This window comes from Corynebacterium mycetoides (assembly GCF_900103625.1).
In the GTDB taxonomy this organism is placed as follows: domain Bacteria; phylum Actinomycetota; class Actinomycetes; order Mycobacteriales; family Mycobacteriaceae; genus Corynebacterium; species Corynebacterium mycetoides.
Map to the genome: position 1 here is coordinate 394,364 of NZ_LT629700.1, position 915,369 is coordinate 1,309,732.

Consider the following 915,369-nt stretch of genomic DNA (forward strand, 5'->3'; position numbering starts at 1 on the left):
TTCGCGGAGTCGGTGGTCAACCGCACGCCGATGGGTGTGCGCACCCGCATTTTCATCGAGGGCAACGAGCCGAAGCGCTACCTGCCGAGGCTGCAGTCAAAGTGCCTGATGGAGGACGCCGAGTTCGACGCGATGCTCGCCGCCCACGAGATCAATCCGCGGACGCTGTTCGCGTCGGACGTCGATACGTTCATGCGCGAGCGCCTTGATCGCCTGGCCACGATCATCGAGCACGCGATGGGCAAGCCGGTGGACGAAAGCTAGCGCCGCCTCCTTCCATGAACCGCCCCACCATTGTTGCCCCTTTCATCGCCGCCGCGTTGGCGCTAAGCGCCTGCTCGTCCGGGCCTGCGGCATCGCCGCTTGACGACGCCCGCACGCAGAACCAGGCCCGCCACGTCGCCGAGCGCTTCGCGCCGCACCCGGTTGTCCTCGACGACCCGTACGGGTTCGAGACCTCCCGGCTGTTCTTCCCGGCCTCGGAGACGGTCGTGGTCACCGACTCCACCCCGCAGGCCCAGCTGCGCGGCGCATCGATCGCGGTGACGGCGCACGCACCGCTTCTGGTCTACGCCCCTGAGCGCCACGGTGAGGTGCTCGGGGAGATTCAGCGCCTCGGGGCCCACACGGTGCTCACCATCGGCGACGTCGCCTTCGCTCCCGCCAGCGGGCAGGTCACAGTCCAGCGCGACCCCGGCGGGCTCGACGCCCTGCACACAATGACGAGCCTGGAGTTTGACGTCCGCGACATCGAGGACACCGCCGATGCGCGCGAGACGGTCGCCGCGGTCGCCTCACTGGCCGGCAATCCGCCTGTGTGGCTGCGCACGCTCGAGGCCCCGGCGACGAAACCGGGGGCGCAGGCCGCGCCCTTCCCGCTGCAGTCGCGCCGGGACGCAGACATGGCACCTGTGGTCGTCGCTACGCCCGCGAGCCCGCTGCCCGCGGTGAGCAACGCCCGCAGCTTCGGCGCCCGCGTCGCGGTCGTCGACGAGCCCGACCCGCGGCAGTCGCGCGAAACCCTGCTCGCGCTCGCCGGGCTGGCGAACGAGCCTCTGATTGCGCTGGGCCCGGAGTTTGGCACGGAGCAGGAACTTTCGCGGCACATCATGCAGGCTGAAGAATATTATTAATTGTGCGGTGTTTCGCCGCGCCGCCGGGGAGGTTACGATAAACAACGTCCTTTTGCTCCCGCCGTTTAACCCAGGAGATCATCGCAGTGTCCAAACCAGTCGTGCTCATTGCTGACAAGCTCGCCCCTTCCACCGTCGACGCGCTCGGGGACGCCGTGGAGGTGCGCTGGGTGGACGGTCCGAACCGACCCGAGCTGCTGGCTGCCGTCCCGGAGGCGGACGCGCTGCTCGTCCGTTCCGCCACCACCGTCGACCGCGAAGTTATTGAGGCCGCCACGAACCTGAAGATCATCGGCCGCGCCGGCGTGGGCCTGGACAACGTCGACATCGACGCCGCCACCGAGCGCGGCGTGATGGTGGCCAACGCCCCGACCTCCAACATCCACTCCGCCTGCGAGCACGCCATCGCGCTGCTGCTGGCCACCGCGCGCCAGATTCCGGCCGCGGACAAGACGCTGCGCGACGCCGAGTGGAAGCGGTCCGCGTTCCAGGGCGTGGAGGTCTTCGGCAAGACCATCGGCATCGTCGGCTTCGGTCACATCGGGCAGCTCTTCGCCCAGCGCCTCGCCGCGTTCGAGACCACCATCATCGCCTACGACCCGTACGCCAACCCGGCGCGCGCGGCCCAGCTCGGGGTGGAGCTCGTGGAGCTGGAGGAGCTCATGGCCGCTTCCGACTTCGTCACCATCCACCTGCCGAAGACGAAGGAGACCGCGGGGATGTTCAACGCGGACCTGTTGTCCAAGGCCAAGGAGGGCCAGATCATCATCAATGCCGCGCGCGGCGGGCTTGTCGACGAGCAGGCGCTCGCCGACGCCATTGTGGCCGGCCGCATCCGCGGCGCCGGATTCGACGTCTACGCCACCGAGCCGTGCACGGACTCGCCCCTGTTCGCCCTCGACCAGGTTGTTGTCACCCCCCACCTGGGCGCCTCCACCGTCGAGGCGCAGGACCGCGCCGGCACCGACGTGGCGGAGTCCGTGCTCAAGGCGTTGCGCGGCGAGTTCGTCGCGGACGCGGTCAACATCGTCGGCGGGCGCGTGGGCGAGGAGGTTGCCTCCTGGCTCGACCTCGCCCGCAAGCTCGGGCTGCTGGCCGGCAAACTGCTCGAGGCGGCCCCGGTCTCCCTGCGCGTCAGCGCGCGCGGGGAACTGTCCACCGAGGACGTGGACACCCTGGGCCTCTCTGCCGTGCGCGGCCTGTTCTCCGGCATCACGTCGGAGACCGTGACCTTTGTCAACGCCCCCACGATCGCGCAGGCGCGCGGCCTGGAGTACACCGTGGACACCCAGACCCAGGCGCGCAGCCACCGCAGCGACCTCGAGGTGCAGGTCGTGTCCTCGACCGGCGAGGTCGCCACCGTCACGGGCGCGCTGACCGGCCTGGAGCGGGTGGAGAAGATCGTCAACATCAACGGGCGCGGCGTGGACATGCGCGCCGAGGGCCGCAACCTGTTCCTGCGCTACACCGACGCCCCGGGTGCGCTGGGCAAGGTGGGCAGCCAGCTCGGCGAGGCCGGCATCAACATCGAGGCGGCTGCCATGACCCAGATCTCCAGAGGTGACGGCGCCGCCCTGATCCTGCGCGTTGACCGCGAGGTGCCGGAGGAGTTGGAGGCCTCCATCGCGGAGTCGATCGAGGCCAGCTCCATCCAGCTCGACCTGGATTAGCGTTTTACCCCCTTTCCATCTCTAATTATGAGACGATTTGTCTCACTAGATAGATCGCCCATGAGAGGAAGGGGACACCTTGAGCACAGTGGTGCACGGCCTAAACGGAGCCGAACGCCTGGAAATTTCCAGGACGGACGACGGCAAAGAGCACGTCGTCGGAGTGAAGCCGGACAAGGTGATCGGCGCGAAGGAACGTGTTGTCATCGCCGTGGCGGCGGTCCTCGCGGCCCTCGGATGGGGCGCGCTGGCACTCAACCGGGACGAGGAGGTCAGCTCGGTGTGGCTGGTATTCGCGGCCATCGGATCCTACATTATCGGCTTTACGCTCTACGCCCGGCTGATTGAGTACAAAGTGGTCAGGCCGCGCAATAACCGCGCCACGCCCGCGGAGTACGTCAATGACGGCAAGGACTTCGTGCCGACGGACCGCCGCGTCCTCTTCGGCCACCACTTCGCCGCCATCGCCGGCGCCGGCCCGCTGGTCGGCCCCGTCATGGCCGCGCAGATGGGCTACCTCCCGGGCACGCTGTGGATCATCATCGGCGTAATCTTCGCCGGCGCGGTGCAGGACTTCCTGGTTCTGTGGGTCTCCACCCGCCGGCGCGGGCGCTCCCTGGGGCAGATGATTTCGGACGAAGTCGGCCGCGTCGGCGGTATTGCGGGCATCTTCGCCACCATGGTCATTATGATCATCATCATCGCGGTCCTCGCGCTGATCGTGGTCAACGCCCTGGCCGATTCGCCGTGGGGCGTGTTTTCCATCGCCATGACCATCCCGATCGCGCTGCTTATGGGCTGCTACTCGCGGTTCATCCGCCCCGGCCGGATCGCCGAGGTCTCCACCATCGGCGTTGTCCTGCTGCTCGCCGCCATCATCGGCGGCGGCTACGTCGCCGACACCGCGTGGGGGGCGGAGGCCTTCACCCTGTCCAAGACGACGCTCGCGGTCGCGATCATCATCTACGGAATCGTCGCGGCGATCCTGCCTGTCTGGTTGCTGCTCGCCCCGCGCGACTACCTGTCCACCTTCATGAAGATCGGCGTGGTCGCCCTGCTCGCCGTGGCCATCGTCATCGACCGCCCGATGATCCAGATGCCGGCGATCACCTCCTTTGCGGTCGAGGGCAACGGCCCGGTATTCGCGGGCTCGCTCTTCCCGTTCCTGTTCATCACCATCGCCTGTGGCGCTTTGTCCGGGTTCCACGCCCTGATCTCGTCCGGCACGACTCCCAAACTTGTGGAAAAGGAGTCCCACCTGCGCACCATCGGCTACGGCGCAATGTTGGTGGAGTCGTTCGTGGCCATCATGGCGCTGATCACCGCGGTGATTTTGGACCGCCACCTGTACTTCGCCGTCAACTCCCCGGCGGCGCTGACCGGCGGGACCCCCGAGGGCGCCGCGGAGTTCGTCGGCACGCTGAACCTGCCGGGCGATCCCGTGACCGCCCAGCAGCTCGTGGACACCGCGAGCGCGATCGGCGAGGCGACCGTGGTCTCGCGCACCGGCGGCGCGCCCACCTTCGCCCTCGGCATGTCGGAGATCATGACGAACGTTCTCGGCAGCGCCGCACTGCAGGCGTTCTGGTACCACTTCGCCATCATGTTTGAAGCCCTGTTCATCCTCACCACGGTCGACGCCGGCACCCGCGTGGCCAGGTTCATGATGTCGGACACGCTGAGCCACATTCCCGGGCTGCACAAGTTCAAGGACCAGTCCTGGACGCTCGGGTCGTGGATCTCCACCGTCGTTGTATGCGTGCTGTGGGGCGCGATCCTCATCATGGGGGTCACCGACCCGCTGGGAGGCATCAACGTGCTCTTCCCGCTGTTCGGCATCGCCAACCAACTGCTCGCGGCCATCGCGCTCACCCTGGTGACGGTGGTCATGGTGAAGAAGGGCCTGTACACGTGGGTGTGGATTCCGGCCGTGCCCCTCGTGTTCGACCTCGTGATCACCTTGACGGCGAGCTGGCAGAAGATCTTCCACTCTGACCCGGCCATCGGCTACTTCGCGCAGAACGCGCGCTTCCGTGACGCCAGGGCGCAAGGCCTCAGCGAGTTCGGCACCGCCACAACCCCCGAGGCCATCGGCGCGGTAATCCGCAACACCTACATCCAGGGCGTGCTGTCCATCCTGTTCGCCTCACTGGTCATCGTTGTGGTGTTAACGGCGCTCATCGCCGTCGTCAAGGCGGTGCGCCTGCGCGCCACGGGCGAGCCCGTGCCCACCAGTGAAGAACCGGACCACCCGTCGACCTTGTTCATCCCGCGCGGGATGGCCGCCAGCACAGACGAGAAGCGCGTGGCCGAGGAGCTCGGGCTCACCTTCGCCGTAAGCGGGGGTGCGCACTAGATGGCCGCGAAGATCCTCTCCTCCGTCGCCTGGTACATCAAGGAGCTCATGGGCGATAACGACTACAAAAAGTACTGCGCCCACCTCGCCGCCCACCACCCCGGGGAGACACCCCCGACCGAGAAGGAGTTTTGGAAGGCCCGCTGGGCGGAGCAGTCGCTGAACCCCGGCAGCCGCTGTTGCTAGCGCTGTTAAGATTGTCACGAAGTCCACAATGTGAGAAAGGAATCCCACACATGAAGATCGCTGTCATCGCGGGCGACGGCATCGGCACGGAGGTCATGGCGGAGGGGCTCAAAGTCCTCCATGCCGTGCGCGACGATGTCGAGACCACAGAGTACGACCTCGGGGCGCGCCGCTACCTGCGCAATGGCGAACTGCTCACCGAAGCCGACCTGGAGAGCCTGCGCGCCCACGACGCGATCCTGCTCGGGGCCGTCGGTGACCCGGAGCAGGTTCCCGCCGGGGTGCTCGAGCGCGGCCTCCTGCTCCCGCTGCGCTTCAAGCTCGACCATTTCGTCAACCTGCGCCCGTCGCGGCTCTACCCCACGGCGGTGAGCCCCCTGGCCAACCCGGGCAACATCGATTTCGTGGTCGTGCGCGAGGGCACCGAGAGCCTCTACGCCGGCAACGGCGGCGTCCTGCGCGCCGACACCCCCCACGAGGTGGCGTGCGAGGTCTCGCAAAACACCCGCTTCGGCGTCGAGCGCGTCGTGCGCCACGCGTTCGACCTGGCCATGACACGCCGCAAGCACGTCACGCTGGTGCACAAGACCAACGTGCTGGTCAACGCGGGCGGGCTGTGGCAGAAGACGGTTGACGCCGTGGCCGCCGAGTACCCCGAGGTGACGGTGGACTACAACCACATCGACGCCACGACCATCTACATGGTCACCGACCCGCAGCGCTACGACGTCATCGTCACCGACAACCTCTTCGGCGACATCATCACGGACCTCGCGGGCGCCGTCACCGGCGGAGTCGGCCAGGCCTGCTCGGGCAACATCGACGCCTCCCGCGCCAACCCGTCGATGTTCGAACCCGTCCACGGATCGGCCCCGGACATCGCGGGCAAGGGGATTGCCGATCCCACCGCCATGATCCTGTCGGTGGCCATGATGCTGCGCTGGTGCGGCGACGCCCCCGGCGCGGAACGGATCGAGGCCGCGGTCGCCGACGATGTCGCCGCGCGCGGTGCCGGCCCCGTCGTCACCGCCGAGGTGGGTGACCGCATCGCCCGGGCCGTGGCGTAGGGTAGTGCAAAATACTCCCGGATTAAGAAAAGCCTTATATGACCCCCTCCTCAACCCGCTCCCGCGTCACCGCCCGCGCTCTCGGCGCCCTTACGGTCTCGACCGCACTGCTCCTTAGCGCCTGCTCCCAAGGCGACGGGGCGAAGGCGGGCCTCCAGGAGGAGAAGAGGCTGGAGACCCACGGCCCTGAGGTGCTTGCCGACGGCGACGGCACCGGAGCGGACGTGTCGCGGCGCCTGTTTGAGAAGGCGGACGCAGTCGTCGTGGCGCAGCCGAACCGGGAGGACGAGCTCACGGCGGCCAGCGTGGCGGCATCGCTGGGCGCCCCGATGCTCGTGCGCGTCCCCGGCGCCGAGGCGGCCGTGGACGCCGAGATCGACAGGCTTGGCGCCGGGGGCGACATCCGCGTGATCGAGGTGCCCGGCCAGGACGAAGCCGTCGCGCAAGCTGCGCCCGTAGCCTCGGGCGCCCCGGACGACGATGTCGCCGCGATCGCGGGGCTGCCGGCGGAGAAGCCGGTGGACCTCGTGCTCCCGCCGATGCTGGCCACGCCCGAGACCTCGCGGGCGGCGGCCGCCACGGCGCGCGCGGCCGGAGCCGAGGTGGACGTGATCGGGCTCGCCGACCCGCGCCTGACGTCTGAATCCATGGCCACGGTCACCGGGCAAGACACGCTGGCGCTGGGGCAACAGTGGGGGACGACGGAAGACTTCGCCCACAAGGTCGCGCTCGCGGGCAACGGCGAGCTGCCCGGAGGCGGCGGCCTGGTCTTCCCCGGCCGCCGCATGATCGCGCTCTACGGCCACTCGTTCGCCCCCGAGCTCGGCGTGATGGGGGAGCAGGACCCGGCGGCCGCGGCAGCGCTGGCGACACAGTACGCGCAGCAGTACCAGCCGATGGAGGAGCAGCCGGTGATCCCGGCGTTCGAAATCATCGTCACCGTCGCCTCCGAGTTCCCGGGTGAGGACGGCGACTACTCCAACGAGGCCCCCATCGACACGATCGTGCCGTGGATCGACGCGATCACCGAGGCCGGCGGGTACGCGGTGCTCGACCTGCAGCCGGGCCAGGGCGACTTCCTGCACCAGGCGAAGCTGTACGAGGAGCTTCTTAAGCGCCCCAACGTCGGCCTGGCCCTCGACGCGGAGTGGAAGCTCAACCCGGGCGAGCAACCCTTGTCGCGCGTCGGTTCCGCCACCGCCGCCGAGATCAACCAAGTCGCCGACTGGCTGGCCCAACTCACGCGCGACAACGACCTGCCCCAGAAGGCCTTCGTGTTGCACCAGTTCCAGGTGGCCATGTTCCCCGACCGGGAAAACATTCAGACCGCCCACCCGGAGCTGTCCTACGTGCTGCACGCGGACGGTCACGGCAGCGCGGGCCAGAAGTTCGACACCTGGAACGTCCTGCGCCAGGGCCTCGATCCCAACTTCTTCATGGCGTGGAAGAACTTCATCGACGAGGACCAGCCGATGTTCACCCCCGAGCAGACCTACACGGAGGTTCAACCGCGCCCGTGGTTCGTCAGCTACCAGTAAGGTAGGTGCATGACAGTTGAACTCGACGAGGTCCGCGCCTTCCTCGCCGACCACGAGCCGTTCGCGCACCTGCCCGCCGACACGCTGAGCTGCCTGCCGCAGCAGATGTCGATTACCTACGTGCGCCGCGGCGAGACCGTGATCAACTACGGCGACGTCAACGACACGCTCTACATTATCCGCTCAGGCGCGGTCGACGTGGTGGGACCGGACAACATGCTGCTCGACCGCAGGGACGCGGGCCGGAACTTCGGCTACTCCACGCTTGTCGACGACCCGCGCTCCCGCTACCTCATGGCAGCCGTGGAAGACAGCGTCCTATACATGCTCCCGCGCGCCGCGTTCGCCGAGCTCGTCGAGGCTTTCCCAGAGATGCTGCGGTACTTCGACACGGCCTCACGGCGCGTCAAGGCCGCGGCCGAGGAACTCAAGAAGGGCTCCGGGGCCTCCGACGTGCTGCGCACCCCCGTCTCGGCGTTGGCCGCTGGCGCGCGGCTGGCCACGGTCGACGGGGACACCCCGATCGCCGACTGCGCCCGGCTGATGGACCAGCGCCGGATCTCCAGCCTCGTGGTCACGGGCGGAGCGGAGCCGGGGATCGTCACGGACCGCGACTTTCGTTCCCGGGTCGTTGCCGGCGGCGTCGATACGCGGGCCCCTATCAGGGAGGTCATGTCCTCGCCCGTGGTCACCGTGGACGAGGACGCGCTCGTGTTCGAGGCGATGCTTGCGATGGGCGAGCTCGGCGTGCATCACCTCGGGGTCAGCGGGCCGGACGGAATCGTCGGGGTGATCACCAGCACCGACATCATGCGCCAGCTCCAGACCGACCCCATTTACCTGGCCGCGGACGTGAAAAAGAGCGGGCGGGACGAGCTCGCGGGAGCTTATCGACGCGGCGCGGAGGTGGCGGCGCGTTTCCTCGAGCGAGGGGCGTCCGCCTTCGAGGCGCAGAAGCTGCTCACCAGCGTGGCGGACTCCATCGCCCGCAGACTGTTCACCCTGGGCATCGACGAGCTGGGACCCCCGCCGGTGCCGTTCGCGTTCGTGGCCGTCGGCTCGCAGGCGCGCGGGGAGATGGGGCCGGCCTCCGACCAGGACAACGCGCTGGTGCTGGACAACTCCTACGACCGGGCCGCGCACGGCGACTACTTCGCGCGGCTGTGCGAGTACGTCTGCGCCGGGCTTGCCGACGCCGGCCAGGTCCTGTGCCCCGGCGGCATCATGGCCAGCAACCCCGACTGGCGCATGACGCAGGCGCAGTGGGTAGACACGTTCCACACCTGGGTCACCGCCCCGGAGCCCGACGCGCTGCTCAACGCGCAGGTGTTCTTCGACTTCCGCACGCTCTTCGCCGCAGGCGGCGGCGAGGAGCTGGCCGCGGCGGTGCACGAGTACGCGGTGGGAGCCGCGCGCGGCTCGCAGCGCCTGCACACCCACCTGGCGGCCCTGGCCACCTGGCGCGAACCGCCGATCGGGTTCTTCCGCGGGTTCGTGGTCGAGCGCACAGGGGACTACGCCGACACCCTCGACGTAAAGAAGGGCGGCACCGCCGCGGTGGTGCAAATGGCGCGCCTCTACGCCATCACCGCGGGCGTGAGCGAGGTGGACACGATCGCGCGCATCAAGGCCGCGGCGGGGATCTCCGTTTCCGCCAAGGGCGCCGAGGACCTCCTCGGGGCCTACGAGTACCTGAGCAACTTGGCGTTGACGCACCAGGCGCGCCAGCTGCGCGCCGGGGAGCAGCCGAACTACCACATCGACCCCAAGGCGCTGCCCAGCCGCGAGCGCGACGCCCTGCGCGACGCGTTCGGCGTGATCAAATCTCTGCAGTCCGCGCTAGCCAGCAAGTACCCGGTGAGGTCGGTCTAGATGTTCGGCTTTGGCGCACCGCGCCGCGAGACGGTCGGCGACGCCTTGCTCGCCGTCGACGTGGAAACGACCGGGCTCACACCCGGAAAGCACCAGCTTGTGTCCATCGGGTGGGTGCCGGTCGACGGCCGGGTGATTGACCTGTCCGCAGCGCGCTACTTCGTGTTCTCGGGCACGGCGGTGGGGGACTCCGCAACGATCCACGGCGTGACGGACGATGACATTTCCTCCCACGGTACCGATGCGCGGGTGATCCTGGACGAGTTCTCCCGCGCGCTGGAGGGCCGCAGGCTCTTGGCGCACTTCGCGCAGATGGAGGTCGGTTTCATCAGCCACGCCATGAAGCAGGTGGCGGGGCGGGCGTGGCGGCTGCGGGACCGCGACGTGGTGGACACGTTCGCCTTCGAACGCCGCCACATGGAGCGGATGGGCACTTACCCGCGGGGAGAGGACCTGCGCCTGGCGCGCGTGCGGCAGCGCTACGGCCTGCCCGACTACCGCAACCACAACGCGCTGACGGACGCGATCGCCTGCGCGGAGCTCTACCTAACGCTCACGGTACGGTAGCGTTCCTGTAGTCTCACGGGCATGCGCTTTGGACGAATTGCAACCCCTGAAGGAATGACCTTCGCCGTCATCGACGATGACGGCACCACCGCGAAAGCTATCGCGGGCACTCCGTTTACGGAGCCCGAGTACACCGGCAGGCAGTGGCCGCTCGAAAGCGTACGCCTGCTCGCCCCCATGCTCCCGTCCAAGGTGGTCGCCATCGGCCGCAACTACGCCGACCACGTCGCAGAGGTGTTCAAGCAGTCCGCCGAGCACCTGCCCCCAACCCTGTTCCTCAAGCCCCCGACCGCCGTGATCGGCCCCGAGGCCGCCATCAAGATCCCCGAATTCGCCACCAAGGTCGAGTTCGAGGGCGAGATGGCGCTCATCATCGGCACCCCCTGCAAGAACGTCAAGGCGCAGGACTGGAAGTCGGTCGTGCGCGGCGTGACCATCGTCAACGACGTCTCCTCGCGCGACCTGCAGTTTGCCGACGGCCAGTGGGCGCGCGCGAAGGGCATCGACACGTTCTGCCCGCTTGGCCCCTGGATCGAGACGGACCTGGAGCGCTTCGACTTCACCAACACCCCGATCAAGGCGCACCTGACCCGCGACGGCGTCACCGAGACGAAGCAGGACTCCAACTCCAACCAGATGATCATGGACCTCGGCGAAATCATCGAGTTCATCACCGCGTCCATGACGCTGCTGCCCGGCGACGTCATCTGCACCGGCTCCCCGGCCGGCACCGCCGCGATGTTCCCCGGCGACCGCATCGAGGTGGAGATCCCCGGCATCGGCCGGCTGGGTAACCCGGTCGAGGCCGCTTAGTTCAGTCCGCTAGTTCAGTCCGCTAGTTCAACCCGAGCGCGCGCATGATCGTGCGCAACTTCGCGGTGGTCTCATCCAGCTCCGCCTGCGGGTCGGAATCCGCGGTGAGCCCGCCGCCCGCCCACGCGCGCGCCGTGGTCCCGTCGCCGGCCACCTCGGCGCAGCGGATGGACACCATGTACTCGCCGTCGCCTCCGGCCTCCGTGTAGCCCACCGCCCCCGCGTAAAATGAACGGTCCGTCTCCGCTGTGCAGATCAGCGCCTTCGCCGCCTTCGACGGGGTGCCGCACACCGCCGGGGTGGGGTAGAGCAGCTGGGCGAGCTCCAGCGCGCTCGGCGCCGGGTCGCGCAACACCCCCTCGATGGGTGTGGCCAGGTGCCACATCTCGTTGGTCTTGTCCAGGCGCGGACGCTCCGGCACGCTCAACCGGGTGCACAGCGGGGTGAGGATCTCGCGGATGTGGTCGACCACGAAGGCGTGCTCGGCAAGGTCCTTGGGGGAGTCGTAGAGGGCTTCGCCGGCGGCGCGGTCGGAGGGGGCGTCGTCAAGCATGCGCGGAGCGGACCCTGCAAGCGGGTAGGAACTGACGACGTTGCCGCGGCGGCGCACGAGGACCTCGGGCGAGGAGCCGACGAGCATGTGGCCCGCGAAGCCCGCCGGGGTGAGGTCGGCGATGAAGCCGTCGCGGGTGGCGGAAAGGTCGATGAGGCGCGCGGCGACGAGGCGCGGATCCACGGGGGAGTCGAAGGCGATGTCGACGGCGCGGGCGAGGACGACCTTGTCCAGTGCGGAGTTCTGGATCGTCTCCACGGCCGCCTCGATGCGGCGCAGGTGCTCGGCGGGGGAGGGGTCGAACCCGCTTACGTGCGCGGACAGCGTGGAGCCCTCGCCGACCCGGTAGTAGGGGTGCGGCTCGAGCGCGCCGGGCTCGCGCACGATCCGCTCCGGCACTGTCAGTGCCGCAGCGGCGTCCTGGTCGAACGGCAGCGCGCCGACCACCATCTCCGCCTCGCCGCGCCCGAGGGCGTCGACCGCCGCACCCACGTCGGTGAACACCCGGGCGGCGCCCTGGGTACGTACGGACCCGTGACTGCGTGAGAGCAGGAAGTCGGGCGCGGTCGCCGGGCGTGCGGAATGCATGGTAGGCAAGTGTACTGCCAGCTGCCTGGGTGCCGGCGAGCGGGCGGTGAACGCCGCGCTACGATTGTGCGCATGACTGAATCCTCCCTCTCGACAGACCGCAACCCCGCGATGCGCGTCCGTTTCTGCCCCTCGCCGACAGGAACCCCGCACGTGGGCATGGTCCGCACCGCCCTGTTCAACTGGGCGCAGGCCCGCCACAGCGGAGGCACCATGATCTTCCGCATCGAGGACACCGACGCCGCGCGCGACTCGGAGGAGTCGTACCAGGCGATCGTCGATTCGCTCACGTGGCTCGGCCTCGACTGGGACGAGGGCGTGGTCAAGGGAGGCCCGCACGAGCCCTACCGCCAGTCGCAGCGCATGAACATATACAAGGACGTGCTGCGCAAGCTTATCGACGCCGGCGAGGTGTACCCGGCCTACTCCACCAACGAGGAGGTTCAGGAGCGCCACAAGGCGGCCGGGCGCGACCCGCAGCTCGGCTACGACAACTACGACCGGGACCTCACCGAGGAGCAGATCGCGGCGTTTGAGGCCGAGGGCCGCGAGCCGGTGTGGCGCCTGCGCATGCCGGAGAAGGACTGGACGTGGACCGACCTGGTGCGCGGCGAGATGACGTTCAAGGCACACACCCAGCCGGATTACGTCGTCGCCCGCTCCAACGGCGCGCCGCTGTACACGCTGGTCAACCCGCTTGACGACGCCCTGATGGGCGTCACCCACGTCCTGCGCGGCGAGGACCTGTTGTCCTCCACCCCGCGCCAGATCGCCCTGTACGAGGCCCTCATCCGCCTCGGTATCGCCGAGCAGGTGCCGGCGTTTGGCCACCTGCCGTTCGTGATGGGCCAGGGCAACAAGAAGCTGTCCAAGCGCGACCCCGAGTCGAACCTGTTCAACCACCGCGACAACGGCATCATCCCCGAGGGCATGCTCAACTACCTCGCGCTGCTCGGCTGGTCGCTGTCGGCCGATCAGGACATCTTCACCGTCGACGAGATGGTCGCCGCCTTCACCGTCGACGACGTCCTGGGCAACCCCGCGCGCTTCGACCAGAAGAAGCTCGAGGCCATCAACGCCGACCACATCCGCCGGCTCGAGCCTGCCGATTTCGCCGCCCGCCTGCGCACCTACCTCTCGGAGTACACCGACTTCCCGGCCGACTACCCGGCCGAGAAGTTCGCGGTCGCCGCCGATTTGGTTCAAACGCGCATCAAGGTGCTTGCCGACGCCTACGGTCTCCTCAAATTCCTCGTCACCGCCGACGCCGACCTGGTGCTCGACGAGAAGGCCGCGAAGAAGAACCTCAAGGACGATGCCATCGCCCCGCTCGACGCCGGCATCGCCGCCCTGGAGGCCGTGGAGGATTGGTCGACCTCTGCGATCGAGGAGGCGCTGAACAAGGCCCTCATCGAGGATCTCCAGCTCAAGCCGCGCAAGGCCTTCGGCGCACTGCGCGTGGCCGTCTCCGGTGAGGCCGTCTCCCCGCCGCTGTTCGAGTCCATGGAACTGCTTGGCAAGGAGTCCACCCTCACGCGGCTGCGCGCGGCCCGCGCGGTGACCCCGTTCGAGGCTTCCGAATAGAACTACATCGGTGTCATTGAGGCGCCGTGAGCTGGCGATTTGTTCGCCACGGAGCCTTCTGGCTATAGTAATCAACGTTGTTCAGCGCGGGAGTTACCGCACTGAAAAACGATTGGCCTATGGTGTAATTGGCAACACAACGGTTTCTGGTACCGTCATTCTTGGTTCGAGTCCAGGTAGGCCAGCAGCGGATTCATCCGCTCTTTCTATGCCCCGTTCGTCTAGTGGCCTAGGACGTCGCCCTCTCACGGCGGTAACACGGGTTCAAATCCCGTACGGGGTACAACGCAAGCGAGGCAGTCGGTTCTTCTTCACTGGCTGTCTCGCTTTTTGTGGGTTAAACGACAAAATGTGTGTCTGTTGTCGGCGTGTCGCGGGGTTAGATGTGGCCTTTTTGGATGCCGATTGAGTGTGTGTAGTTGGTGTCGATAGCGTTGTCGTAGAGGGCTGGTCGTCCGGTTTCGTGGTCGGCGTGGTTCTCGTTGTGGGTCAGGGTGGATACTTTGGCGAGTTGGTCCTGGCCCCAGTTGGACTGCCTGGCGATCTCAACAGGATCGTCAGGCAGTTCCGTTTGCAGATACAGCCACCACTCCAGCATCCGACGCTGATGCTCCCCGGATCGTCCGCGGTGGGTGCGGGTCAGCAGTTTCAGTTGGGCGTTGATGCCGCCTTCAAGGCTGTTGGTGGTGGATTTGATCCGGTTGGCATCGAGGACACCGTCGGGTGGTTCGAGGTAGACGAACAGTAGGTTGTTTCGCCACAGGTGGTTGAGGCTGTTGTAGGCCTTGCGGGTGCGTTCATGCGTCCATGACCAGGTGCGTTGCCGTGTCGCCGGGTCGGTTGTCCACGTTTTCTGGTTCATCCAGTCGCGGTAGACGTTGCCGTATTCGTGTAGCTGCGCACCCCACGCGGCCGCCTCGTCAAGATCGGTGATCTTCGTGAGGTTGAGCGCGAGCTGGTAGATCGCTCGTCCTGCATCGGTGCGTGGGCGTGAGGTGGTGTGTCGGCGTACCACGCGTTGGGCGTGGACGAGGCAGCGCTGCACTTTCGTTGTGGGCCAGCATGTCTTGATTGCGCTGGCAGCGCCTTGGCCGCCGTCGATGACAGCGATCAGGGGCGCGGGGATACGTTCGAGGAGCTTTTGGTAGTCGCCGGTGGTCTCACGTGTGCACCAGTGCCAGGCGATGACGTGATCCAAGGTGGCGGCTACGATGAGACACCCGCCGGCGGTGTAGGTGCCGTCGATGAAGACCTGGTCGTAGACCCGGCCTTCGTGCCCGATCGTGGGATCGGGGACATCAACTAGCCAGAAGTATTCAAACCGGCGTTGCAGGGTACGCGGATGACACCCTGCTTCGGCAGCAGCGGTTCTCAAGCTCGCACCGGTCGTGAGGTGGGCGATAAATGCTGCGAAGGCTGCGGAGTTGGTGATATCGGGGCGCTGCTTGGTGGTGGAAGCGCCGCAGATTTTGCACCGCCACCGGGTGCGGTTGGCGGAGGTCTTCCCGTTGCGTTTCGTCTCGCCGCCGCACACCTGGCATCGGGGTTGGTTCTTCGGCATTGATCAAGCCAACACCGGCGCCTACCACACGCTGCTGTCACACCCCAATATTTCGCCGCCCTGGGACGGATATAAGCTCCAAGATCATATACTTTCCGGATTACCGCTGATCAACCCAAACAAATCGATGAATCCGGACACACATTTTGTCGTTTAACCCCTTTTTGTGCGTGAGCCGGGTCCTTGTTCGACCGGAACGTCGCTGAGGGGCCTTTTCAGGGGGTTCCGGGCCGTTCCGGTCGAACTGCGTTTGCGGACTACACTTGCTGATGTGATCCGCACCATGCTCAAGTCCAAAATCCACCGCGCCACCGTCACGCAGGCGGACCTCCACTATGTCGGCTCGTGCACGATCGACGCTGACCTCATGGAAGCCGCCGACATCCTCGAAGGCGAGCAGATTGACGTGGTCGACATCAACAACGGCAACCGGCTCACCACGTATGCCATTACGGGGGACCGAGGGAGCGGGGTCATCGGCATCAACGGGGCCGCCGCGCGGCTGATCAACCCCGGCGACCTGGTCATCATCATCGGCTACGCCCAGTACGAAGAGAGCGAGCTCGAGGGTTACGCCCCGCGCGTGATCTTCGTGGACGAACACAACCGCCAGCTCGAGCAGGGCGAAGACCCGGCCCACGCGCCACACGGCTCCGGCTTGGTGAACCCCAGGCACCCCGATAACTGATGGCCTACGACTTCAAGAAGGAGCCCGAGAAGATGAGGACGGTCATCCGGCACCCCGTGCGCCCGGCGCAGTGACTGCGCAGTGACTGCGCAGTGACGAATGTTCGGCGCCGGGGAATCTGACCTGGGGAAACTGAATAAGGTTCGGCCCCCGGCCCAACAATTTTCACCACCACCTCCCGCGCTGCGCGCACCCCCGATATGTGAGACCCTAGGCAGCGATGTCTACGCAACGATCCACAGGAAGCGCCCTCGAGGTGTTTCTGGTGTTCCTCCGACTGGGCCTGACCTCCTTCGGCGGCCCCACCGCCCACCTCGGCTACTTCCGCGACGAGTTCGTCGGCCGCAGGAAGTGGATGAGCGAGAAAACCTACGCCGACCTCGTCGCCCTGTGCCAGTTCCTGCCGGGGCCGGCGTCGAGCCAGGTCGGTATGGCCGTCGGCCTCCAGCGCGCCGGGTACGCGGGGATGGTGGCGGCGTGGTTCGCGTTCACGATGCCGTCGGTAATTGTGCTCGTCGCCTTCGCGCTGGGCGTCGCGGCTCTCGGCGACATCTCCGGGGCCGGGTGGCTGGTGGGGCTCAAAGCGGCAGCGGTCGCGGTGGTGGCGCACGCGGTGCTGGGCATGGCGCGCTCGCTCATTTCCGGCACAATCCGCGCCGGCATAGCGCTGGCGGCGTTCCTGCTGGTCCTCCTGGTGCCGAACCCGTTTGTACAGGTAGGCGCGATCATCGTCGGCATGCTGGCCGGCTACGCCCTGCTGCAGAGCCCCGAAGTTGATAACGCCGAGACAAGCTTCGCGCCGCGCGTGTCCCGGCAGGTCGCCGTCGTCTGCCTGGCGCTCTTCGCCATCCTGCTCGCCGCGCTGCCGCTGATCGCGAGCGCCCGCGACAACGTGGCGCTGACCATCATGGACACCTTCTACCGCGCCGGCGCGCTCGTCTTCGGCGGCGGGCACGTCGTGCTGCCGCTCTTGGAGTCCGCGACGGTGCCCACCGGGCTTGTCGACCACGACACGTTCCTCGCCGGATACGGCGCCGCGCAGGCGGTGCCCGGGCCGCTGTTCACGTTCGCGTCCTTCCTCGGCGCCTCGTCCCAGGGGGTGCACTGGGCACTGGGTGCTGCGGTGGCCACGATAGCGATCTTCCTGCCCGCGGCGCTGCTCGTGCTGGGGACCCTTCCGTTTTGGGACGTGCTGCGCCGCCAGCCACAGGCGGCGCGCGCGATCGCCGGCGCGAACGCCGCCGTGGTGGGCATTCTCGCCGCGGCGCTCTACACCCCCGTGTTCACCGCGGGTGTCACGGGCGTGGCGACGATGGCGGTCGCGGGCGCCGCGTTCACCGCGCTGCTGGCGTGGAAGCTGCCGGCGTGGGCGGTGGTGATCGGCGCGGCGCTCGTGGGGTGGGCGCTTCTGTAAGGTGAGGCGCATGAATCGACGCCTCATCACCGCAGCCGCGGCCGCCGCCCTCGCACTAGCGACAGCCACCCAGAGCGCGGTGGCGCTCTCCGGTCAACCCAGCTCCACGGGCTCGAGCGTGCTGGACGCGTCGAGCCTGCCGTGGGCGGGTTCGAGCCTGTCGTCCGACATTTCGCCCTTGGCGGTGCCCACCCTGATCGTGGCAACCCTGGGCGGGGGAGTGCTCGGCTCGGCCCTCTACGAGGGAATCGGATCCACGGGCTCGGCGCTGAGCTCCGCGCTTACTGACGCCGCGCCAACCTTCCCCGCCGCCGACGCCGCCCCGGCGCAACTGCGCAGCCTGCGGCACATCGAAGGCGACGTCTACGAGCTCGTGGTCTGGTCCGGCGCGATGCAGCGCGAAGTGTCCAACGAGATCATCCTCCCGGGCGGTCCGGACAACACGGCCCCGCGGCCGACGTTCTACCTCATGATGGGCGCGGACGGCGCCGCCGGCGGGCTCAGCTGGCGCACCATGTCCAACTATGAGGAGTTCTTCGCCGGCAAGAACGTCAACGTGGTCACCCCGCTCGGCTCTGTCTCGTCCATGCAGGCGGACTGGTACCGACCCGACCCCGTCACCGGCACGAACAAGTGGTTGACGTACATGACGAGGGAGCTTCCGCCGCTTATCGACGCGACCTTCAACGGCGCCGGTCGCGACGCGATCGCCGGGATCTCCATGTCGGGCGGCCCGGCGATCTCCATTGCGTCCTACGATCCGCAGCGCTTCGTCGCCGCGGCGTCGTACTCGGGGTGCCCGTCGACGACGGGGCTGCTCGGCGGGGTGTACGCGTCCTCGGCGGTGGCCATGAACGGCGGGAATCCCGTCCTGATGTGGGGGCTGCCGGGCAACGAGGCCTGGGTGGCGCACTCTCCCGTCCTGCACCTGGACAACCTGCACAACACCACCCTGTTCGTCTCCGCGGCGCAGGGTGTGCCGGGGCCGATTGACGGGATCGACAACTCGTCGCAACGCGTTGGCAACCCGATGCTGATCGAGGGCGCCTCCTACGCCTGTTCGCTGTACTTCGCCCAGCAGGCTCGGGCGGAGGGGCTAGACGTCACGTGGTACGAAACGGTGGAGGGAACGCACACGTGGGGGCTTTTTGAGAAACTGATGCGGGAGAGCTGGGGAACCATTGGCCCGGCACTGGGGGTGAACTGATAAAGTTTTGCCCGTGAAATTTCATTCCCGCCGCGGTGTGGCGCTGTGCGTGGCGGCTGCGCTGACAGCCTCCACCGTGACCGCGCCCTCAGCGTCCGCCCGGTCGTCCCAGTCGTCCCTCCTCACCGGCCAGCCGGCGGATGCGAACTCGAGCGTCATCGACGCCTCCTCCGTCGCCGCCGCGTTCTCCAGCCTCCGCTCGGACATCCACCCAGTTGCGCTTCCCGCGCTGGTGATCTCAGCGCTCATGGGGGGCCTTTTGGGTTACCTGTCCTTCGAGCGCTTCGCGTTCCAGGGCAGCTCCCGGCTGGGGTCCAGCACCGTCGACCTGGACAGCACCTTCCCCGACCCGGACGCCCCGCCGGCGGAGTTCGTGAGTCTGGAGCACGTGCGCGACAACCTGTACACGCTGACCGTCTATTCGCCGTCGATGCAACGCAACATCACCAACGACCTCGTCCTGCCCGCCGGCGGCACCGACAACACCACGCCGCGTCCGACCTTCTACCTCCTCGGCGGCGCCGGCGGCGGTGGCTGGACGGGGGAGGGTGGCGCGCCCGATTTCTTCCGCGACAAGCTCATCAACGTGGTCACCCCGCGCGGCGCAATCGGATCCCAGCAGGCCGACTGGGCGCAGGAGGATCCGAAACTGGGCCTGTACAAGTGGACCACGTACCTGACAAAGGAGCTCCCGCCCCTTATCGACGCCACCTTCCACGGCACCGGCAACGACGCCATCGCCGGGATGTCGATGTCGGGCGGGCCCGCCATGCACATAGCCACCATGGATGACCGGTTCAAGGTGGCGGGCTCCTACTCAAGCTGCCCGTCGACAACGGGGGTGCTCGGCCAGGCGTTCGCCTCGTCCACCGTGCGCTTCTACGGGGCGGATCCCGCCAACATGTGGGGCAGCTCCGCCGATCCTGCGTGGGCGGCGCATTCCCCGATCCTCAATCTCGAAGACATGCGCGACCTGAAACTCTTCGCCGCGGCGTCGCGCGGGGTGCCTCACGAGACCGATCAAGAAGTCAAGGATTCGCCGGCGCCCCTCCTTGTCGTCGACGAGCAGTTCAACTACACCTGCACGCGCTACTTCGTCGACGAGGCCCGGGAGGCCGGGCTGAGCATCGACTTCTACGAGTTCGATGAGGGCACGCACAACTGGGGCCTGTTCCGCCGCCAGCTTCGGGAGACGTGGAAGACGATCGGCCCCGCCCTCGGCGTGGAGTGACCTGCGCCACTACCCCCTACCACCTTGTCGAGCATCACCGCTTAGCTGGGGGTGGTCCGCGACGCGGGTTATAACCAGTTCCGTTTTTGTCCGCACTCTACCCACCCGCGAGGTGGGGGAGTATGTTCAGTTGTAGCAGGTCAGCAAGGGTAAAACCCGAAAGACCGGCTACGCACACCGCGACCCCGCGGTGAGCGCGCAACGCCCTCGGAGCTGATTGTTCTCCACAACACTGCGGACGCGGATGCGGGCATGTACCAGCCCGGTCCGACGATACTTTCGCACCAGAACACCCCGGATGCGGCGTTGACGCTCACCGCGGGGATTCGCCTGTGACCAGCCGGTTTGTTGGTTTTCGTGGCGGTGCTTTATGGTTAACAAGTCGCAAACACAAAGCGAACGCGCCCCGTTCGTCTAGCGGCCTAGGACGTCGCCCTCTCACGGCGGTAACACGGGTTCAAATCCCGTACGGGGTACAGATTGTGCGAGGCAGCTGGTTTTTACCAGCTGCCTCGCTTTTTATCGACTGTGTTCGACGCGAAGCCAGCTCGGCGGCCATTTACGAGCCCGTGGTCGCGTTCCGGTCGAACACAGCCGATCGCATGCTCTCCGAAAAGCAGCCCACCACACGACGATTTGAAGGGGCGGCGAGCTCGCGGGTGCCTAGGTCATCATCACCTTGGTCTGCGCGACCGCCTTGTCCATGCGGCTGATCGCGTGGCTCAGCCGGTGGCGCAGCCAGAGGCCGAGGGCAAGGAAGGGCAGCGAGAAAAGTACGAGGATGCCGAGGGCACTCCAGAAATCCCAGCCATAGGTGCCGAAGATGGCGGCGCGCATCGCTCGGATTGAGTAGGTCGCGGGAAGCCACGGGCTAATCCCCTGCACCCAGCCCGGCAGCAGCTGCAGCGGATAGGCGCCGCCCGCCGCCGACACCTGAAGCACGAGAATGAGCACACCGATGGCCTTGCCGGCATTGCTCAGAGAAACCACCAACGTATAGCAGATGAGGTGGAACACCAGGCTCGAGACCCATCCCGCCACCAAGAGGAGGAACGGGTGCGCGGGCTCGATCCCGACATACAGGATGAGCCCCGCCATCAGAAGGGTGGACTGGGCTAGCCCGGTGGTGACGAAGGTGAGGTAGCGGCCGAGGTACTTTTGGGCCGCTGTGAGTTGGCTGGGGGCGACCACGTTCTGCTCGATGGAGCTGTCGTCGGTGCGCACGGCCACCGACGTCAGCAGGGCGCCCACCCACAGGGCGAGCACAGTGTAGAGCGGGGCCATGCCGGCGCCGAAGCTGACGCGTGGGAAAACACCCTTACGCTCCACCTTGACAGGGTCGACAAGGGCGTCGGCCAGCTGCTCTGGGTGCCGGGAGACGAGGTCGGCCAACTGTGTCAGGTCGCCGTCGGAGCGCGCCTTGGCAATTGACTGCTGCGCCTCCTGCATCGTCGCCGCGTTGGAGCGCAACGAGTCGGCGGTGTCCCGCAGGTCGTCGCCTGAGGCCGCCAGGGTGTCGCGCAGTGAACCTGGTCGGTTGGCCAGGGCGGAGGAGACGTTGTCCATGTCCGAGCGGACCTTGTCGACGTCTGCGCGGACGTCGTCCAGCGAGCCCGACAGCGCCTCGAGGCGGGGGCGGAGCCCCGTGTCGTAGGACGCCCGGGCCGAGTCCATCGCCTCGCGGGCCTGAGCGATGGAGTCCTTGATTGCCTGGCGCTCCGCATTGTCCCTGCCGCGTCCACCCTGCCCGGCGGCGAGGCGCGCGGCTGCGTCGTTGAGCCGGTCGCGCACGGCCGTCTGACGGGCGATGGCGTCGTCCAAGTCACTGATCACCGCGCGCGCCCCCGGCTGGGCGTCGGGGGGTAGCGCCGGGGCAACCTGCCCGCTAATGGTGTCGCGCAGGGCCGTGTACTGATTTATCTGGACGTCGATGCGCGCGGCGATGTCCGTCAGGCTCGCCGCCGTAGCCTGGGCGGAGGAGGAAGAGTCCGCCAGCAGCTGGTCGACCCGGTCGCTCACGGTGCTGAAGCTTTCTGAAGTCGCCGCCAGCGCCGCCGCGAGCGCCGCGCCGTCGCCGTTGAGGCCCGCCCCGGCGGCCCCCAGGTCGGCGGGGCGCACTTGGTCGAGGGAGTCGCCCAGCGCCGCGGAAATCCGCTCAGCGCTGTCGACGAGCGGCACGCTCGACTCGGTGAGGGAGGCGAGAGCATCGACGGTGTCGGCGATGGAGAGGAGCTGGTCGCGGGCGCTGGCGGTGCGCTTCTCGATGGAGTCGAGCGCCTGCTGGGTCTCCGCCTCGTTGAAGAAGTCCGAGGCTGTTTCGATTAGCCCGAAGGACACCTCGCTCAGCGCCCTGGTAAACGACGCGCTAATTTGGGCGCTGACGCCCTGCGCCCCGCTCGAGACGAGCAGCGGGGAAATGGGGTTCTTTTTCTCGTTGACGTAGAGGTCGATCCGGCTGGGCTCGGAGTTGCCGGCGTAGAAGGTGAACATGTCGTCGCTCAATGTGGGCGGAAGGACGATCGCGGCGTAGTACTCGCCTGACTTCGCACCCTCAATGGCGTCGTCGGCGTCGGTGATCACCCAGTCCATCGATTTATCGCGGTAAAGCTGGGAGAGTACCATGTCGCCAACGTTGACGGACAGCGGGGTGAGGTCGCTCGTGTGTCCTTCGTCGGTGTTGGCCACCGCCACCTGGAGGCGCTCCGTATCGTGGAAGGGGTCCCACGTAGCCAGCACGTTGAACCACGCGAAGAGACAGGGAATGGCGATGAGGCCGACCATGACGATGCCCGCCATGACGTTGGTGTAGAGACGGCGCAGGTCGTTGTAGGCGATGGAGAAGACGGTTCTCATTGGGTGGCCTCGCTTTCCCCGCCGGTGGGCCGGATGGTGACACTCGTGCCGGCGGAGTCGTGGCGGTGGATCACGGCGTCGCGCAGCTCGGCCTCACCGAGAAGGGAGACCTGTTCGGCGTCGACGAGGCTCTGGGTGAAGTACTCAACCGCGCCGAGGTACAGGATGACCAGCAGGGACCAGCCCACCACGATGGCGAGCATGATGGTCTTGTCGGTAGGAAGAAGCATTGTCAGCAGGGTGATGATCGCGATGCCGAGAACGCCCGCGCCGATTCCGCCGAAGATGAGGGTGCGGTAGTTTTCCCTGAGCATCCGCGCCCGCTTCTCGACACCCCCACGGAACTCTTCGCGGTCAGACAGTGCGGCCATGATGTCGGACGCGCGGTAGGGCGAGCCCATGACCTCGACCTTCTCGTTGGTAATCAAATTGGTGCGCGCGAGCTGGCGGTTGAACAAGAGGTTTGCGTGTGAGGATGTGTGGCGGAACAACCATCCCAAGGCGAAGGCCACGGCGGACATGGCGAGAAGCGTCGCCATGAAACGGAAGTAGTGGTATCCGTAAAATCCGGCGATGGTTTCGCGCATTGCGTCGATGCCGTAGCGGAAGGGGAGGAACGGGTAGATTCGGCGGAAAAAGCCGGGCATCAGCTCGATGGGGTAGAGGCCGGACGCGCCCGGGATCTGGATGACCACGAGGAGGACGGCGATGCCGCGGCCGATGTGGCCGAGCGCGGAGACGATGGAGTAGATGATCCCCGTGTAGGCGACCCCGATGGCGATCGCGGTGGCAAGGAAGGCCGTGACGGACTGCATCTGCACCCCGAAGGCGACGTTGCCGAGCGTCACCACGACGGCCTGGAGCACTGAAAGCGTAGCGAAGAGCAGAAATCGGCCGAGGTAGGCCTGCGCGACGGTGAGACGGCGGAAGCCTTCGGTGTCAACTTCGACCCGGAAGATGATCGTCAGCACGAACGCGCCGATCCACAGGGCCAGGTTCGTGAAGAAGGACGCCATGGAGCTGCCGTAGTTCTCGGTGGGGAAGACGGCCTGCTGGTCGACGGTGACGGGCGAGGCGACGTACTCGCCGATCTTCGCCGAGTTGAGGCTGGTGACGGTGTCGAGGGTTTCCGCGTCTGACGTGGCCAGAAGCGCGTTAATGTCGGTCTCGGCAGAGCGCGCGCCGTCGGCAAGCGTGCTGAGATTGCCCGAGACGTCGTCGAGGATGCCAAGGCTGGCCGCGAGCTGATTGTCCACCCCTGCAAGCAGCGATATCGTCTCATCACGCAAGGCGCGCTGGCTGTTCAGCGCGCCGCGCGCGGAGGCAACGCTGCCGGACGCCTGGGCGAGCGAAGCGTTGAGCGCGGGTACGGACTCCCCAATCTGCTGGCTCGCAGCGCGTGCAGCGGCGTTGGCCTCTGAGGTTGCGTCCTCAAGGGAGGTGCCGAGCTCGCTAATCGACGCCAGCACCGCACCCGTACTGCGGTCTACCTCGTTCAGGCCGTCGAGGACCGTACGGGAGGCGGTAGTGCGCTCTTCCAACGCGCTGGCCGCGGAATCGAGCTGGGCGCGGATCTCGGGTGACAGGGCCGCGCTGCCTGATAGGGCGCGCAGTTGAGCGGTGGCGGACTCGCCCTGTTCGACCACCCCGTCTACCTCGCTGATGGCCGAGCGGACGCGCCCCTGAGCGGTGCCGAGCTGATCCGTAGCGCCCGCGATGGTGGAGTTGGCGGAGGCGGCGCCGAGGCTGAGCGCCCTGGTGGATTCAACAAGCGCAGTGGAGGTGTCCGCGGTGAACCCGGCGGCGGAGCTCTGCAGCTCGGCGATGATCCCCTCGGCCTCGCCGAGGGACGAGTCGACCGACCCGAGAGTGTCGTCGACGGATTCGACGAGGGCGCTCAGCTCGCCAACGACTGGCCGAGCGCCTGAGACGCTCTGCTTCATCGTGCTGATTCGTAGCTGCGCGGCGTCGAGGTCGGCAGCGATGTCAGCGAAGCTTCCGGCGGCCCTTCCGCGTACCTCGTCTGCGTTTTCGCGCAGCGTGAGGCCCGTTTCGCGGAGCTCGGTCGCCGCGGCCTCTCCGACCTTCTGCTTGAACGCCGAGGACACCGCGGCGTCGACGGCCGAGGCGCCGGCGTCGGTGATGGAGGGGGCGACGCCGTTGCTCTTCTCGTTAACGTAATATTCCAGCACGGGCTGGGTGTAGGTCCCGCTGACCAGGCTCAGCAAGTCCTCACTGAACTCGGGCGGGATGAGGAACATGGCGTAGTAGTCGCCCCGCATCAGACCGTCACGGGCCTCGTCCTCGGGGAGGAACACCCAACCTATTTTGTCGTTGTCGCGGAGTTGCTCGGCGATTTGTTCGCCGACGTCGATCTCGCCGACGAGATCAGTTGAGGCACCGCGGTCGTTGTTGACCACCGCGATGCGGATGTTCTGGGTGTGGTCGTAGGGCTCCCAGAAGGCGTTGATGTTGAACCACGCGTAAAGTGCGGGGGTGATGAGCACGCCGACGATGATGATGAAGGCTCGGGGAACGCGCAACAGGCGACGTAGGTCTCGTCCAAGGATTTGCCCGCTTTTTCTCACGGGGCGAGCGTACCCCGGAGCGGGGAATTAGGGAAACGCACCGCACCGTCGCCTCCATGTGTGGGAGGCGTAAGCGTGCAGGGAGAAAGCGTGTGCTCGGATCGGTCCAAATCGTGGCCGAGTGAAGCTCTGGATACCTGGGCCGCGCCGTCAGGATCGAGCTTGACGATGACGGCGAGACGCTCTGGGTCGGCGGTGCCGTGCGCGTCAGGGTGCGCGGCGTGCTGGGCGTGGATTAGCTCTTGGGACCGAGCTCGGCGTCGAGCACCTCCCGGGCCACTTTCATGGCGGACAGCGCGGCGGGCGCCCCGCAGTAGCCGCTGGCCTGGATGATCGCCTCGGTGATTTCCTCGCGGGTCAGGCCGTTGGTGAGAGCGCCACGCACATGGCCGCGCAGCTCCTCGTTGGCGCGCAGGGCAACGAGCATCCCGATGTTGAGCAGGCTGCGGTCGCGGCGGCTGAGCCCCTCGCGCGTCCACACCGAGCCCCACACGGTGGCGGTGACGTGGTTCTGCAGCGCCTCACTGTCGGTGCCGGTCGTGCTGGCGATGGCGTTGTCGACGTACGCGTCGCTCATCACTGCGCGGCGCACCTCCATGCCGTTGTCGAATCGGTTGTCAGAAGTGTTTTCCATGCCTTAGAATTGTAGGCGTTAATCGCGGGGGCGATAGGAAACGCATAAGATACTGCCCATGGAAAAGAGCGACAATCTTGGCCTGCTCTCCGCGGTCGGAAGCACACCCCTCATCCGTCTCCCCAATGCAGGCGCAACTGTGTGGGGCAAGGTGGAGTCCTTCAACCCCGGCGGCAGCGCGAAGGACCGCACCGCAAGGGCGCTTGTGCGCGACGCGATGGAGCGCGGGGTCATTGGTCCCGGCAGTGTGGTCGTGGAGTCGAGCTCGGGCAACCTCGGCGTGGCGCTTGCGCGCGAGGCCGTCATTGGGGGGTGGCGGTTCCACTGTGTCGTCGACACGCGCACGAACGCCGCGACCCTGGCGCACATGCGCGCGCTCGGGGCCACAATCCATGAGGTCGAGCGGCCGGACCCCGAAACAGGGGACTGGCTCACGGCGCGCCGCGCGCGGGTGGCGGAGATTGTCACCGAGCTCGGCGCCGTCAACCTGGACCAGTACTCGAACCGGGCGGCGTTCACCGCCCACAGCGAGGGCACGATGCGTGAAATAGCGGAGCAGCTCGGGCACGCGCCGGACATCCTCGCGGTGGCGGTCAGCACGACCGGCACCGTTGGCGGGTGCCTGGCCTACATCCGGGAGCACAACCTGCCCACCCGCGTCGTGGCGGTCGACGCCGAGGGCTCCGTCCTGTTCAGTGGCGCGCGTGGCGACCGCGTCCTGCCCGGCTACGGCGCCGGGATGGTCACCGAGCTATCCACCCAGGTCGTCCCCGACGAGGTGATCCGGGTGAACGCGCGCGACGCGGTCGCGGCCGCGCGGGCAACGGCGCTGACCACCGGTTTCATGCCGGGGGCCTCCGGCGGCGCGGTGGCGTGGGGCGTCGATAAGCTGGTGGCAAAGAACCCGGGTGCGGAGATCGTGGCCGTCTTCCACGACGACGGCCGCGCGTACCTGGACACGGTCTACAACGACGAATGGGTCGAAAGGAACATCGGGTGAAGGTAGCAATCATCGGGGCCGGGCCGCGCGGCCTGTGGGCGGCGGAGGAACTCTTCGAGCGCGCCCGCCAGCGCGGGGCACGCATCGACCTGACGGTGTTCAACGACGGGCCGCTGGGCAGCGCGAGCGCCACGGGCGCGTTCCAGCCCGCCGGGCCGGGGCAGTGGCTGCTCAACGTGCCCGCCACGGCGATCGAGTCCCGCCTCGGCTCCTTCAACGCGTGGCGCGGCGCGAACGACTCCTTCCCGCCGCGCCGCGAGGTCGGTGAGTTCCTGGCCGCGTCCTGGCGAGCGCTGGAAAACAACACACCGCGGGGCTGCGCGGTGACATTCCGCGAAGTCGAGGTGCGCGACCTAGACGCGCACGGGGCCGGTTTCGAGGTCGACGGCACGGTGTTCGACGAGGTGCTGGTGTGCACCGGGCACGCCCCCGCGGCCCCGGTCGACGGCGCGATCCCCGCCTACCCCCACCACAACCTGGATGCGATCTCGCCCGCGGACACCGTGCTCGTGCGCGGCGCGGCGCTGACGTTCATCGACGTCACCCGCTACGCCCCGGCGAAGGCGTTCTACCCCGTCTCCCGCTCCGGGCGGTTCATGGAGGTCAAGGCGTACCCGCCCGACGAGAAGGCGCTCGAGCCCGCTTTACGACGCTTCGCCGACGCCATCCTTTCCTCCGGCTCCTACGAGGAGTTCGTGGGGGCCGTCGCCGAGGCGTCGTTAAGCGTGCTTGAGGCCCAGGGCGGGGACGGCGGCCTCGAGGAGGTCAACGCAGTTCTCACAGGCACGGATTTCACCGGGGACGCGGTCGCGGAGCTGCACGCCTCCCTCGCGGCCGCTGAGGGGTCGCGGCCGTGGACGGCGGCGCTTGCGGTGGGCTACACGTTCCGCACCCTTTACCCGCAGGTGATCGAGCGCGCGTCCTTCGGCGGGCGGGAGAGCCTGGGCGGGGAGCGGTTCTACCGGCTCACCCGCATCCTCGAGCGGGTTGCGTTCGGCCCGCCGCCCGAGACGGCCCGCGACCTCGTCCGCGCGATCGACGAGGGCCGGGTGCGTACCGACCTGCTGGGCCGCGGCGGCGACAGTCTCAGTGACCTCGCCCGCGAGGTGGGGGCGGACGTGGTCGTCGACGCCGTCAACGCGCCCCCCGGCGTCGTCGACGGCACCCTAGTCGGTGCGCTCGTGCGCAAGGGCCTGGCGCAGACCGACGCGACGGGCGGCCCCGCGGCGGTGAAGGTCGAGCGCGACGGCACGCTCGTCGGGCAGTCGCACATCGCCGCGGCGGGGCGGATGAGCGAGGGTTGGATCCTCGGCCACGACACGCTGCGGCGCGGCTCCCACGAGGTGATCCCTGCGTGGGCGGCGCGCGTGAGCGCCGCCGCGATGGCGCACCCCGAGCGCGTCCACGGAGCGCCGCCGCTTACCGCGCGCACAGAGGCGTGGGCCGACGACCTGCTTGCCGATGCCGACGCCTGCCAGTCGCTGCTTGAGACCTATTCCAGCCCCGTCAACGTGCTCAACGCCGCCCCGATGGAATCCCACATCGATGAGCTCGTCGCCGCCGGCGCGAGCCGAGGTGTGGACGTGCGCGTGTTTTTCGCCCGCAAGGCGAACAAGGGCCTGACTTTTGTGGATGCCGTGCGCGACGCCGGCCACGGTGTGGACGTGGCCAGCTTCAACGAGTTGCGGCAGGTCATCGACCGCGGCGTGCCGGGGGAGCGGATCATCGTCTCCGCAGCCATCAAGACCGATGAGCTGCTGCGGCTGGCCATTGACCACGGCGCGGTGATCTCCGCCGACAACGTCGACGAGTACGAGCGGATCGCGCGGCTCGCCGATCTCGCGGGAGGGCGGGCCGCGCGCGTCGCCCCCCGCCTCGCCCCGGACCCCGACACGATGCCGCCGACCCGCTTCGGCGAGCGGCTGCGCACGTGGGTTGAGCACCTGACCGCCCCGGGCCAGCCGGCGCGGGCCGTACACGTCGTCGGCGTGCACGCCCACCTCCACGGCTACGCCGCCGCGGACCGCTCGGCCGCGCTGCGCGAGTGCATGGAGCTCGCCGATGCACTGACCGCCGCAGGCCACACCCCGGAGTTCATCGATATCGGCGGCGGGGTGCCCATGAGCTACCTCGACGACGCCGAGCAGTGGGCCGACTACCAGGCCGCCATCGCCGCCCAGCGGGCCGGTTACGCCGCCCCGTTCACGTGGAAATCCGACCCGCTTGCCACCACCTACCCGTACTACCAGCGGCCCACACGCGGGCCGTGGCTGGACGAGGTGCTCTCCGGCGGGGTCGCCGAAGCGCTCACCGCGCGCGGCTTGCGGCTCCACCTTGAGCCCGGCCGCTCGCTTCTCGACGGCTGCGGAGTGATCCTCGCCCAAGTCGCCTTCGTGAAGACGCGTAGCGACGGCCTCCCGCTCGTCGGCCTGCACATGAACCGGACCCAGTGCCGCACCACCTCGGACGACTACCTCGTCGACCCGATCCTGGTCAAGCGCACGCCGGCCAGCGAGGAGATCGAGGCGTTCCTCGTCGGCGCCTACTGCATCGAAGACGAGGTGATCCTGCGCCGCAGGATCCGGTTCCCGCAGGGCGTGTCCGCCGGCGACATCATCGCCATCCCCAACACCGCCGGGTACTTCATGCACATCCTGGAATCCGCCTCGCACCAGATCCCGCTGGCGAAAAACGTGGTGTGGCCGGGCGCCGAGCTCGACGCGATCGACCAGCCCGGCTAGTTCTCGTGGGCCACGACGATCACGGTGCGTTGCGGTTTCGGCCCGGGCAGCGGCGAGTTGAGCAGCATGTGCATTAGATCGGCTGAGTCGTCGGGGGTCAGGTGCGCTGTGGGTTCGTCGAGAAGCAGCACGTCGGCGTCGCTGCACAGCGCGCGGGCGAGCAGCAGGCGGCGGCGCTGCCCGGCCGAGAGCGAGTCGGCGCCGTTGTCGAGGACAAAGTCCAAGTCGAAGGGGAAGCCGACGGCGGAGAGGACGCGCGTGGCGAGGGTGTCGTCAAGCTCGGGCGTGCCCACGCGCAGGTTCTCGCGCACCGAGGTTGAAAACACCCACGCGTCCTCCGCGTAGAACCTGGTGCTTGCCGGGGCGGTCGCTTCGCCCGAGGCGGCGGGCACCAACCCCGCGAGCGTTTCCAGCATCGTGGTCTTGCCTGAGCCCGAGGGCCCGCGCACGAGCAGGCGCTCGCCGGGCTCCACGCGGAGATTCCACACCGTATCGCCGTAGATGGTGCGCAGGTCGCGCGCCTCGACGGTGTCGGACACCGCGGGTCCAGCGACATCGGCGCGTTGCGTGTTCAGCAGGTTGCTCAGGCGCGATGCGGCGCGCGCGGCGTCGTCGGCGTGGCGCGCGGCGGCAGGCAGGGGACCGTGGGACTCGAACGCCGCCAGCGACAGCATCAGCAACATGCCCAACCAGGTCGGATTCCCGCTGTAGGTAGCCACCGCGATCGCCGCCACGCCGAGCGCCGCAGCGCCCGTGGCCACGGTCTGGATCGCCTCGGCCGCAACGGTTGAGCGCTGCGCGGCGAGCTTCTCGCGCGTGACGCGTTGCGACGCTTCCGCGACCTCGCCGATCAAAGCCTCGGCCCGACCGGCCGCGGCGAACTCCACGCGGTGCTGCAGCACCTGATCGAGGCCGACGGCGAACTCGGTGGACTCCTCCACCTCGCGGGCGCGGCGATTCGAGCGTGCGGCGATGCGCGGCACCACGAAACCGGTCACGGCGAGAGCTGCCGCCATCACCAACGCGGCCGGCGGGCTCAGCCACGCCGCAAGCCCCAGCGCGGCGAGGGAGACCACCACCGCAACGAGGCGGGGGATGTGGCTGCGCACCAGAAAGTCCGTGACCCGCTCGGTGTCGTCGACCACATAGACGTGGCCCTGTCCGCGCGATGTCGCAGCGGACGAGGCCAGCGCGTCGTAGACTTTCGCGCGCAGCTCGCTCAGCGCACCGAGCGCCAGCTGGTGAGCGACGATCCGGTCGATGTAGCGAAACATTGCGCGAGAGATGCCCAAACCCCGCACCGCGGTGATCGCCACGGACAGGTGCAGCACTGGGGGCATCTGCCACGCCCGGGTGATCAGCCAACCGGACAGCACCGTCAGGCTCAGCGCGGACAGCAGCGTCACCGCTGCGGCGGCGACCGCCAGCGCAACGGCCCCGGGTTTGACCCCCGCGACCCGCAGCAAGGATATGGCGTTTCTCACAGGTCCACCACCTTGTCGGAGGCCTCGGCGACGCGCATGTCGTGGCTGGCGACCAGTACCGTGCGCCCGCGCTCGGCCGCGTCGCGGATCGCGTCGAGCACCTCGGCGACGCGCTCGGGGGACAGATGCGCGGTGGGTTCGTCGAGAAGCACAATCGGCGCGGGCGAGGCGAGGGTGCGGGTCAAGCCGATCAGTTGCAGCTCGCCCGCGGAGACGCCGCGCGAGGCAGGGTCGATGAAGCGCTCGGGTTCGACCGTCGGGGCCAGCGGGGTGGGAGTGACGGGCGCGCCGAAGAGCTCGAGGTTCTCGCGCACGGTGCCGGGCACCGTCGCGGGCCGCGCCGCGAGGAAGGCCACCTCGCCGCCCACGGCGATGCGCCCGCTGACGTCGGTATCGGGCAGCGCGCCAAGTATGGCGAGGAAGGTCGTGGACTTGCCCGTCCCGTTCGGCCCGCGCAGCACGGTGACCTCGCCGGGGTGGGCACGGAACGACAGGTTGTGGGGCAGCGTGCCGTCGCGCCCGGTAACGCTCAGGCTGTCCACCTCCACGCCGGACCGAGCAGGCGTGAGGTAGGAGCCAGCGGTGGCGGTGGGGGCGTCGATAAGCGATAGCACCTTATCCACCGCCTCGAGCCCGTCGGCGGCGGCGTGGTAGTTCGCGCCGACCTTGCGCACGGGGTTGAACACCTCGGGCACCACGATGAGCACGACTAGGCCGGCGAGCAGGCTGATGTCGCCGTAGACCAGGCGCAGGCCGATACTCACCGCGACCAGCGCGACGGAGAGCGTGGCCAGGAACTCGAGCGCGAACGACGACAGGAACGCCAGGCGCAAAACGCCCATCGTGGAGGCCGCGTGCCGCGCACCGGCGTCGCGGATGTGCTCGCCCGGGCGTGTCGACGCCTGCATCGCGCGCAGCGTCGGCGCTCCACGCAGCAAGTCCGCAATCTGGTGGCCGAGCGCGGTGGAAACACGCAGGCGATGCTCCGTGCGCGCGGCGGTGAGCGTGCCGATGAGCACCATAAACGCCGGGATGAGCGGCAGGGTGACCAGCGCGAAGACACCGGCGACGACGTCAAAGGAGAACACCGCGACCAGCGCGATCGGCGTTGCGATCACCCCTGCGACCAGCGAGGGCAGGAAATCGGTGAGGTAGGGCCTGAAGTCGTCCATGCCGCGGGTGAGCACGTGGCGCCACAGGGCGGCGTCGCGCTCGACGGCGCGGGGATCCTGTCGCGCCAGCGCGGTCAGCGCCTTGCTGCGCAGCACGTCGATGGTGGCGCCAGCGGCGTGGAGCGAAGCGCGCTGCGCCGCCGCTGCCGCCGCGCTGTGGGCGAGGATCACAGCGGCGAGCGCTGCGAACAGCAATACGTAGTTCACGTCGCGCCCCTCAACTGCGGAGGCCGCGATCACACCAAGGAGCGCACCTCGCGCGACGACGAGAGCGGTGGTGACCCCCTGAGCGATTCCCGTGCGCAGGATGAACCGGCGCACCGGGGGCGCAAACCGCACGAGGCGGGGGTCGACAGGGGAGGCCACGGTGCTTCTTACACCTTCACCCTCTGCCTGAAGGACCAGAAGGACCACGCCTGCGCGACGATCACGGCGGGCAGGATGATGATCCCGGCCCAGCTCATAATCCGCAGGGTGTACGGGTTCGATGCCGCGGAGTAGATGTCCCACCCCGGGTGGGCGCTGGTCGAGGGGATGACGTCCGGGAACAGGGAGCCGAACAGCACCACGCAGACTGCGGCGATGGCTATGGTCGTGGCGGCGAAGGCGAACCCATCGCGATTGGCAAAGGTTGCGCCGATCGCCGCGGCGATGCCAAGCGCCGCCACCGCCACGGCAATCCAAGTCCACTGCGCCCCGGCTACGTTCTGCAGCCACACGACGTACAGCAGGGAGACGATCGCGGTCGGCGCGGCGAGCCAGCGCAGTGCCAGGGTGCGGGCGCGGCCGCGCAGCGGCTCGTGAGCCTTCAACGCGACGAAGATCGCGCCGTGCAGCGCGAAGAGCAGCACGAAAGCGAGGCCACCGGCAAGCCCCAGTGGGTTGAACAGGCCGACAAAGCCGTCGGTGAAGGAGCTGATTCGGCCCTTGTCGTTGAGCGGCACGCCGGCGACGAGGTTGGTGAAGATCAGGCCCCACAAAAAAGCCGGGAGGTAGGAGCCGAAGGTGGTGCCGATGTCGCAGCGGCGGCGCCACTGGGCAGTCTTGCCTTTTACACGCCACTCGAGGGAGACGCCGCGCACAATCAGGCCGACGAGGATGAGCACGAAGAGGAAGAAGAACCCCGAAAGCAGGGTTGCGTACCACTCGGGGAAGGCCGCGAAGATGGCCGCGGCGGCGGTCACGAGCCACACCTCGTTGCCGTCCCACAGCGGCCCGATGGTGCTCACCTGCGCGGTGCGCCGGCGGTCGTTGTCCTCGGGCGTGTCACCTCCGACGAACGGCAGCAGCATGCCCACGCCGAAGTCGAAACCCTCGAGCACAAAGAAGCCAGCGAAGAGCACGGCAATCCCCAGAAACCAGATCGTATTGAGATCCATCAGCTACTCTCCTTTATCTCCGCGAATGCTTGTCGATGCCCCATCGCCGCGCCCCGGTGACGTCGTCACGCCAAAGCTCAGCGGCTCGAGCTCCGCGTCGTCGGCCGGGCCGTAAGAAGCCGCCGCGGGGTTGGCCGCGTCGCCGGCGGACATGCCCGGCTGGTCGAGGCCGTAGAGGGTGTAGCGGCGCATCAGCGCGAACCAGATCACGGCGAGGATGCCGTAGAGGGCGGTGAACACCCCGAGGCTTAACAACACCTGCCATGGTTGGTGGTCGGAGACGCCGAAGTCGACGATCATATGGATGTTCTGTTCCCCGTTGGGTCCGTCGACTCCCTGGAACGATGGGTTGGGGTGGACCACCCACGGCTGGCGGCCCATCTCGGTGAAGATCCAGCCGGAGAAGTTGGAAATCCACGGCGCGGGCAGCGCGGCCAGGCAGGCGATCTGGATCCAGTTCTCGGAGGGGACGCGCTTCTTACGGGTCTTCCACAGGGCGACGACCGCCATGATGGCGGGCACGGCCATGAAACCGATCATCAGGCGGAAGGACCAGTAGGTGACAAAGAGGTTCGGGATGTAGTTACCCGGCCCGTAAAGCTCCTGGTACTGCGTGTTGAGGTCCATCGCGCCCTGCAGGGTCACGCCGCTAAAGCGACCCTCCGCGAGGAACGGCAGCACGAACGGGACGCCGATTAAGTGAATCGCCGTTTCGCAGTTGTTCATGGTCGACACCGACAGAATCGAGAAGTACGGATCGGTCTCGGTGTGGCACAGCGCTTCCGCCGAGGCCATCTTCATCGGCTGCTGGACAAACATGAGCTTGGCCAGTGCGTCCCCGGTCAAGGCAACTCCGATTGAGGAGACGAGGATGATCCACGCCCCGAAGCGCGTGCAGGTGCGCCAGATCGTCGCCGCGGTGCTGTCGGGGTCGCCCTGGCGCGCCTCACGCACCATCCACCAGCCGGCGATGCCGCAGACGAAGGTGCCGGCGAGCATCCAGGCGGCGAAAATGGCGTGGGGCACGGCTTGAACTGCCGTGGGGTTGGTCAGCAGCGCCGCGAAGTCGATGAGCTCGGCGCGGTCGGTCTCGGGGTTGTAGCGCGCGCCGACGGGGTGCTGCATAAACGAGTTGGCCACGATGATGAAGTAGGCCGAGACGTTCACGGCCACGGCGACGATCCAGATTGAGACCAGGTGCGCCCAGCGGGGGACGCGTCCCCAGCCGAAGATCCACACGCCGAGGAAGACGGACTCGAAGAAGAACGCCGCGAGGCCCTCGAAGGCGAGGGGAGCGCCGAAGACGTCGCCGACGAAGCTGGCGTATTCGGACCAGTTCATACCGAATTGGAACTCTTGGACCAACCCGGTGACCACACCCATGGCGAAGTTGATCAGAAACAGGTTTCCGAAGAATCGCGTGGCGCGGTACCAGGGTTCTTTGCCCGTTACCTGCCAGAGTGTCTGCATGATGGCAACCACCGGGGCGAGCCCGATGGTGAGCGGAACGAAAATGTAGTGGTAGACGGTGGTGATGCCGAACTGCCACCGGGAGAGATCAACGAGATCAAGCTCCATGGTGCTGGCTCCTAGCTGGTTTAACTATCAGAGGCGGACAAGTTGGTCGGGGTACGCGCAAAGCCGGAACTGACAAAGAAGGCTTAATTGGTAGTCGGATGCGCGGGCGCAGAAGTTCCTCACGCTTCCGGGCAGTATCGCACTGGCGGGATGTCCTACAGTGCGCTGCTGAGCCTGGTGGCCGCGGCGCTGACTACCTTTCCCCAGGTGTCGCAGGGTCGCGGGCCGAGGCGTTCAACGGGCCCGGATACTGAGAGCACCGCCAGCACGTGGCCCGCGGAGTCCGTGATCGGGGCGGACACGCTGGCTAGGCCGATCTCGCGCTCGGCGACGGATTCGGCCAGGTAATCGTTGCGCACCCGGTCGAGCTCGGGCTCGGGGAACGGGTGGTCCGCAATCAGGTCGAAGGCGGCGAACACGCGCGCCGCGGAGCCCGCGGTCAGTGGAAGCTGCGAGCCCACCGGCACGGTGTAGGTCAGTCCGCTGGGCGGCTCCTCGGCGGCGATGCAGGTGCGCGTGTTGCCGGTGAGTACGTAGAGCTGTACGGATTCTCCGGTCGTGGTGACCAGCTCGCGCATGATCGGCTCGGCCGCAGAGAGCAGGCGCGGTGACGCCTTGGCCGAAAAACCGGCGAGTGCGGGGCCGATGGTCCATTCGCCGGAGGGGGTGCGCGTGAGCACCCGGTGGATTTCCAGCGCCGAGGCGATGCGGTGCGTGGTGGCGCGCGGCAGGCCGGTATCCTCGCTCAGCGATGCGAGGCTCTTGTCACCCCCGGCGACGGACTTCACAATCGCAATGGAACGGTCGAGCACTTTAATCCCGGAGTCTTCGCTATACTGTCTCACACGATGGATAGTATCATCCCGCATGTTAGGAAAGTGCGGGGACTGTGAGGAGGAAATGATGGCAGACAAGCCAATGACCCTCGCCGAGAAGGTGTGGCGCGACCATGTGGTGACAAAGGGTGAAAACGGTGACCCGGACCTCATCTACATCGACTTTCAACTCCTCCACGAGGTGACCAGCCCGCAGGCGTTCGACGGCCTGCGCATGTCCGGGCGCACCATCCGCCGCCCGGAGCAGCACCTCGCCACCGAGGACCACAACGTTCCCACCCTCGGGATTCGGACGGGCAACCTGCTCGAGATCCAGGAGCCGACCTCGCGCATCCAGGTGGAGACGCTGCGCACAAACTGCGCGGAGTTCGGTGTGCGCCTGCACCCGATGGGCGACGTCAAGCAGGGCATCGTCCACACCGTCGGCCCTCAGCTGGGCATCACCCAGCCCGGCATGACCATCGTGTGCGGCGACTCGCACACCTCCACCCACGGCGCGTTCGGGTCTATCGCCATGGGCATCGGCACCTCCGAGGTGGAGCACGTCATGGCCACCCAGACGCTGTCGCTCAAGCCGTTCAAAACGATGGCGATCGAGGTCTCCGGCGAGCTAGCCCCCGGTGTCACCGCCAAGGACTTGATCCTGGCCATCATCGCCAAGATCGGCACCAACGGCGGCCAGGGCCACATCATCGAGTACCGCGGCGAGGCCGTGCGCAAGCTGTCCATGGAAGCCCGCATGACCATCTGCAACATGTCCATCGAGGCCGGCGCGCGCGCCGGCATGGTCGCCCCCGACGAGAAGACGTTCGAGTACGTCAAGGGCCGCGAGTACGCCCCCGCGGGCTCCGACTGGGATGCCGCCGTGGAGTATTGGAAGACCCTGCCCACGGACGAGGGCGCCGAGTTCGACACCGTCGTGGAGATCGACGGGTCCGCGCTGACCCCGTTTGTCACCTGGGGGACCAACCCGGGCCAGGGCCTGCCGCTGTCCGAGGCGGTGCCCGACCCGGAGTCCTTCGGCGATGACAACACCAAGCGTGCGGCGGAGAAGGCTCTGAAGTACATGGATCTGACCCCGGGCACGCCGCTGCGCGACATCAAGATCGACACAGTGTTCCTCGGGTCCTGCACCAACGCGCGCATCGAGGACCTGCGCGCCGCCGCCGAGATTCTCAAGGGCCGCCGCATCGCCGACGGCACCCGCATGATGGTCGTGCCCTCGTCCGCCATGGTGAAGAAGCAGGCCGAGGAGGAAGGGCTGGACAAGGTGTTCACCGAGTTCGGCGCAGAGTGGCGCACCGCCGGCTGCTCCATGTGCCTGGGCATGAACCCGGACCAGCTCAAGCCGGGCGAGCGCTCCGCCTCCACGTCCAACCGCAATTTCGAGGGCCGCCAGGGCCCGGGCGGGCGGACTCACCTGGTCTCGCCGCTCGTCGCCGCGGCAACGGCCATCACCGGCCGCCTCGCCAGCCCCGCCGACCTGTAGCACCCCGAAACGCAAGGAGCTTTTCAAGCCATGGACAAGTTTGTCACTCACACCGGCGTCGGCGTGCCGCTGACCCGCTCCAACGTCGACACCGACCAGATCATCCCCGCGCGCTACCTCAAGCGCGTCTCCCGCACCGGGTTCGAGGACGGCCTGTTTTCCAACTGGCGCGAGAACGAGCCCGACTTCGTGCTGAACCAGGAGGCCTACAAGAACGGCTCCGTGCTCTTCGCCGGACCCGACTTCGGCACCGGCTCCTCGCGCGAGCACGCGGTGTGGGCGCTGAACGACTACGGCTTCCGCGCCGTGTTCTCCCCGCGCTTCGCCGACATTTTCCGCGGCAACTCCGGCAAGGCGGGGCTGTTGGCCGGCGTCATGTCCGAGTCCGACATTGAACTCATCTGGAAGCAGCTGGAGCAGCAGCCCGGGCTCGAGGTCACGGTCAGCCTGGAGGACCGCACGGTACGTGTCGGGCAGAACGTCTACACTTTCGATGTTGACGATTACACCCGCTGGCGCCTCATGGAGGGGCTCGACGACATCGGGCTGACCCTGCGCGACGAGTCCGCAATCGACGCCTTCGAGGCCGCGCGGCCCGCGTTCAAGCCGAGCGTGTAGCGGCGCTTCAGGCTGAGGGGCCGCGCCGCAGCTGCTCCAGCGCCTCGGGGGCAAACGCGGCGAGGAACTTCTGCGCGGCGTCGACCACGCCCTGAATGCCGGAGTTCATCCAGTCCGCGAACTGGGCGTCGGTGTACTCCCATGCCCCCGGCAGGACAAACGTCGCGCCGAACGCGGTGACGTCGCGGGCGTCGTCTTTGAGCGCCACCGCGGTGGGAAAGGCGTGGGCGTTGTTGTAGTCCTCCACCCAGGTGAGAACATCGTCGAAGCGGTCGGCGCCGACGACGTCCACGGCGACGGTGGTCACCAGCGCGATGTTCGGCTCGGTGTAGCGGATGTCGAAGGCAATGCCCGAAAACGCGGTGGCGAGTGCGTACTCGCTGTCTGTCTCGTTGAACTGGTAGTGGCTGTCGCGGAAGAACTCGCGGACCCGGTCGAGGTCGTTTTTGCGGGTGGGGGTGGTAGTCACTGCGCGTCTCCCTTCGCGGCCAGCTGGGGAACGCGCTTCTCCAGCTGCCCCTTGACGTGGTGGATGGCGGAGAAGTAGAACTCCACCATGCGCGTGAGCTGGGCGTCGTCAAGCGAGCCCGAGGTGAAAAACGGTGCCTCGATGAGCACGACCGTGGTGCCGTCCTCGCGGCGGACGGGGTGGACGCGCACCAGCGGAAGCGAGCGGTTGAGGTCGTTGACCACGCCGCGCAGCTCGGCGGTCTCATCCTCGGCGGAAGCGACGGGCAGCCAGCGGGTGGTGATCTTGAACCCGGCCTCCTCGACCTGGAAGAAGCAGACGAGGCCCGGAAAACCCGTGCGGGTCAGTCCGTCAGATTCGCCGCGGAAGTGCGTGAGATCAAGGGAGTCGAGCAGCGCCTCGATGCGCTCCTGGGTAACGGGGGTGGGCACGGCACAAGCTCCTAACGCACGGGGAGGGCGGAGGGGATGTAGTCGGCGCCGGTCAAGTCCTCGCCGTTAAAGGAGAGCACCCACACCCCGCCCTTTTTCACGGCGATGTCGCCCTCAATGGGTAGCCGGCCCGTGTCCGAGAGCCACGCAATCATGTCGGGCATGATGTGGCCCTGCGAGCAGATCACGCTGACGCCGTCTTGCTTGACCACGCTCATGAACGCCTCCTTGCAGGCCACCTGGTTATCCACCCACGCGTCGTCGCCGTAGAGCGGGTCGACGGTGACGTCGAGGCCCAGCTCGTCGGCAAGCGGCGCGACCGTCGTCTGGCAGCGATCCGGCACCGCGGAATAGATGCGCTCGGGGTGAAAGGGCGCGAGAAGGGGCACCAGCATCTCGGACTGGCGGCGGCCCTTCTTGTCCAGGGGGCGCAGGTTGTCGTCGCCGCTCCACTTCTCGCGGTCGTGCGCCCGGCCGTGGCGGACGTACAGGATCCGTGAGGTCGCCGGCAGCCGGAAGCGCTTCTGCGCCTTCTCCAGCACCTGGCGGTCGAGGTCGTAGGTGAGCAGCTCCTTCGCCTCCTCGATGGGCAGCCAGCGGATCTCGTCGACTTCGCTGTTCGCGGCGAACTCGCCGCCGGTGACCTCGCCCGTGAAGTAGTAGACCACCTTGGTGGTGTCCTTGACCGGGTAGATCGTCTTGCCCAGCAGCTTGCCCAGGCGGATGTCGTAGCCGGTCTCCTCCTTGATCTCGCGCACAGCGGTGGCGACAAGGGACTCGCCCGGGTCGGCTTTGCCCTTGGCCAGCGACCAGTCGTCGTAGTGCGGGCGGTGGATGCAGGCGACCTCGACCGCGTCGGCGTTCGCTTCCCCGTTCGCCTCCCTGCTCAGCGTCCCGCGCCACAGCACCGCCCCGGCCGCGAGCGTGGTTTTGGCAAACTCGCGCCCCGGGTGCAGGGGAATCTCCTGGTGCCTGCCGGTGAGGAAGAGTTCAGCGCGGTCGTCCTTGTCGGTCTCGTGCAACTCGCGGGCTGCCTTATCCGCCGTAGTGTGCTTGTCGTTGCGCGCCGGGTTTTTAGCCATGGTGCCATTGTTGCGCACTCCCCACTCGAGCGCGAACTCAACCCGGCGCGCAACGGCGGTGGGTACCCTTGGTGCAGTCGCCCGGCCGCGGACGGTCTAGGGTTGCCACGCAAGTGCACGTTTCGTACCGGATGGGAGGACGCGATGGTCAACGTCGCCGTGATGGGCGCGGGTTCCTGGGGCACCACGCTGGCGAAGGTGTTCGCGGACGCCGGCAACGCCGTGTCGCTGTGGGCGCGGCGCGCGGAGCTTGCCGACGCCATCAACGCCACGCACGAAAACGCCGACTACCTCCCCGGCGTCACCCTGCCCGAGGCCATCGTGTGCACCGCGGATCCGGAGTCCGCGCTGGCTACCGCCGCGATCGTGGTCTTCGCCGTCCCCAGCCAGACGATGCGCGAAAACCTCACGGCCTGGCAGCCGTTTTTGCCTGCCGACGCCACGCTGGTGTCCATCTCCAAGGGGATCGAGTCGGGCACGCACCTGCGCATGACCCAGATCATCGCCGAGATCACCGGGGCCAACGAGGAGCGTATCGCGGTGCTCACGGGCCCGAACCTGGCCAAGGAGGTCGCCGCCGAGCAGCCCGCCGCCACAGTGATTGCCTGCACGAACCTGAACCGGGCGAAGCTGGTGCAGGCCGCCATTGCCACCGGGTACATGCGCCCGTACACCAACACCGACGTCATCGGCGCCGAGTTCGGAGGCGCCTGCAAGAACGTCATCGCCCTGGCGTGCGGCATGGCGGCGGGACTGGAGCTGGGCAGCAACACCCAGGCCACCCTGATCACCCGCGGGCTGGCCGAGATCACCCGCCTGGGCATCGAGCTGGGGGCGGATCCGCGCACGTTCGCGGGGCTGGCCGGGATGGGCGACCTCGTGGCGACGTGCACCTCGCCGCTGTCGCGCAACCGCACGTTCGGCGCCGCGCTCAGCTCGGGGGCGAGCGTGGCCGAAGCGAAGGAGTCCACCAGGGGGCAGGTGGCTGAGGGTGTCAACTCGTCACAGTCGATCCACCAGCTCGCCGAGGAAGCCGGCGTGGACATGCCGATCACGGCGGCGGTGCACGCCGTGTGCCACGAGGGTGCGGGGGTCAAAGACGTCATCGTGGCGCTCATGGGTCGCTCGAAGAAATCGGAGTAGCGCCCGGTAGGCTCTGGGTGTGATTCGCGTAGCAGTTATCTACGGTGGGCGATCCACCGAACACTCCATTTCCTGCATCTCCGCCGGCGCCATCATGGACCAGCTGCCGAGGGACACCTACGAGATTTTCCCCGTGGGCATCACGCGCGACGGGGCGTGGGTTGAGGGCTACCTCGACCCGGTCGCCGGGGCGACGCTGCCGGAGGTCGCGGGCGGGCGAGAGATCACGCTGTCGCTCAACCCGGCACGCCGCGGGGTGTTCGCGGACGCAGCCACGGGAGAGACGGTGGCCCAGGTGGACGTCGCGTTCCCCGTCCTGCACGGAAAGTTCGGCGAGGACGGCACGATCCAGGGCCTCTTCGAGCTCTCCGGCCTGCCGTACGTGGGCCCGGGGGTCTTGAGCTCCGCCTGCGGGATGGACAAGGAGTACACGAAAAAGCTCGTCGTCGCCGCCGGGATCCCCGTCACCGAAGATGTCATCCTGCGCGCGGGCGAGCGCATCACGGAGCGCGACAAGCAGAGGCTCGGCCTGCCCGTATTCGTCAAGCCCGCCAACGGGGGGTCCTCCATCGGCGTGTCCAAGGTCAGCGACTGGTCCGAGCTCGACGCCGCTGTCGATCTCGCCCTCGAGTCGGACAGCAAGGTCATCGTCGAGGCGGAACTCATCGGCGACGAGGTCGAGGTCGGTGTCATCGAATACCCCGACGGGCGCGTCGAGGCCTCCGTGCCCGCCACCCTCAACGGCACCGAGGACGCCGACGAGGGCTTCTACGGCTTCGACGCCAAGTACCTCGACGAGGGGGTGACCGCGACCATCCCCGCGCCCTACGACGCGGAGACCACGGAGACGATCCGCCGCCTGGCCGTGACGGCCTTCAACGCGCTGGGCTGCCGCGGGCTATCCCGGGTGGATTTCTTTCTCACCGACCGCGGCCCCGTGCTCAACGAGGTCAACACCATTCCCGGGTTCACCTCAATCTCGATGTACCCGCAGATGTTCAAAGCGTCTGGGGTGGAATTCCCGCAGCTCGTGCACACGCTGATCACGAGCGCGCTGGCACGGTCTCCTCGATAGTCTCCTCGATAACCTCCGACAGCGCGGTCACGGCCTCGTTGCCGCCCGCCTGGGGCAGGTACGCCGCGACGATCGCGTCGCGCCCCAGGGCGAACCAGGTGGAGTTCCCGGCCCCGCCGCTGTGGGCGGTGTCCTCGAACCACGTGACGCCGTTGATCTGGTACAGCTGCAGGCCGGGCTCGTAGTTGTCCGGGTGCGCCACGTTGCAGCGCACGACAATCGGCTCCTTCCCGTCGGCCCGCCAGGCGGCGGTCAGGGGCTCCGGGACGTCGATACGCTCGTACCCGTCCGCGATGTTGTCGGGCAAGGCCGATAACAGGTCAGGGCACGAAGCGGAGTCGGCCGCCGGGCCGTCCGGCAGCTGCGACAAGGGAGCGGGCGCCGGGGGGATGTCCACGCGGGGCAGCGCGCCGGCGCCCACGACGGAGATCGGGGGCGCGGCCGACCCGTCCGCGGTGACGGCGACGGCAGGCGAGCGGTCCACCGTATACCAGGTGGTCAACGTCGACCCGGGCACCGGGTCGTCGATGCGCATCCACCGTGCCCCGCCCGCCTCAGTTGTGGGGGTGTACTCCGTGTACTGCAGGGGCATGTCGACACCGCAGCGCAGGGTGACGCGCTGCGTCGACGACGACTGCCACGCCGCGGCCCCGGCCGGGGCGGGCTCGGCCAGCTCGGCGCGCCGGTGGCCACCGACGACGTCGGGGAGGGCGTCGACAAGCGAGGAGCACTCGGGGGAATCCGCCTCGGGCGAGGGAAGCTCGGGCATGGACACGGGCTGGAGCGCGACACGGTTGAAGTAGACTTTGGCACCAGCGAGGACTCCCACCACGAGCACGGCCGCGAGGACGAGGCTTATGGCCACGAACGTTCGAGAGTGCGGGTCCATCTTCATACTGAGACAGTCTATCGAAAGGCCCACGTCAGCTGTGATACGCACTGGCTTCCCCATGGAAGGTCCCACGCTGGGCGAGGTGGGCGAGCTCGAGGTGATCCGCGCGATCTTAAACGCCGCGCCGTCGACCTTCAACGGCGACGACGCCGCCGTGCTCACGCCCGCGGTGCCCAACTCCCGCGTCGTGGTCACAACCGACATGCTGGTGGAAGGCCGACACTTCACACCAGAGCTGACCACCCCGTTCGCGGTAGGCCGCAAGGCCGTGGTGCAGAACTTCGCGGACATCGAGGCGATGGGGGCGCGCCCGATCGCAGCCGTCCTCGCGTTCTCCGCCGCGCCCAGCTTGCCGCTGGCGGTGGTCAGCGAGCTAGCCGCCGGAATCCACTCCATGGTGCAGGAGTACTCCTCGGAGCTCGTCGGAGGGGACGTGACCAGCGGCGGGCGCCTTGTGATCTCACTGTCCGCAGTCGGCTCCCTCGGCGGGAGCCTGCCGGCCCTGGAGCTTGGCCGCGCCCGCGCCGGGCAGAAGGTGGTCGCGCACGGCCGCATCGGCTACTCCGCCGCCGGCCTCGCCCTGCTCACCTCGGGAAAGGAAGTTCCCGCCGAGCTCGCCGAGCTTGTCGACGCCTACCAGACGCCCGCGCTCACCCCGGGCCGCGGCATGATCGCGCGGGCCGCCGGGGCGACCGCGATGACGGACAACTCCGACGGGCTCGTGCACGACGTGGGCACCATCGCCGGACGCTCGGGTGTCATGGTGGATCTGGACGGGGCCGCGATCGCCCCCGACGAGCTGCTCACGCGGGCGGGCGAGCTCCTCGGCGTCGACCCCTGGTCCTGGGTGCTCGCCGGCGGCGAGGACCACACGCTGCTGGGCACCATCGAGGGGGCGGCCCCGGTGGGGTTCCGGACGATCGGCACGGTGCGCAAGGGCGCGGGCGTGCTTATCGACGGCTCCGCGCCGCCGTACACCGACGGGTGGGAGAGCTTCTCATGAGCCTGCCCGTGCACGAGTCCTGGCAAGCCCCGCTCGCCCCGGTCGAAGGGCAGATCCACGCGATGGGCGACTTCCTCCGCGCCGAGCGCGACTACTTGCCGCGCGGCAACGACATCCTGCGCGCCTTCGCCGACCCCTTCGACGACGTCAAGGTCCTCATCCTGGGCCAGGACCCGTACCCCACCCCCGGGCACCCGATGGGTCTGAGCTTTTCCACCCAGCCCGGCGTCGCGCCGCCGCGCTCCCTGGTCAACATCTACCGCGAGCTGAACGACGACCTCGGCGTGCCCCCGCGCGGCGACGGCGATCTGAGCAGCTGGGCGGGCCAGGGCATCCTCCTGCTCAACAGGGTGCTCACCGTGCGCCCCGGAAAACCCGCGTCGCACCGCGGCAAGGGGTGGGAGGCCGTGACGGAGGCGGCGATCCGCGCACTCGCCGCGCGCGACGCGCCCCTGGTGGCCATCCTGTGGGGGCGCGACGCCCAGTCGGCCGCGCGTTTTCTGGGTGACACCCCGCGCATCGAGTCGGCGCACCCCTCGCCGCTGTCGGCCAGCCGGGGGTTTTTCGGGTCCCGCCCGTTCTCCCGGGCGAACCAGGCGTTGGTGGAGCAGGGCGCCCGGCCCGTGGACTGGACGCTGTAGACTGCGTACCCATGACAAACCCACCCCTGTTCGACGGCAGCCGGCTGCTGTCCTGGGCGCGGCGCTGCGCCACCGAACTCGAGCGCCGGCGGGTGGAGATCAACAACCTCAACGTCTTCCCGGTCCCGGACGCCGACACCGGGTCCAACATGTCGCACACCATGGCAGCGGCCGTGGCGGAGGCGGACGCGCTGAGCCCGGGGGCGTCGGCACGCGACGTGGCCTCGGCGCTGGCCGTGGGCAGCATGCGCGGCGCGCGCGGCAACTCCGGGGTCGTGCTGTCCCAGGTGATGCGGGGCGTGGCGCAATCCGTCAGCGACGAGCGGCTCACCGGCGCCGTCGTGGCTCAGGCGCTCGCGGCCGGGGTGGAGTTCGTCGACCGCGCCATCGCGGACCCCGTCGAGGGAACGGTGATCACGGTGCTGCGCGCGGCGGCGGCCGCGGCGCGTGAGGCCGAAGCCGGAGGAGACCTCAGCTCCGTTGCCACCGCCGCCAGGGACGCCGCGCGCGAGGCGCTGGCCCGCACCCCTTCCCAGCTCCCGGCGCTGCGCGACGCGGGCGTGGTCGACGCCGGCGGCACGGGCCTGGTGATCCTGCTCGACCAGCTCGTCAACGAGGTGACGGGCAACGATGCGGAGCCCGGCGCGCTCGCCGAGCACCCGGCGCACCCCGGCGACCATGTCTCGCACACCGCGCACCTCGAGGTGATGTTCCTCTTCGACGGCCCCCTGGAAGACCTGGAGGCGGCGCTGACCGAGATGGGGGGCACGAGCCTGGTCGTGGCGCGCGGGGAGGGCACCGCGGGGAAGGTCCACGTGCATTCCACCGACGCCGGGGCGCTCATTGAGAAGGCGTTTAGCATGGGCCGGGTCACCGACCTGCGGCTGGAAGTCCTGCCCCCGGTGCCGGTGACGGACCTGCCGGAGCGGGTCATCGTCGCGGTGACCCCGCCCGGATCCCTGGGGGACTTGTACACCGCCGCCGGCGCGGTGACCGTCGCCCCGGGGGACGATGCCGTCTCCGACGTGCTCGCCGCCATCCGCACCTCCGCAGCCAGGGAGGTCATTCTTCTGCCCAACGGGCTGATGGGAAACGCGGCGCTGGTGGCCGTCGAAAAGGCGGCCCGCACCTTCGAACAGGTGCTCACTGTCCTGCCAACGGTCCGCCTCGTCTCCGGCATCGCCGCGCTCGCCGTGTACGACGAGACCCAGCCACTGGCCACGGTCGCCTTCACCATGTCGGAGGCGGCCGGGGAGATGCGCACGGCCGTCATCCACCGCCCGGGCCCGCGGGACGGGGTGGTTGTCACCGCCTACGGGGAATCGGCACGGTTCGACGGCACCGCGGGCGACGCCGTCACCGCGGCCTGCGCGCGGCTGCTGCAGCACGGAGGCGAGCTCGTCTCCGTCCTCTTTGATCCGCTGCAGCTGCACGAGCCGGATGCGGCGGAGCTCACCGCGCAGCTGGGCGCGGAGGTCAGGGTGTACCCGGCGGACGGGCTCGGCGCTGTGGCGGAGATCGGGGTGGAGTAAACCGTGCTCGGCAACGTGGACGGCAGCGCGTTCGGGGACTCCCGGCCGCTCAACCTGGTCATTCCCACCAAGCAGGCGCGCGCGTTGCACAAGCACCTAGGCATAGAGACCTGCGGGGACCTGCTGCGGCACTACCCGCGCAAGTACCTGCACTACGGCTCCGGCAGCGACCTTTCGGGCACGCGCGACGGGGACACCATCAGCATTGTCGGCGACATCACGGCGGCTTCCACAATGCCGCGCGGCAAGAGGCCGATATACAAGATCTCCGTCGACGACGGCCGCTACGAATTCGGCGTCACCTTCTTCGGCTCCCAGTACGCGATGCGGGTGCTCACCGTGGGCAAGCGCGCCATGTTCACCGGGAAACTCTCGTATTACCGCGGGACACCCCAGCTGCAGCACCCCGACTTCGTGCTTCTCGACGGCCCCACCGAGGCCACGGGGGCCTTAAAGCAGCTCGCCCACTTCGGCAACCTGGAGGACATCCTGGCGGGCCGCGAGTGGCTGCCGATGTACCGCGCGACGTCGAGGGTGAGCACCTGGACCATCATGGGCGCGGTGCACGCCGTGCTGGCGACGCTGCCGGAGGTTAAAGAGCCGCTGGGGTTCACCCCGATCGGCTTCGCCTCGCTGAACCGGGCGATCCGCGAGATCCACGAGCCGGGCCCCGCCGGGCCGGAAGCCGCCCGCGCCAGGCTCAAGTACGACGAGGCCTTCGCCGTCGCCCTCGTCATGGCGGTGCGCCGCGCGGACCGGCTCGCGCAGGACACCGCGGCGCTGCCCCACGTCACGGGCGGGTACATGGATGAGCTCCTCACCCGCCTCCCGTACGGGCTGACCGACGGCCAGACGTTCGTCCTCGGTGAGATCACCTCCGACATGGGCCGCCCCCGCCCGATGAGCAGGCTGCTGCAGGGCGAGGTGGGCTCGGGCAAGACCGTCGTCTCCCTGCTGGCCATGCTGCAGGCCATCGACAACGGCGCCCAGTGCGCGCTGCTCGCGCCGACGGAGGTGCTCGCGATGCAGCACGCCCGCTCACTGCAGGAGACCGTGATGCGCGCGGGACTGCCGGTGCGTGTGGTCGCTCTGTCCGGGTCCATGAGCGCGGCGCGCAAGCAGGACGCCCTGCTCAAAATCGTCTCGGGGGAGGCGGACATTGTGGTGGGCACCCACGCGCTCATCCAGGAGTCCGTGGAGTTTTTCCGGCTCGGCCTCGTCGTGGTGGATGAGCAGCACCGGTTCGGGGTGGAGCAGCGCGACGCCCTGCGCGCCAAGGCGGGGGAGAACCCGCCGCACCTTTTGGTGATGACGGCGACCCCAATCCCGCGGACGATGGCGATCACCGTGTTCGGCGACCTGGAGATCTCCACGCTGCGGGAGCTGCCGGGCGGGCGCAAGCCGATCCAGTCCGCGGTGGTGCCCGATTTCAAACCGGCGTGGGTCGCGCGCGCCTGGGAGAAGATCCGCGAGGAGGTCGCCGCCGGCCACCAGGCCTACATTGTCTGCCCGCGTATCGACGACCGCGGCGGCGTGATCGAGACAGCCGAGCGCCTCGCCGCAACCGAGTTCGCCGGGCTGGAGGTCGGCGTGCTCCACGGCCGGATGAAGGGGGAGGAAAAAGACGCCGTCATGGGGGATTTCGCCGCCGGGGCCATCGACGTGCTCGTGTCCACCACGGTGATCGAGGTCGGCGTCGACGTGCCCAACGCCACCGTGATGTTGGTGCTGGAGGCGGAGCACTTCGGGGTGAGCCAGCTCCACCAGCTGCGCGGGCGCGTCGGCCGCGGCGGCAACTCCTCGCTGTGCCTGTTCCACACCGCGGCGGAGGAGGGCACCCCGGCGTTTGACCGGATAAGCCAGGTGGCCGCGACCTCTGACGGTTTCGCGCTGGCGGAGCTGGACCTGCGCAACCGGCAGGAGGGCGACATCCTCGGCGCGAACCAGTCCGGCAGCCGCCGCACCCTACGGTTGATCAACCTCGTGGAGGACTACGACATTGTGCGCCGCGCCTACGACGATGCCGAGGCGTACGTCCTTGACCATCCCGAGCTGGCGCGGCGCGCCGCCTCCTCGCTCATGACCGCGGTGCCGGAGGAGTGGGAGTACCTGGACAAGAGTTAGAGTGTCTCCTATGAACCGCATCATTTCCGGCGAAGCGCGCGGCCGCAAGATCAAGGTGCCGCCCGAGGGCACGCGGCCGACGTCAGACCGGGCGCGGGAGGGGTTGTTCTCCTCGCTGCAGGTCCGTTTCGGGTTTGTGGACCAGGTCGTGCTCGACCTGTTCGCAGGGTCGGGCGCGCTCGGCCTGGAGGCGGCGTCGCGCGGTGCGGAGGAGGTCGTGCTCGTGGAAAATGACGCCCGCGCCGTCCAGGTGATCGAATTTAACGCCGGCGTCGTCGGCCACCCCCGCGTCCGCGTCGAGCCCGTGAAGGTATCCACCTACCTCTCCCGGGCGCCGAAGAAGCACTTCTCCATGGTGCTGGCGGACCCGCCCTACGAGCTCGCCGACGAGTCGGTCGCCGACATGCTGCGCGCCCTCGAGCCCGCGCTTGTCGACGGCGCCGTGGTCGTTGTCGAGCGCCACCGCGAAAGCCCGGAGACCCTCTGGCCCGAATCGTTCACCCCGACCGCCCAGAAGCTGAAGAAGCGCCTGTACGGCATCGCCCGCATGGACATGGCCGTCTTCAGCGACCCCGAAAGGACCTAACCCATGACGATTGCAGTGTGCCCCGGCTCCTTCGACCCGGTGACCAACGGCCACCTTGACATATTCCAGCGCGCGGCCAGGCACTTCGATGAGGTCGTCGTGCTGGTCACGGGCAACCCCACCAAGACCTCCGGGTTGTTCACCGTCGACGAGCGCGTCGAACTTATCGAGCGCGCGCTTGCCGGCGCGCCGAATATCCGCGTGGACTTCTGGGGCGGGCTGCTGGTGGACTACACCAGCGCGCACAACATCACAGCCCTGGTCAAGGGCCTGCGCTCCTCCCTGGATTACGAGTACGAGCTGCCGATGGCGCAGATGAACCGCCGCCTCACGGGGGTGGACACGTACTTCCTGCTCACGGACGAGAAGTTCGGCTACACGTCCTCGTCACTGTGCAAGGAAGTGGTCAAGTACGGCGGCGACGTCACCGGGCTGGTGCCCGACCTCGTGCTCGAGGCGATGAAGGAAAAGTACCGGTGACGGTGGCCGCGCTTGGGTTATTCGCGGCAGTCCTCGTCGGTTCCTGCCTGCAGCGCATCTCCGGCATGGGCGTGGGGCTCATCGCCGCGCCGATCCTGTCGCTGCTCATCGGGCCGGTCGAAGGGGTGCTGGTGGTTAACGTCCTGGCCACGGTGAACGCCTTTTTAACCACGTTTACCGTCCGCGAGAACGTGGACTGGAAAAAGTTCGCCGCCATCGCGCCGTACCTCGTCGTGGGCGCGGTGCCGGGCGCCCTGGTCATCCGCGCAGTATCCACCGACGTCCTCCTGGTCATCGTCGGCGTGCTGCTGCTCATCGCACTAAGCGTGGTCACGGTGGGCAAGCGCTACGTGCCCGTCATCCGCGGGCGCCTGCCCGCGGCGATCTCCGGAGCCGTGGGCGGCTTCATGAACACCCTGGCGGGGGTGGCCGGTCCCGCGATCACCGTATACGCTCAGGCCGCCCGCTGGGAGCAGCGCACCTACTCTGCCACGCTCCAGCCGGTCTTCATGGTTAGCGGGGCTGTGTCGTTCGCCGTCAAGGAGTTCACGGGGGCGGCCAATCTCGCCACCGTCGATCCCGCGCTGTGGGTCGCGGGCGGCGTCGCGATGGCGGGCGGGCTGTTCCTCGGGACGAGGATCGCCCCGCGGGTGCCCAGTGCGACGGCGCGCACCATCGCGCTGGGGCTGGCCACCCTTGGCGGGGTGACCGCGCTCGTGCGCGGCGTCATCGGGCTGAGCTGAGCCCTGCTCCTAGAACAGCGCCTAGAACAGCGCCTAGAACAGCGCCTAGAACAGGGTGGACAAAAACGCCTGCGTGCGCTGCTCCCGCGGGTTGTCCAGCACCTCGGCGGGGGTGCCGTACTCCACGATGCGCCCGTCGGCCATGAACGCAACCCGGTCGGCGACCTCGCGGGCGAAATTCATCTCGTGGGTGACCACGAGCATGGTCATTCCGTCGTCCGCGAGCCGCTTCATCACCTGCAGGACTTCGCCCACCAGCTCGGGGTCGAGCGCGGAGGTGGGCTCGTCGAAAAGCATGAGCTTGGGCTCCATGGCGACCGCCCGCGCGATGGCCACGCGCTGCTGCTGGCCGCCCGAGAGCTGGATCGGGTAGGCCGACGCTTTTGCCTCGAGCCCGACCATGGCGAGCAGCTCCATCGCGCGCTGCTTGGCCTCGGCCGCCGGTATGCCCTTGACGTGGATGGGGGCCTCGATGATGTTTTCCAGTACCGTGCGGTGGCCGAACAGGTTGAACTGCTGGAACACCATGCCGATGTCGCGGCGCTGCCGGGCGGCGTCGGCCTCGGGCATCTCGTGGAGGCGGCCGCCGCGCTCGCGGTAGCCGATGAGCTCACCGTCGACGTAGAGACGCCCGGCGGTGACCTTCTCCAGGTGGTTCACGCAGCGCAGGAAGGTGGACTTGCCGGAGCCGGAGGGGCCGATGAGGCAGGTGACGGAGCCGGGCGCGACCTCGAGGTCGATGCCCTTGAGCACGTCGAGGTCACCGAAGGACTTCCACACGTCGACGGCCTGGATCATGGGGGTGGTCATGGTTTAGCGTCCCTTCTTGCCGGGTGCGTCAATAATTTCGACGTTGCGCGGGATGGTGCCCTCGGCGTCGGCGAGGCTGGCGAGCTGCCGGCCGGTGAGCTGGCGCGTCGCGCCGCGGTCGAAGTACTTCTCCAGGTAGTGCTGGCCCACCATGAGCACCGAGGTGATCGCCAGGTACCAGGTCGCGGCGACGAGCAGCATGGGGACGGGCTCGAACAGGGCCGCGGCGATGTCCATCGAGCGGCCGTAAAGCTCCAGCGAGTAGGGGACGGCCACGACCAGCGAGGACGTCTTGAGCAGCGAGATGAACTCGTTGCCCGTCGGCGGGATGATGATGCGCATGGCCTGCGGCAAAACGGTGCGGCGCAAGGTCTGCGACCAGCTCATACCCAGCGCCTTGGACGCCTCGATCTGGCCCTCGGGGACCGAGGAGACGCCGGAGCGCACGATCTCTGCCATGTAGGCGGCCTCGTTGAGCGCCAGGCCTACGACGGCCAGGGCGAACGCCGAGGAGGTGAACGGCTCCAGCGGGATCTCCGCAACGCCGAAGTTGATGGTGTCGTAGATGGAGCCGAGCAGGCCCCAGAAGATCAGCTGCACGTAGATCGGAGTGCCGCGGAAGACCCAGAGGTAGACCCACGCAATCGCCGTGAACACCGGGTTGGGTGACATCCGCATCACGGCGAGCAGGACGCCGCCGATGACGCCGATGAGCATGGCTAAGACAGTAATGGCCAGGGTGTGGCCGGCGGCGACGGCAATCCGGGTGTCGAAGAGGTAGCGGATGTACGTGTCCCAGCCGTAGGCGTCATTACGCGCGGCGCCGATGACGAACCAGGCGGCGAGCGCGAGCAGGATGGCGGAGCCGATCCACCGGCCGGGGTGGCGCTGGGGCACAGCCTTGATCCGCTCCGGGCGGGAGGAGGGGGAGGATACGGCTGAGGTCATGAGAGTCCTTCCAGCGGCTGTTCGTTGATCAGTGCGTGGTCGAGCAGGCCGTTGTCGATGTTCCATTGCGCGAGGATGCGCGCGTAGTCACCGGTGTCGATGAGGTGCTGTAGCGCGGCCGCCATCGCCGGGCCGAGCTCGGAGTCCTTGTTCACCGCGAATCCGTAGGGCGCGGCGTCGAACATCTCGCCGACCATCTCCAGTTCGCCGTCGGAACGCTCGACAGCCCACGCGGTGACGGGGGAGTCGGCGCTAAAGGCGTCGGCGCGGCCGGTCAGCGCGGCCAGGGCCGCGTTGTCGGAGGTGTCGAACGACAGCACCGTCATCGGCTTTTTGCCCTGCTCCTCGCAGGCGGCGGCCTTGGGGCGCACATCGTCCGTCTCGGAGACGGTCGTGCGCTGCACGGCCACGGTGAGCCCGCACGGTTCGGCGGGGTCGACGTCGTTGCCGGGCTGCTGCGCCCACTGGATGCCGGCGTAGAGGAAGTTAACAAAGTCGTAGCTCTGGCGGCGCTCCTCGGTGTCGGTGAACCCCGACATGCCCGCGTCAAGGCTTCCGGCTTGAACCGCGGGCAGGATCATGGCGAAGTCCATGTCCTGCGGGTCGAATTCCAGGCCCATCACCGAGGCGACGGCGCGCCCCAGGTCGAGCTCGACGCCGACTAGGTTGCCCTGGGAGTCCTTGAACTCGAACGGCGCGAACGGCGGGTTCGTGCCCACGGAGAGCATGCCGTCCGCCGCAACGCTGTCGGGCACCACCGCGGCGATCTCGGGCACCTCGTCCGGGACGATTGGCTGCCACCCGTCCGGGTTTCCGCCCTCGACATTGGTGACGCAGCCGGCGAGCACGGTACTCGCCGCGACCAAGCCCGCGGCCGCGCCACGGCGGGCAAGCGCGCGAAGTCGACTCACTGCGCCAACCGGAGACCGCGCATGACCAGCTCAATGACCTGGCCGATCGCGGTGACGATGAGCGCCCACACCACCCACGAACCGATGAGCTGGCTGGAGCCCTGGGCGCTGAGCGCGACATCACCCGAGGACATCTGCGACAACGCGACGATTTCACGGTTCGCCAGATCCACGGGGTTTAGCGAGTTCGGCAGGGTGGAACCACTGACCCACGCATCGAGAACGGGGGTGTCGGCGTTCGAGGACTGGCCGAGCTGCGACATCCAGTTGCTCGACTGCAGGGTCTCGCGCACGTTCTTAGTCCCTTCGCTTTCCGACGACAGGTTGTCGTACGCCGGCGTGCCGAAGCCCGCGAGCGCGTCGCTAGCTCCGCTGGATTGCCCCGCCGTAGGATTTTCAGGCGCCGCGGAAGCCGCAGGTACCACGGATGCGACGAGGGCGGCCGCCGTGGCGGCGGCGATCAGGTTTTTACGCATGGCTGCATAATAACTACCGGGGTGAACCTTTGCCCAATCCTTTAACCGGCCTGGACGACGATGATCCACACAGCGATGAGATGCAGCACCGCCGCGACGACGGTCAGCGTATGGAAGTGCTCGTGGTAGCCGTAAATGCGAGCGTTGCGGCCCGGCCATTTGAAGCCGTAGACGACCGCGCCCACGGTAAGCCGTAGACGACCGCGCCCACGGTGTAGGCGACCCCGCCGAGGAAGAGCAGCCACACGACCGCGGGGCCGGTCTGGTCTCGCAGCGCGGGGATGAGCGGGATGACGAACCAGCCGAGCGCGAGGTAGACAACCACGTCGAGCCACCGCGGGTGGTTGATCCACACCATGTTGAGAATCACCCCGGCGATCGCGCCCGTCCACGCGATGGAGAGCATCCAGTTCGAGTGTGGCGGCTCAAACAGGATGACGCACATGGGCGTGTAGGTGGCGGCGATGAACACCGCGATGGTGGCGTGGTCGGCGCGGCGCCACCACCGGACGGTTTCCGCCGAGCGCCACGGCCAGCGGTGGTAGAGGCCCGAAACCGCGAACAGGAGGATCAGCCCCGCGCAGTAGATGCTGACGCTGAGCACCTCGACGGGACGCAGCGTCATGGCCGCGTAGGTGATCAGGACGGCGGAGGCGATGGCGGCGGCGAAGGCGGAGACGAGGTGCGCCCAGCCGCGGGTCGCGGGCCGGGGGCCGCGGTCGGCCATGATGTACGTGCGTTCGATGGTGCTCACTCGGCCCAGGCTACGCGCACGTAGGTTTTCATGGGGCTTAATTGCCGGCGGTCAGCGCCCGGTAGTACTCCTGCTGGGCGGGAAAGTACGCCTCCCATTCGCGCGCCGGCCGCTTATCGACGCTCCCCGCGAAGCGATCCAGGTAAAACTCCCACCCCGGGCCGATCTCGTGCAGCTGATCGAGTGGCACGTCATGGTGGGTAAACAGGATCTTCGTCCCGTCCGGTTGCTCGGTGAGCTCCACGGAGATGTCCCACGACGCGGTCTCGCGCGAAACGAGACGCAGTTTCCGCGGGGCCTCGCACTCCGTGACGGTCATCTCCATGGCGCTTTCACCCTCCTCGTGCGTCATGGCGACCTGGATGGGCTCACCGACGCGCCCGGCACCAGTCCACCTGCCGAACCACTGCGCGGTCTTGTCCGGGTCTGTGAGGACGTCCCAGGTCTCGCGGGCTGCCGCGCGACGTCGCGGGTGAGCATGAGGTCGCATGCGGCGGGCTGCCGGTTGAGAACTCCGGTGGGTATCGGTGCAGTCATGGGCCCGATGGTAGCCGGATTTTCAACGGGGTCGGGCGCTGCGCTAGACTTATCCGGCGCGCCCCAGTAGCCCAATTGGCAGAGGCAACGGATTCAAAACCCGTCCAGTGTGAGTTCGAGTCTCACCTGGGGCACATACGTCGCCGGTAAACGAGGTTTACGCCAATGGGCCGAGCAAAACTCTTGACACTTTGTTGGCTTTTTGGGCTTCCGCGGCGGCATTTCTTAGGTCTCCGATGACCACTTTCTCACCTCGATCCACCGCGTGCGCCATCCCGATGCCGGCCGCGTCGAGCTGCGGGCGGGGCGTTTCCATCATCCACACAACCCCGCAACCGAAGCCTTGGTCGAGGCCGCGGGGAAGGTCGGTGGCTAGGCCGCGGCCATCAATACGGCGGCGGCGGCGGCATGTGGTAACGCAAACAACTTGGACACTTTGGAAGCTAGCCTCGTAGCAGCAGTCTTTCGGGCCAACACTAGGTTTTCGGCACTGTATTACTCACCTGTACAGGTGGATACACCAGTTGCACGCTGGGCTAATCCACATCACGCGGTGGAGGCCCTGGGCATGCGAACAGGCGCGCAAACGGGCATCGCCTGCGCTGGCCGGTGCGCATGGCCGGGCCAAGGCTTGTTCGTTGTGTACAACGACTCGAACAAGTTTAGCCAGCTCATTCACGGGTATGCAGCCAATGAATACGCTCGCGGGAGCCCATACGGCGCTGTGGGGTCTTCCCACAACTGCGGGAAGACCGCGCATCCAAACGCCGCCACGATAACGAGCGGTGCTACCCGTGGCGCCGGTCATTGCCGCCGCGCACGGATAGTGTCCCGGGGATTAACCCCGTACGGTCTCCGGCTCGCGCTCCCAGGCCTCCTCGTCGAGGATGCCCTCGCGCTTAGCCACGAGGGTACCCACGAGCGCCTGACCGGTGACGTTGACGGCGGTGCGGCCCATGTCCACGATCGGTTCGACGGCGAGCAGCAGGCCCACACCCGACAGCGGCAGGCCGAGGGTGGACAGGGTCAAGGTCAGCATGACGGTTGCGCCCGTGGTGCCGGCTGTGGCCGCCGATCCGAGCACCGAGACGGCGATGATGAGCAGGTAGTCGGTGAACCCGAGAGGGATGCCGTAGAACTGGCTGACAAAGATCGCGGAGATGGCGGGGTAGATCGACGCGCAACCGTCCATCTTCGTGGTTGCGGCCAGCGGCATCGCGAACGACGCGTACTCGGTGGGCACGCCCATCGACTTCTCAACGGTGCGCTGGGTGACCGGCAGAACACCGAGCGAAGAGCGGGTGACAAACCCGAGGGTGGTCACCGGCCACACGCGGCGGAAGAAGTCACGGACGGGAATCCTGTTTGCCGCCAGCAGCGCCGGGTAGAACACGAAGATCACCAGCGCGAGGCCGACGTAAATGGCCAGGACGAACATCCCCAGGGAGCCGAGTGCCTCCCACCCGTAGGTGGCGACTGCCTTGCCGATCAGCGCCGCGGTGCCAATCGGGGCCAGGCGAATGACCCACCACAGAGCCACCTGGATGATCGAGAGCAGCGACTCGGAAAAGTCGATGAATGGCTGCGCCTTCTGTCCCGCCTTGACCGCGGCCACACCGACGACAAGCGAGATTACAAGGATCTGCAGAACGTTGAAGCCGATGGACACGGAGCCGTCGTCGGCGGCGCTCGCGCTCAAGCCGAGGAAGTTGGCGGGCACGACCGATTCAATGAACCCGAGCCAGGAGCCGGTGGCGGAGGGGTCGGCAGCGGCGGAGGGGTCGACGCTCGAGGTCTCGCCGGGGCGCAGGACGAGCGCTACGCCGATGCCGATGAGCACGGAGACAAAAGCTGTGATGGCGAACCACACCAGGGTTTGCACCGCCAGCCGTGCGGCGTTAGTGACTTGGCGGAGGTTTGATGCCGAGGTGACCACCGCCGTGAACACCAACGGGGGGATGAGCAGCTTCAGCAGCTGGACATAGGTCGATCCCACCCAGGTCAGCGCCCCGGATAGCCACGCGACGTCGCCGGTCCGGGCGATGAAGCCGAGGATCAACCCGACGATGAGGCCCGTGAGCACTTGGGCTCCGAAGCCGAACTTCTTCATTGTGAACTCCCATCCATCTAAACTAAGCGGTCTATGGGGCCGCGGTTTCCACCTAGTCATTACGCATAAAAGGCGGTCTGTATTCCCGCGCTAGATATAGACTAGACGGTCTACTGCTGTGGCCCGTTGGAACGTGTTCGACCGGAAGGCGAAAATCAAACGCAAATCGCGCCAGAATGACGTTCCGGTCGAACACGCTCCTCGCCCAGGGGGCGTCGCCACCCTCGGTAGACTGGCCAGCGTGACTCAACGCCTCCTCCTCATCGACGGACACTCCATGGCATTCCGCGCCTTCTTCGCGCTCCCGGCGGACAACTTCTCCACCTCCGGCGGCCAGCACACGAACGCGGTGTACGGCTTCCTCTCCATGTTCGCGAACATCATCGCGGAGGAGAAGCCGACGCACGCCGCGGTGGCGTTCGACGTGGGCCGCAAAACCTTCCGCACGGAGAAGTTCCCGGAGTACAAGGCGCAGCGCGAGTCGTCGCCGCCGGAGTTCAAGGGCCAGGTCCCGCTCATCGAGGACATCCTGGGCGACCTCGGCGTTGTCACCCTGTCGAAGGAGAACTTCGAGGCCGACGACATTGTGGCCACCCTGGTCACGCAGGCCCGCGCCGAGGGGGACTACGAGATCGTGCTCGTCTCGGGCGACCGCGACTACATCCAGCTCGTGGATAACTCCACGACGCTGCTTTACCCGATGCGCGGGGTGTCCACCATGACGCGGTTCACTCCCGAGTCCGTGAAGGAAAAGTACGGCCTCACCCCGGCCCAGTACCCGGACTTCGCCGCGCTGCGCGGGGACCCGTCGGACAACCTGCCGTCGGTGCCCAAGGTGGGGGAGAAGACAGCCACGAAGTGGATCGCCGAGTACGGCGACCTGGAGGGGCTGATCGCCCACGCCGACGGCATCAAGGGCGTTGCCGGCGGCAACTTCCGCGAGCGCATCGACCAAGTTCGGCTCAACCGCGAGCTCACGCAGATGATCACGGACGTGGATCTGCCCGTGGTCCCGGCGGACCTGGAGATGAAGCCCGCGGACGTGGCGTCGGTGGCCAAGGCGTTCGACGACCTCGAGTTCGGCGTGAACCTGCGCGAGCGCGTCCTGGCTGTGGTTTCCACGTCGGGGGAGAGCGAGGCGCCCGCCGCAGCCACCGAGCTCGCCGAGGTCGAGGTGGAGGACACGTCATTGGATACGTGGCTCGCCGCCCGCGAGGGCGAGGGTGTGGCCGCCTTCGTCACCGGCAATGGCGCCCCGGGCAGAGGTGACGTGGTGGCGCTGGCGCTCGTCGATAAGCAACGACGCGGCATCCACAAAGAGGCCGCGGAGCTGTCCCCGGCCGAGGACGCCGCGCTGAAGCGCTGGGCGGAGTCGGAGGACCCGAAGTTCCTACACGACGCGAAGGCCGCGTTCCACATGTTCAAGGGCCGTGGGATCACGCTGCGCGGCATCGCGCACGACACCGCGATCGCGGCGTACCTGCTGCGGCCGGGCCAGCGCACGTACGAGCTCGCAGACGTCTACCAGCGCCACCTGCAGCGCCACCTCGATACCGGGGGCGACCAGCTCAGCCTGCTCGGCGACACGTCGCTGGTGGATTCGGCGGCGGCCGTGCTCGAGCTCGCCGAGGAACTCGCGCGCCAGCTCAGCGGCATCGACTCCTACGAGCTCTACGCCGACCTCGAGCTGCCGCTCGTGGCGATCCTCGCGGAGATGGAGCACGCGGGCATCGCCGTCGACACCGATGTGCTGGGCGACCAGCTCAAAGACTTCGCCGCGAAGGTCGTCGAGGTCGAGGAGGAAGCTCGCCAGCTTGTCGACGAACCGGGGCTGAACCTGTCGAGCCCCAAGCAGCTCTCGGTGGTCCTCTTTGACAAGCTCAACCTGCCGAAGACGAAGAAGACCAAGACGGGCTATTCCACGGCGGCGGGCGAGATCGAGGCGCTGGCGGAGAAGAATCCGCACCCGTTCCTGGACAAGCTCCTAGCGCACCGCGAGTACCAGAAGATGAAGTCCACCATCGAGGGGCTGATCAAGTCCGTGCAGGACGACGGGCGCATCCACACCACCTTCAAGCAAACCGTCGCTTCGACCGGCCGCCTGTCGTCGGTGGATCCGAACCTGCAGAACATTCCGGTGCGCACCGAGGCCGGCCGCCGTATCCGCTCCGCGTTCACCGTGGGCGACAGCTACGAGTGCCTGCTCACTGCCGATTACTCGCAGATTGAGATGCGCGTGATGGCGCACCTGTCCTCCGACGAGGGGCTCATCGAGGCCTACCGCGAGGGCGAGGACCTGCACAACTTCGTTGGCTCCCGCGTTTTCGACGTGCCGATCGACCAGGTCACCCCGGAACTGCGCCGCCGTGTCAAGGCCATGTCGTACGGCCTGGTGTACGGGCTATCGGCCTACGGCCTGTCCAACCAGCTCTCGATCTCCGCCGGGGAAGCGAAGAACATCATGGAAAACTACTTCGAACGCTTCGGCGGGGTGAAGCGCTACCTCGACGAGGTCGTGGAGAAGGCGCGCCACGACGGCTACACCTCGACCGTCTTCGGGCGCCGCCGCTACCTGCCCGAGCTGACGAGCGACAACCGCGTCGCGCGCGAGAACGCCGAGCGCGCCGCGCTCAACGCGCCGATCCAGGGTTCTGCCGCGGACATCATCAAGGTGGCGATGATCCGCGTGGATCACGCGTTGGAGCCCTTCCAGTCGCGGGTGCTGCTGCAGGTCCACGACGAACTTGTCGTGGAGGTCGCGCCCGGGGAACTCGAGCAGGTCCGCGAGATCGTCGAACGCGAGATGGACTCCGCAATCACGCTGCTTGTGCCGCTAGAGGTGTCTGCCGGAACGGGAGCGAACTGGGATGAAGCAGCGCACTAGGGCCCGCGCCAGGCTGCTCTCGCAGCGCCTCGTCGGCGAGAGCTGGGACAGCGCTGTCGACGCGGTGCGCGCGTTCGGGCTGATGCAGGGACAAGAGACGACCGTGTTTTCCTCCATCGCCCTGCGCACCTCGGGCGGGATCGCGTCCGTCGCTGAGGCGCTTGACGCCCACACGATCGTGCGCGGCTACCCGATGCGCGGCACAGTCTTCGCCGGCCTCGCGGAGGACATGCGGTGGATGACGCAGTTGCTCGCAAAACCCGCCGCGGAACGTGCCCTGCGTAACTGCGAGGCGGCCGGTGTCACTGCCGCCCAGGTGGACGCGATCCGCGAGGCCGTTCTTCTCGATGGCCCGGTCGACAACACCCAGCTCAAGGCGATCGTGGCACGCGCCGTCGGCGTTGCGGTTCCCGAACCCGCGATGGTTTATCGCCCCCGCTACCTCTTGCTTGTCGACGGCACCTGCGCCTACCTCGGCACCGACCAAGCACTCGGTCCCGCACCAGCGGCACCAGGCATCGCAGAGCGCTTCAACGGGGAGCGCCAGGAGGCCGTCAACGATCTCGTGCGCCGCTACGTTTCCACCCGCGGGCCGGTCACCGCCGACGACGTCGCGTGGTGGTCGAAGCTGCCGGTGCGCGAGATCCGAACCGCGCTGGCCAGCCTCGGAGACGACTTCGTCGAAGAGGATGGCGACTTTTACCACGCATCGCTTTCCAACGCCCTCTCCAACGCGTCCGCCTCCACCTTCCGCGCCCCGCACCTGCTGCCCGCCTTCGACGAATACATCCTCGGATACAAGGACCGCCTGTTCGCCATGAGCGAGGACGTCCACGCCCACCTGACCCCGCGCAACATGGGTGTGTTTCGCAAGTCCATCGTGGTCGACGGTGTTGTTCGCGGAACCTGGAAGGGCGCCGGCGGTGTGCTCGAGGTGGAAGACGTCGGCGGCATTCCGAAGTACGCAATGCCCGGGATCAGGCGGAAGTTCGCGCAGTACCCGCAGTTGTAGGGATTGCCGCTTCCCGGAAGACGTCAGCGTGTTTTCGGAGCATTCTTCGCACGGTTTATGCGCTGAGGTCTTCGCGGGTCTTCGCGGGTCTTCGCGCGCCGCGTACTCAGAGTTTTTCGCAGATAAATATTGCTGTGCCGGGGAAGATGCGTCCGCGCTCGGCGGACCACTGACCCCAGGTGGTGTCGAGGTCGTCGGGCCAGGTGGGCTCGAGGACGTCGAGAAGCGAAAAGCTGCTCTCCCGCAGGGCGCGGACCCAGTCGCCGAACGTGCGGTGGTATTCGGCGTAGACGAGGTTGCCGTGCTCGTCGCGCTCCTCGTACTCGCGGGTGAAGTAGCTGATCTCGGCGGTGAGTGACTCTGGGTCATCCGGGAAGATCCACCTCATGGGGTGCGTGGCCGAGAAGACGAAGCGCCCGCCCGTGACGAGCACGCGGTGGATCTCGCTCAAGGCGGCGTCGATGTCGCGGACGAAGGGGAGCGCGCCAAACGCGGAGAACGCCACGTCGAACGCACCGTCGCGGTAGGGAAGGGCCAACACGTCGGCCTGAACGAGGGCGACGTTGCGCCGCGCCCGCGACAGCATCCCGGCGGAGATGTCGAACGCGGCCACGAAGCCCGCACCAGAATCGACGGCGTGGGCGGCGAGCCACGACGAGCACGGGGCAGAGCCGCAGCCGATCTCGAGGACGGCGTTGGCGGAGACGTCGCCAAGCAAGCGCGCGTCCCCCTCAGAAAGCATCTCCGGGCACCAGTAAAACCCGTCGAGGTAAGCGCGGTGGTCAGCGTGGTAGCGCGCGGCATCGGCGTCCCAAAAAGCCCTATTTGCGTGCGAGGGCGAATCGGCTGCGTTCGGCACCGCGAACAACCTCCCAATATTTGCTCTAGCTGGACAAAGTGACTACTCTATCAAGGGCGTATCTGCGTCAAGGTGCAGTTTCGGCTGAATAGGAGGGCTGAGCTGTGCCTGAGATGAGATCACATTCGTGAGAGATGCGCCCATGTCCACTTTCGATCTCCTATCTTTTCGGAGCACTTTACAAATATGCCCACTTCCAACGCACCCCAGGTTGCCATCAACGACATCGGCAGCGCTGAGGATTTTCTTGCCGCAGTAGACGCGACCATCAAGTACTTCAATGATGGCGACATCGTCACCGGCACCGTCGTCAAGGTCGACCACGACGAGGTTCTCCTCGACATCGGGTACAAGACCGAAGGCGTCATCCCGACCCGCGAGCTCTCCATCAAGCACGACATCGACCCGGATGAGGTTGTCGAGGTCGGCGACGAGGTCGACGCACTTGTCCTGACCAAGGAGGACAAGGAAGGCCGCCTGATCCTGTCCAAGAAGCGCGCCCAGTACGAGCGTGCCTGGGGCACCATCGAGGAGCTGCAGAACAACGACCAGCCGGTCACCGGCACGGTCATCGAGGTTGTCAAGGGCGGCCTCATCCTCGACATCGGCCTGCGCGGCTTCCTCCCGGCCTCCCTCGTGGAGATGCGCCGCGTCCGCGACCTGGATCCCTACATCGGCCAGGAGCTCGAGGCGAAGATCATCGAGCTGGACAAGCACCGCAACAACGTGGTCCTGTCCCGCCGCGCCTACCTGGAGGAGACCCAGTCCGCGGTCCGCTCCGACTTCCTGCACCAGCTGCAGAAGGGCCAGGTGCGCAAGGGTGTCGTGTCCTCCATCGTCAATTTCGGCGCCTTCGTCGATCTCGGCGGTGTCGACGGCCTCGTGCACGTCTCCGAGCTGTCCTGGAAGCACATCGACCACCCGTCCGAGGTTGTCACCGTGGGCGACGAGGTCACCGTCGAGGTTCTCGACGTCGATCTCGACCGCGAACGCGTCTCCCTGTCGCTCAAGGCGACCCAGGAAGATCCGTGGCGCGTGTTCGCCCGCACCCACGCCGTGGGCCAGATCGTGCCGGGCAAGGTCACCAAGCTCGTCCCGTTCGGCGCCTTCGTGCGCGTCCAGGAGGGCATCGAGGGCCTCGTCCACATCTCCGAGCTGGCTCAGCGCCACGTCGAGGTGCCGGATCAGGTCGTCAGCGTGGGCCAGGAGGTCATGGTCAAGGTTATTGACATCGACCTGGACCGCCGCCGCATCTCCCTGTCGCTGAAGCAGGCGGACGAGGACTACACCGAAGAGTTCGATCCGTCCCGCTACGGCATGGCCGACTCCTACGACGAGCAGGGCAACTACATCTTCCCCGAGGGCTTCGATCCGGAGACCAACGAGTGGATGGAGGGCTTCGACGAGGCTCGCCAGGAGTGGGAGGCACGCTACGCCGAGGCAGAGCGCCGCTTCCAGGCCCACACGGCCCAGATCGAGCGCCACCGCGCCGCTGCCGCCGAGGCGGCCGAGAAGGGCGAGGGCCAGACCAACTACTCCTCCGAGTCCGCGGATGCTGCAGCTCCGGCAGCGTCCGAGGCAGAGGAGTCCATCGGCTCCCTCGCATCCGATGAGCAGCTCGCCGCGTTGCGCGACAAGCTCGCCGGCAACTAAGCTACGAGCCAGCCGCTCAAGGCCCGCCAGCTAGATCCGTCACGGACTAAGCTGGTGGGCTTTTCGTCTGCGCCCGACGCGCGGGGGACCCGGGAAACGCTAGACTGCACCCCATGTTGAGAATCGGATTGACCGGCGGGATTGGCAGCGGAAAGTCCACAGTGGCCAGAATGCTGGAGGCGGCCGGCTTCCCGGTGGTGGACGCCGACCAGGTGGCGCGCGACAACATGGCGCCCGGCTCGCTGGTGCTCGCGCAGGTGGCGGACGCGTTCGGCGGCGACATCATCGGCCCGGACGGCGCGCTCGACCGCGCGGAGCTGGCACGCCGGGCGTTTGTCAGCGAGGAGCAGACCCAGCGCCTCAACGCGATCACCCACCCGGCGATCCGGCGCGAGTCGGACCGCCGGTTCGCCGAGCTGGAGCGGCAGGGTGCGCAAGCCGCGGTCTACGACATGCCGTTGCTCATCGAGCTCGGGCTGGATCAGCAGATGGACCTAACCGTGGTGGTGGACGTGGACGCCGAGGAGCGGGTGCGCAGGCTCGTCGACAAGCGGGGGCTGGACGAGGCCGACGCGCGCAACCGCATCGAGCGGCAGATCGGCGACTCCGAGCGCCGGGCGAAGGCCGACATCGTCATCGACAACAACGGCCCGCTGGAGGCCCTTGAACCCCAGGTGAACGAAGTCGTTGACACGATCCGCAAGATGTTATGAGCCGTTAAACTATTGGACAGTTCCCATTAAGTTGCCTCGGCTATCGTTTCCGCGCATGGGAACGTGGAACTGGGGGCCGTTTGACAACGACGCCGCCAAGGACGCCGTCGGCCAGCTTGCCGACGGCACGTTCCGCATGGACCAGTTCCGTTTCGAGTGCGACAACGCCTCCGTGGACAGCGAGCAGGGGCAGGTCATCGTTGCCCTCGCCGCCGTGATCAACGGCCACCTCCCGTGCGAATCGCTGGAGCGCGCCCGGGCGTTCGACTTCAGCTTCAGGGACCGCCGTTGGATCGAGGCCAAGGTGAGAGAAGCGGTCGTGGTCGACGGTTCCGAGCTGTACGACATGTGGGAGGACGCCGGCGAGCTCCAGCAGTGGCTCGCGGCGACGCGGGAGGCGACGAGCAAAGTCGCGCAGTGACACATTGACACGGTCGTTAGACTGTGTCCATGGCTTTCGCTGCTGAACATCCCGTCCTCGCTCACTCCGAATTCCGCCCGGTCGGTGAGATCGAGCGCCGTGAGAAGCCGTTCGAGGTCGTGTCGGAGTACTCGCCGTCCGGCGATCAGCCCGCCGCCATCAAGGAGCTCGACGAGCGCCTGACCCGCGGCGAGAAGGACGTCGTGCTGCTGGGCGCCACGGGCACGGGCAAGTCGGCGACGGCTGCGTGGCTCATCGAGAAGCAGCAGCGCCCCACCCTGGTCATGGCGCCGAACAAGACGCTCGCCGCCCAGCTGGCCAACGAGCTGCGCCAACTGCTGCCCAACAATGCGGTGGAGTACTTCGTCTCCTACTACGACTACTACCAGCCGGAGGCGTACATCGCGCAGACGGACACCTACATTGAGAAGGACTCGTCGATCAACGACGACGTCGAGCGCCTGCGCCACTCCGCCACCTCCGCGCTGCTCTCTCGCCGCGACGTCGTCGTGGTCTCCTCCGTGTCCTGCATCTACGGCCTGGGCACCCCGCAGTCCTACCTCGACCGCTCCATCGTGCTGCGCAAGGGGGAGGAGGTAGAGCGCGACCGGTTCCTGCGCCTGCTTGTCGACGTCCAATACGAACGCAACGACATCGATTTCAAGCGCGGGACGTTCCGCGTCAAGGGGGACACCGTCGACATTATCCCCGCCTACGAGGAGGTGGCGGTGCGCGTGGAGTTCTTCGGCGACGAGGTCGACGAGCTCTACTACATCCACCCGCTGACCGGCGACGTGATCAGCCGGGAGGAGGAGGTGCGCATCTTCCCGGCCACCCACTACGTGGCCACGGAGGAGCGGATGGAAAAGGCCGTCGAGGCGATCAAGCTGGAGCTCGCCGACCGGCTCGAGGAACTGGAGAACAAGGGCAAGCTGCTCGAAGCCCAGCGCCTGCGCATGCGCACCGAGTACGACCTGGAGATGATCCAGCAGGTCGGGTTCTGCTCCGGCATCGAGAACTACTCGCGGCACATCGACGGCCGCCCCGCGGGCTCTGCCCCGGCGACGCTGATCGACTACTTCCCGGAGGATTTCCTCACCATCATCGACGAGTCCCACGTCACCGTCCCCCAGATCGGCGGCATGTTCGAGGGCGACATGTCGCGCAAGCGCAACCTGGTGGAGTTCGGGTTCCGCCTGCCCAGCGCGGTGGACAACCGCCCGCTGACGTTCGACGAGTTCGAGTCGAGGATGGGCCAGGTCGTCTACATGTCGGCCACCCCGGGCGATTACGAGCTCGAGGCCACCGGCGGCGAGTACGTCGAGCAGGTGATCCGCCCGACGGGCCTGGTGGACCCGCAGGTGGAGGTCCGCCCGACGAAGGGGCAGATCGACGACCTCATCGAGGAGATCCGCCAGCGCGTGAGCAAGGACGAGCGCGTGCTCGTGACCACGCTGACCAAGCGCATGGCCGAAGACCTGACGGACTACCTTCTGGACAACGGCATCAAAGTGCGCTACCTGCACTCCGACATCGATACGCTCCAGCGCGTCGAGCTGCTGCGCCAGCTGCGCCTGGGGGAGTACGACGTGCTGGTCGGCATCAACCTCCTGCGCGAGGGCCTGGACCTGCCGGAGGTCTCGCTCGTGGCCATCCTGGACGCCGACAAGGAAGGCTTCCTGCGCTCCACGAAGTCGCTGATCCAGACCATCGGGCGCGCCGCCCGCAACGTGTCGGGGGCGGTGATCATGTACGCGGACAAGGTCACCGATTCCATGCGTGACGCGATCGACGAGACCGAGCGGCGCCGGGAGAAGCAGCTGGCCTACAACAAGGAGCACGGCATCGACCCGCAGCCGCTGCGCAAGAAGATCGCCGACATTCTCGACCAGGTCTACGAGACCGCGGATGACGGCGTCGGCGGCGTCGGCGGGGAGGCCGCGGTCGTCGAAAAGCCCGATGTGGCGGCAATGACCTCCGCGGACGTGCAAAAGCTTATCGACGACCTCACCGCGCAGATGGGGGCCGCCGCCCGCGAGCTGAAATTCGAGCTCGCCGGCAGGCTCCGCGACGAGATCGCGGATCTGCGCAAGGAGCTGCGTGGTATGAAAGAGGTTGGAGTCTAGGAAGGGATAGGGATAACTATGCATATGTACACGTCGATCGCCGTAGGCACGGACGGTTCCCCCACGTCGCTCATGGCGGTGCGCGCGGCCGCCAGTATGGCCCGGGTGTACGACGCGGATCTGACCGTGATTTGCGCCCACTACAGCGCGAACACCTCCCTGCTCAACTCCAGCAACGCCGAGCTGTCCAAGGTGGACATCGTCACCGACGACGACGCCGAGCGCATCCTTGCAAGCGCCGAGGCCATCGCCCGCGAGGAGCAGGCGCCGCGCATCACCCTCGTGACCAAGCCCGGCATGCCGGCGAACGTCCTGGTGGAATCCGTCCAGGAACACGGAGCCGACCTGCTCGTCGTGGGGAACAAGGGCATGCGGTCGCTGGCGGGCCGGATCTTCGGCAACATCCCCGGCAGCGTGGCCAAGAAGTCGCCCGTTGACGTCGTGCTGGTGGACACCCGCGCAGAAGGGCACCACTGATCATGCCCGACGACTACGAGGTGATTGTCGTCGGCAGCGACGGATCGAAGTCCTCGATGTTGGCCGTCGAGCGGGCGGCCCGGCTCGCGGCCGCGTTCGGGGCGGAACTGGTGATCGCCACCGCCTATTACGATTCCGAGGCCGACGTGTCGGCCGCGCCGCGTCAGGACTCCGTGATCATCCTCGGCAACGAGCAGGCGGAGAAGAACCTCGAGGGCGCGGCGTCGTACGCGCGCGAAGTCGGGGCGGGCAACGTGCGCGTGGCCGCCCGTGCGGGCACGCCCGTGGAGGCGCTCATGGCGGTGGTCAACGAGTACGGCGCGGACCTGCTCGTGGTGGGCAACCGGGGGATCAACACGCTCACCGGGAGGCTGCTGGGATCCGTCCCGGCGGACGTGGCCCGCCAGTCCGACTGCGACGTCATGATCGTCCACACCGTCAAGTAGCCGCTACCACGGCACGTCGCCGATCACGGTCAGGGTTTGCGTGGCGCGGGTGACGGCCACGTAGAGGTCCTGCCAGCCCTGCCCGGAGGCCGAGACGATCCCCGCGGGATCGACGACCGTGACGTGGTCGAACTCCAGACCCTTGATGTCGGCCACGTTGTCGGCAGTGATCACCGTCGTCGTGCCCTCGCCGCCGTGCTCGGGGAGTGAGGCGGGGTCGGTCCCCGCTGGGAGGTACGTCACCTCCTCGCCGGTGGACCGGATCGGCGTGGCGGGGCTCGCCTCCGGGTCGATCTCGGCGAGGATGCGGTTGGCCAGATCCATGATCTCCGCGGGGGTGCGGTAGTTCACCGTCAACTCGTGCACCGAGTACCGCGAGCCGACGAACGGCTCCAGCGCGGACGCCCAGTCGTCGGCACCCGAGGGCGCGGAGGTCTGGGCGGTGTCACCCACCAGCGTCATCCAACGCGACGGCGAGCGGCGGAACACCATGCGCCACTCCATCGGGGAGAGCTCCTGAGCCTCGTCGACGATCACGTGCCCGTACGCCCACGTCTGATCCTCGCGGGCGCGCTCGGCGGTGGAGCGCAGGTCGGTCACGCGCTGCCGGCTGGCGAGCGTCTCGGCGTCGATGACGTCGTGGGCGGAGAGGATCTCCGCCTCGAATTGGTCGTCGTCGTTGTCCGTCGACGCCGACGACGACAGGATCTCGAGCGCCTTCTCGGCGTCGGCCACCAGCTCGCGCCACTGCCGCTGCTCCTCCTCGCGCGTGGCCTCGGGGTCGGCGACGCCGATGAGCTCGGCGAGTTCGTCGAGCAGGGCCGCGTCCGAGGGCGTGGTGCCGGCGCCCGGCTCGCGGTAGAGCGCCTCGCGGGTGTAGTCGTCGTAGTCCGAGGCGACCTCGGCGATCATCTCGCGGCTGGTGAGCAGCCCCTCGAGCACGCCTGTGGGGGTGAGCGCGGGGAAGTGGGCGTCGACAAGCTCGCGCACCTGCGGCTCGTCCGCCAAGTCGTCGTGGAGCTGGTCGATGTCGGCCGCGCTGAGCAGGTTCTCGCCGCCGAGCGGGTCCTCGCCGATGCGGCGGGCCAGGGCCTCGGCGAGCGACTGCGTCAGGTGCTCGGCGAAGAGGGGCCGCGCCTCATTGTGCGGCTTGCGCGAGCGCCGCGCCCGCGTCCGCGCCGCCTTGACCATCTCGGGGGTGGCGTCGATGGTCACCGAGTCGATGCGCAGGGGCACCGGGGAATCAGGGACCGTCTGCAGCGCGCGAACGGCCCGTTGGAGCACCGTCACCATCTCGGCCGAGCCCTTGACCTCCCGCGCCGCGGCGGGCTCGCGCCGCGTGGCGGGGACGAAGCCGGGGACGAGCGTGTCGACGGTCCCCAGCACCACGCCGGTCTCGCCGAGCTCGGGCAGGACCCGTGAGATGTACTCCAGGAATGTGGTGTTCGGCCCGAGGATCAGCACGCCCGTGCGCGAGAGCTGCTCGCGCCAGGTGTAGAGCAGGTAGGCGACGCGGTGCAGCGCCACGGCGGTTTTGCCGGTGCCCGGCCCGCCCTGCACGACCAGCACCCCGCGCGTCGGGTCGCGGATGATCTCGTCCTGCTCGCGCTGGATCGTCTCCACGATGGAGCGCATCCGGCCGGTGCGCGCGGCGTTCATGGCGCGTCGCAGTGCTGCCTCGGAGCCGACGTCGGACAGTCGGCCCAGGTCGGCTGCGGCGTCGCCCCCGGAGAGGATCTCGTCGTCCACGGCCGTGACGGTGCGCCCGCGCATCCGGATCGTGCGCCGCGTCTCCACGCCCTCCGGGTGGGCGGTGGTGGCCAGGTAGTACGGGCGGGCCATGGGGGTGCGCCAGTCCAGCAGGAGCGTGCGGTAGTTGTCCGCGCGGTCCTCCATCCCCATGCGCCCGATGTAGCGGCGGTCCACGTCGGGCCTGCCGTCGACGGGGTTGTCGGCGTCGTTGTCCGCGATGTCGAGCCGGCCGAAGACGAGGCCCACCTCCGCGACGTTGAGCGTGTCCAGCTTGGCGTTGACGGCGTGGTACTGCGTCTCGCGCCGCACGAGCGCGTCCGGGTCCGGGTTGTCGGGATCCACATCCGCCTGGACGGCGTCGAGCTGCTCGCGGGCGGCGGCAACCTCGGCGTCGAGGCGGGAGAAGAGCATGTCGGCATAGGATTGCTCCCGGTCAATCTCCGGTGAACTCACCCGATGGCCTCCTTAAAAAATCATGTGGGGGTTGTTGCGAAACCCCGCCACCGCGCCGGAGGGCGGTGACGGGGTTGCGGTGGAGCGGTGGTGCAGTGAAAAGCGGGACTAGCCGAGCTTCTTCTGCGCCTGCTTGACGGCCTTCTCGGCGCGCTTCTGCAGCTTCTTGGCATTCTTCTTCGCCTTGCGCTTCTCGCGCCCGGACGGTGCGAGGTCGAGGTCCTCGAACGCGCTCTGCAGGTTGGATACGGCGTCCTGCGCGCGGTTCTGGATCTTGTTGGCCTTGCGCTTGGCCTTCACCTTGTCCAGGGTGGACGGGGAGAGGTCGTCCAGGGTCGACTGGAGGGTGCTGGCGATGTCGTTGGCCGTGGACTTCGCCTTGCGCTTCGCCGCGAACTGCTGCAGCTTGTTCGGCTTCGCGTCCTCGTAGGCGTCCTGCGCCTGGGTGGTGGCGTCATCGATCCACTCGCCTGCGGTGGACAGGAAGCTCGAGGTCTGCTTCTTGGCGTCATCTGCCAGGGACGCCGCGGTCTTGGCCCAGTCATCCTTGTTGCTCTCGACGTACGAGGTGACCTGGTCGGTGGTGTCGGAAATCCAGTTGCCGGCCTTGTTCAGGGCCTTCTCGGACTCGGACTGCGTCGGCAGCGCCTGCTGGACATTCTTCTTGGCCGTGCTGGCGGCCTTCTTGGCGCGCCACTGCAGGCCCGGGTTTCCGTCGGTGTCGACGGTGGCCAGCAGGATGCCGCCGAGGAGCGCGGCGTCCGTTACAGCGCCGTTGCGGCGGCGGGCCTTCTCCTCGTCGCTCGTCGCCTCCCAGAAAGCGTGGCGGCCGATCAGGGAAGGCACGGCGGTCAGAGCGAGCAGGGTGGCTGCGGTGCGCGGCGCCCTCCCCAGAGCGAAGAGGGAGCCGGCGCCGGCCTTGACGCCGCCGGCGACCTGCGCGGCAGTCTCCGGGGAAGACGGCAGGTAGGAGCGGTAGGGCGCCGGAACGACCGAGCGCACCTTCTTCAGCACGGACTCGGCGCTTTCGCGGCGCGACGACGGGTTAACCACGGTCTCGACACCGTCGATCACGTAGACCGAGGCGAGCATTGGGCGGGCGAGCTTGCGAATCATCAAAACATCCTTTTCAACTTCGACTTCAACTTCAACGTTGTCGTACCTGTGAAACCGAGTCTAAACAAAAACGGCTACCAGCGTCGCCGCCACCACTCGTCGAGGTGGCCGCGCTCCTCACCGAGTGTCGTGGGCAAGCCGTGGCCGGGCCGGACGATGGTGGCGTCGGGGTAGACGTCGAAAAGCTTGGTGGTCACCTCGTTGAACAGCCGGACGAACTCGCCCTCGCCCACGGTCTTGCCCAGGCCGCCGGGGAACAGCGAGTCGCCGACGAACGCGTTGGGCGTGCCGTCAATGTCGACGACGATGGCGACCCCGCCGGGCGTGTGGCCGCGCAGAATCATGGTGTCGAGGCGGCGGCCCGCGAACTCGACCGCGTCGCCCTCGCCGAGCTGCTTGTCGACGCCCGCCGGCAACGCCGGGGAGTCCAAAAACGACGCCCAGTGGATCGCACCGGTGCGCTGCAGCACCTCGCCGAGCGCGCGCGTGTGGTCCGCGTGGCGGTGGGTCGTGAGTACGTCGGTGATCTCCACGCCCGCCTGCGCGGCCATGTCGAGGATCGCGGGGGCGTCGGCGGCGGCGTCGACAAGCAGGCCCTGTCCCCCGGAGGAGATGAGATAGACGTTGTTGTCCATCTCGGAGACCGAGATGTGGTGGAGCGCGAACGGGGCGGCGGGATCAGTCATGCTGGCCATGCTAGCCACTGCCGGCTCCTGCCGGCTACTGCCGGCTACGGTCGCGTGGCTCTCGCTGGTATGTTCGGGGGTTGTTGCTTTTTCATCTACAGCGAAGGAACACTACAGGTGGCTGACCGCTTGACCGTGCGCGGGGCGCGCGTGCACAACCTGAAGGGAGTCGATCTCGACCTCCCGCGCGACACGATGATCGTGTTCACTGGCCTGTCGGGCTCGGGCAAGTCGTCCCTGGCCTTCGACACCATCTTCGCGGAAGGGCAGCGGCGCTACGTGGAGTCGCTGTCCTCCTACGCGCGCATGTTCCTGGGCCAGATGGACAAGCCCGACGTCGACGCCATCGACGGCCTGTCGCCGGCGGTGTCGATTGACCAGAAGTCCACCAACCGCAACCCCCGCTCCACCGTGGGCACCATCACGGAAATCTACGACTACCTGCGCCTCCTCTACGCCCGCGCGGGCACGCCGCACTGCCCGGTGTGCGACGCGGAGATCAGCCGCCAGACCCCGCAGCAGATCGTGGACCAGGTCCTCGCGCGCGATGAGGGGGGCAAGTTCCAGGTCCTCGCGCCCATCGTGCGCAAGCGCAAAGGGGAGTTCGTGGACCTGTTCGCGGATCTCGCCTCCCAGGGCTACTCCCGCGTCACCGTCGACGGCGCGACGTACCAGCTGTCCGACCCGCCGACGCTGCAAAAGCAGGTCAAGCACAACATCGACGTCGTGGTCGACCGCTTGCAGGTCAAGGCCAGCCAGAAGCAGCGGCTGACGGACTCGGTGGAGACCGCGCTCGCGCTGGCGGACGGCCTCGTCGCCTTCGATTTCGTCGACGTCGACGAGTCGGACCCGGAACGCTACCGGATCTTCTCGGAGAAGATGGCCTGCCCCAACGGCCACACCCTCAACGTGGAGGAGTACGAGCCGCGCGCGTTTTCCTTCAACTCCCCGTTCGGCGCATGCCCGACCTGCGACGGCCTGGGTACGCGCAAGGAGATCGACATCGATCTCATCGTGCCTGACCCGGACGCGCCGGCGGTGGACGCGTTCCAGCCGTGGAACTCCTCGCCCAACAAGAGCTACTTTGTCAAGCTCATCGAGGCCCTCGGCGCCGAGGAGGGCTTCGACGCGCACGCCCCGTTTTCGTCGCTGACCAAGACGGAGCAGAAGCACCTCATCCACGGCTCGACCACCCAGGTGAGCGTGAAGTACAAGAACCGCTACGGCCGCCAGCGGGGGTTCACCGCCGCCTACGAGGGCGTGATCGGCTACCTCGAGCGCAAGCTCGAGCAGGCGGAGACGGACAACCAGAAGGAGCGGTTGCTCGCGTACACGCGCGAGATCCCGTGCCCCACGTGCGGCGGGGCGCGCCTGAAGCCGGAGATCCTCGCCGTCCGCCTGGCCTCCGCCAGCCACGGTGAGCTCTCCATCGCCGGTCTTGCCGACCTCTCCGTTGAGGACGCCTCGGACTACCTGGACAACCTCGTCCTGGGCTACCGCGAGGAAATGATCGCGGGCGCCGTCCTGCGCGAGATCCAGGTGCGGCTGCGATTCCTGGTCGACGTCGGCCTGAGCTACCTCACCCTGTCGCGGTCCGCCGGCACGCTCTCCGGCGGGGAGGCGCAGCGCATCCGCCTTGCCACCCAGATCGGCTCCGGCCTGGCGGGCGTGCTCTACGTGCTCGACGAGCCGTCGATTGGCCTGCACCAGCGCGATAACCTGCGCCTGATCACGACGCTGAAGAAGCTGCGCGACCTAGGCAACACCCTCATCGTGGTGGAGCACGACGAGGACACCATTAGGGAGGCGGACTGGCTGGTCGACGTCGGCCCGCTCGCGGGGGAATACGGCGGCGAGGTGGTCTACCAGGGCGAGCCTAAGGGCATTCTCAACACCGAGAACTCTCTGACGGGCGATTACCTCTCCGGGCGCAAGTCCATCCCCGTGCCGGAGCGCCGCCGCGAGGTGGACCCTGACCGCATGCTCTCCGTGGTCGGCGCGCGCGAGAACAACCTCGACAACGTCAGCGTGGACATCCCGCTGGGCGTCCTCGTCGCGGTGACGGGGGTCTCGGGTTCCGGCAAGTCCACGCTGGTGAACCACATCCTGGCCAAGACGCTGCAGAACGAGCTCAACGGGGCCCGCCAGGTCCCCGGCCGGGTGAAGAAGGTCGGGGGGCTGGAGCATCTGGATAAACTCGTCCAGGTGGATCAGAGCCCGATCGGGCGCACCCCGCGCTCCAACCCCGCCACCTACACCGGCGTGTTCGACAAAATCCGCAACCTCTTCGCCGAGACCCAGGAGGCGAAGGTCCGCGGCTACAAGGCGGGGCGTTTCTCCTTCAACGTCAAGGGCGGGCGCTGCGAGGCCTGCCACGGTGACGGCACGATCAAGATCGAGATGAACTTCCTGCCCGATGTCTATGTGCCGTGCGAGGTCTGCGGGGGAGCGCGCTACAACCGCGAGACGCTCGAGGTGCGCTACAAGGGCAAGAACATCGCGGAGGTCCTCGACATGCCCATCTCCGAGGGGGCGGAGTTCTTCGAACCGATTACGTCGATCCACCGCTACCTGAGCACGCTTGTCGACGTCGGCCTGGGCTACGTCCGGCTCGGCCAGGCCGCGACGACCCTCTCCGGCGGCGAGGCCCAGCGCGTCAAGCTCGCCGCGGAGCTGCAGAAGCGCTCCAACGGGCGCACGATCTACATCCTCGACGAGCCAACGACGGGCCTGCACTTCGAGGACATCCGCAAGCTCATGCTCGTGCTCAACGGGCTCGTGGACAAGGGCAACACGGTGCTCGTCATCGAGCATAACCTGGATGTGATCAAGTCTGCGGACTGGATCATTGATATGGGGCCTGAGGGTGGCTCGGGCGGCGGCACGGTGGTGGCAGAAGGCACCCCGGAAGACGTCGCGGCAGTAAAGGGCTCGTACACGGGCGAGTTCCTCGCCCGCATGCTCTAACACCGGGGCTTAACCCCACACCCCGAAGGGTGGAGACGAAAGTGGACAGCCCCGAACCGTGCACCGCGGAAACGCCAGCTGATCGCGGGCGCCGGCGGGTGCGTCACCGTTTCCACCTTCGTCGCCACGCTGTCTCGCACAGCCCCCGTGAACGTACCCTGTCCACGACAAGATTCGTGCGGAGCAAGGGGACACAATGAAGGTGAGACGAGCCCTGATCGCGGGCCTGACCGCGGCCACCATGGCCACCGCGGGGGTTGCGGGGGGGGTGCGGCCGGAACCGGCGCGCGGGCCGCCGCGTCCGAGGTTCCCCCGATGCCGCAGGGGTACCCCATCGCGGACCTTTACCACCCCTGCACGCAGGGGGAGGCGCACGCGAGCGGCTACCCGCGCTGGCGCTACGGGGAGACGGCGCGGCGCTACCTCAGCGACGGCGTGGTGCAGTTTAAGAACACGACCAGCCAGCCCGTGAACTACACAGCGAAGGTGGAAAGCGGCACCAACCACGTCATCTCCGCAAACTCCCGCGCGGAGCTGCCGTCGGGATGGAGCACGACCGCCCGCTCGGACATAGGCCTGACCACCGATAACGGATGGGTGCAGGGCGAGACCTTCGGCCCGATCACGCTCGCCCCCGGCGAGACCTTCCGCGTCGAGTTCGGCGTGCTGGAAAAGGACTTCATCTCCATGATGGTCACTTGCGAGGGCGGGTTTTACCAGAACATGGCGGGCGCTGACGTCGTGCGCGGCACCGGCCCGGCCGAGCGCTACGCGTTCGCGCACATCATCCGCGCCGACGGCACGGTGGACCAGCAGGCGCTGCAGATTCCCCCGCGCGCCCAAGGCGCGAACAGCAAGCCTATCGACGCCCCGTACAACTCCGTGACCGGGCCCAGCCTGGAGCAGATCGCCGACCCGCAGCGCGACCGCGTGGTCGCCCCGGTGACTACACCGCAGCGCGACCCCAGCTGGCCGGAGTTCGGGTCCCGCTGCGACGCGGCCTACCCGCAGTGGTACCCGCACGAGATTGCCGCCATCGCCCCGACGTTCCGCAAGCCCGGCTACTCCCAGGACTTCCTCAACTGGTCCGACGGCGAGCAGACGTTCACCCCGAATGTGGATCACATCGTCGGCGCGCAGTTCAACAGCGAACTGAACTACCGCGGCGACGGAGGTCGCTTCCCGGCAGGTTGGCTCGAGTCCGTCGGCGCCGTCCAGCGCGCCTACACCGGTGGGCCACGGAGAGCACCCCGACGGCGAGGAGGTTGACCAGCAACGCTACGATCCCGATCGGGAACAGCGCGGCGGACAGGGCAATGGCGCCCGCCCCAAGAGCCGCGACCTTCCAGTTGATGGCGCCGCCGGCGCGCCCACCAACACCGGTGGCTGACTGAAGGTTCACGGGCGCTAGAGTATCGCCGCCGCGGGGGATTTGCGAGTCGGGCCCGCGCGCTGTAGTGTTATGCGCACTACCGCTCGGGTCCCCTAAAAAAGGTCCCGGGCCGCAAGTGGAGTTACTCCCACCCCAGGCCGCCTGCATCGCAGGTAGGTAAAGGGTCAACGTGTAGGCGGGCGTCGACAAGCGCCTGCGCTATGCCGGAAGAACTCCCGCGACCGTCGATGACGGCGCGGGTTTTTCGCGTGGGAGAACTCCGACAGGTGGTTCGGTAGCGATCAAACGTGTTTCTTTAGAAAGTTTTAGGAGTTCTCATCAGCGCTGATACTCGTATCAACGAACGCATCCGCGTTCCCGAAGTTCGTCTCGTCGGTCCGTCCGGCGAACAGGTTGGCATCGTCCGCACGGACGACGCCCGCAAGCTGGCTTACGAAGCAGACCTCGATCTTGTCGAAGTGGCTCCCAACGCGAAGCCGCCGGTGTGCAAGATCATGGACTACGGCAAGTTCAAGTACGAGCAGGATCAAAAGGCCCGCGAGGCCCGCAAGAACCAGCAGCAGACGGTGGTCAAGGAGCAGAAGTTCCGCCCCAAGATCGATGAGCACGACTACCTGACCAAGAAGGGCAACGTTGAGCGCTTCCTGGAGAAGGGCAACAAGGTCAAGGTCACCATCATGTTCCGCGGTCGCGAGCAGTCGCGTCCGGAGCTCGGCTACCGCCTCCTCGAGCGCCTCGCCGAGGATATCGGGGAGCTCGGAGTGGTGGAGTCCCGTCCGAAGCAGGACGGCCGCAACATGACCATGGTCCTGGGTCCTTCCCGCAAGGGCAAGAAGTAAATTTTTCGTTTTCGACTCGAAGGGCTTTCACAATGAAGCAGAAGACCCACAAGGGCACCGCCAAGCGCATCAAGGTTTCCGGCTCCGGCAAGCTGCGCCGCGAGCAGGCCGGCAAGCGCCACCTGAATGAGGGCCTGTCCTCCAAGCGCCGCCGCAAGCTCTCCGGCACCACGGACGTCGCCCGGGCCGACGTCAAGCGCGTCAAGCGCCTCCTCGGCAAGGCATAAGACACCTGCCCCGCCAGCACAACCGATTTTTTTGAGATAAGACAAGGAAGTATTGACTCATGGCACGTGTCAAGCGTTCAGTCAACGCCAAGAAGAAGCGCCGCGCTATCCTCAAGTCCGCCAAGGGCTACCGCGGCCAGCGCTCCCGCCTGTACCGCAAGGCCAAAGAGCAGTGGCTGCACTCCCAGACCTACGCGTACCGCGACCGCCGCAAGCGCAAGAGCGAGTTCCGCAAGCTGTGGATCCAGCGAATCAACGCTGCCGCCCGCATGAACGACATCACCTACAACCGCCTCATCCACGGCCTGAAGCTGGCCGAGGTCGAGGTTGACCGCAAGATCCTCGCGGAGCTCGCCGTGAGCGACTTCGCGGCGTTCTCCGCCATCTGCGAGGTGGCCAAGAACGCGCTGCCCGAGGACGTCAACGCCCCGGCTACCGCAGCCTAAGCATTCGCGTGACTGCGCCCGCCGCGCCCCCGACAGTGGGGCCCGGCGGGTTTTCGCGTGTTCAGGGGCGCTAACGGTACGCTTACGAGCCATGGCCATTGACTTCTCCGAACCGTTCACCGAGCGCACGCCCCGCATCGTCAACGCCGCCAAGTTGCACCGGGCGAAGGAGCGCCAGAAGGCCGGGAAATTCATCGTCGAGGGCGAGAACGCCGTCGACGCGGCGGTGTCGACCGGGGCGGCGACCGATGTCTTTGTGACGGAGGCCGGCGCCCAGCGCTTCGACTATATCCTCACCGCCGCAGGCTACATGGGCATCTACGTCCACCCCATTACCGACGGCGCGGCGAAATACCTCTCCGACACAGCGACGACGACTGGGCTGTTCGCGCTGTGCAACCCGGTGCTGTGGACCCCGGGCAAGATCCTTGCCGGCGCGCCGCGCCTGGTTTCTGTGCCGGTGCTGACATCGGACCCGGGGAACGCAGGCACGCTCATCCGTACCTCCGACGCCTTAGGGGCCGACGGTGTCATTTTCGCCGGGGAGACCGTCGACCCCCTCGGCAGCAAGGTGGCGCGCGCCTCGGCGGGCTCGCTGTTCCACGTGCCCGTGGCTCGGGAAAGGAACATCACGGACGTCCTCGGTCAGCTGCGCAAGTCCGGCATGCAGATCCTCGCCACCGCGGCCGATGGGGAAGTCGATCTGGCCGACGCCGACCTCTCGCAGCCCACTGCGTGGCTCTTCGGCAACGAGGCGCACGGGTTGGGAGAGCTGCTGGACGAAGCGGATGTGCGTGTGCGCATCCCGATTCTGGGACGCGCAGAGTCGCTCAACCTGGCCACCGCGGCGGCCATTTGCCTGTACGAGTCCGCGAAGTCCCTTCAGGACCCGGTTACCCGCGCCTGATTGGCTGGGCGAGACCGGTTGCCGGCTGGCCCGGTGCACACCGCTAAGATGGCCCACGAAACTTTCCGCGTGAGAAGAAGGCGTACAGGCACGTGTCCGAGACCCCCGACATCCAACTAACTGAGCAGTCACTCAACGAGGCCGCCGAGGCGGCCATCGCTGCGTTTGCCGCCGCGGCCGACCTGCCCGCCCTCGAGGAGGCGCACCGGGAGCACCTCGGCGAGCAGGCGTTCCTGCCGCAGGCCCGCCGCGCGCTGGGCAACCTGCCCAAGGACCAGCGCAAGGATGCCGGCCGATTGGTCAACATGGCGCGGGGGCGCGTGGAGAAGGAGTACACCGCGATCCGCGAGGTCCGCGAGGCGGAGCACCGCGCCCGGCGCCTGAAGGAAGAGACGGTGGACGTCACCGTCCCGTCGACACGCCACCAGACGGGCGCCATGCACCCGATCACCGCCCTGAGCGAGCACATCGCCGACATCTTCCTCGGCATGGGGTGGGAGATCGCCGAGGGTCCGGAGGTGGAGGCCGAGTACTTCAACTTCGACGCGCTGAACTTCATCCCCGATCACCCCGCCCGCACACTGCAGGACACCTTCTACGTGGGCAAGGAGGGTTCGCGCCAGGTGCTGCGCACGCACACGTCTCCCGTGCAGGTGCGCACCATGCTCGAGCGGGACGTGCCCGTCTACATCGCCTGCCCGGGCAGGGTGTTCCGCACGGACGAGCTCGACGCCACCCACACCCCGGTGTTCCACCAGGTGGAGGGCCTCGCGGTGGACAAGGGCCTGACCATGGCTCACCTCCGGGGCACGCTGGATCACCTGGCGAAGGTACTCTTCGGCCCCGAAACCAAGACGCGCATGCGCACGAACTACTTCCCGTTCACCGAGCCGTCGGCGGAGGTCGACGTCTGGTTCCCCAACAAAAAGGGCGGCGCGGGCTGGATCGAGTGGGGCGGCTGCGGGATGGTCAACCCCAACGTCCTGCGGGCGGTGGGCGTGGACCCGGAGGAGTACTCCGGCTTCGCGTTCGGGATGGGCCTGGAGCGCACGCTGCAGTTCCGCAACGGGTTGTCCGACATGCGCGACATGGTCGAGGGCGACGTGCGTTTCACCCAGCCATTCGGCGTGCAGGCCTAACAGGTAACCGGAAGAGTAACGAGGAGCAACACGATGCTGATTTCCCAGAACTGGATTACCTCCCTGCTGCGCAACGCGGGCAACGACGGCTGGTCAGTCACCGCCGAGGAGCTTGACGCCGGGTTCGTGCGGGTCGGGTTCGAGACCGAGGGGTTCGAGCCGCTTCCGGAAACGACGGGCCCGCTCGTCGTCGGCCGCGTGCTCGAGATCGAGGAGCTCGAGGGATTTAAGAAGCCGATCCGCTACTGCCAGGTGGACGTGGGCGACGCCAACGGCACGGGCGAGCCCCAGGGCATCATCTGCGGAGCGCGCAACTTCGCGGTCGGTGACCTCGTCGTCGTGTCGCTTCCCGGTGCGGTGCTGCCCGGCGGCTTCGAGATCGCCGCGCGCGAGACCTACGGGAAGATCTCCGACGGCATGATGGCCTCCGAGGCGGAGCTCGGGTTCACCTCCAAGAGCGAGGGCATCATCATCCTCGACACGGACTCGGCGCGGCCGGGGATGGACGCGCGCGAGGTGCTCGGCGGGTCCGACGTCGTCTTCGACGTCAATGTCACTCCTGACCGCGGCTACGCGCTGTCGGCGCGCGGCCTGACCCGGGAGGTGGCGTCCGCGTTCGGGCTGCGCTACCGCGACGTGGCGGCCGACCCGGCCGTTGCCGGCATCGACACGTCGGCGGTGCCGGCCCCCACCGGCGAGCTCCTGGGCATCACCGTGGAGGAGTCGACGAAGGCTCAGCGCTTCGGCCTGCGCAAGGTGGAAAATATTGATCCCGCCGCCCAGGCGCCGTTCTGGATGAAACGCATCCTCATGCTCTCCGGCGTCCGCTCGGTCAACGCCGCGACGGACGTGACCAACTTTGTCATGCTCTTGCTCGGCCAGCCGATGCACGCGTTCGACGCCGACAAGATTGCCGGCGACCTGCGCGTGCACAACGCGGCCGGCGGCGAGACGTTCGAGACCATCGACCACCAGAAGCGCACCCTGACCTCGAACGACGTGGTGATCTCCGACGACAACGGCATCCAGTCCCTCGCGGCGATCATGGGGGGCACGACCTCCGAGATCTCGGAATCCACCGTCAACGTTTACTTCGAGGCGGCGACCTGGGACGCGCTCACCGTCGCCCGCTCCGCCCGCCACCACAAGTTGAGCTCGGAAGCTTCTCGACGCTTCGAGCGCGGCGTCGACCCCGCGCTGGTCGAAGTCGCCCTCGATATCGCGTGCGCCCTGCTCGCCGACATCGCCGGCGGCACCATCTCCGACAAGCGCACGCTCGTGGGCGCGGTGCCCGAGCGCGCCGCCATCGAGATGGCGGTGTCCCGCCCGAGTGAGCTCATCGGCGTGGAGTACCCCCGCGAGACAGTGGTGCGCCGCCTGGAGGAAGTCGGCTGCCGCGTCGAGGGTAACGGCGACACCGTGATGGTGCTTCCGCCCAGCTGGCGAACGGACATCACCGTGCCCGTGGAGCTCGTGGAGGAGATCGTGCGCCTCGAGGGCCTCGACGACATCCCGCTGGAGCTTCCCGCACCCCGCGGCGGCCGCGGGCTCTCCCCGGCGCAGCGCCGCCGCCGTGCCGCGACCCACGCGCTGGCGTACTCGGGATACGTGGAAGTCATCCCGACCCCGTTCATCGCCAACGACACCTTCGACGTGTGGGGCCTGGACCCCGAGGACGCACGCCGCCGCACCGTCACGGTGCAAAACCCGCTGGACAAGGACTACGGGATCCTCGGCACGACGGTTCTGCCGTCGATGCTCGACGCGCTGGGCCGCAACGTCGCCCGCGGGCGGCACGACGTCGCGCTGTACTCCGTGGCCCAGGTCGCGTTCGCGCGGGCGGAGGAATCGCCGCTGCCGAGCGTCGACAAGCGGCCCAGCGACGACACCGTGCGCGAGCTGGTCGAGTCGCTGCCCGAGCAACCCCTGCACGCGGCGACCGTCGCGTCCGGGAACTGGGAGATCGCCGGCCCGTGGGGCGCAGGCCGTGCGTACACGTGGGCGGACGCGGTGGAATCGGCGCGCGTGGTGGCGCAGGCCGCCGGCGTGGAGCTGGGTGTTCAGGCCGCGTCCGTGCGTCCGTGGCACCCGGGCCGCTGCGCCGCGCTCACCGTTGGCGGGGTCGGCGGTGTTGTCGTGGGCTACGCCGGTGAGCTGCACCCCGAGATCCTCGAGGCGCTGGAGCTGCCGGTGCGCACCTGCGCGATGGAGCTGGATCTGTCGGCGCTGCCGTTCGACGCGCACCTCCCGGCGCCGGTGTTGTCGTCTTTCCCCGCGCTGAATCAGGACATCGCCCTCGTGGTGGACGAGGATGTCGCGGCAGAGTCCGTGCGCCGGGCGGTCGAGGAAGGCGCGGGTGAGCTGGTGGAGACGGTCCGGCTGTTCGACGTCTACCGCTCCGAGCACCTCGGCGAAGGCAAGAAGTCGCTGGCGTTCGGGTTGGTGTTCCGCGCGGGCGATCGCACGCTGACGGAGGACGAGGCCTCTGCCGCGAGGCTGAACGCCGCGAGGCTGGCGGAGGAGAGGTTCGGCGCCCAGATGCGTGCATAAATTGCGTTTGAGTGCATACTAGGCTAGGATGACGGTATGACACTCCACGTTGCAGTGGCTGGCGCCACCGGATACGCCGGGGGAGAAATCCTCCGGCTACTCCTTAACCACCCTGCGTACCACTCCGGGGAGCTTCAGATCGGCGCTTTGACCGCCAACAGCAACTCCGGGCAGAAGGTCTCCACGCTCATGCCCAACCTGCCAGCATTGGCAGACCGTACGATTCTCAAGACAACCCCGGAGATCCTCGCCGGCCACGACGTGGTGTTCCTCGGACTGCCGCACGGCTACTCCGCCGAGATCGCGAACCAGCTGGCAGAGGACACGCTCATCCTCGACTGCGCCGCGGATTTCCGGCTCACCAACGCGGAGGACTGGGTCAAGTACTACGGCAACGACCACGCCGGGAGCTGGCCCTACGGCATCCCCGAGATGCCGGGTCGGCGCGAGCTCATCGCCGCGTCCCGCCGCGTCGCCGTGCCCGGGTGTTTCCCCACCGGGGCGACGCTGGCGGCCCTGCCCGCCGTCGCCCTCGGGCTGATCGAACCGGACTTAAGCATTGTGTCCGTCACCGGCGTCTCCGGCGCGGGCAAGAAGGCGGCCGTCGCGCTCCTCGGCTCGGAGACGATGGGCTCGCTCAAGGCGTACAACACCGCAGGCAGGCACCGGCACACCCCCGAGATCGCGCAGAACATCCGCGAGGTCACCGGCGAAGATGTGCGCGTGAGCTTCACCCCGGTCCTGGCTCCTCTGCCGCGGGGAATCCTCACAACCGTCACCGCCCCCGTGCGCGAGGGTGTGACCACGGAGTCCGCCCACGAGCGCTACACCGAGTTCTACGCTAACGAGCAGTTCGTCTGGGTGCTGCCCGCGGGCAGCCAGCCCCAGACGCAGCACGTGGTGGGCAGCAACATGTGCCACATCCAGGTGGAGGTGGATGAGGCGGCCGGCAAGCTGCTGATCACCTCGGCCATAGACAACCTGACCAAGGGCACCGCCGGCGCAGCCGTGCAGTGCATGAACATCGCGCTCGGCTGGGACGAGGCCGCTGGCCTGCCAACCGCCGCCGTCGCGCCGTAAGGGGAGGACGCATGACTCACACAGGAGTTACCGCGCCGCGGGGCTTTGCCGCGGCGGCGACCACGGCCGGCATCAAGGCGTCCGGAAAGCCCGACATGGCGCTCGTTGTCAACGAGGGCCCGGAGTACACCGCCGCCGCCGTGTTCACCCGCAACCGCGTCGTCGCCTCGCCCGTCAAGGTCTCCCGGGCCGCGCTTGCCGACGGCTCCGTCAAAGCCGTCGTGTTCAACTCCGGCAACGCCAACGCGTGCAACGGCGCGCAGGGCGACAAGGACGCGCGCGAGCAGGCGGCGCTGGTGGCGGCCGAGCTCGGCCTAGCAGACGGCGACGTCGCGGTGTGCTCCACCGGGCTGATCGGCGACCTGCTGCCGATGGACAAAGTCCGCGCGGGCATCACCGAGCTCGCCCGCGCCCTCGACCCAGATGCCGGATCCGCCGCCGCGGAGGCGATCATGACCACGGACACGGTGTCGAAGCAGGCGTGGGCGCAGCGCGACGGGTGGAGCGTCGGCGCGATGGGCAAGGGAGTGGGCATGATGGCCCCCTCGCTGGCCACGATGCTGGTGTGCGTGACCACGGACGCGTCGGCAAGCGCGCAGGCCCTGGATGAGGCGCTGCGCAAGGCCTCGAAAGTGACCTTCGACTCCCTCGACATCGACGGATCCACCAGCACCAACGACACGGTGATCCTCATGGCCTCCGGGGCCAGCGGAATTACGCCCAGCCAGGCCGAGCTTGATGACGCTGTGGCGCAGGTGTGCGAGAGCCTCGCGCAGCAGATGCAGTCCGACGCGGAGGGCGTGACCAAGCGGGTGACCATCACGGTGGAGGGCACGTCGACGGACGAGCAGGCGCTCAACGCCGCGCGCACCCTCGGCCGCGACAACCTGTTCAAGTGCGCCATGTTCGGCTCCGACCCGAACTGGGGGCGAACGCTGGCCGCCGTCGGCATGGCGGACGCGGACATGGACCCGGAAAAAATCTCCGTCTACTTCAACGCGCACGCCGTGTGCGTCGATTCGACGGGGGCTCCGGGAGCGCGCGAGGTGGACCTGAGCGGGCCGGACATCGACGTGCGCGTGGACCTGGGCACGGGCGGGCCGGGCCGCGCCACGGTGCGCACCACCGACCTGTCCCACGCCTACGTCGAGATCAACTCGGCGTACAGCACCTAGAAAGGCCTGACATGCTCGCTCACACACGCAGCCTCAGCAGTGAGGACCGCGCGCACGTGCTCGCCGAGGCCCTGCCGTGGCTCCAGCACTTCCGCGACAAGATCGTGGTGGTGAAATACGGCGGCAACGCCATGATCGACGAGTCCCTCAAGGCGGCGTTCGCCTCCGACATGGTGTTCCTGCGCACCGTCGGGGCCAAGCCCGTCGTCGTGCACGGGGGAGGCCCCCAGATCTCCGCCATGCTGGCCCGTCTTGGGCTGGACGACGGCGAGTTCGTCGGCGGCTTCCGCGTGACCACGCCGGAGATTCTCGACGTCGTCCGCATGGTGCTCTTCGGGCAGGTCGGGCGCGAACTGCTGGGCAAGATCAACTCCCACGGCCCGTACGCGGTGGGAACCTCGGGCGAGGACGCGGGGCTGTTCACCGCCGAGCGCCGCTACGCCGAGGTCGACGGGGAAAAGCTTGACATCGGGCTGGTGGGCCGCATCGTGGACGTCGACCCCACCGCGGTCATGGACCTTATCGACGCCGGCCGCATCCCCGTCGTCTCGGGTATCGCGCCCGGCACGGACGGCAACGTGTACAACATCAACGCCGACGAGGCGGCGGGCGCGCTCGCCGCGGCGATCGGCGCGGAACGCCTCGTCGTGCTCACGAACGTGGAGGGGCTCTACACCGACTGGCCGAACCGGGACTCGCTGGTGTCCAAGCTCGAGCTCAGCGACTTGGAGGCCATCATGCCCGAGCTGGACTCCGGGATGATCCCGAAGATGGCGGCCTGCGTGGCGGCCGTGCGCGGCGGGGTCAAGGCGGCGCACGTCATCGACGGGCGCATCGCCCATTCCGTCCTGCTCGAGCTGCTGACCATGGGCGGGATCGGCACGATGGTGCTGCCCGACGACTACGACGCCGCAACCTATCCCGCGGGGACAGTGTTCAGGAAGGACGAACGATGAGCGCATGGAACCAGGTGCTGATGAACACCTACGGCACCCCGCCTATCGAGCTGGTCTCGGGGCGCGGGGCGTGGGTCACCGACTCCCAGGGCCGCAGCCACATCGACATGCTCGCCGGCATCGCCGTCAACGCGCTGGGGCACGCGCACCCGGCCGTCATCGAGGCCGCAACCAGGCAGCTGTCCGTTCTCGGGCACGTCTCCAACCTGTTCGCCTCCGCGCCCGTCGTCGCGCTGGGGGAGAGGCTCACCGCCAAGCTTGACGACGCCACCGCGCGCGTCTTCTTCTCCAACTCCGGCGCCGAGGCGAACGAGGCAGCCTTCAAGCTGGCGCGCCTGACCGGCCGGCGCAGGATCCTCGCCGCCCACAACGGGTTTCACGGCCGCACAATGGGGTCGCTCGCGCTGACCGGCCAGCCGGCGAAGCGCGCCCCCTTCGAGCCGCTGCCCGCAGGCGTCGAGTTCTACCCCTACGGCGACATCGACTACCTGCGCACACTGGTGGGCCTCGACCCGGAGAGCGTCGCGGCGATCTTCCTCGAGCCCGTGCAGGGGGAAACGGGGGTGATCCCGGCGCCCGAGGGCTTCTTAGAATCGGTGCGCGAGCTGTGCGACGCCCACGGCATCCTCATGGTCGTCGACGAGGTGCAGACCGGGGTCGGGCGCACCGGGAGGTTCTTCGCGTTCGAGCACGCGGGCGTGGTGCCCGACGTTGTCACCATGGCCAAGGGCCTCGGGGGCGGCCTGCCCATCGGCGCGACCATCGCCCGCGGCCGGGCGGCGGAACTGTTCACGCCGGGGTCCCACGGCACCACCTTCGGCGGCAACCCCGTGGTCTGCGCGGTGGCGTCTGCCGTCCTCGACGTCGTCGACGACGCGTTCATCGCCGAGGTCGCACGCAAGGGCGAGCTCCTGCGGGGGCTGCTGGAAAACCTCGACGGCGTGGAATCCGTCCGCGGCCTCGGGCTCATGCTCGGCGTCGTGCTCGGCCGCGGCCCCGACGCTGCCGACGCTGCCGATGCTGCCGATGCCAAGGACGTCGTCGCGGCCGGGCTGGACCACGGGGTGATCCTCAACGCGCCGTCGTCACGCGTCCTGCGGCTGACCCCGCCGCTGGTGATCACGGACGAGGAGATCCACGAGGCCGCGGGCCGCATCGCCGCCGCCATTGACACAACCAAACAAGGAGTGTAACCATGACCCGCCATTTCCTCGCCGACGATGACCTGACCCCGGCGGAGCAGGCCGAGGTGCTCGCGCTCGCCGCGGAGCTGAAGAAGGCGCCGCTGTCGCGCCGCCCGCTCGAGGGGCCGGCGTCGGTTGCGGTGTTGTTCGACAAGACGTCGACACGCACGCGGTTCTCATTCGACGCGGGCATCGCGCAGCTGGGAGGGCACGCGATTATCACGGAGACCGGCAGCTCCCAGATGGGCAAGGGGGAGACCTACCAAGACACGGGCGCCGTGCTGTCGCGCTACGTCGAGGCGATTGTGTGGCGGACCTACGCGCACCAGAACCTCGTCGACATGACACAGACCGCGACCGTCCCGGTGATAAACGCCCTGTCCGACGACCTGCACCCGTGCCAGATCCTCGCCGATCTGCAGACGTGCGTGGAAAACCTCTGCCCGAACGAGGGGCCGGCCGGCCTGCGCGGGAAGAAGGCTGTCTACTTAGGCGACGGCGACAACAACATGGCCAACTCGTACATGATCGGCTTCGCCACCGCGGGCATGGATATCTCCATCGTCGGGCCCGAAGGCTTCTTGCCGCGCCAGGAGTTCATCGACCGCGCCGTCGCGCGGGCGGTGGAGACCGGCGCGACGGTGACCGTGACGTCGGATAGGGCGGAGGTGGCCGGCGCAGACGTCGTCATCACCGACACGTGGGTGTCCATGGGCATGGAGAACGACGGCAAGGACCGCCGCACCCCGTTTTTGCCCTACCAGGTCACCCAGGAGGTGATGGATACCGCCGGCGAGGGGGCGATCTTCCTGCACTGCCTGCCGGCCTACCGCGGCAACGAGGTCGCCGCCGAGGTCATCGACGGGCCCGCCTCCCGCGTATTTGACGAGGCCGAGAACCGCCTTCACGCCCAGAAGGCGCTTCTGGCGTGGCTGCTGGAGCACCAGTAATGGCAATCCCGGTCTCTCGCACGGCACGTCAGGCGCGGATCCTGGAAATCCTCGGCTCCACCCGCGTGTTCTCTCAGGCCCAGCTCTCCGAGCTGCTTCTCGACGAGGGCATCGACATCACCCAGGCCACCTTGTCACGCGACCTGGACGAGCTCGGGGCGAAGAAGATCAGGCCCTCGGACGGGGGTCGGTCCTTCTACACCGTGAGCGCGGACGGCGACGCGTTCGAGCACTCCGTGACCGGCCCGCGCGAGAAGCTGCGGCGCATGATCGAGGAGCTGGTGGTCTCCGTCGACCACTCCGGCCCCATGGCGGTGCTGCGCACGCCGCCGGGCGCTGCCCAGTACCTGGCCAGCTACATCGACCGGGTTGGCCTGGAGCAGGTCGTCGGCTGCATCGCCGGCGACGACACCATTTTCGTCCTCGCCCGCGATCCTCACACGGGCAGGGACCTCGCGCGGAAGCTGTTCATCCCCGGCGGCGCGATCTAGCGTCGGGCCGGACTGTACCCTACGTAACTGAACCCCCACTTTTTCAAGGAGACTTCTCTCATGACGAACCGCGTTGTGCTCGCGTACTCGGGCGGACTGGACACCTCCGTCGCCATCCCGTACCTCGGCGAAATGATCGGCGGCGAGGTCGTCGCCGTCTCACTCGACCTCGGCCAGGGCGGTGAGGACATGGAGTCCGTCCGCCAGCGCGCCCTCGACTGCGGCGCGGTAGAGTCGATCGTGATCGACGCGAAGGACGAGTTCGCCGAGGAGTACTGCCTGCCCACCATCAAGGCGAACGGTCTGTACATGAACTCCTACCCGCTCGTCTCCGCCATCTCGCGGCCGCTGATTGTCAAGCACCTCGTCGAGGCGGCGCAGCAGCACGGCGGCACGCACGTCGCCCACGGCTGCACCGGCAAGGGCAACGACCAGGTGCGCTTCGAGGTCGGCTTCCTCAACCAGGACCCGGACCTGGAGATCGTCGCCCCCGCGCGCGACTACGCCTGGACCCGCGACAAGGCCATCGAGTACGCCGAGGGCAAGGACCTGCCCATCGAGCAGTCTGCCGCCTCCCCGTTCTCCATCGACCAGAACGTGTGGGGCCGCGCGGTGGAGACCGGCTTCCTCGAGGACCTGTGGAACCCGCCGACCAAGGACCTGTACTCCTACACCGAGGACCCGGCCATCGGCAACGCCCCCGACGAGGTCATCATCTCCTTCGAGTCCGGCAAGCCCGTTGCCATCGACGGCCGCCAGGTCACTGTCCTGGAAGCCATCGAGGAGCTCAACCGCCGCGCGGGCGCCCAGGGCATCGGCCGCCTGGACATGGTGGAGGACCGCCTCGTGGGCATCAAGTCCCGCGAGGTTTACGAGGCGCCGGGTGCGTTGACGCTGATCACCGCGCACAAGGCGCTGGAGGATGTCACGGTGGAGCGCGAGCTCGCCCGCTACAAGCGGCTTATCGACGCCCGCTGGTCCGAGGAGGTCTACGACGGTCTGTGGTTCGGTCCGCTCAAGCGCTCCCTCGACGCGTTCATCGAGTCGACCCAGGAGCACGTCACCGGCGACATCCGCATGGTGCTCCACGCCGGCACCGCCACCGTCAACGGGCGCCGCTCCAACCACTCGCTCTACGACTTCAACCTGGCCACCTACGACACCGGCGACACCTTCGACCAGACCCTGGCCAAGGGCTTCGTCCGCCTCCACGGACTGTCCTCGCAGATCGCCAACAAGCGCGACCGCGAAGCTGGAAAGTAGGCGCACGCTTCATGGAGCAGCACAAGACGAATGAGGGCGCGCTGTGGGGCGGCCGTTTCTCCGGCGGCCCGTCCGAGGCGATGTTCGCTTTGTCCGTGTCCACCCACTTCGACTGGGTGCTCGCACCCTACGACGTCCTCGCCTCGAAGGCGCACGCGAAGGTACTCAACCGGGCGGGACTCCTCTCGGATGCCGACCTGGACACCATGCTGGCGGGACTGGATGCCCTCGGGCGAGACGTCGCCGACGGCTCGTTCGGGCCGCTGCCGACGGATGAGGATGTCCACGGCGCGATGGAGCGCGGCCTCATCGACCGCGTCGGCCCCGAGGTGGGGGGCCGGCTGCGCGCGGGCCGCTCCCGCAACGACCAGGTGGCGACGATGTTCCGCATGTGGTGCCGCGACGCGCTGCGCGGCATCGCCCTCGACGTGACGGACCTCATCGGCGCCCTCTCGGCGCAGGCCGCCGCGCACCCGGATGCGATCATGCCGGGAAAGACGCACTTCCAGGCCGCGCAGCCGATCCTCCTCGCTCATTCGCTGCTCGCCCACGCGCAGCCGCTGTTGCGCGATCTCGAGCGCATCCGCGACCTGGACAAACGCCTTGCCATATCGCCGTACGGTTCGGGCGCGCTTGCTGGGTCCTCCCTGCGGCTCGACCCGGAGGCCATCGCGGCGGAACTCGGCTTCTCGGACTCCTGCGACAACTCGCTCGACGGGACGTCGTCACGCGACTTCGCCGCGGAGACCGCGTTCGTCCTCGCCCAGATCGCCGTCGACCTCTCTCGGATGTCCGAGGAGATCATCGCCTGGTCGACCCCGGAGTTCGGCTACGTCACGCTTGACGACGCCTGGTCCACAGGCTCATCCATCATGCCGCAGAAGAAGAACCCCGACGTGCCCGAGCTCGCGCGCGGCAAGACGGGTCGGCTCATCGGCAACCTCGCCGGCCTCATGTCCACCTTGAAGGCGATGCCGCTGGCGTACAACCGGGACCTGCAGGAGGACAAGGAGCCAGTGATCGACTCCGTGACGCAGCTCCGGCTGCTCCTGCCGGCCATGACCGGCCTCGTGTCCACGCTGGTGTTCCACGAAGACCGGATGCGTGAGCTCGCCCCCGCCGGCTACACGCTCGCCACCGACCTCGCCGAATGGATGGTGCGCCAGGGCGTGCCGTTCCGCGAGGCACACGAGGCCTCCGGCGCGTGCGTGCGCCTCGCCGAAGCCGAGGGGATCGGCCTGCACGAGCTTTCCGACGAGGCGTTACGCAGCGTCGACGCCCGACTCACTGCCGAGGTGCGGGAGGTTCTCACCGTGGAAGGCTCCGTCGCCGCGCGCAACACCCGCGGGGGCACCGCCGCACCGCGCGTTCTCGAACAGCGCGAGCGCGTCAACGCCGCAACCGCCGATCACCGGCGGTGGGCCGAAACCCCGGTCCGCGGCGGGGCGTAAGTAGCATGTCTTCCATGAGTCTCGATCCGAAGCTTCTCGAGGTCCTGGCCTGCCCCCAGGACAAGGGCCCGCTGGTCTACAAAGAGTCCGAGCAATTGCTTGTCAACGAGCGGCTCGGCGTCGCCTATCGCATCGACGACGGTATCCCAGTCCTGCTTATCGACGAAGCCCAGCCGTACGCACCGGGCGTCGATTAGCGATCCCGCGCTCACCGCGCAGAAAGGTTTCATGGTGACCAACACCGACATCATCTCCGAGCTCGAGTGGCGCGGGCTGATCAATCAGTCGACCGACCTGGACAAGCTCCGCGACGAGACCCGGGAGCCGATCACCCTGTACTGCGGCTTCGACCCCACCGGGCCGTCGCTGCACGCGGGCCACTTGGTGCCGCTGCTCATGCTGCGCCGCTTCCAGCTGGCTGGGCACCGCCCGATCGTGCTGGCCGGCGGGGCCACTGGAAAGATCGGCGACCCGCGCGACGTGGGGGAGCGCTCGATGAACTCGGACGACACCGTCGCGGACTGGGCGCAGCGCATTTCGGGCCAGCTGTCGCGCTTCGTCGATTTTGACGGCGACAACGGCGCCCTCCTGGTCAACAACAACGACTGGACCGCGGACATGAGCGTCATCTCGTTCTTGCGCGACGTGGGCAAGCACTTCTCCCTGTCCACGATGCTCAGCCGCGACACCGTCAAGCGGCGCCTGGAAAACGACGGGATCTCCTACACCGAGTTCTCCTACATGCTGCTGCAGGCCAACGACTACGTCCAGCTGCACCGCACCCACAACTGTGTCTTGCAGGTCGGCGGTGGAGATCAGTGGGGCAACCTCGTTGCCGGTGTGGATCTCAACCGCCGCATGGACGGCACACAGGTGCACGCGCTCACCGTCCCGCTGGTCACAGACTCGGAGGGCAAGAAGTTCGGCAAATCAACGGGCGGCGGGTCCCTGTGGCTCGACCCGGAGATGACCTCGCCGTACACGTGGTACCAGTACTTCGTGAACACCGCCGACGCCGACGTGATCCGCTACCTGCGGTGGTTCACGTTCCTGGACCAGGAGGAGCTCGCCCGCCTCAAGGACGAGGTGGAGAACCGCCCGTTCAAGCGCGAGGCGCAGATACGCCTGGCCCAGGAGATGACGGACCTGGTGCACGGCCACGACGCGACTGTGGCCGCCGAGCTCGCGTCGCAGGCGCTCTTCGGGCGCGCGGACCTGCGCGACCTCGACGAGGCCACGCTGGCCGCAGCCGTCTCCGAGACCGGAATTCACGAACTTGCTGCTGGGGCGCCGGACACCATCGTCGACCTCCTCGTCGGAACGGGGCTGGCCGAGTCGAAGGGCGCGGCGCGCCGCTCGCTGAAAGAGGGGGGAGTGTACGTGAACAACGAGCGCGTCGACTCGGAAGAGTGGACACCCTCCGACGCCGACTTCATCCACGGGGCATGGCTGGTGCTGCGCCGCGGCAAGAAGAACTTCGCGGGAGTCAAGCGCGTATAAAAAGCCCCTGTGGCCTGGTGATTTGTGTTGTGTGGTGGGTGGGGTTAATGTTCTTTCTCGCTGCCGGTTGGGTTGCTGTGAGGTGAACTTCTGGTGGTGCTGGGTTGGATGACTGTTTGACTTTGTGTTGGGTGGTTGTGTAGATTCAGTTTTCCCGCGGGGTTTGTGCGTGGGGTGTGTTGTGTGAGAACTCGATAGTGTGCCAATGTACTTTTGTTTTTTGTTTGTGGTTTGTGTGGTTGTGCATTGTGGTGTGTCTGCTCATGTTCTGCGTTGTGTGGGGTGTGGGTGGGTGTGTGCCGGTTGTGGTGTCGTGAACCTTTGATGGCGGCATTGCTGGTGGTTTCACCGTGATGTGTGATTGTTTCAGATCGCATTTTTTTTGCTGGCCCTGGTTTTTCCTCGTCGGATTGTGGGGTCAGTGTTTGTAGGTAATTTTAGGATTGGCCAGTTCATTGCCCTTGCTGTGTGTGGGGGTGGTGGTTGGTTTGTTTGTGGTTGGGTTTGGGCTTTTCACGCCTGGATGTTTCTGCTGAAATGTTTTTGTGGAGAGTTTGATCCTGGCTCAGGATGAACGCTGGCGGCGTGCTTAACACATGCAAGTCGAACGGAAAGGCCGAAGCTTGCTTTGGTACTCGAGTGGCGAACGGGTGAGTAACACGTGGGTGATCTGCCCTGTACTTCGGGATAAGCTTGGGAAACTGGGTCTAATACCGGATAGGAGCTGCATGTTGGTGTGTGGTTGGAAAGCTTTTGCGGTATGGGATGAGCTCGCGGCCTATCAGCTTGTTGGTGGGGTAATGGCCTACCAAGGCGTCGACGGGTAGCCGGCCTGAGAGGGTGTGCGGCCACATTGGGACTGAGATACGGCCCAGACTCCTACGGGAGGCAGCAGTGGGGAATATTGCACAATGGGCGCAAGCCTGATGCAGCGACGCCGCGTGGGGGATGACGGCCTTCGGGTTGTAAACTCCTTTCGCCAGGGACGAAGCGCAAGTGACGGTACCTGGATAAGAAGCACCGGCTAACTACGTGCCAGCAGCCGCGGTAATACGTAGGGTGCGAGCGTTGTCCGGAATTACTGGGCGTAAAGAGCTCGTAGGTGGTTTGTCGCGTCGTTTGTGTAAGTCCACGGCTTAACTGTGGGACTGCAGGCGATACGGGCATAACTTGAGTGCTGTAGGGGAGACTGGAATTCCTGGTGTAGCGGTGAAATGCGCAGATATCAGGAGGAACACCGATGGCGAAGGCAGGTCTCTGGGCAGTAACTGACGCTGAGGAGCGAAAGCATGGGTAGCGAACAGGATTAGATACCCTGGTAGTCCATGCCGTAAACGGTGGGCGCTAGGTGTGAGTCCCTTCCACGGGGTTCGTGCCGTAGCTAACGCATTAAGCGCCCCGCCTGGGGAGTACGGCCGCAAGGCTAAAACTCAAAGGAATTGACGGGGGCCCGCACAAGCGGCGGAGCATGTGGATTAATTCGATGCAACGCGAAGAACCTTACCTGGGCTTGACATACACTAGATCGCTGTAGAGATACGGTTTCCCTTTGTGGCTGGTGTACAGGTGGTGCATGGTTGTCGTCAGCTCGTGTCGTGAGATGTTGGGTTAAGTCCCGCAACGAGCGCAACCCTTGTCTTATGTTGCCAGCACGTTGTGGTGGGGACTCATGAGAGACTGCCGGGGTTAACTCGGAGGAAGGTGGGGATGACGTCAAATCATCATGCCCCTTATGTCCAGGGCTTCACACATGCTACAATGGTCGGTACAACGCGTGTGCGACACTGTGAGGTGGGGCTAATCGCTGAAAGCCGGTCGTAGTTCGGATTGGGGTCTGCAACTCGACCCCATGAAGTCGGAGTCGCTAGTAATCGCAGATCAGCAATGCTGCGGTGAATACGTTCCCGGGCCTTGTACACACCGCCCGTCACGTCATGAAAGTTGGTAACACCCGAAGCCAGTGGCCTATCCTTGTGGGGGAGCTGTCGAAGGTGGGATCGGCGATTGGGACGAAGTCGTAACAAGGTAGCCGTACCGGAAGGTGCGGCTGGATCACCTCCTTTCTAAGGAGCTTTATTGTTTTGTGCCTGCTCCGTGCGCATGGTTGTGTGTGGGGTGTGGGTGTGGTGGTTGAGTCGCCGTGTGTGTGGCTGCCACTGTTGATGTTTTAAAAAATTGTCCGGGTGGACGCGCACCGGCATGGGCTGTTGTGAGTGCCTTATGCGAGTGTCGCATCGTGATGTGTGTCCGTGTGGGCTGCAGGCAGGAAACGAGTGTGGGTGTGTTGGCATGCTGTTGGGTCTCTGGGGCAGCACGTGTGTTGTTTCCTTGTGGCCTTGCCGTGTGTGGCTGTGACTTTCCGGGTGTTTTCGGGGGGTTGTGGTTGTGCGGGGTGGGTGTGGTGTGTGAGAACTGTATAGTGGACGCGAGCATCTTTATTTTTTGTGTGTGTTTGTTTTTTGTGTGTGTTTTTTGTGTAGGGCGTACGGTGGATGCCTTGGCATGCTGAGCCGATGAAGGACGTGTGAGGCTGCGTTATGCCTCGGGGAGTTGCCAACTAAGCGTTGATCCGAGGATGTCCGAATGGGGAAACCTGGCACCAGTTGTGTGGTGTTACCTGCAGGTGAATTCATAGCTTGTGTGGGGGTGACGCGGGGAAGTGAAACATCTCAGTACCCGTAGGAGAAGAAAATAATAATGATTCTGCTAGTAGCGGCGAGCGAACGTGGATGAGGCTAAACCATGTGCGTGTGATACCTGGCAGGGGTTGCGTGTGTGGGGTTGTGGGATGCGATTTGTTGCAAGGGCTGCCACCTTTGCCTGCGCTTATGGTTGTGTTAGCGGAAGTCACTTGGGATGGTGCGCCGGAGTGGGTGAGAGCCCCTGTACGTGAAAGCATGATTGTGGTGTGGTGGATTGTGTCCCGAGTAGCAGCGGGCTCGTGGAATCTGCTGTGAATCTGCCGGGACCACCCGGTAAGCCTAAATACTCAGTGTGACCGATAGTGGATAGTACCGTGAGGGAATGGTGAAAAGTACCCCGGGAGGGGAGTGAAATAGTTCCTGAAACCGTGCGCTTACAATCCGTCAGAGCACCTCGTGTGTGTGATGGCGTGCCTTTTGAAGAATGAGCCTGCGAGTCAGCGGCATGTCGCGAGGTTAACCCTGGTGGGGTAGCCGTAGCGAAAGCGAATCCGAACAGGGTGTTGTAAGTGGCATGTCCTGGACCCGAAGCGGGGTGATCTACCCATGGCCAGTGTGAAGCAGCTGTAAGAGGTTGTGGAGGCGCGAACCCACTTAGGTTGAAAACTGAGGGGATGAGTTGTGGGTAGGGGTGAAAGGCCAATCAAACTCCGTGATAGCTGGTTCTCCCCGAAATGCATTTAGGTGCAGCGTTATGTGTGCTTGCCGGAGGTAGAGCTACTGGTTGGTTGAGCGGGACTATCATCTTAGCAATGTCAGCCAAACTCCGAATGCCGGTTGAAGTGGTGCATGGCAGTGAGACTGTGGGGGATAAGCTTCATAGTCGAGAGGGAAACAGCCCAGATCGCCGGTTAAGGCCCCTAAGGGTGTACTAAGTGGAAAAGGATGTGGGATCGCGAAGACAGCCAGGAGGTTGGCTTAGAAGCAGCCATCCTTGAAAGAGTGCGTAATAGCTCACTGGTCGAGTGGTTCCGCGCCGACAATGTAGTGGGGCTCAAGTACACCGCCGAAGCCGCGGCACATGCTTTTGTGTGTGGGTAGGGGAGCGTCGTGTATGGGGTGAAGCAGTACCGTGAGGGGTTGTGGACTGTGCACGAGTGAGAATGCAGGCATGAGTAACGAGTGGTAAGTGAGAATCTTATCCGCCGGATGACTAAGGGTTCCTGGGTCAAGTTCGTCTTCCCAGGGTGAGTCGGGTCCTAAGGCGAGGCCGACAGGCGTAGTCGATGGTTAACGGGTTGATATTCCCGTACCCGTGTGCATGCGTCAAAGGGTGAAGCGGTGATACTAACTGCTGTGCGTTGCCGCACTGTTCCGCCTTGTGCGGGTGGTGTGGTGGTAATCGGTGGGGCCTGAGTCGTGGTAGCCCAGTGATGGGGTGACGCAGTGAGGTAGCCCAGCCACTTATTGGATTGTGGTGTAAGCGTGTGGCACGAGTCCTTGTTAAATGCGGGGCTTATTGTGTGTGAGGCGTGATGCGTAGCCCTTGTGGGTGATGTGGGTGATCCTGTGCTGCCGAGAAAAGCCTCTAGCGAGTGTGTGTACGGCCCGTACCCGAAACCGACACAGGTGGTCAGGTAGAGAATACTAAGGCGGTCGGGTGAACTGTGGTTAAGGAACTCGGCAAATTACCCCCGTAACTTCGGGAGAAGGGGGACCATGGTTGGTGATCAACTTTTTACGGTTGTGAGCTGGTTGTGGTCGCAGAGAATAGAGGGGAGCGACTGTTTATCAAAAACACAGGTCCGTGCGAAAACGTGATGTTGATGTATACGGACTGACGCCTGCCCGGTGCTGGAAGGTTAAGAGGACCTGTTAGGGCATTTTGGTGTCCGAAGCGGAGAATTTAAGCCCCAGTAAACGGCGGTGGTAACTATAACCATCCTAAGGTAGCGAAATTCCTTGTCGGGTAAGTTCCGACCTGCACGAATGGCGTAACGACTCCCCTGCTGTCTCAACCACAGGCCCGGTGAAATTGCAGTACGAGTAAAGATGCTCGTTTCGCGCGGCAGGACGAAAAGACCCCGGGACCTTCACTATAGCTTGGTATTGGTGTTCGGTGCGGTTTGTGTAGGATAGGTGGGAGACTGTGAAGCTGTCACGCTAGTGGTGGTGGAGTCGTTGTTGAAATACCACTCTGACCGTAGTGGATACCTTAACCTTGGCCCATGATCTGGGTTGGGGACAGTGCCTGGTGGGTAGTTTAACTGGGGCGGTTGCCTCCCAAAGAGTAACGGAGGCGCCCAAAGGTTCCCTCAGCCTGGTTGGCAATCAGGTGTAAGAGTGTAAGTGCACAAGGGGGCTTGACTGTGAGACGTACGTGTCGAGCAGGGACGAAAGTCGGGACTAGTGATCCGGCACCAACGTGTGGAAGTGGTGTCGCTCAACGGATAAAAGGTACCCCGGGGATAACAGGCTGATCTTCCCCAAGAGTCCATATCGACGGGATGGTTTGGCACCTCGATGTCGGCTCGTCGCATCCTGGGGCTGGAGTAGGTCCCAAGGGTTGGGCTGTTCGCCCATTAAAGCGGCACGCGAGCTGGGTTCAGAACGTCGTGAGACAGTTCGGTCTCTATCCGCCGCGCGCGTTGAAACTTGAAGAAGGCTGTCCCTAGTACGAGAGGACCGGGACGGACGTACCTCTGGTGTGCCAGTTGTTCCGCCAGGAGCATGGCTGGTTGGCTACGTACGGGAGGGATAACCGCTGAAAGCATCTAAGCGGGAAGCCTGTTTTAAGATGAGGTTTCTGTTGAGGTTCCCTAGAGACGATGGGGTTGATAGGCCGGATCTGGAAGGTGGGTAACCATCGGAGGTGACTGGTACTAATACACCGACTAAAAACACGGGCAACCAAACAAACGATCAATGTTGAGCACACGACTTTATTGTGTGTGCCGCGTCCACTATGCAGTGTCTGACACACCACACCCCACGGTACGAGCGTGTACCCGGTGCAGGCCGCACCAACCGAACACGCAGCATGATTGTTGTGATCATGATTGCGGGGGTTGGGTTAATTGGATATGTGTTGTCGCATCACCACATCAAACAGGTGCGCACCGACCGGCCAGGCCGGTGTGTGCGCGGGTTTGTGTGTGGGTCGGCACGCCCCATTGGGTGTGTCGGTGGTTGATGGCGGCGGGGAAACGCCCGGTCCCATTCCGAACCCGGAAGCTAAGCCCGCCCGCGCCGATGGTACTGCCCCCGGGAGGGGGTGGGAGAGTAGGTTACCGCCGACCCAACAACTTCACAATCAACAAAAAAAGAGAATACTGGAGGGTGTCCGATTGTTTGTGTGCGGGGGGCTTGGTTTACAAGTAGTCCGCGAATCGGTCGGGGTATGCCACGGCTAGTTGGTTGATGGCTTGTTTCCACCCGGTGGCTTTCGCTCCTTCAATATAGCCGTTGCATTCGATGTCACGTTTCGCTTTCTTCGCTCGCTGGGCAGCGCGCTTGTCCTCGATATTGCAGATCATCAGCCACAGCGTCTTCAGCGCCGCAGTATCGTTCGGGAATTGGCCCCGGTTACGAGTAGCTTTACGCAGCTCAGCGTTGAGTGATTCGATCGAGTTGGTGGTGTAGAGCACCCGCCGTGCCGCAGGCGGGAACTGCAGAAACGGTATGAACCGCTCCCAGGCGTCGCGCCAGACTTTGACCGACTGCGGGTATTTCTGGCCCAACTCTGAGGCCTCGAAGGCATCAAGGCTGGCACGGGCGGTGTCCTCGTTTGCGGCCGTGTAGACCTCACGCAGCGCCCGGGAGACAGATTTGCGGTCCTGGTAGGACACCCACCGGTTCGCAGCCCGAATCAGGTGCACGATGCAGGTCTGCACCATGGAATTTGGCCAGGTTGCCTCCACGGCTTCCGGCAGGCCTTTCAGCCCGTCGCAACAGACGATGAACACGTCTTGGACACCGCGGTTGGCCAGATCCGCGCACACCGATGCCCAGAATGCGGCGCCTTCATTTTCAGCGATCCACAATCCCAAGATGTGCTTGATGCCGTCGATGTCGATGCCAACAGCCATGTAGCAGGCTTTGTTGACGACGCGGTGACCGTCACGGATTTTCACGCGTAGCGCGTCGAGGAAGATCACCGGGTAAAACTCGTCGAGCTGGCGGTTTTGCCAGATCATGACCTCGTCTAACACCGCATCGGTAATCGTGCTGATCGTATCCGGGCTCACATCCACCCCAAGCGTGGTCGCAAGGTGGTGCTGAATATCGCGCACGGTCATCCCACCGGCGTACAGCGAGATGATCATGTCGTCGAGCTCGGTCAAACGGCGCGACCCCTTCGGCACCATCTGCGGGGTGAACGTGCCGGCACGATCCCTCGGCATGGTCACTTCCAACGCGCCGTACCCAGAATTAACGGTCTTGGTGTACGACCCGTTGCGGTGATTGCTCTCCTGTGCGGTTTCCACCCGGGCCTTCGCCTTACGGTCGGCATGGCCGTAGCCCAAATGTGCATCCATCTCCGCCTGCAGACCGGCGTTGATCGATGCCTGCAACAGGCCTTTGACGAGGTCGCTTGCATCATCAGCAGTGGTAGACAGTTCGCTTATCAGGCTGGCGAGCTCAGGATTTTCCATCAGCTTCTCGCTGATCTCGTTGACCCTCGCCGGGTCGTGGCCTTTCTTCGGTGACACCGTAGTCATTATCGGTGAAACTCCTTCTAGATCAGAGCCTCACACACAAATTTCCTGACACCCTCTCGTGTGACGCGTTGACGATCAAAGTCCGTGAAGGCGGGCGTGTGGTCAAATGCTCCGTACTGCTTGCCACCGGGGTCAACGCCGACGGGTACCGCGAAATGCTCGGCATGCATGTCGCCACCGCGGAATCCAACGCGTCGTGGAAAGGCTTCTTCCAAGATCTAAAAGCCCGCGGGCTTCGCGGCGTCTTCTTAGTCACCAGTGACGCCCATGAAGGTATTCAGCACGCTATCTCCGAAGTGCTGCCTGATGCGTCGTGGCAGCGGTGCCGCACTCATTTCGCGAAGAACCTCTACGAGAAAGTCCCGAAAACACAATGGCCGATGGTCTCTGCGATGTTCCAGACAATCTTCCAGCAACCCGATGCCGCATCCACCTGGGGACAAGCCCGTGAGGTAGTTGACCTGTTGGAACCGAAATTCCCGCAGGTCGCTGCCTATCTAGAGGAATCACTCGATGAGGTGTTGGCGTTTACCGCAGCGCCGAAACCAGTGTGGACGAAGGTGTGGTCGAACAACCCCACCGAGCGGTTAAACCGGGAAATCCGCCGGCGCACCGATGTCGTGGGCATCTTCCCGAACCGCGAATCCATCATCCGGCTTGTCGGGGCGGTTCTTGCCGAGCAACACGACGATTGGATCCAGCAAAAACGCTACATGTCACTGTCCGCACTCGAACACACCAAACAACTCATGCACCCCACAGGAGACGACCATGGTGACCATCACCAGCTAACCGCCTAACCACAACCCCGAACTACATACCGAGCCGAAAGCTAGACGGCTACACCACTACACGGGACTTGACCCACGTGACGTGCCGGGAGCGGAACAACACGACAAAACGTCCGCACCGCGGACTCGCTCCGCACCAGCGCTGGCAGCAAACTTCGAGAGGATCGGATCTCTCGAGAAGTCCGCAATGCGGACGCGCAGGAGTAGCTGGCCGGCAAGCTATCGCAACAGCAAACTCCGCATTGCGGAGTTCCCACAACATTCGGTTAATGGGTTTACTCGGCTGTGTACGGTTCTCGTCCCTCGAAAAGTCCGCAATGCGGACTAACGGTGCGGCACCAACGAGCGAGGACTCCGCAATGCGGAGTTTCTACAAGTGTGGGCTTATCGGAGCAACCCGCAACGAGACGTGCCGGGCGCGGAACAACACGACAAAAAGTCTGCAATGCGGACTTACCGTCCGGCGCTGCATGCCGAAAACTCCCCATTGCGGACTTCCCACAACACTTCTTTAATGGGATCAACCCGGCGCACGGTAACGCCGGGTTCGCGCTTAGAAGAGTGCGCATTGCGGACTTCTCACCAGGTGCTGCTTATGTTTTGACCCCGTACATTGGGCTCTCCGCTGGCGCCGCCTCCGAAAGTCCGCATTGCGGACTTACCACATGTCGACGCCAATGTTGTTACTGCTTCCGACCCTGCAGTGTGGAGAGCGGCCTGCCACAAAGTCCGCAAAGCGCACTAGCTGACTAATCCTGACCGGTAGAAACTCTGCATTGCGGAGTTTCCAAAACCAGTGGCTTATAGTTCCTCCACACCGCGGACTGTCCACCAGGTGCGCCTTATGATTTGATTTCGCACACCGGGCCGGACCCGCGGCCTCGCCGCCCAAGAGTCCGCAGTGCGGACAGTCCGCGCGACACCGACCGTCAGAAACTCCGCATTGCGGACTCTACAACTGGTTCCACCTCCGGGAGGCTCCCGCATGCGGAACGTGTCTGCCGGTGCCCCTATAATGGCGTCTACATTGAGGAAGGGCGTTACATGAGTGATCGAGACGGGTCGCGCGACAGTCGCGATAGCCGCAACAACCGCAGCGGGCGCGGCGAGCGCGACGGCCAGAGGGGGCGCGGCCAGCGTAGTGGTGGCGGTAGGGGCCGCGGAGGCCGTGACCGCGAGGACAATCGCGAACGGCGTGACCGGTTCAACCCGCAGCGCCAGGGGTTCCGCGAAGACAGGATGAACCAGAAGTTGTCCGAGCCGGATCTGCCGGACGATATCGATGTGCGCGATCTCGACCGCTCTGTGCTGCAGGATTTGCGGGTGCTGGCGAAGGACAACGCTGATCGCGTCGCAAAGCATATGATCATGGCATCGACGCTGCTGGAGGATGAACCGCAGTTGGCGCTGCGCCATGCCCGCGCCGCGAAGAACCGGGCCGGCAGGGTCGGCGTCGTGCGTGAGACGAACGGCATCGTCGCCTACCACGCGGGGGAATGGAAGGAGGCTCTCTCGGAGCTGCGGGCTGCTCGCCGGATGTCCGGCGGTCCTGGCCTCGTGGCGGTGATGGCGGACGCGGAGCGCGGTCTGGGGCGCCCGGAGAAGGCACTCGAGATCGGCCGCGGCCCGGAGGTCGACCAGCTCGATGAGGTCGGCAAGATCGAGCTCGCCATCGTCATGGCCGGGGCGCGGCACGACCTCGGTCAGCACGAGGCCGCCCTGGCGACTTTGCAGCGCCTGAACCCGTCATTAAAGTCGAAGGACCCGGAGCAGGCTCGACTCGCCTACGCGTATGCGGAGGCGCTGTTGAGCCTCGGCCGCAGGGATGAGGCGCGGACGTGGTTTCGGCACGTGGCTGACGTCGATGCGGAGGAGATGACGGATGCCGCCGCCCGCGTCGAGGAGCTCAGCTAGGTAATGCCTTTAAGCTCGCTTTTCGACGCCCTCCTGCTCGACCTCGACGGCACCGTATGGTCGGGTGACGTGGCTATCGACGGGGCTGTGGACGCGATCTCGGGTTCCGGCCTGCCGGCGCTCTACATAACGAACAACGCCTCTCGCAGCCCCTGGGACGTGGCCGCCAAGCTGCGCGCTCACGGACTTCCCGCCAACGCCGCGGATGTGGTGACCTCGGCACAGGCGGCCGTGGTGTTGGCGGGTAAGTACCTCGACGAAGGTGACCCGGTGCTCGTCGTCGGTGCCCCCTCCTTCAGGGAATTGGTGGCGCGGGCGGGCTACCGGGTGGTCGACTCCGCCGACGACAATCCTAGGGTGGTGCTCCACGGGCACAACCCTGAAACGGGGTGGAGGCAGCTGTCCGAGGCAGCGCTGGCGCTTGCGCGCGGCGCGCGGTACGTGGCCTCGAACCTGGACACGTCGCTGCCGACGCAGCGGGGTCTCATGGTAGGAAACGGTTCCATGGTGGCCGCGGTCACATCCGTCACGGGCGTTGTGCCGGAGGCCGCCGGAAAGCCGCAGCCTGCCATGTTCATCCAGGCGGCGCAGCTCGCTGGGGCGAAGCGGCCCCTCGCGGTGGGCGACAGGCTGGACACCGACATCGCCGGGGCCGTGGCTGCGGGGATTCCCTCGCTGCACGTTCTCACAGGGGTGTCCGGTCAGCTAGCTTTACTCGAGGCGCCGAAGGAGCAGCGGCCCACCTTTATCGGGGAGTCGCTGGCGTCGCTCGGCGAGGAGCCGGAGGTGCTGGCGCCGTCAGCGCAGGGCGGATTCTCGGCTCGCGTAGACGGCGCAGATATCATCCTCAGCCGCGGCGAGGAAGGTGCAACCAGCGTTCAGGCGCTGCGCACGGTGCTCGAGGTGGCATGGCTTATGGAGTCGCCGCCGGCGCTCGTGCGCCCGAACTCGGACGCCGCCGAGGCCGCGCTGGCCCACTGGTGGTGATGTGCCCGTGACACCCTCAGAACTCCAGCAACAGGTCGACGACATCCTCTCCACACCCGCCGGCACCTTGACCGAGGAAGCCGAGCAGCTGGCGCGGGCCCACGAGGTGCTCGCCGAGGCACTGAACACCGACTGAACACCGACTGAACACCGAACAGACACGACACGGCAGAAAGGCAGGCCCGTGGCACCCGGACGCAGAAGGCTCGACGCGGAACTCGTGCGGCGTAAGCTCGCGCGTTCCCGGGAGCAGGCGCAGGCGTGGATCAAGGACGGCCGCGTCACTGTCGGCGGGTTCGCGGCCACCAAGCCCGCGACGGTGGTGGAGCCGGATGTGTCCATCAAGGTCAACGTCGATCCCGCCGACGACTGGGCGTCGCGGGGTGCGCACAAGTTGCTCGGGGCGCTGGAGGAGTTCGAGGGGCGTGGGCTGAGCGTCGAGAAGCGGCGTGCTCTGGACGCTGGGGCCTCGACGGGCGGATTCACCGATGTGCTGCTGTCGAAGGGGGCGAGCGAGGTTGTCGCGGTCGACGTCGGGTATGGCCAGCTGGTGTGGCGCCTGCAGAATGACCCGCGGGTGCGCGTGCTCGACCGCACGAACATCCGCACGCTGACCCCGGAAATGATGGGCGGGCCGGCGGACCTGATGGTGGGCGACCTCTCTTTTATCTCGCTTGAGCTCGTGCTTCCTGCCGTGGTGGCGTGCGTTGCCGAGGGGGCGGACCTGTTGCCGATGGTCAAGCCCCAGTTCGAGGTGGGTAAAGAAAGGCTCGGCCACGGCGGGGTCGTGCGCTCGCGCGAGCTGCGCGCGGAGGTCACGGCCGACGTCGCCCGCTTCGCGCAGTCGCTCGGGCTGAGCCTGCGTGGCGTGGTCGCCTCACCGCTTCCGGGCCCGAGCGGCAACGTAGAATACTTTCTATGGCTCGTCAAGGATGCGGGAGCGTCCCAGCTTGACGACGCTTCACTGACCGCCATGGTCGCACGCGCTGTCGAGGAAGGACCTGAGTAACACTATGACTGGTATCAACGAGCGCACGATTCTCCTCGTCCCGCACACCTACCGCGCGGGGAATATCTACGCCGCCGCTCGCGCCGCAGAGCTGCTCAGCCAAGCGGGGATCAAAGTCCGGCTCTTAGACCAGAAGCGCATGGGACCCGTCGACGAGGAGCCCGCGCTGCAGAAACTCGACAGGGCGGAGGACGGGCCGGAAGCGGCCGCGGGCTGCGAACTCGTGCTCGTCCTCGGCGGTGACGGGGCGTTCCTCCGCGCGGCTAACTACGCCCACGAGCAGGACGTGCCGGTGCTCGGCATTAACCTCGGCCACGTCGGGTTTTTGGCCGAGTGGGAGCAGGAGAGCCTGGATGAGGCTATCGGCCGCGTGATCGACCGGACCTACCGCATCGAGGACCGGATGACCATCGACGTGTTCGTCAGCGATTCCGACAACAACGAGATTGGTAGGGGGTGGGCGCTGAACGAGGCGAGCATCGAAAACGTCGACCGCACCCGCGTGATGGACGCGATATTGGAGGTGGATTACCGCCCGGTGTCCTCCTTCGGCTGCGACGGTGTGCTCATCTCCACCCCCACCGGATCCACCGCCTACGCCTTCGCCGCGGGCGGCCCGATCATGTGGCCCGAGGTGGAAGCCCTGCTGGTGGTGCCAAACAACGCGCACGCTCTGTTTACCAAGCCGCTCGTCGTCTCGCCGCGGTCCATGGTCGCGGTCAAGTCGGAGGCGAGCACCGGCGGCGCTAACGTCGTGCTGGACGGCGCCCGCACCATCGAGATGCCCCCGGGGTCCCGCGTCGAAGCCGTCCGCGGCCGCCGCCCCGTGCGCTGGGTGCGTCTCGACGAGCACCCGTTCACCGACCGTCTCGTGCACAAGTTCCAGCTGCCGGTGTCCGGCTGGCGCGGACCTCTGAACAAGTAAGGCGCGGGAGCGTGCATGCTCACTGAAATCACGATTACGAATCTCGGCGTCATCCCGCACGCCTCGGCGGAACTGTCCTCCGGCCTTACCGTGCTCACGGGTGAGACGGGCGCGGGCAAGACCATGGTTGTCAGCGGGTTGAGGCTACTCTCGGGCGGCCGTGCCGATGCCTCCCGCGTGCGCACCGGCGAAGACCAGGCGGTGGTCGAGGGCGTGTTCTCCGTAGACGGCGTGGATGAGGCAGCCGCGGAGGGGGCAGTCTCCATCGCCGGCAGCGCCGGGGCGCTTGCCGACGAGAACGGCGAGTACATCGTCTCCCGCTCGGTGCGAGCGACGGGACGCTCCAAGGCGCACATCGGGGGACGCACCGTCCCTGCTGCCACGCTCGGGGAATTCACCAGCCCGCTGCTGACCATCCACGGCCAGAACGACCAGCTCCGGCTCATGTCGCCGGACCAGCAGCTCGCCGCCCTCGACAGGTTTGCGCCGGGCATCGCGGCCCTGCGCGCCGAGTACCGCGCGGCGTGGTCGTCGTGGCGCGAGGCGCACAAGGAGCTGACGGAGCGCACCGAAAGGCGGCTCGAGCTCGCCCAGGAGGTGGACCAGCTGCGTTTCGCCATCGACGAGATCGATGCCGTCGCCCCCGTCGAGGGCGAGGACGAAGAGCTGGTCACGGCCATCAACCGGCTCCAGGACGTCGACGCGCTGCGGGATACGGCCCGGGAGGCGCTGGCGGCTATTGACGGCCCGGAGGCCGCCGTGGAATACGCCACCGCGGGGGAGGACGCCGCCGCCTCGACGCTGATCGGGGTGGCCGCGGACGCGCTCGCGCAATCCAGCGACGCCGCACTCAAAGAGCTCGGCGCCCGCCTGGGTGAGGTCGCCGCGGTGCTCTCGGACGTCTCCGGCGAGCTGGGGAGTTTCGTGGCGGATCTGCCTGACGACGCCGACGAGCTGGAGAAGATGCTGCAGCGCCAGCAGGAGCTCAAGGCCCTGACGCGCAAGTACGCGCCCGACGCGGCGGGCGTGGTCGCCTGGCGCGCGAAGGCGGCGAAGCGGCTGAGCAAAATAGACACGTCGGCTGGGGCAGTGGAGGAGCTCAAAGCGCGGGTGGCCCAGCTCCGGGCGGAGATGGAACACCGCGCCGCAGACCTGACGGGGGCGCGTCGAGAAGCGGCGGCCGAGTTGGGGAAGCAGGTCACGGCCGAGCTCCACGGGCTCGCGATGCCCAAGGCGCGGCTGACGGTGGAACTCAGCGCGCACGACTTCACCAGGGACGGCGCGGACGCAGTGGAGTTCAGACTGGCGCCGAACGCGTCGGCGGAGCCCCAGCCGTTGTCCACCAGCGCCTCCGGCGGCGAGCTTTCGCGCGTCATGCTCGCCGTGGAGGTAGTCCTGAGCGGGTCGACCCACGGCACGACGCTCGTGTTCGACGAGGTCGACGCCGGCGTGGGCGGGCGCGCCGCGGTGGAGATCGGGCGCCGGCTGGCGCGCCTGGCCACCAACAACCAGGTGATCGTGGTCACGCACCTGCCGCAGGTCGCGGCGTACGCCGACACGCATCTCCACGTGGCGAAGGACGTGGGGGATGACGCGGTGACCTCTGGCGTCGTTACGCTCGCGGGTGATGAGCGGGTCGACGAGCTCGCGCGGATGCTCGCCGGCATGGACGATTCGGACACCGGCCGGGCGCACGCGGCCGAGTTGCTCGAGCGCGCGGGCGAGGAGATTGCGGAATTGCGCCAGTAACTGCGCGCGCCTTCCACAGACGTGCAGGTGGACGCTGCATAATGTGGCGCATGACTGTCACTCCTTCAGATCCGGCGGCGGGCACCGTCCAGGGGCGGTTGCGTGACTGCACCGTGCAGGGCAAGGGTCTGGGCAAGCTGAGCTCGGGCGAGATCGCTGTGGTGGACTCGCCCGACATGACGCGGCGCGAGGCGGAGCAGCTCATCGGCGCGACCCCCGCCGCGGTGGTGAATCTGTCGCAGTTCAGCACCGGCGCCATCCCGAACTACGGGCCCCACCTGCTCATGGACGCCGGGATCCCGCTCGTAGAGGGCGCGGGTGCCGAAATGCGCTCGCAGCTGCGCAGCGGCAAGAAGGCCACCATCGCCGTCGACGGCACCATCTACGTGGGCAAAAAGCACGCCGGCACCGGACAGTACGTGGACCGGGCCGCTGTTGACGCCACGTTCGCTTCCGCGCAGCAGAGCTTGGTCGACCACATGGAGGCCTACTTCGGTAACACGATCGAGTTCATCCATTCCGAATCGCCCCTGCTTATCGACGGCGTGGGCGTGCCCGATCTCGGCGACGCCATGGACGGGGAAAAGGTGCTCATCGTCTCCGGCGGCGTCGGTGAGGCGGAGCGCCTTCGCGAGCGCCTGGGCAACCTACGCAACTTCATCCGGGAGTACTCCCCGGTGATCATCGGCGTGGGTGCGGCGTCGGACACGTTGACCGATCTGGGATACAACCCGGACTTTATCGTGGGCGATCCCGCGGACATCTCGGCGGAGAGCCTGCGCGGGAACGCGAAGGTGATCCTGCCCGCCGATCCCGACGGGCACGCGGTGGGCCTCGAGCGCATCCAGGATCTCGGGGTGGGTGCCATGACCTTTCCCGCCGCGACGAGCTCGCCGACCGATCTCGCGATCCTGCTGGCCACGTTCCACGGGGCAGAGACGATTGCTACGGTGGGTGAGACCGTCGAGCTGGACGAGATGTTCGCCCACCCGGCCGATTCCTCGCCGGCGGCGCTGCTCGCCCGGCTCAAGGCGGGACACCGGCTCGTGGACGCCTCCGTGATTGAGAACCTGTACCGCACTACCTCCGGCGGCGGCGTCGCCTGGGCCTGGGCGGTGCTGGGCGTGCTGGTGGCCCTGGCGACCATCATCGTCATCGTGGGCCTCGGCGGGCCGGGGGGATTCACCGACAACGTGGTTGATACCTGGAACCAGATCGCCTCGCGCGTGAACGGATGGCTGTAGGGATGCGGAGGAACAAGGGGAACCCGGGCCTTGTCGCTGCGGGGCTCGGCTGGGGCCTGGCGGCGGGCGTGGCGCTCGGGGCGCTGCTGCTCGCGCCGGCGCTTAACGCCGTGAACGAGGGCCACGCTGACGCGCCCGCCGCGTCGTCCGCGGACGATGCCCGGGACACGGCCGCCCGTGAGGAGGCCGCTGCCGCCAACGAGCTTGTCGGCTCAAAGTCCGCAGAGCTTGTCGACGGCGCACTCGACGGAGCGTCCGTAATCATGCTGCGCACCTCGGCCGTGCCGGAGGACGAGGCGAGCAAGCAACGCTGGCTCCTGAACAAGGCCGGATCGGACGACGCCGGATCCATCGTGCTGACGGAGAAGTTCACCTCCCAGGAGGCGGCCGACGAGCTCAACACGATCATCGCCAACACCTTGCCTGCCGGCGCCCAGCTCTCCGTGGACAACCGAGCGCCCGGAGTGCACGCCGGCGAGGCGCTCTCCGCCGCGCTGTCCAAGGACGAGTCCGGGCAGCCCCGCGCGAGCGTGGAGGACCGGGAGTTCTTGCTGGACACCCTCGCCGAGGCCGGATTCATTGAGTATCAGCCGGGGTCCGTCATCGCCGCCGACGGCGCGGTTGTGCTCGCGGGCGCGGGTGATGGTGAGCAGAGCTTTGGCCGCGACGCGCTGGAGAACTTCGCCGGCGCCTTCCGCACCCAGGGCCCCGCGTTGGTCGTCGCGTCGCCCGGCCCCAAGGACGGCACCACCGCGTCGCCTGAGGTGGGCTTTGCCGGCACCGAGACGGGCCGCGTGAACACCGTGCTCGCCCTGCGCGACGAGCTGCGGACCGCCCGCTAGAGTTGGTACCCATGCCGCACGACTACGCCGTCACCTCCTCTCAGCTGCTTGTCGACGCCCCCATCCTCGCGCTGCGCCGCGACACCGTCACCATGCCTGGGGGCAACGACGCCACCCGTGAAGTCGTTGAACACCTCGGCGCCGTCGCCGTGGTCGCGATGGACGAGCGCGGCCGCATCGTACTCGTGGAGCAGTACCGCCACTCGGTGGGCCGGCGCCTCAAGGAGCTGCCCGCCGGCATCCTTGACGTCGAAGACGAGCCTGAGCTCGACTGCGCCAAGCGCGAGCTGCGCGAGGAAGCGGGGCTCGCGGCCGACACGTGGGGGGTGCTGGTGGACCTTGTCACGTCGCCCGGCTTCGCCGAGGAGGCGGTGCGGGTGTTTATGGCCACGGGCCTGTCCCAGGTGGAGCAGCCGGAGGCGGAGGACGAGGAGGCCGACATGTCCCTGGAGTGGGTCCCCTTGGGAGAGGCGCGCGACCGCGTGTTCGCCGGGGAGATCACCAACTCCATCGCGGTCGCCGGAATCCTGGCGGCGCACGCAGTGGTATCGGGGGAGGGCGCTGTGCGTAGCACCGACGAGCCCTTTGACCTGCGCCCGACGTCGATGGCCCGGCGCAGGCAGGGCCGCGGCGACGGCGACCTGAAGAAGGTGTAGGCACGGCCGCTGTGACACCCCGACAGATCGCCGCCATGTGGCTCGACCACCTGGCGGTCGAGCGGGGCGTGAGTGCGCACACCCTGTCGAATTACCGCCGGGACGTCAACCGCTACCTCGGCTGGCTCGACGCCGCGGGCATCACCAACCTGGACGCCGTCGCCTCCACCGACCTGGAGGCGTACCTCGCGCAGCTGCGGCGGGGGAGCGAGGGCGTGCGACCGCTGGCCGCGTCCTCGGCAGGCCGCGCGCTCGTTGTCGCGCGGGGCCTGCACAAGTTCGCCGTCACCGAAGGCCTCATCGGCGCGGACGTCTCCGCGGTGGTTTCCCCGCCGCACTCCGGCGCCGCGCTGCCCGATACGCTCTCCGTGGAGGAGGTCGCTTCGCTTCTCGACGCCTGTCCGACCGACACGCCGGCCCAGCTCAGGGACAAGGCGCTGCTGGAAACGCTCTACGCCACCGGCGCCCGCGTCTCGGAGGTGCTGGGCCTTGTGGTTGATGACGTCGCGGCGGACGCGGAGGTGCTCACGGTCACGGGCAAGGGCGGCAAGCAGCGCCTCGTGCCGGTCGGCTCGCACGCGCGGGCCGCCATCGACGCCTACCTCGTGCGGGGCCGCCCGGCGCTGGCCAACGGGACCTCACACGCGCTGTTCCTGAACAAGCGGGGGACGGTGCTATCGCGGCAGAGCGCCTGGAGCATTATCAAGGACGCCGCAGCGCGCGCCGGCCTGGGCGCGGACATCTCTCCGCACACGCTCCGGCACTCGTTTGCCACCCACCTGCTGGAGGGCGGTGCCGACGTGCGCACGGTGCAGGAACTCCTCGGCCACGCGTCGGTGACGACGACCCAGATCTACACGCACATCACCGCTGATAACCTGCGAGAGGTGTGGAAAACGTCCCACCCGCGAGCGTAGGCGGTACCCCGATGCATGGAAGATGGTTCAACGTGAAATTCTCAACCCCCTCCCGGCTGTTGGCGGCGTTCTCGGCAGCGGCGCTGCTGGCGGTCCCCGCCGTCTCCCACGCGCAGCTGGCGCCGGGCGAGGTCGTCGAGGTCCCCGCCGGGGAGACGACCTCCGTGGATGTCGGTATCCCCGTGCAGGTCAGCTACAACGCCGGCGGGTGGGTCGTCTCGTCCGCCGGCACCACGGTCACGGTCACCGCGCCAGATTCCCCGGGCTCCACCGCCGCCGTCCCGGCCAGCGCGGGCGGGTACAGCGCGACGGTCACACTTGTGGCCACCGGGGAGCAGGCCGCGCCCGAGCCCCCCGCAGCGCCGGCTGCCCCCGCAGAGTCCGCTCCGCCCGCAGCTCGGCAGGACCGCGCGCCTGCGGCGGGCGTCGATACGGCGGATGCGACGGTCCTCCGCTTTAACGGCCAGATTGACGGGAACGTCATCAGGGTCAAAGTGTCTCTCGGCCAGGCGGCGGAGCTGATGCGGTTCGCCGGCACCGACAGGGAGGGAGCGACGCTGCGCTACCTCGACGTCAACGGCCGCATCATTGAGGGTGTTACCCGCGAGGTCGACCCGGCCGCGCGCACCATGACCCTGACGTACCCGGAAGGGCAGACCCCCGACAACCCGTTCATCATGGAGGTCGTCCGCGACGGCAGCGCGGCCGAGTTCATCGCGGTGATCACCTCCACCAACGCGCCCGTCGCATCCGCCGGCACGGACAGCCCGTACGCGCAGTTCGGGGCACTGGAGCCAGGGGCGGACGGGGAATCCGAGCAACCGGACAGCCCGGAAACCGAGCCCGAGTCTGCGGCGCATACCGGGCTGTGGGCGATCGCCGGGGTCGTCGCTCTGGCCGTGATCGGGTTACTGGCAAGTCGTCGACGATCAAAATGACAGTGTTGTAAGCTTGACCCCGGACACTGCCCGCGCAAGGGAAGGGGATGGCGATGGCGAGCGAGTCGTTGTTCGAGGCTGGAGAGAACGACCAGGTGGAGGTCGGTCTCACGGGGCGGCCCGTACGCGAGTTGCCGCAGCCCAGGAAGCTGGACCGGCACGGCCCGGCGACGATCATCTCCATGGTCAACCAGAAGGGCGGCGTGGGCAAGACGACGTCCACCATCAACCTCGGGGCGTGCCTGGCTGAGCAGGGACGTAAAGTCCTGCTCGTTGACTTAGACCCCCAGGGCGCCCTGTCCGCGGGCCTCGGCGTCGCTCACAGCGAGGACCAGATCACGGTCTACGACCTCCTGTTCGACAACACCGCCAGCATCCACGCCGCGATCACCCACTCCAACGTGGCGGGCCTCGACCTCGTGCCCGCCAATATCGATCTCTCCGCCGCCGAGATCCAGCTGGTCAACGAGGTGGGCCGCGAGCACACGCTCGCCCGCGCGCTGCGCCCGGTGCGCGGGGAGTACGACTTCATCATCCTCGACTGCGGCCCCTCCCTCGGGCTGCTCACCGTCAACGCCCTCGCCGCCTCCCACGGGGTCATCATCCCCATGGAGTGCGAGTACTTCTCCCTGCGCGGCCTCGCGCTGCTGACGGACACCGTGGAGAAGGTGCGCGACCGCATCAACTTCGACCTGGACGTTGTGGGCATCCTGGTCACCATGTTTGACCGGCGCACCTCCCACGCGCGCGAAGTGATGGATCGCGTGCTCGAGGTATTCGGCGACACGGTTTTCGATACCGTGATCACCCGCACGGTGCGCTTTCCCGAAACTTCGGTGGCCGGCGAGCCGATCATCACCTGGGCGCCGCGCTCCCAGGGGGCCGAGCAGTACCGCAACCTCGCCCTCGAGGTCCTCGAGCGCACGGAGAAGTAGAGCCAACCGTGCTGGAACAACCGGAGATCACCGGGTTTACCCTGGCTCTGCACAACTTTGAGGGCCCGTTCGATCTCCTGCTCCACCTCATCAGCTCGAAGAAGCTGGACGTGACCGAGGTTGCGCTGTCCGAGGTCACGGATGAGTTCATCGCCTACACACGCGCCCTCGGTCACACCGCGGGGCTTGATGAGGTCACCGAGTTCCTCCTCATCGCCGCCACGCTGCTCGACCTCAAGGCCGCGCGCCTCCTCCCGCGCGGCGAGGCGAGCGACGCCGAGACGCTGGAACTGCTCGAGTCCCGTGACCTGCTCTTCGCCCGGTTGCTCCAGTACCGCGCGTACCAGCGCGTGGCCAGCCAATTCACCCAGTGGCAGAAGGGGGCCGCGCGGCGCTACCCCCGCGCGGTGTCGATGGAGCCCCGTTTCGCCTCGCTCCTGCCTCCCGTGACGCTTCGCCACACGCCGGCGAGTTTCGCCGTGCTCGCGGCGGGGGTGTTCCGCCCGCAGCCCCCTGAGGAGGTGCGCACCGACCACGTCCACGCCCAGGCGGTGTCCGTGCCCGAGCAGGCAGGCAAGCTCCTCGCGGCGCTGAAAGTAATCGGCGCGCGCCAGTGGGTGGGGTTCGGCGCCCTGACGCGCGACTGCACTCGGTCGATCGACGTCGTGGGCAGGTTCCTCGCCCTGTTGGAGCTGTTCAAGACGCGCGCCGTTGAGACGCGGCAGGAGGAGGCGCTCGGCCCGCTGGACGTGTCGTGGACGGGCCGCGAGGTCGACCCGGCCGTCGTCGCCGCGGCCAACTGGTCGTAGGATCGGCCCCATGGGGAACATGCCGATGGTCTCGCAGCTGCGCTCGCAGCTCGAGTCGGTGCTGCTCGTGGTCGATTCGCCGGTGCCCGCCGCCGCGCTCGCGGGGGCGCTCGGCGCGGAGCAGGGGGACGTCGACAAGCAGCTGCGGGAATGGGCGGCCGAGTTGGACGAGCGGGGCAGCGGTATCGAGCTGCGCGAGACGGCCGAGGGCTGGCGGCTCTACACCCGCCCCGCCAACGCCGCGGCGGTCGAGACCTTTCTTCTCGACGGCTCCCAAACGACGCTGTCCCGGGCGGCGATGGAGACGCTAGCAATTGTGGCGTACCGCCAGCCGGTGACGCGCGCGCAGGTGGCGGGCGTGCGCGGGGTGAACGTGGACGGGGTGATGCGCACGCTTGCGCTGCGCGGGCTCATCGCCGAGGTGGACCCGGACGAGACCACTGGCGCGCACCGCTACGTCACCACAGAGCTGTTCCTCGAGTTGCTCGGGATCGACTCGCTCGAGCGGCTGCCGGATTTGGCGCCGCTCCTGCCGGAAATCGATTCCATCGATGATGCCTGGTAGGCTCGTGCGAGTTCAATAACCGCATACAGTCAAAGGACTACCCATGACTCCCCCCGCTCGCCGAGACGGCACACCGGATAGAGAGAAGAACGACACGTTCTACATCTCCTATGCGAAGCCGGCCAAGAAGCAAAACGTCACCCCCCACCCGCTGGACGATAACTGGTGGGACGACGAACCGGGACAGCAATCGGCCACGGGCCGAAAAACCGCCGAGGGCGTGCGCCTGCAGAAGGTGCTCGCGCAGGCGGGCGTCGCGTCGCGTCGCCACGCCGAAATCATGATTGCCCAGGGCCGCGTCGAGGTCAACGGAAAGCGCGTGACCACCCAGGGCATGCGCGTCAACCCAGCCGCGGACGTCATCCGCGTCGACGGGACCCGCATCAACGTCAACGAGGAGCACGAGTACTTCGTGTTCAACAAGCCCCGCGGCGTCCAGTCCACGATGAAGGACGAGATGGACCGCACCTCCGTGGGCAGCTACCTGTCCGAGAAGACCGCCTCCGGGCAGCGCCTGTTCCACGTCGGGCGCCTCGACGCCGACACGGAGGGCTTGCTCATCCTCACCAACGACGGGGAGCTGGCCAACCGGTTGATGCACCCGCGCTACCGGATCGCGAAGACCTACATGGCCACCGTGCTCGGCGAGGCCAAGCCCGCCCTGATCAAGCAGCTGCGCGAGGGCATCGAGCTTGACGACGGCCTGGCGAAGGCCGACTACGTCCAGATCGTGGACACCCACAATGGACAATCCATCGTCCGCGTGGAGCTGCACGAGGGCCGCAAGCATATCGTCCGCCGCATGCTCAAGGCCGCGGGCTACCCGGTGCAGCGGCTCGTGCGCACGAAGGTGCACACCGTGCAGCTGGGCGACATGAAGCCCGGTTCGCTGCGCGCCCTCAACTCCTCCGAGCTGGCGTCGCTATACAAGGCGGTGGAGATGTGATGGCCGTATCCAACATGCCCGACGGCGGGCTGATCGTCGCCGTCGACGGCCCCTCCGGGACGGGCAAGTCCACCACGTGCCGCCGACTGGCCAAGCAGCTGGACGCGAAGTACGTCGACACCGGCGCGATGTACCGTGTGGCCACCCTCGCCGTGCTGCGCGCGGGCGCAGACCCGTCAGACCCCGCGGCCGTCATCGCAGCCACGCGCGACCTGCCGCTGACCGTGTCCGACGACCCCGACTCCACCGAGGTGCTCCTCGGCGGCGAGGACGTGTCCCGCGAGATCCGCGGCCCGGAGGTCACGCGCACCGTCTCCGCCGTCTCCGCGATCCCGGAGGTGCGCGAGAACCTCGTCGCCCTGCAGCGCAAGCTGGCCGCCGACGCGCACCGCGCGATCGTCGAGGGCCGCGACATCGGCACCGTCGTGCTTGCCGACGCCCCGGTGAAGGTGTTCCTCACCGCGTCCGCGCAGGTGCGCGCCCGCCGCCGCTTCGAGCAGGACCTCGCGGCGGGCCGCGGCACCGACTTCGACACCGTGCTTGCCGACGTCGAGCGCCGCGACGCGCTGGATTCTTCGCGCACGGCCAGCCCTCTGCGGCCGGCGGCGGACGCCACTGTCGTCGACACCTCCGAGATGGACCGCGACGAGGTTCTCGCCGCGCTGATCGCCCTGATTGAAAGGAGCGCGCTGTGAAGGACGACGACACCGAGTTCCACTACTCCGATGCGGAGTTCGACGAGTCCGAGTTCGACGAGTCCGAGTTCGACGAGACCGAGTTTGGGGAGCCCGATTACGGCGACGAGCTCGGCACAGGACTCGGCACTGAACTAGGCACTGACGCGGACGAGCTGACCGAGGAAGAGTGGGCGGTCCTCGAGCGCGAGTACGGCGTCGCCGCGCCCGAGATGGTCGAGGAGGCGCTGCCGACCGTGTCCATCGTGGGCAGGCCGAACGTGGGCAAGTCCACGCTGGTCAACCGCTTCATCGGGCGGAGAGAGGCCGTGGTGGAGGACCACCCCGGCGTGACGCGCGACCGTGTCAGCTACATCACGGACTGGAACGGGCGCCGCTTCTGGGTGCAGGACACCGGCGGCTGGGACCCGGACGCAAAGGGCATCCACGCCGCCATCGCGCGGCAGTCCGAGGCCGCGATGGAGACCTCCGACGTGATTGTCATGGTGGTCGATTCCCACACCGGAATCACCGAGACCGACGCGGTGATGGCCCGCAACCTGCAGCGCGCCGAGGTGCCGGTCATCCTGGTGGCCAACAAGTTCGAGTCCGAGTCGCAGTGGGGAGACGTGGCGGAGTTCTACTCGCTGGGTCTCGGCGACCCGTTGCCCGTCTCCGCCCTGCACGGCCGCGGCGGCGCCGACGTCCTCGACGAGATCATGCGCCTGTTCCCTGAGGTGCCCCGCGCCGCCGATTCGATCACGGAAGGCCCGCGCCGCGTGGCGCTGGTCGGGCGGCCGAACGTGGGCAAGTCGAGCCTCTTGAACAAACTCTCGCGGTCCGACCGGTCGGTGGTGGACAACGTCGCCGGCACTACGGTGGACCCGGTGGATGAACTCATCCAGCTCGACGACGCGCTGTGGAAGTTCATCGACACCGCGGGACTGCGCAAGAAGGTGAAAAACGCCCAGGGCCACGAGTACTACGCCTCGCTGCGCACCCGCGGAACGATCGAGGCCGCGGAGGTCTGCGTCGTGCTGATCGACGCCTCTCAGGAGATCTCGGAGCAGGACCAGCGCGTGATCACCATGGTGCTCGAGGCCGGCAAGGCGATGGTGATCTGTTTCAACAAGTGGGACCTCATGGATGAGGACCGCCGCTACTACTTCGACCGCGAATTCGACGAGATGATGGGGCACCTGCCGTGGGTGACCAAGCTCAACATCTCGGCCGACACCGGCCGCGGCCTGCACAGGCTCGAGCCGGCGATGACGGAGGCGCTGGAAAACTGGGACAAGCGCATCTCCACGGGCCAGCTCAACACCTGGCTGCGTGAGGCGATCGCGGCGAACCCGCCGCCGATGAAGAACAACCGCCTGCCGCGGGTGCTCTTCGCGACGATGGCGTCGACACGCCCGCCGACCGTGGTGCTGTTTACCACCGGGTTCCTCGACGCCGGGTACCGCCGCTACCTGGAGCGGAAGTTCCGGGAGCGTTTCGGCTACCACGGCACCCCCATCCGCATCGCGGTGCGCATCCGCGAGCGCCGCAACAAGCCGCGTTAGCCGCGGCGGTAGACGAACGCGTCGGTGCGGTAGGGGAGGGGCAGCACCTGCCCCTTATCGAAGCCGAGGCGCTCGAAGAGGTACCACGACAGGTTCGCCGTCATCTTTTCGCGGGTGCGCTCCGGGGACCGCAGCCAGTACGACCGGGTGGCCATGAGCTCGAACAACGCGTCCGTGGTGACTGGTTGCAGCCACGTTTCCCGGTGCTCCCGGGCGAGCTCCCACGGCGCGAGCACGTCCGGGTAGAAGCCGTCGCGCTGTACGTCGCCGGAGTGCATGATGCGGCTGAGCCTCAGCACCCACGGGTGGCGCACGTCGAGAGTGTTCCAGCACAACATGAGCGCGCCCCCGGGGCGGATGACCCGGTCCGCCTCCGCGCTCGCCGCCCGGGCGTCGACCCAGTGCCACGTTTGTGCGCAGGTGACGGCGTCGACGGAGGCGTCGGCAAGCGCGGTTGCCTCGGCTCTCGCGCGCCACACCGGCACCTGGGGCAGGCGCGAGGCGAGCACCCGCGCCATGTCCTCGGACGGGTCGCACGCGTACACCGCACGCCCGGGCCGAAGAAGTGATTCGGTGAGCTTCCCCGTGCCCGCGCCTACGTCGACGACAGTGTGGTGCGCGCTGACGAGCTCGGCGACGCTCGGCGGGTAGGACGGCCGGACGTCGCTGTAGAGCTCCGCGCCCGTGGCGAACGCGGCCGCGGCGGAGGCTCTGTGACCGGCGTCGCGGAACGCGGGGGCGTCCTTCCGGCTGGGTTTCATGCTTCTCAACATATATTGGGGGTGTGGGTGAGCATCAGAGGGATCACAGGCGCGAGGTCGTAGTCGTTTTCAACCCCGCCAAAGTCGACGAGGGGCAGCTGCGTGCGCTCGTTCGCGCCAACGCACCGGCGGACGCGCGCGTGGAGTGGGTGGAGACGACCCCGGAGGATTCCGGCTACGCCCAGGCGACCGCCGCGGCGCAGGCCGGGGCACACCTCGTCCTGGCGGCGGGAGGCGACGGAACGGTGCGCCTGGTCGCCTCGGCTCTCACCGGGACCGGCGTAGCGCTCGGGGTCATCCCGGCGGGGACGGGCAACCTGCTCGCCCGGAACATGAACATGTCGCTCGGCATGGCGGATTCGGTCAAGCGGGCGTTCCACGGGGCGGACACCACCATCGACGTGTGTGAGGCCAGGCTGCACCGCGAGGACGGCTCGACCGACGTGATGCGGTTTACGGTCATGGCAGGAGTGGGCGCCGACGCCCACATGGTCGAGCACACCAACGAGGGCTTAAAAAAGCGCATCGGCCCGGCCGCGTACGTCCCCGGGGTGTTCCGGGCGCTAAGCGGCGGCAACAACGTCAAAGCCACGTTCACCTTCGACGGCGAGCGGGTGGCGCGCAAGCGCCTGCACACCCTGATCATCGGCAACTGCGGCGACGTGTACTCCAACGTGCCGCTGCTTCCCAATGCCGTGCCGGACGACGGCGCGCTCGACCTCGTGGTCATCGCGCCGCGCGGGGTCATCGGGTGGCTGCGCATCGCGGGCGACATCCTCGCCAACACCGTCGTGCGGCTGTGGAACCGGGATCCGCGCAACGTGGACAACCAGATGATGGTGCCACGGCCACCGAACGCCCTGACGTATGAGAAAGGGAAGCACGTCACGGTGGAGTTCGCCTCGCCCGAGGTCTTCGAGGTGGACGGGGACCCAGCGGGTCTGGTGCGGGCGGCCGAGGTCGAGATCAAGCCGGCGGCGCTGGTGCTCCGCACATAGCTTTCCGCGAAAGATTGTTGTCGGGCTAACAGGATTTGAACCTGCGACCCCTACACCCCCAGTGTAGTGCGCTACCAAACTGCGCCATAGCCCGTATCCATTTGCGCTGCCGTCGAACGGCAACTGGTACAGAGTATCGCACGGGGTGCGAGAAACGGTAATCAGCAGGTCATGGCGTGATGTCGGGGGTGTGAAGTACAGTCGGTCGGAGCAGTGAAAGTCAACGGAAGGACGCGTTGCTGAAATGGGCAAGTTCGACTGGTTCTGGAAAGCGATGGGGGCCACCACCGAGCGCAATGACAAGAAGTCGAGCGGGATCGTGGAACACTCCCGGCAGCTGGCAGGGGACTTTGCCCGCTTCAGTGACGGGGAGCTCGCCGCCGCGGTGCGCCAGGCCGTCTCGGGGGAGGGGATCGCCGACAAGCCGGCGTTTCTCGCGGGTTTGAACGAGGCTGCGTCGCGCACGCTCGGCATGCGGCCGTTCGACGTCCAGAGCAAGGCGGTGCTGCGTCTCCTCGAGGGGGACGTCATCCAAATGGACACCGGCGAGGGCAAGACGCTGGTGGGGGCGATGGCGGCCACGGGCTTCGCCCTCACGGGCCGGCGCGTGCACCTCATCACGGTGAACAACTACCTCGCGGCGCGCGACGCGGAATGGATGCGCCCTTTGGTCGAGTTCTTTGGGCTGACCGTGGCGGCGGTCACGGAGGCGTCGACACGCGACGAGCGGGTGGAGGCCTACCGCTGTGACGTGGTCTACGCGCCCGTCGCCGAGGTCGGCTTCGACCACCTGCGCGATAACCAGATCACCCGCCGGGAGGACACCGTGCAGGCCCCCGCCGACGTCGCCCTCGTCGACGAGGCCGACAGCGTGCTTATCGACGAAGCCCTGGTCCCCCTCGTGCTCGCCGGAAGCGTCGGCGCCCAGGAGGCCACCGGCCAGATCACGGAGGCGGTCTCCCACCTCGAGGAGGGCAGGGACTACGCCATCGACGCCGAGGGCCGCAACGTCTCGCTTACCGACGACGGGGCGCGCGCGATCGAGCGCGCGCTGGGCATCGATTCGCTCTACGACGAGGCGCACGTCGGCAGCACCCTCGTGCGGGTCAACCTCGCCCTGCACGCGAAAGCCCTGCTCATCCGCGACGTGCACTACATCGTCAACGACGGCAAGGTCTCGCTTGTCGACGCCTCGCGTGGCCGCGTCGCCGAACTCCAGCGGTGGCCGGACGGGCTGCAGGCGGCGGTAGAGGCCAAGGAGGGACTTAGCGTCTCGGAGGGAGGGCGGATCCTCGACTCGATCACCCTTCAGGCGCTCATGCGCAGGTACCCCACGGTCTGCGGGATGACCGGCACGGCCGTGGAGGCGACGGAGCAGCTGCGCACCTTCTACGGGCTGCACGTCTCCGTGATTGAGCGGGCGACGCCGACGAGGCGCTTCGACGAGGCCGACCGCATCTACGCCACCGCGGCGGAGAAGAACAGGGCGATCGTGGACGAGATCGCGCACCTGAACTCGCTCGGGCAGCCCGTCCTGGTGGGCACGCACGACGTCGCGGAGTCCGAGCGCCTGGCCGAGGCGTTGACCGGCCGCGGCATCGCCGTCAACGTGCTCAACGCCAAAAACGACGCGGAGGAGGCGCGGATCATCGCCGAGGCCGGAGCCGCGGGCAGGGTCACCGTGTCCACCCAGATGGCGGGCCGCGGCACCGACATTCGCCTCGGCGGCGCGGACGAGACGGAGCGCGATGAGGTGGCGGCGCTGGGCGGGCTCGCCGTCATCGGCACGGCGCGGTACCGCACGGCGCGGCTGGACAATCAGCTGCGCGGCCGCGCGGGGCGCCAGGGCGACCCGGGCCTGTCAGTGTTCTTCGTCTCCCTCGAGGACGACTTAGTGGTCACCGGCGGGGCCGGCAGCAGCGTGACAGCACACCCGGACGAGGAGGGACTTATCGACGACCCCCAGGTGCGCAGCTACATCGAGCATTGCCGCCGGGTGACCGAGGGTCAGCTGCTGGAAATCCACGCCCAGACCTGGAAGTACAACAAACTCCTCGCCGACCACCGGGACATCCTCGACGAGCGCCGCGTGGCCTTGCTGGACACGCCCGCCGCGTGGGAGGAACTGGCGCGGCGCAGCCCCGCCCGCGCCGCGGAGCTGGACCACCTCCCGGCCGCGGTGCTCGAGCAGGCGGCGCGCGAGATCATGCTCTACCACCTGGACACGGAGTGGAGCGAGCACCTGGCCTTGATGGATGACGTGCGGGAATCCATCCACCTCCGCGCGATCGCGCGGGAGACTCCCATTGATGAGTATCACCGGATCGCGGTGCGGGAGTTCAAGGACCTGGCAAACCGGGCGGTGGACAAGGCGGTGGAGACGTTCAACGAGGTCGACATCGACGCGGGCGGAGCCCACCTCCAGTCGGCCGGGTGGGTCCGCCCCAGCGCGACGTGGACATACATGGTCAGCGACAATCCCTTGTCGGGCAGTGGAAATTCCTTCATTTCCGGCGTGGCGAGCATGTTCCGCTAAGCTATCTCTGGTTGCTTGAAGAGTGCTACCTAACCCGCGGCCACGGTGTTGGCGGTACTATGGTTGGCAGTTATTGAGAAATCCGCAGACATTCACAATCAGCGTCAGGAGAGAAGATGACCGAGAACACTGGTGCGCCGGAGACCCAAGTAGAGACCACTTCGGTCTTTCGCGCAGACTTGCTGAAGGAAATGGAATCCGGCGCTACACCTTCTGCAGCGGCACCTGGTGCGGACAACCTTCCGGAAGGTGCAGCGCTTCTCGTCGTCAAGCGTGGCCCGAACGCGGGCGCGCGTTTCCTGCTCGATCAGGACACCACCACTGCCGGCCGGCACCCCGAGGCTGACATCTTCCTCGATGACGTCACGGTCTCGCGTCGTCACGCGGAATTCCGCCACAACGAGGGCTCGTTTGAGGTAGTTGACGTGGGCTCCCTCAACGGCACCTACGTCAACCGCGAGCCCCGCAACTCCCAGACGCTCGCCGCGGGCGACGAAATCCAGATCGGCAAGTTCCGCCTCGTGTTCATCTCCGAGGACAAGTAAGAAACAACGCATACCACATACCTGTAGAGACCTGTAGAGACAGACGACCACCGTGAGCGCAATCCGCAAAACCTCCTCGAACCAGCAGCCGGCCGGCACGACTGCCAAGGCCGCCAAAACGATGTCTATCGGCGTCGTTTTGGAGCGCCTGCGGGAGGAATTTCCGGACGTTACGGTGTCGAAGATCCGCTTTCTCGAATCCGAGGGGCTGATCACGCCGCAGCGCACGGCCTCAGGCTACCGCCGGTTCACGGACGCCGACGTGGATCGCCTGCGCTACATTCTGGTGACGCAGCGCGACAATTACCTCCCGTTGAAGGTGATCCGCGAGCAGCTTGACGCGATGGACTCCGGCCAGGTAACCGCTATCGTCGCGCCCGCGGAGCACGCGCCGATGGTGTCGCCGGAAAACTTCCGCGAGCCGGCGGTGACGAAGCTGACGGACGTGGACGTGGCCGAACAGGCGAAGGTGGAAGGCGCCGTCGTCGATCAGTTAATCTCGGTCGGCATCATCGCCCCTGATTCCGCGGGGCACTTCACTGCGGACGACGTGCGCACCGTCAACTCTGCGGTGGCACTCATGGAGTTCGGGCTCGACGAGCGCCATCTGAAGACCCTGCGCACCACCGCCACCCGGCAGGCCGACCTCATCGCACGCGTCACGGAGCCCGTGGCCAAATCCGGCAAGAGCAGCGCGCACGAGAAGGCCGAGGACATCGGGCAGCAGCTAACGGCGCTCGTGGTCTCGCTCCACGCCTCGCTTGTCAAGAGCGAGCTGCGCAACTACAGCAAGTAGCCGGGGTATCACCGTGTCTCAGGCGCAACTTCTTGGTGTCTACCCCGTCGGTCCGGAGGAATTTCTCTGCGCCCTCTTCCACGTCGGGGAGGCTTCCCGGTTTCTCCCGGTGTGGCTCGCCCCCGTGGAAGGTGCACGGCTGCTCGCCCGGCTCAACGGGTGGACGCCGAACCGGCCCCACGCTGTCGATGCCCTTGCCGACCTCGCCCGAGCTGCCGGGGGCGCCGCGGGCGAAATCGAGCTTTCCGACGTCCACGAGGGCGTCTTCCGCGCGACCCTACGCCTCGGCGACGGCACGGATGTCGACCTTCGCCCGTCCGACGCTCTGGCGGTTGCGTTGGAGCTCGACCTGCCGGTGGAAGTGACTGAGGACGTGCTCGCCTCGGCGTCCCTGTGGTTGTCTGCGGACGACGCGTCCCGCTATTTTGACGTGGATATCGAAACCGGCGCGCCGGACGCCGTGGCGGAGGCGGACTCAGGGTCGGACGCCGAGTTCGAGGCCTTCCTGCGCCAACTTGGCGCGGCTGATGATGATGAGGACGATGGGGCAGACAAAGCCTAAATGTGAAGTTTGGGTTTAGAGTTCGGCGTGTTGCGCTGCCGGGGCTTGACCAATCCCTATGCTTGGCATTTAATGAGCATTAGGCCCACATCAGAACTTCATGGGAGTAATTACGTGAGCAACAACCTTGACACCCCGCTGAACTCGGCCCAGGAGGGCCCAGTCCAGGAGACCCTGTTCGACGTGGGCCCCTCCGACGAGGTCGGCTACCGTGTCCCCATTGCCTGCCAGGTCGCGGGCATTACCTACCGCCAGCTCGACTACTGGGCGCGAACGAACCTGGTGCGGCCGTCGATACGCGGCGCGAAGGGATCCGGCTCCCAACGCCTCTACTCCTTCAAGGACATCCTCGTTCTCAAGATTGTGAAGCGCCTGCTGGACACGGGCATCTCCCTGCAGAACATCCGCCTCGCGGTGGACAAGCTGCGGGACCGGGGGGTTAACGATATCGCCGAGATCACGCTCGTGTCCGACGGCACGACCGTCTACGAGTGCCGCAGCAACGAGGAAATCATCGACCTCCTCGGCGGAGGGCAGGGCGTGTTCGGCATCGCCGTTCCGCAGATCATGCGCGAGCTGACGGGCACGATCTCCTCCTTCCCCTCCGAGCGCGTCGGCGACGAGACGGGCACCGAGGTCGTGTCCATCGACGAGCTCGCGGCTCGGCGCCGCCGCAAGTCATCCTAAGACCTCCTAAGACCGGGTCAAACCCGCCGCGGCGGCGATCGCCGGTTCGACGTCCCCGGCGCTCTTGGCAATCGTGGCGGCGGAGCTGACCCGCCGCAGCGCCTCATCCTGCTGACCCTCGCCCACGTGGACAACGGAGACCGTTACATCGGAGCCCGCGGCTGACGTCACCGCGTCGGCGAACGCCTCGTCGTCTCCGCCGTCGGCGGTCCCCGACGTCACCACGACGATGCGCGCGGGTGCGCCGGGCTCAGCGGTCTGGCTCACCGCGGCCAGGACGGCCTCGCGCGTCATGGGCTCCCCGCCGGTGAGGAAGCGGTTTACCGATCCCACGACCTCGCCGGCGTCCGATGTCATGGCCACGTTGCGGCGGTACCCGTTCACCACGCCGGGGTTGAGCGGGGAGGAGTAGTTCCACAGCGCCACCTGGTGCCCCGCGTCGGCGACGCCCTGGGCGGCCGCCGAGATTCCGCGCTGCGCGCCGTCCATGTAGGGGGCCATCGCGTCGGACGTGTCCAGCAGGAAGAGGGTGTTTGTGGGGCCGCCTTCGGCCACGGCGACGCCGTCGTCGGTGTTGTCCGTGATCGCCTCGCCGCCGGTCGGCGACGCCGCGGCCCAGACCATCTCAGAGATCGTCGGCTGCTGCACCCCGTCGCCGTCGAAACGCGACGCGGCGGACGACGCGAAATCCTGCCCCGCGCGAGATTGCTCCTCGGTGACGGTGTCGCCCTGGGTGAGGGGGATCGCCGCGTAGACTATCGAGGCGTCGAGCGGGGAAAAGGAATACCCGCCGGGCACATTGCCCTCGGAGGTCGCGATCACATCCGCGGTTCGCGCCGCCTGCTCGAGCCCGGGGACGCGGTGGTCGGTCAGGGCCTGCACCGCGTCCTGCTCGTTGCCGGCGAGAACGGAGGCAACGAGTGCGCTCGCGGCGGGCTCGTCGTTGACGGGGAACGCCACGGCGCCCACCTCGACGGCGGACGCGTCTGGCACCTCGTCCTTCGAGGCGAGGCCGACCTTCTGCGCGTAGACCGGCTTGGGATCGGCGACCGCCGATGTCCGGTTGCGTTGTGCGAGCTCCTGGTGGGAGACGGGGGTGTTCGGGGCGATATAGACGGCCGCGTCGGCCACGGATTCGACGAGCTGGGGCTGGACGCAGTAGTCGCGGACGACCGGGTGCGTGTCAGCGTACGCGTCGACAAGCAGCCGGCCGACCGACTCGTCGGTCGCCGCAACGGGAAGACTGAGATCACCCGCCACGCACGAGGCGGCCGGCTGCTCGGCGGAGTCCTCGCCGCGGGTCGCGGCGTAGATCCCCGTGGCGCCGATGAGGGCGACGACGGCGACGAGCGCCGCGATGGCCCTGCCGGAGAGAGCGTAGTTGTTTTTCCCGGATGCGTGGCGTGCCATGATTACATCTTAAGTCTCGTGCGTCCAGTCCGACACGGTCCCCACGTACTCCTCGATGATGTCTTCCAGCGCGAGGACACCGACGAGGTCGCCATTGTCCCTGACCTGGGCCATGTGAGCGGAGCGGCGGTGCATGGACGTTAAAGCGTCATCGAGCGAGCCTGCGCCGTCGACGATGCTGAGCTGGCGAATCCGCGAGACCGGGACCAGGGGGTCGGCCTCCTCGGACTCCATGAGGTCCAGGATGTCCTTGACGTGCAGGTACCCCACGAGCGCCCCGTCGGCGCGCTCAACGGGGAAGCGCGAGAACCCCGTCTCCCGCACCGCGCGCTCGATGACGGAGAGCGGGATGCCGCGCGCCGAGTAGGGGAGAGTGGTCAGGTGGTCGAGCGGGATCATGACCTCCTGGAGGCTGCGCGACTCAGAGCGAAGTGCTTTGGCCAGGCGGGCGGTCTCCTCGGCGTCGAGGAGACCCTCGTCGCGCGACTCCATGATCATCGAGGCGAGCTGCTGCTCATCCACGGTTGACTCGAGCTCGTCGCGCTGCTCGATGCCGAAAGCCTTCAGCGTGAGGCGGGCGACCTCGTTGAGGAGGCGGATGATCGGGCTGGTGACCTTCACCCACAGCTGCATCGCCGGCATGAGCCACAGCGCGAGCTGCTCGGGGCCGGCGATGGCGATGTTTTTCGGCACCATCTCGCCGAACAGAATGTGCAGCCATGAGATGATCGCGAGGGCGATGACGAAGGACACCGGATGCAGCAGATCCGCCGGAACCCCAAGGGCCATAAACGGCACTTCGATGTAGTGGGCGATGGCCGGCTCGGCGACCTTGCCCAGAATCAGGGAACAGACGGTGATGCCGAACTGGGCGCCCGCGAGATAGATCGAGAGGTGCTCAATCGAGTGGAGCACCCGCTCGGCTTCCTTCTTGCCCTGCGCCACCATTGATTCGAGCCGGTCGCGTCGCGACGAGACAAGGGCGAACTCCGTGGCCACGAAGAACGCGTTGAGTGCCAGCAGAACGACGATGAGAAGAAGCGCTAGCCAGATGTTCATGGGCGGGCCTCCTTGGCGGGGATGGGTGTGAGGATGGCCTTGTCAACCCGCCTGTCATCCATCACGGTGACGTGCGCGGTCCAGCGCCCAGCGTTTCCCGACCCGAAGTCCTCCTGGAAGCCGGCGTCCGTCACCGGGAGGACGACTTTGTCCCCGAGCACAGGCACGCGGCCCAGCGTGGACATGATGAGGCCGCCCAAGGTCTCGTACGGGCCGTCGGGCGCGGTGTAGCTGAGGCGCTCGCTGAGCTCGTCGAGCCGGACAAGTCCGGAGACCTCCCACGAGGAGCCGAAGCGCTGGAAGTCTCGCTCGGACTCGCGGTCGTCGTATTCGTCGTACACCTCGCCCAAGAGCTCCTCGACGACGTCCTCGATGGTCACCAGCCCCTGCGTGCCGCCGTACTCGTCGGCGACCAGCACCACCTGGGAACCCGCGGAACGCACCCGGTTGAGCACGGAGTCGCCGTCGAGCGTGCCCGGAATAAACGGCACGGGGCGCGCGAGCTCGCCGAGCTTGGTCGAGTCGCGCAGCGCCTTGTCCACGGAGAAGGCGTCCTTGATGTGGACCACGCCGACGGTGTCATCCAGGTCGCCGCGGCGGACCGGGAAGCGTGAGTGGCCGGTGGTGCGCGCCAGGGTGATGAGGTCGGCGACCGTGTCGTCGGCGTCGAGGGACTCGATGGTCGAGCGCGGCGTCATGTAATCCTCCGCGGTAGTCTCCCCGAATTGAAGCGAGCGGTCGATCACACGGGCGGTGTCGGCATCGAAGCTGCCGGCCTCCGCGGAGTTGCGGACCATGGCACCCAGTTCCTGCCCGGAGCGCGCCGAGGCCAGCTCGTCGGCGGGCTCGAAACCCAGCTTGCGCACGACCCAGTTCGCCGAGTGGTTCAGCTCCATGATGAACCACTTCAGCGCGACGTTGAACGCGTTGACCGGGGGCACGACGAAGCGGGCGGTGGTCAGCGGGTCAGTAATCGCGATGTTCTTCGGCACCAGTTCGCCGAACACCATGGACAAAAAGGTGGCGATGATGAGCGCAAGGACGAGCGCGACTGCGGAGCTGGCGTTGGGGCTCAGGCCCGCGGCGTCGAGAAGCGGGGTGAAAAACTGGCCCAGAACAGGCTCCGCGAGGAAGCCGGCCGCCAGGGTTGTCACGGTGATTCCCAGCTGGGCGCCGGAGAGGACGAAGGAGAGGTTGGCGTGATCCCGCGCCACCGCCTTCGCCGTGCGGTCGCCCTTGTCGCGCACGTGCGCCTCGATGGTCGAGCGCTCCAGGCCCGTCATGGCGAACTCGATGGCCACGAATAAACCGGTCGATGCGGTCAGCGCGATAAACGCCAAAAGCGAGATGATCGATATGAATATGTCCATGTCAGTGGTGACGTGGCGGCACCGGGGGTGGTGCTAGCCGCGCCCGCTACTCCTTCGGGGCCGGCGCCGCGACGGGCGTCCGGAAACGGTTGAGGGCTTGCCGCCGCGGGCGCCTCCCGAGCGCGGCGCAGTCTGCGTCTGGCCGGGCGGAGGCAGCGGCGAGCCCGAGGGCTTGCGTGCGCCAGTAATTTTAGCCAATTCCGCCGAATCGGGCGTGACACGCACGGGCGTCGCGCTCACACCGGCCTTATCCATCAGCTGCTGGACTTCTTTCTCCTGCTCATCGAGCACGAGCGTGACGACGGTCCCGGATGACCCGGCGCGGGCCGTCCGCCCGGCGCGGTGCAGGTAGGCCTTGTGCTCCGCCGGCGGGTCCACGTGGACGACGAGTGAGACGTCGTCCACGTCGATGCCGCGCGCGGCGATGTCCGTCGCGACCAGGACCGGTGTGGTGCCGTCGCCGAAGCCCTCGAGAGCGCGCACGCGCGCCCCCTGGCCCTTATCCCCGTGCAGGCCCTGCGCGTTGATGCCGACACGGCGCAGCTTCTTGACCTGCCTGTCCACGCCGTGTTTGGTGCGCATGAACATGATGGTCTTGCCTTCGCGGGCCGCGATACGGAGCACGACTTCGCTGCGCTGGTCGCGGTCGCCGATGAGGAGGCGGAAATGCTCCATGGTGTCCACCGCGGCCTGCACCGGGGCGGTGGAGTGGGTAACCGGGTCGGACATGTAGCGCTCGATGAGCTTTTGCACGTCCCCGTCCAGGGTCGCAGAAAAGAGCAAGCGCTGCCCGCGTGGCGGCGTGCGGTCGAGCAGCTTGCGCACCTGGGGGAGGAACCCCATGTCCGCCATCTGGTCCGCCTCGTCCAGCGCGGTCACCTCGACCTGGTCGAGGAACAGCTTCTTCTGATTGATCAGGTCCTCGGCGCGGCCCGGGGTGGCCACCAGCAGGTCCACGGGTGCCGCGAGCGAGCGGATGTGGTGGTTGATGTTGACCCCTCCGACGACGTCGAGGACGCGCAGCCCGAGCGCTGCCGCAGGATCGTCGAGACGCTCGCGGATCTGGGTCGCCAGCTCGCGCGTCGGCGCCAGCACGAGGCCACGGGGGTGACCGGGACGCGAGGGCGCCCCGGCGAGGCGGGCCAGCATCGGCAGGCCGAACGTGAACGTTTTGCCCGACCCGGTGGGCCCGCGCCCCAGGACGTCCCTGCCCGCGAGCGCGTCCGGGATGGCCGCGGCCTGGATGGGGAAGGGTTCCGTGATGCCCTGCTTCTGCAGGACGGTGGTGATGGGGCGGGGAAGGCCGAGATCGGCGAAAGAAGTCATTGGCGCTAGCCTACCTGCGGGAAGCGGGCAAAAGCCAAACGCTAATAGGTCAGCTCCTCGCGGTCGCCCGACCACGCGGTGTGGAACGTGCCGTCGAGATCGATGCGGCGGTACGTGTGCGCGCCGAAGAAGTCGCGCTGCCCCTGGATGAGCGCGGCGGGCAGGCGCTTCGAGCGCAGCGAGTCGTAGTAGGACAGGGACGAGGAGAACACCGGGACGGGCAGGCCGAGCTGGGTTGCCGTGACGACTACGCGGCGCCACGAGTCAATCAGCCCGCCCTCGAGCTCACCCTTGAAGTACGGATCGAGCAGCAACGACGGCAGCTCCGGGTCGTTCTCGTAGGCCTCGGTGATGCGGTTGAGGAACTTCGCGCGGATGATGCAGCCGCCGCGCCAGATGCGTGCCAAGTCGCCCGGCTTGATGCCCCAGCCGTACTCCTGCGAGCCGGCGTTGATCTCGTCGAACCCCTGGGCGTACGCCACGAGTTTGGAGGCGTAGAGGGCGCGTCGCACGTCCTCTACGAACTGGTCTTTGTCCAACCCGAGAGACTCGAGGGTGGAAACCTCGCCGGAGGGCAGCCCGATGCGCTGGGCGGCCTCGCGCTGGGCGAGGGCGGAGGACAGCGCGCGGGCGAAGACGGCCTCACCGATGCCCGTGACCGGCACGCCGAGATCCAGGGCCTCCTTCACGGTCCAGCGGCCGGTGCCCTTCTGGCCGGCCGCGTCGACGATGACATCGATAAACGGCTTGCCGGTGCGCTTGTCCACCTGGCGCAGAATCTCGGCGGTGATCTCGATGAGGTAGGAGTCCAGGTCCCCCTGGTTCCACTGCGCGAAAATCTCCGACAGCTCGCCCGGCTCGATACCCGCCGCGTAGCGCAGCAGGTGGTACGCCTCGCCGATGACCTGCATGTCGGCGTACTCGATGCCGTTGTGGACCATCTTGACGAAGTGGCCGGCGCCGTCGGGGCCGATGTGGGTGACGCAGGGGACGCCGTCCACCTTGGCGGAGATGTCCTCGAGCAGCGGGCCGAGGGTCTCCCACGATTCCTTGGGGCCGCCCGGCATAATCGACGGGCCGTTGAGCGCGCCCTCCTCGCCACCGGAAATACCGGCGCCCACGAAATGGCGGCCGCGCGCGGCGATGTCTTTCTCGCGGCGGATGGTGTCTGTGAACAGGGCGTTTCCGCCGTCGATAATGATGTCGCCGTCCTCCATCGCCTCGGCGAGCTGGTCGATCACGGCGTCGGTGGCGGGACCAGCCTGGACCATGATGATCGCCTTGCGCGGGCGCTCGAGTGACGCCACGAAATCCTCAATCGTCTCGGAGGCGATGAAGTCGCCCTCGTGTCCGTGCTCGGCGATGACTGCGCGGGTCTTCTCCGGCGAGCGGTTATAAATGGCCACGGTGTGGCCCTGGGAGGCGAAGTTGCGCGCGAGGTTGGAGCCCATCACGGCCATCCCCACGACGCCGATCTGGGCGAGTTTGGTGCTGGAAGTCATGTCGGAAATACTACGCATTGCGCATTTTTTGCGGGCGGTTGGCCGTATAGTGGTGGCATGGATCACATATTTGGCAAGGAACCAATCACCGGGGAGCTCGGAGCCGAGGGGCTGGCCGCCGTGAACGAGGCCAACAAAGGACTTGCCCAGACTCTGGGAATCCACATCAGCTACGTTTCCGGCGACCGGGCCGAGGGCTACGTCGATGTCACCCCGGACCACCACCAGATCACCGGGATCGCCAATGGCGGGTTGTACTGCGCCGTGGGGGAGACGCTCGGGTCCATCGCGGCGGTGGCCGCGGCGGGCAACGTCGCCGTGGGGATGAGCAACAACACAGACCTGCTCGGCAGCGTTGCGGACGGGCGCATCGACGCCGTCGCCATGCCCGTTCACCTGGGCAGATCGACGCACCTGTGGCGCGTGGAGATGTACCACGAGGCGAAGCTCGTGGCCACCACCAACCTCAAGCTGATGATTCTGCGCGACGCGAAGTGAACACCTAGAGCCAGTGGTTCTTCCTGAACCACCAGTACATCACGATCATCACCGTCGCCATGACGATGAGGACCGCGGGATACCCCCAGCGCCACGCCAACTCCGGCATGTAGGCGAAGTTCATCCCGTAAATACCGGCGATCATGGTCGGCGCGGCGGCCATGCCGACGACGGCGGAAATGGTGCGCATGTCGCTGTTCTGCTGCATGTTGACCTTGGCCACGGAGGCGTCGAGAAGCGACGAGAGCCGCTCGTCGAACCCGGAGACGTGGTCGCTCACGATGGTCGCGTTGTCCTGCACGTCGCGGAAGTACGAACGAAGAATCTTGCGCAGCATGTCCTTGTTGTTGGCCAGGCCGGTGCGCAGGGCGGGAACCAGGGGCTCGATCGCGTGGCGCATCTCCAAGATCTCGCGCTTGTACATGTAGATCTTGTCGATGTTGATGTCGCGGCGCGGGGTGAACACCTCGTTTTCTAGTTCGTCAACGTCGCGGCCGAGCGCGGCGGCGACACGGAGGTAATTGTCCACCACGTAGTCGAACACCTTCCAGGCGGCGGCGGGCGGGCCGAGGATGGCGAGGTCCTCGTCCTCCTCGAGCTGGCGGGTGAGATCCGGCAGGGGAGCCTTGTGCCGGATCATGATGGCGAACTTCGGGCCCAGCACAACCTGCACCTCGCCGGTAGAGATGATCTCGCGGGCGTCGGCCACTTCTTCGTCGTCGCGGTAGTAGACGGAACGGGCGACCATGAACAGCTGGTCGTCGTAGCGCTCCATCTTGGGGCGCTGGTGCGCGTCGACAATGTCGTCGACGATGAGCTCGTGCAGGTCGAAGATCTCCGCGATCTTCTCCATCTGCTTGGTGCTGGGCTCGCTCAGTGATAGCCAGATAAACGCGTTCTCGTGAGCTTCCACCACCTGGAGGGCATGCGAGATGCGCGCCTCGCCGGGCAGCTTCTTCCCGTCGACGAAGATGCGGCAGAAGTCGACGTTGCGCTCGATGGGGACGGGGACGCTACCTGTCACGGGGCCGGGGTTGTCGGGGCGTTTGGGACGCTGCAGAGACAGAGGAAGACGTGGTGGCATAGTGGCCCCCCTTCAAGCGAAGCACAGGTGAATGGTCGGACTTCCGGAAATGATACCCGCGACCGAACAGCCCGGCCCCCAGGACTGGGAAACCGGGCTGTTCGACGTCAGCGGGTGGCGGCGGCGCTAGTTCTCGCCGTTGGTGTCGCGGACCTCGGGGAGGGTGGCGGCATCGTCGGTGGTGCGCTCGCCGAGCTTGAGCAGGGCGTTGCGCGCGTGCATCTGGGCCAGGGTGGTGGCCAGGTTGTAGCGCTTCGGCGTGAGCGCGTTGATGCCCCAGGAGAGCATGGTGACGAACTTGTTGCGTGCGCCCACGAGGAAGGAGACGTGGACGCCGAGCCACATGAGCCAGCCGATGAAGCCCGTGACCTCGACCTTGCCCATCTTCACCACGGCGTTGAAGCGGGAGACGATGGCCATGGAGCCCTTGTCGAAGTAGGAGAAGTCGTCGCGGTTTTCCGGGGCGACGTCGTGCTCGACCTGCTCCTTGATGATGTGCGCGACGTATTCGCCGGTCTGGATGGCCACCTGTGCCACGCCCGGCAGACGGTCGCGGCTCATCATGTCACCGATGATGAAGACGTTGGACTTGTCGCCCACGGTCAGGTCCGCGTTCACCGGGACCTTGCCGTTGCGCTCGGCCTCGACGCCGACCTGGTCGGCGATGAGCTTGCCCAGCGGGGAGGCCTGCACGCCCGCGGACCAGATCTTGGTGGCCGACTCGATGGTGACTTCCTGCTCCGTCTTGGTGTCCTTGTAGGTCACGGTGCCTTCGTCGACGTTGACCACCATCGCGTTGAGGACGACGGTCACACCGTTCTTCTCCAGCTCGCGCTGGGCCTTCTTGCCCAGGCGCTTGCCAAACGGGGGGAGGACCTGGGGCATGCCGTCGATAAGCACGATCTTGGCCTGGGAGGGGACAAAGTTGGAGTACTCGTCGGTGAACGAGCGGCGCGCCATCTCGGCGATCTGGCCGGCGAGCTCGACGCCGGTGGGGCCGGCGCCGACGATGACGAAGGTGAGCAGGCGCTCGCGCTCCTCGGCGGTCTCGGCGAGCTCAGCGCGCTCGAAGGCGGTGACGATGCGGGCGCGGAGCTCAAGCGCGTTGTCCAGGGTCTTCAGGCCCGGGGCAAACTCGGCGAAGTGGTCGTTGCCGAAGTAGGACTGGCCGGCGCCGGCGGCGACGATGAGGGAGTCGTAGGAGTAGGTGCGGGAGAACTCGCCCTCGACGGAGGTCACGGTCTGCGCCTCGACGTCGATGTCGGTGACGTCGCCGCGGACGACGTTGATGTTGTCCTTGCCGGAGAGGATCTGGCGCACGGACGCCGCGATCTCGCCCGTGGAGAGGATGCCGGTGGCCACCTGGTACAGCAGCGGCGCGAACAGGTGGTGGTTGGTGCGGTTGATGATGGTGACGTCCACGTCGGCGTCACCGAGCTCACGAGCTGCAAAAATACCGCCGAAACCAGCGCCGATGATGACGACGTGGTGGCGGTTGCCTGCCGGGCGGATTGCCGTTTCAGCCATGGGTGTACCTTCCTTGCTACAACGAATTGATTGGTTCTACTTGTATCCTACGCGCCCGCGGGGAATTGTTTCGGCGCAGGTTCGCTGCGCCTCCAGGGGACGGGCCGCTCCGCCGGATAAGGTGGGCTGCGTGTTGTCCGCTGGAAACGTTTACGAGCATCTCGCGACCGTGGATGCCGATGAGTGGCCCGGGGTTGCGAGGGTGCCCGAAGGCGTGCTCGTCGCTGCGAAGGCGAGGCTCGCGGAGGCTCGTTTCGCCGCGGCGTGCGCCCAGGCCGGGGTCGAGCTCGACCCGGACCGGGGTGCGCTGGTGCGCGTCGAGCACGACGCCGTGTTCCGTAGGGTCGCCGACAGCGGCTGGGTTGGGCTGGCCGAGGGTTTCTTGGCGGGCGAGTGGTCCGTCGAGAGCAGCGCGGCGCTTGTCGACGCCCTCGCGGCGCTGCTCAAGGTCAACTACGCGCCGCGCACCCCGGCCGTCGCCTCCGGCCGGGCGGGCAGCGGGGGGGAAATCCCACCCGACCTGATCCGCCATTTCTCCGGCGATGGGATGAGCCCGTTCGCGGGGCACTTCGCCACTGGGGTGCCCACCACACAGCGCGAGAGGGTGCGCTCGTACGCGCCGTGCGGGCTCGGGCGGCGCGCCGCCGCGTTCCACTACGTCGACCGCACGGAATTTTCCGCGCCGCTGGACGCGCAGCGCGACGACCTAGCCGACGTGCAGGCCCGTTCGGTGGAAATGCTCCTTGACGCCTGCGGCGCCGCCCGCGGCACGCACGTGTTGGAGTACCCGTCGTCCGGCGGGGCCGTGGCGATCGCCGCCGCGAGGCGGCACGCGACGGTGGACGTGTGGTTGGCGGGCGAGGCCGCCGAGCGGCAGCTGCGCGACCGTCTCGTCTACGCGGGTGTGGCAGATGCGGTGCACGTCGAGCTGGTCGGAAGTAACCCGGAGCCCGTGCCGCCACGCCGCGGGCACTACGACGGTGTTGTGAGTGTGGAGAAGCTGGAAACCCTCGACCCGAGCCGCAAGGGCGGTTACCTGAGCGCGCTGGGCGGCCTCGTCGGCCCGGGGGGCCGCGTGGCGCTGCAGACCCTCGTGCGCACGGAGGCGTTCACGCCGGCGGCGCGGGCGTCGCTGCAATCCCTGCGCGCGTACGTCTGGCCGGGCTTAAGCTTTTCGACGCCCGAGGAGCTCGCGCGGATCGTCGACCGGCGGACGCGCCTGCGAATCGTCGCGGAGACTCGCGCACCGGAGCACCTGGAGGCGTCGCTACGCCTGCAGCGGGAGCTGTTCGACGGGCGCCTGCGCGAGGCCGCGGCGGACGGCTACGACCGCGTGTACCGCCGGCTGTGGCAGTGGCAGTTCGCGCTGCGCGAGGCGTTGGCGCGGCTCGGGATGATCGACCTGGCGCAGATGACGTTGGTGCCGCGGGACAGGCGGGGTAGGCGGTAGAAGCTTTACTTGACATAATGCACATTATCGGACATGTCCGTAGCGGGCCTCGGACCCGCGCTAATTGCGTCACGTTACGTAATTAGCGAACCTTCTCCAGGTTGAGCCGGATGTTCACTTCGCCCTCGTCCGCGATCTTGGCGGCGACCAACTCCGGCGTCTCCACGCCGTAGTCCGAACGGCGGATCGGGATGTCGCCCGCAACCACGAGGTTGTCGCCGCTGCGCGCCGCGTCGAACTCGTGCGTGACACGATTAGTAGTCCCGTGGATCGTCAGATCTCCCGTGAGCTCGACGGTTCCCACCGTGCCGTCGTCAGGCAGATGGCTGACCTCCGCGGGCTCGGTCAGGCTGAACGTCGCCTTCGGGTACTCGTCGGTGTGCAGGATGGAGCGCCGCACGTTCACGTCGCGGCGGTCGTTGTCGGTGGTCACCGACGCCATGTCTACCGAGATGTCGCCGGCGGTGACCACGCCCTGCTCAATGTGCACCTCTCCGTCCACGGAGCGCGTGGACCCCGAGGTCACCTTCTGTTCCGCGGGAAGGATCTCGAAAAACGTGAACCCGGCCGACGACTGGTTGGGCCCGATCCGGTCGGACACCACCCACGACCCGTCGACGTCCGTCGTCGCCTCCTGGACCCTGTCGGCGTCGATACCCTCCGTTTTCACGCCGTGGTCGCCGAACATCAGTGCGTACACCACGGGGGCGATCGCCAGCAGGGCGAGGCTGACGATGAATATAAACGCGAAGACGAGAACTGGTTTCGGTAACGGGCGCTGCTTATTCACCGTTCCTACCTTAGCCTTTCGATCCGCTTGGCCATATTCACCAGCTCCTCGCACAGCTGAGCCACCTCGCCGGAGTCTGCCCCCTCGGTGTGCGCCGTGGCGATGTCTTCGGCGGCGCACCGCAGTTCAAACAGGCTATCGCGCAGTTCCTCCGCCTTCTCCGGGCGCATAATCACCGCCTGCACTGGAACCCGCGTGCCGCTGACGGCGTTGCGTTGCTCGTACGCGCGCTGCTTGCACGACGCGCTGCAGAACTTGCGCCTTCGCCCCCTCCCCTCGTGCGGCGGCAAATCACGTCCGCACCAGAGGCACTGGCGCACGGTCGATGTCATGGCGAACAGAATAACGCATGAACGTGCCGCCGGAGGCGCCGGAACATTTGTGTTGTCGCCGTCGTTATAATGGGGCGACTATCAATTGAGGGAAAGGATGTAGACATGGCTGATCGCGTTTTGCGCGGGAGTCGCATGGGCGCAGTGAGTTACGAGACTGACCGCGACCACGATCTGGCCCCGCGCCGCATGGCGAAGTACCGCACACCCAACGGCGAGGTGTTCGATGTCCCCTTCGCCGACGAGGCGGAAATCCCCGAAGAGTGGCTGTGCAAGAACGGCCAGGTAGGAACGCTCATCGAGGGCGAGGGCGTGGAAGCCAAGCCGGTCAAGCCCCCGCGGACCCACTGGGACATGCTGCGGGAGCGCCGCACGATCGAGGAGCTCGACGTTCTGCTCGAGGAGCGCCTCGACCAGCTGCGCAAGCGCCGCCGCACCGCCGCCCGCATGGCCAAGGAGCAAGAGCAGGCCAACACCCAGGCCCAGTCCTAGCTGCGGTTTTTGAGCTCGTAGTCGGCGAGCTTGACGCCCTCGCGGACCATCTCGACGAGGGTGTCGGCGCCGCGCGCGGCCCGCGCCGGCAATTCCGCGATGCCGGACTGGCGCAGCTGGTACCGGCCGAGGCGCACCATCTCGCCGATGACATCCACGGCAGTCTCCGGGGCGCTTTCCGCCTCCCGCGCCGCCTTGGCCAGAGGCGACTTGTCCAGCTCGTAGCCGAGGAAGCGGAACAGCTCCTTGGAGCCCTCGCGAAGCAACTCCGACTTTTCCTCAACCGCCCACTTCGTCACCTCGGCGAGGGACTGCGTGGCAAAGCTGGCGTCCAGCTTCGATTCGCCCAGGGTGCGGTCGGTAAACGTGACGGGGACCTCGCGCACGTCGAACCCGGCCTTGATCGCGCGGTGGGCCAGGTCGGCCTGGAAGATGTAGCCCTTGGTGGACAGGGCGTCGAGGTCTATGCCCTCGAGCACGTCGCGGCGGATGGCGCGGTAGCCGGCGGTCATGTCGGCGATGTCGTCACCAAGCGCGAGCGAGATGTACTGGTTGCCCGCCTTCGACAGGAGGAAGCGCTCGCGCGGCCAGTCCTTGACTTCGCCGCCCTCGACATAGCGGGAGCCGATGACCAGGTCCGCGCCGTCCGCGATCGCGTCAAGCAGGCGGGAGAGCTCCTCCGGCGCGTGGGAACCGTCGGCGTCCATCTGGCAGATGACCTCGTAGCCCTTGCCCAGCGCCCAGTCGAAGCCTGCGCGGTACGCTGCGAGCAGGCCCTCCTTGCCCTCGCGGTGCAGCACGTTGAGCTGCTCGTATTGGCCGGCCAGTTCGTCGGCCTTGGCGCCCGTGCCGTCGGGCGAGTTGTCGTCGACAACGAGGATGTCCACCTGGTCGTTGGCGCTGATAATGCGCTCGACCATCAGCGGGAAGTTCTCCACCTCGTTGTACGTCGGCATTACCACCACGGTGCTGTTCGCCACGGCTAATTCTCCTTGGGTGTCTCGGTTGCTTTCATCCTCTTCGCATCATACCCGCGTCTCGACGCCGCCCACGCGGCGAGCATCAGAGCGATACCCGCGGCGACCGCGGCCCACTCCAGGTAGCGCCCGACCCGGACCGCGGGTGTCACGGTGTCCTTCCGCGGGAGGGTCTCGGTGAGGTGGGCGGCTTCGAAGATGCCGGTGTGCTGGGAGACGGTCCCGTCGGGGTGGACGATGGCGGACACGCCCGAGGTCGCCGCGACGACGACGGCGCGATCGGTCTCGATCGCCCGCATGCGGCTCATTGCGAGCTGCTGGTAGGTCATGTCGGTGAACCCGAACGTGGCGTTGTTGGTCGGCGTCGCCAGAATTTCCGCACCGCTGCGCACGGCGGTCCGGTAGGCCTCGTCCACGGCGACCTCGTAGCACGTGGCGATGCCGACGTTCACGCCGCGCATGGACACCACCCCGTCACCGTTGCCGGGCTTGAAGTCCCCGGCCAAATCCACGTACTCGGAGAAGTTCCGGAAGAAGTCGCGCATGGGCATGTACTCTCCGAAAGGCTGAAGGTACTTCTTGTGGTGGTAGTCCCCCGCCCCATGATCGGGGTCGAAGACCTGCATCGTGTTGCGGTCGCCCACCTCGTCCCGGGTGAGGGTGCCCACGAGCACGGGGGCGTCGATACGCTGCACGGCGGCGTTGACGAGCGCCGCGGCCTGCGGGTCGGTAAACGGGTTGACGTCGGAGGAGTTCTCCGGCCAAATGACGATGTCCGGCTCGGCCCCGGATTCCGCGAGCTGGATGGTCTGGTTCACGTGGTTGGCTAAAACGGCGCGGCGCTGGGCGTTGAAGTCCAGCCCCATGCGCGGCACGTTGCCCTGGACGGCGGACACCGTGGCCTGGTCCGTCACTCCCCTCTCGGTGCCGACGCCGAGCCCCGCGGCCAGGCCGAGCACCAGCGGCAGCACGGCGGCGGGGGCCGCGAAGCGGACGGCATGGCGCCGGTACCGGACGAGGGCCGCCACCGCGCAGCTCGTCAGCACCGTGGCCACGGTCACGAGCGCCGGCCCGCCCCACGCGGCGAGGTTGGCCAATGGCCCGTTGATCTGCCCCCAGGCGAGGCGCACCCACGGGAAACCGCCGAAGGGGAACGACGAGCGCGCCCACTCGACGGCCAGGTAGATGAACGGGAACGCGAGGAAGCCCCAGCGCTGCCGCGCCGCGAGCGCCCCGAAAATGCCGGTGGGAATGGCGTAGAGCGCAAGTGTTACCGCCAATGCCACATAGGGCATCGGGCCGACGAACTCGCCAATCCACGGCAGGAGGTACAGGTAGCAGAACAGCGCGTGCGTGAACGCCAGCAGCGCGCCGAACCCCCCGGAGGGTCCGAGGCGCGTGCCGCGCGGGGCGCCGACAACCCTGTTCCACGATGCCGGCCAGGGCGTCAGGGAGAAGAAGAACAGCGCGATCCCCAGCACTCCCAGCCACCACACCCCGTGGGGCTCGTAGGAGTAGTAGACCGCGGCCCCCGACGCCGCGGCCAGGGTGAGGCGGTAAAATGCCCTCACTGGTCGTTGCCCTTGTCGTCGGTCCCGGGGCGCTTCGGGTCGACGCTGTCCATGCGGAAGATTCGCTCCAGTTCGGCGGCGTCGGGGGCGTCAGGGCCGTCAGGGGAATCCGCCGCATCGCCGCCGGGCTGCGTAAACGACCCGTACGACGTACGGAACTGCGACATCGGCGAGGCCGAGTAGGCGCGGACCGTGAAATCCTCCATGGCTCGGTGCGCCTTCGCCGTGATCCCCCGGCGCAAAAGCGCGCGGGTGGGGCCGAACACCATGAGCAGGCCCACGAGTGAGGAGACGTAGCCAGGGACGATCGTGAGCACCCAGCCGGTGAACAGAATCGCCGAATCACCCGCCAGCGTGCTCAGGTTGGACTGTCCCTGCGCCGCTTTGCGCAGCGCGTTGCGCAGGGCCACGTTGGCCGCCAGCCCGCCGACAACCAGGAGGAGGAATACCCCGGCGAACGCCCAGCCGATGCCGACCAGTTGTGCCACGCCGAGGAAGGCGAGGACTTCGACGAGGAAATAGGCGAAGAAAAGCAGTCGCATGACGTCAGACTACCTGCCGATGCTGTGAACTTCCCCAGCACTACCTCGGCATGCGTCGCCAAACGGGGCGCGGCACCACGCGCATCACCGCGGCGAGCAGCGCGAGCCGCCGCGGGATCCACACCGTGGCGCTCCTGCCCGCGGCGGCCGCCTCCACCACGGCGTCGGCCACGCGCGGTGGCGTGACGGACAGCGGGGCCGGCGCCATCCCTTCGGTCATGGAGCCGATGACGAAGCCGGGGCGCGCCGTAATCAGGTGCACGTCAGTGCCGTGCAGCCGGTCGGCCAACCCCTGGCAGAACGCGTCCAGCCCGGCCTTCGTGGAGCCGTAGACGTAGTTGGCGCGGCGCGCCCGCCACCCGGCGATGGAGGAAAAGGCGAAGATGTCGCCGCGCTCCATCACGGTTGAGAGCACGGTGAGGACGTTGACCTGCGCGAGGTAGTCCACGGTGGCGATGCGGGCGGCCTCGCGCTCGTCGCGCTCCGCGCGCTTCTGGTCGCCGAGGACGCCGAAGGCGACGATGGCGGTGGTCACGGGCCCGGCCCCCTCGATGATCCGGCGGTGGGAGTCGAGATCCTCGGCCTCAAACTCGACGAAGCGCACGCTCGCCGCGCCCGCCTCTCGCAGCCGCGTGGCGACGCCCTCCGCACGCTCGCGATCCCTACCCGCCAGTACCACATCCCTGCCCGGGCACAGCCGGGCGGCTACCTCCCCGCCGATGTCGCTGGTGGCGCCGAGGAGGAGGAGCGTGCCGTCGGGTCGTGATTCCATGGCTCGTCATCCTAGTCGCCGTTACACTCGGACGGCGTGCGCCCCGATTTCATTGCCCGTCTCTCCCACCCCTCCGGCTACTGCTCCGGCGTCTTGGTCAACCCGACGACGGTGCTCACGTGCGCACACTTCTTCCGCGACGTCGATCGCCTGGTCAACGTCGACGTTGCCGGCACGCGCCGCCGCGTCAAGGACGTCGAGGTCGTCTCGGGCACGGACATCGCGATCGCGGACGTCGCCCGCGTGCGCATCCCGGAGGGCGCCGACTTCCCCACCCTCGGCCGCGCGCCGCAGCGTTTCAGCGCCACCGCCACCTTCGGCTACGGCGGCAAGCTGCGCCACCCGGCTGCGCGCGACGGTTACTTCCTTACGGCGCTTCCCTTCGCGTTCTCCCGCAACCTGCGCACGCGGGTGCAGCCCGCCGGCGCGATCTTCAACGTCACCCCGGCCGTAAAAGGTGACTCGGGCGGGCCGGTGATGGCGCACGGCGAGGTGTTCGCGGTGCAGTCGCTCATCCTCGACCCCTTCGGCGTGAACCTCGGCCTGGCCACGGTCTCGCTTTTCGACGAGCGGGTCCACGCGGCCGTCGACAAGCGAACGAACTAGCTGCCGATGGCGACAACGCCGCGGCGGATCGCGTCGATGGCGCGCTTCGCGTTGTGGCGGATGTCGTCGTTATAGCCCGTCTTGGACACCTGCTCGAGCAGGTCGATGACCTGGCGGCACCAGCGCACGAAGTCGCCCGGGGTCAGTTCGGCGCCGGATTCCGCGGCGGCGGCCAGGCAGTAGCCGAGCGGCGCGCCGGCCGTCCACTGGTGCATCGACAGGCTGAAGCCGGCATCCGGCATGCGGGTCACGGGTAGCTGGTGGCGCTGTTCGTCGGAGACGAGCTCGTTGTAGATGCGCATGGTGGAGTTCATCGCGTCCGCCATGGCGTCCGTGGCCGCCTCGGGCGAACCCATGGTGGACTTGCGGTTCTCGAACACGCACATGGACGCCACCCCGGCGAGCTCGGCTGGATCGAGCTCGTCCCACACCCCCCGCTTGAGGCACTGGGCTACGAGCAAGTCGGAGACGCTGTGGATGCTCGCGAGGCGCTCGCCTTCGTCGGTGACGTGCGGCTCGCCGTCGATAATCTCGACGTAGTCCATTTCCGTCAGAAGCCCGATGATGCGCTCGAAGGTGCGGCCGAGCGAGTCGGTGGAGCTGTCCACCCGGTGCCGCAGCGCGGTCAGCTTGCGTTCCTCACGCACGATCTGTTCGCCGACGCGCGCGAGCATTTCGCGGTCGGCGGCCGGCCAGCCGTGGACGGGGTGGCTGCGCACCGCCTCGCGCAGCGCGGTGACCTTTTTCGAGGGCCGCACGCGGGCGGACTCGCGCAGCTTACGCGGGGCGCTGAACTTCCCGCGGTGGAGCATGTCCACGACCTTGCGTGCGTGGCGGCGCGGCTGATCGGCCATGTGCCGAGGAATCTTCACGCGGCCGACCACGACAGGGGGATTCCGGAAGGAAGAGGCGTCGATGCGGCCCGACCATCCGCGCTCCGTGGTTACCCACGGCCGCGGGTCGTCCTTTTTGCCGGCCACCTGCACGACGGCGGCGAGCTCCGGCTTCTTCTTCCCCGGCAGCGCGATGACCTCGCCGACTTGGAGTCGCGCCAGGAGCGCGACGGTCTCCGTGTGGCGGTCCGTCAGCGCGTTCGCCCGCGCCTCCTTCTCCGCCTCGCTCAAGTCGCGGCGCAGCTGGAGGTAGTCCACCAACTCCGCGGCCGGGTCGTCAGATGGCGGGGCGAATGAGGAGATGTCGCGCTCCAGCTGGGTCCGCAGTGCGGACACGCGCGCTCCGAGACGCTCGATGTCACGGACCTCGCCCACCACGGAGCGGTCGGTCTGGAACTGGGCGAACGACTGCTCGACAAGGCGGATCGAATTGTCGAACCCGTTCATCCCCAGCATGTTGATGGCCATGTTGTAGCCCGGAGTGAACGGGGACACCAGCGGGTAGGTGCGTGTAGAGGCTAGCCCCGCCACCTCCCGCGGGTCCATCGCCGGCGCCCACTGCACCACGGCGTTACCGATGTGGTCGATGCCCCGGCGCCCCGCGCGCCCCGTGAGCTGCGTGTACTGCCCCGGTGTGAGGTCGACGTGCGCCTCACCGTTGAACTTGACCATCTTCTCCAACACCACGGTGCGCGCCGGCATGTTGATGCCGAGCGCAAGCGTCTCCGTGGCGAACACGACGCGCACCAGGCCCTGCACGAACAGCTCCTCCACGATGTGCTTGAAGGCGGGCAGGAGCCCCGCGTGGTGGGAGGCGAAGCCGCGCGTCCACGCCGTGCGCACCTGCCGGTAGTTGAGCACCTGCAGGTCCTCCTCGGGGATGCCCTCGACGCCCTCGTCGACGATCTCCGCAATGCGGACCTGCTCCTCCGGCGTCGTCAGCTCTTTGCGAGAGCGCAAACATTGGAACAGCGCCCCGTCGCAACCCGCGCGCGAGAAGATGAACACGATGGCGGGCAGCATGTCCCGGCCCTGCAGCGCCGTGACCACCTCGGGGCGGCCGACGGGGCGGGTCTTGTCGGCTGGGCGCTCGCGGCCGGAGCGGCGGCCGTCGGCACGCGAGCGGAATCCCCTGCCTTGCTCGTAGTCGCTGCGACCCTCCTCGGCGCGGCCGGACTCGATGCGCTCGATGGCGTGCTCGAGGTCGCGGTTGACCTGCCCGTCCGTGCCCGGCTCGAACAGCGGAAACATCTTCCGGCCCACCATCATGTACTGGGTCAGCGGCACCGGCCGGTGCTCGGAGACGATGACGGCGGTGTCGCCCCGCACGGTGCCCAGCCACTCGCCGAACTCCTCTGAGTTGGACACCGTCGCGGACAGGCCGATCACGCTGACGGAGTCGTCGAGGTTCAAGATGACCTCCTCCCACACGGCGCCGCGGTCGCGGTCGGCTAGGTAGTGGATCTCGTCCATGACCACGTGGGAGAGGCGGTCCAACTGCGGCGAGGAGGCGTAGATCATGTTGCGCAGCACCTCGGTCGTCATCACGACGACCTCCGCGGACGGGTTGATGCTCACGTCGCCGGTGAGCAGGCCGACGGCGTCCTCGCCGTGCTCGGCCACGAGGTCGTTGTACTTCTGGTTGCTCAGCGCCTTGATGGGCGTGGTGTAGAAGCACTTCGTGCCGCGGGACAGCGCGAGCGAGACCGCGAACTCCCCCACTACCGTTTTGCCCGAGCCGGTGGGCGCGCACACTAGCACGCCGCGGTCCTGTTCCACCGCCGCGCAGGCCTCCACCTGGAAGTCGTCGAGCGGGAAGGGTTTCAGCGCCCGGAAGTGGTCAAGGTGCGTGCTCGGCGAAGGTGCAGACATGCCCCCTAGAGTACGTCCTCGAAGCGATCCTGAGTCGGCGCGGGTGCGACAGGCTGCGGGGCCGCGACGGCGGACGCCCCGCCGATGGGCCCGGACGCGGAGTCGTCATCCACGTCCATCCACTCCGGACGCTGCTTGTCCCGCCGCTTGTCGTTGATGCGGCAGAATTGGAACGCGAGCTCGACCAGGATCACCATGGCCACCGCTAGCGCCACCATGGAGAAGGGGTCCTGCCCCGGCGTCATGAACGCCGCGAAAATGAACAGGCCGATGGCGATGATGCGCCGCTTGTCCTTGACGTGCTCATAGCGCAGCACGCCGGCGAGGTTGAGCATGGCCACGATGAGCGGAAGCTCGAAACTCACGCCGAAGATGACGATGAGCGAGAGCAGGAAGTTGTAGTACTCGCGCCCGGTCAACGCGGCGACCTGGAACTCGGAGCCCATGGTCATGAGCACGTAGAGGCCCTTGTCCAGGACGAAGTAGGCCAGCAGCGCACCGGCCACGAACAGGGTGACGGCGAGGGTGACGAAGATGAAGGTGTAGCGCTTCTCGCCCTTGTGCAGGCCGGGGGTGATAAACGCCCAGATCTGGCCCAGCCACACCGGGGAGGACAACACTAGCCCGGCCAGCGCGCCCACCTTCAGGCGCAGCATGAACATCTCGAACGGCGTGGTCGCCAGCAGGCGGCACGTGCCGTCGCCCGTGAAGTCCGCCCGGACGTCCGCGGGCAGGTTGCAGTACGGCCCGCGGATGATCTCACCCAGGGGCGCTAGACCGAACGGGGCGTTCTGGTACCAGATAAACCCGACGACGGTCCCCGCGACCAGCGCGGCAAGGGAAATGATGACCCGCCTGCGGAGCTCCTTGAGGTGTTCCACGAGCGGCATGGTGCCGTCGGCGTTCTTCTTCCGTGCCACGGCGGGTTAGTTCTGCGGGCGCGGCTGGTTCTCCGGGCGGTCCCAGAAGCTCTCCGGGGTCTGGGCGGCGCTCTGGGTTTCCTGAGCTGCCTGGGGCAGCTCGCCCTGCGGGGTTGCCGGCTTGCCGTCGTTGCGCATCTCGTTGACTTCGCTCTTGAAAATGCGGGCGGAACGTCCCATGGAGCGAGCCAGATCCGGCAGCTTGTTCGCCCCGAAGAGCAGCAAGATGATGACCAGGATGATGAGGATTTCCGTCCAACCCAGGTTAGGCATGGAGTTCCTTTCGCGATTGTGGCTGTCGCCTCAACTGTTCGTGCGAGGCGCCGTGCCGGATTAGCTTAACGCATCGAGCGCACTTTGAGCGCGCGCAACAACGTTCCGAGCGAGTTCCGCGGGTTCTACCAGGCGCACGCGGTCGCCCTGGCTGAGGCAGAAGCGAACGAGCCAGTCGTCGGAGCCGTAGGGCATGCTGGCCGGCACCCACTCCCCCGGTCCCGCGTCAAGGTCGAGCTCGATCTCCCAGTAGTCCGCCAGCCACGTCGCCTCCCGGCGGATCTCGAGCGCGGCTCTGCTGCGGTCGGCGAATCCGAAGGGGTCGCTGCTGTCGATGGCGCCCGCGCCCGCGGGAGCCTCGGAGGGCGCGGAGACGAGCGCTGCGTGCCGGATGCGGTCGAGGCGGAAGTTCTTGGGCTCGGTCGCGCCGGCCTCGTAGGCGCGGAGGTAGGTTTCGCCGTCGCGGTGGAACAGTGCCGCGGGCGAGACCGTGCGTGTCGACGTCCGCCCGGACGAGGCCGAGTAGTAGGTCAGCTCCAACTGGAGGGAACGGCCGATGGCGTCGGTGAGCACGGTGATGGGCCCGGCGGGCGCCTCTTGCGGGGTGGAGTCGTCGACGCCGTGGCCCGTGACGGCGGTGCGCAGCTTCGCGGCCGCGGAGACGACGGCGGCCTGGTCGACGAGGCCGGGCATGGTCTCCAGCGACTCGAGGGTGAGCAGCAGCGCGTTCGCCTCGGTCGGGGTCAAGCGCAGGGGCTTGTTCAGCCCCTGGTCGTCGATGACCGTGATGCCGGTCCAGTCCGCGACGAGGTCAATGAGCTCCCCCGGACCGCTGCCGACACCCGACATGCTCAGGCGCGTCAGGTCGCGCATCACCTCGGTGTGCGAGTAACCCAGGTCGCGCGCGATCTCCATCGGGGTCGCGGTGCGGTGGCTGTGCAGGTACGGGATGAGGTTGAGCGAGCGCACGAGACCCTCGAGCTTCGCCGGGCTGTCCTTCACCGTCCACCTCCCGCGGCGTGGGCAAGCAGCGTGACGACGTCGCGCCGCACCTCCTCCGGCTCAATCCCCGTCACGGCCGGCGCGTAGCTGGCCACGGTGCGCACGAGCCAGTCGCGCTCGACACCCGCGAACTCGAGCGCGTCCCCGTTCCGGGTGGCCGCGTCCTCGAGCTCCGGGGCGGCGTCGGGCGCGACGCGGATCCGGGCGTCGGTGACGGGCCCGCGCAGTACGTCGTGGACCACCTCGGCGAGCGGGCGCGTCGGTTCGTGAAACGCGCCGCCGCGGGCCTGCGCCTGGCGCACGTTGCTCACCCGCATCGCCCGGAACGCGCGCTCGGCGTCGCGCTCGGTGTCCCAGCCGACCACGTAGGCGCGGTTGTCCAGGGCGACAATCCCCCACGGGTCCATCTCCCGGCGCTGCACGGGTGCCGCCGGGGCGGGGGAATAGTCGAACACCATGCGCTTTTTGCCGCGGGTGCAGGCGGTAACGTTTTTGACGGTCTCGGCGTCGAGCCGCATGACGTCGTTGTCCACGCTGGCCAGGGCGGGGCTGTCGAAGGAACGGGTCGCCCCGGACGCCGCGAGCTTGGTCCAGCCGGAGCGGGCGAAGGCGCCGAGGCTGTGGTCGCGCCCCAGGTCCCCTGCGAGCCCGAGCACTGTGGCCTCCTCGTCGGTGAAGTCGATCGGCGGCAGGACGTAGGCGTCCTTGTCCACCCACACCAGGCCGTTTTCCATCCGCGCGGGCACGCCCGCGCGGCGGATCGTGCGCACGTCGCGGCTGAGCTGGCGGTGGAACGCCGCCTTAAGCTTCGGCTCCTCGCCCCGGTAGGACTCGTAGCCCGCGACGCGCGCCAGCACCCACTCGTAGTCGCGGGGGCGCTCGGTGCCCAGCAGCGCGAAGGTGAGGTTGGTCAGGCGCTCAATCACCGCGCTATCCGTCGCCATACATCCTCCCACTAGTGTCGGAGACCACATTACGCGCGGACGCGCGCATATAGTCGATGAGCGCGTCCACCTGCGCACCCGCCTCTCCCCCGGCGGCGAAGGGATCCGTCAGCTCCACCGTGCGCGGCTCGGGGTGGTTGACCTTGAGGTGCACCCAGTCGACGTTCGTCGACGCCCCCGTTGCGCGCGCCGCAGCCAAAAACGCGCCCCGCAGCGCCGCGCGCGTCGTCGTCGGCGCGTCCGTGGCGGCCGCCTCGATGGCGTCGTCGGTGGTCCAGCGCTCCACTAGGCCCTTGCTCTGGAGGAGGTAGAACAGGCCGCGGCTGCGCCGGATGTCGTGGTAGGCCAAGTCGATGTGCGCGAGCTTCGGGTGGTCCCAGCCGCAGCCGAGGCGCTGCCTGAACTGGTCCAGCAGCTTCCGTTTGATCACCCAGTCGATCTCGCGGTCCACCGAGCTGAAGTCCTGCGTTTCGACGGCCTCCACCGCGCGCCCCCACAAGTCGACCACGCGCGCCATCTCCTCGTTGGACGTTCCCTCGTCGGGCCGCCGCGTGAGCCAGGAGCGCGCGGCGTCGAGAAGCTGGGCCTGGACCTCGAGGGCGGTGACGGTGCCGCCGTCCTTGAGCCGCAGTGGGGTCTGCCCGGTCGGGTCGGCGGCGATGGGGCGGATGTGCTCGATGGGGTTGTCCAGCTCGAAGCGCGGCATGTCGACACCGGCCTCGAGCATCTCGATGATCAGCAGCGTGGAGCCGATCTTGAGGGCGAAGGTGGGCTCGGCCATGGAGGAGTCGCCGACGATGACGTGCATGCGCCGGAAGCGGCGGGAATCGCCGTGGGGCTCGTCGCGGGTGTTGATGATGGGCCGCGTGCGCGTCGTGGAGCTGGACACGCCCTCCCACACCTGGTCGGCGCGCTGGGAGATGAGGAAGCGCCCCTTCTTGATCAGCCCCGCCCCGCAGATCAGCTGCCTGGTGATCATGTGCGGCAGCAGCTGCAGCGAAAAGGGTTTGAGGGCGAGCTCGCGGCTGATCAGGTAGTTCTCGTGCGCGCCGTAGGAGTTCCCGCGCGAATCGACGTTGTTCTTGAACAAGTAGACCTCGCCGCCGATGCCGTCGGCCGCCAGCGCGGCCTCGGCTTGGCGCGAGAGCCGGTCGAAAATGAGCTCGCCCGCCTTGTCGCTGTTGAGCAGCTGGGTGATGGAGTCGCACTCCGCGGTGGCGTACTCGGGGTGCGCACCCACATCGAGGTAGAGCCGCGAGGCGTTGTCCAGAAAGATGTTCGAGCTGCGGTGCGCGGATACGACCGGCCGGAACAGGTAGCGGGCGACCTCCTCGGGGCTGAGCACCGGGGAGCCGTCGCGGAACGCGGTGACCCCGAACTCGGTCTCCACCCCCATGATCCGGCGGGCGTACACGGCCTACTGCCCGCCTTTTTGCACGTAGGAGCGCACGAACTCCTCGGTGTTGCTGTCCAGCAGCGCGTCGATCTCGTCGAGGAGGTCGTCGGTGCCGGTGGTGTTCAGCTGGGCCTGGCCGCCGTCGACCTGCTCGTCCGGGTCGTGCGGATCGCCGTTGCCGCCTTGAATTTGCTGCTGTGCCATGGTGAAAGTTTAGCCCTTACGCCTCTCCAACATGTCGATGAGCTCGTCGACGTCGCGGGCGCGCCGCATGATCTCGCCGACGTCAGCGCGGGTGAACGCGTCGACGTCGTCAATGCGGATCTTGCGGGGGCCGGTGCGCGTGTCCAGCAGCACGGCCTGCCAGTTGGAGGCCAGGACCTTCTCGCCGAAGGTTGTGCTCACGGCCCCGCGGAAGTAGGCGCGGGTGTCCTCCGGTGGCGTCTCGGCGGCGACCCGGATGGCGTCGGCGTCGACAAGCGTGCGCATCCTGCCCGAGCGCACGAGGGCGTGGTGCAGGGACGAGGAGGGATCGATATCCGCGTACTGCAGGTCAACTGCCTTGAGTTTCGGGTCCGCGATGTCCACCCCGCGTTTCTGGCACGCGCGGATCAGCGCCCACTTCGCGGTCCAATCGAGCCGGTCCGCTGTTGTGAGGGGGTCGGGCTCGAGGTCGTCGAGAAGCTCGCCCCACAGCTCGAGCACCTGCTTATCGACGCTCCCCTGTCCACGCACCCTCTCCCGGTAGGCACGCAGGATCTCGATGGCCGTGGCACTGCGTCCGCTCACGAGCTGGAGTTCATGGGTGCAGGTCGGGTCGTGCGAGACCGCCTTGATCTCCGCGACCGGGTCCGCAATCTCCAGATCGGAGAAGTCGACGTCGTCCTCGATGGCGTCGAGGACGAGAGAGGTCATGCCGAGTTTGAGGAAGGTAGAGTACTGGCTCATGTTGGCGTCGCCCACGATGACGTGGAGGCGCCGGAAGCGCGTCTCGTCGGCGTGAGGCTCGTCGCGGGTGTTGACGATGCCGCGGTTGAGCGTCGTCTCCAGGCTGACCCTCTGCTCGAAGTAGTCGGCGCGCTGGGAGATCTGGAACCCTTCGCGCTCTCCGTCCTGGCCGATGCCGACGCGGCCGGCGCCGATGAGGACTTGGCGGGTGACGAAGAACGGGATCAGCGCCTGCGACAGACGGGTGAAATCCGTGTGCCGGGAGTACTGGTAGTTCTCGTGGCTGCCGTAGGAGGCCCCCTTGCCGTCGACGTTGTTCTTGTAGAACTTCAGCGGCGGGCACGGCTCCTTGTCCTTGAGCACGCTCACGCCCTGCCGGTACAGCTCCGCGATGTTGGCGGCGGCCTGGTTGAGGACGACGTCGCCGGCGGCGTCGTAAAGCATGGCGTCGAAGGCGTTGGAGACCTCCGGCGAGGAGTACTCGGGGTGAGCGTGGTCGACGTAGAAGCGCGCGCCGTTGGAGGTGACCACGTTGGCCACGCCCAGCGCGTTCGCGTCGACGACGGGGACGGTGCGGTAGCGGCGCAGGTCGAACCCGCGGGCATCCTTCAGCGGGTGCTCGTCCTCGTAGTCCCAGCGAGCCCTAGCGCCGGTGTGCACCGCCGCGTAGGCGACCACCGCGTGGGTGGAGGTGACGATCGGGCTCAGCGTCGGATCGTCCGGGGAGGTGATGCCGTATTCGGTTTCGGTACCCATAAAACGCGCCATGGGTACGAACCTACCGGGTCAGTTTCCCGAGGAAGTGCGCGTGGATGGTCGTGTCCCCCGTCAGCTCCGGGTGGAAGCTCACCGCGAGCGCCGACGGCGTTTCGACGCCCACGACACGCTCCCCTTTCTTCGCGACGACGTCGACGCCGTCGCCCACCGCCACCACCTCCGGGGCGCGGATGTAGGCGGCCTCGACCGGGCCGAAGGCGGTGTCGATGCGCTCGACGGCGCTGTTGACCTGCCGGCCGAAGGCGTTTCGCCGCACCCGCATGTCGATCACCCCGAGGCTGCGCTGGCCGGGAGCGCGGTCCTCGATCTCCGTTGCCAGCGTGATCAGTCCCGCGCAGGTGCCCAGCACAGGCAGGCCCTGTGTGAGTGCTGCCCGCAGGGGCTCGAACAGGCCGAAGGTACGCAGGAGCCTGTCGATGGTCGACGATTCCCCTCCGGGGATTACCACCCCATCGATCCCGTCGAGCTGGCCGGCGCGGCGCAGTAGGACCGTGCGCGCCCCGAGCGCCTCCAGCATCCGTTCGTGCTCGCGCACTCCGCCCTGCAGCGCGAGGACGCCTACCGTCACCATCCGCGCTCGGCGAGCCGGTGCGGAGCGGGCAGGTCAGCGACGTTGATGCCCACCATCGCCTCCCCCAGCCCGCGGGATGCCTCCGTGACGGCTTCGATGTCGTCCCACGCCGCCGTTGCCTTCACGATCGCCGCCGCGCGCGCCGCCGGGTCGCCGGACTTGAAGATTCCCGAGCCAACGAACACGCCGTCCGCCCCGAGCTGCATCATGAGCGCGGCGTCGGCGGGGGTGGCAACGCCTCCCGCCGTGAAAAGCACGACGGGTAGCTCCCCTCGCTCCGCCACCTGTGCCACGAGCTCGTAGGGCGCCTGCAGCTCCTTCGCGGCGACGTAGAGTTCGTCGCGGTTGGAGTTCCACAGCGCTTGCAGCCTGGCGATCTCGGACGTGATGGTGCGGATGTGCTTGGTCGCCTCGGAGACGTCCCCGGTACCGGCCTCCCCTTTCGAGCGGATCATGGCCGCGCCCTCGGTGATGCGCCGCAACGCCTCGCCCAGGTTCGTCGCCCCGCACACGAACGGGACGGTGAACGGCCGCTTGTCAATGTGGTTGACGTAGTCGGCGGGGCTTAAGACCTCGGACTCGTCGATGTAGTCCACCCCGAGGTGCTCCAGGATGCGCGCCTCCACCACGTGTCCGATGCGGGCCTTGGCCATGACGGGGATATCGACTGCCTCGGTGATGGCTTCGATCAGATCCGGGTCGGACATGCGCGCCACGCCGCCCTGGGCCCGGATGTCCGCCGGCACCCTTTCCAGCGCCATGACGGCGACGGCGCCCGCGTCCTCGGCGATGCGTGCCTGCTCCGGGGTCACGACGTCCATGATCACCCCGCCCTTGAGCATCTGGGCGAGTCCGGATTTCACTGTTGCGTCGGGTGCGTTCGTTTCAGTCATGCGTTCCATCCTGCTCGCCATACTGGTAGATTCCTAGATCCACTTACCTACCGATTCTTTGGACCAGTTATGTTCGCCGTCGACCGCTCGCTGCCCACCTCGCTCCCCGCCCAGATTGTCTCCGGCATGCGCGGGCTCGTCGCCGCAGGCGAGCTCACCGGTGGCGACCGCGTGCCCTCGACGCGCGAGCTCGCCCGCCAGCTGGGTGTTTCCCGGGGCAGCGTCGTCACCGCCTACGACCAGCTCCTTTCCGAGGGCGTGCTCTTGTCCGCCCAGGGTGCACCTACCGTCGTGCACCCTGACCTGCCCCGCGTGTCGCCCCCGCCTCCGCCCGTCGCGGCCGCGCCCCATCCCGCGGCCCACCGAGCCCTCTCCCTGCGGCCTTCGTCCGGCCACCCCGGCACCATCCCGCCCGCCGCGTGGCGAAGCGCGTGGCGGGAAGCCGCGGCCATGCCCGCCCAGCCGGCCGACAAGTCGGGGCAGGCCGCGCTGCGCCGCGCCATCGCCGGACATTTGCGCCTGGCCCGCGGCCTGGCGGTCAGCGCCGACAACGTTCTGGTTACGGGCGGTTCCCGCGAGGGGTTGCTCCTGATTCTCATGTCCCTCGGGCGCGACCTGCGGATCGGCGTGGAGGACCCAGGGCACCCGGGACTGCGCAGTGTCATCCCGCTGGCCGGGCACACCCCGGTCACCTGCGAAACCGACGAGCTCGGTATTGACGTCGCGTCTCTGCCGGGGGACCTGGATGCCGTGCTGGTCACTCCGTCCCACCTGTACCCTCTCGGCGCGTCCATGCCGGCGAGTCGCCGCCTCGCCCTGCTTGAGTGGGCGGCGACGAACGGAGTCACCGTCATTGAGGACGACTTCAACAGCGAACTACGCCACCGCGTTTCCCCTCTCCCGACCCTGGGAATGCTCGCGTCGGAGGCGAGTGTGATCACCCTGGGCACGTTCTCAACGTTGCTGAGCACGCAGCTCAACGCCGGCTATGTCGTCGCGGACGCCGTGATAGCGCAGGCCCTCCGGGCGACGCGACAGACGCTCGGCATGCCGGTCTCCCCTGTCACTCAGCACGCTATCGCCCATCTGCTCGAGGGTGGTTTCGTTCGCCGCAACACCAGGGTCGTGCACAAGAAACTCACCGACCGCATGGATCGGCTTCGCGACGCCGTCGTCCCGGCGCTCGAGGCATCGGGGGCCCTGATCACCCTGGGCCAGGACTGCCTCGGGGCAGACATCGTGGCTGCGTTTCCGACGTCGGATGCGCAGGAGCAATTCGTCGGCCTTCTCGCTCGCCGGGAAATCGAAGTTGGGCGGGCAGGGCCTGACCTGCTGCTCAGTTTCGGCCACCTCAGTGACGACGATTTCGGCCGTGCCGTACGAATTCTCACCGGCCTCACGCCCACTCGGCCTCGTTGAACTCGTGCAGGGTCAGCGCGTTGTCGTTCCGAACCGGGAGGCCCCGGTCGCGGCTGACGAAGCGGGACCCGTCCGGGAAGACGAAGTGAATGTCTCCGGAGTCCTTCAGGATCTTCACGAACCCGTCGCTGACCATACTGTGGCATGCGGAACAAAGTGGCAGCAAGTTTTCGAGATCGGTCGGCCCTCCATCGGCCCACTCATGAATATGGTGCATTTCCATGAACCGCGTGTGCGTGCATCCCGGCATCGCGCACGTACCGCGCCACATCAGCATCAACGCGTTTACCTGCGATTCGTTGGCCAGGCGGAAAGATCGGCCTGTATTGAGTAACAGTCCTTCCGAGTCCACCCTGTTGACCCGGTAGGAGGCGTTGCTTAGGAAATTCTCCACGGCCGCGGACGGCGCGCCGGGGTTGTTTGGCAGATAAGCGCGGCCATCCGTTGTCATCACGATATTGACGTGCGCGCCCGGTGAGCGCAGCGGATTTCTAGGCTGAGTCAGCGCGATGTTTACTATTCCCATAAAGGCGCTGAGCAGGGCTTCTCCCAGTGGCAACCCGAAACCGGAGCACCCTGAACTGCTTCTCGTGCGCCTGTCGATTTCACTGTCGACCTTCGCCTCGTCCAGCGCGCCGTCACCCCCTTCCAATTCGTCCCAATCGACGTCGTGCCATGCCAGCTCCCCGACCTTCAGCGCCGCCATCACCCGGGCGCCTTCTGCGGCATTGAAATCCGCCCATAACCCGATGCGTCCGTCGTCACGTGCTTTCAAGCGCACGTAAGACTTCCGCCCTCTCGGCCCATCGCCGCTGCGGAACTTAAGTAACGCGAGCTCAAGTTCGTGATAGGTCATGCCGACCGCCAACTCAACGAGCTCTTCCTCTGTGGCGGCGGTCAGATGCGGTAGAAGGAGGCGCACCTTCGAGTAGTTGAGGCGGCCCTCCAGAAACGCATCCGCCAGGCGAGAGAAGGTGTCAAGGGTGCGTGCCACCTTGACGTACTCGTGCGCCGAGGAGTTCGGCAGCGACAGGCTGCGAATCATCCACATTGCGGTCGAGCTGGAGCCAAAACGTGCGGCCAGGTTCAACGAATCAAACAGCGCGATCGCCATAAGTACTTCGGCCTTCTTGCGTGTGAAAGTTCCGAAACCCTCTTCGATAAAACGAGCGATGTCCGCGTGCAATGCGTTCCTGTTACCTAGTCTTTCATCCTCGATCCTCATGTTAACCCCCGTTAGATTAGATTGTGTGTGCGATTTTATGGGCATGTTAACACTTGGTCTGGACATGTGCTCTGACCTGCGGAGATGGGGGTTTATATAGCTTTCAAAAAGGGCTCCATAAGTCCGCATTGCGGACTTTTTGACCAGACACTCGCCCGTACTCAGGTGGCACCGGGAGTCCGCATTGCGGACTTTTCCAACCGGACGGGCACCGTGCATCTCGTTGGCGATCGAATGGCACCGGGACTCCGCATTGCGGACTTTTCCGCCCGAGCGACTCGACCCACCGCCCCGGCCGCCGGGCTCAGCCGAGCACTTCGGCGGAGATCACGCGGCGGCCCTGGCGCCCGGTGATGCGCGCCCACTCGTCGGGGTTCGCTGTGTTTGGCAGGTCCTCGTTCTCGTCCTGCTCTGCGCGCACGGCTGCGCGCAGGTGCTCGGCGCTCACGCCGCTTGTCGACGCCTCCGAGATGTGGTCCTTGATAGCCAACTTCTTTGCTCTGTCGACGATGTTGGCGATCATGGCGCCGGAGATGAAATCGGAGTAGTGGAGCACCTCGGTGGAGCCGTCGACAAGCTCGAGGCGGACGAAGGGGCGGGGGGCGAAGAGGGCGTCCACGGCGGCGTCGATAAGCGACGCGATCGGCTCGGCGTGCGGGACCCGTTCGGTGAGGTGACGGGCGAAGATGTCTTTGGCCTCGTCGCGGTTGGGTCGCGAGACCCGGATTTTGATGTCGAGGCGGCCCGGGCGCAGGATCGCGGGGTCGATGAGCTCCTCGCGGTTGGTGGCGCCGATGACAATGACGTTGGCAATCCCCTCGACGCCGTCGATTTCGGTGAGCAGCTGCGGCACGACCGTCGTTTCCATGTCGGAGGACACCCCCGAGCCGCGGGTGCGGAAGATCGATTCCATCTCGTCGAAGAACACGATGACGGGACGGCCGTCGGAGGCGAGCTCGCGGGCACGCTCGAAGATCAGGCGGATGCGGCGCTCTGTCTCGCCCACGAACTTGTTCAGCAGCTCGGGGCCCTTGACGTTGATGAAGTGGGCGGACCCGCCGTCGCCGATGCGGCTGGAGAGAGAATTGGCCACGGCCTTCGCAATGAGGGTCTTCCCGCATCCGGGAGGCCCGTAGAGAAGCAGGCCCTTCGGCGGGGCGAGGTCGTACGCGCGGTAGAGCTCCGGGTGGGCGAACGGCAGCTCGACGGAGTCCTGGATTGTCTCGATCTGCGACGCGAGCCCGCCGATGTCGTCGTAGGTGACGTCGGGGACCTCCTCGAGGGAGAGCTGGTTGACCTCGGTTTTGGGTACGCGCTCGTAGGCGAAGCCGACGCGGGGATCGTAGAGGAGCGTGTCGCCGGAGCGAGCGGTGGACAGCAGTGGCTGGGCCAAGTGCACGAGTGATTCGGCGCCCTGCTGGTCCGCGACGACGGCGCGGTCAGTGCCGATGCGCTCCACCATCGTGCCCAGCTGGCCGGAAGTGTCGAAACCGCAGGCCTCCACAATGATCGTCCCGTCGCCGAGGCGCACGAGGGTGCCGGGGACGAGTGAGCCGGGAGCCACGTTCGGCGAGACCTTCACGCGCATGCGGCGGCCCGAGGTGAATATCTCGGCCTCCATCCCCTTGCGGGAACCGGAGAGGTAGACGCCGTAGGGGTTGGCGGGCTCCTCCAATGCCTCAAGCTGGGCGTAGAGGTCGTTGAGCTTGTCCCGCGACGCTTTGAGCAGCTCGGCGAGCTGCTTGTTGCGCGCGCCCATCGCCTGGTTTTCGCGCTTCAGCTCGCGGATCTCGGGCCCGAAGGCGTCATCCTCTATTCCGTGTCCAGCCATAAACACACCCTACCGGCGGGCTTTGCGCTGGGGGCGCGGCGGCGTGACGCCGTCGGCAAGCCTGCGCGTCCACACCAAAAAGGCCGTGTGGGCGTTCATGCGGTGCTCCGGGCGGGTGGCCAGGCCCTCGACCTTCCACTCGCGCAGAAGCGTTTCCCACGCGCGCGGCTCCGTGAAACACTTCGCCCCGCGGATCGCCTCCATGATGTTCATCAGCTGCGGAACGGTGGCCACGTACGTCATGAACACCCCGCCCGGGATGAGCAGATCCTTGACCGTGTCTACGAACAGCCACGGCTCCACCATGTCCAAGATGATGCGGTCCACCGGCCCGCCGAGGTCGTCGCGGGTGATCTCGCCGAAGTCCCCCAGGCGAGGCTGCCACCAGTCGGGCTCTGTGCCGAAATAGTCGCGGACGTTGTCGCGGGCGAACGCGAAGTGGTCCTCGCGGATTTCGTAGGAGAACACCGTGCCCTCGGGCCCGACCGCGCGGAGTAGGGACATCGACAGCGCGCCGGAGCCGGCGCCGGCCTCCAAGACGCGCGCGCCCATGAAAATGTCGCCCTCGACAAGGATCTGGGCGGCGTCCTTCGGGTAGATCACCGCCGCGCCGCGCGGCATGGACAAGACGTGGTCGACCAGCAGATGGCGGAAGCACAGGAAGTCGGAGCCCAGGGAGCTCTTGACCACGCTCCCCTCGTCGGCGCCGATGATGTCGTCGTGCGCGACGATGCCCTTGTGGGTGTGGAACTGCCCGCCGGGGGTGAGCTCGACGGTGAAATGGCGGCGTTTCGCGTCGGTGAGCTGGACTTTATCTCCGGCTTGGAAGGGTCCCGAATACATGGGCTAAGTATGCCCCAGCGCCCGCGCCAGGCGGAAACTGGCTCCTGTTGCGCACCTGGGAGGGGGATGGTAAAAAAGTGGGCGAGGCGCAGGGAAAAATTAAGCAGCGCAGTATGGCGCTGTTGGTCACACTGTTATCAGCGTCCGCCGCCTCCGGGGGGAAGGCGGCGGACGGGCAGCTAACGGCCCCGCAAGAACGCGGACAGCGCCTCCACGAACCACACCATGTCGCGCACCCCGGCCTGCTCGCGGACGGAATGCATCGACAACAGCGGAACACCCACATCCACCGTCGGAATGCCCAGCCGCGTCGAGGTGATAGGGCCGATCGTGGACCCGCACGGCACCGCGTTGTGGCTCACGAACGTCTGGACCGGCACCTGGGCCGCCCGGCACGAGGCGATCCATTCGGCCTGCGTCACCGCGTTGGAGGCGTAGCGCTGGTTCGCGTTGACCTTCAACACCGGCCCGTGGTTGAGCAGCGGGCGGTGCGTCGGATCGTGTTTGCCCGGGTAGTTCGGGTGCACGCTGTGCGCCGCGTCGGCGGACACCGCGAGCGAGTCCGCGTAGAAGCTGACCGGGTCGCCCACGTGCGCTGACAGACGGGCTAGGAGGCGCTCGAGGAGCGCGCCGCCGGCACCCTCCACCGACGCGGAGCCGACCTCCTCGTGGTTGAACGCCGCGAGCACCAGGATGTCGCTGGCCGCCTCCTGCGCCGCGAGCATCGCCTGGGTGCTCGCCCACACGCTCGAAAGGTTGTCCAGTCTCGCCGACATGACGGACTCCCCCACCACGGCGCTCGGCTGCGCGTCCGCCGCGACAACCTCGTGGGCGAGCACGTCGCCCGGCTCCACGCCGGCCGCCCGGGCGACGAGTGTGGAAACATCCTCGTCGACGGCGAGTACCGGCTGCAGGTGCACCTGCTTGTCTATCTCCACGGAGTCGCTGCGGGACAGGTGGATGGCCAGGCTGGGCACCCTGGCAATTGCGTCTGTGCGCACGAGGCGCTGCGAACCGTCGGCACAGACCACCCGCCCCGCGAAGCGCAGATCGCGGTCGAACCAGGTGGAGAGAATAGGGCCGCCGTAGACCTCTACCGCGGCCTGGCGGAAACCCTCACGCGCAAAGTCCGGGTCGGGTTTGAGCATCAGGCTCGGCGAGTCCGTGTGGGAGCCCACGATGCGCACCCGCGGGTTGGGGTTCTCCGGCATCCACCACGCCAGCACCGCCCCGCCGGTGACTGTCACGTGGCCGCCGGGGGTGAGGTCGGTGTCGCGGGCGTAGCCGGCGTCGGCAAGCATGGCGGCGACGTTGGCCGCGGCGTGGAAGGCGGACGGGCTGGCGTCGAGGAAGGAGAGGAACTCCGCGATAGTCGGGTGTGTCATGCCCCCACTCTAAGATGTGGTGCATCATGACTCCACCGACCGCACTGACCCCACAGACCGCACAGCCCCCACGGCCGATCGCCCTATCCCCCTCCCGCGCCTCCGACTACAAGCAGTGCCCGCTGCTCTACCGGCTGCGCGCGATCGACCGCCTCCCCGAGCCGAAGACCGAGGCGCGGGTCAAAGGCACGCTTGTGCACGCCGTGCTCGAGGAGATGCACGGCTGGGAGCGAGGGGAACGCACCTACCCCGCCGCCGTGAAGCGCATCGTGCCGTGCTGGGAACGCCTGGTCGAGGAGGACCCGAGCGTCGAGGAGCCGATCGCGGACCGCCAGCAGTTGTTCATCGACGCCAGGGCGCTCATCCGCGGTTACTTCCACATGGAAAACCCGCTCGGCTTCGACTCCGCGAAGCAGGAGATGCGTGTCGACGGCGTGCTGCCGAACGGCGTGCCCGTGCGCGGGTTCATCGACCGCGTCGATGTCGCCCCCACCGGCGAGGTCCGCGTCGTGGACTACAAAACGGGCAAGAAGCCGCTTCCGCGCTACTCCGGGGACGCGCAGTTCCAGATGCGTTTCTACGCGCTGGTGTACTGGCGGTTCTTCGGCACAATCCCGGCGCAGCTGAGGCTGATGTACCTCAAGGTGATCGACTCGATGATCCTCACCCCGTCACGCGAGGAGCTGGAGTACTTCGAACGAGACCTCGGCGAGCTCTGGGCGAAGATCGAGGCCGACGGCCGCAGCGGCCAGTTCCGCCCCCAGACCTCGAAGCTGTGCGGCTGGTGCCCATTCCAATCTCTGTGCCCGGCGTTCGGCGGGACCCCGCCCGCCTACCCGGGCTGGCCGGGCACGTACTAAAACAGTCCCGAAATCACCCCGTCGCCGTCGATGTCGATACCGTTCGCCGCCGGTTTCTTCGGCAGGCCGGGCATGGTCATGACGTCGCCGGTCAGCGCGAGGATGAAGCCGGCGCCGGTGCGCGGTATGAGGCTGCGCACGTGCAGGGTGTGATCTTCCGGCGCGCCGAGGGCGGCCGGGTCGTCCGAAAACGAGTACTGGGTCTTGGAGATGCACACCGGCAGCGTGTCGAACCCGCTGGCTTTCAGCGAGGCGAGGTCGCGCTGCGCGGCGGTGGAGTACTCCACGTCGCGCGCACGGTAGATCTCCCGCGCAATCGTCGCAATCGAATGCTCCACGCCCTGCTCCGGGTCGTACAGGGGCGCGGACGTGTTTTCCGTGAGGGTGCCCATGAGCACGTCGGCGAGCTCAGATGCGCCCGCGCCGCCCTGCGCCCACACGTCGGCCTCCGCCAACGCGATGCCGCGCTGGCCCGCCCAGTCACACAGGAACGCGCGCTCCGCCTCCGCGTCGCTGGCGAACCGGTTCAGCGCCACCACCGGGGTGACCCCGAACTTGCGCACATTTTCTACGTGCCGCTCGAGGTTGACCACGCCGCGCTCAAGGGCTCCCAGGTCTTCCTCGCTCGTCCGGTCCTTCGGTACCCCGCCGTTGTATTTCAACGAGCGGATCGTCGCCACGATCACGGCGCCCGCGACGTCGAGGCCGCCGTAGCGCGCCTTAATATCGAAGAACTTCTCGGCGCCCAGGTCGGAGCCGAAGCCGGCCTCGGTGAGAACAACGTCCCCGACCATCTGTGCCGCGCGGGTGGCGATGATCGTGTTGCAGCCGTGGGCGATGTTGGCGAAAGGGCCGCCGTGGATGAACGCGGGGGTGCCGCCGAGCGTCTGCACCAGGTTCGGGTTGATGGCGTCCTTCAGAAGCGCGGCCATCGCCCCCTGGGCGCCCAGGTCCGCCGCGGTGACGGGCTGCTTGTCAAAGTTCAGGCCGACGGTGATGCGCCCGAGCTTTTCCTTGAGGTCCGCGCGGTCCTGGGCGAGGCCGAGAACGGCCATGATTTCGGAGGCGGCGGTGATGGTGAACCCGCTCTGGGCAGGCATGCCGTCGGCCGGCCCGCCGAGGCCGGTGACCACGGTGCGCAGCGAACGGTCGTTGACATCGAGGCAGCGCTGCCAGGTGACCCGGCGCGGGTCGATCCCCAGTTCGTTGCCCTGGTGGATGTGATTGTCCACCAGGGCAGCGAGCGTGTTATTGGCCGACGTGATGGCGTGGAAGTCGCCCGTGAAGTGCAGGTTGATGTCCTCCATCGGCACGACCTGGGAGTAGCCGCCGCCGGCCGCGCCGCCCTTGATGCCCATGACCGGGCCCAGAGACGGCTCGCGCAGGGCCGCGACGGCTCTGGTTCCGCGCGCCGACAGGGCGTCGGCAAGCCCGATGAGCACCGTCGACTTGCCTTCGCCCGCGGGCGTCGGCGAGATGCCGGTGACGAGGACGACCTTGCCCTTCGCCTCGCCCGCGGAGGGCAGCTTCGACATGTCCACCTTCGCCATGTACGAGCCGTAGGGAATGAGCGCCTCGTCGGGGATGCCGGCGCCAGACGCTTTGTCCGTGATGGGTTTGAGGGTGTGGGCTTGAGCGATAGCGACGTCTGTGTTCATACCGACTACGGTACAAGCGTCCCGATTCCGTACCCGAGGAGCACGGACACCGTGATGCAGATGACGCCCGGAACGATGAACGGGTGGTCAAAGACGTATTTGCCGATACGGGTCGAGCCCGTGTCGTCCATCTCCACCGCGGCGAGAAGGGTGGGGTACGTCGGAAGCACGAACAGCGCGGAGACCGCGGGGAACGCGGCGACGGCCGTCAGCGGGCTCACCCCGATAGCGAGCGCGGCCGGCATGAGGGCCTTGGTGGTCGCGGCCTGGGAGTACAGCAGCGAGGCCGCGAAGAACAGCACCACGGCCAGCAGCCACGGCTGGGCCTGGAGCACGGACCCGGAAACGGCCTTGATGTCCTCGATGTAGTGGTTGATAAACGTCGTGCCAAGCCACGCCACGCCGAGGACGCACACCGACGCGGACATCCCGGAGCGGAACACCTGGGTGCCCAGGATCTCCACAGCGCGGCTGCGTGCGACGAGCAAGATGATCGTGGCGGTGGTGAGCATAATCGCCATGATCGCCTCGTTGCGCGGGACGGTCGGCTCGGCGACCAGCCCCACCTGCTCCGAGATGAGCGTGGCGTAGATGATCACCGCGACGATGGCCGCGACAAAGATCCCGACGGACGCCCGGGCGCCGCGTGGGGCACTGTAGGCGGACTGCGCGTCCGGGACACTCACCTCGCCCGCCGCCCTGCGCTCCAGGTAGACGGGGTCTGAGTGCAGTTCCTTACCCAGCCGGTTCGCCACCCAGGCGGTGGGGAAAATCGCGAGGAACGTCGCCGGGATCATGACCGCCAAAAGCTGCAGGTAGCCCACCCCGAGCGGCTCCACGATCGAGGCCATGAACACGACGGCGGCGGAGATGGGGGAAGCGACGATGGCCATTTGCGAGGCAATGACCGCGACGGAGAGCGGGCGCGACGGGCGCACGTCGCCTTCCTTGGAAACCTCGACGATGACCGGCAGCGTCGAAAAGGCGGTGTGGCCGGTTCCCGCCAGCGTTGTCATCAGCCACGTGACAATCGGGGCGTAGTACGTGATGCGCCGAGGGTTGCGCCTAAGGAACTTCTCCGCGAGGTAGACGAGGTAGTCCATGCCGCCCGCCAGCTGCATCGCGGAGATCGCGGCGATGACGCACATGATGATGCCGATGACGTCAAACGGGATGTCCTCGGCCGTGACGGTCATGCCGGTTACCCCGAGCAGCAAGACGCCCAGGCCGCCGGCGAAACCGATGGCGATGGAACCCATCCGGGCGCCGAGAACGATGGCGCCCAGCAGTATGAGGATGTGGACCGCGAGCAACAAGCGGCCCTATGCCTCCGCGTCGTCGAGGTAGAGCTTGCCTCGGAACTCGGGGTGCATGAGGTTCTGTTTGCTCAACGCCCGGTCGAGCTCCTCTTCGGAGAGCAGCCCCTTTTCCAGAACGATTTCTCTCACGCCCCGCCCGGTACGCGCGGCCTCCTTGCCCACCAAGTCGCCGTTGTGGTGGCCGATGAGCGGGTTGAGGTAGGTGATGATGCCGATGGAGTTTGCCACATAGCCCTCGCACACCTCTCGGTTGGCGGTGATACCCGTGACGCACTTCTCCCGCAGCGTCGCCGCGGCGTTGGTGAGCAGCTTGACGGAACCGAACAGCGACTGCGCGATCACCGGCTCCATCACGTTGAGCTGCAACTGGCCGGCCTCGGCGGCCATGGAAACCGTGACGTCGTTACCGAACACCTTGAAGCACACCTGGTTGACCACCTCGGGGATGACGGGGTTGACCTTCGCGGGCATTATCGACGACCCGGCCTGGCGCTCCGGCAGGTTGATCTCGTTGAGTCCCGCTCGCGGCCCGGAGGACAGCAGGCGCAGATCGTTGCAGATCTTGGACAGCTTCATGGCCGCCCGCTTGATCGCGGAGTGCATCATCACGTACCCGCCGGTGTCCGAGGTGGCCTCGATGAGGTCGGGCGAGGCCTGGATGTCGAGCCCGGTGACTTCGCGCAGCGCGGCGACAGCCTGGTCGCGGTAGCCGCTCGGGGTGTTGATGCCGGTGCCGATGGCGGTGGCTCCGAGGTTGATCTCCAGCAGCGCGTTCGCCGCGGTCGAGATGGTGCGCTGCTCCTCGGCCAGGTTGGCGCCGAAGGCGGTGAACTCCTGGCCCAGGGTCATGGGCACGGCGTCCTGCAGCTGGGTACGGCCCATCTTCAGGATGTCGTTGAATTCGTCTCCCTTCGCGCGGAGCGCCTTTTGCAGCTCGTCGAGCTGCGTGAGCAGGCCCTGGACCGAGTAGTAGAGCCCGAGGCGGAAACCGGTGGGGTACGCGTCGTTGGTGGACTGCGACATGTTGACGTCGTCGTTGGGGTTAATGACGTCGTAGGAGCCCTTGTCTTTGCCGAGGTACTCGAGCGCGAGATTGGCGACGACCTCGTTGACGTTCATGTTCACGGACGTGCCGGCGCCGCCCTGGTAGACATCCACGGGGAATTGATCGAGGCACCGGCCGTTGACGATGATCTCGTCACAGGCCCACATGATTGCCTCCGCTTTGGACTTCGGCAGGACGTGGAGGCGTCGATTAGCAAGCGCCGCCGCCTTCTTCACCTGCACCATGCCGCGGATGAAATCGGGGAGATCATTGATCTTGGTTCCCGAGATGCGGAAATTGTCCACCGCCCTCAGCGTGTGTACTCCGTAGTACACGTCGGAGGGCACTTCCAGGGTTCCGAGAAGGTCTTCTTCGATTCGAGTCGCCATGCCCGCCAGCATACGCAGGACCCGGCGCCTAGAGCCTGGCGATTCGCAGCTCTGTGGCCAAAATCCCCTCCGCGCCCACGGCCGCGAGCTGATCCATCGTCTGGTTCGCCTTCTTGCGCGGCACCATCGCGCGCACCGCGACCCAGCCGTCGCGCGAGAGCGGCGACACCGTCGGCCCGGTGATGCCGGGGGTGATGGCGGCGGCCGCGTCGAGGTGCTCGCGGGCGATGTTGTAGTCCACCATGAGGAAGTTCTGCGCGTTGAGGATGCCGCGGATGCGCTCGAGGAGCACGTCGTGCTCGGGGCCTCCCGCGTTGCCGCGGCGGCGGATCACCACGGCCTCGCTGCCGACGATGGGCTCGCCGAAGGGAGCGAGGCCCTGCTGCCGCAGCGTCGCGCCCGTGGACACGACGTCCGCGATGGCGTCGGCCACGCCGAGCTTGATGGCGATCTCGACGGCCCCGTCAAGGCGGATCACCTCGGCGGGAACGATGGACCGCTCGGCGAGGTAGTCGGTGACAAGGTGCGGGTACGAGGTGGCGATGCGTGCGCCCGCCAGATCCTCCACCGCCCACTGCTGCCCCGCCGGGGCGGCGAAGCGGAAAGTGGACGAGCCGAACCCTAGCGACATGACTTCCTCGACATTGGCGCGCGAGTCCGCGGCGAGATCGCGGCCGGTGATGCCCAAGTCGAGGTGGCCCTGCGCCACGTAGATCGCGATATCCTTCGGGCGCAGGAAGTAGAACTCGACGCCGTTGTCCTCGTCGATGACGTTGAGCGCCTTGTTCACCCCACGCCCCTTGTATCCGGCTTCGCGCAGAACCTCGACCGCCTTCTCGGACAGTGAGCCCTTGTTGGGCACAGCAACCTTGATCATGGTTCTCCCTTTAGAGGTACTTGTACACGTCGTCCAAGGTGAGGCCGCGCTTGAGCATCATCACCTGCGTCCAGTAGAGCAGCTGGCTCATTTCCTCGGCGAGCTCCACGTCGGACTGGTATTCGGCGGCGATCCACACCTCGCCCGCCTCCTCGATGATCTTCTTGCCGATGTAATGCTCGCCGCTGTCCAGCGCCTTCACGGTCCCGGAGCCGGCGGGCCGGGAGGCGGCTTTGTCGGAGAGCTCGGCAAACAGTTCATCGAAGTTTTTCACGGTATCCAACTCTATCGCACTCTAAGCGTTGGCAAGATCCGCGTACAGTTGCAGGACATCCGGGGCGGTCGCGCCCACGAAGTCTGCCGGGTCGAAGGCGGTGACGCCGGCAGGAACCTCGTCCGCGAGCCCCAGCACCCGGCACCCCGCCGCGGCGGCCGCGCTCATCCCCGCCCACGAGTCCTCGAACACGAGGCAGTCGGCGGGCTCGTGGCCCACCCGGCGCGCGGCCTCCAGGTACATGTCGGGGGCCGGCTTGGGGTTGTCCACCTCGTCGCCGGTGATCGAATCCACGAAGAACTCGCGTCCGACCGCGTCGATACAGGCGTCGGCAAGTTCGCGCTCGGTGTTGGTGGTCACGAGCATCGGGATTCCGGTGTCTTTGAGGGAGGTCAGGAGGCCGCGGACCCCCGGGTTCGGCTCGAGGTTGCCGGCAAGCAGCTCGGCCATGCGCGCATACATCCAGCGCTTGTGACGCGCGTAGTCTCCCTCGCCGAGGTCGACCCCGGCGTGGCCGGCGGCGACGCTTAACGTGTTGGCGAAGCTGCCACCGATCGTCTTTTCGCGCAGCTGGGGGGTGAGCCTGCGGCCCAGCCTCTCCGAAAGCTCGTAGGTGGCGATCCCCCACAGCGGCTCCGTGTCGACCAGCGTGCCGTCCATGTCCCAGAAGATGGCTTCGGGCGACACGCTACTCCAGCTCGGGAAGCTCGTTGAGGGCCTCGTCGTCCGCGCCGGTGGCCGCGGCCGCCCGGAACACCAGGCTCTCCAGGTCAGCCTTCTCCTCCGGCTCCAGAACGGCGTCCGCGTTCGCGGCGTTGAACTCGCCCAGCGCGGCGTAAAACGGGACGACCACTTTCTTCAGGTCCTCGCCCGCGGGGTCGTCGCCGAGGAGCTCGAGCCCGTCGAGGAAGCCCTCGATCATGGCCTTCAGTTCGGGCAGCACGGCGGGGTCGAAGGGCTCGTCCCACAGCTCCTTGTCCTCGTCGCGGAGGTAGGAGCCGGTTGCGAAAGTGCTCAGGTCGGAGATGAATTCGTCGACGTCGTCTTGGAACTGCTCGCGGATGGTCATGGGTTCATTGTGGACGAAAACGCTTAGACGCGCACGCCCAGCAGACCGTCCAGAGCGCGCGCGATCATCCCGCCGTTGTCGCCTGCGGCCCCGTCGACGATCCGCAGGGCCTCAGGCGTGTCCAGGTCGTTGGCCAGGGCGGCACGAAGCTTATCGACGACCGCGGCGGCGTCGCCGGCGGGAACCTCCTTGGTCAGCGCCTCCCGCCAGCGCGCGAGCCGCTCTTCGGCCGCGGTGAGGACCTCGTCCGAGAACTCGCGGTCGCTGCGGTAGTGGTCGGCGAACAGCGCCAGGCGGATCGCCGACGGCTCGTGGCCCTGTTCTGTGAGTTTGTGCACGAACACCAGGTTCCCCAGGGACTTCGACATCTTCACGCCGTCCAGCGCGATCATGCCGGCGTGCACATAGTGGCCGGCCATGCGCGGGATCCCGTAGGCCGCCTCCGCGTGGGCCGCGGAGAACTCGTGATGCGGGAACGCCAAGTCCGATCCCCCGCCCTGGATGGCGAAGCTCGGGCCGAGACGGTTGGTGGCGATCGCCGAACACTCGATGTGCCAGCCGGGCCGGCCCGGGCCGAAGGGCGACTCCCAGGCGGGCTCGCCCTCGCGGCGGCCACGCCAGACCAAAGCGTCGAGTGTGTCGCGCTTGCCCTCGCGCTGCGGATCCCCGCCGCGCTCGGCGAAGGCCTCCTCCATCTCGGCGCGGGTGTAGTTCGAGGCGTACCCGAAGTGGTCGGTGGCGTCGATGGAGGCGTAGATGTCACCGTGGTCGATCTCGTAGGCCGCGCCGGAAGCGGACAAAGTGCGCACCATCTCCACGACCTCGGGCACGGCCTCGATCGCCCCGATGTAGTCGCGCGGGGGGATAATCCCCAGCACGGTCATGTCCGAGCGGAACAGGTCAATCTGCTGCTGGCCCAGTTCGCGCCAATCCACGCCGTCGCGCTCGGCCCGCTCGAACAGCGGGTCGTCCACGTCGGTGATGTTCTGGACGTAATGGACCTTGTGGCCGTTGGCGATGAGCTGGCGCTGGACGAGGTCGAAGGTGAGGTAGGTGGCCGCGTGACCCAAGTGCGTCGAGTCGTACGGGGTGATACCGCAGACGTACATGCCCACCTCGCCGTTGGCGTCGGGGGTGACGTCGACACGCTTGACTGCTTGGTCGGCGGTATCGAAGAGGGCGAGCTCGACTGGGGTGCAGGACACCTCAGGAACCTCGGGGGCGGGCCAAGAATGCATGCTGACTACCCTACAACCACCTTAGAGCGGGCTCATGACGCCGGTGGTGAGCAGCACCATGACGAGCAGACCCAGCGGGATCCGGTAGGCGGCGAACCAGGCAAACGAGTGGTTGGCCACGAACTTCAGCAGCCAGGCGATGGAGATGTACCCCAGCACGAACGCGATGCCGCTGCCGACGAGCAGCTGCATTCCGGTCGCGGCCTGGCCGGCCTGGGGGGCGAAGGCGTCGGGAAGCGAGAACAGGCCGGAGGCGAGCACGGCGGGGATGGCCAGCAGGAAGCTGAACCGGGTGGCCACCTCGCGGTCGAGGTTGAGGAACAGGCCGCCCGAGATTGTGCCGCCGGAACGCGACACCCCGGGGATGAGCGCTAGGCTCTGCCACAGGCCCATGATGATCGCGTCCTTCATGGTCAACTCCTCGTACCCGCGGCTCTTTGTGCCGCGGCGCTCCGCCAGGATGAACACGAGCGAGAAGAGAATCAGCACCGTGGCGGTGATCCACAGGTTGCGGAAGTTTTCACGGATGAGGTCCTTGAGCAGCACACCCAGCAGGGCGACGGGGATGGTGCCGACGATGACCATCCACCCCATGCGGTAGTCGAAGCCGCGCTTGTCCGCGTTGAACAACCCGGCGAACCACCCGGTGAGGATCCGCCAGATCTCCCTGGCGAAGAACACGAGCACGGCGAGCTCGGTGCCGAGCTGGATGACGGCGGTGAAGCTCGCGCCCGCATCCTCTCCCCAGAACAGCTCTGAGACAATGCGAAGATGACCCGAGGAGGAGACCGGCAGAAACTCCGTCAACCCCTGCACCACGGACAGGACGATCACCTGGAGCCAGCTCATCGGTTCGGCATCAGTTGGGATGTTCATGCCCAGACACGCTACTCGCGCCAGCCGCGAATTCCCGCACGGTGACGCCGGGTCCGGGGCGCGTGTCCGGTTGCTAGGGTAAACCGTGTGAAAACGTTGAGCTTGCCGGTACTTGCCGGAGTACTGTCCGCGGCGCTGTTCCTCGCCGGGTGCCAGACATCCCAGGGTGATGAGGGCACCGAGACCGAGGCCGGGATGGGAAACGCGACTCCCGAGGCGTCGCCGCAGGCGGGTGAGGTGGCCGGTCAGCTGCACTCCTTCGAGGCGGTCGCGGACCTGGACGCGACGGGTGAGCTCGTGGCGGTGCGTACCGCGTCGGAGCTCGCCGTGGGAACCCTGGACGCGGTGCTCGACGGCTCCGCGGAGCGCTACCCGCTGGACCCGGCCTGCGGCGACGTCTCCGCGCGCGACGGGACATTCGCCGTGGCGTGCGGCAGCGAGGTGCGCCTTATCGACGCCTCCGGGCAGACCACGTTTGCCACCTCCGCACCCGCCTCCGTCGCCGCAGTCACCTCCACCGGGGAGGTGCTCACCGGCTCCGCGGACGAGCGCACGATCCGCGTGTACCGCGACGGCCGCGAGATCGATAGCTTCAGCGTCGCTCGCGAGACCGACCAGCTGCTCACCGTGCCCCGCGCCGGACAGCCGGACGCCGCTGTGCGCGTGAACCATTTCGACACCACGATCCAGGATCTCGACCTCAGCGACATCGGCAATGGCCGCCAGGGCGGGACCCTGCGCGTCGGCCTGGGCGTGGGCGGGGTGGCCACGGGTGGCGACGGGCTCGTCCTCGCGGCGGACAACACGGGCTCCCAGCTGCTCGTGTACACCGCGACGGACATCATCCGGCTCCAGCAGTCCGCGCCCGTGGCGGAGAGCCCGTGGGGTGTGGCCTGGGACGGGGAGGCCTCGTTGGCCTGGGTGACGTCTACCGCCACCAATACCGCGACGGGCTACGACATCTCGCAGGGCGTCCCGCTCGAGCGCGTGAGCGTGCCGACGGTCGCCGACGCGCGCGGCGTCGTGGCGCTAGCGGACGGCACGTTGGTGGTGGCGTCGGCAAGCGGCGGCGGCCTGCAGGTCATCGCGCCGGCGGAGAAGCACGCACACGAAGGAGCACGCTAAGCCATGAAAACGACCGTGTACGACGCCGTGTACGGCGCGGCGCTCAAAGCAATGTTCACGCTCGAGCCCGAACTCATCCACACCATGATGGGCGGCGCGCTCAGGGTGCTGCACACCGCTGGCCCCGTTAACCGGGCGCTAGAGAAGGCTGTGCGGGTGCACGACCCGGTGCTGGAGCAGAACCTCTTCGGCGTGCGCTTCCCCGCCCCGCTCGGGCTGGCCGCCGGATTCGACAAAAACGCCTCCGCCGTCGACGCCTGGCCGGCGCTCGGTTTCGGGTACGCGGAGCTGGGCACCGTCACCCCGAAGGCGCAGCCGGGAAACCCGGCGCCCCGGCTGTTCCGACTGCCGGAGGACAAGGCCATTGTCAACCGGATGGGGTTCAACAACAACGGGGCGCTCACGGCCGCGATGAACCTTGAGGCGCGGGCGTCCGACGGTGTGGTCGGGATCAACATCGGCAAGAACAAGACCTCCGCCGACGCAGTGGCGGACTACCGCGCCGGCGCGTCCGCGCTCGGGCCGCTCGCCGATTACCTGGTGGTCAACGTCTCCTCCCCCAACACCCCGGGGCTGCGCGACCTGCAGGCGGTGGAGGAGCTGCGCCCCATTCTGCGCGTGGTCACCGAGGCCACGAATACCCCGGTGCTGGTGAAAATCGCCCCCGATCTGAGCGACGACGACGTCGACGCGGTCGCGGATCTCAGCGTAGAGCTGGGGCTGAGCGGCATCGTGGCGACGAACACGACCATCTCCCGCGAGGGGCTCGTCACCGACGCGCGGCGGGTCGCCGAGATCGGGGCAGGAGGCGTCTCTGGCGCCCCGCTGGCGGCGCGGTCGCTTGACGTCCTGCGCCGGCTGCACGCGCGTGTCGGGAACGACCTGGTGCTCGTCAGCGTCGGCGGGATCTTCACGCCCGAGCAGGCGTGGGAGCGCATCACCTCCGGGGCGAGCCTCTTACAGGGCTACACGCCGTTCATCTACGGCGGCCCCGGCTGGATCCGCCGGGTCCACGCCGGGGTCGCGGCGCAGATCAAAGCCCACGGCCTGACCTCGATTCGAGACGCCGTGGGCAGCGGGCTTACGTGGCGTTCTGACGCAGGATAAGGGCGCACACCACCGCTCCGCCCGCCCACAGCAGCAGCCAGTACGTCTGGGTGGCAAACACCGCCTCGCGCGGCATGAGCACGCCGAGGATGACGAGCACGACGGCCGCGGCGAGGGCGAGGACCTGCGCGCGCGAGCGTGGCTGGCCGCGCACGAACGTCGCGTTGGCGCCGAACAAGAGCGCCGCGAGGCAGATGGCCAGCTCGCGCGGGGTGAACTCGAAGACTCCCTCGCCGCGGAAGAACGCCACCGCGGCGTAGATGACAAGGACGAGGGCGAGGGCGATAAACGCCCCGCCGACGCGCAGTTGGATCGGGATCATTTTAAGCTAGTTCTCGTACCAGCCCCACAGGATCGCGCGGCCGATCGAGTGGAAGTAGAGGTTGAAACCCAACTGCGTCGGGTTGGCGATCTCGTCGGCGGGCAGCTGCTCGACATCCACGGCGTGGACGGCGAAGAGGTAGCGGTGCGGGCCGTGGCCCGCGGGCGGGTTCGCGCCGTAATACGTCTTCTGGCCGGAGTCGCCGGCGAGCGTGACGGCGCCGACGCCGAGGTCCTCGGTGGAACCCGCGCCGGACGGCAGCTCGGTGACGTCGACCGGGATGTTGAAAACCGACCAGTGCCAGAACCCGGACGCGGTCGGCGCATCCGGGTCGAAGCAGGTCACCGCGAGGGACTTCGTGCCCTCCGGCAGCCCCTCCCACGCCAGCTGCGGCGACACAGCGTTGTCGCCCGCCAGCGTGTCCGCGAGGCGCTCGCCGTCGACGATGTCGGTCGAGGTGAGCGTGAAGGCCGGCAACTGCTTCAGCGGTGCGTACGGGTCAGGTCCGGGAAAGCGGGGATCGTTGTAGTAACTCATGTTCCAATTTGTACCCGAAATGATTCCGTGAGATGACGGGCGAAGGAAACAACATCGGTGGAATTATGCCCCCACCTGGCGATTTGTTAACTCTACGGGAGGGGCCCTATAGTAATCGGAGTGCCAAGCCGACCAGGCTTGTAAACATCACCCGGCCCGGGTGGCGGAATGGCAGACGCGCTAGCTTGAGGTGCTAGTGTCCTATTAACGGACGTGGGGGTTCAAGTCCCCCCTCGGGCACAGACGGCCGGCTCCCTCGCGGAGCCGGTTTTTTGCATTGGAAGGACGTATGACCAGATCCCGGATCGCTGTGCTCGCCCTGGCGGGGCTCGCGTTCGTGGCCGCCTGGCTGCTTCTCGACGTCCCCCCGCTCGCCGTCCTGCGCACCTGGGCCGACCAGACCGGGTACTGGTTCCCGGTGGTGTTCTGGCTTGTGTACGTCCTGATCACCCAGTTCCCCATCCCCCGCACGTTGATGACGGTCTCCGCCGGCATCCTCTTCGGTTCCGTGTGGGGCGTGGTCATTGCGCTGAGCGCGACCACAGTGGCGTCGGTAATATCGCTCCTTGTCGTGCGTTACCTTCTGCGCGACGTCGTGGAGCCGCGGCTGACCCACCCCGCCATCGCCTCGATCAACCAGCGGCTGCGCGAGCGGGGGTGGCTCGCCATCGCCAGCCTCCGGCTGATCGCCGTGGTGCCGTTTTCCATCCTCAACTATGCCGCGGCCCTGACACGTGTGCCGGTGGTCCCGTTTGCCGTGGCCACGCTCGTCGGCTCCGCCCCCAACACGGTGATCGTGGCGGTGTTCGGCGACGCGCTGACCGGCCAGGCCAATGTTCTCGTCCTGGCGATGATGGGCGTACTCGCCGTCGTCGGAGTCGCGGGCCTGCTTGTCGACGCCTCCGTGCCCACGCGCCGGGACCCGGAAGTAAACCCGGTAGACTAGACGGCGATGATTGCTGTCCATGCCCGCTACCGCGGGAGAGAGAAAGGGCGGGCGCAGCTGGTGAAGCGCTCCGCCGAGGCGCTGTCGACCCTGCCGGGCGTCGGGGAGTTCGAGATCGTCGGGGTCGAGGACATCCGCGCCCACGTGGACTCTCCCGACGACGCGCTCAACCTCATTATGGCGCTGCTCTCGGACGGAAACTGGGCGATCGGGTTGGGCATCACCCAGCGCGGCAGCGCCGCGGCGAGCGCCACGGAGGCCACGGGGGTCAAGCCCGCCGCGGTGGGCGTCATCGTGGACACGGTCGACCCGGCCGACGCGGGAACGGCTGCCCCCGACATCGCCGCCGTGTTCGCGCTCATCGGCCACGTCCTGCACAAGCGCACCTACGAGGGCCGCGAAGCCACGGCGCTGGTGCGCCGCGGGCTGACGCAGAACGAGGCCGCCGACCGGCTGGGCATTTCTAAGCAGGCGATGAGCCAGCGGCTGCAGGCGGCCGGGTGGCGAGCGGAGCAGGCCGGCGTCCAGCTCGCCCTGAACCTGATCGGCCGGGCTTCCCTACTGCCCTAGCTCCTTCGGTGCGTCCACTCCGCGGCCCTCGACCATGGTCGGATCCGGCGCGTCCACGTGCTTGTTAGCCACCGCCCGGGCCTCGGCAAGCGCCTTGGCCAACTCGGGATCCGTGGTCGTGTCGAACCACCCGTCGGTGTCTTCGGCCTCCGCCATGTCCTTCGTCTCCTGGTCCACGGAGGCAGACTGGTAGCGGAACACCCCGTCGTCGTCCTTGTGGGCGAAGGCCTTGGCGAACTGCTCCAGGGAGTCCCCGAGCTGGGAGGGGATCATCCACATCGTCGCGGCCTCGTTCTGGGCGATCTCCGGCAGCTTCTCCAGGTACTGGTAGGCCAGCAGCTCCGGCGTGACGCCGGAGGACTTGATCGCCGCGTTGACCTTCTGCAGCGCGCGGGCCTCACCCTGTGCGGAGAGGTACTTCGCGGCGCGGTCGCCCTCGGCGCGCAGGATCATCGCCTGGCGCTCGGCCTCCGCGGCGAGGATGGCCGCGTGCTTCTCGCCTTCCGCCGAGAGGATGCGCGCCTGCTTCTCGCCCTCCGCAGTCTTGATGTCGGACTCGCGCTTGCCCTCCGCGGTGAGAATCATCGCGCGCTTCTCGCGGTCCGCCTTCATCTGCATCTCCATGGACTGCTGGATGGACGGCGGCGGGTCGATGGCCTTGAGTTCCACGCGGCTGATACGAAGGCCCCACTTCGCGGTGGCGGCGTCGAGCTCGCCGCGCAGGCGGCGGTTGATCGTCTCGCGCGATGTCAGGGTCTCCTCCAGCGTCATCCCGCCGACGACGTCGCGAAGCGTGGCCACCGAGATCTGCTCCACGCCCACTAGGTAGTTGTCCACTCCGTAAATGGCCTTGGCTGGGTCGTTGATCTGGAACGTGACCACGATGTCGATGGCGACGGTCAGGTTGTCCTGGGTGATCACGGCCTGCGGCGGGAAGGACACGACGCGCTCGCGGGTGTCCACGCGCGAACGCACGCGGTCAATGAACGGAATAAGCAGCGTGACCCCGCCCGAAACGGTGCGGGTGTAGCGGCCGAGGCGCTCGATGACGGCCGCCTCGCCCTGCTGGATCATTTTGATGGAACTGAACAGAATCAGCACCACCAACGCGATGATGATGATGGCAACAATGCCGCCCACTAGGGCTCCTTCCAGACGACCGCCACGGGGCCGTCAATATCGGAAACAGTGACGTGCTGGCCGGCCGGGATCGATACCGCCGGGTCGAGGGAGCGGGCGGACCAGATCGTGCCGTCGAGACGCACTTGGCCCCCGCTGGGGGTGATGTCCTCAACCACCTCCGCGCCAGTGCCCACGAGGGCGCGCGGGGTCTCGTCGTACACCCCGGGTTTGAGGAACTGCCTGTGCAGTAAGGGCCGCAGGAAGAACCAGAAAGCCGCGGACGAGGCGACAAAGACCGCCACCTCGGCCCAGAGCGGTATCCCTGCGAGGGAGGCCCCGGCCGCGGTGAGCGCTCCCGCAGCGATCATGAGGAACGTGAACTCCCCGGCCGCCAATTCGAGTGCGGCCAGTACTACTGCTGCGATAAACCATACGAGTGCGCCCACAAGTCCTACCTTACATGCGCTACATGTCCGATTTCTTCAGCTCCGGATTGGTGACAAAGTCCACCAGCCGCTCCACCGCGCCGATGAGCGTGTGGTCCAAATCCTTGTAGGTGTGCACCGCGCCGTAGACCCGGTTCCATCCGTCCTTCGGGTCGCTCCAACCCAGCCGCCGACACACTCCCTCCTTCCAGTCCTCGCCGTACGGGACGTCCGGCCACGCCGGGATGCGCACGGAGGAGGGTTTCACCGCGGCCCAGATGTCGATGTAGGGGTGGCCGGTGACCAGCACGTCGGGCCCCACGTGTTCCACCAGCCGCGTTTCCTTGCTGCCCTCGACGAGGTGGTCCGCCAGCACGCCGATCCTGCGTCCCGGCCCGGGCTGGAACTCGGCGAGCCGCTCGGCTAGGTTGTCCAGCCCCTCGAGGTATTCCACCACCACGCCCTCGACGCGCAGGTCATGGCCCCACACCTTCTCCACGATCGCGGCGTCGTGGATGCCCTCCACCCAGATGCGGCTGGGCATGGCCACCTTCGCGCGCACTCCCTCGACGCGCCGGGAGCCGGAATTGGAGACGGCGGGGGCCCGCTTTGCGACGTGCCGCGTCAGCGTCACCCGCGCGCCCTCGAACAGGAACGCGCCGGGCAGCATGCGGAACAGCCGTTGCGTGCCGCGGCGATCCTCGAGCCGGACGAAGTCGCCGTCAGAGGTGCGCTCGAAGGCGATCACCGCCCCCACGAAGTCGTCGCCGACGACCTCCACAACAATCCCCGGTTCCGCCGGGACCTCCGGATACGCGGGCTTTTTCCGCCGAGCGTGGCCTGCCAGGATGTCTCCGCCGTACGGGTCGAGTCGTGTCATAATGCCCGACAGTCTACCGGCCGCCCTGCGCTACAATCGCCGCCTATGCATATCCGCGCCGAAGTCTATTCCCCCCTGCAGAACACGGCCGTGTGGTTGGCCGCCTGGCTGTATTCGGCCGAATCGACGGACGAGACAGTCGCCGCGCTCACCGACCTCGGGGGAACCCACTCCTACGGTGATGAGAGCCTGGCCAGGCTGCTTTACGACGCCCGCACCAGCGCCGACCTTTTCTCAGCCGAACCCGTCGTGCGTCTCGTTTTGTGGGGGCCTGGCCAGGCCGCCGGGCTGCCGGCGGGCTCTCCCGCGGCGCAGGCCCTCGGCCCTGCGGGCGCGATCGTGCTCAAGGGGGCCGCGGGCGTGTCCCACATCCTCGTCCCCCGCTACACGGCGGACGGCGTGGCGTGGCGGTGGTTCGAGGAGCCCGGCCGGCTCCCGGCACCGTCCTGGCTCTCCCCCGGCGAGGCCGACGCCCTGCTGAAGCGTGCGACCGAGGAGGCGGCGGTGCTCATCGAGGCCCTCGGCGGGGGCCGGACGGAGCTGCCGAACCCGCGGCTCACCGTGGGAACGTTGGCCGACTTCTACGACACGCCGGGGCTGCCCATGGGCGTTTCCCCGCGCGCGGCGAAACTCTTCGCGCGCGCCGACCGCGTGGCCGCCATCGTGGAGGCGGTCACGGAACGCGCGGGCGACCATAGCTTCGACCCGCAGCTGTTCGCCCTCTGGCGCCATATCCGAACCGCGCGGATGGCGGGTGTCGCCGACGCGGTCCGTGGCTACCGGCAGACGTCGCTACGTTAGCTGGCTTACGTCACCGGGTTCTGCGGGTGGCTGGGGGCGGGCTTGCCCGGGCGCTGCATCATGCAGCAGTCGGGGGCGCACGGCGCGCCGTTGACGGTGCAGCCTTGGACCGTGACCTTGGAGAGGCTGGCGGGGTTGGCCCCCTGCGACACGTTCTCGGCGAGGTCGACCACCATCGCCGCGAACCGCGGGTCGAGTCCGACGGTGGGCACGCGGTCAAGCGTCATGCCGGCCTCTTCGCACGCCTCCTTGAGCTCGGTGTCCAGGTCCCACACGACCTCCATATGGTCGGTGATGAAACCGATGGGCACGCAGATGATGTGGCGCGCGCCCGCGGCGCCGAGCTCCATGGAGCGGTCGACCACATCCGGCTCCAGCCACGGGGTCGCCGGATTGCCTGAGCGGGACTGCCACACGACCTCGTAGTCGTCCACGCCGGCGGCCTGGGCGACGAGACGCGAGGCCTCCGCCACCTGGCGGGAGTACAGATTGCTGTCGCCGGGGCCGCCCGAGGAATTGTCCGCCGCGTCGGGCACGGAGTGCGCCGAGAACAGGACCCTTGTCGACGCCTTGTCCGCCGCCTCCCAGGCCGCGCGGGTCGCCTCCGCCGTCAACTCCACGAACGTCGGGTGGCCGTAGAACTGCCACAGTTTCGTGAACTCGATCTCGGGCGCGATCTCTCGCAGGCGCAGGATGTCCTCGTCGTACTGCCGGCAGGCCGAGTACCCGCCCCACGCGGAGGTGGCGAACACCAAGACACGCCGGTGGCCTGCCGCCTGGATCTCCCTGACTGCGTCCTCGGACATCGGGTGCCAATTTCGGTTGCCGAAGTAGACGGGCAGGTCGTGGCCGCGCGCCGCCAACTCCTTTTCCACGTTCGCGATGATTTCGCGGTTCTGCCCGTTGATGGGGCTCACCCCGCCGAAGTGGAAGTAGTGCTCACCGACTTCCGCGAGGCGCTCGCGAGGAATGCCCCTGCCGCGGGTCACATTCTCCAGAAAAGGTATAACCTCGTCCTCCCCTTCGGGGCCGCCGAAGGAGAGGACGAGGAGTGCGTCGTAGTCATTCAAAGCCATGCATTAGATGTTAGAGCAGACGCACCGCCTTGGGGGACATTCCGGACCATCTGACGGGAGTGACGCGCACGTTCAGCCCGGACTGGGGCGCCTCGATCATCGTCCCGTCCCCCAAGTAGATGGCGACGTGGCTGTCGCCATTGTCGCCCCAGAAAAACAGGTCGCCTCGCTGCGCCTGGCGGGGATCGATCTGGGTCCCCCGCTGATACTGGTAGCCGGTGTAGTGCGGCAGCGAGATGCCCACCCCGGCGAATGCGTAGAGCACGAGGCCGGAACAGTCGAATCCCTTTTGCGTGCCGCCGAGTCCCGTCGTGGGACCGTTGGCGTCTCCGCCGCCCCAGACGTACGGCGTGCCCACCATCGACATGGCGCGGGAGATGACCGTTTCCACCCTCGCCGAGTTGGGCGCGGCGGGCAGCGTGTCCGCGATGGTGTCGGAGACTTCCTTCGCGTCGGGGACCTTGGGCAACACCTCGGTCACCTCCGCGCTCGTCGAGCCCTGCTGCGCGGTGAGCACCGATGACAGCCCGCCGGCGAAGGCCGCGATGATTTCGGCGTTGCTGCTACTGCTGCTACTGCTGCTGCCGTTGCCACTGCTGCCGCCCGTGTACGGGTTCTCGAGGGACGCGTGTTCGGCCTGCGACGAGCCCACCAGCGCCGCGGCGGCGGCAATGGCGGCCGCCTGGTCGGTCACCGCCGTATCCGGTTGCTGGGTGGCCCCGTAGGGCTCCGTCGCGCCCAACTCCATGGCCGTCTGTACCGCGCGGGTGACCTGCTCCGTGCTCGGGGCGGGCGCATCCGGCGCGATCGCCGAAACGGTGGTTTCCACCGCCGAGACCGTTTCCTCGCTCACGGGCTCCTCGGGAGCCGGGGCGGACTTGTCTGTGGCGGTGACGGTGCCGGCGGTGTCGGCGGAGGTCGGAGCGCCGACGGGCGCCTCCGCGGGCTGGCGGACTTCGGCCAGCTGTGCCTGTGCCTGGGCCTGATCGGCCACGGCGGCGTCGCGCACAGCCAACTGCCCCTCAAGCTCGGACTGGGCGGATTCGAGGGCCTGGCGCGCGTCCGCTTCAGCGGCGACGGCGTCCTGGGCGGTGCGTTCTGCGTGCTCGCTGGCTAGCCGGAGTCGGGATTCCTCGTTCGCGGCTTCGGTGCGCGCCCGCTCCACCTCGTCCAGTTTCGCCTGCTTGGCCGCAGTCTGCTGCCGCAGGAAGAGCGAGCGGTCGAGCAGGTCGCGCTGCGCGTCGCTGCTGCCGAGGCCGTCGAGAGCCGATGGGGAACCGAGGTTGCGGTACTGGAAGCGGGTGAGGTCACCCAGGTCCGCGCGGGCGGTGTCGACGTCTACCTGCGACGCGGCGAGCCTCGCCCGCGCCTCCTCGGCGCCGCGCCGCGCCTGCTCCGCGCGCGCCTGAGCATCGTGGAGGTCGACGAGGGCCCGGTTGACGGTCTCCCGGAGATCACCGATGGCGATGTCGAGCGCGTCGATGCGCGCCTGTATGGAGGAAACCTGGGTGACGAGGGAGGACGCGGAGGATCCGTTGTCTTGGGCGGGAGCCGACGGAGCGGCAAGGGCGAGGGTTGTCGAGCACGCGACAGCAGCAGTTGCGGAACGCAACCATGCGGGCCGGGCGCTCACGGGACGAATATCCACTTGAGGAGCTCCTCACGGCACGCGTCGCCAGGCGGGGACGCAGGAGCGCCCCCGCCGGCGGGCAGGGCATGTTGACTAGACAAGCCCGCACCCTTGACGTGTGCAGATCGATTGATTGACTACTGGTGTCGAACCACGCGAAAGATAGCCAACCCGCGCCCACCCTCGTCGCAGCATTCCAGTGCTTGGCGTGCTTCCCCACATGCCCGTACTGCCGTGACGCCGCTGTAAGCGTGGTGCGTTTGAGCTGAATATCGACCCGCGAGCCGACCTCCACACCATACGTCACTTAATCAATCTGTTGCACAACCTTTACCAAGAACCCCACTCGTCAAGCGCTCTAACATGACCAACGTGACGAGGAGAGCCCGCCCTCACCTGCTCGAACGCGACACGCGAAAACGGGGCGTGACATCCGTCACACCCCGTTCATCGAGAATTAAGTAAAGGACTAAGGCTTTATCTCTCGGCCGCACGTGCCGCCTGCCGCACGGTCACGGCCACGACGAGCACGATACCGGCGAGAATCGCCGCAGCGACGAGCCCCCAGTTCCACGAGGCCGTCTGCGCGGTGTCGAGAAACGCGCGTAGCCCCTCCGGGTAGTCAGGCTCAGCCGCCATGGCGCGCTGGGCGGTTTCGATCTGGTGCCGCGTGAGGTGGTCGCTCACCGCGGCGGCAACGTGCGGCGTGCGGACGATCACGGTGTCGTACCCGGTTTCCAGCTGCAGGTCTTGGGCGAGGTCGCGCAAGTCCGCGACTTGTCTGGGGGTCTGCTCAAGCACGACAACGGCAACCGGGTCGATTGCCGAGGGGTGGGAGTGTTCCAGCGTCGCCCGTATGGCGTCCTCCAACCCCGGGTTGACCGGATTGTCGGTCCCGAACGCGATACCGTCTTCGAGTACCTGGCTGCGCAGCGAATCGAATCCCGCCTCTGCATCAAACATTGTCCGTTACTCCTCGGAATCATCTGGGCGCCCGTGAGGTGTGCGGGCGCGCCTTCATTATCCCAGGCGCAAAGCTTTCCCACCTAAAAGGGGCTAAAAGGGGTAAGTGGCGTGTCCGATCCGCGCAGCGCCCGAGCGTATCGACGCCCCCGTACCGCCCCTGTGCTGCAGGTTTAGCGAGGTTGCGCCGGACACGCTGGGTCGAAGCGTCGATAAGTGCGAAAGCGCACTGGACGGTGCGTTAGAATCACCGCCGTACGGTCGTCCGTTCCTTATAGGATGGGCACTGACCACCCAATGGGGCAGTCTCGCCCCAGACCGGTTTACAAAGAGAAATGGAGCTCACTGTGGCTGAAAGCAAGAACTCCTTCAATGCCAAGCGCACGCTCGAGGTGGGTAGCAAGTCGTACGACTACTACGCGCTCGACGCCGTTGAAGGCATGGAGAAGCTTCCCTACTCCCTGAAGGTTCTCGGTGAGAACCTCCTGCGCACCGAGGACGGCAAGAACGTCACCGAGGAGCACATCAAGGCAATCGCAAACTGGGAGCCGGCCGCAGAGCCGTCCATCGAGATCCAGTTCACCCCCGCCCGCGTACTGATGCAGGACTTCACCGGCGTCCCCTGTGTGGTCGACCTCGCCACCATGCGTGAGGCCGTGTCCACCCTCGGCGGAAACCCGGACCAGGTCAACCCCCTGAACCCGGCCGAGATGGTGATTGACCACTCCGTCATCATTGAGGCTTTCGGCACCTCCGATGCCCTGGACAAGAACGTCGAGATCGAGTACCAGCGCAACGAGGAGCGCTACCAGTTCCTCCGCTGGGGTGCGGAGAACTTCTCCAACTTCCGCGTTGTTCCCCCGGGAACCGGCATCGTCCACCAGGTCAACATCGAGTACCTCTCCCGCGTCGTCTTCGACAACGAGGGTGTTGCCTACCCGGACACCTGCATCGGCACCGACTCCCACACCACCATGGAAAACGGCCTCGGCATCCTCGGCTGGGGCGTCGGCGGCATCGAGGCTGAGGCAGCGATGCTCGGCCAGCCCGTCTCCATGCTCATCCCGCGCGTCGTGGGCTTCAAGCTCACCGGCGAGATCCCGGTCGGCGTGACCGCCACCGACGTCGTGCTCACCATCACCGAGATGCTGCGCGAGCACGGCGTGGTGCAGAAGTTCGTCGAGTTCTACGGCAACGGCGTGCGCCAGATCCCGCTGGCCAACCGCGCGACCATCGGCAACATGTCGCCGGAGTTCGGTTCCACCTGCGCGATCTTCCCGATCGACGAGGAGACCATCAACTACCTCGAGCTCACCGGTCGCGACAAGGAGACCATCGAGCGCGTCGAGGCTTACGCCAAGGCCCAGGGCATGTGGCTCGAGCAGGACGCCCCGGAGGCCGAATACTCGGAGTACCTCGAGCTCGACCTATCCACCGTGGTTCCGTCCATCGCTGGCCCGAAGCGCCCGCAGGACCGCATCCTGCTGTCCGAGTCCAAGCAGACCTTCCGCGCTCAGCTGCCGGACTACAACGACGCCGGCAACGAGACCTTCGAGCCGGTGCGCGCCGAGAAGGTCGCGTCCGTCTCCTACAACGAGTCGTGGCCGGGCAACGGCGAGTCCGCCGCCGTGGGCGCCGAGGGCCGCGCCTCCAAGCCGGTCATAGTCGAGTCCCCTCAGGGCGGCGAGTACACCGTCGACCACGGCATGGTCGCCATCGCCGCCATCACGTCGTGCACCAACACCTCCAACCCGTCCGTCATGGTCGGCGCAGGCCTGCTGGCCCGTAAGGCGGCCGAGAAGGGACTTCGGGCCAAGCCGTGGGTCAAGACCATCATGGCTCCGGGCTCCCAGGTCGTCGACGGCTACTACAACCGCGCTGACCTGTGGAAGGATCTGGAGGCCGTCGGCTTCTACCTCACCGGCTTCGGCTGCGCCTCCTGCATCGGCAACTCCGGCCCGCTGCCCAACGAGGTCTCCGACGCCATCAACGAGTTCGACCTCACCGCGACCGCCGTCCTGTCCGGCAACCGCAACTTCGAGGGCCGCATCTCCCCCGACGTGAAGATGAACTACCTCGCGTCCCCGCTGCTCGTCATCGCCTACTCCATCGCCGGCACCATGGACTTCGACTTCGAGACCCAGGCGCTCGGCCAGGACGCCGAGGGCAACGACGTCTTCCTCAAGGACGTCTGGCCGTCCCCGGAGGAGATCGAGCAGACGATCGCCGCGACCATCTCCCGCGAGATGTACGAGGCCGACTACGCCGACGTGTTCAAGGGCGACGCCCAGTGGCAGGGCCTCGACATCCCGCAGGGCAAGACCTTCGAGTGGAACGAGGACTCCACCTACATCCGCAAGGCGCCGTACTTCGACGGCATGCCGACGGAGCCGGAGGCAGTCCAGGACATCTCCGGAGCGCGCGTTCTGGCGAAGCTGGGCGACTCGGTCACCACCGACCACATCTCCCCTGCCTCCTCCATCAAGCCGGGCACACCGGCCGCGAACTACCTCGACGAGCACGGCGTCCAGCGCCAGGACTACAACTCCTTCGGCTCTCGCCGCGGCAACCACGAGGTCATGGTGCGCGGCACCTTCGCCAACATCCGCCTGCGCAACCAGCTGGTGGAGGAAGCCGGCGGTTACACCCGCGACTTCACCCAGGAGGGCGCGCCGCAGGCGTTCATCTACGACGCCGCCCAGAACTACGAGGCCGCCGGCATCCCGCTCGTCGTCCTCGCGGGCAAGGAGTACGGCACCGGCTCGTCCCGTGACTGGGCCGCGAAGGGCACCAACCTGCTCGGCGTGAAGGCCGTCATCACCGAGTCCTTCGAGCGCATCCACCGCTCGAACCTCATCGGCATGGGCGTGCTGCCGCTGCAGTTCCCGGAGGGCGAGTCCCACGAGACCCTCGGCCTCGACGGCACCGAAACCTTCGATATCACCGGGGTCACCGCCTTCAACGACGGCGACACCATCCCGGAGACCGTGCACGTCGTGGCCACGAAGGATTCCGGCGAGACCGTCGAGTTCGACGCCAAGGTCCGCGTGGATACACCTGGTGAGGCCGAGTACTACCGCCACGGCGGCATCCTGCAGTACGTGCTGCGCCAGATGGTCAAGAGCTAGCGCTTTGTAGCTCGACCGCCCAGGAGGGGTCTTCCGGCAACCGCTGGGAGGCCCCTTTTCGGGTCCTAGACTAAGCGGTATAGACTCGCTGTATGTCCCGCATCCTCTTCATCTCTCTCCGCACTGGTGAGCTCGGGCCCGCGGTGGCGGAAGCCGAGTTCAACGATGTTCTGGCTGCGACGGGGATGCGTCGGGAGGACGTCGATACGCGGGTGCTCGCGGGAGACTCCGACGCGATTGGCCCGGTCGAGGGGTACGCGGGGGTCATCGTGGGCGGCAGCTCACTGAACGTCACGGCGCCCGAATACTCGCCGTGGCAGGAGCACGTCCACGCGGAGCTCGCCTCGCTAATCCGCGGGCGCGTGCCGGTGTTCTTCGTGTGCTTCGGCATCAGCTGGCTGGTGGCGGAGCTCGGGGGCACGGTCGGTCACTCAGCGCCGGAGGCCTCAGGGAAGACTGCCGTCATGCTTGCCGACGCCGCCGGCGACGACCCCCTCCTGCGCGGCTTCCCGCCCACCTTCGCGGCGTTGACCGGGCACACCGAGAACCCGGAGATCATCCCGCCCGAGCTCACGGTCCTCGCCACCGGGCCCACCGCGCCGGTGCAGATGGTCCGCTACGGCGACCACGTGTGGGCGACGCAGTTCCACGCGGAGATGGACGCCGCGGCGATGAAGACGCGGATGGACTTCTTCTACGACTACGGCTACTTCCCGCTGACCGAGTACGACACCATCGTGGCTTCCCTGCCCAGCGTTGACGTGCGGTGGGCCAACGAGTTGCTGCGCAGGTTCGTCTCCTACTGCGCGCACCCTTAGACTTAGGCACCATGCACGCAATCATTACCACCACCGGGAAAGACCGGGTCGGAATCATCGCTGGCGTCGCCGGTGCCGCGGCCGAGCGCGGCCTGAACATTGTCGACGTCTCCCAGACGCTCATGGACAACTTCTTCACCATGATCATGCGCGTGGCGCTGCCCGAGGGCGGCGTGAACATGGGCGAGCTGTCGCAGCAGCTCTCCGCCGCCGGCAATGAGCTCGGCGTGGTGGTGCGGATTCAGTCCGAGAACCTGTTCACGGCGATGAACGAGATCTAAGCTATGGCCACCGACTTCGATTTCAAAGCCGCGCGCATCCTCGACGTGATCCAGATGATCGAGGATTACCGCCTGGATATCCGCACAGTGACCATGGGCATCTCGTTGATCGGCTGCACGCGCCCCACGATGGCCGCCACCGCGCAGGCGGTCTACGACCGGGTGACCACGCGTGCCGCTCGTCTCGTTGAGGTGTGCGAAGGCATCGAGCGCGAGCTCGGCATCCCCATCGTGAACAAGCGCATCTCCGTCTCCCCCATCTCGCTCGTGGCCGCGGGTGTCGGCGGCAACCCGGCCGACATCGCCGTCGCCCTCGACCGCGCCGCCGCTGCACTCGGGGTCAACTTCGTCGGCGGGTACTCCGCGCTCGTGGAAAAGGGCGCCACCGAGTCGGACCGCCGGCTGATCACCTCCATACCGGAGGCTTTGTCCACCACCTCCAACGTCTGCGGCTCGGTCAACGTCGCCACGTCGCGGGCCGGCATCAACATGGAGGCGGTCGCCCAGATGGGCCGCGTTATCAAGGAGGCCGCGGAGCTGACCAGGGCCCAGTCGTCGATTGCCTGCGCCAAACTGGTGGTCTTCGCCAACGCCGTCGGGGACAACCCCTTCATGGCGGGCGCCTTCCACGGTATCGAGGAGCCCGACACGGTCGTCTCGGTCGGCGTGTCCGGTCCCGGGGTCGTGGATCACGCGATCGGCTCCCTGGAGGGTGCGTCCCTCAACGAGGTCGCCGAAGAGATCAAGAAGGCCGCGTTCAAGATCACGCGCGCTGGACAGCTGGTGGGCACCTTGGCATCGGAACGGCTGGGCGTGCCCTTCGGCATCGTCGACCTCTCCCTCGCTCCGACCGCCGAGGTGGGCGATTCCGTGGCGCACATCCTAGAGCACATGGGCCTGGATCAGGTGGGAACCCACGGGACGACGGCCGCGCTCGCGCTGCTCAACGACGCCGTGAAGAAGGGCGGCATGATGGCGTGCTCGCGTGTCGGAGGGTTGTCCGGCTCCTTCATCCCCGTCTCCGAGGACCAGGGCATGATCGACGCGGTGCGCGCGGGATCGATCTCGATGGACAAGCTCGAGGCGATGACTTCCATCTGCTCGGTCGGCTTCGACATGGTCGCCATCCCGGGGGATACCTCGGCCGAGCTCATCGCGGGGATGATCGCCGACGAGGCGGCCATCGGCGTGATGAACCACAAGACCACCGCGGCCCGGCTCATCCCCGTGCCGGGCACGGCACCCGGCGACGAGGTGCATTTCGGCGGTCTGCTGGGCTACGCACCGGTGATCCCGGTCAGCACTGTGGGCAACGACGCGTTCATCCGCCGCGGCGGGTTCATTCCGGCGCCCGTGCACGGTTTCCGGAACTAGAAGCGCCTACGCCAGTTCGACGATCTCCATGTAGGCGTCGCTCCACAGGTCCTCGTCGCCCTCCGGCATGATGATCACGCGCTCGGGCTCGAGCGCCCGCACCGCGCCCGGGTCGTGGGTGACGAGCACCACCGCGCCCGTGTAGGTTTTCAGCGCGTCGAGCACCTGCTCGCGCGACTGGGGGTCGAGGTTGTTGGTGGGTTCGTCGAGAAGCAGCACGTTCGCGCGAGAGGAGACCAGGGTTGCCAGCGCCAGGCGGGTCTTCTCGCCGCCGGAGAGGGTGCCGGCCGGCTGATCGAGCTTGTCGCCCGAAAACATGAAGGCGCCGAGCAGGCCGCGCAGGTCCTGCTGCCCGGCGTCCGGGCAGGCCTCGATGGTGTTCTCCCACACCGACTTCGAGCCGTCGATGGTGTCGTGCTCCTGGGCGAAGTACCCGATCTTGAGGCCGTGGCCGCTGACCAGCCCTCCCTCGCCGTCCGTGCGCTCCACGCCCGCGAGGAGCTTCAGCAGCGTCGTCTTGCCCGCGCCGTTCGTGCCCAGCACAACCACGCGCGAGCCCTTGTCAATCGCCAAGTCGACGCCGGCGAATACCTCGAGGGATCCGTACATCTTGGTCAGGCCCTTGCCGTAGAGCGGGGTCTTGCCGCACGGCGCCGGCTCAGGGAAGGTGATGGCGGCGACTCTGTCGGCCACGCGGACGTCGTCAAGCGAACCCATCATGCGCTCCGCGCGGGCGAGCATCTGCTTGGCGGCCGAGGCCTTCGTGGCTTTCGCTCCCAGCTTCGCGGCCTGCTTCTGCAGCGCGGAGGCCTTCTTCTCGGCGTTGGCGCGCTCGCGGCGGCGGCGGGCCTCGTCGAGGGCGCGCGCGTCCTTGTACTTGGAAAACCCCATGTTGTACACGTCCGCCTCGGCGCGCACGGCGTCGAGGAACCAGACCTTGTTGCACACGTCGTCGAGCAGGTCGACGTCGTGGGAGATCATGATGAGCCCGCCCTCGTGCTTGGACAAGAACCCGCGCAGCCAGGCGATGGAGTCGGCATCGAGGTGGTTGGTGGGCTCATCGAGCAGCAGCGTCGTGGTCGACTTACCGGCGCCGTTGTTGGCGGCGAAGAGAATGTGCGCGAGCTCCACGCGGCGACGCTGGCCGCCGGAAAGCGTCTTCAGCGGCTGGTCCAGAATCCGGGCGGGAAGGCCCAGGTTGTCGCAGATCTGGGCTGCCTCGGCGTCGGCTTCGTAGCCTCCAAGCGTTTGGAAACGCTCCTCGAGGCGGGAGTACTTCGCGATTGCCTTGTCGCGCTGCGCCGCGTCCGCGCTCTCCATCAGGGCCTGCTGCTTGTCCATGCTGCGGCGGATGTCGTCGAGGCCACGGGCGGAGAGCACCCTGTCGCGCGCCGTCTGCTCGAGGTTGCCCTCCTTGGAATCCTGCGGGAGGTAGCCGATCTCGCCGGAGCTTGTCACGGACCCGCCGTAGGGCTCGGTCTCCCCCGCCAAGATGCGCATCGTCGTGGTCTTGCCGGCGCCGTTGCGTCCGACGAGACCGACGCGGTCACCCGGCTGCACCCGCAAATGCTGCCCGGGGGCGTTGAGCAAGGTGCGGGCGCCGACGCGCACTTCGAGGTCCTGGGTGACAATCACAACCGGACACCTTACTCGCGGGGCTTCTAGACGGCGAAGCCGAGTGCTCGCAGCTGCTCGCGGCCGTCCTCGGTGATCATGTGCGGGCCCCACGGCGGCATCCACACCCAGTTGAATGCGACCTCATCAATCGGGGTGTTCGCCGTGATTGCGGCCGTCGCCTGCTCCTCGATCACGTCGGTGAGCGGGCATGCCGGGGACGTCAGGGTCATGTTGATGACCGCACGGGTGGCCTCGTCCTGCTCGATCCACAGGTCGTAGACCAGCCCGAGGTCGATCACGTTGATGCCGAGCTCCGGGTCGATAACGTCGTGCATGTATTCGGCAGCGTCGCTGGCGAGCTGGATCTGCTCCTCCGTCTGCGTCGGCCGTTCGGCGGTGCCGTAATTGGATTCAGCCATTTACTTCTCCTTTTCTTCCAGCGCGTCTGAGGTAGCAGCCTGGAATGCTTTCCACCCCATCAGCGCGCACTTGACTCGGGCGGGGAACTTGGACACGCCGGCGAACGCGACTCCGTCGCCGATGACGGCGGGGTTCCCCTCGACGGTTCCGCGCGAGGTCACCATCTCCTCGAACGAGGAGAGCTTGGCCATCGCCTCGTCGACTCCGAGGCCGATGATCTCCTCGGCCATCACGCTTGTCGACGCCTGCGAGATCGAACAACCCGCCGCGTCGTAGGACACGTCGGCCACGGTGGACCCGTCCTCGGACAGCGCGACGCGGAGCGTGATCTCGTCGCCGCAGGACGGGTTGACGTGGTGCACCTCGGCGTCGAACGGGTCGCGCAGGCCCGCGTGCTGCGGGTTCTTGTAGTGGTCCAGGATGACCTCCTGGTACATAGATTCTAGGTTCATGCGCCGAAGAACTCCTTCGCCTTGGTGATCGCCGCGACGAGTGCGTCGACCTCCTCGCGGGTGTTGTAGAGGTAGAAGCTGGCCCGCGCGGTCGCCTGCACGTCGAGGGCGCGGTGGACCGGCCACGCGCAGTGGTGGCCGGTGCGGATGGACACACCTTCCCCGTCGAGCACCTGGCCCAAGTCGTGCGGGTGGACACCCTCGACCGTGAACGCAATGGCCCCGCCGCGGTTGTCGGCGGTCAGCGGACCGGCGATCCGGAGGCCGCTTATACGCTGCATCTGCTCGAGCGCGTAGGCGGTGAGCTCATGCTCGTGGCGCTGGACCGCGTCCATGCCGACCTCGCTCAGGAAAGTCACGGCAGCGCCGAGCCCGACGACCTGGCTGGTCATCTGGGTTCCCGCCTCGAAGCGTTGCGGGGCGGGCGCGTAGGTGGAGCTCTCCATCTTCACCACCTCGATCATCGAGCCGCCGGTTAAAAACGGCGGGAGCTTGTCCAGCAGGTCGCCGCGCCCGTAGAGCACGCCGACGCCGGAGGGCCCGCACATCTTGTGGCCGGAAAAACCCGCGAAGTCCACGCCCAGCTCGTGGAAGTTCACCGGCATGTGTGGCACGGACTGGCAGGCGTCGAGCACCGTCAGCGCCCCGACCTCCCGGGCGCGGCGCACCATTTCGGGCACGTCCGCGTGGGCGCCGGTGACGTTGGACTGGTGCGTGAACGCGACCACCTTGACCGTCTCATCGAGCTCGAGCGAGTCGAGGTCGATGCGGCCGTCCGGCGTCATCGAGTACCACTTCAGCGTGGCGCCTGTGCGCCGCGCCAGCTCCTGCCAGGGCACGAGGTTGGCGTGGTGCTCCAGCTCCGTGACAACGATGGTGTCGTCCTTGGTGACCTGCATGTCGCCGGCGCGGTCGTCGCCAAGCACGTAGGCCACCGCGTTGAGCGCCTCGGTTGCGTTCTTGGTGAACGCGATTTCGTGCCCCTGCGCGCCCACGAACGCGGCGATGGCGTCGCGCGCGGTTTCGTAGGCGTCGGTAGCTTCCTCAGCGAGCTGGTAGGAGCCGCGGTGCACGGGGGCGAAGCTGTTCAGGACGAAGTCCCGCTCCGCGTCCCACACGCGCTGCGGGCGCTGCGAGGTCGCGCCCGAGTCGAGATAGACAAGGGGCTTGCCCTCTCGGACGGTGCGGGACAGGATCGGAAACTCCGCGCGGATGGCGTCCACGTTGAGCGTTCCGTCTGGGTGTGTGTACGACATTAGATAAACTTCTCGTAGCCTTCTGCTTCGAGGACGTCGGCCAACTCGGCGCCGCCGGTCTGGACGACCTGGCCATTGGCGAAGATGTGGACGAAGTCCGGGGAAACGTAGTTGAGGATGCGCTTGTAGTGGGTGATCATGAGCACGCCGCCGTTGGTCTCCTCCTGGTAGCGGTTGATGCCCTCGGAGACGATGCGCAGCGCGTCCACGTCGAGGCCGGAGTCGGTCTCGTCCATGACAGCGAACTTGGGCTTCATCAGCGCGAGCTGCATTACTTCGTGGCGCTTCTTCTCACCGCCGGAGAAGCCCTCGTTGACGGAGCGCTCGGAGAACGAGGCATCCATCTGCAGAGCCTCGCGCGCCGAGTTGAGCTCCTGGACCCACTCGCGCAGCTTCGGGGACTCGCCGCGCACGGCGGTGACGGCGGAGCGCATGAAGTTCGATGAGGAGACGCCGGGGACCTCGACGGGGTACTGCATGGCCAGGAAGAGGCCGGCGCGGGCGCGCTCGTCGACTTCCATCTCGAGGATGTTCTCCCCGTCGAGGAGCACCTCGCCGTCGGTCACCTCGTACTTCGGGTGTCCGGCGAGGGTGTAGGCGAGCGTGGACTTGCCGGAGCCGTTCGGGCCCATGATGGCGTGAGTCTCACCCGAGTTGATGGTCAGGTTGACACCCTTGAGAATCGGGGTCGGCTCCTGGCCTTCCTCGTTCGGCAGGACGTTGGCGTGCAGGTTCTTAATTTCGAGAGTAGACATGCGGTTCCTTTTACGTGTCGGGGGGAGGGTGGTTAGAGGCTGGCTCGCTCGAGCTCGCCGGAGACGCGGGCGATGAGCTCGTCGCGGACGGACTCGACCGGGATCTTGTTCAAGACCTCGTTGAAGAAGCCGCGGATGATCAGTCGTGTGGCCTCCTCCATGGGGATGCCGCGTGCGCGCAGGTAGAAGACCTGCTCCTCATCGAAACGGCCGACGGTTGCGGCGTGGCCGGCGCCGACGATTTCGCCGGTCTCGATCTCGAGGTTCGGGATCGCGTCGGCGCGCGCGCCGTCGGTGAGAACCATGTTGCGGTTGGTCTCGTAGGTGTCGGTGCCCTGCGCCTCGGCGCGGATGAGCACGTCACCCACCCAGCAGGTGCGGGCGTCGGGCTTGGCGGACGTCTTGTCGCCCTGCAGAGCGCCCTTGTACAGCACGTTGGAGCGGCAGTTGGGCACGCTGTGGTCCACAAGCAGGCGGTTTTCGATGTACTGTCCGTCGTCCGCGAAGTACACGCCGGTCAGCTCGACGTCGCCGCCGGGGGCGGAGAACTTGACGCGCGGCGTGATGCGGGTGACCTCGCCGCCGAAGCTGGCGACGGAGTGGCGCAGTGTCGCGTCGCGGCCGACCACGATCGACTGGGCGCCGAGGTGGACCGCGTCATGCTCCCACTGCGTATCGACGACCGCGTAGACCCGGGAGTTGTCCCCGATTACCCAGTTGACGTTGTCGGCGTGGGTGCCGGAGCCCTCGTAGCGCACGACGACGGTGGCCACGGAGTTCGCGCCCGACTCGACGAGCACGGTGGCAAACGTGGTCACGTCGAGGCCGGCCCCGGTGACGGTGATGGTGACGGGCTCGGTCAGCTCCGCGTTGTCCGGGATTGTGACGATGGTGCCGGAGGTGGCGGACGTCCAGGCCTGGGCCGCGACGCGGTCGACGGGGCCGCCGGCGGCCTTGAGGCGATCGTCGTCAGGCGAGACGGTCTCCACCGTGACCTCGGAAGGCCCCTCGACGCTGATGCGGGCGTCGGCAACCGGCGCGAACGTGCCGTTGTGCAGGCCGCGGATGCGGCGCAGCGAGATGAAGCGCCAGTCCTCGTCGCGGCCCGCCGGGATGGCGAAGTCGTCGACGTTGTAGGAGACGAACATGTCGCCCTTGGTGTTGACGCCGGAGGCGTTCTTGACTGCGGTTTCCGCCATGGTTTAACCCACCGATCCTTCCATTTGGAGCTCAATAAGACGGTTCAGCTCGAGGGCGTACTCCATGGGCAGCTCCTTGGCGATCGGCTCGACGAAGCCGCGCACGATCATGGCCATGGCCTCCTCCTCGGCGATGCCGCGGGACATGAGGTAGAAGAGCTGCTCTTCGGACACCTTGGACACCTTCGCCTCGTGGCCCAGGGTCACGTGGTCGTTGCGGATGTCGTTGTAGGGGTAGGTGTCGGAGCGGGAAATGTTGTCCACCAGCAGCGCGTCGCACTCGACGTTGGAGGCGGAGTGGTGCGCGTTCGGGTTGATCTGCACCAGGCCGCGGTAGGCGGCGCGGCCGCCGCCGCGGGCCACCGACTTGGACACGATGGTCGAGGAGGTGTGCGGTGCCATGTGCGTCATCTTGGCGCCGGTGTCCTGGAACTGGCCTTCGCCGGCGAATGCGACGGAGAGGACCTCGCCCTTGGCGTACGGACCGGTCATCCACACGGCCGGGTACTTCATGGTCACCTTGGAGCCGATGTTGCCGTCGACCCACTCCATGGTCGCGCCCTCTTCCGCCTTGGCGCGCTTGGTCACCAGGTTGTAGACGTTGTTGGACCAGTTCTGGATGGTGGTGTAGCGGCAGCGCCCGCCCTTCTTCACGATGATCTCCACCACGGCGGAGTGCAGCGAGTCGGACTTGTAAATCGGCGCGGTGCAGCCCTCGACGTAGTGCACGTAGGCGTCCTCGTCGACGATGATGAGCGTGCGCTCGAACTGGCCCATGTTCTCCGTGTTGATGCGGAAGTAGGCCTGCAGCGGGATGTCTACGTGGACCCCCGGCGGGACGTAGATGAAGGAGCCGCCGGACCACACGGCGGAGTTGAGTGCGGAGAACTTGTTGTCGCCGGCCGGGATGACGGACCCGAAGTACTCCTTAAACAGATCCTCGTGCTCGCGCAGGGCGGTGTCGGTGTCGACGAAGATGACACCCTTTTCCTCAAGGTCTTCGCGGATCTGGTGGTAGACCACCTCGGACTCGTACTGGGCGGCGACACCGGCCACGAGGCGCTGCTTCTCGGCCTCGGGGATGCCCAGCTTGTCGTAGGTGTTCTTGATGTCCGCGGGCAGGTCCTCCCAGGATGCCGCCTGCTGCTCGGTGGAGCGGACGTAGTACTTGATCTGGTCGAAGTCGATTCCGCTGAGGTCGGCGCCCCAGGTCGGCATCGGCTTCTTCTCGAAGATCTCGAGCGCCTTGAGGCGCTGGTTGAGCATCCACTCGGGCTCGTTCTTGATGCCCGAGATGTCCTTGACCACGTCTGCGTTGAGGCCGCGGCGGGCAGCCGCGCCGGCAGCGTCGGAGTCGTGCCAGCCGTAGTTGTAGGCGCCAATGGACTCAATAATTTCGTCGTCGTTCATCGGCCTTTCGAGGCCGGGTGCGGGAGTTGTCTCAGTCAAGATCTCCGCTCCTTTCGGTGTTTTTCTCGTGTGCCGCGACAGTACCCGCATCCGGGCGCGCCGCGGCTGTGAGAGGAATGTTTGTCGTGCAAATTCCGTTGCCGTCCGCAATCAGCGCGAGCGGTTGAACGTGCCTGCCGACGAGCGCCGAGATGGCTTCGTGCTCCGCGTCGCAGATTTCGGGGTGCTCGGCCGCGACGGCAGAGACGGGACAGTGGTGCTGGCAGATCTGGATGCCGGTGCCCGCCCTCGTCACCGTAGCGGCGTAGCCACTCTCGTCGAGAGCGTCCGCGAGATCGTGGGCCACTTTCTCCACGTCTCCCCCGGCGTCCTCCACGCTTCCCACGCCGTCGAGAATCGTGTGGATCCTCTCCCGTGCGAGCGAGCGCACGGCTTCCTCGCCGCCGAGGTCCTTGAGGACTCGGATGGCGTCGGTCGCGAGCGTATCGTAGTGGCTCCCGAAGAGATCCCGGCCCTGCTGCGTGAGCCGGTAGTGTTTCGCGGGTCGCCCGCGGGTGGCTTCCTCCCCCGCTACCGGGTTCGGTTCGCACGTTTCAGCGAGTTGTTCGTCTTCCAATTTATCGAGGTGGCGTCGCACGCCTGCGGCGGAGAGTCCGAGGTGGTGTCCGAGGTCTGCGGCGGTGACGGGACCGAGCTTGAGCAGCAGCGACATCACCTCGCGACGGGTTTCCCCGCCGATGGAGCGAGCTTTCTCAACCATGATCCTCACCTCCGTGCCTTGTCGACCACGCCGATTTTCTCGTGCGCCTTTATATAACACTAGTGTGTTCAAATTCATTCCGCACGTGTGCCCCCGTGTCCGTGTCGCACCGCCGCACCCCTTTTGTAGACTCCTCGAGTGTGAATTCACGGGCCACCCTCCTACCGGACCTCCGCCGGACGCTGCCCCGCCTGGGGCGGCCGGGGTCTCGCTCGGCCGAGCTCCATGAATCCGTGACCCGCCCGCTTGGCGACGGCCCCCGCACGCGCCCGTCGATAGCCGAGGCCAACCGCTTCGCGCTGCTGCGCTGGACCGGGCTCGTCGGAACCATGCTCATGGGTCTGGGCGGCCTGGGTGGCGGGGCGCTGCCGGTGGTGGGCAACCCGTACGTCCATTTGCCCGGGGGCGCCGTGATGGCCAGGATGCTGCAAACCTCGTCCTCGCTCATCCTCATCGGCGTGGGGCTGGTGGTGGCCGCGTGGGTGCTCATGGCCCCGTTCGTCGGGGCGGGCGGGGCGCCGGCCCGGGTGGGGCAGGCGGTGCTGCTGCGCACGTTCGCGGCGTGGGTCATCCCGCTCATCCTCACCGCTCCGCTGTTCACGCAGGACATCTACTCCTACCTCGCGCAGGGCTCGATTGTGCGCCAGGGGCTCGATCCGTACGCCGCGGGGCCGGTGGAGATCCTGGGGCCGGAAAACCACCTCGCGCGCTCCGTGCCGTTTATCTGGGCGCAGTCTCCCAGCCCCTATGGGCCCGTGGCGCTGGGGATCTCGGCGGCGATTTCGTGGGCGACGTCGGACTCCATCGTGCTCGGGGTGATCGCCCACCGGTTGGTGTCCCTCGTCGGCATCGCCGCCGCAGCCTGGGGCATACTCGCCCTGGCGCGGCGCTGCGGCGTGTCCCCCTCGGCCACGCTGTGGCTCGGCGTGCTCAACCCCCTGACCATCCTGCACCTGGTCGGCGGGATCCACAATGAGGCGATCCTGCTGGGCTTCATGCTCGTCGGCCTCGAACTGGGTCTGCGCGGGATCAGCCGTCTCGGGCACGACACGGCGCTCGCCGCGGCCTACCTCGCGGCGTCGGGCGCTCTCATCACCTGCGCCGGGCTAGTCAAGGTCACGGGCTTTATCGCCCTGGGGTTTGTGGGCATGGCACTCGCCCGTGAGCTTAACGGCAGATTCGGGCGCGCAGGGGCGCTGGCGGTGGCCGTCGTCACGCAAACGGCGCTGCTGGTGGCCACGACGCTGGCCATCACCGCGGCGACGGGGATCGGCCTTGGGTGGGTGACGGGGCAGGGCGGGGCGGCGTCGATACGCAGCTGGCTCTCGGTGACCACCGACATCGCGGTCATCGGCGGCAACATCGGGATGCTGCTCGGGCTCGGCGACCACATCGAGGCCATGCTCCTGGTCACCCGCGGAGCTGGCATCGCCGTGGCCGCCGCGTTCATGGTCCGCATGCTGTGGGCGACGTACCGCGGCACGATCCACCCGGTCGGCGCCCTGGGCGTGGCCACCCTCGTGCTCGTCGTGCTCTTCCCCGTCGTCCACCCGTGGTACCCGCTGTGGGCCATCCTGCCCCTGGCGGCGTGGGCGAACCGCCTGTTTTTCCGCGCCGCGGTGGCCATCTACTCCGCGGTGTTCAGCTTCCTCGTCCTGCCCCGCGGGCTCGCGCTCGCGCCCGACGCCGTGTTCACCATCTACGCCAACGCCGCCTTATGGTTCGCTGTGATCTGCGCTGCGGCCACGTGGTGGTACTACCGTTTCGGGCGCAGAAGTCTAAACTAGCCAGCCATGACTGAGGCGCTCGTCGTCGACGACGTGTACAAGAACTTCCGCGGCACCCAGGCGGTGGCCGGGATGAGTTTCACCTCCCGCCGCGGGGAGATCCTCGCCCTCCTCGGGCCCAATGGCGCGGGAAAAACCACCACGATCGAAATGTGCGAAGGTTTCATCACCCCATCCTCCGGCAGCATCTCCGTTCTCGGGCTGGATCCGGCGCGGGAGACGGAGCAGGTCCGATCGCGCATCGGCATCATGCTCCAGGGCGGGGGCTCTTATTCGGGGATCCGCGTGCGCGAAATGCTGGAGCTGACGGCCAGCTACAACGAGGACCCGCTCGACCCGGACTGGTTGATCGACCTGCTCGGCCTGCGCGGGGTGGAAAAGACCACCTACCGGCGCCTCTCCGGCGGCCAGCAGCAGCGCCTCTCACTGGCGCTCGCCATGATCGGCCGGCCCGAGCTCATCTTCCTCGACGAGCCCACCGCGGGCATGGACGCGCAGTCACGGCTGGCGGTGTGGGACATCATTTCCGCGATGCGGCGCGACGGTGTGACCGTTATCTTAACCACCCACCTCATGGACGAGGCCGAGGCGCTGGCGGACAAGGTCGTCATCATCGACCGCGGGGCCGTCGTCGCCCAGGGCACCCCCGGCGAGTTGACCAGCCACGACTCCTTCCCGCTCGTCGCGTTCGGCACCGATCGCGACCTCGATCTGGCCCCGCTTAACGACGCCTTGGCGGCGCTGTCCCTCTCCGCCCACGCGACTAGGCCGCTGCGCTATCAGATCACGGGCGGGGCCACCCCGGAAGTGATAGCCGCGCTCGCAGGCGCGGCCGAGCGGCAGAACGTGCTCATCCGCGACCTCAACGTCTCCCACCGCACCCTGGAGGACGTGTTTCTCGACATCACCGGCCGCGAGCTGCGCAGTTAGGAGACAAAACACATGGCCAACCTCACCCCGGGGGTGTTCACCCCCCGCCCCCGGCGGGCGTCGCGCACCCGCATGGCGCTCGCCCAAGGCAGCATCGAGGCGCGCCTCATGCTGCGCCACGGCGAGCAGCTCCTGCTCAACCTGATCATCCCCGCGGTCATTCTCGTCGCGGCCGCGAAGATCCCCCTGCCCGGCTCCGCGTCCGGCGCCCGCCTCGAGCACCTCGTCCCCGTGGTGTTCGCAGTCGCGGCCAGCAGCGCCGGGTTTACCGGCCAGGCGATCGCGCTGGCCTTCGACAGGCGCTACGGGGCGCTCAAGCGCACCGGGGCGTCCGGGGTGCCCGCTTGGACCATCATCGCGGGCAAGATCCTCGGCGTGCTGGCGATGGTGGCCGTGCAGATCGTGGTGCTCGGCGCCATTGCGCTCTCCCTCGGGTGGCGCGTCACGCTCCCCGGAGCCCTGTTCGGCGGGGTGACCCTGTTGCTCGGGGTCGCCTGCTTCACCGCGCTGGGCCTGTTAATGGGCGGCACGCTCAGCTCTGAGCCGGTCCTCGGGCTGGCAAACTTGCTGTGGCTCGTGCTCGTGGGGGTGCTTGGGTGGGTGACGTATTCGGGCGACCTCACGTCGGCCGGATGGTTCAACGCCGTGCCCACGGTTGCGCTGGCCGCGGCGCTGACGCAGGCCTTCGCCTTGACCGTGGATTCGGCCGCGTGGGTGGCGCTGATCGTATGGGCGGCGGCCGCTGTCGCGGCGGCGGCCCGGTGGTTCCGGTTCGATGGCTAGATCCGCGGGTGCGTGAGTTAAGCTGACGTCAATCCAAAGTTTGATGTGGAAGGTACCGGTATCACCGTGAGCACGACAACCTCCAGCACCGCCGCGGCCGAGGCTGCGCGCGCACCCTCGCTGAAGCTGCAGCGCACCCTCGCTCTCATCCTCCTGCTCTGCCAGGGGGGAATCACCGTCACCGGTTCGCTCGTGCGCGTGACCGGGTCCGGACTCGGATGCAACACGTGGCCGCTATGCCACGAGGGCTCGCTCGTCCCGCTCAGGGGTGCCGCGCCCCTGGTCCACCAAGCCATCGAGTTCGGCAACCGCCTCCTCACCTTCGTTGTGGCGGCGGCCGCGATCGCCGTGACGGTGGCGGTCTACCGGGCCGGGCGGCGCCAGCTAATCAAGAACTTAGCGGTCGCCTCCATCGCCGGCGTCGTGCTGCAGGCGATCCTTGGCGGCATCTCCGTTCTGGTGGACCTTCACTGGTGGGCCGTGGCGGTGCACTTCCTGCCGTCCATGGCGCTTGTCGCCATCGCCGCCGTGCTTTACATGCGCATCGCCGAACCCGACGACGCCCCGGTGATCGAGCGCTACAGCCCGCAGGCTCGCGCGATGGTCGTGGCCGCGGCCGTCGCGCTATGCTTCGTGCTGGTCACGGGCACGATGGTGACCGGCTCCGGGCCGCACTCGGGCGATGCCGGGGTGGGCATGGAGGGCCGCCTCGACATGGACACGCGTCTGCTCGCGTACGTGCACGCCGCGTGCATGTACCTCTACCTGATCGGGACGCTGGCCGCGACGTACCTCCTGCGCCGCTCCAACGCCCCCAAGGACGCTTTCAACACCGCCCTCGTGCTCGTGGCCATGATCGTGGTCCAGTGGGCCGTCGGCGTGACCCAGTTCTACCTGGGCGTGCCGCGCTGGACGGTGCCCATCCACATCGCCATGTCGTCGGTGGTCGTCGCGTTCAGCGCCTTCGTGTGGGCCCACGGCAGGCGCCGCATGCCGTAGCCTTGCATCCATGAAGGCTATCTACGTCACCCAGCACGGAGGGCCCGAGGTCCTCACCTACACGGACCGCCCGGACCCCGTGCCGGGCGCGGACCAGGTCCTCGTCGAGGTGCTCTACGCCGGTGTCAACTACATCGACACCTACTTCCGCTCCGGTTCCTACGCCCAGGAGCTGCCGTATATCCCGGGCACCGAGGGCTGCGGCCGCGTCATCCACGACCCCGCCGCCGAGATCGCGGAGGGCACGCTGATCGCCTGGCACGACGCCCCCGGTTCGTACGCAGAGAAGGTGTGCGTGGCCCGCAACCGCCTGGTGGCGGTGCCCGAGAACATTGAACCGGCCGTCGCGGCGTCGATGCTCCTGCAGGGCATGACGGCACACTACCTGCTCCACGGCACGCGGGACACCGCGCCCGGCGACACGATGGTGGTCACCGCCGGGGCGGGCGGCGTCGGCCTCATCCTCACCCAGATGGCGGCCTCCCTGGGCGCCGTGGTCTACTCGGTGACCTCGACCGATGAGAAGGAGAAGCTGGCGTACGACGCCGGTGCGAGCGCGGTGTTCCGCTACGGGGACTTCCCGGAGTCGGTGAAACGCGCCAATGGCGGCAAGGGCGTCGACGTGGTCTACGACGGCGTCGGCAAGGCGACGTTCGCGCAGGCCCTCGACGTGTGCAGACCCCGCGGACTCGTGTGCTCCTTCGGTTCCGCGTCCGGCGACGTGGAACCCTTCTCCATCCAAGAGCTGAATAAGCACGGCTCCCTGTTTGTCACCCGGCCGTCGCTGGGCGCCTACGTTGCCACGGATGACGAATACCGCAAGCGGGCCCAGGCGGTCGTCCGCGCCGTCGAGGACGGCACCGTGCGGCTGCGGGTCCACGAGCCTTTCCCGCTTGCCGACGCCCGCGTGGCCCACGAGGACCTCCAAGCGCGCCGGACGTCCGGCTCCGTCGTGCTCCGGGTTTCCGGTACTGCGTAACGCGCGGGGGCTAGAGCAGGATCTCGGCCAACGTCGGCCATCCCAGGACTGCGTCGACGGACAGGCCGAGGAACAGCACGGCGAGGTAGTTGTTCGACAGGATGAACAGCTTCAGGGGCTTGACGTCCTCGCCCCTGACGACACCGTTGTGCAGGCGCGTCGCCATGACCAGGAACGCAGCGCCCGAGAGCACGGCCGCCGCGAGGTAGATCCAGGAGGCCGCCGGGACGAGCACCAACGAGGTGGCGACGGTGATCCAGGAGTAGATCACGATCTGCCGGGTGGTCTCCTGCGCGCTGGCCACCACCGGCAGCATGGGCACGTTCGCCCGCGCGTAGTCGTCCTTGTACTTCATCGCCAGGGCCCACGTGTGCGGCGGTGTCCAGAAGAAGATGATCATGAACAGCACCACGGCCTGCCACCAGAAGTCGGGTGAGCCGTCGTGGACGTTGTCGCGCACGGCCGCCCAGCCCACGAGCACCGGCATGCACCCGGCGGCACCTCCCCAAATGACGTTTTGCCACGTGCGGCGCTTGAGCCACTTGGTGTAGACGAACACGTAGAACCAGTTGGTCAACAGGATAAACAGTGAGGCCAGCCAGGAGTTGCACACGACACCGAGCCACAGCACGGAGGCAACAAGCAGCACCCAGGCGAAGATGGTGGCCCTGGTCTTGGTCACCGTGTGGCGCACGAGCGGGCGCGCCCGGGTGCGCCCCATCTTCTGGTCGATGTCGTAGTCGGCCACCATGTTGAACGTGTTCGCCGCCCCGGCACCCATCCAGCCGCCGACGAGCGTGCCCAGGACGAGCCAGAGGTCGACGGTGCCGCGGTTCGCCTGCAGCATCGCGGGGATCGCGGCGACGAGGAGGAGCTCAATGACCCGCGGCTTTGTCAGTGCGAAGTAAGCCTTGATGGTCTCCAAGTAAACAACTCCTCATAAGCGCAAAGGCCCGCCCCGGTGTGGGGAGCCAACATGACAGTAGTCGCAGCGCGCCGGCGGAAAGTTCCGCGCTCGCTCGGCCGGCGGGCATCATACCTTCGGACGATGTTACCGGGGCGGCGCGGCTTCGAGTAATCCAGACACGCGCCGTGCGCAACGGTTAGGCTGGGGTGCGCGCTTTCGAGCAATTACCGTATATCCATCCGCATGAGATCAAGCGAGGTACCCCGTGTCCCCATCCCAGTCCCAGCTGCCCCCCGAGCTCCAGGCCATGACCGTGCGTAATTACCCGGACGACTGGACAGAGACGGACACCCGGGCCGTGGATACCGTGCGCGTTCTCGCCGCGGACGCCGTGGAGAAGCGCGGGTCTGGCCACCCGGGCACCGCAATGTCGCTGGCGCCGCTGGCCTACACGTTGTACCAGCGTGTGATGAACGTCGACCCGCGGGATCCGCACTGGGTGGGCCGCGATCGTTTCGTGCTGTCCAACGGACACTCCTCGTTGACTCAGTACATTCAGCTTTACCTCGGCGGTTTCGGCCTCGAGCTGGACGACCTCAAGGCGCTGCGCACCTGGGGCTCCAAGACGCCGGGCCACCCCGAGTACAACCACACAAAGCACGTGGAAATCACAACTGGCCCCCTCGGACAGGGGCTGGCGTCGGCGGTGGGCATGGCGATGGCCGCGCGCCGCGAGCGCGGCCTGTTCGACCCCGAGGCGCCTGCGGGCGAATCCCCGTTCGACCACTTCATCTACGTCATTGCCGGCGACGGCTGCCTGCAGGAGGGCGTGACCTCGGAGGCGTCCTCGCTTGCGGGCACCCAAAAGCTCGGCAACCTCATCCTGTTCTGGGATGACAACCGGATCTCCATCGAGGACGACACCCGAATCGCGTTCACCGAGGATGTGCTCAAGCGTTACGACGCCTACGGGTGGCAGACGCTGACCGTCGATTCCGGCGAGGACGTGGTGGCCATCGAGGCCGCCGTCGCACAGGCCAAGGCGGACACCGGACGCCCGACGATCATCCGCGTCAAGACCGTCATCGGTCACCCCGCCCCCAACCTGCAGAACACCGGCGCGGCGCACGGCGCCGCCCTCGGCGCAGAGGAGATCAGGCTGGTCAAGGAGGAGCTAGGCTTCGACCCGGACGTCGCCTTCCCCGAGGAAGCCGACGTGATCGCTCACACCCGCGGTCTCGCCGACCGCGCCGCCGCCAAGCGAGCCGCGTGGGAGGAGAAGTTCAACGCCTGGGCCGAGCGCAACCCCAAAAACGCCGCCCTGCTCGAGCGGCTCACCGCGCGCGAGCTGCCGGAGGGCTGGGACGCGGACCTTCCCACCTGGGAACCCGACGAGAAGGGCATTGCCACCCGCAAGGCCTCCGAGGCCGCAATCCAGGCGGCGGCCGCGGCCCTGCCGGAGCTGTGGGGCGGTTCGGCCGATCTGGCGGGCTCGAACAACACCCTGATCAAGGGCGCGCCCTCCTTCGGCCCGGAGTCCATCTCCACCGACATGTTCACCGCGGAGCCCTACGGCCGCAACCTCCACTTCGGCATCCGCGAGCACGCCATGGGCGCGATCATGAACGGCATCGGCCTCCACGGCGGCACCCGCGTCTACGGCGGCACCTTCCTCATTTTCTCCGAGTACCTCTACCCCGCCATCCGCGTCGCGGCTCTGTCCGGCATCGACGGGTACTACGTGTTCACCCACGACTCCATTGGCCTCGGCGAGGACGGGCCGACCCACCAGCCCGTGGAAACCCTGGCCGCGCTGCGCGCGATCCCCGATCTCGCCGTGATCCGCCCCGCGGACGCCAATGAGACCTCCGCCGCGTGGAAGGCCGCGCTGGAGGCGAAGGAGCAGCCGAAAGCGCTCGCCCTGTCCCGCCAGAACCTCCCGGTGCTCGAGGGCACGAAGGAGAAGGCGTTTGGCGGCGTCGCCCGCGGGGCGTACGTGCTGGTCGAGTCTTCCACCGACACCCCAGACGTAATCCTCATGGCCACCGGCTCGGAGGTCCAGCTCGCCGTCGCCGCGGCGCGCACCCTCGAGTCCGAGGCTGTCGGCGCCCGCGTCGTCTCCGTCCCGTCCATGGAATGGTTCCGGGAGCAGGACGACGACTACATCGAGTCCGTTCTGCCCCGCGCTGTGAAGGCACGCGTCTCCGTCGAGGCGGGCGTGTCCATGCCGTGGCACCGCTACACGGGTGATTACGGCCGCAACGTCTCGCTGGAGCACTTCGGTGCCTCCGCCCCGGGCGCCGAGCTGTTCGAGCGCTTCGGGTTCACCGCCGACGCCGTCGCCGCCGCCGCCCGCGAGTCCCTCTCCGCAGTCCAGTCCGCCGCACAGTCCAAATAACCCGCACACAGCAAAGGATTACCCATGACTTCCCCCACCCCCGTCGACAAGCTTTACGAGATCGGAACGTCGACCTGGCTCGACGACCTGTCGCGCGACCGTATCATGTCGGGCAACCTCGACGAGATCAAGGCGTCGAAAAGCATTAAGGGCGTGACCACCAACCCGGCCATCTTCGCCAAGGCCATGTCGGGCGGAAACGCATACGACGTCCAGCTCGCGGACCTCAAGGCAGCCGGATCCGATGTGGACACGGCCGTGTACGCCATGAGCGTCAAGGACGTCCAGGACGCCTGCGACCTGTTCGCCGACGTCTTCGAGACGACCGGCGGCAAAGACGGCCGCGTCTCCATCGAGGTTGACCCCCGCTACGCCGCCGACGAGGCCCGCACAGTCGAACACGCCGCCGAGCTATCCGCCCTCGTGGACCGGCCCAACGTAATGATCAAGATCCCCGCCACCGACGAGTCCCTCCCAGCGATCACCGCCACCCTCGCCGCCGGGATCTCCGTCAACGTCACGCTCATCTTCTCCGTGGACCGCTACCGCAACGTCATCGCGGCGTTCCGCGAGGGCGTGCGCCAGGCAGAGGCCAACGGCCACGACGTGTCCCAGATCCACTCCGTGGCGTCTTTCTTCGTTTCCCGCATGGACACCGAGGTGGACAACAGGCTCGAGACCATCGGTACCGAGGAGGCACTCGCACTGCGCGGGCAGGCCGGCATCGCCAACGCGCGGCTGGCCTACCAGGTGTTCCTCGACGAGTTCGCGGACATGTCCCGCTACCCCGCCGGCACGAACATGCAGCGCCCCCTGTGGGCGTCGACGGGCGTGAAAAACCCGGACTACCCGGCGACGATGTACGTCACGGAGCTCGCCGGGCCGGACACCGTGAACACGATGCCGGAGGCGACTCTCGACGCCGTTCTCGACGGCGACGCCGTCACCGGCGACACGCTCACCGGAACCGCCGCGCAGGCGCGCGAGACCTTTGACAAGCTGGAGGCCGTGGGCATCGACTTCGACGACGTCGTCGCGGTGCTCGAGCGCGAGGGCGTGGACAAGTTCGTCGAAGCCTGGCAGGAGCTGCTCGACTCCATGACGGAGAACCTGAAGTAGCACCCCCGTTTTCGCCCGCACGGGTCGGTGAACCTAGTAACTTTGAAACAATATCCGGAAACTCTTACCGCCTACCTATCACTCGAGGTGAACTACCGTGACGGACGACACCGTGTGGGTCAATCCGCTGAGACAGCCCGACGATAAGCGCCTGCCCCGCATCGCCGGACCCTCAGGGATGGTGATCTTCGGGGTCACCGGCGACCTGGCCAAGCGCAAGCTGCTGCCCGCCGTCTACGACCTCGCCAACCGCGGCCTGCTGCCCGCCGGGTTCACCCTCGTCGGGTTCGGCCGCCGCGAATGGTCGAAGCGGGACTTCGAGGACTACGTCCGCACGGCCGTCGAAAATGGCTCGCGCACCACGTTCAACGAAAACGTGTGGAACCGCCTGGCGGAGGGCATGCACTTCATCACCGGCGCCTTCGACGACGACGAGGCGTTTGAGAAGCTGGCCGCGCTGCTCGCCGAGATGGACGCCAGCCGCGGCACGGGCGGAAACTGGGCCTTTTACCTGTCGGTCCCGCCGGAGTACTTCTCCGACGTCGTGCACCAGCTCGACCGCTGCGGCATGGCCACGCCCGCGGACAACCAGTGGCGCCGCGTGATTATTGAGAAGCCCTTCGGGCACGACCTCGCCTCGGCCAGGGAGCTCAACGAGGTGGTCAACCACGTCTTCCCGGAGCGGTCCGTGTTCCGCATCGACCACTACCTGGGCAAGGAGACAGTGCAGAACATTCTCGCGCTGCGCTTCGCCAACCAGATGTTCGAGCCGGTGTGGAACGCGAACTACATCGACCACGTGCAGATCACCATGGCCGAGGACATTGGGCTCGGCGGGCGTGCGGGCTACTACGACGGCATCGGCGCCGCCCGCGACGTGATCCAGAACCACCTCATCCAGCTCCTCGCGCTAGTGGCCATGGAGGAGCCGACCTCCTTCTCCCCGCGCCGGCTGCGCGCCGAGAAGCTCAAGGTGCTCCGCGCCACCAGTCCCGTCGAGCCCTTCGACGAGACCACGGCCCGCGGGCAGTACACCGCCGGGTGGCAGGGCTCGGAGAAGGTCATCGGCCTACGCGAGGAGGAGGGATTCGACCCCGACTCCGCCACCGAGACGTACGCGGCCTGCACGCTCAAGATCAACTCGCGGCGCTGGGCGGGCGTGCCCTTCTACCTGCGCACCGGCAAGCGCCTCGGCCGTCGCGTGACCGAAATCGCGCTGGTGTTCAAGCGCCCGCCCTTCCAGCCCTTTGCCAAGGGGATGACGGACCTGCTCACCGCGAACGCCGTCGTGCTGCGCATCCAGCCGGACGAGGGCGTGCTCATGCGCTTTGGCTCCAAGGTCCCGGGCTCCACCATGGAAGTCCGCGACGTGAACATGGACTTCTCCTACTCCGAGGCTTTCACCGAGGAGTCGCCGGAAGCCTACGAGCGCCTCATCCTGGACGCGCTGCTGGATGAATCCAGCCTCTTCCCCACCAACGAGGAAGTGGAGCGCAGCTGGGAGATCCTCGACCCGATCCTGGAGCACTGGGCCGCGCGCGGCCGCCCGGACGAGTACGCCGCCGGCACGTGGGGCCCGGAATCCGCCGACGCCATGCTCGCCCGAACCGGGCGCCACTGGCGCCGCCCTTAGACCGCAGACCCACAAGAGTGAAAGAGACCCGGAGATGATCATCACCCTCCCCGACACCACGACGCGGCAGATCGCCGCGACGCTCCTGCAGGCGCGGGACAACTACTCTCTGGCCACGGGCCGGGTGCTCACGCTGCTCGTGGTGGCGTCGGCACGCGACGACGTGGATTCGATCTTGCTGTCCGTGCGCGACGCCACGCAGGAGCACCCCGCGCGCGTGCTCGTCATGCTGCTCGGCGACCCGGAGGATCCCACCTCGCTCGACGCCGAGTGCATCCTCACCGCGGACGCGGGCGCTTCCGAAATGGTGGTCATGCACCTGCACGGCGACCTGACCCGCAACCTCGACTCGGTGGTCACCCCGCTCATCCTGCCGGATACCCCGATCGCGGCGTGGTGGCCCACCACCGCCCCCGCCAACCCCTCGGAAGCCCCGCTGGGCAACATCGCGCAGCGCCGCATCACCAACGCGCGCCGCAACGTGTCGGGCAACGCGCTGCTGCGCCTGTCCAACGGGTACACCGAGGGCGATTCGGACATGATGTGGTCGCGCATCACGCCGTGGCGCGGCATCGTCGCCTCCGCCGTCGACCGCCACATCGGCGAGGACATCACCGCGGTGACGATCTGTGGGCCGGTGGACAACCCCAGCGTCGATATCGCCGCCGGGTGGCTCGCGAGCTGCCTGGGTGTGGACGTCACGCGTCACCCGGCCCCGGACACGTCCGAGATCATCGAGAACGTCCCGATTACGGAGTTGCGCCTGTCCTACGACCGCGGCGACATCGTCGTCTCCGTCATGGACGAGCGCAGCGTCCGCGTCTCCGTCCCCGGCAGCCCCGACTCGTACGTTGCTATGACGGCCCGCACCGACGCCGAATGCCTGGCGGAGGAGCTGCGCCACCTCGACCCCGACACCGCCTATTCGCGCGCGCTCGACGGCCTCTCCCACGTCCTCGTTCACTAGACCGTGCACTAGATACAGAAAGGTTTCCGCTGATGGTTGCGGTTTCCCGGTTCCCCGACCTCGACTCGCTTATCGACGCCGCCGTGGCGCGCTTCCGAGCAACCATCGGCGCCATCCACTCCGACGCCTCCGGCGGGGTAAACGGCGACGGCGTGGCGCGGGTGGTGGTGACCGGCGGTACCGCCGGGATCCGCTTCTTGGAGAAGGTGCGCGACCTCGACCCGGGCCTCGACTTCACACGCGTCAAGGTCTTTTTCGGCGACGAGCGCAACGTGCCAGTGGACCACCCGGACTCCAACGAGGGACAGGCGCGCGCGGCCCTGCTCGACCACGTCACCATCCCGGAAGCCAACATCTACGGCTACGGTCTCGACGGCGGTGACATGAGCGCAGCCGTCGAGGGGTACGAGGCTGCGCTAGCCGACACCGCGCCGGAGGGGTTCGACCTCCATCTGCTGGGGATGGGCGGCGAGGGGCACATCAACTCCCTGTTCCCGCACACCGCCGCGGTGCGCGAGACGCAGCGCCTGGTGGTCGCCGTGACCGATTCCCCGAAGCCGCCCGCAGAGCGCGCCTCGCTGACCCTGCCCGCGGTGGGGCGGGCCCGCGAGGTGTGGCTGCTCGTCTCTGGCGCGGAGAAGGCGGAGGCGGCCGGGCACGTGGCGCGCGGGGCCGCGGCCGAGGATTGGCCCGCCGCCGGGGCGGAAGGCACCGCGGAGACGGTGCTGTTTGTCACCGACGATGCGGCAACGTTTATTCCGGGTTCCTAGACCGCGAAGGACTGCGCGAGGTTCAACCCGATGATGCAGGTGATCCAGATCACCGCGATGACGATGGTGTAGCGCGTCAAGTTGCGCTCCACGATCGTCGAACCCGAGAGATTCGCCTGGACGCCGCCGCCGAAGAGGCTGGACAGGCCGCCGCCCTTGCCCCTGTGGAGCAGGACGAACACCGTCAGCAGTACCGCCGTGATGACCAGGACGATCTCGAGAGCCACAATCATGGGCTTTACCCTACACCATCAGCGCACGGCGTTGGCCGCCGCCGCGGCCAGCCTCGCGAACTCCTGGCCGTCGAGGGAGGCCCCTCCCACGAGACCGCCGTCGACGTCCGCCTCCGTGACGATGTCTGCGATGGTGTCGACCTTGACGGACCCGCCGTAGAGGATGCGGATGGCGTCGGCCACGGAGGCGTCGGCAAGCTCCGCGATGAGCCCGCGGATGGCGTGGCAGACCTCCTGCGCATCGGCCGCGGAAGCCGTCTTGCCGGTGCCGATGGCCCACACGGGCTCGTACGCGATCACGGTGCGCGCCAGCTCTTCCGCGCTCACACCCTCCAGGGACCGGCGGGTCTGCTCCACGACGTAGGCGACGTGGTCGCCCGAGTCGCGGACCTCCTCCGGCTCGCCGACGCACACGATGGGGCTCATGCCGTGGGACAGCGCCTGGCGCGCCTTGGCGGCGACGAGCTCGTCAGTCTCCCCGTGTTCCTGACGGCGCTCGGAGTGCCCGACGACAACCCAAGTGCACCCCAGCTTAGCCAGCATGGAGGCGGAAATGTCCCCGGTATGGGCGCCGTTGTCGTGCTGGGAGACGTCCTGGGCGCCGTAGGTGATCTGGAGCTTGTCGCCGTCGACGAGCGTCTGAATCGAGCGTAGGTCCGTGAACGGGACCATCAGGGCGATGTCGACGTATTCGTAGCCGTCCTTTGGGAACGCGAAGGCGAGTTTCTGGGCGCTGGCGAGGGCCTCGAGGTGGTCGAGGTTCATCTTCCAGTTGCCCGCGATGAGCGGTTTGCGTGCCATGTCCTACCTCCTACTTGCTCGCGGTGTCGACGACGCTCACGCCGGGCAGGTCCTTGCCCTCGATGAGCTCGAGGGAGGCGCCGCCGCCGGTGGAGATGTGGGTGAAGCCGTCCTCGTCAAGGCCGAGCGCGCGTACCGACGCCGCGGAGTCGCCGCCGCCGACCACCGTAAAGCAGCCGTTGCCCGTCGCGGCGATCATCGCCTCGGCGACGGCCTTGGTGCCGTCGGCGAAGGCGGGGAACTCGAACACGCCCATCGGGCCGTTCCAAAACACGGTCTTGGCGCTTTCGATGGCCTCCGCGTACTTTGCGGAGGTCTCGGGGCCGATGTCGAGGGACATCCAGCCCTCCGGGATGTCGTCCAGGCCGACAATCTTCTTCTCGGCGTCCTTGTCAAACTCCGGGGCCACCGCGAGGTCGACCGGCAACACGAGCTTGTCACCGTAGGCGTCCATAAGGCCTGCGCAGGTTTCCACCATGTCCTCCTGCAGGAGCGACTTCTGCACGTTGTGGCCCTGAGCGGCGAGGAAGGTGTAGCACATGCCGCCGCCGATGATGACCCTGTCCGCCTTTTCCGCGAGCGCCTCGATCACCCCCAGCTTGTCGGAGACCTTGGAGCCGCCGAGAACGACGACGTAGGGGTGCTCCGGGTTGTCCTTGACGGAGCTCAGCGTCTCCACTTCCTTCTCTACGAGGTACCCGGCGTAGGCCGGCAGCTGCTTGGCCACGTCGTAGACGGAGGCCTGCTTGCGGTGCACCACACCGAAGCCGTCGGAGACGAAAGCGCCGTCGTCGGCCGCGAGCGCCGCGAGCTCGGCGGCGAACTCCTCCCGCTCCGCGTCGTCCTTGGAGGTCTCGCGGGCGTCGAAGCGGACGTTTTCGACGAGGAGGATCTCACCTTCCGTCAGGCCGTTGGCGCGCTCGTGCGCGTCCTCCCCGGACACGTCGGCGGCCAGCGGTACGAACTGGCCCAGGCGCTCCGAGAGAGCTTCCGCGACGGGCTTCAACGAGTACTCCGGCTTGACCTCGCCCTTCGGGCGCCCCAGGTGGGCCATGACAATCACCTTGGCTCCGCCGTCGAGCAGTGCCTTGAGCGTGGGGATCGACGCGTCGATACGGCCGGCGTCGGTGATGTTGCCGTCGTCGTCGAGCGGGACGTTGAAGTCGGAGCGGACGAGCACGTGGCGGCCGTCGACGCCCTCGTCGAGCAGCTGCTGGATGGTCTGAAGTGCCATGGAAATCTCCTTCACAGGCTTCTGGGTAGGACGGGTAGGACCGGCACCCAAGTCTAATGAGAATTGCGAAAGTCCGGGGCCGCGCGCGTAGGCGCCGCCCCGGACTCTGCGGGTTGCACTTAGTTGAGCTTGTCGCCCACCGTCTTGGCCAGGCGGATGAACTGCTCGGTGTAGCCGTGCTCGTTGTCGTACCAGCAAATGACCTTGAGCATGTTGCCGTCAATCACGCGCGTCATGCCGGCGTCGAAGACGCCGCCGTACGGGGTGTTGATGATGTCGGAGGACACGATCGGGTCCTCGGTGTAGTGGAGGGCCTTGGCGATGTCGCCCTCCTGAGTGGCCTGCTTGACCGCAGCGTTGACCTCCTCCACGGTGACATCCCGGTCCAGGACGAGGGTGAGGTCGGTGGCGGAGCCGGTGATGGTGGGCACGCGCATGGCGAAGCCGTCGAGCTTGCCCTTGAGCTCGGGGATGACCTCGGCGACAGCCTTGGCGGCGCCCGTCGTGGTGGGCACGATGTTCTGAGCGGCGGCTCGGGCGCGGCGCAGATCCTTGTGCGGCGCGTCCTGCAGGCGCTGATCGCCCGTGTAGGCGTGGACCGTGGTCATCAGCCCGGACTTGATGCCGAAGGTGTCGTTGATGATCTTGGCCACTGGCGCCAGCGAGTTGGTCGTGCACGACGCCGCGGAGATAACGTTCATCTGGTTGGTGTAGTCCTCGTGGTTGACGCCCCAGACGAACGAGCCGTCGACCTCCTTGCCCGGGGCGGAGATGATGACCTTCTTCGCGCCGGCGTCGAGGTGGGCCTTCGCGTCCTCCTTGGTGCGGAACTTGCCCGTGCACTCGAGAACGATGTCGACGTCTTGGTCACCCCAGGCGATGTTCGCCGGATCCTTCTCCTCCGATACCTCGATGCGGTGCCCGCCGACGGTAATCGAGGTCTCGTCGTGCTCTACCTCGCGGCCGAGCGGGCCGTAGGCGGTGTCGTACTTCAGCAGGTGCGCGAGCGTCTCGTTGCCAGTCAGGTCGTTGATCTTGACAACCTCGAGATCGCCCTCGAAGTTGTCCAGAATAACGCGCAGCGAGCTGCGGCCGATGCGTCCAAATCCGTTGATGCCGATACGGGTGGTCATAGTCTGACACTCCTTAAGAAAGTTCGGTTCGTTGGTCGGCGCTGATGTGTTCCCACTGATGTGTTCCCACTGATGTGTTCCCATTAGCCCCGTCGTCGCCCAGTGTAGCCACGGACGCGCATGCCCGCTTGAGACCGAATCCGCCCGAAACTATCCGCCCTGGGCGTCCGAATCGGACTCGGAGTCCGTCGCCAGGACACTCTCGGTGTCGTGCACCCCCATTTCGGCGGCGCGCCTGTCCGCCAACGACAGCAGACGCCGGATGCGCCCGGCGACCGCGTCCTTGGTCATCTGCGGATCCGCCAGTCGGCCCAGCTCCTCCAGCGAGGCGTGGCGGTACTCCACGCGCAGCTGACCCGCCTCCGCCAGGTGCTCCGGGACGTCATCGCCCAGAATCTCCATCGCACGTTCCACACGCAGCGCCGCGGCGGCGGCCGCCTGGGCGGAGCGCCGTGTGTTGGCGTCGTCGAAGGTGGCCAGCCGCTGCCCCGTCTTCGCGCGCACCTGCTTGGTCTCGCGCTTCGTGTCCCACACGAGCCGGGCGCGCTGCGCCCCCATCCGACTCAGCAGCACGCCGATCGCGTCGCCGTCCCGCAGAAACACGCGCTCCACGCCGCGGGTCTCTTTCGTCTTCGCGGGCACAGACAGCCGCCGCGCGAGGCCCACCAGCGCCAGCGCGGCCTCCTGGCAGGGGCTTATGACCTCGAGGGCCGAGCTGCGGCCCGGCTCAGTGAGCACCCCCCGCGCGAAAAACGCCCCCCGCCAGGCGGCCTCCACCTCGGCCACGGAGCCCGAGATGATGTGGCGCGGCAGGCCGACGACCAGGTGCCCGGAGGCAGTGACGAGTTTCAGGCGGCGGATGACGTCTGTGGTTCCCTCCCCCACTCGCACCTGGTAGGAGGTCTCCCGCGAGGAGGACGAGGCAGTGGCCGTGGTCAGCGCGACCTCGACCCCGCACAGTTCCTGCAGAGAGGCGGCCAGGCGCTGGGCTATCTGCAGCTCGGCGAAGTCCGCGCACAGCGTTATCCCCGCTACCCCGCGCGGGTCCTCCGCGAGCTCACCCGCGAACCGGACCATGGCGGCCGCCTCGGCGAAGCGCGCGCTCTGGGACGGGTTATCCACCCCCAGCAGTTCGTCCTTCACCTGAGCCGTCAGCGTCACCGCGTGTACCTCCGTTTGATTGCCAATGTCGGGGCCCGGGTGAGCGCCCGCCCGGTTCTCACAGTCTAGACAGCTTACCCCGATGCGCCGCCGGGAAGCAGGGAGAGGAGCGCCCGGGCGAGCTTCTCCGGGTCGTGCGTGTTCGTGGGTGTGCCGTCCTCGGAGAAGGCGCGCAGATCCATGTAGGTGATCTCCCCGCCCACGCGCTCGGCTGTGCGCTGCAGGTGCCGGCGCTCGCCCGGGGTTGTGTTGAGGTGCTCGTCGGCTACGAAGTGGTCCACCCTCAAATCGGGTGCGTGCTGGGACAACAGGTGGATGTGGCGTTCGGTGGTGAAACCCTGCGTCTCCCCCGCCTCCGGTGAGAGGTTGAGCAGGACAACCACTGTCGCGCTGGTCTCGTTGAGCGCCGTGACGATCTCCGGCAGCAGGAGATGGGGAATGACGGAGGAGAACCACGAGCCGGGGCCGATGGTGACCACGTCGGCGTTCATGATCGCCGCGACGGCGGCCGAGTTCACGGGCGGGTCCGCCGGCAGAATGCGCACCCGGCGCACCGTCCCGGGAGTCGTGGCCACCGCGACCTGGCCGCGCACGGGGCGCAGGACCCGGGGGTCGTCGTCAAGCCCAGCGACATCCGCCTCGATGTCGAGCGGCTCGTTGCACACAGGAAGGACCCGGCCGGCGGAGCGCGTCCACCTGGACAGGGTGTCCAGTGCCGCCTGCATGCTGCCGGTTTCCGCGCTCAGACCGGCGAGGATGAGGTTGCCCACCGCGTGGCCGGCCATCGCCCCGTTTCCCCTGAAGCGGTGCTGGAGGGTGTCACGCCACAGCCGGCCGTCCTCCGAATCTTGGGTGAGCGCAGACATCGCCATGCGCAAATCCCCCGGCGGGATGAGGCCCAGCTCGCGGCGCAGCCGCCCGGACGAACCCCCGTCGTCCGCGACGGTGACCACCGCGTTGATGTGGGAGGCGCGGGCGTGGCGCGCCGCCAGCAGGGTTTGGTACAGGCCGTGGCCTCCGCCGAGGCAGGTGAATACGGGTGCAACACTACTCATCGCGTAACTCTTCGAAAGGCTAGTCGCGCTCGAGGTCGCGGTGCAGGACGTGGACGTCAACGTTGCCGCGCTCCCGGAGCCGCTCCGCCACAGCTTCCGCGACGGCGACTGAACGGTGGTGGCCGCCGGTGCACCCTATCCCCACGGTGATGAAGTCCTTGCCCTCGTGGCGGTAGCCCGCGAGCATGGAATCCAGCAGCTGGACAAAGTTATCCACGAATTCGCTCGCGCCGGGCTGGGAAAGCACGTACTCCGACACCGGGGCGTCGACGCCGCGGAACTGGCGCAGCCCCCCGATCCAGTACGGGTTCGGCAGGAAACGCACGTCCATCACGATGTCCGCGTCGCGCGGGGAGCCGTGCTTGAAGCCGAACGACTCGATGGTGACGTGCGGGCGGTCCGCCGGCAGCTCGCCCACCGACGCCTCGACAGCACGGCGCAGATCGTGGACCGAGAGGTTAGACGTGTCGATGATCACGTCCGCGACGTCCCTGACCGGCGCGAGGTCGGCGCGCTCGCGCTCGATGCCGGTGCTGAGCGTGTCGACGCCCTGTAGGGGGTGGGTGCGCCGCACGCTGTCGAAGCGCCTGATCAGGACGTCGTCACGCGCCTCGAGGTAGAGGACGAACGGATCAATCCCCCGCGCCTTGATGTCGGCGATGGTCTCCATGAGGGAGCCCGAAAAGTTACGGGCGCGCACGTCCGTGACAAACGCGAGGTGCTCGACCGGGGCGTTGCCGGCCTGCGCCATGTCAATCAGCTCGAGGATCATCGCGGGCGGCAGGTTCTGGGACACGAAGTACCCCTTGTCCTCAAAGATCTTGGCGGCGGAGGACAAGCCGCCGCCTGACAGACCCGTGATGATGACCGGCCGAATTCCCGTCTCGTGCTCCATAGGGCCCATCCTAACCGTCGGCCGGATGCAGGTGCTCGTAAATCGTCTGGGCAAGTTTCGGGCCGACGCCCTTGACCTGCTGGATATCGTCCACCGACGCCTCCCGGATCTTCTTGACGCTGCCGAAGTGCTTCACCAGGTCCGACCGGCGCGCGGGGCCGAGCCCCGGCACGCCGTCGAGCGCGGAGGCGCGCATGCGCTTCGAACGCTGCTGCCGGTGGTAGGTGATGGCGAAGCGGTGTGCCTCGTCGCGGATCTGCTGGAGCAGGTACATCCCCTCGGAGTTGCGCGGCAGGATCACAGGTTCATCATCGTCCGGCACCCAGATCTCCTCGAGGCGTTTCGCCAGGCCGATGAGCTGCACGTCGACGATCCCCAGCTCGTCGAACACCGCCTGCGCCGCGTTGACCTGCGGCTTGCCGCCATCCACAATGAACAGCTGCGGCGGGTAGGCGAAGCGCCTGTTGCCGGTCGTTTCCACGTCCGCCGCTTCGTCGGCGAACATGACCGACGCCGCCTCCTCGTCCGGGTTGGCGAGCTTATCCTCGTTGAACCGCAGGAACCTGCGGCGCGTGACCTCCGCGATGGAGCCAACGTCATCGGACCGCCCCTCCCCGGCGGCCTCCTTGATGCGGTAGCGGCGGTAGTCGCTCTTTTTCGGCAGCCCGTCCTCGAACACCACCAGCGAGGCGACGACGTCGGTGCCCTGGATGTGGGAGATATCGGTGCACTCCATGCGCAAAGGGGCCTCGTCCATCCCGAGCGCGTCCTGGATGTCCTGCAGCGCCTGGGAGCGGGCCGTGAGATCGCCCACCCGCCGCAGCTTGTGCTGGCGCAGCGCCTCGACGGCGTTGCGGTTGACGGTCTGCATGAGCGCAGCCTTGTCGCCGCGCTGCGGCACGCGGATGTCCACGGGCCCGCCGCGCAGCTCGGCGAGCAGCTCCGCGACGTCGCCGGCCTCCTCCGGCAGGGTGTCCACGAGGATCTCGTGCGGGATGGGCACGGCGGCCCCGGCCGGGGCGTGTGACTCCTGGTCGACCCCTCTGCGGCGCACCTTCGACGCACGCAGACGGGCGTCTTCCGCCTCCTCCTCGCGCGCTCGGTCCACGATGTCGGAGTAATACTGCACGAGGAAGTCGCGCATGAGCGCGGGCAGCGCCGGGTCCTCCTGGCCCTCGTCCAGCCTCTCGAGGCTGCCCGGCTCGTCGCCGGTCTTTTCCACCACCCAGCCGCGCTGGGCGCGGATGCGGCCGTCACGCACGACGAAGATCTGCGCCGCCGCCTCCAGCTCGTCGGTGTCGAAGGCGATGATGTCTGCGTCCGTTCCCACTGACAAGACCACGGTCTGGCGCTCCATGACCTTGTTCACAGCATCGAGGTCGTCGCGCAACCGCGCCGCTTTCTCGAACTCGAGCTCGGCGGCCGCGTCGTTCATGCGCTGGGTCAGCTGCTTCACCACGTCGTCGGTGCGCCCGGACATGAACCCCATGAAGCCGCGCACCGTCTGGTCGTACTCCTCCTCGGTCACCCGGCCCACGCACGGCGCGGAGCACTTGTCGATGTACCCGAGCAGGCAGGGCCTGCCGAGCGCTTCGTGGCGGTTATACACCCCGTTCGAACACGTGCGGATGGGGAAGACGCGGGTGAGCAGGTCGAGTGTCTCCCGCACCGCCCACGCGTGCGAGAACGGGCCGAAATAGCGCACGCCCTTGCGCCGCGGCCCGCGGTAGAAGAACGCGCGCGGGAACTTCTCCCCCACGCTGACTGCCAGCATGGGGTAGCTCTTGTCGTCGCGGTACATGACGTTGAACCACGGGTCGAAGCGCTTGATCCACGTGTACTCGAGCTGCAGCGCCTCGACCTCGCTCGCCACCACGGTCCACTCGACGGAGGAGGCGGTGGTGACCATCTGGCGGGTGCGCGGGTGCAGCTGGTTGAGCGGCTGGAAGTAGTTGTTCAGCCGGGAGCGCAGGTTTTTCGCCTTGCCCACGTACACGACGCGGCCGGAAGGGTCGCGGAACTTGTACACCCCCGGCTCCGTCGGGATCGTCCCGGGCGCCGGGCGGTAGGTTTCAGGGTTCGCCATCGGCGCCTAGCTCTCGGGCATGTATTCGGCTTCGAGGGCACGGAACTTATCGACGGCCTCGAGCGCGCGCTTTCCGTCTCCCGACTGGATCGCCCACAGCGGCACGTACTCGAACTCCGGCAACTCGAGCCGGGCCATGCGCGCCGAGCGCGGGAAGGACAGGCCGTAAATGACGAGCCAGGGGTAGAAGCGGGTGCCAATGATGTTGCGGACCTCGACCCCGTCTTTGTTTACCCGCACTCGAGGCCGGGTGAGGCAAATCCAGGACACCACGGAAATGATGAGGCCGATTCCGGGGAACGCGATTTTGTCTACCGGGGTGAACGTCATCCCGGTGAACTCGACGTCGAGCACGGCGGCCATGAAGATGTGCACCGCCATGACGAGCACGACCCAGCCGGCGGCCACCTTGCGCAGAAACGGCGACGTGATCTCTAGCTCCCACGGCGCGGACGAGGTGACGGCGTGGGGGTCCGCCGCGTAGAGCCGCAGCAGTTCCTCGTCGCTCAGCTTGTTACCCGTCATGTCCTAACCTCTTTCCTGCTTCCGCCCCACAACCCGGACTTTGGCCAGCTCCACAGCCGCGCCGAGAGCGGCGGCGACGGCGTCGGCGCCCTTGTCTTCCTTCGCGTCCTCACCGCCGGCGCGCTCCAGCGCCTGGTCCTCGTCGTCCACGGTGAGGACGCCGTTGCCCACCGGCGTCTCCTCGTCTAAGGCAACGCGCGTCAGGCCGGCCGTCACGGACTCACAGACGTAGGTGAAGTGCGCCGTCTCGCCGCGGATGACGCAGCCGAGGGCCACCACGGCGTCGTAGCGGCGGGCGCAGGCTTGCACCACGACGGGCAGCTCGAGCGCCCCGGCGACCCAGTACTCGTCAACCTTCGCGCCGAAGCCGCGCGCGGTCTCGACAGCCCGCGCGTGGAGCTGGGAGACGATCTTCTCGTTCCAGCGGGTCGAGACGATGGCCACGGTCATGCCCTCGGCGTTGGCTCGCGGAATCTCGGGCGCGCCCTGATGCGACATTGCTGTTCGGTTTCCTTTCGTGTGCGGGCTAGCTCGGCTCGGTCCAGTGAAGTACCGAGGGTAGGTCGTGGCCGAGTCGCTCGCGCTTCGTTCGCAGGTAGCGGATGTTGTCGTGTGACGGAACGATTTCGATTCTAGTCCGGCCGTCAACACGCGGTCCGTAGCCGTGGAGCGCCTCGAGCTTGTCCGGGTTGTTGCTGAGCAGCTCGAAGGAGTCCACTCCGAGATCCGCGAGGATCTGCCCGGCCACGGAGTACTCGCGGGCGTCGATAGGCAGGCCCTGCTCCAAGTTGGCGTCGACGGTGTCAAACCCGAGGTCCTGCAGCCGGTAGGCCTCCAGCTTCGCCAGCAGCCCGATGCCTCGGCCCTCGTGTCCGCGCACGTAGACAATGATGCCGCGGCCGGCCTCCTGCACCCGGCGCATGGATTCGTGCAGCTGGGGGCCGCAGTCGCAGCGTCGCGACGCGAACACGTCGCCGGTGAGGCACTCGGAGTGTACGCGGACCAGGACCCCGGACTCGCCCGCGACATCTCCGACGACCAGCGCGACGTGCTCGGTGCCGTCGACCTCGTTGCGGTAGCCGTACGCGGTGAACTCGCCGAACTCGGTGGGCAGGCGCGTGGACGTGACACGGGTGACGAAGCGTTCGTGGTGGCGCCGGTAGCTGATGAGCTGGTCAATCGAGATCATTGCCAGGTTGTGCTCGTCGGCGAAACGGCGCAGCTCGGGCCCGCGGGCCATGTCGGTGGGGTCCGCGTCCGAGACGATCTCACAGAGCACCCCGGCCGGGCGCAACCCCGCCAGCCGGGCGAGATCCACAGACGCCTCGGTGTGCCCGTTGCGGGCCAGCACACCGTTCTCGCGGGCCCGGAGGGGCACGATGTGGCCGGGCCGGGTGAAGTCGTCCGCGCCGCGGGCGGGGTCGGCCATCCGCTGGATGGTCTCGCAGCGAGAACGCGCGGAGATGCCCGTGGTGCCCGTGGCGGCGTCCACTGTCACCGTGTACGCGGTGGAGCGCACGTCCTCGTTGCGTGCCACCATGGGCGGCAGGTTGAGGCGGTCCGCATCCTCGTTTTCCAGGGCAACGCAGATGTAGCCGGAGGTGTGGCGCACCATGAACGCCACGAGCTCGGGCGTGGCCTTCTCGGCCGCGAAAATCAGGTCGCCCTCATTCTCCCTGTCCTCGTTGTCCACGACGATGACCGCCTCTCCCCGGGCAATGGCGGCAATCGCGTCCTCGACGCTGTCTAGGGAAACGGGGCCACTCATAGCGTTCAATGGTAGCCCCCCACCATCTTCTCCACGTACTTAGCCACGATGTCCACCTCGAGGTTGGCCTCGTCGCCGGCCGCGAGCCCGCCCGCGGTCGTCTCCGCCAGCGTCGTGGGGATGAGCGAGACCTCGAAAAAGTCCTCGCCGACCGCCGAAACCGTCAGCGAGGTGCCGTTGACCGTGATCGAGCCCTTCTCCACCACGTAGCGCTCGAGCTCGGCCGGCAGGGTGAACCGGAGCACTTCCCAGTGCTCCGACGCCTCGCGCGAGACCAGCCGGGCCACGGCGTCCACGTGGCCCTGCACGATGTGCCCTCCCATGCGCTGCCCTGCCGCCAGTGCGCGCTCGAGGTTGACCTTGGTCCCGGGCGCGTACGAGCCGAGGCGGGAGCGCTTCAGCGTCTCGGCCATCACGTCCGCGGTAAAAACCCCGTCTGAGGTGTCGACCACCGTGAGGCAGACGCCGTCGACAGCGATCGAATCGCCGTGGGCCGCGTCCTCGGTCACCCGCGGGGAGCGGATGGCGATGCGCACGGCGTCCCCGAGCGTCTCCAGGCCTACGACCTCGCCGATGTCCTCCACTAGTCCTGTGAACACGTTGTCTCCATTTCTATCAGCACGTCGTTGCCCAGCACGGTCACTCCCGTTAGCTCAAAACGCGGCGCGTCGGGCAATGATTCCGCCAGCGCCCCGGTGAGCACTCCCCGGCCGTCGCCGAGCAGCAGCGGAGCCACGTACGCCTGCACGCGGTCGACCGCACCCAGCCGGAAAAAGCTGGTCGTAAGCGTCGCCCCTCCCTCGACGAGGACGTCGCGCGCGCCGGATTCCCACAGCGCGTCCAGGGCCCCCTCGGGGGTGGCGTACTGCTCGAACCCGAGGCGCGAGAGGTTTCCTTCCGGCACTGTCCGCGTGCCGACGACCACCCGACGCGGCTGCCTCTCGCGCTCGATGCCGTCCGGCCAGCGAGCTGTGAGCGAGGGATTGTCTGCCACAACGGTGCCCGTCCCGACGATGACGGCGTCGCGCAGGCAGCGGTCCTCGTGCACGTGCCCGCGGGCGGCCGGGCCGGTGATCCACTGGCTCGTCCCGTCGACGGCGGCGGTGAACCCGTCGACGCTCGCGGCGAACTTGACGGTCACCGACGGCCTGCCGTGGCGCACGGAGCGCAGCCATGGTTGCAGGGCCTCAACGCGCTGCGGCTCGTACCGCACGGTGACGCCGCGGCTGCGCAGGTACTGTGCTCCTCCGGCGGCCACGGGGTTCGGGTCGGCGGTTAAGTAGATGACGGTGTCCACCCCGGCGTCGGCAAGCGCGAGGGCGCACGGGCCGGTGCGCCCGGTGTGGTTGCACGGCTCGAGGGTGACCACGGCCGTCGAGCCGCGTGCCCGCTCCCCGGCGGCAGCAAGGGCGTTGACCTCCGCGTGCGGCCCGCCCGCGGGCGAGGTGGCCCCGGTGGCGATGAGTGAACCGGCGGCGTCGTACAGCGCGCAGCCCACCGGCGGATTGGGCGAGGTCGTGCCCCGCACGGCATCCCCCGCCTTGAGCGCCGCGGAGTACTCGAACGGGCTCACCGCGCCGCCAGCGCCACGGAGCGCAGGGTGTCCACGGCCGCCGCCGGGTCGTCACTGCCAAACACCGCCGAGCCCGCCACGAAAGAGTCCACGCCGGCCGCGGCTGCCTGGGCGATCGTGGCCTCGGCGATGCCGCCGTCGATGGCGATGATGGTGCTCAAACCGGCCCCCGCGATGTGGTCGCGCAGCACGCGGACCTTGTCTAGTACCTCCGGCATGAACTTCTGCCCGCCGAAACCGGGCTCCACGCTCATGATCATGACTTCCTCGACGTGCTCCAGGCTGTCGAGATAGGGTTCAATGGGCGTGCCCGGCTTGACGGCGAAGCCCGCCTGGACGCCGAGCTCGTGCGCCTGCCGCGCGGCGGCGACGTGGTCGGGTGTCGCCTCGACGTGGAACACCAGGCGGTCGCCCCCGGCCTCGGCGTAGGTGGCAAACCACTTCTCGGGCTGCTCGATCATCAGGTGCATGTCCAGGAACTGGTCCGTGACCCCGTTGACCGCCCGGGTCACGTCCGGGCCGAACGACAGATTGGGCACGAAGTGGCCGTCCATGATGTCCACGTGGAGCAGATCGGCGTTGGGCACCTTGAGCACGTCACTGCCCAGCGCCGCGTAGTCTGCCGCCAGGATGGAGGGGGCGATGTAGATCATGGCCCCCACCCTACTTTTTCCGCAGGACGGCAAAGAACATCGCGTCGGTGCCGTGGCGGTGGGGCCACATCTGCACGCTCTTGGCGTCGCCGGTGCCCTCCATCCCGGGGACGAACTGCCGGGCGTCGAGCTCGTCGACCTCGCCTCCCGCGAGCACCGCATCGACGACTCCGCGCGTCTCCCGCACGTCCGGCGAGCAGGTGGAGTACACCACCGCCCCGCCCGGTTTTGCCAGGCGGATCGCGGATTCGAGCAGCTCACGCTGCAGGACGGTCAGCTGCGCGATCTCGGACTCCTGCTTCTTCCACCTAGCCTCCGGGCGCCGACGCAGGGCGCCGAGTCCGGAGCAGGGGGCGTCGACAAGCACGCGGTCGAACCCCGGCTCGAGGCCCGGGTCGCGGCCGTCGGCAACCGTGACGGTAACCGGTAGGCCCTTGACCGCCTTGCGGATGAGCTCCGCCCGGTGGTCGCTGATCTCGATGGCGTCGACGCGGGCGCCCTCGATCCCGGCGAGTGAGCCGAGCAGGGCGGCCTTGCCGCCGGGTCCGGCGCACAGGTCGAGCCAGCGGCCGCCGTCGTCCTCCACCGGCACTTCCGCCGCGGCGCGCGCGATGAGCTGGGAGCCTTCGTCCTGCACGCCGGCGATGCCGTCTCGCACCGGCTCGAGCGCGCCCGGGTCGCCCTCGGGCAGGTAGACGGCGTAGGGCGAGTACGTCCCCTCGTCGCCGCCGGTGATTGCCGCAAGCTCCGCGGCGGAGATCTCGCCGGGGCGCGCGACCAGGTGCACGACGGGCCGCTCCGAGTCCGCCTCCAGGGCGGCGCGCAGCTCCCCGTCTGCGCCATCTGCGGCGGCATTCGCGGCGAGGGCCGCGCGGAACGACCGGGCGATCCACTCGGGGTGCGCGGTGGCAAACGCCACCTCCGCAACGGGCTCGTCCGGGGCGAGCTGCTCCATCCACTCGTGCGCCGGAGTGCGCGCGATGGTGCGCAGGACGGCGTTGGCAAAGCCCTTCGCCTTGACCGCACCCGCCGCCTCAACCAGCCTGACGGAGGTGTCCACGGCGGCGTGATCGTCCACCCGCATGTACAGCAGCTGGTAGGCCCCGAGGCGCAGCGCGGCGAGGACCTCGGGTGCGATCTTGTCGAGCTCGCGCGAGGAGCACTTCGCAATGACGGCGTCGAGCACCCCCTGGGCGCGCAGCGTTCCGTAGGCCAGCTCGGTGGCGAAGGCCGCGTCGCGGCCGGTGATTGCGCGTTCGCCCAGCAGCTTGGGCAGCACGAGGTTGGCGAAGGCGTCGTCGGTATCCACGCGCCTGACAACCTCGTATGCGGCCTCGCGGGCACCGTCGCCGATGCGCGCCGGGGCGGCCGACTGGCGGCGCCGCTCGGCTCCTGCTCGTGCCGGCGCCGGTGCCGGGTTTTCCTCCCGGCGGCCTTTCGCCCGCGACCTGAACCCTCCGCTCATTCGAACACGATCCTTTCTGTCTCCTTCACCCCGCGCGCCCAGTCGGCGGCGGCCATCATCTTCTTGCCCGGCGGCTGGATGCGGGTCAAGCGCACCGCGGAGGTGCCGGTGCCCACCAAAACGGCGTCCTTGGACGCGCTGACGTGCCCCGGGGCAAGCTCGCCGGCCGGATCACCTGCCCGATCACCGGCCGGTTCCACGCGGCCGAGTTTCACGCGCTGACCGCCCATCGTCGTCCACGCGCCGGGGGCCGGGGTGTGGGCGCGGATGGAGCGGTCGATCTCGTCGGCCGAGGCGGACCAGTCGACGCGGGCGTCGGCGGTGGTGATTTTGGGTGCGTAGGTGCCCTCCCCGGGCTGGGCCACCGGCGTGACCGCCCCCTGCTCGAGCCCCGTCATCGTCTCCACCAGCAGGTCGGCGCCCCTGTAGGCGAGCCTGGTCAGCAGGTCGTCGGCGGTATCCGTCGGGTGGATCGGCTCGTGGATGTGGCCGAGGATGTCACCGGTGTCCAGGCCCTTGTCAATGCGGAAGGTCGTCGCGCCGGTGTCCGCGTCGCCGTTTCTGATCGCCGCCTGCACCGGCGCGGCGCCGCGCCAGCTCGGCAACAGCGAGAAGTGCAGGTTGACCCAGCCGTGGCGGGGGATGTCCAGCATATCCTCGGGGATGAGGTTGCCGTAGGCGACCACCGGGATGGCGTCGGGTGCGAGGTTGCGCAGGGCCTCCCGGATGTCGCCGTTACCTTTGAGCGTGGGCGGGTCGAGAACCTCAATGCCGTGGGCGAGCGCCACCTCCTTCACCGGCGACGGGTGCAACGTGCGCCCGCGGCCCTTGGGGGCGTCGGGGCGCGTGAGCACGGCCACCACCTCGTGCTCGGAGGCGACGAGCCGCTCCAGCGCCACGACGGCGGGCTCGGGCGTGCCGGCGAAAATTAGTCGCATGACGGTATCCCCCTTTGGAACCAATCGGCGCCGCGGATGTTCGACATAGCCTCTTTGCGGGCCTCGGGTTCCATCCGGCGCATGAACATGATGCCGTCCAGGTGGTCGGTTTCGTGTTGGATGCAGCGCGCAAGCAGGCCGGTGCCAGAGATTGCGAGCGGCCGGCCGTCCGCGTCGACACCGGTGGCGATGACGCTGTTGTGGCGGGTCACGGTGCCGCCGACACCGGGTACGGAAAGGCAGCCCTCGGTGCCGGTCTGCGTGTCGACGCCTGCCGGCTTCCAGACGGGGTTGACGATGTGTCCGCGCATGCCCTGGCAATCGAACACGAACACCCGGGCGGTCGCGCCAATCTGGTTGGCCGCCAGCCCCACCCCGCCGGCGTGATCCATCGTCTCCAGCATGTCTCCCACCAGGGTGCGCAACTGCTCGTCGAACCGGGTCACCGGCGAGGCCACGGTGTTGAGCACCGGGTCGCCGAACAGTCGGATCTTGCGTAGTGCCATGCCGTCGAGCTTAGCCAGCGCGCCCGCGGCTACCCAATATGCACGGGGTCGACCTGGATCCGCAGCGGCGCCTCCTGCTTGCGGGCGGCCCTGCTCACCATCGCGGCGCGCAGCGCGCGGCCCAGCTCGTCCCGGCCGGTGAGCGGGCTGCGCACGAGCATGCGCTGGGCGGGTCCGAGCGCGCCGCGGTCCCACTCGCCGGGCAGGTCGGCGCCGGCGGGCAGGTCGACGGGTCCGAGCTTTTCCGCGTGCGCAGGCAGCTCGGCGTGCGCGAAGAAGTCCTCCAGCGCCTCGCGGGGGGCGTCGACAAGCGCGACATGCACCGCGGGAGGAAAGCGCGCCTCCCGGCGCATGCTCAGCTCCAGGCCCGCGTGCCCGGCGGCATCCCACCGGATGAGGTGCTGGACCACCGGCAGCGAGGGCTCGGCCACGACGACCACCTCTCCTCCCTTGCCGGCGGGGTTGACCAGGGTAGCCGCGGCGAGCCACTTCTCCAGAGTCTCCTCTGCGGCGCGCAGATCGGGGCGGCCGAGCAGAGCCCACGTGTCCAGGAGCACCGCCGCGCCGTAGCTGCCCCCGGACACGGGCGGTTCCGCGCCGGGGGTGGCCACAACGATGGCCGGGTCGCCTGGCACCTCGCTGAGAATCTTGTCCCCCCAGGACGTGCGCACGCGGTGCTTCGGAAACGCCCTGCCCAGCTCGTCGGCGGTGCGCTCCGTGCCCAGCACCACCGCGCGCAAACGCCGCGAGCCGCACACGGGGCACACGTGCGCGGCGTCCATGCGGCCGCACCAGCGGCACGTCGGGGCCGCGGTTTCCGACGACGGCAGGCCCAGTGGCCCGTTGCACCAGCGGCAACGCGCGGGGGTGCGGCAGGATCCGCAGGCCAGGGTTTGCACATAGCCCGCCCGCGGGACCTGGAACAGCACGGGTTCTCCCCGCTGCAGCGCACTGGTGGCCGCCGCGAAAGCCACCGACGGGATCCGCGCCTCCCGGGCTCTCGGGTCCCGCTCCAGCGCGATGTCGGAGTCGCCCGCGGCGCGGATGAGCGGGGACAGCGCCCGCAGCGCGGCCCTGGGAGCCACCAGCTCGTGCATCCACCCCGACTCGACCAGCAGCTGGGTTTCCGCCGTCCTGGAGTGCCCGCCGATGATGAGCGACGCCTTCTCCTGCGCCGAGCGCGTCGTGAGCACCTCGCGGGCGTGGACGTACGGGGCCCGCGGGTCGGCCAGCGAGTCGTCCCCGTCGTGCATGAGCACGATGAGCCGCAGCTTGTCGACGGGCGCGAAGGCGGCCGAACGCGTCCCCACGACCAGGCGGCCCTGGCCGTGCAGGATGGACAGGAACCGCGAGTAGCGCGCCTGCGGCCCCTGCGAGGCCGTCAGCGTGGTGATCTGCCGGGGGCCGACGAACTGGCGCAGCTGCGCCTCGCACGCGTCGACGTCGCGCTGGCCGGGCACCACCACGAGCACCCCGCCGCCGTCGTCGGCGACTTTCGCGCCGAGCGCGGCCACGAGCTCCGGCCACCGCTGCCCGGGGGCGATCTGCCACGCCGCCCGGACGAGGCGGCCGCCGAGCACCGCGTCCACGAACGACTCGCCGTGTTCGTAGGTGCTCCACCCGGCGAGGTCGGGCTCAGTGAACTCCCCCAGCTGCTCCCACGGCGTCGTGGTGTCGGTTTCCTCCGCTTTGGCGTGGCGTGCGGGGAGGGCGGTGCGGTAAATGTCGGAGCGCACGCCCGCGTACCGGGCGCTGAGCGCGTCGACAAGCGAGCGGATCTTCTGCGGGGCAACGACCTCGGCGCTGATGACCCGCTCGATAAACCGCAGCGACCCCTCGTGCTCGGAGGTGGCGCGGCGCTCTAGTACCAGCGCGTCGACGAGGCGGCCCGCGAAGCGGATACGGACCCGCACCCCGGGCACGGCCGCGGGAGAGTCGGCCTCGGTGACCAGGTAGTCGAACGGGCGGTCAAGGTGTGCGAGGCCCAACAGCGGAAGCACCCGCGCCACCGGGTTAGCGGCGGCGGCGGATGAGTCGGTCTTCGGGCCTGCCATGGGCCAGATTGTAGTTAGCTCGCGGCGGCGGAGGTAACCCGGATGACGGTGTTCCACGGGTCCTCGAACGACAGCGTGCGGCCGTCGTTTCGCGTGGCCAGGCCGTGGTCCTTCAGACGGGCTTCAAGCGCGGCGAGGTCGTCATCGCGCTGGACGTCGATATCGACGCGGCCCAGGCCGAGGGCTGCCGCGCGGGGGCCGGCTCCGAGGCTGTTCCACGTGTTCAGGGCGATGTGGTGGTGGTAGCCGCCCGCGGAGACGAACAACGCGGAGCTCAGCTCGCCCCTGACCTCGAAGCCGAGGGTTGTGACGTAAAAGTCGCGGGCCGCGTCGATGTTGCCCACCTGCAGGTGCACGTGGCCGAGGGTGCCGCCAAGCGCCACCGGGGAATCGGGCGCGTGGCGGGAAAGAAACGCGTTGGGGTCGAGCGGGTCGGTGGCCAGGGCGTAGAGACCGCTGTCCTCCTTCACCCACTGGTCGCGGGGACGGTCGACGTAGAGCTCCACCCCGTTGCCCTCCGGGTCATCGAAGTAGAACGCCTCGCTGTAAAGGTGGTCGGCGCTGCCGGTGAAGCTGCGCGGGTACGCCGACGCGACGGAGGCGACCGAGGCGGCGAGAAGCTCGGGCGTGGGAAAAAGCACGGCCGTGTGGAATAGCCCGGCGTCGTTGCGGCTCGGTACGGGGAGGTTCGGCTCGCGGCGCAGGGTGACCAAGTCGGTCCCGCTCAGACCCAGTGCCGTGGCATCGCCGCCCTGCTGGAGGACGTCTAAGCCCACGCCCTGATTGTAGAAGCGCACCATGGCGTCCATGTCGCGCACGAGCAGCTCGACTGCGCCCATGCTCAGGTCGGCGGGCAGCAGATCGTCCGGGTTGCGTTTGACCAGGGAATCGGGGTGTGGTGTCTGGGTGAACATGCGGGCTCCTTGGGGATCGTTTATTTGCACTGTGAAGTGAACCCTAACCGCCTTTACTTCATCGTGCAAGCATTACGGGGTGCGGGCGAGGCGGTAGTCCACCTCCGCGGGGACCCGCAGCAGCGCCGTCGCGGCCAGCACCGCCGCCCACAGCACCACATGCAGAACCGTGACCGGGCTCGGGGCGGCCGTCGTGGTGAAGTCGATGCGCACCAGCAGCAGCGCGAGCGCTCCCAGGGCAAACGCCGCCGGCTTCCACGCACTGCGCCGGACGGCGTAGGCGAGGATGCCGATGAGAGGCAGCACTAGGGCCACCGAGTAGTGCAACCACAGGATCTGCGACACCGCCATCGGCCCGAGCAAACACAGAGCGAGGAAAACCTTCGCGGGGAACCGGCCCGAACGCCTCCACGTCCAGACGAAAAGTGCGACGACCGCCGCCACGAACAGGGCCGTTGCCGTGGCGGGCACCAACGACCCGCCCCGCACCACCGCGACCCCCTCCGTCGTGCGCTCACCCGCGTACAGGATCGAACCCACCGTGGCATTCATCGGGGCCACCAGATGGGCGTCGCTGAAGCTGCCCAGCGTCGCCGCCCACAGCGCCACCTGCTCCGGCAAGAAGATCAGCTGCACCGCTGAGTACACCGCCACAAGCACCGCGGCCCACGCGCCCGCCCGCCGCGTCGAGGGCACCGCGAGCATGCCCACGGCGAGCACCACGGGCGTGAGCTTGATGCACGCCGCCACCGCGAGCAGCACCCCCGCCACCCGCGGGCGCTGGGCGGCCACGGCCATGGCGGCGACGCAGCACGCGATAATCAGCGGAGTGGTCTGCCCCACCACCCTGGCTATCACCAGCGGCACCGTCAACCACACGAACACGGTCCCGATGGACAGCACGGGGAGCACGAGCGTGCGCTGCGTCCAGAACCTGTAGGACGCAGCGATGAGCAGCGGCACCGCGAACGCGCTGCCCACCGTGATCGCGAGCAGGGAGGCATCGAAGGACAACACGCGCGACACGAGGGACATGGCCACGCCCACGCCCGGCGAATGCACGAACGGGTGGCCGAACGGAGCGGACGTCTGCTCGGCGACGATCGCGTCCCACACCGGCGAATCGGGGTAGGCGAAATCGAGGGGCGAGACCGCATACGCCTCGCGCCAGTCGCCCCGGGCGATGAGGCGTCCACCCACCCACAAGCTCGTCCAGTCGTCGCCCACGACGCGCGGGAACCAGGCCAGCCCGGCGGCAACCGCCCACACGGCGCTGAGTATCCAGCCGGCCGGGGTCATCAACGGGGCGGCGTCCGCTTCCGGTGGGCGGGGCAGGGTGTCCGGAGTGCCCGGGATATCAGGGATGCGCATGGTAGGTGGCACATTAGTCGCCGCTCCCCCGGGAACCGGGCAGGGACGCACCGGGGCACGGGGTTCTCGAGGTTCTCGAGGTGGTGCTGTTGCAAAGTTGGGGCAGTAGGAAGAGCGACGTGAAATAATCACAGCCATGGGTATCTTCTCCGGTCGTCATTTCCCCCGTGACATCATTCTGTGGGCAGTGCGGTGGTACTGCCGCTACGGGGTGAGCTACCGCGATCTGGAGGAAATGATGACTTCAGCGGGGCGTGCCGGTCGATCACACCACGATCTACCGCTGGGTTCAGAAATACGCCCCTGAGCTGGACAAGCAAACACGGTGGTACCGGCAGGTACCTGACTGGCAGGCCAGTTCCTGGCGGGTGGATGAGACCTATATCCGGGCCGGCGGCAGGTGGTGCTATCTCTATCGGGCGATCACCGCCGGTGGCCAGACCCTGGACTTTTACCTCTCTCCGAAGCGGAACGTAGCCGCAGCGAAGCGTTTCCTGGCCAAGGCCCTCAGATCCAATGCATCAGCCGGGTATCCCAGAGTGATCAACACCGATAAAGCACCCTCACTAGCCAGGGCAATCGCCGAGTTGAAGTCAGAGGGAATCTGCCCGCCAACAGTGGAACACCGGCAGGTGAAATACCTCAACAACATCCTGGAAGGCGACCATGGTCGGCTGAAGCGGATCCTCGGGCCGAAAGGCGCGTTTAAGAACCGGACATCTGCATATCGGACGTTGAAAGGGATGGAGGCGATGCACTCATTGCGGAAAGGGCAAGGCACGATGTTTGACCTCACGGGCAACCGAACCCGGACGCGGTGATCGTCAACCGGGTCTTCCAGAATATCTAAGCAGGCTGGGCCATAATGCTGGCCAGGCGACGAAGAAAGGAGTGTTCGCGGTTCTCCACCCAACTTTGCAACAGCACCCACGCCGCAATTTTGTTCGCGGTGGACTCATCGGCCAGGGCCCACAACACCGAAATCGACTTCGCAGGCGAGAACGTCAAGTCGAAACCCGCGACCGCCTGCTTGACCTGATTGCGTTGCTGGTTGACCCAATCAACGATGTCTTTATCCGGCGCATCGACCCACCCGGTGGCCTCCACGTAGTGCTGCCGACCAACAGAAATGGCCATGCCGGTGCGCTCATCTTCCGTCGGAAGCCGCCCACTTTCAGCGACGAAAGCGCGCTCCGCCGCGCGCAACTCGTTGAGCACCGGGATGTCATTGGTGTAGAGCGGAAACTTCCCACCGAGCTTGCACTCGTCGAGACGCTTGCCCTCCCACAACATCCGGTGCGTGTCCGGGTGGTAACCCAAACCGTAGAGAGCTTCCATCTGGTCGGCCTCAACTTCCACCCCGACAGCGGCGGTTTCCGACCCGAGCGCGGCCAACCCGCGGCCGATCCAACGGCCCGGAGGCGTGCCCTTCGCTTGATAGTACGAGGACAGTTTTTCGGTCTCCACCGACTCGTCATACGCATCGTTCGTCGCCACAGAGCGCAGCAGGTACTGGTACCCAGCCCCGGCGTGAACGGCGCGAAACGACATCATGTTTTCGCAGTCTAGCCGACCGATTCACCATGTTCACTAAAAGTGCCTACTGTGTGTGGCAATTCAGGCGTCTGCGAAGGGGAACTAGGTGAGCAGGTAGGAGGGGCGAGAGCTGTCCTGTGTTTGCTAGATTGCGGGCTGTGAAGGGGAGTGTCAGGAAGTTTGTGTGTGAGGCTCTGATCTAGAAGGAGTTTCACCGATAATGACTACGGTGTCACCGAAGAAAGGCCATGACCCGGCGAGGGTCAACGAGATCAGCGAGAAGCTGATGGAAAATCCTGAGCTCGCCAGCTTGATCAGCGAGCTGTCGACGTCCGCTGATGATGCCAGCGACCTGGTCAAAGGCCTGTTGCAGGCATCGATCAACGCTGGTCTGCAGGCGGAAATGGATGCGCATTTGGGCTACGGACATTCCGACCGTAATGAATCGGCCTGAGTTTTTCGGAGACTACGGGTAAAAGCCTTACTGGGCTCTTCTGGTGGTGTTGAATTCCTCGTAGTCCTGCTCGTATTCGATCGGGGGAACGTCACCGATCGACGAGTGCAGACGTTGGTGATTGTACCAGTAGACCCACGAGGCCGTTTCCGTTTCTACCTCCTGGGCATCCCTCCACGTACGACGTGGATCGAAGCCGATCAGTTCGGTCTTGTAGAGCCCGATCGTTGATTCCATCATCGCGTTGTCCAAGGCGTCACCGGCCGAGCCGATCGAGCCCTGCAACCCGGCCTCGACAAGGGGCTTCGGTAAACGCCATAGAGGTGTACTGGGCTCCCGCGTCCGAGTGGTGGACGATGCCGGTGGCGGTGAAGTCCATCCTCGTGCGCCGACGGGAAAACAGGGCGTGCTCCAGGGCCATGAGCACCATCCGGGTGTCCATGACCGTGGTGACCACCCAGCCGAGGATCATTCGCGAATAGGCGTCGACAATGAAGGCGACGTAGCAGAAGCCCTCCCGGGTCCAGACGTAGGTGAAGTCCGCGATCCACCACTGATCCGGGTGCGACGGATACGCCCACCGCCGGTTGATCAGGTCCGGGTGCCGGCGGTGGGCCGGGGTGGCCACGGTGGTCTTCTTGCGGTGCATCCCTCGTGACACGCCTTTGATTCCGGTGATCTTCATCAGTCGTTCGACCTGGTCACGGCCAACAGTCATGCCGTCACGGATGGCGGACTTCCAGAGTTTGCGCCGGCCGTAGACCTTGCGGTTGGCCTCCCACAACCGGTAGATGCGGTGGGCGGCGTAGGCCTCGTCGAGTTCAGCGTCCGAGGGGCCGAAGCCGCGGGCCTGATGGTCGTAAAAGGTGCTTGGGGCAATCGCGATGCCATGGGCAGTCAAGGTTTCGCAGATTGACTCGACCCCGAAGCGGTGGCGGTAGGTGCGGATGAACTCCACGATTACCGAAGTTTGCGGTCGAGCTCCGCCTGGGCGAAAAAAGCCGACGCCGTTTTCAAAATCTCATTGGCGCGTCGCAGCTTGGCCACTTCCTTGGCCTGCTCGTCGTAGGCGGCCTGGAGTTGCTGGTAGGACAGGGAACCGGGCTCAGGAGCTTCGGCCTGCTTTTCCTGTTTGCGGATCCAGTTGCGCAGGGTGGATTCCTTCACACCGAGAAGTTCACCGATCTCCCGGCGGGCGCCCGCCTTGGAGATGTCGCCTTCCTCGAGGCGCTCGAAGTACATGCGCACCGCGCGCTCCTGCGTGGCTGCGTCGTACTGACTGGGTCGTGCCATGCTGATCTTCCTCCTAGGGTAAAACCTAGTCTCCGACCAACCCAGGCTGAAGCGTCCTGGTTTTCGTTCCGCTTATTGAACGCCCAACGGGTGGGCGAGTGATTGTTGATAGTAGGCGTCTTCCATCTCTTGTGGAGTGATGTATCCCAATGACTCGTGCAGGCGATGGTTATTCCACCAGTACACCCAGCGAAGGGTCGCGATCTCGACTTCCCCAACCGACGCCCACGGCCGGTGGGGATAGATCAGCTCGGTCTTGTATAGACCGTTGACCGTTTAAACCGGCCTGGGTTTGTGAGAGGGCATGATGTAACGCAGGAGGAACATCATGGCTATCAGCCCCTACGACCAGGAGACCCGCCAGCGGGCGGTGCGCCTGTACTTCGAGGAGCTCGCTGACGGCGCTTCATCCAAGGCAGCCGCACTACGCGCTGTCGAAGCTGTCATCGGCATCAAAACATCCACTATCCGCAACTGGGTACGCGCAGAAGAGAAAAAGGTGGACGTCGCCGTCGAGCAATCCGACGCCGAGAAAGACGCGGAACTTATTACCCTGCGCAAAGAAAATGCCCGGCTCAAAGAAGCCAACGAGATCCTGAAACTGGCCTCAGCTTTTTTCGCCCAGGCGGAGCTCGACCGCAAACTGAAGTGATCGTGGACTTCCTCCGCACTCACCGGCACCTGTATTCCATCGAGCGGATGTGCCGCGTGCTCAACGAGCATGAATACGCTATTTCACCAGCAACGTTCTACCGCTTCCAGGCCCGTGGTTTCGGGCCCACCCCTGCCGAGCTGGACGAGGCTTACACCGCGCACCGGCTCTTTGAGCTGTGGCGGGCCAATCGGCGGGTCTACGGGCGACGAAAACTATGGAAAGCCGCCCACCGGGCAGGCTGGAACATCGGCCGTGACCAGGTGCAACGCCTCATGAATATCCTTGGAATCGCGGGTGTACTCTGAAGCGTCCTGGTTTTCGTTCCGCTTATTGAACGCCCAACGGGTGGGCGTGTGATTGTTGATAGTAGGCGTCTTCCATCTCTTGTGGAGTGATGTATCCCAATGACTCGTGCAGGCGATGGTTATTCCACCAGTACACCCAGCGAAGGGTCGCGATCTCGACTTCCCCAACCGACGCCCACGGCCGGTGGGGATAGATCAGCTCGGTCTTGTATAGACCGTTGACCGTTTCCGCCAACGCGTTGTCGTAGGAATCGCCGACGGTGCCAACGGACGGATCAATCCCAGCTTGAGCAAGCACCTCACTGTAACGAATGGACACGTACTGCGAGCCGCGATCGCTGTGATGGACAAGTCCTTCAGCACGGAGATCACCTGCGTGATAAAGAGCATGCTCAAAAGCCTCAAGAGGCAGCTCATCGGTGCGCATGCTCGCCCTGGTGGCAACCCCGACAATCTTGCGGGAGTACGCATCGGTGATGAACGCGGTGTACGCAAACCCCGACAGGGTACGCACGTAGGTGATGTCAGCGACCCACAGCCGGTGCGGCGCTGACGCGGTGAAGTCACGATTGACCAGATCAGGACGACAATCCGGGACATCAGCCCGAAGCGTTGTGATCGGAGTGCGGCCCCTTCTGCGGCCTTGGATGCCGGCGAGTTTCATCAACCGTGCCGTCTGATCACGACCGATGTCCCAGCCGGCGCGCTGCATGGCCTTCCACATCTTGCGTACCCCGTACACGCTGAAGTTGTCCTCGAAGACTTTCACCAATTCGGGGATAAGCAGCGCGTCTGACAAGCTCCTGGCCGACGGGGCTCGTGTTTTCGCTGCTCGGTAGCCACGAGAGGTGATAAACCCACATTCTGTCTGCCTTAACGTGCGACAGATGGCCTCGACCCCGAAGCGATCGCGATACGTGTCGATGTATTCGATCATCTTCTGGTGGGACGGTCGAGTTCCGCTGCGAAAAAAGCTGAAGCGGTCTTCAAGATCTCGTTTGCCCTGCGCAGCTCTTTGTTCTCTTGCCGCAGACGCTTCAGTTCGTCGTCGACCGACTCGCCAGTGCTCCGCTGAACGTCGGGGGACGCTTTGACAGGTTTCAACCAGTTGTTGAGCGTGTGCGCCGAGACGCCGAGCTTCTCGCCGATCTCCTCCGCCGCCGCCCACTTCGAGCACCCCTCAAGCTCAACGAGCTCCTCGGCTAACCGCACCGCCTTGTCCTTGAACTCGTCACTGAACTTCCTAGGCATGGTCCAATCCTCCTCTAGAAACGATCGGAACTAAACCCAGGACACTTCAGGCCGCCTCAGTAAAACCAAAGCCCAGGTTGAACCCACACACGGCGGCAATCACCGCAACGGGTCGTACACCAAGACCGTCAACTCTGGCTATGGCGCAGTGGAAGTGACCGTGCCCAGGGATCGTGCCGGCACGTTTACCCCGAAGATGGTGCCCAAGGGAGCACGCCGGCTGACAGAGCTCGACGACATGATCGTCTCGCTGTATGCCGGCGGGATGACAGTGCGCGATATTCAGCACCATCTCGCAACCACGCTTGGGGTGGATATGAGCCCGGATACGATCAGCACGATTACCGATGCGGTTTTAGACGAGGTGATGATCTGGCAAAACCGCCAGCTCGACGAGTTTTACCCGGTGATCTTCCTCGACGCGCTCCGCGTCAAAATCCGTGACGGTCACCGCGTGGTCAACAAAGCCTGCTACATGGCTGTTGGCATCGACATCGACGGCATCAAGCACATCTTGGGATTGTGGATCGCTGATAATGAAGGCGCCGCATTCTGGGCATCGGTGTGCGCGGACCTGGCCAACCGGGGTGTCCAAGACGTGTTCATCGTCTGCTGCGACGGGCTGAAAGGTCTACCGGAAGCCGTGGAGGCAACCTGGCCAAATTCTATGGTGCAGACCTGCATTGTGCACCTGATTCGGGCTGCGAACCGGTGGGTGTCCTACCAGGACCGCAAATCTGTCTCCCGGGCGCTACGTGAGGTCTACACGGCCGCAAACGAGGACACCGCCCGTGCCAGCCTTGATGCCTTCGAGGCCTCAGAGTTGGGCCAGAAATACCCGCAGTCGGTCAAAGTCTGGCGCGACGCGTGGGACCGGTTCATACCGTTTCTGCAGTTCCCGCCTGCGGCACGGCGGGTGCTCTACACCACCAACTCGATCGAATCGCTCAACGCTGAACTGCGTAAAGCTACTCGTAACCGGGGCCAATTCCCGAACGATACTGCGGCACTGAAGACGCTGTGGCTGATGATCTGCAACATCGAAGACAAGCGCGCTGCCCAGCGAGCGAAGAAAGCGAAACGTGACATCGAATGCAACGGCTATATTGAAGGAGCGAAAGCCACCGGATGGAAACAAGCCATCAACCAACTAGCCGTGGCTTACCCCGACCGATTCGCGGACTACTTGTAACCCAAACCCCCGCACACAAACAATCGGACACTCTCCTGCGGTTCCGGGTCGGTCTTGCCCGGGATTATCACATCCGCGTCGATGGGAACGATTACTCCGCTGATCCTCGCCATATCGGCCGGAACATCGACGCGGTCGCGACGGGAACCATGGTCACGATCACCAGCGGCGGGGCGGTGATCGGCCGGCACGAGCGCTCCTGGGGTCACCACCAGGTGTTCACCGATCCGGAGCACAAGGCCACGGCGTCGAAGCTGCGCACCGCCTACTACTCCCACCGGCCCGCATCCACGCGTCGGCATCCGGATGGTCACCCGGTCGCGATCCGCGCGCTCTCGGACTACGACGCCCTGTTCGGCGTCGATTTTGATCCCCGGTCCACCCTCACCACAACGGAAGAAGCACGATGACCCCCAACGCGACGAAGACGACCGAACAGATCTCTTCCAAGATCGCCTATCTGACCCGGGCGCTGAAGACCCCCACGATCGGGAGGGTCTGGGAAGACCTCGACGGCATGGCCCGCGAGGAGAACTGGTCCCACGAGGAATACCTCGCCGCGGTCCTGGAGCGCCAGCTCGCCGACCGCGAATCCGCCGGCACGACGATGCGGATCCGGACAGCGCACTTCCCGGCGATCAAGACCCTGGAGGACTTCAACCTCGACCACCTGCCCTCGCTGCGCAAGGACCTCCTCGCGCATCTCACGACGAGCACGTTCGTCGCGAAAGCGGAGAACGTGATCCTGCTGGGCCCGCCCGGAATCGGGAAGACCCACCTCGCGATCGGTCTCGGCGTCAAAGCCACCCAAGCCGGCTACTCCGTGCTCTTCGACACCGCGAACAACTGGATCGCCCGCCTCGCGGCCGCCCACCACCAGGGGCAGCTCGAGGCGGAGCTGAAGAAGATCCGCCGCTACAAACTCATCATCATCGACGAGATCGGCTACATCCCCTTCGACCAAGACGCCGCGAACCTGTTCTTCCAACTCGTCGCCAGTCGTTACGAGCAAGGCTCGATCATGGTCACCAGCAACCTGCCCTTCGGTCGCTGGGGCGAGACATTCGGTGATGATGTCGTCGCGGCAGCGATGATCGACCGCCTCGTCCACCACTCCGAAGTCCTCACCCTCTCCGGAGACTCCTACCGCACCCATGGCCGACGAGACCTCATCGCCAAAGACCGCGCCGACAAAAGCTGAAAGCCTCGTTGGCAGCAAGACCTGAGCCTGGGTGGCTCCGAAGCGTGCGATTCGCGGAGCCACCCAGCGGACGGGGCTAGCCTGCTGCCTCTTCGCCGTGGTCAACGGCCGCTCGTACTTCGATAGCGCCGTCCGGTTCCGCCAACACCTGGCAGATCTCCAGCAAGTCATCGATGTCGTCACTTTCTACGGTGTAGAAGGCACCGAGCTGCTCGACGCTTTCGGCATACGGGCCGTCAGTGATCGAGAACTTGCCATCGTCAGACTTGGTCAGGGTCTTCGTCTCGGCGGATGGTGTCAGTTCCTGACCGCCGGTGATCTGGTGCCCGCGCGCCTCCAAGAGAGCGGCGAACTTCTCATGCCGCTCGAAGACCTCAGCCTGCTGGTGTTCGGACATTTCTGCCCATGCGGACTCGTTCCCGGTGAGCAGAACAGTGTATGTCGTCATGATCCGTCGCTTCCTTCGCGTTGTGATGGTGAACGAGCGCATCTGTCGCCCGTCACCATTATGACGCGCGACAGACCGTCAGATCGACACACCCAGATACGAATCTTTAGATCGATTTCGTCGCCCACGATCGCGTCCCGCTCGGGTTGTTCGCTGCGCACGGGTCAACTAACGTGTTCCTGAAGCGATCGACCAACCGCGCGCACGATCGCCCGAACTGAGCGAGTCAACCTTGGCTGCTTCGAGGCCGCAGCGAGAGGAAATGAACCCATATGACAGCCATTGAACAATTGCTTCGCGACGAGTGGGCTCGGCTCCTCGCGCTACTCGTGGCGCGCTTCCGTCGGGTTGATCTCGCAGAAGACGGTCTCGCAGAAGCGTTCGAAGCAGCAGTCCGAACCTGGCCCGAACAGGGAGTGCCCTCGTCTCCCGCGGCATGGTTGCTCACAACCGCCAAGCGGAAGATTCTGGACCAGTTACGCTCCGAAAACGTCCTCACTCGTCGCATGCCTCTGTTGATCGTTGACGCCGAGATCGCGGAAGCATCTCAACAGGCACTCGAGCATCCCAGCGATGATCTCCGAGATGAGCGTCTTCGACTGATCATGCTGTGCATGCACCCCCAGTTGTCTCGCGAAGCCGCAGCAGCCTTAACGTTGCGGCTGGTCCTTGGCGTATCGACGCAGGATCTCGCGAGCTTGTACCTTGTCCCCGTACCGACGATGGCTGCACGCCTGACCCGCGCCCGCCGCAAACTGGCCGGCGCGCACTTCGACATGCCATCCCCAACCGAACTCCCGGCAAAAGTTGACACCATTACAGACATCGTCTACCTCGCATTCACGTCGGGCTACGCGCCTGCCTCCGGAGACGCTGTCCTGCGAGTCCGGATCTCTGGCGAGGCCATCCGACTCGCCCAGGTCATCCGCTCACTCTTGCCCGCCGCCAGCGCAGACCTCGACGCACTCCTCGCGCTGATGCTGCTTCAACACTCCCGCAGGGACGCGCGCGTGCGCGATGGCGCACTCGTGCTCCTTCCCGAGCAAAACCGCTCACAGTGGCGACACGATGAGATCACCGAAGGTCTAGCCATTCTCGACGGGCTCCGAGACACACCCCCTTCACCGTTCCTACTGCAAGCGCTGATCGCCGCGGAACACGCGATTGCCCCCGTCAGCGACGCCACGAACTGGCCCAGAATAGTCCGCCACTACAACGAACTTCTTACCCTGACTGACTCACCCGTCATCCGACTCAACCGGGCCGTCGCCGTCGCGGAAGCAGATGGACCCACGAAAGGGCTGGAAGAATTGGAGGGCGTATCTCTCTCCGGACACCGGCTACCCGCAACTCGCGCAGAATTCCTCGCACGCTCAGGCCAGACCACCAAGGCAATCCACGCCATCGACGCCGCAATCGCGCTCTGCCGCAATGATGCAGAACGCACACACCTCGAGACGCGACGCGCAGCATGGAGCACAACCTAAGCAGCCGATAACCACCTGACTCACGCCCCACCGACCGTACAACCTACGCTCCGCGGTGCCCACGACACCCACCACAGGGGTCAAGTTTCAAACGGCAAAACAGGGTGAAAGTTCAGGCGGCGTTGACACACTTCTCTGATGCCACCTCAGCGGCCGCGATCGCTTCGTTGAATCTGGGCACCGGCACGGTTCCGCCTCGCCTTCGGGGCTTTCCCCCGCGCTGCGGTGGCCGCAGTGGCGGGGTTCGCCTGGTCCCAGTTCTCGGCGCGCTGCACCCAGTACCCGATGCGGTCGTGCGCATGTGCGCGGGCGGCGGACATCATCGGTTGCAGCTGGCCGCTAGCTACCTGCACCGACTGAGCGATGAGTTCTTGGGCGTTGAATCGGCCTGAATTTTTGAGAGTGGCGTGTTACACGGCGTGAAGGCATGCGCAGTTTTCTCGTTGGTAGTTGGTGTAGTGCTCGATCGGCGGGATATGCCCGAGCGAGGAATGCAACCGCTCGTGATTATACCAGTGGACCCATCCGGCTGTGGCGCGTTCCACCTCACCCCGGTCCGTCCACGTCCCTGCCTCGAAATCAATGAGCTCAGACTTGTACAGCCCGATCGTTGACTCCATGAGACCGTTGTCGTAGGCGTCGCCGACGGTGCCGATAGACCCGTCCATCTGGTGGACGGCCAGCAGCCGGCGGAGATCTGTGGAGGTGTACTGTGAGCCCGCATCCGAGTGATGGATCACCCCGGCCGACTCAAAGTACGGGTCCTGGCGCTGGCGTAGCGCCAGTGCCTGTCGCAGCGCACGGATGACCAAAGATTTCGTGGCTCGGGTGTCCACGACATACGCCAGGATCTCACGGGTGAACACGTCGGTGACAAAAGCCACGTAGCTGAAACCGCAGCTGGTGTGCACATACGTGAAATCCGCGACCCACCACTGATCGGGGCGCTGAGCCTGCGACCAGGCCCGTTGAATACGATCCGGGAAACGCTCGGCGGTGGGATCAGCAACGGTGGTGCGTGTGGTCTTGCGTCGGAGTGAAGTGTCCTGGGTTTAGTTCCGATCGTTTCTAGAGGAGGATTGGACCATGCCTAGGAAGTTCAGTGACGAGTTCAAGGACAAGGCGGTGCGGTTAGCCGAGGAGCTCGTTGAGCTTGAGGGGTGCTCGAAGTGGGCGGCGGCGGAGGAGATCGGCGAGAAGCTCGGCGTCTCGGCGCACACGCTCAACAACTGGTTGAAACCTGTCAAAGCGTCCCCCGACGTTCAGCGGAGCACTGGCGAGTCGGTCGACGACGAACTGAAGCGTCTGCGGCAAGAGAACAAAGAGCTGCGCAGGGCAAACGAGATCTTGAAGACCGCTTCAGCTTTTTTCGCAGCGGAACTCGACCGTCCCACCAGAAGATGATCGAATACATCGACACGTATCGCGATCGCTTCGGGGTCGAGGCCATCTGTCGCACGTTAAGGCAGACAGAATGTGGGTTTATCACCTCTCGTGGCTACCGAGCAGCGAAAACACGAGCCCCGTCGGCCAGGAGCTTGTCAGACGCGCTGCTTATCCCCGAATTGGTGAAAGTCTTCGAGGACAACTTCAGCGTGTACGGGGTACGCAAGATGTGGAAGGCCATGCAGCGCGCCGGCTGGGACATCGGTCGTGATCAGACGGCACGGTTGATGAAACTCGCCGGCATCCAAGGCCGCAGAAGGGGCCGCACTCCGATCACAACGCTTCGGGCTGATGTCCCGGATTGTCGTCCTGATCTGGTCAATCGTGACTTCACCGCGTCAGCGCCGCACCGGCTGTGGGTCGCTGACATCACCTACGTGCGTACCCTGTCGGGGTTTGCGTACACCGCGTTCATCACCGATGCGTACTCCCGCAAGATTGTCGGGGTTGCCACCAGGGCGAGCATGCGCACCGATGAGCTGCCTCTTGAGGCTTTTGAGCATGCTCTTTATCACGCAGGTGATCTCCGTGCTGAAGGACTTGTCCATCACAGCGATCGCGGCTCGCAGTACGTGTCCATTCGTTACAGTGAGGTGCTTGCTCAAGCTGGGATTGATCCGTCCGTTGGCACCGTCGGCGATTCCTACGACAACGCGTTGGCGGAAACGGTCAACGGTCTATACAAGACCGAGCTGATCTATCCCCACCGGCCGTGGGCGTCGGTTGGGGAAGTCGAGATCGCGACCCTTCGCTGGGTGTACTGGTGGAATAACCATCGCCTGCACGAGTCATTGGGATACATCACTCCACAAGAGATGGAAGACGCCTACTATCAACAATCACACGCCCACCCGTTGGGCGTTCAATAAGCGGAACGAAAACCAGGACGCTTCAGAGTACACCCGCGATTCCAAGGATATTCATGAGGCGTTGCACCTGGTCACGGCCGATGTTCCAGCCTGCCCGGTGGGCGGCTTTCCATAGTTTTCGTCGCCCGTAGACCCGCCGATTGGCCCGCCACAGCTCAAAGAGCCGGTGCGCGGTGTAAGCCTCGTCCAGCTCGGCAGGGGTGGGCCCGAAACCACGGGCCTGGAAGCGGTAGAACGTTGCTGGTGAAATAGCGTATTCATGCTCGTTGAGCACGCGGCACATCCGCTCGATGGAATACAGGTGCCGGTGAGTGCGGAGGAAGTCCACGATCACTTCAGTTTGCGGTCGAGCTCCGCCTGGGCGAAAAAAGCTGAGGCCAGTTTCAGGATCTCGTTGGCTTCTTTGAGCCGGGCATTTTCTTTGCGCAGGGTAATAAGTTCCGCGTCTTTCTCGGCGTCGGATTGCTCGACGGCGACGTCCACCTTTTTCTCTTCTGCGCGTACCCAGTTGCGGATAGTGGATGTTTTGATGCCGATGACAGCTTCGACAGCGCGTAGTGCGGCTGCCTTGGATGAAGCGCCGTCAGCGAGCTCCTCGAAGTACAGGCGCACCGCCCGCTGGCGGGTCTCCTGGTCGTAGGGGCTGATAGCCATGATGTTCCTCCTGCGTTACATCATGCCCTCTCACAAACCCAGGCCGGTTTAAACGGTCAACGGTCTATACAAGACCGAGCTGATCTATCCCCACCGGCCGTGGGCGTCGGTTGGGGAAGTCGAGATCGCGACCCTTCGCTGGGTGTACTGGTGGAATAACCATCGCCTGCACGAGTCATTGGGATACATCACTCCACAAGAGATGGAAGACGCCTACTATCAACAATCACTCGCCCACCCGTTGGGCGTTCAATAAGCGGAACGAAAACCAGGACGCTTCACATAAGCAAACATCGTGCCCTGACCTTTCCGCAATGAGTGCATCGCTTCCATCCCTTTCAACGTCCGGTAGGCAGACGTCCGATTTTTGAACGCCCCCTTCGGTCCCAGGATTCGTTTCAACCGGCCATGATCTCCCTCGAGAACGTTGTTCAGGTATTTCACCTGCCGGTGCTCCACCGTCTGAGGGCAGATTCCCTCCGCCTTCAGCTCGGATATTGCCTTGGCCAGAGCTGGTGCCTTGTCGGTGCTGATGACCCGCGGGGACCCGGCTGTCGTATTCGATCGCAGGGTCTTGGCCAGGAAACGCTTGGCCGCCGCGACATTGCGCTTCGGAGAGAGATAAAAGTCCAGGGTCTGCCCACCGGCGGTAATAGCCCGGTAGAGATAGCACCACGTGCCGCCGACCCGAGTATAGGTCTCATCCACCCGCCAGGACCGGGCCTGCCAGTCGGGTACCTGCCGGTACCACCGAGTGTGCTTATCCAGCTCAGGGGCGTATTTCTGCACCCAGCGGTAGATCGTGGTGTGATCGACTGGCACACCCCGCTCGGTCATCATTTCTTCGAGATCGCGGTAGCTCACCCCGTAGCGGCAGTACCACCGCACCGCCCCCAGGATGATTTCACGGGGGAAATGCCGACCGGAGAAGATGCCCATGGCCGTGATTATTTCACGCCGGTCTTTCTACTGCCCCAACTTTGCAACAGCACCGCCGCTAGGTGGAGGTTGGGGTTCTTCATGAAATCTTCATGGTCCAGCCCTGGATTCCGGCCAGTCGGGCCTCTAGGGTCGAGGGTGTGGGCCGGTCGGCTCGACCGGCCCGCCTTTCCGGACCGAATTGAGATATGGAGCACGACATGACCCATCACGTACACGCCATGCTGGAGACCCACCCGAAGGACCTAGGCCAGATCGACAAGGACAAACTGGCCGAATGCATCACCGCCTGCTTCGAGTGCGCCCAGACCTGCACCGCCTGCGCGGATGCCTGCCTGGGTGAGGACATGGTCGCGGAGCTGACCACCTGCATCCGCCTCAACCTCGACTGTGCTGACATCTGTACGGCCACCGGCCGGATGCTCTCCCGGCCCACCGACTGGAATGTCACCCTTATCCGCTCCGTCCTGGAGGCTTGTCGTACTGCCTGCCAGGCCTGTGGAGAAGAATGCGCCCGCCACGCTGAGATGCACGAGCACTGCACGGTCTGCGCCGAGGCCTGCCGCCGGTGCGAGCAGGCCTGTACTGAGCTGCTCGCCACCTTGGACTAACCCCGACCCACGACCACGCTCACTGTTTCCGCCATATCTTTCCTATGCAGGGGTTTTCGACCTCCCGGACCATTGTGAACGAGACGTTGCTCCAGCACTAGTCTTCCGCTCCTGCGGTTTTGGCCATGAAGTGCAGGGCAGTAGCTCAGATCATCGACAATCCGAGGGAAAGCGCAGAGGACATGATAAATAACGGTCCTGCTCCCACAGGCCGGCATCGTCACCGAAAAGGAGAAACAGCAGGCGGGTCAGAAACACCGAGGTGCGCTGGACCTCCTCGTCCTCGTCCTGCGGGTTGGTGGGTGCGGCATCGGCCACGTCCTCGTCCACCTCGTCACCCGCCATTGCGGTGAACAGGTTCGCCATGATCTTTGACGCCTTGATCGAGGCGGCCTGCTCTTCCTCGCGGGTCATGGACTCGTCGTAGCCGGCGAGGAATTTCAGCTCGTCCACATGATCGGTGACCTCACCGAGGGGGAAGGTCACGTCGAAGCGCTGCTCGGGGTCACCCAGGCGCAGGAGACGGAAGGTCTCGAAGTCGGAGGCGAGGATGTAGCGGGGTTGTTCGGTGGCGGAGACGGACCCGCCCTGCAGGTAGTCGCGGGCCTGGTCGACCGCGAGCTGGAGGTCGACACCCGGTTTCTTCGCCTCGCCAATCACCACGGAGGGCCAGAACAGGTCGATGTAGCCGGTATTACCCGTCGAGGCGCGCTTGGCGTCTTGCTCGAACAGGTCCATGCGTGCGGCGGAGATGCCGAAGCAGGCGAGGAAGTCCGACCAGAAAGACTGGGCGTACTTCTTCTCGATCGCCCCCTGGTTAGCTTCAGTCCAGCTGTCGAGGCGCTCACGCCAGTGCAGCTTGAACTTGTCGAGGTTGTGCCGCATTTCGGAGCGGTCGAGACGCTGGGGGGCAGGAGTAGTCACCGTCCCACCATATCCAGCAACGCCACACCCGGAGCCGAAATCCGCCAGCAGTCGCGGTTCGACGAGAAGCGGCTTGTTCTGCCGGGTGACGACTGCCCTCTAAGGGCGCCCCTTAGGCAACCGTCGACTCACCGAGCGGTTACCTAAGGAGATCGACGTATTTCGACCGCGCTTTCATTGCGTGAATCAGCAATTCGTCCCCGTCGGAGGCGACAACCACGACAGTCTCCAAAAGTCGGGCGTGGGTGTCAAACCCGAGACGTAGTTCACGCCATTGCGCGGGATCATCGTCAAGGGGTGCGACCCATGTTGGAAATAAAGCGGCATGGATGCCGTCTTCCTCATTGATGCCGTGCTTGGTGGCAGATGCCGCCACCCTCATGCCGCGATGATAGCGGTGATCGCCTGGCGCATCATCTCTGAACGCGACAGATGCTTTTCGGCTGCGATCCTGTCGAGCGACTCCAACTCCTCCGGGGTGAGACGAACCGTAACCACCTGGGAAGCTTCCGGACCACGACCCGGACGCCCCCGCCCGCGCTTCTTCAGCGCATCGATGTCATAGCCATCCTCCGCCTCGGCAACCCAGGCGTTCAGCTGCTTCTCGGTGATATTAACAGGCATGCAATTATCGTATTACGGAATTGGGGGCATGTCGAGCCTCTCACTCAATCGCTTAGAAGAAGTTTCCGGCAACACCCCTATAACCCGTTACTGTCTCACCGAGAAGGAAAACAGCATCCTCGAGGTTAATAACTTCACGGCTAAAGCGAACGGTTACGATGGTGGCATGGAAAATTCCAGCCACTCCCGCGAGACGGTCTACCTGGGCGCCCAGGAGCGCCAGGTGTGGGACACCCTCATCAGTGTCCTCGTGCGGCTCCCGGCAGCGCTCGACCGCCAGCTGCACAAGGACTCGGGCCTGAGCCACTTTGAGTATCAGGTGTTGTCCATCCTGTCGGAGCGCCCCGAGCGCACCCTGCGCATGAGCGTGCTGGCCAGCCGTGTCGAGTCAGCACTGCCCCGCCTCTCCCAGGTGGTCGCCCGGCTGGAGAAGCGCGGCTGGGTGACGCGCGCAACCGATCCCAGCGACGGCCGCTACACGCTGGCAACCCTGACAGACGCCGGCATGGAAAAGGTCGTCGCCACCGCCCCCGGGCACGTCGACATGGTGCGGCGCCTCGTGTTCGACCCGCTGACCAAGACGCAGCTGCGGCAGCTGCAGGAGAGCGGGCGCCGGATGCTTGGCGCTATTGAGGAGCAGGAACTGTAACCGCGGCCGCTTTGAGCTCCTCGACCTTGTCCAGGTTCTCCCACGGCAAATCGATGTCGACGCGCCCGAAGTGGCCGTACGCCGCGGTCTGGCTGTAAATCGGCCGCCGCAGATCCAGCTCCCGGATGATCGCGTCCGGGCGCAGGTCGAATACCCTCTCCACCGCCTGCTGGATCGACGCGTCCGACTGCCCAGGCGCCGCGGTGCCGAAGGTTTCCACGTACAGGCCCACCGGGTTGGCGCGGCCGATGGCGTAGGCCACCTGAACCTCCACCCGGTCAGCGAGCCCGGCCGCGACAATGTTCTTGGCCACCCACCTCATGGCGTACGCGGCAGAGCGGTCCACCTTCGACGGGTCCTTGCCGGAGAAAGCGCCGCCGCCGTGCCGGGCCATCCCCCCGTAGGTGTCCACGATGATCTTGCGTCCCGTCAGGCCTGCGTCGCCCATCGGGCCGCCCATGATGAACGACCCCGACGGGTTGACCAGCAACTTAGTGTCCTCGTCGTAGAACCGCTGCAGCCCAGCGTCCTGGATGACCCATTCGACGACATGGGTGCGCAGCGCCTCCTCCAGCGGTGCGCCCATGAAATGCGGGTCGTGCTGGGTGGAAATGACGATCGTGTCCAGGTGGACGGGGGTGTCGCCGTCGTAAGCGAACGTGACCTGCGTCTTGCCGTCCGGGCGCAGGCCGGCGACCTCGCGATTTTTGCGCACCTGCGTCAGGCGGCGCGACAGGCGGTGCGCTGTCGAGATGGGAAGCGGCATGTACTCGGGGGTCTCGTTGGTGGCGTAACCGAACATCAACCCCTGATCCCCCGCCCCCGACTGCTCATCCTCGCTGGTGGATCCGTTCTCGCGGACCTCCTGGGACGTGGACACCCCGTTGGCGATCTCCTCGGACTGCTCGCCAATGGCGATGTTTACCCCGCACGTGTGCCCGTCGAATCCCACCTCGGAGGACTCAAACCCGATCTCCACCAGCTTCTGGCGCACGATGGCGGCAATGTTGGAGTACGCCTCGGTGCGCACTTCCCCCACGACGTGGACCTGCCCTGTGGTGACGAGGGTTTCCACGGCCACGCGAGAATGCGGGTCCTGCGCCAGCATGTCGTCGAGGATCGCGTCGGAGATGGCGTCGCAAATCTTGTCGGGGTGGCCTTCGGTCACGGACTCGCTGGTAAACAGGCGGTGGAAAGTTGGCGTAGACAAGGCGATCTTTCTTTAGGGTCAGTAAGTGATGACGACCAATATAGACCAAGCTGTCTAACTATCCAAACTACCGCTCCTGCGCCTCAATCGCTTGCCACATCCGCGCGGCGACGACCTGCTTGGGGCCTTCGGCGATCTCCGCGACCGACCCGTCCGCGCCCAGCAGCCACCCGCTGTTGCTCGGCTGGCCGAACACCGCCCCACCCGCCACGGAGTTGACCATGAGCATGTCCGCGCCCTTGCGCTCCAGCTTCTTCCTGCCGTTAACAAGCACGTCGTCGGTCTCCGCGGCGAACCCGACGATGGTGGCATTGGTCTCGCCCGCCCGCCGCTTATCGACGAGCCCCCGCAGCACGTCCGGGTTTTCCACCAGCTCAATCCTCGAGAGCGCGTCCGTGTCCACGCCCTTTTTCAGCTTGGAGTTCGCTTCCGCGGCGGGCCGGAAGTCGGAGACGGCGGCCGCCATGATGATGATGTCCGCCTCGGTCGCCCGCGCGTTCATCTCCGCCTCCAAGTCGCGGGTGGAGCGCACCCGGACGATTTCGGCGCCGGCGGGGGCGCTGAGCTCGTCCGTGTCCCCGGCGACGACGGTGACTTGGGCGCCCTTCTGCGCCGCGAGCTCGGCCAGGGCGAAACCCTGCCGCCCGGACGACCGGTTGCCGATGAACCGGACGGGGTCAATGTTCTCCTGTGTTCCGCCGGCGCTAATCAGCACGCGCTCGCCCTCCAATCCGCGGCCCAGCGGGCCTACTTCAGCCACCGTGCGCGCCAGCTCGGCGATCTGCGCAGGCTCCAGCAGCCGCCCCGGGCCGCTGTCTTTGCCCGTCAGGCGCCCGTGCGCCGGCTCGAGCACAGTCAGGCCGCGGCTGCGCAGCGTGTCCACGTTGGCTCGCGTCGCCGCGTTGAGCCACATCTCTGTGTGCATGGCCGGTGCGAGCACCACCGGGCAGGTGGCGACGAGGACGGTCGCCGTCAGCAGGTCGTCGGCACGCCCGGCGGCGATACGCGCGATCACGTCGGCGGTGGCGGGGGCAACGACGATGAGGTCGGCCTCCTGGCCCACCCTCACGTGCTGCACCTCGTCCACGCGGGTAAATACCCCGGTGTCCACGGGGTTGCCGGACAGTGCCTCGAACGTCGCCGCGCCCACAAAGTTCAACGCGCTCGGGGTCGGAACCACCCGGACGTCGTCCCCGCGTTCCTTGAAATCCCGGACGAGATGGCATGCCTTATAGGCCGCGATTCCTCCGGAGACACCGACAACGACATTGCGGGGTTGAGTCATGTGGGCTGAGTTTACCCGAGCACGACAAACGCGGCCCGCCCCGTGGAGGGGTCCGGCCGCGTCTCCGGAAAAGCGCTGTCTTTAGAGGGCTTCCTCGTGCTCGAGGAGGCCCGCCTGAATCTCACGCAGCGCGATGGACAGGGGCTTCTCCCCCGCCTCCGGGGTCACCAGCGGGCCGATGAACTCGAAGACGCCCTCGTCCTGCTCCTGGTAGTAGCTGTTGATCTGGCGGGCACGCTTCGCCGCGAAAATCACCAGCGCGTACTTGGAGGAGACCTTGCTCAGCAGCTCGTCAATCGGCGGGGCCGTGATCCCCTGCGGGGTGTCGTACACCATGGAGTCCGAGACGTCCGAAACGTCCGAAACGTCGGATGCATCGTCAGGGGCGTCGGTGACAGTGGGGATGTCAGAGGCCTCAACGCTTGCCTCGGTGGCGTCTCGGTCAACTGGCAGATCGTTGTTTGGATTGGTCAAAATGAACCTACTCGTCGTTAGTTGTTGGATGTTCGCAGCAGAATGCCCGCGATGGCCGCGACGGCGTCGTCGACATTGTCGTTGACCACAATGTGGTCGAACTCGCCCTTGGCATCAAGCTCCTCGCGTGCGGTGGCGAGACGGCGCGCGATCACGTCCGGCGACTCGGTGCCGCGGCCGGTCAGGCGCTCTACCAGCACGTCCCAGGACGGCGGGGCGAGGAACACCGTCTCCGCATCCGGCATCAGTGCCTTGATATTGCGGGCGCCGATCAGGTCCACCTCCACCAGGACGGGCCGGCCCTGCGCGAGCGCTCCCCTGACGGGTCCGGCGGGGGTGCCTGAGCGCTGCAGTCCCCCGTGGATGTCAGCCCATTCGAGCATCTCGCCGGCGTCAATGTGGCGCTGGAAATCGTCGGCGCTGACGTAGAAGTAGTCCCGCCCGTCGACCTCGCCCGGACGTGGCGCCCGGGTTGTCATGGACACGGAGAAATAGAGGTTGGGCACGTCAGTGCGCAGACGGTGGACAACCGTCGACTTTCCGACGGCGGAGGGGCCCGCCAGAACAACAAGCCGCCCCTGCGATGTCACGTCTGCCACCTGACTAGCTCTCGGAGAAGCCGAAGCGCTCCAGCAGGGCGCGGCGCTGACGGTCGCCCAGGCCGCGCAGGCGGCGGGTCTGAGCGATCTCGAGCTCCTCCATAATCTCGCGGGCCTTGACCTTACCCACCTTCGGCATGGCCTCGAGCAGAGCGGAGACCTTGGTCTTGCCGATGATCTCGTCGGAATCCGACTTGTCCAGGACGTCCTTGAGGGTGGTGTCGCCGCGCTTCAGCGATGCCTTGAGCTCTGCACGCTGCTTGCGTGCCTCGGCAGCCTTGGCGAGTGCTTCCTTGCGCTGCTCATCAGTCAACTGTGGAAGGGCCACGGATTCCTCCAAAAAAGGTAGTAGTGAATTAATTTCAACAGCGTGCCACGTGAGTATCCCGGCAGGGAAATCCCACCGATGCAACTCGCTGAGCCGGGCTCAGTTTATCACTGGGCCCGACAGTCAACGGCCAACCTGGCTGTTTAACGGCGCATTTAGCCACGTCACCGCGATGACGCACTTAAACTACCAGGCTTTTTCCGATTCTACGAATATCACCGTCGTTTGTCAGCGATGGATCAGGGAAAGTGCTCTTTTGCGCAGCTCACGCGGGTTCGGGCCGGCGGAGAGGACGGAGCGCGACACGCTGGGAAAAACGAGGTGCGCAGCCGACCCGGCGACCCGGGAGGCGTCCTCGAGGGTGCCTCCTTGCGCCCCTACCCCGGGCATGAGCACCGGCGCGCCCAGCGCGTCCAGGCGCGGCGGCGTTTCGACGGTCGCTCCGACCACCACGCCGACGTCCCCCACTTTCGTGCCGGAGTTGTACGCGGCGCACCCGTCGACCATCTGCTGCGCGATGGTCACGCCGCCGACTTCCTGGGATTGGAACTGCTCCGCCTCCGGGTTGGAGTTCGCCGCCATGACGAACACCCCTTTGCCGCCCGCGCGCGCCAGCTCAATCGCCGGGTCCAGCGAGCCGAGCCCCAAGTAGGGCGTGAGCGTCACCGCATCCGCCTCCAGGGGCGAGCCCGCCGACAGCCACGCGCGGGCGTAGCCCTCCATCGTGGAGCCGATGTCGCCGCGCTTGGCGTCGGCCACCGTCAGAGAGTCCGATGCGCGCAGCGCCGCCAGGGTGTCCTCGAGCACCGTGTAGCCGGCCGACCCGAAGCGCTCGAAAAAGGCCACCTGGGGCTTGACTAGGGCGACGTGCCCCGCAAACGCGTCCACGCAGATGCGGGAGAACTCCGCGAGGCCGGCGACGTCATCATCCAGCCCCCACTCCCGCAGCAGGCCGGCGTGCGGGTCGATGCCGACGCAAAGGCGGCCGAGGCGCTCGCCGGCGTCAACAAGCCGTGCGCCGAACCCCATCTAGCGCGCCCCCTGCGGGGTGTGCTCGAGCTCCTGCAGGCTCATGACGGTGACCTCGTTGTCACGCAGCGCCTCGATGCCCTGCACCGCCGCGACGACGCCCTGCACCGTGGTGACTAGGGGCACGTTGTTGGCGGCCGCGGTGGCGCGGATGTCGTAGCCGTCGTGGCGCGCGCCCGCCGACCCCGCCGGCGTGTTGAGGATGAGTTCGATCTCGCCGTTGCCGATGCGCTCCACAATCGAGGTTCCCTCGGCGCCCTCGCGCACTTCGGAGGCCTTAAGCGCGACCTCGCAGTCGATGCCGTTGCGGCGCAGCATGGACGCCGTGCCGGCGGTGGCGACGATGGTGTACCCCATGGTGGACAGGCGCTGGATGGGGAAAATGAGCGAGCGCTTGTCCCGGTTGGCCACCGACACAAACACGGTGCCCTCGGTGGGTAGCTCGCCGAACGCGGCCGCCTCGGCCTTGGCGTATGCCACACCGAACGACGGGGCCAGGCCCATGACCTCGCCGGTGGACTTCATCTCCGGGCCGAGGATGGTGTCGAGCACCTCGCCCTCCGGAGTGCGGAAGCGGGTAAACGGCAGCACCGCCTCCTTCACGGCGATGGGGTGCTCGAGCGGCAGCGAGCCGCCGTCGTAGTCGGTCGGCAGCATACCCTCGGCCTTGAGCTCTGCGATGGTGGCGCCCATCATGATGCGCGAGGCCGCCTTGGCCAGGTGAACGCCGGTCGCCTTGGACACGAACGGCACGGTGCGCGAGGCACGCGGGTTGGCCTCGATGACGTAGAGGACGTCGTCCTTCAGCGCGAACTGCACGTTCATGAGGCCCTTGACGCCGATGCCGTGGGCCAGCGCTTCGGCGGAGCGGCGCACCGTGTCGATGTCTTCCGGGCCGATCGTCATCGGCGGCAGCGCGCAGGCAGAGTCGCCCGAGTGGATGCCCGCCTCCTCAATGTGCTCCATGACGCCGCCGAGGTAGACCTCGGTGCCGTCGCTGAGCACGTCGACGTCGATCTCAATCGCGGAGTCGAGGAACCTGTCCACCAGCACGGGATGATCCGGGGACAGCTCCGTGGCGCGGTTGATGTAGTCCTCGAGGTTCTTCTCGTCGTAGACGATCTCCATGCCGCGCCCGCCGAGCACGTAGGAGGGGCGCACGAGCACGGGGTAGCCGATACGGGACGCGACCTCGCGGGCCTCCTCGAACGAGGTCGCGGTGCCGTACGCCGGGGCGGGAAGCTGCGCGGCGTCGAGCACGTGACCGAACTCCCCGCGGTCCTCGGCCAGGTCGATGGCCTCCGGGGAGGTGCCCACGATGGGCACGCCGGCGTCGGCAAGCCGCTGCGCCAGCCCCAGCGGGGTCTGCCCGCCGAGCTGGACGATCACGCCCGCGACGGTGCCGGAGGCGGACTCGGCGCGGTAGATCTCCATGACGTCCTCGAAGGTCAGCGGCTCGAAGTAGAGGCGGTCGGCGGTGTCGTAGTCCGTGGAGACGGTCTCGGGGTTGCAGTTGACCATGACCGTCTCGTAGCCGATGCGGGAGAGCTCGAGCGCGGCGTGGACACACGAGTAGTCGAACTCGATGCCCTGGCCGATGCGGTTCGGGCCGGAGCCGAGGATGATCACCTTGTCCTTGCCGGAGGCGGCGATCTCGCTTTCGGCGTTCTCGTCGTACTCGTAGGTGGAGTAGTGGTACGGGGTGGTCGCCTCGAACTCGCCGGCGCAGGTGTCCACCGTCTTGAACACGGGGTGCACGCCGAGCGACAGGCGCAGGGAGCGCACACCCTCTTCGCCGGCCAGCTCCGGGCGCAGGGCGGCGATTTGGGCGTCGGAAAGCCCGTAGACCTTGGCCTCGCGCAGCAGCTCCTTGTCCAGCACGGGGGCGGCGGCGAGGTGCTCGCGGAAGTCGACGAGCGCGGCGAGCTCGGCTAGGAACCACGGGTCGATCAGCGAGGCCTCGTGCACCTGCTCGATGCTGGCGCCGAGCCGCAGGGCGAGCTCGACGTCGTACATGCGCTTGTCTGTCGGCGTGCGCAGGTCCTCGAGCACGGCCTCGACGTCGTCTGCCCGGTCGCCGGCGAAGTAGGAGTCGGGGCGGGTCCAGAACCCGGCCTGCTGGTCCTCCATCGAGCGCATGACCTTGTTCAGGCCCTGGATGTAGTTGCGTCCAATGCCCATGGCCTCGCCGACCGCCTTCATGGAAGTCCCGAGTGTCACGTCGGAGCCCGGGAACTTCTCGAAGGCGAAGCGCGGCATCTTCACAATGACGTAATCCAGCGTCGGCTCGAACGCGGCCGGGGTGACGCCGGTGATGTCGTTGGTGATCTCGTCGAGCGTGTAGCCGATGGCGAGCTTGGAGGCGATCTTGGCGATCGGGAAGCCCGTCGCCTTCGACGCCAGCGCCGAGGAGCGCGATACGCGCGGGTTCATCTCGATGGTGATGATGCGGCCGTCTGCCGGGTTCACGGCGAACTGGATGTTGCAGCCGCCGGTGTCCACGCCGACCTCGCGGATGATCGCGATGCCCTGGTCGCGCATCGTCTGGTACTCGCGGTCCGTGAGCGTCAACGCGGGCGCGACGGTGACCGAGTCGCCTGTGTGCACGCCGAGCGCGTCGACGTTCTCGATCGAGGCGACAACCACGACGTTGTCGTCGCCGTCGCGCATGAGCTCGAGCTCGAACTCCTTCCAGCCGAGGATCGACTCCTCGATGAGCACGTTCGCCTCGGGGGAGGCCTCGAGGCCGCCGCCGGCGATGCGTTTGAGATCCTCCATCGTGAACGCCAGGCCGGAGCCGAGGCCTCCCATGGTGAACGACGGGCGCACCACCACCGGCAGGCCGAGCTCGGCGACGGCGTCGTGGACCTCATCCATGGAGTGGCACACGCGCGAGCGCGCGGACTCGCCACCGATCTTGGCCACGATGTCCTTGAACTTCTGGCGGTCCTCGCCGCGCTCGATGGCGTCGATGTTCGCGCCGATGAGCTCCACGCCGTGCTTGTCCAGGATGCCGAGGCGGTCGAGCTGGATCGCGGCATTGAGCGCGGTCTGCCCGCCCAGGGTCGCCAGGATCGCATCGACGGGGTGGCCCTGCTCAGCCTCGCGGGCGAGGATCTTGTCGATGTACGCCGGCTCGATCGGTTCGACGTAAGTGTGGTCGGCGAACTCCGGGTCGGTCATGATCGTCGCCGGGTTGGAGTTGATCAGGGTCACACGCAGGCCCTCGTCCTTGAGCACGCGGCACGCCTGGGTGCCCGAGTAGTCGAACTCGCAGGCCTGGCCGATGACGATCGGGCCGGAGCCGATAACCAGGACGTGGTTGATGTCTTCTCGCTTCATGGGTGAATCTTCCTCTCCTGGTTACTTCTGGTTATCCATCAGTTCGATGAACTGGTCAAACAGCGGGTTCGCGTCGTGGGGCCCGGCAGCGGACTCCGGGTGGTACTGCACGGAGTAGGCCATGCCGTTCTCCAGCGCTACGCCCTCGACGACACCGTCGTTGAGGCAGGTGTGGGTCACCACGGCAGGGCCGAAGTCAGTGTCGAAGCTCTCCCCCGGTCCGACCGGCGCCTCGAGCGCGAAGCCGTGGTTCTGGGAGGTGATGTCGATCTTGCCCGTGACATGATTCTTCACCGGCACGTTGACACCGCGGTGGCCGAACTTCAGCTTGTACGTGTTCAGCCCCAGTGCCCGGCCGAGAATCTGGTTGCCGAAGCAGATGCCGAACAGCGGCACGCCAGCCGCAATGACGTCGCGGGTGACGGCGACCATGGCATCCGCGGTGGCGGGGTCGCCGGGGCCGTTGGAGATGAACACGCCGTCCGGGTTGTACTTGGTGATCTCGGAGTACGGGGTGTTGGCGGGAACGACGACCGTCTCTATCCCGCGGTCGGAGAAGTGTCCGGGCGTGGCGGACTTGATGCCCATGTCGTAGGCGACGACGGTGTAGCGCTTTTCGCCCTTCGCTGCCACGGTGTAGGGCTCGTCGGTGGACACCTCCTCCGCGAGATCAGCGCCAGCCATCGACGGCTGCTCGTTCACGCGAGCAACAAGCGTATCGACGTCCACTTGGGCCGCGTCACCGGTAAAGATGCCTGCGGCGATTGAGCCGTAGTTGCGCAGGTGGCGAACGACCGTGCGGTTATCGACACCGTAGATTCCCACCACGCCCTGCTTGCGCATCTCATCCTCGAGAGAGCGCTCGGCGCGCCAGTTAGAAACTCGCTGCGACAGGTCGCGGATAACGAGGCCGGAGACCCAGATCTGGTCGCCGTGGGACTCGTTGTCCTCGTCGTTCCAGCCGGTGTTTCCGATCTGCGGGGCCGTCATCACCACGATCTGGCGGTGGTACGACGGGTCGGTCATGGTCTCCTGGTAACCGGTCATGGCGGTGGTGAACACAGCCTCGCCGAGAACTTCCCCGGCTGCGCCGAAGGAATGCCCCTTGAAGGTGGTCCCGTCACCGAGCACGAGAACGGCCGGAAGGCGGTGGTTTGTCATGGAAATGCTCCTCAATCTCTAATGCTGTTCTAGTGCTGTCTCAGATGCTGTGGGTGACGGTTCCGCGCAGAAGTGTCAGCTCCACGCGGGCGTTGAAGTCCATGCCCTGGTACGGGGTATTGGACGCCTTGGACGCCATTTCTTCGCCGTTGGCGGTCCAGGGCGCGGCGGGGTTGACGACGGTGAGGTTGGCCGGTTCGCCCACGGTAATCGGCCGTCCCTGGTCGGAGAGGTGGAGGATCTCGGCGGGGCGTTCGCTCATCACCTTCGCCACGAAGCGCCAATCTGCCAACCCGGACTCGATGAAGACCTGGGCGACGACCGCGAGCGATGTTTCCAACCCGAGCATGCCGGACTTGGCGTGCTCGAACTCCACGCACTTGTCTTCAGAGCCGTGAGGCGCGTGGTCGGTGGCGACAACGTCGACCGTTCCGTCGAGCAGCGCGGCGCGCAGGGCGAGGGTGTCGCGGTCCTCGCGCAGCGGCGGGTTCACGCGGTATACGCCGTCGTAGCTTGTCAGCTTCTCGTCGGTCAGCAGCAAGTGGTGCGGGGTGACCTCGGCGGTGACGCGGATCCCCTGCGCCTTGGCCCAGCGCAGCAGTTCCACGGTGCCCTCGGTCGAGGCATGGCAGATGTGGAGGCGACCGCCGTAATCGCGGGTCATAATGGCGTCGCGCGCCACGATGGACTCCTCCGCCACGCGGGGCCAACCACGCAACCCGAGGTTGGCTGCGGTCGCTCCCTCGTGGGCTGTCGCGCCCTCGGTCATGCGGTGGTCCTCGGCGTGCTGCGCGAGGACCACGTCGTAGGCCTTGGCATATTCGATGGCACGGCGCATGAGCTGAGGGTCATTGACGCACTTGCCGTCGTCCGAGAACATGCGCACGTGCGAACGGCTCATCAGGCCCATCTCCGTCAGCTGCGCGCCCTCGAGGCCCTGCGTGATCGCACCGACGGGGTACACATCGCAGGTGCCGTGGGCTCGGCCCTTTTCCCACACAGCCTCGGCGAGGAAGGGCTGGTCAATCACGGGGTTCGTGTTAGCCATGGTGAATACCGCGGTGAACCCGCCGCGCGCCGCGGCGTCGGAACCGGTGGCGATGGTCTCTGTGTCTTCGCGCCCCGGCTCGCGCAGGTGCACGTGCATGTCCACGAACCCGGGAAGCAGCACCTTGCCCTCCGCGTCGAATCCGCTGTCGGTACCGTCTACGTCGACGTCGGCACCGATGGCGGTGATTACTCCGTCCTCGATCAGAACGTTGACTTCGTCGTCACCGTAGGGTCGGACGTTTTTTAGTCCAAAGGTTGCCATCTAGCTCTCCTCTCCTGCCAGAAGCGTGAACAGCACCGCCATGCGGGTGTAGACGCCGTTGGTCACCTGCTGCAGAACAGCGGTGTTGTCACGCTCGGCCACGCCGAAGTTGATCTCCATGCCGCGCAGCATGGGTCCCGGGTGCATGATGAGGGAACCCGCCTTGAGTTTGTCGGCGCGGGCGGCCGACAAACCGAACAGTGTCGCGTACTCGCGGTGGGAGGGGAAGAACCCCCCGTTCATGCGTTCGGCCTGGACACGCAACATCATGACGACATCGGCGTCGGCCAATTCTGCGTCGAAGTTGGAGCTCACCCGGGCTGGCCAGTGCTCCACCCCCTGGGGCAGCAGCGTCGGCGGCGCCAAGAGGACGACCTCGGCGCCCAGGATGGACAGAAGCTCCACATTCGAACGCGCGACGCGGGAATGCAGGACGTCGCCGACGATGAGAACCTTGCGCCCAGCGACGTCACCGATGCGCTGGCGCATCGTCACGGCGTCGAGAAGCGCCTGCGTCGGGTGCTGATGCTGGCCGTCGCCGGCGTTGATGATCGACGTGCCCGGCAGCCACTGGGTGAGCAGCTGCGCAGCCCCGGATGCCGGGTGGCGCATGATGATGGCGTCGGCGCCGACGGCCTCGACCGTCAACGCCGTGTCCTTAAGGGACTCGCCCTTCTTGACGGACGACGAGGATGCGGACAGGTTGATCACGTCAGCGCTCATCCACTTGCCCGCTGTCTCGAAAGACGATCGGGTGCGGGTCGAATTCTCGTAGAACAGCGTGAAGATTGTTCGGCCGCGCAGCGTCGGCAGTTTTTTCATCTCGCGGCCGTGCAGTGCCTCGCGGAAGCGGTCGGCCTCATCCATGATGCCGACAATCTCGTCGCGCGAGAGGTCCTTGATATCGATGAGGTGTTTCACGTCACTTCCCTTCCGTTCCGGTGCCCCGGGTAAGAGTCACGGCGTCGGCGTTGTCGATGGGGGTCAGCGTGACGCGCACATCCTCGCTGCTCGCCGTCGGGATGTTCTTACCCACGTAGTCGGCCCGGATCGGCAGCTCCCGGTGACCGCGGTCGACGAGGACCGCAAGCTGGATGGCCGCAGGGCGGCCAATGTCCCCGAGGGCGTCGAGTGCGGCGCGGATGGTCCGGCCGGAAAACAGGACGTCATCGACCAGCACGACGACGGCGCCGTTGATGTCCTCCGGGATGGATGTCGGCAGCAATGCCCTGTGCGGGCGGTTGTGCAAATCGTCGCGGTACAGGGTGACATCCAGGCTGCCCACGGGAACGGGGCTGCCGGAGAACTCCTCCACGGCCTCGGCGATCCGCCGGGCCAGCGGAACACCGCCGGATGGAATGCCCAGGAGGATGACCCTGGGCGCGCTGCCGGAATCGACAGCGTTTTTCTCAATGACCTGGTGCGCAATGCGTGCGATCGTGCGCGCCACGTCGGAAGCATTCAAAAGCTCCACCGCAGCGCGCGAATCTTCTCCGCTCACCGGACCTCCTTCCCCGCCTCACTGTGCGGAATTTAAAGGATGTCGAACAGGATAGAAGTCTATGGTTGAGACCAACGACCACCATAGCACTTGATCCCCAACCCAAGGCGCAATTATGAGCTTGCATGCCTCGCACACCGTCCCCGCACCCCGTGACGAAGTCTGGCGGTGGCACTCCCGCCCAGGCGCCGTCGTCCGCCTCACTCCGCCGTTCCTTCCCATGCGGCCCATCCAGCAGGCCAGCTCACTGGCCGACGGAACCACGGTGTTCCGCCTGCCTGCCGGGCAGCGCTGGGTCGCACGGCACGTGCCGGAACGCTTTGAAGAGGGTTGCGCGTTCCAGGACGTAGTGGCCAACCAGCCTTTGCGTGCAACCACCAAGTGGGTTCACACGCACACGTTTGCCGACGAGGGCACCTCCGCGACCCGCATTACCGACGATGTCGCCACCCGCGTACCCGGTTTCCTGCTTCGACCGGCGTTCGCGTACCGCCAGCGCCAGCTCATCGCAGACCTCGACTTTCTCGGGTCCTTGCCGGACACCCGGGCGTTGACCGTCGCGGTCACCGGCGCGAGCGGTCTCGTCGGCACTGCGCTGTCGGCACAACTCACGACAGCGGGGCACACGGTCGTGCCGCTGACCCGCAGTGCTCCGCAACAACCGGGAGCGCGTCTGTGGGACGTCGACAAGCCCGCGCCCGATCTGCTCGACGGTGTCGACGCGGTGGTGCATCTTGCCGGCGAATCCATCCTGGGACGCTTTACGGAGGCGAAGAAGCGCAAAATCGAGGAGTCGCGGGTCGCACCGACCGCCAAGCTGGCTCGACTCGCCGCTGAGAGCGGGGTGGCGACCTTCGTGTCCGCCTCGGCGATCGGGTTCTACGGTACCGACGCCGGCGACCGCGAATACGACGAGCGCGACCCCCGCGGCGAGGGCTTTCTCGCCGAGGTCTGCGACAAGTGGGAGGAGGCCTCCCGCGTGGGCGGTGCCAGCGGCATGCGCACCGTCAACGTGCGGACGGGGTTGGCCTTGTCCGGGGCGGGAGGACTGCTGCCGCTGCTAAAGCTGTCTGCCTCCACCGGGCTCGGGGCGCGCCTCGGCGACGGGGACTTCTGGATGAGCTGGATCGCGCTCGATGACTTGACCGACATCTACATTCGCGCCCTCGTGGACGACCGGTTCGAGGGGCCGGTGAACGCAACCGCGCCGAACCCCACCACCAACGCCGAATTCTCCGCCGCGTTGACGCGCCTGTTGCGCCGTCCCGACCTTGTGCCCATTCCGGAGTTCGGCCCCGCGGCCGTGCTTGGCCGCGAGGGCGCGGATGAGCTTGCTCTCGCGGATCAGCGCATCGTGCCGACGGTCGCTCAATCGACGGGCGCGCAGTTCCGCTACTCCACCCTGGAAGGCGCCCTCGCGCACGAACTCGGTCGGGAGCAGCTGGTGGAGCCAGTGGAGAATCAGCCGTAGAGTCGGCACGGTGAGTGAACAAATACCGAACAACGACGATGTCCGGCCCGTCGACACCAACGCCGTGGCGACGATCCTGCGGGAGGAAAACCTCGAGCACCGCGTAGAAGACGACGTCGTGCGCACTGGATTCATTGACGCGGCGATGGTCTTCGCCATCGACGACGGCACGCTCGTGTTCGAGGCGGTGTGGCGCGGGGAGTTCCCGAAGGAGACGGCCTCGCAGGTGCTCTACGCCTGCAACGAACACAACCAGTCGACCTTCACGCCGACCCTGCGCTTTTTTGAGAGCGACGATGAGACCCTCGCCGTCAGCGCGGTGCGCACCGTGGATATCACCCATGGGGCGTCGTTCAACCAGCTCGGCGCCTTCGTGGTCAGCTCCATCGATGCAACCCTGCAGGCCTTCCGTTTCCTCGCCGACTCGTTCCCGACCCTGGTCACCTGGGAGGACACCCATTATGAGCACTAGCACCCTTGTCACGATCGACCGCGTCATCGCGGCAATGCAGGGTCACGGCATCTCGCTTGTCGACGACCCCTCCGGACGCACCGCCCACGCCAACATCAACGGGTTCGAGGTGATGTTCGTCATCCTCGACTCTGTCATGATCGTCCGCACCGCGGCAGCGACGCAGGTGCCCTCGGACACCCCCGACCCCACGCTCTACCTGGCTGCGAACCAGGTCAACTCCTCGCTGATCGGTGCCCGCGCAATGGTGGTCAATCGCCAGGCAGAGATCCTTCTCCGCACAGAGGCTGAGGTCCCTATCGCTGCGGGACTGACCGATGAGCAGCTGTCGTCCTCGCTCAAACGCGCCGTGGACGGAATCCTCAACGCTCAAGATGCCCTGAAGGTCACTGCGGAGCAGTTCGAGCAGATGCGTGACTCGGCCGAGCAGGCCGGCGGCTCTGCCGACCTCTGATGTCGCGGGCTATCGGTTTAGTTCGTGGCTCAGTGCCTCGAGCTCGCCACCGCCGGCCATCTGGTGGGTGAGCTCCTCGAGCGTGACCTCTCCCCGCGCGGCGCTGAGCTCTTGACGGCCGAGTTTGAGGATAGTGAAACGATCCCCCACCAGGTACGCGTGGTGGGGATTGTGCGTGACTAACACCACGGCGACTCCGCGCTCGCGCGCCGCCGCGACAAAGCGCAGGACAACACCGGACTGCTTCACCCCGAGGGCCGCGGTCGGCTCGTCGAGGATGACTACTCTCGCCCCGAAGTGGATGGCGCGCGCGATGGCCAGGACTTGACGCTGCCCGCCCGACAGGCTTCCGGCCTCTACGTCGACATCGGGGATGTCGATGCCCATCTCGTTCAACGCGCGCGCACAGCGCTCCCGCATCTCCGTTTGGTTGAGCGTGCCGAGAAACCCGGACAGCTCGTTGCCAAGGAAGAAGTTGCGCCATACGCTGAGCGAATCGACGATCGCCAGGTTCTGGTACACGGTTGCGATGCCACGGGAGATGGCGTCGCGCGGAGAGGACAACGTGGTCGGGGCGCCGTCGAGAAGCAGCTGCCCACCTGTGGGTTCGTGCGAACCCGAGAGAATCTTGATCAGCGTAGACTTGCCCGCGCCGTTGTCGCCGAGGACGCACACGACCTCGCCTGCGTTGATGTCGAGATCAACCCCGCGCAGCGCGTCGAAGCTGCCGTATGACTTGCTGATATCCCTGAGTTGAATAATCGCCATCGCGGTCCCCTACCTGTTCTTCGTGTACGTGGCAAAGGCGGTGTTGGTCAACACGGCGAACAACAGCATGGCGCCGAGGAAGAACTTGAACCAGTCGGGGTTCCACCCGGCGTAGACGATGCCCTGGTTGGTCATGCCGAAGATGAGCGCGCCGATGGCGGTGCCGACGGCCGTGCCCCGGCCGCCGTTCATGGAGCAGCCGCCGATGACCGCCGCGATGATGTAGAGAAATTCGTTGCCCACGCCCTGGCCCGCCTGGATGGAGTCGAAGGCGAAGAGCGTGTGCATGCCCACGAACCACGCCGCGAACGCCACGAACATGAACAAGATGATCTTCACCCGCGTGACGGGCACGCCGGACGCGCGCGCCGCCTCCTTGTTCCCGCCGACCGCGAAGATCCAGTTGCCGAAGGTGGTCTTGAACAGGACGAACGAGGCGGCTGCGACGAAGAGGAGCCACCACACGACCGTGATGCGGATGCTGACCGAGCCGAGGGTGAACGAGCTCGCGAAGACGGCGCGTGCGGATTCGAAGCCCTCCATGTTCGCGATGCTCGGTGTGGCCACCTGGCCCGTGACCAGCTTCGTCACGGCGAGGTTGAGGCCCTGGAGCATGAGAAACGCCGCCAGGGTGATGAGGAAGCTGGGGATCCCCGTGCGCGCGACAAGCACGCCGTTGAGTGCCCCGATGGCCAGGGAGATCACCAGGGCGCTGAGCGCGCCCGCCCACGCGTTGAGGTGGAGGTTGTAACTGAGCATTGACGCCGCCAGCGCGGCCGTGGTCACCGCCACGCCGCTGGAGAGGTCGAACTCCTCGCCGATCATGAGCACGCCGACGGCCACGGCGACGATTCCCAGGGTTGAGCTTGCATACAGGATGGTGGCCACCGCCTCGAAGGAGCGGAACGCCGGCGCGACGGTGACGAAAAGGAAGATCAGGAGCACAAGTCCCAGCAGGCTCGCCAGCTCGGGCCGGCGGATGAGCGCCGCGAGTCCGGTGCGCCGGCGCAGACGGTCATCTGCGGCCTCGCTCATCGCATGCCCACCTTGGCGGCCTCCGCGATCGTGTCCACGTTGGAGGCGTCGACAAAGCTCGGGCCGGTGTAGACCGGCCGCCCGCCGCCAAGGGTGCCCCCGTTGCGCTTGGCCACCCAGAGCGAGTCCACGGCCAAGTAGCCCTGGAGGTAGGGCTGCTGATCGACGGCCCACTTGATGCGCCCGTCCGCGATGGCGTCGACAAGCTCGGCGTTGGTGTCGAAGGTGGCGATCGTCGCGTCCGACCCGGCATCCTTGACCGCTTCGATGGCGCGCATGGCTACCGGCGCCTGCAGCCCGAAGACGGTGTCGACGTCCCGGTCCTGCGCCAGCTTCGCCTGCATCGTGGCCTGGGCGGAGACGAGGTCCTGGCCGTTGACGTAGATCAGCTCGACCTTCCCGTCGCCGAGGCCCTTGGCCACGCCCGCGCAGCGCGCCTCCTGAGAGGAGTTGCCCTGCTCATGGATCACGCACAGCACGTTCTTGGCGCCCTCGTCCTTCAGGCGCGCGCCGGCTGCCTCGCCCGCGACGGATTCGTCTTGGCCAAAGAACCCGCTCAGGCCGTAGTCGGCGTACTCGTTCATCCCGGCGTTGAGGCCGACGGTGGGGATGCCGGCCTCCACCGCGCGCTGGGCCGCGGGTCCGATCGCCTCCGCGTTGGGCAGGGTTACGGCGATTCCGTCGACGCCGGAGTCGATGGCGGACTGCACCAGGTTTGCCTGGTTCGGCGCCTGCGGGTCCGACGAGTAGCGCAGCTCAATGTTGTCCTTCGCCGCGGCGTCCTCCGCGCCCTTGCGCACGAGGTCCCAGAAGGTGTCCCCGGGGGCCCCGTGGGTGACCATGGACACGACGTAGCGGGGCGTGTCGACGCCCCCGGCGGTCTCGCCCTCCCCTTCCGGGCGCGGCGCGCCCCCGGTGGAGGAGCAGGAGACGAGCGTGGCGGCCGCGCCGAGGGTGGCGATGGCGGCGAGAATCTTCTTGGTTCTAATCACCCACACATAGTGAACTACCCTATATCCCCTAGTCAAATGGGGTTTTTGGTACTTGAATCGATCCAGATCGTTTGACCTGCGGGGATTAAGACCGGCTCAGGCGCTCCAGCTCCACCTCGGGGTCGAAGTCGGCCTCGGGCCACGACAGGTTCAGGGACTCCAGCGCGTCGAACACCAGCGTCTTGACCACGGTGCGGCAGTAGTCCTTGTTGTCGGACGGGATGCAGTACCAGGGTGCGGCGTCGGTGGACGTGCGCGTCATCGCGATCTCGTAGGCCTCCATGTACTCGGACCACAGGGCGCGGTCGTCGATGTCGCCGGGGTTGTATTTCCAGTGCTTCTCCTCGTTCAGGATCCGCTCGCGCAGATTCTCCTCCTGGAAGTCTCGGGAGATGTGCGGCATGATTTTAATGATTTTCACGCCCTGGGCGGCCAGCTCGCTCTCCCACTGGACGATCGCCCCGTAGCGGCGCTCGATCTCCTCCGGGGGAGCCATCTTTTTCACGCGCTGCACGAGCACGTCTTCGTAGTGCGAACGGTCGAAGACCACGACCCGGCCGGGAGCGGGCACGAGCGAGGTGAAGCGCCACAGGAAGTCGTGCTCCTGCTCCTCGGGCGTCGGCGCGCCGAAAGCGTGCACATCCACGCCCTGCAGGTCCATCGTCGCGCCGACGACGTGCCGGATGATTCCCCCCTTGCCCGAGGTGTCCATGCCCTGCAGGACGAGCAGGATCGTGCCGGCCTCCGCGTTGTCGGCGCGCGCGTTGGCGTAGAGCATCTCCTGGAGGTCCTCGAGCTCGTCGTCGTAGGCGTCGAAGGCGTCGTCCACGTCCTCCGTGCCATCGAGGTCGGGTGTCGAGGCGGGGTCGACGTCCGCGATCCGGAAACCCTCCCCCACGCGGAACTGCTTCGCCTCTTTGACGCTGATCTTCGCCACCTGATTCTCCTTAAGCGCTCACATTACGTACGGGTATGTAAAAACACCCGCTGAACGAGTCAACGGGTGCTCTCTACTGTATCTGCAGTATCTGCAGTGCCTAGTTGCCGGGTTCGAGCGGACGGGCCAGGGGCTCGTCGACGAGGATCTCCGGCTCCACCGCGTCGCCGGGCGCGAGGTCGGCCGCCTCGCCCGACGACTGCACAATGTCGTCGAGCACGGCGTGGATGTACGGCGGGGCGGCGTTTCCGGCGTACTCCTCCGCCATCGCGAGCGCGTTGGAAATCGCGATCGGCGCGGCCACGTCGTCGTTGAAGAGGATCTCCCACGTGGCCACGCGCAGGATCTGCCTGTCCACGGCGGGGAGCCGATCGAGCTGCCAGTCCTCGGAGAGGAAGCGCTCCACGGAGTCGTCGACATCATCGAGCTCTTCCGCGACGCCGGCGATAATCTCGCGGGTGTACTCCGCGATCGGCGCGACGGCGTTGTGCGGGTCCTGCGCGAGCTGAATGCGGTCCTCGACGACCGCCACCGGGTCGATGTCGCGGGTCTCCGCCTCGAAAAGAATGTCCACGGCCCGGCGGCGCGCGCGGTACCGCGCGCCATGGCGCTTGTAATCAGCCATTACTGGTTGACACGGGAGAGGTACTCGCCCGTGCGGGTATCCACCTTGACCACGTTGCCGGTCTCCAGGAAGAGCGGCACCTGGATCTCGGCGCCGGTCTCGAGCGTCGCCGGCTTGGTGCCGCCGGTGGAGCGGTCGCCCTGCAAGCCGGGCTCGGTGTGCTCGACCTTGAGGTCCACGGAGATCGGGAGCTCGGCGAAGAGCGCCTCACCCTCGTGGAAGGACACCTGCACCCGCATGTTCTCCAGCAGGAAGCGGGCCGCGTCGCCGAACTTGTCGGCGGAAAGCTCGTACTGCTCGAAGGTCTTGTCGTCCATGACAACGTAGTTGGTGCCGTCGTTGTAAAGGTAGGTCATGTCGCGGCGGTCCACCGTCGCGGTCTCCACCTTCACGCCCGCGTTCCACGTCTTGTCCACGGTCTTGCCGGAGACGACGTCCTTGAGCTTGGTGCGCACGAACGCCGGTCCCTTGCCGGGCTTGACGTGCTGAAACTCAATGATCTGCTGCAGCTTGTTGTCAACCTTGAGCACGAGACCGTTCTTGAAATCGGCGGTAGTTGCCACTTCAGTGCCTTTCTAAAAGGTCGGGGGTGGTATCCAAACACGGCAATGCTACACCGCCACACGGTGGCCGCGTAAAACCCCGCGTTAGATAATGGTCAGTTCCTTCTCCCAGCGGGTGATGATCTCCGGCTCGCCCGCCGTGATGATGAGCGTGTCCTCGATGCGCACCCCGCCCTTTCCCGGCACGTAGATGCCGGGCTCGATGGTCAGCAACGTGTTCTCCTCGAGGGTGCCGGTGCCCGTCGTCGCGGCGTACGGGGACTCATGCACCTCGAGGCCGACGCCGTGGCCGGTCGAGTGCACGAAGTACTCCCCGAACCCGGCCTCCTCGATCACGTCGCGCGCCGCCTTGTCGACGTCTTGCAGCGCCGTCCCCGGTGTTGCGGCGGCCACGCCGGCGAGCTGCGCGCGCAGGACGGCGTCGTAAATCTCGCGGGCGAAGTCGGTGGCGTGGCCGATGACGAAGGTGCGGGTCATGTCGGAATTGAAGCCGAGGCGGTGCATGCCGAAGTCTACGGTGACCAGGTCGCCGTCGGCAAGCGTGCGCTCGCCCGCACCGTAGTGCGGCATGGCGGAATTCGGCCCTGAGGCGACGATGGTGTCGAAGCTGGGGCGCTCGGCGCCGAGGGTGCGCATGCGGAACTCGAGGTCGGCGGCGATCTCGCGCTCGGTGCGGCCAGCGGCGATCTCGCCCGCCTCGACCAAACCGGTCAACGCCTGGGAGGCGAGGTCGGCGGCCTCGGTGAGCAACTGCAGCTCGACGGGGTCCTTGGTCAGCCGGAGCTGCTCGATAACACCCGTGACCGGCACGAGCGTCACGTTGTCCGGGCACGCCTCTTGCAGCCGCTCCAGCTCGGCGACTGAGACGTAGTCCGCCTCGAAGCCGACGCGGCGGCCCTCCGGCACGCGAGCGAGCAGCTCCTGGGCGCACTGCCGGGCGATGACGGCCTCGATGTCCGGCACCTCCGCCGCCACCTGCGTGAGGTAGCGCCCGTCGGTGGAAATTGAAGCGCTCAAGTCCTTGGCCACCTTCAGCGCTGCGTTGGAGCCGGAGAACCCGGACAGATAGCGGATGTGGATGAGGTTGGTCACCAGCATCTCGTCGACACGCTGCGCGGCGAGCTGGCTCGCGAGCTTGCGGCGGCGGGTGGCAAAACGGGTGTCAGCAAGTGGCATGGTTCCTCCTGGTGAAGTACTCGAGCGCGAGGTCGTAACCCACCGTGCCCAGGCCCGCGATTACGCCGAGGGCGATCGGGGACAGGTACGAGTGGTGGCGGAAGTCCTCGCGCGCGTTGATGTTGGAAATGTGGACCTCGACAAACCCGGCGGCGTCGGCGACCTCGGCCAGGGCGTCGCGCAGCGCGACCGAGGTGTGGGTGAGGCCCCCCGGGTTGATGATGACGCTCCACCGGGCGTCCGCCGCCTCGTGGGCCCAGTCGATCAGCTCGCCCTCGTGGTTGGACTGGCGGCACTCCAGCTCCACCCCCAGCTCGCGGGCTTTGTCGCCGAGTCGCTTGTCGACGTCCGCCAGCGTCTCGGCGCCGTACACGTCGGGCTGCCGTTTGCCGAGGCGGTTTAAGTTGGGCCCGTTGAGAACTAAGACTTTCATGGAGCTCATGAGATAGCAGCGTACGCTGCGCGCATCTCGTCGACCGTGGAGTCCTCAATGCGGGTGCAGGAGCCGAGGCCGTTCAGAGCCACGAAACGGACGCGGCCGTCGCGGTTCTTCTTGTCGCGCGTCATGGCCTCGTAGAGCTCGTCGAAGGCGCCCGCATCGTACGTGGTGGGCAGCCCAACGCTCCGGAGAACGTCCTCGTGCATCTGCACGATCTCGTCCCCGATCAGACCGCGGTTGCGCGCGAGGTGGGCGACGAACATCATCCCGACGGCCACCGCGTTGCCGTGGCGCCACGCGTAGTCCTCCCGCAGCTCGATCGCGTGGCCCAGCGTGTGGCCGTAGTTGAGGATCTCGCGCAGGCCGGATTCCTTGAGGTCACGACCCACCACGGCGGCCTTTACCGCCACGGAGCGCTGTACGAGTTCCGCGAAGTGGGCGTGTGGGTTTCCCATGTAGAGCTCGAGAATGCGCGGGTCCGCGATGAAGCCCGTCTTGATCAGCTCCGCCGAGCCGGAGGCGATCTCCTCCTCCGGCAGGGTGTGCAGCCGCTCGAGGTCGATGAACACGGAATCCGGTTCGTGGAAGCTTCCGACGAGGTTCTTGCCGGCGGCGGTGTTGATGCCGGTCTTGCCCCCGACCGCGGCGTCCACCATGCCCAGCAGGGACGTCGGCACCTGGATTACCTTGATGCCGCGCATCCACGTCGCGGCCACGAACCCCGCTAGGTCCGTCGCCGCGCCCCCTCCGACACCGATGACGACGTCCTGGCGGCCGAAACGCTTTTCGCCGAGCAGCGCCCACAGGCCCGCGGCGACCTCGAGCGTTTTGCCGTCTTCGGCGTCCGGGATCGGGGCGAGCTCGCACTCGATGCTCGTCGAGGTGAGGTTGCCGCAGATCTCCCTCGCCACAGCCGCCAGGGGCACCTGGTGGACGACGAGCACCTTGCGCGCACCGATCTGACCGATGCGCGCGGTCACCTCATCCAAATTGCTGTGGCCGATGTGCACCTTGTACGGTGACGGCCCGTTGACCTCGACGATTGCCATGCCCTTACCTCTTTTTACGTGTTCTACGTCCTACTGCGAATCGATGATTCCCAGCACCTCTGCAACCACCCGTTGCGGGGGCCGCTCGTCCGTGCGCACCCGGTGGACGGCGACCTCCCGGTAGAGGTGCTCGCGGGCGGCGACCAGGTCGCGGTAGTGCTGCTCCGGGTCTGCCGCGCTGAGCACGGGGCGCGATGTCTCGTTCGCCGTGCGGCGGATGCCTTCCTCCGCGCTGACATCAATCCAGACCACGGTGTGGGGTTTGAGCAGCGTTCGGGTGGCGTCGTTAAGCACGGCTCCCCCGCCGAGACTGACCACGCCGCCGGTGGCTAGGGCGCGGGCGACGTAATCGGCCTCGATCTCGCGGAACTTCTTCTCGCCGTTTTGGACGTACACATCGCCGCAGGGCATGCCCTCGCCCTGCTCGATGAGCTCGTCGGAATCCACGAGGGGGAGGTTCAGCGCGCTGGCCAGCCGGCGGCCGATCGTCGTCTTGCCCGCCCCGGGAGGCCCGACGAGGACCACCCTGGGGCGGGAATGGACCACCGGGGTGACCATTTCGGCCTCGGTGCTTCCAGAATCAATCATCCAGTCCTCCGAAACTCAAGCGCTGAGAAACATAGTCATTGTAGGAGATAACGTTGCGTTTGACCTCCTCGAGACTGTCCCCGCCGAACTTCTCCTTCACCGCGCGCGCCAGCACGAGCGCCACCATCGCCTCGGCGACGACACCGCCGGCGGGAACGGCGCACACGTCGGAGCGCTGGTGGATCCCGGTGGCCGCGTCCCCGGTGGCCATATCCACGGTGCGCAGGGCGCGGGGAACAGTCGAAATAGGCTTCATGGCGGCGCGCACGCGCAGCTGTTCCCCGTTGGTCATGCCACCCTCGAGCCCGCCCGCGCGGTTGGTCATACGACGCACGCCCGAGGTGTCCCGCACCATCTCGTCGTGCGCCTCGCTGCCGCGCCGGCGCGCCTCCTCGAAGCCGTCGCCGACCTCGACGCCCTTGACCGACTGAATGCCCATCAGCGCCGCCGCCAGCTGCGCGTCAAGGCGGGCATCGCCGGAGGTGTGGGAGCCCAGCCCAATGGGGAGCCCGTCAACGGCCACCTCGACGATGCCGCCGAGGGTGTCCCCGTCCTTCTTCGCCGCCTCGATGCGGGCGATCATGTCCTCTTCTGCCTTCTTGTCAAACGCGCGGACGGGGGACGCGTCGACGGCCTCCATGTCCGCGGGCGCGGGCGCGGGTCCGGTGTACGGCTCCGACTCCCCGATCGAGATGACGTGGGAGACCACCTCTACACCGAGCGCCTCCCGCAGGAACGCCCGCGCCACCGCACCCGCCGCGACCCGCGCCGCGGTTTCGCGTGCCGACGAGCGCTCCAGGACCGGGCGCGCGTGCTCATGCCCGTACTTGATCATCCCGGCGAAGTCGGCGTGGCCCGGACGCGGCCGCGTGAGGCGGGCGCCGCGGCCGGACCCCATCGCCTTGGCCACCTCCGGATCGTCCATGTCCACCGGGTCCGGGGACATGATGGTGGTCCACTTCGGCCACTCCGTGTTGCCGATCTGGATGGCGATCGGGCTGCCGATCGTGCGCCCGTGCACGATGCCGCCGAGCAGTGTCAGCTCGTCCGCCTCGAACTTCATCCGCGCCCCGCGGCCGTACCCCAGGCGACGACGGGCCAGGTGGTAGGCGATCTCCCGCCGGGTGATGGGGACGCCAGCCGGCATGTTCTCAATCATGGCGACAAGCGCCCGGCCGTGGGATTCCCCGGCAGTGATCCAACGAAGCATGTCCTGCATTGTCTCACAAGCCGGCACCCCAGAGTCCATAAAGGGCGACAATCCATGCAGCGGCCAGCATCGACGGGCCGTGGGCCAGCGCCCGCTTCCTCAGCGCAGCGGCGGCCGCGAGGGTAAACACGCTGGCGAGAACGATTGCGACCAGGACCGCCGCGAGCCCGCCGGCCACAGCGCACCACACTCCCAAAGACGCTGCGAGCTTGATGTCGCCGCCACCCACGCCCCGACCGCCCAGCAGGTACGCCACCGGCCACACCCATCCCATGAGCCCGGCCGGCCACACGAGGCACGCGGCCGCGGCGACCAGCGCGGCGGGCACGGTGAGCACATCGGGCAGGCGCTGGCGCGACAGGTCATAGCGCACTAACGCGAGGCTCCACGCACCCGCTACCAAACCCCCGATCAACATGGGGCGAGTGTAGGTCAGAGCGAGCGGTGAGCAAGGTGGCGGAACAGCGCCTCCCGCATCTGCCTGCGTGGCGCCGCAACACCCGTGAACTGCTCGAACTGGGAGAAAGACTGCTCCGCGAGCATGACCAGGCCGCCCACTGACGTGTACCCGTTGGCCGCGGCGGCGGTAGCCAGCGGGGTGGGCCACGGATCATAAATGACGTCGAGCACCGGCGCGTGCGCCAACAGGCCCGCGTACTCCTCGAGGGCCGCGGCGGGCACCGTGGACACGATCACGTCCGCCTGGATCGCGAGCTGTTCCAGCTCGTCGGGGGAGGCGTCGAACCCCACAAAACGCACGTCCGCGCCGCGCACCAGCGGCGCGATCTCGGCCGCGCGGTCGCTGCGGTTGAGCACCGTCAGCGTGCGCACCCCTCGCTCCCCCAGCGCCCACAGCGCGGGTCTCGCCGTACCGCCGGCACCTACGACGAGGGCAGATTCCGGGGCAGATTCCGCGCCGGCGTCGCTCAGGAGCACGTCCAGCGCGCCAGCAATGCCCTCGCAGTCTGTGTTGTCGGCCCGCCACCCGCCGGGAATGCGCGTCAGCGTGTTCGCCGACCCGATCGCGCGCGCCCGCGGCGTGGCCTCCGTGGCAAACTCCAAGGCGGCGAACTTCGCGGGCATGGTCACCGAGAATCCCCGGAAAGACTCGTCGGCGCCACCCACCACGCCGGGCAGCTGCTCGGCGGTGCATTCGATGCGGGAGTATTCCCAGGTATCTAGGCCCGCCGCAGCGTATCCCGCGGAGTGGAGCACCGGGGAAAGCGAGTGCGCGATGGGCGATCCGAGCACGGCCGCCCGGTATGTCGTGGCCGCCATTAGCGCTGGGAGTCCAGGATCCCGGACTCGTAGGCGCGCTGGGTGTCCTCCAAGTGCTGCTCGAACGTGTCGTTGAACACGGTAGTGCCGTCCTTGTCAACGGTGACGAAGAACAGCCAGTTGCCCTCCGCCGGGTTTTCCATAGCCGTGATCGCCTCCATCGACGGCGAGGCGATGGGGGTCTCGGGCAAGCCGTCCATGGCGTAGGTGTTCCACGGCGTGACCCGCTGGCGCGCGGTGTCCCCAGTGGCCACCTCGACGGTGGGCAGGTCATAGTTGACCGTGGAGTCAAACTCGAGGCGCATGGGCGCCTCCAGCCGGTTGAGAATCACGCGGGCCACCTTGTCGAATTCGCCGGCGGGCGCCTCGCGCTCTACCAGAGACGCGGCGACGAGCAGCTCGTACGGCGACAGGCCGACGGCCTCGGCGCGCGTGACGATGTCCGTGGCCTCGTACTGCTTGGCCGAGCGGGTGATCAGGTCCGTCAGGATTGCGTCCGCGTCGGCGCTGGGATCCACGATATACTCCCCCGGTGCGATGAGGCCCTCGAGCCGCTTCGGGTCCCCCGCCCGCGCCGCTACCGTTTCCCGCGCCCACTCGGGCACACCCAGCGAGGCCGGGTCGGCGTTCGCGGCTACCTGGGTGAGCTTGTCGACGCTCGCGCAGTCCGCGGTCGGCGCATCCCCGCACGAGACCTGCTCGATCTGCGAATAGATGCCCTGGCGGGTGGGGCCCCCCACGACGTTGACGTCCATGAGTGTGGAGCCGCCGTGCACCTGAACCGGCGTGATGCGGTTGGCGGGATCGAGGAGGGCGGTCACCGCGGACTCCGCGCTCATGCCCTTTTGGAGGCGGTAGAAACCGGGCTGAATGCTGTGCGAGTCGGGGTGCGCCATCGCCGCCGACTGGAATGCGGAGTTGGATTTCACAATCCCCTTCTCCTCCAGCTGCGGGCCGAGGGCGGACACGCTCGAGCCCTCATTGATCTCCACCACCTGCTCCTCGCCGGTCCCCTCGCCCCTGAAATCTCCGCCGCCGGCGCTGCGGGACACCGCGATCCAGGCGATGAGGCCCACGATGAGCAGGATGGAGACGACCACAACTGCGGTGCCTAGGGTGCGCTGACGAGAAAGCTGTCGAGAATTCACTGCTGGGTCTCCTTCAGTTGGGTGAGTCGGCCGTCGAGCCACGACTGCAGAATTTCCACCGCAGCAGCTTGGTCGATCACCTTTCGGCCGGCCTTCTCGCTGACGCCGGATGAACGAAGCGCATGGGTGGCCGCGACAGTGGTCAGCCGCTCGTCGCCCATGCGGACGGCGACATCGCTGCGCCGCCGGATGCGGAACGCGATCTCCTTGGCGTGCTTCACGCTGGACGATCCGTTGCCTTTCAGGTCCCGCGGGAGCCCGACGACCACTTCCACGGCGGCGTAGTCGTCGATGAGCTTGAGGATGCGGTCAATGTCGGCCCCGTCGCGGTCCCTAAAGCCCGTCACCCGGTCGATGGTTTCCACCGGCATGGCCAGGCGGGCGTCGCGGTCCGAGACGGCGACCCCGATGCGCACGGTCCCGACGTCGAGCCCGATGCGGCGTCCCTTTCCGGGGTCGTCCACACCTGGTGTGTCGGGGTGTACCTTCATGCGCGTGGGCTCCTCACTCAAGCTGGATTGGGTCCTGGGCCAGGCCGTGCTCCGTGTCCGATTTGTTATCTTACGGTACCCGAAACTAGCGCTGCGCCACGTCGTCGCGCACCGCCGCGAGTCCCGCCGCGATCCCGTCGGCATTCGAGCCTGAGCCCTGGGCGAGGTCGGGCTTGCCGCCGCCCTTGCCTCCGACGTAGCCGCCGAAGAGCTTGACCAGGTCGCCCGCCTTGATCCCGGCATTGACGGCGGCCTTGGTGGCGGCGACGGCGAAAGGCACCTTACCGTTGTCGGCGGAGGCGAGCACCACCACACCGGGCGCGGCGCCGAGGCGCTCGCGCACGTCGGCGGCGACGGTGCGCAGGTCGCCGGCGCCGATGCCGTCGGCAAGCTGCAAGGCGACCAGCGTAAACGAGCCCACCTGCTGCGCCTGGGTCGCGTACTCCGCGGTCTGGCTGACCAGCTGCTGGCGGTGCAGCGTTTCCAGCTCCTTCTCCGCGGCGCGGAGGCGCTCGGTGAGCTGCGCAATCCTCTCGGGAAGCTGATCGGTCGGCGTCTTGAGCTCGGCGGCCAACCCGGACGCCAGCGCCGCCTCGCGCGAGAAGTAGCGGAAGGATTCCAGGCCCGAGTACGCCTCAATGCGCCGCGCGCCGGAGCCGACCGAGGACTCGCCGAGCACGGCGACGGGGCCGATCTGGGAAGAGTGCTCGACGTGCGTGCCGCCGCACAGCTCGATGGAGAACGGCCCGCCGATCTCCACCACGCGGACGATGTCGCCGTAGTTCTCGCCGAACAGGGCCATGGCCCCCATCGCCCTCGCCTCCTCCAGCGACGTCTCGATGGTGTTGACGGCGAAGTCCGCGTCGACGGCCTGGTTCGTGATGGTGGTGATTTCCTCCATCTGTTCCTCGGAGAGCTGCTCGGTGTAGTTGAAGTCGAAGCGCAGGTAGCCGGGCTTGTTCAACGAGCCCGCCTGCACCGCTGTCGGGCCGAGGACTTCGCGCAGCGCGGCGTGGATGAGGTGGGTCGCGGTGTGCGCCTGCCGCGCGCCGTGGCGCCACGCGCCGTCAACCTCTGCGGTGACCGACTGACCCAGGTCGAGGCCGCCGTTTTGCACGGTGGCCTTGTGCACCCAGAGCTTCTTGCCGATCTTCTGCACATCGCCCACGTTGAGGACAGTGTCGCCCACGACGATGCGGCCGCGGTCTCCCATCTGGCCGCCGGACTCCGCGTACATCGGGGTGACGTCCAAGATCACCTCGACCTCGTCGCCCTGGGACACCTCCGTGACCTTCTGGCCGTCGCGCACCAGGCCGATGACCTTGGCGTCGTGGGTCAGCTCGCTGTAGCCGACGAATTCCGTCGGCGAGGCATCCACCCACTCCCGGTAGAGGGACTCGTCCACGTTGCCCTGCTTTTTCGCCTTGTTGTCGGCCTTCGCGCGCTGGCGCTGGGCGGCCATCTCGGTGTTGAACGCGTCCATGTCCACCTCGAGGCCCGCCTCACGGGCCATCTCCAAGGTGAGGTCGATGGGGAAACCGTAGGTGTCGTGCAGCTCGAAGGCCTGGGCGCCGGGCAGGGTCGCCTTGCCGGAGGACTTCACCGAGGCGGCGGCCTCCTCGAACCGGTGGGTGCCCGACTCCAGCGTCTTCATGAACGCCCGCTCCTCGGCGCTGGCAACGCGCTGGATGCGCTCCCGATTGTCCGCGATCTCCGGGAACGACGGCGTCATGGTATCCATGATCGTATCCATGAAGGTGGGCAGCACGTTACCCGTGGCCCCGAGAAGTCGGGCCGAGCGCACGATGCGGCGGAGCAGTCGGCGCAGGATGTAACCGCGGCCCTCGTTCGACGGCGTGACGCCATCGAGGATGATCATCATGGCGGTGCGAGAGTGGTCGGCGATCACGCGGAAGCGGACGTCGTCTCCCGCGTTGCCCGCGTTGTAGGAGGCGCCGGTAAGTTTCACGGCCGCGTCGATGACCGGGCGCAGCAGGTCCGTCTCGTAGACGTTGTCCACGCCCTGGAGAATGCAGGCGACGCGCTCCACGCCCATGCCGGTGTCGATGTTCTTCTTCGGCAGCTCGCCCACAATGTCGAAGCCACCCTTTTTGTCTCCCTCGCCGCGGATGGACTCCATGAACACCAGGTTCCAGATCTCGAGGTAGCGGGTGTCGTCCGCGATCGGCCCGCCTTCCTTCCCAAACTCAGGACCACGGTCGTAGTAGATCTCAGAGCACGGGCCGCACGGTCCGGGGATGCCCATGGACCAGAAGTTGTCCTCCATGCCCATGCGCTGGATACGCTCGGCCGGAACACCGATCTTTGTCTCCCAGATCTCGGCGGCCTCGTCGTCGTCGAGGTAGACGGTCACCCACAGCCGCTCGGGGTCGAGCCCGTAGCCGCCGTCTTCCACGGCGTTGGTCAACAGGGTCCACGCGTGCGTGATCGCACCCTCCTTGAAGTACTGGCCGAAGGAGAAGTTGCCCGCCATTTGGAAGAACGTGTTGTGACGGGTGGTGATGCCGACTTCCTCGATGTCGAGCGTGCGCACGCACTTCTGGATGGACGTCGCGGTGCCGCTTTCAAACGGCGGCGTCTGCTGACCGAGGAAGTAGGGCTTAAACGGCACCATGCCCGCGTTGACGAACAGCAGTGTCGGGTCGTCCAGGATCAGCGAGGCGCTGGGCACCGGAGTGTGGCCGGCGTTGACGAAGTGCTGGGTAAAGCGCTCCCGGATCTCATGAGTCTGCACGTGCAAAGTCCTTCAGTTCAGGTTCAGGTTCGACTGGGTCTGTGAATCCCGAACCACTTTACCCGCGGCCCCGACATGGCCCCGTCGTGGCCCATCAACGGCCCTTTAACGGTTCTTTCGCGGTCCTTTCACGGCGCGTGTCCGCGCTACTCGGACCCGCGCACCATGCGGCGCAGGCGGCCCAAGTACTCGCGGATCCGCTTCTCCGCCCCGTGCTCGGAGGGCTCGAAATAGACCGCGTCGTCCAGCCCCTCGGGGATGTAGCGCTGCTGAACGACGCCGCGCGGGTCGTCGTGGGGGTAGACGTATCCCACTGCGTTGCCCATCTTCTCGGCGTTCTTGTAGTGCCCGTCGCGCAGGTGGGCGGGCACGGTGCCGATGTTGCCCGCGGCCACGTCCGCCTGGGCGCGGTTAATTGCGGCGTAGACGGCGTTGCTCTTCGGCGCCGTGGCCAGGTGCACCGTCGCCTGCGCCAGCGCGAGGCGGCCTTCGGGCATGCCGATGAACTGCACAGCGTGCGCCGCGGCGGTAGCCGTCTGCAGCGCGCTCGGGTCCGCCATCCCCACGTCCTCCGAGGCGTGGATGACCAGACGGCGTGCGATGAAGCGCGGGTCCTCCCCCGCCTCAATCATGCGCGCCAAATAGTGCAGTGCCGCGTCCACGTCGGATCCGCGGATGGATTTGATAAAGGCGGAGACGACGTCGTAGTGCTGGTCCCCGTCGCGGTCGTAGCGCACCACCGCCCGGTTGATGTTGGTGCGCACGACGTCGGCGGTGATCGTCTCGCCGTCGCCCACCGCCTCCGCAGCCGCCTCCAGGTACGTCAGCGCCCGTCGTGCGTCGCCGCCGGCCAGCAGGACCAGCTGCTGCCGAGCCCCCGGGTCGAGCTTCTTGCCGCCGCCGACGCCGCGCTCATCATCATCCATCGCCCTGTCGAGCACCCGCGCGATGTCGTCCGGCTCGAGCGGGTTGAGCTGGAGCAGCAGCGAGCGCGACAGCAAGGGGGCGACGACGCTAAACGACGGATTCTCCGTCGTGGCCGCAACAAGGAGGACGGTCCGGTTCTCCACGGCGGCTAAGAGAGCGTCCTGCTGCGTCTTGGAAAACCTGTGGACCTCGTCGATGAACAGCACCGTTTTCGTACCGCGCGCCAGGTTCCGGCGCGCGTTCGAAATCACCTCTCGGACCTCCTTGACACCCGAAGACAGCGCCGACAGGCCCACGAAGTCCTGCCCCATCGTGGAGGCGATGAGCGAAGCGATGGTGGTTTTGCCCGTTCCGGGAGGGCCGTAGAGGATTACGGAGGCGGCACCGGAGCCGTCGACAAGCCGACGCAGAGGTGTACCCTCGCCGAGAACGTGCTTCTGGCCGACGACCTCATCAAGCGTGCGCGGGCGCATGCGCGCTGCCAGCGGCGCGCCTTCGCCCACCGCGAACATGCTGGACCCCCGGTTTCCGGCAGAGCCTTCTGCCGGATCGGTGCCGAACAATCCGTCCTGCATGCGACCCGCCCTAGCTCAGCCTGCGGGCGACCGCGTGGGCGAACTCGGAGATGACCAGGTACGCCGGGTCCCGTCCGGTGCCCGCGTACCGGGCGAGCGCCTCGAAGGTCTCGTACAGGTCGCGGCGCACGAGCATCTCATCGGCCGTAAACCGGCCCTCGGTGGCGGGGCGGAGAATATCCCCGCGGATCTCGAACTCCTCCAGCGGCACGGACGCTCCCGCGTCTGCGGTGGCGATACCGGCCGCCGCGAACTCGGCCGCGATTGCTTCGTCGTTCTCCCAGACGTCCCCCAGGGTGTTGATGTTGAGCACCGACACGCTCGATAAGGCCCAGGCGATCAGGGCGGCCGTGATCCGGGCCTGCAACGTGTCCTCGTGGGCAACCTCGGGCCACAGGTCGGCCACCTCGCGCACCCACGTATCCACGAACACCTGCACCTCGTCTTCGCTGATCGGCACGGTGGACACGTAGTTGGGGAACCCCGCGATGACGAACGCGAGGTCGAAGGTGACGTCGCGGAATCCCGCCCACTCGTAGTCCAAGAAGTGGATGGAGTGGGAGTAGATGACGTTGTCGGGGGCGAGGTCGAAGGGGGTAAACGCCCGGTTGCCTCCGGTGAGCAGCCGGGAGCTCATGTTCGACGCTGTCACGCGCACCTCGTTGGGCACCGCGATGCCGGCCTGCTCCAGCATGTCCAGGCCCAGCCGGATGCGGTGCAGGAGGATGCGGTCGCGCAGGTTCTGCACCCCCTCGCTGCCGGTGTGCGCGCGCGTCATCCGCGCGAACAGGACGTTAAACGACGCCTCCTTGTCCGCCGTCCCGGCGTGCATCCTGCCCAGCGCGGCACCGAGGGTGCGGAGCACGTTGATGCGCTTTTCCGGGTCGGGGTCCGCCAGCAGCGACTCCAGCGTGTCGCCGTCCCCGGAGTCCGTGATGATCACGATGCGCTGCTCCACGTCGTAGCCCAGGAGCACGGGACCGGGCCGCACGTCCTCGCTCAGCGACGTCGTGAACTGGTAGGACACCACCTCGCGCAAGTACGCGGCGTCCTCTATCGGGTCGCCGGTCAGCGGCGAATGCTTGACCACGACGGAGCGGTGCTGCAGGAACGGGTTGGACGGCACCTTCGCGCGGTACACCCCGGCGAAGCCTGAACCGGGCAGCCGCGTGGCGTCGACAAGCCTTTGCTCGCCGCCGTAACGGCGGGTGAGTATCGCCTCCGCCGCGCTGATGACGTCGGGCTGTTCCATTGGGGTTCCTTAGCTGGGTGTCTCGGTCTTCGGCTTGAAATCCACCCCGGTTTCCTTGCGCTGCGCCGCCGGGATGGGCGCGGGGGCGTCGGTGAGCGGGTCGACTCCGCCGCCGGACTTCGGGAACGCGATGACGTCGCGGATCGAGTCGAACCCTCCCAGCAGGGACACGATGCGGTCCCAGCCGAACGCGATGCCGCCGTGCGGGGGCGCGCCGTAGGAGAACGCCTCAAGCAGGAAGCCGAACTTCTCGTTCGCCTCCTCCTCGGTGATCCCCATCACCTTGAACACGCGCTCCTGCACGTCGCGCTCGTGGATACGGATGGAGCCGCCGCCGATCTCGTTGCCGTTGCACACGATGTCGTAGGCGTAGGCCAGGGCCTCGCCCGGGTCCTGGTCGAAGGTGTCGCGGAACTCCGGCTTGGGCGCGGTGAACGCGTGGTGCACGGCTGTCCACGCGGAGTGGCCCAGCGCCACGTCGCCGGAGGCGGTGGCGTCGGCGGCGGGCTCGAACATCGGGGCGTCAACGACCCAGGTAAACGCCCAGTCCCCCTCCTTGATCAGGTCGAGCTTGCGGGCGATCTCGCCGCGGGCCGCGCCGAGCAGGGCGCGGGAGCCCTTGGTGTCGCCCGCGGCGAAGAAGATGCAGTCGCCGGGGTTGGCGCCCACGTGGGCGGCGATGCCCGCCTTCTCCTCGTCCGTGATGTTCTTGGCCACCGGGCCGCCCAGCTCACCGTCCTCCTGGACGAGGATGTAGGCCAATCCTTTGGCGCCGCGCTGCTTCGCCCACTCCTGCCAGGCGTCGAGCTGGCGGCGCGGCTGGGACGCCCCGCCCTCCATGACCACGGCGCCGACGTACTCGTTCTGGAACACGCGGAACGTGGTGTCCTTGAAGAACTCGGTGCAGTCGACCAGCTCGATGCCGAAGCGCAGGTCCGGCTTGTCCGAGCCGTACTTCTCCATTGCCTCGGCGTATGTCATGCGCGGGATCGGGGTGGTGATGTCGTAGCCGATCAGCTTCCACAGCTCGACCAAGATCTCCTCGGCGAGTGCGATGATGTCCTCCTGGTCGACGAAGCTGGCCTCGATGTCCAACTGCGTGAACTCGGGCTGGCGGTCGGCGCGGAAGTCCTCGTCGCGGTAGCAGCGGGCGATCTGGAAGTAGCGCTCCATGCCGGCGACCATGAGCAGCTGTTTGAACAGCTGGGGCGACTGAGGCAGCGCGTACCAGGACCCGGGGCGCAGACGCGCCGGCACCAGGAAGTCGCGGGCGCCCTCCGGGGTGGAGCGCGTCAGCGTCGGGGTCTCGATCTCCGTGAAGTCGTGCTTGGCCAGTACGTCGCGGGCGGCGCGGTTGGCGTCCGAGCGCAGGCGCAGGGCCTTGGCCTGGCGTTCGCGCCGCAAGTCGAGGTAGCGGTACTTCAGGCGCGTCTCCTCGCCGACCTCGTTGGAGGAGAAGTCCTCCACCTGGAACGGCAGCGCCGCGGACTTGTTCAGCACCGTCAGCTCGGTGGCGTTGACCTCGATCTCGCCGGACGCGAGGTTGGGGTTGGCGGATCCTTCCGGCCGCGGCTCGACCACGCCGGTGACCTTCACGCAGTACTCGCTGCGCAGGTCGTGCGCGGCCTCGGCCACCTCGGACTCGCGGAACACCACCTGCGCAAGACCGGAGCGGTCGCGCAGGTCGATGAAGATGACGCCTCCGTGGTCGCGGCGGCGCGAGACCCAGCCGGTGAGCGTTACGGTCTGGCCGTCGAGTTCTTTGCGGAGGTCTCCGGCAAGGTGGGTGCGCAGCACTGTCGTTTCCACGTCCTTACTTATCAGGCTAAAGAGGTCAGTCGTTGTCGGCCTTTCACTCTACCCTGCCCCCCGCGCGCAAACGCGACGCGCCCTTGTGGCCATCGGGCGGCGCGCTGGCTGTGATTATGTGGATTCTTTGGCAAAATTGCTGCCATGACTTTCAAAAGTGGCTACCAGCGCACCGGCAACCGGGCGTCGACAAGCTCGGGCGGCGGCATGGGCGGCGCCCCGATGATGATCGGCGGCGGCGGGCTGGGCACCCTCCTCCTCATAGGACTGTTCCTCCTGCTGGGCGGCGGCGGGGGCGGGGGCCAGATGCCCGTGCCGCAGGGGGGTCAGAACCAGATTTCTGCGGGCGGGAGCTACAACCTGGACCACTGCGACTCGCCCAACGCGGCCAACGAGTACGCCGACTGCCGCCTCGAGGCCACGGCCGTCTCCGTCGACACCGTGTGGCAGGAGGTGCTGCCCGAGCAGGCCGGCATCGAGTATACCCAGCCGGGCATGCACATCTTCCAGAACACCGTGAACTCCGGGTGCGGCCCGGCGTCCGCTCAGACGGGGCCCTTCTACTGCCCGGCGGACACAACGGCGTACTTCGACGTCAGCTTCTTCCATCAGCTCGACCAGCTGGGAGGCTCGGACGCGCCACTTGCGCAGATGTACGTGGTGGCCCACGAATTCGGCCACCACATCCAGCAGCTCGAGGGCACGCTGGGCATGAGCAACTACAACGACCCGGGCGCGGATTCGGCGGCCGTGGCCATCGAGCTCCAGGCGGACTGCTACGCCGGCCTGTGGGCGTCGCATGCGGACAAGGGCGAGGACGCGATCCTCGAGCCGATCACCCAGGACCAGCTCACCGCCGCCATCCAGACGGCCCGCGCGGTGGGCGACGACAACATCCAGCGGCGCTCCGGCGGCGGCGTCAACCCGGATTTGTGGACGCACGGCTCCTCCCAGCAGCGCGAGGAGGCGTTCCTGCGCGGCTACCAGAACGGCACCATGGGAGCCTGCGATTACCTCAACCGCGGCGTCTACTCTTCCTAAGGCGCTGACAAATAATGACTGAGTCTCCCAACCGGGCCACGGCGTTTCTCGCCGCGTTCAACGACATTGAAAGCTTCCTCCGCGACATCTTAGGCGCCGAGAAGTCAGACCGTTTCACGTGGATGGTCGATCAGGCGACGAAACGCAAGCACATCACCCAGTCGCAGGCGAACGACCTGAAGGAGTACGCGGAGCTGCGCAACGCGATCAGCCACGGCGCCTACCGCGACTTCCGGCCGATAGCGGAGCCGCTGCCGGAAACGGTCGCCGACATCGAGCGGCTGCGCGCGGCCCTGCTGACCCCCGCCCTCGCCTTGGAGGTCGTCGGCCCCCAGAAGGTGATCACGTTTACCCCGTCCGACGACATCCACGCTCCCCTGCGCGCGCTGCGCGAGACGGACATCTCCCAGTTCCCGGTCTACGAGTCCGGGAAATGCGTCGGGTTGCTCACCACCAACGCCATCGCCCGCTGGGTGGCCGCCGACCTCGGTGAGGACGACATGCTCGACGCCAAGACGGTGCGCGAGGCCCTGCGGTACTCGGAGAAGCAGGACCAGGCGGTCTTCCTCCCCCGCTCCACCACGGCCGCGGGCGCCATCGCCGCTTTGACCACTCCGCTTGCCGACGGCGCCCTGCCGCGCCTCGCCATCATCACCGAGCACGGAGCGGCGACGCAGAAGCCCCTGGCCGTGGCCACGGCCTCGGACATTCCGGAGCTGCTCGCCGCTTCCTGACGGCCCGCGGCCGCGGGGAATAGGTGACGTGTCACCAACGTTCGGGTAGGGTAGAGGCCAACACCCCAAGGAAAGGTATTTAGCCATGCAGTTCGGCGTATTCACCATCGGTGACGTCACCACCGACCCCACCACAGGCGCCACGCCCACCGAGAAGGAACGCATCGACGCCATGACGGCCATCGCGCTGAAGGCCGATGAGCTGGGCCTCGACGTGTTCGCCACCGGGCAGCACCACAACCCGCCTTTCGTGCCCTCGGCCCCGACAACGCACCTCGCCTACATCGGTGCGCAGACGAAAAACATCCAGCTGTCCACCGCGACCACGCTGATCACCACCACCGACCCGGTTCGCCTCGCCGAGGACTACTCCTTCCTGCAGAACCTTGTCGGCGGCCGCATGGACCTGATGATGGGCCGCGGCAACACCGGTCCCGTCTACCCCTGGTTCGGCAAGGACATCCGCCAGGGCATCCCCCTGGCCGTGGAGAACTATCACCTCCTGCGCCGCCTGTGGCGCGAGCCGGTAGTTAACTGGCAGGGCCAGTTCCGTACCCCGCTGCAGGGGTTCACCGCTACCCCTGCCCCGCTCGAAGGCGTGCCCCCCTTCGTGTGGCACGGCTCCATCCGCTCCCCGCAGATCGCGGAGCAGGCGGCGTTCTACGGCGACGGCTTCTTCCACAACAACATCTTCTGGAACAAGGAGCACACCGCCAACATGGTCGACCTCTACCGCCGCCGTTTCGAGGCCCACGGCCACGGCCGCGCGGACCAGGCCATCGTCGGCCTCGGCGGTCAGGTCTACATCGCCGAGACCGAGGAGCAGGCAAAGAAGGAGTTCCGCCCGTACTTCGACAACGCCCCGGTCTACGGCCACGGCCCGTCGCTCGAGGAGTTCACCCAGCTCACGCCCCTGACCGTCGGCACCACCGAGATGGTCATCGAACGGACGATGCAGTTCGCGGACTGGGTGGGCGACTACCAGCGCCAGCTCTTCCTCATCGACCACGCCGGCCTGCCCCTCGAGGTCGTTTTGCGCCAGCTCGAGATCCTGGCCACGGAGGTCGTGCCCGAGGTCCGCCGCCGCATGGAGGCGCGCCGCCCAGAGCACGTGCCGTCCGATCCGCCGACATTTGACACCCTGCTCGCCGCCAAGCGCGAGAGCGTACGGCTCCCGCACTTCGAGGTCAACCCGGGCAACGACGGGGAGGGAGACTGATGAAGCGGCTCGTTGTTCTTTCCGCGGGCTTGTCGACGCCCTCGACGACGCGCCAGGTGGCCGACGCCATCTCCTCGGCCGTCGCCTCCGCTGTCGGCGGGCGGGGCGAAAAACTCGAGGTGACCACCTTCGAGCTGCGCGAGCTCGCAGGCGACCTCGCCCAGAACATGACAACCGGGCTGTCCACCCCGCACCTCGACGAGGTCAAGCGGCAGCTTTCCGAGGCGGACGGCCTGGTGGCCGTCACCCCTGTGTTCAAGGCGAGCTACACGGGGCTGTTCAAGATGTTTTTCGACGTCCTCGACACCGACGCGCTCAACGGCATGCCCACCATCATCGCCGCCACCGCGGGGACGGCGCGGCACTCGCTGGTGACGGAGTACGCCCTGCGCCCCCTTCTGGCTTACATGCGCGCGGTCGTCGTGCCCACCGCCTTGTTCGCCGCGACCGACGACTTCGGCGGCGCGGGGGGCGCGGACTTTAGCAAGCGGGCCGCCCGCGCGGCCTCCGAGCTGGCCGCGCTCATCGTGTCCACCCAGGCCTCCGTCGAGGGCCTCGCCGGCGCGGTGGGCCAGCCGGAGGCGGCGCCGCGCAAGCGCAAGGCGGGAGTGGACGTGGAGGACGGCTTTGTTCCGTTCTCCCAGCTCCTGCGCGGTCACTCTGGCGATTAGGCGTGTGAGGTAGCATCGCGGCATGTCGCAAAACACTGTCAGTGTCGTCGACCTGTTCAGCATCGGCATCGGGCCGTCATCAAGCCACACCGTCGGCCCGATGCGCGCGGCGATGGCGTTTGTGGAATCCCTGGGCGGGCTGCCGGCCCGCGTGGCCGTGGAGCTGCGCGGCTCGCTGGCCGCGACGGGCGTGGGGCACGGGACCGACCGCGCGGTACTCCTCGGGCTGGTGGGATACACTCCCCTGACCACCACGCCCGACATCTCCCCCGCACCCGGCGAGCGCATCCCCGAGAGGAGCACGATCGAGGGGCCGGCGGGCAGCGTGGAGTACGAGGTCGCGTTCAACCACAAGCCGGTCGCCCAGCACCCGAACTGCCTCATCTTCGACGCGTGGGACGCCGAGGGCAACCGCATCACCTCCCGCAAGGAGTACTACTCCGTCGGCGGCGGCTTCATCCTCGACCGCGAGGGCATGGAGGCGCACCGCAACAAGGCCGGGGTGTCCACCCAACAGCCCGAGGGCACCATCCCCTTTGAGTTCCACTCCGGCGAGCAGCTCATGGAGCACTGCCGCGCTAACGGGATGACCGTCGCCGAGGTGATGCGCGCCAACGAGGAGGCACTGCACGGCTGGGACACCGTGAGCACGCACCTCGACCTCGTATGGGACGTCATGCAGGAGTGTGTGTCTGACGGGCTCAAGGCCGAGGGGATCCTGCCGGGCGGGCTCGGAGTGACCCGCCGGGCGCCGCGCCTCTACCGCCTCCTGACCGCCGAGTACGAGGAGTCGACCTCGCGCGGGCTGGACGCGATGGAATGGGTCAACCTCTTCGCCCTAGCCGTCAACGAGGAAAACGCCGCCCACGGGCGCATTGTCACCGCCCCCACCAACGGGGCAGCCGGCATTATCCCCGCCGTGATGCACTACTGCCGCGACTTCACTGAGGGCTTCACGAGCGCGCGCGCCCGCGAGTTTCTGCTCACCGCGGGGGCGATCGGGGTGATCATCAAGACCAACGCGTCCATTTCCGGCGCCGAGGTCGGCTGCCAAGGCGAGGTCGGCTCCGCGTCCGCGATGGCCGCGGCGGGCATGTGCGCCATCCTCGGCGGCTCGCCCGAGCAGGTAGAAAACGCCGCCGAGATCGCCCTCGAACACAACCTCGGCCTGACCTGCGACCCCGTCGGCGGGCTCGTGCAGGTGCCCTGCATCGAGCGCAACGCCATCGGCGGCGTCAAAGCCATCAACGCCGCCCGTTTGGCCAAGCTTGGCGACGGCACCAACATCGTCACCCTCGACGACGTCGTGGAAACCATGGCCGCCACAGGGCGCGACATGATGACGAAGTACAAGGAGACCTCCATGGGCGGGCTCGCCGTCCAGCTCGGCCTGCCCGTCAACATCACCGAGTGCTAGCCGGGCGGAGCGGGCGGGACCTTAGGCGCCCTGCCCCCGCACCGCCGCGGTAACGGCCTCAATGTTCAGCGGCACCGTCACCTGCGTGTGGTCGGCGAGGTTCTTCACCGCGATTTCGCTGTCCTCCAGCTCGCGTTCTCCCAGCACCAGCGCGAACTTCGCACCCGCCCGGTCGGCACCCTTCATCGCGCCCTTGAGACCGCGGCCGCCGTACGACATGTCGGCCGCTATGCCGGAGGCCCGGAGGTCGTCGATAAGCAGGCTCATGTGCGCGGACGCCTCCTCGCCGATGGCGACGCCGAACACATCCACGCGCCGCTCGACGCCGTCCAAGCTCACGCCCTCTGCCTCGAGCGCGAGCACGGTGCGGTCGACGCCCAGGCCGAACCCGATGCCGGAGAGGTCCTGGCCGCCGATTTGGGCCATCAGGCCGTCGTAGCGCCCACCGCCGCCGATGCCCGACTGGGCGCCCAGGCCATCGTGGACGAACTCGAACGTGGTCTTGGTGTAATAGTCCAGCCCGCGCACCATGCGCGGGTTGATCACATACGGCACGCCCATCGCATCCAGCGTGGAGGTGACGGTGTCGAAGTGCGCGCGCGACTCCTCGGAGAGGTAGTCGAGCATCAGCGGCGCGTCCGCGGTCATCTCCTGGACCTCGGGGCGCTTGTCATCCAGCACGCGCAGAGGGTTGATCTCGGCGCGGCGCCGGGTCTCCTCGTCCAGCGACAGGGCAAACAGGAACTCCTGCAGCTTCTCGCGGTAGGCGGGGCGGCAGGTGTTGTCCCCCAGGCTGGTGAGCTCGAGGCGGAACCCCGTCAACCCCACCGCGCGGTAACAACGGTCGGCCAGCGCGATCACCTCGGCGTCGAGAAGCGGATCATCCACGCCAATCGCTTCGACGCCGACCTGCTGCAGCTGGCGGTAACGGCCGGCCTGGGGGCGCTCGTAGCGGAAAAAGGGGCCGTAGTAGTTCAGCTTGACCGGCAGGTAGCCGCGGTCCAGGTTGTGCTCGATGACTGCGCGCATCACGCCCGCCGTGCCCTCGGGGCGCAGAGTCACCGACCGGTCACCCCTGTCCGCGAAGGTGTACATCTCTTTGGACACCACGTCCGTGGATTCGCCGACGCCGCGCGCGAACAGGGAGGTGTCCTCGAATACCGGCAGCTCAATGTGCTGGTAGCCGGCTAGCCGTGCCTGGCGGGCGAACTCGTCGCGCACCCTGATAAACGTCGCCGACGCCGGCGGGACGTAGTCGGGAACGCCTTTCGGCGCGGACAGTGCCTGGAATTTGCTGTTCTCGCTCACGGGCAACGAGTCTAGTCAGCGGTTGTGGTTGGCCGCCCGCAGGTACTGGTTCGTGGCCCGCTCGTGCGCCATCGTGGTCGTCGGTCCGTGGCCGGGCAGCACGGGAAGGCGGTCGTCGAGATCCCACACCGGGCCGCGCAGCGATTCCTGCATTGCTGCGTCGTCGGAAAACGGCAGGTCGGTGCGGCCAATGGAGCCTTGGAAGAGCACGTCGCCCGTGAGCGCGAAATCCTCGTGCACCCACAGCGCGCTGCCCGGCGAGTGGCCCGGGGCGTGGCGGATGGTAAAGCCGATGCCCGCCACGGTGACCTTGTCGCCGTCGTGGACGTGGGTGACGTGCCTGACCGGCTCCATGTTGTCCACGTCGAAGGGGACGCACAGCCGCTCCGTGCCGGCGCGCCCGTCCAGCATGAACGCGTCATCGGGGTGGATGAACGCCTCCACCCCGAAAGCACCGGCGTCGCGGATGTGGTCGATGTGCCCGTGGGTGAGAATGACCGCGACGACGGTCACCCCGTGCTCGGCGCAGAACTGTTCCACCCGGGAGTGCGCCCCGTAGCTCGGGTCCACGACGGCCGCCTGCCCCGTGTCCTCGTTAACCACGATGTAGCAGTTCGTCTGCAGCGGGCCCGCCGCGAAGCCGGTGATCTGCACCCCGGCTACGCCCCCGCCGAGGAGGTGCCGTTCAGAGCAGCCTCGGCCGCATCGTAATCGGGCTCGTTGCTCACCTCGTCGACCAGCTGGGTGTACACGACGTTGTGGGCGGCGTCGGTGACCACGACGGCGCGGGCGAGCAGACCCCTGAGCGGGGAGCCCTCGAGCCTCACGCCGAAGTCCTCGCCGAACGCGGAGCGGAACGCCGACGCCGTGGTCACGTTCTCGATCCCCTCGGCCGCGCAGAAGCGCCGGTGAGCGAACGGCAGGTCTTCAGAGATGCAGACCACTGCCGTGTTGTTCATCCCGGACGCGAGCTTGTCGAAGGCCCGCACCGAAGCCGCGCAAACGCCAGTGTCCAGGGACGGGAAAATGTTGAGAACGAGGCGCTTTCCGGCGAAGTCGTCGGGACTCACCGCCGACAGGTCTCCCCCGATGAGCTCGAAGGCGGGGAGCTTCTCACCCTCGGCGGGCAGTTCGCCGCAGGTGGTTGTGTGGTTGCCCTTGTAGGTCACGTTTGCCATGTGTACAAACGTAGTGTTTGCGAAACGCGGCCGCCACAGGCTTGCCACCGCCGCCCCGTCACTGGGGGTTGGGGCGGAGCAAGCGCTGGCGCTGCTAGGCTGAGGAACCGCTTACTTGAGCCCAACGACAACATGCCGACAACAAGCGAGGATGCCGTGACAGAAAAGCTCACGAACGAACAGCGCGGGAAGCAGGCGCTGCGGGATCTGGAGAAGGAGCTCAACGCCCGGGACCGCAAGGACAAGTCCCGCCCGTGGGCCGTCGCCGCCGCCTCCGTCGCGGTGATCGCAGCCGTCGGCGGCGGCATCTTCTTCCTGGCCAACCAGAACGGCGACGGCGAGGACGTCACCGCCTCGGGTGAGTCCACGACGGAGGAGACCTCCACCGACACTCCCGCCGAGGCGGAGCCGCTGTCACTGTCGCGCGCCACCGCCCTGCCCGCTTCCGTCAACTGCACCTACGACGTGCAGGACGAGCAATCGGAGCACTTCGTGGGGGTGCCTCCCACCGACGACGTCTCCGCGACGGGCACGGTGAACGTCACGCTGGACACCTCCGCTGGCCCCATCGGCATGGAGCTGGACCGTTCCGTCTCCCCGTGCACCGTCAACGCGATCGAGTACCTCGCCACCGAGGGCTATTTCGACGGCACCGTCTGCCACCGCCTCACCACCGGCGAAGGGCTCAAGGTGCTGCAGTGCGGCGACCCGACGGGGACCGGGTCGGGCGGGCCCGGTTTCCAGTTTGCCAACGAGTACCCGACCGACGAGGTCGCCGAGAACGTCGACACGTCACAGATCCCCTCCGGCCTCCCCGGAGACCAGGTGGAGCAGTACAAGCAAATGCTGCTACAACAGGAGCCGCCGGTGACGTACCCGCGGGGCACCATCGCCATGGCGAACGCCGGAGCGGGCACCAACGGCTCGCAGTTCTTCCTCAACTACCGCGACTCAACGCTTCCGCCGCTCTACACCTACTTCGGAAAGATCGACGACACCGGGCTCGAGACCCTCGACGCGATTGCGCAAAGCGGTGTCGAGGGCGACCAGCCCGACGGCGCGCCGAAGGAAGAGGTCACCATCACGTCGGCGGCTGTGGGCTAGCACGCTTGCCGACGCCCGTGATCACACGCGTCCGACACGTGTCGGTATTGCGGAACCGCCTGGGAACAGTTATGGTAAGCGCTGTTCGTTCGATGCCCTCCAGATAGGATTTCACATGAAGCTCCGTAACAGCCTCCTTGCTGTCGCCACCGCTGGCGCCGTCATCGCCGCCGGTGTCACCGCTAACGCGGAAGACAACACCACGACCGAGACCCCCGCGGCCGGCGCCCCGACCACCACCGTGACGATCGCGTCGACCACCGTCATCGAGACCACGACGGTGACCGCCGAGCCGACCACCGTGACCGAGACGGTGACCGCCGAGCCGACCACGACCGCCAACGCCTCCTCCGACCCGAAGCAGATCCAGGCGTGGATCGGCGTCGCCACCGCGATCATCGGCGTGCTGAGCACCCTGTTCACCTTCGTGTCCAAGAACTTCCCGCAGGCCTTCAAGTTCTAGGGAACCGACGCGCTACTCACGCATCCGCCCGGCCGTTCGGCCGGGCGTTTTGCATGCCGGGTGCAGCCCCTAGGCCGTCACCCGGTAAATGTCGAACACGCCCTCAATGTTGCGCACCTGATTCATGATCGAACCGAGCTGCTTGGTGTCCGACACCACCACCGTGAAACGCACGGTGGCCACGTAGTCGTTGCCCAGTTGGGACGACAACGTCACAATCGGCAGCCGCTGCTCCGAGAGCACCCCCGTGATCTCGGCGAGGAGACCCTGGCGGTCGAGCGCCTCGACCTGCAGCGTCGCCTCGGAGGCGGCACCGGGCGCCGCGGCCCCCGCCCAGGACACGTTGATGAGGCGCTCCGGTTCTTCCTTCAACTTTGCCGCGTTCGTGCAATCTGTGCGGTGAACCGACACTCCCCCGCCGCGCGTGACAAACCCGAAGATCTGATCCCCCGGCACCGGTTGGCAGCATTTGGCGAGTTTGGCCAGCATGTCGGGGCTGCCGTCGACTAGGATGCCCGCCCCGGAGGCCGCCGCCTTCGAGCGGACGAGCTCGGACATTGGGGTGCGGGCAGCCAACGCATCAACCGCGTCTTCCTCGTCCCCGAAGAGCTCCGTGAGCATCCGGGTCACGTGCTGCGCGGACACGGTTCCGGCGCCGATCGCCGTATAAAGCGCATCCACGTCTGGGTAGTGCAGGCGCTGGGTGATTTGGCGCATGGATTCGGCCGTGAACAGCCGGTGCATGGGCAGACCCCCGCGCTGCACCTCCGCCGCGAGGGCGTCGCGCCCGGCTTCCAGGTGCTCCTCCCGCCGCTCCTTGGCAAACCATTGGCGGATTTTTGTGCGCGCCCGTGGCGAGACCACAAACTCCTGCCAGTCCCGCGACGGACCGGCGTTCTCGTCCTTAGAGGTGAAGATCTCCACACGGTCGCCCGAGGTCAGCTCCGATTCCAGCGCGACCAGTTTGCCGTTGACCTTCGCGCCGATGCACCGGTGCCCCACTTCCGTGTGCACGGCGTAGGCGAAGTCCACCGGGGTCGACCCCGCCGGGAGGTTCACCACGTCGCCCTTCGGGGTGAAGGCGAAGATCTGCTGGGATGTGAGGTCGTAGCGCAGGGAGTCGAGGAACTCGTTCGGGTCGGCGGCCTCTTTCTGCCAGTCCAGCAGCTGGCGCATCCACGCCATCTGGTCCACCTCGGCCTGGTCTCCCTTGTGGGAGCCCTTCGTCTCCTTGTAGCGCCAGTGCGCCGCGACGCCGAATTCGGCGTTGTAGTGCATCTCGTGCGTGCGCACCTGCACCTCGAGCGGGCGCCCGCTGTCGGTCATCACCGTGGTGTGCAGCGACTGGTACACGCCGAACCGCGGGTTCGAGATGTAGTCCTTGAACCGCCCCGGCATCACCGAGTACAGCGAGTGCACCACGCCGATCGCCGCGTAGCAGTCGTGGATGCTGTCCACCAGCACCCGGATGCCGACCAGGTCGAAGATTTCGTCGAACTCGTGGCCGCGCACCACCATCTTCTGGTAGATCGACCAGTAGTGCTTCGGCCGGCCCATTACCTCGGTGGTGATGCCGTTGGACTTGAATTCCGCCTGCAGCTGCTCCGTGATCTCGCGCAGCGCCCGGTCGCGCGAGGGCGCGCGGTCGGCGACGAGGCGGACGATCTCCTCGTACTTGCGGGGGTAGAGAATCGCGAAGGCGAGGTCTTCGAGTTCCCACTTCACGCTCGCCATCCCCAGGCGGTGCGCCAGCGGCGCGATGACGTCGAGCGTTTCCCGCGCCTTCTTGGCCTGTTTCTCCGGCGGGAGGAAACGCATCGTGCGCATGTTGTGCAGCCGGTCCGCCACCTTGATCACGAGCACGCGGGGGTCCTCGGCCATCGCGACGATCATCTTCCGGATCGTCTCCGCCTCGGCGGCCGCGCCGAGTGCGACCTTGTCCAGCTTGGTCACGCCGTCGACAAGCTTGGCTACCTCGGGCCCGAAGTCCTCGGTGAGGTCGGCGAGCGAGTAGTCCGTGTCCTCCACCGTGTCGTGCAGCAGCGCGGCAACCAGCGTCGTGGTGTCCATGCCGATCTCGGCGCAGATGGTGGCCACCGCCAGCGGGTGGGTGATGTACGGGTCGCCCGACTTGCGGGTCACGCCCTCGTGCAAGCGCTCGGCCGTGTCGTACGCGCGGTTGAGCAGGTCCGCGCTCGCCTTCGGGTGGTAGCGGCGGTGGATGGTCATGAGCGGGTCGAGCACCGGGTTGACCCGGGCGCGCCCGCCCGTCAGGGAACGGGCCAACCGGGCCGAAACGCTGCGCACGCTCGAGCCCGAGCGCTTCTGCACCTTCTCGTTCGCCATCGCGGGCCCTTTCTCGCTTATCGACGCCTTAAGTCTCTAGCGCTCGTGCTCGAGGACGACCAGAGGGGCGTCGCCGAGCCTTGCGCGCCCTCCGAGGCCTTCGACCTCGAGGACAACTGCGTATCCAACGACGCTACCACCGGCGCGTTCGATCAACTCACTCGCGGCCACGAGAGTGCCGCCGGTGGCCAGGACGTCGTCGATAAGCACGACTTTCCGGCCCGCGAAGTCGATGCCCTCGGCGGGAACTTCCAGCGCCGCTGAGCTTTATTCGGTCTGGTACTCCTCCGTGATCACGGGCGGCGGCAGCTTGCCCTTCTTGCGGATGGCCAGGATGCCCAGACCGAGCTCGTAGGCCACGGCGGAGCCGATGAGGAAGCCGCGCGCGTCCAGCCCGCCGATCAGGTCCGCTCCGAACGCCCGGCTCGTCTCGGCCAGCTCGCGGATCACCACGGTCAGCGCCTCGCCGTCGGCCAGCACGGGTGTCAGGTCCTCGAACAGCACGCCGGGTTCCGGGAAGTCCTGAACCTTGCGGATCTTGGCGTGTAGAGCGTCGCGGGCGGTTGCGTATCGGCCGGTCGCGGGGGGTTGGATGGGCACTGCGTGTCCTCGCTTCACTTCGTTATCTAGAGGTCGTTAGGGGATGCGTTACTGGGTGGTGGCGTCAGTGGACGGCGGGCGCAGCTGCCACCGGTCCATGTTCCAACCGATGCCAGTTGGGCCTGTGTACACAATAACGTTTGTCAGGTTCCGGTCTATTGCGAATGACCTCGGCTGCGCCGCCAGCGGCAGGCTGGGCAGCGTCTCCCACAGCTTGGTCTCCGCCTCCCGCATCGCGTCAACGTCCGGGGTGCGCGCGCCGAGGCCGCCGTATTCGGTCTGCGGATTCACCGGGCGCAGCACCGCGTCCACGGTCCCCTCCACGCCGGTCTCCGCGCCCCACTCGTCGATCTCGACGCGCCCGATGTCCCGCAGGGTCTTGGTCTCTCCGGTTGTGGCGGTCACGTCCGTCACTGTCACGCCGGCAGCCTCGCACGAGTCGCGGATGGCCTCCACCATCGCCGCCATGCGTGTCGACGCCTGCGCGTACCCGATCCGCAGCTCAAGGCCCGCCAGCGAGCGCGCGCCTTCCACGTCGACGTCCATGTGGGGCGCGGCGATGTCATCGAAACGCTTCGCCAGCGGGTCGTTGTGTGCGACGACGTGCACGGTTGTCGCAGGCACCTCGACGCCCGCCTCCGCACTCGACGCTGCGGCCACGGCCCGCGGATCCACGCACTTCGCCAGCGCCCGCCTGCGCTCGTGGTACGACCACGGCCCAAAATCTTCGAAGGTGAGCGAATCCGTCAGCGCCCCCTCCGTCGAGGTCACGTCCAGCGCGTTGCCCTCCGCGTTGCGGTCGAGCCACTGCGGGTCTGCCTCGCTGACGTCCGCAATGCGGAGATTACCGGTGGCGTTCAGCTCCGCGGAGTCTGCCGTGCCCGGCCACACGACGATCTCGTCGGTCAGGGGCACGTCGCCGTAGTAGTGCTCGTTGGCCACCAACGTCACCTGGCCGGCCTCCCCCACGCTGTCGAGCACATACGGCCCGAAGGAGACGTGCATCGCCGGGTCGAAGGTGTCCAGGTTGAAACCGTCGTGCCACTCCCTGGCGATGCGGCGCAGCGACTCGGGGTTGCCAGAATTCAGTTCCGCGTTGAGCCCCGCCTCGTCCATGTTCACCCTCGACGCCACCGCATGGGCGGGCATGACGGTGCCGGGGCCGAACAGCTCCCGCCACCTCGCGCCCCGGCCCTCGGCGAAGACGACGTCGAAGTTCTTGGCGCCGGGCTGGCAGTTGAGGCGCTCGGCATCGTCGAAAAGCGGCATGTGCGAGCCGAAGATCTCCGGGTTCTTCCCCGCGGTGAAGGTGAGCAAATAGTCGGTGCAGGTCACGGGCGCGCCGTCGGAAAACACCGCCTCGGGCGCGAGCTGGTACTGCACAATGCGCTGGGCGCCGGGCAACGCCTGGGTGCGCACGAGATCCGTGTTTGGGATCATCTGACCGCTGGGGCCAGCGACAAACACGCCGGGGTACACGCGCCCCGAGACCATCTGCGCGAACTCGGACACACCGACGTCGGACCCGGCGTTGATGGTGCTCACGCTGCCCGGGATCTGGTAGGCGAACTGGCTCGCCTCCTGCTCGGCCGACGTGTCGCTGCCCGGCGTCGCGCACGCGACCGCCCCTGCTGTCGCGGCGGTGACCGCGACCGTAAGCGCGAAAAGCTTGCGCATCAGCGGGTGGGAACTGCGCACGGCACGCCGTCCCATCAACGTGACGTGGGGCGCCACGACGCTGTGGTGGGCCCGGTCTGCCCGGTCTGCCCAGTCGGTGCGGCCTGGTTGGGGGCAGCGGGAGCGGATGCGGGCGCGGCGACCGTGCGCTTGGAGCCGGTGATCTCCTCACCGGCATCCCCGTCCGCGCCGCGGCCCTCCCGGAACTCCTGCACCTCGCGGTTGTGCTCCTGGTACTTCTTTTGCCGGTTGATCAGGGACACCAGAATCGGGGTTGCCAGGAAGAGGGAGGAGAAGATGCCCTCAATAACGCCTATGAGCTGGATCAGGGCCAGGTCCCGCAGGGTGCCCACGCCCATCATCCACACGGCCACCACCATCAGCGCCACGATGGGCAGCGCGGAGATGACGGATGTGGAGATGGAGCGCATGACGGTCTGGTTGACCGCCAGGTTGGCCTCCTCCGCGTACGTGGTGCGGCGCGAGTCGAGCACCCCGGCCGTGTTCTCGCGCACCTTGTCGAAGACGATCACCGTGTCGTAGATGGAGAAGGTCAAAACCGTGAGCAGGCCGATGACCATCGCGGGTGTGATCTCCAGGCCGAAGAGGGCGTAGATGCCCATGATCAGGACGCCGTCGATAAGCAGGGCCGCCATCGCGGCCACGGCCATCTCCCGCTCGAGGCGCAGGGCCACGTAGGCTGCGGCGGCGAGCAGGAAAACACCCATCGCGAGGATCATGCGCTGGGTGATGGTCGAGCCCCAGGACTCGGAAACCGTCGAGTCGCCGATGGCGTCGGGGCTGACGTTTCCCTCGGAGTCGAGCGGCTGGTGCTCCTCGAAGATGGCTTGGCGGGCCTGGTCAATCTGGTCCTGCGTGAGGTGCTCCGAGTTGATTTCCAGCGTGCGCGCGTCGCCGGCGCCGATGATCTGCGTCAGCTCCGGGGTGACTCCGGTCGCCTCGATGAACGTCTCTTCCACGTCCTCGGCCACTAGGTCGCCGGCGGGCATGGACATCTTCGTCCCGCCCTCGAAGTCGATGCCCAGGTTGAACCCGCGCAGGAGCATGGCGGCCAGCGCGATGACCACCAGCGCGAAGGTGATGCCGTACCACAGCTTCGAGCGGCCGATGAAGTCGATCGCGCCCTCTCCCGTGTACAGCTTGTCGTAGCGGCTGCGCGTGACGCTGGCGGACGCCGCTTCAGGGACGGAATCGCCCGTGCCGGGTGTGAATTTGGTGCTTGCCATGACTTAGTTCTCCTCTGCTCGAGCCGGCTGTGCCGAGGCGGTGGCGCCCGCGGTGCCAGCGGCGCGCTCGCGCTGCACGAGGCGGTAGATAGCGCCCATGCCGTTGACGGCCGGGCGGGACCAGAAACGCGACCGGGACGCGAGAATCATCAGCGGGGCGGTCACCAGGAACGTGACTAGGAGGTCGACCACCGTGGTCAGGCCCATAGTAAACGCGAATCCCTTCACATCACCCACGGCGAGGAAGTAAATCACCACAGCGCCGATGAGGGTGACGATGTTGCCGGTGACGATGGTCTCCTTCGCCCGGTCCCAGCCCTGCGCGGTGGCCGAGCGGAAGGTCCGCCCCTTGCGCAGCTCGTCCTTCACGCGCTCGTAGATGACCACGAACGAGTCCGCCGTGGTGCCGATGCCGATGATCAGGCCCGCGATGCCGGACAGATCCAGGGAGTACCCGATCCAGCGCCCGAGCAGGACGAGCACGCCGTAGACCACCAGCCCCGCGACCGCCAGGGTGGCCAGCGAAATGAGACCGAACAGGCGGTAGTAGGCGAAGACGAATATGGCCACCAGGATCAGGCCGACAACGCCCGCGATCAGGCCCGCCTTCAGGGAAGCCGCGCCGAGGGAGGGCGGCACCGTCATCGCCGTTCCCCCGGGCTCGCCGTCCTCCCCCGCAAAGGAGAGGGGCAGGGCGCCGTAGCGCAGGTTGTTCGCCAGCGCGGTGGCCTCCTCCTGCGTGAACTGGCCGGTGATGGATGTTGCGGAGCCGACCGGGGTGGCGCCCTGGATGACGGGCGCCGAGATGACCTGGGAGTCCAGCGTGATGGCGACCTGCTGGCCGATCATGTTCGAGGTGAGCTGCGCCCACGCCTGGGAGCCGTTCGGCTCGCCGTCCTGGCTAAACGCGAAGCTGATCTCCATCTGGCTGGTCTGCGGGTTGTATCCGCCTGTGATCGCCCGGCTGGTGTCGATTTCGTTGCCCGTGAGCCGCGGGCCCTCCGGGTTCTGCGGGTCGAGCAGCGGTGCCTCGCCGAGCAGTAGCGGCTGGAGGGATGTCGCGTCGCACGCCACAAGCGGCTGGGACGAGTCGTCCGTGCCCGCCAGGGGGTCCGTCTGCTGGGTTTGGCAGACCGTGCTCATCAGCGCCAGGGACGCGAACTGCTGGGTCGGGTCCGAGGACTGCCGGGTCTCCCGCAGCATCTCGGTGGTCTCCTGCCGGCGGTCCGCGGCCTCGACCGGGCCCTTCGGCTCCTCCAGCGGCTCGGCGGTGACCTCCAGCCCCGCGGCGCCCTCGCCCAGCTGGGCCACAATACCGTCGATGGTGCTCTGCGCCTGATCCTTGGGCAGGATGCCGTGGGCCACCCACGCGTTGGCGGTGTCCACCAGCGTCTCCCCCAGCGCCGCCGGGTCGGGCGCGGGGCTTTGCGCGACCGGGCGGAACGCGAGCTGCGAGGTCTGACCGAGGTTGCGCACAGCCGAGGTGTCGTCGCCGGCGGCGGTGATCACCAGCGTGTTGCCGTCGACGACGACGCTCGCCCCGCTCACGCCCATGCCGTTGACGCGGTTCTCAATAATGTTGCGCGCGTCTTGGAGCTGCTCCGGTGTGGGGTCCTGGCCCTGCGGCACCAGGGTCACCCGGGTGCCGCCTTGCAGGTCGATTCCCAGCTTGGGGGTCGCGGACTTACTGCCCGTGAAGAAGACGAGGGCGTACACCGCGACGATGATAAGCAAAAACAGAGCGAGGGCCGTCGCGGGCCACGTCCGTTTTGCCCGCAAGTCTGCGGCGCGCCGTGTGGGTGAGGACACTGCGGAAACTCCTCTGTCGTCATATGGTGGTGAACTTCGCTCCCCCGGGGCCGGTTCACGGCGGCTGGGAACGCACATCGCAACATGCTACGTCATCCCCCGGACACAACAGGGCCCGGCCCCGCATGTCGCGGCGCCGGGCCTGTGGCGAAGCGGAAGGCCTCTAGTCGGTCCGGGCGCCGTCGGTGTTCGCGGCGGCCGGCGTGGCGCGGCGCAGGACGCCGGTGCGCTCGGTGGTCACGACAATTCCCGGGGCGATCTCGAGGCGCAGCGTGTCGGCGTCGGCCCCGACGACGGTGCCGTGCACTCCGGCGACGGTGACGACCGCGTCACCGGGCTGAAGGGACGCGTGGAGCTGCTCCATGTCGGCCTGGCGCCGGCGCTGGCTGCGCATCATCAACAATGTGGGCAGCATGAACACCGCGAGAATAATCAGCAAGAAGATGAGTTCCATGGTCACCCATTGTGTCACAGCAGGTTGAGCTGCCCCGGCGCCTCCGGGGGCGGGGTGATGCCCAGGTGGTTCCAGGCCGCCGCGGTGGCCACGCGCCCCCGGCCCGTGCGCGCCATCAGGCCCGCGCGGACGAGGTAGGGCTCGCACACCTCCTCCACCGTCGCCGGTTCCTCCCCCACGGCGATGGCGAGCGTGTTCACGCCGACGGGTCCTCCCCCGTGGCCGCGGATGAGCGAATCCAGCACGGCGCGGTCGAGCCGGTCGAGCCCGAGCTCGTCGACGTCGAAGACTTCCAGCGCGGCGCGCGCCGCGGGGACGTCGACACGCCCGTCGCCGTGCACGTCCGCCCAGTCGCGCACGCGGCGGAGCAGGCGGTTGGCGATGCGCGGTGTCCCGCGCGAGCGGGAGGCGATCTCCACGGCGGCGTCGTGGGTGATGTCCACGTCCAGGATCGTCGCCGCGCGGGTGATCACGCTGGTCAGGTCGTCGACGTCGTAGAACTCCATCTGGGCGGTGAACCCGAAGCGGTCACGCAGCGGGCCCGTGAGCATGCCGGCGCGGGTGGTGGCCCCCACGAGAGTGAACGGCGGGATCTCCAGCGGAATCGACGTCGCGCCCGGGCCCTTGCCCACGATGACGTCGATGCGGAAGTCTTCCATCGCCATGTAGAGCATTTCCTCGGCGGGCCGTGCGATGCGGTGGATCTCGTCTATGAAGAGCACGTCGCCCTCCATGAGGTTGGACAGCATGGCCGCCAAGTCGCCCGCGCGCTCCAGCGCCGGGCCCGAGGTCATGCGTAGCGACGTCCCGAGTTCCTGCGCGATGATCATCGCCATCGTCGTCTTGCCCAGCCCCGGCGGGCCAGATAGCAGGATGTGGTCGGGGGTGACCGCGCGGCGTTTGGCACCGGCGAGCACGAGGTTGAGTTGCTCGCGCACCTTGGGTTGGCCGATGAACTCCCCGAGCGACTTCGGGCGCAGGGATTTCTCCACGTCGCGGTCCTCGATGAGTTCCGCGGCGTTCACGACGGAACCTGCCGGACGGCCCACGCCCTCCGGCAGGGCGAACTCGGTCTTTTCTACGTCAGGCATGCCCCAAACCCTACTTCGAGCCGAGCTGGGTCAGGGCGGCGCGCAGCAGCTCCGACGACGTCGCCTGCGGGTTGCCGTCCGCGAGCGTGTCCACGACCGGGCGCGCCGCCTTGTCCGTAAACCCCAGGCCGACGAGCGCCTCGATCACCTGCTCCGTCACGAGCGACGCCCCCCGCGCGGGCGCCGCGGCCTGCCCCGGCCCCGGCTGCGCGGGTTCGTACAGGCCGTCGATCTTGTCCTTGAGCTCCAGGGCCATGCGCTCTGCCATCTTCTTGCCCACGCCGGGGATGGTCTGGATTCGTTTGATCGCCGCCGCGTCCCCGGCGGTGATGAGCGCGGCCAGTTCCGCGGGCTCGAAGACGGACAGGCACGCGACGGCGAGCTTCGGGCCCAGCCCGGTGACGGTCTGCAGCTTGAGGAACATGGTGCGCGCGGCGTCGTCGGCGAACCCGTAGAGGGTCACGCCGTCGTCCTTGACCACCATCGAGGTGAGCACTCGGGTGGTCTCGCCCCGGGTGAGGCGGGCGAGCGTGGGCGGGCCGGCCACGAACCGGTAGCCCACCCCGGAGCACTCGATCACCGCGTGGTCCAAGCCGATGGTGAGAACTTCCCCGTGCAGAGAGTCAATCAAGGCGAAACCGTCCGTTCTGAGCGTCGAATCCTGATGTCGAATTATGAGGAGGTGGCCGCCAGCCCGCGCGCAATGAGCGGGGCGCGCCAGCAGTGGCACACCGCGATGGCCAGCGCATCCGCCGCGTCGGCGGGCTTGGGAGGCTCGCCTAAGCCCAGGATGCGCGTCACCATGGTGGTCATCTGCTTCTTGTCGGCCCGGCCGTTGCCGGAGATGGCTTTTTTCACCTCGGACGGCGTGTACTGGTGCACCGGTATGCCGCGCTCGGCGGCCGCGAGGATGAGCACCCCCACCGCGTGTGCGGTGTGCATGACGGTGGAGACGTTCCCGCGCTCGAAGATGCGCTCCATGGCGATGACGTCCGGCTGGTAGTCGTCCAGCCACTCGCGCACCGCCGCCGACAGCCGCACCAGTCGCTCCGGCAGCTCGGACGCCGCCGGGGTGCGCACAACACCCACCGCCACGGGAATGACCTGCCGGCCCCGCCCCGCCTGGACCACGGACAAGCCGCACCGGGTCAGGCCCGGGTCGATGCCCATCACCCGCAGCCCCTCGAGGTTCACGGTCCTAGTCCTCCAGCTGCGCCGCGACCTCGTCGCTCAGCGTCATGTTCGTGTACACGTTCTGCACGTCGTCGGAGTCCTCGAGCGCGTCGATGAGCCTGACCATCTTGCGCGCGCCGTCGACATCCAGGTCAACCTCCACCGACGCGCGGAAATCCTGCTCGGCGTCCTCGACCTCGATGCCCTCGCTCTCCAGTGCGGAGCGTACGGCGCGCAGGTCCGTCGGCGCGCAGATGATCTCGAACACCTCTCCCAGGTCGCGCACCTCCTCCGCACCCGCCTCCAGCACGGCCATGAGCAGGTCGTCCTCGGAGAGCTCGCCCTTGGGCACGGTCACCACTCCGGTGCGCGTGAACATGTAACCCACCGAGCCGGTTTCGCCGAGGTTGCCCCCGTTCTTAGTCATGGCGGTGCGCACCTCGGTGGCGGCGCGGTTGCGGTTGTCTGTGAGGCACTCGATCATCACCGCGACGCCGTTCGGGCCGTAGCCCTCGTAGACCACGGCCTCCCAGTTGGAACCGCCGGCCTCCTCGCCGGAGCCGCGCTTGCGGGCGCGCTCGATGTTGTCCTTCGGGACGGAGGCCTTGGTGGCCTTGCGAATCATGTCGTCGAGGGTTGGGTTGGCGGAGGGGTCGCCGCCGCCGGTACGGGCGGCCACCTCGATGTCCTTGATCATTTTCGCCCACTGCTTCGAACGCTTCGCGTCGTTGGCGGCCTTCTTGTGTTTCGTGGTTGCCCACTTTGAGTGGCCTGACATGTCCAGCTCCCCTTTCGGCTGCGCGCGTGAACGTCCGGTCAACCCAGTGGTCACGGCACGGCGAGATTGTCCTTATCTAACTTCGCACAAGTATACGCACACCCCCGACACGCCCCGGGAGCGCTGTGGCCGCTTAGGCGCCGGAGGAATCACGCGCGGGCGCGGTCGTCTCCCGCAGGGTGCGGGTGAGTCCTTCCTGGACCGTCACGGCGACCAGGTTGCCCTGTCGGTCGTAGATTTTGCCCTGGGTGAGCGAGCGGCCGTGGTGCGCCGACGGGGAGCTCTGGTCGTAGAGCAGCCAGTCGTCGGCGCGGAACGGGCGCAGGAACCACATCGCGTGGTCGAGGGAGGCCATCTGCACCTTGTCCTCGGGGTGCGGCACCATCGAGGAAAACAGCAGCGTCATGTCCGACATGTATGCGAGGGTGCAGATGTGGAAGGTCTCGTCGTCCGGCAGGCGCTCCTTGGAGCGGAACCACACCACCTGCTGGCCCGCGGCGCGGTTGTCCCGCTCGTAGCTCGTGGCCGGCGCCACCCGGATGTCCCAGTCGGACCACTCCGTGATCAGGCCTGTGAGGCCCTGCGGCAGCTGGTCAGGGCTCAGCTCGAGGTCCTCCGGGTCGGGCGCGGGGCGCATGGCGTCGAAGTGCTCGGGGCCCTTGTCGTCGGTGACGTGGAAGCTCGCCTGCATGGAGAAGATGGCCTCTCCGTTTTGGATCGCCTCCACCGTGCGGGTGGAAAAGCTGCGGCCATCGCGGATCCGCGACACCATGTAGACGGTTTCCTCGTTGGCCTTGCCGGCGCGCAGGAAGTAGCCGTGGAGGGAGTGGACGCGCTTTCCCTCCTCGACGGTGCGTGTCGCCGCGACGAGCGCCTGGCCGGCGACGTGCCCGCCGAAGGTGCGCACGAACACGGTGGAGTCCATCGCGCGGCCGCAAAAGATGTCCTTGTCAATACGTTCGAGATCGAGAATCGCTTGGATGCTGGGTGCGCTCATGCCCATGTACTCTACAACCGCGCTAGACACTGGCGGCGCTGAGCGAAGCGTACTCGGGCAGCTCCGCCGTGCCCCCGAGCCGCAGCAGCCGCACGGGCGCCGTAAGCCGCACCGCCCGCGTGTCGCTGACCGCCTCGTTGTAGAAGCGCAGCGCGAGCATCACCCGGGTGTCAGCGTCCTCGAGGTCGCCTTCCCGCTCACCGCCGAGCAAGCGCTTATCGACGTCCGCCCGCAGCGCGTCCTCCGCCTCCAACCGGTCGCTCAGGTTTCGCGGCGTGAGCTCGATGAGCTCGGCCGCTCGGGCCCGCGCGGCCAGCTCCGGGACCGCGACCGCGATGACCGCGCAGCGGCGGTCGAGCGCGGCCTGGAGGGCGTCACGTGAGCGGTCGAGCCGGATGTGGAGTCTGTCCAGGCGCCTCGCCGTGAGGTACGCCCATAACGCGAAAGCCGTCACCGCAACGATGACGAGGATGACGAGAGGTACCCACAGGGGCGTTCCCACTATCCCAGCCTCACTTTCTCCGAGCCCACCTGGCCGATCACGGTTTCGTAGACCGCCATGATGCGGCCCGCCACCTGCGCCCAGTCGTAGTCCTGGGCGCGCCGCGACCCGGCGGCGGCGAGTGCGTGGCGCGCCCGGGGGTCGTCGATAAGCAGGCGCAAGTGCGCGGCGAGAGCGCCCGCGTCGCCGGCGGTGAACAGCACCCCGGCGGGCGAGGTGCCGGCGGCGTCGCAGACGGCGGCGAAGGCCTCGATGTCGCTGGCCACCACCGCGCACCCGGCGGCCATGGCCTCGACGAGCACGATGCCGAAGGACTCCCCGCCGGTGTTGGGGGCCACGTAGATGTCGGCGCGGCCAAGGATCGCTGCCTTCTCGGCCTCGCTGACGCGGCCGACGAAGTCGACGCCGTGCGCCGGCGGGTGGTCACCGCCGCCGATGACGGTGAAGCGTGCCTCCCGGCCGAGGCGCGCGGCGGCGTCGAGGAACACGCCCAACCCCTTGCGCGGCTCGTCGAGACGCCCCAAAAAGACGATCTCCACCGGCGCACCCTCCGGCCTGTCTGTGCGCGCGCTGCAGTACAGCGACGTGTCCACGCCGTTGGGGATGAGAACCGGGTCGGTGCCCACCTGCTCCACCTGCCACCGCCTGGCCAATTCGCTCACCGCGATGCCGCCGCGGATCTTCTCCAAGCTCGAGCGCAGCACGGGCAGTACGGCCTTGAGCGCGAGCGAGGACGTCGCCGACGCGTGGTAGGTGGCCACAATGGGCCCCTGCGCGGCGCGCAGCGCGGCCAGCGAGTAGCTCGGCGAGTTCGGCTCGTGGATGTGCAACACGTCGAAGTCGCCGTGCGCGATGAACTGCCGGGTTACCTTCCGCACCTTCGGGCCCACGGCGAGCCTGGCGACGGAGCCGTTGTAGCGAATCGGCACGGACCCGCCCCCGCGGGTGACAAAATCCGGCACGTCGGCCGCCCCCGTCGCCGGGCCGAGGACACGAACGTCGTGCCCCTGCGCGCGGAACACACGCGCCAGGTCAAGGACGTGGGCTTGAACTCCCCCCGGCGCATCGAAGGAGTACGGGCACACCATACCAATGCGCACGGGCACTCACCGCAGCTCCCGGCGGCGGGAGCGCTTCGGCTTATCCACCGGCCACATCGGCTGCAGCATGTGCCAGTCTGCGGGATGCTCGGCGATGTTGGCGGCGAAGCGGTCGGCCAATCGCTGCGTGGTCTCCGCCACGTCCGTCACCTCGATGGGGGATTCGGCCTTCAGCCCCCACGCCGGGTCCCGGTCCGTGCCCTCGAACCAGGAATGCACGGGCAAAAGCGCGGCGCCGGTATCAATCGCAAGTTTTGCGGGGCCCGCCGGCATCGTGGTCTCCTCCCCGAAAAACATCACCGGCACCCCGGACGAGGTCAGGTCGCGCTCACCCATCAGGCAGACGATCCCGCCCGATTCCAGCACCTCGCGCAGCCGCTCGTACGGCGCCTCCCGCCCGCCGGTCAGGGGCAGGACCTCGAAACCCAGGGATTCCCGGTAGCGCACGAACGCGTCGAACAGGGACTCGGGCTTGAGGCGCTCCGCGACGGTGGCGAAGGTGCCGTAGTTCTGCACCAGCCACATGCCCGCCATGTCCCAGTTGCCCGAGTGCGGCAACGCCAGGATTACGCCCTTGCCCTGCCCGTACGCGCGCTCGAGGTGCTCCAAGCCCTCGATGCCCTCCCGGATCCGTTCGACAACCTCCGGGTCCCCGGCGAGTGTCGGCAGCCGGAACGCCTCCTTCCAGTACCGTGCGTACGAGCGTACCGATGCCCGGACGAGGTCCTGGTCGACGTTTTCCACGCCCACCACGCGCGCGAGGTTGCGCCGCAGCATCTCCATGCCCTTGCCTTTGTCCGACGCCCAGTCCGCGCCCAGGCTAAAGAGGGTATCGGCCACGCGCCCCGGCAGGCGGCCGATAATTTTCCAGGCGGCGATGTACGCCGCAGCGGTCATCTGCTCCCTGAAGAATTCGTTGCGCGTCACCGCGGCGCTCCTTCCGGGGGCGCCATGCGGTCGTGGGCGTGGGGATCACGGGCGGCAAGCACCAGGCGCTGGACCACGGTGATGCCGGATCCCACCAGGAGAACCCACATCGCCCCAGCCAGCGCGCCGGACACGCCAGCACCCTCCAGCACCAAACCCACGCAGGCGGCGATGAGCCGCTCGGGGCGCTCGATAAGCCCGCCGACGATACGCAGCCCCCCGGCTTCGCCGCGGGCCTTGATGTAGCTGGTCACCTGCGCGAGCACCAGCACCGCCAGCGTCACCGCGACGGTCACCGACGGGGCGCCGTCGACGTAGATGAACCACAGCGCGATGGCGCCGAAGAGCGCTCCGTCGGTGATCCGGTCGCAGCTCGCGTCCAGCGTCGCCCCGAACGCCGTTCCCCCGCCGCCCAGCCGCGCCATCGTGCCGTCGACCATGTCGAACGCCGCGAAAAACGCCGATAGCAGCGCCGCCCACACCAGGTGGTCGAGCGGGATGAGCACCACGGACACGAGGACCGTCGCCACGGTGCCCACCAACGTCGTCACATTGGGGGTCAACCCCGCGCGCAGGAGACCCCGCGCGACGGGCTCCACTACTACCGCCGCCGGTTCGCGGCCGTGCACACTAAGCATCGGTGCCTCCTCCGTTTTCCGGGGTGCCGGGCCAGGCGTCGGCAAGCAATTTCCGCGTGTCCTTGAGCAGCTGCGGCAGGACCTTGGCACCCCCGATGACCGTCATGAAGTTGGCGTCGCCCGCCCAGCGCGGCACAACGTGCAGGTGCAGGTGGTCACCGACGGACCCGCCCGAGGCCTTGCCCAGGTTGAGCCCGACGTTGATCGCCTCCGGGTGCGAGACGGCTTTGAGGGTGCGGACCGCCTTCTGCGCGAACTCCATGAGCTCGCGCGACTCCTGATCCGTGAGGTTCTCCAGTTCCGCGACCTTGCGGTACGGCACGACCATGAGGTGGCCGGAGTTGTAGGGGTAGAGGTTGAGCAGGGCGTACACCGTCTCACCGCGGGCGACGATCAACCCGTCCTCGTCACTGCCCTGCGGCGCGGCCACGAACGGGTCCTGGAAGCGGTCGCCGTCCACGGCCTCGGTGATGTACGACGACCGGTAGGGCGCCCACAGCCTCTCCAGACGGTCCGGGGTGCCTACGCCGGAGTCCACGTGCGGCTCGCCGTTATCCCCTGCGCGCTGCAACGGATTCCTCGCTCGGCTGCTCGTTGATGTGCTCGTCCACCCATGCGCTGATGATGTCCACCGCCTCAGCCACGGGCACCCCGTTGATCTGGCTGCCGTCGAGGAAGCGGAAGCTCACCGCGTCCGCCTCCACGTCGCGCGCGCCGGCGAGCAGCATGAACGGAACCTTGGACGTGGTGTGGTTGCGGATCTTCTTCTGCATCCGGTCATCCGAGTGGTCCACCTCCGCGCGGATCCCGCGGGCACGCAGCCGCTGGGTCACCGCGTCGAGGTGGGGGGCGAAGTCGTCCGCGACGGGGATGCCCACCACCTGGTGCGGGGCGAGCCACGCCGGGAACGCACCCGCGTAGTGCTCGAGGAGAACGCCGAAGAAGCGCTCGATGGAGCCGAAGAGGGCGCGGTGAATCATCACCGGACGCTTCTTTGTGCCGTCGGAGGCGGTGTAGGTCAGGTCGAAGCGCTCGGGCAGGTTGAAGTCGAGCTGCACGGTGGACATCTGCCACGTGCGGCCGATGGCGTCGCGCGCCTGCACCGAAATCTTCGGCCCGTAGAACGCCGCTCCCGCCGGATCCGGCACGAGCTCGAGGCCGGACTTCTCCGCCACCGACTGCAGGATGGAGGTTGAGCGCTCCCAGATCTCGTCGTTGCCGATGTACTTGTCCGGGTCCTTGGTGGACAGCTCCAGGTAGAAGTCGTCCAGGCCGTAGTCCTGCAGGAGGGAAATGATGAACTCGAGCACACTGGTCAGCTCGGTCTCGAGCTGGTCCTCGGTGCAGTAGATGTGGGCGTCGTCCTGGGTGAATCCGCGGGCGCGGGTCAGGCCGTGGATCACACCCGACTTTTCGTAGCGGTAGACGGTGCCGAACTCGAACAGCCGCAGTGGCAGCTCGCGGTAGGAGCGCCCGCGAGAATCGAAGATGAGGTTGTGCATCGGGCAGTTCATCGGCTTGACGTAGTAGTCCTGCGGCTGCTTAACCACGTTGCCGTCCTCGTCGGTTTCCCCGTCGAGCTTCATCGGGGGGAACATGCCGTCCGCGTACCAGTCCAGGTGGCCCGACTTGGAAAACAGCGTCCCCTTGGTCACGTGCGGGGTGTTGACGAAGGAGTAGCCGGCCTCGAGGTGGCGGCGGCGCGAGTGGTCCTCCATGGCGAGGCGGACGATGCCGCCGTCCGGGTGGAACACCGGCAGGCCCGAGCCGAGCTCGTCGGGGAAGGAGAACAGGTCCATCTCGTTGCCCAGGCGGCGGTGGTCGCGCTTCTCGGCCTCGCGGAGCATGTGGAGGTGCTCGTCGAGACGCTCCTTGGATTCCCAGGCGGTGCCGTAGATGCGCTGCAGGCCGGCGTTGTTCTGGTCCCCGCGCCAGTAGGCCGCCGACGAGCGCGTGAGCGCGAACGCCGGGATGTACTTGGTCGTGGGCACGTGGGGGCCGCGGCACAGGTCGTGCCATTCGACGTCCCCGGTGCGCGGGTTGACGTTGTCGTAGTGCGTCAGCTCCCCCGCCCCAACTTCGGTAGCCTCGTCCGAGTTCGGGTCGACATTTCCCTTGTCGTTGATCAGCTCGAGCTTGTAGGGCTCGTCTTTGAGGTCCTCGGCCGCCTCCTCGGCGGAAGCGTAGACGCCGCGGACGAACTTCTGGCCCTGCTTGATGATCTTCTTCATCCGCTTTTCCAGCGTGACCAGATCCTCCGGGGTGAACGGCTCCGCGACGTCGAAATCGTAGTAGAAACCGTCGTTAATCGCGGGGCCGATGCCCAGCTTGGTACCCGGGAACTCCGCCTGCACGGCCTGGGCGAGGACGTGCGCCGCGGAGTGGCGGATGACGGAGCGTCCGAGCTCGGTGTTGGCGGCAACCGGCATGAAGGTGGCGTCGGCGTCGGGCACGTGCGAGAGGTCTTTGAGCTGGCCGGTTTCGTCCTGGACGCACACGACGGCGTCATCGCCCTTGTTGGGGAATCCGAGGTCCTTCATCGCGGCGCCGACGGCGGTGCCGGCGGGCACGGTGAAGGGCGCCAGTTCTACGGCGGTCTGTTCGCTGGACTCGGGGTGTGACATGGTCGGATGCGCTCCTTTTGCGCTCACGGGGTGCGACATACCTGGCCGCACCCCTGCATGAATTTTTCTCGTCGAGACAGCGCCCCATCCTACCCGCGGCGGGCGGACAGGACGGACTCGCCCCAGTACTCGTCGCGGCCTTTTTCTAGCCCCGTGCCCGGGGGAACCCAGTACACGGCGGAGCCGATGTGGGTGATCCACGTGTTGAGGCGGTCGACCTCGTCCAGGCGGGCCTGCACGGGCACGAACTGCACGTCGGGGTCTTTTTGGAACGCGATGAATATCAGCCCCGCGTTGGACAGCTTCCCGCTGCCGGGGTCGGGCGGGAGGCTGTAGTTGTACGGGCGCCGCTTGAACCGCTGCTCCGGGTGGTCGGCCGGCGGCATGGACCGCGCCATGTGCGAGTTCTTGTCGATCACGGGCAGGCCGAACCCGTCCGTCGCCCCCATGTCGGGCGCGGTGAATTCGCCGCCGCCCGACAGTGGGGCCCCGGTGTCTAGGGTGCGGCCGACCGCTTCCTCGCCTGACGCGCGGTCGAGCAGCTCCCACTCGTCTAAATCCATCGCGATTCTGCGCACCACGAGCGAGGTGCTACCCGCGAAGCCGTCCGGCCCGTCGATCCACACCTGCTCCGCGTACTCGGTGTCCGTGCGCGGATTGACCGTGCCGTCGACCTGGCCGAAGAGGTTGCGCGGGGTCTGCCCCTGGGGAGCGGTGCCGCGGGCGTTCATGAATCCCTGCTGCACCCAGGCGACGGACACGTAATCCACCCCGGCGCGCGTCATGTGCCGCAGTGCCCAGGCGCACGTGACGGGGTCGTCGGAGCATATCTGCAGGACAAGGTCGGTCTGGCCCCACGCCGGGTCGAGCCGGTCGCGGGTGAACGCGGGGAGGTCGCGCAGCCAGCCCGGCGTGCGCTCGGGTGCGGCGACGGCGAACACTTTCGACCCGAAGCCGCAGGTGATCGTCAGGTTTGCGGGCCACTGGTTCATCTCTGTCTCCAGGCTGCCCAGCGGCGTCTCCCCGGAGCACAGGGCGCGAGCGTCGGCCGTCCACACGCGCATCAGCCGCGCGATCGCGGCCGTGTCGGCACCCTCGCGCAGGTTGAAGCCGACGAGATTAAGGCTCGATTGCGTCGGGGTCTCGATGCCGGCCTGGCGGGCGCCGTCGAAGGCCACCACCGCGCCCTCGGGAACTTCGCCCTCGCTTGTCGACGCCCGGGTGACACCCCCTTCCCCACACCCGGCGAGCATCCCCGCCGAAGCAGCCGAGGCGGCCGAGGCTGCCGAAGCGAGGAAGATGCGACGTGAGATCGGCATTGTTGCACCTAGTGGTTCATGTGGTCAGCATGGTCAGCATGTCCCGCCATGTCGCCGTAGCTCTCGTGGCCGGGACTCATGCTGCGGACCTGCACCCCGGGCACGTCGATGTCGCCCGCGTCGGTATCGAGGGTGAGATCCACCGTCTCGCCCGCGGCGATCTCGGAGGGGAAATCCAGGATCATGAGGTGGAACCCGCCCGGTGCGAGCTCGACCGATTCTCCTGCGGGGATAACAAGGCCGCCGTCGACCGGGCTCATGACGCCGTTTTCCGTCTTGTGGATCTCGTAGCGCGCGTCGCCCAGCGAGGTGCTGAACCCGCGCAGCGTGATGTCCGCTGCGGTCGGGTTGGTCAGCGTGCCGAAGATCGCGGTCATCGGCATCTCCTCCCCCGCCTCCTTCGCGCGGACCACGGCGTTGTCGAAGGTGAGCGCGGCGGCTGTCGCGGCGGAGGTCTGAGCAGAACTGGACGGCTCCGCCGTGGGACGATCGCTCGGCGAGCACCCGGCGAGGAGCGAACCCGCCGCGGCGATCGCGGCAACTGTTGTGATAACGCGGTTGTTCAGGTCTACGGTCACTTCCTGCCGGTGCGTGCGATGGCCGCGGCGGCAGCACCGCCGACAACGAGGACCCCGATAAGCGCCCACAGCCACGTCAGGTTGCGTCCCGGCTGTTCCTCCTGCTGCTGCTGCTCTTGCTGAGCCTCGTCCTGCCGGCTCGCCGTCGCAGGCTGCCCCGTCTCCTCCGCCGGCGCGTAGGTGAAACTGGTCATGCCCTTGGTGGCGTGCCCGTCGGAGGAGATGATCTGGAACCCGAGGGTGTACTCACCGGGCTCCGGGTCGACGTTGCCCGGGACGTCCAGGCTGACCGACTGGCCCGCAACCGTCGGCTCACCCGAGAGCACCACGTCGCCCGTGTCGGCACGGGACAGCGCGAATGTGTTGAATCCGTCCTGCACCTGGCCAGAGAATTCGAGCGTGAGGGTGTCAGGGAAATCCGCTACCACTTCCCCGTCTGCCGGAGAGCCGCCGACCACGGCGTCATGCGCCGCGGCGAGAGGCGCCGACACAAGAGCGAGGCCACACGCTAGGCCGGCGGCGGCTGCCCGGCGCCGGGTGGCACCGGGCGATGCCGGAAGCGTTGTGGGCGTCCTGAACACCGTCCGCATAGGGATTCTCCTTTAACCGATGTCGAGATGGTCTGATTAATAGTCGGTGAACTCACCCGGTTAGTTCCCCGCGTGACGCACCACACATCGCTTGGTGCGGGAGTTTGAAGGCCCTGTGCCCGCTCAACGCAACCGGCCCGTTCGACCGGAACGGCTGCGGAACGTCCTGATAGGGCCCTCATACGCATTCCGGTCGAACAGCCTCAGCAGCCGCCACCTTAGCTATCGCCTGCTCGAGCCACACCGCGACCCTCCGGCGTCCATGGCGCATCACCCCTCTGCCGACGTCGCTTGACGCCGCCCTCTCCATGCTTTCCGCGAGGCCCTTCGGCGAATCCCCCTACCAGCGATGGGACTCTCCGAGGAAAACCCGGGATCGTGGCCACGCATGCGCAGCTAGCTAATGTCGCCACCGTCGCAGCCTTCCTCCCCTTGGCCGCCATGGCGGGGATGTGCGCGCTGACAATTATCCGCCTGAGCTCAAAAGCGCCAGGCTGGGCCGAACCCGCCACACGGGTGGCGCTCGTTGTCTCCACACTCGTGGCCATAGTCAGGCGGCGCCCAGCCCCTGTGGTCCGATTTTCCCAGTCGCTACCTAACTAGAGCCAGCCTGTTCGACCGGAACATCCCCGAAGCCCCCCAAATAACACTCTCATGCGCCTTCCGGTCGAACAGAGGTTGCGGGCCCACACTCAAAACCCGGGCCGGCTCTGGCGACCCGGGCCAGAAACCGTTCTGGGGTGCTTGGTTGGGTTTGAACCTCGCACCAAGGATTCGGAGAGTCGCTAACGATGCATGTACTGTGCGCCTGGTTAAAGGGCCGCGAAGCACCTCAAAGTAACTGCAGCCAAGCTACGCACCCACGCCCAATGGATGAGGCTGCAATTCTGGCCCCAGAAGCTCCTTGAGGGGTTACTCCTAAGCGGTGGTGATTGTCCTACCAGTGATGACTGGCCGCAGTCAGGGAAGACGATCTGGGCAAATCGGGCACATCATGCCGTCACGTACTGGGCACATGAGTGGCGGCGTGCTCGTTCGGCGTCCACAGAAGCTCGTTGAGAACGTAGACCTCGGGGTCGGCGTTGAAGTCGGGGCGCGTCATGGCGCGGGGGCGACGGTGGTAAGCGCCAGTAGCGCGCTCGTGTTTCCCGCGCCCCGGTCACCGGGCAGGGGCGACGTCCGCGTCAGATCACCAGTGGCGGCGATCATCGAGCCGTGGGTGTAGTTGGTCGCAATGCGCTCCGCCAGCGGCCCGTCAGCATAGGCCTCGGTGTCTAACAGCCACCACGGGTTGTCTGGGTCGCGGGAGGATAATACGCAGCCGCACGCGCGGCGTGTGTGCTTCGTCATCTCGCGTGGGCGAGCCGTAAACCTCTCGCGTGGCACTGCTACTGCTGTATCTATTGCTGGGCGTCGACGTAGTCAAGGGGCGGGCACTTCTCCCACATGTCGAAGGCGTGCTCCCTGGCGGCCTCGGCCTCTTCAAAGCTCATCCCGGCATACGGGTCCGAGGAGATCATGGCCACCAGGGCATCACCGTCGTCGATGACGCCGCTGTCGATTAACTCTTGGGTGTGCCGCCGCTCGCGCTCATTGGCGTACAGATCCGCGCAGGGGTCCGCTCCAGTAAGGGCGATTTGCTCCCGCCGCCATGCCTCCTGCGCCTTCTCGCCCTCGTCGCTGAAGTCGTAAGCTGCCTTGTTCACGAGAACTCCGAAGGCGAGCAGCACAAGGCTTGCCGCGATCAACATCATGATGGGAAAGATGCTAAAGATGATGCCGGCAATGAGTCCGTTGTAACGGACACGAGCTCTGACGATTCCCAAAGCTCCGAGCACGACGACGGCGGTCAGCAGATTCATGGGTGCTCCTCCAGGGCACGGTAAATGGTTGATCGACTCACACCGTATTGCGTTGCCAAGACACTATTGGCCTCTCCGGCGGCCGCGCGCGCCAGAACTTCGCACACGCGTTCGGGTGAAGAAGCTTTCACGCACGCATACCTTTCCGCCTGCTTTGCGATCACCATTTCCTCCGCCTGCCGCTCCCAGGCCGGCCCGCGCTCACATCCGGCGAAGTTCTGGGCCAAGGACCTGCACTCCTTGGGTCACGCCTGCCACCGCGGAGGCCTATCACGAACAGGCACAGAGTTGGCGTTCAGAGATTCAAGTCGTGCTTGAAGCGACGGGATCATCCCAGCGTGTAGGGAACCGACTGGGGATTGCGGACAGGATGCGCTCGCGCATCTGGGATCATCCCCGCGTGCAGGGAGCCGACACCTAAGCGAAGTCCGCTACTCCGGCTACCCCGGGGCTGTGAGTCCGCCAAGTGGCTTCCCAAACAGGAAGGAGAGGGAATTGCGCCTTTAGGTCGTGGCCAGCAAACAGTCGCACGCGTGGATAGTGCGCCCGCTATACCTCCCTCATCTGGTCACCCCTACCCGAAGCCTTTCCTGTTCGACCGGAACGTCCCCGAAGCCCCCTAAACCGCCGGGCGCGCGCCTTCCGGTCGAACAGCCCCGGAGGGGCCAGACACAAAAACCCGGGCCGCACGCGCGACCCGGGTCACAAAACATCTGTGGTCCTAGCTGGGTTCGAACCAGCGACCTTTCCGGTGTGAACGGAACGCTCTTCCACTGAGCCATAGGACCGAATCTGGAAGGAGACTTTACACGGCACCCTCGAATCACCCTAATCCGCAGGTCAGGGCGCGCATCACAGTAGAACCCCGCGCACGTCGCCTCGCCAGCGGATCACACCGGTGTCATTCGCTTAACCCACGCACATTCGGCCCCTGACCTTGGCGATTTGTGATTGGCCCGACAAAGCGGTTAATGTTCTATCTCGCACAACACGTCAATCGTGCGGTGTGTGCGGATGTAGCGCAGTTGGTAGCGCATCACCTTGCCAAGGTGAGGGTCGCGAGTTCGAGTCTCGTCATCCGCTCTCGGCTCCTTTAGCGGGCCGAACAATGCAATATCCTGCAAAATTGCACGCGCGTTTAGCTCAGCGGGAGAGCGCTTCCCTGACACGGAAGAGGTCACTGGTTCAATCCCAGTATCGCGCACCGAGTGCCCCACCACGGGGCCTCACGCGGATGTAGCGCAGTTGGTAGCGCATCACCTTGCCAAGGTGAGGGTCGCGAGTTCGAGTCTCGTCATCCGCTCCAAGTACATACAGCGTACTTTGGGGGTAACTCCACGGTGGATTGGTCGAGTGGTTAGGCAACGGTCTGCAAAACCGTGTACACGGGTTCGATTCCCGTATCCACCTCCAAGCCATCGAATGGCTTTTACGCGCGATTAGCTCAGCGGGAGAGCGCTTCCCTGACACGGAAGAGGTCACTGGTTCAATCCCAGTATCGCGCACCGAGTGCCCCACCACGGGGCCTCACGCGGATGTAGCGCAGTTGGTAGCGCATCACCTTGCCAAGGTGAGGGTCGCGAGTTCGAGTCTCGTCATCCGCTCCACGTACTATGTCGCCCATGACTCCCTCGGATCTCATCGGGCCCACACTCACCGCCGACCAGCCGGAGTTCCGGATGGTGGCGGTGATGTCGTTGTTCGGGGCGTTGTCGCGCGCCGGCACCTCCGGTTCCATGGGCAACGACCTCGACGCCCGCCTTCTGGCGGCCCTGCGCGAGTGGTCGGACTGCGTCCTCGTCAGCGCGTCCACGGTGCGCGCGGAAGACTACGGGCCAGCCTCGACGCAGTTTGCGGTCCTCTCGCGCACGCTGGACTTCGACGCCTCGGCGCGCTTTTTCGCGGGCACTCCCCCGCTGATTCTGACTCCGCAAGCATCGCTCACCGACCCCGCCCTCGGCCCCGCGCGCGCCGCGCTGGAGCAAGCGGGAGCCCAGCTCGTCGGCACCGGCGCGGGAACGGCCGCGGAGGTCGTGGCGGCGCTGCATGCCAGGGGGTTGCGGCGGATCTCCTGCGAGGGCGGGCCGAAGGTGTATTCCGCGATGCTCTCCGGTGACGTGGTGGATGTGGTCCACGTGACGGTGGATCCGTCGATAAGCGGCAGCGATGCGAACTACCTCCCGCCGCTGGAGGCGCGGGGCGCGATGCGCCGCTTTACGCTCGAATCCGCCGTCAGCGACGATTCGGTGCTCTTTACCCGCTACCGGCGGGTGCGCCCCTGAACGGTTCGGGCCCCCGGTACGGTGTGTCCCATGGAAAAGCTCGCGTCCCTCTGGGTGGACCCGGACCCGCGCCCGAGCGCCGCGCCGGCGCGCACCGTGGCCAACTACGTCGCCTGGCCGGTGGCGGCGCTCATCGTCATCCACCGCGTGGTGGTGCTCGCTTGGACGGGCTCGCCTACCGACGACTTCACCACCGTGTGGTCCGCCGCACGGCGATTCGTGGACCGGGTGCCGGTGTATGACGAGATATACCACCACGTCAACCCGCACTACCTGTACAACCCGGGGGCGACACTTCTGCTCTCGCCGCTGGGCCTGACCGGCAACCTTGATGCGGCTCGCTCGCTGTTCATCCTCGCGAACGCCGGCGCCATCATCGCCGCGCTCGCGTGGCTGACGCTGCGCTCCGGGTTCCGGCTGTCGCACCCGGTGTTCCCCTTCGTCGTCGCGGTGGCGTTTCTCACGGAATCGGTCACCAATACCCTGGTGTTCTCCAACATCAACGGCATTCTCCTGCTGGCGCTCGTGGCTTTTCTCGATCTGTTTCTGCGGGGACGGCCGTGGGCGGCCGGCCTCATATTGGGTCTGGCTATCGTGGTCAAACCTATGTTCGCGCCGCTCATCGTCTTGCCGCTCATGCGGCTGGAGTGGCGCACTCCCCTCGTGGCCGTCGCCGTGCCCGCAGCGCTCAACGCCGTCGCCTGGCCGCTTACCCCCGGGGCCGGGGACTACGTGTCCAAGGTCATGCCGTACCTGTCCGTCACCCGCGACTACGCGAACGCCTCGCTGGCGGGTTTCGCGGCGTACTACGGCATGCCCGGCTGGCTGCACGTCGCCGTATTCGCCGCCCTGGCCGCGGCTGTGGCCGTGGCCGTGCTTGGGCTGGCGCGCTACCGCTACAGCGACGAGTGGCTCTGGGCGGCAGCGAGCTCCGGCGTGCTCATTGCCGGGGTGTGCCTTCTGTCGTCGCTCGGCCAGGCGTATTACTCCATGATGCTATTTCCGGCGATCTTCACGGTCTTCCGCCCGCTGAGCCCCATGCACACCGCGCCGGTGTGGGTGGGAATAGCCGTCTTCCTCTCACCGTTGCAGTGGACGACACACAGGATGCCCAACGTAGGGGCGAACCTCGATATTGCCCTCGTCACCGCCGCGTGGAGCGTGTTCGTCATCGCGATCGCGGCGTGGGTAGTGTCGGTGTCAACTAACAGATCTACTGCTAAAAAGGAGCCCACACATGACACAACCGAACTTCCTCAACTGGACCGAGGACCAGTGGCGCGCCAAGCTCAGCGATGAGGAATACGCCGTCCTGCGCCAGGCCGCCACGGAGCGCCCCGGCACCGGCGAGTACGTAGACACGGAGACGGAGGGCATCTACCGGTGCCGCGCCTGCGGCGCCGAGCTCTTCCGCTCCACCGAGAAGTTCGACGCGCACTGCGGGTGGCCGTCGTTCTTTAGCCCGCTTGCGGGCAACAGCATCATCGAGCGCGAGGACCGCAGCCTGGGCATGGTGCGCACCGAGGTGCTGTGCGCGAACTGCGGATCCCACCTCGGCCACGTGTTCGCCGGCGAGGGCTTCGACACCCCCACCGACCTGCGCTACTGCATCAACTCCGTCTCGCTGACCCTCGACGAGAAGCCGGTCGAGCGCTAGGGCAGGACCCTGACGATCTCGCCGATGTCGGCGACACGGCGGCCGGTCTGGAACGGCACCTCCTCGCGCACGTGCAGGCGCGCCTCGGTGTAGCGCATCTTGTGCATCAGGTCCGAGATGCGGGAGAGGTCGTCCGCCTCAAAGGCGAGCATCCACTCGTAGTCGCCGAGCGCGAACGCGGAGACCGTGTTCGCGCGCACGTCCGCGTAGTCGGCCGCGGCGCGGCCGTGCTCGGCGAGGATGCGGCGGCGCTGCTCCGGCTCGAGGATGTACCAGTCGTAGGAGCGCACAAAGGGGTAGACGGTGATCCACTCGCGCGGCTCCTCCCCCATCAAGAACGCGGGCAGGTGCGTGCGGTTGAACTCCGCGGGGCGGTGCAGCCCGTTGCCGATCCACCCCAGCTCAAGCACCTGGCCCAGGGTGGTGGTGCGGCGGAAGTCCGCCAGCGCCTTCTGCAGCTGCTCGAAGTGCTCCGCGTGCCACCAGATCATCACGTCGGCGTCGGAACGCGTGCCGGTGACGTCGTAGATCCCGCGCACCGTCACCTCCCCCGCGCCGTCAAGGTCGGCGAAGAACGCACTCGCCTGCGCAATAATGTCCTCGCGATCTGTTGCCAGGGCGCCGGGGATGGCGCGGAAGGTCACCCACTGGGTGTAGCGCTGTGTCTTGTTCAGTGCCTCGTAATCCACCTGATTATCACTCATGACACTCCTTTCCCGCCCCCACGGTGAGGGCATAGTTCTCCGTCAACCCTACTCGTTCACGCGCGCCCAACGGCGCGCCTTACCCCGTTCGCGCGGGCTCACCGTTAGCGTGAAGCCGTGATGAATCCCGAGACCTCCTCTCAGAGCACCTCACCGCAGGCCGGAGCCGGCGAAAGCGGCGAGAAATCCGCCTCGCCTGCGGAATTCACGGCCGCGGTCGAGTCGATGCACGCCGCCACGCTGCGCAAAGAAATCACCCTGGGCACGATCCGCCCCCCGCAGCGACCGGCGCAGTTTAGCCACGCTGTGGGTTTGGAAGTCTCCCGCGGCGAGCCCGAGTCCGCGCACGCGGTGCCCGTGGATTCCGAGGGCGACGCCTTCGGACGACTCATCCTGCTGCATTCCCCCGACGCCGAGGAGGCCTGGGAGGGATCCATGCGCCTTGTCGCCTACATCCAGGCGGACATGGATGACGCCGTCGCCGCCGACCCGCTGCTTCCCGACGTCGCGTGGCAGTGGCTCACCGAGTCGCTGGCCGACAACGGTGCCGGCTACACCAACCTCGGCGGCACCGTGACCTCCACCTCGTCCGTGCGCTTCGGCGAGATCGGCGGCCCGCCGCGCGCGTACCAGCTAGAGATGCGTGCGTCGTGGACCGCAGACGGGCTCGATCTATCCCACCACGTGGAGGCATTCGCCACCGTCCTCGCCCACGTCGCCGGCCTGCCGCCGGAGGGCGTGGCCCAGCTCGGCCCGCGGTAGTGCGCTTTTCGCTTGTCAGCGACCCCGTGGCGTTCCGTGATGCCGCCGACGCCCTCGCCGCCGGGCGCGGCCCCTTCGCGCTGGACACGGAGCGCGCCTCCACGTACCGCTACGACGACCGCGCGTTCCTAGTCCAGGTGGCGCGCAGAGACGCAGGCACGTTCCTCATCGCACCGGAGGGGCACCGGGACGCAGTGCGCGCGGCCTTCGCCCCGGTGCTGAGCGGGGCCGACTGGATCCTGCACGCCGCCGGCGAGGACCTGCCCAGTCTGCGCCTTCTGGGCCTGACACCGGGCACGCTGTTCGACACCGAGCTCGCGGCGCGCCTCGCGGGGTTTGCACGCCCCAACCTGGCCGCAATGGTGGCCGAGTTTACCGGCGTCGAGCTGGAGAAGGGCCACGGCCGCGAGGACTGGTCCCGCACCCCGCTGCCGCGGGCGTGGCAGGAGTACGCCGCCGACGACGTGGAGTACTTGAACGACCTCGCAGAGGGCCTGGCCGAGTACCTGGACCGGGACGGAAAGCTTGAGGCGGCCGCGCAGGAGTTCGACCACCTCATGTCGCTGCCCCCGCCCCCGCGCAAGACGTGGCGCGACATCAAGGGCATTACCACGGTGCCCCCTGGCCTGGGCACGCGGATCGTGCGCGCGTTGTGGGAGCACCGCGACGCCCGCGCCCGCGCCACCGACACCTCCCCCCACGCACTGCTGGCCTCAAAGGTGATCATCCAGATCGCGCGGGCCCGTCCCCGCACCCCCGGCGCACTAACTCACGTCCCGGGCTTTCCCGCGCGGCGGCGCGGCGCCGTCGACGAGTGGTTCGCGGTGCTCTCCCGCGTCTACGACGCCCCCGAGGACCTTTCGCCCGCGGCCGACCTCGGCCCTGCTGAGACGGAGCCGCCGTCTAAATCCGCCTGGCAGCGCCACCACCCGGAGTCGTGGGCGCGCCTCGTCGCGGCGCGCGACGGGGTGGCCGGGGCCGCGGCCAAGCTCGAGATTGCCCCGGAGGTTCTCCTCCAGCCGGCGGTGCTGCGCCGGGCAGTCTGGGACGGCGCCGACGGGGACACGGACCGCGTTGCCCGCCGGCTCGCGCGGCTTGGCGCGCGCCCCTGGCAGGTCGGGGCCGCGGCCCCGGTCGTCGCTAAGGGTCTCGCAGAACTTGAAGCTGAGCGTGCGTCAGAAACCGGTTAGTCGCCCAGGCCGCGCGCCCACTCGCGTATCTGCTCCTCGCCGGAAGCCGGATCGAGGCCGTACTCACGCAGAATCTCGGTGCGCGAGGCGTGCTCAGGGAAAATGTCGGGGAACGCCAGCTGGCGCAGCGGGGTGTCCACCTCGGCGGACGCCAGCGCCTCCGCCAGCGCGGAGCCCACTCCCCCGCGGATGATCCCGTCCTCGTAGACCACGACCATGTCGCTTTCCGCCGCCATGCCGACGAGCTCGGGGTTGACGGGGATGACCCAGCGGGGGTCGACGACGGTGACACGCAGCCCGTCACCCGCCACGTTCTCCGCCATCACCACCGCGTTTTCCGCGAAGCTGCCGACAACGACGAGCAGGATCTCCAGCTCGTCCACGTCCGCCTCGCCGGCCGGGCGGAACAAGACGTCCGCGCCCGATTCCAGCCTCTCGACCGCCTCGATGTCGGCGCCAATGTCACCCTTGGGGAAGCGCACGACGGTGGGACCCGCGGTGTGGTTGATGGCCTCGTTGAACTCCTCGCGCAGCCGGGCTGGGTCGCGGGGCGCCGCGATGCGGATGCCGGGGACGACGGAGGCGATGGCCAAGTCCCACACCCCGTTGTGGCTGGCCCCGTCGGACCCCGTCACGCCTGCGCGGTCCAATACGAGCGTGACCGGCTGGTTAATCAGCCCGACGTCCATGAGCAGCTGGTCGAAGGCGCGGTTGAGGAAGGTGGAGTAGATCGCCACCACCGGGTGCAGCCCGCCCAGCGCCATGCCGGCGGCGGAGGTCACGGCGTGCTGCTCGGCGATTCCCACGTCGAAGAAGCGGTCGGGGAACTGCTCGGCGAAGGGGGCGAGCCCCGTGGGTCCGGCCATCGCGGCGGTGATGCCGACAATGTCGGGGCGGGCGTGCGCCGCCTTGATCAGCTCCTCGGAGAACACGGACGTCCACCCCGGCGCGGCCTCGGTCAAGGCCTCGCCTGTGACGGGGTCAATCACGCCCGTGGAGTGCATCTGGTCGGCGACGTGGTTCACGGCCGGGGCGAAACCGTGCCCCTTTTCAGTGGCCACGTGGACGATGATGGGACCATCGTGGGTGCGGGCGTAGGAAAACGCCTGCAGCAGCGCCTTGATGTCGTGCCCCTCGACCGGGCCGATGTATTTCATGCCCAGCTCGGGGAACATCTCCGAGGGCACGACCTGGTACTTCACGCCCTCCTTGATGGCGCTAAGCGCCTCGAAGGTGCGCTCCCCGACCCACCCCATGGATTTCAGCGCCTTCTTGCCGGTCTCCATCACCTCGTCGTAGGAGCGCTGCATGCGGATCTGGGCGAGCTGGTCGCGCAGGCGCGTGAGGTTGCGGGCGAATCCGCCGATGGTCGGCGAGTACGAGCGGCCGTTGTCGTTGACCACGATAACCACGTTGCGCTCGCCCGCGGCGATGTTGTTGAGCGCCTCCCAACACATGCCGCCGGTCAGGGCGCCGTCGCCGACGACCGCCACGACGCGGTCTTCGCCGTCGCCGGCGAGCTCCTTGGCTTTGGACAGGCCGTCCGCATACGACAGGGCCGCCGACGCGTGGGAGGACTCCGTCCAGTCGTGCTCGGATTCGGAGCGCGACGTGTAGCCCGACAAGCCGCCCTTCTTGCGCAAGGTGTCAAACCTCGCGGCCCGCCCGGTAAGGATCTTGTGCACGTAGGACTGGTGGGAGGTGTCGAAGATGACGGGCTCGCGGGGCGAGTCAAAGACGTGGTGGAGGGCGAGAGTGAGCTCGATAACCCCCAAGTTGGGCCCGAGGTGGCCGCCGGTGGCCGAGACCTTCTCAATGAGGAGCTGACGGATCTCCGCAGCCAGCTCCTCGAGCTCGTCGAGCGTCAGGGGCTTGACATCATCCGGCGAAGTAATCGCGTCCAGAAGGTTCACGTTAAACTTCCGCTCCTTGTGCTCGTGATTTCGCGTGACCGTCACGCCAGCGCCTCCATTCCCACGGAGTCTACACTTCGCCTATACCGGGCAATATTCGCGGTCACCCGCGGGTGCGCGGGCGAAGCAGCGCGATGGTCTCGAAGTGGTGGGTGTTGGGGAAGGCGTCGATTAGCGCCACGCGCTCAATCTCGAACCCTCGCTCGCGCCAGTACCTGAGGTCGCGGGCGAAGGTGGCGGGGTCGCAGCCGACGTGGATCACCCGCTCCGGGCCGGCGTCCGCGATCATGTCCACGACGTCCTCGCCCGCGCCCGAACGTGGCGGGTCGAGCACCACCAGGCCGGGCTCGGGCAGCTCGCCTGGCTTTTCGACGTTCGCGTCACGCACCTCCAGATTAAATCCGTCCAAGGTGCCCTGCCGGGAGCGCGTCGCCGACGGCGAGTAGTCCACCGAGACGATCTTCTCGGCGCCGCCGAGCGCCGCGTCGATCGCGGGCACGAATACCCCGACCCCGCCGTAGAGGTCCCAACCGGTCCGCGTTGCGTAGCTTCCTGCGCCCCACGACGCGATGATGTCGGAGTAGGCGGCGGGTGCTGCGACGTGCGCCTGCCAGAACGCCGTTGCGGGGAACACGAACTCGTGCTCGCCGATGCGTTGCGCCACCGCGCCGCTGCCCTCGAGGACCTTATCCACCTTCTCCGCGCGCCGGCCGCGCTGCGCCCGCGTGGTTTCAACGACGTGGCGCTGCCCGTCGCTGTCGATCACCGCGATGACCTCGGAGCCGGGCGTGAAGCGCCGCGCGCCGGGGCCGACGAGGCCGTCGAGAAGCCCGGGGACGGTCTGCGTGCACGCGACGTGCGTCACCAGCTCCGCGGACCCCGCCTTGCGCAGCCCCGCGCGGCCGTCGGCGTCGACGCCGAGGCGCACCCGGGTGCGCCACCCCGTCGGAGGATCGAGGCGGATCGCGTCCACCTCCAGATCAGCCTCCACGTCGGCGACACGCCCCAGGGCGCCCAGCTGCCCGGCGAGGATCTCGCGCTTGTAGCCCAACTGGGCGGGCTGCGCGATATGGGAGTAGTCGCAGCACCCAGCCCCCGCCGCCGCGGCGGGGCAGGCGGGCGCGACCCTGTCCGGCGAGGCGTCGACGACCTGGGCGAGGTCCGCCCTCGCCCAGCGCTTCTTCACCTTGGTCAGTGCGGCTCGGACCGTGTCGCCGGGGATGGCGCCGGAGACGAAGACCACGCGGCCGTCGTCAAGCTGGCCAATGCCCTCTCCCCCGTGCGCCATCGCCGTGATCCGGCACTCGATGAGGTCTCCGGGCGCGGGATCCGCGCTACTTATTGTCCTCACCCGGCCGCGGTGTGGCGTTGAGCTCCATGATTTTCTGCATCGCCTCGCTCAGGGCTGTCGGCGTGCCTGCGGCGGGCGCCTGCTGGCCCTGGCCCGTGCCCTGCTGCATCGCGCGGGCCTGCACCGCCTGCTGCACCTGCTGCGCGAGCTGCTGCGGCAGCACGACCGGCAGAGAGTTGCCCGCGAGGATGGGATCGGTGCCGCGGTAGATGAAGCTGCGGGCCACCAGCTCGCGCCCGAGCGCGGCCATCTCCTCTTCCTTACCGTGCGGCGAGGCTAGGGTGACGCGGTAGAGCCACCGCGGCCCTTCCACCCCGATGATGCGGATGATGCCGTTCTGCCCGGTGCCGACAATCTCGCGGCCCCACGGCCCGGTTTCGAACGTCACCGGCATTCCCTCGGAGCGCATCCCGGCGGCGATCTCCTCGGAGGAGTCCTTCCACATACCCCCGGTGCGCGGCGCCGCGAACGCCACGGGGGTGGCGCGACCGTGGAAGGTGACAATATGCACCATCTTCGGGCCCGCGTCGCCCATTTCCACCTGCACCTGGGAGTCTTTGGGCAGGGGCAGCTTCATCGACCCGAGGTTGAGCGTGGCGTTGGAGAAGTCGGTGAAGTCAAAGTCGTCGATGCTGACGTTGTCGCCGTCGAACGGCCCCGTGCTCCCGCCCACCGCGTCGTGGGGGATGCTCACCGGATCAGCCGTCTCGCCCACCTCGGGCGTGCCGGCGGCGACCGCCGCGTCGGCCTCTTCCACGGCGGGGGTCGCGTCCGCGTCAGCGCGCAGGGCGGCGTCCTCGTGCGCGTCCTGCGCGGGCTCCGCGGGCGGCGTGTTGCCGCCGGGGGTGGAGTTCTTCTTACCAAAAGGCCACAGGGCCATAGAGTTCACCTTTCTTCGCTGTCAGAGCCAACAGTAGCGCCGCCGCGCGTAACGTGCGCCCCTAGTGCGTGCCGGTGGAGCCGTGTCCGCCGTCGCCGCGGTCCGTGTCGTCGAGCTCGTCAACCTCGGCGAATCCCACCAATTCCACCTTCTGCACCACCAGCTGGGCGATGCGCATTCCGCGCGTGATCTCGATCGGGGTGCGCGGGTCCGTGTTCATAAGGCACACTTTGATCTCACCCCGGTAATCAGCGTCCACCGTTCCGGGGGCATTCACAATGCTCAGGCCGTGCTTCGCGGCCAGTCCGGATCTGGGGTGGATAAGGCCCACCGTGCCGCGTGGAAGGGCGATGGCTATCCCGGTGCCCACCAACGCCCGCTCGCCGGGACCCAGCACCACATCCTCGGTGGACGTCAGATCCGCGCCGGCGTCGGTGGGGTGCGCACGCACGGGCAACGGTACCGCGGGGTCGAGGCGTTTGACGCGCACGGTGTCGCTAACGCCCGTTACTGTCCGGTTGAAGTCGCTCACCGCCCCCACACTACGGCAGCGGGTGCACACGGTCGTGGGCGCCTTCACTAAAGTTGCACGCGTGACTGTCTCCAGCGATTCCTCCGCACCCACCGTCCTCTACCGCGAGCGGCAATGGGCGCCGTGGTACATGTGGCTGGCGGGCGCGGCGTTGACCGTTTTGCTGTCCGCCCAGTTCGCCCTGAACCGCAACCTCTACTGGTTCTTCATCCCGCTGCTGGTCATCGGCGCAATTGTCGTGTGGTTCCTGCTGTGGCTCTCCCGCACGACCATCCAGGTCGACAGCGACCGGCGCGGGACGCGCTGGCTGCGTGTCGACGGCGCCCGTCTCCCCAATTCCGTGGTCAGCCGTTCCATCGTCGTCCCGAAGTCCGCGCGCCGTAACGCGCTGGGCAGGCAGCTCGACCCCGCGGCGTTCCTCGTCTCCCGCAACTGGGTCGACGAGCATGTGCTGCTAGTCCTCGACGACCCCGAGGACCCCACCCCCTACTGGCTCATCGCCTCACGCAATCCGAGCCAGCTTCTCGACGCTTTCGTGCCCGAGCAGCACGCCTAGCACCTACTCGCAGTCGAGGCAGATGTAGGTGTCCCCGTCGACATAGGCCAGGCGGTTCTTCTTCTGCACCAGGAAGCACGAGCTGCAGGTGAACTCGTCTTCCTGGCGGGGGACGACGGTCACGTTGAGTTCCTCGCCCGAGAGATCCTGGGCGGGCAGCTCGAAGGCGTCGACAATCTCGCCCTCGTCATCCATGCTGCTGCCGGCGACCTCCGCGGCCTTCAGGCCCTCGAGCGAATCGGCTTCAATTTCGTCGTCCATGCGGCGGCGCGGTGCGTCGTAGTCAGTAGCCATTTTCGGCTCTCCTTATAAGGTGCAGCGTGTTCACTTTGTGCGGAATACTAAAGCACCAAAGTGGCCCTGTCATCTTCGCAGGTCAGATCGGCAATTCCCCACTATTCACGCAGTAATAGCACCGTGCTAGCGCAGCGGTGGCACCCCGCCGGCGCGAGTGACAAGCGCCTCGAAATCCGCCCACACCCCGGGCGCCGCAGCGATGGTGAGCCCCCCGTCGTCACCGCTCGCGGACAGGCCCGGGTGGCGCACCACGGCGCCGGCCTCGCGCGCGATGATCGCCCCGGCGGCGTAGTCCCACGGGTGGATGCCGTGCTCGTAGTAGGCGTCGACACGACCGGCCGCCACGGCGCACAGATCCAGCGCGGCGGACCCCATTCGCCGGATGTCGCGGACCTCGGGCAGAACCCCGGTCACGATTTCCGCCTGTCGCGCCCGCCGGGAGGATACATAGGCGAATCCCGTGGCCACCAGTGCGCTCCTCAGATCTGTGGCTTCGGATGCGCGAAGCGGAGTCGTCTGCCCGCCGCGGTCAAGCGACGCACCGTGGCCGGCCGCCGCGGTGAACAGCTCCCCAGACACGGGGTTGCACACCGCCCCCGCCACCAGCTCGCCGCGCACCGCGACGCCCACCGAGACCGCGAACTGCGGCAGACCGTAGAGGAAGTTCACCGTGCCGTCGATCGGGTCGATCACCCACTCCACGCCCGTCGCCGACTCCGTGCGCGCGCCCTCTTCGCCGAGGATGCCGTCACCGGGGCGTCGCAAAGCGAGCTCGCGGACGATGAACTCCTCGCTGGCCTTGTCCGCGACGGTGACCGGATCGACCTGCGAGCTCTTCGTCTCCGCGGCAGCGAGTTCGCCCCGGTCGACGAGGGCCTCGCGCTGCCGCACCACAAGCTGCCCTGCGCGGGTGGCCAGCTCGGCGCACAGCTCCCGCAGTTGCGTGACATCAATTTCCATGACGCCATCTTGCATCGGTCAGCCGCGGCGCGCGAGACTTTTGTATGCTTGCCCGCATGACCAACCGCAGCCCGCGCGCACTCGGAATCGACGTCGGCGGCTCCGGCATCAAAGGCGCCGTGGTGGACCTGGACACGGGCGAGTTCGCGTGCGATCTCATCGTCATCCCGACGCCGCAGCCCGCGACACCCGACGCGGTGGCGGCCGCCATCGCGGACCTCGCGCGCCGTGCTTCCTGGGACGGGCCCGTCGGCGTCGCCCTGCCCAGCGTGATCAAAGACCAGGTTGCCCTGTCAGCCGCCAACGTTGACCCCGCCTGGGTGGGCACGAACGCGCACGAGCTGCTCGCCCGGCATCTGGGCACCGCGAGCATCTCCGTGCTTAACGACGCCGACGCCGCCGGCCTCGCGGAAGTCGCCTTCGGCGGGGCCGCGGTCCGCGACGGGGCCGTCATCTTCCTTACCTTTGGCACCGGCATCGGCTCCGCGTTTTTCGTCGACGGCGTCTTGTTCCCGAACACGGAGCTCGGGCACATGACCGTCGGCAATGCGGAGGCGGAGCACCAGGCGTCGTCCGCGGTCAAGGACCGCCTCGGCCTTTCATTCCCGCAGTGGGCCGGGCGGGTGGACACCGTCCTGCGGGAGTTCGAGCGGCTGTTCAACCCTGCCGCGTTCATCGTCGGCGGCGGAATCTCCGAGGATGCCGACGCGTGGGTGCCGCTTCTGACTGTGGACACCCCGGTCATCCCCGCTACGCTGCGCAACAGAGCCGGCATCGTCGGGGCCGCGATGGCTGCCGCGGTGCACCTCACCCCCTAAACAGACCCTCTCCCACGCGCGTGTCATCGCACCCGTGCGCTCCATGGGGGTAGCGTGGGCCGAGCAACGGGCCGCAAACCGGCGGTTGTTAGACTTGCCGTTCCTGAAATTGCAGCCCAGTTTGCGTACTGTGGGTTGTCTAAGAAAGCGGAACCCACTATGAGTTTGAGCGAAAGGGCGTACGTGGCAGCCAGCGAGACTTCCGGAAACGAGAGCGTGAACAACGTGAATAGCGTCACCGGGAACCCTTCAAGCGAGGCAGCAGCCGATTCGTCGACCACGCCTGCCCGCACGGCGACCAAGCGGACGGCGAAGAAGACCGCCAAGAAAGCAGTGAAGAAAACCGCGAAGAAAACCGCGAAGAAGGCAGTAAAGAAGACTGCCAAAAAGACGGCTAAGAAAGCCGTGAAGAAGACCTCCGCGAAAAGGGCGACAGCCGCTCAGCCCACCGCTGGCCTTGATGACCTCGACGAGGAGCTCACCGGCGCCGTCGACCCCGACGCTGTAGACACCCTAGACACTCTAGACACCGTAGACACTGATGACGTGGACACCGACGTCGACGACTTCGACCCGTTGATCGGCGAGGATGACGAGGACGACGAAGTTGACGAGGTCGACGACGTGGACGGTGTTGAAGGCGCCGAGGACGAGGACGACGAAGATTCGGAGGAGGAAGCCTCCTCCGTCTGGGACATCGAGGAATCGGCCGCGCTGCGCCAGGCGCGCAAGGACGCGCAGCTCACCGCGTCAGCCGACTCGGTGCGCGCATACCTGAAGCAGATCGGCAAAGTTGCGCTCCTCGACGCCGAAATGGAGGTCTCGCTGGCCAAGCGCATCGAAGCGGGCCTCTACGCCCAGCATCGCCTGGACGAGATGGAGCGCGCGGCCGCCGCGGGCGACAAGGACGCCAAGCTCACCCCGGCCGTCAAGCGCGACCTCCGCGCCGTGGCCCGCGATGGCCGCAAGGCCAAGAACCACCTGTTCGAAGCCAACCTGCGCCTCGTGGTGTCGCTGGCAAAGCGCTACACCGGGCGCGGCATGGCCTTCCTCGACCTTATCCAGGAAGGCAACCTCGGCCTCATTCGCGCCGTGGAGAAGTTCGACTACTCCAAGGGGTACAAGTTCTCCACCTACGCCACGTGGTGGATCCGCCAGGCCATCACGCGTGCCATGGCTGACCAGGCCCGCACCATCCGCATCCCGGTGCACATGGTCGAGGTCATCAACAAGCTCGGCCGCATCCAGCGCGAGCTGCTCCAGGACCTCGGCCGCGAGCCGACGCCGCAGGAGCTGGCGAAGGAAATGGACATTACCGAGGAGAAGGTCCTCGAGATCCAGCAGTACGCGCGCGAGCCGATCTCGCTCGACCAGACGATTGGCGACGAGGGCGACAGCCAGCTGGGCGATTTCATCGAGGACTCCGAAGCCGTCGTCGCCGTCGACGCCGTGTCCTTCACCCTGCTGCAGGACCAGCTCCAAGACGTGTTGCACACGCTGTCCGAACGTGAGGCCGGCGTGGTCAAGCTCCGCTTCGGCCTCACCGACGGCATGCCCCGCACGCTCGACGAAATCGGACAAGTCTACGGCGTGACACGTGAGCGCATCCGCCAGATCGAGTCGAAGACGATGTCGAAACTGCGCCACCCCTCCCGCTCCCAGGTCCTGCGCGACTACCTGGACTAGTTCGGGAACAACCAAGGTGGCCACCCTGTACCGGGTGGCCGCCTTTTCGCTTCTGTGGTGGGTCTGTGTTCGACGGGAATGCACCCGGCAGGCCCCGCGGCGTGCGTTTTTAGCTTTCCGGTCGAACTCGCCGCAGCCCCTGTTCGACGGGAATGCGTGGCGAGAAGTTCCACGTGCTTCTTGGAGTGGTAGCGCGGCCAGTGTTCGACCGGAATACTCCCCACAGGCCCCGTGGCACGCGTTTCCGGCGTTCCGGTCGAACTCGCCGCAGCCCCTGTTCGACCGGAATACACCCCACAGGCCCCGCGGCAGGCGTTTTTAGCGTTCCGATCAAACTCGCCACAGCAACAGCCTGACCGTGACTGCCCGGAGAGAAGTTCCACGCCCTGCTCAAAGTGGTGGCGCGGCCCCTGTTCGACCGGAACCCACCCCGAAGCCCCCGCGGCAAGTGTTTCCGGCGTTCCGGTCGAACTCGCCGCAGCACCTGTTCGACCGGAATGCACCCCGAAGGCCCCGCGGCAAGCGCACCCGGCGCTCCGGTCGAACTCGCCTCTAGTTGGAGGAGCCGGTCAGCGGCGAGTTCGGGTCGTTTTCCACGAAGTCGGTGACGCACGCCTCGAAGGCGGTGCGGTCGTTTTGCAGGTGCTCACATTCCTCGATGACGCCGCTGTTGAGCACCTGGCTGATCGCGGCCCCGAGGAACGCCATGAGGGCGATGGAGAGCAGCAGCGACACGGCGCCGAGGACGATGCCGGCGATCGACATCCCCTTGCGCGCGTTCTCCGGGTTCATGAACCTCGCCTTGCGCAAGCCGAGCACGCCGAGAATGATCGCGGCGATGCCCGAGAGAGCGGCGAGGGGTGCAAATAACAAGGCGAGCAGTGAGACGATGCCCACGATGAGCGCGGCCAGCGCCATGCCGTTGCTCTGCTGCACCGGCGCGCCGTAGCCCGCGTAGTCGTTGCTCAGCGCGCTATCGGGGTTGGATGTGCCGTAGCCGTTGCCAAAGGCCCCGGCCTCCTGCGGCGTGTAGGCGGTGTAGCCCTCAGGGTGGTTGTAGTCACCAAAGTTGGGATTGTTGCTGGGGGTTGTCATGCCACACCACGCTACCAGTCCCGCAGGTAGGCGATGCGGTCTCGCAGCTGCTGGGCGTTGCACAGCGCGGTCGGAGGGCCGCCGCACGCCTTGCGCACCTCGTTGTGGATGGAGCCGTGCGGGCGGCCCGTGCGCCCAGCGACGACGGACACGCGCGCGTTGAGTTCGCGACGCAGCTCCGGGATCTCATCGGCCGCGACCGTAGGTCCGCTTTCCTGCGCCTCCCCGAGCAGGGCCGCGCGCTCGGCGGCCTTGCGCTCCTCCTCCCGGCGCGCCTTCTCCTCGGCTTCGCGGGCGTCGAGCTGATCGCTCTGGCGCTTTTGCAGGAGGGTGCGCACCTGGTCAGCGCTGAGGAGGCCGGGCAGACCGAGGAAGTCCTGCTCCTCGGCGGAGCCGGCGAGGGTGGGGGTGCCGTAGGTGGAGCCGTCGAAAATGAGCGAGTCCAGTTCGGCGGACGCGCCGATGGATTCGTAGCCGGGCGCCTCGTCGGGCTCGCTCTCCGTGCGGTTGGCCTGCGCCACGAGCTCGTCTGACCAGCCGGACTCACGGTGCGGCTTGCCCAGCACGTGGTCGCGGGAGACTTCCATCTCCTCGGCCAGCCGCAACAGCACGGGCACGGACGGCAGGAACACCGAGGCCGACTCCCCGGGCATACGCGAGCGCACGAACCGGCCGATGGCCTGGGCGAAGAACAGCGGCGTGGACGCCGACGTGGCGTAGACGCCGACGGCGAGGCGCGGCACGTCCACGCCCTCGGACACCATGCGAACGGCCACCATCCACTCGTCAGTGGAGGCGGAGAACTCGTCGATGCGCGCGGACGCCCCCGGCTCGTCCGACAGTACGACGGTCACGGGCGTTGAGGAGAAGGTAGAGAGCAGTTTTGCGTAGGCGCGGGCGGTGGTGGTGTCGGTGGCGATGACAAGGCCTCCGGCATCCGGCATGTTGGCGCGGATCTTGAGCAGGCGGGTGTGCGCGGCGCGCAGCACGGCCGCGATCCACTCCCCCTTCGGGTCCAGTGCCGTCTTCCAGGCGCGCGCCGTCTGCTCAGGCGAGAGCGGCTCGCCCAGGCGCGCGCTGTACTCCTCGCCAGCGGAGTCCTTCCACTGCGCCTCCCCGGAGTAGGCGAGGAAGACGACGGGGCGCACCACGCCGTCGGCAAGCGCGTGCGAGTAGCCGTAGGTGTAATCCGCCTGGCTGACCAGGTGGCCCTCGCCGTCCTCGGTGTAGGTGACGAAGGGGATGGCGGAGTCGTCGGAGCGGAACGGGGTGCCGGTCAGGGCGAGGCGGTGCTCGACGTCGTTGTAGGCCTCGCGCACGCCGTCGCCCCAGCTCTTGGCGTCGCCGGCGTGGTGGATCTCGTCTAGGACCACCAGCGTGCGCCGCGCCGAGGCCACCGCGTGGTGCTTGAACGGGTGCATGCCCACCTGGGCGTAGGTGACCACGATGCCGTCGTAGGCCGGGTTGACGGCCGAGGAGTTGGTGAACTCCGGGTCGAGGGAGAGCCCGAAGCGCTTGGCGGCACCCGACCACTGGTGCTTGAGGTGCTCGGTGGGCACGACGACGATGATGCGCTCGACGTCGCGCGCGCCGTGCAGGGCGGCGGCCAGCGTCAAGGCGAACGTCGTCTTGCCCGCTCCCGGGGTGGCCACCGCCAGGAAATCGCGCGGCTTGTCGGCCATAAATGAATCAAAGGCCTCCTGCTGCCATGCGCGCAGCCGGGGCCCAGATGCACCGCTGGTCACTTCCTGCGCAGCCCCTTGTAAATGCGCTCGCAGTCCGGGCACACGGGGGAACCCGGCTTGGCCTGCTTTTTCACGGGGAAGGTCTCACCGCACAGCGCGACGACCATCTTCCCGGAGATGGCGGAATCCACGATCTGGTCCTTCTTCACGTAGTGGAAGAACTTGGGGGTTCCGTCGTCGGTGGTTGACGAGGTATCTTCCCTCAGATCTGGGCGCTCGAGAGTTTTCGTCGTCGTGTTCACCCCACCAATCATGCCCCACTTCGGGTGAAAAATTAAGCGCGCAGGCCACCGCGGGCTACGCTGGGCGGCTATGAACTCGACGAACGCGGGCGATCCCTCCGGCGACCCGTTCACAGTCGACATCGCCCCGGAGACCCCTCCGCAGCGGCGCCTGCCCCGCCTGCCCGGCCGCCGCAGCGAGCTGATTACCGACGCCCGCCGCACCCCCGAGCAGAACCTGCGCGCCCGCGAGCGTTCCTACATGGTGCTCCAGATGCTGCGCATCCCGTTCATCCTGTTGTCTATGGTGTCCGCCTGGTACTGGGATAACTGGTGGCTGGCCGGGGTGCTCTTCGTCGTGTCCATCCCCCTGCCGTGGGTTGCCGTGATGGTGGGCAACGGCCAGGGTGAGAAGCGCGATCCGCGGACGAAGAACGTGTACAAGCCGGCCGCGGCGCGCGCGGCGGCCCGCGAGATGGAGCTGGAGGCGCAGCGCCGCCGCGAGCTCGCGTCGCATAGCCGGGAGGACGACGGCGAGGTCGCTATCATCGACCATGATGATGAGTGAGAATCCCGGACCCAACTTTACCGAGGCCGTAACCGGCCTCGCCGCCGTGTTCGCCGACGCTTCCTTTACTGCCGACGGCATCGCCGCCCACCTGGGCCCCGACGTTACCGAGGCGCTCTACCGCGGCGAGCCCGGGGTCGTGGCGCACGCCTGCCGCGACGGATCGCGGCTCTCACGCCTGATCCGTTTCTTCCTGCTGCGCGAGCCGTCGGCCGCAGACGAGCTCGCGGAGCTCACCTCCCCCACCCTCGCGCTGCAGCTTATCGACGCCCACGTGGTCGCGCACCTGCCCTCCGGCGAGGTTCAGGTCGCATTCGACCTGCGCCCGCACGTCATCGCCGGTGAGAACCGGCTCATCGTCTCCGACCTCGACGCGTCGGTAACCGAGCATGTGCCGGGGCCCGAGCACGTCCTGGGTGTCGGTTCGGCGTCGCTGTCGCTGCTGTCGGCCACTCCGTGCTCGCCCGTCGACACGGTGCTGGATGTGGGCACGGGCTCGGGCGTGCAGGCGGTAGCGCAGTCGGGCTGCGCCACCCGCGTTGTGGCCACCGACGTGCACCCCCGCGCGCTCGAGCTGGCGCGCGCGACGCTGGTGGCCAACGGCATCGGCAACGTGGAGCTGCGCGAGGGGTCCTGGTTCGACCCGGTGGCCGGTGAGCGCTTCGACCGGATCGTGGCCAATCCTCCGTTTGTGGTGGGCCTGCCGGAGGTGAGCCACGTCTACCGCGATTCGGGGCTGTGGCTGGACGAGGCCAGCAAGCTCGTGGTCGGCCAGGCACCGGAGCACTTGGCGGACGGGGGCACGGCCCACATCCTGGCGTCCTGGGTACACTTAACGCACGGGTCGTGGGAGAGCCGCGTGGCGTCGTGGCTGCCGCCGACCGGCGTGTCGGCGTGGGTGGTGCAGCGCGACGAGGTCGATCCGGGGATGTACGTGTCCACGTGGCTGCGCGATGAGTCGGTCGATCCCCGCTCGCGCTCCGGGATCCGCCGCACGCAGCTGTGGCTGGATCATTTCGCGAGCGAGGGCGTGCGCGCGGTCGGTTTTGGGTGGGTGTTTCTCCGCGACATTGGCGACAACCCGTCGGAGGTGACCGCGGAGTCCCTCACCCACCCGTTCACCGACCCGCTGGGCCCGGAGGTTGAGGAGTACTTCCTGCGGATGGAGTGGCTGCGCGGCCGGGGCCTCGACGACGTGCTCGCCGCGCGCTTCCTGGTCCGCCCCGGCCTCGCGCTAGAGGAGGTCAGCGTCGCCGACACGGGCACCGGCATGGGGTTTTCCCCCCGCGTGCTGCGCGCCACCCGCACGGACGGCCCGCGCTTCTCCCACGAGATCGACGAAACCGTGCGCTCGGTCCTCGCCGGCCTCAATCCGCGCGGGTTGAGCCTGGCCGATGTCGTCGGGTTGTGGTCGGCGTCGCGCGGGCTTGACGACGCCGCGGCCGACGAGCTCGCCCGCGCCAGCGCCTCCGCCGTCGTCGATCTGGTCCGCCATGGGCTGATCATCCCCGCCGACATCGCGGACCTGACGAATCTGTCCGTACTGCCTGACACACCGCCCGCGCGATGAAGGCGGTGCTAACGCGGGTGTCCAGCGCATCCGTCACGGTGGACGGTGAGCTCGTGGGAGCCATCGACTGCCCGGAGACCGGGGGCGTGCTCGCGCTCGTCGGAGTGGCCCGCGAGGACACCGACGGCGACGAGGCCTGGCAGACGATGGCGCGTAAGATCGCGGAGCTGCGGATCCTCGACGGCGAGCGCAGCGTGGTCGACGCCGGCGCCCCCGTGCTCCTCATCAGCCAGTTCACGCTCATGGGCCGCACCGCCAAGGGGCGCCGCCCGGCGTGGTCGGACGCGGCGAACGGGCACGACGCGCAGCCGGTCATGGCCAAGCTCGCCGCCGCGCTGCGCGAGCGCGGGATCCACGTGGAAGAGGGACGGTTCGGCGCGATGATGCAGGTCGCTAGCGTCAACGAAGGACCCTTCACCCTGCTTGTCGAGACATAACGGCACCGTCCGGGTAAAGTCCCATTCACCTGCGCTAATTGATTCTCAACCACCACGGGAACAATTTCGGTAGGCCGAGCGTTAAGGCATTAGACCCGAACCGTTCTAGGAGGCTCACACAAATGACTCAGCCGGATCTTGCTCCCGCCGCAGATCAGGAAGAAACAGTTGATCGAGGCAGTCGCCGGAACCAGACAAATGACAATCCGTCGGCGGACTTGGTCCGCGTGTACCTCAACGGAATCGGCAAGACGGCCCTCTTAGACGCCGCCGAAGAGGTCGAGCTCGCGCAGCGCATCGAGGTGGGCCTGTACGCCCAGCACCTCTTAGATGACCCGGACACCCAGCTCACGCGCGCCAAGAAGCGCGACCTGAAGATCCTGGCGAAGCAGGGCCGCCGCGCCCGCTCCCACCTGCTCGAGGCGAACCTGCGCCTCGTGGTTTCGCTGGCGAAGCGCTACACCGGCCGCGGGATGCCCCTGCTGGACCTGATCCAGGAAGGTAACCTGGGCCTGATCCGCGCGATGGAGAAGTTCGACTACGCCAAGGGCTTCAAGTTCTCTACCTACGCCACGTGGTGGATCCGCCAGGCCATCACCCGCGGGATGGCTGACCAGTCCCGCACCATCCGCCTGCCCGTCCACCTGGTGGAGCAGGTGAACAAGCTCTCCCGCATCCGCCGCGAGATGTACCAGTCGCTGGGCCGCGAACCCACGAACGAGGAGCTCTCGGAGGAGTCGGGCATCGAGGAATCCAAGATCGAGATGCTGCTGCGCCAGTCCCGGGACCCGGTGAGCCTGGACATGCCGGTCGGCGCGGACGAGGAAGCGCCGTTGGGCGACTTCATTGAGGACGCTGAGGCGACCGACGCAGAAGACGCTGTGGTTTCCAGCCTGCGCCACGACGACATCCAGGACATCATCGGCGGTCTCGAGCAGCGCGAGCAGGACGTGATCCGCCTGCGCTACGGCCTCGACGACGGCGTGCCCCGCACACTCGACCAGATCGGCCGGCAGTTCGGCCTGTCCCGGGAGCGCGTCCGCCAGATCGAGCGCGAGGTGATGGCCAAGCTGCGCGTCGGCGAGCGCGCAGACCGCCTGCGCGACTACGCCCTGTAAGGCACTCTGAAACCCGGTCCCGCCCGGCGCGTTTGTTAGGATGTGACGCAGCTTCGCCGGGGCCGAGGCGGCGCGAGATTCGGCAGCGCCCGCCGTGGCCTGCATGAGAATAAATGAGGGATGGGCCAGCGTGCGTGACCTAGTTGATACCACCGAGATGTACCTGCGGACGGTATACGAGCTCGAGGAAGAAGGCATTGTGCCAATGCGTGCCCGCATCGTCGAGCGCCTCGACCAATCCGGCCCGACCGTCTCCCAGACCGTGGCGCGCATGGAGCGCGACGGCCTCATCGTTGTGGAGAGCGACCGCTCGCTGTCCCTGACCCCGCTCGGCCGGGAACGCGCCACCGCGGTGATGCGCAAGCACCGCCTCGCCGAGCGCCTCCTCACGGACGTGCTCAAGCTCGATCTGTCCCGGGTCCACGAAGAAGCGTGCCGCTGGGAGCACGTGATGAGCGAGGAGGTGGAAAAGCGCGTGGTCGCCGTGCTGGACAACCCGTACCGCTCCCCCTTCGGCAACCCGATCCCCGCCCTGTCCAAGCTGGGAGTGGCGGAGGACGCGTCTCTGGAGCACGGCACCCGCGCCAGTGACCTCGACCTGAGCTCCCCCGTCACCGCCACGGTGGTCCAGATTAGCGAGATCCTGCAGCTCGACCTGCCGCAGTTTGAACAGCTCGCCGCCGCGGGAATCCGGATCGGCGACGCCGTGACCCTGCGGCGCGAAGACGGCTCGATCGTGCTGACCTCCACGGCCGGCACGGACGTTGTCTTGCGCGACGACGTAGCCCACGCGTTCCGCGTCTCCCCGCGATAGCCTGCCGTGCCCGGATCCACACGATGAAAGAAGGTCAACGATTGAGGCTCGTGGTCACCGGCGGCGCCGGATACGTGGGAAGCGTCTGCGCGGCCGTGCTGCTCGAGGCCGGCCACGACGTCACCATCATCGACGACTTCTCCACCGGCAACCCCGGTGCCGTTCCCGCCGGCGCGCGACTCGTGCGCGGATCGATTAGCGACGTCATCGACGACACTCTCGCCGGCGGCAACGTCGACGGGGTGCTGCACTTCGCGGCGCGCTCCCTGGTCGGGGAGTCGGTGGACAAACCCCACGAGTACTGGCGCGACAACGTGGGCACCACGCTCACGCTGTTAGACGCCATGCGCACGCACGGCGTGGGCAACCTCGTGTTCTCCTCCACCGCCGCCACCTACGGCGAGCCGGAGGAGGTCCCGATCACCGAGGACATGCCCACCCGCCCGACCAACCCCTACGGCGCGACGAAGCTCGCCATCGACTACGCCATCACCTCCTACTGCCACGCCTACGGCATCGGCGCGACCAGCCTGCGCTACTTCAACGTCGCCGGTGCCTACGGCTCGATCGGCGAGAACCACGCGACCGAGACCCACCTCATCCCGCTGGTGCTTCAGGTTGCCATGGGGTTCAGGGAGAAGATCATGATTTTTGGGGACGACTGGCCCACCGGAGACGGAACCTGTGTGCGCGACTATATCCACGTGCGCGACTTGGCGGACGCCCACGCGCTCGCACTTGCGTCCAACGAGCCCGGCACCCACCGGATCTACAACCTCGGCTCCGGTGACGGGTATTCGGTGCGCGAGGTGATCGACGCCTGTCGCGAGGTCACCGGCCACCCCATCCCGGCAGAAGTCGCTCCCCGGCGCGCCGGCGACCCGGCCGTGCTCATCGCTTCCTCCGCGAAGATTCAGCGCGAGCTGGGATGGAACCCGACGCGCACCGGGCTGGACCGGATCGTGGCGGATTCCTGGGAGTTCACCTCGCAGCTGGGCGAGCGCTCGCACGGCGCCCGGTAGGCCCGGTAGGCCCGGTAGGCCCGGTAGGCCCGAGATCCGCTCAGGACGACCACGCGGGGTCGAGATCGGCCCACGACAGCGCGCAGCCCGACACCGCCGATTCCACCAGTTTCTCCTGCATACCGTGGTTGAGCATGGTCAGCAGCATGAGGGACAGGTGGTGGCCGGGCACCTCCTCCTGCGCGCAGGTCAAGGCAACGACCGCCCACGAGTTGAGGTTCCGGGCGGTGGCCACGGTCGCCCACAGGGTCAAGGCGTTGGCGCGGACGTCGCCGCGGAAGGCCTTGGCTACCCACAAAAACGCCGTGGCGGCGCGCAGCGGGGACGCCAGGGCATCGATGATCATGGCGTCGCGGGCGCGCTTGACGGAGAGCAGCGCGGCGATCTCGGTCGCGTCCCCCTCCAGCCCGAACACGCGCGTCCGGTTCGTGCACTCGAGGGGCTGGATGAGCGGCCGCTCGGCGACGTCGTGCAGCAGCGCACACCCCTCCTCGATGATTCCCGCGGCCGTGCGGCGGTCAGCGTCGCAGGCCAGCTCGCACGCCTGCGCGAGCTCGGCCGCCCGGGCCCCAACCTCGTCCGGGTCGTAGTCCGGGTGGCCGCGCACAGCATCACCCCACGGCTCGAAGAAGCGGAAGGTGTCGGCGCGGTCCAGCTCGGGCAGGCCGCCGTTGCGCAGCAGCGAGACCATGGACGGCGACGACGCCACGCTGGAGACGGTCCCCTGCATCCACTCCGGGCCCATGCCGCCCGCCGCGAGCTGCGCCGGGCTGGGCCCGAACACGATGGTGTACGGGGTGCCTTCGGCGACTTCGGAGACGTGCCAGCAGGCGTCGATAAGCGGGATGCCCTCCCCGTCCGCGAAGTTGAAGAGGGCCTCCTTGGTGTCCGCGACGAGCTGGGAGTTGGGGATGCGGGAGATGACGATGGCGTAGAACGCGACGCAGTCGCCGCCCGGGGTGTCGGTGAGCGCGGGGAGGATGTGGTGTGTATGGCAGAGGTCGGCGCGCATGACCGGGCCGAGGCGGACGGCACCGCCGGCGTGCTCGGGCGGGTACAGGCCGACGACGACGGTGGATTCCTGCGGGTAGAAGCCGAAGATGCCGGGTAGTGCTGCGATGATGTCGGAAGGTCCATGGAGTGATTCGGGTGTGTGAGTCATGAACATGTTGGACACGCGCCCGCGGCCCCCGGTTCCCGGCGACGCGCGTGGCGCGCCGATCTCTGTGGATAACCCGGGAAAACGCGCAGTTATCCACAGGGCGCGGCGGCGGCGTGGCGTTCGGCGCGGCGATGGGGCATGATGGAGTGCTCGATACGGGAATGTTTTCGCGCCGAGGTCCGTTGTAGACAGCAACGTATCAATCACCCCGCCGCACGGCGCGTTGCGCCGGGGATGCAAAGGAGAGCAGATGTCTGACCAGGATCGTCACATGTATGAACTGGAATACCCTGCCCCGCCAGTGGGAGAAGGGCCGGCGGGGCCGACCCTGATTATCGCGATGCAGGGGTACGCCGACGCCGGCCACGCCGTCGAGGGTGCCGCGGAGCACCTCAAGGCCGCGTTGGAGTCGCGCACGGTGGCCACGTTCAGCAACGACGAGCTGATTGACTACCGCTCGCGCCGCCCCGTGGTCACGCTCGCGCACAGCGAGATCACCAACCTGGAGGACTTGCAGCTGGATATGCGGGTGCTGCGCGACACCGAGGGGCGCTCCTTCCTGCTTCTGTCCGGCCCCGAGCCAGACCTGCGCTGGGAGGCGTTCAGCGACGCCGTGGCGGAGCTGGTCGAGCGCTTCGACGTGGACAAGACCATTTGCCTCTACGCCGCACCCATGGGCGCGCCGCACACCCGCCCGCTCGTCGTCTCCGCGCACGGCAACGACCGCGACCTCGTGGGCACGATGTTCACGTTCGACGGTATGGTCACCATGCCGGGTTCGGCAGCGATCATGATCGAGCGCGAGCTGCACCAGCGCGGTCGCAAGGTGGCCGGCTACACGGCGCACGTGCCGCACTACGTCTCGGCCTCGCCCTACCCCGCCGCGACGTACCAGCTGCTGCAGTCGGTGTCCGATGCTTCCGGCCTGAGCTTCCCGCTGCGCACCTTGGAGCGCGACATGAAGCGGGTTTCGCGCCAGCTGGCGGAGCAGACCGAGTCCTCCCAGGAGATCTCCCAGGTCGTCGCAGCGCTCGAGCAGCACTACGACTCCGAGATGGAGGAGTACCGCGACAGCCACCCGAACGCCATGATGCCCGGGGAGGCGCAGATGCCCACCGGCGAGGAGATCAGCGAGGCGTTCGAGAACTTCCTCTCCGCCATCGACGACCGCGACAATGACCGCTTCGGGGAGCGCGCGCTTCCGTTCGGCGAGGACGTCGACAGCCGGCTCGCGGACCACTACTTCACCGATGCCAGCGAAGATCACCCGGAGCGGCGCGACGACGACACTGATTCCGAGGCGGACGACGACCAGTAGCGCCCGCCGCCCGCGCGGTGTCGCACCCGTGGGTTACGGTGGGAGCCGTGAGTGACCCCGTAGCCCGCCCGTCGATCCAGACCCTGGCAGCCATGCTGCCCGACCTCGCCCAGGTTCCCGATCCGCTTTTCGACGACGTGGTGTGGGACGTCTTCACCACCTGGACACGCGGCCGCGGGATCACGCTCTACCCCGCCCAGGAGGAGGCGTCGCTGGCCCTGCTCGCCGGCGACAACGTCATCCTGGCCACCCCGACCGGCTCGGGCAAGTCGATGGTGGCCAACGCGGCGCACTTCATCGCCATGGCGCGCGGCCAGCGCACCTTCTACACGGCGCCGATCAAGGCGCTGGTGAGCGAGAAGTTCTTCGCTCTGTGCGAGATCTTCGGCGCGGAGAACGTCGGCATGATGACGGGTGACGCCACCGTTAACGGCAACGCGCCGATCATCGCGGCCACCGCAGAAATCGTGGCCAACATCGCCCTGCGCGAGGGCACAAACGCCGCCATCGACCAGGTGGTCATGGATGAGTTCCACTACTACTCCGATCCCGACCGGGGCTGGGCGTGGCAGGTGCCCCTGCTTGAGCTGCCGCGCGCGCAGTTCCTGCTCATGTCGGCCACCCTCGGCGACACGGCGTGGCTGGAGGAGGACCTGACGCGACGCACGGGCCGCACGACCACCTTCGTCGGCGGCTCGGAGCGCCCAGTGCCGCTGGACTTCCACTACGTGTTCACCCCGGTGCACGAGACGCTGGAGGAGCTGCTGGAGGGCGGCAAGGCCCCCATCTACGTAGTCCACTTCTCCCAGCGCGAGGCCACCGAGCGCGCCCAGGCGCTGACCAGCATGAACGTGGTCACAGCCGAGGAGAAGAAGCGCATCGCCGAGGAGATCGGGGACTTCCGGTTTACCACCACCTTCGGCAAGACCCTCTCCGGGCTGCTGCGCCGCGGGATCGGCGTGCACCATGCGGGTATGCTGCCGAAGTACCGGAGGCTCGTCGAAAAGCTCTCGCAGACGGGCCTGCTCAAGATCATCTGCGGCACGGACACCTTGGGGGTGGGCATTAACGTGCCCATCCGCACGGTGCTTTTGACGGGGCTGGCGAAGTACGACGGCACCCGCCAGCGCATTTTGAAGTCGCGCGAATTCCACCAGATTGCGGGCCGCGCCGGCCGCGCCGGGTTCGACACCGAGGGCACCGTGGTGGTGGAGGCGCCCGAGCACGAGATCGAGAACGTCAAGCTGCGCCGCAAGGCGGGAGACGACCCGAAAAAGCTCAAGAAGATCCGCAAAAAGTCAGCCCGCGACGGCGAGGTGTCGTGGTCGGAGAAGACCTTCCAGCGGCTCACCACGGCCGAGCCCGAGGAGCTGACCAGCCAGTTCCGGGTGTCCAACTCCATGCTGCTCAACGTGGTGGCGCGCCCGGGCGACGGCTACGAGCACATGAAGAACCTGCTGCGCGGCAACCACGACAGCCGCGCGAAGCAGAACCGGGACATCCTCACCGCGCTCGAGCTCTTCCGCGGCCTCATCAACGCAGACGTGGTCGAGCGCACCCCGGATTCGCCGGCTATGCGCCCGTACACGCTCACGCGGGAGCTGGACCGGGACTTCGCGCTCAACCAGCCGCTGTCCCCGTTCGCGCTCGCGTTTTTGTCCGTGCTCGACCCGGAGTCGGAGACGTACACGCTGGACGTGATCTCCACGTTCGAGGCGATTTTGGATGACCCCCGTCAGCTCCTCCAGGCCCAGCAGTCAGCGGCGCGCGGGGAGGAGATCGCCGCGCTGAAGGCGGACGGGGTGGACTACACGGAGCGCATGGCACTCATCGAGGAGGTCACCTACCCCAAGCCGCTGGACGACGAGCTGCACGACGCGTTTGAGACGTTTAGCCAAGGCAACCCGTGGGCCAAGGAATTCGAGCTCTCCCCCAAGTCGGTCGTGCGCGACATGATCGAGCACGCCATGACGTTTTCCGACCTCATCGCCACCTACGGCCTCGCCCGCTCGGAGGGTGTGGTCCTGCGCTACCTCACCGACGCCTGGCGCACGCTGTCGCACTCCATCCCCGAGGCGTACAGCAACGACGAGCTGGACGACATCATCGCCTGGCTGGGCGAGCTCATCCGCCAGGTCGACTCCTCGCTTCTCGACGAGTGGGCCCACATGGCCGACGACAACTCTCCAATCTCGCAGGAGGCGCTCGCCCGGGAACTCGCGTTCGGCGTGGAGGACCCGACCGCGCTCACCGCGAACCGCCGCGCCTTCAAAGTCATGGTGCGCAACTACTTCTTCCGCCTCGCGGAGCTGTTCGCGCTGGAGAAGGAGGAGCAGCTCGAGGACATGGTGGCCTACCTGGACGACGATGCCCTGCCCGGACGCGCGCCCGACTGGCCCGCCGAGATGGACGACTACTTCGACGCCTACGACGACGTCGTCATCGACGCGGACGCGCGCGGCCCCGAGTACTTCCGCATCACGGGCGACAACACGCGGCAGTGGTCGGTGGTGCAGGTGCTCAAGGACCCGGAGGGGGACAACGCGTTCCAGCTGCACGGCGTGGTGGATCTCGACGCGTCCGACGCCGCGGGCGAGGTGAGGCTGTCTGCCCTGGAGATGAAAAAAGTTTGACGTATCTAACCAAACGGCTTATCACGGTGAAGTACTGTCATAGGCATGAGCAATAAAGAGTACCGGCCGACGCTCGCGCAGCTGCGCACCTTCGTCACCATCGCGGAGAACAAGCACTTCGGCACGGCTGCGAGCAAGCTCAACATCTCCCAGCCCTCGCTGTCCCAGGCGCTCGTCGCCCTGGAGACGGGCCTGGGAATCCAGCTCATCGAGCGCTCCACCCGCAAGGTGATTGTCACCCCCGTGGGCGAGGAACTGCTTCCGCTCGCACGCGCCACCCTCGAAGCCGCGGACGCATTCGTCACCCGTTCCCGCGGAGCCCTCGGGGTGCTCTCGGGCACGTTGACGATGGGCGTCATCCCGACGCTGACCCCCTACATCCTCCCCGAGCTCCTCCGCGAGGCCGCGAAGCATTACCCGGATTTGAAGCCGCTCATCGTCGAGGAGCAGACCGGCGCGCTCATCGAGCAGCTGCGCGACGGCTCGATCGACGTGGCCATCCTGGCCGTGCCCTCCGGCTTCCCCGGCATGCGCGAGACGGAGCTGTTCCGCGAGAAGTTCGTCATTGTCACCCCGGAGGATCACCCGTTCGCGGGCCGCCGCGACCTCAGCCTCGATGCGCTCGGCGAGCTGGATCTGCTCCTGCTTGACGACGGCCACTGCTTGCGCGACCAGATCGTCGACCTGTGCCGGATCGCGCACACCGGCCACCCCGGCAACGCCGAGTACGCCACGCGCGCCTCCTCGCTGACCACCATCATGCAGCTGGTCGTCGCCGGCCTGGGTTCCACCCTGGTGCCGGAGTCGGCCGTGGCCTCCGAGTGCGCCCGCCCGGGTCTGGGACTTGCCACATTCGACGCGTCGGTGACGGCGGAGCGCGCCATCGGGCTGGTGAGCCGACCCTCCTCGGCCCGGGCGGCGGAGCACCAGGCACTCGGCGAACTGATCACCCGTGCGCACGCCCGGGCCGTGCGGAAGGGCAAACATCTGCTGCCAAGCTAAACTTGTTCGGCAGATATGAACGATTCTTCACACCCTTCCCGCGCCGACCTCATTCGCCGTCTCGACACCGTCCCGCTCAGCGAGGTCCGCCGGTTCAAACGCCGCCTGGATAAGGCGCGCTCCCCCGAGGCTTTTGCCGCGATTGCCCTCGACATCGACGCCGCGGCGGCGGTCGTCGATAAGCGTGCGAGCTCCATCGGCGACATCACCTACCCCGAGCAGCTGCCGGTGTCCGCGCGCCGCGAGGACATCATGGAGCTCATCCGCGACCACCAGGTGGTGGTCATCGCGGGCGAGACCGGCTCCGGCAAGACGACGCAGATCCCGAAGATGCTCCTGGAGCTCGGCCGCGGGCGCCGCGGCCTGATCGGCCACACGCAGCCGCGCCGCCTGGCCGCGCGGACGGTGGCCGAGCGCATCGCCGACGAGCTCGGCCAGAAGATCGGCGACAGCGTCGGCTACGCAATCCGTTTCGACGACCGCGTCTCCCCCACCACCGCCGTCAAGCTGATGACCGACGGCATCCTGCTCGCCGAGATGCAGCGCGACCGCTTCCTCAACGCCTACGACACGATCATCATCGACGAGGCGCACGAGCGCTCCCTCAACATCGACTTCCTCCTCGGCTACCTCAAGCGGCTGCTGCCGAAGCGGCCGGACCTCAAGGTCATCATCACCTCGGCGACGATCGACCCGGAGCGTTTCGCCCGGCACTTCGCCTCCGCCGACGGCACACCCGCGCCGGTCATCGAGGTCTCGGGGCGAACCTACCCGGTGGAGATCCGCTACCGGCCGCTCGTGGAGCAGGTCGAGGGCAAGGACGTCGACATCGACATGATCGACGGCGTCGTCGCTGCCGTCGAGGAGCTCATGCGCGAAGGCGACGGCGACATCCTGTGCTTCTTTTCCTCCGAGCGCGACATCCGCGACTGCATGGAGGCCATTGAGAAGAAGCGCTGGCGCGGCGTGGAGGTCACGCCGCTGTTCGGGCGGCTGTCGAACGCGGAGCAGCACCGGGTGTTCTCCCCGCACACCGGCCGCCGCATTGTCCTGTCGACCAACATCGCCGAGACGTCGCTGACCGTGCCCGGCATCCACTACGTGGTGGACACGGGGCTGGCCAGGATTTCCCGCTACTCCACGCGCACGAAGGTGCAGCGCCTGCCCATCGAGGAGATCTCGCAGGCCTCCGCGAACCAGCGCTCGGGCCGCTCCGGGCGCGTGGCCGACGGCATCGCGATCCGCCTGTACTCGGAAGAGAACTTCGACGCGAGGCCCGAGTTCACCGACCCGGAGATCCTGCGCACCAACCTGGCCAGCGTGATCCTGCAGATGATCTCGCTGCGCCTGGGGGATGTCAGTGAATTCCCCTTCTTGCAGCCGCCGGATCAGAAGTCCATCCGCGACGGCCTGATGGTGCTCCACGAGCTCGGGGCGATCTCTGACAAGGAGCGCGACGGCGCGCCGACCCTTACTCCCGTCGGGCGCGATATCGCGCGCATCCCGGTCGACCCGAAGATGGCGCGCATGCTGGTCGAGGCCAACCGCCTCGGCGTGCTGGATGACACCACGGTCATCGTCGCGTACATGACCATTCAGGACGTGCGCGAACGTCCGCTGGAGTTTCAGGCCCAGGCGGACCAGGCGCACGCCCGGTTCAAGGACCCGACCTCCGACTTCGCCTCGGCGCTGAAGCTCTGGGACTATATCAACGAGTCCCGCGACGAGCTCTCCGGCAACGCGTTCCGCACCCGGATGCGCCGCGAATACCTGCACTACATGCGTATCCGCGAGTGGTACGACCTAGTGCGCCAGCTGCGCGACGTGGAAAAGCAGCTCGGGTGGTCCCGCGCGGAAAACGTCGTGGGCGAGCGCGACCTAGATGCCATCCACAAGTCCCTGCTCACGGGGCTGCTGTCCAACATCGGCGCGCGCGACGGAAACTCCAAGGAGTTCCAGGGTGCGCGCGGCACGCGTTTCATGGTCTTTCCCGGCTCAGTGCTGGCGAAAAAGCCGCCGGAGTTCCTCATGGCCGCGGAGCTGGTGGAAACCTCCCGGCTCTGGGCGCGCGACGTGGCCAGAATCAAGCCGGAGTGGGTGGAGGCCGCCGCCGGCGACCTGCTCAAGCACAACTACTCCGAGCCGGTGTGGTCGCGCAAGCGCTCGGCCGCGATGGTGCACCAGACCTCCCTGCTCTACGGCCTGCCCATCGTGCGGGACCGGCTGGTGCCCTACCACCGCGTGGATGGGCCCGGGGCGCGAAACATGTTCATCCGCCACGCGCTCATCGGGGGTGATTGGAACCGCCACCACACATTCATCGACCACAACGAGGCCCTGCTTGCCGACGCCGCCGCGGTGGAGGACAAGGTGCGCCGCCGCGGAATCGTGGTGGACGAGGACACGTTGTTCGACTTCTACGACGCGCGCCTACCCGCCGATGTGACCACCGCGCGCCACTTCGACTCGTGGTGGAAGGCAAAGCGCCGCGAGGACCCCTCCTACCTGGACTTCGACCCAGACGAGCTGTTGCGCGGCGACGTCGACGCCTCCGCCGACTCCTTCCCCACGACCTGGCGGCAGGGCTCCATCGACTATCCGCTGCGCTACACGTTCGAGCCGGGGGACCCGTTCGACGGCGTCACCGTGGAAGTGCCCGTCCCGCTTCTCGCGGGGCTCGAGGCGGCCGGGTTCGACTGGCTCGTCCCCGGGCTGCGCCTCGAGCTGGTCACCGAGCTCATCCGCACCCTGCCGAAAGCGTTGCGACGCTCCGTCGTCCCCGCACCCGATTTCGCCAGGATGGCGCTCGCCCGGCTTGAGCCGTCCGGGACGCCTTCTACGCCGCTGACCGACGACCTCGCCGAGGCGCTCCGAGCTCTCGGGGGTGCAGGAATCAACGCGTCCGATTTCCGCCCCGAGGCGCTGCCGGACCACCTGAAGGTGACGTTCGCCGCCGTGGACAAGCGCGGCCGCGTCATCGACCACGACAAGGATCTCAGCGCGCTCAAGCGGCGCCAGGCCGGCAAGATCCGCTCGTCGGTGTCCAAGGCGAGCCGCGCCTCGGAAACGGCCACCGCCGCGAAGTGGACAGCCGACACGCTGGGCGCGGTCCCGGAGACGGTGAGCACCACCATCGAGGGTAACGCAGTCGACGCCTACCCCGCGTTAGAAGCCACCGCCGACGGCGTCAAGGTGACCGTCCACCCGACAAAGGCCGCGGCGGATGCGTCCATGGTGACGGCCACGTTGACGCTGCTGCTGCGGGAGATCCCCGTCAACGCCGGGCAGATGACGAAGGGGCTGCCGCTGCGTCAGAAGGTCGCAGTGGACAACTACCCGCACGGCGGGGCGGCCGGGCTTGTCGAGGACGCCCGGGTGGCCACCATCCGCGACCTCATGTTCGCGGCGGGTGGCCCCGTGCGTTCCCCCGAGCAGTTCGAGGCCCTGGTCACCGAGCTCAAACCGCAGGTGCCCTTCGGCGTGCGCCAAAATGTAGTCGCGGTAGCGCCCTCCCTGGTGCAGTTCGCGAACATGTCGACGGAGCTCGAGAAGTGGAGCGGCCCGGCGATCGATGACATGCGCGGGCAGCTGGCGTTCTACTTCCCGCCGCACGCGATCGCCACGCACGGGATGGAGCATCTGCAGCACGTGCCCCGCTACATCGAAGCGATGCGGATCCGGTTGGAGGACATGGCGCTTGATCCCGACAGGGACGCCGAGCGCCAAGACATCGTCGCGTCGACGCGCCGCTACCTCGACGCGAAGCTGCGCTCACTCCCCCGCGGCCGGGAGAAGACCCGGGCTGTGAGGGACATCCTGTGGCAGATCGAGGAGCTGCGTGTCAGCTTGTTCGCGCAGCGCCTGGGCACCCCGAAGCCCGTCAGCCAAAGACGGATAGAGAAGATGGTCGACGCGCTACGCTAACGAGCCGGCGGCGGGTCAGAAGTTCTCCCTGTCCCGTCGCCGCATGAGACGGATTTCCGACTCGAAGTCGTCAGCCGACTCAAAGGACTTGTAGACGGACGCGAAGCGCAGGTATGCGACCTCGTCGAGTGCGCGAAGCGGCTCGAGGACGGCGAGGCCGACATCGTTGGCGTCGACCTGCGAGCTACCGTGACTACGCACCGTCTCCTCCACCTGTTGGGCGAGGCGCTTGAGCGCGTCGTCGGACACGTCGCGGCCTTGGCAGGCGCGGCGGACGCCGCTGATGAGCTTGTCGCGATCAAACGGCTCGCTGACCCCGTTGCGCTTGACCACCATGAGGATGGCCTTTTCCACCGTGGTGAATCTCCCTCCGCAGTTCGCACACTCTCTCCGGCGACGGATGGCGGACCCGGCGTCGATGACGCGGGAATCGAGAACCCTCGACTGTTCGTGGTGGCAAAACGGGCAGTGCATGCCCCCGATACTACCCCCGGACGAGCGCCAGAACCTAGAGCCAGATCCTAGCGCTGGGAGCTAGCGCACCTGCGCCGAGACGACGTCGTGCGCCGCCCCATGGCCCTGGTCCGCCGGGTCCGCGGAGAATGCGCCACCGGCCGCCGAACCGAGGATCAGCGCGAGACCGAGAACGGCGCCCATGAGAATATCCGCGCGGTTTTCGTGGCGGGATTCGAATGCGGTCTCAGCCGGGATTTCCGTGGGCCGTGGCAGGCGAGGAACACGCTCATGAGTTCGATTATGTGGACTGAGGGTTCGAACACGGGTTGAGTGCGCGCGCGTGTGCGTCTCGGGGGCGACGTCCCACACCGCGACTGTAGTAGCCCGGGCCGGGTGGGCCGTGTGGGGAGTGTGAGCAGTGCTGGCACGATCGATCTGGATGGTCATGATTGTCTCCTTTGTTGTGTTGCCTTTAACTCTAAGGGCGAGTCGGACACCGTCGAACAAGCTACCGTTCACATGTTCGATGCCGTCTCTATGTTCGATTTATAGCACCTTGTCCAACACGTGTCCAGTGTCGCGCCAAGAATGTCGAACAAACTTGCCACTTCTGGTAGCTTTGCAAGCACGCCCGATGATGCGCCGCCGATGAAGTACCGATGAAGTAGCGATGAAAGTAGAGGAGAACCGATGCCCCGCAAGAAAGACGACCCGAGCACGCTTGACATGAGTGTCCTGTCCGACCGGCAGCGCCGGATCCTGGAGGTGATACAGGACGCGGTTGTGCTGCGCGGGTACCCACCCAGCATCCGCGAGATCGGCGACGCCGCCGGGCTGCAGTCCACGTCTTCGGTCGCCTACCAGCTCAAGGAACTGGAGAAGAAGGGCTTCCTCCGGCGCGACCCCAATAAGCCCCGTGCCGTAGATTTGCGCCACCTGCCCGATTCTGCGAAGCCCCGGAAGTCCACCGCCGAGGACGTCGTCGCCCCCGAGGATGCGTCGCAGCCGCGCTTCGTCCCGGTGGTAGGCCGCATCGCGGCAGGCTCCCCCATCCTGGCGGAGCAGAACATCGACAGCTACTTCCCCCTCCCGCAGGAGCTGCTGGGCGAGGGCGAGCTCTACATGCTCCAGGTCGTCGGCGAGTCGATGCGCGACGCCGGCATCCTCGACGGGGACTGGGTCGTCGTGCGTGCCCAGCCGGTAGCGGAGGAGGGCGAGTTTGTCGCCGCGCTTCTCGACGGCGAAGCGACGGTCAAGGAGTTCCACCGCGACTCCTCCGGGGTGTGGCTGCTGCCCCACAACGACGCGTTCTCCCCCATCAAGGGAGACGAGGCACAGATCATGGGGCGGGTCGTGTCCGTTTTCCGGACCCTCTAGGTCCCCTCCGCCCCCGTATGTAGCCCCGCTTGGGGGCATGCAAACACAAACACACCCAACCGGGCAGGTTTTGTTTGGAACAATGGCAGACGGTTTACTCCCCTCTCAGCCCCAAGGACGGCCCAGGCATGTACGCAGAAGAACGCAGGCGACAGATCGCGTCGTTGACCGCCGTCGAGGGCCGGGTCAACGTCACGGAGCTTGCACAGAAATTCGGCGTCACGGCGGAGACCATTAGGCGCGACCTCGCGGCACTGAACCGGGACGGCGTGATCCAGCGCGTCCACGGCGGGGCCGTGGCCAGCCAGTCCTACCTCACTACGGAGTTTCCGCTCGACACGAGGTTCCGCTCCGCATCCTCGGCGAAATCGGCAATCGCGCGCGCGGCGCTCGCTTTCCTTCCGGACCACCCCGAGGGCGGGATCTTCCTCGACTCCGGCACAACGATTCACGCGCTCGCCAGCATCATCGCCACGCACCCGCACGCGCCCTCCTGGCAGATCGTGACCAACTCCATCCCGATCGCCCTGGATCTGTCCGCGGCGCAGCTGCCCCACGTCCAGCTGCTCGGCGGGTCTGTCCGCGCGATTACGCAGGCGGTGGTGGGACCTACGGCGCTGCGCTCCCTCGCCCTTCTGCGCGCCGACGTGGCGTTTATTGGCACCAACGCGCTGAGCGTCGAGCACGGTCTGTCCACGGCGGACGCGCAAGAGGCGGCGATCAAGTCCGCGATGGTGACCAACGCGCGCACAGTGGTCGTGCTGTGCGACTCCTCGAAGCTCGGCAACGACTACCTGGTCAGCTTCGCCCCGCTTGACGACGTCGACGTAGTCATCACCGACGACGCCGCCCCGCAATCGATCCTGGACGAGCTCGCCCAGCACGGCGTCGAGGTCATTCTGGCAGGGGGAGAAACTACCCCCTCTTGACCAACCGGGCACATTCGGAAAGAATCGGGGGTAACGAGACCCCGAGGAGCCCCGCAGTGATAGTCACCTTCACTCCCAACCCGAGCATCGACGCCACACTCGAGCTCGACTCTCTAGAGGTGGGTGGCGTCAACCGCGCCCTCCGAGCTTGCCGCGAGGCCGGGGGCAAAGGCATCAACGTCGCCCGCGCCTGCGCACAGGCGGGCCAGCCCACGCTGGCCATCGCGCCCTGCGGGCCGACAGACCCGTTCACTCTGCTGTGCCGCACGGCGGACGTTCCGCTCAAGACGGTGCCCATCGACGGCACCGTCCGCACCAACACAACACTGTCGGAGCGCGGCGGCCGCACCACGAAAATCAACGAGACCGGCCCACTGCTCGGCAGCGCCGACGTCGCCCGCATCACGGACACCGTCATCTCCACCATGGCCGAGGGCGGAGCGGACGCGGTCGTCATGGCCGGCTCCCTGCCGCCCGGCGCACCGCTGGACTGGTACGCCACGCTCGCGCGCCAGATCCGCAAGGCCTGCCCGGGGGCGGTCGTCGCCATCGACACCTCCGACAAGCCGCTTGTGGCGCTGAGCGCCCACCTTGCCGACGCCGCGCCCGACGTGATGAAGCCCAACGCATTCGAGCTCGCCCAGCTCACCGACTCCGGGACCACTGGCCGCGAGCTCGAGCAGCAGGCCGCCCGCGGCGACTACGCGGAGATCAGCGCCCACGCAGAAACCCTGCGCTCCGCCGGCGTCAAGGAGGTCGTGGTCACCCTGGGTGCAGCCGGAGCGGTGCTGGTCACCGGGTCCGGCGCCTGGGCCGCCACCGCTCCCCCCGCCGCCGCGCAGTCCACCGTCGGCGCGGGCGACTCGGCGCTGGCCGGCTACATCATGGCGCGCGTCGCGGGGGAAGCGCCCGCGGAATGCCTGCGCCGCAGCGTTGCCTACGGCTCGGCGGCGGCCGCGAAGCCCGCCACCGGCATCCCCTCGCCGGCCGAGATCGACCTCGCCCACACAGACGTTTTCCCGCTCTCCACCTCCGAGAAGGACTGACGCCATGAGCCCCCAGTTAATCACCCCCGAACTCGTCGGCCTCGACGTCGATTTCGGATCCGCCCCCACCGATGTCATCACCCGCCTGGCAGGCATGGTTGCCTCCGCCGGCCGCACCACCGACGCGGCCGCGCTTGCCGACGGCGCCATCGAGCGCGAAGCCAAAGCCCCGACGGGTGTTCCCGGCCGCGTCGCCATCCCGCACGTGCGCTCCTCCGCCGTCGCCACGCCCACCCTCGCCTTCGCCCGGCTGGCCCGTCCGGTCGACTTCGGCGGCCCGGACGGGGACGCGGACCTGGTGTTCCTTATCGCCGCGCCCGAAGGCGGCGGCAAGGAACACCTGAAAATCCTGTCCACCTTGGCCAGGGCCCTGGTGCGTGGGGAGTTCGTCGATAAGCTGCGCGCAGCCGCGACCCCGAACGACGCCGTCGCGGAGATCATCGCCGTCGTCGGCGGAGCGCCCGAGCCGCCGAAGCGGGTGTACAGGATCGCCGCGGTGACTTCGTGCCCCACCGGCATCGCGCACACTTACATGGCCGCCGACGCCCTGGTTCAGGCCGCGCAGAAGCGTGACGACGTCGACCTGCGCGTCGAACCCCAGGGTTCCTCCGGCTACGACGCCCTCGAAGACTCCTTTATCCGCGACGCAGACGCCGTCATCTTCGCCCACGACGTCGCCGTGCGCGGCCAGGGCCGCTTCGCCGGCAAACCGCTGATCAACGCCCCCGTCAAGCGCGGCATCGACTCCCCCGACGCGCTGATCGACGCCGCCGTCGCCGCGGCGGACGACCCGGACGCGGACGTCGTCAAGGCATCGACGTCCGCGGGTGACGACGGCGACGCCGCGCGCCAGAGCACCGACAGCTGGCCGAAGCGCATCCAGCAGGCGGTGATGACCGGCGTGTCCTACATGGTCCCGTTCGTCGCCGCCGGCGGCCTCCTGCTCGCGCTCGGATTCCTCATCGGCGGCTACGACATGGCCAACGGGTGGCAGGCGATTGCCACGCAGTTCTCCCCCACCAACCTGCCCGGAAACCAGGTCAACGTGGACGGCGCCGTGATGACGTTCGAGCGCTCCGGGTGGCTGCTCTACCTGGGCGCCGTGCTGTTTGCCACGGGCCAAATGGGCATGGGATTCGTGGTCTCGGCACTATCCGGTTACATCGGCTACGGGCTCGCGGGCAGGCCCGGCATCGCCCCCGGGTTCATCGGCGGCGCGAGCTCCGTACTGCTCGGCGCTGGGTTCATCGGCGGCCTCGTCACCGGCATCCTCGCCGGAGTGATCGCGTACTGGATTCAGTCGTGGACAGTGCCGCGCTGGCTCGGCTCACTCATGCCGGTGGTGATCATTCCGCTGTTGACCTCGCTCGCCATCGGCCTTTTGATGTTCCTGCTGCTCGGCCGCCCACTCGGGGCGATCATGGAGGGCCTGCAGGGGTGGCTGGAATCCATGAGCGGGTCGTCCGCGATCCTGCTCGGCGTGATCATCGGCATGATGATGTGCTTCGACCTCGGCGGGCCGGTGAACAAGGCCGCCTACCTCTTCGGCACCGCGGGCCTGTCCGCCGGAACCGAGTCGAGCTTCCAGATCATGGCCGCCGTCATGATTTCCGGCATGGTGCCCCCGATCGCCCTGTCCATCGCCACGTTCCTACGCCGGTCCCTCTTCACGCCCGCGGAGCAGGAGAACGGCAAATCCGCCTGGCTGCTCGGCCTGTCCTTCGTCTCCGAAGGCGCGATCCCCTTCGCCGCGGCTGACCCGCTGCGTGTCATCCCGTCGATGATGCTCGGCGGCGCGACCGCCGGCGCGGTGTCCATGGCGCTCGGCACGGGAGTGCAGGCGCCGCACGGCGGCATCTTCGTCATCTTCGCGTATGACCCGTGGTGGGGCATGTTCGCCGCCCTCGCCGCAGGCGTGGCGGTGTCCGCGGCTGCGGTCATCGCGGCCAAGCAGATTTGGCCCAACAAGGCCATCGAGCACGCTGCGCAGACCGCGTAGACTCGAGTCACCACTTACGAAAGGACTTCTCTATGGCTTCCAAGACTGTCAAGGTCGGCTCCACTGTGGGCCTCCACGCTCGCCCCGCAACCGTGATCGCTGACGCGGCCGGTGAGTTCGACGAGGAGATCGTGCTCACCCGCGTCGGTGACGACCCGGACGACGAGACCGACGCAGCCTCGTCGCTGATGATCATGGCGATGGGCGCGGAGTACGGCGACGAGGTCACCGTGACCTCGGACAATGCGCAGGCCGTAGAGAAGATCGCGGCTCTCATCGAGCAGAACCTCGACGAGGAGTAGGTCACTGTTCGACCGGCGTTTCCGGACTTTCGGGGCGCTGGGTGGCCGTTTCTGTCGAACGGGGTACAGCAGGGCTTAGCTAACCTGGCCCCCTTGTTCGACCGGAACGGCCTTTACCGCTCCCGCAGGCGCCTGAAACGCGCTTCCGGTCGAACACGCACCTGCGGGGTCTGACGGCTAACCCCCTTGTTCGACCGGAGCGGCCTTTCTGACCTCTCAGGGCGTTAAAGCACGCTTCCGGTCGAACACGCACCGGGCGGGACTAGTGGCGTTGGCCCCTTGTTCGACCGGAATAGGCATTTTCACGCCCGCAGGCTCCTAAAACACGCTTCCGGTCGAACACGCACCTGCGGGGTCTGACGGCTAACCCCCTTGTTCGACCGGAACGGCCTTTTCCGCCCCGCAGGCCTCTGAAACGCGCTTCCGGTCGAACACGCACCGGGTGGGACGAGCGCTGTTCGACCGGAACGGCATTTACCGGCCATGAAGGGGCTCCGGCACGCTTCCGGTCGAACACGCACCTGGTGGGACGAGCGCTGTTCGACCGGAATGACATTTTCCGGCCATGAAGGGGACTCCGGCACGCTTCCGGTCGAACACGCACCGGCACGACCTAGCGGCGCTGGCCCCTGTTCGACCGGAACCCCCACCAAACGCCCCACACCGCTCCGAAACACTCTTCCGGTCGAACTACACCGCAACCCCGAAGCGCAGCCCCGAAACGCACCGCCGCACCGCCGCCCAAGGAACTACCGGTACTGCCCTTCGCCGATCGTGGCGAAGGCCCATGTCATGATCGGGTACGCCACGATGATGCCCACCGAGCCCAGCGCGATGCCCTGGAGCTCAACAGGCCCGAGCGTCAGCGAGAGGTTGCCGATGCCCACGATGAGCGCGACGGCGGCGGTGATCAGATTGACGGGGTTGGTGAAGTCGACGCGGTTGTCCTGCCAAATGCGCACGCCCAGCATGCCGATGAGGCCGTAGAGCACGAGGCACGCCCCGCCAAGCACGCCGACGGGGATGCTGAACACCACGGCGCCGAACTTCGGAATGAACGCGAGCACCACCGCGAACACTGCGGCGACCCAGTAGGCGGCGGTGGAATAGACCTTCGTGGCCGCCATTACGCCGATGTTTTCGGCGTAGGTGGTCGTGCCGGAACCACCGAAGCTGCCCGCGAGGGTGGTGGCGATGCCGTCGCCGATGAGCGCGCGGCCCTGAAAGTCGTCCATGTTGCGCTGGGTCATCTCGCCCACCGCCTTGACGTGGCCGACGTTTTCCGCGATGAGCACCACCAACACGGGCAGGGTGACCAGGACGGCGGAGAGGTGGAATTCGGGGGTGTGGAACTGCGGTATGCCCACCCACGGGGCGTCGGAAATCGCCTGCAGCGCGTCGTCGGACAAGCCGCCGCTGAGCGCCGCGGCGACCCAGCCTACAATGACGCCGCCAAGGATGGACAGGCGAGAGAGCATCCCGCGGGCGGCCACGGACAACACGGCGATGGTAGCGAGTGTCGCCGCCCCGATCCACGGCTGTGCCTCGAAGTTCGCCACCGCCGTGGGCGCGAGGTTGAACCCGATGAGCGCGACGATGGCGCCGGTCACGGCCGGGGGCATGACGGCATCGATGAGCCTCTTGCCGGCCACCTGGACCGCCGCGCCGACGGCGATGAGCGCCAGGCCCGTGACCAGTACGCCGCCGAGCTGGGCGCCCACCCCGTACTGCTGCGAGGCGGTGAGCGGGGCGATGAAGGCGAACGAGGAGCCCAGGTAGCTGGGCAGCTTGTTGCGGGTGATCAGCAGAAAGATGATGGTGCCCAGGCCGGAGAACAGCAGCGTGGTGTTGACCGGGAACCCGGTTAGGGTGGGCACGAGCAGCGTGGCGCCGAACATGGCCACGACGTGCTGCATGCCGATGACCGCGGTGCGCGGCCAGCTCAGCCTCTCATCGGGGGCGACGACCGCGCCGGGTAGAACGCGGCGCCCGTCACCGTGGAGGGTCCATCCGTAAGAATTATTCACGGATGGATATTGTCGCCTACCGGCTAGGACACCACAAACTCGGCGTACTGTTCGGCGATGACGTGGGGCAGGCGGACGTCGATAAGCGTGCCGCCCTCCTCGTAGCTCTCGGCCCGCACGGTGCCCTGCTCGTGGACGCGGCTGACCACGTCGCCGCGGGTGAACGGGACGAGCATCTGCACGTGCGCCTCGACGCTGTTGAGGTACATTTCGATTTTGGCCTCGAGCTCGGCGATGCCCTCGCCGGTGCGGGCGGAGACGAAGACGACGTCGTGGCCGGTGGCGTCGAAGGCGTGGCGCAGCTCGGCGAGGACGACCGGGTCGGCCTGGTCGATCTTGTTCACCACGACGATCTCCGGCGGGATGGCCTCGCCGGATTCGCGGGTGACGTCAGTGAGTACCTTGTTCACAGCCTCGATCTGCTTGAGCGGGAAGGCGTCGGAGCTGTCGACGACATGCAGCATGAGGTCGGCGCCGGTGACCTCCTCCAGCGTCGACTTGAAGGCCTCGACCAGCTGCGTGGGCAGGTGCCGCACGAAGCCGACGGTGTCGGTGAGGACGACGTTGCGGCCATCGGCAAGCTGGGCTTTGCGTGTCGACGGGTCCAGGGTGGCGAACAGCGCGTCCTCGACAAGCACGCCGGCGTTGGTCATGGCGTTGATCAGCGAGGATTTGCCCGCGTTGGTGTACCCGGCGATGGCGATCTTCGGCGTGGTGGAGCGCTGGCGCTGCGCGCGCTTGACCTCGCGCGCCGTTTTCATGCCGCGCAGCTCGTGGCGCAGTTTGGCCATGTCGGTACGAAGGCGGCGGCGGTCCGCCTCGATCCGGGTCTCACCAGGTCCGCGCAGGCCCACGCCGCCGTTGGAGCCGGCACGGCCGCCGGCCTGGCGCGACAGGTTGCCGCCCCAGCCGCGTGTGCGGGTGTACAGGTACTCCATCTGCGCCAGGCTGACCTGCGCCTTACCCTCTTTGCTCTTGGCGTGCTGGGCGAAGATGTCGAGGATGAGCATGGTGCGGTCAATCACCTTGACCTTGAGCGCCTCCTCCAGCGCGACCATCTGGCCGGGCGAGAGCTCGCCGTCGAACACGACGGTGTCCGCGCCGGTGGACACGACGATGTCGCGCAGCTCCTTGACCTTGCCGGAGCCGATGTAGGTGCCGGGGTCGGGCTTGTCGCGCTTCTGGTAGAGCAGGTCCACCACGTCCGCGCCGGCCGTCTCCGCGAGCGCCGCCAGCTCAAGCATGTTGGCTTCCATCTCGGCGGTGGTCCCTTCCGTCCACGCGCCGACGAGGATGACCTGTTCCAGGCGCAGCTTGCGGTACTCGACCTCGAAGCCTTCCGCTTGGTCTTCGGAACGCAGCTCCGTTTCCAGGACCACTCGGCGGAAGGAGTTGCGGTCCTCCAGGTCGAGGGCGCCCGTGGTGGGTTCAGCGTCGGCCCGCGGCTGCGGCGTGTTGTGCCGGAAAGCGCGGGCGAGGAGTTCGTCGTGGGACAGGTCGGCGTTGAGCTTGGGCGTTGTTTGTGTCATTGAGTCCTTAGTCTAATCAAACACTTGTGGTGACAGTACCTGACACAACGCGCGCGCACGGTGGTTTAGTCCGCGCCCGCCGCCGGAGTAGACTGCGGTGCCATGAGCGACACGATTATCAACGACCTCTCCAGCATCGGCCTGGACTTTCGCCAGTGGCAGGATGCGGTGGAGGCCGCTATCGCCTCCGGACGCTTGCAGGTCACCGGCGAGGTCCGCGGCGGCCAGCTGATCCAGTACTCGGACGCGTCGGGCGCGCAGCTGAACATCCTGGCTGTCGAGCCGTTTGCCACCTTCGCGGGGTTCGCTGCGGATACCCGCACGTTCGCGCACGTGACCATGCTCAATGACGTCGTCGCGCTCGCCGATATCGTCGACCCGCACGGCAACACCATCGTCTCCGTCACCGTCAACCTCGCTCAGGGCCCGCTGCTTGTCGACGACCCCACCCTCACGTGGCAGGAACTCTCCGTCGCCGCCCTCGGCCTGGACGTGGAGCGCTTCGCCAGCATCGACGACTTCCACGCGGCGCGCCCGGGCGAGACGCTCGGCACGGTGACCTCGCCAAGCGCCGACGCGATTGGCGCTGCCGCGTCCCCTGACGCGTTGGCGCACTTCTCCGCCCGCGTGCTCGAGGCCGAGTACCGCACGAGCGAGCTCACGGGCCAGCGCTTCGTCCACGTCTCCGTCGACGGCGCCTTCCCCTTCGAGGTGTGCCTGCCCGACGGCGGGCTGCCCGAGCGCAACTCCGTGATCGCCGGCACCGCCGTGCTGGCCGGCTCCATCCCCGCCCCCGCCGGCGGCGGGTGCGGCGGCTGCGGCGACTCCTGCGGCTGCGGCGGCCACTAGCTCGACGCCATGACGTCGGGGTCGGCGGGGGTGGTCCTGCTCATCGTGGCCGCGGTCGCGCTCGCGGTCACCCTGAAGGGGCCCGGCGTCTTTCTCGCCTTGGTGCTCGGCGCGGCCGCGCTCGCGTGGTCGCGCCGGGCCCACGCGGATCTTGAGGTTGCGTCGCTGCGGGCGTCGTTACGCATCGCGCTGGGCGATGTGAACGAGACGCTGGAGCTTTTCAACGACCTGCGCACCGGCATGTCCGCCGACGCCATCGCCGACCGCACCCTACATTTCCCCGCGCTTGCGGACCGCGGCACCGCCAACCCCGTGATCCAGGACTTCCACCTGCGCGCGGACTCGGCCCGGCGCTTCGTCGCCCGCGTGGACGCGGCGCTGGCCAGTGACGATCTGGACCGCGCGCAGCTCGAACGTCTCATCGCCGTCGCCGACGAGCGCGCGCTCGAACTCGCGGCGTCGTGGCAGGATGCGCGCCGCGCCGCCCGCGAGATCGGCCCAGGCTAGCGCCGCAGGTCCGCCGTCCCCCACGCGACGATCTTCGACGGCCCCGTCATCACCGCTTCGTCGTCGTTCAGCTCAACGAGGATCGTGCCGCCGGGCACGTGGACGTCGACGGTGCCGTTTTCTATTCCGGCGTCGGCAAGCGCGGCGCGGGCCGCGGCCACCGTGCCGGTGCCGCAGGAGCGGGTCTCGCCGGAGCCGCGCTCCCACACGCGCATGTGCACGGCGCCGTCCGCAAGCTCGGTGAGCACCTCCACGTTGACGCCCTCGGGGAAGAATTCGGCGTCGAACTCCGGCTGCTCAAACTCCATCGCCTCGAGATCGGCTGCCGTGAGTCCCGGAATCACGGCGGCGAGGTGGGGATTGCCCACGTCGACACCCAGGCCGGCGAACTGGGTCGCACCCATCCGCGCGGTGGAGACCCCCGTGACCGAGACCCGGCCCATGCCCACCCGAACGGTCGCATCGGTGTCGGTGGCGTCGAGCACCTCGATGTGCTTGACGCCCGCACGGGTGCCCACCTCGAACTCGCGCTCGTCCACGTACCCCAGCTCCACGAGCACGTGCGCGAACACGCGCACGCCGTTGCCGCACATCTCCGCGATCGAGCCGTCGGCGTTGCGGTAGTCCATGAACCACCGTCCGTCTCGCTTGACCACGCGTAGCAGGCCGTCGCCGCCGATGCCGGCGCGGCGGTCGCACAGCGCGACCACGTCGGCCGGGCTGAGCTCCAGCTCGTCGGAGGGGTCGGGCACGACCACGAAATCGTTCTCCGTGCCGTGGCCTTTGAGGAATTCGATCTTCACCCCAGAGAGTCTAGCGCGCGCTGCGACACGTCCCCGTCCGCGGCGTCCAGCCAGGTGATGCGGGGGTCGCGGTTGAACCACGAGCGCTGGCGGCGAACGTAGCGCCGCGTTCCGGTGATGGTCTTCTCCAGCGCCTCGGCCTGGCCCATCTCGCCCGCGAGCATGGCCAGCACCTGCGCGTATCCGATGGCGCGCCCGGCCGTGGAGTCGGCCACCAACCCCTGGCCCACCAGCCCGCGCACCTCCTCGACGAACCCGCCGTCGAACATGAGCTCGGCGCGCAGCGCGATGCGCGGGTTGAGCCACTCAGGTGTGGTGCGCAGCCCCAGGATGCGGGTGCCCCACCGCGGCGGGGCGTCCTTGGGCGGCTGCGAGGCGGCGAACGGCTTGCCGGTCAGCTCGATGACTTCCAGGGCGCGCACGGTGCGCCGCGGGTCCTTGTCCTCGATGGTGGCGGCCGCGGCCGGGTCCACCTGCGCCAGCTCGGCGTGCAGCGCGTCCACTCCGATCTCAGCCAGCCGTGCCTCGTACCTGGTGCGGACGATTGCGTCGGTGGGCGGGAACGCCCAGGCGTCGATAAGCGATTGCACGTAGAGCATCGACCCGCCGACGAGCACGGGGACCTTGCCGCGCGACATGATGGCCTCGACCGTGTCCACGGCGAGCGCCTGGTACTCGGCCACGGAGGCGGTTTTGGTCACCGGCCAGATGTCGAGCAGGTGGTGCGGGACGCCGCCGCGCTCGCCGGGGGCCAGCTTCGCCGTGCCGATGTCCATGCCGCGGTAGAGCTGCATGGAGTCCACGTTGACCACTTCCCCGCCGAGCGCCTGGGCGAGCGCAATGCCGAGGGCGGACTTGCCCGAGGCCGTGGGGCCGACGACTGCGATGGGCCGCATCAGCACCACCACTGCGCCACGTACGCGCCCACGCCGAGCGAGTCGTCGCTGGCCAGGAGCTCTTTTTCGCCCCCAAGCTCAGCCAGCTCGAGCCAGAGCCGCTTTTCGACGACCCCTTCCAACGCCCCCGGAAACCCTCCCCCACCCAGGAAGTCCCGGAGCGCCTCGTGGGCCTCACGCGCGCCGGGGATGAGGGCGAGCGGGGCGCGCTCCGTCAGCCCTGCGGGGCCGTCCACAACCACGACCGTCAGCGCGCGCGGGTCCAGGGGCCGGATGCGCTCGCGGCTGTCTGTGACCTCCGGGTCGCCCAGGACGTAGCGGGCCACCAGCTCCGGCAGGTGGTTGCCGCCCTGGAGCGCGACCTGCGGGGCACCCCACGCGGCGAGCGATCCCGTGTGCGCGGTGTGCCAGCGCGTATCGCGGCTGCCCACGATATGGATAGGGCGCGGCGGGTACTGCTCGACGGCGCCGCGGATGGTGCCGGCCAGCGCGCGGGACGGCTCGTGCGCCGGGGCGAGCTCGCGCACCAGCGTCGGGGAGCCGGGGATGACAAGCAGGTTGGGCGCATTCACGGGGTATAAGCCTACTGGGCGCGCCAGAGTTGCTTGCGGCACTCCGCCGCGAATGAATTAGCCCCAGCCCGTTCAAGGCTGTCAAGAACGTCTCTTACTGTTCTCGGGGATCCTGCATGTCTGCTGCTTGTTGGGCCAGTGCTCGCATTACCCGGTCCGGAGCCAGATCGAGTTGATTGAGCAGAAATTCGTCCGGCCGCTGGGCACTCAAGTTAAATCGTCCCAGCTCGCGGTTGGGAAAATCCTTCAGGTTGTTGGTCACGATCACATCAGCGCGCCCGAGCAACGCCGCTGCAACAACGTGATTGTCACCAGGATCGGAGAGGTTGAGAGAAAGTTTCAACGTCTCCCAGCCAACAACGCATGCGTCATTGAACGTGTCTTTCATTGCGCTGATTCTTCTGTCAAGTGTGCCCGAGGCAGCGACCTCCGGATGAATTTTCTCCAGGGCTCGAGAAGTCTCAGCCAGTATTCGATCACTCCACAATGGCCTGTATAGGCCTATCTCAGCGAGTCGCAGCAACGTGTCGGCTTGCGCGATAGGGACAAGTGCACACGCATCGAGAAGAGCGCTGAATCGAGACACAGCTAGTTTCCGCCCGAGAGTTCCCGTCGAGCCTCCCGCAGCGCATCTGCGTAGGATTCGACTCCAAAGTCGTACAGTTCCTGCTTCGCCGCTTCGGCCGTCATGGACGCCAAGGTCTCCCGGCTCTCCCGGCGTTTCGATTCCTGATAGCGAATAACGTCATCGAGCCGAATCCGCCTGTGCCGCCCTCCCGCTACCCGTTCGAATGGCAATCTCCCGGTCTCGAGCAGCTTGACCAGGGTCGGACGGCTTATTCCCAGGAAATCTGCGGCCTCTTGCGTAGTCAGCATTTGATCAACCGGCGCAACCGTAATCGCCTTGCCGATCTTCATCGCGCTAACAATGTCCACTAGGACATGGAAGATCTCCTCTGGCAAAGGAACCGTCTGGCCGTCCGGCCCCAAAAGCGCGGCGTTTTCCGAAATACTCTCGAGAAACTTGCTCACGTCGAGCATCGCCTCAAAATCCGCGGGCGGCATCACAGTCTGAGCCGCCGGTCTCGTCGCCCTTCTTTCCCTGATTGTGTTCATACCGGTAATCTACACTTTCAATTCGAAATATTCGCAACAGATGTGTCTCAATTCGTTGCTCGCCCGCGCTCCTCACTTTCGCGGGAAGCAACCGCACGCCACCTCCCCATCCCCGGTAAACTCACCAGCATATGTAACTGGCAGCCGTGTCGCGCGGCACCGCACACCTTGACGGCGAAAGGACCTTCCACCATGACGCAGACTCCGACCCCGGGCTCGCATATCCCCACCCCGGGTGCCCTGGCCCAGCGGAAGGCGAGGCCGGCAGCTGCGGCCCCCGCGACGACCCCGGCGGTGCCCGCGACCGACCCGTCGAAGTTCGGCCGGGTTGCGGACGACGGCACCGTGTACCTGACGTACAAGGGCACCGAGCGCGAGATCGCTAACTGGCAGGCCGGTACTCCCGAGGAGGGCCTGGCGCACTACGGCCAGCGTTTCGACGACCTCGCCACCGAAGTCGCCTTGCTGGAGACCCGCCTTGCCGCCCACCCGGAGGACGCCGACGGCATTAAGAAGCAGGCCCAGGCGTTGAAGGATTCGCTGGGTGAGCAGGCCGTGATCGGTGACGTCGAGTCGCTGGAGACGCGTCTGGACACGCTGATTGGCGCCACCGCCGACGCGCGCAAGGCCGCCGACCAGGCGAAGCAGCAGCGACGCGCCGACGCCATCGCCCGCAAGGAGGCGCTCGCCGCGGAGGCGGAAGACCTGGCGGAAAACTCCACCGAGTGGAAGGCCGCCGGCGACCGGATCCGCGCCATCTTGGACGAGTGGCGCACGATCCGCGGCATCGACCGCACCACTGACGACGCGCTGTGGAAGCGCTACTCCCGCGCCCGCGACGCGTTCAACCGCCGCCGCGGCGCGCACTTCGCCGAGCTCGACCGCGGCCGCGCCAGCGCGAAGAAGGCCAAGGAGGACCTGGTCGCCCGCGCCGAGGCGCTCAAGGAGTCAACGGATTGGAACGAGACCGCCCGCGCCTACCGCGACCTGATGCGCGAGTGGAAGGCCGCCGGCCGCGCCCCGCGCGAGGTGGATGACGCTCTGTGGGAGCAGTTCCGCGCCGCCCAGGATCACTTCTTCAACGCCCGCGACGCCGTCAACGCCGAGCGCGACCGCGAGTTCGAGGCCAACGCCGAGGCGAAGGACGCCCTGCTTGCGGAGTACGACGGTTTGATAGACCCCGCCAAGGGCCTCGGCGCCGCCAAGTCCAAGCTGCGCGAGCTGCAGGACAAGTGGGAGGAGATCGGTTTCGTCCCGCGCGGCAAGGTCCGCGAGTACGAGGACAAGATCGGCGCGATTGAAAAGCGCGTGGCGGACGCCGAGGAGTCACGCTGGCGCCAGAACGACCCGGCGGCCCAGGACCGGGTGAACCAGTTCCAGGTCAAGGCCGACGACTTTACCAAGCAGGCCGAGGCCGCCGAGGCGAAGGGCGACACGAAGAAGGCCGAGGAGCTGCGCGCGCAGGCGGCCCAGTGGCAGGAGTTCGCCGACGTTGCCGCAAAGGCGGTCAGCGACCGCTAGTGCTCACCGCTTTAAGCGTCGGGGCCGGCGACACCGAGGCGGTTGGCGCCTACGTGTTCTCCTCCACCCTGGCCGCCCAGGACATCACGGGGTTGTCCACGTCGGGCGTTTCAGCGGCGCACGTGATCAAGCGCCTCGAGGGCTCGGCGGAGTCGCTGTCGTACCTTTTCGCACTGACCACCCGCGAGGCCCCGCGCCCGCTTGGAGATCTCGGCTACCCCGCGATCCAGGACGACCTCCTCGACATCGCGGCCTGGGTCTTCATCTCCCTCCCGCTTCTCGAGGACGTGCGCGTCATCGAGGCCCACATCACCCTCGACGCGGCCATCGCTCCCCTGCCCGGCGAGCCCATCCCTGAAGCTCCCTGGCTCAGCGCGCTCTCGCTTATCGACGCCCTCTCCAACGCCTTCACCCGCCCCATCCGACACATCTGGGTGACGCACACACTGGGTGCCGACGAGCCCCCGGCCCTGCGCGCCGCCGGTTACTCTCCCGCGTTTTCCGAGGTCCAGGCCACCCTGACACTGGAGAACGTGTCCGCTCCGCAGCTGGACATGGACGTCGTGGCCGACATGAACTACGCGCCGGAGGACATCCCGGCCTTCCTGCGCCTGCTCGCTTCCGCCTCGGCGAACTACCCGCGCGGCGAGCTGATCCTGGACACCGTCGATTGGACGCGCGAGCGCCTTGCCGATGCCGCCGCCCGCCTCCGCGACCGCGGCGGCACCCAACTCACCGCGCTGGCGCGCGCAGCATCCGGCGACGTAGTCGGGCTTGCCGAGGCCGTCACCTTCGACCACGACGTCGAATCCGTCTGCGAGCTCGGCCTGGTCTACGTGCTGCCCGAGCACCGCGGCCGGGGCCTGGGGCGCGCCACGGTCTCGGCGGTGCTGCGCGCCGCCCGCGAAAGGTGGGAAGAAGCTGATACCGCTTTTGTTTCGTACCCCGCCGACGAGGCGGCCGCGGTCGCGCTCGCGCGCAGTTTCGGGGTGGAGGAGGTGTCTCCGACGACGGTGTGGCAACACTTATCTCACCCTTTAGAGAGTGCGCATCCCTGTCCATCGGCAGCTCCATCGCCCAGGCCATGGTGAGGTGTCGGAACTAAAGATCCTGATGTGGAGGTCGCCGACTTCAGCAACCAGCCAAATAACTAAGGCGATTAAGAGCGCACCTTCCGTGCGGCGCATTAATGATCAGGGAGTGCGAAGGCTGGCCGGTGACCTAATTCTCCATTTTCTTAACCACCGGCGCCCGAAGAACTAGATCAGCGAGTCATTCGTTGGACCTCGAAGCCGGCATCTTCCCCATCCGCGACCCAATGGCGCGTCTCGTGGGAGCGGAGCCCGCTTAGCAATACGACAAGTGGATCCAGAAAAACGTCACGGGTAACTGTCCGCATTAGCGAGATCGGCGCACGCCTCCATACCTACACCGACAATCACCATGGGGACTATCGCCACACCGAGCGCCTACTAACCTCCAATTTCAAACAGCGTAAAATGCTGGACCGCCGAACCACTGCACGGTAACCGAGGAATAGCTATCGTGCTAGAGAACTGCTCAGGCAGAAAAGCATTTAAAAGCATTTATAGCATCGTCAACCGACCACCGACAGAGGGGCCGAGGTATGAAACTCCAACGACGCCAGGTTTTGAAAGCCTTAGAGGACGACTTTGGGCCACATGTCAATATTTCAGATATCAAAAACCACGGAGAACAAACGATTTCGGAGATGAGGGCCTCCCGTGCCCTAGCTGCACTAGCTTTCGCGTCGCGTGCCAAAATCGAGCCTAAAGTTGCCTGTTCTGCAATTACGGATGAGTCGAATGACCATGGCCTCGACCTAGTGGGAATAAGTGAATTCAAGGAGACGCTGTATCTGATTCAATCTAAGACAAGTGATGGGGCACCCGGCTTAACTGACGTACAGAAGTTCAATTCTGGAATCCGAGCGATTCTCAAGGCAGATTTCGATGCTCTAGGTCCAAAAGTGCAGTCTAGGAAGGCCGAGATCGAAGAAGCTTTCAACATGCGTAATCTCCGTGTTTGTGCCATCTTCTCTCACTTGGGCACAAACACCCTGAGCAGCACTGTCGTTAGAGAAAAGGAGTCTCTTCTAGAGGACATCAACAGTAGCGGTGAAATAATCGAGTACGAATTCTTAGATCTCGGAGGCAATCACTCAATTAGAAATACTGGAAGTGATCTCGAGAGCATCGATTCAAAGATCACATTGACCTCATGGACTAGCCCAAGCGAATACAAGAATGAGATCTTGGGAATAGTACCCGCGACAGAGGTCGCAGCATTGTTCGAGCGGTTCGGCGATCGACTATTCGACAAGAACATCAGAAAAGCAATAAGGTCCTCCGAAGTCAACCAACACATTGTTGAGACACTGAAGACCAATCCGGAGAGCTTCTGGCATTTCAACAACGGGATCACGGTTGTAGTCGACACTATAAGCGCGCCGGGTATCGCCATACCTAAAGCGGGGGAACAAACCTTCGAACTGGAAAATCTCAGCGTTGTAAATGGTGCACAAACTACGACCTGCATATACAACGCCCATAGAGAGGGAGCTAGTCTCACTGAAGCATATGTGAGCGTTCGGATTATTTCTACGGAAGGAAGAGATGAGGAGTTTGGATCCAAAGTTACTAGATTCACCAACACACAAAATCGTATTGGCGGCCGGGAATTTGTAGCATTGGACCCGTTCCAGCAACTCCTCAAAGACTTGTTGGCAGAAGAGGGCATTCAATATAGTTTCCGAACGGGCGAAGAAAGAGACCCGGAGAAATTCCGTGAATTTATCAGCCTGGAAGACGCTACGAGGGCATTAGCTTGCTACGCGGGAATTGAACACGCTAGCAGGGTTAAAAGCGAAATCAGCACTTATTGGAACGACTACAAGTCAGAACCTTACACCAAGCTCTTTAATTCGAGGCTAGAAGCCCCCGTGGTCGTCCATACGGTTACCGTCTATCGCGAAATCGACAAAATTCTCGAGGAAATTGGTTCCGCCTCCAGCGATGGGGGAATCAAGGCGCTCAAACAAATGACCAATTACGTTACCGCCCTAGTACTTGGGGAAATGCGTAGGGAAAAATTTGAATTCAACAACATCGAAAGCGATCCACTGGAATGGGTGCTGGACCAAAAGCGCGCGATAGTCGAGTTTGCTAACAGTACGCTTTCCCACTACGCACACATTAACCGGACTGGATATCCCCTGCCTTTCTTCAAAAACATAGCCAAAGTGAGGGTCCTTCACGAGAAAACTGGTGATTTCCAGAAAATGGGGTTTGATCGAGAGGATTAGCCTGCAGTGGGTTCCGAGCGTCGAAAGCGCTGACTTCGCCGGAACGCTCATCGGACATCGGTATAACGCGACAGCGCCATGGTGAAAGACGACCACCACAGAATGCTGGCGACAGCCCAGGGTCTTTCACAGATGAGGATTCATCTCGGAGTCTTACTTGAGAGTCTGCAGTGCGCCTTGGCGAAGACACTTCTCCTATTCTCCTCGCCATATATCCTAGGGGGCAGACGGAGAAAAACGTCCATGCTGACAGACACAGGCCCCTCTCACTCCATGGGCTTGACGTTCTCCTCAATGAAATCGATCTCTTCCTCACTGAGGCCATACTTGGTGTAAAGCTGCCTGTCAATCTCTGGAATCGACCCCTCCCAGTCGATATCAGAGGACGAGGAAAAGTCTTGGAGCGGGACGTATTTCCATTTACCCCTCGGGGTGTCCTGCGTCGTCTTGAGGATGCTCAGGAGTGCGCGGGAAAACTTCGTCTTAATGTAGCGCAGACAAGCCTCTGCCTCCTCCTTACTTTCAAAGGGTCCGACGCTTAAGAATGTGTCAGTGTGACCGAGCCCTGGCTTCCCAACAAAGGGGGAGCTGAGTGTTTCTCCGAATGCGCCAGTGTTGTTGGTGCGCGCAATGATCGTCTTCCACTTATTCAGCGAAGGGGTAGTTACCAAGTAGTCGGTGCGAATCCACCGCGTGACGCGAGACCCGGCAACGACTCCAATCACTTCTACATATTCATTTCCATCAGCTGGAATCTCGTCGAAGAAAACGACCTCCTTCAGCACCTCAATGCTGGGTGGCGTCACCTGATTCCCTGTACCTTTACCCTGCTTGGCCGCTATTTCAGGACGCTCACTCAACGCCAGTTTCGAGTATCGGTAAAGCGCTCGAGAACTCACTATCTCAAACAGGGAATTCTCGGCGGTGGCGCCAACCTTTTCTATTACGTCTCGCAAGGCCTCGGCGGACCCAAGAAAGGTGCCGATGGGGCCAATCTCCTTTTCGTTGTCGCGGTAAGTCACGGCAATGCCGCCCTTGATGGCCGTCCCTGGGAAAAGTGTCGACGAGTCGGGAGTATGGATAGCAACCTTCAAGTGCTTGTCGGCTAGCATTTTGCGGTTCCATATCGACTTAGTCTGCCCCGAGTTTGAAAGGAACCGCGCGGGTGTTATCAGCACCACTTTATCGCCTACTTCGTAAGCTGCATCCATGAAAGCCGGGTAAATCGGTTCAGAGCGAGTAGAAGCACCCTGCCCGTCCTGCTGATACGGCGGGTTGCCGATCACTACATCGAATTTCTTAACGGTCATCTAAATTCCTTCCGCTCAGCATGTCGTTAACGACTGCCTGTCGTTCATCTGGGGTCATCTTGGCGATGTTTCCAACGCGATAGTGGCCTGACGCTTCCATCCACTGTTTACGTTCTTGGACACCCCCCGAGACCGCTTCGAGGGTGATTGAGCGCAGCAATTCCGTATGGCTCATCTCGAATAGTTGTTTTGTAAGGATGTGATGCAGGCGTTCGCGTTGGTCGGGCATCTGGCCCGCCAGCCCCGTGTCGAGACGGCGCACCAACTCCATCAGGAACAAACCCGCGGTCGAGAACAGATCTGCAAACGTCTTTTCCGGATCACTGAAGACGCCCGGATCCTGCGCCTCCAGCTCGTCCATCATCAAGGCAACCGTCCTCTGCGGCGTGTAAACGAGAGAGGTGTTCCGTTGCGGGGGAATATAGGCGAAGATGTTCTCGGTTAGGGAGTCGTCGAAATAGTCCGCGAGCGCTTCCTTCTTGTCTAGGAACTCCTGAATCGCCTGGTTAAACACCGTCTCGTCGAATAGGCCGGGTATCCGCTCGGGTGTGCCGTCGTCGCTCATTATCGTTTGCCCATCACGGAGCAAACGGAATTCGTCTTCGGTGATGCCCGTGATTTCCTCGAATACATCGTCGGGGGTGTAGTCGTCAAAGTTCCCCAAGCGCAGGTCGCGGTCACCGTAAGCCATGATGAACATGGGCACGGTGCGCGCGAACCCACGCAGGCGGTCTCTGACGTCGTCCATTGCTGTGTCTACTCGGCGCTGTTCCTTGCGAGTTTCCTCGCGCAGGATGATCTCCCCGGGAACGCTGCTTGTGACGGACTCGACGGCTTCAACGAGTCTCTGATTTAGCGAAGCATCGTTTGCCCGCTGCTTCTCTTTGAGCGCTTCCGCTTCGGCTTCCGTTGCGGCTTCTCTGAGTTCGGCTTCGATGTGATTCTGGGCAATTTTGTACTTCGTGAATGTCTGTTCCACGACCGCTTCGACCTTCGCCTTCGTGGCCCTCTTGTCTCGCTCCACCTGCTTATCGGTGAGCCCGTACTCCTCTTGTGTACGCAAGCGCGCGTCGCGGAGCTTCTCTTCCACGATGTCGTTGAGCCTCTTGGCTACCTGACGCTGAGTGGAGCCTTCTTCAACGTGGCCCACGTCCTCAACCTTCCACATGGGCTTGCCCAACACTGCCAACTTGGGGTTTATAACCGTCTCGAAGTCAACGCTCGCATTACCGTCGGCGTCGACCATTGGCTGAATTAGCGGCATTTCAATCTCACCGTGCATCCTCGCTTTATCCGCTTCCGCCTTGGGCAGTTTACTCAGCACGTGAATGTAGTGTTCCGAATAGCGGAAGATGCCCGCCACATTGGCAAAAAGCAAGTTGGAGAGAAATCCACGGCGCACGACCTCGCGGGCCTTGAATACCTGCGGGTAAGTGAGCACCTGCGAGGCGTCGAGTTTCTCCATGCGACCCTCGGAGTCCTCACCGATCACGGGGAAGAAATTGAGCAGGGTACGGATGTTGTCTTGACGCACCACGGGGTCCCCAGATGGATTCGGGCGGAGGTTGTTCGCGAATTGGTCGTAGATCGAAAGCGTTCGCTCGGGCGCGAAGTCGAAGATGTAGGCGTTTTGCTTCTGTAAGACAAGCCCACCGCGCTCGAAAGTGCATGGATTCTGAGCGCGGAACGCTGCCTGCATGTACAGGGCTGGGGATTTGATGTTGGAAAGCATCATCACTGCAGTCCACTCAGGAACCGTTACGCCTGTAGTGAGTTGTCCCACCGACAGCGTGATCGTTCGTCCCCCATTGGCTTCGGCCTCCTTTATCGCGTTACGAACCAGGGAAAGGGATTTACCGACGATGCTGAGGTCGCCGTCGTCGGAAGGGCCATCGCCTGCAGCGAGAATGACCGTATAGTTCTTAAACACCTCATGCTTCTTCAGGAGACGTTCCAACGCCTTTGCCGAGGCAACGCGGTTCAGTAGCCAGAATGAGTGCCGGATCTCGTCTCGCAGGCTCGGTGTCGAGAACGGATACTTCTCGTTCGTCGTTAAAGTGTCGAGGAATTTGATTACGTCGGCCTCATGCTCAAAGTAGCCGTTCGACTTAGTGGCGAAGAACGCGCTCAGGTCAAACGCGTAGTCCAGGTTTTCGCTGTCGTCCTCCGCGGCCATGCCCATCTCCAATCGATCACTGAGTACCCTCGACATCTGATAGGTAAACATGTTGAGCGTCGGCAAACTCTGATATGGATTGTCCCGAGTCTCATCCTCCCACTGGGCAAGCGCCTCGCGTTCGTCCGCGTAGGTCCAATTGTAAATTTGCTCGGAGCTGAACTTCCCCTCTGCCAATGCCTTGAACGGGGTTCCTGAAAGATGCAGCGTGTATGAGCGCCTGATGTGGTCAAACGCAATGTCCGTCTTCGTCGTATCCACACCCTCGTGGGCCTCATCAACCACGAGCAGGTCCCATTCCAAGTCTGCGATATGGCGCAACTTGTCGAACTTGCCGCCGAAGTAGCGCGAGCCTTTTAGGTCCTGGAGCGAAAGAAACTCGATGACTCGATGATCGCCTGTAGGATCATTCGCTATCAGATCGCGAAACTGCGCGCGAGTCATAGGCTGCCGCTCCGCCAGAGACGCCGACTCCGACACGAACTGGAACGTCGTCTGGTGACCGATAAAGCGCACAAAGTCGTCGTACCAGGAGTTCGCGACCGCGGGACGGTTCGTGACAATCAGAACTTTTGATACGCCGAGGCGACGTAAAAGGTCGTATGTCGCCAGAGTTTTCCCGAATCGTGGCTTCGCGTTCCACAATACCTCAGCGTGCCCAGCCTTAAACGCTTCCAATCCTTGCTCGACGGCGGCTTCCTGTTCTGGACGCAACTCGTAGAAGTCCGAACCGCTTGCTTGTAAGTCGGCAAAATCCTGCCCCGCGAAAGCATTAAAGTATTCTAGTGATGACTTCGGCGCACCAGTGAATTTGTGCCATTCGGTGCGCTTTGGCTTAAGCTCGCGCTCAATGCCTTGCTGTTTCAAGTAAGCGTGGAAGTCACGATCGGTGAATCTCCCACCGGATTCAGAGGTGAAGAGCGCTCGCCGTGCCCACTTAGTCTTCTGGGCAATGGACAACTGCGATGCCTGCTGCTTGATTCGCTTCTCGCTACCGGCCTGTTCCGTGTACCCGATCTTCTCCCACCCCTCGTACTTCGGGAGGTCCGGCGTTGTCCAGGAATATACCAAAGGGTTTATCTCACGGAACGTTTTAATCTTTGTAGGGTCAGACATCAGCGCTTTCTTCCTTGTGGACTTGGTCAATGCGACACTGGGCATAGGTGGGGTGGGAATCGAAGTCGAACACGGATTGATCCTGGCTTGCCTCACGCAAAGAGTTCAGCGTAAACACCTCTCGTTGCACCATCGGCGGTGAGTTGAGAATGCGATGCCACCAGGAGAACGTGATCTTCTGCCCCTCATTGTCGAGACCGGTCAAGGTGTTCCCACAGCGGATGTTCATGGCTATGAGGTAGCTCGCCGCCTTGAACAGATTGGTTCTGGGCCCACACGCAACCCCGTTGCTCTTGTGGAAATTCACGAATTCACCTAGCAAGTTTGCCTGCGCGTCGGCGTGATTATCCTCTAGGAACTCAACCGCATAAATCGACGCGAGAGCAAACAGTGACTCATCCTTCCATAGGCCGGGTTTGTAGCGCTTCTGGATGGCTGAAAGTTTACGACGGTAGATAGCTGTAAGGAAGTTGCCATCGCCTGCGGCGGGTTCGAAGAATGTTTTGTCCACGAACCCCGGGCCAGTCTCCAGCTCCGGACTCACCAGGTCGAGCATCTTCTCAACCATGTGTACCGGAGTGAACACCTCGCCATAAGCCCGCACCCGATCACGTGACTTCACGATCACCTCAACGCGGCCGCCGTTTATTAAAACTTGTCGGCGCTGGGGAAGGTCGTGGGCGGCAGTCATGTTCTCACTTCTGTGGAGGGTCCTATTCTAAGAGAGCACTCTACTGGCCGGATGGGCGGGGCGTTGTGATTGGCACTCCTTTTATATCCCATACGATCCGTGACTGGGACAAGCTTGCAGGGCACACGCTGGACCGCGCAATTGTCCTTGCGTTGTGCGCTGTCGCTCACATCCGAGCGGGTTGCAACATTCGAATATTAACCGGAATGGCTCCGAACGCTCGCGGTCGTCTCAACTACGTGAACCAACGCCGACAAAGGTGCCCAGCCGCGCCGTGATGAGAACGTGAAAGGTAATCTCGAGGGCGAGTTCACCGCCGAGAATCGCGTCCGGTGCCGAGGCGGAGAAGAGTGGCGATCTGGATGCCCGCCCTTATACAACCCTTAAGGTTCTCAGTTTCAAAAATTCGGCACTGGCCCCATCATGCCCCTCTAGTACGGCTGAAACTTCTCAATACCGGGTTTAGCCTTGGCTCCGCACTGCCCGCACGAAAAATCATGGCGAATAGTCCCCTCGTACTCCTATCCTCCGCTACCGGACACTGATAATGGGAGTGCGGGACAAGAACCATCCGGAATGACCCACTAACGGACTGGCCACAATCTGATTGTGTGCCTTCGTTGCGATCTGTCTTCCGGGCTGGTTCTCGCCCCGCACCGCGATCCGGCGATTCGGTCATGACCTCATAGGAGCGTGACCTCTCACCGTGACCACCCCGGCAGGTGCCATAGTAGTAGTCCCATCAGTGTCCTGTCTGCTCGAACCCTCGGATCAGCGGCTACCTTCATCACTTCCCTATGCGAAAGCGTTGACAGCCATGACCACAGACATCGACCTCTCCGCAAGCCCCGTCGCCGGGGTCGACACCCACACCGACACCCACACCGTCGCCGCGGTGACCCCAACCGGCCGGCACCTGGCCACCGAAACCTTCCCCACCACCAGGCCCGGCTACACACACCTCGCCGAGTTCCTCAGCAAGCACGGTGTCGGCGCCGTCGGAGTAGAAGGAACCAACTCCTTCGGTGCCGGATTAACCCGGCATCTCATAGACCGTGGCTACACGGTCGTTGAAGTCCTGCGCCCGGCCCGCAGCATTCGACGCCGGGACGGGAAATCAGATCCGGTGGATGCCCTTGCCGCCGCGCGACAGGTCCTGACCGGGGAAGGGCTGAGCACGCCTAAAGATTCCACGGGCCCGGTGGAGTCGTTACGAGCGTTACAGATCACCCGGAAACAGCTGGTGTCCACCACCGCGAAACTCATCACAACGATGAAGTCGTTGCTGGTCACAGCCCCTGATGACATCCGCACCCGCTACGCCACGATGACCAACCACGCTCTGGTCAACGCGTTGGTGTACTGCCGACCGTCGTCGGATGTTACTGATCCGCGAAATGGTGTGCTGACCAGCCTGAAGATTCTGGCCACGACCTACCGCGCATTGCGGGTGCAGTGCGATGAGCTGGAAACCCGGATCGCTGCCCTGGTGTCAGTGATCAATCCCCATGTCAGCAACATCGTGGGATGTGGGGCTCTTGTTTCCGCTGATCTGCTGATCAGCATCGGCGATAATCCGGAGCGCATCCACTCCGAAGCAGCGCTGGCGCACTTATGTGGAGTGGCTCCACTGCCGGCAAGCTCTGGGCGAACCAACCGGCACCGGCTCAATCGTGGTGGTGACCGGCGGGCGAACTCAGCGTTGTACCGAATCGCTATGGTGAGGATGAAGTGTGACCAGCGCACCAGGGAGTACGTCGCCCGGCGTACCGAGGAGGGGTTGTCGAAAAGGGAGATTATTCGCTGCCTGAAGAGCGCGATCGTCCGGGAGATCTACCGGGTCATATGCACCAGGCGCAGTACGTCACAGCCCAGGGATCTTCGTCGGGATGAGTTGAAAGAACTGCGTATCGCGAAGCATCTCACCCAGGTGGTTGTAGCGAAGCATTTGGGGCGTGCCCCGGCGAGGATCAGTGACATCGAGACTGGAAAACGCCCGTTGACGGAATTAGCATCGGCCTACGAAAAATTTCTGAAAAGCGCTTGACACAATATAGGAGCATCGCTGCATCGAGTGGACTGGCTTCAATATGGCCCGCGAGAGTCGACCAATGCGAGTCCGCCTCGTCAGAAACCTACATGGAATCACCTTCCGCTCCAGTCGTTAGCGTTTCAACGAGTTCCCCTCAAATCGCGACACCAGCCCACAATCACGCTGTATCCCCCCGCGCCCTCTGGTAATATCTTCGCCGCACCGGGGCGCGCTCGTCGCAGTACGCGCCCCCCTTCTATCTATTTCACTTCTCAATGGGATCGAGCAATGGCAGTCGACCTACACCCCAGCCAATGCGATGCGGAAGAGATCAGCCGCACGTTTCAGGCCGATATCGACCACGGGCTGGAAGGCGGTGACGCCCTCGCCCGGCTCGAGCGCTACGGCCCCAACCAGCTCCGGCAGAAGCCGCCGGTGCCGCTGTGGCGCAGGATCCTGCGCCAATTTCAGGATCCGCTGGTCTACCTCCTGCTCGTCGCCATGGCAATCTCCGTTCTCGCGTGGTTCATCGAAGGCGCCAGCGGAGTGCCCGTCGACGCGATCGTCATCGCCGCCATCGTCATCGCCAACGCTATGATCGGACTCGCCCAGGAGAACAAGGCCGAGGGCGCCGTCGCCGCGCTGTCAGCGATGACGGCCGCCACCTCCACCGTGCTTCGCGACGGTCGCCTCGCTACCATCCCCTCCGACCAGCTCGTTCCCGGAGACCTCCTCGTGCTCAGCGAGGGCGACTCGGTCGGTGCCGACGCTCGCCTGGTGGAGTCCACCAACCTGCGCGTTCAGGAATCGTCACTGACCGGCGAATCGGAGGCGGCCGAGAAGGATCCCGCCACCATCACGGACCTCGTCGGCGTCGGTGACCGGCGCAACATGGTGCACAAGGGCACCGCCGTTGTCCACGGTGTGGGCCGGGCCGTGGTCACGGCAACCGGCATGGACACCCAGATGGGCGCGATCGCCGACATGCTCGATTCCACCGAGCGCAGCGCCTCGCCCCTGGACAAGGAGATCGAAAAGGTCTCCAGGATGCTGGGGCTGCTCGTCATCGGCATCGCCGTCGTCGTCATGGGCGCCCTGTTCGCCCTCAGTGACGTATCGAATGCCTCCGACGCCATCGAGATCCTTCTGCTCGGCGTCTCGCTCGCCGTTGCCGCCGTGCCCGAAGGCCTGCCCGCCATCCTCTCCCTCGTACTCGCCATGGGTGTTCAATCCATGGCCAAGCGCAACGCGGTGATGAAAGACCTGCACTCGGTGGAAACCCTCGGCGCCGCCTCCGTGATCGCCTCGGATAAGACCGGCACGCTCACCCGGAATGAGATGACGTTGCGCACGGTGATGACCAGCTCCGGCACCATCAACCTCACCGGCATCGGCTACGCCCCCGATGGCCACGTCGAAGGCAGCCCGGATGAGCAGCAGATCGAGGAAGCCCGGCTCGTCATCGCCGGCGGCGCCATCGCCAACAACGCGCAGCTTAGCGACGCCGCGCCCTGGACCATCGAAGGCGACCCCACCGAGGCGGCGTTCCTTGTCGCCCAGCACAAGATCGACGGGATAGCCGCCCGCACCGGCCAGTTCGAGCGCCACGCCGAGGTCCCCTTCTCCTCCGAACGAAAGCTCATGTCGGTCGCCGGCCGGGACGCCGTCGCCGGCGAGGTGCTGGTGACTAAGGGCGCGCCCGATGTCCTCCTGTCGCGCTGCGCGAAGCGGCGCGTGGGAGCGCACGAAGTAGCACTCGACGGTGACACGCGCGCCGAGCTGCTGGACGCCGTCGAGCGCCTCAGCGGCGAGGGATACCGCACCCTCGGGGTGGCCTACCGCCTCCTCGACGCGCCCGCCGACAACCTCACCGAGGACGATGAATCCGACCTGGTATTCGCCGGCGTCGTCGGTATCATCGACCCCCCGCGCGAGGAGGCGACCGAGGCGATCGCCCAAGCGCACTCCGCGGGAATCCGCACGATGATGATCACCGGCGATCACCCGCGTACGGCGGCGAAGATCGGCTCAGACCTCGGCGTCGTCGAGCACGAAACAGGCGCTCTCACCGGCGACGAGATCGAGGCGCTCGACCACGAGCAACTCCGCGACGCCGTCCGCGGAGTCAACGTCTACGCCCGCGTCGCACCCGAGCACAAGCTCCGCATCATCGACGCACTGCAGGACGACGGGCACATCGTCGCCATGACCGGCGACGGCGTGAACGACGCTCCGGCGCTCAAGTCCGCCGACATCGGCGTGGCCATGGGCATCACGGGCACGGAGGTGACCAAGGAGGCGGGCAAGATGATCCTTGCCGACGACAACTACGCCACCATCATCTCCGCCGTGCGCCAGGGTCGTGAGATTTACGACAACATCCGCAAATTTCTCCGCTTCCTGCTGTCCTCCAACATGGGTGAAGTCATCACGGTGTTCTTGGGCGTCGTTCTCGCGGGCGTCATCGGACTCTCCGGCTCCGCCGAGGGCCTCGCGGTGCCACTCCTAGCCACGCAGATCCTGTGGGTCAACCTGGTTACGGACTCCGGCCCCGCCCTGGCAATGGGTGTCGACCCGGCGGACGGCGACCTCATGGCCCGGCCGCCACGCGACCCCTCCTCGCCAATCATCGACCGCGACATGTGGTGGCGCATCATCTTCATCGGGTCGATCATGGGTGCTGTCACCCTCCTGTCCATCGACATGTTCCTGCCTGGGGGCCTGCTCACACTCCATGCGGAGAATCTGGACGTCGCCCGCACCGTCGGCTTTACCACCCTCGTGTTCGCCCAGCTGTTCAACGCCCTGAACTCCCGCTCGGCCACGCACTCCGCGTTCCGCAACTTCGGCGCCAACCACTGGCTCTGGGCGGCGATCGCGCTGGCCGTGGTCCTGCAGATCGCCGTCGTCCACCTGCCGTTTATGCAGTTGGCCTTCGGCACCGCTGCGCTTCACTGGAAGCAGTGGGCGGTGGCTGTTGCCATGGCCTCTGTGGTGCTGTGGGCCGAGGAGTTGGCGAAGCTGGCGCGCCGCGGTCTGTCGCGTTAAAACGCCGAAAGGCCCCTACTCCTCCCGGTACTTCTTGTGGCGTTCGGCGGCGCGGGCGCGGCGGTCGTCGATAAGCAAGGGGTTTTCGCGCGTCACGGCCTCGCGGGTGGCGGCGGCTTGTGCGCGGGCGACGTCATCACGCTCGTCGAGCGCGAGGCGGCGCTGCGTGATCTCAGCCTGGCGGTCGGTGTGCCGCAGCACGACCGGAATGTAGGCGAACACCGCGACGCCGGCGGCCAGAATAGCCAGGTAGATGCCGGGGCCGTGGTGGTAACCCAGGTCGTACGCGGTACTGGTGCGGCGCAGCCAGATCGCCAGGATGGAGACCAAAAACGACACGGTGGTAAACATCCAGCCCGCCGCGGCGAACGGGAAACGGCGCGTGGCCAGGACCAGGGTGGTCAGCACCGCGAGGCCGATAAACGACATCACCGTGAACACGTACTCCGTCAGCTTCGTCTGCACCTCGGCCGCCGCGTCCGTGAACGTGAGGATCTGCCAGCCCGGCACGCCGCCGGCGAACGGGAGGAACAGCGCGATGAGATAGACCACCACCGCGGCGATGAGCACCCAGCGGGTGGCCCCGAGGTCGACGGTCGAGGCGGCGGCGCGCTCCTCGCGCGCGAGCTGGTCGGACTGGTTCATAATGTGGCCGAGCCTATCAGCAGCACCCGCTCGCCGGGGCGGCCGCGGGCTTGCCAAACTGCGGCAGGCCCAGGCCCACGCCCACCGGCGCGGTGGTGGGCACCTGGCCGGCCTCCGAGTTGTCCCCCGCCTTGGTGCGGCGGTGCGCGATGATGCCGGAATCGGCGATCAGGTAGTGCGGCTTCGCGTCGGTGACCGTGACGGTGACGATGTCTCCGGGGCGCACGGAAGCGTCGATAAGCCCATGCACCGCAAAGTGGACCAGGCGGCCGTCGCGGGCGCGGCCCGACATGCGCTTGGTGGAATCGTTCTTCTTGCCGCCGCCCGCCTGGACGAGCAGCTCCACCTCGGTGCCCACCAGCTTCGCGTTCTCCTCCGCGCTGATGCGCTCCTGGAGGGCGACCAGGCGCTCAAAACGCTCTTGGACGACCTCCTTGGGCACCTGGTTGTCCATGGTCGCGGCGGGCGTGCCCGGGCGCGGCGAGTACTGGAACGTGAACGCCGAGGTGAACCGTGCCTTCTCCACCACGTCGAGGGTGGCCTGGAAGTCCTCCTCCGTCTCGCCCGGGAAGCCAACGATGATGTCGGTGGTGATCGACGCGTGCGGCAGCTTCGCGCGGACCTCATCGAGAATGCCCAGGAACTTCTTCGAGCGGTACGACCGGCGCATGTCCTTGAGCACCTTGTCCGAGCCCGACTGCAGCGGCATGTGCAGCTGCGGGCACACGTTCGGGGTCTCCGCCATCGCGTCGATCACGTCCGAGGTGAACTCCGCTGGGTGCGGGGAGGTGAAACGCACCCGCTCCAGGCCCTCGATCTCGCCGCAGGCGCGCAGCAGCTTGGAAAACGCCGAGCGGTCGCGGCCGAGCTCCTCGTCCACGAAGTTCACGCCGTAGGCGTTGACGTTCTGCCCCAACAGCGTCACCTCGGACACGCCCTGCTGCACAAGGGCCGTGACCTCGGCGAGGATATCGCCGGGTCGGCGATCCAGTTCCTTGCCGCGCAGGCTGGGCACGATGCAGAACGTGCACGTGTTGTTGCAGCCCACGGAGATGGAGACCCAGCCGGCGTAGGAGGACTCTCGCTTCGCCGGCAGCACCGACGGGAAGACCTCCAGCGCCTCGACGACCTCGACCTGCGCCTCCTCGCTAACGCGCGCGCGGTCCAGCAGCGCCGGCAGCGCCGAGATGTTGTGCGTGCCAAACACCGCGTCCACCCACGGCGCCTTCTCAATCACCGTGTCGCGGTCTTTCTGCGCCAGGCACCCGCCGACGGCGATCTGCATCCCCGGGTGGTTGTCCTTGGTGTGCTTGAGCTGGCCCAGTGAGCCGTAGAGGCGCTGGTCCGCGTTGTCGCGCACCGCGCAGGTGTTGAACACCACCAGGTCGGGCTCCGCGCCGTCTGCCGCGGCCACATATCCGGCCTCCTCCAGCATCCCGGACAGGCGCTCGGAATCGTGCACGTTCATCTGGCATCCGAAGGTGCGCACCTCGTAGGTGCGGGCGGGGTCGGCCTGGTTGGTGGGCTTGTTCTGGGCTTGTGTCGCGGTTGTCACGGTCGATTAGTCTAACGCCGGTCGCTGGCGCAGACCTAAACCGCGTAGCGCGGTCGGCCCCTGTGCGCGGAGTGGGAGGTCCAGAGCGGGATAGTTCGCCGTCGGAAATTCGTACTATTAATGAGTTGGGCGAAATATCCCGCTCTGGATCTCCCGCTCGAGCACCTGCCGCCCTTGAGCACCTGCCCCCGCTCGGGCACCTGCCACGCGCCGTCGAAAAGTTTCTTACCAATCCGCCCCGAAACTTGCCTATTGATAGTAAAACTAATTCCCATGACACAGGTTTCGCAGCCCATGATCCGGATGGCGGGCGTGGAGAAGTATTTCGGCGACTTTCACGCGCTGACAAACATCAACCTGGACGTACCCCGCGGCCAGGTCGTTGTTGTCCTCGGACCCTCCGGCTCCGGCAAATCGACACTGTGTCGCACGATCAACCGCCTCGAGACCATTGATGCGGGAACGATCGAGATCGACGGGAAGATCCTTCCCGAGGAAGGCAAGGACCTGGCCAAGCTGCGCTCCGACGTGGGCATGGTGTTCCAGCAGTTCAACCTCTTTCCCCACCTGACCATCCGGGAGAACGTCACACTCGGCCCCACCAAGGTGCGCAAGCTGCCCAAGGCGGAGGCGGACAAGCGCGCGGGCGAGCTGCTCGACCGCGTCGGCATCGCCAACCAGGCGGACAAGTACCCGGCCCAGCTCTCCGGCGGCCAGCAGCAGCGCGTCGCCATCGCCCGAGCACTTGCTATGGACCCCAAGGTCATGCTTTTCGACGAGCCCACCTCCGCGCTCGACCCCGAAATGGTCGGCGAGGTACTCGACGTCATGTCCGAGCTGGCACGCTCCGGCATGACGATGGTCGTAGTCACCCACGAGATGGGCTTCGCCCGCAAGGTTGCGGACAGAATCCTGTTCATGTCCGACGGGGAAATCGTCGAGGACACCAACCCGGAATCCTTCTTCGACAGCCCCGCCTCCGAGCGCGCCCGGGACTTCCTGGGCAAGATCCTGCCCCACTAACGCATACCCCTACCAAGGAGTTTCACCATGAAGAAGATCTTCCGTTCCCTTGCAGTCACCGCTGTTGCGGCGCTCACCGCGGCGACGCTGACCGCCTGCGGTGGCGACAGCTCCGGCGGTGGCGAGGGCCTGCTCGCCCAGATCGAGTCCGGCAACGTCACCCTGGGCACCAAGTACGACCAACCGGGCCTGGGCCTGCGCGAGGCGGACGGCTCCATGACCGGTCTCGACGTCGACGTGCTCACCTACGTGGTCAATTCCATCGCCGAGGACAAGGGCTGGGCCGAGCCGGAGATCACCTGGCGCGAGACCCCGTCCGCGCAGCGCGAGACCCTGATCCAGAACGGCGAGGTCGCCGCGATCGGCGCGACCTACTCCATCAACGCCTCCCGCTCCGAGGCGGTCAGCTTCGCGGGCCCGTACCTGCTCACCCACCAGGGCCTGCTCGTGCGTGCCGACGAGAAGAACATCACCGGCCTCGAGGGCCTCGACGGGCGCATCCTGTGCTCGGTGACCGGCTCCACCCCGGCGCAGAAGGTCAAGGACGCCCTCCCCGGCGTCCAGCTCCAGGAGTACGACACCTACTCCTCCTGCGTCGAGGCGCTGCGTAACGGCAACGTCGACGCGATGACCACCGACGCTTCCATCCTCGGCGGCTACTCCGCGCAGTCCCCGGGTGACTTCGCCATCGTCGAGCTGGAGGAGGACGGCCAGCCCTTCACCAACGAGCACTACGGCATCGGCGTGACCAAGGACGACACCGAGGCCGTCGACGCCGTGAACAAGGCGCTGGAGGCCATGTACGCAGACGGCTCGTTCCAGAAGTTCGTCGACGAGAACCTCGAGGGCGGCGTCGGCGTCTCCGAGGACAAGGTCGGCGACCTGTCCTTCCTGCAGTAGCACCCGCTCTGTGAAGGCACCTTCAACACTTTCCGGGAGGAATAAGACCCCATGCAAGCCCTGTGGGCAGACCTGCTGCCCGACCTGTGGCCCGCATTTTGGACCACCATCAAACTGACGGTGTATTCCGCCATCGGCGCCATGATCCTCGGCACGCTGCTCACAGCCATGAGGGTCTCCCCCGTGGGCACCTTGCGCGGTCTTTCCGGGTTCTACATCAACACCGTGCGCAACACCCCGCTGACCCTGGTGATCTTGTTCTGCTCCTTCGGGCTCTACCAGAACCTGGGGTTGCAGTTGGCCAGCCGCGAATCCTCGACGTTTATCGCCGACCAGAACTTCCGCTTGGCCGTCCTCGGCTTCATTCTCTACACGTCGTGCTTCGTCGCGGAGTCCCTGCGCAGCGGCATCAACACCGTGCACGTCGGGCAGTCCGAGGCCGCCCGCTCGCTGGGGCTGGGCTTCGGCCAGATCTTCAGCCTCATCATCTTCCCGCAGGCGCTGCGCGCAGCCATCATCCCGCTGGGCAACACCTTGATCGCGCTGACGAAGAACACCACGATCGCCTCCGTCATCGGCGTCGCCGAGGCGTCGCTGCTGATGAAATCCACCATCGAGATGCACGCCAACGAGCTGTTCGTCATCTTCGGCGTGTTCGCCCTCGGGTTCATCATCCTCACCCTGCCCATGGGCCTTGCCTTGGGCTGGCTTTCTGAACGACTGGCGGTGAAGCGATAAATGTCTGCTGTGAGAGCTACCCGAGCTACAGGAGCTACAGTGCTTTACGACGCCCCCGGCCCCCGCGCCAGGCGCCGCAACACCATCTACACCGTGATCACGCTCATCCTCCTAGGCCTTCTCGCCTGGTGGGTGGTCTCGCGGCTGGCCGCTAACGGCCAGCTCGACGCCGAGAAGTGGACGCCGTTTATCAACGCCAACACCTGGACCACCTACATCTTGCCCGGCCTGTGGGGCACCTTGAAGGCCGCCGCGCTGAGCATCGTCTTTGCGCTCGTCTTCGGCGTCGTCTTCGGCCTCGGCCGCCTCTCCGAGATCAAGGCGGTGCGCTGGGTGTGCGCCGTGGTCATCGAGTTCTTCCGCGCCATTCCGGTGCTCCTGCTGATGATCTTCCTGTACCAGTTGTTCGCCGTGTTCCACCTGGTGGCACCCCGCAGCCTGGCGTTCTGGGCCGTGGTCGTTGCGCTGACGCTATACAACGGCTCCGTCATCGCGGAGATCCTGCGCGCGGGCATCCGCTCCCTGCCACGCGGGCAGACGGAGGCCGCCCACGCGCTCGGCATGACGCACTGGCAGACGATGTGGAAGATCCTGCTCCCGCAGTCGGTGGCCGCCATGCTCCCCGCGCTCATCGCCCAGATCGTCATCGCCCTGAAGGACTCCGCACTGGGCTACCAGATCGGCTACGTCGAGGTCGTCCGCTCCGCCACACAGGTGGCATCCTCGAACAGGAATTACATCCCGTCCCTGATCGTCGTGGCCGTCATTATGATCGCGATCAACTACGCGCTGACCGTTCTGGCCACGCGCGTTGAGATGCAGCTGCGCGCCGGGCGCACCCGCCGCAACCCGTTCGCGCGGGTGCCGGCCGTCGACGACGAGCACGCGCTGCCCACGGCGACTTCGACGCTGGACGCTCAAACGCCGGGCGGCGTGAAACCCGCGCCCTAGGCGTCCCCGGAGGCTTCCGACACCTCGTCGATCCGCGCGTCGAGCACCTCCCGGCCCAGCCGCATGCTCAGCTCGGAGGAGTAGCCGCGGCGCGCCATCACCCCGATGATGCGCCGGAGGTGCTTGTCGTATTCGGCGCGGCCGGCGGGGGCGGCCTTGACGTCGCGGGCCTTCTTTTCCGCCACGGCGCGCGCTGCCGCCTCCTCGTCGGCGGCGGAAATCTGCTCGAGAGCGTCCCGGCGCACGGCCTCGGGAACGCCCTTGTCGCGCAACTCCATGTCGAGCGCGCGTGCGGACTTGCCTCGGCGGGACGCACGCTGGCGCACCCACTCGTGGGCGAAGGACGCGTCATTGATCAGGCCGGCGCGCTCGAGGTCCGCGATGACCTTGTCCACCAGGTCGGGCTGGAACTCGGCGTCCATCAGCCTCCCGCGCAGCTCGGCCTTGGAGCGGGCGCGTTGGTCCAGCAGCCCGAGCACCCGCTTGCGCACGGGTGCCAGGGCCTCCTCCTCGGCGCGGTCGAACAGCGCCGGACCCTCCCCCGCCTCGTAGGATTCCAGCGCTGCCTGCAGCCGGGCGATCTTGTCCGGGTCTGCCACGCCGCCTACTCGTCGGCGGCGACGCCGGCGGTGTCCTCGGCGACACCGGCGACACCGGCAGAGTCGTCATCGTCGTCGAAGTCGATGTTGGGCACCATGTCCACCGGGTCGTCGGTCAGCTCGTCGTTGCTGCCCCCCGCATACGCGCCCACGCCGAGCTTCTGGAAGATCTTGTCCTCGATCTCGTTGGCCAGGTCGGTGTTTTCCTTGAGGAACAGTCGCGCCTTCTCTTTGCCCTGGCCCAGCTGGTCGCCCTCGTAGGTGAACCAGGAGCCCGACTTTTTCACGATGCCGTTGTCCACGCCCATATCGATGATGGAGGATTCCCGCGAGATTCCCTCGCCGTACATGATGTCGAACTCGGCGACCTTGAACGGCGGGGACACCTTGTTCTTGACCACCTTGAGCCTCGTGCGGTTACCGATGGAGTCCTGGCCGTCTTTCAGTGTCTGGATCCGGCGGACGTCACAGCGCACGGAGGCATAGAACTTCAACGCCTTGCCGCCGGTGGTGGTCTCGGGGGAGCCGAACATGACGCCGATCTTCTCGCGCAGCTGGTTGATGAAGATGGCGGTGGTGCCGGAGTTGTACAGCGCGCCCGTCATCTTGCGCAGCGCCTGGGACATAAGGCGCGCCTGCAGGCCGACGTGGGAATCGCCCATTTCGCCCTCGATTTCCGCCTTCGGCGTCAGCGCCGCCACCGAGTCGATGACGAGGATGTCGATCGCGCCGGAGCGCACCAGCATGTCCGCGATCTCGAGCGCCTGCTCACCGGTGTCCGGCTGGGACACGAGCAGGTTATCCGTATCCACGCCGAGCTTGCGGGCGTAATCCGGGTCGAGCGCGTGCTCCGCGTCGATGAACGCGGCGATGCCTCCCGCGCGCTGCGCCGAGGCGATGGCGTGCAGCGCCACCGTGGTCTTGCCGGAGGACTCGGGGCCGTAAATCTCCACGACACGGCCGCGGGGCCACCCGCCGATGCCGAGGGCGACGTCGATCGCCGTGTTGCCCGAGGAGATGGTCTGGATCGGCGGGCGGTTCTCCTCGCCCAGGCGCATGATCGCGCCCTTGCCGAAGTCCTTCTCAATCATCGCGAGGGCCGCGTCGAGCGCGTTCTGCCGGTCACTGCCGGCTACCGCAGCGGTTTTCTTCTTTGTCGCCATTAAAAGTGCACTCCCTCGAGTTCGTTTCAAATTTCGTGCGGGCCATGCGGTTGACTGTTGGCTCTTGACTCTTTAGACCCGTCAGCCGGGGCCCTGGTTCCCTACTTCTGTGAAATTGCTGCCGCCAGCGTAGCCCGCTGCCTAGACATCCCCGTATTTTACACGCAAACGTGTTCGAATAACAGCGGCGCGCCGTGGCGCGTTAGAAGCCGGGTCGGTCCACTCCCAGCCTGCGCTCCTCCGGCACGTCGTAGGCGCGGCACAGCGCCTCCCACGCCTCGCGGGGATCGATGCCGCTTTCAATCATCTCGTTGGCCGTCTGGTTGTACGGGGGCAGCACCTGCGAATCCATGACCCACTGCGCGTTCGCGGGGCCGAATTCATCTTCCACTAACTGGTGAAATTCCGTCAGACGCATGGCACCGAATATACCTTTTATCCCCTCGTGCCCACCCCTTGAACGGCGTTCAAGTACAGTGCTATCCATGTCAACACCAGTCAACTCTCAGCCGGCGCGGAGCACCACCTCCGATATCGCCTACGTCGCGGTCTTTACCGCGCTCGTCATCGTCCTCGGCTTCGTGGCCATCCCCGTCGGCGCCCTCGGCGTGCCCATCCTGCTCCAGAACACGGCGATCATCCTGGCCGGGCTCGTGCTCGGCCCGCGCCGCGGCTTCTTCACCGCCGCGCTGTTCCTCCTCATCGGGTTTATCTTCCCCGTCCTCGCCGGGGGCCGGACCACCTACTTCGCCCTGACCTCGCCGACGGTGGGCTACATCATCAGCTACCTCGTCGCCGTCCCCGTGGCCGGATTCATCGCGGCGCGCGTCGTCGGCAAGCCCCAAGGAGCGAAGGTGGGTCTGTTCATCCTCGCCGGTGTCGTGGGCCTGGCGCTGCAGTACCTCTTCGGCGCCATCGGCATGGTCCTGCGCGCGGGCCTCGACGTGCCCGCGGCCGCCGCGGCCCAGCTGCCTTTCATCCCCACCGACCTGATCGAGATGGCGGTCATGGTCGCCATCGCCATCAGCGTGCACGCGGCGTTCCCCCAGCTCCTGCGCCGCGAGGCCCGCTAAGTAGCAGTGCCCACCATCCGTTTTCAGGGCGCGGGCGTCACCTTCGAAGGCACCACCGTCCTGCGCCCCCTCAACCTCGAACTGAGCGAGCGCCGCATCGGAATCATCGGCGCCAACGGCTCGGGCAAGTCCACCCTGGTCAGGCTGATCAACGGGCTGATCACCCCCACCACCGGGTCCGTGACCTACGAGGGCATGGACCCGACCGCCGACGGCAAGCGCGTCCGCCGCAAAGTGGGGTTCGTCTTCGCCGACGCGGAATCACAAATCGTCATGCCGCGTGTCGCCGACGACATCGCGTTCTCCCTGCGCCGCTTCAAGCTTCCCCGCGTCGAGGTGGCGCGGCGGGTGGACAGCATGCTCGAGCGCTTCGGGCTGACCGACAGGCGCGAGAACTCGCCGCACACCCTCTCCGGCGGCGAGAAGCAGTTGCTCGCGCTCGCCGCCGTCCTTGTCATCGAGCCGGACACGGTGATCCTCGACGAGCCCACCACCCTGCTGGACATGCGCAACCGCCGCCGCATCATCCGCGAGCTCTCGGCCCTTGACCAGCAGCTCATCGTTGTCACCCACGACCTCGAGATGCTGCGCGACTTCGACCGGGTCCTGTGCGTGAGCGAAGGAGCCGTGCTTTTCGACGGCCCCCCGGCCGACGCCACCGCCTTCTACACCGCCCTCATGGACGCCCAGGACTAAACCGATGCTGCGCAACATTCCCTTAAGCGTGTACGTGCCGGGAAACTCCCCGGTGCACCGGGCCTCCCCAGCCGCCAAACTAGCAGCACTCGTCGCCGTGGCCGTCGCCACAGCTGTCCTGCCCACCCAGCCGTGGCACTCCGTGGCGGCACTGGTGGGAGTGGTGCTCGCCTACATGCTCGCCCGCATCCCGCTCGGCACCGCCGTGCGGCAGACCGCGCCGGTGGTACCCCTGATCGTCCTTCTGGGCGCGTTTCTGTGGTGGCAGGACGGCGCGGCGCGGGCGCTGACCACGTCGATCGGGCTCGTCGCAACGCTCGCGGCGGCCAACCTGCTGACCTTGACCACGACGATTGAGGCGCTGATGAACGCGCTCGAGCGCAGCCTCGCCCCGCTCGCCCGCGTCGGGGTGCCCGTGGACAACATCAGCCTGGCCATCTCCCTGACCATCCGCCTCATCCCGCTGATGCTCTCGACGGTCAACGACGTCCTCGACGCGAGAAAGGCCCGCGGTGCGGGCCTTTCGTTGACGGCGTTCACGACGCCGGTGGTCATTCGCAGCGTGCGCCGCGCCGAGGCCATCGGTGAGGCACTCATGGCGCGCGGCGCCGCAGACTAGTACGGACTAGCGCTCGCCGCGCAGCTCGCGCATGCGCGCCTCCACTGCGTCGGAGGAGACCTCCTGGGACGCGCTGGAGGCGTTGGTGTCGCCCTGCTCGATCGCGGGCTTGGCACCGGAGGTGAGCTCCCCGGCCATTTCGGCGCGGATCTGCTCGAGACGGCCGTGGCCTGCCATCTGGATACCGGCCTGCTCCACCTCGGCCATGCGACCCTGGATGGAGTTCTGGGACAGCTCCGCCTGGCCGAGGGCGTTGGCGTAGCGGCGTTCGATCTTGTCGCGCACCTGGTCCAGGTTGGGGGTGCCGGTGGTGATCGCGTTCATCGACGACATGGTCTCGGCGACCTTCTCCTGCATCTTGGCCTGCTCGAGCTGGGAGAGCAGCTTGGAGCGCTCGGCCACCTGCTGCTGCAGGTGCGCCGCGTTGCGCTCGACGGCCTGCTTGGCCTGCGCCGCCTGCTGGAGGGCCTGGTCGTGCAGCTGCTTGGTGTCCTCAATGCCCTGCTCGGCGGTGACGAGCTGCGCGGCGAACGCCTCAGCCGCGTTCTCGTACTCCTGAGCCTTCTGGGCGTCGCCCTCGCCGCGGGCCTTGTCCGCCAGCTGCAGGGCCTGACGGGTGTTGGCCTGTAGCTTCTCAACCTCCTCAAGGCGGCGGTTGAGCTGCATCTCCAGCTGACGCTGGTTGCCGATCACGGCTGCCGCCTGCTGAGACAGCGCCTGGTGCTGGCGCTGCGCTTCGTTGATAGCCTGCTCGATCTGGATCTTCGGGTCTGCGTTCTCCTCGATCTTGTTGTCGAAGAGAGCCATCAGGTAGTTCCAGAACTTAGTAAACGGGTTAGCCATGGCGGCGGGAAACCTTTCGTGGGAGCTTTTGTTTTAGGTCAATCGCTTTGCCATCTTACATCTCGGCAGCGGCGGGCGCGGTGCGCTCAAGCTCGTGCGTGATCGACTCCAGCGACAGGTTGGCCACGGCCTCGAGCAAAACCTCGGCCACGGTGGTGTCGAGCGCCTCGCAAATCGACGCCAGAAGTTCCGACGAGACCTCCTTGCGGCCGCGCTCGAGCTCGGAGATGTAGCCGGAGGACACCCTCGCCTTGGAGGCGAGCTCGCGCAGGGAGACGTTCTTGTCGGCGCGGAACGCGCGCAGGGACATCCCCAGAGCCTCACGCAGCAGTGGCTCACGCTCAGGTACGCGCTCCGGGTGGCGCGCCAGCTGCGGAATCTGGAGAGTATCGCGAAGAAGTGTTGTGGTTGCCATCGAATGTATTAACGGTTGCTCGCCCGGTTTTGTTCCCGCACCCCGGTGATCGCTCCGCGCAGGGCTGCTTCAACCGCCGCGTGGCGGATCTGGTCGCGGCCGCCCGCCAGCACCCGCACGGGTTCGGCGGAGCCCTGGATCAACGCGTACCGGCCGGCCGCGGAGTCTACGAGCTCGGCCGCGGGCGACGACGCGACCCACCGCGGGCCGGCCAGGCCTACCCACACTTCACCTACCGGATGGCCGTCCTGGTTGTCGGGCCCGGCGACCCCGGTGACCGCCACCGCCCAGTCGGAGCCGCACACGCGCCGCGTGCCGCGGGCCATCTCGCGGGCCGTGACGGGAGAAACCGGGCCATGCTCGTCGAGGACCTGCTGCGCCACCTGCGCCAGAGAATGCTTCAGGTCGGTGGCGTAGACCACCAGGCCCCCGCGCAGCACGGCGGACGCGCCCGGCACCGTCGCCACGGTCGCCGCGGCGAGCCCCGCCGTCAACGATTCGCAAAAACTGATGGTCTGGTTGCTGGCCGCAAGCGCGTCGACAAGCTCGCGCGCCGTGGGGTCGATGCTATCCACGATTAGCCGTCCTCGAATCTGCGATGTACTGGATTCCCGTAACCACCGTTACCGCGGTGGCGATGAGCATGACAATCAGCGTCGGCACGTCCATCCACGCCGGCAGCGGGCAGAGGTACAGCGCGACGCCGAGGGCCTGCAGCGCCGTCTTCAGCTTGCCGCCTTTCGACGCCGGCACCACCCTGCCGCGCCGCAGCATGAACATGCGCCACACCGTGATGCCCAGCTCGCGCACCACGATAAGCACGGTGATCCACACCGGCAGCGTGGACGCGATGTTGAGTGTGACCAGCGCGGTAATCATCAGCGCCTTGTCCGCGATCGGGTCGGCGATCTTACCAAAGTCCGTCACCAGCCCGCGGGCGCGCGCGATGTCGCCGTCGAGCTTGTCGGTGGCCATGAGCACGACGAACAGACCGAACGCCCACCACCAGCGCTCCGACAGGACCAGCCAGGCGAAGACGGGCACGAACACGATGCGTGCCGACGTCAGTACGTTGGGCAGGTTCCAGTTGGAGGGGGGCTGGCTGCGCGTCTCGCTCACAGCACCCACCCTACTTCTTGCCACCGCGCGAAACGTCCAAGTGGTCGGTCTCACGAGACCCGGTCGCCGTGTGGTCGCCGCGGCCGGAGGTGGCAGGGTCATCAATCCAGCCGAGGTGGTTACCGTGCTTGTCCACCTTCCGGCGGTTGCCGTGGTCGTCGTAGTCCACGTGCCACGTCGGCCCGTCCGGATCTTTGCGCCCGGCGGCGACGTCCATGCGGTCCTTCACCAAAGAGGCGATGACGGTGAGCACAAGGACGCCCACGATGAACAGCAGCGACGTGACGGTGCCGATCTCGGGGACCACCACGTTCTCCCCGCCGTTGATGAACGGCAGGTTGTTCTCGTGCAGGGCATGCAGCAGGAGCTTGACGCCGATGAAGCCGAGGATGATGGCCAGGCCGTACGAGAGGTAGACCAGCCGGTCGAGCAGGCCGTCAAGCAGGAAGTACATCTGGCGCAGGCCGAGCAGGGAGAATGCGTTCGTGGTGAACACGATGAAAGGCTCCGTGGTGATGCCGTAGATCGCCGGGATGGAGTCGAGGGCGAAGAGCACGTCGACAAAACCAATGGCCAGAAGCGCGACGAACAGCGGGGTAACAGCGCGCTTGCCCGCCTGCGTTGCGGAGAACAGCCTGTCACCGTGGTACGACTCCGTCACCGGGAACACCTTGCGCAGGGTCTTGACCACGAGCATGTCGTTCGGGTCGGTCTCCTCCTGATCCGTCGCCTCGTCGTAGGCGAGCTTGATGGCGGTCCAAATGAGGAAGATGGCGAAGATGTAGAACACGTCCGACCACGCGGAGATCACCGCGGCGCCGACGAGAATGAAGAACAGGCGCATGATCAGCGCGATCGCGATGCCTAGTAGGAGGACCTTCTGCTGGTACTTGCGCGGAATCTTGAACGACCCCATGATGAGCGCGAAGACGAACAGGTTGTCCACGCTCAGCGCCTTTTCCGTGACGTAGCCGGTGTAGTACTGCACGGCGTGCTCGCCGTCCCAGAACCACCAGATCACCCCGCCGAACGCGAGCGCGATGGTCACGTAGAACGCCGTCCAGAACCCGGACTCCTTGAGAGTCGGCTCGTGCGCGTCCTTCACGTGGCCGAAGAAATCGAATATAAAGAACCCCACGATGACGGCCGACGAGATCAGCCACACCGAGGCAGGCACACCCATGTGCTCCACAACAACCTCCGGTCAGTCAGACGTACGAAATCACGACCGGAGGTCTCCCCCACCCGGAAACGGTCCCGGGCCACCCCGACCGGGGCACGCGCGAAGCGCGGGCACCGTGCTGACGATCAAGGGCGATTGCGGGGTACTCCCCTCCAATTCCCGGCCAAGTCTACACCACCGGAGCGCTAGAACGCCCCGCCCGTCGGGTTGTACGTCGCGTTGACCACACGCGTCGCAGAGGGCTCGGTCGCGTCGGCGGGGGCGTCGCCAAGCGAAGGCTCGTCGGTGGGCGCCTCGGCAGGGTCGGCGCCCTTGATCATCCACAGGATCGTCTCCAGCTCCTCGGGCTTGACCAGCACCTCGCGCGCCTTCGAGCCTTCCGACGGCCCGACGACGCCGCGGGACTCCATGAGATCCATGAGGCGGCCCGCCTTGGCGAAGCCGATGCGCAGCTTGCGCTGCAGCATCGACGTCGAACCCAGCTGGGAGGCGACCACGAGCTCGACGGCCTCGAGAAGATCATCGAGGTCCTTGCCGATGTCGTCGTCGATGACCTTGGCCTCGGCCTGCTTGTCCTCTGTGACGCCCTCGACGTAGGACGGCTCGTCCTGCGACTTCGCGGCCTCGACCACGGCCTGAATCTCCTCGTCGGTGACAAACGCGCCCTGCAGGCGCTGCGGCTTGCCCGCCCCCTGCGGGATGAACAGGCCGTCGCCCATGCCGATGAGCTTCTCCGCGCCCCCCTGATCCAGAATCACGCGGGAGTCCGTCAGCGATGACGTCGCGAACGCCAGACGCGAGGGCACATTCGTCTTGATCAAGCCGGTGACCACGTCCACCGACGGCCGCTGCGTGGCCAGCACGAGGTGGATGCCGGCGGCGCGCGCCTTCTGGGTGATGCGCACGATCGACTCCTCGATCTCCTTCGGGGCCGTCATCATCAGATCCGCCAGCTCGTCAACGACGCAGATGATGAACGGGTACGGGCGCATCTCCCGCTCCGAGCCCGGAGGGGCCGTCAGCTCGCCCGAGCGGACCTTGCGGTTGAAGTCCTTGATGTGGCGCACGCGCGAGGACTTCATGTCCATGTAGCGCTGCTCCATCTCCTCCACCAGCCACTGCAGGGCGGCGGCGGCCTTCTTCGGCTGGGTGATGATTGGCGTGATCAGGTGCGGAATGCCCTCGTAGGGGGTCAACTCGACCATCTTCGGGTCGACCAGGATGAGCCGCACCTCCTCCGGCGTGGCGCGCGTGAGCAGTGAGATGAGCAGGGAGTTGACAAACGCCGACTTACCGGAGCCGGTCGAGCCGGCGACGAGCAGGTGCGGCATCTTCTGCACGCTCGAGGCGATGAAGTCGCCCTCGATGTCCTTGCCCAGGCCGATGAGCATCGGGTCCCGGTCGGCGACGACGTTCGGGGCGTCCAGGACGTCGCGAAGCCGCACCATCTCGCGGTCTTGGTTGGGCACCTCGATACCCACGAGCGACTTGCCGGGAATGGGCGTGAGCAGGCGCACGTTGTCGGTCGCCGCCGCATACGCGAGGTTGGACTGCAGGTTGGTGATCTTGGAGACCTTCACACCGGGGCCGAGCTCGACCTCGTAGCGCGTCACTGTCGGGCCGCGCGAAAAGCCGGTGACCTGCGCGTCGACGCGGAACTCCTCGAAGACGTCCGTGATGGCCTCGATCATGCGGTCGTTGGCCTCCGTGCGCGTCTTCGGCGCGGTGCCGGGGATGAGCAGGCCCGTCGACGGCAGCACGTAGTCCGTCTCGCCCTCCGGGACGCGCCGCTGCGGCGCCGCGGGCTCGGCCGGGGCCTTCTGCAGCTCCGATTTTGGGGTGGACGCCGGCACCGCCGCGGCGTCGATGCCGGAGCGGGCGACGATGGCGGCCCGCATCGCCTCGCGCGACTGGGACACCGCATCGTCCGAGTTGTCGGGCTCGGGCTCCTGGGCCTTATGAGTCTTCTCGGGCTTCTCGGTCTTCTCGGTCTTCTCGGGCGCGCGGCGAGGCAGCACGCGGGTGTGCGTGACCTCGGCTTCCGCGTCCACCTCGGGTTCGGCGGCCGGTTCATGGGCGGCATCGTCTAGCAGGTTGTCGTCCAGCCCGCGCACCCGCGGGATCTGGCGCGTCGACTCGTCCGCGGGGTAATTGTCCAGCGGTGAACGCCGGCGCGGGCGGCGCGCACCCTCCGTCTTGAGCTGAGCCTTGGGCTCGGTTGTAGGTTGGGGACGGGTCCGCGCGCGGCGGGGCTCGCGCTCCCGGCCTTCCGCAATGTCGTCGAGCTCCTGGTCCACGTGCCCGTACTGGTCATCGTCGGGACCCGGCGTGCTCAGGTTCGCCGCTGCGGTCGAGACGGACCCCTTGACCAGATCAAACGCCTGCCGCACCGTGACCCCGGTGGTCTTCAGCGCGCCGTAGATGATCACGAGGATCAACAGTGGCACCGCCACAAACGAGGAGAACCCGGCCGCCAGCACCCCGCCGAGCGCGGCGCCGATCGCCCCGCCCGCGATTCTGCGGCCCTCCCAATCCGCCGGGTTTCCGGCGAAGACGTGGATGAGGCCCAGCATGGCCACCGCGATGATCGCGATCCCGAGGCTCACCCGTGCCCGAACCGCAGCATCCCTGCGGGTATCGAGCATGAGCGCCACCGCCACGGCGACGAGCGCCACGGGGAGGATCAGCGCGCCCGCGCCGATGACCCAGTGCACCCCCTGAGCGATCGCGTGACCCACCGGGCCGGCAATGTCGAACCAGACGGAGGCGCCAATAATCGCCGCGAGCCCGATGAGCGCGAGACCGAGCGCGTCGGCGCGGTCTCCGCTTCCCGCGTCTTCCGTGCCATCGACGTCGTCTGCGTCGTGCGCTGCGCGCTTGCGCCTGCGCCGCAGCGGCTTCTCCTCCCGCTCGTCGGGTTCGTCATCGAAAAAGTCGACCATCTCGTTGCTGCCGCCGTCGCTTTCATCACGGTCCCGGCCGCCGCGCATCCCGCTGCCCAGCTTGGAGAACACCGACCCCACTCCCCTCGCGGCCGCGCCGATCGAATCGCCCACAGCCCTGTAGGCGGAGCCCACGCGCTCACCCGAGGTCTCCGCCGCGAGGTTGGTCGACGTCGTCGGGTGGGTCATGGAGGCGCCAAAGCTTGTCGACGTCCGCGTGGAGCCATTGCGGCCACGCGGACCGGTCTGCGAGCGCGCAGACGAGCGGGGCGAGTTCGTGACAGACATGTAAGTAACAGTAATACCGATTGTCACTTTAACAACATTTGCCACACCAGCGGCGGCCGAAGTTTAGAGCTCGATGTCCAGCTTGGAGATCTTCTCCGCGTCACCCTCGAGCTCGACGTCGACGGCGCGGCGTCCCGAGACCCACAGCAGCAGCTCCCCCGGCTCGCCCTTGACGCGGATGATGTCGTCCCCGCGACGCGCCACCTCCCGTTTGCCGCCGACGGTAACGGGTGGAAGGGTCGGAGGAGTCAGCACCACCGGGGTGGGCGTGGCGCGCATTGTCATTGCTCCGACGCGCTTCGCCAGCGTCAGCAGGGCCTCGTTCGTCGCCGCGCTGAACTCGCGCGGCCGCGCCACCCCGTCCCCGCGGCGCACGTCCTCGTGGTGCACGAAGTGTTCCGACGTGTTCATCAGCGCGTCAAAAGGCGCGACAAAACGCGGCGGGCCAGCGGCCCACGCGCGCACGACGTCGGGGTACGGGCGGTCGCGCTGGGCGTCCATTTCCTTGTCCAGGGTCGACTTCAACGGGCGGATGAAGTTGCCGGCCGCCGCGAGAGGCTTGCTTTCGCGGATGTAGAGGTGGCACGCGAGATCGCGGGTGACCCACCCCTCGCACAACGTCGGGGCGTCGGGTCCGACCTCGAGAAACAGGCGGCCGAGGCGTTCGCGTTCCTTCTGCGCAAATGACATGTGCCCCAGCATAGCGCTGGGGCACGACACCGGGTGGGCTCCCGGAAAGACGTGACGTGCTTTAGAGCGACTCGCGTGCTGCCTGGACGTCTTCGTCGTCGACAGGCACGTTATCCGCGGCCATCGGCACGACGGTCGGCAGGATGACCGGCTCGCGCTTGTACTTCTGCTCGACCGCCTTGGACACCTGGCGGCGCAGCTGCTGGACCATGCGGTACGGGTCGTTCTCGCCCTGTGCGGCGAGGTCGTTCATCACGTTCTCCACGCCCTCGGCAACCCGCTTGTTGAAGTCGCGGTCGTCGTCCGAGAAGCCCGTCGTGGACACGCGCGGAGTCTCCAGCAGGCGACCGGTGCGGTCGTCAATAACGCAGGTGATCGACACCACGCCGCCAGACGCCAGGCTGGTGCGGTCAGCCAGCACATCCGGGTCGACGTCGCCCATGGTCTCGCCGTCGACGTAGAGCTGGCCCACCTGGTACTGGCCGACGACGCTGATCTTGCCGCCCACCATGTCCACCACGACGCCGTTCTGCGCCAGCGCGGTGTTCTCCGGCTTAACCCCCGTGGAGATCGCCAGCTCCTTGTTGGCGCGCATGTGGCGCCACTCCCCGTGCACGGGCATGGCGTTCTTGGGACGAGCCGCGTTGTAGAGGAACAGCAGCTCCCCGGCGTAGCCGTGGCCGGACGCGTGGACGTGCGCGTCGGCGTTGGTGATCACGGTCGCGCCGATCTGCGCGAGGTTGTTGATCACCGCGAACACGGCTTCCTCGTTGCCCGGGATGAGCGAGGACGACAGAATGATGAGGTCGCCGTCGCGCACCGTGATCTGGCGGTGTTCACGGCGCGACATGCGCGAGAGAGCCGCCATCGGCTCGCCCTGGGTGCCGGTGGTGATGAGGACAACCTTATGCGGGGCCATCTTCGCCGCTTCCTCGATCGGGATGATCGTGCCCTTCGGCGCGCGCAGCAGGCTCATCTTCTCCGCGATCTCCATGTTGCGGATCATGGAGCGGCCGTTGAACGCGACCTTGCGGCCGTTCGCCACGGCCGCGTTGACCGCCATCTGCACACGTGCCACGTTGGACGCGAAGGAGGAGATGATCACGCGCTGCTTCGCGCCCTGGACCAGACGCACGAGAGTTTCCTCGATGCCGCGCTCCGAGGGTGAGATGCCTGGCACCGTCGCGTTGGTGGAGTCGCACATGAACAGGTCGATGCCCTCGTCGCCGAAGCGGGACAGCGCCGGCAGATCGGTGGGCTGCCCGTCGTACGGCGTCTGGTCGAGCTTGATGTCGCCCGTCATGACAACGTGGCCGGCGCCCGTCTTGATGGACACGCCCAGGCACTCTGGGATGGAGTGACCGACGTGCCAGAAACGCACGCGGAACGGGCCGAGGTTGAGCTCGGAATCCTTGGTCACCTCGTTGAGCTTCGGCCGCTGGCGGTGCTCCTTCGTCTTGGCGGAGATCAGCGCGTTGGTGAACCGCGACGAGTAGATCGGGATATCCGGGCGCAGCTTGAGCAGCCACGGGATCGCGCCGATGTGGTCCTCGTGTCCGTGCGTGACGACGAGCGCCTCGATCTTGTCGAGCTTGTTCTCGATCGGCCCGAAGTCCGGCAGGACGAGGTCGACGCCCGGCTCGCCCGAATTGGGGAACAGCACGCCGCAGTCGACGACGAGGAGGCGCCCGTTGTACTCGAAGACCGTCATGTTGCGCCCGATCTCAGAGATGCCGCCGAGAGCGTAGATGCGCAGGCCGTTCTGCGGGGCCTGGGGCGGCGACGGCAGGCGCTTGGTCAGATCCGCGCCCTGCATGCCCTTTATCGGATTGCGGCGGTTGTTGCCGCCGCCGTTGCCCTGGTTGTTCCCGCCGTTTCCGCCGCGGCCACGACCACGCCGGCGGTTGCGGCCGCCGCCGTTGCCCTGGTTGTTGCCCTGATTATTACCCTGGCCCGACTGGCCGCCGCGGTTGTTGTCTCGGCTACCACGCTCGTTATCACGGTTGTCGCGGGACGATTCCTGCGCTTCGGAGCCGCCGGCGGTGGTGTCCGCCGGTGCCTGCTCGGGCGCCTGGAACACAGGCTGCTGGTCGGCGGGCTCCGGGGGGCCGGCCTTGCGGGTCACCTTGCGGGCGCGATTGCGGGGTTCGTTCATACTTAGAGGACTCCAGCCTTTTCCATATCTTCGCGGAGAGCCTCGACCTGCTCCGGGGTCGCTCCGACCACGGGCAGCCGGGGTTCGCCGACGTCAATGCCCTGCAGACGCAGAGCTGCCTTTGCAAATGTCGCACCACCGAGAAGTGCCTGCTGGCGAGCCAGCGTAACGATGGTGTTGGCGTTGATTTCCCGCGCGCGGGCGAGGTCGCCTTCCTCGAAGCTTGTAATCATTTCTCGCAGCAACCGCGGGGCGGCGTGCCCCACCACCGAGATGACACCGGTGGCTCCGACAGAAAGCCAGGGCAGGTTGAGCGGATCGTCTCCAGAGTACCAGGCCAGGCCAGTTTCCTGAATCAGGCTGGCTGCCTCGAAGAAATTGCCCTTCGCGTCCTTTAGCGCCTGCACCGTCGGCAGCTCAGCCAGCTGGCGGATCGTGCGTGCTTCGATGGGAACTCCCGAGCGGCCGGGAATGTCATAAAGGCAGATGGGCAGCGCGGAAGCGTCGGCCACGGCGCCGAAATGGGCGATGAGTCCCGCCTGGGACGGCTTGGAGTAATACGGTGTGACCACCAGCAGGCCGTCCGCCCCGGCCTCTTCGGCGGCCTGAGCCAGCTGAACTGACTTGCGGGTGTCGTAGGAGCCGGCGCCGGCGATGAGCTTCGCCCGGTCGCCGACCTCCTCTTTGACGGCCTTCAACAGCGCGACCTTTTCCTCCGGGGTGGTCGTGGGAGACTCACCCGTCGTTCCCGCGAGAACGAGGGAATCGATTCCGTTGTCTACGAGGTGGGCAGCTAACGCTCTTCCGGCGTCGAGGTCTAGCTCCCCGTCGGAATCGAACGGGGTGACCATGGCGACGCTGACGGTGCCGAAGATGTCCGCACCGGTGTTAGCTTTCATCGAAATGCCCATGACACCACAGGTTACCCGTTGCGTACCCCGGCAGCGTCAACAGCACGCCCTCAATCTGCCCCCGCCACCGGGGCGGGTTCTTTAGGAGACGTAGGGGCTGGTGGCCATCTGCGAGCCATCGGCGAGGTCGCTCACCAGGAAGTCGTCGAAAAGCGTGGGCGCACTCCCCCGCAACAGCTCGAGGCACGTGATGGCCAGCGTGCGGATCTCCAGATCGGCGTGCTCCGAGGCGCGCGCCGCGATGAACTGCCGCCACGCGCGGTAGTTCCCGGTGACCACGAATCGCGTCTCGGTCGCGTTCGGCAAAATGGCGCGGGCTGCCTGGCGGGCTTTCTTCCGGCGCAGCAGCGAGTTCGGCTCGCCGGCGAGGTTGTTCTCCAGGGCGCGCAGCAGCTCGTCGTAGACGAACCGGGTCTCGTCCGCGGCGCGGAGGAACATCTCGCGCAGCTCCGCGTCCTCGGCGATGAGCGCGGGAACGACCACCTCGCTCTCGCCGTCGGGAATGAAGCGCTGGCTCAGCTGCGAAAACGAGAAATTGCGGTGGCGCAGCAGCTCGTTGCCCGCCGCGCGCGACAGGCCCCGGATGTAGACCGTGGCGGTCGCGTGCTCCAGCAGCGCGTCGTGGCCGACGTCGATAATGTGGCGCAGGTACGCCTCGTTCGTCGCGGTGCGCGGGTTGGGGCGGTCGAATGTTTCGTAGCAGGCGCGCCCGGCGAATTCAACGATCGCCTCCGCGTCCGTCGCCTGCGCGTCGGGCGCCCAGCTCACACCCGTCGGCACGCGAAACGTGCTGGCGGCGATGAGCTGGACATCGAGCGAACTGTCCACCGCCATGTTTACAGCCCCAGGTACGAATCCAGGCCGATGGTCAGACCCGGGCGGTTCGCCACCTCGCGCACGCCGGTGAGCACGCCCGGAACGAACGATTCCCGGCCGTAGGAGTCCTGGCGGATGGTCAGCGACTGATCCGTCGTGCCGAAGATGACCTCTTCGTGGGCGACCATGCCCGTCATGCGCACCGCGTGGACGTGGACCCCGTCGACGTCCGCGCCGCGCGCGCCCTCAAGGGACTGCTCGGTCGCGTCAGGCGCTGCGTCCATGCCCGCTTCTCGACGCGCCTGGGCAATGCCCTGGGCCGTCTTGATCGCAGTGCCGGACGGGGCGTCCAGCTTGTGGGGATGGTGGTACTCCACCACCTCGGCGGACTCGAAGAACGGGGCGGCCTGGCGGGCGAACGCCATGGTGAGCACGGCGGAGATGGCGAAGTTCGGGGCGATCAGCACGCCGACGCCCTCGTTCGCGTCCGCCCACTGCGCCACCTGATTGTAGCGCTCGTCGTCAAAGCCGGTGGTGCCCACGACGCAGTGAATCCCGTGGTTGATGCAGTACTCCAAATTGTCCATCACGACCCCGGGGGCGGTGAAGTCGACGACGACCTCCGCTCCGTTGTCCGTGAGTGCGCTCAGGCTGTCGCCGTGGTCGACCTCGGCTACTAGCTCGAGGTCTTCTGCTGCGTTGACTCCGGCGACGACGGCCGAACCGACGCGGCCCTTCGCTCCGAGAACTCCGACTTTGATAGCCACGTGCGACTCCTTAGGTTTCGTGTGTTGCCTGGCTCGAGTCTAACCCCACCGGATTCGGGGCCGCTGCCACGGTAACGTTTCGTTCACGATCCCCCGCGCCTACGCGTCCTGCCCCGCCCCGCGGGTTATGTTCGAACTATGAAACTTCAGCCCCGTTACTTGCTTCCTGCCACACTGGTGACAACGCTCGCGCTCGCATCCTGCGCGGGCCAAGACGACGGAGCGGCTCCCGAACAGGCGGCTGCCGCCACGTCCGCCGCAACCACAACCATGACCAGCACCGCCCCCGCGACGACGACCGCGGTTCCCACGGCGCACGCCCTCTCCGCGATGGAGGAGGCCACCCCCGTCGGGCCGTTTACCACCGAGGACGTCCGCGCGCTTCCGGCGCCGGGCAGCGAGCTGACCATCGCCGATGTGCGCGTGGGATCCCACGAGGGATTCGACCGCGCCGTCTTCGAGTTCACCGGCTCCGGCACGCCCGGCTACGTCGCCGGCTATAACCCCGAACCCCTGCAGCAGGCATCCGGCTACCCCATCGACGTGCGTGGCGACGCCTACCTGGAGCTCATGATCCAGGGCACCCCCATGGGCCTGATCAGCCCCGACGACTCCCTGGTCGAGGTGGGCCCGATGCCGATCGCCGCCGGCAACATTCAGGGCGTGACCCACGGCGGCGTCTTCGAGGCCGACTCCCAGTACTTCATCGGGCTGGATGAGCAGCGCCCGTACAACGTCTACGTGCTGGAGAACCCCACGCGTCTCGTCGTCGATATCCAGAAGTAGACGCCGCCTGAGACACGGAAGACCTCAGCGCGATTTCGTGCCGTTTTTGGGCCCGATTTCGCGCTGAGGTCTTCCCGGTATCTCTCTACGACTCGTCCTCGACGGGCACGAGCGAGATCTTGCCGCGGTTGTCGATGTCGGCGATCTCCACCTCGATCTTGTCACCGACGTTAATGACATCCTCGACGTTCTCCACGCGCTGGGAACCGCCGAGCTTGGAGATGTGCACCAGGCCGTCGGTGCCGGGCAGGATGGACACGAACGCGCCGAAGGCGACGGTCTTGACCACGGCGCCCAGGTAGCGCTCCCCCACCTTCGGCATCTGCGGGTTGGCGATGCCGTTGATCTTCTCGATCGCCGCGTCCGCGGACTCGCCGGTGGCGGCCGACACGTAGATCGTGCCGTCGTCCTCGATCGAGATCTCCGCGCCGGTTTCCTCGGTGATCGAATTGATCATCTTGCCCTTCGGGCCGATAACCTCGCCGATCTTGGACACCGGCACGTTGATCGCGGTGATCTTCGGCGCGAGCGGGCTCATCTCGTCCGGCCCGTCGATGACCTCGGACATGGTGTCCAAGATCGCCTCACGCGCGTCGCGCGCCTGCTCGAGCGCAGACGACAGGACCTCGGAGGGGATGCCGTCGAGCTTGGTGTCCAGCTGCAGCGCGGTGATGAACTCGGGCGTGCCGGCGACCTTGAAGTCCATGTCGCCGAAGGCGTCCTCGGCGCCGAAAATGTCGGTCAGCGCGACGTACTTCGTCTCGCCGTCGACCTCGCCGGAGACGAGACCCATCGCGATGCCAGCGACCGGGGCGGCCAGCGGCACGCCGGCGTTGTACAGCGACAGCGTGGAGGCGCAGACGGAACCCATCGACGTCGAACCGTTGGAGCCGAGCGCCTCGGACACCTGGCGGATGGTGTACGGGAAGTCCTCGCGCGACGGAATCACGGGCACGAGCGCGCGCTCGGCCAGCGCCCCGTGGCCGATCTCGCGGCGCTTCGGCGAACCGACGCGGCCGGTCTCACCCGTGGAGTACGGCGGGAAGTTGTAGTGGTGGATGTAGCGCTTGGAGGTCTGCGGGTGCAGCGAATCCAGCGTCTGCTCCATCTTCAACATGTCCAGGGTGGTCACGCCGAGGACCTGGGTCTCCCCGCGCTCGAACAGCGCGGAGCCGTGGGCGCGCGGGATGAGCTCGACCTCGACCTCGAGGTCGCGGATGTCGGTGACCCCGCGCCCGTCGATGCGAAAGCCCTCGGTGAGGATCTTCTCGCGCACGATGGACTTCATCACGGCGTTGTAGGCCGCGCGGATCTCCTTCACGGTTGCGTCGTGGTCCTCGTCGCCCTCGGCGACATCGAACGCGTCCAGCAGCTCGTCCTCCACCTGGGCCATGTAGGCGTTGGTGGCGTCGTCGCGGTCCTGCTTGCCCTTGATGGTCAGCAGGGTGGCGAGCTTCTTAGCGGCCTTCTTCTCCACCGCCGCGTACACCTTGTCGGTGTAGGCGGGGAAGAGCGGGAACTCGGCCGTCTCCTTGGCGGTTTCCGCGGCAAGCGCCGCCTGCGCCTGGCACAGAGTCTTAATGTAGGGCTTCGCGGCCTCGAGCCCCTCGGCCACCTTTGACTCGGTCGGCGCGGGGGCGCCGCCTCGCACAAGCGTGACGACGTCGTCCCCGGCGCCTGCCTCCACCATCATGATGGCCACGTCCTCGCCCACAATGCGCCCGGCGACGACCATTTCGAAGAGCGCCTGAGTGTGCTGCTCGTGGTTGGGGAAGGCGACCCACTGGCCGTCCTTGTGCGCGTCGTCGGCAATAAGAGCCATGCGCACCCCACCGACCGCGCCGGAGACCGGCAGGCCGGACAGCTGGGTCGCGGCGGACGCGCCGTTGATGGCCACGACGTCGTAGTACTCATCCGGGGCCATGCTGAGCACGGTGATGACCACCTGGACCTCGTTGCGCAGGCCCTTAACGAAGGTGGGGCGCAGCGGGCGGTCGATGAGGCGGCAGGCGAGGATGGCCTCGGTGGAGGGTCGCCCCTCGCGGCGGAAGAACGAGCCTGGGATCTTGCCAGCGGCGTACATCCGCTCCTCGACATCCACGGTCAGCGGGAAGAAGTCCAGGCCCTCGCGCGGCTGGTTCGACGCGGTCGTGGTGGCCAATAGCATCGTGTCGTCGTCGAGGTAGGTGGTGACGGAGCCGTCGGCCTGGCGGGCGAGCTGCCCTGTCTCGAACCGGATCGTGCGTGTGCCGAAATCGCCGTTATCCAGCACGGCGGTGGCCTCGGTGATGCCGAACTCCTCGTCCACGTAGACGTCGAAGGAGTTGTTGGGGGTGTGCGTGCTCAAAAAAGATCCCTTTCCCTGGGTGTCTCCGGCGGTCGTCGGTGCCGCCGTCTAGCTGTTTTCCTGACAACAACTCACGATTCTAGCAGGTCTGGGAAACGCGAAAACCGCCCCGCGCGCGAGGCGCGGGGCGGTAAGCGTACGGAGCGCGGATTAGCGGCGCAGGCCGAGGCGCGAGATGAGCTCGCGGTAGCGCTCGACGTTGTTCTCACGCAGGTACTTCAGCAGGCCACGGCGGCGGCCGACCAGCAGGAGCAGGCCGCGGCGGGAGTGGTGGTCGTGCTTGTGGAACTTCAGGTGCTCCGTCAGGGTGTTGATGCGCTCGGTCAGCAGAGCGACCTGGGCCTCGGGCGAGCCGGTGTCGGTCTCGTGCAGACCGTAGTTCTTGAGGATTTCAGACTTCTTCTCAGTGGTCAGCGCCATGAGGGTTCTCCTTTTAGTTATTTCAGTCCGCGAGAAAGAAAAGGGGCGACTGCCGCGAACCGCAGTCAAAGCCGAGCGTTGAGTCTAGCGGAGGCGGGCCCCTACCCCAAATCCCGGCCCGCGCGCTCCCCTTAGCGCGCGGGCGTGGAGGCGGCCAGCGCGGTCAACCGGGCCATGAACTCCTCTACGAAGCGCCCGGTGTCCACGGCGACGGCAACGTGCGCTGTCTTGACCGGGTCGCTCAGCCGGGTCTCATCACCGATCGTGCGGCCGCGGGTTTCACCCTCGACGTCGGTCTTTAAGTTGATGTCCAGCAGGGTGACCAAGGACGGGTCGACGGCCACACCGACCGCCAGCGGGTCGTGCAGCCCGCAGCCGCCGAGGTGCGGCGCGGTGGTTTCGTAGGCCTTGATGTAATAGTCGGTGGCGTCCGCCAGGAAGTCGCCGCCGCGGGTGCCCAGCTCGCGCCACCGCGCCGTCTCGTTGTAGGTGAGCAGGGTCTGCAGGGTCACGTCGAGGCCGATCATGGTGACATCGCGGCCGCGGCGGAACACCAGGTCGGTCGCCTCCGGGTCCTGGCTCACGTTCGCCTCCGCCCACGGGGAGACGTTGCCCGGCACGGTCAGCGCCCCGCCCATCATGACGATGTGGGCGCGCTCGGCGAAGCTTTCATCCGCCTCCATCGCCGCCGCGATCGTCGTCGACGGGCCGGTGGGAACGATCACCAGATCGTCGCCGTAGGCCGCCACCGATTGGGTGAGGAAGTCCACCGCAGAGGTGTCCTGCACGCTTGCGGCGGGCTCGGGCAGCACGACCCCGCCGATGCCGTTGTCGCCGTGGATGAACGCGGAGACCTCCAGCACCTCGAAGGAGTCCCGGGTGCGGGCGTGGTCGGGGCCGGCGAACACCGGGACGTCGTCACGCCCGAACAGCTCGAGGATGGCCAGTGCGTTGCGCACGCCCGTGTCCACCAGCACGTTGCCGTAGGTTCCCGTCACGCCGATGAGCTCGAGCTCGGGGGAGCCCAGGGCGTAGGCCAAAGCGAGGGCGTCGTCGATGCCGGTGTCGAGGTCGAGGATTACTTTCTTAGCCATGCTGCGGCTGCCTTTCCAAAATGTTGCGGGTTGTCTCCACGTCGCGGGCCATGTTGGCCAGCAGGTCATCGACGGAGTTGAACTTCACCATGTCGCGGACCTTGGCCACGAACTCCACGCGCGCCAGCCTGCCGTACAGGTCGGCGTCGCGGCCCAGGATGAAGGACTCGACGCTCCGGCGGGCGTCACCAAAGGTGGGGTTCGTCCCCACCGAGATCGCCGCCGGGTAGCGCACGCCCGGCTCCATGTCCCCGTCGATGGGTCCGTCGTCGACGATGGTGAGCCAGCCGGCGTAAACGCCGTCGGCGGGGAGGGCCGAGACGGTGTCCAGGTACTGGTTCGCCGTGGGGTAGCCCAGCTCCCGGCCGCCGCGGCCGGCGCCGCGCTCAACAAGCGCCGTGACGGAGAACGCGCGGCCCAAGAAGTCCGCGGCCGCGCCGATGTCGCCGCGGTCGAGTTCGCTTCTCACGGCTGTCGAGCAGACCCGCACGCCGGCGTCGTTAAGCAGGGGCACGACGACCACCTCGAACCCGTAACGCTGCCCCAGCTCGCGCATGGTCTCGGCGGTGCCGGCGGCGTCCTTGCCGAAGGTGAAGTTCTCCCCCACGACAACCGCTCGCGCCCCGAGGCGCCCGGCGAGCACGTCGCGCACGTAGGCCTCGGGGCTCTGGCCGGCGAGCTCCTCGCGGAAATCGATCACCAGCAGGTAGTCCACGCCCAGCTCGGCGATGAAGCGGGCGCGCTCCTCAAAGGGGAACAAGGCCTTCGGAGCGCGGTCGGGGGCGAAGACGGCGACGGGGTGCGGCTCGAACGTCATCACCACGCACGGCACCCCGAGTTCACGGGCGCGGTGCACTGCCTCGCCGATGAGCAGCTGGTGCCCGCGGTGCACTCCGTCGAACACCCCGATGGTGACAACCGACGCGCCGAGGGTGTCCGGCACCTGCTTCAGGCCGCGCAAAATATCCACGGTAGATAGACTACGGCATACTGTTTCACTATGAGTTTCGCCCCTGACCCGCTCGCAACCTCGGGAATTGTTGTCGTGGACAAGCCCGCGGGCATGACAAGCCACGACGTCGTGGCCCGCCTGCGCCGCTCCTTCGGCACCCGCAAAGTCGGCCACGCGGGCACGCTCGACCCGATGGCCACGGGCGTGCTCGTCGCCGGCATTGAGCGCGGCACCAAACTCCTGGCCCACCTCGTGGCCGAGGACAAGGTCTACTCCACCACCATCCGCCTGGGCCAGACCACGACCACGGATGACGCCGAGGGCGAGATCCTGGCCACCGCCGATGCCTCGCGCATAAGCGACGCCGACATCCGCGCGGGCATCGCCGGACTCACCGGCGAGATCATGCAGGTCCCCTCCAGCGTCTCCGCCATCAAGGTCGGCGGGCGCCGCGCCCACGAACTGGTGCGCGCGGGCGAGGCGGTGGACCTCCCCGCCCGCCCGGTCACCGTGTTCTCCTTCGAGGTCGCGCAGGTGCGCAGGGAGGCGGGATTCGTCGACGTCGACGCGCGCGTGCACTGCAGCAAGGGCACCTACATCCGCTCGCTCGCGCGCGACCTCGGCGAGGCGTTGCAGGTGGGCGGGCACCTCACCGCGCTGCGTCGCGAAGCAGTCGGAGCCTTCACGCTTGCCGACGCCACCCCGCTCGCCGCCCTGGAAACCTCCCCCGCGCTCTCCCTGACGCTTGACGACGCGCTCACCCGGGCCTGGCCGGTCCTTCCCGTCACCGCCGAGGAGTACGACGCGCTGGCAATGGGCAAATGGCTCGCCCCCCGCGGACTGAAAGGCGTGCACGCCGCCGTCGGCCCCGACGGGCGCGCCGTCGCTCTGGTCAAGGAGCAGGGCAAACGCCTGGCCACAGTGTTCGTGGCGCGACCCTCGACGCTCTAGCGCCGTCGAGACGTTAGACCTCCACCCACGCGGAGGCGACGACGTAGCCGCCGCGCACTACCCAGCGGCCCTCGAAAAACTGCACCGGGGTGGGCCGCGCGAGGATGTAGGACACAAACGTCCCGTCTGGGCGCAGGTCGATCTCCGCCTCCTCGAAGCCCAGCCAGCGCCGCGTCATGGGGAACCAGCACTTGTACGTGGCCTCCTTGGCGCAGAACAGCAGCCTGCCGGCCCAGTTGTGGCCCTCGGCCTTCATCATGTCGAAGCGGTGGCGCTCGGCCGCGCGCGCGATCTGGTCGATCACGCCCTCGGGCAGCGGCTCAGCGGGCTCGGCGTCCACGCCCATCGAGAGCACGTGCGTCTTCGGCGCCGCCACCGCCGCGCGCAGCCCGTCCGTGTGCGTCAGCGAGCCGGTGTAGCCCTCCGGCCACAGCGGCATCCCGCTATCGCCCTTCAAAATCGCTTCCCCCGGCGGCACGCCCAGCTCCCTCAACGCCTGGTGGGCGCACCACCGCGCGTCCCCGAACTCGCCTTTGCGCTTATCGACGGCCTGGCTGACGAGCCCCTGCTCCTCCGGGTGCAACTCCAGGTAATTGGTCAAATCCGTGGCCTCGCTGGTGCGCAGGTAGACAAACCGCGCCGCCTCCGGGAAAAGTGCCGGGTACTGCATCAGTGTGTCACCTCCATCACCGGGTACGGCCACTGCACCGGCGCCGCGCTGGGCGGGCGGGACTGCCACTCGCGCGGGTAGCCGAGGGACACTTCAATGTGCTCGACGCCGTCGACCGTTGTCACCCCAGGCATGTGCAGGTGACCGTAAATTACTGCTCTCGCATGGTAGCGTTTCGCCCACGACCGGGTGTGTCGGGTCCCGCACCACAGCCCCACCTCGGACCAGCGCAGCCGGGTGACCGGCTCCTGGACCAGCGGCCAGTGGTTGATCAGGATCGTCGGGCCGTCAATACGCGAGAGCCTGCGGGTGGTGTACGCGAGGCGGTCCCAGCACCACGCGCGGATGTCCACGAAGGGGGCGATGGCGAACTCGTCCGTCATCATGATGTTCTTCTCGCGGGCGGCCGCCACCGCCTCCTCCACCGTGAGGTTGGGGCCGCGGAACGAGTAGTCGTACAACGTGAACAGCGGGGCGATGGTGACCCCGCCGAAGACGGGGTAGGTGTCCTCCGGGGTGATGACCCCGATCTGCCGCATGGCTTTGACCAGCGTGTCATACTTCTCGCGCCCCCGGTACCGGTCCGAGGAACGAGAGAACAGCTCGTGGTTGCCCGGCACCCACAGCACGGTGTCGAAGCGGGCGGCCAGTGTCTCCATCACGTCCACGACGAGTTCCAGCTTCTCGGCCACGTCGCCGGCGACAATGAGCCAGTCGGACGGGTCCGCCGGCTGGATCTCGTCGAGCCGGGCACCGTTGGCTTTCACGGCGGCGTGCAGGTCCGAGACCGCCCACAGCGTCGTGGTCGAGGTGGTTGTTGCCATGTCTCCACGTTCTATCACACGCCATCACCCACAACCGCCCACTTCATCGAACGGAATCGAACAAACACCCCGGCCAGCCGGATGACAACGGAGGCCGCCAGGCCGCCCCACACCCCGGGAAGGCCCCACCCGAACGCCATCGACGCGAGCGTAACCGGGAAGAACACGCCGAGCACGGACGCGATGGTCAGAGTGCGCAGGTAAGCCACGTCCCCGGCCCCGAGGAGCGCGCCGTCCAGCGCGAACACCACCCCGCCCAGAACGATCATGGCCACCAGCAGCCACCACGGGGTGCCCAGTTGCGCCACCACGCGGGCGTCGTCAGTGAAAAGCGACCAGATGGCCGGCCCCGCCAGCGCGAAGACCGTCGCCAGCGCGACCGCGAACATCAGGCAGTAGCGCGTGGCTAGCTCGCCCACCCGGCGGGCCTGCGCCACCTCTCCCCTGCCCAGCTCCGCACCCGTCAAGGTCTGCGCGGCGATGGCGAGCGAGTCGAGCACGAGGGTGAGGAAGTTCCACAGCTGCAGGAGGATTTGATGCGCGGCGAGCGCGGCGACGCCGAACCGGCCGGCAACAGCCGCAGCCGCGAGCATGGACACCTGGAACGACATCGACCGGAGAATCAGGTCGCGGCCGAGGACCAGCTGGCTGCGGATCACCCCGGGTTCCGGCGCCCAGGACCCGCCCCGCCGCCCGTGCTCGCGCACGAGGGTGAGCAGGAAGAGCAGGGCGGTAATCCCGATGCCCAGCACGTTCGCCCAGGCGGATCCCACAAGCCCGAAGCGCGACACGCTCCAGGGCAGCACGGCCGCGCCGGGAACGAGCCCGCACAGGGTGAGCAGAAACGGCAAGCGCGTGTTCTGTACGCCTCGCATCCAGCCGTTGCCCGCCATGATGACCAGCGTCAGCGGGATCGCCGCGGCGGCGACGCGCATCCAGCGGGCGGACTCCGCCGCGACCGCGGCGTCGTTGGTGAGAAACAGCGCTATCGGCTCCGCGAACAGCGACACCAGCGCGGCCAGTACCGCACCCACGAGGACCGCGACCCACGTGGCCTGCACTCCCTCCGCCACCGCGTCGGCCCGCCTGCCGGCGCCGAACAGACGCGACGCGCGCGCCGTCGTGCCGTAGGAGAGGAAGGTTAGCTGCACCGTCACGGTGGACTGCACCGCGGTGCCGGCCGCGAGCGCCGCAAGCTCAGCGGTGCCGAGGCGACCCACCACCGCGGTATCCAGCAGTAGGTACAGCGGGTTGGCGGCGAGCACGCCCAGCGCCGGCAGCGCCAGGGCGAGGACGCGGCGCGGGGTCACCTCCGCGCGGGGTTCCGCGGTCATCTCAGAGCGCGGAGCACATCCGCAACGACATCGTCCCGCGACCCGCTCGCGGAGTAGCCGGCGGCGGGGATGTGTCCACCGCCGCCGAGGCGCGTGGCGATACGGGAGACGTCGACAGTGGACGAGCGAAGCGAGACGTTCCAATAGGCCCGGCCGTACTGCTTGAGCACCATGCCGATGTCCGCGCCCTGCACGCTGCGCGAATAGTCTATGATGTACTCCACAGCCCTCTGGCTCATCGCCGCCATGCGGGCAGCATCCACCGTGAACACGGCCACGGTGAGCCCGCCGGCCTCGAACAGCTCGAGCTCGGCGAGCACGCTCCCCGCCTCGCGCAGATCGGACGGCGTCATCGCGTCCATGAGATCCATCGCGATCTGCCGCGTGTCCAGGCCGTAGCCCATGAGCTCGGCCGCCAGCGCGTGCATCCGCGGGCTGCCCCAGCGGAAGCTCCCCGTGTCCGTCACCAGACCCGCATACAGGCAGTACGCCAGGTCCGCGTCGAGTTCGACGCCGAGGTAGGTAAACAGCTCGCGGACAATCACCGTCGTCGACTCCGACCCCACCACGAGGTTGGTGCCGCCGAAGAGCGGGTTGGAGGCGTGGTGGTCGATCACCACCACCCGTCCGCGATCGGACTCGACCACCGGCCGGAACGCGCCCGTGCGGTCCGCCGAGGCGCAGTCGACGGTGACCACGAGGGCCCCCTCGGGCGCGTTATGGGTGTAGACGATCTCGTCCACAAACGGCACCGTGTCCAGGTTCTCCGGGTGCGGAAAATCCTGGCCGATGTAGGCCGTGGCGCTGATGCCCAGCTGCCGGAGCCCCGCCGTCAGCGCACACGCGGAACCGACGGCGTCGGCGTCGGGCTTGATGTGGGTGACGACGGCGACCGAAGGGGCGTCGACAAGCAGGCGGGCGACCTCGCGGAAATCCTCCTCGCGCCCGGGGAACAGAAGCTGCATCGCCCTACTCTTCGACCGTCTTATACGGGTTGCCCTCGCCGGCGGGGGCTGCGCCCTCGCGCAGGCGGGCGAGCTCCGCGTCGCGTGCGCGGGCTCGGCTGAGCAGCTCCTCCATGCGTGCCGACGCCTCCGGCACCGTGTCCAGCTCGAAGGCGATCGTCGGGGTGAACCGCACGTTGAGCTGGTCACCCACGATCTTGCGGATCTGGCCGCGCGCGCGGTGCAGCGCTTCAGCGGCCTGATCGTAGTCGGGCTCGTCGCTGATGTTGCGGCCGCGCACCGTGTAGTACACGGTCGCGTCATGCAGATCGCCGGTGACGCGGGCGTCGGTGACCGTGACCAGCTCCAGGCGAGGATCCTTCACCTCCCGCTCAATGGCGGACGCGACAATCGTCTGAATCTGCTTCGCCAGCCGCTGCGCACGTGAGTTGTCTGCCATGTCGTCTCCGTCTCCTTCTAGCCGGGCACCTGTGGTACCCGCTCATTCTAACCATGTGGGAAAACCCCACCTCCGCGAGGGAGATGGGGCCTTAAGAACCGCTGGCCCTTAGTTAGGTGCGCGGAACCTCTACCATTTCGTAGACCTGGATCACGTCGTCGACCTGAATGTCCGGGTAGGACAGCACCATGCCGCACTCGTAACCCTTATCCACCTCGGTGACGTCGTCCTTCTCCCGGCGCAGCGACTCGATCGTCGCGTCGGGGGTGATGACGTTGCCGTCGCGCACCAGACGGCACTTGGCGTTGCGCCGCACCTTGCCGTCGGTGACCATGCAGCCGGCGATGAGGCCTACGGCGGACGCCTTGAAGATCTGGCGGATCTCCGCGGCACCGATCTCGCGCTCCTCGTAGATCGGCTTGAGCATGCCCTTCAGGGCCGCCTCGACCTCGTCGATGACCTGGTAGATCACCGAGTAGTAGCGGATCTCCACGCCCTCGTTGTTGGCTTCCTCGGTCGCCTTGCCCTCGGAGCGGACGTTGAAGGCCACGATGACGGCGTCCGACGCCGCGGCGAGAACCACGTTGGTCTGCGTCACCGCACCGACACCGCGGTCGATGATGTTGACCTCGACTTCCTCATCAACCTCGAGCTTGAGCAGAGCCTCCTCCAGGGCTTCCACCGAACCGGCGTTGTCGCCTTTGAGGATGAGGTTGAGCTGGCTGGTCTCCTTGAGGGCCGCATCCAGGTTCTCCAGGGAGACGCGCTTCTTGCGGCGCGCCTGCATGGCGGAACGCCTGCGGGCGTCACGTTGCGCGGCGATCTGGCGAGCGACGCGGTCGTCCTCGACCACCAGCAGGTTGTCGCCGGGTCCGGGAACGCCGTTGAGGCCCTGGACCTGGACCGGACGGGACGGGCCCGCCTCCTCCACGTCGTTGCCCCACTCGTCGACCATGCGGCGCACGCGGCCGAAGTTGCCGCCCACGACGATGGAGTCTCCGACGCGCAACGTGCCTCGCTGCACGATCACGGTGGATACCGGGCCGCGGCCGCGGTCCAGGTGAGACTCGATGGCCAGGCCCTGGGCGTCCATGTCCGGGTTGGCGCGCAGATCGAGCGCGGCATCCGCGGTGAGCAGGACCGCCTCGAGCAGGTCGTCGATACCCGTGTTGTTGCGCGCGGAGATGTCGACGAACATCGTGTCGCCGCCGTACTCCTCGGGCACGAGGCCGTACTCGGTGAGCTGGCCGCGGATCTTCTCCGGCTGCGCCTCCGGCTTATCAATCTTGTTCACCGCGACCACGATCGGCAGGTCCGCCGCCTTGGCGTGGTTGATCGCCTCCACCGTCTGCGGCATCACGCCGTCGTCCGCGGCGACCACCAGGATGGCCAAGTCGGTCGACTGGGCGCCGCGGGCACGCATGGCGGTAAACGCCTCGTGGCCCGGGGTATCCAGGAAGGTGATCGTGCGCTCCTCACCGTCCAAGGTGACGGTGGTCTGGTACGCGCCGATGCCCTGGGTGATGCCGCCGGCCTCGCCGGAACCGACGTTGGCGTGGCGGATCGTGTCCAAAAGGCGGGTCTTGCCGTGGTCGACGTGACCCATGACGGACACGACAGGCGGGCGCTGCATCAGCTCGTCCTCGTGGCCGGTGTCCTCGCCGAACTGCAGGTCGAAGGACTCGAGCAGCTCGCGGTCCTCGTCCTCCGGGGAGACGACCTCGACGTCGTAGTTGATTTCGGCGCCCAGCAGCTGCAGGGTCTCCTGCGGCACGGACTGGGTAGCCGTCACCATCTCGCCGAGGTTGAACAGCGCCTGAACCAGGTTCGATGCGTCGGTACCGATCTTCTCGGCGAAGTCAGCCAAGGACGCACCCTGACGCAGGCGGACAGTCTTGCCGCCGCCGTCGGGCAGGCGCACGCCGCCGATGACGTTCGGTGCGTGCATCTCCTCGTACTCGTTGCGCTTCTGGCGCTTGGACTTGCGTCCGCGGCCGGGAGCGCCGCCGGGACGACCGAACGCGCCGGCGGTGCCGCCGCGGCGACCGCCGCGCCCACGGAAACCGCCGCCTGCACCCGGGCCGCCGGGGCCGCCCTGACCACCGCGACCGCGGCCGCCGCCAGATCCGCCCTGTCCTCCGCGCCCGCGGGCGCCGGTGGCAGACTTGGTCGGCATCTGGGTCGGTGACGGGTGCGCCACCATGTCCGCCGGGGACGGACGGCCTCCGCCCGGACGGGGGCCGGGACGTCCCTGACCCTGTCCAGCACGCTCGCCGCCCTGGCCTCCCCGGCCACGGCCGCCGCCGGCCCCTGCCTGACCGCCCTGCGGTCCGCGGCCGCCACCGGGACGGGGCGCGGGGCGCGGACCGCCGGTGTTCGACGAGAACGGGTTGTTGGCCACGCGGGGGCGGCCGCCCGGCTTGGGCATCGGGCGAGGCATGGCGCCAGATGCTGCGCCTCCCTCACGGGCTGCGGGGGCCTGCGGCTTCGGCGCGCCCGGCTTGGGAGCGGGCGCCGCCTTCGGTGCCTCAGCACCAGGCTTGGGTGCGCCCGGCTTCGGGGCAGCCGACTGGGCGGGTGCCGGCTTGGCCGCGGCGGCAGGCTTGGCAGCACCGGGCTTGGCAGCACCGGGCTTGGCAGCACCGGGCTTGGCAGCGGCGGGTGCGCCCGGCTTGGCCGCGGCGGCGGGCTTCGCTGTACCGGGCTTTGCTGCTGCGGGCTTCGGCGAGGACGGCTTCGCGGCACCCGGCTTCGGGGCGCCGGGCTTTGCCTGGCTCTTCGCCTCTCCGGCGTTGTCTCCGCCGGATCCGTAGAACGCCTTCATCTTCTTCACCACCGGGGGTTCGATGGTGGATGAGGCGGTTTTTACAAACTCGCCCTGGTCTTTCAGGGTTGCGAGTAGTTCCTTGCTTGTTACGCCGAGCTGTTTAGCCAGTTCGTGAACGCGTAGCTTTCCGGGCACGGGTCTCCTCTGTGTTGTTGCTAGGAGCCAGTGCCGGTTCGCCGGATGCGGCGGCTACTGACCCCTAGACGTTGTCATCGACTTTCATCGCTGATGCTGCTTCATGGTTGCGTACTCATCAGTGTTCGGTCTTCCTATCCTTGGGTCGTTCGCGGGTATTCGCGAGGTACGTCCGTACATGACCTACATCCACGGGTGTGGACACGCGGAGCGCTCGGCCGAAGGCCTTGCGCTTCTCCGCAAGCTCTAACGCATCCAGTGTCGGGGTAATCCACGCTCCCCGTCCGGGCAGCGACCTAGTCGGGTCTGCGATAATCCTGCCCGACCCGTCGGGGTCGGCCACAACGCGCAGCAGCTCGGTGTCGGGGTGGGTTTCGCGGGTTGCGATGCAGGTGCGGATGGGTGCGGTGCGCTGCGTATTGCCTGCGCCTGCTGCCATCTGTCTGCCGTGCCCTTCCGTCGCGCCGTACTGCCCGCAACTGTTTGCGGTTTTAAGCCGTAGTTAACCTTACGCCAAAACGGGCGGGATTTGTACTCACGCCCGCACACATGTTCCTTCTCTACGCCTCGCCGGTTCTCTCCTCGGGCGTCTCGGCGCCGTCGGCATCGGAGTGAATGTCAATCTTCCACCCGGTCAGGCGGGCCGCCAACCGGGCGTTTTGCCCCTCCTTGCCGATGGCGAGCGAGAGCTGGTAGTCCGGCACCGTGACACGGGCAGCCTGCGCCTCGGCGTCGAGGACCTCCACGCGCACCACCTTGGACGGTGCCAGCGAGTTGCCCACGTACTTGGACGGATCGTCGGAGTAGTCGATGATATCGATCTTCTCCCCGCCGAGCTGCTCCATGATGTTGGTCACCCGCGCACCCCGCGGCCCGATGCAGGCGCCCTTGGCGTTGACACCCTTGACGGTGGCCTTGACGGCCACCTTCGAGCGGTGCCCCGCCTCGCGGGCGATAGCGACGATCTCCACGGTGCCGTCGGCAACCTCGGGCACCTCGAGCGCGAACAGGCCGCGGACGAGCTCAGGGTGGGTGCGCGAGAGGTTGATCTGCACCTTCGCGTCATTCTTAGTCACGCCCACGACGTACGCCTTGACGCGGTCACCGTGGGTCAGCTTCTCTCCCGGGATTTGCTCCGCGGGAAGCAGGATTCCGTCCTGGGGGTCGGCCTCGGTGCCGAGCTCCACGACGATGAGACCGCGCGACTCCGCGGTGGCGTCGCGCTGCACTACGCCGGAGACGACCTGGCCCTCGTACTCGGCGTACTCCGTGAACGCGCGGCCCGCCTCCGCTTCGCGCACCCGCCGCTTGATCGCATCAAGCACCGCAGGCGCCCCGATGCGGGAGAAGTTGACCGGGGTGTCGTCGTACTCGGACTGGACGGCGCCGTCGGCACCCAGCTCGCTGACGATCACCGCGACGTCGCCCGTCTCGGTGTCGATGTCCACCCGCGCCCTCTCGGTTTCGGCCGGCGGCGCCTCACGGTAGTCGCGGTACGCCCGCAGCACTGCGCTGGCGATGGTCTCGAGCAGGTCATTGACCGCGATTCCGTGCTGTGCCGAAATCGCCTTCAAAGCGTTGAGGTCAATATTCACTTGTTGCCTTTCATTCGGCCGCGCGCTGGGCGGCCTCGTCGAACGTCAGATCCGCCAGCTCCATCTCGGCAGCCGGTGGTGTGTTGAATTCAATATCTACCACCGCGCGCCCCAAGGACGAAACCGCGTGCACCTCGGGCCGCGGGTTTTTCGCACCGGAGGGAATGAGGATCACGCCCTCCTCCGCCGGATCCAGCGCGCCGATCCTGTACTTCTGCTCGCCGAGTACCACGGCCCGGCCGCGGTTGCGGCGCCAGTGGCGCGGCGCCGTCAGGGGCAGGTCCACGCCGGGGGTGGTCACCTCGAGGGTGTATCCGGCGCCGAAATTCATCTCCCCCGCGTCCTCCTGGGCGTCGAAAAGCGCGCTGAGCTCGTTGCTCACCTGCTCGAGCTCGTCCAGGCTCGGGCGGGTGTCCGAGTCGAGGGCCACGACGACCTGCGACTTCTTGCCCGCGGGAACGGCCCGGACGCCCTCGACGTCCATCCCGTAGGCGGCGGCGACGGGCTCGATCAGGCGGGTGAGGTTTTCGACGGAAGGAAATGCCATGGTGTCAACCCTATCGTGTAGCGTTTTCGGCGTGAAAAGACTGTTCGTTGTGCTGAGCGCCTGCGTCCTCACGTCGTGTTCCGTGATGGATGTCGTCGGCCCGCGCGCGAACGGCGAGGTCATGGCTTTGGCGCGGCAGGCCAGCGCCGACGAGGCCTCGCTTGCTGGCGACCCCGCGGCGCAGTCCCTGCGCTCGACCCACGCGGGTGAGCTCGTCGCCGAGGCCGCGCGCCTGTGCGGCACCGACCCGGCCGGCAATCTCCCCTCCCCCTGCGACGTGTCCCTCGACGGCGCGGAGCTGCCGGCCGGGGCGCGCGATGCGGGCGAGCTCGTCGCGCAGGTGCGCTCGCACACGGTCGCGGCCGCCGACAAACTGCCGCCGGAGTCCGTCGACCTCGCAGTCGCCCAGGCCGTGGACACCGTAGCCTTGGAACCCGTGGACCTGGGCGGGCTCGCGCTCGGCGACGCCCCCGCGCCGGACCTCGCCTCCGCGCGCCACATGCTCGAGCAGGAGTACGCCTTCGAGTACGGTCTCGGCCTAGCCACGGCGTGGGCCGACGAGCCGCTCATCGCGCGTGTCGACGCGCTGCGCGACGCATCCGACGCCCGCCGCACGTCCCTGCTGGTCGCGCTCGAGCCCACCGGCGACGTGCCCGCCCCGCTGCCCGGCTACGAGGTCGCCGATTCCGCGTCGGTTGCCGACTCCCCATCCGCCGCCGAGTTCGTGGATCGCCTGAACGCGGACCTTCTCGCGCAGTGGCGCAGCGCGGCGGCGGACGCCGAGGGGAGGCAGTGGCGCGACGCTGCCATCGGGCTCGCCGCCCACGCGCAGCGCGCCTAAGGCCGCGCTTAAAGCCGCGCCCAATTCTGGGCTAGCCCGCCGCGACCAGCTCGCGCACCGTCGCCACGATCTGCTCCGCCGGCACCTCAAGCGTCTCGCCGCCCCGGATGCGCAGCTCCACGATGCCATCGCCAAACGAGCGCCCGAGCACCACCACAAACGGCATGCCCAGGAGTTCGGCGTCCTTGAACTTGACCCCCGGCGACATCTTCGGGCGGTCGTCGAAAAGTACCTCGAGGCCCGCGTCGTCCAGCTGGGCGACGAGCTTCTCGCCGGCCTCCAGTGCCGCGGCGTCCTTGTTCGCCACCACGACATGCACCTGGTACGGGGCGATGGCGACGGGCCACACTAGGCCCTTGTCGTCGTGGCGCTGCTCGGCGACAACCGCCATCATCCGCGAGATGCCGATGCCGTAGGAACCCATCGTGGGCACGGCGCGCTTGCCGCTTTCGTCGAGAATCTGCACGTCCATCGCCTCGGTGTACTTGCGGCCGAGCTGGAAGATGTGGCCCAGCTCGATGCCGCGCGCGAGCTTGACGGTGCCGTTGCCGCTTGGCGACGGATCCCCCTCGCGGACCTCGGCCGCCTCCACGAACCCGTCCACGGTGAAATCGCGTCCGGCGACGAGCCCGACGACGTGGCGCTGGCTCTCGTCCGCGCCCGTGATCCAGGCGGAGCCGTCCACGACGCGCGGGTCGGCGTACACCGGCACCCCGTTGGCGATCAGCGCGCGGGGGCCGACATACCCCTTGACCAAGAAAGCGGAGTTCTTGAAGTCCTCCTCGCTCGCCAGCTCGAAGGTCGCCGGGGCGAGGGAGGCCTCGAGGCGCTTCTCGTCCAGCTCGCGGTCGCCCGGGATCAATACACCTGCCAGGCGCGGGCCGACGGGCTGGCCGTCGTCGTCGAGCACCCGCGGGTCGTCGACCTTGACCACCATGCACTTCAGGGTGTCGGCGGCGGTGACGGGGCGGCCGTCGACAAGCAGGCCCTCGCTGTTGGCCCAGTTGACCAGCGCCTCGATGGTCTCGGACTGCGGCGTCTCGTACACGCGCGCCTCCGGCTGGCCGTCAATCGGCTTCGCCGAGGGGGCGACGGTGACCACGGCCTCGACGTTGGCGGCGTAGTCCCCCGCCGAGGAAATGACGAAGGTGTCCTCGCCGTTGTCGGAGTACGCGAGGAACTCCTCCGAGGCGGAGCCGCCCATCGCGCCCGAGGTGGCCTGGCAAATCTCGTAGCGGATGCCCACGCGGTCAAAAATCCGCTGGTAGGCCGCGCGGTGCTTGGCGTAGGACTCTGCGAGCCCCGCGTCGGTCATGTCGAAGGAGTAGGAATCCTTCATCACAAACTCGCGGCCGCGCAGGATGCCCGCGCGCGGGCGGGCCTCGTCGCGGTACTTGGTCTGGATCTGGTAGAGCGTGACCGGGAAGTCCTTGTAGGAGGAGAACATCGACTTCACCGTGGTGGTGAACATCTCCTCGTGCGTCGGTCCGAGCAGCATGTCCGCGCCCTTGCGGTCCTTGAGGCGGAACAGGTCGTCGCCGTACTCGGTCCAGCGGTTGGTCTGCTCGTAGGGCTCGCGCGGCAGCAGCGCCGGGAAGAGAAGCTCCTGGGCGCCCATCGCGTCCATCTCCTCGCGCACTACGCCCTCGATCTTGCGCAGGGTGCGCAGACCCAGCGGCAGCCAGGAATACACGCCCGGCGCGGCGCGGCGCACGTACCCCGCGCGGACCAGCAGCTTGTGGCTGGGCACCTCGGCATCGGCGGGGTCTTCGCGCAGCGTGCGCAGGAAAAGCTCGGTCAGGCGTGTGATCATGCGGAACATCATATCGCCTAAGGTGTTCGGCATGTTGATCGTGCTGCCACCGTCCGAAACCAAGGCGCCCGGCGGGTCTTTGTCGCCCATGGAGCTCTCGTTTCCCCAGCTCGATCGTGTCCGCGCCTCGCTTATCGACGACCTCGCGGCGCTGCCTCTGCCCACCATGATGTCCTCCTTGAAGTTGCCCGCCTCCAAGACCGAGGAGGCGCGGGAGAACCTGGTTTTGCGGGATGCTCCCGTCATGCCGGCGATTCTGCGCTACACCGGCGTGCTCTACGACGCCCTCTCCCCCGCCACCCTGCCCGCCGACGCACTGTCGCGGCTCGCCGTGGGCTCTGCTCTGTTCGGGGTCGTGCGGGCGGGCGACCTCATCCCCCGCTACCGGCTCTCCGGCGGCTCCAAGGTGCCCGCCGCCGACGGCTCGCTGCCGACGATGAAGGCGCGCTGGGGTTCCCTGATTACCTCCGTCCTGTCCGCCGATCCGTTCGTGGTCGACTTGCGCTCCGGCACGTACGCCCAGCTCGGGCGCGTGCCCGACGCGGTGACGGTGCGGGTGGAATCCGTGCTTGCCGACGGCTCGCGCGCAGTCGTCAGCCACTTCAACAAACACTACAAAGGCGAGCTCGCCCGCGTGTTGGCGTCGGGCCCGGAGGTGTCCTCGGTAGACGGCGTCGCCGACGTTGCGCGCGGCGCCGGTCTCGCCGTGGAAGTCGACGGGCATCAGCTCACCCTGGTGGTGTGAAGCGCGGCCTGAACCTCCTGCACAAAGGCGCGCGGGTTGTTGTGGAGGAACCCGGGGCGGTAGCGCAGGACCGCGTATCCCTGGTTCTCGATGCGCTTCTTCCTGTCGTTCTCCTTCTTGATCCGCGCCGCGGTGTCCTCGGCATACTTGACGTCCCCGTCGATCTCGATGAGAACCCGCTCCCCTACCGACAGGTCCGCTCTGTAGTGGCCCACCCCGAACTGCGGCACCGGCGCGAACCCGGCCTCGATGAGCAGCGCCCGAGCGTAACTCTCGTACGGCGATTCCGACAGCTCCGTGGCGTGCTTGAGACACATCCGCGCCACCGGCGCCCCCTTGAACCTGCCCATCCGCCTGATTTCGCTGCGTATCGACGTCTTGTCCACGCCCGCGCGAAGAAGCCAGTCAAAGGCCACGAGCCCCTCGCAGAACCCGTGGCTGCGCGCGATGTCAATGGCCGTTCTGGTCAGACGGGTCGCGCGCACCCCGTTGAGTTCGTACGTCTCGCGCGGCGTGAGCCGGAACCTCCGCAGCGCGTAGTTCGGGTTCGCCCGCACCGAGGGCGCGAGGTTTCCTTTCAACCCGGCGAGCTCGACTTTCTCGTCGGTCAGCGGCAGCACCCACATCCCCCCGACGCGCGCGGCTGATCTCCCCACCAGCACAGGAACCCGGGTGTTTCTGCAGGCCGCGACCGCCTCGAGGAACCGCCGCTCGTGGTTGGGCAGGGCTGCCCACTCGGCCGTGGGATAGAACAGTTGCTTCGACAGCGCCGTCAGCGCCCCATCGGCGATTGCGTCCCAGACCTCGTGATCACCGTGCGTGGCCGCGCGCGTATCGACGATGCGTTCCGCGAGCCCCCACCGCCGCGCTTGTTCGTGCGCCACGTCCACCTGATTTCTGCGATCAACTCCCATGGACGTTTAGACCCCTCGGCGGCGCGCCGGGTTCCTTGTGTGGCCGTGTTCCGGCCAGAGTGGGACGTCCCAAAGGGGATAGTTCGCCATTCCGTTTTGATACCACCTTTCATGACGGCGATATATCCCCTCCCGGATGTCCCACTCTGGAGAATGGGGCATGCGTGACGACGGCCGCACCGACGCGCCGGCCACCTCATTTATCAATTTATCAACCGCGCCCGCTTATCAATTTATCAATCGCGTAGGCTGCAGGCCATGAACAAGAACCCGTTCCGCCCCACCTTCGGCGCCAGCCCGCGGGTCTGGGCGGGCCGCGAAGCCGTCATCGAGGAGTTCCGCCGCGCCCTAGACAACGGCCCGGGCGACCCACACCGCAGCGTCATCATCTCCGGTTCGCGCGGCATTGGCAAGACAGTGCTGCTAACGGAGCTCGAGGACGTGGCCAAGCGCCAGGGGTGGATCGTCGTTCGGGCGTCCGGGCGCGAAGGCATGGCGGAGACGCTCACCAACTCGGCCATCCCCGAGGCCATCGAGCGCGTCCAGCCCGGCGGAGACCGCAAACTCACCGGCATCAACATCGCCGGCCTCGGCGGAGTGCGCAGCGAGCTGACGGAAAAGGACTCCACGCCGCGGCTGGTCACCCGCCTGCACGAGCTCCTCGGCGCGCTGCGCGGCGCCGGCGTGCTCATCACCATCGACGAGATCCAGGACGCCGACCCGGACGAGCTCACCCAGATCGCGGTGGCCTACCAGGACCTTGTCCGCGACGACGCCGACATCGCGCTTGCCATGGCGGGGCTGACCCAGGGTGTGAACAGGCTGCTGGATTTGCCGGGCGCGACGTTCCTGCGCCGGGCGCGCCACTATGAGCTGGGCCCGCTCACGCTTGACGACGCCACCACGACGCTCACCCAGACAGCCCACGACGCCGGCCGGGAGTTCGTCCTCACCGCGGCGCAGGCGGCGAGCCGGGTCTCGCAGGGCTACCCCTACCTCGTGCAGCTGATCGGCTACCTCGCGTGGGAGGCGGCGGACGGGCCGATCGATCTCGACGCGGTGGAGGCGGTGCGCGACGAGGCGGTGGCGCGGCTGGGGACGCAGGTGCACCAGCCGTCGCTACGCGACGTCCCGCCGCGGCAGCGCGAGTACCTCGACGCGATGGCGCACATTGAGTACCAGACGGGTAGCAGCAGGATTAGTAGTAAGGACTTGGGGGTGGCGTTGGACAGGGCGTCGACAAGCATGTCAGATACCCGCGCCAAGCTGATCGAGCGTGACCTCATCGTTCCCGCGGGGTGGGGCGAGGTGAGTTTCGCGCAGCCGTACCTGGGCGAGTACCTGCGCAACCAGCAGCGCCCGCGGCGGATCAGCTAGCGCGCAGGACGGTGAACGTGCGGTCGCGCGCGACCTGCGCGACGCGGGCGAAGCGGCGCTCCACCTCGCCCCGGTAGCGCAGGTGGGAGTTGTGCACGAGGTAGAGACTGCCGCCGGGGGCGAGGAGGCGCTGGGAGGCGTCGAGGAGGCCGCCCACCAGGGTCACGTCGATGGTCGTGCCGTCGTGGAAGGGCGGGTTGAGCGCGATGGTGTCGAAGGAGGCGTCAGCGAACCGCGAGCCGGCGTCATCCCACGTGCAGTGCAGCCCGATGGCGCGGGCGGAGAGCACAGCGTCGGCATCCGAGTCCGTTGCGGTGATGTCGCCGGACAGTCCCCGGGAGACGGACCCGTTGCCGCAGCCGAGGTCGAGGAAGCGGCCCAGCTCGGCGGGCAGCGCGGAGCGCAGCAGCTCGCCGCCGGGGTCCGGCTTCGCGCCGGAGAAGACCCCGCCGAAGGCGACGAGGCCGCCCACCTCCGTGGGCGCGTAGGCCACCGGCTGCGGTTGCGTGGCCACCAGGCAGCGGAACTTTCCGCGGCCCAGAGAGGCGGCCACGGAGCCGAAGGACTGGGCCAGCACCGTGTTCATCGAGCGTGAGAGGTGCTTGTTGTTCGCACCGAACACCACGGTGGCATCGTCGAAACCCGCGCCGGCGATTGCGCGCGCGACGTAGTCGAGCCGGGCCAGGGACTTCGGCATCTCGCCCACCGCCACGGCCGAACCGGCCGAGCCCGCGAGGAAGACATCGAGGCGGGTGTCGCCGGCGACGCGCGCCCCCGCGGAGGCCGCGACCTGGCAGCGGGCGTAATCCGGGTCCAGGAACGCCACGTCGTTGCCCGTCTCCAGCGCGGCGGCGAGCAGGTCGCCGGTGGGGTCGGCGCACACCAGAACCGTCTGCGCAGCGTCGAGGTCGGCCTGCGAGAGTATCAGTGCGTCAAGGGCGCGCAAGGGCGGCCACCTCCCCGATGACGTACACGGCGGGCGAGGCGACGTTGTTGGCCTCCGTCACGTCAGCCAGGTTGCCCAGGTCACAGTAAAACGCGCGCTGCGAGGCGGTCTCGCCTTCCTGGATGACGGCTGCAGGGGTGGTGGGCGCAAGGGAGGCGTCGATAAGCGCGGCGGTGATCGCCCGGACGTGGCGCACGCCCATGATGACCACGATGGTGCCGCCGATCCGGGCGAGCGCGGGCCAGTCCACCAGCGACGCCGGGTGCGAGGGCGCGAGGTGGCCGGAGACGACGGTGAACGCGTGGGTCAGCCCCCGCTGGGTCACCGGGATGCCTGCGGCCGCCGGCACGGAGATCGCGCTGGTCACACCCGGCACGACCTCGCAGGCGACGCCCGCGGCCGCGCACGCCTGCACCTCCTCGAAACCGCGACCGAACACGAACGGGTCGCCGCCCTTGAGCCGCACGACCCTGCGTCCCGCCAGCGCGTGGGTGACGATGAGCTCGTTGATGCGCTCCTGGGCGACCTGCCTGCCGTAGGGCAGCTTGGAGACGTCGATGAGCTCCTTGCCGTCGAGGTCGAGGAACTCCGGGAGCTGCGACGCGGGGCCCAGGTGGTCAGTGAGGATGACATCGGAGGCCTGAAGCGCGCGCAGCCCGCGGATGGTCAGCAGGTCCCAGTCGCCGGGCCCGCCGCCGACGAGTGTCACGGTTCCGTAGCTCATGGCGTTTAAGTCTAGGGTGGGGTCATGAACGCGCCCACGCTCGCCCAGTCGTTTGCTCGCGACCTGCCCGAGATGGCCGCGCCCGCGCGCGCCGCCGATTTCCCGCAGCCTCGCCTGGTTGTGCTCAACGAGCCCCTGGCGCGCGAGCTCGGCCTCGACCCGCAGTGGCTGCGCACGGACGAGGGAACCGCCTGGCTCGCCGGCTCCGCGGGCGGTCACGCCACCGCCTACGCCGGGCACCAGTTCGGGCAGTTCGTGCCCGTGCTTGGCGACGGCCGCGCGCTCCTGCTCGGGGACATCGCCGGGCGCGAGATCCAGCTCAAGGGGTCCGGGCTGACCCCCTACTCCCGGCCGGGGACGGACGGCCGCGGCGCGATCGGGCCGATGCTGCGCGAGTACCTGGTCAGCGAATTCATGCACGCCGCAGGGGTCCCCACCACGCGCTCCCTGGCCGTTATCGGCACCGGCGAGCGGGTCCTGCGCCAGCAGGGGTACGTGCCCGGCGGGGTGCTCGCGCGCGTGGCCACCTCACATCTGCGCGTGGGCAGCGTCCAGTACGCCGCGACGCGCTCGCCCGACCTCGTGGCCAAGGTGGTTGCGGCCGCGGGCTTTTCCACCGCGGCGGAGCTGCTGGCGGAGGTCATGGAGCGCCAGCTGGCGCTTGTGGCACGGTGGACCCGCCTCGGGTTCATCCACGGGGTAATGAACACCGACAACACCACGCTCACGGGCGAGACCATCGACTACGGCCCCTGCGCGTTCACCGAGACGCTGCGCGCCGACGCGGTGTACTCCTCCATCGATTCCGCGGGGCGCTACGCCTTCGGCAACCAGCCCAACATCATCGCCTGGAACCTCACCCGCCTGGCCGAGGCGCTCCTGCCCTTGCTGAGCGAGGACGAGGCGCGCTCCATTCTGGGCACAGTGCAAGCCCGCTGGAACCACCACTGGGAGGCGTCGGCGGACGCGCTGGCCTCGGAGCTGGTATTCATGCCCCGCAACCAGATGCTGCAGCGCGCCATCACCGCCGCCGAGCGCGACGGCGACTTCGCGCGCTACTTCGAGCTGCTCGCCGCGGTGACGGACCCGTACAACCCCGGGGCCGGCCCGGAGTGGATGGCGCAGCCCGAGGGCGACGCCCCGTTTATCACCTACTGCGGGACGTAGCCGGAGTTACTGCCGCTACTGTGCGTCGACCAGGCCCAGAGCCTTCTGGGTGGTCTCCCACTGCTCGTTGTACGCATTGGCGTCGCGCTTGAGCGAGGTGCCGTAGGTGGGGAACATCTCGTGCAGGGTATCGGCCCAATCGATCATGTGCTCGCCGAAGCAGCGCTCCAGCAGCTCGAGCATCGCAGCCGGGGTAATCGACGCTCCCGGGGAGGCGCCCAGGATGCCGGCGATGGTGCCGTCCTGATCGTTGACCAGCGCGGTGCCGAACTCGAGTGAGCCGAACGTCGGCGCGCCGGCGGGCTTGATCACCTGGACGCGCTGGCCGGCGACGACGGTCTCCCAATCCTTGCCGTCCGCCTCCGGGTAGTACTCGCGCAGCACATCGAGGCGACCGTCGAAGTCCTTGAACACCTCTTCCACGAGGTACTTGACCAGGCCGAGGTTCGTGGCGGCGACGCCGAGGTAAGAGGTCAGGTTGTCCGGGCGGATGGACTTGAACAGGTCGAGGTAGCTGCCCTTCTTCAGGAACTTCGGGCTCCAGCCGCCGTAGGGGCCGAACAGGAGGGACTGCTCGCCGTCGATCACGCGCAGGTCCAGGTGCGGCACCGACATCGGCGGGGCGCCCACCTTCGCCTTGCCGTACACCTTGGCCTGGTGCTGCTGCACCAGCTCCTGGTTGGTGGTGCGCAGCCACATGCCCGAAATCGGGAAGCCCGCGTACCCGCGCACCTCCGGGACCCCGGCCTTGCCCAGGAGGTCAAGCGCGTAGCCGCCGGCGCCCACGAAGACGAAGCGGGCGCGAGTGACCTGCTTGTCGCCCGTGTGGACGTTGCGGACTGTGACCTCCCAGAACTTGCCTGCCCGCTTGATGTTGACAACCTCGTGGCCGTAGCGGACGACGGTGCCCTGGCGCTGCGCGTCCTCCAGGAACTGCTTGGTCAGCGCGCCGTAGTTGATGTCGGTGCCGGTGTCGGTCCACGAGATGGCGACCGGCTCCTCGGCAAAGTCGCGGCCCTTGGCCATCAGCGGCAGCTTGTCGGAGAACTCCTGGGGGTCACGGGTGAAGTGCATCTCCGGGAACATGTGGTTGGCCGACAGGATGTCGTAGCGGCGGCGCAGGTAGTCGATCTGCTCCTCGCCCTGGGCGAAGGAAACGTGAGGCACGCGGTTGATGAAATTCCCCGGGTTCTCGAGCACGCCCCTGCCGATCTGGTGGGTCCAGAACTGGCGGGAGAGCTGGAACTTCTCGTTGATCGCCATTGCCTTGGAGACGTCGATCTTGCCCTTCTTCTCCGGGGTGTAGTTCAGCTCGCACAGGGCGGAGTGGCCGGTGCCGGCGTTGTTCAACGCGTAGGACGACTCCTGCGCGGGGCCATCCAGGCGTTCGTAGACAACCTGGGTCCAGCTGGGCTCCAGCTGGCGCAGCATGGCACCCAGGGTCGCGCTCATGATTCCGGCTCCGATGAGCAGGACATCCGCTTCATCGCTAAACCTCTTGTTGCCTTGTTCAGACATCCGTTCATCCTCTTCGATATTTAGTCAGTGGGGCGGGCTCGACGCTCACGTGAAGGTCCCCGGAATCACATGCACAATTCCGGCTTGGGTGACTAGCCTACGCTTAACGTTTATCCAACTGGTAACGTGACCCGCTCCAATCGACGGTAAATGAGTGGCCGGGCACACTGTTTCGACCGTATCTGCGCCCGAAACGGCCTAGTATCGGTGCCATGACGACGAAACCCGGTGCAAGCTCCTCCCCCTCCTCCGATGAGTATGACTCGCTTGAGTGGTCGGACGACGTCCTCGGCGACGGTTTTGAGTCCGTAACTCTCACACTCGCCCCCGACGGCGACGACAGCGGCAAAAGGGCCGACAGCGGAACCAACCGCGCCGTCCTGGTGCGCGCCCTGCCGGACGCGCCCACGGGCAAGCCGGCCCTGCTGTGGGTCCACGGCATGTCCGACTACTTCTTCCAGGCGCACGTGGCGCGCCACTACGTAAGCAAGGGCTACCCGTTTTACGCCCTCGACCTGCGCAGGTGCGGCCGCGCCCACCGTTCCGGCGAGCCGTACCACTACACCACGGACCTCTCCCACTACTTCCCGGAGCTCTCGCGCAGCCTCGACATCATCAGCTCCCGCCACGGCACGCTCATCCCCCTCGCCCACTCCACCGGGGGGCTCATCGTGCCGCTGTGGGCCGACGACTTGCGGAGCAAGGCGCCCGAGGCGCACAGCAAAATCAGTGGAATCATCCTGAACAGCCCGTGGCTTGACATGCAGTTCCCGCGCCCGGCGGTCGCCGTCACGCGCCCCGTCGTCGGTTTCCTGGGCAAGCGCTTCCCCCGGCTGCCCATCCCCGTGGGCGGGCTGAGCGCCTACGGCGAGTCCATTTCGTCCACCGAACACGGCGAGTGGGACTTCAACACGGAGTGGAAGCCCGTCGAGGGCCACGGCAAGTACGTCGGCTGGCTGCGCGCGGTGTTCGAGGGCCAGAAGCCGGTGCACGCCGGCGAGGTGGACACCGGCGTGCCCATGCTGACACTCGTGTCCTCGCACTCCTACCTGTCCAAGCCCTACTCGCCCGCCGCGGATACCGCGGACACCGTCCTCGACGTTGACCAGATCCGCCGCTGGGCCCCGACCTTGAGCAGCGATTCCGAGGTCGAGGTCATCGACGGCGCGCGTCACGACGTCTTCCTGTCCGAGCGCCACGCCCGCGAGGCCGCGTTCGCCGCCGTGGACGCCTGGCTCGAGGAGCAGACAGAGGGGCAGGTCGAGCGGCACTGACGCCGCGGCTGAGTTGGGGCTAACGTGGGCGTCGTTAAGCAAAAATTCCCAACTTGGAGGATTCATGACCGTCGACGCCCACTACGACCTGATCATCGTTGGAGCCGGTTCAGGCAATTCGATACCCACCCCGGAGCTCGACGACTGGTCGATCGCCATCGTCGAGGAAGGGAAGTTCGGCGGGACCTGCATGAACGTGGGGTGCATCCCGACGAAGATGTTCGTGGTCGCCGCGAACTCCGCTTTCGATGCCGCCCATGCACAGCGACTCGGCGTGGATACGCAGTTCAACGGTGCCGACTGGCCGGCCATCACCCAGCGCATCTTTGACGACCGCATTGACGTGATCGCCACCGGCGGGGAGGAATACCGGCGCGGCGAGGGCAGCCCGAACGTGGATGTCTACGACCGCCACGCCACGTTCGTCGGCCCGACGACATTGAAGACCGGCCAGGGCGACGCGGAGAAGACGATCACGGGCGACACCATCGTCATCGCGGCGGGCGCTCGCCCGTTCCTCCCCGACTGGACCGCCGACGTGCCTGTGCACACCAGCGACGACATCATGCGCCTTCAGCGCCAGCCGGAGAGCCTCACCATCGTCGGCGGCGGGTTCATCGCCATGGAGTTCGCCCACATCTTCAACTCGCTGAGCACGAAGGTCCGGCTGGTCAGCCGCTCCCCGTTCCTGCGCTCGCTCGACGCCGACATCACCAGCGCCTTCAACGACATCGCGGACGCCACCTACGAGGTGCACAAGGGCCGCACGGTGACCTCGGCGCACGGCGATGAGGACTCCGTCACGCTCACGCTTGACGACGGCTCCACCGTGACGTCGGAAAAAGTTCTCGTCGCCACGGGGCGCATCCCGAACGGCGACCGCCTGAACCTCGAGGCGGCGGGCATCGAGATGGACGGCGCCCGGGTGAAGGTCGACGAGTTCGGCCGCACCACGGCTGACGGGGTGTGGGCGCTGGGCGACGTATCGTCGCCCTTCCAGCTCAAGCACGTGGCCAACGCCGAGACCCGCGCCGTGCGCCACAACATCCTCCACCCCGACGCGATGGTCCCGATGCCCCACAAGCATGTTCCGTTCGCGGTGTTCACGCACCCGCAGATTGCCACGGTGGGGATGACGGAAGCGCAGGCCGTCGAGGCCGGGTACGACGTCACCACGAAGATCCAAAACTACGGCGACGTGGCGTACGGCTGGGGGCTCGAGGACACGACCGGCATTGTCAAGCTCGTCGCCGACAAGGCCAGCGGCAAGCTGCTCGGGGCGCACTACATGGGCCCGCAGGCGCCGACGCTGATCCAGCAGATGATCACCTTCCTCGCCTACGACATCGATCTGCGCACCGCGGCGCGAGGGCAGTACTGGATCCACCCGGCGCTTCCCGAAGTGACCGAGAACGCGATCCTGGGGCTGGACTTGAAGTTTCCGGAGGTGTAGCCCCCCCCCTTTCCGGGGGCGACATATAAACGCTTTGAATTGCGTTCGCGCGCAGCGTTTTCCCACGTGAGACGGCCGGCGTGTAACGAAGCGCGGGCCCTCGGCAATAGCCAAATTTATGGGCTAGCGTAGCTTCTTTGCATTTTATTGCCAGGTTCTTGTGCAAAAACCGAAAGGTTCCGTTATCGTTCCTTAGCGACACCGGGAAATCGCCGGAAACGGCACGACATCGGTCTACACCCCCAGGGGAGTTTCCCGAAGCCCGCCCGGACGTCTCGCAACCAATCAAAGAGAAGGATTTCGTCTCATGCGTAATTTCCGTAAGGCAGCCCTCGCCGGCGCCACCGCCGTCGCCCTCGCATTGGGCTCCGCTTCCGTCGCCACCGCCGCCGAGGATCCGCAGCCGGACACCGGTTCCTCCAACGAGCAGCAGGGCTCCGGCGACGACAAGGACGCCGGCTCCTCCGAGAACGAGGACGCCGGCTCCTCCGAGGGCGAGGACGCCGGCTCCCCCGAGGGCGAGGCCGCCACCGAGCCGTCCCTGTCCTCCAAGATTGGCAAGCGCCTGGGTGCCTTCGACGACGAGGGCAAACCGAACGGCCTCGACGGTCGCGACCTCTTCGGCTCCTCCAAGGAGAACTGGGACAACATCGCGCCTTGGGCGAAGCTGCTCTACGTGACCACCATCTTCACCAGCGTCTCCGCGATCGTCGGCCTCATTGTCGGCCCGGCCTACAACTTCTTCGTCCACGGCCCCTTCGCCGCGTAACCAGCGGAAATCCGCACCACCAACCCCATCTTTTCGAAAGAAGGCACATCAATGCGTAACTTCCGCACCGCAGCTGTCGCTACCGCCACCGCCCTGACCGTCGCCCTCGGCGGCGTCGCCACCGCCACCGCCGCTGAGACCTCCCCCGACGCGAAGGAGCCCGCCACCCAGATCGGCGAGCCGGGCCAGGCCAAGGAGGGCGAGAACTCCGCCATCTTCGCTGGTGAGAAGGAGGGTGACAAGGACTTCGGCGAGGTCGTCTCCGACGGCGTCCGGGGCCTGCTCAACGGCCAGGGCTCCTCTCAGTTCTTCAACGACACCGACAAGCTCTTCTTCGGCGTCGACGCCTTGGGCAAGGAGACCAACTCCGACAACATGCCGCAGTGGGCCCGCTACTGGATCGACGGCACCGTCATCGCCGCCATCGGCTCGCTCGCCGGCTTGGTCATCGCCGGCTTCAACTGGGCTTCCTACAACGGCTGGATTAACCTCTAAAAGTCCGCGCGCAGGCTCCCTGAGCTGACAAGCGATTAACGGCCCTCCCGCATCGAGCGGGAGGGCCGTTTCGCGTGCCCGGGGTGGCGGCAGGTTAGGCGTCGCCAAGCATGAGCATGCCGGAAGCGACTGCGGCGTCGGGGACCGTGAGGATCTCGTTGCCCGTCTCCGTGATGACGATGGTGTGCTCGAACTGGGCGGTGTACTCGCCGTCGAGGTTCTGCACCGTCCAGTCGTCGTCCCAGATGCGGTACGGCAGGGCGCCCAGGTTGATCATGGGCTCGATGGTCAGGGTCATGCCCGGCTCGAGGACGTCGCGGTAGGCGTCGGAGTCGTAGTGCAGCACCACCAGGCCGTTGTGGAAGGTGGGGCCGACGCCGTGGCCGGTGAAGTCAGTGACCACGTTGTAGCCGAAGCGCCTGGCGTAGGACTCGATGACGCGGCCGATGACGTTGATCTCGCGACCCGGCTTCGCCGCCTTGATGCCCCGCATCATCGCCTGGTAGGTGCGCTCCACGAGCTCGCGGTGGCGCTGCTCGACCTCCCCGGCGAGGAAGGTGGCGTTGGTGTCACCGTGCACCCCGTTCTTGTAGGCGGTGACGTCGATGTTCACGATGTCACCCTCCTCGATCACCGTCGTGTCCGGAATGCCGTGGCAGACGATCTCGTTGAGCGAGACGCAGCACGACTTCGGGTAATCACGGTAGCCCAGCGTAGAGGGGTAGGCGCCGTGGTCGAGCATGTACTCGTGCGCGACGCGGTCCACCTCGTCCGTGGTCACGCCGGGCTTGACGGCCGCGCCCGCAACAGCAAGGGCGTTCGCCGCGATCTTGGACGCCTCGCGCATCCTCTCGATCGTCTCCGGGGTCTGGACGAAGGGCTCGCCGATGTTTTCCTGCACGTCCTCCTTCCACGCGTACTCCGGGCGCTCGATGTCCTCCGGGACGGTGCGGACGGGGGTGGGCTTTCCGGGCGTTAGCAATCCTCTTCTACTCATAGAGGACATGCTAGCCCCGTCGCCGCGGCCCCCTCACTCCCCTCCCGGGTTGCGCGCCTGGTCGAGGTTGACGAACATCCTGTCCGTCACCGCCACGGCGGCCTCCGAGCCCCCGCCGAGGACGATGAGGGTGGCGAAGGCGATGTCGTCGTCGGCGCGGTAGCCGGTGAACCAGGCGTGCGATCCCCCGTTGATCTCCGCCTCGCCCGTCTTGCCGCGGATGTCTCCCCCGGCGCTCATCCCGGCCGCGGTGCCGCCGGGCGCCGTAACCGCAGCCATCAGCTGCTGCAGCTGCCCGATGACCTCGGGCGGCGGCGCCGCGGCGGGCTCCGTCATCTCGGTCTTCTGCCCCTCGATGAGGAAGGGCACCGGCATCGAGCCGTGGGCCGCGGTGGCGGAGACCAGCGCCATGCCGAAGGGGCTCGCCAGGTCGTGGCCCTGGCCGTAGCCGGCCTCGGTGCGGTCGAGCGGCTCCTCCCCGACGGGGATCGAGCCTGTCACGGTATCCAGGCCGGGGATTGTCAGGTCGATGCCCAGCCCGAACTGCTTGCCGACGTCCCTCAGCTGCCCCGGCTCCAGCTGCGTCGAGATGTCCGCGAAGGTCGTGTTGCACGAGCGCGCGAACGCGGTCTCGAGCGGGACGCTGCCGAGGGCGAAGCCGGCGTAGTTGGTCACCACTCGCCCGTACAGGTTCATCGTCCCCGGGCACGGCACGATGCTGCCCGGGTTGAGCCCGCGCAGCTGCAGACCGGCGGCGCTGGTGATGATCTTGAACGTCGAACCCGGCGGGTACTGGCCCATCGTGGCGATGTTGCCCTGCTTGTCCGCAGCGGGCGTCTGCGCCACGGCGAGGATCCCGCCTGTCGACGGCCTGATGGCCACCAGCATCGCCTCCTGCCCGGCGATCGGCTCCAAGGCCTTCTCCGCCGCCAGCTGCACCGCGTGGTCCAGGCTGATGTGGATCGCCGGGGAGGGCTCCGCCTGCTCGCCAGTGAGCTCCTCGAGCGCGTTGCCGTTGGCGTTGACCACGCTGACGTTCCAGCCGGCGGTGCCCTCCAGGTCGTCGCGGACCAGCTCGCCAACGCGTGCCATGATGTCCGGGGCGAAGCCGGGATCAGCGTTGACCATCGCGGCTTCCTCGTTCAGGCGCACCTCGGGGGCGTCGCCAAGCGCCTCCTGGAATGCGCCCTGCGCGGCCGCGGGGATGAGGGCCACCGAGTAGCTTCCCGACGCCCCCTCGAGCGCCCTCGCCACCTCCTCCGCGTCCCGGACCGGCACCGACTCGTCGGCGGCGTGCGCCCGGGCCAGCGCCGCGGCGACGCGCGAGGCGGTGTCACGGGCGTTGCGGACCTGGGTGGTGTCCACGAGCACCCGGTAGGCCACCCCCGGCTTGAGCAACTCGACCCCGTCGGAGGAGACCACGCTGGCCTTGTCCGCGGGCTCGCTGCGCAGCTCCAGGTGCTGGCCGGCGCCCAGGCGCGGGTTCATCACGGCGGGCTGCCAGCGCACGGTCCACTCCCCGTTTGTCTGGGTCAGTGTCGCGGTGGCCTCGTAGGAGAAACTGCGGTCCCGCGGGAGCTGCCAGGAGACGGTGTAGGTGGCGGTGGCGAGGTTGTCCTGCTGGCTGACGTCTGCCAGCTCCAGCGTCGCAGCCTCCGCCTGCAGGCCGTCCCAGGTAGCGCGGATGGACGAGGTGGCGCCGGCGGGGTCGTCGACAAGCGAGGCGAGCGTGTCGTAATCCTGCGTCTCGACGGCCTCCAGGAACGCGGCCGCGGCGGGTTCGGCGTCATTCGGGCGCGGAGTGCAGGCGGCGAGACCGCCGGCGCACAGGAGAGCCACGAGGAGGACGACGCGTTTCATGCACAGAAAATAGCAGCGCCGGTAGTCGCCCCGACGCTGCCACTCTATTGGCTGGTCGAGTCTAGTGTGTGATCTTGACCTCTGCCTTGGCGCCGGCGATCTCCTCGAGGCCCTCCTCCTCGGCGATGCGCATGGCGTGGCTGATGAGCGTCTCCACAATCTTCGACTCCGGGACCGTCTCCACTACCTCGCCCTTGACGAAGATCTGGCCCTTGCCGTTGCCGGAGGCGACACCGAGGTCGGCGTCGCGCGCCTCGCCCGGACCGTTGACCACGCAGCCCATCACCGCGACACGCAGCGGGAACTCCATGCCTTCCAGGCCGGCGGTGACCTCCTCGGCCAAGGTGTAGACGTCCACCTGCGCGCGCCCGCACGACGGGCAGGACACGATCTCGAGTTTGCGGGGACGCAGGTTCATGGACTGCAGGATCTGGTCACCCACCTTGATCTCCTCCACCGGATCCGCCGACAGCGAGACGCGGATGGTGTCGCCGATGCCCTGCGAGAGCAGCGCGCCGAACGCGACGGAGGACTTGATCGTGCCCATCATCAGCGGGCCCGCCTCGGTCACCCCGAGGTGCAGCGGGTAGTCCGTCACCTCAGCGAGCTGGCGGTACGCCTCGACCATGACCACCGGGTCGGAGTGCTTCACGGAAATCGCGATGTCGCCGTAGCCGTACTCCTCAAACAGCCCGGCTTCGTACACGGCGGACTCCACCAGGGCCTCCGGGGTGGCCTTGCCGTACTTCTCCATCAGGCGCTTGTCCAGGGAGCCGCCGTTGACGCCGATGCGGATCGGAATGCCCGCGTCGCCCGCGGCCTTGGCCACCTCTTTGACCCGGCCGTCAAACTCCTTGATGTTGCCCGGGTTCACGCGCACCGCGGCGCAGCCGGCGTCGATGGCGGCGAAGATGTACTTCGGCTGGAAGTGGATGTCCGCGATGACGGGGATGGGCGACTTCGCGGCGATCGCCGGCAACGCCTCTGCGTCGACCGTCTTCGGGCAGGCGACGCGCACGATGTCGCAGCCGGTGGTGGCTAGCTGGGCGATCTGCTGCAGCGTGGCGTTGATGTCGTGCGTCTTGGTTGTGGTCATCGACTGCACGGAAATCGGGTAATCGGATCCCACGCCAACGTTGCCCACCATCAGCTGGCGGGTCTTGCGCCGCGGCGCAAGCGTGGGAGGCGGACCTTCAGGGATACCTAAACCGATAGGGACACTCATGCTCGCTAACTCTAGCACCGCCGGCCACCCCGCATCGACCCCCTTATCGACCCCCGCATCGACCAACTTATCGACCCCCGCGGGCCTGCTAACCGAATAGCCGCACCGGGTTCACCACATCCGCCACCATGACAAACACACCGACGGTCAGAAGCAGGGCGGCCATCGCGTAGGTCACGGGAAGGAGCTTGCTGTAGTCGGCCGGCCCGCCCGGCCCCAGGCCGCGCATCCGACGCAGCGCGTCGCGGATCCTCTCCCAGATGATCACCGCGATGTGCCCGCCGTCGAGCGGCGGGAGCGGCACGAGGTTAAACAGCGCCAGGAACACGTTCAGCGACGCAAGCATCATCCAGAAGGTCTCCCACATGCTGCGCTGCGCCAGCTCACCCCCGGCGCGGGAGGCGCCGATGACGCTGACCGGGCCGGTGACGTCGCGCTCGGCGCCGAAGATGGAGGCGACGACGCCGGGGATCTTCGACGGGAAGGCCACCAACCCCTCCGCGGTGGCGCGCATCATCTGGCCCGTGAACGCCAGCGACGCCGGCACCGCCTCCACCGGGCCGAAGGAGGCCAACGCGTTGTCCGCAGGCGCGCTCGTCATGCCTATCGCGCCTGCCGAAAACTCCGCGCCGGTCGCGGGGTTGATGCGCACCACCGCGTCGAGCTGGACCGGGATCGCCAGCACCTCGCCGTCGCGGCGGACTTCGAGGGTGACGGTTTCGCCCGGGCGCTGCAACACGTAGTCGCGCAGCTCGTAGAACGTGTCCACGCGCTGTCCGTCGACGGCCACGAGCTCGTCTCCCGGCCTCACACCGGCCGCGGCCGCCGGCCCGGAACCCGAGCACTCCGCCACGGTTTCCGCGTCGAGCTGGTCGGACGTGCACACGAGCTCGCCCACCCGCGGCGTGCGGTCGGCGTACGGGTTCGGGATGGTCGCGAACACCGCCACGAAGTAGGTGATCACCACCGCGATGAGGATGTTCACGGCCACGCCGCCCGACATCACGGCCACGCGCTGCCACCACGGCTTTGTGTACATGGCCAGCGGCCGCTCCTCCGCGGTGAGCGGGTCGGCCGCCGTCATGCCGGCGATGTCGCAGAACCCGCCGAACGGCAGCGCCGCCAGCCCGTACTCGGTGTGCCCGCGCCTAACGGACCACAGCGTGGGCCCGAAGCCGACGAAGTACCGGCGCACGCGCATCCCGAACGCCCGCGCCGTGAGCATGTGGCCCGCCTCGTGCAGCGCGATCGACGCCCCGATGCCGAGCGCGAACACGATGATGCCGACGACACCCACTAGCGCACTGCCCCGCCAGCCAGGGCGTCGATACGCAGGTTCGCCCGCCGGCGCGCCTGCCGCTCCACCTCGACCACGTCCTCGAAGGACACCTGCCCTCCCGCCGGGTACGAGGCGAAATCGCAGGCTCCCTCGAGCACGTCGGAGATGACGTCGACGATCTGCGGGAAGCGGATCCGCCCCGCCAAGAAGGCCGCCGCCGCCTCCTCGTTGGCCGCGTTGTACACCGCGGGGAAACCCTGCCCGGCAGCGGCCACCTTGCGCGCCAGCCGCACAGCCGGGAAGGCCGCGTCATCCAGCGGCTCGAACGTCCACCCGAAAGACTCGGAGAAGTCGAGCGCTGGCTGCGCGTGAGCCACCCGGTCCGGCCACGCAAGCGCGTGGGAGATCGGCAGCTTCATCGACGGCGGCGACGCCTGGGCGATCGTCGCCCCGTCCGTGAACGTGACCATGGAGTGGATGATGGACTGCGGGTGCACTGTGACGTCGATAAGCGAGGGCTCGACGGAAAAGAGCAGCGAGGCCTCGATGAGCTCGAGCCCCTTGTTCACCAGGGTGGCGGAGTTGAGCGTGTTCATCTGCCCCATCGACCACGTCGGGTGCGCCGCCGCCTGAGCGGGCGTGACATCCCACATCTGCGCGCGCGAGCGGCCCCGGAACGGCCCGCCGGAGGCGGTGAGCACGAACCGGGCGACCTCCCCGCGGCGCCCCGCCCGCAGGCACTGCGCCATCGCCGAATGCTCCGAATCCACCGGCACGATCTGCCCCGGCTTCGCGCGGTCCATCACCATACGCCCGCCGGCGACGAGGGACTCCTTGTTCGCCAACGCGAGCGTCGCCCCGGCCTCGAGCGCGGCCAGCGTGGAGGCCAGCCCGAGCGACCCGACGAGCGCGTTGAGCACCGTGTCGGCCGGTTGCGCCCGCACGAGCTCCTCCGGGCTGCGCAGCACCTCGCCGCCGAGCGCTTGCCCCACCTCGCGCGCGGCCTCGGGCCGCGACACGGCCACCTGGTGCGGCGCAAGACCCAGCGCCCGCGCCTGCGCGACAACGCTCGCCGGGTCGCTTCCCCCTGCGGCAATGCCCACCACCTGGAACAACCCCGGGTTGGCGCCAACCACGTCGAGCGCCTGGGTGCCAATCGAGCCCGTCGACCCCAACACGACAATTTTCTTAACCGCAGACATGGTTAGCCATTGTGGCAAACGCGACACGTTTTGGGGGTATTCGATCACCAACTACCAGCCCGGTATGAGATGATTGTGAGCAACCAGCAGCCAGGTTCAGCAACGTGTAAGGAGAAAGCTGTGGCCAACCACGCGAAGGAAAAGGCACCCCAGGTGTACAACGGCGTTTCCGAGGCGGATGTGCCCTCGGCCAAGTTCGGCTGGAGTGAGCTGAGCCCGGGCGCGGTTCAGATCGCCGGCTGGATCTCTGTCGCCTTCCTCGTCGCCTACAACTTCGGCAACCACCACGGGCATGTGGAGACCATCTGGCTGATCACCCTCGCCGTCCTCATCGCACTGGGCCTCATCCTGTTTGCCGTGCGCCCCCGCCTGAACCAGGTGCGTACCGTCACCGCCCGCAACAAGCCGGTTGGCTACCAGGAGCGCGACTGGGCGTACGACCAGCGCACGCTGTCCGGCGCCTACGAGAATCTCGAGGACGAGCACCTGCGGGCGCTCAACATCGACCCGTCCCGCGTCCGCCACCTGCGCGCGGCCAACAACCCGAACAGTGAGATTCTCTCCGCTAAGCGCGACATCACCGTGACTACGGAGCGTTAGAACTCCTCCACGCATGAGAAAAACCGGCAACCCGTCGCGGGGATGCCGGTTTTTGTCGTAGCCCGGGGCTTGGCTCCTAACCCGCCTTCTCCTCGGCGGCGAGCTGCCCGCAGGCGGCGGCGATCTCCTGCCCCTTGGTGTCGCGCACCGTGCAGGTGACCCCCTGCGCGATAACGCGGCGGACGAACTCGTCCTGGCGGTGCCGGGGCGAGGCGTCCCACTTCGACCCCGGGGTGGGGTTAAGCGGGATCAGGTTGACGTGCACCTTCGACCCGAGTGCGTCGTGGAGCTTGCGGCCCAGCATGTCGGCGCGGAAGTCGTGGTCGTTGATGTCGCGGATCAGGGCGTACTCGATGGACACACGCCGGCCGGTCTGGTCGGCGTAGTAGCGTGCGGCGTCCAGCACGTCGGCGACGGAGTAGCGGTTGTTCATGGGCACGAGCTCGTCGCGCAGTTCGTCGTCGGGCGTGTGCATGGAGACGGCGAGGGTGCAGGACAACCCTTCGTCGGCAAGCCGGCGGATCTGGGGCGCCAGGCCGACCGTGGACACGGTGACGTTGCGCTGGGAGATTCCGAAGCCGTCCGGCGCGGGCTGGGTGATCTGGCGCACCGCGGCCACGACGCGGTTGTAGTTGGCCAGCGGCTCGCCCATTCCCATGAAGACGACGTTGGACAGGCGCGAGCCTTCGGCCTGCATGCGGGCCGCCGCGGCGCGCACCTGGTCGACGATTTCCGCGGTGGACAGGTTGCGGTCGAGGCCGCCCTGGCCGGTCGCGCAGAACGGGCAGGCCATGCCGCAACCGGCCTGGGACGAGATGCACAGGGTGGCGCGGTCGGGGTAGCGCATGAGCACGGACTCGAGCAGGATGCCGTCGTGCAGGCGCCACAGCGTCTTCGTGGTGTCGCCGTCATCCGTCTCCAGCGAGCGGATCTCCGTGAGCAGCGTGGGAAACAGGGCGTCCTTGACCAGCTGACGCTGGGCCTCCGGCAGGTCCGTCATGGTCAGGGGGTCCGCCTCGAACTTGCCGTAGTAGTGGCGCGCGATCTGGTCGGCGCGGAACTTCGGCAGCCCGAGATCGCGCAGCGCCTCGACGCGCTCGTCCTTGGTCAGGTCGGCGAAATGCTTCGGCGGCATGCCGCGCTTGGGGGCCAGCAACTGGATCTTCGGAAAATCGCTCATAACAGGCACCAGTGTCGCACGTCAGGCGGCGCTTTACTAATCGACGCCCAGCCCCGCGCCCCGGCCGCCGCGCCTAGAACGGACTGAGAAACGCGGCGGCGTTGAGCAGGATGTACGTGGCAGAGGCCGCGGGCAGCATGCCGTCGAGCCGGTCCATGATGCCGCCGTGGCCGGGCAAAAGGTGGGACATGTCCTTGATGCCGAGCTCGCGCTTGAACTGGCTTTCCACCAAATCCCCCATGGTCGCGCACACCACGAGCGCGGCACCGAGCGCGATGCCGACCCACCATGGCCCCTTGATCAGGTACGTCACGGCGAGCACGCCCGTGATAATCCCGAACGTGAGGGAGCCCGCGAAGCCCTCCCACGACTTGCTGGGGCTGACCGCAGGGGCCATCGGGTGCGTGCCGAACATGACGCCGGCGACGTACCCGCCGATGTCGGAGGCCACGACGCAGAGCATGAAGGACAAGATGAACATGCTCCCCGGCAGCGTGCTCTCGTCGATGGTGGAGATCATCGCGGCGAAGGACCCGAACAGGGGGATCCACACCAGCACGAAAATCCCCACCGAGGTGTCGCGCAGGTAGTTCTCGGGTTTCGAGTCCTTGCCCTTGTGGAACAGCCGCTGGTACATCAGCACCAGCACCGCGAACGCGAACCCGCCGAGGGCTCCGCCGGAGGCGAAGGGGAACGACGCCCACAAAATCACCTGCCCCAGAATGACGAGCAGGGTGCGGGGCTGAGCGTAACCCGCCTCGCGCAGGCGGGTGAGCACCTCCCACATGGCCAGGCCGACCGCCACCGCGACCAGCACGTACCAGGCAAGGGTGCCCAGCAAGAGTGCCGCGATGACCAGCGCCCCGAGCACGAGACCGGTAATGATCGCGTCGTGCAGGTCACGGCCCGCGCTGTTTTTCGGTTTCGGCGCCCGAATCCGGATGTGGGATCCGCCGGGGCGAGGCTCGCGTGTCGACGTCACAAAGGCGGCTTTCTGTTCTCAAAGGGGGGATGATCCGGAAGGGAGGTGCCTAGACCTCCATCAACTCGCTTTCCTTCCGCCCCACGAGGTCGTCGACCTGCGCAACGTACTGCGCGGTGGTCTTGTCCAGGGTCTGCTCGGCGGTCTTGACCTCGTCTTCGCCCGCGTCGCCGTCCTTCTGGATCTTCTTCAACGCCTCCATGCCCTGGCGGCGCACGTTGCGGATGGCGACCTTGCCCTCCTCGCCCTTTTGCTTCGCCTGCTTCACCAGGTCGCGGCGGCGCTCCTCGGTCAGCTGCGGGACGGTCACGCGGATGACTTGGCCGTCATCGGTCGGGTTGACACCGAGATCGGAGTTGCGGATGGCGGTGAGAATCTCGTTGAGGGTGGACATGTCGAAGGGCTTGATCAGCAGCATGCGCGGCTCGGGCACCGAGATGGTGGCCATCTGGTTGATCGGGGTGGGCGCCCCGTAGAAATCCGCGATGACGCCGTTGAACATCGCCGGGTTAGCGCGGCCGGTGCGGATAGAGACGAGCTCGTCGCGCGTGTGGTCGACGGCCTTTGCCATGCGCTCTTCGGAATCCAGCAGCACGTCATCAATCATTGTTACATCCTTGGTTCTCGGTCTTGGTTTTTCGGTCTTGGTTTTTCGGTCTTGGTTCAACAGGGTTAAATCACAACTTACCAGCGCGCCCGCCGGGCCCAGCGCCGCTAGGCGGGACGCTACTTCACGAGGGTGCCGATGCGCTCCCCCGCCACGGCGCGGGCGATGTTGCCCTCCTTGAGCAGGTTGAACACCAAGATGGGCATATTGTTGTCCATGCACAGGGAGAACGCGGTGGCGTCTGCCACCTTGAGGCCCTTCTCAATCACTTCGCGCGGGCTGACCTCGGAGTACAAAAGTGCCTCGGGATTGGAGCGGGGGTCGTCGTCGTAGACCCCGTCGACGGCCTTGGCCATGAGCAGCACGTCGCACCCGATTTCCAGCGCTCGCTGCGCGGCGGTGGTGTCGGTGGAGAAGTACGGCATGCCCATGCCGGCGCCGAAGATGACGACGCGGCCCTTCTCCAGATGGCGCGCCGCGCGCAGCGGCAGGTAGGGCTCCGCGATCTGCGCCATGTTGATGGCCGTCTGCACGCGGCAGTCCACGCCTTTCTGCTGGAGGAAATCCTGCAGCGCCAGGCAGTTCATCACCGTCCCGAGCATGCCCATGTAATCCGAGCGGGCGCGGTCCATTCCGCGCTGCTGCAGCTGCGCGCCGCGGAAGAAGTTTCCGCCGCCGATGACCACAGCCACCTCGGTACCGGAGCGGGCGACCTCCGCGATCTGGGTAGCGACGCTGTCCACCACGTCCGGATCGATACCGACGTTTCCGCCGCCGAACATCTCACCGCCGAGTTTGAGCATCACTCGCTTGTACCCGCCCTCGCGCGGGGATGTCTCGGTAGGTGTCATGGCTGCGTCGGTCACCGTGGTGGCTCCTTAGGGTCAACGGGGCATGTGCAACCGACCATCATAGTCGGCCCGGCTGAGCGTCGTGATCATTGCCTGGGGCGGGGTCCGGGAGTGCCGGATGGGCGCCGGATGGGCGCCGGGCGCGCGTCGGGTGGGCGTCGACAAGCGAAAATGCGAAAAGCCCCGCTCGAGGCGGGGCTTTTGCGGGGTGCGGCTAGGCCTGGCCGACCTCGAAGCGGACGAAGTCGGTGATCTCAATGCCGGCCTCGTCGGCGTACTGCTTGACGGACTTCTTGGAGTCGGACAGCGACGGCTGGTCGAGCAGGACGACGTCCTTGAAGAAGCCGCCCATGCGGCCCTCGACGATCTTGGCGATGGCGGCCTCGGGCTTGCCCTCGTTGCGGGTGATCTCCTCCTGGACTGCGCGCTCCTTCTCGATGACGTCCGCCGGGATGTCCTCCTGCTTGAGGAAGCGGGCCTTCATCGCGGCGATCTGCAGCGCGACCTGGTGGGCTGCCTCGGCGTCATCACCGGTGTAGGCCACGAGCACTCCCACGGCCGGCGGCAGGTCAGCGGAACGCTGGTGGAGGTAGACCTCGACGTTGTCGCCCTCGAGGGTGCGGGCGCGGCGCAGCTCGAGCTTCTCGCCGATCTTGGCGGAGAGGCGCTCGAGAACGTCGTGGGCGGTCTCGCCGGAGACGTCAGCGTTGGCGAGCTCCTCGGGCGTGTTGGCCTTGGCGGCGGAGGCGGCCTTGGCGATCTCCTGGGCCACGTCCATGAATTCGGCGTTCTTGGCCACGAAGTCGGTCTCGGAGTTGATCTCGACGATGGTGTTCCCGTGCACTGCCACGAGACCCTCGAGCGCGTTGCGCTCGGCGCGCTTGCCCACGTCCTTGGCGCCCTTGATGCGAAGAACCTCGACGGCCTTTTCGTAGTCGCCGTTGGTCTCCTCGAGAGCCTTCTTGCAGTCGAGCATGCCGGAGCCGGTGGCCTCGCGGAGCTTCTTGACATCTGCGGCGGTGTAGTTCGCCATAGTGGGGCGATCCTCCTCGTATTGGAACGATTGTCGTACCCGCGCAGTCCTGCACGGATACATGATGAACGGTTTTACAGACTAGCCGACTTCAGCCGAGGCGGCATGTCGCGGCATGTCGTCGCGACATGTCTTGGTCGCAGCCGACAAAACCCCGCTGCCCCGCTCGCGACCGCGGTTTACCCGGTGACGGGCGCGGACGTGAACAGGACGCGGGGTGTTTAAGGCCCCCAAACTTAGGCCTGGGTGGCACCCTTCGTGCCGGAGATCTGATCGACCTGGTCAGCCTGGCCAGCCTGCTCGGCAGCGCGCACCGCGTGCGGCTGCTCGACCGGGGCGACGACCTGCTCCTTGGACGCCTCGGCAGCGGCGGCCGCTGCTGCGGCGTCGGCTGCGGAAACCTCGTCGCTGGAGGCTGCTTCCGCCGCGGCCTCGGAAGCCTCGGCCAGGCGCTTGGCGTCGGTGTCGCCGGCGGCCTCGCGCGCGGCGGCGAGCTGGCGCTCTTCGCGCTGCTGCTTGCCCTGGACGACGGCCTCGCCCACGATGTGGGTGAGCAACTTGACGGCGCGGATGGCGTCATCGTTGCCCGGGATCGGGAAGTTCACGTCGTCCGGGTCGCAGTTGGTGTCCAGCACGGCGACAACCGGGATGCGCAGCTTCTGCGCCTCGGAGATCGCGATGTGCTCCTTGTTGGTGTCCACGATCCAGAGGGCGGAGGGCGCCTTGGTCATGTCCGAGATGCCGCCGAGAACGCGCTCGAGCTTGACGCGCTCGCGGGTCAGCATGAGGACCTCCTTCTTGCCGCGGCCCGCGTACCCCTCCTCGGCAGCGTCCATTGCCTGGAGCTCCTTCATGCGGGCGATACGCTTGGACACGGTCTGGAAGTTGGTGAGCATGCCGCCGAGCCAGCGGTGGGTCACGTACGGCATGCCGACGCGCTCCGCCTCTTCCTGGATGGGCTCCTGCGCCTGCTTCTTGGTGCCGACAAACAAGATGGTGCCGCCGTGCGCGACGGTCTCCTTGACAAACTCGAACGCCTCGTCGATGTAGGTCAGGGTCTGCTGAAGGTCAATGATGTAGATGCCGTTGCGGTCGGTGAAGATGAAGCGGCGCATCTTCGGGTTCCAGCGACGCGTCTGGTGGCCAAAGTGCACACCCGCGTCGAGGAGTTCGCGCATGGTTACAACTGCCATGGGAAGGTCTCCTTCGGAGAAAATAGTTCGGTTTCTTACACGTCTTGTGCGGGTTTTTATCCCGCACCCTGGCACCGCACCCGCCCGGCACCCAAGACAGTGGGACCGTTGCTGAGCTGGCGTTTGTCGGCGCGCGTAGTCAGTCTGTACAGACTGCGTGCACAAATATACTCCGTGGGTGCCCATGAGCCTAATTGAGCTGCGACGTTATCCACATTGGCACCAATTATCCACAGGCTCGTCGCGTAGCGACGCCGCGCCCGCGCACCCGGTGTTACATATGCGTATGCGACGCTCACTCCTGTCCCTCGCCATCCTGCTCATTCTTGTCCGCGCCCCCTCCCCCGCCCAGGCCTACGTCGACCCCACCACGGGCGAGCCGTACGCCACGCACATCACCCGCTCCGCCGACATCCCGGAAAAGAACTGGCTGCCGGGCCACCGCGGCGTGGACCTGGGCTTAGAGGTAGGTGGTGCCGTCGTCGCCGCCGACGATGGCACCGTGGCGTTTGCCGGCGTGGTCGCCGGCGTCCCCGTTGTCTCCATCGACCACCCGGACGGGATCCGCACCACCTACCAGCCGGTACACGCCGTAGTTGCCGCGGGCGACGCGGTGGCGGAGGGCGACGTCATTGGGCGCATCGCCGCCTCCCCGGCCGGCGAGCACGACGGGCTGCACTGGGGGGCGCGCACGGGCGAGGACACCTACATCAACCCCCTGACCCTGCTGGACGCGCCCGCCATCCGGCTCAAGCCCGTGGGTGCGCCTGGTCGTACACCTTTTTGAGCCGCTGCGCGGAGATGTGCGTGTAGATCTGGGTGGTCTGCAGGCTCGAGTGGCCCAGCAGCTCCTGCACGACACGCAAGTCCGCCCCGCCCTCGATCATGTGCGTCGCCGCACTGTGCCGCAGCGAGTGCGGGCTGACCTCTCCCGCGCCCGCGCGTGCCGACGCCCTCTCCACCACGCGCCGGACCTGCCGCTGGTCAATCCTCTTGCCGAGCGAGCCCACGAACAACGCGTCCGTGTCTCCCGCCAAGGCGTCCCGCCCGCCGCCCAGCCAGTCGCGCACGGCGTGCGCCGCGGCCTCACCGAACGGCACGACCCGCTGTTTATTGCCTTTTCCCGTGACCTTGAGGACACCCCTGGACGGGTCGAAGTCCCCCACATCCAGGCTCGTGAGCTCCGCGACGCGCATGCCGGTGGCGTAGAGCAGCTCCAGCATCGCACGGTCGCGCAGCGCCTCGGGGCGGTGGTTGTCGTCGTTGATCTCGGCCTCGACGAGGTCGCCGGCCGTAGGCGCGTCCACCACGGCTGGGAGGTGGCGATTGACCTTGGGCGAGCGCAACCGCGCCGCGGGGTCCGCATCGATGTAGCCCTGGGTGTGCGCCCAGGAGGAAAACGCCCTGGCCGCGGCCGTGCGCCGGGCGAGGGTGGATCGCGCCAATCCCCGGGCCACGGAGTCGGCCAGCCAGGCGCGCAGGGTGGGCAGGGTGAGATCGGCGATGGAGTCCGCGAACGGCAGGAGCGTTGCCAGGTCGGAGCGGTAGGCCTTCACCGTCGCCGGGGAGCGGCCGAGCACGAGCTCGGCGTGCTCGGCGAAGTCCTCGATCGCCTCTGCCAGCTGGCTCGTCCGTGCACCGCCCATGCCCCCGCATGTTACCCGCGGCCGCGCCTCCACAACGCGCCCTGCCTCTCAACCACCCCGCCGGCTTCTAGCTCCACCAGGATGTGCACCGTCAGCGCCACCGTCAACCCGGCGCGGGAGGCGACCTCTTCGGCCGCCGCGCCCGGGGCGTGGCCGAGCGCCGCCGGCGGCAGGGCGTCGTAGACCCGCAGCTCGTTTCTGGACATCCGCTGCACGGCGTCGGCCGCGAACTCCAGCTCCATCTGGGCGGCCGGATCCACCTCGCCTACCCGGCTGAGCAACGCGTGCACCTGGTCGGCGTTGAGCACCATCTCGGCGCGGCCCTCCTGGATGGCCAGGTTGGTCCCCAGCGAGCTCGTCCCCAGAATCGGTCCGGGCACCGCCATCACACGGCGGTTGAAGTACTGCGCCCAGGTCAAGGTGTTCAGCGCGCCGGAGCGGAACGCCGCCTCCACGATGAGGCTTCCCTGGGTCAGCGCCGCGACGAGGCGGTTTCTGGTGAGGAAGCGGTGGCGGTCCGGTGAGACCCCGGGCGGGTACTCGGTGATCACGGTAGTCACCCGCTGGAACAGATCCGCGTTGCGCCGCGGGTAGACCACGCCCGGGCCGCACGCGGCAACCGCGATGGTGGGCGCCCCGGCGGCGAGCGCGGATTCGTGGGCCACCGTGTCTATGCCGGCCGCGCCGCCGGAGACCACCGTGTAGCCGATTCCGGCCAGCCCCGTCGCCAAATCCGCCGTCGCGTGGTGGCCGTAGGCGGTGGACGCCCGGGTGCCCACGACGGCGACGGATCTGGCCAGCAGCTCGCCCAGCCTGGTGTCGCCCTTGACCCAGAGCGCGTGGGGGGCCGCGCCGTCCGGCTTCGCCTCGACGAGATTGGCGCGGCTTGCGGCCACCCCGGCCACGAACGCCTCCGCGATCTGTTCCGCCGGCCACGAGGTGTGGTCCGGGGTGATCAGCGCGTACCCCGAAGCGGCGGCCTCCTCGAGGTCGCGGGCGGGCTGGTCCCACCGGTAGCGCGACTCCGTCTCGCCTGCCAATCCTTGAAGCCAGCTCGAGCGCGCACGCACGCCCGCCGCGATCTCGTCGGCGTCCCGGCCCGCCGCCAGCATCGCCTGCAGGTGGCGTGACGGGCCCTCGACGACGCGGCTGAGGTAGGCCCAGGACTCCAAGGAGCTCATGCGACCACCTCGTGATCGCCCGGCGCGCGCAGCTGCACGGCCGCGGCGACGTGGCCGAGGTCCGGGCGCGCGGCCCCGGCCAGGTCGGCCAGCGTCCACGCGAGCTTGAGCACACGGTCCACCCCGCGCTGCGTGATCTGCCCACGCGAGAGGTACGCGCTGATGAGGGCCATGGCGGACTCGTCCGCGGGGTAATCGCGGCGGATCACGGCAGCACTGACCCGGGCGTTGACTTGGCCCTTGACTTGGCCCTTGACTTGGCCCTTGACTTGGCCCTTGACTTGGCCCTTGACTTGGCCTTTGACTGGGGCGCTGTCCCCCGCGGCATGGCCGCCCCAGCGGTGGGCCGCGCGCTCCCGCGCCAGCGCGACCCGCTGCGCGATGTCGGCGGAGGGTTCCGCGTCCCCGCGCCCGACCACGGCGCCCAGAGAGGTGGTGGTCAGCGAGATGTCGATGCGGTCGCGCAGCGGCCCGGAGATGTTGCGCAGGTGGTTGAGGCGCTGGTTCGGGGTGCACCGGCACGATAGCGCGTTCTCCGCCCCGCACGGGCACGGGTTGGCGGCCAGGACCAGCTGGAAAGCGGCGGGATAGACCACCTCCCGACGCGCCCGCGTCAGGCGGACCTGGCCCTTCTCCAGCGGGATGCGCAGCGCGTCGAGGGTGGCCGCGGGGATCTCGCTGGCCTCGTCCAGAAACAGCACCCCGTGGTGGGCCTGGCTCACCGCGCCCGGGCGGGGCCTGCCTGAGCCGCCGCCGATCAGGGCGGCTGTGCTCAGTTGCGGGTGCGGCGCGACGAACGGGCGCGTGGTGACAACTCCGCCCGCCGAGGTGCCCGCCACGGAGTGCACGGACGTGGCCTCGACCATCTCGTCGACCGTCATGGGAGGCAGGATGGACGGCAGACGCTCCGCCAACATCGATTTGCCCGACCCCGGCGGGCCGATCATGAGCACGTGGTGGCCTCCCGCGGCGGCGACCTCGAGGGCGAACTTGGCGTCCGCCTGGCCGGCGACGTCCCGGAAATCCGGGGACCCTTCCGGCGGGGCCGGCGCGTGGCTCTCGGCAACGTCGAGCCGGTGTGTTCCGGAAGCGTACTTCCAGACGTCGAGAAGCGAATCGGCGACCAGGATGTGCCCGCGGTTGACCAGCGCGGCCTCCTGGGAATTGGCACGGGGGATGATGACGGTGTCGAACTGCGCGGCGGCGAGCATCGGCAAGATACCCTCGACGCGGCGCAGGGCTCCGCCGAGTCCCAGCTCCCCGATGATGAGCGCGCCCTCGAGCCGGCGGCCCACCTGCGGGTCGAGGCTGGCCAGGACCGCGACGGCGATGGGCAGGTCGAAGTGGGAGCCGGACTTGGGCACGTGCGCGGGAGACAGCGAAACCATGATTTTGGTGCGCGGCCACGGCAGCGTCGAGTTGGCCACGGCGGTGCGGATGCGCTCGCGAGACTCCTTCACCGCGGCGTCACCCAAACCGACGATGTGCATGCCCGGCAAGCCGGGACCGACGTTGGCTTCCACCTTGACCACCTGCGCCGAGACCCCCTCGACGGTGGCGGCGAGCGTGCTAGCAAGAGCCATCGTCCACATCCTTGAACAGATGGATGGACATCTCCCCGCCCGAGACGATCACCTCAGCCACGTCGAAGCGGACCGCCGAGTACGGCCTGCCCGCCAGCCACTGGGCGGCGCAGCGGCGCATCGTGTTCAGTTTCTTCGCCGTCACCGCCTCCGCGGCGCCGAACGCCCGGCCGCGGCGCGCCTTGACCTCCACAAACACAATGACGCCGTCGGCGTCGCGCACGATGAGGTCGATCTCCCCCACCCTCGTGCGCACGTTGCGGGCCACCACGTCGTAGCCCAGATCGGTATAGACGTCGGCGGCGAAGCTCTCGCCCTGAACCGCCAGCGCATAATTTTCGGCGTAGATCGATTCCGCCATGTTCTCCCCCATTCCACTTCACGCGAACCTGTTTCGCGGTTGCTTCATTGGACTGGGAAAGAGGCGCTCAGGTTCCGCCCGGGGCCGATTTCGCTAGCGTTCGGGGAACGTCAGGTCGGGCTTGTCCAGCTCCTCGATGTTGACGTCTTTGTAAGTGATCACGCGCACGTAGCGCACGAAACGCACGGCGCGGTACATGTCCCAGACCCAGCAGTCCGACATGCGGACCTCGTAGTAGACATCCGAGCCCTCGGTGTGCGGGATGAGCTCCACCGCGTTGGCGAGGTAAAAGCGGCGGTCCGTCTCCACCACGTAGGAGAACTGGCTGACCACGTCGCGGTACTCGCGGTACAGGGAGAGCTCAACCTCTGCCTCGTAGTTGTCCAGATCTTCAGCGCTCATTGTGACCTCATAAAATAGTCGTGGGCTTGTCTCACGTTGGCATAACTATAACGATGCTCCGGGCTCGCGCCGTGGCGGCGCACCGCGTCCATGTGCGCGGCCGTGCCGTACCCCTTGTGCCCCTCAAGCCCGTAGAGCGGGTACTCGGCCGCCATCCGGGACACCAGCCGGTCGCGGGAGACCTTCGCCAGCACGCTCGCGGCCGCGATGCAGCGCGCCGTGTAGTCGCCGCCGACGATCCCCAGCTGCGGCACCGGCAGCCCGGGCACGCGGAAGGCGTCCACCAGCACGTAGCCCGGGGCCACGCCGAGCGTGGCGACGGCCCGGCGCGCCCCGTCCACGTTCGCCGCCTGGATCCCGCGCCGATCGATCTGGGAGGCGGGGATGTGGATGACGCTGTGGGCGAGGGCTACGTCGATGATGGCGTCGTATAGCTGCGCGCGCCTTATCGCGGTGAGCTTTTTCGAGTCGGTCAACCCCTCGAGCGCCGCCACCGGGCGGGGCGGGAGGATGCACGCGGCGACGGTCACCGGGCCGAAGCACGCGCCGCGGCCGGCCTCGTCGACCCCCGCCACGGGGCCGAGACCCGCCCGCTGGAGCGCGACCTCGTACGTGCGCAACTGCGTGAGGTGCCTGAGGCGAGCCACTTACTGCTGCTGGGGCTGGATATCCGGGTCGTCCACCGCGCCGAAACGGCTCAGCGGGAAGACGACGGCGGCGACCTTCCCGCGCAGGTTCTCCTCGGGGATGGTGCCCTGCAGCGCATCACCCATGTGCGCGCGCGAGTCCAGGGAATTCGTGCGGTTGTCGCCCATCATGAAAAAGTGGCCCTCCGGCACGGTGACGGGCCCGAAGTAGTCGCCGCCGCACGCGGCGGAGCCGGTGGCCTCGTTGATCGGGTTGGCCGGCGGCTGCAGGGTGTAGGACTGGTCGATCGGCGCGCCGTCCACCATCACAGCCGGGTCCCCCTCCTGGCAGGATACGGTCTGCCCGCCCGTGGCAACAATCCGCTTGACCAGGTTGTTCTCGTCCGGCGGGACGAGCCCAACCCAGGAGCCCACGGTCTGCAGCCCGGCGATGAGCGGGTTGGAGGAACGGTTGGACACGTAGGTGGTGTTCCACGCGTCGGTGCCTTCGAAGACGACCACGTCGCCCGGCTCCGGGTCGGTGAAGTAGTAGCTGACTTTCTCCACCGCCACGCGGTCGCCGGAGCCGTTGAAGCCGTGGAGCGTCGGCTCCATCGACGCGGACGGGATGACGTACATGCGCCCGATGAACGTCTGGATGATGAAGATGAACACCAAGGTCAGCGCAATCACGACCGGGATCTCGATGTACCACGGCAGCTGCTTGTCTTCCGGCTCGGGCTGCGCCTCGTAGCGTTCGTTCGTGTTGCTCACCCGCAATACTGTAGCAGCGGGGTCGGGTGATTCCCCCGAGCGCGTGACACAGCGAAGACCCCGCCCACCGGGTGAGGTGAACGGGGCCTGTAACGACGCGCAGCGCCGGGGCGCAGCTACAGCTAGCGGCGCTCCTTGATGCGGGCAGCCTTACCGCGCAGGTCGCGCATGTAGTACAGCTTGGCGCGGCGGACGTCGCCCTTACGCAGAACCTCGATCTTGTCGATGTTCGGGGAGTGCACCGGGAAGGTACGCTCGACGCCGATGCCGAAGGAGATCTTGCGCACGGTGAACGTCTCGCGGATGCCGGCGCCCTGGCGGCGGACGACGAAGCCCTCGAAGAGCTGGGTACGGGTCACAGAACCCTCAATAACCTTGACGTGCACGCCGAGGGTGTCGCCCGGGCGGAAGTCGGGGATGTCGTCGCGCAGCTGACCTGCGTCGACAATGTCAATGATGCCATTGCTCATGGAAGCAATCCTTTACGTTTACGGACAGAGGACCCTAGCGGCTTTTCCCTGGTCAGGGCGCTCGACTGGTTCGTATCGCCTACAACAACCCACGTGAGTTTACACAGGTCAGCGGCCTCGACCAAATCCCGCCTGCTTGAGAGCCGCCGCCATGGAGCCGCCCTCCGCATTCGCTTGTCGACGCCCCTTCCCACGCCCCGATCCCTTTTCCCGCCGCCGCGTGTCTTTCGGCGCGCCCGGGACGTCGCCAAGCCGCAGCGTCAGCCCGATGCGCTGGCGCTCGACGTCGACGTCGAGGACTTTGACCGTGACCACCTGGCCGGAGCGCACGACCTCGTGCGGGTCGGAGACGAACGTCTCGCTCATCGCGGAGACGTGGACGAGGCCGTCCTGGTGCACGCCGACGTCGACGAACGCGCCGAAGGCCGCGACGTTGGTCACCGTCCCCTCGAGGATCATGCCGGGGGTGAGGTCGGAGACCTTGTTTACCCCTTCCTTGAACGTGGCGGTGGTGAACTCGGGGCGCGGGTCGCGGCCCGGCTTGTCCAGCTCGGCGATGATGTCGGTCACGGTGGGCACGCCGAAGGTGTCGTCGGCGAAATCGGCCGGGTTGAGCGTGGCCAGCACCGCGGTGTTGCCGATCAGCGCCGCGGTGTCCAGCCCCGATGCGGCGGCGATGCGCTCGACCACCGGGTACGCCTCGGGGTGGACCGCCGAGGAGTCGAGCGGGTTCGCGGCGCCGCGGATGCGCATGAAACCGGCCGCCTGCTCGAAGGCCTTCGGGCCCAGCCGGGGCACCTTGGCCAGCTCTTTGCGCGAGGCGAAGGCGCCGTGCTCGTCGCGGTATCCGACGATGTTGCGCGCCAGGGTGGCACTCACCCCGGCGACGCGCTCGAGCAGTGGCACGGACGCTGTGTTCAGGTCCACACCGACGGCGTTGACGGCGTCCTCCACCACCGCGTCCAGCGCCTTCGCCAGCGCGGTCTGGTCCACGTCGTGCTGGTACTGGCCCACCCCGATTGACTTCGGGTCGACCTTGACCAGCTCCGCCAGCGGGTCCTGTAGACGCCGCGCGATGGAGACCGCGGAGCGCAGGGAAACATCCATGTCCGGGAACTCGGCGGCGGCCATATCGGAGGCGGAGTACACGGACGCCCCAGATTCGGAGACCATCACGGGGGTGGGGCGCCTGCCTCCGGCCTGCGCGATAAGGTCCGCTACCTCCCCGGCGAGGCGCTCCGATTCGCGGCTGGCCGTGCCGTTGCCCACCGCGACGAGCTCCACCGCGTGGGTGGCCGCCAGCCCGGAGAGCGTGCGCACCGCCTCCGACCACCGGTTCTGCGGCTGGTGCGGGTAGACAATCGCGGTGTCGAGCACTTTGCCCGTGGCGTCGACCACCGCGCATTTCACCCCGTTGCGGTAGCCCGGGTCGAGGGCGAGCGTGGCGCGCTGGCCCGCGGGCGCGGCCAGCAGCACGTCGCGCAGGTTGGTCGTGAACACCTCGAGCGCCCCGCGCTCGGCCTTCTCCTTCAGGCGCATCCGCGCATCCAGGGTGGAGGAGACCTGCAGCTTCGTGCGCCACGCCCACCCGACGGACTTTGCCAGCCAGGCGGAGTCCTTCACCGCCAGGTCGAGGTGCTCGGCGATCATGCCCGTGTAGACGGCCTCGTCCCCTCCGTCGAGGTCGAGGGTGAGCACGCCCTCCTTCTCCCCGCGCAAAAGGGCGAGGATGCGGTGGCTGGGCAGGGTCTCGAACGGCTCGGAGAACTCGAAGTAGTCCTTGAACTTGGCACCTTCGGCTTCCTTGCCCTCCACCACTCCGGCGCGCAGGGTGCCGGCGGCGTAGAACCGCTCGCGCACCTCCCCCACCAGGTCGGCGGTAAGCGCGATGCGGTCGGCGAGGATGGCGCGGGCGCCGTCGAGCACCGACTTCTCGTCCGGGAAGCCCTCGGTGACAAAGCGCGCGGCGGCGGCCTCCGGGTCGGTCGCGGGGGCGTCGATAAGCAGCTGGGTGAGCTCCTCGAGGCCTGCCTCGCGCGCGATGTCCGCCTTGGTCTTGCGGCGCTTCTTGTACGGCAGGTAGAGATCCTCGAGGCGGGCCTTGGTGTCGGCGGCGAGGATCGCGGCGCGCAGGTCGCCTGTCAAGGCCCCCTGCTCCTCGACGGCCGCGAGGATGGCGGCGCGGCGGTCCTCGAGGTCGACGAGGTAGGCGTGGCGCTGCTCGATGTGGCGCAGCTGCGTGTCGTCGAGCCCGCCGGTGGCCTCCTTCCGGTAGCGGGAGATGAACGGCACGGTGTTTCCCTCGGCAAGAAGCGCGAGTGCCGTGCCCACCTGGGCCGGCCGGACGGAAAGCTCTGTCGCGATGGTGGCTGCGAAATCGGTCATTCGTGGGATTGTATCGCCCACCGTGCTTGCCTGCCGGTACCACTACTAGTCGGCGGGGTGGCGCCCACCGCCGTGGCGACGGCGAGGCGGAGGTCCTCCTCGCCCAGGTCGCTGCGCCCCGCGACGTCGATTCGGCGGCCGCCGCCGGCAGTGTTCGCCTCGACTGAACGGACCTCGATGCCGGCTTTGCGCAGCCTTTTCCGCGCCGCCGCCAACAGCTTGCCCCAGTCGGCGGGCTCCTCCCGGAGCTCCACCTCCAGGTGGAAGTCGCGGGCGTTGAGGGCGAACTGATCCTCCCCGCTCAGCTCGGCGCGCGCGATGAGATCGGGGCGCACCTTTTGGGTCCGGCGCAGGGACTGCTCGCGCCGCCACCGCTCGACCTTGGAGTGGTCGCCGCTCGTGAGCACCTCGGGCGCCGCGATGCCCCGCCACACGCGGGGCTTGGTGTAGCTCGGGGCCTCGAGCAGACCGAAAGAAAACGAGTCCTCCTCGTGGCTCGCCGTGTTTCCCAGCACCCCGGGGATCAGCCGCGTGACCGCCTCGGCGATCACGAGCGCGGCCGCCTCCCCGCCGATGAGCACGTAGTCGCCGATGGAGACCTCGCGCACGCGGTAGCGGCGTTCCGCGTCCTCGAACACGCGCTGGTCGATGCCCTCGTAGCGCCCGCAGGCGATGACGATGTGCTCCTCGCGCGACCACTCCCGCGCGTCCGCCTGCGTAAACGGAACGCCGGCCGGGGTGGGTACCAGCAACAGCGGTGTGGACCGGTCTTCTTCCCCCGGGGCGTAGGGGCGGGGGGCGACGTCCGCCACGTCATCGTGGCGGGGTTTGTCGTTGCGGTGTGGCGCCGCCGACGACACCTCGGTCCCCGCGCGTCCGGCCGCCACGGCGTCGAGCGCCGGGCCCCACACCTCGGGCTTCATCACCATGCCGGGCCCGCCGCCGAGCGGCGGGGAGTCGACGGACTTGTGGCTGCCCGTGGCCCAGTCGCGCAGGTTATGAATGCCCACGCTGACGATCCCCTGCTCGATGGCCTTGCCCAGCAGCGCGTGGCGCAGCGGCTCGAGATACTCGGGGAAGATGGTGATGATGTCCAGGCGCAGCTTAGACATCCAGCAGGCCCTCCGGCGGGGTGATCGCCAGGAAGCCCTCCCCCAGGTCGACCTCGGGGACGAAATCCATCACGAACGGCACGAGCACCTCGCGCCCGTCGTAGTCGATCTCCAGGATCTTGCGGTTCGGGGTGTCCATCACACCCGTGACCTCGCCGACCTCCGCGCCTTCGAGGCGCACCTTCAGCCCGATGAGTTCGTGGTCATAAAACTCGTCGGCGTCAACGGATTCGCTGCTGCGCTCGAGCGGCTCGGCGAAGAACTGCATCCCGCGCAGGGAGTCGGCCTGGGTGCGGTCCGGGACTTCCTCGAAGCTCATGAGCAGGCGGTTCTGGTGCGGGCGCAGCGTCTTGATGGTCAGCTCGCGCTCCTTGCCCGGCTGCCGGCCAGTCAGCACCTCCCCGAGGGCGAAGCGCTCGCCGGGGTCGTCGGTAAGCACCTCGACGGCGACCTCTCCCTTGATGCCGTGGGATTTAACGACCTTGCCGATGAGCAGCTCCATGAGCGCGTATTCTAGCAGGGCCTTTATGCTTATCGACGCCCCACCCACACCCCGAAAACAAAAGAAGACTGCAACGCACAGTGTGCGTTGCAGTCACCTAGTGACGGATACTAGTTCTCCTCAGCGGCATCTTCCTCAGCCGGAGCTTCCTCGGAAGACTCTGCTGCGGACTCTGCGGCAGCCTCTGCCTCGGCCTTGGCGGCAGCCTCTGCTTCAGCCGCAGCCTTAGCCTCGGCCTCCTCCTTGGCCTTCTTGCGCTTCTCGGTGATGGCCTCCGCGCTCGGGCCGTTGTTTGCCTCTTCGAGGGCCTGGTTGAACAGCTCAAGCTTAGACGGCTTCTCCGGGGCAACCTTCAGCGTGCCCTCGGCACCGTCGAGGCCCTTGTGCTTCTGCCAATCGCCGGTCACCTTGAGCAGCGCGAGAACCGGCTCGGTCGGCTGGGCGCCGACGCCGAGCCAGTACTGTGCACGCTCGGAATTGATGCGGATCAGCGACGGCTCCTCCTTCGGGTGGTAGATGCCGATGTTCTCGATCACCTTGCCGTCGCGGCGGGCACGTGCGTCGGCGATGACGACGCGGTACTGGGCGTTGCGGATCTTGCCGAGACGCTGCAGCTTAATCTTGACAGCCATGAAAAGTCCTTCGTGGTCACTGGGCAGTTCAGACACCCGCAGCTTGTCTGCGGGCCGGTTCAACCCTTTGGATTTACTTGCGTGTGACGGGCCGGTCGAGCGTACTCGGGTCCGGCGCTAACGCAGGGTGTGCGCACGCAGAGCGCTGCGCAACCTGCATTACCTTACAACCGGTCGGTTTCAGAGTCCAAAACGGGCCGGAGTAGACTACCCGTTGCTTACCTGCGCGGGAAGGAGGACGGCGATGGACAGTGGGAGGGCAGCCAGTAGCACCCCCCAATTCCGCAACGACCTCGAAGGTTTGCGCGGCATCGCCATCGCCCTCGTCGTGGTGTTCCATATTTTCGTGGGGCGCGTATCCGGCGGTGTGGACGTGTTCCTTTTCCTCTCGGGGTACTTCTTCGTCGGGTCACAGGTGCGCTACGCGCTACGCGAGAACCCCCGCGTAAATCCGTGGTGGCCCATGTGGCGCACCGCCCGCCGTCTCATACCCTCGCTGGTGGTGGTACTGGCGGCGACCGTCATCCTCGTGTTCGCGCTCGTTCCGGGACTGGTGAGCGGAGAACTCCTGCGGCAGTTCACCGCCGCCATCTTCTTCGCCCAGAACCGCGAGCTCGCCGCCCAGGGCTCTGATTACGCCGCTGTGAGCCCGGAAGCATCGCCGCTGCAGCACTTGTGGTCCATCAGCGTTCAGGGGCAGTTCTATCTCGCCGCCATCCTGCTCGGAACGGTCATCGCAGTGCTTGTCACTCGGACGGGCATATCCCGAACCTGGGTGCGACGCGGGACCATCGCGTTGCTCGTGGTGGTGACCGTGGCATCGTTGAGCTGGGCATCGCGCTTCGGCCTTTTCGGCACGGAACCGAACTATTACTCCTTCTTTTCCCGCGCCTGGGAGCTGACGCTGGGAGGATTCCTCGCCCTGGCCGCACAGGTGCAGATTCCGAGGCGGTTCAGCGCCCTCACCGCCGGCAGCGGTCTCACACTGATAGCGTTGACCGGTGTTGTCATTCCCACAACCCTGGCATATCCCGGACCGCTCACCCTGATGCCGATTGGCGGGGCTGCACTGATTGTGCTGAGCAACCCGGCCAATCCCGTGTCATCGATTCTTTCGTCGCGGCCGATTACCTGGCTCGGTTCCGTCGCCTATCCCCTCTATCTATGGCACTGGCCACTGTTGATCATCGCCGTCACCATAGGCTCGCATACCATTCCACCCCTGTCCGTCGGCCTGGGAGTTATCGCGCTTTCCATTGTCCTTGCCCAGGCAACGCACACGGCGGTCGAGGAGCCCTTGCGCATGCACGGCAAGCGCCCGACGAAACAAGACGCACCCGTCACGGCAGCGCTGGGTTCTCTGCAGCGGCCCGCGGGTGCCGCGCGGGCGGCGGGCGGTGTCCTCATCGCCACCAGCACGGCAGCGATCCTGTCGCTGTCACCGATGTGGGAGCGAAACGTCACCATCGCCGATTCCCCCTCCAGTGCGGAGCAGCATCCGGGGGCAATGGCTCTGCGCGGCGCCTCAGTTCCGGATGTGCCTGCTCAGCCGGCACCCATGCTGGCCTCCAGCATCACCACCCACATCTTCCGCGACGGCTGCGTGATTTTCCAGGATGAGCCGGGGGATGCCGCGCCGGAAGCAGATTGCGTCTACGGAGACCCCGAGGCCGAAACAACCGTGGCTTTGGTCGGCGGCTCCCACGCCGAAACATACGGTGTGGCACTCGACGAACTGGGCAAGAAACACGGGTTTAAGGTCATCACTTTCATCCGCCAGACGTGCCCGATGGTGTTTACCCCCGGAGACCTGGTCAGCCACCGGTGCGCGAAGTGGTCGCTCAACACATTCAACGAGCTCGCATCCCTCGACCCGGCCGTGGTGGTCTCTACCTCGACACGCCCGGCCGGCTCAGACGGAGAAGCGAGCCCATCCACGGATTCCGTTCCCCCGGAGTACGTGGAGGTGTGGGATGCCTTCGCCGAGGCCGAGATCCCGTTTCTCGGGCTCAGAGACAACCCGTGGATTTTCGATGCCGACGGGACCCCCTTGAACCCCAACGGCTGTGTAGTCAACGGCGGCTCGGTCGCCGAATGCAGCATGCCCGCCACGACGATGTACTCGCCCGAAGACCCGGCCGCCGACTACTCCGATGCGGACGCCATGCGCCACATGGTGGACACCTCCGGCTGGTACTGTCCCGACGGACTGTGCCCGCCCGTGATCGGAAACGTCACCGTCTACCGGGACCAGAACCACATCTCCAACGCTTACTCTCTCACTCTGGCACCGCTTATCTGGCACCACCTCGGCCCCCTCTTGGAGGAGACGGCCGGGAGTTGACGCGCTGACTTCCGGAGCGCGCGTAGACCTACTTCCCTTTCTTCCCCAGATTCTTCATCGCCTGGGAGAAGTCGAGGTTATTCACGTCGAGGCCCTCCATGCCCGGCGGCATCTTCCCTGCTCCGGGCATACCGGTCATACCGGGCATACCGCCGCCCAGCTGCTCCTGCATTTTTTGCAGGTCCGCCATGCTCGGCATGCCACCGGGCATTCCCGGCTTCGCGCCGCCACGGTTCTTCACCGGCTTGCGCTTGCCGTTCTTGCCCTTGCGGCCCTTCGGCTTCTTCTTCGTGGCGCTGCGCCCCCCGCCCATTCCAGGCATGCCGGGCAGGCCGAACTGGCTGGCCATCTGCCCCATCATCTTCTTCGCCTCGAAGAAGCGCTCCACCAGCTGGTTGACCTCGGACACGGACACGCCGGAACCGTTGGCGATGCGCTTGCGACGCGAGGCGTTGAGGATCTTCGGGTCCTCGCGCTCGGCGGGAGTCATGCCGCGGATGATCGCCTGGATGCGGTCGAGCTGCTTCTCGTCCACCATGTCGGCCATCTCGTTCATCTGCTTGCCACCGGGCATCATCTTCAGCAGGTTGCCGATCGGCCCCATGCGGCGGACCATGAGCAGCTGGTCGAGGAAGTCCTCCAAAGTGAGCTCGCCGGAGCCGAGGCGCGCGGCGGCCTTTTCGGCCTCCTGCTCGTCGAACATAGTCTCCGCCTGCTCGATGAGGGAGAGCACATCGCCCATGCCGAGGATGCGGCTCGACATGCGGTCCGGGTGGAAGACATCGAAATCGTCGAGCTTCTCGCCCGTGGAAGCGAACAGGATGGGTTTTCCGGTGACCTCGCGGATGGACAGCGCTGCGCCGCCGCGGGCGTCGCCGTCAAGCTTGGTCAGCACCACACCGGTGAAGTCGACGCCGTCGGCGAACGCCTGCGCGGTGGTCACGGCGTCCTGGCCGATCATGGCGTCGATGACGAAGAGGACCTCGTCGGGGTTGACGGCGTCGCGGATGCTGCGCGCCTGGGCCATCAGGGTTTCGTCAATACCCAGCCGGCCGGCGGTATCGATGATGACCACGTCGTTCTTGTTGCGCTTGGCGTACTCGATGCCCTCGCGCGCCACGGCCACCGGGTCTCCGTGGGAGGTGCCCATCTCGTGATCGAGGGAGTCGATCGAGGTGCCGGGGTCCGGCGCGAAGGTGGGCACGCCTGCCCGCTCGCCGACGATCTGCAGCTGCTGCACGGCACCGGGCCGCTGCAGGTCGCAGGCCACGAGTATGGGGGTGTGGCCCTGCTTGCCCAAGTGGCGGGCCAGCTTGCCGGCGAGCGTGGTCTTGCCGGCGCCCTGGAGGCCGGCCAGCATGATCACGGTCGGCGGGTTCTTGGCCAGGTTTAGCCGGCGCGTCTCCCCGCCGAGGATGTTGGTCAGTTCCTCGTCGACAATCTTGATGACCTGCTGGGCAGGGTTCAGCGCCTCCGAGACGTCGGCGCCCAGGGCGCGTTCCTTCACCCGCTTAATAAAGGCGCGCACCACGGTGAGCGAGACATCTGCCTCCAGCAGCGCGAGGCGGATCTCGCGGGCGGTCGCGTTGATGTCTGCCTCGGTGAGCTTGCCCTTGCCGCGCAAGCCACCGAGGGCAGTCTGTAGGCGGTCGGACAATGACTCAAACACGTGGGGCACGCTCCTTGTGGTGGGGTGTACGGCTATAGGCTCGTTACAGCCTAGCGCGTAGCGGAGTCAATCAGAACTTCCCGCCTACCCCAGGATGGCGGAGTCATCCGCCTCGCCGGTGCGCACCCTGACCACATGGTCGACGCCGGTGACCCAGACTTTCCCGTCGCCGACCTCCCCCGTGTAGGCGCTGCGCGCGATCGTGTCGACGGCCGCGTCTACCTGCTCGTCGGTCACCAGCACCTCAATCTTCGCCTTGGCGACGAAGGGCGAGGAGTACTTGGCGCCGCGGTAGTACTCGACGTTGCCGCCCTGGCGCCCGCGGCCCTGGGCTTCGGTGACCGTGATCCCGCCCACCCCGATTCCTTCCAGGGCTTCCATGATGTCGGTGACCGTGAACGGCTTGACCACTGCAGTGATGAGTTTCATGATCTCTCCTTAAACCTTGGAAGCGGGGGTTGCCGGGGTTGCCGGGGTTGCCGGGGTTGCCGGGGTTGCAGCCTCGTGGGACATGGTGGTGTGGTGGTCTTCTCGGGCCTCGTTGAGCCCGAGCTCGGCGGCTGACTTATTGCCCGCCGGCACCCCGCCCGGGCGCATGCCGGGTCCGCCGAAGTCGTAGCCGGTTTCGCGGTGGACGGAGTAGTCAATGCCGTCGAACTCTTCCTCGCGCGTGATCCTCCAACCCATCGTGTGCTTGATCACCAGGGCGATGAGCGTGGTGATCACGCCCGCGAAGATCATCGAGGCGAGCGCGATGACCGTCTGCACGGCGAGCAATTTCCAGCCCTCCGCCCCTCCGCCGGTGAGGATGCCCCGGTCGCCGGCGAAGAATGCGAGGCCGATCGTGCCCCAGAGCCCGGCAACCAGGTGAACGCCGACAACGTCGAGGGAGTCGTCGTAATTGAAGGTGTACTTCAGCCCCACGCCGAAGCAGGCGAGGATGCCACCGATGAAGCCGAGGATGAGCGAAGACACGGGGGCGAGGTCCCCGGCAGCCGGCGTGATGGCCACCAGACCTGCGACGACACCGGAGGACGCGCCGAGAGAGGTGGCGTAGCCGTCGCGAAGCTTCTCAATGAGCAACCAGCCCAGCATCGCCGCGGCCGCCGCGGCGGTCGTGTTGACCCACGCCAGGCCGGCGAGGCCGTCCGCGGCGAACGCGGAGCCGCCGTTGAAGCCGAACCAGCCGAACCACAGCAGCGCCGCGCCGATCATGACAAGCGGCAGGTTGTGCGGTCGCGAGTTGGACGTGGGGAAGCCCTGGCGCTGGCCGATGATCATCGCCAGGACGAGCGCGGCTGTGCCCGCCGAGATGTGGACGACGGTGCCGCCGGCGAAGTCGATCGGGGCGACGGCCGCCTCCCCGTCCGCGAGGCCGAACATCCGCGCGGCGATGGAGCCCTCCGCGTGACCCAGCAGGCCCCCGCCCCACACCATGTGCGCCAGTGGGAAGTACACCAGGGTGACCCAGGCGGCGGCGAAGGCGATCCACGCGCCGATCTTCACGCGGCTGGCGACGGCGCCCGAGATGATCGCCGTGGAGATGACGGCGAATGTGAGCTGGAATCCGATGTCGATGACGTTGGGGTACCCGCTCGCGCCCTCGAGGTAGTTTCCGGCCTCGTCAACGATGGAGTTTCGCAGGCCCAGGAACTCGAACGGGTTGGCAAACACCCCGCCGATGGACTGGCTGCCGTACGACATGGACCAGCCCCACAGCACGTACACCACCGTGACTACGCCCAGCGATGTAAACGACATCATCATCATGTTGAGCACGCTGCGGCGCGACGACATCCCGCCGTAGAACAGCGCCAGCGCGGGGGTCATGAGCAGCACCAGGGATGCAGAGACCAGCATCCAGCTCGAGTTGCCAGCCACAGCGGCCGCTTCTTCTGTTATCACGGTATTCACCTCTCTAAGAACCTATCGGTCGACAGTTTGGACGGTGTTTACTGTAGAACGACAGGTACCAAGCGCGGTAGAGGAGACGTGTTTTTGCGACGAGCATCACAAAACCCGCCGTCGCAGATGGACGGCGGGTTGTGGCTTCCTGGGAACGCTACCCGAGCAGCGCGTCGACGAAGCTCTCCACCTCGAAGGGCGCCAGGTCATCCGCACCCTCGCCCAAGCCGACGAGCTTGACGGGCACGCCGAGCTCCTCCTGCACCTGGAACACGATGCCACCCTTAGCCGTCCCGTCGAGCTTGGTTAGCACCACACCGGTGATGTCGACGACCTCGCGGAACACGCGCGCCTGAGTGATGCCGTTTTGGCCGACGGTGGCGTCAAGCACCAACAGCACCTCATCGACGTGGGACTTCTTTTCCACGACGCGCTTGACCTTGCCCAGCTGGTCCATCAGACCCGTCGCGGTGTGCAGGCGCCCCGCGGTGTCGATCAGCACGACGTCGGCGCCCTGGTCCACACCGGTGGCAACGGCGTCGAACGCCACGGACGCGGGGTCCGCGCCCTCTTTGCCGCGCACGGTGGACGCGCCCACGCGCCTGCCCCACGTCTCCAGCTGGTCCGCGGCCGCCGCGCGGAAGGTGTCCGCAGCGCCGAGAACAACCGAGTGGCCCATCGACACCAGCACGCGCGCGAGCTTGCCGGTCGTGGTGGTCTTGCCGGTGCCGTTGACGCCGACGACGAGGATCACCGCCGGTTTGCCGCCGTTGGGAATGGCCTTAATGGACCGGTCCATCTCGGGCCGCCCGGCCTCGATGAGGGTCTCGCGCAGCATCGCGCGGGCCTCCGCCTCGCTGGAGACTCCCCGCTCCGCGATCTTCTCGCGCAGCGACTCCGTCACCTTCAGCGTGAGCTGGGTGCCCAGGTCCGCCATGATGAGGGTGTCCTCGATCTCCTCCCAGGCGTCCTCATCCAGGTCGCCGGCCGTGAGAATGCCCAGCAACCCCTGCCCGATGGCGTTCTGCGAACGCGACAGGCGGCCCCGGAGTTTGCCGATGCGCCCGGCGGCCGGGGCGATGTCGTCCAGCGGCTCGTCCGCCGCGGGCGTATCGACGATCGCGTCCTCCGACGCGACAGCACCCTCCTGGCGGGCCGCCTCGGCAACCTCTGCGGTCACCGCGGCAATCGTGGCGGCCTCCTCAGCCTCCTCAGTCTGGTCAGCCTGGTCACGGGCGGTGTCCCGCTCCGTGTCCTGCTCCGTGTCCTGCCCCGTGTCCTGCTCAGCCTCGCCCTCCGCCTCGAAGACCTCCTCGACGATGTCCTGGCCCTCGGGCGAGAGGACCGCGGCCACCGGCGCCGGGGTCTCGACCGTCGATTCCGGTTCAACGACTGCGTCAGTGTCGGCATCCGTGTCAGTTTCCGCCTCGGTGTCCGTGTTATTGAGCTCCTCTGCAGCCTCGGCGACGTCGCGGGTGATTTCGAGCTCGGGCTCCTCAACCGTCGGCTCCTCCGCCGCGGGCTGCTCAGCCAGTTGCTCATTCAGCTTCGACAAGGCCGTCGACCCGGCTGCGACCTCGGGCTCACGCGGTGCCGCCTTCTCGGGCACGTTCCCCGCGGGCGCGTTCTCCATGGGTACTTTCTCCGCGGGCGCCGCCTCGGCGGGGGCGAACGAAAACCCGCCGGTCGCCTGGTAATTGCCGGATTTCTCTTGCTGGGTCAGCTCCTTCGGCGCCTCGTCCTGCGGTTTCTCGAAGGAGACGGTCTTTGATTTCCTGCGGCTGTTTCCCACCACCACGATCCCCACGATGATCAGGGCGATCACAACGATGGCGATCAGAATCCAGAGAAGAGTCGTATTCATATCCTCTATAGTGCCAGCCGAATGAGCACATGTGTGGGCGGCGACGCGGCAGCGCTAACCGGACGCCGGCGACGGGCTCATCCGCTGCGACAGCACGTGGGTGACCCCGTCGCCGCGCATCGTCACCCCGTAGAGCACATTCGCCACATCCATCGTGGGCTTCTGGTGCGTGATCACGATCAGCTGCGAATCCCGGCGCAGCTCCTCCAGCAGGGCGATGAGCCGGCGCAGATTGACGTCGTCAAGCGCTGCTTCGACCTCGTCGAGCACGTAGAAGGGGCTGGGCCTGGCGCGGAAGATCGCCACCAGGAAGGCCAGCGCCGTGAGCGACTTCTCCCCGCCGGACAGCAGCGAGAGGCGCTTGACCTTCTTCCCAGGCGGGCGGGCTTCGATCTCGATGCCCGTCGTGAGCATGTCGCCCGGTTCGGTGAGCACGAGCCGCGCCTCCCCGCCCGGAAACAGTGTGTGGAATACCTTGGGGAACTCCGCCTCCACGTCGGCCCAGGCGTCGGTGAACAGTTGCAGGATCTGGTCGTCGACGTCGTTGATCACGCCGATGAGGTCACGGCGCGCATGCATGACGTCATCAAGCTGCGTGCTCAAAAACGAGTAGCGCTCCTCCAGCGCCTTGTACTCCTCGAGCGCGAGCGGGTTGACCTTGCCCAGCGCTCGCAGGTCCTTCTCGGCCTGGGTGAGGCGGGCCTGCTCGGCGCCGCGGTCGAAATTCTCGCCGGGGGCGTGCGTGGCCACAAGGTCGGCAACCGCGATGCCGAGGGATTCGGCGGCCGTCGCCTCGGCCTCATCGAGGCGCACCTGCGCCTGCTCGCGCGCGATCTCGGCGCTGTGCGCCCTGTCGGTGAGCCGCGCCAGCCGCTGGCGGTCTGCGCTGACCTGTTGTCTGGCCTGCTGGGCCTGGGCGCGCAGGTGGGCGACTTCGGCGGCGAGGCCGTCGCGCTGCGCCGTCGCGCGCTCGGCGGCGTCGCGGACGCGCTCGAGCACCTGCCGGGCGTGCCCTGCCACGGCCGCCGCGAGCTCCGCCTGCGCTTTCTGCTTGGCGACGCCCGCCTCGAACCGCTCCTTCGCCGCGCGCTCGTGCTCCGCTTGTCGACGCAGCGCCTCTCCCCTACCGGCCGCGCCCTGCGCCGCCTGCTGCGCCGTGCGCACCGTTACCGTGGCCTCCATCTCCATGGACGCGACCTCGTTCAGCGCTGCGCGGGCGCAGTCGCGCTCGGCGGTGGACGGCTCATCCGGGGCGGTATCGTCCGCCTCGACGCGGGAGAGGCGGTCGCGCGTCTGCGCGAGCTCCCCCTGGCGCTGGGCCAGGCGCGCGTCGGCTTCCGTGGCTCGCTGCGCCGCACGCTCGTGCTCCTGCATCTGAGCATCGCGGTGCTGGTTCAGTCTCGCGACGTCGCGGCGCCACGCCTCCAGGTTCGCGTCGTGCTCGCGCAACGCGGCCTTCGCCGCCGCGGCCGCCACCCGCGCGTCCTCGGCGGCCAGCTTTGCGCCCTCGAGGGTGCCGGAGAGCTCGGCGAGCTCGGCGCGGGCGCGCTCCAGCTCCACGCCGGCGCGTTCGATGCGGGCGGTGACCTCGACGGTGGTGGCCCGGCCCGAGCCGGCGGCGATCCACCCCTCGCCCACGAGCACCCCGGAGCGCGTCACCGCCCGCAGGCGCGGGTCGCCGGCCACAATGCGGCGGGCATCTGAGACGGTGTCGGCCAGGGCGACGTCGACAAGCAGGCGGGTGACGGGGCCTGTGACGGCCGGATCAATGCGCACGCTGTCCAGGAGCCAGTCGACGGGCGCGTCCGCGGTAAGACGCCAGCCGGAGCCGCCGGCGCGGTCGATGACGATGGTCCTCTCCGCCTGGGCGAGAGCCCGCTCCACGTCGTCTGGCCCGTTTCCCGCCCCGACGAGGGCCTCCGCGAACGGGCCGAGGGCGGCGGCGAGCGCTTTCTCCACGCCGTCGTCGGCAAGCACGAGGCCCGCGAGCGGGCCGAAGCTGTCGCCGAGGACGTCAGCCGCCGCCTTTTTCGGGGCCTGCTCGGACAGCGTGGCAATCCGTGATTCGAGCGTGAACACGGCGCGCTCGCGCTCGCGCTGTGTGGAACGCAGCTGCTCCAGACGCTTGTCGGCCGCATCGGACTCGGCGGCGGCGCGGACGTGCGATTGATGGAGCGGCTCGCGGCGGGACTCGAGGTCGGCGACCTTCTGCGCGATCTCGTCCGCCTCGGCGGCGGCGTCTGCGGCGCGCTGCCGCGACGCGTCCAGGGTTTCCGCGAGCCTGGCAATCTCCTGCTGGGCCGCGGTCACGGCGGCGAGCTGACTGTCCTCCTGTGCCAGCAGGCGCACGACGCCCTCCCGACGATCGGCGATAGCGCGGACCTGCGCCGCATGCTCGCGCTCGGCGGCGTCGACGACCTCCTGGCGCTGCTCGATCTCCTCGCGGATGGACTCCAGCTTCTCGGCCGCCTCCTCGGCGCGCTCGAGCGCGTCGGCGTACTGCTCGTCCGCCAGTGCGGCCCGGGCTTCCAGCGCGTCGGGGTCCTGGCCCTGGTAAACGGTCTGGCCGACGGTATTGGCGGCGCGTTCCGTGGCGATCCGCAGCGTCGCGCTCACACGCTCCGCAAGGGTGGACAGCGTAAACCAGGTCTGCTGCGCTTCATCCGCTGCCGGCTCCACCTCGCACTGGCGGGCCTCGATCTCTTCCTGCCGTGCCTCCGCCTCCTCCAGCGCGGCCGCGGCCGCATCGACCTTCTCCGCGACCGCGGCGGCGTCGGCGGCGGCGCTGTCGAGCTTCGCGCGGAGGGTGAGAATGTCGTCGGCCGCGAGCGACAGGCGGGCGCTGCGCAGCGTGGCCTGCACGGTGGCCGCGCGCTGGGCCGCCTCCGCCTGGCGGGCGAGCGGCTTTAGCTGTTTGCCCAGCTCCTCGGTGAGATCCGTGAGACGATCCAGATTGGCCTGCATGCCGGTGAGCTTGCGCTGGGCTCTTTCTTTGCGACGGCGGTGCTTCAGCACCCCGGCGGCCTCCTCGATGAAGGCGCGCCGCTCCTCCGGGCGCGACTCCAGAATCTCGGAGAGCTTGCCCTGGCCGACGATGATGTGCATCTCGCGGCCGATTCCGGAGTCCGACAGCAGCTCCTGGATGTCCATCAGGCGCGCCTTGGAGCCGTTGATCTCGTACTCGGAGGCGCCGTCGCGGAACATCCGGCGCGTGATCGCAACCTCGGTGTACTCGATGGGAAGGTGCTTGTCGGAGTTGTCGAAGGTCAGGGTCACCTCCGCGCGGCCCAGCGGCTTGCGCTCGCCCGCGCCTGCGAAGATGACGTCCTCCATCTTGCCGCCGCGCAGGTTCTTGGCGCCCTGCTCTCCCATCACCCAGGCCAGCGCGTCCACCACATTCGACTTGCCCGAGCCGTTGGGCCCGACCACCGCGCAGATGCCCGGCTCGAACTTCATCGACGTCGCCGACGCAAAGGACTTGAACCCCTTGAGCGTGAGCGACTTGAGATGCATGGCGCCGATTTTAGGGCACCTGCTGGCCGGGGCGGCGCAGGCGGTGCCCCGATGCGGGTTCTATTTCGCGCGCTTCGTGAACGTGAATTTCGGGCCGCCTCCTTGAGCAGGATCGTCGAGGCCACCAGGTGCCATTCCGTTCTCGAGCGCGTACCTGATCGCGGCCTTGATGGCCTCCAACTTGCGACGGAGCTCGGCGAGTCCGGGAGCGTCCTTATCCGAGATCTCATCGAGCCGGTTCACCTCGCGCGTGAGAAACACTTCGGACTCCACCCAGGTATTCCAGATGTCATCATCGCCACTGAACCCGTATAGCTTCCGCAGGATCAACGCGGCGAGTTGGCTCCGCACCATCGCTTCGACGGATTCCGCGGAGTTGGCCGGGCTCATCACGCCAACCGCGATGCCACTCGCCCCCGCTGACACCAACGATCCCGCCGTAAGCAACCCTCCGATCATTCCTCCCGGGCCGAACGAGGCGAGTGCGCTGGTAACCGCGGCAGCCCCACCGACGCCAGCGGCGGGGGCTAGGGCGAGGCCCGCGGTTCCCACGACGAGGATCGCGAACCCGACGCCGAGAGTTCCCCACTTAATCCAGTTTGTCTTCGCTCTGCCTGGCAGTGCGTTGCTGGCAGTGTCCAACGCGGCGAAAACATCACCCCCCACTTTGCTTCCCAGTCCCATTTCGGCGGTGAGATCCTGCAGCGCTCGTATGCGGAGCTCGCGTTTGACGCTGATCTCAAAGGGATGCAGGAGATTTTGATCGACGAGTGCAACGAGGGGGGTCAAGACCTCCTCCAGCTCCTCGTGCTGCGCGGGGCCAGGTACCGGAGTTGGGCTGTGGTGGTCCGCCGAGTCGAAGTCGAGCATGGCAATGGTCGAGCTAAGGGGGCGGGACTCTAGTTCCGCCTTCCGCTTCAGGTCGCTGACCACCCGGGCCTGAACCGCCCTCAAGGCGAGTCCGTATCGCGCCTTATCCTCTTTCGGGACACGAGCGTAAATCAAGTGGGCGTAACGGAGCCCCTGCAACGCAATGTATTCGAATGTATCCAACCTGACGTCCAAAGAGGTGTCCGCCCGAACCAACTCCGTGGAGCGGGAACCGAACAGGCCAAAACCGATCGCTTCCGCGACCAATTGCTGGGAGAGGTACTCCTTGACTGCGTGAGCGGATGCGGGAGACACCGGGGTTCGAACATGCACATCGAGCAGCCACGGGAACACGGAAGACACTCCTCGCCGGGCGGACACCGGGTCCGTGCTGCTCCAGTAGTTGACCCACCAGCCGACGTTTTTCGGAGGCTCGTCGGAATGCTTGAACAACTTGCCCGCCTCAAACAGGGAGCTTGCCAGCGGGCTGCCGACCGTTACCACTCCCACGATGTCGAGATCTACCGGCAAGCGCCAGATGAGATCCGCGGCGATGACCGTGCCCAGGCTGTGCGCGACGATGAGTGCCCTCCCGCTCGAGGGAATGCGGCCGAGAATCTTGGTGAGCACCTGGGCGCGGATATTTTCGTTTCGGAGGTAATTCTGCGCCTGCTTGAATTTCGGTATCGCTAACGCTACGTCCACGACGGTGCCGGCGAAGACATTTGCCTTGCCTGCCGAATACCGGGCCAGCCGTGTCTCCATCGCCGCCGTGCGCGACTCGAATTCCCGGCGCGCCCGGGCCCTCTCCCCTCTCGGGGTCTGGATTGTCACCGGCGGCATCTCGTAGTGGTCATCCGCGCCCCTCAACGCATGCGCGTAATGCGGGGCGATGATCTCCACGTCGTCGAGCCCGGGGTACCCCACCTTGTCCAGGCCCTCGAGCAATCCCTGCTTCCATTTTTGGTCTAGGTCGCCTTCGCCCACCCCGTGGAGGTAGATCAGGTACGGCTTGTCGCTCACATGCTTCCCTTCGTTGAATCGAAATGATTCAACAATTTAGCGGCTGCTCACGACACCTGCCCGCGGAATTAATACATCATTAGGGAACGTACGTTTTCCTACCGCTCGTCGAAGCCGGCAGATCCCCTGGCCTTCGAGTACCGCTCCACCACTGCGTCCACGCGGCCCGGCCGGCCCCCGGTCGACGGCTGCTCCCGCAACAGCTCGACGAGCGTGTCGACGCCCCCGCGCTCACCCTCGGCGACCACCTCGACGCGGCCGTCGTCAAGGTTTTTGGCGTAGCCTGCCAGGCCCAGCTCGAGGGCGCGGGAGCGGGTCCACCAGCGGAAGCCCACGCCCTGGACGTGGCCGTGGACAAACGCGGTGACCCGGACCTTGTCGCTCGCCCTGTCACCGGCGCTAGGCATTATTGTCGCGGTTCTGGCGCAGGGTGACGCGGTCCTCAATGCTGCGGCGAGTCACCGGGTCGGAGCCGTCCCAGAACTCAACGTTTTTCAGCTCGGGCAGCATGTCGCGGTGGAAGACCGGGTCGACGCCCTGCACACGCTGCTCGTTGAAGTTCTTCAACAGCTTGATGGCGACCCCGCCCAGCGGGATGATCGCGATGATGTTGATGATGGCCAAGGTGCCGGCCATGGTGTCGCCGAGCGCCCACACGAGCGGCACGGAACCGAAGGCGCCGAAGATCACGAAGCCGATCACGGCGACTCGGAACACCGTCATCACGGTCTTCGAACCCGTCAGGTACTCCACGTTCGCCTGGGCGAGGTAGTAGTTGCCGATCACCGAGGAAAACGCGAGGAAGAAGAGGATGAAAGTGATCGCGTGCGCGCCCCATGCACCCACCAAGTCGGCCAGGGCCGACTGCGTCAGAGCGGCGCCCTGGATGTCACCCAAGCCATAGGTGATGGGCGGGCCGAGCAGCACGATGAACGCGGTGATGGAGCACACGAGGAGGGTGTCGAAATACACGCCCAGGGTTTGCACCAGGCCCTGCTTGACCGGGTGCGACACTGTGGCGGTGGCGGCGGCGTTGGGGGCGGAGCCCATGCCGGCTTCGTTGGAGAACAGGCCGCGGCGCATGCCGTGTATGAACGCCATCGCCACGGTGGCTCCCAGAACCTCGCGCAGGCCCAGGGCGCTGGAGACGATGAGCGAGATCATTCCGGGGACTTCCTCGATGTTCAGGATGACCACCGCGATGCCGATGAGGATATAGGCGCCGGCCATGAACGGCACGATGACCTGCGTCGCGGACGCGATGCGGGTGACTCCGCCGAAAATGATCGCCGCCGTCAGGCCGGCGACGACAACCGCGACCGTGCCTTTGAGCGCGTTGGAGTCGTTCCCCAGAGAGCCACCGACAGCCTCGACGATGGAGTTGGTCTGGATGGCGTTGTACACGAAGCCGTAGGTCAGCGCGAGGAACACTGAGAATACGACGGCCACGGGCCGCCACCCCAGTCCGCGCGTCATGTAGTACGCGGGCCCGCCGTGGTAGTTGCCGTCCTCGTCCTTGGTCTTCCACAGCTGCGCCAGGGTGGACTCCACGAACGCGGTGGCGCCGCCGATGATGGCGAGCATCCACATCCAGAACACGGCACCCGGCCCGCCGATGGAGATGGCGAGCGCGACACCGGCGATGTTCCCGGTGCCCACGCGCGACGCGGCCGAAATGGTGAACGCCTTGAAGGCGGAGATGCCGCCGTACTCGGCGTCCAGGTCGCGGCCCTCCCTGTCCTTGCCCTTGGGGGTCTCGGCCACCGCCTTGAACATGGAAGGGAGAAGCCGGACCTGGACGAAGAGGGTGCGCAGGCCGAAATAGAGGCCGGCGGCGACGAGGAACCAGGGAACGATGCCCCAGATGAACCCGTTGATCGTCCCGTCGACGAAGCTGAAAGCTGTATCCATGCAGCAAAGCTTAACGGTAGGCTGCCAAAATTTTTGAAGTCGCGCTCTTATATCGTCTGGCATCCCGGGCAAAAGCAGCTCGATCTCCCGTTGATTACGACTTTCTGCATGGTCGCCCCGCAGCGGCGGCAGCGCAGCCCCGCCCGGCCGTAGGCGTTGAGCGAGCGGGAAAAGTACCCGCTGGCACCGTTGACGTTGACGTAGAGGGAATCGAAACTGGTGCCGCCCTGCTCGAGGGCGCGGGACATCACGGCCCGGGACTCCTCGAGCAGGCGCACGGCATCTCTCTGGCGCAGTGCGCGGGCCGTGCGGGTCGGCTTGATACCCGCCGCCCACAACGCTTCATCGGCGTAGATCGAGCCGATGCCGCTGACGACCCCCTGGTTGAGCAGCACTGTTTTGATCGCGGCGCGTTTGGAGCGGATCAGCCGCGCGCTCGCGACAATGTCGAAGTCGTGCTCGAAAGGATCCGGGGCGATGTGTCCGATCGTCTCGGGCACCCCGTCCGGGGTCAAGGCCACGTACTGCCACGAGCCAAACGTGCGCTGGTCGACGAAGGCGAGCTCCACGTCACCTAAGAGCGCCCGAATACGCAGGTGCGGGCTGGTGACGGCCCCCGGCTGCCCCACCAGCATCTGGCCGCTCATACGCAGGTGAACCAGCAGTGCGCGAGAGCCGGAAAGCTCGAGCCACAGGAACTTCCCGCGCCGGCCCGTGCCGGTGATGCGCGCTCCGGGAAGAACGTCGCGCAGGTCGACGGTGTTGCCCCGGACTGCCCGCGGGTGGAGCACCTCGACGGAGGTAAAGATGCGGCCCACCAGGTGGGTGTCCAACCCGCGGCGGACGACCTCGACCTCGGGAAGCTCCGGCACTACTCCTGCTCCGCGAGCGACGGCGGCACGGCCGCGTCCACCGTATACGCCACGGCCTCGGGGTGGTCGCGCAGGAACAGCACCGCCTGGCGGGCGGCTTCCTGCTCCGCGAGCTTCTTGTTCGGCCCGACCCCACGGCCGCGCGAGTGCGCCCCGACAAAAACATCGGCGGTGAACGTCTGGTCGTGGTCCGGCCCGACGGACGTCGCGCGGTACTCCGCGCTCGGGGCCTTGAGCTCGGCGAGACGCTCCTGCAGCGCGGTCTTCCAATCCTGGTGTCGGCCGGTGGCGGTCGCGCTCTCCAGCTTCTCCGCGAATAGACGGAGCACCACGTCGCGCGCGGGCTCGAAGCCGTGCTCGCGGTAAATGGCGCCGAACAGCGCCTCCGTCGTGTCCGCCAGGATCGAATCCTTGTCGCGGCCGCCGGTGACTTCCTCACCCTTGCCCAGCAGGATATGCTCGCCGAGCTTGATCTCGCGGGCGACATCCGCCAAGCCGTAGCGCGAGACTATCGACGCCCGCATCTTCGAGATATCCGACTCCGGCCGAGACGGGAAACGCTCATAGAGCTTATTGGCCACGGACAAACCCAAAACGGCATCGCCGAGAAACTCGAGGCGCTCGTTGTTGGGCAGCGGGCCGTGCTCGTTGGCAAAGGAGCGGTGCGTCAGCGCGAGGCGCAGCAGCTCGGCGTCGAGCTCCACCCCGAGCGCTTCCAGCAGCGGGGCGTGGTCGACCGCCGTGTAGGCGGCCTCCCACGCCTCGCCCCCGGTGATCTTCGTGCGGCGCGACCTGCTCACAGGAACTTCTCCAATCCGGCCCACCGCGGGTCGACGCGTTCCTCCTCACCGGAGATTCCGTCGGGGGCGGGCACCTCGCCGGCGTTGACGCACTCGGGTTCGCACACGGGGTTGAACGGCAGGCTCATGCCCATCTCGTCCACGAACGCCTGCTCGAGGTCCACGGTGTCGTCCACCACGGACATGATCTCGTCGCCCGAGCCCCGGTCCTCCTCGGCGTCGGCCCCGACGATGAAGTCGTCGGCCGCCGAGAACACCTGGCTGATCGTCGCCGAGAATTCGGGGTTCAGCGGGGCCAGGCAGCGCACGCACTCGCCCTCGAGGGTGCCGCTGGCTGTAGCGTCGACAAGCACGCCGGATCCCAGCGGGGTGATCGTCGCCTCGACCGTGACGGTAGCCCCGGCGGGCAGCGCGATCATCTCCGGCCCGATGCGCGAGGGCGAGGGCCCCGACTGGGTGGTGATGATCGGCATGCCGTCGCCGTGGAGCGCCTCGGCGACGTTAAAGACAAAAGGATTAGCCATAACAGCCCCTAACCCTACAACGATTGGCAAGAACTAGTAATCGGCGTCCGCGCCGGCGCTGTCCTGGCGCGGGCGGCGCACCCGCTCGCGCCGCTCGCCGCGCTCAATGCGCTCGCCCCTCGGGGCGCGTTCGTAGCGCTCACCAGCGGAAACACCAGACGCGCCGGCCCCGCGGCGCAGCGCGGAGCGGTCGGAGGACACGGTGCGCAGCACGGAGGTGAGCGCCTCCTCAAACTCGGCCAGCTTGGAGTCGACGTACGAGTCGCACTCCGCGCGCAGGCGCGATGACTCGGAGTGCGCCTGCTCGACCAGGCGGTGGGCCTCCTCGTCGGCGCGGCGCATGACCTCGGAATCCGCGATGAGGCGCTCCTGCTCCGCCAAGCCCTGCTCCACCGAGCGCTGGTACTCCTGGTTGCCGGTCTCGATCAACCGGTCCGCCTCTCGCTGGGCACCGGCGACGATGGAATCCGCCTCCTCGCGGGCGCGGGTGACGGTCATCTCCGCGTCCTCCTCCGCGTTGGCCACCATGAGCGTGGCCCGCGACTGGGCGTCGGACAGCATGTCCTCGGTGCGGGTGTGCACGTCCGACATAATCCGGCGCGCCTCGTCGTCGGCGTCGGCCACAATCACGTCGGCGCGCTCCTGCGCCCCGCGCAGGATTTCGTCCTGGTTGTCCAGGACGTCCTGGGCGTCGTCGATCTCCTCGGGGTAGGCGTTGCGGATGTCGTCGAGAAGCGCGAGCACTTCGTTGCGGGGAACCATGCAGTTAGAGGTCATCGGCACGCCATAGGCCTGCTCCACAATGTGGACGAGTTCGTCGAGGGCTTCGAATACGCGGTACATGGTTCCCCAGCGTACTTCGCTTGCCGACGCCCACAGCGTCGGCGCGCGGGAAACTAGATGACGCCCTGCGCCAACATCGCGTCGGCGACCTTCTTGAAGCCGGCGATGTTGGAGCCGACAACGTAGTCGCCTTCGCGGCCGTACTGCTTTGCGGTCTCGTCTGCCATCTTGAAGATGTTGGACATGATCTTGTGCAGGCGCTCGTCGGTGTAGTCGAAGCTCCACGAGTCGCGGGAGGCGTTCTGCTGCATCTCGAGCGCGGAGGTGGCCACGCCGCCGGCGTTGGCGGCCTTGCCGGGGCCGAAGCTGACCTTATTGGCGCGGAAGACCTCGACCGCCTCCGGCGTGGACGGCATGTTCGCGCCCTCGGCCACGTAACGCAGGCCGCCATCCACGAGTTTCTGCGCGTGGTCGCCGTTTAGCTCATTCTGCGTCGCGCACGGCAGCGCCACATCGGCGGTGAGATCCCAGATGCTGCCGTCCTGGTGGTACTGCGCACCCTCTGCCTCCGCCACATAGGCGGACACGCGCTCGCGGCGGTTTTCCTTCACGTCGCGCAGCAGCTCGACGTCGACGCCGCCCGGCGTCTCCACCCAGCCGGAGGAGTCGGAGAAGCCGATGACGGTCGCCCCGAGCTCCTGGGCCTTCTCAATGGCGTAGATGGCCACGTTGCCGGAGCCGGAGACGATCACCTTGGCGCCGTCGAGGGACTCGCCGCGGGCCTTCATCATCTCGTCGGTGAAGTAGACGCAGCCGTACCCGGTGGCCTCGGTGCGCACCAGCGAACCGCCCCAGGTCAGGCCCTTGCCAGTGAGCACGCCCGACTCGTGCTGGTTGGCCAGGCGGCGGTACTGGCCGAAGAGGTAGCCGATCTCGCGCCCGCCGACGCCGATGTCGCCGGCTGGGACGTCGCGGTACTCGCCGATGTGGCGCCACAGCTCCGTCATGAACGACTGGCAGAAGCGCATGATCTCACCCTCGGACTTGCCCTTGGGGTCGAAGTCGGAGCCGCCCTTGCCGCCGCCGATGGGCAGGCCGGTGAGCGAGTTCTTGAAAATCTGCTCGAAGCCCAGGAATTTGATGATGCCGAGGTTCACCGACGGGTGGAAGCGCAGGCCGCCCTTGTAGGGGCCGAGCGCGGAGTTGAACTGGACGCGGAAGCCGCGGTTGACTCGCACCTGGCCGTTGTCGTCGACCCACGGCACGCGGAAGATGATCTGGCGCTCCGGCTCGCAGAGGCGCTCGACGAGCCCGTAGTCCGCGTAGTGGGGGTCCTTCTCCAGGACGATCTTGAGCGAGTCCAGCACCTCGGCGACCGCCTGGTGGAACTCCGGCTCGCCCGCGTTGCGCTTCAGCAGCTTGTCGTAGTAGCTGGCGACTTCCTGATCAATGGTGGTCATGCACATCCTCTTCCCAAATCGGCCGTGGAAGCCCCGGCAGGGTTCCGCACTGGCATATTTACCTAGTGTTCGGCAGTTTTTTACGAAACTCACCATACAGCCGTCCGCCCGCCATGCACCACTTTGCGCCCGTTCCGCTTTTGGTTGTGCCCGGTTCATCCCCCGCCCCGCTCCCGATAAAATGGGCCGCCAGCACGAAAAACCCCTGTTCCTCCCACCGCAATTAAGGTTGGCTATGACACGCATCACGTCCGGTTCCCCCGCCCCTTCCCCCACAGTCGTCATCGCGCCCGACGCCTTCAAGGGCACCGCGACCGCGCAGCAGGCGGCGCAGTGGCTTGGCGACGGCGTGCGCAGCGTGATCCACGACGCCAACGTCATCCTCGCCCCCATGGCGGACGGCGGCGAGGGGACGTCGAGCCTGTTCGCCGGCGAACGCATCACCCTGCCCACCACGGACGCGGCGGGGCGCCTGACCGAGGCCACCTACACCTTCGACGCGGAGACCGAGACCGCCTACATCGACGTCGCCGCGGCAACCGGTCTCCCGGCCGTCAAGGACCACCTCGTCCCCCTGACCGGCGACACCTACGGCACGGGCGTGCTCGTCGCGGACGCGGAGACCCGCGGCGCGCGCCGCATCGTTCTCGGCCTCGGCGGCTCCGCCACCATCGATGGCGGCACCGGCATCCTCGTCGCGCTCGGCGTCAACCCGCTTAATTCCCGCGGCCTCACCCTCGCCCCAGGTGGCGGCGCGCTGGTGGACCTCGCCGACTTCGACACCGCGAAGATGAACATTCCGGCGGCGTCGGTGGACTGGATCCTGCTTGCCGACGCCCTCGTGCCCGCCACCGGGCCCCGCGGCGCCGCCAGCATCTTCGGCCCGCAAAAGGGCGCGTCGGAGGCGGACGTGGACGCCCTCGACCGCTCGCTGGCCCGCCTGTGCGAGGTCACCGGGGTGGACGGCGCGCAGCCCGGTTACGGCGCGGCCGGCGGGATCGCCATCGGCCTGACGTGGGTGTCTACCCTGCTGCACGGCACCTCCGAGCACGTTACGGTTCTGCCCGGCGCGAAGGTCGTGGCCGAGGCCAACGACGTGCCGGGCAAGATCGCGGGCGCCTCGCTCGTGATCACCGGCGAGGGGCGCTTCGATTCCCAGACCGCGGAAGGCAAGGTCGTCTCCACCATCTGCGACATCGCGGCGCGCGCCGCCAGGGATACCGATTCTTCCCCGGTCGTCGCCGTCGTCGCCGGCTCCTTCGAGGCCCCCGTCCCCTCCCCTGACGCGGATCACCCCGTCATCGCCGTGACGTTGGAGGACATCCACGACGTGCAGGAGCAGCTCACTCGCGCGGGCGCCGCCGCGGCGGCGGACTACCTGCGGATCTCCACCACCCAGGGATAAATGGAGGGCTGCTCGAAACGCTCCTCCTGCTCCAGGGCCGCGGGGTCGCGGGGCAGCTGCGCCTTCGGGGTGAGAATGCGCGACAGGCCCATCGCCAGCTGGTTGTAGGAGGACGCGCCCTCCGCCGAGATCACATAGCGGTGCGGGGTCGCCCCGGCGGCATCCGGGTCCTCGCCGCGGTCGTTTTCGTACACGGTTTTCAACTGGGCGTGGGTGGAGGCGTCGACAAGCGGGCTCACCTCGTGCTCCACCGAGCCGGAGGAGAGCATGCCGCGGCTAACGAGAATGTCGAGCGCGCGGGCGAACGCCTCGGCCACCTCCCCGGCGGCGGCGTCGGGGACGAGGACATCGAACTGGATAACGGGCATGGAAGTAGGTTAGCTAATACCCTTGGTCGCCATGAGCCTTCCCGTGCACTCCCACCGCGACGCCCTGACCACCATGGCAGACGGGACAATCAAGCAGTTAAACCCGTTTTCCGGCACGGAGGTGTGGACGGTGCCCGGCCGGGGAAACCGGCCGCTTGCGCACCCTGTCGCAGACCCGCGGCCGCTGACGCCCGGGGACCTCACGCACGCCTGCGCGTTCTGCGAGGCCACTCCCCTGGCCACCCCGCCGGAGAAATCGCGCATGGTGCGCGACGGTGCCGCCTGGCGCATCGAGCGCGGCCTGCTGCCCCACGAGCTGGGCGCATCACGGGCCGAGTTTCGTCGCGTGCCCAACCTTTTCGAAATCGTCTCCTACGACTACTGGGTGAAAAACTACGGTTTCGAAATGTCCGCTGACCAGCGCGACCACATGGAGGCGTACCTCGCCGATCCCGCGGGAAGAGCTCACGTCCTCGACATCGCACGGAAACGGCTGCGGGCGAGCGGCCGCGGCGCCGACGTGGCCGCCGTGGCCGACATGGCCGACGAGGAGCTACTGGCGCTCGCGCCGAGCTACTTCGCGGGCGGGCACGACGTGATCATCGCGCGCCGCCACTACGTCGACGGCGCCGACAACACTTCCCAGCTGGCGTCGTCCGGCACGCTCACGCCCGAGGAGCACTACGGATTCATCGCGCTGACCATCGACGCGATGCTCGACCTGTACGACCGCAACCGCTACGCGCCGTACGTCGTGGTGTTCCAGAACTGGCTCTCGGCCGCCGGCGCCTCCTTCGACCACCTGCACAAGCAGCTGGTGGCCATCGACGAGCGCGGCGTGCAGTCGGAGGTGGAGATTGCCAAGCTGCGCCAGAACCTCAACCTGTATAACGAGTGGGGGGTGAACTACGCGTTCTACAACAACCTCGTCATCGCGGAAAATGACCACGCCATCCTCATCGCGGGCATCGGTCACCGCTACCCCACCATGACCATCTACAGCAAGGCGGCGTCACCCGAGCCATGGAACATGAGCGACGACGAGGTCCGCGGGTTCTCCGACCTGCTCCACGCCGCGCACGCCGCCACCGGGCCGGGCGTGGCGTGCAACGAGGAGTGGCACCACAAGCCCGTCGACGTGGACGTGCCCATGCCGCTGCGGGTGAACCTGAAGTGGCGCGTGTCCACCCTCGCAGGTTTCGAGGGCGGCACCAAGATCTACGTCAACACCCTGTCGCCGCACGACATTCGGGACCGCACGGTCACAGCGCTCTACGCCCTGCGGGACGCGGGCTCGATCGCGCCCGGTATCCGCATCGCCACCGAATGCCTGCCGTCGCGCAACGTGCTGCGCTACAACCCCCGCCTCGGGTAAGCGACTGGCTAGGCTGGTTTCCGACACGCCAGAAAGATGAGGGAGTGAGTCCGCGATGAGCTCGAACAACGCGATCAACGCGATTATTGACAGCTACGAGGTTGACCCGGTGTGGCAGCGACGGTTGTACGAGCTGCTCCACGCGAACCCCGAGTTGTCGATGCAGGAGGAGGAGACCCACGCGCGCATCCTGCACGAGCTCAAGCGCTTTGACTGCGAGGTGGTCGACCCCGTGGGCACGTACGGGGTGGTGGCGATCTTCACAAACGGCGCCGGCCCGACCGTGCTGTTCCGCGCCGACTTCGACGGCCTGCCCGTAACCGAGGACACCGACGTGTCCTACGCCTCCCACAAGACCATGACCGGCCCGGACGGAAAGACGGTGCACACGATGCACGCCTGCGGCCACGACATGCACACCACGGCGCTGCTGAGCCTGTGCGACTTCATGGACCACACGCGCGAGCAGTGGTCGGGAACCTTCATCGCGCTCTTCCAGCCGGGCGAGGAAACGTCTGTGGGTGCGATGTCCATGGTCGACGACGATCTGACAACGCGTGTGCCCCGCCCCGACGTGTGCTTCGGCCAGCACGTCATGCCGGGCCGCGCCGGCCAGGTCATGTCCAAGGCCGGTCCGCAGTTCGCCGCGTGCGACTCCATCCGCGTGACCATCCCGGGGCGCAGCGCGCACGGATCCATGCCGCACCACGCCATCGACCCGACGTTCACCGCCGCGATGATCATCACCCGCATGCAGGGAATCGTTGGCCGAGAGGTCGACCCGAACGACTTCGCGGTCGTTTCCGTGGGAACCCTGCAGGCGGGCTCGGTGACCAACATCATCCCGTCCAGCGCCGAACTGACCCTCAACTGCCGCTTCTACTCCGACAAGACGAAGGCCAAGGTGTACGCGTCCATCGAGCGCGTGGTGCACGCGGAGGTCCTCGCCTCCGGCATTACGGACAAGCCCGGCATCGAGTACTTCGCCCACGGCGAGCTGCTGAGCAACGACGCGACCGTGTACAACAAGGTCCGGCCCTCGTTCGACGCCGTTTTCGGAGCCGAGTCCGTCACCTCGCCGCGCAAGACGGTCTCCGAGGACTTCCCCTTCATCCCCATCGCGTTCGGCGCGCCCTACTTCTTCTGGCTCATCGGCTGCACCCCCAGCGAGCAGTGGGACGCTGCCGTGGCCGCTGACCGCGTGGCCGAAGACGTGCCCGTCAACCACATGTCGACGTTCCTGCCGGAGTACGAGCCGACGATCCGGTCTGCGTCGCGCGCGGCGGCCGCCGCGGTGCTCACCTACCTGGCGCGCTAGCGCCCGCCCGGTAGGCTCGGGAGGCACCGACATTACTGAGATGAAACGTAAGGGGACCGCGATGTCCGATTCCACCCAGCCCTCATTCGTAGACTCCGTTCCCGGCCACGTCCGCGGTTTTTCGGGCGCCCGCCCGGAAAACTCCACGGTGAAGAAGTTCTGGACCGGGCTCTCCGCCGCCGTGATCGACCAGATCGGCGCCGACTGGGACGCGACGAGGAAGGCCTACGCCGCGACCCGCAGGCAGGCCTATTTTTCCGCCGAGTTCCTCCAGGGCCGCGCGCTGCTGAACAACCTGACCAACCTCGGGCTCGTGGACGATGCCGCCCGCGTCGCCGAGGAATACGGCCACAACCTCACCGACGTGTTAGAGGCCGAGCACGACGCCGCCCTGGGCAACGGCGGCCTGGGGCGCCTCGCCGCGTGCTTCCTGGATTCCGCCGTCACGCAGAATTACCCCCTGACCGGCTACGGCCTGCTCTACCGCTACGGGCTGTTCCGCCAAGAGTTCGTCGACGGCTTCCAAAAAGAGCAGCCCGACGCGTGGAAGGAGTCCTTCTACCCCTTCATCGTGCGCCGCGGCACCCAGCAGCGCGTGGTGCGTTTCGACGACATGAGCGTGCGCGCCGTACCCTACGACATGCCGATCACCGGCTACGGCACCCGCAACGTGGGCACGCTGCGCCTGTGGGACGCCAAGCCGATGCACGAGTTCGACTACGACGCGTTCAACTCGCAGCGCTTCTCCGACGCGATCTTGGAGCGCGAGGCGGTCCACGACCTCACCCGCGTGCTCTACCCCAACGACACCACGTTCGCCGGAAAGATGCTGCGCGTGCGCCAGCAGTACTTCTTCGTCTCCGCCTCCCTGCAGGAGATGATTGACAACTACATCACCCACCACGGCGAGGACCTCTCCGGCTTCGCCGAGTACAACTCGGTGCAGCTCAACGACACCCACCCGGTGCTCGGCATCCCCGAGCTGATGCGCCTGCTCATGGACGAGCATTCCATGGGCTGGGAGGATGCCTGGGAGGTGACCACTAAGACCTTCGCCTACACCAACCACACTGTGCTGGAGGAGGCCTTGGAGCGGTGGGACGTGGCCATTTTCAAGCAATTGTTCTGGCGCATCTGGGAGATCGTGGTGGAGATCGACCGCCGCTACCGCATCGACATGGAGGCCCGCGGCATCGCGCCCGAGGACGCCCACCACTTCTCCCCCGTCCACGACGGACAGGTGCACATGGCGTGGATCGCGTGCTACGGCTCCTACTCCGTCAACGGCGTGGCCGCCATGCACACCGAGATTCTCAAGCGCGAGACGCTGAGCTACTGGTACGGGATGTACCCGGAGCGCTTCAACAACAAGACCAACGGCGTGACCCCGCGCCGCTGGCTGCGGATGTGCAACCCGCGGCTGTCCGCCCTGCTCGACCGCCTCTCCGGCTCCGACGCCTGGGTCACCGACCTGCCCCGGCTCAAGGAGCTGCGCCACTACGTCGACGACGACGCCGTGATGAACGAGCTGCGCGAAATCAAGGCCGCCAACAAGCGCGACTTCGCGGCGTGGATTTACGAGCACCAGGGCATCGAGATCGACCCAGACTCGATCTTCGACACCCAGATCAAGCGCCTGCACGAGTACAAGCGGCAGCTGATGAACGCCCTCTACATCCTGGACCTGTACTTCCGGATCAAGGACGATGGCGAGCGCGACGTGCCCAAGCGCACCTTCATCTTCGGCGCGAAGGCCGCCCCCGGCTACGTGCGGGCGAAGGGCATTATCAAACTGATCAACGCCATCGGCGAGCTGGTTAACAACGACCCCGTGGTGTCGCAGTACCTCACGGTTGTCTTCGTGGAGAACTACAACGTCTCCCCCGCCGAGCAGATCATCCCCGCGACCGACATCTCCGAGCAGATCTCCACCGCCGGCAAGGAGGCCTCGGGCACCTCCAACATGAAATTCATGATGAACGGCGCGCTCACCCTGGGCACGATGGACGGCGCGAACGTGGAAATCGTCGAGGCCGTCGGCGAGGACAACGCCTACGTGTTCGGTGCGCGCGAGGAAGACCTGCCGCAGCTCAAGCGCGACTACAACCCGTACGCCGTCGCCGAGTCGGTGCCGGGGCTCAAGCGCGTTCTCGACGCGCTCGTCGACGGCACGCTTGACGACGCCTCCACCGGCGCATTCCACGACATCCGCGGCTCGCTTCTCGACGGCCACGGCCAGGCGCCGGACACCTACTACGTGCTCGGCGACTTCGCGGACTACCGCGCCACCCGCGACCGCATGAGCCGGGATTACGTCGCTGACCCGCTCGCCTGGGCACGCATGTGCTGGACCAACATCTGCGAATCCGGGCGCTTCTCCTCCGACCGCACGATCCACGACTACGCCACCGAGGTGTGGAAGCTGGAGCCGACCCCGATCGAGCAGGCGTAGCGGTGGACCACCTCCAGCGCGCCATCGAAATCGCCACCGAGTCCGCCGGCTCCGACGGCGGGCCGTTCGGTTGCGTGATCGTGACCGAGCGCGGCGTCTACGAGGGTCGCAACGACGTGGTCGCCCGCCACGATCCGACGGCGCACGCCGAGATCCAGGCGATCCGCGAGGCCTGCCGCGCGGAGGGCACCCATGACTTGACGGGCGCGGTGCTCTACGCGTCCGGTCAGCCGTGCCCCATGTGCTTCGCCGCGATCCATTGGGCGCGCATTGACACGGTGTTGTACGCCGCCACCAACGACCAGGCAGCCGCGGCCGGTTTCGACGACTCCTTCATCTCGGAGGTGGCCTGCGGGAACGCAGACGGGCCCGTCGCCTTCCGCCACGCTCCCCAGGACAACGACAACGCGCCCTTCGACGCATGGGCCGCCAACGACGACCGGGTGCAGTACTAAGTTCCTGTTCGACCGGAAGCCGGTTCCACCCCTCATCCGCGCCGGAATCGGCGTTCCGGTCGAACACGCCCGCGCTGCTACTATGTCCGTGACGCGGGCCGGACACACCGGAAAAGGGCCCGCGCGGCACGAAAGGGCAGGTGTGAGGGGCATGATCCTGCTCATTGACAACCGCGATTCCTACACGTTCAACCTCGCGCACCTGATCGCCTCCGCGGCCGGTCAGGAGCCCGAGGTGGTGCGCGCCGACGACGTCGCCGCCCGCGGCGTGTGCGAGCGCATCGCCCGCGGCGTCTACAGCCACGTCGTCATCTCGCCGGGTCCGGGCACCCCGGAGTCGGAGGCGGATTTCGCGGGCTCCCGCGCCGTGATCGAGGCCGCCGCCGACATCCCCGTCCTCGGGGTGTGCCTGGGGCACCAGGGGCTCGCCCTCCTCGCCGGCGCCGCCGTGCAGCGCACCCAGCCGCGCCACGGGCACGTCAGCCGCATCTCCCACTCCGGCGTGGGCATCTTCGCCGGGCTGCCGCAGGACTTCGCCGCCGTGCGCTACCACTCGCTGCACGTGGACCCCGCGCACGCGGGGAACCTGCGCGTGCACGCACGCAGCGAGGACGGCGTCATCCAGGGTCTCGAGGTTCTCGGGCGCCCGCACTGGGGCGTGCAGTTCCACCCCGAATCGGTGCTCACCGAGCACGGCGCGGACCTCATGCGCAACTTCCTCGCGCTTCCTCCTCGGCGGGCGGCGGCATGGGGCGTCACCCACGAGCACGTCGATGTGGACGCCGACCTCGACACCGAAGCGACGTTCCGCGCGTTGCGGGGGTCGGGCCCCGACGCCTTCTGGCTCGATTCGGCGACGGGCGACGGGTTCACCATCATGGGCACCACCGCCGGGCCGCTTTCCCGCACGCTGACGTGGCCGGGCTGCGGCGACGCGCTCGCCGCGCTCGCGGACGAACTCGCCGCTGGCATCGACACCGCCGGCATTCCCGACCTCCCGTTTACCGGCGGCTGGGTCGGATACGTCGGCTACGAGGCGGCGGAGCTCACGCTGCCCGGCTTCACCTCCCGCCACGCCCGCAGCCAGCCGGACGTGTACCTGGTGCGCCCCCAGTCGTTCCTCTGCTACGACCACGCGGCTCGCCGCGCCCACCTCATGGCTGTGCACCGCGGCGCCCCCGGGCCCGAGACGGAGGGCCTGCTCGCCGCTCTGCGCCAGGCGCTGAGCACGCAGCGGCCCGCCGTCTCGGTAGCGCGCGTGGAGCAGGGCGCGTGGCGGCTAAGCCGCGCGGAGTACCGCGGGCGCTTCGAGGCGGCGAAAGCCACGCTGGCAAGCGGCGATTCCTACGAGGTCTGTCTCACGGACACCTTCGAGGCGACGACCCGTGCGGAGAGCCTGGACCTCTACTCCCGGCTGCGCCGCGCCAACCCGGCCCCGTACGCCTCCTACCTCGCCCTCGGCGACGTCGAGGTGCTCTCGAGCTCGCCGGAGCGCTTCCTCACCGTGCGCGGCGGCACCGTCGAGGCCAAACCCATCAAGGGCACGCTCGCCGTGTCCCATCCGCCCGAGCAGCTGCTTGACGACGCCAAAACACGCGCCGAAAACCTCATGATCGTCGATCTTTTGCGCAATGACCTCGGCAGGGTCTGCGTCCCCGGGTCGGTCGAGGTGCCCCGGCTCATGGCCGTGGAGACGTACGCTACGGTTCACCAGCTCGTCTCCACTGTCACCGGCCGCCTGCGCCCGGAGACGGGGCTGGTGGACCTGGTGCGCGCGACGTTTCCCCCGGGCTCCATGACCGGGGCGCCGAAGGAGCGCACCTGCGCCGTCATCGACGCGCTCGAAGCCGGGCCGCGCGGGGTGTATTCCGGCGCAATCGGATACTTCGGGTTCGACGGGTCGGCGGACCTGAGCGTGGTCATCCGCGCGGCCGTCAAGCGGGGCGAGCGGATCTCTGTGGGCGCCGGCGGCGCGATCGTGTGGGATTCCGACGCCGAGTCCGAGTACGAGGAGATGCATCTCAAGGCCGACGCCGTGCTGCGGGGGTGGACGTGAGATCCTACGTCTGGCGCGACGGGTGGGTGGAAACTATCCGCCCCGCCGGCGAATTCGTGTGCGCGGAATCCTGGCGCCACCGGTTCGGCCGGGCTAACGGGTTAGGGCTGCACGTCCGGCGCTTCGCCGCGCACGCCGGCGAGGTTCCAGACGGGTTGTGGGAGGCCACAGTCGCGCTCCTCGGCGCCAAGGAGGAGCTCTTCCCGCGTGTCGGGGCCACGGGCGGCTCGTTCCGACTGGATATACGCCCCGCCCCGCCGCCGCGCGCGGTCACTCACCTGACGGTGGCCAACGCGCCCGATCCCCGCCGGTTCCCGCTGGTGAAAGGGCCCGACCTGGCGCGCCTGGCGGAGCACCGCGCCCGCTACCTCGCCCCCGGGACCGACGATGTCGTGCTCGGTGAGTACGCGGAGACGACGACGGGGGCCCTGGTGGGCTGGGACGGCGACACCCTGGTGGTGCCGACCGGGGCGCACCTGCCCTCCGTGACGCAACGGCAGGTGGCGGATCGGGCCCGCGCGCTCGGCGTTGAGGTTGTCTCCGGACGGCTCGACGAGGGCATGCCCCTGTGGTTTATGAACTCGGTACACGGGGTCAGCCCGGTGGGGCGCATCGTCCGCGGGGGCGTTGCAATCGACGTTCCGCAACACGCCCGCGCCTCCGACTGGGCGGCGTGGTGGTGGGAAGGCTTTACAACGACACGGCTAACGACGCAGCTCTAGTGCGGGTTCTGGGCGTCCTCGCCGAGCTGGTGGACGTGGATCGTGTTGGTCGTGCCCGCGACCCCGGGGGGTGTGCCCGCCACGACAACCATGGTATCTCCGGCGTTGTAGGTGCCAATGCCCAGCAGGTAGTCGTCCACAACCCGGATCATGTCGTCGGTGGAGCCGATCTCGGGGCACAGGAAGGTTTCCGCGCCCCATGTCAAGGCGAGCTGGGACCGCACCTGCTGCACCGGGGTGAACACGAGCAGCGGGAGGTCGGGGTGCAGGCGCGCCACCCGGCGCGCCGTGTCACCCGAGGTGGTGAACGTGACAATCGCCCGGGCGTTGAGGCGGGTCGCGATGTCGTTGGCCGAGTACGAGATCACGCCCCGTTTCGTGCGTGGGATGTGGTTGAGCGGCGGGACGGTGCCCATGGACTCCGCAACGCGGACAATGCGGCCCATCGTGCGCACCACGTTGTGCGGGTCGACGCCGATCGAGGTCTCGCCCGAGAGCATGACGGCGTCGGCACCGTCGAGCACGGCGTTGGCCACGTCGGACGCCTCGGCGCGGGTCGGGCGGGAGTTCTCAATCATGGAGTCGAGCATCTGCGTGGCCACAATGACCGGCTTCGCGTTCTCGCGGGCGATCTGGATGACGCGCTTTTGCACCAGCGGCACCTGCTCGAGCGGGATCTCCACGCCCAGGTCGCCGCGGGCGACCATAACCGCGTCGAACGCCAGGATGATCGACTCCAGCGCGTCGACGGCCTCGGGCTTTTCCAGCTTGGCAATGACCGGGACCCTGCGGCCCACCTCGTCCATCACCTCGTGCACGAGATCCACGTCCGAGGGCGAGCGCACAAACGACAGGGCGATGAAGTCGACGCCGAGCCTCAGCGCGAACTTCAAGTCCTCGATGTCCTTCTCGCTCAGCGCAGGCACGGAGATGTTCATGCCGGGCAGGGACACGCCCTTGTTGTTGGACACCGGCCCGCCCTCGGTCACCCGCGCGACGACGTCGTTGCCGTCGATTTCGGTGACAACCAGGGCGACCTTGCCGTCGTCGACAAGCAGGCGATCACCGGGCTTGGCGTCCTGGGCGAGCTGCTTGTAGGTGGTGGAGACGCGGTCGTGGGTGCCCACGACATCGTCGACGGTGATGCGGACGTCCTCACCCGTCTCCCACTGAGTCTTGCCCTCCTCGAAGCGGCCGAGGCGGATCTTCGGGCCCTGTAGGTCCGCGAGGATGCCCACGGCGTGCCCCGTCTCGTCCGTGGCCTCGCGCACCCACCGGTAATTCTGCTCGTGGTCGGCGTGGTCGCCGTGGGAGAAGTTCAGCCGGGCCACGTCCATGCCGTCGCGGACAAGGCCGACGATGGCTTCCTTGCTCGCCACCGCGGGGCCGAGCGTACACACCATTTTTGTTCTTCTATCCACAACGTCCACCAGCCTCGCCTTAGCTCAAACAGTTACTTCTCGTGCGGCGCAGCGCCACGATCCGCTTCCCCACCGTACCGTTTTGCGTGCTCCCCCGCCGGCGCGGAACCCGTGGCAGAGGGCAGGCCCGCCGTGAGCGCGCCACCGCGGCGCGGATCGGGGTTGCGTCGCGGATCCACCTCGTGCGGGTCCTCCTGGCCGCGCGGCAGCCGGAGGAAGACGATGAGGGCGGCGATGAACAATATCGCCGAGACCCAGGTGTTCACGCGCAGGCCGAGGATGTGGTTGGCCTCGTCGGCGCGCATGAGCTCGACGAAGAAGCGGCCGAACGCGTAACCCGCTAGGTAGAGCGCGAACACGCGGCCGTGGCCGAGGCGCCACCGCTTCTCGGCCCAGAGGAGGAAGGCGAAGACGGCGAGGTTCCACAGCAGCTCGTAAAGGAACGTCGGGTGCACGCTGGCCACGATCTCGCCGGTGGAGCGGCCGGTCAGTGGCGCGTAGTTGCCCGCCTCGTCGACGCGGTAGTAAATGTCGAGCGCCCACGGCACGTCGGTCGGCCGGCCGTAGAGCTCCTGGTTGAACCAGTTGCCCAGGCGCCCGATGGCCTGGGCGAGGATGATGCCCGGGGCCACCGCGTCGGCGAACGGCGCCAGCGGAATCTTCTTGTACTTAAACAGGGCCCAGACGGCGGCGAACCCCAGCGCAACCGCGCCGAGGATCCCCAGACCGCCCGCGGAGACGTTGAACGCCTGCCACGGGTCGCGCCCCGGCCCGAAGTACTTGTCGTAGTCCGTGATCACGTGGTAGAGGCGCCCGCCGACGATTCCGGCCGGGATCATCACAATGGCGGCGTCCCACACCACATCCGGGTCGCCCCCCTTCGCCTTGTACCGTCGCAACGTCAGCCACAAGGCGACGAGGATGCCGGTGATGATGCACAGCGAGTACGCCCGAATCGGCACGGGTCCGAGGTGCCAGACGCCCTGCGGCGGCGAGGGGATGTTGGCCAAGATCGTCGTTTCCACGCCCCATAGTGTGCCCGATGGGCCGCCCGGAGGCGAAACAACCGAAACAGTCGGGGGTTAGTTCCGGGACGGGCACGCCGGGTGCTGGCCCGCCGCGGCGAGCCGGCGCGTCGCGGCCTCGACGTCGTCGGAGCTCATCACCGCTTCAGCGGCGAGGACTGCGTCGGCACCGGAGGACGCGGCGTGGATAAGATCGCGCGCGGTGCGCACTCCCCCCAGGCTGATCTTGATCACTTCAGACGGCAACCCCGGCGCGATCTCGGCGAACGCGGCGGGGTTGAGGGAGTTTGTGTCGAATGTCCAGGAGTTCACCGCAATCACGCGGGCCCCGGCGCACAAGGCCCGGTCGGCCTCCTCGCTCGTGCGGACCTCCGCCATCACGTGCATTCCCAAGGATTCAGCCCGGTCGATGAGCGCCTCGAGCCGGTGCTGGTCGAGGATCCCCACCTGCAGGGGAATCATGTCCGCGCCAAAACACCGGGCCTCGTGTATCTGGTACGGGTCGACGATGACGTCGCGGCACACCATGGGCAGGTCTACCGCCGCGCGGGCGTTGGCCATGTCGGTCAGGGAGCCGTCGAAACGCAGCCGCTCCGTCTGGCAGGCGATGAGGTGGGCCCCGCCCGCCTCGATCCCGCGGGCGATGTCCTCGATGGGGACCTCCGCCTCACCGTGCGCGAACGGCGCGGTGGGCCCGAATACCGGGGAATTGCGTTTGATCTCAACGATCACCCCGCACCCGTGGCGCAGGAGCGCGGCGCGGGCGTCGCGAGTCGGCTCCATCGCCCGGGAGCGAGCCTTGATCTCCTGGAACGGGACGACGGCTTCGCGCTTTTCGACGTCGCGCAGCACGGCCGACACAATGCCATCCACAACACCCGCTGTATGCATAGCCCACTCCCTTCCGCCAGTACACAGGGTAACCGCGCGCGCCCGCGTTCCGGAAATCGGGGCCGGATTAGCGCCGCTGGGGCGGGTCGGTGTCAGTGGGGTCGGTAGGATCAATATCCGCGTCCAGCGCGTCCCACAACACCCGGCCCGAGTCGGGGTTGGCCTCCAAGTCGGAGCCGATCTTCTCCTTGCGCACGGCCTCCGTCTCGTACTTGTTCAGCGTGGCCGAATCGCGGCCGGGCCGGGCCGCCACCGCAATCCCGCCCGCCGCGGCTATAGCCAGGCCGGCGATCGTCAGCGCGAGGTTGAGCGGGTGCAGCTGCACGGAGGTGAGCTCCGCCATGCTCAAAATCGAGCCCGCGCGCGCCTGGGCGTCCTCCGCCCCCGCGGTCAACAGGGCCCGGACGCGCTCTGGGTCGGCTCCCCTGAGCAGGAGCGAGACCGGGGAGAGGGACGCGCCGAGGGCGGCCACCGCGGCGATCGCGCCGACGATGCGCCGCGGCACGCGCCGCAGGGCTACCGCCGCGACGGCGGCGACGAGGAGCAGGAAGGAGACCGCGGAGACCTCCGTGGACCACTGAGCGCCCGTCAGCGACCGCGCGCCGCCGCCCACTCGGTCGTCAAAAAACTCCACGTGTATCCAGTCCATGCGGCTAAACAGTGCCACCGCAACGGCTCCCGCACCCAGGCCCGCCGCGCCGATGCGCGTCAGCCCCTTGTCGGCCGCGCCCACAGTTTTCTGTGCCATGCCCCGATCTTAGAGCAGCTGGTCCGCGTCGAAACACGTGCGGTCGCCCGTGTGGCAGGCGCCCCCGATCTGCTTGACGGTGACCAGAAGCGTATCCCCGTCGCAATCCAGGCGAACGCCCGTGACCTCTTGCGTATGGCCAGAGGTCAGGCCCTTGATCCAGTACTCGTTGCGGGAGCGGGAGAAGTAGGTTCCCTGCCGGGTCGCCAGTGTGTGCGCGAGGGCGTGGTCATCCATCCACGCCATCATGAGCACCTCGCCCGTGCCGTCGGCCTGCACCACCGCGGGCACGAGGCCGGCCTCGTTGCGTTTCAGGCGCGCGGCGATGGCCGGGTCGAGATCGAAATCGGCCGGGTTGGTCACCGGACCTCCTCCCCTGTAGCGCGCAGCGCCTGCTTGACCTCGGCGATGGAGACCTCACCGAAGTGGAAGATCGACGCGGCGAGCACCGCGTCCGCCCCCGCGTCCACCGCCGGGGGGAAGTGCGCCGCCTCCCCGGCGCCGCCCGAGGCGATCACGGGGATGGACACCGCGGCCCGCACCTTCTCAATGAGCTCGGTGTCGAACCCCGCCTTGGTACCGTCGCCGTCCATGGAGTTGAGCAGGATCTCCCCCGCCCCCATCTCCTCGCCGGTGCGCGCCCACTCGACGGCGTCGATCCCGGCGGACCGGGTGCCTCCGTGAGTGGTCACCTCGAAGCCGGAGGGCTGCGGCTGCCCGCCGGCGGGCACCCGGCGCGCGTCAACGGACAGCACAATGCACTGCGCCCCGAACAGGCGCGAGAGCTCGCGCAGCAGTGTCGGCTCCGCGATGGCGGCCGTGTTCACGCTGACCTTGTCGGCGCCGGCGCGCAGCAGCTCGCGCACGTCCTCGACGGAACGGACTCCGCCTCCGACGGTCAGCGGGATGAACACCTGCTCGGCGGTGCGGCGCACGACGTCGAGCATCGTGCCGCGCCCCTGCTTCGAGGCGGTGACATCGAGGAAGGTCAGCTCGTCCGCCCCCTCCTCGCCGTAGCGCTTGGCCAACTCCACCGGGTCGCCCGCGTCGCGGAGGTTGTCAAAGTTCACGCCCTTGACCACTCGTCCGTTGTCCACGTCGAGACACGGGATCACCCTTACTGCCACACCCATGAAACGTGCGCCCCTTGCTCTCTTCGACTTGTCTTTGCCTTGTCTTTGCCTTGTCTTTGTCTTGTCTCGTCTTTGCCTTTGGTTGGAAAGACTCTACGCCCGTGAACCACCCCGGCGAACTACCCCGGCGGACTACTTCGACGAGACGGATCTCATCGTACTCAGCGCGATCTTGTGGGCCCTGCGCGTGCCCGCCACCGCGCCGACAGCGTCCATGGTCCACGGAGCCCCGTCCGGCCCGGTGACCACCGCGCCGGCGCAGCGCGCCAGGAGGATGCCCGCCGAGTTGTCCCACAGGTGCGGGGAGAAGCTCACCGCCGCCTGGTAGATCCCCTGGGCCACGAAAGCGAAGTCCACCCCCACCGATCCGGAGATGCGGGGGCGCAGGTCCGTGTCCGCCAGCGTGGCAATAACGTTCAGGCGCACGTCCGCCGGGTAGAGCTCGGAGTCGGGCGAGCGGATGGAGCCCACGCCGACCTGAGACGCCGCCGTCGTGTCGGAGCCGATCGGGGGCAGGGCTTCGCCGTTGAGGTAGACCGGGGACCCGTCGACGCCGGTTAGCCGCATGTCCATCAACGGGATGTCCGTCACGGCGACGGCGGGCTGCCCGTCGCGGATGAGGGAGACCAAGATCGAGCAGTTCGGGTTCCCCGAGGAATAGTTCGAGGTGCCGTCGATCGGGTCGAGCACCCAGCACGCGGTGGGGTTTAGGTCCCCGCCCTGCTCTTCGCCGTAGACGGGAATGCCGGTTTCCTCGGCCAGCCGGGTGCGCATCATCGCCTCGATGGCGAGGTCAGCCTCGGTGGCGAAGTCCCCCTTAGACTTAAACAAAGCGGGCGCGGCACCGAGGTGCGAAATGAATAGCTCACGCGCCGACTCCACAACACTCTCGGCAATCTCGAGGTAGTGCTCGTTGCTATTCATGCTCACCATATCGCCACTTTACCCGTAGTTATTCCGCCCAGTAGAACGCGCTAGTAGAACGTGACCGTATCAAACCGCGGGGGTGTCGGAGCCGGATGCGGCGTCGAGCGCCTCGCGCAGGGTGAAGCGGCGCTCGTAGAGCGCTTTACCCACGATGACGGAGTCGATGCCCTCGTCGGCGTAGCGCGCGATGTCCGCGACATCCCCCAGGGTGGCCACACCCCCACTGGCGGTCACGAGAGCGTCGGTGGCGGCCGCGACGTCGCGCAGCAGGTCCACGTTCGGGCCCGTCAGGGTGCCGTCGCGGCTGACGTCGGTGACCACAAACCGCGCGCAGCCGGCGGCGTCGAAAAACTCCACCACCTCCCACAGGTCCCCGCCGTCGGATGTCCAGCCGTCGCCCTTGGTGCGCCACTGGCCGTTTTCCTCGCGCACGGCGATGTCGATGGCGATGGCGTCCCCGTGGCGCTGGATCGCGTCCGCCGTCCATTCGGGGTTCTTCAGCGCGGCCGTGCCGATATTGACGCGTCGAGCGCCGGTGGCCAGGGCGCGCTCGAGCGTCTCATCGTCGCGGATGCCGCCGGTGAGCTCCACGTTGATGTCGAGGCCGCGGGTGATCTCGGCCATGAGCTCGTGGTTGGAACCGCGGCCGAAGGCGGCGTCCAGGTCGACGAAGTGCAGCCACTGCGCCCCCTCGTCGCGCCAGCGCTGGGCGGCCTCCAACGGGGAGCCGTAGCTCTTCTCCGTCCCGGCCTCCCCCTGGTTGAGGCGCACCGCCTGGCCGCCGACGACATCGACCGCGGGGAGGACAGTAAAGCTCGTAGCCTGACTCATGCCCCAGAGTCTAACGGAGGGTGCGTACCCAGTTCTCCAGGAGTGCCAGGCCCGCGTCGCCGGACTTTTCCGGGTGGAACTGCGTGGCCCACAGCGGGCCGTTTTCCACGGCCGCCACGAAGCGATCCCCGCCGTGCTGCGCCCACGACACCTTCGGCGCGGCGATGTAGTCGTCTTCCTGCATCTCCCAGCGGCGCACACCGTACGAGTGCACGAAGTAGAAACGCGTCTGCGGGTCGAGCCCGGCGAAGAGCTCCGAACCAGGGGCCATCTGCACGGTGTTCCACCCCATGTGCGGCAGGACGGGCGCCTCAAGCTTGTCGACGACCCCCGGCCACTCACCGATCCCCTCCGTGTCCACGCCGTGCTCCACCCCGCGCTCGAAGAGGACTTGGAACCCGACGCAGATGCCCAGCACCGGGCGGCCTCCCGCCAGCCTCTGCCCGATCGCCCGGGGGGCGTTCACGTCGCGCAGCCCCTGCATGCACGCCGCGAACGCCCCGACTCCGGGAACGACGAGACCGTCGGCCTCCACGGCGATCTTCGGGTCGGCGCTGACCGTGACGGCTGCGCCGACATGCTCCAGCGCGCGCTGGGCGGAGCGGATGTTGCCCGCGCCGTAATCGAGCAGGACGACGGAGGGTGCGGACGCCGGGGTGGTCTGAGTCATGGCTGACCAGTCTAGCGCCCCGGGCGCTTAAACCGCGTATACGTGCGCGGCGACTGGACAGACTTCAACCGCACCGCAAGGTTGTTCACCTCGGCCACGCGGTGGCGGCCGAGGGCGTAGTCCGCCACCGTGATCACCACGCCGACGGAGACGACGGCGCCGGCCACCCCGAACATGGGTGCCATGGTCATTGAGGCGAGCATCATGCCGTAGACGGTCGAGCCGACGCCCGTTCCCCCGTCAAAGGAGATGTTCCACATGGCGGACGCCTCGGACGCCTTCGACTTGGGCAGGCGGTAGAACAGCAGGGTGAGGGACTCGTTTTGTACGGCGCCGAAGCCCGCGCCGTACAAGAACGCTGCGACCACGAGCCACCACACGGAGGCCTCCTGCCACAGCACGACGGCGATGAGGAGGATGCCGGCCGCGGCGTAAATTTGGAACGGGATCAGCACGGTTCCCGGGATCCCGCGGCGGTCGAGGACGATGCCGGCGTAGTAGCGGGAGATCATTGCGGCAAGGTTGAGCACGGCCAACAGCACCCCGCCGAACGCCGCCCCGGCGGCCGGGTCGAGGTCGCGCACGCTGACCGGCAGGAAGTTGGTCACCGCTCCGTAGGCGGTGGTCACCAGCGTCAGCGCCAGCATGGGCACGGCCACGAGCCGCCACAGAGGCACGCGTACCGACGTCAGGTCGGCGGTGTTCGGGTCCGCTTTGGGGATGGCGGGGATGCGCACGCACACTGCGAGGCCAACGAGCCCGATGGCCGTGGCCAGGGCGTACACCGGCACGTACCCGACAAGCTCGGCGAGCGCCAGGCCGGACGGCAGGGCCACCATCTGCGAGAATCCGACGCTGAGCCCGAAGATGCCGGTGGTGCGCCCCAGCAGGCGGAGGGGAACCAGCTCGGTGATGATCGCCGCCTCCGCCACCGACAGGGCGCCGAAGCCCACCCCTCGGATGACGCTGACGGTGAGCACGATGGCGGGGTCCATCCCCAGCGCGTACCCGATGGCGGGGACGCCGAGCAGGAGCGAAGCACAGGCGATCACGGCGCGGTACCCGAAGCGCCGCAGCAACCGGGGCACGAACACCTGCGTGAGCACCGTGGCGGCCATGAACGCACCCGTGGAACCGCCGGCGAGCGCCTCGGAGCCGCCCGCGTCCAGCACCGCCGTGGGTACGACGGGCAGGAGCAGGGACCACGCGCCGAAGGCGGCGGCGACGGCGATCAGCGTCGGCACGAGCCCACGGGCGCGCCACGGCGACGTTACGGAATTAACTTCTTCCGGGGTGAGCACGCCCCGGCTGCGGACGCGATCCATCTATCCCATCGCCCTCGCCATGGACACGAAGGCCACCACCAGCGCGATCGCCGCGGCGACGGCAAGCACGGCGGCGACCACCTTGCTGCCGTTGGTATAGGCGGACCACACGCCTCCGATGAGCAGTCCGGCGACGAGGAAGCACACCAGCACCCACATACCGCCGGCGACGCTGAAACTGTGGGATCCTTGGGACTCGTGCGGCATTTACAGCGCGCCCTTCGTGCTGGGCACGCCGGTGAGGCGCGTGTCCCGCTCGAGGGCCTGCCGGAGCGCTCGGGCGACGGCCTTGTACTCGGCCTCGGTGATGTGGTGCGGGTCGCGGCCGTAGCGCACGTTGAGGTGCAGCGTGATGCGGGCGTTGTACGCCAGGGTTTCGAAGAAGTGGCGGTTGATCACGGCGGCGTAATGTCCGCCGATGACCTGCCATGCCATGGCGTCGGGCTCCCCGTTGCCCACGAAGTAGGGGCGGCCCGAGAAGTCCACGACGGCTTCCACCAGCGTCTCGTCCATCGGCAGCAGCGCGGACCCGAACCGGCGGATGCCCTCCTTGTTGCCGACGGCGTCAGCCAGCGCCCACCCGAGGGTGATCGCCGTGTCCTCGATCGTGTGGTGGGCATCGATGTGGGTGTCGCCTGTGGCGTGGACCTTGAGGTCAAAGGCCCCGTGGGTGCCGAAGGCGGTGAGCATGTGGTCGAAGAACGGCAGGCCGGTGGTGACATCCACGGTCCCCGTGCCGTCGAGCCCGATCTCGACGGTGATGTCGGATTCCTTGGTCGTCCTGGTTGCGCTACCTCGCCTGTCGCTCATCAATGATCTCCTTCGCAGCCTGCAAAAATTCGGTGTTCTCCGCGTCGAGCCCGATGGTCACGCGCAAGTGCCCCGCGACGCCGACGTCGCGGATGAGCACGCCCCGATCAAGGAACGCCTGCCACGCGGCGTGCGCGTCCTCGAAGTGGCCGAAGAACAGGAAGTTCGATTCACTCGGCACGACATCGTAGCCCATCTCGCGCAGCGCCGCCTCGACCCTCCCGCGCTGCTGGGCGAGCTTGCCGACGCCCGCCAGTGTCTCCTCCGAGTGGCGCAGCGCCACCCGCGCCGCCGCCTGGGTGAGCACCGAGAGGTGGTACGGCAAGCGCACGAGCATCACGGCCTCGACAAACGCGGGCGCGGCCACGAAGTAGCCCAGGCGTGCCCCGGCGAAGTCGAACGCCTTCGACATGGTCCGGCTGACTACGAGCTTCGACGGGTACGCCTCCACCAGGCCCACGGCCGAGGGCGACGGGGAGAACTCCGCGTAGGCCTCATCGACGATCACGATGCCCGGCGCCGCCTCGATGATCCGCTCGACGTCAGCCAGTGGCGTCACGTCCCCGGTCGGGTTGTTCGGGGTGGTCACGAACACCACGTCCGGGCGGTGCTGCTCAATCGCGCGCAGCGCGGCATCCATGTCGATGCGGAAATCCTCCCCGCGGGGCACCGCGAGGAACTCGGTCTGCGTGCCGGCAGAGAGGATCGGGTGCATGGAGTAGCTCGGGGTGAAACCCATCGCCGTGCGCCCAGGTCCGCCGAACGCCTGCAGCAGTTGCTGCAGCACCTCGTTCGAGCCGTTGGCGGCCCACACGTTGTCCTGGGTGACCTGCACGCCCGTCTGGCGCGTCACGTAGGCGGCCAGGTCGGTGCGCAGCTCGACGGCGTCGCGCTCCGGATAGCGGTTGAGCGTGGGGGCGAACGTGGATATTTCGGCCACGAGGTCGTCGACAAGCTCCTGCGACGGCGGGTACGGGTTCTCGTTCGTGTTCAGCGCGATGGGGACCTCGAGCTGGGGCGCGCCGTAGGCCGACTGGCCGCGCAGCTCGCCGCGCAGGGGCAGCTGGTCCATGCCGGTGTCTGCGGCGACGGTATTGTCCGCGAAATTCATCTCTGGGTCCTTTGCTTACAATCCGCGGGCCTTGATGGCCTCGCCGTGGGCGGGCAGCTGCTCATCGGCGGCGAGGACGACGATGTGCGGGCCGATCTCTTTGAGCGCGGCCTCGTCGTACTCGATGAGGTTGACGGGCTTGAGAAAGGTGTGGGTGGACAGCCCCGCCGAGAAGCGCGCCGTGCCGGAGGTCGGCAGCACGTGGTTCGAGCCCGCCGCGTAGTCGCCCAGCGGCACCGGCGAGTAGGGGCCGACGAACACCGCCCCGGCGTTGGTGAGCCGGTCGGCCACCTCACGGGCGTTGGCGGTGTGGACCTCGGTGTGCTCCGAGGCGTAGGCGTCGGTCACCGCGACGGCGGCGTCGAGGTCGTCGACCAGCACGATCCCGGACTGCGCGCCGCCGAGCGCGGAGGCCGCGCGCGTGGAGTTGAGCGTCTGGGGTGCCAAGCGCTCAACCTCGGCGTCCACCGCCCGGGCCAGCTCCTCGGAGTCCGTGATGAGCACGCTGGCGGCGTTCTCGTCGTGCTCCGCCTGGGAGATCAGGTCGTAGGCGACGAGGGTGGCGTCGGCCGTGGCGTCGGCAAGCACGGCGATCTCGCTCGGACCCGCCTCAGCGTCGGTGCCGACAACCCCGCCCACCAGACGCTTCGCCGCGGCGACGAACACGTTGCCCGGGCCGGTGACCATGTCCACGGGCTCGAGGCCGTGCGCGTCGTCGCCGTAGGCCAGAAGTGCGATCGCCTGGGCGCCGCCGACCGCCCAGACCTCGGTCACGCCGAGGAGGGCGCAGGCAGCGAGGGTGGTCGGGTGCGGCCAGCCGCCGAACTCCTCCTGCGGCGGTGTGGCGACGACCATGGAGGACGTGCCCGCCTCCTGGGCCGGGATGACGTTCATGAGCACGCTCGACGGGTAGACGGCCTTGCCGCCGGGGACGTACAGACCGACGCGGCCGACCGGGATGAACTTCTCGGTCACCGTCGCCCCCGTGGCCAACTCCACCGTGTGGGGCTGCGGCTTCTGCGCCGCGTGGACGGCGCGGATCCGCCCCGCCGCGACGTCGAGCGCCTCGCGGACCTGGGGATCGAGCGCGCCCAGGGCCGCGGCGATGACGTCGTCCGGGACGCGCACGGAGCCCGGCCGCACCTGGTCGAACTTCTCCCCGTACTCCAGCGCCGCCTCCGCCCCGCGGTCCCGGACGTCGCTCACGATCGGCGTCACCGCCGGCAGGACAGAGGCGACGTCCATCCCGCCCCGGGGCAGGACGCGGCGCAGCTCGGCGGTCGAGGGAGTGCGGCCCCGCAGGTCGGTCATGTGCAGCATCGTGGTCTCCTGAGCGTGTTGAGTCTGTGTCGCACCATTGTATTCGCAGCCCCGGGCCCGCGATGCTTTACCCGGTTGGCGCCTCCGCATATGCTCGACGCATGCGGCCACCGGGTGTCTGCCGGACCAATAACGACACCTCGCAACGGAACTCTTTAAGGAAACGGAGGCCGAGATGGGCAAGCACGAAGCACCCGGCGACCTCCCCTGGGGCACGGGAGGGTCCGCTCAGCCGGGCGAAGTGACGCTGGCCCGCGTCACCGACGCGCTGCACAGCCTGGGACTCGACGCGGTGGGCGGGCTGGAAAGCATCGAGCGCGCCGACCGCATTGTCGTCCCCGCCTACGCGTTCATCGCGGCGCTGTGGATCTCCTATGACAAGCCGCTCACGCTCGTCGCCGATTTCTCCGAGCGCATCCCCACCGATTTCTCGCTGTCGGCGGGGGTGGCCACGTTCATTAACGAGTGGAACCGCGACAAGGTCGGGCCCACGGCCTCCTACCGCCTGCTGGATTCCGGCGACCTCGGGGTGAGCCTGCGCTACGGCATGCGCACCCGTTGCGGCATGACGGACGAGCAGCTCATCGCCGAGCTTGCCGACGCCTTCGAGCACGCGGCCGCGTTCTTCACGCAGTTCCGGCACCGGTTCCTCCCCGTCGAGTTCGACCATCCCCTGCCCCCCGCGCTCGCCCGCGCGCAGGACACCGAGGCGCTGCTCGGCCGCCACCCGGCGGAGCGCCACCTCCCGCGCGGGGAGCACCGCGATGTCGACGACATCCACGACGTGCCCGACACGTACCTGCGCCTTGACGACGACCCCGTGGAGGCGGTCGACCTCGCCGCGCTGGAAGACAGCCTGGAGATGCTCGATTTCGCCTACGCGGTGGCGAACCTGTCCGACGACGACGTCATCACCACCGGGGTCAACGGCATCGCCTTCGGCGTGTGCATCGACGCCGGCCGCTACGCGCGGGTGACCGCCATGTGGGACACCGGCGCGGACACCCTGGACGGGTTTTTAAACCCGTGGCTCGTGTGCAACGACCTCAACGAGGAGTCCACGGGGATGCGCGCCTACCTGCTGGACAACGACGGGGACCTGCACCTGCACGTGGAGACTACCTGCCTGGTCTCCGAGGGGCTCACGGCCGAGCAGCGCCACAACTACGTGATTACGTCGTTCGTGTCGCTGCTCGGCGCCGTCGACCGGATCACCTCCGAGATGAGGGGCCACTCCGCCGTGCGGTGGCCCGAGCCCGGGGAGTAGGAGGGGCGCTATCCGGTGGCGGGTTCGGCGGCGTCCCGGCCACGCAGTTCGTCAACAAGCGTGAGCGCGTAGAACATCAAGGCCGCGACGAACGGCCCCGCCAGCCAGCCCACCCCGGGCGACAGCGGCGGGACGAAGGTGAAACTGCCCTGCGCGGTATGCGGGTCGGGGGTGCCGAAGCCGGCGGACCAACCGCCGAACGTGTACACAGCGAACGCCGCCGCGCCTGCGCACGCGATGACCCACAGCAGGGCGCCAATGCCAGCGAGCCCGCGCAGGTACGCCACGGCAGCGATCACCAGCCCAAGGCCGGCGCACACGAGGGCGAAGCCTCCGAAGGAGGCGAACTCCACGTTCGGCGGGCTCGCGACCTGGTCCACCACGTAGGCCTCACCCTCGAAGGAACCCACGTAGCCGGGCCGCATAAGACCCCACGCCACCCCGGCCACCGAGCCGGCGGCAAGCGCTATGACCAGCAGTTGGGCCCACAGCCCGGGTGTTGATGCGCGCCGAGTGCGGGCACCTAGTTGCACAGCTTCCAGCGCCCGTCCTCGCGCTCGAAGATCTGGGTCTGCGTCTCCGAGCCGTTTTGGTTGGTCACCGTGGCGGTGGCGGAGGCGCGGTTGCCCTCGACCTTGACGTCGGAGACGGTGACGTCGCTGTGCGGGAGGTCCAAGCCCTGACCGGCCTCGGCCTGCATCCGCGCGGCCTGCTCGATCTGGTCGAGGGTGTAGCCGGAGCGCTGCATCTCGGCGCGCACCGGGTCGGTGACCTTGCGGCAGGAGTTGTCCAGCAGCACGCGGGTCCACTTCTCGGGGCTCGGGGGGTTCAACGACGCGTACAACGTGTCCTGCATCTGCTGGCGGTCCGCGTCGGACCCCTGCGTGCCGCCCTGGAGGGGCTGGTGGGTGGGGACCTGGAAGTTCGGATCGTCGAACGGGTTTGACAGCCCCTGGCCAGCCGCGCCTGCGCCGGCCGCCACCGCCGGGTCCTGCGGTTCCGCACCCGCCGTCGTGGGCTCCGCGCTCGTGCTCTCGGAGGGCGAGGGCTCCCCGGAGGTGACGGTGCTGGTGTGCGTCGAGGTCTCCGTGGCGGTGGCGTGCACCACCGTGTCGGCTTCCTCCTCGGACCCGCAGGCTGTGAGAGACAACGCGAGGGCGATCGTGGATACCGCGGAAACCGCGCAAGCCTTGGTGGAAATCTTCACTGCTTCAACTCTCCTTACATGGTCTTTGTAGATGGTAGCAGCGCGTTCCTGACCACGATGTCTGCGCGAGGTGACAGTTTTCTGATTACTCGCTGTGAGATGCGCGTCGCCGGCAGCCAGTAGCTCCCAGAGCCCCCCAGTTGCTCCCCGGTAGGATTTTTACCCATGCAGTTGTCACGCGAGTCCATCAGCCACGCCGCGTTGGGCATCCTCGACACCTACGGCCTGGCCGACGTGACCATGCGGCGTGTCGCCTCCACGCTCGGGGTCGCCCCCGGTGCCCTCTACTGGCACATCGAGAATAAGCAGGAGCTCATCTCGGCCATCGCCACGCTCATCGTGGGCTCGCTTGTCGACGCCCCCGGCACCGAAACACTCACCCCCGACGAGTTGTGCGCGCGGCTGCGGGGCGTGCTGCTCGCGCACCGCGACGGGGCGGAGGTGGTCATCAGCGCCATGTCCCAGCCGGAATCCCCCGTGGCGGCGACCCTGTCGGGGATGATGCTCGAGGCGGTGGAACGTGACGCTGCCGCGCACGGCGCCAACGAGGGGGCGTCGGCAAGCGCGCTGCGGGCGGCGGCCGACGGGCTGCTGTACCTGACCCTGGGCGCGGCCACCGTCCACCAGTCGGCGGCGCAGCTCGCGCAGGCGACGGGTGATGCGACGGGTGATGCGGCGGGCGAAGTGGTGGCTGTCGGCGCCGCCGACGACGTCGGCACCGCCACCTCGTTCCTGCTCGCGGGCCTGCGCTCGACCCTGAACTAGCTGCGCGACCGCACGCTGCGTCACCGCGGCGATGCTGCGATACCATTGGCTCCCATGACTGACGTGAGCGCACAGCCCAGAGTGCCCAACGAAACCGCAGCCGATGTCGTGGTGTGGCCCGGATCGGCCTACCCGCTCGGATCCACTTACGACGGCGCCGGAACCAACTTCGCGGTCTTTTCCGCGGTGGCCGATAAAGTGCAGCTCTGCCTGATTGACAGGCAAGGCGTGGAAACGCGCATCGATCTCGAGGAAGTGGACAACTTCGTCTGGCACGCCTACCTTCCCGGCGTGACCCCCGGAACCCGCTACGGCTACCGCATTCACGGCCCGTGGGACCCCCAGAACGGCAAGCGCTGCGACCCGAGCAAGCTGCTCGTCGACCCGTACGCCCGCGCCTTCGACGGCGAGTTCGACGGTGATTCCTCCCTGTTCTCCTACGACATCTACGCCGATGAGCCCGGCGCGGGCCGCAACGAGGAGGACTCGCTCGGCCACACCATGCTCTCGGTGGTGATCAACCCCTTCTTCGACTGGGGCGACGACCGCTCTCCCCGCATCCCGGACGAGGAAACCATCATCTACGAGTGCCACGTCAAGGGCATGACCCAGACCCATCCGGACGTGCCGGAGTCCATGCGCGGAACGTACGCGGGTATGGCGCACCCGGCCGTCATCGACTACCTGAAGGATTTGGGTGTCACCTCAATCGAGCTTCTGCCCGTGCACCAGTTCCTGCAGGACGACCGCCTGCGCGACCTCGGCCTGCGCAACTACTGGGGCTACAACACCTTCGGGTTCTTCGCACCCCAGCAGGACTACGCGGCTTCGGAGAAGCCCAGCGACGTCGTCGCGGAGTTCAAGGGGATGGTGCGCGCCTACCACGAGGCGGGCATGGAGGTCATCCTGGACGTGGTGTACAACCACACCGCCGAGGGCAACCACCTCGGCCCCACCATCGCGTTCCGCGGCATCGACAACGAGGCCTACTACCGGCTTGTCGACGGCGACAAATTCCACTACATGGATTACACGGGCACCGGCAACTCCTTTAACGTGCGCGACCCGCACTCGCTGCAGCTGATCATGGACTCCCTACGCTACTGGGTCTCCGAGATGCACGTCGACGGCTTCCGCTTCGACCTCGCCTCCACCCTGGCCCGCGAGTTCTCCGACGTCGACCGCCTCGCAACCTTCTTCGACCTGGTGCAGCAGGACCCGATCGTCTCCCAGGTCAAGCTCATCGCCGAGCCCTGGGACGTCGGTGAGAACGGCTACCAGGTGGGCAACTTCCCGGCGTTGTGGAGCGAGTGGAACGGCAAGTACCGCGACACCATGCGCGACTTCTGGCGCGGTGAGCCGTCTACCCTCGGCGAGTTCGCCTCGCGGCTGACCGGCTCCTCCGACCTCTACCAGCACAACGGGCGCCGCCCGACGGCCTCTATCAACTTCATCACCGCCCACGACGGGTTCACCCTGAACGACCTCGTGTCCTACAACGAGAAGCACAACGAGGCCAACATGGAGGATTCCCGCGACGGCGAGAGCCACAATCGCTCGTGGAACTGCGGCGTGGAGGGCCCAACGGATGATCCGGAGATTAACCAGCTGCGTGCCCAGCAGCGCCGCAACTTCCTCACCACACTCCTGCTGTCCCAGGGCACGCCGATGATCGCCCACGGCGACGAGTTCGCCCGCACCCAGGGCGGCAACAACAACGTCTACTGCCAGGACAACGAGATCGCCTGGATGAACTGGGACCGCCTGGACGAGGCCGAGGAACTCCACGACTTCACGCGCCGGCTCATCGCCATCCGCAAACAGCATCCGGTGTTCCGCCGGCGCCGCTTCCTCGAGGGTGGCGCCCTGGGCAACGACGTGGTCGACCGTGAGATCGCGTGGCTGGTGCCGTCGGGCAAGCTGATGAAGCGCGAGGACTGGGACTTCGCCTTCGGCAAGGCGCTGATGGTCTACCTCAACGGCAACGCGATTACGGAGCCGGATCGCCGCGGCCAGCGCGTCTCCGACGACTCGTTCATCCTCATGTTTAACGCGCACTTCGAGGCCATTGAGTTCACGTTGCCGGACAAGTGGCTGGGTTCGAAGTGGGAGGTGCTCATCGACACCACCGAGCCACTGGGCTACCCGGTGGACAAGGAGGCGCTCGACGCGGGAGCGACCATCAGCGTTCCGGCGCGTTCCACGGTCGTGCTCAAGCAGATTGAGCCCCCGGTGCTCGACGACCGGGAAAACGCTGGGAGCGCGGAAAACGCTGGGAGCGCTGGGAGCGCTGAAAGCGCAGAGAGCCCCGAGAACGAGGATCGCGGCGAAGAGGAGTGAGTGTGGAATCCGCGGATAACGCTCCCGCCCTGCCCGCAGGGGATGCCTTAAGCACCAACGGGGCGACGATTTTCGCCGACGGCGCCACGCTCGTGGCACGTCCCACGCCGTTGCGCGCGGCTCTCACCGGCTCCGCGGCGGATGTCCGCATCGACGCCTCCGCCCTTGCCGGTGTCCGTGTCAACGACGGTGACGCCTACCGCGGCGCCGTGTGCGACGTCGAGCACTCGGACGGAACGCTGGTGGTGCGGTTTGTGCCGGGCGACACTGCCGGCCCGCAGCAGCTCGATGAGCTCGTCCAGGCGCTGCGTTCCGGCCGGATCCCCGACTCGACCTCCGCCAGTGGCGGTGCCGGCGCCGGTGACGGCGACGGAGCAAGCGCCGGCATCCCGGGATTCGACCTCGTGGGCTTCGATGTGGAGACGGCGAACCAGAACTGGGGGTCTATCTGCCAGATCGGCCTGGTGAGGGTGATCGACGGCGTGGAGGTGAAACGAGCCTCGTGGCTGTGCACTCCCCCGAAGGGGATGGATCAGTTCGATCCATCCAACGTGGCTATCCACGGCATCTCCGCCGAGGATGTGGCGGGGCAGCCGTCAGTGGCGCAGCGGATTGACCAGCTCGTCGACTTCGTCGGCGACCTGCCGCTCGTGGCGCACAACGCGCAGTTCGATGCCACAGCCCTGCGCGACGCGTGCCGCGCGGTCGGCCGGGACATCCCGACCGTGATGTTCGCCTGCACCCTCGCGCAGTCTCGGGCGGCGAAGCTGGACGTGGCCAACCACCGCCTGCCCACCCTCGCCGAGAAGTTCGGCGTCGGGCTGGACAACCACCACGACGCGTGCGAGGACGCCGCCGCGTGCGCGGGCATCATGGTGGGGCTGGCGCGCGACGCCGGGCACGAAGGCAGCCTCATGAGTTACGTCCACTCGACGGGGTTTTCCATGGGGGTGATCGCGCCCGAGCGGGTCACCCCGGTGCTGCGCGACCGCTCCGGGGCCGCCCGCGCGCTCCAGGCCGAGCTGGCCCACGGCGGCGTGGTCACCCCGCGCGGCAGCAACCAGCACTCCCCCGCCGCGGACGGTTCGCCCGCAACCGCCGCCGATTCCTCCCGGCCCGGCGCGCGGACGGCGCCCTCCGGCGAGCAGGAGCGCTCCGCCCGCGGGCCCGCCCCGTGGCAGTCGGTGGCAACCCCTGACACCGTCCCGGAGCCGAACCCGGATGCGGACCCGAACGCCCCGCTGTACGGGCACAACGTCACCCTCACCGGCGAGTTCGAGCCCTTTGACAAGGGCCAGCTGTGGGCGGGTATCGCCGACCAAGGCGGCCAGGTGGGCAAGAACGTAACCAAGAAGACGACGATCCTGGTCACCGGCGAGTGGGCGACGACGACAACCAAGGAGAAGCGCGCCCGCGAGCTGATGGACAAGGGCCAAGAGATCGAGATCTGGCCCGCGCAGCGTCTCTTTGACGCGCTCGGGCTGGAGCAGCCGCCGTTCTAGACGGCGGGCGGATGGTTTTCGCCCCGCGCGGGAACCGCGGCGCGGCCGCGGCAGTCTAATGATGCATGACCGCGCCCGCCGCTTCCCGCACCGACCGACCCCACGCCCCCTCCGCGATGTGGGGGGTAACCCCCCGCCTAGTGAGCCGTGTGCGCCCCGCCGGCCGGCCCGGCCGCGCGGGCGCGCGCCCCTGTGTGTCCGAGGATGCCGGGGCCGGGCTGTGGACGGAACCGTCTTTTTCCTCTTCCACCGCGTACGTGGCGCTCTCGCCCCAGCTCGCCGCGGTGATGGTCGACGCGGACGGCCGCGAGGCTAGCCACCAGAGTATCGGCGCGCGCGGGCACAGTGTGCACGCCGCATGGAACATCGCCGCCGACAACGTCCTGGCGGGCGCGACGCGCGACGGCCGCACCGAATTTTGGGTGCGCGACGCAGCCGCCGAGCTCGGCGGCGGGCTCCCGCCCGGGTACCAGCTGCGCGAGGACGACGTCGCGCCGGCGGCGTGGCTCGCCCACCCCCGGTTGTTCAGCGCCGCCCATGCGCACTTCACCGCCATTATCCGCCCCCGGCAAGAGCTGATCTACCTCACGCGCGACTTCCGGGAACTGTTCGTGTTCGACGCGCCGGCGCCCGTGTTCGCGCGCCGGTTCCCCTCCGCCTGCGTATTGCGCTACTCGGTCGGCTTCCCCGTGGTGGTAGCGGGCTGAAACCCCCGGGGGTCCCGAAGACGGTTACTCTTGGACGGCGGAACACCCCCCAGCATAGGAGCAGATGATGCGACGCCCGATCACTTCGACCTACCGCCTCCAGCTGCGCGGACCGCACGCCGACCCCGCCGGAAGGAAGTTCGGTTTCGCGGAGGCCGCGGAGCAGGTCCCCTATCTGCGCTCCCTCGGCGTGTCGCATCTGTACCTCTCGCCCATCTTCACCGCCGTGAAGGAGTCGAACCACAACTACGACGTCACCGACCCCACGGTGGTCAACCCGGAGCTCGGCGGGATCGAAGGGCTGCGCGAGCTGGCGGCGGCCGCGCACGAGGCGGGCCTGGGCATCGTGCTCGACATCGTGCCCAACCACCTGGGCGTGGAAACCCCGCGCCTGAACCGCTGGTGGTGGGATGTGCTCAAGCACGGCCAGGAATCCGAGTTCGAGTCCTTCTTCGACATCGACTGGCACGAGGACAACGGCGCCGGCGGCCGGCTCGGCCTGCCCGTGCTCGGCGCCGAGGGCGACGAGGACAAGTTCGAGCTGGTCCACCTCGACGAGATCGACGAGGACGTGCTCAAGTACTACGACAATTACTTCCCACTGGATCCGGAGAGCTATTCCTCGCTTGACGACGACCCGGTGGACGTCTACTCGCGCCAGCACTACCGCCTCATGTTCTGGCGCGACGGGGTGATCTCGTACCGCCGCTTCTTCTCCGTCAACGGCCTCGCCGGTATCCGCCAGGAGGATCCGCTGGTGTTCGAGCAGACGCACCGCATCCTGCGCCAGCTCATCGCGGAAGACCTCATCGACGGCATCCGCGTGGACCACCCCGACGGCCTGGCCGACCCGTTTGACTACCTCACCCGCCTGCGCGACCTCATCGGCGATGACCGGTGGCTGGTGGTGGAGAAGATCCTCGGCGTCAACGAGCCGTTGGATCCCCGCCTGGCGGTCGACGGCACCACCGGATACGACGCGATGCGCGAGTTCGACGGAATCTTCATTGCTCGCGAGGCGGAGGACGCGCTGAGCATGCTGGCGCTGCACCAGTCCGGCTCGACGTGGGACGAGGACGCGATCGAGGCGGCGGAGCACCAGCTCAAGCGCGACGTCGCCGCCTCCGAGCTGGGAGCAGAGATCCGCCGCCTCACCCGCGCGATCCGCCGCGACAACTTCTCCACCGCCGGACACACCGTCTCGGACGAGGATCTGACCACCACCGTCATCGAGCTCGTGGCGGCGATCCCGGTCTACCGGGCGGACTACATCTCCCTGTCGCGCATCACGTCGTCCGTCGTGGCGGAGATGGCCAGGCGCTTCCCGTCCCGTCGCGACGCGCTCGACCTCATCACCGCGGCGCTGCTGGCCAACAGCGAGGCCAAGACGCGCTTCGCCCAGGTGTGCGGCGCCGTGATGGCCAAGGGCGTCGAGGACACCCTCTTCTACCGCGCGTGCCGCCTAGTCGCGCTCCAGGAGGTCGGGGGCGCGCCGGGCCGCTTCGGCGTCTCGGCGGCCGAGTTCCACCTCCTGCAGCAGGAGCGCGCCACCTTGTGGCCGCAGGCGATGACGTCGCTGACCACCCACGACACGAAGCGCTCGGAGGACACCCGCGCGCGGATCATCGAGATCACCGAGGAGGCGAGCGACTTCGCGGAGCTAGCCCGCCAGGTGGCTGCGATCGTGCCCCCGCCGGACTCCGCCACGGGCCACTTCCTCCTGCAGAACATCTTGGGCGTGTGGCCGCACGACGGGGAGATCACCGACGAGCTGCGCCAGCGCCTGCACGACTACGCCATCAAAGCCGTGCGCGAGGCCGGGGTGAAGACGAGCTGGTTCGACCAGGATGCCGCCTTCGAGCAGGCCGTCCTCGACTGGGTGGACGCCCTGCTCTACGGCCCCGTCACCTCCGCCGTTTCCGCGTACGCCCAGCAACTGCACAACGGCGCGATCCAGGTGTCGCTGGGCCGCAAGATGCTGCAGCTCGTAGGCCCCGGCATCCCCGACACCTACCAGGGCCAGGAGTACTTTGACCTGTCGCTGGTGGACCCGGACAACCGCAGGTTCGTGGACTACACCCAGCGCGCCCAGACCCTGGAGCAGTACCTCGACTTCAAGACCGGCAGCGACCGATCCCTCTCGGCGTTCCTCTCGCTCGGCGCAGGCCCGGGGCCCGAAGGGCAGACCGAGGGCAGTGACCAGGTGCCCGCCGGTCCGGCGCTGTACCCGCACCTGCCGGGCATCATCGACCGCGCCAAGCAGACCGTGGTGCGCGAGGCGCTGGCACTGCGCCGCGATTACCCCGACGTCTTCCTCACGGGCGAGCACCAGCCGGTCTTCGCGGTGGGCGAAGCCGAGTCGCACCTGGTGGGCATCGCGCGCGGCGACAGAGACGTCCGCGGCGCCTCCGGGTTGGGCATTATCGCGCTCGCCACCCGGCGCCCGCTCTCCCTGGAGCGTCGCGGCGGATGGGGCGAAACGACGGTCACACTGCCCGAGGGAACGTGGGTCGACCGCATGTCGGGGCTGACCTTCGAGGGCACGGTGCCGGTCAAGGACGTTCTGGCAGTGCTGCCCACGGCCCTGCTCGTTTCCTCCAAGCTCATCAGCGGCTACCCGTGGCACCCGTGAACAACGACACGATCGCCCGGCTCGGCTCCACGTACTTCGCGTGGGTAAACGCCCACCCAGAGGCGGCGACGGCGTTCCAGCAGGCGTTGGTCGAGCTGCTTGGCGACGCCGGCGTGAACTACGACCGCGTCGACGTCCGCATCAAATCGTGGCCGTCGCTCAAAGCGAAGGCCCGCAAGCAGCGCGACGGCGCGCCGGTCTACCCCGACCCGTGGAACGACATCCGCGACATCATCGGGGCGCGGATCACCGTGCTGCACTCCACCGAGATCCCTGCGGTGCTGAAGCTTGTGGCGGACGAGTTCGAGGTGCTGCGCAGCGTCGATAAGGCGCAGGAGACGCGCGTGGCCGGCGGGTTCGGGTACGGCTCCCACCACGTCGTCCTGCGCGTGACCGAGAAGTCCGAGAACCTGGAGTCCTACGCCGGCACCCAGTTCGAGGTGCAAATCCGCACGGTGCTGCAGCACGCGTGGGCGGAGTTCGAGCACGACATCCGCTACAAGCGCTCGGGCGAGGCAACGGACCCGCAGATCGACCGGGCGTTCACGCTGGCCGCCGGGCTCATCGAGCTGGCGGACCAGCAGTTCGACAAGATCGCGAGCATCAACAACCCCCACCACACGGTGGACACCGGGGTGGACGCGGAGCTCGCCCCCGAGACCCTGCCCGGGGTGCTCACGGTCCTTCTGGGCAACCGCTTCCCCCTGTCGCGCCCGAGCGATTACCGCTTCCTCATGGAGCTGTTGCGCGCCCACGGCATTGAGACGCTGTCGCGTCTGACGGAGGTGGTCGACGCCGCCGACGTGGAGGCCGTGGAAAACGTGATGGATTACGCGTTCGTGCCCGGCCAGGTCCGCATCATCGACGACATCCTGCTCAACCGCTTCGGCGCCGCGCACATCGAGCGCACCGCCGAGGCGGGCAACCGGCCGAAGATGCGGCGCTCGCGGCTGGGGACACGCCTTGCTGCGCTGCGGGAGGGACGCGGCTAGAACGTCACAGTCCGCGCAGCCGTCACAGTCGTTACAGCCCGCGCAGCCGGTCGATGGCGCGGCGGTCCTTCTTCGTGGGCCGGCCGGCGCCGCGGTCGCGCACCGGCAGCGAGGCGAAGATGTCGCGCGGGGGCGGCGGCGGGGATTTGTCCACGTACATCGTGCTCGCCACCGGGGCGCCGACGCGTTTGCGCACGGTGCCGGTGACTTCGAACTCGAGGTAGCGGTGGTCTTTCCACACCCGCACGTGGTCGCCCGGAACCACCTGGGCGGCGGGCTTCGCCGGCGCTTCGTTGAGCTTGACGTGCCCGGCGCGGACGGCGTCGGCGGATTGGGAGCGGGTCTTGAAAATGCGCACCGCCCACAGCCACACGTCGAGGCGGACGGGCGCGGAATCGGGGGCTGTCATAAAGGGTCTAGTAATTGTCCCGGTGGTTGACGATCTTTTGGACCTTGTTGTAGTTCACGTACCCGCCGATGACGCCGACGATCAGGCCGAGGATCAAGATGGTGAAGGAAAACGGGCTGCCCAGCAGGAACCCGAGAGCCACGCCCCCGACGGCGCCGCCGCCGGCCCACGCAACGGCGTTGCGGGAGTAGGTGCGCACCGCCTGCTTGCGCGCTTCGATCGGGTTGTTCGGGCGAGGCTGCAATGTCATGGTGCCAAGCTTAGCGGTCCCCGTCCACCTCTACATCCACCTCTACATCCACCTCCACACCCACCTCCACCCAGTCGTGCCCGGCGCTTCTCGCCTGGGCTGCGCCGTGGGTGGCTGCGGCTACAACGGCGTCTACGCGCGCGGCCTCGCCGGGGTCGAACGCGAGGGTGTAGCGCGCCGCCGCCGCGTAGTCGATGGCGACGACGTCGATGCCGGCGCGGCGCAGCTCGGACTCGACGCGCCCGGCCTCGGCATGCGGGAGGGACACCGTGGACAGCTCCCGGACGCGGCGGCGCACCCGGGGCACCAGCTCGGTGGCCCCCGCCGCCGCGTTCGAGTACGCGTGGACGAGCCCGCCCGCGCCGAGCTTGATGCCGCCGAAGTAGCGCGTCACCACTGCCGCCACATCCCGCATGCCGGAGCCGCGCAGCACGTCGAGCATGGGGGTGCCCGCGGTGCCGGAGGGTTCCCCGTCGTCGGAGGAGCGCTCGATCGGGTGCGTGGCGCCGCCGTCGACGATAAACGCGCTGCAGTGGTGTCGGGCGTCGGGGAACGCGGCGCGGGCGGCGTCGACAAGCTCGCGCGCCTGCGCCTCGTCCTCCGCGCGGGCGACCCAGGCGATGAACCTGGAGCGCTTGATCTCCAGCTCGTAGGTCACCGGCGGGCCGGCGGCGGGCCGATCATACGGAGGCGGAATGTTTGGCATGGTGGCCCCCGATGTTACTACTGTTGTCACCATGTCTTTACCCGAACAATTCGAGGTCTGGGCACCGTTTGCGCACGACGTCCGATTGCTAGTCGACGACGCCGAGCACCCCATGTCCCCCGACCCGACCCGCAGCGGCTGGTGGGTCCTCGCACCCGAGATCGCCGCCCCGCGCGATGGCCAGCGCTACGCCTACCGGCTTTTCGACGGCACCGACTGGACCAAGGCGCTGCCCGACCCCCGCACACGCCGCCAACCAGACGGGGTGCACGGCGCCTCCGCCATCGTGGACTCCGACTTTCCCTGGACGGACGACGCGTGGCGGGGACGGCACCTGCGCGGCCAGGTGATCTACGAGCTGCACGTGGGCACGTTCACCGCCGAGGGCACCTTCGAGGCGGCCGCCGGCAAGCTGGATTACCTGCTTGACCTCGGGATCAACTCCATCGAGCTCATGCCCGTCCAGCCGTTCGGCGGCGAGCGCAACTGGGGGTACGACGGCGTGGACTGGTTCGCGGTCCAGGAATCCTACGGCGGCCCGCGCGGGCTGAAAAAGCTTGTCGACGCCGCGCACAACCGGGGCATCGCCGTCATCCTCGACGTGGTGTACAACCACTTCGGGCCCGACGGCAACTACAACGGCATGTTCGGCCCGTACACGACGGCCGGCAGCACCGACTGGGGCGACGTGGTCAACCTCTCCGGCCCCGCCTCGGACGAGGTGCGCGCCTACATCCTGGACGCGGTGCGGCAGTGGCTCGACGAGTTCCACCTCGACGGGCTGCGCCTCGACGCCGTGCACGCCTACGACGACCGCCGCGCCTACTCCATCATGGAGGAGATCCGCCGCGTGTCCGACTCCGTCGCCGGGCAGACCGGGATTCCGCGCACCATCATCGGGGAGACCGATCAAAACGACCCCCGCATTGTCAACGACGAGTCCGTCGGCGGCTACGGTCTCTCCGCTCAGTGGCTTGACGACGTCCACCACTGCATCCACACCCTGGTCAGCGGCGAGCGGCACGCGTACTACGTCGACTTCGGCACCGTCGACATCCTCGCCGATACCCTGCGCCACGCCTACAGGTTCCGCAACACCTTCTCGGAGTTCCGGCGCCGCACCCACGGCCGCCCCCTCGACCTGTCCCAGATCGGCCCGTGGCGGATGATCACCTACACCACCACCCACGACCAGACGGGCAACCGGGCGGCCGGGGACCGGCCGTCGCAAAGCTTGACGGCGGCCCAGCAGCTGCTCAAGGCGGCCGTGGTGCTGTGCTCCCCGTTCACCCCGATGCTGTTCATGGGCGAGGAGTACGGGGCGCGCACCCCCTTCCCCTTCTTCTGCTCGCACACGGACGAGGAGCTCAACCGGCTCACCCGCGAGGGCCGCTTCACCGAGTTCGCCCGCCTCGGCTGGAACCCGGAGGACGTGGCGGACCCCGCCGACCCGGCGACGTTCTACTCGGCGAAGCTGTCGTGGGAGTTCGACCGGGACCAGGACGAAATCTTCGAGGCGTACCAGGCGCTCATCGGGTTGCGCGAGCAGTACGATTTCGCCCTCGACGACCTGCGCGAACTGGAGGTGGACAACTCGGACGCCTGGCTGACGATGGGCTACAAGGACGTGTTCCTCGCCGCCAACTTCACCGACGCGCCCGTCACGGTGCCCCACGGCGGCACGCTGGTGTACTCCTTCGGCGACCCGACCGTGACCGCCGAGGAGACGGTGCTCGAGCCGTGGGGGTTCGCGCTCGTCGAGCGCTAGCCGGTGCCGGGCTAGCCGGCGTGGGCTAGCCGGCGACGATGAAGTCGTACTCCTGCGTGCCCGGCATGAGCCGGCGGCAGTCGATCGGCGAGGCCTCCATCCGCTCCATCAACGGCTCGAGGTCCCGCGCGCGGGTCAGCTCCACGCCGACGAGCGCTGTGCCGGTCTCGCGGTTGTTCTTCTTCAAGTACTCGAACAACACGATGTCGTCCTCGGGACCCAGGATGTCGGTGAGGAAGGAGCGCAGCTGGCCCGGCTCCTGCGGGAAATTGACCAGGAAGTAGTGCTTGAGACCGCGGTGGACCAGGGAGCGCTCCATGATCTCGGCGTAGCGCAACACGTCGTTGTTGCCGCCCGAGATGATGCACACCACCGTGCTGCCCGGCTCCAGCGTCACGCCGCTCAGGCCAGCAACGGATAACGCTCCCGCGGGCTCGGCGATGATGCCCTCGTTCTGGTAGAGCCCCAGCATCTCGGTGCACACCGCGCCCTCGTCCGCGGTGACAAGGTGGATGCGGCTCAGGTTCGCGTCAATGATCTCGTACGGGTAGGCGCCGACGCGCTTGACCGCCGCGCCGTCCACAAAGGGGTCCACCTCGTCGAGCGTGACCGGCCCGCCGTTGTCAATCGCCGCGTGCAGCGACGCCGCCCCCTTCGGCTCCACGGCGACGATCGACGTCAGCGGCGCCATGTCCGCCAGGTAGGATGTCACGCCCGCGAGTAGCCCGCCGCCGCCGACGGGAACGATGACGCTGCCCAGCTCGCGCCCGAGCACCGTCAGCTGGCTCACGATCTCGGCGGCGACGGTGCCCTGACCGGTGACGGTGGCGCGGGCGTCGAAAGGCTCGACGACGGTGGCGCCGCGCTCGGCGGCGTCCGCGCGCGCGGCCTCGGCGGCCTCGTCGAAGTTGTTGCCCACCACCACCAGCTCGATTGCGTCGCCGCCGTGGACGAGAATGCGGTCGCGCTTCTGCTTCGGCGTGGGCTTGGGCACGAAGATCTTGCCGCGGATGCCCATCACCCGGCAGGCGTAGGCAACGCCCTGGGCATGGTTGCCGGCGGAAGCCGCCACGACGCCCGCGGCCTTCTCCTCGTCGCTGAGGCTGGCGATGTTGTAGTAGGCCCCGCGGATCTTGTAGGAGCGAACGTCTTGCAGGTCCTCGCGCTTGAGGTACACCTCCACCCCGTAGCGCTCGGACAGGCGCGGGCAGTACTGCAGCGGGGTCGGCTCAATGACAGACGAAATTCGCGCCTGCGCCGCCTGGATGTCGGCCGCGTGCACGGGCTGGAAGTTCGATGCTGCATTAGAGGCTGCGTTCGAGGCTGCGTTCATGGACAGCTAGTGTATCGCTCCCGCTTCTCCGGCCCCGAGTACGCACCCCGCCCGGAGGTTGTTTACGTGTCATTTGCCAGACCGTCACCTGGCCCTGTTCCCGAATCCATCTCGGTGACACTTCACACAGCTAATAATTGACTGCCAATTACTTCCGCATTTCTTGAAAGGTGTCTTTCGTGAGCATCTCCCGCACCGCATCCGTCGGTCTCGCGGCCGCGACCGCACTGGCCGCCGCCGTCACTCTCGCCAGCCCCGCCCAGGCTGAGGTCGTGGACAACCCGGTGTACGACAGGGCCGCCGCGGCGACAGTGGACATCGCGGCGATCGGCTCCTACGACACGGATATCTTCGATAAGTCCGCGGCCGAGATCGTCGCGTACCACGCCGCCTCCAAGCGTGTGCTCATCGTCAACGCCCAGGCCGGCATGATCGACGTGCTCGACGTCTCCGATCCCACCGCACCGACCCACATCGGCACCGTGTCCGGCGGCGAGGGCACCACCATCAACTCCGTGGCGGTGCGGCCTGACGGCCTCGCCGTGGCCACCGTCGAGCCGGATGCCGACAAGACCCTCCCGGGCGAGCTCATCTTCTTCGACGCCGCCTCCGACACCTTCGATGTTCTCGGCCGCGTCACCGTCGGTTCCCTGCCCGACATGGTCACCATCACCGCCGACGGCGCGCACGCCCTGGTGGCCAACGAAGGCGAGCCGGCCTCCGACTACTCGGTGGATCCGGAGGGGTCCGTCTCCGTTGTCGCGCTGCGCAGCGGACTCGAGGCCTCCGCCCAGGCCGACGTCCGCACCGCGGACTTCACCGCGTTCAACGCGGAAGGTGCGCTGCCTGAGGGGGTCCACATCTTCGGCCAGGTCGGGGCGTCCACCACCGTCGCCCAGAACCTCGAGCCCGAGTACATCACGGTCTCCGGCGGCACGGCGTACGTCTCGCTGCAGGAAAACAACGCCATCGCGGTCGTGGACGTCGCCACCGCGACCGTCGAACGCATCCTCCCGCTCGGCTACCAGGACCGCACGTCCGTCGCCTTCGACGCCTCCGACCGCGACGGCGGCATCAACCTCCGCACCTGGCCCATCAAGGGCATTCTCCAGCCGGACGCCGTGGCCTCCTACACCGCGGGCGGGCAGACCTACATCGTCACCGCCAACGAGGGCGACTCCCGCGATTGGGACGCGTACTCCGAGGAGGAGAGCCTCAAGAACTTCGGCGAGGACACCGCCCCGCTGTGCGAGGGCTTCGGCGGGCTCAACCCCGACGAGCTGACCTTCTTGCGCTCCGACGGCGGCGCCGGTCGCCTGAAGCTGACCACGGCCTTCGGCCTCAACGCAGAGGGGACCTGCTACGACGACCTCTACGCCTTCGGCGGCCGCAGCTTCTCTGTCTTCTCCGCGGACGGCACCCGCGTGTTCGACTCGGCCGATGACTTCGAGCGCATCACCGCGCGCGTGCTTCCCGAGTACTTCAACTCCAACAACAACAAAGCCGAGTTCGACTCCCGGTCCGACGACAAGGGCCCCGAGCCCGAGGGCGTGGCCCTGGGCACGATCAACGGCCGCACCTACGCCTTCATCGGCCTCGAGCGCATCGGCGGCGTGATGGTCTACGACGTCACCGACCCGGCCAACGCGACCTACCAGGCCTACATCAACAACCGCGACTTCTCGAGCAATACCGGCGACCTCGGCCCCGAGGGCCTGACCTTCATTCCGGCCAGCGACTCCCCCACAGGCGAAAACCTCCTCGTCGTGGGCAACGAGGTCTCCGGTTCCACCACGATCTACCAGGTTGATTCCCTCATCGCCCCGCCCGTGACCGACCCGGTCTCCAGCGCGGAGGGCTCGTCGAGCTCCGATGGTTCTTCGGAGGGTGTCACCGGCTTCATCCTCGGCGCACTCGTGGCTCTCCTCGGCGCGTTCGCCGCCGTCGCCGGCGCCGTCAACATGGGCATCATCCCCAACCCGCTCCCCTCGCTGGCGGCATACCTGCCGCAGCTGCCGTTCTAAAACTACCGCCGGCGGAGATTGCGCGGTACATCACTCGCAAGCATCCCCGCCTTTTCAACTTCGAAGGATTAACCGTGATTCGTCGCTTCACCACCGCTCCCATCGCAACGGCCCTCGCAGCCAGCCTCGTCACCGCTCCGGCATCCGCCGAGGACACCACCGGAGATGACTCCACCAGCACCACCAGCAGCACCAGCACTGCTGCAACCACCACGGAAACTGCTACGGAAACGGCCACGACCACCCCGGCGGCGCCGGTCACCACGACCACCACGACCACCACGCCGGCGCCGGCACCGGACAGCAGCTCCGCCGGCCTGGTTGAGGCTAGCTCCCTGTCCGAGCGGGGCCAGACGTTCTTCGCGGTGCTCAAGTTCATCATCGTCGTCACCACCGCCCTGGCCCAGGCGGCAGCCATCATCATCCCGGCTTCCCCCGCGCTCCAGGCCATGATCCGCGACTTCCTGGGACGCTAAACCCGGGCCGCCAACGCCGGACACCGGCCACGCACCACATGTGAGCCCCGCAAGGGTTTCCCTTGCGGGGCTCACATGCGTCGACAAGCAGCTATCCCAGAATGCCCACGCCCATGTTCGCCTTGAGGTCGCCCATCAAGCTCGCCGAGCGCTCCACGCGCAGATGGTCACTCAGGACCATCATCTGCGACTGGTCGCCGTAGACCAGGTTGAGGTAGACGTCCGAATCGCCCGGATTCGCCTCCAGAACGGACTTGAGCCTGCGGATGTTGTCCAGCGTGCACTGCTCCGTGCGCAGCGTCAGCCGCAGCGGCAAGCCCGCGCCGTTGCCCGGACCCAGCTCCGGCACCTTGACGTCATCGCCGAACAGGCTGAAGCGGTCGTCGCGGATGGAGACGTGCGCCTTCGCCAAGATGATGTTGTCCTCCACGATCTGCGGCGCGACGAGGGCGTACACCTTGTTAAAGAGCAGCACCTCCACCTGGGCGCCGTGGTGGTCCTCGATGGTGACAATCGCCCACGGGGAGCCGTCCTTCTTGGAAAACCTGCGGTCCACGCTTGAAATCAGCCCGCCGATGGTGACCTCGGCGCCGTTGCGCAGCTCGCCGGAGAGAATGTCGGTGAGCTGGGTGTCCGTCTGGGCGTCGATCGCCTCCTCGAACCCGTCCAGCGGGTGCCCCGACACGTAGAGGCCGAGCATCTCCCGCTCGAGCGCGAGCAGATGCTTGCGGTCCCACTCGTCGTCGGGCACCTCGATGGAAAACGCCGCCTGGGGCGCGTCCCCGTCGCCCCCGAAGCTGGCGAATAGGTCGAACTGCCCCTTGTCGGCCGCCTTCTTGGTGGTCAGGACCGAATCCACCGCGTCCTCCTGAATCAGCATGAGCCCCTTGCGCGGGTGCCCGAGCGAATCAAAGGCGCCGGCCTTGATCAGCGACTCCGTGATGCGCTTGTTGCAGGCCAGCAAGTCGATCTTGTCCAGGTAGTCGGAGAAGCTGGTAAAAGCCCCCTTCGTGCGGCGGGTCTCCTTGATGGACTCAACGACCTCCGCGCCCACGTTGCGCACCGCGGCTAGGCCGTAGCGGATGTCCTCGCCCACGGCCATGAAGTTCTCCTCGGACTCGTTGATGTCCGGCTGCAGCACGCTGATGCCGAGGTGGCGGCAGTCGGCGAGGTAGATGGCGGACTTGTCCTTCTTGTCGCCCACCGACGTCAAAAGGGCGGCCATGTACTCCGCCGTGTAATTCGCCTTCAGGTACGCCGTCCAGTAGGAGACCAGGGCGTATCCCGCCGCGTGCGACTTGTTAAACGCGTAGGAGGCGAACGGTTCGATCGTGCCCCACAGAGCGTCGACGGCATCCTTGCTGAAGCCGTTGGCAAACATGCCCTCCGAGAACTTGGAGTACTCCTTCGCCAGCACCTCGGGCTTCTTCTTGCCCATGGCCTTGCGGAAACCGTCCGCCTCGCCGGCGGTGTAGTTCGCCACCTTCTGGGAAATCCTCATAATCTGCTCCTGGTAGACGATGAGACCGTACGTCTCGTCCAGGATCTCGCGCAGCGGCTCCTCCAGCTCCGGGTGGATTGGGGTGATCGGCTTGCGCCCGTTCTTGCGGTCCGCGTAGTTCAAGTGGGCGTTGACACCCATCGGGCCCGGACGGTACAGGGCCAGGGAGGCGACGATGTCGTTGAAGCCGGTCGGCTTCATGCGCTTGAGCAGCTCCTGCATGCCGCCGGAGTCGAGCTGGAAAATACCCAGCGTGTCCCCGCGCGACAACAGTTCGTAGACCGCCGCGTTGTCCACGTCCAGGGTCTCCAGGTCGATGGTCTCGCCGCGGTTCTTCTCGATGTTTTCCAGGGCGTCGCCGATGACGGTGAGGTTGCGCAGCCCCAGAAAGTCCATCTTGAGCAGCCCGATGGACTCGCAGGCCGGGTAGTCCCAGCCGGTGATCAGGGCACCGTCGGCGGGCCGTTTCCACATCGGGATGTGGTCCATCAGCGGCACGGACGCCATGATCACCGCGCAGGCGTGCACGCCGGCTTGGCGCACGACGCCCTCGAGCCCGCGCGCCGTCTCGTAGATCTTGGCCACGTCCGGGTCCGTCTCAATGAGCGAACGGACCTCCGCCGCCTCGGAGTAGCGGTCGTGCTCGGGGTCGGTGATGCCGGAGAGCGGAATGTCCTTGGCCATGATCGCGGGCGGCAGCGCGCCGTTAATCCGGTCGGCCATCTGGAAGCCGGGCTGGCCGAAGTTCACCTTCGCGGAGTCCTTGATGGCCTGCTTCGTCTTCACCGTGCCGAACGTGATGACCTGGGCGATCTTATCCTCGCCCCAGCGCTCGGCGGCGTAGGTGATCATCTCGCCGCGGCGGCGATCGTCGAAGTCGATATCGATATCGGGGGCGGAGGGCCGCTCCGGGTTGAGGAAGCGCTCAAAGAGCAGGCCGTGCTCGATGGGGTCGATGTTGGTGATGGTCAGCGCATAGGCCACCAATGAACCGGCGGCGGAACCGCGGCCCGGCCCCACGCGGATGCCGATCTCGCGGGCGTGCTTGATCAGCTCGGCGACGATGAGGAAGTACGAGGGGTAGCCCTTCATGTCGATCACGTCGACTTCGTAGTTCGCCCGCTCGGTGTATTCCCGCGGCACCTCCTGGCCGGGGAAACGGCCCTCGAGCCCGCGCGCGACCTCCTTGCGCAGCCACGTCGTCGGAGTTTCGCCCTCGGGGACGTCCGCGATGGGCATGCGGTCGTGCGGGTGCTCCTCCCATAGCTCCGAGTAGTCGCCCACGCGCTCCGCGATCCACAGCGTGTTGTCGCACCCGTCCGGCACGGTGGAGTCCCACGTCTCGCGCATCTGTGCGGCCGACTTGATGTAGTAGCCGGTGCCGTCGAACTTGAAACGGTCCGGGTCCAGCAGCGTCTTGCCCGTCTGCACGCACAGCATCGCCTCGTGCGCCGGGGCCTGGGACTCGAGCACGTAGTGGCAGTCGTTGGTCACCAGCGGCGGGAGATCCAGCATCTCGCCGATACGCAACAGGTCGTCGCGGACCCGGCGCTCGATGTGCAGGCCGTGATCCATCAGTTCTAGGAAGTAGTTGTCCTTGCCGTAGATGTCCTGCCACATCGCCGCGGCCTCAAGCGCGGCGTCGAACTGGCCGAGGCGCAGGCGGGTCTGCACGTCCCCCGAGGGGCAGCCGGTGGTGGCGATGATGCCGTCGGCGTGCTCGGCGATGAGCTCCGCGTCCATGCGCGGCCATTTACCCAGCTGGCCCTCGTAGGAGGCGAGCGTGGACAGCTTGAATAGGTTGCGCAATCCCGTGGCGTTTTCCGCCAGCATCGTCTGGTGCAGGTAGGCGCCGGAGGCGGAGACGTCGTCGCCCTTCTGATCCGGGGTACCCCACAGCACGCGCTTCTTGTTGAAGCGCGACTCCGGGGCCATGTACGCCTCGATGCCGATGATCGGCTTGACCCCCGCGTCGACCATCCGGCGGTAGAAGGCGTTGGAGCCGAACATGTTCCCGTGGTCGGTCATGCCGACCGCCGGCATGCCTTGGCGGACCACCTCGTCCGCCAGCAGATCCACCTTGGCCATCCCGTCCAACATGGAGAACTCGGTGTGGTTGTGCAGGTGGACGAAGGAGGAGTTTTTGGCCATGCGGGCTATCCTAGCCCCCTGCCCCGACAGGCGAAAGCGCCCAAATCACAGCGCTGTAACCTCCCGGAAACTCCTCGGGAGCTACTCGTAGCGCAGCGCTTCGATGGGCTGCATCTTCGCCGCCTTCGACGCCGGGTACGCCCCGAAGAACACGCCGGTGGCCAGGGAAAACAGCAGCGACATCAGCACCGCATTCAGCGGCGGGAGGACGAACGCGTCGAACGCCGAGGTGGCGGCCATGCCGATGACCGAGCCCAGCACGATGCCGATCACGCCGCCGATGAGGCAGACCAAGATGGCCTCCACGATGAACTGGGTGCGGATGTCGCGCTGCGTGGCTCCGAGAGCCTTGCGGATGCCGATCTCGCGGGTGCGTTCCGTCACGGTGATCAGCATGATGTTCATCACCCCGATGCCGCCGACGACGAGGGAGATCCCGCCGATGGCGGAGAGCACCGTGGAGATGATGCCGAAGACGCTCGTGAGCTGCTCGAGCCCGGCCGACAGGTCCACCACCGTGATTTGAAACTCAGGGTTGCGCTCGTACCAGCGATTCAGATAGCTCTGCAGCTCGGATTGGAACGCCGCGGTGTCCTCTTCCGGGGACGACTGCACGGAGAAGCTGCTCAGAGACCTGATCTGGGTGCCCAGCCGGTCCGCTGCGCTGATCGGGATGAAGCTGTCGCCGAGGGACTGGTCGCCCCCGAACATGCCCGCGTTGCCCTGATCCTTGAGCACCCCGACGACGGTGAAGACGGCGGTGTTGTTGCCCACCGTGACGTCGATGCGCTCGCCGAGCGCCGCCTGCGCGTCGCCCCCGAAAAGCGCCGTGACCAGAGTGGGCGAAACCACCGTCACCGGCCGACCCTGAGCAATGTCGGTCTCGCTGAGCCCGCGGCCGAACTCCACCTGCTCGTTGCGCATGGCCAGGGTCTGGGTCATCGAGGGGTAGACCGTGACCGAGGAGGTTGAGTCCCCGTACGTGACGTCGCCGCTGCTAGAAATCGTGTTGGGCACATCCACCCCGCGCACGCGCGGGCCGAAATGGGTCCGCAGCTCCTCGAGCTGCTCAAAGGACACTTGGTCCTGCTCGTCCCGCGGCGGGGCGGAGTTGAGCTCGGCGTAGGGGTCGTCGGGGTTTGCCCCGGGCTCGCCGCGCTCGTGGACCACGACGATATGGTTCGTGGCACCCACGCCCTCCAGGGACGACATCACCTCTTTTTGCAGGCCCGCGCCCAGGGTCATGATGATGATCACGGCCATGATGCCGATGATGATGCCCAGGAGGGTCAGCAGCGAGCGCAGTTTGTTGTTGTTCAGGCTCGACGCGGCAAGCCGCAGTGACTCGGTAAAGTTCACGGGTCTAGTCCTCCCCCGCCCGACGGCCGGCGGGGCGACGGATGGCGTCGATGTCGCCGTCCTTCATCTCCACGATCCGCTCGGTCTCTTCCGCCAGCTCCGGGTTGTGGGTGATGAACACGATGGCTTTGCCCAGGTCCTCGTGCAGCTCATGGAACAGGTCCATCACCATGCGGCCGGTCTTGGAGTCCAGGGCGCCGGTGGGTTCGTCGGCAAGCAGAAGGTCGGGGTCGTTGGCGAGGCTGCGGGCGATGGCCACTCGCTGCTTCTGGCCGCCCGAGAGCTCGTTGGGCAGGTGGTTGAGGCGGTCGCCCATGCCCATCTTGTTCAGCAGGTCGGCCGCGAGCTCCTCGCGCTCCCGCTTGTCGACGCCCGCGTACATCATCGGCATGGCGACGTTCTGGAGCGCGTCAATGCGGCCGATCAGGTTGAAGTTCTGGAAGATGAATCCGATGTTCTGGCTGCGGTAGGCGGCGAGCTCCTGGTCAACCTTGGCGTATACCGGCTCCCCGTTGAAGGCGTAGGCGCCCTCTGTGGGGCGATCCAACATGCCAATGAGATTCATCAACGTGGACTTGCCGCAGCCGGAGGGCCCGACGATGGAGACGAACTCGCTTTGCGCGGTGTAGAAGTCGATACCGTGCAGGACACGCACCTCTCCGGGCTCACCGGGGTTGTATGTTTTCACGATCCGGCGCATGTCAATAAGCAGGCCGGTATCCGCCATGTTCGGGCTGGTCGCGGCCGGGGTGTCGGGAACGGTCACAGGTCTAGCCCTTGTTCTCCTCGCGCGCCGCGGCGACATCGTCCGGGTTGAAGTTCGGGTCCCCGATGGTGACCGTCTCCCCGACCCGGCCGCGGTACTCGTCCGGCCAGTTGATGACAATGTCGCCCTCTCTCAGGTCGCCGCCGGTGACGGCGACATCCACCTCGTTGGCCGCGCCGGTGGTCACGGTGCGTTCCTCCACGGTGCCGCGGCGCTCGCCGTCTCCTGCGGCGAGGACGAGCACCTTCTTCGCCCCGCCGTCCTCGAACACCGCGTCCAGCGGGACGGACAGCGAGTCCGCGTCTTCTTCGGTGATGATCTCCGCGCGCACGCTTCCGCCGAGCAGGAGGCCCTCCTTGTCGCCGGTGACCTCGATATCGACGGGGAACATGACGGTTCCCTGCCCCTGGCCGTCCGGTTTCTGCTCGCCGGCGCTTCCGACCGGCGAGACCCATGTCACCTTGCCCTCGAACTCCGTGTCGCCCGTCGCCGTGGACGTAAACCGCACCTTGTTGCCGGCCGCGATCGTGGAGACGTCCCCCTCGCGGACATTGGTGCGGATCTTCAGCCGCGAGTCATCCGCGATGGTGAGCAGCTTGCCCTGGGGGATGTCCCCCTCCGAGACGTCGACAGTGGTGACAAGGCCCGCCATGGGGGCGTGCACGGTGGCAGATTGGACCTGGTATTCCAGGTTGCCGTCGCCGGTGGCGTCGCCCGCCGCCTCCGCCTTGCGCCACGCCGAATCCACCTGGCGTTGCAGCTGGTCTCGCTCCTGCGCCGCTTGCGCGTAGGCGACGTCGAGCTGCGCGTAGGCGTCCTGCAGCGCGGCGTAGGCCTGCCCGACGTTCGCCTGGCCGGTAGCCTGCTGCTGTGCCTGTGCCACCTCCCGCTGGCGCCCGATTTCCTGCTGGATGAGCTGCTGCTGTGTATCCGGGGCGGTGGCGGGTGCCGGCGCGGGGGCGGGCGCCGGCGCTGGGGCCGGCTGCCCGGAACCGGGGAGGATGCTGCCGGAGCTGATGTCCCCGATGATTTTCTTCACCTGGTTTGCAGAGGCGTCCATCGCCACTGCACCCTGGGCGGCGACGGCGGCATCGTAGGCCGCCTGGGCCTGGTTCACGGCCGCCTGAGCCTGCGCGATGGAGGGGTAGACGCCCCGGTTGATCTGGTCCTGCACCGCGTTGAGCTGTGCCTGGGAGGTTTCTACGGCGTCCATTGCGTCGGCCTGGGCGAGCGCCTGCTGCTGTTGCTGCTGCGCCAGCTGGCGCTCGGCGTCTGTGCTGTCCATCTCGACGAGGAACTGATCCACGCCGACCCTGTCCCCCGCCGCGACGGCGACGCGCTCCACCTTCGACTGCAGCGGGGTGGTGATGCTCAGCGAGCGGATGGGGCCGATGTTTCCGTTGACCACGATGGAGTTGGTCACGCCGTCCTCCCGCGCCACGGTGTAGTCCCCCGCGCCGAGCCCGTTTTTCTCGTCGGCTCCGCCGAGGCCGCAGGCGGAGGCGAACAGCAGCGACGCCGACACCGCCGCAACCGCAGCCCGCCTGATATGGATCTGCCACGGCCTCACCGGGCCATTGGCGGTGGGGCCGAACGGGGTGCCGATTCCGGGGACGGAAACCAAAGTTGCTCCTCAGGGGCGGTGATAATCTGACCTGGAAAACTATACACGTGTGCCCGGACCGCGCCGACGGCGCGGCGACCGGGTCAGGGCGTGACCGGCGAGATGGCAAAGGCGGACCATCGCGCGTCGGCGGGCAGGGCCTCCACCGCGTAGACGCCGCGTCGGGAGCGGATTTCCCGCAGGTCAGCGCAGTCCGCCCGCACGACGGCCCCGGTCGGGCGAGCCCCCTCAATCCCGGTGGCCGCCTTCAACCGGTCCGCCTCGCGCTCGAACGCTCTTTCGCGCCCCTCGCCGCGCACGGGCTCGGGCACAGGGCGCGCGGCCGCCCCGCCGAACACCACGGCGCTCACCCGCGGCGCCGGAGCGAGGATGTCCGCGGCACGCCGCGGGTCCTCCTCGCCGTCGAAGGACACGAGCGCCCACACCGCACCGTCGCCCCCACCGTCGCAGGCGCCGAGCGACGCCTCCGCACGCGCGCCGTAGTCTCGGGCACTCTCCCCCGTGACCATGCCGAGCCTGTCGCCCTGGTAGACGGGAGCGGGCTGCGCCCTCACACCAAGTACCCACAGCCCGGCGAGCAGGGCGCATATGACAACGACGGCGATTACGGCCCGCGTTCCCGCTCTCACCCGCGCAGGACCTCGAGCGCGTGCTGGAGGTCCGCCGGGTACGGCGACTCCACCACGGTGTATTGGCCGGTGCGCGGGTGGGTGAACCCGAGCCTGGTGGCGTGCAGCCACTGCCGGATCAGCCCGAGGCGCTTGGACAGGTTCGGGTCCGAGCCGTACATCGGGTCACCCACGCAGGGGTGTCCCACCGCGGACATGTGGACGCGGATCTGGTGCGTGCGGCCGGTTTCCAGGTGGACCTCCAGCAGGCTGGCCTCGCGGAAGGCCTCGATGAGCTCGTAGTGCGTCACGGCGGGGCGCCCGTCCGAGGTCACCGCGAATTTCCACCCGGCGGACGGGTGACGGCCGATCGGGGCGTCGACCGTGCCCACAATCGGATCCGGCAGCCCCTGGACCACCGCGTGGTAGGTCTTGTCCACCGTGCGCTCCTTGAACGCGCGTTTGAGCACGGAGTAGCCCTGGACGCTTGCAGCAACCACCATGACCCCGGACGTGCCGACGTCGAGACGCTGGACGATTCCTTTGCGTTCGGGCGGGCCGGCGTCGGGAAGCGCAATGCCCATCGCCTGCAGGCCGCCGACGACGGTGGGCCCGTCCCAGCCGAGCGTGGGGTGGGCGGCGACGCCCACTGGCTTGTCCACGGCGATGACGTCCGCGTCCTGGTAGATGATCTCTAGGCCTTCGACGCGCTCCGCCTTCGGCTCGGGCGGCCTCTTCGGCTCGGGCAGTGTCACCTCGAGCAGCGCACCGGCGTTGACGCGGTCGGATTTTGTGACCGGGGAGGCGTCGATTAGCACGCTGCCCTCGGCGGCGATCTCGGCCGCGACGCTGCGGGAGAGGCCGAAGAGCTTGGACACGGCCTGGTCCACCCTCATCCCGTCGAGCCCCTCGGGCACGGGCAGCGCGCGAAACTCACCCGCCATGCGTCGACCTCCGCTCGGAGGCGAAAACCGCGGCGACGAAGACAATGACGCCGACGGTGATCGACGCGTCCGCGATGTTGAACACCGCGAAACGCCCCACGGAGATGTAGTCCACCACGTGACCGAACCAAAATCCGGGATCTCGCAGCAGCCGGTCTATGAGGTTGCCCATCGCACCCCCGGCGATCAGCGCCAGCCCCAGCGCTTCCCAGCGGTCGCGGATCCGCGGCGCGGCGATCAGCGAGCCCACCACGAACGCGAGCTGGATGGTGGTAAACAGCCAGGTCGAGTTCCGCCCCATGGAAAACGCCGCCCCCGGGTTGAACAGGAGGTAGAGGCGAAACCAGTCGCCCACGACCGGCACGGGCACGCCCGGCTCGAGGAAGGCGAGTACGAGCTGCTTGACCACCTGGTCCACCGCCGCCACGGCCGCCATGATGCCCACAATGAACCAGGTCCACCGGTGTCGCGCGGGCTGTTCGGGCTGTGCGGGCGATTGTTTGTCCTCCATCGCCTGACAACTCTAGCCCGCGGCCGTGCGGTAGGTTCAAAGAGTGTTTACTCAGCGCCGAGTCCCCGCCGTGATCGCGGCCGCCCTCACGGCGGCGCTCGCACTTGCCGGATGTTCCCGGGCCGAGCCCGACCCCGTGGCCGACGTCCCCGCGTTTGCCGTGGACTCCCCGGCGGTAACCCTGGTGACCCCCGGGGACAACCCCCGCGTGCTCGAGTACGCGGACCACGCCGGAGACAACGGGGACGAGGGGCCCTGGGGCACCACCGCCGCGGTGTACGGCGGGATCGATCAGTCCGTGCACAACGCCTCCGGCCTCTCGCCGGACGCGCCCGCAGGCGGAGACGTCAACCGCGTCACGCTGCCGCTGTCGGTAACATCCCGGCCCGCCCCCGCACCGGGCGTCGGAGAGAACCCCGCCGACCGCCGCGTTGATCTCACTGTCGGGCCCGGCACGCATTCCGACCTTGCCCTGGGACAGGAGGTCGCCACCGCGGAGGGGTTCCTCATGTCCTGGCGCGCCGCCTCCTCCGGACGCGTGGACACCCTCAAGCTGCTCGCCCCGCCGGAGTCCTCCACCACCGGGCGCAGCATCGTGGAGTCCTCACTGCTGTCGCTCATGTCCGCCTCCGTGGTCTTCCCCGCCGAGCCGGTGGGCGTGGGCGGGGTGTGGACCGTCTCCAGCCGGGTCACGGGAGACACGAGCATGCTGCGCACCACCACCTACACCGTCACCGGCGCCGAAGGCGACACCGTCAGCCTCGACGTGTCCGTCGACGAGCGCCCGACCCAGCCGGAGCTGACCATCGACAACGAGATCGCGGGCGACCTCGACGGCGCGACTTTGACCGTGGAGAATTCCTCGACCACCTCCGAGGGCTCGCTCACCGTCGACCTGCGGCGCCCCCTTCCGGTGAGCGGGCGCGTGTCCGCCACCACCCGCGTGATCTACGCGGGGCCGCGCCCGGAGGCCCGGGTGGTCCAGGACATCACCAGCGCCGTGGAGTTCGGGGTTTAGCCGTGGTCGCCGCCCTACACATTGGCCTCGACGGCATCTCGTACACCTACCCCGGCGGCCGGCGCGTGCTCACCGACATCTCCTTCGCCGTCCCCTCCGGCTCAGTCACGGGCCTGATCGGGGAAAACGGGGCGGGCAAATCCACCCTCCTCGGCGTCATCACCGGGCTGCTGCGGCCCGACGCGGGCACGCTCATCACCCCGCTCGCCACCGGGTTCATCGCCCAGGAGACCTCCCTGCCGTTTACCGAGCCCGCGTCCTCGCTTATCGACGCCGCCGTGCACGAGCTGCGCTCCGTCGAGCGCGACATCACCGTCTTCTCGGAGCGCATGGCCGCGGAGCCGGACAACGCCACGCTGGCGGCCGACTTCGACCGCGCGCTCAGCCGCGCCGAGAACTCGGGCGTGTGGGAGCTCGACGCGCGCATCGCCACCGTGCTCGCCGGCCTCGGTCTGTCCAACGTCGCCCTGTCCACGCCGCTGGGCGAGATGTCGGGCGGTCAACGCCGCCGCTTCGCCCTTGCCGCCCTCCTGCTGCGCCCCGTCGACGCCATGGTCTTGGACGAGCCGACGAACCACCTCGACGACGAGGCCGTGGACTTCCTCGTCGACGAGCTGCGCGCGTTCGCCGGCCCGGTGCTCGTCGCCTCCCACGACCGCTACTTCCTGGACCAGGCCTGCGACGGGCTGGTGGACCTCGACCCCTCCCTCGGGCCCGAGGGGGGTTTCGGCGAAGGCACCCGCCAGGGCGCCCGCTTCACCGGCTCGTTCAGTGATTACCTCACGGCGCGGACGAAGCTGCGCGAGCGCTGGGCCAGTGACTACGCGGCCCAGGAGCACGAGCGCGCCCGCCTGGCCGCCGCGGCCGAGCAGGGCGCCGACGACATCTTCCACTCGCAGGCGAGCAAGTCCGAGACGCGCAGCTCGGCGAAGTTCTACGCCGACCGCGCCGCGAAAACCGTGGGCAACCGGCGCCGCTCTGCCGTAAGCCGGCTCGACGCGCTCGAGCGCGCCGAGATCCCGGCCCCGCCCGAGCCCCTAACCTTCCGGGGAGTTCCTCCGCATGCGGTGACGAGCCTGGGCCTGCCCGCGGTCGTGGCCACCCGCCTCAGCGTGCCCGGGCGTCTCGCGCCGCTGGACCTCAAAGTCCAGCCCGGCGAGCAGCTGCTGATCGAGGGGCCGAACGGCTCGGGCAAGTCCACCTTCCTGAAAATCCTCGACGGCGAGCTCACCGATTTCGCAGGCGAGCTCGTCATGCCCGAGGAGATGACCGTCGCCCGCCTGGAGCAGGACGACACCTGGGAAGATCTCTCGCGCACCGCGGAGGACGTCTTCGACTCCCTCGTCCCACCCGGCACCCCGACGCTGGTGGAGATGGGTCTGATGAGCGAGGAGCAGGCGGCGACCGCGCTGGGTGACCTCTCGCTGGGTCAGCGCCGCCGGGTCTCCCTCGGCGTCATCCTCGCCTCACCGCCGGACTTGCTGCTTCTCGACGAGCCCACCAACCACATCTCCCTCGTCCTCGCCGAGGAGCTGGAGACCGCGTTGCTGGACTTCGAGGGCACTGTGGTGATCACCAGCCACGACCGGTGGCTGCGCCGGCGCTGGCGCGACCGCATTGCCCGGGGAGATTCCCGGGCGCGGGTGGTCCGGCTCTCCACGCTGTGGGAGCAGGAGGAGTGGCGCGAGTAGGCGGCGGCCGGCAGCCGGCGACTGGCTCAGTGCAACATCACATCGTGCACTGGTGCCCTAGAGCGCGGGCGCGGGAGCCTCCACGGGAGCCTCGGCCGGTGCTTCCGCCGGGGCCTCAACGGGAGCCTCGGCCGGCGCCCCCGCCGGGGCGGCCTGGCACATCGCCGGCAGCTGCTCCGGGGGCAGCGTGTGCGTGACCAGGGTGCAGGCCCAGGTCTGCGACAGCTTCCAGTGGCCGTCCTCGAACACGAACTCGACGTTTTCGGCCAGTCCGGTGGAGTCGGCGGCCTCGGCGGGCTGGGTGAAGCTCACGGTGGCGAGCACGGTGTTGGGCTCGTAGCCCGGAAGGACCGGGTCGACGACCTGGAAGTTAGCGCCGGACTCCTGCTGGGACTGCGCCATGACGTCGAAAAGCTCGGGCGCGGTCTCCCCGCCCTGGACGGTGAGCACGCGCTCCTCCATGGGCAGGGCGGGGTCCGTCGCGCGGGCGAGGACGCCGTTGAGCTCCGCGGCGGTGGGAAGCTGCGTGGCGGGGGCAGCCTCGGTGGATCCCGGCACGGGCTCGGCGGTAGCTGTGGTCGAGGTGGCGCCGGGCTCAGCGTCATCGCCCGTCGAGCAGGCCGCCAGGGTCAAGGCCGCACCGAATGCTGCCACTGCGGCGGTGAGTTTCCTTGCGTTCACTTTTCTCTCACGTCTCCTTAAAGGGGGGTGTAACCCGCCCGAGGTTACCGTTTTATAACGCCAAACCCCAACCGACGCTCTGGTAAACATGGGTAATCATGACCGTTCCTCAGCCCGGCGAGCCGTTCGTCCTCGTCATCTCCACAGGCGGCACCATCGCCTCCACCACCGATTCCCAGGGCGCGCGCGTGCCCTCCCTTACCGCGGAAGAGCTGGTCACCCGCTGCGGCGTCGACACGCCGGTGCGCGTCTACGACTCCGCCGCGCTGGACTCCTCCTCCATGGGGCTGGGCGACGTAGACAACCTGATCCAGCTTGTCCGCGCCGCGCTTGCCGACGCCCTTATCACCGGCATCGTGATCACCCACGGCACCGACTCCATGGCGGAAACGGCGCTCGCGCTAGACCTGGTCCACGTTGATCCGCGGCCGGTGATTCTCACCGGCGCGCAACGCCCGGCCGACCACCCGCAGCCCGACGGCCCGGACAACCTGCGCCGCTCCATCGAGCTGGCCGCGGACCCGCTGGCGCGCGGGCGCGGGGTGACCGTCCACTTCGGCGGGGACACCCTGGCGGCGCGCGGGCTGATCAAAAACGACACGGAGTCGCTGCGCGCCTTCGCCCTGACCGCCCCGCTCACGCTGCCGCGGCCCGCGGCGGTCGCGCCCGCCGCCCTGGCGGGCCTGAACGTGCCGATCCTGCGCGCGTGGCCCGGCGCGGACGCGTCGCTGGTGGAGCTCGTGGCGGGGCAGAACCCGGACGGGATCGTGGTGGAGGCGCTCGGGTCCGGCAACGTGTCCGACGCGATGGGCGACGCGCTCGCCCGCGTCGCAGAGGCCGGGATCCCGGTGGTGCTTGCCACGTCCGTGCCCTACGGCGAGGTCGCCTTCGCCTACGGCGGCGCGGGTGGGGGTGCGACCCTGGGCGCCCGCGGGGTGCTGCCGGCCGGGTGGCTGCGCGCGGGGCAGGCGCGCATGGCCCTGCTCACCGCTATCGCCACGGGCACGGACCCCCGCCTACTGCTGGGCTGAGCGCCCCAGCCAGTCCTCCCACGCCAGGGAGTCCACCGGGTCGGCCGGGACGAGGCCCGGCTCGTCCACCCGCAGGTTGACGGTGCGGCCGGGGCCGGTCGCGCGCGTTTCAAAGCGCACCGTCACCCAGCCGTGCCCCGTGCCCTGCACCCACCCGTGGCCGTAGGCCGGGTGGAAGACATCCTGGGTGGCGCGCCACACCCCGGGCGACTCCCCCGCCTCCCCCATTTCCACGGAAACATCCGGTTCCGCGGCCGGGGCGCGGTCGCTCACCCCGGTTTCGAAATCCCCGCCGTGAGGCGCCGGTGCGTCGATGCGCTGGTCCAGTTCGGGGAAGAGCACGTCCTGCAGCGCGTCCTCCAGTCCGGAGTAGGACACCCCGACCAGCCTGATGGGGCCGACTTCGCCCGGGTAGCGCACTAGCTTGAAGGCGGTGGCGGTGAGCGTGTCGGCGTCGTCGGTGGCGTACGGCAGCGTCGCCGAGCGTGATTCGATGCGGAAGTCCGCCATGCGTAGTTTTACGGTCACGGTGCGCGCTCCGCGGCCGTCGTGAAGCAGACGGCGGTGGGACTCCTCGGCGGCGCGCGTGAGCGCGGCGTCCACCTCGCCGGGCGTGGTCAGGTCCCGCGGGTAGGTGTGCTCGGAGGAGATCTGCTTGGCCTCCGCGCGCGGGGCGACCTCGCGGTCGTCCACCCCGCGGGCCAGCTGCCACAGCTGTTTGGCCACGACCCCGCCGAGCGCGATCTCCACCTCTTTTTCGCTCAGCGCGGCGAAGTCCCCGATCGTTGTGATCCCGGCGCTGCTCAGCTTCGCCTCGGTGACGGGGCCCACGCCCCACAGCTCGCTCACCGGCAGCGGGTGCAGGATGTCGAGCTGCTGCGCGTGCGGGATGACGAACACCCCGTCCGGTTTGGCCAGCCCTGAGCCGATCTTGGCGTACTGCTTGCCGCTTCCCGCGCCTATCGACGCCGGCAGGCCCGTCTCCGCCGCGATGTCCGCCCGCAGCCGGTTGGACCACTCGCGCACGTCGTCGACGCTCGCCCCGGCGAGCTCGGCGGGCTCCATGAACGCCTCGTCGATGGAGAGCTGCTCCACCACGTCGACGTGGCGGGCGATGACCTCGAACACGCGTGCCGACGCCGTCGTGTACACGGCCCGCCGCGGCGCAACCAGCACCGCCTTCGGGCCGACGAGCCGGGCCGCGCGGTGCGTCGGCATCGCCGAGCGGGCGCCGTAGGCGCGCGCCTCGTAGCTCGCGCCGGCGACGACTCCCCTCCCGCTCACGCCCGCGACGAGTACGGGGCGGCCTTTCAGCGTGGGGCGGGTGAGCTGCTCGCAGGACGCATAGAACGCGTCCATGTCGATGTGCAGCACCCAGCGATTTCCCGCCATACCCACTACGCTACCGGTCGCCGCAGCGCGACCGCCGCGACGATGAGCACGATCCCCGCGAGCTCCGCCGGGGTGAGCCACTGGCGCAGGGCTACCGCCCCCACGGCCGCGGCCACGAGCGGCAAGATCGCCTGCAGCAGCGCGAACTGGGAGGGGCCGGACAGGCGCATCACCACCTGATCGAGGGAGTACGGCACCGCGGCGGAGAGGAACCCGAGCGCGAGCCACGTGACGGCCAGGCGCCCCGGCTCGATGTGGGCGTGCGAGGTCGAGGCGGCCGTCCACGGCGACAACCACAGCCACAGCATCACGGGAAGCGCCGCGACCGTCGCCCACGCAAAACCTACCGCCGTGGACACCCTGGAGGTGGCAGGGTCGCCGGCGATGCGCGATCCGGCCACGATGTAGACGGCCCAGAGCGCGCCGGCAGCCAGCGCGAGGAGGATGCCCGCGGCGTTGTCCGACCAGGTGGCGCCCGAGATCACGAGCACGCCGGCCGCGGCCAGCGCCAGGGCGAGCCAGTCCCGCGCGCCGCGGGACCCGAGCGCCGCGATGGCCACGGGGCCGAGGAACTCGATCGCCACCGCGGTGCCCAGCGGGATGAGGGCGATAGCGGCGTAAAACGTCATGTTCATCGCCAGGGTGGCCAGCCCGTAGAACGCGGCGGCGCGGCCGGTGGGGCCGAGGAAGTGGCGCGGGTGGGGGCGTCGTAAAGCGAGCAGGATCAGGGCGGCCGCCGAGATGCGGAACCACGCGACGAGGGCGGGTGGGAACGCGTCGAAGAGCCCCACCGCGACGGCGGCCCCGGCATACAGCGAGGCGCCGGAGACCACCATGAGCGCCGGCGGCGCCCACCTCTCGCCCGCGCGCACGGGCTAGCCGCGCTTCGCGACGGTCGCGGTCACGCCGCCGACGACCTCGTGGCCCCCGCCGACGGGATCTGTGGTGATGTCGAACGAGGTGGCCAGCGTCTCCGCCGCGATGTGCTCGGCGTGGCGGTGCGCCCACTCTTGCTTGTCCGCGGGCACGGACAGCCTAACGGCGATGCGGTCGGACACGGCGAGGCCCTCGTTCTTGCGGGCATCCTGCAGGCCGCGGATCACGTCCGCCGCCCAGCCCTCGGCCTCGAGGTCCGGGGTGACGGTGGTGTCGAGGACGACCAGGCCGTCTGCTCCCTCGGCGCCGTCGACACGCGCCGTGGACTCGGGGTTCACGGCGACGAGCCGCTCGGTGTAGAGCTCCGGGGTGAGCACGATGTCGCCGTCGACCACCACGTCCTCGCCGCGGCGGACGTAGTTGCCCGCCTTGACGTTCTTGATGGCACGCTGCACGTCGCGCCCCAGCACCGGCCCGGCGACCTTCGCGTTGACCACGACCTCGAAGGAGCCGGCGGATGCGACGTCGTCGGTCAGCTCGACGTCCTTGACATTGACCTCGTCGCGGATCACGGCGGCGAAGTCCGCCAGCTGGCCCGCGTTCGGCAGCGCCACCGTCAGCTTCGGCAGCGGCAGGCGGTTGCGCAGCTTGTTGGATTTGCGCACCGAGCTCGCCGCGGAGCACACCGCGCGGGTTGCGTCCATGGACGCAACGAGGTCCGCGTCCGCCGGGATTTCCTCGGGGGTCGGGTAGTCCGCCAGGTGCACGGAGCGCTCGCCGGTCAAGCCCCGCCAGATCACCTCGGAGATGTACGGCAGAAGCGGCGCGACGACCCGGCTGGTGATCTCGAGCACGGTGTAGAGCGTGTCGAAGGCCTCCGGGTGCGCCTCCTGGCCCTCCCAGAAGCGGTCGCGGGAGCGGCGCACGTACCAGTTGGTCAGGGTGTCGGCGAACTGGCGCACCTCGTCGCAGGCGTCGGCAATGCGGGTGTCGTCGAGCGCGGCGCCGACGTTGACCACGAGATCGTGCGTCTTGGCCAGGATGTAGCGGTCGAGCACGTCGGTGGAGTCGCAGCGCCACGTCGCGTCGGTGGAGCTGTAGAGCTGCAGTAACGTGTAGGCGTTCCACAGCGGCAGCAGCGCCTGGCGCACCCCCTCGCGGATGCCCTGCTCGGTAACCACCAGGTTGCCGCCGCGCAGGATCGGGCTGGACATGAGGAACCAGCGCATCGCGTCCGACCCGTCGCGGTCGAAGACCTCGAAGACGTTCGGGTAATTGCCCTTCGACTTCGACATCTTCAGCCCGTCGGAGCCGAGCACGATGCCGTGGGCAACGACCTTCTTGAACGCCGGGCGGTCGAACAGCGCCGTGGAGAGCGCGTGCTGGACGTAGAACCAGCCACGGGTCTGCCCGGAGTACTCCACGATGAAGTCCGCCGGCTGGCGCGCGTCGTGCTCCTCGACGTTCTCGAACGGGTAGTGGTACTGCGCGAACGGCATCGAGCCGGACTCGAACCAGCAGTCCAGCACGTCGGGCACGCGGCGCATGGTCGATTCGCCCGTCGGGTCGTCCGGGTTCGGGCGCGTCAGCTCGTCGATGTACGGGCGGTGCAGGCTCTCAGGGCGCACGCCGAAGTCGCGCTCGAGCTCGTCGAGGGAGCCGTAGACGTCCACGCGCGGGTACTCGGGGTTGTCGGAGACCCACGCCGGCACCGGGGAACCCCAGTAGCGGGTGCGCGAGATGTTCCAATCGCGCGCGCCCTCGAGCCATTTGCCGAACTGGCCGTCGCGGATATGCCCCGGGATCCACTCGATCTCCTTGTTGAGCTCCACCATGCGGTCGCGGAACTGACTGACCTTGACAAACCACGCCGGCAGCGCCATGTAGATCAGCGGCTCGCCGGAGCGCCACGAGTGCGGGTAGGAGTGCACGATCGTCTGGTCGCGCACGACGCGGCCAGCCGCTTTCAGGTCGCGGATGATGTCTCGGTTGGCGTCGAAGACGAGCTTGCCCTCGTACTCCGGCACAAGCGAGGTGAACTTGCCGTCCGCGTCGACGGGGATGACCAACGGGATGCCGTACTTGTCGGTGGTGGCCATGTCGTCCTCGCCGAAGGCGGGCGCCTGGTGCACCACGCCGGTGCCGTCCTCGGTGGTGACGTAATCGGCCACCAGCACCATGAACGCGTTGTCGGTGTCCGCGAAGTGGTCGAACACCGGGGCGTACTCCAGCCCCTCGAGCTCGGCGCCGGTGAACGTGGCCACGACCTCGGCGTCCGTGCCGAGCTCCTTGGCGTAGGCGCCGACCAGGTTGGAGGCGAGCAGGAACTTCTCGCCCCGGAAGCCCTCGGCGCCATCCTCGGCGACACGCACGAGCGAGTACTCGACCTTCGGGCCGACGGCGAGCGCGAGGTTCGACGGCAGCGTCCACGGCGTCGTGGTCCACGCGATGGCCGCGGCGTCGTGCAGCTCGGGGTGCTCCACCCAGGTCTTCTCCGCCGCGAAACCTGTGCGCGCGCCGGTAAACGGCATGGTCACGGTCACCGTGGGATCCTGGCGTTCGCGGTAGGCGTCGTCCAGGCGGGTCTCCTGGTTCGACAGCGGGGTGTGCTCCGCCCAGGAATACGGCAGGACGCGGAAGCCCTGGTAGATCAGGCCTTTGTCGTAGAGCTCCTTGAACGCCCACATGACGGACTCCATGTAGTCCAGGTCCATCGTCTTGTAGCCGTTGTCAAAGTCCACCCAGCGGGCCTGGCGGTTGACGTAGGCCTCCCACTCGTCGGCGTAGTGCATGACGGAGGTCGCGCAGTACTCGTTGAACCTCTCCAGGCCCATCTCCTCGATCTGGGCCTTGTCGGTGATGCCGAGCTGCTTCTCCGCCTCGAGCTCGGCGGGCAGCCCGTGGCAGTCCCAGCCGAACACGCGCGGCACGTAGTAGCCGGTCATCGTGCGGTAGCGCGGGACGATGTCCTTGACGTAGCCGGTGAGCAGGTGCCCGTAGTGCGGCAGGCCGTTGGCGAACGGCGGGCCGTCGTTGAACACGTATTCCTGCCCGCCCTCGCGGTTGCTTAACGACGCCTGAAAGGTGCCGTCCTCTTCCCAGAACGAGGCCACCTGCTTTTCCATCTCGGGGAAGGCGCTGCTGCCACCCGTCAGGTCGACCTTGGGGTACACGCCGCCGACTTCGCTCATTGGTGTTTCTCCTTCACTCACGTGTCATCGCCTTGGTGCAGGGACGCGGTGTGCCCGCGCGGTACCACCCTGCTTGGAGCCGGCCTGAACAAGGCCAACCCCCACTTCGTTGTGGTGAAGGAAAGTGACGTCTTCCCGCTGACGTCCGGTTCTACTGGGCCCCGTCGCGCTCGGGGGCTGTTCTTCCGGAAACGCTCCCCGGTGATGGCCGGATCACAGCGTGCGTTCGATGCGCATTTGATTCTAACGCATCTGCGACGCGGTTTATTCTACGGCGTACCTCACGGCAACGCCCCCCAAGCCCGGGAGGGGCCTGGGGGGCGTTGCCGTGAGGCGTCGCTTAGCGACGCGAGCCTACTTCTCGCCCGCATCGCCGTTCGGGGCGGAGGATCCGCGGGACTCGAGCTCCTCGAGCTGGGACTGCAGCAGAGTCTTGAGCCGGGTGCGGTATTCGCGCTCGAAGGTGCGCAGCTCCGCGATGCGGTTTTCGAGGGCGGTCTGCTGCTGCTTGACCGTGTTCATGATCTCGGTGTGCTTGCGCTCGGCGTCGGCCTGCAGCTTGGCGGCCTTCTCCTCCGCCTGGCGGATCTGCGCCTCGGCGCGGGAGTTGGCGTCGTTGGTGGTCTCGGTGGCCTTCTTCTCAGCGTCCGAGACGAGCTGCTGCGCGCGGTTCTCCGCGTTGGTGGTGGTCTCGTTGGCCCTGGCCTCGGCCTCGCGCAGCTGTGTCTCCGCCGCGCCGCGGGCCTCATCCAGCATGGAGCGGGCCTCGGCCTGCGCGTCGGAGGTGAGGCGGTCCGCCATCTCCTGGGCCAGACCCAGGACCTTGGCCGCATGGACGTGGGTGTCCGCGGTGGCGGACGCAGACGGCGTGGCGGCGGCGGTGCTTGCCTGGGCATTGCCTGCCTGCTCAGCCTTCTTGTCTGCCTGTTCCGCCTGTGCGTTCTGGGCGGACTTCGCGGCCTCCCCTGCCTGCTTGGCCTGCTCTGCCTGCTTGCGTGCGCGGTCGGCTTCCTCGCGTGCGGTGCGGGCCTGCGCCTCGGCGCGGGTCTTGGCCTCCTCGGCCGCGCGGACCTTCTTCTCGTACTCGCCGCGCAGCTCGGACTCGAGCTTCTGGCGCAGCGCCTTCTCATCAACCTGGGGTGCCGCCTGGGCCTGCGCGGTGGCGGGCTCGGCCTTGGCAGCGGCGCCGTTGCGGCTGAGCTCCTCCACCTGTGCGCGCAGGTCATCGTTCTCGTCCATCAGCTGGGCGAGCGTGTCCTCCACGAGGTCGAGGAACTGGTCGACCTCGTCCTCGTTGTAACCGCGCTTACCGATCGGAGGCTTATTGAAAGCGACTTTGTGCACGTCTGCTGGAGTCAGCGGCATTACAGTTCCCTTCGCGTTGATGTTGGGCACCTCGTGTGAGAGGAGACCCAGGCGCCCGCCATAGAGCGAAGCCCCAGAATATATGTACGTAAGTTAATGGTTTTCCACAGCGAGTGTAGCGGATGCACCCCCGCGTCAAATCATTTATACCCTCAATCTACCCCTGACGTTGACTCAAAACGCGTAGATGTGCGCACTCGAGCCAGAATTTTCCGCAGGTGGGCGCCCTCAACGCAGGAACGGGACAACCAGAAACGCGTTGATGACGAGCTGCAGCAGCGCCAGGATGAGGAACAGCGCGATGACGCTGACATCAATGCCAATTCCGTTGCCCATGCGCAGCGGTGGAATCAGGCGCCGCAGTGCCGACACGGGCGGGTCGGTGGCCACAAAGACGTACTCCGCCGCGATCATGAACCAGCGCGGCGGGGCGAAGTTCCTGGAGAAGGACTGGATCATCTCCACGATGATGCGGATAACCACCAGGAGCGTGTAGAGCCCGACGAGGGCGAAGAGAACGGATCCGAACAGTGCCACGCGCTAAACCCTACCCGCTAGCGCAGGTGAGCCGCGCGCTCTAGCTCGAACTCGGCGATGCCGGCATTCTCCGGCACGATGGCGAAGACGCGGCGGTCGGTGTCGATCCCCCGCGACAGGTTGTGCATCTGGCCGCGCAGCGCGAAGCAGAGCCCCGCCGCGAAGTCCACGAGGCGCTTGGCCGCGGCGGTGTCGAGCCCGGTTAGATCCATGATCACGGCGTCGCCGTCGCGGAAGGGCTCGCCGACCTCGCGGGCGTCGTTGTACGTGCGCGGGGACACGGTGACCACCGCCGGGGTGTGCACGCGGGTGGAGCCGTACTCGCGGGGGCGCGCCGGCTCGTAGGCGCGGGTGTCGCGCTCCGCCACGACGCCGCGGCCGTACTCCGGTTCCGCGGCCGCGTAGCGACGATCGTCGTAGTAGTAGGCGTCATCCGCCTCATGGGCGTCCTGGATGCCCAGGCCGAAGAATTCCTTTGCGCTGCCGAGAAAAGACATAGAGGGTGCTCCTGCAGGTAGTTGCCGTCCGATGACGCCTAGAGTACGGGCCGCGGGCCGAAGACCCCAGTTCCGACACGCACGATGTCGGAACCGCAGGCGATCGCGTCTTGAAAGTCGCCGGACATCCCGGCCGAGAGCACCATGGTTCGACCGAGGCGCTGCCCGAGGGCGTCGGCACGCGAGCGCGTCTGGTCAAACACCGCCCGCGGCTCGGAACCCAGCGGCGGCACGACCATGAGCCCCGCCAGCTCGAGGTGGCGCGCGGCCTCAACGGCGTCCGCCACCGCGTCCAGCCCGGAGTACGGGATCCCGCCGCGGGCCGTGTCGCCGTCGGCGGACACCTGGACGAGGCACCGCAGCGCCTGCTGCGTCTCGGTGCCGATGGCACTACGGTCTCCGCGCTCGAGCGCCAGCCCTACGCCCCGGTCCAGGCCGCGGGCGAGTTTGACCGAATCCACCGAGTGGACTTCGGCGGCCCAGCGCGCCACCGCGTTGGCCTTCTTCGACTGGATCTGCCCGATCATGGCGATGCCCACCTGCTGGCCGCGAGCGGCGAGCTCGTCGGCCTTGCCCCGCGCCTCCTGCTCGCGGTTCTCCCCCACCAGCGTCACACCCAGCTCGCCGAGCAGCGCGATGTCGTCGACCGGGTGGAACTTGGACACGGGGATAAGCGACACGCTGCCCGCCGGCCGCCCCGCGGCGGCCTCGGCGTCACGGATCTGCTGGGTCACCCGCTCGAGGTTCGCTGCCAGTTCCTCTGCCCTACTCATGGCCGGCCCCCGTCAACCAGATCACTCCGGCCTGCCTGCCGGTGGTGCCCTCGCGGCGGTAGGAGAAGAAGTCCGTGTCCGTCACGGTGTCGCGCGGGTCCGCGTCGATGTGCCTCACGCCGAGTCCCATGAGCTGGCGCACGAGCCCGGAGCGGAGGTCGAGGCCGGGCGTGCCCGCGCGCGTGCGGGTGCGCGAGCCGGGCAGATGCTTCTCGACGTCCGCGGCCATGTCGGCGGGAACCTCATACGACTCCCCCGCGGCGGCCGGCCCGAGGAGAACCTGGATGTTGCCGGGCCGCGCGCCCAGGTCCACCATCGCCTCCACGGTGGCGGACACGATCCCGTTGCGCGCGCCCATGCGGCCCGCGTGCGCGGCGGCGACCACGCCCGCCGAGTGGTCGCTGAGCAGCACCGGGACGCAGTCGGCGACGAGCACGCACAGCGCGAGGCCGGGGACCGTGGTGACAACGGCGTCGGTCGCCTCCACGGGGGCCGGCTGCGGACCGTCCACCACGGTGACGGTGTTGGTGTGCAGCTGTTCCATCCACACGAAGTGCTCCGGCGCGATGCCCGTAACGTCGGCGAGGCGGCGCCGGTTCGCGCGCACGGCCTCCGCGTCGTCGCCGACGTGGTCGCCGAGGTTGAAAGAGTCGTACGGGGACGCCGACGCCCCGCCCGCACGGGTGGTAAACACCATGCGGACGGGGCGGTCGGTCACTCCATTCGGGTTCGTTGCGCCGGTATCCATGCGTTCCAGGCTAGTGGTGGCGAGCCGCGCGCGCCCCGGCGGGCGGTTAGCGCAGGAAGTCGGGCACGTCGACGTCGTCGGTCTCGTCGTAGCGTTCGGCGCGGCGCTCCTCGCGGCGATCCTCACGGTCGGTGAACAGCCCGGGGCGCGTGTCGTAGCGGTGGCGCGCCTGGTAGGCCTCGCGGTCGCGCTCCGCCTGGCCGTCGCGCTCGGCCGCGGCGCGGTCGTCGAAAAGCGAGCCGCGCTGGGGAGCCGGGGTGGCGGACGCCGGCTCGGCCGCGGGGGCCGGGGTGTGCTCGGCGGTAACGCGGGTCGAGCCCTCGGTCTGAGGGGCCTGGGCGCCCTGGGCGGAATCGGCGTCGGGGCGCACGTTGGCCTTCTCGTCGAATCCGGTGGCGATGATGGTCACGCGGACCTCGTCTCCGAGGTTGTCGTCGATGATCGTGCCGAAGATGATGTTGGCGTCGTCGTCGGCCTTCTCCTCGACGATGGAGGCGGCGTTGTTGACCTCCATCAGGCCGAGGTCGGAACCGCCGGCGACGGAGATGAGCACGCCCTTCGCGCCCTCCATGGTCGCCTCGAGCAGCGGCGAGTTGATCGCCTGCTCGGTGGCGGCCATGACGCGGTTATCCCCGCGCGCGGAGCCCACGCCCATGAGCGCGGAGCCAGCGTCGGCCATGACGGAGCGCACGTCGGCGAAGTCGACGTTGATCATGCCCGGGATGGTGATGAGGTTGGTGATGCCCTGCACGCCGTTGTAGAGCACCTCGTCGGCCGCGCGGAACGCCTCCATCATGGACAGCTCGGCGTCACCCAGCTGGAGCAGGCGGTCGTTGGGGATGACGATGACGGTGTCGCACACCTCCTTGAGGTTGGCGATGCCCTCCATGGCCTGTCGGGTGCGGCGCTTGCCCTCGAAGGAGAACGGGCGGGTGACCACGCCGATGGTCAGCGCGCCCATCTTCTTGGCGATGCCCGCGACGACCGGGGCCGCGCCGGTGCCGGTGCCGCCGCCCTCGCCGGCGGTGACGAAGACCATGTCGGAGCCCTTGAGCGACTCCTCAATCTCCTGCTTGTGGTCCTCCGCAGACGTGCGGCCGACCTCGGGGTTCGCACCGGCGCCGAGGCCGCGGGTGGCTTCGCGTCCAATGTCGAGCTTGGTGTCGGCATCGGTGAACAGCAGGGCCTGGGAGTCGGTGTTCACGGCGACGAACTCGACGCCTTTCAACCCTTCCTCGATCATCCGGTTGACGGCGTTGACGCCGCCGCCGCCGACTCCGACGACGCGGATCATGGCGAGGTAGTTAGCGGGAGATGTCATGTGGGATGTCTCGCCTTTCAAGTAACTCATGAGTGATGGGTTTTACGTGGTTTCCATCATGGGCGAGAATCTCCGCAAACTCTGCTTTTGGCTCGGCGTGTCACCACCCTCAACCTTTACTTTAGGGTTGTGACCTGGGCTTTTGCTGGTCTTTTGCCGGCCTTTGCTAGCGCACCGTAATCTGCCCCGGGTTCGAGATGTTGAACTCGCTGCCCTCTCGCTGCAGCACCGTGTCGAGTGCGAGCGCCTTGTTCGCGTTGTCCTCGCTGGCACCCCACACCACCGTCGCGCCGTCGGCCAGGTGCAGCACGAAGGTGTGCGGGCTGCGCGCCTCGAGCGACTTCACGGCCTCGCGGGCGGGCTCGCTCAGCGACGCCGCGACCTCCACCGCGTCGCGCAGCACGCTGCCGCCGCTATCGCTACTGCCGCCACTGTCGCCACTGGCGCCCCGCGCGGCGTCCCCGGTGATCTCGACCGCGCCCGGCGGCGGGTCGTCCACGGCGAACTCGTCGCCGTCCGCGTTGATCAGGTGCGCGCCGTCGCCGCCGGTGAAAAACGCCACCGCCGTGTGCTCGGCGATGTCGACCGTGATGGTGGACGGCCAGCCGCGCGATACGGTCACCGTCTCCACCCACGGCAGCCCCGCGACGCTGACGGCCGCTGCGTGCGTGTCCACCGCACCCATCGGTGTTCCCGGGGCGATGCCCGTCGCCGCCGCCACCTCCTCGGTGCTCAACTGCTGCGCGCCGCGGACCTCGATGTCTTTGACGGGCATCGCCTTCGTGCGGGGGAGCACCACCGCCAGCACGGCGACAAGGAGCACAGCGAGCGCGCCGCCGATGATCCACCCGCGTCTGTGAGCCGCCATTGCCCTACCTCCCCGCGAGCGCGGCCAGGATGTCGTCGCCGAGCAGCGTGACCGTCCCCGCGCCCATTGTCAGCACCAGGTCGCCGGGGCGCGTCAGCTCCGCCACCGTGCGCGGCGCCGCGGAGAAATCGGGCTCGAAACGCACCTCGGTTCCCGGGTCCATCTTGTCTGTGATCACGCGGCCGTCCACCCCCTCCACCGGCTCCTCGCGGGCACCGAAGATGTCGAGGACCACGCAGGCGTCGGCAAGCGAGAGCGCGGTTGCGAACTCGTCGGCAAACGCCAGGGTGCGCGAGTACAGATGCGGCTGGAAACACACCACGACGCGCGCGCCGCGGCCCTCCTGGCGCACCGTGTCGCGGGCGGCGGTGAGCACCGCCGCGACCTCGGTGGGGTGGTGCGCGTAGTCGTCGTAGACGCGGGTTCCCGCGAACGCACCGCCGTGGACCTCCCCCTTGAGCTCGAAGCGGCGGCGCACGCCGGCAAATCCTGTCAGGCCCTCGGCGAGCTTGTCCGGGTCCGCGCCGGCCAGCACGCCAGCCACGAGCGCCGCCAGCGCGTTGAGCACCATGTGGCGCCCCGGGGTGCTCAAACGGAAGCGCACCGTGCGGTGGGCCCCGCCGATGGTGAGCTCCGCCTGGATCTCCGGGGAGCCCGGCTCGTCCACCACGGCGGCAGCGGGGATTCCCGGGTGGTTGCGGGCCGCGCGCGCCGTGCCGTAGCCCACGACGTTGATGCCCCGCGCCGCCGCGCGCAGGGCACAGGCCACCGCGTTGTCGTCGTCCAGGCACACCACGAGGTGCCCGCCGGGCTGGATCCGGTCGGCGAACTCGTCGAATACCGCGAAGTAGGCCTCAGCGCTGCCGAAGTAGTCCAGGTGGTCGGGTTCGATGTTGGTGATCACGGCGATGTCCGGCTTGTAGCGCAACAGCGAGGCGTCCGACTCGTCCGCCTCGGCCACAAACGCGCCCCCCGTTCCCTGGTGGGCGTTGGTGCCCGCCAGGTTGAGCTGGCCGCCGATGGCGAACGACGGGTCCTGCCCCGCGGCCTGCAGTGCCACCACGGCCATCGAGGTGGTCGAGGTCTTGCCGTGGGTGCCCGCGAGAAGGATCTGGGTCGAGCCCTCCATGAGCTCCGCCAGCAGATCGGAGCGGCGAATCACCGGGATGCCGTGCCGCGCCGCCGCCACGAGCTCGGGGTTGTCCTTCGGGATCGCGGCGAAGCTGGTCACCACTGCCGTCGGCAGGGCGCCGGACAGCGAGAGATTATCCGCGTCGTGCCCGATCGCGATCGTCGCCCCCTGGCTGCGCAGCGCGCGCACCGGGCGCGAATCCTTCACATCCGAGCCCGTGACCACGGCGCCGCGGGCGAGCAGGATGTGGGCGAGGCCGGACATGCCGGCGCCACCGATGCCCACGAGGTGGACGCGCGAGAGGTCATATCCGGACTCCGGGGTGTTCATGTGGCTTCGGCTACCTTCCAAGATGGTGATCGGGTGTGGGGCAGGGTTAACGGGTGCGCCGCGAGCGGGTGGCGCGCACAATGCGCGTCGCCAGCGCGCGGGCGACGTCCCCGGCCCCGGAGTTGTTCAGCGCGGTGCGCATCGCGGCGAGACGTTCCGGGTCGCCCAACACGGAGTCCAGCGCGTCCAGGAGGGTCTCGGGCGTGAGCTCGGAGTCGTCGATACGCAATGCGGCTCCGAGGTCGACCAGATGGGCCGAGTTGAGGCCCTGCTCGCCGTTGCCATGCGGCAGGGGGATGTAGATGGCGGGCAGGCCGGCCGCGGAGTTTTCCGCCACCGTCATCGCGCCGGAGCGGCACACCACCACGTCCGCCACGGCGTAGGCGGCATCCATTTCGTCGATGTAGGGAACTGCGGTGTAGTGCTCGCGCGCCTGGGGGGCGTCGTTTTTGCGCCCGTAGGCGTGCAGCACCTGCCAGCCGCGGGCGGTGATCTGCTCCACCGCGCCCGCTAGGGCCGCGTTGATGCTCGCCGCGCCCTGGGACCCGCCGGTGACCAGCACCGTGGGGCGCTGAGGGTCGAGGTTCCACATCTTGTACCCGTGGTCGGCCTTGGTGCCCTCCGGGTCGCTGCCCACGCCCGGGCGCACCGGGATGCCCACCACCTCGCCGGGCATGCCGGAGTTGGCCACCGCGTTAAAGCCGGCGCCGCCGAGGCGCACCCCGAGCTTGTTCGCCATGCCCGCCAAGGCGTTGGTCTCCAGCACGAAGAACGGGATGCGCAGGGACGTCGCCGCCAGATACGCCGACGCCGCGACGTACCCGCCGGTTCCGAACACGGCGTTGGCCCCCGCCTCGCGCAGCGCGGCGCGGGCCTGGGACACCGACGCGGCGAGCTTGAACGGCACCGCGGGCAGCAGCCACGGCTTCTTGCGCGGAATCGGCACCGGGTCAATCAGGCGTAGCGTGAAGCCGCGGGAGGGCACGATCGCCGTCTCCAGGCCCTTCTCCGTGCCCAGCGCGGAGACGTCGGCGCCGAACTCGTCGCGCAGAACCTCGCCCACGGCCAGCGCGGGCTCGATGTGTCCAGCGGTGCCGCCGCCGGCGACGACAATGCTCAACTGCTCACTCATGCGGGTCAGCCGCTCCCTTCTAACCGGCGCGGCGTGAGCCACGCCAGGTGCTGTCTCTGCGGACATCGTAGCGCGTGGGCTTTCCGCCCCGGAGGCGGGAGTCGCCGGCGGCGGGCGCCTGAGACGGAGCAGCCGCCGCCGGGCGGTAGGCCTCCCGCGCCGCGGCCGGGCGAGCGGTCACCGGGGCGCCGAAGCGCTCGGCGCGTCGCTCCGCAGAGCGTGCCGCGCGCGCTGCGCGGGTTGTTCGCTGAGAGTCTCGCTGGCCCGGGGCCTTCGGCTCGCCGATGCCGAGGACGCGGTCGAAGGCGGGCCGGCCGTAGTTTTGCATGGAGGACACCGCGTCGGGCTCGTGGCGCGCGATCGAGGCCAGAATGCCCATCGCGCCCAGCGTGATCACCGCCGACGTGCCGCCGGCGGAGAGCATCGGCAGCTGGATGCCGGTCACCGGCAGCAGCCCCAGCACGTAGGCGATGTTGATAAACGCCTGTGAGACCACGCCTGTCGTCAGCGCCGCGGCGAGCAGGGCCTGGAACTGGTTGCGGGCGCGCCTCGCCGTGCGCAGCCCGAAGACGGCCAGCAGCCCGAACAGGATGATCACCAGCGCGCCGCCCCACAGGCCGAGCTCCTCGCCGATGACGGCGAAGATGAAGTCGTTGCGGGCCTCCGGCAGATAGAACCACTTGGCGCGTGACTGCCCGAGCCCGACGCCGAACACGGAGCCGTCGGCAAGCGAAAGAAAGCCCTGGTGGGACTGGAAGGCGATGTCGCGGGTGTCCTCGAAATGGCCGAACAACGCGTCGAAGTAGACGTGGAAGCGGTTCGAGCGATAGCCGCCCGCGAGGAAAACACCCACCAGAGCGATCGCCGCGACAACGCCCGCCGCGGCGATCACGCGCTTGGGAATCCCCGCGAAGATCAGGATGAACGCGACCACCACGCTAAACGACGCCGCCATGCCGAAGTCGCCCTGCAGCCCGATAAGCCCCACGCACAGCGCGGCGACGACAATGAACGGCGCGAACCCGTTGTCCAGGCGCCTGATGTGCTTCGGGTTTTTGTTGGCCAGCACGGTCGCGCCCCAGATGGCGATGGCCACGCGTGCGAACTCCGAGGGCTGGAAGCTGACGGGCCCGAGCGCGATCCACGACTGCGAACCCACCTCTTCTCGCCCCGTGCCGAGCGGGGTGAGCACCGCCACGAGGAGCAGCACGGCGGTGGCCATGATGACGTGGGAGTACCTGCGCAGCTTGTCGGGCGAGGTCTTGAGCATCACCCAGAAAACCACAAGCCCGCCTACCACCATGACGGTCTGCTTGACCGCCTGCGCCCACACGGATGCCGAGGATGCGTAAGACGATGCCATGGACGAGCTCATCACCATGACGACGCCGAGCCCGGCGAGGACCAGGACGACGGTGCGGATCATGGTGTAGTCGGCCAGCGGGCGGGCGTCCACCGCGGCCTCGCCGCGGCGGATGAGGCGCGCGAGTGCCGACGGCTGCGCCGGGGCGCTGCTCGCCGGCCGCTTCGCCGTGCGAGCCTGCGGGCCCGGGTGCGCGACCGGGCGCGCGCTTCGGCGCGGCGTTGGGTTGCGCCGCTGGCCGCCTTGAGTCACCGTCATGAATCCCGCCCCTTCGCTCCAACCGAAATCACTACAGCCACAATAGCCCCACAGGCCACTTGAGTGACAGTAGCAACACGGGCCACACCCGAAGTCGTTTCTAGCGTTTCTCGCTTTGCAAGCGCTGCTACGGGCAGTGTCTCATTGCCGCTGCCGCAAACGCGTCCCCACGCGCCGACATTCCGGAAAACATGTCCAAACTCGCCGCCGCCGGGGCCAGCACAACTGTATCCCCGGGCCGCGCGGTGCGGGCCGCGAACGCCACGCACTCGTCCATCGCCGCGCCCGGGTCTGTCGACGCGGTGGAAAACACCGGGACCCCAGGCGCCAGGCGACGCAGCGCGTCGTGGATGATCCCGCGGTCCACCCCGAGCAGCGCCACCGCGCGGAAGAGGTGCGCGTGCTCGGCGATGAGCCGGTCCACGCTGGCGCCCTTGAGCTGCCCGCCGGCGACCCACACCACCGTCCCGGGCTCGCCCGCCCCCGCCAGCGCGGAGTCCGCCGCGTGAGGGTTGGTCGCCTTCGAGTTGTCCACCCAGTCGACCCCGCCCGCAGAATGCACCACCGCCCCGCGGTGCCCCTCCACGCGGTACCCGACCAGGCCCGCCTGGATCCGCCCGGGCGCCACCCCCTGGGTCACCGCCACGGCCGCCGCCGCCAGCGCGTCGAGCACCCCGGCCACCCCGGCCGGCTCAATCCCCTCGGCGCTCGCGAGATCGATGAGCTCCCCGGCGTTGTTGAACACGATGCGGCCGCCGACCACCCCCGCCTCGCTTGCCGACGGCTCCCCCAACGTGAACCCGACAATGTCCTTACGCCCCGTGCGCTCCGCGAGCCGCACGACCTCCGGGTCGTCCACACCCACCACCGCGGATCGGGCGTGAAGCACCTTCGCCTTGGCGTCGGCGTAAGCGGCAAAGGATCCGTGCCAGTCGATGTGGTCGTCGGCCAGGTTGAGCAGCACCCCGGCGTCGGGGGTGAGCTGCTGAGACCAGTGCAGCTGGAAGCTGGAGAGCTCCGCGACAAGGACGTCGACCCGTTCGGGGTCCAGCAGGGCATCGCTGACGGCGACGCCGATGTTTCCGCACGCCTGGGCGCGCAGGCCCGTGTCGTTTTCCGCCTCGCGCATAATCGCCGCCAACATGCCCGTCGTGGTGGTCTTGCCGTTGGTCCCCGTGACCACCAGCCAAGTGCGCGGCGGGCCGAAGACGCCGGCCCGGTCGAGCCGGTAGCACAGCTCGACGTCGCCGATGACCTCGATTCCCGCCTCCCCGGTGGCGACCAGCAGCGGCGTGTCCGGGCGCCACCCCGGGGATGTGACCACGGTGCCGAACTCTCCGAGCCGGTCTCGCGCCTCGGCAGTGGTCACCGTCTCCGCGCCGACCGCCTCCCGAACCCGTTCCTGGTTTGCGGGGTTATCGTCGGCGACCACGAACCGCGCCCCGACAGCGCGCAGCAGCTTCGCCGCGCCGAGCCCGGACACCCCGGCGCCGGCGACGAGCACCGCGCCGTCTCCGTTGACAAGCTGCGTCACAGGAGTGTCGCCCCCACCCGCGTGAGCCACTCGCCGTAGAACAGGGCGAGGCCCGCGACCACGGACATCGCGGCGATCAGCCAGAACCGGACGACCACGGTCGTCTCGGCCCAGCCGCCGTTTTCGAAGTGGTGGTGGAAGGGCGCCATGCGGAACACGCGCTTGCCCGTTGTCTTAAACGACACCACCTGGATGACCACGGAGACCGCCTCGAGGACGAACAGCGAGCCGATGATCACCATCAACAGCTCCGTTTTCGAGGTGACGGACAACCCCGCCACGAGACCACCGAGCGCGAGCGAACCCGTGTCCCCCATGAAGATCTTGGCCGGCGACGCGTTCCACCACAAAAAGCCCACGCACGCGCCGAACCCGGCGGCCGCGAGCACCGCGAGGTCCAGCGGGTCGCGGACGTCGTAGCAGCCCGGGCCGGGCGCCGCCGCGCACGAGTTGCGGAACTGCCAGAACGTCACCCCGGTGTACGCCGCCATCACCAGCGCCGTGGTTCCGGCCGCCAGCCCGTCGAGCCCGTCGGTGAGGTTGACCGCGTTCGACCACGCGGCGAGGAGGAAGTAGATGAACGCGAGGAACATGATGGTCCCGAGGATTCCGCCCACGGCGGCGAAATCGATGACCCCCATGTCCCGGACGAAGCTCAAATTGGTCGACGCCGGCGTCAACCCGTTCTCATCCGGGAACTGCAGGACAAGGATGCCGAACACCAGGGCGATGGCGAGCTGCGCGACGAGCTTGGCGGTCTTATTCAAACCGAGGTTGCGCTTCATGAAGAGCTTGATGCCGTCATCGGCGAATCCCACCGCCCCGAGCGCCAGGGTCAGGCCGAGCACGATAAGCCCGGAGGCGCTGAACACCCGGTGGCCCGTCAGCGCGGACCACGCCCCTGAGACGAGGTAGCCGACGGTGATGGCCAGCAAGATGGCGATGCCGCCCATCGTGGGGGTGCCGCGCTTGCGGGCGTGGGACTTGGGGCCGTCCTCGCGGATCTCCTGTCCCATGGCGCGGCGGTTGAAGTACCGGATCAGCAGCGGGGTGACAAAGATAGCGACGAGAAACGACACCGCCCCCGCAAAAAAGATCTGAACCATTGCGCCTTAACGCTCCCCGTCTCCGTCAGAGTGGACGCCTTTCATGCTATGCCCCGAGAGCAGCCGGTCCGCCACAGCCCACAGCCCGAGGGCGTTGGAGGCCTTCACCAGCACCACGTCCTTGTCCTCTCGCTCGTACCACCCTTCCTCGCCCGCCGGCGGCGTGGCCAGGATGTTCGCGACAACGGCGGCTGCCGCCTCGACGTCGGGGGCCACGTCGACCTTGATCCCCTGCTCGCGGGCGCTAAGCGCCAGGGCCTCCATGGCCTCGTTCTCCCCGACCGCGACGAGGTGGGTCACCCGGTAGCGGGCGAGGTCGTGGCCGAGCTCGCTGTGCGCGGCCACGGAGTCGCCGCCGAGCTCGGCCATCTCGCCGAGCACGGCGATCGACCGCGCACCGGGGCGACCGGACGCGGTGAACCCCAGCGCCGCGATGCCCGCGCGCATGGAATCCGGGTTAGCGTTGTAGGCGTCGTTGATAACGGTGACCCCGTCCGAGCGGGTCTGCACGTCCATGCGGTTGCCAGAGACTCCCCGCGCCTCGCTCAGGCTGCGCGCCACGGTGGCGGCGTCGATCCCCGACTCGATCCCGACGGCGGCGGCAGCCAGCGCGTTGGACACCTGGTGGGCGCCGAACACGCTGAGCTCGACGCGCTGTGGGGCGTTGCCCGGGGAGTGGAGGGTGAAGCTGGCGCGCGTGACGTCGTCAAGCGAAATATCGGTGGCGTAGTAGTCCACGCGCTGGCCGGAAGCGGAAAACCGCACAATGCGCGCTCGGGTGCGCTGCGCCATCGCGGAAACGAGCGGGTCGTCCGCGTTGAGGATGGCCACGCCGCCGTCCGCGGCCGTGGGCAATGCCTCGACGAGCTCGCCCTTGGCGCGGGCGATGTTCTCCTTCGAGCCGAACTCGCCGATATGCGCCGTGCCGACGTTGAGAACGACCCCGAACGACGGCGGCGCGATTGTGGCCAGGTGCGCGATGTGCCCGATGCCGCGCGCCGACATTTCGGCCACGAGGAACCGCGTGGTCGGTGTGCAGCGCAGGACGGTGTACGGGTGGCCAATCTCGTTGTTGAAGGAGCCCGGGGGCGCGACGGTTTCCCCACCGGCCGAGAGCACGGAGGCGACCAGATCCTTAGTGGAGGTCTTGCCCGCCGAGCCGGTGATTCCCACGATGGACAGCCCGCCGTGCGACGTCAGGTGGTGCGCCACATGGCTAGCCAGCTTCGACATCGCCGCGACGACTCCCGCCGCGGAGCCGTCCGGGTCGTTGGCGGCCAGATCCGAGTTGTCTCCCTCGCGCGGCTGCGCTTTGGGCACGACCACGGCGGGCGCGTCCACATCCCTGGCGGCGAGCACTCCCGCCGCCCCCTTCTCCACCGCGGCCGCGGCGAAATCGTGGCCGTCTACGCGCTTGCCGGGCAGCGCGACGAAGAGCCCTCCCGGCGCGATCTTGCGCGAGTCGAACTCGACGAACCCGTCGACGACCGCCTCCGGGTCCGCGGCGTCGTTAAGCCGGCCGCCTGTGATCTTCGCGATCTCGGCTAGTTTCAGGGGGATCATGGGCGAGGCGTCCTCACTTTCTCGTGCGGACCGCTGTGGCCGTCCGCGTCGTTTTCACCGTAACCGTTGTCGGCCAGTGCCCTACGCATCTCCTCCCGATCGTCGAAGTGGTGTGTCGTTTCCCCGATGATCTGGCCCACTTCGTGGCCCTTGCCCACCACGGCGATCGCGTCTCCCGGGCGCGCCCAGGCCACGAGCTGGTCGATGGCGTCGGCGCGCGAGCCGGACTCCCGGATCTCGGCGCGGCCGCCGGCGCTTCTCGCGCCCCCGAGAACGGCCGCGCGGATTGCCGCCGGATCCTCGGTGCGCGGGTTGTCGTCGGTGACAATCACCAGGTCCGCCCGCGTCGCGGCCTCGTGCCCCATGACGGCGCGTTTCGACGTGTCCCTGTCGCCGCCGGCGCCCACCACGACCCCGATCCGCCCCTGCACCTGCCCGCGCAGCGTCTCCAGCACGGCGGCGACGGCGGCGGGTTTGTGGGCGTAGTCGACCACGGCGACAAAGTTCTGCCCGGCGTCGATACGCTCCATGCGCCCCGGCACCGCGGCCGATTCGAGGCCTGCGACAAAGCTCGGGGGGTCCACGCCGACGGCGTGCGCGAGCGCTGCGGCCACAGCGGCGTTGGCCACGTTGAACGCACCCGGCAACGGCAGGGTGAACTCGTACGTCGCGCCGCCGAGGGTCACGGCGACGTCCTGCGCCCCGGTCTCGCGCACGGCGATCGTGCGCGCGCTGCAGTCGAGGTCTTGCTGTCCGCGGGTGCCCACCAGCACGGTCCGCGCGGGGCGCTGCGCCATGCGCTCTCCCCACTCGTCGTCGACGCACACGACGCCTATGGGAGCCGCCACCGCCGAGCCCGGATCGAAAAGCAACGCCTTGGCCTCGAAGTAGTCCTCCATCGTCGGGTGGAAGTCGAGGTGGTCCTGGCTTAAGTTGGTGAATCCGGCGGCGTCGAATTCGGTGCCGGCGACCCGTCCGAGCGCGAGCGCGTGCGAGCTGACCTCCATCACAACGTGGGTCACGCCCTCGGCAGCCATGCGCGCGAACAGCGCCTGGAGGGTCGGCGCCTCCGGGGTGGTCAGCGCCGTGGGGACGCTGCGCCCGCGGATCCGGGTCCCCGTCGTGCCGATGAGCCCGACCTGCACGCCTGCGGCCATTAGGCCGCGCTCGAGCAGGTACGTGGTGGTGGTCTTTCCCGACGTCCCGGTCACGCCGATCACCGTCATGGCGCGCGAAGGGTAGCCGTAGATGTGCGCGGAGACCGCGCCGAGGATCGCCCGGACGTCGTCGACCACGAGCACGGGGCGGGTCTCGCGGGCGCCCTGTAGGATGCGCAGGCCCTCCTCGTCCGTCAGCACAGCACGCGCCGGCGAATCCACGGCGAAGTCCGCTCCGTGGGCGCGCGTGCCCGGAAGGGCGGCGAACATCCCGTCGGCGGCGACCTCGCGCGAGTCCAACCCGATAGAGCCGATGAGCGTGTCGGCGGCGAGCGCGTCCGTCACACCGACGATGCGTGCGCCGGCGATCTCCGCGATGCGGGCGAGAGTGTGCACCTCCCCCTCGTTGTGCTCCACTACCTCGTCTGCCACCGGATTCCTTTCCTTCTGTTCATTCTACTCACTATTCCTGGTCAACTTCTTCTCACCGCTCATGGTTAGCGCTGCTCCAGCACGTAAGGCTCGGCGGGCGCGCTCTGGGGGATGTTCTCCCGGTTGAGCAGCCAGGAGGAGATCTCACGGAACACGGGCGCGGCGGACTGCCCGCCGGCGCCGCCCTCCAGCGGCCCGCGCTGCGGCTCGTCCAGCATCACCGCCACAACGAAACGCGGATCGTCGGCAGGCGCGATGCCCGCGAAGGTGATCCAAAACTGGGATTGCGAGTACGCGCCTGTGTCCGGGTTGACTTTCTGGGCTGTTCCGGTCTTGCCCGAGAGCTGGTAGCCCTCGATCCCGCTGCCTTGGGCGGTTCCCGAGTTCACCCCCATCGGGTCTTGTTGGAATGTCGCCCGGAACATGTCCACGGTCGTGCGCGCCGTTTCCTCGCTGACGACGCGCGTGCGCTCCGCGGGCGCGGTCGGGCGCGCCTGACCGTCGGGACCGGTGATCTCCGAGATGATGCGCGGCTCGATGCGCTCCCCGCCGTTGGCCAGGGTTTGGTACACACTCGCCATCTGCAACGTCGTCCAGCTCATGCCCTGCCCGATCGGCAGATTGGCGAAGGTGCCACCCGACCACTGTTCTTCGGCGGGCAGGAGCCCGGCGGACTCGTTCGGCAGTTCGATGCCCGTGGTCTCCCCGATGCCGAAGCGGTGCAGGTAGTCCGCGAACCTCTCCGCGCCCAGGCGCTGGGCCAGCTGGAGCGTTCCCACGTTGGAGGACTTTCCGAAGATGCCCGCCGTGGTGTACGGGGCCACCCCATGCGACCACGCGTCGGCGACGGTCACCCCCGCCATGTCGATCGACCCGGGGACCTGGTGGACCTCATACGGGTCCGTCATCCCCTCTTCGATGGCGGCGGCCGCCGTGATGATCTTGGCCACCGACCCCGGCTCGTACGGGTGCGAGATGGCGTAGTTGTCAAAGCTGCGCCCCTCCGCGAGCTGCTTTTCCAGGTTGCCGTTGGGGTCGACGGTGCCCGTGTTGGCCATGGCCAACACCTCCCCGGTGTGCGCGTCGAGCACCACCGCCTCGGCGTCCTTCGCCAGGGAGTTGGCTTTCGCTTGCTCAAGTGTGCGCTGCACGAACGTCTGCAGGTCCACGTCGATCGTGAGCGCAATGCGCGACCCGTCGACGGCCGGGACCACGTCACGCAGCGTGCCCGGGATGGACTGCCCGTTAGCGGAAACGTCTTCCTTCGAGCTGCCGTTGACACCCGTGAGCACGCTGTCGCTGCTGGCTTCGAGCCCGAACTGGCCCTGCCCGTCCATGGAGACCTTGCCCACGATGTTTTCTCCGACGGCGCCGTTGGGGTATTGACGGATGTCCTGGTGGTCGGCCGCCACGCCGTGGAATTTCTTCGCCACCTCCGCTGCGACGTCGGGGTCCACGTTACGCACGAGGATTTCGTAGTCCGTCTCGGCGTGCAGCTTGTCCAAGATGTCTTTCGAGCTCACGCGGGCCGGAGCCTGCGTGGCGTGGGCGCCCTCGATCATGGTGGGGATCTCGTTTGCCATGGTCCGCAGCACGTCTTCCACCCGGGCGTCGGCCTGGGCGTCGATGGCGGCCTGCGAGAGGCCTTCCATGCTCATCCGCTGCTCCTGCTGCTCGCGCAACTCTTTCCGGAGCTGCACCGGGGAGACGGTGAGGGACCGCGCCTGCATGGTGTACGCGAGCTGGTTACCGGCGCGGTCGACGATGTCTCCGCGGCGCGCGGGATCCTCGTAGATGCGCGCGCGCTGGGCTTCGGCCTGATACTGCAAACCCGGCCCCCACACGACCTGAACCCAGGCGAGCCGTCCCACTAACAGGACGACGGCGACCGCAAACGCCACGGCGATGACCCGCGTCCGGCGCTTGGTGGCGTCCTTCTGTGGCTCCGGAACGCGGGTGCTGCCGCCGCCCACCTCGGGGCCGCGGCTCTCGCCGAAACCACCTACCACGCTGAAGTCACCTGCCTCGCTGTCAAAGTCCGTCTGATACCCACTACATCATGCCCGCCGCGCCTCGCGCGTCACGTGATCGCCACGCCCCGCGGTGCCGGCGGCGTCGGCGGCGTCGGCCGCTCCTACCGGGCCGCGGCAGCCCGGGGGGCGTAGGGAGCCAGGTTTTCTGCCGGCGCAGGCGGAGCCGCCGGAGCCGCAGCTTCCGGTGCGGCCTGGCGGGGGGCAAGGGGGTCAAGGGGGTCGAGGGGGTCGTTCTGGCCCAGCACGTTGCCACCGGGCAGCTCGGTGAGGTTGTCGCCCACCTGGGCCGTCGCTTCGCGATCGCTCGTCGCGCGATCCTCGCGGGCACCTTCCCCGCCGCCGGCCGGTGCCGTGACCTCGGTCATCTTCTGCGTCGCCTCGGGATCGAACGCCCTATCCTCGCGCACGGCGCCGTTGCCGTCGACAGAGAGAATCCCCGGCACGTGGGGCACCACCATTCCCGCATCGGCCGCCTGCCTCGCAATTTCGGACGAGGAGCGCATGTTCTCCAGGTCGCGGTTGAGTGTTTCCACCTGGTTGGACAGTTCCCGCTCGCGCGCCTGCAACTGCTGCACGGTAAACGATTGCGAGGTGGACACGCCGGACAAGACCATGGCGGCCAGCACCCCCAGGGTCAACAGCGGTACGGCGATGGCCGTGACCGTGGAGAACTTCCGCTTGACGTCGGTGGTGTCGCTCACCCGCCGGCCACGCACGGACACGACCTGCTTCGACCCGAGCCTGCCGGTCGACCGCAGGTTGCGAGGGTGCAGCGCGTGCGGGGCGACGCGCGGGTCCAGCTGCAGGTCCCCACTGGCTGCGGGGGTTGCCGGGCGGGTCGTGCCCGCGGGTGTCCGCTCGAGCGTGATCGTACGGGCGCCTGCGGTGAGGTCTCGGCTTGCTCCCATGGCGGTGTGGCCTTTCCGTGCTTTCGGTCGCTTGTGTGTCAGGTGGTGGTTGGTGGATGGTCGCCGGGTGTGCTGGGCTCATCGGGCTCACTGAGCTTTTCGACGCCCCGCACACGCACCGGGGCAGCCCGCGAGTTCTGCTCAATCTCCGCCTCGGAGGCCTTCTCCGCCCCGTGGGTGATCGAGCGGAACTCCGCGGCGGTTCCCGGAAGGTCCATCGGCAAACCCGCCGGGGTGGTGGAGGTGGTCAGCTTGGTCAGCGCGGCTTTGACGATCTTGTCCTCGAGGGACTGATAGCTCATGAACACCGCGCGCCCGCCCGGTCCGAGCGCCCCGGTGATCACGGGAATAACGTTCTCGAGCGCCTCGAGCTCCCGGTTGACCTCGACGCGCAGGGCCTGGAACGTGCGCTTGGCGGGGTGTCCCCCGGTGCGGCGCGTCGCCGCCGGGATGGCCTGGTAGATCAGCTCCACCAGGCGCCCGCTGCGCTCGAACGGGGCTTTCTCGCGTTCTTTGAGGATGAGGGAGGCGATCTTGCCCGCGAAGCGCTCGTCCCCGTACGTCTTGAGAATGCGTGCAAGGTCGCCGTGACTATAGGTGTTTAACACGTCCGCAGCTGTGGGCCCCGTCGTCGGATCCATGCGCATGTCCAGCGGGGCATCCACCCGGTACGCGAAACCGCGCTCTTCCTGGTCCAGCTGCATGGAAGAGACACCGAGGTCGAACAGGGCCCCGGCGACGCCGACCTCCCGCGCCGTCTCAAAAATGGGGTCGGCTCCCGACTCGATCGCGTCGCCCAGGTCGTCGAAACGCGCCTGCACGCCCATGAACCGATCCCCGAAGGGTGCGAGGCGGGCGGTGGCGTCGCGCAGCGCGATGGGGTCGCGATCCACCCCGATGACGCGGGCCTGCGGGAAAACGGTGAGGAAGTGCTCGGTGTGGCCGCCGGCGCCCAGGGTTCCGTCCACGATGACGGCGTCGGCCCCGAACGCTTCGACAGAGGGGGCGAGCAGGGCGGCCATGCGGTCGCGCATGACCGGCACGTGGCCGTGGTTGGAACCCAGCTCGAAGTCCATGTCCGCGGGCTGCGAGACGTCGTCGGCCTGTGACACCGGGCCCACCCCCCTTCATCCCTGTTTCTTCGGCGTACTTTTCAGCGTGTGTCGGCGCGTGTTTCCGTGAGCCGGGGAACGCATAGGGCCCTGCCCGGGGCGGCTGTTCTGATGTCGGGGAAGTACACCAGAACGCTCCGCGCCCCGAGCAGAGTCCGTACACGCTCTCCGCAGTAGTCGGTGCCTGCTTGTCGGGTAGTCAGTCCTAGAGCAGGCCGGAGAGAATGTCGTCGTCATCGGCCGCCGCGAAGGCGGCCTCGGTTTCTTGCTGGTAGTTAGCCCAGGACTCGGCGTCCCAGATCTCCAGAAAATCGACCGAACCGATGACCACGCACTCCTTGGACAGGCGCGCGTACTCCCGGTGCGCAGGTGACAGCGTGATGCGACCCGAACCATCAAGCGTCTGCTCATCCGCGCTGGCAGCCAGGTTGCGGATGAAGGCGCGCGCCTTCGGGTTCGTGCGCGAAGCTGCGGCCGCGTTGCGGGCGCGCGCCGCGAACTCCTCGCGGGGGTAGACCGCCAAAGAGTGGTCCTGCCCCTTGGTCACCATCAACCCGTCCGCCAAATCCTCGCGGAACTTGGCGGGCAGCGTCAGGCGTCCCTTGTCGTCGAGCTTGGGAGTGTAGGTACCCAGAAACATCCGGAGCCCACCTTCCTTCACTCTGCGACTACGGTTGTTCAATTTTCCGGGCGGCGATCCGCGTCAGCACGTAGTCAAGATGCCTCCGCTTTTCTCCGCTGCGCCCCACTCTATCCCACTTTCCCCCACTTTTTCCATACTGGCGCGTCGGACAATTCTAAACTTTTGAAAACATGCAGGTTAAGGGCCGGAAAAATTGTGGGCGGATCTCCCGCCCCACCCCTTCGCCCACCGGAACAACCGCCCGGCAAGTAAGTCACACCCGTCTCAATTGTTGATTTTGAGCCGCCTGAGCATCACGCGAAACGCCTTAACCCGAGTCGCTTCCCGCGGTGCCCGGGAATTGCTCGGCGTGGGTGGGACAAAGTGGGGGATTTGGGGAGGCGCGCACGGGGGCACAGAAAAAGCCCGCCCGGATAATCCGGACGGGCAAGCGGTGAGAGGAGACTACTGCCCTTCGAAGCGGCGCTTGAAGTTTTCCTCCATGGTGGACACCCGCGGGGAGCGCCTCGCGGAGTTCACCGGACCCTTGGCCCTCGCGGCGGGCACGGCGGGTGAACGCAGGGCCATGACGCCGCCGGCAAGCATGACCGCGAATCCCACGACACTGAGCGCGACGAACCACACACTCACCGTGGCCAGGGCGACTCCGCCGATCAGGAGCACCAGGCCCAACACAATGAGAGCGGCGCTGCGCATGGTGATCTGGCCGGTGCCGCCGTTGCCGGCCGCGCCGGCGCCGCCGGGCACCTTGCTTCCAAACTTTGGATCCTCAGCGAGGAGCGATTGCTCGATCTCGCGAAGGGTGCGCTGTTCCTGCTCCGAAAGGGACACTGTTTTCTCTCCAGCTCTACCGTTGAGGTTGCTCTACACCTTGTATAACGGAGAGTGTATCCGGATTGTTCCTGGCGCACGATGCCCTGGTTAGGCCATCTGCGGCACCTTCCCCATTCCCGGGATCGACTCGCCGAGGAAATCCTCGGCAAGCTCCATCAACGCACGCACAGTCTCCGGGTTGGGGTCGGTCTCGATCCCCGACGCGACCCTCCCCCGCAATGCGGAGAACGCGGCGAAGGAGGTGGCCCAGTCTTTCCCGCTATCCGAGGTCAGGGCCAGCCTCTCCCACGCGCTTGTGGGCAGCCGCTTCCGTTTTCGGATGACGGGAGACACGGAATTGACCGCACCCGCCACCCGCAGAGCCGCCCGGTAGGCGCTTTCCAAAGCCAGGTCGAAAGCGCCCCTGTCGTATTCCTCCCGAGCCTGAGCGAGGAGCTCGTACGCGGCGCTAAGAAAGGTTTCGCGGCGGCCGACGCGCATCCCCGAGCCGGCGATAGAGTTGGTGGTTGCGGACACGATACTGTTCATCTCGGTTTCCTCCTGCGTTTCGTTTTTCGTTGTGCGACCCACACTCTAAAACGCACGTTCGACATCCCCTCCGGAGCAATAGAACATGTGTTCGTTTATAGAAAGTTTGCGGTGACTACCTCCCGCACACCGCCGTTCGCGTGGTTCGATAGAGGTGTGACTGTGTCCCTTCGCCGACTCGGCGGCGCCGAGTTCGCCCTCCTGGCCCCCGACCTCGTAGACATCTACATTTCCGCTATGGGCTACGATCCCTCGATTCGCTCACAGCGCATCGCCGTGTGGCGTCGAGAAGTGATCTGGCCGGGGTTCGCCGCCGTGGCCGCCGTCGAATCCACGCCCTCCGGGGAGAGCACCGTGGGCATCGCCTACGGCTTCCTCGGCACGCGTGAACGATGGTGGGACCAGCAGCTCGTCCGCGGGCTGCGCGCCATCGGCGGGCCCACCCCGCGCCACCGCGACATGCTTGACAGCTACTTCGAAGTCGCCGAGGTCCACGTCAGCCCCCGGTGCCAGGGCGCCGGGATAGGCAAGAAGATGCTGACCCAGCTGCTATGGAATGCCCCGGCGAACTGGGCGCTGTTGTCTACGCCGGAGGTCCCGAACGAAGCCAACAACGCTTTCGGCCTGTACCGCAAGATGGGCTTCGTGGACGTGCTCCGCAACTTCTCCTACGCCGGAGACCCCCGTCCCTTTGCCATTCTGGCCCGCGCGCTGCCGCTGGAGAACCCCAGGTAGGGTTGAAACGAACCCACACGTGGACGCCCACACGCAGCAGGAGGTAGCCGTGGCAGATTCGCCGAGCACAACCAGGGACGAGACGAGGCAGCTGACCGCGATCCCCGCAGCAGTTGAGCGCGAGCTCGAGCACTTCCTCGACTCCCGCCAGCCCGACGTGGACAAGATCGGTGCCCCGGTGAGCCAGTCCGCGGCGCACCTGCGCGACTTCGTCCTCGGCGGCGGCAAACGCATCCGCCCCCTCTACGCGTGGGCGGGATTCGTCGGCGCCGGTGACACGGGCACGGCCGCGGCGGAGGATCCCGACGCGGTGCTGCGCGCGGTCAGTTCGCTCGAACTTATCCAGGCGTGCGCGCTCATCCACGACGACATCATCGATTCCTCCGACACCCGGCGCGGCAACCCCACGGTGCACCGGGCGGTGCAGGCCCGTCACGAGGACGCCCACCTGTTCGGCGATGCCGCCGCGTACGGCCGCAACTCCGCCATCCTGATCGGTGACCTGGCCCTGATCTGGGCAGAGGACATGTGGCGCGACTCCGGTGTGAGCGCCGCCGCCCTCGAGCGCGCCGCTGAGCCCTGGCGGGGCATGCGCACGGAGGTCATCGGCGGGCAGCTGCTCGACATCGCCCTCGAGGCCGCCGCCGACGAGTCGGTGGAGATGGCCGACAAGGTCAACCGCTACAAAACAGCCGCGTACACCATCGAACGCCCGCTGCACCTGGGCGCCGCGCTCGCGGGAGCGGCGGGCGCGACCATCGACGCGTTCCGCGGTTACGGCCGCGACATCGGTATCGCCTTTCAGCTTCGCGACGACCTGCTGGGCGTCTTCGGGGACGAGTCCGTGACCGGGAAACCGGTGGGCGACGACCTGCGCGAGGGCAAGCGCACCGTGTTACTCGCCACGGCGCTCGCGCGCCTCGATGCCACCGACCCCGCCTCAGCACAGACGCTGCGCGAGCGGGTCGGGCGGGCCACCGACCCGGACGAGCTCGCCCATCTGGCTGCGTTGGTGGACTCCAGCGGCGCTGTGGCGGACGTCGAGAAGCGAATTGCGGCTCTGACCACCTCGGGCCTGAACCGGCTGACGGACGCGGGCATCGTCGGCGAGGTGGCCGACACGCTGCGGGACCTGGCGGTGCAAGCGACCGAGCGCCGTGCATAGGCCAAGTTCACCGGCGGTCTGGCTGGGCCTCGGCGCAGGCCTGCTAATCGCGGCCGGTTCCTACGGGGCGGGCGCGACGCGCAATCGCGGCGGCGTCATGCGCGAGATCGGCCTCGGCCACCTCATGTCGGGGCATGGACGCTCCCTGATGGACGCGCTGCTCACCGCCGGCATGGTCGCGCTCGTGTTCGCCTGGGTGTGGCTCGGCCGCGAGATGTCCCGGCAGCGCGCAGGGATTACCGAGGCCTCGCGCGCGACCTGGCTGTGGACGGCGGCGCTCGCTCTTTCGGCGCCGATCCTGTCGCGCGACGTGTACTCCTACCTCATGCAGGGGGCCATGCGTCGCGACGGCTTCGACCCGTACACCGAGGGCGCGGCGGTGAACCCGGGCCCGTTCCTCTACGAGGTCAGCCACGACTGGCGCAACACCACAACCCCCTACGGCCCGCTCCACCTGTGGATCGGGCAGCGCGTGACCAGTCTCGTGGGCGACAACGTCACCGCGGGGCTGGTGGCCTACAAGATCATTTCCGTGGCGGGGTTTGTGGCGATCATCTGGGCGGTGCCCCGCATCGCTCGCCTCCTCGGCGGCAACCCGGCGCTCGCGCTGTGGCTGGGCGTGGCCAACCCCGTGACTCTGCTGCACATGGTGGGCGGAATGCACAACGAGGCAGTGATGGTCGGGCTCGTCAGCCTCGGCTTGTACCTGTGCCTGCGCGCCCGGTTCGTGCCCGGTATCGCCCTGATCGCGCTCGCTGTGTCGCTCAAAGCCACCGCGGCCATCGCACTGCCCTTCGTGGTGTGGATGGCCTACAACCGGCGGCGCACCGACGCCCGGGCACGCAACGTCGCGACGTTCGTCCTAGTCTCGACGCTGTCCGTGGCCGTGACCATGGCGGTCTTAGGCGCCGTGACGGTTTTCTCCGGTTCCTCGTGGGGCTGGGTCGCGGAAATCTCGGGCAACTCGAAGGTGGTCAACCCGCTCGCGGGGCCGACCCTGGCGGCCGACGTGTTCACCCCCTTCGCCCAGCTTTTCGACGAGCACTTCCGCTACAACGCGGCCCTGTCCCTCGCGCGCACCATGGGATCGGTGCTCATGCTCGCCGGGTTGGCGCTGACGTGGTTCCTGTTCCGCCGCAACGACCGTGAGGCGGTCGCGGGCATCACGTGCGCCTACGCCGTCGCATTCGTCGCCAACGCCGTGACCTTCCCCTGGTATTACGCGTCGCTGCTGACTCTCGTGGGCACGATCAGCACGCCCGTGTGGGTGCGCCGCGCGACCGTGCTGCTGTCCGTCATCGTCGCTTGTGCCTTTACCGGCAGCGGCAACCACCGCTTCTACGACACCTGGTTTGTGGCCGCCGCGCTCATCGCCGGGTGGGCGGCCGCCGAGTGGGTGTATCCGCGGACGGGCTCTAAAACGCCATCGCCTGCGCGCGCCTGATCACTTCGCGCGCCCCGTGCCCGTGGAGTGCGTCAACTGGGCGGCCGGGCAGGGTGTCGTCCGGGGTGAACAGGTAATGCAAAATCTCGTCCTCGCCGTACCCGCCGTCGTGCAGCACCATAATGGCGCCTCCCACGAACTTGGACAGCTCTCCGTCGGTGCCAAGCAGCAGCTCCGGCACGTACTTCACCCCGTCCTTGCGGTAGACCAAGAGTTTGTGGGCGCCGATGAGGTCGTGCACCCTGGTAACGGGGACCCCGAGGTAGGCGGCGACATCCGGCAGCGTGAACAAGGATTCACCGGCGAGCAGAGTGTCGAGGTCAATGTTCGGCGTAGTCACACAGCACACCTTACCCGCGCACCCGGTAACCCGGGAACCTGTAGACGCGCAGGTGCGCAGCGGCGGCTTCCCGGTGGTCTTTGCGGGCGGGCGTCGGCCATACTGGAGGGTATGCACCCTGAGCAGCCCATGCAGCCCATGCAGCCCCAGCCACAGCTTTCCGTCGGCGACTACCTGGACAACCGCTACGTGGTTGACCGCCCGATCGCCCGCGGCGGCATGTCGACGGTGTACCGGTGCGTGGACGTACGGCTGGGCCGCGAGGTGGCGGCCAAGGTGATGGACGAGCGCTACGTGCACGACCAGGTCTTTCTCAGCCGCTTTCGGCGCGAGGCCCGAGCGATGGCCCAGCTCTCGCACCCAAACCTGGTTAACGTCTACGACTTCTCCCACGAGGGCGACCAGGTGTTTCTCATCATGGAGCTCATCACGGGCGGAACCCTGCGGGAGCTGCTGGACGAGCGCGGCCCCATGCCTCCCCACGCCGCGGCGGCGGTGATGCGGGCAACGCTGACCGGGCTGTCGATTGCCCACCGCAAGGGGATGGTGCACCGCGACATCAAGCCGGACAACATCTTGATCAACGCCGATCACAGGGTGAAGCTGGCCGATTTCGGGCTCGTGCGCGCGGCGGCGGATTCGAACCACTCGACGGATCAGATCGTGGGAACGGTGAGTTACCTCTCCCCCGAACAGGTCGACGGCAGCGCCATGACGCAGGCCTCGGACGTCTACTCCGCCGGCATCGTGCTCTTCGAGCTGCTCACCGGCACCGTCCCGTTCACCGGCGACACTCCCTTGGCCCACGCCTACGCGCGGCTGAACCGGGACGTCCCGGCGCCGTCGTCACGCATCGAGGGCGTGCCCATGCTTTTCGACGAGCTGGTGGCCACCGCGACCGCCCGCGACCCGCGCGACCGGTTCGAGGACGCCGCGGAGTTCCTCGCCGCGCTTGACGACGTCGCCGCGGAGCTGCGCTTGCCGGAGTACGTGGTGCCGGTTCCCACGAACTCCGCGGCGAACCGCGCGGCCGCTCACCCGACGTCCTTCACCCCCGTGCCTACACCGTTGCCGGAGGCGGGAACCCGCGCGCTTGATCAGCGGCTGTTCCCCGACGCCGCGTCCGGAAGCACCCGCGTCGTCGGGGCAACGGCTGCGCCCGAACCGGCACCGAAACCGATGCCCGCTCCCGTCCCGGCGCCCGCGCCGGCCCACACGCCGGCCCCGCGCATGACGCCGCCGGATCCAGTGAGCAACCGCAACGCGCTGGCGACGGCCGTGTTCACGATCGCCTCCCTGCTCGTGATCGCGCTGGTGGCCATCGGCGCGTGGTGGTTCGGGTCGGGCTACTACGGCGACATCCCCGCCCTCATTGTGTAGGACGGGGATGTTCGGCTAGCCGCGGCGCTCAGCTGCAGCGCAGTTGACCTTAGTAGCGCAGCATCTCGGCCACGAGGAAGGCCAGCTCGAGGGCCTGCTCGGTGTTCAGGCGCGGGTCGCAGGCGGACTCGTAGCGGCCCGGCAGATCCAGGTCGGTGATGTCCTGGGCGCCGCCGAGGCACTCCGTGACGTTCTCGCCTGTCAGCTCGATGTGGATGCCGCCCGGGTGGGTGCCCAGCTCGCGGTGGACCTCGAAGAAGCCCTGTGCCTCGTCGATGATCTTGTCGAAGTGCCGGGTCTTGTACCCGTTGGACGCCGTAAACGTGTTGCCGTGCATCGGGTCGGACTGCCAGACCACCTTGTGCCCGGACGCCTCGACGGCTTTGACGATGCCCGGCAGCATGGTGCGCACGTTGTCGTGGCCCATGCGGATAACCATGGTCAACCGGCCCGGCTCGCGCTCCGGATCGAGCTTGTCCGCGTAGGCGACGGCCTCTTCCGGGGTCACTTTCGGGCCGAGCTTGATCCCGATCGGGTTGTTGATCATGGCGGCGAAGTTGACGTGGAAGTCCTCCATGCCACGGGTGCGCTCGCCGATCCACAGCTGGTGGGCCGAGAGGTCGTAGAGCTTCGTCTCGCCCTGGCTGTCCTCGGCCAGGCGCAACATGGCCCGCTCGTAGTCCACCAGCAGCGCCTCGTGGGAGGCGTAGATCTCGCTGGTGCGCAGGTGCTCGTCGTTGACGCCGCAGGCGTTCATGAACGCCAGGGAGCGGGAGATCTCCCGCGCCAGCGCCTCGTAGCGCGCGCCCGCCGGGGACGCGGCGACGAACTGCCGGTTCCAGTCGTGGATGTGGTGGAGGTCGGCCGTCCCGGACGCCGTCAGCGCGCGGACCAGGTTCATGGCCGCGGACGCGTTGGCGTAGGCGCGGACCATGCGGGCGGGGTCGTGCCGGCGGGCCTCCGCGGTGGGCTCGACGCCGTTGACAATGTCGCCCCGGTAGTTCGGCAGACCGTTTTCGTCCAGGTCGGAGGAGCGCGGCTTGGCGTACTGGCCGGCAATGCGGCCGAGCTTGACCACGGGCACCGACGCGCCGTAGGTCAGCACCGCGGCCATTTGCAGCAGCGTGCGCACATTCGCGCGGATGTGCGGCTCGGTGTTGGATTCGAAGGTCTCCGCGCAGTCGCCTCCCTGGAGGAGGAACGCCTTGCCCAGGGCGACGTCGGCAAGCTGGCCCTTGAGCACCTCGATCTCGGGTGCGAGCACGACGGGCGGAACGGACTCGAGGATCTTGCGCACGTAGCCGGCCTCGTTCGCGTCCCACGTCGGCTGCTGTTTGGCGTTACGGGAGATGACGTCCTGGAATCGTTCGTTCAAATCCCCCGGCAACGGCGGAAGATCGGGCAGAACGTCTTTGGGGATGTCGATAGTCCAACTCACCCCTCAAGTTTTATCATGCTGGGGGCATATTTGGAACCCCAGGTCACGGGAAGCGATTGTCACCTGGTGGAATGGTGTTCCCGCACGATGGAAACCTGCCCATTGTCGCCCAGCGGCAGGGCCGCAGTACAGGCGGTGAACTTGGCCAGGTTGTGGCGGGCGTCGACAAGCGCGTTGTGGTTGCCCTTGGGCAAACTGGGCAGCTTCGGGCGCCCCGCCATCTCCCAGTACTGCTTCAGTTCGCGGGTGTACCGCGGCAGCGCCTTCGGGAGCGCGCTCATGTCGCCCCACAGCTGGGCCAAGACAACGTGATCGTAGGCGCCCACCCAGGCCCACAGCTCCGGGTGGCCCGGCCCGGCGGTGACAAACTCGAGCACCTCGCGCCGGATCGCGGCGTTCGGCTTCCACTCGGACTCCCCGGGGCTGGGAAGCTTGTCCAGGACGTTGTCGCGCACCCACCGGTTCGCCTTGGCCGCGTCGAAGTCCGTCGACACCGCGTAATACTCGCGGCCGTCCTCGGCGACAATCCCGATGGAGACCAGCTCGATGGTCGCGCCGTCCTCGATGAACTCGGTGTCGTAGAAGTAGCGCACCCTACCCACGCCCGGACGCGTCATCGCGCTCCGCGGGATCCGGGGCGGATGCCCCGCGCCGGCGCGGCCAGAACATGACCACCGCCACGCCGATCACCGCGAGCGGGGCGACAACGTTGATGTAGCGGCCGGTCTGGGTGGCCACCATGACTGCGGCGACGAGCACGCAGCATAAGGCCACGCGGATGAGAAGGTCTCGGTCCATGGCCACCATCTTAAATTACGGCGTCTTAGGTTCCGCACCCGCGGGGTAGCCGTGGCCGGCCTCGAGCGACTTCTTCACCTCGGACGCGTATACGTCCACGTACTCGTAGCCCGACAGCTCACTGAGCTTTTCCATGATGAAGTCGGTGAACGGGCGCGCCACCTCACGGGAGTCGGGGTCGTAGCCGTTCTCGCGCGCCCACGCGTGCGGGCTGATCGGCTCCCCGACCTTGATGCGTACCCGCCGGGGGCGCGGAACGAAGGTGCCAATCGGGTTGGCGTTGCGGGTGCCAATCATCGCCACCGGGATGACGTCGACATTGTTCTTCATCGCGATACGCGCCATGCCGGTGCGCCCCTTGTACAAGCGCCCGTCCGGCGAGCGCGTGCCCTCGGGGTAAAACCCCATCAGCTTTCCGTCGGCGAAGACCTCCTCCGCCGCGCGCTCCAGGTCGTCTGCGGCCCCGGAGGAGCTGCGATCTACTGGGATCTGGCCCACCGAGCTGAAGAAGAAGCGCTGGATCGCTCCGCCGACACCCGGGGTGGTGAAGTATTCCTTCTTCGCCGGGAACGTGAGCTGGCGCCACACCATCAGCGGGAGGTAGAACGAATCCATCACGGCCTGGTGGTTCGACGCCAAAATGGCGGTGCCCGTGCGCGGAATGTTGTGCGCGCCCTCGATCGTCGGCCGGTTCCACACCAGCAACGGCGGGCCTAGGATGGCCTTGAACACCGCATACCATTTGTTCACCATGTGCTTTTCCTTTACACCAGTTTCCGCGCCAAATCAGCCACGCCGATCATACCTGCCTCGGGGCCGAGCTCGGCGCGAATGAGTGTCGGCAGCGGCCGGTAGCCGGCGCCCACGATGTCGCGGGCCATGGCGCTCCTCGCCCGGTCGATGAAGAGATCCGCGTCGTCGCTGACTCCCCCGCCCAGCACGATGAGCTCGGGGTCGAGTACGTCGGCGACGATGGAGAGCCCCTGGCCGAGCCAGTCCGCGAACGTGTCGACGGCCGCCCGCCCCAGCGCATCCCCGCTCCGCGCCGCAGCCATCACGTCGTGCCCGTTGGCGCGCTTGTCCACTACTTTGCGGTAGAGCCCGCACGCTTTGTACCCGCCGGCGGAGGCGACCTCCACGGCGGTGTCCACCAGAGCCGTGCCGGAGGCGTAGCGCTCCAGACAGCCGTGTTTGCCGCAGGAGCACACCCGCCCGCCCGGCACGACGGTGAGGTGCCCGAACTCCGGGGCCGTGCCGAACGCCCCGCGGTAGATCTCGCCGTGGTGCATCAGCGTGGCGCCGATTCCCGTGCCGACGGCGAAGAACACCCACGTCTCGGCGTTCTTCGCCGCGCCGAACTTGTATTCCCCCCACGCCGCGGAGTTGGCGTCGTGCTCGAGGCGCACGGGCAGACCGATCGCGTCTTCCAGCATGGCCTTGACGGGGGCGTCGCTGCGCCACGGCAGGTGCGGGGCGAAGCGGACCTTTTCGCACTCCGGGTCGAGGAACCCCGCGATTGCCACCCCCACGGCGGAAATGTCGTGCCCGCGGCGCAGGTCGGCCACGAGATCGGTGATCGCCGCGGTGAGCTCGTCGGCGTCGTGGGGCGACTGGATCGAGCGGGAGTCGATGATGGCGCCGTCGCCCGTCACCACGCCCGCACGCGTGTTGGTGCCGCCGATGTCGAATCCGACCGTCAGGTGATTTGTCGACGGGCTGTGGGAGTGCTGGGACATAGCCAACTATGTTAACCCGTGGCGTCCAAGAGCCTTACCAGCCTGTCGCCCAAGACGTCCCAGGAAAACGTGCGCGACACATGCGCGCGGCCTGCCTCCCCCATGGCACGGCGCCGCTCCGGGTCCGCCAAAAGCCCCGTCAACGCGCCGGCGAGCTCGGCCGTGTCGCGCCCATCAACGACGATGCCGGTCGCCGGCGTCACCGTTTCCGGAGCGCCCCCCGAGGTGCCGGCAATGACGGGGATCCCGCAGGCCTGCGCCTCCAGGTACACAATGCCCAGGCCTTCCACGTCCAGCCCGGCCCCCCGGGTCCGCGCGGGCATGGCGAAGACATCCGCCGCCGCGATGATGTCGCGCAGCTGCGTGCGTTCGACGGAGCCGGTGAAAATGACCGCGTCCCCGAGGCCGCGCGCCCGCTTCCTCAAGGTGTGCTCGTACGGCCCGTCCCCTGTGATCACGAGGCGGGTGCCGGGAATGGAACGGGCGACGTGCGGGAGGGCGTCGATAAGCGAGTCTTGCCCTTTCCGCGCAACCAGGCGGGACGCGCACACGATGAGCGGGGCTCCCCCCACACCCAGCTGGTCGCGCGTCGCGGCCCGTTCCGCGTCGCTCGCGGGGCGGAAAAACCGCGTATCGACGCCCGAGGGCAACGCCTCGAACCGCGCAGACGTCCCGAGCGGGCGGCGGAGCCGACCCAGCGTGTAGCGCGAAATGTAGGTCACGGTGTCCGCGCTGCGGCCGATGGCCCCCAAGAGCTGCCGCGCCCCGGGGAGCATCGACCACCCCACCTCGTGGCCGTGGGTGGAGGCGACGACGCGGCGCGCCCCGGCCGCCTTCGCCGCCGACCCCATGACCGCCAGCGGCGCGGCGGCACCGAACCAGACCGTGTCTACCCCGTGGAGGCGAATCAAGCGCTGCATCTCGCGCACGGTAGCCGGGGTGGGCAGCATGACCCGCCGCGGCCAGCGGACCACGGTGTAGGAAAGCCCCGCGTCGAAGCGGCGCGCTGCGTCTCTATCCTGCGTTGAGGCGAACACGATCAGGTTGTTGGCGCCCGCGCGGCGCACGTACTGGCCGGCGAAGTCGCGCACATACGACTGAATCCCGCCCACAGTGGGCGGGAAGTCGTTGGTGACCAGCAAAACGGTCATGCTAGTAGCGCACGGCCCCCTGAATCGGCATCGAGTTCAGCGGCACGACCTGGACGGGGATGCCGTAGTCGGACGCGTGCACGACCTGCCCGTTGCCGATGTACATTCCCACGTGCGTCACGCCCGGGTAGTAACCGACGATGTCTCCGGGCTGCAGCTGAGACAGCGGGACCGGCGTGCCGCCCGCCAGCTGTGCCTGGGACGTCCGCGGAATGGACTTGCCGTTCTGCGCGTACGCCCACACCATGAGACCCGAGCAGTCGAACGCGTCCGGGCCGGAGGCGCCCCACCCGTAGGGCTTGCCCAGCTGTGCCAAGGCTGCCCCGGTGATCCCGGAGGCGAAAGCTGCGGGTGCCAGCAGGTCGGGCGACACCGGGTTGCCCTGGTTCGCCCACGCCTGGCGCGCCTCGGGCGACAACGCGTCAACGCGCGCCTCGACGTCCTGGATCCGCTTCTCAATGTCCTGGCGCTCGGACTCGAGACGGTCACGCTGCGCCTGGAGCTTGCCTCGCGTGTACTGAGCCTCCGCCTTGGCCACGTCCGCCGCCCTGGCGGAGTCTATGACGTCCTGAGTCGCGGCGCGCAGCCCCTCGAGCTGGTTCTGGCGACTGCGTGCAACGGAGCCGAGGTACGTGGACTTGTCGATGACCTCCTGCGGCGTGTCCGAGCCGAGAGCGTTGACAACGTTGTCCACCTGGAGCGTGCGGTACGTCGAGGCGGCGACGCTGTTGACCCCCGACTGCTGCGCCTCGCGAGCCAGGCGGGCTTCGTTCGTCCTCGCTTGGGCCGCCGCGACGTCCGCGACGCTTCGGTCGAGGGTGCGCTGAGCCTCGTCGATCTGAACTTCGAGGTCCTTGATCTGCTCCATCTTGGCCGTCGCCTCGTCGGAGGCCGACGCGAGTTCTTCGATCAGGGCGTCGACGTCGTCCGCGTGTGCCGGGGCGAAGCCGGATGCGGCGACGGTGGCCGCCGTCGCGAACGAGAGTGACGCGCGAACACCACGCCTACGCGGCGTGAAAGAGTGTTTGCCCACGATGTATGCCTGGTCCTTCCCCAGCTGACCTGTAGAAACTTTATAGAACCGTTACTGTACTATAGCGCCCCCGCCCGCGAATTCAAGGCGGGGGTAGTACCAATAGGAAACCCGGCCCGCGCCCGAGACGGGGGCGAAGCCGGATCGACCTTCATGGAGTTAGAAGCGCACCACGGAGTGGATCGGCATCATGTTGAGCGGCCGCTCTGCGACGGGAGAATTGGAGTTCAGCGCGTCGATGATCGTGCCGTTGCCGGCGTAGATGCCCACGTGGGATGCGCCGCTGTAGTACACGACAATGTCGCCCGGCTGGATGTCGCTCAACGACACCTGCTGGCCGCCGGATGCCTGCGCCTGCGAGGTGCGCGGGATGGCCTTGCCCGCCTGAGCGTGAACCCAAGAGGTGAAGCCGGAGCAGTCGAAGGCGTCGGGGCCCGAAGCGCCGTAGACGTACGGGGAGCCAATCTTCGATCGGGCGATGTCCACGATCTTCTGTCCGGCGGTCTGCTCCTGCACCACGGGTGCAGCCTGGACGGGGGCCTCGGCTGCGGTCGCCGCGGCGGAGTACTGCGCGGGCGCGTAGCGCGCCTCGACATCGGCGATGAACGCGGTGAAGCCGGGGACGTTTTCCACGCCCGGGATGGACTTGACGGCTGCGATAGCCGACGCGATGTCGGTGGTGCTCTGCTGGCCGGCGAGGGACGGAATCCACATCTCGATGCCCGGGATGGCTGCGATGCCCGGGACGTTTTCGATGCCGGGAACCTCCACGGAGACCGGCGAGTTGGGCACGCGGACCTCAGCCGCGTGGGCGGTACCGGGGGCCAGAAGGGTTGCGCCGGTGATGACGGCGGAAACGGCGGCAATGTTGCGCGCGACGGACGAGTTCTGGCGACGGTTATGTGCCACTGGGATTACTCCATATCTTCTCTTGCCTACCGGGTTAGCTGACGGGTTGGGCTGAGAACAGCCCTGCGCACTCCGTGCCCTCCGCTAACGGTGGTGGACATCCTCGTGAGCATTAACCCCAGGTGCGGCCCGCGGGCCCGTGCATGTGGGTCCCCGGCTCCCTCACTCCCCCACTGCCTTCTGCGGCGGGGACGCGCGGGACTCGGCTTCATATGTTCGTGTAGTTGGAACCTGCGGTAACCGTTCGTTGCCGCAATGTCTCGAGTAGGTTACGAAACAGCAACGGACGTTGTCCAATGCGACACCCGTTATCGCGCCGTTATTTTTCTTCGCGCCCTGAATCGCTGCGTGACACGTCACCGGCCCCGCATTCTTTCCCGCGCCCGCACAGCCCCCTGACCTCGGGAAACATCGATTCTCCCCGGCCGTGCTAGAGCGCGCTTATCGACGTCCCGGTCACCGACCCACGCCACATGTGAGCTTGAACACAGTGGCCTTGTTAGCAGACCGTTACAAAGAAATGACCCCTCCGGTCGGAGGGGTCATCTCGTGAGCGAGCGGGATTTGCTAGTGGTCCTCGCCCTCGCGGTACGTCGCGTCGCGGTCCGTGAGGTGCTTCGACGCCTCGAGCGAACGCAGCGTCTCAATCTCGTCGTGGTGGTTCGCCTCGGCGGCGCTACGCACGCGCTCGGTCACCGACAGGTCCGCGGCGGAGAAGGCGCCGATGGTCTCGGAGTCGGCGTACCCCAGCTGGTTCATCTGCTTGGGCACGCGCGCACCGGCGTACTCCAGCGGAATCGGGTGGCCGTGCTCGTCGACCGGGCCCAGCGGCTGGTGGATCTCCACGAACGCGCCGTTCGGCAGCTTCTTGATCACGCCGGTTTCGATGCCGTGCTCCAGAACCTCGCGGTCGGAGCGCTGCAGGCCGACGCAGATCCGGTAGGTGATGAAGTACACCAGCGGCGGCAGCACGATCAGGCCGATGCGACCGAACCAGGTCATCGCATTCAGGGAGATCTGGAAGAAGTGCGCTATGTGGTCGTTGCCGCCGGAGATGGTCAGCAGGAGGAAGAACGTGATGCCCATGACGCCGATGCCGGTGCGGACCGGAACGTCGCGCGGGCGCTGCAGCAGGTTGTGGTGCGCGCGGTCACCGGTGACCGCCTGCTCGATGAACGGGTAGGCGAACAGCAGGACGACCATGATGCCACACATCAGTGCAGTCCAAAACGCGCCGGGGATGGTGTAGTTGCCCAGGTAGAGCTCCCAGGCCGGCATGACGCGGGCCGCACCGTCCGTCCACAGCATGTACACGTCAGGCTGGGAGCCGGCGGAGACCTGCGACGGGTTGTAGGGGCCGAGGTTCCAAATCGCGTTGATAGAGGTGAGTCCGGCCATACCTGCGAGCACCGCAAACACGACGAACATGAATCCGATCGCCTTGACCGCGAACACCGGCATAATGCGGATGCCCACGACGTTGTTCTCCGTGCGGCCCGGACCCGGGAACTGGGTGTGCTTCTGGAACCAGACGAGGAGAAGGTGGGCGGCAACCAGCGCGAGGATCAGGCCCGGCAGGATCAGCACGTGCAGGATGTAGAAGCGATCCAGCATGAGATCCGACGGGAAGTCGCCACCGAAGATCGCCCAGTGCAGCCACGTGCCGATAATCGGGAGTGCCAGGATGATCGCGGACATGATGCGCAGGCCCACACCGGAGAGTAGATCGTCCGGGAGCGAGTAGCCCAGGAAGCCCTCCGCCATGCCGACGAGGATCAGCGTGACGCCAATGATCCAGTTCGCCTCACGGGGGCGGCGGAACGCGCCGGTGAAGAAGATGCGCAGCATGTGCGCGAACATGGCCATCATGAACATCAGGGCCGCCCAGTGGTGCATCTGTCGGACGAACAGGCCGCCGCGCACCTCGAAAGAAATGTCCAGCGCGGTGGCGTAGGCGCGCGACATCTCCACGCCATTGAGCGGCAGGTAGCCACCGTCGTAGATCACCTTGGTAATTGAGGGATCGAAGAACAGTGCGAGGTAGATGCCTGTCAGCAGGAGGATGATGAAGCTGTAGAGGGCCATCTCGCCGAGCATGAACGACCAGTGGGTCGGGAAGACCTTGTTCAGCTGGGGGCGGAGGAACCCGGAAACCGTGTAGCGCGAATCAACGTTGTCCGCGGCTTGTGCAAGTTTAGTGCTCATTAGGACTTACGCTCCCAGAATGCCGGGCCAACGGGTTCGATGAAGTTTCCGTTGGCAACGAGGTAACCTTCTTCGTCAACTGTCACAGGAAGCTGAGGCAGTGCACGTGCGGCGGGGCCGAAGATCGGCTTGCCGTAGTGCAGCGCGTCGAACTGGGACTGGTGGCACGGGCACAGGATGCGGTTCGTCTGCGCCTCGTACAAGGACGTCGGGCACCCGATGTGGGTGCAGATCTTGGAGTAGGCGTAGTAGTCGCCGTAGTGGAAGTCTTCCTGGCCCTCGCGCTCGACAACACGCTGCGCGTCGTCGGTGCGCAGGCGGATCAGCATCACCGCGTTGCGCGGGCCGTGAATGGAGTGCATGTGGTTCTCGTACACGTCGCGGTTCGCGTCGTAGGTCGCGCCGTCATTGACGTCGTCGGCGTACAACGGGAACACGGTCTCCATGGACGCGGCCGCCAGGTCCTCCGGGCGCATGCGCACCAGGCGGGACACGCCGGCGGTGGTGTAGTGCTTGCCGGCGTCGCCCTCGTGCAGCTCGGCGATGGCACCGGTGTCGCGGCCGAGGTAGATCTTCACGCCCTCCTCGATCTTGGTCCAGCCGTGGGTCCACAGGGTGCCGTCACCGTGGTAGTTCAGCTCGTGGCGGGGGCGCCACGGGTCCTTGATCAGGCCGCCCAGCGGGGCGATGATAACCAAGCCCGTCAATACGGCGGCGCCTCCGAGCAGGCCCTTCATGACCTTGCGCCGGCCGAGGGTCGACGTCTCCCATGCGTCGTTAAGCAGGGCGGTGGTGGTGCGGCGGTCGAGCTCGCTGGAGCGGCCGTCGTGGCGGCGCTGCACCGAAATCTCGTCCGGCACGAATTTCTTCACGTACTGGATAATTGCGATGCCCAGCGCGCCTAGGCCCAGCATGGAGGTCAGGCCGAGAAGCGGGGTGTAGAGCGTGTACATCCACAGGCCCTCGTCGCCGTGGAACTTCGGCTCCCACGGCCAGAACAGGTACACGCCCAAAAACGCGATCCCCATCAGGATGGAGATGCACAGCCAGATGTTGATGCCCCTGGCGGCGCCCTTCTCGCGGGGGTCCCCCTCCACGGGGAACCGCTCCTTGCGGTACGCCACCGTGACGTCATCGAGCTCCGTACCCAAAGCGGCGAGCTCGGCGTTGTTCATGCGGTCGAGTTCCGCATCGGTGTAGTTCTTCTTCACTTCGTTGCTCATGAGCGCGATCCAATCCAGATTGCAGCGGCGGCGACAAGGGTGACGCCGATAATCCACATAGCCATACCCTCAGACACCGGGCCGATACCGCCCAGACCCCAGCCGCCCGGGCTCGGGGTTTCCTTCGAGGACTTAATGAAGGCGATGATGTCCTTCTTCTCGTCAGCGGTGAGCTGGCGGTCGGAGAACTTCGGCATGTTCTGCGGGCCGGTCAGCATCGCCTGGTAGATCTCCTGCTCGTTCGCGGGATCCAACTCGGGGGCGTACTTGCCCGACGACAGTGCGCCGCCACGACCGGTGAAGTTGTGGCACGACGCGCAGTTGAGGCGGAAGAGCTCACCGCCGCGGGCGACGTCGGCGGCCTGAATCTGTCCGTCGAAGTCTTTGCCGCGCAGTTCCTCCATCGCCAGCGAACCGTCCTCGTTGTACACGAGCTCCGGTCCCCCGCCGTTGGCCGCGACGTATGCCGCCATCGCCAGCGCCTGGGACTCGGTGTAGCGCGGGCGCTTGCGCTCCGCCTGCGCGTCGTTGGACATCATCGGCATACGGCCAGAGTTGACCTGGAAGTAGACGGCGCCTTCTCCAGTGCCGATCAGGGACGGACCGCGGTCCTGAACGCCCTGGAGATTTGCGCCGTGGCAGGTAATGCAGGCGACATCGTAGAGGTCCTTGCCCTCCTGAATCAGTGCCTGCTCATCGCGCTGCGCGGTCGCCACCTGGGCGTTGGGGGTCAAGGCGGTGGCCAGGAAGCCGGCACCGGTCAGACCGAATGTGAGAGCAGCGGCGCCCGCGACAGTGCGCCGCATCTTGCGGCGGCTGCGCGGCTTTTTTGGGGTGTTTTCCATCATGTTCCCTTATAGCGACTATGAGTCAGTGACAAAGCGGCTCCCGCAGTATTCGCGGGCGGGGCGCTTACTGAACGAGGTACAGAGTGATAAAGACGCCGATCCAAATGACGTCAACGAAGTGCCAGTAGTAGGACGTCGCCATAGCAGCGGTCGCCTGCGCCGGGGTGAACTTCGACTTGGCCACGCGCAGCATCACGACGATGAAGGCGATGATGCCCGCGGTCACGTGGGCCATGTGGAAGCCCGTGATGATGTAGAACACGGAGCCGTACACAGACGCCTGCGGGGTCACCCCGGCGTGGACCATCTCGTACCACTCAAAGGCCACGAGGCCGAGGAACACGACGCCGAGGAGGATGGTCACGGTGAACCACTTGCGCAGGCCGTAGACGTCACCCCTCTCCGCGGCGAACACGCCCATCTGCGAGGTGACCGAGGAAGTCACGAGGACGATGGTGATGATCAGGCCGAACAACACGTTCAAGTGCTCGGTCTGGTGCTGCCAGTCCCCTGCGGTCATGCCGTTAGCGCGCGAGGTGAAGTACATCGCGAACAGGCCGGCGAAGAACATCAATTCCTGGGCGAGGAACGCCATCGTGCCCACGCTGACCATGTTGGGTCGGTTCAGCACAGGGACACGATTCGACGGTGTCGCCATCTCTGGGTTAGTAGTTGCGGTCGTCACGCATGCGATTATCGCCCTTTTCGGGCTGAAAGTCACCTCGTATACCCCCGAAAAGTAACTGCAAGAATCGCGTCAACCTGCCGTTATTTCTGCTGCCAATGTGGTAAGGAAAAAAATTCCGTCCACTCGGGAACTTCTCGCCCGGTTCATCCGACAGGGATAGGTGCAGGTCATCGGACCGGGGAACGGCGCGCCCATGCTTGTTCGGGCGTACGGCGCTCCCATGGGGCTCCTGCTTCCCCGCCCAAAGGGCCCGCCCACTTCGGTTTTCGTGACGGTTTTCACATTATCCCCCGTTGGAGCGGTCCGCACACCAACTTTCGGTTGCCCCCTCGCCAGTGCGGAACGCGCGCCATATTCGCCCTCTTGTTAAGTACGCCCGGCGGGCGCGCCCCGCAGAGACGGCGAAACGCCCCGCGACCACTTTCGCGGGGCGTTGGAGGCAGAGAGGCTGGAGCGGTTAGTGCTTCTCGCGCGGGATGCCGTACTGCAGGTTGAGCTGGGTGACCGTCCAAATCAGGAGCACGGCGCCGATAGCGGCCAGCCAGAGCTGCCAGAACGCGAGCCCGAGGCCCAGGAAGAGGATCGAGCCGGACATTGCGAACGGCCAGATGGAGTGCGGGGAGAAGAAGCCCAGAACGCCTGCACCGTCCTCAATCTCGGCCTCCTCCCAATCCTCGGGGACGATGTCCATGCGACGCTCAGTGAAGTCGAGGTACACGGCCATCATGAACGCCAGAGCCGTGGCCAGGACGAGGCCGACGCTGCCGACCCACTCAATGCCGAACAAGTAAGCGTCGTCGCCGATCCAGGTCGTAGCCAGGATGTAGAAGACTGCCACCAGGGCAAGGAAGGTGCCCAAGCTGTAGAAAATTTTAGAGCCAGGTCCCATTGATCTTCTCTCGCTTTCTTAGACGTTCTCGTTGGGGTCGGTGTAGTTCTGGCCGTCTCGGGTGCCCGTGCGGTCAGAGTTGAACGGGCGGGTCGTGGTGGCGTATGGCTCCTGACCGATCGCCTCCAGGGCCTGGGCGTTGGTGGCGTCCGGGTTGTCGTTGCGGAACTGCATGTACTCGCGGAAGTCATCCGGCGAGACCGCGCGGACCTCGAAGTTCATCATGGAGTGGTAGGTGCCGCACATCTCGGCACAGCGTCCGACGAATGCGCCCTCGCGGTCGATGCGCTCAATCTGGAAAGAGCGCTGCTGCTGGTTCGACTCTGGGTGAGCGTAGACGTCACGCTTGAACAGGAACTCCGGGACCCAGAACGCGTGGCTCACGTCACCGGATGCGAGGCGGAACTCGATCGGGGTGTCGGTCGGCAGAACGAGGACCGGGATCTCGTCGGTGCTGCCAGTCGTCTCGATGAGGTTGTAGTTGAGGTACGACAGGTCACCGGTGGAGGTGCCGTGGATCGGGTTGGCGTTGGGCAGATCCTCGGGTTCGAGCTTCGTCTTTTCCGCCAGCGCCTGGCGCTGCTCGTCCAGGCCGTTGTACTCGGCTCCGGTCGGGGACAGCTCCGGGCCGACCTGCGCGTAGCCGAACTTCCAGTTCCACTGGAAGGCGGTGACGTCGACGGTGACTTCCGGGTCCTTGTCCAGGGCGACCGTCTTGGTCTGCGCCTGCACGGTGAAGAAGAAGAGGATGAACACGATGATGATCGGCAGAATCGTGAGGCCGAGCTCGAGCGGCACGTTGTACTGCAGCTGCTTCGGAAACTCGTCGTTGGTCTTCTTTGCCTGTGCCTTCGCGTTCCACTTGAAGATGGCCACGAGGAACAGTGCCCACATGATGATGCCGATGATCCATGCGGCGACCCAGACCCACACCCAGAAGTTGTACATCTGCACGCCTTCGGGGGTGATCGGGTCCGGCCAGCCCATGTCGAGCACGTTTGCCACAGCTTCCGGAGGTGCTACCTCGCAGCCTGCGAGCGCGAAGCTGCCGAGCAGGAGCGATCCCGCCACGCCAGCCTTCTTGGCCAAGCCGCGGTACTTTTCCTTTTCCACGTGTGTCTGCCTTCCTGTCCACACTTCATCCAACGAACGCTCACATGTATGCCAGAGCATTCCTACCCAGTCAGGATAGTTCATGTGCCGGGCCGATTAGGATATCTCGCCGGCGGCTCTCCCCCGGCGTCGCAGCCGCGCACATCACTGGAGCGAGGGGCCGCTTTTCAGCAGGTCTGTGGCCTCTCTTGGAACCCTTTTTTCCCTCCTGAGGCCCATCTCACACCCTCATGCAGATGAGTCCATCTAAAGTTGGCCCCCATCCGGGGACGCGCCAAAGGTTGACGCCGCGCCCCCGCGACACGGCCCACGTCAGTTCGCGGTCGGGGCGCGCGAAACTCTATTGTTGGAGAAGCACGTCGCACCCGCGGCGCGACCTTATATATAGGAGGGCTTTGACGTATGTGCGGTCTCGTGGGTTTTCTCGCCGCCAACAGTGACGCATCCGAGTTCGTGGGTGCCGTGGAACGGGCGTTGCCCTGCATGTACCACCGCGGCCCGGATGCCGCCGGGACATGGAGCGACGACGACGCGGTGTTCGGCTTCAACCGTCTGGCGATTATCGACATCGAGCACTCCGATCAGCCGCTGCGCTGGGGCCCCGCCGAGAGCCCGCAGCGTTACGCGCTCGTGTTCAACGGCGAGATATACAACTACCTGGAGCTGCGCGACGAGCTCGCCGCCGCCGGGTACACCTTCAACACCGAGGGCGATGGCGAGCCGATCGTCGTGGGCTACCACCACTGGGGCGCCGAGGTTGTCCAGCACCTGCGCGGAATGTTCGGGTTCGTGATCTGGGACACCGAGACGCGCACGATGTTCGTCGCGCGCGACCATTTCGGCATCAAGCCGATGTACTACGCAACCACGGAAAAGGGGACGGTCTTCGCCTCCGAGAAGAAGTCGATCCTCGAGATGGGGCAGGACTTGGGCCTGGGTGTGGAGCTCGACCGCCGCGCCATCGAGCACTACGTCGACCTCCAGTACGTGCCCGAGCCGGAGAGCCTGCACGCCCAGATCCGCCGCGTCGAGTCCGGCAGCACGGTCACGCTCGCCCCCGGCGGCACGGTCGAGTCTGTGCGCTACTTCCGCCCGGATTTTCGCTCCGCCCCCGTGGCCGAGAGCAAGGAGCAGGCGCTTTACGACGCCATCGCTCACGCCCTGGAGGACAGCGTCGAAAAGCATATGCGTGCGGACGTGACCGTGGGCTCCTTCCTCTCCGGTGGGATTGACTCCACCGCCATCGCCGCGCTGGCGAAGCGTCACAACCCGAAACTCCTGACGTTTACCACCGGTTTCGAGCGCGAGGGGTACTCGGAGGTCGACGTCGCCGCCGAATCGGCGGAGGCCATCGGCGTGGAGCACATCGTCAAGATTGTCTCCCCCGAGGAGTACGCGGCCGCGCTCCCGCAGATCATGTGGTACCTCGATGACCCGGTCGCGGACCCGTCGCTGGTGCCGCTGTACTTCGTGGCACGCGAGGCGCGCAAGCACGTGAAAGTGGTGCTCTCCGGTGAGGGAGCCGACGAGCTGTTCGGCGGCTACACCATCTACAAGGAGCCCCTGTCGCTGGCACCCTTCGAAAAGGTGCCCTCTCCCCTCGCCCGCGGCCTGAACCGCCTCAGCCGGGTCTTGCCGGAAGGGGTCAAGGGCAAGAGCTTGCTCGAGCGCGGCACCACCCCCATGGAGGAGCGGTACTACGGCAACGCGCGCTCGTTCAATTTCGAGCAGCTGCAGCGCGTGCTGCCCTGGGCCACCCGCGAGTGGGACCACCGCGAGGTCACCGCGCCGATTTACGCGGCCTCCACCGAGATGGACCCGGTGGCGAGGATGCAAAACCTCGACCTGTTCACGTGGATGCGCGGCGACATCCTGGTCAAGGCCGACAAGATGAACATGGCCAATTCGCTCGAGCTGCGCGTGCCCTTCCTGGATAAGGAGGTGTTCAAGGTGGCGCAGACCATTCCGGTCGACCAGAAGATTGCCCACGGCACCACCAAGTACGCTCTGCGCAAGGCGATGGAGCAGATCGTTCCGGCCCACGTCCTGCACCGCAAGAAGCTCGGGTTCCCGGTGCCCATGCGCCACTGGCTGGCCGGCGACGAGCTCTACGGTTGGGCCCAGGACACCATCCGCGAGTCCGGCACCGACGACATCTTCAACAAACCGCAGGTCCTGGAGATGCTCAAAGAGCACCGAGACGGCGTCTCCGATCATTCGCGCCGGCTGTGGACGGTGCTGGCGTTCATGGTGTGGCACGGGATTTTCGTCGAGCACCGCATCGACCCCGCGATCGAGCATCAAAGCTACCCCGTCAGGCTCTAGACTCCCTAGGCAAAAGCGGACGCCCCCCGGGTGCACAACCCGGGGGCGTTCTTGCCTGTGTCCGAATAGCGGCGGCGCTTAGTCGGCGCTTAGTTGAAGGAGTCTCCGCAGGCGCAGGAGGAGCCGGCGTTGGGGTTGTCGATGGTGAAGCCCTGCTGCTCGATGGTGTCGGCGAAGTCGATCGTCGCGCCCATCAGGTACGGCACGCTCATCTTGTCCACGACGAGACGGACGCCGCCGATCTCGTCGGCCTTGTCGCCGTCGAGGTCGCGGTCATCGAAGTACAGCTGGTAGCGCAGACCGGCGCAGCCCCCGGGCTGAACCGCGATGCGCAGTGCAAGGTCGTTCCGACCTTCCTGATCCAACAGAGCCTTCGCCTTAGCGGCTGCCTCATCGGTCAGTGTCACACCGGTTGTGGAGGTGGGTGCAGTCATTGTTTTAGCTCCTCGAAAAACTGACAAACTGTGAAAAGATTCCTGCGGTCAAGACTACCTAGTTGCCGCTTACTTCCGTACAACACCGCGGTCGCCGCGCCTATTCCCGTCCGGGGTGGGCCCGCCTTGTAGCCTTGGGGGCGTGAAACTTCCGTGGCAGAAATCCGACACACCCGACGCAGCTGTCCGCACCGGGGACACCTCCGGCTCCACCAAGATCGAGCCGCAGGCGCTGGAGAAGGAAAAGGATCCGGCGCATGCCAAGCTCCCGAAGGGCTACACCCCGCCGAAGGGCCGCCCCACCCCGAAGCGCATCGAGCAGGAAGTCAAGCGCGGTGTCGTCCGCGACCCGAACGCGCTCACGCCTGCCCAACAGAATCAGCGCAACAAGGAATTGAAGAAGTCCATGTCTAAGGAGGAGTGGAAGGCGTACAAGAAGAAGCAGCGCGACGAGCGCCGCGCCGCCAACCGCGACATTCAGGCCAAGATGGACGCCGGCGACGAGCGCTACCTCATGGACCGGGACAAGGGCGAGGTGCGCAGGTACGTGCGCGACTGGGTGGATTCGCGCTACTTCCTCAACAACTGGGTCATGCCCATCGCACTCGTGATCCTGGTGCTCACGTTCGCGGTCTCCTTTACCACGCCGCAGGTGGCTCAGGTCATCTCGTTTATCACCCTGGTGTTCATGCTGACCATCATCGCCGAGGCGTTCATCATCGGCCGCGCGGCGAACAACGCCGTGAAGCGGAAGTTCCCGGGCAGCGGGGAAACCGGTTTCGGTCTGGGCATGTACGCGTTTTCCCGAGCGACGCAGCCGCGCGGATGGCGTTCGCCGAAGCCGCAGGTGACCGCGGGATCGAAGGTGGAGTGATGTTCTCCTCGGTAGATCTTCCGGACGCCGGCGTCCAGGCGCGTGTGCGCCGGGCCCTGGCGGCGTCTGTGCGCGGGCGCTCGTTCGGCCGCCTGTCCGAGATCGCGTCCTGGGTCGCCGCCTGCCAGGGCGCAGACGTGCCCGCGCCTTTTACCCGGGCGCGGGCGATCGTCGTCGCGGGCAACCACGGTGTGGCCTCCCGCGGGGTCTCGGCGTTCATGCCGGAGGCGACCGCGGTGCAGGTTGAGGAGCTTCGGGCTGGTTCCGGCCCCGCGCACACCGCGGCGCGGGCGGCCGGCTGCACACTGCGGCTTGTCGACGACTTCGCCGACGCTCCCGGCGGCTCCATCGACATCGAAGACGCGATGGACGAGGCCGTGTTCGCGCAGGCGCTGGCCCTAGGCACGGAGATCGCCGACCAGGAGGTCGACGCGGGCACGGATCTCATCATCCCGGGGGACGTCGGCGTGGGTAACACGACGGTGGCCGCCGCGATGTTCGGAACCCTCACCCGGACGGAGCCGGCCGTGGCCATCGGGCGCGGCAGCGGGATCAGCGACGAGGTGTGGAAGGTCAAGGTGGCTGCGGTGCGCGACGCCATGTTCCGGGCGCGCGGCTTCGCCGACGACGTCCCGCGTGTTTTGCGCGCCGTCTCCGCCCCGGATTTTGTCGCACTCGTGGCGCTCATCGCGCAGTCGGCGGTCCGCCGGACGCCCGTCTTGGTGGACGGCGCCTATGTGGCCGTGGCCGCGCTGGTGGCCGAAAAGCTCGCCCCCGGCACGCGGCACTGGCTGATTGCGGGCCAGCTCAGCCCCGAGCCCTGCCACGCCGCGTGCGTGCAGGCCCTCGATCTGACCCCGGTCCTGGCGTTGGACATGTCCACGGGCGAGGGCACTGGGGCACTGCTGGCGCTGCCGGTGATCAACGCGGCCGCCGAGCTCGCGGGCGGGGAACTCGGCGGCCGGGAAGGGTAACGTCTCGCTAGCTGGCGGAGGGAGACTCCACGAGGATCTGGTTCCACCCGTGGGTGTCTTCCACCTCGCCTTCCTGGATGGCGCGTAGGCGCTTGCGCATCTTCATGCTCACGTCGCCCGGCTCGTTGTTGCCGACGGTAAACTCGCCGCTGCGGGACATGACGGTTCCCACCGGGGTGATCACGGCCGCGGTGCCGCAGGCGAGGGTCTCGGTGATCTCGCCCGTGGCGACGCCCTCGCGCCATTCGTCGACGGTGATCCGGCGCTCCTCGGTGCCGTAGCCGAGGTCGTGGGCGACCTGCAGCAGGGAGTCACGGGTGATGCCGGGCAGAAGGGAGCCGGACAGCGACGGTGTGACAATCGTGACGCCCTCCGGGCCATCTGATTCGTCGCCGTAGACGAACATGAGGTTCATCCCGCCCATCTCCTCGATGTAGGTGCGCTCAATCGCGTCAAGCCACACGACTTGGTCGCACCCCTTCTCCTCCGCCTGCGCCTGGGCAAGCAGGGAGGCGGCGTAATTGCCGGCGAACTTGGCGTCGCCGGTGCCGCCCGGCGCGGCGCGGACGTAGTCCTCGGAGATCCAGACGGACACGGGCTTGACGCCGCCCGCGAAGTAGGCCCCAACTGGGGAGGCGATGACGAAGTAGGTGTAGGTCGACGACGGCTTGACGCCGAGCGACGCCTCGGTGGCAATCATGAACGGCCGCAGGTAGAGGGAGGACTCGCCGCCGGCGGCGGGCACCCACGCCTGGTCAATCTCCACGAGCTGGCGCAGCGACTCCAGAAACAGTTCCTCCGGCAGCTCCGGCATGGCCAGACGGCGCGCCGAGTCCTGCAGGCGACGCGCGTTGCGCTCCGGGCGGAACGTGGTGATGCCGCCCCCTCGGTTGCGGTAGGCTTTGAGCCCCTCGAAGATCGCCTGCCCGTAGTGCAGGACGCTCGAGGCGGGGTCGAGCGGGACGGGCGCGTAGGCGCGGACCTGGGCGTTGTGCCAACCGAGCTCCGAGTTCCACTCAATGGTGACCATGTGATCGGTGAATACCTGACCGAACTTCGGCTCGCGCAGTACTTCTTCGCGCTGTTCGGCCGTCGCCGGTTCGGGGTTCTTAGTCACGGTGAATTCGAGCATGGTCATAGGCGTCACTGTACTCCTCCGTCCAGGTACGGTGGGTAAAAGCTATCCATCTTGTGCACGGAAAGGATTGTTTCATCCATGACTTTTGAGGTCTCCTTGCCCGCCCGCGGCACCACGGTCGAGGTTCAGTTCGCCGCCGAGGTTCCCGCCGATCCGGGCGCGGTACTCGTTCCGGTGTCGTCGGGCGACGGCCTTGAGCTGCCGGTCACCGCGCTCTCGGCCCGCGGGCTACTTGAGTCGCTCGAGGCGGTCGGCGCCAAGGGTGCGGCGGGAGAGGTCACCCGCCTGCTTATCGACGACCGCCTGACGCTGTCCTTCGGCCTCGGCAACTCCGACGACATCGATGAGGAAGCGGTGCGCCGCGCCGCCGGCGCGTTGGCGCGCAGCCTGAGCGGCGTCGAGCACGCCACCATCACCGCCGAGCTGGGCATCCGCCCGATCGTGGAGGGTCTGCTCCTCGGCGGCTACTCCTACACCGGGCTCAAATCCCCGGAGTCCACGCCGGAGAAGGTGCGCATCACCGTCGTCGGCGGCGACGAGCCCGCAGCGCGCGAGGAATTCGAGCGCGCGGTCATCGTGGCGGAGTCGACCCTGCTTACCCGCGACCTTGTTAATACGCCCGCGAACTTCCTCTACCCGGAGTCCTATGCGCGCGTGATGGAGGAGGTCGCCGGCCAGTGCGGCCTGGACGTGGAGGTCTACGACGAGGAATACCTCGAGGCCAACAGCTACGGCGGCATCCTCGCGGTGGGCAAGGGTTCGGTGCGCCCGCCGCGGCTCGTCCACCTGGTGTGGAACGGCGGCAAGGAAGGCGGCCCCGTCACCGCGGCCCTCGTGGGCAAGGGCATCACCTTCGACACCGGAGGCATCTCCCTGAAGCCAGCGCCACAGATGGAGGACATGATCTCGGACATGGGAGGCTCCGCCGCACAGCTGGGCGCCATCGCCGCCGCGGCGCGGCTCGGCATCCCGGCGCGGGTTGAGGCGTGGCTGCCCCTGGCGGAGAACATGCCCTCGGGCTCCGCGACCCACCCGGGCGACGTGATCACGCACTACGGCGGCCTGACCAGCGAAGTTCTCAACACCGACGCGGAGGGCCGGCTCGTGCTTGCCGACGCCATAGCCCGCGCGTCCGAAGACTCCCCCGCCTACCTCATCGAGACGGCGACGCTGACCGGAGCGCAAATGGTCGCCCTCGGCACGCGGACGATGGGCGTCATGGGGTCCGACGAGTTCCGCGACCGCGTCGCCGAGATCGGCCGCGAGGTGGGCGAAAACGCGTGGGCGATGCCGCTGCTCGAGGAGCAGAACGAGGATCTCAAGTCGCCCGTCGCCGACATCCGCAACGTGCACAACTCGCGCAACGGTGGCATGCTCTACGCGGGCCTGTACCTGTCGCGCTTCGTGCACGAGGACACCGAGTGGGTGCACATGGACGTCGCCGGCCCCGCCTGGAACACGGGTGGGGCGCACGGCTACACGCCGAAGCGGGCGACGGGCACCCCGGTGCGCACGATCGTCGAAACGCTGCTCGCTCTCGCCGAGTAAAGCCGGTTAGCTGGGCGGGTTTTCGCCGCGCTCGAACCTGGCGCGGCGCTCGCGCTGCTCGGCGCGGCGGCGCAGGATCCGCTCCTGCTCCATTTTCTTGCGCATGCGTTCGGGATAGCCGGTCTCCTCGACGTCGTACAGCGCGATGCCCAGCAGTGTGGCCACCGCATCAATCCCCTTTGGCCCGCCGATGCGGCGCCGGATGTAGTTGCCGGCTTCGTCGACAAGCACGACCGACATTTCGTTGAGCATCGTCTCGGGCTCGACGAACCCTTCGATAAAACCGCGGCCGCTCGCCCACTGGGCCAGATCGCGGGAATCCTCGGGACGGATCGTGTCGCCCGGGCCGCGCGGTGGTTTCAGGGGCGAGGCCGGCGTGCGCCTGCCGAAGAAGTTGAACACCCGCCCAATATTACCGACGCCCGGTACAACGGACCCCCACGGGCGACGGTTGAGCACTGAAACGGGTACGCTGAAGCCTTGTAGTTAACGTCTTACATTACCTGCGAGGAGACTAAACCATGGCGCACTCTGTAGAGATGCCCGAGCTGGGCGAATCGGTAACCGAGGGCACGATTACCACGTGGCTGAAGGAAGTTGGCGACACCGTCGACGTCGATGAGCCGTTGCTCGAGGTCTCCACGGACAAGGTCGACACCGAGATCCCCTCCCCCGCATCCGGCGTTCTCCTCGAAATTAAGGCGCAGGAGGACGACACCGTCGAGGTCGGCGAGGTCATCGCGATTATCGGCGAGGAGGGCGAGAGCGCAGACTCCGGCGCCGCCGCATCCGCCCCCGCCCAGGAAGAAGCTCTCGCCGAGTCTGCCCCCGCGGAATCCGCCCCCGCCGAGAGGCCCGCGGCGAGCCCGGCGGCCTCCGGCCCCGCAACCGACATCGAGATGCCCGAGCTGGGCGAGTCCGTCACCGAGGGCACCATCACAACGTGGCTCAAGCAGGTCGGCGACACCGTGGACGTTGACGAGCCGCTCCTCGAGGTCTCCACCGACAAGGTCGACACCGAAATCCCCTCCCCCGTCGCAGGTACGCTGCTGGAGATTCTGGCCGACGAAGATGACACCGTCGAGGTGGGCGAGGTCATCGCCCGCGTGGGTGACGCCAACGCCGCCCCCGCGTCCTCCGGCGAGGAGGTCAACCGCGGCGAAGAGAGCGTCGCCGACGTGGACGAAGAGGTCACCGAGGACAACTCCGCACCCGGCGAGGGCGCTAACCCCGAGGACGCCCCGAGGAAGGACGACACCAACGCCTCCTCAACCAACCTGAAGGGCTCCGGCAAGTCCACCAAGGTGGAGATGCCCGAGCTGGGCGAGTCCGTCACCGAGGGCACCATCACCACCTGGCTCAAGCAGGTCGGCGACCTCGTCGAGGTGGACGAGCCGCTGCTCGAAGTTTCCACCGACAAGGTCGACACCGAAATCCCGTCCCCGGTTGAGGGAACGATCCTGGAGATCCTGGCCCAGGAGGACGACACCGTCGAGGTCGGCGAGGTCATCGTCGTCATCGGCGACGCCGAGGCGGCAGCGTCTGCGGAATCCGCGGATACCGCACCCGCCGAACACGCTGAGCCGTCTGAGCCCGCCAAACAGGAAGCGCAGCCTCAGGAGGACAAGCCCACCCCGAAGACAACCTCGGAGGCCACGGATCCCCAAAAGGATGACAAGTCGGCAGAGGGCTCCGCGGTCAACGAGCGCTCCGAGCTCGACGCCAAGGCGGAGGCCGCTCCGGAGGAGGCCACCAACGCGTCCGCCGCCTCCACCACCCTGGAAAACCGCGGCGACAAGGTCCCCTACGTCACCCCGCTCGTGCGCAAGCTCGCCGACAAGCACGGTGTTGACCTCAACTCGATCGAGGGCACCGGCGTCGGCGGCCGCATCCGCAAGCAGGACGTCCTCGCCGCCGCCGAGGGCGGCGCCAAGGCGGGCCAGGAGCAGGCACAGGGCCAGGCCGCGGCCGACGCCCCCGCCTCGAACGATCCGCGTGCGGCGTGGTCCACCTACAAGGTCGACCCGTCCAAGCAGGAGCTGATCGACACCACCCAGAAGGTCTCGCGCATCCGCCAGATCACCGCGACCACTATGGTGCAGTCGCTGCAGTCGACCGCCCAGCTCACCCACGTGCAGGAAGTCGACGTCACCGCCGTCGCCGCGCTGCGCGCCAAGGTGAAGCCGAAGTTCGTGGAGAAGTACGGTGTCAACATCACCTACCTCGCCTTCTTCGTCAAGGCAGCGGCAGAGGCGCTCGTCCTTCACCCGAACGTCAACGCGTCCTACAACGCCGAGACTAAGGAGATCACCTATCACGCCGACGTCAACATCGGCATCGCGGTGGATACCCCGCAGGGCCTGCTGGTTCCGGTGCTGAAGAAGGCGCAGGACATGAACCTGGCGGACATCGCCAAGGGCATCGCGGACGTGGCCGAGCGCGCGCGCACGAAGAAGCTGCGTCCGGACGACCTCTCCGGCGCGACGTTCACCGTCACCAACATCGGTTCCGAGGGCGCCATGCTCGACACCCCGATTCTCACCCCGCCGCAGGCCGGCATCCTGGGCACCGCGGCGATTGAGAAGCGCCCGGTCGTCGTCACCGAGAACGGCGTCGACGCCATCGCGATCCGTCAGATGACCTACCTGCCGTTCACCTACGACCACCAGCTTGTCGACGGCGCCGACGCGGGCCGGTTTGTCTCCACGATCCGCGACCGCATCGAGACCGGCGACTTCGAGGCAGATCTTGGGCTCTAACGCCTCCGGGGCTTGTTAAGCCCGCCTCACCCAGAACCGCCCCGCGGACGCATGTCCCCGGGGCGGTTTTGTGTTGCGCGCTGCTTTCGAGCGCGGCGAGGATGCGCCGGGGAATGTAAGCAGTACGAGACGGCACGGGTTTGTCGGGGCAGTCGTTAGACTGAGAGGTGCATATCGTTTCCCCGACACAAGGAGAATGCGTTGGACTACATTTCCCGGCACATCGGGCCCGACAGCGCAGAAGAGCAGGAAATGCTCGCCGCGCTGGGCTACGACAGCGTCGAGGCGTTGGTAGACGCCGCCATACCGCCCGGCATCAAGGCGACCGAGCCGATCACGCTTCCCGCGCCGCTGACGGAGCACCAGGCTCAGACCCGCCTGCGGGAGCTGGCGGACAAGAACGTTGTGCTCAAGGCGTTCTACGGGCAGGGCTTCTCCTCGACGCTGACGCCGCCGGTCATCCGTCGCGGAGTGGTGGAGGATGCCGGCTGGTACACCGCCTACACCCCCTACCAGCCGGAGATCTCCCAGGGCCGCCTAGAGGCGCTGCTCAACTTCCAGACGATGGTGCAGGATCTCACCGGTCTTCCCATCTCCAACGCGTCGCTGCTGGACGAAGCCTCGGCCGCCGGCGAGGCCATCGGGCTGATGTCCCGCGCCGTGAAGAAGGGCCGCCGCGTGCTGCTCGACTCTCGCCTGCACCCCCAGGTCATCGCGGTGGCCTCGGAGCGCGCCCGCGCGATCGACCTCGAGGTCGAAGTCACCGACCTGACCCAGGGCGTTGTGGGCGAGGACCTCGTGGGCGTGGTCATCGCCTACCCGGGCACCGAGGGCGACATCATCGACCCGCGCCCGATCATCGAGGCGATCCACTCCCGCGGCGGTCTCGCTGCCGTCGACGCGGACATCCTCGCGCTGACACTGCTGGAGTCGCCGGGTGAGCTCGGGGCGGACATCACCATCGGCACCACCCAGCGCTTCGGCGTCCCGCTGTTCTACGGCGGCCCCCACGCCGCTTATATGTCGGTGTCCGACAAGCTCAAGCGCCAGATGCCGGGCCGGCTCGTGGGCGTGTCCGTGGACGCGGAGGGCTACCCCGCCTACCGCCTCGCGCTGCAGACCCGCGAGCAGCACATCCGCCGCGAGCGCGCCACCTCGAACATCTGCACGGCGCAGGCCCTGCTCGCCGTGACCGCCTCCATGTACGCCGTGTACCACGGCCCCGAGGGCCTCACCGACATCGCGCGGGCGGTTCATCGCCGGGCCGCCGACTTCGCGGCGTCGATAAGCAAGGGCGGCTTCGGCCGCGTCAAGCACGAGAACTTCTTCGACACGGTCACCGTCGCCGTCGACGGGCGGGCGGGAGAGATCAAGCGCGCCTTGGCCGACAAGGGCTACCTGGTGCGCACGATCGGCACCGACGCGGTGGTGGTCAGCTTCGGCGAGGACACCGAAGACCGCGACCTCGAGGTGCTCGTCGAGGCCTTCGGCGGCACGCTCACCGAAGGCGGCAGCCGGCTGCCCGAAGGCCTCGACCGGACAACGGAGTTCCTCACCCACGAGACGTTCAACATTGTCCACTCCGAGACCCAGATGATGCGCTACATCCGCAAGCTGGGCGACAAGGACCTGGCGCTCGACCGCACAATGATCCCGCTGGGGTCGTGCACCATGAAGCTCAACCCCACCGCGGGGCTGGAGGCGATCACCTGGCCCGGCTTCGCCAACGTGCACCCGTTCACCCCCGACGAGTACACGCAGGGCTGGCGCGAGCTCATCGGGGAGCTCTCCGACTGGCTGGTCGAGCTCACCGGCTACGCCGCCGTGAGCGTCCAGCCGAACTCGGGCGCCACCGGCGAGCTCGCGGGCCTGCTGGCGATCCGCCGCTACCACGTCGCCAACGGAGACAGCGAGCGCGACATCTGCCTGATCCCGGCCTCCGCGCACGGCACGAACGCGGCGTCGGCGACGCTGGCGAACCTGCGCGTCGCCGTGGTCAAGACCGCCGCCGACGGGTCCATCGACGTCGACGACCTCGACGCCAAGCTCGAGCAGCACGCCGGGCGCGTCGCCGCGATCATGATCACCTACCCGTCCACGCACGGCGTGTACGAGGACACGGTGCAGACCGTGGCCGACAAGGTCCACGCCGCGGGCGGCCAGGTCTACATCGACGGCGCGAACATGAACGCGCTGACGGGCATCGGCCGCCCGGGCGACTTCGGCGGCGACGTCAGCCACCTCAACCTGCACAAGACATTCACCATCCCGCACGGCGGCGGCGGCCCGGGCGTTGGCCCGATCGGCGTGGCCGAGCACCTCGTGCCTTTCCTCCCCGCCGACCCGCAGGTCTCCCGTGAGGACGCCGCGGAGGACGTTCCCACAGGCGAGGGCGTCCCCATCTCGTCGACCACCTACGGCTCGGCCGGCGTCCTGCCCATCTCGTGGGCGTACATCGCCATGAGCGGGGCCGACGGCCTGAAGAAAGCCACCCAGAACGCGGTGCTGGCCGCCAACTACCTGGTCCACGAGCTCCAGGACTCCTACCCCATCCTCTACACCGGCAACGCCGGCCTGGTGGGCCACGAGTGCATCCTCGACCTCAACGGCATCGCCGCTGAGTCCGGGGTGACCGCGACCGACGTGGCCAAGCGGCTGGTGGACTACGGCTTCCACGCCCCCACCCTCGCCTTCCCCGTCGCGGGCACGCTCATGGTGGAGCCGACGGAGTCGGAGGACCTCGCCGAGCTCAAGCGCTTCATCGAGGCGATGCGCAGCATCCGCGCCGAGATCCAGGAGATCGTCGATGGGAAGATCGAGTACGAAAAGTCCGTGGTGCACAACGCGCCGTACACGGCCTACAGCGTCACCCGCAGCGAGTGGCCGTACGACTTCACCCGCGAGCAGGCGGCGTACCCGGTCGAGGGGCTCATCCGGCAGAAGTACTTCCCGCCGGTGCGCCGCATCGACGAGGCCTACGGCGACCGCAACCTGGTGTGCGCCTGCCCGCCCCCGGAGGCGTTCGACATCGAGCCCGAGTCCGTCGAAGAGGTCGACGTTGTCGTGACCGAAGAAAACCGCAAGTAAGGAAGGTGCACACATGCCGGAATCACCCTTGAAAGCCATCCACGAGCAGCTCGGGGCCTCGTTCACCGACTTCGGCGGCTGGACCATGCCCTTGAAGTACGACAACGAGCTGGAGGAGCACCGCGCCGTGCGCGGCGACGTCGGCATCTTCGACCTCTCCCACATGGGCGAAATCGACGTCACCGGCCCCGACGCCGGCGCCTTCCTCGACTTCGCGCTGATCTCCTCGCTGTCCACCCTGAAGGTGGGCAAGGCGAAATACTCCATGATCGTCGCCGAGGACGGCGGCATCCTGGATGACCTGATCAGCTACAAGCTCGCCGACGACCACTACCTCGTCGTGCCCAACGCCGCCAACACCTCCGCGGTGTGGCTGGCGTTCCAGGCCCGCGCCGAAGGCTTCGACGTCGAGCTGACCAACCGCAGCGAGGAGATCGCACTTATCGCAGTGCAGGGCCCGCGGTCGCTGGAGGTCCTCGCCCCGCTTGTCGACGGCGCACCGGGCGAGCTGTCCTACTACTCCGCCGGCGAAATGAAGCTGGGGGACATCGACGTCATCGTCGCGCGCACCGGCTACACGGGGGAGGACGGCTTCGAGATCTACTCCAGCTTCGCCGACGCCCCCGCCGTGTGGGATGCCGTCGCAGGTCACGGCACCCCGTGCGGTCTGGCCGCGCGTGACTCCCTGCGCCTGGAGGCGTCCATGCCGCTGTACGGCCACGAGCTCTCCGCGGACATCACCCCGGTGGAGGCGGGCATGGGCCGGGCGTTTGCGAAGAAGGAGGCGGACTTCGTGGGCAAGGAGGCCCTCGCCGGCCGGCAGCCGCGTGTGGTCATCGCCGGCCTGACCTCCTCCCAGCGCCGCGCCGCCCGCGAGGGCGCGGTGGTTTACCTGGGCGAGGAGAAGATCGGCGAGGTCACGTCTGGCCAGCCGTCCCCCACCCTCGGCTACCCCGTGGCGCTGGCGCACCTCGACCCGGAGCACGCCGAGATCGGCACCGATGTCGAAATTGACATCCGCGGGCGCCGTTACCCGTTTACTATCGTTGAGACCCCCTTCTACACCCGAAAGGATTCCTAGCTCCATGGCTAACGAACTGCCCCAAGATTTCTCCTACTCCGAGGATCACGAGTGGATCAACGCCCCGCAGGATGTGGCTGAGGGCGCGGTCGTGCGCGTCGGCATCACCTCCGTGGCCGCCGACCGCCTCGGCGAGGTCGTCTTCGCCGAACTCCCGCAGGTGGGCGACGAGGTCACCGCCGGCGAGACCTGCGGCGAGATCGAGTCCACCAAGTCCGTGTCCGACCTGTACTCCCCCGTCACCGGCAACGTGGCCGCCGTGAACGAGGAAATCGACGGCAACTTTGAGCTGATTAACAAGGATCCCTTCGGCAAGGGGTGGCTCTTCGAGGTCACCGTCGCCTCCGTCGGTCCGCTCATGACCGCCGATGAATACGCGGCAGACAACGGCATCTAATTCGGGCGTAGGACTACGATGTGGGGCATGACTGCTCCACGCGAACCCTTCTTCCCCGCCAGCGAGCCCATCCGTGCATCGGGTGGGCCGCTTGACGTTCGCCACCTCGGCCTGGTCGACTACACGCGCGCTTGGGAACTGCAGGCGGAACTCGCCACCCAGCGCGCCAGCGACGAGATCGGAGACACCGTCCTGGTGCTCGAGCACCCCTACACCTACACCGCCGGCAAGCGCACGCAGCCGGAGGATATGCCCAAGGATGACGCCCCGGTAGTCCAGGTGGACCGCGGCGGGCGCATCACGTGGCACGGGGAGGGCCAGCTGGTGCTCTACCCCATTATCAAACTGGCCGACCCGGTCGATGTGGTGGACTACGTGCGCCGCCTGGAGGAGGCCATCATCTTCGCGGTGCGCGAGGCGGGGCTCACCTCCGCTGGGCGTATCGACGGTCGCTCGGGCGTCTGGCTGCCCCACACCGTCCGCGCCGCGAGCCCCGAGGCCCCGACGCGAGACAGGAAGATCGCGGCCCTGGGCATCCGCATCACGCGCGGAGTGACCATGCACGGGTTGTCGCTCAACTGCGACAACTCGCTCGAGGCGTACTCCCACATCGTGGCGTGCGGCATCGACGACGCGGACGTTACCACCATGAGCCTGGAAATGGGCCGCGACGTCACGCCTGCCGAGATGAGCGAGCCGCTGGTCTCCGCCCTCGACCGGGCGCTGTCCGGGCAGTTGAAGGTGGCCAACCACACGTTCGCCTCGGCCCCCGACCCGTCCAAGGGCCTCACCCGCGTTCTCTGACCGCTTGACATACGCGATACCCTAGGGGGGTGACTGTTGCACCTGAAGGCCGGAAGCTCCTGCGCGTAGAGATGCGTAACGCGCAGACCCCGATTGAGGCGAAGCCGCGGTGGATCCGCAACGCTGTCAAGACGGGTCCCGAATACGAGGACATGAAGAAGAAGGTGGCGGGAGCCTCCCTTCACACCGTGTGTCAGGAGGCGGGTTGTCCCAACATCCACGAGTGTTGGGAGTCCCGCGAGGCAACCTTCCTCATCGGCGGGGCGAACTGCTCCCGCCGGTGCGATTTCTGCCAGATCAACTCCGCCAAGCCGGAGCCCCTCGACCGCGGTGAGCCCCTGCGCGTGGCGGAGTCCGTGCGCGAGATGAACCTGAACTACTCCACCATCACCGGCGTGACCCGCGACGATCTCGAGGACGAGGGCGCGTGGCTCTACGCCGAGGTGGTGCGCAAGATTCACGAGCTCAACCCGAACACCGGTGTGGAGAACCTCACGCCGGACTTCTCGGGCAAGCCGGACCTGCTCCAAGAGGTTTTCGAGGCCCGCCCCGAGGTCTTCGCGCACAACGTCGAGACGGTGCCGCGCATCTTCCGCCGCATCCGCCCGGCGTTCCGCTACGACCGTTCCCTGGACGTCATCCGCCAGGCCCGCGACTTCGGCCTGATCACCAAGTCGAACCTCATCCTGGGCATGGGCGAGACGCGCGAGGAGGTCATGCAATCGCTGCAGGAGCTTGTCGACGCCGGCACCGACATCATCACCATCACCCAGTACCTGCGCCCCGGCCCCCAGTTCCACCCGATTGAGCGCTGGGTGAAGCCGGAAGAGTTCATCGAGTACCGCGACGCGGCGTACGAGATGGGCTTCGGCGCGGTCATGTCCGGCCCGCTGGTGCGTTCGTCCTACCGCGCCGGCAAGCTCTACGTCGAGGCGATGAAGCACCGCGGCCTCGAGCTGCCGGACAACCTCAAGCACCTCGCCGAGACCTCGCAGGGCGACACGGCCCAGGAGGCCTCGACTCTGCTGAGCAAGTACGGGCCGTCGCGCGAGACGCCCGTGCTGACGCGCTAAGGGAAGACGTCAGCGCGTAAAACGCCCGAAAAAGAGCCCAAAAAAGCGCTGAGGTCTTCTCGCAGGAAGACCTCAGCGCTTCTTTGTGCGCATCCGCGCTTAGCTCAGGTCGGTGCCACCGTTGACCATCATGGGCCGGTCGAGGACGACCTCCGGGATCTTGAAGGCGTCGACAAGCACCTCGGACCACGGGCCAAGGGAGTCCACCAGGTCGTTGACCGCGGCCTTCGCGGCCTTGACGCGGCCGCTCGGCAGGACGCCGTGCTCCTGGTACCAGTCGGCGTGCTCCACGATGGTGTCCAAGACGTAGAGGTCGCGCAGCTGCTCGAAGACCGGGCGCGCCGGCGAGTTCTCCGGAAGCTTCTCCTCCGCCTCGATCATGGCCTGAACCATCATGCGGTCGCCGTACGCGACGGCCGCGGCCAGCAGGTGATCCTGGGTGCGGTCGATGACCTTGGCGGCGTCCTCCCGGTCCATCTTGCGCGCAACCTGGACGCGGCGGACCAGGGAGTTGAGCACGTGCTCCTCACGCGATTGGACGATGCGCAGCTGCGTCTCGGCGTCGAACAGCGAGCCGGTGCCGGTCACGCGGTCGGAGATGGACTGGACGCCGGCGGCGATGCCGGAGCGGCGGGTGAGGATGTCGCCGACGTTGGAGGCGACAAACTTCGCCATGCCGAACGGAGACATCTCGGAGACTTCCCGGCCGTAGGCGGTGAGCAGGTTCTTGCCCACGAGCTGGCGCAAAATGGTGTCGTCGCCCTCGAAGGTGCTGAAGATGTCCACGTCGGCACGGAAGGTGGTCAACAGGTTCTCGGACATGTAGCCGGCGCCGCCGCAGGCCTCGCGGCACTCTTGCAGGGTGGCGTTGGCGTAGGTCGCGGCGGTCGACTTGAAGATGGCGGCCAGCGTCTCCATCTCACGCCCGGCGCGTTCCTGCTCGTCGGTCGGTTGAGCCGGGTTCCACTCGCCTGCCATGATGGCGTCCTGCTGCGCCTGGTAGCGGTCCAGCAGCGCGTTCTGGAAAATGGCCAGGGCGTAGGACTTCGCCAGCGGGATGAGCAGGCGGCGGCGGTGCTGGCGGTAGTCGATGAGACGGGCCTCCTTGCCCGGGGTGCCGGCCTCGAACTGGCGGCGGATGTTCGCGTACTTCACGGCCAGGGCGAGGCCGGTGCGGGACGCGCCGAGGGCGGATGCGCCGACTCCTAGGCGGCCGCGCACGAGGGTGGCGAGCATGGTGAAGAAGCGGCGGTTCTTCGACTCGATCGGGGAGGAATACGTGCCGTCTTCCGCCACGTCACCGAAGCGGTTGAGCAGGTTCTCACGCGGCACGCGGACGTTGTCGAACACGATCATGCCGTTGTCCACGCCGAGCAGGCCGCCCTTGTGGCCGTGGTCGGAGGTGGTCACGCCCGGGGCGTCGGAGCCGTCTTCCTCGCGGATGCGGACAATGATGCAGTGCACGCCGTGGGACTCCTCGGAGTCCGGGGTGTAGAGCTGGGCGAAAACAGCTGCCCAGCGGCCGTCGCGCGCAGCGTTGCCAATGTAGGCCTTCTTCGACCCCGGCGTCGGGGAGTTGACAATGAACTCCTTCGTCTCCGGGTCGTAGGTGGCGGTGGTTTCGAGCTGCTGCACGTTGGAGCCGTGGCCGATCTCGGTCATGGCGAAGCAGCCGAGCTTGGTCAGGTCCATCGCTCCCTGCGCGAACTCGACGTGGCGCTCGGTGCCCAGCGCGTCGACGGCGCCGCCCCACAGGCCGAACTGCACGCCGGACTTAATCGCGGCGGAGTTATTGATCTGGGCGATGAGCTCGAGCGACGACACTCCCGCGGCGACCTGGCCCTCGCCGCCGTTGAGCGGGGAGAACGACGGCTGGATCTTGCCGCTGGAGGCGATCTTCTGCACATTCTCGAGGTTGTCGGCGCGGATCTCGTCGAGGGTGCCGTCGATCTTCGGGAGCAGGGAGGCGTCGTTAAGCAGGGGGCGCAGGCTTTCCTTGCGGTCCTTGTAGTTGCCGTCGATCAGGTCGGCGAGGTCGGCGACAGCGGCCGGGTCCGGCGTGCTCGGCAGCGTGGCCGGCTGGTTCTTTTCCGGCTTGGCGGACGCCTTGGTCGCGTCGGTGGCCAAGGGCTTGGCTTCGACGTTGTCCTTGGAGGGGTTGGGCTGGGACATGGTTTCGGGGTTTACCTTTCGGTTTGAAAGCTGGTTTTAGCGCTCGATGATGGCGACGACGCCCTGGCCACCGGCAGCGCAGACGGAGATGAGGGTGCGTCCGCCGCCGTTTTCGACGAGCGTCTTGGCCGCGGAGGCGAGGATGCGGGCGCCAGTAGCAGCGAACGGGTGGCCGGCGGCGAGGGAGGAACCCTTGACGTTGAGCTTGGAGCGGTCGATGGAACCGAGCGGCGCGTCGAGCCCGAGGCGCTCGCGGCAGTAGGTTTCGTCCTCCCACGCCTTCAAGGTGGCGAGCACCTGGGAGGCGAAGGCCTCGTGGATTTCGTAGAAATCGAAGTCCTGCAGGGTCAGGCCCTGGCGCGCGAGCAGGCGCGGCACCGCGTAGGTGGGGGCCATGAGCAGCCCGTCCTTGCCGCTGACGAAGTCCACGGCGCCGAGCTCGGAGTCGACGATGAAGGCCTGGGCCTCGAGGCCGTGCTCGCGGCCCCACTCCTCGGTTCCGAGGAGGACGGCTGCGGCGCCGTCGGTAAGCGGGGTGGAGTTACCGGCGGTCATCGTGGCCGTTCCGCCGTGCTCGATGGCGTCCTTCTTGCCGAAGACCGGCTTGAGGGTGGCGAGCTTTTCCACGGTGGAGTCCGGGCGCAGGTTGGTGTCGCGGGTGACGCCGAGGTACGGCGTGACCAGGTCCTCGAAGAAGCCTTCGTTGTAGGCCTTGGCCAGGTTCTGGTGGGAGGCGGCGGCCAGCTCGTCCTGCGCCTCGCGGGAGATGTCCATCTCGCGGGCGGTGATGGCGGCGTGCTCACCCATGGAAAGGCCGGTGCGCGGCTCGCCGTTCTGCGGCTGCTCGGGCGCGAGCTGGTTCGGGCGGATCGAGCCGAACAGCTTCACCTGGTCCAGCGGCTTCTTCGCGTTGGACGCCTTGATCAGGGTCTTGCGCAGGGTGTCGTTGACGGCTAGCGGCGCGTCGGAGGTGGTGTCGGTGCCGCAGCCGATGCCGGCCTCGATGCGGCCGAGCGCGATCGCGTCCGAGACCAGGATGGAGGCGGTAAGCGAGGTACCGCACGCGTGCTGGAGGTCGAGGGCCGGGGTTGTCGGGGCAAGGGCGGAGCCCAGCACGCTCTCGCGCACGAGGTTGAAGTCGCGGGCGTGCTTGATCACTGCGCCGCCGGCGACGAGGCCGAGCCGCTCGTCCTGCAGGCCGTAGCGGGCGACGAGGCCGTCGAGGGTGGCGGTGAGCATGTCCTGGTTGGAGGCGTTCGCGTATTCCTTGTTGGAACGGGCGAACGGGATGCGGTTGCCGCCGAGGATGGCGACTCTGCGGGGCTGGTTCACTTCTATTTCCCTGCTTTCAACTGGTGTACGAAGTCGTTGCGGTTAATTCTCGTTGTACCATACAACACAAAGGCGTAGTGCTGTAAGGTAAATCACGGCACAAACAAGGAATTCACAAGGAGCACACTGTGGCCAAAAAGGGCTTTCTCGAAAAACTCATCAACTCCCCGCTCGCGGCCAAGGCCGGCGTACCCCAGGGCTACCCGCTGCGCCGCTACACGCCGGGCGAGCCGCTGCTGCACGCGCCCGTGGTCGTGGGCGGCAACGGGCGCCTTGTCGACGCCCTGACGCGCACCCTCGAGGGGCCCTACAAGCTCCTCAAGATGGAGGCAGACTCCCCGCGCGCCGGCATCGTCTTCGATGCCACCGGCCTCACCCGCCCGGAGGACCTCCACGAGCTGCACAGCTTCTTCCACCCGCAGCTGAAGAAGGTCGCCGACAACGCCCGCCTGGTTGTCATCGGCACCACGCCCGAGCTTATCGACGACACCGACGCACGCATCGCCGCTCGCGCGCTCGAAGGGTTCACCCGCTCGCTAGCCAAGGAGATGCGCAAGGCCGCCACGGTCCAGCTCGTCTACGTCGACCCGGCGATCACCTCCGAGAACTTCGATCGCGTGGAGTCCACCCTGCGCTTCCTGCTGTCCGGCAAGTCGGCCTACGTCGACGGCCAGGTGCTGCGCGTCACCGACGCGCCTGTGCAGGCCCCGGCCGACTGGGAGAAGCCCTTGGCCGGCCGCATCGCCGTGGTCACCGGCGCCGCTCGAGGCATCGGCGCCGTCATCGCCGAGACCCTGGCGCGCGATGGCGCCTCCGTGATCTGCGTGGACGTCCCGCAGGCCGGTGAGGGCCTGACCAAGACCGCGAACAAGGTCAAGGGCACCGCACTCCCCCTCGACGTCACCGACCCGGCCGCCGCCGACAAGCTGGCGCAGCACGCCCAAGAGCGCTACGGCACAAAGATCGACGTGCTCGTGCACAACGCCGGCGTGACCCGCGACAAGCTGCTGGTCAACATGGACGAGAACCGCTGGAACATGGTGCAAAACATTAACCTCGTGGCCCCGGTGCGCATCACCGAGAAGCTGCTCGAGGCCGACGCGCTCGGCGCGAACCCGGCCGTCATCGGCGTGTCTTCGACCTCCGGCATCGCGGGCAACCGCGGCCAGACCAACTACGGCACCACCAAGGCCGGCGTCATCGGCTTCGTCGACTCGCTGAAGGACCGCCTGGCCGAGCTCGGCGGCAACGTCAACGCTGTGGCCCCGGGCTTCATCGAGACCGACATGACCGCCGCGATGCCCACCGGCCCGCGCGAGATCGGCCGTCGCCTCAACTCCCTGCAGCAGGGCGGCCAGCCCCGCGACGTCGCCGAGGCCGTGGCGTTCTTCGCCGCCACCTCGTCGACCTCCGTCAACGGCAACACGCTGCGCGTGTGCGGCCAGAGCATGCTGGGGGCCTAACCCATGAGCGAGTACACAGTCCTTAATAAGGTGCCCGATCTGGATAAGGTGATGAACCAGATCAAGGTCGGCATGCTGCCCGTCGTGGGCACCACGCACGTCGCCGACGCCGACCCGACGTCGCGGACGGAGGTCCGGGGCGTGACGGTGGACGTCGACAAGCTTGCCGCGTACACCAGCGCGACCGGCCTGCGCCTGGGCAACGAGCTCCCGCCGACGTACTTCTTCGTGGTGGCCTTCCCCATCGTCATGGATCTCATGGCGCGCAAGGACTTCCCTTTCGCCCCCACCGGCGCGGTGCACATCGCCAACGAGATTTCCCAGAAGCGCCCGCTGCGCGTGGACGAGACCTACACCGTGCGCGCCCGCGGCGAGCGCCTGCGCCCGCACCGCAAGGGCCTGCTCATTGACATGGTCACCGAGGTCTTCGCGGAAGGGGACGAGTCCGGCGAGCCGGTGTGGACGCAGGTGTCCACCTTCCTCGGCCAGGGCCAGAAGTTCGCGAAAAGCGCGCCGGTGGCCCTGACCACCCGCGGCGTTGACGACGGTCGGCGCCTCGGCACCCCCGAGCTGCCGGACGTCGCCGCCAACGGCCATTTCAAGGTCACGGGCGAGACGGTGAGCAACTACGTGGACGCCTCAGGCGACAAGAACCCGATCCACACCTCCACCCTCGGGGCGAAGGTGTTCGGCTTCCCGGGCATCATCGCCCACGGTATGTACTCCGCAGCCGCGGCCCTGCGATTCCTAGAGGGCAAGCTCGGCGGGGCGCTGACATACCGCGTGGAGTTCTACAAGCCCGTGGTCGTTCCCACCCGCGTGGCGGAATGGGTCGTGCCGGAGGGCGATAACGCCGTCAACCTCCAGCTGCGCAGCACCTCCAAACCGGACAAGGTGCACCTCAACGCGCGCGTCGAGTACCTGTAGCGCTCGCGCACACGCGTCACGGCGCCCGGCTCGTTGACCACGGGTTGGGCGCTTTCCCCATTTTGACAACGTGCAATAGAGTGTGAGGCATGGCAGACCCGAAGGACAAGGCAGCCGCGAAGGCGGCGAAGCAACAGGAGCGCGCCGCGAAGCGCGCCAAGCGCAAGAACACCCGCAGCCAGATCGCGCAGGCGTTTACCATGCAGCGCAAGCGCGACAAAAAGCTGATCCCGCTGATGATTCTGTGCGTGCTCGGCATGGGGCTGCTGTTCTTCCTCATCGGCCTGCTGTTCAACGCCGAGTGGTTCATGCTGGTCACCGGCCTCCTCCTCGGCGCGGTGCTGGCAATGTTCGTGTTCTCCCGCCGCCTGGAGGCCTCGATGTACGACGAGGTGGGTGACACCCCGGGCGCGGCAGCGTGGACGCTGGAAAACATGCGCAATACGATGGGCATCGTCTGGCTTACCAAGACCGCCGTGGCCGCCAACACGCAGATGGACACCGTCCACCGCGTCGTGGGCAACCCCGGCGTGGTGCTCGTCGGCGAGGGCAACGCCAACAGGCTCAAGCCGCTCATGTCCAGGGAGCACAAGCGGGTGGACAAGCTTTTGGCCGGCGTGCCCATCCACGAGGTCTACGTCGGCGACGGCGAGGGCCAGACCGCCGTGCGCGACCTGCAAAAGACCCTGCTCAAGCTGCCGAAGAACTACAAGAAGGACGAGGTGTACTCCATCTCGGCCAAGCTCGACGCGATGGATGCGCGCACACGCCCCGGCCAGCCCGCCGGCCTGCCGGGCGGCCCGCTACCCCGCGGCGCCCAGTCCATGTCCGGCATGAACCGGCGGATGCGGCGCATGCAGGAGCGCAAGGGCAAGTAACTAGCTGAGGATCACGGTCGTGCCGGTGGCGCGGTCGTGCAGCCCCCGCCCGTCGGCATCCACCATCGCCGCCGGGAGGATGAATCCCGTGAGGATCGTGCGCACGGCGGCGCGCCAGAAGCCGACGCGCTGCCCCGGGAGGTCGACACGCGCGACCCCCATGCCCAGCGCCATCATGCCCGGGGTGCGCGCGAACAGCCAGCCGCAGACGATGCCGAGGATCAGCCAGAGGAGGTAGGTGAGCGTGGCGGTGTCGCCCAGCGCGTCGGTGTTGAAGCGGATAAACGCCGCTAACGCCCAGCACAGGAACCAATCGATGGTCACGGCCCCAGCGCGGCGCGCGACCGAAGCCTGCGCCCCCGCGCCTGAGCTGGGTAGGCCGAGGGACTGTCCCGGGAAACCTGGAGAATCTGCCATGGCACCTTAGAGTACTTGAGGGCACCTGGGCCGCTTCCGGCGCGTTCCATCGCGGCTCTTACGCGCCGTCGGCCTGCGGCGAATCTGTAGGATGGTTGTGATAGCAGCCGACCCACTAAGGAGTTCACTTCATGGCCTTCGACAACATCGAGGACGTCACAAAATTCATCGCCGATGAAGACGTCGAATTCGTCGACGTCCGCTTTACCGACGTCCCCGGGACCGAGCACCATTTCTCCATCCCGGCGTCCATGTTCGACGAGGATGTGGTTGCGGAAGGCTTGGCTTTCGACGGCTCCTCCATCCGGGGTTTTACCACCATCGAGGAGTCAGACATGGTGCTCATGCCGGACCTGGCCACCGCGAAGCTCGACCCCTTCCGCGCGGCGAAGACGCTGAACGTGAAGTTCTTCGTCAACGACCCGTTCACCCACGAGGCGTTCTCCCGCGACCCGCGCAACGTCGCCCGCAAGGCGGAGGAGTACTTGAACTCCACCGGCATCGCCGACACCTGCTTCTTCGGCGCCGAGGCCGAGTTCTACCTCTTCGACTCCATCCGCTACGAAGTCGAGGGCCACACCCAGTTCTTCGAGATCGACTCCGAGGAGGGCTGGTGGAACCGCGGCGCCGAAACGGAGCTCGACGGCTCCCCGAACCTGGGCTACAAGAACCGCGTCAAGGGCGGCTACTTCCCCGTCCCGCCGTACGACAAGACTGTCGACGTCCGCGACGCCATGACCCAGAACCTGGCCAACGCCGGGTTCAAGATCGAGCGCTTCCACCGCGAGGTGGGCAACGGCGGCCAGCAGGAGATCAACTACAAGTTCAACACCATGCTGCACGCCGCCGACGACCTGCAGGACTTCAAATACATTGTGAAGAACACCGCCGTGCAGTTCGGCAAGACCGCGACCTTCATGCCGAAGCCGCTGGCGGGTGACAACGGTTCGGGCATGCACGCCCACCAGTCCCTGTGGAAGGACGGCGAGCCGCTGTTCTACGACGAGTCCGGCTACGGCGGCCTATCCGACATCGCCCGCTACTACATCGGCGGCATCCTCGAGCACGCAGGTGCCGTCCTGGCGTTTACCAACCCGACGCTGAACTCCTACCACCGCCTCGTACCGGGCTTCGAAGCTCCGATCAACCTGGTGTACTCCCAGCGCAACCGCTCCGCCGCCATCCGCATCCCGATTACCGGCACCAACCCGAAGGCCAAGCGCATCGAGTTCCGCGCCCCGGACCCCTCGGGCAACCCGTATCTCGGCTTCGCCGCGATGATGATGGCGGGGCTCGACGGCATCAAGAACCGCATCGAGCCGCACGCCCCGGTGGACAAGGACCTCTACGAGCTCCCGCCGGAGGAGGCCAAGGAAATTCCGCAGGCCCCGACCTCGCTGGAGGCCGCTCTGGTGGCGCTGGAGCACGACCACGACTTCCTCACCGAAGGCGACGTGTTCACCGAGGACCTGATCGAGACCTACATCAAGCTCAAGTACGACCGGGAGATCACCCCGGCTCGCCTGCGCCCGACGCCGCTCGAGTTCGAGATGTACTTCGACTGCTAGCGCGTCAGCGCCAGCGCGTGGACCATGTCCAGCAAAGGCGTTTCCACCCCGCCGCGCTGGGCCATGCGCCGCAGCGCGCCGACCTGCGCGTCCAGCTCATTGGGCAGGCCGGCGGCGATGTCGCGGTGCATGGAGCTCGTCGCCTCCGGGTACTGCGAGTCGCAGAACGCCAAATTGATCTCCACGGCGTCGTCCTTCAGGTCCACTCCGAGCGCGCGGCCGGCGGCGGCGACTTCCTCCATCAGTCCGCGCAGCTGCGGGCGCAGCTCGGTGCGCAGGTAGCCCATCGGCTTTCCCGCCACCGCGCCGAGAACGCCGGTGGTGGCCACGAACATCGCCTTCATCCACACGTCGGTTAGAACGGCGCCGTCCTCGCCGTAGTATCGCGACCCGATCCCGGCGTTCTTGAGGGCGCCGACAAGCTGCGGCGCGGCAGCCGGCGTATCGACGACCCCGGGCAGCAGCCCGAATCTCAGCGACAGCGGCCCTGGGTTCAGTGTGATCTCGGCCGGGCCGGTGCGCGTCATGTACCCGCGCACCACGCCGGCCAGCACGCGCTCGGCGCCGAAGAGGTCCGCGGCGTCGAAGTGCACCTCCACCGAATTGTGCGTGGTCACGATGGGCACGTCGCGCAGCGTCTGGATGTCCGCGAACGTCTCGTTGCCCGGCAGCGCCTTCGTGGCCACGATCACCACGTCGACCCCGCCCATGAGGTCCGCGACCTCCGCTGCGGTCTCCCCCGCATGAAAGTTCGTCACCGTGCGCTCGCCCTCCGGGCTTGTCAGCCGCAGCCCGCGCTCGCGCAGCGCGGCGAGAGTCTCCCCGCGCGCGATAAACCCGACGTTCTCACCCGCGGCGGCCAGCAAACCGCCGAAGTATCCACCCACGCCACCGGCGCCGACAAAAAGAATGTTCATGCGATTTACTCTAGGCGCGCATTCAGATCGACATCGGACGGGTAGTTGGCGACGCGCCCGCGGGATGTGTACTGCCACATCACGGGCCTCTGGCGGCCCACGGCGGCGGGCCAGGAGTCCTCGCCCGGGAACTCCCCCGTGTCCGCGCCGTACTCGGCGATCCACAGCGCGCCGAAGGGGCTGGTGTCCGCCCCGCACATGCGCCGCCGCCACCAGCGCCGGGACGTGTACACCCCCGCCACCGGCACTCCTGCTGACGTGAACAGGGAGTGCGCCAGCCAGACGTCGTCAAGCGACAGGCCCGCGGGTGTCTCACAGTCGAGCCACATGGGCGCGCGGAAGTCGCCGAGCACCGCGAGGGCGGCGTCGACCTGCTCGGCCACAGTCGTGCCCTCCGAGGGGTTGCGCAGTAAGTGGTAGGTTTCCACGGCGATGCCGGCAGCGCGCGCGCCGTCCAGGTGCGAGGCGAACACCTTGTCGCGGTAGGTCCCGTCGGTGGTGCGCAGCACGGCGAAGGAGACGCCGGCGGCGGCGAGCGAGAGCCCGTCCTGGTGCTCGGAGACGTCGACGCCGAAGCGCATCAGCGCTTGGCCAGCCCGAGGCGCGGGACGAACTTCGACGGGTGGCGGCGCTGGGAGGCGGCGTCCGCGATCGCCAGGCGCCACTTCGGGTCCGTGACGGGCATGGTGGAGATCGGGAACCAGCCCACGTCGACCGATTCGTCGTCGCCCACCACAGGCACGCTCGCAGGTTCGGCCGCCTCGAGGCGCAGCTGCACCGACATGTAGGACGCCTCGTCTCCGTTGGCGTGCGTGATCGGGCCCACCGCGCCGACGCCGAGCAGCGCCGCGGTCGTCGCCGCCACACCGGTCTCCTCCAGCACTTCACGCTCGGCGGCGTGGTGCGGCTCCTCGCCGGGGTCGCAGATCCCGGTCACCGGCGTCCACTGCCCGTTGTCCGCCCGCTTGACCAGCAGCACGTCGGGCACCGCCCACGCCGAATCGGTCGCGGAATCACGCAGCACAATCGCCGTGACGGACGGCAGCCACATGAGGTCGGTGCCAATTTTGGCGCGGGTGCGGACGATGAAATCGGGAATCGGCATGGCTCCAAGTCTAACGCGCCCCCGGTGCACTAAAATCTCGAAGCATCATGAGCTCCACGACCGACGCCAACACACGGCTTGTGCGCGCGCTGCCCGCGCCGGTATTCACCCTCGTCTACGGCGCGGTCGTCATCGGGCTCATCGCCGGCGGGGTCGTTCTGGCGGACGCGGCGGAGACAGACCAGGCCGCTCCCGCGGACGTCGGCAAGCCTGTGCGGCCGTTCTTCCCGCCGCGTGTCGACGCCGCGAACGTGGAGGCCTCCGTCCGGCCGTACCTCATCGCCGACGCGGCGTTACTGCCCACCAGCACCGGCGTCACCCTGACCGGCACCATGACGGATACGGCGGAGGCGAACGTCGCCGATTTCGCCGGGCACGTGTCCCGCCTGCTCGAGCAGAATTGCGTGGACAACATGACCGTGCGCAGCCAGGACAACCTGCGGCTCAACCTGTGGGGCTTCTGCTTCACCTCGCCGGGGCCGGAGGCGATCCAGGCATACGTCACGGCGGGCCTCGAGAGGGGTGCCGACGAGGTCACGTTCTCCTTCTTCCCCGGCAGGCCGGTGGAGCGCTACGCGTCGCTGACGTGGTTCGCGGACTCGGCTACGGAATCCGAGGACAAGAAGGAAAACTGGGACGGCATTGGGCTCGCGGGGGCCACCCAGCACCTCGAGTGGAGGGTGATCGACCCGCAGACGATCCGGCTGCAAAGCTACGTCCGCACCGACGAGGGTGTCGACGACCACTACCTGGAGTTTTCACAGGCCCGGTAGCTACCAGCTGCGCAGCTCGAACTGCGCGTCGGGCACCACCGAGTTGATTACCTGCATCGTCTGGTCGACGTTGGAATACGACATCAGCCGCGGGTTGTCCATGCCCTCGTAGCACTCCTCGGCGGAGCGCCCCGCCTCCGTGCCGGAGACGACCCCGATAATGGTGGCGCGCCCGTTGACGTCCTGGAACACCGGCCCGCCGGAGTCCCCCTTCGCGGCGCACACCGCGGCGATATCGCCCTTTGTCTCCCGCGTCGCATCGGAGTCGGTGGTGATGATCTGCACGCGCCCCGTCTCACGGAACTGCCCGCAGGTGTAGCCGGTCGTGCCGCCGGTTTTGCAGATGCGGTCGTCCGGGCCGGCGGGGTCGGCGAGGCTTTCGGCGATCCCCGTCTCAATGGGCGCCCCGACAAGGGACATGTAGCGGTCCGGATCCGTGATCTCGATGATGGCGACGTCGATCTCAGGCGCCCCCGGGCTGTAGAGGCCTGAGTAGAGTGAAGTGGCCGGCCTCGCGCGAGTAGTCCTGCGCCGTGGCCGCTGTGGTGGGCCAGACGAGGTCGCCCTCGCGCCCGCAGTGCCCCGCGGTGACGGCGAAGTTGCGGCCCTCGGCGTTGCTGAAGGAAAACGCGACGGTGCAGGATTGGGCGGTAAAGGATTCGCCCGGCCGCGGGTAGTGGTTGGTCGACTGGATCAAGGTGCCGGGCGCCCACAGTGCGAAGCTGGGAACGCTGACGATGTTGTTCGCCGCGCCGACCTCCTCCGCGACCGGCGGGGGGACTGCCCCGCCCTGCCCGGGGGTCTGGACCGCCTCGAGCGCCTGGCGCTCCTGCACGGTTGCCGTCGGGACGCTGGAGGCGCCCAGCCCCGCCCACACGATGACGGCCACGGTAAATACGGCGACGACGAGCACCGCGGTCCACGCGCCCAGCCCCACCCCAGCGGTGTGTGCGCTGTCGGTGCTTCGGGTGGGGCGGGCGGGCGCCCGGTGGCGTCCCGCACCCTTGTTCGCTGGAATGCTCAACGCTAACGCTGCCTACACACCGGTGCTCTGGATGGACTGGATGATGAAGTCCTTCACTGCGTCCGCGTCGTTGGGCAGGTCCACCACGTGGCGTTCGGCGTCCACTACGTGCGCGAAGCGCTCCGGAACCTCGGGCGCGGAGCCCAAGGCCTCCGTGATCGTCTCGGAGAACTTCACCGGCAGCGCGGTTTCCATCACCACGATCGGGCTGTCCACCTGCTCTGCCACGCCGCGGGCGACGAACATGCCGTCGGCGGTGTGCGGGTCGAGCAGGTAACCGTAGCGCTCGTGGGTGTCTTTAATCGTCGCCAGCCGGTCGGCGTGGGTGCTTTTACCGGAGAGGAACCCGAAGTCCTCCCGGATGCGGTCCATGCACTCCGGGTCCCCCAGGTCGTCGGTGGAGAACCCGCCCTCCTTCGCCTTGACGGCAAACAGCTCGGAGGTCAGGTGCGCGTCGCGCCCGGTGGCGTCGAAAATGAAGCGCTCGAAGTTGGAGGCGCGGGAGATGTCCATGGACGGGCTCGACGTGGCGTGGGTCTGCGCCGCGGAGCGCGGGCGGTAGTCGCCGCCGGTGAAGAACTCGTGGAGCACGTCGTTCTCGTTGGTGGCCACGATGAGCTTGTCCACCGGCAGGCCCATTTGCTTGACGACGTGCCCTGCGCAGACGTCGCCGAAGTTGCCCGTGGGCACGGAAAACGAGATCTTCTCGTCGTTGGAGGAGGTCACGCGCAGGTAGGTGGAGATGTAGTACACCGTCTGCGCCAGCAGGCGCGCCCAGTTGATGGAGTTGACGGCGCCGATGCGGTATTTCGTCTTAAACGCGGTGTCCGCCGAGACCTCCTTGACCACGTCCTGGCAGTCGTCGAAGACGCCGTCGAGGGCAATGTTGAAGATGTTCGGGTCGTCGAGGCCGAACATCTGGGCCTGCTGGAAGGCGGTCATCCGGCCCGCCGGGGTGAGCATGAACACGCGGATGTTGTCGCGGCCGCGCATCGCGTACTCGGCCGAGGACCCGGTGTCGCCCGAGGTGGCGCCGAGGATGTTGATCTCCTCGCCGCGCCGGCCCAGCTCGAACTCGAAGAGCTCGCCGAGCAGCTGCATCGCGATGTCCTTGAACGCCGCGGTCGGCCCCTCGGAGAGGTGGGCGATGTAGAGCGAGTCATCCAGCTTGGTCACCGGCACGATCTCCTCGGTGGAAAACACCGGGGTGCGGTAGGCGCGCGCCGTGATCTCCTCGATCTGGGCGGGCGGGATGTCATCGACGAAGAGTGCGATCACGTCCGCGGCGAGGGCGGCGTAGCCGCGCTCGCCCAGGAGCGTGCGCCAGGCGTCGAGAAGCTCGGGCGTAATCCGCGGATAGACGGCGGGCAGGTACAGACCCCCGTCGGGCGCGAGGCCCGAAAGCAGGATGTCGGTGAATTTGGCGGGGGCCGCCTTTGCGTCGCGCGTCGAAATGTAATCCACGAGCAACCACTGTACAAGGGTGGGGCGTGGAGTACGTTCACATCCATGAGCTCTGATCACCCCCACGAACGAGTAACCGCCAAAGCACTGACCGTCTGGCTCGCGGCGGTGGCCGTCTACGTGGTGGCGATCACGGGCCGGACGTCGTTCGGCGTCGCGGGGTTAGATGCCATGGAGCGTTTCGACGTCGACGCCTCACGCATCGCCGTCTTCACCTCCGTGCAGGTGGGCGTCTACGCGCTCGCACAGATCCCCGTGGGGATGCTCATTGACCGCCGCGGGCCGCGGTTCATGCTCGTCGCCGGCGCCCTCGTCATGGCCGCCGGCCAGGTGCTGCTGGGTGTCACGCAGTCCTACGCCGTGGCTATCGTCGCCCGGGTGCTCATCGGGGCGGGTGACGCCACGGCGTTCCTCTCGGCCCTGCGCCTTCTGCCGTTCTGGTTCCCGCTGCGCCGCACGCCCCTGTTTACCCAGCTCACGGCCGCGCTCGGCCAGCTGGGCCAGTTCGTTTCGGCGCTACCGTTCCTCGCGCTGCTCCACGCGAAGGGCTGGACCACCGCGTTCGTCTCGCTCGGCGCGGTGGGCGTGCTCGTGGCGCTGGCGGCGTTCGTGGCCGTGGCCGACACGCCCGAGCAATCCGCGCAGCCTGCCCAGCGTGCATCCGAGACCACCCGCATGCCCGTGAGAACGATCCTGTCCACCGTGCTGCGCTCCCCGCTGTGCTGGGAGGCGTTCGCCATCCACGGCCTGGGCATGTTCTTCGTGGTCAACTTCACGCTGCTGTGGGGCATGCCGCTGATGATCCAGGGGATGGGGCTCACGCCCGCGCAGGCGAGCACGGTGCTCACCGTATTCACCGTGTCCACCGTGGTGGGCGGGCCGTTCCTCGCCCCGCTCTCCGCCCGCGCCGGCGCCGACCGCGACCTCGTCGCCGCCGCCATCGCCTCCGTCCACTTCGCCGCCTGGGTCGTGTTTTTCGCCTCTGTTTCCCCGCGCGGTCTCGGCGCGATGCTGGCCATCGCCGTGATCATGGGCGTGGCCACGCCCGTGTCTAACTTCGGGTTCGACAGCGTCCGCGAGCGCCTGCCGCGCGACATCGTCGCCACGGGCACGGGCCTGGGCAACATGGGCGGCTTTACCACCGGCATGGTCTCGGCGCAGCTCGTGGGCGTGCTTCTCGACGCCTCCTCCGGCAGCGCCGCCTACACCTGGGGCGACTTCCGCTTCGCGTGGACCTCCGTCTTCGCGATCTGGTTCCTGCTGCTCGCCGGCATGTTCGCCGCGCGTTCCCGCGTGCGGCGCGGGGGCGCGGGCGGCGTGCGCATCGTCGACGCCGGCTAGCGCGCCGCCCTTAGTCGAACTCGAGGGAGGGCACCTCTCCCCAGAACACTTCCTCGACCACCTGGTGCGCCCGGCGCGTGGTGCGCAGGTAGTCCTCCAAGAACTCCTGCTGGTTGTCCGGGTCGTATCCCGCCGAGCCCGCGACCTGCGCAAGCTGGGGGCCTGGGGCGGGCAGCTGGTCGGTGCGCTTGCCGGAGACCAACACGAGTGCGTTGCGGGCGTTCGTGGCCACCAGCCACGCGGCGCGCAGCGTGCGGGCCTGCGAGCCCCGGATCACCTCCGGGTCATCCAGCTCGTCGAGGTAGTCCAGCACGGCGAGGGTGGACGTGTTGTGCATCTGCGGGTGTTTGTGGGCGTGCATCATGGTCAAAAGCTGCACGGTCCATTCGACGTCGGACAGCGCGCCGCGGCCCAGCTTGGTGTGGGTGGCGCGGTCCGCGCCGTGGGGCAGGCGCTCGTCGTCTACCCGGGCCTTGATGCGGCGGATCTCGCGGATGTCGGCCTTGGTCGCCCCGTTGTCGGGGTAGCGGAACGGGTCGATGGCGCGCAGCAGCGCCAAGCCCACCTCCTTGTCCCCGGCGATGTTCGTGGCGCGCAGCAGGGCCTGTTTCTCCCACACCTCTCCCCATTCGCGGTAGTAGCGCTCGTAGGAGGCAACCGTGCGCACCACCGGACCCGAGCGCCCTTCGGGGCGCAGGCCCAGGTCCACCTCCAGCGGAGGGTCCCCCGAGGGCGTGGCCAGGCGGGTGCGCATGTTGTCGATGATCTTCGCGGCCCACGCCAGGGCCTCAGGCTCGGTGGCGGGCTCGGCGGCGGAGTCGGTGGCGGGTTCGGTGGCAGGTTCAGCGACGACGATCACGTCCGCGTCCGACCCGTAGCCCAGCTCGGCGCCGCCGAGGCGGCCCATGCCGATCACGGCGATGCGCGCGGGCGGCTCGTCGCGGCCGGAGGCGATCAGGTCCGCGCGGATCTCGGCGCGCAGCGCCGCCTCCAGCACGGCCTCCCACACCCACGTCAGCTCGATGCACACCTGGCGCACGTCCATCATGCCCAAAAGGTCCGCCGAGGCGATGCGCGCCAGGTCGGCCCGGCGCAGGGCGCGGGCGACCGAGACGGCCTTGTCCGGGTCGTCGTAACGCTTCGTCGCGGCCAGGATCGCCTTGTACACCTGATCGGGGGCGGTGCCGAGGAGTTTCGGGCCGTCGGAGCCGTCGCCAAGCAGCTGCACGACATCCGGCGCGGAGATGATGAGGTCCGCGGTGTAGGGCGAGGTGCCCAGGATGTGCATGAGGCGCTGGCCCACCACGCCCTCGTCGCGCAGCATGCGCAGGAACCAGGACTTGTCCTCCGCCGCCTCCGAGAGCTTGCGGTAGTTGAGCAGCCCCGCACCCGGGTCGGCCGTGTCGCCGAGCCAATTCATCAGGGTCGGCAGGAGTATGGCCTGCAGCTTCGCCTTGCGCGAGCTGCCCTTGACCAGGAAGTTCAGGTGCTCGTAGGCGCGCGCCGGGTGGCGGTAGCCCAGTGCGCTGAGCTGTGCTTTGACGGTGTCGGCGGACAGGGTTGCCTCGCCCACGGACAGGTCCACCACCGCGGAGAGGAGCGGGCGGTAGAAGAGCCGCTCGTGCAGCTGGGAGACGGACTTGCGGTACCTGCGCAGCGTCTCGTCGAGCCGGTCCACCGCGCTTTTGCGCTTGCCCGGCACAAACCCGGCGGCGCGGGCGAGCCAGCGGCGGCCGGCTTCGTCGTCGTCCGCGGGCAAGGAGTGGGTGCGCCTGAAGCGCTGCAGCTGCAGCCGGTGCTCGAGGAGGCGCAGGAACCCGTAGGCGTCGATAAGCTGGCGGGCATCCTCGCGGCCCACGTAGCCGCCGTCCATCAGCGCCTCGAGGGCGACGACCGTGTTGCGGCTGCGCAGCGATTCGTCGTAGCGGCCGTGGACGAGCTGGAGCAGCTGCACCGCGAACTCCACGTCGCGCAACCCGCCGTGGCCGAGTTTGAGCTCGCGGTTGCGCATGTCCTTGGGCACGTTTTCCAGCACCCGACGGCGCATCGCCTGGACATCATCCACGAAGGAGTCGCGCTGGCTCGCCTCCCACACCAGCGGGGCGAGCGTATCGACGTAGCGCTGGCCCAGCTCCATATCCCCCGCCATCGGGCGCGCCTTGAGCAGCGCCTGGAACTCCCACGTCTGCGCCCACCGCTTGTAGTACGCCAGGTGGGAATCCAGCGTGCGCACCAACGCGCCGGACTTGCCCTCGGGGCGCAGGTTGGCGTCGACCTCGAAGAAGCAGGCCGATCCGAGTTTCATGAACTCGCTGGCCAGGCGCGTGGCGTGGGCGCTGGCGGGCTCGGCGACGAAGACGACGTCCACATCCGAAATGTAGTTCAGCTCGCCGGCGCCGCATTTACCCATCGCGATGACGGCCAGGCGCGCGTCCGCGGGCTCGTCCCCGTAGACCACCCGCGCGGCCACCGCCAGCGCCGCAGTCAGCGCGGCGTCCGCGCACGCGGTGAGGATGTGCGTGGTGGCCGGGTAGCCCAGCATCGGCTGCGCGTCATCTTCTCCGGCGGCGCTCTTGGGCACGGCGAAGGTGCCCGCCAGGTCGGCGGCGGCGACGCGCATGATCAGGCTGCGGTACGCCAGGCGCAACGCGGTCCGCGCGGTGGCCCCGTCTGCGTAGAGTTCGCCCGCGCGGTAGGTGCCACACGTGTCGGCGTCCGGTGTAGCGTCCACCGCATCGAGCATGGTGCGCAGCACCTCCTCCGGCTCCGGCAGGGGGCGCCGCACAAGCTCCCACTGCTGCGGGTTCGCCACGAGGTGGTCGCCCAGCGCCGTTGAGCCGCCGAGCAGGGCGAACAGCCGGACGCGTAGGGTGGAGTACGCGCGGATCGCCGCGGCCAGCTCGTCCCAGCCCGGCCCCAGCGCGTCCGCCAGCCGCACCAGGGTGTTCACGGCGAGCTCCGGGTCCGCCGCGCCCGCCAGCGCCGCGCGGACGTCGCGGGAGTCTTCGCCGGCGAAACCGAGGCGTTCAACGTCGCTCATTGTCCGTGCCTCCTCTTAGAGATCCAGGTGGTGGTCGATCTCCCACTGGGTGATCTGGGAGGTGTAGTTGTGCCACTCCTCCCATTTCGAGCGCAGGAAGAACTCGAAGACCTGCTCGCCGAGCACCTCGGCCATGAACTCGGACTTTTCCAGGTGGCGCAGTGCCTGGTCCAGGGAGTTCGGCAGGTCCCGGTACCCCATCGCGCGGCGCTCCCGGCGCGTGAGCGAGAAGACGTCGTCACGCGCGGGCTCCTCGAGCTCGTAGCCCTCGGTGATCCCGCGCAGCCCGGCGGCGAGCACGGCCGCGAACGCCAGGTAGGGGTTGCACGCGGAGTCGAGCGAGCGGACCTCGATGCGCCGCGAGTCCGCCTTGTGCAGGCGGTAGGTGGGCACGCGCACCATCGCCGAGCGGTTGGACACGCCCCAGGTGGCCGCCGTTGGCGCCTCGGAGCCGAACTGGAGGCGCTTGTACGAGTTGACCCACTGGTTGGTCACCGCGGAGATCTCGTTTGCGTGCTCGAGGATGCCGGCGATGAACTGCCGGCCCGTCTTGGACAAAGAGATCTCGTCGTCCGGGTCGTGGAAGGCGTTGGACTCGCCCTCGAATAGGGAGAAATGCGTGTGCATGGCGGAGCCGTCCATGTCCGCGAACGGCTTGGGCATGAACGTGGCGTGCACCCCGTTGCCCTCCGCGATGGTTTTCACGATGTAGCGGAAGGTGACAATGTTGTCCGCCATCGTCAGCGCGCTGGTGTGCCGCAGGTCGATCTCCTGCTGACCCGGCGAGGCCTCGTGGTGGGAGAACTCCGTCACAATGCCCATGTATTCCAGCGCGGAGATGGACTGGCGGCGGAACTTCGGCGCCTCGTTGCGCTTCGCCTGGTCGAAGTAGCCGCCGTGGTCCGCCGGCCGCGGGCGCTCGCCCGGCTCGTTGGATGCGAGCACGTAGAACTCGATCTCCGGGCTGGCCATGAACTCGAAGCCGGCGTCGCGGGCGACCTGGATTTGGCGGCGCAGCACATGGCGCGGGTCGGCGAACAGCGGGTCGCCGTCGGGCATGGTGATGTCGCAGAACATGCGGGCGGTCTGCAGGCCCTCCTCCTCGTCGAAGGGCAGCGCCTGGTAGGTGGAGGGGTCGGGGCGCAGCAGAGTGTCGGATTCGGAGATGCGCGAGAAGCCCTCGATGGAGGATCCGTCGAAGCCGACGCCCTCGTCGAACGCCGCCTCGAGCTCGCCCGGCGACATCATCACCGTCTTCAGCGACCCGGAGATGTCGGTAAACCACAGGCGAATAAAGGAAATGTCCTGTTCATCGACCTTTTGCAGCACGTTCTCCTGTTGGCTGTTCATGCCCTCCCACTCTAGCCCCGCGGGATTAATTCCAGGTAAACTCAGGAGCACTTGTGCTTATAGTGTGCTCATAGTGTTCAGAGAAAGGCCGGTTTCCATGTCCGATAACCCGAAGAACGACCTTGACACTTTCCTCGAGGTGGAGGTCAAGCTGGCGGTGGATGACTCCACCGGAATCCCCGACTTGACACAGCTGCCCGGTGTGGAGGAGATCTTGTCCACCGAGGAGCACAACCTCACCGCCATCTACTACGACACCGAGGATCTGCGCCTGACCCACGCGAAGATCACGCTACGGCGCCGCACGGGCGGCGACGACGACGGGTGGCACCTCAAGCTGCCCGCCGGCACTACCTCCGGCCGCACCGAGCTGCGCGCGGAGTTGGGCGATCCGTCCGAGATCCCCGCCTCGCTTCTCGACGCCGTGCGCTCCATCATCCGCACCGCCGAACTCTCCCCGATCGCACAGGTGGACAACCGCCGGGTTGTCAGCGCGCTGGGGTCCGCCACCGGCGAGAAGATCGCCGAGTTTTGCGACGACCACGTCACCGCCTGGTCCCTGCTGCCCGGCGGCGAGCGCGCCGGCTGGCGCGAGTGGGAGGTGGAACTCAGCGAATTCACCGCCGGCACGGAGGAGGGCGGCGAGCTGATCCGGCAGGCCACGAGCTTCCTCATCTCCTCCGGGGCGCGCAAGTCCTCCTCCCCCTCGAAGCTGTTCACCGCCCTGGGCGAGTCGATCCAATCCGCCCCGCTGCCGCCCCACCTGCGCGACAGCGGCCTAGACCCCGCCTCGCCGGAGGGCGCGGTCGTCGAGGCCCTGCGCGGCCACCGCGACTCCATCGTGAGCTGGGACCCGCGCGTGCGCGCAGACGAGTTCGACTCGGTGCACCAGATGCGCGTGTCCACCCGCGAGATGCGCTCGCTGCTGGAGACGTTCGAGGGCATCCTCGAGGGCGACCAGCTTGGCCGCCTCGAATCCGAGCTCAAAGACATCGCCGCCACCTTGGGCGTGGCCCGCGACGCGGAGGTGGTGGAGGAGCGCTTCATCGAGCTGCTCGACTCCGACGAGTCCGGGCTTGTCGACACCGCCGCTGCCGAGCACATCCGCGGCGACATGCGCTCCGACTACGAGGCAGCCCACGCCGAGATTGTGGAGATGCTCAATTCGGAGCGCTTCCTCTCGCTCCTCGACGACATCGACAACCTCCTCGCCGAGCCGCCGGTGAACCCGGAGCTCGCCGGCGGCGCGGATACCTCTGAGAGGCCGCGGGCGCAGGGCGCGTCGAAAGAGATCCTGTACGAGCACCTCGAGAAGGGATACAAGAAGCTGGCCAAGCGCCACGCCAAGGTGCAGGAGCACTACCACGACACCGAGCTGCCCCTGCACGACCGCGAGGAGTACGTGCACGACGTGCGCAAGGCCGCCAAGAAGCTGCGCTACGCGGCGGTGGCCGCCGAGGGCGCGGGCGTGAAATCGGGGCGCCTGGCCAAGGCGTGCAAGTCGCTGCAGTCGATCCTGGGCGATTTCCAGGACGCCGTGACCTCACGCGACCGGATTCAGCGCCTCGCGGATGAGGCCCGCGAGCGCGGTGAGGACACCTTTGCGTACGGCATGCTCTACCAGCGCGAACTCGCCAGGGGCGAGCAGGCGCTCGAGGGATACGAGTCCGCTATCCGGGACGTGAAGAAGGCGTTCTCCAAGATCAAGAAGTAACTACTTCTCCCAGGAGGCCGGCTTGCCCCACTTCTCGTCGGCTTCCTCGGCCGCGTCGGCGGCCTTGTTGCGCAGCTCGGCGTTCTGGATGGCGGCCTCCGCCTCCTCGCGGGTGGCGTACGGGCCCATGCGCTCGTCCCAGGCGTCCTCCTTGCCCTGGGTGACCTCGCCGGTGGTGGGGTTGTAGTAGAACTGCTCGTCGGCCATCTCGACTCCTTTACTGTTTCGATGTTTGGCTGGTGCGGCCCAGAGTACCTGTCAGGTGGCGTTGGTAGTCTGGGGCGAGTGAGCGAGAGACGTAGAAAGGGTGTGGCATACATGGCCGTGTGGTCCCCGGAATCGCCCTCCAGCGCCGTGCGCGCCGCGCAGGTGCACGAGAAGGTCGCGGGCCGCGCGCCGCAGGCAGTGGCCTCCGCCCCCGCGACGTGGGTGCTCATCGGCGAGAACGTCGACCATTTCGGCGGCGTGACCATCGTCGGCCTGTCGCACCAGCGGGTCGCGGTCGCGGTCTCCCCTCGCACCGACGGCAAACTGCGCGTCGAGGTGCGCGCCCCCGGCGGCTTCACCGCGTCTGCGGACTCGCCGCTGCACGAGCTTGTCGACGCCCCCTTGCCCGCGCCGTCCGCCCCCCTCGACGTCCGCGGCCTGCGGCGCATCGCGGGGCTCGTGCACGCGCTCATCTCCCGCCAGGTGCTCTCCCGCGACACCGCCGGGCTGACCATCACCATCGCCTCCGACATCACCGCCGGGGCGGGCTTGGGCGCCCTCTACGCCACGGACGCCGCGGTGGCAGTCGCCCTGGCGAGCCTCGCCGGCGCGGAGGACCTCGACGAGGCCCCCACCCGCGCCCGCCTCGCGGAAATCTGCTCGTCCGCCGCCGCCGCGCACTCCACCCTGTCCATCCTCCGGGCCCGCCACACCGCCGCCCTGCGCGGAGCGGGTGAGAGCGTGAGCGTCATCGACTACTCCGACGGCTCCGTCACCCAGGCACCGCACCCGGGCAAGCTGGGCGTGCGGATCTTCTCCATTGCCCGCAGCCTGGGAGAGCCGCACGGCGGACAGGCGGAGCGCATCACGGCACGCCGCGCCTTCATCGATGAGGCCTGCTCCAACTTCGGCGTGACCTCCCTGCGCCAGCTGCCCGGCGCGGCCGAGCGCGTGGTGCAGTGGGTCGAGGCGCGCCGCGAGGTCACCGGCGACGACTCTGCACCCGACCCCGACACCGCCCAGGAGTGGGTGCGCTACTGCGAGACGGAGACGCTGCGTTCGCTGGCGGTCGCCCGAGCCTTGCGCTCGCGCCGCAGCGAGGAGCTGTTCACCCTGCTCAACTCGCCATCTGAGGCCCACGACATCGAGACCCCCGACGACCTCGTCGCCTTCGCGCTCGCGCGCGGCGCTGTCTCCGCGCGCCCGGCGGCGGCCGGGATGTCGCAGGCCGTCATCGCGTTCGTGCCGCTGCGCGACGTGGAGCGCTTCGTCTCCGCGGTCAGCGCGGACCACGAGGTTGTTGAGGTGCTCCCGGGCGTTGCCGCGGGCGTCGAAAAGCTTTAATCCGCCGGCCAGGCGAACGCGACCTCCCGCTCGACGACGCTCGCGCGGATGAGGCTGACGGACGTCTCCTTGCCCTCCTGCGGCCGGCCCAGGCACGGCGCGAGCACGGGCGGGTCGACCACGAAGATGCGGGACTGGTCGCGCTCCTCCTCCGTCTTGAGCACCACCGCCTCGAAGTTGTGGCCCATCCACGGGGTGAGCACGGTGGCCTCGGTGAGGTTGAGGCACGCGCGGTCGACCGTGTTGGACAGCTGAGAGGTGCGCCCCATCGTCTTGACCACCTGGTTCGCCCCCTGCTCCACCCACTCGGGCACGACTGTGCCGGCGCAGATGGCGAGGCAGACCTCGGTGGCGTAGCGGTCGATCAGCCGGCGCAGCGGCGCCGTGACGTGCGAATAGTACCCGCCGATGCCCGCGTGCACCTCGGCGCTCTTCTCCGCGAGGTTGATGTAGCCGGAGCCGCGCAGGAGTTTCTGCGCCTCGCGCATCACCGCCATGCCGCGCGGCGTGTCGGCGTCCACCCTGGCCAGAAACTCCCCGATCGGCTCGTCGCCGATGTGGAAGCCCAGGTTGCGCACCTCCGCGCGGAACTCTGCCTCGGCGCCGTCGTTCGCCGGGCCGAGCACGCGCAGAAAGCCCATGCCCGCCTCCACCATCATCGTCCCCGCCACCATGCCGGTGAGCAGGGAGATCTCGGAGTTGTAGTCCATCACGGGGTGCCGCGGCTCGATGACCAGCTCGAAGCGCCCGCCATCGGTGTCCACCACGCGCACGCTCGGCAGCCGCAGGTTGATCGCCTCCCGCCGCTGTGAGCTCGCCTGCCGCAGCTTCCCCACCGCCTCGAGCTCGCGTATCGACGCATGCACCTCACCCCTGTCAACCGCCTCCTGCACCTCGTCGTAGTTCAAGCGGGCGCGGCTGCGCACCAGCGCGCGCTCCACGTGGTAGCCGGCGACCTCCCCCTTCTCGTCCAGGTGGAAGGTCCAGAGCACGGCCGACCTATCGACGTCCGGGAGCAGGGACGCTGAGCCCTCGCTCAGCTCCGGCGGGTGCAGCCGCGCCGGCTCGTCGGGCAGGTAGATTGTCTGCCCGCGCGTGAGAGACTCCGCCCGGACCAGATTGTCGCCCGTCTCCACAAACGCGGCGACGTCCGCGATGGCGTAGTACACCGTGTAACCCGTCGCAGTCTTCTCGATGCACACCGCCTGATCCAAGTCCATGGAGCCGGGTGGGTCGATGGTGACGAACTCGATGTCGCGGGCGTCGCGACGCTGCGCGGCGTGCGCGTCCGTCAGCCGCGCCGCCTCCTCGTGCAGCTCAGGGGCGAAATCTGTGGGCACGTCGAACTCTCGCGCAATGTCTCGGAAGTCCAGGGGCGCCGCATAGAGTTTCATAGCCCGCCATTGTTGCAAAGTCCGGGCGCGGGCGCACCCGCTGCCTGCTCCCCCGCTCCGCCTAAACCCGGAACGTGCAACATCCCCCTGTTCCGCCTAAACCTGGACCAAGTTGTAGCGTCCGAGTTTAGGCGGAACCGGAAGGCCCCTCCGGGCGCCCCTTCGGCGGCGCCTTCCTGGCCTTCCTGGCGCGCGCGATCTCCGCGACAACCCGGTCCATGTCGTGCAGATCCTCCGGGTAGAGGCGCAGAACGACGTACCCCATGTTCGTCAGCGCCCTCTCCCGGTCGCGCTCTCGCATGAGCACCTCGCGGGTGTTGTCCGCGTACTTGGAGCGACCGTCGATCTCCACGATGAGGAAGTCGTCGAACAAGAAGTCCGGCCGGTACCTGCCCAGGGTCACCTGGAACCTCCACCCCGTGACCTTGCGCTGGATGAGCCCGGCGCGGAACAGGCTCTCGTAGGCGGACTCCGACGCCCCGGTTGCGTGGTCCACGCAGGCCAGCGCGGTTTTCTTCCCCACGAACCGGCCCATCCGGTAGATCTCCTGGCGCAGCTGCCCCGCGGAGCACCCGCGTACGGAGAGCAGCCAGTCCGCTGCCATGAGTCCCTCGGTGAACCCGTGGTAGCGGGCGATGTCGATAAAGGTCCTGATGTCGCTGGTGGTGCGCACCCCGAACATCTCCACGAGCTCGTCGGGGCGATAGGCCGCCTGCCGGTAGCACACGTGGAGCATGCGCCGCCGTGACGACGGCGTGCCCCCACTGGGCAGCGCCACCTCCACCACGGCGCCGCGCAGGTTCACAGTCCACATCCCCCGCAGCGACCCGGCCGCCCGGGAGATGACGTACCCAGAGCGCATGCTGCGCCCGGCCGCTACGGAGCGCAGCCCGAAGAGGCGCCACGGCGGGATCTCCGCATGGTCCGTCCTCGCGATCACCTGCGTGTGCGCCAGGTACACGTAGTGCCCGTCGGCGATCGCGGCGCGGATGGCGCCGTCGCGCTTCGTCAGTCGTCGTGTGTCGATGAGTAGTTCTACCAGCTCGTTTAATGTGTTTCCCCCCATGGGACAACCATGTCACGAGCCGCGGCGCATTGTCACCCCCTCCCCGCAAACCTGTGGATAACTCACTCCGCCTAAACCCGGACACCCCGAACATGGTCCAAGTTGAGGCGGAATACCCCCAAGTTGCACGTTGCGAGTTTAGGGCGAGCGCCCACACCCCACGCGTGGGCGAATGAGCCGGCCTGTAAGCCGGATTCTGTCCCCGGCACGCGCCAGGTGGCAATCATCCATCTGGACCTCCCATTGCTGGGGGCCTCGAGCAGCTACCTTCGGACTGGGCGGGCAGCCTCCATCGCGTCCGACGACCTCCGCTCGAAAGCGGGGGCTCTTGCCTTGCTCCCGGTGGGGTTTACCTGGCCACACGTGTCGCCACGCATGCCGGTGCGCTCTTACCGCACCCTTTCACCCTTACCCGCATGGCGCGGGCGGTCTACTCTCTGTTGCACTTTCCCGCGGATCGCTCCGGGTTGCTGTTGGCAACCACCGTGCCCTGTGGAGTCCGGACTTTCCTCGACCCCCGCCTGTCCGCATGCGCGGCGGTTCGGGGAGCCGCGATTGCCCGGCCGACTCATTCGCCCGAATGACTATACTCTACCTGTGGTGCGCGACGTCGTTTACGCAGCGTACAACGCCAAAATCGCCGTAGAACTCGACGACGGACACGCTCGCCAGGTCAAGGAAGATGTGCCGGAACGCCTCGTCGCCCACCCCGAGCCCCTGGCGGATGATGGACTTGATCGGCGTCATGTGGGTGACCACGAGGATGGTCTTTCCCTCGTGCTTGTCCTGCAGCGCCAGCCGCGCGCGCGTGACGCGGCGGTGCAGCGCGGCGAGGGACTCCCCGTCCGGCGGGGCCACGCTTGTCGACGCCTGCCACGCGTCAAACTCCTCCGCATAGCGCTCCACACACTCGGCGCGGGACAGCCCCTCGAACGCGCCGTAGTCCATCTCGCGCAGGCCCTCGTCGACGTCGATGTCGGCGATGCCGAGGGCGTCGGCGCAGGCCTTGGCGGTTTGGCGGGCGCGTGTCTGCGGTGAGGTGACGATGACGTCGATGGGCTCCATGGCCGCGACGGCGTGGGCGGCGCGCTGGGCCTGCTCCACGCCGACGTCGGTAAGCGAGGGGTCGGAGGAGCCCGAGTAGAGCTTGGCGGCGGAGTGCTCGGTCTGGCCGTGGCGCAGCAGCACGAACCGGGTGCGCGGGGCGTCGGCACCGTGCCAGTGCGCGGGGCTGGCCACCTCGTGCTGGCCCGCCCCGACGATGCCGGGTGCGGCGCCTTTCGCGGCGGCGTCCATGGCCACGTTGGACAGCTCGTCGGCCTTCTTGTTGTGCGCGCGCGGCACCCAGGTGTAGCTCACCGACTCGAAGCCGGCGGCGAGGGCGCGGGCGGCGAGCGCGAGCTCCTGCATGTCGGGGTGCTTGATCTTCCAGCGCCCGGACATTTGCTCCACCACGAGCTTGGAGTCCATGTACACCTCCACGCGGGTGGCGCCGAGGTCGCGCGCCGCCTCGAGCCCGCGCAGCAGGCCGTGGTACTCGGCGACGTTGTTGGAGGACTTGCGGCCCACCACGTAGGCGATCTCGGCCAGCGTCTCGCCGGACTCGCCGTAGACCACGGAACCGGAGCCTGCGACGCCGGGGTTGCCGCGTGAACCACCGTCAGTAAAGACCTTGACCAGCATGGTCCTACTCCCCCGCCGGCGCCACGCGCACGAGCAGCGCGCCGCAGTTCGGGCACGTCGGCAGCTCATCCGGGTCCGCGGCGAGCACCTCGGCGCGCTCCGCCTGTGGCAGGGTGATGAAGCAGGATCCGCAGGTGCGGCCGTTGAAGGGCGCCGCCCCGATATCGTCGTACAGCGCGAGCACGTCGGCGGGCAGCTGCGCGCGGAACGTGGCCGGGTCGGCGAGCTCCGGCGCGGGCGAGGCCTCGGCGGCGCGGCGGGCGACCTCGATCTTCCGGTCCATCTCGTCCAGGCGCGCGCCGTGGATGTCACGGTTGTTGCGCAGCGCCTTGACCTCGCCGTGCGCCTCCTTGAGCTCGTAGTAGAGGTCGGCCAGGCGCGACTTCGCGGCGTAGCGGTCGTGCTCCAAGTCCTTGCGGCGCTCCGGGTCCGTCTCCGCGGTGAGCTGGTGCTTGTTGTCCAGGTCACGCTTTTTCAGCTTGCGTTCGTCCTCCTGGATGCGCAGGATGTCCAGCTCGAGGTCGTCCACGGCCATTTGCGCGGCTGCGGCGGCCGACGCCAGGCGCTCGCGCTGCGCCACCAGGTTGGCGAGCTCGGCTTCCTCGGGGCTCTGGCGCTGGGGGTGGCGCTGCGCGCGGTCGGCGCGGGCAAGCTCGAGCAGGACCTGCTGCTTGTCGGGCGAGAGGTTCACGACGGTGCTCCTTAATTTACGTTCGCGGGTGGGCGGAGACGGTCCAGGGGTCCGTGCGGATGGTGAGGATCTCCGTCTCCACGTCCAAAGCGTCCACGATACCTTTCGCCTGCCGGGTCCAGGGAAACTCCGAGGCCCAGTGCGCGGTGTCGATCACGGCGCAGCCGCCGGCGCGCAGGTGCTCGTCGACGGGGTGGTGGCGCAGATCGGAGGTGACGTAGACGTCGACGCCGAGGCGCGCGACGTCGCCAAGCAGGCTGTCGCCGGAGCCCGAGGACACCGCCACGGTGCGCACTATCTGCTCCGGGTCGCCGGCGGCGCGCACCCCCCAGGCGGTCTCGGGCAGGGCGTCGGCGACCTGCTGGGTGAAGTCGCGCAGGGTCATCGGCTCGTGCAGCTCGCCGACGCGCCCCAGGCCCGGCGCGGTGGAGAGGTCCGTGTCGTTTTCCAGCACGACGATGTCGAAGGCGGGCTCCTCGTAGGGGTGCGCGGCGCGCAGCGCGCGGATGAGCTCTGAGCGCAACCGCGTGGGGGCGACGAACTCGGCGCGGACCTCGCGGGAGGAAAAGTGCTCGCCCACCTCGCCGTCGGTGGGGTCGGCGCCCTCGGTCGGGGTGAAGCCGCCGGTGCCCTCCCAGGTGAACGCGCAGCGCTCGTAGTTGCCGATGGCGCCGGCGCCGGCGTCGAAAAGCGCGTCCATCACGCGATCGGCGTCGGCCGGCGGGATGTAGACGCCCCACTTGTCGGTGTGGCGGGCGCGCTTGGGCTTGATCGGGCGGCCCGGGGTGATGCCGACGAGCTCGGCGAGGAGGTCGGAGACCCCCGGGCGCGCCGAGTCGGCGTTGGTGTGCGCGGCGAACAGCGCCACCCCGCCCGACAGAAGCGCGTGGATGACCTTGCCCTTCGGCGTGTTGGCGGCCACCGAGGACACCCCGCGCAGCAGCAGCGGGTGGTGCACAACCAGCATCTGGGCGCCCGTTTCCACCGCGCGGCGGGCCACCTCGAGCGTGCAGTCCAGCGCGAAGGCGACCTTGCGCACCTCGGCGTCCGGGTCGCCGCAGATCAGGCCGACCTGGTCCCAGTCCTCAGCAAGCGCCGGGGGGTAGGCCTCCTCCAGGGCCGCGACAACATCAGCTACCGACACAGAAGACTTCATGCGCCCAGCCTACAAACAGCGAACAAAGCTGACATGCTGGGAGCCATGCCAGAGACACTGCCAGAGAAACTGCACATCGATTTCGTCTGCACGGGCAACATCTGCCGCTCCCCGATGGCGGAGGTGATCATCCGCGACAAGCTGGAGCGGGCGGGCCTGGGTGACAAGGTGCGCGTGAGCTCGTCCGGGATCGGCGGCTGGCACGTGGGCAGCCCCGCCGACGAGCGCGCATTGCACGAGCTCGAGGAGCACGGCTACGACGGATCGCGCCACCGCGCGCAGCAGTTCGGCCCCGCCCAGCAGGACGCCGACCTGCTTGTCGCGCTCGACCCGCGCCACGTCTCTGAGCTCGTCGCCCGCGGCGTTCCCGAGGACAAGATCCGCCTGATGCGCTCGTTCGACCCGGCCTCCCCCGAAGGCGCCGGCATCGACGACCCCTACTACGGCGGCGCGGAGGGGTTTTCCACCACTCGCGAGCAGATCGAGGCGAGCGCGGATGGCATTATCGGCTGGGTCCGCGTGCAGCTACACTAGCGTTTATGCGCAAGACTTTCCTCACCCCCGGGTGGGCGATCGCTGCGATCCTGGTCGCGCTGTTCTCCTACTTCGCGTTCACGTTTCTCGCGCCGTGGCAGCTGGGCAAGAACGAGCGCCTGGTCGATCGCAACGAGCACATCGAGCACGCCTTCAACACTGACCCCGTCCCGGTCTCCCAGGTCGCTCCCGACGGCGCCGTCGACCCCGACGACGAGTGGACGCGCGTGACCATGACCGGCCGGTACGTCCCCGACGACGAGGTGCTGCTGCGCCTGCGCCCGGTGGACAAGACCCCGGCGTTCCAGGTGCTCACCCCCTTCGCCGTCGCCGGCGGGCCGACCTTCCTGGTCAACCGCGGCTGGGTTCCGGCCGCCGACGGCGGGACCACGGTCCCCAACTTCCCGCCCGCGCCCGCCGGCGAGCTCACCATTACGGGCATGCTGCGTGTCGACGAAGGCCCGCACCCCTCGCCGCCCGTCATCGACCAGGGCCACGCCATGGTCTACAGCATCAGCACGCAGCAGGCCTCCGAGATCACCGGCGCGCAGCTCGCCCCCTCGTACCTGCAGCTTGCCGACGCCCAACCCGGCGTGCTCCAGCCCATCCCCCTGCCCGTGCTGGACACCGGCAACCACCTGTCCTACGGGCTGCAGTGGATCGCGTTCGGCGTTATGGCCCCGGCGGGGCTGATCTACTTCGTCTGGGCGGAGGTGCGCGAGCGGCGCCGCTTCCGCGAAGAGCAGGAGGAGATGCTCGCGCTTGCGGAGCCCGAAAATGAGGGGGACCGCTATGGCCGTGCCAAGCGCAATCACTGGGCTTCGGCTTACGATAGGGAGCAGGAACGCTAGCACAAGGGGGATAACCGTGAGCACGTTGTTGACCGAGTCGGACGAGTCGCTGCTCAACAGCAACCTTCTGCTTCTCGAGGGTGCCGGGGTGTGCCTGCTCAACGACATCGAGCTTGACGACGTCAAGGACGCCATCACCGACGACATCGCCGCCTTCCGCGCCCGGCCGCTGACCACGCTGGCCGCGCTGCGCGACCCGGACGATAACCCGCTGTTCGCCAGCGTGTGGTGCGACACCTGCCCACGCGAGCGCACGACGCTTCGCGACCTCGAAGAGTGCGCCACTGAGCTGTGCGCCGCTCTCGGCGCGCCGCTGCGCGAGTTCGTGGTGTTCCCCGATCCGGATTCGCGCAGCACCGGGTCACTGCGTTTGCGTGTCGGCGAGTGGGATGTCGCCGACGTGGATTACGACCTCACTAGCTCCGGCCCCGGTGCAGGTTCTGCGGAACTCGACCTGATCGCGGCGACCGTCCCCTCCGGTGTCACGGCCGTGACGTTCGAGCACGACGACCTCGACGCGCACTCGGTCACGCTGTTTCTCCGTAACGGTGGCGACGCCGTAGAGCTTGTCAGCGCCATCGAGCGCGAACTTGCCTAAACTTGTGCGCCATGAGGGGCTCGAACCCCCGACCTACTGGGTGTAAACCAGTTGCTCTTCCAGCTGAGCTAACGGCGCGTGCCAGAGCACTTTAACACGCGCCCAGTGCGGGCGACAAAATTACTTCTTCACGCTCGCGCTGGTCAGGCAAGCGCCCTGCCACTGGCCGAGGCGGTCCGATTTCGTGGCCACGAAGCCGGCGAGCTGGGCGGATTCGGAAATCTCGCCGGGCTGTACTCCCCCGGGGGTGCGGGGGTCCGGGGTAAGCAGCCAGATCTTGCCGCCTTCGCTGAGGTTGCGCCCGGCGTCGACAAGCGAGTCGACGAGGTCGCCGTCGTCGGAGCGGAACCAGAGAAGGACGACGTCGCAGAGTTCGTACGTGTCTTCGTCGAGAAGCGGCTGCCCGATGGCGTCCTCAATATCCTCGGAAATCGTCGTATCAGCGTCCTCGTCCCACCCGATCTCCTGGACGATGATGTTGCCGCTGATTCCGAGCCGTTGCGCGTAGTTCACAGCACCAGGGGCGCCCACCTTGGAAGTCCTCCTAAAAATCGCAAATAGCTAGTTCCGTTACCTGCACACTACCCGGATCAGTGCCCCCTCGCGCCCGAAAAACGCGGGTAGAGTTGGGGTGTAAATACGATGTAATCAACATGGAGGTTTGACGTGGCTGACAACCCGAGCGCTGCGGACCCGTACGGCGACGACCCGAACAGCTCGCACATCGAGCTGATCCGCGAAGGGGTCGCCTCGTATCTGTACGACCACGACCCGGAAGAGACCAAGGAGTGGATGGACTCCTTCGACGGTCTGCTGGAGTCGTCCTCGCCCGAGCGCGCCCGCTATCTCATGCTGCGCCTGCTAGAGCGCGCGTCGCTGCAGCGCGTGCCGCTGCCCGCCCTGTCCTCGACCGATTTTGTCAACACCATCCCCACCCAGCTGGAGCCCGACTTCCCGGGAGACGAGGCCGTGGAGAAGCGCTACCGCCGCTGGATCCGCTGGAACGCCGCCATCATGGTGCACCGCGCGCAGCGTCCCGGCATCAAGGTCGGCGGCCACATCTCCACCTACGCCTCGGCCGCGGCGCTCTACGAGGTCGGGTTCAACCACTTCTTCCACGGCAAGGACGCGCCCCAGGGCGGCGACCAGGTCTTCATCCAGGGCCACGCCTCCCCCGGCATCTACGCCCGCGCGTTCCTCGAGGGGCGCCTGAGCGAGGATGACCTGGACGGCTTCCGCCAGGAGCACTCCCGCCCGCAGGGCGGCCTGCCCGCCTACCCGCACCCGCACGGCATGCCGGGGTTCTGGGAGTTCCCCACCGTGTCCATGGGCCTGGGCCCGATGAACGCCATCTACCAGGCGCGCTTCAACAAGTACCTGCAGGACCGCGGCATCAAGGACACCAGCGAGCAGCACGTCTGGGCGTTTCTGGGCGACGGCGAGATGGACGAGCCGGAGTCCCGCGGCCTGATCCAGATGGCCCCGCTCTACGGCCTGGACAACCTGACGTTCGTGATCAACTGCAACTTGCAGCGTCTCGACGGCCCGGTGCGCGGCAACGGCCAGATCATCCAGGAGCTCGAAGCCTTCTTCATCGGCGCCGGCTGGAACGTGATCAAGATCGCCTGGGGCCGCGAGTGGGACGCACTGTTTGAGAAGGACACCGACGGCGCGCTGGTCAACCTCATGAACTCCACCCGCGACGGTGACTTCCAGACGTTCAAGGCCAACGACGGCGCCTACGTGCGCGAGCACTTCTTCGGCCGCGACCCGCGCACCGCGAAGCTGGTCGAGGACGTGACGGACGAGGAGATCTGGGCGCTGCGCCGCGGCGGCCACGACTACCGCAAGGTCTACGCCGCCTACAAGCGCGCGCTGGAGACCAAGGGCAAGCCGACCGTCATCCTGGCGCACACCGTCAAGGGCTACGCCCTGGGGCACAACTTTGAGGGCCGCAACGCCACCCACCAGATGAAGAACCTCACGCTGGAGGACCTCAAGCTCTTCCGCGACACCCAGCAGATCCCGATTTCTGACGAGGAGCTGGAGCGCGACCCCTACCTGCCGCCCTACTACCACCCGGGCGAGGACGCCGAGGAGATTAAGTACCTGAAGAAGCGCCGCGAGGATCTCGGTGGCTTCCTCCCCGAGCGCCGCACCCAGTTCACGCCGCTTGAGATGCCCGACTTTGAAAAGACATTCAAGGCCAGCTTCAAGGACTCCGGCAAGCAGCAGGTGGCCACCACCATGGCGCTGGTGCGCACGTTCAAGGCGCTCACGCGCGACCAAGAGATCGGCAAGCGCCTGGTGCCGATCATCCCGGACGAGGCCCGCACCTTCGGCCTCGACTCCTGGTTCCCCACGCTGAAGATCTACAACCCGGTGGGCCAGAACTACACCCCGGTGGACCACGACCTGCAGCTGTCCTACCGCGAGGCCACCGACGGGCAGATCCTGCACGAGGGCATCAACGAGGACGGCTCCTCTGCGTCCTTCCTCGCGGCCGGCACCTCCTATGCCACGCACGGTGAGCCGATGATCCCGATGTACATCTTCTACTCCATGTTCGGTTTCCAGCGCACCGGCGACAACTTCTGGGCCGCGGGCGACCAGCACGCGCGTGGCTTCATCATCGGTGCGACCGCCGGCCGCACGACGCTCTTCGGCGAGGGCCTGCAGCATATGGACGGGCACTCGCCGGTGCTGGCCTCCACCAACCCGGCCGTGGTGAGCTACGACCCGTCGTTCGCCTACGAGATGCCGTACCTGGTCTCCCGGGGCATCGAGCGCATGTACGGCTCGGGCGAGGGCGAGAACGTGATGTACTACATCACCGTGTACAACCAGCCGACTCACCAGCCGGCGCGCCCGGACAACCTGGACGTCGAGGGCTTGCACAAGGGCATCTACCTCTACGACCGCGGCGCGGACAAGGCCAACCGGGTCTCCCTGCTCGCCTCCGGCGTGGGCATGCAGCAGGCCCTGCGGGCGCAGGAGATCCTGCAGGAGCGTTACGACGTCGGCGCGGCCGTCTACTCCGTCACCTCCTGGGTCGAGCTGGCCCGTGACGGCGCGGCGCTGAACAAGCGCAAGCTCAACAACCCGGGCGAGGACGTCGGCGAGCCGTTTGCCACCACCCAGCTCAAGCAGACCGAGGGCCCCTACGTGGCCACCTCGGACTTCACCTCCGCGCTGCAGGAGCAAATCCGCCCGTACGTGCCGGGTCAGTACATCGTGCTGGGCGCGGACGGCTTCGGCTTCTCCGACACCCGCGAGGCCGCGCGCCGCTACTTCAACATCGACGCCGAGTCGATGGTGGTGGCGGCGCTCATGGGGCTGGCCAACGAGGGCAAGATCGACATGTCCGTCGCCGCGCAGGCCGCCCGGGACCTGCACATCGACGACCCGACAGAGCCGAACCCGAACGGCGGCACCGAGAAGTAGGACCGCCCGTCGCGCGTCCCCGGTCTCGGCCTTCGCGCCGGGGCCGGGGTTTCGCGTTCGTTCCGTGTTTGTCCCAACGCTGCACGACCACAACGCCACACTACGCACACAACCCCAGGACACACACGCCTGACGACGTGCACACCCCAACGCTGCACGACCACAACGCCACACCACACACACAACCCCAGGACACACACGCCTGACGACGTGCACACCCCAACGCTGCACGACCACTACGCCACACTACGCACACAACCCCAGGACGCACACGCCTGAGGACGTGCACGAGCGCGGATGTCAGTGGCCCGCGTAGAAGGGGCGGCGGCGCTGAATTTCGCCGTCGTTAAGCGGGGCGGGCACGTTGCCGGCGAAGGGGTCGTTGCCGAGGAACCGCATGCGCCGGATTGCAGAGGCGACGCGCGCCTCGAGCGCGCCGCCCCAGACGTCCGCCCACCCGGCCCGCAAGACGAGGTAGCCCTGGTTGAGCAGGAATTTTTCGCGCATGCGCTCCTCGAACGTGACCTCGTCGCTGGTGTATTTGCCTCGGCCGTCGAGCTCGACGCAGATGAAGCCGTTGACCAGGAGGTCCATCCTGCCGCGGCGCAAGGTGCGCCCGAGGTCGTAGTATTCGAAGCCGACCTGCCCGCGGATCGAATGGAGGCCGGGGATGCGGGCCTCGATGAGGGCGTGGCGGCCGACCGTTTCGAGGGCGGTTTGGGACGTTGCGGCGGAGTGCTCGATGACCTTGCGGAACATCTTCGTGCCCTTCGCGCGGGGCAGCGTGTTCGCGAGCTCCAGGAGGTCGGCCTCTCCCACTTCCGGCCTGCGGAACCGGGCCGACTCGAGGACGACGAGCGCGGCATGCGGGCCGTGGTAGCGGGAGGTGTCGAAGGCCATCTGGATAGTGCTCGTGACCCGCAGCCCCTCGTGCTCGACGACGTGCTCCGGCGCAAGGTACCCGCTGCGGTATACCGCCGGCTGCGGCCCCCGGCACGCCGCGGACGCCCGCGCCGCGCCCGGCAGCAGCAGGTCGACGCGCTCGACGCGGTCGAGGGTCTGCAGCCCCCTCACTTTCGCTGCCGCAGGCCCCGTCACCACGGCCGAGCGCGTGCGCGCGGCCACTCCCCGAATCAGCTCGAGCTCCCCCATGCGCACATTAAAGCACGCGCGGGGCCGCTAGCTCCCGGAACTGCCCTCCGAGCTCGCAGTGCTTGACGACGCCCCCTCTCCCGGACCGCACGCCGCGTCGAGCGCCGAAGTCAGGAGCAGCGCCGCGGCGATGATCCCGGCCACCCCGAGTGCCTCACGGGCTCCCTTGATGGAATCCAGCTGGGCGTTGAAGTCCCGCACAGCCTGCGAAATCTGCGGGTTGTAGATGCCCACGGATTTTTGCAGCTCGGTGTTGTGTTCGCCGATGCGGGCGTTGAAGTCCCGCACAGCCTGCGAAATCTGCGGGTTGTAGATGCCCACGGATTTTTGCAGCTCGGTGTTGTGTTCGCCGATGCGGGCGTTGAAGTCCCGCACAGCCTGCGAAATCTGCGGGTTGTAGATGCCCACGGATTTTTGCAGCTCGGTGTTGAGTTCGCCGATGCGGGTGCTGATGTCGTCGACAAGCGGGGTGAGGCCCGGGATGTTCACCGTGGTCGCGAGCGCGACCGGCACGAGCAGGAGCACCGGGATCCCCACCGAGGAACCGACCGCGACGCAACGGGTGTCGGCGGAGCCGCTGGATCCGTCCGACGAGTCGCCGCTGCCTGGAGGCGTGACCGGAGGCGTGGTGCCGGTGGGGTCGACGGTAACGGTGGTGGTCACCGTCTCGCTGGTGCCGTCCGGGTAGGTGACCTCGATCGTCACCGCGTGCTCACCGGGCGCGAGCACCGCGGGATCCACCGTGACCGCACCCGTGGCCGGGTCGACGGTCACGCCATCGGGCAGGCCGACGCCGGCAAACGTCGTGCCGGACGGAAAGTCGACCCCCTCGGCCGTCACTGCGGGCGCGCCCGTGACAACATCGCCGCCGTCGACCCCGCGCACCGGAGGCACCACCGGAGTGTGCGTGTCCGCATCCGACGGATCGGCGACAGGCGCGTCGTCGACGACCACCGTCGTTTCAACGCGGTCCGTCGAACCGTCCGGATAGGTGACCTCAATCGTCACCGCGTGCTCACCGGGCGCAAGCACCGCCGGATCCACCGTGACCGCACCCGTGGCCGGATCCACCGTCACGCCATCGGGCAGGCCGACGCCGGCAAACGTCGTGCCGGACGGAAAGTCGACCCCCTCGGCCGTCACTGCGGGCGCGCCCGTGACAACATCGCCGCCGTCGACCCCGCGCACCGGAGGCACCACCGGAGTGTGCGTGTCCGCATCCGACGGGCGGCGACAGGAGCGTCGTCGACCGTCACCGTCGTTTCAACGCTGTCCGTCGAACCGTCCGGGTAGGTGACCTCAATCGTCACCGCGTGCTCACCGGGCGCAGCACCGCCGGATCCACCGTGACCGCACCCGTGGCCGGTCCACCGTCACGCCATCGGGCAGGTCGACGCCGGCAAACGTCGTGCCGGACGGGAAGTCGACCCCCTCGGCCGTCACTGCGGGCGCGCCCGTGACAACATCGCCGCCGTGACCCCGCGCACCGGAGGCACCACCGGAGTGTGCGTGTCCGCATCCGACGGGGCGGCGACGGGAGCGTCGTCGACCGTCACCGTCGTTTCAACCGGTCCGTCGAACCGTCCGGGTAGGTGACCTCGATCGTCACCGCGTGCTCACCGGGCGCGAGCACCGCCGGATCCACCGTGACCGCACCCGTGGCCGGGTCGACGGTCACGCCATCGGGCAGGTCGACGCCGGCAAACGTCGTGCCGGACGGAAAGTCGACCCCCTCGGCCGTCACTGCGGGCGCGCCCGTGACAACATCGCCGCCGTTGACCCCGCGCACCGGAGGCACCACCGGAGTGTGCGTGTCCGCATCCGACGGGGCGGCGACGGGAGCGTCGTCGACCGTCACCGTCGTCTCAACCTGATCGGTCGAACCGTCCGGGTAGGTGACCTCAATCGTCACCGCGTGCTCACCGGGCGCGAGCACCGCCGGATCCACCGTGACCGCACCCGTGGCCGGGTCGACGGTCACGCCATCGGGCAGGCCGACGCCGGCAAACGTCGTGCCGGACGGAAAGTCGACCCCCTCGGCCGTCACTGCGGGCGCGCCCGTCACCGGCGGGCCCGATTCCGCCCCGCGGACGGCGGGAATGAACGGAGTGTGCGTGTCCGCATCCGACGGATCGGCGACAGGCGCGTCGTCGACCGTCACCGTCGTCTCAACCTGATCGGTCGAACCGTCCGGATAGGTGACCTCAATCGTCACCGCGTGCTCACCGGGCGCAAGCACCGCCGGATCCACCGTGACCGCACCCGTGGCCGGGTCGACGGTCACGCCGTCGGGCAGGCCGACGCCGGCAAACGTCGTGCCGGACGGAAAGTCGACCCCCTCGGCCGTCACTGCGGGCGCGCCCGTCACCGGCGGGCCCGATTCCGCCCCGCGGACGGCGGGAATGAACGGAGTGTGCGTGTCCGCATCCGACGGATCGGCGACAGGCGCGTCGTCGACCGTCACCGTCGTTTCAACGCGGTCCGTCGAACCGTCCGGATAGGTGACCTCAATCGTCACCGCGTGCTCACCGGGCGCAAGCACCGCCGGATCCATCGTCACCGCACCCGTGGCCGGGTCGACGGTCACGCCATCGGGCAGGCCGACGCCGGCAAACGTCGTGCCGGACGGAAAGTCGACCCCCTCGGCCGTCACTGCGGGCGCGCCCGTCACCGGCGGGCCCGATTCCGCCCCGCGGACGGCGGGAATGAACGGAGTGTGCGTGTCCGCATCCGACGGATCGGCGACAGGCGCGTCGTCGACCGTCACCGTCGTTTCAACGCGGTCCGTCGAACCGTCCGGATAGGTGACCTCAATCGTCACCGCGTGCTCACCGGGCGCAAGCACCGCCGGATCCATCGTCACCGCACCCGTGGCCGGGTCGACGGTCACGCCATCGGGCAGGCCGACGCCGGCAAACGTCGTGCCGGACGGAAAGTCGACCCCCTCGGCCGTCACTGCGGGCGCGCCCGTCACCGGCGGGCCCGATTCCGCCCCGCGGACGGCGGGAATGAACGGGGTGAGCTGGTCGGCGTACGTCGCCGGGGCCTGCACCGCGCTGACAGCGATGGTGACCCACGTCGGCGCGGTCGTGCCGTCTGCGTAGGTGACAACGAGCGGAATCGTGACCGTCTCTCCCGGGGCGGTCGGGCCCGGCTGTGCCGTGACCGTCCCGTCGGGGTTGACGGTGACCCACTCGGGCAGGTCAGCGGCGGCCGCCACGGTGGCTCCGGCCGGCAGGGGCTGCGCGGGTGTGGCGGACGCAGTCCCGCCTGCCTCGACTGCGAGAAGGCCGTAGGCGACGGCCGGATGGACGGTGACGGGGATCTCCGTGCGCACCACGCCGTTTGGCCCGGTCTCCTCCACCACGATGGTGTACTCCCCCGGTGCTGCACCTGCGGGGTCGATGGTGACGGTCCCGGTGGCGGGGTCAACCGTGGCCCAGGTGGGCAGCTCGCCGACCGGCGCGTACGTCGCACCTGGCTCAGCGGGACCTGCGACGGTGCGGGAGGCGCCGTCGGCGACAACGGCGACCGGCTCGTGGCGCACCGTGGGTGTCGCGGACACGGTGTACTCGACCGGGATCTCCTCGGTGGAGCCGTCCTGGTACGTGACCACGACGGTCATCGAGTAGTCACCCGGCGCGGTGTCGGCGGGCGGGGTGAAGGTGAGCGAGCCCGCCGGGCCGACAGCCACCCATTCCGGCACGCCCTCACCGGGCGCGAATGTGGTGCTCGGGCGCAGTTCCGCGCCGGACTCGTCGAGCGGGCGGGGCTGGTACAGGGTTCCACCCGCGGCAACGGTGACCGGCGGATAGTCCGGTTGATAGACCGAGGCCAGGGACTGCGCGACAACGAACGGAGCCAGGATGCTGGTCTCGGTGCCGTCGATAGCCGCCACAACCGTGACGTCGAGTGGGCCGGCCGGGAAGTCGGTGTCAGGCGTCCAGGTGATCTGTCCCGTGGAAGGGTCGATGGTCATGCCTGCGGGCGCGCCGTCGGCGAGGCGATAGACCGCACCCGGAATCGCGGGAGCCGGGGCCGGGGTCACCACCTCAAAGCCCTGAACAACGTCCGTGATCGGGTAGATCGGCGCGTCGGCCTGCCCGACCGTGACTACCGCCGTGGCGGTATCGGTGGAACCGTCCGGGTAGGTGACGGTGACGGGCAACGAGGTCGTACCCGCCGCAACGTCCCTGCCCGGGGTGAGGGTGATGGAGCCGTCGGCGCCGAGCGTCGCCCAGTCCGGGAAGGCGGACGCGGGGGCGTAGGTCGTGCCCTCGGGGAGGAAGGTGCGGCCGCCGTCGCGGGGCGGGATGACCGTGGCGGTCTCCCCCTGGGATACCAGGGTGGGTGAATACACCGGGTTGAGCTGGCCCGCCTGGTTCTGCGTGACGGTCACGGGAGCGTTGACCGTCTCCGTGGAACCGTCCGGATAGGTGACCGTCACCGGGACGGTGTACGTGCCCGTCGGGAGGTCGGCGGGTGCGTTGATCGCGATCGTGCCGTCCGGGTTCACGGTTGCCCAGGACGGGGCGCCCTCCCCCGCCGCGAATTCGGTGTTCTCCGGGAGCGCTCCCGCCACCGGGTCTACTGGCGTGGCGACGGTGGCGGTTGCGCCCTGGGTCACCGGGGTCGTCTCGTAGGTCGGGTCGAACCTGCTCGCCCCGGATGCGACGACGTTGACCACAACGCTCAGCTGTGCGGTGGTGCGGTCCGGGTACGCCACCACGACCGGGATCGTCGCTGCTCCGACCGGCTGGTCGGAGCGGACGGGCCATGTCACGACGCCCGTGGCGGGGTCGATCGTCGCCGTGGCGGGAGCACCCGCGCCGAGGGAGAACAGGGTGCCCGCCGGCAGCGGGGCGCCGCTGGCATTGGTGGGAGGCTCTGACACGTAGGTTTGGCCCTGGGTGGCATCACCGGCAGGGTAGACGGGCTCGTTCGGGTTGACCACGTTGACGGTCACCGGTGCGGTGTCGGTGGATCCGTCGGCATAGGCGACCTCGATACCGAAGGTGACGGGCCCCGGCTGGACGGATGTGTCCGGACGGAGCGTGAGGCTGCCGTCGGGGTTGACGGTCACCCAGGTCGGGGTGTCGGATCCCGCGGCGTAGGTGGTCCCGGCGGGCTCCTCATCCCCGTTGGGGTCGCGCGGAGCGGGCACCGTCGTGGTTTGGCCTTGGGGCGCGTTTTTCGTCTGGTACACGGGCGCGTGCAGGGAGGTGTCGGCGGCTGTCACGCTGACGGTCGCCGCGATGGTGTCGGCGGTGCCGTCCGCGTATGTCACCGTCACCGGGAACGTGTACTCGCGCACCTCGGCGTCGAGGGGTGGTGCAGCCGTGATGGATCCGTCGCTGTTGACCGTGACCCACGGCGGGGTGCCCTCACCCGCGGCGAATGTCGTGCCGGCGGGCACGGGGCTTGGGGCCGGAAGAGTCGTCGTGCCGCCCTGGCGAACCGAGCCGTCCTGGTAGGTCGGGTCGGTCGCGTTGGCGTCGTTGAGCTGAACCGTTACCTGGGCGGTGATGGTGTCGGTTGAACCGTCCGGGTAACGCACGACGACCGGCATCTCGTACGTGCCTTCAGCGACGTCCGCCCCCGGGGCAAGGGTGATGGAACCGTCGGCGTTGAGCGTGGCCCAGGCGGGGAAATCCGGGCCCTCGAAGACGATGGATCCCTCCGGCAGCGGCGCGCCGTCGACGGTCGGGGCCGCAACCGTGGCCGTGCCGTCCTGCCGGACGGGCACCGGGTCGCCGTATGCGGGGCTTGTCGACGTCGCCAAGCTCGGCGCAACAAGCGCAATGACCGTGGTCTCGGCGGTGGAGCCGTCCGGGAAGGTCGCGGTGACCACCACCGGGTAGTCGGTGGTGTCCGCGTCGGCGGGCGGCGTGAGGACAAGTTCACCCGTGTCCGAGATGCTCGCCCATGCCGGTGCGTCGCCAAGAGTGAACGTGGTGCCGGTGGGCAACGGGTCCCCGGCGGCGTCTGTCAGCGGCCGCGCGTTGTCGACCTGGCCCTGAACCACTGTTTCCACCCGGCCGCCCTCGAGCCCGAGGCGAGTTGCCTGGGACGGTGCCACGGTGAGGTTGAGAACCGCGGTGTCGGTGGTGCCGTCAGCGTAGGTGACCGTCACGGTGTACGTGTTCGTCCCGACGGCCGCGTCGAACGGCGGTTTCAGGGTGACCACGCCAGCGGAATCCACCGCCACCCAGTCCGGGGTCCCGGCGGCGAAGGCGAACGACTTCACGTCGGTCAGCGGCGAGCCGTCGAAGCGCGCAAACGGCGGCAGCGTGTAGGGCTGGCCCTGGACGACCGTCGCCGTCTTGTCGTCGACCTGGTTGAGGTTGGCGTCCGATTCGGTGACGTCGAACACGGCGTAGGTGGCGGAGGTCCCCCCGTCGGTGTAGGTGACCACGACCGGGACGGTCACGGAACCCACCGGCTGGTCAGCCGGCACGGCCCACGTCACAACGCCGCTCGACGGGTCGATGCTCGCGCCCGCCGGGGCGCCGTCGCCGAGCGCGAAACCCGTCACGTTCGTCAGCGGCGTGCCGTCCGCGTTGAGCGGAGCCTCGGTTGCGGCCGTTCCCGATTGGCGGGCGTCGGCGATCTGGTAGGTCGGCAGGTCGGGGTTGTTCACCTGGACGGTCGTGGTGATGGTGTCCGACGTTCCGTCCGGGTAATTGGCCACAACTTCGAGTGTGTATCCCTGGTCAGGCACGGTGTTGTCCGGGCTGACGGTGATCGACCCGTCGGGGTTGAGCGTGGCCCAGTCGGGGAAGTCCGCCCCTTCAGTGAACGTTGTCCCGTCGGGCAGCGCCCCCTGGGCCGGGTCGGCCGGCGCCGGGATGGTGGCCGTGGCGCCCCAATCCACGGAGCGGGTCTCAAGTTCCGGGGCGAACGTGTTCGACTGCGACGTCACCACGGTGACGGTGTGCGTCACCGTGTCGGTGGAACCGTCGGGATACGTTATGGCCACATCGAAGGTGTAGTCGCCGGGGTCGGCGTTCGCGGGAGGGGTGACCGTCAGGCCGCCGTCGGGGTTGACGGTGACCCAGGAGGGCTTTTTCGGGCCGGGTTCGTAGGTGGTTTCCGAGGGCAGGGTATTGCCCGCGGCGTCGGTCTGCGGGCCGGTGGTGGTGGTCACGCCCTGGGTTGCGGACGGGGTCATGCCGTTGACGTCTGTCGATGTCGCGGTGGACGGGGTGACCGTCACCGACGCAGCGATGATTTCGGAGGACCCGTCCGGGTACTCCACCAGAACCGGCACGGTGTAGTCGCCGGGCTGCAACGCGAAGCCCGGGGAGACGGACAGCGAACCGTCCGCGTTGACGGTGACCCAGCCCGGGGTGTCGGCGGTGGCGCTGAAGCGGGTGCCCGGGGGTAGCGCGGCCTGGTTGGCGTCGAGAGGCGTCGGCGCCTCGGCCGTCGCCCCCTGAGCGACGCTGACGGCCTGGTAACCCGGGTTGTAGGTTCCCCGATCCAGAGGGAGACCGCAGTTGAGGGTGCTGTAGGTCGACGTGAGGGCGGCCGTGTTGTCAAAGGTGGGGTCGGCCAACCAGGTGGACGACGGCACGGTACCGGCGATGGAGGCCATGGCCTGGGTTCTGGCGGGGAGTGATCCGCGCACCCGCGCGTAGTAGGTGCCGTCCGCACCGCGCTCCCAGGTAAGCGTGAGTGTTTGTCCGTTGTTGGTGTACCCGGGGAAGGAGAAGAAGGCCATCACGTTGCCGAATGTCTGCGGCGCCGTCACCTTTGGCGTGAACTTCGGGTCGAGACGCCACGCGATGTCGATGTTGTCCATCGCGTATTCGGTGTACAGGCGCATGCGCGAGGTCATGGTCGTGGTGGCCCCGGTGGCGGCGGAGCTCCAGCCGTCGAGGGTGAGAGCGGTCCCACCCATGGTGGAGATGAGGCTCAACCCGTCGGGCAGCCGCGGATCCTGCGCCGCCCCGTCGGTCGACGGCTGGCTGACCAGCACCCCGCCTTCCGCCGTGCCGTCCGCGTACTCTGCGTTCGCGCTCGCCGGGGTGACCTGGAACGGGCGGAAGACGTCCGACACGGAACCGTTCGCGCCGGCGGGCTGGCTGTAGCTCTGCGCCCACATGTTCACGGAGCAGACCCCGCGGCCCGGCTCCCCGGTCGGGTTCGCCGTGATCGTCATCGCGTCGGAGGCGTCCGCGGGAGCCGGGATGTTGAGGGTGGAGGCGACCTTGTTCAGCTCGGTCGGGTTGGCACCCGCTGGCAGGGTCTGCGCCTGCGCGCCGGGCAGAAAGGGCGTGGTGGGCAGGAGTGCCGGAACCGCGAGGGCCGAACCGGACAGGGCAATGGCGACGGCGAGGGCGGGAACAGTGGAACGGGACACGGCTAAACCTTAACGAGAGGAGGAGTATCGCACCCTGTTTTGGCTGCGAATCTAAAATTTCCCCTCAAGTAAACCACGGGAACCTCTCCGTGTCCCGGTTACGCGCGCGACACCGGCCACACGTCCCGGATGAGGCGCAGGATTGCGGTGGCTACGGTCCCCGGGGCGTCGAGAGGCGGCATGTGGCCGCTGTCCGGGAGGATTTGGAGGTAGGCACGGGGCCAGATCTCGCTGAGGCGCGCCGACTGTGTGACGGGAGTGATGGTGTCGCGGTCGCCGACGAGGATGAACCCCGGGATGGCGGCCAAAACGTCCGCGACCTCGATCTCCGAGTGGTTGACCAGGTCGTCGAAGTAGCCCGCGTACGTGTCCAACGGGGTCAGCTGCATCATGGCGGCGTGGAACTTCACCACCGCGTAGCCGACCGGGCGGTAGTAGAACCCCAGGGCGAGCACCGGGGCGATGACGGCAGTCCCGGCGCTGAGAAGCTTATCCGCGAGCCCGGGTGCGCCCCGGTAGAGCTCTTCAAGGGCGGTTCCCACGGTCCCGGCCAGGACCTGCGGCATGCCTTGGCGGGCGAACGGCTCGACGGCGGAGGAGATTTGGACGGTTCCGGCGAGATCGAGCTCGTGCGCGTACCGACGCATCAGGGACAGCGACACCGGCCCGCCGAGCGAGTGGCCCACGACGATGAGAGGGCCGGTGATGCGGCGGTCCGCGAGAACCGCGCGGACGTCGTCGGCCGCGCCGTCGATGGTGCACACCTGCGGGGCGGCGCGGCCGGTCTCGCCGTGGCCGCGCAGGTCGACCAGGAGCTGGCGAACGGGCAGCGAGGCGAGCTCGTCGACCTGCATGTAGAACTCGTCGGACGAGATGTTGAAGCCGTGGATGTAGAGCACGGTGAGTTCCGCGTCTTCGGGCCCGCGCTCGTACCAGTGGACGTCGATGCCGTCGTTGCGGGTCACACCGCGACGGTCGTACGTCAGGCCCGCGACGGGGCGGGGATTGAGGGCGTCGAGAAGCGAGCGCGGCCGCAGCGGCCGTGGGCTGCCAGTGAGTTCGGCCATGGAGTGCATAGACCTCAAGTGTATATTATGGGTGCATGGAGCTTTCGGAACAACTGGGCCAGCGCCTCGACCTCGCCGGGTTCACAATGGGCGCGGAGGAGGGCGACGCCGCCGACGCCAGCGTGCTCGGCCGCCTCGTGCGCCTCCTCTCCGATGTCTCCGGAACCGACCCCGAATCCATCGAGGAAGGCATGACGCTGTCCGAGGCGGGTGTGTCCTCCCTCGACCGCATCGAGCTGGCCGTGCGCGCCGAGAACGAGTTCGGGGCACGCGCCGACGACGGCCCCTACCCCGACAACCCCACCGTCGGCGAGGTCGCCGGGTGGCTCGAGGAGAACGGCCGGGACTGACGGGTTTCAGCCGCCGGGTTTCAGCCGCCCAGGACGATCCCCTCACGGCGCGGGTCCGCCCCGCCCACGATGGCTCCGTCGCGGCGCACCAGCGCCGACAGCCCGCTCGACATCGGCTCCGTGACCACCTGGTGGCCCTTCTCCTCCAGCGCGCCGACAACGTCCCCGGCCCCGCCGCCCGCGACCAGCGGGTGCTCCCCGCCGATGCCCGTCTCCGGGGTGTTGCGCGCCCCGAAGTTCGGGGCGGAGATCGCCTGCTGCGGGTTCATCCCCCATTCCGTCATGCCGAGGAACGTTTTGAGCACGTACTGGATGATCAGCGACCCGCCCGGGGAGCCCAGTGCCATCTCCGCGGTCCCGTCCGGGCCGAAGACGAGAAACGGCGCCATGGAGGAGCGCGGCCGCTTCGCGGGCTCGACGCGGTTGGCGGCCAGCTCGCCGGCCTCGTTGCGCGGCTCGGCGGAAAAGTCCGTCAACTGGTTGTTCAGGATGAAGCCGCGCGTGAAGTGGAACGAGCCGAATGCGGCCTCGACGCTCGACGTGAAGGACGCGGCGTTGCCGTCGGCGTCGATGACGTTGACGTGGGTTGTGCCGTGCTCCGGAGTGTCCGCGCCGGCGCCGACCGGGTGCACAAGCTCGCCGGGTGTGGTCGTGCCCATGGTCTGTGCGGGGTCGATGAGTTCGGAGCGTTGGGCGATGTAGGCATCGGCAAGCAGTGCCTCCGTTCCCCCGGGAACCGGTGCGAAGGCAGGGTCGCCGACGTAGGCGTCGCGGTCCGCGTAGGCGAGCCGCTCGGCCTCGGCGACGAGGTGGATCGCTTCCGGATCCGGCAGCGCGCCGTCGGGGCCGGGGTTCTCCGGCGCGTACTGCGCGAGGTCGCGGCCCTCGAGCAGGCGCAGCGCCTCAAGCACCGCAACGCCTCCGCTTGACGACGGCGGCATCCCGCACACGTCCCTCCCCTTGTACTCCACGCACAGGGCGTCGGTCACCCGCGGCGTGTAGCCGGCAAGGTCCGCCGTGGTCATCCGCGACGGCGTCAACCCCTCCTCCGCGCGCGTCGCCTCCGCGACGATGTCGGCGGCGATTCCGCCGGTGTAAAACTCGTTGGCGTCGCGCGCGATCGCGCGCAGCACCTCCGCGTACTCGGGATTTTTCAGCTCCGTCCCCGCGGCGAGCGCCTCGCCCTGCCCGTCGAGGAAGTACTGCGCGGCGTTCGGGCTGGCCGCGAGCTGTTCCGCGGAGTCCGCGATCGACGCCGACAGGCGCGGTGACACGGTGAAACCCTTTTCGGCGAGGTCGATCGCCGGCTGGATGTCGGCCTGCCAGTCCGCGTGGCCGAACTGCCTGTGCAGCTCCGCGAGGGCGGCAACGATGCCCGGCACCCCGATGGAGCGGCCGGAACTGCGCGCGTCCGGGAGCGGGGCTGTCGGGTTGGTGCCGTCGACGTGGATCAGGTAGTTCTCGTCGGCGGCGAGCGGCGCGACCTCGCGGCCGTCGATGGCGACGCGTCTGCCCGTTTTCGCATCGCTGTAGAGGATGTACCCTCCCCCGCCGATGCCGGAGGACTGCGGCTCCACCAGGCCGAGGACGAACTGCGCCGCGACGACGGCGTCCGCGGCGTTGCCGCCCCGGAGGAGCACATCGCACGCCGCCTTCGTCGCGACCGGGTTCGCGGTCGTCACGGCAAAGGTCTGCGCACGGACCTCCTGCATCCCGCTGCGGTACCCGGTGCCAATCTCGGGGGCGACGTCGATGCTGCGCTCTGCCGCGCTATCCGGCGCCTCCCCGCCCGTGACGTGGCCTGACACGCCGTCGGCGGGTTCGCAGTTCGCGACGTCTAGCGTCTCCACCGCCTGCTGCTGGGACTCCTGCGGCCGGGACTCCTGCGGCTGGGGTTGCGTGCTGCTCGCATCCGGCTCCCCCAGCTGCTCGCTGCACCCCGCCAGCAGCAACCCCGTGGCCGCGACCATGGACATGACCAAACGTGACGTAGCTCCCATATGTGCATGATTCCACACCCGGGCCCGGCGCGTGACGGTTTCCGCTGCGGCCGTCGACGGAACGAAAGTGCCGACATTCGCCACGAAAGGCCCGTTTTGTGCCGCAGGCGTTGGTGTGTCCCGGCCGGGCTTTTAAGGTCGGCACCTGCAGGACACCGCCCCAGCCCGAGACTGTAAGGAGCACCGAGCATGCACACCAGAGCTACACGACGCGCCAGCCTCACCGCGGCCCTCATCCTCTTCTCCGCCGCCCTTCCCGCCGCCGCCCAGGCCGAGGACCCCGCTGCTGAGGGTCCCGCGGGTGAGACCTGCGCGACGAGCACGGGTGCCGGCGCCGACATTCAACCGGCCCCGGACAACTCAGCCGCCGCGGCCGCTGCCGCGATGGAACAGATCCAGGCGGGCGCGATCACGCTGCACAACAACGCGCTGGACGTCGATCAGGCGAGCGCCTACTCAATCACCACGGAAGGCGAACGGTTCGACGCCGTCACGATCCCGGTCGCCGGGGAATTCAGCCGAACCAGCAATGTCACGGTTGTGTTCAACGGCGCGGGCGAGGTGGTGCGCTACTCGGAAACCCTGGTGGACAAGGCCGACAACGGAAAGTTCCGCGTGCGCGTCTTCAACGACGGCGCGCAAGTGAAGGACGAGACAACGGACCTCGACTACATGAACGACGACGAGCTGACCGCCGCGTCGCAGGTTGACCCGAACCAGCCAACCGTCACGACCTACGGTGTCGGCTCCACCGTCGCGTGCCTCGCGGCGGTCGCCGGAATCGGCGGACCCATCGCGTACCTGATCGCCAGCGCATGCGCCGGGTCGTGCGCCGGTGTCGCCACCGGCGTCGGCGCGGCGATCTGCGCCGCGTGCATCGGCGGCTACGCCACGCTGGGCGCCGGCGGAATGACCGCTGCAGCCAGCTGCTTCAAGTAGGAGGACAGGATGAAGTACGTCCACGCTCTCACCGCGGTGTGCATCGCGCTGAGCGCCATCTGCGCGGCCGCCGCGGTTCTACTCGTCCCCGGGGCATTCGAATCCCGCGGCACCGCCCGCATTCTGTGGATCGCGGGGCTTGCCGTCCTCGCGCTTGTCCTGGCGCTGACCGCCCGGAGGCTGCGCTCGCGTCCGTGAGGCCTGCGCTCGGGCGGGCGCCGCGGCTCAGGCTGCACGACCCCAGGCGCGATCGCCACGCAAAAGCCCAGGGCACGAAAGCTTGAGGACGTGCAGCGCTACAACGCGAAACGACGCGCACGCGGCTGGCGGGTGCGCGTCGATAGGCGAAAAGCGAGGAGTTACTCGGCCACGTAGTAGCGCTGCTTGTTCACGAACTCCTCAATGCCCAGCGGGCCGAGCTCGCGGCCGAAGCCGGAGTTCTTCACGCCGCCGAAGGGCAGCTCAGCGCCGCGTGCTTGCGGGATGTTCACGTGGATCATACCCGTCTCGATGCGGTTGGCCACCTTCTTGGCGCGCTCCTCGTCGGTGGAGAAGACGGCGCCGCTCAGGCCGTGGTTGGAGTCGTTGGCCAGTTCGATGGCCTCCTCGTCGGAGCTGACCTTGTAGATCTCGGCGACGGGGCCGAAGAACTCCTCGTAGTACGGGTCGGAGCCGACCGGGATGCCGGTAAGCACGGCCGGGGTGAAGTAGGCGCCGTCCCCCACCTGCTCGCCGCCGGTGTGCAGTGTCGCGCCCGCCTCGACGGCGCTCTGGACCTGCTTGACCAGGTTCTCGGCGGCCGTGCGCGACGACAGCGGGAAGTACTGCCCCTCCTGGGGATTCATCGGATCGCCCTTGGTGTAGGACTCCGCAATGCGGACCATCTCCTTGACGAAGTCGTCGTAGATGTCCTCCATCACGATGATGCGCTTGTTGGAGGTGCAGGCCTGGCCGGTGTTGCTGATGCGCTTCTCCCACGCAACCTTTGCGGACTCCGCGACGTCGTCGGTGTCCAGGATGACGTAGGGGTCGGTGCCGCCGAGCTCGAGCACGGCCTTCTTCAGGTTCTTGCCCGCGGTCGCAGCCACGGAACGCCCGGCGCGCTCGGAGCCGGTGAGCGAAACGCCCTGGACGCGCTTGTCGCCGATCAGGGTCTCAATCTGGTCGTGGTCGGCGTAGATGTTGATGAAGACGCCCTCGGGAGCGCCGGCTTCCTCGATAATCTCCTGGATCTTCTGCGAGGAGCGCGGGCAGATCTCGGCGTGCTTGAGCAGCACAGTGTTACCCGCCATCAGCGTCGGCGCGACGAAGCGTGCGACCTGGTAGTACGGGTAATTCCACGGCATAACGCCCACGATCACGCCGAGAGGGACCTTGCGGACGACTGCTGCGCCGCCGGTGGTCTCGAGCGGCTCGTCGGCGAGCAGCTCTGCGCCGTGGTCGGCGTAGTAGTTAAAGATGTCGACGACGTCATTGATCTCGGCGTCGCCCTCGGGGAGGGACTTGCCCATCTCCTCGGCGATGATCTTGGACAGTTCGTCGCGCTGGGCGTCGAAAAGATCGGCGACCTTGTGCAGCACTGCGGCGCGGTCCTCGAGCGATGCTACGCTCCAGGTTCCGAACGCCTTGTGCGCCGTGGCGACCGCGTTGTCAAGCTCGTCGTCAGTAATAAAGTCGAAAGATTCGACGATTTCGTTGGTTGTTGGATTCTGGACTCTGTAAGGAATAGCCATGCCATAATGCTACGCCTCTATGCGACACGGGTGGTCAGCTCCGCATCAAAGCCCGCGCGTCGGGCCAGGTCAGCGAGGTTTTCGCGGAAGCGCGCGAGGTCCGCGGCAGGCGCGTAGACCAGCTCGCGGCATCCGATCGTGCCGTCGGCGTTGCGGTGCCAGCGGGTAAACCAGGCGGTGTCCCAGATATCGAAGAGCGAGTAGTCGATGGGTTCCTGGGGCAGCTCGAGCATCAGCTTTTCGACGCTCCCACGCAGACGCGCAGGCATACCGTCGATCTCAATTACGGCAGAGGTGGTAGAGGCGAGTGTCGTGGTCATGGGGCTCCTGACGTGTTTAGCGGCGGCGCCGCGCTGCGCGCCCGTGACTAGCGGGCGGCGTACGCGGCGAGACGAGGTTCGTCTTCCCCAACGGCCTCTGTTTTCTCCCGACCGATATTGCGTCACACGTTCACCACGAGCAACCCTCAACAACCGCTTGACACCCCTGTTCACTGAAGCTGTCGTTGAGGTTTAGAACAGCCGCACGGCGACGACACCGAGGAAAATCATGGCGAGTCCTGCGAGACGGATGGCATCCATACGCAGGCGCTTCGCCCCGAACCACCCCATGGACTCCATGGCTTGGCCGCCCGCGATCGTCCCGGCGTTGAACGCGATGACCGTCGTCGCTGTACCCAGGATCGGGGCGAGCCTCGCCCCGCCGATGACGAATGCCGCGCCGATGATGCCGCCGAGCCACATCCACCACGGCCCCGGCGTCGGCGCGGTGACCAGCTGCCGCGGCGCCGTGGCCAGCGCGAGTGCGAGAATTAGCAGCACCCCGACCCCCAGGGAGATCTCGGACGCGTGCAGCGACGACCCGGCGACGGAACCCAGATGCCCGTTGATGGTGGTCTGCAGCGCGGAGGTCATGCCGATGCCGACGCCGAGCACGCGCCACCCCCACGCACCGCGGGCGCCGGTGTCCGTTTTGCCCCTGCCCAGCCCGAGCACGAGCGCGATGCCCGCGAGCACCACCACCGCACCCGCGATCCGGCCGAGGCCCACGTCCATCTGCGGCGCGCGGAACAGCCCGAAGTGGTCGATCGCCAGCCCCATCACCACCTGGCCGAGGATGGGCAACACCACCGTCTGCACGGCTCCGATGCGCGGGAAGAGCAGGATGTTGCCCATGACGAAGAGGACGCCCATCGCGCCACCCGTCCACACCCACCACGGCTCGCGGGCTGTCGCCGCGAAGTCGGGCAGCACCGTCCCGGTTATAACTGCGGTGACGGCGATCGACACCGCGAAGGCCACCGTGAACGACACGAGCGCGGACACGGCGGGGAACCCGCCGACGCTGAGGCGCAGACGGGAATTTGCGGCCGTCTGGATCGGGATGACGGCGCCGATGGCGAGCGCCGCGAGGAGCGGAAGCATGCGGGTGAGAATACTCCCGCGGGGAAGCACTAGCGCGCTACCGCTTGTTTCCGCTTGTCACCGCTTGTTACTGCGGGCCGCGCACGTTCGAGCCGATGACGTCCGGCAACACCGCCGGCGCCTCACCCAGCAGCGCCCGCAGGTTGCCCTGCCGCTCCACGGCACTGGTCACCGCCCGCACTTTTCGGTTGCGGCCGGTGCCACCCTGGTTCCCGGCGCCGCCGCCCATGGGCGTTCCCATTGCCATGGCGCGGCTCGAGTTCTGGCCGCCTCCGGCCGCGCCGCCTCCCGTGCCCGCGCCACCGGGTGCGCCCGCGGCGGGTGTGAGCGGGGCCGCACCCATGCCGAAAGCTCCGCCAGGCCCGACTGCCCCGCTGACGCCGCTGACGCCGCGGCCGAAGCCACCTATCGCGCCGGCGGCTCCGGCGCCCACTGCGGCTCCCAGCGCTGAGCCGGCCTCCGCGCCCGACTTCCGGTCACCGCGCCCTGAGCCGGCTCCCCGGCCGAAACCTCCCGCGGCACCCGCGCCCGCGCTGCCGCCCGTCGGTCCACCTGCGCCCATCGCGCCCGGCGCGAAAGCAGCCGGCACGGACCCCGGGTTCACTCCCTGCCCGTATCCGCCTACTCCCCCACTGCTCGGAACAGCGCCCAGGCCTCCGGCCCCGAGGCCTCCCGCGCCCAGAGCGCCCGGCCCGGGCATGGACGTCGATGGAAGTGTGGCCAGGGACGCCGCCTCTGTCGGGGTGGCGTGCGCTGCGATGGCGTCCATCACCTGCGGATTCGCGTTGCCGTAGCGCTCCACTATCTCGGCGGGCGTCTCCGCGTAGGCGATGTCCTTGAAGCCGTTGGCGGCCAAGGCCTCCTGCACGATGCGCGGCAGCGGGCTCTTGCTAAACGACGGCCCACTCGGCACCTCTACAGCATCCGGTTCGTACCGCGTCCCAGGCATGGCGTCGAGGGGAGGAAGAAGCTGGTTGAAGGTGGGCACCGTGGGGATCAGGCCGGCGTTGAGACGCGGAGTGAACGACGCCATGTACGCCTGCTCCAAAACCGGCTTGACTGCCAGCGGGGCCGCGAGCCACGTGGCGTGGGCCGCCGCCGTGGCGATCTTCTCCGCACTCGCAACCGCCGCCAGGTTGCCGGTGTGCACACCCATGGCGGTCGCGTGCGCGGCGTACTGCCCGCCCGCCCACTGGATGCGGTTGACGCGTTCGATGGCCTCGCGCACCCAGTCCGTCTCGGCGGAACCCGACAGGGCGCTGAGCACGCCGCCCAGCTCTGCTACTGCACTAGTGATGCTTGCCGCCGTGGACTGCCACGCGGCAGACTCGGTGGCGGCGCGCGAGGGGTCGGTGGCGGCGAACTGGCCGTTCAGGACAGGGAGACTCGGAGCGAACCCCGCGACCGGCTTGCCGAACATGAACGGGTTGGTGGTCGGATTCTGGATCTTCGCCAGCTGCATGTCCGTGTCCACCGCCGCGGCGTTGTTCCCGAAATGGGAATCCATTCCGATCTGACTGACCATCCGGGAAAACGCCCCGTCCGCCCCGACGACGCTGTTGAGGTTGGCTTCAGCCAGCACGGCCGTGTCGATCAAGTGGGTTGCGAGTGCCTTGATCGCCTCGGGTTGATGCACACTGACTACGTTTCCGTGAGAAACGCCAGCTTGGGCGAGACCTGTTACGGGAGAAAAAGCGGCTAAGCCAGTTCTCATCGCCAACCGCCGTGAACCCTGCAAAGTCGAACCGAGTTTTTTCAAATGTTCGACCCCACCCCGGATAGCTTCTTCATCCAAATTAATTCTTGAACCCATGCCCCCACCAGTTCTAATTCAGGACAACTACCGTCGCCCTCGGCTATTGACTCCAGAAACGAGTTTAGAGTTGGAGAGCCCGACACGAAACGGCTAGACGCGCACCATAGTGGACCATCATTAGCGCGAACCACGATAAATACTTGAGAGCACCGCCGAACTGCGGGCGCATAAGCTTTTAAGATCCGAGGTACCTAACTCGTCTGCGACGCTAACCGAGAGCGTCCCTCGGTTCGTTTCCACTGCTACATCGCACATGTCACTGGAACCGTTAGGCGGTCCAAACGCAAACGCTGATGGCGGATGCGGTGACGGAGCGTCCAGCTGAGGTGAATCCCTGAGAATATGCGACCTGCTCGCTGAGTTTGATACCACTAAGACGGTCTGAAAGGGATCTCCGTTGTCGATAAGACAACCTTTGAAAATCTCCTTCTGAAAATCCCCCTGACCAGGCTGCTCCGCGCTCTTGACCAACCCCGCCGCGGCGAACTCGGCGTCGGAGATTTCGGTGCAGGGGTCGAAAAGGTTGTGCTTGACTTCCTCCGGGTCGAACGGCCCAATCACCAAGTCGCCGCTTTCGAAGTGGAACGCCGGCGCTTCCGCCACGGATTCCGAAGGGGCAACGGAGCCGGCTGAATCCGAAGCACTCGGCCCCGCGCACCCAGTCACGACCGAGCAGAGCGCGACGAGCCCCGCGACCACGCGAAAATGTTTCACCCGAACCCCCATCCCGAGCTGCACAACCACCCCGATTGTGCCCGCGCCGGCCGCACCCCGCAACCGAAAACCACGCCAAAGCAGCAGCTACAACTCGGCGAACACCGCGTCGTTCGTGTCCGCCCACAACGGCTTGGCCCAGTCGCCGAAATCGCGGTCCGTCAGCACAACCATCGCCGTGCCCGCGTGCGGCGACGACGACCACGCCGGGACGACCCACAGGTAGGTGCCGGACAGGCCGAAGTGCCCGACGGTGTCTGCGGGCATGTCCGCGCCCGTCCAGTGCGGCGCCTTTTCGCCCTTGATCTCAAATCCCAGGCCCCACGGGCACGGCTTTTGCATGCCGTAGCCTGGGACGATGCCGCGGAGGTCTCCGAATTGGTTGGAGAAGGCGTCGACAAGCGTGCGCTCGCTCAGCAGGGTGGGCGAGGCGAGCTCGCGGGCGAATGCTCGCATATCGCTTATCGACGCCCGCCCCGCGTACCCGGCCGAGCCATAGATCTCCGCGGTGCCCATGCCCAGCGGCTCAAAAATGCCGAGGCGGGCGTACTCGGGCAGGCGCATGCCGCTGCGCTCCTCCAGGAAATCGTCGAGGATTTCGAAGCCGGCCGAGGAGTAGATGCGGCGCTCGCCCACGGGCTTTTGCGGCTCGCGCGAGTCGGCGCCGACACCGGAGGCGTGCGCGAGGAGGTGGCGGACGGTTGAGCCCTCGGGCCCGCAGGCGTCGTCAAGCGAAAAGGCTCCCTCCTCCACCGCCATGAGAAAGCTGTAGGCGGAGAGCAGCTTGGTCACACTCATGAGTTCGTAGACGCGGTCCTTGTCGCCGAAGGTCGCCTCGGTAGGGCCGACGAGGGCGGCGGAGAGGTTGTCGACGGGCCATGAACTGAAACGCGCGGAGAGATCCATGGGCCCGATGTTACTTGCGCCGCGTCCACCCGGAACTGCCGTCGGAATCCGAGCTGACGAAGGCGCGGTAGAGGGCATCGATGAACTCGTCACGCGTCGAGTCGGGGCCCAGCTTGTCCCGCACCGACTCGCGGGTTGGGGACTCGCGCACGTCGCCGGTGTCCGCGCCCTCGATGGAGGCGAGTTCCTGGTTCTCCTCCTGCTCTATCTCCTCCATCTTCTCGTGGCGCCAGGTGCGGGCCTCCTCGGGCTCCGCCTTACGTGCGGCTTTACGCGCCTGCTCCTCGACCCCGCTGAAGGACTGGCGCAGCTTCCACGCGAGATCGTTGACGGGGGCGAAATCGGAGCGCGCCGGGACGTACCACCCCTTCCAAAACACGAGCACGGCCAGGAGAAACGCGATGATCGGCGAGGCGATCATGCCGAGGGTGTCGTGGCCGGAGTGATACAGCGTGACGTTCAGCGCCCCGGCGACGACTGCCGGGATGACGGTCATCTGCTGGTTTTTCAACACGCTGGGCACCTGCCCGCACATCATGTCGCGGAGAATGCCGCCGCCGGCTGCCGTGACCACGCCCATCAGCACGCACCCCAGGGGCGAGACGCCGTGGAGCAGTGCTTTGGTGGAGCCGGTGACAGCCCACACGCCCAGCGTCGCCATGTCGGCGTGGTACTGGAAGATCGTCCAGAAGAATCCCCGCAGCCGTGTGAGATAGGCGACGGCGGCGCCGGCCATGGCCGTCCACACATACTCGGGGTTCGCCAGCGCGGCGATGAGGCCGGAGTCAATCACGGTGTCACGAATCGCGCCTCCCGCAAGCGAGGACACGATGGCGATGAGGACGAAGCCGATGATGTCGAACTTCATTTTCCGCGCGACGGTCCCGCCGACGACGGCGGCGAGAAAAACCCCGATGAGCTCGAGGACGCGGTAGACAACTTGTAGGGTTGGCTCGAGTTGATTGGGGTCCACACCGGGGAGTGTAGCGGCTAGCCGCGCTTCACCTCGACCGCGTAGCCCGCCATGGCGGTGCCCTCAATCAGCGCCTCGGCGTGGCTGCGCGCCAGCTCGTCCGCACGAGCGCCCGCGCGCTCGAGCAGGCCCTCTTGCACGGCCTTGTCGGCCGCGCGGGATTCCTGCTCCGCCAGGAACCCGGCGACGTCCTCCACCTTGACCTGGTTCAAGGGGTTCATCGACTGGTCGTACACGGAGATGCTGGCCGGATCGATGGTGTTGGCGGTGATGTCCACCTGCGGCAGGGTCACGGTGAGGGTGCGGGCGGTGTCGTCAATATCCACCGAGACTTGCTCTGCATCCTTCAACCCGGCCTTGACCGAACCGTCGTAGGTGACCAGGAAGTTGCGCCCGGTAAACGGCACCGTGCGCCCGGCGACCTGAAAACCGCGCTGGTCAAACGTGCCGACGTTGGAGTATGCGTACTCTTCCACCGAGAGCTCCGCAATCTCCTTGAAGGACGCCCCGATCTGGTCCTCGGAGATCCGCGTCGGCCCCAGCCCGAACAACGCTGGGCGCCATATCGCCAGCACCAGCGCGGCGATGAGAATGACGGCGAGAATGCTGGCGATCACGCCGCCGCACCCGGGGCGCCTGCGCCTCGTTTTGTCCCCCGACACGTTGACCACGCTCGACATTATGTAACCTCGTTTCTCCGCCTACTGGCCAGTTCACAGCTAACTTTTACGTTGTGCTGTTTGTAGACTAGCGCACTGACCCCGACGAGGAAGCGACGCGATGACAGGATCTACCAAAGCAACTGCTGACGAGACGCGCACGGAATCCGCCGGCGGGTTCCTCGGAGCCGTTGAGAGGATCGGCAACAAACTCCCCGACCCGTTCTGGCTGTTCGTCATTCTCTCCGGGGTCGTGGTCATTGCCTCGGTGATTGGCAACCGCATCGGAATGAAGTGTCCTGGGTTTAGTTCCGATCGTTTCTAGAGGAGGATTGGACCATGCCTAGGAAGTTCAGTGACGAGTTCAAGGACAAGGCGGTGCGGTTAGCCGAGGAGCTCGTTGAGCTTGAGGGGTGCTCGAAGTGGGCGGCGGCGGAGGAGATCGGCGAGAAGCTCGGCGTCTCGGCGCACACGCTCAACAACTGGTTGAAACCTGTCAAAGCGTCCCCCGACGTTCAGCGGAGCACTGGCGAGTCGGTCGACGACGAACTGAAGCGTCTGCGGCAAGAGAACAAAGAGCTGCGCAGGGCAAACGAGATCTTGAAGACCGCTTCAGCTTTTTTCGCAGCGGAACTCGACCGTCCCACCAGAAGATGATCGAATACATCGACACGTATCGCGATCGCTTCGGGGTCGAGGCCATCTGTCGCACGTTAAGGCAGACAGAATGTGGGTTTATCACCTCTCGTGGCTACCGAGCAGCGAAAACACGAGCCCCGTCGGCCAGGAGCTTGTCAGACGCGCTGCTTATCCCCGAATTGGTGAAAGTCTTCGAGGACAACTTCAGCGTGTACGGGGTACGCAAGATGTGGAAGGCCATGCAGCGCGCCGGCTGGGACATCGGTCGTGATCAGACGGCACGGTTGATGAAACTCGCCGGCATCCAAGGCCGCAGAAGGGGCCGCACTCCGATCACAACGCTTCGGGCTGATGTCCCGGATTGTCGTCCTGATCTGGTCAATCGTGACTTCACCGCGTCAGCGCCGCACCGGCTGTGGGTCGCTGACATCACCTACGTGCGTACCCTGTCGGGGTTTGCGTACACCGCGTTCATCACCGATGCGTACTCCCGCAAGATTGTCGGGGTTGCCACCAGGGCGAGCATGCGCACCGATGAGCTGCCTCTTGAGGCTTTTGAGCATGCTCTTTATCACGCAGGTGATCTCCGTGCTGAAGGACTTGTCCATCACAGCGATCGCGGCTCGCAGTACGTGTCCATTCGTTACAGTGAGGTGCTTGCTCAAGCTGGGATTGATCCGTCCGTTGGCACCGTCGGCGATTCCTACGACAACGCGTTGGCGGAAACGGTCAACGGTCTATACAAGACCGAGCTGATCTATCCCCACCGGCCGTGGGCGTCGGTTGGGGAAGTCGAGATCGCGACCCTTCGCTGGGTGTACTGGTGGAATAACCATCGCCTGCACGAGTCATTGGGATACATCACTCCACAAGAGATGGAAGACGCCTACTATCAACAATCACACGCCCACCCGTTGGGCGTTCAATAAGCGGAACGAAAACCAGGACGCTTCAGAGTACACCCGCGATTCCAAGGATATTCATGAGGCGTTGCACCTGGTCACGGCCGATGTTCCAGCCTGCCCGGTGGGCGGCTTTCCATAGTTTTCGTCGCCCGTAGACCCGCCGATTGGCCCGCCACAGCTCAAAGAGCCGGTGCGCGGTGTAAGCCTCGTCCAGCTCGGCAGGGGTGGGCCCGAAACCACGGGCCTGGAAGCGGTAGAACGTTGCTGGTGAAATAGCGTATTCATGCTCGTTGAGCACGCGGCACATCCGCTCGATGGAATACAGGTGCCGGTGAGTGCGGAGGAAGTCCACGATCACTTCAGTTTGCGGTCGAGCTCCGCCTGGGCGAAAAAAGCTGAGGCCAGTTTCAGGATCTCGTTGGCTTCTTTGAGCCGGGCATTTTCTTTGCGCAGGGTAATAAGTTCCGCGTCTTTCTCGGCGTCGGATTGCTCGACGGCGACGTCCACCTTTTTCTCTTCTGCGCGTACCCAGTTGCGGATAGTGGATGTTTTGATGCCGATGACAGCTTCGACAGCGCGTAGTGCGGCTGCCTTGGATGAAGCGCCGTCAGCGAGCTCCTCGAAGTACAGGCGCACCGCCCGCTGGCGGGTCTCCTGGTCGTAGGGGCTGATAGCCATGATGTTCCTCCTGCGTTACATCATGCCCTCTCACAAACCCAGGCCGGTTTAAACGGTCAACGGTCTATACAAGACCGAGCTGATCTATCCCCACCGGCCGTGGGCGTCGGTTGGGGAAGTCGAGATCGCGACCCTTCGCTGGGTGTACTGGTGGAATAACCATCGCCTGCACGAGTCATTGGGATACATCACTCCACAAGAGATGGAAGACGCCTACTATCAACAATCACTCGCCCACCCGTTGGGCGTTCAATAAGCGGAACGAAAACCAGGACGCTTCAGAATGTCCGCGACCGATCCCGGCTCCGGCGAGAGCATCGAGGTGGAATCCCTCCTGACCGCGGAGAACCTGTCGCGCATGGTCACGGACGCGGTGAAGAACTTCATCACCTTCCCGCCGCTGGGTGTGATTCTCGCGGTGATGCTGGGTGTGGCCATTGCAGAGTACACAGGCCTTCTATCCGCCCTGATCCGGGCCATGGTCTCCCGCGTGGGCCCGAAGACGCTGACGTTCATGGTGGCGCTGGCGGGTGTCACGGGCTCCGTGGCCTCCGACGCGATCTACGTCATCATCATCCCGCTGGGCGCCATGGCGTTCCACGCGGTCGGCCGTTCCCCGATCGTCGGCGCGATGGTTGCCTTCGCCGCCTCGAGCGCGGGGTTCAACGCCTCGCTCATCCTCAACATCACGGATCTGCTCCTCGCGGGCATTTCTACCTCCGCCGCCCAGCTTGTCGACGCCTCCTACACCGTCTCGCCGCTGGCAAACATTTTCTTCGTCATCCCCTCGGCAGTGGTGCTCTCTCTTTTAATCACCGCGGTGACCGAGCTCTACGTGGACAAGAAGGCGCACCAGCTGGTCGACCACGACGAGGTCAGCTTCGAGCAGTCGCTTAGCGACGCCTCCCCCGACGCACCCGAACAGTTCCCCGACGAGCCCTCCCTGACGCTGACGCGCACGGAGACGAAGGGGCTGGCCGCTGCCGGGCTGACGCTGCTGGCGTTCTTGGTGGTGTACTTCGTCCTGCTGTTCTGGGGCGCCTCCCCCTTCGCGCGGCCGGAGGAGGGCTTCATGGAGTCCCCGCTCATCCAGGCCATCGCGGTGCCCATCGCCCTGGCGTTCTTTGTCACGGGCCTGGCCTACGGCCTGATCACGGGCTCGATCACGTCGTCATCCGATGTCCCAGAGATGATGGCGAAGGGCTTGCAGTCGCTGTTGCCCATGCTGGTGCTCTTCTTCGCGGTGTCCCAGTTCCTCGCCTGGTTCCAATGGTCGAACCTGGGCCCCTGGACGGCGATCCGGGGAGCCGAACTGCTCCAGCGCTGGGACCTGCCCACCGTTATCCTCTTCGCGGCGTTCGTGGCCATGGTCGCCCTGCTCAATCTGCTGATCACCTCCGGCTCCGCCCAGTGGGCGCTCATGGCCCCGGTGGTGGTGCCGATGATGATGTACGTCGGGATCTCCCCCGAGGTGACCCAGATGCTCTACCGCATCGGCGACTCCCCCACCAACATCATCACCCCGATGTCGCCCTACTTCGCGCTGGCGCTGACCTTCCTGCAACGCTACTACAAGAAGTCCGGTGTGGGCACGCTCATGTCCCTGGCGCTGCCGTACGCCATGTCCATGATCGTGGGCTGGTTCCTCTTCTTCCTGCTGTGGTACTACGCGGGAATCCCGCTGGGCCCCGGCTCGCCGATGCACTACCCGGTGGGGTAGCTGGCACTGCTTCTCACCGCCCGCTTTGCCCCGCTGATTCGGTGTACAATTCTGGGTTACATGAAACCAACATGGACGGAGGAATTATGAGCAACGACCAGTTTGAACCTGAGACCAACGAGGAAGAGCGCCCCGACCGCGAGTCTGACGACACCTTGAACGAAGACGAGCTGGTGGATGAGCAGATCGACGAGTCCTTCCCCGCAAGCGACCCGCCGGCTTCCTACTAAGACGGGCTGCCGAACGGTGTCTGCTCCGCCGGCGGGAACAGCAGCAGTGCTGCCACCGCTAGTAGGGCGGACACCGTTCCTATCACCGGCCAATATCGCCGCTTCAGCCGCAGCCGCTGGCAGATGAGCCACCACACGGCGGGCATGCTTATCGACGCCGCCAACAACACAAACCCCAACGTCCCCCGCGGCCCATTCGGCGCCTGGGGAGACACGAGGAGCAGGACCACCGCGAACGCGATCCCCGCTCCCGCCCACGAAGCGGGGCGTCCTCCACGGTACCTCCACATCAGCGCGCGATGAGATATTCGATGTTGTCCAGACCGGATGGATCTGCCAGCGGCAGAGCCTCGAGAAGAGTTTGATATATCTCCTCGAAAAACGCTCGTGCCTCAGCCTCTACATCCATCACGCGTCACCAAGCAGGAAGAGAATTCGCTTCAGCTCATCGTAGATCGCTCGTTCATCCGGGCTCATTAACCCCATATTCGCCCACGACTCAAAGTCAGTGATAGTTCCGCTCTGCATTCCGGTCGCTTCCCGGAGCTGAGCCACCGCGTTATCTTTCCGGGTGCGAAGTTCCCCGTTGCTCGTTTTTCGAATTTCCAGTTTCATTTCTCCTCCTTACCGATCCGCGATGCCTCGCTTTCTTAGCTAAAGGATAGCGCGAACACGCACCCTCCGTACCGCACAATATAGAACACCCGTTCGACCTACCCCTACTCGATCGCGACGCCCGCGATATAAATCCCAGCCCACTGCCCGATGAGCCACCCCACAACTGCCGCCGGGATGGCGAGAAGCAGAAGTTCCACCGCCATCACACCCGCGCTTCCCGCAGGCGTGAGCCCCAACGAGTTGAGTAGTTCTCGGTCCCTTGCTCGCTCCCGCCACGAGAGAAATACAGTGTTGGCTATTCCCACGGCCGCGATCAGAAGTGCTACCACGCTCATTAGGCGGGTGATGGACAACAGCCGCTCCACCATGGCCACCGTGTCGACGCGCCGGCTGAAGGACTCACTCATCGTCACGGGTACCGCCGCCCCAGCCGCCACAGCCCTCACCCCGTCGAGCACAGACTGATCCTGCACCGGCTCCCCTGACATCCGCAGAAACACCGTCGGTGCGGGTGCATTGGGGAGCTGCTCGGGAACGACGGCGGGGTCAACTAACGTTACAGAATTAGACGTTTCCCGAACCGGCAGCTCAGTGTCCACGCTGGCTCCCCGACCAAGGTTGACCACGCCCTGCTCAAGCGGCCGTCGCAGCACCGGCGATGCAGGCTCCAGCGCAAACCCTTCCGAAACTCGCGGGGGCACCGCAGACGCCTCCACTCCCGGAACGGCAGAGAGAGCATCCACCAACGAGGGTTCGACGTCACCGGTGAGCGATGTCACGCCCACATCCACGACTCCCTGCCCCTCGGCGACGTTCACAAAGTGCGCCCGCAACTGCGCGGACCCCGCCAGCACAGCAGACACCAAAGCGACGGCTGCCACGACGATCCCGATCACTGCCGCCGACCTGCTCCATTGCCGCGCCGCGTACCCCAGCGCCAGCCCGAACCTCGGCAGCGCCACAGGTACCCGAAGCACCATGGGAATCACCACAGCTGCCGCCGCGGCGCACGCGAGCACCACGAAACCGGCCGACGCCACGGCTCGAATCACTCCCCCGCCTCGCACGAACCACGCGGCCCCCGCGAACGCAAGAGCCAGAGCCGCGTAAACATAACGCCCATTCCCGCTGCCGGCGCCGCTGACACTGTCCGTCGCGCTCTTGCGCACAGCTGTCATGCTCGCAGGAACCGCGGACACCACCGTTACAGCAACCGCCGCCGCCCCAATCGCCGCCAGCCACACTTCGGGAAGGCCCACGTCGTCCAGTGGGACGCGTATCCCCAGCTGCTGCGCTAGCTCCGACGCCACATCGGCTAATGCGATCCCGGTCGGCAAACCTGCCGCCACGCCGATGAGTCCTATAACCAGGGCCTCGATTCCCGCTGAGAGCAGCAAGCTTGCGGACGACCCGCCGACTGCCCTGATCAACCCCATCTCACGCACCCGGGCCCCGGCTATCACGGATGAAGACGAAAAGATGGTCAACGCCGCCACGACGGCGACCACCAATGTGAATGCGGCAAGCAGGAGGAAGTACTTGTTGCGCGAGTCGAAGTAGGTGTCGCTGAGGTCCTGCACATGCTGGGCAGCGGGAATGGCGCCTGAGAATGACTCAGCCGAACGAATCTCCCCCACAGGCGTTTCGGTGGGTTCCCACGCGTCCAATGCAGCACTGTCGGCAACTAATCCGGCCCCTCCGATGAGCTGCTCCGCAGCGCTCGGGGTTACTCGCCCGACCACACTGACCTCCACCGGCTCTGCCCCGAACAGCAAAGTTTGTGTCGACCCCACTGCCGGGGTGACCCCGGTTGCGGCGACTTCGCCCGGCCCCTCGGGCATGCGGCCGTCAATTACTCCTCGCCATTGGAGCGGTCCCTGCGTGATCCCCGACACCGGGGTCGTCGTGTACAGGTTGCCTTCTTCGAGCAGGTGCGCCGTGGTTGTCCTGTCGAATACGGCGCCACTGGGGATGTTCGTCGTCTCTCCCCGCACCTCTTTGACATAGCCCACGCCGGTATACGGCAACGCGAAAATGCTGTCCACCGTCCGTTTGATGGTCAGTCCAACGGCCGCGGCTGCAACCGTTAAAGCGACGGATGCTGCCACCGTCATCAACAGTGCCATGTAGCGGGCAGGCCGGTGACGCAGCTGGGCAAGTGCAAGACGGATCACGGGATAATCCGTCCGTCCTTCATCCGGATGAGGTTATCGCCGAACTGCGCGGCATGCTCGTCGTGGGTGATCATTAGCAAGGTTTGCCCCATATCGTCCACGAGCTTGCGGAAGAGCTTGAGCACTTCAATGCCGGTCTCACTGCCGAGGTTGCCCGTCGGCTCGTCAGCGAAAATAATCGCCGGCTTCGCCAGCACTGCACGCCCGATGGCCACACGCTGACGTTGCCCGCCGGACAGCTCATGTGGCAAGTGCTTCAACCTATCCCGTAGACCGAGGGCGTCCACGACCTCGTCCCACCAGGCAGCATCCTGAGGCGGCCTGGGTTGGTCGGAGACTAGGTTTTACCCTAGGAGGAAGATCAGCATGGCACGACCCAGTCAGTACGACGCAGCCACGCAGGAGCGCGCGGTGCGCATGTACTTCGAGCGCCTCGAGGAAGGCGACATCTCCAAGGCGGGCGCCCGCCGGGAGATCGGTGAACTTCTCGGTGTGAAGGAATCCACCCTGCGCAACTGGATCCGCAAACAGGAAAAGCAGGCCGAAGCTCCTGAGCCCGGTTCCCTGTCCTACCAGCAACTCCAGGCCGCCTACGACGAGCAGGCCAAGGAAGTGGCCAAGCTGCGACGCGCCAATGAGATTTTGAAAACGGCGTCGGCTTTTTTCGCCCAGGCGGAGCTCGACCGCAAACTTCGGTAATCGTGGAGTTCATCCGCACCTACCGCCACCGCTTCGGGGTCGAGTCAATCTGCGAAACCTTGACTGCCCATGGCATCGCGATTGCCCCAAGCACCTTTTACGACCATCAGGCCCGCGGCTTCGGCCCCTCGGACGCTGAACTCGACGAGGCCTACGCCGCCCACCGCATCTACCGGTTGTGGGAGGCCAACCGCAAGGTCTACGGCCGGCGCAAACTCTGGAAGTCCGCCATCCGTGACGGCATGACTGTTGGCCGTGACCAGGTCGAACGACTGATGAAGATCACCGGAATCAAAGGCGTGTCACGAGGGATGCACCGCAAGAAGACCACCGTGGCCACCCCGGCCCACCGCCGGCACCCGGACCTGATCAACCGGCGGTGGGCGTATCCGTCGCACCCGGATCAGTGGTGGATCGCGGACTTCACCTACGTCTGGACCCGGGAGGGCTTCTGCTACGTCGCCTTCATTGTCGACGCCTATTCGCGAATGATCCTCGGCTGGGTGGTCACCACGGTCATGGACACCCGGATGGTGCTCATGGCCCTGGAGCACGCCCTGTTTTCCCGTCGGCGCACGAGGATGGACTTCACCGCCACCGGCATCGTCCACCACTCGGACGCGGGAGCCCAGTACACCTCTATGGCGTTTACCGATGCCCTTGTCGAGGCCGGGTTGCAGGGCTCGATCGGCTCGGCCGGTGACGCCTTGGACAACGCGATGATGGAATCAATGATCGGGCTCTACAAGACCGAACTGATCGGCTTCGATCCACGTCGTACGTGGAGGGATGCCCAGGAGGTAGAAACGGAAACGGCCTCGTGGGTCTACTGGTACAATCACCAACGTCTGCACTCGTCGATCGGTGACGTTCCCCCGATCGAATACGAGCAGGACTACGAGGAATTCAACACCACCAGAAGAGCCCAGTAAGGCTTTTACCCGTAGTCTCCGAAAAACTCAGGCCGATTCATAGACTGTTAACCAGAACTCGATACAGTTTAGAAAACGCGAAAAGCCCAAGAAATTAATCCCAGGCTTCTTGCTCCTCCAACTGGGCTCGAACCAGTGACCCTTCGATTAACAGTCGAATGCTCTGCCAACTGAGCTATGGAGGAATATTGTTATCGCAATCCCGTGCAACGGTGTCTTACTATAGCGACCGTCTCACGTCATCACCAAATCGCCCTTTTACCTGCAAAAACAGCATCAGCGCCTTACCCACCGCACAACATCACGCAACAATTTCTTTTAACCGATGCAGGGGCGATATGATGCCAATGCTGCAACTAAGGGGCTATAGCTCAGTCGGTTAGAGCCGCGGACTCATAATCCGCTGGTCGCGGGTTCGAGCCCCGCTGGCCCCACAACGAACCCCGCCAGGGGGACGTCGAGAAGCGTGCGTTAGGTACGATGGGGCGCATGATTCAGTTCGTTGTCGGCGCCGCCGCCGGGTACGTGTTCGGCACGAAGGCAGGCCGCAAGCGCTACCACCAGATCGTTGACGCCTCACGCGCCGTCGCCAACTCCCCCATCACCAAACAAGCGGTGACCTCCGCGCGCAAGGCACTGGCAAACTCGCTCGACCCGGAGCCGCGCATGCGCGAGGTAGAGGACCTCACGTCCAAGCGCCGGCTGCGCGGCCGCAAAGGCTCCCGCGCCGACCAGGACACCACCCAGGACAGGATTTACGAGCCGGACGAGGAGTAGAGGCCGGCCACGATGCCGTCGAGAATGTCTTTCTCGCTGATCACGAAGGAACGTTGATCCGAGACCTGCTCGACGGCGTCCATGATTTCCTCTACGATCACGCTCCCGGCGGCGATCACGTCGGCGCGCCCCGCGAGGATGACCGGGTTGGCGGCGCGCTGCTCGGAGGTCTGCGCGCGAAGCGTGGCGGTGGTGCGCCGGACATCGTCGAACGCGATCTCTGACATGTGGATGCACACCGGGTCGTAAGCGTCAAGACCCTGCGTTAAGGCGGAGAGCGTGGTAAACGTGCCGGCGCAGCCGACAAACGTGCCGATGCTGGCGAAGTCGACCACGCTGCGCGCCTCGGTGAGGCGCTCACGGGTGAACACGCGGGCGCTGATAAGCTCGAGCTCCGTCGGAGGATCGGAGCGCATGAAACGCTCCGTGAGCCGCACGCAGCCCATCTGAGTGGAAATCGCCGACTGAGGGGTGGCGAACTCCGTGGAGCCCCCGCCGAGGTCAATCACACAGAACGGGCCGCGCGCGGGGTCGATGTCCGCCGTCGCTCCGGCAAACGACAGCGCGGCCTCCTCGTCGCCCGAGATGACCTCGGCCTTCGCGCCCGGGGTCACGCGGCCCAGCAGCTCGCGGGTCATGGCAAAGAAGTCCTCGCGGTTGGACGCGTCGCGCGTGGCCGAGGTGGCCACCATGCGCACACGGGCGACCTTGTGGCGGAGCATTTCGTCCACGTAGGTGGCGAGCGCCCGGCGGGTGCGCTCGATCGCCTCGGGGTTCAGTCGGCCCGTCTCGTCCACGCCCTGGCCGAGGCGGACAATGGTGTTGCGGCGGGAAATCTCCGTGGGCGTGCCGTCGGGGCCCAGCTCGCTGATGAGTAGGCGGATGGAGTTCGTGCCGCAGTCGACAGCCGCGACGCGCAGTGCGGTGGCCATTACAGGTCCTCCCCCGCCTCGTCGAGGGTGATGCCCAGCTGCTCCAGGGTTGGCCAGTCCGCCGGTATCGCCGTGCCGCGCAGATTGCCATGCTCCGCCGCCAGCGCCACTGCCTCGGTGCCCAGGCGGAAATGCTGTGGGCCCTCCGCTAGTGCGTAGGCAATGAGCACGTGCAGGCACTTGACCCGGTCCGGCATCCCGCCGCCGGAGAAGTCGGTGCCCAGGTCCTCGATCGCGTTGCGTTCGCGCAGGTAGTGCTCGTGGGCGTTGCGGTAGTCCTGGGCGAGGTCGTGGTCCTGGGCCAAGCGGCGCTCCATCCACTTCATCACCTGGGCGACCTCGAGGCGGCTCGCCTCCGCGGTCAGGCGCGGGTCCGTGAGGTAGTAGAGGGTGGGGAACGGGGTGCCGTCATCAAGCCGGGGCGCCGTTTTGACCACCGCAGGCTGGCCGTCGGGGGTGCGGTACGAGACCTCGAGCACGCCGCGCGGGGCGCGGCCGAGCTGCTGGGCTACCGTGGCGAGATCCTCGGGGGTGGGTGTCATGAGTGCAGATGTTACCCGTGGGTGTGTTTTTGGTGATTTCGGTGCTTGAGGTCTAGTGGCCTACTGCTGGGGGACCTCGCGCAGGCTGTCCCACAGAACCTCCGACCAGCCGCGCTCGTCGGGTGCCTGCTCCGTGGTGATGTTTTCGCCGTGGGTCATGCGGGGATCGATAATCCGCCAGGCCTGCTCCCCCGGTTCCATCACGCCCAGACGCCGACGCGCCTCCTGCTTGACGTACTCCGGATCCTGGTACTCGGCAATGTCCGTCTCCAGATCGGTCTTGCGCTGCTCGAGCGCCTCGATGGAGTCGTTGAGGCGCGCGATCTCGCTGCGGCCCTCGTAGTAGTTGCGCAGGGGTACCGCGATGGCGAGAAGTACCGCCACGATGACCGTGATCAGGATCGCCCAGCTGGTCAGATCCTGCTGGAGCAGAGGCTGCTTCCTCTTCGCCGTGCGGGCCTGCCGGCGCTCCTGCTTCGCGCGCTCCCGCGACGCCACGGGAACCGTCGTCGCTCTGGGTCGGCGGCGCGGCTGGTCCTGCGGGGGTGTGGCGCGTGTGGTCATGGTGACTCGAGTGTAGTCGCTTAAGAGTGCGGCGCGGTGACGCAACGGCGGTGCGACAAGCGATAAGTGTTGCACCAGCGACGTCAAGCACCTATGGTCCTTTTTATTGCTCCTCGTCTTCCCCCTCTCGGGAATGGCGAGGATTTTTCACTCCCTCGCCCCACGAACTTCGACTTCTAGCACGGCGAAACCCCCGCCGCGCTGCCCATGATGGGGCGCGTGGCGGGGGCGTCGATAAGCGGGCTGCTACTTGAAGCGGGGGAAGGCGGAGCGGCCGGCGTAGACCGCGGCCTCGCCCAGCTCCTGCTCGATGCGGAGCAGCTGGTTGTACTTGGCCACGCGCTCGGAACGCGCCGGCGCACCCGTTTTGATCTGGCCGCAGCCCAGTGCCACGGCGAGGTCGGCGATGGTGGTGTCCTCGGTCTCGCCGGAGCGGTGGGACATCATCGTGCGGTAGCCGTTGCGGTGGGCCAGGTCGACGGCGTCGAAGGTCTCGGTCAGGGTGCCGATCTGGTTGACCTTGACCAGCAGCGCGTTGGCGGCCTTCTTCTCAATGCCCTGCGCCAGGCGCTTCGGGTTGGTGACGAAGAAGTCGTCGCCGACGATCTGCACCTTGTCGCCGATCTGGGCGGTGAGTTCGACGTAGCCGTCCCAGTCGTCCTCATCCAGCGGGTCCTCGATGGAGACGATCGGGTACTGCTCCACCAGCTCGGTGTAGACCTTGATCATCTCGGCGGCGGAGTGCTTGCCGCCCTCGAAGTTGTACACGCCGTCCTCGTGGAACTCGGAGGAGGCGACGTCGAGGGCGAGCGCGACGTCATCACCAAGTGTGTAGCCGGCCTTCTCCACGGCCTCGACGATGAGGTCGAGCGCGGCCTTGGTGGAGTCGACGGACGGGGCGAAGCCGCCCTCATCGCCCAGGCCGGTGGACAGGTTCTTGGCCTTGAGCACGGACTTCAGCGCGTGGTAGACCTCCGCGCCCATGCGCAGGGCCTCCGCGAAGCTCTCGGCGCCGATCGGGGCGATCATGAACTCCTGGACGTCCACGCCGGAGTCAGCGTGCGCGCCGCCGTTGAGGATGTTCATCATCGGAACGGGGAGGATGTGGGCGTTCGGGCCGCCGATGTAGCGGTACAGCGGCAGGCCGGCGGACTCGGCGGCGGCCTTGGCCACGGCCATGGACACGCCCAGGATGGCGTTTGCGCCCAGGCGGGACTTGCTTTCGGTGCCGTCGAGCTCGATCATGGTCTGGTCGATGAGGCGCTGGTCATCCGCCTCGATGCCGGCGATGGCGTCGGCGATCTCCTCGTTGACGTTGTCCACGGCGCGGCGTACGCCCTTGCCGCCGTAACGCTCGTCCTCATCACGCAGCTCGTGCGCCTCGTGCACGCCTGTCGACGCCCCGGAGGGCACGCCGGCGATGCCGTGGGCGCCGTCGTCCAGGAAGACCTCGGCCTCGACCGTCGGGTTGCCGCGGGAATCCATGATCTCCCGGGCGAATGCGTGAATGATGTCAGCCACTGTTACTCCTTATAGTTGTCGGCGCTGGTGTCGCACCCAATTGTTCCAGAGTTTTCCCGCTTTGTGGCGCACTAGTGGCGCACTAGCGGTGCGCCGGCTGATTCATCGCGTAGTTCGCCGCGGCGTCGCGCACTTTGACCACGTAGTCGTTGGAGTTGTTGTAGCTGAAGATCGCGTCGCGCCACCCCTCCGGGGTTGAAAGATCCCGGTTGTCGGCGCACAGGAGGTTGGCGGACGCCAACGCGGCGTCATCAATCTGCTGCGGATCGGCCACGCCGTCGCCGTTGGCGTCGCGGCCGTAGATCCGCCACGACCCGGGCAGGAACTGCATCGGCCCCACGGCGCGGTCGAAGGTGGCGTCGCCGTCGAGCGCACCGCCGTCGGTGTCGCGGATCTCGGCGAACTGCCCCGAGCCGTCGAGCGCCGGGCCGATGATCGGGGGCTGGGCGAACCCAGCCTCATCGAGCCTGCCCGTGTCGAAGGTGCGGCCGGTGTACGTGCCGTGGCGCGTCTCCACCCAGCCGATGCCCGCCAAGGTGTTCCACGCCAGGTTGCACTGCGGCCACGCCTCCTGCGCGACGAGCGCGGCGTTGCCGTAGGCGCGCACCGCCTGCGGGCCGATCCCGGTCTGCTCCGCGATCGGGGCCGCCCACTCGGCCAGGGTGTCGGAGGTGCGGCCGGGCGCGTGGACGTCGATAAGCGGCGGCGCCTGTGCTGCGGCCGGGGGCACATCCGCGGGCACGGGCTCGCGGGTCGCGGGCGTGGCGACATCCGAGAAGACCGAGAACATCCAGCCCGTCAGCGCGATGATGAGCACGATGGCGGTGACCACCATGACAATCCCGGCGCACCCGCAACCGGCGTTGACGCGGCCGGGGCGGTTGCGGTCCGGCACGGGCCGGGGCGGGCGGTACGTCATGTCGGCCTATCCTACCGGGCCGGCTGTCGGCGACCCCGACGGGCACATTTTGGTAACAATCTTCACTTCCGTCCCACCAGCCTCAGTGGTTACGGATATTCTTTCGGTCGTTCCCTGATTTTGCACAGAAAAGGACCCCACATGCGTCGCACCGCCCCCATCCTCGCCGCCGGCCTGATCACCGCCGCCCTCGCCGCCCCCGCCCAGGCACAGACCAACGTCCTCGAGATAGCCGAGCTGGTCAACGGCGGCATCGCCACCGCCGACTGCGGAGCCGTCACCGCAGGGCTGAAGGCCACCGGCCTCGTCGGCGCCGAGACCACCCGCGGCGAACTCGTGACCAGCCTGAACAAGGCGGTTGGCGACGACTCCACCCTGCGCCTCGTCGCCGCCCTCACCATCAACACCATCGGCGACCGCGCCCTCGAGTGCGGCGCGGTCAAGCCCGACCCGGTCACCCCGCTCAACCAGGCCGTCGCCTTCGCCTCCCAGCTCTCCTCCCAGGTCGGCCTGCCCGAGCTGCGCAACCTGCTGCCCGCGCTCTAGCGCTCGCGCGCTTTCCCCTCCGCCCACAGCCGGTCCTGCTCCACGATCCCGACCACGCCGGTCGAGCCGTCGAAAAGGTACGGCGCCCGCGAGCGGAGCTTGTCGACGAACGCCTGGGCGACATCCGCGAACCCAAAACCCTCCGCGATCTCGGAGTGGAACAGGACCTGCAGCAGGATGTCGCCAAGCTCCTTCTTCAGCTCCAGCTCGTCGCCGGCGCGGACGGCCTCCGCGAACTCGCGGGCCTCCTCCTCCAGGTACGGCAGGAGGCTCTCGTGCGTCATCGCCCGCTCCCACTCCCCGCGGCGGCGCGCCTGGCGCATCGTCTCCACCGCCTGGAACACCGGGTCGCGGCGGCTGGGAACCTCGATGACATCCTCCCCGGCGCGCTCGCGCACCTGCGGATCCGCAGGATCCGTGGTGACCAGCCAGTCACCGGTGCCCTCGCCGTCCTCCAGCGCCCACCGCACCGACACCGGCACCTCGGCGGTGAACTGGCCCCGGCCCGTGATCCGCACATCGAACGGGATCATGGTGGGCCAGCGGGGGTCGAGAACCAGGACAGTCATGGTCCCTCATCATATTGGCCGGCGAGAGTCTGCCACAATGGAGCGCATGACTGATGTTTCCGCGCAGCTCGCGCGCCTCTCGCCGAGCCCCGACGACGTGCTCGGCCAGGCGTCCACCTTCTCCCCGCGCCGCTGGAAAACCGGCTGGCCGCACCACTTGGGCCACGTCCCGCCGTACCGGGACGACGCCTTCGCCTCCCTGACCAGGGCCGAAGTGTTCCAATTCGCCGACGACGTCCACTCCTCCGGCCGCCACCGCGACGCGCTCATCGACTTCATCGGCGCCGCCTTCGCCTTCGCTGCCGGAAAGTCGCCGCAGACGCAGCTCAAGCTGCAGCAGTTCCTACGCAACAAGGGCCAGGCGAACTCCCTGCTGCAGGCGCTGCGCTCCCTGGGCGGGCTCACCCCCGTGGAGCAGTACGAGCGCGTGCGCGCCACCGGGCTGCCCCCGCGCTTTGCTTCCGTGCTGGTGTACTTCCTCGCCGGCCCGCAGGACGGCTCCCCCGCCCCCGTGATCCTGTCTGAGCCCGCGGCCGCCGCGCTCGGCGTGGACGGCGATTCCTGGGACGCCGTCGAGTACGCCGCCTACCTCGACGCCGTCAGCGCCGCGCGCGACGAGTGGGACGCCTCCGCGCCTCTCGACGCCGTGGAGTACGCCCTGAGCTCCTAGTGACTCTTAATGGCTGGGGCGGAACGCCCTGTCATTGAGCTCCCGGCGCGCCGTCTCCAGCGCCAGCAGATCCGAGAACAGCGCGTTGTAGGTCTTCTCATCATCCGACGGGCGCATGCGCTGCAGCTGCGCCTTGAGCTGCGCGATCTGGTCCCCCACCCGCGCCTCCTGCAACCGCGACAGCACGGAATCGGCGTAGGTGGTCATGTCGTCGGCGTGGATGTCCTCCACCGCCAGCTCCGAGACGAAGTTGCGGCCCGCGAGGTCCAGCATCTCCCCGGCCACCGCGCTGATCCACCCCGCGCCGCCGTCCGCCGCCGCCGCGCCCCCGGCCGCGGAGATCGCGTCGCGCACCTGGCGGTAGGCGCCGTTGGTGAACGCGTCCGGGTTGATGCCGTCGAAGTAGTCGCCGGCGGAGTCCGGGTACTGCAGGGCGATCTTCAGCGCCTCGCGCTGCGGCGACAGCAGCGGGTCGTCTGCTTTCGGTTTTGTTAACTGATTTTGTTGGGCTTGTTGCGGCTGCTCCGGTTCCCGGACCGAGCGCTTGGCCTTCTTCGGCTTCTTCGCCTCCGCGCGCACCTGCGCAACAACCTCACCCGGGTTCGGCCAGCCCACCCAACCCGCGAGCCGGCGCGCGTACTCCGTCTGGAGCACCGGGTCCGTAATCTCCGCCACCACCGGAACGGTGCGCCGCAGCGCCTGCAACCGGCCCTCGGCGGTGTCCAGGGAGTACGCGCTCAGCAGGGACTGCAGGACGAACTCGTACATGGGCACGCGGCTGGCCACCAGATCCCGCACCGCGGCATCTCCCCTGGCCAGGCGCAGGTCGCACGGGTCCATCCCCTCCGGGGCCACGGACACGAAGCTCTGGCCCGTGAACGCCTGGTCCCCCTCGAACGCGCGCATCGCGGCCTTCTGGCCCGCCTCGTCGCCGTCGAAGGTGTAAATCAGCTCGCCGCGGAAGTAGCTGTCATCCAGCATCAGCCGCCGGATGACCGCCATGTGATCCTTGCCGAACGCCGTCCCGCACGACGCCACCGCCGTCTTCACCCCGGCCGCGTGCATCGCCATTACATCCGTGTACCCCTCAACCACCACCGCCTGGTGGCCCTCCGCAATGTGCTTCTTCGCCAAATCCAAGCCGAAGAGCACCTTCGACTTGTGGTAGAGCAGCGTGTCCTGGGTATTCATGTACTTACCCATCGGATCATCGTCGAACAATTTGCGCGCGCCGAAACCAATCACGTTGCCGGCGACGTCCTTGATCGGCCAAATCAGCCGGCGTCGGAATTTGTCAATGGGGCCGCGCCGGCCAAGCGTCGATAAGCCTGCATCCTGCAACTCCTGCACATCAAACCCCTTGCGGAGCAGGTGCTTCGTCAACGTGTCCCACCCATCCGGCGCGTACCCGCACTCGAAGTGGTAGATCGTCTCCTTGTCGAAGCCGCGGTCCAGCAAGAACTGGCGGCCCACCTCCGCCGCCGGAGTCTCCAGCTGCTCGCGGTAGAACTCGTGCGCCGCCTTATTCGCGGCCAAAAGCCGCGCCCGCGTGCCCGGCTTGACATCGCGCGCGCCCGTCGAACCACCCTGATAATTGATGTGGTAGCCGATCTGCTCCGCCACCGCCTCCACGGCCTCCGGGAACGTCAGCTGCTCCATCTCCATCAGGAAGGAGAAAACGTCGCCGCCCTTGCCCGTGGAAAAACAGTGGTAGTAACCGCGCGCCGGGCGGACGTGGAACGACGGCGTCTTCTCATCCTTGAACGGGCTCAAACCCTTCAGCGAATCATGGCCGGCGGGCTTGAGCTGCACGTATTCGCCCACAATGTCCTCGATCGGGGCGCGCTCGCGGATAGCCTGAATGTCACTATCCGGAATCCTGCCCTTCGCCATGCGCTCATCATAGCCACGCGCGCGACATGTGCGACAATGCTGCGCATGGGAGGAACGTCAGGGCTGAACAACCGCTACCTCGGGGTGCTGCTCATCGGGCTCGTCGGGGCGTCGCTAAGCCTGTTCGGGTACCGGAACTACGCGGAAGGCGGGCCCACCGGCGTCCCCTTCTGCGCGCCCTCTGACGTTCCCGCGCAGGCCTGGGACACCATCGAGCTTGTCGAACAGGACGGGCCCTACCTCCACCCGGAAACCGACGACAAGCGATTCGGCAACTACGAGGGCGTGCTCCCCGACGAGGAACTCGGCTACTACCGCGAATACACCGTGGAGACGCCCGGGCTGGGGCACCGCGGCGAACGGCGCATCGTCACCGGCGGGGGCGACGACGGGGAAGTCGACGAATGGTACTACACCGGCGACCACTACGAAAGCTTCTGCGAGGTCCCCGGCGTGTAACTGCGGACAACGCGGGGGTTATCCACAGGCTCTCGTCTATGGCGCCCGGCTCCTGTCTTCGTGTGCGAGAGTGCCCGCATGGGGGATTTCATGTACGCGTCGGAACTCGTTCGGGCGGCTCGCGCGATGGACGCCGAGCGGCTGGGCCACGACCACATCCGGCTGGCGGGGGACTACTTCTACCCGCTCGAACAATTCGCGCGCCTGCGCACATACGAGCAGCAGCGCCTCGTGGTGCTCGCCGCCGGGCTGCGTGCGCGCAAAGCCGTCCTGACCGGGAAATCCGCCGCCCGACTCCTCGGCGGCTGGGCGATGCTCACCGAGCAGCCGGAACCCGTCGAACTGGCCCTGTGCTCGCGCACCGCACCGCCGCGGTCCAAGACTCCCGTGGGCACCGTGTACCGCCGGGTGCCCCTTCGCGACGACGAAATCCTCGACGCTTACGGAGCACGATGCACCACCCCGCTGCGGACCACCTTCGATGTCGCCGCGCGTCACGGATTCCGCGAAGGGCTCGTCTGCGCCGACTGGGCGTTGTCGCAGGCGGGCGTGCGGCTCGCTGACATGCACCGCGAACTCTCCTGTTCCCGTCGCTTCGTTGGAATCGGAACTGTGCGCCGCGTACTAGAGCACGCCACCGGGATGTCGGAGTCGCCCTACGAAAGCTGGTTCCGCGCTGTGCTCATTGAGCGCCGGATTCCTTTCACGTTCCAGCCCAGCATCGGCAAGTTTCGCCCCGACTTCCTTATCAAAGACCTGGTGGCGGTGGAAATCGACGGCAACTCCAAATACGCCGGGCGCGCCGAGGAGGAGCTGCTGCGCGAGAAACGCCGGCAGGACGCGCTGACCAACATGGGATTCGTCTTCGCCCGGTTCTCGCCGCTGGAGATTGTGCGTGAGGACGAAAGGGTGATCCGGACGATTCTGCAGTTGGTGGAGAACCGTGGGCGGCCGCTTGGGTAGGTGTTGGGGGTTTGAAGTGTCCTGGTGTTCGTGTTCTGGTGTGCGTGTTTGACCGGAACGGGTTTAGGAGGCCGGTTTCGGAGGGTCTTGCTGCTTCCGGTCGAACAGGGCGCCGTGTGCGGCGGTGCGTGTTCGACCGGAACTGGTTTGGGAGGACGTTTTCGGAGGCGCTGGCCGCTTCCGGTCGAACAGGGCGTGGCGTGGCGGCCGCGAGCGGGGGTGCGGCGGTGCGTGTTCGACCGGAACCGCTGCCAGGAGCCAGTTTCGGGGGCTGAAGCGTCCTGGTTTTCGTTCCGCTTATTGAACGCCCAACGGGTGGGGGCCCGACCCCTGGAAAGTGGACACAGGGAATTGAACTTATGCGGTCAAGGTGAGTTTACCGCAGGTGCGGTTTTCGAACTCGAGGGGCGACAGATAATCGCACCATGAGTGTCTGCGCTTCTGGTTGTAGCGCACACACCACGCGAAGACGTCCCGTCTTGCGTGCAGCAGTGAGTCGAAGCATTTCCGGTTTTGCAGCACCTCGCGTTTCAATGTCGCGTTGAACGACTCCGCTAGCGCGTTGTCTGCGCTGGTTCCCACCGCTCCCATCGATTGGGTCACCAGAGGGTGTCAGATGGTTTGTGTGTGAGGGATTCCCCTCACACACAAGGAGATGAACCAGAATGACTACCGTGGCACGACGAAACCCAGAGGACTCCGCAAAGATCAAAGCGATCGAGGAAAAGCTCCTCGCCAATCCTGAGATGGCGAAGCTGATCGACGAGCTCGGCACCTCCACCACGGATGCCAACGATCTCGTCCGGGGCCTGCTCCAGGCCTCGATCAACCGGGGCCTCAACGCCGAGATGGATGCCCACCTCGGCTACCAGCACGGCGACCGGAACAGCAAGGAAGCCGCTGGTCAGAACAATTCCCGTAACGGTTCCTACCCCAAGCGGGTCGATTCGAACTACGGACCGGTCGATGTCGCTGTTCCCCGGGACCGTGACGGATCCTTCCTGCCGACAATGGTGCCCAAAGGATCCCGCCGGCTGACCGACGTCGACGACATGATCATCAGTCTCTATGCCGGTGGCATGACCGTCCGAGACATCCAGCACCACATGGCCACCGCCATGGGCGTGGACATCTCCCATGAAACAATCTCCGCGATCACCGATGCGGTCCTCGAGGAGGTCATGATCTGGCAGAACCGCCAACTTGATGAGTTCTACCCCGTGGTCTTCCTCGATGCGTTACGGATCAAAGTCCGTGACGGGGGCCGGGTGGTCAACAAATCCGCGTACCTGGCTATCGGGGTGGACATGGAGGGGATCAAACACATCCTGGGTATCTGGCTGGCTAAAGAGGAAGGAGCCTCGTTCTGGGCGCAGGTGTGTGCCAACCTCGCTACCCGCGGAGTGCACGATGTGTTCATCGTGTGCTGTGACGGGCTCAAGGGTCTGCCGGAGGCTGTGGAAGCCACCTGGCCGGATTCGATGGTCCAGACCTGTGTCGTCCACCTGATCAGGGCAGCAAACCGGTGGGTGGCCTATGGAGATCGTAAGGCGGTGTCCGCCGAGTTGAAGAAGATCTACACCGCCCCCACCGAGCAAACCGCTCTGGCGGCGTTGACGGAGTTCGAGGCCTCCGAGCTGGGGGAAAAGTATCCGCAGTCAGTCAAGGTGTGGCGCGATGCGTGGGACCGGTTCATCCCGTTCCTGGAGTTCCCACCGATGGCTAGGAAGGTGATCTACACCACGAACTCGATTGAGTCGATGAACAACGAGCTGCGTAAAGCCACCCGGAATCGGGTGCAGTTCACCAACGATGAGTCTGCGATCAAAACCTTGTGGTTGATGATCTGCAACATTGAGGACAAACGGGCCGCCAAGCGTGCTAAGCAGGGCAAACGGGTCGCGGCGACCAGCGGCCGGCTGATCGAGGGCAGTCGGGTGACGAACTGGAAGCAGGCCATCAACCAGATGTCTGTGGCTTACCCTGACCGCTTCGAGCCCTACCTCTAATAATCACGCCCCACACACAAACAACTTGACACCCTCGGTCACCCCTAGCATCGTGCATCGTGAGCTAAATGCCTTCGAGGTGGTCAAGTCCCGTGTAGTGGTGTAGCCGTCTAGCTTTCGGCTCGGTATGTAGTTCGGGGTTGTGGTTAGGCGGTTAGCTGGTGATGGTCACCATGGTCGTCTCCTGTGGGGTGCATGAGTTGTTTGGTGTGTTCGAGTGCGGACAGTGACATGTAGCGTTTTTGCTGGATCCAATCGTCGTGTTGCTCGGCAAGAACCGCCCCGACAAGCCGGATGATGGATTCGCGGTTCGGGAAGATGCCCACGACATCGGTGCGCCGGCGGATTTCCCGGTTTAACCGCTCGGTGGGGTTGTTCGACCACACCTTCGTCCACACTGGTTTCGGCGCTGCGGTAAACGCCAACACCTCATCGAGTGATTCCTCTAGATAGGCAGCGACCTGCGGGAATTTCGGTTCCAACAGGTCAACTACCTCACGGGCTTGTCCCCAGGTGGATGCGGCATCGGGTTGCTGGAAGATTGTCTGGAACATCGCAGAGACCATCGGCCATTGTGTTTTCGGGACTTTCTCGTAGAGGTTCTTCGCGAAATGAGTGCGGCACCGCTGCCACGACGCATCAGGCAGCACTTCGGAGATAGCGTGCTGAATACCTTCATGGGCGTCACTGGTGACTAAGAAGACGCCGCGAAGCCCGCGGGCTTTTAGATCTTGGAAGAAGCCTTTCCACGACGCGTTGGATTCCGCGGTGGCGACATGCATGCCGAGCATTTCGCGGTACCCGTCGGCGTTGACCCCGGTGGCAAGCAGTACGGAGCATTTGACCACACGCCCGCCTTCACGGACTTTGATCGTCAACGCGTCACACGACAGGTAGGCGTACCCGCCGGGATCAAGCGGGCGGTTTTTGAAATCTGTGACCATCTCGTCGAGTTCTTCCGACATGCGCGAGACTTGAGATTTCGACATATTGACAATCCCAAGTGTTGCCACCAGGTCATTCATCCTGCGGGTGGAAACCCCTTTGAGGTAGCAGGTCGCGATCACAGTCGATAAGGCGCGCTCGGCCCGTGAGCGGCGCTCTAACAGCCAGTCCGGGAAGAACGCTCCGTGGCGCAGTTTCGGCACCGCCACATCGATCGTGCCCACACGGGTATCAAGGTCGCGGTGACGGTACCCGTTGCGGTGGTTGACCCGCTCGGCAGAAGCGACACCATATTCAGCCCCGCAAACGGTGTCAGCTTGGGCGGAGAGGATCTGGTTGATAAACCCTTGCAGCATCTGCCGCATCAGATCCGGGGAGGCCTGTGCCAGCAGATCGTCCAGATAGGTTGCAGGGTCGATAGAATGCGGAGCAGCGGTCATCGTCATGTGCCTTTCGGTGAGATGTGGTAGTTGAGTCGAAAGGTTACTGACGATGGCCGCCCCTATATCTGCCAGGGCCCACCATCAGCAAGCGTTACACCACACTAAGGGACACTGATAATGGGAGTGCGGGACAAGAACCATCCGGAATGACCCACTAACGGACTGGCCACAATCTGATTGTGTGCTTTCGTTGCGATCTGTCTTCCGGGCTGGTTCTCGCCCCGCACCGCGATCCGGCGATTCGGTCATGACCTCATAGGAGCGTGACCTCTCACCGTGAGCACCCCGGCAGGTGCCATAGTAGTAGTCCCATCAGTGTCCTGTCTGCTCGAACCCTCGGATCAGCGGCTACCTTCATCACTTCCCTATGCGAAAGCGTTGACAGCCATGACCACAGACATCGACCTCTCCGCAAGCCCCGTCGCCGGGGTCGACACCCACACCGACACCCACACCGTTGCCGCGGTGACCCCAACCGGCCGGCACCTGGCCACCGAAACCTTCCCCACCACCAGGCCCGGCTACACACACCTCGCCGAGTTCCTCAGCAAGCACGGTGTCGGCGCCGTCGGAGTAGAAGGAACCAACTCCTTCGGTGCCGGATTAACCCGGCACCTCATAGACCGTGGCTACACGGTCGTTGAAGTCCTGCGCCCGGCCCGCAGCATTCGACGCCGGGACGGGAAATCAGATCCGGTGGATGCCCTTGCCGCCGCGCGACAGGTCCTGACCGGGGAAGGGCTGAGCACGCCTAAAGATTCCACGGGCCCGGTGGAGTCGTTACGAGCGTTACAGATCACCCGGAAACAGCTGGTGTCCACCACCGCGAAACTCATCACAACGATGAAGTCGTTGCTGGTCACAGCCCCTGATGACATCCGCACCCGCTACGCCACGATGACCAACCACGCTCTGGTCAACGCGTTGGTGTACTGCCGACCGTCGTCGGATGTTACTGATCCGCGAAATGGTGTGCTGACCAGCCTGAAGATTCTGGCCACGACCTACCGCGCATTGCGGGTGCAGTGCGATGAGCTGGAAACCCGGATCGCTGCCCTGGTGTCAGTGATCAATCCCCATGTCAGCAACATCGTGGGATGTGGGGCTCTTGTTTCCGCTGATCTGCTGATCAGCATCGGCGATAATCCGGAGCGCATCCACTCCGAAGCAGCGCTGGCGCACTTATGTGGAGTGGCTCCACTGCCGGCAAGCTCTGGGCGAACCAACCGGCACCGGCTCAATCGTGGTGGTGACCGGCGGGCGAACTCAGCGTTGTACCGAATCGCTATGGTGAGGATGAAGTGTGACCAGCGCACCAGGGAGTACGTCGCCCGGCGTACCGAGGAGGGGTTGTCGAAAAGGGAGATTATTCGCTGCCTGAAGCGCGCGATCGTCCGGGAGATCTACCGGGTCATATGCACCAGGCGCAGTACGTCACAGCCCAGGGATCTTCGTCGGGATGAGTTGAAAGAACTGCGTATCGCGAAGCATCTCACCCAGGTGGTTGTAGCGAAGCATTTGGGGTGTGCCCCGGCGAGGATCAGTGACATCGAGACTGGAAAACGCCCGTTGACGGAATTAGCATCGGCCTACGAAAAATTTCTGAAAAGCGCTTGACACAATATAGGAGCATCGCAACCCTCCGCGGAGGCCGGCCTGCCGGAGGCCCGCAACATTCTGCCGGCACTGTCTTCGCAGTAGAGCCCCTTCGCTTATCGACGAAAGCGCGCGCCCACCAGGTCCCGCGCTTTTTGTCGTCCCGAAAAGACCCTTACCTCCGCCCAATCTCCCCCGGCGTGCAGATCGGCGACCGCCGAATGAACTCTTCCGGCGCCCCCTGCTCCCGCAGCTTGATGCCGTTGTAGCACCCTTGCCGCATTCCGCGGTCTGTCACGCCGTCGGTGGGCACGACGGTCCACCTGTCCCCCACGTACCGGAACCGCACAATCCAGTCGGTCTGGTTCGCGGACGCGACCGCCCACTGACCGTCGCAGTAGTTCACCACGGTGCCCGTGAAGTGGGGCCACCCCGGCACCAGCCTGTCGAACTCCTGCGCCGCACACGATCCCCGCTTCGGCGCCGGCGCCGGCAGCCCCGGGATCGCCGGCAGCTGAATCCACCCTTGCTGCACCGCGAACACGCCCGCCGCGCCAACTGCCGCCAGCACGCCAAGCACAATGCCGGCGATCGCGCCCGGGCTCAGCTCCCCCGAGCTCCCGCTTGCCGACGCCCCCGCCCCAATCTCCTCCGCTGCCCCCACCCCGGGAGCCACAACGGCGGTAGATGTCAATGCAGCGGCGATACTTAGAGCCAGAACTGTCTTCTTCATGGCTTCAAGCCTAGACCTGGTCTCCTGGCTGGGCTGGAGTTTCATCGCCCCGTTCAGGTACCGACGGACGCAAGTTCTCCTCCGGAATCCGCGACGGATTCCACGGCGGACTCGCTGGCCGCGGGAACATCGCAATGCCGACCAAAAACAGGACCGCCGCAATCGCACCGACGACCTTCCACCCGCGTTGCGCCCCCTCCCGGTCGCACCTCAACCACCATCCGCCAGTGAGGATCAGCGCCCCGCCAACGAGAATGAATGAGTAAAAGTTCGCCGTGGTGCCGTCGACACGGAAGGACGTGATCCACACGATGACGCCGAAGATGACGAGGGCGCCGAAGATCCAGCGGCGGCGTTCAGGCGAAAGGTTGCGGAAGTTGAAATGCGTGAACAACGTCTCGGTTTCTAGTCGGTCAGATCGGGGTTGTCCGACTCGTAATCGGCAATGATCGCCTTGATCGCCTTGTACAGCGCCGGACCGTACTTCGGGTGGTGCAAACCGAAATCCACATTCGCCGGAATATAACCACCCGGGTTGCCCAAATCGTGGCGCTTACCGTCATGAACCACCACATGCACCGGGTGACCCTCGCTAATCATCAACTCAATCGCGTCAGTCAGCTGCAGCTCCCCACCCTTGCCCGGCTCAATCCGGCGCAACGCATCAAAAATCCCGCGGTCCAAAAGATACCGGCCCGTCGCCACCAAATTCGACGGCGCCTCCTCCGGCTCCGGCTTCTCCACCATGCCCACAACACGCTTCACACTCGCAGCATCCACACCAGCGTCCGGAGCGAGTTCCTCGACGTCGAACACGCCGTAGTTGAACACCTCCTCCGGGCTGACCTCGAACGCGCACAACACAGACCCGCCCAAAGCCTCGCGGACCTCGGCCATCTTCTCCATCACACCCGTGGGCAACACAAGGTCATCCGGCAGCATGACAGCCACAGCATCCTCATCGGCCTCCAACACCGACTCAGCACACCCCACCGCATGCCCAAGCCCCAACGGCTCATCCTGCACCACAGCCTCAGCATCAATGATCTGCGCAGCACGAGCAACCTTCTTCGCCTGCTCATCCTTGCCGCGGGCACGCATCGTCGCGCACAACTGCTCGAACTCGCCGAAATGATCCATGATCTCGCCCTTGCCCGGCGCGGTAATCACAGCCAAACGCTCCGCACCCAACTGCGCGGCCTCTTCAGCGATGAGCTCAATGCCAGGGGTGTCCACAACAGGCAGCAGCTCCTTCGGCACCGTCTTCGTCGCAGGCAAGAACCGGGTCCCCATCCCGGCAGCAGGCACAATCACCGTCTTCACGCTCGAATTCCGCATAGAGCGTTAGTGTATGCGATTGGGTCCCGTCACCAACTGATAAAGAAGCAATAACCTAGCAAACTAACAGCTTAAGGATGAAGGAAGGACGCGTCCCACGGCTTCAATTCCCGCTACCAATCGGGGGATTCGAAAGCATTAAGTACCGTAATGCGACAATCAGAGGACTCGGCTGGGACCGACATCGCCATCCTGTTAAACCTACATTCACCGTTCTTAGATAAAATGAGCTAAAGATCGCTCGGGCGGAGGCAACTCCCAGTCTCTACACACCGTAGCTCCACTCTCTAACGAAAGGTGCTAAAAATGAACTTTAAAGAGTATTGGGACCGCTTCGCAACCAAGATGCCCACTCCGCGACAATGGTCGGTTGATGCCACGGAGAATGGTTATCAGTTGTCGCTCCCCAATAACCAAACTGTTGAGGTAGTTCCAGGTAATTGGAATTGGGGCCGAAAATTCCAAAACGATCCGCTTTCGACTAGGCTGTGGTTTGAATGCCTCGCTTGGCTGCCTGCTTTAGGTTTGGCACATGGCGACTGGGAGTCAGTTTCGGATGCTTTTCGCACGTATGGTCCTTGGATCAGCAAAATTAGCTCTGCAGATGGTTACCGGCAATATAACAGCCAGGATCATGCCATTGCGGTTCAGCTGAAAGTGGCCGCATCAACATTAGCGCGCTCGACCTTCGACGAAAGAGCAAGGGTTGCCGCTGAGGCTGCTGAAAAATTTCTCGATGACCTTGCAACCTTTGTCTTCGACCCCCAGTATGTGCAACCGAATAACCACGGCTTCATGGTGGCCAAGTCTTTCGTGGATGCAGGCGCTGTCCTTTTGAGCCTCAAGCCTGAATCAAAATTAGGAACTCGGTTCCTTAATGAGGGTTTGATCGCCTGCAGTTCGATTCTGAGCGAAGTTTTCGACGAAACAGGCATTACCAATGAGAATACGCCATTCTATCAGGGGTTTTATCTTCACATGGTTTCCGACCTCATTTCTTTCTGTGAATTCGCTGAAGTGGGTGAGGAGTATGTGGACGAATGGAAAACCCTAGTTGAAATGGGCACTGAAACATTGCAGCTCATGCTCCGGGAGGATGGAAGTTATCCGCCGGTGGGAGACGAATGGGGACGCCCCAGTGGTTATGATCCTGCTTTTGGCGAGCTGTTCTCGAAAGAGAATGGTTGTTTTTATTTTAAAGATGACGAGACAACCCTCTCAATCATCAGTGGTTGCCGAGGCACCGTACACAAGCAGGCGGACGATACTTCAATCCGACTCGCCCATAAAGGTAAGGATCTATTAGTCGACTGCGGTCTTCTCTCTTACGATCCGAATGACCCGATCGCCGCAATGATTCAAAGTCAAAGGGGACATTCGGGTTTGTTCTTCCCTCGTTTTGATCGGCACCGAGGAGTCGAACTTTTCCGCTACGGTACACCTCGGGTACGGAGCGAGATTGACAAGACGGTTACCGCAGACGGCCTAACGAAGATCACTTGCAGGAGCGAGATTGACGAAAAGTGGAAGGTTGAACGTGAGTATGTGCTGGAGGAAAACCACATTCGAATTTCGGACCAGTTTGAGGCACCTAACTCCGACGAGTACGCTATACAGCGTTTCGTTTTACACGAAGATTCGCTGATTGAGATTGACGGAAATCTGGTTCGCATCCAGAATGGTGACGTTCGTATGCGGATAACGCTAGAGTCAGAAGGGTCAATTCGTGTTAAGTGGGGCGTTTCCGGTGACTCTGCGAGTGGCTGGCGGGTACTCGAACCCTACCAAAAAGTTCCGACCCACGTGATCGAAATCTCGCCCTCTTACGGGCGTAAGACTATCGAGACATCCGTAGATTGGGGCTCGGCCGAGACCTACGACCACAACTACACTTCTGAACAGTTTACGCTGAAGAACGAGAATCTTCATACTGTCTGGTCCCAATCCCCCGCGTTACGGGTTCCAGATCGAGAGCTGGAAAACTTCACGGAGTATGAGGGAAGATGGGTTTCGCCTCGGGCCGAAACCCTGGGGGCTATACAGAGATTAATAAGTATTGTCTCTGAATTTGGTTGCGTTGATCCACGGGTCATCGACTTTTCAGGCAACCCGGTTGCCACCGGTCTTCTTCTGGCGCGGTCAAACGCGAGAGTCGAAGCAGTTTGCTCCGGGAACGCCACCGAATCGGGGTTGAGACGCATATTGGAACTTAACCCGTCCCTACCCCCAATTAGCATCAACTCGCTACCTGCGTTTGCCAGCGTCGATCCGACGGGCCTAATGGACAGCGTGCTCATCGCGGACGCCACGACTAACGTTGTAGAGTCCGGCCTGTTCCTTCAAGTGACTCAATGCGCACGCCCGATCGTCTTTTTCGGCTCGACCTGGGAGCAGATTGAGTTTCGACTGAGTCTACCAAATCCGCGCGATTTCGAAATTCTCCACATATCGAACGACCAAGGAGTTATCTACCTTCCGACGAAATCCGACTTCCAAAAGGTTGCAACAGATTTCATCAGGTCTATTTGGTGAGCACAAGCCCTCGCCACTCCCGCATCGGGAATGCCGGCGTAGCTAACTTTCGGTGATCAACGGTAATATACGTTCAGGAAATTTTCTTTGATTCGCTCGCGAAACACAGGATCACCGGATCCCTTCCCGGAGAAATATTTCCCGATGTACCCATCAATATTTTCGGGCGTGATACGTTTAATTGGTTTTGCCGGAACTCCCGCAACGATTGAGCCTGGGCTTACGTCTCCGGTGACTACCGCGTTCGCTCCAATGATGGAGAAATCACCGATCTTGCTTTCATGCCCCACGATACGAGCACCTGTTGCGATGTATACGTGATCACCAATTACCGGTGCTCCCCCAAGCGAGACGTTAGTGCCTATAGTGCTCCAGTCTCCGATATGCGTCTCAGCATGGAATAAAACGCCAAGCCCACCATAAGCGATATCAGTGCCGCGTCCCACATACACACTCGACGGAAGGTGACAACCATTGATTATTCTGTTCAACCGTTCGCACCGGTAGGCGAGTTTGTGATCATTGCGAAGATATGCTTCTCGCCCAATCTGATAAATCTGCAGTGCCCCAAGCTCAAGAGAATTAACGAGACCTTCAACATATGTTGACTCGATTCGCGAAAGATGGTATTCCTTGGCCGAGTCGTCGAGCAGGCACTCGATCCGCCCCTCCGGTGTATGCATCTCTTAATAAACTCCTTTCCCGATCTACACGTCATCCGTCACTTAAGGTACGCTATAGGGAATCGGGAGGGCCATTTTATACAGACGTAAAAATTCCTTCATGGAGAACCGCGAATTCACGTATTCGTCGCCTGCGAGTCTCTTTTGTTCGAAGACTCGGAAATCACGGCATTCGAGAATGTAGTCTCGCATTTCTCCAAGTGAAGAGAGGACGTATTCTTCGGGATACATATAGTCTGCACCTTCCCAAGGCCGGAGTAGCGTGATGTTCCCTGAGGCAAAACCTTCCGCAGCAGCCACATGTGACCCTTCAGCATCACTCATCGAAAGAACGAATCCTTTATCTGCTAACGCCTCCTTTGTATCAACCCAACCCTGGAATGAAATGTGATCGTCGAGTCCGTTTCGCTGGATGTATTCTTCGCACTCGCTGAAGTAGGCTCGTTCTTTCGGGTCATTGTAAACCCAGCCCAACTCCTCAGGGCGTCGCCCGAAGACCGTCAGGTTATAGCGTGGATCAATGCTGACCAAGCCATTTAGAAGTTCGAGTGCGCGACGATATCCTTTTCTAATTGGAATACTTCCAACCATGACTAGATTAAACACTTTGCTCGGGTCACTTGAGCGTTCGTAACTATCCACGTCAATGTAGTTGGGAACGTATCGCACAATTGATCGATCGAAACCGAAGACTCGCTGTGTTTCCTCGAACATCAAAGGCGCGATCGTAATTATCCTATCGACGTTCTCACGAGTTAGTTGATTGCCATAGTTTTTCGACGTCTCGAACCGATGTAGACGAATAGTTAAAGATTGCCGCGGGTTCTTCTTGGCTGAGTACCAGACTGCATTTCCAAGCATCCATTCGCAATGGATTGCGTCAGCCCAATCCAGCAGCCGCTGGCTCTTTGCGACATCGTGGGTGTCGTGACCATTCCACTCATCCACCTGAATTTGGTAGTGATCGGACAGTTCAGGAATTGCAGGCACGATAAAACGGAGATCGTACCCGGCTATTAGAAGCCTGATCTTGATGCTCTCAAGGAATTCTTCGTAGTTCGCAGTGAGCACCAACTCACAAATCTCTCGGAACCGAGGACCATAAGTGAAGTTCTCAACTGCGTCCTTATGCAGTTTCAGGAACTCACTGAATCTCAGGAAGTTCTCTCGAGTGAAGCCTCCAGAGTTGAATCGAATCATGTTTTGGATAGCAGCCGACAAAGCCGCCTGTCCACGTAATGCAAAGTAGTCAATACCAAGGGGCGATAGTAACTGCGAAGAAGTGGCCCAAGCCGATAAATGATTCAGCAGCTCTCGATCCTGGTACTGTTGCGTACTTGATTCGACGCCTTGACTCAGCGCAACATGGTAGACGAAGTCAGGCTCGTCCGAATACTCAACTTTTCCGACGTTCAAGGCGCGGTACAGGAAGATGGCATCTTCCGCAAGCCTCAAATCCTCAGGCCACTTCAAGTTGTGGTCAGCAAGAAAACTCGACCGGTAAACGCTGCAGACAGTTGTGCTGTGGTTCTGAACGATTGCTGAGATTCGTTCAGAATCCGATTCGAGATCCTGCCACTTCTCAATGCGATTCATTACTTTTCGCTCGTGCCCGTTATCTCTAATCAGAGGCGCTCTAACGAAATCTGCCCCGGTCTCCACCGCAACATTAAGGGCGGCCTGAATGCCGGCCGGTAAGATCTCGTCGTCCGGGTCTAGATGGAATACGAACTCACCTTTCGACAAACCAAGGGCCACGTTACGAGGCACTGAAGGCGTTCCGGAATTCCCATCAAGGCGCTCAACCACAACCCAGTCGCGAGTCTTTGCGAAGTCTACAAGTTTTTCGAAGGTGTTGTCCGTGGAACAGTCATCTATGAAAATCACCTCTACTTCCCCGAGACTTTCCTTTAGGTCGTTTAACGAATTCAGACAACGAGTGAGCTTCGAAGATACGTTGTAACACGGGATGATAACCGACAATTTGGTCATGTCTACAGCCTCCTTAAGTCGCGCAATTACCTTGGAGATCAAACAGCTAATACAAGACTCTGGGATCCACTCGCCCTGTCTCTGAGCCAGTTTTGAAGGCTGTTTCGTCCAACTAGAGCGAATTCAGGATCAGAAATCCTGGTGAACTGAAACTCAGTCTTGTCAGATGATTCTCTGAATACAACAGGCACGTCCACGTATTGAGAGTGCAACTCTAAGTCTTTGATCTGATTTTTAGTCGGCAGTTTTCGGTCGAGCTGATCAGACATCACAAAAACACCGGCTTCACTCTCGCCGAACAGTTCCTCTGGATAGGTATGTCCGGAGCGCAATAGTTCAGATGAAACTACCGAGATTCCATCACGGCCGTAGAGACAGAGGGCATCTGCGTAATCCAGCTTTGAGGCTTTCTCGCTGAGAAGGAGCACCTTCCCCCCATCCCAGTGCCCCGCAAGGCGCAGTGCATCGAATGCGATTTTCGCTGTACGAAGATCGTCTACCTCAACGACAATTGGAGGTCTCGAATGACTACGGTTGAATCGAACGCCAGCCACTTCGAGAATGTCTGCGAACCGGTTGCGGTAAGTGTGTGAACTTAGGACGCACTTTAAGTTCTCAGAGCGTGCTTGCTTCATAGTCTCTTCGTCTAGGTGCTCCAACCCGTTCGGGTCTCGATCCAGATAGAGCACGTTATCCCCGAAGAACGAATAGACGCCGCGTGAGTAGTTCGACACCACGAACGTATTGCAGGCCATCAACTCGAAGATGCGCCTCGCGAACATCGTTGTACTTTTCGTCTCCGTGTTGATCGTCATGCCCACATCCGACTCTTTGAAGACACTAGCCATGCGCGATGCTGGCACGGGAGGTTCAAGGTACGGCTCAAACCGTTCCGGAAATTTCTTGCTTTCGTCCGTAGAGCCGTAGAAGCGGTCGTAGATCTTAAGATCTCTATCGGATTCACATATAGCGTCGAACATTAGCTCCATGGCTCGACTTCGTTCTTTGTGATTCGAGTACCAGCTGCCGGCGAAAACTACATCACGGCTCCGGGGACCGTTGTTTATCGGGTTGAACAAGCGAGGCTGAACGGCGAAAGGCAGAACCGCGACACTTCTGTGTCCATGCTCCTTTTGGTACCGCTTCACGCATTGCTGATCCGTTGTAAATATATGGTCAAACTTGAGCGCGGTATCAACGAAGTTATGCTTCTTGTCGTCGTAGTGGGACGGATCTTCTTTATTCCAGAAGACCGTTGGAATGCTACGTTGTCGGCAATAACTCAAAATGTCAAGAAGGGCCGTTCGGTTCTCTCCTTTGAAGTTTTCTGAGGCATAAACACGGCCTTTCCAAGGTCGAGCTTCCGAGTCTCGTCCGCTCCATGCGGATTCACAGAGAAAGAGATCGGGCTGGAACTGGTCCATCTCTTTCTTCCAGTTTGCTACAGAAACCTCTTTGAGGTTGCATTCGTATCTGAAGCTGTTGAACGAGAACTCATCTAGGATGCAAGCGACTTTAATATCGCGGGGGTCTCGCAGCTCGAACCACTTTTCAGTGAAGCCCCTTTTCACGACCTTAACGGAGTTACGGATGGCCGGCGTTGAGTCCCATTTGCGTAAGCCGATTTCGAGGACTTTCGCATTTCGGGGCACATTAAACGCAATGCAGTTTTTGGTCTGAGCGCCTGCAGTTGATAGGTATTGGAATTCGCCGAATTGGTCGCTAACTGACGAAAGCAGACTGTACTCGATCTTTTCGTCACGGTCGCCCAGAAGAACTGCCGTCACCAATGCTGCTTTAGGATCCTTCAATTCTTGGCGAGACAATAATTCTAATTCGATCTGTAGGCTCTCAACTCCTTCTAATGAAACTTGGAATTTCAGAAAGTCGTTACCGAGTGCCAAGTACTCGTAATTGGGTAGAACTCGATCGACGGTTACGGAGGTTTCTTCTTCGAACTCCCCACGCGAATTCTCCTGCCGTGAATTCGTCTTTTCACTGCACTCTGCAGCTGGGTTGACTGGCTTGGCGGTATCCGTCATAGGTCTCGAGACGCTTTTCCCGTTATTCGACGAAGTCGGCTCAGTCGCTTTAACAAGCTTCGGTGCCTTGGCTGCCGCTTGGTTAGTAGCCCCAATAGAAGCGCCAAGCGACGGTTTTAAGGCCGTGATTTCCGTACTTAACTGGTCACCGACACGACCAAGCTGCTCACCAAACTGCTGCTCTATACGACGAGGCAATTGATCGATCGCTATCGAGAGCTGATCGACAGAGTCTTGCGTCTCTGATCTGTTCGTTCCGGCTTGCGTCAATGACGAAAAGCCACGTTCCAACCGATCATTAACGCGCTGGCTCTGCTTCTCGTTGCGGGCGCTTTGCAAGATGATCGACGCCGAACCGGCCAGCGTAGCAATGATCATGAACGCTAACGCGGTCGCTCGAAGGCCTGCGCCCATGAGCACGATTGCCACCAACAAGGCAACAGATGCAACTCCCATCAGCCCTATAGAAAGAAGGAAAGTTTTAGGTTTACGCATCTAATAGACCTTTCACCAATCGTCAGTGCCCACTTCGGCGGGTGCCAAACCTTAATACTAGCTGCGTCAAGAGTACTACAAGTTCCGCACTAGTTTGCACCAGAGAGGACTACCCTCGGGTTGTCTAGCTGCCGACCGGGCGATGAGAACGATTATCCACCAACTTTCAGTTTGGCGGTCTCCTTGAGCAATCATTTTAAGCCCAGTATTTTCTGCAAAACTTGAGCTGCACTACGGACGTCCCCAAGGTCGGAAATAAAAGCGACGGATGAACGCGATAGGGTCGATCCCGGCTCTGCCATTGCCCATATCGGCTGACCTGAACCCTCGTAATCCGCCAGTTTCGAAGGCAGAAAGGGGTTCTTCGAAAAGCGCGTTCCTGCTGTCACCGCATCAGTTACGAGCAGAACATCAAGCTGTGTGCAGGCATTTAGGAATTGAAGGTAAGGAAGGGGCGAATACGTCCGGATTGTAATCGGGGCATCATCCTGGTTCAGAATTGGAGCGTTCGACGAGAAGACGTGCAGAACTACTCGTGATCGATCAGCCGAAGTTAAAGTTTCGGAGGCTCGAAGGAAATCATCAAGCCCACGGTTTTGGTAGAAATTGCCGAAGTAGCCGATATTGATTTGCGTGGGTTCCAAATTCAGCTCATGGGGTACCGCGAAGTAGAAAGAGCGGTCAAGAGAAGGTTGGGCGATGACAGAGGACTTAGCGTCGACCATTTCTCGGAATGATGCTGGGTATGACCCAAGCATCAAATCCAGCTGATTAGAATTAGTAAAGATCAAAGAATCTGCGCGCAGCAGAGTTACCGCTTCCGTTAGATCGAAATGGGTTTGCCATTCAAGGTCAGGCCAAGCCGAATTGCGCAATGTTCTTGCCATACGCCGGGTTAACCTCGTACGCGGGACGTCCCCCACGCGATCATGACCTTGCGAGTCCCATCGCATAGGGTCCGAAAACTCCGCTGTCCAGTACACGCGAGGGTGGCGCTGTTTATAAAGTACCCCAGCGACGTGGGAACCCGACCACATTGCTCTCGTATAGAGCTCATCGTAATCGGATCTTGATACCTTCACAGCCTGTTTAGCGAAGTCTTCAATGCTACGCCAGTCGGAGAAAGAAGGAGGAGACTTAATTACCTTTCTATCCTTTACCAAACTTTCTGAAACTATCAAACTACTGGGATCCACCTTTCGTACCAAAGACATATCCCCGTGCACGACGTCGACGACTTCCCGCCGCGTTCTGATTCTTTTGGAGATTACGTTGGCTGCCGGGTCAGCGAATGGAGGAAAGTTGTACGAGATTATCAACTTCTTGGTCTTGTTTTTTCTCACCTTCCCCCACGGAAGCCCAAAAGCTCCAAGGAGAACAGCTTGCTCTGCGGCTCGTTCGATCTCGTCCGGATGGCGGTCTAAGTAACGGACAACAAAGTCAAACTGGGCGTCAACAAGTGCGTCAATAGCCGAGTGAGCCTCAATCGGTACCTTAATCTGACGCAATGCCGCAATGCATCGGAACCGCTCAGCCACCGAGAAACCAAAACTTTCTGAACGTCGGGAGACCGAGTCAGCTCGCATGACCCTGATGTAAGCTTCGTTTTCTGCGGAGGGAGGCACGAAGACTTCCAAGTCAGGTCGTTCAAGTAACTGCGCGTAAAATACTACGTCCTCCCCTGATCGCAGACTCTCGTCGTAGCGCAAATTTGCGGCTAGGGCGGAGGGCAAGATCTTGCAAGCATTGAAACCGAGTGCCCAAGGAATCTCAATTAAGCGCCTAGTTGAATTAGCGTTCGCTTTTATCCGTAAGTTGAGTGAGTTCGAAAAATCTACTTTTCCACCCACGTCATTGCCTAGGGGCATTAGCGTCAAACGTCTATCCTCACTGGCCCCCAATGCGGATTCAATAAACCCAACTTCAAGCCAATCGTCTGCATCGACGAAGGTAATGAACTGGTGTTGAGCACAAGCAAGCGCAATGTTTCTTGCTCGACCAGCACCATCCTCAAGTGATCGGAGAACGCGGATGTTGAGCTCGGGATACTGCTCGACAAAGGAATTGAGGACCTGTTCTGCACCGTCATCAGGACCGTTCAGAACGAAGATCGCTTCCCACAGCTGAGAGCTCGCGGTCTGGCTTTTTAGGGACTGCAGCAATCTAGGTAAGGTAGCGCACGCCCGATATGTAGGGACCAAGAGGCTAAGACCATGGAGTTGACTCATCGGAATACCTGTAAAAGTTTGTACATGTACGGAATCATCCGTTTTGGTATGTAGGGTTTAAAGGGCTTCGCCCGCGCGGCTAGCCATATAATCAGATCGCTTCTAGCGGGTTCAGGCATCTCCATCACCTTTGAGTTGCCAGACTCGACTGGGCGGCCAGACGGTACACAAATCCCTCGGATGAAATCATCCGCGTCGCGGTCTGTTTCTAGAGACCCGACCAACTGCAGTTTGAGAACTTGACCATCGATAGAACAACCGGAGATTGCGATCGAGTCCCATTCTTCCAGTATGGCGATCGTCACTTCAGGGTATCTTCTATCAAGCCATAGCTGCACATGACCCTTGTTAGATAGAATCTCAAAATCGTTGGGGATAAAACCGAGGTATATTACAGTTTCCTTCCGTGCCGCGATCCTCGAGGAGTTTGAACACATGAAGACACTCCACTGTGGAATTTCTCCTAAGGACCATGGAAGGACAAAACTCTGGGCAACAAAGACTGGAGCCTCCGTCGATTCAGCCACCTGATTCAAAGACCGAATTCGCATGAAAACTACCTCGTGTTGTTCTCGTAAACGGTTTCAAGAAGCTTCAGGAATGCTGCCGGAGCCGCAACCTCTCGCTCATGCGCAACCCATTTTGCCCCGCTTTGAGGCACCTCGAGCAGCTTGGGATTCTGGCTTAGATCCACCCATAGCTGCGCTAGTCCCACTGGGTCGTTGGGCTTGACCACATGCCCGGCCTGAAACCTGTTCACAATCTCGGCCGCCTCGCCTGAGACAACAGCACAGATGTGTATTCCGTTAGACATTAACTCGTAGGTCTTGGAAGGAATCGCTGCTTCCAGAGAATGCCAATCGGTTAAATGAACGAGTGCGGTATCTGCCCAATCTAGGTCAGCAGTTAGTTCCTCTGGGGGCTTTTGGTGCTCGAATTGAATCGGCGCTGATAGTTCTTGGGCGCGTGAGTTTAAATTGTGCCACGAGTCACCGTCACCTACGAACCGGATAGCCAAGTCCAGGCCAAGTTGATTCTGAGCAATCTTCGCGGCTTCAATTACGTTATCCAGTCGCTGAGCCCTTCCTAGTGTGCCGGCGTAGAGCACGTTCAACTGGCCCTTAACGCTTGATTGACGTTTTTGATCGGATCTGAGTACCGAGGGAAACACGTTGCGAACTACCGCGGTTGGAACTCGAGCGCTTTGCTTAAGTTGTTCCTCCAGATAAGACGAGGTTGTGACTATCCCATCAGCCTTCTCCAACGCAAAATTCACTACTCGCTTTGTAGTAGCGACTAGCAGCTGGAAGGGGCCTTTAGTGAGCAGCTTCTCGCGTAGAGACGGGTGCCCCGTCGCTTGGTTCCACTTAGCGCTCTCCTCAAATAAAGCAGGCCAGGCATCCCGCAAGTCGATGACGTACGGCGCTTGAAGCCTTCGGGATGCGAACCAAGTAACCAAAGCTGTTGGTAAGGCTGGAACCGTCCCAATGATGACGTCAGGGCGATAGTCTCTAACCGGACCCGCGCGCAAAACCAATCCGACAATCATCGCCATTGAAATCCACGCTTGATTCCAAATACGTTGTGTCAAGCTAGGACCTGAAGGAAAGAATCCCGAGCGGAAAATTCTCACTCCGGAAGGTTCCTCTTCGACTTTGAATCTGAAACTTAACCCCTCAGCAAGCAGCCACTCCCTCATCGACACTTTGCGCTTATAGTGCGGCGGAGGTGCTATGGCTACGACCTCGTGCCCAGTATCCACTAGAACGTCAGACAGCCATTTCCAGCGCCTCTGAGGCACCCCGTTTTCTGGTTGCCAATACTGGGAGATAATGAGGATCTTCATCTATTCGAGAATCCACCTTGCTGCAACTGCAGGGTTCGTGGTGTGCAAGCGGGTTTCATGCTGGAGCGCTAGCGGGGAAGCTAATCGGCACTTCTACGGAAACTGTACTCTATCAACGCCAAAGACCCCGGGTATCGATTGCGATCTTCCCGGTTAGTGAACTTTCTCCGATCTCCTTGAATTCGCGGTGATCGACTAGCAGCAGAACGATATCTGCTGACTCCACTGCTTCTTGCGGAGACGCCACGAACTCGAGACTGTTGTGCCCTTGAAGCCCCTCTGGCATCGCGGGCACGTTCGGTTCTACAACTTTGATATCTAACGCAGGCTCCGCTCCAGCAAGTTGCTGGACGATGTACATCGCTGGGGACTCTCTCAAATCATCGATGTCCGCCTTAAAGGAAAGTCCCAACGCGGCTACCACAGGAGACTCCAAGCCGGCAGCGGCTTCCAGTACGCTTTTTACCACGTGATCCGGTTTGGAGTCGTTTGTTTCTCGAGCGGTTCGGATGAGATTGGATTCTTCTGGCGCAGCAGCCACGATGAACCAAGGGTCGACCGCGATGCAGTGGCCACCCACACCTGGGCCAGGATTCAGTATGTTCACTCTGGGATGATGATTAGCAATCTCAATTAATTCCCAAACGTCAATTCCAAGCCGATCACAGATAAGGGAGAGCTCATTTGCGAATGCAATGTTTACGTCTCGGAAAGAATTCTCGGTGAGTTTCGCCATCTCGGCTGTGGTGGCATCTGTCCTTAGCAGATCTGCACTGCAGAAAGTGGAATACAGCTGACATGCGAGCTCTGTACCGCTTTCGGTCAAACCACCGATGACCCTATCGTTCGATTCCATTTCCTCCATGATTTTCCCAGGAAGAACACGTTCAGGGCAATGAGCTACATGGATAGAGTTCGAGGAGAATCCGTCGTGGGTTAGATCAGGACGTTTCTCCACAACGTACTCAGCCATCAGCTTGGTGGTGCCGGGCGGGGAAGTTGACTCCAAAACAACCAAAGCGCCAGGTGCCAGATGCTTTGCCATCGCGTCGATTGCACTCTTGATGTACTTGAGATCCACTTCGTGGCCCTCGCCCTTGAATGGGGTCGGCACGCAAACTATGTAAGCATCAGCCTCCGTCTGCTCAGTCTGCGCCGTGAGTAGCCCTTCATCAACCACTCGCTTCAGAAGCACATCAAATCCAGGTTCAACGAAGGGAACCTCTCCGTTGTTAATTGCTGAGACAAACCCTTCGTTAACGTCAACTCCAGTAACAGGAATTCCCTTAGACGCAATGAACGCAGCGGTTGGAAGGCCGATGTACCCAAGCCCAACTACGCATACTTTTCGAAACTGTGTCGTACTCTCCATTGCTAGCGCTGGGTCCTTCCTCATAGCCTGGCCAAAGTCTCAATCATCCTTGAGAGTTAAAAGCTAGTTAACTCAAACTCTCATCGATGTTACTAGCTTATCCTTGATGAGGACACTAAAGGATCGAACTCGGCCACCCGCTTGCCTACACCCATTAACTCGGCGATTGCGGCTACTGCTCTCTCGGTAGCTTTGCCGTCACCGTATGGATTGACCGCGTTCGCCATCGAAGCGTAAACAGCAGGCTTGTCGAGAAGATTCGATGTTTCTGCCACGATCAATCCCCGATTTGTCCCTACCAACTTCACCGTCCCAGCTACTACTGCTTCCGGCCGTTCGGTATTGTCCCTCAACACTAAGACGGGTTTGCCAAGCGATGGCGCTTCTTCCTGCACTCCTCCCGAATCAGTGAGAACCAAGTAGGAACGGTTCATCAGTGCGGTGAACTGGTCATACGGTAGCGGATCCGAGATGACGACATTCGGCAAGTGCTCAACTTCGGGGAGTACATTATCCCTTACCGCCGGGTTCAAATGAAGAGGAAGAACGAACACTACGTCTGGGTAGTTTTGTGCTAGATCCTTCACCGCCCCGCCAATGCCTCGCATAGCCTCAAGGTTTTCCCTGCGATGTGTAGTGATAAGGACTACGCGTTCGTCGGTGCCCAAGAGCTCACTCAACCGAGCGTCCGAGAATTCGACATCCCAAACCGTCGAAACTTTCAAAGAATCAATGACGGTATTCCCCGTTACCACTATATCCTTGGATCTAATGTTCTCGCGACGCAGATTCTCCCGCGAATCCTTGGTTGGAGCCAAGTGCAAACTGGATACCTGGCCAATTATTTTTCGGTTAGCTTCCTCGGGAAAAGGAGAGAGAATGTTCCCAGTCCGAAGACCGGCTTCAAGATGAACGATCTTGACACCTCGGTTGAAACCCGCAAGGGCCGCCACCATAGCTGTAGTTGTGTCACCCTGGGCTATGATCACGTCGGGCCGCTCAGCCTCTATGATCTCGTCTAACCCTTCTGCCGCTCGGGCTATGAGCTGGTTCAAGGATTGTCCCGGTTTCATTAGATCTAGGTCGAAATCAGGGACAATATTGAAACGCCGATTAACCTGCTCTAGCATCTCTTTGTGCTGGCCGGTCGAGACAACCACAGAACTAAAACGCTCATCTTGTTGAAGAGCAGAGATGACGGGAGCGACCTTAATCGCCTCCGGCCGCGTACCGTAGACGGTCATTACTTTGGGTTTCACGGACTCCATACGGACTCCCTTATCGTCGTGCGCCATAGCGATCCTTGTTTTTTACACTCATCTCGGCGGGACCTTTACAGGACCGAAACTACATTGTGAACTAGCGAGTGCTGCTGCTTAAAACGCATAGTACCCCGTCAAAATCTCCCGAATCTTACTCACAGACTCGTAATCTCGACTAGAATACCATCCTAAGCCACCACGCCGTAATCCATCCTCTAACGGACCGCGGAGTGCATCCGGATACTGCTCGTAGAAACGAGGATCCGTTTTAAACATGAAATCGAAATCACCTGCCGAAAGTTGGGAGCTAATTTCAGTAGGCACCCCCGAAACTAGCGCCTCAGCCTGCTCAGTCCGGCCGTACGCAAACAAAAGCAACGCAGTCAGGTCAACGGCAAAATTCTGACCAAATTTGTAATGCACTTTCTGGGAAGTCGGCAGCGGAGGGGCATCGATGCCGAAACCGAAAATGTCATCAACAAGTTGAGCCAGCGCAATTTTCCGGAAGTACTTCTCTTCTCCGGGACTTGCAAGAGACAATAAAGATTTTGATAAAAGGTCCGGATTGTGCCGAAGCACAAGGAGGACAGTCCCAACTTCCGAAATACCTGCCACTGGGGCGACACTCTCGTACCCCGCGAGCTTGAAAGGTGGGAACGTGTGGGCAGCAGAAGCTGGAGCGTTTAACCTCAGCTGCGAAGCTTCCAGAATCGACCCGAAGGCAAAGTAGGGCGATTCGAAGCAATTTGCTAGTAGCAAAGGACCAATTCCCATAAAGGACCAACTATTCGAGCGCAATCCCGTGGTCACAATATTTGTTTCAATGATCCTTGTGTCGAATTGCTGAAAGAAATTCCGTTCTCGGGAGAACCGCCCCCCAAAATCCAGAGAGACGAGCTCACAGTCTCCCAACAGGAACTTTGAGGCCAGAGAGTCGAGCCCCCCACTGAAATTGAGAACTGCATTTGATCCGTCTTTTTTGTTGGGGATGAAATCCAGGCTTCCGGAAGCTTGTACATCGGAACCCGTCCACTCAGCGATTCCCGATACGACACTACTGCTCACTGGGAAGCCAAAGTCAATTCGATCGAAGCGCGTGCCACATAAAGTGCTCAGAGCAATGGCGAGACTGTCCTCCTCTAGCGGAATCACCTCATCAAAAACAAAGTTTAATTTTTCTTCACTGCCATCGGTTCCCACCGAGATACTTAGGTGGGTACCATTCCATCGCTCAGGTTGAAACGAAATATGGTTCATAATGACCAAGCCTTTTAACTCGAGAAGGTTATCTGGGGGCGGATGTAGTCAGCTCTGATATTTTCGATGTACCCCGCATCCCTTCCGGACTTCACCAATCCAGTCCACTCTTGGTAGAGCGAGACAATCTCGTCTGAAGATCCATCAGCGATGATTTCGCCGCGATGAACCCACACTGCTCGAGCACAGTTACTCAGAACCTGCTCCGCCGAGTGAGAAACCAAGAATAGATTTCCCGCATCCTCGAGCAGCTTCGACATGCGCTCACTCGCTTTCTCCGCAAACGCTGCATCACCAGTCGAAAGGGCTTCATCGACCAACAGAATTTCCGGTTTAACGGCCGTCGAGATAGCGAAGCTCAATCTTGCGCCCTGCCCAGCCGAGTAAGTTTTCAGAGGCCTCTCGATAGCATCACCGATATCTGCCCAGTTCGAAATATCAGGTTCAAGTTCTTCAGCCTCTGCCCTAGTCATACCAAGCGCTAGACAACCTAGAATTACATTCTGCCGACCAGTCAAGTAAGGCTGTAGAGCAGGAGAAACTCCAAGCAGCATAGGTTGGGACTTTACAAGCACTTCACCCCGCGTTGCCGTTTCTGACCCAGCTATAAGTTTTAGGAGGGTGGACTTACCAGAGCCATTTCGCCCGATCACACCGATAGATTCACCCCTCACCGCCACCAAATTCGTGGGCTTTAAAGAATGAACATAGCGCGGACGTTTCCCCCCGGACTTGCCTCCTGCATCAATTGATTTGCTATCCGTCACGGCATAGATTTTCGTTGCTTCTCGTAGAACTACAGCTGGATCTTCGACGAACTCAGATCCACCATCCTTAGAATGCCTTGGCATAGCGGGGTTCAGCCCTCCAAAAATAGAAAAATCCGAAAGTTAGGGTGCCGAGCGACCAAGCTAAGAGAATGCCCCAGTCCCGTAGGCTCATCGGATTTGCGTACATTGCTACCTCACGAAACCCCTGAATGAACCGATAAGCCGGATTAGAGGTGAAAATACTGTAGACGACCGGGTTATCCGCATAGACCTCTACCGAGTAGAAAATGCCTGACGCGAACATCCACCCGCGAGCGAACAATTCGAGCAATACCCTGGTGTCCGGCAAGAGCGCTGTAAGTCTTGCCGAAATGAACATTAGTCCGACGCAAAACCCCATAGTAAGGAGATAAAGGGGAACCACTAACAGCAAGCTCCAAGAGGGAACGAAGGGGATTTGAAACGCTAAAGCCGCAACGATAGCGACCACCATCGCGGGAAACGTGTCATATATATAACGGAGTGAGTTCGAGAGCACTATCGCGGCGCGAGGGAAAGCGAAAGTCTGGATCATGCTCTTGTTCGCTTCTAGTAGACCGATGCCACCCATGAGCATACGACTGATGGTGCTGAAGACGGTCATACCAATGATGACGAAACCGACGAAGTTGTCCACCCCTCGATTCGTCCTCAATAGCAGACCGAAAATCGCACCGTAGAGGAGAGCCTCAAGCACTGGGCTGGCCACCAGCCAAAAGCGCCACCAATTGTAGTTTCGGGTTGTTCTGAACGCCTTGGCCCGTGCGTCCGCCTTGATGAAATCATCTCGGCGCACTAGCTCGCGCATGTAGCTGCCAAAGCCGAGGTTCTGGCGCACTGTCCGAAGTCCTTCACGTCGAACCGTCATAGAAGGCACGGTGACTTCATCAGGTCTCGGATCTTGTGAATCCGATAACTGAGACATTTAAATCCCTGTCCTCTCGAAGGTTGACCACAATGAGTCTTTCGCCCACACTGTGAGACCTTCTCTCTGTTCGATTCCTTCCATCGGAAGTATTTTAGCCCCTCAGACCCTGTCGAACGTTTTCCGTCAATGCGTCTAAAATTCCCTAGTCCCTGATTGTCGATCGCTCCCGCTTCTTCCCCTCCGCCCACAACCGGTCTTGTACATCGCCTGGGACGGTGCCGGTGCTGCCGTCGAAAAGGTACGGCGCGCGGTTTTTCAGCTTATCGACGAAAGCCTGCGCCACATCAGCGAACGTGAACGCCCCGCGCTGGTCGGCGATCTCAGCATGGAAAAGGACCTGGAGGAGGAGATCGGACAGCTCCTTCTTCAGCTCGGCGTCGTCTTGGCGGGTGCGCACGGCCTCCGCGAACTCGGCCGACTCCTGCTCGAGGTAGGTGAGCAAACTCTCGTGGGTCTGCGCCCTCTCCCACTCGCCGCGGCTGCGGGCGACGTGCATCACGCGCTGGGCTTCGTTGATGGGGTCGTGGCGGGATGTGACCTCGATAAGAGGCTCTCCCCTGCTCAGCCGCTTGCGCACCGCCGGGTCGCCCGGATCGGTGGTGACCAGCCAGCCCTGGCCGGTGGCGTCCTCGCCGCGGACAAGGTCACCAAAGTTCCAGCGGGCCGACACCGGCACCTCATCTGTGAAAGCGATGGGGCCCTCCACGCGGATGGCAACGTTGATAGGCACCATGTCCGGCCACCGCGGATCCAAAACCAGAACGCTCATGGATTCGATGTTAGTGGCATTTAGTTGCTGCGGAATCCACGGGGAGATGCCGAGCTAAAGAAGCACATCACCCCTCGCGCTAGGCGAGGGGTGCGGCGGGGTTGGTTCACCGAATTGGTGAGAGCCTGTTCCAGATCATACTGTCAGGTTTGAAAACAGTTAACTCCAGCACGTCAACAAATTACTCCTTGTCCAAGTCGCCGGTCTCGCACGCTGCCCTCAGTTCGTCTAGGTGGAAATAACGAGGCGACTTGACGAAAACCGAACCCTGCCCCTCCTTCCTATGGAGAATCGGTGTGGCCGAGGTACTGTGTGGGACAGACCGTTCAACGGGTTGATCCCTTGGCGGTAGGGCCCAGTTAAACTCCCTCGCTTTTGCGACAGTTGCTGGGCCCACTTCGGTTCCAAGAGAACTAGCTGCCCCTGAACGCCCTCTCGTTAAGTTCCCGCCGCGCCTGCTCCAGCGCTACCAGGTCCGAGAAGAGCGCGTTGTACGCCATCTCGTCGTCGCTGGGGCGCATGCGCTGAAGCTGCGATTTCAGCTGCGCGATCTGGTTGCCCACGCGGACTTCCTGGAGGCGGGAGAGCACCGAATCGGCGTAGGAGGCGGGATCTGCGGCGTGGATCTCCTCGACGGCGAGCTCGGACACGAAGTTGCGGCCGGTGTCGTCGAGCATCTCGGCGCTGACGGCCGCGATCCAGGCCGTGCCGTTGGAGGAGTTGGCGACTGCGCCGCCGGCCTTCGTCATTGCCTCGCGGACGGCGGAGTAGGCGGGGTGGGTGAAGGCGTCCGGGTTGATGCCGTCGAAGTAACTGCCGGCCACCGCCGGGTACTGGAGGGCGACTTTGAGGGCTTCGCGTTGGGCCCAGAGGCGGGGGTCGTCGGGCGAGGGGGGCTGGAAGGCGGGGGCGCCCACACCAGAGCCGCCCGAGCCGGAGCCGGCGGAACCAACAGAAGAACCAGCGGCACCGGCCGCCTGCTCCCAGGCGGAACGCCGGCGCCCACCAGCCGAGGGATTCTTCGCCTCCTGCCGCACCTGCCGGATTACTTCGTTCGGGTCCGGCCACCCGACCCAACCGGCGAGCTGCCGGGCGTACTCGGTCTGCAATGGGGTGTCTTTGATTTGGGCGACGACGGGGACGGTGCGTCGTAAAGCTTGCAGGCACCCCTCGGGGGTGTCCAGCGAGTAGTCCTTCAGCAGGGACTCGATGACGAACTCGAACATGGGGACGCGGGAGGCGACGAGGTCGCGGACGGCGGCGTCGCCGCGTGCCATGCGCAGATCGCACGGGTCCATGCCGTCCGGGGCGACGGAGACAAAAGACTGGCCGGTGAACTGCTGGTCGCCTTCGAAGGCGCGCATCGCGGCTTTCTGCCCTGCTTCGTCGCCGTCGAAGGTGTAGATCAGCTCGCCGCGGAAGTAGTTGTCGTCCAGCATGAGACGACGGATGATGCTCATGTGGTCCTTGCCGAAGGCAGTGCCGCACGCAGCCACAGCTGTTTTCACGCCGGCGGCGTGCATGGCCATGACGTCGGTGTAGCCCTCCACCACCACGCACTGGTGGCCGTCGGCGATATTCTTCTTCGCCAGATCGAGGCCGAAGAGCACCTTGGACTTGTGGTACAGCATCGTGTCCTGGGTGTTCATGTACTTGCCCATCGGATCATCGTCGAAGAGCTTCCGGGCGCCGAAACCGATCACGTTGCCGGCGACATCCTTGATCGGCCACAGCAGACGGCGGCGGAACTTGTCGATGGGACCGCGCCGCCCCATTGTCGACAGCCCCGCATCGACAAGCTCCTGGACGTCGAAGCCTTTGCGCAGCAGGTGCTTCGTCAGTGTGTCCCAGCCTTCGGGGGCGTAGCCGCACTCGAAGTGGTGGATGATGTCGCGGTCGAAGCCGCGGTCGAGCAGGAACCGGCGGCCCACTTCCGCTTCAGGCTGCTCGAGCTTGGCGCGGTAGAACTCGTGCGCGGCTTTATTCGCCGCAATGAGGCGGGCGCGGGTGCCGGGCTTCACGTCGCGGGCGCCCGTGGATCCGCCCTGGTAGTTGATGTGGTAGCCGATTTCCTCCGCGACGGCCTCGACCGCCTCGGGGAAGCTCAGCTGCTCCATCTCCATCATGAAGGAGAAGACGTCGCCGCCTTTGCCCGTGGAGAAGCAGTGGTAGTACCCGCGGACCGGACGCACGTGGAATGACGGCGTCTTCTCGTCCTTGAACGGGCTCAGCCCCTTCAAGGAGTCGTGCCCGGCGGGCTTGAGCTGAACGTACTCGCCCACGATGTCGGCGATATTGGCGCGCTCGCGGATAGCCTCGATGTCACTATCCGGAATTCTGCCCCTAGCCATGGCGCACATCCTACCGCGCGGGGGTTCGTTTAAAATGAATGCATGTCTACTGACGGCGACAGTTCGAGCCATTCAGTGGCTCTGCCTTTGATCCTCATCATCGGCCTCATCACGCTCGTGGCCGTCGTGTACTCGATCGTGCACGACCCAGACAGCCCGGAGCGCACAGGCACCCCGCAAAGCAACGAGAGCGGGATCAGCGAGTGCGCGTCGATTCCGCCAGAAGCAACAGAGCTTATCGACGACATCCACTCCGGCGGCCCCTTCGACCACCCCTCGAACGACGGCAGCCACTTCGGCAATTACGAACAGATCCTGCCGCGGGAGGATTCGGACTATTACCGCGAATACACCGTGGAGACCCCCGGTGTGGATCACCGCGGGGAACGCCGCATTGTCACCGGCGGAGGCACCGAGACCGATCCAGACGTGTACTACTACACCGACGACCACTACGAATCCTTCTGCGAGGTGACCGTCGAATGACGCTCGATCCGGCAACTCCGCACGACTCCGACAACACCTCCGCAGACTCGACCACTTTCTCGAAAACTGTCGTCGTTTCCCGCCCGGTGCACTCCATTGCGGATCTCGGCGTCGGCATCATCGACGCCGTCTACTCCCCCGACAAGCCCGCCACCAACTCCGCCAGCCCCAGCGCGGAACTTGACCCCGGCCCCGACGCCCGCCCAGTCCCCCGCAACCTCGACGCTCTCGCGGACCTTCTGCGCGAGACCCAGACAGACCGCCTCGTCGTGACGGACTGGCGCGCATCGGAAGAGCTGACCGGAAAGCTGCTCAACGTCTTCTCCCACGAAGGCGTCACACTCGTGCGGGGATAGTGCATCCCTCGCACAAAACCTGAGTCCGCGCGCTCTAATCACCGCCGGATTGCACATTTCAGTGCGCAAATGAGCTTTGAACTCAGGTTTCGAGGAGACTCCTGAACTCACCCGGGGTAAACAGGGTGCATGGGGGAAATTCGGGAATGGGTACAGTTCGCTGAACAGGACGTACGGGAGCTCCGGCAGCGATATTTGGAAGAGCGAATTCAGGTTTCGCGTCAGGATCGCACGATGCCCCCGCCAGGACTTAGCTTCGTGTCTCCGACGAGTGGAATCGCGTCCGATTGGTTTCGCAGCCTCCGGATGAAGCAGCAATTCGTCGTGCGCGGTGCGGCTGCCGCGAAAGAGACGCGAAAGGCTGTGCTCATCGGTGCCTGGGCGGCCGCGCAATGGGGAATGTGGTTCGTGCTGCCGAATGATCCGGCGGTGGAATTCACGTTGCCGTCGGGGCATCAACCGTCGAAAAGCATGCTTCCGCCTGGAGTGCGTTTCAGGTCCTTGAAGCTCCGGGAGGGCGATGTCATGGAACTGGACGGCGTGCGCGTAACGAATCCGCTGCGCACCTACCTCGATCTGTGCCGCATGCGGAACCGTACGAATGCCTGGCTCGCGGCGGGGTGGCTGCTCGAGCGCGGTATCAGTGCCCAGGAGATCGCGGAGTACGCGGAGAGCTTCGATGGTCCGATGCATCCGAACAGGAAGCGTCTGGCCGTGTCGCTTCCCCGCCGTGCGCGGGATGTCGGCTCGTTTCCGTATCTGCTCGCGTATGCGCTTCTCGAGCACTCCCCAGTTTCAGTCCGTACCCACTGCGAACTGGATGAGATGGGGCACGCGGTTCTGCTCGCTGGGAACGACCTCGTCATCGCCGTCGACGAGGATCCGCTGTGGCGCGAACTGGAAAGCGAAGGTGACGGCGATGGGTTAGCGCGCAACCGCCGCAGGCGCGAGAGGTGGATTGCCGCGCGCGGATTCCGCAAGCTCTACTTCACTGCCGAAGAAATCGAGGCGGACCCGGATGGCTTCGTCAGTGAAGTGCTCGGAGCAACGCGCTTGCGGAACCGCCGGCTGACGTATTGAGTGTGGCAGGTTCTGTGTCCTTGAGGCTCTCTCGCTTCTTGCGTTTCTAGAGGTAGCCCTCGAAAGATGCGGTCTTCTTCGCGGTGCGCTCGAGGCGGGACTCGGTCATGGACGCGATCTGGTCGATGATCACGCGCTCGCGCTCGGCGTCCGTATTGGCCTCGTGCCACCACGCGGCGAACATGGTGTCCAGCGACCCCGGCGCGCCGGCGGACAGGTAGTCGTAGACGCGCACGATGCGGTTGCGCTGCCGGTCTTGGCGGGCGATGTGGGCGGGCATGTCCATCACGTAGAGGACAGCAACGGTCTTGAGCAGGCGGACCTCGGCTTCGGCTTCGGGCGGGATGACGAGTGAGCCGTGCATGCGGCCGATGGGGCCGTCGTTGGCGGCCTCCGTCGCGGTGATCACGGCGCCGACATAGCGGCCGACCAGCTCAGAGGTCATCTTCTTCAGGGTGACGTAGCCGGAAAGCGAGAAGTCGAAATCGGCGGCGGCGGAGACGATGGGGAGGGAACGGAGGCGGGCGGCGGCGTCGATAAGCTCGTCTGCTGTGCCGCCGAAAGCTTTCGCGCCTTTGGCCGCGAGCGCGGCGAGCTCGACGAGATCCCACAGCACATTCAGATCGACGCGGCCGGATACGATTCCGTCCTCGACGTCGTGGACGCTGTAGGCGATGTCATCGGAGCAGTCCATCACCTGCGCCTCCATGGGCGGGTTGTTGTCGGTGTGGCCTTCGCGCAGCCAGGTGAGAATGTGCGCGTCCTCGTCGTACGCCCCGTATTTCCGGTTGATGGTCCCGTCCGGGTTGGTGCGGGTGCACGGGTATTTGCACGCGGCATCGAGCGCAGCGCGTGTGAGGTTGAGGCCGAATGATGCTCCGCCGTGAAGAATCTTCGGCTCCAGGCGGGTGAGGATCCGTAGTGTTTGCGCGTTTCCTTCGAAGCCACCGCATTCCTTGGCGAGCTCGTTGAGGGCGACCTCGCCGTTGTGGCCGTAGGGCGGGTGGCCGATGTCGTGGGTCAGGCCCGCCATGTCGCACAGGTCCGGGTTGAGGCCGAGGCCCAAGCCGATGCCGCGGGCGATCTGGGCGACCTCGAGCGAGTGCGTCAGGCGGGTGCGCGGAGTGTCGCCGTCGTGGGGGCCGACCACCTGAGTCTTGTCGGCGAGGCGGCGCAGGGCGGCCGAGTGCATCACGCGGGCGCGGTCGCGGGAGAACGCGTCGCGGTTGTCGGCGTCCGGGGCGAGCTGGGCGCCCTTCGGGCCTTCTGGGGCGCGGCGCTCTGCGTCGGCATCAGCGTAGGGGTACACGTTTGTCAAGCTTAACCTCCGATGTCGCGGGAACGGCTACCCTGGTGCGCATGAAACTGCGCTACTTCCGCATTGTGCTCGCCGCTCCCCTTCTCGCCGCCGGTGTCGGCTGTGCCGCCGCTCCGGTGGCACTGGCCGCTGCCACTCATATCGACGCCCAGGCGCCGGCCACCAGCCTGCAGCCCGGGCGGCTCACCTCCGTGGTAACGGACGAGGCCGGGGTCCTCTCCCCCGGCGAGGTCAGCCAGATCGAGTCCGCCGCGCAGCAGGTGGCGGCCGAGAAGCAGAAGACGGTGCGCGTGGTGTACCTCGACTCCTTCGGCGCGATGTCGGCGCAGGACTGGGCGCAGGCGGCGGTGAACGCCAATGGGTCGAATACAGCGATTGTAGCGATCTCGCCGGCCGAACGCGCGTTCGCGGTCGACGCCGGCGACATGTGGACCCAGGGCGAGGTGGACGCGATGTACAACGCCGCCTACTCGCGCCTGACGCAGGACGACTGGTCGGGTGCGGCGCTCGCAGCGGTCGACGCGGCGGCGACGGGCGGCGCTAGTGGGACCGGCGGCACCGGTGACGCGAGCGGCGCCGGTTGGGTCGCGGGCGGCCTGGGCGTCGCGGCGCTGGCAGGCGGCGGGATCTGGGCGGCGCAGAGGCGCAGCACGAATAAGTCGCGCGAGCGGCAGTTGGCCGACGCGCGCCAGCTCGACCCCACGGACACTGACTCGCTCGGCCGCCTGCCCACGCCGGCGCTCGAGGAACTCGCCCGCGACGCCCTCGTCCACGCCGACGAGTCCATCCGCCAGGGCAAGGAGGAGCTCGAGCTGGCGACGGCCGAGTTCGGCGCGGACCGCGTGCGCCCCTTCACCTCCGCGATGAACACCGCGAGCACGACGTTGCAGCGCGCGTTTTCCACCCATCAGAAGCTTTACGACGCCATCCCGGAAACAGAGCCGGAAAAGCGCGCGATGCTGATTGACATCATTTCGTCGGCGGGCACGGCGAACGAGGCGCTGCGGGCGCGCTCGGCGGAGTTCAACGAGATGCGCGGCACCCTCATGCGCGCCGACGAGGAGATTGACAAGGTCGTGCAGCGCACCATCGACCTGCGCGCGCGGCTGGCGCCGGCGCAGGAGACGCTGGAGGGGTTGCGGGCGCGGTACTCGGGGGAGATGTTGGCGTCGATTAGCCCGAACGTCGAGGTGGCGCAGGACTCGCTGGATGAGGCCGAGAGGCTGCTCGGCGAGGCCCGCGCGGTGTCGAAGCAGCCCGCCGGGCGCCAGGGCGCGCTCGTGGACCTGCTCGCCTCGGCGTCGCACGCGGTGGAGGTGTCCGACACCAACCTCGCCGCCATCGAGCACGCCGAGACCAACATCCGCGACGCCAAGGCCAACCTGCCGGCGCTGACGAGTGAGATTGAGGATGAGCTGCGCGAGATCGCGGAGCTCAAGCAGGCCCGCCAGATCGGGGCGGACATCGACGTCGCCGCGCTGGACACCATTACCGAAGAGGCCCGGCAGGCGCTGGCGGGCATGGGCAACCGGGCGGAGACGGACCCGCTGTCGCTCTACACCGACCTGACCGATTTGGACTCGCGGATCGACGCTCACATCGACCGCGCGCGCGGCGCCGCCTCCGACCAGAACCGCCAGCTGCAGGTGCTCAAGCAGCAGCTGCAGGTGGCCGTGACCCAGCTGCAGACCGCAGAGGACCTGATCAACTCGCGCGGGCGGATCATCAGCTCGCACGCGCGCACCCTGCTCGCCGAGGCGAAGCGCCAGTACGCGGAGTCGCGCAACCGGGCGACCTCGGACACACGGGGGGCGATCGACTTCGCGCGCGCCGCCACCGAGACCGCGCGGCGGGCGATCGCCGCCGCCAATGACGACATCCAGCGCTACCAGCAGCGGCGCAACCAGCAGATGGCCGGAAGCATCGGCGGCAACATGGCCAACGCCATTATCTGGGGCTCGATTCTGTCCGGCGGCTTCGGCGGCGGGAACAACGGCGGGTTCGGGGGCGGCTTCGGCGGTGGCGGCGGGTTCTCCGGCGGCGGCCCTGTCGGCCGCGGCGGGATGTTCTAGCGCATCGTGCGCCGCGTGGGCGTGTCCACAAACGTCAGCGCCCACGTCATGAACACCACGTCCAGGTCGAGCTCGGCGACGGGGTCGACCTCGAGGCTGCCGTCGGCGCGGCCGCGGGTGCGCGCCACCACGCGCCCGTGCGCGTCGAGGATCTCGCGGCGCTTCCCGCCGACGCGGTTGAGCGCGTACTGGCGCCCGTCGCAGTCGGCGCGGTAGCGCAGCACCGTCATCCCCGCCCTGCGCAGGCGGAATTCGGCGCCGTCGGGGGCGACGGCGTGCGCCGGGGAGGTGAGGCGCAGGGAAGCGTCGCCGAAGGTGAGCGTGTCGGGGGTTGCCTCGGCGTGGGTGCCGGAGGCGTCGACAAGCGAGGCTCCCTCCCAGATCATTGGAAGAGGAAAACCACGACGACGAAGATGGAGAGGAAGACGAGGAAGGCGATCAGCGCGTTGGAGTTGATCATCTTCTTCGTCTCCAGCACCTCGCGGGCCACCCACGCCAGCGCGACGACGTCGGTGGCGGGCAGGTCGGTCTCGCCCTCGAACTCGACGATGGCGCGGCGCACGCCGTTGTGATCCTGGGTGAACTGGGCGACCTTGTCGCCGCGGGCGTCGTCGACGATCCAGTTCTTGGACCACTCGTTGACAAGCGCGTAATGGCGGCCCTCGACATCCACGGCGATGGTCTTGTCGCGCTTGAGGCTCCCCATGGCGCGGACAATCTCCCGGCCGCCGCGGGTGGCCACTGCCCCCGACTCCGGCGAGGCGACGAGCTCCCATTCCTCGTCGCCCACCTGCGCGCGCTCGTGGGTGAACACGCCGAGGACCTCCGGGCCGTCCTCGGCCAGGAGCTTCAGGTTGTCCTTGTTGCTGCGATCCCAGCTGACGTAATGCATGGTCCTAGCATCCAATCAGGCGTGCGGCCAGGTAGGACTCGAGCTCGTCGAGGCTGACGCGCTCCTGCTCCATCGTGTCGCGCTCGCGCACCGTCACAGCGTTGTCCTCCAACGAGTCGAAGTCGAAGGTGACGCAGAACGGGGTGCCAATCTCGTCCTGGCGGCGGTAGCGGCGGCCGATGGCGCCGGAGGTGTCGTAGTCCACGTTCCAGTGCTGGCGCAGCTGCTGGGCCAGCTCCTCGGCCGGGCCGGAGAGCTCGGGCTTCTTGGACAGCGGCAGCACCGCGACCTTCACCGGGGCCAGGCGGCGATCCAGCTTGAGCACGACGCGGGTGTCCACACCGCCCTTGGAGTTGGGGGCCTCGTCCTCGTGGTAGGCGTCAATCAGGAAGGCCATCATCGCGCGGCCCAGGCCGGCGGCGGGCTCGATGCAGTACGGGATCCAGCGCTCGCCCGAGTCCTGCTCGAAGTAGCTCAGGTCCTCGCCGGAGGCCTCGGCGTGCGTCTTCAGGTCGTAGTCCGTGCGGTTGGCCACGCCCTCGAGCTCGCCCCACTTGGAGCCGGCGAAGTTGAACGCGTACTCCACGTCCACCGTGCGCTTGGAGTAGTGGGACAGCTTCTCCTTCGGGTGCTCGTACAGGCGCAGGTTCTCCGGGTCGATGCCCAGGTCGATGTACCACTGCAGGCGGTTGTCAATCCAGTACTGGTGCCACTGCTCGTCCTCGCCCGGCTTGACAAAGAACTCCATTTCCATCTGCTCGAACTCGCGGGTGCGGAAGATGAAGTTGCCCGGGGTGATCTCGTTGCGGAAGGACTTGCCCATGTTGGCGATGCCGAACGGCGGCTTCATGCGCGCCGACGTCATCACATTCTTGAAGTTGACGAAGATGCCCTGCGCCGTCTCCGGGCGCAGGTAGTGCAGGCCTTCCTCGTCGTCGACGGGGCCGAGGTAGGTCTTCATCAGGCCCGAGAACGCGCGCGGCTCGGTCCAGTTGCCGGGCTGGCCCGTCTCCGGGTCGTTGATGTCCGCCAGGCCGTTGGCCGGCGGGTGGCCGTGCTTTTCCTCGTAGGCCTCCAACAGGTGGTCGGCGCGGTAGCGCTTATGGGTGTAGAGTGATTCCACCAGAGGGTCCGTGAAGACCTCGAGGTGGCCCGAAGCCACCCACACCTGACGCGGCAGGATGATGGAGGTGTCCACGCCCACGGTGTCCTTGCGGGACTGAACCATGTGGCGCCACCACTGACGCTTCAGATTCTCCTTCAACTCCACGCCGAGCGGGCCGTAGTCCCACGCGGAGCGGGTACCGCCGTAAATCTCACCCGCCGGGTACACCAAGCCGCGGCGCTTGCAGAGATTTACGACGGTATCAATGTTGCTGGAGGCCATAGACAACTCCTACTAATTCAGACGGCAGCGAAAACTAGTTGCCCAGTGTAGCGGGTCGATATGACAACCGGTTCGATCGCCTAATGGGTGGTCGTTTCCACTAAACAAAGACACGCGTCCAGTATATTTTCTGGTAGCAATAAGGTAGAACTGCCTGCAGGGATTTTGGTTGAGAAAGGGGCTGAGCGTCGTGGACAGAATGCAACCGGGCGATGTTGAACGCACAGCCGAGCTCGTGAGCGCGCTCGATTCTCCCCTGCGCCTGCAGATACTCCTGCTGCTCAATGACAGCCCCCACGTGGTGCACCAGATCGTGGGCAAACTGGATAAGTCCCAGCCGCTGGTGAGCCAGCACTTGCGGGTGCTGAAGCGGTGCGCTCTCGTCGACGCCACCCGCTCCGGCCGCGAGGTTGTCTACGCCCTCGCCCAGCCCGAGGTCATCGACGTGATCCACGAGCTCGCGGACATCTCCGCGACGGCCGCCGAGTCCGCCGAGGCCGCCGGTTCCACCGAGGATGAGCTCGATGAGCTCGCTTTTCGACGCCGAGGCCGCAACGAGCGGAACTCCGGTTCGGGCGCCGCCGCAATCATCGATCCCCCCGCCGACGTGCGCCCCGATCAGGACCCCGGCCTGACCCCAAAGACGCCCGGTCCCGTTCGCGAATAAGGTGTATGCATGGCTACCTACTCGTCCACCCCGAAACTCGGGGTGCGCAACACATGGCAGCGCACGGCCGTCGTCGATGCGCTGCGTGACATAGACAAGTTCGTCTCCGCCCGGCAGATCCACGAGGAGCTCGAGCGCCGCGGTGAGAAGGTCGGCCTGACCACGGTGTACCGCACCCTGCAATCGCTGGCCGACGTCGAGGCCGTGGACGTCCTGCAGAACAAGGACGGCGAGTCCCTCTACCGCCACTGCCTGACCGACCATCACCACCACCACCTCGTGTGCACCGTCTGCGGGCGCAGCGAGGAAATCGAGGGCGGGCCCGTGGAGAAGTGGGCGCAGCTGGTGGCGCAGCGCTACGGCTACCAGCTCGTCGGCCACGACGCCGAAGTGTTCGGCGTCTGCCGCGGCTGCCAGGCCGCGCGGTAGTTGGGAATTAGGTTTTAGGCGTTGTGCTCGACCGCGCCGCCGAAGCGGCGGTCGCGCTTGGCGTACTCCAGCACCGCGTCAAACAGGTCGTCCTGGGTGAAGTCGGGCCACAGCTTCTGCTGGTACACCATCTCCGCGTACGCCGACTGCCACACCAGGAAATTCGACGTGCGCTGCTCCCCCGACGGGCGCAGAAACAGGTCCACGTCCGGCATCTCGGGCTGGTAGAGCCACTCCGGGAAGTTGTCCTCCGTGATGTCTTTCGCGCGGACCTGGCCGTTCGCCGAGGCGTCGACAAGCGCGCGCACCGCGTCGAGGATCTCCGCGCGGCCGCCGTAGTTGACGCACATCACCAGGGTCAACCCCGTGTTGTCGCGGGTGAGCTCCTCGGCCGCCTCGAGCTCGCGGATCACGCTGCGCCACAGCCGCGGGCGTCGGCCGGCCCAGAGGATGCGCACGTTTTTGGCGTGCAGCTCGTCGCGGCGGTTGCGCAGGACGTCGCGGGAAAAGCCCATGAGGAAACGCACCTCGTCGGCGCTGCGCCGCCAGTTCTCCGTGGAAAACGCGTACGCCGACAGCCACTCGACAGTGCCCAGCTCGATGCAGGCGTCGACGCAGTCCATGAGCACCGCCTCGCCGCGCTTATGCCCCTCCGTGCGCCTCAATCCGCGCTGCTGCGCCCAGCGGCCGTTGCCGTCCATGACCACGGCAATGTGACGGGGAATGAACTCGGGCGCGATGTCGGGTCTGCTCATTGCTCTATTATGCCTGCTCCATGATCCGCAGGCTCTTCACGGCCGACTCCACGTGCCACTGCAGGTGGGCGGAGGTGAGCCGGTGGACGTGATCCACCATCTCCGTGCTCGCCGGGTGGCCGTGCTGGATGAGCCACATCACGTGCAGGGTCTCCGGGTCCACGCTTACCGAGCCCGGCGGGCGGCAGTTGTTGCACACCGCCCCGCCCGCCGCGGCGTTGAACGCCTTGTGCGGCCCCGGGGCCTGGCAGCTCGCGCAATCGAAGAGGCTCAGCCCCCATCCGGCGTACTCGGTGGCGCGCAGGATAAAGGCGTCGAGGACCAGCGTCGGGTGCTGGCCGGACTGGCCGAGGGCGTGGAGGGCGTCGGCGGTGGCGTCGAAAAGCTCGGCCCCCTCGTTGGCATCCGAATAGCTCAGCTTCTCCGCGGTCTCCAGAATCGCGCAGCCGGCGGTGTAGCGGTCGAAGTCCTCGATGATGCGGCCCGCGTAGTAGGCCACCGTGTCCGCGGCCGTGATCGTGGCCAGGTTGCGGCCCGGGTAGAGCTGGACGTCGAGGTCCACGAACGGCTGGATGCGCGAGCCGAAGCGGGAGCGGGACTTGCGCACGCCCTTGGCCACCGCGCGGACCAGGCCGTGGGCGCGCGTCAGCAGCACGACGACGCGGTCGGCCTCGGCGAAGTCGTAGGTGCGCACGACGAACGCGCGGTCGCGGTAGCTCGGCTTGCGGGAGCCTGTTTTAGAAGCCAAGGCGGCCGAGCGCTTTCGGGTCGGATTGCCAGTTCTTGAGCACCTTGATGCGCAGGTCCAAAAACACGTTCTGCCCGAGCAGCTCGATGATCTGCTTGCGGGCGCGGTGCACGATGCCAGAGAGACGGCGCCCGTCGGGGCCCTCGATGATCTTCTTCTGCCCCGGACGCTCGAGGAACATCACCGCGTAGATCCTCAGCTTGTCGGGGTTGTCGGGGTCCGGGTGCATCTCGTCGATCTGCACGGCCACCGAGTGCGGCAGCTCCTCGCGCAGGCCTTGGAGCGCCTCCTCGCGGATGAGCTCGGAGATGCGGGTCTCGGTGTCCTCGTCGGTGATGTGGCCCTCGGGGTAGAACTGCGGTCCCTCGGGCAGCTGGCTGACCAGCAGGTCCAGCAGCACGTCGAGCTGCACGCCGTTGGTTGCGGACACGGGGACGACCTCGCATCCCTCGCCCAATAAATCGTGGAGCTCCAGCAGGCGCTCGCCCACGGTGTCCTTGCCCGACTTGTCCAGCTTGGTCACGATGCCGACGATCGGGGTACCCGGCTTCGTCTCCCGGATCTGCTCCAATATGAAGCGGTCGCCCGGGCCGATCTTCTCGTCCGCCGGAACGGTGAAGCCGATGACGTCGACGTCGGCGAAGGTGTCCCGGACCACGTCATTGAGCCGCTCGCCCAAAAGCGTGCGCGGGCGGTGCACACCGGGGGTGTCCACGACGATGACCTGCGCGTCCGGGCGGTTGATGATGCCCCGGATGGGGTGGCGCGTCGTCTCCGGCTGGTCCGCCATGATGGCAATCTTCTCCCCCACCAGCGCGTTCGTCAGTGTCGACTTGCCCGTGTTCGGGCGCCCGACGAAGCTGACGAAGCCGGAGCGGAAGCCCTCAGGCGCATTCATATCCATGCGGGCCATCTTAGCTGCGCCGCCGACATTTCCCCTCCTCGCACACTCTAGTGTGAAATTAGCACTTGGGTTCTATGTCGGGGTGGGTATAATTAAGGGCACACACTTTCGAATGGGGGGAGGGTTGATGGAAAACCTGCGCATGCTTGTCGACGTTCACGAGACAACGTTAAACCAGCTCTGCGAGCTATTCTCGGATCCGTCACACCTGCCCCTGGCCGAAATTCACGGGGAGATGGAACGCCTAGAAAAAGCGTCCGCGAAGAAAGCCTTCGTCGACGCCGCTTTCGCTCATGTGTGCACACGCGACAACGCGGGGCGGCTCGTCGGCGGCAATTGGGCGAGCGACTACCTCGAAAAAGCGCTCGACATCTCGCGCGCCGAGGCGTTCCGCCGCGTCGACCGGGGCAAGGACCTGTTCGACCCAGCCCCGCCGCGGCCTGATTCGCCACGGCCTGATTCCCCGGGGGACACTCCGGGGGATGGCTCCCCGGGGGAGGCGCCGCCGTTGTTCCCTCCGGGCGGGGACGCAGGCCGCAAGGCGCGGGAGGACAGCCAGGACGTCTCGGCGGAAAAGCAGGACATCATCAACAGCGAGCTGCGCCGGCTGACCAAGGACGCAGCCGGCGAGCGACCCGGCATTTTCGCCCGCGCCATGGCGGAGGCGAAGACCCGCCCCGCCGACGACCTCCGGGCCGTGGTGCGCCGCATGGTGGACCGCGCCAACCGCAAGCACAAGCCGGCGGGCGACCCGAACGCAGGCTACGACAAGCGCGGCGTGCACTTCTCCCAGAAGAAGTCCGACGGCACCCGCACCATGAGTGTCGCGCTGACGGACGCCCACTACGCGTTAATCAAGGCGCTGCTGGATCAGGGCTCTGGCCCCGGATCCAACGTCGACGCCGACTCCGCCGACGACACCCGCCTGCCCGGGCAGCGCAAGTTCGACCAGCTGTGGAACATCATGATGCGCTACGAGCACGGGCAGCAGGCGAAAAACCGGGGCGCGGCATCCGTGGTGGTCTCCGTGACGCTGGACGACCTCGCCAACGCGGACCACACCACCACGTTCATGACCAACACCGGTGCGGAGCTCACCTGCTTCGACCTGGTGCGCCTGGGCATGAGCGGGACCGAGGACTTCATCCTCCAGGTCGACCGCGCCACCGGCGTGCCACTCTCCCTGGGCAAGGTCCGCCTGGCCAGCGTGGAACAGCGCATCGTGGCGCTCGCCATCCAGGGCGTGTGCGCGTGGACCGGGTGCTCCGTACCCACATCGGAGGCCGAGATGCACCACATCTTGTCCTACATCCGGGGAGGGAACACGGATGTGGACAATCTCGCCGCGTTATGTCGCCGGCACCACCGGTGGAACAACGACGCCCGGGACGGATCCCACGGGAAATCGCACGTGGACCGGGACGCGGACTCCGGGCGGATCGGGGTTGTCGGCCCGGACGGCACCATCGAGTTCAATGAGACCGCCGGGTTCCACGACTCGGCCTGGGCCAAGCTGCGCGCCGCCGGGCGGATCAGGCCGGGCGATGACCCGGGGCAGCCGCCCGACCCGCCGATGTTCCCCGCAACCGGCTAACTAGATCCGCTCTACCTGGAACTGCATTCGAGGCTGCGCGTACGCCTCCTGCGACTCCACGAGCAGCAGCTCGCGCGAGTCTGCCTCGAACGTGGCAGAAAGCAGGTCGAACACCGACGACGCCGTGCGCGCCAGGGCGTCGGCAGCGTCACCGGTGCGGATGTAGTTGCCCGTGAATAGTGCCGCCGCCACGTCGCCCGAGCCGTTGCGCTTAAACGGCAGGCGCGGGGTGCGCACGATCCACTTGCCGTTATCGTCCACCACGATCATCTCGAGGAAGTTCTCCGGGTCCGCCTCGGGGCGCTCCACCGAGGTGACCAGCACCGTGCGCGGGCCCATGTCGCGGGCGGCGTCGACGGCGGCGAGGGTGGAGTCCAGATCGAACACATCGGTCTGGGTGAGGTACCCCAGCTCGAACTGGTTGGGGGTGATGATGTCGGCGACCGGAACCACCTTGTCGCGCAGCAGCGGCGGGATGGTGTCGGCCACGAAGCACCCGGACTTGGCGTTGCCCATCACGGGGTCGCAGGCGTAGACGGCGGACGGGTTCTGCTCCTTGACGCGCGCGACGGCGTCGACGATCACCCCGGCGATGTCGTCTCCGCCCTGGTAGCCGGACAGGACGGCGTCGACACGCGAGAGCGCCCCGCGCTCGTCCATGCCGTCGATGACGGCCGCGACGTCGGCGGCCGGGATCATCGGGCCCTTCCACGCGCCGTAACCCGTGTGGTTGGAGTAGTTGACGGTGTAGACCGGCCACACCTCATGCCCGATGCGCTGCAGCGGGAACACGGCGGCGGAGTTGCCCACGTGGCCGTAGGCGACGGCCGACTGGATGGAGAGAATGTTCATAAAACCCCATTGTGCACCACAACGGGGCGGGGCCTACTCCTGGGCCTGGTATTCGTCGATGACATCGGGGATGTCGATACGCACGCTGCGCACCTTGATCCGCCCCCGGCGGTCGCGGCCGCCCTCCGCGGTAAACGTCAGCCCGGACAGGGTCACCTCGGCCCCCGGCAGCGGCACGCGGCCCAGCTCGTAGGACAAAAGGCCCGCGACGGTGTCCACCGCGTCGACGATCTCGTCGTCGAAGGAGAGCTCGTAGCCGATGTCGTCCTGCAGGTGGTCGATCAGGTCATCCAGCGGCAGGCGGGCCTGGGCGCGGTAGGAGACTCCGCCGGCATCCTCGATGCGCTCGATCGGCGCCATCTCGGCCTCGTCGTACTCGTCGGTGATCTCGCCGACGATCTCCTCGAGCAGGTCCTCCATGGTCAGCAGGCCGGCCACGCCGCCGAACTCGTCGACAAGGATGGCGATGTGGGTGTTCAACTTCTGCATCTCCTGCAGAAGGACATCCAGCGGCTTCGACTCGGGGATGAACAGGGGCTCGCGCATGATCTCGGCGATCGGGGTGCCCGGGTCCACGGGTCGGCCCTCGTGGGTGAACATGTCCTTGAGGTACACCACGCCGAGGATGTCATCGGCGTTCTCCCCGATCACGGGCACGCGGGAGTGGCCCGAGCGCACCATGAGGCGCGTCGCCTGGGCCGCCGTCTTCGTCGCCTCGATCCAGATCATCTCGGGCCGCGGCACCATCACCTGCTTGGCGTAGGTGGAGGCGAGGTCGAAGATGTTCTGGATCATGCGGTGCTCGGTGGTCTCCACCACCCCGCGCTCCTGGGCGATGTCGACCATCTCGCGCAGCTCCACCTCGGTGGCGTACGGGCCCTCGCGGAAGTCGCGGCCCGGGTGGAAGAGGTTGCCCACCCAGATGAGCACGCGCGCCACCGGCCCGAGGACGCGGTTGACCACGACGAGCCACTGCGCCGCCCGCAGCGAGATGGAATACGGGTTGCGCCTCCCCGCGGTGCGGGCGAAGACCCCGATGATGCCGAATTGGAGCAGGGTGACGGCGGCCACGGCGGCCACGATCGCCCAGAGGTCGGAGTCGATCAGGTCCGTCGCCAGCATCGCGGCGAACACCGCCGCCGTGACGTCGAGGGCAGTGCGCACCAGGACCAGCATGTTGATCTGGCTGGCGCGCGACTCCACCACGCGCATCAGGGCGCGCGAGCCCGGCACCTCGTCCTTGAGCATGTTCTCCACGCGCGCCCGCGAGATCGGGGTGAGCGCCGCCTCGATCGAACCGAGCAGGCCGGACAGCAGCATCGCCACGAGGGCGACCACCGCGTAGGTGATAGTGAACTCCACGGGCGGCTAGCCCTCCTTCATGCGGCGGTCAAGATCGTCGCGGTCGGCGGCCGAGGGGAACGCCTGAGCCCCCGTCGGCTTCGGCTGGTAGGAAACCCCGCGGGCGGCCAGGGCGTCGTACCAGTCGGCCAGGATCTCGTTCTGCAGGGAGAACATCTCTCGCTCGTCCTCGGGCGCGACGTGGTCGTAGCCCAACAGGTGCAACACCCCGTGGACGGTCAGCAGCGCCAGCTCGTGGCCGAGGCCGTGGCCCGCCAGCTCCGCCTGCCGGCGATCGAACGCGGGGCAGAGGATGATGTCGCCGAGCATGGCGGGGCCGGGCTGGGCTGCGTCCGGGCGCCCGCCGCCCGGGGTGAGCTCGTCCATGGGAAAGCTCATCACGTCGGTGGGGCCCTCCAGGTCCATCCAGCGCACGTGGAGGTCGGCCATGGTGGGCTCGTCCACGAGCGTGACGGTCACCTCGGTGTCCGGGTGGACGTCCATGGCGGCCAGGGCGTACGAGCAGACGTCGACAAGCATCTCCTCGTTGATGTCACCCTCGCCCGACTCGTTCAAAACCTCGATGCTCACAGTGCTTCCCTCTCGCGCTCGGCCTGCTTTTTCTCGTACCGCGCCGCATTCGATGCGTCGTGGCGGTCGTACGCCTCCACGATGCGGGAAATCAGGTGGTGTCGCACCACGTCCTCGGCGCCCAGCTCCTCGATGTAGATGTCGTCGATGCCCTCCAGGATGCGGCGGGCCACCCGCAGGCCCGAGACGGTGCCGCGCGGCAGGTCCACCTGGGACACGTCGCCGGTGACCACCATCTTCGTGCCGAAACCGAGGCGGGTGAGGAACATCTTCATCTGGCTGCCGGTGGTGTTCTGGGCCTCGTCGAGGATGACGAAGGCGTCGTTGAGCGTGCGCCCGCGCATGTACGCCAGCGGGGCAACCTCGATGATGCCGGCCTCCAGCAGCTTCGGGATCATCTCCGGGTCCAGCATGTCGCGCAGGGCGTCGTACAGCGGGCGCAGGTACGGGTCGATCTTGTCGTTGAGGGTGCCGGGCAGAAAGCCCAGCTTCTCCCCCGCCTCCACCGCGGGGCGGGTGAGGATGATCCGCTTGACCTGCTTGGCCTGCAGGGCCTGGACCGCCTTGGCCACCGCGAGGTAGGTCTTGCCGGAGCCGGCCGGGCCGATGCCGAAAGTGATCGTGTTCTCGTCGATCGCGTCGACGTAGCGGCGCTGGCCGGCCGTCTTCGGGCGGATCACCTTGCCGCGGCGGGCGACGATCTCCGCGCCGAGCATCTCGGCGACCGACTCCGGGGCCTCCGTCTCCATGATGCGGGTGGCGTGCACCACCGTGTCGGGGTCGACGGGCACGCCGCGCCGCGCCATGGACTCGAGCTCCTCGAGCACCCGGGTGGCGTGCGCCACGGCGGCGACCGGGCCGCGCAGCGTGACGGTCGTGCCCCGGGCGTGGACGTCCGCCCCAAGCTGCTGGTTGAGCACCCGCAGGTTCGCGTCGTTGATTCCGAGCACCGCTTGCGCGTACCCCGCATCGAGCTCGATCTTGCGCGACACCACTTCTTCCATAGTGTGAAACCCTACCAGCGCCCGCTCAACGCGCCGATCGCGCACAACGCCGCGAACGCCGCCGACGCCGTGCGCAGAACCTCCGGGCCGAGCTTGACGGCTTGGGCGCCGAGCGAGTCCAGCTCGTCCGCGCCGATCCCGCCCTCGGGCCCGACGAGGAGGAACAGTTCGTCGGCGAACTCGACGTCGCGCAGCGGGGTGGCCGCGTCCTCGTGCAGCACGAGCGCCTGCCGGCCCGCGATGAGTTCGCGCACCTGGTTCGTCGTCACCGGGGCGGAGACCTCCGGCACCCACGCCCGGCGCGACTGCTTGGCCGCCTCGCGCGCGGCGGACTGCCACTTGGCCACCTGCTTGCCCTGCTTGTCCGCGGGCCAGCGCGCGATAGTGCGCTGGGAAATCCACGGCACGATCGCGTCCGCCCCGCCCTGGACCGCCAAGTCGACGGCGAGCTCGGCGCGGTCCGCCTTCGGGATCGCCTGCACCACGGTCACGCGCGGGCGGGGCTGGGCCACCTCGGCCACGCGCACCACGTCGCCGGAGAGGTGGTCCTTGCCGCGCACCTCGCGCACGAGGATTTCCGCGGCGGTGCCGTGGCCGTCGACAAGCATGATGCGCTCACCCGGGGCGATGCGCTTGACGGTGACGGCGTGGCGGCCCTCCGCGCCGCCGAGGACGCCGGCGGCCGGGTCGGCGGCGATGAAGTAGGGCAGGCTCATCGGCGGAAGCGGCCGCGCATCCGGCCGAAGAAGGAGTCGTCCCGGTTGTGCTCGCCCTCGCTGGCCACGGAGGCCGTGTGCGGGTGGCCGTCGCGCAGCCCCTCCAAGGCGGCCCGCTCCTCGTCGTTGAGTTCGGTGGGCACGACCACGTCGATGTGGGCGATCATGTCGCCGGTCTCCTGGCTACGCAGGCGCGGCATGCCGGCGCCGGCGAGCACGATGCGCTCGTTCGGCTGGGTGCCGGCGGGCACGTCGATCACGGCCTCGCCCCCGCCGAGGCTGTCGACCGTCACCGACGTGCCCAGCGCGGCCTCGTACATGGGCACGGTCACGCGCAGGTGCAGGTTGTCGCCCTCGCGGGCGAACACGGGGTGGGCGGTGGTGTGCACCTCGACGTAGAGGTCGCCCGCCGGTCCCCCGCCGTGGCCGACCTCGCCCTGGCCGGCCATGCGGATGCGCATCCCGTCGGCGATGCCGGCCGGGATGTTGACCGTCAGGTCGCGGCGCGCACGCACCCGGCCGTCGCCGGCGCACTTGCGGCACGGGTCCGGGATGAGCTCGCCGAAGCCGTGGCACTTGGGGCAGTCGCGGGTGGTCATGATGTTGCCCAAAAACGACTGCTGGATCTCCTCCACCGTGCCGGTGCCGTGGCAATTGTCGCAGGTCACGGGCTTCGACTTCGACTCGGAACCCGTGCCGGAGCAGACGTCGCACACAACCGCGGTGTCGACGGTGACGTCCTTCTTCACGCCCGTGAACGCCTCGTCGAGGGAGATGGCGGTGCGCAGCAGCGCGTCGTTGCCGGGCTGCACGCGGGAGCGGGGCTCGCGGCCCTGGCCCGACCCGCCGAAGAACGCCTCGAAGATGTCCCCGAAGCCGCCGAAACCGCCCGCGCCGCCGGCGGCGCCTCCCTGCTCCATCGGGTCGCCGCCGCGGTCGACGATGCGGCGCTTGGACGGGTCGAGGAGCACCTCCTGGGCCAGCGAGATCTCGCGGAACTTCTCCGCGGCCTCCTCCGACGGGTTCACGTCCGGGTGGTACTTGCGCGCCAGCTTGCGGTACGCCCTCTTAATCTCCTGCTCGGTCGCCTCACGGTCGACTCCGAGAATCCCGTAGTAGTCACGAGCCACTTTTTGGATACGCCTTTCGTCAAAATAACGCTATTCACCACGCAGGATCCGGCTGATGTAGCGAGCCACCGTGGCAACTTTCTGAATCGTACCGGGGTAGTCCATGTAGGTGGGACCCACCACCCCTAGTCCGCCGAACGCCTCACCGGTGCCGTATGCCGTAGTAACGATCGAGGCGCTGGAAAATTCCTCCTCCTCGTTCTCCCTGCCGATGCGCACGCTGACGCGCTCGAGCTCTTGGGCCCCGGCAAGCAGCTTGAGCACGACCACCTGCTCCTCCAGCGCGGCGATGACGCTGTAGAGGTCGCCCGTCTGGGTGAGGTTGGCCGCGCCCGCGATGAGCAGCCTGTCGCTCGGGTTTTCCACCAGCGTGTCAATGAGCACCGCGGTGGCGCGGCGCACCGCGTCGGCGATCTCCGGCGGCGCGCCGTCGGCAAGCTGGGCGAGCGAGGCCGAGGCCTCCGCCATCGTCTCGCCCACCAGCACCGCGTTGAGGCCGTCGCGCAGCTGGCGCACGCCGGCGTCGCCGATCGGGGCGTCCAGCTCGACGTTGCGCTGGTCCACGCGGCCCGAGTCCGTGATCAGCACCAGCAGCAACCGGGTGGGGGCGAGCGCGACCACCTCGCAGTGCTTCACGCGCGAGACGTCGAGGGTGGGCAACTGCACCACGGCCGCCTGGTTGGTGGTCTGGGCCAAGAGCTGCACCGAGCGGCGCAGCACGTCCTCCAAGTCGGTGCCGTTTTCAAGGAAGTCCATGATCGCGCGGCGCTCCGGCGCGGACAGCGGCTTGACGTCGTGCAGGGCGTCCACGAACGCGCGGTACCCCTTTTCCGTGGGCACGCGGCCCGAGCTCGAGTGCTGCTGGGCGATGAAGCCCTCGCGCTCCAGCACCGACATGTCGTTGCGGATCGTCGCCGACGACACCGACAGGTTGTGCCGCTGCACGAGCGCCTTCGAGCCCACCGGTTCCTGCAGGGCTATGTAATCGGCCACGATGGCGCGAAGCACAGCCTGCCTGCGATCTTCTGCGTCACTCATGCGCGCCACCTTACCCTCGCTCAGTTTCACCCATCCCGGCGTTATTCGGCCGCCAGAATGTCGGTGATGATGCCGTCGGCAATCAGGCGGCCCGCGTCAGTGACCGCCACCCGCTCCCCCACCGACAAAAGCCCGGCGCGCTCATGCTTATCGACGACCCCCCACGCGCCCGGGTAAATCCACTCGCGCGGGATGCCCTCTTTGAGCCGCAGCCCGAGCATGATCGACTCGAAGTGCCGCTGGTCCGGGGTCAGGGTCTCCTCGTCGGCGACGGGGAGCTCGCCGGCGGACAGCAGGGCGCTGTAGCGCTCCGGGCGCTTGACGTTGGAGAAGCGGCGGTCCCCGATGAAGCTGTACGCGCCCGGGCCCGCGCCCCACCACTGGCCGCCGCGCCAGTAGATCAAGTTGTGGCGGCACTGCCCGCCCCCGCGCGCCCAGTTGGACACCTCGTACCAGCCGTATCCGGCGTCCTCGAGGGTGCGCGAGATGATCTCGTAGCGGTCGGCGTAGGCGTCCTCGCTCGGCGCCGGCAGCTCGCCGCGGCGCACCTTGCGCGCCATGGCCGTGCCGTCCTCCACGATGAGCGAGTACGCGCTGACGTGGTCGACGCCGGTGGACAGGATCGCGTCCAGGGTTTCGCGCACGTCGTCATCCGTCTCCGTCGGGGTGCCGTAGATCATGTCCAGGTTGACGTGGGTGAACCCGGCGGCAAGTGCCTCGCGCGCGGCGGCGACCGCGCGGCCCGGGGTGTGCCTGCGGTCGAGCACCTTGAGCACCGGGGTGGACGCCGACTGCATCCCCAGGGAGACACGCGTGAACCCCGCGTCCAGCAGCCCCTCGAAGTAGGCGGGGTCCGTGGATTCGGGGTTGGACTCCGTGGTCACCTCCGCGCCCGGGGCCAGGCCGACGTGCTCGCGCACCATGTCCATGATGCGGCCGAGGCCCTCCGCGCCCAGCAGCGAGGGCGTGCCGCCGCCGATGAACACGGTCTCCGCCGGGCGGGTGTCCGCCAGCGCCAGCTCCACCTCCAGCGCTTGCAGGTACGCCTCGTGCGAGGTGTCGACCTCCGTGGGCGTGTAGGTGTTGAAGTCGCAGTAGCCGCAGCGGGTCGCGCAGAACGGGACGTGGATGTAAAGGCCGAACATGGCCCCAAACTTACGCGCCCCGGCGGGAACGCTTCGCGGCCACCTTGGCCACGACGGCGTCGATGCGCGCGCGCTCGGCGAGAAACGCCGGCGGGTTCGACCCGCGCATGGTGCGGGTGAACGCCGGGTGGTCCACGCAGACGGTCTCCACCCAGCCGTCGACGCAGGCCTCCACGAGGTCGCCGACGCGGGCGAAAAGGTGCGGCAGGCTCACGGCTCCCAGCTCGCGGGCGACCATGTCGGTCTGCTCCAGGGCGTAGGCCACCAGCTCCGTGAGGTGCTGGACGGCGAGCTCCGTGCGGCCGGTGAGCGCGTCGTTCATCGTGCGCACCGAGAACGGCGCCGTGAGCGGGAAGAGGTCCTCGAACCCGGCGGCGTCGAGAAGCTCGGGCTCCGGGATGCGCTCCTCGGCGGACGCGGAGGCCGAGAGCACCCCCGCCCGCATGCCCGACGTGAGCGCCTGCCGCAGCCCGATCAGCTCGCCGACGACGCGGCGGGCATCCTGGCGGGCGTCGTCGACAATCTCGGCGAACTCGGCCAGGCAGTCGTCGGTGAGTTCGCCGTCGTAGTCCGCGATGGCCTCCGCGATGTGCTCGATGTACTCGGCGACCTCGTCGCCGATGTTGTAGATCTCCTGGGTCAGCTCACGATGGCGCAGTACCGCGGCGGTTTTCTGCACAGCATGCCCCCTTTTAAAGATCTGGCAACGTCCGGATTAGCTGGCAGGAATGTTAGCGCGCCGCCCGACCCCAGGCCCGGCGGCGCGCCGGAGGCGGCGCGTCAGCGCGCGTACAGCGCCTCGATCTCGCGGGCGAAACGCTGCGAGACGACGTTGCGCTTGACCTTCATCGTCGGCGTCATCTCGTCGTCCTGCTCGCTCAGGTCCCGCTCCAGGATGCGGAACTTCTTGATCGCCTCGGCCTTGGACACCGTCGCGTTAGCCACGTTCACTGCGTCCTGCACCGCCGCTCGCAGCTCCGGGTCCTGGGCGAGCTCGCGTAGCGACGTCGACTCCGCGACGCCGTTGGTCTCCTTCCAGCGCTTCAGCTCGTCGGCGTCCAGGGTGACCAGCAGGCCGATGAACGGCTTGCCGTCGCCGACCACCAGCGCGTTGGACACCAGCGGGTCCTGGCGGATGATCTCCTCGAGCGGGCCCGGGGAAACGTTCTTCCCGCCCGCGGTGACAATGAGTTCCTTCTTGCGGCCGGTGATGCGCACGAATCCGTCGTCGTCGATCTCGCCGAGGTCGCCGGTGTTGAACCAGCCGTCGTCTAGCGCCTCGGCGGTGGCCTCGGGGTTGTTCCAATAGGAGGAGAACACGCCGTCGCCCTTGATCTCGAGCTCGCCCTCCTCGGACACGCGCACCGAGTACCCCTCGACGGGGCGGCCGACCGTGCCGATGCGCATGTGGACGGGGTTGTTCACGCACGCCGCGGCCGTGGTCTCGGTCAGGCCGTAGCCCTCGTAGATCGGCACCCCCATGCCGCGGAAGAAGTGGCCCAGATCGGCGCCGAGCGCGGAGCCGCCGGTGATGCCGTACTCCACCTCGCCGCCCATCGCGTCCTTGAGCTTGGAGTAGACCAACTTGTCAAACACCTTGACCTTGGCCTTGAGCAGGCGGCCGGGGCCCTTGTCCGTGTCCAGGGCGCGGGAGTAGGCGATGGCGGCCTTCTCCGCGGCGAGGAAGACGCGCTTGCCCACCACGGAGCCGTCGGCGGCCTTGTTGTAGGCGGCGGCGCGCACCTTCTCAAACACGCGCGGCACGCCGAGCACCATGTTGGGGTGCGAGCGCTGCAGCTCCACCGTCAGGGTGGAGGTGTCTCCCCAGTGCGACTGGGTGGCGCCGTACATGGTCAGGGCCAGCGACACCGCGCGCTGCAGCACGTGGGCGAGCGGGAGGAACGTGACAATATGCTTCCCCGGCCGGGCGACCGCGCCGATCGGGTTGTGCGCCAGCGCGGTGGCTTCGTGGAACCACTGCAGGTGGGTCAGGTTCACGCCCTTCGGGCGGCCCGTGGTGCCCGAGGTGTAGACGATGGAGGCCAGGGTGTCGTGGGTAATGTCGGCCACGCGGGCGTCGACACGCTCCTGAGCGATATCAGCGCCCTCCTTCTTCAGCTCTTCGAGGCCGCCCGAGTTGAACTCGATGATCCGGCCCAGCTGCGAGGGCGAGTCGCTCAGGCGCGGCTGCCCCTCCTCGTTGATGAGGAGGTGCTCCATCACGGACGAGTTCTCCGGCTTCTCGGTAAACGCGAGCTTGGCGCCGGAGTCCTCCACGATCCACTGGATCTGGTGCGCGGAGCTCGACGGGTAAATGGGCACCGTCACGGCGCCGGCGGCCCAAATGGCCAGGTCCGCGAGCGACCACTCGTAGCGGGTGTTGGAGTGGATCACGACGCGGTCGCCGGGCTCGATACCGTTGGCGATGAGCCCCTTGGCTACGGCGTATATCTCCGCGAGGAACTCCGCCGCCGTAACCTCGGCCCAGTCATACTTGCTGGGCCGGTGGAACAGCACCAGGTCGGGCTTGTCGGTGCACAGGTCGATAATGGTGGACAGCGCGTTGTCTTCGGGCGCGAGGGTGAAACCGGCCTCGGAAGAATACGTGTTCGTAGTCATAGTTTCGCACAATACCCGCTGACGTCACTCTCGTATCGCGATTGGGTGCCTTTTGGCACAATGTCCTTTTGTGATGAACGTGGACCTCCTCAACTCCCTCGCCGCCTCCTACGGGTTCGGGCTGAGCTACTGGGCCTCCAACGGTCTGCTCACCGAGCCGCCGAAGACCTCCTACATCAAACTCCTGCGCGCCCAGGGGGTCCCGGTGAGCGACGAACCCACAGACGAGGAGCTCGACTTCTTCCTGCAGCAGCGTCGCGCCGAAGCGGCCACCCGACCCCTGCCGCCGTGCGTCATCGCCACCGCCGGCCGGGAAAAGCACTTCAACGTCCACGTCCACGACGGGCACGACGCGCACTGCTGGATCCGGCTCGAGGACGGTGCCGCGCGCGACGCCTACCAGGACGAGAACTTCTCGCCCCCCTACACCGACACGGACGGGACCGCCTGGGGCGAGGCGACCTTCCACGTGCCGGGCGACCTGCCCACGGGCTGGCACGAGCTGCACTTAGAGTCCGACGACTGGGAGGAGACCTGCACGCTCATCGTCGTCCCCAACACCCTGCAGACCAACCAGCGCTTCATCGCGCAGCGCGCCTGGGGTGTCATGGCGCAGCTGTACTCCGTGCGGTCCTCGCGCTCCTGGGGCATCGGGGATTTGAGCGACCTCGGCGCCCTAGCCGAGATCGTCGCCGCCGAAGGCGCGGACTACCTGCTGATCAACCCGGTGCACGCCGCCGAGCCGGAACCCCCGGTGGAGGACTCGCCCTACCTGCCCACCTCCCGCCGCTTTGTCAACCCCCTCTACATCGCCGTGGAGGACGTCGCTGAGTGGGACCAGCTGGACGAGGACGTGGCGCGGGAGATCGAGGAGGCCGCGGAACCTCTAAAGGCCACCAACCGGTCCGCGGATCCCATCGACCGCGACAGCATCTACGCCGTCAAGCTCGCCGCCCTGCGCGAGCTGTTCTACGTGGCCGAGCAGAGCGAGTCGCGCCGCGCCGCGTTCGCGGACTTCGTCGCCGACGAGGGCGAGGGCCTAGAGGAGTTCGGTGCCTGGTGCGCCGAGCAGGTCGCCGATAACGGGGGTCAGGCCGGCACCCACGCGAGCCGCAGCCCCGAACACGACGGGGAGACGGCGCGCTTCTACATGTGGCAGCAGTTCGTCGCCGACGAGCAGCGCCGCGCCGCCCAACAGCGCGCCAAGGACGCGGGCATGGACATCGGCATCGTCACCGACCTCGCCGTGGGCGTCCACCCCGGCGGCGCCGACGCGCACACGCTGCGCGACGTGCTCGTCCAGGACGCCTCCGTGGGCGCCCCGCCCGACCAGTACTCCCAGCAGGGCCAGGACTGGTCCCAGCCGCCGTGGAACCCGCAGGCGCTGGCCGAGCAGGGCTACGCCCCCTGGCGCGACCTGCTGCGCACCGTGCTGCGCCACTCCGGCGGGGTGCGCGTGGACCACATTTTGGGCCTGTTCCGCCTGTTCTGGATCCCGCGCACGGGCTCCCCCACCGAGGGCGCGTACATGAACTACGACCACGAGGCCATGGTGGGCGTGCTCGCGCTCGAGGCGGAGCGCGCCAACGCCATCGTCGTGGGCGAGGACCTGGGCACCTTCGAGCCGTGGGTGCAAGACGTGCTGCGCGACAAGGGGATCCTGGGCACCTCGGTGCTGTGGTTCGAGTCCTCCGAGCCCGAGGGCTCCCCGAAGCGCCCGACCCAGTACCGCAACCTGTGCCTGACCTCGGTGGGCACCCACGACCTGCCTCCGACCGCGGGCTACCTCAAAGGCGCCCACAACGAGCTGCGCGTCGAGCTGGGCCTGGTCGAGGAGACCCTCGAGGAGCTCAACGCCGCCGACGCGGTGTGGTCGTCCGCGGTGCTCGACACCGCGCGCGAGTCCGGCGCGTTCGACGGGACCAGCCTGGAAAACACCGTCTTCTCCGACCTAGAGCCGGACAGCTTCGGCGACATCGGGGACCTGCTCGTCGGGCTCAACCGCTTCGTCGCCTCCACCCCGTCGGCCCTGACCTGCACGAACCTGGTGGACATGGTGGGCGATACCCGCATCCAGAACCAGCCGGGCACCAACGCGGAGCAGTACCCCAACTGGTGCATCCCGCTCGCCGACGGCGACGGCAACGCCGTGCTTCTCGACGATCTGCCCGACAACCCGCTCTTCCAGCGCGTCGCCGCGGCTTCCGAGCGCCGCTAGACCAGCCCGGCGAGTGCCGCGACGACGACGAGCGCGATCATGACGTAGAGGATCTGCGTCACGCGCGACTGCGGGTACTTGCGACGCTCCTTGGGCAGCCGGGCGTCCTGGCGGCGCAACTCTTCGGGGTTAGCCATGGTCAGGAATCATACCCCTGCCCCGCGCGCCCGCGCACAGCTTATCCACGAGCCACAGCACGGCCGCGGCGGCCGCGCCCGCGGCCGGCAGGACCACCGCCAGCACGATCGGCAGCTGCAGCCAGGGGGACAGATCAAACATCAGTACCCATCCCCGTGCCCTCGAGCCCGCGGCGGACCAGCAGCGGGCGGGTGTCCTTGTCGCGGCCGCGGAACGCGCGGTAGGCGGCGGAGTAGTCGCGCGACGCCCCGCGGCTCAGGATCTCCTCGCGGAACTTCTCGCCGGTCGTGCGGTTGATGCCCTCGGCCTCCACCAGCTCGTAGCCGTCGGCGTCGAGCGCCTCGGACCACAGGTAGGAGTAGTAGCCGGCGGAGTACCCGCCCGCGAAGATGTGGTTGAACCAGGTGGACCGGTAGCGCGGCTCGAGGCCGTCGACCGCCAGCCCGTACTCGGCGAGCACCTCGGCCTCGAAGGCGTCGATGTCGCTGGGGATCTCGCGGTCGAGGGAGTGCCAGGCCAGGTCGATCGCGGCCGCGGCGAGGTACTCGGAGGTGTCGAAGCCCTGGCCGAACTGCCGCGAGGCGCGCACCGCGTCTAGCATGTCTTCGCTGATCACCTCGCCGGTGTCCACGTGGCGGGCGTAGTTGCGCACGATCTCGGGCGCGAACGCGTAGTTCTCGTTGATCTGCGAGGGGAACTCCACCCAGTCGCGGGGCACGTTCGTGCCAGACAGCGACGGGTAGCGCACGTTGGACAGCAGACCGTGCAGGGCGTGGCCGAACTCGTGGAAGACGGTGGTGACCTCGTCGATGCTCAAAAGGTTCGAGGTCAGCGACATCACGTTGACCACGACGGCCTTGGTGCCGGCGAGCCGGGACTGGTCCACGAACGAGCTCATCCACGCTCCGCCGCGTTTCGACGCCCGCGCCCGGTAGTCCGTCAGCAGCAGCCCAATTCCCTCGCCGCCGCGCTCCGGGGCGTCGATCACCTCCCACACGTCGACTTCGTCGCGGTAACCGCGCAGGTCCTCGCGCTTCGTCACCGTGATGCCGTAGAGCAGGTTGGCCGCGTAGAAGACGCCGTCGACGAGCACCTGCTCGAGCGGGAAGAAATTGCGCAGCTCCGCCTCGTTGACGTTGAGCTCCTCCTCGCGCCGCCGCGCCTGGTAGTAGGGCCAGTCCGCCCCGTCCACCTCGAAGCCTGCGAGCTCGCCGGCCAGCTTGCGCTCCGCCTCGGCGTTCGCGGCGGCCGCGGGCGCGAGGTCCGCGATGAGCCGGCGCGCCGCGGCCGCCGAGCCGGCCGTCTCCTCCGCGATGACGTAGTCGGCGTGGGTCTCAAAGCCCAGCAGGCGGGCGCGCTCGAGGCGCAGCTCGGCGGCCTCGCGCACCAGGGCGGCATTTGAGTCGCGGCCGCGCTGGCGGGAGGCGTCGAAAAGCGTGCGGCGGGCCTTAGGCCGCGTGAGCCGCGCCTGCAGCGACTGGGTGGTGGGCAGCTCCAGCGGGACGCGGTAGCCGGTGGGCGAGGCGTCGTCGCGGTAGGCCTCCTTCTGCTCGGCGCTGAGCCCCTCGAGCTCGTCGGCCGTCATGTCGACGGCCAGGGCCCGGGTGTCGGCGAGCAGGTTGCGGCCGAACTCCTCCGAGAGCTGGCTCAGCCGCCGGTTGATATCGAGCAGGCCGGTCTTGCCGGCGGCGTCGAGAAGCGCGCCGCGGCGCGTGAAGCGGCGCACGAGCAGCTCGTGGAGGCGGCGCGACTCCGGATCGTCGGGCACCTCGACGGCGGTGAGCCGCGCGAAGAGCTGCTCGCTCTGGTAGATCGAGTCCATGTGCGCCGAAAGCTTGGGCACGATCCGGTCCGCCACCTCGTCGAACTCGTCGGTGGTGTCGGTGCCCTGCAGGTTGAAGAACCACGCCGTCACGCGGTCGAGCGCGCTCCCGGACAGCTCGAAGGCCTCCACCGTGTTCTCCCACGTCGGGGTGTCCTGCATGAGGATCTCGGAGATCTCGCGCGCATGCCGGCTGACCGCCTCCTCGAACGCGGGCTCGACGTGCTCCAACCGGATCGCCGCGAAATCCGGCAGGTTGTACGGCAAGGTGGACGGCTCAAGCAAGGGATTCATGGGCGCCATCCTAGCCCCGCGCCGGGGTAGACTCCTGCCCATGGCTACCGCAGAAGTCACCTGCCCGGCAGGCACCGTCATCGGCATCGACGACGGGGCCGTGCGACACTTCCACTCCATCGAGTATTCGCGCATCACCGCCCCCTTCGACGACGCGACGCCCGCCGAGACGGGCATGCTTATCGACGCCACCGTGGCGCGCCCCGAAAAAACCGCCCTGTCCATCACCACACCGTCGGGCGCCACCGACGCCGACGATCTGCCCGTCATGGTGTGGATCCACGGCGGCCGCTTCGAGGAGGGCTCCCACGCCGACCCCAACACCGGCGCCGAGGCCTTCGCTGCCCAAGGGGTAGTCCAGGTGCGCCTCGGATACCGCACCACCCTCGCCGGCTTAGTGCAGTTTCCCGACGACGAGCCCTCCCACTTCCGCGCCGCGCACGACTGCCAGCTCGCGCTCGAGTGGGTGCAGCGCAACATAGAGGCCTTCGGCGGCGACCCGACGAACATCACCCTGGTCGGCCAGTCCGCCGGCGCGGCGCTCGTGCTGTGGCTGGCGCGCCGCGACCACTACCGCGGGGGATTCCGGCGCGCGGTGGCGATGTCCCCCGCTTTCCCGCGCAAGGTGTACCGGCTGCGCAGGTCGTCGCTGCGGGCGTCGCTAAGCATGCCGCTGACCCGAGGGACGCTCAACGACGCGGACCCGGAGCGGCTCGAGCGCGGCTACCGGCGCTTCCGCACCCGCCACATCACCGACCTCGCGCTCGGCCCCGGCCCTCTCGAGCCCGCCGAGCTGGCCGACGTCGACCTCGTCGTGACCTCGACGCACGACGAGTTCTACCGCACCGGCGCCCCCGCCGACTCCGCGGGCATCGGGCCGGCGTGGGTGCGGGTGGCCGGCCGGTTCATGGACCTGCTGCCGGGCCGCGCCGGCGCCTACATCGAGGCGTGCCGCGAGATCGACCCGGAGCACGTGCTCGGGCGGCTCTTCTCCGACAGCCTCGTGCGGCGCTTCGTCGACCGCGTCTGCGAGGACGCGCCGGGGCGGGTGTGGCAGGCGGAGTTCGTGTCGCATGAGGGTGCTGCCGGCAGCGTCCCGCACAGCGGCGACCTGCCGTCCCTGTTCGCCCAAGCGCCCCACGCGGCCGGCGAAGGGCTCAACGGGTGGATGGTGCGTTACTGCACCGACGGCGAGCCGGGCTGGCCGACGTACTCCCCCGGCCGGGTCGCGCTGCGCACCGACGTCAACTGCGCGCGGCCGCAGCTCGTGGAGGACCCGCTGGGGTACCTGCGCGGCGCGTTTAAGCGTTGAGGTTGCCTGAGAACGTGACGTTGCCCACGGTGAAGTCGGCGTCCCACAGCCGGCCCGGCGAGACGTCGAAGGCGTACTTCGCGTTCACGGTCGCGCCCGGGCGCAGCGGCTGATCCAGGCCGATGATGTCCACCCCGGACTGCTCGCTCGACCACGGGGTGGCGTTCTGCTCCCCGGAGCCGCCCGTGGAGTAGCGCAACGTCGGCTGCTTCAGCGCGTCCGCCGGCATCGGCACCTCGGACTTGTTGGTCACTGCCACCACGACGACGGTGCCCCCTTCGGGAGCGCTCGACACGCCCTGCCACTTGTACGTCAGCTCCATCGCCGGGTCGTCCACGGGATCACCGTCGAGCTCGTCGGTGGTCATCTTGCTCGTGTCCTCGATGCGGAACTCCTCCTGGGGCGCCGCCGTCGGCGTGGTCACCTCGAGAGACGTCTGCGTGCCGGAGGCTGTACCCGCGGCACCGTCCCCGCCGCCCGTTCCCGCGCACGCGGGCAGTGCCAGCACACACGCGAGTGCTGCGGCGGCGTAGGGGGCGGTCCGGAAGCTCATGGATGGTCTCCTTCGGGGCAGTTGCCGGTAATTCTCCCCCACTCTACAACCCGGGTACGATCCATAAACCGTGCAACCTTTGTTTCGCGTTCTTCGTAGCGCGTCGGCGCTGTGGCCCTTCTACCTCCTCGTTGTCGTCGTCTCCTCGGTAGTGGCCGGCCTGGGCCTCGTCGCACCGTTCATCCTGAAGCGGGCGACCGACACAATCGTGAACGCGCTGGGTTCCGGAAGCGTGGCCGAGGGGGTTCCCCGCCTGCTCGTCTGGCTCGCCGTGGCGCTGTTCGTCGCCGAGGCGCTCAGCTGGGTGCTGCGCAACGTCAGCGGGTACGTAGGCGACGTCATGGTGGCGCGAATCCGGCAGATCTTGTCCACCCGGTACTTCGCCAAACTCCTATCCCTGCCGCAGAGGTACTTCGACAGCCAGGTCACCGGCACCATCATCGCGCGACTGGACCGCTCGATCGCGAACATCACCATGTTCATCCAATCCTTCGCCAACAGCTTCCTGCCCATGCTGCTGCAGGTCGCCGCGATCCTGGTCATCACGTCCCTGTACTACTGGCCCCTGACCATCCTGCTCGCGGCCCTGTTTCCGCTGTACGTGTGGCTCACGGCGCTGACGTCGAAACGCTGGCAGAAGTGGGAGGGGGACAAAAACGCCGAGGTGGACGAGGGCAACGGCCGCTTCGCCGAGGTCGTGGGCCAGGTGAAGGTGACCAAGTCGTTCCTGGCCGAGACCCGCGAGCTGAACAAGTTTGCCACCCACTACGGCCGCACCGTCGAGCTGACCCGGCCCCAGTCGCGGTGGTGGCACTCCATGGACGCCGTGCGCGGCATGGCGATGAATGCCCTCTTCCTAGGCATCTACCTCATCTTGTTCGAGCGCACCCTCCACGGACACTTCACCGTCGGCGACATGGTCATGCTCGTGCAGATGGTCACCATGGCGCGCCAGCCCGTGACCATGATGAGCTGGATGGTCGACTCCGCGCAGCGCGCCGTGGCGGGCTCGCGCGACTACTTCAAGGTGATGGACGAGGAGGTCGAGCCCACCGCCAATAAAGAGATCGTCGCCGCCACTGCGTCGTCAGGCGTGCCGCGCGTCAGCGAAGTCACGCACGCGCCGCTTAACCCCGCCGAGCCGGTCATCGCCTTCGACAACGTCAGCTTCGCCTACTCCCCCGGCGAGCCGGTGCTGCGCGACATCACGTTTTCCGCGCGCGAGGGCGAGAAGATCGCGCTGGTCGGCGAGTCCGGCGGCGGCAAGTCCACCCTGGTCAACCTGCTGCTGGGCCTCTACCCCATTCAGCAGGGCACGATGACGCTGTGCGGGCGCAATCTGGACGAGATCGGCGTGGAGACCCTGCGGGCGTCGACAGGCGTGGTGTTCCAGGAACCCGCGCTGTTCTCAGGCACCGTGCGCGACAACATCGCCTACGGCAAGCCCGACGCCACCTTCGAGGACATCGTCGAGGTGGCCAAACGCGCGAACGCCCACGAATTCATCCTGAAGTTCAAGGACGGCTACGACACGGTGATCGGCGAGCGCGGCCTGCGCCTGTCCGGGGGCCAGAAGCAGCGCGTTGCCGTCGCACGCGCCATGCTCAAAGACGCCCCCGTGCTCATCCTCGACGAGGCCACCTCGGCGCTGGACACCAAGAGCGAGCGCGCGGTGCAAGCCGGCCTCGACGAGCTGATGAAAAACCGCACCACCATTATGATCGCCCACCGGCTGTCCACCATCGCGGATGTGGACACCATCATCACGCTTGACGACGGCCGCGTCGACGAGATCGGCTCCCCGGCCGAGCTCGCCGTCTCCGGTGGCATCTACTCCGAGCTGCTGCGGCTCACCGCGTCCTCGAGCGCGGCGGACCGGGCGCGGCTCAAGGCGTTCGGGTTCCAGGTGGACCCGGCGGAGGAGGCGGATTCCTAAGGCGCCGGCTGGCGCGGTGCGCGTGGTGGCCTTCGGTGCAAACCGGGATATCCACAAGGGGATATATCGCCGTTGCGAAATTTTTGCTGCACGGCCGACGGCGATATATCCCCTTCTGAGTGTCCCGATTGAGATGGGGGCCGCGGTGCGCGTGGTGGTCTTCGGTGCGACGGCGTTCGGCGACCTGCGGCGTGCGGAGATGGTGGCCTTCGGTGCAAACCGGGATATCCACAAGGGGATATATCGCCGTTGCGAAATTTTTGCGGCACGGCCGACGGCGATATATCCCCTTCTGAGTGTCCCGGTTGAGATGGGGGCCGCAGACCGCGAGAATAGATATCGCGCCGCGGCCGGGGTCGGTGACTACCGTGGGGCAGCATGGAGTTTCCCGACCTCGCCACACTGAAAGCCCGTGGCACCCGCAAGTGGACGCAGTACGACGACGACGTGCTGCCCCTGTGGGTCGCCGAGAGTGATTTCCCCACCGCCCCGGCCGTCAAGGCCGCGATCCAGCGCGCGGTGAACAACGAGACCTTCGGCTACACCCCGGCCCCGCAGGCCCAAGAGCTGCCGAAGGTGCTGGCCGACTTCTACCGGGAGCGGTTCGGCTGGCGCCCGGACGAGGACAAGATCTTCCCCGTCCCGGACGTGGTGCGTGGCATCCTGCTGGCGATAGAGTACTTCACCGAGGGCGACGTCATCGTGCCCGTGCCCGCCTACCACCCCTTCCTGGAGATCGCGGAGACCGCGGGACGAAACCGGGTCGAGGTCGGCAGCACCGGCGGGCTGGACCTGATGGAGGTCGAGGCGTCGTTTCGCAATGGCGCCGGCTCGATCATCATCACCAACCCGTTCAACCCCGGCGGATGGATCTTCGAGGAGGAGGAGCTCGACCAGATCTGCGCGATTGCCCGTCGTTACGGAGGGCGCGTGCTTGTCGACGAAATCCACGCCCCGCTCGTCTACGACGGCGCCCACGTCTGCGCCGCGAAGAACAACCCCGACGTGTGCATCACGGTGACCGCGGCCTCCAAGGCGTTCAACGTCGCCGGGCTCAAGTGCGCGCAGATGATTTTCTCCAACGACGCCGACGTCGAAGTGTTCCAAGGATTGACCGGCGTGGCGAAGGACGGCACGGGCACCCTCGGCATCATCGCCGCCGAGGCGTGCTACCGCGAAGGCGGGGACCACCTCGACGCGGAGGTGGAGCTTCTGCGGGCGAACCGGGACTGGCTCGTCCACACGCTGCCGAAGAAGATCCCCGGCATCGCGTTCGATGTCCCGGCGGCGACGTACCTGATGTTCCTCGACTTTTCGGGGACGAAGCTCGCTGACCCGCGTCCCGCCGCGTGGCTGCGTCGTCACGCGAAAGTGGCGCTGAACGAGGGCGCCTCCTTCGGACCCGGCGGTGAGCACAAGGCGCGCCTGAACTTCGCTACCAGCCCCGACATCCTGCGCGAGGCGGTCGAGCGCATCTCCACGGCGGTGAACAACCTTTCTGGATAAAGTTGGTCACCATGGAAATGAGGATTGAGGAGCCCCAGGCCACCGACTACGTCCGCCCGGCCCCGGCCGAGCAACCCTGGGAGCGGCCCGACCCGGAGTGGTACAAGGACGCGGTGTTCTACGAGGTGCTCGTCCGCGCGTTCTACGACCCGGACAACACCGGCTCGGGCACCCTCAAGGGGCTCGAGGACAAGCTCGATTACCTGCAGTGGCTCGGCGTCGACTGCCTCTGGCTGCCCCCCTTCTACGACTCCCCGCTGCGCGACGGCGGCTACGACATCCGCGACTTCCGCAAGGTGCTGCCCGAGTTCGGCACCGTGGAGGATTTCATCTCGCTTGTGGACAACGCCCACAAGCGCGGCATCCGCATCATCACGGACTTCCCCATCAACCACACCTCGGATTCGCACCAATGGTTCCAGCAGTCCCGCATGGACCCGGGCGGCCCCTACAGCGACTACTACGTGTGGAGCGACGACCCGACCGCCTACAGCGACGCGCGCGTCATCTTCATCGACACCGAGGAGTCGAACTGGACGTTTGACCCGGTGCGCAAACAGTACTTCTGGCACCGCTTCTTCTCCCACCAGCCGGACCTGAACTACGACAACCCGGCGGTGCAGGAGGAGATCTTGGATGTGATCCGCTTCTGGCTGGACCTGGGCATGGACGGCATCCGCCTCGACGCCATCCCCTACCTCTTCGAGCGCGAGGGCACCAACTGCGAGAACCTGCCCGAGACCCACGGCTTCATCAAGCGGGTGCGCGCGCTTTTCGACGAAGAGTACCCCGGCCGCTTCCTCCTGGCGGAAGCCAACCAGATGCCCGACGAGGTGGTGGCCTACTTCGGCGAGGGCGACGGCGACGAGTGCCAGATGGCCTTCCACTTCCCGGTCATGCCCCGGATCTTCATGGGCATCCACCGCGAGTCCGCGCAGCCCATCATCGACATCCTGCGGGAGACCCCCGCGATCCCGGAGTCGGCGCAGTGGGGCATCTTCCTGCGCAACCACGACGAGCTCACGCTCGAGATGGTCACCGATGAAGAGCGCGACTACATGTACAAGAACTACGCCACGGATCCGCGTATGAAGGCGAACGTGGGCATCCGCCGCCGCCTGGCCCCGCTGCTCGGCGGCCACCGCGACCGCCTCGAGCTGGCGCACGCGCTACTTCTCTCCCTGCCCGGCTCGCCGTTTTTGTACTACGGAGACGAGATCGGGATGGGCGACAACATTTGGCTGCCGGACCGCGACGGCGTGCGCACCCCGATGCAGTGGTCGAACGACCGCAACGGGGGATTTTCCAAGGCGGAGCCGGAGCGCCTGTACCTGCCGCCGATCCGCAACGACCAGTACGGGTTCCACATCATCAACGTGGAATCGCAGATGAACCGGGACAACTCGCTGCTGCAGTGGGTGCGCCAGCTGGTGCACATTCGCAAGCAGTACCGCGCGTTCGGCCGCGGCTCCTACATCGAGGTGGAGCAGTCGAACCCGCAGGTGCTGGCGTTCATCCGCGAGTACGACGGGGAGCGCATCCTGTGCGTGAACAACGTGTCCTCGCGCCCCCAGCCGGTGGAGATGCAGCTGGGCCACTACGCAGGCTCGCACCCGCGCGAGCTCTCGGGCGGCGTGGAGTTCCCCGCGATCGGCGAGCTGCCGTGGCTGGTTACCCTGCCGCCGCACGGCTTCCTGTGGTTCGACATCTCGGAGTAACGAGCATGTTTGATCTGAGCAAGGAGCGTTTCTACGGCGCCAAGTCAGAACCCATCGACCGGGTCGAGGTCGCCGCCTCCCGCCCGGCCGGCGACTTCACCTGGCAGCTTCTCGACGTCACACGCGGCGGCGCCACCCCCGTCACCGACCGCTACCAGGTGCTTCTCTCCGAGGCCGCTGACCGCGACGTGCTGGCCACCGACGCGGGCGCGCAGGCCTACCTGGAGGCGGTGGCCGGGCTGGGCGAGGTCCACGGCGACGTCGGCGGAGCGCATGCGCGCCCGCTGGGCGCGGAGCAGTCCAACACGTCGCTCGTCGTGGACGACGCCTGGGTGCTCAAGGCGTTTCGCAAGCTCGAGGTGGGCACCAACCCGGACGTGGAGCTGCTCACCGCGATCGCGGACTGTCCCCACGTGGCCGGGGTGCGCGGGCACGTCACGCGCGACGGCGCCACGGTGGCGATGCAGCAGCAGCTCATCCGCGGCGGCGAGGACGGCTTCGACCTGGCCGTTGCGGACGATCTCGGCGACCCGGCGGAGCTGGGGCGCGCGATCCGGGTGGTGCACGAGGCGCTGGCCGGCGCCTTCGGCACCGAGCAGGTCAGCGGGCGGCAGCTGCGCGAGGGCCTGAACTCCCACCTCGACGAGCTCGTGGGCCAAGCCCCCCAGCTCGCCGAGCGCGAGGGCGCCATCCGCGCGCTCTACGAGGCCATTGACGACGGCCCGCACGACATCCACCGCATCCACGGAGACCTGCACCTCGGCCAGACGCTCAAGAGCGACCGGTGGTACTTGATCGACTTCGAGGGCGAGCCGGCCCGCCCCCTGGCGCAGCGCCTCGCCCCGGACCACCCGCTGCGCGACGTCGCCGGGATGATCCGCTCCTTCGGCTACGCCCGCGCGGTCGGTGGGTATGACGCGGGGTGGGAGCACGCGGGCGTCGACAAGCTTCTGGCGGGATATGGCGTAAAGCGCGATGAGGTGCTGGCGGCCTACATCGTGGACAAGGCGGCCTACGAGGTGGCCTACGAGGCTAACAACCGTCCCGAGTGGGTGGACATCCCCCTCGACGCGATCCGGCGGCTGACATAATTCCCACTGTTTGGGACGGAGTTTCCCAAAAAGTTTGACACGGTGGACAGTTGACGGGGTACTCTTAGGCGATTCCATGTAAAAGGAACGCTATGTAGGAGGATTTCATGGGCTCAACCGCCGTTTCCGGCGAGTCCGCGGGGACACCATCTAAGCCCCAAGGTTCGACCACCGCGATCGTGATCACCGCGCTCGCCCTGTTCTCAATGTTCTTCGGCGCGGGCAACCTCATCTTCCCGCCCATGCTGGCCGTCCAGGCGGGCGACAACTTCTGGCCGGCGATCCTCGGCTTCCTCGGCACCGGCGCCCTGCTGCCGGTGCTCGCCGTCATCGCCATCGCGCTGTCCGGCGCCAACGTCCGCGACCTCGCGCAGCGCGCGGGCACCGTCTTCGGCGTCGTGTTCCCGGTGCTGGCCTACCTGTCCATCGGCGCCTTCTACGCCCTGCCGCGCACCGGCGCCGTGTCCATGGAAACGGCCATCACCCCGCTGTTCGGGGTCGACGGCCTGTTCGCCTCGGCGGTGTTCAACATCATCTTCTTCGGCATCGCGCTCGCGCTGTCGTGGAACCCGAACACCATCATGGAAAAGCTGGGCAAGTTCCTCACCCCGGCGCTGGTCATTCTGCTCGTGCTCATGATCGCCGTGTCCCTGGCCAAGTGGAACGCGGATCCGGCCACCCCGACCGAGGACTTCGCCGAGGGCCCGTTCACGGCCGGCCTGCTCGAGGGCTACCTGACCATGGACTCCATCGCGGCTCTGGCGTTTTCCATCGTGGTCATCTCCACGCTGCGGTACAAGGGCTTCCCCGAGGGCGCGCCCGTGGTGCGCGGCACCATCCTCGCGGGTGTCGGCGCCGGTGTCATGCTCGCCCTGATCTACCTGGGCCTGGGCACAATCGGTCGCGTCATCCCGAGCCCGGAACAGTACGACAACGGTGCAGGCCTGCTTGCCGACGCTGCGAATCTCACCCTCGGCGGCGCCGGCCAGATCATCTTCTCCCTGGTCGTCCTGCTCGCCTGCATGACCACCGCCGTGGGCCTGATCACCGCTACCGCGGAGTACTTCGCCGCGGAATTCACCGGCTCTTACAAGACGTGGGCGATCGTGTTCAGCATCATGTCCACCGTGATCGCCACCCAGGGCCTCGAGTTCGTCATGGCTATCGCCGCCCCGGTCATCGGGTTCCTCTACCCGCCCGCAATCGCGCTGATCTTTGTCACGCTCGTCGAGCCGCTCTTCCGCTCGCGCACCCGTTTCACCTGGGCGTTCTTCCTGCCCATCTGGGTCGCCGTGATCTGGTCGGCCATCGAGACCTCCATCTCGCTGGGCTGGGGCGCAGGCGCCCTGACCCCGCTCGTCTCCTGGGCGCCCCTGCAGGAAGCCGGCCTCGGCTGGGCCGTCCCCGTCCTCGCGGCGTTCATTGTCGGCCTCATCGTGGACCTCGCGCGGCCCAAGGCGCCGCTGAAGATCGGCACCGTCGAAGCAGTCGACACCGGGGAATCCGTGGTGGCCTAGGGGCCTAGCACGGCGGCGCCGGGGAGGCGTATCCTGTTCGGCATGAACGCCCCCTTAGCTTTGCTCGATTTCTGCACCATCTACCCCGGCGAATCCGTCGGCGACTCCCTGCAACGATCCGTGGAGTTCGCCCAGCACGCGGAGTCGCTGGGGTATTCGCGCGTCTGGTACGCCGAACACCACAACACGACCACCATCGCGTCCTCTTCACCCGCGGTCTTGATCTCCCACGTCGGAGCGCGGACCTCCACCATCCGGCTCGGCTCCGGCGGCGTGATGCTGCCCAACCACTCGCCCTACGTCATCGCCGAGCAGTTCGGCATGCTCGCGGAGCTCTACCCCGACCGGATCGATCTGGGACTCGGCCGCGCGCCGGGCACGGACCAGCAGACCCTGGGCCGAGCGCTGCGCCGCGACCCGCGCGCCGCCGAGCGCTTCCCCGAGGACGTGCTCGAGCTGCAGGCCTGGCTGTCCGACGAATCCCCCCTGCCCGGGGTCGTGGCCACGCCCGGCCGGGGCACCAACGTCCCGCTCTACATCCTGGGATCGTCCATGTTCGGTGCGTCGCTGGCGGCCAAGCTCGGCCTGCCCTACTCGTTCGCCTCGCACTTCGCCCCCCAGCACCTCGTGGACGCCACCACCTACTACCGCGAGAACTACGAGCCGTCCGAGCGCTACCCGGAGCCCCACATCATCGCCGCCGTCAACGTCACCGCCGCGCCGACCGCGGAGGACGCCGAGCGCCAGACGCGGATCGTGCACCGCAACCGCGTCAAGGCGTTCATGGGCCAGCGCGGGCAGGTGCTTGACGACGCCCAGCTCGACACCATCGTCAACTCCTTCCAGGGACAGCAGATCATCGACATGCTGCGCTACACGGCGCGCGGCACCGCCGACGACGTCGCCGAGTACCTCACCTGGTTCACGGAGCACTCCAAGGCGGACGAGCTGATGATTTCTCTGCAGAACGGTAGCCACGAAGAGGTGCTCGCCGGGATGGAGATCCTTTCACGGCGCTGGCTGGGCTGAGGTACTCTATCCTCCCATGACGTCCCTCAGGGCTGCCGCAGCGCTGCTCGCCACCTCCGCCGCACTGATGGCCGTCGGCTGCTCCACTGACGCCGCCGAGCGTCACGCCCAGCGCGACGAGCTCGTGGTGGCCACCCAGACTCCCCCGGCCGGCCTGGATTTCACCACCACGGGCGGCGCCGCCGCGCCCCAGGCGATGATGGGCAACATCTATCAAACGCTGGTGCGTATCGACGACTCCGGAACCCCGCAGCCCTTCCTCGCCGAGAGCTGGGAGATAAGCGCCGACGGCACCGAGTACGTCTTTCATCTCCGCGAGGGCGTGACGTTTTCCAACGGCAAGGAGTTCACCGCCGACGACGCCGCGTTTTCCATCGACTACGTGCGCAACCACTGGACCAACGCCCTGAAGGCGCAGATGGCGCCCGTCACGCAAGTGGAGGTGGTTGACGATTACACGGTGAAGGTGACGTTGGAGCGGGCGTCGAATAGCTGGCTCTGGTCGATGGGGACCCTCACGGGCGCGATGATGACGCCGGAGTCCATCGCCCGGCTGGCTACCGACCCGCTGGGCACCGGCCCGTACCGGCTGGCGCGTTTCGACGTTGGCGAGGCCGTGTCCTTTACCGCCCGCGAGGACTACTGGGGCGGCGAGGTCGACCACGACGCAAAGATCCGCTACTTCGACGACTCCACCGCCGCCGTCAACGCTTTGCGCGTGGGGGACGCCGACGTGGTGTGGATGATGCAGGCGCCGCAGCTGCTCCCGACCCTGCCCGAGGATATCGGCGTCGAGGTGGGCACCACCAACGGCGAGGTGCTTCTGTCCATGAACAACCGCGTCGCGCCCTTCGACGACCCGACGGTGCGCCAGGCCGTGGCCTACGCCATCGACCGCGACGCGCTCAACCGGGTGGTCTACAACGGGATGGCCACCGACACCGGCGGCGCGCCCGTCCCGCCGACCGACCCGTGGTACACGGGCGAGAACTACTACCCTTTCGACCCGGACGCGGCGCGCGAGCTGCTCGCGGGGCGCACCCCGGAGGTGACCATCACCGTGCCCAACCTGCCCTACGCGCAGACGGCGAGCGAACTCATCTTCTCCCAGCTTCGCGACGTCGGCTTCACCGTGACACTCGAGACCGTCGAATTCCCGGCGGTATGGCTCGGGCAGGTGCTCAAGGGCCATAACTACCAGGCGTCGCTGGTGTCCCACGTGGAGCCGCGCGACATCCCCATGCTCTTCGGCAACCCGGACTACTACATCGGCTACGACTCCGCGGAGACGCAGGCGCTCATCACAGCCGCCGAGGCGGGCGAGCAGGAGGAGAACATGGAGGCCGCCGTCGACCAGATCATGGCGGACGCGGCATCGCTGACCCTGGTCAACGCCCCGAATATCGTGTTGCTCGCCCCCGGAGTCAGCGGTGTCAACCCGAACGTGGTCACCGACGGTCTGCCGCTGGCGGAGGTGGAGAAGTGATCGCCCGCATCGTGGCGCGCTTCGCCGCCCTGCTGCTGGTGGCCAGCCTGCTCATCTTCCTCCTGCTGCGCGCCGTGCCCGGCGACCCGGCGCGCGTCGCCCTCGGGGTGACGGCCACCGACGAGGCCGTCGCCGAGCTGTCGCGCACCCTGGGCACGGACCGCCCGCTGGCCGTGCAGTACCTCGACTGGATGGGAGGGCTTGTCACCGGCAATTTCGGCGTGTCCATGGCCAGCCGCACCGACATCACGCCGACGGTCATCGAGCGCGCCGGGGTCTCGCTCACGCTGACGGTGCTGGCCATGGCGCTCTCACTGGCCATCGCCGTGCCGCTCGGGGTGTACCTGGCGCGGCGCGGCGACCGCGCCGACGGCGTCATCGCCGCGGCGGTGACCCAGCTGGGCATCGTCGTGCCCAGCTTCCTCGTCGGCATCCTCGCCGTCGCCCTGTTCGCGGTGCGGCTGGGCTGGCTGCCCGCCAACGGCTGGGGCACGCCGGCGCATGCTGTTTTGCCGGTGGCGGCGCTGACACTCGTGCAGGCCGCGATCCTCTCGCGCTACGTCCGCCGCGCGGTCACCGAGGAAATGGGCAACGATTATGTGCGCACGCGGCGGGCCACGGGGGCGTCGATAAGCGAGGTGCTCTTCACCCACGCCCTGCGCAACGCGGCCCTGCCGGTGCTCACGGTCACCGGCATCCAGCTCTCCAGCCTCATCGTGGGCGCGGTGGTCATCGAGCGGGTCTTCGCCATCCCCGGCCTGGGCACGATGCTTCTCGACGCCGTGGCCAACCGCGACCTCACCACAGTGCAAACCGTGCTGATGCTGCTCGTCGCGTTCACACTCGGGGTCAATCTCGTGGTGGACGTGCTGTATTCCGTGATCGACCCGCGCGTGAGGAGGAAAGCGTGAGGAACTTGCCCGCCACCCGGGCCCTCGGGTTCGCCATCGTCGGGTGCGTCATGCTCGTCGCGCTGCTGGCCGCGGTGTGGACCCCCTACGATCCGCTGCAGGCCGCCCCGGACGTGCGCCTGCAGGGGTCCTCGGCCGCGCATTGGATGGGTACCGACCAGTTCGGCCGCGACATCCTCTCGCGCGTGATGGACGGCGCGCGGCTCACGCTCGTGGTGTCGCTGAGCGCGGTCGCGCTCTCGGCACTGGTGGGCACCCCGCTGGGGATCTGGGCCGGTATGCGCCGCGGCTGGGTGGAGACCGTGGTCATGCGGGCCAGCGACCTCCTCATGGCGTTTCCCGCGCTGCTTTTGGCCATTGTCTTCACCGCGGTGTTCGGCGCCTCGGTGTGGATCGTGGTGCTCGCGATCGGCATCGCCGGCATCCCCGGCTTCGCCCGCGTGACGCGGGCCTCGACGCTGCAGGTCATGAGCCAGGACTACATCCTCGCCGCGCGGGTGTCGCGCGTGCCGCCCGTGCGGGTCGCGCGCACCCACGTGCTGCCCAACATTCTGCCCATCGCCCTGGTGCAGGTCTCCGTGGGCCTGGCCCTGGCCATCCTCGCCGAGGCGGGCCTGTCCTTCCTCGGCCTGGGCACCCCGGCGCCGTACGCCTCGTGGGGGAGGATGCTGCAGGCCTCCCAGCCCTACCTGGCCACCGACCCGCACCTCGCGCTGTGGCCGGGGCTGGCCATCGCGGTGACCGTGCTCGGCTTCAACCTGATCGGGGGCGGGCGTGATCCGCGTTAGAGATTTGCGTATCGACGGCATCCTCCACGGCATCTCGCTCGACATCGGGCGCGGGGAGCGCGTGGGCATCATCGGCGAGTCCGGCTCCGGCAAGTCCATGACGGCGCTGGCCATCATGGGGCTCATCGACACCTTGCCCATGAGCGGCTCCGTCACCGTCGGCGGCGTGGAGCTGGTCGGCGCGCCCGACCGGGTGCGCCGCCGCGTGCGCGGCAAGCACGTGGCCATGGTGTTCCAGGAGCCGATGACGGCGCTGGATCCGCTCATGACCGTGGGCCGGCAGGTGGCGCGCGACCCCGCCCGGGCGCGCGCCCTGCTGGCCGAGGTCGGCGTGGAGCGCCCGGAGGCCTACCCGCACGAACTGTCCGGCGGGCAGCGCCAGCGCGTGCTCATCGCCGCCGCGCTCGCCCAGGACCCGGACGTGCTGATCTGCGACGAGCCGACCACGGCGCTCGACGTCGCCGTGCAGCAGCAGATCCTCGAGCTGATCGACGCCGTGGTCACCGCGCGCGGGATGGGGCTGCTGTTCATCTCCCACGACCTCGCCGTGGTGAGCCGGATGACGCAGCGCGTGCTGGTGTTCAAGCAGGGCTCGATCGTCGATCCGGACTCCGACTACGCGCGCGCCCTACGCAGCGCCTCGCGCCCCGGCGCGCCCGCCGCGCCGCGGGCGCTCGGCGAGCCGGTGGTCACGCTCAAAGGCGTGAGCCTGACGCGGGGATCAACGCGCGTGCTAGATCGCGTCTCCCTCACCGTGCGCCGCGGCGAACGCCTCGGCATCGTCGGCGGCTCCGGCGCCGGCAAGACGTCCCTGATGCGGGTGATCACCGGCCTGTCGGAGCCGGACGAGGGCTCCGTCGCCGTCGACGGCGACGTGCAGATGGTGTTCCAGGACCCGTACTCCTCCCTGGACCCGCGCATGGCCGTGGAGGCGTCGATACGCGAGACCGGCGTGGACGCTGCCCGCGCGCAGGAGGTGCTGGCCCAGGTGGGGTTGGAGGGGCTAGGCGCGCGGCGGCCGCGGCAGTTCTCGGGCGGGCAGCGCCAGCGCATCTCCATCGCGCGCGCCGCCGCGACCCGGCCCGCCATCTTGCTTGCCGACGAGCCCGTCTCCGCCCTCGACGTCACCGTGCGGCGCGCGGTGCTCGACCTCCTCGACACCGTCGTCGGCGACGGGACCTTGGTCTTCGTCTCCCACGACCTTGCCGTGGTGCGCGAGCTGTGCCCCACCGTCGCCGTGATCTCTCAGGGCCGCATCGTGGAGGCGGGCGCCACCGAGGAGATCTGGGCGGACCCGCAGCACCCGTACACGCGCACGCTGCTCGCGGCGGCGCAGTAACCGCCCGGGTGCGTCTCGCGCTAGCGCGTCACATACAGCATGAGTGCTGGGTTGAGCACATGCTCCTCCACCCTCTCGAAAACGCTTGTCAGCTGGTCAAAGTTGTCCAGCTCAGCGTTGCTGAGCTCTACCTGTTCGCGGGGAAAAGGTGTCTGCATGCACTACATCATAGACCCGCCGCGGACATGAGCGCGCCCATGACGTCTTGGCCGTGCTTGCGCAGCCCGTCGTGCTGCCACGCGGCGGTCTCGTGCACCGTCGCCCCGAGCGTCTCGGCGGTCTCCAGCGACAGCTCGCGCGGCACGAAGATGTCGTCGGTGTAGACCACCGCCACGGCGCTGCCCGCGTTTTCCGCCCTGCCCGCACCCGCGTACAGGTTCGACCAGTCGTCCTTGGCCGCGAGCTCCTGCGCCGCCTGCGTGAAGGGGCGCAGCGCCGGGTCCTCGTCGAATTGGAAGGGGAAGACGTGCTCTCCGGTGAGGTAGAACTCCGTATCGTCCGGAGTCGCGTCGGGGGCGAAGCCGTCGAGTGTCTCCGAGACGCGCTGGGCCGACCAGGCGGTCGCGCCCGGCACCGTGCCCGCGTAGATCGACTCGTGGATGGCGGCGTAGAGCGGGGCACGCTCGAAGCTGACCTGCTCGCCCACCGCGGCGAGGAAGTCGGTGCGCAGCCGCCCGCCGGGGTGGAACGGCTCCTCCAGAAGCGCGGCGAGTGACTCGAACCCGCCCTCGCGGCCCAGGTTCACACCCACGGTGCGGAAACGCCGCGAGCTCAGCCGCTCCCCCGTGGGCAGCAGTTCCTCGGAACTGTCCAGGTGGCGGCACACCTCGCGCACCATTGTCTCCGCCCACGGCACCTGTTCATAGAAGAGTCGGTGGCGCGCCCTGAGCTTGGCAAACGTGGCCTGGTAGACCTCGTCTACCCCGCGGGTGACGGTGGGCAGGCCGCCGGTGAAGAACGCGTGGCGCACACTCTCCGGGTGCGTGGCCAAGTAGTGCGTCAGACAGAACCCGCCGAAAGACTGGCCGAGCACGTCCCAGCGCTCGATCCCGAGCTGCTGGCGGATGGCCTCGGCGTCGGCCACGATGGCGTCAGCACGCAGGCGCTGCAATGTCGCGGCGTTAATCAGCGAGGGCTCCGCCCTGTCGATGCGCGTGGAGCGGCCGGTGCCGCGCTGGTCGAGCAGGATGACGCGGTAGTGCTCAAGCGCCGCGGTGATCCAGTCGAAGCGCTCCCGCGGGCCGGGGGACCCTGGTCCGCCCTGGAGGAAGAGCAGCGCCGGCTTGCCCTCGTCACCGAGCACACGTGCGAATATAGTGAACCCATCGCGCTGAGTCTGCATACCCCGATGCTATAGGGTGGCGTCCGTGTCCACCCCTGACGCTCCCGCCTACCACCGGCTCGCCCGCGAACCCGCGCTGCGCCGCAGCCCGTACCGGCCGTGGAAACCGGCGCTTGAGATCGTTATGGCCCTCGTTCTCTTCGTGGTCATCCAGCTGATCTACGCGCTGTGCTTTTTCGCGTTGAGCGCCGGCAGCGGGTTGAACCTCGGCGTCTTGGAGGACCTCATCTTCGGTGACCCGGCGACCACCACCCCGCTGTCCATGCTGTACTTCTACGGCGCGCTGGCGCTCTCCGGGCTTTCGGCCTTCATCGCGGCGCGACTGGCAGGGCGCCGACCCGCCGCCCTGCTGTCGGTCGAGGGCCGGCTGCGCGGCCGGCCGCTGCGGGTGTCGCTGCTGTGGATATTCCTCCCCGCGGCTGCCTGCATGCTTATCGACGCCCTGGTTAACGGAGTCCCCGCCCCGCTCACAGCCACGTTTTGGATGTGCGTGGTGCTCAGTCTCGCGCTGGTTCCCTTCCAATCGGCGGCCGAGGAGCTCATCTTCCGCGGCTCCCTCGTGCAGTCGATCGGGGCGTGGGCGCGCTCACCGTGGATCACTTACGGGGCGCCGCTTCCCATCTTCGTCGCTGGCCACCTCTACGACTTCGCGGGGCTGACCAGTGTGGCCGTCTTCGCCGCGCTCGCCTCCCTGCTCGTCCACCGCACCGGCGGCCTAGAGGCCGCCATCGTGCTGCACACGACCAACAACCTGGTGATCTCCTTCGCGGAGTTCTCCGGGCTGGCCGGGCTGCCGGAAGACAACAACCGCCTCCTGGTTCCCGCACTCGCGGTGTTCCTCCAGTACGCGGGCGCGGTCGCCGCGCTCGTGGTGCTGCGCGACTACGCCCCGGCGAAACCCTCGCCGCCGCCCGGGTGGTTCCCCGGCCCCGGGTGGCACAGCGGCTGGCCTGAGGTGGAGATGTCGCGAGTACACTGACCCGCACCGACCCTGTTCCTCTGGGTGTGGCGGCCCGGCGCGGAGCGGTGGCACCACCGCAGCCTGCTTGCCAGGTGCACAAAGGCGATGGGCGCACTCCTGGGAACGCTGCTGGTCAGCCCGCCAAGCGGGGCGAAAGAGGAGCGCCGGGATCTGCAGTACGAACTGCTCTCCGAGCGCCAGGCAATCGGCTCGCTGGCGCTGGATCACCCGGAGGTGGCCCTCACGGAGTGGGCGAACCACGTCGATGTGCAAAAAGCCGGCTACGCGATCTTGGACTACTGCAACGCGCACAACGACACGATGTTCGACACCTCGGAAATTGAGGCGCTCGCCGCCCACCTCAAGCGGGTGCTCTGAGCCAGCTGCCTACTCCTCGTCCGTCGACAGCGCCGCCACGAACGCCTCCTGCGGCACGGTGACCGAGCCGATGGACTTCATGCGCTTCTTGCCCGCCTTCTGCTTCTCCAGCAGCTTCCGCTTGCGCGAGATGTCGCCGCCGTAGCACTTCGACAGCACGTCCTTGCGCAGCGCGCGGATGTTCTCGCGCGCGATGATCTTGGAGCCGATCGCCGCCTGGACCGGCACCTCGAACTGCTGGCGCGGGATGAGCTCTTTGAGCTTCTTGGTCATCTTGTTGCCGTACCACTGGGCGGAGTCGCGGTGCACGATCGCGGAGAACGCGTCCACCGGCTCGCCCTGCAGCAGAATATCCACCTTGACCAGGTCCGCCTCCTGCTCGCCGGCCTCCTCGTAGTTCAGCGAGGCGTAGCCCTTCGTGCGGGATTTGAGCATGTCGAAGAAGTCGAAGATGATCTCGCCCAGCGGCATGATGTAGCGCAGCTCGACGCGCTCCTCCGAGAGGTACTCCATGTTCTTCATCGTGCCGCGCTTGGACTGGCACAGCTCCATCGTCGTGCCCACGAACTCCTGGGGCACGATGATGGTCATGTTGACCACCGGCTCGTAGACCTCGCGCAGCTTGCCGCCCGGCCAGTCGGACGGGTTGTGCACGTAGCTTTCCGACCCGTCCTCGGCGACCACGCGGTACGTCACGCTCGGCGCCGTAGAGATCAGATCCAGGTCGAACTCCCGCTCGAGGCGGTCGCGGGTGATCTCCATGTGCAGCAGCCCCAGAAAGCCGCACCGGAAGCCGAAGCCGAGGGCCACGGATGTTTCCGGCTCCCACGTCAGGGAGGCGTCGTTAAGCTGGAGCTTTTCCAGCGACTCGCGCAAGTCGGGGAAGTCCTCCTGAGAGACCGGGAAGAGGCCCGAATACACCATCGGTTTGACCTCGGCGAAGCCCGCGAGCGGCTCCGCCGCGCTTTTCGACGCCCACGTGACCGTGTCGCCGACGCGGGTCTCGCGCACGTCTTTCACCCCGGTGATGAGGTAGCCCACCTCGCCCGGGCCCAGGCCCTTCGTCTTCTTCATCGTGGGCGAGACAACACCGATCTCGAGGATTTCGTGCTTGACACCGGTGTTCATCATCTGCACCTGCTGGTTCGGCATGAGCTTGCCGTCCATCATGCGCACGTAGGTGACAACGCCGCGGTAGGTGTCGTAGACCGAGTCGAAGATCAGCGCGCGGGCCGGCGCGTCCGGGCCGAACTCGCTCGACGGCGGCGGCACCAGCTCGACGAGCTTGTCCAGCAGCTCGGGCACGCCCACGCCCGTCTTGCCGGACACGCGCAGCACCTCATCGGGCTCGCAGCCGATGATGTTGGCGATCTCGAGCGCGTACTTCTCCGGGTCGGCTGCGGGCAGGTCGATCTTGTTCAGCACGGGGATGATTTCGAGATCCTTGTCCATCGCCATGTAGAGGTTGGCCAGGGTCTGGGCCTCGATGCCCTGGGCGGCGTCGACAAGCAGGATAGCTCCCTCGCATGCTTCGAGCGCGCGGGAGACCTCGTAGGAAAAGTCCACGTGGCCGGGGGTGTCGATCATCTGCAGGATCGTCTCCTGGCCCGCGAACTCGCCGCTGGCCGGGGTCCACGGCAGGCGCACGTTCTGCGCCTTGATGGTGATGCCGCGCTCGCGCTCGATGTCCATATTGTCCAGGTACTGATCACGCATGTCGCGCGCGTCCACCACGTTGGAGAGCTGGAGAATGCGGTCGGCCAGGGTGGATTTACCGTGGTCGATGTGGGCGATGATGCAGAAGTTGCGGATCCTGGACGGGTCCGTAAACGTTCTCTCCGCAAAATTGGTTTTCGAGGCAGCCATGATTGGCCCCACTTTACCGTCTCACGTGGGCAAACCAAACATTCGCGGAACTTGTTGTAGAGACACCAACCGCGTTCTAAAGTGGGCAGGTGCAACCAAAAGATCATGCCGAGACCACGCCGAGGGGGTGATGACGCCATCTTCTTCCGTCCGCGAAAGCGCCGCCGCTCGCGCCGGGCGGGCGCGCAACCCAGCGCCCTGGAGGAGGGGCTGGCGCTGCTCAACGAGCGGCTCGGGTCCACCCCGCGCAGGTCCCGCGGGCGCAAGAAGACGAGCGCGGCACGGCTGATTGTCAAACCCACCACCCGCGTGGCGCGCAGCATCTACTACGCCCCCGACATGGACGGCCAAGCCGAACCCGGCGAAGTCGTGTGGGTCACCGTGCCCTCCACTCCGCCGCAGGAGCGCTCCATGCTCATCGTGGGGCGCGAGCACCACGACGTCCTCGGCCTCTTGATCTCGCCCGACAAAGAGCACGCCACCGACGAGCACTGGCTCGGCATCGGCTCCGGCGAATGGGAGGCCTCCGGTGAACCGTGCTGGGTGCGCACGGATAAGACGCTGATGGTCGCGGAGACCGATGTGCACCGCCGCGGCGCCTCCGTCCCGCGCCGGCGCTTCGAGCGCGTGGCCAACCGGCTGCGCGACCGCTTCGACTGGATCTGAGCCGTTTTGGTTCTCACCCGCCGCGCTGATAATTTGTAGTGGTTGTCCGCAACCGGGACCTACGGGTGCGCCGAGCTACGCGAGCAGGACCTTGGGCCCGCGTTATTTCACAAGCACGGCGCGTGACTCCCGCCCGGACGGTAACGTTCATTCACATCAACGCAATCAAGAGGTGCTAGAAACATGGCAAACATCAAGCAGCAGAAGAAGCGCGTTCTCACCAACGAGAAGCGCCGCATGCGCAACAAGTCCATCCGCTCCGCCACCCGCACGGAGATGCGGAAGTTCCGCGAGGCTGTCGAGTCCGGCGACAAGGCTGCCGCCGAGGAGCAGCTGCGTGTCGCGTCCCGCAAGCTGGACAAGGCCGTGACCAAGGGCGTGTTCCACCGCAACGCCGCGGCGAATAAGAAGTCCAACATGGCCCGCGCCTTCAACAAGATGGCGTAACCGCGCCTTCGCGGCAATGCCCCGTCTCCCTCGTGGAGGCGGGGCGTTGTTGTGCCCCGGGTGCCTAACCCAGCGCGCTGAGCGCCCCGCGGACGAACACGGCCGCGCCCACGGCAACGAAGAACCCGCCGGCGCAGATATCGATGAACGGCCCCGCCGCCAGCAACCGGCGCTGCACCCGCTTCGTGGAGATCACCTGCGTGAGCACGCCGAACAGCACGGCGGTGCTGAGCCATAGCGCGAGGATCACCGCGACGGCCGTCAACGCGGACGGGCTCGCCGGCAGCAAGGGCGCGATCATCGCCGAGAGCGCGAAAACTATCTTCGGGTTCGCCAGGTTGGTGGACAACCCCCTGATAAACGAGTCCCTCGCTGACCCGAGCCGCGCCTCAGCATCATGGAGATCCGCCGGCGGATTGTGCCGGTCTTTGAGCCCCTGGGACGCGTTGGCTATGCCCATCGCCACGAGGACGACGCCGCCGACAATCTGCAACGCCGTGAGCACCCAGGGGAACGCGCGCAGCAGCGCCGCCGCGCCGAGCACGGTCAGGGTGGACCACATGAGCACCCCGACGAGGATGCCGGCGGCGACGGCACGGGCATGGGCGCGCGAGCGCGTCGCCGTCCGGGTGATAAGCACGACGTCGGGGCCTGGGGAGGCCGCGCCCACCACGTTGAGCCCGACGATGACGGCGAGGTCGCCGGGGCTGATCACATCATCTTCTTCGCCAGGTCATCGCGGCCGAACATCTGCGCAGTCGCGATCGCATCCGGCTGGCCGGCCCGCGGGTCCGCGCCCGCCTCGAGCAGGAGATCCACGATCGCGTCCTCCTTTTTGAAGATGACCCCCGCAAGCGGCGATTGACCGCGGGCATTGAGCTTGTCGGCGTCCGCCCCTCGGCGCAGCAGTCCTTCGACGAGCCCCGCGTGCCCCGCGTATGCGGCGAGCATGAGGAACGTGTTGCCGTCCTGGTTCGCCAAATCGACGTCGACGCCCGCCTCAATGTATTCCAGCAGCGCCTCGTCGCCCGTGCGGGCGAGTTCGAACAGCCTGCCCGCGAACTCCTGAATCTCCTCCGGCACCTGCCCTGTGGTCTGCTCGTCCATGCGCGACAGTTTAGCGGGCCGGCTCCCAGACCAAGTCAGCAACCGCGGTCACGTCCTCGGACACCGCCTCGCCAGCGGAGCTTCTTCACCGGGGTGACAATGGGCGCGGGTACACCCTAATTTCGGGTATTTCCGGCGTAAGTTGCGGTCACCATCAACTGTTACGCTCTAGCGGGCCAGCTCCGCGATCCTGAGCACGGCGTGCTCGATGGCGTAGTCGGGGTCCCCGCCCTGGCCTTTGACCTCCGCGTCCAGGTCGGCGATCACGATCACGGCCTCGGACACCGCCTCGCCAGACCAGCCGCGGGCGACCTGCATGGTTTTCTTGGCCACGAACGGGTGCATGCCCAGCTGCTTGGCCAGAGCATCTGGGTTTCCGCGTGTGTTATACAACTTGGCAATGTCGCCGACCTTGCGCGCCAGGGCAGCGGAGATAGCGACGGGGCTGGTGCCCAGCTGCAGCGCCCGGCGCGTCGATGCGAGCGCCCTATCCGCCCTGCCCGCCACCGCCAGATCCGCGATGTCGAAACCGGAAACCTCCGCCACCCCGGAGTAGTAGGCGCGCACCGAGGCGACGGTGATCTCCCCGTCCGTGTCGGACACCAGCTGGCTCACGGCGGACGCCAGCTCGCGCAAGTCGGACCCGACCGACTCGAGCAGCGCCGCCACGACATCCGGGGTGGGGCGCGTCCCCAACCTGCGGAACTCGTTGCTCACCCACGCGTGACGGTCGTTTCCGCGCAGCGGGTCGGCGGGGTGGACCTGGGCGGCCTTTTTGAACTTGGCCACGTACGTCTTGTTCCGGCCGCCGCCCGAGTGCTGGATAACCAGTGTCATTCCCGGCGCGGGGTCGACCGCGGCGGCCAGCAGCAGCTCCGTCGCCTCCTTGCCCGCCAACTCCGTACCGGTGAAGACCACCACGCGCTCCTCCGCAAACAGCGAGGGGCTCGTGGCCATGAGGAGCTCGCCCGCGTCCACCTCCCCCGCCTTGAACGTGCTCACCTCGGCGGCGGGCCCGGCGTCGGCGATGATCGCCTTCGTCGCGCGCTCGGCGAGAAACTCGTCCTCACCGAGGACGAGGTGAACCGGGTGATTCGAGGGGGGCGCAGCGACCATGCCCGCCATCTTAAAACGCCCCGCTCGCCGCGCGCTGCGTCCCATCCGGGTAGAGCCGAACGTCCCCATCACGGTTGGGGTAGAGAACCGGCAACCCGTCCGCGGTTTCCACCGGTCGCGCGTGAGGCCGGCCCTCTTCGAGCACAACCACGACCTGCGCGTTCGCCGGCACGGGATCGATGTCGCGCTCTCGCGTGACGACGTGCGCGTGCAGGCCGGTGACGTCCACAGGACGCACCCACGGCGCACTGGCCCCCACCACGACGCCCACCACGGCGACTGCAGAGACAGCGGCAACGGTCGCCCGGGGCCGGCCGAGCACGAACCCCGCGAGCACCCACCCGTAGCACACCACAACCGTCAGCGGGCTCGCGTGCGCGGTCGCCCCCGGCAATGCCGCGCCCACCTGGGCCACGAGGTGGATCCACGCCGTGAGCGGCTCAATGACCCAGAGCAGCGGTGTTTCCAAGCCGCCGGGTCCCAGCGCGAGGACGACGGCGACGAGCCCGAGCACGGTGACAGGGGCCGTCACCGGGGCCACGAGAAGATTGGCCGCGACGGAGACCACGGAGACCTCGCCCGCCATGGCCGCGACTAGCGGCATCGTCACCACGTCGGCGGCGATGGCGACAGACAGGGCGCGAACGACGATGTCGGGCCAGCCCATCGGGGCCAGCGCCCGGAAGAGCAACGGGCTCAACGCCACGATGCCCGCCGTGGCAGCCACTGACAGCGCGAACCCGTAGCTCACCGCCAGGTTCGAATCCACCAGCACCAGCCCGATGACGGCCAGGCTCAGCGCATGAACGGGCTCCGCGACAGACGAGGCGAGCACGGCGGTCAGCCCGACCAGCCCCGTCACGGACGCCCGCAGCACGCTCGGTTCCGGCCCGACGAGGCTGGCGAAGACCGTCAGGGCCACGACGGCGCATGCGACCCTGCCGCGGAGGCCGAGACCGACCGCGCTCGCGAGCACCGCCGCCGCGGTGGTGACGATGGCGACGTTGGCGCCGGAGACCGCGCTCAAATGCGATAGGCCAGTGTGGATGTAGGCCTGCTGCTCGGCGGGGGTCTGCAGGGAGGTGTCCCCCAGCACCATGCCGGGGATGAGCCCCTGGGAGCGCTCACCCACGGTGCGCGCCACCGACTCCGCGAAGACGTCCTTGACGTGGTTCGACCACGCCGCCACCCCTGTGGGCGGGCCGATGGCCGTGACCTCCCCGTTGATAACCACCTGCGCGGTGCCGGGCCGCGTGGACTCCGCCACCGAGCCGGCAACTCGCACCGCGGCCCCCGCCTCCACCCCGTCGGGCACGGAGCGCACGAAAACGGGGATTGAGCCCGGGTGGCCGGAGACGGAGAGCCGGAGCAGGAATCCGCCGCCGGCACCGGTGGTCGGCGTCGGTTGCCCGGAGACGGTCCCGGTCACCTCGGAACCGAACTCCCACGCTTTCGCCGTGGCCATTCGCACGGCCGTTACGGCGGACGCCGCGCACCCGAGTCCACCCACCAGCATCGCCTGCCCGGCACCCCGGCCCGGCGCGGGCCCCTCAGCTCGCGGCACGATGAGCACAGCGCACACCACGGAGACGGCCACCACCACGGCCACCGCAACGAGCGAGGCCCACGTGCCCCACACGATCCCGGCGAGCGTCGCCGCCCACACCGCCAGGGCGGCCGGAACGAGCCGCAGCTCGCTCATCTACACGCTCACCTGGTCTTTCAGGGCCTCGAACTTCGCGGGCCCGATCCCTTTGACGTCCATCAGCTGCTCGACCGCGGTAAACAGCCCGTTGGCCTCCCGGTGGGCGACAATCGCCGCGGCGGTGGCCTCCCCTATCCCGGGCAGCGTGGTCAACTCGGCCGCCGAGGCAGTGTTGAGCGAGACCAGGCCGGGTGCGCCGGGCGCACCGGGCGCATCAGGTGCACCGGGCGGCGGCGCGGCCCCGATAGCCTGGACGTGGATCTGCTGGCCGTCGACAAGCAGCTGGGCCTGGTTGAGGGCAACGAGATCCGCGTGCGGGTACGGCTGGGCGATCTCCAGCGCCTGCGCGACGCGCGCGCCCTGATCGAGCGTGACCAACCCCGGATTGGCCACCTCCCCGACCACAGACACCACGACCTGCTCGGGCGCCGGGGTAGCCTCGGCCGCTGCGTCCCACTGCGGCTCGGGTGGCTCGGGCGGGCCGGGCCGCAGCATCACCCAACCCGCCAGCAGCGCGAACACGGCCGCCACGGCGGTGGCCGCCTGAGCGGGCTCCACGCGCAGGCGGGGCGAGGGGTACTCAACGGCGAGGGCGTCTTCCTCCCCCGTGGGCCGGAGAAGCTCCTTGATGCGGTCGGCAGTGCTCATGCCGCCGACGCTAGAGCGCTCGTTGGCGTGCGGGAAGAGGGGGCGGCGGACTCTGTGGATAACGTCTGTGAAACGTCACCTACGCGGGTGCGTTCTCCACAAAACCCGACGAGAACACGGCGGACAGGCCGATGGCTCCGGGGCCGGTGTGCACCGCCACGGCGTCAACAAGAGGCGCCACGATGACCCGCGAGCCCTCGGGCAACACGGCTTTAAGCGTGTCCGCCAGCGACTGCGCCGCGTTCTCGGCGTCCGCGTGCTGGATCGCCGCGAACACCGGCTCGCCCGCCGCCCTCTCCTGCACCAGCTCGGTGAGCTTGATAAAGGCCTTGGTCTGGGTGCGCGTCTTGCCGGCCAGCTCCAGCTTTCCGCCGCGCACGTGCAAAATCGGCTTGGTGGCCAGAAGGGCGGCGGAGAGCACCGCGGTGCCCGTCGACAAGCGGCCGCTCTTGCGCAGCCCGTCGAGCTGGCTCAAGTACAGCCACGTCTCGGAGCTCGCGAGCGTTTCCTCGGCGACCGCGGCGCACGCGTCCAGGTCAGCCCCCTCGCGGGCGAGCGACGCGGCCGCCATGGCCGCCGCGCCGACGGCCATGCCCGCGGTGTCCGTGTCCAACACGCGCACGGTGTTGTCGAACACCGCCGACGCGGACACGGCCGCAGACCACGTGGACGACAAGTTCTTGGACAGGTGCAGCGCCACCACGCCGGCGTCACCGCCGCGCTCGAGCTGGCGCGCATACACCGCGGCGAGCTCTATGGCGGACAGCCCGCTGGTGGAACCGCCATCGTCCTCCATCACGTGCAGCGGCGCGACGGCGATATCGAGCTGCCGGGCGATGTCGTCCGGCAGGCCAGCGGACGAATCGACGACGATACGTACACCCATCACTCGCTAAACCCCTGGTTCCAGGCGTCCAGGTACCACTGCACGCCCTCCGGCGAGGTGGGGAAGGACTGCACACGCGCGGCACCCTCGCGGTAGACGGGCTGCGCCGTCAGCCGCGACGTGTTGGTGTTCTTCAGGCCCGTGAACAGCGGATACTGCGCCGCGGTGAACCCGAGGAGGTTGGACGTCAGCGCCGAAATCGTGCCGCCGTGCGCCACCATCAACACCGCAGAGTCGTCCCACTCCGCGTAGGACGCCATGAGCTCGTCCACCACGGGCCGGGCGCGCCGCGCCACCTCCAGCCGGCTCTCCCCCGCCGGGGGCGCCCAGCCGGCGTTGTTCCGCCAGTGCGCGCGGACGCCGCCGCTCATGGCGTCGACCTCCGCGTGGGTCTTACCCTGCCACTCACCCAGGTGCGTCTCCCTCAGGCGGGCATCCTCCGTGATGTCGAGCCCGAGCGAGGCCGCAATGATCTCCGCCGTGTGCCGGGCGCGCGCCAAATCCGAGGAGATAATTTTGGACACGCCCAGACCCTTCATCAACTGGGCTGCGGCACGCGCCTGCTCCACGCCGACGCTCGACAGCTCCGTGTCCAGCTGCCCCTGCATGCGGCGCGTGGCGTTGTAGTCGGTCTGCCCGTGGCGCAGCAGAATTAACCGTCGTCTCATCACTTTTGACCCGGGGTTAGAAGTCGTCCCCCGCGCCAGGCCCCTCGCCGGCCAGCGGAATGTCCTCGATCGACGCCGCCGAGCGCACCGCGGAGGAGTCACCGGCCCCGCCGGGCTCACCGAATGCCGCGTCGCGCTCGTACGGCGGGACGCCTTCGACCTCGTAGACGGGGCAGTCGGCGTAGAGGCGGTCGAGGCCGTAGAAGTCGCGCTCCGCGTCGCGCTGCACGTGGACGACAATGCTGCCGTAATCCAGCAGGACCCAGCGGTTCTCGCGGTGACCCTCGCGGCGCTTCGGCTCGAAACCGGCGTCAGTGAGGTCGCCCTCGATCTCCTCCACAATCGCCGCCGTCTGGCGTTCGTTGTCCGCGGAGACGATGACGAAAATGTCCGTGATCCCCATGACGTCCGAGACGTCGATCACGGCAATGTTGCGTCCGAGCTTTTCATCCGCGGCCCTCGCCGCGATCGCCGCCTGGTCAATGGAGGTCTGCAGGGCAGTCAAATGCGTGTCGTCCTTTGGGTCGATGAATGCAGCAATTACCTAGTTTCCGAACATTGTCCCACGAAACCGGCCCGATGTGCTAGCCAGCCGTGCGCTGGGGGCGGTACAGACGGTTCTTCGCTATGTACTGCACCACGCCGTCGGGCACCAGGTACCACACGGGGCGCCCCTCGCTGGCGCGCTGCCGGCAGTCCGTCGAGGAGATCGCCATCGCCGGGATCTCCACGAGGTGCACGCGCTCCTGGTGCTCGACGGGCAGCATGTCCTCCCGCAGTTCGTAGCCCGGCCGCGTCACCCCGATGAACTCGGCGAGGTCGAACATGTGGTCCCAGTCGTGCCAGGACATGATCGAGCTCAGGGCGTCGGCCCCGGTGATGAAGAACAGCTCACTGTCCGGATAGAGGGCGCTCAAGTCCTGCAAAGTGTCCACCGTGTACGTCGGCCCTTCGCGGTCGATGTCCACCCGGGAGACGCTAAACCGCGGGTTGGAGGCGGTGGCAATCACCGTCATCAAGTATCGGTCCTCGGAGTCCGACACGTGGCGGTCCGCTTTTTGCCACGGGTCCCCCGTGGGCACGAAGATGACCTCGTCGAGGGTGAACCTGTCGGCCACCTCGCTGGCGGCGACGAGGTGACCGTTGTGGATCGGGTCGAAGGTGCCGCCCATCACGCCGATTCTGCGCGGTGCGCCCGGCTGGCTAGTGGTCATACCCGATGAGTCTAGAGAGTCCGCGCCCGTCAGGCGGTGCGTTCTATCCGTAGCGAACTTGGTCCACGAACCGGCCCAGGCTGTCGGAGACCTGGTTGTCCCACTGCGAGGGAGCGAGGTAGTAGCGGCCGTGGTTGCCACCGTTGTCCGCCGAGCCCCGCAGGGTGGCGATGGACAGGTCGCACACGCCGTCCAGCGGCAGACAGTAGTTCACGCGGTTGTCGGTCGCCGCCGCCGTCTTGGAATTGAAGGGCAGACGCCCCAGGATGCCTCCGGCTCCCCCTCCGCTCACGCCGACGGTGGACCAGTCGCCGGCGGCGGTGTTGGGGTTGCCCATGTAGACCACGCCCGCGAGCTGGCCCCGGCGGGCGAGCTCCTTTTCGTGCTCGAGCAGAACCATCGCGCCCTGCGAGAAGCCCACCAGGATGTAGCCGGGGCGGCACCCCGTGGCGCCCTCGTAGTCATTGATCGCCTGCATCACGCCCGAGCGGCCGATTTGGACGGAGTCGAGGAACTCTTCCCCGGCGCGGCGCGCGGTTTGAACCGCCGGCACCGCGTACTGCACCGCCAGGCCAACGGCCTGCGCGATGGTGGCGGGGACGGCGACCGCCGGGGTGTCGTACTCCGGGTACGTCGCCGGGTAGTAGCGCGGCTCGAGGCCGATGACCTCGACGTCCTTCATCAGGGAGTTGCCGCCGTGGGTGGCGCGGTAGCGGCCCTCCGCGTGCCGGAGGAAGGCGCGGATGGTCTCGCCCTCCCAGCCGTTGGAGGTCCACGGCGCCCCGGCGGCGTAGGTGGTGCGGATGACCTGGTTGTTCTGGCCGGACCCGCGCGCGCCGACGACCGCGACGGCCGGGCAGCGGGTCTGCGCGTCGGCCTGCGTCAGCGCGGTGCCCGGCAGGCCGGCGGCGGGAGCGAGGGTTGCGGTCAAGGCAGCGACGACGGCTGCGACGAGAAGGAGAACGCGGGTGCGGGCGGAGACGGCGGAGAAACGAAACACTCTATGTACCAATTCTGTGCTGATTCCGTGCTGATTCCGTGCGGGAAATGTGCGTGCGTTTGAACGGCTTACAGCATAGAGGTGTCTGCGACATCTGTCGCGCTGACAAAACGGCCCGGTTACGGGCGCACCTGACCCGCGCCCTCCAAAATCCATTTCGTGCTGGTCAGCTCGGGCAGGGCCATGGGCCCGCGGGCGTGGAGCTTCTGCGTTGAGATGCCGATTTCGGCGCCCATGCCGTACTGCTCGCCGTCCGTGAAGGCCGTGCTGGCGTTGAGCATCACGGCCGCAGCGTCCACCTCGTCGGCGAATCGCTGCAGCGTGAACGCGTTGCGCGAGGCGATCGCCTCGGTGTGGCCCGTGGACCACCGAGCGATGTGCTCGATCGCTCCCCCGACGCCGTCGACGACCGCCAGCGCGATGTCCATAGACAGGTACTCCTCGGCCCAGTCGTGCTCTTGCGCCGGCACGATGTCGGTGGCCCCTAGCGCGCCCAGCGTATCGACGTCCCCGTGCACCGTCACCGCGGCCTCCTGCAGCGCCTCGACCACGCGCACGATGTCGGCGGCCGGGAGCGCGGCGTCGACAAGCGCGGTCTCGGTTGCGTTGCACACGGACGGGCGTCGGGTCTTGCCGTTGAGCAGCATCGCGATGGCCGCATCCAGGTCGGCCTCGGCATCGATGTAGAAGTGGCAGTTGCCGGTGCCCGTCTCAATGGCCGGCACCGTGGCGTTTTCCACCACGGCGTTGATGAGGCGGGCGGAGCCGCGGGGGATCACGACGTCGACAAGCCCGCGGGCGGTGATCAGGTCCTGGACCGACTCGTGCGTCTCACACGGCAGGAGCTGGACAATCTCGCGCGGCAACCCGTGCGCGTCTGCTACGTCCTGCAGGATGTCCACCAGCTTCGCGTTGGACACACGCGCCGACTTGGACCCGCGCAGCAGCGCCACGTTGCCCGACTTCAGCGCCAGCCCGAACGCGTCGACGGTGACGTTCGGGCGGGCCTCGTAGACCATGCCCATGACGCCGATCGGCACGCGGACCTGGCGCATGCGGATGCCGTTGTCCATCGTGCGTCCCTGCAGGACCTCACCGACCGGGTCGCTCAGCCCCGCCACCTGGCGCAGCCCCGAGGCGATCCCCTCGACGCGCGACGCGTCCAGCGCGAGGCGGTCGGCCAGCGACTCACTCATCCCGGCGGCCCTGCCGGCGGCAACATCGGCGGCGTTGGCCTCGAGGATCTCGTCGGTGCGCTGGATGAGCGCACGCGCGGCGTCGACAAGCAGCTCGTTCTTGACCGGGGTCGGCAGCGTTGCCAGCCTGGCGGCGACGGCCTTCGCGGCGCGCGCTTTGGCGAGGACCTCGTTGCGCTCTGCGGCGCGGGCGGCGGAGTCGTGGTGGTCAGTCATGCGTCCATCCTAGGCGGTCGCGCTACAGGCGCGTCGCGTAGTTGGACAGGTAATCGGCGTGCACCACCGGGCGGCGCTGGTGGGGCGCGAGATCGCCGGTGTGCCTGCCCAGCATCGTGGCCAGCTCCGCGGCGTCGTAGGCCACCTCGCCGCGGCCCACGGCCTGGCTGTCCGGCCCAAGGATCTCCACGATGTCGCCGGCGTGAAAGTCCCCCTCCACATCCGTGATGCCCACGGCGAGCAGGCTCGTGCCGCCGCGGGTGACGGCCTCGACCGCCCCCGCGTCGAGGCGCAGCACGCCCTCGGCGTCGGCGGCGTAGAGCGCCCAGAACTTCCACGCGCTGAGCTTGGAGCCCGGGCGCGTGTGGAAGACGGTGCCACAGTCGGCGCTGGAGAGTGCCCGACCGATGTCGCTTGCCGACGCCAGCAGCACCGGCACCCCTCCCCGCGCGGCGAGACGCGCCGCCGACACCTTCGCCGCCATGCCCCCGGTGCCCAGCGCCCCGCCGTCGCCGGCCGAGACGCCCTCTAGGTCCTTGCCGGAGCGGACCTGCGAAATCAGCTGCGCGCCCGCGTCGGCGGGGTTGCGGTCGTAGAGCCCGTCGACGTCCGACAGCAGGTAGAGCACATCGGCGGAGACGAGGGTGGCCACGATGGCGGAGAGGCGATCGTTGTCGCCGAAGCGCATCTCGGACGTGGCCACCGTGTCGTTCTCGTTGACAATCGGCACCGTGCCCAGCTGGCGCAGACGGTCAATGGTGCGCTGCGCGTTGCGGGCGCGCTCGCGGCGGCCGGCGTCGGACTGGGTGAGCAGCACCTGGCCGATGGTGCGCCCGTAGCGCGCGAAGGATCGCCCCCAGCTCTGCGCGAGGTGCACCTGGCCCACGGCGGCCGCCGCCTGCTTCGTCGCCAGATCCCGTGGGCGGCTGCTCAGCCCGAGGGGCGCCATCCCGGCGGCGATCGCGCCCGAGGACACCACGATGACATCGCTGCCGGCGGCCATGCGGGCCTGGAGGGCGTCGACAATCGCGTCGATTTTCGCCTGGCTCACCGAGAAATCGTCATTGACCAGCGAGCTCGTGCCGATCTTGACCACCACGCGCTTCGCGGTGGCGATACGGCTGCGCAGGTTCAGCTCCTCACTCATGGGTGACTAGCCTAACCCTGCCAGCGCTCGCGGTCGGCCTCCTGGTCCTCGCCGTAGTCGTATTCGTCGATCAGCCCGCGGCGGGCCTGGGAGGCGCGCTTACGCTCGGCAGCGGACGCGCGGTCGGTGCCGCCCAGGCGCGCGTCGTGGCCGCGGCCGGCCAGCGTCGGATCGCCGCCCAGCGAGGGCTCCCAGTCGAACGAGATCTCGCCGATGCTCACGGTGTCGCCTTCGTGCGCGCCGAGCTTGCGCAGCTGATCCTCCACGCCCGCCCGGTTCAGGCGGTCGGACAGGTAACCCACTGCCTCCTCGTTGTCGAAATCGGTCTGGCGGATCCACCGCATCGCCTTCTCCCCGGTGACAATCCACGCGCCCTCGAACTCGGGGTCCGGCTCCACCACGATGCCGCTGTGGGCGTCCACCGCCCTCGGGCGAATGACCTGGACGTTTGTGGTATCCACCTGCACCTTCGGGCGGCTCTTGCGGGCGGCGCGCACGATCTCCCACAGCGCCCACTTCAGCTCATCCAGCCCCTCGCGCGTGGCGGTGGAGATGGTGTAGATGGGCCACCCGAACTTCTCCGTGAGGTCCTCTTCCAGGAAGTCGGCGAGCTCCCGCGCGTCCGGGATGTCCATCTTGTTGAGCACGATGACGCGCGGGCGCTCGCGCAGATCGCCCAGGCCGGTGTCCATGTCCAGCTCCTCGGCGTAGGTGGACAGCTCCGCCTCGAGCGCCTCGATATCGCTGAGCGGGTCGCGCCCCGGGTCCATCGTTGCGGTGTCCACGACGTGCGCGAGCACGGCGGTGCGCTCGATGTGGCGGAGGAAGTCCAGCCCGAGGCCCTTGCCCTGGCTCGCGCCCGGAATGAGGCCGGGGACGTCGGCGATGGTGAAGGTGTCATGGCCCACGTTGACCACGCCCAGGTTCGGCTGCAGGGTGGTGAACGGGTAGTCGGCGATCTTCGGCTTGGCGGCCGAGAGAACTGAGATCAACGAGGACTTGCCCGCCGACGGGAAACCCACCAGCCCGACGTCCGCCACGGATTTCAGCTCCAGGATGAGGTCGTGCTCTTCGCCGGGCTCGCCTTTGAGCGCGAAGCCCGGTGCCTTGCGTTTCGCGGTGGCGAGCGCCGCGTTGCCGAGCCCGCCGTAGCCGCCCTCCGCGGCCACGAACCTGGTTCCCGGAACCGTGAGATCCGCCAGCACCTCCCCGTCGACCGTGCGCACGACCGTGCCCACCGGCACCTCCAAAACAAGGTCCTCGCCGCGGGCGCCGTTGCGGTGGTCGCCTTCCCCGTTGTTCCCGCGCTTAGCCTTCAAGTGCGGTCGGAACTGGAAGTCCAGCAGCGTGTGCACCTGCGGGGAGACCTCGAAGACGATGTCTCCGCCGTGGCCGCCGTTTCCTCCGTCGGGGCCTCCCAGCGGCTTGAATTTTTCTCTGTGGACGGACACGCAGCCGTGTCCGCCGTCGCCAGCCTGCAGGTGCAGAACCGCGCGGTCAACGAACTGAGCCATGGTGTCCGCCTTTCTTACTGTGTTCTTTGAGTGTTTGTTTCCACCTTACGGACTGGGCAGGGCGTTTCCAAAGGCCGGGCGTGGTGGGCGGCGGCTTCTCGGTGGCACTGTTGCTGGTCTGGTGATTTGTTGAGGTCTAGTAGCTAGACCGCAACGAAATCGGTGTGGCGTTTCCCCAGGTCGCTGCCTGCGGCCAGGCCTCAAAGCACGCTGAGGTCTAGTAGCTAGACCTCAACGCAACCAGCGCTGCGTTTCCCCAGGTCAGGGCTCGAAGCCAGGCCCTGAAACTCGCTGAGGTCTAGTAGCTAGACCTCAACACAACCAGCGCCGCGTTTCCCCAGGTCGCCGCCTGCGGCCAGGCCCTAAAGCACGCTGAGGTCTAGCTGCTAGACCTCAACACAGAAGACGCTACGCAACCGCACCGGCACCGCCCGAAATCTGCCGGTAGATGTACGCCGTGCCCAGGCTGAGCAGCGGAACATAGACGAGGAGCCCGAGCCCGAGAGTGGCAAACACGATGGCGTAGCACACGATGTTGAGCAGCACGTACGAGCCGAAAACCTTCCAGAAACTCGCCAAGACATCCTGGCGGGCCCGGCCAAGCGAAACTCCGACACCGTTTCCTTCCAGGATGTAGAACTGCACGAACGTCACGACCAGAAACACCGGGATGAACACGACAATCGCAGCGATGACGACAACGGTCTGGAGCCACGGGCCCACTGTGGCGGCAAGGAAACTGACTACCCCAAAAATTGCACAAAACGCAAGCATGATGCCAAAGAGCACGACGACTGCGAGCGTCATCCGCCCCACAGGAACGCCTCGGAACACGGTCGCCCAGGTCTGCTCCTCTCCCCTGGTTTCGCGCAGTGCGGCGTTGAAAAACAGCGCGGAGAAATAGATCGCCAGGGCGAAAAATGCGATGTAAGACAGCACCAAGACAGTGATGTCCGTGGAAGTGAGGGCGGGGACGTCCTCCTCAAAAACGAGGTAGCCCCTCGGCGCGAGAACAGCCAGCGTGAGCGCAACTGTGCAGAGCGCGAACAACAGTGTCACGCCGATCCACACATGCCAGGTGCGGGAAAAGACTCGTTTGAATGAGAAACCGATCGGGTCGACCACTTCCCACGGGGTGTTTGGCGTCATGCGGCCAGCCTATATCGCACAAAAACAAGTGCACCCCTGGTCAACCTGGACCAGGGGTGCACGAAAGTTGCCGTTACGCGGTCGCGGTGACCTCGTCGAGCGTGCCTTCCTCGACAACGCCTGCTGCCTCAGCGGCCTCGAGGACCTCGGAAGCGACGCCCTGGCCGTCGGCCGGGACAATGTTGACGATGCGGCGGTTGCGCTTGATGCCGAACTGGACTGCGCCCGCGGAAAGCGCGAACAGAGTGTCGTCGCCGCCGCGGCCGACGTTCTCGCCCGGGTGGAACTTGGTGCCGCGCTGGCGGACGAGGATCTCGCCGGCCTTGACCTGCTGGCCACCGAAGCGCTTCACACCGAGGCGCTTCGACTCAGAGTCACGACCGTTCGAGGAGCTGGATGCACCCTTCTTGTGTGCCATGTGTCTATCTCCTTTTAAGAAGTCTTACTTGATGCCGGTGATCTTGACGGTGGTCTGCGGCTGACGGTGGCCCTGACGAACCTTGTAGCCGGTCTTGTTCTTGTACTTGAGAATGTCGATTTTCTTGGCCTTGCCGTGGCTGACAATCTCAGCCTCGACGCTGACCTTAGACAGCGCATCCGGGCCGGTGGTGACATCTGCTCCGTCGACGAGAAGAACCGGGGTGAGTGCAACCTTGTCGCCTGCTTCACCCTCGAGCTTCTCGACCCGGACCAGGTCGCCCTCGGCAACCTTGTACTGCTTGCCGCCGGTCTTGACGATCGCGTACATAGAGGGTTACCCCTTATCTATAACTCGCACGGGGCCCGGCATGCTTCGGGAACCGCTTGGAACAGTGAATTTAAGTGTTCTGGGGCCTGTAACCAGGCTTGCCGTGCCTGCATGCTGAGGCTACGAGGCGCGCACGCCCCACAACACGGACTGCCAAAGCCTACTACGGCCCCGGGCACTTCTCCAAACCGCGGGCTACTGGGGCCGGCGCCTCACGGCTCGGCGCCGTCCGCGCCCGCCGACCTGCTTGTCCGGCTTCGCCTGCTTGTCGACGCCCCCACCACGCGCCCCAGTCTCCCGCGGGGCGTTCGTCGGTGTCGCCTCCGCCGCCGCGGAGGACCCAGTGGAAGAGGATGCGGAGGCCGTACTGCGCCGCACCGCACGCCTGCGCCCGCGCGTCCGGCCGGCCGCACTACCCTGCGACGGCCGCTCAGCCGTGCGCTCGGGCGCGGCTTCCTCAGTCTCGGCGGGCTCGTCCGTTCCCCAGAAGTCCTCCGGCTTGGGCCGGTAGTCCGAGCGGGAGTTTCCGCGCGTGCGCCGCTTGCGCCGCGGCGAGTTCTCGAACTCCTCAACGGCCTCGTCGAAGGTTTCGCTGGTCACTCGCTCCTCCGGCGCCGCTTTCTCTCCAGGTGCCGCTGCGCCTGTCGCTGCGTCGGCGCCGTCCTTGCCGCGTCCCCGGCTCCCGCCGCGGCGGCCGCGCCGGCGACCCTTGGGCTGCGGCGGGCGCGACTCCCCGCCCGCGCTGCCAGCGCCGGAAGCGTCGGACCCTCCGGACCCGTCGGAATCAGTGTCCCCGCCGATGACGGAGGCGGCCAGCTTGTCCAGGGCCTCTTCGTCGAGCGCGATGACGTGGTCCGCGGGGTCCTTATCCGCGTTGTCCTGCTCGGCCGCTGCGGGCTTGTCGGAATGCGTGTGCTTGCTCGGCCTCTCGCGCCCGCGAGCCGGCGCAACACCCTCGGCGGGGTCGGCGGTGTCGACGGGGTCGTCGGCGACGATGATCCCGCGGCCGCCGCAGCACTCGCACGGCGTGGAGAAGGTCTCCAGCAACCCGGTGCCGAGACGCTTGCGTGTCATCTGCACTAGCCCCAGGGAGGTCACCTCGGAGACCTGGTGGCGGGTGCGGTCGCGGCCGAGCGCCTCCTTCAGGCGGCGCAGAACCAGCTCCTGGTTCTCGGGCAGGATCATGTCGATGAAGTCGACGATGATCATGCCGCCGATGTCGCGCAGCCTCATCTGGCGCACGATTTCCTCGGCCGCCTCCAGGTTGTTGCGGGTTACCGTCTCCTCCAGCGAGCCGCCGGAGCCGGTGAACTTGCCGGTGTTGACGTCGATGACGGTCATCGCCTCGGTGCGGTCGATGACCAGCGTGCCGCCGGATGGCAGCCAGACGGTACGGGAGAGCGCCTTCTGGATCTGCTCGTCAACCCGGTAGGCCTCGAATGCGTCCTGGCCGTCGTGCGCGGCACGGTCATAGCGCACGAGGCGGTCCTCGAGGTCGGGGGCGACCGAGCTGACGTAGGCGTGGACGGTGTTCCAGGGGCGCTTTCCGTCGACAATCAGCTGCGAGAAGTCCTCGTTGAACAGGTCGCGCACGACCTTGACCAGCAGGTTGGGCTCCTCGTAGAGCGTGACGGGCTTGGCGCCCTTCGAGGACTTTTCGCGCTCCGCCTGCTCCTGCAGGGCCTCCCACTGATTGTGCAGCCGGGTGACGTCGGCGGCGATCGCCTCCTCGGACACGCCCTCGGCGGCGGTACGGATGATCGCCCCGCCCTTTCCGGGCACCACCTTGGCCAGAATCTCCTTTAAGCGCTTGCGCTCGGGCGCGGGCAGCTTGCGCGAGATGCCGGCGCTGCGGCCGCCGGGCACGTAGACCAGGTAGCGCCCGGCCAGCGAAATCTGCGTGGTCAGGCGCGCCCCCTTGTGGCCGACCGGGTCTTTGGTCACCTGCACCATAACCTGGTCGCCGGATTTCAGGGCCTGCTCGATGCGGCGCGAACGCCCGCCGAGGCCCGCTGCCTTCCAATCGACTTCGCCCGCGTAGAGCACGCCGTTGCGGTTCTGGCCGATGTCGATGAACGCCGCCTCCATGCTCGGCAGCACGTTCTGCACGCGGCCGAGGTAAATATTGCCGATCATCGACGCATTCTGGTCCGAGGTGACGAAGTGCTCCGCCAGCACCCCGTCTTCGAGCACGCCGACCTGCGTGATGGTCCCGTGGCCGCTGTGGCGGGCGCGCTCGCGCACCACCATGGTCCGCTCGACCGATTCGCGGCGGGCGAGGAACTCCGCCTGCGAGACGATCTTGGAGCGCTTGCGGTCCTCCTCCCGCTTCTCGGAGCGGCGGCGGCGCTGCGCCTCCAGGCGCGAGGAGCCGCGGATCGCCTTCGGCTCCTCAATCACCTCGACCTCGTCGGCTGGCTGAGCCTCATCGGCCGCGCCGCTGTCCACCGGCTCGCTGTCCTGCATCGCCTCGCGTGACGACGCCCGCCTGGCGCGACGCCTCTCCTCCCGCGAGGGCGCCTTGAACACGGGCACGTATGCGGGCACCTCGTCGCTCTCGGGGGCGGGGGTGATCTCGGGCTCGATGTTGGTCAGCAGCTCATCGCTGTCGGATTCAGGGGCGGGGAGCTCCCGCTCCACCTTCTCCTCGATCTGGTGGATCTCGTTTTCCACGTCCTTGCGCACGCGCTGGCGGATCTTTTCGTCCACCTCCGCCACGGCGTCCTCCGAGGTGGCGTCGTGGTTGGCCTGGGCGGGGTCGGAGAGAGCGTCGAGAAGCTTCTCCGCCTCGGCCCGCGTCAGCGAAGACTGGGCCACTTTGACCAGGCCCATTTCGGTCAGCGCGACGATGAGCTCTTTCGAGGGAACCCCGAGCGCCTTGGCGAGCTGGAACACCCTCGTCTTGTCGGTGAGTTGGCTGCGGTCGAACGCCGCCGCAGGGTGCTTGTTTGTGGCCACGGAGAATCTCCATTCATAGGCCGAGCGGGGCGACGCCACCGGGCGCTGGCGATTTCCTCGTCGCCGCCGCCGCACAGTGCCGCCTCCCGCATCGGGATGCGTGTTTTAAGCTTCACAGCGCTGTTGGGCCGCAGATATAAACTCGTCTTAACGCGGCATATACACGGCCCGCCCACGCTTCGCATCCATTGTGGCACACCAGGGGCGGCACCGCCCCTTTCCGCCCGCCTTAGACGTAGCCGGCGCCGGGGCGCCACACGCGCGACAGGGCGAGGCCCACCGCCGAATCGGGGTTCTCGTAGTCGCCCACGCGGTAGAACTCCATGCCCACCTCGGCCGGGCGGATCCTCGCCACCGCGTAGCCGTGGGCGTCGAAGTCGACGTGCTTGACGGCCGGGTTAAGCGAGCGGATGAGGTCTTCTGCCAGCAGGGAGACGGGGTTGTTCTCCGGGTAGTAGACGTGCGTGTAGGTGCTCACAGAGTCGCCCACGTTGGCGGCGCTGATCGAGGAGGTCACGATCTCGCAGCCGATCTCCTCGCCGTTGTGCACGATCGAGTTCGCCCACTCGGTGTGGATGTCGCCGGTGAGGAACAACACGTTGGCGTCGTCCGCGGCGAGCTCGTCGAACAGCCGGTTGCGCGCCCAGGCGTAGCCGTCCCACTGGTCCGGGTTCAGGGGGATGCCGGAGACCAGCGTGGAGAAATCCTCAATCAGCTGGTTGACCAGGCGGGCCTCGGAGCTCGTCGGGGCGAGCGAGCCCAGCGTCAGCGGGGCGATCATGACGGAGTTGCCCATCACGTTCCACGTGGTCGTGGAGTTGCGCACCACCGAGGCGAGCCAGTCGAACTGCTCGGAGCCCAGCATCTCGCGCCCGTCGCTACTGCCGGACAGGCGGGACGGCTCCGCGTCGCGGTAGGTGCGCAGGTCCATCATCGTGAGGTTGACCAGGGACCCGAACTGCAGGCTGCGGTAGATGTGCCCGCCCTCCGACGGGCGCGTCGCGCGCACCGGTAGCCACTCGAAGTACGCCTGCTGGCCGGCGTTGCGGCGGTCCAGCCACGAGCCCTCGGTCCCGTCGGTGTGGTTTTCCGCCCCCTCGCGCCAGGAGTTGTTCGCCGTCTCGTGGTCGTCCCAGATGACGATCCACGGCGCGGCGGCGTGCGCGCGCTGCAGTTGCAGGTCCTGCTTGTAGCGGCCGTGGCGGACCCGGTAGTCGGTGAGCGTGATCGTCTCGTTCTGCGGCGAGTGCTGGCGCGAAACGCCGCTCTTCCCCGCGTACTCGCCGGTCGGATACTCGTAGATGTAGTCGCCCAGGAACACCACGGCGTCGAACTCGCCTCGCTCCGCGCGCTCAGCCATGTCGCGGTAGGCCGCGAAGTACCCGGCCTCCCAGTTGGCGCAGGAAGCCAGGGCGAAGGTGACCTCATCCACCGCGGCGTCGTAGGCGGGCGCCGTCTGCGTACGGCCCACCGGGGAGAACACCCCGTTGTAGCTGAACCGGTAGAAGTACACCGTGCCCGGCTGCAGGCCGTTCGGGTCCACGTGGACGGTGTGGTCCGAGGCCGCCTGGGCGGTCACCGTGCCGGAGCGGACCACGGTGGTGAACTCGGGCGAGGTTGTCACCTCCCAGCCCACGGGGGCGTCAGCGCCGATACCCGACCCGGGGGTGGCCTCGGGGCTCACCGTCACGCGGGTCCACAGAATCACCGACGTGGGGGTCGGGTCGCCGGAGGCGACGCCGTGCATGAAGTGGGAGTACTGCGATTCCGGGGCGCCGGGCAGAACGCGGCCGCCGGTCAGCGAGGACCCCGACGACGTTGAGGACAGCTGGGACGACAGCTGCGCGGAGGCGCGGGGGGCGATAGCGGCGGTGGCGGCGGCGACGCCGGTGCCGACGATGAAGGAACGGCGAGGCAGCGCGTGGTCAGGCGTGTCAGACACACGGTCATGGTCAACCGCGAGCCCCCCGTCCGCAACGCGGGAAGCCCCAGTTTCCCAACTTTTCCGGCGCGATTCACCGCAGGTTCACTCAACGCAAACGCCACCTGCGCGTTGCAGGTGGCGTCGACAAGCGGGGCGAGCTTTCTACTTGTTGGGGAACCAGATGGCGATCTCGCGCTCCGCGGACTCGGGCGAGTCGGATCCGTGCACGACGTTTTCGCCGACGGTGAGGGCGAAGTCGCCGCGGATCGTGCCCGGGGTCGCCTTCTCCACCGGGTGGGTGCCGCCCGCCAGCTGGCGCCATGCGGCGATGGCGGACTCGCCCTCCACGATTCCTGCCACCAGCGGCGCGGAGGTGATGAAGTCCACCAACTCACCAAAGAACGGCTTGTCGGAGTGCTCCGCGTAGTGCTTCTCAGCGGTCTCGCGATCGGCGGTGCGCAGGTCGAGCTCGACGAGCTTGAGGCCCTTGCGCTCGATGCGGGCGATAATCTCTCCGACGTGGCCGTTGGCGACGCCGTCCGGCTTGATCAGGATCAAAGTGCGTTCAGTCATAGTCGCCAACACTACTAAACGCGGTTACAACTCGCGCACGATGCGGGCCGCGTCCTCCGCGGAGGCGTAGCGATGCCACATCTGCACCTGCCGGATCGCCAGCCCGGAGTTACCCTCCGACTTCATCCTGCGGATCGTCTCTTCCTGCTCGGCGTCGAGCTCGACGGGGCCCTGAACGCGGTTGCGGTACGTCTCGCGGAAACCCAGGACCAGGAACACCGCGGCCGCCGCGATCGACGCTAGGGCCGCCGGCCGGGGAAGATCCAGCCAGTTCGCGCCCACGGCGACGAGCGAGAACGCGGCGGCGAGAATAAACCAAAGGGTGCGCATAACGCCTGAGCATAACCACCTGCGGCGCCGCCACCCGGGTAGTTTTGCACAAATAGATAAAAATCGCCCCGGGCGGTATAGCGTGTGCTACACATTGATAAGCATTGCGACCCACATCACACACCGGGAGGTTTCGTTGATCTACCACAGCCCCTACCCCAGCGTCGAGGTACCGGAGACGAACGTGTTCGACCTGATCTTCGGCGGCCTGAGCGAGAAGGACGCGGCGCTGCCCGCCATCACCGAGCTGACGACCGGAACCACGGCGACCTACGCCGAGCTGAGGGACTACTCCGAATCGATCGCCGGGGAGCTCACCTCCCGCGGGATCGGACCCGGCGACGTGGTCACGCTCCAGGTGCCCAACTCCATCAACTTCGCGGCCAGCCTGCTCGGCGTCATGCGCGCCGGGGCCACCGTCAACCCCGTCGGCATGCTGATGAACCAGGCCGACGTGGCGCACATCGTCTCCGCCTCGCACTCCAAGCTGTTCATCGGCCCGACCGACCTGGAGCAGATCCCCCAGATCTTCTCCATGGAGCTGCAATCAATCGCGCAGCGCCACCATCCCGCGCCTGACGTGCACATCGACCCTGCATCCGTGGCCGCCGTCCCGTTTTCTTCCGGCACGACCGGCCTGCCGAAGGGCGTGCAGCTGACGCACCGCAATCTGGTGGCCAACATCCTGCAGGTCGACGCGATGATCGACCTCTGCGGCATCCGGCGGGAGGCGAACACCTTAAGCGTGCTGCCGTTCTCCCACATCTACGGGCTCACCGTCTTGCTGCTCAGCCCGCTGTACCGCCGCCACCACATCTTCACCATGCCCAAGTTCGACCTCGGACTCTTCCTCAGCGCCCACGGCACGCACAACATCGAGTTCACCTTCATCGCCCCGCCAATGGCCATCGCGATGGCGAAAGGCCCGGAAATCGACGCGTCCTGGTTCGCCGACTCCAAGCTGATGGTCAGCAGCGCCGCGCCTATCGACGCCCCCATCATGCGCGCGGTTGAGGAGCGACTGGGCACGAAGGTGGTCCAGGGCTGGGGCATGACCGAGGCCGCCCCCCTCGTCGCTCTCAACCTGCACGGCGACGCCGACCACTCGAGCGTGGGCAAGCCCGCGCCCAACACCGAAATCCGCCTCGTGGACATTGACACGCTCGAGGACGTCGAGGAGGGCCAGCAGGGCGAGGTACTCGTGCGCGGACCCCAGGTCATGCTCGGCTATCTCGACAACGAGGAGGCCACGAACAACACCCTCGTGCAGGGCGGGTGGCTGCGCACCGGCGACATCGCGCGCATAGGCGACGACGGTGGCCTGAGGATCATCGACCGCGCCAAGGAAGTGATCAAGTACAAGGGCTACCAGGTCGCCCCAGCCGAACTGGAGGCGCTGCTGCTGACCCACCCGGACGTTAACGACGTCGGCGTGGTGGGAGCGGAGCGAGACGGCCTGGAGATCCCGCGCGCGTTCGTCGTCAAGCGGGAGGGGGCGGATGTGAGCGCCGGGCAGCTCATGGAGTGGGTCGCGGAGCGCGTCACCCCGTACAAGAAGGTGCGCGCGGTGGAGTTCGTCGACGCGATCCCGAAGAACCCGACCGGCAAGATCCTACGCCGCGAACTCCGCCAGGTTCCGTGGCCCGCGGCGTGAGATGCGACACGGAAACCCACGCTACAAATCGGTTGCGCCACTATGCGATGTGGGTCACAATACTGAGAAAGCACGACTCATCTAACAGCTTTGGAGGGCAATCATGGCCGACACACCCCAGTTCACCGAGTTCCAGGGCATCCCGCTCGACCCCCGCACCGACTACTACCGCATCTTCGATGACGTCGACGGCGCGGACCTCGAATGGTGGAAGAAGGCGCGCGACTTCTGCGAGTTCGCCCGCCCCAGCATCAACGAGGCGTGGGAGAAGGCCGAGTACAACATCCCCGGCGCTGAGGAGGCCGCGCGCCGCGGCCTGATCCGCGACGGCATCGACATCGAGGGCGAGCCGGAGATGAGCATCCGCGCAAAGCGCCTCATCGGTTTCGAGATCTCCCGCCTCGACGCCTCCACCGCCACCGCGCTCGGCGTCCAGGCCGGCCTGGCCATGCAGTCGATCAACCTGCTGGGCTCCGAGGAGCAGAAGAAGAAATACCTCAAGCCGATGTCCCTGATGGAGATCCGCGGCGCGTTCGCGCTCACCGAGCCCGACCACGGCTCCGACTCCATCGCGCTGGAGACCTCCGCCGTACGTGACGGCGACGAGTGGGTCATCAACGGCGAGAAGAAGTGGATCGGCCACGGCTCCGTCGGACACATCACCGTCGTCTACGCCCGCATGGAGGACGGCAACGTGGGCGCCTTCATCGTCGACCAGGACCAGGAGGGCTACGACGCCGAGACCATCACCGGCAAGGCCGCCCTGCGTGGCATCCCGCAGGCGCACATCAAGCTCAACAACGTCCGCGTCTCCGACGACCGCCGCCTGCCCGGCTGCCGCTCCTTCCGCGACACCGCCCAGGTGCTCATGGCCACCCGCATCGGCGTGGCGTGGAGCGCCTTTGGCCTGGCCGTGGACTGCTACGAGAAGGCACTGAAGTACGCCTCCGAGCGCGTCCAGTTCGGCCGCCCCCTGATCAAGAACCAGATCATCCAGCAGCGCCTGTCCGACATGCTCATGGATGTCACCTCGCTCGCCCTGTACTGCAAGCGCCTGCTCGAGCTCGAGGAGGCCGGCACGCTGACCGAGCAGCAGGCCGCCCTGGCCAAGGTCCACGGCACCCGCGCCGCGCGCCGCGTGGCGGCGAACGCCCGCGACATGTTCGGCGGCGTCGGCATCCTGCTCGAGAACGACGTTATGCGCCACATGGCAGACGTGGAAACCCTGCACACCTACGAGGGCACCGACACCATGCAGTCGCTCATCGTGGGCAAGTCCATCACGGGAGTCGGCGCGTTTACCAGCTAGGCCCCGCTGGGCCCGTAAAAGCCTGAATAAGCTCCGCCCCCGAAAATCAACTAGGTAGAAGAACCCACCTCATGGCATACACCAGCCCTTTCGCAGCGATCGACATCCCCGAGGTCGATCTGTTCACACACATCTTCGGTGACCTGACCGAAGAAGAGGGTTCGCTTCCTGCACTCACGGAGCTGACCACCGAAATGACCGTCTCGTACCGCGGGCTGCGAGAGATGGCCGAATCCGTCGCCGGCGCCTTGGCCGAGCGCGGCATTGGAAAGGGCGACGTCGTCGCCCTGCAGATCCCCAACTCCATCAACTACGTCGTCGCCCTGCTGGGCATCCTGCGGGCCGGCGCGATCGTCTCGCCGCTCGGCGTGCTGATGAACTCCTCGGACGTCAACAAGCTGATCAAGCTCTCCGGGGCCTCGTACTACATCGGCTTGACCGACATCGAGGGAATGGATCAGATGTGGAGCTACGAGATCCCCGCCGTCGCGGCTGGCGGCCACACCCCGCCCGACGTCGAGGTCTCCGCGGACGACATCATGGCCATCCCGTTCTCCTCCGGCACCACCGGCTTGCCGAAGGGCGTGATGCTCAGCCACCGCAACATCGTCTCCAACATCGAACAGGTCAACCACCTGCTGGTGGAAAACGGCGTGACGGAGCGCACCAACTTCCTCTCCCCGCTGCCGTTTTCCCACATCTACGGCCTGACGGTGCTCCTGCTGTCCCAGCTGAAGAAGCGCCACCACATCTTCACCATGCCGAAGTTCGACCTGCAGACGTTCATCGACGCCCACCCGAAGCACCAGATCGGCTTCACCTTCATCGCCCCGCCGATGGCCGTGGCCCTGGCGAAGAACCCCACCGTGAAGGCGGAGAACTTCGAGGCGGCCAAGATCATGTTGTCCGGCGCCGCGCCGCTGGACTTTGACACCGCCAGCACCGTCGCCTCCAAGCTCGGCGTCAAGATCATCCAGGGCTACGGGATGACGGAGACCTCGCCGGTGACCCACTTCGGCATCCACGGCCGTTCCGATCCGGGCTCCATCGGCTTCGCGGCACCCAACACCGAGTTCAAGATCATGGACCTCGAGACCGACACCGAGGTGACCGATGGCGAGATGGGCGAGCTGCTCGTCAGGGGCCCGCAGGTCATGATGGGCTATCTCAACAACAAAGAGGCGACGGACGAGGTGCTCATTGGCGACGGCTGGCTGCGCACCGGAGACGTCGCCCGCGTGAACGAGGAGGGCGTGACCTACATCGTCGACCGCGCCAAGGAAGTGATCAAGTACAAGGGCTACCAGGTCGCGCCTGCCGAGCTCGAAGCCCTGCTGCTCACCCACCCCGACATCGTCGACTCCGGTGTGGTCGGCGTGGTGCGCGACGGCTTGGAAATCCCCCGCGCGTTTGTGGTGCGCGAGGAAGGTTCCACGCTAACCGCCGAGGAGCTCATGGAGTGGGTGGCCGAGCGGGTCACCCCCTACAAGAAGGTCCGCGCCGTAGAGTTCGTCGACGAGATTCCGAAAAACCCGACCGGTAAGATCGAGCGCAAGAAGCTTCGCGCCGTACCGTTCGAAGCCTAAACCCCTATTGTCATAGAAAGCTGGACTGACAGTGCCCAACCAAACCAACGACCTTCTCTCCCCTAGGGCCGACTACTACCAAGTGTTCGCTGACGTCGACGGCGACGACCTCGAATGGTGGAAGACCGCGCGCGACTACGCGGCCTGGGTCCGCCCGCACATCAACGAGGCGTGGGAGAAGGCCGAATACAACGTCCCGGCCGTGGAGGAGGCCGCACGCCGCGGCCTGATCCGCGACGGTATCGACATCGAGGGGGAGCGGCCGATGTCGATTCGCGCCAACCGCCTCATCACCCTCGAGCTCGCGCGTTGCGACGCCTCGACGACCACAGCCGTCATCGTCCAGGCGGGACTGGCCATGCAGTCGATCAACCTGCTGGGCTCCGAGGAGCAGAAGAAGAAGTACCTCGGCCCCATGTCGCGGATGGAAATCCGCGGCGCGTTCGCGCTCACCGAGCCCGACCACGGCTCCGACTCCATCGCCCTGGAAACCACCGCCACGCGTGACGGCGACGAGTGGGTCATCAACGGCGAGAAGAAGTGGATCGGCCACGGCTCCGTCGGCCACATCGCTGTCGTGTGGGCCCGCATGGACGACGGCGAGGTCGGCGGATTCATCGTCGACCAGGACCAGGAGGGCTACGACGCCGAGACCATCACCGGCAAGGGCTCGTTGCGCGGCATCCCGCAGGCGCACATCAAGCTCAACAACGTCCGCGTCTCCGACGACCGCCGCCTCCCCGGAGCCCGGTCGTTCCGCGACACCGCAGTCGTCCTCGGCGGCACCCGTCTCGGCGTGGCATGGACCGCGCTGGGCATCGCCATCGACTGCTACGAGAAGGCCCTGACGTACGCCACCGAGCGCGTCCAGTTCGGCCGCCCCCTGATCAAGAACCAGATCATCCAGCAGCGCCTGTCCGACATGCTCATGGACGTCACGGCCATGGCCCTGTACTGCAAGCGCCTGCTCGAGCTCGAGGAGGCGGGCGAGCTCAGCGAGAAGCAGGCCGCCCTGGCGAAGGTGCACAACACCCGCGCCGCGCGCCGCGTGGCGGCGAACGCCCGCGACATGTTCGGCGGCGTCGGCATCCTGCTGGAAAACGACGTCATGCGCCACATGGCGGACCTGGAGTCGCTGCACACCTACGAGGGCACCGACACCATCCAATCGCTCATCGTGGGCAAGACCATCACCGGGGTCAGCGCCTACCGCTAACCCTTGAGCGGTGCGCCGCCCACCGGCGGCGCACAGAACAACGGGCCGCACCTTCCATCTGAGATGGAGGATGCGGCCCGTCTGTGTCGGGCGCGAACTAGTTGTTCAGCGGCTTGCGGGTTGTTGCCATGTGGGCGGCCCGGTCGCCGTTTTCCTGGCGAGCGAGCACGCCGGAGGCGGCGTCGACCTGGCGGTCCGCGAGCTCCGCCTCGGTGGCGGTGCCCTCACCGTTGTACACGCTGGCGAGCGCTGCGCCGATGGCGGCATCGGTCTCCGAGCCCTCGGTGTATTCCAGGGTCTCGGTCGTCAGCGGCAGCTCCGCGTCGGCCGGGGCGGTGTAGCCGCTGGCAAGCTCGCGGGCGAGCTCGAGAGCCTGCTCCACCACGTGGTCCGGGCTCATGATCACGCGATCCTTGTCGCGCCAGAAATCCACGTTCACCGCCGGAACGGGCTTGGTGTTGAGCAGCGTGTCGTAAGCGACCTTGTGAGCGCTGGGCGTGCCGAGCTCCAGCAGGCGCTCCAGCAGTCGCACTGGGCCAGACCACGCCGGGAACAGACCCACGGAGCGCTCCGGGAAGCCGACACGGGTCTCGCCGTGGATAACGGAGGCGTCGGTGTGCAGCAGCAGCTCCAGGCCGCCGCCGAGGGCGACGCCGCGCACGGCGCCGATGACCGGGTACGGCGCGCGGCGCAGCGCGTGCAGGCCGTCGACACCCTGGCGGATGGTGGCCTTGCGGGCCTCCTCGTCGCCGTTCGGGCCCGAGATCTCGGCCAGGCGCGGCAGGTTCGCCCCCGCGGAGAAGGCGCGCTCCTCATCGTTGGCGATGACGAGGGCCTTGAGGTCCCACTCGCCGGCGTGGGTGAACAGCTCGGTGACGTCATCCGTCGAGGAGTTCATCGGAGTGGTGTAGACGAACACGCCGATACCGTCGGAGAGCTTGTACACGGTCGCGCCAGCGTTGCTGGCCACGACCTCAGCGCCGTCGACGAGCTCGGAGACGCGGACGACTCCCTCGCGCTGGGCGGGCTCGGTCAGCTGGCCGTCGGTGCCCAGCACCTTGCCGTCGGCGTAGAAGCCACCGGCCGCGCGGGCGGACTCCAGCAGCGCCGGGACGGCGTCGAAAAGCGAGGCGACGTAATCCAGCCCGATCGAGTCGGCCAGCGCGAAGGGGCCCTTCTTCCAGCCGTAGCCGAGCTCCATCGCGATGTCGATCTGATCGACGGTGGAGGCGATCTCCTCGGCCGTGTCGCAGCAGTACTGCAGGGTCTCGCGGAAGACCTCGCGGGCGTAGTTGCCTTCGGGCGTACCGGACTCCATGAGTTCCTTGGCGTCCTTCGGAACCTCGAACGACTTCTTCTCGCGGTAGTCGTGCGCCTCGAAGTCGTACACTTCGTCGCGGCCGCGGTAGAAACCGGACTCGGCGGTGCGGCCCGTGAAGCCCTTCTCCAGCAGCTCCGTGAACTGCGGGGAATCGACGACGCCGAACTTGTGCATCGCGTCATCCGCCGGCAGGGCATCGAGCAGCGAGCCCCAGATGTGGGGGGCGACCTGTAGACCGATGTAGTCGAACAGGCCGAACACGCCGGTGCGGGGAACGCCGAACGGCTTGCCGAAGGCGACGTCCGCCTGCTCCGGCAGCACGCCCTGGTCGAACGCGATCTGCGCGCCGGCGCCCATCCAAAAGTTGCCGATGCGGTTGGCGATGAAGCCCGGGGTGTCGCGGCAGTCCACGACAACCTTGCCCAGGTCGCGCTCGAGCACTTGGCGCAGTTTCTCGCCCACCTCGGGGCGGGTGTCGGGGCCCTGCACAAGCTCCACGAGGCGCATCACGCGCGGCGGGTTGAAAAAGTGGGTGATGGCGAAGTCGGCCTTGAACTCCTCGCTCGCCTCGGCCAGGAGTGTCTCCAGCGGAATCGTGGAGGTGTTCGAGGTCACCGGAGTGCCCGGACGACGGTGAGCGTCGACCTTGTCGTAGGTGTCGCGCTTAACGTTGATGTCCTCGAACACGGCCTCGATGATCCAGTCGGCCTCCGCCAGGCGGTCGAGGTGGTCCTCCGTGTTGCCCGGGGTGATGCGGTCCGCGTACTCGGGGCGAGTGAACCCGCGGCGCTTGACCTGGGTCTCGATGCCCTTGCGGGCGCGCTCGTCGCGGTCCTCGCCGTCGGACGGGAGGTCTAGCAGGTGAACCTTGATGCCGCCGCTGGCCAGAAGGGCCGCGATGCCGGCGCCCATGGAGCCGGCGCCGAGGACGGCTGCTGTGGTGATGTCAGAAGCCATGTGTGCTTAAACCTCCAGGACGAGGGCGATACCCTGGCCGCCGCCGATGCAGGCGGTGACGAGACCCAGGCCGCCGCCGGCGTCCCGCAGGGAGTGGATAGCCTTGGTGATCAGGATGACGCCGGTTGCGCCGATCGGGTGGCCGAGCGCGATGGCGCCGCCGTTGATGTTGGTCTTGTCGTTGTCGAAGCCGAGCTCGTCGGCCACAGCGAGGGCCTGCGCCGCAAACGCCTCGTTGGATTCGATGATCTTCATGTCATCGAGCTTCAGGCCGGCCTTGTCCAGTGCCTTCGGCACAGCCACGGTCGGGCCGAGACCCATGTACTTCGGGTCGCAGCCGGCCAGACCCCAGGAGATGATCTTTGCCATCGGCTCCAGGCCGTACTGGGACAGGCCGGACTCGCTCGTCATCACCAGCGCGGCCGCAGCATCGTTGATACCTGAGGCGTTGCCGGGGGTCACCGTGCCCTCCTTGTTGAAGGACGGCCGCAGACCGGCCAGCTTTTCGGCGCTGGTCTGGCGCGGGTGCTCGTCCACGGCGAAATCGCCGACGGGGACGATCTGCTCGGTGAAGCGGCCGTTGGCGATGGCGTCGGCGGCGCGGGTCTGGGACTGCAGGGCGAACTCGTCCTGGCGCTCGCGGCTGATGCCGTAACGCTGCGCGACGTTTTCCGCGGTGACGCCCATGATGCCGTTGCCCATCGGGTCGGTCAGCGCACCGGTGAGCCAATCCACCAGCTTGCCGTCGCCCATCTTGCGGCCCTGGCGCATGCCCTCAACCGAGTACGGCGCCTGGCTCATCACCTCGACACCGCCGACGAGGGCGAGGCGGGAGTCATCAGTCATCAGCTGCTGCGCCGCGCTGATGGCCGCCTGCACGCCGGAGCCGCACAGGCGGTTCACGCCGTAGGCGTGCGAGCCCTGCGGCAGGCCCGCCTCGAGCGCGACGGCGCGGGAGGTGTACATGTCGCGCGGGCCGGTGGTAACAACGTTGGCCCACACCGAGGAGTCGAACTCGTCGGCGGAAACTCCGGAGTCGGCGATGACAGCCTTGGCCACGTGAGCGCCCAGGTCGATCGTGGAGATCTTCGACAGGGAGCCGCCGAAGGTACCGATCGGTGTGCGCTTCGCGTTTGTGATGTAAATAGGTTCTGACATGCCACTCCTTAGCAAGTGTTGGCGTATGCGTTACAGTTTCTACAAAGTTTAACGCAAGTCACACTTCCGTGAAAGGCCCCCTAGTGAAACGACCTAGTTTCCCTGTTCCTGGGCCGGTGATCCGTCGTCCGCCGTCCCGAGATGCTGGGTGACCAGGTACCCGCCGCGCATCCGCTCGATCATGTCGCGGCGCAGCTTGAGGATGAAAAACCACACGACGCCGAACATGATGCCGACCGCCGTGACGGACCAGTGCACGAAGAAGCCGAAAATCAGCGGAATCTGCAGGGCGAGGTTGATCTTCAACGCGCCAGGCAGGCGCTGCAGAAACGCCATCACGACGTGGGCGACGCCCAGCACCGTGACGTAGACCCAGTTGAAGGTGGTCCAGTGCGACCCGCCGTCGACTTTCAAAATGACGAGCAGGATGAGCAGGATTGTCATGGCCTCCATGACCAGGGTGCCCGAGAGCACGCCGCCGAGACCGGCCAGGGGGTCCTTGGCGGGGGTCCGTCCGGGCCCGAGCGGGCTCACATCGGGTTCGCGCTTGCGGGATCGGCTCATTGCGGGTCCTTTCCAAACATCGTGCGGGCCTGCCCCGCCGTGACGACGGAGCCGGTGATGATGACGCCCGAGCCAGACTGCACGCCGACTTCCGCCAGCGCGTCCTCCGCCAGCTGGACGGCGAGCTCGTAGGCGGCGGGGAGGTTTTCCTCCACGTGCACGCGCTCGTCGCCGAATATCTCACGGGCGAGCTCGGCGAGTTCGTACGCGTCGAGCGCGCGCGGCGAGGTGTTCTGCGTGATCACGACCTCGGTGAGCACCGGCTCCAGGGCCGTAAGGATGCCGGAGGCGTCCTTGTCCCCCAGGATGCCGAGCACGCCGATGAGCCGGGCGAAATCGAAGTCGTTGGACAGAGCGTCGGCAAGCGCGCGCGCTCCGTGGGGGTTGTGGGTGGCGTCGATGAACGTCGTCGGCGTGGCGCGCACGCGCTCGAGGCGCCCGGGGGAGGACACCTGTGCGAAACCCCGGCGAACGGTTTCAGCATCGAGCGGGCGCTGGGAACTGGCCCCGTGGAAGGCTTCCACCGCCGCGAGCGCCACGGCCGCGTTGCGCGCCTGGTGCGGTCCCGACAACGGTAAGAAGATGTCGGAGTACTCCCCGCCGAGCCCCTTGAGGGTCAGCGTTTGCCCGCCGACGGCGACGGATGCCTCCGCGACTCCGAACTCGATGCCGAGGCGGGCGACGGCGGAGCCGACCTCCACCGCTTCCTCGAGGACGACGCGCATCGCCTCCGGCTCCTGGTCGGCCACGATGGTCACCGAGTCGGGGCTGGTGATGATGCCGGCCTTCTCGCCGGCGATCTCGGTGAGCGTGTCGCCTAAGTACTCGGTGTGGTCCAGCCCGATCGGCATGATCACGTTGACGTCCGCGTCAATAACGTTGGTGGCGTCCCAACGCCCGCCCATGCCCACCTCCACCACGGCGACCTCCACCGGCGCCTCCGCGAATGCGGCGTACGCCAGGCACACGAGGGCTTCGAAGTAGGACAGTCGCTGGGCCGTTTGCTCGTCGACCATCGCCAGGTAGGGGGCGATCTGCTCGTAGACGCTGACAAAGTCCGCCGGGTGGATCGGCTCCCCGTCGATGGCGATGCGCTCGGTGATCAGCTGCAGGTGCGGGCTCGTCGTGCGGCCGACGCGGTGCCCGAAGGCGCGCAGCAGGGAGTCGATCATGCGCGTGGTCGAGGTCTTGCCGTTCGTGCCGGCGACGTGAATCGAGCGGAAGGACTCCTGCGGGTCGCCGAGGTAGTCCATGGCCAGCCGCACGCGCTCGAGGGTGGGGTCAATCTGCGTTTCTCCCCACCGCTCGGCCAGCTCCGCCTCCACGCGGCGCAGCGCGGCCATGTCCTCGGGGGTCACCCGCCGGGGACGGACCTCGTCGTCGTCCTCGCCGGCCTCCCCCTCCCCTGGGGTGCCGAGGTTGACCCGCAAGCCCGTCTCCTCCAGCGAGATGTCGAACTGTTCGGGCAGCTCCGGCAGGTCAGGCAACCCCGGCTCGTCGCGGCCGGTCGAATCGTGTGGTTCCACGCTACGCCTCCGGCAGGTCCTGGAGCCGGGCGGTGACGCGCTCGACTTCCTCCAACGCGACCTCGCGGCGCGCCTTGATCTTTTCCACCACGTCCTGCGGCGCCTTGGCCAGGAAGGAGTCGTTGGACAGCTTCTTTCCGGTGGTCTCGAGCTCCTTGTGGGCCTCCGCGAGCTCCTTTTCCAGCCGCTTGCGCTCTGCGGCGATGTCGACGGTGCCCGAGGTATCCAGCGCGACATCGACAGTGGCGCGGCTCAGCCTCACCTCCACGCTTGCCGACGCCCGGAAGTCGCCGCCGGGGACCTCCACCTTGGCAATGCTGCGGATGAGGTTTTCCTGCTGGACGAGGTCCGCGGCGCCGAAGTCGATCTGCGCGGGCACCTTCTGGGAGGGCTTGACGCCCTGGTCGGAACGGAAGCGCCGCAGCTCGGTGATGAGCTTGACGGAGTCCTCGATGCGGCGCCGGGCCTCCTGGTCCGTCTGCGCCCCGCCGTTGGTGTCGCCCGAGGTTGGCCATGCTGCCAGGTTGAGCGATTCCTCCCCCGTCAGCGCCGTCCACAGGACCTCGGTGACGAACGGCATCGTCGGGTGCAACAGGCGCAGGACGACGTCGACCACCCGGCCGAGGACGATTCTGGTGGTGCGCCCGCGGGCGATCTCCTCCGCGCTTGCCTCCGCCTCGTCGCGCGGGATCTGCGTCTTTGCAATCTCGAGGTACCAGTCGCACAGCTCGTCCCACGCGAAGTGGTAGAGCTCCTCGTTTGCTTTGGCGAACTGGTAGTCATCCAGGAAAGCGTCCACCTGGGCGCGGAGCTCCTCCGCGCGGTCGAGGATCCAGCGATCGGCGTCGGTGAGCTCCTCGCGGGCGGGAAGCTCCCCTACCGCCGCCCCGTTCATCAGGGCAAACTTGGTGGCGTTGTACAGCTTGGTGGCGAAGTTGCGGGCGGACTGGGCGTTGTCCTCCCCGATGGGCAGGTCGATGCCCGGGTTGGCGCCGCGGGCGAGCGCGAAGCGCAGGGCGTCGGCGCCGTAGCTGTCCACCCAGTCCATGGGGTCGATGCCGTTGCCCAGGGACTTCGACATCTTTCGTCCCTTTTCATCGCGCACGAGCCCGTGCAGGTACAGGTCCGTAAACGGCACCTGCGGGCGGCCGTCGGTGCCGGATCCGAGCACCTCGGGCGTCTGGGAACCGGCGAACGTGCCGAACATCATCATCCGCGCCACCCAGAAGAACAAGATGTCGTAGGCGGTGACCAGCACCGAGGTGGGGTAGAACTTCTCCAGCTCCGGGGTCGCGTCCGGCCACCCCATGGTGGAAAACGGCCACAGGGCCGAGGAGAACCACGTGTCCAGCACATCGGGGTCCTGGGTGTAGCCCGCCGGCGGCTCCTCACCCGGCCCGACGCACACCACCTCATCGTTGGGCCCGTACCAGATCGGGATCCGGTGACCCCACCACAGCTGGCGGGAAATCGTCCAGTCGTGCATATTGTCTACCCAGTCGAAGTAGCGCTTCTCCATCGACTGCGGGTGGATGACCGTGTCGCCCGCCCGCACGGCGTCGCCCGCCATTTTGGCGAGCCGGTCCACCTTGACAAACCACTGCAGCGACAGGCGCGGCTCGATCGCCTCGCCCGAGCGCTCCGAATGGCCCACGGAGTGGACGTAGGGGCGGACCTCCTTGACAATGCGCCCCTGCTCCGCGAGCGCCTCGCGCACGGCTACGCGGGCCTCCTCGCGCGTCATGCCGTCGAAACGCGTGCCGGTTTCGGCGATGCGGCCGGTCTCGTCCATGATGATCGGCATGTCTAGGTTGTGGCGCAAGCCCATCTCGTAGTCGTTCGGGTCGTGGGCCGGGGTGATCTTCACCGCGCCGGTTCCCAGCTCCATGTCCACGTAGTCGTCGGCGATGACGGTGAGCTTCAGGTCGTCGCGGAACGGGTGGTCGAACTGGGTGCCCACGAGGTGGGCGTAGCGCTCGTCGTCGGGGTGGACCGCGATGGCGACGTCGCCCAGCATCGTCTCCACGCGCGTGGTGGCCACGACGAGGTGCGGCTCGTTGTCGTCCAGGGAGCCGTAGCGGATGGAGACGAACTCGCCCTCGACGTCCTTGTACACCACCTCGATGTCGGACACCGCCGTTTCCAGCACGGGGGACCAGTTCACCAGGCGGTAGTCGCGGTAGATCAGCCCGGCGTCAAAAAGCTGCTTGAATATCGTCTGCACCGCGCGCGAGAGCCCCTCATCCAGGGTGAAGCGCTCGCGCGACCAGTCCACGCTGTCACCGATCGCCCGCATTTGCGACGCAATCGTGCCCCCGTAGTTCTCCTTCCACTCCCACACCCGGGCGACGAACTCGTCGCGGCCGTAGCCGTAGCGGTCCTTGCCCTCTTCCTCCTTGAGCTTGGCCTCCACCTTGGTTTGGGTGGCGATGCCGGCGTGGTCCATGCCCGGCAGCCACAGCACCTCGTATCCCTGCATGCGCTTGCGGCGCACGAGCGCGTCCATGAGCGTGTGGTCGAGGGCGTGGCCCATGTGCAGCTGGCCCGTCACATTCGGCGGCGGGAGCACCACCGAGAAGGCGGGTTTGTCCGAGGAGGGGTCGGCGGTGAAGTAGCCCTTGTCCACCCATCCCTCGTACAGGGTCTGCTCGTGCTCGCGCGGCTCCCACGATTTCGGGAGCGCGTCAGCCCTGTTGACGCCTACCAGCTGTGCACTCTGCCCATTTTGTTCAGTCACGCGACATAGTCTAGCCGGGCCCTACGACACGCTAGAAAAGGCTGTCAGCCACCGCGGCTTCCTCGCGCAGCGCCTCGACGTTGGCGTTGATACGGCTGCGCTGGAACTCCGTGAGGTCCAGACCCTCGACCACGGCCCACCGCCCGTTGATCCCCACCGTGGGAAAGCCGAACACCAGGCCCTCGTCCACGCCGTATTCGCCTGTCGACGCCCGCGCCACGGTGGTCCAGCGCCCACCCGTTCCCTGGACCCAGTCGCGCATGTGGTCGACCGCCGCCGACGCGGCCGAGGCCGCGGAGGAGGACCCGCGCACGCTGATGATCTCCGCCCCGCGCTGGGCCACGCGGGGGATGAACTCGTCGACGTACCATGCGCGGTCGACGCGTCCCGTGGCCTGCTCGCCCGCCACGCGCAGGTACTCGATGTCGGGGAACTGCGTGTCGGAGTGGTTTCCCCACACCACGAGTCCGTCGATGTCGCCAACGGCGGCGCCGAGCTTCGCCGCCAGCTGCGATGCGGCGCGGTTGTGGTCGAGGCGCATCATGGCGTTGAAGCGCTCCGCCGGAATGTCGCGCGCCGCTTTCGCGGCGATGTAGGCGTTGGTGTTGGCGGGGTTGCCCACCACGAGGACCCTGATGTCGTCCGCAGCGGCGTCGTTAAGCGCGCTGCCCTGCTCGGTGAAGATGCGGCCGTTGGCGGTCAACAGATCCTTGCGGGACTCCCCCTTGCCGCGCGGCTTCGCCCCGACGAGGAAGGCCGCGTTCGCCCCGTCGAAGCCGCGGCGGGGGTCATCGGTGACGGTGACGGAGTTGAGCAGGGGGAACGCGGAGTCGGCCAGTTCCATTGCCACGCCCTCGGCCACCCGCACCGCGCTGGGAATCTCCAGCAGGCTCAGGTTCACCTTCTGCCCCGGCCCGAATACGTCGCCCGACGCGATCCTCCACAGCAGCGAATACGCGATGTTCCCGCCCGCCCCCGTGACGGTGACGTTGACAACGCTGCGACTCACAGTGTCAGTTGCTTCCATTGCTCCGTGTCCTCCCTCTCCGCCCGGTCACCCTGGGGTCGGCCTGCGTTGGTGGCTGTCCATCGCAGTATAGCCCCGGAAACACCCCGGAAACACCCCGGAAACACCCCGGAAACACCCCGGAATCACTCGGCGCGCCGTGCAGTCTCCCACCCCCGACCCCGGCGCCGGGGACGAACCGTCTCCCCCCAATTCCCCCCGTTTGTGGTCAATTCCGCGTGGTAGAGGTCTCATTCGGGCACCCGCTCACCATCCGCGCCCTATTTCGTGCACGATGTTGAGAGCACGCAGAAGAATTTTCGAACTCACCGGCCCACGGGAAAGGAGCCTCCTTGGCCGATACGCCTCACGGCTCCTCGAGTGCCCGCGCCCAATCCGGCTCCGGCGACTACCTCGACGACCTGTACTCCGCCGACGCCCCAGCCACCGGCGCCCCCGACGCGGTTTCCCCGCCCGTCGAGGAGGCGGCAGATAAACCGGAAGTGGGTGCGGAGGCGTCCCGCGTGGTGGATATCGCCCTCGCGATGTTCGCCGCCGACGGGTTTTCGGCCACCAAGCTCGACGCGGTGGCCAAGGAATCGGGCATGTCTAAGCGCATGATCCACTACCACTTCACGGACAAGAAGGGGCTATATCGGCACACGCTTGTGCGCGCCATGGAGCGCATCACTCCCCCGGCGGAGGTGCTCAACCGCTCGTATGCGGTCCCCGTTGAAGGAATGAGGCGCTTCGTCGACGCCATCTTCTACCGCTTTCAGGACAACGGCGATGCCGTCGCGCTCATGCTGCGGGAGAACCTGGACCAGGTGCTCGCCCCCAGCGAGATGGCGACCCTCAACGGCCACGCCGACGTCGTCTTGCACATGGAGCGTCTCCTACTGCTCGGGCAGGATTCGGGGGCGTTCCGCCCCGGCATCTCCGCCGCCGATGTGCTCCTTCTCGTCTCCTCGGTGTCCGTCTTCCGCATCAGCAACCACAGCGCGTCGCTCGCGCTGGGGCAGATGAAGTTGACCAATCAGCGCAACACCGAAGGCCTGCGCCGCATGACAATCGACATGGTGCTCGGGTTTTTGACCTCGAACATCCCCGACTCCGGCTACTCCAGCTACCTGGAGGCGACCGGGAAGCCGGGGCCCGGCATGCAGACCCCGGCAGATCCGTACACCATCAAGGAGCCGGAGATTTACTAGGCAGATACTAGGCAGATACTAGGCGGACTTCTTCTGTGTCGCCGCGACGTACTCCGGCTCCGCCTCGCCGCGGACGACCTCGGCGTCAATCACGACCCCCTTGACGTCGTCGCGGTCCGGCAGCTCGTACATGACGGGCACCAGCAGCTCCTCCATGATCGCCCGCAGCCCGCGCGCGCCGGTCTTGCGTTCCGCCGCCTTGTCGGCGATCTCACCGAGCGCGTCGTCCGTGATCGTCAGCTCCGCCCCGTCCATAGCAAACAGGCGCGAATACTGCTTGACCAGGGAATTCTTGGGCTCCTTGAGCACGCGCACGAGGGCGTCGCGGTCTAAGTCCTCCACGTTGGCCAGAATGGGCAGGCGGCCGATGAACTCGGGGATCAAACCGAACTTGACCAGGTCCCCCGGCAGCACCTTGGACAGCAGGTTCGACTCGTCGCGTTCGCTCTTGGAATCGATCTCCGCGCCGAAACCGATGCCCTTCTTCCCCACCCGCTCCGCGATCACCTTGTCCAGGCCCGCGAAGGCTCCGGCCACGATGAACAAGATGTTCGTGGTGTCAATCTGGATGAACTCCTGGTTGGGGTGCTTGCGCCCGCCCTGCGGCGGCACGGACGCGACCGTGCCCTCGAGAATTTTCAGCAGCGCCTGCTGCACGCCCTCGCCGGACACGTCGCGGGTGATGGACGGGTTCTCGGACTTGCGCGAGATCTTGTCCACCTCGTCGACGTAGATGATGCCGTGTTGCGCCCGGTCCACGTCGTAGTCGGCGGCCTGAAGCAGCTTGAGCAAAATATTCTCGACGTCCTCGCCCACGTAGCCGGCCTCGGTGAGGCTCGTGGCGTCGGCGATGGCGAAGGGGACGTTGAGCATGCGGGCGAGTGTCTGGGCGAGGTAGGTCTTGCCGGAGCCCGTCGGCCCGAGAAGGAGGATGTTCGATTTCGCGATCTCGACGTCCTCCTCACGCTTGCGCCCTCCCTTGGAGCCGGTCTGCTCGCTGCGGATGCGCTTGTAGTGGTTGTACACGGCTACCGCGAGTGTGCGTTTGGCCGCGTCCTGGCCGATGACGTACTGGTCGAGGAAGCCGACGATTTCCGACGGGCGGGGTAGCTTCTCGCTGTCTGCGGACTCCGCTTCCTGGACCCCGGCGAGCTCTTCTTCAATGATTTCGTTGCACAGCTCGATGCACTCGTCACAGATGTAGACGCCGCCGCCCGCGATCAGTTTGCGCACCTGCTTCTGGCTCTTTCCGCAGAAAGAGCACTTGAGCAGGTCGGAACTGTCCTGTGTGACTGACATGTGGGTATGCGCTCCCGGTAAAAATCTGGTGGGGGTTTTAAACAAACGTAGAGTTTCGTCAAAGTGTAGCCACCTCACCGTCTCACGGCGGTGACGGTGTGCACAACTTAGTGACGAAAGCGCGCGGCCTGCACCCACGCGCGGTGGGTGCAGGCCGGTGCGGAGTGGGCGATCTCTCGCCGCGCGCTAGCGGTTGAGCTTACGGTAATCGAAGACCTGGTCAATGATCCCGTAGTCGACGGCTTCCGCCGCGGTGAGAATCTTGTCGCGGTCGGTGTCGATCCGTACCTGCTCCGCGGTCCGGCCCGTGTGCTCCGCCAGGGTGGTCTCCATCAGCCGGCGCATGCGCTCGATCTCGGCCGCCTGGATCTCCAGGTCGGACACCTGGCCCTGGGTGCCCTGGGTGGCGGGCTGGTGGATCAGCACGCGCGAGTTGGGCAGCGCGGCGCGCTTTCCGGGGGCGCCAGCGGCGAGGATGACGGCCGCGGCGGAGGCGGCCTGGCCGAGGCAGACCGTCTGCACATCGGGGCGGACGTACTGCATCGTGTCGTAGATCGCCATCAGCGCGGTGAACGATCCACCCGGCGAGTTGATGTACATGGTGATGTCGCGGTCCGGGTCCTGGGACTCGAGCACGAGCAGCTGCGCCATGATGTCGTTCGCCGAGGTGTCATCCACCTGGGTGCCGAGGAAGACGATGCGCTCCTCGAAGAGCTTGCCGTACGGGTCGATCTGCTTGGTGCCGAAGGAGGTCTCCTCCAGAAACTGCGGCAGAACGTAGCGGGAGTTGGGCATGTGAAAAGTCATGGGGTAAGTCTCCTGTTCTGCTTAATTTCCGACGGTTCCGTCTGACGCTTCGCGCGCATCCGAGATAACGTGATCGACGATTCCGTATTCCATAGCTTCCTGCGCGGTGAACCAGCGGTCGCGGTCGGAATCCTTGGTGATCTGCTCGAAGGTCTGCCCGGTGTGCTCGGCGATCAGCTCCGCCATTTCACGCTTGGTGGCGGCGAACTGCTCCGCCTGGATGGCGATGTCGGCGGCGGTGCCGCCCACACCTGCGGAGGGCTGGTGCATCATGATGCGCGCGTGCGGCAGGGCGTAACGCTTGCCCTTGGTGCCGCCGGACAGGAGGAACTGGCCCATGGAGGCGGCCAGGCCCATGCCGTATGTGGCGATGTCGCACGGCGAGTACTTCATGGTGTCGTAGATCGCCATGCCGGCGGTTACCGACCCGCCGGGCGAGTTGATGTACAGCGAGATGTCGCGGGTCGGGTCCTCGGCAGACAACAGGAGAATCTGCGCGCATAGCTTGTTGGCAATCTCGTCGTCGACCTGCTGGCCGAGGAAGATAATGCGCTCGCGCAGAAGGCGCTCGTAGACCGAGTCGCCGAGGTTCATCCCGGGTTGCGGAGAGGTCATGTGTACTCCTTAAACGTAAGTGAATTTATGTCGTTCAATGCCACCACACTACTCGTGGGCCAGCCGCCGAGAAACCGTGTTCGCTACGGGCGTACGCACGCATTTTTAGCGGCCCGGCGAACGCGCGCCCGGTCCCGCGCACGGGCGAAAAACGCCCCCGCCGCGCGCAGCACGGCAGGGGCGGACAGGGGCACGCGGGAACTAGTCCTCGGAGCCCTCCGGCGCCTCGGTGGTCTCCGTTGCCTCGGTTGCCTCGGCTACCTCAGCGGCTTCCGCGTCCTCCTCGATCTCGCCGAAGTAGTCGTTCGGGTCGACGGAGTTGCCCTCGGAATCGGTCACCGTGGTGCGCGAAATGGCGGCGGCGAGCGCCTTGCCGCGGCGCACGTCGGAAAACAGGTTGGCGATCTGCCCGGACTGCTGCAGCTGGGCCACGAACTGGTTCGGGTCCATGCCGTAGGACTGCGCGGTGAACAGGATGTGGTCGGTGAGCTCCTGCTGAGACACCTCAGGCTGCTCCTGCTCGGCGACGGCATCCAGGAACAGCTGGGTGCGCACGGACTCCTCGGCCTGCTCGCGGCTCGTCGCGTCGAACTCCTCGCGGGTGGTGCCCTGCGCTTCAAGCAGCTGGGCGAGGGCGTTCTCGTCGTGCGCCATCTGGCCGAGCAGCTGGTGCAGCTGGTTGTGGACCTGCTCCTCCACGATGGACTCCGGCAGGGCGAACTCGGACTGCGCCAGCGCGGCCTTGAGCACCTCGTCGCGGATGTCAGCGGCCTGCTCCGCCTTTTTGGACTCCCCGAGCTGGGTCTTGGTGGACTCCCGCAGCTCCTCGACGGTGTCGAACTCGGAGGCCATCTGGGCGAACTCGTCGTCCAGGTCCGGCAGGGTGCGCTCCTTGGTCTGCTGGACGCGCACCTTCACGGTGGCTTCCTCGCCCTTGTGCTCGCCGTGCTCGATGGTGGCGGTGAACTCGGACTCCTCCTCGGACTTCATGCCGCGCAGCGCGGTGTCGAGCCCCTTGATCAGGTCGTCGGAGCCCACTTCGTAGGACAGGCCCTCGGTGGATGCCTCATCGATCTTTTCGCCGTCGATCTCTGCGGTGAGGTCGATCACGGCGAAATCGCCGGTCTTGAGCTTGCGCTTCGAGTCCTTGAGCTCCCCGAAGCGGGCGCGCAGGTTGTCGAGCTCTTCGTCGACGGCGGCGTCGTCAATCTTCAGCGCCGGGACGGTCACCGAGATGGTGGAGAAGTCGGGGACGGTGATCTCCGGGCGGACGTCAACCTCCGCGGTGAACTCGACGACGTCGTTGTCCTCGATCTTGGTGATGTCGATCTGCGGCTGGCCGATCGGGTTGAGGTCGTTGTCGTTGATCGCCTGCTCGTACCGCGACGGGAGCATGTCGTTGACGACCTGCTCGAGGAGGGGGCCGCGCCCAAAGCGGGCGTCGATAAGCTGGCGCGGCGCCTTGCCGCGGCGGAAACCGGGGATAGTGACCTGCTGGGCGATCGCCTTGTAGGCCTGGTCGATTTCCTGACCGAGCTCGTCAAACGGGACGTTGACGGTCAGTTTCACGCGGGTGTCGCTGAGCTTGTCGACGGTAGTCTTCACAGATATCTCCTGTAGTTGTTTTATGTTCACGGACAATCATCTGCTCGCCGGCTGACTGCCCATTGTCGGGGCGACAGGATTTGAACCTGCGACCCCCTGCTCCCAAAGCAGGTGCGCTACCAAGCTGCGCCACGCCCCGTCCGACCTACGCAGGCCGGTCACGGCCCACGGCTTGAAATTGTAGCGTCACGCTCCCACCCCCCATTTCATCGGGCTGGCGTTAGCCCTCGCAGGCACGGAAAAACCGGCCGTTTCACGGGCCGGTCGACGTGGAGGGAATGACGGGAATCGAACCCGCGTCTTCAGCTTGGAAGGCTGAGGTATTAGCCACTATACGACATTCCCACGCGGTTGAGCGCGTCATAGTTTAACGCATACCGTCGTTCTGGCACAAAAACGGAACTTTTCGGGCCGTGGCCTCGTTAGTATCGGTGGAAACCTAGTGGAAACCTACTAGCACCAGCTAGCACCAGAGAGGCTTGTTTTCGTGGAACTGCTACTTCTGCTCGCCATCGCCGGCGGCGTGATCTATTTCCTGAGCAACCGCGACGGCGGGTCGCGCAAGCAACTCGAGCAGCAGCAGCTCGACGACGCGCTGGCCGACGCGAAGCGCTGGACCGACCGTCTCGGCTCCCAGGTGCTCAACCTCGCGGGCACTGATACCGCGTCCTCGCAGGCCATGGCGGACGCCTCCGAGCGTTTCACCGCCGCATCCGCCGCGCTTGCCGACGCCCGCTCGGTCAAGCAGGCCCACCTCGCCCGCGAGAGCGCCCTGGAGGGCCTGCACTACGTCAACGCGGCGCGCGAGATCATGGGCATGCCGGCCGGCCCTCCGCTGCCGGAGCTCGAGGGACAACGCCGCGCAGGCCGGGTGACGGAGCAGCGCACCGTCACCCAGGAGGACGGCACCGTCGTCACCGCCTCTCCGCACGCCTCGGAGCAGACCCCGCACTACTACCCCGGCGGCGCCGTGGCGGGGCGCCCCGTTCCGGCGGGCTGGTACTCGACCGCCTGGTGGGCACCGGCGATGATGACCGGCATGTGGGCCGCGAGCTCCATGCTGTTCTACTCCGCGATGTTCGCGGGCATGGCGGGCACCCCGTCCGCAGCTGAGTTCGAGGCCGGAGACTTCGGCGACGCCGGCGCAGACGCGGGCGATATGGGTGACATGGGTGAGGCCGGCGACATGGGCGAGGCCGGTGACGTGGGCGGCGGCTTCTTCGACGGCGGAGACATGGGCGGCGGGTTCGACTTTGGCGGGTTCGACTTCTAGGCGGCTCACGCATGGATACCTCACTCGCACGCGGCATCATCGCCGCCTCCGTCGACGGCCCCGTCCTCACCATCACCATTGACAACCCGGGCAAACGCGGCGCTCTCCTGCCGGATTCATACCGGGCGATCGGCGACCTCGTGCGCTCCGCGAGCAGCGACCCCGCGGTGCGGGCCGTGATCATTACAGGGGACGACAAGGCGTTCAGCTCCGGGATGGACATCGACGTCTTCCTCGACGAGGGCACCAGGCAGACCCACCCCGAGCTCGGCGTGCGGGACACGCTCATCGACATCGAGTACATGGCCCAGTCGATCGTGCGCGCCGCGGTCCCCGTGATCGCGGCGGTAGAAGGCGCCTGCGCGGGAATCGGCGCCTCGGTGGCCTTCCTCTGCGACCTCATCGTCGCCGGTGAGAAAGCCTTCTTCACCCTCCCATTCACCGCCATCGGCCTCATCCCCGATGGCGGCGTCCTAGCTACTCTGACCGCCTCCGTCGGACGCCACCGCGCGATGGACATGGTGCTGCGCCACACCCGGATTTCGGCCCGGGATGCCTACGACTTCGGGCTGGTGACGCAGCTCGCCCCCGACGCGCTCGCCACCGCGCGCGACATCGCACAGGGGTTGACCCTGTCGCCGCGCGAAGCTGTCGGCCGCACCAAAGCCGCCGTCAACCAGGCGAGCCTCGCGCAGATGTCCCGCAGCCTGGAGTCCGAGGCGATGGTGCAAACCCGGTTGCTGGGCTCGCCCGAGCACGCGGAGGGCGCCGCCGCGTTCCGCGAGAAGCGGCGCCCCCGTTTCACCTAGTGTCGTCCCTAGCGTCGTCGCTTGATTCCCGGCGCCTCCCCGGGTAGTCCCAGCTGGCGGGTGAGGCGGTACACTTTGGCGTCGTCAAGCTTTAGCGCCGAGTAAACGCCGAGTAAAGGAGACGCGATGCGTATTGCCGTGCTGCTGAAGGAGGTCCCCGACACCTACAGCGACCGCACCATGAACCTCGAGACCGGTTTGACCGACCGCTCGGGCGACGTCGTCGCCGACGAGGTCGGCGAGCGCGCCGTGGAGGCGGCGCTGCGCATCGCCGAGGCCGCCGGCGACTCCCAGGTTGACATCCTGAGCGTGGGGCCCGCCGAATCGGTGGGCAGCATCCGCAAGGGCATCGCGATGGGAGGGGCGGAGGCCTACCTCGTCAGCGACGACAAGCTCGTCGGCGCCGACCTCACCCTCACCGCGCAGGTGCTGGCCGCGCTGGTCGAGCGCGGCGGTTATGACCTCGTGGTCGCCGGCGCCGCCTCCTCCGATGGGGCGAGCGGCGTCATGGCGGCCATGGTCGGCGAGCTGCTCGGGATTCCGGCGCTGACCAACCTCACCGAGGTCGCCGTCGCCGGGTCCACGGTCACGGGCACGCAGGCGAGCGACGGCGCGGTGCTCACCCTCGAGTGCGATCTGCCGGCCGTCGTCGCGGTCACCGACGAATTCCCCGACGCGCGCTTCCCCAACTTCAAGGGGCTGATGGCGGCGAAGAAGAAAGAGATCAACTCCGTTTCGCTTACCGATCTCGGTGTGGACCCGGAGGACTGGACGCACGCGCGCGCCATCGTCGTGGAGATCTCCCAGCGCCCCGCGCGTGCGCGCGGCGAGATCATCGACGGCAACTCGCAGGCAGCCGGCAAACTCGTCGACTTCCTGGAGTCGAAGAACCTCATTGCGAAGGAGTCCGCACAGTGATTTCGGAGAAGATTTCGGAGAATTCGGGCAACCCCGTTCTCGTCGTCGTTCCCCCCACCCACGACGGCAGCCTCGACCTCGCCGCAGCCGAGCTCATCGGCGCGGCCAGCGCCGTCGGCGACCCGATCGCGCTGACGGACTCGGAAGCCCACGCCGAGGCCCTCGCCGGTTTCGGGGCGACGCGGGTGCTCCTCGCCCCGGGGGCCGACGTGGTCGCAGCCACCGCCGCCGCATACGATGCCTACTTCCCCGCGGCCGTGGTGTTCCCCCACTCGGTGCGCGGCCGCGAGGCCGCCGCGCGGTTCGCGGCGCGCTCGCGCAAGGCCCTGCTTACCGACGCCACCGGGTTGCGCACCGACGCCGAGGGCGTCGTCACCGACCACTCGAACTACGGGGGCGCCTATACCGCCGTGGCCGCGGCGACGCATTCGGCGCCGGTGGTCACGGTGCGTCCCGGGAGCGTCGACAAGCGGGCCGAGCCCGCCGAGCTGCGCGTCGAGGTCCTCGAGGTCGAGCCCGACGAGCGGCGCGCCGCGCGCGTGGTCGAGGTGACCCCCACCGAGCGCACCAGCCCGCGCCCCGACCTCGTCACCGCCGACAAGGTCGTCGCCGGCGGCGTCTCACTCGGGTCCGAGGAGATGTTCGAGGAGCTCGTCGGCGGGCTTGCCGACGCCTTGGGCGCCGCCGTCGGCGCCACCCGCTCCGCCGTGGACGAGGGCCAGGTGCCGTACGAGGCGCAGATCGGGCAGACCGGCGTTCTGGTGTCCCCGAAGCTCTACATCGCCGTGGGAATCTCCGGCGCGGTGCAGCACCTCGTGGGCATGCAGACGTCCGACACGATCGTGGCCATTAACAACGACGCCGACGCCCCCATCTTCGAGGTGGCGGACTTCGGCATCGTCGGCGACATTTTCGACGTGGTGCCGCAGATCATCGCCGAGCTCGAAGCACGCAACCGGTAGGAGGTAAGTGGACATGCAGACCCCGCTGCGTCGCGGTCTTCCCCGCGTCGAAGGAGGCGAACCCTGGCCGCCCGCCGGGGCGTCCGTCGAGCTCGACCGGCCCAGCCCCGCGCCGGTAACCGACATTGTCGCCGGATCCGTCGCTGAGCCCGTCTCACGCGATGACCTCACCGCCGTTCCCCTGCGCCGCGGGCTGCCCCGCACCCCCGGCGGCGAGCCGTTCCCCCCGGCGGCGGAAACGCGGCTGGCGCTCCCGGCCGCCGCCTTCAGGACCGTGGCGCCCGTGGAGGCGGCGCCTAATGAGCCTAGTGAGCCCGTCGACCCCGCCGAGTCGGCCCCCGCGGCTCCTGCCCCTAAGGCGCCGGCCGCGCAGCCGGGCCGGGACTGGGGCCGCTGGGTCACCGCGGCCATCTCCCTCGGCTTCGCGTTCGCCCTGGCCGTTCTGCTCGCCCGGTACGTCGCCGGCACGGGCTGGGGAGCGCAGTTCCTCGCGCGTTACGACGGCCAGCAGCCCCTACCGGAATCCGCCCCGGTGGGGCTACCCGCCTGGCTGAACTGGGCGCACTTCTTCAACATGTTCCTTATGGTGCTCATCATCAAGACCGGGCTGTCCGTGCGCCGGGAACGCAAGCCCGAGGCGTATTGGGCCCCGAAGAACAACCCGAGGGCGAAGATCTCGCTCACCCTGTGGCTGCACCTCATGCTGGACATCGCATGGGTGGTGCTCGGCGCGGTGTTCTACGTCCTGCTGTTTACCACCGGCCAGTGGGTGCGCATCGTGCCCACGAGCTGGGAGACCGTACCCAACGCCGTCTCCGCCGGGCTGCAGTACCTCACGCTCGACTGGCCGCTGGAAAACGGCTGGGTGCGCTACAACGCGCTGCAGGAACTCACGTACTTCGCGGTGGTGTTCATCGCCGCCCCGCTGGCGATCGTCTCCGGTGCGCGGATGAGCCCGTGGTGGCCCAAGGGCGTCACCGTGGTGTCCATGAAGGCCGCGCGCGCCATCCACTTCCCCACGATGATCTTCTTCGTGGTGTTCACCGTCACGCACGTCGCCTTGGTGCTGCTCACCGGGATGCGCCGCAACCTCAACGCCATGTTCGCCGCCCGCGGCAGCGTCGACCCCGCCGCCTACGCCACCGACTGGACCGGCACGCTGGTGTTCCTCGTCGCGCTCGTGTTTATCGCGCTGGCCTACCTCGCCGCCCGCCCGACGGTGGTTGCGCCCGTGGCGCGACTGACCGGGAACGTGTCCAACCGGTAGTTCACCCCGCTGAGCGGGGCTACCGGGTGCGTTGCCAGGAGCCGTCGACAAGCGAAATTGCCCCCGCCGCCGCGAATTGCTCCAGCCAGCCCTCCATGGGGTATTCCCCCCACTTCGAGCGGAAGTAGGCGGCGTTGGCCAGGATGTCGTCCAAGTGCTCCCACGGCGGCGACGACACCGGGTGGTGCTGGTGGAAGGCGTGCGCGCCGCCCACCCAGTACAGCTCGATCCCGTGCGCGTCGAGGTTCCGGGCGAAATCGGTGTCCTCTCCCCCGTAGCCCGTAAAACCGGGGTCGAAACCACCGAAGCCGGACGCGATGCGGCGCCACGTCTCCGCGCGCATGGCGAAGGATAGCGACCAGAACAGGTTGTAGTCCTCGGCCTTGTCGAGGCGGCCCGGCGCGGGGTTCGGCCGCCCCGGGTGCGGGTCGGGGTCGACGGTGCGCAGCTCGCCCGGGCCCATGTAGGTCACCGGGCCGGCCACGACGGCGTCGGGGTGAGCGGCAAGCGCCTCCACGTAGTAATTGATTAGGTCGTTCGACGCGACGCAGTCCGCGTCGAGGAAGATCAGGATCTCTGCCCCGCGCTCGATGGCAGCGCGCGCCCCGAGGTTGCGCGCCGCCGCCAAGTTTTTCTCGCCCGCCACCACGTGGGACGCCGGTGCCGCCTTGCGCAGCGCGTCGGCGTCCGCCAGGGCGACGGTGAGGTGGTCGGCGCCCACGGGCAGGAGGGCGACCTGGTTGTACAGGTGCGCGGCGCGGGAGGCGTCGGAGAGCGAGATGACGGCGATCCTGCTCGGCGGGGTCTGGTGCGCCACCGCCGCGATCACCTCCGCGGCGCGGTCTGCCGCGCCTTCCGTTTCCCAGCGGGACCAGTCGGGGTCCAGGGCGGCGGCGCGCTCCAGCAGCCCCGGCCACTCGCCGGGCGCGGGGAACGTGTCGGCCACGAGCGCCAGGCCCGCGCTTTCGACCTGGCGGGCGTTGAGTTTTTGCTCGACGAAGGGCCGGGGCTGGGGCAGCAGGATCCCGGGCGTGCGGGTCACGGCGAGGTCGGCGATCGAGTTCTGCCCGCCCGCGGTGACCACGACCCCGGCGGTGCTCAGCAGCTCCGTCGGGTCCTCCACACGCGTGTCGCCCGCCAGGTAGGTGAACCGGTAGCCGGGGCACGCGGCCTCGACGGCATCCCAATCCTCCGGCTCCCACGTCGCCCCGCCCTTGCCCGCCATGACCACCACGTGCCTCGGGTCCCGTCGTGCGCCCTCGAGCGGGCGCAGCCGGGAGATCCCGCCGACGGCGTGGACGCGGCTGGCGTGGGCGGCCAAATGCGCGGGAAGCTCCACCCACGAGGGCCAGGCGGCGATGATCGCGTCCGCCTGGGTGTACGCGAGCTGGTGGGGCAAGTCGTCGCGCAGGCCTGGCATGGCCAGGGTGACCACGGGGATTCCCATGAGCCGCACGAACGCGCAGACCTCGACGGAGACGTCGACGTAGAAGGCTCGCGGCTGGTTGTCGGCGACCCACTGCGCGATCGCGGCGAAGCGCCGCGCCAAGCCCGTGTTGCCGTAGGGGACGTAGTGCAGTGTCCCGCCGGCCGTCATCGCTCGGCCGTGCGGTAAGGGCGAATCCACCATCACGTCGTCGGCGAGAACCACGTCCGCGCCCGGCGCGGTAGATAGGATCGCGGCGCGCTCCCCGGCGCGCTCCAGCGCGCGCTGGATTTCCCGGCAGCGCTGGATGTGCCCCGCGCCTTGGTGGTGGGCGTAGATCCCTATCATCTGACCATCACCTCCTGGTAGAGCTCCGAGTAGCGGCGCGCCGTTTGGATGAGCGAGTGGTTGTCCACCACCCACTCGCGCGCGGCCGCCCGCTTGATGTGCAGCGCGGAATGGATCGCCCGGGCGAGCGAAACGACATCGTCGGGCGCGGCCAGCGCGGCGGGCGCATCGGCCAGCAGCTCGCCGAGCCCGCCGCGGGCGAAGGCGGCCACCGGGGTGCCGCACGCCATGGACTCGAATGCCACCAGGCCGAACGGCTCCTCCCAGCGCGGTGTGACCACGGTGACGGCGCAGCTGCCCACTAACGCCCGCAGGCCGGCATGCGAAAGCTCACCCAGCCAACGGATGCTCTCGCCGTTGAGTCGCGGGGCGATTTCCTCCTGGAAGTAGCGGTGGTCGCCCTTGCGCCCGGCGAGCAGCAGCGGCAGGCCAAGCAGGCGGCACGCGTCGATGGCCAGGTGCGGGGCCTTCTCCGGCACAAGGCGCCCGAACCACACCGCCGCCGTCCCTCCCGGGCCCGGCGTCCAATCGGACACGTTGACCCCGTTCGGGATCACAGTGACCGGCCGCGGGGTGGTCCAGTCGGCGGCGGTGACGTGGCTAACGGCGGCGAACTCCCCGGCGTCATCCCCCGCGCGGGCGATGGCGTCGGAAAGCTCGTCGATACGCGGCGTGTGCAGCGTGGTCACCATCGGCAGCGGCTCGGGCGACTGCGGGGAGGGGAACATCCAGGGGCTGAGCGAATTGTTGTGCACCACGTCGTAGCCGCGGCGCACCAGCAGCTGGCGCAGGGAGATAAACGCGCGGTCTTCGCGTTCGCGCTCGCCCTCCGGGTAGCCGGTGTCGGTGGCGAGCTCCCGCGACGAGCCCCAGTTGACGCCGGGCAGCTCGAAGTCGGGGCTGTTCCCGTCTGAGCCTTTGGCGGCGAAGAAGTCCACGTCGTGGCCCTGGATGCGCAGCGCTTTGACCATCGTGTGGCAAAACGCCTCCAGCCCACCCGCGTAGGGTTCGCGGATGGGGAAGCGCGCGGGCCCGACGAAGGCGATCGACAGCCTCGGTGCCCGGCGCGTCTGCGGTCCGCGCGGCAGAATCACCGTCACTGACCCACCACCTTCCTGTACGTCTCGTCGTAGGCGCGGCGCACCCGCTCCAGTTGCGCGGCGCGATCACCGGAGTACGGCACCGGGCCCCGTGTAATCAGCGCGCAGGCGGCCTCGGCGGCGCTCACAGCATCGCCCGCGCGGTAGATCTCCACCGCCTCCGGGGTGTCCACCTGCCCGGCGTAGCACCCGATATCGGGCACGGCCACGGTGGTGCCCAGGTCACGGCACATTTCCAGCCAGCCGGAGTGGGTCCCGCGGGTGTACGGCAGGATGCAGGTGCTCAGGCGCATAATCTCGCGGTGCAGGGTGGCGTCATCGAACGGGGCGTGCTCGATGAGCTCGATCTTCCCGCGCAGCGCGTCGCGCAGGCCGCGGGTGGCGTCGACGTCGTGCACGAACACGCGCAGGCGCACGCGCCGACTGACGGTGATGTAGAACTCCGGATCGGCCACGACGTTGGGGCGCAGCGATTTGAGGAACACCCCGGCCACGTCCTCGCGCGCCGGGGCTGTCTCCGGCTCCGGCGGGCGCGCCACGATCGCGGGGTGGGGCACGACGCGCACAGACTGCGCCCCAAATTCCTCGCGCAGCCGGTCCGCGGCGCAGTCCGTCAGCGTGAGCACGGCCGCGGCGGCGCCGACGAGGATGCGCAGGCGCTCGTGGTGTTCCCTCTGGTCCTCCAGGTGCGGGTTGTCTACGTCGTGGACGGTGAGCACGAGCGGCACCGGAAGCGCGCGCACCAGGTCCTCGATCTGCGCTGGCGTGCGGTGCTCGAACCCGAAGTGGATGTGCACGACATCGGCCGGGTCGGGCTCGCGTTCTTCTCCGCGCCAGTACCCGGCCTCGAGCGCGGGGTGCGGCCACCAATGGCCGTCGATATCCGGGTCCGGCAGATACGCAACGCCGGCAGGACGAATCGCCTGCGTGTAGGGATGTTCGGCGGGAATGGACAAAACCCGCACGTTGCGTACGTGCTCAGTCACTCCACCAATATAATCAACCGCGCATTCTTGCGCGCTAATGCGTCTGACCTAATTGGTCCTCATTGGTGGCGGGCGCTGTTGCTAGATTGGTCTGCATGCCCACCCTCACCGTCGTCGGAAATTGCCAAGCGGAATCGACCCGCAAGCTGCTCATGAGCTCCGGGGCGTTCGACTCCGAACGCATCACCCCGGTGCACGAGCTCACCGAGGCCGACATGGGCTGGTTCGGGTCCCTGCTCGCGCGTACCGACGTCCTGGTCACGCAGCCCATCCGCGACAACTACCGCGGATTGCCCGTGGGGACGTCGCAGATGCTGGCGCAGCTGCCGCCCGGCGCGGCGCACGTGGTGGTTCCGGTGCTGCGTTTCGACGGGCTCATGCCCTACCAGGCAATCATCCGCGACCCCGACGACCCCTCCCTCAACCCGCCGGTGGTGCCCTACCACGACCTGCGGACCCTGGCGGCCGCGGCCCGGGGCCTCGACGCGCCCGTGGACGCCGCGCCGTCGCCGGACGCGCTGCGGCGCGCGGCGGCGATGTCGGTGGACCAGATCCGCTCCCGCGAGCAGCGCCACGGCACTGTGGTGGTGTCCGACTATCTTGAGACGGCGCCGGTGTGGCACACCGTCAACCACCCCGACAACGCGACGCTGGTGGTTATGGCGCAACGGATCCTCCAGGCGCTGGGCCTTTCGGGCGAGGTGTCGCCGGGAGACTACGAGATGCTGGGAGAGCTCGACGCTCCTATTGAGAGCGACGCCGCCGCGGCGCTCGGCGTGGGGGGCCAAGCTGGGGTCGCGGGCCGCACGCAGTGGACCCACCGCACCGGCGGCGTCATCCCCCGCGCGGAAATCGAGCGGGCGCAGCTGGAGTTCTACCGGCAGCGCCCCGCCCTCGTCGCCCACGGCCTGGGGCGCCACGCGGAGCGCCTCGACACCCTGGGGCTGGCATGATCCATCTCATCGTCGGGCCCGACGGCCACGGGGTGACCGCCTACGCGCTGCAGCTCGCGGCCGCCCTTGGCGTGCCGGACGCGCAGATCGTGCGCGAAACCGAGTTCACCGACTCCCCCCTGCCGGACGAGCCCGTCCACGTCGCATTCACGGACCACTTGTTCGGGGCGGATCCGGGAGAGGGCGTCGATAAGCTGCTCGCGCGCGTGGGGCGGCGGCCGCTGTCGGTGTCCTTCCACGACATCCCCCAGCCCGAGGAAGGCCGCCAACGATACCACCGCCGCGCTCAGGCGTACCACCGCCTCGCCCGGGCGGCCGCGCTAAGCACCGTCAACTCGGAGCACGAGGCCGCGTTTTTCGAGGTGGACACCTCCGTCATCCGCCTGCCGGTGCCCCGCATCGACTCCCCTTTCGCCCCCGAACCCGACACTGTGGGTGTCCTCGGGTTCCTCTACCCGGGCAAGGGCCACGAGGACCTCATCGCGGCGCTGCGCGGGACGGACTACCGGCTGCGCTTTCTGGGTGCGGTCTCGGCCGGCCACGAGAAGTGGGCGCGCGGACTCGAGCGCGACGCGGACATCACCGGCTGGCTCAGCGACGCCGACCTGGCCCGCGAGATGGGGCGCATCGCGGTGCCGGTGTGCGCGCACCGCCATTTCTCCGCCTCCGGCTCCCTGATGACGTGGCTGGGCGCGGGGCGAAACGTGCTGGCCAGCGACTCGCCCTACACGCGCGAGATTGACCAGTGGCTGCCCGGGCGCATCACGCTGGTCGGCGGCGGGGCGTGGCGCTCGGCCGTCGAGGCGTTCTCCCCGCGCGAGCTAGAACCGCCCGCCTACGGCTGGGACGACGTCGCCGCCGCGTGGCGCGGAAGGTGGGCGGCATGTGGCCTGACGTAAGCGTCATCATCCCCTACTACGACAACCCGGCGGGGCTCGCTCGCGTGCTCGCGGCCGTGCGCGCCCAAGACTACCAGGGTCGGGTGGAGGTGATCGTCGCCGACGACGGCTCCCCCACCCCACCCGAGCGGGAGCCGCTCCTTGCCCGCGCGCTTGGGGGAGTGACCGTCGTGCGCCAGGACGACCGCGGATTCCGCGCCGCAGCCGCTCGCAACCTGGGCGCGTCCGCGGCGACCGGCGAGGTGCTCGCCTTCCTCGACGGCGACACCGTCCCTGAGCCCGGCTACCTCACGGCGGCGGTGGCCCACGTGCAGCGCGACCGCCGCGCGGTGGTCGTGGGTGCCCGCCGCACCGGCCCGCAGGGGCGCGAGCCGCAGTGGCTTGTCGACGCCTGGCGCACCACCGGCAACCTCGCCCGCGCCGATTCGACGAGCTGGCGCTACGTCATCTCCGCGGTGCTGACCTGCTCGGCGAACTTCTTCCGCCACGTCGGCGGGTTCGACGGGGACTTCGTCGGCTACGGCGGCGAAGACTGGGAGTTCGGGTGGCGCGCCTGGAACGCCGGCGCGCGCCTCGTGCACGAGCCGGCCGCGCTCGCCCACCACCCGCAGGAGGATTTCGGCGCCCGCCACGACAACCCGCACGATGAGGCGCGGGTGAAGAACGCGGAAACCCTCGCGCTGGCCCGCCGCATCACCCACCCCATCGCCCGGCCGGCGGGGGTCGTCTTCGCCACCGCCGACGTCGCGGTCACCGTCCCCGGCTTTCCCGACCCCGGCGCGCTCGAGGCCGTCATCGCCTCCTGGCTGCGTATCGACGCCCGCGTCTACGCCCCCGCGGCAGCGGAGCTTTTCGCCGCCGATCCGCGCGTGGCGGCCGGCGCGCCCCGCGGGGAGCGCATCCGCGTGAGCCTGCGCGCGCCGTGGGCCCTGCGCGACGCGGACGCGTTCTACCGCCGCGCCACCGACCGCCACCTGCACCTCGCTGACGGCACGCAGATCGCCACCTCGCGCGCCCTGGCGTTGACGGAGCCTCGCACCCAGGTGTCGGGCGCGTGGCTCGGGTTGGAGAAAGTGGAGGGCCCGCAGCGCCTCGAGCGCCTGTTTGCGGGCTGGTAGCGGCTAGTGGCAATTAGGCGCCGGGCAGCTCCGGGGCGACGCCAGTGTTCTCGTACTCGGAAAGGATGTCGATGCGGCGCTGGTGGCGCTCCTCGCCCGACCACTCCTGGCCGATGAACGCGTCGACGATCGCCAGCGCCTCCTCCTCGGTGTGCATGCGGCCGCCGATGCCGATGAGCTGGGCGTTGTTGTGCTCACGGGCAAGCCGAGCGGTCTCTTCCGACCACGCCAGGGCGCAGCGCGCACCCTTGACCTTGTTCGCGGCGATCTGCTCGCCGTTGCCGGAGCCGCCGAGCACGATGCCCAGCGAGCCCGGATCGGCCACGGTGGCCTCGGCGGCGGCAATGCAAAACGCCGGGTAGTCATCGGCGGCGTCGTACTCGTGCGCGCCGCAGTCAACGACCTCGTGGCCCGCGGCCTCGAGGTGGGCCAAAATCTGATTCTTCCGCTCGAAACCGGCGTGGTCCGCTCCAAGATAGATACGCATGCTCACCACCCTACCGGCCTAGACCTGCGGGTCTTCGGTGCGGGAGCGCTTGAGTTCGAAGAAGTAGTCGAAGCCGGCCAGCGTGACGGCGGCGTCGAAAAGCGTGCCCGCCTCCTCCCCGGTGGGCACCCGCGTGATAACAGGCCCGAAGAAGGCCGTGTTGCCGAGCTTGACCACCGGCGTTCCCACTTCGTCCCCGACCTCGTCCATCGCGGTCTTGTGGTAGCCGCGCAGCAGGTCGTCTTCGTCGTTGGTGTCTGCAACCTCGGCGATCGTGGCCGGGAGGCCGACCTTATCCAGAGCGGCGGCGATGATGTCGTTGTAGGCGCCCGTGCCCTGCTTGCCGCCCTGGTGCTCGGCGTGGATCATCGTGCCCATCGCGGTGTAGAGCTCGCCGATCTTGTCCGGGTGCTCCTGCTTCACCTTGGCGAAGACGCGCGCCGGGCCCCAGGCCGCATCCATCGCCGCCATGTAGTCGGCGGGGAGATCCCGACCCTCATTGAGTACGGAAAGCGACATCGGCACCCACTCAATCTCGATGTCGCGGACCTTCTCCACCTCCTTCATCCAGCGGGAAGTCTGCCAGCAGAACGGGCATGTCGCGTCAAACCAGAAAGTAACGTGTTCAGTCATGCCACAAGCCTAGTGAAATCGGGCGGACGCGTTGCGGGGTAGCGTTGAGCGGCATGAAGACCAATCTCTCGCGTACCGACGCCACGACCCGCGCCGCCCTTTTATCCGGCGTGCACTACACCATCGATCTCGACATCACCGATGCCGACACGTTCACCTCCACTACCACCGTTCGGTTCACCTCTAAGGCCGGCGAAACCTTCTTCGACCTGGTGGCCGACACGTTCACCGCCACCCTCGACGGGGCGGAGCTTCCGGGCCGCGACATGGTGCTTGACGCCGGCACCCACGAGCTCGTTGTCACCGCAACCTCGGCCTACAACCGCACCGGCGAGGGCCTGCACAAGTTCACCGACCCGGCCGACGGCAAGGACTACCTCTACACCCAGTTCGAGCCCGCCTACGCCATGAAGGTGTTCGCGTGCTTCGACCAGCCCGACATCAAGGCCACCTACTCCATCAGCGTCACGGCTCCGGAGCGCTACGTGGTCGTGCTCAACGAGCAGGCCACCCGCGACGGCAACACGTGGAGCTGCGAGATCACCTACCCGCTGTCGACCTACCTCATCGCCGTGTGCGCCGGCGAATACATCTCCGTGCACGACACCTACACCGACGACCGCAAAGAGATCGAGCTGGGCCTGTACGCCCGCGCGAGCCTGATCGAGCACATGGACGCGGACAACCTGTTCGCCCAGACCAAGCACGGCTTCGCCTACTACCACGAGAACTTCGCCGTCGCCTACCCCTTTGGCAAGTACGACCAGATCTTCTGCCCCGAGTACAACATGGGCGCGATGGAGAACGTGGGCGCCGTGACGTTCCGCGACGAGTACATCTTCACCTCCGAGCCCACCCCGCACCGGGTGGAGCGCCGAAACGACACCATCCTGCACGAGATGGCGCACATGTGGTTCGGCGACCTGGTCACCATGCAGTGGTGGGACGACCTCTGGCTCAACGAGTCGTTCGCCACTTGGGCGGCCGCCACCGCGCAGACCGAGATCGGCGAGTACCCGAACGCCTGGGTCACCTTCGCCGCGATTGAGAAGGCGTGGGCGTACTCGCAGGATCAGCTCCCGACGACCCACCCCATCGCCGCCGACGCCCCCGACATCGAGACCGCGGAGCAGAACTTCGACGGCATCACCTACGCCAAGGGGGCCTCGGTGCTCAAGCAGCTGCAGGCCTACGTGGGCCGCGACGAGTTCTTCGCCGGCGTGCGCGAGCACTTCCGCAACCACGCCTTCGCCAACGCGACGTTCGCCGACCTGCTCGGTGCGCTCGAAACCGCCAGCGGGCGCGACCTGTCGCACTGGTCCGAGCAGTGGCTGCGCACGACCGGCGTCTCGCGCCTGACCCCGGAGATCACCGACGACTCGTTCACCGTGGTCCAGGAATCCGACGTCCAGCGCAGCCACCGGGTCGGCGTGGGGCTCTACTCGCTTGTCGACGGCCGTGTGGTCCGCACCCACCACACCGACATCTTCATCGAGGGTGAGCGGACCACGGTGCCCGAGTTCGCGGGCGTTCAGCACGACCTCGCGCTGGTCAACGACGGCGATCTCACTTACTGCCTCATGGGCCTGACCGACGCCCACATGGCGTTCGTGCTGGAGCACATGGGTGACATCGAGGACCCGATGGCGCGCGCCCTGTGCTGGTCGGCAGCGTGGGAGGCCACCCGCGACGGCCGCCTGCCGGCGCGCGAGTTCGTCCGCCTCGTGGCGGCCCACGCAGCCTCCGAGGACCAGCCCGCCGTACAGGAGCGCGTGCTCAACCAGGCCCTCACCGCCGCGACACTCTACGTGTCGCCCGAGTGGCGCGGGGAAGCCGCCGACCTGCTCAACTCCGCGCTGCGCGGTGCCGAGCCGGCGATCATCTTCGACCGCGTTCTCGCCCGCGTGCCTCTCGACGACGCGTCGGCGCAGCACTTCACCTCGCTGCTGGAGACGTCCACGAACCAGGACATTCGCTGGCTCGCGCTGACGGCTCTTATCGCCCGCGGCGACCTCGGCGTGGACGCGGCCGACTCCGAGACCGACCCCACCTCAGAAGGCGCCCTGTCTCGCCTGCGCGCGAAGGCCGTCACCGACAAGCGGTGGGCGTGGGAGGAGATCACGAGCAAGGACCACTCCAACCTGGAGTTGCGCTACCTCATGGACGGCCTGACGTTCAACCACGAGGGCCTCGAGGGCCTGTCCGAGGAATACTTCCGGATTGCGCCGGATCTGTGGGACCGCCTATCCAACGAGATGGCGCAGCGCACCCTCGAGGGCATCTACCCCATGTGGGACATCAGCCAGGACGCTGTGGACGCAGCCGACCGGCTGCTCGCCCGGACGGACTTGACCGCGGGCTTGCGCCGTGTCCTCGCCGAGGGCCGCGACCGTGCGGCCCGGGCGTTGCGCGTGCAGGGCGTCGACCGCGCCAGCGGAAACGACTGAACGTCCCGAGCGTCAGTGGGACACCCGCAGCGTCACCGAATCGGTGCGCAGCACGATGGCGGAGTAGCTGAGTAGCTCTCCGTCCTCCCACACTTTGCGCACGATGCGCTGCAGCGGCGCGGGGGTGGAGAGGCCGAGGAGCGTGCACTCCTTCTCGGAGGCGACTGTCGGCATAACCAGGTCCTCGCGCGAGCGGTGAGCGGCCGGATCCTCCCCCGGCGCGCACGTCAGGCTGCTGGCCGCGAGTCCCTCAAACTCCGACTCTCGGCCGGGCCGCAGGTAGGCCGACTCCGCCATGACGGGTCTGTCGTCCGCGAAGTGCACCATTTCCCGCATCGGAATCTGGACGTCCGGTTCCGTGCCGAAACCCAGGGCCACCATGCGTGGCGGTACCCGCTCGCCCGTGTCGACCAGCTCCGATCTCACGCGCATGCCGTGGTGTTCCAACTGATGCAACAGCCCTTCCGCCGAGCCGACATCCACGACGGGAGGGAGCGGGCGGGCGAATGTGCCACCGGTGCGGCCACGCCTGCGCTCGACCAGGCCTTCTTCCTGCAAGAGGCCGAGCGCGCGGCGGACGGTCATGCGGGCGACGCTGAAGTCCTGAACCATTTCGCGCTCCGACGGCAGCCGGTCGCCCGGGCCGAGCTCGCACGTCTCGATGCGCTGGCGCAGTTGTTCGGCAATGACTAGATACTCGTGCTTGCGTGCCATCTTCTCTACTTTTGGAGCTATTCCCGCTGTGAGTCAGGGCGAACAACTCGTACACATGTATGCACAATAGCGCATAGATTTCGGGAGAGCGAGTTACTTCGGTTCTAAATTTGCGCCAGGGCCCGCTGCAGATCCGCAATCAAGTCGGCTTCGTCCTCGATGCCCACCGAGATGCGGACGAGCTCGCCGGGCACCGCCAGCGCGGAGCCCTCCACCGCGAGGTGGGTCATGGTCGCGGGGTGCTCCACCAGGCTCTCCACCCCTCCCAAAGACTCCGCCAGGCAGAAGAGCTCGGTGGAGCGACAAAACGCCTTGGCCTGCTCCTCGGTGTCGAAGAGCACGGAGACCATCCCGCCGAAGCGCTTCATCTGCCGCGCCGCCACGTCGTGGCCGGGGTGCGACTCCAGGCCCGGGTAGCACACGCGGGCGACGTTGTCTTCGCCCTCGAGGAAGCGGGCGACCGCCTCCGCGTTGTCGCAGTGACGATCCATGCGCACAGCCAGCGTTTTCAGCCCCCGCGCGGTGAGGTAGGTGTCGAACGGCGACGGGATGGCGCCCACCCAGCCGAAGAAGAAGCGCAGCTGCTCCTGCAGGTCAGCACCGTTGGCGCACACAACCCCGCCGATCACGTCCGAGTGCCCGCCGATGTACTTGGTCGTGGAGTGCACCACGATGTCGGCACCCAGCTCCAAGGGCCGCTGCAGGTACGGGGAGGCGAAGGTGTTGTCCACCACGAGGCTCGCCCCGCCCTTGACAGCGGCGATTGCGCGGATGTCGGCGATATCGAGCAAGGGGTTGGTCGGAGTCTCGACCCAAATCGCCTTCGTCTTATCGGTCACGGCCTCCTTGACAGCCTCGACATCCGTCAGGTCAACCACGGAGTTGGACACGCCCCAGAGGGTGAATACCTGCTGGATCAGGCGGTAGGTGCCGCCGTAGGCGTCGTTGCCGATGATGATGTGGTCGCCCGGTTTGAGCAGCACGCGCAGAACGCTGTCGATGGCCGCCATCCCCGAGGCGAACGCCACGGCGAACTCGGAACCCTCCAGCGATGCGACCGTCTCCTCGAGCGCGGCGATCGTCGGGTTGCCCACCCGCGTGTATTCGTAACCGTTGCGCGTCACTGCGAGGTCGTCCTGCGCGAACGTCGTGGATGCGTAGATCGGTGTGTTGATCGGCCCGTAGAGGCTGTCTGGCGCATAACCCGCGTGGATGGCGTTGGTAGAAAACCCGGAGGGCACGTCGATGTCCTTTCCTCGGCGCTGGAAGTGTTGCAGTGTTTCTAAACCATATATAGACCAAGCTGTCCGTTAGAGCCGATTAATATGCACGTACACTTGTGAGGCGTATGACTGCGACCAGAGAAAACATCCCCGAGAACATCGACTCCGTCACCACCTGGTGGGAGGACCCGGCCACCAGGGAGGTGCTGCTCGAACGCCCGCTGAAAGTGGCGCTCATTCTCATCGTCGCGTTCGCCGTCCATTTCGTGCTCTCCCGCGTCATCACCCGCGCCGCCGACCGCAGCATTCACAGCTCGGGTGGGCGAATCGGCCTGCGCCGGAGCACGGACGAGGAGGACACCCCGCAGGCTCGCGCCCAGGAGGGGCGCAGGCAGGCGCGTATCCGCACCCTGGCCAACGTGGGGCGCTCGGCCGTCGCCATCGTCATTTGGGTGTGGGCGGCGCTGGCGATTCTCAGCGAGATCGAAGTCAACGTCGCCCCGCTTATCGCCTCGGCCGGTGTTGTCGGCGTGGCAATCGGCTTCGGCGCCCAGTCCCTTGTGAAGGACTTCCTCTCGGGCATCTTCACCCTCTTAGAGAACCAGTACGGGGTGGGTGACACCATCAGCGTCAACGGCGTCGAGGGCACCGTGGAGGACATGACACTGCGCGTGACCACGCTGCGCGATATCGACGGCGTGCTCTGGTACATCCGCAACGGCGACATCCACCAGGTCGGTAACCAGTCGGACAGGTACTCCGTCGCGCGCTTGGAGGTGCCCGTCTCCTTGACCGCAGATCCGAAACGGGCCGCCGATGTCATTCTCGCGGCCGCGCGCACGTCCGCCGCGTCCCCCGCGATTCGCGACAGCGTCATCACCGAGCCTGAGCTGCGCGGCGTGAGCACCTTCGCCACCGACCACATGACCTACCGGGTCACCCTCAACACCATGCCGGGCGAGCAGTGGGGCGTCGCGCGGTCGATGTACGAGGACATCCTTGACGCGCTGCAGGAAGCCGGCGTCACCCTGCCGGGCACCCAGCCGGTGATAATCAAGTACCATCCGGACAATCGGGACACCGGCGCATCAGGGAAGGAACAGGCAGCTGATGGAGATATCACGGGCGGGAACGGAAAGTGACGACACGCTCTACGCGCAGCTGGGCGAGGAGTTCTTCGCGCGGCTCGTTGGCGGCTTCTACGCGCAGGTGAGAGAGGACGACCTGATCGGTCCGATGTACCCCGCGGACGATTGGGGCGGGGCCGAGGATCGCCTGCGCTGGTTCCTCGTCCAGTACTGGGGAGGCCCGCACACCTTCAACGAGCAACGCGGCCGCCCCATGCTGCGCAAGCGCCATTTCCAGTTCGACATCGGTGCTGCTGAGGCGGAGCGCTGGCTCGAGCTGATGGGCAGGTCGCTGGACCAGTTCAGCGAAGACGAGCTCTCGGAGCAGCACCGCGGCATGCTGTGGAACCACATGCAGCGCGTGGCGTACATGATGATCAACACCCAGGAGGACGGGGTGGTCCGCTAAACAAACAGCCCCAGCGCGGTGGAGTGGTAGACGGTGCCGAAGGGGGCGTCGATACGCACCCAGCGCCCGGAGGTGGACACGCGCAGGTGCCGCGGAACGTCCACCGGGGCGGCGAAACCGGGGATGAGCCCGAGGGCGGTGCATGTGAAGATCATCCGCATGGGGATTTCCACGGGCTCGCCTGCCGACGCCTCCGTGTCCGCCGTGAGCACCGTCTGATTGAGCAAGGAGGCCGGGGGTCCCAGCGGGCCGGAGAACTGGCGGGCGAGGGCGCGGCCGTCGTCGGCGAGCTGGCGCACCACCGTCACGGGGACGGTGTCGCGCTCGGTGAACCCGCTGCGCGGAGGCAGCGCTCCCGGCCAGTTCGGGTCGCGGGCGGCGCCGAGTTGGGTGGAACCCGTTTGCAGGGCACTGAGCAGGTCGCTGGCGGCCACGGCGGCGCCGTCGCGGGAGACCTCACCCCGCACCCGCCGGGACGCCACGCAGTCGAACGGTGTCGTCACAAACACGTCGACCGCGGCGTCGTCGAGCTGGGCGAAACGCGCCGTCGCCGAGGCGTCGAGGTCGACCGCCCGGCCCACCAGCGCGATGAGGCCCGGGGCCCCGTCGGTAACGCGAAGGGTCTCGGGGGTCACTTTCCTTCCCCGGCGGGATTCTGCGTGAGAATGCCCAGCTCCTGCTGCGTGATGGCGCGCGGGGTGCTTGTTTGGACATCGACAACCACCAGCACGCTGGTGACCACGCAGCACACGCTGCCGTGGCGGTCCATGATGTCCTGACGGGTGGTAAAGGAGGTGTTGCCGACCTTGACCACCTCGGTTTTCACCCGCACGCTTGTGGTGTCCGGCAAGATCGGGCGGTTGTAGTCCGCCTCGACGTGGCGGACGAACACGGGGAGCGAGCTGGCGGCCCCGAAGAAATCGTTCGCGAACGCGAGGCGGGCCTCCTGCGCGTATTCAATGTAGACGGCGTTGTTGACGTGCCCGTAGCGGTCGAAGTCGTCCCACCGCACCTCGACCGCAAATTCGTGCGTGAGGTTCTCGTTGTTTTCTGCCATTGTTTCCTCCATGTGTGTCCCGGGTGTAAGCCCCGCTCCTAGCGGGTCAGCCTACGGTGGGTGACGCGCGACGGCTTGGCGGCTTCCTCGCCGAGGCGGTCAACCTTGTTCTTCTCATAGTCTCCGAAGTTGCCCTCGAACCAGAACCACTTTCCTTCCTCCACGTTGCCCTCCCAGGCCAAGATGTGGGTGCAGGTGCGGTCCAGGAACCAGCGGTCGTGGGAGATCACCACGGCGCAGCCCGGGAACTTCTGCAGGGCGTTTTCCAGCGACCCGAGGGTTTCCACATCGAGGTCGTTGGTCGGCTCGTCGAGCAGGATCAGGTTGCCGCCCTGCTTGAGCGTCAGAGCCAGGTTGAGGCGGTTGCGCTCACCGCCCGAGAGAACCTTCGACGGCTTCTGCTGGTCGGGCCCCTTGAAGCCGAACGCGGACAGGTAGGCGCGCGAGGGCATCTCGTTCTGGCCGACGTGGATGTAGTCGAGCCCGTCAGACACGACCTCCCACACGGTCTTCTCCGGGTCGATGTTGGCGCGGTTCTGGTCCACGTAGGACAGCTGGACGGTGTCGCCGACATCGACGGTGCCGGCGTCCGGCTGCTCGAGCCCGACGATGGTCTTGAACAGGGTGGTCTTGCCCACGCCGTTGGGGCCGATGACCCCCACGATGCCGTTGCGGGGCAGGGTGAACGAGAGGTCGTTGATAAGGACTCGGCCGTCGAACCCCTTGACCAGGTTTTTGACCTCCACGACCTTGTTTCCCAGTCGCGGCGGAGTCGGGATCTGGATCTCCTCGAAGTCGAGCTTGCGGTACTGCTCGGCCTCGGCGGCCATCTCCTCGTAGCGCTCCAGGCGCGCCTTGTTCTTCGCCTGGCGGGCCTTCGGAGAAGAACGCACCCACTCGAGCTCGTTCTTCAGGCGCTTCTGCAGCTTCTGGTCCTTCTTGCCGGTGACCTCGAGGCGCTCCGCCTTTTTCTCAAGGTAGGTGGAGTAGTTGCCCTCGTACGGGTAGAGCTTGCCGCGGTCCACCTCGCAGATCCACTCCGCCACGTTGTCCAGGAAGTAGCGGTCGTGGGTAACTGCCAGCACCGCACCCTTGTAGCTCTGCAGGTGGCGCTCCAGCCACAGCACGCTCTCGGCGTCTAGGTGGTTGGTGGGCTCATCGAGAAGCAGCAGGTCGGGCTCGGACAGGAGCAGCTTCGCCAGAGCGACGCGACGGCGCTCACCGCCGGAGAGGTGGGTCACCGGAGCGTCCGACGGCGGGCAGCGTAGCGCCTCCATGGCCTGCTCGATCTTGGAATCGACCTCCCACGCATCCGCGGCGTCGAGTGCCTCCTGGAGCTTGCCCATCTCCTCCATCAGCTCGTCGGAGTAGTTCGTGGCCATCTCCTCGGCGATGGCCTCGAAGCGCTGCTTCTTCTCAAAGATGTCGCCGAGGCCCTCCTCGACGTTCTCGCGCACCGTCTTCTCCTCGTTCAGAGGCGGCTCCTGCATGAGGATGCCCACAGTGGCGCCGGGATCGAGGAATGCCTCGCCGTTGTTCGGCTGATCCATTCCGGCCATGATTTTCAGCAGCGACGACTTGCCGGCACCGTTCGGGCCGACGACACCGATCTTCGCGCCCGGGTAAAAGGCCATGGTGACATTGTCAAGAATGACTTTGTCACCGATGGCCCTGCGAACGTTCTTCATCGTGTAGATGAACTCAGCCACTTGCGTTGTCCCCTTATTAGGTTGGAAAGAATTCTCCACACAGGGTACATCACGGCCGCACGGTGGCCTGGCTAGAACGGAGCCTCAGCTTCCCCGGTCGAGGCGTCGGCGAAGCTGAGATCGCGCTCGGAGCCGGCGCGGTTCGCTTGGACCATGTCCTCCGCGCTGGCGCGCACGGGGGTCTTTTCTTCCACGAGGTCCTCCGGGCCGCGTACCGTGACCGGTTCCATGCCCGACGGGGTGAAGGCCTGCTGGGATGTGCGCTGCGACGACAGCTGGTGGTTGCTGAGCTCGAAGGCGACCTTTGCGGCGCGCAGCACCTGCTTCTGTCGCGCCGCCGGTTTTCCGTTCTCATCCAGCTGGGAGTTGTCCACCCACGAGTCGGTGACAAGAGAGCCCGTGACGATAACCGGCGCCCCCTTGAACAGCGAGGCCCCTGCGTTGATGGCGAGCTGCCCCCAGCACTCGACGTCGATGTAGAGTACATCGGTTTCCTGCCAGATTGGTTTGTTGTTCTCGTCGAGCTCCCCCGTGCGGTAGCGGCGTGACGACGCGACGCGGAACTTGGTCAGGAACTTGTCCGAGTCGAAGCGGAGCATCTCCGGGTCGAAGATGAGGTTGCCGGTAATGGTGATGTGCATGTGGCTCATGCGCGAGCCCCCCTTTTCTTAAATGGTTGTGTGCCGCGGCGGACGTGCCGCGTCACCTGCACCATGGCACACACACAAGCGTTGCGGGGCGGGCGCCTGTAAACCTGTGGATAATCCCCCGGTTGTCCACAGTTCTGGAACAAATTTCGGTCTTTACTTGCGCCCGCCGGGGCCCATGGAGTATTGGGCGAGCATCTCGTTGTAGTGGCGCCAGTCCTCGTCGTCCGTCTCCTCCGCGTGCTTGTCCAGCACGCTGGATTCCGCCCGGTCCTCCCTCCACCACAAGACGAACAAGACCCCGAACACGACGGCGAGCGGGAAGGATCCCGAGGCCCAGGCGATGCCGCCGCCGGCCTTCTGGTCCGCCAGCAGGTCGGGGTTCCACGGCAGGTTGAGCGAGGTGTAGAACTCCTCGCCCATCACGATGCCCAGCTGCATGAGGTAGACGCCCATGAACAGGTGGATCGGCATGGAGACCCACAGCCACGCGAGCCGCACCTTCGCGCTGGCGCGGCCCTCGATGTGGTCGGGGCCGATGAGTTCCCAGAAGTAGAAGTACCCGGAGGCGAGGAACACACCGTTCATGATCACGTGGCCGGCGTGCTCGGAAATCATCAGCTCGTACAACGGGATGGACACGTAAAGGATGTAGAAGAAGAAGACGAACTGCGCCAAGGACACCGGCGGCCACGTCACTACGCGGAGGAAGCGGGAGCGCTCGAACGACTCCGCCCAGGCACGCGGGTTAAACTCGCCCGCCGGGTAAGAAGCCTTCACCAGCGTCAGCGGCGCGCCGAGAACGAGCAGCACCGGTGCCACCATGGAGAGCACCATGTGCACGATCATGTGGGCGGAGTACGACGCCGCCATGTGCATTCCGGTCCCCGAGGACAGCGTGACCACGATCGTGGAGCAGCCCAGCAGCCACCACGTGGTGCGCGCCGGTCTCCACCCGCGGACCCGGCGCGCCAGGTGCAGGTAGTAGGCGGCGAGCAGCAGTGCGATGACGCTGTAGAGAAGCTCGAAACGCCACTGGGTCAGCCAGGTGCTCAGCGTCAACGGCTCGGTGAGGTTGTAGCCTATCTGCAGCTCCATCTCCGTGAGATCGGTGCTGCGGGGCGGCGGCGGAGGGGTGCGACCGAGGGTGACCGCCAGGCCCGTCACCAGGGCCATGAGGAGCACCTCCACCGCGGCCAGACGCACGAACGCCGCCGGGCTGTCGCCCAGCTTCGGTATCACCAGCTGGCGGTGGGCGTACCCGATGAGCCCCAGTACCACAAGACCCACTGTCTTGGCCACGAGCACGAGCCCGTAGTCATAGGTGAACAGATCCGCGGGCCGCACGCGGATGCTTGCGTTGATGACACCGGAGACGAGCATCACCGCGAACGCGAAGAGCGCGATGCGCGAGTACCGGCGCACGGCGTTTTCCAGGTGCGGGCCGAGCCGGCGGCCGTGCGCCACCAGTGCCATCAGCGCACCGATCCACACCAGCATGAACACGAGGTGCCAAAGGAAGGAGTTGGTGCCGTAATCGTGGTCGCCGCCGGCGGCGGAGTGCCCGGTCAGGCCCAGGGGAAGGATCGTCACCACCGAGCCGATAAACAGCGCCACCTGCGACCACCAGGAGCGCGCCGCCAGTGCGCCGGCGGCAACGACGGCGGCGATCGCGGCGACGATGAGCCACACCCGGGCGTTGGCCACCTGCTCCAGCGCGGTCGCCCACGCGGCGGGCTCGAAGAGGACCTGGCCGAGCGGGGTGCCGGAGACGTCGGAAAGCACGAGCGGGATCATGGCCAGCGCGATGAGCGCGACGCTTGCCGACGCCCACCCGGCCGTGCGCGCCGCGATCACCCCGTCGACAGTCAGGCGGGCCCCGTTGAGGTCCTCGCGGGTCTTGTCCGGCGGGATGAGAAACGCGGTGAACAGCAGCGATCCGACCGCGAGCGCCGCGCAGATCCACGCGGTGGCGCGCAGCGCCGGGAGGCCGAAGGTAGTGACGGCGCCCGGGTCGGGGATGCCCAGCGCCGCAAGGGACGCGGGAGAAAACCAGGTTGCGACCGCGCCGGCTGTGACCGCCGCGACAACCGCAGCCGCAATGTAGAACGGCCACGCCGCCTTGACTGCCTGTGAGCCCACCCGTGATTCCGCCATAGCTCACCACCCTACTTTTGATGGTGTCGGCGGCCTAACCGGTCTGAAGTCACGGCGGGCCGGTGCGCTATACTTTGTCCGCCGCGCACCCGTGAACACATGCGCGGCGCTGCCCCCATAGCTCAGTGGATTAGAGCATCCGGTTTCTACCCGGCTGGTCGCGGGTTCGAATCCTGCTGGGGGCGCTTTTTGTCGGCTTCACCGGTGCCAGAACCCACATCCGGACGGGTGTCTACTGTTACACTGCGACGTACTGTTTGAGAGCACGGTCACACCCGCGCGGGCGCGCGGCACAGCAAAGACGATTGGAGAAGCACCATGACATCCCCCTATCCCCACCTGCTTGAACCACTTGATCTCGGATTCACCACCTTGAAAAACAGGGTGCTTATGGGGTCTATGCACACGGGCTTGGAGGAGGTGCCCAACGGCTTCGAGCGCATGGCGGCTTTCTACGCCGAGCGCGCCCGCGGCGGCGCGGGGCTGATTGTCACCGGCGGCATCGCCCCGAACGACGCCGGGCGGACGGCCCCGCACGGCGCGCGCATGGCTACGGAGGAGGAGGCGGCCCACCACCGGCTCGTCACCGACGCGGTTCACGCGGGAGGTGGCAAGATCGCCATGCAAATCCTGCACGTCGGCCGCTACACCTACCACGACAAGGCCGTCGCCCCGAGCCCGATCCAGGCGCCCATCTCCCCGGCTAACCCCCACGAGCTCACGGACGCCGAGGTGGAGCAGACGATTGAGGATTTCGTCCGCGCCGCCACCCTGGCGCGCAGCGCGGGCTACGACGGGGTGGAGATCATGGGCTCCGAGGGCTACCTGATCAACCAGTTCATTGCGCCCCACACCAACAAGCGCACCGACCGCTGGGGCGGCAGTTACGAAAACCGCGTCCGCTTCGCCCGGGAGATCGTGCGCCGCGTGCGCGCGGCCGTCGGGGAGGATTTCATCATCATCTACCGCCTCTCCATGCTCGACCTGGTGCCGAACTCCTCGACGCTGGATGAGGTGATCACGCTCGCTGGCTGGATCGAGCAGGACGGGGCGACGATTCTCAACACCGGCATCGGCTGGCACGAGGCGCGCGTGCCCACCATCGCGGCCTCGGTGCCGCGCGGCGCGTGGTCCTGGGTGACCAAGAAGCTTGCCGACGCCCGCGCCGAGGGAGCGTTCACGCTTCCGCTCGTGACCTCCAACCGCATCAACACCCCCGGCAAGGCCGAGGAGCTCCTCGCGCAGGGCTACGCGGACATGGTGTCCATGGCCCGGCCGTTTTTGGCGGACGCCGAGTTTGTGAACAAGGCCGCCACGGGCAGGGAGCACTTGATCAACACCTGCATCGCCTGCAACCAGGCCTGCCTGGACCACACCTTCGAGATGAAGACGGCGACCTGCCTGGTCAACCCGCGCGCGGGCTACGAAACGGAGATCGTGATCACCCCCGCCGAGTCACCGAAGCGCATCGCGGTCATCGGAGCGGGCCCCGCGGGCCTGGCGTGCGCGGTCACAGCCGCCCAGCGCGGGCACACGGTCGTGCTTTTCGACGCCGCCTCCGACATCGGCGGGCAGCTCAACGTCGCGCGGCAGATCCCGGGCAAGCAAGAGTTCAACGAGACGGTGCGCTACTTCCGCAACATGTGCGAGGAAACCGGCGTGGAGGTGCGGCTGAACACCCGCGTCGCCGCCGGGGACGTCGCGGACTTCGACGAGGTGGTCGTGGCCACCGGTGTGACCCCGCGCGTGCCGGACATCGAGGGCCTCGACCACCCGAAGGTGCTCACCTACCTCGAGGTGCTGCGCGACAAGGCGCCCGTGGGCGACAAGGTCGCCATCCTCGGCGCGGGCGGCATCGGCTTCGACGTGGCCAGCTACCTCACCGATCCGAGCGTGCTTGTCGACGCCTCCGGGGCCGACACCGGACGCGACCCGCAGCTCGACACCAGCGTCAACACCGAGGCGTTCTTCGACGCCTGGGGGGTCGACACCGACTACGACAACGCTGGCGGGCTGACCTCCCCGGAGCCGCAGCGTGCGGCGCGCCAGGTCACGCTCATGCAGCGCAAGACCTCCAAGGTGGGCGCGAACCTGGGCAAGACCACCGGCTGGATCCACCGCGCCGAGCTCAAACACCGCGGGGTTGAGATGGTCCCGGGCGTGACCTACCGCCGCATCGACGACGAAGGCCTCCACATCACCGTGGACGGTAACGAGCGCACCCTCGAGGTGGACAACATCATTCTGTGCACGGGCCAGGAGTCGCTGCGCGCCCCGTACGACGAGCTGGCCGCCGCCGGCGTGAACGTCCACCTCATCGGCGGCGCGGACGTGGCGGCTGAGCTGGACGCAAAGCGCGCCATCAACCAGGGCACCCGGTTGGCGACGGAGATCTAAGGGTCACTGCGCGGCGGCGCGGGCGTCGCTAAGCTTGAAAGCACCCTACATTCAAGGAGGCACGACATGACCGAGAAGAACTCCCCCACCAACGAAGACAGCATCAACAACCTCACCGACCCGGACGCGGACGGCGAGTTCCAGGAGGCTGTCTCCGACGACGACGCCGGGGACAAGTAATGGCCCCCGACGACGAGAACCTCAACCTCGACGGCGGGGAGGCGTCCGAGCTGGACAAGCTTCTCGACGCCTCCGTGACCCGCATCGGCAACGCACCGACGAACAACACCTCCGTCGACGACTTCGAGAACGCCGAAAACGAAACCACCTCCACTGACGAGGGCCACCTCGCGCAGCACCCGAACACGGAGTCCCGCACCCAGCAGGTCGAGCGCGGCCTCGACGACGGGAACAACCGCTCCCAGCTGTAATGGCGGCGGCGGTTACCCAGGAAACAGCGCGCGAGGCGCTCGCGGCGGTGGACAATGTCCGCCGCCGCGCTTCCACGTCCAGGACCGCGTGGGAGTGGGTGGTGCCCACGTCCCTGGCCTTCGGCGTGTCCCTTTTCCTCAGCCTGCAGGGTTCTTTCTGGGGGCTGGTGCTGGTTCTCGCTTCACTCGGGCTCGTGGTCGCCATCGAGGTTGGCGTGCGCGGCTCGGCGACGCGGGTCGCGATGAAGCAGCCGGTCCGCGACAACGAGCGGTTCGACTGGCGCACGATTGTGCCGTTCATCGTGATCTACACGGCTTGGATTTTTCTGCCGGAGGGGAACGCCGTGGTGTCGGCACTCGCCGGTGCCGCGGCCGCTGCGCTCATGCTCTTCGCCTACTGGAAGTGGTGGGACGCATGATCGACTCCGTGCTTCTCGACCTCGACGCCCTGAAGGTCTGCGCCGCGCTCGACGCCGCGGGCGCCACCGAGGGCACCGGGGGCGGGAGCCGCCGCGAGATGAGCGCCGCTACGATCGCCGACATCACCCGGCTCGCCCCGGACGTGGTGGATGCGCGCCTGGGCGTGCTGGAGGGCGCCGGGTACGCCACCTTGTTCCGGGAGATCGGGCGCGCCGGGACGACCGCGTGGGCCTCGTTGACCGTCCCCGGGATGGACGCCCTGAACGGGCACGTGGAGTCGCTGAGGGAGTACGCCGCCGGCGAGTAGGCTGGGGCGCATGACTTTCCCCGCCCCATCGGTAGACTCCTACGCGCTGGTCACCGGCGCGTCGCAAGGCATTGGCGAGGCCCTCGCCCGCGACTTGGCCTCGGCAGGCTACAACCTCATCCTCGTCGCCCGGCGCGAGGATGTGCTCATGGCGCTCGCCCGCGAACTCTCCGCTCGCCACGGCGTCGACTGCGAGGTGTTCGCCGCCGACCTTTCCACAGATCGCGACGTGACCGCGCTGATCAACCATCTGGGGCAGCGCCGGGTGAGCATCTGCATCAACTCCGCGGGCATCGCGTCTTTCGGCCCGTTTATGAAGGCCGACTGGGACTACGAGCTCAACCAGTACAACCTGAACGCCACCGCGGTCCTGCGCATCACCAAGGCGGTGCTCGACCAGATGGTGCCGCGAGGCGAGGGCGCGCTGTGCAACGTCGGCTCCGCGGCCGGCAACATGCCTATCCCGAACAATGCCACCTACGTGTTCACTAAAGCGGGTGTGAACACGTTCACCGAGTCTTTGCACTACGAGCTCAAGCCCACCGGCGTGCACTGCACGCTGCTCGCGCCGGGGCCCGTGCGCGAGGCGGAAGTGCCCGAGGAGGAACAAACGATCGTGGACAAGGTCGTGCCCGATTTCTTGTGGACCACCTACGAGTCCTGCGCCGCCGACACCCTGGCCGCCATGCGACGCAACAAGCGCCGCGTCGTGCCCGGTCCCCTATCCAAGGTCATGGACGTAGTCTCCATGTACTTCCCGCGCGGTATGCTCTCCCCGCTGATGGGTTCCTTCTACGCAAAGATGGGTGAACAGTAAATGTCCAACGGAACCACCTCCAAAAATGACCGCATCGTCTGGGTCGACCTGGAGATGACCGGTCTCGACCTGGCGCGCCACGTCATCGTGGAAGTCGCCGCGGTGGTCACAGACGCCGAGCTCAACATCCTCGGCGAAGGCATCGACATCGTCGTCCACGCCACCGAGGCGCAGCTCGCCGAGATGGACGACGTCGTGGTGTCCATGCACACCGAAAACGGCCTGCTGCCGGAGATTACCGCCTCCACAGTCAGCCTCGAGGAGGCAGAGGACGCGGTACTTGAGCTCATCGCCGAGCACTGCGACCCCGCCCACCCGGCGCCGCTGGCCGGCAACTCTATCGCGACGGACCGCGCCTTCATGCGCGCCCAGATGCCACGACTCGACGCCGCGCTGCACTACCGCATGATCGACGTCTCCGCCATCAAGGAGCTCACCCGCCGCTGGTTCCCGAAGGCGTACTACAACCAGCCCGCCAAGGGGATGGCGCACCGCGCGCTGGCCGACATCGTGGAGTCCATCCGCGAGCTCGACTACTACCGCCGCTGCGTCTTCGTCCCCGCGCCGGGCCCCGACTCCGACAGCGCGGCCGTCGCGGCCAGCCAGGCAACCGACGCCTACCAGCGGTTTTTGTAAACAACGCCCGCCATACTAAGGTGGAACGCGCTGCAAAAACAGCGATGGTGGCTGTAGTTCAGCTGGTAGAGCACCAGGTTGTGATCCTGGGTGTCGCGGGTTCGAGCCCCGTCAGCCACCCCGAATATGCCCCCGATGCACTTAGTGCGCCGGGGGCTTTGCGCTGCCGTCGCTAAACTCCTCCCAGCCCAGGTTCCAATACCCCAGGCCGTCCCAGCCGGGAAGAGTGTCTCCGTCGGAATTGACCACCTCGACGGGGTCGCCCCGGCGCACGGTTTCCTGGTACCACTTGGCGTCCTCCGTGCTCGCGTTGATGCAACCGTGCGACTGGTTGTATTCGCCCAGCGCGGCGGTGGCCCACGGCGCGGCGTGGACGTAAATGCCGGAGTAAGAAAGCTGCGTCGCGTATTTCACGGGCGTCTTGTACCCGCCGGCGTCGAGGCTGAGCCCGTATGTGGTGGAATCCATCACCATCGACTCGGTGCGGTCCCCCACAACGTAGGTGCCCGACGGGGTCGCCCACCTGCCTGGCCGCCCGAGCGAGACGGGGAAGGAGCGCAGGACCTCCCCGTTGCGCGTGACCGTCAGCGTTTTGGTGGCGTTGTCCACGGTGGTGAGCACCTCGTCGCCCACGGTAAACGACATCGTGGAGGAGTCGGCCCCGTAGATCCCGCCTCCGAGATCACGACCGTAGACGTCCGCGGTGACGGTGACGTCGGTGCCCGGCTGCCAGAATTCCTTCGGGCGCCAGACGGCAACGTTGGCGCTCTGCCAATAAAAGCCGCCTTCGCTGTCGTTCGACGTGTCCACCGTGATGGCGCGCTCGGCCTTCTTCTTGTCCGCCGGGGCGTAGGTGAAGTGGATCGGGATGGCCTGGCCCACGCCGACCTCGGCACCGTCGGCAAGGCCGAAATACACGGAGGTCTGGGCGTTCGGCACCACGGTGGTGAAGCTGCGATCGAGGGAGTTGCCAGCGCGGTCTTTGCCGACAAGCGTGTACGTGCGCCCGTAGCCCAACGGCTCGGCGGTCTGCCACTGCGTCATGTCGTCATTAAACGAGCCCTTGACCACCTTGCCCGACTCATTCGTCATCTGGACGGCGCGGATTCCCGCTTCCGCGTCCACCACGACGGGTTCCGACGGCGACACGCCCTTGGCGCCGTCCGCCACCGAGACGACGGGGGCTGAGAAGGAGGTTGTTGTCTCGGACGCGACGCTCTCTACGTGTCCACTGTCCGCCCGCCCAACGTCACCGGCCGTGCATGCGGCCACAGAGAGCCCGAGGGCCATGGCCGTCGCGGCAGCTGCGAGGCGCACCCCATTCGGCATCACACTCATATTCACCCGGCTTTCTCGCCCGGCGCGAAACCGGACAACTGCAATCTTACCCCTACCCTATCGCCTGTCCGGACAAAACCGTCAATGCCGACACTCCCACCCAGATCTCGCCCTGACCTGCCGATTTCACCCTCCATGTCGGCGGATGCTATATTTCTCTTCGTCGCAAACACGGCAGCGGGGTGGCCCGGAAGGGGCGCACACTGCAGACGTGAAGGGCATGCGCCATTAGCTCAATTGGTAGAGCAACTGACTCTTAATCAGTGGGTTCGGGGTTCGATTCCCTGATGGCGCACAGTAAACCGCAGGCCGGAGAGGATTTCCTCCCGGCCTGTCGCCATGCGGGGGTAAGTTTAACCACTATGACAACCCACCAGACAAACACCGCTCTCGTCGTCGTCGACGTGCAAAATGACTTCTGCCCCGGGGGCGCTCTCGCCACGGCGCGCGGCGACGACGTCGCGCGGGCAATCGCCGAACTCCTCGAGCGCGATCACTCCTATTCGCACGTTCTTGCCACCCAGGACTGGCACATCGACCCGGGCGCCCACTTCTCCGACACCCCCGATTTCGTGGATTCGTGGCCTGTGCACTGCGTCGCCGAATCTGAGGGTGCGCAGCTTCGCTCCCCCATCGACCCTGCACGCATCGGGGCGTACTTCCGCAAGGGCGAGTACAGCGCTGCCTATTCGGGGTTCGAGGCCGCCAATGAGGGTGTCCTGCTGGGTGACTGGCTGCGCGGCGAGGGCATCTCCGCGATCGACGTCTGCGGCATTGCCACGGACCACTGCGTGCGCGCCACCGTTCTCGACGCCTTGCGCGAGGGATTCGCCGTGAGAGTGTTCTCCCACATGTGCTCTCCCGTCGACGACGCCCGTGGCGACGCCGCCCTGGAGGAAATGCGGGCAGCGGGCGCCGAGGTGCTGTAGCTGAAAAAAGCCCCCGCGAACCGGCGGGCGGTTGTCGCGGGGGGCGTGCGGTAGTCCGAAGGGCTAGCGGCGGGCCAGGAGGCGCTGCAGCTCTTTGAGCTCCTTCTTGCGCTTGCGGCCGTTGAGCATCTTGATGCCCACGAGGACAGTGACGCCGACGCCGATGCCGGCGAGGACCTTCTGCACGGTCTCGTCCTGGAACAGGCCGGCGGCCTTGCCCTTCGCGTTGTCCGCGATCGTGGACGGGTTAGCGCGGTGGGCGAGCTCGTCGAGGGTGCTGGCGAGCTGGTTGCGGGTGCGCTCGATGTCGCGCTCGATGTCGTTGATGTCTCGTGCCACGGTGTTGTTCTCCTACGTCTGCGCTTGTCTAATCCAAAACAATCTTGCTCCCACATTAGTGTAAAAACGGGAAGCATGACCGAAAACACTCGTTTGGAACAGGGCGACGTCGCACCCCCCTTCAGCCTCGTCAACGACTCTGGCGCAACCGTGTCCCTCGCGGACTACGCGGGGCGCAGGGTGCTCGTCTATTTCTTCCCGCGCGCAAACACCCCCGGCTGCACCACCGAGGCGTGCGAGTTCTCGGAAAAGCTCAGCGACTTCAACGACGCCGAGGTGGACGTCGTCGGCATCAGCCCGGACTCCCCGGAGGCGCTGGCGAAGTTCCGCGCCGACCACGACCTGAAGATCGAACTGCTCTCCGACCCGGAGAAGTCCGTCATGCGGGCCTGGGGAGCGTACGGCGAAAAGCAGAACTACGGCAAGACGGTCGTGGGAGTCATCCGGTCGACGTTCCTCGTCGGCGCGGACGGCACTATCGAGCAGCTTCAGTACAACGTCCGCGCTTCCGGGCACGTCGGGCGCATTCTGCGCGATTGGCCGGTGTAGGCGGCAGCTCTCAGAACAGTCCTGCGGCCGAGGACGCCAGCGCGGACAGGGGCGCCGAGGATTGGGCCAGCGGCCCGAGAATGCTGGTGAGGACGTTAATGATCGGGTCCCACAGTATCGGCGGAAAGAGCGCGGCGAGGCTAGTTGACATGTAACGTTTCCTTTTCTCGGAAGATGTAAGAAAGAGTCCTCCCCTTAATCCACATTTCGAAGTGGATGCGTTGCAAGAAAGTCGGGCACCATGACGCCTCCTCCCCTCCGTAGATTCCGCACCGGCGCCCGAACAGCGCTCGCCTGCGCCTCACTCATGGCCGCGGCAGCCGTAGTGGCCCCGCCCCCGCGCACGCGCTGAGCTCCACCGCGGGGATTCTGTCCTCCCTGTCCACGCAGTCGTCTCTGTCGTCGGGAGGTTCCTCCGCCGTTTCCGTCGCCGGCGACGACGCCCCGCTGGTGACCTGGGAGCGCCCGGGTCCGCAACCGGCGCAGATCCGTTTCGAGCCCTCGCGCCCGCTTAGCGACGACGAAACGTGGGTCCTGGGCAACGTCCCCGGCGTCGAATACGCCGAGGCCTACTCCCCTGCGATGAACATGAACGTGAACATGCTCATTGCCCGCCCGGAGGATCCGGTGCTGCGCGAGGATGCCCCCACGATCTACCTGCTCAATGGGCTGATTGGCGGCACCGGGTGGTTCCAGTTCACCGACGCAGTGGACTTCTACACGTCCCGGGGCGTCAACGTCGTCATGGTCACGTCGGGGGCGTTTTCCTGCTACACCAACTGGATCCAGGGCAACGACCAGTGGGACACGTTCCTCGCGGGCGAGCTGCCCCTCGGGCTGGAGCCCGTGCTCGGCGCGAACGGCAAGCGGGCCATTATGGGCGTGTCCATGTCCGCCACGTCCGCGCTCTCCCTCGCGCAGAACAACCCGGGCACCTACGACGGCGTCGCGTCCATCTCCGGCTGCGCCTCCACGACGAGCCCGCTGGGCAAGATCGCGGCCGACGAGGTGTTCGCGTCCGCGCACATTCCGCTGACGTTCGAGGACGTCTGGGGCGACCCGCAGGGCGACTACGCGCGCTACTACGACCCGATGCTCAACCTGCGGAAGCTCTCCGACGAGTTCCAGGGTAAGGACGTCGCCATCTTTATCTCGTCGACAAGCGGGCTCGCGGGCTCGGAGTCGCTGACCACCACGAACGACGTGGCCCCGGGCGATGTGGAGCAGGCGATCAACTTCGTCACCGTTGGCGGACGGATCGACATCGGCGCCAACGTGTGCACGCACGTTCTGCACCAGCGGATGACCATGCGCGGCATCGACCATGTGGCCAGGTTCTACCCGCAAGGCACGCACAATTGGAACTCGTTTAAGTGGGCCGTGCCTGATTCGTGGCCGACGCTCGCCCCGGCGCTGGGCAAGCAGCCGCTGTAAAGGTATTCCCAACTGTATACTGTCGCGCATGGTCACCGCCGACACCACGCTACCCGGCCGCTCCGGCGCGCAGTACCTCACCCTTGCGCTGGCGTTTTTGGCCTTGTTCCTCATCCCCCCGTTCCTCGCGGTGAGCATGAGCGCGGAGGCGACCACCGCGACGCTTCTCGTCTACCTCCCGGCCGCCTCCGTCGCCCTCGGGCTTGTCGACGCCGCGTGGTTCCGCTTCACCTGGTCCTTCCCCGCCATCGCCGCCGCCATTTTCTGGGTGTCCACCCTGATGATGTATAACCCCGGCACGTGGATCTACGCCGTCGGGGTCTTCGTGCTGTGCGCCTTGGGCGGCGCGGCCGGGCGCGCCCTGCGCGGCGGGGCGAGGTAGCCGTGGAGGTGTGGGCGCTCGAGCACCCGGAGCTCGGTGCCATCCGAGTCGAGCGCGGGTACGACGCCGAGTTCACCGATCTCTACCCCGACTGGCCCACCCCCGCCGAGGGTGACATTCGCGAGATCCGGCACACGCCAACGGAGGCGTCGATACGCGAGCGGCTGTCCGACCTCAGCGCCAACCCCCCGATGCGCCTGCAGGTGAGCGTGGCCGGGCGCGTCGTGGCGCGCTACTTAATGGTCTCCTCCGGCCGCATCCCCCTGACCGAGCCCAGCCGCGAGATGCGCGGCAGCTTCGTCGTTTCTGACCGCTCCAGACCGCACCTGAGCATCGAGGCGAACTTCTTCGACGACCTGCTGAGCGTGGACTACCGCGAAGGCCCCACCGTGGTGGAGTTCGACCCGCCGCCCGGCAGCCGCGGGGAAAAGCGCCGGCGTGAGATGGAATCGAGCGCGTTCAAGCGCGTTGTATACCCGCTGGCCACTGGCCTGGGCAAGGGCGGGTGGGCCTTGGCGGCGCTCATCCTGGGCCCCATCGTCGGCCGGGTGATCGAAAGAATCGTCGATTGGCTGCGCCAATTCGTCCCCGACGTGGAGGTGCCGGGCATCTACCTGCCGGTGCCGCAGCTCCCGCAGATTTACCTGCCCACACCCCGCGTGCCGTTCCCGGAGATCGCCTGGCCCCAGCTGCCCGCCTGGCTCCTTTTCCTGCTGGGGTACTCCAAGATCTGGGTCCCCGTCCTCGCCGGCCTCGTCGTCGGGGTGCTGGCCATCCGCAACCACCGGAAGTCCGAGCGGGAGAAGGAGCGCTGGGGCAAGAATAACGGTGCGCCCGGGGAGACTTGAACTCCCACGTCCGAGGACACTGGAACCTAAATCCAGCGCGTCTGCCAATTCCGCCACGAGCGCGTGCAAGCCAACATGTTACATGGCGGTCCCTACCCCACAGGAATCGCGCCGGAGGCATCATACTTTTGATGGACTGGGCAACTTGGTAGAGTGTTTCGTTGTGAATGAACCCCACGAGCCACAGAAGCGGTCCCGCATCCGGGTCCGCGCCTGGCACATCGTGCTCCTCATTCTCGCGGTCGTGACCTCGTTACTGCTGGCCTACTGGCAATGGACGCGCTACCAATCCGGCTCCGGCACCTTCCAGAACCTGGGCTACGCTCTGCAATGGCCGTTCTTCGGGGCGTTCTTCGTCTACGCCTACCGCGCCGGCATCCGGATGGAAAACGAGAAGATCGACGCCGTCAACGCGGGAGACGCCCTCGACGAGCTCTACCAGGCGGATCTCGCCCGCTACGGACGCGACGACGCGGACGCACCCACGGAGATCGACGCCGATATCCTGCCTCCGCGCCCGGAGCTCAATGTGGAGGAGTTCAACGAGCTCAACCGGCCGCGCCGCGGACTACGCCCCGATGAAGAACCCCAGAAAGGCACCTCATGACCACCCCGCAGAGAATCCACCCGGAACGCCAGCGCCGCGTGAAGAACGCACTCACGATCTTTTCCGTCACGGCGTGGATCACGGGCACCCTGCTCCTGCTGCTCGTGGTGCGCATGGTGATGCAGTACCTGCTGAACATGGACGTCAGCGCTTTGGAATGGGTCGCCCGCGTGCACGGGCTCGCGTTCATCGCGTTCCTCATGGCGTCGCTCAATTTGGGCACGAAGGCGCGGTGGTCCGCCGTCGAGTGGCTGACCACCGCGCTGTCCGGCGTGGTGCCCCTGATGTCGTTCTTCGTCGAGGCCAAGCGCCGCCGTCAGGTCACCCAGACCTTCCAGCTCGCGGGGTAAGACCCGTTTGCCAGGCTATTTCCCGGCCGCGCGAGTGAGCACGATCGTGCCAAACCCCTCGGCCTGGCCGTTGTCCGGGTTCAGGGTCAGCGTGTCGCCGTTGAGCTGGGAGGTGTAGTTGAGGTCGCGGCCCGTCTTCGGATCGACGAATTGGAAGTCCTCGCCGTCGCGCTCGCACTTTGCGTCGTTGACCTCGCCGGTCGCCTCGGTCACGGTCCACTCGCAGTCCCCGCCGTCGAGGATGATCTCGGCCGTCGCCTGGCCCTTCGACGCGTCGGCCGGGGTGGCCTGGCCCGTCCAGGTGCCGTCGTAGTCATTCGAGGAGCCGCACGCCGCGAGAAGCGTGCCGGTGGCGAGGATGGTGGCTGCTGCGGTGATCGTCTTGAGAGTCATCATTCTTTCACTGTAGCGTGAACAGCGTCTCAGGCGCGGGCAGAGCCCGCAAGGGCGGCAATGCTGGGCGCGAGCCCCCGCAGCGCGCGGGCCCGGTGCGAGCGCGCGTTCTTCTCCGCGGCGCTCAGCTCGGCGGCCGACTTCCCACCCGCGTCGCCCGGCGCGAAGATCGGGTCGTAGCCGAAGCCGTTTTCCCCGCGCGGCGCTCGCAGGAGCGTCCCCTCCCAGCGCCCCTCCGCCGTGAACTCGTCGCCCGCCGGGGTCACCAGCGCGCAGCAGGACACGAACGCGCAGTCGCGCAACCCGATATCGGACATCTGGGCCAGCAGCAGCGCGTTGTTCGCGTCATCGTCGCCGTGGGTTCCCGACCACCGGGCTGAGAGCACCCCTGGCATCCCCCGCAACGCGTCGACGGCCAGGCCGGAATCGTCCGCCACGCACGCCAGACCCGTCGCCGCCGCCCCCGCGCGCGCCTTGATCAGTGCGTTGTCCGCGAATGTTAGCCCATCCTCTGTGGGCTCCGGGTAGGGCTCCACATCGCGCATGGACACCAGCTCCACCCCGCCAATCCCGAGCTCGGCCAAAACGGCCTCAAGCTCGCGCAGCTTCTTCGCGTTGCCCGAGGCCACGAGTATCTCTACCACCCCAGCGCCGCCTTCTGGGCGTCGATAAGCTCGCGGCAGCCCTTCTCGGCCACGTCGAGCATGGCGGCAAGCTCCGCGCGGCCGAACAGGCCGTGCTCGCCGGTGCCCTGGATCTCCACGAAGTCGCCGCCCTCGCGCATGACCACGTTGAGGTCGACCTCGGCTCGGGAATCCTCCTCGTAGGGCAGGTCGAGGGCGACGTGGCCGTCGATAAGCCCGGCGGAGACTGCCGCGACCGGGGCCAGCAGCGGCTCCCCGGGGACCAGCCCGCGCTCGGTGAGAAACGCGATGGCGTCGGCGAGTGCGACGTAGGCGCCGGTGATCGACGCCGTGCGGGTGCCGCCGTCAGCCTGTAGGACATCGCAGTCGAGCTGAATCGTGTTCTCGCCCAGCTGGGTGAGATCCACCGCGGCGCGCAGCGAGCGCCCCACAAGCCTTGAAATCTCGTGCGTGCGACCCTTGACCTTGCCCTTCATGGACTCGCGCGGCATGCGCTCGTGCGTGGCCGACGGCAGCATCGCGTACTCGGCGGTGAGCCACCCCTCGCCCGAATCCTTCTTGAAGCGCGGCACGCCGACCTCCACCGAGGCGGTGCACATGACGCGGGTGTTGCCGAACTCCACGAGCACGCTGCCCGCGGGGTTCGAGGTGAAGCCGCGGGTGATGCGCACCGGGCGCATCTCGTCGAAGGCGCGGCCGTCGTTGCGGGTGAACACAGTCCCAGTTTCAGTCATGCCAGCAAGGGTACTAGAGGTCGAAAACGTCCCCCGCGGCGCCGAGGAGAATCTCGCCGTCGAACTCGCTGCGCGCGGCGTTGAGCGTCGCCTCCTTGTCCGCCCACGGCTGAATGTGCACCAGCACCAGCGTGCGCACGCCCGCCCGGCGCGCGATCTCGCCCGCCTGCGCCCCGGACAGGTGCATCCCGTCCGGCTTCCCGTCGTGGGACGGGCCCCACGCCGCCTCGCAGAGGAAGATGTCGGCGTCGCGTGCGGCGTCGACAAGCGTGTCCGTCATCCCGGAGTCGCCGGAAAAAGCGATCACCGCGCCCGCGGGGTCTTCCACCCGCAGCGCGTGCGACTCCTTCGCCGTGTGATCCACCGGCACGGGGGTAACCGTCAGGCCCTCGATGTCCACCGGGCGGTTCGACTCCCACGGGCGAAAGTCGAAGGTGTCGGTGATGTCGTCTACCTCGTCCGGACCGTCCGCCCCCATCCGGCCGATATGCAGCGCGGTGTGGGAGGGGCCGAACATGAAGTGGCGGCGGCTGGACGGGGCCGTCGGGTGGTAGCGGCGCCACACCAGAAGCGACGCCGCGTCGGAGCAGTGGTCCGCGTGGAGATGGCTGAAAATGACGTGCGTGTCGGACGGGTCGGAGACCTCCTGCAGGGCGGCCAACGCACCCGGGCCGCAGTCCATCAGGATGCCCGGGCGGTCCGGCACCGTGATGAGGTAGGACGATCCGGGGTTGCCGGGCGCGCTGAGGCTGCCCGAGCACCCGAGAATGGTCAATTTCATGGGAACACCATGCCACGAAAACGCCGCGGAATCGAACCGGGGCGCACTCCCCGGCGCGCCGCTACCGCGCCGCGCGGCCCACGGCCGTGATCTGCGGGCCGAGGATGCGCCCCGCCAGCCGGTTGAACGCCTCCGGGTCCCCGGTGGACTCGAACACCCGCGTAGGCTCGGCCCCCGCCGGGGCCAGCATGTCGTTTTCCGTGAGGACGCGCAGCACGTCCTTGGTGGTCTCCTCCGCCGACGACACCAGCGTCACGCCGTCGCCCATCGCGAGCTGGATCACGCCCGAGAGCAGCGGGTAGTGGGTGCAGCCGAGAACCAGCGTGTCCACGCCGGCCGCCTGCAACGGCTCGAGGTAGCCCTGCGCCACGCCGAGGATCTGCCTGCCGGACGTGATGCCGCGCTCGACGAACTCCACGAACGCCGGGCACGCCGCCGCGCTCACCTCCAACCCGGGTTTGAGCGAGAACAGGTCCTGGTAGGCCCCGGAGTTGATCGTGCCGGTGGTGCCGATGACCCCAACCCGGTTGTTGCGGGTGGCGGCAATCGCGCGGCGCACGGCGGGCCGGATGACCTCCACCACCGGGACGTCGTAACGCTCGCGGGCGTCGTGCAGGAACGCGGCCGAGGCCGTGTTGCAGGCGATAACCAGCATCTTCGCGCCGCGGTCCACGAGCTCGTCGGCAATGCGCTGGGCGTGGGCGCGCACGTGGGCGATGGGCTGCGGGCCGTAGGGGCTGTGTGCGGTATCGCCGATGTAAATGAGCGATTCTCCGTGCAGCTGGTCCATCATCGCGCGCGCCACGGTCAGGCCACCTACACCGGAGTCAAAAATGCCGATGGGAGAGGAGTCAGACACGCCGCTGCCCCTTCAATGCCTGGCGCTGGGCTCTGCGATGCGCAAGCTCCGGGGGATCGTCGGAGGTAATGAGCATGCCGGCGATAATCCCGCCGATCGCGCCGAACAGGTGCCCCTGCCAGCTGACCCCCGGCGTGCCCGGCAAAACGCCCCAGATCAGGCCGGAGTAGAAGAAGCCGAGCACCACACCGAGGGTGATCTGCTGCCACGAGCGGTTGAAAAACCCCCGGACAATCAGGTAGGTCAGCCACCCGTAGACCACGCCGGACGCGCCGATGTGGTTGGTTCCGATCCCGCCGACAAACCACGTGCCCAGCCCCGCGGTCACCGCCGCGATGATGGTAACCTCCCAGAACACCCGTGACCCCGAGTAGCCGATGAGGAAGCAGAACACCGCACCCGGGATCGAGTTGGAGATCAGGTGGTTGATGTCCGCGTGCAGGAACGGGGCGGTGACAATGTGCAGCAGCGCGCTCGGATCCAGCGGGTGGATGCCGAAGTAGTTGAGGCCACCCCCGAACAGCAGCGCGTTGAGGAAGAACACCGCCCACAGCACCGCGAGGTAGCCGAAGGCGAATCGCAGGCCGGTGCCGCGCTTCTGCGCCCGCGTCTTCGCGTATTGGCGCTGCGGCGGGGCGAGCGGTCCGCCCGGAACGGGCATGCGCGGCGGGTAGGAGGACCCGACGGCGGGGGGCCTGCCGAAGCCGCCGCGCGGCGCGGGGTTGGGGTAGGGGTTGTTGTACGTCATCCCGAACGAGCCTACGCGCCTAACCCATCATGGCTGCCAGCAGCGAGTCCTGGCAGAAGGCCAGCCAGTCCAGCAGCGTCTCCCGGTCCTGCGCCTGGGCCTCTCCCCCGCGGTCGTCCTCGGAGACATAGAGGCGCATGTCGTTGAGCGCCGCAACGAAGCGCTGCGCATCCGCCTCGTCGATGGAGACGTCCACGCCCCCGGTCGGGCCGAGGGCCTCGTTGACCACTTGGAGGTTCATCAGCTTGGCCCTGATGATGTCGTTTTCGTGCAGGCTGCGCAACAAGCCGTTGTCGCCGTCGAACTCCTCATCCCCCTCCATCTCGAAATCGGGCAGGAGCCGGCGCAGCTTCGGGTCCTCCGGCGCCTGGGAGTGCCCGGTGGACAGGCCCATCATCTCGCCGAACTCGTCCTTCGGCGCGGACTGCGCCCGGGCGATGAGCGCCTCGGACACGGTGGCGGTGAGATCCCCGATGACCTCGCGTTCCAGCGGATCGAACCGGGTGGTGTACTTCACGCCTGAGCGCATCAGCCCCTTCTTGCGCTTCCAATTGTCCATGCCGTAGCCCCCTTACCCGGCCTGCTGCATCGTCGCCCAGAGCCCGGCGGTATGCAGCTTCTTCACGTCGCCCTCCACCTTGTCCTTCTCGCCGGAGGAGACGACGGCCTTGCCCTCGGTGTGCACCTGCATCATCAGCTCATTGGCCCGCTTGCGGTCGTAGCCCAGGACGGTCTGGAACACGTAGCTGACGTAGCTCATCAGGTTGACCGGGTCGTCCCACACGATGCACATCCAGGGCAGGTTCTCGCTCACGACGACGTCGACGTCGAGCTGTTCGTCCAGTTCCGGGGACGCCAGCGGCGACCCCATGACGCTCGGATGTGACGAACCTGTACGAATCATGGGGCCAACTTTACCCGCTCGCCGTCTCATGCGCGCAGGCGGCGGGTACGCTGTTGACGCATGACCGACTTTGAGCCCACACCGCATGACTCGACGGCGTTTTTGACCGACATGTACGAGCTGACCATGCTCGACGCCGCGTTCAAGGATGGAACGGCCGAGCGCCAGTGCACCTTCGAGGTGTTCGCCCGCAAGCTTTCCGACGGCCGCCGCTACGGAGTCCTCGCCGGCACGGCCCGCGTGCTGGACGCGGTGTGCAAATTCCGCTTCACGGAGCAGCAACTCGCCTCCGCCGAGTTCCTCTCGGAGCGCACGAAGGACTACCTGCGCAACTACCGCTTCTCGGGCCAGATCGACGGCTACCGAGAGGGCGAAATCTACTTCCCCTACTCCCCCTTGATGACGGTGCGCGGGACGTTCGCGGAGTGCGTGATCTTAGAGACGGTGATCTTGTCCATCTTGAACTCGGACTCCGCCGTCGCCTCTGCCGCCTCGCGCATGGTCACCGCCGCGCAGGGGCGCCCCATCATCGAGATGGGTTCCCGCCGCACCAACGAGCACGCGGCCGTGTCCGCGGCCCGCGCCGCCTACATCGCCGGGTTCTCCTCCACCTCGAACCTGGAGGCGGCGCTGCGCTACGGAATCCCGAAGTCGGGCACGTCGGCCCACGCCTGGACCCTGCTCCACGTCGGCGCCGACGGCACGCCGAACGAAAAGGCGGCGTTCCAGGCCCAGGTGGACAGCCTCGGGCCGGACACCACGCTTCTGGTGGACACCTTCGACATCACCCAGGGCGTCGCCAACGCCCTCGAGGTCGCGGGCACGGAGCTCGGCGCGGTGCGCATCGACTCCGGCGACCTCGGCATCGTCTCCCGCCAGGTGCGCAAGCAGCTTGACGACGCGGGCGCGGTCAACACCAAAATCGTCGTCTCCTCCGACCTGGACGAGTTCGTCATCGCCGGCCTGCGCGGCGACCCGGTCGACGTCTTCGGCGTGGGCACCTCCGTGGTCACGGGCTCTGGCGCCCCCACCGCCGGCATGGTGTACAAGCTGGTCGAGGTGGAGGGGCACCCCGTGGCGAAGCGCTCGCGTGGCAAGATCACCTACGGGGGCACGAAGTCAGCCCAGCGCGCCTACCGCGCCTCGGGCGTCGCGGTGGCGGAGCTCATCTACCCCTCGGGCGGGGAGATCACGCACAATCCGTCCCTGTCCTACCGCGAGATGGTTATCCCCTTGATCCGCGACGGGGAGATCGTGGAAAACCTCAATGACCTCGAGCAGACCCGCGATTACCTCGCCCTGGCCCGCACCACCCTGCCGTGGGAGGGCCTGGCCCTATCCCGGGACGAACCGGCGATCCCGACCCGTTTCGTGGGCTTCCCTGAGCCCACGGAGTAAGCGCCCGTGAGCGACCAGCCCCTAACGCAGTCCACCGAGGAACTCCTCGCCGCCGCCGTGACCGCTCTCGGCGGCGCGCGGCGCCCCGGCCAGATAGCCATGGCGAACGCAGTGACCACCGCGCTGGAATCGCAGCGCCACCTCGCCGTCCAGGCGGGCACGGGCACCGGGAAATCGCTGGCCTACCTCGTGCCCGCGATCCGCCACGCCCAGGCCACCGGCGGCACCGTGGTGATCTCCACCGCGACGATCGCCCTGCAGCGCCAGCTCATCGAGCGCGACCTTCCCCGGCTCGCCGACGCCCTAGAGCCGCTGCTCCAGCGCCGCCCCACCTTCGCGATCCAGAAGGGGCGCAACAACTACGTGTGCCTGCACAAACTCTCGCTCCCCTCCGACGTGCCGGAGGCGCTGATCGAGGAGGACGACATCTCCTGGCTCGGCCGCCACGTCAAGCGTGTCAACGAGTGGGCGCAGGGCACAGAGACCGGCGACCGCGACGACTTGGAGCCCGGGGTGCCCGACCTCGCTTGGCGGCAGGTCTCGGTCACCTCCACCGAGTGCCTCGGGGCGTCACGCTGCCCGCACGGCGAGGACTGCTTCGCCGAGCTGGCCCGGGAGCGCACCCGCGAAGCGGACCTCGTGGTGACCAACCACGCCCTGCTCGCCATCGACGCGCTGGCGGACACCGCCGTGCTGCCCGAGCACGACGTGGTCATCATCGACGAGGCCCACGAGCTCGACGGGCGCATCACCTCCGTGGCCACCAGCGAGATTTCGGCCCGGGCGCTGACCATGGCGTCGAGACGCGCGGACAAGCTCGGCGCTAAGAAGGGCGCCCTCGAATCGGTCGCGGACGACTTCTCCGCGGCCCTGAACCTCGAGGAGCCCGGCCGGTGGGAGAACATCTCCGACGCCGCCCGCGGCGGGTTCGTGGCGGTGCGCGACGCCCTGTGGCGTACGCGCGAAGCCATCGGCGCAAGCCCCGACGGGGAGGCGCAGAACCAGCCGGAGACCTTCGCCGAGCGGGAGAACCTGAAGAACCACCTCACCGACCTGCACGACGCCATCGTCCGCATCCTCGGTATCTTCGACGAGGACGACCCCGCCAAGCACACCGACGTGGTGTGGCTAACCCGGTCTGACCGGTACGGCGATTCCGTGTCCGTCGCCCCGCTGTCCGTGGCGTCCCTGCTGCGTGAGCGCCTCTTTGGCGAGCACACCGTGGTGCTCACCTCCGCCACGCTCACCATCGGCGGCAATTTCAGGGCCGTCGCCGCCGCCTGGGGGCTTCCCGACGGCGCCTGGGACAGCATGGACGCGGGCACACCGTTTCATCCCCGCTCCTCCGGCATCCTGTACACCGCCGCCCACTTGCCGACGCCCGGGCGCGACGGGCTGGCCGACGACACCCTCGACGAGATGGCCGAGCTGATCACCGCGGCCGGCGGCCGCACCCTCGGCCTGTTCTCCTCGCGCCGCGCCGCCGAGCAGGCCGCCGAGGCGATGCGCGCGCGCCTCCCCTTCGACATCTACGTCCAGGGGGAGGACTCCACCGGCGCGCTCGTGAGCAAGTTCGCCGCCAACGAGAACGCGTGCCTGTTCGGGACGCTGACACTGTGGCAGGGTGTCGACGTTCCCGGGCGCGCACTGTCGCTCGTACTCATCGACCGCATCCCTTTCCCCCGCCCCGACGACCCCCTCCTCCAGGCTCGCTCGAAAGCCGCGGACGCCGCCGGCCGCTCCGGGTTCATGGAGGTCTCGGCGACCCACGCCGCGCTGCTCATGGCGCAGGGGGCGGGCCGCCTCCTGCGCTCCGTGGACGACCGCGGCGTCGTCGCCGTCTTGGACAACCGGCTGGCGACGAAACGCTACGGCTCCTTCCTGCGCAAGAGCCTGCCCGACTTCTGGGAGACCGCGGACCCCGAGGTCGTCCGCGGAGCCCTGCGCCGCCTCGTCGCGAGCTAGGCGCGCTCCCCCAGGGCCACGCGGCCGTCGATACCCGCGGCCTCGTTGGCGTAGTCGATCTCCTCGCGCGGGATGCCCAGGATGTAGAGCACCTCGTCGAGAAACGGGTGGTTCACGCTCGCGTCGGCCACCTCGCGCAGGGCCGGCTTGGCGTTAAACGCGATGCCGAGACCGGCCACGCCGAGCATGTCGATGTCGTTCGCGCCGTCTCCCACGGCCACCGTCTGCGACATCTTCAGGCCCGAGTCCTCCGCGAACTCCGAGAGAAGCCGCGCCTTCGCCTGCCTGTCGACGATCTCCCCCACCACGCGGCCCGTCAGCTTCCCGTCCACCACCTCGAGGGTGTTGGCGCGCACGTAGTCTAGGTCGAGCTCCGTGGCGAGCCCCTCCAGGACCTGGATAAACCCGCCGGACACGACAGCCGTGCGGTAGCCCATCGAATTGAGGGTGCGGATGGTCGTGCGCGCGCCCGGGGTCAGCTGGATGTCGGCGGCGACGGCGTCGATCACGGAGGCGTCGAGGCCCTCCAGCGTGGCCACCCGTTCGCGCAGTGACTGCTCGAAGTCGAGCTCGCCGCGCATCGCACGCTCGGTGACCTCGGCCACCTCGGCCTCCTTGCCGGCGTGGGCCGCCAGCATCTCGATGACCTCCCCGGTAATGAGGGTGGAGTCGCAGTCGAAGCACACTAAGCGCTTCGCTCGGCGGTGCAGGCCGGCGTGCTCCATGGCCAGGTCCACACCCAGCTCCCTGGACAACTCCGCGAGGGCCTCGCGTGCCTCGCGTCCCCCGCCGGGGGCGTAGTCCGGCAGAGTGACCCGGAACTCCAGACCCGTCACCGGGTAGTTGGAGATCCCGTTGATACGGTCGATGTTCGCGCCGAAGCCCGCGAGGGTGGCCCCGAGGCGGGAGACCTGCTCCGCCTGCACGGGGTTGCCGAGCATCACGATGACGTGGGTGGACCGCGGCCGGGACACGCCGCGCGCCTCTGCTCCCGTTTCGATGGTCACGCGCTGCCCGAACTCCCACAGACCCGCTCGCAGCTCGCGCTCGAGGTCTGTCAGCTTCAACGGATCCATGCCCACGAATGTTGAGAGCATGAGGCGGCCGCGGAAGTCGACCTGGGAGACGTCGAGCAGCTGGACGCCGTGGTTGGCCAGCACGGTGAAGAACGCGGCGGAGACACCCGGGCGGTCGGGGCCGGAGGTTGTGATGACGGCATGCTTGAGTCCCTGCTGGAGTTCGACCTCGAAAGCGGGCATTGGGTGGTCCTTCTGTCAGTGGGCGTCGGGAGAGGTTAACGGTGCTCATGCTACCCAACGGCGCTCACCCTGCGTTCGACCGGAACGGACAAACCGGGGCGCGAGAGACCGCGTAGCGCCTTCCGGTCGAACACGCACCGGCGGGGACATACAGCAAAGACCCCCACCCGTGAGGTGGGGGTCCTCTACTCGTCAGTCAGATGCGTTTGATTAACCGCGCAGGTCGTTGATCTGGTTCTGCGCCTCATCCTTGTTGCCCGGGGAGTCGAACTCGTGGCTCGAGCCCTTGTAGGTGGTCGGAGTGCCGTCGCTGTGGCCCACGTGGGCCTCACGACGCAGGCGGCCGACCATGTGCGGGTAGTGCAGCTCGAACGCGGGGCGCTCGGAGCGGATGCGAGGCAGCGAGGTGAAGTTGTGGCGCGGCGGCGGGCAGGACGTTGCCCACTCGAGCGAGTTGCCGTAACCCCACGGGTCGTCCACGGTGACGAGCTCACCGTAGCGCCAGGACTTGAACACGTTCCAGATGAACGGCAGCATGCCGATACCCAGGATGAAGGCACCCACCGTGGACACCTGGTTCAGGAAGGTGAACCCGTCGGTGTCGAGGTAGTCCGCGTAGCGGCGCGGCATGCCCATGTTGCCCAGCCAGTGCTGGACCAGGAAGGTCATGTTGAAGCCAATGATGGTGAACCAGAAGTGGATCTTGCCCAGGCGCTCGTCCAGCATGCGGCCCGTCATCTTCGGGAACCAGAAGTACACGCCTGCGGTGGAGGCGAACACGACCGTGCCGAACAGGGTGTAGTGGAAGTGCGCCACCACAAAGTAGGAGTCGTGCAGGTGGAAGTCCAACGGCGGGGCGGCGAGCATGATGCCCGTCAGGCCGCCGAAGAGGAAGGTGAACAGGAAGCCCATCGCCCACATCATCGGGGTCTCAAACGTGATGTGGCCGTTCCACATGGTGCCGACCCAGTTGAAGAACTTCACGCCCGTCGGCACGGAGATGAGGAACGTCATGAAGGAGAAGAACGGCAGCAAGACAGCGCCCGTGGCGAACATGTGGTGCGCCCACACCGCCATGGACAGGCCCGCGATGGCCAAGGTTGCGAAGACGAAGCCGATGTAGCCGAAGATGGGCTTGCGGGAGAAGACCGGGATGATCTCGGAGATCACGCCGAAGAACGGCAACGCGAGGATGTAGACCTCGGGGTGGCCGAAGAACCAGAAGAGGTGCTGCCACAAGATGGCGCCGCCGTTGGCGGTGTCGAAAATGTGCGCGCCGAGGAGGCGGTCGTACAAAACGCCCAGAGCCGCTGCGAGCAGGAGCGGGAAGACCATCAGGGCGATGATCGAGGTGACGAAGATCGTCCAAGTGAACACAGGCATGCGGAACATGGTCATGCCCGGCGCGCGGAGGGTCAGCACAGTGGTGAGCATGTTGACCGCGGAGGCGACGGTACCGACACCGGTGGCGCCCACGCCGATGATCCACAGGTTCGCAGAGACGGACGGCGTGTGGGTGGCGTCGGCAAGCGGCATGTACATGGTCCAGCCGAAGTCGGCGGCGCCGCCCGGGGTGAGGAAGCCGGCGAGCATGGCCACGACGCCGACCTGGGTGACCCAGAAGCCGAAGGCGTTCAGGCGCGGGAAGGACACGTCCGGCGCGCCGATCTGCAGAGGCAGCACGTAGTTGGCGAAGCCCCAGACGATCGGCGTACCGAAGGCCAGCAGCATCACGGTGCCGTGCAGTGTGAAAAGCTGGTTGAACTGCTCGTTGGAGAGGAACTGCAGGCCGGGGCTGAACAGCTCGGCGCGAATGAGAAGCGCCATCAGGCCGCCCACGAAGAACCACACGAAGGACATGATGATGTAGAGAATGCCCAGTTCTTTGTGGTCGGTCGTGGTCAGCAACTTGTAAAACTTGGAGCCCTTACGGGCGTTACCCGTGGGCTCCGGACGTACCGGCGGGACGTAGCTGTCCAGCCTTGGCGCCACTGCGGTCATGCGATCCTCCTGACTGACGGCCCCTAGGCCCGCCGCTCCCGGTTACCCGGGCGCCGGCGAACCACTGGTGCCACAACTGATACCGACTCATCATAAGCCACAGGCACATGGAATTTCCAGCCCTCACAGCCCGGGCCAAGTCGGTTACTGCCGTCCGCGCGCCCGAAAGACGGCGCGCCCTCCCCTCCCGCCCGCTTTGCTCCTGCTCGGGCGGGCGACGGCGCCCTGCGGCGGGCCGGGGGCATCTTTCGCTCCCCCACCCCGAACGAGTTAGTCCGTGGCCCCCCGGAAAGCGCCCCCGTTAAACGCCCCCGGTTAGAAGTCCCAGTCGTCGTCCTCTGTGTCCTCTGCCTTGCCAATGACGTAGGAGGACCCGGAACCGGAGAAGAAGTCGTGGTTCTCATCGGCGTTGGGCGACAGGGACGCGAGGATGGAGGGCGATACCCGGGTCTCGTCCTGCGGGAAGAGACCCTCGTAGCCCAGGTTGTTCAGGGCCTTGTTGGCGTTATAGCGCAGGAATCGCTTGGCATCCTCGGTCCAGCCGAGCGGGTCGTAGATGTCCTCGGTGTACTGCGTCTCGTTCTCGTAGAGGTCGTAGAGCAGGTTGAAGGTGTAGTCCTTCAGCTCGTCGCGCGCCGCCTGGTCGAGCTCGAGCTGGCCGCGCTGGTACTTGTAACCGATGTAGTAGCCGTGGACGGCCTCGTCACGGATGATGAGGCGGATGATGTCCGCAGTGTTGGTCAGCTTGGAGTGGGAGGACCAGTACATCGGGAGGTAGAACCCGGAGTAGAAGAGGAAGGACTCCAGCAGCGTGGAGGCGACCTTCTTCTTGTGCGGGTTGTCGCCCTCGTAGTAGCTGAGGATGATCTTGGCCTTGCGCTGCAGGTTCTCGTTCTCCTCGGACCAGCGGAAGGCGTCGTTGATGGCGGGAGTGTCCGCCAGCGTCATGAAAATGTTGGAGTAGCTCTTCGCGTGCACGGACTCCATGAACGCGATGTTGGTGTAGACGGCTTCCTCGTGCATGGTCTTGGCGTCCGGCAGAAGGGAGACGGCGCCGACGGTGCCCTGGATGGTATCCAGCAGCGTCAGACCCGTGAAGACGCGCATGGTGGCCTGCTTCTCGTAGTCATTCAGCGTACGCCACGAGGGGATATCGTTGGACACGGGCACCTTCTCGGGCAGCCAGAAGTTGCCTGTCAGGCGGTCCCAGACCTCGAGATCCTTCTCGTCGGGGATGGTGTTCCAGTTGATCGCCTTGACGGGTCTAGCGTGCGATTCCAGGTAGTTGTCATACTCTTCAGTCACACGGCCCATAGTAGCCGGAGAGCAGTGTGCTAACACCGGCGGTCCGTTTGGGGATAAAATTAAGTGATATGTAAGCAAACCGAGGGCGATCCCCTTATTCTTCGAGGTTATGACTATGACGAACTCCGCTGACACCACCCCCGCGACTGCGGAACCGCTGCTCACCCGCGCCCTGGACACCCTGGGCAAGGAGATCGTCTCCGGCGCCATGGCCGCAGGCCACGTCTTCACCCTCCACGACCTCTCCTCGCGGTTTAACATCTCGCGCACAGTGTCCCGCGAGGTGATGCGGGCGCTGGAGCAGATGAGGCTGGTGACGTCGTCGCGCAGGGTGGGCATCAAGGTGCTCCCGGCCACCGAATGGGACGTGTTCGACCAGGCGGTGATCCGCTGGCGCTGGGAAAACGACTCCGAGCGCCAGCTCAAGGAGCTTCGCGAGCTGCGCTACTCCGTCGAGCCGGTCGCGGCAGTCATCGCCGCGCGCTGCGCGAACGACTCCGAGATCCAGCAGCTCATCTCTCTGGCCGAGACCATGGTTGACCTAGCGCAGAAGGGGGAGAGCGAGGACTTCCTCAGCGCGGACATGAAGTTCCACACGCTGATCCTCGAGGCGTCGCGCAACGACATGTTCCGCGCGCTGGCCCACTCCATCCTGCACGCGCTGGAGGGGCGCACCGTCTACGGCAAGCGGGATTCGATTCCTTCTGCCGAGGCGGTCGAGGCTCACCTCGCGCTGGCGGAGGCCATTGCAGCGCACGACCCGCAGGGCGCCGAGCGCGCCTCGCGGGTCGTGATGGGCGATGTCGCCTTGTGCGACTGCTAGCCGCCTACAGCATGCAGGACACGCAGCCCTCGACCTCGGTGCCTTCCAGCGCCATCTGGCGCAGGCGGATGTAGTACAGGGACTTGATTCCCTTGCGCCATGCGTAGATCTGCGCGCGGTTGATGTCGCGGGTGGTGATGGTGTCCTTGAAGAACAGCGTCAGCGACAGCCCCTGGTCCACGTACTTGGTGGCCGCGGCGTAGGTGTCGATGATCTTTTCGTAGCCGATCTCGTACGCGTCCTTGAAGTACTCCAGGTTGTCGTTGTCCATGTGCGGCGCCGGGTAGTAGACGCGGCCGATCTTGCCCTCCTTGCGGATCTCGATCTTGGAGGCGATCGGGTGGATCGAGGACGTGGAGTTGTTGATGTAGGAGATCGAGCCGGTCGGCGGCACAGCCTGCAGGTAGCGGTTGTAGATGCCGTCGCGGGCCACGTCCTCCTTGAGCTGGGCCCACTCCTGGGCGGTGGGCACCGCAATTGTCGACGCCTCGAACAACGCCTTGACCTTCTCAGTCCGCGGCTGGAAGTCGGCGGGGTCGTAGCGGTCGAAGAACGCGCCGGTGGCGTACTCGGACTTCTCGAAGTCCTTGAACCGCTCCCCCTTCTCCACGGCGATGCGGTGCGACGCCTTGATGGCCTCGTACATGACGGCGGCGAAGTAGGCGTTGGTGAAGTCGAGGCCCTCCTCCGAGCCGTACTCGATGTGCTCGCGGCCGAGGTAACCGTGCAAGTTCATCTGCCCCAGGCCGATGGCGTGGGAGGCGTCGTTGCCGTCGCGCACGGGCGGGACGGACTCGATGGAGGTCTGGTCGGCCACCGACGTCAGCCCGCGGATGGCCGTTTCGACGGTGCGGGAGAAGTTGTCGGAGTCCATCGTCTTGGCGATGTTGAGCGAGCCCAGGTTGCACGAGATGTCGTGTCCTACCTCGGCGTAGCTCAGGTCGTCGTTAAGCACGGACGGCGAATTGACCTGCAGGATCTCCGAGCAGAGGTTGGACATGTTGATGCGCCCGGTCTTGACGGGGTTGGCGCGGTTCGCCGTGTCCTCGAACATGATGTAGGGGTAGCCGGACTCGAACTGGATCTCGGCGATGGTCTGGAAGAACTGGCGCGCGTTGATCTTGGTCTTGCGAATCCGCGGATCCTCCACCATCTCCTCGTACTTCTCGGTCACGGAGATGTCGGCGAACGGGAGGCCGTAGACGCGCTCAACGTCGTACGGGGAGAACAGGTACATGTCGTCGTTGCGCTTGGCCAGCTCGAAGGTGATGTCGGGGATGACCACGCCGAGCGAGAGGGTCTTGATGCGGATCTTCTCGTCGGCGTTTTCGCGCTTAGTGTCCAAGAAGCGCAGGATGTCGGGGTGGTGCGCGTTGAGGTAGACGGCGCCGGCGCCCTGGCGCGCGCCGAGCTGGTTGGCGTACGAGAAGGAGTCTTCGAGCAGCTTCATCACGGGGATCACTCCCGAGGACTGGTTCTCAATGTGCTTGATCGGCGCCCCGGCCTCGCGGATGTTGGACAGCAGCAGGGCCACGCCGCCGCCGCGCTTGGACAGCTGCAGGGAGGAGTTGATGGCGCGGCCGATGGATTCCATGTTGTCCTCGATGCGCAGAAGGAAGCAGGAGACGAGCTCACCGCGCTGCGCCTTGCCGGCGTTGAGGAACGTCGGGGTGGCGGGCTGGAAGCGGCCGGTCATGATTTCGTCGACAAGCGCGGAGGCGGTCTCCTCGTTGCCGTTGGCCAGGAAGAGGGCGGTCATGGAGACGCGGTCCTCGAAGCGCTCGAGGTAGCGGTGGCCGTCGAAAGTCTTCAGTGTGTACGAGGTGTAGTACTTGTAGGCGCCCAGGAAGGACTGGAAGCGGAACTTGTAGGAGTAGGCGCGCTTGAAGGTGTCCTTGACGAACTGCCAGTCGTAGGCGTCGATAACCTCCGGCTCGTAGTAGTTGTTCTTCACCAGGTAGTCGATCTTCTCCTCCAGGTCGTGGAAGAAGACGGTGTTCTGGTTGACGTGCTGGATGAAGTACTGGTTGGCCGCCTCGCGGTCCTTGTCGAACTGGATCTGCCCGTTTTCGTCGTACAGGTTCAGCAGCGCGTTGAGCGCGTGGTAATCGAGCTGTTCGGCCTGGGAAACGGGCTCTGCGACAGTCTTGCCAAGGGTGGGTGAGGACACGGTGGAAGCTCCTAAGCTGTTCTTTGTTGTTTGTTGCGGCCGTACTTGCTCCGCAGGTGGGCCAGCCGCTCGGCGGTCTCGGCACGCATGGCGCCGTCAAGCTCCGCGAGCTTGTCGACGTCGCCCTGGCCGACCGGCTCCAGCCCCAGTTGCGCCGCGTTGGCGAGCAGCTGGGTGCGCACGTGCTCCACGTCGGATGCGGAGCCCATGAGTTCGAAGTTGTACAGGTGCGGCACACCGCACTTGCGCGAGATCACCTCGCCGGCGAGGCAGTAGTCGTCCCCGAAGTTGGTGTTGCCGGCCGCAATGACGCCGCGGATGAGCGAGCGGTTGTGTTCGTTGTTGAGGAAGCGGATGACCTGGACCGGCACGGGGCGGGGATTCGAGCCGGTGAGCGACGCTCCCCCGCCGTAGGTGGGACAGACGAGGACGTAGGGCTCGTCGACGCGCAGCTCTTCCTCGGTGCGGTGCAGCGGAATGCGGGCGGAGGGCAGGCCGACCTTGTCCACGAATCGCTTCGTGTTCCCGGTGGCCGAGGAGAAGTAGACGAGAAGCATGGGTGCCGCCTTATCTTCCGCCCCGGGCGCCTACGCCGCTTGGGCGAGGCTCTGGATGCGCTCTGGGCGGAACCCGGACCAGTGCTCGCCGCCGGCCTCGACGACCGGGGCCTGGAGGTAGCCCAGCGCCATGACGTAGTCGCGGGCGTCGTCGTCCAGCGTGATGTCGACGAGCGTGTACTCGAGACCTGCCTTGTCGAGGGCCTTGGTGGTAAAGGCGCACTGGACGCAGGCTGGCTTGGTGTAAACGGTGATAGACATAACCTGTGGGCTCTTCCTGGATTAAAAACGGCGGTTCTGACGGGCTCCGATTTCTTCGGAGTAACACCCACAAACACTATACTTTGTGCCGTAATTAGGCAACCGATACTATATATAGTAGTTACACCGCTGGAATTACCAGGATAGACACGGTTGCCGGCCTACATGTAGACCCTAGTACCAGTCGCATGGTCTTACACCGCTGAAATTCCTCCCGGGAACACCAAAACCGCCCCGCCTCCCTTGCGGGACGGCGGGGCGGTTTCGACGGGTTTCCGGCGACTAGCCCTGGCGAGCCTTGAAGCGCGGATCCTTCTTGTTGATCACGAACACCTTGCCGTGGCGACGCACAACCTGGGCGCCCGGCTTGTTCTTCAGCGACCGAAGCGACTTGCGAACCTTCATCGGGCGCTCCTTTCTTTACTCGATTTCCACAACGACCCCTCTGGTCCGAGGGAGTCGCAACACGGAGACAAAGGTTACCGTACCCGCGGCGGATAGCCAAAAACAGTGCAGCCTGCCTGAACTACAATGGCCCACATGACGCAGCACGACGCCTCCTTGCAGGAATCCATCATCGAGCAGCTGGGGGTCACGCCCACCATCGACGCTACCTCAGAGATCACCGCCCGCGTGGACTTCCTCGCCGACTACCTGAAAGCCGCCCGCGCCCGCGGCTTCGTGCTGGGGATCTCGGGAGGCCAGGATTCAACGCTGGCGGGCCGGCTTGCTCAGCTGGCCGTCGAAAAGCTGCGCGATGAGGGCGAGCACGCCACCTTCGTCGCCGTCCGGCTCCCCCACGGAACCCAGAGCGACGAGGCCGACGCCCAGCTCGCCCTGGACTTCATCCGCCCCGACGAACGCGTCACCGTCAACATCGAGCCCGCCACCACCGCGATGAGCCGCGCGGTCGCCGATGCGCTGGGCGTGGCCGCGCTGGGCGACTTCAACAAGGGCAACGTCAAGGCGCGGCAGCGCATGATCGCCCAGTACGCCATCGCCGGCGAGCGCGGCCTGCTGGTCATCGGCACGGACCACGCCGCGGAGAACGTCACCGGGTTCTTCACCAAGCACGGCGACGGCGCCGCCGACCTCCTCCCCCTGGCCGGGCTGAACAAACGCCAGGGCGCAGCACTCCTGCGCGAGATGGGCGCCGACCAGCGGCTGTGGGAGAAGGTGCCCACCGCCGACCTGGAGGAAGACCGCCCCGCCCTGCCCGACGAGGAGGCGCTGGGTGTGACCTACCGCGACATCGACGATTACCTCGAGGGCAAGCCGCTTGCCGACGCCCCCCGCGAGCGCCTCGAGCACCTGTGGCGCGTGGGACAGCACAAACGCCACCTGCCTCCCGGCCCGCACGACAACTGGTGGCGCTGACGCTCCCCCCTTCGCCCTTCCGCCTAAACTCGGACGGTGCAACTTGCCCCTCTTCCGCCTCAACTTGCCCCTAGTTCGGGGTGTCTGAGTTTAGGTCGAGGCGCAGGACGAGACGCGCCGCCCGCACCAGCGCGTCGCCGTAGCTCGGCCCGTGCGTCAAGGCGTGTACAGCGAGCGGGTGAAGCTGGTGCGCGGGGATGCGGCGGCGCCAGTCGCGTCCAAGGTCGCCGGATTCCAGATAGCCCTGGACAATCGCGTCATAGTGCGGGGCGCCGAACAGCTCGAGCATCGCGATGTCGGTCAACGGGTGCCCGCCGTGCGCCGCAGGGTCAATAAACCGCGGGCCGCGATCCGAGAACAGCAAATTGCCGGACCACAGATCGCCGTGGATGCGCGCGAGCGGGGCCTCATCGTCCTCCCGCAGCAGCGCGTCGCACGCCTGCGACACCAGATCCACGCCCTCGCCGCTGAGGTTGCCGGCGTCGTGGGCTTTGCGAGCGAATGGCAGGACGCGCTGGTGGACGTAGAACTCTGCCCACCGCGCCGTTGGTGTGCACTCTTGCTCCACCCGCCCGATGAAGTTCGGCCCGTCCCACCCCTCCGGAGGAGCGCCAAAGGCGGACGCACCTGCCGCGTGGATCTTCGACAGTTCCCGGCCCGCCTCGAGCGCGGCCCGACGGGTGGGGCGCGCGGAGTCGACTCGTTCAAGGGTCAGTGTGTTGGCGGCGACATCGAGGTCGTAAACCTCGACTACTGCATCGCTGCCCTCGCGCAGCCAGCGCAGCCCTGCAGCTTCCGCTGCGGCCGAACCCGGCGCGCTGCCCTGCTTCCTAAACATGTGCCGCCTCCAGGTCAAGCAGGTGTTGTTTGATGCTCAGGCCGCCGCGGTAGCCGCCGAGGGATCCGTCGCTACGCAGCACGCGGTGACAGGGAACGACAATCGGCAGGAGGTTGGTGGCGCACCCGCTGCCCACGGCCCGCACCGCCTTCGGATTCCCCAGTCGGCGCGCGAGCTCTGAGTAAGACTGCGTGCGCCCGTAGTCAATGCCGCACAGCGCACGCTGCACCGCCCCCCGGAAACCGGTGGCCAGCCGCCAGTCGAGAGCAATGTCGAACTGGCGACGCTCCCCCGCGAAATATTCAGCGAGCTGGGCCTCCGCCTCGGGGGCGTCGTGCTGCGCCGCATGCTCCCCGCTGCCGTCCTGCAATGCGCGAAGCACCGCGTCGAAATCCTCGCACTCGAAGGCGACGCGGGCGAGACCGTCCTGCGTAGCGACGAGCAGCAGATCACCTATCGGCGTAGAGGTAGTGGACCAGCGAAACGGCATACCGCCACATTCTACCCAGTGCCGACAACGGTGAGCCAGGCATCCTCGCGGAGTTTGAGACACCGCATGCGGTATGAATCTACGGTTGCCGTATACCCCCTACGGGTATAACGTCGACGGTGTGACTCCCGTGTATGTGAGGGATTTGATCATCATGGCCGTCGCGACCGATTCTGGCCGATACCCTTCGACCGTAGGAGCACTCGGGTTGGAACGAGAAGGAGCAGAAAGAGGATGAACGAGAGCCATGCTCGCCACGGCGCCAACGTGGACGAGCACCATGAGCACCACGACCACGCGGAACACGCCGGCCACGCGGAACACGCCGGCCACGCGGAACACGCCGGCCACGCGGAACACGCCGGCCACGCGGAACACGCCGGCCACGCCGGCCAGTTCCGCAGACTCTTCTGGATCATGCTGCTCATTTCGATCCCGGTCGTCGCGTTCAACGACATGTTCGCCGACATCATAGGTTACGACCTGCCGGACGCGGGGTGGGTCTGGTGGGTCTCACCGATTCTCGGAACCGTCGTCTATTTCTGGGGCGGCTGGCCCTTCCTCACCGGCGGGCTGAGCGAGATTCGCGACCGCAAGCCCGGGATGATGCTGCTGGTCTCCCTGGCGATTACGGTCGCCTTCCTCGCGTCCTGGGGTGCGAGCCTGCACCTGTTGAGCCACGAGTTGAACTTCTGGTGGGAGCTCGCACTGCTGGTGGTCATCATGTTGCTGGGCCACTGGATCGAGATGCGCTCCCTGGCCCAGACCACCTCCGCCCTTGATTCCCTGGCGGCGCTGCTTCCCGACGAAGCGGAGCGGGTCGAGGGCGACGAGGTCACCACAGTCGCACCTGCGGATCTGCGAGTTGGCGATATCGTGATCGTCCGCCCCGGGTCGTCTGTACCTGCCGACGGCCACATCGTCGACGGCAGCGCCAGCATGGACGAGTCGATGGTCACCGGCGAGTCCGCGACGGTGCGTCGCCAAGCGGGCGATCATGTCGTGGCCGGCACCATCGCGACGGACTCGGGGCTGCGCGTCGAGGTGACCGCCACCGGCGACGATACTGCCCTGGCCGGAATCCAGAAGCTCGTCGCCGATGCGCAGGCCTCGTCGTCACGCGCGCAGCGAATCGCCGATACCGCGGCGGGCTGGTTGTTCTGGTTCGCGCTGGGAGCCTCGGCCATCACCGCGCTCACGTGGACGCTGCTGGGGATGCCGGAAAGCGCGGTCGTGCGCACCATCACCGTGCTGGTCATCGCCTGCCCGCACGCCCTCGGCCTCGCGATCCCGCTGGTCGTCTCCATCGCCACGGAGCGCGCCGCCCGCGGCGGGGTGCTGATCAAGGATCGGCTCGCGCTTGAGTCCATGCGCACCGTCGACGCCGTGCTGTTCGACAAGACCGGCACGCTGACCAAGGGCGAGCCGGCCGTCACCGCGGTCGAGCCCGCGGAAGGATGGGACAAGGACACCGTGCTCGCCCTCGCCGCGGCGGCTGAGGCGGACAGCGAGCACCCGCTCGCCCGCGCCATCACCGGCGCCGCCACCTCCGCGGGGCTCCAGGTGCCGCGGGCCTCTGACTTCTCCTCGTCGCCGGCCGTGGGGGTCCAGGCCACCGTCGACGGCTCCGTCGTCCAGGTCGGCGGACCCCACCTCCTCGACCAGCAAGGCCGGGATGAGCTTCCGGTGGCCAGCCAGTGGCGGGAGGAGGGTGCCATCATCTTGCATGTGCTTGCCGACGCCCACGTGATCGGCGCCCTGCGCCTCGCCGACGAAATCCGCCCCGAGTCCCGCGACGCCGTCGACGCACTGCATTCCCACGGCGCGCAGGTCGTCATGATCACCGGCGATGCCCAGGCCGTCGCCAACACCGTCGCCGCCGAGCTCGGCATCGACCGTGTCTTTGCCGGGGTCCGGCCCGAGGACAAGTCCGCCAAGGTCAAGGAGTTGCAGGACGAGGGCATGAAGGTCGCAATGGTCGGCGACGGCGTTAACGACGCGCCCGCCCTCGCCCAAGCGGACGTTGGCATCGCAATCGGCGCCGGCACCGATGTGGCTATTAGCTCGGCGGGCGTCATCCTCGCCTCTTCCGACCCCCGGTCGGTGCTCTCGGTGATCGACCTCTCCCAGGCGAGCTACCGCAAGATGCAGCAGAACCTGTGGTGGGCCGCCGGCTACAACCTGATCTCGGTTCCGCTGGCCGCGGGTGTCCTGGCGCCGATCGGATTCGTGCTGCCCATGAGCGTGGGCGCGCTCCTCATGTCCGCCTCCACCGTCATCGTGGCCCTCAACGCCCAGCTGCTGCGTCGTCTCGACCTCACCCCGGCCGCGAGCACAGCCAAGTTCCTCGGTCGAACACCGGCGCAGTGAAGTGTGAACAAGGCCCGGGCGTTGCTAATGGGTGGAGCTAAGGGGATTCGAACCCCTGACCCCCACACTGCCAGTGTGGTGCGCTACCAGCTGCGCCATAGCCCCTTAAAGAGTATGAAGTTGTGAAAGTGGAGCTAAGGGGATTCGAACCCCTGACCCCCACACTGCCAGTGTGGTGCGCTACCAGCTGCGCCATAGCCCCGAGAACCGGGTGCTGCCCCGCAGGACAACTTCGTTTAATATACACACGCCCGTCCGGGGGCAACAAATCCCCTGGACGCACGTAATCCCGCCCCCGACAGGCGGGAGGGCGGGATTGTGGAAGATGCGGCGTTACTCGGCGGCGACGTCCACCCAGTTGGTGATCTCGCTGCCGGTCACCAGGTCCTCGCCGTCGCGCATCACGCGCGGGGTGTAGGCCTCACCGGTCTTTTCGTTCTGGTAGTCCAGGTTGGCCTGGCCCGTGGCGGTGGCCTGTTCGGCAAACGCGCCGTCCCGGATGTCCTGGACGGCCTCGTCGCTTGCACCGAACTCCTTGGCACGGTCGGCCAAGTCGTCGTTGTCCACCTTGTTGTACACGCTCTGCTGGTTCTCCAGCAGCCATGCGCGCAGGTTCCACAGCGCCTCGGCATCGCCGTGCGACGCCAGCGCGAGCTCAGCGGCCAGGGCACGCGTGGAGTGGCCCGGGCTGTACTGGTTTCCCTGGCGGTCCAGGATGGTCATGGGGTGGACATTGACGGCGAGGTCCCCGGCCTGGATTCGCTCGAGCGCGTGCTCGTCTGTCTGGGTGGCCAAGTCGGCGCAGTAGGAGCACGAGAAGTCCTCGAACAGGTCGACAGACGGCGCGTCATCTCCGCCGTCGGCCGCGGCGAGCGTGAAGTAGGGGTCCCCCTCGTTGTAGCTGACTTCGAGGTTGTCGGCCTGCACCATCTCAGCGGCAATGGCTTCGCCGCGTTGCGCGCGCCCGTTGAAGACAATCAGGCCGATGACGAGAGCGGCGATCGCAATCACTGCTAGAAGGGCCCAGAGGAACCCTGCGCCGCCCTTGTCGTTGGGGTTTTGCACCTTACGCGTGGTCACGTTTCATACACCTTTACTTTGATGACTCGTACACAACTACCCCGTATCTTAGGGGTAAAGCGCCCATTTCTTAAACGGACGGTAGATCATAAACACCGTGATCGCGATGTAGAACACGTCGCGGCCCATCGTCGCCAAGATATTGGTCCCCTCTTCGGTCGGCTCAGGGCTAAAGCACCCGCAGTCGATCACGAGCCCGCGCGACCAGGCCGACCACAACCCAATGATGAACAGGGTGAGCACCCCGATGGAAACCCAGCCCGCCGGGCGCAGCTTGATGCCCAAGAGCAGGAGTAATCCCCCGGCGAGCTCCAGCGGGCCGATGATGCGCGCCAAGAGGTCGGACCACGCCGGGGTGAAAATTTCGTAGGCCCGGATCGTCTGGGTGACATCCATATGAGCGCCGAGCTTCGACCACCCGGCGGAAATCCAAATGTACGCCATGAAGAAGCGGGCCGAGGCGGAGAGAATGTCGAGGACTACCTCGCGGGTGCCGTTGACGCGATGAGTTTGGGTCACCCCCCACACCTTAATGCAGGGGGATGGGCCGGGACAGTTGTATAGGTGTGAGTTGGGGCATCACTGTTCCGCACACAGAGACGTCGCTACTCCCCCAAAACCTCGCTGACCAGCGCCTGCGCCTCCTCCTGCACCTGCTTCAGGTGGTCGGCGCCGCGGAACGACTCGGCGTAGATCTTGTACTTGTCCTCCGTCCCCGACGGCCGCGCGGCAAACCAGGCGTTTTCGGTCGTCACCTTGAGCCCGCCGATGGCGGCCCCGTTGCCCGGCGCGTCGGTGAGCTTGGCGGTGATGGGCTCACCCGCCAGTTCGGTGGCTGTGACCTGCTCGGGGGAGAGCTTCTTCAGTGTTGCTTTCTGTTCGCGGTTGGCGGGGGCGTCGATACGCGCGTAGTCCGGCTCGCCGAACGTCGACGCCAGCTCGCGGTAGCGCTGCGAAGGTGTCTTGCCCGTCACCGCGGTGATCTCGGCGGCGAGCAGGTCGAGGATGAGACCATCCTTGTCGGTGGACCAGACGCTGCCGTCGTGGCGCAGGAAGGACGCGCCGGCGGATTCTTCGCCGCCGAATCCGATGGTGCCGTCGATCAGCCCGGGCACGAACCACTTGAACCCGACCGGCACCTCCACGAGCCTGCGCCCGAGGGCGTCGACGACGCGGTCGATCATGGACGACGACACAAGCGTCTTGCCCACGGCCGTGTGCTCGCCCCACCCCGGGCGGTGCGCGAAGAGGTAGTCGATGGCCACGGCGAGGTAGTGGTTCGGGTTCATCAGCCCGGCATCGGGGGTGACAATGCCGTGGCGGTCGGCGTCGGCGTCGTTGCCGGTGGCGATGTCGAACTTCTCGCGGTTGGCTACGAGCGACGCCATCGCGTCGGGGCTGGAGCAGTCCATGCGGATCTTGCCGTCGGTGTCCAGAGTCATGAACCGCCAGGTGGCGTCGACAAGCGGGTTGACCACGGTGAGGTTGAGCTTGTGGGCCTCGGCGATCGCCTGCCAGTAGTGCACGCTCGCCCCGCCCATCGGGTCGGCGCCGATGCGCAGGCCCGAGCCGCGGATCGCGTCCAGGTCCACCACGCTCGACAGGTCGCCCACGTAGGAGGCCATGAAGTCGAACGTGCCTGCCCGATCGTCGAGCACGCCGCTTACCGACGTCCGGCTGACACCGTCCAAGCCCCGCCCGATGTAGTCGTTCGCCCGCTGCGCGATCCAGTCCGTGGCGTCCGTGTCCGCGGGGCCGCCGTTGGGCGGGTTGTACTTGAACCCGCCGTCGCGGGGCGGGTTGTGCGAGGGCGTGATCACGATGCCGTCGGCGCGCCGCGGGTCGGTGCCGGTCACTCCCCCGGGCAGCGACGCGTTGTGGGTGAGGATGGCGTGGGAGACGGCCGGGGTGGGCGTGTAGGCCCCCGCGGCGTCGACAAGCACGTCGACGCCGCCCGCGATGAGGACCTCGAGGGCGGAGACCATCGCCGGCTCCGACAGGGCGTGGGTGTCGCGGCCGATGTAGATGGGCCCACCGATGTCGTTGGCCCGGCGGTAATCCACGATCGCCTGCGTAATCGCCAGGATGTGCTGCTCGTTGAACGCGTTGTCCAGGGAGGACCCGCGGTGGCCCGAGGTGCCGAACGCGACCGCCTGCCCCGGATCCTGCGGGTCGATCTCGCGGGTGTAGTAGGCGGTCACGACTTCTGCGATGTCGATCAGGTCGTGCGGCTGGGCGGGCTGGCCCGCGCGTTCGTGTGCCATGGTATCGGTGCTCCTTGGACGAGGTTGCGTGTCTCCTCCAATCATTCCCGCACGCGGCGGATTTCGCCACGACCCGCGGGGCTAGACTATGGCGCATGATGACACGCGCAGTCCCCGAGCCCGTGGTCGTCGGTGCGGGGGCGGCACTTGGCGCGGTTGCCCGCTATGGGGTCATGCTCGCCGTGCCGGCGGCGTCGGTGGTGCTCCTCATCGACGCTGTCGCGTGCCTGGCCATGGGGTTCTTCGCCCCCGGGAAATTCTGGGGCATGGGGGTCCTCGGGGGCTTCAGCACCTGGTCCGCGGTCGCCGTCGCCGCTGCCCGCAGCTCCGCCATTGGGGCGCTGGCCACCCTGGTCCTGTACTTCGTGGTCTGCGTGGGGGCTTGGCTGCTTGGCGACGCCTGGCGCACCCGTTCAAGGCGCCGCCCATGATAGTCAGCGTGCTCCTTGTCGCAGTGGGCGGGTTCATCGGCGGTGTGTCCCGCTGGGCGCTGAGCCACTTGCCGGGGGCGACGACCGGCACCTGGGCGGCCAACGTCGTCGGCTCGGCCGTGCTCGGGTTCGCCGTCGCCGCACCCGGGTGGTGGCCGTTGCTGCTGGGCACGGGGGTGGCGGGCGCCCTGTCGACCTTATCGACGCTGGCGCGGGAACTCGGCGAGCTGATCCGCGCCGGCCAGCGCGCCACCGCGGCGCGCTACGCGCTGACCACCGCCGTCGCGTGTCTCGTGTCGGCTTTCTTCGGTCTGCGTTACGGGGCGCTCGCCTTCGGCTAAGGCCCCGTGCGGCTACTCCGCGATCGCGTCGAGCGGCGGGGTTTTCGCAGCTCGTTGGGCGGGCCACAATGCCGCGAGAATGCCGACCACGATCGACCCGCCCAGCATCGTGCTGACGAGCGCCCAGGGGATCACGATCGCGTTGAGCCCCTGGCTCTCCAGCACCGTGAGGAACGCCCAGCCCAAGCCGAGGCCCATGAGGATGCCCATCAGCGCACCGAAGACCGCCATCTGCACCGACTCCAGGATGATCATTGTGCGGATCTGCCCGCGGCGCGAACCGACGGCACGCAGCATGCCGATCTCCTGGCGACGTTCGATCACTGAGAGGGTGAGCGTGTTGACAATGCCGAGGATCGCGATAACCACCGCCAGAGACAGCAGGGCGTAGAGGATGAACAGCATCTGGTCAATCAGCGACGCGACCTGGCCGCCCATCTCCTCCGTCGATCGGACCTGCACGACGATGTCCTGCTTGACCGCCTCCTCCAAGTTGGACCGCAGCGCGGCGTCGTCGACGCTTCCGTCGTTGTTCACGCCCACCATGATCAGGTTCACGGCGTCGGCCGGCGCCACCTGCGTGGCCAGCGAGTAGCTGACGACCGGCCCGTTGATCATGTTCGATTCCCCGAACGTTCCAACAAGCGTCGCCTCCACCTCCTTCGGGGACACTGCGGGGGCCGTGATGGTCACGGTATCCCCGACGTTCCACCCGCGCTCTGAGGCCCACGCCTCGGGGGCGATGACGGCGTTGTCGCCGAGCTCCAGGCTTCCCTCGACCGTCTCCAGGTTCATCAGCTCTGCCGGGTCTCCCTCGAACACGGGCGTGGCCCCGTACGGGCCGAACTGGTACGCGTACTCCCCGTCGACCGCGACCGGGAGCTCCGCGTACGCCACGACGTCGCCCACGCCGTCGACGTCGGCCACACGCTGCGGAAGGTCCGCCGGAACGGGGAAGCCGCCGCTGTCCGGCCCCGTGAGAACGTAGTCGGCGGTGATCTCGTTCTCCGTCACGTCCGCGACCGACTGCTTCATCGACGCCCCGAGCATGCCGATTACCGTCACTAACGCGATGCCGAGCATGAGCGCGAACGCCGTGGCGGCCGTGCGGCGCGGATTCCGTCGCGTGTTTGTCGACGCCAGGCGCCCCATCGCCCCGAAAGGCAGGCCGATGAGCCTTCCCAGGGGCGGGACAAGCGGAAGCGAAAACGCCGGGCCCGCCAGGAACATGCCGGCAATAATGCCGACGGCGGCCACCCCGACCAAGATCGCCCGGTTGCCGGTGGTGCCGTCCTCCCACGCCATTCCCGCCGCGGCTGCGACGACCGACGCCGCGATGAGCACCACCCCCATGATGGTGCGCCCCTTCAGCGGCTGCGGGGAGGCGGATTCGCTCGAGCGCATCGCTTCCACCGGCTGCACCTGCCCCGCCCGACGCGCGGGCGCCCACGCGGAGAGCATGGTGACGATTACGCCGACAACCACCGGCACCACCACGGCTTGGACGGAAAGACCCACTCCCCCGTCCGGCAACTCCATCCCGTTGGCGCCCATCACGGCCTTGATCACCGCCACCAACCCCGCTCCGGCGACAACGCCGAGCACGGAGCCGATCAGGCCGACGATGAACGCCTCCACCGCGACGGAACGGGTGATCTGGCGTTTCGACGCTCCCAGCGCGCGCAGCAGCGCGAACTCCTTCGTGCGCTGCGCGACGATCATGGAAAACGTGTTGGCGATGAGGAAGGTCCCGACCAGCAGGCCGACCAGCCCGAACGCGATGAGGAAGTAGCCGATGAAGCTCAGGGCGTCGCGCACCTGCTTGGTGGCTTCGTCGGCAAGCACCTGCCCCGTGTCCACCTTCAGCTCCGGGTGGGAGGAGCGGACAGCGTCCACCAGTTGCTCCGGCGACGTGCCATCCGCTGCCGACAGGCTCACGCGCGGCACCGCGGCGCCGTCGGTGTAGAAGTCGCTGTAGGTTTCAGGCGCCACCCTGAAAGCCAGCGCCGAGCTCGGGGTCATCTCGTCCTCGTAGAACCCGACGACGGTAAACGTGTGGCGCGCCTCCGCATCGACAACGATGAGCTCCTGGTCCAGCGCGATCCCGTACTCCTCGGCGGCGTTCTGGTTGAGTACGGCCTCACCGATAGCTTCGGGCCCGCGGCCGTCGACAAGCTCGGGCGCGGTGCCTACAACCTGCTCGGGCGGATAGTACACAGTGGCCGAGGAGCTGCCCTGGCGCGTCTGAATCGGGTCGCCATCCGTGGTCGCCGCGATGACGCTCGTGCTGCCCACGACGTTGACATGGTCGACGCCTTCGAGAGCCCTCAACTCATCCACCGTGGCGGTAGGCACGCCCGGCATTCCCTCCCCGGGGCCAGCAACAACGTCAACACCCTCAAACTGCGAGCTCACGGCGGTGCTGAACGTGCGCTCGAGCATGTTCGTGAACATCAACGAACCCGCGATGAACGCCGTGCCCAACACCACAGCCAGGACGGTCAGGGCGAGGCGGAGCTTGTGGGCGAGGATGTTACGCAGCGACACCCGCGTCATAGCAGAACCCATTTAACCCTCGATTCCCGACATGACCTGCAGGATCGACTCCATCGTCGGGTCGGTCAGCTCGTTGACGATGGAACCGTCGCGTAAGAAGATCACGCGGTCCGCGTACGAAGCCGCGCGCGCGTCGTGGGTGACAATGACAACCGTTTGGCCATCTTTGTCCACAGCATTGCGCAGAATATCCAGTACCTCGGCCGAGGCGTTCGAATCGAGATTGCCCGTCGGCTCGTCCCCGAAGATAATCTCGGGTCGGCTGACCAGAGCGCGCGCGCAGGCGACACGCTGCTGCTGCCCGCCCGATAGCTCACTGGGACGGTGGCCCAGCCGCTCCGCAAGGCCGAGGCGGCTGGTGATCTCCTCGAACCATGCCCTGTCGAGCTCGCGGCCGGCGATATCCGCCGGCAACGTGATGTTTTCCTCCGCAGTGAGGGTGGGCACAAGGTTGAAGGACTGGAAGATGAACCCGAGGCGGTCGCGCCGCAGATCCGTCAGGGCGCGCTCACTGAGATCCGCAAGCGAGGTCTCCCCGATGTACGCGGCGCCGGAGGTGAAGGAATCCAGCCCCGCCATAGTGTGCATCAACGTCGACTTACCCGAGCCGGAAGGACCCATGATGGCGGTGAACTGGTTGCGGTTGAACTCCACCGTCACGTGGTCGAGCGCCACAACGGCAGTGTCTCCCTCTCCGTACTGTTTGTACAGGTCGACGGTACGCGCGGCGGCAGCCGTGCTGCCGTACGCAGTTTCCGGATCTCTGTCTTCTGCCCGGTGCTTCGCCATCATCGTCCTTGCTGCTCCATTCTCTGTTGGCCGTCCAGCACATCGTACGTGTTCGACCGGACAAGCCATGTGACGAAACGGCGGGGAGGTGCGCTCGGGGTGCGAGGGGTTCGCGTCTCGGGCGGTGGGGGGGGTGCGGGTGATTTTTGGACGGTTTGTGGTGATTTCTGGTGTTTCCCGGGGGCGAATGCTGACCTGCACGTGCTGATGAACCGCGTAAAAGGGTTGACGAGCCGCGCACGGTCTCGACTGATCAGCAAGTGCTCGCCAGCATCTGGGCGCGCGCGGCGGAACTCGATGGAGGTGGCACTGAGTCCGCATTGCGGACTTTTCGGCGGGACGCTCTCCGCTCACCGCCTGACGGCCCGGAGTTATGAGCCGGACCTTGTGAGAAGTCCGCAATGCGAGGTTGTTGGCTATGTTGCGGAAGTAGTCCGCTTTGCGGGCTATACGATAGCTGCGATTCGTGCTCGGCGGGTTTCACCCACTAGCCGGTGATTGTGGGAAGTCCGCAATGCGGAGTTCGGGCGGGCTGCGATCCGCCAGCAGCCACGGGTCGATCTCCGCGAATAGTACGCAGTGCGGACTTCTTGCCCTGTTGTTCAGCGCCCGGCACGTCTCGTGGTGGGTTGCACCGATAAGCCCCCACTTGTGGGAAGTCCGCAATGCGGAATTCGTGACCGTGGATGGTGGGGAGCGAGTCCGCATTGCGGACTTTTCTATGTACGCGACCCGTACGCAGCGAAGCAAACCCATTAACCGAATGTTGTGGGAAGTCCGCAATGCGGAGTTTGTGCAAGTGGTCGGCGGCACGTAACCCCCGCAGGTCCGTATTGCGGACTTTTGTGGCGGGGCGTTCTCCGCGCACCACCGCGCGTGGAGCCGCAGTCATTAGCCGCTGCTTGTGGAAAGTCCGCATTGCGGACTTTATGTTTGCAAGGGAACAATAGCGGAAACTCCGCAATGCAGAGTTTCCGCAGACCACGATCCGCGCATCACCGTGCTCGTCGGGGCTCCATTAACCGACGCTTGTTGTAAGTCCGCAATGCGGAGTTTTCGGGGTGCAGCGCCGCGCGGAAAATCCGCATTACGGACTTTTTGCTGTGTTGTTCCGCGCCCGGCACGTCTCGTGGCGGGTTGCTCAGATAAGCCGTCACTTGTTGAAAGTCCGCAATGCGGAGTTTATGCAGACCACGATCCGCGTATCACCCTGCTCATCGGGGGTTCCATAAGGCGTATGCGGTGGGAAGGCCGCAATACAGTATGCCCGCAGGCAACGATTCGGGCATCCCCGTACTCGTCTAGGGATCCATTACTCGTCGCTTATTGAAAGTCCGCAATGCGGAGTTTTCGGGGTGCAGCGCCGGACGGTAAGTCCGCATTGCAGACTTGTTGCTGTGTTGTTCCGCGCCCGGCACGTCTCGTGGTGGGTTGCTCCGCTAAGCCGTCGCTTGTTGAAAGTCCGCATTGCGGACTTTTCGAGGGATGAGAACCGCACGCCGTGGGGTTAACGCGTTAGCCGTTGCTTGTTGAAAGTCCGCAGCGTGGAGTTTCTTTCTGCGAGTGGTTGCCGGCCAGCTACTCCTGCGGGTCCGCGGTGCGGACTGCTCGAGAGATCCGATCCGCGCACAGCGGGGCTCTAACGCACTAATCAAATGCTGCGGGAGGTCCGCAACGCGGAGTACCAGATTGTGGCCGCACCCGACGACTCCGCTTTGCGGGGTTTACGGTAGGGCCACGGTGCGGGTTTAGTGTTGCCGGGTGGTGCCACCGCCGTGTGTGCGCATATGTGTGTGCCCCGGTCACCAGTCACCCTGTGGTGGGGGTGTGGTGGCCGGGGCGCACAGTATTCTCTTGTTTTGTTGATTGTGAAGTTGTTGGGTCGGCGGTAACCTACTCTCCCACCCCCTCCCGGGGGCAGTACCATCGGCGCGGGCGGGCTTAGCTTCCGGGTTCGGAATGGGACCGGGCGTTTCCCCGCCGCCATCAACCACCGACACACCCAATGGGGCGTGCCGACCCACACACAAACCCGCGCACACACCGGCCTGGCCGGTCGGTGCGCACCTGTTTGATGTGGTGATGCGACAACACATATCCAATTAACCCAACCCCCGCAATCATGATCACAACAATCATGCTGCGTGTTCGGTTGGTGCGGCCTGCACCGGGTACACGCTCGTACCGTGGGGTGTGGTGTGTCAGACACTGCATAGTGGACGCGGCACACACAATAAAGTCGTGTGCTCAACATTGATCGTTTGTTTGGTTGCCCGTGTTTTTAGTCGGTGTATTAGTACCAGTCACCTCCGATGGTTACCCACCTTCCAGATCCGGCCTATCAACCCCATCGTCTCTAGGGAACCTCAACAGAAACCTCATCTTAAAACAGGCTTCCCGCTTAGATGCTTTCAGCGGTTATCCCTCCCGTACGTAGCCAACCAGCCATGCTCCTGGCGGAACAACTGGCACACCAGAGGTACGTCCGTCCCGGTCCTCTCGTACTAGGGACAGCCTTCTTCAAGTTTCAACGCGCGCGGCGGATAGAGACCGAACTGTCTCACGACGTTCTGAACCCAGCTCGCGTGCCGCTTTAATGGGCGAACAGCCCAACCCTTGGGACCTACTCCAGCCCCAGGATGCGACGAGCCGACATCGAGGTGCCAAACCATCCCGTCGATATGGACTCTTGGGGAAGATCAGCCTGTTATCCCCGGGGTACCTTTTATCCGTTGAGCGACACCACTTCCACACGTTGGTGCCGGATCACTAGTCCCGACTTTCGTCCCTGCTCGACACGTACGTCTCACAGTCAAGCCCCCTTGTGCACTTACACTCTTACACCTGATTGCCAACCAGGCTGAGGGAACCTTTGGGCGCCTCCGTTACTCTTTGGGAGGCAACCGCCCCAGTTAAACTACCCACCAGGCACTGTCCCCAACCCAGATCATGGGCCAAGGTTAAGGTATCCACTACGGTCAGAGTGGTATTTCAACAACGACTCCACCACCACTAGCGTGACAGCTTCACAGTCTCCCACCTATCCTACACAAACCGCACCGAACACCAATACCAAGCTATAGTGAAGGTCCCGGGGTCTTTTCGTCCTGCCGCGCGAAACGAGCATCTTTACTCGTACTGCAATTTCACCGGGCCTGTGGTTGAGACAGCAGGGGAGTCGTTACGCCATTCGTGCAGGTCGGAACTTACCCGACAAGGAATTTCGCTACCTTAGGATGGTTATAGTTACCACCGCCGTTTACTGGGGCTTAAATTCTCCGCTTCGGACACCAAAATGCCCTAACAGGTCCTCTTAACCTTCCAGCACCGGGCAGGCGTCAGTCCGTATACATCAACATCACGTTTTCGCACGGACCTGTGTTTTTGATAAACAGTCGCTCCCCTCTATTCTCTGCGACCACAACCAGCTCACAACCGTAAAAGTTGATCACCAACCATGGTCCCCCTTCTCCCGAAGTTACGGGGGTAATTTGCCGAGTTCCTTAACCACAGTTCACCCGACCGCCTTAGTATTCTCTACCTGACCACCTGTGTCGGTTTCGGGTACGGGCCGTACACACACTCGCTAGAGGCTTTTCTCGGCAGCACAGGATCACCCACATCACCCACAAGGGCTACGCATCACGCCTCACACACAATGAGTCCCGCATTTAACAAGGACTCGTGCCACACGCTTACACCACAATCCAATAAGTGGCTGGGCTACCTCACTGCGTCACCCCATCACTGGGCTACCACGACTCAGGCCCCACCGATTACCACCACACCACCCGCACAAGGCGGAACAGTGCGGCAACGCACAGCAGTTAGTATCACCGCTTCACCCTTTGACGCATGCACACGGGTACGGGAATATCAACCCGTTAACCATCGACTACGCCTGTCGGCCTCGCCTTAGGACCCGACTCACCCTGGGAAGACGAACTTGACCCAGGAACCCTTAGTCATCCGGCGGATAAGATTCTCACTTACCACTCGTTACTCATGCCTGCATTCTCACTCGTGCACAGTCCACAACCCCTCACGGTACTGCTTCACCCCATACACGACGCTCCCCTACCCACACACAAAAGCATGTGCCGCGGCTTCGGCGGTGTACTTGAGCCCCACTACATTGTCGGCGCGGAACCACTCGACCAGTGAGCTATTACGCACTCTTTCAAGGATGGCTGCTTCTAAGCCAACCTCCTGGCTGTCTTCGCGATCCCACATCCTTTTCCACTTAGTACACCCTTAGGGGCCTTAACCGGCGATCTGGGCTGTTTCCCTCTCGACTATGAAGCTTATCCCCCACAGTCTCACTGCCATGCACCACTTCAACCGGCATTCGGAGTTTGGCTGACATTGCTAAGATGATAGTCCCGCTCAACCAACCAGTAGCTCTACCTCCGGCAAGCACACATAACGCTGCACCTAAATGCATTTCGGGGAGAACCAGCTATCACGGAGTTTGATTGGCCTTTCACCCCTACCCACAACTCATCCCCTCAGTTTTCAACCTAAGTGGGTTCGCGCCTCCACAACCTCTTACAGCTGCTTCACACTGGCCATGGGTAGATCACCCCGCTTCGGGTCCAGGACATGCCACTTACAACACCCTGTTCGGATTCGCTTTCGCTACGGCTACCCCACCAGGGTTAACCTCGCGACATGCCGCTGACTCGCAGGCTCATTCTTCAAAAGGCACGCCATCACACACACGAGGTGCTCTGACGGATTGTAAGCGCACGGTTTCAGGAACTATTTCACTCCCCTCCCGGGGTACTTTTCACCATTCCCTCACGGTACTATCCACTATCGGTCACACTGAGTATTTAGGCTTACCGGGTGGTCCCGGCAGATTCACAGCAGATTCCACGAGCCCGCTGCTACTCGGGACACAATCCACCACACCACAATCATGCTTTCACGTACAGGGGCTCTCACCCACTCCGGCGCACCATCCCAAGTGACTTCCGCTAACACAACCATAAGCGCAGGCAAAGGTGGCAGCCCTTGCAACAAATCGCATCCCACAACCCCACACACGCAACCCCTGCCAGGTATCACACGCACATGGTTTAGCCTCATCCACGTTCGCTCGCCGCTACTAGCAGAATCATTATTATTTTCTTCTCCTACGGGTACTGAGATGTTTCACTTCCCCGCGTCACCCCCACACAAGCTATGAATTCACCTGCAGGTAACACCACACAACTGGTGCCAGGTTTCCCCATTCGGACATCCTCGGATCAACGCTTAGTTGGCAACTCCCCGAGGCATAACGCAGCCTCACACGTCCTTCATCGGCTCAGCATGCCAAGGCATCCACCGTACGCCCTACACAAAAAACACACACAAAAAACAAACACACACAAAAAATAAAGATGCTCGCGTCCACTATACAGTTCTCACACACCACACCCACCCCGCACAACCACAACCCCCCGAAAACACCCGGAAAGTCACAGCCACACACGGCAAGGCCACAAGGAAACAACACACGTGCTGCCCCAGAGACCCAACAGCATGCCAACACACCCACACTCGTTTCCTGCCTGCGGCCCACACGGACACACATCACAATGCGACACTCGCATAAGGCACTCACAACAGCCCATGCCGGTGCGCGTCCACCCGGACAATTTTTTAAAACATCAACAGTGGCAGCCACACACACGGCGACTCAACCACCACACCCACACCCCACACACAACCATGCGCACGGGGCAGGCACAAAACAATAAAGCTCCTTAGAAAGGAGGTGATCCAGCCGCACCTTCCGGTACGGCTACCTTGTTACGACTTCGTCCCAATCGCCGATCCCACCTTCGACAGCTCCCCCACAAGGATAGGCCACTGGCTTCGGGTGTTACCAACTTTCATGACGTGACGGGCGGTGTGTACAAGGCCCGGGAACGTATTCACCGCAGCATTGCTGATCTGCGATTACTAGCGACTCCGACTTCATGGGGTCGAGTTGCAGACCCCAATCCGAACTACGACCGGCTTTCAGCGATTAGCCCCACCTCACAGTGTCGCACACGCGTTGTACCGACCATTGTAGCATGTGTGAAGCCCTGGACATAAGGGGCATGATGATTTGACGTCATCCCCACCTTCCTCCGAGTTAACCCCGGCAGTCTCTCATGAGTCCCCACCACAACGTGCTGGCAACATAAGACAAGGGTTGCGCTCGTTGCGGGACTTAACCCAACATCTCACGACACGAGCTGACGACAACCATGCACCACCTGTACACCAGCCACAAAGGGAAACCGTATCTCTACAGCGATCTAGTGTATGTCAAGCCCAGGTAAGGTTCTTCGCGTTGCATCGAATTAATCCACATGCTCCGCCGCTTGTGCGGGCCCCCGTCAATTCCTTTGAGTTTTAGCCTTGCGGCCGTACTCCCCAGGCGGGGCGCTTAATGCGTTAGCTACGGCACGAACCCCGTGGAAGGGACTCACACCTAGCGCCCACCGTTTACGGCATGGACTACCAGGGTATCTAATCCTGTTCGCTACCCATGCTTTCGCTCCTCAGCGTCAGTTACTGCCCAGAGACCTGCCTTCGCCATCGGTGTTCCTCCTGATATCTGCGCATTTCACCGCTACACCAGGAATTCCAGTCTCCCCTACAGCACTCAAGTTATGCCCGTATCGCCTGCAGTCCCACAGTTAAGCCGTGGACTTACACAAACGACGCGACAAACCACCTACGAGCTCTTTACGCCCAGTAATTCCGGACAACGCTCGCACCCTACGTATTACCGCGGCTGCTGGCACGTAGTTAGCCGGTGCTTCTTATCCAGGTACCGTCACTTGCGCTTCGTCCCTGGCGAAAGGAGTTTACAACCCGAAGGCCGTCATCCCCCACGCGGCGTCGCTGCATCAGGCTTGCGCCCATTGTGCAATATTCCCCACTGCTGCCTCCCGTAGGAGTCTGGGCCGTATCTCAGTCCCAATGTGGCCGCACACCCTCTCAGGCCGGCTACCCGTCGACGCCTTGGTAGGCCATTACCCCACCAACAAGCTGATAGGCCGCGAGCTCATCCCATACCGCAAAAGCTTTCCAACCACACACCAACATGCAGCTCCTATCCGGTATTAGACCCAGTTTCCCAAGCTTATCCCGAAGTACAGGGCAGATCACCCACGTGTTACTCACCCGTTCGCCACTCGAGTACCAAAGCAAGCTTCGGCCTTTCCGTTCGACTTGCATGTGTTAAGCACGCCGCCAGCGTTCATCCTGAGCCAGGATCAAACTCTCCACAAAAACATTTCAGCAGAAACATCCAGGCGTGAAAAGCCCAAACCCAACCACAAACAAACCAACCACCACCCCCACACACAGCAAGGGCAATGAACTGGCCAATCCTAAAATTACCTACAAACACTGACCCCACAATCCGACGAGGAAAAACCAGGGCCAGCAAAAAAATGCGATCTGAAACAATCACACATCACGGTGAAACCACCAGCAATGCCGCCATCAAAGGTTCACGACACCACAACCGGCACACACCCACCCACACCCCACACAACGCAGAACATGAGCAGACACACCACAATGCACAACCACACAAACCACAAACAAAAAACAAAAGTACATTGGCACACTATCGAGTTCTCACACAACACACGCACACCCAAAACCAACCACGACAACAATCGCAGCCAATCAAAGGAAGCACCAGCGGTAGTTTTCCTGTCCGCCATCTCACCAGAACATCATCCGGCGGGGCGTTGTCGGTCTCGCTGACTCACACAAAGTTACACACCCCCACCACCAAACACAAACCCCCAGCACAACACACAAAAAGCTAGGGTTGTTGCTCGCGCGTAACAGTGGCGCCGAGGCGCCCCAGGTTCTCCAAGAAGTTCGGGTAGCCGCGGTCGATGTGGGAGACGTCGTGGACAGTCGTGACCCCCTCGGCAACGAGCCCCGCCAGAACGAGTCCCGCCCCGGCGCGGATGTCCGATGCCCACACGTCCGTGGAGGAAAGCGTGTTCACCCCGCGGAGCACCACGTGGTGCCCGTCAACGTTGGCGTCAGCGCCGAGGCGCAGCATCTCGTCGACGAAGCGGAACCTGGCCTCGAAGACGTTCTCCGTTATCACCGAGACTCCGTCGGCGATGGCGGAAATCCCGATCGCCATCGGCTGGAGGTCCGTCGGAAAGCCTGGGAACGGCAGCGTCTGGTAGTCGACGGCCTTGGGCCGCTTGTTTTGCCGCACCCTGAACCCGTTGTCGTAGGTTTCGATCTCCGCGCCCGCTGTCTTGAGCTTCGCCAGAGCGAGATGCAGGTGGCGCGGGGCGACCCCGCCCACCGTGATGTCCCCCTGCGTTATCGCGGCGGCGTATGCCCACGTTCCGGCGACGATGCGGTCTCCCACCACCACGTGCTCCGTCGGACGCAGCGCGTCCACGCCGTCGATGGTGATGGTGGAGGACCCCGCCCCGCTGATCCGCGCGCCCATGGAGTTGAGCATGTCGCACAGGTCGACGATTTCGGGCTCGCGGGCGGCGTTGTCCAGGGTGGTGCGGCCGTCGGCAAGCACTGCGGCGGTGACGATGTTTTCGGTCGCTCCCACCGAGGGGAAGTCGAGGGTGATTGCTGCCCCGGTGAGCTTTTCGGCCCGGGCGACCATCGCGCCGTGCTCTATGTGGGTTGTCGCCCCCAGCTTCTCCAACCCCGATTGATGCATGTCCAGGGGGCGCGAGCCGATTGCGTCGCCGCCGGGCAGCGCGACGTAGGCCTCCCTGCATCGGGCCACGAGCGGGCCGAGCACGGCGACCGACGCCCGGAACTGGCGCACCGCCTCGAAGTCGGCGTGGGGGGAAACGGCCGCAGGGGTCGTGATTGTTACGACGGAGCCGTCGATGGTGACGTCGCAGCCCAAACCGACGAGGACGTCCCGCATGAGCGGGACGTCGAGTATTTCGGGGCAGTTGTGCAGCGTGGTCGTGCCCTCGGCAAGCAGGGCGGCCGCCATGAGTTTCAGGACGCTGTTCTTGGCACCGTCGACACGCACCGCGCCCTCGAGCCGAGTACCACCGTGGACCAGAAAACGTTCTTTCACGCCCACAAGCGTACAGAATCCGCCTACGGCAGAGCGCCGATGCGGCGCGCTGCGTTGACCGCCTCGTAGCGTGTGTGCGCGCCCAGCTTGCGCATCACGCTGCGGAGATAGGACTTCACGGTTTCCGCGCCGATCCCCATCTCCTCCGCGGCCTCGACGTTGGTGTGGCCGAGCGCGACGCACGAGAGGACATCGATCTCGCGCGCGGACAGCTTTGTCGTCTGCTTGATCCGGACGGGCGAGACCATCTGGTCGCACAGCTGCTCGAGCTCCTTGCGCAGCTCCTCGTCCGCCACACGGTTAGCCAGCATGCGCAGCTTGGAATGGGTGGAGCGAACCTGCTCCCACTCGGCGCCATTCATGATGCGGCCCACCTTGGCCGCCCCCTTGCCGCCGTCCGCCTGACGCAGCGCGCTGCCGATCGCGAGATCCTGCTCGAGGCACCGCGCCGTGGTGGTGACCTCCTCGATCACCTTGTCCCCGAGACGCACGGGAGAGTGGACGCCCACGTACAGGACGCCGCGGATCTCGCGCTGCACAATCACCGGCACCGCGACAATGGAGTGCAGGCCCTCGTCCTGGATCTGCTTGTCGTACTCGTGGGAAATGACGTTGGCGCGAGTGTAATCCGAAATTCCGACGGCGCGGCGGGTTGTCACGACCCGCCCGCCGACGCCGGTGCCGGGCTCAATCACGAGATTCTGCAGCGCCGGCGTCCGCAGGCCGATCCACTGGGTAATCTGGAGCCGGTTATCCGCGAGCAGCGTCCCGTACATGGCCACCGGGATGCCAGTCGCTGTTTTCAACGCTGTGAGAGCGGCGCGGATGGCGTCGTCCTCGTCCCTGACCGTTTGCGCGTCCATAACATTCCTTACGGCCCCTCCCCGTGCGGGTTCACCCCTGTGGGTGTCCCCGCGGGGGGGAGGTTTCCAACCTCGGTTTGACGTTTAACCACGCTCAGCATATCGCACTTTTGGGGGTAACCAAATTTCGGCGACACCCACCGCGCGCGCATCTGTACCGCTCGGTTCACCTCAAAGAAACTGCTTTGTCTAGACATCGGGTGTATCGTGTGGGGTGTCCCTTTACATAAGCGGGGCTCACACCCGCCCACAACCCCGAAGATTATTCAAGGAGCACCAATGGCAAAGATTGCAAGCAACGTACTCGACCTCGTCGGCGGCACGCCGCTCGTTGAGCTGCAGCGCGTTTCCAAGGACACGGGCGCACGCGTCCTGGCCAAGCTGGAGTTCTACAACCCGGCCAACTCCGTCAAGGACCGCATCGGCAAGGCGATCGTGGAGGCCGCAGAGAAGTCCGGTGAGCTCAAGCCGGGCGGCACCATCGTCGAGGCAACCTCCGGCAACACCGGCATCGCCCTCGCTCTCGCGGGTGCGGCCAAGGGCTACAAGGTCATCTTGACCATGCCGGAGACCATGTCCGTTGAGCGCCGCGTCGTGCTGCGCGCCCTCGGCGCCCAGATCGAGCTGACCCCCGGCGCCGCCGGCATGAAGGGCGCCGTGGAGAAGGCCAACGAGATCGTCGAGCAGACCGAGAACGCCATCCTGGCCCGCCAGTTCGAGAACCAGGCCAACCCGCAGATCCACTACGACACCACGGGACCGGAGATCTGGAACGACACCGACGGCGAGATCGACATCCTCGTCGCCGGCGTGGGCACCGGCGGCACCATCTCCGGCGCCGGCAAATACCTCAAGGAACAGAAGCCCGACGTCAAGCTCGTTGCCGTTGAGCCTTCCGCCTCCCCGCTGCTGTCCAAGGGCGAGGCCGGCCCGCACAAGATCCAGGGCCTCGGCGCCAACTTCGTGCCCGGCACCCTCAACCGCGAGATCCTCGACGAGATCATCACCGTGTCCAACGAGGACGCCTTCGCAACCTCCCGCGAGCTGGCCCGCGAGGAGGGCATCCTCGGCGGCATCTCCACCGGCGCCAACCTGAAGGCCGCCCTCGAGGTCGCGTCCCGCCCGGAGAACGCCGGCAAGACGATCGTGTTCGTCGTCTGCGACTTCGGCGAGCGCTACATCTCCACCCCGCTTTTTGAGGACATCCGCGATTAATTTTCGCCGCCCGCTTGTCGACGCCCCCTGCTCACCGCTCCGGCCGAGTCCGGGGGCGTTGTTCGTTGGCGCCGGGCCTGCGCAGCGCTGATATGCTCTGACAGCATGATTGAGGTGCTGAGAACGATCTCACGAACTATCAAAGAAGATCTGGACAACGCCCGCCTGCACGACCCCGCCGCGCGCGGTGACGTCGAGAACGCGATCGTCTACTCCGGGCTGCACGCGATCTGGATTCACCGCGTCTGCCACCTCATGTGGGAGCGCGGCTGGAAGGGGCCGGCGCGCGTCCTCGCCCAGTTCAACCGGTTCCTCACCGGCATCGAGATCCACCCGGGGGCCACCATCGGCCGGCGCTTCTTTATTGACCACGGAATGGGCATCGTGATCGGGGAAACCGCCGAGATTGGCGACGGCGTGATGCTCTACCACGGGGTCACCCTCGGCGGCCAGGTGCTCACCCAGACGAAGCGCCACCCCACCATCGAGGACAACGTCACCATCGGCGCCGGCGCCAAGGTGCTCGGCCCGATCACGATCGGCGAAAATTCCGCCATCGGTGCGAACGCGGTGGTGACCAAGTCGGTCCCACCGCACTCCATCGCCACCGGGGTGCCCGCGAAGCACCGCAAGCGCATGAGCGACGAGAAAAAGCATCTCGTCGACCCCGACACCTACGTCGACCCCGGCTCCTACATTATTTAGCTACCAGTTAGCTACTGGGCCACGAGATCCTGGTAGTCCTCGTTCTTCGCCAGAAAGCGGGCGACGGCCGAGCACGTGGGGATGATCTTCTTGCCCTGCTCCCGCGTCTCATCCAGCGCCACCTGGATCAGCGGCGAGGACAGGCCCTGGCCGCGGTACTCAGGCAGGACCACGGTGTGGTTAAAGTCGCGCACATCGCCGCGCTCGCTAAACGCCGTGTACCCGGCCACCTGGCCGTCGACAAGTATCTCGTAGCGGCTCTGCGCCTCGTTGAGACGGACGTCGTTATTGGACTGATTATCGGACATGGAATCGTTCCTTTCATTCGATTGGTGTCCCACCACTCTAATGAAAAGCCAGCGACATAACACGAAACCCCTTCCACCGCACGGTGAAGGGGGTTGTGGTGTGGCCAGAGCCAGGATCGAACTGGCGACCCCACACTTTTCAGGCGTGTGCTCTACCGACTGAGCTATCTGGCCAGAACTGCTTTATAACAAAAGCTGTTCTGCGACCCTGACGGGACTTGAACCCGCGACCTCCGCCGTGACAGGGCGGCGCGCTAACCAACTGCGCCACAGGGCCAGATGTGAAATTTTCGCGCTTCTGCGGTGTTCCTTTCGGTGTTTTAACCGCATTGTGCACGATTTGTAACTCTACACAGAGCGCCGAATGAACTCCAAATCGCCAGTGCAGGGCGATTTTAGGGGGAAATGAGGAACGGTCAAGGCTTCCGTGAGAAAACCTTGACCGTTTCGTTTGCGACCCTGACGGGACTTGAACCCGCGACCTCCGCCGTGACAGGGCGGCGCGCTAACCAACTGCGCCACAGGGCCATATAGTTGTGTACGGAACTTGGTCCGCGTACCCCCAACGGGATTCGAACCCGTGTTGCCGCCGTGAAAGGGCGGAGTCCTAGGCCTCTAGACGATGGGGGCTAGACAGCCCGCTCATCATAAGCCAGCACCGGAACCTGGTACAAACCTGCAGGCCATGTAGAGTTTCGTTCATGACTACTCCCGCGCCCGAGCACAGCCACGGTTACAGCCACGACCGAGCCCGCTACTCCTCGCGTCTCAAGCGCATCGAGGGACAGGTTCGCGGCGTGCAACGCATGATTGAGGAGGACCAGTACTGCATCGACATCCTCACCCAGATCTCCGCCATCACCTCCGCGCTGGAAAACGTCGGGCTCTCGCTTCTCGACGAGCACCTGAAGCACTGCGTCGTCGGCGCCGTCAACAACGGGGACGTCGACGCTAAGGTGGAGGAGGCAATGAAGGCAATCAAGAGAATGGTGAAGAGCTGATGGCTGAAGCAAAGATTTACGACGCAGAACTCAACCCGAGCAAGGACGAGATTGCTTCCCGGTACTCCCCGATTGTCAACCAGCAGGGCTCCTACCGGGCCGTCGACCCAGACGGCAAGGTAGGCATCGAAATCCTCGTGGGCGAAGACAGCGAGGGCAATCTCGCCCAGCTCGGCCTGTCCTACCGCGAGGCGGGCCACGCTCTTGACGACGAGCTCACACCCCTGACCCACTCCGAGCTGGGCGAGCGATCCGTGGCGTACCTGACGGCGGATCCCGTTGCCGTGCGTGAGATCATCGCGCTGATTCTCACCGGCGGGCACGGGGCCGACTTCTCCTTCGGCGAACCGATTTTCGACGTGTACGGGACCGGCACGAACGCCGACGCCACGGTGACCAACGTGGACATCCAGGAGCACAACTCCTACACCGCCATCGGCGAGGCGGAGATCAACGGCGAGGAGAAGAAGTTTCAGCTGCGCCTGCAGAAGAGGGTGGTTGCCCAGCAGCAGTCCGGCGAGGGCGAGCTCGCGCTGGTCAAGGAGGGCAACGTCACCCTCATCCGACTCGAGCTCTGGCGCTAACGCACAATCGGAATCACGCGGGCCCGCGCTTCGGCGGTGGAGACGATCTCCTTGCCGAAGGGGAAGCAGGTTACCGGGATGAGCTTGATGTTCGCCCAGGCGAGCGGCAGGCCGATGACCGTGACGGCCTGCACGACGGCGGTACCGATGTGGCCGATGGCCAGCCACAGCCCGGCGATCACGAACCACACGGCGTTGCCTATCGTGCTCGCCGCCCCCGAGCGGACCTGCACCACTTCCCTACCGAACGGCCACAGCACGTAGCCGGCGATGCGGAAGGACGCCAACCCGAACGGGATGGTCACGATGAAGATGCACGCGATGATTCCCGCGAGCACGTAGCCGAGGAACAGCCAGATGCCGGCGGTGACAACCCAGATGACGTTGAGGACGAGACGTATGAGACCCATGCCTTAACGGTACCGCTTATTGTGGGCCCTCCGGGGCTCGAACCCGGGACCTGCGGATTAAAAGTCCGTAGCTCTACCAACTGAGCTAAAGGCCCGACGTACCCATGGTAGCGGGTTGGCCGCGCAGGTTTGAAATCGGGCGCGGAAACGTCGAACGCCCTGCTCCCGGCGGCGTTGAGCAGGGCGTCGACAAGCGGAGGCTCTAGCCTTCGACCTTCATGGTTCCGGTCTCGAGCGAGCGGAGGTGGAAGTCGAACGCGTGGCGCAGATCGTGCGGGGTCTGCTGGAACCTCGACTTCGCGGCCTGCTCGACGTACTCCTCGAGCAGCGGGCGGTACGACGGGTGGGCGATGGAGATCATCTTGGCCACGCGGTCCCGGGGAGCCAGGCCGCGCAGGTCGGCGACACCGTACTCGGTGACGAAGACCATCGCGTCGTGCTCGGTGTGGTCGACATGCGACACGAACGGCACAATGGCGGAAATGGCTCCGCCCTTCGCCTCCGACGGGGAGATGAACGAGGAGATGTAGGCGTTGCGCGTGAAGTCGCCGGAGCCACCGAGGGCGTTCATGAGGCGGGAGCCGTTGATGTGGGTCGAGTTGGCGTTGCCGTAGATGTCCGCCTCGATCATGCCGTTGGTGGCGATCAGACCGACGCGGCGGATGACCTCGGGGTGGTTGGAGATGGACTGCGGGCGCAGGATGATGGAGTCGCGGTAGCGCGACGCCTCGTTGTTCATCTTCTCCGCGTACTCCGGCGAAAGCGAGAAGGAGGTGGCGGAAGCGACGGTCATCTTGCCCGCGTCGATAAGGTCGACCATGCCGTCCTGGATGACCTCGGTGTAGGCCTGGATGTTCTCGAACTTCGACTCCATCAGGCCAGCCATCACGGCGTTGGGGACGTTGCCCACGCCCGACTGCATGACGTAGCCGTCGTACGTGAGGCGGCCGGCCGTGACCTCGCTCTCCAGGAAGTCGAGGAAGTGCCCTGCGATCTGCTCGGACACCTCGTCGGGGGCCTTGAAGGGGGCGTTGCGGTCGGGGGCGTCGGTTTCCACGATCGCGACGACCTTGGAGGGGTCGATCTCGATATAGGGGCTGCCGATGCGGTCGCCGGCCTTCGTGATCGGGACCGGGATGCGGTTCGGCAGCGGCGGCACGAGCCAGATGTCGTGCATGCCCTCGAGCTCCTCGGACTGCCAGGAGTTGACCTCGATGATGATCTTCTTCGCGGCGTTGACGAACTCCACCGAGTTGCCCACGGACGAGGACGGGACGATGTGGCCGTCCTCGGTGATGCGCACGGCCTCGACGATGGCAACGTCCAGGTCGCCGAAGAAGCCCTGCTCCACCATCATGCCGGAATGGGAGAGGTGGATATCCTGGAACTTCATTGCGCCGCTGTTGATCTTGTTGCGCATCTGCGGATCGGACTGGTACGGCATGCGGTAGCGCAGCGCGTCGGCCTCGGCGAGCACGCCGTCGCACTCGGGGGCGGTGGAAGCGCCGGTGAACAGGTCGATGCTGTAGTCCTGGCCCTTGCCGTGGGCCTGGGTGGCCTTTTCGGCGATGGCGCCCGGCAGCGCCTTGGGGTAGCCGGCTCCGGTGAAGCCGGACATGCCTACCTTGTCGCCGTGGTTGACAAACTGTACGGCCTCCTGCGCGGACATAACCTTGTCGCGCAGCTGCGCGTGGGCGATACGATCGCTCATCCTCAAATCCCTCACTAATGTTTGTTGGCGTATACACCCCCACCATATGGGGAGTGCGGTCACGATGCCAGACCCTTGTTTTGGTCGCCTAAATTTTACAGCAATAGGCACCGCCAACGATTCCAAACTCGCGACAAACCACCTAATAATTGGACTGCCGCCACCCCCGCGTGGACAATGGTGGCTACTATGACTCAGGTACTTTCGACGCCGGCCGCCCCCGCGAGCCCGGCGCGACCAACCCGGCTCCGCATTGGGGGATACGACCTCGACTCCCCCGTCCTCCTCGCACCGATGGCCGGGGTGACCAACATGCCTTTCCGCGTCCTGTGCCGCGAGATTGAGCAGGAACTCACCGGCACCACCTCCGGCCTCTACGTGTGCGAGATGATCACCGCCAGAGCGCTGGTCGAGCGCAACGAGAAGACACTCCACATGACAACCTTCGCGGAGGTGGAAAAGCCGCGGTCCATGCAGCTCTACACCGTCGATCCGAAGTTCACGTACGAGGCCGTGCGGATGATCGTGGAGGAGGACATCGCCGACCACATCGACATGAACTTCGGGTGTCCCGTGCCCAAAGTCACCCGCCGGGGCGGCGGCTCCGCCATCCCGTACAAGCGGCGTCTCTACGGCAACATCGTCTCTGCCGCCGTCCGCGCCGCCGAGGGCTCCGGGATTCCGATCACGGTGAAGTTCCGCATCGGCATTGACGACGCCCACCGCACGCACCTAGACGCCGGCCGCATCGCCGCCGAGGAGGGTGCGGCCGCCGTCGCCCTGCACGCCCGCACTGCCGACCAGCGCTACTCGGGCCAGGCGGACTGGTCCGAGATCGCCCGACTTGTCGTGCACATGGACGGCACCGGGGTCCCCGTCATCGGCAACGGCGATATCTTCGCCGCCGCGGACGCAGCGAGGATGCTGGACACCACCGGCTGCCACGGTGTGGAGATCGGCCGCGGATGCCTCGGGCGCCCGTGGCTGTTCGCGCAGATCGGGGCGCAGCTGCGCGGCGAGCCGATTCCGCCTGAGCCGACCCTCGGCGAGGTCGCCCGCATCATCTACCGCCACGCCGAGCTACTTGCACTTCACGACGGCGAGGAGCACGCGTGCCGGGACATCCGCAAACATACCGGCTGGTACCTGCGCGGCTTCCCCGTCGGGGGCGAGTTCCGGAAGGACCTCGCGCGCGTCGAAACGCTCGCGCAGCTGTCCCGGCTGCTGGACGGAATCGCGGATTCGAGCGCCGTGGCCGAGCACGCCGACGACGCCCGCGGCCGGCAAGGGTCCTCCTCCAAGGTTGCGCTCCCCGATGGCTGGCTCGACGACCCCGAAGACGACACCGTGCCCGAGGGCGCCGAGGTGGATAGCAACGGCGGATAGGCCCGAGCCCTGCCCCATCCTTGTAAAATGCCATCCATGCGGACTATTTACCGGGAGCACCTCGATGCATTTTCGCGCGACCTGATTGAGATGTGCCAGAACGTCCGCACACTGATGGACGACGCCACCATCGCCCTGCTGACCCAGAGCCTTGACCACGCAGAGCACGCTTTGTCGAGCTCGGACGGGTTGGACGTGATCAGGCAACGCTGCGAAACCAGGAGCATGCAGCTGCTCGCCCTGGAGAGCCCCGTGGCCTCCGACCTGCGACAAGTCGTGTCCTCGATCTACATCGTGGAGGATTTCGAGCGGATGGGGGCACTGGCCACCCACATTGCCAAGCTGGCGCGGCTGCGCCATCCCAGCCCGGTGGTCCCGGAGCCGATGGTGGTGCTCGTGGAGGAGCTGGTGAGACTGAGCCGGGAGCTCGGGTCCCAGACGGAGGGGCTGCTCTCCGACCCCGACCCGGATGCGGCCGTGACGTTGCGCGACGCCGACGATGAGGTCGACACAATGACCAGCTACATCCTCAACCTCACCACAAACCGCCAGTGGGAGCACTCCGCCCGGGAGGCTGTTGATCTGGCGCTGCTGTGCCGCTATTTCGAGCGCTACTCCGACCATTGCGTCAACGTCGCGGCCCGCACCGTCTTCCTCGTCACCGGGATGAAGCCCGACGCGTACCTGGAACACCGCCGCTCGGGCAACGGGTTCGACATGGACGAGCGCTTCGCCGTCATCGCCCGGCGTTTCGACCAACGCAGGAACGGCTAAACCCCGGCCCCCACAAACGAGGGGCCGGGGTCAAGATACCCGCGGGGGGACCGTTTAGCCGAAGCGGCCGGCGATGTAGTCTTCGGTTTCCTTGCGCTCGGGGTTCTCGAAGATCGTGGTCGTGTCGTTGAACTCGATGAGCTGCCCCGGCTTACCGGTTGCTTCCAGCGAGAAGAAGGCGGTCTTGTCAGACACGCGCGCCGCCTGCTGCATGTTGTGCGTCACGATGACGATGGTGAACTGCTCCTTCAGCTCGTGGATCAGATCCTCCACTGCGAGGGTGGAAATCGGGTCGAGGGCGGAGCAGGGCTCATCCATCAGCAGCACCTCGGGGCGAACCGCGATCGCGCGGGCGATGCAGAGACGCTGCTGCTGGCCGCCGGACAGCCCGCCGCCGGGCTTATCCAGACGGTCCTTGACCTCTTCCCACAGGTTGGCGCCGCGCAGGGACTCTTCCGCGACCTCCTTCAGCTTCTTCCGGTCGCGCTCGCCGGAGAGCTTCAGCCCGGCCACGACGTTGTCCTCGATGGACATGGTCGGGAACGGGTTGGCCTTTTGGAACACCATGCCCACGGTGTTGCGCACCGACACGGGGTCGATGTTCTTGCCGTAGATGTTGTTGCCGTCAAGCAGGATCTCACCGTCGACGGTGGCGTTCGGGATGACCTCGTGCATGCGGTTGAGGGTGCGCAGCACGGTGGACTTGCCGCAGCCGGACGGGCCGATGAAGGCGGTCACGGCCTGGGCGGGGATGTTCATGTTGACGTTCTGCACGGCGTGGAAGTCGCCGTAGTAGATGTTGACGTCGTTGAGGACGAGCTTAGACATCAGATTTCTCCTGGATGTAGTGGATTCGGGTTGGCGACGTGGTTACTTCTTCACCGAGAACTTGGACGCGATGAAGCGAGCGACGAGGTTGAGGGCGACAACCATGAGGACGAGTGTGAGCGCTGCGCCCCACAGACGGTCGTTCGCGGGGCCCGTGGCGCCGGACTTCCACATGTCGAGCATGAACAGCGGCAGAGAGGACTGCGGCTGATCGAACATGCCGAGCCAGTTGGTCACCGGGGTCGAGCCGACGAGGATCAGCACCGGGGCGGACTCGCCCATGACGCGGGCGATGGCGAGCATGACGCCGGTGACGATGCCGGAAAGGGCAGTCGGCAGCACGATGCGGGCGATCGTCTTCCACTTGGGCACGCCCAGGGCGTAGGACGCCTCGCGCAGGTCCATGGGCACGACCCGGAGCATCTCCTCCGTGTTGCGGACGACGATGGGAACCATGAGCAGGATGAGCGCCAGGGACACAGCGAAACCTGAGCGCTGCTGGCCCAGGACCGTGATCCAGAGGGCGTAGATGAACAGCGCGGCGACGATCGAGGGCACGCCGGAGAGGATATCGACCATGAAGGTGGTCAGTTTGCCCAGGCGGTTGCCGTTGGAATACTCCACCAGGTAGATCGCGGTGAAGATGCCCACCGGGATGGAGAAGATGGACGCGACCAGCGTCTGCATGATGGTGCCGGCGATCGCGTGGAGCGCGCCACCGCCTTCGCTTCGGTTGCGGACACCGAGCATGTCCTCGGTCCACCAGCTGGCGTCAAACACGGCACCAGCGCCGCGGGAGAGCACGGTGAACAGCAGCCAGAGCAGCGGGATCAGCGCGATCAGCATGCACGCCCACATCAGCAGACCCATGACGGTGTTGGTGGTCTTGCGGCTGCTGGAGATGTCGGAGAAGGGGCTCGTGTTGCTGTTGGCCGCCTCATCTGCGGATCCGCCGGGGCGGACTGCGGTTGCCGTGGAGTTCCGGCTAGAGCCGTTGTTTGGTACTGCGGTACTCATTGTGGTCTCTGCCTCCTATTTCTTGTTGACGATCGCGCGGGCGATCGAGTTGACGACAAAGGTCAAGACGAACAGCACCAAACCTGCGGCAATGTACGCGCCGGCACTGGTCGGGTTGTTGAACTCGGCGGAGGCGTTCGCGATATGGGTTGCAAACGTCGAACCGCCGTCGAAAAGCGAGCCGCGGTACAGCGGCGACGGCGAGACCACCATGTAGAGCGCCATCGTCTCACCGAGCGCGCGGCCCAGGCCGAGCATGGAGCCGGCGATGTAGCCGGACATGCCGAACGGAATCACCGTCATGCGGATGACTTCCCACCGGGTGGCGCCGAGGGCGAGGGCGGCCTCGATCTGGCCGGGAGGCGTCTGGACAAACACCTCGCGCGCGGTGGCGGCGATGACCGGCAGAATCATGATCGCCAGCACGATGCCGCCGGTGAGCATGTTGCGCCCCGTGTAGTAGGAGGGCGTGTTGGGGTACACGGCAAAGAGGAAGAAATCGCCCGCCCAGGAGTGGATCCAGTTGTAGAAGCGTCCCAAGAAGGGGCCAAGCACCTGAGCACCCCAGAGGCCGTACACGATCGACGGCACGGCCGCGAGCATGTCGACAAGCGTTCCCAGCGGCCGCACCAGGTTCTTCGGTGCGTAGTTGGACAGGAACAGCGCGATGCCGAGTGCGACCGGCATGGCGAGGATCAGGGCGATCAGCGAGATCGTCACCGTGGAGAAGAACAGGTTCGGGATGCCGAACTGCATCGCGTCCAGGTTCGCGGTCTGCCACGGACCCCTGTAGGTGAAGAAGCCGATCAGGCCACCCTCATTCCGGGCCAGCGGGGGGATGGCCTGGAGCAGAAGGAAGAGGCCGATGGCCGCGATGATGATGGTGATCAGAGCCGCGGATGCGGTGGAGAAGAACTGGAAAATGCGGTCGCCCGGGCGGATCACGCCAGCGCCGGTGGACACACGCCCGGCAACCGGGGTGCCTTCCGTCGCCGGATCCTGGCCCTTGGACACAGGGGTGCCCGTGGACCCCGGGATGACGGGCTCAGACTTGGTGGCGGGTCCAGCGCCGCGGTCGTCATGCTCGGTAGCAGGCAGTTCGTTGTCAGCCATGTTCACGAATCCTTTAATTGAAATATCATAATGGAGAAGTATCCCTCACCAATAAAACCTTTTGGACACGCTTTACACATGTCGTGTGGGTTAAACGACAAAATGTGTGTCCGGATTCATCGATTTGTTTGGGTTGATCAGCGGTAATCCGGAAAGTATATGATCTTGGAGCTTATATCCGTCCCAGGGCGGCGAAATATTGGGGTGTGACAGCAGCGTGTGGTAGGCGCCGGTGTTGGCTTGATCAATGCCGAAGAACCAACCCCGATGCCAGGTGTGCGGCGGCGAGACGAAACGCAACGGGAAGACCTCCGCCAACCGCACCCGGTGGCGGTGCAAAATCTGCGGCGCTTCCACCACCAAGCAGCGCCCCGATATCACCAACTCCGCAGCCTTCGCAGCATTTATCGCCCACCTCACGACCGGTGCGAGCTTGAGAACCGCTGCTGCCGAAGCAGGGTGTCATCCGCGTACCCTGCAACGCCGGTTTGAATACTTCTGGCTAGTTGATGTCCCCGATCCCACGATCGGGCACGAAGGCCGGGTCTACGACCAGGTCTTCATCGACGGCACCTACACCGCCGGCGGGTGTCTCATCGTAGCCGCCACCTTGGATCACGTCATCGCCTGGCACTGGTGCACACGTGAGACCACCGGCGACTACCAAAAGCTCCTCGAACGTATCCCCGCGCCCCTGATCGCTGTCATCGACGGCGGCCAAGGCGCTGCCAGCGCAATCAAGACATGCTGGCCCACAACGAAAGTGCAGCGCTGCCTCGTCCACGCCCAACGCGTGGTACGCCGACACACCACCTCACGCCCACGCACCGATGCAGGACGAGCGATCTACCAGCTCGCGCTCAACCTCACGAAGATCACCGATCTTGACGAGGCGGCCGCGTGGGGTGCGCAGCTACACGAATACGGCAACGTCTACCGCGACTGGATGAACCAGAAAACGTGGACAACCGACCCGGCGACACGGCAACGCACCTGGTCATGGACGCATGAACGCACCCGCAAGGCCTACAACAGCCTCAACCACCTGTGGCGAAACAACCTACTGTTCGTCTACCTCGAACCACCCGACGGTGTCCTCGATGCCAACCGGATCAAATCCACCACCAACAGCCTTGAAGGCGGCATCAACGCCCAACTGAAACTGCTGACCCGCACCCACCGCGGACGATCCGGGGAGCATCAGCGTCGGATGCTGGAGTGGTGGCTGTATCTGCAAACGGAACTGCCTGACGATCCTGTTGAGATCGCCAGGCAGTCCAACTGGGGCCAGGACCAACTCGCCAAAGTATCCACCCTGACCCACAACGAGAACCACGCCGACCACGAAACCGGACGACCAGCCCTCTACGACAACGCTATCGACACCAACTACACACACTCAATCGGCATCCAAAAAGGCCACATCTAACCCCGCGACACGCCGACAACAGACACACATTTTGTCGTTTAACCCTGTCGTGTTAACCGGGCCCATATATGGGTTTGCCCCCCCAATCGGCGCGAACCGGGCGGGGGGGCAAGGTGTTCCCGAGGGAATAACGACAGCATGTTAGCTGATGGCGTTGACTGCCTCGCGCAGACGCTCAGCGTGGGTACCGGAGACCGGGATGAAGCCCTCAGCGGCGAGCTCGTCATCCTGGGAGTCGAGCGCGACGTTCAGGAAGTCCTTGACCATGTCGCGGGTCTGATCGTCGTAGCCCTTGGAGCAGACGATCTCGTAGGTGGTCAGAACCAGCGGGTAGGAGTCAGCCTCGTTGGAGGAGAACAGCTTCTCGGAGTCGACGACCATGTTGTGGCCCTCGGTCTTGAACTCCATGCCGTCCAGAGCCTTGCCGACGGTCTCGTCGGACAGCTCGACCGGGCCGTTGCCGAAGTCGATGTGGGCTGCGTTCTCAGCGAAGCCGGCCTCGACGTAGGTGATAGCACCCGGGATGGCGTTGACCTGCTCGGCGACACCGGTGGAGCCGTTAGCGCCGGCGCCCACCTCCTGCGGGAACGCCTTACCCTTGCCCTCCCACTTGCCGTCGGAGGCGGCGGCGAGGAACTTCTGGAAGTTGTCGGAGGTACCCGACTCGTCGGAGCGGTAGATCACGGAGATGCTCTCGTCCGGCAGCTCGGTGTCCGGGTTAGCCTCGGCGATGGCCGGGTCGTTCCAGGTGGTGATGTTGCCCTGGAAGATGTCGACGATGTTGTCGACGGTCAGGTTGAGGTCGTCCACACCGTCGAGGTTGTAGGCGACAGCGACCGGGCCGATGACCATCGGCAGGTGCCATGCCTCGTTGCCGCCGCAGCGGTCAGCGGCCGGCTGAACTTCCTCTTCCTTCAGCGGGGAGTCAGAGCCGGCGAAAGCGGCCTGGTTGCCGATGAAGTTCTTAATGCCGGCGCCGGAGCCGGTTGCGTTGTAGGCGAGGTTAGCGCCCGGAACGGCCTCGGAGTAGCGAGCGCCGAAGTAATCCATGGCGTTCTGCTGCGAGGTGGCGCCCTCCGCGACGAGCTGGCCGGTGGTGCCGGTCAGCTCAGCACCGGAAGCAGACTCGGAAGCCGTAGCGGTGTTGGTCTCGGTGGAGGTCTCAGCGACAGTGGTGCCGGTGGAAGCAGAGTCGTTGGAGTCACCGCAAGCGACGAGGGTTGCGGAGGATGCTGCGACGACACCGACGATGGCGGCGGTGCGCTTAAAGTTGCGAATCACGGGGTACCTTTCCGGTGCGAATTCAGATTAGAAGTCCGAGCATCGGATCCTGGTGGATAATGAGATCGGCCTGAATGAATTCAGGCAGACTTCATCCGATTACTCACAGTTGACTAAGGTACGTGTCAACGGTTAATCCCCGGTGACCCGACCGGTGAACAGTAGGTTAACTTTTGATGGTTTTCACATCTTCCCTAGTCGCGCCCGGTTTTTGGTACACAACGTGGCTCTCGGCAGTGTGAAACCCCAGCGCTTCGTACCTCGCTACCGCAGGTTCGTTGTCGGCCTCTACATACAGTTTGACCTGCTGGGCTCCGCGGCGCACGAGGTGTGCGAGACCGATTCTCACCAGCGGGTCCCCGAGCCCCTTGCGCCGGTAACCCGAGTCCAGCCCCACCACGTACACCTCGCCCGTTCCATCCGGGTGGACCTTCGTCCAGTGGAATCCCGCCAGCTCTTCGCCGTGGTACAGCAGCAACACCCCGTCCGGGTCGAACCACTCCGCCTCCATCCCGGCGTGCAGCCGAGCCTCGTCCCATCCCCCCTGCTCGGGGTGCCAGGAGAATGCGTCGTTGTTCGCCTTGAGCCACGCCCGCTCCACGTCGGCGCGGCCCCAGCGCCGGGTGGCCTCCGTGTAGTTCGTCGCGGTGTAACCCTCCGGCAGCTCCGGTACCTCCGCGGCGCCGCGCAGCGCGTCGCCGTCGACGCTCATCACGAGGAGCTCCCGGACGACGACGAAGCCGAGCTCCGCCGCCAACGCGCGCGCGGCCGGCAGGTTTCCGTGCGCCCACAGCCCCGCGTCATCCCTGCGCTCGAGGACGGCGCCCACCAGGGCGGTTCCGATCCCGCCGCCCCGGTGATCCGGATCCACCGCTAACTCCGCGGAGCCGTCGGGGGCCAGCGACGCGAGGCCGAGCACGCTACCGTCACCGTCACCGTCGCCGTCACCGTCACCGGAGCGGTAGGCGAAGTGGGTGTGCGCCAGGCGGGCGTCGTCAAGCCCTGCGAGAAACTGTTCGGAGAACGCCTCGACCCCGTCGTTCGCCTGGACCCGCTCCAGCATGCCGCGGACCGTGTCGCCGGGGAGCTTTACCTCTGTGATGCGATTCGTCATGTCGCCAGGTTACGGTATTAATAGGAGTATGAGGTTGAGCGGGAGCCGGCGATGGGCGGCAGGCAGCGTTGTAGTCGCCGCGCTGGCGGCAGCGGCTCTCGCGGCGGACACCGCGGCCGCCGCCAACGCCGAGCGCGCCCTGGCTGCATCCGCGGGAGGGGACGCGCGCCTGTCCGCCGTCCCCGGCGCCTACATCGCCGGCTTCCCCTTCGCCCAGGTCGCCGTGACAGGGAAAGTCCCCCGCGTGAGCGTCTCCGCGCTCGACGCCGAAGTTGACGGGCTGGGCGTAGTCAACGCGAGCGCCGAGGCATTCGAGGTGAAGGTCGCGCCCGAGCGCGCCGCCGCCGGCGACTTCTCCGGGTCCCGCGCGTCCATGGTGCGGCGCAACGTCCGGCTCGACGGTGTCGCGTTCGGCGCCCTGCTCGGGATGACCGACTTGGACATCTCCCACCCCTACGACATCTCGCCCGGCGGCGGGCCCGCCAGCGAAGCCCAGCTTAGGGGGACTGTGCCCGGCACGGACTCACCCAGCACCGTCGTGGTCACGCTGCGGCTGACCGACGGCATCTTCTCCATGCGCCCAAGCCTTCTGGTCGACACCCCCGAGGGCGAGGAGGACGAGATCCTCGCGGCCTACACTCTGGACCGCGACACCCGCGACCTGCCCTTGGGCGGCCCCGCCGACCTGGTCCAGCTCTCCGGGGGGTCAATAGAGTTCTCCCGCCAGCGCCTCAACACCACCCTCGGCGGCGACGATCTTTTGCCCCTGTCACCGCCAGCGCCTTCGGCACCGGCGGGCTAGCCTCCGGGTACGGTTGTGGGCATGAGCGAGACCCCCAACAACGAAACCAACCCCGCCGGCAGCCCCGCCCGCCGTATCGACGGCAGCGAGGCCGTCAACCTGGCCGCGGAGCAGTCGAAGAACACCGCCCACCGCAACATTCCCGGGCTCGGCTTCGAGTCCATGCCGCTGGCCGACGACACGGCCAACCTCCGCGAGGGCCCGTCGCTTCACGACGGCCTGTTGGCACTCCTGCCGCTTGTGGGCGTGTGGTCCGGCCACGGCCAGGCCAACGATAACGGGGACGAATACGCCTTCGGCCAGCAGCTCGTGATCTCCCACGACGGCGAGAACTACCTGCGCGTCGAGTCCCGGCTGTGGCGCCTCGACGCCGACGGCGAGCCGCAGGGCCCGGACCAGCGAGAAGTCGGTTTCTGGCGGATTTCAGCGGCAGACGAGATCGAGGTGACCCTGACCAACTCGCGCGGGCTGGTCGAGATCCTGTACGGCGAGCCCGTCAACGAGCGCGCCTGGCAGGTCACCAGCGCGTCCACCATCGTCACCGCCACAGGCCCGGATAAGCACGGGCCGGGCAAGCGGCTCTACGGCCTGATGCCCAACAACAACCTCGGCTGGGTCGACGAGCGCGTGGTGGACGGGGAGATGACGCCGTACATGTCCGCCGAATTGACGCGGGTGGCGGGCTAGGTCTGCTAGCGCTGCTAGGGCCGGTGCGCCTGCACGGCGGCGTCGACAAGCGCGGGGATCTCCTTGTCAGCGCCCGCGCCCAGCGGCCGGCCGTTGAGCTCGGTGACGCGCACGGCCTTGCGCACGGAGCTGACGAGCCACACGGACTCGGCGCCGTATATGTCGTCGACGTAGAGGTCTTTCGCTTTGCAGCGCCAGCCGTGGCGGCTCGCGTGGTCGAAGAGCGCCTGCTGCGTCGTGCCAGGCAGGATGTCGGCGTGCGGGGCCGGGGTGCGCAGCTTGTTGTCCTTGCGGACGATAACCACGGTCGACGTCGTCGCCTCGAGGACGCGGCCGTCCCTATGATCGACGTAGATTACGTCGTCGACCCCCTGCGAGCGCGCCCAGCGCAGGGCGGCCATCGACGCGGCGTAGTTGAGCGTCTTCGCCCCGACCGCGAGCCACGGCGCCGCGCCCTCGCCGCTGGCGATGGAGTAGCCCCGCGGCGCCGTCACGGCCTTCACGCCCTCGGCCCGCTGCGCGATTATCGACGCCTCCACCGGGCGCACGGTGAGCCACGCGGTGGGAACGCCGGTGGTCTCGCGGCCGCGTGTCATCGTCCAGACGCACTTCGCCTCCGCGTCCTCGCCCGCGGCTCCTCCTCTTTCCCGGTAGTAGTCGGACACCGCCTCGCGCGTGGCCTTGATCCAGTGGTCCACGCCCGGGTCCGGCAGATCCAGCGCCTCGGCTGACCGGCGGAAACGCTGGAGGTGTTTGTCGAGGTTCACGGGCTCCCCGCCGTGGATCAGCAGCGTCTCAAAAATGCCGTCGCCGCGCGTTACCGCCGCGTCGTCCCAGAACACGTGGGCGATGTTGGCGTTCTGCCTGCGGATCGAACCGCCGAAGGGTTCCACGAGGTAGATCACCGGCTGCGGGGGCAAGAGCGGGGAAGCCATGATGCCCCATTATGCACGTAAGATATTGTGCATGGAAACCGCTAGCCACTACCAATCTCCCCTGCTCACCACCGCCGGCGCGGCGGAGTTGCCGGACGCGGCCACCTCGCTTGTCGACGCCGCCGGCGTCGCCTGGCACTACGGCGACCCCCTCGGGGAGCAGCGCGCGCTGGCAAGCGGGGCAGTCGTGGTCGACCGCACGCACCGCGTGGTGATCTCCGTGGCCGGACCGGACGCCCCCACCTTCCTGAACAACCTGCTCTCCCAGAAACTGGTGGACGCGGCGGATGGATTCTCCGGCGCCGCCCTCGACCTGGACGTCCAGGGGCACATCCTCCACCACATGGACGTCGCCTCCTCCGACGGCACCTTTTACCTGGATGTCCCGGCGTACCAGGCGGGGACGCTTGAGGATTTCTTGTCCAAGATGGTCTTCTGGTCCGACGTGACCATCGAGACACCCGACCTCGGGGTGCTGACAATCCTGGGCCCGGCCCCGGCGCTGGAGGGCATTCGCGCGGTTACCGCCCGCAGCGTCGCATGGGGGCCGGGAGGAGCCACCCCGCGCACCGATCTGCTGGTGGAGAAGGGGCGCGTGCGCGAAGTCGTCGACACGCTGCGCGAGCGTGGGGTCCGGCTCGCGGGGCTGATGACGTTTACCGCCAAACGGGTCAAGGCTGGAGAGCCGGAGTTGCGTGCGGATTTGGACGGCAAGTCGATCCCCCATGAGGCCCCGGCCCTAATCAACCGTGGTGGGCGGGTCGCCGCGGTGCACCTGGACAAGGGCTGCTACCGCGGCCAGGAAACCGTGGCGCGCGTGGAAAACCTCGGGCGCTCCCCCCGGCTGCTCGTCATGCTGCAACTCGACGGCTCCGCCCCGGTGGACCCGGTTCCCGGGGCCGACGTCACCCTTGCGGGGCGTCGGGCGGGGAGGCTCGGCACTGTCGTGCACGACGCCGATTACGGCCCGATCGCGCTCGCGCTCATCAAGCGCTCCGCCCTCGACGGCGGCGACCTCACGATCGAGGGGCCCGCGCCCGTCGCGGCAACCGTCGACCCCGATTCTCTCCCCCTGGACGAAGGGGAGAAGGCCGGACGGAGGGCAGTCGAAAGGTTGAGAGGCGGCGAATAGTTTGACCTATTAGTGCAGGTTAACGGGCGGTTAAGAATTTTGGCGCGCGACAGGCTATAGTGTCCCACAGGACTATTCTGATACGACGATGAGAGGTCGCCCGTGTTGTACGGGCCACCCACAGAACCACCTCAAGGGGGTCACGCCATGGGTCGCGGACGCGCCAAAGCAAAGCAGACCAAGGTTGCTCGCCAGCTTAAGTACCACACTCCTGACATGGATCTGGATTCGCTCCAGCGCGAACTCTCGGGCCAGGCCCCGACGCGCGGCTTCAGCGATGCAGACGATGACATGGATGACCTGTACAAGGAGTACTCCGACTGGGACGCGGAGCGTAAACGCTAATCTCCCCGTAAGCACGCATGCACCCGGCCCCTTTAAAATGGGCGCGGGTGCGCTTGCGTCTCTAGAACTGCGGGTGGGCTCCGCTAAGTTCCGCCCGGCGCGATTCGCCTTCGGCCGCGGGCCGGACCTCGCCCAGAACCCAACTGTCAATGTGGCGCGCCGCCAGGATCGCCAGCGCACGGTCGCGGTCCTCCGGAGCGACGACGGCGACCATTCCGACGCCCATGTTGAACGTCTTTTCCATCTCGTCTCGCGGAACGTCGCCCACCGCCTGGATGTAGCGGAAGATCGGGCCCGGCGTCCACGTGGAGCGGTTCATCTCGGCGACCTTGCCCGCGGGAATGATGCGCTCCATGTTGCCGGCTAGGCCACCGCCGGTGACGTGGCAGAAGGTGCGCACGGAGCATTCGGACGCCAGCGCTAGGCAGTCGAGGGCGTAGATGCGCGTCGGCTCCAGCAGCTCTTCCCCGAGGGTGCGTCCCAGCTCGTCGACGTGGCCGTCAAGCGGCAGCCCGGCGCGCTCCAGCAGGACGTGCCGGGCCAGGGAGTAGCCGTTGGAGTGCAGGCCGGACGAGGCCATGCCGATGATCACGTCGCCGTCGCGGACCCGGTCCGGGCCCAGCAGCTCGTCGGCCTCGACGACGCCCACCGCGGTGGCGGAGACGTCGTAGTCCTCCGGGTCCATCACGCCCGGGTGCTCTGCGGTCTCCCCGCCCAGCAGCGCGCAGCCCGCCTGCACGCAACCCTCCGCGATGCCGGAGACGATCTCGGCGACCTTTTCCGGGACGACCTTGCCAATGGCGATGTAGTCCTGCAAGAACAACGGCTCGGCGCCGCACACCACGAGGTCGTCCACGCACATCGCCACCAAGTCGATGCCGATGGTGTCGTGCTTGTCCATGGCCTGGGCGACGGCCAGCTTGGTGCCCACTCCGTCGGAGCCCGCGGCGAGCAGCGGCTCACGGTACTTGCCCAGCGCGAACAGCCCCGCGAAGCCACCCAGGCCGCCCCGGACCTCGGGCCTCGAGGCGCGCTTGGCCAGCGGGGCGAACAGCTCCACGGCCTTGTCGCCGGCCTCGATGGACACACCAGCCGCCTCGTAGGAAACCGGCTGCGTGCTGGAATTGGGGTTGTGCTCCTGTGCCATAACTAGTTGTCGCCTCTCTGCATCCGTCGAACGAGCTCGGCATTGGGGTTGCCATCCGGCAGACCGAGCGGGTAAGAGCCGGTGAAGCAGGCTGTGCACAGATTCTGCGCCGGCTGTTTCGTAGCGGCGATCATGTCCTCGGTGGACACGAACGCCAGGGAATCCGCACCGATCATAGTGCGGATGGATTCGCGCACGGCGGCTTCGTCGTGGCCGCCGCCGTTGTTCGCAATGAGCTCGCCCGGGCTGGCGAAGTCAATGCCGTAGAAGCACGGCCACTTCACCGGCGGGGACGCGATGCGCACATGCACCTCGGCCGCGCCCGCCTCGCGCAGCATCTTGATCAGCTTGTTCTGCGTGTTGCCGCGGACGATGGAGTCGTCGACGACGATGAGCCTCTTGCCCTCGATGATCTCGCGCACCGGGTTGAGCTTCAGCCGCAGGCCGAGCTGGCGCAGCGTGTCCGAGGGCTGAATGAACGTCCTGCCCACATAGGCGTTCTTCATCAGGCCCTGCTTGAACGGGATGCCGGATTCCTCCGCGTACCCGATCGCCGCGGGCGTACCCGACTCCGGCACCGGCATAACCAAGTCTGCCTCCACCGGCTCCACCCGGGAGAGGCGCTTGCCGATCTCGATGCGCGACGCGTGCACCGAGCGGCCCTCGATGACCGAATCGGGGCGGGCGAGATAGACGTACTCGAACACGCAGTGCGCTCGCGGGGCCTCGGCGAAACGCTCGGAGTGAACGCCGGTCTCATCAATCGTGATCAGCTCGCCCGGCTCGATGGCGCGCACATGCGTCGCACCCACGATGTCCAGCGCGCACGTCTCCGAGGCGACGACCCAGCCGCGCTCGAGGCGGCCCAGCGACAGCGGGCGCACCCCGTGCGGGTCACGCGCGGCGTAGAGCGTGTGGCCGTCGGTGAACATGAAGCAGAACGCGCCCTTGATCGTGGGCAGGAGCTGCCGGGCCGCCTCGAGGACCGTCGTATCGCCCTGGATCGCATCCGCCAACAGCGCCGAAACAACCGCGGTGTCCGAGGAGGACCCCTGCCCCTTGACGCCTTCCTGGGGAATCAGGTTCCGCTCGATCGCCTTGGCCTGGAGTTCCATGTAGTTGGTCAGGTTGCCGTTGTGGGCCAGCGCCAAGTCCGTGCCGTTCGGAGAGGTGCGGAACATCGGCTGGACGTTCTCCCAGCTGTTGCCGCCGGCCGTGGAGTAGCGGGTGTGGCCAATCGCGACATCGCCCTGCAGGGCGTCGAGAATCGACTGGTCGAACACCTGCGACACCAGGCCCGTATCTTTGAACACCACGATGTTCTCGTGATCGCCCACCGCGATCCCCGCGCCCTCCTGGCCGCGGTGCTGCAAGGCGAACAGGCCGAAGTACGTGAGCTTGGATACATCCTCCCCCGGGGCCCACACCCCGAATACGCCGCACTCGTCGTTGGGGATGTCTTCGCTAGTGTCGCCAGTACCGCCAGTATCCTGTGTACTCAAGGTTTGCACGTGCCCCACCCTATCGGATTACCCCGCCGCAATAGCAATCACGGGAAGGCCTCGGGCCACCTCCGCGGCCCGGGCGCCGGAGGCGTCGATAAGCCCCTGCTCGAGCGCGTCATCGAAAGAGACGAGCCCCGTGGCGACTTTGAGCCAGGTCTGCGGATCCATCTCCACCACATTGGGGGGCGTGCCGCGGGTGTGCCGGGGGCCGTCGACGCACTGCACGGCGACAAACGGGGGGATCCGCAGCTCCACGGCGTGGCCCGGCAGTTCGTCGGCCAGGGTACGGGCTGTTGTGCGGCAGGCGTCGGCAAGCTGCTTGCGCGACGGCGGGGTGGCGCTGCCACCGCGAAGCCACCCCGCAACCGCCTCCACCGCCTGCCGCGTCGCAGCGGGATCACTCTTACGCACCGTCATTTACAACATACTAATGTGTTCAGTCATGGCATCCCCCGTTGAAACTACTAAATCCCCGCTGGTGACCCTGCGCTTCATGGCCGCGCCTAACGACGTCCTGCTGGCCGGCGCGCAGGGAGTGTCCGGCGGACGCGTACTCGAATGGATTGACAAGGCCGCCTACGCCTGCGCGGTGCAGTGGTCCGGCACGTACTGCGTCACGGCCTATGTGGGCCACATCCACTTCACCCGCCCGATCCCCTCGGGACACCTGGTCGAGGTACGCTCGCGCATCGCCATGACGGGGAACACCTCCATGCACATCGTCAACGAGGTCTTATCCGCCGACCCGCGCGACGGAGTATTCACCCGCGCCTGCGACTGCCTGGTCATTTTCGTGGCCAAAGACCCGGAAACCGGCGGAACCAAGCCCGTTCCCACCTTCACGCCCTCCACCGAGGAGGAGGAGCGCGTGCTCGACGCCGCGCTCTCCCGAATCAGCCTGCGCAATGCCATCGAGCAGGAGATGAGCAAGCAGACGTACACGGACGACTCGACCGCGCCGCGAGTGATCCACCGGTTCTTGGCCAAACCCACCGACATGAACTGGGGCGGCAAGGTCCACGGCGGCAGCGCGATGGAATGGATCGACGAGGCGGGTGTGGCGTGCACGATGGAGTGGTCCGGCGAACGCACCGTGGCCGTCTACGCCGGCGGCATCCGCTTCCGGAAGCCGATCTCTATCGGTGACCTCGTGGAGGTGGACGCGCGGCTCACCCGCACGGACGCCCGCTCGATGCACCTCGTCATTCAGGTGCGCTCCGGAAACCCGCGCGGCGGGCGCGACTCCCTCTCCCCCGCCATCCACGCGACGTTCACCTACGTCGGCGTGGATCTCGACGGCCAGCCCCTCCCCGCGCGCCAGTTCACCCCGGTGACGGAGGAGGATAAGCGCCTCTGGGAGCACACCCAGACGCTGAAGAACTTGCGCCAGGAGTACGCCCCCATGCCGCTGGTGCGCCCGAACGACGCCCAGCAGCGCATCTCCTAGGATCCGCTACGCCGGCGAGTTCGGCGCCATGGCGTGGTCGAACAGCGCCGGGAGGGTTTCCCGCCACGCCTGGGCGAGCTCCGAGACGGCGACGGTCTCGCCGGCGACGGTGTACTCGCCCGTCGACGTCGTCGTGCCGACCACGGCCACGGGGACGCCGGCCTCGGTAGCGCGCTGCACCGCGGTGTCGGCGCGGTCCGCGGTCACCGCGATGAGGACGCGGGAGGCCGACTCGGAGAACATCGCGGTGAACGCGTCCTCATGCACGCCGGTGAGGTCCAGGTCAGCGCCCTTGCCGGAGCCGAGGAGCATCTCGAACACCGCCTGGGCGAGGCCGCCCTCGGAAAGGTCGTGCGCCGCGGAGACCGCCGTGTTGTCCGCGAAGAACTGCGCGAGGCGCTCCTCATTGGCGAGGTCGACGCGCGGCGGCAGCCCGCTCAGGCCCTGCCCGGAGACCTCCTGCCACACGGATCCGCCGAACTCGTCGAAGGTTTCGCCGAGGAGGATGAGCTTGAATTCTCCCTCGTCGTTGTCCGCGTCGATCACCGGCAGGGCGTGGCCGATGGTCTGCTCCACGTTTTCGATCACGCCGAGCACGCCCACGACCGGGGTCGGCAGGATGGGGGTGTCGCCCGTCTGGTTGTAGAAGGACACGTTTCCGCCGGAGACGGGGATGCCGAGCTCAACGGCGCCGTCGGCAAGCCCGTGCACGGCCTCGCGGAACTGCCACATCACGTCCGGGTTCTCGGGCGATCCGAAGTTGAGGCAGTTGGTGACGGCCACCGGCCGCGCGCCGGTGACAGCAACGTTGCGGTAGGCCTCCGCCAGCGCCAGGCGCGCGCCCATGTTCGGGTCGAGGTAGGTGTAGCGCCCGGACGCGTCCGCCGACACGGCGACGCCGCGGTTGTTCTCCTCGTTGATGCGCAGGACGCCGGAATCGGCGTGCTGGGCCTGCACGGTGTTTCCGCGCACGTAGCGGTCGTACTGCTGGGTGATGAAGTCGCGCGAGCACAGGGCCGGCGAGGCGACCATGCGCAGCCACGCTTCACGCAGCTCGCCGGGCTTGTCGACGCCCACCTCACGCTGCACGTCATCCTGCCACGCGGGCCGGGCCCACGGCCGCTCGTACACCGGCGCCTCGTCCGCGATCGTCGACGGCGGGGCGTCCACCACGACCTCGCCATTGTGGGTGACCACCAGGCGGTCCCCCTCCCCGGTGACCTCGCCGATGACGGCGGCATTGACGTCCCACTTCGCGCAGATCTCCATGAAGCGGTCCACGTTGCCCGGCTCCACGACGGCGCACATGCGCTCCTGGGACTCGGAGGCGAGGATCTCTGCCGCGGACATGTTCTCGGCGCGCAGCGGCACAGCATCCAGGTTGACGCGCATCCCGCCGTCACCGGCGGCGGCGAGCTCGGAGGTCGCGCAGGCCAGGCCGGCACCTCCCAAATCCTGGATGCCCACCACAACGTCGGAGTGGTAGAGCTCGAGGCAGCACTCAATGAGCACCTTCTCGGCGAAGGGGTCTCCCACCTGCACGGCGGGGAGCTTGCGACCCGCGCCCTCGTCGAAGGACTCGGACGCGAGCACCGAGACGCCGCCGATGCCGTCTAGGCCGGTCCGGGAACCGAACAAAATGACCTTGTTGCCGGTGCCGGATGCGAACGCCAGCTTGAGGTCCTCCACCTTGAGCGTGCCCACGCACAGGGCGTTGACCAGCGGGTTTCCCGAGTATGTCTCGTCAAAGACGGTTTCGCCGCCGATGTTGGGCAGGCCGAGGCAGTTGCCGTAGCCACCGATGCCGGCGACGACGCCGGGCAGAACACGCTTAGTGTCCTCGGCGTCCGCCGCGCCGAAGCGCAGCTGGTCCATCACCGCGATCGGGCGCGCGCCCATCGCCATGATGTCGCGGACGATGCCGCCGACACCCGTCGCCGCGCCCTGGTAAGGCTCGACGTAGGAGGGGTGATTGTGGGACTCCACGCGGAAGGTCACCGCGTCGCCGCCCCCGATGTCGACCACGCCGGCGTTCTCTCCAATGCCGGCCAAAAGCTTGGAGCCCATCTCCTCGGTCATCGTCTCGCCGAAGTAGCGCAGGTGCACCTTCGAGGACTTGTACGAGCAGTGCTCGGACCACATGACGGAGTACACGGTGAGCTCCGCGTCCGTCGGACGGCGGCCGAGGATGTCCACGATGCGCTGGTATTCGTCGTCCTTGAGCCCCAGCTCACGGTAGGGCTGCGCCTGCTCGGGGGTCGCCTTGGCATTGTCGACGGTGTCGTTGTGCACAGTCATCGCTTACGCTCCGATCGAAGAAATCGCGGACAGGAACAGGCCCAGGCCGTCTGCCGACGGGCCGGTGAGCGCCTCAATGGCGTGCTCCGGGTGGGGCATGAGACCGACGACGCGCCCCGTTTCGTTGGTCACCCCGGCGATGGAGTTGATCGAGCCGTTGAAGTTATCCGTGTAACGGAACACCACGCGGCCCTCCTTTTCCAGCGCCTCAATCGTCTCCGGGGACGCCTGGAAGCGGCCCTCGCCGTGCTTGGCGGGAACCAGGATCTTCTGCCCCGGCTCGAGCGACGACGTCCACGCCGTGGAGGTGTTCTCCACCACGAGGTGGGTGTCCACGCAGTGGAACAACAGCCCCTGGTTGCGGGTCAGCGCCCCCGGCAGCAGGCCCGCCTCGGTGAGAATCTGGAACCCGTTGCAGATGCCCAGCACGGGCATGCCCTTCTTCGCCGCCTCTACCACCGCGCCCATCATGGGCGCCTGGGCGGCGATGGCGCCGGAGCGCAGGTAGTCACCGTAGGAGAACCCCCCTGGGACGATGACCGCATCCACCCCGCTTACGTCATTGTCAGCGTGCCAGAGCTCCTTCGGCTCCGCGCCCGCCAGGCGGACGGCGCGCAGCGCGTCCACGTCATCGAGCGTTCCGGGGAAGGTGATCACTCCGATGGTTGCGGTCATCGAACGACCTCGAAGTCCTCGATCACGGTGTTCGCCAGGAGAGTTTCGGCGAGCCGCTCGAGCTCCGCGTCAGTGACCGAGTCATCGACCTCGATTTCGAAGCGCTTTCCCTGGCGCACATCCGCCACGCCGCTCACCCCGATTCGACCGAGCGCGCGCGCAACGGCCTGGCCCTGCGGATCAAGAATTTCTGCCTTCGGCATGACATTAACGACGACACGTGCCATGGGGGTCCTTCGCTTTTAGGTAGGTCACAAGACGCGCCCAGTATATCGGACGTTGAGACACGCCCTAATTCACGGTTTTGTTGCTGATGGGCGTCGATAAGCGGGGGCGATATGACGCTCGCGTTAACGGCCGGGGAACACTCGCCCGCCACCCAGCGAACCCATCAGAAGCGGGTTACTTTCGTACATGACTGTCCAGTCGCGCCCCTCACTTGACCACAGAAGGAAAACCCGTGTCTTTCTCCCGTGCAGCTTTCAGCGGCGCCGTGGCTATCGCCATTGTCGCAGGTACCGTTTCCATCTCCGCCGTGGGCACCCCCGTCGCCGTAGCCGCCCCAGACGGCTCCACTGTTGTGATCAACGAGGTCTACGGGGGAGGTGGTAACTCGGGCTCGGTGCTCAACAACGACTTCGTTGAGTTGTACAACCCGACGGGCGCGCCGATCGACGTGACCGGCTGGGTGATCGAGCAGCGCTCCGCTTCCAACGGATTGGGCGGGAAGGCGACACTCACCGGCGTCGTCCCGGCGAAGGGGTACTTCCTCGTGCAAGGCGCCGCGGGCAACAACTCCCCAGAGCCTGGGCCCGCCCCGGACGCCACCGCAACCTTCAATTTCTCCGGCAAACAAGCGGTCGCCGTGCTTAACGACGCAAGCGGTGCCCGAGTCGACCTCGTCGGCTGGGGCACAGCCACCCAGTTCGAGGGTGCCGCAGCACCGGCAACCGCCAACTCGACGTCCATCCAGCGCGCGGCCGTGGGCGTGGACACCGACAACAACGCCGCCGACTTCATCGTCGGCGCGCCGACGCCTGTGAACTCGGGCGCGGAAGGGGCCCCGACGGATCCCGTCGACCCCGCACCCATCCCAGGCACCGTCACCCCGATCGCCCAGATCCAGGGCACTAGCGACGACTCGCCCCTGGCCGGCCAGACGGTGACCACTGAGGGCGTCGTCACCGCGGTCTACCCCGAAGGCGGGAAGAACGGCTTCTACCTGCAGACCGCCGGCACGGGTGCGACGCCCAAGAACCCCGGCGACGCATCCGACGGCGTCTTCGTTTACATGGGCTCCCGCACCGACTACCCCGCCGCCGGCGTATCCGTCAGCGTCACTGGCTCGGTGAGCGAGTACTACGAGGTCACCCAGATCACGGCCTCGGCGGTCACCGCCCTGCCGACTCCGCTCGCCGCACCGGCTGCCGTCCAGATCGACACCCTGCCCGCCGGGTCCGCCGCCCGAGAGCCGTACGAGGGCATGTTGGTGCGCCCCACGGGCGACTACACGGTGACCGACAACTACTCGCTCAACTCGTTCGGCGAGATCGGGCTCGCTCCGGGCACCGCCGCCCACCGCACCCCGACGGACGTGGTCCTGCCGGGTGCGGAGGCGAACGCCCTCCAGGCCGAGCAGGACGCCGAGGTGGTCTACCTCGACGACGGCCGCACCCGCAACTACCTCTCGGGTGACAAGAGCACCCCGCTGCCGTACTTGGTCACCTCCGATGGGGGCATCAAGTCCCTGCGAACAGGAGATGCCGTCGACTTCCAGACCGACGTGGTGGTCGACTACTCCCACAACGTCTGGCGCTTCCAGCCGCTCGAGCCCATCACCGGCAAGAATACTGCGGCGCAACTGCCCGTCACCTGGCAGGACTCCCGCGCCGCGACGCTCGATGTCCCCGCGACCGTTCAGGGCGACTTCTCCATTGCGTCCTTCAACGTGTTGAACTACTTCACCACGCTCGGCGAGACGGAGGCCGGCTGCACGGCGTACAACGACATGTACGGCAACCCGGTTGCCACAAACGGCTGCGATGTGCGCGGCGCCTACTCCCAGAATGCGTTCCAGGATCAGCAGGCCAAGATCGTCAACGCCATCAACCGCCTTGACGTCAGCGTCCTCGGCCTCGAGGAGATCGAGAACACCTCCACCGTCACCGGCGATGTCGCCCGCCGCGACGAGGCGCTGAGCACGCTTGTCGACGCCCTCAACGCCGCCGGGGGCAACTGGGCGTACGTGAACTCCCCCACCGAACTGGGCACCGACGAGGACTACATCCGCGTCGCGTTCATCTACAACAAGGACGAGGTTGTCCCCGTCGGCGAGTCGCGCATCTTCGACGACCCCGCCTTCACCGGCACCGCCCGCCAGCCGCTGGCGCAGGAGTTCGCCCCGGCCGGCGAAACGGGCGGCCAGAGCTTCGTGGCCATTGTCAACCACTTCAAGTCCAAGGGATCCGTGGTTAACGGCGACGCCGACACCGGCGACGGCCAGGGCAACAACCCGAATGTGCGCCTGGCGCAGTCCACCGCGCTCATCGATCACCTCGAGGAGCAGGACGACTGGGCCGACAAGCCCGTCTTCATCCTCGGCGACCTGAACTCCTACTCCAAGGAGGACGCCGTCCGCTACCTCGAGCAGCAGGGATTCACCAACATTCAGTCCCGCCGCGACTTCGATGGCGCCTCCTACCAGTTCGACGGTCAGCTCGGTTCCCTCGATCACGTCATGGGCAACGAGGCCGCGATGAAGCTGGTGCAGGACGCCGCAGTCTGGAACATCAACGCCGACGAATCCGTCGCCTTCGAATACTCCCGCCGCAACTACAACGTGCAGGACTTCTTCGAGGCGGACAACCCGTTCCGCTCCTCCGACCACGACCCGATCAAAGTCGGTTTCAACCTGGCCTCCGAGCCGACTGAGCCTACCGAGCCGAGCGAGCCGGCTGAATCATCCTCGCTGAGTTCTCTTTCGAACGTTTTCAGCGGCATCATCTGGGCGCTCGTGGGCGCCACCGGGGTCGTCGCACTTATCGTCGCCGCGCTCAATGCTCTCTACCCGGGAGGCGCTTCGGCTGTCCTTGCCCGTATAGGGTTGTAACCCCCAGGGACTCTGCAGCGGCGGAGTCCCACCGTAAAAACCCCCAGGGACTCTGCAGCGGCGGAGTCCCACCGTAAAAACCCCAGGGACTCTGCAGCGGCGGAGTCCCACCGTAAAAACCCCAGGGACTCTGCAGCGGCGGAGTCCCACCGTAAAAACCCCAGGGACTCTGCAGCGGCGGAGTCCCACCGTAAAAACCCCAGGGACTCTGCAGCGGCGGAGTCCCACCGTAAAAACCCCAGGGACTCTGCAGCGGCGGAGTCCCACCGTAAAAACCCCAGGGACTCTGCAGCGGCGGAGTCCCACCGTAAAAACCCCAGGGACTCTGCAGCGGCGGAGTCCCACCGTAAAAACCCCAGGGACTCTGCAGCGGCGGAGTCCCACCGTAAAAACCCCAGGGACTCTGCAGCGGCGGAGTCCCACCGTAAAAACCCCAGGGACTCTGCAGCGGCGGAGTCCCACCGTAAAACGTCAGGCCAAGAACGCCCGGTAGTCGGCGGGCTGGGATCCTTCCGCCACCGCCGCTTCAGCAGCGGCCATGAAGTCCCGGCGCACTTTCTTCTCCCCCAGCTCTCGGCCGGACACGGACAGTCGGATGATGTTGCCCTTCGCGGCACCGCGCTGGGCCGCGCGGATAATGTTGCGCCGCCACCACTTGGCGGCGCCGAACCCCTCGCCGACGGACAGGTTGCGGCACTGGTAGAACATGCCTGTGTCCGTCTGGTGCAGGCCCGTGGAGGATGCGACGAGGAGGAAGCCGAAGTCCGGAAGCACTTCCAAGGTGCCGTCGGAAAGCTGCCACCGCGGGGGCGCGAAGATATTGAAAGCGAACCCGAGGGACTCCATCTGCCGGGTCGCGCCCATGAGGCGCAGGCGCGCTTCGTGGGCCCCGAGTGTGGCAAACTCCGCGCGGCGGCCCTGGGCGGGCTGGTCAAAGCCGTTGAGGATCAGTGCCCTGTCCGCCTCCCGCTGGTCGAGAAGCCACGTGCGCGTCTTCTTGTCTTTGGCCAGGTGCCACTTCTTGTCGATGTGCGGGGCGACGAGCAGCGAGACCGGGATGCCCGCGGAGTCGAGGTCGGCGACGAGGCGGTCGACGTTGTCAAGGGTGGCGTCGAAAATCGACGACACGGAAACGAGGACGTGGCCGGACATAGGGGCAATTATCTCACAGGCAGCCGGTCAGCGCGCGGCTGCTCCGGAGGTGCTGAGCACCCACGCGTACTCGAACGCGGTCTGTTTCCACTGCGCGTAGCGCCCCGATACCCCGCCGTGTCCCGCGGACATCTCGGTCTTGAGCAGGAACTCGCCGCCGGTGGCGGTATCGCGCAGTTTCGCGATCCACTTCGCCGGCTCGACGTAGAGCACGCGGGTGTCGTTGAGGCTGGTCACGGCAAGAATACTCGGGTAGTCCTTCGCCTCCACGTTCTCGTAGGGCGCGTAGCCGGCAATGTAATCGTAGGCCTCCGGGTCGTGGTACGGGTCGCCCCATTCCTCCCACTCCGTCACCGTGAGCGGCAGCTCGGGCATGAGGATGGAGGTGAGCTGGTCCACGAACGGCACGACTGCGAGAATGCCCGCGAACTTCTCGGGCGCCATGTTGGCCACCGCGCCCATCAGCAGCCCGCCGGCGGAGCCTCCCTCGGCCACAAGCTGGGAATACGTGGTTACGCCACGCTGCACGAGCGCGTCGGCGCAGGCGATGAAGTCGGTGAACGTGTTGCGCTTGTTCATCATCTTGCCGCCGTCGTACCACAGCCGGCCCATCTCGCCGCCGCCGCGCACGTGCGCGCACGCCCAGACCATCCCGCGGTCAAGAAGGCTCAGCCGCGCGACGGAGAAGTAGGGGTCGATCGAGTACTCGTAGGAGCCGTACCCGTACAGCAGGGTCGGTTGCGGCGCAACATGCTTATCGACGCCCTCCCCGACGCGCCGGACCACCGAGACCGGCACCTGAGTCCCATCGTCGGCAGTGGCCCAGATCCGCTCCGCCACGTAGTCGTCGGGGTCGTAGCCACCCTCGACCTCCTGCTGCTTGAGCAGGGTGAACGAACGCTGCGCCACGTGGTAGTCGAAGACCTGGGCGGGCTGCGTGAATGACGTGTAGCTCAGGCGCACCACAGGGGCATCCCACTCCGGGTTGCCCCCCAGGCCAACGGAGTAGAGCTCCTCGGCGAACTCCAGCTCGGTGAACTCACTGAACGTCCCCGCGGTGAGATCCGCCGACGCGAGGCGCCCGATGCCCCCGGCGCGGTAGCTCAGGAACATGAAGTCCCGGTAGCTGTCTGTGCCCTCGATTCTGCGTTCGGGGTCGTGCGTCACGAGCTCCGTCAGTTCCCGCAGGGGCACGACGCCATCGGTGGGGCAGGTGCCCACGGAGAAGTTCGGGCCCGTCGCGTTGTGGGTGACAACCCAGTGCTCCGTCCCCCCCACCACGGCGAGGTCGACATCGTAGTCCACGCCGTCCTCGCGCTCCCACAGCGTGCGGAACTGCCCCTCCGGGTTGTCCAACTCGAGAACCCGGACCTCGCTCGTCGTCTTCGAGCTGGACCCGATGTAGAGGTAGCGTTCGGCACGGTCCGTGCCAATGCCCACGTTGAACCGTTCATCGGGTTCCTCGTAGACCAAAACGTCCGCGCTCTCGGCGGTGCCGAGCGTGTGCCGCCACACCTGGTACGGGCGCCACGCGTCGTCGACACGCACGTAGAAGACATGATCCTCCCCCGCCCACACGGCGCCGTAGAAGATGTCTGTCAGGCGGTCGTCGAAAAGCGTGCCCGTCTCGAGGTCCTTGACGCGCAGCTCGAAGCGTTCGTCGCCGGCGGTGTCGAAGGAGTAGGCCAGCAGGCGGCCCGACGTAGTGACGCTGGAGCCGCCGAGGGAGAAGAATTCGTGGCCGGCGGCGAGCTCATTGAGGTCGAGGAGTACCTGCTCCCCCGGCACGGGCGAGCCGTCCTGCGGAATCTCCGGTGGGGTCCACGGCTGCGCCGGGTCGGCGGCGACGCGGCAGGAGATGCCGTAGTCCTTGCCCTCCACGGTGCGGCCGTAGTACCACCAGCCGCCCGAGCGCGTGGGCACGGACATGTCCGTCTCTTTGACCCGCCCCTTGATCTCGGCGTAGACGGTGTCCCTGAGCTCACCCAGGTTCTGCGTCCGCGCCTCGGTGTAGGCGTTCTCCGCCTCCAGGTAGGCGATTGTCTCTGAGCTCTCCTTGTCGCGGAGCCACTCGTAGTTGTCCACCACGTCGCGCCCGTGGAACGAGCGGGTCACGGGGTGTTTGGGTGCAATCGGGGGTTGGTTGTTCATTGTGTTCACGCTACGCGTTCGCCCCCGGCCAGTGGCAGAACTTCTCCCCGCTCAGGCGTTCATACGCCTCGATGTAGCGGTCGCGGGTCGCCTCGACCACGGTGCCCGGCAGCTCCGGCGGCTGCGTGTCGCCGGCCGGGTCCCAGCCCGACTTCGGGCCCGTGAGCCAGTTACGCACGTACTGCTTGTCAAAACTCGGCTGGACCCGGCCCGGCTCATAGGAGTCCGCGGGCCAATAGCGGGAGGAGTCGGGGGTGAGGACTTCGTCGGCAAGCACGAGCGAGCCGTCCTCATCCAGGCCGAACTCGAGCTTCGTGTCGGCGAGGATGATTCCGCGGGACTCGGCGTACGCGGCGGCGGCGGAGTAGATCGCCAGCGTCTTTTCCCTGAGCTCGGAGGCCAGCTTCTCGCCCAGCTTGGAGGCCACGTAGGAGAACGTGACGTTCTCATCGTGGTCGCCCTGCTCCGCCTTCGTCGCCGGGGTGAAGATCGGCTCCGGCAGCCTGGAGGCCTCCACGAGACCCTCCGGCAGCTTGACGCCGCACACGCGGCCGTTCGCGTCGTACTCCTTCTTGCCCGAGCCCGTCAGGTACCCGCGGGCGACGCACTCGAACGCGACCATGTCGAGCTTGCGCACCACGTGCGCGCGGCCGAGTACCTCCTCGGGGATCCGCTCGTCCTCAACGCCGCCGGCGAGGTGGTTACGGACACCCAGCTCGCGCGAGAGCAGATCGAAGTAGAACGTGCTCGTCGCGGTGAGGATCCTCCCCTTGTCCGGGATCTCCGGATCCAGCGAAAAGTCGAAGGCGGAGATGCGGTCCGTTGCCACCATCAACAACGTCTCGCTGTCCACCTCGTAAATCTCACGGACTTTGCCGCCGGAAAGGTGAGTGTAATCGGATAACTCTGGGCGCATGGTGTGCAAGTGTAGTCCCGGCACGCGCGAGGGCGAATCGGGGCGGAGCGGGGGCCGGTGTCTTAGTGTGGAGCCATGATTTCACGTTCGACGGCGGTGCTGTGCGCCGCGGTAATCGGCGCCGCGGGGGCGGTGGGGGGATGCTCATCCGACAGGGGTTCGGGCGCCGCCGGTAGTGAGCCGCCGGCGGGATTCTCCCCCACGGCGCACGGCGAGGTGCTCGACTTCGGGGAGACGGCGCACATCATCACCGTCAACCCAGACAGCGGCGCGCCGGTGTACTGGGACGTCACCGTGGAGCGGCCCCGGACCCTGCGGCCGTCCGAGGTGGAGGAGAACATCGGGCAGGACCCCGGGGCGATCGGGCTGCCCGACCCGGAGGAAACCGACGCGCCTGCGCCGAAGCCGGAGCGCTACACCTCGTTCACCTGCTTTGTTGCCACGTTCACGCCGGTGGCCACGGCTCAGGGGGACTACTCGGTGACCTTGCCGACGCTGCGCACCGTCGACCGCGGAGGAGGTCGCGCCAACTTCGTGGAGCACGGCGACAACGACTACTGCGGCGTGAGTCCGGACGATGAGGTCCCGACGTTTACCGGGGACATGGAGATCGGGCGGGCGTACACGCAGGCCGTCGTCACCTGGGAGGGGGCCGACGACCCGGGAATCCCCGGCGCCGGCGTGGAACTAAGCACCGCCCCCGACCCCTCGCTTACCCAGGTGGAGCCACAGTCGGTGCGCTGGCAGTAGGTTCTTTAGCCAGGTTATTCGCCTGGGCGTTCTAGAGGATGTCGCCGGGGGTGTAGGCGACGGCGTCGGGGTGGGCGTCGACAAGCTGCTGCACCCGTGCGAGCACGTTGGCCACCTGGGACTCGGCGGCGCCGATGAAGGCGTGGCGGTCCTCGAGCGCGGCCTCCAGCTGGGCCCTGTCCAGCGGCAGGCGGTCGTCGGCGGCGAGGCGCTCGATGAGGTTCTGCTCTGCGCCGTGCTCGCGCATGTCCAGCGCCATCGCCACGGAGTGCTCCTTGATTACCTCGTGCGCCGTCTCCCGGCCCACGCCGGCGCGCACCGCCGCGATGAGGATGCGCGTGGTGGCGAGGAACGGCAGGTAGCGGTCCAGCTCGCGGCTGATCATAGCGGGGAAGGCGCCGAACTCATCCAACACGGTGAGGAAGGTCTCCAGCTGGCCGTCGATGGCGAAGAACGCGTCCGGCAGCGCCACGCGGCGTACCACCGAGCAGAACACGTCGCCCTCGTTCCACTGCTGGCCCGCCAGATCCGCCACCATGGTGAGGTAGCCGCGAAGGATGACCTGGAAGCCGCACACACGCTCACAGGAGCGGGCGTTCATCTTATGTGGCATCGCCGACGAGCCGACTTGGCCCTCCTTGAACCCCTCCGTGACGGTCTCGTTGCCCGCCATGAGGCGGATCGTGGTGGCCAGGCTGGACGGGCCCGCACCCAGCTGCACGATCGCGGAGACTGCGTCCAAGTCGAGCGAGCGGGGGTAGATCTGCCCAACGGAGTCGAAGATGCGGGTGAACCCGAGGTAGTTCGCGATTGCGCGTTCGAGCTCGTTGAGCTTGGTCTCGTCACCCTCCATCAGATCGAGCATGTCCTGCGAGGTGCCCATCGGACCCTTGATGCCGCGCAGCGGGTAGCGCTTCAGCAGCTCCTCGATGCGCTCGGTGGCCACCAGAATCTCGTCCGCCGCCGAGGCGAACCGCTTGCCCAGCGTGGTCGCCTGCGCCGCGACGTTGTGGGAGCGCCCTGCCATAACCAGCGAAGCGTACTGCTGAGCCCGATTGCCGACGGCCTTGAGCAGCGCCACCGCCTTGTCGCGCGTGAGCTCGAGAGAGCGGTAGATCTGCAGCTGCTCCACGTTCTCCGTCAGATCGCGGCTGGTCATGCCCTTGTGGATGTGCTCGTAGCCGGCCAGGGCGTTGAACTCCTCGATGCGCGCCTTCACGTCGTGGCGGGTGACTTTCTCCCGCGCGGCGATGCTGTCCAGGTCGACCCTGTCGACGACGCTCTCGTAGGCGCTGATCGCCTTCTGCGGGATCTCCACGCCCAGCTGCTGCTGCGCCTTCATCACGGCGATCCACAGCTGGCGCTCCAGCACGATCTTGTTCTCGGCGCTCCACAGCCGGGCCATCTCGGGCGAGGCGTAGCGGTTGGACAGGACGTTCGCGTTCATCGGTTTCACGGGCTCGATTATTCCATGCCGGTACGCGGGGCGGGTTCTTCGCGTCGTTGGGGGGCAGAAGGTCGGTTACGCCCGGGTGAGTTCTCTGGAGCAGAACCTGGACCGCCAAATCGATCAACTTCGTGCGGCGGGGGTGTCGCAGATATACAAGGAGAAGATCAGTGGTTCGACCCGGCACCGCCCCCAGTTGGAGGAGGTGCTGCGCTATCTGCGGAAAGGGGATCAGCTCATTGTCACGAGCATGGATCGCCTGGCCCGTTCACTCGTCGACCTCCACGCGATTGTCGAGGACCTGGTGGGCCGCGGTGTCTCGGTGAGGTTCCTCCGCGAGGGGCAGACGTATTCGGCGAAGGCGGACCCGATCGCCAAACTCATGCTCGGGCTCATGGGCAGCGTGGCCGAGTCCCGGATGCCCGGCGCGGGGTGGACCACCCGCCTACCATGTTTAGAAACATACGAAAGTAGGCATATGAGCACGGGAGTGCTCGGAAGGGTAACCCAGTGCGATGCTGAGCCGATTCGACGAACCGCCCCGCCCAGACCAACCGTTGATCGTGATTCTCAGCGACGACACCGATGAAGAAGACCACAACGTGCTCTTCCCGGCCCTGCGCGACCGGGGCACCTCCGTGATCCGCGTCCACCCTCACGAGCTGGTGGTCAATATCCGGGACGGGGTGCAGTCATTCTCTGCGGCGGGCCTGGAATTCACACCCGATCTGGTGGTCGGGTGGGTCCTGGAGGATCTGTTGTTCCCGGGGATGGCCCATCTGGAGGCGTTCGCCGCTGCGGGAGTCCCCGTGATCAACTCCGCGCTGACCCTCTTCAGGGCGCAGAACAAGTACGTTACCAGTGCCCACCTGGCTGCGGAGGGCGCCCTGGGCTACCCGGTCATCACAGGCCGGGACCCGGTCGCGCTCCGCTCGTGGATGGCTGAGCTCGGCGGCCCGGCCGTGACGAAGCCTGTCTTCGGTTTCGGCGGCCGTGGTCTCCAGCGCGCGGACACCGCCGCCGACCTCCATCCAGTCCTGGCCGGGGTGGAGCAGAGCGGGGAGAACTACTACGCCATGCCGTGGGTTCAGAACCCGGGCCGCGACATCAGGGTCTACACCGTCAACCACCACGCGGTGTTCGCGATGTACCGTTACGCGCCCGCGGGGCAGTGGGTGACCAACGTGAAGGCGGGCGGCCAGATCGCGATGTGCCCCCTCACCGAGGACATCAGTGCCCTCGCCTCCCGTGCATCCCGCGCCGTGGGAACGCTGATCGGGGGAGTGGACATCGGAGAGGACACGGCCACGGGCGAACTCGTGGTCTACGAGGTCAATTCCTGCCCTACCTGCGAGCCGCCGGTCCTCCTGGCCGCGGCGGATTTCCTTGCGGCCGCAGCCCGCGACGTCGACGCTGCCGTGCGCACGTGGCGGCCGGCGAAGGTCTACGACGGCGTGGATGACGACCCGGCTCTCTTCCACCCGAGCAAGCACGGGCTCATCCGTCAGCGGTGACGGCCGGCCCGCAAAGGAAACACCCGGGCCGCCCGGGGATCACCCGGCGTTCCGGCCAGCTGCGGAGCGCAGCACATCTGCGGCGTCGCGCTGTAAGGGGTCTGGTGCGAAAGGCTTCGCCTTCCTTGCCCCTTGATGCTTCGTTGCCGACGCCGCTGTCGGCCCCATTCTGGGCATCAGTCTGCGCAGATCTGGCCAACCGCGGTGTTTAGGACGTGTTCATCGTCTGCTGCGACGGGCTCAAAGGCCTGCCGGACGCCGTGGAGGCAACCTGGCCGAATTCCATGGTGCAAACCTGCATCGTGCACCTGATCCGGTCGGCAAATAGGTGGGTGTCTTACCAAGACCGCAAACCCGTATCGAGTGCGCTACGGGTGTCTACACCGCGCCGAATGAGGACACCGCGCGTGCCGCCCTGGACGCTTTCGAGGCCAGTGAACTGGGCCGTAAATACCCGCAATCGGTCAAAGTCTGGCGCGACGCCTGGGACCGGTTCGTGCCGTTTTTGCAGTTCCCGCCTGCGGCACGGCGAGTGCTCTACACCACGAATTCGATCGAATCGCTGAATGCTGAACTGCGGAAAGCCACCCGCAACCGCGGCCAATTCCCGAACGATACTGCGGCGCTGAAAACGCTGTGGCTGATGATCTGCAACATCGAAGACAAGCGCGCCGCCCAGCGAGCGAAGAAAGCAAAACGCGACATCGAATGCAACGGCTATATTGAAGGAGCGAAAGCCACCGGGTGGAAACAAGCCATCAACCAACTAGCCGTGGCATACCCCGACCGATTCGCGGACTACTTGTAAACCAAGCCCCCCGCACACAAACAATCGGACACTCTCCAGCGAGATGATCATGTCGTCGAGCTCGGTCAAACGGCGCGACCCCTTCGGCACCATCTGCGGGGTGAACGTGCCGGCACGATCCCTCGGCATGGTCACTTCCAACGCGCCGTACCCAGAATTAACGGTCTTGGTGTACGACCCGTTGCGGTGATTGCTCTCCTGTGCGGTTTCCACCCGGGCCTTCGCCTTACGGTCGGCATGGCCGTAGCCCAAATGTGCATCCATCTCCGCCTGCAGACCGGCGTTGATCGATGCCTGCAACAGGCCTTTGACGAGGTCGCTTGCATCATCAGCAGTGGTAGACAGTTCGCTTATCAGGCTGGCGAGCTCAGGATTTTCCATCAGCTTCTCGCTGATCTCGTTAACCCTCGCCGGGTCGTGGCCTTTCTTCGGTGACACCGTAGTCATTATCGGTGAAACTCCTTCTAGATCAGAGCCTCACACACAAATTTCCTGACACCCTCGCCGAAAGGGCAACACGCCCAATACGCAGAGCTAGTTCACGGTCAAACGCTTTATCGAGGTCAATAGTCTCTTCCATTCCCTAAAAATTCCCACAACAGTACACCTTCTCAGCCATTTGCAATTTTCCGGACAGATCATTACGAAACGGTGTTAAACCCCTTGACCGACTATCCTCCCGTTTGAATCAATGCACACCGACATGGAACGGCTCGAACAGGCCGTCAACAAAAAGGCCTTCGTCGACGCTTCCTTCGCATACATTTGTGATCGCGACCGCGACGGGAAGAGCATCGGGGGCAACCACGCCAACGACTACCTGGAAAAAGCCCTCGACCTATCGCGCGCCCAGGCCTTTAGACGCCTGAGCCGTGGCCGGGATCTGTTCGCGCCCCCGTCGCCACCACCGCCCCCGCCGCCGGGTGACGGCGCCGGCGACGAGCCGCTCGACTTCGGGCCGGGATCATCCGAGCCCGAGCGTGAGCCCGAGCGAGAGCGCGAGAAACAGCAGAAGAAAGCCCGCTCCGACTCGCGCGCCGTGGGTCCGGAAAAGCACGCAGTGATAGATTCCGAGCTCCGGAACCTCTCCAAGGAGGCAGCCCCACGAGCGCCCCGCGATCCACGCTCGCGCCATGGCGGAGGCCGCCTCCAGGTCAGTGAGCGATCTGCGCACGTACGTGCTCTCGCAGGTCCAGCGCGCCAGCAGCGTCCACAAACCCAAGGCGGACCCCAATGCGGGCTTTGCCGCGCGCTGCGTGAGAGCCTCCAGGCAGAATGCCGACGGTACCTTCGACGTGACCGCGACGATGACCGCCGGCGACTGGGCGCTCTTCAAAGCCCTGCTCGATTCAGACTCCGGCCCCGGCTCCAACATCGACGCTGACTCACAGGGGGACTCACGCACCCCCGCCCAGCGCCGCTACGACCAGTTCTGGCGCGTCTTAAATCAGCACGAGGAAGGGCGCCAAGCCAAAAACCGCGGCGCTGCCTCCGTCGTCCTCGCCATCACACTCGACGATCTCGCGGACGCTGACTGGCACACCACGTTCATGACCAACACCGGGGTCGAGGTGTCCTGCTTTGACCTCGTGCGCCTGGGCATGGGAGGAACCAAGGATTTCATCCTCCACATCGACCGAGTCACCGGGGAGTCAATCGCGCTGGGGTCCACCCGGCTGGCCAACGTGGAGCAGCGCATCGCCATGCTCGCCATCCAGGGGGTGTGCGCGTGGACCGGGTGCGACGTGCCCATGTCCGAAACGGACATGCACCACATGCTCGCCTACATCCAGGGCGGGAACACGGATCTTTCCAATCTGGCCGGGCTGTGTCGCCGCCACCATTCGTGGAACAACGACGCCCGGGACGGCCGGGCGGGTAGATCGCACGTGGCGAAGTGCCCCGACACCGGAAGAATCGGCGTGGTCTCCCCCGACGGGACCATGACGTTCAACGAAACCGTGCCCTACCACCAGTCGCCCATGGCGAAACTGCGCCGGCGGGACCACAAGATTGGGTCCCGCCAAGACCCGGACCCGCCGATGTTCCACCCGCCGCCGCGGCGCACACGAAGCACGGTGAAAAATGTCTAGAGGGAGATCGCTCCCTCAATCGCGGCGCGCGCGATGTCCCTGCGATAGAAGGAACCCTGCAGCTGGACGCGCTCGATCTCGGAGTACGCGGCGTCGACCGCTTCCTTGAGCGTGCCGCCGACGCCCAGCGCGTTGAGTACACGCCCGCCGGCTGAAAGATAGGTCCCCTCGCGCGAGGCCGTGCCCGCGTGGAGCACCGCCTCGGGATCGTCGAGGTTGTCCCCCGTGAGCACGTCACCCGTGCGCGGCGCCTCCGGGTAACCCTCAGAGGCGAGCACGACAGTCGCGGCGTAGCCCTTCCTCCACAGCAGCGCCGGCTGGTCGGCGAGGGTGCCCGTGGCGACGGCGCGCAGGACGTCGGCAAGCGGAGACTCGAGCAGGGCCAGCACGGCCTGCGTCTCGGGATCTCCGAAGCGCGCGTTGAACTCCACCACCGCGGGCCCCTCCGGGCCCCAGGCGATGCCCGCGTACAGCAGGCCCTGGTAGGGGATGCCGCGCGAGACCATCTCCCGGGCGACGGGTTCCACCACGTCGGCGACAATCCGCTCCACCGCGCCCTCGGGCAGCCACGGCAGCGGCGTGTACGCGCCCATGCCACCGGTGTTCGGGCCCTGGTCCCCGTCGTGGGCGCGCTTGTGATCCTGGGCGGGAAGGAGGGGCACGACGGTGGTGCCGTCGACGAGGCAGAACAGGGAGACTTCCGGCCCCTCGAGGTAGGACTCGAACAGGACGGGGTTGCCCGCCTCGATCACGGCGGCGGCGTGGGCGCGGGCCGCCTCGCGGTTCTCGGTGACCACCACGCCCTTCCCGCCGGCGAGGCCGTCATCCTTGACCACATAGCGCGGGCCGTACTCGTCGAGCACGGCGTCAATCTCTGCGGCGGCAGTGATCTGCGTCGCCGCAGCGGTCAACACACCGGCCGAGGCCATGACATCCTTTGCAAACGCCTTGGAGCCCTCCAGCTGCGCCGCGGCCCGCGACGGGCCGAACACCGCGAAACCGGCCTCGCGCAGGGCATCGGACACGCCGGCGACCAGTGGGATCTCCGGGCCGATGACCACCAGCTCCGCCTCCACCTCGCGGGCGAGCGCGACCACGGCCTCAGGGGACATCTCGTTCACGGCCCGCACCGTGGCCAGAGTGGACATGCCGGCGTTGCCGGGAGCCACGAAAAGTTCATGGCCTTTCATGGCTTTGAGCAGGGCGTGTTCGCGGCCGCCCGAACCGATGACAAGGATGCGCATGGCGTCCAATCTACAGGTAGCGTAGGGGACCATGAGCACAGTGTTTACCAAGATCATCGACGGCGAGATCCCGGGTCGCTTCGTCTACCGCGACGACGAGGTAGTGGCCTTCCTCACGATCGAGCCGATCGCCTACGGCCACACTCTCATCGTCCCCGTGGAGGAGGTGGATAAGTGGACCGACCTGGCGCCCGCCACCTGGGCGCGGCTGAACCAAGTCGCCCAGAAGATCGGCGCCGCGATCGTGGAGAGTTTCGGCTCCTCCCGCGCCGGCTACCTGATCGCAGGGTTCGAGGTCCCGCACGCGCACATCCACGTCTTCCCCGCCGACGACATGAGCGGCTACAACCTGGCCTCGGTCATGCGTGCCAACGAGACCGATCCGGCGAAGATGGATGAGGCCGCGGCGAAGCTGCGCGCACACTTGGGCGTGGGCGAGGACGGCCGCCCCGCCTAGCTCGACTCGGGATCGTCGATACGCAAAAGGGGCAGGGACAGGGTGAAGGTTGAGCCCTCCCCCGGCGCGGTGCTCACCGAGATGGCACCACCGTGGGATTCCACGATCGATTTGGTGATGGCCAGCCCGAGCCCGGACCCGCCGCCGGAGGCGCGGTTGCGGGAGGAGTCCGCGCGGTAGAAGCGCTCGAAGATGTGCTCGGCGTCCTCGGCGCTCATGCCGACGCCGGTGTCGGCGACGTCGATGAAGACCTTGTCCAGGTTCTGCCGCAGCGTGACCGTCACCTCCGCCTCGGGCCCGCCGTGCTTGAAGGCGTTGCTGATCAGGTTGAGCAGCACCTGGTGGAGCCGGTCGGGGTCCCCCTCGACCACGGGGACGACGCTGACCTCGTTGGTCACCTCCACGACGCGGTCCGGGAACGCCGCGCGCGCGGTGCTCACGGCGGAGGTGACCACCTCGAACATGTCCACCTCGCGCGCCTGGAACCGCGCGCCCTCCGCGCGGGTGAGCGCCAGGAGGTCCTCCACGAGGAGTTTCATGCGGCCGGATTCCTCGTCGATTTTGGACAGCACCATGTCCGGGTCGGTGACGATGCCGTTGCGGTAGAGCTCGGTGTAGCCGCGCACGCTGGTCAGCGGGGTGCGCAGCTCGTGGGAGGCGTCGCCGACGAAGCGGCGCATCTGCTCCTCCTTCGCGCGCGACTCCTCAATGGATTCCTGCAGCTGGGACACCATGGTGTTGACGGCGTAGGACAGCTTGCCCACCTCGGTGTCGCGCGACCATGCGGGCACGCGGCGTTTGGTGTCGCCGTCGGCAATCGCGAGCGCGGTCTCCTCCACCACGCGCAGCGGGGCGAGCGCGCGGCGGATGAAAAAGTGGCCGGCGAACCCGATGCAGATCACCGTCAGCGTGCCCATCCCGGCGGAGACGATGGCGAGGGAGGCGAGCATGCGGTTTTCCGCCTCCAGGGATTTGGCCACGTACTCGATGCTGCCGTCGTCGTTGACCACGGCCATGGCGCGCCACTCCAGCTTCTCGCCATCTTCGCCCTGCGAGGTGATCGTCTGCGGGCCGAACCCGCGGAGCTGGGAGAAGTCGGGACGCGTGCCGGCGCAGACGCCGTAGCAGTGGTAGCCGGGCAACCCGGGGTAACGCACCGCCTGGCGGTACTCGCTGGGCGCGCCCATGGTGGGCCAGGGCGTGGCCTGCCCGACCCAGGTTTGCAGGCCCTCGCGCAGCTGGTCGTCGGCGCGCTGGTAGAGCAGGCCGCGCATGAGTGTATACACCGCGATCGAGCTGAGCGCCATGCCCAGAACCGTGATCAGCAGGACGATCGCCAAAAGGCGCCGCTGCAGCGGGATCTGGCTGGTCCGGGTCTGGGTCGACAGTGCGGAGTTGGCCATCGGGACCTATGCGCTACTGGCGCGGGGTGCGCAGGACGTAGCCGACGCCGCGGACGGTGTGAATAAGCGGCACGTCGCCGGTGTCCACCTTGCGGCGCAGGTAAGAGATGTAGGACTCGACGACGTTGCCGTCGCCCCCGAAGTCGTAGTGCCACACGTTGTCCAGGATCTTCGCCTTGGACAGAACCACCTCTGCGTTGAGCATGAGGTAGCGCAGGAGGTTGAACTCGGTCGGGGAAAGGTCGATGATCTCCCCGGCCTTGGTCACCTCGTGCGTGTCGTCGTTAAGCGTGAGGTCGGCGTAGCGCAGGGTGGCGTCCTCGGCGGATTCGTCGGTCACGTGCCCTCGTCGCAGGATCACGCGCAGGCGGGTGATCACCTCTTCGAGGCTGAACGGCTTGGTCACGTAGTCGTCGGCGCCGATGGTCAGGCCGTGGATCCGGTCCTCGACCGCGTCCTTGGCGGTGAGGAAGAGCACGGGGCCGTCCAAGCCTTCCGAGCGGAGCTTGCCCAGCAGTTCGAAGCCGTCCATGCCGGGCATCATGACGTCGAGAATGTAGGCGTCGGGGCGGAACTCGTGGGCGACTTTCAGGGCCTCCTGGCCGGAGCTGACGCTTTCCACCTCGAAACCTTGGAAGCGCAGGGAGACGGTGAGCAGCTCGACGATGTTGGGTTCGTCGTCGACCACTAGGACCTTGACGCCCTCGTTCATTTCAGCCATGTTTTTTCCTTTCAGAAGAATAACTGCCTAAATTAAACCCGCCCATCCTGAACGTTTCCTGTATGCCCTCTGCAGGGTTAGTTCTTATTCGCTTGTCGACGCCCCCGAAAACGCGCCCGTATACTCCTACCGGTGCGCTGGCTCCTTTTGTCTGTCCTCTCCGCCGGCCTGCTGCTGACGGGGCTGGACAACTCGATCATGTACACGGCCCTCCCGACCATCGAGGCCGAGCTCGGCGCGACCCCCACGCAGAGCCTGTGGGTGATCAACGCGTACCCGCTCACGGTGGCCGGGCTCATGTTGGGCACGGGCACGCTGGGAGACAAGGTGGGCCACGCCCGCATGTTCGTCGCCGGCCTGGCCGCCTTCGGCGCCGCATCCGTGGCGTGCGCCTACGCCCCCGCCCCGGAGCTGCTCATCGCGGCCCGCGGCCTGCTCGGCGTGGGCGCGGCGGCGATGCTGCCCGCGACACTGGCGCTCATCCAGCAGACGTTTACCGACGAGCGCGAGCGCAACACCGCCGTCGGCATCTGGGCGTCGGTGGCCACGGTGGGGACGGCGGCCGGGCCCCTGGTCGGCGGGTTCATGCTCGAGCACTTCTGGTGGGGCTCCATCTTCCTGGTCAACGTCCCGCTCGTGCTCCTGGCGCTCGCCGCGGTCGCCCTGCTCCGCCCCGGAAACCACCCTCACGCGCTCGCGCGGTGGGACGCGCCCTCGACCCTGCTCAGCATCGCCACCCTGACGTGCTTCACACTCGCCATCAAGGGTCAGCTGTGGTTCGCCGTCCCGGCCGCGCTGGGCGCCTGGCTCTTCGCGCGCCGGCAGCGACGGCTCGACCAGCCGCTGCTAACCGCGGACATCTTCCGCAACCGCATCTTCACCGGGGGCGTGGCCGCCGCGGGGCTGTCCTACTTCGGTTTCGCCGCCGTCGAGCTGCTCACCGCCCAGCGCTTCCAGGTCGTCGCCGGGTTCAGCCCTCTTGAGGCGGGGGCGATCGTGTCGGCGATCGTCGTGGCGTCGCTGCCGTCGTCGATAATCGGCGGAATGATTCTGCACCGCGTCGGGTTCGTGCCGCTCGTGTCCGGAGGGATGATGGTCGCCGCGGCGGGCACGCTGGCGGCGGCGGCCAACGTGGAAAACATGCCCGCATTTGTGATCGCGATGCTCTGCGTCGGCGCGGGGATCGGCTGCGTGTTCTCGGTGGCCTCGACGGCCATCGTCGGGTCTGCACCGGCGCACCGCGAGGGCATGGCCGCGAGCGTGGAATCGATCTCCTACGAGATGGGCGCGCTCGTGGGCGTCGCGGTACTCGGCACTGCGATGGGCGCGCTGCGCACGCGGTTCACGGCCGCCGGGGTGGGTCTCACCGGTGCGAGCGACGGGCCGTACGACCTCGCGTACGCCGTCGTGCTCACCATCATCGCGGGGCTCCTGCTCGCAAACGCTGCCGTGTGCGCGTGGCTGTTCCGCGGCAACCCGAAGAGCCCGGCCGCCGTCGCGTGAAGAAAATGGAGCTGGAGACGAGACTTGAACTCGCAACCTACGCATTACAAGTGCGTTGCGCTACCGATTGCGCCACTCCAGCAGTGCGCATGATTCTACACATCGGCCCCCCGGGTGCGGTAACGAAGGCCGCCGGTTAGTGTAACTCGGGTGGCACAAGGGTTGAGTGGGCTCTGGGAGAGCATTGCCGGCAAACGCCGGAGCGTGGCAACCATTGATGAGGTCCGCACCTCCCCGCCTCCCTCCGTCCTCGCCCCGGTCGACCTGACGGACCCGGCGCAGGTGGCGGCGGTGATGAACATCGCGGCGCGCATCGGGTCGATCCTGATCACGAACGGCACGACGAGCTCGGACGCGCGCGCCTCGATCCACACCGTGACGTCGTCCTACGGCCTGCACTACTGCCACATCGACATCACGGTGAACACCATGACCATCCACACCATCATCGGTGTCGGCCGCCGCACCCCGGTCAGCGTTTTCCGCGTGGTCAACGACATGTCGGAGAACTACCACAAGCTCCAGGAAGTCGATCGGCTGATCCGCTCGATCCGTTCCGGCGCCACCCCACCGGAGGTGGCGGAGAAGGTGCTCGACGACATCGAGCGCGAGTACATCCCCTACCGGAACGTGAGGTTCCTGCTCGGCTGGGCCGCGATGGGCGCGGCCGTGTCCGTCCTGCTCGGCGGGGACCTGTTCATGGCGGCGCTCGGCGGCCTCACCGCGTTCATCATCATGGGCATCAATAAGGTGCTCTCCCGCAACGACCTGCCCTATTTCTTCCACTGCGTCATCGGCGGGCTCCTGGCCACGATTCCCGCGCTGCTGTTCTACAACTTCTCGGCGCAGATCGGACACCCGATCGTGCCCAGCCAGGTCATCTCCACCGGCATCGTGGTGCTCCTCGCCGGCCTGACACTGGTGCAGTCGCTTCTCGACGGCATCACGGGGTCCCCCGTCACCGCATCCGCGCGTTTCTTCCAGACGATGCTGTTCACGGGCGGGATCGTGGCGGGGGTGGCCACCGGCATAACGCTGGGGGAGTTTTTCGGCGTGGGGTTGCCGCCGCTGGAGACGATGCTGGGCACGCCGAGCTTCAGTTCGGCCATCGCCCGGATTTTGGGCGGCACCGTCGCCGCCTCCGCGTTCGCGGTGACGTGCTTCGCCGAGCGCTCCGCAGTCGTCGTCTCCGCCGCTACCGCGTTCGCCGGCTCCACGATGTATTACGTCTTTCTCCTGCCCCTGGGCACCGAACGCCTGCTGGCCACCGCGGCGTGCGCTGTGGTCGTTGGCCTGGCGGGCGGTTTGATCTCGCGGTTTTTCATGATCAACCCGGTGATCACCGCCGTCGCCGGCGTCACCCCGTTCCTTCCCGGCTCCGGGGTGTACCGCGGCATGTACGCGATCATGAACGAACAAATGGTCGTGGGCCTGACCAACCTGCTTTTGGCCGTGGGCACCTGCATGGCGCTGGCGGGGGGTGTGATCCTCGGGGAGTGGATGGTGCGCCGCATCCGCCGCCCGCAGCTATTCAAGCCGTACGCCGCCTTCAAGCGCGCCGGGCGGGTGACGTTCCAGCAGATCAGGCGCGCCGAGCTCGTAGCGCGCCGGGCGACCGCGGCCCGCCCGAAGCGCGGCGGGTCCACCAAGCTGGCCCGCCCGCCCGCCGGGGGCAGCGCACCCCCGAGCCTGTGACGTAAGATGGTGTTCTTCCAGTCACAACCCGGATCAAGGAGAAACCTGACGTGCCACCCAAGATCACCGATTCCCGCCCCTCCCCCGAAGCGATTCACACGGTCGAGGAGCAGACGGCGGCTGGGGCGCGCCGGATCGTGGCGACCTATGCGGAGGATTTCTTCGACGGTGTAACGCTGATGTCCATGCTCGGCGTCGAGCCGAAGGGCTTCGTGTACAAGAAGTACGCAGAGGAGCGTGAGGCCGAGGCGGAGCAGGAGGACGCTCCGGTGAAGGCCGCGAAGAAGACGACGAAAAAGGCGACCAAGAAGGCCACCAAAAAGGCGACCAAGAAGGCCACCAAGAAGACGACGAAGAAGGCCGTGAAGAAGGCGGCGAAGAAGACCACCAAGAAGGCCACGAAGAAGGTGGCCAAGAAGGCTACCTCTACTCCGCCGGATGAGGCGTAAGCGCTAGCGATGGCGGGGGGCAACGATTTCGTGGTTGTCGCCAACCGGCTGCCGGTGGACCGCACCGCCTCCGGGTGGCAGGCGTCCCCTGGGGGCCTCGTAGCGGCGCTGGCGCCGGTGCTGCGCGCCCACGCCGGATGCTGGGTCGGGTGGCCCGGCGAGCCGGACGTGGACGTCGAGCCGTTCGCGTTCGAGGGAATCTCGCTGCACCCGGTAACACTCAGCGCCGACGATGTCGAGAACTTCTACGAGGGATTTTCCAACTCCTCGCTCTGGCCCCTCTACCACGACCTCATCGTCGCGCCCCGCTACGCGCCCGAGTGGTGGGACGCCTACGAGTCGGTGAACCGGACATTCGCCGCGGCCGCCGCAGAGGTCGCCGCCGAGGGCGCGACCGTGTGGGTGCAGGACTACCAGCTCCAGCTCGTGCCCGGCCTGCTGAAGCAGGCCCGGCCGGACCTCACGGTCGGGTTCTTCCTGCACATCCCGTTTCCCTCCCCCGACATTTTCAGGCAGCTGCCGTGGCGCGAGGAGATCATCGAGGGCCTTAGAGGGTGCGACCTCATCGGTTTCCAGCGCGAGGAGGACGAGCAGAATTTCCGCGCGCTGGTGGGCGGCAACGGTCAGTGCCCGCGCACGGGGGCTTTTCCCATCTCGATCGACCCGGAGGCGATTCGGCCCGGGGCGCGGGAAGACGTCGATAAGCTGCGCGAGCGGCTGGGCAACCCCCGCACCCTCATGCTGGGAGTCGACCGCATGGACTACACCAAGGGGATCCTGCAGCGGCTGCTGGCGGTCGAGTCACTGCTGGAGCAAGGGGCCCTGGACAGTGTCGCCGTGGTCCAGCTGGCCACGCCCTCGCGCGAGCGCATCGAGCATTACCGGCTCACGCGCCGGGAGGTGGAGGAGGCCGTGGGCAGGATCAACGGGCGCTTCGGCACCGTGGGCAACCCCGTGGTGCACTACGTCCACCGGCCCGTGCCCAAAAGCGAACTGGGCACCTACTACGCCGCGGCCGACGTCATGTTGGTCACCCCATTCAAGGACGGGATGAACCTGGTTGCCAAGGAGTACGTGTCTTGCCACCCCGACGGCAGCGGAGCCCTGGTGCTCTCCGAGTTCGCCGGCGCCGCGGTCGAGCTCAACCGGGCGCAGCTGTGCAATCCCTTCGACCTCGAGTCGATCCAGCAGGCGATCCTGGCGGCCGTCGCGGGCGACAGGGAGGCGATGTTGGCGATGCACGCCCGCGTCATGGAGTTCGATGTCGCGCGGTGGGCGCGGACGTTCCTGGAGGCGCTGTGAGAAAAGCCTGCTTATCGACGCTTACCGCAACGCTCCTCCTGTCCGGCTGCGCCCCCGCCGCACAGGACACGCCACTGAGCGGGCAGACGTGGCAAGTCGTCGCCCTGCACACCTCCCCGGAGGTGCCCGGCGCGCTGCCGGCGGACGCGGCGGGCAAGGCGCAGCTGCGGGTGTCCGGGTCGTCGCTGACCGCGACGACGGGATGCGCGCCGCTGCGGGCGAAGGTGGAGCTCACCGCGGAAACGCTCGAGTTCGAACAGGTCGAGGTGGGCGATACCGGAGAATGCTTCGGCGGCTCGCGCTACGTGCACAACAGCCTCACGGGGCTTTTTGAGCCGGGCGCGCGGTTCGACATCCGCATGTTCGGCGAGAGGGAGGCGCTGCTGACGCGGGCGGGCGAGGAGCTGGAGCGGCCGTCGATACGGATGATGGCGCTGTGACGCCCGAGCTCGAGCTCGCCGTGGGGCGCGCCGCCGCGGCCGAGACGCTGCTGGTGTGCCTGGACTTCGACGGCACGCTCGCCGAACTCGGCCCGGACGCCTACGCGGTGCGGCCCCACCCCGGCGCGATGGAGGCGCTCGAGGCGCTCATGGAGCTACCCAGCACACAGGTGGCGGTGCTGACGGGCCGGCACCTTGCAGGTCTGCGCCGGGTGCTTCCCCTCGGGGGCGCCGCGGTGCTGGTCGGGTCCCACGGCGCCGAGCCGTCCACCGAGGCGTCGGGGGCGGCACCCGCGCTCGAGCCGGAGGACGCGGCGTACCTGGACGACATCGAGGCGCGCCTCGAGCGCCTCGCGGTGCCGCCCGCGTTCGTGGAGGTCAAGCCGTACCAGCGGGTCGTCCACGTGGCCGCGCTCGCGGAGACGGACCCGGCCCGGGCGCGGCGCATCTTGGACGCCGCCCGCGAGCTGGACACGGCGGGGCGCCCCGTCATCAGCGGGCACAACGTGGTGGAGTTCTCCGCCACCGACATAACCAAGGGATCCTGGCTGGCCTCGTACAAGAAACAGTTCGCGGCGACGCTGTTCGCCGGCGACGACACCACCGACGAAACGGCCCTGGAAACCCTGGACGAGGGTGATGTGGGCATCAAGGTGGGCCCGAAACCCACTGTCGCGCCCCACCGCGTGGCCGGGGTCGACGAGATGGCCCGCGTGCTCACCCATCTCGCCGCGGCGCGGCGACGGTTCGCCCGGGAACAAACCGGGTCGGGAGAATGATGTCCTGGGGCGCCGCGGCGGCGTCGATAAGCGAGCTCAGGAGGGAGCCAACCTTCTCGCCCTTTTCCACGTTCGGCTGCTCCACGGTGGTCAGGCCCGCGGCTCGCGCCGTGTCGATGCCGTCGAAGCCGGTGACCGACACGGCGTGGGGGACGCGCCCGCCGCAGTAGTCGAGCACGCCCAGCGCCATCGAATCGGTGGTGCACAGCACGGCGGTGATCTCGGGGTGGGTCTCCAGCAGCTCGCGGGCGGCGTCGGCGGCGCAGGCGCGGTCGTTGAAGTGGCGGGTGAGAATCGGCACGTCCGCAATGCCCGCCGCGTCGAACACGTCGAGCGCGCCGCGCACGCGGGCGCGCTGCACGTGCAAGTCGGCGGCGTCGAGCTCCCCGCGGGCGACGTGGCCGTTGCGCGGGGAGCTGAACAGGCGCTTGGACAGAATGCCGATGCGGCGGTGGCCGGCGTCGACAAGCGCGCGGGCGGCGGGCTGGATCGCGGAGAAGTCGTCGATGCCCACGTACGGCACGCCCGCGACCTTGGGCTGGTCGCACACGACGACCGGCATGCCCCGCTCGCGCGCGGCGGCCAGGTGTGGGTCACCGGCGGGCACGGAATAGACCACGAAGCCGTCCACAATCGCGTTCGAGATCAGCGCGGGGTTTTCCTCGGCCGGGCCCGCGGGGATGAGCGTGAGCGAGAACGCCGTCTGCCTGGACAGGCCGGCGAGGAAGTCGATGGAGGCCTGGTCCTCGAACGCGAAGTGGAGGTGCTCGGTGAGAATCACCCCGACGGCGCCGGCCCGGCGCGTGCGCAGCGAGCGCGCCGTCGGGTTGGGCCCCGTGTAGCCCCGCTTCGCCGCGGCGGCGAGGATCTTCTTGCGCAGCGCGGGCGAGAGTTGGTCCGGGCGGTTGTACGCGTTGGAGACGGTGGTGCGCGATACCCCCACCTCGGCCGCGATGGATTCGAGGGTGCTGCTCTTTGCCGGGCGGGGGGACATGACCGCAAGTATATACGCCCAGGACCTGCGATTAATTGAAACAGTTTTTCATTAGTGCTTGAATGGGTGACATGATTGCAACCAAGACCCTTCGCGCCACCGCGGCGGCATTCGCCTCGACCCTGTTCCTCGCCTCCTGCTCCACCGGCGGGGGAACGGGCGCCACCACAACTGACTCCGCGGCCCCCGGCACCACCGCCGACGCTGCCGCGGACACCGTCGTCGCCACCACGCACGTCTGGGCGGACGTCGCGGGCGAGGTGCTGGGCGAGGACGTCCCGGCCGTGATCTCCAACCCCGCCACCGACCCGCACGACTTCGAGCCGGCCGCGGCCGACCTGGCCAAGGTTACCCAGGCCAAGGTGCTCGTCGCCAACGGCGGCACCTACGACCACGCAATCTACAGCGCCGCCGACCCGGAGAACGTGATTAGCGCGCTGCCCCTGTCCGAGGGCGGGCACGACCACGGGCACGAGCACGAGGAGCACGGCGGGGAAAACGAGCACATCTGGTACGACACGACAGTCGTGCGCGAGGTGGCTGACAAGCTGGCCGCGGCCGCCGAGGAAAACGGTGTCGACGCGGACACCGCCGAGGTGAACAAGCGCCTCGACGCCGTTGATGAAAAGCTCTCCGCCCTGCCCGCGGCGCGCGTGGCGCAGACCCACCCGATCGCGGACGCCATCGTCGAGAACACCGCGCTCGAGGACGTCACCCCGGAGGACTACCGCCAGGCCACCCTCAACCACAACGAGCCGTCGAGCGCGGCCGTCGCAAATCTGCTCACACTCATTGAGAGGGGCGAGGTCGACCTCCTCATCAACAACCCGCAGACCCCGTCCGCGCTGACGGACCGCATCCTCGCCGCGGCGGAGCAGCACAACGTCCCCGTCGTCGACATCACCGAAACCCCGCAGGGCGGGAAAGACTTCTTCGACTACTTCGACGAGGTCGCGAATACGCTGACCGAGAAGCTCGCCGGCCTCAAGTAACATTTCCGAAGTGATCGCCCGTCTCACCGACCTCTCCGCCGAACCGCTATGGTCCGGCATCACTCTCGACATCCGAAGCGGCGAGTTCATTGCGGTGCTCGGGCCCAACGGCTCGGGCAAATCGACGCTGCTCAACATCATGCTCGGGCTGCGCCGCCCTACCGGCGGCAGCGTCGAGCTGCCCGCGCGCGTCGGGTACATCCCCCAGCAACGCATGTTTCCCCCGCACATGCCCGTGCGGGCGCGCGATGTCGTCTCGCTCACGCTGAAACACGGCACCGTGCGAAACCGGTACCCCCGCCGGGCGGATGTGGACGCGGCCCTGGAGCGCGTCGGGGCGGGCCCCCTCGCCGACGCCCGCGTGGGAACCCTCTCCGGCGGCCACCAGCAGCTGGTGCGCCAGGCGCAGGCGTTTGGGAACAACCCCGAACTCGTGCTTGCCGACGAACCCCTGCTCTCCCTCGACGCCTCCCGCCAGCGCGAGACGGTGCGTCGACTGGCGGACTCCGATGCGGCGGTGATGATGGTCACCCATACGATCGATCCGGTGATGCCTGTCGTGGATAAAGTGCTCTACCTCGGCCCGAACGGGCACGTCGTCGGCCCGGCGCAGGAGGTGCTGCGCACCAATGTGCTCAGCGAGCTCTACGGCACGCGTGTCGACGTCCTTACCGTGCGCGGAAAGACGGTGATCGTGTGACCGAATTCTTCCGCGGGTTTTACGCCGACACCGCCCACCTGCTGTCCTTCGATTTCGTCACCGACTCCCTGTTCGCGTGCGCCCTGCTGGGGTTCCTTTCCGGAGTGCTCGCACCGCTGGTGGTGATGCGCCAGATGGCGTTTGCGGTGCACGCCACCTCGGAGCTGGCGTTGATGGGCGCGGCAATCGCGCTCGTGGCCGGCATCAACCTCTCCTTCGGCGCGGTGGCCGGTTCGATCTCCGCGGCGATCGTGTTTGTGCTGCTGGGGCTCCGCGGCGGCAACGACTCCGCCGTGGGCGCGGTGATGAGCTTCGGCATGGGCGTCTCCGTGCTGTGCATCTACCTCTACCCGGGCAACTCGACGGTGGCGCTCGCCCTTTTAACGGGCCAGGTCGCGGGCGTGAGCCACATGAACCTGATCGTGCTGGCCGTCTCCACAGCGCTGGTAGTCGCCGCGATCGCGGTGCTGTGGCGCCCCCTTCTGTTCGCCTCCGTGGACCCGTACATGGCCGCAGCGCGAGGCGTGAACGTCCGGTGGTACGCCGTGGCCTTCGGCATCCTGCTGGGCATCGCCTCCGCGCAGGCGGTGCAGGTCGTCGGCGCGCTGCTGGTCATGGCGCTTCTGATCACCCCGGGGGCATCCGCGGTGGCAATCACCGACAACCCCGTCGCCGCCGTCGCGTGGTCGGTCGTGTTCTCACAGGTCGCCGCCGTCGGCGGTCTCATCCTCTCGCTCGCCCCCGGCGTGCCGATCAGCGTGACGGTCGCCTTCCTCTCGTTCGGCATCTACCTTGTCTGCAGAGGTGTCGAGCACGGCCGGTCGAAACGCCTGAATCGCCTGGACGCCGCCGCGTGAGCGCGACCCGCCGCACGTTGCACCACCAGGGCCGCACCCGCCGCTACATCGAGGTTTCCTCCGGTGCTGACCCGCACACCCTCGTGCTGTTCCTCCACGGCTCCCTGCAATCGGGCAGCGTCGCCCGCAACTTCACGGGGCACACCTTTGACCAGCTCGCCTCGGAGACCACGACGGTAGTCTACCCGGACGGGGTGGACCGACACTTCAACGACCTGCGCCGCGACTTCGGCGAATCCGCCCGCACCCTCGGCGTCGACGACGTCGGCTTCCTCACCGAGCTCATTCGTCTCTACTCCCCCTCGCGCGTGATCGGCTGCGGCTTCTCCAACGGCGGGCAAATGCTCCTGCGCATGCTTTTCGACGCCCCCCGCACCCTGGACGGCGTCGCCCTCTTCGGCGCGTCCGCCCCCGCCCCGGGCAACACGCTCTGCGCGGAAGACAATTGGGTCCCCACACCGATTCTTACCGTCCAAGGCACGGCGGACCCGATCGTCCCCTACGGCGGCGGGGTGGCCGGCATCGCGGAGAGCAACCGCGGGCTGACCCGCTCCGCCCTGGACTCGGCCCGCTACCTCGCCGGGCTCAACCACGCCGGCGCCCACCGAACGCGGCACCCGCGCGACGGCGTGCGGGTGGACGCTTTCACCGGCGGCGCCGGCTCCGCCCCAGTCGAGCTGTGGTCCATTGAGGGCATGGGACACCTCGTGCCCTCCCCCAAAAAGCTGGATGTGCGCCTCGGGCCGGGCACCGACAAGGTCGTCGGAGCCCAACTCGTGCGCGACTTCTTCGGCCTTTAGTCGTCGGCGCCGGCCGTCGCCGCGGCCGCGCGGCGCTGGCGCGCGAACTCGCTGAGGACCACGCCCGCGGCCACCGAGGCGTTGAGGGACTCCACCCAGCCCTCGGTGGGGATGGACAAGATCACGTCGCAGTTCTCCCGCACGAGTCGCGAGATGCCCTTGCCTTCCGACCCGACGACGATGACCACGGGGTCCGTCGCGCCGTCGAAGGTGTCCAGGGTGTGTTCACCGCCGGCGTCGAGGCCTACGACTAGGTAACCGTTGTCCTTGAACTCCTTGATGGTGCGGGTAATGTTGACGGCCTTTGCAACAGGCAGGCGCGCCGCCGTGCCCGCCGACGTACGCCACGCCACGCCGGTGACCTGCGCGGACCGGCGCTCGGGGATGATCACCCCGTGGCCGCCGAATGCCGCGGTGGAGCGGATGACCGCGCCCAGGTTGCGGGGGTCGGTGATGTTGTCCAGCACAACGAACATGCCCGTCTGGGCGCGGTCGCGGACCTGCGCCATGAGGTCGAACACGTCGGCGTACTTGTAGGGCTGGATCTTCAGCCCGATGCCCTGGTGCATGCCGTTGCCGGTCATGTTGTCCAGGTCGCGGCGCGGCACCTCGTGCACCGGCAGGCCCTTGGAGTTGGCCAGGGTGACGGCCTCGGACAGGCGGTCGTCGTGCGCTGTGCCCTGCGCGACGTACAACGCCTCGGCCGGCACCTTCGCGTGCAGGCACTCCACCACCGGATTGCGGCCGACGACAAGGTCCGCCTTCTCGCGCTCGTGGCGGCCGGAGTCGCGGCGCTGGCGCTCCAGCTTGCGCTTGTGCGCCGAGTGGTAGACGCGATCCTCCGCCTTCGGGGTGGCCTTCTTGCCCTCGAGGCCGCGGCGGCGCTGGCCGCCGGAGCCCTTGGTGGCGGCCTTCTTGGACGTCTTGATCACATCGGGTCGCTGGTACGGTTTCGCCATCGGGTCAGATTTCCTTAGTTCTTGAGGGCCCACTGCGGGCCGTCGGCGGTGTCGGTCACGTCTATTCCTGCGGCCGCGAGACGGTCGCGCACCTCGTCGGCCGCCGCCCAGTCTTTAGCCGCGCGGGCCGAGGTGCGGCGCTCCAGCTCCGCCCCGACGAGGACGTCGAGCGCGCGCATCGCAGCCTCTGTTTTCTCGCTGTCCTGAGCGCCGCCGGCGAGCTCGGACCAGTGCCCGGGATCCACCCCCAGCACGTCGGCCATGGCGCGGACGCGCCCGGCGATCTCAGCGGCTAGGGCGTTGTCGCCGGCGGCTAGGGCTTTGTTGCCTTCGCGGACCGCGTTGTGGATTTCCGCCAGGGCACGGGGCACCGAGAAGTCGTCGTCAAGCGCCTGCTCGAAGCCGGGAGTCCAGGTCGACTTCTCTGGGGTGCCGGCGCGGGCGACGAAGTCCTCGATGCGCCGGTAACCGGCGGCGGCCTCGGACAGGGCCTCCGGCGAGTACTCGAGCACGCTGCGGTAGTGGGCGGAGCCCAGGTAGTAGCGCAGCTCCACCGGCCGTACGTCGGCGAGCATGTTGTCGATGGAGAGCACGTTGCCCAGGGACTTGGACATCTTCTCGCCCGCCATGGTCACCCAGTGGTTGTGCATCCAGTAGCGGGCGAAGCCGTCGCCCGCCGCGTGCGACTGCGCCGCCTCGTTCTCGTGGTGGGGGAACTGCAGGTCCAGGCCGCCGCCGTGGATGTCGAACTCTGCGCCCAGGTACCAGGTGGCCATCGCGGAGCACTCGAGGTGCCAGCCCGGCCGGCCGTCGCCCCACGGCGTCGGCCAGCTCGGTTCGCCGGGTTTGGCGGCCTTCCACAGCGCGAAGTCGTGCGCGCCGCGCTTGCCGTAGGTGTCGGGCTCCCCCTGCTCCATCTCGTCGACGCGGTTGCCGGAGATGGCCCCGTAGTCGCTGCCCGCGGCGCGCACCCAGGCGTCCACATCGAAGTAGACGGAGCCCTGCGCCTCGTAGGCGAAGCCGTTTTCGATGAGCCGCCGCATGTAGTCCACCATCTGGGTGACATGTCCGGTCGCCCGCGGCTCCACCGAGGGCGGCAGCACACCGAGCGTGTTGTAGGCGCGGGTGAACTCGCGCTCGTAGGTGGACACCCACTCCCACCAGGGGCGGCCGTTCTCGGCGGCCTTGGTGAGGATCTTGTCGTCGATGTCGGTGACGTTGCGCACGAACGCCACGTCGAAGCCCTTCGCCATGAACCAGCGGCGCACGATGTCGAACGCGACCCCGGAGCGCAGGTGGCCGATGTGCGGCGACGACTGCGGCGTGGCACCGCACAGGTAGATCGAGACGTGGCCCTGGCGGACCGGCTCGAAATCCCGCAGAGAGCGCGTGGCCGTGTCAAAGATGCGTTGGTTCCCGGAAGTCACCCTCGCCAGTCTAGCCGTTAGCCCGACCCTCACCCTCCGACAGTGCGACCAGCGCGGTGGCGATGGCTGCGCGGCCCTCGCCCGAACCGGTGAACCCCATGTGGTCGGTGGTGGTGGCGCTGACACTCACCGGGGCGCCGAGCGCCTCGCCGAGCACCCGCTGCGCGCGCTCGCGCACCGGCCCCATTTTCGGCGTCTGGGCGATGAGCTGGGCCGAGGCGTTAACCACGGTGATGCCGCGGGAGCGCAGCAGCTCGCGCAGCTCGCGCAGCAGCTGGGTGCCGCGCACTCCGTCGTATTCGGGCTTGCTCACGCCCACGAACGAGCCGAGGTCGCCCAAACCAGCGGCCGAGAGCACCGCGTCGACGATCGCGTGGGCGACGACGTCGCCGTCCGAGTGGCCCTCGCACCCGTCCACGCCGTCGTGCTCGATGCCCGCTATCCAGCAGGGCTTGCCCTCCTGGATCTGGTGGGCGTCGAAGGCCGTCCCCACGCGCAGGTTGCTCACTCGAAGTCCTTTCCGTCTGCGCCATTTGCCCCTGCCTCCGCATCCGCGACGATCGAGGCAGCGAGACGCAGGTCCATTGGGGTGGTGATCTTGAACGCCAGCGGGTCCCCCTCGACGGTGGTGACGCGCTCGCCGTGCCACTCCATGAGGCTGGCATCGTCCGTGGCGGTGAAACCGGGGTTGGAGCAGGCGTAGTACGCCTCGTTGGCGCTGCGAAGGGCGCGCAGGTCGAAGCCCTGCGGAGTCTGCACCGCCCGCAGGCTCGCGCGCTCCGGCGTGCCGGTCACCTCGGTGCCGACGACGGTCTTGATCGTGTCCGCCACCGGCACCACCGGCACCACCGCTCGCTCGCCCCCGGCGACGGAGCGTACGACGCGCGCGAACATGTCGGGCGGGGTGAGCGCGCGGGCGGCGTCGTGGATGAGCACCACGGCGTCCTCGTCGGCGATGGCTTTCAAGCCCTGCCAGATGGAATCGGCGCGCTCGGCCCCCCCATGGACGAAGCGCACGTCGTGGTCGGTCAGCGCCCGGCGCGCCGCGGGCTCCATCTCGCGCGAGACAACGACCACGGTGGCGTCGACAAGCTCGCATGCTCCGATCGCGGCCACGGAGCGCTCGAGGAGGGTGCGCCCGCGCAGGGGCACGAAGGCCTTGGGCACCTCCGCGCCGAGCCGGGTGCCCTGGCCGGCGGCCGCGACAAGGGCGATGACGCGACGGGTGGGCATCTAGTTCTCGTCGTCCTCGTCCGAGCCGAGCTCGTCGTCGAAGCTCAGGTCGTCCAAGTCGACATCGTCGTCGAAGGCGTCGCGCGGGTCGGCGGAGATCCCGGCCGCGACCTGGCGCTCGATGATTTCCTTGATACCCGCCTCCATCTCGTCGGCCTTGGCCTCGTCCACCGGCTTGGCCAGCGCGAGCTCGCCCACCAGAATCTGGCGGGCCTTGCCCAGCATGCGCTTCTCGCCGGCGGAGAGCCCCTTACCCTGGTCGCGGCGCCACAGGTCGCGCACGACCTCGGCCACCTTGTTGATGTCGCCCGAAGCGAGGCGTTCCTGGTTGGCCTTGTAGCGGCGCGACCAGTTCCCGGCTTCCTCGACATCCGTCTCGCGCAGCACGGAAAAGACCTTCTGCAGGCCCTCCTCGTTGACCACGTCGCGCACGCCGACCAGCTCCGTGTTCTTCACGGGCACGCGCACCTCGAGATCCGACTGGAGAATCTTCAGCACGAGGAAGTCGAGGGTCTCCCCGCCCATCTCGCGCTGTTCGATGTCGGCGATGCGGGCCGCTCCGTGGTGCGGATAGACGACAACTTCTCCGACAGTGAATTCCATGTCTCTCCTTGCCAGGCCGGGGTTTTAGGGGGGTTTTAGCCCCACAACCATACCACTCGCGTACCCGCAGGCACTGGGCCGAGCGTCCCGCCTGCCGGGATTTCGGGCCTCACCGCACGGTATTGCCCCCGCCACACCCCGAAACTGGGAAAAACCCGCATGAACCCAGTAGTGTTAGCCGGGAAAACTCATGTGCTGATTAATGATGGAGGACATCGAAGTGAAGTCCCTGAAGCCGGTTGCCGCCTCTGCTGTCGCAGCGTCCGCTCTCCTGCTCGCCTCTTGCTCCGCGGGCCAGATTACGCAGACCTCCTCCCAGGTCGCGGCCGTTGACGGAGGGAGTGCTACCAGCGGAAACGGCGAGGTTGCCGTCCAGGACGTCACTGTCCTCCTCAACGAGGACGGCCGCGCCGCCCTGAAGTTCACCGCCATCAACCAGGACCCGTCGATGACAGCCCACCGCCTCACGGCGGTGACCGTGGACGGCCAGGACGTCGACCTGCGCCCGGTGCCGAAGGAAATCCCGACCCAGTGCTCTGTCGTGGGTGACTCCGCCGAGGGCATCAAGGCCATTCCGCAGACCGAGTCGGACTGCATCCAGTATGTCGAGACCTCCCTGGACAACGACGCGTTCGCCTACGGCGGCCACGTCCCGGTTTCGTTCACCTTCGACGTCGGCACGGTCACCGTCGACGCCGCGATCTCGGCGCCGCTGCTTCCCTCGGGCGAGTCCGAGCGCGGCGAGGGTCATGAGGGCCATGAGGGCCACGAAGGCAACAGCCACTAACAGCGCCTAGCCGCCGCTTGTAGACGCCTCCCCGGACGCACCGCAGTTCGCCCCGCGAGCTGCGGTTTTGTTGTGAGGGCCGGGCGATGTCGAGGCCGTGTCTTAGAGTGTCGGCATGGCTAAGAAACCTCGCGTGATCCACACCTGCTCCGAGTGCGGGTACTCCTCCCCGAAGTGGCTCGGGCGCTGCCCGGAGTGCGGCCAGTGGGGCACGCTGCAGGAGGAGACGCCGCTGACCGCCGCGTCCGGAGCGGCCGGCGGTGCGCCGCTGCGCGTGCAGGCGCTCGCGCCGGCGTCCCCGGCCCGGCCGATCACCTCCGTCGACGCCGCGGCGACGAAGACGGTGCCCTCGGGTATCGGCGAGCTCGACCGCGTGCTGGGCTCCGGCGTGGTGCCGGGGTCCGTGGTGCTCATGGCGGGCGAGCCCGGGGTGGGCAAGTCCACCCTGCTGCTGGAGGTCGCCTCGCGCTGGGCGCGGTTGGGTGGCCGCACCGCCCTCTACGTCACCGCCGAGGAGTCCGCGGGCCAGGTCCGCGCTCGGGCGGAACGCACCGGGGCCCTGCACGACACGCTGTATCTCGCCGCGGAGTCGAACCTGGACGTCGTGTTCGGGCACGTCGGACAGCTGAAACCCTCGCTGCTCATCGTGGACTCGGTGCAGACCATGCATGCCCCCGGGGTGGAGGGGGTGGCGGGCGGTGTCGCCCAGTCGCGCGCCGTGACCGCCGCGCTGACCACGCTGGCCAAGACAACCAACCTACCCATCCTGCTCGTCGGGCATGTGACCAAGGACGGAAACGTCGCGGGCCCACGCGTGCTCGAGCACCTGGTGGATGTGGTGCTCAACTTCGAGGGCGACAGGCAATCCAGCCTGCGCATGCTGCGCGGTATCAAGAACCGCTTCGGGGCGACGGACGAGGTCGGCTGCTTCGAGCAAACCGCAGAGGGAATCCGTGAGGTGGCGGACCCGTCGGGGCTGTTCCTGTCGCACCGCGGCAACACACCCGACGGCTCGGCGGTGACGGTGGCCATGGACGGGGTGCGCCCCATCCTGGCGGAGGTGCAGGCGCTGACGGTGGACCCGGTGAACAAGAGCCCCCGGCGCGTGGTCACCGGCCTGGACTTCAACCGGGTGCCCATGGTGCTGGCGGTGCTGCAGGCGCGCTGCAACCAGCGAACGAACGACAAGGACGCCTACGTAGCCACCGTCGGCGGTGTCAAGATCACGGAGACAGCGACCGACCTGGCTGTCGCGCTGGCCACGTGGTCGAGCCTGCACGAATCGCCGCTGCCGGAGAAAACCGTCGTCGTGGGTGAGGTGGGCCTCGCGGGCGAGCTGCGCCGCGTGCCCAATCTCGGCCGCCGCCTGCAGGAAGCTGCCCGGCTGGGGTACG

The 915,369-nt window shown here is 66.8% G+C and carries 828 protein-coding genes, 30 tRNA genes, 6 rRNA genes, 1 other RNA gene, 20 pseudogenes, 1 riboswitch and 2 other annotated features (2 of these 888 only partly in view); of the genes and pseudogenes, 349 read left to right on the plus strand and 536 right to left on the minus strand.

The genetic code is table 11. The annotated features are described in order from the left end of the window. From BLS40_RS01980 to BLS40_RS02025, 10 genes are all read left to right on the plus strand, one after another. Window positions 1-264, plus strand: the 3' portion of a protein-coding gene (locus BLS40_RS01980) for a DUF262 domain-containing protein (RefSeq protein WP_092148071.1). Its footprint begins 1,479 nt before the window's first position; 264 of the gene's 1,743 nt are visible here — the last part of the coding sequence; its start codon lies beyond the left edge, outside the window; its stop codon occupies window positions 262-264. Between the two features lie 14 nt (window positions 265-278). After that, entirely contained in the window at window positions 279-1,133 is an 855-nt protein-coding gene (locus BLS40_RS01985; protein WP_092148076.1) for a hypothetical protein, read from the plus strand. A gap of 86 nt (window positions 1,134-1,219) precedes the next feature. Continuing rightward, window positions 1,220-2,803 (plus strand): phosphoglycerate dehydrogenase, encoded by a 1,584-nt coding sequence (gene serA / locus BLS40_RS01990; protein WP_092148079.1) that lies wholly within the window; start codon window positions 1,220-1,222, stop codon window positions 2,801-2,803. Between the two features lie 118 nt (window positions 2,804-2,921). Then, a complete protein-coding gene (locus BLS40_RS01995) occupies window positions 2,922-5,159 on the plus strand; it encodes a carbon starvation CstA family protein (protein ID WP_407922421.1) in 2,238 nt (745 codons plus the stop codon). Beyond that, window positions 5,160-5,345 (plus strand): YbdD/YjiX family protein, encoded by a 186-nt coding sequence (locus BLS40_RS02000; protein ID WP_092148085.1) that lies wholly within the window; start codon window positions 5,160-5,162, stop codon window positions 5,343-5,345. Between the two features lie 50 nt (window positions 5,346-5,395). Continuing rightward, window positions 5,396-6,412, plus strand: coding sequence for a 3-isopropylmalate dehydrogenase (locus tag BLS40_RS02005; RefSeq protein ID WP_092148088.1), 1,017 nt, complete (start codon window positions 5,396-5,398; stop codon window positions 6,410-6,412). 38 nt (window positions 6,413-6,450) lie between these two features. Next, window positions 6,451-7,950 (plus strand): cell wall-binding repeat 2 family protein, encoded by a 1,500-nt coding sequence (locus BLS40_RS02010; protein ID WP_092148091.1) that lies wholly within the window; start codon window positions 6,451-6,453, stop codon window positions 7,948-7,950. A gap of 9 nt (window positions 7,951-7,959) precedes the next feature. Further along, on the plus strand, window positions 7,960-9,822 hold the full coding sequence (locus BLS40_RS02015; RefSeq protein WP_092148094.1) for a DUF294 nucleotidyltransferase-like domain-containing protein: 1,863 nt from the start codon (window positions 7,960-7,962) through the stop codon (window positions 9,820-9,822). Further along, window positions 9,823-10,389 carry an exonuclease domain-containing protein gene (locus BLS40_RS02020; RefSeq protein ID WP_092148097.1) on the plus strand — a complete coding sequence of 189 codons (567 nt, stop codon included), beginning with the start codon at window positions 9,823-9,825 and terminating at the stop codon, window positions 10,387-10,389. It begins immediately after the preceding gene. Between the two features lie 21 nt (window positions 10,390-10,410). Beyond that, window positions 10,411-11,202 carry a fumarylacetoacetate hydrolase family protein gene (locus BLS40_RS02025; RefSeq protein ID WP_092148100.1) on the plus strand — a complete coding sequence of 264 codons (792 nt, stop codon included), beginning with the start codon at window positions 10,411-10,413 and terminating at the stop codon, window positions 11,200-11,202. A 22-nt stretch (window positions 11,203-11,224) separates the two neighbouring features. Here the strand turns inward: BLS40_RS02025 and BLS40_RS02030 are convergent, their stop codons facing one another. After that, window positions 11,225-12,343: an isochorismate synthase gene (locus tag BLS40_RS02030; RefSeq protein WP_092148103.1), complete on the minus strand. Its 1,119-nt coding sequence runs from the start codon at window positions 12,341-12,343 to the stop codon at window positions 11,225-11,227. 111 nt (window positions 12,344-12,454) lie between these two features. Between BLS40_RS02030 and gltX the strand changes: the two genes are divergently transcribed. The 3 genes from gltX (at window position 12,455) to BLS40_RS02045 (ending at window position 14,210) form a co-directional block, all read left to right on the plus strand. Next, window positions 12,455-13,927, plus strand: coding sequence for a glutamate--tRNA ligase (gene gltX, locus BLS40_RS02035; protein ID WP_092152043.1), 1,473 nt, complete (start codon window positions 12,455-12,457; stop codon window positions 13,925-13,927). 113 nt (window positions 13,928-14,040) lie between these two features. Beyond that, window positions 14,041-14,112: transfer RNA gene (locus BLS40_RS02040), tRNA-Gln, on the plus strand. Between the two features lie 25 nt (window positions 14,113-14,137). Further along, window positions 14,138-14,210, plus strand: a tRNA-Glu gene (locus BLS40_RS02045). 96 nt (window positions 14,211-14,306) lie between these two features. Here the strand turns inward: BLS40_RS02045 and BLS40_RS02050 are convergent. After that, the gene (locus BLS40_RS02050) at window positions 14,307-15,488 is read right to left on the minus strand and encodes an IS1249 family transposase (RefSeq protein WP_092148108.1); all 1,182 of its coding nucleotides are present in this window, start codon (window positions 15,486-15,488) and stop codon (window positions 14,307-14,309) included. Between BLS40_RS02050 and BLS40_RS11045 the strand changes: the two genes are divergently transcribed. The 6 genes from BLS40_RS11045 to BLS40_RS02075 all read left to right on the plus strand — a co-directional run bounded on the left by BLS40_RS11045 (window position 15,373) and on the right by BLS40_RS02075 (window position 20,504). Next, a complete protein-coding gene (locus BLS40_RS11045; RefSeq protein ID WP_172807979.1) occupies window positions 15,373-15,645 on the plus strand; it encodes a hypothetical protein in 273 nt (90 codons plus the stop codon). The genes BLS40_RS02050 and BLS40_RS11045 overlap by 116 nt on opposite strands. 114 nt (window positions 15,646-15,759) lie before the next feature. Continuing rightward, entirely contained in the window at window positions 15,760-16,176 is a 417-nt protein-coding gene (gene panD, locus BLS40_RS02055; protein WP_092148111.1) for an aspartate 1-decarboxylase, read from the plus strand. A 220-nt stretch (window positions 16,177-16,396) separates the two neighbouring features. Continuing rightward, window positions 16,397-17,590, plus strand: a complete 1,194-nt coding sequence (chrA, locus tag BLS40_RS02060; RefSeq protein ID WP_092148114.1) for a chromate efflux transporter — start codon at window positions 16,397-16,399, stop codon at window positions 17,588-17,590. A gap of 10 nt (window positions 17,591-17,600) precedes the next feature. Next, a complete protein-coding gene (locus tag BLS40_RS02065; protein ID WP_231908490.1) occupies window positions 17,601-18,797 on the plus strand; it encodes an alpha/beta hydrolase in 1,197 nt (398 codons plus the stop codon). A gap of 13 nt (window positions 18,798-18,810) precedes the next feature. Then, complete coding sequence (locus BLS40_RS02070; protein ID WP_231908491.1) at window positions 18,811-20,028, plus strand: alpha/beta hydrolase; 1,218 nt, start codon at window positions 18,811-18,813, stop codon at window positions 20,026-20,028. A 403-nt stretch (window positions 20,029-20,431) separates the two neighbouring features. After that, window positions 20,432-20,504, plus strand: a tRNA-Glu gene (locus BLS40_RS02075). 187 nt (window positions 20,505-20,691) lie between these two features. Here the strand turns inward: BLS40_RS02075 and BLS40_RS02080 are convergent. From BLS40_RS02080 to BLS40_RS02090, 3 genes are all read right to left on the minus strand, one after another. Then, on the minus strand, window positions 20,692-22,881 hold the full coding sequence (locus BLS40_RS02080) for a YhgE/Pip domain-containing protein (RefSeq protein WP_092148117.1): 2,190 nt from the start codon (window positions 22,879-22,881) through the stop codon (window positions 20,692-20,694). Continuing rightward, on the minus strand, window positions 22,878-25,469 hold the full coding sequence (locus tag BLS40_RS02085) for a YhgE/Pip domain-containing protein (RefSeq protein ID WP_092148120.1): 2,592 nt from the start codon (window positions 25,467-25,469) through the stop codon (window positions 22,878-22,880). Before BLS40_RS02085 ends, BLS40_RS02080 begins: the two co-directional genes overlap by 4 nt. A 235-nt stretch (window positions 25,470-25,704) precedes the next feature. Beyond that, window positions 25,705-26,103 carry a carboxymuconolactone decarboxylase family protein gene (locus BLS40_RS02090; protein WP_092148123.1) on the minus strand — a complete coding sequence of 133 codons (399 nt, stop codon included), beginning with the start codon at window positions 26,101-26,103 and terminating at the stop codon, window positions 25,705-25,707. Between the two features lie 58 nt (window positions 26,104-26,161). Between BLS40_RS02090 and BLS40_RS02095 the strand changes: the two genes are divergently transcribed. Both BLS40_RS02095 and BLS40_RS02100 read left to right on the plus strand, forming a co-directional pair. Next, window positions 26,162-27,103 carry a pyridoxal-phosphate dependent enzyme gene (locus BLS40_RS02095; RefSeq protein WP_172807986.1) on the plus strand — a complete coding sequence of 314 codons (942 nt, stop codon included), beginning with the start codon at window positions 26,162-26,164 and terminating at the stop codon, window positions 27,101-27,103. Next, the gene (locus tag BLS40_RS02100) at window positions 27,079-29,844 is read left to right on the plus strand and encodes an FAD/NAD(P)-binding protein (RefSeq protein WP_092148129.1); all 2,766 of its coding nucleotides are present in this window, start codon (window positions 27,079-27,081) and stop codon (window positions 29,842-29,844) included. The genes BLS40_RS02095 and BLS40_RS02100 overlap by 25 nt, the downstream gene beginning before the upstream one ends. Here the strand turns inward: BLS40_RS02100 and cydC are convergent. The 5 genes from cydC to BLS40_RS02125 form a co-directional block, all read right to left on the minus strand. Further along, entirely contained in the window at window positions 29,841-31,328 is a 1,488-nt protein-coding gene (gene cydC / locus BLS40_RS02105) for a thiol reductant ABC exporter subunit CydC (RefSeq protein WP_092148132.1), read from the minus strand. The genes BLS40_RS02100 and cydC overlap by 4 nt on opposite strands. Beyond that, window positions 31,325-32,866: an ABC transporter ATP-binding protein/permease gene (locus BLS40_RS02110; protein ID WP_092148135.1), complete on the minus strand. Its 1,542-nt coding sequence runs from the start codon at window positions 32,864-32,866 to the stop codon at window positions 31,325-31,327. The genes cydC and BLS40_RS02110 overlap by 4 nt, the downstream gene beginning before the upstream one ends. 8 nt (window positions 32,867-32,874) lie before the next feature. Then, complete coding sequence (gene cydB, locus BLS40_RS02115; RefSeq protein WP_092148138.1) at window positions 32,875-33,879, minus strand: cytochrome d ubiquinol oxidase subunit II; 1,005 nt, start codon at window positions 33,877-33,879, stop codon at window positions 32,875-32,877. 3 nt (window positions 33,880-33,882) lie between these two features. After that, a complete protein-coding gene (locus tag BLS40_RS02120) occupies window positions 33,883-35,457 on the minus strand; it encodes a cytochrome ubiquinol oxidase subunit I (RefSeq protein ID WP_006840887.1) in 1,575 nt (524 codons plus the stop codon). Between the two features lie 155 nt (window positions 35,458-35,612). Next, window positions 35,613-36,326, minus strand: coding sequence for an IclR family transcriptional regulator (locus BLS40_RS02125; protein ID WP_092148141.1), 714 nt, complete (start codon window positions 36,324-36,326; stop codon window positions 35,613-35,615). Between the two features lie 34 nt (window positions 36,327-36,360). Between BLS40_RS02125 and leuC the strand changes: the two genes are divergently transcribed. Both leuC and leuD read left to right on the plus strand, forming a co-directional pair. Next, entirely contained in the window at window positions 36,361-37,782 is a 1,422-nt protein-coding gene (leuC, locus tag BLS40_RS02130) for a 3-isopropylmalate dehydratase large subunit (protein WP_092152049.1), read from the plus strand. 30 nt (window positions 37,783-37,812) lie between these two features. Then, window positions 37,813-38,400 (plus strand): 3-isopropylmalate dehydratase small subunit, encoded by a 588-nt coding sequence (leuD, locus tag BLS40_RS02135; RefSeq protein ID WP_092148144.1) that lies wholly within the window; start codon window positions 37,813-37,815, stop codon window positions 38,398-38,400. Window positions 38,401-38,407: 7 nt separating this feature from the next. Here leuD and BLS40_RS02140 read toward each other — a convergent pair whose 3' ends face one another. The 3 genes from BLS40_RS02140 to BLS40_RS02150 are packed head-to-tail and all read right to left on the minus strand — an operon-like array spanning window position 38,408 to window position 40,382. Continuing rightward, window positions 38,408-38,869 (minus strand): YbjN domain-containing protein, encoded by a 462-nt coding sequence (locus BLS40_RS02140; protein WP_092148147.1) that lies wholly within the window; start codon window positions 38,867-38,869, stop codon window positions 38,408-38,410. Continuing rightward, window positions 38,866-39,300, minus strand: a complete 435-nt coding sequence (locus BLS40_RS02145; protein ID WP_092148150.1) for a YbjN domain-containing protein — start codon at window positions 39,298-39,300, stop codon at window positions 38,866-38,868. The genes BLS40_RS02140 and BLS40_RS02145 overlap by 4 nt, the downstream gene beginning before the upstream one ends. Before the next feature lie 11 nt (window positions 39,301-39,311). After that, window positions 39,312-40,382 carry an NUDIX hydrolase gene (locus BLS40_RS02150; protein WP_092152051.1) on the minus strand — a complete coding sequence of 357 codons (1,071 nt, stop codon included), beginning with the start codon at window positions 40,380-40,382 and terminating at the stop codon, window positions 39,312-39,314. 144 nt (window positions 40,383-40,526) lie between these two features. Between BLS40_RS02150 and BLS40_RS02155 the strand changes: the two genes are divergently transcribed. Both BLS40_RS02155 and BLS40_RS02160 read left to right on the plus strand, forming a co-directional pair. Next, entirely contained in the window at window positions 40,527-41,525 is a 999-nt protein-coding gene (locus BLS40_RS02155) for an NAD(P)H-dependent glycerol-3-phosphate dehydrogenase (RefSeq protein WP_092148153.1), read from the plus strand. Between the two features lie 19 nt (window positions 41,526-41,544). Next, on the plus strand, window positions 41,545-42,600 hold the full coding sequence (locus tag BLS40_RS02160) for a D-alanine--D-alanine ligase family protein (RefSeq protein ID WP_092148156.1): 1,056 nt from the start codon (window positions 41,545-41,547) through the stop codon (window positions 42,598-42,600). On the opposite strand, the gene BLS40_RS02165 is transcribed toward BLS40_RS02160, so the two are convergent. Continuing rightward, window positions 42,569-43,495 (minus strand): DUF3515 domain-containing protein, encoded by a 927-nt coding sequence (locus BLS40_RS02165; RefSeq protein ID WP_092148159.1) that lies wholly within the window; start codon window positions 43,493-43,495, stop codon window positions 42,569-42,571. The genes BLS40_RS02160 and BLS40_RS02165 overlap by 32 nt on opposite strands. A gap of 55 nt (window positions 43,496-43,550) precedes the next feature. Between BLS40_RS02165 and BLS40_RS02170 the strand changes: the two genes are divergently transcribed. From BLS40_RS02170 to BLS40_RS02200, 7 genes are read left to right on the plus strand one after another with little or no spacing between them, the layout of a single operon-like run. Next, complete coding sequence (locus tag BLS40_RS02170) at window positions 43,551-44,495, plus strand: thiamine-phosphate kinase (protein ID WP_092148162.1); 945 nt, start codon at window positions 43,551-43,553, stop codon at window positions 44,493-44,495. Further along, entirely contained in the window at window positions 44,492-45,136 is a 645-nt protein-coding gene (locus BLS40_RS02175) for a uracil-DNA glycosylase (protein WP_092148165.1), read from the plus strand. Before BLS40_RS02170 ends, BLS40_RS02175 begins: the two co-directional genes overlap by 4 nt. A gap of 11 nt (window positions 45,137-45,147) precedes the next feature. Then, window positions 45,148-46,668 (plus strand): DAK2 domain-containing protein, encoded by a 1,521-nt coding sequence (locus BLS40_RS02180; RefSeq protein WP_092148168.1) that lies wholly within the window; start codon window positions 45,148-45,150, stop codon window positions 46,666-46,668. A gap of 3 nt (window positions 46,669-46,671) precedes the next feature. Next, window positions 46,672-48,792: an ATP-dependent DNA helicase RecG gene (locus BLS40_RS02185; protein ID WP_231908492.1), complete on the plus strand. Its 2,121-nt coding sequence runs from the start codon at window positions 46,672-46,674 to the stop codon at window positions 48,790-48,792. Between the two features lie 10 nt (window positions 48,793-48,802). Next, entirely contained in the window at window positions 48,803-49,378 is a 576-nt protein-coding gene (locus BLS40_RS02190) for an RsmD family RNA methyltransferase (protein ID WP_092148172.1), read from the plus strand. 3 nt (window positions 49,379-49,381) lie between these two features. Next, window positions 49,382-49,858 (plus strand): pantetheine-phosphate adenylyltransferase, encoded by a 477-nt coding sequence (coaD, locus tag BLS40_RS02195; RefSeq protein WP_092148175.1) that lies wholly within the window; start codon window positions 49,382-49,384, stop codon window positions 49,856-49,858. Beyond that, window positions 49,855-50,601, plus strand: a complete 747-nt coding sequence (locus tag BLS40_RS02200; protein WP_092148178.1) for a sulfite exporter TauE/SafE family protein — start codon at window positions 49,855-49,857, stop codon at window positions 50,599-50,601. The genes coaD and BLS40_RS02200 overlap by 4 nt, the downstream gene beginning before the upstream one ends. 45 nt (window positions 50,602-50,646) lie before the next feature. On the opposite strand, the gene BLS40_RS02205 is transcribed toward BLS40_RS02200, so the two are convergent. From BLS40_RS02205 to BLS40_RS02230, 6 genes and pseudogenes are all read right to left on the minus strand, one after another. Beyond that, window positions 50,647-51,411: an amino acid ABC transporter ATP-binding protein gene (locus BLS40_RS02205; RefSeq protein ID WP_092148181.1), complete on the minus strand. Its 765-nt coding sequence runs from the start codon at window positions 51,409-51,411 to the stop codon at window positions 50,647-50,649. Between the two features lie 3 nt (window positions 51,412-51,414). Beyond that, entirely contained in the window at window positions 51,415-52,359 is a 945-nt protein-coding gene (locus BLS40_RS02210; protein WP_092148186.1) for an amino acid ABC transporter permease, read from the minus strand. Continuing rightward, the gene (locus BLS40_RS02215; RefSeq protein WP_092148189.1) at window positions 52,356-53,270 is read right to left on the minus strand and encodes an ABC transporter substrate-binding protein; all 915 of its coding nucleotides are present in this window, start codon (window positions 53,268-53,270) and stop codon (window positions 52,356-52,358) included. The genes BLS40_RS02210 and BLS40_RS02215 overlap by 4 nt, the downstream gene beginning before the upstream one ends. Continuing rightward, a complete protein-coding gene (locus tag BLS40_RS02220; RefSeq protein WP_092148192.1) occupies window positions 53,267-53,746 on the minus strand; it encodes a hypothetical protein in 480 nt (159 codons plus the stop codon). Before BLS40_RS02220 ends, BLS40_RS02215 begins: the two co-directional genes overlap by 4 nt. Before the next feature lie 41 nt (window positions 53,747-53,787). After that, window positions 53,788-54,473: pseudogene (gene trhA, locus BLS40_RS02225) on the minus strand (PAQR family membrane homeostasis protein TrhA). Between the two features lie 64 nt (window positions 54,474-54,537). Further along, window positions 54,538-54,990 carry an SRPBCC domain-containing protein gene (locus BLS40_RS02230; protein ID WP_092148195.1) on the minus strand — a complete coding sequence of 151 codons (453 nt, stop codon included), beginning with the start codon at window positions 54,988-54,990 and terminating at the stop codon, window positions 54,538-54,540. A gap of 107 nt (window positions 54,991-55,097) precedes the next feature. On the opposite strand from BLS40_RS02230, the gene BLS40_RS02235 reads away from it, so the two are divergent. Beyond that, a tRNA-Leu gene (locus BLS40_RS02235) sits at window positions 55,098-55,171 on the plus strand. Between the two features lie 704 nt (window positions 55,172-55,875). On the opposite strand, the gene BLS40_RS02240 is transcribed toward BLS40_RS02235, so the two are convergent. Next, window positions 55,876-57,147, minus strand: coding sequence for a dicarboxylate/amino acid:cation symporter (locus BLS40_RS02240; RefSeq protein WP_092148198.1), 1,272 nt, complete (start codon window positions 57,145-57,147; stop codon window positions 55,876-55,878). A gap of 277 nt (window positions 57,148-57,424) precedes the next feature. On the opposite strand from BLS40_RS02240, the gene polA reads away from it, so the two are divergent. Further along, window positions 57,425-60,031, plus strand: a complete 2,607-nt coding sequence (gene polA / locus BLS40_RS02245; RefSeq protein WP_231908536.1) for a DNA polymerase I — start codon at window positions 57,425-57,427, stop codon at window positions 60,029-60,031. Further along, window positions 60,015-61,043, plus strand: coding sequence for a winged helix DNA-binding domain-containing protein (locus BLS40_RS02250; RefSeq protein WP_092148201.1), 1,029 nt, complete (start codon window positions 60,015-60,017; stop codon window positions 61,041-61,043). The genes polA and BLS40_RS02250 overlap by 17 nt, the downstream gene beginning before the upstream one ends. Before the next feature lie 106 nt (window positions 61,044-61,149). Here the strand turns inward: BLS40_RS02250 and BLS40_RS02255 are convergent, their stop codons facing one another. Continuing rightward, the gene (locus tag BLS40_RS02255) at window positions 61,150-61,902 is read right to left on the minus strand and encodes a class I SAM-dependent methyltransferase (protein ID WP_092148204.1); all 753 of its coding nucleotides are present in this window, start codon (window positions 61,900-61,902) and stop codon (window positions 61,150-61,152) included. Between the two features lie 186 nt (window positions 61,903-62,088). On the opposite strand from BLS40_RS02255, the gene rpsA reads away from it, so the two are divergent. The 6 genes from rpsA to BLS40_RS02285 all read left to right on the plus strand — a co-directional run bounded on the left by rpsA (window position 62,089) and on the right by BLS40_RS02285 (window position 67,738). Beyond that, window positions 62,089-63,555, plus strand: a complete 1,467-nt coding sequence (gene rpsA / locus BLS40_RS02260) for a 30S ribosomal protein S1 (protein WP_092148207.1) — start codon at window positions 62,089-62,091, stop codon at window positions 63,553-63,555. 113 nt (window positions 63,556-63,668) lie between these two features. After that, entirely contained in the window at window positions 63,669-64,268 is a 600-nt protein-coding gene (gene coaE, locus BLS40_RS02265; protein WP_092148209.1) for a dephospho-CoA kinase, read from the plus strand. A gap of 55 nt (window positions 64,269-64,323) precedes the next feature. Next, window positions 64,324-64,689, plus strand: coding sequence for a DUF4259 domain-containing protein (locus BLS40_RS02270; RefSeq protein WP_092148212.1), 366 nt, complete (start codon window positions 64,324-64,326; stop codon window positions 64,687-64,689). Between the two features lie 29 nt (window positions 64,690-64,718). Next, a complete protein-coding gene (gene uvrB, locus BLS40_RS02275) occupies window positions 64,719-66,815 on the plus strand; it encodes an excinuclease ABC subunit UvrB (RefSeq protein ID WP_092148215.1) in 2,097 nt (698 codons plus the stop codon). A gap of 18 nt (window positions 66,816-66,833) precedes the next feature. Continuing rightward, complete coding sequence (locus BLS40_RS02280) at window positions 66,834-67,292, plus strand: universal stress protein (protein ID WP_092148218.1); 459 nt, start codon at window positions 66,834-66,836, stop codon at window positions 67,290-67,292. Window positions 67,293-67,294: 2 nt separating this feature from the next. Then, on the plus strand, window positions 67,295-67,738 hold the full coding sequence (locus BLS40_RS02285; RefSeq protein WP_092148221.1) for a universal stress protein: 444 nt from the start codon (window positions 67,295-67,297) through the stop codon (window positions 67,736-67,738). A gap of 3 nt (window positions 67,739-67,741) precedes the next feature. Here the strand turns inward: BLS40_RS02285 and BLS40_RS02290 are convergent, their stop codons facing one another. The 3 genes from BLS40_RS02290 to BLS40_RS02300 all read right to left on the minus strand — a co-directional run bounded on the left by BLS40_RS02290 (window position 67,742) and on the right by BLS40_RS02300 (window position 71,745). Beyond that, window positions 67,742-69,901, minus strand: a complete 2,160-nt coding sequence (locus BLS40_RS02290) for a HelD family protein (protein WP_092152058.1) — start codon at window positions 69,899-69,901, stop codon at window positions 67,742-67,744. Window positions 69,902-70,051: 150 nt separating this feature from the next. Further along, entirely contained in the window at window positions 70,052-71,059 is a 1,008-nt protein-coding gene (locus tag BLS40_RS02295; protein WP_092148224.1) for a DoxX family protein, read from the minus strand. Window positions 71,060-71,133: 74 nt separating this feature from the next. Next, window positions 71,134-71,745 carry an MBL fold metallo-hydrolase gene (locus BLS40_RS02300; RefSeq protein ID WP_092152060.1) on the minus strand — a complete coding sequence of 204 codons (612 nt, stop codon included), beginning with the start codon at window positions 71,743-71,745 and terminating at the stop codon, window positions 71,134-71,136. Between the two features lie 117 nt (window positions 71,746-71,862). Between BLS40_RS02300 and uvrA the strand changes: the two genes are divergently transcribed. From uvrA to rrf (BLS40_RS02405), 21 genes are all read left to right on the plus strand, one after another. Next, window positions 71,863-74,712: an excinuclease ABC subunit UvrA gene (gene uvrA, locus BLS40_RS02305; protein ID WP_092148227.1), complete on the plus strand. Its 2,850-nt coding sequence runs from the start codon at window positions 71,863-71,865 to the stop codon at window positions 74,710-74,712. Between the two features lie 315 nt (window positions 74,713-75,027). Beyond that, complete coding sequence (locus BLS40_RS02310) at window positions 75,028-75,981, plus strand: hypothetical protein (protein ID WP_092148230.1); 954 nt, start codon at window positions 75,028-75,030, stop codon at window positions 75,979-75,981. Window positions 75,982-76,422: 441 nt separating this feature from the next. Then, window positions 76,423-76,944 (plus strand): translation initiation factor IF-3, encoded by a 522-nt coding sequence (gene infC / locus BLS40_RS02315; RefSeq protein WP_092148233.1) that lies wholly within the window; start codon window positions 76,423-76,425, stop codon window positions 76,942-76,944. Window positions 76,945-76,976: 32 nt separating this feature from the next. Beyond that, a complete protein-coding gene (rpmI, locus tag BLS40_RS02320) occupies window positions 76,977-77,171 on the plus strand; it encodes a 50S ribosomal protein L35 (protein WP_092148236.1) in 195 nt (64 codons plus the stop codon). Window positions 77,172-77,230: 59 nt separating this feature from the next. Next, on the plus strand, window positions 77,231-77,617 hold the full coding sequence (gene rplT, locus BLS40_RS02325) for a 50S ribosomal protein L20 (RefSeq protein ID WP_092148239.1): 387 nt from the start codon (window positions 77,231-77,233) through the stop codon (window positions 77,615-77,617). Window positions 77,618-77,708: 91 nt separating this feature from the next. Beyond that, window positions 77,709-78,524, plus strand: coding sequence for a TrmH family RNA methyltransferase (locus tag BLS40_RS02330; protein ID WP_092148242.1), 816 nt, complete (start codon window positions 77,709-77,711; stop codon window positions 78,522-78,524). Window positions 78,525-78,616: 92 nt separating this feature from the next. Beyond that, window positions 78,617-79,663 (plus strand): phenylalanine--tRNA ligase subunit alpha, encoded by a 1,047-nt coding sequence (gene pheS / locus BLS40_RS02335; RefSeq protein ID WP_092148245.1) that lies wholly within the window; start codon window positions 78,617-78,619, stop codon window positions 79,661-79,663. A gap of 33 nt (window positions 79,664-79,696) precedes the next feature. Beyond that, the gene (gene pheT / locus BLS40_RS02340) at window positions 79,697-82,213 is read left to right on the plus strand and encodes a phenylalanine--tRNA ligase subunit beta (RefSeq protein WP_092148248.1); all 2,517 of its coding nucleotides are present in this window, start codon (window positions 79,697-79,699) and stop codon (window positions 82,211-82,213) included. Window positions 82,214-82,249: 36 nt separating this feature from the next. After that, on the plus strand, window positions 82,250-83,293 hold the full coding sequence (gene argC / locus BLS40_RS02345) for an N-acetyl-gamma-glutamyl-phosphate reductase (protein ID WP_092148251.1): 1,044 nt from the start codon (window positions 82,250-82,252) through the stop codon (window positions 83,291-83,293). An 11-nt stretch (window positions 83,294-83,304) separates the two neighbouring features. Then, window positions 83,305-84,468: a bifunctional glutamate N-acetyltransferase/amino-acid acetyltransferase ArgJ gene (gene argJ / locus BLS40_RS02350; protein WP_092148254.1), complete on the plus strand. Its 1,164-nt coding sequence runs from the start codon at window positions 83,305-83,307 to the stop codon at window positions 84,466-84,468. Window positions 84,469-84,479: 11 nt separating this feature from the next. Next, window positions 84,480-85,424: an acetylglutamate kinase gene (gene argB, locus BLS40_RS02355; RefSeq protein WP_092148257.1), complete on the plus strand. Its 945-nt coding sequence runs from the start codon at window positions 84,480-84,482 to the stop codon at window positions 85,422-85,424. Beyond that, complete coding sequence (locus BLS40_RS02360; protein ID WP_092148260.1) at window positions 85,421-86,617, plus strand: acetylornithine transaminase; 1,197 nt, start codon at window positions 85,421-85,423, stop codon at window positions 86,615-86,617. The genes argB and BLS40_RS02360 overlap by 4 nt, the downstream gene beginning before the upstream one ends. 2 nt (window positions 86,618-86,619) lie before the next feature. Beyond that, window positions 86,620-87,558 carry an ornithine carbamoyltransferase gene (gene argF / locus BLS40_RS02365; RefSeq protein ID WP_092148263.1) on the plus strand — a complete coding sequence of 313 codons (939 nt, stop codon included), beginning with the start codon at window positions 86,620-86,622 and terminating at the stop codon, window positions 87,556-87,558. Beyond that, window positions 87,558-88,049, plus strand: coding sequence for an arginine repressor (locus BLS40_RS02370; protein WP_092148266.1), 492 nt, complete (start codon window positions 87,558-87,560; stop codon window positions 88,047-88,049). Before argF ends, BLS40_RS02370 begins: the two co-directional genes overlap by 1 nt. Before the next feature lie 60 nt (window positions 88,050-88,109). Continuing rightward, on the plus strand, window positions 88,110-89,312 hold the full coding sequence (locus BLS40_RS02375) for an argininosuccinate synthase (RefSeq protein ID WP_092148269.1): 1,203 nt from the start codon (window positions 88,110-88,112) through the stop codon (window positions 89,310-89,312). A gap of 11 nt (window positions 89,313-89,323) precedes the next feature. Beyond that, window positions 89,324-90,763 (plus strand): argininosuccinate lyase, encoded by a 1,440-nt coding sequence (argH, locus tag BLS40_RS02380; protein WP_092148272.1) that lies wholly within the window; start codon window positions 89,324-89,326, stop codon window positions 90,761-90,763. 14 nt (window positions 90,764-90,777) lie between these two features. After that, window positions 90,778-90,960 (plus strand): Trm112 family protein, encoded by a 183-nt coding sequence (locus tag BLS40_RS02385; protein ID WP_092148275.1) that lies wholly within the window; start codon window positions 90,778-90,780, stop codon window positions 90,958-90,960. A 31-nt stretch (window positions 90,961-90,991) separates the two neighbouring features. Next, entirely contained in the window at window positions 90,992-92,263 is a 1,272-nt protein-coding gene (gene tyrS / locus BLS40_RS02390; RefSeq protein WP_092148278.1) for a tyrosine--tRNA ligase, read from the plus strand. 542 nt (window positions 92,264-92,805) lie between these two features. Further along, window positions 92,806-94,326, plus strand: a 16S ribosomal RNA gene (locus BLS40_RS02395). Window positions 94,327-94,728: 402 nt separating this feature from the next. Next, a 23S ribosomal RNA gene (locus BLS40_RS02400) occupies window positions 94,729-97,811 on the plus strand. 275 nt (window positions 97,812-98,086) lie between these two features. Then, a 5S ribosomal RNA gene (gene rrf, locus BLS40_RS02405) occupies window positions 98,087-98,204 on the plus strand. Between the two features lie 72 nt (window positions 98,205-98,276). Here rrf (BLS40_RS02405) and BLS40_RS02410 read toward each other — a convergent pair. Beyond that, a complete protein-coding gene (locus tag BLS40_RS02410) occupies window positions 98,277-99,626 on the minus strand; it encodes an IS256 family transposase (protein WP_092148281.1) in 1,350 nt (449 codons plus the stop codon). Window positions 99,627-99,631: 5 nt separating this feature from the next. On the opposite strand from BLS40_RS02410, the gene BLS40_RS02415 reads away from it, so the two are divergent. The 18 genes from BLS40_RS02415 to der all read left to right on the plus strand — a co-directional run bounded on the left by BLS40_RS02415 (window position 99,632) and on the right by der (window position 117,092). Beyond that, window positions 99,632-100,426, plus strand: coding sequence for an IS256 family transposase (locus tag BLS40_RS02415; RefSeq protein WP_407922412.1), 795 nt, complete (start codon window positions 99,632-99,634; stop codon window positions 100,424-100,426). Between the two features lie 840 nt (window positions 100,427-101,266). Beyond that, window positions 101,267-102,331: a tetratricopeptide repeat protein gene (locus tag BLS40_RS02420; protein WP_407922413.1), complete on the plus strand. Its 1,065-nt coding sequence runs from the start codon at window positions 101,267-101,269 to the stop codon at window positions 102,329-102,331. A 3-nt stretch (window positions 102,332-102,334) separates the two neighbouring features. Then, window positions 102,335-103,318, plus strand: a complete 984-nt coding sequence (locus BLS40_RS02425) for an HAD-IIA family hydrolase (RefSeq protein ID WP_092148284.1) — start codon at window positions 102,335-102,337, stop codon at window positions 103,316-103,318. Between the two features lie 7 nt (window positions 103,319-103,325). Then, the gene (locus BLS40_RS11295) at window positions 103,326-103,454 is read left to right on the plus strand and encodes a hypothetical protein (protein ID WP_269456791.1); all 129 of its coding nucleotides are present in this window, start codon (window positions 103,326-103,328) and stop codon (window positions 103,452-103,454) included. Between the two features lie 48 nt (window positions 103,455-103,502). After that, entirely contained in the window at window positions 103,503-104,327 is an 825-nt protein-coding gene (locus tag BLS40_RS02430; protein WP_092148287.1) for a TlyA family RNA methyltransferase, read from the plus strand. Between the two features lie 4 nt (window positions 104,328-104,331). Beyond that, window positions 104,332-105,252 carry an NAD kinase gene (locus tag BLS40_RS02435; protein WP_092148290.1) on the plus strand — a complete coding sequence of 307 codons (921 nt, stop codon included), beginning with the start codon at window positions 104,332-104,334 and terminating at the stop codon, window positions 105,250-105,252. A gap of 15 nt (window positions 105,253-105,267) precedes the next feature. Next, window positions 105,268-107,001, plus strand: a complete 1,734-nt coding sequence (gene recN / locus BLS40_RS02440; protein ID WP_092148293.1) for a DNA repair protein RecN — start codon at window positions 105,268-105,270, stop codon at window positions 106,999-107,001. Window positions 107,002-107,042: 41 nt separating this feature from the next. Then, complete coding sequence (gene steA, locus BLS40_RS02445; RefSeq protein ID WP_407922414.1) at window positions 107,043-108,245, plus strand: putative cytokinetic ring protein SteA; 1,203 nt, start codon at window positions 107,043-107,045, stop codon at window positions 108,243-108,245. A 2-nt stretch (window positions 108,246-108,247) separates the two neighbouring features. Further along, complete coding sequence (locus BLS40_RS02450; protein ID WP_157672429.1) at window positions 108,248-109,087, plus strand: copper transporter; 840 nt, start codon at window positions 108,248-108,250, stop codon at window positions 109,085-109,087. A gap of 11 nt (window positions 109,088-109,098) precedes the next feature. Then, on the plus strand, window positions 109,099-109,743 hold the full coding sequence (locus BLS40_RS02455) for an NUDIX domain-containing protein (RefSeq protein WP_092148299.1): 645 nt from the start codon (window positions 109,099-109,101) through the stop codon (window positions 109,741-109,743). An 11-nt stretch (window positions 109,744-109,754) separates the two neighbouring features. Continuing rightward, a complete protein-coding gene (gene xerD, locus BLS40_RS02460; RefSeq protein ID WP_092148301.1) occupies window positions 109,755-110,660 on the plus strand; it encodes a site-specific tyrosine recombinase XerD in 906 nt (301 codons plus the stop codon). A gap of 32 nt (window positions 110,661-110,692) precedes the next feature. Continuing rightward, complete coding sequence (locus BLS40_RS02465; RefSeq protein ID WP_092148303.1) at window positions 110,693-111,598, plus strand: hypothetical protein; 906 nt, start codon at window positions 110,693-110,695, stop codon at window positions 111,596-111,598. Between the two features lie 53 nt (window positions 111,599-111,651). After that, the gene (locus tag BLS40_RS02470; RefSeq protein ID WP_092152066.1) at window positions 111,652-112,533 is read left to right on the plus strand and encodes a ParA family protein; all 882 of its coding nucleotides are present in this window, start codon (window positions 111,652-111,654) and stop codon (window positions 112,531-112,533) included. A gap of 11 nt (window positions 112,534-112,544) precedes the next feature. Continuing rightward, window positions 112,545-113,342: a segregation and condensation protein A gene (locus BLS40_RS02475; protein WP_092152068.1), complete on the plus strand. Its 798-nt coding sequence runs from the start codon at window positions 112,545-112,547 to the stop codon at window positions 113,340-113,342. Window positions 113,343-113,352: 10 nt separating this feature from the next. Continuing rightward, a complete protein-coding gene (gene scpB / locus BLS40_RS02480; RefSeq protein WP_231908493.1) occupies window positions 113,353-113,907 on the plus strand; it encodes an SMC-Scp complex subunit ScpB in 555 nt (184 codons plus the stop codon). A gap of 43 nt (window positions 113,908-113,950) precedes the next feature. Continuing rightward, window positions 113,951-114,853, plus strand: coding sequence for a pseudouridine synthase (locus tag BLS40_RS02485; protein ID WP_092148306.1), 903 nt, complete (start codon window positions 113,951-113,953; stop codon window positions 114,851-114,853). Further along, window positions 114,853-115,548, plus strand: a complete 696-nt coding sequence (gene cmk, locus BLS40_RS02490) for a (d)CMP kinase (protein ID WP_092148309.1) — start codon at window positions 114,853-114,855, stop codon at window positions 115,546-115,548. The genes BLS40_RS02485 and cmk overlap by 1 nt, the downstream gene beginning before the upstream one ends. Then, entirely contained in the window at window positions 115,545-117,092 is a 1,548-nt protein-coding gene (gene der / locus BLS40_RS02495) for a ribosome biogenesis GTPase Der (protein WP_092148312.1), read from the plus strand. The genes cmk and der overlap by 4 nt, the downstream gene beginning before the upstream one ends. Here der and BLS40_RS02500 read toward each other — a convergent pair. Beyond that, window positions 117,089-117,853, minus strand: a complete 765-nt coding sequence (locus tag BLS40_RS02500) for a class I SAM-dependent methyltransferase (protein WP_231908494.1) — start codon at window positions 117,851-117,853, stop codon at window positions 117,089-117,091. The two genes, der and BLS40_RS02500, sit on opposite strands and share 4 nt — an antisense overlap. A gap of 23 nt (window positions 117,854-117,876) precedes the next feature. Between BLS40_RS02500 and BLS40_RS02505 the strand changes: the two genes are divergently transcribed. After that, window positions 117,877-118,851, plus strand: a complete 975-nt coding sequence (locus BLS40_RS02505) for a diacylglycerol/lipid kinase family protein (protein WP_157672430.1) — start codon at window positions 117,877-117,879, stop codon at window positions 118,849-118,851. A 20-nt stretch (window positions 118,852-118,871) separates the two neighbouring features. On the opposite strand, the gene BLS40_RS02510 is transcribed toward BLS40_RS02505, so the two are convergent. Beyond that, window positions 118,872-118,945 (minus strand) — tRNA-Pro (locus tag BLS40_RS02510). A 150-nt stretch (window positions 118,946-119,095) separates the two neighbouring features. Here BLS40_RS02510 and secA2 point away from each other — a divergent pair. The 5 genes from secA2 to BLS40_RS02535 all read left to right on the plus strand — a co-directional run bounded on the left by secA2 (window position 119,096) and on the right by BLS40_RS02535 (window position 123,977). Further along, on the plus strand, window positions 119,096-121,387 hold the full coding sequence (gene secA2, locus BLS40_RS02515) for an accessory Sec system translocase SecA2 (protein WP_092148321.1): 2,292 nt from the start codon (window positions 119,096-119,098) through the stop codon (window positions 121,385-121,387). A gap of 116 nt (window positions 121,388-121,503) precedes the next feature. Beyond that, window positions 121,504-121,932, plus strand: a complete 429-nt coding sequence (gene odhI, locus BLS40_RS02520) for an oxoglutarate dehydrogenase inhibitor Odhl (protein ID WP_092148324.1) — start codon at window positions 121,504-121,506, stop codon at window positions 121,930-121,932. Window positions 121,933-121,984: 52 nt separating this feature from the next. Further along, window positions 121,985-122,728, plus strand: coding sequence for a transcriptional regulator FtsR (gene ftsR / locus BLS40_RS02525; protein ID WP_331710854.1), 744 nt, complete (start codon window positions 121,985-121,987; stop codon window positions 122,726-122,728). 13 nt (window positions 122,729-122,741) lie between these two features. Continuing rightward, window positions 122,742-123,290 (plus strand): bifunctional nuclease domain-containing protein, encoded by a 549-nt coding sequence (locus BLS40_RS02530; RefSeq protein ID WP_157672431.1) that lies wholly within the window; start codon window positions 122,742-122,744, stop codon window positions 123,288-123,290. A 114-nt stretch (window positions 123,291-123,404) separates the two neighbouring features. Continuing rightward, window positions 123,405-123,977, plus strand: a complete 573-nt coding sequence (locus tag BLS40_RS02535) for a MerR family transcriptional regulator (RefSeq protein WP_172807988.1) — start codon at window positions 123,405-123,407, stop codon at window positions 123,975-123,977. A gap of 6 nt (window positions 123,978-123,983) precedes the next feature. Here the strand turns inward: BLS40_RS02535 and BLS40_RS02540 are convergent, their stop codons facing one another. The 5 genes from BLS40_RS02540 to gndA are packed head-to-tail and all read right to left on the minus strand — an operon-like array spanning window position 123,984 to window position 130,644. Further along, window positions 123,984-125,387, minus strand: a complete 1,404-nt coding sequence (locus BLS40_RS02540) for a vWA domain-containing protein (protein WP_092148329.1) — start codon at window positions 125,385-125,387, stop codon at window positions 123,984-123,986. A 9-nt stretch (window positions 125,388-125,396) separates the two neighbouring features. Beyond that, entirely contained in the window at window positions 125,397-126,446 is a 1,050-nt protein-coding gene (locus BLS40_RS02545; protein ID WP_092148332.1) for a hemolysin family protein, read from the minus strand. Then, window positions 126,443-127,816, minus strand: coding sequence for a hemolysin family protein (locus BLS40_RS02550; RefSeq protein WP_092148335.1), 1,374 nt, complete (start codon window positions 127,814-127,816; stop codon window positions 126,443-126,445). Before BLS40_RS02550 ends, BLS40_RS02545 begins: the two co-directional genes overlap by 4 nt. A gap of 33 nt (window positions 127,817-127,849) precedes the next feature. After that, complete coding sequence (locus BLS40_RS02555) at window positions 127,850-129,142, minus strand: DEAD/DEAH box helicase (RefSeq protein WP_092148338.1); 1,293 nt, start codon at window positions 129,140-129,142, stop codon at window positions 127,850-127,852. 41 nt (window positions 129,143-129,183) lie between these two features. Then, window positions 129,184-130,644 (minus strand): NADP-dependent phosphogluconate dehydrogenase, encoded by a 1,461-nt coding sequence (gene gndA, locus BLS40_RS02560; RefSeq protein ID WP_092148341.1) that lies wholly within the window; start codon window positions 130,642-130,644, stop codon window positions 129,184-129,186. 57 nt (window positions 130,645-130,701) lie between these two features. Between gndA and BLS40_RS02565 the strand changes: the two genes are divergently transcribed. Then, complete coding sequence (locus tag BLS40_RS02565) at window positions 130,702-131,142, plus strand: PaaI family thioesterase (RefSeq protein ID WP_092148344.1); 441 nt, start codon at window positions 130,702-130,704, stop codon at window positions 131,140-131,142. Window positions 131,143-131,146: 4 nt separating this feature from the next. Here BLS40_RS02565 and BLS40_RS02570 read toward each other — a convergent pair whose 3' ends face one another. Next, window positions 131,147-132,226 (minus strand): magnesium and cobalt transport protein CorA, encoded by a 1,080-nt coding sequence (locus tag BLS40_RS02570; protein ID WP_092148347.1) that lies wholly within the window; start codon window positions 132,224-132,226, stop codon window positions 131,147-131,149. Between the two features lie 126 nt (window positions 132,227-132,352). Continuing rightward, window positions 132,353-133,753, minus strand: a complete 1,401-nt coding sequence (locus tag BLS40_RS02575; RefSeq protein ID WP_092148350.1) for an NAD(P)/FAD-dependent oxidoreductase — start codon at window positions 133,751-133,753, stop codon at window positions 132,353-132,355. 130 nt (window positions 133,754-133,883) lie between these two features. Here BLS40_RS02575 and BLS40_RS02580 point away from each other — a divergent pair, with 130 nt between their 5' ends. Continuing rightward, the gene (locus tag BLS40_RS02580; protein WP_231908495.1) at window positions 133,884-135,203 is read left to right on the plus strand and encodes an SAM-dependent methyltransferase; all 1,320 of its coding nucleotides are present in this window, start codon (window positions 133,884-133,886) and stop codon (window positions 135,201-135,203) included. 82 nt (window positions 135,204-135,285) lie between these two features. On the opposite strand, the gene BLS40_RS02585 is transcribed toward BLS40_RS02580, so the two are convergent. Both BLS40_RS02585 and BLS40_RS02590 read right to left on the minus strand, forming a co-directional pair. Then, window positions 135,286-135,993 (minus strand): YceI family protein, encoded by a 708-nt coding sequence (locus tag BLS40_RS02585; RefSeq protein ID WP_092148356.1) that lies wholly within the window; start codon window positions 135,991-135,993, stop codon window positions 135,286-135,288. Between the two features lie 5 nt (window positions 135,994-135,998). Next, the gene (locus BLS40_RS02590; protein WP_092148358.1) at window positions 135,999-136,325 is read right to left on the minus strand and encodes a hypothetical protein; all 327 of its coding nucleotides are present in this window, start codon (window positions 136,323-136,325) and stop codon (window positions 135,999-136,001) included. A gap of 105 nt (window positions 136,326-136,430) precedes the next feature. Here BLS40_RS02590 and BLS40_RS02595 point away from each other — a divergent pair, with 105 nt between their 5' ends. Further along, window positions 136,431-136,817, plus strand: a complete 387-nt coding sequence (locus tag BLS40_RS02595) for an RNA polymerase-binding protein RbpA (RefSeq protein WP_092148361.1) — start codon at window positions 136,431-136,433, stop codon at window positions 136,815-136,817. On the opposite strand, the gene BLS40_RS02600 is transcribed toward BLS40_RS02595, so the two are convergent. The 4 genes from BLS40_RS02600 to BLS40_RS02615 are packed head-to-tail and all read right to left on the minus strand — an operon-like array spanning window position 136,814 to window position 140,679. Then, window positions 136,814-137,797: a polyprenol monophosphomannose synthase gene (locus BLS40_RS02600; RefSeq protein ID WP_231908496.1), complete on the minus strand. Its 984-nt coding sequence runs from the start codon at window positions 137,795-137,797 to the stop codon at window positions 136,814-136,816. The two genes, BLS40_RS02595 and BLS40_RS02600, sit on opposite strands and share 4 nt — an antisense overlap. Before the next feature lie 2 nt (window positions 137,798-137,799). Beyond that, window positions 137,800-139,365, minus strand: a complete 1,566-nt coding sequence (gene lnt / locus BLS40_RS02605) for an apolipoprotein N-acyltransferase (protein ID WP_092148364.1) — start codon at window positions 139,363-139,365, stop codon at window positions 137,800-137,802. Then, window positions 139,362-139,907, minus strand: a complete 546-nt coding sequence (locus tag BLS40_RS02610; RefSeq protein WP_092148367.1) for an FxsA family protein — start codon at window positions 139,905-139,907, stop codon at window positions 139,362-139,364. The genes lnt and BLS40_RS02610 overlap by 4 nt, the downstream gene beginning before the upstream one ends. A gap of 40 nt (window positions 139,908-139,947) precedes the next feature. Then, window positions 139,948-140,679, minus strand: a complete 732-nt coding sequence (locus BLS40_RS02615; RefSeq protein ID WP_092148370.1) for an SDR family oxidoreductase — start codon at window positions 140,677-140,679, stop codon at window positions 139,948-139,950. A gap of 36 nt (window positions 140,680-140,715) precedes the next feature. On the opposite strand from BLS40_RS02615, the gene BLS40_RS02620 reads away from it, so the two are divergent. Continuing rightward, entirely contained in the window at window positions 140,716-141,285 is a 570-nt protein-coding gene (locus tag BLS40_RS02620) for a S1 family peptidase (RefSeq protein WP_092148373.1), read from the plus strand. On the opposite strand, the gene BLS40_RS02625 is transcribed toward BLS40_RS02620, so the two are convergent. From BLS40_RS02625 to pdxS, 10 genes are read right to left on the minus strand one after another with little or no spacing between them, the layout of a single operon-like run. Further along, window positions 141,282-144,050 (minus strand): DEAD/DEAH box helicase, encoded by a 2,769-nt coding sequence (locus BLS40_RS02625; RefSeq protein WP_092148376.1) that lies wholly within the window; start codon window positions 144,048-144,050, stop codon window positions 141,282-141,284. The two genes, BLS40_RS02620 and BLS40_RS02625, sit on opposite strands and share 4 nt — an antisense overlap. Before the next feature lie 5 nt (window positions 144,051-144,055). Further along, window positions 144,056-144,940 carry a twin-arginine translocase subunit TatC gene (tatC, locus tag BLS40_RS02630; protein WP_092152078.1) on the minus strand — a complete coding sequence of 295 codons (885 nt, stop codon included), beginning with the start codon at window positions 144,938-144,940 and terminating at the stop codon, window positions 144,056-144,058. A 36-nt stretch (window positions 144,941-144,976) separates the two neighbouring features. Then, window positions 144,977-145,243 carry a Sec-independent protein translocase subunit TatA gene (gene tatA / locus BLS40_RS02635; protein WP_092148379.1) on the minus strand — a complete coding sequence of 89 codons (267 nt, stop codon included), beginning with the start codon at window positions 145,241-145,243 and terminating at the stop codon, window positions 144,977-144,979. Between the two features lie 60 nt (window positions 145,244-145,303). Continuing rightward, a complete protein-coding gene (locus BLS40_RS02640; protein WP_092148382.1) occupies window positions 145,304-146,245 on the minus strand; it encodes a helix-turn-helix transcriptional regulator in 942 nt (313 codons plus the stop codon). Further along, window positions 146,242-147,189, minus strand: a complete 948-nt coding sequence (locus BLS40_RS02645) for a helix-turn-helix transcriptional regulator (protein WP_092148385.1) — start codon at window positions 147,187-147,189, stop codon at window positions 146,242-146,244. Before BLS40_RS02645 ends, BLS40_RS02640 begins: the two co-directional genes overlap by 4 nt. Next, on the minus strand, window positions 147,176-148,585 hold the full coding sequence (pafA, locus tag BLS40_RS02650) for a Pup--protein ligase (protein WP_092152080.1): 1,410 nt from the start codon (window positions 148,583-148,585) through the stop codon (window positions 147,176-147,178). The genes BLS40_RS02645 and pafA overlap by 14 nt, the downstream gene beginning before the upstream one ends. A gap of 21 nt (window positions 148,586-148,606) precedes the next feature. Next, a complete protein-coding gene (locus tag BLS40_RS02655; RefSeq protein WP_092148388.1) occupies window positions 148,607-148,789 on the minus strand; it encodes a ubiquitin-like protein Pup in 183 nt (60 codons plus the stop codon). 9 nt (window positions 148,790-148,798) lie between these two features. After that, the gene (gene dop / locus BLS40_RS02660; RefSeq protein ID WP_092148391.1) at window positions 148,799-150,301 is read right to left on the minus strand and encodes a depupylase/deamidase Dop; all 1,503 of its coding nucleotides are present in this window, start codon (window positions 150,299-150,301) and stop codon (window positions 148,799-148,801) included. A 10-nt stretch (window positions 150,302-150,311) separates the two neighbouring features. Further along, a complete protein-coding gene (gene pdxT / locus BLS40_RS02665; RefSeq protein WP_092148394.1) occupies window positions 150,312-150,881 on the minus strand; it encodes a pyridoxal 5'-phosphate synthase glutaminase subunit PdxT in 570 nt (189 codons plus the stop codon). After that, complete coding sequence (gene pdxS, locus BLS40_RS02670) at window positions 150,875-151,783, minus strand: pyridoxal 5'-phosphate synthase lyase subunit PdxS (protein ID WP_197672622.1); 909 nt, start codon at window positions 151,781-151,783, stop codon at window positions 150,875-150,877. The genes pdxT and pdxS overlap by 7 nt, the downstream gene beginning before the upstream one ends. Window positions 151,784-151,843: 60 nt before the next feature. Here pdxS and pdxR point away from each other — a divergent pair, with 60 nt between their 5' ends. Continuing rightward, window positions 151,844-153,193, plus strand: coding sequence for a MocR-like pyridoxine biosynthesis transcription factor PdxR (gene pdxR / locus BLS40_RS02675; RefSeq protein WP_092148397.1), 1,350 nt, complete (start codon window positions 151,844-151,846; stop codon window positions 153,191-153,193). Here the strand turns inward: pdxR and BLS40_RS02680 are convergent. The 4 genes from BLS40_RS02680 to BLS40_RS02695 form a co-directional block, all read right to left on the minus strand. Beyond that, window positions 153,171-154,418, minus strand: coding sequence for an HNH endonuclease (locus tag BLS40_RS02680; protein ID WP_092148400.1), 1,248 nt, complete (start codon window positions 154,416-154,418; stop codon window positions 153,171-153,173). The genes pdxR and BLS40_RS02680 overlap by 23 nt on opposite strands. Before the next feature lie 304 nt (window positions 154,419-154,722). Beyond that, on the minus strand, window positions 154,723-156,249 hold the full coding sequence (arc, locus tag BLS40_RS02685) for a proteasome ATPase (protein ID WP_092148403.1): 1,527 nt from the start codon (window positions 156,247-156,249) through the stop codon (window positions 154,723-154,725). A gap of 9 nt (window positions 156,250-156,258) precedes the next feature. Continuing rightward, complete coding sequence (locus BLS40_RS02690; RefSeq protein WP_092148406.1) at window positions 156,259-157,092, minus strand: tRNA (adenine-N1)-methyltransferase; 834 nt, start codon at window positions 157,090-157,092, stop codon at window positions 156,259-156,261. Between the two features lie 179 nt (window positions 157,093-157,271). After that, window positions 157,272-158,477, minus strand: coding sequence for a M18 family aminopeptidase (locus BLS40_RS02695; protein ID WP_092148409.1), 1,206 nt, complete (start codon window positions 158,475-158,477; stop codon window positions 157,272-157,274). A gap of 26 nt (window positions 158,478-158,503) precedes the next feature. Here BLS40_RS02695 and BLS40_RS02700 point away from each other — a divergent pair, with 26 nt between their 5' ends. Next, a complete protein-coding gene (locus BLS40_RS02700) occupies window positions 158,504-159,337 on the plus strand; it encodes a RecB family exonuclease (protein ID WP_092148412.1) in 834 nt (277 codons plus the stop codon). Here the strand turns inward: BLS40_RS02700 and BLS40_RS02705 are convergent. From BLS40_RS02705 to BLS40_RS02745, 9 genes are read right to left on the minus strand one after another with little or no spacing between them, the layout of a single operon-like run. Continuing rightward, the gene (locus BLS40_RS02705) at window positions 159,334-160,995 is read right to left on the minus strand and encodes a formate--tetrahydrofolate ligase (RefSeq protein ID WP_092148415.1); all 1,662 of its coding nucleotides are present in this window, start codon (window positions 160,993-160,995) and stop codon (window positions 159,334-159,336) included. The genes BLS40_RS02700 and BLS40_RS02705 overlap by 4 nt on opposite strands. A 5-nt stretch (window positions 160,996-161,000) precedes the next feature. Beyond that, entirely contained in the window at window positions 161,001-162,311 is a 1,311-nt protein-coding gene (locus BLS40_RS02710) for an anaerobic C4-dicarboxylate transporter (RefSeq protein ID WP_092148418.1), read from the minus strand. A 6-nt stretch (window positions 162,312-162,317) separates the two neighbouring features. Next, entirely contained in the window at window positions 162,318-163,748 is a 1,431-nt protein-coding gene (aspA, locus tag BLS40_RS02715) for an aspartate ammonia-lyase (protein ID WP_092152084.1), read from the minus strand. A 28-nt stretch (window positions 163,749-163,776) separates the two neighbouring features. Beyond that, window positions 163,777-164,625: an ATP phosphoribosyltransferase gene (gene hisG / locus BLS40_RS02720; protein WP_092148421.1), complete on the minus strand. Its 849-nt coding sequence runs from the start codon at window positions 164,623-164,625 to the stop codon at window positions 163,777-163,779. 10 nt (window positions 164,626-164,635) lie between these two features. Then, entirely contained in the window at window positions 164,636-164,899 is a 264-nt protein-coding gene (locus BLS40_RS02725) for a phosphoribosyl-ATP diphosphatase (protein WP_092148424.1), read from the minus strand. A gap of 21 nt (window positions 164,900-164,920) precedes the next feature. Further along, window positions 164,921-165,586, minus strand: a complete 666-nt coding sequence (locus tag BLS40_RS02730) for an HAD family hydrolase (protein ID WP_407922415.1) — start codon at window positions 165,584-165,586, stop codon at window positions 164,921-164,923. A 1-nt stretch (window position 165,587) separates the two neighbouring features. Continuing rightward, window positions 165,588-165,968 carry a hypothetical protein gene (locus BLS40_RS02735; protein WP_092148427.1) on the minus strand — a complete coding sequence of 127 codons (381 nt, stop codon included), beginning with the start codon at window positions 165,966-165,968 and terminating at the stop codon, window positions 165,588-165,590. A gap of 23 nt (window positions 165,969-165,991) precedes the next feature. Beyond that, window positions 165,992-167,206 carry a cysteine--1-D-myo-inosityl 2-amino-2-deoxy-alpha-D-glucopyranoside ligase gene (mshC, locus tag BLS40_RS02740; protein ID WP_092148430.1) on the minus strand — a complete coding sequence of 405 codons (1,215 nt, stop codon included), beginning with the start codon at window positions 167,204-167,206 and terminating at the stop codon, window positions 165,992-165,994. 21 nt (window positions 167,207-167,227) lie between these two features. After that, a complete protein-coding gene (locus BLS40_RS02745) occupies window positions 167,228-168,082 on the minus strand; it encodes an undecaprenyl-diphosphate phosphatase (protein WP_092148433.1) in 855 nt (284 codons plus the stop codon). A gap of 87 nt (window positions 168,083-168,169) precedes the next feature. Between BLS40_RS02745 and BLS40_RS02750 the strand changes: the two genes are divergently transcribed. After that, the gene (locus BLS40_RS02750) at window positions 168,170-169,207 is read left to right on the plus strand and encodes a YncE family protein (RefSeq protein ID WP_092148437.1); all 1,038 of its coding nucleotides are present in this window, start codon (window positions 168,170-168,172) and stop codon (window positions 169,205-169,207) included. Between the two features lie 3 nt (window positions 169,208-169,210). After that, the gene (locus BLS40_RS02755) at window positions 169,211-170,314 is read left to right on the plus strand and encodes a quinone-dependent dihydroorotate dehydrogenase (protein WP_092148441.1); all 1,104 of its coding nucleotides are present in this window, start codon (window positions 169,211-169,213) and stop codon (window positions 170,312-170,314) included. On the opposite strand, the gene BLS40_RS02760 is transcribed toward BLS40_RS02755, so the two are convergent. Then, entirely contained in the window at window positions 170,289-170,636 is a 348-nt protein-coding gene (locus BLS40_RS02760; protein ID WP_092148444.1) for a hypothetical protein, read from the minus strand. The genes BLS40_RS02755 and BLS40_RS02760 overlap by 26 nt on opposite strands. Window positions 170,637-170,642: 6 nt before the next feature. Further along, window positions 170,643-171,173: a YbhB/YbcL family Raf kinase inhibitor-like protein gene (locus BLS40_RS02765; RefSeq protein WP_092148447.1), complete on the minus strand. Its 531-nt coding sequence runs from the start codon at window positions 171,171-171,173 to the stop codon at window positions 170,643-170,645. A gap of 154 nt (window positions 171,174-171,327) precedes the next feature. Here BLS40_RS02765 and BLS40_RS02770 point away from each other — a divergent pair. The 3 genes from BLS40_RS02770 (at window position 171,328) to BLS40_RS02780 (ending at window position 172,689) form a co-directional block, all read left to right on the plus strand. Beyond that, window positions 171,328-171,413: transfer RNA gene (locus BLS40_RS02770), tRNA-Leu, on the plus strand. 49 nt (window positions 171,414-171,462) lie between these two features. Beyond that, complete coding sequence (locus BLS40_RS02775) at window positions 171,463-172,119, plus strand: TVP38/TMEM64 family protein (protein WP_092148450.1); 657 nt, start codon at window positions 171,463-171,465, stop codon at window positions 172,117-172,119. Between the two features lie 6 nt (window positions 172,120-172,125). Then, on the plus strand, window positions 172,126-172,689 hold the full coding sequence (locus BLS40_RS02780) for a MarR family transcriptional regulator (protein ID WP_092148453.1): 564 nt from the start codon (window positions 172,126-172,128) through the stop codon (window positions 172,687-172,689). Here BLS40_RS02780 and BLS40_RS02785 read toward each other — a convergent pair. Genes BLS40_RS02785 through BLS40_RS02795 form a run of 3 tightly spaced genes read right to left on the minus strand, consistent with a single transcriptional unit; the run spans window position 172,678 to window position 175,116 of the window. Further along, the gene (locus tag BLS40_RS02785) at window positions 172,678-173,829 is read right to left on the minus strand and encodes an SPFH domain-containing protein (RefSeq protein WP_092148456.1); all 1,152 of its coding nucleotides are present in this window, start codon (window positions 173,827-173,829) and stop codon (window positions 172,678-172,680) included. The genes BLS40_RS02780 and BLS40_RS02785 overlap by 12 nt on opposite strands. Further along, window positions 173,829-174,257: an NfeD family protein gene (locus BLS40_RS02790; protein ID WP_092148459.1), complete on the minus strand. Its 429-nt coding sequence runs from the start codon at window positions 174,255-174,257 to the stop codon at window positions 173,829-173,831. The genes BLS40_RS02785 and BLS40_RS02790 overlap by 1 nt, the downstream gene beginning before the upstream one ends. A gap of 19 nt (window positions 174,258-174,276) precedes the next feature. Next, a complete protein-coding gene (locus BLS40_RS02795; protein WP_092148462.1) occupies window positions 174,277-175,116 on the minus strand; it encodes a DUF3097 domain-containing protein in 840 nt (279 codons plus the stop codon). A gap of 45 nt (window positions 175,117-175,161) precedes the next feature. On the opposite strand from BLS40_RS02795, the gene BLS40_RS02800 reads away from it, so the two are divergent. Then, entirely contained in the window at window positions 175,162-175,917 is a 756-nt protein-coding gene (locus tag BLS40_RS02800) for a hypothetical protein (protein ID WP_092148465.1), read from the plus strand. Between the two features lie 5 nt (window positions 175,918-175,922). Here BLS40_RS02800 and BLS40_RS02805 read toward each other — a convergent pair whose 3' ends face one another. From BLS40_RS02805 to BLS40_RS02815, 3 genes are all read right to left on the minus strand, one after another. After that, window positions 175,923-176,993, minus strand: coding sequence for a ferrochelatase (locus tag BLS40_RS02805; RefSeq protein ID WP_092148468.1), 1,071 nt, complete (start codon window positions 176,991-176,993; stop codon window positions 175,923-175,925). A gap of 10 nt (window positions 176,994-177,003) precedes the next feature. Further along, the gene (locus BLS40_RS11300; RefSeq protein WP_269456792.1) at window positions 177,004-178,641 is read right to left on the minus strand and encodes a DIP1281 family NlpC/P60 protein; all 1,638 of its coding nucleotides are present in this window, start codon (window positions 178,639-178,641) and stop codon (window positions 177,004-177,006) included. Window positions 178,642-179,100: 459 nt separating this feature from the next. Further along, a complete protein-coding gene (locus BLS40_RS02815; RefSeq protein ID WP_092148470.1) occupies window positions 179,101-179,586 on the minus strand; it encodes an Rv1476 family membrane protein in 486 nt (161 codons plus the stop codon). 347 nt (window positions 179,587-179,933) lie between these two features. Between BLS40_RS02815 and acnA the strand changes: the two genes are divergently transcribed. The 4 genes from acnA to BLS40_RS02835 all read left to right on the plus strand — a co-directional run bounded on the left by acnA (window position 179,934) and on the right by BLS40_RS02835 (window position 185,187). Continuing rightward, complete coding sequence (gene acnA, locus BLS40_RS02820) at window positions 179,934-182,714, plus strand: aconitate hydratase AcnA (protein ID WP_231908497.1); 2,781 nt, start codon at window positions 179,934-179,936, stop codon at window positions 182,712-182,714. Between the two features lie 92 nt (window positions 182,715-182,806). Further along, entirely contained in the window at window positions 182,807-183,532 is a 726-nt protein-coding gene (locus BLS40_RS02825) for a glutamine amidotransferase-related protein (protein WP_092148476.1), read from the plus strand. Window positions 183,533-183,543: 11 nt separating this feature from the next. Next, on the plus strand, window positions 183,544-183,813 hold the full coding sequence (locus BLS40_RS02830; RefSeq protein WP_092148479.1) for an ACT domain-containing protein: 270 nt from the start codon (window positions 183,544-183,546) through the stop codon (window positions 183,811-183,813). Between the two features lie 3 nt (window positions 183,814-183,816). Continuing rightward, window positions 183,817-185,187: a PFL family protein gene (locus BLS40_RS02835; RefSeq protein ID WP_092148482.1), complete on the plus strand. Its 1,371-nt coding sequence runs from the start codon at window positions 183,817-183,819 to the stop codon at window positions 185,185-185,187. Window positions 185,188-185,193: 6 nt separating this feature from the next. Here the strand turns inward: BLS40_RS02835 and BLS40_RS02840 are convergent, their stop codons facing one another. The 8 genes from BLS40_RS02840 to BLS40_RS02875 are packed head-to-tail and all read right to left on the minus strand — an operon-like array spanning window position 185,194 to window position 193,056. Continuing rightward, window positions 185,194-186,822 carry an ABC-F family ATP-binding cassette domain-containing protein gene (locus tag BLS40_RS02840; RefSeq protein WP_092148485.1) on the minus strand — a complete coding sequence of 543 codons (1,629 nt, stop codon included), beginning with the start codon at window positions 186,820-186,822 and terminating at the stop codon, window positions 185,194-185,196. Window positions 186,823-186,848: 26 nt separating this feature from the next. Next, window positions 186,849-187,223 carry a metal-sulfur cluster assembly factor gene (locus tag BLS40_RS02845; RefSeq protein WP_092148488.1) on the minus strand — a complete coding sequence of 125 codons (375 nt, stop codon included), beginning with the start codon at window positions 187,221-187,223 and terminating at the stop codon, window positions 186,849-186,851. Beyond that, entirely contained in the window at window positions 187,224-187,676 is a 453-nt protein-coding gene (gene sufU / locus BLS40_RS02850) for a Fe-S cluster assembly sulfur transfer protein SufU (RefSeq protein ID WP_092148491.1), read from the minus strand. Further along, the gene (locus tag BLS40_RS02855; RefSeq protein ID WP_092148494.1) at window positions 187,673-188,932 is read right to left on the minus strand and encodes a cysteine desulfurase; all 1,260 of its coding nucleotides are present in this window, start codon (window positions 188,930-188,932) and stop codon (window positions 187,673-187,675) included. The genes sufU and BLS40_RS02855 overlap by 4 nt, the downstream gene beginning before the upstream one ends. After that, window positions 188,932-189,687 (minus strand): Fe-S cluster assembly ATPase SufC, encoded by a 756-nt coding sequence (gene sufC / locus BLS40_RS02860; RefSeq protein ID WP_092148497.1) that lies wholly within the window; start codon window positions 189,685-189,687, stop codon window positions 188,932-188,934. The genes BLS40_RS02855 and sufC overlap by 1 nt, the downstream gene beginning before the upstream one ends. A 32-nt stretch (window positions 189,688-189,719) precedes the next feature. Further along, window positions 189,720-190,886, minus strand: coding sequence for a Fe-S cluster assembly protein SufD (gene sufD, locus BLS40_RS02865; protein WP_092148500.1), 1,167 nt, complete (start codon window positions 190,884-190,886; stop codon window positions 189,720-189,722). Between the two features lie 3 nt (window positions 190,887-190,889). Continuing rightward, window positions 190,890-192,296 (minus strand): Fe-S cluster assembly protein SufB, encoded by a 1,407-nt coding sequence (sufB, locus tag BLS40_RS02870; protein ID WP_092148503.1) that lies wholly within the window; start codon window positions 192,294-192,296, stop codon window positions 190,890-190,892. Window positions 192,297-192,327: 31 nt separating this feature from the next. Further along, window positions 192,328-193,056 (minus strand): helix-turn-helix transcriptional regulator, encoded by a 729-nt coding sequence (locus BLS40_RS02875; protein WP_092152090.1) that lies wholly within the window; start codon window positions 193,054-193,056, stop codon window positions 192,328-192,330. A gap of 140 nt (window positions 193,057-193,196) precedes the next feature. Here BLS40_RS02875 and mptB point away from each other — a divergent pair, with 140 nt between their 5' ends. The 5 genes from mptB to BLS40_RS02900 all read left to right on the plus strand — a co-directional run bounded on the left by mptB (window position 193,197) and on the right by BLS40_RS02900 (window position 198,534). Next, window positions 193,197-194,843, plus strand: coding sequence for a polyprenol phosphomannose-dependent alpha 1,6 mannosyltransferase MptB (gene mptB, locus BLS40_RS02880; protein WP_092152092.1), 1,647 nt, complete (start codon window positions 193,197-193,199; stop codon window positions 194,841-194,843). A 6-nt stretch (window positions 194,844-194,849) separates the two neighbouring features. Then, entirely contained in the window at window positions 194,850-195,773 is a 924-nt protein-coding gene (locus BLS40_RS02885) for an ABC transporter ATP-binding protein (protein ID WP_092148506.1), read from the plus strand. Window positions 195,774-195,785: 12 nt separating this feature from the next. Then, window positions 195,786-196,556 (plus strand): ABC transporter permease, encoded by a 771-nt coding sequence (locus tag BLS40_RS02890; protein WP_092148510.1) that lies wholly within the window; start codon window positions 195,786-195,788, stop codon window positions 196,554-196,556. A gap of 66 nt (window positions 196,557-196,622) precedes the next feature. Beyond that, window positions 196,623-197,555 carry a COX15/CtaA family protein gene (locus tag BLS40_RS02895; protein WP_172807990.1) on the plus strand — a complete coding sequence of 311 codons (933 nt, stop codon included), beginning with the start codon at window positions 196,623-196,625 and terminating at the stop codon, window positions 197,553-197,555. A gap of 10 nt (window positions 197,556-197,565) precedes the next feature. After that, window positions 197,566-198,534, plus strand: coding sequence for a quinone oxidoreductase family protein (locus BLS40_RS02900; RefSeq protein ID WP_092148513.1), 969 nt, complete (start codon window positions 197,566-197,568; stop codon window positions 198,532-198,534). Between the two features lie 10 nt (window positions 198,535-198,544). Here the strand turns inward: BLS40_RS02900 and BLS40_RS02905 are convergent, their stop codons facing one another. Next, a complete protein-coding gene (locus BLS40_RS02905) occupies window positions 198,545-199,459 on the minus strand; it encodes a heme o synthase (protein ID WP_092148516.1) in 915 nt (304 codons plus the stop codon). A 289-nt stretch (window positions 199,460-199,748) separates the two neighbouring features. Here BLS40_RS02905 and tkt point away from each other — a divergent pair, with 289 nt between their 5' ends. From tkt to pgl, 5 genes are all read left to right on the plus strand, one after another. Continuing rightward, a complete protein-coding gene (tkt, locus tag BLS40_RS02910) occupies window positions 199,749-201,839 on the plus strand; it encodes a transketolase (protein ID WP_092152096.1) in 2,091 nt (696 codons plus the stop codon). Between the two features lie 24 nt (window positions 201,840-201,863). Beyond that, window positions 201,864-202,958 carry a transaldolase gene (gene tal / locus BLS40_RS02915; RefSeq protein ID WP_092148519.1) on the plus strand — a complete coding sequence of 365 codons (1,095 nt, stop codon included), beginning with the start codon at window positions 201,864-201,866 and terminating at the stop codon, window positions 202,956-202,958. A gap of 97 nt (window positions 202,959-203,055) precedes the next feature. Continuing rightward, window positions 203,056-204,591, plus strand: coding sequence for a glucose-6-phosphate dehydrogenase (zwf, locus tag BLS40_RS02920; protein WP_092148522.1), 1,536 nt, complete (start codon window positions 203,056-203,058; stop codon window positions 204,589-204,591). 34 nt (window positions 204,592-204,625) lie between these two features. Continuing rightward, entirely contained in the window at window positions 204,626-205,558 is a 933-nt protein-coding gene (locus BLS40_RS02925) for a glucose-6-phosphate dehydrogenase assembly protein OpcA (RefSeq protein WP_092148525.1), read from the plus strand. A gap of 32 nt (window positions 205,559-205,590) precedes the next feature. Continuing rightward, window positions 205,591-206,328 carry a 6-phosphogluconolactonase gene (gene pgl, locus BLS40_RS02930; RefSeq protein ID WP_092148528.1) on the plus strand — a complete coding sequence of 246 codons (738 nt, stop codon included), beginning with the start codon at window positions 205,591-205,593 and terminating at the stop codon, window positions 206,326-206,328. Here the strand turns inward: pgl and secG are convergent. From secG to BLS40_RS03030, 20 genes are all read right to left on the minus strand, one after another. Further along, window positions 206,325-206,561 carry a preprotein translocase subunit SecG gene (gene secG, locus BLS40_RS02935; protein WP_092148531.1) on the minus strand — a complete coding sequence of 79 codons (237 nt, stop codon included), beginning with the start codon at window positions 206,559-206,561 and terminating at the stop codon, window positions 206,325-206,327. The two genes, pgl and secG, sit on opposite strands and share 4 nt — an antisense overlap. 18 nt (window positions 206,562-206,579) lie before the next feature. Further along, window positions 206,580-207,362 (minus strand): triose-phosphate isomerase, encoded by a 783-nt coding sequence (gene tpiA, locus BLS40_RS02940; RefSeq protein WP_092148534.1) that lies wholly within the window; start codon window positions 207,360-207,362, stop codon window positions 206,580-206,582. Window positions 207,363-207,372: 10 nt separating this feature from the next. Continuing rightward, the gene (locus BLS40_RS02945; protein ID WP_092148537.1) at window positions 207,373-208,596 is read right to left on the minus strand and encodes a phosphoglycerate kinase; all 1,224 of its coding nucleotides are present in this window, start codon (window positions 208,594-208,596) and stop codon (window positions 207,373-207,375) included. A gap of 119 nt (window positions 208,597-208,715) precedes the next feature. Then, on the minus strand, window positions 208,716-209,729 hold the full coding sequence (gene gap, locus BLS40_RS02950; RefSeq protein WP_092148540.1) for a type I glyceraldehyde-3-phosphate dehydrogenase: 1,014 nt from the start codon (window positions 209,727-209,729) through the stop codon (window positions 208,716-208,718). A gap of 150 nt (window positions 209,730-209,879) precedes the next feature. Next, complete coding sequence (gene whiA, locus BLS40_RS02955; protein WP_092148543.1) at window positions 209,880-210,890, minus strand: DNA-binding protein WhiA; 1,011 nt, start codon at window positions 210,888-210,890, stop codon at window positions 209,880-209,882. Window positions 210,891-210,964: 74 nt separating this feature from the next. After that, window positions 210,965-211,945 (minus strand): gluconeogenesis factor YvcK family protein, encoded by a 981-nt coding sequence (locus BLS40_RS02960; RefSeq protein ID WP_092148546.1) that lies wholly within the window; start codon window positions 211,943-211,945, stop codon window positions 210,965-210,967. Between the two features lie 19 nt (window positions 211,946-211,964). Next, window positions 211,965-212,840 carry an RNase adapter RapZ gene (gene rapZ, locus BLS40_RS02965; RefSeq protein ID WP_092148549.1) on the minus strand — a complete coding sequence of 292 codons (876 nt, stop codon included), beginning with the start codon at window positions 212,838-212,840 and terminating at the stop codon, window positions 211,965-211,967. Window positions 212,841-212,850: 10 nt separating this feature from the next. Continuing rightward, window positions 212,851-214,926, minus strand: coding sequence for an excinuclease ABC subunit UvrC (uvrC, locus tag BLS40_RS02970; protein ID WP_092148552.1), 2,076 nt, complete (start codon window positions 214,924-214,926; stop codon window positions 212,851-212,853). A 6-nt stretch (window positions 214,927-214,932) separates the two neighbouring features. Then, a complete protein-coding gene (locus BLS40_RS02975; protein WP_092148555.1) occupies window positions 214,933-215,451 on the minus strand; it encodes a PH domain-containing protein in 519 nt (172 codons plus the stop codon). A 3-nt stretch (window positions 215,452-215,454) separates the two neighbouring features. Next, a complete protein-coding gene (ribH, locus tag BLS40_RS02980; protein ID WP_092148558.1) occupies window positions 215,455-215,949 on the minus strand; it encodes a 6,7-dimethyl-8-ribityllumazine synthase in 495 nt (164 codons plus the stop codon). Window positions 215,950-215,977: 28 nt separating this feature from the next. Further along, entirely contained in the window at window positions 215,978-217,219 is a 1,242-nt protein-coding gene (locus BLS40_RS02985) for a bifunctional 3,4-dihydroxy-2-butanone-4-phosphate synthase/GTP cyclohydrolase II (protein ID WP_092148561.1), read from the minus strand. Window positions 217,220-217,224: 5 nt separating this feature from the next. After that, entirely contained in the window at window positions 217,225-217,818 is a 594-nt protein-coding gene (locus BLS40_RS02990; protein WP_092148564.1) for a riboflavin synthase, read from the minus strand. Beyond that, a complete protein-coding gene (gene ribD / locus BLS40_RS02995; RefSeq protein ID WP_092148567.1) occupies window positions 217,803-218,792 on the minus strand; it encodes a bifunctional diaminohydroxyphosphoribosylaminopyrimidine deaminase/5-amino-6-(5-phosphoribosylamino)uracil reductase RibD in 990 nt (329 codons plus the stop codon). The genes BLS40_RS02990 and ribD overlap by 16 nt, the downstream gene beginning before the upstream one ends. Then, entirely contained in the window at window positions 218,789-219,445 is a 657-nt protein-coding gene (gene rpe / locus BLS40_RS03000) for a ribulose-phosphate 3-epimerase (RefSeq protein WP_092148570.1), read from the minus strand. Before rpe ends, ribD begins: the two co-directional genes overlap by 4 nt. A gap of 10 nt (window positions 219,446-219,455) precedes the next feature. After that, complete coding sequence (locus BLS40_RS03005) at window positions 219,456-220,910, minus strand: RsmB/NOP family class I SAM-dependent RNA methyltransferase (RefSeq protein WP_092148575.1); 1,455 nt, start codon at window positions 220,908-220,910, stop codon at window positions 219,456-219,458. Beyond that, window positions 220,907-221,848 (minus strand): methionyl-tRNA formyltransferase, encoded by a 942-nt coding sequence (fmt, locus tag BLS40_RS03010; protein ID WP_092148578.1) that lies wholly within the window; start codon window positions 221,846-221,848, stop codon window positions 220,907-220,909. The genes BLS40_RS03005 and fmt overlap by 4 nt, the downstream gene beginning before the upstream one ends. After that, the gene (gene def, locus BLS40_RS03015; protein WP_092148581.1) at window positions 221,839-222,354 is read right to left on the minus strand and encodes a peptide deformylase; all 516 of its coding nucleotides are present in this window, start codon (window positions 222,352-222,354) and stop codon (window positions 221,839-221,841) included. The genes fmt and def overlap by 10 nt, the downstream gene beginning before the upstream one ends. A 29-nt stretch (window positions 222,355-222,383) precedes the next feature. Then, window positions 222,384-224,417: a primosomal protein N' gene (locus BLS40_RS03020; RefSeq protein ID WP_407922422.1), complete on the minus strand. Its 2,034-nt coding sequence runs from the start codon at window positions 224,415-224,417 to the stop codon at window positions 222,384-222,386. A gap of 5 nt (window positions 224,418-224,422) precedes the next feature. Further along, window positions 224,423-225,322 (minus strand): VOC family protein, encoded by a 900-nt coding sequence (locus BLS40_RS03025; RefSeq protein ID WP_092148587.1) that lies wholly within the window; start codon window positions 225,320-225,322, stop codon window positions 224,423-224,425. A 72-nt stretch (window positions 225,323-225,394) separates the two neighbouring features. After that, the gene (locus BLS40_RS03030) at window positions 225,395-226,693 is read right to left on the minus strand and encodes a glycosyltransferase family 87 protein (protein ID WP_157672432.1); all 1,299 of its coding nucleotides are present in this window, start codon (window positions 226,691-226,693) and stop codon (window positions 225,395-225,397) included. A 136-nt stretch (window positions 226,694-226,829) separates the two neighbouring features. Here BLS40_RS03030 and BLS40_RS03035 point away from each other — a divergent pair. Beyond that, window positions 226,830-227,543: pseudogene (locus BLS40_RS03035) on the plus strand (IS6 family transposase). On the opposite strand, the gene BLS40_RS03040 reads toward BLS40_RS03035, so the two are convergent. Beyond that, on the minus strand, window positions 227,540-228,247 hold the full coding sequence (locus tag BLS40_RS03040) for a relaxase domain-containing protein (RefSeq protein ID WP_092148596.1): 708 nt from the start codon (window positions 228,245-228,247) through the stop codon (window positions 227,540-227,542). The pseudogene BLS40_RS03035 and the gene BLS40_RS03040 sit on opposite strands and share 4 nt — an antisense overlap. 202 nt (window positions 228,248-228,449) lie before the next feature. Here BLS40_RS03040 and BLS40_RS03045 point away from each other — a divergent pair. Next, window positions 228,450-228,668: pseudogene (locus BLS40_RS03045) on the plus strand (IS256 family transposase); the annotation flags it as partial. A gap of 42 nt (window positions 228,669-228,710) precedes the next feature. Here BLS40_RS03045 and BLS40_RS03050 read toward each other — a convergent pair. Continuing rightward, a pseudogene (locus tag BLS40_RS03050) lies at window positions 228,711-229,976 on the minus strand (IS3 family transposase). After that, window positions 229,555-229,686, minus strand: a sequence feature (AL1L pseudoknot). It overlaps the preceding pseudogene by 132 nt. 72 nt (window positions 229,977-230,048) lie before the next feature. Next, window positions 230,049-230,252 (minus strand): annotated as a pseudogene (locus BLS40_RS03055) (integrase core domain-containing protein); the annotation flags it as partial. A 52-nt stretch (window positions 230,253-230,304) separates the two neighbouring features. On the opposite strand from BLS40_RS03055, the gene BLS40_RS03060 reads away from it, so the two are divergent. After that, window positions 230,305-230,628 (plus strand): hypothetical protein, encoded by a 324-nt coding sequence (locus BLS40_RS03060; protein WP_231908457.1) that lies wholly within the window; start codon window positions 230,305-230,307, stop codon window positions 230,626-230,628. A gap of 2 nt (window positions 230,629-230,630) precedes the next feature. Then, the gene (locus BLS40_RS03065; protein ID WP_231908458.1) at window positions 230,631-230,936 is read left to right on the plus strand and encodes an IS3 family transposase; all 306 of its coding nucleotides are present in this window, start codon (window positions 230,631-230,633) and stop codon (window positions 230,934-230,936) included. Window positions 230,937-230,958: 22 nt separating this feature from the next. On the opposite strand, the gene BLS40_RS03070 is transcribed toward BLS40_RS03065, so the two are convergent. Then, the gene (locus BLS40_RS03070; protein WP_231908539.1) at window positions 230,959-232,044 is read right to left on the minus strand and encodes an IS3 family transposase; all 1,086 of its coding nucleotides are present in this window, start codon (window positions 232,042-232,044) and stop codon (window positions 230,959-230,961) included. After that, a pseudogene (locus BLS40_RS11170) lies at window positions 231,993-232,187 on the minus strand (IS3-like element IS3501 family transposase); the annotation flags it as partial. The pseudogene BLS40_RS11170 and the gene BLS40_RS03070, both read right to left, overlap by 52 nt. Window positions 232,188-232,278: 91 nt before the next feature. On the opposite strand from BLS40_RS11170, the pseudogene BLS40_RS03075 reads away from it, so the two are divergent. From BLS40_RS03075 to istB, 3 genes and pseudogenes are all read left to right on the plus strand, one after another. Further along, window positions 232,279-233,379 (plus strand): annotated as a pseudogene (locus tag BLS40_RS03075) (IS256 family transposase); the annotation flags it as partial. Next, window positions 233,316-233,789, plus strand: a complete 474-nt coding sequence (locus BLS40_RS11350; RefSeq protein ID WP_407922416.1) for a Mu transposase domain-containing protein — start codon at window positions 233,316-233,318, stop codon at window positions 233,787-233,789. The pseudogene BLS40_RS03075 and the gene BLS40_RS11350, both read left to right, overlap by 64 nt. After that, window positions 233,786-234,580 (plus strand): IS21-like element helper ATPase IstB, encoded by a 795-nt coding sequence (istB, locus tag BLS40_RS03085; RefSeq protein WP_092148607.1) that lies wholly within the window; start codon window positions 233,786-233,788, stop codon window positions 234,578-234,580. Before BLS40_RS11350 ends, istB begins: the two co-directional genes overlap by 4 nt. Before the next feature lie 76 nt (window positions 234,581-234,656). On the opposite strand, the gene BLS40_RS03090 is transcribed toward istB, so the two are convergent. After that, the gene (locus BLS40_RS03090; RefSeq protein WP_092148610.1) at window positions 234,657-235,028 is read right to left on the minus strand and encodes a YciI family protein; all 372 of its coding nucleotides are present in this window, start codon (window positions 235,026-235,028) and stop codon (window positions 234,657-234,659) included. Between the two features lie 272 nt (window positions 235,029-235,300). Between BLS40_RS03090 and BLS40_RS03095 the strand changes: the two genes are divergently transcribed. Continuing rightward, window positions 235,301-236,515 carry an RNA polymerase sigma factor gene (locus tag BLS40_RS03095; protein ID WP_092148613.1) on the plus strand — a complete coding sequence of 405 codons (1,215 nt, stop codon included), beginning with the start codon at window positions 235,301-235,303 and terminating at the stop codon, window positions 236,513-236,515. Window positions 236,516-236,925: 410 nt separating this feature from the next. Here the strand turns inward: BLS40_RS03095 and BLS40_RS03100 are convergent. Then, window positions 236,926-237,537 (minus strand): annotated as a pseudogene (locus tag BLS40_RS03100) (IS3 family transposase); the annotation flags it as partial. A 64-nt stretch (window positions 237,538-237,601) separates the two neighbouring features. Here BLS40_RS03100 and BLS40_RS11175 point away from each other — a divergent pair. Next, window positions 237,602-237,796 (plus strand): annotated as a pseudogene (locus tag BLS40_RS11175) (IS3-like element IS3501 family transposase); the annotation flags it as partial. Continuing rightward, a complete protein-coding gene (locus BLS40_RS03105; protein ID WP_231908539.1) occupies window positions 237,745-238,830 on the plus strand; it encodes an IS3 family transposase in 1,086 nt (361 codons plus the stop codon). The pseudogene BLS40_RS11175 and the gene BLS40_RS03105, both read left to right, overlap by 52 nt. A gap of 22 nt (window positions 238,831-238,852) precedes the next feature. On the opposite strand, the gene BLS40_RS03110 is transcribed toward BLS40_RS03105, so the two are convergent. Together BLS40_RS03110 and BLS40_RS03115 are read right to left on the minus strand one after the other, a co-directional pair. Continuing rightward, window positions 238,853-239,158 (minus strand): IS3 family transposase, encoded by a 306-nt coding sequence (locus tag BLS40_RS03110; RefSeq protein WP_231908458.1) that lies wholly within the window; start codon window positions 239,156-239,158, stop codon window positions 238,853-238,855. A 2-nt stretch (window positions 239,159-239,160) separates the two neighbouring features. Continuing rightward, entirely contained in the window at window positions 239,161-239,484 is a 324-nt protein-coding gene (locus BLS40_RS03115; protein ID WP_231908457.1) for a hypothetical protein, read from the minus strand. A gap of 52 nt (window positions 239,485-239,536) precedes the next feature. Here BLS40_RS03115 and BLS40_RS03120 point away from each other — a divergent pair. Next, a pseudogene (locus tag BLS40_RS03120) lies at window positions 239,537-239,740 on the plus strand (integrase core domain-containing protein); the annotation flags it as partial. Here BLS40_RS03120 and BLS40_RS03125 read toward each other — a convergent pair. Then, window positions 239,734-240,423, minus strand: a complete 690-nt coding sequence (locus BLS40_RS03125; RefSeq protein ID WP_157672434.1) for an IS6 family transposase — start codon at window positions 240,421-240,423, stop codon at window positions 239,734-239,736. The pseudogene BLS40_RS03120 and the gene BLS40_RS03125 sit on opposite strands and share 7 nt — an antisense overlap. 200 nt (window positions 240,424-240,623) lie before the next feature. Here BLS40_RS03125 and BLS40_RS03135 point away from each other — a divergent pair, with 200 nt between their 5' ends. After that, on the plus strand, window positions 240,624-241,034 hold the full coding sequence (locus tag BLS40_RS03135) for a four-helix bundle copper-binding protein (protein WP_040422633.1): 411 nt from the start codon (window positions 240,624-240,626) through the stop codon (window positions 241,032-241,034). A 150-nt stretch (window positions 241,035-241,184) separates the two neighbouring features. On the opposite strand, the gene BLS40_RS11180 is transcribed toward BLS40_RS03135, so the two are convergent. The 3 genes from BLS40_RS11180 to BLS40_RS03150 form a co-directional block, all read right to left on the minus strand. Beyond that, a complete protein-coding gene (locus BLS40_RS11180; protein ID WP_231908498.1) occupies window positions 241,185-241,958 on the minus strand; it encodes a type IIL restriction-modification enzyme MmeI in 774 nt (257 codons plus the stop codon). A gap of 139 nt (window positions 241,959-242,097) precedes the next feature. Further along, a complete protein-coding gene (locus tag BLS40_RS03145) occupies window positions 242,098-242,340 on the minus strand; it encodes a toxin (RefSeq protein ID WP_092148619.1) in 243 nt (80 codons plus the stop codon). Further along, window positions 242,337-242,582, minus strand: a complete 246-nt coding sequence (locus tag BLS40_RS03150) for a ribbon-helix-helix protein, CopG family (protein ID WP_092148622.1) — start codon at window positions 242,580-242,582, stop codon at window positions 242,337-242,339. Before BLS40_RS03150 ends, BLS40_RS03145 begins: the two co-directional genes overlap by 4 nt. 166 nt (window positions 242,583-242,748) lie before the next feature. On the opposite strand from BLS40_RS03150, the gene BLS40_RS03155 reads away from it, so the two are divergent. Continuing rightward, on the plus strand, window positions 242,749-243,231 hold the full coding sequence (locus tag BLS40_RS03155; protein ID WP_092148625.1) for a MarR family winged helix-turn-helix transcriptional regulator: 483 nt from the start codon (window positions 242,749-242,751) through the stop codon (window positions 243,229-243,231). Here the strand turns inward: BLS40_RS03155 and metK are convergent. From metK to pyrR, 11 genes are all read right to left on the minus strand, one after another. Beyond that, the gene (gene metK / locus BLS40_RS03160) at window positions 243,209-244,441 is read right to left on the minus strand and encodes a methionine adenosyltransferase (RefSeq protein WP_092148628.1); all 1,233 of its coding nucleotides are present in this window, start codon (window positions 244,439-244,441) and stop codon (window positions 243,209-243,211) included. The two genes, BLS40_RS03155 and metK, sit on opposite strands and share 23 nt — an antisense overlap. Window positions 244,442-244,508: 67 nt before the next feature. Beyond that, window positions 244,509-245,726, minus strand: coding sequence for a bifunctional phosphopantothenoylcysteine decarboxylase/phosphopantothenate--cysteine ligase CoaBC (gene coaBC, locus BLS40_RS03165; RefSeq protein WP_092148631.1), 1,218 nt, complete (start codon window positions 245,724-245,726; stop codon window positions 244,509-244,511). Between the two features lie 81 nt (window positions 245,727-245,807). Beyond that, window positions 245,808-246,062, minus strand: coding sequence for a DNA-directed RNA polymerase subunit omega (gene rpoZ, locus BLS40_RS03170; protein ID WP_092152102.1), 255 nt, complete (start codon window positions 246,060-246,062; stop codon window positions 245,808-245,810). A gap of 155 nt (window positions 246,063-246,217) precedes the next feature. Then, entirely contained in the window at window positions 246,218-246,799 is a 582-nt protein-coding gene (gene gmk / locus BLS40_RS03175) for a guanylate kinase (protein ID WP_092148635.1), read from the minus strand. A 4-nt stretch (window positions 246,800-246,803) separates the two neighbouring features. Beyond that, the gene (mihF, locus tag BLS40_RS03180) at window positions 246,804-247,127 is read right to left on the minus strand and encodes an integration host factor, actinobacterial type (protein WP_092148638.1); all 324 of its coding nucleotides are present in this window, start codon (window positions 247,125-247,127) and stop codon (window positions 246,804-246,806) included. A 228-nt stretch (window positions 247,128-247,355) separates the two neighbouring features. After that, complete coding sequence (pyrF, locus tag BLS40_RS03185) at window positions 247,356-248,156, minus strand: orotidine-5'-phosphate decarboxylase (protein ID WP_092148641.1); 801 nt, start codon at window positions 248,154-248,156, stop codon at window positions 247,356-247,358. After that, window positions 248,157-251,498 carry a carbamoyl-phosphate synthase large subunit gene (carB, locus tag BLS40_RS03190; RefSeq protein WP_092148644.1) on the minus strand — a complete coding sequence of 1,114 codons (3,342 nt, stop codon included), beginning with the start codon at window positions 251,496-251,498 and terminating at the stop codon, window positions 248,157-248,159. Between the two features lie 21 nt (window positions 251,499-251,519). After that, entirely contained in the window at window positions 251,520-252,659 is a 1,140-nt protein-coding gene (gene carA, locus BLS40_RS03195) for a glutamine-hydrolyzing carbamoyl-phosphate synthase small subunit (RefSeq protein ID WP_092148647.1), read from the minus strand. Between the two features lie 40 nt (window positions 252,660-252,699). Further along, a complete protein-coding gene (locus BLS40_RS03200; protein ID WP_092148650.1) occupies window positions 252,700-253,971 on the minus strand; it encodes a dihydroorotase in 1,272 nt (423 codons plus the stop codon). Beyond that, window positions 253,972-254,892 carry an aspartate carbamoyltransferase catalytic subunit gene (locus BLS40_RS03205; RefSeq protein ID WP_092148653.1) on the minus strand — a complete coding sequence of 307 codons (921 nt, stop codon included), beginning with the start codon at window positions 254,890-254,892 and terminating at the stop codon, window positions 253,972-253,974. It lies immediately after the preceding gene. Window position 254,893: 1 nt separating this feature from the next. Next, window positions 254,894-255,472: a bifunctional pyr operon transcriptional regulator/uracil phosphoribosyltransferase PyrR gene (pyrR, locus tag BLS40_RS03210; RefSeq protein WP_092148656.1), complete on the minus strand. Its 579-nt coding sequence runs from the start codon at window positions 255,470-255,472 to the stop codon at window positions 254,894-254,896. Window positions 255,473-255,587: 115 nt separating this feature from the next. Here pyrR and BLS40_RS03215 point away from each other — a divergent pair, with 115 nt between their 5' ends. Genes BLS40_RS03215 through BLS40_RS03225 form a run of 3 tightly spaced genes read left to right on the plus strand, consistent with a single transcriptional unit; the run spans window position 255,588 to window position 257,869 of the window. Further along, window positions 255,588-256,943 carry a TIGR01777 family oxidoreductase gene (locus BLS40_RS03215; protein WP_092148659.1) on the plus strand — a complete coding sequence of 452 codons (1,356 nt, stop codon included), beginning with the start codon at window positions 255,588-255,590 and terminating at the stop codon, window positions 256,941-256,943. Window positions 256,944-256,953: 10 nt separating this feature from the next. Continuing rightward, complete coding sequence (locus BLS40_RS03220) at window positions 256,954-257,415, plus strand: YbjN domain-containing protein (protein ID WP_231908499.1); 462 nt, start codon at window positions 256,954-256,956, stop codon at window positions 257,413-257,415. Then, window positions 257,405-257,869 (plus strand): YbjN domain-containing protein, encoded by a 465-nt coding sequence (locus tag BLS40_RS03225; protein WP_092148662.1) that lies wholly within the window; start codon window positions 257,405-257,407, stop codon window positions 257,867-257,869. The genes BLS40_RS03220 and BLS40_RS03225 overlap by 11 nt, the downstream gene beginning before the upstream one ends. Window positions 257,870-257,878: 9 nt before the next feature. Here the strand turns inward: BLS40_RS03225 and BLS40_RS03230 are convergent, their stop codons facing one another. From BLS40_RS03230 to aspS, 19 genes are all read right to left on the minus strand, one after another. Next, a complete protein-coding gene (locus BLS40_RS03230; protein ID WP_092148665.1) occupies window positions 257,879-258,637 on the minus strand; it encodes an ATP-binding cassette domain-containing protein in 759 nt (252 codons plus the stop codon). Between the two features lie 9 nt (window positions 258,638-258,646). After that, on the minus strand, window positions 258,647-259,672 hold the full coding sequence (locus BLS40_RS03235) for an ABC transporter permease (protein ID WP_092148667.1): 1,026 nt from the start codon (window positions 259,670-259,672) through the stop codon (window positions 258,647-258,649). After that, window positions 259,669-260,661 (minus strand): substrate-binding domain-containing protein, encoded by a 993-nt coding sequence (locus BLS40_RS03240; RefSeq protein ID WP_407922423.1) that lies wholly within the window; start codon window positions 260,659-260,661, stop codon window positions 259,669-259,671. Before BLS40_RS03240 ends, BLS40_RS03235 begins: the two co-directional genes overlap by 4 nt. Window positions 260,662-260,749: 88 nt before the next feature. After that, complete coding sequence (locus BLS40_RS03245) at window positions 260,750-261,601, minus strand: PPK2 family polyphosphate kinase (protein WP_092148670.1); 852 nt, start codon at window positions 261,599-261,601, stop codon at window positions 260,750-260,752. A gap of 100 nt (window positions 261,602-261,701) precedes the next feature. Continuing rightward, window positions 261,702-262,226 (minus strand): transcription antitermination factor NusB, encoded by a 525-nt coding sequence (gene nusB / locus BLS40_RS03250; protein WP_092148673.1) that lies wholly within the window; start codon window positions 262,224-262,226, stop codon window positions 261,702-261,704. Continuing rightward, window positions 262,226-262,789, minus strand: coding sequence for an elongation factor P (efp, locus tag BLS40_RS03255; RefSeq protein ID WP_092148676.1), 564 nt, complete (start codon window positions 262,787-262,789; stop codon window positions 262,226-262,228). Before efp ends, nusB begins: the two co-directional genes overlap by 1 nt. A gap of 84 nt (window positions 262,790-262,873) precedes the next feature. Continuing rightward, window positions 262,874-263,965, minus strand: a complete 1,092-nt coding sequence (locus BLS40_RS03260; RefSeq protein ID WP_092148679.1) for a M24 family metallopeptidase — start codon at window positions 263,963-263,965, stop codon at window positions 262,874-262,876. Beyond that, window positions 263,952-264,398: a type II 3-dehydroquinate dehydratase gene (aroQ, locus tag BLS40_RS03265; RefSeq protein WP_092152108.1), complete on the minus strand. Its 447-nt coding sequence runs from the start codon at window positions 264,396-264,398 to the stop codon at window positions 263,952-263,954. Before aroQ ends, BLS40_RS03260 begins: the two co-directional genes overlap by 14 nt. A 5-nt stretch (window positions 264,399-264,403) precedes the next feature. Next, a complete protein-coding gene (aroB, locus tag BLS40_RS03270; RefSeq protein ID WP_092148682.1) occupies window positions 264,404-265,453 on the minus strand; it encodes a 3-dehydroquinate synthase in 1,050 nt (349 codons plus the stop codon). Between the two features lie 30 nt (window positions 265,454-265,483). Beyond that, complete coding sequence (locus BLS40_RS03275) at window positions 265,484-266,041, minus strand: shikimate kinase (RefSeq protein ID WP_231908500.1); 558 nt, start codon at window positions 266,039-266,041, stop codon at window positions 265,484-265,486. Next, the gene (gene aroC, locus BLS40_RS03280) at window positions 266,034-267,251 is read right to left on the minus strand and encodes a chorismate synthase (protein WP_092152111.1); all 1,218 of its coding nucleotides are present in this window, start codon (window positions 267,249-267,251) and stop codon (window positions 266,034-266,036) included. Before aroC ends, BLS40_RS03275 begins: the two co-directional genes overlap by 8 nt. 13 nt (window positions 267,252-267,264) lie before the next feature. Continuing rightward, window positions 267,265-267,669 carry a prepilin peptidase gene (locus tag BLS40_RS03285; RefSeq protein WP_092148688.1) on the minus strand — a complete coding sequence of 135 codons (405 nt, stop codon included), beginning with the start codon at window positions 267,667-267,669 and terminating at the stop codon, window positions 267,265-267,267. A gap of 14 nt (window positions 267,670-267,683) precedes the next feature. Continuing rightward, window positions 267,684-268,529 (minus strand): shikimate dehydrogenase, encoded by an 846-nt coding sequence (locus tag BLS40_RS03290; RefSeq protein WP_092148691.1) that lies wholly within the window; start codon window positions 268,527-268,529, stop codon window positions 267,684-267,686. Then, the gene (gene mltG, locus BLS40_RS03295) at window positions 268,529-269,677 is read right to left on the minus strand and encodes an endolytic transglycosylase MltG (protein ID WP_092148694.1); all 1,149 of its coding nucleotides are present in this window, start codon (window positions 269,675-269,677) and stop codon (window positions 268,529-268,531) included. Before mltG ends, BLS40_RS03290 begins: the two co-directional genes overlap by 1 nt. Beyond that, on the minus strand, window positions 269,674-270,168 hold the full coding sequence (gene ruvX, locus BLS40_RS03300) for a Holliday junction resolvase RuvX (RefSeq protein ID WP_092148697.1): 495 nt from the start codon (window positions 270,166-270,168) through the stop codon (window positions 269,674-269,676). Before ruvX ends, mltG begins: the two co-directional genes overlap by 4 nt. Before the next feature lie 85 nt (window positions 270,169-270,253). Further along, the gene (alaS, locus tag BLS40_RS03305; RefSeq protein WP_092152113.1) at window positions 270,254-272,923 is read right to left on the minus strand and encodes an alanine--tRNA ligase; all 2,670 of its coding nucleotides are present in this window, start codon (window positions 272,921-272,923) and stop codon (window positions 270,254-270,256) included. 146 nt (window positions 272,924-273,069) lie between these two features. Then, on the minus strand, window positions 273,070-274,425 hold the full coding sequence (locus tag BLS40_RS03310; RefSeq protein ID WP_092148700.1) for a replication-associated recombination protein A: 1,356 nt from the start codon (window positions 274,423-274,425) through the stop codon (window positions 273,070-273,072). A 10-nt stretch (window positions 274,426-274,435) separates the two neighbouring features. Then, the gene (locus BLS40_RS03315) at window positions 274,436-275,677 is read right to left on the minus strand and encodes a phosphotransferase (RefSeq protein ID WP_092148703.1); all 1,242 of its coding nucleotides are present in this window, start codon (window positions 275,675-275,677) and stop codon (window positions 274,436-274,438) included. A 9-nt stretch (window positions 275,678-275,686) separates the two neighbouring features. Further along, complete coding sequence (gene aspS / locus BLS40_RS03320; protein WP_092148706.1) at window positions 275,687-277,474, minus strand: aspartate--tRNA ligase; 1,788 nt, start codon at window positions 277,472-277,474, stop codon at window positions 275,687-275,689. Between the two features lie 156 nt (window positions 277,475-277,630). Between aspS and ypfJ the strand changes: the two genes are divergently transcribed. The 5 genes from ypfJ to BLS40_RS03345 all read left to right on the plus strand — a co-directional run bounded on the left by ypfJ (window position 277,631) and on the right by BLS40_RS03345 (window position 282,568). Further along, complete coding sequence (gene ypfJ, locus BLS40_RS03325) at window positions 277,631-278,527, plus strand: KPN_02809 family neutral zinc metallopeptidase (protein WP_092148709.1); 897 nt, start codon at window positions 277,631-277,633, stop codon at window positions 278,525-278,527. 14 nt (window positions 278,528-278,541) lie between these two features. Further along, complete coding sequence (locus BLS40_RS03330; protein WP_092148712.1) at window positions 278,542-279,261, plus strand: CBS domain-containing protein; 720 nt, start codon at window positions 278,542-278,544, stop codon at window positions 279,259-279,261. Between the two features lie 85 nt (window positions 279,262-279,346). Further along, window positions 279,347-280,480, plus strand: coding sequence for an LLM class flavin-dependent oxidoreductase (locus BLS40_RS03335; RefSeq protein WP_092148715.1), 1,134 nt, complete (start codon window positions 279,347-279,349; stop codon window positions 280,478-280,480). Continuing rightward, window positions 280,480-281,151, plus strand: a complete 672-nt coding sequence (locus tag BLS40_RS03340; protein ID WP_092148718.1) for an FMN reductase — start codon at window positions 280,480-280,482, stop codon at window positions 281,149-281,151. Before BLS40_RS03335 ends, BLS40_RS03340 begins: the two co-directional genes overlap by 1 nt. 22 nt (window positions 281,152-281,173) lie before the next feature. Next, entirely contained in the window at window positions 281,174-282,568 is a 1,395-nt protein-coding gene (locus BLS40_RS03345) for an L-serine ammonia-lyase (RefSeq protein ID WP_092148721.1), read from the plus strand. Window positions 282,569-282,589: 21 nt separating this feature from the next. Here the strand turns inward: BLS40_RS03345 and hisS are convergent, their stop codons facing one another. From hisS to tpx, 3 genes are read right to left on the minus strand one after another with little or no spacing between them, the layout of a single operon-like run. Next, a complete protein-coding gene (gene hisS, locus BLS40_RS03350) occupies window positions 282,590-283,876 on the minus strand; it encodes a histidine--tRNA ligase (protein ID WP_092148724.1) in 1,287 nt (428 codons plus the stop codon). 15 nt (window positions 283,877-283,891) lie between these two features. Beyond that, the gene (locus BLS40_RS03355) at window positions 283,892-284,530 is read right to left on the minus strand and encodes an MBL fold metallo-hydrolase (protein ID WP_092148727.1); all 639 of its coding nucleotides are present in this window, start codon (window positions 284,528-284,530) and stop codon (window positions 283,892-283,894) included. A 5-nt stretch (window positions 284,531-284,535) separates the two neighbouring features. Continuing rightward, window positions 284,536-285,054, minus strand: a complete 519-nt coding sequence (gene tpx / locus BLS40_RS03360; RefSeq protein WP_092148730.1) for a thiol peroxidase — start codon at window positions 285,052-285,054, stop codon at window positions 284,536-284,538. A 156-nt stretch (window positions 285,055-285,210) separates the two neighbouring features. Here tpx and BLS40_RS03365 point away from each other — a divergent pair, with 156 nt between their 5' ends. Next, complete coding sequence (locus tag BLS40_RS03365; RefSeq protein WP_231908502.1) at window positions 285,211-286,158, plus strand: peptidylprolyl isomerase; 948 nt, start codon at window positions 285,211-285,213, stop codon at window positions 286,156-286,158. 115 nt (window positions 286,159-286,273) lie between these two features. Next, entirely contained in the window at window positions 286,274-286,621 is a 348-nt protein-coding gene (locus tag BLS40_RS03370; protein ID WP_092148736.1) for a hypothetical protein, read from the plus strand. Window positions 286,622-286,690: 69 nt separating this feature from the next. Here BLS40_RS03370 and BLS40_RS03375 read toward each other — a convergent pair whose 3' ends face one another. The 24 genes and pseudogenes from BLS40_RS03375 to BLS40_RS03485 form a co-directional block, all read right to left on the minus strand. After that, the gene (locus tag BLS40_RS03375; protein WP_092148738.1) at window positions 286,691-288,967 is read right to left on the minus strand and encodes a RelA/SpoT family protein; all 2,277 of its coding nucleotides are present in this window, start codon (window positions 288,965-288,967) and stop codon (window positions 286,691-286,693) included. 36 nt (window positions 288,968-289,003) lie between these two features. Further along, window positions 289,004-289,561, minus strand: a pseudogene (locus BLS40_RS03380) (adenine phosphoribosyltransferase). A 54-nt stretch (window positions 289,562-289,615) separates the two neighbouring features. Further along, complete coding sequence (locus BLS40_RS03385; protein ID WP_231908503.1) at window positions 289,616-291,265, minus strand: ABC transporter substrate-binding protein; 1,650 nt, start codon at window positions 291,263-291,265, stop codon at window positions 289,616-289,618. Between the two features lie 14 nt (window positions 291,266-291,279). Then, complete coding sequence (gene secF, locus BLS40_RS03390; RefSeq protein ID WP_092148745.1) at window positions 291,280-292,491, minus strand: protein translocase subunit SecF; 1,212 nt, start codon at window positions 292,489-292,491, stop codon at window positions 291,280-291,282. A 3-nt stretch (window positions 292,492-292,494) separates the two neighbouring features. Beyond that, window positions 292,495-294,300 carry a protein translocase subunit SecD gene (gene secD / locus BLS40_RS03395; protein WP_231908504.1) on the minus strand — a complete coding sequence of 602 codons (1,806 nt, stop codon included), beginning with the start codon at window positions 294,298-294,300 and terminating at the stop codon, window positions 292,495-292,497. A gap of 163 nt (window positions 294,301-294,463) precedes the next feature. After that, complete coding sequence (gene yajC / locus BLS40_RS03400) at window positions 294,464-294,754, minus strand: preprotein translocase subunit YajC (RefSeq protein WP_092148751.1); 291 nt, start codon at window positions 294,752-294,754, stop codon at window positions 294,464-294,466. A gap of 14 nt (window positions 294,755-294,768) precedes the next feature. Then, window positions 294,769-295,845 carry a Holliday junction branch migration DNA helicase RuvB gene (gene ruvB, locus BLS40_RS03405; RefSeq protein ID WP_092148754.1) on the minus strand — a complete coding sequence of 359 codons (1,077 nt, stop codon included), beginning with the start codon at window positions 295,843-295,845 and terminating at the stop codon, window positions 294,769-294,771. Between the two features lie 10 nt (window positions 295,846-295,855). Beyond that, window positions 295,856-296,476 (minus strand): Holliday junction branch migration protein RuvA, encoded by a 621-nt coding sequence (gene ruvA, locus BLS40_RS03410; RefSeq protein WP_092148757.1) that lies wholly within the window; start codon window positions 296,474-296,476, stop codon window positions 295,856-295,858. A gap of 41 nt (window positions 296,477-296,517) precedes the next feature. Then, window positions 296,518-297,039: a crossover junction endodeoxyribonuclease RuvC gene (gene ruvC, locus BLS40_RS03415; RefSeq protein ID WP_092148760.1), complete on the minus strand. Its 522-nt coding sequence runs from the start codon at window positions 297,037-297,039 to the stop codon at window positions 296,518-296,520. Window positions 297,040-297,043: 4 nt separating this feature from the next. Continuing rightward, complete coding sequence (locus tag BLS40_RS03420) at window positions 297,044-297,796, minus strand: YebC/PmpR family DNA-binding transcriptional regulator (RefSeq protein ID WP_092148763.1); 753 nt, start codon at window positions 297,794-297,796, stop codon at window positions 297,044-297,046. 133 nt (window positions 297,797-297,929) lie between these two features. Next, window positions 297,930-298,793, minus strand: a complete 864-nt coding sequence (locus BLS40_RS03425) for an acyl-CoA thioesterase (RefSeq protein WP_092152115.1) — start codon at window positions 298,791-298,793, stop codon at window positions 297,930-297,932. 22 nt (window positions 298,794-298,815) lie between these two features. Further along, window positions 298,816-299,295: a hypothetical protein gene (locus BLS40_RS03430; RefSeq protein WP_231908505.1), complete on the minus strand. Its 480-nt coding sequence runs from the start codon at window positions 299,293-299,295 to the stop codon at window positions 298,816-298,818. After that, the gene (locus BLS40_RS03435) at window positions 299,295-300,395 is read right to left on the minus strand and encodes a glycosyltransferase family 4 protein (RefSeq protein WP_092152119.1); all 1,101 of its coding nucleotides are present in this window, start codon (window positions 300,393-300,395) and stop codon (window positions 299,295-299,297) included. Before BLS40_RS03435 ends, BLS40_RS03430 begins: the two co-directional genes overlap by 1 nt. A 6-nt stretch (window positions 300,396-300,401) precedes the next feature. After that, window positions 300,402-301,292, minus strand: coding sequence for a phosphatidylinositol mannoside acyltransferase (locus BLS40_RS03440; RefSeq protein ID WP_092152120.1), 891 nt, complete (start codon window positions 301,290-301,292; stop codon window positions 300,402-300,404). 26 nt (window positions 301,293-301,318) lie between these two features. Beyond that, window positions 301,319-301,960, minus strand: a complete 642-nt coding sequence (pgsA, locus tag BLS40_RS03445; protein WP_092148766.1) for a phosphatidylinositol phosphate synthase — start codon at window positions 301,958-301,960, stop codon at window positions 301,319-301,321. Beyond that, window positions 301,953-302,531, minus strand: coding sequence for an HIT family protein (locus tag BLS40_RS03450; RefSeq protein WP_092148770.1), 579 nt, complete (start codon window positions 302,529-302,531; stop codon window positions 301,953-301,955). The genes pgsA (BLS40_RS03445) and BLS40_RS03450 overlap by 8 nt, the downstream gene beginning before the upstream one ends. Further along, complete coding sequence (gene thrS / locus BLS40_RS03455) at window positions 302,512-304,584, minus strand: threonine--tRNA ligase (RefSeq protein ID WP_092148773.1); 2,073 nt, start codon at window positions 304,582-304,584, stop codon at window positions 302,512-302,514. The genes BLS40_RS03450 and thrS overlap by 20 nt, the downstream gene beginning before the upstream one ends. 89 nt (window positions 304,585-304,673) lie before the next feature. Beyond that, window positions 304,674-305,903 carry a Dyp-type peroxidase gene (locus tag BLS40_RS03460; protein ID WP_092148776.1) on the minus strand — a complete coding sequence of 410 codons (1,230 nt, stop codon included), beginning with the start codon at window positions 305,901-305,903 and terminating at the stop codon, window positions 304,674-304,676. An 8-nt stretch (window positions 305,904-305,911) separates the two neighbouring features. After that, complete coding sequence (locus BLS40_RS03465; protein WP_092148778.1) at window positions 305,912-306,481, minus strand: copper chaperone PCu(A)C; 570 nt, start codon at window positions 306,479-306,481, stop codon at window positions 305,912-305,914. Next, complete coding sequence (locus BLS40_RS03470; RefSeq protein ID WP_231908506.1) at window positions 306,478-306,972, minus strand: copper resistance CopC family protein; 495 nt, start codon at window positions 306,970-306,972, stop codon at window positions 306,478-306,480. Before BLS40_RS03470 ends, BLS40_RS03465 begins: the two co-directional genes overlap by 4 nt. Window positions 306,973-308,169: 1,197 nt before the next feature. Then, window positions 308,170-308,421 carry a hypothetical protein gene (locus tag BLS40_RS03475; protein WP_092148784.1) on the minus strand — a complete coding sequence of 84 codons (252 nt, stop codon included), beginning with the start codon at window positions 308,419-308,421 and terminating at the stop codon, window positions 308,170-308,172. A 50-nt stretch (window positions 308,422-308,471) separates the two neighbouring features. Next, window positions 308,472-308,933 (minus strand): hypothetical protein, encoded by a 462-nt coding sequence (locus tag BLS40_RS03480; protein WP_092148787.1) that lies wholly within the window; start codon window positions 308,931-308,933, stop codon window positions 308,472-308,474. Beyond that, window positions 308,930-309,160, minus strand: coding sequence for a helix-turn-helix domain-containing protein (locus tag BLS40_RS10935; protein WP_157672435.1), 231 nt, complete (start codon window positions 309,158-309,160; stop codon window positions 308,930-308,932). The genes BLS40_RS03480 and BLS40_RS10935 overlap by 4 nt, the downstream gene beginning before the upstream one ends. Before the next feature lie 489 nt (window positions 309,161-309,649). Then, window positions 309,650-309,721: transfer RNA gene (locus tag BLS40_RS03485), tRNA-Val, on the minus strand. 222 nt (window positions 309,722-309,943) lie between these two features. On the opposite strand from BLS40_RS03485, the gene BLS40_RS03490 reads away from it, so the two are divergent. The 9 genes from BLS40_RS03490 to msrB all read left to right on the plus strand — a co-directional run bounded on the left by BLS40_RS03490 (window position 309,944) and on the right by msrB (window position 312,872). Beyond that, window positions 309,944-310,016, plus strand: a tRNA-Gly gene (locus BLS40_RS03490). Window positions 310,017-310,065: 49 nt separating this feature from the next. Beyond that, window positions 310,066-310,137: transfer RNA gene (locus tag BLS40_RS03495), tRNA-Val, on the plus strand. A 26-nt stretch (window positions 310,138-310,163) separates the two neighbouring features. Continuing rightward, a tRNA-Gly gene (locus BLS40_RS03500) sits at window positions 310,164-310,239 on the plus strand. A gap of 33 nt (window positions 310,240-310,272) precedes the next feature. Next, a tRNA-Cys gene (locus BLS40_RS03505) sits at window positions 310,273-310,346 on the plus strand. Window positions 310,347-310,366: 20 nt separating this feature from the next. Continuing rightward, window positions 310,367-310,438: transfer RNA gene (locus BLS40_RS03510), tRNA-Val, on the plus strand. Between the two features lie 26 nt (window positions 310,439-310,464). Continuing rightward, window positions 310,465-310,540: transfer RNA gene (locus BLS40_RS03515), tRNA-Gly, on the plus strand. Between the two features lie 15 nt (window positions 310,541-310,555). After that, the gene (locus BLS40_RS03520) at window positions 310,556-311,215 is read left to right on the plus strand and encodes a dihydrofolate reductase family protein (RefSeq protein WP_231908507.1); all 660 of its coding nucleotides are present in this window, start codon (window positions 310,556-310,558) and stop codon (window positions 311,213-311,215) included. A gap of 30 nt (window positions 311,216-311,245) precedes the next feature. Then, window positions 311,246-312,514: a glycosyltransferase family 87 protein gene (locus BLS40_RS03525; protein ID WP_092148793.1), complete on the plus strand. Its 1,269-nt coding sequence runs from the start codon at window positions 311,246-311,248 to the stop codon at window positions 312,512-312,514. Further along, window positions 312,453-312,872: a peptide-methionine (R)-S-oxide reductase MsrB gene (msrB, locus tag BLS40_RS03530; protein WP_092148796.1), complete on the plus strand. Its 420-nt coding sequence runs from the start codon at window positions 312,453-312,455 to the stop codon at window positions 312,870-312,872. Before BLS40_RS03525 ends, msrB begins: the two co-directional genes overlap by 62 nt. Here msrB and hemQ read toward each other — a convergent pair. After that, window positions 312,869-313,576, minus strand: coding sequence for a hydrogen peroxide-dependent heme synthase (hemQ, locus tag BLS40_RS03535; RefSeq protein WP_092148799.1), 708 nt, complete (start codon window positions 313,574-313,576; stop codon window positions 312,869-312,871). The genes msrB and hemQ overlap by 4 nt on opposite strands. A gap of 120 nt (window positions 313,577-313,696) precedes the next feature. Here hemQ and BLS40_RS03540 point away from each other — a divergent pair, with 120 nt between their 5' ends. Together BLS40_RS03540 and BLS40_RS03545 are read left to right on the plus strand one after the other, a co-directional pair. Then, on the plus strand, window positions 313,697-314,338 hold the full coding sequence (locus tag BLS40_RS03540) for a DUF3000 domain-containing protein (protein ID WP_092148802.1): 642 nt from the start codon (window positions 313,697-313,699) through the stop codon (window positions 314,336-314,338). After that, window positions 314,338-315,528 (plus strand): HRDC domain-containing protein, encoded by a 1,191-nt coding sequence (locus tag BLS40_RS03545; RefSeq protein ID WP_092148805.1) that lies wholly within the window; start codon window positions 314,338-314,340, stop codon window positions 315,526-315,528. Before BLS40_RS03540 ends, BLS40_RS03545 begins: the two co-directional genes overlap by 1 nt. Here the strand turns inward: BLS40_RS03545 and dxs are convergent. From dxs to dut, 4 genes are all read right to left on the minus strand, one after another. After that, on the minus strand, window positions 315,525-317,441 hold the full coding sequence (dxs, locus tag BLS40_RS03550) for a 1-deoxy-D-xylulose-5-phosphate synthase (RefSeq protein WP_092152122.1): 1,917 nt from the start codon (window positions 317,439-317,441) through the stop codon (window positions 315,525-315,527). The genes BLS40_RS03545 and dxs overlap by 4 nt on opposite strands. A 103-nt stretch (window positions 317,442-317,544) precedes the next feature. Beyond that, the gene (locus BLS40_RS03555) at window positions 317,545-318,783 is read right to left on the minus strand and encodes a class I SAM-dependent RNA methyltransferase (protein WP_092152124.1); all 1,239 of its coding nucleotides are present in this window, start codon (window positions 318,781-318,783) and stop codon (window positions 317,545-317,547) included. After that, on the minus strand, window positions 318,776-319,672 hold the full coding sequence (locus BLS40_RS03560) for a DUF3710 domain-containing protein (RefSeq protein ID WP_092148808.1): 897 nt from the start codon (window positions 319,670-319,672) through the stop codon (window positions 318,776-318,778). Before BLS40_RS03560 ends, BLS40_RS03555 begins: the two co-directional genes overlap by 8 nt. Window positions 319,673-319,733: 61 nt before the next feature. Further along, on the minus strand, window positions 319,734-320,204 hold the full coding sequence (dut, locus tag BLS40_RS03565) for a dUTP diphosphatase (RefSeq protein ID WP_092152126.1): 471 nt from the start codon (window positions 320,202-320,204) through the stop codon (window positions 319,734-319,736). 61 nt (window positions 320,205-320,265) lie between these two features. Here dut and BLS40_RS03570 point away from each other — a divergent pair, with 61 nt between their 5' ends. Then, window positions 320,266-320,760, plus strand: coding sequence for a DUF3093 domain-containing protein (locus BLS40_RS03570; RefSeq protein ID WP_092152128.1), 495 nt, complete (start codon window positions 320,266-320,268; stop codon window positions 320,758-320,760). A gap of 3 nt (window positions 320,761-320,763) precedes the next feature. On the opposite strand, the gene BLS40_RS03575 is transcribed toward BLS40_RS03570, so the two are convergent. Continuing rightward, window positions 320,764-321,054 (minus strand): DUF4193 domain-containing protein, encoded by a 291-nt coding sequence (locus BLS40_RS03575; protein WP_092148811.1) that lies wholly within the window; start codon window positions 321,052-321,054, stop codon window positions 320,764-320,766. A 126-nt stretch (window positions 321,055-321,180) separates the two neighbouring features. Next, window positions 321,181-322,017, minus strand: a complete 837-nt coding sequence (locus BLS40_RS03580) for an inositol monophosphatase family protein (protein WP_092148814.1) — start codon at window positions 322,015-322,017, stop codon at window positions 321,181-321,183. A gap of 56 nt (window positions 322,018-322,073) precedes the next feature. Here BLS40_RS03580 and ppgK point away from each other — a divergent pair, with 56 nt between their 5' ends. Then, entirely contained in the window at window positions 322,074-322,835 is a 762-nt protein-coding gene (ppgK, locus tag BLS40_RS03585; RefSeq protein ID WP_092152130.1) for a polyphosphate--glucose phosphotransferase, read from the plus strand. Window positions 322,836-322,994: 159 nt separating this feature from the next. Beyond that, window positions 322,995-324,521, plus strand: a complete 1,527-nt coding sequence (locus tag BLS40_RS03590; RefSeq protein ID WP_092148817.1) for an RNA polymerase sigma factor — start codon at window positions 322,995-322,997, stop codon at window positions 324,519-324,521. A 552-nt stretch (window positions 324,522-325,073) separates the two neighbouring features. On the opposite strand, the gene BLS40_RS03595 is transcribed toward BLS40_RS03590, so the two are convergent. From BLS40_RS03595 to BLS40_RS03605, 3 genes are read right to left on the minus strand one after another with little or no spacing between them, the layout of a single operon-like run. Further along, window positions 325,074-325,616 carry a DUF4190 domain-containing protein gene (locus BLS40_RS03595; protein ID WP_092148820.1) on the minus strand — a complete coding sequence of 181 codons (543 nt, stop codon included), beginning with the start codon at window positions 325,614-325,616 and terminating at the stop codon, window positions 325,074-325,076. Between the two features lie 11 nt (window positions 325,617-325,627). Continuing rightward, window positions 325,628-327,298 carry a DEAD/DEAH box helicase gene (locus tag BLS40_RS03600; RefSeq protein ID WP_231908508.1) on the minus strand — a complete coding sequence of 557 codons (1,671 nt, stop codon included), beginning with the start codon at window positions 327,296-327,298 and terminating at the stop codon, window positions 325,628-325,630. A 59-nt stretch (window positions 327,299-327,357) separates the two neighbouring features. Beyond that, window positions 327,358-327,615 carry a DUF3039 domain-containing protein gene (locus BLS40_RS03605; RefSeq protein WP_092148826.1) on the minus strand — a complete coding sequence of 86 codons (258 nt, stop codon included), beginning with the start codon at window positions 327,613-327,615 and terminating at the stop codon, window positions 327,358-327,360. A 58-nt stretch (window positions 327,616-327,673) separates the two neighbouring features. On the opposite strand from BLS40_RS03605, the gene BLS40_RS03610 reads away from it, so the two are divergent. The 6 genes from BLS40_RS03610 (at window position 327,674) to galE (ending at window position 333,111) form a co-directional block, all read left to right on the plus strand. Next, window positions 327,674-328,150 carry a DUF3099 domain-containing protein gene (locus BLS40_RS03610; protein WP_092148829.1) on the plus strand — a complete coding sequence of 159 codons (477 nt, stop codon included), beginning with the start codon at window positions 327,674-327,676 and terminating at the stop codon, window positions 328,148-328,150. Then, window positions 328,143-329,720, plus strand: coding sequence for a DUF7782 domain-containing protein (locus tag BLS40_RS03615; RefSeq protein ID WP_231908509.1), 1,578 nt, complete (start codon window positions 328,143-328,145; stop codon window positions 329,718-329,720). Before BLS40_RS03610 ends, BLS40_RS03615 begins: the two co-directional genes overlap by 8 nt. Further along, window positions 329,717-330,157, plus strand: a complete 441-nt coding sequence (gene dtd / locus BLS40_RS03620) for a D-aminoacyl-tRNA deacylase (protein ID WP_092148835.1) — start codon at window positions 329,717-329,719, stop codon at window positions 330,155-330,157. The genes BLS40_RS03615 and dtd overlap by 4 nt, the downstream gene beginning before the upstream one ends. A 122-nt stretch (window positions 330,158-330,279) precedes the next feature. Beyond that, window positions 330,280-331,275 (plus strand): sigma-70 family RNA polymerase sigma factor, encoded by a 996-nt coding sequence (locus BLS40_RS03625; RefSeq protein WP_092148838.1) that lies wholly within the window; start codon window positions 330,280-330,282, stop codon window positions 331,273-331,275. Window positions 331,276-331,405: 130 nt separating this feature from the next. Further along, window positions 331,406-332,089 carry a metal-dependent transcriptional regulator gene (locus tag BLS40_RS03630; protein WP_092148841.1) on the plus strand — a complete coding sequence of 228 codons (684 nt, stop codon included), beginning with the start codon at window positions 331,406-331,408 and terminating at the stop codon, window positions 332,087-332,089. A gap of 41 nt (window positions 332,090-332,130) precedes the next feature. Further along, entirely contained in the window at window positions 332,131-333,111 is a 981-nt protein-coding gene (galE, locus tag BLS40_RS03635; RefSeq protein WP_092148844.1) for a UDP-glucose 4-epimerase GalE, read from the plus strand. A 40-nt stretch (window positions 333,112-333,151) separates the two neighbouring features. On the opposite strand, the gene BLS40_RS03640 is transcribed toward galE, so the two are convergent. Next, window positions 333,152-334,273, minus strand: coding sequence for a DUF4192 domain-containing protein (locus BLS40_RS03640; protein ID WP_157672436.1), 1,122 nt, complete (start codon window positions 334,271-334,273; stop codon window positions 333,152-333,154). A gap of 250 nt (window positions 334,274-334,523) precedes the next feature. Here BLS40_RS03640 and BLS40_RS03645 point away from each other — a divergent pair, with 250 nt between their 5' ends. From BLS40_RS03645 to hrpA, 4 genes are all read left to right on the plus strand, one after another. After that, window positions 334,524-335,591 (plus strand): PAC2 family protein, encoded by a 1,068-nt coding sequence (locus BLS40_RS03645; RefSeq protein WP_092148850.1) that lies wholly within the window; start codon window positions 334,524-334,526, stop codon window positions 335,589-335,591. 92 nt (window positions 335,592-335,683) lie between these two features. After that, window positions 335,684-338,224, plus strand: coding sequence for a DEAD/DEAH box helicase (locus BLS40_RS03650; RefSeq protein ID WP_092152132.1), 2,541 nt, complete (start codon window positions 335,684-335,686; stop codon window positions 338,222-338,224). A 45-nt stretch (window positions 338,225-338,269) separates the two neighbouring features. Next, window positions 338,270-339,226, plus strand: coding sequence for a hydrogen peroxide-inducible genes activator (locus BLS40_RS03655; protein WP_092148852.1), 957 nt, complete (start codon window positions 338,270-338,272; stop codon window positions 339,224-339,226). Between the two features lie 15 nt (window positions 339,227-339,241). Continuing rightward, complete coding sequence (gene hrpA, locus BLS40_RS03660) at window positions 339,242-343,150, plus strand: ATP-dependent RNA helicase HrpA (RefSeq protein ID WP_092148855.1); 3,909 nt, start codon at window positions 339,242-339,244, stop codon at window positions 343,148-343,150. Between the two features lie 15 nt (window positions 343,151-343,165). On the opposite strand, the gene nrdR is transcribed toward hrpA, so the two are convergent. Beyond that, the gene (gene nrdR, locus BLS40_RS03665) at window positions 343,166-343,624 is read right to left on the minus strand and encodes a transcriptional regulator NrdR (RefSeq protein ID WP_092148858.1); all 459 of its coding nucleotides are present in this window, start codon (window positions 343,622-343,624) and stop codon (window positions 343,166-343,168) included. A 60-nt stretch (window positions 343,625-343,684) separates the two neighbouring features. Next, a complete protein-coding gene (locus BLS40_RS11305) occupies window positions 343,685-343,807 on the minus strand; it encodes a hypothetical protein (protein WP_269456793.1) in 123 nt (40 codons plus the stop codon). Window positions 343,808-344,296: 489 nt separating this feature from the next. Between BLS40_RS11305 and lexA the strand changes: the two genes are divergently transcribed. The 5 genes from lexA (at window position 344,297) to BLS40_RS03690 (ending at window position 349,259) form a co-directional block, all read left to right on the plus strand. Further along, window positions 344,297-344,983, plus strand: a complete 687-nt coding sequence (lexA, locus tag BLS40_RS03670) for a transcriptional repressor LexA (protein WP_092148861.1) — start codon at window positions 344,297-344,299, stop codon at window positions 344,981-344,983. A gap of 128 nt (window positions 344,984-345,111) precedes the next feature. Further along, a complete protein-coding gene (locus BLS40_RS03675; RefSeq protein ID WP_092148864.1) occupies window positions 345,112-345,912 on the plus strand; it encodes a DeoR/GlpR family DNA-binding transcription regulator in 801 nt (266 codons plus the stop codon). 56 nt (window positions 345,913-345,968) lie between these two features. After that, window positions 345,969-346,958, plus strand: a complete 990-nt coding sequence (locus tag BLS40_RS03680) for a 1-phosphofructokinase family hexose kinase (protein WP_092148867.1) — start codon at window positions 345,969-345,971, stop codon at window positions 346,956-346,958. Between the two features lie 4 nt (window positions 346,959-346,962). Beyond that, window positions 346,963-348,957 carry a PTS fructose transporter subunit IIABC gene (locus BLS40_RS03685; protein ID WP_092148870.1) on the plus strand — a complete coding sequence of 665 codons (1,995 nt, stop codon included), beginning with the start codon at window positions 346,963-346,965 and terminating at the stop codon, window positions 348,955-348,957. Between the two features lie 32 nt (window positions 348,958-348,989). After that, complete coding sequence (locus BLS40_RS03690; RefSeq protein WP_092148873.1) at window positions 348,990-349,259, plus strand: HPr family phosphocarrier protein; 270 nt, start codon at window positions 348,990-348,992, stop codon at window positions 349,257-349,259. Window positions 349,260-350,008: 749 nt separating this feature from the next. On the opposite strand, the gene BLS40_RS03695 is transcribed toward BLS40_RS03690, so the two are convergent. Together BLS40_RS03695 and hflX are read right to left on the minus strand one after the other, a co-directional pair. Further along, a complete protein-coding gene (locus tag BLS40_RS03695; RefSeq protein ID WP_092148876.1) occupies window positions 350,009-351,286 on the minus strand; it encodes a uracil-xanthine permease family protein in 1,278 nt (425 codons plus the stop codon). Between the two features lie 23 nt (window positions 351,287-351,309). Continuing rightward, a complete protein-coding gene (gene hflX, locus BLS40_RS03700) occupies window positions 351,310-352,815 on the minus strand; it encodes a GTPase HflX (RefSeq protein WP_092148879.1) in 1,506 nt (501 codons plus the stop codon). A gap of 102 nt (window positions 352,816-352,917) precedes the next feature. Between hflX and BLS40_RS03705 the strand changes: the two genes are divergently transcribed. Together BLS40_RS03705 and BLS40_RS03710 are read left to right on the plus strand one after the other, a co-directional pair. Further along, window positions 352,918-353,664, plus strand: coding sequence for a hypothetical protein (locus BLS40_RS03705; protein WP_092148882.1), 747 nt, complete (start codon window positions 352,918-352,920; stop codon window positions 353,662-353,664). A gap of 9 nt (window positions 353,665-353,673) precedes the next feature. Continuing rightward, window positions 353,674-354,171, plus strand: a complete 498-nt coding sequence (locus BLS40_RS03710; protein ID WP_092148885.1) for a hypothetical protein — start codon at window positions 353,674-353,676, stop codon at window positions 354,169-354,171. On the opposite strand, the gene dapF is transcribed toward BLS40_RS03710, so the two are convergent. From dapF to BLS40_RS03735, 5 genes are all read right to left on the minus strand, one after another. Beyond that, window positions 354,168-354,974, minus strand: a complete 807-nt coding sequence (dapF, locus tag BLS40_RS03715) for a diaminopimelate epimerase (protein WP_092148888.1) — start codon at window positions 354,972-354,974, stop codon at window positions 354,168-354,170. The two genes, BLS40_RS03710 and dapF, sit on opposite strands and share 4 nt — an antisense overlap. Further along, the gene (miaA, locus tag BLS40_RS03720) at window positions 354,971-355,870 is read right to left on the minus strand and encodes a tRNA (adenosine(37)-N6)-dimethylallyltransferase MiaA (protein WP_092152134.1); all 900 of its coding nucleotides are present in this window, start codon (window positions 355,868-355,870) and stop codon (window positions 354,971-354,973) included. Before miaA ends, dapF begins: the two co-directional genes overlap by 4 nt. Further along, window positions 355,870-356,442: a hypothetical protein gene (locus BLS40_RS03725; RefSeq protein WP_092148891.1), complete on the minus strand. Its 573-nt coding sequence runs from the start codon at window positions 356,440-356,442 to the stop codon at window positions 355,870-355,872. Before BLS40_RS03725 ends, miaA begins: the two co-directional genes overlap by 1 nt. Window positions 356,443-356,536: 94 nt before the next feature. After that, the gene (locus tag BLS40_RS03730; protein WP_197672623.1) at window positions 356,537-357,028 is read right to left on the minus strand and encodes a PIN domain-containing protein; all 492 of its coding nucleotides are present in this window, start codon (window positions 357,026-357,028) and stop codon (window positions 356,537-356,539) included. A gap of 2 nt (window positions 357,029-357,030) precedes the next feature. Next, window positions 357,031-357,558: a helix-turn-helix domain-containing protein gene (locus BLS40_RS03735; RefSeq protein WP_092148894.1), complete on the minus strand. Its 528-nt coding sequence runs from the start codon at window positions 357,556-357,558 to the stop codon at window positions 357,031-357,033. A gap of 192 nt (window positions 357,559-357,750) precedes the next feature. Here BLS40_RS03735 and BLS40_RS03740 point away from each other — a divergent pair, with 192 nt between their 5' ends. From BLS40_RS03740 to BLS40_RS03750, 3 genes are all read left to right on the plus strand, one after another. Further along, entirely contained in the window at window positions 357,751-359,079 is a 1,329-nt protein-coding gene (locus tag BLS40_RS03740; RefSeq protein ID WP_092148897.1) for a DUF349 domain-containing protein, read from the plus strand. Beyond that, window positions 359,079-360,170: a GNAT family N-acetyltransferase gene (locus tag BLS40_RS03745; RefSeq protein WP_231908510.1), complete on the plus strand. Its 1,092-nt coding sequence runs from the start codon at window positions 359,079-359,081 to the stop codon at window positions 360,168-360,170. Before BLS40_RS03740 ends, BLS40_RS03745 begins: the two co-directional genes overlap by 1 nt. 536 nt (window positions 360,171-360,706) lie before the next feature. Beyond that, complete coding sequence (locus BLS40_RS03750; RefSeq protein WP_092148900.1) at window positions 360,707-362,404, plus strand: AIPR family protein; 1,698 nt, start codon at window positions 360,707-360,709, stop codon at window positions 362,402-362,404. A 266-nt stretch (window positions 362,405-362,670) separates the two neighbouring features. Here BLS40_RS03750 and BLS40_RS03755 read toward each other — a convergent pair whose 3' ends face one another. From BLS40_RS03755 to BLS40_RS03765, 3 genes are read right to left on the minus strand one after another with little or no spacing between them, the layout of a single operon-like run. Further along, window positions 362,671-363,714 carry an Eco57I restriction-modification methylase domain-containing protein gene (locus BLS40_RS03755; protein WP_092148903.1) on the minus strand — a complete coding sequence of 348 codons (1,044 nt, stop codon included), beginning with the start codon at window positions 363,712-363,714 and terminating at the stop codon, window positions 362,671-362,673. Then, window positions 363,704-367,006, minus strand: coding sequence for a DEAD/DEAH box helicase family protein (locus tag BLS40_RS03760; protein WP_092148906.1), 3,303 nt, complete (start codon window positions 367,004-367,006; stop codon window positions 363,704-363,706). The genes BLS40_RS03755 and BLS40_RS03760 overlap by 11 nt, the downstream gene beginning before the upstream one ends. After that, window positions 366,999-367,697 (minus strand): DNA methyltransferase family protein, encoded by a 699-nt coding sequence (locus BLS40_RS03765; RefSeq protein ID WP_092148909.1) that lies wholly within the window; start codon window positions 367,695-367,697, stop codon window positions 366,999-367,001. The genes BLS40_RS03760 and BLS40_RS03765 overlap by 8 nt, the downstream gene beginning before the upstream one ends. 817 nt (window positions 367,698-368,514) lie before the next feature. Here BLS40_RS03765 and BLS40_RS03770 point away from each other — a divergent pair. Both BLS40_RS03770 and BLS40_RS03775 read left to right on the plus strand, forming a co-directional pair. Beyond that, complete coding sequence (locus BLS40_RS03770; RefSeq protein WP_092148912.1) at window positions 368,515-369,744, plus strand: IS110 family RNA-guided transposase; 1,230 nt, start codon at window positions 368,515-368,517, stop codon at window positions 369,742-369,744. Between the two features lie 273 nt (window positions 369,745-370,017). Beyond that, a complete protein-coding gene (locus tag BLS40_RS03775; RefSeq protein ID WP_092148915.1) occupies window positions 370,018-372,777 on the plus strand; it encodes a cation-translocating P-type ATPase in 2,760 nt (919 codons plus the stop codon). Between the two features lie 15 nt (window positions 372,778-372,792). Here BLS40_RS03775 and BLS40_RS03780 read toward each other — a convergent pair whose 3' ends face one another. Continuing rightward, a complete protein-coding gene (locus BLS40_RS03780; protein WP_092148918.1) occupies window positions 372,793-373,422 on the minus strand; it encodes an Rv2732c family membrane protein in 630 nt (209 codons plus the stop codon). A gap of 16 nt (window positions 373,423-373,438) precedes the next feature. Beyond that, on the minus strand, window positions 373,439-374,977 hold the full coding sequence (miaB, locus tag BLS40_RS03785) for a tRNA (N6-isopentenyl adenosine(37)-C2)-methylthiotransferase MiaB (RefSeq protein WP_092148921.1): 1,539 nt from the start codon (window positions 374,975-374,977) through the stop codon (window positions 373,439-373,441). Window positions 374,978-375,271: 294 nt separating this feature from the next. Between miaB and gluA the strand changes: the two genes are divergently transcribed. The 4 genes from gluA to BLS40_RS03805 are packed head-to-tail and all read left to right on the plus strand — an operon-like array spanning window position 375,272 to window position 378,589. Continuing rightward, complete coding sequence (gluA, locus tag BLS40_RS03790; RefSeq protein WP_172808038.1) at window positions 375,272-376,000, plus strand: glutamate ABC transporter ATP-binding protein GluA; 729 nt, start codon at window positions 375,272-375,274, stop codon at window positions 375,998-376,000. Window positions 376,001-376,027: 27 nt separating this feature from the next. Next, the gene (locus BLS40_RS03795) at window positions 376,028-376,900 is read left to right on the plus strand and encodes a glutamate ABC transporter substrate-binding protein (RefSeq protein WP_092148928.1); all 873 of its coding nucleotides are present in this window, start codon (window positions 376,028-376,030) and stop codon (window positions 376,898-376,900) included. Between the two features lie 51 nt (window positions 376,901-376,951). Next, a complete protein-coding gene (gene gluC / locus BLS40_RS03800; RefSeq protein ID WP_092148931.1) occupies window positions 376,952-377,638 on the plus strand; it encodes a glutamate ABC transporter permease GluC in 687 nt (228 codons plus the stop codon). After that, window positions 377,639-378,589 carry an amino acid ABC transporter permease gene (locus BLS40_RS03805; RefSeq protein ID WP_092148934.1) on the plus strand — a complete coding sequence of 317 codons (951 nt, stop codon included), beginning with the start codon at window positions 377,639-377,641 and terminating at the stop codon, window positions 378,587-378,589. It begins immediately after the preceding gene. Here the strand turns inward: BLS40_RS03805 and recX are convergent. The 3 genes from recX to BLS40_RS03820 all read right to left on the minus strand — a co-directional run bounded on the left by recX (window position 378,586) and on the right by BLS40_RS03820 (window position 380,769). Then, window positions 378,586-379,188, minus strand: a complete 603-nt coding sequence (gene recX, locus BLS40_RS03810) for a recombination regulator RecX (protein WP_092148937.1) — start codon at window positions 379,186-379,188, stop codon at window positions 378,586-378,588. The two genes, BLS40_RS03805 and recX, sit on opposite strands and share 4 nt — an antisense overlap. A gap of 5 nt (window positions 379,189-379,193) precedes the next feature. Beyond that, on the minus strand, window positions 379,194-380,351 hold the full coding sequence (recA, locus tag BLS40_RS03815; protein WP_092148939.1) for a recombinase RecA: 1,158 nt from the start codon (window positions 380,349-380,351) through the stop codon (window positions 379,194-379,196). Window positions 380,352-380,553: 202 nt separating this feature from the next. Then, the gene (locus BLS40_RS03820) at window positions 380,554-380,769 is read right to left on the minus strand and encodes a DUF3046 domain-containing protein (protein ID WP_092148942.1); all 216 of its coding nucleotides are present in this window, start codon (window positions 380,767-380,769) and stop codon (window positions 380,554-380,556) included. 67 nt (window positions 380,770-380,836) lie between these two features. Here BLS40_RS03820 and BLS40_RS03825 point away from each other — a divergent pair, with 67 nt between their 5' ends. Genes BLS40_RS03825 through BLS40_RS03835 form a run of 3 tightly spaced genes read left to right on the plus strand, consistent with a single transcriptional unit; the run spans window position 380,837 to window position 382,739 of the window. After that, complete coding sequence (locus BLS40_RS03825; RefSeq protein ID WP_092148945.1) at window positions 380,837-381,424, plus strand: biotin transporter BioY; 588 nt, start codon at window positions 380,837-380,839, stop codon at window positions 381,422-381,424. A 6-nt stretch (window positions 381,425-381,430) separates the two neighbouring features. After that, a complete protein-coding gene (locus BLS40_RS03830) occupies window positions 381,431-382,120 on the plus strand; it encodes an energy-coupling factor ABC transporter ATP-binding protein (protein ID WP_092148948.1) in 690 nt (229 codons plus the stop codon). A gap of 4 nt (window positions 382,121-382,124) precedes the next feature. Further along, the gene (locus tag BLS40_RS03835; protein WP_092148951.1) at window positions 382,125-382,739 is read left to right on the plus strand and encodes an energy-coupling factor transporter transmembrane component T family protein; all 615 of its coding nucleotides are present in this window, start codon (window positions 382,125-382,127) and stop codon (window positions 382,737-382,739) included. Window positions 382,740-382,745: 6 nt separating this feature from the next. On the opposite strand, the gene BLS40_RS03840 is transcribed toward BLS40_RS03835, so the two are convergent. From BLS40_RS03840 to dapB, 11 genes are all read right to left on the minus strand, one after another. Continuing rightward, window positions 382,746-383,582 carry a PspA/IM30 family protein gene (locus BLS40_RS03840; protein ID WP_092148954.1) on the minus strand — a complete coding sequence of 279 codons (837 nt, stop codon included), beginning with the start codon at window positions 383,580-383,582 and terminating at the stop codon, window positions 382,746-382,748. 55 nt (window positions 383,583-383,637) lie between these two features. Beyond that, on the minus strand, window positions 383,638-383,997 hold the full coding sequence (locus BLS40_RS03845) for a helix-turn-helix domain-containing protein (RefSeq protein WP_092148957.1): 360 nt from the start codon (window positions 383,995-383,997) through the stop codon (window positions 383,638-383,640). A gap of 8 nt (window positions 383,998-384,005) precedes the next feature. After that, window positions 384,006-384,563, minus strand: coding sequence for a CinA family protein (locus BLS40_RS03850; RefSeq protein WP_092152136.1), 558 nt, complete (start codon window positions 384,561-384,563; stop codon window positions 384,006-384,008). 1 nt (window position 384,564) lies between these two features. Then, window positions 384,565-385,116, minus strand: a complete 552-nt coding sequence (gene pgsA, locus BLS40_RS03855) for a CDP-diacylglycerol--glycerol-3-phosphate 3-phosphatidyltransferase (RefSeq protein WP_231908511.1) — start codon at window positions 385,114-385,116, stop codon at window positions 384,565-384,567. Between the two features lie 10 nt (window positions 385,117-385,126). Next, on the minus strand, window positions 385,127-386,299 hold the full coding sequence (locus BLS40_RS03860) for a TerC family protein (protein ID WP_092152138.1): 1,173 nt from the start codon (window positions 386,297-386,299) through the stop codon (window positions 385,127-385,129). 185 nt (window positions 386,300-386,484) lie between these two features. After that, window positions 386,485-389,529, minus strand: a complete 3,045-nt coding sequence (locus tag BLS40_RS03865) for a DNA translocase FtsK (protein ID WP_092148962.1) — start codon at window positions 389,527-389,529, stop codon at window positions 386,485-386,487. 63 nt (window positions 389,530-389,592) lie between these two features. Next, window positions 389,593-390,219: a TIGR03085 family metal-binding protein gene (locus BLS40_RS03870; RefSeq protein ID WP_092152140.1), complete on the minus strand. Its 627-nt coding sequence runs from the start codon at window positions 390,217-390,219 to the stop codon at window positions 389,593-389,595. 61 nt (window positions 390,220-390,280) lie between these two features. Then, complete coding sequence (locus BLS40_RS03875; RefSeq protein WP_092148964.1) at window positions 390,281-392,374, minus strand: ribonuclease J; 2,094 nt, start codon at window positions 392,372-392,374, stop codon at window positions 390,281-390,283. A gap of 2 nt (window positions 392,375-392,376) precedes the next feature. Next, the gene (gene dapA, locus BLS40_RS03880) at window positions 392,377-393,285 is read right to left on the minus strand and encodes a 4-hydroxy-tetrahydrodipicolinate synthase (RefSeq protein WP_092148967.1); all 909 of its coding nucleotides are present in this window, start codon (window positions 393,283-393,285) and stop codon (window positions 392,377-392,379) included. An 81-nt stretch (window positions 393,286-393,366) separates the two neighbouring features. Continuing rightward, complete coding sequence (thyX, locus tag BLS40_RS03885; protein WP_092148969.1) at window positions 393,367-394,119, minus strand: FAD-dependent thymidylate synthase; 753 nt, start codon at window positions 394,117-394,119, stop codon at window positions 393,367-393,369. Window positions 394,120-394,121: 2 nt separating this feature from the next. Then, window positions 394,122-394,868, minus strand: a complete 747-nt coding sequence (gene dapB / locus BLS40_RS03890) for a 4-hydroxy-tetrahydrodipicolinate reductase (RefSeq protein ID WP_092148972.1) — start codon at window positions 394,866-394,868, stop codon at window positions 394,122-394,124. A gap of 138 nt (window positions 394,869-395,006) precedes the next feature. On the opposite strand from dapB, the gene BLS40_RS03895 reads away from it, so the two are divergent. Continuing rightward, window positions 395,007-395,654, plus strand: coding sequence for an AMIN-like domain-containing (lipo)protein (locus BLS40_RS03895; RefSeq protein WP_157672437.1), 648 nt, complete (start codon window positions 395,007-395,009; stop codon window positions 395,652-395,654). Window positions 395,655-395,739: 85 nt separating this feature from the next. Here the strand turns inward: BLS40_RS03895 and BLS40_RS03900 are convergent, their stop codons facing one another. From BLS40_RS03900 to BLS40_RS03915, 4 genes are all read right to left on the minus strand, one after another. Beyond that, on the minus strand, window positions 395,740-398,001 hold the full coding sequence (locus tag BLS40_RS03900; protein WP_092148978.1) for a polyribonucleotide nucleotidyltransferase: 2,262 nt from the start codon (window positions 397,999-398,001) through the stop codon (window positions 395,740-395,742). Between the two features lie 150 nt (window positions 398,002-398,151). Further along, the gene (gene rpsO, locus BLS40_RS03905) at window positions 398,152-398,421 is read right to left on the minus strand and encodes a 30S ribosomal protein S15 (RefSeq protein WP_092148981.1); all 270 of its coding nucleotides are present in this window, start codon (window positions 398,419-398,421) and stop codon (window positions 398,152-398,154) included. A gap of 131 nt (window positions 398,422-398,552) precedes the next feature. Next, the gene (locus BLS40_RS03910) at window positions 398,553-399,515 is read right to left on the minus strand and encodes a nucleoside hydrolase (RefSeq protein ID WP_092149046.1); all 963 of its coding nucleotides are present in this window, start codon (window positions 399,513-399,515) and stop codon (window positions 398,553-398,555) included. Further along, window positions 399,508-400,485, minus strand: coding sequence for a bifunctional riboflavin kinase/FAD synthetase (locus tag BLS40_RS03915; protein WP_092149049.1), 978 nt, complete (start codon window positions 400,483-400,485; stop codon window positions 399,508-399,510). The genes BLS40_RS03910 and BLS40_RS03915 overlap by 8 nt, the downstream gene beginning before the upstream one ends. A gap of 30 nt (window positions 400,486-400,515) precedes the next feature. Here BLS40_RS03915 and truB point away from each other — a divergent pair, with 30 nt between their 5' ends. Beyond that, window positions 400,516-401,418, plus strand: coding sequence for a tRNA pseudouridine(55) synthase TruB (gene truB / locus BLS40_RS03920; protein WP_092149052.1), 903 nt, complete (start codon window positions 400,516-400,518; stop codon window positions 401,416-401,418). A gap of 13 nt (window positions 401,419-401,431) precedes the next feature. On the opposite strand, the gene BLS40_RS03925 is transcribed toward truB, so the two are convergent. The 9 genes from BLS40_RS03925 to rimP all read right to left on the minus strand — a co-directional run bounded on the left by BLS40_RS03925 (window position 401,432) and on the right by rimP (window position 410,754). After that, window positions 401,432-402,088 (minus strand): 4'-phosphopantetheinyl transferase family protein, encoded by a 657-nt coding sequence (locus tag BLS40_RS03925; RefSeq protein ID WP_092149055.1) that lies wholly within the window; start codon window positions 402,086-402,088, stop codon window positions 401,432-401,434. Continuing rightward, the gene (locus BLS40_RS03930; protein ID WP_092149058.1) at window positions 402,088-402,912 is read right to left on the minus strand and encodes a metallophosphoesterase family protein; all 825 of its coding nucleotides are present in this window, start codon (window positions 402,910-402,912) and stop codon (window positions 402,088-402,090) included. The genes BLS40_RS03925 and BLS40_RS03930 overlap by 1 nt, the downstream gene beginning before the upstream one ends. A gap of 14 nt (window positions 402,913-402,926) precedes the next feature. Next, the gene (locus BLS40_RS03935) at window positions 402,927-404,246 is read right to left on the minus strand and encodes an MATE family efflux transporter (protein ID WP_092149061.1); all 1,320 of its coding nucleotides are present in this window, start codon (window positions 404,244-404,246) and stop codon (window positions 402,927-402,929) included. Further along, a complete protein-coding gene (locus BLS40_RS03940) occupies window positions 404,243-405,211 on the minus strand; it encodes a DHH family phosphoesterase (protein WP_092149064.1) in 969 nt (322 codons plus the stop codon). The genes BLS40_RS03935 and BLS40_RS03940 overlap by 4 nt, the downstream gene beginning before the upstream one ends. Window positions 405,212-405,215: 4 nt before the next feature. Next, window positions 405,216-405,650: a 30S ribosome-binding factor RbfA gene (gene rbfA / locus BLS40_RS03945; RefSeq protein ID WP_092149067.1), complete on the minus strand. Its 435-nt coding sequence runs from the start codon at window positions 405,648-405,650 to the stop codon at window positions 405,216-405,218. 112 nt (window positions 405,651-405,762) lie between these two features. After that, entirely contained in the window at window positions 405,763-408,612 is a 2,850-nt protein-coding gene (infB, locus tag BLS40_RS03950; RefSeq protein WP_092149070.1) for a translation initiation factor IF-2, read from the minus strand. Between the two features lie 118 nt (window positions 408,613-408,730). Further along, entirely contained in the window at window positions 408,731-409,051 is a 321-nt protein-coding gene (locus BLS40_RS03955) for a YlxR family protein (protein WP_092149073.1), read from the minus strand. Between the two features lie 121 nt (window positions 409,052-409,172). Next, window positions 409,173-410,207, minus strand: a complete 1,035-nt coding sequence (gene nusA / locus BLS40_RS03960; protein WP_092149076.1) for a transcription termination factor NusA — start codon at window positions 410,205-410,207, stop codon at window positions 409,173-409,175. Window positions 410,208-410,217: 10 nt separating this feature from the next. Then, entirely contained in the window at window positions 410,218-410,754 is a 537-nt protein-coding gene (gene rimP, locus BLS40_RS03965) for a ribosome maturation factor RimP (protein WP_092149079.1), read from the minus strand. Window positions 410,755-410,785: 31 nt separating this feature from the next. Between rimP and BLS40_RS03970 the strand changes: the two genes are divergently transcribed. Continuing rightward, complete coding sequence (locus BLS40_RS03970) at window positions 410,786-411,595, plus strand: DUF4439 domain-containing protein (RefSeq protein WP_231908512.1); 810 nt, start codon at window positions 410,786-410,788, stop codon at window positions 411,593-411,595. Between the two features lie 31 nt (window positions 411,596-411,626). Here the strand turns inward: BLS40_RS03970 and BLS40_RS03975 are convergent, their stop codons facing one another. Then, a complete protein-coding gene (locus tag BLS40_RS03975) occupies window positions 411,627-413,408 on the minus strand; it encodes a proline--tRNA ligase (RefSeq protein WP_092152144.1) in 1,782 nt (593 codons plus the stop codon). Window positions 413,409-413,439: 31 nt separating this feature from the next. Here BLS40_RS03975 and yaaA point away from each other — a divergent pair, with 31 nt between their 5' ends. Then, window positions 413,440-414,153 carry a peroxide stress protein YaaA gene (yaaA, locus tag BLS40_RS03980; RefSeq protein ID WP_092149082.1) on the plus strand — a complete coding sequence of 238 codons (714 nt, stop codon included), beginning with the start codon at window positions 413,440-413,442 and terminating at the stop codon, window positions 414,151-414,153. On the opposite strand, the gene BLS40_RS03985 is transcribed toward yaaA, so the two are convergent. Continuing rightward, complete coding sequence (locus BLS40_RS03985; RefSeq protein ID WP_231908513.1) at window positions 414,132-415,067, minus strand: DUF559 domain-containing protein; 936 nt, start codon at window positions 415,065-415,067, stop codon at window positions 414,132-414,134. The genes yaaA and BLS40_RS03985 overlap by 22 nt on opposite strands. Window positions 415,068-415,325: 258 nt before the next feature. On the opposite strand from BLS40_RS03985, the gene BLS40_RS03990 reads away from it, so the two are divergent. Beyond that, window positions 415,326-416,444: an ATP-binding protein gene (locus tag BLS40_RS03990; RefSeq protein WP_092149085.1), complete on the plus strand. Its 1,119-nt coding sequence runs from the start codon at window positions 415,326-415,328 to the stop codon at window positions 416,442-416,444. Here the strand turns inward: BLS40_RS03990 and BLS40_RS03995 are convergent. Then, window positions 416,437-417,390: a class I SAM-dependent methyltransferase gene (locus BLS40_RS03995; RefSeq protein ID WP_092149088.1), complete on the minus strand. Its 954-nt coding sequence runs from the start codon at window positions 417,388-417,390 to the stop codon at window positions 416,437-416,439. The genes BLS40_RS03990 and BLS40_RS03995 overlap by 8 nt on opposite strands. Then, on the minus strand, window positions 417,377-418,114 hold the full coding sequence (gene cobA, locus BLS40_RS04000; protein WP_092149091.1) for a uroporphyrinogen-III C-methyltransferase: 738 nt from the start codon (window positions 418,112-418,114) through the stop codon (window positions 417,377-417,379). Before cobA ends, BLS40_RS03995 begins: the two co-directional genes overlap by 14 nt. Before the next feature lie 24 nt (window positions 418,115-418,138). Between cobA and BLS40_RS04005 the strand changes: the two genes are divergently transcribed. After that, window positions 418,139-419,281: a protein adenylyltransferase SelO family protein gene (locus tag BLS40_RS04005; RefSeq protein WP_092149094.1), complete on the plus strand. Its 1,143-nt coding sequence runs from the start codon at window positions 418,139-418,141 to the stop codon at window positions 419,279-419,281. A 15-nt stretch (window positions 419,282-419,296) separates the two neighbouring features. Here BLS40_RS04005 and mqo read toward each other — a convergent pair whose 3' ends face one another. Beyond that, window positions 419,297-420,799 carry a malate dehydrogenase (quinone) gene (gene mqo, locus BLS40_RS04010; protein WP_092149097.1) on the minus strand — a complete coding sequence of 501 codons (1,503 nt, stop codon included), beginning with the start codon at window positions 420,797-420,799 and terminating at the stop codon, window positions 419,297-419,299. 212 nt (window positions 420,800-421,011) lie between these two features. Here mqo and BLS40_RS04015 point away from each other — a divergent pair, with 212 nt between their 5' ends. The 4 genes from BLS40_RS04015 (at window position 421,012) to BLS40_RS04030 (ending at window position 424,790) form a co-directional block, all read left to right on the plus strand. Next, the gene (locus BLS40_RS04015; RefSeq protein WP_092149100.1) at window positions 421,012-422,073 is read left to right on the plus strand and encodes an alpha/beta hydrolase; all 1,062 of its coding nucleotides are present in this window, start codon (window positions 421,012-421,014) and stop codon (window positions 422,071-422,073) included. Window positions 422,074-422,137: 64 nt separating this feature from the next. After that, window positions 422,138-423,526 carry a mycothione reductase gene (gene mtr / locus BLS40_RS04020; RefSeq protein WP_092149103.1) on the plus strand — a complete coding sequence of 463 codons (1,389 nt, stop codon included), beginning with the start codon at window positions 422,138-422,140 and terminating at the stop codon, window positions 423,524-423,526. 307 nt (window positions 423,527-423,833) lie between these two features. Further along, window positions 423,834-424,295 carry a hypothetical protein gene (locus BLS40_RS10940; protein ID WP_157672438.1) on the plus strand — a complete coding sequence of 154 codons (462 nt, stop codon included), beginning with the start codon at window positions 423,834-423,836 and terminating at the stop codon, window positions 424,293-424,295. Window positions 424,296-424,346: 51 nt separating this feature from the next. Further along, window positions 424,347-424,790 (plus strand): hypothetical protein, encoded by a 444-nt coding sequence (locus BLS40_RS04030; protein ID WP_092149106.1) that lies wholly within the window; start codon window positions 424,347-424,349, stop codon window positions 424,788-424,790. Between the two features lie 94 nt (window positions 424,791-424,884). Here the strand turns inward: BLS40_RS04030 and map are convergent, their stop codons facing one another. The 5 genes from map to dxr all read right to left on the minus strand — a co-directional run bounded on the left by map (window position 424,885) and on the right by dxr (window position 431,353). Next, window positions 424,885-425,787: a type I methionyl aminopeptidase gene (gene map / locus BLS40_RS04035; RefSeq protein ID WP_092149109.1), complete on the minus strand. Its 903-nt coding sequence runs from the start codon at window positions 425,785-425,787 to the stop codon at window positions 424,885-424,887. 33 nt (window positions 425,788-425,820) lie between these two features. Further along, a complete protein-coding gene (locus BLS40_RS04040; RefSeq protein WP_092149112.1) occupies window positions 425,821-427,647 on the minus strand; it encodes a penicillin-binding transpeptidase domain-containing protein in 1,827 nt (608 codons plus the stop codon). A gap of 61 nt (window positions 427,648-427,708) precedes the next feature. After that, on the minus strand, window positions 427,709-428,872 hold the full coding sequence (gene ispG / locus BLS40_RS04045; protein ID WP_092149115.1) for a flavodoxin-dependent (E)-4-hydroxy-3-methylbut-2-enyl-diphosphate synthase: 1,164 nt from the start codon (window positions 428,870-428,872) through the stop codon (window positions 427,709-427,711). Between the two features lie 88 nt (window positions 428,873-428,960). Continuing rightward, complete coding sequence (locus tag BLS40_RS04050; protein ID WP_092149118.1) at window positions 428,961-430,169, minus strand: M50 family metallopeptidase; 1,209 nt, start codon at window positions 430,167-430,169, stop codon at window positions 428,961-428,963. Then, entirely contained in the window at window positions 430,169-431,353 is a 1,185-nt protein-coding gene (gene dxr / locus BLS40_RS04055) for a 1-deoxy-D-xylulose-5-phosphate reductoisomerase (protein WP_092149121.1), read from the minus strand. The genes BLS40_RS04050 and dxr overlap by 1 nt, the downstream gene beginning before the upstream one ends. A gap of 120 nt (window positions 431,354-431,473) precedes the next feature. Between dxr and BLS40_RS04060 the strand changes: the two genes are divergently transcribed. Continuing rightward, window positions 431,474-431,953, plus strand: a complete 480-nt coding sequence (locus tag BLS40_RS04060; protein ID WP_092149123.1) for a DUF2631 domain-containing protein — start codon at window positions 431,474-431,476, stop codon at window positions 431,951-431,953. A 76-nt stretch (window positions 431,954-432,029) separates the two neighbouring features. On the opposite strand, the gene rlmN is transcribed toward BLS40_RS04060, so the two are convergent. The 6 genes from rlmN to rpsB all read right to left on the minus strand — a co-directional run bounded on the left by rlmN (window position 432,030) and on the right by rpsB (window position 437,799). After that, a complete protein-coding gene (gene rlmN / locus BLS40_RS04065) occupies window positions 432,030-433,133 on the minus strand; it encodes a 23S rRNA (adenine(2503)-C(2))-methyltransferase RlmN (RefSeq protein WP_092149126.1) in 1,104 nt (367 codons plus the stop codon). A gap of 73 nt (window positions 433,134-433,206) precedes the next feature. After that, window positions 433,207-434,115 carry a phosphatidate cytidylyltransferase gene (locus BLS40_RS04070; RefSeq protein ID WP_092149129.1) on the minus strand — a complete coding sequence of 303 codons (909 nt, stop codon included), beginning with the start codon at window positions 434,113-434,115 and terminating at the stop codon, window positions 433,207-433,209. A gap of 49 nt (window positions 434,116-434,164) precedes the next feature. Beyond that, entirely contained in the window at window positions 434,165-434,722 is a 558-nt protein-coding gene (frr, locus tag BLS40_RS04075; protein WP_092149133.1) for a ribosome recycling factor, read from the minus strand. Between the two features lie 119 nt (window positions 434,723-434,841). Next, on the minus strand, window positions 434,842-435,573 hold the full coding sequence (gene pyrH / locus BLS40_RS04080) for a UMP kinase (RefSeq protein ID WP_092152148.1): 732 nt from the start codon (window positions 435,571-435,573) through the stop codon (window positions 434,842-434,844). A 214-nt stretch (window positions 435,574-435,787) separates the two neighbouring features. Continuing rightward, window positions 435,788-436,606: a translation elongation factor Ts gene (gene tsf, locus BLS40_RS04085; RefSeq protein ID WP_092149136.1), complete on the minus strand. Its 819-nt coding sequence runs from the start codon at window positions 436,604-436,606 to the stop codon at window positions 435,788-435,790. Window positions 436,607-436,842: 236 nt separating this feature from the next. Beyond that, on the minus strand, window positions 436,843-437,799 hold the full coding sequence (gene rpsB / locus BLS40_RS04090; protein WP_092149139.1) for a 30S ribosomal protein S2: 957 nt from the start codon (window positions 437,797-437,799) through the stop codon (window positions 436,843-436,845). Between the two features lie 286 nt (window positions 437,800-438,085). Between rpsB and BLS40_RS04095 the strand changes: the two genes are divergently transcribed. Next, window positions 438,086-438,586, plus strand: coding sequence for a M23 family metallopeptidase (locus BLS40_RS04095; protein ID WP_092149142.1), 501 nt, complete (start codon window positions 438,086-438,088; stop codon window positions 438,584-438,586). Here the strand turns inward: BLS40_RS04095 and BLS40_RS04100 are convergent. The 12 genes from BLS40_RS04100 to rpsP all read right to left on the minus strand — a co-directional run bounded on the left by BLS40_RS04100 (window position 438,549) and on the right by rpsP (window position 449,473). After that, window positions 438,549-439,445: a tyrosine recombinase XerC gene (locus tag BLS40_RS04100; protein WP_092149145.1), complete on the minus strand. Its 897-nt coding sequence runs from the start codon at window positions 439,443-439,445 to the stop codon at window positions 438,549-438,551. The genes BLS40_RS04095 and BLS40_RS04100 overlap by 38 nt on opposite strands. Before the next feature lie 11 nt (window positions 439,446-439,456). Further along, window positions 439,457-440,626 carry a DNA-processing protein DprA gene (locus tag BLS40_RS04105; RefSeq protein ID WP_092149148.1) on the minus strand — a complete coding sequence of 390 codons (1,170 nt, stop codon included), beginning with the start codon at window positions 440,624-440,626 and terminating at the stop codon, window positions 439,457-439,459. Then, a complete protein-coding gene (locus tag BLS40_RS04110; protein ID WP_092149151.1) occupies window positions 440,623-442,209 on the minus strand; it encodes a YifB family Mg chelatase-like AAA ATPase in 1,587 nt (528 codons plus the stop codon). Before BLS40_RS04110 ends, BLS40_RS04105 begins: the two co-directional genes overlap by 4 nt. Then, window positions 442,196-442,570 carry a YraN family protein gene (locus tag BLS40_RS04115; RefSeq protein ID WP_092152150.1) on the minus strand — a complete coding sequence of 125 codons (375 nt, stop codon included), beginning with the start codon at window positions 442,568-442,570 and terminating at the stop codon, window positions 442,196-442,198. Before BLS40_RS04115 ends, BLS40_RS04110 begins: the two co-directional genes overlap by 14 nt. Window positions 442,571-442,663: 93 nt before the next feature. Continuing rightward, window positions 442,664-442,972, minus strand: a complete 309-nt coding sequence (locus tag BLS40_RS04120) for a DUF2469 domain-containing protein (RefSeq protein ID WP_092149153.1) — start codon at window positions 442,970-442,972, stop codon at window positions 442,664-442,666. Then, on the minus strand, window positions 442,969-443,619 hold the full coding sequence (locus BLS40_RS04125) for a ribonuclease HII (RefSeq protein ID WP_092149155.1): 651 nt from the start codon (window positions 443,617-443,619) through the stop codon (window positions 442,969-442,971). The genes BLS40_RS04120 and BLS40_RS04125 overlap by 4 nt, the downstream gene beginning before the upstream one ends. After that, window positions 443,620-444,378, minus strand: a complete 759-nt coding sequence (lepB, locus tag BLS40_RS04130) for a signal peptidase I (RefSeq protein ID WP_092149157.1) — start codon at window positions 444,376-444,378, stop codon at window positions 443,620-443,622. It lies immediately after the preceding gene. 116 nt (window positions 444,379-444,494) lie between these two features. Beyond that, window positions 444,495-444,842, minus strand: coding sequence for a 50S ribosomal protein L19 (rplS, locus tag BLS40_RS04135; protein ID WP_092149159.1), 348 nt, complete (start codon window positions 444,840-444,842; stop codon window positions 444,495-444,497). Between the two features lie 108 nt (window positions 444,843-444,950). Further along, complete coding sequence (locus BLS40_RS04140) at window positions 444,951-447,227, minus strand: Tex family protein (RefSeq protein ID WP_092149162.1); 2,277 nt, start codon at window positions 447,225-447,227, stop codon at window positions 444,951-444,953. After that, window positions 447,224-448,330 (minus strand): tRNA (guanosine(37)-N1)-methyltransferase TrmD, encoded by a 1,107-nt coding sequence (gene trmD, locus BLS40_RS04145; protein ID WP_092152152.1) that lies wholly within the window; start codon window positions 448,328-448,330, stop codon window positions 447,224-447,226. The genes BLS40_RS04140 and trmD overlap by 4 nt, the downstream gene beginning before the upstream one ends. A 1-nt stretch (window position 448,331) precedes the next feature. Further along, window positions 448,332-448,841: a ribosome maturation factor RimM gene (gene rimM, locus BLS40_RS04150; protein WP_092149165.1), complete on the minus strand. Its 510-nt coding sequence runs from the start codon at window positions 448,839-448,841 to the stop codon at window positions 448,332-448,334. 110 nt (window positions 448,842-448,951) lie between these two features. Beyond that, window positions 448,952-449,473 carry a 30S ribosomal protein S16 gene (rpsP, locus tag BLS40_RS04155; protein WP_006840043.1) on the minus strand — a complete coding sequence of 174 codons (522 nt, stop codon included), beginning with the start codon at window positions 449,471-449,473 and terminating at the stop codon, window positions 448,952-448,954. Window positions 449,474-449,717: 244 nt separating this feature from the next. Here rpsP and BLS40_RS04160 point away from each other — a divergent pair, with 244 nt between their 5' ends. Further along, a complete protein-coding gene (locus BLS40_RS04160; RefSeq protein ID WP_092149168.1) occupies window positions 449,718-451,817 on the plus strand; it encodes an acyltransferase family protein in 2,100 nt (699 codons plus the stop codon). A 28-nt stretch (window positions 451,818-451,845) separates the two neighbouring features. Here BLS40_RS04160 and ffh read toward each other — a convergent pair whose 3' ends face one another. The 13 genes from ffh to gdhA all read right to left on the minus strand — a co-directional run bounded on the left by ffh (window position 451,846) and on the right by gdhA (window position 469,011). Further along, window positions 451,846-453,486, minus strand: a complete 1,641-nt coding sequence (gene ffh, locus BLS40_RS04165) for a signal recognition particle protein (protein ID WP_092149171.1) — start codon at window positions 453,484-453,486, stop codon at window positions 451,846-451,848. An 84-nt stretch (window positions 453,487-453,570) separates the two neighbouring features. Further along, window positions 453,571-453,915: a P-II family nitrogen regulator gene (locus BLS40_RS04170; protein ID WP_092149174.1), complete on the minus strand. Its 345-nt coding sequence runs from the start codon at window positions 453,913-453,915 to the stop codon at window positions 453,571-453,573. A gap of 9 nt (window positions 453,916-453,924) precedes the next feature. After that, complete coding sequence (locus BLS40_RS04175) at window positions 453,925-455,346, minus strand: ammonium transporter (RefSeq protein ID WP_172808039.1); 1,422 nt, start codon at window positions 455,344-455,346, stop codon at window positions 453,925-453,927. 202 nt (window positions 455,347-455,548) lie between these two features. Beyond that, window positions 455,549-457,255 (minus strand): signal recognition particle-docking protein FtsY, encoded by a 1,707-nt coding sequence (ftsY, locus tag BLS40_RS04180; protein WP_092149181.1) that lies wholly within the window; start codon window positions 457,253-457,255, stop codon window positions 455,549-455,551. A 54-nt stretch (window positions 457,256-457,309) separates the two neighbouring features. Then, window positions 457,310-460,768, minus strand: a complete 3,459-nt coding sequence (gene smc / locus BLS40_RS04185) for a chromosome segregation protein SMC (protein ID WP_092149184.1) — start codon at window positions 460,766-460,768, stop codon at window positions 457,310-457,312. Window positions 460,769-460,828: 60 nt separating this feature from the next. Beyond that, complete coding sequence (locus BLS40_RS04190) at window positions 460,829-462,661, minus strand: hypothetical protein (RefSeq protein ID WP_092149187.1); 1,833 nt, start codon at window positions 462,659-462,661, stop codon at window positions 460,829-460,831. Window positions 462,662-462,759: 98 nt separating this feature from the next. Next, a complete protein-coding gene (locus BLS40_RS04195; RefSeq protein ID WP_092149190.1) occupies window positions 462,760-463,068 on the minus strand; it encodes an acylphosphatase in 309 nt (102 codons plus the stop codon). Next, window positions 463,061-464,572 carry an alanine/glycine:cation symporter family protein gene (locus BLS40_RS04200; protein ID WP_092149193.1) on the minus strand — a complete coding sequence of 504 codons (1,512 nt, stop codon included), beginning with the start codon at window positions 464,570-464,572 and terminating at the stop codon, window positions 463,061-463,063. Before BLS40_RS04200 ends, BLS40_RS04195 begins: the two co-directional genes overlap by 8 nt. 47 nt (window positions 464,573-464,619) lie before the next feature. Next, window positions 464,620-465,444, minus strand: coding sequence for a bifunctional DNA-formamidopyrimidine glycosylase/DNA-(apurinic or apyrimidinic site) lyase (gene mutM, locus BLS40_RS04205; protein ID WP_092149196.1), 825 nt, complete (start codon window positions 465,442-465,444; stop codon window positions 464,620-464,622). Continuing rightward, window positions 465,444-466,244 (minus strand): ribonuclease III, encoded by an 801-nt coding sequence (rnc, locus tag BLS40_RS04210; protein WP_092149199.1) that lies wholly within the window; start codon window positions 466,242-466,244, stop codon window positions 465,444-465,446. Before rnc ends, mutM begins: the two co-directional genes overlap by 1 nt. After that, entirely contained in the window at window positions 466,241-466,768 is a 528-nt protein-coding gene (locus BLS40_RS04215; RefSeq protein ID WP_092149202.1) for a YceD family protein, read from the minus strand. The genes rnc and BLS40_RS04215 overlap by 4 nt, the downstream gene beginning before the upstream one ends. A 33-nt stretch (window positions 466,769-466,801) precedes the next feature. Then, window positions 466,802-467,611 carry a DivIVA domain-containing protein gene (locus BLS40_RS04220; RefSeq protein ID WP_092149205.1) on the minus strand — a complete coding sequence of 270 codons (810 nt, stop codon included), beginning with the start codon at window positions 467,609-467,611 and terminating at the stop codon, window positions 466,802-466,804. 53 nt (window positions 467,612-467,664) lie between these two features. Then, complete coding sequence (gene gdhA / locus BLS40_RS04225) at window positions 467,665-469,011, minus strand: NADP-specific glutamate dehydrogenase (RefSeq protein ID WP_092149207.1); 1,347 nt, start codon at window positions 469,009-469,011, stop codon at window positions 467,665-467,667. 235 nt (window positions 469,012-469,246) lie between these two features. On the opposite strand from gdhA, the gene BLS40_RS04230 reads away from it, so the two are divergent. Further along, on the plus strand, window positions 469,247-470,416 hold the full coding sequence (locus tag BLS40_RS04230; RefSeq protein ID WP_092149210.1) for a glycerate kinase: 1,170 nt from the start codon (window positions 469,247-469,249) through the stop codon (window positions 470,414-470,416). Here BLS40_RS04230 and BLS40_RS04235 read toward each other — a convergent pair. Further along, window positions 470,386-470,784: a hypothetical protein gene (locus BLS40_RS04235; RefSeq protein ID WP_092149213.1), complete on the minus strand. Its 399-nt coding sequence runs from the start codon at window positions 470,782-470,784 to the stop codon at window positions 470,386-470,388. The genes BLS40_RS04230 and BLS40_RS04235 overlap by 31 nt on opposite strands. 31 nt (window positions 470,785-470,815) lie before the next feature. Between BLS40_RS04235 and BLS40_RS04240 the strand changes: the two genes are divergently transcribed. From BLS40_RS04240 to BLS40_RS04265, 6 genes are all read left to right on the plus strand, one after another. Next, window positions 470,816-472,159, plus strand: coding sequence for a DUF4921 family protein (locus BLS40_RS04240; RefSeq protein ID WP_092152154.1), 1,344 nt, complete (start codon window positions 470,816-470,818; stop codon window positions 472,157-472,159). A gap of 55 nt (window positions 472,160-472,214) precedes the next feature. Continuing rightward, complete coding sequence (locus BLS40_RS04245; protein ID WP_092149216.1) at window positions 472,215-473,477, plus strand: amidohydrolase; 1,263 nt, start codon at window positions 472,215-472,217, stop codon at window positions 473,475-473,477. 61 nt (window positions 473,478-473,538) lie between these two features. Then, window positions 473,539-475,929, plus strand: coding sequence for a glycogen/starch/alpha-glucan phosphorylase (locus tag BLS40_RS04250; RefSeq protein WP_092149219.1), 2,391 nt, complete (start codon window positions 473,539-473,541; stop codon window positions 475,927-475,929). A gap of 2 nt (window positions 475,930-475,931) precedes the next feature. Next, a complete protein-coding gene (locus BLS40_RS04255) occupies window positions 475,932-476,384 on the plus strand; it encodes a nucleoside deaminase (RefSeq protein WP_092149222.1) in 453 nt (150 codons plus the stop codon). A 151-nt stretch (window positions 476,385-476,535) separates the two neighbouring features. After that, window positions 476,536-478,440 (plus strand): aminodeoxychorismate synthase component I, encoded by a 1,905-nt coding sequence (gene pabB, locus BLS40_RS04260; RefSeq protein WP_092149225.1) that lies wholly within the window; start codon window positions 476,536-476,538, stop codon window positions 478,438-478,440. Further along, window positions 478,437-479,162: an aminotransferase class IV gene (locus tag BLS40_RS04265; RefSeq protein ID WP_231908515.1), complete on the plus strand. Its 726-nt coding sequence runs from the start codon at window positions 478,437-478,439 to the stop codon at window positions 479,160-479,162. The genes pabB and BLS40_RS04265 overlap by 4 nt, the downstream gene beginning before the upstream one ends. Here the strand turns inward: BLS40_RS04265 and pyk are convergent. The 14 genes from pyk to hisD all read right to left on the minus strand — a co-directional run bounded on the left by pyk (window position 479,159) and on the right by hisD (window position 491,374). Then, complete coding sequence (gene pyk, locus BLS40_RS04270) at window positions 479,159-480,583, minus strand: pyruvate kinase (protein ID WP_092152156.1); 1,425 nt, start codon at window positions 480,581-480,583, stop codon at window positions 479,159-479,161. The two genes, BLS40_RS04265 and pyk, sit on opposite strands and share 4 nt — an antisense overlap. A gap of 32 nt (window positions 480,584-480,615) precedes the next feature. Next, entirely contained in the window at window positions 480,616-481,608 is a 993-nt protein-coding gene (gene lgt / locus BLS40_RS04275; RefSeq protein ID WP_092149231.1) for a prolipoprotein diacylglyceryl transferase, read from the minus strand. A 57-nt stretch (window positions 481,609-481,665) separates the two neighbouring features. Beyond that, the gene (locus tag BLS40_RS04280; protein ID WP_092149234.1) at window positions 481,666-482,499 is read right to left on the minus strand and encodes an indole-3-glycerol phosphate synthase TrpC; all 834 of its coding nucleotides are present in this window, start codon (window positions 482,497-482,499) and stop codon (window positions 481,666-481,668) included. Between the two features lie 67 nt (window positions 482,500-482,566). Next, entirely contained in the window at window positions 482,567-483,247 is a 681-nt protein-coding gene (locus tag BLS40_RS04285; protein WP_092149237.1) for a TIGR02234 family membrane protein, read from the minus strand. Window positions 483,248-483,256: 9 nt separating this feature from the next. After that, window positions 483,257-483,610, minus strand: coding sequence for a phosphoribosyl-AMP cyclohydrolase (hisI, locus tag BLS40_RS04290; RefSeq protein ID WP_092149240.1), 354 nt, complete (start codon window positions 483,608-483,610; stop codon window positions 483,257-483,259). Next, window positions 483,607-484,380, minus strand: coding sequence for an imidazole glycerol phosphate synthase subunit HisF (gene hisF / locus BLS40_RS04295; protein ID WP_092149243.1), 774 nt, complete (start codon window positions 484,378-484,380; stop codon window positions 483,607-483,609). Before hisF ends, hisI begins: the two co-directional genes overlap by 4 nt. Window positions 484,381-484,512: 132 nt before the next feature. Beyond that, window positions 484,513-485,304 (minus strand): inositol monophosphatase family protein, encoded by a 792-nt coding sequence (locus BLS40_RS04300; RefSeq protein ID WP_092152158.1) that lies wholly within the window; start codon window positions 485,302-485,304, stop codon window positions 484,513-484,515. A 69-nt stretch (window positions 485,305-485,373) separates the two neighbouring features. After that, window positions 485,374-486,138, minus strand: a complete 765-nt coding sequence (priA, locus tag BLS40_RS04305; protein ID WP_092149246.1) for a bifunctional 1-(5-phosphoribosyl)-5-((5-phosphoribosylamino)methylideneamino)imidazole-4-carboxamide isomerase/phosphoribosylanthranilate isomerase PriA — start codon at window positions 486,136-486,138, stop codon at window positions 485,374-485,376. A gap of 10 nt (window positions 486,139-486,148) precedes the next feature. Beyond that, on the minus strand, window positions 486,149-486,808 hold the full coding sequence (gene hisH, locus BLS40_RS04310) for an imidazole glycerol phosphate synthase subunit HisH (protein WP_092149249.1): 660 nt from the start codon (window positions 486,806-486,808) through the stop codon (window positions 486,149-486,151). An 11-nt stretch (window positions 486,809-486,819) separates the two neighbouring features. Beyond that, window positions 486,820-488,133: an MFS transporter gene (locus BLS40_RS04315; RefSeq protein WP_092149252.1), complete on the minus strand. Its 1,314-nt coding sequence runs from the start codon at window positions 488,131-488,133 to the stop codon at window positions 486,820-486,822. Beyond that, window positions 488,134-488,340, minus strand: coding sequence for a hypothetical protein (locus BLS40_RS10945; RefSeq protein ID WP_157672439.1), 207 nt, complete (start codon window positions 488,338-488,340; stop codon window positions 488,134-488,136). It abuts the gene before it with no gap. Next, window positions 488,341-488,943 (minus strand): imidazoleglycerol-phosphate dehydratase HisB, encoded by a 603-nt coding sequence (gene hisB / locus BLS40_RS04320; protein ID WP_092149255.1) that lies wholly within the window; start codon window positions 488,941-488,943, stop codon window positions 488,341-488,343. It lies immediately after the preceding gene. Beyond that, window positions 488,924-490,054: a histidinol-phosphate transaminase gene (locus tag BLS40_RS04325; RefSeq protein ID WP_172807996.1), complete on the minus strand. Its 1,131-nt coding sequence runs from the start codon at window positions 490,052-490,054 to the stop codon at window positions 488,924-488,926. Before BLS40_RS04325 ends, hisB begins: the two co-directional genes overlap by 20 nt. A gap of 15 nt (window positions 490,055-490,069) precedes the next feature. Then, window positions 490,070-491,374 (minus strand): histidinol dehydrogenase, encoded by a 1,305-nt coding sequence (gene hisD, locus BLS40_RS04330; RefSeq protein ID WP_092149258.1) that lies wholly within the window; start codon window positions 491,372-491,374, stop codon window positions 490,070-490,072. A gap of 175 nt (window positions 491,375-491,549) precedes the next feature. Between hisD and BLS40_RS04335 the strand changes: the two genes are divergently transcribed. Beyond that, entirely contained in the window at window positions 491,550-492,641 is a 1,092-nt protein-coding gene (locus BLS40_RS04335) for a YbjN domain-containing protein (protein ID WP_092149261.1), read from the plus strand. Window positions 492,642-492,649: 8 nt separating this feature from the next. Here BLS40_RS04335 and BLS40_RS04340 read toward each other — a convergent pair whose 3' ends face one another. Next, window positions 492,650-493,066, minus strand: coding sequence for a hypothetical protein (locus BLS40_RS04340; protein WP_092149264.1), 417 nt, complete (start codon window positions 493,064-493,066; stop codon window positions 492,650-492,652). A gap of 98 nt (window positions 493,067-493,164) precedes the next feature. Further along, a complete protein-coding gene (locus BLS40_RS04345; protein ID WP_092149267.1) occupies window positions 493,165-493,848 on the minus strand; it encodes a nuclear transport factor 2 family protein in 684 nt (227 codons plus the stop codon). A gap of 165 nt (window positions 493,849-494,013) precedes the next feature. Between BLS40_RS04345 and BLS40_RS04350 the strand changes: the two genes are divergently transcribed. The 6 genes from BLS40_RS04350 (at window position 494,014) to BLS40_RS04375 (ending at window position 502,786) form a co-directional block, all read left to right on the plus strand. Next, the gene (locus BLS40_RS04350) at window positions 494,014-494,613 is read left to right on the plus strand and encodes a TetR family transcriptional regulator (protein WP_092149270.1); all 600 of its coding nucleotides are present in this window, start codon (window positions 494,014-494,016) and stop codon (window positions 494,611-494,613) included. A 54-nt stretch (window positions 494,614-494,667) separates the two neighbouring features. Then, on the plus strand, window positions 494,668-496,953 hold the full coding sequence (gene glgX, locus BLS40_RS04355; RefSeq protein WP_092149273.1) for a glycogen debranching protein GlgX: 2,286 nt from the start codon (window positions 494,668-494,670) through the stop codon (window positions 496,951-496,953). A 2-nt stretch (window positions 496,954-496,955) separates the two neighbouring features. Further along, window positions 496,956-498,455, plus strand: coding sequence for an exonuclease domain-containing protein (locus tag BLS40_RS04360; protein WP_231908516.1), 1,500 nt, complete (start codon window positions 496,956-496,958; stop codon window positions 498,453-498,455). Between the two features lie 140 nt (window positions 498,456-498,595). Continuing rightward, complete coding sequence (locus tag BLS40_RS04365) at window positions 498,596-499,162, plus strand: hypothetical protein (RefSeq protein WP_157672440.1); 567 nt, start codon at window positions 498,596-498,598, stop codon at window positions 499,160-499,162. Window positions 499,163-499,229: 67 nt separating this feature from the next. Then, window positions 499,230-501,794, plus strand: a complete 2,565-nt coding sequence (gene treY, locus BLS40_RS04370; RefSeq protein ID WP_092152164.1) for a malto-oligosyltrehalose synthase — start codon at window positions 499,230-499,232, stop codon at window positions 501,792-501,794. Then, window positions 501,791-502,786 carry a GTP pyrophosphokinase gene (locus BLS40_RS04375; RefSeq protein ID WP_092149279.1) on the plus strand — a complete coding sequence of 332 codons (996 nt, stop codon included), beginning with the start codon at window positions 501,791-501,793 and terminating at the stop codon, window positions 502,784-502,786. Before treY ends, BLS40_RS04375 begins: the two co-directional genes overlap by 4 nt. Before the next feature lie 31 nt (window positions 502,787-502,817). Here the strand turns inward: BLS40_RS04375 and BLS40_RS04380 are convergent, their stop codons facing one another. Genes BLS40_RS04380 through BLS40_RS04390 form a run of 3 tightly spaced genes read right to left on the minus strand, consistent with a single transcriptional unit; the run spans window position 502,818 to window position 504,151 of the window. Further along, window positions 502,818-503,195, minus strand: coding sequence for an RNA-binding S4 domain-containing protein (locus BLS40_RS04380; protein ID WP_092149282.1), 378 nt, complete (start codon window positions 503,193-503,195; stop codon window positions 502,818-502,820). A gap of 7 nt (window positions 503,196-503,202) precedes the next feature. Then, window positions 503,203-503,445, minus strand: a complete 243-nt coding sequence (locus BLS40_RS04385; protein ID WP_092149285.1) for a hypothetical protein — start codon at window positions 503,443-503,445, stop codon at window positions 503,203-503,205. 10 nt (window positions 503,446-503,455) lie between these two features. After that, the gene (locus BLS40_RS04390) at window positions 503,456-504,151 is read right to left on the minus strand and encodes an IMPACT family protein (RefSeq protein WP_172807997.1); all 696 of its coding nucleotides are present in this window, start codon (window positions 504,149-504,151) and stop codon (window positions 503,456-503,458) included. Between the two features lie 31 nt (window positions 504,152-504,182). On the opposite strand from BLS40_RS04390, the gene treZ reads away from it, so the two are divergent. Continuing rightward, entirely contained in the window at window positions 504,183-505,919 is a 1,737-nt protein-coding gene (treZ, locus tag BLS40_RS04395) for a malto-oligosyltrehalose trehalohydrolase (protein ID WP_172807998.1), read from the plus strand. Between the two features lie 25 nt (window positions 505,920-505,944). Here the strand turns inward: treZ and ilvA are convergent, their stop codons facing one another. Further along, the gene (ilvA, locus tag BLS40_RS04400) at window positions 505,945-507,252 is read right to left on the minus strand and encodes a threonine ammonia-lyase IlvA (RefSeq protein WP_092149288.1); all 1,308 of its coding nucleotides are present in this window, start codon (window positions 507,250-507,252) and stop codon (window positions 505,945-505,947) included. 179 nt (window positions 507,253-507,431) lie between these two features. Between ilvA and BLS40_RS04405 the strand changes: the two genes are divergently transcribed. Then, complete coding sequence (locus BLS40_RS04405; RefSeq protein WP_092149291.1) at window positions 507,432-509,276, plus strand: choice-of-anchor I family protein; 1,845 nt, start codon at window positions 507,432-507,434, stop codon at window positions 509,274-509,276. A 74-nt stretch (window positions 509,277-509,350) separates the two neighbouring features. Then, the gene (locus tag BLS40_RS04410; protein ID WP_092149294.1) at window positions 509,351-509,752 is read left to right on the plus strand and encodes a hypothetical protein; all 402 of its coding nucleotides are present in this window, start codon (window positions 509,351-509,353) and stop codon (window positions 509,750-509,752) included. Between the two features lie 91 nt (window positions 509,753-509,843). Here BLS40_RS04410 and dnaE read toward each other — a convergent pair whose 3' ends face one another. The 7 genes from dnaE to lspA form a co-directional block, all read right to left on the minus strand. Continuing rightward, window positions 509,844-513,404, minus strand: coding sequence for a DNA polymerase III subunit alpha (gene dnaE, locus BLS40_RS04415; protein WP_092149297.1), 3,561 nt, complete (start codon window positions 513,402-513,404; stop codon window positions 509,844-509,846). Between the two features lie 81 nt (window positions 513,405-513,485). After that, window positions 513,486-514,763 carry an ABC transporter permease gene (locus BLS40_RS04420; protein ID WP_092149300.1) on the minus strand — a complete coding sequence of 426 codons (1,278 nt, stop codon included), beginning with the start codon at window positions 514,761-514,763 and terminating at the stop codon, window positions 513,486-513,488. A gap of 4 nt (window positions 514,764-514,767) precedes the next feature. Next, window positions 514,768-515,490: an ABC transporter ATP-binding protein gene (locus BLS40_RS04425; RefSeq protein ID WP_092152170.1), complete on the minus strand. Its 723-nt coding sequence runs from the start codon at window positions 515,488-515,490 to the stop codon at window positions 514,768-514,770. A gap of 43 nt (window positions 515,491-515,533) precedes the next feature. After that, on the minus strand, window positions 515,534-517,153 hold the full coding sequence (locus BLS40_RS04430) for an efflux RND transporter periplasmic adaptor subunit (RefSeq protein WP_092149303.1): 1,620 nt from the start codon (window positions 517,151-517,153) through the stop codon (window positions 515,534-515,536). Between the two features lie 83 nt (window positions 517,154-517,236). After that, window positions 517,237-517,782: a hypothetical protein gene (locus tag BLS40_RS04435; RefSeq protein ID WP_092149306.1), complete on the minus strand. Its 546-nt coding sequence runs from the start codon at window positions 517,780-517,782 to the stop codon at window positions 517,237-517,239. After that, on the minus strand, window positions 517,779-518,705 hold the full coding sequence (locus tag BLS40_RS04440; RefSeq protein WP_092149309.1) for an RluA family pseudouridine synthase: 927 nt from the start codon (window positions 518,703-518,705) through the stop codon (window positions 517,779-517,781). The genes BLS40_RS04435 and BLS40_RS04440 overlap by 4 nt, the downstream gene beginning before the upstream one ends. Next, the gene (gene lspA, locus BLS40_RS04445; protein WP_231908542.1) at window positions 518,695-519,141 is read right to left on the minus strand and encodes a signal peptidase II; all 447 of its coding nucleotides are present in this window, start codon (window positions 519,139-519,141) and stop codon (window positions 518,695-518,697) included. The genes BLS40_RS04440 and lspA overlap by 11 nt, the downstream gene beginning before the upstream one ends. 118 nt (window positions 519,142-519,259) lie before the next feature. Between lspA and BLS40_RS04450 the strand changes: the two genes are divergently transcribed. Together BLS40_RS04450 and BLS40_RS04455 are read left to right on the plus strand one after the other, a co-directional pair. Next, on the plus strand, window positions 519,260-520,234 hold the full coding sequence (locus BLS40_RS04450; protein ID WP_231908517.1) for a DUF6263 family protein: 975 nt from the start codon (window positions 519,260-519,262) through the stop codon (window positions 520,232-520,234). 2 nt (window positions 520,235-520,236) lie between these two features. Then, a complete protein-coding gene (locus BLS40_RS04455; RefSeq protein ID WP_092149315.1) occupies window positions 520,237-521,925 on the plus strand; it encodes an ABC-F family ATP-binding cassette domain-containing protein in 1,689 nt (562 codons plus the stop codon). A 57-nt stretch (window positions 521,926-521,982) separates the two neighbouring features. Here BLS40_RS04455 and BLS40_RS04460 read toward each other — a convergent pair whose 3' ends face one another. Beyond that, window positions 521,983-522,606, minus strand: coding sequence for a hypothetical protein (locus tag BLS40_RS04460; RefSeq protein WP_092149318.1), 624 nt, complete (start codon window positions 522,604-522,606; stop codon window positions 521,983-521,985). 98 nt (window positions 522,607-522,704) lie between these two features. On the opposite strand from BLS40_RS04460, the gene BLS40_RS04465 reads away from it, so the two are divergent. Beyond that, a complete protein-coding gene (locus BLS40_RS04465; protein ID WP_092149321.1) occupies window positions 522,705-523,637 on the plus strand; it encodes an asparaginase in 933 nt (310 codons plus the stop codon). Here the strand turns inward: BLS40_RS04465 and BLS40_RS04470 are convergent. The 23 genes from BLS40_RS04470 to BLS40_RS04580 all read right to left on the minus strand — a co-directional run bounded on the left by BLS40_RS04470 (window position 523,623) and on the right by BLS40_RS04580 (window position 551,270). Further along, window positions 523,623-525,029 (minus strand): DNA polymerase IV, encoded by a 1,407-nt coding sequence (locus BLS40_RS04470; RefSeq protein WP_092149324.1) that lies wholly within the window; start codon window positions 525,027-525,029, stop codon window positions 523,623-523,625. The genes BLS40_RS04465 and BLS40_RS04470 overlap by 15 nt on opposite strands. Before the next feature lie 5 nt (window positions 525,030-525,034). Next, a complete protein-coding gene (locus BLS40_RS04475; RefSeq protein ID WP_092149327.1) occupies window positions 525,035-525,865 on the minus strand; it encodes an EamA family transporter in 831 nt (276 codons plus the stop codon). A 39-nt stretch (window positions 525,866-525,904) separates the two neighbouring features. Continuing rightward, complete coding sequence (ileS, locus tag BLS40_RS04480) at window positions 525,905-529,096, minus strand: isoleucine--tRNA ligase (protein ID WP_092149330.1); 3,192 nt, start codon at window positions 529,094-529,096, stop codon at window positions 525,905-525,907. Between the two features lie 354 nt (window positions 529,097-529,450). Further along, a complete protein-coding gene (locus BLS40_RS04485; RefSeq protein WP_092149333.1) occupies window positions 529,451-530,461 on the minus strand; it encodes a DivIVA domain-containing protein in 1,011 nt (336 codons plus the stop codon). Window positions 530,462-530,689: 228 nt separating this feature from the next. Then, complete coding sequence (locus tag BLS40_RS04490; RefSeq protein ID WP_092149336.1) at window positions 530,690-530,998, minus strand: YggT family protein; 309 nt, start codon at window positions 530,996-530,998, stop codon at window positions 530,690-530,692. Window positions 530,999-531,015: 17 nt separating this feature from the next. Continuing rightward, window positions 531,016-531,495, minus strand: a complete 480-nt coding sequence (locus BLS40_RS04495) for a cell division protein SepF (RefSeq protein WP_092149339.1) — start codon at window positions 531,493-531,495, stop codon at window positions 531,016-531,018. A 38-nt stretch (window positions 531,496-531,533) separates the two neighbouring features. Continuing rightward, window positions 531,534-532,268 (minus strand): YggS family pyridoxal phosphate-dependent enzyme, encoded by a 735-nt coding sequence (locus BLS40_RS04500; protein ID WP_092149342.1) that lies wholly within the window; start codon window positions 532,266-532,268, stop codon window positions 531,534-531,536. Then, entirely contained in the window at window positions 532,261-533,016 is a 756-nt protein-coding gene (pgeF, locus tag BLS40_RS04505; protein WP_231908518.1) for a peptidoglycan editing factor PgeF, read from the minus strand. Before pgeF ends, BLS40_RS04500 begins: the two co-directional genes overlap by 8 nt. Before the next feature lie 46 nt (window positions 533,017-533,062). Then, a complete protein-coding gene (gene ftsZ / locus BLS40_RS04510; RefSeq protein ID WP_092149347.1) occupies window positions 533,063-534,337 on the minus strand; it encodes a cell division protein FtsZ in 1,275 nt (424 codons plus the stop codon). A gap of 166 nt (window positions 534,338-534,503) precedes the next feature. Beyond that, window positions 534,504-535,205: a cell division protein FtsQ/DivIB gene (locus BLS40_RS04515; RefSeq protein ID WP_092149350.1), complete on the minus strand. Its 702-nt coding sequence runs from the start codon at window positions 535,203-535,205 to the stop codon at window positions 534,504-534,506. 4 nt (window positions 535,206-535,209) lie between these two features. Then, window positions 535,210-536,667, minus strand: a complete 1,458-nt coding sequence (gene murC / locus BLS40_RS04520) for a UDP-N-acetylmuramate--L-alanine ligase (RefSeq protein ID WP_092149352.1) — start codon at window positions 536,665-536,667, stop codon at window positions 535,210-535,212. A 46-nt stretch (window positions 536,668-536,713) separates the two neighbouring features. Beyond that, window positions 536,714-537,799 (minus strand): UDP-N-acetylglucosamine--N-acetylmuramyl-(pentapeptide) pyrophosphoryl-undecaprenol N-acetylglucosamine transferase, encoded by a 1,086-nt coding sequence (locus BLS40_RS04525; protein WP_092149356.1) that lies wholly within the window; start codon window positions 537,797-537,799, stop codon window positions 536,714-536,716. Window positions 537,800-537,818: 19 nt separating this feature from the next. Next, window positions 537,819-539,420, minus strand: a complete 1,602-nt coding sequence (locus tag BLS40_RS04530; protein ID WP_092149359.1) for an FtsW/RodA/SpoVE family cell cycle protein — start codon at window positions 539,418-539,420, stop codon at window positions 537,819-537,821. 127 nt (window positions 539,421-539,547) lie between these two features. After that, the gene (murD, locus tag BLS40_RS04535) at window positions 539,548-540,954 is read right to left on the minus strand and encodes a UDP-N-acetylmuramoyl-L-alanine--D-glutamate ligase (RefSeq protein WP_092149362.1); all 1,407 of its coding nucleotides are present in this window, start codon (window positions 540,952-540,954) and stop codon (window positions 539,548-539,550) included. Then, on the minus strand, window positions 540,951-542,060 hold the full coding sequence (gene mraY, locus BLS40_RS04540; protein WP_092149365.1) for a phospho-N-acetylmuramoyl-pentapeptide-transferase: 1,110 nt from the start codon (window positions 542,058-542,060) through the stop codon (window positions 540,951-540,953). The genes murD and mraY overlap by 4 nt, the downstream gene beginning before the upstream one ends. A gap of 6 nt (window positions 542,061-542,066) precedes the next feature. Beyond that, complete coding sequence (locus BLS40_RS04545; RefSeq protein ID WP_092149368.1) at window positions 542,067-543,623, minus strand: UDP-N-acetylmuramoyl-tripeptide--D-alanyl-D-alanine ligase; 1,557 nt, start codon at window positions 543,621-543,623, stop codon at window positions 542,067-542,069. Then, window positions 543,620-545,212, minus strand: a complete 1,593-nt coding sequence (locus tag BLS40_RS04550; protein WP_231908519.1) for a UDP-N-acetylmuramoyl-L-alanyl-D-glutamate--2,6-diaminopimelate ligase — start codon at window positions 545,210-545,212, stop codon at window positions 543,620-543,622. Before BLS40_RS04550 ends, BLS40_RS04545 begins: the two co-directional genes overlap by 4 nt. 65 nt (window positions 545,213-545,277) lie before the next feature. Next, window positions 545,278-547,113, minus strand: coding sequence for a peptidoglycan D,D-transpeptidase FtsI family protein (locus tag BLS40_RS04555; protein WP_231908543.1), 1,836 nt, complete (start codon window positions 547,111-547,113; stop codon window positions 545,278-545,280). Window positions 547,114-547,346: 233 nt separating this feature from the next. Then, window positions 547,347-548,153, minus strand: coding sequence for a hypothetical protein (locus BLS40_RS04560; RefSeq protein ID WP_092149371.1), 807 nt, complete (start codon window positions 548,151-548,153; stop codon window positions 547,347-547,349). Between the two features lie 38 nt (window positions 548,154-548,191). Continuing rightward, a complete protein-coding gene (gene rsmH / locus BLS40_RS04565; protein WP_092152178.1) occupies window positions 548,192-549,229 on the minus strand; it encodes a 16S rRNA (cytosine(1402)-N(4))-methyltransferase RsmH in 1,038 nt (345 codons plus the stop codon). A 241-nt stretch (window positions 549,230-549,470) separates the two neighbouring features. Next, entirely contained in the window at window positions 549,471-549,905 is a 435-nt protein-coding gene (gene mraZ / locus BLS40_RS04570; protein ID WP_092149374.1) for a division/cell wall cluster transcriptional repressor MraZ, read from the minus strand. 447 nt (window positions 549,906-550,352) lie between these two features. Then, a complete protein-coding gene (locus BLS40_RS04575; RefSeq protein WP_092149377.1) occupies window positions 550,353-550,739 on the minus strand; it encodes a DUF3040 domain-containing protein in 387 nt (128 codons plus the stop codon). A 90-nt stretch (window positions 550,740-550,829) separates the two neighbouring features. After that, window positions 550,830-551,270, minus strand: coding sequence for an SAV_6107 family HEPN domain-containing protein (locus BLS40_RS04580; RefSeq protein WP_092149380.1), 441 nt, complete (start codon window positions 551,268-551,270; stop codon window positions 550,830-550,832). Between the two features lie 156 nt (window positions 551,271-551,426). Here BLS40_RS04580 and BLS40_RS04585 point away from each other — a divergent pair, with 156 nt between their 5' ends. The 3 genes from BLS40_RS04585 to BLS40_RS04595 are packed head-to-tail and all read left to right on the plus strand — an operon-like array spanning window position 551,427 to window position 554,614. Next, complete coding sequence (locus tag BLS40_RS04585) at window positions 551,427-552,005, plus strand: GNAT family N-acetyltransferase (protein WP_092149383.1); 579 nt, start codon at window positions 551,427-551,429, stop codon at window positions 552,003-552,005. A 49-nt stretch (window positions 552,006-552,054) separates the two neighbouring features. Then, window positions 552,055-553,170 (plus strand): polyprenyl synthetase family protein, encoded by a 1,116-nt coding sequence (locus BLS40_RS04590; RefSeq protein ID WP_172808041.1) that lies wholly within the window; start codon window positions 552,055-552,057, stop codon window positions 553,168-553,170. After that, the gene (locus BLS40_RS04595) at window positions 553,163-554,614 is read left to right on the plus strand and encodes an alpha-(1->6)-mannopyranosyltransferase A (RefSeq protein WP_092149386.1); all 1,452 of its coding nucleotides are present in this window, start codon (window positions 553,163-553,165) and stop codon (window positions 554,612-554,614) included. The genes BLS40_RS04590 and BLS40_RS04595 overlap by 8 nt, the downstream gene beginning before the upstream one ends. Here BLS40_RS04595 and BLS40_RS04600 read toward each other — a convergent pair. Next, a complete protein-coding gene (locus tag BLS40_RS04600; protein WP_092149389.1) occupies window positions 554,586-554,954 on the minus strand; it encodes an Rv2175c family DNA-binding protein in 369 nt (122 codons plus the stop codon). The two genes, BLS40_RS04595 and BLS40_RS04600, sit on opposite strands and share 29 nt — an antisense overlap. 138 nt (window positions 554,955-555,092) lie before the next feature. On the opposite strand from BLS40_RS04600, the pseudogene BLS40_RS11310 reads away from it, so the two are divergent. Further along, a pseudogene (locus tag BLS40_RS11310) lies at window positions 555,093-556,328 on the plus strand (protein kinase domain-containing protein); the annotation flags it as partial. A gap of 55 nt (window positions 556,329-556,383) precedes the next feature. On the opposite strand, the gene BLS40_RS04610 reads toward BLS40_RS11310, so the two are convergent. From BLS40_RS04610 to ctaC, 14 genes are all read right to left on the minus strand, one after another. Beyond that, the gene (locus BLS40_RS04610) at window positions 556,384-557,772 is read right to left on the minus strand and encodes a class II 3-deoxy-7-phosphoheptulonate synthase (protein WP_092149392.1); all 1,389 of its coding nucleotides are present in this window, start codon (window positions 557,770-557,772) and stop codon (window positions 556,384-556,386) included. Window positions 557,773-557,831: 59 nt separating this feature from the next. Beyond that, entirely contained in the window at window positions 557,832-558,365 is a 534-nt protein-coding gene (locus BLS40_RS04615) for a polyadenylate-specific 3'-exoribonuclease AS (RefSeq protein WP_092149395.1), read from the minus strand. A 1-nt stretch (window position 558,366) separates the two neighbouring features. Next, entirely contained in the window at window positions 558,367-558,570 is a 204-nt protein-coding gene (locus tag BLS40_RS04620; protein WP_157464378.1) for a hypothetical protein, read from the minus strand. A gap of 15 nt (window positions 558,571-558,585) precedes the next feature. Beyond that, window positions 558,586-559,323 carry a lysophospholipid acyltransferase family protein gene (locus tag BLS40_RS04625; protein ID WP_092149398.1) on the minus strand — a complete coding sequence of 246 codons (738 nt, stop codon included), beginning with the start codon at window positions 559,321-559,323 and terminating at the stop codon, window positions 558,586-558,588. Between the two features lie 11 nt (window positions 559,324-559,334). Then, entirely contained in the window at window positions 559,335-560,306 is a 972-nt protein-coding gene (locus tag BLS40_RS04630; RefSeq protein ID WP_092149401.1) for an ROK family protein, read from the minus strand. An 11-nt stretch (window positions 560,307-560,317) separates the two neighbouring features. Then, window positions 560,318-561,457, minus strand: a complete 1,140-nt coding sequence (locus tag BLS40_RS04635; RefSeq protein WP_092149404.1) for a glycosyltransferase family 4 protein — start codon at window positions 561,455-561,457, stop codon at window positions 560,318-560,320. A 1-nt stretch (window position 561,458) separates the two neighbouring features. Continuing rightward, entirely contained in the window at window positions 561,459-562,490 is a 1,032-nt protein-coding gene (locus BLS40_RS04640; RefSeq protein WP_231908520.1) for a C40 family peptidase, read from the minus strand. 159 nt (window positions 562,491-562,649) lie between these two features. Further along, entirely contained in the window at window positions 562,650-563,399 is a 750-nt protein-coding gene (locus BLS40_RS04645; protein WP_092149407.1) for a C40 family peptidase, read from the minus strand. 12 nt (window positions 563,400-563,411) lie between these two features. Then, window positions 563,412-563,617: riboswitch (cyclic di-AMP (ydaO/yuaA leader) on the minus strand. 349 nt (window positions 563,618-563,966) lie between these two features. Next, window positions 563,967-565,604, minus strand: coding sequence for a cytochrome bc1 complex cytochrome b subunit (qcrB, locus tag BLS40_RS04650; RefSeq protein ID WP_092149410.1), 1,638 nt, complete (start codon window positions 565,602-565,604; stop codon window positions 563,967-563,969). After that, window positions 565,604-566,827, minus strand: coding sequence for a cytochrome bc1 complex Rieske iron-sulfur subunit (gene qcrA, locus BLS40_RS04655; protein ID WP_092149413.1), 1,224 nt, complete (start codon window positions 566,825-566,827; stop codon window positions 565,604-565,606). Before qcrA ends, qcrB begins: the two co-directional genes overlap by 1 nt. Next, window positions 566,824-567,672, minus strand: coding sequence for a cytochrome bc1 complex diheme cytochrome c subunit (qcrC, locus tag BLS40_RS04660; RefSeq protein WP_092149416.1), 849 nt, complete (start codon window positions 567,670-567,672; stop codon window positions 566,824-566,826). Before qcrC ends, qcrA begins: the two co-directional genes overlap by 4 nt. 67 nt (window positions 567,673-567,739) lie before the next feature. Continuing rightward, window positions 567,740-568,360 (minus strand): aa3-type cytochrome oxidase subunit III, encoded by a 621-nt coding sequence (gene ctaE, locus BLS40_RS04665; protein ID WP_456236289.1) that lies wholly within the window; start codon window positions 568,358-568,360, stop codon window positions 567,740-567,742. Between the two features lie 460 nt (window positions 568,361-568,820). After that, window positions 568,821-569,252 carry an aa3-type cytochrome oxidase subunit IV gene (gene ctaF, locus BLS40_RS04675; protein ID WP_092149422.1) on the minus strand — a complete coding sequence of 144 codons (432 nt, stop codon included), beginning with the start codon at window positions 569,250-569,252 and terminating at the stop codon, window positions 568,821-568,823. 18 nt (window positions 569,253-569,270) lie between these two features. Beyond that, window positions 569,271-570,365 carry an aa3-type cytochrome oxidase subunit II gene (gene ctaC / locus BLS40_RS04680; RefSeq protein ID WP_092149425.1) on the minus strand — a complete coding sequence of 365 codons (1,095 nt, stop codon included), beginning with the start codon at window positions 570,363-570,365 and terminating at the stop codon, window positions 569,271-569,273. A gap of 402 nt (window positions 570,366-570,767) precedes the next feature. On the opposite strand from ctaC, the gene asnB reads away from it, so the two are divergent. Continuing rightward, window positions 570,768-572,690: an asparagine synthase (glutamine-hydrolyzing) gene (gene asnB / locus BLS40_RS04685; RefSeq protein WP_092149428.1), complete on the plus strand. Its 1,923-nt coding sequence runs from the start codon at window positions 570,768-570,770 to the stop codon at window positions 572,688-572,690. 89 nt (window positions 572,691-572,779) lie between these two features. Here asnB and BLS40_RS04690 read toward each other — a convergent pair whose 3' ends face one another. Next, window positions 572,780-573,124: a HesB/IscA family protein gene (locus BLS40_RS04690; RefSeq protein WP_092149432.1), complete on the minus strand. Its 345-nt coding sequence runs from the start codon at window positions 573,122-573,124 to the stop codon at window positions 572,780-572,782. Between the two features lie 142 nt (window positions 573,125-573,266). Here BLS40_RS04690 and BLS40_RS04695 point away from each other — a divergent pair, with 142 nt between their 5' ends. Continuing rightward, window positions 573,267-573,998, plus strand: coding sequence for a DUF3043 domain-containing protein (locus tag BLS40_RS04695; protein ID WP_092149435.1), 732 nt, complete (start codon window positions 573,267-573,269; stop codon window positions 573,996-573,998). Beyond that, entirely contained in the window at window positions 573,998-574,972 is a 975-nt protein-coding gene (locus BLS40_RS04700; protein WP_092149438.1) for a nicotinate-nucleotide--dimethylbenzimidazole phosphoribosyltransferase, read from the plus strand. Before BLS40_RS04695 ends, BLS40_RS04700 begins: the two co-directional genes overlap by 1 nt. A 7-nt stretch (window positions 574,973-574,979) precedes the next feature. Here the strand turns inward: BLS40_RS04700 and BLS40_RS04705 are convergent, their stop codons facing one another. After that, on the minus strand, window positions 574,980-576,110 hold the full coding sequence (locus tag BLS40_RS04705; RefSeq protein WP_092149441.1) for a branched-chain amino acid aminotransferase: 1,131 nt from the start codon (window positions 576,108-576,110) through the stop codon (window positions 574,980-574,982). Window positions 576,111-576,188: 78 nt separating this feature from the next. Between BLS40_RS04705 and BLS40_RS04710 the strand changes: the two genes are divergently transcribed. Beyond that, the gene (locus tag BLS40_RS04710; protein WP_092149444.1) at window positions 576,189-577,658 is read left to right on the plus strand and encodes a leucyl aminopeptidase; all 1,470 of its coding nucleotides are present in this window, start codon (window positions 576,189-576,191) and stop codon (window positions 577,656-577,658) included. A 6-nt stretch (window positions 577,659-577,664) separates the two neighbouring features. On the opposite strand, the gene BLS40_RS04715 is transcribed toward BLS40_RS04710, so the two are convergent. Beyond that, a complete protein-coding gene (locus BLS40_RS04715) occupies window positions 577,665-578,060 on the minus strand; it encodes an oxidoreductase (protein WP_092149447.1) in 396 nt (131 codons plus the stop codon). Between the two features lie 119 nt (window positions 578,061-578,179). On the opposite strand from BLS40_RS04715, the gene sucB reads away from it, so the two are divergent. The 6 genes from sucB to lipA all read left to right on the plus strand — a co-directional run bounded on the left by sucB (window position 578,180) and on the right by lipA (window position 586,859). After that, complete coding sequence (gene sucB / locus BLS40_RS04720; RefSeq protein ID WP_092149450.1) at window positions 578,180-580,417, plus strand: 2-oxoglutarate dehydrogenase, E2 component, dihydrolipoamide succinyltransferase; 2,238 nt, start codon at window positions 578,180-578,182, stop codon at window positions 580,415-580,417. Window positions 580,418-580,618: 201 nt separating this feature from the next. After that, window positions 580,619-583,504, plus strand: coding sequence for an aminomethyl-transferring glycine dehydrogenase (gene gcvP, locus BLS40_RS04725; RefSeq protein ID WP_231908521.1), 2,886 nt, complete (start codon window positions 580,619-580,621; stop codon window positions 583,502-583,504). Window positions 583,505-583,517: 13 nt separating this feature from the next. Then, entirely contained in the window at window positions 583,518-584,585 is a 1,068-nt protein-coding gene (gene gcvT, locus BLS40_RS04730) for a glycine cleavage system aminomethyltransferase GcvT (RefSeq protein ID WP_092149458.1), read from the plus strand. A 4-nt stretch (window positions 584,586-584,589) separates the two neighbouring features. Next, entirely contained in the window at window positions 584,590-584,982 is a 393-nt protein-coding gene (gcvH, locus tag BLS40_RS04735) for a glycine cleavage system protein GcvH (protein ID WP_092149461.1), read from the plus strand. 27 nt (window positions 584,983-585,009) lie between these two features. Then, entirely contained in the window at window positions 585,010-585,786 is a 777-nt protein-coding gene (gene lipB, locus BLS40_RS04740) for a lipoyl(octanoyl) transferase LipB (RefSeq protein WP_092149464.1), read from the plus strand. Window positions 585,787-585,815: 29 nt separating this feature from the next. Beyond that, window positions 585,816-586,859, plus strand: coding sequence for a lipoyl synthase (lipA, locus tag BLS40_RS04745; protein ID WP_092149466.1), 1,044 nt, complete (start codon window positions 585,816-585,818; stop codon window positions 586,857-586,859). A gap of 99 nt (window positions 586,860-586,958) precedes the next feature. Here lipA and BLS40_RS04750 read toward each other — a convergent pair whose 3' ends face one another. Beyond that, the gene (locus BLS40_RS04750; RefSeq protein ID WP_092149469.1) at window positions 586,959-589,031 is read right to left on the minus strand and encodes an acyl-CoA dehydrogenase family protein; all 2,073 of its coding nucleotides are present in this window, start codon (window positions 589,029-589,031) and stop codon (window positions 586,959-586,961) included. A 36-nt stretch (window positions 589,032-589,067) separates the two neighbouring features. After that, on the minus strand, window positions 589,068-590,363 hold the full coding sequence (locus BLS40_RS04755; protein WP_407922417.1) for an acetyl-CoA C-acetyltransferase: 1,296 nt from the start codon (window positions 590,361-590,363) through the stop codon (window positions 589,068-589,070). 128 nt (window positions 590,364-590,491) lie between these two features. Here BLS40_RS04755 and BLS40_RS04760 point away from each other — a divergent pair, with 128 nt between their 5' ends. The 3 genes from BLS40_RS04760 to BLS40_RS04770 all read left to right on the plus strand — a co-directional run bounded on the left by BLS40_RS04760 (window position 590,492) and on the right by BLS40_RS04770 (window position 593,631). Then, complete coding sequence (locus BLS40_RS04760) at window positions 590,492-591,826, plus strand: 3-oxoacyl-ACP reductase (protein ID WP_092149475.1); 1,335 nt, start codon at window positions 590,492-590,494, stop codon at window positions 591,824-591,826. Window positions 591,827-591,829: 3 nt separating this feature from the next. After that, a complete protein-coding gene (locus BLS40_RS04765) occupies window positions 591,830-592,753 on the plus strand; it encodes a MaoC family dehydratase (RefSeq protein WP_092149478.1) in 924 nt (307 codons plus the stop codon). A gap of 89 nt (window positions 592,754-592,842) precedes the next feature. Next, window positions 592,843-593,631, plus strand: coding sequence for a DUF4191 domain-containing protein (locus tag BLS40_RS04770; protein ID WP_092149481.1), 789 nt, complete (start codon window positions 592,843-592,845; stop codon window positions 593,629-593,631). Here BLS40_RS04770 and BLS40_RS04775 read toward each other — a convergent pair whose 3' ends face one another. Continuing rightward, window positions 593,632-594,048 (minus strand): RDD family protein, encoded by a 417-nt coding sequence (locus BLS40_RS04775; RefSeq protein WP_092149484.1) that lies wholly within the window; start codon window positions 594,046-594,048, stop codon window positions 593,632-593,634. Window positions 594,049-594,179: 131 nt separating this feature from the next. On the opposite strand from BLS40_RS04775, the gene glnA reads away from it, so the two are divergent. Continuing rightward, complete coding sequence (gene glnA / locus BLS40_RS04780; RefSeq protein WP_092149487.1) at window positions 594,180-595,616, plus strand: type I glutamate--ammonia ligase; 1,437 nt, start codon at window positions 594,180-594,182, stop codon at window positions 595,614-595,616. Here glnA and BLS40_RS04785 read toward each other — a convergent pair. Genes BLS40_RS04785 through BLS40_RS04795 form a run of 3 tightly spaced genes read right to left on the minus strand, consistent with a single transcriptional unit; the run spans window position 595,613 to window position 597,638 of the window. Next, window positions 595,613-596,533 (minus strand): 2-dehydropantoate 2-reductase, encoded by a 921-nt coding sequence (locus tag BLS40_RS04785; RefSeq protein WP_092149490.1) that lies wholly within the window; start codon window positions 596,531-596,533, stop codon window positions 595,613-595,615. The two genes, glnA and BLS40_RS04785, sit on opposite strands and share 4 nt — an antisense overlap. A gap of 5 nt (window positions 596,534-596,538) precedes the next feature. Continuing rightward, window positions 596,539-597,114: a glycoside hydrolase family 25 protein gene (locus tag BLS40_RS04790; RefSeq protein ID WP_092149493.1), complete on the minus strand. Its 576-nt coding sequence runs from the start codon at window positions 597,112-597,114 to the stop codon at window positions 596,539-596,541. Then, window positions 597,114-597,638 (minus strand): NUDIX hydrolase, encoded by a 525-nt coding sequence (locus BLS40_RS04795; RefSeq protein ID WP_092149496.1) that lies wholly within the window; start codon window positions 597,636-597,638, stop codon window positions 597,114-597,116. Before BLS40_RS04795 ends, BLS40_RS04790 begins: the two co-directional genes overlap by 1 nt. 47 nt (window positions 597,639-597,685) lie before the next feature. Here BLS40_RS04795 and BLS40_RS04800 point away from each other — a divergent pair, with 47 nt between their 5' ends. Then, the gene (locus tag BLS40_RS04800) at window positions 597,686-598,411 is read left to right on the plus strand and encodes a hypothetical protein (protein WP_092149499.1); all 726 of its coding nucleotides are present in this window, start codon (window positions 597,686-597,688) and stop codon (window positions 598,409-598,411) included. Here BLS40_RS04800 and BLS40_RS11195 read toward each other — a convergent pair whose 3' ends face one another. Genes BLS40_RS11195 through thrC form a run of 3 tightly spaced genes read right to left on the minus strand, consistent with a single transcriptional unit; the run spans window position 598,412 to window position 600,899 of the window. Continuing rightward, window positions 598,412-598,873, minus strand: a complete 462-nt coding sequence (locus BLS40_RS11195) for a trypsin-like serine protease (RefSeq protein ID WP_331710858.1) — start codon at window positions 598,871-598,873, stop codon at window positions 598,412-598,414. It lies immediately after the preceding gene. A gap of 1 nt (window position 598,874) precedes the next feature. Further along, window positions 598,875-599,435: a S1 family peptidase gene (locus BLS40_RS11200; RefSeq protein ID WP_231908522.1), complete on the minus strand. Its 561-nt coding sequence runs from the start codon at window positions 599,433-599,435 to the stop codon at window positions 598,875-598,877. Between the two features lie 12 nt (window positions 599,436-599,447). Continuing rightward, the gene (thrC, locus tag BLS40_RS04810) at window positions 599,448-600,899 is read right to left on the minus strand and encodes a threonine synthase (protein ID WP_092149502.1); all 1,452 of its coding nucleotides are present in this window, start codon (window positions 600,897-600,899) and stop codon (window positions 599,448-599,450) included. A gap of 45 nt (window positions 600,900-600,944) precedes the next feature. Here thrC and BLS40_RS04815 point away from each other — a divergent pair, with 45 nt between their 5' ends. Then, window positions 600,945-602,240 carry an MFS transporter gene (locus BLS40_RS04815; protein WP_092149505.1) on the plus strand — a complete coding sequence of 432 codons (1,296 nt, stop codon included), beginning with the start codon at window positions 600,945-600,947 and terminating at the stop codon, window positions 602,238-602,240. A gap of 10 nt (window positions 602,241-602,250) precedes the next feature. Here BLS40_RS04815 and BLS40_RS04820 read toward each other — a convergent pair whose 3' ends face one another. After that, window positions 602,251-605,280 (minus strand): bifunctional [glutamine synthetase] adenylyltransferase/[glutamine synthetase]-adenylyl-L-tyrosine phosphorylase, encoded by a 3,030-nt coding sequence (locus BLS40_RS04820; RefSeq protein WP_092149507.1) that lies wholly within the window; start codon window positions 605,278-605,280, stop codon window positions 602,251-602,253. A 15-nt stretch (window positions 605,281-605,295) separates the two neighbouring features. Beyond that, window positions 605,296-606,630: a glutamine synthetase family protein gene (locus tag BLS40_RS04825; protein ID WP_092149510.1), complete on the minus strand. Its 1,335-nt coding sequence runs from the start codon at window positions 606,628-606,630 to the stop codon at window positions 605,296-605,298. A gap of 97 nt (window positions 606,631-606,727) precedes the next feature. Between BLS40_RS04825 and BLS40_RS04830 the strand changes: the two genes are divergently transcribed. After that, the gene (locus BLS40_RS04830; RefSeq protein ID WP_092149514.1) at window positions 606,728-608,344 is read left to right on the plus strand and encodes a CYTH and CHAD domain-containing protein; all 1,617 of its coding nucleotides are present in this window, start codon (window positions 606,728-606,730) and stop codon (window positions 608,342-608,344) included. Here the strand turns inward: BLS40_RS04830 and BLS40_RS04835 are convergent, their stop codons facing one another. Continuing rightward, window positions 608,345-608,551, minus strand: coding sequence for a hypothetical protein (locus tag BLS40_RS04835; RefSeq protein WP_092149517.1), 207 nt, complete (start codon window positions 608,549-608,551; stop codon window positions 608,345-608,347). A 111-nt stretch (window positions 608,552-608,662) separates the two neighbouring features. Between BLS40_RS04835 and BLS40_RS04840 the strand changes: the two genes are divergently transcribed. Next, window positions 608,663-609,895, plus strand: a complete 1,233-nt coding sequence (locus tag BLS40_RS04840; protein ID WP_092149520.1) for a galactokinase family protein — start codon at window positions 608,663-608,665, stop codon at window positions 609,893-609,895. On the opposite strand, the gene BLS40_RS04845 is transcribed toward BLS40_RS04840, so the two are convergent. The 6 genes from BLS40_RS04845 to BLS40_RS04870 all read right to left on the minus strand — a co-directional run bounded on the left by BLS40_RS04845 (window position 609,892) and on the right by BLS40_RS04870 (window position 615,885). Continuing rightward, the gene (locus tag BLS40_RS04845) at window positions 609,892-611,289 is read right to left on the minus strand and encodes an RNB domain-containing ribonuclease (protein ID WP_092149523.1); all 1,398 of its coding nucleotides are present in this window, start codon (window positions 611,287-611,289) and stop codon (window positions 609,892-609,894) included. The genes BLS40_RS04840 and BLS40_RS04845 overlap by 4 nt on opposite strands. A gap of 127 nt (window positions 611,290-611,416) precedes the next feature. After that, window positions 611,417-612,355 (minus strand): endonuclease domain-containing protein, encoded by a 939-nt coding sequence (locus BLS40_RS04850; RefSeq protein ID WP_092149525.1) that lies wholly within the window; start codon window positions 612,353-612,355, stop codon window positions 611,417-611,419. A gap of 169 nt (window positions 612,356-612,524) precedes the next feature. Further along, an RNA gene (rnpB, locus tag BLS40_RS04855) (RNase P RNA component class A) lies at window positions 612,525-612,926 on the minus strand. 20 nt (window positions 612,927-612,946) lie between these two features. Beyond that, window positions 612,947-614,038 (minus strand): bifunctional RNase H/acid phosphatase, encoded by a 1,092-nt coding sequence (locus BLS40_RS04860; protein ID WP_092149528.1) that lies wholly within the window; start codon window positions 614,036-614,038, stop codon window positions 612,947-612,949. A 4-nt stretch (window positions 614,039-614,042) separates the two neighbouring features. Further along, entirely contained in the window at window positions 614,043-614,729 is a 687-nt protein-coding gene (locus BLS40_RS04865; protein WP_092149531.1) for a zinc ribbon domain-containing protein, read from the minus strand. Between the two features lie 16 nt (window positions 614,730-614,745). After that, a complete protein-coding gene (locus tag BLS40_RS04870; protein WP_092149533.1) occupies window positions 614,746-615,885 on the minus strand; it encodes a Nif3-like dinuclear metal center hexameric protein in 1,140 nt (379 codons plus the stop codon). A gap of 45 nt (window positions 615,886-615,930) precedes the next feature. Between BLS40_RS04870 and BLS40_RS04875 the strand changes: the two genes are divergently transcribed. Genes BLS40_RS04875 through BLS40_RS04885 form a run of 3 tightly spaced genes read left to right on the plus strand, consistent with a single transcriptional unit; the run spans window position 615,931 to window position 617,868 of the window. After that, window positions 615,931-616,419, plus strand: a complete 489-nt coding sequence (locus BLS40_RS04875) for a low molecular weight protein-tyrosine-phosphatase (protein ID WP_092152183.1) — start codon at window positions 615,931-615,933, stop codon at window positions 616,417-616,419. Between the two features lie 5 nt (window positions 616,420-616,424). Then, window positions 616,425-617,270 (plus strand): SURF1 family cytochrome oxidase biogenesis protein, encoded by an 846-nt coding sequence (locus BLS40_RS04880; RefSeq protein ID WP_092149536.1) that lies wholly within the window; start codon window positions 616,425-616,427, stop codon window positions 617,268-617,270. 16 nt (window positions 617,271-617,286) lie between these two features. Next, window positions 617,287-617,868: a hypothetical protein gene (locus BLS40_RS04885; RefSeq protein WP_092149539.1), complete on the plus strand. Its 582-nt coding sequence runs from the start codon at window positions 617,287-617,289 to the stop codon at window positions 617,866-617,868. 5 nt (window positions 617,869-617,873) lie between these two features. On the opposite strand, the gene BLS40_RS04890 is transcribed toward BLS40_RS04885, so the two are convergent. Together BLS40_RS04890 and BLS40_RS04895 are read right to left on the minus strand one after the other, a co-directional pair. Further along, window positions 617,874-617,946, minus strand: a tRNA-Val gene (locus tag BLS40_RS04890). Window positions 617,947-617,988: 42 nt separating this feature from the next. Next, window positions 617,989-618,399 (minus strand): DUF3052 domain-containing protein, encoded by a 411-nt coding sequence (locus BLS40_RS04895; protein ID WP_092149542.1) that lies wholly within the window; start codon window positions 618,397-618,399, stop codon window positions 617,989-617,991. Window positions 618,400-618,534: 135 nt separating this feature from the next. On the opposite strand from BLS40_RS04895, the gene aceE reads away from it, so the two are divergent. Then, the gene (gene aceE / locus BLS40_RS04900; RefSeq protein ID WP_407922418.1) at window positions 618,535-621,312 is read left to right on the plus strand and encodes a pyruvate dehydrogenase (acetyl-transferring), homodimeric type; all 2,778 of its coding nucleotides are present in this window, start codon (window positions 618,535-618,537) and stop codon (window positions 621,310-621,312) included. Between the two features lie 300 nt (window positions 621,313-621,612). Here the strand turns inward: aceE and BLS40_RS04905 are convergent, their stop codons facing one another. The 6 genes and pseudogenes from BLS40_RS04905 to BLS40_RS04925 all read right to left on the minus strand — a co-directional run bounded on the left by BLS40_RS04905 (window position 621,613) and on the right by BLS40_RS04925 (window position 631,905). Beyond that, on the minus strand, window positions 621,613-622,464 hold the full coding sequence (locus BLS40_RS04905) for a hypothetical protein (protein ID WP_092149545.1): 852 nt from the start codon (window positions 622,462-622,464) through the stop codon (window positions 621,613-621,615). A 27-nt stretch (window positions 622,465-622,491) separates the two neighbouring features. Then, complete coding sequence (locus tag BLS40_RS04910) at window positions 622,492-623,418, minus strand: Rib/alpha-like domain-containing protein (RefSeq protein ID WP_407922424.1); 927 nt, start codon at window positions 623,416-623,418, stop codon at window positions 622,492-622,494. Further along, window positions 623,416-623,673: pseudogene (locus BLS40_RS11355) on the minus strand (Rib/alpha-like domain-containing protein); the annotation flags it as partial. The pseudogene BLS40_RS11355 and the gene BLS40_RS04910, both read right to left, overlap by 3 nt. Next, window positions 623,604-623,786 (minus strand): annotated as a pseudogene (locus tag BLS40_RS11360) (Rib/alpha-like domain-containing protein); the annotation flags it as partial. The pseudogenes BLS40_RS11355 and BLS40_RS11360, both read right to left, overlap by 70 nt. A gap of 230 nt (window positions 623,787-624,016) precedes the next feature. Then, window positions 624,017-630,829, minus strand: coding sequence for a Rib/alpha-like domain-containing protein (locus tag BLS40_RS04920; protein WP_092149554.1), 6,813 nt, complete (start codon window positions 630,827-630,829; stop codon window positions 624,017-624,019). Window positions 630,830-630,927: 98 nt separating this feature from the next. After that, window positions 630,928-631,905 carry an alpha/beta fold hydrolase gene (locus BLS40_RS04925; RefSeq protein WP_231908523.1) on the minus strand — a complete coding sequence of 326 codons (978 nt, stop codon included), beginning with the start codon at window positions 631,903-631,905 and terminating at the stop codon, window positions 630,928-630,930. Window positions 631,906-631,931: 26 nt separating this feature from the next. Here BLS40_RS04925 and BLS40_RS04930 point away from each other — a divergent pair, with 26 nt between their 5' ends. After that, window positions 631,932-632,246 (plus strand): acyl carrier protein, encoded by a 315-nt coding sequence (locus BLS40_RS04930; protein WP_092149557.1) that lies wholly within the window; start codon window positions 631,932-631,934, stop codon window positions 632,244-632,246. Window positions 632,247-632,266: 20 nt separating this feature from the next. Here BLS40_RS04930 and ggt read toward each other — a convergent pair whose 3' ends face one another. Then, entirely contained in the window at window positions 632,267-634,216 is a 1,950-nt protein-coding gene (gene ggt, locus BLS40_RS04935; protein WP_092152186.1) for a gamma-glutamyltransferase, read from the minus strand. A 219-nt stretch (window positions 634,217-634,435) separates the two neighbouring features. On the opposite strand from ggt, the gene BLS40_RS04940 reads away from it, so the two are divergent. Together BLS40_RS04940 and BLS40_RS04945 are read left to right on the plus strand one after the other, a co-directional pair. Next, a complete protein-coding gene (locus BLS40_RS04940; protein ID WP_092149560.1) occupies window positions 634,436-635,185 on the plus strand; it encodes a hypothetical protein in 750 nt (249 codons plus the stop codon). A gap of 9 nt (window positions 635,186-635,194) precedes the next feature. Then, complete coding sequence (locus tag BLS40_RS04945; protein WP_092149563.1) at window positions 635,195-635,383, plus strand: hypothetical protein; 189 nt, start codon at window positions 635,195-635,197, stop codon at window positions 635,381-635,383. Window positions 635,384-635,544: 161 nt separating this feature from the next. Here BLS40_RS04945 and BLS40_RS04950 read toward each other — a convergent pair whose 3' ends face one another. The 8 genes from BLS40_RS04950 to BLS40_RS04985 form a co-directional block, all read right to left on the minus strand. Continuing rightward, window positions 635,545-636,918: an NAD-dependent succinate-semialdehyde dehydrogenase gene (locus BLS40_RS04950; protein ID WP_092149566.1), complete on the minus strand. Its 1,374-nt coding sequence runs from the start codon at window positions 636,916-636,918 to the stop codon at window positions 635,545-635,547. A gap of 17 nt (window positions 636,919-636,935) precedes the next feature. Continuing rightward, the gene (locus BLS40_RS04955; protein ID WP_092149568.1) at window positions 636,936-637,238 is read right to left on the minus strand and encodes a hypothetical protein; all 303 of its coding nucleotides are present in this window, start codon (window positions 637,236-637,238) and stop codon (window positions 636,936-636,938) included. 192 nt (window positions 637,239-637,430) lie between these two features. Then, window positions 637,431-638,342, minus strand: coding sequence for a DMT family transporter (locus tag BLS40_RS04960; protein ID WP_092149571.1), 912 nt, complete (start codon window positions 638,340-638,342; stop codon window positions 637,431-637,433). Window positions 638,343-638,409: 67 nt separating this feature from the next. Then, window positions 638,410-639,978, minus strand: coding sequence for a hypothetical protein (locus BLS40_RS04965; protein ID WP_092149574.1), 1,569 nt, complete (start codon window positions 639,976-639,978; stop codon window positions 638,410-638,412). Window positions 639,979-640,275: 297 nt separating this feature from the next. Next, on the minus strand, window positions 640,276-640,884 hold the full coding sequence (locus tag BLS40_RS11365) for a DUF3558 family protein (protein WP_407922425.1): 609 nt from the start codon (window positions 640,882-640,884) through the stop codon (window positions 640,276-640,278). A 75-nt stretch (window positions 640,885-640,959) separates the two neighbouring features. Continuing rightward, on the minus strand, window positions 640,960-641,778 hold the full coding sequence (locus BLS40_RS04975) for a serine hydrolase domain-containing protein (protein ID WP_092149580.1): 819 nt from the start codon (window positions 641,776-641,778) through the stop codon (window positions 640,960-640,962). A 10-nt stretch (window positions 641,779-641,788) separates the two neighbouring features. Then, on the minus strand, window positions 641,789-642,751 hold the full coding sequence (locus BLS40_RS04980) for a trimeric intracellular cation channel family protein (protein ID WP_092149583.1): 963 nt from the start codon (window positions 642,749-642,751) through the stop codon (window positions 641,789-641,791). Between the two features lie 17 nt (window positions 642,752-642,768). Further along, complete coding sequence (locus BLS40_RS04985; RefSeq protein ID WP_231908525.1) at window positions 642,769-643,422, minus strand: DUF4230 domain-containing protein; 654 nt, start codon at window positions 643,420-643,422, stop codon at window positions 642,769-642,771. A 109-nt stretch (window positions 643,423-643,531) separates the two neighbouring features. On the opposite strand from BLS40_RS04985, the gene BLS40_RS04990 reads away from it, so the two are divergent. The 3 genes and pseudogenes from BLS40_RS04990 (at window position 643,532) to BLS40_RS04995 (ending at window position 644,978) form a co-directional block, all read left to right on the plus strand. Beyond that, window positions 643,532-643,735: an AbgT family transporter gene (locus tag BLS40_RS04990; RefSeq protein WP_092149589.1), complete on the plus strand. Its 204-nt coding sequence runs from the start codon at window positions 643,532-643,534 to the stop codon at window positions 643,733-643,735. A gap of 14 nt (window positions 643,736-643,749) precedes the next feature. Further along, window positions 643,750-643,944, plus strand: a pseudogene (locus BLS40_RS11205) (IS3-like element IS3501 family transposase); the annotation flags it as partial. Continuing rightward, window positions 643,893-644,978, plus strand: coding sequence for an IS3 family transposase (locus tag BLS40_RS04995; protein ID WP_231908539.1), 1,086 nt, complete (start codon window positions 643,893-643,895; stop codon window positions 644,976-644,978). The pseudogene BLS40_RS11205 and the gene BLS40_RS04995, both read left to right, overlap by 52 nt. A gap of 22 nt (window positions 644,979-645,000) precedes the next feature. Here the strand turns inward: BLS40_RS04995 and BLS40_RS05000 are convergent, their stop codons facing one another. Beyond that, complete coding sequence (locus BLS40_RS05000; RefSeq protein ID WP_231908458.1) at window positions 645,001-645,306, minus strand: IS3 family transposase; 306 nt, start codon at window positions 645,304-645,306, stop codon at window positions 645,001-645,003. Window positions 645,307-645,308: 2 nt separating this feature from the next. Then, window positions 645,309-645,632 (minus strand): hypothetical protein, encoded by a 324-nt coding sequence (locus tag BLS40_RS05005; protein ID WP_231908457.1) that lies wholly within the window; start codon window positions 645,630-645,632, stop codon window positions 645,309-645,311. A gap of 52 nt (window positions 645,633-645,684) precedes the next feature. On the opposite strand from BLS40_RS05005, the pseudogene BLS40_RS05010 reads away from it, so the two are divergent. The 3 genes and pseudogenes from BLS40_RS05010 to BLS40_RS11050 all read left to right on the plus strand — a co-directional run. Then, window positions 645,685-645,888, plus strand: a pseudogene (locus BLS40_RS05010) (integrase core domain-containing protein); the annotation flags it as partial. A 27-nt stretch (window positions 645,889-645,915) separates the two neighbouring features. Next, window positions 645,916-647,352: an AbgT family transporter gene (locus BLS40_RS05015; RefSeq protein ID WP_092149592.1), complete on the plus strand. Its 1,437-nt coding sequence runs from the start codon at window positions 645,916-645,918 to the stop codon at window positions 647,350-647,352. Between the two features lie 86 nt (window positions 647,353-647,438). After that, on the plus strand, window positions 647,439-647,582 hold the full coding sequence (locus BLS40_RS11050; protein ID WP_172808000.1) for a hypothetical protein: 144 nt from the start codon (window positions 647,439-647,441) through the stop codon (window positions 647,580-647,582). 408 nt (window positions 647,583-647,990) lie between these two features. On the opposite strand, the gene BLS40_RS05025 is transcribed toward BLS40_RS11050, so the two are convergent. The 3 genes and pseudogenes from BLS40_RS05025 to BLS40_RS05035 all read right to left on the minus strand — a co-directional run. Beyond that, entirely contained in the window at window positions 647,991-648,197 is a 207-nt protein-coding gene (locus BLS40_RS05025; protein ID WP_092149598.1) for a hypothetical protein, read from the minus strand. A 104-nt stretch (window positions 648,198-648,301) separates the two neighbouring features. Beyond that, complete coding sequence (locus BLS40_RS05030) at window positions 648,302-650,374, minus strand: FtsX-like permease family protein (protein WP_092149601.1); 2,073 nt, start codon at window positions 650,372-650,374, stop codon at window positions 648,302-648,304. Beyond that, window positions 650,371-650,676, minus strand: a pseudogene (locus tag BLS40_RS05035) (ATP-binding cassette domain-containing protein); the annotation flags it as partial. The pseudogene BLS40_RS05035 and the gene BLS40_RS05030, both read right to left, overlap by 4 nt. Window positions 650,677-650,740: 64 nt before the next feature. On the opposite strand from BLS40_RS05035, the gene BLS40_RS05040 reads away from it, so the two are divergent. Beyond that, window positions 650,741-652,005 (plus strand): IS3 family transposase gene (locus BLS40_RS05040; RefSeq protein WP_092149607.1). Its coding sequence is split into 2 segments (ribosomal slippage): window positions 650,741-651,032 and window positions 651,032-652,005, totalling 1,266 coding nucleotides; the frame shifts between segments, so codons are not numbered across the junction. Beyond that, window positions 651,031-651,162 (plus strand) — a sequence feature (AL1L pseudoknot). Its footprint overlaps the gene before it by 132 nt. A gap of 112 nt (window positions 652,006-652,117) precedes the next feature. Here BLS40_RS05040 and BLS40_RS05045 read toward each other — a convergent pair. Next, window positions 652,118-652,190, minus strand: a tRNA-Asn gene (locus tag BLS40_RS05045). A gap of 175 nt (window positions 652,191-652,365) precedes the next feature. Here BLS40_RS05045 and BLS40_RS05050 point away from each other — a divergent pair. Together BLS40_RS05050 and BLS40_RS05055 are read left to right on the plus strand one after the other, a co-directional pair. After that, window positions 652,366-652,439 (plus strand) — tRNA-Ile (locus tag BLS40_RS05050). Between the two features lie 55 nt (window positions 652,440-652,494). Continuing rightward, complete coding sequence (locus BLS40_RS05055) at window positions 652,495-652,782, plus strand: hypothetical protein (protein ID WP_092149610.1); 288 nt, start codon at window positions 652,495-652,497, stop codon at window positions 652,780-652,782. On the opposite strand, the gene BLS40_RS05060 is transcribed toward BLS40_RS05055, so the two are convergent. The 5 genes from BLS40_RS05060 to BLS40_RS05080 all read right to left on the minus strand — a co-directional run bounded on the left by BLS40_RS05060 (window position 652,761) and on the right by BLS40_RS05080 (window position 657,176). Then, window positions 652,761-653,714, minus strand: a complete 954-nt coding sequence (locus BLS40_RS05060) for a Ppx/GppA phosphatase family protein (protein ID WP_092149613.1) — start codon at window positions 653,712-653,714, stop codon at window positions 652,761-652,763. The two genes, BLS40_RS05055 and BLS40_RS05060, sit on opposite strands and share 22 nt — an antisense overlap. Continuing rightward, on the minus strand, window positions 653,714-654,256 hold the full coding sequence (locus BLS40_RS05065) for a DUF501 domain-containing protein (RefSeq protein ID WP_092149616.1): 543 nt from the start codon (window positions 654,254-654,256) through the stop codon (window positions 653,714-653,716). Before BLS40_RS05065 ends, BLS40_RS05060 begins: the two co-directional genes overlap by 1 nt. Window positions 654,257-654,316: 60 nt before the next feature. Further along, window positions 654,317-654,820, minus strand: a complete 504-nt coding sequence (locus tag BLS40_RS05070; protein ID WP_092149619.1) for a septum formation initiator family protein — start codon at window positions 654,818-654,820, stop codon at window positions 654,317-654,319. A 246-nt stretch (window positions 654,821-655,066) separates the two neighbouring features. Next, window positions 655,067-656,341, minus strand: coding sequence for a phosphopyruvate hydratase (gene eno / locus BLS40_RS05075; RefSeq protein WP_092149622.1), 1,275 nt, complete (start codon window positions 656,339-656,341; stop codon window positions 655,067-655,069). 82 nt (window positions 656,342-656,423) lie between these two features. Next, entirely contained in the window at window positions 656,424-657,176 is a 753-nt protein-coding gene (locus BLS40_RS05080) for a lytic transglycosylase domain-containing protein (RefSeq protein WP_092152187.1), read from the minus strand. Between the two features lie 225 nt (window positions 657,177-657,401). Here BLS40_RS05080 and BLS40_RS05085 point away from each other — a divergent pair, with 225 nt between their 5' ends. Further along, complete coding sequence (locus tag BLS40_RS05085; RefSeq protein ID WP_092149625.1) at window positions 657,402-657,806, plus strand: hypothetical protein; 405 nt, start codon at window positions 657,402-657,404, stop codon at window positions 657,804-657,806. On the opposite strand, the gene BLS40_RS05090 is transcribed toward BLS40_RS05085, so the two are convergent. Beyond that, on the minus strand, window positions 657,803-658,375 hold the full coding sequence (locus tag BLS40_RS05090) for a MazG nucleotide pyrophosphohydrolase domain-containing protein (protein ID WP_092149627.1): 573 nt from the start codon (window positions 658,373-658,375) through the stop codon (window positions 657,803-657,805). The genes BLS40_RS05085 and BLS40_RS05090 overlap by 4 nt on opposite strands. 46 nt (window positions 658,376-658,421) lie before the next feature. Between BLS40_RS05090 and BLS40_RS05095 the strand changes: the two genes are divergently transcribed. Further along, window positions 658,422-659,045 (plus strand): 8-oxoguanine DNA glycosylase OGG fold protein, encoded by a 624-nt coding sequence (locus BLS40_RS05095; RefSeq protein WP_092149630.1) that lies wholly within the window; start codon window positions 658,422-658,424, stop codon window positions 659,043-659,045. Between the two features lie 6 nt (window positions 659,046-659,051). Here BLS40_RS05095 and dnaG (BLS40_RS05100) read toward each other — a convergent pair whose 3' ends face one another. Beyond that, entirely contained in the window at window positions 659,052-660,938 is a 1,887-nt protein-coding gene (dnaG, locus tag BLS40_RS05100; RefSeq protein ID WP_092149633.1) for a DNA primase, read from the minus strand. Between the two features lie 36 nt (window positions 660,939-660,974). Between dnaG (BLS40_RS05100) and BLS40_RS05105 the strand changes: the two genes are divergently transcribed. Continuing rightward, complete coding sequence (locus tag BLS40_RS05105) at window positions 660,975-661,397, plus strand: ribonuclease domain-containing protein (protein ID WP_407922419.1); 423 nt, start codon at window positions 660,975-660,977, stop codon at window positions 661,395-661,397. Window positions 661,398-661,475: 78 nt separating this feature from the next. Beyond that, window positions 661,476-662,360 carry an endonuclease domain-containing protein gene (locus BLS40_RS05110; RefSeq protein WP_092149636.1) on the plus strand — a complete coding sequence of 295 codons (885 nt, stop codon included), beginning with the start codon at window positions 661,476-661,478 and terminating at the stop codon, window positions 662,358-662,360. A gap of 357 nt (window positions 662,361-662,717) precedes the next feature. Here the strand turns inward: BLS40_RS05110 and BLS40_RS05115 are convergent. Beyond that, a pseudogene (locus tag BLS40_RS05115) lies at window positions 662,718-662,963 on the minus strand (integrase core domain-containing protein); the annotation flags it as partial. 62 nt (window positions 662,964-663,025) lie between these two features. Here BLS40_RS05115 and BLS40_RS05120 point away from each other — a divergent pair. After that, entirely contained in the window at window positions 663,026-664,369 is a 1,344-nt protein-coding gene (locus tag BLS40_RS05120; protein ID WP_092149642.1) for an IS256 family transposase, read from the plus strand. Window positions 664,370-664,515: 146 nt separating this feature from the next. On the opposite strand, the gene BLS40_RS05125 is transcribed toward BLS40_RS05120, so the two are convergent. Then, window positions 664,516-665,754, minus strand: coding sequence for an IS256 family transposase (locus BLS40_RS05125; RefSeq protein WP_172808044.1), 1,239 nt, complete (start codon window positions 665,752-665,754; stop codon window positions 664,516-664,518). Between the two features lie 390 nt (window positions 665,755-666,144). On the opposite strand from BLS40_RS05125, the gene BLS40_RS05130 reads away from it, so the two are divergent. Then, a complete protein-coding gene (locus tag BLS40_RS05130; protein WP_092149648.1) occupies window positions 666,145-667,374 on the plus strand; it encodes an IS110 family RNA-guided transposase in 1,230 nt (409 codons plus the stop codon). A 154-nt stretch (window positions 667,375-667,528) separates the two neighbouring features. Here the strand turns inward: BLS40_RS05130 and BLS40_RS05135 are convergent, their stop codons facing one another. The 3 genes from BLS40_RS05135 to BLS40_RS05145 are packed head-to-tail and all read right to left on the minus strand — an operon-like array spanning window position 667,529 to window position 669,424. Continuing rightward, window positions 667,529-668,086, minus strand: a complete 558-nt coding sequence (locus BLS40_RS05135; RefSeq protein ID WP_092149651.1) for a hypothetical protein — start codon at window positions 668,084-668,086, stop codon at window positions 667,529-667,531. A gap of 10 nt (window positions 668,087-668,096) precedes the next feature. After that, window positions 668,097-668,480 carry a hypothetical protein gene (locus BLS40_RS05140; RefSeq protein WP_092149654.1) on the minus strand — a complete coding sequence of 128 codons (384 nt, stop codon included), beginning with the start codon at window positions 668,478-668,480 and terminating at the stop codon, window positions 668,097-668,099. Window positions 668,481-668,491: 11 nt separating this feature from the next. Beyond that, window positions 668,492-669,424: a UTP--glucose-1-phosphate uridylyltransferase gene (locus BLS40_RS05145; protein ID WP_092149657.1), complete on the minus strand. Its 933-nt coding sequence runs from the start codon at window positions 669,422-669,424 to the stop codon at window positions 668,492-668,494. A 306-nt stretch (window positions 669,425-669,730) separates the two neighbouring features. On the opposite strand from BLS40_RS05145, the gene BLS40_RS05150 reads away from it, so the two are divergent. Next, window positions 669,731-671,956 carry a heparinase II/III domain-containing protein gene (locus BLS40_RS05150; RefSeq protein WP_092149660.1) on the plus strand — a complete coding sequence of 742 codons (2,226 nt, stop codon included), beginning with the start codon at window positions 669,731-669,733 and terminating at the stop codon, window positions 671,954-671,956. 56 nt (window positions 671,957-672,012) lie between these two features. On the opposite strand, the gene BLS40_RS10950 is transcribed toward BLS40_RS05150, so the two are convergent. The 12 genes from BLS40_RS10950 to dnaG (BLS40_RS05200) form a co-directional block, all read right to left on the minus strand. After that, window positions 672,013-672,639 carry a serine O-acetyltransferase gene (locus tag BLS40_RS10950; RefSeq protein WP_157672442.1) on the minus strand — a complete coding sequence of 209 codons (627 nt, stop codon included), beginning with the start codon at window positions 672,637-672,639 and terminating at the stop codon, window positions 672,013-672,015. Window positions 672,640-672,681: 42 nt separating this feature from the next. Then, the gene (locus tag BLS40_RS05155) at window positions 672,682-674,631 is read right to left on the minus strand and encodes a glycosyltransferase (RefSeq protein WP_092149663.1); all 1,950 of its coding nucleotides are present in this window, start codon (window positions 674,629-674,631) and stop codon (window positions 672,682-672,684) included. A 38-nt stretch (window positions 674,632-674,669) separates the two neighbouring features. After that, window positions 674,670-677,168 carry a CgeB family protein gene (locus BLS40_RS05160; RefSeq protein WP_092149666.1) on the minus strand — a complete coding sequence of 833 codons (2,499 nt, stop codon included), beginning with the start codon at window positions 677,166-677,168 and terminating at the stop codon, window positions 674,670-674,672. Window positions 677,169-677,359: 191 nt separating this feature from the next. Continuing rightward, entirely contained in the window at window positions 677,360-679,396 is a 2,037-nt protein-coding gene (locus BLS40_RS05165; protein WP_092149669.1) for a glycosyltransferase, read from the minus strand. Window positions 679,397-679,952: 556 nt separating this feature from the next. Continuing rightward, window positions 679,953-681,242 (minus strand): glycosyltransferase family 4 protein, encoded by a 1,290-nt coding sequence (locus BLS40_RS05170; protein ID WP_092149672.1) that lies wholly within the window; start codon window positions 681,240-681,242, stop codon window positions 679,953-679,955. A 112-nt stretch (window positions 681,243-681,354) separates the two neighbouring features. After that, window positions 681,355-682,638: a UDP-N-acetyl-D-mannosamine dehydrogenase gene (gene wecC / locus BLS40_RS05175; protein ID WP_231908528.1), complete on the minus strand. Its 1,284-nt coding sequence runs from the start codon at window positions 682,636-682,638 to the stop codon at window positions 681,355-681,357. A gap of 68 nt (window positions 682,639-682,706) precedes the next feature. Then, a complete protein-coding gene (gene wecB / locus BLS40_RS05180; protein ID WP_231908529.1) occupies window positions 682,707-683,909 on the minus strand; it encodes a non-hydrolyzing UDP-N-acetylglucosamine 2-epimerase in 1,203 nt (400 codons plus the stop codon). A gap of 81 nt (window positions 683,910-683,990) precedes the next feature. Then, entirely contained in the window at window positions 683,991-685,133 is a 1,143-nt protein-coding gene (locus tag BLS40_RS10955; protein ID WP_157672443.1) for a hypothetical protein, read from the minus strand. Window positions 685,134-685,147: 14 nt separating this feature from the next. After that, window positions 685,148-685,984, minus strand: coding sequence for an ABC transporter ATP-binding protein (locus BLS40_RS05185; protein ID WP_092149675.1), 837 nt, complete (start codon window positions 685,982-685,984; stop codon window positions 685,148-685,150). Continuing rightward, window positions 685,968-686,780, minus strand: coding sequence for an ABC transporter permease (locus tag BLS40_RS05190; RefSeq protein WP_092149677.1), 813 nt, complete (start codon window positions 686,778-686,780; stop codon window positions 685,968-685,970). The genes BLS40_RS05185 and BLS40_RS05190 overlap by 17 nt, the downstream gene beginning before the upstream one ends. Before the next feature lie 232 nt (window positions 686,781-687,012). After that, complete coding sequence (locus tag BLS40_RS05195) at window positions 687,013-687,639, minus strand: MazG nucleotide pyrophosphohydrolase domain-containing protein (protein ID WP_092149680.1); 627 nt, start codon at window positions 687,637-687,639, stop codon at window positions 687,013-687,015. 413 nt (window positions 687,640-688,052) lie between these two features. Beyond that, a complete protein-coding gene (gene dnaG / locus BLS40_RS05200; RefSeq protein WP_092152191.1) occupies window positions 688,053-689,990 on the minus strand; it encodes a DNA primase in 1,938 nt (645 codons plus the stop codon). Window positions 689,991-690,032: 42 nt separating this feature from the next. On the opposite strand from dnaG (BLS40_RS05200), the gene BLS40_RS05205 reads away from it, so the two are divergent. From BLS40_RS05205 to BLS40_RS05215, 3 genes are all read left to right on the plus strand, one after another. Continuing rightward, the gene (locus BLS40_RS05205) at window positions 690,033-690,476 is read left to right on the plus strand and encodes a ribonuclease domain-containing protein (RefSeq protein ID WP_076599583.1); all 444 of its coding nucleotides are present in this window, start codon (window positions 690,033-690,035) and stop codon (window positions 690,474-690,476) included. Further along, entirely contained in the window at window positions 690,473-690,832 is a 360-nt protein-coding gene (locus tag BLS40_RS05210; RefSeq protein ID WP_092149683.1) for a hypothetical protein, read from the plus strand. The genes BLS40_RS05205 and BLS40_RS05210 overlap by 4 nt, the downstream gene beginning before the upstream one ends. 306 nt (window positions 690,833-691,138) lie before the next feature. Next, on the plus strand, window positions 691,139-691,912 hold the full coding sequence (locus BLS40_RS05215) for a hypothetical protein (protein WP_157672444.1): 774 nt from the start codon (window positions 691,139-691,141) through the stop codon (window positions 691,910-691,912). A gap of 46 nt (window positions 691,913-691,958) precedes the next feature. Here BLS40_RS05215 and BLS40_RS05220 read toward each other — a convergent pair whose 3' ends face one another. Continuing rightward, entirely contained in the window at window positions 691,959-693,221 is a 1,263-nt protein-coding gene (locus tag BLS40_RS05220) for a deoxyguanosinetriphosphate triphosphohydrolase (protein WP_092149689.1), read from the minus strand. Between the two features lie 50 nt (window positions 693,222-693,271). Between BLS40_RS05220 and BLS40_RS05225 the strand changes: the two genes are divergently transcribed. Next, window positions 693,272-695,302: a TPM domain-containing protein gene (locus tag BLS40_RS05225; protein ID WP_092149691.1), complete on the plus strand. Its 2,031-nt coding sequence runs from the start codon at window positions 693,272-693,274 to the stop codon at window positions 695,300-695,302. Here the strand turns inward: BLS40_RS05225 and BLS40_RS05230 are convergent. From BLS40_RS05230 to BLS40_RS05240, 3 genes are read right to left on the minus strand one after another with little or no spacing between them, the layout of a single operon-like run. Then, on the minus strand, window positions 695,299-695,688 hold the full coding sequence (locus tag BLS40_RS05230) for a hypothetical protein (RefSeq protein ID WP_092149694.1): 390 nt from the start codon (window positions 695,686-695,688) through the stop codon (window positions 695,299-695,301). The two genes, BLS40_RS05225 and BLS40_RS05230, sit on opposite strands and share 4 nt — an antisense overlap. After that, window positions 695,685-696,194, minus strand: coding sequence for a hypothetical protein (locus tag BLS40_RS05235; RefSeq protein ID WP_092149697.1), 510 nt, complete (start codon window positions 696,192-696,194; stop codon window positions 695,685-695,687). Before BLS40_RS05235 ends, BLS40_RS05230 begins: the two co-directional genes overlap by 4 nt. A gap of 4 nt (window positions 696,195-696,198) precedes the next feature. After that, on the minus strand, window positions 696,199-697,581 hold the full coding sequence (locus tag BLS40_RS05240) for a glycine--tRNA ligase (RefSeq protein WP_092149700.1): 1,383 nt from the start codon (window positions 697,579-697,581) through the stop codon (window positions 696,199-696,201). A 199-nt stretch (window positions 697,582-697,780) separates the two neighbouring features. Between BLS40_RS05240 and BLS40_RS05245 the strand changes: the two genes are divergently transcribed. Next, window positions 697,781-698,248 (plus strand): ArsR/SmtB family transcription factor, encoded by a 468-nt coding sequence (locus BLS40_RS05245; RefSeq protein WP_092149702.1) that lies wholly within the window; start codon window positions 697,781-697,783, stop codon window positions 698,246-698,248. A 9-nt stretch (window positions 698,249-698,257) separates the two neighbouring features. Next, window positions 698,258-698,677: a Fur family transcriptional regulator gene (locus tag BLS40_RS05250; protein ID WP_092149705.1), complete on the plus strand. Its 420-nt coding sequence runs from the start codon at window positions 698,258-698,260 to the stop codon at window positions 698,675-698,677. Between the two features lie 14 nt (window positions 698,678-698,691). Here the strand turns inward: BLS40_RS05250 and BLS40_RS05255 are convergent, their stop codons facing one another. From BLS40_RS05255 to era, 3 genes are read right to left on the minus strand one after another with little or no spacing between them, the layout of a single operon-like run. Beyond that, the gene (locus BLS40_RS05255) at window positions 698,692-699,432 is read right to left on the minus strand and encodes an isoprenyl transferase (protein ID WP_092149708.1); all 741 of its coding nucleotides are present in this window, start codon (window positions 699,430-699,432) and stop codon (window positions 698,692-698,694) included. Between the two features lie 7 nt (window positions 699,433-699,439). After that, on the minus strand, window positions 699,440-700,180 hold the full coding sequence (gene recO / locus BLS40_RS05260) for a DNA repair protein RecO (protein WP_092149711.1): 741 nt from the start codon (window positions 700,178-700,180) through the stop codon (window positions 699,440-699,442). Beyond that, the gene (era, locus tag BLS40_RS05265) at window positions 700,170-701,084 is read right to left on the minus strand and encodes a GTPase Era (RefSeq protein ID WP_172808001.1); all 915 of its coding nucleotides are present in this window, start codon (window positions 701,082-701,084) and stop codon (window positions 700,170-700,172) included. The genes recO and era overlap by 11 nt, the downstream gene beginning before the upstream one ends. 127 nt (window positions 701,085-701,211) lie before the next feature. Between era and BLS40_RS05270 the strand changes: the two genes are divergently transcribed. After that, window positions 701,212-702,678, plus strand: coding sequence for an HNH endonuclease signature motif containing protein (locus tag BLS40_RS05270; RefSeq protein ID WP_092149716.1), 1,467 nt, complete (start codon window positions 701,212-701,214; stop codon window positions 702,676-702,678). Here BLS40_RS05270 and pdxY read toward each other — a convergent pair whose 3' ends face one another. The 10 genes from pdxY to BLS40_RS05320 all read right to left on the minus strand — a co-directional run bounded on the left by pdxY (window position 702,679) and on the right by BLS40_RS05320 (window position 713,114). Then, window positions 702,679-703,530, minus strand: coding sequence for a pyridoxal kinase PdxY (gene pdxY / locus BLS40_RS05275; RefSeq protein WP_092149719.1), 852 nt, complete (start codon window positions 703,528-703,530; stop codon window positions 702,679-702,681). 33 nt (window positions 703,531-703,563) lie between these two features. Beyond that, the gene (locus BLS40_RS05280) at window positions 703,564-704,892 is read right to left on the minus strand and encodes a hemolysin family protein (protein ID WP_092149722.1); all 1,329 of its coding nucleotides are present in this window, start codon (window positions 704,890-704,892) and stop codon (window positions 703,564-703,566) included. Window positions 704,893-704,898: 6 nt separating this feature from the next. After that, complete coding sequence (ybeY, locus tag BLS40_RS05285) at window positions 704,899-705,462, minus strand: rRNA maturation RNase YbeY (RefSeq protein WP_092149725.1); 564 nt, start codon at window positions 705,460-705,462, stop codon at window positions 704,899-704,901. Further along, window positions 705,459-706,466 carry a PhoH family protein gene (locus tag BLS40_RS05290; RefSeq protein ID WP_092149728.1) on the minus strand — a complete coding sequence of 336 codons (1,008 nt, stop codon included), beginning with the start codon at window positions 706,464-706,466 and terminating at the stop codon, window positions 705,459-705,461. The genes ybeY and BLS40_RS05290 overlap by 4 nt, the downstream gene beginning before the upstream one ends. An 11-nt stretch (window positions 706,467-706,477) precedes the next feature. Then, complete coding sequence (locus BLS40_RS05295; RefSeq protein WP_092149731.1) at window positions 706,478-707,182, minus strand: 16S rRNA (uracil(1498)-N(3))-methyltransferase; 705 nt, start codon at window positions 707,180-707,182, stop codon at window positions 706,478-706,480. Then, window positions 707,179-708,312, minus strand: a complete 1,134-nt coding sequence (gene dnaJ, locus BLS40_RS05300) for a molecular chaperone DnaJ (protein ID WP_092149734.1) — start codon at window positions 708,310-708,312, stop codon at window positions 707,179-707,181. The genes BLS40_RS05295 and dnaJ overlap by 4 nt, the downstream gene beginning before the upstream one ends. Before the next feature lie 30 nt (window positions 708,313-708,342). Further along, a complete protein-coding gene (hrcA, locus tag BLS40_RS05305; protein ID WP_092149737.1) occupies window positions 708,343-709,350 on the minus strand; it encodes a heat-inducible transcriptional repressor HrcA in 1,008 nt (335 codons plus the stop codon). Window positions 709,351-709,391: 41 nt separating this feature from the next. Continuing rightward, window positions 709,392-710,495, minus strand: a complete 1,104-nt coding sequence (gene hemW / locus BLS40_RS05310) for a radical SAM family heme chaperone HemW (protein WP_092149740.1) — start codon at window positions 710,493-710,495, stop codon at window positions 709,392-709,394. Window positions 710,496-710,505: 10 nt separating this feature from the next. Continuing rightward, window positions 710,506-711,174: a hypothetical protein gene (locus tag BLS40_RS05315; protein ID WP_092149743.1), complete on the minus strand. Its 669-nt coding sequence runs from the start codon at window positions 711,172-711,174 to the stop codon at window positions 710,506-710,508. A gap of 101 nt (window positions 711,175-711,275) precedes the next feature. Beyond that, on the minus strand, window positions 711,276-713,114 hold the full coding sequence (locus tag BLS40_RS05320) for an AMP-dependent synthetase/ligase (RefSeq protein WP_092149746.1): 1,839 nt from the start codon (window positions 713,112-713,114) through the stop codon (window positions 711,276-711,278). Window positions 713,115-713,184: 70 nt separating this feature from the next. Here BLS40_RS05320 and malQ point away from each other — a divergent pair, with 70 nt between their 5' ends. Further along, window positions 713,185-715,332, plus strand: a complete 2,148-nt coding sequence (gene malQ / locus BLS40_RS05325; RefSeq protein ID WP_092149749.1) for a 4-alpha-glucanotransferase — start codon at window positions 713,185-713,187, stop codon at window positions 715,330-715,332. On the opposite strand, the gene BLS40_RS11055 is transcribed toward malQ, so the two are convergent. The 3 genes from BLS40_RS11055 to BLS40_RS05335 are packed head-to-tail and all read right to left on the minus strand — an operon-like array spanning window position 715,329 to window position 717,595. Beyond that, entirely contained in the window at window positions 715,329-715,469 is a 141-nt protein-coding gene (locus tag BLS40_RS11055; protein WP_092149752.1) for a hypothetical protein, read from the minus strand. The two genes, malQ and BLS40_RS11055, sit on opposite strands and share 4 nt — an antisense overlap. After that, the gene (locus tag BLS40_RS11060) at window positions 715,462-715,611 is read right to left on the minus strand and encodes a hypothetical protein (RefSeq protein WP_172808002.1); all 150 of its coding nucleotides are present in this window, start codon (window positions 715,609-715,611) and stop codon (window positions 715,462-715,464) included. Before BLS40_RS11060 ends, BLS40_RS11055 begins: the two co-directional genes overlap by 8 nt. Next, on the minus strand, window positions 715,604-717,595 hold the full coding sequence (locus BLS40_RS05335; RefSeq protein WP_092149755.1) for a M3 family metallopeptidase: 1,992 nt from the start codon (window positions 717,593-717,595) through the stop codon (window positions 715,604-715,606). The genes BLS40_RS11060 and BLS40_RS05335 overlap by 8 nt, the downstream gene beginning before the upstream one ends. A gap of 31 nt (window positions 717,596-717,626) precedes the next feature. Here BLS40_RS05335 and BLS40_RS05340 point away from each other — a divergent pair, with 31 nt between their 5' ends. Next, window positions 717,627-718,898, plus strand: a complete 1,272-nt coding sequence (locus BLS40_RS05340) for a carboxylesterase family protein (RefSeq protein WP_092149758.1) — start codon at window positions 717,627-717,629, stop codon at window positions 718,896-718,898. Here BLS40_RS05340 and BLS40_RS05345 read toward each other — a convergent pair. Further along, on the minus strand, window positions 718,888-719,451 hold the full coding sequence (locus tag BLS40_RS05345) for a hypothetical protein (protein ID WP_092149761.1): 564 nt from the start codon (window positions 719,449-719,451) through the stop codon (window positions 718,888-718,890). The two genes, BLS40_RS05340 and BLS40_RS05345, sit on opposite strands and share 11 nt — an antisense overlap. A 70-nt stretch (window positions 719,452-719,521) precedes the next feature. Between BLS40_RS05345 and BLS40_RS05350 the strand changes: the two genes are divergently transcribed. The 10 genes from BLS40_RS05350 to BLS40_RS05395 all read left to right on the plus strand — a co-directional run bounded on the left by BLS40_RS05350 (window position 719,522) and on the right by BLS40_RS05395 (window position 732,772). Continuing rightward, on the plus strand, window positions 719,522-721,387 hold the full coding sequence (locus tag BLS40_RS05350; protein WP_092149764.1) for an ABC transporter ATP-binding protein: 1,866 nt from the start codon (window positions 719,522-719,524) through the stop codon (window positions 721,385-721,387). 378 nt (window positions 721,388-721,765) lie between these two features. Continuing rightward, a complete protein-coding gene (locus BLS40_RS05355; protein ID WP_092149767.1) occupies window positions 721,766-722,893 on the plus strand; it encodes a MalY/PatB family protein in 1,128 nt (375 codons plus the stop codon). Between the two features lie 11 nt (window positions 722,894-722,904). Then, window positions 722,905-724,611, plus strand: coding sequence for a maltose alpha-D-glucosyltransferase (treS, locus tag BLS40_RS05360; protein WP_092152192.1), 1,707 nt, complete (start codon window positions 722,905-722,907; stop codon window positions 724,609-724,611). Window positions 724,612-724,616: 5 nt separating this feature from the next. Further along, window positions 724,617-725,702 (plus strand): trehalose synthase, encoded by a 1,086-nt coding sequence (locus BLS40_RS05365; RefSeq protein WP_092149770.1) that lies wholly within the window; start codon window positions 724,617-724,619, stop codon window positions 725,700-725,702. 107 nt (window positions 725,703-725,809) lie between these two features. Next, on the plus strand, window positions 725,810-727,219 hold the full coding sequence (gene brnQ, locus BLS40_RS05370) for a branched-chain amino acid transport system II carrier protein (RefSeq protein WP_092149773.1): 1,410 nt from the start codon (window positions 725,810-725,812) through the stop codon (window positions 727,217-727,219). Between the two features lie 42 nt (window positions 727,220-727,261). Next, on the plus strand, window positions 727,262-728,248 hold the full coding sequence (locus tag BLS40_RS05375; protein WP_092149776.1) for an LLM class flavin-dependent oxidoreductase: 987 nt from the start codon (window positions 727,262-727,264) through the stop codon (window positions 728,246-728,248). A gap of 16 nt (window positions 728,249-728,264) precedes the next feature. After that, complete coding sequence (locus BLS40_RS05380; RefSeq protein WP_092149779.1) at window positions 728,265-729,734, plus strand: ABC transporter substrate-binding protein; 1,470 nt, start codon at window positions 728,265-728,267, stop codon at window positions 729,732-729,734. Beyond that, a complete protein-coding gene (locus BLS40_RS05385) occupies window positions 729,731-730,645 on the plus strand; it encodes an ABC transporter permease (RefSeq protein ID WP_092149782.1) in 915 nt (304 codons plus the stop codon). Before BLS40_RS05380 ends, BLS40_RS05385 begins: the two co-directional genes overlap by 4 nt. Window positions 730,646-730,695: 50 nt before the next feature. After that, the gene (locus BLS40_RS05390; RefSeq protein WP_092152193.1) at window positions 730,696-731,433 is read left to right on the plus strand and encodes an ABC transporter permease; all 738 of its coding nucleotides are present in this window, start codon (window positions 730,696-730,698) and stop codon (window positions 731,431-731,433) included. Then, on the plus strand, window positions 731,420-732,772 hold the full coding sequence (locus BLS40_RS05395) for an ATP-binding cassette domain-containing protein (RefSeq protein ID WP_092149785.1): 1,353 nt from the start codon (window positions 731,420-731,422) through the stop codon (window positions 732,770-732,772). The genes BLS40_RS05390 and BLS40_RS05395 overlap by 14 nt, the downstream gene beginning before the upstream one ends. Before the next feature lie 20 nt (window positions 732,773-732,792). On the opposite strand, the gene BLS40_RS11065 is transcribed toward BLS40_RS05395, so the two are convergent. Further along, window positions 732,793-732,930 (minus strand): hypothetical protein, encoded by a 138-nt coding sequence (locus BLS40_RS11065; RefSeq protein ID WP_172808003.1) that lies wholly within the window; start codon window positions 732,928-732,930, stop codon window positions 732,793-732,795. An 8-nt stretch (window positions 732,931-732,938) separates the two neighbouring features. Further along, complete coding sequence (locus tag BLS40_RS05400; RefSeq protein ID WP_092149788.1) at window positions 732,939-734,114, minus strand: alpha/beta fold hydrolase; 1,176 nt, start codon at window positions 734,112-734,114, stop codon at window positions 732,939-732,941. 25 nt (window positions 734,115-734,139) lie between these two features. On the opposite strand from BLS40_RS05400, the gene BLS40_RS05405 reads away from it, so the two are divergent. Further along, window positions 734,140-735,093, plus strand: coding sequence for a CPBP family intramembrane glutamic endopeptidase (locus BLS40_RS05405; RefSeq protein ID WP_092149791.1), 954 nt, complete (start codon window positions 734,140-734,142; stop codon window positions 735,091-735,093). 87 nt (window positions 735,094-735,180) lie between these two features. Further along, a complete protein-coding gene (locus BLS40_RS05410) occupies window positions 735,181-735,453 on the plus strand; it encodes a hypothetical protein (protein ID WP_197672624.1) in 273 nt (90 codons plus the stop codon). Between the two features lie 9 nt (window positions 735,454-735,462). Here the strand turns inward: BLS40_RS05410 and lepA are convergent, their stop codons facing one another. Next, window positions 735,463-737,319 (minus strand): translation elongation factor 4, encoded by a 1,857-nt coding sequence (gene lepA, locus BLS40_RS05415; protein ID WP_092149794.1) that lies wholly within the window; start codon window positions 737,317-737,319, stop codon window positions 735,463-735,465. 105 nt (window positions 737,320-737,424) lie between these two features. Between lepA and BLS40_RS11210 the strand changes: the two genes are divergently transcribed. Beyond that, a complete protein-coding gene (locus BLS40_RS11210; protein ID WP_231908530.1) occupies window positions 737,425-737,985 on the plus strand; it encodes a type II toxin-antitoxin system PemK/MazF family toxin in 561 nt (186 codons plus the stop codon). 183 nt (window positions 737,986-738,168) lie between these two features. Next, window positions 738,169-738,432 (plus strand): 30S ribosomal protein S20, encoded by a 264-nt coding sequence (rpsT, locus tag BLS40_RS05425; protein WP_092149796.1) that lies wholly within the window; start codon window positions 738,169-738,171, stop codon window positions 738,430-738,432. Between the two features lie 64 nt (window positions 738,433-738,496). Here the strand turns inward: rpsT and BLS40_RS05430 are convergent, their stop codons facing one another. From BLS40_RS05430 to BLS40_RS05525, 20 genes are all read right to left on the minus strand, one after another. Continuing rightward, on the minus strand, window positions 738,497-739,147 hold the full coding sequence (locus BLS40_RS05430) for a LysE family translocator (protein WP_331710857.1): 651 nt from the start codon (window positions 739,145-739,147) through the stop codon (window positions 738,497-738,499). After that, the gene (locus tag BLS40_RS05435; protein WP_092149798.1) at window positions 739,144-739,539 is read right to left on the minus strand and encodes an ankyrin repeat domain-containing protein; all 396 of its coding nucleotides are present in this window, start codon (window positions 739,537-739,539) and stop codon (window positions 739,144-739,146) included. Before BLS40_RS05435 ends, BLS40_RS05430 begins: the two co-directional genes overlap by 4 nt. 168 nt (window positions 739,540-739,707) lie before the next feature. After that, window positions 739,708-740,655 (minus strand): DNA polymerase III subunit delta, encoded by a 948-nt coding sequence (gene holA / locus BLS40_RS05440; protein ID WP_092152196.1) that lies wholly within the window; start codon window positions 740,653-740,655, stop codon window positions 739,708-739,710. Between the two features lie 10 nt (window positions 740,656-740,665). Further along, window positions 740,666-742,357: a ComEC/Rec2 family competence protein gene (locus BLS40_RS05445; protein ID WP_092149801.1), complete on the minus strand. Its 1,692-nt coding sequence runs from the start codon at window positions 742,355-742,357 to the stop codon at window positions 740,666-740,668. After that, window positions 742,358-743,008 (minus strand): ComEA family DNA-binding protein, encoded by a 651-nt coding sequence (locus BLS40_RS05450; RefSeq protein ID WP_092149804.1) that lies wholly within the window; start codon window positions 743,006-743,008, stop codon window positions 742,358-742,360. Window positions 743,009-743,087: 79 nt separating this feature from the next. After that, window positions 743,088-743,894 carry a DegV family protein gene (locus BLS40_RS05455; RefSeq protein ID WP_092149806.1) on the minus strand — a complete coding sequence of 269 codons (807 nt, stop codon included), beginning with the start codon at window positions 743,892-743,894 and terminating at the stop codon, window positions 743,088-743,090. Further along, entirely contained in the window at window positions 743,894-744,562 is a 669-nt protein-coding gene (locus BLS40_RS05460) for a histidine phosphatase family protein (protein ID WP_092149808.1), read from the minus strand. Before BLS40_RS05460 ends, BLS40_RS05455 begins: the two co-directional genes overlap by 1 nt. A gap of 16 nt (window positions 744,563-744,578) precedes the next feature. Next, a complete protein-coding gene (rsfS, locus tag BLS40_RS05465) occupies window positions 744,579-745,067 on the minus strand; it encodes a ribosome silencing factor (protein ID WP_092149810.1) in 489 nt (162 codons plus the stop codon). A 79-nt stretch (window positions 745,068-745,146) separates the two neighbouring features. Further along, window positions 745,147-745,776: a nicotinate-nucleotide adenylyltransferase gene (gene nadD, locus BLS40_RS05470; RefSeq protein ID WP_092149812.1), complete on the minus strand. Its 630-nt coding sequence runs from the start codon at window positions 745,774-745,776 to the stop codon at window positions 745,147-745,149. A gap of 43 nt (window positions 745,777-745,819) precedes the next feature. Further along, window positions 745,820-746,776 (minus strand): hypothetical protein, encoded by a 957-nt coding sequence (locus BLS40_RS05475; RefSeq protein WP_092149814.1) that lies wholly within the window; start codon window positions 746,774-746,776, stop codon window positions 745,820-745,822. Between the two features lie 119 nt (window positions 746,777-746,895). Beyond that, window positions 746,896-748,188 carry a glutamate-5-semialdehyde dehydrogenase gene (locus BLS40_RS05480; protein WP_092149816.1) on the minus strand — a complete coding sequence of 431 codons (1,293 nt, stop codon included), beginning with the start codon at window positions 748,186-748,188 and terminating at the stop codon, window positions 746,896-746,898. 22 nt (window positions 748,189-748,210) lie between these two features. Continuing rightward, window positions 748,211-749,335 (minus strand): glutamate 5-kinase, encoded by a 1,125-nt coding sequence (gene proB / locus BLS40_RS05485; RefSeq protein ID WP_092149818.1) that lies wholly within the window; start codon window positions 749,333-749,335, stop codon window positions 748,211-748,213. 11 nt (window positions 749,336-749,346) lie between these two features. Next, window positions 749,347-750,849, minus strand: a complete 1,503-nt coding sequence (gene obgE / locus BLS40_RS05490) for a GTPase ObgE (protein ID WP_092149820.1) — start codon at window positions 750,847-750,849, stop codon at window positions 749,347-749,349. A gap of 408 nt (window positions 750,850-751,257) precedes the next feature. Continuing rightward, window positions 751,258-751,998 (minus strand): hypothetical protein, encoded by a 741-nt coding sequence (locus BLS40_RS05495; protein WP_092149822.1) that lies wholly within the window; start codon window positions 751,996-751,998, stop codon window positions 751,258-751,260. A gap of 73 nt (window positions 751,999-752,071) precedes the next feature. Then, complete coding sequence (gene rpmA / locus BLS40_RS05500; protein WP_092149824.1) at window positions 752,072-752,416, minus strand: 50S ribosomal protein L27; 345 nt, start codon at window positions 752,414-752,416, stop codon at window positions 752,072-752,074. Window positions 752,417-752,440: 24 nt separating this feature from the next. Continuing rightward, a complete protein-coding gene (gene rplU, locus BLS40_RS05505; RefSeq protein WP_092149826.1) occupies window positions 752,441-752,746 on the minus strand; it encodes a 50S ribosomal protein L21 in 306 nt (101 codons plus the stop codon). 195 nt (window positions 752,747-752,941) lie between these two features. Beyond that, window positions 752,942-755,704, minus strand: coding sequence for a translation initiation factor IF-2 N-terminal domain-containing protein (locus tag BLS40_RS05510; protein ID WP_092149828.1), 2,763 nt, complete (start codon window positions 755,702-755,704; stop codon window positions 752,942-752,944). Between the two features lie 229 nt (window positions 755,705-755,933). Then, window positions 755,934-757,646 carry an alkaline phosphatase D family protein gene (locus BLS40_RS05515; protein WP_092149830.1) on the minus strand — a complete coding sequence of 571 codons (1,713 nt, stop codon included), beginning with the start codon at window positions 757,644-757,646 and terminating at the stop codon, window positions 755,934-755,936. 144 nt (window positions 757,647-757,790) lie between these two features. Continuing rightward, the gene (gene ndk / locus BLS40_RS05520; protein WP_092149831.1) at window positions 757,791-758,201 is read right to left on the minus strand and encodes a nucleoside-diphosphate kinase; all 411 of its coding nucleotides are present in this window, start codon (window positions 758,199-758,201) and stop codon (window positions 757,791-757,793) included. 24 nt (window positions 758,202-758,225) lie between these two features. After that, entirely contained in the window at window positions 758,226-758,531 is a 306-nt protein-coding gene (locus tag BLS40_RS05525; RefSeq protein ID WP_092149833.1) for a hypothetical protein, read from the minus strand. 136 nt (window positions 758,532-758,667) lie between these two features. Between BLS40_RS05525 and BLS40_RS05530 the strand changes: the two genes are divergently transcribed. From BLS40_RS05530 to BLS40_RS05545, 4 genes are all read left to right on the plus strand, one after another. After that, window positions 758,668-760,185 carry an AMP-binding protein gene (locus BLS40_RS05530; protein WP_172808005.1) on the plus strand — a complete coding sequence of 506 codons (1,518 nt, stop codon included), beginning with the start codon at window positions 758,668-758,670 and terminating at the stop codon, window positions 760,183-760,185. A gap of 103 nt (window positions 760,186-760,288) precedes the next feature. Further along, window positions 760,289-761,494 carry an acyl-CoA dehydrogenase family protein gene (locus BLS40_RS05535; RefSeq protein ID WP_092149837.1) on the plus strand — a complete coding sequence of 402 codons (1,206 nt, stop codon included), beginning with the start codon at window positions 760,289-760,291 and terminating at the stop codon, window positions 761,492-761,494. Between the two features lie 71 nt (window positions 761,495-761,565). Next, window positions 761,566-763,080: an AMP-binding protein gene (locus BLS40_RS05540; protein WP_092149839.1), complete on the plus strand. Its 1,515-nt coding sequence runs from the start codon at window positions 761,566-761,568 to the stop codon at window positions 763,078-763,080. Between the two features lie 31 nt (window positions 763,081-763,111). Further along, window positions 763,112-764,296: an acyl-CoA dehydrogenase family protein gene (locus tag BLS40_RS05545; RefSeq protein ID WP_092149841.1), complete on the plus strand. Its 1,185-nt coding sequence runs from the start codon at window positions 763,112-763,114 to the stop codon at window positions 764,294-764,296. Between the two features lie 97 nt (window positions 764,297-764,393). On the opposite strand, the gene BLS40_RS05550 is transcribed toward BLS40_RS05545, so the two are convergent. From BLS40_RS05550 to BLS40_RS05575, 6 genes are all read right to left on the minus strand, one after another. Beyond that, window positions 764,394-766,574, minus strand: a complete 2,181-nt coding sequence (locus tag BLS40_RS05550; protein WP_092149843.1) for a 3-hydroxyacyl-CoA dehydrogenase/enoyl-CoA hydratase family protein — start codon at window positions 766,572-766,574, stop codon at window positions 764,394-764,396. A 6-nt stretch (window positions 766,575-766,580) separates the two neighbouring features. Further along, window positions 766,581-767,732 (minus strand): acetyl-CoA C-acyltransferase, encoded by a 1,152-nt coding sequence (locus BLS40_RS05555; RefSeq protein ID WP_092149845.1) that lies wholly within the window; start codon window positions 767,730-767,732, stop codon window positions 766,581-766,583. A 93-nt stretch (window positions 767,733-767,825) separates the two neighbouring features. Then, on the minus strand, window positions 767,826-768,296 hold the full coding sequence (locus BLS40_RS05560; RefSeq protein WP_092149847.1) for a DUF4233 domain-containing protein: 471 nt from the start codon (window positions 768,294-768,296) through the stop codon (window positions 767,826-767,828). Further along, window positions 768,293-769,822 (minus strand): bifunctional tetrahydrofolate synthase/dihydrofolate synthase, encoded by a 1,530-nt coding sequence (folC, locus tag BLS40_RS05565; protein ID WP_407922392.1) that lies wholly within the window; start codon window positions 769,820-769,822, stop codon window positions 768,293-768,295. The genes BLS40_RS05560 and folC overlap by 4 nt, the downstream gene beginning before the upstream one ends. A gap of 1 nt (window position 769,823) precedes the next feature. Next, complete coding sequence (locus BLS40_RS05570) at window positions 769,824-772,559, minus strand: valine--tRNA ligase (RefSeq protein ID WP_092149849.1); 2,736 nt, start codon at window positions 772,557-772,559, stop codon at window positions 769,824-769,826. Window positions 772,560-772,590: 31 nt separating this feature from the next. Continuing rightward, window positions 772,591-773,586: a malate dehydrogenase gene (locus BLS40_RS05575; RefSeq protein WP_092149851.1), complete on the minus strand. Its 996-nt coding sequence runs from the start codon at window positions 773,584-773,586 to the stop codon at window positions 772,591-772,593. A gap of 332 nt (window positions 773,587-773,918) precedes the next feature. On the opposite strand from BLS40_RS05575, the gene BLS40_RS05580 reads away from it, so the two are divergent. Then, entirely contained in the window at window positions 773,919-774,776 is an 858-nt protein-coding gene (locus BLS40_RS05580) for a TetR/AcrR family transcriptional regulator (protein WP_231908392.1), read from the plus strand. A gap of 18 nt (window positions 774,777-774,794) precedes the next feature. Here BLS40_RS05580 and clpX read toward each other — a convergent pair whose 3' ends face one another. The 6 genes from clpX to BLS40_RS05610 all read right to left on the minus strand — a co-directional run bounded on the left by clpX (window position 774,795) and on the right by BLS40_RS05610 (window position 779,447). Further along, window positions 774,795-776,075 (minus strand): ATP-dependent Clp protease ATP-binding subunit ClpX, encoded by a 1,281-nt coding sequence (gene clpX / locus BLS40_RS05585; RefSeq protein WP_092149853.1) that lies wholly within the window; start codon window positions 776,073-776,075, stop codon window positions 774,795-774,797. 186 nt (window positions 776,076-776,261) lie between these two features. Continuing rightward, window positions 776,262-776,882, minus strand: coding sequence for an ATP-dependent Clp protease proteolytic subunit (locus tag BLS40_RS05590; RefSeq protein ID WP_092149855.1), 621 nt, complete (start codon window positions 776,880-776,882; stop codon window positions 776,262-776,264). Window positions 776,883-776,903: 21 nt separating this feature from the next. Further along, window positions 776,904-777,497, minus strand: coding sequence for an ATP-dependent Clp protease proteolytic subunit (locus BLS40_RS05595; protein ID WP_092149857.1), 594 nt, complete (start codon window positions 777,495-777,497; stop codon window positions 776,904-776,906). A gap of 201 nt (window positions 777,498-777,698) precedes the next feature. Beyond that, a complete protein-coding gene (gene tig / locus BLS40_RS05600) occupies window positions 777,699-779,102 on the minus strand; it encodes a trigger factor (RefSeq protein WP_092149859.1) in 1,404 nt (467 codons plus the stop codon). A 65-nt stretch (window positions 779,103-779,167) separates the two neighbouring features. Next, a tRNA-Pro gene (locus BLS40_RS05605) sits at window positions 779,168-779,241 on the minus strand. A 131-nt stretch (window positions 779,242-779,372) separates the two neighbouring features. Beyond that, window positions 779,373-779,447: transfer RNA gene (locus BLS40_RS05610), tRNA-Gly, on the minus strand. Window positions 779,448-779,589: 142 nt separating this feature from the next. On the opposite strand from BLS40_RS05610, the gene BLS40_RS05615 reads away from it, so the two are divergent. The 5 genes from BLS40_RS05615 to BLS40_RS05635 all read left to right on the plus strand — a co-directional run bounded on the left by BLS40_RS05615 (window position 779,590) and on the right by BLS40_RS05635 (window position 784,331). After that, window positions 779,590-780,375, plus strand: coding sequence for a hypothetical protein (locus BLS40_RS05615; protein ID WP_092149861.1), 786 nt, complete (start codon window positions 779,590-779,592; stop codon window positions 780,373-780,375). 11 nt (window positions 780,376-780,386) lie between these two features. Then, window positions 780,387-781,184 (plus strand): enoyl-CoA hydratase-related protein, encoded by a 798-nt coding sequence (locus tag BLS40_RS05620; protein WP_092149864.1) that lies wholly within the window; start codon window positions 780,387-780,389, stop codon window positions 781,182-781,184. 126 nt (window positions 781,185-781,310) lie between these two features. Further along, a complete protein-coding gene (locus tag BLS40_RS05625; protein ID WP_092149867.1) occupies window positions 781,311-782,102 on the plus strand; it encodes an electron transfer flavoprotein subunit beta/FixA family protein in 792 nt (263 codons plus the stop codon). Then, window positions 782,099-783,064 carry an electron transfer flavoprotein subunit alpha/FixB family protein gene (locus BLS40_RS05630; protein WP_231908393.1) on the plus strand — a complete coding sequence of 322 codons (966 nt, stop codon included), beginning with the start codon at window positions 782,099-782,101 and terminating at the stop codon, window positions 783,062-783,064. The genes BLS40_RS05625 and BLS40_RS05630 overlap by 4 nt, the downstream gene beginning before the upstream one ends. Window positions 783,065-783,077: 13 nt before the next feature. Continuing rightward, a complete protein-coding gene (locus BLS40_RS05635) occupies window positions 783,078-784,331 on the plus strand; it encodes a cytochrome b/b6 domain-containing protein (RefSeq protein WP_092149870.1) in 1,254 nt (417 codons plus the stop codon). Between the two features lie 19 nt (window positions 784,332-784,350). Here the strand turns inward: BLS40_RS05635 and BLS40_RS11325 are convergent, their stop codons facing one another. The 3 genes from BLS40_RS11325 to BLS40_RS05650 are packed head-to-tail and all read right to left on the minus strand — an operon-like array spanning window position 784,351 to window position 788,191. Beyond that, the gene (locus tag BLS40_RS11325; RefSeq protein ID WP_092149873.1) at window positions 784,351-786,105 is read right to left on the minus strand and encodes a glycosyltransferase; all 1,755 of its coding nucleotides are present in this window, start codon (window positions 786,103-786,105) and stop codon (window positions 784,351-784,353) included. Further along, window positions 786,102-787,205 carry a glycosyltransferase gene (locus BLS40_RS05645; protein WP_092149876.1) on the minus strand — a complete coding sequence of 368 codons (1,104 nt, stop codon included), beginning with the start codon at window positions 787,203-787,205 and terminating at the stop codon, window positions 786,102-786,104. Before BLS40_RS05645 ends, BLS40_RS11325 begins: the two co-directional genes overlap by 4 nt. Further along, entirely contained in the window at window positions 787,202-788,191 is a 990-nt protein-coding gene (locus tag BLS40_RS05650; RefSeq protein ID WP_092149878.1) for a glycosyltransferase, read from the minus strand. The genes BLS40_RS05645 and BLS40_RS05650 overlap by 4 nt, the downstream gene beginning before the upstream one ends. Before the next feature lie 95 nt (window positions 788,192-788,286). On the opposite strand from BLS40_RS05650, the gene BLS40_RS05655 reads away from it, so the two are divergent. From BLS40_RS05655 to BLS40_RS05665, 3 genes are read left to right on the plus strand one after another with little or no spacing between them, the layout of a single operon-like run. Beyond that, entirely contained in the window at window positions 788,287-789,144 is an 858-nt protein-coding gene (locus BLS40_RS05655; RefSeq protein ID WP_092149881.1) for a WcbI family polysaccharide biosynthesis putative acetyltransferase, read from the plus strand. Continuing rightward, complete coding sequence (locus BLS40_RS05660; protein WP_092149884.1) at window positions 789,141-790,043, plus strand: glycosyltransferase family protein; 903 nt, start codon at window positions 789,141-789,143, stop codon at window positions 790,041-790,043. The genes BLS40_RS05655 and BLS40_RS05660 overlap by 4 nt, the downstream gene beginning before the upstream one ends. After that, on the plus strand, window positions 790,028-791,161 hold the full coding sequence (locus BLS40_RS05665) for a glycosyltransferase family 2 protein (RefSeq protein ID WP_092149887.1): 1,134 nt from the start codon (window positions 790,028-790,030) through the stop codon (window positions 791,159-791,161). Before BLS40_RS05660 ends, BLS40_RS05665 begins: the two co-directional genes overlap by 16 nt. 13 nt (window positions 791,162-791,174) lie before the next feature. Here the strand turns inward: BLS40_RS05665 and BLS40_RS05670 are convergent, their stop codons facing one another. After that, window positions 791,175-791,648: a ribose-5-phosphate isomerase gene (locus tag BLS40_RS05670; RefSeq protein ID WP_092149890.1), complete on the minus strand. Its 474-nt coding sequence runs from the start codon at window positions 791,646-791,648 to the stop codon at window positions 791,175-791,177. Window positions 791,649-791,666: 18 nt separating this feature from the next. Next, window positions 791,667-792,281 carry a DsbA family protein gene (locus tag BLS40_RS05675; RefSeq protein ID WP_092149893.1) on the minus strand — a complete coding sequence of 205 codons (615 nt, stop codon included), beginning with the start codon at window positions 792,279-792,281 and terminating at the stop codon, window positions 791,667-791,669. 53 nt (window positions 792,282-792,334) lie between these two features. On the opposite strand from BLS40_RS05675, the gene pepN reads away from it, so the two are divergent. Then, the gene (gene pepN / locus BLS40_RS05680) at window positions 792,335-794,728 is read left to right on the plus strand and encodes an aminopeptidase N (RefSeq protein ID WP_092149896.1); all 2,394 of its coding nucleotides are present in this window, start codon (window positions 792,335-792,337) and stop codon (window positions 794,726-794,728) included. A 12-nt stretch (window positions 794,729-794,740) separates the two neighbouring features. Here pepN and BLS40_RS05685 read toward each other — a convergent pair whose 3' ends face one another. Both BLS40_RS05685 and BLS40_RS05690 read right to left on the minus strand, forming a co-directional pair. Further along, entirely contained in the window at window positions 794,741-795,442 is a 702-nt protein-coding gene (locus BLS40_RS05685) for a GntR family transcriptional regulator (RefSeq protein ID WP_092149899.1), read from the minus strand. A gap of 104 nt (window positions 795,443-795,546) precedes the next feature. Beyond that, the gene (locus tag BLS40_RS05690) at window positions 795,547-796,683 is read right to left on the minus strand and encodes a cystathionine gamma-synthase (protein WP_092149902.1); all 1,137 of its coding nucleotides are present in this window, start codon (window positions 796,681-796,683) and stop codon (window positions 795,547-795,549) included. Between the two features lie 107 nt (window positions 796,684-796,790). Between BLS40_RS05690 and BLS40_RS05695 the strand changes: the two genes are divergently transcribed. Then, window positions 796,791-797,807 carry a mechanosensitive ion channel family protein gene (locus BLS40_RS05695; protein WP_092149905.1) on the plus strand — a complete coding sequence of 339 codons (1,017 nt, stop codon included), beginning with the start codon at window positions 796,791-796,793 and terminating at the stop codon, window positions 797,805-797,807. Further along, the gene (locus BLS40_RS05700; protein ID WP_092149908.1) at window positions 797,776-798,201 is read left to right on the plus strand and encodes a globin; all 426 of its coding nucleotides are present in this window, start codon (window positions 797,776-797,778) and stop codon (window positions 798,199-798,201) included. Before BLS40_RS05695 ends, BLS40_RS05700 begins: the two co-directional genes overlap by 32 nt. Here BLS40_RS05700 and BLS40_RS05705 read toward each other — a convergent pair. From BLS40_RS05705 to BLS40_RS05725, 5 genes are all read right to left on the minus strand, one after another. Next, window positions 798,198-798,836, minus strand: coding sequence for a hypothetical protein (locus BLS40_RS05705; protein WP_092149911.1), 639 nt, complete (start codon window positions 798,834-798,836; stop codon window positions 798,198-798,200). The genes BLS40_RS05700 and BLS40_RS05705 overlap by 4 nt on opposite strands. Beyond that, window positions 798,833-799,258 (minus strand): acyl-CoA thioesterase, encoded by a 426-nt coding sequence (locus BLS40_RS05710; RefSeq protein ID WP_092149914.1) that lies wholly within the window; start codon window positions 799,256-799,258, stop codon window positions 798,833-798,835. The genes BLS40_RS05705 and BLS40_RS05710 overlap by 4 nt, the downstream gene beginning before the upstream one ends. Before the next feature lie 38 nt (window positions 799,259-799,296). Then, on the minus strand, window positions 799,297-800,967 hold the full coding sequence (ettA, locus tag BLS40_RS05715) for an energy-dependent translational throttle protein EttA (RefSeq protein ID WP_092149917.1): 1,671 nt from the start codon (window positions 800,965-800,967) through the stop codon (window positions 799,297-799,299). A gap of 71 nt (window positions 800,968-801,038) precedes the next feature. Further along, entirely contained in the window at window positions 801,039-801,617 is a 579-nt protein-coding gene (locus tag BLS40_RS05720; RefSeq protein WP_092149920.1) for a single-stranded DNA-binding protein, read from the minus strand. Window positions 801,618-801,770: 153 nt separating this feature from the next. Beyond that, on the minus strand, window positions 801,771-803,771 hold the full coding sequence (locus BLS40_RS05725; RefSeq protein WP_092149923.1) for a bifunctional copper resistance protein CopD/cytochrome c oxidase assembly protein: 2,001 nt from the start codon (window positions 803,769-803,771) through the stop codon (window positions 801,771-801,773). Window positions 803,772-803,882: 111 nt separating this feature from the next. On the opposite strand from BLS40_RS05725, the gene BLS40_RS05730 reads away from it, so the two are divergent. The 8 genes from BLS40_RS05730 (at window position 803,883) to BLS40_RS05765 (ending at window position 808,899) form a co-directional block, all read left to right on the plus strand. Continuing rightward, window positions 803,883-803,956: transfer RNA gene (locus tag BLS40_RS05730), tRNA-Arg, on the plus strand. A 133-nt stretch (window positions 803,957-804,089) separates the two neighbouring features. Further along, complete coding sequence (locus BLS40_RS05735; protein ID WP_092149926.1) at window positions 804,090-806,168, plus strand: NADPH-dependent 2,4-dienoyl-CoA reductase; 2,079 nt, start codon at window positions 804,090-804,092, stop codon at window positions 806,166-806,168. 179 nt (window positions 806,169-806,347) lie between these two features. Continuing rightward, the gene (locus tag BLS40_RS05740) at window positions 806,348-806,599 is read left to right on the plus strand and encodes a hypothetical protein (RefSeq protein ID WP_092149929.1); all 252 of its coding nucleotides are present in this window, start codon (window positions 806,348-806,350) and stop codon (window positions 806,597-806,599) included. Continuing rightward, complete coding sequence (locus BLS40_RS05745) at window positions 806,599-807,018, plus strand: hypothetical protein (protein WP_092149932.1); 420 nt, start codon at window positions 806,599-806,601, stop codon at window positions 807,016-807,018. The genes BLS40_RS05740 and BLS40_RS05745 overlap by 1 nt, the downstream gene beginning before the upstream one ends. Continuing rightward, window positions 807,015-807,326, plus strand: coding sequence for a hypothetical protein (locus BLS40_RS05750; protein ID WP_092149935.1), 312 nt, complete (start codon window positions 807,015-807,017; stop codon window positions 807,324-807,326). The genes BLS40_RS05745 and BLS40_RS05750 overlap by 4 nt, the downstream gene beginning before the upstream one ends. 10 nt (window positions 807,327-807,336) lie before the next feature. Then, window positions 807,337-808,143, plus strand: a complete 807-nt coding sequence (gene cmrA / locus BLS40_RS05755) for a mycolate reductase (RefSeq protein WP_092149938.1) — start codon at window positions 807,337-807,339, stop codon at window positions 808,141-808,143. Beyond that, window positions 808,144-808,779 carry an oligoribonuclease gene (gene orn / locus BLS40_RS05760; RefSeq protein ID WP_092149941.1) on the plus strand — a complete coding sequence of 212 codons (636 nt, stop codon included), beginning with the start codon at window positions 808,144-808,146 and terminating at the stop codon, window positions 808,777-808,779. A gap of 47 nt (window positions 808,780-808,826) precedes the next feature. Next, window positions 808,827-808,899, plus strand: a tRNA-His gene (locus BLS40_RS05765). 21 nt (window positions 808,900-808,920) lie between these two features. Here BLS40_RS05765 and BLS40_RS05770 read toward each other — a convergent pair. After that, on the minus strand, window positions 808,921-810,117 hold the full coding sequence (locus BLS40_RS05770) for a L,D-transpeptidase (protein ID WP_231908394.1): 1,197 nt from the start codon (window positions 810,115-810,117) through the stop codon (window positions 808,921-808,923). 222 nt (window positions 810,118-810,339) lie between these two features. On the opposite strand from BLS40_RS05770, the gene BLS40_RS05775 reads away from it, so the two are divergent. Together BLS40_RS05775 and BLS40_RS05780 are read left to right on the plus strand one after the other, a co-directional pair. Next, window positions 810,340-810,412, plus strand: a tRNA-Lys gene (locus BLS40_RS05775). Between the two features lie 67 nt (window positions 810,413-810,479). Next, the gene (locus BLS40_RS05780; RefSeq protein ID WP_092149947.1) at window positions 810,480-811,046 is read left to right on the plus strand and encodes an isochorismatase family protein; all 567 of its coding nucleotides are present in this window, start codon (window positions 810,480-810,482) and stop codon (window positions 811,044-811,046) included. 63 nt (window positions 811,047-811,109) lie between these two features. Here the strand turns inward: BLS40_RS05780 and BLS40_RS05785 are convergent, their stop codons facing one another. Beyond that, window positions 811,110-811,385, minus strand: coding sequence for a DUF3618 domain-containing protein (locus tag BLS40_RS05785; protein WP_092149950.1), 276 nt, complete (start codon window positions 811,383-811,385; stop codon window positions 811,110-811,112). Between the two features lie 75 nt (window positions 811,386-811,460). Here BLS40_RS05785 and bcp point away from each other — a divergent pair, with 75 nt between their 5' ends. Further along, window positions 811,461-811,934: a thioredoxin-dependent thiol peroxidase gene (gene bcp, locus BLS40_RS05790; RefSeq protein ID WP_092149953.1), complete on the plus strand. Its 474-nt coding sequence runs from the start codon at window positions 811,461-811,463 to the stop codon at window positions 811,932-811,934. 10 nt (window positions 811,935-811,944) lie between these two features. Here the strand turns inward: bcp and BLS40_RS10960 are convergent, their stop codons facing one another. Next, a complete protein-coding gene (locus BLS40_RS10960; RefSeq protein WP_157672445.1) occupies window positions 811,945-812,085 on the minus strand; it encodes a hypothetical protein in 141 nt (46 codons plus the stop codon). Window positions 812,086-812,384: 299 nt separating this feature from the next. On the opposite strand from BLS40_RS10960, the gene BLS40_RS05795 reads away from it, so the two are divergent. Genes BLS40_RS05795 through BLS40_RS05805 form a run of 3 tightly spaced genes read left to right on the plus strand, consistent with a single transcriptional unit; the run spans window position 812,385 to window position 814,598 of the window. After that, window positions 812,385-813,368 (plus strand): alpha/beta hydrolase, encoded by a 984-nt coding sequence (locus tag BLS40_RS05795; RefSeq protein ID WP_092149956.1) that lies wholly within the window; start codon window positions 812,385-812,387, stop codon window positions 813,366-813,368. Window positions 813,369-813,396: 28 nt separating this feature from the next. Beyond that, a complete protein-coding gene (locus BLS40_RS05800) occupies window positions 813,397-813,750 on the plus strand; it encodes a hypothetical protein (RefSeq protein WP_092149959.1) in 354 nt (117 codons plus the stop codon). A gap of 2 nt (window positions 813,751-813,752) precedes the next feature. After that, a complete protein-coding gene (locus BLS40_RS05805; RefSeq protein ID WP_092149962.1) occupies window positions 813,753-814,598 on the plus strand; it encodes a hypothetical protein in 846 nt (281 codons plus the stop codon). On the opposite strand, the gene BLS40_RS05810 is transcribed toward BLS40_RS05805, so the two are convergent. Then, window positions 814,580-814,661 (minus strand) — tRNA-Leu (locus tag BLS40_RS05810). The two genes, BLS40_RS05805 and BLS40_RS05810, sit on opposite strands and share 19 nt — an antisense overlap. Window positions 814,662-814,761: 100 nt before the next feature. Between BLS40_RS05810 and BLS40_RS05815 the strand changes: the two genes are divergently transcribed. After that, window positions 814,762-815,205, plus strand: coding sequence for a hypothetical protein (locus BLS40_RS05815; protein WP_092149965.1), 444 nt, complete (start codon window positions 814,762-814,764; stop codon window positions 815,203-815,205). Then, complete coding sequence (locus BLS40_RS05820) at window positions 815,202-815,555, plus strand: DUF3817 domain-containing protein (protein WP_092149968.1); 354 nt, start codon at window positions 815,202-815,204, stop codon at window positions 815,553-815,555. The genes BLS40_RS05815 and BLS40_RS05820 overlap by 4 nt, the downstream gene beginning before the upstream one ends. A gap of 15 nt (window positions 815,556-815,570) precedes the next feature. Here BLS40_RS05820 and BLS40_RS05825 read toward each other — a convergent pair whose 3' ends face one another. The 8 genes from BLS40_RS05825 to clpS form a co-directional block, all read right to left on the minus strand. Further along, window positions 815,571-815,951 (minus strand): hypothetical protein, encoded by a 381-nt coding sequence (locus tag BLS40_RS05825; protein ID WP_231908395.1) that lies wholly within the window; start codon window positions 815,949-815,951, stop codon window positions 815,571-815,573. Between the two features lie 26 nt (window positions 815,952-815,977). After that, on the minus strand, window positions 815,978-816,592 hold the full coding sequence (rdgB, locus tag BLS40_RS05830; RefSeq protein ID WP_092149974.1) for an RdgB/HAM1 family non-canonical purine NTP pyrophosphatase: 615 nt from the start codon (window positions 816,590-816,592) through the stop codon (window positions 815,978-815,980). Continuing rightward, window positions 816,586-817,326, minus strand: coding sequence for a ribonuclease PH (gene rph, locus BLS40_RS05835; RefSeq protein WP_092149977.1), 741 nt, complete (start codon window positions 817,324-817,326; stop codon window positions 816,586-816,588). The genes rdgB and rph overlap by 7 nt, the downstream gene beginning before the upstream one ends. 13 nt (window positions 817,327-817,339) lie before the next feature. Continuing rightward, the gene (locus BLS40_RS05840) at window positions 817,340-818,107 is read right to left on the minus strand and encodes an MBL fold metallo-hydrolase (RefSeq protein WP_092149980.1); all 768 of its coding nucleotides are present in this window, start codon (window positions 818,105-818,107) and stop codon (window positions 817,340-817,342) included. A gap of 61 nt (window positions 818,108-818,168) precedes the next feature. Further along, the gene (gene murI, locus BLS40_RS05845; protein WP_092149982.1) at window positions 818,169-818,966 is read right to left on the minus strand and encodes a glutamate racemase; all 798 of its coding nucleotides are present in this window, start codon (window positions 818,964-818,966) and stop codon (window positions 818,169-818,171) included. Beyond that, window positions 818,959-819,714, minus strand: coding sequence for a rhomboid family intramembrane serine protease (locus BLS40_RS05850; protein ID WP_092149984.1), 756 nt, complete (start codon window positions 819,712-819,714; stop codon window positions 818,959-818,961). The genes murI and BLS40_RS05850 overlap by 8 nt, the downstream gene beginning before the upstream one ends. Window positions 819,715-819,733: 19 nt before the next feature. After that, on the minus strand, window positions 819,734-820,273 hold the full coding sequence (locus tag BLS40_RS05855) for a DUF2017 domain-containing protein (protein ID WP_092149986.1): 540 nt from the start codon (window positions 820,271-820,273) through the stop codon (window positions 819,734-819,736). A gap of 12 nt (window positions 820,274-820,285) precedes the next feature. Next, window positions 820,286-820,585 (minus strand): ATP-dependent Clp protease adapter ClpS, encoded by a 300-nt coding sequence (gene clpS / locus BLS40_RS05860; RefSeq protein ID WP_092149989.1) that lies wholly within the window; start codon window positions 820,583-820,585, stop codon window positions 820,286-820,288. A gap of 93 nt (window positions 820,586-820,678) precedes the next feature. Here clpS and BLS40_RS05865 point away from each other — a divergent pair, with 93 nt between their 5' ends. Together BLS40_RS05865 and BLS40_RS05870 are read left to right on the plus strand one after the other, a co-directional pair. Beyond that, window positions 820,679-822,016: a nicotinate phosphoribosyltransferase gene (locus BLS40_RS05865; RefSeq protein ID WP_092149992.1), complete on the plus strand. Its 1,338-nt coding sequence runs from the start codon at window positions 820,679-820,681 to the stop codon at window positions 822,014-822,016. Window positions 822,017-822,022: 6 nt separating this feature from the next. Continuing rightward, a complete protein-coding gene (locus BLS40_RS05870) occupies window positions 822,023-823,981 on the plus strand; it encodes an ATP-dependent DNA helicase (RefSeq protein ID WP_092149995.1) in 1,959 nt (652 codons plus the stop codon). Here the strand turns inward: BLS40_RS05870 and serB are convergent. The 3 genes from serB to nrdF all read right to left on the minus strand — a co-directional run bounded on the left by serB (window position 823,978) and on the right by nrdF (window position 828,555). Next, window positions 823,978-825,240 (minus strand): phosphoserine phosphatase SerB, encoded by a 1,263-nt coding sequence (gene serB, locus BLS40_RS05875; RefSeq protein WP_092149998.1) that lies wholly within the window; start codon window positions 825,238-825,240, stop codon window positions 823,978-823,980. The genes BLS40_RS05870 and serB overlap by 4 nt on opposite strands. 210 nt (window positions 825,241-825,450) lie before the next feature. Further along, window positions 825,451-827,241, minus strand: a complete 1,791-nt coding sequence (gene ctaD, locus BLS40_RS05880) for an aa3-type cytochrome oxidase subunit I (RefSeq protein WP_092150001.1) — start codon at window positions 827,239-827,241, stop codon at window positions 825,451-825,453. A 315-nt stretch (window positions 827,242-827,556) separates the two neighbouring features. Continuing rightward, a complete protein-coding gene (gene nrdF, locus BLS40_RS05885) occupies window positions 827,557-828,555 on the minus strand; it encodes a class 1b ribonucleoside-diphosphate reductase subunit beta (protein WP_092150004.1) in 999 nt (332 codons plus the stop codon). 100 nt (window positions 828,556-828,655) lie between these two features. On the opposite strand from nrdF, the gene BLS40_RS05890 reads away from it, so the two are divergent. Beyond that, window positions 828,656-829,369, plus strand: coding sequence for a FadR/GntR family transcriptional regulator (locus tag BLS40_RS05890; RefSeq protein WP_231908396.1), 714 nt, complete (start codon window positions 828,656-828,658; stop codon window positions 829,367-829,369). Window positions 829,370-829,373: 4 nt separating this feature from the next. Here the strand turns inward: BLS40_RS05890 and nrdE are convergent, their stop codons facing one another. The 4 genes from nrdE to ykgO form a co-directional block, all read right to left on the minus strand. Next, on the minus strand, window positions 829,374-831,539 hold the full coding sequence (nrdE, locus tag BLS40_RS05895; RefSeq protein WP_092150010.1) for a class 1b ribonucleoside-diphosphate reductase subunit alpha: 2,166 nt from the start codon (window positions 831,537-831,539) through the stop codon (window positions 829,374-829,376). A gap of 11 nt (window positions 831,540-831,550) precedes the next feature. After that, window positions 831,551-832,096, minus strand: a complete 546-nt coding sequence (nrdI, locus tag BLS40_RS05900; RefSeq protein WP_092150013.1) for a class Ib ribonucleoside-diphosphate reductase assembly flavoprotein NrdI — start codon at window positions 832,094-832,096, stop codon at window positions 831,551-831,553. A 30-nt stretch (window positions 832,097-832,126) separates the two neighbouring features. Beyond that, on the minus strand, window positions 832,127-832,357 hold the full coding sequence (nrdH, locus tag BLS40_RS05905) for a glutaredoxin-like protein NrdH (protein WP_092150016.1): 231 nt from the start codon (window positions 832,355-832,357) through the stop codon (window positions 832,127-832,129). Between the two features lie 282 nt (window positions 832,358-832,639). After that, on the minus strand, window positions 832,640-832,762 hold the full coding sequence (ykgO, locus tag BLS40_RS05910; protein WP_012732041.1) for a type B 50S ribosomal protein L36: 123 nt from the start codon (window positions 832,760-832,762) through the stop codon (window positions 832,640-832,642). Between the two features lie 135 nt (window positions 832,763-832,897). Here ykgO and nadE point away from each other — a divergent pair, with 135 nt between their 5' ends. Then, on the plus strand, window positions 832,898-833,734 hold the full coding sequence (gene nadE, locus BLS40_RS05915; protein ID WP_407922393.1) for an ammonia-dependent NAD(+) synthetase: 837 nt from the start codon (window positions 832,898-832,900) through the stop codon (window positions 833,732-833,734). A 70-nt stretch (window positions 833,735-833,804) separates the two neighbouring features. Here the strand turns inward: nadE and BLS40_RS05920 are convergent, their stop codons facing one another. After that, window positions 833,805-834,572 (minus strand): fructosamine kinase family protein, encoded by a 768-nt coding sequence (locus BLS40_RS05920; protein WP_092150022.1) that lies wholly within the window; start codon window positions 834,570-834,572, stop codon window positions 833,805-833,807. Further along, window positions 834,565-835,062 carry a methylated-DNA--[protein]-cysteine S-methyltransferase gene (locus BLS40_RS05925; RefSeq protein ID WP_092150025.1) on the minus strand — a complete coding sequence of 166 codons (498 nt, stop codon included), beginning with the start codon at window positions 835,060-835,062 and terminating at the stop codon, window positions 834,565-834,567. The genes BLS40_RS05920 and BLS40_RS05925 overlap by 8 nt, the downstream gene beginning before the upstream one ends. A 234-nt stretch (window positions 835,063-835,296) precedes the next feature. Here BLS40_RS05925 and BLS40_RS05930 point away from each other — a divergent pair, with 234 nt between their 5' ends. Beyond that, window positions 835,297-837,432 (plus strand): heavy metal translocating P-type ATPase, encoded by a 2,136-nt coding sequence (locus tag BLS40_RS05930; protein ID WP_092150028.1) that lies wholly within the window; start codon window positions 835,297-835,299, stop codon window positions 837,430-837,432. A 32-nt stretch (window positions 837,433-837,464) separates the two neighbouring features. Here BLS40_RS05930 and BLS40_RS05935 read toward each other — a convergent pair. The 5 genes from BLS40_RS05935 to pgm all read right to left on the minus strand — a co-directional run bounded on the left by BLS40_RS05935 (window position 837,465) and on the right by pgm (window position 840,776). After that, window positions 837,465-837,537 (minus strand) — tRNA-Ala (locus BLS40_RS05935). Window positions 837,538-837,561: 24 nt separating this feature from the next. Beyond that, window positions 837,562-837,634 (minus strand) — tRNA-Ala (locus tag BLS40_RS05940). A 131-nt stretch (window positions 837,635-837,765) separates the two neighbouring features. Then, window positions 837,766-838,512 carry a DsbA family protein gene (locus BLS40_RS05945; protein ID WP_092150031.1) on the minus strand — a complete coding sequence of 249 codons (747 nt, stop codon included), beginning with the start codon at window positions 838,510-838,512 and terminating at the stop codon, window positions 837,766-837,768. Window positions 838,513-838,560: 48 nt separating this feature from the next. Then, entirely contained in the window at window positions 838,561-839,031 is a 471-nt protein-coding gene (locus BLS40_RS05950; protein ID WP_092150034.1) for a MauE/DoxX family redox-associated membrane protein, read from the minus strand. Between the two features lie 86 nt (window positions 839,032-839,117). Next, window positions 839,118-840,776, minus strand: coding sequence for a phosphoglucomutase (alpha-D-glucose-1,6-bisphosphate-dependent) (pgm, locus tag BLS40_RS05955; protein ID WP_092150037.1), 1,659 nt, complete (start codon window positions 840,774-840,776; stop codon window positions 839,118-839,120). Window positions 840,777-840,871: 95 nt separating this feature from the next. On the opposite strand from pgm, the gene BLS40_RS05960 reads away from it, so the two are divergent. Next, on the plus strand, window positions 840,872-841,207 hold the full coding sequence (locus BLS40_RS05960) for a CrcB family protein (RefSeq protein WP_092152200.1): 336 nt from the start codon (window positions 840,872-840,874) through the stop codon (window positions 841,205-841,207). Continuing rightward, the gene (locus tag BLS40_RS05965) at window positions 841,204-841,548 is read left to right on the plus strand and encodes a fluoride efflux transporter FluC (RefSeq protein WP_092150040.1); all 345 of its coding nucleotides are present in this window, start codon (window positions 841,204-841,206) and stop codon (window positions 841,546-841,548) included. Before BLS40_RS05960 ends, BLS40_RS05965 begins: the two co-directional genes overlap by 4 nt. Before the next feature lie 12 nt (window positions 841,549-841,560). On the opposite strand, the gene BLS40_RS05970 is transcribed toward BLS40_RS05965, so the two are convergent. The 7 genes from BLS40_RS05970 to ramA all read right to left on the minus strand — a co-directional run bounded on the left by BLS40_RS05970 (window position 841,561) and on the right by ramA (window position 854,841). After that, complete coding sequence (locus BLS40_RS05970) at window positions 841,561-844,116, minus strand: ABC transporter permease (protein ID WP_092150043.1); 2,556 nt, start codon at window positions 844,114-844,116, stop codon at window positions 841,561-841,563. After that, the gene (locus BLS40_RS05975) at window positions 844,117-844,893 is read right to left on the minus strand and encodes an ABC transporter ATP-binding protein (RefSeq protein WP_092152201.1); all 777 of its coding nucleotides are present in this window, start codon (window positions 844,891-844,893) and stop codon (window positions 844,117-844,119) included. 1,880 nt (window positions 844,894-846,773) lie between these two features. After that, window positions 846,774-846,891: ribosomal RNA gene (rrf, locus tag BLS40_RS05980) — 5S ribosomal RNA — on the minus strand. Between the two features lie 275 nt (window positions 846,892-847,166). After that, a 23S ribosomal RNA gene (locus BLS40_RS05985) occupies window positions 847,167-850,248 on the minus strand. Between the two features lie 402 nt (window positions 850,249-850,650). Beyond that, a 16S ribosomal RNA gene (locus tag BLS40_RS05990) occupies window positions 850,651-852,171 on the minus strand. A 547-nt stretch (window positions 852,172-852,718) separates the two neighbouring features. Beyond that, on the minus strand, window positions 852,719-853,978 hold the full coding sequence (gene murA, locus BLS40_RS05995; protein ID WP_092152202.1) for a UDP-N-acetylglucosamine 1-carboxyvinyltransferase: 1,260 nt from the start codon (window positions 853,976-853,978) through the stop codon (window positions 852,719-852,721). A gap of 23 nt (window positions 853,979-854,001) precedes the next feature. Then, entirely contained in the window at window positions 854,002-854,841 is an 840-nt protein-coding gene (ramA, locus tag BLS40_RS06000) for an acetate metabolism transcriptional regulator RamA (RefSeq protein WP_092150046.1), read from the minus strand. 279 nt (window positions 854,842-855,120) lie between these two features. On the opposite strand from ramA, the gene cysK reads away from it, so the two are divergent. Beyond that, complete coding sequence (cysK, locus tag BLS40_RS06005) at window positions 855,121-856,056, plus strand: cysteine synthase A (RefSeq protein WP_092150049.1); 936 nt, start codon at window positions 855,121-855,123, stop codon at window positions 856,054-856,056. A gap of 105 nt (window positions 856,057-856,161) precedes the next feature. Continuing rightward, entirely contained in the window at window positions 856,162-856,761 is a 600-nt protein-coding gene (gene epsC / locus BLS40_RS06010; protein WP_092150052.1) for a serine O-acetyltransferase EpsC, read from the plus strand. 11 nt (window positions 856,762-856,772) lie between these two features. Here epsC and BLS40_RS06015 read toward each other — a convergent pair whose 3' ends face one another. The 5 genes from BLS40_RS06015 to BLS40_RS06035 all read right to left on the minus strand — a co-directional run bounded on the left by BLS40_RS06015 (window position 856,773) and on the right by BLS40_RS06035 (window position 857,699). Beyond that, window positions 856,773-857,069, minus strand: coding sequence for a GNAT family N-acetyltransferase (locus BLS40_RS06015; protein ID WP_092150056.1), 297 nt, complete (start codon window positions 857,067-857,069; stop codon window positions 856,773-856,775). A gap of 101 nt (window positions 857,070-857,170) precedes the next feature. Further along, window positions 857,171-857,243: transfer RNA gene (locus BLS40_RS06020), tRNA-Phe, on the minus strand. 29 nt (window positions 857,244-857,272) lie between these two features. Then, window positions 857,273-857,346, minus strand: a tRNA-Asp gene (locus BLS40_RS06025). 177 nt (window positions 857,347-857,523) lie between these two features. Further along, window positions 857,524-857,597, minus strand: a tRNA-Asp gene (locus BLS40_RS06030). Window positions 857,598-857,626: 29 nt separating this feature from the next. Then, window positions 857,627-857,699 (minus strand) — tRNA-Glu (locus tag BLS40_RS06035). A gap of 71 nt (window positions 857,700-857,770) precedes the next feature. Between BLS40_RS06035 and BLS40_RS06040 the strand changes: the two genes are divergently transcribed. Further along, a complete protein-coding gene (locus BLS40_RS06040) occupies window positions 857,771-858,070 on the plus strand; it encodes a metal-sensitive transcriptional regulator (protein ID WP_092150059.1) in 300 nt (99 codons plus the stop codon). Next, window positions 858,070-858,654 carry a CG0192 family protein gene (locus BLS40_RS06045; RefSeq protein ID WP_092150062.1) on the plus strand — a complete coding sequence of 195 codons (585 nt, stop codon included), beginning with the start codon at window positions 858,070-858,072 and terminating at the stop codon, window positions 858,652-858,654. Before BLS40_RS06040 ends, BLS40_RS06045 begins: the two co-directional genes overlap by 1 nt. On the opposite strand, the gene BLS40_RS06050 is transcribed toward BLS40_RS06045, so the two are convergent. The 3 genes from BLS40_RS06050 to BLS40_RS06060 all read right to left on the minus strand — a co-directional run bounded on the left by BLS40_RS06050 (window position 858,651) and on the right by BLS40_RS06060 (window position 860,775). Further along, entirely contained in the window at window positions 858,651-859,064 is a 414-nt protein-coding gene (locus BLS40_RS06050; protein ID WP_092150065.1) for a YccF domain-containing protein, read from the minus strand. The genes BLS40_RS06045 and BLS40_RS06050 overlap by 4 nt on opposite strands. 22 nt (window positions 859,065-859,086) lie before the next feature. Further along, window positions 859,087-859,159, minus strand: a tRNA-Lys gene (locus tag BLS40_RS06055). Between the two features lie 107 nt (window positions 859,160-859,266). Next, window positions 859,267-860,775 (minus strand): acetyl-CoA hydrolase/transferase family protein, encoded by a 1,509-nt coding sequence (locus BLS40_RS06060; protein ID WP_092150068.1) that lies wholly within the window; start codon window positions 860,773-860,775, stop codon window positions 859,267-859,269. 189 nt (window positions 860,776-860,964) lie between these two features. On the opposite strand from BLS40_RS06060, the gene dusB reads away from it, so the two are divergent. Continuing rightward, window positions 860,965-862,161: a tRNA dihydrouridine synthase DusB gene (dusB, locus tag BLS40_RS06065; protein WP_231908397.1), complete on the plus strand. Its 1,197-nt coding sequence runs from the start codon at window positions 860,965-860,967 to the stop codon at window positions 862,159-862,161. A gap of 36 nt (window positions 862,162-862,197) precedes the next feature. Beyond that, window positions 862,198-862,935, plus strand: coding sequence for a phosphate signaling complex PhoU family protein (locus BLS40_RS06070; protein WP_092150074.1), 738 nt, complete (start codon window positions 862,198-862,200; stop codon window positions 862,933-862,935). Window positions 862,936-862,989: 54 nt separating this feature from the next. Here BLS40_RS06070 and pstB read toward each other — a convergent pair whose 3' ends face one another. The 4 genes from pstB to BLS40_RS11070 form a co-directional block, all read right to left on the minus strand. Continuing rightward, window positions 862,990-863,763 (minus strand): phosphate ABC transporter ATP-binding protein PstB, encoded by a 774-nt coding sequence (pstB, locus tag BLS40_RS06075; protein ID WP_092150077.1) that lies wholly within the window; start codon window positions 863,761-863,763, stop codon window positions 862,990-862,992. A gap of 42 nt (window positions 863,764-863,805) precedes the next feature. Then, window positions 863,806-864,780 carry a phosphate ABC transporter permease PstA gene (pstA, locus tag BLS40_RS06080; RefSeq protein WP_197672612.1) on the minus strand — a complete coding sequence of 325 codons (975 nt, stop codon included), beginning with the start codon at window positions 864,778-864,780 and terminating at the stop codon, window positions 863,806-863,808. Window positions 864,781-864,795: 15 nt separating this feature from the next. After that, on the minus strand, window positions 864,796-865,893 hold the full coding sequence (pstC, locus tag BLS40_RS06085) for a phosphate ABC transporter permease subunit PstC (RefSeq protein WP_092150080.1): 1,098 nt from the start codon (window positions 865,891-865,893) through the stop codon (window positions 864,796-864,798). Between the two features lie 90 nt (window positions 865,894-865,983). Next, on the minus strand, window positions 865,984-866,256 hold the full coding sequence (locus BLS40_RS11070; protein ID WP_172807979.1) for a hypothetical protein: 273 nt from the start codon (window positions 866,254-866,256) through the stop codon (window positions 865,984-865,986). Here BLS40_RS11070 and BLS40_RS06090 point away from each other — a divergent pair. Continuing rightward, window positions 866,141-867,322 (plus strand): IS1249 family transposase, encoded by a 1,182-nt coding sequence (locus BLS40_RS06090; protein ID WP_092148108.1) that lies wholly within the window; start codon window positions 866,141-866,143, stop codon window positions 867,320-867,322. The two genes, BLS40_RS11070 and BLS40_RS06090, sit on opposite strands and share 116 nt — an antisense overlap. 141 nt (window positions 867,323-867,463) lie before the next feature. On the opposite strand, the gene pstS is transcribed toward BLS40_RS06090, so the two are convergent. Further along, a complete protein-coding gene (gene pstS, locus BLS40_RS06095; protein ID WP_092150083.1) occupies window positions 867,464-868,603 on the minus strand; it encodes a phosphate ABC transporter substrate-binding protein PstS in 1,140 nt (379 codons plus the stop codon). A 166-nt stretch (window positions 868,604-868,769) separates the two neighbouring features. Further along, window positions 868,770-869,717, minus strand: coding sequence for a mycothiol synthase (gene mshD / locus BLS40_RS06100; protein WP_092150086.1), 948 nt, complete (start codon window positions 869,715-869,717; stop codon window positions 868,770-868,772). Window positions 869,718-869,751: 34 nt separating this feature from the next. Here mshD and BLS40_RS06105 point away from each other — a divergent pair, with 34 nt between their 5' ends. Both BLS40_RS06105 and BLS40_RS06110 read left to right on the plus strand, forming a co-directional pair. Further along, entirely contained in the window at window positions 869,752-870,519 is a 768-nt protein-coding gene (locus BLS40_RS06105) for an LmeA family phospholipid-binding protein (RefSeq protein WP_231908398.1), read from the plus strand. 21 nt (window positions 870,520-870,540) lie between these two features. After that, on the plus strand, window positions 870,541-871,206 hold the full coding sequence (locus BLS40_RS06110) for an FABP family protein (protein WP_092150092.1): 666 nt from the start codon (window positions 870,541-870,543) through the stop codon (window positions 871,204-871,206). A 14-nt stretch (window positions 871,207-871,220) separates the two neighbouring features. Here the strand turns inward: BLS40_RS06110 and BLS40_RS06115 are convergent, their stop codons facing one another. Further along, a complete protein-coding gene (locus BLS40_RS06115; protein WP_092150095.1) occupies window positions 871,221-872,141 on the minus strand; it encodes an aminodeoxychorismate lyase in 921 nt (306 codons plus the stop codon). Between the two features lie 31 nt (window positions 872,142-872,172). On the opposite strand from BLS40_RS06115, the gene ygfZ reads away from it, so the two are divergent. Next, window positions 872,173-873,273 carry a CAF17-like 4Fe-4S cluster assembly/insertion protein YgfZ gene (ygfZ, locus tag BLS40_RS06120; RefSeq protein WP_092150098.1) on the plus strand — a complete coding sequence of 367 codons (1,101 nt, stop codon included), beginning with the start codon at window positions 872,173-872,175 and terminating at the stop codon, window positions 873,271-873,273. A gap of 147 nt (window positions 873,274-873,420) precedes the next feature. Next, window positions 873,421-873,618: a DUF3073 domain-containing protein gene (locus tag BLS40_RS06125; protein WP_092150101.1), complete on the plus strand. Its 198-nt coding sequence runs from the start codon at window positions 873,421-873,423 to the stop codon at window positions 873,616-873,618. A gap of 61 nt (window positions 873,619-873,679) precedes the next feature. On the opposite strand, the gene purM is transcribed toward BLS40_RS06125, so the two are convergent. The 3 genes from purM to BLS40_RS06140 are packed head-to-tail and all read right to left on the minus strand — an operon-like array spanning window position 873,680 to window position 876,687. Next, window positions 873,680-874,765 (minus strand): phosphoribosylformylglycinamidine cyclo-ligase, encoded by a 1,086-nt coding sequence (purM, locus tag BLS40_RS06130; protein WP_092150104.1) that lies wholly within the window; start codon window positions 874,763-874,765, stop codon window positions 873,680-873,682. A gap of 2 nt (window positions 874,766-874,767) precedes the next feature. Beyond that, a complete protein-coding gene (purF, locus tag BLS40_RS06135) occupies window positions 874,768-876,276 on the minus strand; it encodes an amidophosphoribosyltransferase (RefSeq protein ID WP_092150107.1) in 1,509 nt (502 codons plus the stop codon). Window positions 876,277-876,294: 18 nt separating this feature from the next. Next, window positions 876,295-876,687 carry a sterol carrier family protein gene (locus tag BLS40_RS06140; RefSeq protein ID WP_092150110.1) on the minus strand — a complete coding sequence of 131 codons (393 nt, stop codon included), beginning with the start codon at window positions 876,685-876,687 and terminating at the stop codon, window positions 876,295-876,297. 25 nt (window positions 876,688-876,712) lie between these two features. On the opposite strand from BLS40_RS06140, the gene BLS40_RS06145 reads away from it, so the two are divergent. Beyond that, a complete protein-coding gene (locus BLS40_RS06145) occupies window positions 876,713-877,717 on the plus strand; it encodes an acyl-CoA thioesterase (RefSeq protein WP_092150113.1) in 1,005 nt (334 codons plus the stop codon). A gap of 6 nt (window positions 877,718-877,723) precedes the next feature. On the opposite strand, the gene purL is transcribed toward BLS40_RS06145, so the two are convergent. The 3 genes from purL to purS are packed head-to-tail and all read right to left on the minus strand — an operon-like array spanning window position 877,724 to window position 880,917. Beyond that, the gene (gene purL, locus BLS40_RS06150; protein ID WP_092150116.1) at window positions 877,724-880,015 is read right to left on the minus strand and encodes a phosphoribosylformylglycinamidine synthase subunit PurL; all 2,292 of its coding nucleotides are present in this window, start codon (window positions 880,013-880,015) and stop codon (window positions 877,724-877,726) included. Between the two features lie 3 nt (window positions 880,016-880,018). After that, the gene (purQ, locus tag BLS40_RS06155) at window positions 880,019-880,690 is read right to left on the minus strand and encodes a phosphoribosylformylglycinamidine synthase subunit PurQ (RefSeq protein ID WP_092150119.1); all 672 of its coding nucleotides are present in this window, start codon (window positions 880,688-880,690) and stop codon (window positions 880,019-880,021) included. Further along, window positions 880,687-880,917: a phosphoribosylformylglycinamidine synthase subunit PurS gene (purS, locus tag BLS40_RS06160; RefSeq protein WP_092150122.1), complete on the minus strand. Its 231-nt coding sequence runs from the start codon at window positions 880,915-880,917 to the stop codon at window positions 880,687-880,689. The genes purQ and purS overlap by 4 nt, the downstream gene beginning before the upstream one ends. A gap of 233 nt (window positions 880,918-881,150) precedes the next feature. Here purS and BLS40_RS06165 point away from each other — a divergent pair, with 233 nt between their 5' ends. Continuing rightward, the gene (locus tag BLS40_RS06165; protein WP_092150125.1) at window positions 881,151-883,799 is read left to right on the plus strand and encodes an ExeM/NucH family extracellular endonuclease; all 2,649 of its coding nucleotides are present in this window, start codon (window positions 881,151-881,153) and stop codon (window positions 883,797-883,799) included. Window positions 883,800-884,270: 471 nt separating this feature from the next. On the opposite strand, the gene BLS40_RS06170 is transcribed toward BLS40_RS06165, so the two are convergent. Genes BLS40_RS06170 through BLS40_RS06180 form a run of 3 tightly spaced genes read right to left on the minus strand, consistent with a single transcriptional unit; the run spans window position 884,271 to window position 888,018 of the window. Continuing rightward, on the minus strand, window positions 884,271-884,951 hold the full coding sequence (locus BLS40_RS06170; protein ID WP_092150128.1) for a DUF2334 domain-containing protein: 681 nt from the start codon (window positions 884,949-884,951) through the stop codon (window positions 884,271-884,273). A gap of 27 nt (window positions 884,952-884,978) precedes the next feature. Beyond that, on the minus strand, window positions 884,979-887,102 hold the full coding sequence (locus tag BLS40_RS06175; protein WP_092152204.1) for a S9 family peptidase: 2,124 nt from the start codon (window positions 887,100-887,102) through the stop codon (window positions 884,979-884,981). A gap of 10 nt (window positions 887,103-887,112) precedes the next feature. Further along, entirely contained in the window at window positions 887,113-888,018 is a 906-nt protein-coding gene (locus BLS40_RS06180; RefSeq protein WP_092150131.1) for a phosphoribosylaminoimidazolesuccinocarboxamide synthase, read from the minus strand. Window positions 888,019-888,093: 75 nt separating this feature from the next. On the opposite strand from BLS40_RS06180, the gene BLS40_RS06185 reads away from it, so the two are divergent. Beyond that, a complete protein-coding gene (locus BLS40_RS06185; protein ID WP_092150133.1) occupies window positions 888,094-888,768 on the plus strand; it encodes a hypothetical protein in 675 nt (224 codons plus the stop codon). A 31-nt stretch (window positions 888,769-888,799) separates the two neighbouring features. On the opposite strand, the gene purB is transcribed toward BLS40_RS06185, so the two are convergent. After that, window positions 888,800-890,215, minus strand: a complete 1,416-nt coding sequence (gene purB, locus BLS40_RS06190; protein ID WP_092150135.1) for an adenylosuccinate lyase — start codon at window positions 890,213-890,215, stop codon at window positions 888,800-888,802. Between purB and BLS40_RS11225 the strand changes: the two genes are divergently transcribed. The 3 genes and pseudogenes from BLS40_RS11225 to BLS40_RS06205 all read left to right on the plus strand — a co-directional run. Continuing rightward, on the plus strand, window positions 890,193-890,804 hold the full coding sequence (locus tag BLS40_RS11225; RefSeq protein ID WP_407922394.1) for a recombinase family protein: 612 nt from the start codon (window positions 890,193-890,195) through the stop codon (window positions 890,802-890,804). The two genes, purB and BLS40_RS11225, sit on opposite strands and share 23 nt — an antisense overlap. Further along, complete coding sequence (locus BLS40_RS06200) at window positions 890,731-891,729, plus strand: ATP-grasp domain-containing protein (RefSeq protein WP_092150138.1); 999 nt, start codon at window positions 890,731-890,733, stop codon at window positions 891,727-891,729. The genes BLS40_RS11225 and BLS40_RS06200 overlap by 74 nt, the downstream gene beginning before the upstream one ends. A gap of 161 nt (window positions 891,730-891,890) precedes the next feature. Next, window positions 891,891-892,537: pseudogene (locus tag BLS40_RS06205) on the plus strand (IS256 family transposase); the annotation flags it as partial. A gap of 36 nt (window positions 892,538-892,573) precedes the next feature. Here the strand turns inward: BLS40_RS06205 and BLS40_RS06210 are convergent. Continuing rightward, window positions 892,574-892,984 (minus strand): annotated as a pseudogene (locus BLS40_RS06210) (transposase); the annotation flags it as partial. 710 nt (window positions 892,985-893,694) lie between these two features. Here BLS40_RS06210 and BLS40_RS06215 point away from each other — a divergent pair. After that, window positions 893,695-894,630, plus strand: a complete 936-nt coding sequence (locus BLS40_RS06215) for an HNH endonuclease signature motif containing protein (protein WP_231908401.1) — start codon at window positions 893,695-893,697, stop codon at window positions 894,628-894,630. Here BLS40_RS06215 and purD read toward each other — a convergent pair. Further along, entirely contained in the window at window positions 894,627-895,874 is a 1,248-nt protein-coding gene (gene purD / locus BLS40_RS06220) for a phosphoribosylamine--glycine ligase (protein ID WP_092150141.1), read from the minus strand. The two genes, BLS40_RS06215 and purD, sit on opposite strands and share 4 nt — an antisense overlap. A 31-nt stretch (window positions 895,875-895,905) precedes the next feature. Here purD and BLS40_RS06225 point away from each other — a divergent pair, with 31 nt between their 5' ends. Then, on the plus strand, window positions 895,906-896,331 hold the full coding sequence (locus tag BLS40_RS06225) for an HIT family protein (RefSeq protein WP_092150144.1): 426 nt from the start codon (window positions 895,906-895,908) through the stop codon (window positions 896,329-896,331). Here BLS40_RS06225 and BLS40_RS06230 read toward each other — a convergent pair. After that, window positions 896,328-897,734, minus strand: coding sequence for a sensor histidine kinase (locus BLS40_RS06230; RefSeq protein WP_092150147.1), 1,407 nt, complete (start codon window positions 897,732-897,734; stop codon window positions 896,328-896,330). The genes BLS40_RS06225 and BLS40_RS06230 overlap by 4 nt on opposite strands. A gap of 13 nt (window positions 897,735-897,747) precedes the next feature. Beyond that, complete coding sequence (locus BLS40_RS06235; protein WP_092150150.1) at window positions 897,748-898,455, minus strand: response regulator transcription factor; 708 nt, start codon at window positions 898,453-898,455, stop codon at window positions 897,748-897,750. Window positions 898,456-898,587: 132 nt separating this feature from the next. On the opposite strand from BLS40_RS06235, the gene BLS40_RS06240 reads away from it, so the two are divergent. After that, window positions 898,588-899,958, plus strand: coding sequence for an MFS transporter (locus BLS40_RS06240; RefSeq protein WP_092150153.1), 1,371 nt, complete (start codon window positions 898,588-898,590; stop codon window positions 899,956-899,958). 6 nt (window positions 899,959-899,964) lie between these two features. Here the strand turns inward: BLS40_RS06240 and BLS40_RS06245 are convergent. Next, window positions 899,965-900,040, minus strand: a tRNA-Thr gene (locus BLS40_RS06245). Window positions 900,041-900,108: 68 nt separating this feature from the next. Between BLS40_RS06245 and thrE the strand changes: the two genes are divergently transcribed. Genes thrE through BLS40_RS06270 form a run of 5 tightly spaced genes read left to right on the plus strand, consistent with a single transcriptional unit; the run spans window position 900,109 to window position 904,623 of the window. Continuing rightward, window positions 900,109-901,653: a threonine/serine exporter ThrE gene (thrE, locus tag BLS40_RS06250; RefSeq protein WP_407922395.1), complete on the plus strand. Its 1,545-nt coding sequence runs from the start codon at window positions 900,109-900,111 to the stop codon at window positions 901,651-901,653. Between the two features lie 50 nt (window positions 901,654-901,703). Continuing rightward, complete coding sequence (locus BLS40_RS06255; protein ID WP_092150156.1) at window positions 901,704-902,102, plus strand: histone; 399 nt, start codon at window positions 901,704-901,706, stop codon at window positions 902,100-902,102. A 9-nt stretch (window positions 902,103-902,111) separates the two neighbouring features. Further along, window positions 902,112-903,404, plus strand: coding sequence for an alpha,alpha-trehalose-phosphate synthase (UDP-forming) (locus BLS40_RS06260; RefSeq protein ID WP_092150159.1), 1,293 nt, complete (start codon window positions 902,112-902,114; stop codon window positions 903,402-903,404). Next, entirely contained in the window at window positions 903,401-903,844 is a 444-nt protein-coding gene (locus tag BLS40_RS06265) for an META domain-containing protein (protein WP_092150162.1), read from the plus strand. Before BLS40_RS06260 ends, BLS40_RS06265 begins: the two co-directional genes overlap by 4 nt. Next, the gene (locus BLS40_RS06270; protein WP_092150165.1) at window positions 903,841-904,623 is read left to right on the plus strand and encodes a trehalose-phosphatase; all 783 of its coding nucleotides are present in this window, start codon (window positions 903,841-903,843) and stop codon (window positions 904,621-904,623) included. The genes BLS40_RS06265 and BLS40_RS06270 overlap by 4 nt, the downstream gene beginning before the upstream one ends. On the opposite strand, the gene BLS40_RS06275 is transcribed toward BLS40_RS06270, so the two are convergent. Then, window positions 904,562-905,617: a LacI family DNA-binding transcriptional regulator gene (locus tag BLS40_RS06275; RefSeq protein WP_092150168.1), complete on the minus strand. Its 1,056-nt coding sequence runs from the start codon at window positions 905,615-905,617 to the stop codon at window positions 904,562-904,564. The two genes, BLS40_RS06270 and BLS40_RS06275, sit on opposite strands and share 62 nt — an antisense overlap. A gap of 71 nt (window positions 905,618-905,688) precedes the next feature. Between BLS40_RS06275 and BLS40_RS06280 the strand changes: the two genes are divergently transcribed. Genes BLS40_RS06280 through BLS40_RS06295 form a run of 4 tightly spaced genes read left to right on the plus strand, consistent with a single transcriptional unit; the run spans window position 905,689 to window position 908,966 of the window. Then, window positions 905,689-906,609 (plus strand): metal ABC transporter solute-binding protein, Zn/Mn family, encoded by a 921-nt coding sequence (locus BLS40_RS06280; RefSeq protein WP_231908402.1) that lies wholly within the window; start codon window positions 905,689-905,691, stop codon window positions 906,607-906,609. A 10-nt stretch (window positions 906,610-906,619) separates the two neighbouring features. After that, window positions 906,620-907,309 (plus strand): metal ABC transporter ATP-binding protein, encoded by a 690-nt coding sequence (locus BLS40_RS06285; RefSeq protein WP_092150174.1) that lies wholly within the window; start codon window positions 906,620-906,622, stop codon window positions 907,307-907,309. Further along, window positions 907,306-908,166: a metal ABC transporter permease gene (locus BLS40_RS06290; RefSeq protein WP_092150177.1), complete on the plus strand. Its 861-nt coding sequence runs from the start codon at window positions 907,306-907,308 to the stop codon at window positions 908,164-908,166. Before BLS40_RS06285 ends, BLS40_RS06290 begins: the two co-directional genes overlap by 4 nt. Continuing rightward, entirely contained in the window at window positions 908,163-908,966 is an 804-nt protein-coding gene (locus BLS40_RS06295; protein ID WP_092150180.1) for an alpha/beta hydrolase family esterase, read from the plus strand. The genes BLS40_RS06290 and BLS40_RS06295 overlap by 4 nt, the downstream gene beginning before the upstream one ends. On the opposite strand, the gene rlmB is transcribed toward BLS40_RS06295, so the two are convergent. From rlmB to BLS40_RS06320, 5 genes are read right to left on the minus strand one after another with little or no spacing between them, the layout of a single operon-like run. Continuing rightward, on the minus strand, window positions 908,963-909,925 hold the full coding sequence (rlmB, locus tag BLS40_RS06300) for a 23S rRNA (guanosine(2251)-2'-O)-methyltransferase RlmB (RefSeq protein ID WP_092150183.1): 963 nt from the start codon (window positions 909,923-909,925) through the stop codon (window positions 908,963-908,965). The genes BLS40_RS06295 and rlmB overlap by 4 nt on opposite strands. A gap of 14 nt (window positions 909,926-909,939) precedes the next feature. Then, a complete protein-coding gene (cysS, locus tag BLS40_RS06305; RefSeq protein WP_092150186.1) occupies window positions 909,940-911,352 on the minus strand; it encodes a cysteine--tRNA ligase in 1,413 nt (470 codons plus the stop codon). 10 nt (window positions 911,353-911,362) lie between these two features. Beyond that, window positions 911,363-911,860 (minus strand): 2-C-methyl-D-erythritol 2,4-cyclodiphosphate synthase, encoded by a 498-nt coding sequence (gene ispF / locus BLS40_RS06310; protein ID WP_092150189.1) that lies wholly within the window; start codon window positions 911,858-911,860, stop codon window positions 911,363-911,365. Next, entirely contained in the window at window positions 911,857-912,585 is a 729-nt protein-coding gene (gene ispD / locus BLS40_RS06315) for a 2-C-methyl-D-erythritol 4-phosphate cytidylyltransferase (protein ID WP_092150192.1), read from the minus strand. The genes ispF and ispD overlap by 4 nt, the downstream gene beginning before the upstream one ends. Next, window positions 912,586-913,188 (minus strand): CarD family transcriptional regulator, encoded by a 603-nt coding sequence (locus tag BLS40_RS06320; protein WP_092150195.1) that lies wholly within the window; start codon window positions 913,186-913,188, stop codon window positions 912,586-912,588. A gap of 205 nt (window positions 913,189-913,393) precedes the next feature. On the opposite strand from BLS40_RS06320, the gene BLS40_RS06325 reads away from it, so the two are divergent. Together BLS40_RS06325 and radA are read left to right on the plus strand one after the other, a co-directional pair. Continuing rightward, entirely contained in the window at window positions 913,394-913,975 is a 582-nt protein-coding gene (locus BLS40_RS06325) for a hypothetical protein (protein WP_092152206.1), read from the plus strand. Window positions 913,976-914,090: 115 nt separating this feature from the next. Beyond that, window positions 914,091-915,369, plus strand: partial view of a DNA repair protein RadA gene (gene radA, locus BLS40_RS06330; protein ID WP_092150198.1) — the 5' portion only. Its footprint extends 104 nt past the window's final position; 1,279 of the gene's 1,383 nt are visible here — the first part of the coding sequence; the start codon lies at window positions 914,091-914,093; its stop codon lies off the right edge, out of view.

Excerpts from the sequence above, each read along its gene's own strand:
- BLS40_RS05155 (WP_092149663.1), bottom strand. The coding sequence starts at position 674,631 with ATGACCAAATTGTCGGTTATCATCCCGTGTTACAACGTATCTTCGAAG.
- BLS40_RS02090 (WP_092148123.1), bottom strand. The coding sequence starts at position 26,103 with ATGGAAAACACTTCTGACAACCGATTCGACAACGGCATGGAGGTGCGC.
- BLS40_RS11305 (WP_269456793.1), bottom strand. The coding sequence starts at position 343,807 with ATGGGCGCCGTTCTCGGTCTCGCGCTGATCCTCGGTTCGGCGGCCGGT.
- BLS40_RS05130 (WP_092149648.1), top strand. The coding sequence starts at position 666,145 with ATGACCACAGACATCGACCTCTCCGCAAGCCCCGTCGCCGGGGTCGAC.
- coaBC (WP_092148631.1), bottom strand. The coding sequence starts at position 245,726 with ATGACTCAACCCCGCAATGTCGTTGTCGGTGTCTCCGGAGGAATCGCG.
- BLS40_RS10960 (WP_157672445.1), bottom strand. The coding sequence starts at position 812,085 with ATGTCAACTAGCCTCGCCGCGCTCTTTCCGCCGATACTGTGGGACCCG.
- aroQ (WP_092152108.1), bottom strand. The coding sequence starts at position 264,398 with ATGAAAGTCTTAGTTCTCAACGGGCCCAACTTAAACCGCCTCGGCAAA.
- BLS40_RS05245 (WP_092149702.1), top strand. The coding sequence starts at position 697,781 with ATGCAACCGGGCGATGTTGAACGCACAGCCGAGCTCGTGAGCGCGCTC.
- pstA (WP_197672612.1), bottom strand. The coding sequence starts at position 864,780 with ATGAGTACCGCAGTACCAAACAACGGCTCTAGCCGGAACTCCACGGCA.
- BLS40_RS02875 (WP_092152090.1), bottom strand. The coding sequence starts at position 193,056 with ATGGTTGAGAAAGCTCGCTCCATCGGCGGGGAAACCCGTCGCGAGGTG.
- frr (WP_092149133.1), bottom strand. The coding sequence starts at position 434,722 with ATGATTGATGACGTGCTGCTGGATTCCGAAGAGCGCATGGCAAAGGCC.
- BLS40_RS04795 (WP_092149496.1), bottom strand. The coding sequence starts at position 597,638 with ATGCCGATTCCCGATTTCATCGTCCGCACCCGCGCCAAAATTGGCACC.
- BLS40_RS03780 (WP_092148918.1), bottom strand. The coding sequence starts at position 373,422 with ATGAACCAGTCCGACCAGCTCGCGCGCGAGGAGCGCGCCGCCGCCTCG.
- BLS40_RS03090 (WP_092148610.1), bottom strand. The coding sequence starts at position 235,028 with ATGACGACATACACTGTTCTGCTCACCGGGAACGAGTCCGCATGGGCA.
- BLS40_RS02240 (WP_092148198.1), bottom strand. The coding sequence starts at position 57,147 with ATGAAGAAGTTCGGCTTCGGAGCCCAAGTGCTCACGGGCCTCATCGTC.
- qcrA (WP_092149413.1), bottom strand. The coding sequence starts at position 566,827 with ATGAGCAACGAAGTGAAGAAGAACTACACCGATGCGGAACTCGACCGC.
- BLS40_RS02680 (WP_092148400.1), bottom strand. The coding sequence starts at position 154,418 with ATGAGGATCGAGGATGAAAGACTAGGTAACAGGAACGCATTGCACGCG.
- BLS40_RS04500 (WP_092149342.1), bottom strand. The coding sequence starts at position 532,268 with ATGAGTAGGGCAGAGGAACTGGCAGCGAACCTCGAGCGGGTGACCCAG.
- BLS40_RS04120 (WP_092149153.1), bottom strand. The coding sequence starts at position 442,972 with ATGAGCGCTGAAGATCTGGACAACTACGAGGCAGAGGTTGAGCTCTCC.
- BLS40_RS04705 (WP_092149441.1), bottom strand. The coding sequence starts at position 576,110 with ATGACCATGCTCGAATTCACCGTGACTAAGAACCCCGAACCGGCGACG.
- BLS40_RS02000 (WP_092148085.1), top strand. The coding sequence starts at position 5,160 with ATGGCCGCGAAGATCCTCTCCTCCGTCGCCTGGTACATCAAGGAGCTC.
- lspA (WP_231908542.1), bottom strand. The coding sequence starts at position 519,141 with ATGGCGGCCGTGGCGGCGGTGGACCAGGTGGTCAAGCAGCTCGTACTC.
- BLS40_RS05235 (WP_092149697.1), bottom strand. The coding sequence starts at position 696,194 with ATGCATTACGTCAGCTGGGATCGCAGCAACAAGGACAACCTGAAGCTC.
- rpsP (WP_006840043.1), bottom strand. The coding sequence starts at position 449,473 with ATGGCTGTCAAGATTAAGCTGCAGCGTCTCGGCAAGATCCGCAACGCC.
- pyrF (WP_092148641.1), bottom strand. The coding sequence starts at position 248,156 with ATGGGGTTCGGCGCACGGCTTGTTGACGCCGGCGAGCGCCTCGGCCGC.
- BLS40_RS05855 (WP_092149986.1), bottom strand. The coding sequence starts at position 820,273 with ATGGACAATTGGAAGCGCAAGAAGGGGCTGATGCGCTCAGGCGTGAAG.
- rpoZ (WP_092152102.1), bottom strand. The coding sequence starts at position 246,062 with ATGGTGTACGACACCCCGCAGGGGATCACGGCCCCGCCGATTGACGAG.
- BLS40_RS03135 (WP_040422633.1), top strand. The coding sequence starts at position 240,624 with ATGACCCATCACGTACACGCCATGCTGGAGACCCACCCGAAGGACCTA.
- BLS40_RS05665 (WP_092149887.1), top strand. The coding sequence starts at position 790,028 with ATGTGGCCTGACGTAAGCGTCATCATCCCCTACTACGACAACCCGGCG.
- BLS40_RS02565 (WP_092148344.1), top strand. The coding sequence starts at position 130,702 with ATGGATCACATATTTGGCAAGGAACCAATCACCGGGGAGCTCGGAGCC.
- BLS40_RS03770 (WP_092148912.1), top strand. The coding sequence starts at position 368,515 with ATGACCACAGACATCGACCTCTCCGCAAGCCCCGTCGCCGGGGTCGAC.
- sufD (WP_092148500.1), bottom strand. The coding sequence starts at position 190,886 with ATGGCGGAAACCGCAGTCAAGAACGCCTCCGGCGTCAACACCAAGGGC.
- BLS40_RS06015 (WP_092150056.1), bottom strand. The coding sequence starts at position 857,069 with ATGTCCGATAATCAGTCCAATAACGACGTCCGTCTCAACGAGGCGCAG.
- BLS40_RS05110 (WP_092149636.1), top strand. The coding sequence starts at position 661,476 with ATGGGGGATTTCATGTACGCGTCGGAACTCGTTCGGGCGGCTCGCGCG.
- cysK (WP_092150049.1), top strand. The coding sequence starts at position 855,121 with ATGGCAAAGATTGCAAGCAACGTACTCGACCTCGTCGGCGGCACGCCG.
- BLS40_RS05825 (WP_231908395.1), bottom strand. The coding sequence starts at position 815,951 with ATGATGACTCTCAAGACGATCACCGCAGCAGCCACCATCCTCGCCACC.
- BLS40_RS03975 (WP_092152144.1), bottom strand. The coding sequence starts at position 413,408 with ATGATCACACGCCTGACCGAGCTTTTCCTGCGCACGCTGCGCGAAGAC.
- BLS40_RS05750 (WP_092149935.1), top strand. The coding sequence starts at position 807,015 with ATGATCGACTCCGTGCTTCTCGACCTCGACGCCCTGAAGGTCTGCGCC.
- BLS40_RS05480 (WP_092149816.1), bottom strand. The coding sequence starts at position 748,188 with ATGACTGACCACCACGACTCCGCCGCCCGCGCCGCAGAGCGCAACGAG.
- odhI (WP_092148324.1), top strand. The coding sequence starts at position 121,504 with ATGACCGAGAACACTGGTGCGCCGGAGACCCAAGTAGAGACCACTTCG.
- BLS40_RS05740 (WP_092149929.1), top strand. The coding sequence starts at position 806,348 with ATGGCCCCCGACGACGAGAACCTCAACCTCGACGGCGGGGAGGCGTCC.
- tal (WP_092148519.1), top strand. The coding sequence starts at position 201,864 with ATGACTTCCCCCACCCCCGTCGACAAGCTTTACGAGATCGGAACGTCG.
- aspA (WP_092152084.1), bottom strand. The coding sequence starts at position 163,748 with ATGGCGACTCGAATCGAAGAAGACCTTCTCGGAACCCTGGAAGTGCCC.
- BLS40_RS03840 (WP_092148954.1), bottom strand. The coding sequence starts at position 383,582 with ATGGCTAACCCGTTTACTAAGTTCTGGAACTACCTGATGGCTCTCTTC.
- BLS40_RS05255 (WP_092149708.1), bottom strand. The coding sequence starts at position 699,432 with ATGAGCAGACCCGACATCGCGCCCGAGTTCATTCCCCGTCACATTGCC.
- arc (WP_092148403.1), bottom strand. The coding sequence starts at position 156,249 with ATGGCTGGACACGGAATAGAGGATGACGCCTTCGGGCCCGAGATCCGC.
- dapA (WP_092148967.1), bottom strand. The coding sequence starts at position 393,285 with ATGGGCATTTCGATGAAAGCTAACACCGGTGCGGACATCTTCGGCACC.
- BLS40_RS11060 (WP_172808002.1), bottom strand. The coding sequence starts at position 715,611 with ATGTTTGATCTGTCCCCCTGGCTGCAGCTGCCGATCGTGCTGGCGGTG.
- BLS40_RS05105 (WP_407922419.1), top strand. The coding sequence starts at position 660,975 with ATGCTGCGCATGGGAGGAACGTCAGGGCTGAACAACCGCTACCTCGGG.
- BLS40_RS04790 (WP_092149493.1), bottom strand. The coding sequence starts at position 597,114 with ATGCGCTTCGGCGTCGACGTCTCCGAGCACCAGGACGGGCTCTCGCTC.
- BLS40_RS03710 (WP_092148885.1), top strand. The coding sequence starts at position 353,674 with ATGACGTCGGGGTCGGCGGGGGTGGTCCTGCTCATCGTGGCCGCGGTC.
- BLS40_RS02705 (WP_092148415.1), bottom strand. The coding sequence starts at position 160,995 with ATGAACACAGACGTCGCTATCGCTCAAGCCCACACCCTCAAACCCATC.
- BLS40_RS04175 (WP_172808039.1), bottom strand. The coding sequence starts at position 455,346 with ATGCTGGTCTCTGCATCCCTGGTGCTGCTCATGACCCCCGCGCTGGCG.
- BLS40_RS06145 (WP_092150113.1), top strand. The coding sequence starts at position 876,713 with ATGGCATCCCCCGTTGAAACTACTAAATCCCCGCTGGTGACCCTGCGC.
- BLS40_RS05070 (WP_092149619.1), bottom strand. The coding sequence starts at position 654,820 with ATGACCACACGCGCCACACCCCCGCAGGACCAGCCGCGCCGCCGACCC.
- BLS40_RS03655 (WP_092148852.1), top strand. The coding sequence starts at position 338,270 with ATGAGCAATAAAGAGTACCGGCCGACGCTCGCGCAGCTGCGCACCTTC.
- BLS40_RS05095 (WP_092149630.1), top strand. The coding sequence starts at position 658,422 with ATGACTGATGTTTCCGCGCAGCTCGCGCGCCTCTCGCCGAGCCCCGAC.
- BLS40_RS04800 (WP_092149499.1), top strand. The coding sequence starts at position 597,686 with ATGAGCTCCACGACCGACGCCAACACACGGCTTGTGCGCGCGCTGCCC.
- BLS40_RS04690 (WP_092149432.1), bottom strand. The coding sequence starts at position 573,124 with ATGACTGCACCCACCTCCACAACCGGTGTGACACTGACCGATGAGGCA.
- pgeF (WP_231908518.1), bottom strand. The coding sequence starts at position 533,016 with ATGGATACCGGCGCAACGAACCCGAATGGAGTGACCGACCGCCCCGTC.
- glnA (WP_092149487.1), top strand. The coding sequence starts at position 594,180 with ATGGCCTTCGACAACATCGAGGACGTCACAAAATTCATCGCCGATGAA.
- BLS40_RS05960 (WP_092152200.1), top strand. The coding sequence starts at position 840,872 with ATGATGACACGCGCAGTCCCCGAGCCCGTGGTCGTCGGTGCGGGGGCG.
- BLS40_RS03910 (WP_092149046.1), bottom strand. The coding sequence starts at position 399,515 with ATGGCTAAGAAAGTAATCCTCGACCTCGACACCGGCATCGACGACGCC.
- BLS40_RS10955 (WP_157672443.1), bottom strand. The coding sequence starts at position 685,133 with ATGAACCATATTTCGTTTCAACCTGAGCGATGGAATGGTACCCACCTA.
- dop (WP_092148391.1), bottom strand. The coding sequence starts at position 150,301 with ATGGCGCGTTTTATGGGTACCGAAACCGAATACGGCATCACCTCCCCG.
- pdxY (WP_092149719.1), bottom strand. The coding sequence starts at position 703,530 with ATGAACATTCTCTCCATCCAGTCGGCCGTCGCCTACGGCCACGTGGGC.
- hisB (WP_092149255.1), bottom strand. The coding sequence starts at position 488,943 with ATGAGCGACAGGCGAGGTAGCGCAACCAGGACGACCAAGGAATCCGAC.
- BLS40_RS02300 (WP_092152060.1), bottom strand. The coding sequence starts at position 71,745 with ATGACTGATCCCGCCGCCCCGTTCGCGCTCCACCACATCTCGGTCTCC.
- BLS40_RS06280 (WP_231908402.1), top strand. The coding sequence starts at position 905,689 with ATGATTGCAACCAAGACCCTTCGCGCCACCGCGGCGGCATTCGCCTCG.
- BLS40_RS05700 (WP_092149908.1), top strand. The coding sequence starts at position 797,776 with ATGGAGATATCACGGGCGGGAACGGAAAGTGACGACACGCTCTACGCG.
- recN (WP_092148293.1), top strand. The coding sequence starts at position 105,268 with ATGCTCACTGAAATCACGATTACGAATCTCGGCGTCATCCCGCACGCC.
- BLS40_RS05445 (WP_092149801.1), bottom strand. The coding sequence starts at position 742,357 with ATGAGCGAGCTGCGGCTCGTTCCGGCCGCCCTGGCGGTGTGGGCGGCG.
- BLS40_RS04300 (WP_092152158.1), bottom strand. The coding sequence starts at position 485,304 with ATGAATAGCAACGAGCACTACCTCGAGATTGCCGAGAGTGTTGTGGAG.
- BLS40_RS04110 (WP_092149151.1), bottom strand. The coding sequence starts at position 442,209 with ATGGCTCTTGCTAGCACGCTCGCCGCCACCGTCGAGGGGGTCTCGGCG.
- carA (WP_092148647.1), bottom strand. The coding sequence starts at position 252,659 with ATGACAAACCACCGCCTTCCGGCCGTTCTCGTGCTCGGTGACGGGACC.
- BLS40_RS05135 (WP_092149651.1), bottom strand. The coding sequence starts at position 668,086 with ATGAAGAAGACAGTTCTGGCTCTAAGTATCGCCGCTGCATTGACATCT.
- cmk (WP_092148309.1), top strand. The coding sequence starts at position 114,853 with ATGGCCGTATCCAACATGCCCGACGGCGGGCTGATCGTCGCCGTCGAC.
- BLS40_RS03225 (WP_092148662.1), top strand. The coding sequence starts at position 257,405 with ATGAGCACTAGCACCCTTGTCACGATCGACCGCGTCATCGCGGCAATG.
- BLS40_RS04530 (WP_092149359.1), bottom strand. The coding sequence starts at position 539,420 with ATGACGGTGACTCAAGGCGGCCAGCGGCGCAACCCAACGCCGCGCCGA.
- BLS40_RS03150 (WP_092148622.1), bottom strand. The coding sequence starts at position 242,582 with ATGCCTGTTAATATCACCGAGAAGCAGCTGAACGCCTGGGTTGCCGAG.
- BLS40_RS02155 (WP_092148153.1), top strand. The coding sequence starts at position 40,527 with ATGGTCAACGTCGCCGTGATGGGCGCGGGTTCCTGGGGCACCACGCTG.
- BLS40_RS06185 (WP_092150133.1), top strand. The coding sequence starts at position 888,094 with ATGATTTCACGTTCGACGGCGGTGCTGTGCGCCGCGGTAATCGGCGCC.
- BLS40_RS03870 (WP_092152140.1), bottom strand. The coding sequence starts at position 390,219 with ATGTCATTTGCGCAGAAGGAACGCGAACGCCTCGGCCGCCTGTTTCTC.
- BLS40_RS05185 (WP_092149675.1), bottom strand. The coding sequence starts at position 685,984 with ATGCCAAGGCATTCTAAGGATGGTGGATCTGAGTTCGTCGAAGATCCA.
- BLS40_RS04195 (WP_092149190.1), bottom strand. The coding sequence starts at position 463,068 with ATGCCTAGCGCCGGTGACAGGGCGAGCGACAAGGTCCGGGTCACCGCG.
- proB (WP_092149818.1), bottom strand. The coding sequence starts at position 749,335 with ATGAGTGAGGAGCTGAACCTGCGCAGCCGTATCGCCACCGCGAAGCGC.
- argF (WP_092148263.1), top strand. The coding sequence starts at position 86,620 with ATGACCCGCCATTTCCTCGCCGACGATGACCTGACCCCGGCGGAGCAG.
- BLS40_RS05655 (WP_092149881.1), top strand. The coding sequence starts at position 788,287 with ATGCCCACCCTCACCGTCGTCGGAAATTGCCAAGCGGAATCGACCCGC.
- nrdH (WP_092150016.1), bottom strand. The coding sequence starts at position 832,357 with ATGTCTATCACCGTTTACACCAAGCCAGCCTGCGTCCAGTGCGCCTTT.
- ftsY (WP_092149181.1), bottom strand. The coding sequence starts at position 457,255 with ATGAATACGACTCTTCTCTGGATTCTGATCGCCATCGTTGTGATCGCC.
- BLS40_RS02230 (WP_092148195.1), bottom strand. The coding sequence starts at position 54,990 with ATGCGACCTCATGCTCACCCGCGACGTCGCGCGGCAGCCCGCGAGACC.
- BLS40_RS06225 (WP_092150144.1), top strand. The coding sequence starts at position 895,906 with ATGAGCACAGTGTTTACCAAGATCATCGACGGCGAGATCCCGGGTCGC.
- BLS40_RS02330 (WP_092148242.1), top strand. The coding sequence starts at position 77,709 with ATGGCCATTGACTTCTCCGAACCGTTCACCGAGCGCACGCCCCGCATC.
- rpsA (WP_092148207.1), top strand. The coding sequence starts at position 62,089 with ATGCCCACTTCCAACGCACCCCAGGTTGCCATCAACGACATCGGCAGC.
- hflX (WP_092148879.1), bottom strand. The coding sequence starts at position 352,815 with ATGACACAAACAACGCCCAAGCTCAACGCCGACCTGTCCCACGACGAA.
- BLS40_RS02745 (WP_092148433.1), bottom strand. The coding sequence starts at position 168,082 with ATGAACATCCCAACTGATGCCGAACCGATGAGCTGGCTCCAGGTGATC.
- rpmA (WP_092149824.1), bottom strand. The coding sequence starts at position 752,416 with ATGGCACACAAGAAGGGTGCATCCAGCTCCTCGAACGGTCGTGACTCT.
- BLS40_RS06045 (WP_092150062.1), top strand. The coding sequence starts at position 858,070 with ATGGCTGAAGCAAAGATTTACGACGCAGAACTCAACCCGAGCAAGGAC.
- pyrH (WP_092152148.1), bottom strand. The coding sequence starts at position 435,573 with ATGACACCTACCGAGACATCCCCGCGCGAGGGCGGGTACAAGCGAGTG.
- BLS40_RS04960 (WP_092149571.1), bottom strand. The coding sequence starts at position 638,342 with ATGCTTCCGCTCCTCGCGGCGCTCGCCATCGGCGCCGTCATCCCGATC.
- argH (WP_092148272.1), top strand. The coding sequence starts at position 89,324 with ATGGAGCAGCACAAGACGAATGAGGGCGCGCTGTGGGGCGGCCGTTTC.
- BLS40_RS02815 (WP_092148470.1), bottom strand. The coding sequence starts at position 179,586 with ATGTTTGATGCAGAGGCGGGATTCGATTCGCTGCGCAGCCAGGTACTC.
- BLS40_RS02050 (WP_092148108.1), bottom strand. The coding sequence starts at position 15,488 with ATGCCGAAGAACCAACCCCGATGCCAGGTGTGCGGCGGCGAGACGAAA.
- lepA (WP_092149794.1), bottom strand. The coding sequence starts at position 737,319 with ATGGCTGCCTCGAAAACCAATTTTGCGGAGAGAACGTTTACGGACCCG.
- sufU (WP_092148491.1), bottom strand. The coding sequence starts at position 187,676 with ATGAACCTAGAATCTATGTACCAGGAGGTCATCCTGGACCACTACAAG.
- coaD (WP_092148175.1), top strand. The coding sequence starts at position 49,382 with ATGACGATTGCAGTGTGCCCCGGCTCCTTCGACCCGGTGACCAACGGC.
- BLS40_RS03705 (WP_092148882.1), top strand. The coding sequence starts at position 352,918 with ATGAGCGACACGATTATCAACGACCTCTCCAGCATCGGCCTGGACTTT.
- treY (WP_092152164.1), top strand. The coding sequence starts at position 499,230 with ATGCGACGCCCGATCACTTCGACCTACCGCCTCCAGCTGCGCGGACCG.
- purD (WP_092150141.1), bottom strand. The coding sequence starts at position 895,874 with ATGCGCATCCTTGTCATCGGTTCGGGCGGCCGCGAACACGCCCTGCTC.
- smc (WP_092149184.1), bottom strand. The coding sequence starts at position 460,768 with ATGCATCTCAAGTCGCTCACGCTCAAGGGGTTCAAGTCCTTTGCGTCG.
- BLS40_RS03675 (WP_092148864.1), top strand. The coding sequence starts at position 345,112 with ATGTACGCAGAAGAACGCAGGCGACAGATCGCGTCGTTGACCGCCGTC.
- BLS40_RS05675 (WP_092149893.1), bottom strand. The coding sequence starts at position 792,281 with ATGACTGAACACGTTACTTTCTGGTTTGACGCGACATGCCCGTTCTGC.
- steA (WP_407922414.1), top strand. The coding sequence starts at position 107,043 with ATGTGGCGCATGACTGTCACTCCTTCAGATCCGGCGGCGGGCACCGTC.
- brnQ (WP_092149773.1), top strand. The coding sequence starts at position 725,810 with ATGGGCTCAACCGCCGTTTCCGGCGAGTCCGCGGGGACACCATCTAAG.
- BLS40_RS04250 (WP_092149219.1), top strand. The coding sequence starts at position 473,539 with ATGTCCGATTCCACCCAGCCCTCATTCGTAGACTCCGTTCCCGGCCAC.
- BLS40_RS02690 (WP_092148406.1), bottom strand. The coding sequence starts at position 157,092 with ATGTATTCGGGACCCTTCCAAGCCGGAGATAAAGTCCAGCTCACCGAC.
- BLS40_RS02985 (WP_092148561.1), bottom strand. The coding sequence starts at position 217,219 with ATGAGTGGCCCCGTTTCCCTAGACAGCGTCGAGGACGCGATTGCCGCC.
- BLS40_RS03230 (WP_092148665.1), bottom strand. The coding sequence starts at position 258,637 with ATGGCGATTATTCAACTCAGGGATATCAGCAAGTCATACGGCAGCTTC.
- treZ (WP_172807998.1), top strand. The coding sequence starts at position 504,183 with ATGTCTTTACCCGAACAATTCGAGGTCTGGGCACCGTTTGCGCACGAC.
- BLS40_RS03860 (WP_092152138.1), bottom strand. The coding sequence starts at position 386,299 with ATGGGTGTGCCTGCCTCGGTGTGGCTGATCTCGTCGGCCGTCATCGTG.
- BLS40_RS05225 (WP_092149691.1), top strand. The coding sequence starts at position 693,272 with ATGAAACTGCGCTACTTCCGCATTGTGCTCGCCGCTCCCCTTCTCGCC.
- rimP (WP_092149079.1), bottom strand. The coding sequence starts at position 410,754 with ATGGCATTTCCTTCCGTCGAAAACCTCACCCGCCTGATCGAGCCCGTC.
- BLS40_RS05850 (WP_092149984.1), bottom strand. The coding sequence starts at position 819,714 with ATGACGTACAACAACCCCTACCCCAACCCCGCGCCGCGCGGCGGCTTC.
- nrdF (WP_092150004.1), bottom strand. The coding sequence starts at position 828,555 with ATGGGCCGTGTGACTGAAGAGTATGACAACTACCTGGAATCGCACGCT.
- BLS40_RS05685 (WP_092149899.1), bottom strand. The coding sequence starts at position 795,442 with ATGGCACGCAAGCACGAGTATCTAGTCATTGCCGAACAACTGCGCCAG.
- BLS40_RS02575 (WP_092148350.1), bottom strand. The coding sequence starts at position 133,753 with ATGGCTGAAACGGCAATCCGCCCGGCAGGCAACCGCCACCACGTCGTC.
- BLS40_RS02205 (WP_092148181.1), bottom strand. The coding sequence starts at position 51,411 with ATGACCACCCCCATGATCCAGGCCGTCGACGTGTGGAAGTCCTTCGGT.
- rplS (WP_092149159.1), bottom strand. The coding sequence starts at position 444,842 with ATGAGCAATGGCATCATTGACATTGTCGACGCAGGTCAGCTGCGCGAC.
- ramA (WP_092150046.1), bottom strand. The coding sequence starts at position 854,841 with ATGGACGCGCAAACGGTCAGGGACGAGGACGACGCCATCCGCGCCGCT.
- BLS40_RS06090 (WP_092148108.1), top strand. The coding sequence starts at position 866,141 with ATGCCGAAGAACCAACCCCGATGCCAGGTGTGCGGCGGCGAGACGAAA.
- BLS40_RS11050 (WP_172808000.1), top strand. The coding sequence starts at position 647,439 with ATGAGCAACGACCAGTTTGAACCTGAGACCAACGAGGAAGAGCGCCCC.
- BLS40_RS02125 (WP_092148141.1), bottom strand. The coding sequence starts at position 36,326 with ATGCGGGATGATACTATCCATCGTGTGAGACAGTATAGCGAAGACTCC.
- BLS40_RS03480 (WP_092148787.1), bottom strand. The coding sequence starts at position 308,933 with ATGAATCTGCTGACCGCCGTCGTCGTGCTCGGAGCTTTGGGAATCGTC.
- BLS40_RS10940 (WP_157672438.1), top strand. The coding sequence starts at position 423,834 with ATGCGTAATTTCCGTAAGGCAGCCCTCGCCGGCGCCACCGCCGTCGCC.
- BLS40_RS02735 (WP_092148427.1), bottom strand. The coding sequence starts at position 165,968 with ATGACCATCCGCGAGCAGTTCCAAGACGACGTCGACGAATTCATCTCC.
- gluC (WP_092148931.1), top strand. The coding sequence starts at position 376,952 with ATGCAAGCCCTGTGGGCAGACCTGCTGCCCGACCTGTGGCCCGCATTT.
- BLS40_RS04030 (WP_092149106.1), top strand. The coding sequence starts at position 424,347 with ATGCGTAACTTCCGCACCGCAGCTGTCGCTACCGCCACCGCCCTGACC.
- dtd (WP_092148835.1), top strand. The coding sequence starts at position 329,717 with ATGAAGGCGGTGCTAACGCGGGTGTCCAGCGCATCCGTCACGGTGGAC.
- rph (WP_092149977.1), bottom strand. The coding sequence starts at position 817,326 with ATGACTGAAACTGGGACTGTGTTCACCCGCAACGACGGCCGCGCCTTC.
- BLS40_RS04285 (WP_092149237.1), bottom strand. The coding sequence starts at position 483,247 with ATGGCACAGAAAACTGTGGGCGCGGCCGACAAGGGGCTGACGCGCATC.
- BLS40_RS05735 (WP_092149926.1), top strand. The coding sequence starts at position 804,090 with ATGACATCCCCCTATCCCCACCTGCTTGAACCACTTGATCTCGGATTC.
- cmrA (WP_092149938.1), top strand. The coding sequence starts at position 807,337 with ATGACTTTCCCCGCCCCATCGGTAGACTCCTACGCGCTGGTCACCGGC.
- BLS40_RS04880 (WP_092149536.1), top strand. The coding sequence starts at position 616,425 with ATGCGCAAGACTTTCCTCACCCCCGGGTGGGCGATCGCTGCGATCCTG.
- BLS40_RS02925 (WP_092148525.1), top strand. The coding sequence starts at position 204,626 with ATGATCATCACCCTCCCCGACACCACGACGCGGCAGATCGCCGCGACG.
- BLS40_RS05345 (WP_092149761.1), bottom strand. The coding sequence starts at position 719,451 with ATGAGCTTCCGGACCGCCCCCTACGCCGCCGCAGCACTCGCGTGTGTG.
- BLS40_RS04015 (WP_092149100.1), top strand. The coding sequence starts at position 421,012 with ATGACGACGAAACCCGGTGCAAGCTCCTCCCCCTCCTCCGATGAGTAT.
- BLS40_RS04950 (WP_092149566.1), bottom strand. The coding sequence starts at position 636,918 with ATGGCTATTCCTTACAGAGTCCAGAATCCAACAACCAACGAAATCGTC.
- nadE (WP_407922393.1), top strand. The coding sequence starts at position 832,898 with ATGACGCAGCACGACGCCTCCTTGCAGGAATCCATCATCGAGCAGCTG.
- ggt (WP_092152186.1), bottom strand. The coding sequence starts at position 634,216 with ATGGTCGCGGCCACGGGGTTGCTGCTGGCGGGGTGCAGCGAGCAGCTG.
- BLS40_RS02780 (WP_092148453.1), top strand. The coding sequence starts at position 172,126 with ATGATTGCTGTCCATGCCCGCTACCGCGGGAGAGAGAAAGGGCGGGCG.
- BLS40_RS05205 (WP_076599583.1), top strand. The coding sequence starts at position 690,033 with ATGTCTACTGACGGCGACAGTTCGAGCCATTCAGTGGCTCTGCCTTTG.
- chrA (WP_092148114.1), top strand. The coding sequence starts at position 16,397 with ATGTCTACGCAACGATCCACAGGAAGCGCCCTCGAGGTGTTTCTGGTG.
- BLS40_RS04840 (WP_092149520.1), top strand. The coding sequence starts at position 608,663 with ATGGCCGTGTGGTCCCCGGAATCGCCCTCCAGCGCCGTGCGCGCCGCG.
- BLS40_RS05720 (WP_092149920.1), bottom strand. The coding sequence starts at position 801,617 with ATGAGCCACATGCACATCACCATTACCGGCAACCTCATCTTCGACCCG.
- BLS40_RS04160 (WP_092149168.1), top strand. The coding sequence starts at position 449,718 with ATGGACAGTGGGAGGGCAGCCAGTAGCACCCCCCAATTCCGCAACGAC.
- BLS40_RS02280 (WP_092148218.1), top strand. The coding sequence starts at position 66,834 with ATGCATATGTACACGTCGATCGCCGTAGGCACGGACGGTTCCCCCACG.
- BLS40_RS03370 (WP_092148736.1), top strand. The coding sequence starts at position 286,274 with ATGAAGCTCCGTAACAGCCTCCTTGCTGTCGCCACCGCTGGCGCCGTC.
- BLS40_RS05290 (WP_092149728.1), bottom strand. The coding sequence starts at position 706,466 with ATGGAAGAAGTGGTGTCGCGCAAGATCGAGCTCGATGCGGGGTACGCG.
- BLS40_RS05560 (WP_092149847.1), bottom strand. The coding sequence starts at position 768,296 with ATGAGCCGATCCCGCAAGCGCGAACCCGATGTGAGCCCGCTCGGGCCC.
- gcvH (WP_092149461.1), top strand. The coding sequence starts at position 584,590 with ATGGCTAACGAACTGCCCCAAGATTTCTCCTACTCCGAGGATCACGAG.
- BLS40_RS03925 (WP_092149055.1), bottom strand. The coding sequence starts at position 402,088 with ATGCAGTACCCGGCACTTTTCCCGGAGGCGGCGCGGTTTGTCTACCTG.
- BLS40_RS06230 (WP_092150147.1), bottom strand. The coding sequence starts at position 897,734 with ATGGCCAACTCCGCACTGTCGACCCAGACCCGGACCAGCCAGATCCCG.
- BLS40_RS04220 (WP_092149205.1), bottom strand. The coding sequence starts at position 467,611 with ATGTACCGCGTATTCGAAGCCCTCGACGAACTCGTCCACATTGTGGAG.
- BLS40_RS04875 (WP_092152183.1), top strand. The coding sequence starts at position 615,931 with ATGCCAGAGACACTGCCAGAGAAACTGCACATCGATTTCGTCTGCACG.
- BLS40_RS05865 (WP_092149992.1), top strand. The coding sequence starts at position 820,679 with ATGACCGACTTTGAGCCCACACCGCATGACTCGACGGCGTTTTTGACC.
- BLS40_RS02015 (WP_092148094.1), top strand. The coding sequence starts at position 7,960 with ATGACAGTTGAACTCGACGAGGTCCGCGCCTTCCTCGCCGACCACGAG.
- pafA (WP_092152080.1), bottom strand. The coding sequence starts at position 148,585 with ATGGGGGTGGAGACCGAGTTCGGGGTCACCGCGTTCCGCGACGGCTCC.
- priA (WP_092149246.1), bottom strand. The coding sequence starts at position 486,138 with ATGAGTCAGGCTACGAGCTTTACTGTCCTCCCCGCGGTCGATGTCGTC.
- BLS40_RS03235 (WP_092148667.1), bottom strand. The coding sequence starts at position 259,672 with ATGAGCGAGGCCGCAGATGACCGTCTGCGCCGGCGCACCGGACTCGCG.
- def (WP_092148581.1), bottom strand. The coding sequence starts at position 222,354 with ATGGCACTACGCAAGATCCGACTGTTCGGCGACCCGGTGCTCAACACC.
- BLS40_RS04835 (WP_092149517.1), bottom strand. The coding sequence starts at position 608,551 with ATGGCCGACGAGCAGTTCTACTACAACCCCACCACCGGCGAGGTCACC.
- BLS40_RS04475 (WP_092149327.1), bottom strand. The coding sequence starts at position 525,865 with ATGGTGGTCTCCGGCGCCTCGCTGTATGCCGGGGCCGCCGTCGCGGTG.
- BLS40_RS05335 (WP_092149755.1), bottom strand. The coding sequence starts at position 717,595 with ATGGCGCCCATGAATCCCTTGCTTGAGCCGTCCACCTTGCCGTACAAC.
- rpsT (WP_092149796.1), top strand. The coding sequence starts at position 738,169 with ATGGCAAACATCAAGCAGCAGAAGAAGCGCGTTCTCACCAACGAGAAG.
- BLS40_RS04105 (WP_092149148.1), bottom strand. The coding sequence starts at position 440,626 with ATGAGCTCCTTGGAGTCCTGGGCCTACCTCAGCCGCGTCGTCGAGGGC.
- BLS40_RS03315 (WP_092148703.1), bottom strand. The coding sequence starts at position 275,677 with ATGGAACAGCCCGACGTCATCAGCGCGGCGGAGGCGATACTCACCCGC.
- hemQ (WP_092148799.1), bottom strand. The coding sequence starts at position 313,576 with ATGAGTGATAATCAGGTGGATTACGAGGCACTGAACAAGACACAGCGC.
- BLS40_RS02020 (WP_092148097.1), top strand. The coding sequence starts at position 9,823 with ATGTTCGGCTTTGGCGCACCGCGCCGCGAGACGGTCGGCGACGCCTTG.
- BLS40_RS05820 (WP_092149968.1), top strand. The coding sequence starts at position 815,202 with ATGACCACCCCGCAGAGAATCCACCCGGAACGCCAGCGCCGCGTGAAG.
- BLS40_RS02885 (WP_092148506.1), top strand. The coding sequence starts at position 194,850 with ATGACTGAGGCGCTCGTCGTCGACGACGTGTACAAGAACTTCCGCGGC.
- BLS40_RS03540 (WP_092148802.1), top strand. The coding sequence starts at position 313,697 with ATGAATCCCGAGACCTCCTCTCAGAGCACCTCACCGCAGGCCGGAGCC.
- BLS40_RS02765 (WP_092148447.1), bottom strand. The coding sequence starts at position 171,173 with ATGAGTTACTACAACGATCCCCGCTTTCCCGGACCTGACCCGTACGCA.
- BLS40_RS05555 (WP_092149845.1), bottom strand. The coding sequence starts at position 767,732 with ATGTCAGAACCTATTTACATCACAAACGCGAAGCGCACACCGATCGGT.
- BLS40_RS04860 (WP_092149528.1), bottom strand. The coding sequence starts at position 614,038 with ATGCTGGTCAAGGTCTTTACTGACGGTGGTTCACGCGGCAACCCCGGC.
- BLS40_RS04710 (WP_092149444.1), top strand. The coding sequence starts at position 576,189 with ATGACTTTTGAGGTCTCCTTGCCCGCCCGCGGCACCACGGTCGAGGTT.
- BLS40_RS03755 (WP_092148903.1), bottom strand. The coding sequence starts at position 363,714 with ATGACCGTTAAGAAATTCGATGTAGTGATCGGCAACCCGCCGTATCAG.
- BLS40_RS06320 (WP_092150195.1), bottom strand. The coding sequence starts at position 913,188 with ATGGAATTCACTGTCGGAGAAGTTGTCGTCTATCCGCACCACGGAGCG.
- BLS40_RS03345 (WP_092148721.1), top strand. The coding sequence starts at position 281,174 with ATGTCGCAAAACACTGTCAGTGTCGTCGACCTGTTCAGCATCGGCATC.
- BLS40_RS02500 (WP_231908494.1), bottom strand. The coding sequence starts at position 117,853 with ATGAAACCCAGCCGGAAGGACGCCCCCGCGTTCCGCGACGCCGGTCAC.
- BLS40_RS04830 (WP_092149514.1), top strand. The coding sequence starts at position 606,728 with ATGTCCGATAACCCGAAGAACGACCTTGACACTTTCCTCGAGGTGGAG.
- ndk (WP_092149831.1), bottom strand. The coding sequence starts at position 758,201 with ATGACTGAACGCACTTTGATCCTGATCAAGCCGGACGGCGTCGCCAAC.
- secG (WP_092148531.1), bottom strand. The coding sequence starts at position 206,561 with ATGATTGTGGCTCTCGAGATCGTCCTGGTCATCACGGCGGTACTGCTG.
- BLS40_RS05400 (WP_092149788.1), bottom strand. The coding sequence starts at position 734,114 with ATGCAGACTCAGCGCGATGGGTTCACTATATTCGCACGTGTGCTCGGT.
- BLS40_RS05195 (WP_092149680.1), bottom strand. The coding sequence starts at position 687,639 with ATGAGCGTTCTGGTTTTGGATCCGCGGTGGCCGGACATGGTGCCTATC.
- BLS40_RS03030 (WP_157672432.1), bottom strand. The coding sequence starts at position 226,693 with ATGCGCATCCCTGATATCCCGGGCACTCCGGACACCCTGCCCCGCCCA.
- pdxS (WP_197672622.1), bottom strand. The coding sequence starts at position 151,783 with ATGGAACGCATGACTGAAACGAACGCACCCGACGCAACAGTGAAATCC.
- map (WP_092149109.1), bottom strand. The coding sequence starts at position 425,787 with ATGAGTAGAAGAGGATTGCTAACGCCCGGAAAGCCCACCCCCGTCCGC.
- BLS40_RS03795 (WP_092148928.1), top strand. The coding sequence starts at position 376,028 with ATGAAGAAGATCTTCCGTTCCCTTGCAGTCACCGCTGTTGCGGCGCTC.
- BLS40_RS02695 (WP_092148409.1), bottom strand. The coding sequence starts at position 158,477 with ATGACACACCCGACTATCGCGGAGTTCCTCTCCTTCCTCGACGCCAGC.
- BLS40_RS03375 (WP_092148738.1), bottom strand. The coding sequence starts at position 288,967 with ATGGCGAACGAGAAGGTGCAGAAGCGCTCGGGCTCGAGCGTGCGCAGC.
- BLS40_RS06060 (WP_092150068.1), bottom strand. The coding sequence starts at position 860,775 with ATGAGCGATCGTATCGCCCACGCGCAGCTGCGCGACAAGGTTATGTCC.
- gndA (WP_092148341.1), bottom strand. The coding sequence starts at position 130,644 with ATGACTTCCAGCACCAAACTCGCCCAGATCGGCGTCGTGGGGATGGCC.
- BLS40_RS04750 (WP_092149469.1), bottom strand. The coding sequence starts at position 589,031 with ATGTCCCAGCCCAACCCCTCCAAGGACAACGTCGAAGCCAAGCCCTTG.
- BLS40_RS02435 (WP_092148290.1), top strand. The coding sequence starts at position 104,332 with ATGACTGGTATCAACGAGCGCACGATTCTCCTCGTCCCGCACACCTAC.
- BLS40_RS03060 (WP_231908457.1), top strand. The coding sequence starts at position 230,305 with ATGGCTATCAGCCCCTACGACCAGGAGACCCGCCAGCGGGCGGTGCGC.
- BLS40_RS03440 (WP_092152120.1), bottom strand. The coding sequence starts at position 301,292 with ATGACCGCTGCGGCGTACATCGCCGCCTGGAAAATTATCGGCCGCCTG.
- BLS40_RS04235 (WP_092149213.1), bottom strand. The coding sequence starts at position 470,784 with ATGCCCGTTATCCAGTTCGATGTCCTCGTCCCCGACGCCGCCGCCGGG.
- BLS40_RS05320 (WP_092149746.1), bottom strand. The coding sequence starts at position 713,114 with ATGACTACGAACACGTATTCTTCCGAGGCCGGTTTCACCCTCGCGCCC.
- BLS40_RS05970 (WP_092150043.1), bottom strand. The coding sequence starts at position 844,116 with ATGGGTTCTGCTATGACGCGGGTGTCGCTGCGTAACATCCTCGCCCAC.
- BLS40_RS03685 (WP_092148870.1), top strand. The coding sequence starts at position 346,963 with ATGAGCCCCCAGTTAATCACCCCCGAACTCGTCGGCCTCGACGTCGAT.
- BLS40_RS05890 (WP_231908396.1), top strand. The coding sequence starts at position 828,656 with ATGACTATGACGAACTCCGCTGACACCACCCCCGCGACTGCGGAACCG.
- BLS40_RS02180 (WP_092148168.1), top strand. The coding sequence starts at position 45,148 with ATGACAAACCCACCCCTGTTCGACGGCAGCCGGCTGCTGTCCTGGGCG.
- hrcA (WP_092149737.1), bottom strand. The coding sequence starts at position 709,350 with ATGAGTGACGCAGAAGATCGCAGGCAGGCTGTGCTTCGCGCCATCGTG.
- BLS40_RS04280 (WP_092149234.1), bottom strand. The coding sequence starts at position 482,499 with ATGCATACAGCGGGTGTTGTGGATGGCATTGTGTCGGCCGTGCTGCGC.
- BLS40_RS05575 (WP_092149851.1), bottom strand. The coding sequence starts at position 773,586 with ATGGAAGCAACTGACACTGTGAGTCGCAGCGTTGTCAACGTCACCGTC.
- ruvB (WP_092148754.1), bottom strand. The coding sequence starts at position 295,845 with ATGCCTGACGTAGAAAAGACCGAGTTCGCCCTGCCGGAGGGCGTGGGC.
- wecB (WP_231908529.1), bottom strand. The coding sequence starts at position 683,909 with ATGGCGCACGACGATAAGGGAGTCCGTATGGAGTCCGTGAAACCCAAA.
- BLS40_RS04315 (WP_092149252.1), bottom strand. The coding sequence starts at position 488,133 with ATGGATCGCGTCCGCAGCCGGGGCGTGCTCACCCCGGAAGAAGTTAAT.
- BLS40_RS05090 (WP_092149627.1), bottom strand. The coding sequence starts at position 658,375 with ATGACTGTCCTGGTTCTCGACCCCCGCTGGCCCACCATGATCCCGTTC.
- BLS40_RS05160 (WP_092149666.1), bottom strand. The coding sequence starts at position 677,168 with ATGCGTAAACCTAAAACTTTCCTTCTTTCTATAGGGCTGATGGGAGTT.
- ruvX (WP_092148697.1), bottom strand. The coding sequence starts at position 270,168 with ATGAAGGTACACCCCGACACACCAGGTGTGGACGACCCCGGAAAGGGA.
- hisD (WP_092149258.1), bottom strand. The coding sequence starts at position 491,374 with ATGCTGCACATGACCGACCTGCGGGGCCGCACTCCCTCGACCGCCGAG.
- BLS40_RS04005 (WP_092149094.1), top strand. The coding sequence starts at position 418,139 with ATGAACGCGCCCACGCTCGCCCAGTCGTTTGCTCGCGACCTGCCCGAG.
- BLS40_RS04580 (WP_092149380.1), bottom strand. The coding sequence starts at position 551,270 with ATGAACAGTATCGTGTCCGCAACCACCAACTCTATCGCCGGCTCGGGG.
- BLS40_RS04975 (WP_092149580.1), bottom strand. The coding sequence starts at position 641,778 with ATGGATCTCTCCGCGCGTTTCAGTTCATGGCCCGTCGACAACCTCTCC.
- BLS40_RS02120 (WP_006840887.1), bottom strand. The coding sequence starts at position 35,457 with ATGGAGCTTGATCTCGTTGATCTCTCCCGGTGGCAGTTCGGCATCACC.
- dusB (WP_231908397.1), top strand. The coding sequence starts at position 860,965 with ATGACTCAGGTACTTTCGACGCCGGCCGCCCCCGCGAGCCCGGCGCGA.
- BLS40_RS05355 (WP_092149767.1), top strand. The coding sequence starts at position 721,766 with ATGGAGTTTCCCGACCTCGCCACACTGAAAGCCCGTGGCACCCGCAAG.
- BLS40_RS03825 (WP_092148945.1), top strand. The coding sequence starts at position 380,837 with ATGTCAACACCAGTCAACTCTCAGCCGGCGCGGAGCACCACCTCCGAT.
- argJ (WP_092148254.1), top strand. The coding sequence starts at position 83,305 with ATGACTCACACAGGAGTTACCGCGCCGCGGGGCTTTGCCGCGGCGGCG.
- BLS40_RS05975 (WP_092152201.1), bottom strand. The coding sequence starts at position 844,893 with ATGGCGAAGCACCGGGCAGAAGACAGAGATCCGGAAACTGCGTACGGC.
- BLS40_RS05065 (WP_092149616.1), bottom strand. The coding sequence starts at position 654,256 with ATGACACCCACCCCCGAGGATCTCGCCACGGTAGCCCAGCAGCTCGGC.
- ileS (WP_092149330.1), bottom strand. The coding sequence starts at position 529,096 with ATGAGCGAAGTCGGCGGCGTGTACCCCAAGGTCGACCTGACGGGTGGC.
- BLS40_RS06040 (WP_092150059.1), top strand. The coding sequence starts at position 857,771 with ATGACTACTCCCGCGCCCGAGCACAGCCACGGTTACAGCCACGACCGA.
- ispD (WP_092150192.1), bottom strand. The coding sequence starts at position 912,585 with ATGCCCACCCGTCGCGTCATCGCCCTTGTCGCGGCCGCCGGCCAGGGC.
- BLS40_RS05435 (WP_092149798.1), bottom strand. The coding sequence starts at position 739,539 with ATGGACGAGCAGACCACAGGGCAGGTGCCGGAGGAGATTCAGGAGTTC.
- BLS40_RS03625 (WP_092148838.1), top strand. The coding sequence starts at position 330,280 with ATGACTCAGCCGGATCTTGCTCCCGCCGCAGATCAGGAAGAAACAGTT.
- BLS40_RS03330 (WP_092148712.1), top strand. The coding sequence starts at position 278,542 with ATGACTGAGTCTCCCAACCGGGCCACGGCGTTTCTCGCCGCGTTCAAC.
- BLS40_RS02385 (WP_092148275.1), top strand. The coding sequence starts at position 90,778 with ATGAGTCTCGATCCGAAGCTTCTCGAGGTCCTGGCCTGCCCCCAGGAC.
- BLS40_RS03935 (WP_092149061.1), bottom strand. The coding sequence starts at position 404,246 with ATGACCGCGGAACCCCGCGCGGAGGTGACCCCGCGCCGCGTCCTCGCC.
- rpmI (WP_092148236.1), top strand. The coding sequence starts at position 76,977 with ATGAAGCAGAAGACCCACAAGGGCACCGCCAAGCGCATCAAGGTTTCC.
- BLS40_RS04095 (WP_092149142.1), top strand. The coding sequence starts at position 438,086 with ATGCGACGCTCACTCCTGTCCCTCGCCATCCTGCTCATTCTTGTCCGC.
- BLS40_RS05920 (WP_092150022.1), bottom strand. The coding sequence starts at position 834,572 with ATGTTTAGGAAGCAGGGCAGCGCGCCGGGTTCGGCCGCAGCGGAAGCT.
- nusB (WP_092148673.1), bottom strand. The coding sequence starts at position 262,226 with ATGGCTGATTACAAGCGCCATGGCGCGCGGTACCGCGCGCGCCGCCGG.
- BLS40_RS05725 (WP_092149923.1), bottom strand. The coding sequence starts at position 803,771 with ATGGCGGAATCACGGGTGGGCTCACAGGCAGTCAAGGCGGCGTGGCCG.
- BLS40_RS02360 (WP_092148260.1), top strand. The coding sequence starts at position 85,421 with ATGAGCGCATGGAACCAGGTGCTGATGAACACCTACGGCACCCCGCCT.
- BLS40_RS05460 (WP_092149808.1), bottom strand. The coding sequence starts at position 744,562 with ATGAGACGACGGTTAATTCTGCTGCGCCACGGGCAGACCGACTACAAC.
- BLS40_RS02595 (WP_092148361.1), top strand. The coding sequence starts at position 136,431 with ATGGCTGATCGCGTTTTGCGCGGGAGTCGCATGGGCGCAGTGAGTTAC.
- BLS40_RS04525 (WP_092149356.1), bottom strand. The coding sequence starts at position 537,799 with ATGAGTGAGCAGTTGAGCATTGTCGTCGCCGGCGGCGGCACCGCTGGA.
- BLS40_RS04820 (WP_092149507.1), bottom strand. The coding sequence starts at position 605,280 with ATGAGCGACGTTGAACGCCTCGGTTTCGCCGGCGAAGACTCCCGCGAC.
- BLS40_RS05840 (WP_092149980.1), bottom strand. The coding sequence starts at position 818,107 with ATGAAATTGACCATTCTCGGGTGCTCGGGCAGCCTCAGCGCGCCCGGC.
- BLS40_RS04620 (WP_157464378.1), bottom strand. The coding sequence starts at position 558,570 with ATGGACCGAGACCTTCTCATCCGCGTGGCCTTATGCTGCGTGCTCGTC.
- BLS40_RS03560 (WP_092148808.1), bottom strand. The coding sequence starts at position 319,672 with ATGGCCCTGTGGCCTTTTGGTAAGAAGAACTCCACCCCCGGCGGCAAC.
- BLS40_RS05165 (WP_092149669.1), bottom strand. The coding sequence starts at position 679,396 with ATGAGTCAACTCCATGGTCTTAGCCTCTTGGTCCCTACATATCGGGCG.
- BLS40_RS03420 (WP_092148763.1), bottom strand. The coding sequence starts at position 297,796 with ATGTCAGGCCACTCAAAGTGGGCAACCACGAAACACAAGAAGGCCGCC.
- rpe (WP_092148570.1), bottom strand. The coding sequence starts at position 219,445 with ATGATCTACATCGCCCCCTCCATCCTGGCGGCAGACTACGCGGCGCTG.
- dnaG (WP_092152191.1), bottom strand. The coding sequence starts at position 689,990 with ATGGCTAGGGGCAGAATTCCGGATAGTGACATCGAGGCTATCCGCGAG.
- BLS40_RS03740 (WP_092148897.1), top strand. The coding sequence starts at position 357,751 with ATGACGCAGACTCCGACCCCGGGCTCGCATATCCCCACCCCGGGTGCC.
- treS (WP_092152192.1), top strand. The coding sequence starts at position 722,905 with ATGGAAATGAGGATTGAGGAGCCCCAGGCCACCGACTACGTCCGCCCG.
- rapZ (WP_092148549.1), bottom strand. The coding sequence starts at position 212,840 with ATGGAGCACGAGACGGGAATTCGGCCGGTCATCATCACGGGTCTGTCA.
- truB (WP_092149052.1), top strand. The coding sequence starts at position 400,516 with ATGAGTTTCGCCCCTGACCCGCTCGCAACCTCGGGAATTGTTGTCGTG.
- BLS40_RS04485 (WP_092149333.1), bottom strand. The coding sequence starts at position 530,461 with ATGCCGCTGACTCCAGCAGACGTGCACAAAGTCGCTTTCAATAAGCCT.
- tpiA (WP_092148534.1), bottom strand. The coding sequence starts at position 207,362 with ATGGCACGCAAACCGCTCATCGCGGGCAACTGGAAGATGAACCTCGAC.
- hisH (WP_092149249.1), bottom strand. The coding sequence starts at position 486,808 with ATGACTCAGACCACCCCGGCGTCCGCACCCTCCGTCGTCCTGCTCGAT.
- BLS40_RS06175 (WP_092152204.1), bottom strand. The coding sequence starts at position 887,102 with ATGAACAACCAACCCCCGATTGCACCCAAACACCCCGTGACCCGCTCG.
- BLS40_RS02285 (WP_092148221.1), top strand. The coding sequence starts at position 67,295 with ATGCCCGACGACTACGAGGTGATTGTCGTCGGCAGCGACGGATCGAAG.
- cobA (WP_092149091.1), bottom strand. The coding sequence starts at position 418,114 with ATGAGCTACGGAACCGTGACACTCGTCGGCGGCGGGCCCGGCGACTGG.
- lexA (WP_092148861.1), top strand. The coding sequence starts at position 344,297 with ATGCCCCGCAAGAAAGACGACCCGAGCACGCTTGACATGAGTGTCCTG.
- BLS40_RS11055 (WP_092149752.1), bottom strand. The coding sequence starts at position 715,469 with ATGGCTAACCCCGAAGAGTTGCGCCGCCAGGACGCCCGGCTGCCCAAG.
- BLS40_RS04230 (WP_092149210.1), top strand. The coding sequence starts at position 469,247 with ATGACACGCATCACGTCCGGTTCCCCCGCCCCTTCCCCCACAGTCGTC.
- nrdI (WP_092150013.1), bottom strand. The coding sequence starts at position 832,096 with ATGCTTCTCGTCTACTTCTCCTCGGCCACCGGGAACACGAAGCGATTC.
- wecC (WP_231908528.1), bottom strand. The coding sequence starts at position 682,638 with ATGAGGAAGGACCCAGCGCTAGCAATGGAGAGTACGACACAGTTTCGA.
- BLS40_RS04115 (WP_092152150.1), bottom strand. The coding sequence starts at position 442,570 with ATGGCGGAATCGATCTACGCCGAAAATTATGCGCTGGCGGTTCAGGGC.
- BLS40_RS06180 (WP_092150131.1), bottom strand. The coding sequence starts at position 888,018 with ATGCGCCCAGAGTTATCCGATTACACTCACCTTTCCGGCGGCAAAGTC.
- BLS40_RS05455 (WP_092149806.1), bottom strand. The coding sequence starts at position 743,894 with ATGGGTGTACGTATCGTCGTCGATTCGTCCGCTGGCCTGCCGGACGAC.
- BLS40_RS05230 (WP_092149694.1), bottom strand. The coding sequence starts at position 695,688 with ATGATCTGGGAGGGAGCCTCGCTTGTCGACGCCTCCGGCACCCACGCC.
- BLS40_RS06140 (WP_092150110.1), bottom strand. The coding sequence starts at position 876,687 with ATGACGGTGCGTAAGAGTGATCCCGCTGCGACGCGGCAGGCGGTGGAG.
- BLS40_RS02190 (WP_092148172.1), top strand. The coding sequence starts at position 48,803 with ATGAACCGCATCATTTCCGGCGAAGCGCGCGGCCGCAAGATCAAGGTG.
- BLS40_RS05410 (WP_197672624.1), top strand. The coding sequence starts at position 735,181 with ATGGGCGCACTCCTGGGAACGCTGCTGGTCAGCCCGCCAAGCGGGGCG.
- BLS40_RS02290 (WP_092152058.1), bottom strand. The coding sequence starts at position 69,901 with ATGCTCTTCTCCCGCCTCGACGCCGAGGTTGCCGCCGCCCGCGAGCAG.
- BLS40_RS05170 (WP_092149672.1), bottom strand. The coding sequence starts at position 681,242 with ATGAAGATCCTCATTATCTCCCAGTATTGGCAACCAGAAAACGGGGTG.
- BLS40_RS03875 (WP_092148964.1), bottom strand. The coding sequence starts at position 392,374 with ATGAACGAACCCCGCAATCGCGCCCGCAAGGTGACCCGCAAGGCCGGC.
- BLS40_RS02470 (WP_092152066.1), top strand. The coding sequence starts at position 111,652 with ATGGCGAGCGAGTCGTTGTTCGAGGCTGGAGAGAACGACCAGGTGGAG.
- BLS40_RS02975 (WP_092148555.1), bottom strand. The coding sequence starts at position 215,451 with ATGACGGGTAACAAGCTGAGCGACGAGGAACTGCTGCGGCTCTACGCG.
- obgE (WP_092149820.1), bottom strand. The coding sequence starts at position 750,849 with ATGGCTCAGTTCGTTGACCGCGCGGTTCTGCACCTGCAGGCTGGCGAC.
- BLS40_RS03820 (WP_092148942.1), bottom strand. The coding sequence starts at position 380,769 with ATGCGTCTGACGGAATTTCACCAGTTAGTGGAAGATGAATTCGGCCCC.
- mraY (WP_092149365.1), bottom strand. The coding sequence starts at position 542,060 with ATGGTTCAGATCTTTTTTGCGGGGGCGGTGTCGTTTCTCGTCGCTATC.
- BLS40_RS03600 (WP_231908508.1), bottom strand. The coding sequence starts at position 327,298 with ATGGCCGACAAGCCGCGCGATTTCCTGGCGGTGGCCACCCCGGGAGCG.
- holA (WP_092152196.1), bottom strand. The coding sequence starts at position 740,655 with ATGGTCGCTGCGCCCCCCTCGAATCACCCGGTTCACCTCGTCCTCGGT.
- BLS40_RS04335 (WP_092149261.1), top strand. The coding sequence starts at position 491,550 with ATGGGCAAGCACGAAGCACCCGGCGACCTCCCCTGGGGCACGGGAGGG.
- BLS40_RS03990 (WP_092149085.1), top strand. The coding sequence starts at position 415,326 with ATGAACAAGAACCCGTTCCGCCCCACCTTCGGCGCCAGCCCGCGGGTC.
- BLS40_RS03580 (WP_092148814.1), bottom strand. The coding sequence starts at position 322,017 with ATGGAAATTGATGTCACGCAACTGCGGGAGCTGTGCGCCGAGCTGGCC.
- BLS40_RS04775 (WP_092149484.1), bottom strand. The coding sequence starts at position 594,048 with ATGGCAGATTCTCCAGGTTTCCCGGGACAGTCCCTCGGCCTACCCAGC.
- gltX (WP_092152043.1), top strand. The coding sequence starts at position 12,455 with ATGCGCGTCCGTTTCTGCCCCTCGCCGACAGGAACCCCGCACGTGGGC.
- ctaD (WP_092150001.1), bottom strand. The coding sequence starts at position 827,241 with ATGACCGCAGTGGCGCCAAGGCTGGACAGCTACGTCCCGCCGGTACGT.
- uvrC (WP_092148552.1), bottom strand. The coding sequence starts at position 214,926 with ATGGCGAACCCTGAAACCTACCGCCCGGCGCCCGGGACGATCCCGACG.
- BLS40_RS03260 (WP_092148679.1), bottom strand. The coding sequence starts at position 263,965 with ATGCCACTTGCTGACACCCGTTTTGCCACCCGCCGCCGCAAGCTCGCG.
- BLS40_RS11210 (WP_231908530.1), top strand. The coding sequence starts at position 737,425 with ATGCCGAGACCACGCCGAGGGGGTGATGACGCCATCTTCTTCCGTCCG.
- yaaA (WP_092149082.1), top strand. The coding sequence starts at position 413,440 with ATGTTGATCGTGCTGCCACCGTCCGAAACCAAGGCGCCCGGCGGGTCT.
- BLS40_RS05145 (WP_092149657.1), bottom strand. The coding sequence starts at position 669,424 with ATGCGGAATTCGAGCGTGAAGACGGTGATTGTGCCTGCTGCCGGGATG.
- BLS40_RS04465 (WP_092149321.1), top strand. The coding sequence starts at position 522,705 with ATGACCGTTCCTCAGCCCGGCGAGCCGTTCGTCCTCGTCATCTCCACA.
- coaE (WP_092148209.1), top strand. The coding sequence starts at position 63,669 with ATGTTGAGAATCGGATTGACCGGCGGGATTGGCAGCGGAAAGTCCACA.
- ispG (WP_092149115.1), bottom strand. The coding sequence starts at position 428,872 with ATGAGTGTCCCTATCGGTTTAGGTATCCCTGAAGGTCCGCCTCCCACG.
- mtr (WP_092149103.1), top strand. The coding sequence starts at position 422,138 with ATGACCGTCGACGCCCACTACGACCTGATCATCGTTGGAGCCGGTTCA.
- BLS40_RS05250 (WP_092149705.1), top strand. The coding sequence starts at position 698,258 with ATGGCTACCTACTCGTCCACCCCGAAACTCGGGGTGCGCAACACATGG.
- yajC (WP_092148751.1), bottom strand. The coding sequence starts at position 294,754 with ATGGAACTCATCTTCTTGCTGATTATTCTCGCGGTGTTCATGCTGCCC.
- BLS40_RS02800 (WP_092148465.1), top strand. The coding sequence starts at position 175,162 with ATGCATATCCGCGCCGAAGTCTATTCCCCCCTGCAGAACACGGCCGTG.
- BLS40_RS02175 (WP_092148165.1), top strand. The coding sequence starts at position 44,492 with ATGAGCCTGCCCGTGCACGAGTCCTGGCAAGCCCCGCTCGCCCCGGTC.
- BLS40_RS02010 (WP_092148091.1), top strand. The coding sequence starts at position 6,451 with ATGACCCCCTCCTCAACCCGCTCCCGCGTCACCGCCCGCGCTCTCGGC.
- BLS40_RS04240 (WP_092152154.1), top strand. The coding sequence starts at position 470,816 with ATGAGCCTTCCCGTGCACTCCCACCGCGACGCCCTGACCACCATGGCA.
- BLS40_RS03690 (WP_092148873.1), top strand. The coding sequence starts at position 348,990 with ATGGCTTCCAAGACTGTCAAGGTCGGCTCCACTGTGGGCCTCCACGCT.
- BLS40_RS06050 (WP_092150065.1), bottom strand. The coding sequence starts at position 859,064 with ATGGGTCTCATACGTCTCGTCCTCAACGTCATCTGGGTTGTCACCGCC.
- BLS40_RS06260 (WP_092150159.1), top strand. The coding sequence starts at position 902,112 with ATGGCGGGGGGCAACGATTTCGTGGTTGTCGCCAACCGGCTGCCGGTG.
- BLS40_RS04440 (WP_092149309.1), bottom strand. The coding sequence starts at position 518,705 with ATGGCGGGTGAGTTTCGCGCGCTGCCCGTGCCCGAGGGGCTCGACGGG.
- mshD (WP_092150086.1), bottom strand. The coding sequence starts at position 869,717 with ATGACGAATCGCATCACAGAGGTAAAGCTCCCCGGCGACACGGTCCGC.
- BLS40_RS05620 (WP_092149864.1), top strand. The coding sequence starts at position 780,387 with ATGGATACCTCACTCGCACGCGGCATCATCGCCGCCTCCGTCGACGGC.
- dxr (WP_092149121.1), bottom strand. The coding sequence starts at position 431,353 with ATGTCTGCGGTTAAGAAAATTGTCGTGTTGGGGTCGACGGGCTCGATT.
- BLS40_RS04100 (WP_092149145.1), bottom strand. The coding sequence starts at position 439,445 with ATGGGCGGTGCACGGACGAGCCAGCTGGCAGAGGCGATCGAGGACTTC.
- BLS40_RS01985 (WP_092148076.1), top strand. The coding sequence starts at position 279 with ATGAACCGCCCCACCATTGTTGCCCCTTTCATCGCCGCCGCGTTGGCG.
- pgm (WP_092150037.1), bottom strand. The coding sequence starts at position 840,776 with ATGGCACACGAACGCGCGGGCCAGCCCGCCCAGCCGCACGACCTGATC.
- aroB (WP_092148682.1), bottom strand. The coding sequence starts at position 265,453 with ATGGCAATCGTCGAGGTCAACGGGCCGTCACCGTACAAGGTGCACATC.
- BLS40_RS03145 (WP_092148619.1), bottom strand. The coding sequence starts at position 242,340 with ATGAGGGTGGCGGCATCTGCCACCAAGCACGGCATCAATGAGGAAGAC.
- asnB (WP_092149428.1), top strand. The coding sequence starts at position 570,768 with ATGTGCGGTCTCGTGGGTTTTCTCGCCGCCAACAGTGACGCATCCGAG.
- argC (WP_092148251.1), top strand. The coding sequence starts at position 82,250 with ATGACACTCCACGTTGCAGTGGCTGGCGCCACCGGATACGCCGGGGGA.
- hemW (WP_092149740.1), bottom strand. The coding sequence starts at position 710,495 with ATGTTCGGCCTTTACATCCACGTCCCGTTCTGCGCGACCCGCTGCGGC.
- BLS40_RS05660 (WP_092149884.1), top strand. The coding sequence starts at position 789,141 with ATGATCCATCTCATCGTCGGGCCCGACGGCCACGGGGTGACCGCCTAC.
- BLS40_RS04385 (WP_092149285.1), bottom strand. The coding sequence starts at position 503,445 with ATGACATTGCAGCCTCGCCCGAACAACCCGATCGAAGCGCGCAAGCAG.
- BLS40_RS05525 (WP_092149833.1), bottom strand. The coding sequence starts at position 758,531 with ATGCGCACCCTTTGGTTTATTCTCGCCGCCGCGTTCTCGCTCGTCGCC.
- BLS40_RS05340 (WP_092149758.1), top strand. The coding sequence starts at position 717,627 with ATGGCTACCGCAGAAGTCACCTGCCCGGCAGGCACCGTCATCGGCATC.
- hisF (WP_092149243.1), bottom strand. The coding sequence starts at position 484,380 with ATGGGTGTGGCAGTAAGGGTGATCCCGTGTCTCGACGTGGACAACGGA.
- ykgO (WP_012732041.1), bottom strand. The coding sequence starts at position 832,762 with ATGAAGGTTCGCAAGTCGCTTCGGTCGCTGAAGAACAAGCCGGGCGCC.
- BLS40_RS02655 (WP_092148388.1), bottom strand. The coding sequence starts at position 148,789 with ATGGCACAGCAGCAAATTCAAGGCGGCAACGGCGATCCGCACGACCCG.
- BLS40_RS04425 (WP_092152170.1), bottom strand. The coding sequence starts at position 515,490 with ATGGCGGATACCGGCCTGCTTATTGACATGCGCCGGATCGTGAAAACA.
- BLS40_RS05005 (WP_231908457.1), bottom strand. The coding sequence starts at position 645,632 with ATGGCTATCAGCCCCTACGACCAGGAGACCCGCCAGCGGGCGGTGCGC.
- BLS40_RS02700 (WP_092148412.1), top strand. The coding sequence starts at position 158,504 with ATGACTCCACCGACCGCACTGACCCCACAGACCGCACAGCCCCCACGG.
- pepN (WP_092149896.1), top strand. The coding sequence starts at position 792,335 with ATGAAGACCAATCTCTCGCGTACCGACGCCACGACCCGCGCCGCCCTT.
- era (WP_172808001.1), bottom strand. The coding sequence starts at position 701,084 with ATGGATATGAATGCGCCTGAGGGCTTCCGCTCCGGCTTCGTCAGCTTC.
- tatA (WP_092148379.1), bottom strand. The coding sequence starts at position 145,243 with ATGCCTAACCTGGGTTGGACGGAAATCCTCATCATCCTGGTCATCATC.
- BLS40_RS04850 (WP_092149525.1), bottom strand. The coding sequence starts at position 612,355 with ATGGGGGGAAACACATTAAACGAGCTGGTAGAACTACTCATCGACACA.
- BLS40_RS04245 (WP_092149216.1), top strand. The coding sequence starts at position 472,215 with ATGAGCTCGAACAACGCGATCAACGCGATTATTGACAGCTACGAGGTT.
- miaA (WP_092152134.1), bottom strand. The coding sequence starts at position 355,870 with ATGCGGCCCATCGCAGTCGTCGGCCCCACGGCCTCGGGCAAGTCCGCC.
- glgX (WP_092149273.1), top strand. The coding sequence starts at position 494,668 with ATGACTGACGTGAGCGCACAGCCCAGAGTGCCCAACGAAACCGCAGCC.
- BLS40_RS04200 (WP_092149193.1), bottom strand. The coding sequence starts at position 464,572 with ATGGATACAGCTTTCAGCTTCGTCGACGGGACGATCAACGGGTTCATC.
- purL (WP_092150116.1), bottom strand. The coding sequence starts at position 880,015 with ATGACTGTGCACAACGACACCGTCGACAATGCCAAGGCGACCCCCGAG.
- BLS40_RS05380 (WP_092149779.1), top strand. The coding sequence starts at position 728,265 with ATGACGTCCCTCAGGGCTGCCGCAGCGCTGCTCGCCACCTCCGCCGCA.
- polA (WP_231908536.1), top strand. The coding sequence starts at position 57,425 with ATGGCATTCCGCGCCTTCTTCGCGCTCCCGGCGGACAACTTCTCCACC.
- BLS40_RS05055 (WP_092149610.1), top strand. The coding sequence starts at position 652,495 with ATGATTCAGTTCGTTGTCGGCGCCGCCGCCGGGTACGTGTTCGGCACG.
- BLS40_RS05550 (WP_092149843.1), bottom strand. The coding sequence starts at position 766,574 with ATGGCTTCTGACATCACCACAGCAGCCGTCCTCGGCGCCGGCTCCATG.
- BLS40_RS05535 (WP_092149837.1), top strand. The coding sequence starts at position 760,289 with ATGGCCGACACACCCCAGTTCACCGAGTTCCAGGGCATCCCGCTCGAC.
- BLS40_RS03575 (WP_092148811.1), bottom strand. The coding sequence starts at position 321,054 with ATGGCTACTGACTACGACGCACCGCGCCGCCGCATGGACGACGAAATT.
- recA (WP_092148939.1), bottom strand. The coding sequence starts at position 380,351 with ATGGCGACAAAGAAGAAAACCGCTGCGGTAGCCGGCAGTGACCGGCAG.
- BLS40_RS03525 (WP_092148793.1), top strand. The coding sequence starts at position 311,246 with ATGGAAAAGCTCGCGTCCCTCTGGGTGGACCCGGACCCGCGCCCGAGC.
- purS (WP_092150122.1), bottom strand. The coding sequence starts at position 880,917 with ATGGCACGTGTCGTCGTTAATGTCATGCCGAAGGCAGAAATTCTTGAT.
- BLS40_RS04825 (WP_092149510.1), bottom strand. The coding sequence starts at position 606,630 with ATGAACAGCCAACAGGAGAACGTGCTGCAAAAGGTCGATGAACAGGAC.
- BLS40_RS04560 (WP_092149371.1), bottom strand. The coding sequence starts at position 548,153 with ATGGGAGCAAGCCGAGACCTCACCGCAGGCGCCCGTACGATCACGCTC.
- BLS40_RS05780 (WP_092149947.1), top strand. The coding sequence starts at position 810,480 with ATGACAACCCACCAGACAAACACCGCTCTCGTCGTCGTCGACGTGCAA.
- BLS40_RS10945 (WP_157672439.1), bottom strand. The coding sequence starts at position 488,340 with ATGCCGCACGAGTCCCAAGGATCCCACAGTTTCAGCGTCGCCGGCGGT.
- BLS40_RS04625 (WP_092149398.1), bottom strand. The coding sequence starts at position 559,323 with ATGGTGAACAAATGGTATGCGGTGTTCAAGGCCATCCTAGGCCCGCCG.
- BLS40_RS11365 (WP_407922425.1), bottom strand. The coding sequence starts at position 640,884 with ATGGGGGTTCGGGTGAAACATTTTCGCGTGGTCGCGGGGCTCGTCGCG.
- murC (WP_092149352.1), bottom strand. The coding sequence starts at position 536,667 with ATGAACACCCCGGAGTCCGGATATGACCTCTCGCGCGTCCACCTCGTG.
- BLS40_RS03595 (WP_092148820.1), bottom strand. The coding sequence starts at position 325,616 with ATGACAACCCCCAGCAACAATCCCAACTTTGGTGACTACAACCACCCT.
- rimM (WP_092149165.1), bottom strand. The coding sequence starts at position 448,841 with ATGGAGCTGCTCATCGGCAAGGTCGTTAAATCCCACGGCATCAAGGGA.
- BLS40_RS03275 (WP_231908500.1), bottom strand. The coding sequence starts at position 266,041 with ATGATTGATTCTGGAAGCACCGAGGCCGAAATGGTCACCCCGGTGGTC.
- BLS40_RS02005 (WP_092148088.1), top strand. The coding sequence starts at position 5,396 with ATGAAGATCGCTGTCATCGCGGGCGACGGCATCGGCACGGAGGTCATG.
- BLS40_RS03940 (WP_092149064.1), bottom strand. The coding sequence starts at position 405,211 with ATGCAGCTTCTGTTCCCCGGGCGCGAGGAGGATTTCCGCGAGGTCGCC.
- BLS40_RS05125 (WP_172808044.1), bottom strand. The coding sequence starts at position 665,754 with ATGACCGCTGCTCCGCATTCTATCGACCCTGCAACCTATCTGGACGAT.
- BLS40_RS05240 (WP_092149700.1), bottom strand. The coding sequence starts at position 697,581 with ATGGCCTCCAGCAACATTGATACCGTCGTAAATCTCTGCAAGCGCCGC.
- rplU (WP_092149826.1), bottom strand. The coding sequence starts at position 752,746 with ATGTACGCGATCGTCAAGACCGGCGGCAAGCAGTACAAGGTTGCCGAG.
- BLS40_RS05495 (WP_092149822.1), bottom strand. The coding sequence starts at position 751,998 with ATGACGCCAAACACCCCGTGGGAAGTGGTCGACCCGATCGGTTTCTCA.
- BLS40_RS05800 (WP_092149959.1), top strand. The coding sequence starts at position 813,397 with ATGGTCACCGCCGACACCACGCTACCCGGCCGCTCCGGCGCGCAGTAC.
- BLS40_RS02065 (WP_231908490.1), top strand. The coding sequence starts at position 17,601 with ATGAATCGACGCCTCATCACCGCAGCCGCGGCCGCCGCCCTCGCACTA.
- BLS40_RS05625 (WP_092149867.1), top strand. The coding sequence starts at position 781,311 with ATGCGTATTGCCGTGCTGCTGAAGGAGGTCCCCGACACCTACAGCGAC.
- BLS40_RS05710 (WP_092149914.1), bottom strand. The coding sequence starts at position 799,258 with ATGGCAGAAAACAACGAGAACCTCACGCACGAATTTGCGGTCGAGGTG.
- BLS40_RS05930 (WP_092150028.1), top strand. The coding sequence starts at position 835,297 with ATGAACGAGAGCCATGCTCGCCACGGCGCCAACGTGGACGAGCACCAT.
- serB (WP_092149998.1), bottom strand. The coding sequence starts at position 825,240 with ATGCCCGCTTTCGAGGTCGAACTCCAGCAGGGACTCAAGCATGCCGTC.
- BLS40_RS05595 (WP_092149857.1), bottom strand. The coding sequence starts at position 777,497 with ATGACCTCTCCGCAACCCGGGATGAACCTCGGCGACTCGGTCTACGAG.
- BLS40_RS05120 (WP_092149642.1), top strand. The coding sequence starts at position 663,026 with ATGACTACCGTGGCACGACGAAACCCAGAGGACTCCGCAAAGATCAAA.
- BLS40_RS02425 (WP_092148284.1), top strand. The coding sequence starts at position 102,335 with ATGCCTTTAAGCTCGCTTTTCGACGCCCTCCTGCTCGACCTCGACGGC.
- BLS40_RS02645 (WP_092148385.1), bottom strand. The coding sequence starts at position 147,189 with ATGGCGACGGATAGCGCGGTGATTGAGCGCCTGACCAACCTCACCTTC.
- BLS40_RS02625 (WP_092148376.1), bottom strand. The coding sequence starts at position 144,050 with ATGTCTGCACCTTCGCCGAGCACGCACCTTGACCACTTCCGGGCGCTG.
- BLS40_RS03125 (WP_157672434.1), bottom strand. The coding sequence starts at position 240,423 with ATGGGCATCTTCTCCGGTCGGCATTTCCCCCGTGAAATCATCCTGGGG.
- gap (WP_092148540.1), bottom strand. The coding sequence starts at position 209,729 with ATGACCACCCGTATCGGCATCAACGGATTTGGACGCATCGGCCGCAGC.
- BLS40_RS06125 (WP_092150101.1), top strand. The coding sequence starts at position 873,421 with ATGGGTCGCGGACGCGCCAAAGCAAAGCAGACCAAGGTTGCTCGCCAG.
- secF (WP_092148745.1), bottom strand. The coding sequence starts at position 292,491 with ATGGCAAGCACCAAATTCACACCCGGCACGGGCGATTCCGTCCCTGAA.
- BLS40_RS02900 (WP_092148513.1), top strand. The coding sequence starts at position 197,566 with ATGAAGGCTATCTACGTCACCCAGCACGGAGGGCCCGAGGTCCTCACC.
- BLS40_RS03340 (WP_092148718.1), top strand. The coding sequence starts at position 280,480 with ATGAAGCGGCTCGTTGTTCTTTCCGCGGGCTTGTCGACGCCCTCGACG.
- BLS40_RS02295 (WP_092148224.1), bottom strand. The coding sequence starts at position 71,059 with ATGATTCGCAAGCTCGCCCGCCCAATGCTCGCCTCGGTCTACGTGATC.
- purM (WP_092150104.1), bottom strand. The coding sequence starts at position 874,765 with ATGGCACAGGAGCACAACCCCAATTCCAGCACGCAGCCGGTTTCCTAC.
- BLS40_RS06325 (WP_092152206.1), top strand. The coding sequence starts at position 913,394 with ATGGAGGACATCGAAGTGAAGTCCCTGAAGCCGGTTGCCGCCTCTGCT.
- BLS40_RS04545 (WP_092149368.1), bottom strand. The coding sequence starts at position 543,623 with ATGATCCCCCTGAAACTAGCCGAGATCGCGAAGATCACAGGCGGCCGG.
- nadD (WP_092149812.1), bottom strand. The coding sequence starts at position 745,776 with ATGACCACTAGCCAGCCGGGCGCACCGCGCAGAATCGGCGTGATGGGC.
- clpS (WP_092149989.1), bottom strand. The coding sequence starts at position 820,585 with ATGGGGTCGCCGCTGGCGTCCCCGGAACTGGACGAACAGCTCGACGTC.
- BLS40_RS03615 (WP_231908509.1), top strand. The coding sequence starts at position 328,143 with ATGAGTGAGAATCCCGGACCCAACTTTACCGAGGCCGTAACCGGCCTC.
- BLS40_RS02250 (WP_092148201.1), top strand. The coding sequence starts at position 60,015 with ATGAAGCAGCGCACTAGGGCCCGCGCCAGGCTGCTCTCGCAGCGCCTC.
- BLS40_RS05590 (WP_092149855.1), bottom strand. The coding sequence starts at position 776,882 with ATGACTTTTCACATGCCCAACTCCCGCTACGTTCTGCCGCAGTTTCTG.
- BLS40_RS03590 (WP_092148817.1), top strand. The coding sequence starts at position 322,995 with ATGAGTTTGAGCGAAAGGGCGTACGTGGCAGCCAGCGAGACTTCCGGA.
- istB (WP_092148607.1), top strand. The coding sequence starts at position 233,786 with ATGACCCCCAACGCGACGAAGACGACCGAACAGATCTCTTCCAAGATC.
- ribH (WP_092148558.1), bottom strand. The coding sequence starts at position 215,949 with ATGTCGCATCAGGGCGCGCCCGAGATTCCGCGAGCCAACGCCGAGGGC.
- BLS40_RS03750 (WP_092148900.1), top strand. The coding sequence starts at position 360,707 with ATGAAACTCCAACGACGCCAGGTTTTGAAAGCCTTAGAGGACGACTTT.
- BLS40_RS02775 (WP_092148450.1), top strand. The coding sequence starts at position 171,463 with ATGACCAGATCCCGGATCGCTGTGCTCGCCCTGGCGGGGCTCGCGTTC.
- sufC (WP_092148497.1), bottom strand. The coding sequence starts at position 189,687 with ATGTCTACTCTCGAAATTAAGAACCTGCACGCCAACGTCCTGCCGAAC.
- BLS40_RS04630 (WP_092149401.1), bottom strand. The coding sequence starts at position 560,306 with ATGTCCCAGCACTCCCACAGCCCGTCGACAAATCACCTGACGGTCGGA.
- BLS40_RS05770 (WP_231908394.1), bottom strand. The coding sequence starts at position 810,117 with ATGAGTGTGATGCCGAATGGGGTGCGCCTCGCAGCTGCCGCGACGGCC.
- BLS40_RS03425 (WP_092152115.1), bottom strand. The coding sequence starts at position 298,793 with ATGAGCGCACCCAGCATCCAAGCGATTCTCGATCTCGAACGTATTGAC.
- BLS40_RS05015 (WP_092149592.1), top strand. The coding sequence starts at position 645,916 with ATGTCCGCGACCGATCCCGGCTCCGGCGAGAGCATCGAGGTGGAATCC.
- rlmB (WP_092150183.1), bottom strand. The coding sequence starts at position 909,925 with ATGGCGAAACCGTACCAGCGACCCGATGTGATCAAGACGTCCAAGAAG.
- BLS40_RS02545 (WP_092148332.1), bottom strand. The coding sequence starts at position 126,446 with ATGAACATCTGGCTAGCGCTTCTTCTCATCGTCGTTCTGCTGGCACTC.
- rlmN (WP_092149126.1), bottom strand. The coding sequence starts at position 433,133 with ATGAGCGATTTTCCGAAGATCCAGTTGCTGGCCCCCAAGCGCGGCATG.
- BLS40_RS02590 (WP_092148358.1), bottom strand. The coding sequence starts at position 136,325 with ATGACATCGACCGTGCGCCAGTGCCTCTGGTGCGGACGTGATTTGCCG.
- BLS40_RS02755 (WP_092148441.1), top strand. The coding sequence starts at position 169,211 with ATGAAAACGACCGTGTACGACGCCGTGTACGGCGCGGCGCTCAAAGCA.
- BLS40_RS05375 (WP_092149776.1), top strand. The coding sequence starts at position 727,262 with ATGAACGCCCCCTTAGCTTTGCTCGATTTCTGCACCATCTACCCCGGC.
- BLS40_RS02080 (WP_092148117.1), bottom strand. The coding sequence starts at position 22,881 with ATGAGAACCGTCTTCTCCATCGCCTACAACGACCTGCGCCGTCTCTAC.
- BLS40_RS05270 (WP_092149716.1), top strand. The coding sequence starts at position 701,212 with ATGGAAAACCTGCGCATGCTTGTCGACGTTCACGAGACAACGTTAAAC.
- BLS40_RS05635 (WP_092149870.1), top strand. The coding sequence starts at position 783,078 with ATGCAGACCCCGCTGCGTCGCGGTCTTCCCCGCGTCGAAGGAGGCGAA.
- BLS40_RS04350 (WP_092149270.1), top strand. The coding sequence starts at position 494,014 with ATGCAGTTGTCACGCGAGTCCATCAGCCACGCCGCGTTGGGCATCCTC.
- BLS40_RS05695 (WP_092149905.1), top strand. The coding sequence starts at position 796,791 with ATGACTGCGACCAGAGAAAACATCCCCGAGAACATCGACTCCGTCACC.
- BLS40_RS02095 (WP_172807986.1), top strand. The coding sequence starts at position 26,162 with ATGGAAAAGAGCGACAATCTTGGCCTGCTCTCCGCGGTCGGAAGCACA.
- BLS40_RS04140 (WP_092149162.1), bottom strand. The coding sequence starts at position 447,227 with ATGACCGATTTCGCAGCCACCATCGCGACAGAGCTTTCCGTCCGGCCG.
- BLS40_RS04380 (WP_092149282.1), bottom strand. The coding sequence starts at position 503,195 with ATGACAGCCCCCGATTCCGCGCCCGTCCGCCTCGACGTGTGGCTGTGG.
- BLS40_RS03765 (WP_092148909.1), bottom strand. The coding sequence starts at position 367,697 with ATGACTGCCGCCCACGACCTTCCCCAGCGCCGACAAGTTTTAATAAAC.
- hrpA (WP_092148855.1), top strand. The coding sequence starts at position 339,242 with ATGAACGATTCTTCACACCCTTCCCGCGCCGACCTCATTCGCCGTCTC.
- tyrS (WP_092148278.1), top strand. The coding sequence starts at position 90,992 with ATGGTGACCAACACCGACATCATCTCCGAGCTCGAGTGGCGCGGGCTG.
- BLS40_RS02570 (WP_092148347.1), bottom strand. The coding sequence starts at position 132,226 with ATGCCACCACGTCTTCCTCTGTCTCTGCAGCGTCCCAAACGCCCCGAC.
- dnaG (WP_092149633.1), bottom strand. The coding sequence starts at position 660,938 with ATGGCGAAGGGCAGGATTCCGGATAGTGACATTCAGGCTATCCGCGAG.
- BLS40_RS06235 (WP_092150150.1), bottom strand. The coding sequence starts at position 898,455 with ATGGCTGAAATGAACGAGGGCGTCAAGGTCCTAGTGGTCGACGACGAA.
- pdxT (WP_092148394.1), bottom strand. The coding sequence starts at position 150,881 with ATGGTGACGGTAGGCGTCCTCGCGCTGCAGGGCGGAGTGCGCGAGCAC.
- BLS40_RS03735 (WP_092148894.1), bottom strand. The coding sequence starts at position 357,558 with ATGAACACAATCAGGGAAAGAAGGGCGACGAGACCGGCGGCTCAGACT.
- mraZ (WP_092149374.1), bottom strand. The coding sequence starts at position 549,905 with ATGTTTCTGGGTACCTACACTCCCAAGCTCGACGACAAGGGACGCCTG.
- BLS40_RS04495 (WP_092149339.1), bottom strand. The coding sequence starts at position 531,495 with ATGTCTTTTCTCGGCAGCGCAAAGGAATTCTTCGGCCTGGGCATCCAG.
- BLS40_RS02960 (WP_092148546.1), bottom strand. The coding sequence starts at position 211,945 with ATGAGTAGTGTTGCACCCGTATTCACCTGCCTCGGCGGAGGCCACGGC.
- BLS40_RS04515 (WP_092149350.1), bottom strand. The coding sequence starts at position 535,205 with ATGGCGGCTCACAGACGCGGGTGGATCATCGGCGGCGCGCTCGCTGTG.
- gdhA (WP_092149207.1), bottom strand. The coding sequence starts at position 469,011 with ATGACCACCATTGATCAGGAAGTCGCCAGCTACTACGACAAGCTGCTG.
- ppgK (WP_092152130.1), top strand. The coding sequence starts at position 322,074 with ATGACCAACCGCAGCCCGCGCGCACTCGGAATCGACGTCGGCGGCTCC.
- BLS40_RS02025 (WP_092148100.1), top strand. The coding sequence starts at position 10,411 with ATGCGCTTTGGACGAATTGCAACCCCTGAAGGAATGACCTTCGCCGTC.
- purQ (WP_092150119.1), bottom strand. The coding sequence starts at position 880,690 with ATGACCGCAACCATCGGAGTGATCACCTTCCCCGGAACGCTCGATGAC.
- BLS40_RS04170 (WP_092149174.1), bottom strand. The coding sequence starts at position 453,915 with ATGAAACTCATCACTGCAGTGGTCAAGCCGTTCACGGTCACCGACATC.
- BLS40_RS02835 (WP_092148482.1), top strand. The coding sequence starts at position 183,817 with ATGGCCACCGACTTCGATTTCAAAGCCGCGCGCATCCTCGACGTGATC.
- gcvT (WP_092149458.1), top strand. The coding sequence starts at position 583,518 with ATGCCGGAATCACCCTTGAAAGCCATCCACGAGCAGCTCGGGGCCTCG.
- BLS40_RS02150 (WP_092152051.1), bottom strand. The coding sequence starts at position 40,382 with ATGGCTAAAAACCCGGCGCGCAACGACAAGCACACTACGGCGGATAAG.
- BLS40_RS02760 (WP_092148444.1), bottom strand. The coding sequence starts at position 170,636 with ATGATCCCGATCCAACTGCGCGTCGGCGGGGCGTTTATCGCCCTCGCC.
- mshC (WP_092148430.1), bottom strand. The coding sequence starts at position 167,206 with ATGCATTCTTGGCCCGCCCCCGAGGTTCCTGAGGTGTCCTGCACCCCA.
- BLS40_RS03475 (WP_092148784.1), bottom strand. The coding sequence starts at position 308,421 with ATGACGAAGCACACACGCCGCGCGTGCGGCTGCGTATTATCCTCCCGC.
- BLS40_RS04870 (WP_092149533.1), bottom strand. The coding sequence starts at position 615,885 with ATGAAGTCTTCTGTGTCGGTAGCTGATGTTGTCGCGGCCCTGGAGGAG.
- BLS40_RS03460 (WP_092148776.1), bottom strand. The coding sequence starts at position 305,903 with ATGCCGATCTCACGTCGCATCTTCCTCGCTTCGGCAGCCTCGGCCGCC.
- BLS40_RS05670 (WP_092149890.1), bottom strand. The coding sequence starts at position 791,648 with ATGCGTATCTATCTTGGAGCGGACCACGCCGGTTTCGAGCGGAAGAAT.
- BLS40_RS04940 (WP_092149560.1), top strand. The coding sequence starts at position 634,436 with ATGCACACCAGAGCTACACGACGCGCCAGCCTCACCGCGGCCCTCATC.
- tpx (WP_092148730.1), bottom strand. The coding sequence starts at position 285,054 with ATGGCAAACGTGACCTACAAGGGCAACCACACAACCACCTGCGGCGAA.
- scpB (WP_231908493.1), top strand. The coding sequence starts at position 113,353 with ATGGGGAACATGCCGATGGTCTCGCAGCTGCGCTCGCAGCTCGAGTCG.
- BLS40_RS02555 (WP_092148338.1), bottom strand. The coding sequence starts at position 129,142 with ATGACTTCTTTCGCCGATCTCGGCCTTCCCCGCCCCATCACCACCGTC.
- BLS40_RS04905 (WP_092149545.1), bottom strand. The coding sequence starts at position 622,464 with ATGGGGGAGCTCGAGCTGATTCGGGGAGTGGCCGCGCGCACGCGCTCG.
- BLS40_RS03310 (WP_092148700.1), bottom strand. The coding sequence starts at position 274,425 with ATGCAGGACGGATTGTTCGGCACCGATCCGGCAGAAGGCTCTGCCGGA.
- BLS40_RS04700 (WP_092149438.1), top strand. The coding sequence starts at position 573,998 with ATGTTCTCCTCGGTAGATCTTCCGGACGCCGGCGTCCAGGCGCGTGTG.
- BLS40_RS03335 (WP_092148715.1), top strand. The coding sequence starts at position 279,347 with ATGCAGTTCGGCGTATTCACCATCGGTGACGTCACCACCGACCCCACC.
- ilvA (WP_092149288.1), bottom strand. The coding sequence starts at position 507,252 with ATGAACGCAGCCTCGAACGCAGCCTCTAATGCAGCATCGAACTTCCAG.
- BLS40_RS03025 (WP_092148587.1), bottom strand. The coding sequence starts at position 225,322 with ATGTTCACCCAGACACCACACCCCGATTCCCTGGTCAAACGCAACCCG.
- BLS40_RS02220 (WP_092148192.1), bottom strand. The coding sequence starts at position 53,746 with ATGCGTAAAAACCTGATCGCCGCCGCCACGGCGGCCGCCCTCGTCGCA.
- BLS40_RS05295 (WP_092149731.1), bottom strand. The coding sequence starts at position 707,182 with ATGAGCCTGCCCTACTTCATCGCCGCCGACCCGGCCGCCGGCGTCCTC.
- BLS40_RS05085 (WP_092149625.1), top strand. The coding sequence starts at position 657,402 with ATGCGTCGCACCGCCCCCATCCTCGCCGCCGGCCTGATCACCGCCGCC.
- BLS40_RS05080 (WP_092152187.1), bottom strand. The coding sequence starts at position 657,176 with ATGGTGGTCACCGCCATCGTGCTCATCATCGCGCTGACGGGCTGGATG.
- BLS40_RS11065 (WP_172808003.1), bottom strand. The coding sequence starts at position 732,930 with ATGCAGACACCTTTTCCCCGCGAACAGGTAGAGCTCAGCAACGCTGAG.
- BLS40_RS04770 (WP_092149481.1), top strand. The coding sequence starts at position 592,843 with ATGGCAGACCCGAAGGACAAGGCAGCCGCGAAGGCGGCGAAGCAACAG.
- BLS40_RS03775 (WP_092148915.1), top strand. The coding sequence starts at position 370,018 with ATGGCAGTCGACCTACACCCCAGCCAATGCGATGCGGAAGAGATCAGC.
- BLS40_RS02825 (WP_092148476.1), top strand. The coding sequence starts at position 182,807 with ATGTCCCGCATCCTCTTCATCTCTCTCCGCACTGGTGAGCTCGGGCCC.
- BLS40_RS06200 (WP_092150138.1), top strand. The coding sequence starts at position 890,731 with ATGCTGAGCCGATTCGACGAACCGCCCCGCCCAGACCAACCGTTGATC.
- carB (WP_092148644.1), bottom strand. The coding sequence starts at position 251,498 with ATGAAGCGAGAAGACATCAACCACGTCCTGGTTATCGGCTCCGGCCCG.
- BLS40_RS03610 (WP_092148829.1), top strand. The coding sequence starts at position 327,674 with ATGAACTCGACGAACGCGGGCGATCCCTCCGGCGACCCGTTCACAGTC.
- pdxR (WP_092148397.1), top strand. The coding sequence starts at position 151,844 with ATGTTCGCCGTCGACCGCTCGCTGCCCACCTCGCTCCCCGCCCAGATT.
- BLS40_RS02795 (WP_092148462.1), bottom strand. The coding sequence starts at position 175,116 with ATGACACGACTCGACCCGTACGGCGGAGACATCCTGGCAGGCCACGCT.
- ygfZ (WP_092150098.1), top strand. The coding sequence starts at position 872,173 with ATGGAAACCGCTAGCCACTACCAATCTCCCCTGCTCACCACCGCCGGC.
- BLS40_RS04845 (WP_092149523.1), bottom strand. The coding sequence starts at position 611,289 with ATGAAACTCTATGCGGCGCCCCTGGACTTCCGAGACATTGCGCGAGAG.
- BLS40_RS02170 (WP_092148162.1), top strand. The coding sequence starts at position 43,551 with ATGGAAGGTCCCACGCTGGGCGAGGTGGGCGAGCTCGAGGTGATCCGC.
- BLS40_RS06110 (WP_092150092.1), top strand. The coding sequence starts at position 870,541 with ATGAGCGAGACCCCCAACAACGAAACCAACCCCGCCGGCAGCCCCGCC.
- BLS40_RS10950 (WP_157672442.1), bottom strand. The coding sequence starts at position 672,639 with ATGCATACACCGGAGGGGCGGATCGAGTGCCTGCTCGACGACTCGGCC.
- BLS40_RS03605 (WP_092148826.1), bottom strand. The coding sequence starts at position 327,615 with ATGATTGGTGGGGTGAACACGACGACGAAAACTCTCGAGCGCCCAGAT.
- BLS40_RS04925 (WP_231908523.1), bottom strand. The coding sequence starts at position 631,905 with ATGCACTCCATGGCCGAACTCACTGGCAGCCCACGGCCGCTGCGGCCG.
- sucB (WP_092149450.1), top strand. The coding sequence starts at position 578,180 with ATGGCGCACTCTGTAGAGATGCCCGAGCTGGGCGAATCGGTAACCGAG.
- BLS40_RS05450 (WP_092149804.1), bottom strand. The coding sequence starts at position 743,008 with ATGAGCACTGCCGACCGCATCAAGGAGCTTCTCCGGCCCACGGGGGAG.
- gluA (WP_172808038.1), top strand. The coding sequence starts at position 375,272 with ATGATCCGGATGGCGGGCGTGGAGAAGTATTTCGGCGACTTTCACGCG.
- BLS40_RS04340 (WP_092149264.1), bottom strand. The coding sequence starts at position 493,066 with ATGCGGCCCGGCTACGTGGGTTCCTTCGAGGGTGAGGCCTACGTGGTG.
- BLS40_RS03200 (WP_092148650.1), bottom strand. The coding sequence starts at position 253,971 with ATGGCAACCTTTGGACTAAAAAACGTCCGACCCTACGGTGACGACGAA.
- BLS40_RS02375 (WP_092148269.1), top strand. The coding sequence starts at position 88,110 with ATGACGAACCGCGTTGTGCTCGCGTACTCGGGCGGACTGGACACCTCC.
- epsC (WP_092150052.1), top strand. The coding sequence starts at position 856,162 with ATGATTGAGGTGCTGAGAACGATCTCACGAACTATCAAAGAAGATCTG.
- BLS40_RS03835 (WP_092148951.1), top strand. The coding sequence starts at position 382,125 with ATGCTGCGCAACATTCCCTTAAGCGTGTACGTGCCGGGAAACTCCCCG.
- tsf (WP_092149136.1), bottom strand. The coding sequence starts at position 436,606 with ATGGCGAACTACACCGCCGCAGATGTCAAGAAGCTCCGCGAGGCCACC.
- sufB (WP_092148503.1), bottom strand. The coding sequence starts at position 192,296 with ATGAACGACGACGAAATTATTGAGTCCATTGGCGCCTACAACTACGGC.
- thrS (WP_092148773.1), bottom strand. The coding sequence starts at position 304,584 with ATGTCACACCCCGAGTCCAGCGAACAGACCGCCGTAGAACTGGCGCCC.
- BLS40_RS05215 (WP_157672444.1), top strand. The coding sequence starts at position 691,139 with ATGAAGCAGCAATTCGTCGTGCGCGGTGCGGCTGCCGCGAAAGAGACG.
- BLS40_RS04635 (WP_092149404.1), bottom strand. The coding sequence starts at position 561,457 with ATGACCGTTTTGCTGGTCACCAACGACTTCCCGCCCACTGTGGGCGGG.
- BLS40_RS03930 (WP_092149058.1), bottom strand. The coding sequence starts at position 402,912 with ATGGCAACAACCACCTCGACCACGACGCTGTGGGCGGTCTCGGACCTG.
- BLS40_RS05925 (WP_092150025.1), bottom strand. The coding sequence starts at position 835,062 with ATGCCGTTTCGCTGGTCCACTACCTCTACGCCGATAGGTGATCTGCTG.
- BLS40_RS03805 (WP_092148934.1), top strand. The coding sequence starts at position 377,639 with ATGTCTGCTGTGAGAGCTACCCGAGCTACAGGAGCTACAGTGCTTTAC.
- tatC (WP_092152078.1), bottom strand. The coding sequence starts at position 144,940 with ATGCCGCTCGTGGAACACCTCAAGGAGCTCCGCAGGCGGGTCATCATT.
- secA2 (WP_092148321.1), top strand. The coding sequence starts at position 119,096 with ATGGGCAAGTTCGACTGGTTCTGGAAAGCGATGGGGGCCACCACCGAG.
- BLS40_RS05210 (WP_092149683.1), top strand. The coding sequence starts at position 690,473 with ATGACGCTCGATCCGGCAACTCCGCACGACTCCGACAACACCTCCGCA.
- rbfA (WP_092149067.1), bottom strand. The coding sequence starts at position 405,650 with ATGGCAGACAACTCACGTGCGCAGCGGCTGGCGAAGCAGATTCAGACG.
- tkt (WP_092152096.1), top strand. The coding sequence starts at position 199,749 with ATGACCGTGCGTAATTACCCGGACGACTGGACAGAGACGGACACCCGG.
- BLS40_RS04990 (WP_092149589.1), top strand. The coding sequence starts at position 643,532 with ATGACAGGATCTACCAAAGCAACTGCTGACGAGACGCGCACGGAATCC.
- pstB (WP_092150077.1), bottom strand. The coding sequence starts at position 863,763 with ATGTCTAAGCTCGTCCTCAACGACGTCAACATCTACTACGGCGACTTC.
- BLS40_RS05390 (WP_092152193.1), top strand. The coding sequence starts at position 730,696 with ATGCTCGTCGCGCTGCTGGCCGCGGTGTGGACCCCCTACGATCCGCTG.
- pabB (WP_092149225.1), top strand. The coding sequence starts at position 476,536 with ATGATCCTGCTCATTGACAACCGCGATTCCTACACGTTCAACCTCGCG.
- mqo (WP_092149097.1), bottom strand. The coding sequence starts at position 420,799 with ATGTCTGAACAAGGCAACAAGAGGTTTAGCGATGAAGCGGATGTCCTG.
- BLS40_RS06070 (WP_092150074.1), top strand. The coding sequence starts at position 862,198 with ATGCGGACTATTTACCGGGAGCACCTCGATGCATTTTCGCGCGACCTG.
- BLS40_RS11350 (WP_407922416.1), top strand. The coding sequence starts at position 233,316 with ATGGAAACAAGCCATCAACCAACTAGCCGTGGCTTACCCCGACCGATT.
- BLS40_RS02830 (WP_092148479.1), top strand. The coding sequence starts at position 183,544 with ATGCACGCAATCATTACCACCACCGGGAAAGACCGGGTCGGAATCATC.
- BLS40_RS03895 (WP_157672437.1), top strand. The coding sequence starts at position 395,007 with ATGAAACTTCAGCCCCGTTACTTGCTTCCTGCCACACTGGTGACAACG.
- BLS40_RS04040 (WP_092149112.1), bottom strand. The coding sequence starts at position 427,647 with ATGAAACGCGTCGTCCTCCTCGTGGCTCTCCTGTGCGCCGGCGGTCTC.
- BLS40_RS04325 (WP_172807996.1), bottom strand. The coding sequence starts at position 490,054 with ATGAATTTCGCGGACAATACCGTCGCCGCAGACACCGGCATGGACCAG.
- BLS40_RS02615 (WP_092148370.1), bottom strand. The coding sequence starts at position 140,679 with ATGGAATCACGACCCGACGGCACGCTCCTCCTCCTCGGCGCCACCAGC.
- BLS40_RS06275 (WP_092150168.1), bottom strand. The coding sequence starts at position 905,617 with ATGTCCCCCCGCCCGGCAAAGAGCAGCACCCTCGAATCCATCGCGGCC.
- rpsO (WP_092148981.1), bottom strand. The coding sequence starts at position 398,421 with ATGGCGCTGACCACTGAGAAGAAGTCTGAAATCCTCAAGAACTACGGT.
- BLS40_RS04930 (WP_092149557.1), top strand. The coding sequence starts at position 631,932 with ATGGAGCTTTCGGAACAACTGGGCCAGCGCCTCGACCTCGCCGGGTTC.
- pgsA (WP_092148766.1), bottom strand. The coding sequence starts at position 301,960 with ATGCTTAGTGTGCACGGCCGCGAACCGGCGGCGGTAGTAGTGGAGCCC.
- msrB (WP_092148796.1), top strand. The coding sequence starts at position 312,453 with ATGACACAACCGAACTTCCTCAACTGGACCGAGGACCAGTGGCGCGCC.
- BLS40_RS04785 (WP_092149490.1), bottom strand. The coding sequence starts at position 596,533 with ATGAACATTCTTTTTGTCGGCGCCGGTGGCGTGGGTGGATACTTCGGC.
- purB (WP_092150135.1), bottom strand. The coding sequence starts at position 890,215 with ATGAACGCGAACGTCCTGTCCAACCGCTACGCCTCGCCCGAGATGGCC.
- BLS40_RS05150 (WP_092149660.1), top strand. The coding sequence starts at position 669,731 with ATGAACTTTAAAGAGTATTGGGACCGCTTCGCAACCAAGATGCCCACT.
- hisG (WP_092148421.1), bottom strand. The coding sequence starts at position 164,625 with ATGATCAAGGTTGCTGTGCCCAACAAGGGCTCACTGTCCGAGAAGGCG.
- BLS40_RS02450 (WP_157672429.1), top strand. The coding sequence starts at position 108,248 with ATGCGGAGGAACAAGGGGAACCCGGGCCTTGTCGCTGCGGGGCTCGGC.
- BLS40_RS11325 (WP_092149873.1), bottom strand. The coding sequence starts at position 786,105 with ATGATAGGGATCTACGCCCACCACCAAGGCGCGGGGCACATCCAGCGC.
- rsmH (WP_092152178.1), bottom strand. The coding sequence starts at position 549,229 with ATGGACTTCGAGCTGGGTTCCAACCACGGCCACGTGCCGGTCATGCGC.
- BLS40_RS05365 (WP_092149770.1), top strand. The coding sequence starts at position 724,617 with ATGTTTGATCTGAGCAAGGAGCGTTTCTACGGCGCCAAGTCAGAACCC.
- ctaF (WP_092149422.1), bottom strand. The coding sequence starts at position 569,252 with ATGGGACCTGGCTCTAAAATTTTCTACAGCTTGGGCACCTTCCTTGCC.
- BLS40_RS02100 (WP_092148129.1), top strand. The coding sequence starts at position 27,079 with ATGGGTCGAAAGGAACATCGGGTGAAGGTAGCAATCATCGGGGCCGGG.
- bcp (WP_092149953.1), top strand. The coding sequence starts at position 811,461 with ATGACCGAAAACACTCGTTTGGAACAGGGCGACGTCGCACCCCCCTTC.
- orn (WP_092149941.1), top strand. The coding sequence starts at position 808,144 with ATGTCCAACGGAACCACCTCCAAAAATGACCGCATCGTCTGGGTCGAC.
- qcrB (WP_092149410.1), bottom strand. The coding sequence starts at position 565,604 with ATGAGCACTAAACTTGCACAAGCCGCGGACAACGTTGATTCGCGCTAC.
- leuD (WP_092148144.1), top strand. The coding sequence starts at position 37,813 with ATGGACAAGTTTGTCACTCACACCGGCGTCGGCGTGCCGCTGACCCGC.
- BLS40_RS03640 (WP_157672436.1), bottom strand. The coding sequence starts at position 334,273 with ATGACTCACACACCCGAATCACTCCATGGACCTTCCGACATCATCGCA.
- rplT (WP_092148239.1), top strand. The coding sequence starts at position 77,231 with ATGGCACGTGTCAAGCGTTCAGTCAACGCCAAGAAGAAGCGCCGCGCT.
- BLS40_RS02855 (WP_092148494.1), bottom strand. The coding sequence starts at position 188,932 with ATGTCGTACACACACCCAGACGGAACGCTCAACGTGGACGCCATCCGC.
- BLS40_RS04390 (WP_172807997.1), bottom strand. The coding sequence starts at position 504,151 with ATGCCAAACATTCCGCCTCCGTATGATCGGCCCGCCGCCGGCCCGCCG.
- BLS40_RS02455 (WP_092148299.1), top strand. The coding sequence starts at position 109,099 with ATGCCGCACGACTACGCCGTCACCTCCTCTCAGCTGCTTGTCGACGCC.
- BLS40_RS04945 (WP_092149563.1), top strand. The coding sequence starts at position 635,195 with ATGAAGTACGTCCACGCTCTCACCGCGGTGTGCATCGCGCTGAGCGCC.
- BLS40_RS03645 (WP_092148850.1), top strand. The coding sequence starts at position 334,524 with ATGTCTGACCAGGATCGTCACATGTATGAACTGGAATACCCTGCCCCG.
- rpsB (WP_092149139.1), bottom strand. The coding sequence starts at position 437,799 with ATGGCAGTTGTAACCATGCGCGAACTCCTCGACGCGGGTGTGCACTTT.
- fmt (WP_092148578.1), bottom strand. The coding sequence starts at position 221,848 with ATGCGACTAATTTTCGCCGGCACGCCCGAGCCCGCCGTCGTGGCGCTG.
- BLS40_RS04815 (WP_092149505.1), top strand. The coding sequence starts at position 600,945 with ATGAGCTCTGATCACCCCCACGAACGAGTAACCGCCAAAGCACTGACC.
- ftsZ (WP_092149347.1), bottom strand. The coding sequence starts at position 534,337 with ATGACATCTCCCGCTAACTACCTCGCCATGATCCGCGTCGTCGGAGTC.
- BLS40_RS02890 (WP_092148510.1), top strand. The coding sequence starts at position 195,786 with ATGGCCAACCTCACCCCGGGGGTGTTCACCCCCCGCCCCCGGCGGGCG.
- BLS40_RS06170 (WP_092150128.1), bottom strand. The coding sequence starts at position 884,951 with ATGTCCGGCCACGTCCTCGTTTCCGTGTCGTCGATTTTCGACGCCACC.
- BLS40_RS03760 (WP_092148906.1), bottom strand. The coding sequence starts at position 367,006 with ATGTCTGACCCTACAAAGATTAAAACGTTCCGTGAGATAAACCCTTTG.
- BLS40_RS05745 (WP_092149932.1), top strand. The coding sequence starts at position 806,599 with ATGGCGGCGGCGGTTACCCAGGAAACAGCGCGCGAGGCGCTCGCGGCG.
- BLS40_RS02210 (WP_092148186.1), bottom strand. The coding sequence starts at position 52,359 with ATGACCTCAGCCGTATCCTCCCCCTCCTCCCGCCCGGAGCGGATCAAG.
- BLS40_RS02845 (WP_092148488.1), bottom strand. The coding sequence starts at position 187,223 with ATGGCTGAATCCAATTACGGCACCGCCGAACGGCCGACGCAGACGGAG.
- BLS40_RS02610 (WP_092148367.1), bottom strand. The coding sequence starts at position 139,907 with ATGCGACTGCTTTTCTTCGCCTATTTCCTCGTCGAAGTCCTCGCCTTC.
- BLS40_RS02270 (WP_092148212.1), top strand. The coding sequence starts at position 64,324 with ATGGGAACGTGGAACTGGGGGCCGTTTGACAACGACGCCGCCAAGGAC.
- BLS40_RS02410 (WP_092148281.1), bottom strand. The coding sequence starts at position 99,626 with ATGACTACGGTGTCACCGAAGAAAGGCCACGACCCGGCGAGGGTCAAC.
- BLS40_RS02310 (WP_092148230.1), top strand. The coding sequence starts at position 75,028 with ATGCCGCAGGGGTACCCCATCGCGGACCTTTACCACCCCTGCACGCAG.
- BLS40_RS02485 (WP_092148306.1), top strand. The coding sequence starts at position 113,951 with ATGACTCCCCCCGCTCGCCGAGACGGCACACCGGATAGAGAGAAGAAC.
- BLS40_RS03955 (WP_092149073.1), bottom strand. The coding sequence starts at position 409,051 with ATGGCAGCAGGCGCAGGCAATACGCAGCGCACCGCACCCATCCGCACC.
- BLS40_RS03290 (WP_092148691.1), bottom strand. The coding sequence starts at position 268,529 with ATGGCGGCCACGACATACCGGGCGGCCGTGCTCGGATCGCCCATCGCG.
- thyX (WP_092148969.1), bottom strand. The coding sequence starts at position 394,119 with ATGGCGGTGGACAGTTCGCTCGATGTCCAGCTCATCGCCGCCAGCACG.
- BLS40_RS05540 (WP_092149839.1), top strand. The coding sequence starts at position 761,566 with ATGGCATACACCAGCCCTTTCGCAGCGATCGACATCCCCGAGGTCGAT.
- BLS40_RS03520 (WP_231908507.1), top strand. The coding sequence starts at position 310,556 with ATGACTCCCTCGGATCTCATCGGGCCCACACTCACCGCCGACCAGCCG.
- BLS40_RS02945 (WP_092148537.1), bottom strand. The coding sequence starts at position 208,596 with ATGGCACTTCAGACCATCCAGCAGCTGCTCGACGAGGGCGTCGACGGC.
- ypfJ (WP_092148709.1), top strand. The coding sequence starts at position 277,631 with ATGACTTTCAAAAGTGGCTACCAGCGCACCGGCAACCGGGCGTCGACA.
- BLS40_RS04955 (WP_092149568.1), bottom strand. The coding sequence starts at position 637,238 with ATGACCACGACACTCGCCTCTACCACCTCTGCCGTAATTGAGATCGAC.
- uvrB (WP_092148215.1), top strand. The coding sequence starts at position 64,719 with ATGGCTTTCGCTGCTGAACATCCCGTCCTCGCTCACTCCGAATTCCGC.
- BLS40_RS03115 (WP_231908457.1), bottom strand. The coding sequence starts at position 239,484 with ATGGCTATCAGCCCCTACGACCAGGAGACCCGCCAGCGGGCGGTGCGC.
- aroC (WP_092152111.1), bottom strand. The coding sequence starts at position 267,251 with ATGCTTCGTTGGATCACTGCCGGGGAATCCCACGGCCGGGCGCTTGTC.
- BLS40_RS03650 (WP_092152132.1), top strand. The coding sequence starts at position 335,684 with ATGCTGCCCGACCTCGCCCAGGTTCCCGATCCGCTTTTCGACGACGTG.
- BLS40_RS05060 (WP_092149613.1), bottom strand. The coding sequence starts at position 653,714 with ATGGCCACCGCACTGCGCGTCGCGGCTGTCGACTGCGGCACGAACTCC.
- BLS40_RS02540 (WP_092148329.1), bottom strand. The coding sequence starts at position 125,387 with ATGGCACGCCACGCATCCGGGAAAAACAACTACGCTCTCTCCGGCAGG.
- cydB (WP_092148138.1), bottom strand. The coding sequence starts at position 33,879 with ATGGATCTCAATACGATCTGGTTTCTGGGGATTGCCGTGCTCTTCGCT.
- BLS40_RS02805 (WP_092148468.1), bottom strand. The coding sequence starts at position 176,993 with ATGGCTTTGAATGACTACGACGCACTCCTCGTCCTCTCCTTCGGCGGC.
- BLS40_RS02550 (WP_092148335.1), bottom strand. The coding sequence starts at position 127,816 with ATGGACATATTCATATCGATCATCTCGCTTTTGGCGTTTATCGCGCTG.
- qcrC (WP_092149416.1), bottom strand. The coding sequence starts at position 567,672 with ATGGAAAACACCCCAAAAAAGCCGCGCAGCCGCCGCAAGATGCGGCGC.
- pgl (WP_092148528.1), top strand. The coding sequence starts at position 205,591 with ATGGTTGCGGTTTCCCGGTTCCCCGACCTCGACTCGCTTATCGACGCC.
- BLS40_RS05025 (WP_092149598.1), bottom strand. The coding sequence starts at position 648,197 with ATGAAACTGGAAATTCGAAAAACGAGCAACGGGGAACTTCGCACCCGG.
- leuC (WP_092152049.1), top strand. The coding sequence starts at position 36,361 with ATGGCAGACAAGCCAATGACCCTCGCCGAGAAGGTGTGGCGCGACCAT.
- BLS40_RS04470 (WP_092149324.1), bottom strand. The coding sequence starts at position 525,029 with ATGGCGGGAAATCGCTGGGTGCTGCACATCGACATGGACGCGTTCTAT.
- BLS40_RS05965 (WP_092150040.1), top strand. The coding sequence starts at position 841,204 with ATGATAGTCAGCGTGCTCCTTGTCGCAGTGGGCGGGTTCATCGGCGGT.
- dnaE (WP_092149297.1), bottom strand. The coding sequence starts at position 513,404 with ATGGCCAAAAACTCCTCCTTCGTCCACCTGCACAACCACACCGAGTTC.
- pstC (WP_092150080.1), bottom strand. The coding sequence starts at position 865,893 with ATGGCTGACAACGAACTGCCTGCTACCGAGCATGACGACCGCGGCGCT.
- clpX (WP_092149853.1), bottom strand. The coding sequence starts at position 776,075 with ATGTCAGTCACACAGGACAGTTCCGACCTGCTCAAGTGCTCTTTCTGC.
- argB (WP_092148257.1), top strand. The coding sequence starts at position 84,480 with ATGCTCGCTCACACACGCAGCCTCAGCAGTGAGGACCGCGCGCACGTG.
- BLS40_RS03985 (WP_231908513.1), bottom strand. The coding sequence starts at position 415,067 with ATGGGAGTTGATCGCAGAAATCAGGTGGACGTGGCGCACGAACAAGCG.
- BLS40_RS03215 (WP_092148659.1), top strand. The coding sequence starts at position 255,588 with ATGAGCTTGCATGCCTCGCACACCGTCCCCGCACCCCGTGACGAAGTC.
- lipB (WP_092149464.1), top strand. The coding sequence starts at position 585,010 with ATGACTGCTCCACGCGAACCCTTCTTCCCCGCCAGCGAGCCCATCCGT.
- BLS40_RS03285 (WP_092148688.1), bottom strand. The coding sequence starts at position 267,669 with ATGTTGATCGGGGGTTTGGTAGCGGGTGCGTGGAGCCTCGCGTTAGTG.
- BLS40_RS03865 (WP_092148962.1), bottom strand. The coding sequence starts at position 389,529 with ATGTCTGTCACGAACTCGCCCCGCTCGTCTGCGCGCTCGCAGACCGGT.
- nrdR (WP_092148858.1), bottom strand. The coding sequence starts at position 343,624 with ATGCACTGCCCGTTTTGCCACCACGAACAGTCGAGGGTTCTCGATTCC.
- BLS40_RS03155 (WP_092148625.1), top strand. The coding sequence starts at position 242,749 with ATGGAAAATTCCAGCCACTCCCGCGAGACGGTCTACCTGGGCGCCCAG.
- pheT (WP_092148248.1), top strand. The coding sequence starts at position 79,697 with ATGCTGATTTCCCAGAACTGGATTACCTCCCTGCTGCGCAACGCGGGC.
- BLS40_RS03845 (WP_092148957.1), bottom strand. The coding sequence starts at position 383,997 with ATGGCAACCACAACACTTCTTCGCGATACTCTCCAGATTCCGCAGCTG.
- BLS40_RS02030 (WP_092148103.1), bottom strand. The coding sequence starts at position 12,343 with ATGCATTCCGCACGCCCGGCGACCGCGCCCGACTTCCTGCTCTCACGC.
- BLS40_RS03095 (WP_092148613.1), top strand. The coding sequence starts at position 235,301 with ATGACAGCCATTGAACAATTGCTTCGCGACGAGTGGGCTCGGCTCCTC.
- BLS40_RS06115 (WP_092150095.1), bottom strand. The coding sequence starts at position 872,141 with ATGGCTTCCCCGCTCTTGCCCCCGCAGCCGGTGATCTACCTCGTGGAA.
- BLS40_RS02370 (WP_092148266.1), top strand. The coding sequence starts at position 87,558 with ATGGCAATCCCGGTCTCTCGCACGGCACGTCAGGCGCGGATCCTGGAA.
- BLS40_RS03005 (WP_092148575.1), bottom strand. The coding sequence starts at position 220,910 with ATGAGCGGAGGGTTCAGGTCGCGGGCGAAAGGCCGCCGGGAGGAAAAC.
- BLS40_RS03040 (WP_092148596.1), bottom strand. The coding sequence starts at position 228,247 with ATGATGTCGTTTCGCGCCGTTCACGCCGGGGCTGGGTACCAGTACCTG.
- BLS40_RS04765 (WP_092149478.1), top strand. The coding sequence starts at position 591,830 with ATGAGCGAGTACACAGTCCTTAATAAGGTGCCCGATCTGGATAAGGTG.
- BLS40_RS02165 (WP_092148159.1), bottom strand. The coding sequence starts at position 43,495 with ATGAAGATGGACCCGCACTCTCGAACGTTCGTGGCCATAAGCCTCGTC.
- BLS40_RS04215 (WP_092149202.1), bottom strand. The coding sequence starts at position 466,768 with ATGGCTAATCCTTTTGTCTTTAACGTCGCCGAGGCGCTCCACGGCGAC.